The following is a 764,687-nucleotide window of genomic DNA, read 5'->3' as shown; positions in this document are numbered from 1 at the left end:
TGATTGATCGCACTACCCAGGATCACACCATGGATCCGGTCACCATCGGCCAGCGCCCGCCGGTAGGGCTTCAGCAGAACCGCGCCCACCCCCTCGCCCGGCACGTAGCCGTCGCCGCCCTCCCCGAACGCCCGGCAACGGCCGTCCGAGGACAGGAAGCGGCCCTGACTCAGGAAGGCGTACTTGTACGGATGAACCGACACATTGACACCACCGGCGATCGCCAGCTCACTCTCACCCCGGCGCAGACTCTCACAGGCCAGATGGATCGCGGTCAACGAGGACGAACACATGGTGTCCAACGCCAGACTCGGACCGGACAGACCCAGCGTGTACGACACCCGGTTCGCGATCGTCGCGAACGAGGAACCGGTCAACGGCCCACCGGCACCCAGCACATCCAACGCACCATGGAACTGGTACTCGCCATACATCACACCCACATACACACCCACCGCACGGCCCGACAACTCAGCACGCCGGTAACCGGCGTCCTCCAGCACATGCCACGCGTTCTGCAGGAACAACCGCTCCTGCGGATCCATCAACTCCGCCTGACGCGGCGAGATACCGAAGAACAGCGGATCGAAACGGTCCACATCACGCAGGAAACCACCCCAACGGGTGTGCGCGCGGCCCGGCGCGGCCGGATCGGGGTCGTACCAGCGGTCCCGGTCCCAGCGGTCCGCCGGGATCTCACTGACACAGTCACGCCCCTGCAACAGATTGACCCAGAACTCCTCCAGGTCATCCGCCATCGGATAGCGCCCCGCCAGACCGATCACCGCGATCGCGTCATCCTCCGGCCCGCTATCGGGCTCGGGAGCGGCGCCCCGGCGGGCACGGCGCGGCGCGCCGGTGACGGTCGGCAGTGCCCTGCCGGACACACCCGGCGTGTCGGACGGGGCACCGCGCAGCTCGCCCCGGTGGTGCTCGGCGAAGTAATCGGCCAGCTCACCCAGGGTCGCGTACTCGAAGAAGAGCGTCTTCGACAGGCCCACGAAGCGCCGGTCCAGCTGACGGTTCAGCTTGGTGATCATCAGCGAGTCGATGCCGTAGCGGTCGAACGGCGCATCAGCGGCGAGCTCCGCCGGGTCCAGGCCGGTCTCGGCGGCGATCAACTCACGCAGCACGCGCAGGGCCTCGGCCCGCAGGTCCACACCATCGCCACCATCGTCCGCGACAGTCTGCGGGGCACGCTCGACAGAGGTGAGCGGGGCTGCCGGGTTGAGCGCCGCGCTGATCCGCCCGGTGTCACCGTAGGCCGCCACCAGCGCGCCCCGGGCACCGAGAGCCTGCTCCAGCAGGGCCAGGCCGGTGGCGGTGGGCAGCACGCCGAAGCCGGTGCGCCCGGCGATCTCCGCCGCCGCCTCGGCGCTCTGGCGCATCCCGCCCTCGGCCCACATCGGCCAGGCGACCGCGGTCACCCGCCGCCCACCCTCGGCATACGCCTCCAGGAAAGCGTTGGCATAGGCATAGTCGCTCTGACCCGCGCTGCCGATATGCGCGGCGATCGAAGAGAAAGCGAGGAAGAAGTCCAGCGGATCGTCCGCCGTGGCCTCGTCCAACGCACGCAGACCGGCCACCTTCGGGGCCAGCACCGCGGCGAAGTCGGCGTCGGTCTTCGTGAGCGCGAAACCGTCGCGCAGCACACCCGCGGCGTGCACGACCCCGTTGATCGGCCCGAACTCCCGCCGCACCTCAGCCAGTTGCTCGGCGAGCGCGACAGGGTCGGAGACATCGACGCGGCGATAGACAACCCGCGGATCCAGCTCCACACCGGACTGCTCGGCGCGGCCCAACAGCACCACCCGCACCCGCGCCCGCCCCAGCAGGAAGCCGGCCACAGCCCGGCCCAGCCCACCCGCACCACCGGTGACCAGGTAGACACCACCCTCCCGCACCGCAACCGGCTCGGTCTGCGTTACCGGGAGATAGTGCGGCACCTCACGCCCGGCAGCGGTGTACCGCACCTCGACCTCACGCCCGGGACGGGCCAACTCCGTGCGCAGCGCCGCCGCCTCGTCCACACCCTCGGCCAGGCCCACCACCTGGAGCACCAGCAACGGGTTCTCCGCCCGCACCGCCCGGGCGAACCCGGCCAACGCGGCACGCTCCGGCCTCGCACCATCAGCCTCATGACGATGCGTCAGCAACACTCGGACCGGAGCCGTCGGGCGGCCGTGGAGCAACTGCCGCACCAGGCCCAGTGCCTGCCCGGGCTCGGGCTCGTCGACCAGGACGGTGGCGAGGGCCGCGGGAAGCTCCTCCCCCGGCGCGAGGACGGCGACCCGCTCGGCCCCCAACGAGCTGAGCAGCCCGCCCAGTTCGGCACGGCGCTCCGCATCGGCGGCAACCACCGCCGCGGCACCGATCAGGCGACCAGGGTCCGCCACCGGGGCTTTTGCCGGGGTGTCGGCCGATGCCGCGACCCAGCGACGTTCCAGCAGCGCCGAGTTGTGCGGGCTGCTCAGGACGCGCACGGTGAGGTCACGCAACCGGGCCAGCACCTGCCCGTGCGAGTCCAACACCGTCAGCTCGGCCCGCGTCGTGCGCTCACCCAGCTGACCGAGCGTCACATGCACCCAGCACGGCCCATCGACAGGCGCGTGCACAGTCAACTCGCCGAGCGCCAACGGCAGGAAGCCTTCGGCCGTCTCCCCGTAGGAGCGGGCGAGCAGCACCACCAGCGCGTGCAGGGCGCCGTCCAGCAGCGCCGGGTTGAGCACGGCGCCGTCCAACTCGGCACCGGCGGGCGGTTCGAGCAGGGCCAGCGCCTCGCCCTCGCCGAGCGCCACCTCCGCCAGCGCCCGCATCCGGGGACCGTAATCCAGTCCGCGCGAGCGCAGTTCGGCGTAGCAGTCCCGGTGCGGGATCACCTCGGTGCAGCGTGCGCTCACCGCGTCGAGGTCGACCGCGGCAGGCACCTCGATCGCGCCGGTACGGATCTCCCCGGCCGCGTACACCTCGTCCCGCTCACTGATCTCGAAACCCACCGCGTCCCGCACCCGCCACAGCGACACCAACGCGGTCCGCGGCCCCTGGGCGTAGGACAGGAGTTGGTCGAAGGAAACGCCGCTCAGCTGGACCGGACCACCGCTCTGGAGTTCGCCGGCCGCCCGGGCCAGCTCCAGGTAGCCGACCGCCGGCATCACCGGCTCACCGCCCACGACATGATCGGCCAGGTAGAACTCGCTGCCCGCGCGGGTACTGCGGTAGGCCAGCGCATCCAGCGTGGAGACGTTCTCATCCAGCATCGGGTGCGGACCCCGACCACTGACAGCCTCGGTGACGGCAGGCGTGTCCGGGCCGGTCATCCAGCAGCGCCTACCCTCGAACGGATAGGTCGGCAGCGGCACCCGGCCACGCTCCTGACCAGCGAACCAAGCCTGCCAGTCGACGCTCGCACCAGCCGCCCAGGCCCGGGCCACCGCCTCCCGCGGCCCACCCGCACGCACCGCCTCGACACTCAGAACCAGTCCGCGCGCCTCCTCCTGCGCGCCGCGCAGCGCGATCCGCGATCCCCTGGGAGCAGTCGGCGGCGCGGCGGAGCCGGCCAGGGCGTCGGCCAGGTCGAGCGCCCCGATCACGCAAGCCGCCGCACGGGCCGCAAGGCCATCGCCGTGCACCGCCACCGGACGCAGCCCCCAACCCAGCCAGAGCCGGCCCAGCGCATACTGCAACGCGAACGCCGCACCACGCTCACCCTGCTCCCCCGCACCCGCCTCAACAGCCGCCCGGTAGTGCCCGGCGAAGGCCGGCTCCACAGCACACCACTGCTCCGCCAGCGCGGCGGCACCAGCCACCCGCTCGGTGAGAACGAAGGACACCTTCCCACTCCCCGGCCCGGCCGCAATCGCCGACTCCCGCAACGCACCCGCGAGTTCACCACGATCGCTACCGCAAACCGCGAGCCGGAACTCGTGAGCACGCCGACCCACCGCCAGCGTGTAGCCGATGTCGGCGAGGGTGGCCGCCGGGGCGGCGTCCAGGTAATCGGCCAACTCCCCAGCAGCCGTGCGCAGCGCGCTCGCCGTCCGCGCGGAGAGCACCAGCACCTGCTGCCCCGCCCCCTCCCCCAGGACCGGCGCCGCCGGCGCCTCCTCCAGCACCGCGTGAGCATTGGTCCCACCGATACCGAAAGAGCTCACCCCCGCGCGCAACGGACCCTCCGCCCGCCAGGGCGCGGTGGCGGTGCTGACCGTGAAAGGACCGGCCGCGAAGTCGATCGCCGGGTTGGCCTCGCGGAAGTTCAGCGTCGGCACCAGCGTGCGATGCTTCATCATCAGCGCGGTCTTGATCACCCCCGCGACACCCGCCGCCGCGTCCAGATGCCCGAGGTTGGACTTCACCGAACCGATCGCACAGAAACCCGTGTCCCCGGTCTGCGCCCGGAACGCCTTCGTCAGCGCCGAGACCTCCACCGGATCACCCAGCCGCGTCGCGGTGCCGTGCGCCTCCACATAACCGATCGAGCGCGCCTCCACCCCGGACACCGCATGCGCCTCACGGATCACCGCCGCCTGCCCCGCCGCACCCGGCGCAGCGAAACTCACCTTCCCCGAACCGTCGTTGTTGGTCGCCGTCCCCTTGATGACCGCGTGAACGGTGTCCCGGTCCGCGATGGCATCACCCAACAGCTTGAGCACCAGCACACCCACACCGTTACCGAGCACCGTCCCACTGGCCTCGGCATCGAAGGTACGCACATGCCCGTCCTCGGACAGGATCGCGCCCTCCTCGTAGAGGTACCCCTTGGTCTGCGGCAGCTTGACCGTGACACCACCCGCCAGCGCCATGTCACACTCACCGTTGATCAGCCCCTGACAGGCCAGATGGATCGCGACCAACGACGTCGAACAAGCCGTCTGCACCGTGTAACTGGGACCCTTGAGATCGAGCTTGTAGGAGAGCCGGGTCGCCAGGAAGTCCTTGTCGTTGCCGACCATCACCGCGAAATGATTCGACGTCGTGGTCTGGTCGACGTTGGGCAGCACCTGCTGCTGCAGATACGTATTGATGGCCGCACCCGCATAGACACTGATCAACCCGTCATAGCGGGCCGGGTCGTAACCCGCGTGCTCCAGCGCCGCATGCCCGGCCGTCAACAGGATCCGGTGCTGCGGATCAGTGAACTCAGCCTCCGCCGGAGTGAATTCGAAATACCCCGTATCGAAGAGATCCACATCCGGCAGCACCCCGTGCACCGGCACGTACCCAGGATCGTCCAACAGCCGCGCCGGCACCCCGGCCGCGGCCAGCTCCTCCCGGCTGAACCGCGTGATCCCCTCCCTGCCCTCGCTCAACAGACGCCAGAAGGAATCCAGGTCATCCGCACCGGGAAAACGCCCGGACATGCCGATGATCGCCACATCCGTCTCGGCCACGACAGGAACCTCGGGGCTGCTCACTGGCCCAACTCTCCCTCGTCTGTGCGCCTGACCGAACGAGGGCAGGCGGAACCACTCCAGTCGACGCCTCCGCGCCGCCGAACCGTCAGTTCGGCGGCGGGGACATCCAGTTCTTCGGCAGGGCGAACATCAGGGCGAACATCGCCACGAGCCCCACGACCCCACACCACAGTGCCGTCTGACCGTGGCCCGGGTAGTCGTACGCCGTCGCGAGCGACGGCGCGAAGAGCAGCCCGACCAGGGAGACACCGATGCTGCCGCCGAGCGTTCCGGCGGTGTTGATCAGGCCGGACGCGGAGCCCGCGTCCTGCAGCGGCACACCCGTCAGAACGGCGTTGGTCAGCGGCGCGACGATGCACCCGATACCGATGCCGATGATCAACGGCGGCCACAGCAGCTCAAAGGTGGAGATCCCGGTCCCGTTCCAGGACAGCTCCATGGCGAACAGGCCGAAGCCGATCGCCATCAGCCATACGCCGATCATCAGGGCGCGCCGCCCGAGCCTGGGAACCACCACCTGCATGGAGACGCCGCCCGCGAGCGCCACGGCGATCGAGTAGGGCAGCGCGGACAGACCGGCGTGGATCGGCGACCAGTGGAGGGCGTCCTGCATGAACAGCGTCCAGACGACGAAGAAGGTCGACATCACCACGCCGAACAGGAACTGCACCATCAGCCCCGAACCGAAGCTGCGCATGTGGAACAGGTTCAGCGCCAGCAGCGAGGTCCGGTTCCGCGCCGTCCGTGCCCGCTGATGCACCACCAGCAGCACCAGCAGCACCACGGCGGCGGCCATCATCCCGAAGGACCAGGTGGGCCAGTTGTCGGCGTGCCCCTGGATCAGCGGATACACCAACAGTCCGACCCCCGCGCAGGCGAGCAGCATGCCCACCAGGTCCGCTGTCGGCGGGGTCGGCGACTTGGACTCCCGCACCAGGCGGACGGCGCCCAGAGCCGCGAACAGGCCCACCGGGAGGTTGACCAGGAACACCGAGCGCCAACCCAGACCGAACAGGTCGGCCTGGACCAGGACTCCGCCCAGCACCGGTCCGAGGACCACGGCCAGACCGGCGATCATCCCGTAGAGACCGATGACCTTGCCGATCTCCGAGGCCGGGAAGCTCACGTGGATGATGGCGAGCACCTGCGGCATCATCATCGCCGCCGAGCCACCGGCCAGGAGCCGCGCCACGATCAGCGTCCCCGAACTGTCGGCCAGTCCGCAAAAAAGCGAGGACAGGCTGAACGCGGCGACACCGACAAGGAACATCCGCTTGCGCCCGAACATGTCACCGAGCCGGCCCCCGGTGATCAGCAGGACGGCGAAGGTCAGGCCGTAGGCCGCGATGATCCATTGCAGGTCGGCGTAACTCGAGTGCAGATCCCGCTGAACGCTGGGCACCGCCACGTTCACAATGGTCTGGTCGAGAAGATCCATGAACGCCGCGACGAGGACCACCGCCAACGCGGTGAAGCGGTGAGGATCGTACTGGGTCTCCCCGTCACCATGTGTCTCGCCAAGGGGCTCGACCGGGTCCTGTTGACTGGTGGTCACGTGCCTGCCTCTCTCGTATGGCGGGATGGAGTCGCTTCAGAAGCGGATCTCCGCGATTCCGCCCAGCGCGCATCGGTAGAGCCCGGATCGACACCCGGGAATCATGCCGGCGAATCCTCCCGATTCCAGGACAGGTCGGACTGACATTCCGATGGAGAGCGAGGGGAAACAATCCTCGTCAGGGCATGCCTAAATTCCACCGGATCGACGAGTGTCGATGGCGTCGACAGCAGAAGAGGCACACCACTGAGCCCTGGAAGTGCCGGGAGAACCCAGCAACGGCACCACCGTCTCAGGAGCCGAAGAAAATCTCACTAAGGCCCGAAAAAAACCATTACCCTACCCCCGTAAGCCCGCCCGACACAACTGGATACTGCCACCCCGCAGTTCCGAGCCTCTGAGCGAGAGCTCGGCCCGAACTACTGAGCATTCGGTCCCCTGGAGCCTACCCGGGGACATCGACGGGATGCAATGAAAATCGTGGCAAGCATTCGGCCGGCCGCTACCGCTCGGCCCCCGCAAGGGGAGGATCCTCCGGGGACGACCCTCCCTCGGGCTTGTTCCCCGCCTACCGGACAGTTGCTTCCGCACGGATCGTGTCGCCGTGGCATCAGGGGCTGCCGGCGGCCCCGAGTTCAGGTCGCCCGACTCGGCCTCGCCCACCTGCCCGGGCTCCGGGGTCAGGTGCTGGACGGACCGGAGCGGTGCAGTACTTCCGCATGAATGTGGGACCGGGTCAACGGGACCTCCGCGCCCTCGATGTCCCGGTTCTGCGGAAGATCGCTGGTCAGCATGCCGACCGGGTTCTCCCGGCCCGGGCTTCACCCAACTCCCGGTGGATGATGGACACACCTGCTTCCCGCCCCGGTTCGCCGAGGCCCTCCACCCGAGGTGGGCAGAGCCTCCGGTGGTGGGCACGGGCGAGCGGGTGGAACGCGTGGGCCGGCCCGATCGAGTGGCCGCCGCACGAGCCGAGGACGACGAGCGTGCGGTCGTCCTCGATCACCGCGGCCGACAGCAGGCGGCAGGCAGTCGCAGTCGTCGAAGACATGGAACTCCACCTCGGGTTCCGACCGGGATGAAGAACCCCGGACGGCGTCGGACACGATCGCCGAGCACCCCGTGCCGGTGAGGACCACGCGCTTGGAGCGGCCCTCGGCATTCCACCGCCGAAGACTGCCGAAGACTGCCGAAGAGCGTCGGAGAGCATCGGCGACCTCGTCCGGTGAGTAATCGTCTGAGTAATCGTCGGATTTCAGGAAACCGCTCCGATGCGTCGCCGTCAGGAATTCCTCAGGAATTCCTCGCACCTGTCCACAGGTGAGCGCACTTGCACTTTTCCCGCTGCTGCGTGACATTCAGGATGCGACCGCCCGGGCACGTCGAATGTGCGGCCTCGCCGAGCGGGGTTTCACCCCATGAACTGCCCGCCGTCGGCATTTGTGTTCTGCCCGGTCAGGTACGCCGCCTTCTCGCTGACCAGGAACTCCAGTGCATCGGCCGTCATCTCGACGATTCCGATGCGCCGCCGCACGATCCCGTCGGACGGTTTTCGAGGGACTCCGGTCCATCGGTCCGGAATCGTGTCCGCGGCTTCTCGGTGTTGATCGTCCCCGGGATGAGCGAGTTCACCCGGATCGTGGGGGCGAGTTCCAGGGCGGGGCACCTGGCGGGATGCAGCGGGGGCACCTGGTGGGATGCCGGAGACCGGCCCTGCCCAAGGGATCTGACGGCACGTCAGGCGGTACGTCAGGCCTCGACCCGGCGCAGCAGCTCCCGGACGGCTGCGGTGAAGGTCTCCGGGGCCTCCAGCGGACTGAGGTGGCCGACGGCGGGCACGACGGTCAGCTCGGCATCGGGGATCAGGTCGGTCATCAGCTGGGCGTCGGCGACCGGGGTGAGGGCGTCGGCCTCGCCGACGATCACCGCCGTCGGCACGGCGAGCCCGGCGAGCACCTGCGACGAGTCCCCACGCGCGGCCATCGCACGCTGGGCCCAGGCGACGGCCTTCGGCGGCGCGGCAGCGATCATCGCGCGGACCTGGTCCGCCAGCTCGGGCGTGGTGACGGGGCCGAGCAGGCCGTCCTCGATCCTCTCCTCGGCCAGGAGCCGGACACTGTCGCGAGCCAGGACGGCGGCGGCGATCCGTTCCCGGTTGGCGCTGGCCTGTTCGGTGTCGGCGGTGGCCTTGGTGTCGGCCAGCAGCAGCCCGCAGAGCCGCTCGGGGTGGCGTCGGGCGAATGCCATCGCCACGTAGCCGCCCATCGAGAGCCCACCGATCACCGCACGCTCGATTCCGAGCGAGTCCAGCAGCCGTGCCACGTCATCGGCTGCCAGGTCCAGCGAGGGTCCGTCCACGCCGAGTTCGGCGTCGCCGAAGCCCCGTTGGTCCGGTGTGATCACTCGGGCCAGGTCGCCGGCCGGTCCGGGCAGTCGCTCCAGCTGCGCGGCCCACATCAGGGCCGAGAGCGGGTACGCATGCAACAGGACGAGCGGAGTGCCGGTGCCGTTCTCGCGGACGCTCGGCGCGCTGGGAAAGGTCATGCAGCAACGGTAGGGCGCCGGACCGTCCGACACACGTGATCCCACAGGCCCTTGTGTCCTGCTTGTCATAGTCTGACCAGAAATGAGGGAGAGCACATGATCGAGCTGCATGAGCTGACGAAACGCTACGGCGACAAGCTGGCGGTCGACGGGCTGAGCTTCCAGGTGCCGCGCGGCGTGGTGACCGGCTTCCTCGGCCCCAACGGTGCCGGCAAGTCCACCACGATGCGGCTGATCCTCGATCTGGACCGCCCCACCAGTGGCCGGGTCACCATCGACGCCAAGGGCTACGGCCACCTCAGCGAGCCGTTGAAGTACATCGGCGCGCTGCTGGAGGCCCAGGCGGTGCACCCGGGCCGGACCGCCTACAACCACCTGCTCTGGCTGGCCCAGAGCAACCGGATCCCGATCAACCGGGTGAACGAGGTGCTCGGTCTGGTGGGCCTGACCGAGGTGGCCGGCAAGCGGGCCCGCGGCTTCTCGCTCGGCATGCGCCAGCGGCTCGGCATCGCCTCGGCGCTGCTCGGTGACCCGGAGATCCTGATGTTCGACGAGCCGGTCAACGGGCTCGACCCCGAGGGCATCCTGTGGATCCGCAACCTGATGAAGCGCCTGGCCGCCGAGGGCCGCACCGTCTTCGTCTCCTCGCACCTGATGAGCGAGATGGCGCTGACCGCCGAGCACCTGGTGGTGATCGGCCGGGGCCGGCTGCTGGCCGATCTGCCGATGGCGGAGTTCATCCGGCGCAACTCGCGCTCCGCGGTCCGGCTGCGCACCCCGCACCCCGAGCAGCTGCTGGACGCGCTGGCCGCGCAGTCGATCGCGGTCGAGCCGGGCCCTGACGGCTGCTTCGAGGTGGTCAACGGCGATCCGGCCGTGCTCGGCGACCTGGCCTCCAGTCACGGCGTCACGCTGCACGAGCTGAGCCTGCAGCGCGCCTCGCTGGAGGAGGCCTTCATGCAGATGACGGCCGACTCGGTGGAGTACCACGCGGGCACCGCTGTCGGCGCCGGGCCCGAGACGGACGCGGCGGGCGCCGCCGGCGTCTGGGGGGAACAGTGGCAACCGGCCGGCGGCCGCGCCGGCCGCAAGCAGCGGCAGGACCAGCAGCAAGAGCAGCAGCAGAAGGGTGCGAACTGAGATGGCCTCCTTCCCCGCGATCCTGCGGTCCGAGTGGACCAAGATCCGCACGGTACGCTCCACGGTCTGGACCCTGCTGCTCGTCTTCGTGGTGACGGCCGCGCTGGGCGCGCTGCTCTCGCTGCTGACCAAGAACAACTACGCCGACTTCCGCAAGGGCGTCAGCACCCCCTTCGATGCGACCGCGACCAGCTTCTCCGGCATCGTGCTGGGCGAGATCGCGATGATCGTCTTCGGCGTGCTGGCGGTCGGCAACGAGTACAGCAGCGGGATGATCCGGGTCTCGCTGGCCGCCGTGCCGCAGCGCGGCACCTTGCTGACCGGCAAGATGGTGGTGGTCGGGGTGCTGGCCCTGCTGACCTCGCTGCTGACCGCGTTCCTCACGTTCTTCCTCGGCCAGGCGCTGCTCGGCGACCACCACACCACGATCGGCGCGCCCAACGTGCTGCGCGCGGTGTTCGGCGCGGCGGTCTACCTGACCCTGCTCTGCCTCTTCTCGGCCGGGGTGACGGCGATGCTGCACAACCAGACGCTCGCGCTGGGCGTGCTGGTCCCGTTCTTCTTCCTGCTCTCGCCGATCCTCTCGGCGGTGCCCAAGGTGAAGAACGTGGCGCACTACTTCCCGGACTTCGCCGGACGGCAGATGCTGACGGTCTTTCCGGCCTCGGACACGCCCTACGGCTGGGTGGCCGGATTCGCGATCTGCGGCGCCTGGACGCTGGCGGCCCTGCTGGGCGGCGCGGCGGTGCTGAAGACCCGGGACGCCTGAGGACCCAGGACGCCTGAGGACCCGGGACGCCTGAGGGCTCAGCGCCACCGACGGCGCGGCGTCAGTACTTCGGGGCGCCGCGCCCGCGCTGGATCGCCGAGCCGCGCCGCTCGCGCGCGCCCCAGCAGGCCCGGTGCCAGTGCCGCCGGTCCTCCACCCCGGCGCCGTGGTCCGGCCAGGCCACCACATGGCCCGTCCCCGGCGGGATCTCCTGGTCGCAGCCGGGGCAGCGGTAGGCCCGGCCGGCCGTGCCGGCCACCGTCTGCACCACCCACTCCTCGCCCCGGTAGCTCTCGGTGCGCCGCAGTGCGCCGCCCAGCGGCATCGGCGCTTCGGTGCTCCGGTCGGTGGAAGCGGCGAAGCCACTACTGGTCCGGTTGCGACGCGGCGACACGATCGTTCACCTCTCCGTGGGGGCGCGGTTCGCTCTCCAGGTTACGGTCACTGGGCGGGCGGTCGGCGACCCACTGGGGGCCGGACCGGCAGTGAAGGTATTGACCATTATCACGATCTGGGTGGATCCTGACGGGTTTTCGGGGATATCCACCCGATCTTCCGCGAAATTGGCTGCCCCGCGTGCCAATGGCACATGACATGGGTTACTCACGTGGTGACAGAGCGGGGCTCGCACAGCCTGCGCGCACCCGAGGAGGGTATATCCGTGACCCAGAGCCGCGCCGCCATCGGCAGCCGTCCCGTCGTCGGCAGCCGTCCCGGCGTCGACACCGGCGTCGACAACGACCATCTGCCCAACGGTCCCCGAGGCCCCCGGGGCCCCTCGGTGCCCCTGGTCCCCCGGACCCCCCGGGCCGCCCATCCCCTCGGGCTGGCACCGGCCCCCGAGGCCGAGCGCGGCGGCAGCCATCCCGCGGCCCAGGACACCATCCGGGTCGGCGCCTTCCTGCTCTCCGCCCAGTTCCCCGGACAGAGCCACGCCCAGGCGCTGGACCGGACGGTGGCGGCCACGCTGAGCGCCGAGCGGGCCGGGCTGGACTCGGTCTGGCTGGCCGAGCACCACTTCGTGCCGTACGGGGTCTGCCCGAACGCCGCCACCCTGGCCGCGCTGCTGCTCGGGCGCACCCGGCGGATCCACCTCGGCACGGCGGTCAGCGTGCTCTCCACCACCCACCCGGTCGCGCTCGGCGAGCAGGCCGCGCTGCTGCACCTGACCACTGGTGGGCGGTTCACCCTGGGGGTGGGTCGTGGCGGCCCGTGGATCGACCTGGCGGTCTTCGGCAGCGGGGTGGCCGCGTACGAGCAGGGCTTCGCCGAGCGGCTCGACCTGCTGATGGACTTCCTGCGCGGCTCGCGGGTGCGGGGCACCGGGCCGCAGTTCACCTTCCCCGAGGTTCCGGTGGTCCCGCGGGCGACCCAGCCGGCCCGGTCCGGGCACGGTGAACTGGCCGGCTGGCTGGGCCTGCGCGCCGAGCCCGCGATGCGCTTCCCGCGCCAGCGCACCGAGGCGTCCCCGGCCGGCCCGGTCGAGGCCGGCGGCGGCGAGGTCGGCCTCGGCGGACCGCCCGTGGTGGTCGCCTGCACCACCCCCGACAGCGTCCGGCTGGCCGCCGAGCGGGGCCTGCCGATGCTGCTGGGCATGCACTCCGGCGACGAGGACAAGCTGCGGATGCTCAGCTGCTACCGGGCCGCCTGGCGGGCCTGTGGGCGCGGCGAGGAGCAGCTGGCCCGGGTGGAGCGCGAGCACGTGGCCGCCGGGGTGGCCCAGGTGGCCGACCGGACGCCCGCGGCCCGGGCCACCCTGCTGCGCTCCATGCCCGGCTGGTTCGAGTACGGCCTCGGCGCGCACCGCACGGTCGACGGGCGCGAGCGGAAGATGCGCGACCCGTACGCCTACACCGAGTTGCTCTGCGACCTGCATGCGGTCGGCACCCCGCGGCAGTGCGCGGACCGGCTGCTGGCCACCGCCGAGCGGACCGGCCTACGGCGGTTCGCCCTGCTCGCCGAGGGCTCGGGTGATCAGGAGGCCACTCTGGAGAACATCGCCCGCCTGGGCGCCGAGGTGCTGCCGCAGTTGAGCTGAGCGGCCGGTCGGTCCGGGCGCTCGATGCACCCGCCCCGCGCGCGGCACGGCGCACGCGCCGCCAGTGCGGTCGGCCCCCACCGCTGGGGGTGGCAGCCGACCGCGCTGACGGATCAACAGTCGCGCAGCTCCGCCGACTGGTTGAGCAGCTGGGCCCGGACCGAGGTGAAGCGCCGGTGGCGCTCCTCGGCCTCGGCGGACGGACCGAAGACGGCGACCCGGTGGCAGTTCTGGAAGGCCAGCTGCACCCCGAAGTGCCGCTGCAGGGCACCGCGGATCGCATCGCTGGCCATCGCGCGCAGCAGCTGGCCGCGCGCCTGCTCGCTCGGCGGCGGGACCTGGTTGTCCGCGAAGCCGGTGCCGTCGACCTCCATCTGGGCGACGAGCGAGCTGATCAGGTCCCAGGCATAGGGCAGGGACGTACGGACGCAGTCGACGAACTCCCGCTCGTCGACCTCGCCTCGCTCGGCCTTCTCCAGAAGGGCCGGTGAGACGTCGAGCGACATGGGTTCTCCTCTCGCGGTCCACCGCGCGCACCTCGCGCGGGGTGGTGGTTCCTGGTGGTTCCTGGTGCGAATGGTGCGGATCGTGCCGTGCCGTGCTCAGTCGGTGGTGGGGCGGCGGCGCCCCCGCTCGCGGGGGCATGCCGGTCCGACCCGGTGGAGGGCGGTTCCTGCCGCGGTCGGCACCCCAGCTGGGGCGGACGCGGCCTCGACCAGGGTGGCAGCCTAGGCCAGACAAAGCTGGCGAATGCCGCTATTCCCGTCGAACTCATGGCCAACGCGGCCGAAAGGGCCACCATGGCCGGATTCTGTCCAGTGGTACGCGTGGCGGTCCATCTCCACTCCATCCCCGTTGGCTACGCGGGCGTTCGAAGACGTCACCCAACGTAGCGGTCAGCGCCTGCAGGCGCCAGCCTCCGGAAGCGAAACGCTCCCGGCTTCCCATGGTTCGCCCCCCGCTACTCCTCGGCGCACCTCCAGCATGGAGTTGCTTCAACTGGCCCCAGCAGCACGGGCCGGCCGACCGGGCGTCTCGCGGCGGCCGGCCAGGAGGCCGGGAATCCCGTCCGCGCTCGAACGGCGACCGCCACTCTTGACGCACTCAGTGTTGTGCGTCCGTCACCTCAGGTGATCGTGCTCGGCGCCGCCCGGGGAGCGCCTAGGCTTGCCCTCATGCGTCTTGTCATCGCCCGCTGTTCCGTCGACTACGCCGGCCGGCTCTCCGCCCATCTGCCCTCCGCCACCCGGTTGATCCTGGTCAAGGCCGACGGAAGCGTGAGCATCCACGCCGACGACCGCGCCTACAAGCCGCTCAACTGGATGTCGCCGCCGTGCAGTCTCAAGGAGGGCGACGGCGCCTGGACCGTGCAGAACAAGGCGGGCGAGAAGCTGATCATCACCCTGGAGGAGGTCCTGCACGACTCCTCGCACGAGCTGGGCGTGGACCCCGGGCTGATCAAGGACGGCGTCGAGGCGCACCTGCAGGAGCTGCTGGCGGACCGGATGGAGGTGCTCGGCGCCGGCTGGTCGCTGGTCCGCCGGGAGTACCCGACCGCGATCGGCCCGGTCGACATCCTGTGCCGGGACGCCGACGGCCGCACCGTCGCGGTGGAGATCAAGCGGCGCGGCGAGATCGACGGCGTCGAGCAGCTGACCCGGTACCTGGAGCTGCTCAACCGCGACCCGCTGCTCGCCCCGGTCAAGGGCATCTTCGCCGCCCAGGAGATCAAGCCGCAGGCCCGGGTGCTGGCGACGGACCGCGGGATCGACTGCGTGGTGCTGGACTACGACGCGCTGCGCGGCATCGAGGACGACAAGCTGAAGCTGTTCTGACCACGGCCAGGGCACTCTGACGCGCCGTCAGCAGAGCTGGGGGCGCTGGGGGCAGTACACCGGCGCGTGACCGGTGGGCTGCCCCCTTCGCGTACTTCGCCGGGCGCCCCTCAGGGCGATGTGGTGGCGCCGCTGGGCGTCCCGGGGACCGTGGCGGTGCTGGACGGGCTGGGGGCCGCGGTCGTCGTGGACGGCGACGGCGTGGGGTCCGGACTCGGCGAGGGCGAGGTGGGCGGGGCAGACGTGGGCGACGCCGGCGGCGTGGGCGGCCTGCTGCTCGACTGGACCGGCGTGCCCGGGGTGCTCGGCACGGTGACCGGCGCACCGGGCGTGCCGGGTCCGGGCGGTGCCGCCGTCGGCTGGCTCGGAGCGTCCGGCGCCGAACTGGTGCCGCTCGGCTGGGCACTCGTGGTCGGCACCGCGGTGCCGCGCCCGCGCCCGGTGGTGGCGCTCGCGGTCGCGCCCGGCGCGGCCGGGCCGCTCGCCGGGGCCGAGGCGGAGGCGGACGCCGAGGCGGTGGCCGAGGCGGTGGGCGTGCCGGCGGCCGGGGCCGAGCCGGAGGCAGTGCCGGTGGCCGAGGCGCTCGGCGAGCCGCCCACGTTCAGCACGGCCCCGGGGACCCCGGTGCCGCCGCCGGCGGGGGCGCTGCCGCCGCCGGAGACGCCGAGCGCCACCGCCGTCCCCACCGCGCTCAGCGCCGCCAGCCCGCCGACCGCGAGCAGCGCGTTCCGCCGTGACCAGCCGCGCAGCACCCCGCCCGGCCGCCAGGAGCGCTCGGCCAGCACCCGGATGACGGGCCGCCGGATCACCTGGGTCTGCGCCTCGGGCGCCTCGGGCACCCGCTCGCTCTGCTGAAGCAGCATCAGCAGCCTGCGCGAGGCCGCCAGCTGCCGGCTGTCCCCGGCCGCCTGGCGCAGCGCGCAGGCCGCCTCCACGGCGGCCGTGGCCCGCTCCCGCGCCTGCGTCGTGCCCTCGGGCGCCGTTCCGGAGTCCAGGCAGATCCAGTGGACGCCCAACTCGTGCTGGAACCAGGCCTCCTCGCGCCGCCGCCTGGCCTCCCGGGCGCAGGCCAGTCCGAGTTCGAGAACCTGGCGCCAGGCGCCCCAGCGCAGCGTCAGAGCCAGCGCGGGCGCGGCCGACTGGGCCAGGCGCAGCACGGAGTCGGTCCGCCCGGCCGCCAGGTCGGCCTGCAGGGCGCCGAGCACCACCTCCGCCTCGGCGGCTATCTGCTCGGTGCTCACCGCGCTGTGGCCGACCCACCAGGAGAAGTGCCGGGCGGCGCCCTCGGTGCTCTGCTCGTCGGGCCCCCAGTGCGCCGCGAGCGCCTCCAACACGCCCTCGGTGAGGCGGTGGTGACCGCCGATCGACTCGGCCAGGCCGCACTCCACGAGTTCGCGCAACGCGCTCTCACCGTGGTCCACGTCGATCAGCGCGGGCAGGTGCGAGGCGGTCGGACACTCGCCGCCGAGCGTCACCGCGAGCCGCAGCACCGCCTGCGCCGACTCGCCGAGGCCCTCCACCAGCAGCAGCGCGGGGGCGGCTGCCTCCGCGACCGAGGGCAGCGGCACAGCGGCCCGCAGCTCGGCCTCGCGGATCGCCGGGTCCGCGTCCAGGGGCTCCGGGTCCGCGCCGCCGAAGACGGCGCGCCGGTCCTCCTCGGCCGCCTGCAGGGTGTCCACCGCCAGGTCGCGCCGGCGCAGCAGCGCGGCGGCCCGCACGAAGCGCAGCGGCAGGCCCTCGGACTCGAACCAGAGGTCGACCGCCCAGGAGCGCTCGGCCTCGTCCAGCGCCCGTCCGGCCAGCCGGGCGGTGAGCGCCAGACAGGCGGCCCTGGGCAGCCCGCCGATCGTGTGGTCCTCCAGCCGCGAGCCGGGCGGCAGCGCGCGCTCCGCGTCGGGCGCCGGGGTCAGCAGAAAGGCGCACTCGGGGGCGCGGGCCAGCAGCTCCTCCAGCTCGGTGCCCTCCTGGGCCACCTCGTCGATCACCACGATCGCGCCCACCGTGGCCAGCAGCTCGGGCAGTTGGGACTCGTCGGGACGGTAGCCGGGAGATTGGTAGGCGGCGGTGAAGAGGTCCTGGAGCAGGTCGGCCCCGTCGCGCCGGTGGCCGCAGAGCCGGATCACCCCGTGTGGGGCCAGCCCGCCGGCGCCCTCGGCGACAGCCGCCAGCAGTGCGCTGCGGCCCGAGCCGGGCTCGCCGCGCAGGCGGATCGAGCGGCCCTCGGCGAGCATGCCGAGCAGGTGGGCCACGTCGGCCTCGCGGTCCAGCAGCGGCAGGTCGCCCGGGCCCGTGCCCATCGCCAGCGGCCCCACCGCCGGGCTCGGCCCGGGACCACTGCCGGCCCGGCCGCCGCCGCGCTGGTCCCCGGTGGCCCGGCGGCGTGGGATGGGCCAGTACTCGGGTGGGCACGGCCGCAGGTCCGAGCCGTCCGGTCCGCCGACGGACACCAGGTAATTCCCGGCGACGAGGTCGCCGGACCGCACGCGCAGGTTCTCCTGACCGAAATCACCGGATGGCTGTGCCACGATGCGCTCCGCCTGTGCTCTGCCGGTCGGCGATTGGCCGCCGGCCGCTGTGAGGGACCGGGCCGGGGGAGCGCGTCACCGCGTCCGCCGGCCGACGGACCGTCGCGCCGCTGCACGGGTCGCCCGGGGCGGGCCCAACGGCGTTCGAACGGTCCTGTCGAGCGCTGACTCTCGCACATCCGGGCCCCGCCGTGCAGCCCGGACCCCTGCGCGGGACGGGAGTGACACGCAGCGCGATGACGTGCACACGCCGGGTGCGGGCTTTTCAGTGCAGCGGGGCGACCGCGGAGGGCAGCGACTGGTTGGTACCGGCCGGCAGGGTGGCACCACAGGGGTCGCCGGTGGCGCCCTCCACCGCGAGGATCCGGTGCAGCTTGGTGGCCACCAACAGCCGCTGCAGCTGCGGCGGCACCCCGCGCAGCACCAGGCGGCGGCCGAGCCGACCGGCCCGGCGATGGGTCCCCATGATCACGCCGAGCCCGGTGGCGTCCCAGGCGGCCAGCGCGCTCAGGTCGAGCACCAGGTCACCGGTGCCGCCGTCGACGGCCTGGTGCAGCCGGGCCCGCACGTCGGCGGCGCTGCGCACGTCCAGCCGCCCTTCCAGGGCCAGGACAGTGTGGCTGCCGGGCACTGGGTACTCCACGATGCGCACGCTGCCCTCCTTCAGCAATGAGGTCCCCACCATCTGACGCCGGACCAGTCGTCCAGGTTGCTGCTCCCCCGGCGAATCTGAAGCGACTTCACTCGTCCGAGGGAATATACGCAGTAGTGCCTGGGGCGCACTCTCGATTACCGCGCAAATCACCCATCTGCGGCAGTGCCGTGAGCAAACTCACCCACGGCATCCGCCCCGCGACAGGCCGGCCGGGACCGCCCGGCCGGGCCTGAACCGGTCAGCCCTGGTAGCCGTAGAAACCGCGGCCGCTCTTGCGGCCCAGGTCGCCGGCGGTGACCATCCGGGCCATGATCTCCGGGGCCGCGAACTTCTCGTCCTGGGTCTCCTCGTAGATGTTGCGCGCGGCGTGCAGCAGGATGTCCACGCCGGTCAGGTCGGCGGTCTGCAGCGGGCCCATCGGGTGGCCGAAACCCAGCCGGCAGGCGGTGTCGATGTCCTCGGCGGTGGCCACGCCGGACTCGTACAGCTTGGCGGCCTCCACCACCAGGGCCATGATCAGCCGGGTGGTGACGAAGCCGGCCACGTCGCGGTTGACCACGATCACCTCCTTGCCCACCCCCTCGGCGAAGGCACGGGCGGTGGCCAGCGCGGCGTCACTGGTCTTGTAGCCGCGGACCAGCTCGACCAGGCGCATCAGCGGGACCGGCGAGAAGAAGTGCACGCCGACCACGGACTCGGGGCGCTCGGTGACGGCGGCGATCCGGGTGATCGGGATGGCGGAGGTGTTGCTGCCCAGCACCGCGCCGTCCTTGGCGATCTTGTCCAGCTCGCGGAAGACGCCCTCCTTGATCTCCAGCTGCTCGAACACCGCCTCGATCACGATGTCCGCCTCGCCGACCGCGCCGAGGTCGGTGGTGGTGGTGATCCGGCCGAGCGCCGCGGTGGCCTCCTCGGCGGTCAGCTTGCCCTTGCCGACGAACTTCTCGTACGAGGCCTCGATCGCGTCCATGCCGCGGCGCAGAGCCTGCTCGGTGACGTCCCGCAGCACCACCGGGTGACCGGCCTGCGCGGACACCTGGGCGATGCCCGCGCCCATGAGGCCGGCGCCGATCACGGCGATCTGCTGGCGCTGCGTGGATACGTTGCTCATGGCTGCTTCTCCCGAAGTCCCGTCCAGGCGCGCTCCGGGGCAGGGATTGCCTTCCCGCAGGGAGCAGCGCCGCTCACCGCTCGGACTGTAGTGCCCCGGGCCGGGCCGTGGGGCGATTGGCGGGTGTGATCTGTGTCCGGACTCCTACGGTCGAAGACCGCCGGGCCGAGGCCAGGAGAGGCCAACTCACGCACCGGAACGGTCAGCTGGGCGGCCGGGACGGACCGCCTCAGCGGCGCGGCGGCGCCGGGGGCAGCGCCAGGCCCAGGTCCTGGGCCAGGATCGCGGCCTGGACCCGGCTGCGCAGCTCCAACTTGGCCAGGATCCGGCTCACATGGGTCTTGGTGGTGGCCTCCGCCATCACCAGCCGGCGAGCGATCTGGCCGTTGCTCAGGCCCGCGCCGATCGCGGCCAGCACCTCGCGCTCGCGCTGGGTGAGGCTGGCGACCCCTGCCGGGTCGCCGCCCTCGGGCCGGGCGAAGGTGCTGATCAGACGTCGGGTGACGGTGGGCGCCAGCGCGCCCTCGCCGCGGGCCACCGTGCGGATGCCCGCCACCAGCGTGTCCGCCTCCAGGTCCTTGAGCAGGAAGCCGGCCGCACCGGCCCGCAGCGCGCCGTGCACGTACTCGTCCAGGTCGAAGGTGGTCAGCACCAGCACCTGGGCGGCGCCGGCCTCGGTGATCCGCCGGGTCGCCGCGACACCGTCGAGCCTGGGCATCTGGACGTCCATCAGCACCACGTCGGGACGCAGTTCCAGGGCCAGCGCCACCGCCTGTTCGCCGTCGGCCGCCTCCCCCACCACATCGAGGTCCGGCTCGCTGCGCAGGATCATCACCAGCGCCGCACGCACCGCCGCCTGATCCTCCGCCACCAGCACCCGGATCGTCACAGCCGCCCACCACCGCTCTCCGCCGCCGGCGCCACCGGCAGCACCGCCCGTACCTGCCACACCCCGCCCCGCGGGCCCGCCTCGAAGCTGCCGCCGAGCAGCTGCGCCCGCTCCCCCATGCCGACCAGCCCGGCCCGCGCACCGGGCAGTGGCCCGGCCGGCGACCGCCCGTCGGTCGGACGATACGGACTGTCCACCGCGATCTCCACCCGCTCCGGGCAGAGCCGCAGGCACAGCCGCACGGTGCCGCGCCCGGCGTGCTTGAGCGCGTTGGTCAGCGACTCCTGGACGATCCGGTAGGCGGCCAGCTCGACCGGCGCGGGCAGTTGGCCCGGCTCGCCGTGCTGCTCCGTCTCGAAGGCCAGCCCGGCCTCCCGGCCCGCCGCCCGCACCTGGGCGAGCAGGCTGTCCAAGGCGCCCAGCCGGGGCGCCTGGTAGTTCTCCGGCTCCTGGTCACCGGCCCGCAGCAGGCCGATCATGCGGCGCATCTCGGCCAGGCCCTGCACGCTGTTCTCCCGGATCACCGCGAGCACCGCCACCAGCGGGTCCTCGTCGGTGCGCTGCTGACGGCGGGCCAGCGACTGGGCGCCGGTGGCGTGTATGGCGATCGCCGAGAGGTGGTTGGCCACCACGTCGTGCAGCTCGCGGGCCATCCGGGCGCGCTCGGCGACCACCGCGCCGCGCCGGTCCAGCTCGGCCAGCAGCGCGGTCTGCTCGGCCCGCAGCCGCTCGGTCTCGGCGCGGTCGCGGTGCTTGCGCACCAGGTCGGCCGTCCAGACCGGGGCCAGGAAGACCAGCGCGCCGAAGATCGCCACCAGCAGCGCGGCGGCGACCGTGTTGGAGAGCGCGGTCAGGCAGGTGAGCACCAGGGTGGCGGCGGCACCGGACAGCTGCATCACCTGCGGCATCCGGCGCGGGCCGTAGAGGGTGCCGGCGTAGAGCAGGTCGGTGTACATGAGGACGGTGGCCGACAGGGCACCGCTGAAGAGGGCACCGATGAGCAGCGTCCCGCCCAGGGTGACCGCCAGGACCGGCCGGGTGCGCCGGAACGGCTCCAGGGCCGCGATCGGCACCAGCGTCAACGCCGGCAGCCAGCGCGGGAAACCGGGGTTGTACACCCGGAAGGCGATCAGCAGCAGGCCGCCGAGCAGCCCGGCGACGGCGATCGCCAGGTCCTGCCGGCGCGGGGTGAGGCGATGCGGGAACACCCTGCCATCTCACCATTCGCCGCGCGTCCTGGCTGTACATCGAAGGTCGCAGGGCCACCCCGGGCCGGCCGCTAGCGGTTCTCCCCCGGCACCCAGAGCACGTCCCCGCGCTCCTTGTTGGCGGTCCTGGCCAGGATGAAGAGCAGGTCGGAGAGCCGGTTGAGGTACTTCGCGGTGAGCGGGTTGATGCTCTCCCCGTGGACCTCGATCGCCGCCCAGGTGGCCCGCTCGGCCCGGCGCACCACGGTGCAGGCCAGGTGCAGGTAGGCGGCGCCGGGGGTACCGCCGGGCAGGATGAAGCTGCGCAGCTTCTCCAGGTCGGCCAGGTACCGGTCGCAGTCGGACTCCAGGCGGTCGATGTAGCCCTGCTCGACCCGCAGCGGCGAGTATTTCGGATTCTCGACCACCGGGGTGGCGAGGTCGGCGCCGACGTCGAAGAGGTCGTTCTGAACGCGCGTCAGGACCTCGGTCAGCTCCGCCGGGAGTGCCCCGGCCGCGATCGCCACGCCGAGTGCGGCGTTGGCCTCGTTGGTGTCCGCGTAGGCGATCAGACGAGGATCGGTCTTGGTCGTGCGGCTCATGTCACCGAGCGCGGTGCTGCCGTCGTCGCCGGTGCGGGTGTAGATGCGGGTGAGATTGACCATGCGGGCAGCCTAGTCAGGACTCGCGGGGTTCACCGGTGATCGTGGTGTCGATCACGAAGCCCTTGGCGGGGCCGTCGGGGATGGTGACGCCGGTGCCGTAGGGCATCCGGATCGATGCCTCGTAGACGCCCTTCGCCGGATCGGGCTGGGTGTGCACGGTGACGTGGCCCGGTCCGTCCCGCTCGTCGATGACCACGTACACCGGGAGGCCGGCCTGGGCGTAGGCGCGGTGCTTGCGCACCAGGTCGCGCTGGCGTGCCTCGCGCCCGGGGGAGACCACCTCGGCGACGAGGGGAACCCGGGTCGCGTCGGCTCCCCAGCCGTGCGGGTCCGGAATGCTGTCCAAGTCCCGTGGAGCAACGCACAGGTCGGGGATGTAGACCTTGGACCCGTGCAGCAGGTTGATGTCCTGATAGGCCGCGTGGTCGCTGCCCGCCAGGAAGGGGACGAATGCATCGCGCAGCCGATTGGCGACAATGCCGTGGCTACGGCGCCCGGTGGGTGACACCTCGATGGACCCTTCGATGATCTCGGCGTGATAGCCCTCGGGGAGATCGAGTGCGAGCCATGCCTGCCAGAGAACCTCGTCCAGGCTGGGGGGTTCCTCATCCATATCGAGGTCGAGATCGGGCTCAGCGGCCATAGCGGTCATCGAGAACACACCTCCTCCGTACAGTGTGGGCGGACGCGACCAGCATCCACAACTGACCCGCACCGTCGCGGCCGAATCCGTTCCCACCACTCGAAAGAGCGATCGCCGTCAGGCGACGTTGACCCTCCCCCACCCTCCGGGCGGGGGGACCCCCAGCCCGAGAGTCCGTCGCTACGCGACGTTGACTCTCTGCCCGGGCGGGGCCGCCTCCAGCCAGGCGAGGAAGCCGGTGAGGGCGTCGTCGCTCATCGCCAGCTCCAGCGGGGCGCCGTTGTGCAGGCAGCGCAGGACGACGGAGCCGGAGAGCAGGGCGAGCTCCTCCTGGCCCTCGGGGTAGCGGCGGCCGAGGACCTCGATCTCGCGGCGGGGCAGCACCCTGCGCGGGCGGGGGGCGTAGGAGAAGACCCGGAACCACTCGATGTGGTCACCGCTGTAGCGCCCGATACCGAAAACCCACCCCTTGCCGTCGGTCGCGGGGACCGGGGCTGAGGTGGGCTGTCCGTTCTCGTCGAGATCGGGAAGGACCGAGGCGTCGGCCGGCATTTTGAGTCGGTAACTGCAGTCGAACGTTCCGCCGAGCCGCTGGATGAGGCGGCGGCGTACCGCGAACGCCACCAGGCCGACCACCCCCAGGGCCACGACCGTCGCGCACACCACAAGGGCGAGGACCATGCTCACCGACCTCCTCGCTGACTCGCCGACGCGCGGCCGTGTCCTACCGGCTCTGCGACTCCCCGTGACCGGCAGTCCTATCGAACGACCGGGTTGTCCCTACCAACCGATACGACAGTCCCGGGGTCACGCTCGCGCGTCCCCGGGACCGTCGGTCACTGACGTTCAGGCTGCCTCACGGCGACCTGCCGCGACGAGGCGGACCTCGGCGCGACGCTCCGCGTGGGCGTCGCTGTCGCTCTGGGCGAGCTCCAGCGCGCGCTCCGCGCGGTCCACATCGATCTCGTCCGCCAGCTCGGCGATCTCCGCCAGCAGCGAGAGCTTGTTGTTGTTGAACGAGATGAAACCGCCGTGCACAGCGGCGATGACGGTGCCGCCATCCGCGGTGCGGATGGTGACCGGGCCGGACTCCAGCACGCTCAGCACCGGGGTGTGACCCGCCATGATGCCGGTGTCGCCGGAGGCCGTGCGCGCGACAACCAGGGTGGCCGCACCGGACCAGACCTTGCGGTCGGCTGCGACCAGCTCGACGTGCAGCTCAGCCAACGTGGGCTCCTAGGCTCTTGCAACGCCCGATTACTCGGGAGTTTCGGTAAGAATAACGGGCTCGCGCCCCTGGCATGAAACGTGGAGCGCGGAGATGACCGGAATCACAGCCGACGTGCCGTGAGGGGCGGTCCCCAGGATGCGGGAACCACCCCTCACGGTCACGTTGCCCTGCGGCCGGTTACTTCTTGGCCAGCTCGGCGGCGTTCTTCTCGAGGTCCTCGATGCCACCGCACATGAAGAAGGCCTGCTCGGGGATCGAGTCGTACTTGCCGTCCGCGATCGCGTTGAAGGCCTCGATGGTCTCCGACAGCGGCACGGTCGAGCCCTCGACACCGGTGAACTGCTTCGCCACGTAGGTGTTCTGCGACAGGAAGCGCTCGATGCGGCGGGCCCGGTGGACGGTGACCTTGTCGTCCTCGGACAGCTCGTCGATACCGAGGATCGCGATGATGTCCTGCAGGTCCTTGTACTTCTGCAGGATGCCCTTGACCCGCAGCGCCGCGTCGTAGTGGTCCTGCGCGATGTAGCGCGGGTCCAGGATGCGGGACGTGGAGTCCAGCGGGTCGACGGCGGGGTAGATGCCCTTCTCCGAGATCGGACGCGACAGAACGGTGGTCGCGTCCAGGTGGGCGAAGGTGGTGGCCGGGGCCGGGTCGGTCAGGTCGTCCGCGGGGACGTAGATCGCCTGCATCGAGGTGATCGAGTGACCGCGGGTCGAGGTGATGCGCTCCTGCAGGAGGCCCATCTCGTCGGCCAGGTTCGGCTGGTAACCCACCGCGGAGGGCATCCGGCCGAGCAGGGTCGACACCTCGGAACCGGCCTGGGTGAACCGGAAGATGTTGTCGATGAAGAGCAGCACGTCCTGGCTCTGCACATCGCGGAAGTACTCCGCCATGGTCAGCGCGGACAGGGCGACGCGCAGGCGGGTGCCCGGCGGCTCGTCCATCTGGCCGAAGACCAGGGCGGTCTTGTCCAGAACGTTGGTCTCGATCATCTCCTCGATCAGGTCGCCACCCTCACGGGTGCGCTCCCCGACGCCGGCGAAGACCGAGACACCACCGAAGTTGGCGGCGACGCGGTAGATCATCTCCTGGATGAGGACGGTCTTGCCGACACCGGCGCCACCGAACAGGCCGATCTTGCCACCGCGGACGTACGGGGTGAGCAGGTCGATGACCTTGATGCCGGTCTCGAACATCTCGGTCTTCGACTCGAGGTCCGCGAAGTTCGGCGCCTTGCGGTGGATCGGCCAGCGCTCGGTCACCTGGGCGTTGAACTCGGCCTGGTCGACGTTGAGCACATCGCCGAGGGCGTTGAAGACCTTGCCCTTGGTGATGTCGCCGACCGGGACGGAGATCGCGGCACCGGTGTCGCTGACAGCGGAACCGCGGACCAGGCCGTCGGTCGGCTGCATCGAGATGGCCTTGATCTGGCCGTCGCCCAGGTGCTGGGCGACCTCAAGGGTCAGCGTCTTCTTGCCCGTGCCGTCGGGGCTGTCGACCTCGACGTGCAGGGCGTTGAACATCTCCGGAATGGCGTCGACGGGGAACTCCACGTCGACGACCGGGCCGATGACCCGGGCGACGCGGCCCGTGGCCAGTCCGGCGCCCGTCGGCTCAACAGTGGTGGTCATACTCATTCGCTCCCCGCGCTAGCGTCGGCCAGCGCGTTGGCGCCACCGACGATCTCGCTGATTTCCTGGGTGATCTCGGCCTGACGGGCCGAGTTGGCAAGCCGCGTCAGCGACTTGATGAGGTCGCCGGCGTTGTCGGTCGCGCTCTTCATCGCACGCCGACGGGCGGCGTGCTCGGAAGCGGCCGACTGCAGCAGCGCGTTGTAGATCCGGCTCTCGACGTACCGCGGCAGCAGTGCGTCCAGCACGCCTTCGGCCGAGGGCTCGAAGTCGTACAGCGGGAAGATCTCCGCGGCGGCCGGCTTGTCGTCGCTGAGCTGGACCTCGTCCAGCTTCAGCGGCAGCAGCCGGGCATCGATGGCGGTCTGGGTCAGCATCGAGACGAACTTGGTGGAGACCAAGTGCAGCTCGTCGACCCCGCCCGTCTCGGCGGTGAACGCCGCGATCAGGTCGGCGGCCACCGTCTTCGCGTCACCGTAGGTCGGCTTGTCCGAGAAGCCCGTCCACGACGCCGCGACCGGCTGGTTGCGGAAGCCGTAGTACTGGACACCCTTGCGGCCGCAGATGTAGGTGACCACCTCCTTGCCCTCCGCCCGGAGCCGGGCGGTGAGCAGGGTCGCCTGCTTGATGGCGTTGGTGGAGTACCCGCCGGCCAGACCACGGTCGGCCGTCATCAGCAGCACCGCGGCGCGGCTGGCGTTCGGGTTCTCGTGGGTGAGCGGGTGCTTGGCGTTGGACCGGGTGGCCACCGCCGTCACCGCCCGGGTCAGCTCATCGGCGTACGGGGTGGAGGCGGCCACCGCGCGCTGCGCCTTGACGATGCGCGACGCGGAGATCATCTCCATCGCCTTGGTGATCTTCTTCGTCGCGGTGACAGAGCGGATCCGGCGCTTGTAGACCCGAAGCTGTGCTCCCATGGGTCGTTACGTCCTTTCCCTCGCTACCGGACTCAGGCCTGCTCGCCGAGCAGCTTGCCGTCGGCGGTGGTGAAGCCCAGCTTGAAGGTCTTGATCGCCTCGGTCAGCGCGTCGACGGTGCCGTCCTCGAGCTGGCCGGTCTCGGCGATGCCGCCGAGCAGCGTCTTGTGCTCGATCCGCAGGAAGTCGAGGAACTCGCGCTCGAAGCGGCGGATGTCGGCAACCGGGACGTCGTCCAGCTTGCCGGTGGTGCCGGCCCAGATGGAGGCGACCTGCTCCTCGACCGGGAACGGCTGGTACTGACCCTGCTTGAGCAGCTCGACCATGCGAGCACCGCGCTCCAGCTGGGCCTTGGAGGCCGCGTCCAGGTCGGAACCGAAGGCGGCGAACGCCTCCAGCTCGCGGTACTGGGCCAGGTCCAGACGCAGACGCCCGGCGACCTTGCGCATGGCCTTGATCTGGGCGGAGCCACCGACGCGGGAGACCGAGATACCGACGTTCACGGCCGGGCGGATGCCGGCGTTGAACAGGTCGGACTCCAGGAAGCACTGGCCGTCGGTGATCGAGATGACGTTGGTCGGGATGTACGCCGAGACGTCGTTGGCCTTGGTCTCGATGATCGGCAGACCGGTCATCGAGCCGCCGCCGATGTCGTCGTTCAGCTTGGCGCAGCGCTCCAGCAGGCGGGAGTGCAGGTAGAAGACGTCACCCGGGTAGGCCTCGCGGCCCGGCGGGCGGCGCAGCAGCAGGGAGACGGAGCGGTAGGCCTCGGCCTGCTTCGACAGGTCGTCGAAGATGATCAGGACGTGCTTGCCGTCGTACATCCACTCCTGGCCGATGGCCGAGCCGGTGTACGGGGCGAGGTACTTGAAGCCGGCCGGGTCGGAGGCGGGAGCGGCCACGATGGTGGTGTACTCCAGCGCGCCGGCCTCCTCCAGGGAGCCGCGGACGGCGGCGATGGTGGAGCCCTTCTGGCCGATGGCGACGTAGATGCAGCGGACCTGCTTCTTCGGGTCGCCCGAGCGCCAGTTGTCCTTCTGGTTGATGATCGTGTCGATCGCCACCGCGGTCTTGCCGGTCTGGCGGTCGCCGATGATCAGCTGACGCTGGCCACGGCCGATCGGGGTCATCGCGTCGATGGCCTTGATGCCGGTCTGCAGCGGCTCCTTGACCGACTTGCGCATCATGACGCCGGGGGCCTGCAGCTCCAGGGCGCGGCGGCCGGTGGCGGTGATCTCGCCCAGACCGTCGATGGGGTTGCCCAGCGGGTCCACGACGCGGCCGAGGTAGCCGTCGCCGACCGACACCGACAGGACCTCGCCGGTGCGGTGCACCGTCTGCCCCTCCTCGATGCCGCCGAACTCACCGAGGATGACGACACCGATCTCGCGGGTGTCGAGGTTCAGCGCGAGTCCGAGGGTGCCGTCCTCGAACCTCAGCAGCTCGTTGGCCATGACCGAGGGCAGACCCTCGACATGGGCAATACCGTCCGCCGCGTCAGTGACCGTGCCGACCTCTTCACGCGAGGCGGCGTCCGGCTGGTACGACTGGACGAAATCGGCCAGCGCGTCCCGGATCTCCTCCGGCCGGATCGTAAGCTCCGCCATCAGGCTTCCCTGCTCTCCTAGGTTGCGATCCTCGGCCCGCCCAAGGAGGGCCGCAAGTATTCGATCCTCGGCCGGTGCTGTTGAACCGGCCGTTCGTATGTGCCGGCTGCCCCGTGGGTGGGACCGGCGCCCGACCGAGGGTCGGATGTTGCTGTGCGGGTGGCTCAGCCTTCGAGGGCCTGGCGAGCGCCTGCGAGGCGGCTCGACACGGTGCCGTCGATGATCTCGTCACCGATCTGCACCCGGACACCGCCGACGACCTCGGGGTCGACGTCGATGTTCAGGAGCACCGCACGCCCGTACAGCTTGGCCAGCGCGCCCGACAGGCGCTCCTTCTGGCCGTCGCTGAGCGGAGAAGCGGTGGTGACCAGGGCCACCACGCGGTCGCGGCGGTCGGCGGCGAGCTTGGCGAAGGACGTGAGGCCCTGTTCCAGGCTACGGCCACGCGGGTTGGTGACCAGCGAGGTGACCAGGCGGACGGTGCCCGGCTGGGCGCGGCCCCCGAGCAGCTTGTGAACCAGCTCCGCCTTGGCGGCGGGGCCGGCCTTCGGCTCGGTCAGCGCGGCACGCAGCTCGTGCGAGCCGGCCACGACGCGGCCGAACCGGAAGAGCTCGTCCTCCAGGTCGTCCAGCTTGCCCGCCCGCTGCGCGGCGATGATCTCGCCGTAGGCGGCGAGCTCCTCGACCGAGTCGACCAGGTCACGCCCACCGGACCAGCGGGAACGGACCAGACCGGAGACCAGGTCCACGGTCGGGCCGGAGACCTGGCGGCCCAGCAGCGAGCCGACCAGGTCGGCCTTGTCCTGACCGGACCGCGCGGGGTCGGTCAGCACGCGGCGCAGCGAGACCTCACGGTCCAGCAGCGCGGTGACGGCGCTGAGTTCCTCCGCCAGCTTGGCCGCGTCCACCGAGGTGTTGTCGGTCAGGCTGTTGAGGTTCTCCCGGCCGGCGGCCAGGGCCTCACGGCTGGCGCCGATCACTTGGCGACCGCCGTGGTCGCGGTGGCCTTGGCCTCCAGCTCGTCCAGGAAGCGGTCGATCACGCCGGTCTGCCGGGCCTGGTCCTCAAGGGACTCGCCGACAATCCGGGACGCCAGCTGGGAGGCGAGCGAACCGACGTCCTGACGCAGGGCGGCGGTGGCCGACTTCTTGTCGGACTCGATCTGGGCGTGACCGGCGGCGATGATGGCCTCACGCTGACGCTGGCCCTCTTCGCGCATCTCGCTGATCAGGGCAGCGCCCTGCTCACGGGCGTGCTCGGTGATCCGAGCGGCCTCGTGACGCGCCTCGGCGAGCTCGGCGCGGTACTGCTCGAGCACGGCCTGAGCCTCGGCCTGTGCGGCCTCAGCCCGCTCCAGGCCGCCCTCGATCTGGTCCCGACGCTCCGCGAGCACCTTCTCGATGCTGGGGAGGAGCTTCTTGCCGAGCAGACCGAAGACCACGAAGAAGCAGATCAGGCCGATGATGAGCTCAGGCGCCTTGGGCACCAGAGGATTGAAGTCCTCCGAAGCCAGCTGCATCGCGATGAGCGACATATCTGGACCTTCCGTCCGGTGGGGCTACAGGAGGGTTTACTTGAAGCCGAAGACGAACGGCATGACGATGCCGATGAGCGCGAGCGCCTCGGTCACGGCCAGGCCGATGAACATGTTGGTGCGGATCAGGCCGGCCGCCTCGGGCTGACGGGCCATGGCCTGCACGGCGTTGCCGAAGATGAGGCCGAGGCCGATGCCGGGGCCGATCGCCGCGAGGCCGTAACCGACGGAGGCGATGGAGCCGTTGACCGCAGCGATGTTCTCGATCGACATCTCAGAGTGTCCTTTGCAGGGTGGTGAACCGGTGGTGATTGGCCACCGGGCGAGCGAGGGGGGAGAAAGGCAGAGGGCTACAGCGGATCAGTGCGACTCTTCGAGCGCGCCACCGATGTAGGTGCAGGCGAGCAGCGTGATGATGTACGCCTGCAGGAACTGGATCAGCAGCTCGAAGGCCGTCAGGCCGAGCGTCACCACGAAGGACGCGCCTGCGTAGGCCGCACCGATGCTGGGGCTGAGCGTGTACCAGGTGGCCGCCGCGAACATCACGATCAGCAGGTGACCGGCGAACATGTTGGCGAACAGTCGCACCGCGAGGGTGAACGGCCGCAGGAAGATGTTCGACACGAACTCCAGCGGCACCAGGATGATCATGACCGGCCACGGGACGTCGGACGGCCAGCAGAGGTGCTTCAGGCCGCCGATGAACCCGTGCTTCCTGAAGGTCAGCGACATGTAGGTGACCCAGATCATCAGCGCCAGGCCGGCCGGGAAGCCGATCACCGCAGCCGCCGGGAACTGCGCGAACGGGATGACCGACATCACGTTCAGCAGCCAGACGAAGAAGAAGAGCGAGACCATCATCGGGGTGTACTTCTCACCCCGCTTGCCGATGTTCTCCAGCACGATGCTGCGCTTCACGAAGTCGTAGCCGATCTCGGCCACCAGCTGCAGCTTGCCGGGGACCACCTTGGGCTTGGCGAAGGCCGCCCAGAAGAAGCCGACCACCAGCACCATGACGATCAGCGACAGCAGCATCGGCTTGTTGAAGCCGACACCGCCAACCTTGAAGATCGAGTCGAACTGGAACTCGTTCAGGCCGGGGGCCGGGAAGCCGCAGCCGGAGAACAGGTGGCAGCCTCCAGAGGCAAGCTGCGTGAGCCTGTCAGCACTCACCACGGACTCCTTCGTCGTGACACATAGTTACGGCAACCTCGGTGTGTCGGCGCGGCGTTCAGCCACGATGCGGCACTGGAATGTTTCTTGTTACGCGGGCTGGAGACGCCAGTGAGCTGCTGCGTGGGGACGCAGCCCTGCACGATCCCAGAGATCCTGGAGGCTGTGCGGCGTCAACGGTGATCAGTCCGGCTGATGGAGCGATCCGGACGCTTCCCGCACTCCGTGGCTGCCCCGGACGATAGCAGCCTGTTGGTTTCGCATAAGCGTCAGCCCCCTCCCTCCGGAGAGGGAGTCGGTGACGGTCACGGTTGACGCTCCGCGGAGGCCACAGCGTCGGCGGCGGACTCCGGAACCACGTAGAAGATCTTGGCCTTCATGCCGGTCCGCACGATGAACACGGTCCAGACCGCCGTGCAGCCCAGCACGGTGAAGCCGAAAACCTTGGTGTCGAACAGAGTTGTGCCCTTGAAGAGGGCGAGCACGATGCCCACGGCGAGGACCTGCGTCATGTAGACGACCATCGCGACGGGGAGCATCATCTGCGGGTTGTTCCGGCTCAGGCGATCGATGGCGATCTGCCCGAAACTGAAGAAGGCCATCACCAGGAGCGCTGCGAACAGCGCGCCGTACAGGCCTTTCGCGCCCGCGATCGCGGTCGCAGCCGCGATAGCGGCAACTCCGGCGACCGCAGTGGGAATTGCGGCGCCTCGAACGAGCGGGGCGTCAGCGGACGGCATGTCGGCAACTCCGGCGGCATGTCGGGGAACGTGGACAGGTGGCGGGGATGAGCACGGGAGGTGCGTGTGCTCAGCGACCGAAGGGCTGACCTGGTCAGCCGGGAAGTCCTCCATACGAGGTGCTTCGGCTCATCCCTTGGTCCTCGTGAACGATATCACAAACTATTTGATGAGAGCTTTACTGAGGGAGTGTGGCGCTAGACACACCAACGGGCGAACGCTTCACCCTTGCGGAGTAACGGACAGAGGGCCGGACGGGCGCACCGGTCCGCGGCCCCTTACAGTCCGCCTTCGGCCGTCCGATGGCCGTCCGGCAGCCGTCCGCTGCGGCCGATCGATCACAGAGCGTGGCGAAGCCCCCCGCCCCGGCCCCCGTCCCGCACACCGCCCCACCCGGCACCAGGAGCGTCGCCACCTGCGGGGCGTCGAGCGGTGCGGCGTCGGCGAGTTGGGCGGCGCACCGCGAGGAAACCCGGCCGACACGGGGTACGGATACGATCTGACGTTCCATGAGCTGGCGTGCTGGACGGCAGCCGGCTTGCCGCCCCCGGGCGGCGGCCGCGCATCCCGCTGGGCGAGGGGATCGCGGTGACCCACCAGGCCTGGCGGCAGGCGCAGGCCTGACCGCCCCCGCACCTCCCGGAAGGTACGTACGCAGTGACGAGAACCACTGATGGGCGAGGCGGCTCCCTGCTCGCCATCAGCGACCTGCACATCAGCTACGCGGAGAACCGCTCGCTGGTCGAGTCGCTGAAACCGGACAGCCCGGACGACTGGCTGCTCGTGGCGGGCGACGTCAGCGAGATCGTGGACGACATCGCCTGGGCCCTGGGGCTGCTCGCCGAGCGGTTCGCGAAGGTCATCTGGGCACCGGGCAACCACGAGCTCTGGTCGCACGGCGACGACTCCTCGGGGCTGCGCGGGGTGGCCCGCTACGAGCACCTGGTGGAGGTCTGCCGGGGCCTTGGCGTGGTGACCCCGGAGGACCCCTACCCGGTCTGGCACGGCCAGGGCGGCCCGGTGCGGATCGCGCCGCTGTTCCTGCTGTACGACTACACCTTCCGCCCCGCCGGCACGCTCACCCAGGAGCAGGCCCTGGAGCGCGCGCACGAGGCCGGCGTGGTCTGCTCCGACGAGTTCCTGCTGCACCCCGACCCCTACCCCAGCCGCGAGGCCTGGTGCCGGGACCGGGTGGCCGCCACCGAGCGCCGGCTGGCGGCCTGCGACCCGGCGGTGCCGCTGGTCCTGGTCAACCACTACCCGCTGGTGCGCACGCCGACCGACGTCCTGTACTACCCGGAGTTCGCGCTCTGGTGCGGCACCACGGCCACCGCCGACTGGCACACCCGGTTCAACACCGCGGCCATGGTCTACGGCCATCTGCACATACCCAGGACCACCTGGTACGACGGGGTCCGGTTCGAGGAGGTCTCGGTGGGCTACCCACGCGAGTGGCGGCGGCGGGCGGCCGGCGCCCCCGGGCTGCGGCAGATCCTGCCGGCTCGGCAGGCGGCACCGACCCCGACCACAGGGGCGGCGGGGACGGCCGGGACGGCAGCCGCGCAGGCCCGGGCGACGGGCGGTGCGGCGTGATCGAGCGGATCCTGCCCGACTCGGTGATCGCGATCGCCGACGCCAGTGGCGCACCGGTCACCGAACGGCTCTTCCCGGCCGAGGAGGCGCTGATCGGCACCTCGGTGGCCTCCCGCCAGCACGAGTTCCGCGCCGTGCGGCTGTGCGCCCGCCAGGCGCTGACCAAGCTCGGGGTACCGGTGGCCCCGATCCTGCCGGGCCTGCGGGGCGCGCCGACCTGGCCCGCCGGCGTGGTCGGCAGCATGACGCACTGCAAGGGCTACCGGGCGGCCGCACTGACCCAGGCGACCGAGCTGCTGAGCATCGGCATCGACGCGGAGCCCGCCGAGGCGCTGCCGGAGGGCGTGCTGGAGGCGATCGCCCGCCCCGAGGAGCTGACCCGGTTGCACGCCCTGACCGCGCAGCGCCCCGAGGTGCCCTGGGACCGGCTGCTGTTCAGCGCCAAGGAGAGCGTCTACAAGGCCTGGTTCCCGTTGACGCAGGTGTTCCTCGACTTCTCCGAGGCCTCGCTCTCGTTCGACGTCGAGGGCGGCTTCACGGCCCAACTGATGGTCCCGCCGCCGCTGGTGGAGGACCGCCCGCTGACCGGCTTCACCGGCCGCTGGCTGGTGGCGCAGGGCCTGGCGCTGACCGCGATCGCGGTGCCGCACCGGGCCTGACGGCAGCCGGCCGGAACACGGTGGGCCGCACCCGGGTCCGGGTGCCGCCCACATGTTCCGGCCGGTCCTGGTCGGTCGGTGGTCCGGGCGAGTCCTAGTGCCGCTCGCCGCTGCGGCCGCCGCCGAGCGCGGTGGCACCGCCGCCGCGCAGGATCTCCCGGTCGGCGGCGGACAGCTCGCCCATCGCCGGCTCGGCCGCGGCCTGCTCGCCCCGGGCGGCCGACCGCAGCTCCACGGTGCGCAGCTCGGTGGTCTGCGGGTCGGCGGCCATGGCCTCGGCCGCAGTGGCCTGGGCGGTGCGCACCTCGGCCTGGGCCGGCCGGCGCCGGCCGGCGCTGCCGCGCCGGTAGCGCGGCGGGACGATGGCCTGGACCGCCGCCGGTGCCTTGGGCCGGAACCAGGGCAGCAGCAGCACCACGATCCCGATCAGGCAGAACCCGGCACAGGCCAGCACAACCGTGCGGCCGGTGTTGGTGACCGAGAAGGCCACCGTGCCGAAGGCGATCAGCGCGGCCCAGAAGTACATGATCAGCACGGCACGGCTGTGCGAGTGGCCGATCTCCAGCAGCCGGTGGTGCAGGTGCTGCTTGTCGGCGGCGAACGGCGAGCGTCCGGCCCAGGTGCGCCGGACCACGGCGAGCAGCAGGTCGGCCAGCGGCAGCGCGATCACCGCGAGCGGCAGCAGCAGCGGGATGTAGATCGGCACCAGGATGTGGGTGGTGGCGGTCCGCGATCCACCGGTCTGCGCGGTGATCAGGTCGGGGTCGACCCGGCCGGTCACCGAGATCGCGGCCACCGCGAGCATCAGCCCGAGCATCATCGAGCCGGAGTCGCCCATGAAGATCCGGGCCGGGTGCAGGTTGTGCGGCAGGAAGCCCAGGCACATGCCGATCAGCAGCGCGCTGAACAGCACGGCGGGCGCCGCCTCGCTGATCGAGTAGCCGTACCAGAGGCGGTAGGAGTACAGGAAGAAGGCCATGCCGGCGATGCAGACCATGCCGCCGGCCAGACCGTCCAGGCCGTCGATGAAGTTCACCGCGTTGACCATGACGACCACCAGGGCCACCGAGATGACCATGCCCAGGGTGGGGCTGAGCGCGACCGGGCCGACCCCGGGCACCGGGATCGAGATCACCGTGATGCCCTGGTAGACCATCACGCCCGCGGCGATCATCTGGCCGCCGAGCTTGACCAGCGCGTCCACGCCCCACTTGTCGTCCAGCACGCCGAGCACCCACATGATGCCGACGCCGGACAGCAGTGCCCGGATGTCGGAGGGGTCGTCGGAGAAGACCTTGCCCAGGTTGGTCAGGTGGTAGGCCACCAGGAGCCCGGCGCAGAGCCCGCCGAACATCGCGATGCCGCCCAGGCGCGGGGTGGGCTCGCGGTGCACGTCCCGGGCGCGCACGGCCGGCATCGCGCCGGCGATGATCGCGAACTTCCGGACCGGGCCGACCAGGAGATAGGTCACCGCAGCCGTGCAGAAGAGCACGAGGAGGTACTCACGCACCGACGGGCTCCTTCCACGCACGCGGCCGGGTGCGTACGGAAGGTACTCCCGCACGGCTGAGGGGTTCGAGGTGCGTCGCCACGGTACACACCTTATTGAGTCGGACGACCGGCGCGTGCATCGCGGTTCGTTCTAGCGGTCGGCTTTCACCCCGGCCGCGCCGACGAGTTCGCGGACCCGGGCCGCCGCCGCGGCGGGCGCACCCCCGGTGAGCAGGTCACCGATCAGCGTACCGACCTCGGCGAGCTCGACCGGACCCAGCCCGAGCGCGGCCGCGCCTCCGGTGCCGAGCCGGATCCCGGAGGTCTCGGCGGCGGGTGCCGGGTCGAAGGGCACCGCGCACTTGCCCAGCATCAGCCCCGCCGCCGCGCAGCGGCGCTCGGCCTGCGCGCCGGTGACGCCCAGCGGGCTGACGTCGGCGGTGACCAGGTGGGTGTCCGTGCCGCCGGTCAGCGGCCGGGCGCCGGTGCGCGCCAGCGCGGCCGACAGGGCGCGCGCGCCGTCCACCGCGCGCCGGATGTACGCGCCGAACTCCGGGGTGACCGCCTGGGCGAAGGCCACGGCCTTGGCCGCCACCTCGTTCATCGCCGCCCCGCCCTGGGTGAACGGGAAGACCGCGCGGTCCACCCGGTCGGCCAGCTCCGCGGTGCACAGCAGCAGGCCGCCGCGCGGGCCGCGCAGCAGCTTGTGGGTGGCCGCCACCACCACGTCGGCCAAGGGCACCGGGGAGGGCGCCACGCCCGCCGCCACCAGGCCGGTGATCTGCGCGACCGAGGCGACGAGATAGGCGTCCACCTCGTCGGCGATCTCCCGGAAGGCCGCCCAGTCCAGCTGGCGCGGGTAGGAGATCGAGCCCGCGATGATCGCCTTGGGCCGGTGCAGCTTGGCCAGGTCGCGGACCTGGTCCAGGTCGATCCGGCCGTCCTGCTCGCGCACCCCGTAGCCGATCACGTCGAACCAGCGGCCGGAGAAGTTGGCGCGCGAGCCGCAGGAGAGGTGCCCGCCGTGCTCCAGCGACATCGCGAGCACCGAGTCGCCCGGCCGCAGCAGCGCCGCGAAGGCCGCCAGCATCGCCGAAGTGCCGGATCTGGGCTGGACGTTGGCGTGGTCGGCGGCGAACAGGGCGCGGGCCCGGGAGATCGCGAGGAGTTCGGTGGCATCCGCCACGGCGCAGCCGGTGTGGTGGCGGCGGCCCGGGTAGCCCTCGGCGTACTTGTCCACCAGCGGGCCCGCCAGCGCCGCCAGCACGGCCTCGGTGGCGCGGTTCTCCCCCGCCAGCAGCTGCAGCCCGCCGGCCCGGCGCTCGGCCTCCGCCGACAGCAGGTCGGCCACTTCGGGATCGGCCGCGCGCAGCGCCGCGGACGGTTCCCAGGCGCTGTCCTGCCGAACCGCGGGTGGTCCTTGACCAGCGTGGGGTTGTGGAACAGCGTGCGCGGCATCGGCGAGGGTCATGGCGGCGCTCCGGGGCCGTTCGGGCGGTGGAGTCCAGCCTAGGACGGAGCGTGGCCGCCGTCCTGATGGCGCGGGGCGGGCACGCCCGTCAGAGCGGTCAGCACCGGGTCCAGCGCGTGGAATATCTCCTCGCCGCAGTTGCGGAACATGCCGATCGGGGCACCGTAAGGGTCGTCCACCTCGTCGGCCTCGGGGCTGGCCGCCAGCAGCCAGCCACGCAGCGCGGCGGCCGCCCGCACCAGGGCCCGGGCGCGCTCGGTGACCTCGGCGCCGGTGCCCACCTCGGGCAGCGTGGCCGGGTCTATCGAGCCCACCAGCCGGGTGAACTCCTTGAGCGTGAAGGTGCGCAGTCCCGCCGCGTGGCCCATCGAGATCACCTGGGCGCGGTGGTCCAGGGTCGCGGTGAGCACCAGGTCGGCCTCCACCACGTGCTCGTCCAGCAGCTCGCGCCCGGCGAAGTTGCCGCTGTCCACGCCGTACTCGCCGAGCACGGTGGCCGCGTGCGCCTCCATCGGGGCGCCCTCGTGGCCCCAGGTGCCGGCGCTCTCCACCAGGATCCGGCCGGCCGCCCGCTCGTGCAGCCGGGTGTCCAGCTCATGGCGGGTCAGCCGCTCGGCGATCGGCGAGCGGCAGACGTTGCCGGTGCAGACGAAGAGGATCTTGAAACTGTCGGCCGGGCGCGGCGTGACGGCGAGGTAGGAGGCCAGGCCGCCGGGCGCCCAGCCGGTCTCGATCGGGTCGAACCCGGAGTAGAGCTGGGCCGTCAACTGCCGGCCTCCAGGTCGGGGACGACCTCCCTCAGCTGCTCGATGCTCACGGCACCCGCGCGCAGCAGGACCGGCACCTTGCCGGTGACGTCGACGATGGTGGAGGCCAGGCCGTGCTCGGCCTGGCCGCCGTTCAGATAGACCGCCACCGAGTCGCCCAGCTGGTACTCGGCGTCCTCGCAGTCGCCGGGGGCCGGCTGGCCCGACTTGTTGGCGCTGGAGACGGCGAGCGGCCCGGTGCTGTTCAGCAGCTCGATGGCGACCGGGTGCAGCGGCATCCGGACCGCGACGGTGCCGCGGGTCTCGCCCAGGTCCCAGCGCAGCGAGGGCTGGTGCTTGGCGACCAGGGTCAGGCCGCCGGGCCAGAAGGCGTCGACCAGCTCCCAGGCCTGCTCCGAGAAGTCGGTGACCAGGCCGTGCAGCGTGGTCGGCGAGCCGACCAGCACCGGGGAGGGCATGTTGCGCCCGCGGCCCTTGGCGGCCAGCAGGGCGGCCACGGCCTCCGCGTTGAACGCGTCCGCGCCGATCCCGTAGACGGTGTCGGTCGGCACCACGACCAGCTCGCCACGGCGGATCGCCGAAGCGGCCTCGCGCAGCCCGGTGGCACGGTCGCCTGCGTCGGCACAGTCGTAACGGCGGCTCATCGGAGCAGTCCCCTCTTCGAAGTCACAGCGAAGTCCGACGTCACAGCGACGTCTTCCGGGCCGTCGTGAAACGCGGCCGCCCGTTGAGGTCCCGGTGGTCGGCCGTGTCCGTCCAGCCGCCCTCCTCGTTGAAGATCCAGGGCACCTGGCCGCCCTGGGTGTCCGCGTGCTCGATCACCACCGCGCCACCGGGCCGCAGCAGCCGCGCGGCCACCCGCTCGATGCCGCGGATGGTGTCCAGACCGTCCTCGCCGGAGAAGAGTGAGAGCTGCGGGTCGTGGTCGCGGGCCTCGGGCGCCACGTACTCCCACTCGGTCAGCGGGATGTACGGCGGGTTGCTGATCACCAGGTCGAACCGGCCGTCCCAGGAGGTGTCCCCGGCGAAGGCCAAGGTGGCGTCGCCCGCGTGCAGGGTGACCCGGTCGTGGTCGGGACTGGCGGCGATGTTGCGCCGGGTGTAGTTCAGCGCGCCCTCGTCCAGCTCGAAGGCGTGCACGATGGAGCGCGGCAGCTCCTGGGCCAGCGCGAGCGCGATGGCACCCGAGCCGGAGCACAGGTCGACCACCAGCGGCTCGGCCACGTCCATCTCGCGCACCGCCTCTATGGCCCACTCGACGACCGTCTCGGTCTCCGGGCGCGGCACGAAGACACCGGGGCCGACCTCCAGCTCCAGATAGCGGAAGAAGGCCCGCCCGGTGATGTGCTGCAGCGGCTCACGGGCCTCGCGGCGCGAGACGGCCTCCCAGTACCGGGCGTCGAAGTCCGCGTCCTTCACGGTGTGCAGCTGGCTGCGCTTGACGTGGTGGATGTGTGCGGCGAGCTCCTCCGCGTCGAAGCGCGGCGACGGCACGCCGGCCGCGGCCAACCGCTGGGTGGCCTGGGCCACCTCGGCGAGCAGCAGGTTCATCCGTACGTACCCCTCTGCGGTGGTTACTGCTCTTGCGCCGCGGCGAGCTTCGCGGCGGCGTCGGCGTCCACGGCGGACTGGATCAGCGCGTTCAGGTCGCCGTCGAGGACCTGGTCCAGGTTGTACGACTTGAAGCCGGTGCGGTGGTCCGAGATGCGGTTCTCCGGGTAGTTGTACGTCCGGATCCGCTCCGAGCGGTCGACCGTGCGGACCTGGCTGCGCCGCGCGTCGGACGCCTCCTGCTCGGCCGCCTCGACGGCTGCGGCCAGCAGTCGCGACCGCAGGATGCGCATCGCCGACTCCTTGTTCTGCAGCTGGCTCTTCTCGTTCTGGCAGGAGGCCACGATACCGGTCGGCAGGTGGGTGATCCGGACCGCGGAGTCGGTGGTGTTGACCGACTGGCCGCCCGGGCCGGAGGAGCGGTAGACGTCGATCCGCAGGTCGTTCTGGTTGATCTCCACCTCGACCTCCTCCGCCTCGGGGGTGACCAGCACGCCCGCCGCCGAGGTGTGGATGCGGCCCTGCGACTCGGTCGCGGGGACCCGCTGCACCCGGTGCACGCCGCCCTCGTACTTCAGCTTGGCCCAGACGCCCTGGCCGGGCTCAAGGGCGCTCCCCTTGGTCTTCACGGCCACCGAGACGTCCTTGTAGCCGCCGAGGTCCGACTCGTTGGAGTCGATGATCTCGGTCTTCCAGCCCACCCGCTCGGCGAAGCGCAGGTACATCCGCAGCAGGTCGCCGGCGAACAGCGCGGACTCCTCGCCGCCCTCACCGGCCTTGACCTCCAGGATGACGTCCTTCTCGTCGTTGGGGTCGCGCGGCACCAGCAGCAGCCGCAGCTCCTCGGTCAGCTCGTTCTGGCGCTGCTCGGCGGCCTTGGCCTCGGCGATGAAGTCGGGGTCCTCGGCGGCGAACTCGCGGGCGGCCGCGATGTCCTCGCCGGCCTGGCGCCAGGCCCGGTAGGTGCGGGTGATCGGCGTGAGCTCGGCGTAGCGCTTGGCCAGCTTGCGAGCGTTGGCCTGATCCGCGTGCACCGACGGATCGGCCAGCCGCTCCTCGAGGCCGGCGTGCTCGATGAGGAGCTCTTCGACTGCCTCGAACATGTGGGGTGGCCTTCTTTCCCGGGGCTGAGATGACGGAGTGGGTGGCGCGCTGGGGCGCGGGGAGACGCGAACGGCGCCGGCCCTGACGCCCCCGTTCGAGTACGGGGACGCCAGAGACCGGCGCCGCTGGAGCGCTAGGCCCGGTTGCCGCTGAGGCCCTTGCCGAAGCGAGCCTCGAAGCGGGCCACGCGGCCACCGGTGTCGAGGATCTTCTGCTTGCCGGTGTAGAACGGGTGGCAGGCCGAGCAGACCTCGGCGCGGATCACGCCGGAGGGCTCGGTCGAGCGGGTGGTGAACTCGTTGCCACAGGTGCAGGTCACCGAGGTGACCACGTACGTGGGGTGAACGTCGGGCTTCAAGGGATTCTCCTAGTTTTCGGGAGGGCACCGGGTCGGCGGCGAATGCCACACGTGAACCGGGACCGACGGACCAGTGTGCCAGCACTGACCGCTTCTTCCCAAACCGGTGGCGGCCCGCCGATATTCCGCAGTCGGCCGGAGCGCCGCTCCCCAGCCCCCCGCGACCGACGCGGACCGCTCAGGAGTGCGTCGCGGCGGCCGCGGCGGGGGCGCTCGCACTCGCCGCCGGGTCGGCCGGATTGACCGGCTGGCTGCTCACGATGGACGCCGGAACCGGCTGGTCGGCCCGCAGCGCGCCCCACACCTGGCCGGCCTGCGGCTGCTGGGCGACCACCCGGTTCGGATCGCTGGGCGCGATGACGACCGGCATGGTGACCATGGTCAGGTGGTCGGTGCCGATCCCCTTGAGCTCCTCGCCGAGGCCGGTCAGCGCGCTCACCGAGGCGAGCTGGGAGTCGGTGGTGATCGCCTTGGTCAGGGTGTCGCCCACGGAGTAGAGCTTGACCGGGTTGGTGAGCAGACCGATCGAGTCGACCTGGGAGATGATCGACTTCACCATCTGCTTCTGCAGCTCGATCCGGCCCAGGTCGCTGCCGTCCCCCACGCCGTGGCGGGTGCGTACGAAGGCCAGCGCCTGGTCCCCGTCGAGGTGGGTGGTGCCGGCCTTGAGGTTCAGGCCGCTGTCCTGGTCGTGGATGTCCACCGAGGTGGTCACCGTGGCGCCGCCGATCGCGTTGACGAAGGCCGCGAAGCCGGCGAAGTCCATCTCGACGTAGTGGTTCATCCGCAGGCCGGTGAGCTGCTCGGTGGTCTTCACCGCGCAGGCCGCGCCGCCGACCTCGAAGGCGCTGTTGTACATCGCCCCCGTCGCGGCCGGCACCGCGGCGCCGTTCGGCGCGGTGCAGGCCGGCCGGTTCACCAGGGTGTCGCGCGGGACGGAGACCACGGTGGCGGCCGAGTGGTTCTGGTTGACGTGCACCACCATCGCGGTGTCCGAGCGGGCGGTGCCGTCGGTGGCGCCGCCCGCCAGCGCGCCGTTGGCGCCGCTGCGCGAGTCGGAACCGAGCACCAGCACGTTGAAGGAGCCGTTGCTGGGCGCCGAGGGGCGGGCGCTGCCCAGCTGGGAGTCGATGTCGACGCTCCTGATGTTCGAGTTCCACTTCCAGTACGCGTAGCCGGCCGCGCCGGCCCCGGCCAGCACCAGCCCCGCCACGGTCAGCGCCACCACCCGCAGCACCTTCGCCCTGCGGCTGCGCACCTTGCGGGTGCGGACCCGGCGGCCCCCGTCCGGGGTGCCACCCTGCTGCTCGTCGGCCATCGGTCCTGGTCCTCACGTCGGTCGGCCGATCTGGCCATTCCTCTGAGGATAAGCGACCTTTTGGTGCTATATGTCCGTTCCGTGCCGCAGCATCGCCCCAGCCGCCCCCGGGTGCGCGAAACGCCGCCGGCGGCCACGGGGAATCCGTGGCCGCCGACGGCGGTAGTGCTGCTGATGCGAGGTCAGTCGCCCGACCCCGGAGTGGTCTTGGCGATCTGCATCAGGAACTCGGCGTTGGACTTGGTCTGCTTCATCTTGTCCAGCAGGAGCTCGATCGCCTGCTGCGAGTCGAGCGCGTGCAGCACCCGACGCAGCTTCCAGGTGATCGCCAGCTCCTCGCTGCCGAGCAGGATCTCCTCCTTGCGGGTGCTGGACGCGTCCACGTCCACCGCGGGGAAGATCCGCTTGTCGGCGAGCTTGCGGTCCAGCCGCAGCTCCATGTTGCCGGTGCCCTTGAACTCCTCGAAGACCACCTCGTCGGCCCGCGAGCCGGTCTCCACCAGCGCGGTGGCCAGGATGGTCAGCGAGCCGCCGTTCTCGATGTTGCGCGCGGCACCGAAGAACTTCTTCGGCGGGTAGAGCGCGGTCGAGTCGACACCACCGGACAGGATGCGGCCGGAGGCCGGCGCCGCCAGGTTGTAGGCACGGCCCAGGCGGGTGATCGAGTCGAGCAGGATCACCACGTCGTGGCCCAGCTCCACCAGGCGCTTGGCGCGCTCGATGGCCAGCTCGGCGACCACGGTGTGGTCCTCGGCCGGACGGTCGAAGGTCGAGGAGATGACCTCGCCCTTGACCGAGCGCTGCATGTCGGTGACCTCTTCCGGACGCTCGTCGACCAGGACGACCATCAGGTGGCACTCGGGGTTGTTGCGGGTGATCGCGTTGGCGATCGCCTGCATGATCATCGTCTTACCGGTCTTCGGCGGGGCGACGATCAGACCGCGCTGGCCCTTGCCGATCGGCGACACCAGGTCGATGATCCGGGTGGTCAGCACGCCCGGGTCGGTCTCCAGGCGCAGCCGCTCCTGCGGGTAGAGCGGGGTGAGCTTGCCGAACTCGGGGCGGTTGCGGCCGCTCTCCGGGTCCATGCCGTTGACCGAGTCCAGCCGCACCATGGCGTTGAACTTCTCGCGGCGCTCGCCGTCGCGCGGCTGGCGCACCGCACCGGTGATCGCGTCACCCTTGCGCAGGCCGTTCTTGCGCACCTGGGCGAGCGAGACGTAGACGTCGTTCTGGCCCGGCAGGTAGCCGGAGGTCCGCACGAAGGCGTAGTTGTCGAGGATGTCCAGGATGCCCGCGACCGGGATCAGCACATCGTCGTCGCCCACCTGCGGCTCGGCGACGCTGCCCTCGAAACCGTCGCGGCGGCTGCCCCGGCGGTTGCGGTCACGGTAACGCCCGCGACGGCCGCGACGACCGTCACCGAACTCGTCGTCGTCGTAGCCGCCCTGCTGCGCGGCGGCGGGCTGGGCGGCCGGCTGCTGGGCGGCCGGCTGGGTGCCCTGCTGACGGTCGGTGCGCTCGGTGCGCTCAGTGCGCTCGGTGCGCTCGGGCCGGTCGGCGCGGTCGCGGCGGTTGCGGCGGTCGCGACGCGACTCGCGGCTCTCGCCGCCCTCGCCCTCGGCCGACTCGGCGCGCTGGTCGCCCCGCTCACCGCGCTCGCGGCGGTCGCGGCGGTCCCGGCGGCCCTCGCGCGCCTCGCCCTGGCCCTCGGCGGTGCGGGTCTGCTCGGTGCGGACCTCCGCCTTGGACTCGGCAGCGGCCGACTCCGCGGGGGCCTCGGTGCCCACCACGGTGGAGACCGGTGCGGCAGCGGGGGCCTCCACGGCGCCGGGGGCACCGGCGGCGGAGGTGGCCCGGCGGCGGCCGCGCTCGGCCCGCGCCGGAGCGGCGGCCTCGGGGGCGGCCTGGCCCGGGATCTCGATCTGGGTCGGCGCCTCGGCGGCGGCCGGGGCCTCGGCCGGCGCGGCGGCGGCGCGGGTGCGGCGGGCCGGCTTCTCGGCGGGCGCGGCCTCCTTGGCGGCGGCCTTGGCCGGCGCGCTCGCGCCGGCGGAGGCGAGCAGCGGGTCGCCGCCGCTCTTCTCCTTGATGGCCTCGATGAGCTGGCTCTTGCGCATCCGGCCGGTGCCGCTGATGCCGAGCGTCGAGGCGAGCTTCTGCAGCTCGGCCAGGACGAGACCGTCAAGGCCTGCGGCAGCGGTGCGGCGGCGCTTGGCCGGCGCCGCGGGGGCGGCGGGCGCGTCCGTCGCGTCGGCGTCCGGGCGCGCGCCCATCAGATCGGTGGTGTCGCTCACTAAGGGTCCTTCCCTGGAGCGGACGTCGGCCTGTCTGGCTCGGCGACCGGTTGTGCTGTCTGACCTGCCACGATGCTGTGCGCAAGTCCGATGCGGTATTCCCTCCATCGCGGCGCGGTGCCGGCTGGGGGGAGAGGTGCGAAGTGCGGTGCACGAGGCACGGTGGTGCGAAAAAGGCGTGGCGGACGGTCCTCATGCCGACCGCTCTGCCTGCGAAACCCGGGCCCCCGTCGCGTGACGGTCTCCCGCGCTCCCGCCCGTCCGGGCCTCAGCTGGAGGCCGGCCCAGGCGGATGGGGGTCAGGAACCGACACGGCTTCGGGATGCGGCCGCAATCGCGCAGGCAGGCTGCGTACGCGCTGTGGCGGGCTCCCGGAGAATCGTGGTCCCCGACAACGCCGTGACCCCGCACGAGCGGGCTCAGAGGTGGGGGACGCGGTGCACCGTGCCCCGCGGGGCGCCTGATGCAGCATTGAGGTTAACACTACCGACCCCCTCACACATTCCCCAGCCTTGCGCTTGCCAATCGTGTCCGTCCCGCCGGCCGGCCACGCTGCCCGAGTGGGCGCACGGCCGTGCGGACGCCCACCGCGCCGGGGGGCGCGGTCCGGTCGGCGGGGACGTCATCCGTCCAACGGCAGGACGCCCGCTCCGTCACGGTCGAGCCGCAGCCGATGGGCGGCGAACGACTCACCGGCGAACGAGAGCAGCTTCTCGGCGCCGGCCTCGTCGGACAGCGCGAGCACGGTGGGGCCCGCGCCGGAGATCGTCGCCGGCACCCCCTCCGAGCGCAGGGCGGCCACCAGGGCGGCGCTGTCCGGCATCGCGGAGGCGCGGTAGTCCTGGTGCAGCCGGTCCTCGGTGGCGGGCAGCAGCAGCTCGGGGCGCCTGGTCAGCGCCTCCACGAGCAGTGCGGAGCGGCCCGCGTTGGTGGCCGCGTCAGCCAGCGGGACGGTCTTGGGCAGCAGACCGCGGGCGGTCTCGGTGAGCACCTCGGTGCTCGGGATGAAGACGACGGGGACCACCTCGGCGGCGGGGTCCAGGCGGACCGCCCTGGCCCCGTCCTCGTCGGTCCAGGCGATGGTGAACCCGCCGGCCAGGCAGGCGGCGACGTTGTCCGGGTGGCCCTCCAGCTCGGAGGCGAGAGCCAGCATCGCGGCGTCGTCCAGGGCGGCGGGGCCGCCGATGGTGACCGCGCGGGCGGCGACGATGCCCGCGCAGATCGCGGCCGAGGAGGAGCCCAGGCCGCGGCCGTGCGGTATGCGGTTGGCACAGACCACCTCCAGGCCGCGCGGCTGCCCGCCGAGCCGGTCGAAGGCGGCGCGCATCGCGCGGACCACCAGATGGCGCTCGTCGCGGGCCAGTTCGTCCGCACCCTCGCCCGCGATGTCGACGCTCAGACCGGAGTCGGCGACCCGCACCACGATGTCGTCGTAAAGGCCCAGCGCGAGCCCGAAGGCGTCGAACCCCGGGCCCAGGTTGGCGCTGGTCGCGGGGACTCGCACCCGGACGGCGGCGGCACGGAACGCGGGACCGGCCATGCGGTGGACTCTCCTGGGGAGTGAGGCAGGCCCGTCGTGGGGGGCCGGCGGTGGTACGGCGGCGGGGGTGTCAGTGCGCAGCGAGGGTCAGGTCCTGCCCGTTCGGGGCAACGGCTGAGCCCTTGGCATGTGCCACACCGCCAGGTTCAGAGTATCGAAGAGAGGTTCCACAGCGGTACACCCCGCTCCCTCCCGATCTGCCGTGTTGCAGGTTATGGCCGGAATCCGGCTGGAATTGACATCGCAAAGAACAACGAAAGCGACACCCCAGCCGTTACGAATCGGCAACCTGCTACCGATTTCCGCCCGCTTCCCGTCAGGTTCCGGCTGGGCCGGCCGGGTGCGGCCGGCCCAGCGGGTGAACCCCGTCGACGGTGCGTCAGTCCAGCAGCCCCAGGCGCTGGGCGGCCGCCTCGGCGCTCACCGGGACCACGTGCGGCTGCGGGGCGCCGGCCACCGCCCAGTCCGGGTCCTTGAGGCCGTTGCCGGTCACGGTGCAGACGATCCGCTGACCCGGGTCGACCAGGCCGGCCTCCGCCTTGGCCAGCAGGCCGGCCACGCTGGCGGCCGAGGAGGGCTCCACGAAGACGCCCTCGGTGGCGGCCAACAGACGATAGGCGGCGAGGATCTGACGGTCGGTCACCTTGTCGATGAGACCGCCCGACTCGTCCCGGGCGGCCTCGGCCATGGCCCAGGAGGCCGGGTTGCCGATCCGGATCGCGGTGGCGATGGTCTGCGGCTTGAGCACCGGGGCGCCGTCCACGATCGGCGCCGAACCGGCCGCCTGGAAGCCCCACATCCGGGGCGTGCGGGTGGCCATGCCGTCCTTCGCGTACTCGCGGTAACCACGCCAGTAGGCGGTGATGTTGCCCGCGTTGCCGACCGGCAGGACATGCAGGTCGGGAGCGTCGCCGAGCATGTCGACGACCTCGAAGGCGGCGGTCTTCTGGCCCTCGATGCGCACCGGGTTCACCGAGTTCACCAGCGCGACCGGGTAGTTCTCGGACAGTTCACGCGCGAGGGTGAGGCAGTCGTCGAAGTTCCCGTCCACCTGGAGGATCTTCGAGCCGTGCACCAGGGCCTGGCCCATCTTGCCCAGCGCGATCTTGCCCTGCGGGACCAGCACCGCGCAGACCATGCCGGCGCGCACCGCGTAGGCGGCCGCCGAGGCCGAGGTGTTGCCGGTGGAGGCGCAGATGACCGCCTGGGCGCCGTCCTCCTTGGCCTTGGAGATGGCCATGGTCATGCCGCGGTCCTTGAAGGAGCCGGTCGGGTTGGCGCCCTCGACCTTCAGGTAGACGTCGCAGCCGGTGCGCTCGGAGAGCAGCTGGGCGGGGACCAGCGGCGTGCCGCCCTCCAGCAGGGTGACCACCGGCGTGCTGGCGCTGACCGGCAGGCGGTCGCGGTACTCCTCGATGACCCCCCGCCACTGGTGGGTCCGGCCACCGACCTTGTCGATCACGGCGTTCATTGGCTATTCCCCTTCAACCCGCATGATGCTGGCCACGTCCCGCACGCTGTCCAGCGCGCGGAGCTTGTCCACGGTCGCCGACAGGGCGGCGTCGGTGGCGCGGTGGGTGACCACGACGAGCGAGGCATCGCCGTCGCGGCCCTGCTGGCGCACGGTGTCGATGGACACGTTGTGCTCGGCGAAGACCGAGGCCACCTGGGCCAGCACGCCCGCGCGGTCGTCCACGTCCAGGCTGACGTGGTAGCGGGTGACGACCTGGTCCATCGGCTTGGCCGGCAGCTGGGTGTAGACCGAGTCACCGGGCCCGGTGGCACCGCTGAGCTTGTTGCGGCAGACCGCGACGAGGTCACCGAGGACCGCGGAGGCGGTCGGCGCGCCGCCGGCACCCGGACCGTAGAACATCAGCCGCCCGGCCGCCTCGGCCTCCACGAAGACCGCGTTGTAGGCCTCGCGGACCGAGGCCAGCGGGTGGCTGAGCGGGATCATCGCCGGATGCACCCGGGCGGTGACCGAGGCGCCGTCGGCGGCTCGCTCGCAGATCGCCAGCAGCTTGACCACGCAGCCCATCGCCTTGGCGCTGGCGATGTCGGCGGCGGTCACCTCGGTCAGGCCCTCGCGGTAGACGTCGGCCGCGGTGACCTTGGTGTGGAAGGCGATACCGGCCAGGATCGCGGCCTTGGCGGCGGCGTCGAAGCCCTCGACGTCGGCCGTCGGGTCGGCCTCGGCGTAGCCGAGCGCGGTGGCCTCCTCCAGCGCCTCCGAGTAGCCGGCGCCGGTGGTGTCCATCTTGTCGAGGATGAAGTTGGTGGTGCCGTTGACGATGCCCAGCACCCGGTTGACCCGGTCGCCGGCCAGCGACTCGCGCAGCGGGCGGATCAGCGGGATCGCGCCGGCCACCGCGGCCTCGTAGTAGAGGTCCACCCCGGCTGCCGCGGCGGCCGCGTGCAGCTCGGCGCCGTCCTTGGCGAGCAGCGCCTTGTTGGCGCTGACCACCGAGGCGCCCTGCTTGAAGGCGGTGAGGATCAGGTTCTTGGACGGCTCGATGCCGCCCACCACCTCGATCACCACGTCGATGTCGCCCCGCCCCACCAGCGCCTCGGCGTCGGTGGTGATCAGGTGCTCCGGGACGCCCGGGCGCGGCCGGCCGGCCCGGCGGACCGCGATGCCGACGAGCTCGACCGGCGCGCCGATGCGCGCGGCGAGGTCGGCGGCGTCTGTCGTCATGATGCGCGCCACCTCGGAGCCCACCACACCACAGCCCAGCAACGCCACCTTCAGCGGCCGCGTACGCATCATCCGACTCCGCTCATCCTTCTCGTTTCCGGCGGCATTTCGGCAAGCCGCCGGACATTGGCTGGTTCCAGTCTCGGGGACGATTCGGAAAGATCTACGGACGTCTCAGGATTCGAGACGCGTTTTCCGTCATCCGACATCGAGACGCAGGAGATCCTCCTCCGTCTCGCGCCGCACGATCACCCGGGCCGCGCCGTCGGCCACCGCCAGCACCGGCGGTCGCAGCGCGTGGTTGTAGTTGCTCGCCATCGAGCGGCAGTAGGCGCCGGTGGCGGGCACCGCGATCAGGTCACCCGGTGTCAGATCGCTTGGCAGGAAAGCGTCCTTGACCACGATGTCCCCGGACTCGCAGTGCTTGCCGACCACCCGGACCAGCATCGGCTCGGCCTGGCTGCGACGCGAGACGAGGGCCACCGAGTAGGCCGCGTCGTAGAGCGCGGTGCGGATGTTGTCGGACATCCCGCCGTCCACGCTGACGTAGGTGCGCAGGCCCGCCAGCGGCTTGACCGTGCCCACCCGGTAGAGCGTGAAGGCGGTCGGGCCGACGATCGCGCGGCCCGGCTCGACGCTCAGCCGCGGCGCCCGCAGCCGCTGGGCGTCGCACTCGCGGCGCACGATCTCGGCCAGCGCCGCGGCGATCTCGGCCGGCTCGCGGGGGTCGTCCTCGCTGGTGTAGGCGATGCCCAGGCCACCGCCGAGGTCGATCTCGGGCAGCTCCACGCCGTGCTCGTCGCGGATCCGCGCCAGCAGGCCCACCACCCGGCGGGCGGCCACCTCGAAGCCGGCGGTGTCGAAGATCTGCGAGCCGATGTGCGAGTGCAGGCCGCGCAGCTCCAGCGCCTCCTGGTGCGCCAGGACCTGGGCGACCGCGGCCGCGGCCGCGCCCTGGGCCAGCGAGAAGCCGAACTTCTGGTCCTCGTGCGCGGTGGCGATGAACTCGTGGGTGTGCGCCTCGACACCCACCGTCACCCGGATCAGCACCGGCTGGCGCACGCCCTGGCCCGCGGCGATGGCGGCCAGCCGGTCGATCTCCTGGGTGGAGTCGACCACGATGTGGCCCACTCCGGCCTTCACGGCCTGCTCCAGCTCGTCCACCGACTTGTTGTTGCCGTGCAGCGCGATCCGGGCCGCCGGCATGCCGGCGGCCAGCGCCACGGCCAGCTCGCCCGGGCTGCACACGTCGAGGCTGAGCCCCTCCTCGTGCAGCCAGCGCACCACTGCCTTGGAGAGGAAGGCCTTGCCCGCGTAGTAGACGTCGGCGTCGGCCCCGAAGGCCTCCCGCCAGGCCCGCGCCCGGGCCCGGAAGTCGGCCTCGTCCAGGACGTAGGCCGGCGTGCCGAACTCGGCCGCGAGGTCCGTCACCGCGACCCCGCCCACGGTCACCGCCCCGTCGGCGCCGCGGGCCACCGTGCGCGACCAGACCTTGGGGTCCAGCGCGTTCAGGTCGCTCGGCGGCGCCGGATGGTGCCCCTCCGGCAGCACATCGCCGTGACGGGGGCCTGCGGGGTGCGCGGAGCGGCTCATCGGGGGTCTCTCTCTGGGCGTGCGCGCGGGTGCGGGGGGCTAGAGGGTCCGCCAGTAGGGGGCTGGAGGAAGGAGCGGCGTCCGGGCCGAGTCTGGGCGGCGCCGACGAAGGAGTCCATGCGGAGCATCGGCGACTGAGGAGAAGCCGTCCAGGCGACAGTCCGGGCGTCGCGACGCCGGCCCCCTACTGGCGGACCCTCTCACATCCGCTCGGGGGCGGAGACGCCGAGCAGGGCCAGGCCGTTGGCGGTGACCGTCTGGGCCGCCTGGACCAGCCAGAGCCGGGCGCGGTGGGTGTCGGTCAGCTCCTCGTCGCCCTTGGGCAGGAACTGGCAGTTCTCGTACAGGCGGTGGTACTTGCCCGCGAGGTCCTCCAGGTAGCGGGCGACCCGGTGCGGCTCGCGCAGCTCGCCGGCCTTGGCCAGGATCCGCGGGAACTCGCCGAGCGCGCCGAGCATGTCGGACTCCCACTCGGTGGCCAGCAGCTCGGGCTTGAACTGCTCGGCGGTGCCCTTGTCGACGCCCAGCTGCGCGGCCTTGCGCGCCACGCCGCACATCCGGGTGTGCGCGTACTGGACGTAGTAGACCGGGTTCTCGTTCGACTGGCTGGTCAGGATGTTGATGTCCAGCGTGATGGTCGAGTCGGTGGGCGAGCGCGTCAGGGTGTACCGCGCGGCGTCCACGCCGATCCAGTCGACCACGTCGTCGATGGTGATGATGTTGCCGGCCCGCTTGGACATGCGGACCTCCTCACCATCGCGCAGCATCTTGACGAACTGGCCGATCTTGACCTCGATGTTGCGGTTCATGTCGTCGCCCGCGCAGGCCGCGATGGCCTTCAGCCGGTTGACGTAGCCGTGGTGGTCGGCGCCCAGCATGTAGACGCTGACCTCGCTGCCGCGGTCGCGCTTGCTGAGGTAGTAGGCGGCGTCGGCGGCGAAGTAGGTGGTCTCGCCGTCGGCCTTGATCAGCACGCGGTCCTTGTCGTCACCGAAGTCGGTGGTGCGCAGCCAGATCGCGCCGTCCTGGTCGAAGACGTGGCCCTGCTCGCGCAGCCGCTCGATCGACTTCTCGACGGCGCCCGAGTCGTGCAGCGTCTTCTCGGAGAACCAGGTGTCGAAGTGGGTGCCGAACTCGTCCATCGAACGCTTGATCTCGGCGACCATGAGCTTCAGGCCCTCGGTCCGGAAGGCCTGCAGCTGCTCGTCCTCGGGCAGCGCGAGGACACCCGGGACGCCGTCGGTGATCGCCTTGGCGATGTCGGCGATGTACTCGCCCACGTAGCCGTCGGCCGGCACCTCGCGCCCGTTCGCGGCGGCCTGCAGCGAGGCGGCGAACTTGGAGATCTGCACGCCGGCGTCGTTGAGGTAGTACTCGGTGCTGACGTCGGCGCCGGTAGCGCGCAGCACCCGGGCCAGCGAGTCGCCGACGGCCGCCCAGCGCACGCCGCCGATGTGGATCGGCCCGGTCGGGTTGGCGGAGACGAACTCCAGGTTGATCTTCAGGCCCTTGAGCGCCTCGTTGCGGCCGTACTCGGCGCCCGCCTCGACGATGGTGCGGGCCAGCTCGCCCTGGGTGGCGGCGTCCAGCGTGATGTTCAGGAAGCCGGGACCGGCGATGTCGACCTTGGCGACCCCGGGCAGCTCCCGCAGGCGGGCGGCCACCAGCTCGGCGACCGCGCGCGGCGGCTTGCCGGCCGCCTTGGCGAGCTGGAGCGCCACGTTGGTGGCGTAGTCGCCGTGGTCGCGGTTCTTGGGTCGCTCGACCGTGACCGTCTCGGGGACGTCGACGGACAGCTCGCCCGCCTCGACGGCGGTGCGCACGGCGACCTGGACTGCGTGGGAGAGCTCTGCGGGTGTCACGCGCCCAAGCCTAGGCGAGAGCCGGTGCCGCACCGCCACGCGGCCACCCGTTGAGACGGCCGGACCGGTGCTTTTCTGTTCGCCGTGAGCGAACTTCGGGCGGCCTCAACCGCCGCCGAAGGTCATCCCGCCGCCGGGGCCCGCCGCCTTAATCCCCATCAGCCGCCGCACCAGCGCGACCAGATCCGCCGGATCGAACGGCTTGCCGAGATACCCGTCCACCCCGACCGACTCCCCCCGGTCGAGATCGGCCGGCGTACAGGCACTGACGATCGCGATCGGCAACCGCGCCGTCTGCTCCTCGGCCCGCAGCCGCGCCGCCGTGCGCAGCCCGTCCAGCCGGGGCATCATCACGTCCAGCGTCACCACGTCGGGGCGCACCCGGCGGACCACCTCCAGGCACTCGGCACCGTCGGCCGCGGTCACCACCTCGAAGCCCTCCAGCTCCAAGTTGACCCTGATCAGCTGACGGATCACCTCGCTGTCGTCCACCACGAGGACCCGCCCGGACACGCCTGACGACACCCCACGAGCCTACGACCGCCCACCCTCGCGCGTCCGGGCTTTGTGCACTTCGCCGGGGACCGGTCCGCGGCTGATCGAAAACCCCTGCACAGAGCACCCGGTCGAGCTGGTAATGTTCTCTCCGTCGCAGCGATGCGGCGCGAAACACCGAGCAGGCCCCCGTAGCTCAGGGGATAGAGCACCGCCCTCCGGAGGCGGGTGCGTAGGTTCGAATCCTACCGGGGGCACTTCGCAAGAAGTGCTGAACGAGGCCCAGGTCAAGCGACCTGGGCCTTCGTCATGTCCGGCGCCAGGACGGCACAGTCGCGGAGCACCCGCGCCAACTGCCCGGCCACCACCCACCGGGCGCGCGGCTCATCCACGGCGACGGTCACCTCGCCGGCCCGGCCAGGGCGGTACAGCCTGCCGTGGACGCCCAGCTCCTGACACTCCCTCACCCGGACGGCGACGCACCCCGCGCGCAGGTGCGGGCACATCCGGACAGCCGGGCCGGCGCAGGGGAGGCAGACGGGCGGATGGGTCGCCGCCATCCCCTCGGGCCAGCCGGGCCAGTCGCCGCGGTCGTCCCTGAGCAGCCAGAGCACCCCCTCCTCGGTCCGATCGGCGGGACCGCCGCAGACCTGGCAGAGGAGGAGCCGCATCGCCCGCCGCTGCCGCCCGACGTGCACCCGCCCGAAATCGGGCCGGCCCCGGCCGCGGGCGAGCGTCATCCGCGCCCAGAGGATTCCGTCGGCATCGCGGTCGTGCGGAAGCTCGTCGCGATAGGCGATGCCACCGGCCGGATGCGCGACGACCTCGGAGCGGACGTACCGCTCCTCGCTCCACGCGGTGATGTAGGGGACGAGACCGGGCTGCCCGGGCCTGGCTGCCATCGAGTTCCTCAACACGACCTCCGACGCCTCGAACTGACCTCCGGACGTCGGCGGCCTTCCGGAGCCGATACGCCCAGCAGCTTTGCTTTCAAGGTACTCACAGATTTTCTGTGAGTCAACAGAAAAATTGCGAGTAGCAGAAGCTCTACGATTCTGCGAAGCTGGCGCGACCACGAGGGAGGTCCCGATGAGCAACGGTTTTGGCCTGGTCGTCCGCTTCGAGCTGCGCGACCCGGAGGCGGCGGCCGGGTTCGACGAGCTGGTGGCCCGTACGCTCCCCGGCATCAAGGAGCACGAGGCCGACACGCTCGCGTACGTCGTCCACTCGGTCCCCGGCGAGCCCAACGTCCGTGTCTTCTACGAGCTGTACGCCGACCGTGCCGCCTTCGAGGCGCACGAGCGGCAGCCGCACACCGTGCGTTTCCTCGCCGAGCGGGAGCAGTACCTGAGCGCGGTACAGGTCACCTTTCTCGAAGCCGACGCCGGCAAGGGCCCGGTGGGTCCGTGAGCACTCCCGAGGAACGTCGCACCTTCGGTAAGCGGGTCGCCGGGCTGCGCAAGCAACGTGGCATGACGCAGGACGAGTTGGCCGCAGCGATCGGGCGGACGGCGAGCTGGCTGTCCCAGGTGGAACGCGGGGTCCAGCCCGTGAACCGCCTCGACGTGCTGCGGCTGCTGGCCGAAGGACTTGGCGTCTCCGTCCAGGCCCTCCGCTCTGACGCGCCGTTGGACACAGCGGGCGCGGACACCGGCGAGCCGAACGACCTGGATCAGGCTCGGCTGCTGCTCTCCGGGCATCCCGTGCCCTCGCTGCTCCTCGGGGGACATCCCAGGTTGGTGGCAGCCGACCTGCCCGAGCTTCGTCTCGGCGTCGAGCAGGTCTGGGAACTGACCCACGAGAGCCGATTCGCAGAGCTCGGCACGGCTCTCGGGACGCTGGTACCCCGCATCGAACGGGCGGTCCGCACAGCTCCGAGCGAGGAACGACCCGAACTCTGGCTGCTGCTGAGCCGGAGCTACCAGGCTCTGTCCGCCGCCTTCGTCCGCCAGGACGAGGCCGACGCCGCATGGGTCGCAGCCGATCGGGCGATCCGGGCAGCCGAGCAGTCCGGCGATCCCTTGCAGGTATTTGCGAGTGTCTTCCGGCTGGCCCAAGCCTTCGTCCGGCTCAGGCGGCTCGATCAGGCCGAGCACACGGCCACCACAGCGGTGGCCGCCCTGACCGAATCCGTCCAGCAGAGCGGACCCGAGGTCCTGTCGCTGCTCGGCTCACTGCACCTTGCTCTCGCCACGGTGCACGGCCGCTGCGGTGACCGCGCCGCAGCACTCGATGCGTTGAACCGGGCTCGGCGAGCAGCCCAGCGCCTCGGCGCGGACAGGAACGACTTCGGCACGGAGTTCGGCCCGACCAACGTGGAGATCCAGGCCGTCTCCCTCGCGGTCGAGCTCGGCGACGCGGGCGAAGCCATCGAGACCGGGCGGCGAATCGACCCCACCCACCTCTCCGTCGAACGTCGGGCCCGACTGCTGATGGACATCGGCCGCGCCTACGCGCAGCGTCGCCAGGGCGGCGAGGCGCTCGCCCACCTGCTCCAGGCCGAGGAGCTCGCCCCCGAGCTCATCCGCACCCATACCGCCGCCCGAGCCGCGATTCGGGAGCTCGTGCTCGTCGCCGGTCAAACCGCTCCCCCTGAGCTGATCACGCTGGCGGAGCGCACGGACGCCCGACCGTGAGGTAACGGCACCAGCCGAGCCTGGAGTTCGGGGTTCACCCGAACTCCAGGCTCGCAGCGGCCTGCTCGGCCCGGTCTGCGGGCCTACGATGCCCGCAGACCGCTGAGGAGGGCCATGGCCGCTAGCGGTGAGAACCAGCAGTCCCGACCGCTGCGGCGCCGGAGCATCCAGCGGCTGGCCGAGGGGCAGTGGGGATCGGGCCGGTCGATCTGGGCGGCCGACATCGAGAACCGCGCACTGGAAGTCGACCAGGTCGACGTCTCGGAGCAGAGCGCGCCGGAGCTGATCGCCGGGGTGCTGGGACTGGAGCCGGGCGAGGCCGTGTGCGTGCGGGAGCGGCGGTTCGTGCTGGATGGGAAGCCGGTGCTGCTGTCCAACTCCTACCTGTCGGCGGCGCTCGTCGCGGGCACTGCGATCACGCAGCCGGACACCGGGCCGGGCGGCAGTTACGCAAGGCTCCCCGAGATCGGCGCGGGGCCGGTGCACTTCCGTGAGGAGATCCGCTCGCGGATGCCCACCCAAGCGGAGAGCACCCGGCTGGCACTGAGCGCGGGCACGCCCGTGATCCTGGTCTGCCGCACCGCGTACGCGGCGGACGGGCGCGCGGTGGAGGTCAACGAGATGGTGCTCGACGCCGCGTCCTACGTACTGGAGTACGACTTCGACGCCTGAACCTCAAGGCGCGGCTCGTTCACCGCTGCGAAGGCCGTGCGGTACATCTCGGCGACCTCGACGGCGTGTGACCGGCACTCCAGGGTGCTCTCGGCGTGGTTGGCCAGGTAGTTCGCGCGGTGGTAGGCCTGGGCGGTCTGCGGGTGCCGCTCGATCTCCACGGTCGCGGCCCAGTGGGCCAGGAAAGCGCGGATCGGGTTGACGCTGCCCTGGGTGACGGCCTCCGCCATGGCCCGGGTCTGCCCGTCCACCATCTCCGGGAGGCGGTCCGCCGCCACGACGGCGAGCGCGGCCTTGAGTGCGGCCGGGGTCTTCTCCGGTCGGGGGATGATCGCGACTCCGTCGTGCACGGGCTGGCTCATGACGGCACTCCTCTCGTCGGGTGCGAGGCTACCCGTGATCGGCGGCCGCCGGGCGGCGGGGCACGCGAGAAGGCCCGGGTCCTGGTGTGGGCCCGGGCCTTCGGGGCGGGGGGCTCAGGTGGAGCTGGAGACGGCGAGGTTGTAGAGGTTGCCGATGGTCTGGTCGAAGTAGGCGCTGTACGAGGTGTCCGGGGTGTTGCCGCCCTGCTGGTAGCCGCCGATGATGCCGATGATGTTGCCGTCGGCGGTGTTGATCCACGGGCCGCCGCTGGTGCCGCCGGTGTAGGAGGGGCAGTAGATGCTGCGCTGGTAGGTGCTCTGCTGGCCGGTGGCGTTGGAGCAGAGCAGGGGCGTCTCGCCGGTGTTGGGGTAGCCGTAGAGGCGGACGGTGGCGCTGAAGGACTCGTTGAGGCCGAGCTGGTTGCCGCCGACCACGTCCTCGATCCGCTGGCCGCTGCTGTTGGGGGCGATCTGGAGGAAGGCGAAGTCCTGGTCGGGGTCGCCGTTCTGGGTCCAGCCGGTGGTCTCGTAGACCTGGGTGACCTGCCAGACGCCGTAGGGGGTCTGGCCGTTGCGGTAACCGGGGGCGAAGACCACACCGGAGGGGCTGCTCACGCAGTGGGCGGCGGTGACCAGCAGGTTGCGGGTGGCGCTGTGCACCACGCTGGCGGAGCAGAAGTGGTTGCCGGCGGTGGCCGAGCCGCCGCTGAACAGGGCGCCGACCCGGTTGGTCTCGGTGCTCACCGCGGCGGTACTGGTGGTCGCCAGCGAGCGGGTGGAGTCGGTGGAGTCGGTCGCGTCCGTGGAGTCGCTCGGCGAGGGAGCGGCGGACGGCGTGGCCGAGTCGCTGGGGCTCGGCGTCGGCGTCGGCGTGGGTGTCGGCGTGGGCGTGGGCGTCGGCGTGGGCGTCGGCGAGTTGACCGGCGGCAGCTGCGCCAGCGGCGTGGAGCTGCTCGCGGGCGGCCCGACCGGGGCGTCACTGGCGGACGGCGCGGGGTCGGCCGACGGGGACGGGGTGCCCTTGGTGTTCTTGATCACCGAGGCAGTCAGGGCGCTGGCCAGCCGGCTGGAGGCGGAGGCCCGGGAGGTCAGCAGGCTGACCCCCGCGACGGCGATGAGGAGGATGGTGGCGAGCGAGGCCACCAGCACTGTCGGACGCAGGAAGAGGGGGGGGTGACTGCGGTGCCGGCGCTGCTGACTTGTCATCAGGTCGGTTACTCCTGCCCGCGATCGGTGGCCTGGCGGCCGGTTGGTCGGCACCCGAAACGTGCCCGGCTACCTACGACTATCGCCTCCCTCACTGCGAACGCGATGATCCTCCACTGAGAGCCGGGTGAGAATCCACCGGGCGGCTCAGGAGGCTCGCAACAGCTGACCGGGACCCATCATGTCGGACGGGTCCCGGCGGGAGAAGAGTGTCTGCGGTTAAAGGCCAGGTCAAAAGGGACTGGCGGGCCCTCGGCGACTCCCTTGGTCGGTCCTCTGATCAGTCCTCTGATCAGTCCTCCTGCCAGGCCGCCGTACGGACCTCCGCCGCGGCGCCCTCGCCGGTCGCCTCGCCGGCCGCGGGCCGGTGATCGACCATCACGAAGGCGAGCACCGCCGCGACGAGCAGCACACCCAGCGCCACCGTGGTGGCCACCGTGTAGCCGTGCACCGAGGCGGTCGCCTGGACCAGCTTGCTGCCCGCGTCACGGCCCACCAGGTAGGTGGCGGTGACGCTGGAGGCGATGGTGTTGAGCAGCGCGGTGCCGATCGAGCCGCCGACCTGCTGGGCGGAGTTGATGGTGGCCGCGGCCGCACCGGTCTCCTGTGGCGTGACGCCCAGGGTGGCCAGGTTCATCGAGGGCATGAAGACCAGGCCCATGCCGATGCCGAGCAGGATCTCGGCGGGCAGCACCGAGTCGGCGTACGCGCTGTCCACCTTGAGCTGGGTCAGCCAGGCCATGCCGGCGGCCGCGAGCAGCAGGCCGGGCACGATCAGGTTGCGCGAGGGCACTCTGGTCATCAGCCGGGCGGCGAGGCCGGTGGAACTGAGGATGATCGCACCGGTCATCGGCAGGAAGGCGACGCCGGTCATCAGTGGCGAGAAGTTCTTGATCCCCTGGAGGTAGTAGGTCAGGAAGAGGAAGAGCCCGAAGAGTCCGACCACGGCCAGGCCGACCGAGAGCGCCGCACCGCCGCGGTTGCGGTCGCCGACGATGTGCAGCGGCAGCAGCGGGTGGTCACTGCGCTTCTCGGCGGCCACGAAGAGCGCCAGCAGAGCTGCGCCCAGGGCCAGGCAGAGCAGCACCAGCCAGTCGCCCCACCCGCGCGACTCGGCCTCCGAGGTGCCGTAGACGATCGCCAGCAGCCCGCCGCAGCCGAGCACGGCACCGGGCAGGTCGAGCGGGATCCGCGAGCCCTTGGCGATGTGGTCGCGGTGCAGCAGCCGGGAGGCGCCGAACGCCGCGACGAGTGCGATCGGCACGTTGACGAACAGGCACCAGCGCCAGTTCAGGTACTGGGTCAGCACCCCGCCCACGATGAAGCCGATCGCGCTGCCGCCGGCCGCGATCGCGCCGAAGATGCCGAAGGCGGTGGACCGCTCCTTCGGTTGGCTGAAGGTGGTGGAGAGCAGCCCGAGCGCCGAGGGGGCCAGCAGTGCGCCGAAGCCGCCCTGCAGGGCGCGGGAGGCGAAGAGCATCACCGGTGTCACGGAGGCGCCGCCGAGCGCGGAGGCCGCGGCGAAGCCCAGCAGCCCGACCGTGAAGGTGCGCTTTCGGCCGTAGAGGTCCCCGATCCGGCCGCCGAGCAGCAGCAGTCCGCCGAAGGCCAGCGTGTAGGCGGTCACCACCCACTGCCGGTCGCCGTTGGAAATGCCCAGGTCGTGCTGGGCGGAGGGAAGGGCGATGTTCACGATCGTGATGTCGAGCACGATCATCAGCTGGGCGATGGCGATCACCGCGAGCGCCCGCCAGCGGCGGGGGTCCGGCACTGATTCGACCATGGCGGTTTGCGCGGACACGGCAGGAGCCTTCCGGACGGGGGTACCGTCGGCGTGCGCGAACGGCACTGCTCTCCAGCCAAGCTCGCGATCGGGGGAATGGGCAAGCGAAAATACTGATAAATACGGACAAAAGGCCATCTTTTGTCCAAGCTTTAACAGGCCTGCGGGCCCCGCTCCCCCTGAGCGGGGCCCACCACAACGCGCTCAGAGCTGCGCGAGCACCGCCTCCAGGTCGTCGAGCCCGAGCGAACCCTGCGAGAGCGCGGCCATGTGCCAAGCCTTGAGGTCGAACTCCTCACCGCGCGCCTCGTGCGCCGCCCGCGCCGCGGCCCGTCCACGCAGCCAGGCCCGCTCGCCGAGCTTGTAACCGATCGCCTGCCCCGGCATGCCGAGGTAGCGGACCAGTTCGCTGTCCAGGAAGGCGGGGGCCAGGCCGCAGTACTGGCCGAAGAACTCGCGGGCCGGCTCCGGCGTCATCAGCTCGCCGGGCCGGTACGGCGAGTCGGCCGGGAACTCCAGGCCCACGTGCATGCCGATGTCCACGATCACCCGCAGCGCCCGCAGCATCTGCGCGTTGAGGTAGCCGAGCCGGTGGCCGGGGTCGGTCAGGTAGCCCAGCTCGTCCATCAGGCGCTCGGCGTACAGCGCCCAGCCCTCCAGGTTGGCGCTCACCCCGCCGAGGCTGACCTGGTAGGTGGAGAGGCTGCCGGCCACGTAGTTCCACTGGGCCAGCTGCAGGTGGTGGCCGGGCACGCCCTCGTGGTACCAGGTGCTGACCAGGTCCCAGACCGGGAAGCTGTCGCGGCCCATCAGCGGCAGCCAGGTGCGCCCGGGGCGGCTGAAGTCCAGCGAGGGCGCGGTGTAGTACGGCGCGCTGGCGGTGCCGGGCGGGGCGATCTTCGACTCGACCCGGGTGACCGGCTCGGAGAGGTCGAAGTGGACGCCCTGCAGGTCGTTGATCGCCTGGTCCATCAGGCCCTGCAGGTACTCCCGGGCGGCCTCGCTGCCGGCGATCGCCGGGCCCTCGGTCTCCAGCCAGTGCATCGCCTCCATCGGCGTACTGCCGGGGCGCACCTTCTCGGCCTCGACGCGCATCTGCGCGACCAGGTCGTGGAACTCGGTCCAGGCCCAGCGGTAGGCCTCGTCCAGGTCCAGGTCGGCACCGTTCCACAGCCGTGTCCAGCGCTGGTAGCGCTCGCGGCCGACCGGGTCGGGCGTGCCGGCGGCGGCGGGGGCGTAGACCTCGGCCAGCCAGTCGCGCAGCTCGGCCAGCGCGGCGGTGCCGGCCAGCGCGTGCCCGGTCAGCTCGGCGCGCAGCGACTCGGGCGCCGGTGCCACCAGCGCGCCGAACCAGCCGGCCGCACCGGCCTCGGGACGGGCCGAGGAGTCCGGGGCCAGCCACTCGCCGATCTGCTCGATCACCGTGCTGACCTGGCGCGGGCCGGAGAGCAGGCCCTGGCTGATGCCCTCGGTCAGGGTGGCGCGGTACTGCTGGACGGCCAGCGGGAACCGGGCCAGGCGCCGGCCGAGCAGGGCCCAGTCGTCCTCGGTCTCGGTGGGCAGCAGGGTGAAGACCTCGCGGGTGTTGTGCAACGGCGAGCCGAGGTTGCGCACCGCGCGCAGCTCCTCGCCGGCGTCGTGCACGGCCAGTTCGGCGGTCAACCGCTCGCGCAGCAGCCGGGCGCAGCGCTGCTCGGCCGCCCGGTCCTCGGTGGCAGCGGCGGAGTCGACCGCACCGGCGGCCTCGGCCGCGTCGAGCTCGGCCAGGGTGCGGCGGCCGAGATCGGCGATGGCCTCGTGGCCCTGCGGTGACAGGTCGGGCAGCCGGTCGTCCTGCGGGTTGAGCCCGAGGTAGACCGCGGTCAGCGGGTCGAGGTCGGCAAGGGCCTGGACGTACGCGTCCGCGATCTGGCGCGGGGTACGGCCGTCGGCGGCGGTATTCGGTTCGGAAGCCATCCGGACATCTTTTCGCAGCCCGGACGCTTTGCAAGCCCCTTTTCCGGAACCAGGCTTGCGGGATCCGAAGCACAGTGATCGGCCACCCGGACACCCGCGGTCACGCACGCGGGGTTCCGCCCGGCCGCCCGGCCACTACGCTGACCGCCATGAACGCCAGCGAACCGGTCGCGGACAACCCTGTGCCCAGCGCCCCGAAGGAGCGGCCCCGGCGCTCCGGGTACCGTCGCCTGCCGGTCCAGCAGCGCCGCGAACAACTGATCGCCGTGGCGCTGGAACTGTTCAGCACCCGGCCGCCGGACGAGGTGAGCCTGGACGACGTGGCCGAGGCCTCCGGTGCCTCCCGCCCGCTGGTCTACCGCTACTTCGCCGGCGGCAAGCAACAGCTCTACGAGGCCGCGCTGAACAGCGCCGCCGAGGAGCTGATCAGCCGTTTCACAGTGCCCCCGCGCGGCACCCCCACCGAGCAGCTGGGCGCGGTGCTGGACGGCTACTTCTCCTTCGTCGCCGAACACGCGGCCGGCTACGGCGCGCTGTTGCGCGGCGGCTCGGTGGTGGAGACCGCGCGCACCGGCGCGATCGTGGACCGGGTGCGCCGGTCCGCGCTGCGGCGCACCCTGCGCTACATGGGTGTGCCCGAGGCCGGGCCCCGGCTGACCCTGCTGGTCCGCTCCTGGATCTCGGTGGTCGAGGCCTCCTCGCTCAGCTGGCTGGACGAGGGCCGGCAGATCCCGCAGCGCCAGTTGCGGGAGTGGCTGGTGGACGAGTTCGTGGCGATGACGGCGGCCACCGCCGCGCACGACCCGCAGAGCGCCGAGGTGCTGACCGGTCTGCTGGCGCTGGAGGCTCCGGACGGCCGGGCGGCCGCGCTGCTGGCCCGGCTCGGCACGCTGCGGGTCGGCGCCTGACGCGGCGGGTCCGCCTCTGACGCGGCGCCGGTACCCGGGTCAGGCCTTGCCGAGCACCTGCCGCTGCCGGCCGAGGCCGCTGACCTCCAGTTCCAGCACGTCGCCGGGCTGCAGGAACGCGGTGCCGGGCCGGCCCATGGTGACGCCGGCCGGCGTGCCGGTGGTGACCACGTCGCCGGGCTCCAGCACCATGAACTGGCTGATGTAGCGGATCACCTCCAGCACCGGGAAGATCATCTCGGCGGTCCGCCCGTCCTGCCGCAGCTCACCGTTGACCCAGAGCCGCAGTTCCAGCGCCTGCGGGTCGCCCAGCTCCTCGGGGGTGACCAGGTAGGGGCCCAGCGGGTTGAAGGTCTCGCAGCACTTGCCCTTGTCCCACTGGCCGCCGCGCTCCAGCTGGAAGGCCCGCTCGGTGACGTCGTTGGAGATCGTGTAGCCGGCGATCACCGCCGCCGCCTGCTCCTCGCTCTCCAGGTAACGGGCGGTGCGCCCGATCACCACGGCCAGCTCGACCTCGTAGTCGGTCTTGGTGCTGCCGCGCGGGACCAGCACCTCGTCGTCCGGGCCCACCACGGTGTTGCCGGCCTTGAGGAAGAGCACCGGCTCGGCGGGGATCGCCGCTCCCGCCTCGGCGGCGTGGTCGCGGTAGTTGAGGCCGACGCAGACCACCTTGCCCGGCCGCACCACCGGCGCGCCGATCCGCTGACCCGCGAGGTCGACGACCGGCAGTTCGCCGCGCCCCAGCGCACCGGTCAGCTCGGCCGTGTCGAGCCGGGACAGGAACGCCCCGTCCAGGTCGGGGGTGCGCCCCGAGAGGTCGTACGCGGTGTCGTCCGGGCCGAGCACGATCGGGCGCTCGGCGCCCGGGGGGCCAACACGGAGGAGCTTCATCTGCCCATCACCACCTGTGGTCTCGTCGGTCCCCGAGGTATATCAACCGGGCGCGGCGGCCAACCAGAGGGTGCTCCTCGGCCAGTTCCTATCAATTCCTCCAAGCGGCCGGGGGTCCGGATCAGCCGCCCGTACGGTTGACAGGGCCTGGGGACGGTCTGACAGGCCCCAGCAGCGCCGCGAGCATGCCCGCCGGGCAGGGGCGCTCGGGGGCGGGGGTGCGGGCGAGCCGGCGCTGGATGTCCTCGACGTCCGGATGCCCCTCGCCGAGGGCGGCGGTGGCGTGCGGGAGCAGCTCGTCCAGCAGGCAGTACGCCTGGTCGAGGGCGCCGACCCGGGTCAGCAGCACCGCGAAGTCGTGGCAGGTGCGCACCGTGCGGCCGTCGCTGGGCCCGAAGGCCAGCGCGAACTGCTCGACCAGCGGCCGCAGCTGGTCCAGCGCCTCGGCGGCCTTGCCCTCGCCGGCCGCCAGGAACGCCGCGTCGGCGCGTCGGCGCAGGTCGCGGATGGTGTCGGCGGCCCGCTCCAGGCGGCGGCCCACCTCGGCGGCGTCGGCGGGCCGGTCGGCGGGCTCCTTGGCGAGCAGGTCGAGCAGCAGGTCGGCGAGGTCGCCGGGCAGCGCCGGCGGGCGGGCCGGCGGATCGTCCAGGTGCTGGGCCATCAGGGCGTAGGTGCTGGTGGCGGTGAACGGGCGGGCCCCGGTGAAGAGTTCGAAGAGCACGCAGCCGACCGAGTAGAGGTCGCTGCGCACCGTGCCCGGCTCGCCGCGCCAGCGCTCGGGGGCGAGGTAGGGCGCGCTGCCGATCACCGCACCCTCGGTGGTGATCGCTTCCTGGTTGTCACCGATCTGGGCGATGCCGAAGTCCAGCACCTTGAGCAGCTGCTGGTCGGGCCCGGTGAACATGATGTTCTCCGGCTTGACGTCGCGGTGGATCACATCGGCGGCGTGCGCGGCGGCGAGCGCGGCGCACAACTGGCGGGCCCAGTGCAGCGCGCGCGGGAGCGCCGGGCGCTGGTCGGCGAGCACCTGCTTGAGGGTCAGGCCGTTGAGCAGCTCCATCACCAGGTAGCTGTAGCTGCGGCCGGGCTCGGCCGCCTCGCCCTGGTCGAAGATCAGCACCACGCTCGGGTGGACCACCCGGGCCAGCACCTTCATCTCCCGGGCGAACCTGGCCAGGTCGGTCCCGGTGCTCGGCGAACCGTGCTGGTGGAGCAGCGTCTTGACCGCCACCTGGCGGCCGAGCCGCTGGTCGTAGGCCTCCCAGACCACCCCGAACCCGCCACGGCCCAGTTCGCCGACCAGGCGGTAGCGCTCTCCCAGCAGCTCGCCGGCTCTCATCTCTCCCCCAGCACCAGGTTCAGTAGACGGGGAGGCCGAGCAGCATCGCCAGTTCCCCCGGGCGGGAGTGGCCACGATTGCGCTTGCGCTCCAGATCACGTCGGAAGGACCACAGGTCCCGGGTCGCCTTCGCCACGTCCTCGTCCCCCGGTCCCAAGGTGGCGGTCATCAGCGGCAGCAGCTCGCCCAACAGTCCTGCCGCTCCAGCGATATCGTCAGCCATCCCCCGCCAGATGGCAAGGTCGTAGCAGATCTGCAGGGTCTGCGGGTCGGTGGTACCGAGCAGCCGGGCCGCGTGCGACACCAGTGCGGTCAACTGGCGGACCGCCTCACCCGGTTGGCCGGCCTCGCCGAAGGCCCAGGCCTGGTCGACCTGGGCCTGCAGCTGCTCGTGCGGGGAGGGCTGGACCGGGCCCTGGTAGCCGGCCGCCACCGCGGCCAGCCGGGCCCCGGCCTGCTCGGCGTCGGCCGGGCGGCCGGCCGGCTCCTTGGCGAGCAGCGACTGCACCACCTGGTCCAGCCCCTGCGGCAGCTCGGCGCGGAACTGGCCGGGCCACGGGACCGGGTCGTTCAGGTGCCGGTGCATCAACTCCTGTGCGGAACCGCCGAGGTAGGGCGGCCGTCCGGTGCACAGCTCGAAGAGCACGCAGCCCAGCGCGTAGAGGTCGCACCGGCCGTCGGCGGGCGCCTGGCGCCACTGCTCGGGCGCCAGATAGGGGGCGTTGCCGGTCTCGGTGGCGGGCGCCAGGTGCGCGGTGCCGAAACCGAGCAGCTTGATCGAGCCCACGGGGGCAGCGCCACCGGCAGCGGGCTGGGGCGTGAGGAGGAAGAGCCGGCCCGGCTTGATCCCCCAGTGCACCACGCCTTCGGCGTGCGCGGCCTTGAGGCCCTGGCAGATCTGCTGGGCCCAGACCAGCACGTGCCCGAGGTCGGCGGGGCCGGCCGCGATCACGGCGTCCAGCGGGTGGCCGCTGAGCAGTTCCGTGGCCAGCGCACGCGGGGCACGGTTCTCCACCGCCACCAGCTGCGGGTGGCCGAGCCGGCCGACCCGCTCGGCCTCGTCCAGGAAGCGTTCGACGGCGGCCGGCGGGGCCGGGGACTGCGGGGGCACCAGGTGGAGGGCGACCCGGTGGCCGTCCGACCGGTCGACCGCCTCCCAGCGGTCCCCGGTGACCGACTGACCCAGCCGGCGCACCAGCTGGTAGCGGTCGTCCACCGGCGGGGCCTGGAGATCTGACATGCGGATCAGCCTATCGGGCAGGGAGGTCGGCGGAGCCGACTTTCCCCGCCCGCTTTCCCCGCCCGATCCACGACCGAACCCGCCCGATCCGCGCCGACTACCCGTCCGACTTCGGCAGGCCCGGCGGGTTGAGCTCGGAGCTCGCCACCGCCTCGTTCGACAGCCCCCAGCGCTGGAGCACCTGCCCGTACGTCCCGTTCCTGATCACCTCGTTGAGCGCCGCCTGCACCGCGGTGATCAACGGGTCGCCCTTCTTGACGGTGGCCGCGATCTTGCCCTGCAGATCCGCCCCGGCGCCCGAGTAGGTACCGATCACCTGCGTCTGCCCGGTCTGCGCGGCGTGGAAGGCGCTGGTCGGGTTCGGGCCGACCCAGGCGTCGATCCGGCCCGAGCCGAGCGCCAGGTAGTAGTCCGAGGAGTTCTGGTAGTACGCGATCTTCACCGGCTTGAGGCCGTCCTTGACGTCCTGGGCGCTCCAGTCCAGCAGCAGCTTCTCCTGGTTGGTGCCGGAGGAGACGCCGATGGTGCGGCCGGCCACGTCCCTCGGCCCGGTGACCTTCCAGTCGGCGCCCTTCTTGGCCTCGAAGGCCAGGTTGTCCAGCCGGTAGGTGGCGAAGTCGTACTTCTCCTTGCGGGTCTCGGTCACCGTGATGTTGGTGAAGCCGACGTCGTACTTGCCGCTGTCCAGGCCGACGAAGACGTTCTCCCAGCTCTCGGGGTGGAACTGGACCTTGAGGCCGAGCACCTCGGCCACCAGGGTGGCGAGGTCGGGCTCGGCGCCGATCACGGTCCTGTCGTCGGTGGCGTAGAAGTCCAGCGGCGGCACGGTGCCGAGGGAGTCGACCACCTCCAGGGTGCCGCGGGAGCGGAGGTCCGCGGGGACCAGCGCGGCGATCGAATCCACCTTCGGGGTGCTGATCCGGTTCTGCTGGGGCGTCAGGTTGATGCCCGTGCTCGAACCGGCGGCGGACGGGCCGGGGTCGGCGGTGGCGCTCGCGCAGCCGGCCAGGGCCAGGGCGGCGGTCAGCGCGAGCAGCAGGCGGGGCAGGCGGGTGCGGGTCATCGGCAAGCCCCTCTCAGAGGACCCGGGCCAGGAAGGCGCGGGTGCGGTCGTGTTGCGGGTGGTCCAACACCTCGGCGGCGGTGCCCTGTTCGACCACCACTCCGCCGTCCATGAAGACCACCGTGTCGGCCACCTCGCGGGCGAAGCCGATCTCGTGGGTGACCACGATCATCGTGGTCCCGGAGCCGGCCAGGCCCTTGATCACCTCCAGCACCTCGCCCACCAGTTCGGGGTCGAGCGCCGAGGTGGGCTCGTCGAAGAGCAGCACCTTGGGTTCGAGGGCCAGCGCCCGCGCGATCGCCACCCGCTGCTGCTGCCCGCCGGAGAGCTGGCGCGGGTAGGCCTGCGCCTTGTCCGCCAGACCCACCCGGCCCAGCAGCGCCAGGGCCGCCTCCCGGGCCCGGGCCCTGGGGTGGCCGAGCGCGCTGATCGGCGCCTCGGTGATGTTCTCCAGCACCGTCAGGTGCGGGAACAGGTTGAAGTTCTGGAACACGTAACCGATCCGGGTGCGCTGGCGCAGTACCTCGCGCTCGCGCAGCTCGTGCAGCCGGTCCCCCACCCGCCGGTAGCCGATCAGCTCGCCGTCGATCGAGACCACCCCGCGGTCCAGCTTCTCCAGGTGGTTGATGCTGCGCAGCAGCGTGGACTTGCCGGAGCCGGAGGGCCCCAGGATCACCGTGACCGAGCCGGCCGGCACGCTCAGGTCCACCCCGCGCAGCACCTCCAGGGTGCCGAAGCTCTTGTGGACGCCCCGGACTTCGACCATCGTGGCGGTGCTCATGACTGGACCCTCCGGATCAGACGTTGCAGGGGTGTCGGCGCCGCGGTGCGCCGGGTGCCGCGGGCGAAGTGCCGCTCCACGTAGTACTGCAGGACGGAGAGCACGGTGGTCAGCACGACGTACCAGACGGTGGCCACCATCAGCAGCGGCACCACCCGCCCGTTGCGCCCGTACACCACCTGGACCTGGTAGAAGAGTTCGCCGATCGCCATCACGTAGACCACCGAGGTGCTCTTGAGCAGCGCGATCACCTGGTTGGCAGCGTTCGGCAGGATGGAGCGCATCGCCTGCGGCAGCACGATCCGGCGGATCTGGCGCAGCCGCGGGATGCCCAGCGCGGCGGCCGCCTCGAACTGCCCGGTGTCGATCGCGATCACCCCGGCGCGCACCACCTCGGCCGCGTACGCGCTCTGGTAGAGCGCCAGGCCCAGCACCGCCGCGCCCTGCGCGCTGAGCACGTCGACGGTCCGGAAGGACCACAGCTCGGGGCCGAACGGCACGCCCAGCGCCAGGTGTTGGTAGAGGTAGGAGATGTTGAACCAGAAGACCAGCTGGACGATGAGCGGGATCGACCGGAAGACCCAGGTGTAGGTCCAGGCGATGGTCTGCAGCACCAGGCTGCCCGACAGCCGCCCGAAGGCCACCACGATGCCCAGGGCGAAGCCCAGCACGGTGCCGTAGGCGGTCAGTTCGAGGGTGGTGCCGACCGCCCGCAGGATGGCCGGGGTGGTCAGGTAGCGGGCGAAGGTCGGCCAGTCCCAGCCGGGGTTGTCGGCCAGCCCGTGGACGAACTGGCCGACCAGCAGCAGGGCCGGCACGGCGGCCAGCAGGCGGCCCGGGTGCCGGGCGGGCCGCACGGGCAGGGTGGCGGGGTCGGCGTCGGAGCCGGGCGGGGCCGCGGCCCGGCGCAGGGTGAGGCTCACGCGGAGGACTCCTGTCGGTGGGGTCGGGGCCAGGGCTTGTCGGACAAGCCCTGGGGATCACGTGTGCTCGGGCGGGCTGATCTGCGACTGGCTGATGGCCGAGCCGCCGGTGCCCCACTTGTCCAGGATCCGCTGGTAGGTGCCGTCCTTGATCAGCTGGTTCACCGCCGCCTGGAAGGCCGGGGTCAGCGGGCTGCCCTTCTTGAAGGCGAAGCCGACGTCCAGGCGGTGGAACTCGCCGACGAACCTCGTCCCGGCGGCCGGCTGGGCGGCCTGGTAGCGCAGGCCGTTGATGGTGGACATCACCGCATCGATCCGGCCCTGCTGGAGGCTGGTGAGGATCGCGCCGTTCTCGGAGAAGGACTGCACGGTGTACGGCTTCTTGCCGGCGTCCGTGCACAGGTGCTTCTGCGTGTTCAGCGTGGTCTCGAAGGTGGTGCCGGCGCCGGTGCCGATGGCCAGACCGCACAGCTGGGTCAGCTGGGTGACGTCGTTCAGGGTGGTGTTGTCCTTGCGGACGGCGAAGCCCTGGCCGTCGTCGATGTAGGTGACGAAGTCGATGGTCTTCAGCCGCGCCGCGGTGACCCCGAAGTTGCCGGTGCCCACGTCGTACTTCCCGCTGCCGAGCGCGGGCAGGATGGTCTCGAAGGCGGCGTCCTCGCGGTCCACCTTCAGGCCCAGCACCTTGGCGACGGCGTCGGTGAAGTCCACGTCCAGGCCGGCCGGCTTCTTGCTCCCCGGGTCCGGGTAGTAGGCGCTGGGCGGGGCGCCGAAGGAGCTGCCGACCTTGAGCGTGCCGCCCTGGCGGACGTCGGCGGGCAGCAGGGCGGCGATCGCGTCGGCCTTCTGCTCCTGGGAGACCACGTCGCGGTTCGGGTCCACCCCCAGGGCGGCCGGCAGGGCCTTGGCGGCGCCGCCACTGCCGGAGCCGCAGGCGGTGAGCGCGAGCAGCGGCAGCAGGGCGGCGGCGAGGGCCTGGACGGGCCCTGGGGCGGTGCGTCTCACGGGGTCGGTGCCTCTCGGTTCAGGAACTTCTCGAAGGGGAGCGGGCCGAGCGCGCCGGGCCCGCCGTCCTCGAAGAGCGGGGTGTAGCCGGCCGCCAGGTAGAGGCCCTTGGCCTCCGGCTGGCGCGGTCCGGTGGTCAGGTGGATCCGCCGGTAGCCGGCGAGTTCGGCGCGCCGCTCCAGCTCGGTCAGCACCCGGCGGGCCAGGCCCAGGCGGCGGTGCGCCGAGTGCGTCCACATCCGCTTGAGCTCGGCGCTCGACCCGTCGTAGCGGCGGAAGGCGCCGCCCGCCACCGGCTCGCCGTCCGCCAGCAGGAGCAGCAGCAGGCCGTGCGGCGGGGCGAACTCGGCGGCCGGGTAGCGGGCCATCTCGGCGTGCGCGCCCTCGCCGTACCGGGCGAGGTACTCCGCGGTGAGCTCGCGGATCAGCGGCTCGGCCAGCCGGTCCGCGAGGTCGGCCTGACGGAAGGTCAGGACCGGGCTCATGCCTGGACCGCGATGAGCTGGTGGCGGTCCCGCTCGGCCTCGGCCGCCTTGCGGGCCCGCTCGGCCTCGGCGGCGGCATCCCGCTTGGCGACCTCCTCGCGGACCAGCGGGATCACGTACCGGCCGAAGTCGATCGCGTCGTTCAGCAGGTGGTAGCCGCGCGCCGAGAGGATGTCCACGCCCAGGTCGTAGTAGTCGAGCAGCGCCTGGGCCACCGTCTCGGGGGTGCCGACCAGGGCGTTGGAGTTGCCGGCCCCGCCGGTGGCGGCGGCGGTCGGGGTCCACAGCGCCCGGTCGTAGCGCTCGCCCGCCTCGGCGATCGCCACCAGCCGCTGCGAGCCGGTGTTCTCGGGCACCGCGTCACCGGAGCCGCGGCGGCGGACCAGCTCGCCGCCGGCCTTGCGGGCGTTGATCCGCTCCACCGTCCGGTGCGCCTTCTCCCAGGCCAGCTCCTCGGTGGGCGCGATGATCGGCCGGAACGCCACCTGGATCCGCGGCGGCTGCTGGCGCCCGGCGGCCGCGGCGGCCTGCTTGACCCGCTCGATCTGCGCCGCGGTCTCGGCCAGCGGCTCACCCCACAGGCAGTAGATGTCCGCCTCGGCCCCGCCGGCCGCGTACGCCGCCTCCGAGGAGCCGCCGAACGAGACGCCGGGGCGCGGCTGCTGGACCGGGAAGACGTCCGCGACGAAGTCGTTGAAGCGGTAGTGCTCGCCCTCGTGGTCGAAGGGCTCGTGGCTGGTCCAGGCCCGCTTGACGATCTGGATGTACTCCCGGGTGCGGTCGTAGCGCTGGTCCTTGGTCAGGAAGTCGCCTTCGCGCTGCTGTTCGTGGTCGTTGCCGCCGGTGATGAAGTGGACGGTGAGCCGGCCCTGGCTGATCCGGTCCAGGGTGGCGAAGGTCTTGGCGGCGAAGGTCGGGATGGAGAGGTTGGGCCGGTGGGCGAGCAGGATCTGCAGCCGGTCCAGCTTCGAGGCGAGGAAGGCGGCGCCCTGCGCCGGGTCGGGCGAGCCGGAGCCGTAGGCGAAGAGCACCCGGTCCCAGCCGTGCTCCTCGTGGGCCCGGCCCAGCCGCAGGGTGTAGTCGCGGTCGAAGGCTTCGGTGCTGCGGGCGGTGGTCTCCGAGCCGTCACTGGTGGCGGCGATACCGAGGAACTCGACGGGCATGGCGGACTGCCTCTCAGGTGTTGGGGCGCGCCGCGGGGACCCCGGGCGGCGGGCGGGCAGCGCGAAGGCGGCCGCGGGGCACGGGGCGGACGGCGGGATGACGGGACGGCGGGATGGCGGGATGGCACGGACGGCACGGCGGCGCGGGTCCGGGGTGGCGAACGGGAGTGGGCCGGCCCGGCGGGGGCGGCGTGGGCAGGACGGCGGTGCGGAGCGAGCGCGTGCGGGCGATCAGCCTCAGCGGCTGGCGGGGGCGGCGGCAGCGTGCGCCTGGCGGCCGACGGCGGCTCCACCGTGCGCGGTGCGCGGGTGTGGGCGGCCGACGGCAGGTCCCGGCCCGACAAGGGGAACCGAGGGAGGTCGCCGCGTCGAGGAACGCGGCGCCGGGCCGATCAGAGGGCCCGCTGCCGGGTCAGCCGCGACACGCCGCGGACCACACCCGACCGAAGTCGATGTGGTCGCGAGTGACCAGGGGCTGGGCGGCGTTCATGTGCCCAGTTGAACAGCGAGTCATGGACTTCGTCAACCACTGTCCAGAACCGCCCGCCCGCCGCGCGGCCGCCCTTGACAGGCGTTCACCCGTGCCACGTACGATCGTTGACGGAGCAAGAGCAGTGCCGCCGCGTTGAGGGACGCGGCCCGCGTGATCGGCGACCCATCGCCCGCCCGCCTGCTCTGGAGCCTGCCCATGGCCGCCTCGCACGAGGTCCTGCCCGCCACCGGTCCACCGCCCCCCGCTCCCCCACCCCCCGGCACACCAGCGCCCGCCGGCCCGCTCCCGCTCGCCGAGCTCCCGCTCGCCCGCCGCCGACGCCCGGCGCAGTGGCTGACCACCGCGCTCGTCCTGCTGGTGCTGGCGATGGTGGCCAACTCCGTCGTCCGCAACCCGCGGTTCCAGTGGGACGTGGTCGGCTCCTACCTGACCACCACCGCCGTCCTGCACGGGCTGACCCTCACGCTCTGGCTGACCGCCGCCACCATGGTGCTCGGCTTCGCCCTCGGCACCCTGCTGGCGGCCGCCCGGATCTGGGGCAACCTGCTGCTGCGCAGTCTGAGCTGGGGCTACGTCTGGCTGTTCAGGTCGATCCCGCCGCTGGTCCAGCTGCTGCTCTGGTTCAACCTCGGCGCCCTCTACCCGACGCTCGGCCTCGGCATCCCGTTCGGGCCCGAGTTCGTCACCGTCAGGACGGTCCACCTGTTCGGGCCGGTGCTCACCTCGGTGATCGGGCTGACCCTGCTGGAGGCCGGCTTCGCGGCCGAGGTGGTGCGCGGCGGCATCCTCTCCGTCGACCAGGGGCAGTTGGAGGCCGCGCAGTCGCTGGGCCTGGGCCGGCTGCGGGTGATGCGCCGGATCGTGCTGCCGCAGGCGATGCGCTCGATCGTGCCGACCGCGGGCAACATGCTGGTCGGGCTGCTCAAGAGCACCAGCATCGTCAGCGTGCTCGCCGTCCAGGACCTGCTCTACTCGGTGCAGTTGATCTACAACCAGACCTACCAGGTGATCCCGCTGCTGCTGGTGGCCACCCTCTGGTACCTGCTGCTGACCACCCTGCTGTCGGTCCTGCAGTACTACCTGGAGCGGCACTTCGCCCGCGGCTCGACCCGCGGCGCGCTGCCGCCCACCCCGCTCGGGCGACTGCGCGCCCACCTGTCGCGGCTGCGCGCCTCGGTGGACGCGGCGCCGGAGGCACGGGCATGAGGGCACTCGCGATCATCGGCGCCGGGCCGCGCGGCACCGGCCTGCTGGAGCGGATCGCCGCCAGTGCGGCCGAACTGCTGCCCGTGGGGCAGCGGTTGCAGATCCACCTCGTCGACCCGCACCCGCCGGGGGGCGGCCGGATCTGGCGCCACCGGCAGTCGCCGCTGCTGCGGATGAACTCGATGGCCGCGGACGTCACGATGTTCACCGACGAGACCTCGGCCGTCGAGGGCCCGGTCCGCCCCGGCCCCTCGCTCGCCGAATGGGCCGCCGACCAGCCGGCGTTCCCGCCCTACCAGCCGGTCGACGACCCGGTGGTGCGGGCCGAGCTGGCCGCCCTGGCGCCCACCGACTTCGCCACCCGACGGGCCCAGAGCGCCTACCTGGACTGGGTGTTCCGCCGGGCGGTGGCTGGGCTGCCCGCCCGCGTCACGCTCACCGTGCACCGCGAGGCGGCCGTCGCACTGCACGGACCCGCCGACGGCCCGCAGCGCGTCACGCTGGCCTCGGGGCGCGAGCTGACGGCCGACCAGGTGGTGCTGACCCTGGGCCACCTCGGCTCCGCGCCCGACGAACGGCATGCCGCCACCGCCGCCTTCGCCCGCCGGCACGGCCGCTTCCACCTGCCGCCCGCCTTCTCCTCGCAGGCCGACCTGGAGGCGGTGGCCCCGGGCGAACAGCTGATCCTGCGCGGCTTCGGCCTGGCCTTCGTCGACCTGATGGCGCTGTTCACCGAGGGCCGCGGCGGCCGCTTCGAGCAGCGCCCGGACGGCGGCGTGCGCTACCACCCCTCGGGCCGCGAGCCGCTGCTGCTGGTCGGCTCGCGGCGCGGGGTGCCGTACCACTCGAAGACCGGCTACCCGCTGCAGGGCCCGCCCGCCCCGCTGCCGCGCTACTTCGGCCCGGCCGCCGTCGAGGAGCTGCTCGGCCGGCCCGGTCCGCTCGAACTACGCCGGGACGCCTGGCCGTTGATGGCCAAGGAGATCGGCTTCGGCTACTACCACGAGCTGTTCCACGCGCACCCCGAGCGGACCGCGCTGCCCTGGGCCGAGTTCCTGGCCGGCTACGACCGGTACGGCTGGTACCAGCCGGAGTTGACGGCGCTGGTCGAGCGCGCGGTGCCCGGGCCGGACGACCGGCTCGACTTCGAGCGGCTGGACCGCCCGCTGGCCGGCCTGCGCTTCGCCGACCCCGAACAGCTCCAGGAGCACCTGCGCGGATACATCCGGGCGGACGCCGACCGCCGCGCCGACCCGGCCTACAGCGCGGACCTGGGCGCCTTCCTGGCCCTGCTCTCGCTCTACGGCCAGCTGCCCCGGCTGCTGGCCGCCGGGCGGCTGACCGCCCGCTCGACCGCGCGGGAGCTGGACGGCTGGTGGCAGGGCTTCTTCAGCTTCCTGGCCTCCGGCCCGCCGGGCTTCCGGCTGCGCGAGCTGCTCGCGCTCTCCGAGGCCGGCGTGGTCCGCTTCCTCGGCGCCGACCTGACCGTCCACGAGGACGAGGCGAGCGGCACCTTCACGGCCACCAGCCCGAGCCTGCCGGGGCACCGGGTCACCGCCACCGCGCTGATCGAGGCCTACCTGCCCCGGCACGACCTGGCGCGCACCGAGGACCGGGTGCTGGCCCAGCTGCTGCGCGAGGGCCGGCTCACCGAGGAGGTGCTCACCGATCCGGACTTCACCCACCGCTCCGGCCTGCTGACCTGCGACCCGCTCGACGGCCGGCTGCTCGACCCCACTCTGGGCGGTGCCCCGCACCCGCGCCGCCTGGCGCTCGGCCCGCACACCGACGGCCGCGCCGTGGCCGCCTTCGCCCGCCCGCGCACCAACGCCCCGGCCTTCCGGCAGAACGACGTGGCGGCCCGCGCCCTGCTGCGCGCGCTGGCGGCTGCCGGGCCCGGGGCACCGGTTGCCGCAGGTGACAGGATGGTGGCGGGGCTGACGACGGCGCGGCCCTGATCCCAGCTGGAGGTGGGCGACAATGGCCAAGCAGGCTCCGCAGAGCGACCCGGCGCAGGACGCCCCCGAGGTCGGTGCCCCGCAGCGCGCGGCCGCCGGCCTGAAGGCCGTGCGGCAGAGCCTGTCGATGGCCAACGAGCAGATGAGCGCCCGCCGCACGCTGGCCACCCTGACCAAGGTCAACCAGCACGGCGGCTTCGACTGCCCCGGCTGCGCCTGGCCGGAGCCGGACAAGCCGCACACCGCCGAGTTCTGTGAGAACGGCGCCAAGGCGGTCGCCGAGGAGGCCACCGAGCGCCGGATCACCCGGGCGTTCTTCGCCGAGCACCCGGTGGCCGAGCTGGCCGAGCGCTCCGGCTACTGGCTCGGCCAGCAGGGCCGGCTCACCGAGCCGATGCTGCTGGCCGAGGGCGCCACCCACTACACGCCGATCGGCTGGGACGAGGCCTTCGCGATCATCGCCGAGGAGCTGACCGCGCTCGACACCCCCGACGGCGCCGCCTTCTACACCTCGGGCCGCACCAGCAACGAGGCCGCCTTCAGCTACCAGCTGTTCGCCCGCAAGCTGGGCACCAACAACCTGCCGGACTGCTCCAACATGTGCCACGAGTCCTCCGGCTCGGCGCTGGTGGAGACCCTCGGGGTGGGCAAGGGCAGCGTCAGCCTCAAGGACCTCTACCAGGCCGACCTGATCATCGTGGCGGGCCAGAACCCGGGCACCAACCACCCCCGGATGCTCTCCGCGCTGGAGCGGGCCAAGCGGGCCGGCGCCACCGTCGTCAGCGTCAACCCGCTGCCGGAGGCGGGCCTGGAACGGTTCAAGAACCCGCAGCACGCCCGCGGCCTGGTCGGCGGCGGCACCAAGCTCACCGACCTGTTCCTGCAGATCCGCCTCGGCGGCGACCTCGCGCTGTTCCGCGCGCTCAACCAGCTGATCCTGGCCGCCGACGGCGGCGTCGACGAGGCCTTCGTCGCCGAGCACTGCCACGGCTTCGAGGAGTTCGCCGCCGAGGCCGAGTCGACCGACCGCGAGCAGGTGCTCGCCGCGACCGGGTTGCCCTGGGAGCAGATCGAGCGGCTGGCCGAACTCGTCCTCGGATCGAAGAAGGTCATCGTCTGCTGGGCGATGGGCCTGACCCAGCACAAGCACTCGGTGCCGACCATCCGCGAGGTGGTCAACTTCCTGCTGCTGCGCGGCAATGTGGGCCGTCCCGGGGCCGGTGTCTGCCCGGTGCGCGGGCACAGCAACGTGCAGGGCGACCGGACCATGGGCATCTTCGAGCGCCCGGCGGCCGCCTTCCTGGACGCACTGGAACGGGAGTTCGGGTTCCAGCCGCCGCGCGAGCACGGACTCGACGCGGTGGAGTCGATCCGGGCGATGCGCGACGGGCGGGTCAAGGTCTTCTTCGCGATGGGCGGCAACTTCGTCGCGGCCACCCCGGACACCGAGGTCACCGAGGCCGCGATGCGCAACTGCCGGCTGACCGTGCAGGTCTCCACCAAGCTCAACCGCTCGCACCTGGTCACCGGCGCCCGGGCGCTGATCCTGCCCACCCTCGGCCGCACCGACCGGGACCACACCGAACGGGGCGACCAGTTCGTCACCGTCGAGGACTCGATGGGCATGGTGCACTCCTCGCAGGGCCGGCTGCGTCCGCCGGCCCCCGGCATCCTCTCCGAGACGGCGATCGTCTGCCGGCTGGCCCGCGCCACGCTCGGCCCGGCGGACCCGATCCCGTGGGAGGAGTTCGCCGCCGACTACGGCACGATCCGCGACCGGATCGCGGGCGTGGTGCCGGGCTTCACCGACTTCAACACCCGGGTCAAGGCGCCGGGCGGCTTCGCGCTGCCGCACGGCCCGCGCGACTCGCGCACCTTCCCCACCGCCACCGGCAAGGCCAACTTCACCGTCAACGAGCTGACCGCCCCCGAGGTCCCCGCCGGGCGGCTGCTGCTGCAGACGCTGCGCTCGCACGACCAGTACAACACCACCGTCTACGGCCTGGACGACCGCTACCGGGGCATCACCGGCGGGCGCCGGGTGGTGCTGGTCAACCCGGCGGACGCGGCCGAACTGGGCCTGACCGAGGGCGGCTACGTGGACCTGGTCAGCGAGTGGCGCGACGGGGTGGACCGGCGCGCGCCGCACTTCAAGGTGGTGCACTACCCGGTCGCCCGCGGCGGCGCGGCCGCGTACTACCCGGAGACCAACGTGCTGGTGCCGCTCGACTCGACGGCCGAGATCAGCAACACGCCCACCTCCAAGGCCGTGGTGATCCGCTTCGAGCCGGACTCGGGTGCCTGACCCCGGCCCGGGCCCGTCGGCCCCGGTGGGCTGACGGGCCGGGGCCGGTTCAGCGCGAGGGGCTGTTCGAGGGAGGCCCCGAGGGGGACTTCGCGGGGGACGAGGTGCCCGAGGGCGAACCGCTCACCGGCGCGGTGCCCGAGGGCGAGGCCGAGGGGCTGGCCGAACCGCTGCCCGAGGGCGAGGGGCTGCCCGGGACCGAACCCGAGGGCGACGGCGAGCCGGTGGCCGGGGCACTGCCCGAGGGCGAGGGCGAACCGGAGGGTGAGGCGCCGCCCGAGGGCGAACCGGACGGCGCGGGCGAGGTGCTGCCCGACGGCGAGGCCGAACCCGACCCGGACGGCGCCGGGGAGCCGCCCGAGGGCGAAGGGGCCAGCGGCGAGGAGGGCGTCGGCGAGGCACCCGGCGGGGGCGCCGACGGGCTGATCGGCACCACCGGCAGCAGCGCGGACAGCGGCGGCTCACTCGGCAGGCCCGGCGCGGTGCCCTGACCCGGTGCGATCGGCGTGATCGTCTCGGCGTCCTGCAGCGTGGCGGGCACCTTCCAGGCGCCGCCCGCCTCGTCCGAGGCGCTCTGCGGGTCGGGCCGCACCGCGCCCAGGATCGGCGCCATGCCGATCGGCGAGACCCGCACGAACGCGCCGGTGTGCGGGGCCTGGACGACCAGTCCGCCGCCGATGTACATCGCGATGTGCTCGGCGCTCTCGTAGTAGACCACCAGGTCACCGGGGCGCAGCTGGTTCAGCGCAACGTGCGGCAGCTGGGCCCACTGGTCCTGGCTGGTGCGCGGGATCTGCACGCCCGCACTCAGCCAGGCCTGCGAGGTGAGGCCGGAGCAGTCGTAGGAGGCGGGCCCGGTGCCGCCCCACAGGTAGGGCTTGCCGAGCTGGGCGAGCGCGTAGGCCACCGCCGTGCGCCCGGCGGCCGAGGGGGTGCGCTCCCCCTGGCCGAGTGCGCCGGAGGCCAGGAAGGCCAGTTGGGCCTGGTCGATCTGCTTCTGCTCCAGCTGCTGGAGCTCGCTCTGCTGGGCCCCGGTGAGCGAGGAGACCAACTGTTCGACGGTGGCCAGCTGCTGGGAGATGTCGGTCTTGTTCTGGTTCTGCTGGGCGAGCAGCGCCTTGCTGGTGTTGACCGCGTCGCCGGACTGCTTCTTCAGCTGCTCCAGCGCCGCCTGGTCGCTCTTGAGCTGGCCGATGAACTGGGCCTGGGAGCGGCTGGCGGCGGAGAGCAGCGCCGCGAGGTGGGCGGCCTGGTACGGGTCGTTGGTCAGCAGCAGCTCGCCGAGGCCGGAGATGTCGCCGTTGCGGTACTGCTCGGAGGCGATCTCCGAGGCGACGTCGATGCCCTGGTCGACCAGCTTCTGCTGGGCGTCGACCTTGCTGGTGATGGCGGCCGCGGTGGCCTGCTGGGTGGCCAGTTGCTGGGCGGTGGCGGTGTACTGCTCGGTGGCGGTCTCGGCGTTCTGGTAGAGCAGGTGGACCTTGTCGAGCAGCGGGCCGAGCGTCGCCTCGGCCTGGGCCAGCGGATCGGCGCCGGGAGCGCCCGACGGCACGGACGAGGCGCCGGGCGCCGGAGCGTTGACGGCGAAGGCGGTCTGGCCGGCCAGCGGCAGCGCGAGGGCCGCCATCGCCAGCACCGCGCCACAGCGCAGCGCGGCCCGCAGCCACGGCTGACTTCCGAGCAGATCTTCGCGCCGCACGGCTCGCATCGGCCCGCCTCCCCAACGTCCGGTGACACCCCACGGCCCGCCGACGGCGAACCCCGACCGATCCTGCCATGCCGGGCACCGGCTGGGGCAGAGAGCGTCCGTACCGGCGGATGAATTCTCACCCCCGCCCGGTCGTGACACATGTCTCAGCAATCCGGGAGTAAACCGGGCGTTGTTCGCATAAGACCAGGCCAAGACACCTGCCAGACTTCTCTTTGTAAGGCGCAGGACCGAAACGGAGCCCAGAGTCCCAACCCAGTTAACCTTCCGTTCACCCGTCCTCCCTACGGTCGCGCTGAACACGGCAGCAGAAACCACAGTCCGACTACTACGACGATTGTTTGGTAATGGAACACATCACGTTCCTGGTGGCGGTAGTGATCGTCACGGCCCTTGCCTTCGACTTCACGAACGGCTTCCACGACACCGCCAACGCGATGGCCACCTCCATCGCCACCGGCGCGCTGCGTCCCAAGATCGCCGTCGCCATCTCGGCGGTCCTCAACTTCGCCGGTGCCTTCCTGTCCGTGAAGGTGGCCGGCACCATCTCGGGCGGCATCGTCAACGAGAAGGCCGGGATCCACCCGGCGGTGATCTTCGCCGCGCTGGTCGGCGCAATCCTCTGGAACCTGCTGACCTGGCTGCGCGGCCTGCCCTCCAGCTCCTCGCACGCGCTGTACGGCGGTCTGATCGGCGCCACCGTCGTCGGAGTCGGCCTCGACGGCGTGAACTTCAGCACCGTGGTCACCAAGATCCTGATCCCGGCCATCGCCTCCCCGATCGTGGCCGGCGTGGCCGCCTGGGGCGCCACCAAGATGGCCTACCTCATCACCAAGCACGGCAACGAGAAGAGCACCACCAAGGGCTTCAAGACCGGCCAGATCTTCTCCGCCTCGCTGGTCTCGCTCGCCCACGGCACCAACGACGCGCAGAAGACCATGGGCATCATCACTCTGACCCTGGTCTCGGTCGGCGCGCTGCCCAAGCACGCGCTGCCGCCCACCTGGGTGATCGCCAGCGCCGGTCTGGCCATCGCGCTGGGCACCTACAGCGGTGGCTGGCGGATCATCCGCAGCATGGGCAAGGGCCTGACCGACGTCCAGGCGCCGCAGGGCTTCGCCGCCGAGAGCGCGACCACCGCGGTGATCCTGACCTCCTCGCACATGGGCTACGGCCTGTCCACCACCCAGGTGGTCTCCGGCGGCATCATGGGCGCGGGCCTGGGCGGCCCCAAGGCCCAGGTGCACTGGAGCATGGCCCGCCGCATGGTCTACACCTGGGGGCTGACCCTGCCCGCCGCCGCCGTGGTGGCCGGTGCGGCCGCCTACGTCGCCGACCGGGGCACCTGGGGCGTCGTGCTGGTCGGCGCCGCGCTGGTGGCCGGCTCGGGCGCGATGTGGATGCTCTCGCGCCGCCAGCCGGTGACCGCGAACAACGTCAACGACCTCCCGCAGGAGACCGCGGGCGCCGAGAGTGCCGAACTCCCGGTCGCCGCCGCGCTCCCGGTCGTCCCCGAGCTCTCGCCGGAGCTGTCCGACGTCGCCCTGGTGACGCCGCCCGACGTCACCGTCACCCCGGTGGCACCGCCGACCACGCCCACCACCACCGTCGCCGCCTGAGGGGCTCGCCATGCACATCAACTGGAGCGCCCTGGCCGACACCGCGGGTGTCAGCTTCCTGGTCACCGTCGCCGTGGTGAGCGCCTTCGCCCTCGGCATCCTGGCCCTGTCCCGCCGTGAGGCGGCCGTCGAGGCCGCCGGAGCCGGTGCCCCGAGTGGCGGGTCCCCGGCCGCCGGCAACGGCGCCGTGGCGCTGGCCGCCGCCGGCGTCTGCTTCGCCGCCTGCGCCGCCGCCGTGGGCTACGGCCTGATGCTGATCGCGAGCTGAGGCTCCGAGAACACCGCGGGTACGAGGAAGGCCGCGAGCTGCTCACAGCAGCTCGCGGCCTTCCTCGTCTGTGCGGTGCACGCCCACTGCACCCGCTGTGAACTGCGCGAACCGGCCGCGCGGCAGTGCCTAGGATGGCCCCCGACCAAGGGGGATCATGAACGACTACGCCACTCCGGTACCGTCGGCCGCACCGCCGCCGGCCGACCTACTGTGCCGGACTGGCCGCCCCGGCCAGCCGGGACGGCGCGGCCACCCGGGACGACGCGGTCAGCCGGCCCGTCCCGGCCCTGCCCGCTACGCCGGCTCGCTGACCGGCCGGGTCTCGGCGGGCGTCGGCGCGGCGGCGACCGGGGCCGTGCGCAGCGGCACCTCGCGGATCAGCAGCACCACCAGGAAGGCCACCGCGGCGAACGGCGCGGCCACCAGGAAGACGGTGCCCACCCCGTGCCCGAAGGCGTCGGTGACCAGCGGGACCAGTGGCGCGGGCAGCGTGTGCAGGTCCGGCAGGTCGCCGCCGCCCAGTGCGGCGGCACCGGCCGGCGGGATGTGCGCGGCGGTCAGGTTCTGGGTGAGGTAGTGGGTCACCCGGGTGCCGAGCAGGGCGCCCAGCGCGGAGACGCCCATCGCGCCGCCCATCGTGCGGAAGAACGTGACGGTCGAGCTGGCCGTGCCCAACTCCTTGGCCGTGACCGTGTTCTGCACCGCCAGCACCAGGTTCTGCGAGGTCAGGCCGAGGCCCACGCCGGTGGCCGCCATGTAGAGCGAGAGCAGGCCGTAGCTCGTGTCGGCCCGGGCGGTGCCGAGCAGCAGGAAGCCGAGCGCGAGCAGGAAGGTGCCGGCCACCAGGTAGCGCTTCCACTTGCCGTGCTTGGTGATCAGCCGCCCGGCGACGGCGGAGGCGACCGCCAGGCCCAGGATCATCGGCAGCGTCATGATGCCGGCCATGGTCGGGGTCTTCTCCTTGGCCAGCTGGAAGTACTGGCTCAGGAAGGTGGTGGCGCCGTACATCCCGATGCCGACGAAGGCGCTGGCCACTGCCGCCAGGCTCACCGTGCGGTGGCGGAACAGGGTGAGCGGCATGACCGGCTCGGCCGCCCGGCGCTCGGTCAGGATGAACAGCACGACCAGCAGCAGCCCGCCGCCGACCATCGCCACGGTCTGCCAGGAGCCCCAGGCGTAGTTCTTGCCGGCCAGCGTGACCCAGACCATCAGCAGGCTGACCGCGCCGGCGATCAGCAGCGCGCCCAGGTAGTCGATCCTCGCCTTCCGCTTCACCACCGGCAGGTGCAGGGTGCGCTGGAGCACGATGATGGCGATCACCGAGAACGGGATCCCGACGTAGAAGCACCAGCGCCAGCCCAGCCAGCCGGTGTCCACGATGACCCCGCCGATCAGCGGGCCGCCGATGGTGGCCAGCGCGAAGACGGCGCCGAAGTAGCCGCTGTAGCGGCCGCGTTCGCGCGGCGGCACCATCGCCGCCAGGCAGATCTGGCCGAGCGCCACCACGCCGCCGGCACCCAGGCCCTGCAGCACTCGGCAGGCGATCAGCTCGGTGGTGTTCTGCGAGAGGCCGGCCAGGGTGGAGGAGACGATGTAGATCACCAGCGCCAGCTGGACCAGCAGCTTCTTGCTCACCAGGTCGGAGAGCTTGCCCCAGATCGGGGTGGAGGCGGTGAGCGAGAGCAGCGCCGCGGTGATCACCCAGGTGTAGGCGGACTCGCCGCCGTGCAGGTCGTTGAGGATGGTCGGCAGCGCGTTGGAGACGATGGTCGAGGAGAGGACCGCCACGAAGAGGCCGAGCAGCAGCCCGGAGAGCGCTTCGAGAATCTCGCGGTGCGTCATCGGGCGGTCGGGGTCGGCGGCACCGTGGTGACGGCGGTGGGCCGGCTGGCTGCTGGTCATGGCGATCCTTAGAAATCGTTGCCTAGGGCAACCATAGGCCAGGATAGTTGACCAGAGCAACCTTTTCGCAGCTGTACTCAGCCACCGCTCCGGCCTGGGCGACCCCCGGCTCCAGCGGACCCGTGCGCTACTCCGGCGGGCTCCCGGGCCGGCCGAGCCCGGCCACCGTGTCGTTGAACCGGGCCAGCAGCCGGGCGAACTGGGTCAGTTCTGCGGGCTCCCAGTCGGCGAGCATCGCGTGGAACGAGGCAATCCGGTACTCGTGGGCACGCAGGTAGCGGCGGGCGCCGTCCTCGGTGAGCGAGACCAGCGAGACCCGCCCGTCCAGCGGGTCCGACTCGCGGGCCACCAGGCCCAGCTCCTCCAGTGCCTTGATCTGCCGGCTGATCGTCGCCTTGCCGACCCCGAAGTGCGCGCCGACGTCGGTCACCCGCACCTGTCCGGCCTCGGCGAGGTGGGCCAGCAGGCTGTAGGCCAGCCCCTCCAGCTTGGGGTGCACCAGCCGGGACATCTCGGCCGAACGGGCCCGCCCCCGACGGAACATCACCGCGACCTCGCGCTCCACCGCGCGGTAGACCGCGCCGACCTCACCGTTCGTCAGTTGCTCGTCCACGCCAACCCGTCGCTCGTCCGCGCGGCACCGGTCGCCGGCGCGTGATCAGTATCCACCAGCCCGGCGCGGTAGGGACCGCCCGGAAAGTACTTGATGATAGGAAAGTTCTTGATGATACGAATGATCCGCAAGGTCCGTTTCTCCGCTGAGGAGAGTTGATGTCCAGCCAGAGCCAGGGCTTCGTCAGGGAACTCAAGGACGCCGTCAGCGGCCGCACCGCCGTGCTGGTGATCGGCGTGCTGCTGCTCCAACTCGGCTTCATCACCTCGTACGTGGGCGCGCTGCACGCGCCGAAACCGCACCGGCTGTCGATCGGGGTGGTGGCCCCGGCGCAGCAGCAGCCGCAGCTGGTCGGCGCGCTCGACCAGGTACCGGGCCAGGCGGTGCGCGCCACGCCGGTGGCCGACCAGGACACCGCGATCGCCAGGATCAAGGACCAGAAGCTCTACGCGGCCCTGGTCGTCGACCCCTCCGGCACCCAGGACACCCTGCTGGTGGCCAGTGCCCGCGGCAAGTCGGCCGCCACCGCCGCCCAGAGCATCGTCACGCCGCTGGAGCAGCAGCAGGGCCGCACGGTGCGCACCCAGGACGTGGCCCCGCTGCCGCCGGGCGACGCCAACGGCCTGACCTCGTTCTACCTGGTGATCGGCTGGTGCGTGGGCGGCTACCTGGTCGCCTCGATCCTCGGCATCAGCGCCGGCTCCCGGCCCGCCAACCGCGACCGCGCGCTGATCCGCACCGGGGTGCTGGCGCTGTACTCGATCGCGGCCGGGCTCGGCGGCACGCTGATCGCGGGGCCGATCCTGAACGCACTGCCCGGCAGCATCGCCGGGCTCTGGGGCGTGGGCAGCCTGGTGGTCTTCGCGGTGGGGACCGTCACGATGGCCCTGGAGTGCCTCTTCGACCTGGTGGGCATCGGCCTGGCCGTGCTGCTCTTCGTGGTGCTCGGCAACCCGAGCGCCGGCGGGGTCTTCCCGCCGCCGCTGATGCCGCCGTTCTGGCGGGCGATCGGTGCCTGGCTGCCGAACGGCGCGGGCACCGACGCGACCCGGTCGATCGCCTACTTCGGTGCCACCAACCTCACCGTCCCGCTGCTGGTCCTCGCCGCCTGGGCGGCGGCGGGGCTGGCGGTGACGCTGGTCGCGGTGAGCACCAGGCCCCGGGGCGGCCGGGAGGTGGCCGCCCCACCGGAGCCGGGAGCGGTGACCGCCGGGTGAGCCGGGACCACTCACCACCGGCCGGTCGGTCGAGCTCTCAGTGCACCGGCGTGGACGTCTCGGCGGACTCCGAGACCTCGGAGCCGCGGGTGGTGGTGAAGACGAACCTCTTCATCGCCCAGTAGCGGAAGGCCATCGCCACCAGGGTGCCGATGATCATGCCGCTCAGGAAGTCGGAGACCTCGCCGGTGAAGTGGCTCACATGCGGCGTGCGCAGGTTGAACAGGTAGCGGCTGACGGCCATCGGAAGGTCGTTGACCCCGACCGCGAGCGCGCTCACCACGAAGAAGGGGATCGCCTCCTTGTGGCTCCCCTCCGAGCGGAACGACCACTGGCGGTTCAGCAGGTACGAGGCCACCGTTGCGATCGCGTTCGCGACGGTCAGCGCGACCAGCGGCTTGGACTCGCAGACGGTGAAGCGAAGTGCGTAGTTGATCGCCATGGTGAGCAGGAAACACGTCCCGCCCACCAGCAGGAACTTCACCAGACTTCGGTGCTGCACCAGGAAGGGACGCAGCGGCCCAGGCACCTTGGCCAGGGCTTTCTGTGTAGGCGACGGCATTGGCGCAGTGTCGCACGACTACCGGGCCGCCCGTCACCCGACTCCCCATTCCGGCGGCCCGCCGGCGCCACCGGCGAGGACGGCGCCGTGCGGCCGGTCACTCGCGGCGCATCAGCAGCGGCCGGTTGCCGTTCCAGTGGAAGCCCTGCGGGAACAGCTCGTAGCGGCCGTCCTCCGCGAGCTCGGCGGCGAAGTCATCCAGGAACTCGCGCCAGCTGGGCGCCAGGTAGTCGGCGGTCGAGCCTTCGTGCGTCCAGTCGATGATCTGGCCGCGGCGCTCGGGGACGGGCGGGTCCAGGTCGACGCAGACCACGTCGCCGTTGCCCTGCTGGATGATCGGGATCCAGCCCGTCGACCAGCTGATGTCCCGGCGGATCTCGCCGTCCTCCTCCTCGTCCATCGGATCGTCCGCGTAGTCGGCCCGGTCGAGTGCATCGCGCACCAGCTCGGCGAGCGAGCGGACCGGGCCGCTGTAGCCGACCTGGACGCCCGGCAGCCCGTCGTGCCGACGGTAGAACTCCAGGACCTCCGCGGGCAGCTCCACCCCGAGCTGCTGCTGCGCCGCCGCGAGCTGCGCCTCGCTCGCCCCGGCCGGCAGCGCGGCCGCCACGGCCGGCGCGAGCCGTTCCAGCGTGCTCTCGATCCGCTCCCAGATCCGCTGCACGGTGTCCATCGAAGCCCTCCCCCAACAATGATCGGCCCGAACGATGATCGGCCCGAAATCGATTGGCCCGGAATCTAACACCGGCCGCGGACGGCGCCGGTGCCGACCACCCCGGGGGGTCGGCACCGGCGCCCGGACCGGGTCGGCAGGCCCGCCGTCAGGACCTGTCCGGACAGTGGGGCCGCCGTCCGGGCCTGTCCGGCCCTAGGCCGCGGCGGCCACCAGGACGTCGGCCGGCTCCAGGGCCAGCGCGAGCACCTCGCGGACGTCCGCCACCGGGTGGACCGACAGGCGCTCCAGCACCTCGGCCGGGACGTCGTCCAGGTCGGGCTCGTTGCGCTTGGGGATGATCACCGTGGTGATGCCCGCCCGGTCGGCGGCCAGCAGCTTCTGCTTCACCCCGCCGATCGGCAGCACCCGGCCGGTCAGCGAGACCTCACCGGTCATCGCGACGTCGGTGCGCACCTTGCGCCCGGAGAGCAGCGAGGCCAGCGCGGTGGTCATGGTGACACCCGCGCTCGGGCCGTCCTTGGGGACGGCGCCGGCCGGCACGTGCAGGTGGATGCCGCGCTCCCGCAGGCCGGTGACCGGCAGCTCCAGCTCCGCACCGCGCGAGCGCAGGTAGGAGAGGGCGATGTGGGCGGACTCCTTCATGACGTCGCCCAGCTGGCCGGTGAGGGTCAGGCCGGTCGAGCCGGTCTCGGCGTCGGCCAGCGAGGCCTCGATGTAGAGGACGTCGCCGCCGGCACCGGTCACCGCCAGACCGGTCGCCACGCCCGGCACCGCGGTACGGCGCTCGGCGGGCTCCTGGGCCGCCTCCGGCGTGTGGTGCGGGCGCCCGATCAGGGCCCGCAGGTCGTCGGCGCCGATCGCGGTGGGCAGCTCGCGCTCACCCAGCTCGGTCTGCGCGGCGACCTTGCGCAGGATCCGGGCCACCGCCCGCTCCAGGGTCCGCACGCCGGCCTCGCGGGTGTACTCGCCGGCCAGCTTGCGCAGCGCGGACTCCTGGACCGTGACGTCCTCGGAGCGCAGACCCGCACGCTGCAGCTGGCGCGGCAGCAGGTGGTCGCGGGCGATGACGACCTTCTCGTCCTCGGTGTAGCCGTCCAGGCGGACCAGCTCCATCCGGTCCAGCAGCGCCTCCGGGATCGCCTCCAGCACGTTGGCGGTGGCCAGGAAGACCACGTCGGACAGGTCCAGCTCGACCTCCAGGTAGTGGTCCCGGAAGGTGTGGTTCTGCGCCGGGTCCAGCACCTCCAGCAGGGCGGCGGCCGGGTCGCCGCGGTAGTCCGAGCCGACCTTGTCGATCTCGTCCAGCAGGACCACCGGGTTCATCGAGCCGGCCTCCTTGACGGCCCGCACGATCCGGCCCGGCAGCGCGCCGACGTAGGTGCGCCGGTGGCCGCGGATCTCCGCCTCGTCGCGGACGCCGCCGAGCGCGACCCGGACGAAGTCACGGCCCATCGCGCGGGCCACCGACTCGCCCAGCGAGGTCTTGCCGACGCCGGGCGGGCCGACCAGAGCCAGCACCGCACCGCCGCGCCGCCCGCCGATCAGGCTCAGCCCCTGGTCGGCCCGGCGCTTGCGGACCGCCAGGTACTCCACGATCCGGTCCTTCACGTCGCCCAGGCCCGCGTGGTCGGCGTCCAGCACGGCGCGGGCACCGGCGATGTCGTAGGCGTCCTCGCTGCGCTTGTTCCAGGGCAGCTCCAGGACCGTGTCCAGCCAGGTGCGGATCCAGCTGCCCTCGGGCGACTGGTCGCTGGCCCGCTCCAGCTTGTCCACCTCCTTGAGGGCCGCCTCGCGGACCTTCTCGGGCAGGTCGGCCGCCTCCACCCGGGCGCGGTAGTCGCCCTCCTCGTCGGCGGCCTCGCCGTTCAGCTCGGCGAGCTCCTTGCGCACGGCCTCCAGCTGGCGGCGGAGCAGGAACTCCTTCTGCTGCTTGGCCACGCCCTCCTCGACGTCCTTGCGGATGGTGTCGTTGACCTCCTCCTCGGCGAGGTGGTCGCGCAGCAGCTGCAGGGCGAACTCCAGGCGGGCCACCTGGTCGGCCTCCAGCAGCACCTTGAGCTTCTGCTCGGCGGTGGCGAAGGGGGCGTAGCCGATGTTGTCGGCCAGCTCGCCGACGCCCTCGATGCCGGCCACCCGGTCCACGATCTGCCAGGCGCCGCGCTTGCGCAGCCACTGGGTGGAGACGGCCTTGTACTCCTTCACCAGCTCGGCGGCCCGGCCGCCGACCGGGATCCCGACCGAGGACTCCTTGAAGGGCGTGGTCTCGACCCAGAGCGCGGCGCCGGGGCCGGTGGTACCGACCCCGATCCGCACCCGGCGGACCGCGCGGACCAGCGCCGCCGGCTCGCCGTCGGCCAGCCGGCCGACCTGCTCGACCGTGGCCAGCGCGCCGACCGCGGCGTAGGAGCCGTCCAGCCGCGGCACCAGCAGCACCTGCGGCTTGCCACCGTCCACCGACGCCCCCGTGGCGGCCCGGGCGGCCTCCACGGCGGCGCGCACCTCGGTGTCCTTGAGGTCCAGCGGCACCACCATGCCGGGCAGCACGACCTCGTCGTCGAGCGGCAGCACGGGCAGGGTGAGCGAAGCGGACGTCGATGCCATGATCTCTCCCCAGTCAGTGAACTTGAGTCGACATGACTAAGGCTTCGCGAGGGCTGGATGTTCCCGGGACTTTGTTCGCCCTGAGCGATCAGGAAGAGAGGTCAGGAGGAGAGGTCAGGAAGAGCGGCCAGGGGGAGAGGTCCGCAGAGAAGGAGGAGAGGCCGGAGAAGAAGGGGGAGCGGCCCGGGATCAGGCCGACTGGTCGGGCAGGGCGAACCGGCGCGGCGCCCAGCGCGGCAGCCACCGCGCCACCCGGCCGCGCCCGCCCCCGGGCCGCTGCGGCGGGGTGCGGCGCAGCACGCCCCAGAGCGCCATCCCGACCAGCAGCGCCGTCGGGTGCCCGATCCCGGTGACCAGGTCGGTGCTGGAGACGACCTGGTGGCCGACCATGAGCAGCGCGCCGCCCACCGCGAGACAGCGCCCGCGCGGCGGCAGCAGCCCGGCCATCGCGCCCAGGCTGGCCAGCACGCCGTAGCTGACCCCGATGTCCAACTCGTCCAGCATGCTCGGCCCGACCTTCCCGGTGGCCACCGCGATCGCCACCACCGACTGGGAGAGCAGGGTGCCGACCACGTGCCCGGCGGCGAAGACGCCGGCCGCGCGCAACGAGCCGACCCGCCGCTCCAGCGGGGCGACGGTGAAGGCGAAGGCCCACAGGTAGGGCATCCAGGCCGGCCCGGCCACCCAGAGCCCGCTCATCAGCAGCGAGCGCAGGGGGGTGTGCAGCAGGTGGTGGCCGTCGGTGCTGGACATGGTCTGCAACTGGTGCACCAGGTCCGGGCTGGCCGCCTGGGCGAAGACCGTGGTGCCGGCCAGCACCGCCAGGTAGCCGAGGGCGAAGGGGTTGCGCCGCGGGGTGGGCAGCCGTTCCAGCACCCACTGCAGCGGCACGTCGCGCAGCCCGAACCGCAGGCAGGCCAGCGGCGCGACCGGCAGGTGGCGGCCGCGCGCCGCCCCGGCGACGGCCGATGCCCGCACCGGACCCACCCGGGTCGGGTCCGCCGGCACACCCGCCGACGCACCGAACGACGCGTCCGCCATGGCGCCTCCGTCCATCACTGCTGATCCACCAGGCGGCACCGCGGAGCCGCCGCCACGGCCGCACCCGGTGCGCCCGAACGCTCGCTGCGCGTGCACACCGTGCCATCGTTGGCTGAATTCGTCCACGGTACGACGTATGCCTGAGAGTCCGCTGAGGATCTGCTTGCCGTCCCCGTTACGGCAGTTCAGGAGTTGGTACGGACCAGAGCCGACGGCAGACCGCGGGGGGACCGGCTGCCGGGTTCCCGCATACACACCGTTACGGTGAGGCGACATGGACGGGTAAGGTAGCGGCCCGTACCGGGTCCCCGGGGCGCGTGTGACGGCCTGCGGTCCGGAAATCCACGGACACCTGCCGGTGCTCGCCGGGTGTCCGTACGCTGCGAGGTGTGCGCGCCCGGACCGGTGGTCAGGCCGCGGTCCACCCGTGCTTGGCGGAGCCGGGGTGACAGAACCGGTATCCGGAAAAAATCGACGGAACAAGACTACGAGCGGTGCCCGCCACTCCCACAGGTGGCGGCCCGCAGGCCCTGGGGGCGGTGGCGTGACCGTGACAGAAATTCAACAGGACACCAGCACGAGCGGTGTGATTGCCCAACGACGCGTCTTGGTGGTGGAGGACGAACCCACCATCGCCGAGTCCATCGCGGCCCGGCTGGGCGCGGAGGGCTTCAAGGTCGCCGTGGCCCACGACGGCCCCGGCGCGGTGGACGGCTTCCACACCTGGCAGCCCGACCTCGTGGTGCTCGACATCATGCTGCCCGGCTTCGACGGGCTGGAGGTCTGCCGCCGGATCCAGGCCCAGCGCCCGGTCCCGGTGCTGATGCTGACCGCCCGCGACGACGAGACCGACCTGCTGGTGGGCCTCGGCGTGGGCGCCGACGACTACATGACCAAGCCGTTCTCGATGCGCGAACTCGCCGCCCGGGTCAACGTGCTGCTGCGCCGCGTCGAGCGCGCCCAGCAGGCGGCCAGAACGCCGGCGCTCGGCAGCCTGCGCTTCGGCGAGCTGGAGATCGACCACGTGCAGCGCCGGGTCCGGCTCGCCTCCGGCGACGTGCACCTGACGCCCACCGAGTTCGACCTGCTGGCCTGCCTGGCCGCCCAGCCGCGCGCGGTGCTGACCCGCGAGCAGCTGCTGGCCGAGGTCTGGGACTGGACCGACGCCTCGGGCACCCGGACCGTGGACAGTCACGTCAAGGCGCTGCGCCGGAAGATCGGCGCCACCTGGATCCGCACCGTGCACGGCGTGGGCTACGCCCTTGAGGCACCGGTGGGCTGAGCCGGGCGCGGTACCAGCTGCGGGGGCCGCGGGGGCACGGGAGTACGGGGACCAAGCACCGATGAACACCTCACCACGGGCTCACGACGAGCCCGACCGGACGCCGCCCTCGGCGCGGCTGCCGGGACGCGTGGCCGCGCGGATCTGGCGGGAGATCCGGCCGTTCGACCCGCTGCGCTCGATCAAGGGCAAACTCGCCCTGCTGGTCATCGTCTCGGTGGTGGTCGCCACCGGCCTGGTGGTGATCGCGATCCGCTCGGAGACCCAGATCCGGGTGATCATGGCCTTCTCCATGATCGCCTCACTGCTCTTCATGCAACTGCTGGCGCACACCCTGACCGCCCCGTTGCGCGAGATGACCGCGGCGGCGCGGGCGATGGCCGGCGGCGACTACAGCCGCCGGGTGACGGCCGGCTCCCGCGACGAGATCGGCGAACTGGCGGTGACCTTCAACAAGATGGCCGCCGACCTGGAGGCCGCCGACCGCCACCGGCGTGAGCTGGTGGCCAACGTCTCGCACGAGCTGCGCACACCGATCGCGGCGCTGCGCGCGGTGCTGGAGAACATGGTGGACGGCGTGGTGCCGCCCGAACCGGGCACCCTGGGCGCCGCACTGGAACAGACCGAGCGGCTCGGCCGCCTGGTCTCCCACCTGCTGGACCTGTCCAAGCTGGACGACGGCGTGGTGCCGCTGGACGCCCGGGAGTTCGAGGTCGCGCCGTTCCTGGCCGGCGTCCTGCGCGGGCTCACGGTGGACGGTGCGACGGCGGGCGGTGCGTGGAGCAGGCGGGACGACGTGCGGCTACGCCTGGACGTCCAGCCGCAGGGCCTCACCGGGCTGGCCGACCCCGAGCGGCTGCACCAGGTGGTGGCGAACCTGGTGGACAACGCCTGCAAGCACTCCCCCGCCGGCGGCACCGTGACGGTACGGGCCAGAGCCGGCGAGGCGCCGCTGGCCCTGCTGCTGGAGGTGGAGGACCAGGGCCCCGGCATACCCGCCGCGGACCGCACCCGGGTCTTCGACCGGTTCAGCCGCGCGGGCACCGCGACCGCGCAGGGCCCCGGCAGCGACGGCGGCACCGGTCTGGGCCTGGCCATCGCCCGCTGGGCGGTGGATCTGCACGGCGGACGGATCGAGGTGGCGGACGGCTCACGCGGCTGCCTGATCCAGGTCGCCCTGCCGGGCTGCTGAGCCGGCCCGTGGGCCGCCCGGGCGACCCGGGGGCGCCCGGAAGCCCAGCTGAACGAGGGGTGAACCGGCACACCGGATCACCACGTCCTGTCCACGTCGGCCAGCTTTGTCACAAAATTGGGACAATCTGGTAGTCGACAGTCCCAGATCGGTCATATCTGGCCGATCCGGGGCAGCTTTATCCGGTTTGATACCGTTTAATCCGGTGATCAAGAGCGCCCGTTTCCCCGTCCGACCACCTGGCTAACGTCTTTTTTCAGCCAATGTGGCCGACGGTACTGTGATCTGGACGACGCCGACCCCCCGGGGACTGCGCGAGGACTGGTCAGGGGCGTAGCCTTAATCCCCGCTGTCCAAACATCCCAAAAGGAAGCGGAAGAGGGCGGTTGCCGCCGTGTCGCCACAGTCCCCTGAAACCCCCAACAGCTCGGCAAGCTCCACAGGCTTCGGCCCCAATGAGTGGCTCGTCGACGAGATCTACCAGCAGTACCTCCAGGATCCCAACTCGGTCGACCGAGCCTGGTGGGACTTTTTCGCCGACTACAAGCCCGGTACCGAGGTGACCCCAGTGACCCAGGCCGCGACCCAGGCCGGCCCCACGCCGACCGCCGTTGCCGCCCCTGCTGCGCCCGTTGCGGCAGTTGCAGCCGCCCCCGCCGCCGCCCCGGTGGCCGCCGCTCCTGCGGCGCCCGCCGCCGCGCCGCTGGCAGCCGCACCCGCAGCGCCGCCGGCCCCGAAGGCGGCCGCCGCGCCCGCCGCCCCCGCGGCGGCCGAGAGCGCCGGCCCCGAGCTGGTCCCGCTGCGCGGCCCGGCCAAGGCCGTGGCCACCAACATGGACGCCTCGCTCGAGGTCCCGACGGCCACCAGCGTGCGCGCCGTGCCGGCCAAGCTGTTGATCGACAACCGCATCGTGATCAACAACCACCTGCAGCGCGCCCGCGGCGGCAAGGTCTCCTTCACCCACCTGATCGGCTACGCGCTGGTGCAGGCCCTGAAGGCGACCCCGGGCATGAACCACAGCTACGCGGTCAAGGACGGCAAGTCCTACCTGGTCAAGCCGGAGCACGTGAACCTCGGCCTGGCCATCGACCTGGTCAAGCCCAACGGTGACCGCCAGCTGGTCGTCGCGGCCATCAAGAAGGCCGACACACTGGACTTCTTCGGCTTCTGGCAGGCCTACGAGGACATCGTCCGCCGGGCCCGCGCCAACAAGCTGACGATGGACGACTTCACCGGGGTCACGGTCTCGCTGACCAACCCGGGCGGCATCGGCACCGTGCACTCGGTCCCGCGCCTGATGCAGGGCCAGGGCACCATCCTCGGTGTCGGCGCCATGGAGTACCCGGCCGAGTTCCAGGGCTCCAACCCGGACACGCTGGCCCGCCTGGGCGTCTCCAAGATCATGACGCTCACCTCGACCTACGACCACCGGGTCATCCAGGGCGCGGCGTCCGGCGAGTTCCTGCGCTCGATCCACCAGCTGCTGCTGGGCGAGCACGGGTTCTACGACGAGGTCTTCGAGTCGCTGCGGATCCCGTACGAGCCGGTCCGCTGGGCCACCGACGTCGCCACCACGCACGAGGACGACGTCAACAAGACCGCCCGCGTGATGGAGCTCATCCACTCCTACCGGGTTCGCGGCCACCTGATGGCCGACACCGACCCGCTGGAGTACAAGCAGCGCAAGCACCCCGACCTGGACGTCGTGGAGCACGGGCTGACCCTGTGGGACCTGGAGCGCGAGTTCGCGGTCGGCGGCTTCGGCGGCCAGAAGATCATGAAGCTGCGCGACATCCTCGGGCTGCTGCGCAACTCGTACTGCCGCACCGTCGGCATCGAGTACATGCACATCCAGGACCCCAAGCAGCGCAAGTGGATCCAGGAGCGGGTCGAGAAGCCGTACACCAAGCCGGAGCGCGAGGAGCAGCTGCGCATCCTGCGCCGGCTGAACTCGGCGGAGGCCTTCGAGACCTTCCTGCAGACCAAGTACGTCGGCCAGAAGCGCTTCTCGCTGGAGGGCGGCGAGTCGCTGATCCCGCTGCTCGACGCGACCATCGACGCGGCCGCCGAGCACCGCCTGGACGAGGCCGTCATCGGCATGGCCCACCGCGGCCGCCTCAACGTGCTGGCCAACATCGTCGGCAAGCCGTACGGCAAGATCTTCGGCGAGTTCGAGGGCAACCTGGACCCGAAGTCGATGCACGGCTCCGGCGACGTGAAGTACCACCTGGGCTCCGAGGGCACCTTCACCGGCCTGGACGGCGAGACCATCAAGGTCTCGCTGGCCGCCAACCCCTCGCACCTGGAGACGGTCGACCCGATCGTCGAGGGCATCGTCCGCGCCAAGCAGGACGTCCTGGACCAGGGCGGCACCACCTACCCGGTGCTGCCGATCCAGATCCACGGCGACGCGGCCTTCGCGGGCCAGGGCGTGGTCGCGGAGACCCTGAACATGTCGCAGCTGCGCGGCTACCGCACCGGCGGCACGATCCACCTGGTGGTCAACAACCAGGTCGGCTTCACCGCCGCCCCGGCCTCCAGCCGCTCCTCGATGTACTGCACCGACGTGGCCCGGATGATCGAGGCCCCGATCTTCCACGTCAACGGCGACGACCCGGAGGCCGTGGTCCGCGTGGCGCGGCTCGCCTTCGAGTTCCGCCAGGCGTTCCACAAGGACGTCGTGATCGACCTCATCTGCTACCGCCGCCGCGGTCACAACGAGGCCGACAACCCGTCGTTCACCCAGCCGCTGATGTACGACCTGATCGACAAGAAGCGCTCGGTGCGCAAGCTCTACACCGAGGGCCTGATCGGTCGCGGCGACATCACCATGGAAGAGGCGGAGCAGGCGCTCCAGGACTTCCAGGGCCAGCTGGAGAAGGTCTTCGCCGAGGTCCGCGACGCGGCCGGGGCGCAGCCCGAGGCGGCCGGTGCCCGTCCGATGGCCGACTTCCCGGTCAACATCCAGACCGGCATCTCCCAGGAGATGGTCAAGCGGATCGCCGCCTCGCAGGTCAACCTGCCCGAGTGGCTGACCGTGCACCCGCGTCTGCTGCCGCAGCTGCAGCGCCGCGCCGCCTCGATCGAGGACGGCACGATCGACTGGGCCACCGGTGAGTGCCTGGCCATCGGCTCGCTGCTGATGGAGGGCCACCCGGTCCGCCTGGCCGGCCAGGACAGCCGCCGCGGCACCTTCGGCCAGCGCCACGCGGTGCTGATCGACCGGGTCACCGGCGAGGACTACACCCCGCTGCTGTACCTGACCGAGGACCAGGCCCGCTTCACCGTCTACGACAGCCTGCTGTCGGAGTACGCGGCGATGGGCTTCGAGTACGGCTACTCGCTGACCCGGCCCAACTCGCTGGTGATGTGGGAGGCGCAGTTCGGCGACTTCGTCAACGGCGCGCAGACCGTGGTCGACGAGTACATCGCCTCGGCCGAGCAGAAGTGGGGCCAGCACTCCGGCGTCACCCTGCTGCTGCCGCACGGCTACGAGGGCCAGGGGCCGGACCACTCGTCCGCGCGTCCCGAGCGCTTCCTGCAGCTGTGCGCGCAGAACAACATGACGGTCGCGATGCCCACCTCGCCGTCGAACTACTTCCACCTGCTGCGCTGGCAGGTGCACAACCCGCACCACAAGCCGCTGGTCGTCTTCACCCCGAAGTCGATGCTGCGTCTGAAGGCCGCGGCCTCGGCGGCGGAGGAGTTCACCTCCGGTTCGTTCCGCCCGGTGATCGGCGACTCCACCGTCGACCCGGCGAACGTGCGCAAGGTGGTCATCACCGCGGGCAAGTTCTACTACGACCTGGAGGCGGCCCGCACCGATCGCGGCGTCACCGACACCGCGATCGTCCGGGTCGAGCGCCTCTACCCGCTGCCGATCGCCGAGCTCCAGGAGGAGCTGGCCCGCTACGGCGAGGACGTCCAGTTCATCTGGGCCCAGGAGGAGCCGGCGAACCAGGGTGCCTGGCCGTTCATCGCGATGAACCTGGTCGACCACCTGGACGTCGTGGTCGGCCGCAAGGCCGGCGCCGCCCGCCTGCGCCGGGTGGCCCGCAGTGCCTCCTCGGCCCCGGCCGTGGGCTCGGCCAAGCGGCACATCGCCGAGCAGCAGGCGCTGATCGAAGAGGTCTTCAGCCTCTGACACCTGCTCCCTGAGCGGGTGAGCAGTGGGTCGGGCCCGGTCTCCGCGGAGACCGGGCCCGACCTGTCGGTACCGTCAACCGTTTGAAACCGTCGATCGTTTGAACCGTCCCAGTCTGAATCCGGAGAGCACACCGTGTACTTCACCGACCGCGGCATCGAGGAGCTGGCGAGCCGGCGCGGCGAGGAGGAGGTCAGCTTCGAGTGGCTGGCCGAGCGCCTGCGCGAGTTCGTGGACCTCAACCCCGACTTCGAGGTCCCCGTCGAGCGGCTGGCCACCTGGCTGGCCCGGCTGGACGACGACGAGGACGAGGACTGACCGCCCGGCGCGAACGGCGGTGGCACGAGCAGCAGGGCCCGGCAGGCGATCGCCTGCCGGGCCCTGCTGCGTTCTCGGCACGAGGAAGTGCTTGACTTCCCCGCTACGCGATATATCGTGTTTCTTGGAAGACGCGATACATCGCGACTCGCCGGATCGTCGCCCCTCCAGGGTACGACGGCGGCCGCCTGACGGGAGGACGAAGAGATGAGCCAGTGGACCGTGAGCGAACCTGACCGCATCACCATCGAGGAGGCGGTCAGCGCGCTGCACGTGCGGATCATCGGCGGGGCGGTCAACGTGGTCGCCGCCGAGGGCCCGGCCCGACTGGAGGTCACCGAGCTGGAGGGCGAGCCGCTCCAGGTCACGCTGGTGGACGGCGTGCTGACGGTGACCTACCCCAACCTCAGCTGGGCCGACTTCAGCGACAAGCTCAAGTCGGTCGAGGCGGTCAAGGGCCTGCTCGGCTCGCTGCGCCGCAAGCGCCGCGCCGTGGTCTCGCTGACCATCCCGGCCGAGGCCGAGGTCAAGGTCGGCACGGTCACCGCCGAGGCCACCGTCTCCGGGGTGCTGGGCGGCACCAGCGTCTACGGCGTGGCCGGCGGCATCACGCTGGTCGGCCTGGACGGCCAGGTCAGCGCCAAGAGCGTGTCCGGCGACGTGGACGCCCAGTCGGTCACCGGCGAGCTGACGGTCAACAGCGTCTCCGGCGAACTGACCGTCATCTCCAGCACTCCCGACTCGCTGCACGCCAACACGGTCGGCGGCGCGGTGACGCTGGACCTGGCGGGCACCGGGCCGACCACCGTGAAGATCAACACCGTCAGCGGGGACGTCGCGGTCCGGCTGCCGCAGCCGGCCGACACCACGGTCGAGGCGGGCAGCACCAACGGCCAGTTCTCCAGCGCCTTCGAGGAGCTGACGGTGGGCGGCAGCTGGGGCGCCAAGAAGCTCAGCGGCAAGCTGGGCGCCGGCACCGGGCGGCTCCAGGTGTCCACCGTCTCCGGCGCGATCTCGGTGCTGCGCCGCCCGGAGACCGAGGACGAGGCGCCCAGCCTGGTCAAGGAACTCACCCCGGGTGAGGCCGCCATCGAGGACGCCACCCCCGAGGCCGGTGAGCAGGCATGAGCAGCGTCTTCGGACACGGCCGGCTGCGGCTCTACCTGCTGAAGCTGCTGGAGGAGTCGCCCCGGCACGGCTACGAGGTGATCCGCCTGCTGGAGGAGCGCTTCCACGGCCTCTACGCGCCCTCGGCCGGCACCGTCTACCCGCGGCTGGCCAAGCTGGAGCAGGAGGGCCTGGTGGAGCACAGCACCGAGGGCGGCCGCAAGGTCTACCGGATCACCGACCTGGGCCGGGCCGAGCTGACCGAGCGCCAGGAGGACCTCGCGGAGCTGGAGGTGGAGATCAGCGACTCGGTCTCGCAGCTGGCCGGGGCGATCCGCGAGGACGTCCGGGACTCCGCCAAGGACCTGCGCGAGGAGCTGCGCAACGCCGCCCGCTCGGCCCGGCAGACCGGCGCCGGTGCCGGTGCTGCGGCGGGCGCCGAGGACGGCGAGGGTGCCTCGGGCGCCTGGGCCGAGCGGCTGCTGGGCGACCCGGCCGGCTGGCAGCGCACCAAGGAGGAGTTCGCCGAGTTCAAGGCCCAGGCGAAGAGGGCCAAGGAGCAGGAGCGGGCCGCCAAGGAGCAGGCCAAGCGGGCCAAGGAGGAGGCCCGCAAGGCCCGCGAGCAGTCGCAGGCGGTGCGCCAGGCCGCCCAGCAGGAGGCGCTGCGGATCAAGCGCCGGGTCGAGCAGCAGGTCCGCGAGCACGTGAGCAAGGGCGACTGGCCCACCGGCCTGTCCGAGGGGCTCTCCGAGCTGACCCGGGGCCTGGCGGGCCTGGCGGACTCCAGTCGCTGGGACACCTCCGGGGCGGCCGGCAAGGTCGACCTGGACAAGGAGGCCCCGGCCGATCTGCCCGGCTGGGCCCGCACCGAACCGGGGGCCGACCCCACCCGCGAGCTGGAGCGGCTGCTCGACCGGTTCCGGGACCAGGTCCGCGACGCCTCCCGGGACGGCGGGCCGGTGACCGCCGCCCAACTGGGCGAGGCCCAGGCGGTGCTGGCCTCGGCGGGCGAGCGGCTGCGCCGCCTGCTCGGCTGACGGGGGTCAGTGCCGGCTCGACGGCCCGTCCGTGCGCCCTGAACCGCATCCAGGGCAGCCGGGCGGGCCCTCGGCGTACCGCCGGGCGCCCGTCACGGCTCCAGGGCGATCTTCCCGAACACGTCGCCCTTCGCGAGCCGTCCGAACGCCTCGCGCGCCTCGGTCAGCGGCAGCACCGAGTCGAGCAGCGGCCGCACCCCCGCGTGGCCGCACAGGGCCAGCAGCGCGGCCAGCTCCTCCTTGGTCCCCATGGTCGAGCCGACCACCTTCAGCTCGTGGTAGAAGATCCGGGTCAACTCGGCGTTCGTCGGGCTCGATCCACTGGTCGCGCCGGAGATCACGATGGTCCCGCCGGGGCGCAATGACTTCACCGAGTGCGACCAGGTGGCCGCGCCCACCGTCTCCATCACCGCGTCCACCCGCTCCGGGAGCCGGGCCCCGCTCTCGAACGCGGCGGCGGCGCCGAGTCCGATCGCCCTGGCCCGCTTCTCCTCGTCCCGCCCGGTGACCCAGATCCGCAGGCCGGCCGCCCTGCCCAGCACGATCAGCGCGGTGGCCACGCCACCGCCGGCGCCCTGGACCAGCACGGTGTCCCCGGGCCGGACCCCGGCGTTGGTGAAGAGCATCCGGTAGGCCGTCAACCAGGCCGTCGGCAGGCAGGCGGCCTCGGCGAAGGAGAGTTCGGCCGGCTTGGGCAGCAGGTTCCAGGTCGGCACCGCGAGCTTCTGGGCGAAGGTGCCGTGGTAGCGCTCGGTGAGGATCGAGCGCGGCTCGCCCACCGGCACCCCCAGGCCGTGCCAGCCGACCACCGGGAAGACCACCACCTCGTTGCCGTGCTCGTCGATCCCGGCCGCGTCGCAGCCCAGGATCATCGGCAGCCGCTCGGCGGGCAGGCCCACTCCGCGCAGCGACCACAGGTCGTGGTGGTTGAGGGTGGCCGCCTTGACGGTCACCACGCTCCAGCCCGGCCGCGGCTGCGGCTCGGGCAGTTCCCCGAGCTCCAGGGCGCTGAGCGGGTCGTCGGCATCGATGCGTGCGGCGTAGGCGGCGAACATGGCACCGGACACTAGCCGCAGAGCACCAGGGCCCGGAACCAGCAGCGGGTGTGACCTGCGCCGCGTGTCCCGGGCCCTGACTACTCGTCAGTAGCTCATCGGTGTCAACAACTCATCGCAACGGTGGCTCGGCGCCTCAGCGCCGGGCGACGCCCTCGCGCCGTGCCGCCTCGGCGACCGCCTTGCCGACCGCCGCGGCCACCCGCGGGTCGAACGGCGAGGGGATCACCTGCTGCGGCGTCAGCTCGTCCGCCACCACCGCGGCCAGCGCCTGCGCGGCGGCCAGCTTCATGCCCTCGGTGATCCGCGTGGCCCGCACCTGGAGCGCGCCGGCGAAGATGCCGGGGAAGGCCAGCACGTTGTTGATCTGGTTGGGGAAGTCGGAGCGCCCGGTGGCCACCACGGCCGCGTACTTGCCCGCGACATCGGGGTGGATCTCCGGGTTCGGGTTGGCCATCGCGAAGATGAAGCAGTCCTTGGCCATGGTGGCCACCGCCTCCTCCGGCACCGTGCCGCCGGAGACGCCGATGAAGACGTCCGCCCCGGCCAGCGCCTCGGCCAGCGAGCCGGTGAGGCCGGCCTTGTTGGTCAGCGCGGCGATCTCGGCCTTGACGTCGGTCAGGTCCTCGCGTCCCTGGTGCACCACGCCACGCCGGTCGCAGAGCGACACGTCGCCGATGCCCGCGGCCACCAGCATCTTGGCGATCGCGATGCCGGCCGCGCCGGCGCCGGAGATGACCGCGCGCAGCGAGCCGATCTCCCGGCCGGTCACCTTGGCGGCGTTCCACAGGGCGGCGGTGGTGACGATCGCGGTGCCGTGCTGGTCGTCGTGGAAGACCGGGATGTCCAGCGCCTCCTGGAGCCGGCGCTCGATCTCGAAGCAGCGCGGGGCGGAGATGTCCTCCAGGTTGACGCCGCCGAAGGACGGGGCGAGCCGGACCACCGTCTCCACGATCGCGTCCACGTCGGTGCAGTCCAGCGCGATCGGGACGGCGTCCACCCCGCCGAACTGCTTGAACAGGATCGCCTTGCCCTCCATCACCGGCAGCGAGGCCTGCGGGCCGATGTCGCCCAGGCCCAGCACGGCGGTGCCGTCGGTGACCACCGCGACCGTGTTGGCCTTCCAGGTGTAGTCGTCGACCAGCTCGGGCTGCTCGGCGATGGCGGTGCAGACGCGTGCAACCCCAGGGGTGTAGGCGAGGGACAGATCGTCCGCGTTCCGCACCGGAACCGTGGCGCGCACCTCCATCTTGCCGCCGCGGTGGAGCGCGAAAACGGCGTCGACGGGGTCGTCGGTGTCCTGGGTACGAGGGTGAGTGAGCTCCGCTGCCACGATGACCTCTTCGTCATGTTCGGCGAGGGCACCGGCCCGACCGCGCTCGGGGCGCGTCGAACTGCGCCCTCGGATGAGGGTTTGGAATGCCACCTGCGTTGCACGTCAGCGCTGAGCCTAGGCCCGGGAATCGGCACCGCACCTGTGCCTTGGATTCCTCGTCACGCACTGTTCACCCCATGAGCCTCCATGACGGCGCTCGAGTTTCGGAAGAACCCGAGTGCCGGTGGCATCAACGAGGATTCGGTACGCGCACCCGCAGGAGTGAACAGAGACCTGGAGGGGAACCGGTGCTTCGGATACGGAGTCGGCGTCGTCGACTTCCGGTCCTGGGCACCCCGGTTCTGTGGCGAACCGGTGGCCTCTGTTCGGTGTCGGGGGTCACCCGATACCAGATTCTGACACACCCGCCAGCCGGCGCGGCAGATGGGCGCCGGTGGCCGTGGCGGACCTCACGCTGTCACCACCTGGCAGGTAGCGCGCCCAGACCTCATCACCGGGCGGAAGCTGAGCGCCGGTGAGAACCTGACTGCACGTGCGGCGGAGCGATCGCGTTACGGATTTTTGATCTGAATAGTGCTCCGCTCAACAGTTCGGTGATGGCAGGATTCCCCCACCACCTCGGCGGAGGGTGGGTCACCCAACCGGACCGACCCCGCGGCCAATCCGCCCACCTCTCAGCAGGAGGCTCCCCCTATGCGCACTCGCACCCGCCGCTCCGATCTCGCCGCCTTCGGTGCCCTGCTCGTCGCGGGCACCCTGGTCGTCACCGGCTGCAGCAGCAGTAGCAGCAGCAAGAGCACCTCTCCCGGGTCCTCGGCGATCCCCACCCCCAGTGCGGTGGCCTCGCTGGCCGCGCAGCTGCCGGCCGACGTCAAGTCGAGCGGCAAGCTCGTGGTGGCCTCGGACGCCTCGTACGCGCCCAACGAGTTCAAGGACGCCGGCGGGAACATCGTCGGCATGGACGTCGACATGGCCAAGGCCGTCGCGCAGACGCTGGGCCTGACCGCCGAAGTCCAGAATGCCGACTTCACCTCGATCATTCCCGGTATCACGGCCAACAAGTACCAGCTCGGGATGAGTTCCTTCACCGACACCAAGGACCGCGAGGCCACCGTCGACATGGTGACCTACTTCTCCGCCGGCACCAGCACCGCGGTCAAGGCGGGCAACCCCTCCAAGGTCGACCCGACCGACCTGTGCGGCAAGAAGGTGGCGGTGCAGACCGGCACCACCCAGGCCGACGAGATCAAGAACGTGCTCAACCCCGCCTGCCAGAAGGCCGGCAAGCCGACCATCCCGAACGACGGCGACAAGTTCGACCTGCAGACGGACGTCACGCAGGCCCTGGTGGCCGGCCGGGACGACGTCATGCTCGCCGACTCCCCGGTGGTCGACTACGCGGTCCAGCAGACCGGCGGCCAGCTGGAGAAGATCGGCAGCACCACGGACACCGCTCCCTACGGCATCGTGGTCGCCAAGAACTCGCCACTGACCAAGGCCGTGCAGGGTGCGGTGACCTCGCTGATGGCCAACGGTGTCTACAAGGCGATCCTGACCAAGTGGGGCGTCCAGGCCGGCGCCATCGACCAGTCCGTGATCAACGGCGCCACCAGCTGACCGACACCCGACCTACTCCCCTGGGGCCACAGTGAACCAGTCCGAACAGGGGTCGGTGACCAGGAAACGGCCTGAAGACATCAAGGCCGTCCCGGTCCGCCACCCCGGCCGCTGGGCCGGAGCCGTCGTCGTCGCGGTCCTCGCGGCGATGCTGATCCACGCCCTGCTCTTCAACAAGGCCTTCCAATGGCACGTGGTCGGCCAGTACCTGTTCGACACCACCATCATGAACGGCCTGGTCACCACGCTTGAGCTGACCGCGCTCGCGATGCTGATGGGTGTGGTCGGCGGGGTCGTCCTGGCGATCATGCGGCTGTCGCCCAATCCGCTGCTGTCGGGGACCGCCTGGTTCTACATCTGGGTGTTCCGCGGTACCCCGGTGCTGGTCCAGCTGCTGTTCTGGGAGTTCATGGGCTCGCTGTGGCCCCGGCTCTCGATCGGCATCCCGTTCGGCACCGACTTCTGGTCGGAGTCCACCAACCAGCTGATCCCGGTCTTCACCGCCGCCCTGCTCGGCCTCGGCCTCAACGAGGCCGCCTACATGGCGGAGATCGTCCGCGGCGGCATCCAGTCCGTCCCGCTGGGCCAGACCGAGGCCGCGCACGCGCTCGGCATGAGCCAGGCCAGGACGATGCGGCGGATCATCCTGCCGCAGGCGATGCGGGTGATCATCCCGCCGACCGGCAACGAGACCATCTCGATGCTGAAGACCACCTCGCTGGCGTACTCGATCTCGCTGGTGGAACTGCTCGGCGCGGCCCACGACATCTACTCGCGCACCTTCCAGACCATCCCGCTGCTGATCGTGGCGAGCCTCTGGTACCTGCTGATGACCTCGATCCTCACGGTCTTCCAGTACTACATCGAACGCCACTACGCCCGGGGCGCCAACCGGGTGCTGCCCCCGACGCCGCTGCAACGGCTGCGCGGGCTGTTCCGCGGCCGTCCGGCGCGGCCCACCACCCCGGACGTGGTCCCCGGTCTCGAAGGAGGCGGTCACCTGTGAGCACCCCGACGGCCGGCGACCCGTTGAAGTCCGCCGGCTCCCTGGCCGCCCCGATGGTCAAGGCCGAACAGGTGCACAAGTCGTACGGCCTGGTCGAGGTGCTCAAGGGCATCGACCTGGAGGTGCGGCAGGGCGAGGTGTTCGTCCTGGTCGGCCCGTCCGGCTCCGGCAAGTCCACCTTCCTGCGCTGCATCAACCACCTGGAGAAGATCAACGCCGGGCGGCTCTACGTGGACGGCAGCCTGGTCGGCTACCGGCAGAAGGGCGACAAGCTCTACGAGCTGCGCGACAGCGAGGTCGCGCTGCAGCGCCGGGACATCGGCATGGTCTTCCAGCACTTCAACCTCTTCCCGCACATGACCGCGCTGGAGAACATCGTCGAGGCGCCGATGCAGGTCAAGGGCGAGTCGAAGGCGAACGCGCGGGAGCGGGCCCGGGCCCTGCTGGAGCGGGTGGGTCTGGCCGACAAGGCGGACAGCTACCCCTCCCAGCTCTCCGGCGGCCAGCAGCAGCGGGTGGCGATCGCCCGGGCGCTGGCCATGGAGCCCAAGCTGATGCTCTTCGACGAGCCCACCTCGGCGCTCGACCCCGAGCTGGTCGGCGAGGTGCTGGACGTCATGCGCGGCCTGGCCCAGGAGGGCATGACGATGATCGTGGTCACCCATGAGATGGGCTTCGCCCGCGAGGTGGGCGACGCGCTGGTCTTCATGGACGCCGGCATCGTGGTGGAGTCCGGGACCCCGCGCGAGGTGATCGGCAACCCGCGGCACGACCGCACCAAGGCATTCCTCTCCAAGGTGCTGTAGTCCAGAGTGCTCCGAGCGAAGGCGCCGTCCCGGTCGTGGTCGGCGCCTTCGTCATTTTCCGGCCAAGGTAATAGGCTTAAGGCTGGTTACCCGTTACGTTTTCTGCGGAGGATTCCCGGTGGAGCTCGCCCTGTACGCCGACTTCGCCGTTCGGTTGGTGAACAGCGAGGAACCGGACCGCGGCACCGACACGCTGGTCAGCGTGGACGCGGTGCGCGCGCTGTTCAGCAGCCCGAACTCACGCGGCGCCCAGTTGGCCGAACCCGCCGACGTACCCCGGCTGCGGTCGGTGCGGGCCCGGCTGCGCGCGGTCTTCGAGGCCGCGGCGGGCGGCGACGAGGTCGGCGGCGTCAACCTGCTGAACGCGCTGATGGTGGAGTACCCGGTCAGCCCGCTGGTCTCCGGCCACGACCACCTGGACGAGAGCGGCCGGCCGCGCTGGCACCTGCACCTGGCGGACAACGCGCCCACCGCCACCGCGACCTTCACGGCGGTGGCCTGCATGGGCCTGGCGATCCACCTGACCGAGCTGGGCGCCGACCGGCTGGGCATCTGCCAGGCCGCACCGTGCCGCAACGCCTACCTGGACACCTCGACCAACCGCTCGCGGCGCTACTGCTCGGACCGCTGTGCGACCCGGGCCAACGTGGCCGCCTACCGGGCCCGCAAGCGCCAGGAGGCCGCGGCCGCCCTGGCCGGCGGCGCGCCGGACGGACCGGCCACCGCGCCGGGCGGTGCGGCTACAGCTCCGGACGCAGGCGCCTGAAGACACCGAACCGGGCGGCCAGGCCCGGCCAGCGGCCCAGCGGCCGGGTGCAGAGCAGCCGTTCCAGCCAGCCGGCCGGGGCCAGCCAGACCGGGTTCGGCGCGATCCGCAGCAGCACCCGGCCGAGCACCAGATCGTCGGGTACCGCGCCGTACTCCCGGCTGTCGTTCTCGACGAACTGATTGTCCGACAGCAGCCACCAGCCCTTGGCCCGCAACTCGGTGGCCCGCTTGACCACCAGCAGGTCCTGCCGCAGCGGGTGGCGCACCAGCACCACCGCGCCGGGCCGCACCCGGGCTCCGTACCTGACCACCACCCGGTCGCCGTGGTACAGCGTGGGGACCATCGACGGCCCGGCCACGTCCATCAGGCCGAACGGCAGCAGCCCACCTCCCGTACGTTCCACCGGCTCTGGGTCTGCGTCAGTGTCACGTCGCCGCATCGCCGCCATCGTGCCCGCCTCCTCGTCGCACCGGCTGAGCCCGCCGCTCGTCGGCCGGGCAGCAACCAGCATCCCGCATGGACAACGCCTGCCCGATATCGACCGGTTCCGACTCCGCCTTTTGCCCTAGGCCCCCGTCCCGGCCGCGAGATCCGGTGCGCCGCGGGGTAATCTCAGCCCCGGGAAGACGATCTAAGGAAGGACTTTCCATGCTCTCTCGTCTGTTCGCCCCGCGGGTCACGGCCCACGCTCACTGCGACCTTCCGTGCGGCGTCTACGACCCCGCACAGGCCCGTATCGAGGCCGAGTCGGTGAAGGCCACTCAGGAGAAGTACCAGGCCAACGAGGACGCGCACTTCCGCGCTCGCGCCATCATCATCAAGGAGCAGCGCGCCGAGGCCGTCAAGCACCACCTCTCGGTGCTGTGGAGCGACTACTTCAAGGCCCCGCACTTCGAGAAGTACCCGCAGCTGCACCAGCTCTTCAACGACGCCCTGAAGGCCGCCTCGGCCACCAAGGCCTCGACCGACCCGGCCACCGGCCAGGCGCTGCTCGACCTGATCGCCCAGATCGACAAGATCTTCTGGGAGACCAAGCAGGCCTGATCGCCGCCCGCACCCGGCGGTCGGCACCCGGTTGCCGACCGGCCCGAAGCGGTCGCGTCAAACGATGCCCCTCACTCTCCGGAGTGAGGGGCATCGCGCGTTCGGGCGACCCCAGTACGCTCGGGGGCATGATCAGAAGCGCCGTCGTCGAGGACGTCCCCACCATCATCGAGCTGATCCGCGAACTGGCGGACTACGAGAAGGCCCTGGACCAGGCCAAGGCCACCGAGGAGCAGCTGCGCGAGGCGCTGTTCGGTGAGCAGCCGGCGGTCTTCGCACTGATCGCCGAGGACGACACGACGGGCGCGACCGTCGGCTTCGCGCTCTGGTTCCGCAACTTCTCCACCTGGACCGGGACGCACGGGATCTACCTGGAGGACCTCTACGTGCGCCCGAGCGCACGCGGGGGCGGGCACGGCAAGGCCCTGCTCACCGAGCTCGCCAGGACCGCCGTGGAGCGCGGCTGCAGCCGCCTGGAGTGGTCGGTGCTGGACTGGAACGAGCCCTCGATCGGTTTCTACAAGGCGCTCGGCGCCCAGCCGATGGACGAGTGGACGGTTTTCCGGCTCACCGGACCGGCGTTGCGCGAGCTGGGTGCCCCCGGCCCGTCCTGACCTTTCGGCGGCCCGAATTCCGTCAGCGCAGATGAAAACCCGCAGCCCGCGGGGTGAATCCGGTCCAGGGTCGCGACATCCATCGGCCGATCGCGGTAACGTCTCGGCGGACGGCCCGCGTCCGGCGCCGCCCTGTTGGGTAGGACTGGGACGTACCGCACCACCCCTCAAGACAGTTGGGGCGAAGCAGTTGAGCCAAGCAACAGAACGTGCCGCGGCCCTCGGGTCACCAGCACAGCGCGTCACCCAGGAGGTGAGGGTGTCCCAGACCGACGGCGATCCCGGGAGCCCGGACGACCGGGCAGGCCAGTCCGCCGAGGCGGCAAAGGACTTCGTGGAGGTACGGCTGCCCGCCCAGGGTGCCTACCTCTCGGTCCTGCGCACGGCCACGGCCGGTCTCGCGGCCCGCCTGGACTTCACCCTCGACGAGATCGAGGACCTACGGATCGCGGTGGACGAGGCCTGCGCCATCCTGCTCCAGCAGGCGGTGCCGGGTTCGGTGCTCACCTGCGAGTTCCGACTGGTCGGCGACGCACTGAGAGTGACCGTCTCGGCACCGACCACCGACGGCCGGGCACCCGAGCGGGACACCTTCGCCTGGACGGTGCTCTCCGCACTGGCCGGCGAGGTGGAGTCCTCGGTGGCCGAGGACCGCACGGTCAGCATCAGCCTGCACAAGAAGCGCGGCGGGACCATCATCCAGCCGTGAGCCGGCCTCCCGGCCGCGCCACGGCCCCTTCCGGAGCGGACTCGTTCCCGCTCCGGAGCCCGGTCGCGGTACAACCAATGTGATGGCCCGGCCGCGCCGGCGGCCCGGGCGCTCCCGGAACGGAACGGGGGATCGCCGTGAGTGATCTGGATCGCAACTCTGCCGCCGGAGCGCGGCCCGTGGACGGCCTGCCCACCGAAGCGGTACCGGGCCACGGGCCGGCCGATGGCGCAACCGTGCCCGCGAGCGGCCTCGCCGGCCCACGCCGCCGTACCGTGCCCGCACCCGCCGCCGCCACCCACGACGCGTACTCGAAGGACTCCCAGCGGATGAGCCAACCGACCGACCCGATGCCGGAGCCGACGGCGCCCAGCCGCCCGACGGCCGAGGGCGAGGACCTCAGCGGGGACGCCCCCAGTGGGGACACACCCGGCCGGGCGGCGGTCGAGGGGGAGCCCGCGAGCGAGGTCGAGCAGGAGCTGACCGAGGTGGTCCAGGCCTCGCTGCCCGCCCAGGTGGTCGGGCACCGCACGGCCGCCCCGGACCGGGAGGCCGCCCGGGCGCTGTTCGTGCGGCTGGCCGCGCTGCCCGAGGGCTCGACCGAGCGGGTCGAGCTGCGCAACCAGCTGGTCCGGATGCACATCCCGCTGGTCGAACACCTGGCCCGGCGGTTCCGCAACCGCGGCGAGCCGCTGGACGACCTGACCCAGGTGGCCACCATCGGGCTGATCAAGTCGGTGGACCGGTTCGACCACGAGCGCGGGGTGGAGTTCTCCACCTACGCCACCCCGACCATCGTGGGCGAGATCAAGCGGCACTTCCGGGACAAGGGCTGGGCGGTGCGGGTGCCGCGCCGGCTGCAGGAGCTGCGGCTCTCGCTGACCACCGCGACCAGCGAGCTCTCCCAGCGGCACGGCCGCTCCCCCACCGTGCACGAGCTGGCCGAACACCTCGGCATCTCCGAGGAGGACGTGCTGGAGGGCCTGGAGTCGGCCAACGCCTACTCCACGCTCTCGCTCGACGTGCCGGACAGCGACGACGAGTCGCCGGCCGTGGCCGACACCCTGGGCGCCACCGACGAGGCCCTGGAAGGGGTGGAGTACCGCGAGTCGCTCAAGCCGCTGCTGGCCCAACTGCCGCAGCGCGAGCAGAAGATCCTGGTGCTCCGGTTCTTCCGGAACATGACGCAGTCGCAGATCGCCGCCGAGGTGGGGATCTCGCAGATGCACGTGTCGCGGCTGCTCGCCCGCACCCTGGCCCAGCTGCGGGACAAGCTGCTGGTCGAGGAGTGAGCGGCGCAGCGCGCTGAACGGACGGAGCCGGGCCCGTGGGCCCGGCTCCGTCCGTTCAGGGTCGCGTTCAGGGCCGGTGGGCTCCTCGGCCCTGGGCCGGCTCAGTCCTCGGCTCAGTCCTCGGCGCGGTACAGCACGGCGGTGACCGTCGGGTTGAGCAGCATGACCAGGCCGGCCACGCCCGCCAGGCCCACCAGCGCGCCCAGGCCCGCCATCATGCCGCCGCTCTGGCACATGTAGTACGCCACCGGCAGGCAGGTGGTGTGGGTCAGCACCGCCGGGCTGCGGCCCCAGCGGCGCAGCCGCAGCAGCGCCTGGGCGGCCAGCAGCGGCAGCAGCCCGAGCAGCAGGATCACCACCCCGCCGTACTCGACCAGGCCCTGGTTCCTGGTGTTCTCGACCAGGCCGGCCACGATCATGTAGCCGCCCCAGCCGGTCAGTGCGGCGCCCTCGACGGCGGTCAGCGCCACGGCGGCGATGAGCTTGGCGGGACGGGCGGCGGTGGAGGTCTCTGCGGTCACTCCAGCAGGGTAGCCGCCACCGCGGCGCCGCCGAGCCGTAGGCTGATCCTCATGCGCGCGCTCCTGGTCGTGAATCCGAAAGCCACCACCACCAGTGGTCGAACCAGGGATGTCCTGACCCACGCGCTGCGCAGTGATCTCAAGCTGGAGGTCGCGGTCACCGACCGCCGGGGCCACGCCCGTGAGCTGGCCCGGGACGCGGCGGCGGACGGCACCGTGGACCTGGTGGTCGCGCTCGGCGGGGACGGCACGGTCAACGAGGTCGTCAACGGACTGCTCGCGCACGGCCCCTCCGATCGGGTGCCACGGCTGGCCGTGGTGCCCGGTGGCAGCACCAATGTCTTCGCCCGCGCGCTCGGACTGCCCAACCATCCGGTGGAGGCCACCGGGGTGCTGCTGGACGCGCTGGAGAACCGCCGGGAACGGGCGATCTCGCTGGGCAAGGCGATGACGGAGGGGCTGCCGGACCGCTGGTTCACCTTCACCGCGGGGCTCGGCTTCGACGCCGGCGTGGTCGGCCGGGTCGAGGAGCAGCGCCGTTCGGGGCGAAAGTCCACGCACGCGCTCTACATCAGGGAAGCGCTCCGGCACTATGTCACCGAGCGTGAACACCGCAGGTCAGGCCCGGTGACTCTGGAACTCCCGGGCCGTGCACCGCAGCCGGGACTGGTGATGACCATAGTTTCGAACACCTCACCGTGGACTTTTCTCGGTAATCGCCCGGTGCTGCCCTCTCCCGCGGCTTCGTTCGAGACCGACCTTGATGTCTTCGGCATCACTCGAATGACGGCGTTCGGAACCGCTCGTACGGTCCGTCAGATTCTGCGGCCGCACACTCCTTCGGAGCAATCCCAGAAGGGTGTTGGACCTTCCGGGAAGCACGTTGTCTCTTATCACGACGTCAGACACTTCACCTTGGTTTCCCAGGAACCGGCCCCATTTCAGGTCGATGGGGACCACCTTGGTGAGAGGAGTCGCGTCAGTTTCACAGGCGTACGACGGGCACTGCGTGTGATTGTGTGACCAGAAGGGGGTCCCGCCCTTCTTCTCGAACGCGCTAGCCCCCTTCACCCCATAGAAGTACGGCCTGTGAGGTAGGCGACACCGAAGAATCAAAAATTCCTCCTCGAAGGGGGTTGTATCCAGGCCCGAGGTTTGCGAACCTCTACATGGCGAACGGGACGCCTCGCAGCGGGACAAGCGAGACGGCCCCACCGAGCACCCCCTGGCACCTGTGGCTGCCTGGAGCCCTCGGGTTTCGCCCGAACCCCCCTCTGCACAGACACCCCGGGCCGTGAAGGCCTTTGGTCCCTTTTGCCGTTGCGGGATTCGTGAAAGCGTTCACATTCACAAGCCATCGATTGTGTCGGCCGGGCCACCGCCTGGCGACCGGAGGAGTTGGACGACCATGGACTGGCGCCACCGCGCTGTCTGCCGCGAAGAGGACCCGGAGCTGTTCTTCCCGATCGGGAACACCGGTCCTGCTCTGCTGCAGATCGAGGAAGCCAAGGCCGTGTGCCGCCGCTGTCCCGTCATGGAGCAGTGTCTGCAGTGGGCTCTGGAGACCGGCCAGGATGCCGGCGTCTGGGGCGGTATGAGCGAGGACGAGCGTCGTGCGATGAAGCGCCGCGCAGCCCGCAACCGCGCCCGCACCGCCTGAGCGAGTGCCTCGCGCACCGCATCTGAAGTACCGATCCACTGAAGTACCGATCAACACATGATCACAGGCTTCGACCGCCACTCCGTCGAAGCCTTCCGCAGGAGCCGTCACCCACGGGGCAGCCGACCAGGCCGTGACCGGCGTGGCGACCCCGACACTTCGGCACAGCTCGGTCCGGACACTTGATACTGTTCACTCAGAGCAATATCGTGGACCTGGGACGCTCACCGTACGCAATATGACGCGATGGGCAGCCCGGCAGTGACCGCCGCCCATGCCGACGGTGTCACGCACCAACAGAGCCCCCGTTCCGACCGACTCCCCCCGACGGCCGGAACGGGTTGAGAGGCCCTGTCGACCCTCCCCCCCCGGTCGGCAGGGCCTCGTTTCTTCTGCTTCCCGCTGCCCCGGGCTCTCCCGTCGGCCGTCGATGCGCCGTCGATCTGCCGTACCGCGCACCGGAGTTGACGCAGTACGGCTTACCGCTGAACCGCTTATCGCACCGGGATCTCCAGCACCACCTTGGTGCCGCCGTCCGGCGCCGCGACCATGTCGAAGGTGCCGCCCAGCTCGCCGGTCGCCAGCGTCCGCACGATCTGCAGCCCGAGGTTGCCGCCCTGCTGCGGGTCGAAGCCCTCCGGCATGCCGCTGCCGTCGTCCTGCACGGTGATCAGCAGGTACTCCTCCGGCTTCGAGCCGCCGGTCCAACTGTCCGACCAGCCCTTGCCGTTGACCGGCGCCCGGCCGCGCAGCGCGGTGACGAAGACGCTGCCGGTCGCCTTGTCCCCGAAAGCGTGTTCCAGCGCGTTCTGCAGCAGCTCGGTGAGGACCATCGCCAGCGGGGTGGCCACCTCCGCCGACAGGATGCCGAAGCTGCCGCTGCGCCTGGTGGTCACCTGGCCGTCCTGGGACAGCTCCATCACCATCGCCAGCACCCGGTCCGCGATCTCGTCGAAGGCCACCTGCTCGTCCAGCGTCTGGGAGAGCGTCTCGTGCACGATGGCGATCGAGCCGACCCGGCGCACGGCCTCGTCCAGCGCGGCCCGCCCTGCCTCCGAGTCCATCCGGCGGGACTGCAGGCGCAGCAGTGCGGCCACGGTCTGCAGGTTGTTCTTCACCCGGTGGTGGATCTCCCGGATGGTGGCGTCCTTGGTCATCAGCTCCCGCTCGCGGCGGCGCAGCTCGGTGACGTCGCGGGCCAGCACCAGCGAGCCGGTGTGCACGCCCTTGGGCTTGAGCGGGATCGCACGCAGCGTCACCACGCCCCCCTGCGCCTCCACCTCGGACTGGCGCGGTGCCCACCCGCTGGCGAGCTTCACCAGCGCCTCGTGCACCGCGCCGCGCGACGGGGGCGCCAACTCGGCGGTCGTGCGCCCCAGGTGACCGCCCACCAGATCGGTGGTCAGGCCCAGGCGGTGGTAGGCGGAGAGCGCGTTGGGGCTGGCGTAGGTGACGATGCCGTCGGCGTCCAGCCGGATCAGACCGTCGCCGACCCGGGGGGCCGCGTCCATGTCGACCTGCTCGCCGGCGTAGGGAAACGTTCCGGCAGCGATCATCTGGGCCAGGTCGGAGGCGCTCTGCAGGTAGGTGAGCTCCAGCCGGCTGGGGGTGCGCACGGTCAGCAGGTTGGTGTTGCGGGCGATCACCCCGAGCACCCGGCCCTCGCGCCGCACCGGGATCGACTCGACCCGCACCGGCACCTCCTCGCGCCACTCCGGGTCGCCCTCGCGCACGATCCGGCCCTCGTCGAAGGCGGCGTCCAGCAGGGGACGGCGCCCGCGCGGGACCAGGTGGCCGACCATGTCGTCCTGGTAGGAGGTCGGGCCGGTGTTGGGCCGCATCTGGGCCACCGAGACGTACCGGATGCCGTCCCAGGTGGGGATCCACAGCACCAGATCGGCGAAGGAGAGGTCGGAGAGCAGCTGCCACTCCGAGACCAGCAGGTGGAGCCACTCCACATCGGCACCGGTGAGGGTGGTGTGGCGGCGGACGAGTTCGTTCAACGAGGGCACACCGCGAGGGTAGCCCGCGGGCCGCGGGGGCGGCCGGTCGAGGCGGGCGGGCAGCGGCGGCGGCAGCGGCGGTCGGTGATGATCAACGATGGCCCGGGAGTTGTCCAGACCAATTATGGGAGTCTCCTGGACAACCCAGATTGGTCTAGTCCACAATGGAGGAGCACCAAGGAGTGGCCCCCGCGCAATCTGCCCTGACCGCGCGCGGCCGCTCCTCGGTCGGCCGCCGCGATGCCAGGACCCCGCACAGTCCGGGCGCCGCACCAGGCGGCCGACGACAGCTCCGGGCTACGGTGCCGCACAGGCTGAGGGTCCTGTGTCGGCGCCGTGGCCCGTAGTGCTTTCCAGGCCGGCCCGGCCAGTGGGTCTCGGTGACCTTGGCGAGCGCCCTCGGGGCGTCCGGGTCCTGGCCGCGGGCGATGGTGACCTCGTAGGCCAGCTGCTGGAGCGGCAGGATCTCCAGGATCGGCTGCAGCTCCTCGGGCACCCCGGCCGGCACGATCGCGATCACCCGCGAGACGCTGTCCACCATCGCCGGCGGCCCGTGCAGCGGGTCGGCGCCGGAGAACGGGGTGGCGGTGACGGACAGTGCTGATGCTAGGACGGGTTGTTGATCAACTGGTTGATCTGCGCGTCGGCCGCCTTGGTCGCCTGGTCCACCGACTGGCCGCCGAGGATCGCGGTGAGCATGTCGCCCAGCACGTTCTTCTTCTCCACCGCGCCCCAGCCCGGGGCCACCGGGGTGAACCAGGCGTCGGGCACCGAGTTGGCCGCCGCCGCGGTCTGCGGCTTGTAGCGCAGCGGGTCGAGCTGGGTCAGGTTGTTCGGCAGGATGTTCTTGCTCGCCAGCAGCGCCTCGGACCTGGCACTGGTGAAGAGCTTCACCCAGGCCGTGGCCAGGCCGCTCACCTGGGTCCTGGCGGTGATCGCCAGGTCGGAGCCGCCGATGAAGCTGGGCAGCGGCTTGCCGTTCGGGCCGGGGAAGGCGGCCACCTTGAGCGAGTCCTTGAGCGTGGGGTCGCCGCCGGGCGGCGTGGCCGCACCGGCCGCCTCCCAGGAGTTGCCGTAGATCGCCGCGGTCTGCTGCTTGCCGAGCACATCGGACTGGTGCAGCTCATTGACCGTCAGATCGCCGTGGTTGTACCGCTTCACCAGGTCGATGAAGTGCGAGATGCCCTGCTGGGACTTCGGGTCCTCCAGGGTGCCGTGCCAGGTGCCGGTGGAGTCGAAGCGGGCGATCGTGCCGCCGTACGCGGCGACGTAGGACATCGCGGCGTACCAGTAGGGGCCGGGCAGGTAGAGCGGCGAGAAGGACCTGTCGCCCTTGTGGGCCGCCTGGAGCTTGTCGAGGGCCGCCGTCAGGTCGTCCTCGGTCTTGGGGAAGTCCGCGCTGCCGGTGGCCTGCTGGAACATCGCGGAGTTGTAGACGCCGACCCGGGCGCCCGCGTAGTAGGGCACGCAGAAGAGCTTGTCGTTGTATGTACAGGTGTTTTCGAGGCCGCGGATCCAGCTGTCCGAGTTCTCGAAGTCGCCCTTGTTCACCTGGGCCAGCGAGCCGTTCAGGATGTACTTCATGGTCTCGGTGTTGCCCAGTTCGACCACGTCCGGCGCCTTGCCCGAACCGAGCACGGCGTCCAGGTTGTTCACCTTGTCCGCCCAGGTCTGGTAGCTCAGCTTGAGGGTGACGTTCGGGTACTGGGCGCCGAACTCGTCGTTGACCTGCTGCACCAGGTCCGGCCAGCTGGTCTGCGCGTCGTTCATCAGCCAGACGGTCAGGGTGCCGGTGGCCGCCTTGGGGTCCGCGGACTGCCTGGCCCTGGGACCCCCGCTGGTACCGCAGCCGGCCGCGCTCGCGAGGAGCACGGTCACAACGGACGCGGTGATGAACTGACGCTTCACGCGATCCTCCTGGAAATGGTCCGCCGCCATTGGTCCGGACCAGATTTCTGGAGCCTGGCCCAGACCAATCCGGCTGTCAATGCTCTCCAGCGATCTCCCGGCGCTCCGTTGTGAATCCGTGTCTTAATCCTTGCTTAATGCATGACAATTGATGGTCGTTCAGTTGGCCACCCCTCCGGCCGGGTGGCGGCAAAAACGACAATGGGGCCCCGCGAAGGAATAATTCCTCCACGGGGCCCCATTGTTGAGCGGCGGTCAGAGAGTCTCAGGAGCGCGCCGTCGGCTGGCCGGTGAGCACCTCCACGGCGGCCAGACCGCAGACCCGGGCGGCGCCGTGGGTGGCGATGTGCAGCGCGCCGACCGGCGCGGCCTGCGGCACCCCCATCTCCACCACCAGGGCGTCCGGACGGGCGGCCAGCAGCTGGTGCACCACGGCGGCCATCCACTCGTGCCGGTGCAGGTCGCGGACGACCAGCACCAGGCGGCGCCCGTCGGCCTCACCCAGCACCCGGGCGACCAGCGTGTCCAGCTGCCCGTCCGCCGCGTCGGCGGGGCCGACGCTCAGCGCGCGGGTGCCCGGGAAGCGCTCGGCCAGCATGCCGGCCACGCCCCACGGAGTCTCGTCGCCCACCGCGATGTTGGCCTCGGGCGAGAAGGAGGCCACGTACGGACGGTCCGTCACCGGCATGAACGGCTGCGCCGGGTCGGCGGTCACCAGCAGCGCCCGGCGGGCGGCCCGCAGGCCGATCGACAGGTCCGGCTCGGTGGGCGCGGCCTGCGCTGCCTTTCCGTACCGGGCAAGTCGCGTCCAGCTGCCCAGCGAGCGCACCCGCGCGGCGGCGTCGGCCAGCCGCTCCTCGGGGAGCCGGCCCGAACGGACCGCCTCCACGATCGCGTCCCGCAGCCGCAGCACGGTCTCCTCGTCGCAGAGCCCGCCGCCCACGCAGATCGCGTCGGCGCCGGCGGCCAGCGCCAGCACCGTGCCGTCCGCGATGCCGTAGGTGTTGGCGATCGCGCCCATCTCGATGGCGTCGGTGACGATCAGGCCCTCGTAGCCGAGCCCGCCGTCCTCCGGACGGCCGCGCAGCAGCCCGCCCAGCACGGCACGGCTGAGCGTGGCCGGCCAGATGGGGTCGACCGCCGGGAGCATGATGTGCGCGCTCATCAGGGCCTTGGCACCGGCCTCGACGGCGGCCCGGAACGGCACCAGGTCGCGCGAGCGCAGCAGGTCCTCGTCCACGCCGATCATCGGCAGGCCGTGGTGCGAGTCGATGGCCGTGTCGCCGTGGCCGGGGAAGTGCTTGGCGCAGGCGGCAACGCCCGCCGACTGCAGGCCCTCGACCCAGGCGGCGGTGTGCCGGGCGCACAGCTCGGGGTCGGCGCCGAAGGAGCGCACCCCGATGATCGGGTTGCCCGGGTTGGAGTTGACGTCCGCCGAGGGCGCCCAGTTGTAGTTGATGCCGCAGGCGGCCAGCGCCCGGCCCAGCTCGCGGGCCACGTCGCGGGTCAGCGCCGGGTCGTCGATCTCGCCGAGGGCCAGGTTGCCCGGCCAGGAGGAGCCGTTGCCCACCTCCAGGCGGGTGACGTCGCCGCCCTCCTCGTCGATCGCGATCAGCAGGTCGGGGTTCTCCTGGCGCAACTGGGCGGTGAGCGCCGCCAGCTGGGCCTGGTCGGTCACATTGCGCCCGAAGAGGGCCACCGAGCCGAGGCCGGCCGCCAGGTGGCGGCGGACCCACTCGGGCGGGGCGGTGGTGCCCTCGAAGCCGGGCTGCAGGACGGTCATCGCGTCGCGGTGCAGCTGGTCGCTGTCCGGGATGCTCGGGATGAGGATGCTCATGGCGGCCGATCAGCCCTTCACTGCGCCGGCGGTCATCCCGCCGACAGCCTTGCGTTGGAGGAACAGGAAAATGACCAGGACCGGGATGGCGAACAGGGTGGAGGCGGCCATCGTGGCGCCCCAGTCGTCGCCGAAGACGCTCTGGAAGGAGGTCAGCCAGAGCGGCAGGGTCTGCGCGGTGCCGGGGCCGGTGGACTTTTCGAGGATCAGCGCGAGCGGCAGCTCGTTCCAGGCGGTGATGAAGCCGAACAGCGAGGTCGACATCAGGCCCGGGGCGAGCAGCGGGAAGACCACCTTCACGAAGGCCTGGAAGCGGGTGCAGCCGTCCACCATCGCCGACTCCTCCAGCTCCTTGGGCACCGCGGCGATGAAACCGCGCAGCGTCCAGATCGTGAAGGGCAGCACCATCATCATGTAGAAGAGGGTCAGCGGGAGCAGGTTGTCGAGCATGCCCTGGTCACGGACGATCAGGTACGCCGAGATCGTCATGACCTCCCAGGGCGCCATCTGCGCCAGCATGATCACCAGGACGAAGGCCTTGCGGCCGCGGAACTTCATCCGGGCGACGGCGAAGGCGGCGAGGGTGGCGATCACCAGCGAGGCCAGCACCGCGACGATCGTCACGGTGAAGCTGTTGCCGACCATCTCCCAGAACTGCGCGGCGCCGGTGGCGGCCTTGAAGTGGTCCAGCGTGCCGCTCAGCGGTATGAAGACCGGGGTCTTGCTGATGATGTCGTTGTTCTGCTTGAAGGCCGTACTGAGCATCCAGTAGACCGGGAAGGCGAAGAAGACGAAGAGGACGGCCGCGATGATGTTCGGCCAGCTCCGTCCGAGCAGAGAGCGCCTCACAGTTCGTCCTCCTGCTTCAGAATGATCCGGAAGTAGTACGCCATCATCACGCCGAGCATCAGGATGGTCAGCACCGCGATGGTCGCGGCGATGCCGTAGTGCTGGTTGCCGGTGCCCTGGATGTAGGCGTAGAGCGGCAGCGTCGCGGTGAGGCCGCCGGGTCCGCCCGCGTTGATGGCGAGCACCTGGGTGAAGGCCTTGAAGACCCAGATGACCTCAAGGAACGTGGTGCTCAGGAAGAACGGCTTGAGGCTGGGGTAGACCACGCACTGGAAGATCTTCCACGGGCCGGCGCCGTCCATCCGGGCCGCCTCGTAGAGCTCGGACGGGATGGTGGTCAGTCCGGCGTACATGTTGAAGGCGACGAACGGGATCGAGCCCCAGACGATCAGCAGGATGATCACGAAGAACGTGCCGGTCTGCGTGCTGTACCAGTTGTAGTCGGCCATGCTGTGCCAGCCCAGCTTGTCCAGCAGCCAGTTGACCACGCCGAAGCGGGAGTCGAAGAGCCAGCTGAAGACGGTGGCGCTGGCCACGATCGGCATCGCCCAGGCGAGGATGAGGCCGGCCTGGAGCAGGATCCGCATCTTCTTGCCGAGCCGGTTGAGCAGCATGCCGACCAGCGTGCCGCCGACCATGATCGCCACGACGTTGATCAGGGTGAAGACGACCGAACGGCCGGTGGTGTGCCAGAAGTCGGGATCGGTCAGCTGGTCCTTGTAGTTGTCGAACCCGTTCCACTCGGTCAGGTGGAGGATCAGCTGACGCTTGTTCAGGTTCTGGAAGGACAGCTCGAAGGTCTTGACCAGCGGCCAGCCGAGCAGGGCCAGGGTGGCCACGATGGCGGGCAGGAGCAGCAGGTAGGGGGTACTGCGCGCCAGCAGGGTCGGACCGACCGGCGGTCTGACCCTGCCCGCGACGACATCGGCCGAGATGCTCCCGGCACCGTTGCCCGGCTCCGGGGATCGAGTGGGCACCCGCTCCGATTGCACAGCCATCGTTCTCTCTTCCTCACACCTGGCCGGACAAGTGGCCATACAGACAGGGCGGCGGCGCCGCCCACCCGCCTCCGTGGGGAAGGCGGGTGGGCGACGCCGCTCGGGACTACTGCTTCTGGCCGAGAAGCTTCGTCATCGTGTCGTCGTACTTCTTGGCGGTGGAGTCGTAGTCCGAACCCTGCAGGACCGCGGCGAGGAAGTCCTTGATCGGGTTCGGGGTGTTCTCCACGTTGGCCCAGTTCGGCGTGTTCGGGGTGGTGGAGCCGTTGGCCGAGGCGGGGATGGCCGCCTGCGCGAACGGGGTGGTGGCCAGCGAGTCCAGCGAGGCCTTGTTCGGGATCAGGCCAGCGGTGGCCATCTGGCCCTCGTACTTGTCCGACAGCATGATCTTCAGCAGACCCTTGGCCAGGTCCGGGTTCTTGGTGTCCTGGGCGATCGCCAGGTTCGAGCCACCGAGGAAGACGCCGGAGGGCTTGTCCGCGGTCTTGCCGGGGAGCGGGAAGTAGCCCACCTGGTCGGCCGGGATGTCCTTGGGGGCCGGGGCCTCCCAGCCCAGGCCGATCATGGCGCCCACGTCACCCTTGGAGAAGACCGTGGTCTGCTCCGGGGTGGCCTCGTCCTTGTCCTTCGGAGCGGTCGAGTAGCTCTGCAGCTTCTGGTAGGTCGCGAAGGCGTCCTTGGCCTCCGGCGACTCCAGGTTGCCGACCCAGGTCGAGCCGTTCTGCTTGGCGATCTGGCCGCCCTGGCCGGCGATCAGGCCGAAGTAGGTGTACCACTCCTGGCCCGGCAGGTAGATCGGCTGGCTGACGCCCTGGGTGGCCTTCAGCTTGTCCAGGTCGGCGTAGAACTCGTCCAGCGTCTTCGGGGTCCCGGTGATGCCGGCCTTGGTCCACAGCGCCTTGTTGTAGATGACCACACGGTTGGTGAAGTACCACGGGGCGGCGTACTGCTTGCCGTCCAGCACCGAGGAGGCGTTCAGGTTGGCGGCCCAGTCGTTGCCGCCGAGGTCGGCCTTGGACGAGGTGAGGTCCATCAGGCCGCCGCTCGCGGCGTAGCCGGCGGTCTGGGTGTTGCCGACCTCCAGCACGTCCACCGAGTTGTCGGACAGACCGGTGGTGACCTTGGCCCCGATGCCGTCCCACTTCTGGGTCTGGATGTCGAGCTTGGCGCCCGGGTACTGCGCCTCGAAGTCGGCCTTGACGCCGTCCTGCCAGGCCTGCGGGGCCGAACCGGACATGAGCCACGCGGTGACGGTCTTGCCGTTGTAGTTGGCCGGCTTGCCGCCCGCGCTGTCGTCCTTCTTGCTGGACGAGCCACACGCCGCGAGGCCGACGACCATGGCCGCGACGCCGACCGCCGCGATGAGCTGACGCTTCACGCCATCCTCCTGAGGGATGCCCGGGTGCCCCCCATCGGTGGCCGGCGGCATACCCCCGCATAAGGGTAGGAATGGTGCCGCGAACCTTGAGATGGTCTGGGGATTCATGAGTTGGTCTGCAGTGGTGTAGACCAGATGCCTGGAGCTTGGCCTAGACCAATGGGTGTGTCAACGGGCCGAAGAGCAATCCGGACGAGCCGTTACCAAGCCGACACCGCTCATCGTTCATCGTGTGATGCGCTCCCCGTCGCCTGCGCATACGTGCAACGATGTGTGCCGTTAACGAGGCGGTGAGGGCCAGGAGGGCCTCACGAGGAGCGGAGAAGCGCCCATGAGCAGCGACGGGGGCACCACGGCCCAGCTTCGGGCGGACCGGCCCCAGGCGGAGCCGTCCGCCCAGGCGCCGGCGGGCGACCCCGCCGCGGCGCGGGTGCCCAAGTACTACGGACTGAAGCGCCACCTGCTCCAGCTCACCGAGACCCAGCCGGCCGGCACCCCGGTCCCCCCGGAGCGGGCGCTGGCCGCACAGTTCGACACCTCGCGCACCACCGTGCGCCAGGCCCTGCAGGAACTGGTGGTGGAGGGCCGGCTGGAGCGGATCCAGGGCAAGGGCACGTTCGTGGCCAAGCCCAAGGTCGCCCAGGCGCTCCAGCTCACCTCCTACACGGAGGACATGCGCGCCCAGGGCCTGGAGCCCACCTCGCGGCTGATCGAGGTCGGCTACATCACCGCCGACGAGCACCTGGCCCCGCTGCTCGACATCAAGCCCGGCAGCCGGGTGCTGCGGATCGAGCGCCTGCGGCTGGCCAACGGCGACCCGATGGCCATCGAGGTGGCGCACCTGTCCGCCAAGCGCTTCCCCGCGCTGCGGCGCAACCTGGTCAAGCACAACTCGCTCTACGCCGCGCTGCGCGAGGTGTACGACGTGGTGGTGGCCGAGGCCGAGGAGACCATCGAGACCACGCTCGCCAACCCGCGCGAGGCCGGGCTGCTCGGCTCGGACCTCGGGCTGCCGATGCTCCAGCTGTCGCGGCACTCCTTCGACGCGCAGGGCGCGCCGGTGGAGTGGGTGCGGTCGATCTACCGCGGGGACCGGTACAAGTTCATCACCCGGCTGCAGCGGCCGGGGCAGTAAGGGCCCTGGGGCCTGTGCGGCCGAGCGGCGGTCCAGCAGGCCGGGCGGACCGCCGCTCGGGGCGTCAGGCGCCGGCGGCGGCCGCAGGGGCGTTGGTCACCAGGCAGAGCACGTAGTTGTTGTCGGGCTCGTGGTGGGTGAACGACTTCTCGTAGGTCGGGTACTTGGCGCACGCCGTCTCGCCGTCGGTGGCACCGTTGACCCGGGCCAGCACCTTGAACTCGGCCTTCGGGTCGGAGCAGGGCAGCTCCTTGAGGGCCGGGATGCCAGCCGTGCCGGCGTTGTGCAGGCAGTCGCCGGTCACGATGTCGAGCGGCAGCGGGGTGTGCAGGCCCGCGGTGGAGTTGTACGGCGCGTTGCTGCCACTGCTGGTGAGGGGGCCGGCCGCGGCGCCGAACACCACCAGGACGAGGAACAGCGCGAGCGGCACCACCGGCACGAGCAGCATCAGGATCGCCGGGCGACGGGTCAGCGGTGCGCCCGGGTCGAGCTGCGGCCCGAGGGGGCCGGGTGCGGCGGGCGGCAGGCGCTTGATCTTGTTGTGGGCGGCCAGGTTGCGCAGCAGGGTGATCGGGGTCATCACCGAGGACAGGTAGCCCCACCAGCCCTGGACGAGCGTGCGGGCCGACATGTGGCGGACCATCGCCGTGCCGCAGGTCCGGCAGAACGGGCCGGGCTGGCGGAGGAACCGCATGATGACGATCATGCCCTGGTGGCCGCGGACGGTCGTCTGCACGGCCGGGAAGCCGCCGCAGAAGCGGCAGGTGAGGACGCCGAACGGGGTCTGGGCGGGGGCGGGGGCGCCGTAGGGCTGCTGACCGTAGGCGGGGGCGGGGGCGCCGTAGGCGGGCGGCCCGTAAGCCGGAGCCGGGGCGCCGTACGCGGGAGCCGGGGCACCGTAGGCGGGAGCCGGGGCACCGTACGCGGGAGCCGGGGGCGGCGGAGCGCCGTACGGGCCCGGCGGCGGGGGCGGCGTGGTGGCGTAGGGATTGGACGGCGGGTAGGGCGAAGTCAAGGTCTGGTTCCCCGTTGATGGTGATGACACCGGGCCCTGATCCGCGGTCAGTGGACGGCGGGGCCAGGTGGCTGAGACCAGGAGAACCTATCGCGCCGTCCCATCGGCGTTCGAACGCCCGGGCGGGCCATCAGCGGACGGCGGGTACCAAGTCCGGCGTGCTCAGCGCCTCCTGAGGCGACGCTGCGACCCTCGTGCGCCCCTTGACCGGGCTCGCGCTTCGGGAGACGGTGGCGCGCAACCGGGCGGGCGTACCCCGGACTCCGAGGGGGCTTGCGATGCCAGCGAAAGCGCCGGACTTCACCACACTGCTGAGGGGCGCACGGCGCACGGCGGCGCACCTGGAGCTGCGCGACAGCTGCCGCGCCACCGGCGATGCGCCCGGCGTGCAGTTGATCCGCGAGACTGCGGCGTGGGGCGTGGTGCTGCGTCACGCCCGGATCACGGACGAGCCGGGGGTCAACGCCGCCCTCCTGTCCGCGTACTGCGCCGCCGGCGAGCTGATCCGCTGGCTGCCGAGGACCGGGACCTCGGGCATCACGCTGCCGGGCAGGGACTTCTGGCTGATCGACACCCGCCTGGTGCTCTTCCACTGGTACACCGACGACGGCGCCTGGGCCGGCCACCACTTCACCGGGGACCCCGGCGCCGTCCGCCTCTGCAGCACGGTGTTCGAAGCCGTCTGGGAGCGCGGCGTCCCGCATCAGAGCCTGCTGGCCCGGCCTTTCCGAGGGATCTGAGGGATCCGAGGCAGGCGCCGTCGGGCGCCCCCTTCGCGAAACCACCCGCATCGGCAGGTGGGCCCATAACGTACGCGACCCATCGGCCGGTTCAGACGAACCCGTCGTATCAGTCACACACATGACGGATCGGTAGATATCTCGCAGAGCAACCCATCGATCACCCAATTGGTCTGGACCACGCCACCGGCCCCGGTTAGGGTCGCTGTCGGAGGCCGCGCTGAAGCGCAGCTCCGTCCCCTCGCAACCCATCCGGCGGGCCCGGCGCCATGCGCGCTGCCCTGTGCCCGAAGCCGAGCCGTTGCGGAGCGGTCGAGCTTCTCGGCCCCGGTCAATTCGAGCCTGGAGTGATGGCATGCCGACGTCTGACGACCGATATCTGCATCGAGCCGCTTCCTCCCTCCCGTACTTCAGCGCGGACGGCGAGGCCTACCTCACGCCCACCCCGCTGCGGGATCTGAAGAAGTCACGCCCGCTCCGGGTGCTCTCCGAGGCGGACTTCGCGTTCTGGCAGACGTACGGCTACGTGGTGGTCAAGGAAGCGATCCCGGCCGAGGCGGCCAAGCAACTGCTGGACTTCGCCTGGGACTTCCAGGGGCTCGACCCGGACCGGCCGCAGACCTGGTACGAGGAGCAGAGCTTCCGCTCCGAGCTGGAGCAGGAGCTGCACGTCTACGGCTTCGTCGAGGCGTACCAGCACCAGCTGATCTGGGACAGCCGCCAGGCCCAGCGGGTCTACGACGCGTTCGTGGACGTCTGGGACTGCGAGGAGCTGTGGGTGACGCTGGACCGGCTCAACCTGAACCCGCCCAACGTCCGGACCCGGGACCGCGCGCTGATCGCGTCCACCGACAAGGGCTTCGACATCGAGCTGCACTGGGACGTGGACTCGACGCTGAGCGTGCTGCCGCAGCGGGTGCAGGGGATCATCGCGCTGAACGACACCCGCCCCGACCACGGCGGGTTCCAGTGCAACCCCGAGCTGTTCCGCCGCTTCGAGCAGTGGCGGCTGGACCAGCCCGCCGACCGGGACCCGATCCGTCCCGCCGTCGACCGCGCCGAGCTCCCGGTCGTCCGGCCCGAGTTGAAGGCCGGCGACCTGCTGATCTGGAACGGCATGCTGGCGCACGGGGTGGCCCGCAACACCTCCGAGAGCGGTGTCCGGTCGGTGCAGTACCTGTCCATGATGCCCGCGCTGGAGGAGGCCGAGGAGCTGCGACGCTCCCGGGTCGAGTCCTGGCGGGACCTGTCCACGCCGACCTGGAACCGGACGCTGGTCGGCGACGCGAAGCGGCACGAGTCGCTGCGCTACGGCGCCGCCGAGCTGACCGAACTCGGCGAGAAGCTGCTGGGGCTGCGCTCCTGGCGCGGGACGGACACCAAGGCGTGGGACTCCGAGGCGACCAGCGAGGGACGGTCATGCGACGCATCTGCCTGACCCTGCCCACCAACCGGGCCTGCGGGGCGACGATTTCGGCGATCCGCGAGGAGGCCCGTTACGCAGCAAGGCACTTCGAGGTCGAGGTGCACCTGCTGATCCTGGACTCCTCGGACGAGCCGACCTTCGCCGTGCACGCCAAAGCGGTCGACGAGGCGGATCCGATACCGGGCGTGGTCGTGCACCACCTGGACGAGCCGGCCCAGCGGGACTTCCTGCGGCGGGCGATCGAGCACTCCGGCCTGGCGGAGCCCGCGCGGCTGCTCGACCTGATGCTGCCCGAGGGCGTCTCCTACGGCGCCTGCACCAACCGCGCCTTCCTGTTCGGCGCCGCGCTCGGCTGCTCCTCGGTGCACCGCAGGGACTCCGACAGCGACTACCAACTCCTCGACGGGGAACCGGTTTTCCCCATCCACCATGAGCTGAGCTCGCTCGGCAGGCGCGCGAGCGAGGCGGTCGACGGGGTCACCGAGAGTACGCTGGACCCGGCGCACGAGCACAAGCCCGTGGTACTGGTGGGCAGTTCCTTCATCGGCGAACTCTCGGTGGACATCGGCGAGATCCAGCAGCTGAACCCCGAGGTCTACCAGGACGTGGTCAGCCTGTGGGCGCCTGGCGACTGGTCCGCCGAGCAGAAGCGGGAGTTGGTGGCGGAGTCGTTCCGCGGCGCCGGCACCGACCCGTTCGTTGGGGACGTCGCCACGCTGGCCGTGGTCGACCCGATGCGGCTGGACATGTGCAACATCAGCTTCGCGCAGGTGCAGGAGCTGGTGCCGCTGCCGCCCGCGCGGGACACCATCGGCAGCGACTACTTCCTCATGCACCTGGTGCAGGACGCCAAGCTGCCGGGCGTGCTGCACAACCGCCACATCGTGAACTTCTACACCGGCGAGCGGCGCACCGACCCGGGCTTCCTCGCCTACCAGCTGCGGTTCACCAAGTTCTTCCTGTCGATGCTCTACTTCAACGCCATCTACGCGGCGATGGCCGCCGCCGGCGAGAGTCTGCTCGACGACCGGCAGCGGGTGCGCCCGCGGGAGGTCGCCGCGATCGTGCGGGAGAGCACCGGCCTGGACACCGCGGAGAACCTGCGGCGGCTGGCCGTCATCGACCGCTGCTACCGCCAACTCGGGGGACGGTACGCGGAGTTCGCCGACCTACTGGCACCCCGTCACGAACAGCTGCTCGACGAGGCGCGGCTGGACATCGAAGACTTCGCGCTGCTGATCGAGGCCTGGGAGCCGCTGATCCGGGCGTGCAGGGCCACGAGCGTCCATCCGCTGCCCCGGTAGCCCGAGTCGGACCCGGACACCCCCATGACGCACACCAATACCCGGCTGCGCGCTGCCCTGGCAGCCGCCACCGAGGACCAACTCGTCTACGACCTCGCCGGAATAGAGGACCAGTACGCAACGCTGCTCAGGGAGTTGCCCGGCGTGGCGGTCCGCTTCGCCATGAAGGCCTGTCCGGTGGACGAGGTGCTGACCGCGCTGGCCCGGCAGGGCGCCGGCTTCGACGCGGCGAGCCCGAGCGAGATCGAGCAGGCGCTCGGCACCGGCGTACCGGTCGAGCGGATCCACTACGGCAACACCATCAAGTCCGACCGCACCATCGCCGAGGCCCACCGGCTCGGCGTCCGGGACTTCGCCACCGACAGCCTGCCGGACGTGGCGGCGATCGCCGCCCACGCGCCGGGCGCCCGGGTGTTCTGCCGGCTGGCCACCAGCGGCGACGGGGCGCTCTGGGGCCTGAGTCGGAAGTTCGGCTGCTCGGCCGAGGACACGGTGCTGGTGCTGGCGGCGGCGCGGGCGGCGGGGCTGACGCCGGCGGGCCTGTCCGTGCACGTCGGCTCGCAGCAGATGACGGCCGAGGCATGGCGCGACACCTTCGAGCAACTCGCGGACGTGATCGCGGAACTGGACCGACGCGGGATCCAGCTGGAGCACATCAACCTCGGCGGCGGCCTGCCCGCGCTCGGCTATCGCGACCGGCGCGGCATGCCGCTGGATCCGCCGCTGGAGAAGATCTTCACCGCGATCCGCGAGGGCATGCAGCGGCTGCGGTCGGTGGCCGGCTCCCCCAGCGGCTCCCCGCTGAAGTTCCTGATGGAGCCCGGGCGCCACCTGGTGGCCGACCACGGCGCGATCCGGGCGCACGTCTACCGGCTCTCCGCCCGCCGGCAGCTGAACGGGGAGCGGCAGTACTGGCTCTACCTGAGCTGCGGGAAGTTCAACGGGCTCTACGAGATGGACCAGTTGCAGTACCGGCTGGAGTTCCCCGCGCACCCGGACACGTCGGCGCAGTACGTGCCCGCCGTGATCGCCGGACCCACCTGCGACAGCGACGACGCCTACGCGCACGAGGACAGCCTGGTGCGGGTGCCGAAGGCCGCCAGGTCCGGGGACCCGGTCTGGATCTTCTCCTGCGGCGCCTACGCCACCAGCTACATGACCCAGGGCTTCAACGGATTCAGCCCGGTGCCCTACACCCTGCTCCCCGGCGAAGGTCTCGACAGATGAACCAGGACATCCACATCCGGCCGGTCCACGACGGCGACTGGGACGCGATCGTCGCACTGGAGGCCGCCGCCTACGGCGACAGCGAACTGTCCGAGGAGCGGGCCGCGTTGGAGTCCCGGGGCCGGGTCTCGCCCGGCACCAGCTTCGTACTGGAACACGAACAGCGCTTGCTGGGCTACGTGTTGGCGCTGCCGTACCCGATGGACCGCTACCCGGACCTGAGCCGGGCCGAGCGGTGGGCCCACCGGTCGGGCAACCTGCACCTGCACGACCTCGTCATCGCCGCGCAGGAGCGCGGCCGGGGGCTGGGCGCCCGGCTGCTGGCCCACCTCACCGCGACGGCGGCGGCGGGCGGGTTCGAGCGGATCTCGCTGGTCGCCGTCGGTGGCGCGCACACCTTCTGGGCCGCGCACGGGTTCCGCACCCACCGCGAGGTCGCCCTCCCGCCGGGCTACGGCCCAGACGCGCGCTACATGTCCAGCGCGGTGCCCGACTCCGGGGAGCCGAAGCCCATCAGCGACCTGTTCCACGGGTCACCCTCAGACGACGAAGTAGGCTGATACAGAATGTTCCGCGCCCGCGATCCGTTCCGCCGGTCCCAGCTGGCGATCGCCGCACTGTTCTGCTTCCTCGGGTTCCAGTACGGCACCTGGGCCTCGCGGATCCCCACCATCAAGGCGCATCTGGGCCTGAGCGCGGCCGAGGTCGGCCTGCTGCTGATGGCCACCGGCGTGGGCGCGGCCGCCTCGTTCCCCCTGGTGGCGCTGCTGATGAGGCGCCTGGGCTCCCGGCGGCTGTCCGTCCTCTCGGCGCTCTGCCTGGGGATGATCCTGCTGGTGATGGCCTGGCTGCCGAACTATCCCGTCGCCCTGCTGGTCATGCTCTGCGACGGCGTCGCCGTCGGGGCACTGAACGTCGCGATGAACGCGCAGGGCGCCGCGCTCGAAGTCCGGTACGAGCGGACCACGATGACCAAGCTGCACGCCACGTTCAGCGCCGGCTCGCTGTGCGCGGCGCTGCTCGCCTCCACGGTGAACGCCTTCACCACCGCCCTGGCCGCACACTTCGGGGTGGCCGCCGTCCTGCTGCTCCTGCTGATCGGCTACGCCCGGGCCGACCTGCTGGCCGAGGACCAGCAGCCCGCCGAGGAGCCGGCGAAGAAGGACCGCCGCAGGTTCGCCCTGCCCTCGCGGCTGACGCTGTGGATGGGCCTGGCGATGGCGTTCGGCACCGTGACCGAGGGCGCCATGAACGACTGGTCGGCGCTCTACCTGAAGGATTCGGCCAAGGCGGCGGCCGAGTTGGCGCCGCTGGGCATCGCGGTCGTCTCGGTGATGATGGTGCTGGCCCGGATCTTCGCCGACGGCTGGCGCGAGCGGGTGGGCGACGCGCGGATCGTACGGGTCGGCAGCGCGCTGGCCGGCGCCGGGCTGGCCCTGGCCCTGCTGGTGGGCGGCGTGGTGCCGGCGCTGCTCGGCTTCGCCTGCGTGGGCCTGGGCATCGCCGCCGTCACGCCGTGCGTCTACGTGGCCGCGGCCCGACAGGGCTCCGACTCGCTCACCCTGGTCGCCACCATGGGCACCGTGGGCCTGCTGGCCGGGCCGGCCACGATCGGCTTCATCGCCAGCGCGAGCGGCCTGGTCTGGGGCATGGGCGCGGTCGCCTGCGCCGCGCTGCTGGTCTCCCTGTGCAGCACGCAGATCCGCTGGCCGTCCCGGACCGAGACGCCCGCCGAGGACCCGGTCGAGGCACCCGCCGCGGCCTGACCGACAGCCCCCGAGGACCGGCGAGGACCGGCCGCCAGGGCCGCACAGCTCCTACGCGGCCTGCGGCTCCCCCGCGGCCACCGCCGCCAGGGCCTGCTCGATCCGGCGGTTGCTGGTGAGCGTCAGGCTGAACAGCGCGGTGGCCGCCAGCATCACCGCGCCGACCAGGAACGGCGCGCGCAGCCCGCCGGAACGGGCCAGCCAGCCGCCGAGCAGCGCGCCCAGCGGAGCCGCGCCGACACTGATCAGCCGCCGGGCCGCACCGACCCGCCCGGCCAGCTCGGCCGGGATCAGGGCCTGCCCGACGGAGGGGCCGAGCACCATAGTGGCCGCCATCGCGGCACCCAGCAGGGCCAGCGCCGCGCCGGCCAGGAACGGGTTGCCGGACAGCCCGAAGCCGAGCAGCGCCGCTCCTTCGAGCAGAGCGGTGGCGGTCAGCGCGCCGCCGGTGCCCAGCAGGGAGCCCAGCCGCCCGGCCAGCGCGGCGCCGAGCAGCCCGCCGACCGCCTGGCCGGCGAGCAGCAGGCCGAAGCCGAAGTCGCCCAGGTGCAGCAGCTGGTGAGCGAAGAGCACCAGCACCGCATCCGCCCCGACGAAGGCGAGGTTGCCGATCGCCGGCCGCAGCGCCAGGCCGAGCAGCACCTTGTGCCGCACCAGGTAGCCGACGCCGGCCCTGGCCTCGCGCCAGAGCGAGGGGCCGTCCGCGGTCTTCTCGCGCACCGGCACCGGCTGGGCCGTGCTGTCGCCGCTTGGAGGGCTGCCGCTCGGCAGGCTGCGGATCAGCAGCGAGCTGGCCAGGAAGGAGAGCGCGTCCAGGCCGAACGGGAAGGCCCGGCCGAGCGTGAAGAGCAGACTGCCGGCCGGCGGGCCGGCGAAGTCGGCGAAGACCGTGGTGGTGCCCTGCTGGCGGGCGTTGGCCTGCTGGAGCAGCGTCATGTCCCGGCCCAGCAGCTGCGGCAGGTAGGCCATCGTGGCGGTGTCGAAGAGGATCTGGCCGGTGCCGAGCAGGAAGGCCACCGCGACGAGCAGCGGGATGCTCAGCAGGTGCAGGAGGGCGGCAGCGACCGGGACGGCGAGCAGCACGGCCCGGCCCAGGTCGGTCAGCCACATGGTGCGCCGGCGGTCCCAGCGGTCCACCAGGGCGCCGCCGAGCAGGCCGAAGAAGAACCAGGGCAGCAGCGCGGCCGAGGTCACCAGGCCCAGCAGCACCGGGTCGTGGGTCATCGTGGCGGCGAGCAGCGGCAGCGCGGCGAAGTAGACGCCGTCACCGAGCGAGGAGGCCGCGGAGGCGGCCCACAGGCGGTGGAAGGCGGCCGGCAGCTTCGGCGCGGCGCCCGGGTTCCCGGGCGACGCGACGGGCCCGGCGGGCGGCCCGGCGGCCGGCCCGGCACTCGACCCGACTATCGGCTCGGCGATCGACCCGACTATCGGCTCGGCGATCGGCTCGGTGATGCTCACTTGGGGTCCCCCGGTCTGAAGAAGGCGATGGCAAGAGTGGCGTCCGGCTCGGCGGGGTCGCCGGCGGCGCGCAGCTCCTGGACGAGCGCGGTGAGGCGGGCGGTGAACTCGTCGTAGGCCGCCTCGCTGATCCGCAGGTGGTTGAGCATGACCATGCGTGGCCCGGGCGGGGCGGCCTCCAGGTCGGCGACCATGTGGCGCATCAGGATGTCCGGCTCGCCGGGCGCGGGGTCGGGCAGCTCGATGCCGCGCGAAGTACGTCCGTAGTACCGCTCGGTGACGCCGCGCACCTTGTTGGTGCTGACCACCTCGACCAGGCCGGCGCGCTCCAGCAGCCGCAGGTGGTAGCTGGAGCTGCCCTTGGCCAGCTCCAGCCGCTGGGCCACCTGGGTGATCGTGGCCGGCCCGTCCCGCAGCAGACCGAGGATCCGGTGGCGCGTCACATTGTTGATGGCGCGCAACTGTTCGTCGGTGCTCAGCTGAACCGTGCCCTCGGGCATGGCCGGGAAGGCGTCCTGGGCCGGGGCGGGCCCCGCAGCGGGCTCGACGGCGGGCCGGTCGGCGGTGGGGTCGTTGCTCATGGGCTCTATGGTCAAGACTCCTTGACCATATGTCAACGGTTCTTGACCATTCATCGCCGTCCGGACCTGACGCATCGCCGGATCGCTGGTCCATTCACCGAGATTGCCGGATTCAACTGGTGACAGCGGGGTGGTTGGTGCCCTACATTCCGGTCCAAGCCGATCACCATGGGCGCTGCTCGGCGGGCGGGGCGGCCAAGGGCCGGCGCGCTGCGGCGCCGCTGGGGATCCCTGCCACCGCCGGAGTCGCCCCATGTCCACCGAATCCGACGCCCCGCCAGCGCCCCCGGGGCAGCTGCCGGTCGTCACCCCTGCCCGCGCACTGGCCGGCGTCAGCCTGGCCGTACCGATCGTCGCGCTGCTGTGGGTCTCCTCCTACGCGTCGCTGACGCCCAGGCTCGGCGGAGTGCCGTTCTTCTACTGGTACCAGATCCTCTGGATCCCGGTCTCGGCCCTCTTCACCACCGCCGCCTATCTGCTGTTGAACCACGACGCGCGCCGGCGCAAGGCCCTGCGAGGAGGTGCGTCGCGATGAACCACGGCGTCAACACCGTTGCCCTGCTGGTCTTCGTGCTCTTCTTCCTGCTCGTCACGGTGATGGGCTTCCTGGCCTCCCGCTGGCGGCGGGCGGGCACCGCGCAGCACCTGGACGAGTGGGGCCTGGGCGGCCGCAGCTTCGGGACCTGGATCACCTGGTTCCTGCTCGGCGGCGACCTCTACACCGCGTACACCTTCATCGCGGTCCCCGCGGCGGTCTACGGCGCGGGCGCGGCGGGCTTCTTCGCGGTGCCGTACACGATCATCGCCTACCCGCTGGTCTTCCTCTTCCTGCCGCGGCTGTGGTCGGTGGCCCGGGTGCACGGCTACGTCACCCCCGCCGACTTCGTGCGCGGCCGCTACGGCTCGCGGGCGCTGTCGCTGGCCGTGGCGCTGACCGGGATCCTGGCCACCATGCCGTACATCGCGCTGCAGCTGGTCGGCATCCAGGCGGTGCTCGACACCCTCGGGGTGGGCGGCGGGGCGAACGCCAACTGGTTCGTCAAGGACCTGCCGCTCTTCATCGCCTTCGCGGTGCTGGCCGCCTACACCTACTCCTCCGGGCTGCGCGCACCCGCGCTGATCGCCTTCGTCAAGGACGCCCTGGTCTACATCGTGATCATCGTCGCGGTGATCTACCTGCCGATGCGGCTGGGCGGCTACGGCCACATCTTCGACGAGGCCGCCAAGAAGATGAGCACGATCAACCCGGCCACCCACCAGCCGGTGGGCGCGATGGTCAGCGGCCCGAAGGCGCAGTGGGCGTACGCGACGCTGGCGCTCGGCTCGGCGATGGCGCTCTTCATGTACCCGCACACCGTCACCGGCGTGCTGGCCGCCAAGTCGCGCACCACCGTGCGCCGCAACATGGCCATCCTGCCCGCCTACTCGCTGATGCTCGGGCTGCTGGCACTGCTCGGCTTCCTGGCGATCGCGGCCGGGGTGGGCAAGGGCGTCAAGGGCTACAACCCGCAGCTGGCGGTGCCGCAGCTGTTCGCCGGCCTGTTCCCGGACTGGTTCACCGGCGTGGCCTTCGCGGCGATCGGGATCGGCGCGCTGGTACCGGCGGCGATCATGTCGATCGCGGCGGCCAACCTGTTCACCCGCAACATCTACAAGGAGTTCCTGCGCCCCGAGGCCACCCCCGAGCAGGAGACCAAGGTGGCCAAACTGGTCTCGCTGCTGGTCAAGGTCGGTGCACTGGTCTTCGTGCTCGGCATGGACAAACAGCTGGCGATCAACCTGCAACTCCTGGGCGGCATCTGGATCCTGCAGACCTTCGTCTCGGTGGTCAGCGGGCTGTTCACCCGGTGGTTCCACCGCTGGGCGCTGCTGGCCGGCTGGCTGGTCGGCATGGTCTACGGGACCTGGAAGGCGTACGGGATCGCCTCCCCCGCCACCAAGCACTTCGGCGGCAGCAACTCCGCGATCCCCGGGATCGGCGAGATCGGCTACATCGGGCTGACCGCGTTCGTGCTCAACCTGCTGGTCGCGGTGGTGCTCACGCTGGTGCTCCGGGCCGCCAAGGCCCCCGACGGCGTGGACGAAACCTCCCCGGCGGATTACAGCGCGGAGGAGGGCGACCCCGAGCTTGCCGGTGCGCCCCTGTCGGTGGCAGCGCATTAAGCGCCTCACTGTGCGCCCTGTGATCGCGCCGTCACCCCGCTCAACACTGAGGGGGTGGCGGCGCGATCATATGAGGGGGAAACTGCGTGCAGTCGCCCCACCACGGGCGCCCCACCACGGCGCCCCCATGCCGTCGGTCCAGTACGGTCGCCCCGCCCCCACGCCCATGACACCCACGGGGAGCAGTCGCCATGCCAGAGCTGAGCACCATCCTCAACGGACATCCGCGCCAGGAGCCCGCCGCCGCGCTGCCGTCCGTCCTGATCGCCACCAGGCACGGCGAGAGCACCGCCAACGTCGAGTTCCAGCTGGCCGAGGCGAACGGCGCGCTGGCCGTGCCGATCACCTGCCGCGACGCCGACATACCGCTCTCCAGCCACGGGCAGTCGCAGGCCCAGGCGCTGGGCCGGTGGTGGGCCGAGCTGCCCAGCAGCGACCGGCCGCGCTCCGTCTGGTGCTCCCCCTACGTGCGCACCACCGAGACGGCGCGGATCGCGATCGCCCAGGCCGCCGGCCTCGGCGCGGTCCCGGTGGGCCTGCCGGTCCGCTACGACGAGCGGCTGCGCGACCGGGAGCTGGGCATCCTGGAGATGCTCACGGCGGCCGCGATCGACAAGCGGCACCCGGAGGAGGCCGCCCGCCGGCGCAAGATGGGCGAGCTGTACTACCGGCCGCCCGGCGGCGAGAGCTGGGCGGACGTCGCGCTGCGGGTCCGCGACTGCCTGCGCGACCTGTGCGCCGCGCACGCGGGTCGGCCGGTGCTGGTGGTGGCGCACGACAACGTGGTGCTGATGCTGCGCTATGTGCTGGAGCGGCTCACCGAGCAGGAGCTGCTGGCCCTCGATCCGGTGCGCAACTGCTCGGTGAGCGCCTGGCGTTCGGCCTCGGGCGGGCTGCGCCCCGAGCAGTGGAACGCGGTCGGCCACCTGGCGGCCGAAGGGGTCGCGCACAGTTGACGGGCAGTCATCCGCCGTTCGCTGAAGGCTAGTCAGCGGCTGCCGCGCGAGCGTGGTCCACGATCGCCCGGAGCGCGCCCAGGTGCGCCTCCAGCGCCCGGCGGCCCACCGGGGTGAGCGAGAGCCAGGTGCGCGGGCGCTTGCCGACGTAGCCCTTGCGGACCTTGACGTACTCGGCCTGCTCCAGCGCCGAGACGATCCGGCTCACACTGGCGTCCGAGATCCGGCAGTAGTCCCGCACGGCCGCGAACTCCGCCTCGTGGCAGCCGGAGAGGAAGCCCATCAGCGCGAGCCTGGTCGGGTGGTGGATCACCTCGTCCACGGCGGGCGGCGGCGGACCCTCCGCGGGCGGCAGCGGGCCCTCGGCGGGCGGCGGGGTGCTCACGGCCGGCCCGCTTCGAGCACCAGGCGCCGCTCGCGCGCGGTGCTCCACCACAGGTGGACGCCGATCGCCAGCGAGGAGGTGACCGCGCCCACCCGCAGGCCGAGAACGGCGTCCGCCGTCCACAGGCCGACCGGGAGCCCGGGGAGCCAGCCCAGCGGCCAGACCAGCATGCTCCACCAGTGCGCGCGCAGCTTGGCCTGCCGGCGCGGGTCGTCCTTGGGCAGCACGAACACGCCGCCGGGCCGGACCGCCGCGGCGTGCACACCCAGGAACGCGAGGATGGCCACCAGCGACAGGACCAGCTGCCAGACCGACGGATGCCGGGTGAGCATCGTGGTGAAGGTGACCCCGTAGCTGACGGCCGCGAGGATGCCGCGGGCCGCCGGATACCAGGCCGGGGTGGGCCGCGGCCCGACCGCGGCGCCGTGTGCCCGCTGGTAGTCCTGGAGCGCGGCCGCGGCGGACGCGGCCGACGGCTGGTCGGTGACAGACATGGTGATCCCCCTGTGCTCTTGATCCGCTGACGCACTTTCATCATGCCATCTACTTTCGTGATGCAAAAGTACTTCTGCCATGCCGGAGTCATGTGCGCGTTTCTGTTCGTTCTGACGGGTCTCTTGACATGAATGAGCGTCGACGCTGCACTAGTTGCGCGCACCAGACCCAGCTCGAACTTCCCCCGCCCCCACGCTCGGAAGGAGCTTCCGTGCCATCGGTCCGCCGTACCCTCGGACACCTGTTGACCGCCACCACGCTCTTCGCCCTCCCCCTGGCCGGCGCCGCCCCCGCCCTGGCCGCCTCCACCACCCCGGCAGGCACCACCCCGGCCAGCAGCACCCCGGCAAGCGCCACCCCTGCCGCCCCCGCCGCCCCCGCCACCACCCCGCCGGCCGCCACCCCGCCGATGGGCTGGAACGACTGGGCGCACTACCAGTGCGGCATCACCGAGCAGACCATCACCGGCAACGCCGACGCGCTGGTCAGCAGCGGCCTGGCCGCCAAGGGCTACAACACCGTGACGGTGGACGACTGCTGGATGGCCGGCCAGCGCGACAGCGCCGGCAACCTGGTCGCCGACCCGGTCAAGTTCCCGCACGGGATGGCCTGGCTGGGCAGCTACCTGCACAGCCGCGGCCTGAAGTTCGGCATCTACGAGGACGCCGGCTCCAGCACCTGCGGCGGCTACCCCGGCAGCGGGGTACCGCAGGGCGGCGGCGCGGACCACTTCGCCCAGGACGCCGCCTCGTTCGCCTCCTGGGGCGTGGACTACCTCAAGCTCGACGGCTGCAACGTGTGGACCGCGCCCGGCCAGAGCCAGGAGCAGGCCTACCGCCAGGCCTACGACGCCCAGGCGGCCGCACTGCGCGGCAGCGGCCGGGCGATCACCTTCTCCGAGTCCGCGCCCGCCTACTTCCAGAGCGGCGAGTGGGGCAACCCGAGCTGGTTCTCGGTGCTCGGCTGGGTCGGCCAGGACGGCCAACTCTGGCGCGAGGGCTATGACATCGCCACCTACGACGCCTCGAACCCGACCGCCTCACGGTGGTCCTCGGTGCTGTCGAACTACGGCTACAACCGCTGGATCGGACGCTACGCCAAGCCCGGCAACTGGAACGACCCGGACTTCCTGATCGCCGGGGACGGCGGCCTGAGCGACGACGAGTCCCGCAGCCAGGTGGCGCTCTGGTCGATGATGGCCGCCCCGATGATCCTCTCCTCCGATGTCGCCCAGCTCTCCCCCACCGCACTGGCCACGCTCGGCAACACCGACCTGATCGCGCTCGACCAGGACAGTGCGGGGCACCAGGCCGCGGTGGTCTCCGGCAACGGCAGCACCGACGTGCTGGCCCGGCCGCTGGCGGGCGGCGACCGCGCGGTGGCCGTGCTCAACCGCGGCAGCAGCGCCCGCTCGATCACCACCACGCTGGCCTCGATCGGCCTGCCCGGCTGCTCGGTGAGCGCAAAGGACCTGTGGACCGGCGCGCGTTCGACCACCAGCTCGGCGCTGACCGCCACCGTGCCGGCGCACGGCACCGCGATCTGGCGGCTCACCCCGCAGGGCTGCGCCGCCCCGACGCCCACCGGCCAGCTGACCGGAAACGGCGCCAAGTGCGCGGACGACTCGAACAGTTCGACCACTGACGGCAACCCGGTGATCCTCTACAGCTGCACCGGGAACGCCAACCAGCGCTGGACCCTGAACACCGACGGGACCATCCGCACCCTCGGCAAGTGCCTGACCGCATCCGGCAGTTCGGCCGGCTCCTCGGTGACCCTGAACACCTGCGGCGCGAGCGGCGCGGGCAACCAGCAGTGGACGCCGAACGGTGACGGCACCCTGGTGGCCGCCGACTCGGGCATGTGCCTGGACGTGTACGGCGGCGGCACGGCGGACGGGACGAAGCTGGACGTCTGGAGCTGCGGCAGCAACCAGGCGAACCAGGCCTGGTCACTGCCGGTCTGACGCAGCCTCACTTCGAACACCGAACACCGAACACCGAACACCGAACACCGTGCCCGCTCCCGGCGAGCGGGCACGGTGCACGCGCTTGCGAGCGCCCTAGGCGGCCGACTCGCGGGCCTGCGGCAGGCCGAGGAAGTCCGCCATCTGCTCGACCGAGTGGACGAAGAACTCCTCGTCCGACTGGGCCGCCACGGCCAGTTGACCGAAGAGCTCGAAGCCGACCATGCCGAACAGCTGCGTCCAGGCCACCAGCACCCGCGCCACCGCGGCGGGCGGCAGCTCCGGCGCGTACTGGGCGGCGAGCCTGCCGAGTTGGGCGGCGTACTGCGGCCCAGGACGCCGCCCCGGCCCCGCCTGCGACTGCCCCGGCCCCGGCCCCGGCCCCGGCCCCGCCTCCAGCCGGCCACCGGCAGTGCGCAGCACGCCGAGCAGCGCGGCCGGGATCCGGGCGGCCACCGGGGCGATCCGCGCCGGAGCCGTGAAGCCGGGGACGGGGGCACCGTAGATCAGCGCGTACTCGTGCGGGTTCGCCCGGCCCCAGCGGCGCACCGCCAGACAGGCCGCCCGCCAGCGCGGCCGGGCGCCGAGCGCCTGGTCAGCACGGGTGCCCAGCGCCTGGTCAGCGCGGGTGCCCAGCGCCTGCTCGGAGCGGGCTCCGGCGTCCGCCGCCGGGACCGCCGCGGCCACCGCCCGCTCCACCGCCTCGGCCAGGTCGGTGTAGGCATCGACGACGAGCGCCGTCAACAGGTCGTCACGGCTGGGGAAGTAGCGGTACAGCGCCGAGGAGGCCATCCCGAGCTCCCGCGCGACGGCGCGCAGCGAGAGCTGCTGGGCGCCGGTCAGCGCGAGTTGGCGCCGGGCCTCGCGCTTGATCTCCCGGGTGAGTTCCTCGCGCGCCCGCGCCCGGACGCCTCGAATCGCTGCCATGGCGGTCAGCCTGCCACAGGCCGGCGCGCCGGAGCCGAAGCCCGCGCGGGCCCGCCCCCTGGGCCGTCACCCCCCGAACGCCCGCCGGTAGGCCTGCGGCGTGGTCCCCAGTGACCGTCCGAAGTGGTGCCGCAGGGCCGCCGCGCCGCCGAAGCCGACCCGCACCGCCACCGCCTCCACCGATTCGCCGCTCTCCTCCAGCAGTTGACGCGCGAGCAGCACCCGTTGCCCGGTCAGCCAGCGCAGCGGCGTGGTCCCGGTCTCCTGCTGGAACCGCCGGGCGAAGGTGCGCGGCGTCATGTGCGCGCGGGCGGCGAGCTGGTCGACCGTCCAGTCCCGTTCCAGCTCCTCGCGCATCCAGCCGAGCACCGAGCCGAACGAGGTGCACTGCACGTTGGCCAACGGCCGGTCGACGTACTGGGCCTGGCCGCCCTCGCGGTGCGGGGCCACCACCATCCGCCGGGCGATCCCGCGGGCCACCTCCACGCCCTGCACCTTGCGCACCAGGTGCAGGCAGGCGTCGATCCCGGCCGCCGTGCCCGCCGAGGTGATCACCGGGTCGTCGTCCACGTAGAGCACGTCCGACTCCACCCGGGTCAGCGGGAACCGCCGGGCCAGCTCGGCGGCGTTGCGCCAGTGCGCGGCGCTGCGCCGCCCGTCCAGCAGCCCGGCCGCCCCGAGCAGGAAGCTGCCGGTGCAGATCGACAGCACCCGCGCGCCACGGTCCACCGCCGCCCGCAGCCCCGCCACCAGCTCGGCCGGATAGCTCTCCCGGATGCCGGTGGCGGCGGCGATCACCAGGTCGGCCTCGGCCAGCCGCTCGAAGCCGTGCGGCACGTTCACCGTGAACCCGGCGTGGGTGCGCAGGTTGCCGGGCCGGTGCGAGGCGAGCGCGAAGTCGTACCCGGGCAGGCCCTCCTCGGTCCGGTCGAGCCCGAACACCTCGCAGGCCACCCCGAGTTCGAACGGGTGGACCTCTTCGAGTACCAGCGCGACGACGTTCCTCAGCATGGCGTCAGGATAGTGGGCCAGGTGGCAGTAATTCGATGAAGATAGTCATTCCTGCCACTCGTCCCGGGTCGAACCAATCGCCAGAGTGGGACCCATGACCTCCGCGACCACCCCTACCGGCAAGCCCACCGAGGCCCCCGCCGAGACCCCTGCCGACAAGCCCGCACCGACCGGCACCGGCGACCTCGCCGACCGCCTGCGCGGCACCCTCCCCGCCGCCTCTGACCTGCGCCTTGGCACACTGTTCGGATGGACCTCATCATCCGCCGCGCCCACCGAGCAGACCTCGCCCCCGCCGGCGAGGTGACGGTCGAGGCCTTCGTCGGCGACGGCCACACCGAGCCGGACGCCGACTACGTCCACCTGCTGCGCGACGCCGAGCGCCGCGCCGCCGAGGCCGAACTGCTGGTCGCCGTGGACCCCGCCGACCTCTCCCAGGGCCCCGACGGCCGGGTGCTCGGCTGCGTGACCTTCGCGGTCGGCGGCGGAGCCTGGGCCGACATCGCCACTCCCGAGGAGGGCGAGATCCGGATGCTGGCGGCCGCGGCCAGTGCCCGCGGCCGCGGCGTCGGCGAGGCCCTGGTGCGTGCCTGCGTGGCCCGCTCCCGCGAACTCGGCCTGACCGGCATGGCCTTCTCCACCCGCCCGGCGATGACCGCCGCGCACCGGATATACGAGCGGGTGGGCTTCACCCGCTCCCCCGAACGCGACTGGTGCCCGCGCCCCGGAATCGACCTGTGGGTCTACGCGATGTCCCTGTGAGCCGACCCCGGCCGGGCCGACCGGAGGAGCCGGCCAGGCCCGGCGACGGTCAAGGATGCGAACAAACAATTGGGGTGGCGCGGATCATGTTCTAGCATCCCGTCTATGACTGACGGCACGGAACACCGGGGAGAGTCCGCCGCCCCCGCACAGCACCCCGGCACACCCGCCTCCCCTGGCACACCCGCCACCCCCGGCGCGTACGGCTATCCGCAACCGCCGGAGGTGCCGAACCCCGAGAGCGGCTACGGCTACCCGCGTGCGGGCAACCCGTACGCGCAGCCGCAGCCACCGAACTACGCCGCGCCCGCGCAGCCGCAGTCGCCCTCGCCGTTCCCGCCCTCGGCCTTCCAGCAGGCCCAGCAGGCCCAGCCGCAGCCGCCGTTCGCCAACCAGGCGCCGCCGCAGCCGTTCGCGTCGGCCTCGGAGGGCCCCAACTGGGAGGCGCTGGCCGACCGGAACGAGAGCCAGAGCCGCCGCAAGAAGCGGATGCTGACCATCGGCATCGTGGTGGTCGCCTGCCTGCTCGGCGTCGGCGCCGGGGTGCTGGTGCTCGGCGGCTTCGGCAAGGACAAGGGCAAGCCGGTGGCCGGCCCCAGCACGAGCGCGAGCGCCACGGGCAGCGCGAAGGCCTCGCCCTCCTCCTCCGGCGCCGCCCAGACGCCGTCCAACTCGCCGACGGTGCCCGGCCAGCCGAACCTGCTCGCCGACCACTCCGGCCAGTCGAACGTGGTGATCGGCCCGGACGCCCAGATCAACCCGGTGACCGACGGCTTCGCCCTGCGGTTCAAGAGCGACAGCAACTCGTTCGCGCAGTCGGCGAGCCCGGTGATCGACGTCACCAAGAGCTTCTCGGTCTCCGCCTGGGTGGAGAACGAGGCCACCGACGGTCCCCGGATGGCGATCAGCCAGGGTGACGGCGTGTCGTACTCCTTCGAGCTGGGCCGCGACGACGCGGGTGGCCAGAAGAACTGGGTCTTCCGGGTCCAGACCGCCGACGGCGGCAACGACAGCAGCGCCGTCCAGGCGGTGACCGGCAACGTCAACACGGTCGGCCAGTGGGCCCTGCTCACCGGGGTGTACGACGCGAACGCGCACAGCATCGCGCTGTACGTCAACGGGCAGGTCGCGCAGACCACTCCGATCCCCAACAACGGCTCGGTCTGGGCCGGTCCGGGTGCCACCCAGTTCGGGCGCAGCCGTGAGCACAACCAGTGGGGCGGCATGTGGGCCGGGGTGATCGGTCACATCCTGGTGTGGAACCAGGCGCTGAACCCGGCTCAGGCAGCCGATCTGAAGAACGGCGGAACCGGGCAGGCGGCCAAGCCGATCGCCTCCTGGCTGATCGGCTGAGCCATACCGGAAGGGTGAAGAGCCGCACAAGGGTTGACGGTGTGCAGAAATAAGCATGGGCTAAAGTGACCCCCCGAGGGGGGATGCGCTCACCGTCAGTGACCTTTGCCATGCCTGGAATCCCCCGGACCAACGGGGTGCAGAGTCGCTGTGCCCTCAGAGCCGCAACCGCATCGGGGGCCCAGGGTGAACACACTGTCCATCGTCATACCGGCTCTCAACGAAGCCTCGAACCTCTCTACGGTGATGGCCTCCGTGCCGGTTCAGGCCCTCGCGGAGGCCGGCTGGCAGACCGAGGTCGTGGTGGTGGACAACGCCTCCACGGACGACACCGCCGAGGTGGCCCGCTCACTCGGCGCCCGGGTCGTCTCGCAGCCCCGACGCGGCTACGGCAACGCCTACCTGGCCGGCTTCGAGGCCGCCACGGGTGACGTGATCGCCACCGGGGACGCGGACTGCACCTACCCCTTCGACGCGCTGCCGCAGTTGCTGCGGACCCTGGTCGAACGGGACATCGAGTTCATGACCACCGACCGGCTGCACCGTCAGAACCGGGCGGCCATGAAGCGGTCGCACACGCTGGCCAACCACGCGCTCAGCGCGCTGAGCCGGATGCTCTTCCAGAACGGGCTGCGTGACTCGCAGTCGGGCATGTGGGTCTTCCGCCGGCACGTCTGGCACGGACTGGACGTGCGCTCCACCGGGATGGCCTTCTCCCAGGAGATCAAGAACTCCGCGACCAGGGCCGGCTACCGGTTCCTGGAGGTGCCGATCGAGTACCGCCAGCGCGGCGGCGAGGTGAAGCTGAACGCCCTGCCGGACGGCATGGCCAACCTGCGCCAGCTCTTCACCCACCGCTTCCGGCGGCCGACCGAGCAGGGTGCGGGCGAGGCGGCGATCCCGGCGCAGCGTAAATTCGGGTCGGTATGAGCAAGAAGGCGAAGCGGAAGAAGCACGGCAGCCGGCGGTCCACGGCCACCCCGGTGGCCGCGCGGAGCGCGCCGGCGGCCGGCGAGGCCTCGCCCGGGCAGAGCGCGCCGGAGGCCGATGGGGCTGCGGCGGAGCTGCCGGCAGCGCGGGCCGAGGCCCCGGACGAGGACGCCGCCGAGGACCTGGGCGAGGGTCTGGGCGAGGGTCTGGGCGAGGGCCTCGGCGGGGAGCTCGACGACGGTCCCGCCAACGGCCCGGACGAGGCGGCTGACGAGGCCGGCGACGAGGCGCCCGACGAAGAAGCCGACCCGGCCGAGGAGGCCGAGGGGCTCAAGTCGGAGGAGCCCGAGGAGGCCCGCGCCGAAGCCCCGGCCGAAGCCCCGTCAGCACCGCCGCGCGCCTCCCGCCCCCGCCGCTCGGCCCGCACGCCGGGCGCCCGCCGCCGGCGCCGCCCGCCGACCCTGCGGTTCAAGATCACCTCCGCCCTGCTCGCCGGTGGCGCGGTGGTCGGCCTGGCCGGCGGGCTCTGGTCGGTACCGACCGTCCGCACCCAGCTGCTCGACTCCTTCACCCAGCGCGGCGCCTCGTTCACCGAGCTGTACTTCACCGCCGACCCCAGCTACGAGGGCGCCTCGGTGGTGGTCCCCCTGGCGGTCACCGACCACGGCACCGGGGCCTCGTCCTACCAGATCAAGGTGACGCTAGAATCCCCGGATGGCTCGGACGCCGGCACCGACACGGTGAAGCTGGTACCGAAGGACGGCGCCCCGGTGCCGGTCGTCGTACGGATGCCGTCCAACGGCAGCGCGGCCATGGTGCGGGTCAGCCTGGTCGGCCATCCACAGACCCTGCACTTCCACTTCGGGAAGCAGCCGACCGCCAACCCCTGAGCCCTGGACCCTTGATGCGCACGATCCTGCAGGTCACCCCCTACTACCCGCCCCACCTGGGCGGGTTGGAGCGCGTGGTCGAGCACCTGGCTCAGGAGCTGGCGCGGCGCCACCGGGTGCGGGTGGTCACCACGGTCCTCGGCGCCACGGTCCTCGGCGCCACGGGCGCCCGGCGGCCAGGGACTGTCCGTCAGGACGGCGCCGGCCTGACGGTGCGCCGGCACCGGGCCGTCGAGGTGGCGCACACTGCCCTGCCGCCGGGCCTGCCCGCCTCCCTGCTGAGCGCACCGCGCACCGCGGTGCTGCACCTGCACTGCGCGCACGCCCTGCTGCCCGAGCTGGTCGCGCTGACCGCCCGGCTGCGCGGGCAGCGCTACCTGCTCCACTTCCACCTGGACGTGGACGCCTCGGGCCCGCTCGGCCGGTTGCTGCCGCTGTACAAGAAGCACCTGTTCGGCCGGGTGATGCGGGGCGCGGCCGGGGTGATCGTGCTGACCGAGGCGCAGGGCGCCTTCGTCCGCGAGCGCTACCAGGTGCCCGCCGAGCGCGTCTTCGTGGTGCCCAACGGGGTGGGCGAGGAGTACTTCATGCCCCCGCGCACCGCCCCCGCCGCCCCCACCGAGCCGGCCGAGCCGACCGAGCCGCGCGGGGTGCGCAGCGAGCCGCTGCGGCTGCTCTTCGTCGGGCGGCTCGGCGTGCAGAAGAACGTGGCCCGGCTGCTGGAGGCGATGAGCCTGCTGCGTGAGCCGGTGCGGCTGCGGATCGTCGGGGACGGTGAGCTGCGCGAGCCGCTGACGGCGCAGGCGCGCAGCCTCGGGCTGGGCGACCGGGTGGAGTTCAGCGGCGGCCTGCTGGGTGCGGACCTGCTGGACGCCTACGCCCGGGCGGAGGCCTTCGTGCTGCCCTCCGACAAGGAGGGCATGCCGCTGGCCGCGCTGGAGGCGATGGCCGCGGGCCTGCCGGTGGTGGCCACCGACGTGCCGGGCAGCGCGGAACTGCTGCGCGGGGTCGGCCTGCTCGCCGCGCCGCAGCCGGCCGCGCTGGCCGCCGCGATCGACCGGCTGGCCGGCGACCGCGCGCTGCGTGCCGAGCTCGCCGAGCGCAGCGCCGGGCATGCCCGGCGCTACTCCTGGGCGGCGGTGGCCACGCGGGTCGAAGAGGTCTACGACACCGTCTACGGGAGCGCGGCGATACCGGCCGGGGCGGTGGGATGACCGCCGTCGACACCGAGCAGCAGACCACCCCCGAGCCGACCGAGGCGCCGCCGCCGGGCGGCCGCCGCGCGGCCCGGCGCGGCAGCCGACGCGCGTCGGCACCCAGGAACGTCAGGAACGCCAAGAGCGGGCAGACCGCCAGGAGCACCACCGGCGCCGAGCCCGAGGAGCGCGCAGGGCGGGTCCCCGGCTACCTGCGCGGTCGCTGCGGGCTGCTCCTGTCCATCGCGCTCGCCTGCGTCATCGAGCTGATCCCCGCGACCCCCGGCCTGCCGCGCACCGCGGCCGGCCTGTGGCTGCTGCTCGGCGCCCCCACCCTGCTGTGGCGCGGCACGGCGGCCAAGGTGGTCTCCGGCCGTGACGCGAACCTGCTGCTCGCGGTCGGACTGACCGTCATCACCGATCTGCTGATCGCCCTGGGCGTCAACACCGCGCTGCCCGTGCTGGGCAACGCCCACCCGCTGACCCGCACCCCGCTGACCGGTGCCACCGCGATGATCCTCATCGTGCTCGGCGCCCTGCTGCCGGAGGAGGAGCGGGCCCAGGCACCGCCCGGCGGCCTCGCCGCCCGCTGGGCCCGCCGGCCGGCGGGGCTGTTCCCGGTCGCCGGCCTCGGCACGCTCACCCTGCTGCTGGCCGTGGCCGGCCCGATCCGGCTGAACAACGGCCTCAGCGGCACCGTCAGCCTGCTCGCGCTGGTCTCGGTGGCGGCCCTGCTGCTCCTGCTCCTGCTGCGCCGGCGGCGCTACCCCGCCCAGGTCCTGCAGGCCGGGCTGTTCGTCGCGGCCACCGCGCTGCTGCTGCTCAACTCGCTGCGCGGCTGGTACATCGCCGGGCACGACATCCAGCGCGAGTACGAGTACTTCCGGCTCACCCTGGGCGGCTCGGTGTGGAGCGTGAGCACCTACCAGGACGCCTACAACGCCTGTCTGAGCATCACCCTGCTGCCGGTGAGCCTGGTGCGCCTGACGGCCGTGCCGGACATCTACGTCTTCAAGCTCGTGCTGCCGGTGCTCTTCGCCCTCACCCCGGTGCTGGTCTTCCGCGCGGTGCGCAACGTCGCGCCGCAGCTGGTCGCGCTGCTGTCGGCGATGTACTTCATGGTGTTCCCGACCTTCTTCACCGACATGACCTTCCTCGGCCGCCAGGAGGTGGCCTTCGTCCTGCTCGGCTGCGCGATGCTGGTGCTGACCGACTCCGGCCGCCCGCTGCGCGCCCGCCGGGTGGCCTTCCTGGCGCTGCTCGGCGGCGTGGTGCTCTCGCACTACTCGACCACCTACGTGGTGGTCGCGGTGCTCGGCATCGCCGTCAGCACCGACCTGCTCTGGCGGCTGGCCAGCCGGCTGGCCGAGCGGCGCGGCCGCCGCCGGCGCGGGCGGACGGTCGGCGGACGGCGCGCCGGCTCCTTCGTCACCTGGTGGATGGTGGTGATCCCGGCCGCGCTCGCGCTGACCTGGGCCGGGCCGGTCACCCACACCAGCGGCCAGCTGCACTCCACCCTGAGCGCCGCCTACCAGCAGGTCACCCACCTGGGCGGCGGCAGCGGCAAGAGCGGCTCCTCGGACACCAAGTACAGCCTGTTCGGCGGCAACCAGGTCAGCCCGCAGCAGCGCCTGAAGGACTACGAGGCGCAGACCATCGTGCAGACCGCGCAGAAGCGGGCGGCCGGCGACTACCTGCCGCTGAAGACCGTCGAGGCCTACCCGGTCACCGTGGTCCCCACGCCGAACCTGCCGCTGACCTCGGTCGGGCACGCGCTGCAGGCCACCGGCGTCAATGTGGCGGGCCTGAACGGGCTGCTGCGCCAGGGCGCCGCGACCCTGCTCCAACTGCTCCTGCTGATCGGCCTGGTGGTCACGGTGCGGGCCCGGCGCCGGGTCTTCCAGCCGCTGCGCGACCAGGTCACCCTGACCGTCGGCGCGCTCGGCGTGATCGCGCTGCTGACCGTGGTGCCCCAGCTCTCGGTCGACTACAGCGTGCTGCGCGCCTTCCAGCAGGGCCTGTTCTTCTTCGCCCCGTTCGTCGCGGCCGGCACGCTCTGGGTGGTGCGCTGGGCCGGGCGGCGGGCGGTGCCGATCGCCTGCGCGCTGATCCTCGGCCTCTTCCTCGACCTGACGGGTGTGGTCCCGCAGCTGCTCGGCGGCTACCCGGCGCAGCTCCAGCTCAACAACGCCGGCCAGTACTACGACATCTACTACCCGAGCACCGAGGAGCGGCTGGCCGCCTACTGGCTGGAGCAGAGCCTCGCGGGCCGCAAGCCGATGCCGGTGGTCCAGACCGAGTCCTACACCTTCAGCCGGCTGCAGACCCTGATCACCGGACCGGCGATCGGCGACATCTTCCCGACCGACCTGGGCACCAACCCGTACGTGGTCCTGGGCACCACCACCGTGCGCACCGACCAGGTGACCTTCTACTACCAGGGCGACCTGGTCACCTACCGGTACCCGATGGGTCTGCTGGACAGCACCAAGGACCAGATCTACAGCAGCGAAGGGGCGGAGATCTACAAGTGAGGCCATACCGGGTCCTGCTGGTCAGCCACTACTACCCGCCGCACCTGGGCGGGATCGAGAACGTGGTGCGGCAGGAGGCGCTGCAGCTGGCCGCGCTGGGCGCCGAGGTCACCGTGCTGACCAGCGGCGCGCGGTCCCGGACCAGCACCGCCGACGGCGTGCGGGTGGTCGAGGTGGCCGCCTGGAACGGCATCGAACGCCGGGCCGGCGTGCCCTTCCCCGTCCTGTCGCCGGCGCTGCTGCCCGCGGCCCTGCGCTGGGCCCGCTGGGCGGACGCCGTCCACCTGCACGACTGCCTCTACCTGACCAGCTGGACCGCGGGACTGGCCGCCGCGCTGACCGGCACCCCGCACCTGCTGACCCAGCACGTCGGTCTGGTCGAACACCCCTCGGCGCTGGTGAAGGGCGTGCAGCGGGCGGTGTACGCGGTGGCCGGGCGCGCCCTGCTGCGCCGGGCCCGGCAGGTGCTGACGCTGAACGCCTCGGTGGCGGACTTCGTCCGCTCCTACGGCGCGCGGCCCGAGCGGATGCGGCACCTGGCGAACGGGGTGGACACCGAGCTGTTCCGGCCCGCCGCCTCCCCGGCCGAGACGGCCGCCGCCCGCGAGCGGTTCGCCCTGCCCGCCGACCGGCCGCTGGTGCTCTTCGCGGGGCGGCTGGTGCCGAAGAAGGGCTACCAGCTGCTGCTGGCGGCGCACGACCCGGCGGCCGGCTACGACCTGGTCTTCGCGGGCGACGGCGACAGCCGGGCGCTGCGGGGCCGCCCCGGCGTGCACCACCTGGGCACCCTGGCACCGGCGGAGCTCGCCGAGGCGTACCGGGCCTGCGACGTCTTCGCCCTGCCGTCCACCGCCGAGGGCTTCCCGCTCACCGTGCAGGAGGCGATGGCCAGCGGACTGCCGGTGCTGACCACCGACGATCCGGGTTACGCGCCCTACGAACTGGACCGCGAGCTGGTCCGGCTGACGCCCCGCGAGGTCGAGCCGCTGCGCGCGGCCCTGGCCGAGCTGACCACGGACGCCGGGCTGCGGGCCAGGATGGGCCGCTACTCGCGCGAGCACGCCCGGGCGGCCTTCGGCTGGGGCCGGCACGCCGAACGGCTGCTGGCGGCCTACCGGGGCAGCCATGGCTAGACACCGGGGCAAGCACGCCCGGCCGCCGGACCAGGTGTACCGCAGCTCGTTCTTCCTGCTCTCCGCGACCGTGCTCACCGCTGCCCTGGGCTTCGTGTTCTGGGTGCTGGTGGCCCGCGTCTACTCGCCCGAACAGGTCGGCCTGGCCACCTCGTTGATCTCGGCGACCTCGCTGATCTCGTACCTGAGCCTGTTCGGCCTGAACAGCACACTGATCCGGTTCCCGGCGCCGCCCCAGGCCCGCAACGGGCAGATCAGCCAGTCGATCGCGGTGGTCGCGGTGGTCTCCTGCGTGGTCGGCACCGGGTACCTGCTGGGCCTGCCGCTGTACGGCCCCAAGCTGCTCTTCGTGCGTGAACACGCCGTGCAGGCCGTGGTCTTCGTGCTCTTCTGCATCTGCTCCGCGGTCAACCTGCTGACCGACTCGGTCTTCATCGGCGCCCGGCTGCCGCAGTACAACGTGCTGGTGGACGGCCTGCTCCAGGGCCTGGCCAAGCTGGCGCTGCCGGTCGCGCTGACCGGGTTCGGGGTGTTCGGGATCTTCGGGTCCACCGGCGGCGGCTACCTGATCGCGGTGGCGGCCTCGGTGGTGCTGATGCGCCGAAAGCTGGGCTTCCGCTTCGACCTCCTGGCCCGGGGCACCCGGCTGCGCGAGCAGCTCGGCTTCTCGGTCGCCAACTACCTCTCCAGCCTGCTCAACCTGGCCCCGCAGCTGGCCATACCGCTGATCGTGCTGCAACGCCTGGGCGAGGCGTCGGCCGGCTACTACTACGTGGCCTTCCAGATCGCCAGCCTGCTCAACGCGGTCTCGTTCTCGGTCGGCGAGGCGGTCTTCGCCGAGGCCTCCTACGACCCGTCACGCTTCAAGGTGCTGCTGCGCCGCTCGGCCATGATCATGGCGGGCACCCAGCTGCCGGCCGCCGCGGCGGTGGCCGGCGCCAGCAGCCTGCTGCTGACCCTGTTCGGCGGCGAATACGTGGCACAGGCCCGGCCGCTGCTGCTGGTCTTCGCGCTGGCCGCGCTCGCGGTGGCGCTGAACACCTGGACCAGCTTCGCGCTCAAACTGACCCGGCAGATGGGGGCCCTGGTGCTGAGCAACACGGTCTACGCCGTGGTGGCGATCGGCCTCGCGGCGCTGTGGGCGCCGCGCGGGCTGGCCTGGCTGGGCTGGGCCTGGCTGGCGGGAAACCTCGTCTCCGGGCTGGTGGCGCTGACCGCGCTGCTGACCCGGCGACGGGCACGCGAGAGCGCCGTCACGGTGGCGGCCCCGACGGAGACCGCGGAGGCATTGTGAGGATCCTGCAGATCATCAACCTCGGGTTCGAGGCGGGCGGCGCGGAGAAGAGCGTGCGGCTGATCACCGAGGGGCTGACCGACCGCGGCCACCAGGTGCGGGTGATCGCCACCGACCTGCTGGCCGAGGGGCAGCAGGTCTTCGCCGACGAGCTGGTGCCCGCCATCGCGGGCGGTCCGCTGCACCGGCTGCTCGCCAAGGCCTGGCACCGCCCCGCCCACCGCGCGGTGCGCCGGGTGGTCGAGGAGTTCCGCCCCGACTGCGTGCACCTGCACACCATCGGCGAGTTCAGTCCCTCGGTGCTGGCCGCGACGAGCGGGGTGCCCCGGGTGCTGACCGTGCACGGCCCCGAGGACTGGACCCTGCGGCTGCTGCGCTGGAACCTGCCGAGCGCCGCCGCCGGCGGGCGGCTCAGCACGGCCGACACCGCGCGCTACCTCTATCTGCGGTTCTGTCAGCGCCCCGGCTATCTGCCCCGGCTGCGCCGGGTGGACCGGGTGCTCGCGCCCAGCCGGTACTTCGCCCAGGCGGTGCGCCGCGACCTCGGGCGGGTGCCGGTGCACGTGCTGCCCAACGGGATCGAGGCCGGCCCCGGGCCCGCCCCCATCGGCGACCCGGCCGAGCTGGTCTTCGTCGGCCGGCTGGAGCCGGTCAAGGGCGTGCGGGTGCTGCTGGAGGCGTTCCGGCAGGTGATCAGGAACCACCCAGGAACGCGCCTTACCATCGTGGGCGACGGAACGGCACGGGCGGCGCTGGAGGCGCTGGCCGCCGATCTGGTCGCCGAGGGCAGCGTGGCCTTCACCGGCTGGCTCTCCCCGCAGGGGGTGGGCGAACGCCTGCGGTCGGCCGCGGTGGTGGTGCTGCCGTCGCTGTGGCCGGAGAACTTCCCCACCGTGGCCCTGGAGGCGCTGCAGTTGGGCCGCCCGCTGGTCGCCTCGGCGGTCGGCGGACTGCCCGAGCTGGTCGGCCCGGACAACGGCGCGCTGGTCCCGCCCGGCGACGCCCAGGCGCTGGCCGCCGCCCTGTCGGGCCTGGTGGGCCGGCCCGAGCTGCTCGCCCGGCTGGGCGCGGGCTCGGCGGCGCGAGCCGGGCGGTACGGCGTACGGGAGTTCCTGGACGCCCTGGAACAGCACTACCGCGAGGTCGGCGGCACGCGGCCGCAACCCGCGGCGGGCCCGGACGCGGGGGTCCCGAACTCAGGGGTCCCGAACGCGATGAGTACAGAGGGGAGCAGCAGAGGGTGAGAATCCTCGTCGTCAACGCCTTCGGGCGGGACAACCGGGGTGACGCGGCGCTGCTGAGCGTGCTGCTCGACCAGCTGGCCGAGGCCTATCCGGGAGCGCGGACCGAGATCGCCGGCTTCGAGTCACCGCGGCACTGGCCCACCTTCGAGGCCGTCCCCAACCTCGGCTCGATCCGCCACTACGTGGGTGACGAGGAGATTTCCCGATTGCTGCGGGTCGGCCGCAAACTGCTCGCCGTCGCGCTGGCCGCGCTCGCCGCCACGCCCGGCAGCGGGTGGGCGCTGCGCACGCTGGCCCGGCTGCTGCCCGCTGAGGTACAGGCCGAGGTACGGGCGCTGGGCGCCGCCGACCTGGTGGTGTCGGCCAGCGGCGGCTACCTCAACGGGCGCGCGGACCTGCCCAGCGACCTCAGCGTCTTCTTCCTGCTGCTGCCGCTCTGGCTGGCCCGGCGCTTCCGGGTGCCGGTGGTGCTGGCCCCGCAGTCCTTCGGCCCCTTCCCCACCCGGGCGCAGCGGCTGATGATGCGCCGGGTTCTCGGCTCCTGCCGCCGGGTGGTGGCCCGCGAGTCGATCAGCGTGCACCGGCTGGCCGCCGCGGGCGTGCCGACCGCCGCCGTGGTGCGCGGGGTGGACAGCGCCTTCGCCTTCCACAGCCGCTCCCGGCGGCCCTGGCGCGAGGAGCTGGGGATCGCCCCGCAGGACCGGATGGTGCTGGTCACCGCCCGCGAGTTCCTGTCCGGCCAGGCCCAGGGCGGCTACGAGCGGGCGATGGCGGCGGCGATCGGCCACCTGCTCGGCCTCGGCTGCACCGTGGTGCTCGCCCCCCAGGTCACCTGTGCCTTCCAGGCGGACGACGACCGGATCGTCAACGCCCGGATCGCCGCGCTGGTGGCCGACCCGCGGCTGCTGGTGCTGACCGACGGCGGCGTGGACCACCACGACATCTTCGCCCTCTACCAGGCCGCCGACCTCATCCTGGGCACCCGGTTCCACTCGGTGATCTTCGGGCTGGTCGCCCGGGTGCCGTGCGCGGCCGTCGAGTACGACCACAAGACCCGCGGCATCATGGCGGATCTGAGCCTGGAGCACTGGGTGGTCCCGATGGCCGAGGCCGACGGACCGGGCCTGATCGCGCTGCTCGACCGGCTGATCGCCGAGGCCCCGGCCTACCGGAGCTACCTGGAGCAGGCGATCCCCGGCTACGCCGCGCACGCCGCGGCCTTCGTCGAGCTGCTGCGCACCGAGGTGCCGGCGCCCGCCCCGGGTCTCCCCGAGGAGCCGGCTGCGGCACCGTCGGCGCCGCAGCCGGTGGCGCTGTGATGAGCCGGCGGACCGTTGCGGTGGTGACGCCCTACTACCCGCCGAAGATCGGCGGGGTGGAGAACTACGCCGCGCGGATCGCCCGGGCGCTGGCCGACTCACCCGACCTGACCCCGGTGGTGCTCACCACCCGTCAGGGCGGGGTGCGCAGCACCGTGCGGATCGAGGACGGGGTGCGGGTGGTGCGGCTGGCCGCCTGGCTGCGGCTGTCCAACACCCCGCTCGGGCCGCTCTGGCCGCTCCAGCTGCGCTGGTGGCTGCGGCGCACCGGCGCCGAGGTGATCAACGCCCACGCCCCGGTGCCGGGCCTGGCCGACCTGGCGATCGCCGTCGGCGGCCGGCGGCCCACCGTACTCACCTACCACGCCGGCTCGATGCACAAGGGCGAGCCCGGCAGCGGCGCCGCCGACCGGCTGATCGGCTGGTACGAACGGCAGGTGCTGCCCCGGGTGTTCCGGCGCGCCGACCGGCTGGTCGCGGTCTCCCCGGTCTCGCTGGCGGCCGGTCACCGGCACGCGGTGGAGATCACCCCGGGCGTGGACACCACCCGCTTCACCCCCGGCGAACCCGCCTCCCGCCGGGCACCGGTCGTCCTCTACGCCGGCCGGCTGGACCGCTCCTCGGCCTGGAAGGGCGTGGACGTGCTGCTGCACGCCTTCGCCCGGCTCACCGACCTGCCACAGGCCCGGCTGCACCTGGTCGGCGGCGGCGACGCGCTGCCCGACCTGCTCGAACTGGCCGAGCGGCTGGGCATCGCCGAGCAGGTGACGGCCCACGGCGAGCTGATCGGCGGGGAGCTGGTGGCGGCGATCCGCTCGGCGGCCGTACTGGCACTGCCCTCGCGGACCGAGGCGGAGTCCTTCGGGATGGCCCTGGTGGAGGCGATGGCCTGCGCCACGCCCGTGGTCGGCTCGGCGGTCGGCGGCATCCCGCACGTGGTGACGGACCGCCACACCGGCCTGCTGGTGCCCCCCGGCGACCCCGCGGCGCTGGCCGGGGCGCTGCGCGAGCTGCTCACCGACGGCGAGCTCGCCGACCGGCTGGGCGCCGCCGGCCACCGGCAGGCCCGGCAGCGCTACGACTGGGACGGCCTGATGGACCGCTACCTGGAGCTGTTCCGCAGCCTCTGAGCGGCCGCTACGACTTGCTCTGCTCGTAGGCGGTGATCGCCTTCCCCAGCGCGGCCAGGGCCGGCTTGGGCGTGCCGTCGAAGCTGCGCAGCCCGTAGAACTCGGAGCGGTACTGCTTGTCCGAGGCCGGCCCGCTGTCCTGGTCGGCGAACCAGAAGACCGCGCCCACGTGCGGGTTGGCCGCCGCCGCGGGGATGGTGTCGGCGGCGATCGCGGCCTGGAAGCCCGGGGTCACATGGGTGGTCTGCGGGGTGATGTCGGTGCCGTCGGTGGCCGTGCCGGGGCCGTTGGTCGGCGCGCCCGTCTCGGTGATCCAGATCGGCAGGTCCGGGGTGCCGTAGCTGGCCAGGATCGCCACCAGGTTGCCCGGGGCGCTGCTGATCTCCTCCATCGCGGTGCCGAACGTGGTCTTGGCGCTGGGCAGGTAGGGATAGGTGTACGGGTGGTAGCTGATCGCGTCGACCAGCTTGTTGGCCCCCAGCTTGCAGACCGCGGTGAGGAAGTCGCCCTGTGACACGTAGTTGATCGACGGGTCGGTGCCCACCGCCGCCAGCCCGCCCATCAGGATGAACGCCTGCGGGTCCGCCGCGCGCAACGCCTTGCTGGTGTCGCCGAGCAGCTGGGTGTAGGCGGCCGGGTCGGGCGCCGGCGCCCAGAACGGGATGTTCGGCTCGTTCCAGACCTCCCAGGTGTGCATGCCCTGCGGCGCGTAGCGCTTGGCGGCGTCCGCGGCGAAGGCCGCGAACAGGGCCGGGTCGGCCGGCGGGCAGGCGTCGTCCGAGGCGCAACTGGTCTTGCGGGCCCACTTCGGGGCATAGCCGATGGTGGGCAGCACCTCCAGGCCCCGGGCCTGGGCGGCCTTGAACACCCGGTCGAAGCGCTGCCACTCGTAGGTCTTCGAACTGTCCGGCTGGATATCGTTCCAGGACAGGTCGACCCGGACCCACTTGGCCCCCGAGTTCACCGCGTCCCCCAGGCCGGTCGCCAGGTCCTGGTCGTTCTTCCAGGTCAGTGTGTCCCCGTAGGCGATGCCGATGCGCAGCGGCTTGCGCGGATCGGCGGCCTTGCTGGGCGCGGCCGGGCTACTGGGCGCGGCGGGCGCGGCCGGGCTCCGGCCGGCGGCGGAAGTGGTGGTGGGCGAAGCAGTGGTGGTGGTACCGGCCAGGACGGTCGCGACCGCCGAGACGATGAACGCCACCAGCGCCACCAGCAGGCGCTGTCTTCTCCCCGTGAGCTCCAGCATGCCCCTTAGGGTAGGCCAGCGATCTGAGCGCCGGTCAGCGCGGGGCGGGTCAGTGGGGGTACCGGACGACACGCCCGAGGCCACGAACGGCCCTTTTCCGCCTCGGCCGGTACAAGGCCCGGCACTGCGCGCGACACTACATATGGGGCTGCTCACCACGCCCGCCACAAGATGTATGCTCACTCTCGCTGTCGACGCAGGGGAACCCGGTGCGAGTCCGGGACTGCCCCGCAACGGTGAGCGGCCGTACCCACGGGTGCCCGCGAGTCCGGTTACCTGCCGACGGTGTGCCACCAGGCTTCCCCGCAGACGCCTTCATGCACAGCTGTACCGTCCGGCCTCGCGGGCAGGCCAGGGTGGATGACGCGCGCCGGAAAGTTTCGGCGTGCTGTTCTGCCCTGCCGCGCGCGGGCCACGGACTCCGCCAGTCCGCCGCCGCCACAGGAGAGAGCGCCTTGACCGTCGTTGACTCAGTTACCCTGCCCTCACAGGGTGCTTCCCCCAGCCTCCGGCCGGGCGGTGCCCCCAACGACACCCAGAGCGACCCCGGGACGGCGCTGCTTCGGCTGCTCACCGACCGGAGCACCGACCTCCCCCAGGTGGACCCCGGCCACGTCGCCGCCGCCGCGCTGCGCGGCCGCCACGCCGGTTCGGACTTCGCCGAACTGCGCGGGCTGGCCGTGGACGCCGCCGCCTCGATGATCGCCGAGGACCCCCAGTACTCGAAGCTGGCCGCCCGCCTGCTCGCCCAGGAGATCGCCGACGAGGCGACCGGCCAGGGCGCCCTGTCCTTCGCCGCCTCGATCGCGGTGGGCCACACCGAGGGCCTGATCGGCGACACCACCGCCGCCTTCGTGGCCAAGCACTCCGAGGCCCTGGACGCGCTGATCGACACCCGCGGCGACGACCGGTTCGAGTACTTCGGCCTGCGCACCGTGCAGTCCCGCTACCTGCTGCGCCACCCGATCACCCGCAAGGTCATCGAGACCCCGCAGCACTTCCTGCTCCGCGTCGCCTGCGGCCTGGCGGTCGGCGACGACGAGCAGTCGGTGCGCGAGGTGGCCGAGCTCTACGCCCTGATGAGCGCGCTCTCCTACCTGCCCTCCTCGCCGACCCTGTTCAACTCCGGCACCCGGCACCCGCAGATGTCCAGCTGCTACCTGCTGGACTCGCCGCTGGACAACCTGGACTCGATCTACTCCCGGTACGCGCAGATCGCCCGGCTCTCCAAGCACGCCGGCGGCATCGGCCTGTCCTACTCCCGGATCCGCTCGCGCGGCAGCCTGATCCGCGGCACCAACGGCAAGTCCAACGGCATCGTGCCGTTCCTGCGCACGCTGGACTCCTCGGTCGCCGCCGTCAACCAGGGCGGCCGCCGCAAGGGCGCGGCCTGCGTCTACCTGGAGACCTGGCACGCGGACATCGAGGAGTTCCTCGAACTGCGGGACAACACCGGCGAGGAGGCCCGCCGCACCCACAACCTCAACCTGGCGCACTGGATCCCGGACGAGTTCATGCGCCGGGTCAACGCCAACGCCGACTGGTCGCTCTTCTCCCCCGCCGACGTCCCCGAGCTGGTCGACCTGTGGGGCGCCGAGTTCGACGAGGCGTACCTGAAGGCCGAGGCCCAGGGCAAGGCCGTGCGGACCATCCCGGCCCAGACCCTGTACGCCCGGATGATGCGCACCCTGGCGCAGACCGGCAACGGCTGGATGACCTTCAAGGACGCCTCCAACCGGGCCGCCAACCAGACCGCGCTGCCCGGCCGCACGGTGCACTCCTCCAACCTGTGCACCGAGATCCTGGAGGTCACCGACGACTCCGAGACCGCGGTCTGCAACCTGGGCTCGGTCAACCTCGGTGCCCACGTGGCCGACGGCGCCACCGCCGCCGACCTGCTGGACGCGATGGACTGGGCGCGCCTGGACGCCACCGTGCGCACCGCGGTGACCTTCCTGGACCGCGTGGTGGACATCAACTTCTACCCGACCACCGAGGCCGGCGCCTCCAACTCCCGCTGGCGCCCGGTGGGCCTGGGCGTGATGGGCCTGCAGGACGTCTTCTTCAAGCTGCAGCTGGACTTCGACTCCGCCGAGGCCAAGCAGCTGTCCACGCTGATCGCCGAGCGCATCATGCTCACCGCCTACGAGCGCTCCAGCGAGCTGGCCGAGCAGTTCGGGCAGCACCCGGCCTACGCCGAGACCCGCGCCGCCCGCGGCGAGCTGCACATCGACCACTTCGCCACCGAGCCGCACTGGCAGGACCGCTGGGCCGCGCTGCGCGCCAGGATCGCCGCCACCGGCCTGCGCAACTCGCTGCTGCTGGCGATCGCCCCGACCGCGACCATCGCCTCGATCGCCGGCGTGTACGAGTGCATCGAGCCGCAGGTCTCCAACCTCTTCAAGCGCGAGACCCTCTCCGGCGAGTTCCTCCAGGTCAACCCGTACCTGGTCCGCGAGCTCAAGGAGCTGGGCGTCTGGGACCAGCAGACCCGCGACGCGCTGCGCGACGCCAACGGCTCGGTGCAGGACCTGGGCTGGCTGCCCACCGAGCTGCGCTCGCGCTACCGCACCGCCTGGGAGCTGCCGCAGCGCGCGCTGATCGACCTGGCCGCCGCCCGGCAGCCCTACATCGACCAGAGCCAGTCGCTGAACCTCTTCATGGCCGCGCCGACCATCGGCAAGCTCAGCTCGATGTATGCCTACGCGTGGAAGGTGGGCCTGAAGACCACCTACTACCTGCGCTCGCGCCCGGCCACCCGGATCGCCCAGGCCGCCAGCGGCGCCGCCAAGACCGCGGTCACCGTGTCCAGCGGCTCCGCCGCGGGTGCCTCCCCCACCATGACCGCTGAGGAGCAGGCCGCCGCCATCGCCTGCTCCCTGGAGAACCCCGAGTCCTGCGAGGCCTGCCAGTGACCACCCCCGCTCGCGACAAGATGCTGCTCGACCCCGGCTTCGAGCTGACGCTGCGTCCGATGCGCTACCCGTCGTTCTACGACCGGTACCGCGACGCGATCAAGAACACCTGGACCGTCGAGGAGGTGGACCTGCACTCCGACGTCGCCGACCTCGCCAAGCTGAGCGAGGGCGAGCGGCACATGATCGGCCGCCTGGTCGCCTTCTTCGCCACCGGTGACTCGATCGTCGCCAACAACGTGGTGCTGAGCCTCTACAAGCACATCAACTCGCCCGAGGCGCGGCTCTACCTGTCCCGGCAGCTGTTCGAGGAGGCCGTGCACGTCCAGTTCTACCTGACGCTGCTCGACACCTACCTGCCCGACCCCGAGGACCGCAACGCGGCCTTCGCCGCGGTGGAGAACATCCCCTCCATCCACCAGAAGGCCCAGTTCTGCTTCAAGTACATGAACGCGGTCGACCACATCGACTCGCTGCAGACCAAGGAGGACCGCCGGGCGTTCCTGCTCAACCTGATCTGCTTCGCGGCCTGCGTCGAGGGGCTGTTCTTCTACGGCGCCTTCGCCTACGTGTACTGGTTCCGCAGCCGCGGCCTGCTGCACGGCCTGGCCACCGGCACCAACTGGGTCTTCCGCGACGAGTCCATGCACATGGACTTCGCCTTCTCGGTGGTGGACACGGTCCGTGCGGAGGAGCCCGACCTATTCGACGACGAGATGGCCAGGCAGGTCACCGAGATGCTGGAGGAGGCCGTCGAGGCCGAGCTCCAGTTCGCCCAGGACCTGTGCGGCGACGGCCTGCCGGGGATGAACACCGCCTCCATGCGCGAGTACCTGCAGGCCGTCGCGGACCAGCGCCTGGCCCGCCTCGGGATGCCGATCCGCTACGGCTCGACCAACCCGTTCGGCTTCATGGAGCTGCAGAACGTGCAGGAGCTGACCAACTTCTTCGAGCGCCGGGTCTCCGCGTACCAGGTGGCGGTCGAGGGCTCGGTCGCCTTCGACGACGACTTCTAGGTCGTCCCGGCAACGAGAACTGCCCCCCGGTCGGCGTGTGCCGACCGGGGGGCAGTTCGCTGTGCCCTGACGCTGCCTCAGGAGGCGTTCAGGTAGGTGTTGCTGGACCACAGCGAGCCGCCGGCGGTGGGGCTGCCACCCGGCCGGTAGACCACGAAGTTGCCGTCGCTCTGGAGCGTCGCGTACGTCCCGCCGCTGTACCAGGTGTTGCTGGACCACAGCGCACCGCCGGTGGACGCGCCGCCGCCCGCGCGGTAGACGACCAGGTTGCCGTCATTCTGCATGATCATGTAGGCGCCGGGGTTGCCCGAGCTGTTGCTGGACCAGAGCGCGCTCCCGTCACGGTTGCGGTAGATCACCAGGTTGCCGTCGGCCTGCATCAGGAGGCTGGTCAGCGTGCCCTTGGTCCAGTGGCCGGAGGTGAGCCAGTTGCCGCCGTTGAAGGTGGAGCCGATCGAGTTGGTCCCGCTGGACCACAGCGCGCCGCCGGTGCTGGGGCCGCCGTTCGGCTGGTAGACGACGAAGTTGCCGTCGTCCTGCACCGTCGCGTACGTCCCGCCGCCGTACCAGGTGCTGCTGGACCAGGCCGCCGTGCCGTTGGGCCGGTAGACGACCAGATTGCCGTCGTTCTGCATCAGCGCGTACGCGCCCGGGTTGCCGCTGGTGCCGGTGCTCCACATCGCCGGGCCCTGGTTGCCGCCGACCACGGCGTAGGCGACCAGGTTGCCGTCACCCTGCATGACCAGCTTCATGCTGGCGCTGCTGATGCTGTAGCCGGGGTCGAGCTGCTGCCCCGGCTGCATGGTGGCGCCCGAGGCCTCCGAGTTGACGTTGACGTTGTCCAGGTCGACGCTGCCCGAGATGCCGCCGTAGCTCACGCTGGTGTCGCCGACGTACTGGTGGACCCGGCGGCCACCGGGCCAGTAGCCCGTGGCGGGACCGGTCAGCCCCACCGCGGCGCTGGTGGTGTCCGGGGCCGTGCCCCAGGACGCCGACCAGATCACGTCGGGCATCGAGTACCCGGGGGTGTTGTAGACGCTCGCCAGGTCGGTGATCCCGCTGCCGGCGCTGGTGTACACGCCGGAGCGGTAGTTGGCCGCGTGGATGGCGTCGGTCCACCCGCTGAAGTAGTTGAGCACCTGGCTCTTGTAGCTGGTGGAGCTGTAGCTCTCCATGTCGTTGTAGAGCACCGAGCCCGACGTGAAGCCCAGCGACTGTGCCTGGGTGACCGCGTCGTTGGCGGCGGCGGCCCCCTGCGACCGGGCGGTGCCGGCGTCACCGGAGATGGTGGAGGCGTCGAGACCGACGTATATCGGCAGGAAGCTCCAGCCCTCGTTGGTCCGGTCGCTGACCCAGCCGGCCGTCAGGTTCGGCTGGGCGCAACCCCGTCGGCCGCCGATGTAGATGCCGACCGAGCTGAACGGGGAGTTGCTCTTCCAGTTGGTCATCTGGGCGGCCGACGGCGCGGTGCAGGCGTCGAAGCCCGCACCCAGGCCGTTGGTGCGCGGCGCCACCGTGGCCGCCGCGTTCGCGCCGGCCCGCGGGGTGGCCATCAGCGAGCGCGGGGCGCGCGCTGCCGGCTTGTTGGCGCTCGCCGTCACCTTCGCGGCGGCCAGGATCGCGTTCACCTGCTGCGGGCTGCTGCCGTAGTTGGCCGTCACCTGCAGCCCGGTGCCCTGGAGTTGGGCCCGCAGCTGGTGGCTGAGCGCACCGGCGTCGAGTACCTGGGCGGGCAGCGCGGCGCCGGGGGCGACCACCGGCGCGGCCGGCTGGCCCGCCACCGGGGTCGGCGTCGACTGGACCACCAGGGCGTCGGTCAGGGTGCCACCGAGGTGCGCCGGGCAGTCCTGGTTGGCACCGGGAGTGCCCAGGTAGACGGCGTTCTGGTCGAACCGGACACAGGCGTTGGGATTCTGGGCCAGGTCGACGACCTGCCAGTTGCTCGGCACCTGGAGCTGGTAGCCCTGGTAGTCGACGGTGCGGGAGCCCGCGGCGTCCGCGGCCTGGGCCTCGGGAACTGCGGCGGCGAGTCCTGCGGTGGCAAGAAGAATGGCGGCGGTACTGCCGGCCAGACGATGTGGCATGACGGTGGGTCCCACCCCTTCAGTTCGTCCACACTCTTGATCATTCAAGTGCGGTCCGAAAGATAATATGCACGGCCTTCACTGGTTCCCCTCGTGCCCCGGCTGTGACAGACCCACGACATTCGCACGATCGGCGGCATCCCGCGGACGCACGACGGACAGCACGACGGACAGCACGACGGACAGCACGACGGCGGCCCCGCCGATGAGCGGGGCCGCCGTCGTTGTCCTGCCGGGTGACGTCAGGTCAGTTGTTGGGCACCGTCGCGTAGCTCGGGGTGCCCTCGGCCATCTGCCGCAGCGCGTCCTTGCGGTCGCGCTTGGAGAGGCGGTCGATGTAGAGGTAACCGTTCAGGTGGTCGGTCTCGTGCTGCAGGCAGCGGGCGAAGAAACCGGTGCCCTCGACCCGGATCGGGTTGCCGTCCTTGTCCTGCCCGGTCACCGCCGCGTAGTCGGGGCGGGCCAGCTCGGCGTAGGCGGTGGGCACCGACAGGCAGCCCTCGTTGCCGTCGTCCAGGGTCCGCCGGTCGACCGGGAGGTCCTCCAGCACCGGGTTGATGATGTGACCGATGTGCCGCACGTTGTTGTCGTCCGGGCAGTCGTAGACGAAGACCTTGGCGTCCACGCCGATCTGATTGGCCGCCAGGCCCACGCCCGCGGCCGCGTACATCGACACGAACATGTCGTCGATCAGCGCGGACAGGTCCGCGTCGAAGGCCGTCACGACCTTGCACTCGCGGTGCAGCACCGGGTTGCCGACCACCGTGATGGGGCGCGCGGTGCCCTTGGAAAGGTCGGGCTCCTCGCCGATCACCTTGACCGGGGCCTGCTCGGCCGACTCGGCCTCGTGGTCATGGTCGTGATCGTGGTCGTGGGTGTGCTCGTGCTGCTCCGCCATCGCTGTTTCTTCCGCTCCTCTGGGCCTGCTGAGATCACACCCAGCCTAGGCCCTGCACAGCCCTGGGCGGTCAGCAGACCTCTTCGACGTCGCGGTAGGCCCGGGTGGTCGGCGAGGCCGCCACCCAGCGGTCCAGCAGCAGCCGCACCAGACCCGCCGGTGCCGCGATGCCGCACTCGCGCTCGGTCAGCCAGGCCATGCCGCCGCTGCCCTGGCTCAGGTGACTCAAGTGGCCCGGGTGCGCCGCGTCCCCGTCGTCGTGCGGGTCGTGGTGCACGGTGCGGCCGTCGTCGGTGACCATCCGGCTCTCCGAACAGGCCCGGCAGAGCAGCCGCACCGAGGAGGTCCAGTCCTCGGCCGCGTAACCCGCCTCGGCCACCAGGCGCTCCAGCGCATCCCGGTCCGCCTCGGTAGCGGCCTGCAGCAGCACCACATAGGTCGGCACCGGCGAGGGGGCCCACAGCTCGATCTCGTCGAAGACGGGGTAGGCGGCGGCACCCGCGACCCGCTCGCCGTGCGGCGCGCCGTCGTGCAGCACCACCTCGCCCCAGCGGCGGCCGGAGGAGGGCAGCGGGATGGAGAGCACCTCCACCCGGGCCGGGTCCAGCCGGCGGCCCCAGACCACCTCGCTCTCGCCCTCCGGCGACAGCCGCACCGGGGTGGTGCCCAGGTCGAGGCGGACCGGGGCGTCCGGCGCCGCGCCGCCACCGCCGGGCAGCCGCAGGCCGTACGCCTGCCAGGCGCGGCGGGCCAGCGGCCAGTCCTGCAGGGCGGTGGCGGTGATGCCCAGGTTCCACCAGTCGGGCGCCCCGTGGTCACGGTCGAGCAGGGCGACGGCCCGCAGGCCCGCCACCCTGGCCTGCTCCCAGTCCCGGCGGAACTTGTGCAGCAGGGCGAGGTTGAACCAGGAGTCGGAGAGCCAGGGCTCCAGGTCGGCCGCCATCACCAGCAGCGCGCCGGCGTCCTCGTAGCGTCCGTCGCCGATCAGCGTGAAGGCCCGGTCGGTCGTCTGCCGCCAGGTGGCGGACGGCCGATGCCGTGCCCGGTGGAAGATCTTCACGTTGCCCTGCCGCCTGTCCGCTCGGTGCTGCTGAGTCCTGCCGGGAGCCGGTCCGGTCGGGCCGGTCCGGTCGGCCCGCCTTCATCGGCGGGGCCGCCCCGGGCCAAGAGCCCCGGCGGGGTTGTCGCACCCGCTCCCGCCGCTCCCGCCCGGTCCGGCCGTCCCACCCGGTCCCGCTGCCGCCGGCGCCTTTGCCACGGTGGCCGGGGCCGAGGAGCCGACGGCCCCTGCTCGGGTGTTCCACGCTACGACCGCATCCAACCACGGCGGCGGCAGGGTGCGCTCCCCACGCGTCAGGTCACGCTGAGTCACCCGCTTTCGGCCCGGGCCACCGTGCACGGACCGGAGCCGACGGCGCGCACCCGCTCCAGCGCCGCGACCACCACCGGGTCGTAGAGCCGCCCCTGCCCCGCGCGCAGCACGGACAGCGCCGCCTCGCCGCCGCCGGCCGGTCCGGTCAGGTCCTCGTGCGCGTTGGCGACCCGGATGATCCGGGCGGCCAGCGGCACGCTCCGGTCGGTACGCCCGTCCGGGCCAAGCAGCGGATCGGCCAGCCGGGCCACCTGCTCGGCGACCGGTCCGGGCACGCCGGTGCAGCGGATCACCTCGCTGCCCAGCCGGGCGATCCGCTGCTGCTCGGGCTCGGGCAGGGTGGCCGTGGCCCCGCCGCGCACCGGCTCGACCAGCGAGAGCTGGCCGATGTCGTGCATCAGCGCGGCGTACTCCAGCAGAGCGAGATCGTGGGTGCTCAGGCCAAGCTCCCGGCCGAGCGCGCACGCGGTGTCCGCGACCCGGCGCGCGTGCCCCGGCGCCGTGTACCCGGCCACCTCGGTAGCCCTGGCCAGGGTGGCGATGGTCTGCCCGTAGGTGGCCCGGACGGCGGCCGCGCGCCGCAGCGAGGCCTGGGCCAGCAGCAGCGGCAGGCAGAAGACCGGCAGCGCCCACAGACCGACCTCGCCGGCCGCCAGACTGATCAGCATCCCGGTGGCCGCGATCGCCGAGCCGATGCCGGGCAGGGTACGCAGCTCCTCCTCCAGCGCGGCGCCGAACCGCCCGCCGCCACGGTGCTGGCAGGCGGCGAGCACCGCGTCCGCCAGCCCGGCCAGCGCCGCCACCAGCACCATGAACACCCCGTAGGCCGGACCGGCCAGCGGCACCCGGTCCAGCGCGCCACTGTTGTAGAGCGGCTGGAACAAGGTGGCCGCGAAGGCCACCGCGAGCAGCCGGCGGGCCGCGCCGTCGCAGCGGGCCACCACCCGGGGACCGTAGGGCCAGCCGCGCGCCCGGTAGCGCCGCACCGCGGGCAGCACCGAGCGGCCCGGCAACTGCTCGCGCACCCGCCCGGCCGACCGGCCGAGCGGGCGGGCACGCCAGGGCAGCGCGGGCGGCCGGGCCGGCCCCGGGGGCGGCCCGGACCGGCGAAGCCCGGGCGCACGGCGCCCCGCCTCGCCTCCCGCGCCGCCCGCTGTGCCACATCCCGGGCGCTGCCCAGGGCCCTGTCCCGGGCGCTGTCCAGGGCCCTGGCCCGGCCCGCCCGCCTCGGCCGAACGCGACCGGGGCCGCGGCACCGAGGCCATCGCCCGCGACCGCTCGGTGCCACGCAGCCGGCCGAACCCGAGCACCAGGGTGCGGGCCAGCGCCCCGGTGGCCAGGCCCAGCCCCGCCACCGCCACCACCTGGAGCACCCCGTGCCCGGTGGGCAGCCCGCGCAGCGGCCCGAGCAGCGCGTAGGCCAGCCCGATCGCGGCGCCCAGCGGGGCCTGCGCCCGCCCCCCGGGCGAGCACACCCGGACCGCCTCACCGATCGCGATCAGCACCCCGAAGGCCAGTGCCACCCGGGGCTGCGTCAGCCCGTGGGCGAGCAGCGCGGCCAGCGAACCGGCGAAGAGCAGCAGCGCCGCCGCGCGCACCAGCGAGGCGCCGTTCACCCCGCCGTGCGCCGGCCCGCCCAGCACCCGCGCCGGACGGGCGGGCGCCGCCCTCACCGCGAGCCCCGGGCCGGGGACCGCACGCCCCGGGCCGTCGGCCGGGCGATGGGCTCCGGCACTCCCAGCGGGATGTCCGGCACCGCCGCGTCGGCCTGCTCGGCCGGCGGCAGCACCGGCTGCCAGCCGCACCGGTCCACCGCTGTGACCAGCGCCTCCACCATCACCGGATCGAACTGGCTGCCCGCGCAGCGGCGCAGCTCGGCCACCGCCTCGGGCACCGGGCGCCCGCGCCGGTAGGAGCGGGTGGAGGTCATCGAGTCGAAGGCGTCGGCCACCGCGATGATCCGGGCGAACTCGGGGATCCGCTCCCCGGCCAGCCCGTGCGGGTAGCCGCGCCCGTCCATCCGCTCGTGGTGGTGCAGGATCCCGGCGTGCGCCTCGCCGAGGAAGTCGATCCCGCGCACCAGGTCGTGCCCGTACTCGGGGTGCACCTCCACCGCCCGGCGCTCGACCTCGGTCAGGGGACCGTTTCTGCGCAGCAGTTCGGTGGCCACCCCGAGTTTGCCCACGTCATGCAGAGTGCCGGCGAAGTGCAGGGTGCGCAGCCGCTCCCCCGCCATGCCGAGCTGACCGGCGATCAGCACCGAGGCCCGGCCGACCCGTTCGCTGTGGCCGCGGGTGTAGGCGTCCTTGATCTCCACGGCCTGCACCAGCGCCTCCACGGTGGCCCGGTGGGCGGCCCGCTCCCGGTGGCCCTGGGCGAAGACCCAGGCCGAGATGGAGAGTGGCAGCAGCGCGAGCAGCGCGGCGAACGCGCCGTACGGGCCCTGCCAGAGCACCGCCACCATCAGGCCGCCGAGCGCGTGCAGGAAGGCGGGCGGCCCCAGCACACTGAGCGCGCCACGGCGCAGCTCGGCCATCGAGCAGCGCTCGGCCAGCAGCCGGATGCCGGCCACCAGCACCCCGTTGACCAGGCAGAAGACCAGGACGGCGGCGAGCGCGGGCAGCAGCGCGTCCGGGTAGCGCGCGCCGAGCAGCAGCCGCGGGCCGTTCAGCAGCCGGAACAGCGCGGCCGCCGGCCAGGCCGCGAGCGCGAACTGCGCCGCGTTCCAGGCCCGGCGCAGCAGCCGGGGGGCGGCGGCCGCGCCGGTCAGCGTGGCGGGCAGGGCGACCAGCGCCGCGGCGGCCGGCGGCAGCATCAGCACCCCGGCGAAGAGCACCGGCAGGAAGGTGTTGGCACTGGGCCGCACCGGCTCGTTCACGCTCGCCCGGGGCTTGGTGCCGCGGCCCAGCCCGCGCGCGACCCGCGCGCGCACCTGGCGGGCCAGCCGCAGGCAGGGCGTGGGCAGGCCCTGGGCCAGCGACTCCCAACAGGCGTGCAGGAAGGCGAGCAGCGCGACCTTGGGCCAGTCGACCGGCCCGTCCAGCCGGGCGGGCAGCCCGATACCGGCGGCGACACCCGGCAGCAGCGGCAGCAACGCGGCGGCCGCGGCGAGGAGAACCAGCAGGACGTATCCACGGGCCGCCGCGGAAAGCCGCGTCGGCGCCTGTCCAGGGAGCGTGCGGCCCCCGCGATCGACAGCGATCTCAGCCTCCCCAGCTCACCGACGGGCTCGTCTGAGGAGGATAGGTCTCCACTGCGGCGGCTGAGCCCGTCAGCGCGCGATACCCGCGCCAGCACGGCCCATACTCACCCGATCGAGTGAGGACGGAAACTGACGTCGTGTCACACCGCTGAAACGCGGACCCCGCCCCCCGGCCGGGGACGGCGAAGGCCCGGGAGTGCTTGCACTCCCGGGCCCCACTGGACCGAACGGCCTACCCCGCTGTCGGCCTGCACCACCGCCGGCCTATTCGGCGGGCGTCGCCGCCTGACCGGCCGCCAGCAGCCCGGCCTCCCCATGGACGGGGGCATCCGGAGCCACCTCGACCACGGGCTCGCCGCTGCGCTGGCCGGCCCGGATGCTGTCGATCCGGGCCAGGACCTTGCTCCGCAGATCCGACGGAGTGTCATCACACCCGCAGGAGCGCTTGATCAAGGCCTTGATGGCCTGCTCCAGGCCGTACTTCTCCAGGCAGGGCGAGCACTCCTCGAAGTGCTCGCGCAGCTTGGCGCAGTCGCCTTCGGCCATCTCGTTGTCAAGGAACTCGTAGAGGTGGTCAAGCACCTCGCCGCAGTCCGTGTTGTGCGGACCTCCGCAGCTCATGAGCCCGTGCCTTTCGCCTCGCGCCCAGCCCCGCTGCCCGCCGGGACCAGTCCGCGCTCGCGGGCGTAGTCCTCCAACATGCCCCGCAGTTGGCGGCGGCCTCGGTGCAGCCGGGACATCACCGTACCGATGGGGGTGCCCATGATGTCGGCGATCTCCTTGTATGCAAAGCCCTCGACGTCCGCGAGGTAGACCGCGATGCGGAACTCCTCGGGGATCGCCTGCAGGGCGTCCTTCACGTCACTGTCCGGCAGGTGGTCGAGCGCCTGGGTCTCGGCCGAGCGCAGACCGGTCGACATGTGCGACTCGGCCCGGGCCAGCTGCCAGTCCTCGATCTCCTCGGCGGCGGTGCGCTGCGGCTCCCGCTGCTTCTTGCGGTACGAGTTGATGAAGGTGTTGGTCAGGATGCGGTAGAGCCAGGCCTTGAGATTGGTGCCCTCGCGGAACTGGTGGAAGGAGGCATAGGCCTTGGCGAAGGCCTCCTGCAGCAGATCCTCGGCATCGGCCGGGTTGCGGGTCATCCGCAGCGCGGCCGAGTACATCGGGTCCAGGTAACCCAACGCGTCACGCTCGAAGCGCTCGCGGCGGGCCTGCTCACTCTCCTCGGCGGACACCCGGAAGGTGTCCTCGCCGATCGCCTCGGCCAGCTCCTCGCCGGTCAACGGCTCGACCACGGAGTCGGCAGCGTGCGACTCGGCCGCGAAGTCGGACCCGGCGGCGGGGTCGTGCCCGCCCGGGCCCACGTTCGGCTCGTCCTCGGTCGCGACGACCGGACCCACCTCCTCGCTGAATCGGGACCGGCCCACCGCGAGCCGACCCGGAAGGGAGGATATCGGGCTCACGGGCTTCTCGCCCGCGACGAGCCAATCGGACCACGGGAGGAAGGCGCTCTGCGCGCTTGCCTCGTCGGGTCGCTCGGGGCACGCGATCGGACCCATGTGCGCTGCCTTTCGCCTGGAGCACTGCTGACAGAGGGGTTAACCCGCCTCCTCGTCCAGGCATTCCCGGCCCTGCACAGAACGGGCGCCACCGCCAGCGGGCGGCCGTCGGTCCGCCGCGGCGGACCGACGGCCGCGACCGCTCAGCCGAGCGGCAGCTCCGCCAGCCAGTCCCCGACCGCCCCGGTGAGCTGCTCCAGCGCCGCCGCCTGCCCCAGCGGAGCCGACTTGGGCAGCACGAAGCCGTGGTTGGCGTAGGGCACCGACACCAGGCGCCGGCCTGCCGGAAACGCCGGGACCGCCGGAAAAACCGGGAACTCCCCGGGCGCCCCGAAGCTGTCCCGCTCCCCCTGCACCACCAGCGTCGGCAGCCCGCTGCCGAGCAGCTCCGCCACCCGCGAGCGCTCCGGCTTGCCGGGCGGGTGCAGCGGGAACGCCAGCGCCAGCACCGCCACCGCCCCACTGGCCGCGCCGGTCCGGCAGGCCACCCGGGCCCCCGCGCTGCGCCCGCCCACCACCAGCGGCACGCCCTCGGCGGCCAGCCGCTCGGCCACCGGCAGCCAGCCGGCGTCCAGCGTCTTCGGCGCCGGCGCCACCTTCTTGCCGGCCACCCGCCAGGGCTGCTCGACCAGCGCCACGGTGATCGCGCGGCCCGGCAGCGCGGCGGCCAGCGCCACCAGGTCGGCCGCCTCGATCCCGCCGCCCGCGCCGTGCCCGAGGCCGAGCACGGCCCTGGGGTGTCCGGCGGCCCGGTGCCAGCTGATCCTGGCCTCGCCCACCGGGGTGGCCACCAGGGTTGTCGACGGCCCGGTCATCAGAACAGCGCTCCCTCGGTCTCCGGGGTGGTCCGCTCGGTCAGCCCCGGGTGGTTGTTGCGGATGCTGCCGACGGCCGCGGAGACCGGCGTCAGAGCGAGCAGCCCGGGCCGCGGCGCGACCAGCAGCGCACGTGCCTGCTCGGGGTCGTCCAGGCCCGGGTCCAGCCAGTCGGCGAAGCTCTCGGGCTGCAGGAAGAGCGGCATCCGCTCGTGCACCGGCGCCAGCAGCGGTTCGGCCTCGGTGGTCACGATGGTGCAGGTCACCAGCCAGGCGGCCGGGTGGTCGGCGGCCACCGAGCGGTCGCGCCAGAACTCGTAGAGCCCGGCCAGCGCCAGCGGCGCGCCGTCCACCCGGCTGACGAAGAAGGGCTGCTTGCGGGGCCGGCCCTTGCCGGTGGCGCTCTCGATGGTCTGCCACTCGTAGTAGCCGTCCACCGGGAGCAGGCAGCGGCGGGAGGCGAAGGCCTGCCGGTAGGAGGGCTTCTCGTGGACGGTGTCGGCCCGCGCGTTGATCATCTTCACCGCGCTCTCCGGCGACTTCGACCAGGCCGGCACCAGGCCCCAGCGCAGCTGCCGCAGCTGGCGCACCGGCGTCGAGCCGCCCTTGGGCACCCGCTCCAGCACCACGAGGACCGGGTCGGTGGGGGCCACGTTCCAGCTCGGGGTCCACCCGGGCACGAGGGACTCCACAGAATCCCGCCGGGCAGAATCCCGCCGGGCCGAACCCCGTTGGGCCGAACCCCGTTGGGCAGGCTCCCACTGGCTGACGCCGAAGAGCTCGACGATGTCCTCCGGCTCGGTGCTCGCCGCGAATCGACCACACATACCGCTCAGCCTGCCATGCCCGCCGGGCCTTCTCACCCCTGACCGGGAACCGGTGGCTACCGCCCGGCGGTCCTCACATGGGAGGCTGCTGGCCTCCCTCGAACGGCAGACACTCCCGGCACGGCAGGAACGATCATGAACCAGAGCATCAGCGGAGTCTGGCAGCGGGTTCTGGGCACCCAGCCCGACCCGCCGCGCTGGCTGGTCCTCGGCTGCGCCGCGGTCGCCCTGCTGGCGATCCTGCCGCACCCGGTCTGGCGGGTGAGCCGCAACGTGGTGACCATCGCGCACGAGGGCGGGCACGGCCTGATCGCGCTGCTGACCGGGCGCCGGCTGGACAGCATCCGGCTGCACTCGGACACCTCGGGCCTGACCGTCTCCTCCGGACGGCCGACCGGCCCCGGCATGATCCTGACCGCCGCGGCCGGCTACACGGCTCCCTCGCTGCTGGGCCTGGGCGGCGCCATGCTGCTGGCCGCCGGGCGGATCACGGCGCTGCTGTGGATCTCGATCGCCCTGCTCGTGGCGATGCTGGTGATGATCAGGAACGCCTTCGGCCTGCTCTCGGTGGTGCTCACCGGCGGTGCCTTCTTCGCCATCTCCTGGTACGGCAGCGCCCAGTTCCAGGCCGCCTTCGCCTACCTGGGCATCTGGTTCCTGCTGCTGGCCGGGGTCCGCCCGGTGGTCGAGCTGCAGCGCAAGCGCCGCCTCGGCGGGGCCCGCGACTCGGACGCCGACCAGCTGGCCCGGCTGACCGGGGTGAGCGCGCTGCTCTGGGTGACGCTCTTCCTGGTGGTCGCGCTGGCCTGCCTGCTGGTGGGCGGCAGCCAGCTGCTGGCCTGACCGGCGTCCCGGTCCACGGTCGGGGAAGTTGTCCACAAGCTCCGGCTTGTCCACAGGTCGGTATATCTGCGAGGCCCGGATAGGGGGTCCCCCTAAACTGGCCGCATGACCGAGACCCTGTGGCCCGCCCCCGTCGCGACCACCGCTGTCGACGCGACCGTCACCATCCCCGGCTCCAAGTCCGTCACCAACCGGGCGCTGATCCTGGCGGCGCTGGCCGGTGAGCCCAGCTGGGTGCGGCGTCCGCTGCGCAGCCGGGACTCCCAGCTGATGGCGGACGGCCTGCGGGCCCTGGGGGTCGGCATCGAGGAGCTGGTCAACAACTCCTCCGGCGGTACCGGCGGCGGCGAGGCCTGGCGGATCATCCCGGCCGGCCGGCTCAGCGGCCCGGCCCGGGTGGACGTCGGCAACGCCGGCACCGTGATGCGCTTCCTGCCCCCGCTGGCCGTGCTCGCCGACGGCCCGGTCCACTTCGACGGTGACCCGCGCTCCTACGAGCGCCCGCAGCACGGCGTGATCGACTCGCTGCGCGCCCTCGGCGCCCGGATCGAGGACGACGGGCGCGGCGGCTTCCCGCTCACCGTGCACGGCACCGGCGCGCTGGACGGCGGCACGGTCGAGCTGGACGCCTCGTCCTCCTCCCAGTTCGTCAGCGCCCTGCTGCTCTCCGGCGCCCGCTACAACCAGGGCGTGGAGATCCGCAACGTCGGCGGTCCGGTCCCCTCGCTGCCGCACATCCGGATGACGGTCGACATGCTGCGGCTGGCCGGCGTCCAGGTCGACGCGCCGGAGGACGGCGGTGAGAAGGACGTCTGGCGGGTCACCCCCGGCGCGCTGCTCGGCCGGGACCTGGTGGTCGAGCCCGACCTGTCCAACGCCGCGCCGTTCTTCGCCGCCGCGCTGGTGACCGGCGGCCGGGTGACCGTGCGGGACTGGCCCAAGCACACCACCCAGCCCGGCGACCAGCTGCGCGAGATCTACACCCGGATGGGCGGCAGCTGCCGCTTCACCGACGAGGGCCTGGAGTTCAGCGGCACCGGCGTGATCCACGGCATCGACGCCGACCTGCACGACGTGGGCGAGCTGACCCCGGTGATCGCCGCCGTCGCCGCGCTGGCCGACTCCGAGTCGCACCTGTCCGGCATCGCCCACCTGCGCCTGCACGAGACGGACCGGCTGGCCGCGCTGGCCAAGGAGATCAACGACCTGGGCGGCGACGTGTCGGAGACCGAGGACGGCCTGCGGATCCGGCCGCGCCCGCTGCACGGTGGCACCTTCCACACCTACGAGGACCACCGCCTGGCCACCGCCGCGGCGGTGCTCGGCCTGGCCGTCCCGGGCGTCCAGGTGGAGAACGTGGCGACCACCGCCAAGACACTGCCGGACTTCCCGGCGATGTGGGCCGCACTGCTCGATCCAGTGACGGCCAGGGACTGAGCGGGAGTACCAGCACCATGCGCCGCTACGGCAAGGACGCCGACGAAGACGACATCCGCAACCGCCCGGGCCGCAAGGGCTCCCGGCCACGGACGCGGATCCGCCCCAAACACGAGGACGCCGACGAGGCGATGATCCTCACCGTCGACCGGGGCCGGCTGACCTGCCTGGTCGAGGCGGGCACCAAACGCGAGCGCGAGGTCGTCGCGATGAAGTCCCGGGAGCTGGGCCGCAAGGGCGTGGTGGTCGGTGACATCGTCAGCGTGATCGGCGACCTGTCCGGCGAGCCGGACACGCTGGCCCGGATCGTGCGGGTCGAGGAGCGCACCTCGGTGCTGCGGCGCACCGCCGACGACGACGACCCGTACGAGCGGATCGTGGTCGCCAACGCCCAGCAGCTGGCCATCGTCAGCGCGCTGGCGGACCCCGAGCCGCGGCCCCGGCTGATCGACCGCTGCCTGGTGGCGGCCTACGACGCGGGCATGGAACCGCTGCTGGTGCTCACCAAGTCCGACCTGGCCCCGGCCGAGCCGCTGCTGGAGACCTACGCGCCGCTGGGCATCTCCTATGTGGTCACCCGGCGCGACGAGCTGGCGACGGCCGGCGCCGAGGCCGTGCGCGAGCACCTGCGCGGGCTCTCCACCGTCTTCATCGGCCACTCCGGCGTCGGCAAGACCACCCTGGTCAACGCGCTGGTGCCGGAGCACCAGCGGAGCACCGGACGGGTCAACGCGGTCACCGGCCGCGGCCGGCACACCACCGTCTCGGCGCTGGCCCTGCGGCTGCCGCCGCCCCCCGGGGCCAAGCCGGGCTCCAAGAAGGCGCTGGATCCCGGCTGGGTGATCGACACCCCGGGCTTCCGCTCCTTCGGCCTGTCGCACATCGACCCGTCCCGGGTGATCCTCGCCTTCCCCGACCTGGAGCCCGGCACCGCGGACTGCCCGCGCGCCTGCAGCCACGACGAGCCGGACTGCGCGCTGGACGCCTGGGTGGCCGAGGGCCACGCCGAGCCGGCCCGGCTGTACTCACTGCGCCGTCTGCTGGCCTCCCGCGATCCCCGCGAGGAGGAGGCCGCCCGGGACGCCCGCGAGGAGGAGTGACGTGTCGGATCACCCATCAGCGGTGATCATATGAACGTAGATTGATCACACTCGATGGCCAGGACCACCAGGGAGGCGAACCGATGGCATGGCTCATGGTGGTCCTGGCCGGCCTGCTGGAGACCGGCTTCGCGATCAACCTGAAGCTGAGCCACGGTTTCACCAAGCTCGTCCCCACCGTCGCCTTCGCCCTCTTCGCGCTGAGCAGCTTCGGCCTGCTGACCCTCTCCCTGAAGCACCTGCCGGTCGGCAGCGCCTACGCGGTCTGGACCGGCATCGGCGCGGCCGGCACCGCGGTCTACGGGATGATCTGGATGAACGAGTCCTCCTCCGTCCTCAAGCTGGTCTCGATCTCCCTGGTCATCTGCGGCGTGGTCGGCCTCCAACTGAGCGGCTCCGGCCACTGATCCCCGGGCTGTCGCCCGGTTGTGCCGGCATCGGTGCCGACACCCCAGGAGCAAGATCCCGCTGCCCGAGCCCTTCCGCTTCAGCATCGACACCAGCGCCTTCCTCGCCTACCGGTCTCCCGAGGCCTCCTGAGGGTCCGCCACGCGAGCCGAACTGTCGATCCGCCGGGCAGCTCGCTACTGTTCGACCCATGGCCGACTACCACGATGATCTCCGCCTTGCCCATGTCCTCGCCGACTCGGCCGACTCGGTCACCCTGGAGCGATTCCGGGCGCTGGACCTGAAGATCGAGACCAAGCCCGACCTGACCCCCGTCAGCGACGCCGACAAGGCCGCCGAGGAGGCGGTCCGCAGCGTGCTGCAGCGCGCCAGGCCGCGGGACGCGGTGCTGGGTGAGGAGTTCGGGCTGGTCGGCTCGGGTCCCCGGCGCTGGGTGATCGACCCGATCGACGGGACGAAGAACTACATCCGCGGCGTGCCGGTCTGGGCCACCCTGATCGCGCTGCTGGAGGAGGACGCGGACGGCGAGCAGCACCCGGTGGTGGGCATCGTCTCGGCGCCCGCGCTGCACCGGCGCTGGTGGGCGGCGAAGGGGCTGGGCGCCTACGCGGGGCGCAGCCTGGCCAACGCGGGGCGGATCCGGGTCTCGGGCGTCTCCCGGCTGGCGGACGCCTCGCTCTCCTACTCCTCGCTGAGCGGCTGGGAGGAGCGCGGCCGGCTCGACCCGTTCCTCGACCTCACCCGGGCCTGCTGGCGGACCCGGGCGTACGGCGACTTCTGGTCGTACATGATGCTCGCCGAGGGCGCGGTGGACATCGCCGCGGAACCGGAGCTGAGCCTGTGGGACATGGCGGCGCCGTGCATCGTGGTGCAGGAGGCCGGCGGCCGCTTCACCGGTCTCGACGGCATCGACGGGCCGGGCGGCGCCGATGCGGTGGCCTCCAACGGCATCCTGCACGAGGAGATGCTGCAGCGGCTCAGCGTGTGAGCCCGGGCGGATGAGCCCGGGCGCGTGGGCCGACGCCGGAACTGGGTGCGGGCCCCGACGGTCAGTCAACTGACCGTCGGGGCCCGCCGCTCACGGGGTGCCGCCGGTTACTGCTTGCGCAGCTCGCGGACGGCGGCCTCCAGGCGCTGACCGTAGTCGGCGTCGGCCTGGCGGAAGTTGCCGATCGCCCGCTCCACGATGTCCTCGCGGTCGGCGGAGACCTTGGCTATGAAGCCGGCCAGGTTGGCGACCAGGCGCTGCTTCTCGTCCTCGGAGAAGAGCCGGTAGAGGTTGCCGGCCTGGACGAAGTCGTTGTCCTCGCTGTGCGAGGGCGCCTCGAAGGTGCCGGTGAGGCCGTTGACCTCGGTGGCGGCCCAGAGCGGGCGGCCGGTCTCGACCGGGCCGCCGAAGCTGTTCGGCTCGTAGTTCTTCTGGCGGCCGTGGCGGCCGTCGTAGAGGTAGCCGTCGCGGCTGTTGTTGCGCGCCTCGGTGGCGTGCGGGCGGTTCACCGGCAGGTGGTCGGCGTTGATGCCGACCCGGTAGCGGTGGGCGTCCGCGTAGGCGAACAGCCGGCCCTGCAGCATCTTGTCCGGGGAGGGGCCGATCCCGGGCACGAAGTGCGCCGGGGAGAAGATCGACTGCTCGACCTCGGCGAAGATGTTGTCGGGGTTGCGGTTCAGCTCCAGCTTGCCGATCTCGATCGGCGGGTAGTCCTCGTGCGGCCAGACCTTGGTCAGGTCGAACGGGTTGAAGCGGTAGTTCGCGGCGTCGGCGGCCGGCATGATCTGCACCTGCACGGTCCAGCTCGGGAACTCGCCGCGCTCGATGGACTCGCGCAGGTCGCGCTGGTGGCTGTCGGCGTCCTCGCCCGCGAGCTTCGCCGCCTCGTCGGCCGTCAGGTTCTTGATCCCCTGGTCGGTCTTGAAGTGGTACTTCACCCAGAAGTACTCGCCGGCCTCGTTCTGCCACTGGTAGGTGTGCGAGCCGTAGCCGTTGAGGTGGCGGTAGGTCGCCGGGATGCCGCGGTCACCGAAGAGCCAGGTCACCTGGTGGGTCGACTCGGGCGACAGGCCCCAGAAGTCCCAGACGTTGTCGGCCTCCTGCGAGCCGGTGTACGGGTCGCGCTTCTGGGTGTGGATGAAGTCGGGGAACTTGATGGCGTCCTTGATGAAGAACACCGGGGTGTTGTTGCCGACGAGGTCGTAGTTGCCGTCCTCGGTGTAGAACTTCAGCGCGAAACCGCGCGGGTCCCGCACGGCGTCGGCCGAGCCGAGGTTGCCGGCCACGGTGGAGAACCGCAGGAAGGTCTCGGTCTGCTTGCCCACCTCGGAGAGGAACGCCGCCCGGGTGTACTGCGTGACGTCGGCGGTCACCGTGAAGGTGCCGTAGGCCGCCGCACCACGGGCGTGCACCACACGCTCCGGGATCCGCTCGCGGTTGAAGTGGGCGAGCTTCTCGAACAGCAGCTGGTCCTGGATCAGGGCCGGTCCGCCGATGCCGGCGCTCGCCGTGTTCTGGTTGTCGGCCACCGGCGCACCGGCCTCAGTGGTCAGGGTTGGCCGCAGCTCGTCCTGGGCAGTCATGGGAGCACCTCCGTGTGATCCGGTCGTGTGACTCGATCCTAACTTGGACTTTGTCTAAGTCAACACTGGACCTAACCTCGGACCTTGCTATCGTTTGTGTATGAGCGATCTCCTGGCACGGCTACGCGAGCAGGGCTGGCGACTCACCGCACAGCGGCGTGTCGTGGCCGAGGTCCTCGACGGCGAACACGTCCACCTCACCGCCGACGAGGTGCACGCCCGCGCGGTCGGCCTGTTGCCGGAGATCAGCCGCGCCACGGTCTACAACACGCTGGGCGAGCTGGTGTCACTCGGCGAGGTGCTGGAGGTCAGCACGGACGGGCGGGCCAAGCGCTACGACCCCAACGCGCACCACTCGCACCAGCACCTGATCTGCTCGTCCTGCGGCACCATCAGGGACGTCCACCCCAGCGGCGACCCGCTCGCCGCGCTGCCGGCCGCCGAGCGGTTCGGCTTCGCCGTCTCCGGCGCCGAGATCACCTACCGCGGCCTGTGCCCGGACTGCCGGGCGCACTGACCGCACACCGCACGGGTCAGGCGCTGAGCTCCGGGCGCAGCGCGTCCAGCAGTCGCGCCGCGCGCTCGGCGACCTCCGGCGGACCGTAGTCGGTGGCCCGCTTGCACCAGTTCTCCGCCTGCACCGGCTCACCGCGGCGCAGCGCCAGCAGGGCGAGCCGCAGCGCGGCCCGGCCGTGCCCGGCATCGGCGGCCCTGGTGTACCAGAGCATCGCCTCCGCCTCGCGCTCCTGGCGGGCCAGCAGCAGGCCCAGGTTGAAGGCACCGCTGCGGCTGCCGCTCGCGGCCGCCCGGCGGTACCAGCTCTCGGCGATCTCCAGCGCGCCACGCTCGGCGGCCCGCACGCCCATCCGGACCTGGGCCCGGCTGTGGTCGGCGTCGGCCGCGACGGCGTACCAGTGCTCGGCCTCCTCCGGCACGTCCCCGCGCCGGTCCAGCAGCGAGGCGAGACGGAACGCGCCCTCGGCGGAGCCGCCGGTGGCCGCCTGGCGGTAGCGCTCCAGCGCGGCGGAGAGGTCACCGCGCTGCTCCTTGACCACCGCGAGCTGCAGCGCGGCCTCGCCATGCCCCTCGGCGGCGGCCCGGGCGTACCACTCCTGGGCCTGCTGGTGCTCGCCCCGGTTCGCGTGCAGGATGCCGAGGTTGAAGGCACCGTCCACGCTGCCCGCCTCGGCGGCCTTGGAGAACCAGGGCTCGGCGCCCGACTCGTCGCCGCGCTGCAACAGGATCACGGCCAGCGCGTTGCACGCCTCCCGGTGACCGGCGTAGGCGGCCCGCCGGTACCACTGCTCGGCCTGCGCCTGGCGGCCGGCGCTCGCGCACAGCAGGCCCAGGTTGAAGGCGCCGTTGTGGTCGCCGGCCTCCAGCGCGGCCCGGTACCAGCGTTCGGCGGCGTCGTCCTCGCCACGGCCCGCGTGCAGCGCGCCGAGCGCGTTGGCCGCGTTGCCGTCGCCGGCCTCGGCCGCCTCCTGCCACCACTCGGCCGCCGACGGCAGGTCGCCGCAGTCGCGCAGCAGGAAGCCCAGCGCGCAGGCCGCCCGCGGCTCGCCGTTCTGCGCGGACTGCCGGTACCAGCGGGCCGCCTCCTCGCGCAGCGCCCGGTCGCCCTTGGCCCGCTCCTCGACCAGCACGCCCAGGCGCAGCGCCGCCCTGGCGTGGCTGCGCGCGGCGGCCGTGCGGTACCAGGTCTCGGCGCTCTCCTTGTCCCCGGCCGCCTCGCGCATCCGGGCCAGCCGGTAGGCGGCCTCGCGGTGGCCCGCGTCGGCGGCCACCTTGAACCAGCGCTCGGCCCGGACGTCGCGCCGATGCTCCATCAGGTCGCCCAGTGCGTAGGCGCCGAGCGCGTGCCCCTGTTCGGCGGCGAAGTGCAGCCAGTACTCGGCGGCCTCCTCGTCGCCGTGGTCGCGCAGGTGCAGACCGAGCGCGTGCGCGGCCGGGGCACTGCCCGCCACGGCGGCCTGGCGCCACCAGCCGCCGGCCTCGGCCCGGTGGCCGCGCTGGTGCAGCAGCACACCGAGGTTGTTGGCGGCGGCGCGCAGCCCGGCCGCGGCACCCTTGCGCAGATACGGTTCGGCGTCGTCCAGATCACCGCGGCGCAGCAGCAGCGCGCCGAGCTGGCTGGCCGCGTTGGGGTCGCCGGCGTCGGCGGAGGCCCGGTGCCTGGCCTCCAGCGCGGCCGACTCGCGGGCGGCCAGTTCGCTCTCGAACGAGGCGGTGGCGGATTCGGGGTCGTCCACGCCGCCGTCCACCGGGCCATGGCCGGCCGCGGCGGCCGGGTAGCGGCCACCGACCTGCGGCACGGGGACGTGGACCAGGCTCTCGGGGCCGTACGGACGCCTGGCCCCGGTACGCCAACTGCCGCGCTGGGCGGGAACCGGCGCGGACTCGGTGTCGATGTCCTGCTGGGGCGCAGCGGTCTGCGGCTGGCTCTTGCCGATCAGCTTCATGCCGACTCCCGCTCCCCCCGAGTGCCGCGGCGTCCATCGGGGGCCCCGGTCGGCTCACGGCGCATCAACTGCCGTGCCCCGTCCCCCATGTGTTCCATCGTCGCATCACCCGAACACCCGCGTACACCGACCCGCGCGATTTTGCCGGGCTGGGCCGAAGCCAGCGAGATTGCTTCAGCGTTTTGTCGATTTCCCGACACTTGCGCCTCACAAACCCCGCGGCACCGGGTGATGTGCCGAGTGTCCTTCCATAGTACCGGAGGCGGTGCCACCGCTTATGGGTGACACCGCCTCCGTCAGCTCACGAACCCTCAGCTCACGCTGATGTCATCCGCGTAGTACGTACCCTGCCCGTACCAGCCGTGCACCCAGATGGTCACCGAAGTGACCGAGGAGCCGGTGGTGAACTTGGTGGAGAGCTGGGACCAGCCGGGGCTGCTGGTCCAGGCGGAGGTGTCCGCGCCGGAGCCGGTCACCCCGAGGTAGGTGTAGCTGCCCTGCACCCAACCGGACAGCGTGTAGCTGGTGTTGGGTTTGACCGTGACGGTCTGCGAGCACTGGGCGTCGTCACTGCTGCTGGCGGCGCCCGCCAGGGCGTGCGAGCCGGAGTGCACCGGGGTCGACACCACCGACCCCAGGTTTCCGGTGCAGGTCCACGGGGAGAGCGAACCGGACTCGAAGCCGCCGTTCGCCACGATGCCGCCCGCCGGAGGCGTGGGGGTGGGAGTCGGCGTGGGCGTGGGCGTCGGGGTGGGCGTCGGGGTGGGCGTGGGGGTGGGGGTGGGCGTCGGCGTCGGGGTGGGCGTCGGCGTCGGTGTCGGCGCCGCGCAGGAGGCCGCGGACCCGTTGGTGTCGGTCACCGCGGCGTTGAAGAGGGTGGCGGCCGGGTCCAGGTCGTAGAGCGAGAACATCATCGTCCCGCCCAGCCCGTTGCAGTGCAGGTAGTCCGCCTTGGCCTGGATCGACTGGGCGTCCTCACCCGACCAGAGGTTGGTGCCGTCGTAGAAGTACGCGGCCTGTGCCGCCGGATCCCAGAAGGTGTCGGCGGGGTTGTCGACCACGCCGGAGAGCTCCTTGTACATCCGGGTCCCGGCCACGTTGCCCGAGTCCGCCGCGCCCGGGGCCGGCCCGGTGGCCGTCTGGAAGAGCCCGTGGTTGCTGCCCGCCGGCACGCCGGTCCAGCCGCGGTAGTAGAACGGCACCCCGATGTTGAGCTTGTTCGCCGGGAAGCCGCCGGGTATCCCGTACTGCGGATCGCCCACCGTGTAGGCCTTGATCGCCTCGTCGGTGGAGTACTTGCTGGTCCCGGGGGCGATCGGAGTGGACGGGTCCGCCGGGTTGTCGTACAGCGGCGACTGGTGGTTGGTCTGGGTGGGTTCCCAACCGCCGTGCATGTCATAGGTCATGGGGTCGCCGAAGGTCAGGTACTGGCCGATCTTGTCGGTCTCGACGTTCTGGATCTTGTCCTGACCGGCCGGCAGCGCCGCCGAGAGCGAGTAGGTCTTGCCGTCGGCCGCGCCCTGGGCGTCCAGCTCGCTGCGGAACTCGGCCAGCAGTGCGGTGAAGTTCTGCTTGTCCGCCGCACTGGCGTGGTTGCCGACGTGGCCGCCGCCGCCCGGGTACTCCCAGTCGATGTCGAAGCCGTCGAAGATGCCCTTGCCGGTCCCCGGGCCGCCGTAGCCGTTCTGCGAGGGCAGGTTGCCCTTGATGAACATGTCGATGCAGGAGGAGACCAGCTTCTTGCGCGAGGCGTCGGTGGCCGCCGCGTCCGAGAAGTACTTGGAGTACGTCCAACCACCCAGGCTCAGCACGACCTTGAGGTTGGGGTACTTCGCCTTCAGCTCCTGGAGCTGGTGGAAGTTGCCCACGATCGGCTGGTTCCAGGTGTCGGTGCTGCCGTCCACGCTGTTGCCGTTGGCGAAGGTCTTGCCGTAGTCGGCGTACGAGTCCCCGGCCCCGTCACCCGCGTTGGGGTTGTTCTCGTCCTGCGAGGCGGCCGAATTGGCCTCGAAGCAGGTGAGATTGGTGGGGTCGATGTTCTCGAAGTCGTAGATCAGGTAGTTGAGGTTGGTCGCCTCGCCGCTGTCGGACACGTTCTTCAGGTAGAAAGCGTTCTGGTAGACCGACCACTGGTCGTAGTAAGCCACCTTCATTCCGCCCGAAGTGGCGGGCGCACCCGTGGTGTTGGCGGGCACAACCGGTGCGGCGGCCGGTGGGGCGACCACCGCCGGCTGACTCTGGGAGGCCTGGGCATGAGCCATGCCCAGCACCGACAGGGCGCCACCCAGCAGGATGGAGGCTGCCGAGGTCACCGCCCATGCCGACTTGTTCGCTCTGCGCATGCGGTTCTCTCCTGTGATGTGGGGGTTGAGGAGACCGCCGATCCGCTCGCCGCGCGGAGGCGAGCGGTGGCGGGGTCAGGTGGGGGACGGCCGGCTCAGCCCATCTGGTGCAGATGGCCGCCGACCGTGGTGGCGATGGAGTTGCCGTTACTGGCATCCCAGTTGGTGGACCAGGTCATCGCGCCGCCGATGCCGGGCCAGGTCGTGGGCGGTGTGAAGGAACCGCAGTTCGTCCCCCTGGCCAGGCAGTCCAGCGCGTTGTCCACGGTCGCCGGGGAGAGGTAGCCGCTGCCGGCCGCACTGGTCGAGGCCGGTACACCGAGGCCCACCTGGCTCGGCGCGAGGCCGCCCTGGAGCTGGATGCAGGCGAGCGCGGTCAGGAAGTTCTCGGTGCCCTCGGAGTAGACGTTGCCGTCGCAGCCGTTCATCGAACCCGAGTTGTAGTACTGGGTGTTGACGACGGTCAGGATGTCCTTGGTGTCCAGCGCCAGCTGGAAGTACGGGGTGCCGGTGGACTGCATGTCGATGGTCTGCGGCGCCATGGTGAGCACGAATCCGCTGCCCACCTTCGCCGCGAGCGAGTGCAGCGCCTGGCTCATGTAGGTCGCCGTGACACCGTTCTCCAGATCGATGTCCACCCCGTCGAAGCCGTACTGCTGGATCAACGCGTAGGCGCTGTTGGCGAAGTTGGCGGCGGAGGTCGAATCGCTCACCGAGATGGTGCCGTTCTGGCCGCCGACCGAGAGGATCACCTTCTTGCCGGCCGCGTGCTCGGCGGCGATGTCGGCCCTGAACTGGGCGTCGGTGTAGCCACCGAGCTTGCCGGCCAGGGTGGGGTCCAGGCCGAAGGTGATGCCACCGGGGTTCGCCGGGTCGGCGTTGGCGAAGGCCACGGCGATGATGTCGTAGGCCGGGTCGACATCGCTGATCCGCTGGTCGGTGGCGCCGTTGTCGAAGTCCTGCCAGTAGCCGGTCAGCAGATGCTGGTTCCCGCCGCCAGGTCCCGTGGGGGTGGAGGTGGTGGTGGGAGAGGTGCTGACCGTCGGCGTGGAGGTGACCGGCGGCGTGCTGGTCGGGGTGCCGGTGGGGGACCCGGTGGGCTGCCCGGTGGTGGAGACGGTCGAGGTCGGGAACACCCCGGGGCCGCTGAGCAGCAGGTCGTCCGCCTGGTAGGCGCCGGTGCCGTACCAGCCGTGCAGATAGACGGTCACGCTGGTGGTTCTCGACCCGGTGGTGAAGCTGGTGGACAGCTGGTTCCAGGCGGAGTTGGTGCTCCAGGTCGATGGGTCCGTCGCCCCGGTGCCACTGGCGCCCAGGTAGACGTAGCTGCCCTGGACCCAACCACTCAGGCTGTAGGTGGAGTTGGGCTGGACCATGACCTGCTGGCTGCACTGCGCGTCGTCACTGCCCGCAGGCGTTGCCTGCAGGGCGTACTTTCCGCTGTGGACCGGGCTGGTGACGACCGTTCCGGAGTTCGCCGAACAGCTCCAGTTCCCGAGGGTCCCGGTCTCGAAGCCCGGATTCTGCAGCAGGTTGATGGTGTCGGCGTTGGCGCTGCCGCCGGAGGTGATCAGCACCGCCCCGCTCACCGTAAGGGCGAGCGCCGCCACCGAGGCCAGCGCGGTACGGGCCGGCGACAGGCCTCCTGGTCTCGGTGCGCCGGGTCTTCTCTCGGTCTGTCTGGTCGCACGGTGCACGGGGCAGCTCCTCGGATCGGCGGGACGGCGCGGCGCACTCGGCCGCGCCCGGACGCGGACGGGGCGACAGGGAGCGTTAAGTCCCCCGGCGCGGCGAAACCCGCCGGGGGACGAGACGGACTCAGAGTGGACTAGACCAAATACCCGGTCAAGGGGAGCCGCCACGACCGCCCGCGCCGAGCGCACGTCAAGAGACCGGCGAGCTCACGCAATCCCGCCCGAGGCACCATCAGGGCAGGTGGGGCGGGGTGCGCCGAGGGGCGTCAGCGGGGTGTCAGCATCCGGATTCCATCCCCGGTCCATTCCCCGCAGGACCGCTCAGGCGCCCGCCTCGGCCGCCCCGCCCCGCCCGGCGACCGGTCCGTCGACCGGCGCCGCCGGCCGGGCACCGGCCCGCGCGAAGAGCGCCGTGAGCGGATGCAGCCGGTAGCGCCCGTCCGGGTCGGCCAGCAGCAGGCCGTACTCGGCGAGCAGCTCCAGCAGGCGCTCGGCCTCCCGCTCGGGCCGAGCGAGCAACGGGCCGACCACCGCCGCGTCGAACCCGGCCGGCCCCAACGGGCCCAGCCGCCGCAGCACCGCGACGGCCGCCGCGCCACCCGGCGTCCGGCGCAGCCGCGCCTGAGCCGTGCCGAGCGCCTGCGCCACACCCCGCCCGCCCGGGCCGAGTTCGGCCAGCCGACCGTCCTCCTCGGCCAGCCGGGCCGCCAGCCAGGACAGCCCGCGGCCCGGCCGGGCCAACAGCCGGGCCGCGGCCCCCCGCAGCGCCAGCGGCAGCCCCGCGCAAGCGGCCAGCACCGCCGCCTCGGCCGCCAGGTCGGCGCCGGCCTCGTCCGCCTCGCCCGGATCGGCTCCCCCGGCCTGGACAGACCCCGGGACGGCCGAGGAGTCCGGCCCGGCGACCAGCCGCCGCCAGAGCCGTTGCGCGTCCTGGCCGCCCAGGCAGCCCAACGCCAGCAGCCGGGCCCCGGGCAGCCCGGCCGGCCGCCCCCGGCAGGTGACCAGCACCGCGCAGCTCGGCGAGCCGGGCAGCAGCGCGGTCAACTGCGCCTCGTCCCCGGCGTCGTCGAGCACCAGCAGCAGCCGGCGGCCCGAGCTCACCGAGCGGAACAGCGTGCCGCGCCGCTCCGCCTCGGGCGGCAGCGACTCACGCGCCACCCCCAGATCGGTCAGCAGCCGGCCCAGCAGCGCGCCCACCTCGCACGGGCGCCCGTCCGCCTCGTGCAGGTCCAGATAGAGCTGACCGTCGGGGAACCGCTCGCGCAGCCGGTGTGCGGCGTGCACGGCGAGCGCGGTCTTGCCCACCCCGGGCGGCCCGCTCAGCACCACCACCGGCACGGCACCCGCCCGGCGCCCGGCACCACCGGCCCCCAGGGTGCGCGCGATCACCCTGGCCTCGGCCGAGCGTCCGGTGAAGTCCGCCAGATCGGAGGGCAGTTGCGCGGGCCGACAGACCGCCCGCAGCCGCACCGTCGGCTCCGGTTCGTCCGGCCGGTCCAGGTCCAGGCTCGGGTCGGTCCGCAGGATCCGCTGGTGCAGATCGTCCAACTCCCGCCCGGGCTCAAGCCCTTGACCGGTGATCAACGACTGCCGGGTCTCGGCGAAGACGGCCAGTGCCTCGCCCTGCCGACCGGCGCGGTAGAGCGCCAGCATCAGCAGCCCGCGCAGCCGTTCCCGCAACGGCTGCGCGGCCGCCAGCAGCCCCAGCTCAGCGACCACCTCGTGATGCCGGCCGAGCAGCAGGGCGAGTTCGAACCGCTCCTCCTGTGCGGCCAGCCGCAGTTCGGCCAGCCGGCCCCGGTGCAGCGCGGCGAACGGGCCGGGCAGCCCGTCCAGCCCGCTGCCGCGCCACAGCGCGAGCGCCTCGTCCAGGGTGCCGGCGGCCAGCGCCGTCTCGCCGGCCGCCCGCTGGCCCCGGGCCCGCTGCCGGGCGGCCTCGAACTCCTGCAGATCCAGCTCACCGGGGCCGACCGCGAGCCGATAGCCCGCGCCATGCGAGGAGAGCACCCCCGCCGGCGCCCGCCGTGGCCGCTCGGGCTCCAGGATCTGCCGCAGCCGTGAGACGTAGGTGGCCACCAGGCCAGGCGAGTTGACGGTGGCCCGGGCGCCCCAGACCGCCTGCACGATCTGCTCGCGCGGCACCGGCTCGTTGGCGCTGAGCAGCAGCACGGCCAGCACCGCGCACTGCATCGCCGGCCCCGGATCGCGGACCGCCCCGGCCCGGTGGACCAGCAGCGGCCCGAGCAGCTCGTAGCGGAGCGCCGCGTCCGCCCCGGCCCGCGCGACCATCCTCCGCTCCCCTCACCCGTGGGAGCGGCCCGCGGGGTGGACCCACGGTGGACTAGACCAGAGGCGGCGTCAACACGTCCGGCGGAAAAACTTGTCGTGACGGCGACAACGCACGCGCCGACCAGCTCCGCGGAACACCCGGAGGCAACCCGGAAACGTAAAAAGACCGAAGGCCCGGAGATGAAATCTCCGGGCCTTCGGTTTCAGTAGCGGGGACAGGATTTGAACCTGCGACCTCTGGGTTATGAGCCCAGCGAGCTACCGAGCTGCTCCACCCCGCGTCGTTGTGTCTCAACCATAGCACGGTCTTCGGGCCGGCTGCGCCCACCGCCCGGCCGGCGGTGGGCGCAGCTGCCCAGCTCAGCGGCTACGGCGAGGCGCTCGGTGCCGCGGACGGCGGTGCCGCGGACGCCCCGGACGGCGGGGCCGACGGCGCCGTGGCGGCCGACGGCGCCGACCCGCCGGTGCTCTTCTGCTCCGCCGCCACCGCCGCGTTCAACGCGTCCTGCAATGCCTTCTGGGCCGCCCCGTACGCCACCCAGTCCCCGGCCTTGAAGGCGTTCTGCGCATCGGTATTGGCCTTCTGCATCGCGTCCAGCGCCTGCCTCAGGGCCGGATCGAGGCTGCCGCCACCGCCGCCCGACGCGGGCGGCGGGGTGCTCACCCCGCCGCCGGGCGCCGTGCCGGTGGCCCCGGGCGCAGTACCCAGAACCTTGGTGAGGGCGTCCGGCAGATTGCCCTGGAAGGCCACGTTGTCGTTCCCGTACACCGCGAGGACCTTCTGCAGGACGGGATAGTTGGAGCCGCTGCCCTTGACGTACACCGGCTCGACGTTGAGGAAGCCACCGCCCACCGGCAGCGTCAGCAGGTTGCCGTAGTCCAGGTTCGAGTCACTGCCGTTCTTCAGCAGCGTGATCTGACTGGCCACCGTGGAGTCGGAGTTGAACTTCGCCTGCACCTGGGTCGGCCCCGGTGTGTTGCTGTCGCTGGGCACGGTGAGGATGCGGATCCTGCCGTAGTCGGGCCCGGGGTCCGAGTCCACCGACATGAAGGCGGCCAGATTGCCGCGGCCGCTGGGCACGAAGGTGCTGTTCAGCGAGAAGGTGGCGGACGGCATGTCCGGCATCCGCAGCGTCAGGTAGTACGGCGGCTGCAGCTGCTTGCTGTCGTTGGTCGGGTCGGCCGGCACCTGCCAGATGTCCGTCCCGTTGAAGAAGGCGTTCGGGTCGGTCATGTGGTACATGCCCAGCAGGTCGCGCTGCACCTTGAACAGGTCCTGCGGGTACCGCAGGTGCGGCAGCAGGTCCGCCGGGATCGCGCTCTGCGGCTGGACCGTGCCGGGGAAGGCCTTCATCCAGGTCTTCAGCACCGGGTCGGTGGCGTCCCACTGGTACAGCGTCACCTGGCCGGTGAAGGCGTCCACCGTGGCCTTGACCGAGTTGCGGATGTAGTTGACCTGGTCGGCGTCGCCGACCACCTGGCCGCGCTCGCTGCTGAGCGAGTCCTTGGTGGCGTCGCCCAGGGTGGTCTTGGAGGAGAACGGGTAGCCGTCCGAGGTGGTGTAGCCGTCCAGCACCCAGGTCAGCCGGCCCCCCTCGACCACCGGGTAGGGGTCGCCGTCGACCGCCAGCCAGGGCGCGACCTTCGCCACCCGCTCCTGGGGCGTGCGGTCGTAGAGCACCTTGGCGCCGTTGGTGATCGCGCCCGAGTAGAGGATCTGCGGCTCGCTGAACTTGACCGCGTAGGCGGCCCGGGTGAGCGGGTTGTTCAGCGAGACCCCGCTGTCACCGGTGTACTGGTAGGTCTGCGCACCGCCGTCCGCGGTGTTGTCGATCTCGTGGTTGGAGCCGCCCACGATCGAGTACGTGGTGGTGTTCTCGCCGTAGTAGATCCGCTGCTCGTAGTCGCCCAGGCTGCCGGTGGCGGGCAGGCCCGACTCGGTGAAGACCGGCTGGCCGTTGCCGTTGACCTGGTTGCCCTTGGCCGCCACCACGCCGTAGCCGTGGGTGTACTTGAAGTGGTCGTTGATCCAGTTGTGCTGCTGGACACCGTTGGGGTTCAGCTCGCGCACGCCGATCACGGTGTCCTGGACGCCGTTCGCCGTGCTGTACCGGTCCACGTCCAAGGTGCTCGGGAAGCCGTAGTAGGAGCGCTGCTGCTCCATCTGCTGGAAGGTCGGCGAGACGATGTTGGGATCGAGCAGCCGGATGTCCGAGATGGTCTGGCTGTCCTTCTGCACCGAGCCGGCGTCGGCCGTGGCGGTCGGCGTGTACTGCTGGGACTGGCTGCCGGCGATCCCGTAGGCCTGCCTGGTCGCGTCGATGTTCTGCTTCAGATAGGGCGTCTCCTTGGCCTGCTCGTTCGGCTTGACCTGGAACTGCTGCACGAGCGCCGGGTAGAGCCCGCCGATCAGCACCGCCGAGAGCGCCATCAGGCCGAAGCCGATCAGCGCCGGTGCCCAGGTCCGCCGGATCGGCGTCAGGAAGAAGAGCAGCGCGCAGATGATCGCCACGCAGAACAGGATCGTCTTGGCCGGCAGGAACGCGTTGGCGTCCACGTACCGCAGACCGGTGTACCCCGGAACGCCCTTGTAGGAGCCGGTCTTCACCGCCAGCGCGTACCGGTCCAGCCAGTACGCGACGGCCTTGAAGAGCACGAAGAGTCCGAGCAGCACCGCGAGATGGCCCTGCGCACCGGCGGTGGCCCGCCGCCCCGGGCCCTGCATCCGCAGGCCGCCGTAGAGGTAGTGCACCAGCAGCGCGCCGAGCAGCGAGACCACCACCGCGCTGAACGCGAAGCCGAGCAGGAACTGGTACCAGGGCAGGTCGAAGGCGTAGAAGGAGACGTCCAGGTGGAACTGGCTGTCCTTCACCCCGAAGTCGGTCGCGTTGGTCCACAGCAGCCACAGCCGCCACTGCCCGGCCGCCGCCGCACCCGCGATCAGGCCGACCGCCAGCGAGATGCCGATCAGCAGCCACCTGCGGTAGGGCGCGATCCCCATCCGGTAGCGGTCCAGGCTCTGCTGCTCGACCGACATCGCCGAGAGCGGCGGCCGCAGCCGGTGGGCCACCCAGATGTTCAGCCCGGCGACCGCCGCCATCAGCAGCCCGAAGACCGCGAAGAGCCCGGCCTTGGTCCGCACTTCGGTGCTGAAGACCGAGGAGTAGTGGACCGACTTGAACCAGAGCCAGTCCGTCCAGAAGCCCGCGAACAGGACAAACCCCAGGAGCAGCAGGACCAGCACGCCTACCGTGAGCAGCAGGACCTTGGCTCGGCGGGAGGGCGGGCCGACCCTTGGCCTGAAGCCCTGCCCGCCCCGGTCGGGCATCTGGAACACCAAGACGGCACCTCTGCTGTTGTTGTGGTCGGATCGGACACGGACGAATCGGACACGGACGAGCAGCCCTTCGGGCCGCTTCCCCCGAGTGCAACTTAACCAGCCGTTCGCCGAGTTCCCGGGCCCAGGTCGCCCTCCACGCGGGTCCGGGCCCGGGGCAGGCCGCTGACGTGTGAGGATGGGTCCATGTCCGATGCCACCAACATCCCCTCTCCGCCTGCGGACGGCCTGCCGCCGGCCGCGACCCCGCTCACCCGCGCCGCCCTGGAAATCGACGAGTACGTCGCGGGGCTCGGCTGGGACAAGCCCGCCCGCCTGTTCGCCCTGGTCGACAGCGCCAAGCTGCGCCGGTCCAACCCGGCGGTGGCCAGGCAGCTCGGGCTGGAAGACGAGACGGCGGGCGCCCTGACGCCGGTCGAGCAGGAGGAGCTGGCACCGAACACCGTGCTGGACGAGTTCCTGGCCACCATCGCCTGGCCGCCGGAGGTGGCGGGCTGCGCCCTGGTGGTCGAGCGCCTGATGCTGCCGCCGGGTGCCGAGAAGAGCCGCCCGGCCGGCGCCACCGAGGCGCAGCTGTCCGAGTGGGTGGCCAACCACCCCGACCGCCAGGAGGTGCGGATCACCGCCGCCGTGCTGCGCGACGGCAAGCGCGAGATCGCGCTGCGGCTGCGCGAGAAGGACCTGGCGCGCGAGGTGCTGACCGGTCCCGACCTGGTGCCGGGGCTGACCAAGGCGCTGCTGGCGACCTTCGCCTGAGTCGCTGGGCCCGGCGCTGCGGCCGCTGAGCCCGAACCGAACCGCCCGAACACAAACCGCCGCCCGGCCCGAGGCTGACCTCGGGTCGGGCGGCGGTTTCGTTGTCGCGCAGGCCCCGGCCGCTCAGGACACCGAGCAGGAGGCCAGCGCCGAGTCCTGCCCCGCCCGGATCTGCCCCAGCGCCTTGAGCGCGTCGTCCAGGGTGTTCACCTTGATCAGCCGCAGCCCGCTCGGGGTGTTCTTGCCGGCCTCGGCGCAGTTGTCGCTCGGGGTGAAGAAGAACTTCGCCCCGGCGTTCCGGGCCGCGATCACCTTCATCGAGATGCCGCCGATCGGCCCGACGTTGCCCTTGTCGTCGATCGTCCCGGTCCCCGCCACGAAGGCGCCGCCGGTCAGGTTGGTGGGCGTCAGCTTGTCGATGATCCCGAGGGTGAACATCAGCCCGGCGCTCGGCCCGCCCACGTCCTGCAGCCCGATGTCGATCTTGAACGGGTAGCTGTGACCCATCTGCGTCTGGATGCCGACCATCGCCTTGCCGGTCTGCGGGGACTTGCCCGTGGTGATGGTCACCTGGTTCTCGTCGCCCGGCGCCGGGTTCATGCTGTCCTTGTCGTGCGGCACCACCGTGAAGACCACGTTCTCGCCCGGCGCGTGCTTGGTGACCAGATCGGCCACCTGCTTGTCGTCGGTGACCGCCGTGCCGTCGACCGCGACGATCCGGTCCCCCGCGTGCAGCTTGCCGTCGGCGGGGGTGTCGGCGACCACGGCGGCGATGTTCACCTCACTGCCGATCGGGATGCCGAGCTCGGTCAGCGCGGCCGTCTTGGCGCTGTCCTGCGAGGAGGCGAACTGCTCGGCGTTCTGCTGCTCCGACTGCTGCTCGGTCTGACCCTGCGGGTAGAGCGTGTTGTGCGGCACCACCAGCACGTCGTTGCGCAGCCAGCCGACCACCACCGAGACCAGGCTGGGCTGGTAGTCCGCACCGGTGACCTGGACCGTCGTCATGTTCAGGTGGCCGGTGGTCGGATAGGTCTGGTGCCCGGCGATGCTGATCACCGGGGTTCCGGACTTGTCCTGCGCGCCGAGCGTGTTGTACGTCGGGCCGGGGCTCAGCTGCGAGTAGGGCACGTGCATCAGCACGGAGACGCAGAGCAGCGCTATGAGCAGCAAGGTGGCGGCGAGCATCGTCGCAGAGCGGCGTGGCATGCAACGACAGTACGGGACCACCACTGAACGGCGCCCGCCGGGCCGGGCACCCGGACCGGTGGCCCCGCTACGCCGCCGGACGGTCCGAGCCGGCCTCCGGGACCCGGTGCGCACCGGTGCTGCGCTCCATCGCGGCCAGGAACCGCTGGTGCTCGGCGAGGGATGCGCCGTCGCCGGTGGCGCGCGGCGGCCGGGCCGCCCAGGTCGCCCAGAGCGCGGCGATCACACCCGCTACGACGGGGATACCCAACCAGGCCAGTGCTCCCATGTCCGGTCCTCCCACTCGTCGCCCCGGCTCGTCGTGGCCGGCCGGACTCGCCTCGGCCACTCCCAGCCCGTCGTCGTACCTATCAGCACATTAACCGCCCGGTCTGAGAACGGCCTTGGCACCATCCGCGTCACGGGGTGGCCAAGGACGCCACTCCCCGGATGTATTTGTAGGACTGCTCCACGGCCGAATGGGTTCCCGCCCCGGAAGGTCGTGCGGCACGCATCAGATCACTGGGCGGACCGGTCCGCAGATCGGCAGGGCAGGGCAGGTCAGCAGGAGCCGGCGCCGACCCACTCCTCCTCGCCGTCGGTGAAGACCTGGTGCTTCCAGATCGGCACCTCGTGCTTGAGGTCGTCGATCAGCTTGCGGGCGGCGGCGAAGGCCTCGCCCCGGTGCGGGCAGGCGACCGCCACGATCACGGCGGCGTCGGTGATCGCCAGCCGGCCGACCCGGTGCACGGCGGCCAGCGCCCGGACCGGGTAGTCGGCGACCACCTTCTCCGCGATCCGCCGCATCTCCTGCTCGGCGCTCGGGTGGCAGCTGTACTCCAGCGCGGCCACCGACTTGCCCCCGTCGTGGTCGCGGACCGTCCCGACGAAGATCGCGGTGCCGCCGGCGGCGTCGTCGCCGACGGCCGCGTACACCTCGTCCAGCGAGAGCGGGGTCTCCCGGACGGCCAGCAGACGGATGGGGTCGTGAATCTCGGACATGCCCCCATGATCGGTCATGCCCGGCGGGCGGCGGCAATTGTCGGGTCGTCCAAGACGGCCCGCACCCCGGCCGCCCGCCGCGGTACCCCGGCCCCCGTGCCCCGGTGTGGGGCCCGGCCTCAGATCCGCCGCCGCTTGCGAGCCCGGCGGACCAGCGCCGCCGTCCCCACCAGGGCGACCGTCGCGCCCGCCGCGCCCAGGCTGGTGGCGGCCTCCTTGCCGCCCAGCCGGCGCCCGGCCACCGCGTGCTTGCCGGCCACCTGGCCGAGCAGCTCGGCCAGCACCTCCTCGTTGCTGTACCGCGGCCGCCAGCCCGCCTCGTGCAGCCGGCTGCCGGACACCACCCAGGGGTACATCGTGTACGCGAGGTCCCCGGCCGGGGCCGGGGTCAGGCCGAGCCGGTGCAGCCGGGCCGCGGTGCCGAGCGCCAGCGCGGCGGGCAGCTCCATCCGGCGGATCCCGGAGAGCTCCTCGACCTCCTCCTGCTCCAGCCAGCCGTCACAGCCGACCGTCACCTCCCCCTCGACCAGGCCGAGCACCGCGTACTCCAGCGCGCAGGCCAGGTCGTCCACATGGCAGAACTGCCAGCACGGCCGCGAGCCGGCCACCACCAGCAGCCGGGGCGCCTCGAAGTGCCTGGTCAGCACGGTGTCCACGCCGGGGCCCACCACCACGGCCGGCCGCAGCACGGTGACCTGCAGCCCGGGGTGGGCACGCGGGGCTCGCCGGGCCAGCCGCTCGATCTCCAGCAGGTCGCCGACCAGGCTGGCCTCCTCGGTGGCCCGCAGCTCGCCGTCCTCGGCCAGCGGCACCTCGTTGTCCGCCAGCGCGCCGTAGACCATCGCCGAGGTGCAGAGCACCACCCGGTGCACGCCGGCGGCCGCGGCGGCGGTGAGCACCGTCTGCGCGCCCCGGACGTTGTAGGCGCTGCGCGCCCGCGGGTCCGACTCCATGTTCAGGTCCATCGCGAGGTGCACCACCACGTCCACCCCGCGCAGCCGCTCGGCCACCGCCGGGTCCCTGATGTCCAGCACCCGCCACTGCACGCCGGCGGCCTCGCCGCGCCGGTCGTCGATCGCGAGCACCTTGCGCACCCCCGGCGATCGCACCAGCCGGGCGGTGACCAGCTCGCCCAGGACACCGGCGGCGCCGGTGACGGCCACGGTCAGCGGTCGTCCGCCGTAGGCTGGGGAGGCGGACCAAGGGTCCGCCTGGTCCTGATCGCCTCCGGTCAGCCCAGAGCGAACGTCCGAAGGCGGGGAACTCACCGGCCATCCTCCACGGTTAGCTTATGTGCGTACGTACGAGTGTCACGTACGGTCCATCCTGCCCGAGGAGAGGGCCTGGCGGTGCACCCGGCACCGGCGAGCCCACCCTGGCCCTTGACTCGCCACCCCCCACTTGCTTTCCCGCCACACCGACCAGCGCGTGACGGCCGACCAGATCGAGGACCCAGTGAGCGACCTCCCCTTCGGATTCGGTGTCCCGCCCGAGGAGCCCGACGAGGGCAAGGACCAGGGCGGCAAGCAGGATGACCAGGCGGATTCCGGAAAGCCCGGGAACTCCGGCGAGCAGCCTTCGCCGTTCGGCTTCGGTGCCAACCCGCTCGGCGCGATGTTCGGCATGGGCGGGGCCGGCGGGCAGGGCGGCGCGGGCGACAACCCGTTCGCCGCGATGATGGGCGGCCTCAACCCGAACGATCTGGGTGCCGCCTTCCAGCAGCTCGGCCAGATGCTCTCGTTCGAGGGCGGACCGGTGAACTGGCAGCTCGCCAAGGACATCGCGCGCCAGACCGTGGTCGCCGAGCCGGCCGAGGGCAAGCAGAAGGACCGCTCGGTGAGCACCGCCGAGCACTCGGCGGTGGCCGAGGCGGTGCGGCTGGCCGAACTTTGGCTGGATTCGGTCACCGAGTTCCCGTCCTCCTCCGCGAGCGCGGCGGCCTGGAGCCGGGCCGAGTGGATCGAGGCCACCCTGCCGGTCTGGCAGGAGCTGGTCGATCCGGTGGCCGAGCGGGTCGGCAACGCCATGGGCGGCGTGCTGCCCGAGGAGATGCAGGCCATGGCCGGGCCGCTGATGGGCGTGATGCGCTCGATGGGCGGCGCCATGTTCGGCACCCAGATCGGACAGGCGCTGGGCGCGCTGGCCGCCGAGGTGCTCGGCTCGACCGACATCGGCCTGCCGCTGGCACCGGCCGGCAAGGCCGCGCTGCTGCCGCAGAACATCGCCGAGTTCGGTGAGGGCCTGAGCGTGCCGGCCGAGGAGGTGCGGCTCTACCTGGCCCTGCGCGAGGCCGCCCACCAGCGGCTCTTCGCCCACGTGCCGTGGCTGCGGGCGCACCTGTTCGGCGCCGTGGAGGCCTACGCCCGGGGCATCAAGGTCGACACCTCCCGGATGGAGGAGCTGATGGGCCAGCTCGACCTGGAGAACCCCGAGGCGATGCAGGAGGCGCTCTCCGGCGGTCTGCTGCAGCCCGAGGACACTCCCGAGCAGAAGGCCGCGCTGGCCCGGCTGGAGACGGCGCTGGCACTGGTCGAGGGCTGGGTCGACGCGGTGGTCCACGCGGCCGCCGAGCCGCACCTGCCGCAGGCCGGCGCGCTGCGCGAGACGCTGCGCCGCCGCCGGGCCACCGGTGGCCCCGCCGAACAGACCTTCGCCACCCTGGTCGGCCTCGAACTGCGCCCGCGCCGGCTGCGGGACGCCTCGCGCCTGTGGGCCTCGCTGGCCGATGCGCGCGGCATCGAGGGTCGCGACGGGCTCTGGGAGCACCCCGACATGCTGCCGACCGCGGCCGACCTGGACGACCCGGACGGCTTCGTGCACCGCGGCAACGGGGAGCAGATCGAGGGCGGTCTGGACTTCGACGCGATCACCAAGCTGCTCGGCGAGGCGGCGGGCGAGAGCCAGGCCCCCTCCGGCCCCGCCCCCTCCGGCCCCGCCCCCTCCGGCCCGGACGCCGACAAGCCGAAGGACGACGGGCAGCAGGACGACGGGCAGCAGGACGACAAGCCGAAGGACGACCCGACCGCATGATGCACGCCGATGCCGTCCGCGCGCTGACCTCCTGGACGGCCGCCGAGGCCGACCAGGAGCAGCTGCGCGGCGACTACCTGGCCCACCTTGCGGAGCACCAGGACGGCCTGTGGCGGTCCTGCCGGCCCGCGCACCTCACGGCCAGCGCCGCCGTGGTCGATCCGGCGGCCGGGCGGGTGCTGCTGACCCTGCACCCGAAGGTCGGGCTCTGGCTCCAGATGGGCGGCCACTGCGAGCCGGGCGACGAGACGCTCGCGGCGGCGGCACTGCGCGAGGCCACCGAGGAGTCCGGGATCACCGGCCTGCGGCTGCTCAGCGGCGCGGACGGGCACCCCTCGCCGGTCAAGCTGGACCGCCACCGGGTGCGCTGCGCCGGCAAGGACCAGCCGGAGAACACCCACCTGGACGTGCAGTACGTGGCGGTGGCCCCGGCGGGCGCGCGGGAGCTGATCAGCGAGGAGTCGCTCGACCTGCGCTGGTTCGCCTATGACGAGCTGCCGGAGCTGACCGACGTCTCGGTGCGGCGGCTGGTGGACCGGGCGCGCGAGCTGACGGCCTGAGGGGTCCGGACGGGCCCCGACGGCCCGGACCGGCCCGACCTCAGCCGCTCAGCCGCAGACCTCGCCCGGATCGGGCGCCTCCTCGGGCACCCCGGGCACCCCGGGTGCCCGGGCGCCCGGGATGTGCGGCAGGCGGGCGGCCGAGGCCACGCCCTCCAGGTAGCCGCGGGCCCGCTCGGTGCGCGGGTAGGCCTCCAGCAGCGCCCAGAAGCGCGGGCCGTGGTCCGGCACCAGCAGGTGCGCGAGTTCGTGCAGCAGCACGTAGTCCAGCACGTACTCCGGCATGCCCTGCAGGCGGTGCGAGAGGCGGATGGTGCGCTCGCTCGGGGTGCAGGAGCCCCAGCGGGAGTTCTGGTTGGTGACCCAGCGGACCTGGTCGGGCCGGGCCCGGCCGTCGAGGTAGGCGGCGGAGAGCCGGCCCGCCCGCTCGGCCAGCGCGTCGTCCCCCAGGGCCCGGCGGCTCTCCTGGGCGGCCAGCCGGTCCAGCATCTGGGCCACCCAGCGGTGTTCCTCGGCCGTGGACATCCGCGCCGGGATCAGCACGATCGTGCGATCACCCTCGCGGTAGGCGGAGACGGTGCGGCTGCGGCGGGTGCTGCGGCGGACCTCGACCGGTCCGTGCGGGCTGTTCGGGGCGGCCTCCGGCCCAGGGCCCGGATGGGCCGCGCCTGGCCGCCCGCGTGTACCGGGCGTCGCGACTCCCGACCCGGCCGCTGGACGGGCACGCCGAGGCGACGCCGAGGGCTGGGAGTCCCGTTCGGCTGCCATGGCACACGACGTTACCCGCTGCTACCGACAGAAGTCCGCTGCCCCGGCCGATTTGTTTTCAGCAGTGATCGTGCGCGGATCGTGATTGAAATGAGCGAATTGACTGCCGATCGGATCTTCTCCCCAGGCTGTGGATAACCGACTTGGCCAATTCCCGCAGGTGCGGCAGGCTGTCATCACCCAGCGCAATCGGCTGATTCCCATCAGCCATCACGCGTCCGTCGGGAGGGAGACCGCCATGCGTCCCATGCTCAAGCCCGCGCTGTCGAAGGCCTGGCGCGACCGGGAGACCCTGCAGTTCGGCACCGCCCCCGAGCGGGCCCATGTGGTGGACCAGGCCGACGAACGGTTCTGCGCCTTTCTCGGCCTGCTCGACGGCGTGCGGGACGAGCCGGCCGTGGCGGCGGCCGCCGAGGGCCTGGGCCTGGCCCCGTCCTACGTCGCCCAGGCGCTGCGCTCACTGACCGAGACCGGCCTGCTGGACGACGCGCTCGCCGTCGAGCAGGCGCTGGCCGAGCTGCCGCCGGCCCGGCGGGAGCTGCTCGGTCCCGACCTCGCCTCGCTCTCGCTGCTGCATCCCGAGCCGGGCGCGGGGGCCGCGGCGCTGGCCCGCCGGTCGGGGCTGCGCGTCCAGGTGCGGGGCGCGGGCCGGGTCGGTGCGGCGGTGGCGGCGGTGCTCGCGGCCGGCGGGGTCGGGGTGGTGGAGGTGGCGGACCAGGGCCGGGTGCTGCCCGGGGACTGCGCCCCCGGCGGCATCCCGGCCCAGGAGGTCGGCCGGCCGCGGGCCGCGGCCGCCCGGGAGGCGGTGCGGCGGGCGGCCGGTCTGCCGGGCGGGGCGGCCCCTGCCGCAGCTGTCGCCACGCCCGGCGCATCAGGCACGTCAGGCACGCTCTCCCCCGCCACCGACCGGCCGCCCGATCTGGTGGTGCTCGCGCCGCGGGACGGCAGCGGCGCCCTCGCCGGTGACCCCGCCGAGGCCCACGCCCTGATGCGGACCGGCATCCCGCACCTGTATGTCGGCGTGCTCGAACACCTGGGTGTGGTCGGGCCGCTGGTCGTCCCCGGTGCCTCGGCCTGCGGCCGCTGCCTGGCGATGACCCGCACCGACCAGGACGCGGCCTGGCCCCGGCTGCTCGCCCAACTCACCGCCGAGGGCCCGGCCAAGGCGCGCGCGCCCGCCTGTGACGGCGCGGTGGCCACGGCGGTGGCCGGTCTGGCCGGGCTGCACGCGCTGCTGCTGCTCGACGGCGGGCGGCCGCCGAGCGTGGACGGCTGGTGCGAGGTCTCCGCCCTCGACGGCATGGTCCGCCGACTGCGGCTGCCACCGCACACCGAGTGCGGCTGCTTCTGGCGCTGACCTGTCGCTGACACCGCTGCCGGCCCTGGGCCGACGCGGCGCCGAACCGGTCCGAAGCCACTGCCCAGGCCCTGGCCGGGTCCACCACCCGAGCGGGCACAATGGCCTAGTGACCGCCGTCCCCCAGCCGCCGCAGCCGCGGTGACTGCCGGCACACGTTCGATTCGGAGGCCCCGGTGAGCGATCTTCCGCGCAAGGCTGTGACCCGCACCGCAAGGCTCGCCGCCCTGCCGTTGGGGATAGCTGGGCGCGCCACGCTCGGTCTGGGCAAGCGAATCGGCGGGCGATCGGCCGAGGTTGTCACCGCCGAGCTCCAGCAGGCCACCGCGGATCAGCTCTTCAAGGTCCTCGGCGAGCTGAAGGGCGGCGCGATGAAGTTCGGGCAGGTGCTCTCGGTCTTCGAGGCCGCGCTGCCCGAGGAGGTGGCCGGCCCCTACCGGGCGGCGCTGACGAAGCTTCAGGACGCCGCGCCGCCGATGCCGGCCGCCAGCGTGCACACGGCGCTGGCCCAGCGGCTCGGCCGGGACTGGCGGGCCAACTTCCGCAGCTTCGACGACCGTCCGGCCGCTGCGGCCTCGATCGGCCAGGTGCATCGCGCCGTCTGGCAGGACGGGCGGCAGGTCGCCGTCAAGGTCCAGTACCCGGGCGCCGGTGAGGCGTTGCTCTCCGACCTTGGCCAACTCAGCCGGGTGGCCTGGCTGCTCGGGCCGCTGATCCCGGGCCTGGACATCAAGCCGCTGATCAACGAGCTGCGCGACCGGGTCACCGAGGAGCTGGACTACGCCCTGGAGGCACAGGCCCAGCGGGTGCACGCCGAGGAGTTCGCCGGGGATCCGGACATCGTGGTGCCGGCCGTGGTCGCCCAGGCGGACCAGGTGCTGGTCAGCGAGTGGCTCGACGGCACACCGCTGGCCGAGGTGATCAACGGCGGCACCAAGGCCGAGCGCGACCGTGCCGGCCACCTGCTGGCGCGCTTCCTGTTCGCCGGCCCCGCCCGCACCGGCCTGCTGCACGCCGACCCGCACCCCGGCAACTTCCGCCTGCTGAAGGACGACGGCCCGGTGGCCGGCTGGCGGCTCGGGGTGCTCGACTTCGGCACGGTCGACCGGCTGCCCGGCGGGCTGCCCGCGCCGATCGGGAACGCGCTGCGGATGGCGCTGGCGGGCGACGCCGAGGGCGTGCTGGAGATGCTGCGGGCCGAGGGCTTCGTGAAGCCCACCATCCAGCTCGACCCGGACGCGGTGCTCGACTACCTGCGGCCGATCATCGAGCCGGCCGCGGTGGACGACTTCCACTTCACCCGGGCCTGGATGCGTGCCCAGGCCGCCCGGATCGCCGACCCGCGCTCCCCCGCCTACAACCTCGGAAAGCAGCTCAACCTGCCCCCTGACTACCTGCTGATCCACCGGGTCACGCTGAGCACCATCGGCGTGCTCTGTCAGCTCGGCGCCCAGGCGCCGTTCCGCGCCGAGATGCTCGCCTCGCTGCCCGGCTTCGCCGAGGAGTCGTCCGGCCGGTAGCCGCAGGCTCGACGCACATGACGGTGCCCGGCTCCCGCGATTCGCGGGAGCCGGGCACCGTCACATCAGGGGATTCGCTCCAGGTGCGGCCGAGAGGGCCAGAGCACGAGGGTCAGAGCACCGCCGTGGCGAGCACCTTGCGGGCGCGCAGCGAGGCACGCTCCGCCTTGCGCCGCAGCCGGGAGGCCCGGACGGCGCGCAGGACCATGCGTTGGTCCTCCGCCTCCTGGAGGCGTTCTTGCATATGGGTTCGGGCCAGGTTTTCGTGCATGAGATGCATCTCAAGGGTCCTGTTCTGGATCAGAAGTTCAGTGGTCTGCTCGGCGCGGGCGCTGGGCCCTGCGGTGATCGCCATGTCGGTGTCCTGCTCGTGGTGCGTCGTCGGGTAGGGGGTCTGGACCGCGGCATCAGCCTGGGCAAGGGCGATGCGTACGGAATGGCGCAGTGCGCCGTCCGCCGGGGGGCATTCCCGGGGGACTCTGGCTGCTCGGTGCGCCGGGTTCACGCCATGACCTCGGTCTTGCGCGGGCGACCACGCGGCCGCTTGCGGGCAACCACGACACCCTGGACGAACAGCTCGCCGCCCCAGACGCCCCACGGCTCGCGGCGGTCGAGGGCGCCGGCCAGGCAGGCCTCCTTGACCGGGCAGGTGCCGCAGAGGCTCTTCGCGTACTCGACGTCAGCGGGGGTCTCGGCGAAGAAGACCTCCGGGTCGAAGGCACGACACGGGATGGGGGCGCCAAGAGCCTCGGCGTCGTCGAGCGCGGTGATCTGCATGAGAGAGCCTTCCGGAGGAGGGAATGGAGCGGGCGCGGCCTGGGTCGGCGTTGTCGGCGGTACGGACGGGAGGGGCGGTGTGATGACCGTGGACACTGTTGGCGTCTTCCTCGTCTGAGTTCTGGTTCCGGGCCAGCTGACTGGTGGGGGCTGGACCGGAGGCCCCTGGGGGCCTGGTGGTCTGTCGTACCGGACAAAACAAGAGGGCCGCGGATCCCGGTGAACGGGTTCCGCGGCCCTGGAAAGGTGCCGACCTGAGGGTTCCTCAGGTTCGCTCTCTCCAGGGTTCAGGCCCGCGGAAGGCCCGGCTCCGGACGGCCTCTGCGCCGATAAAGGCGGCCTTGGCCTGGTTGATCAGCTGCTCGTCCTGCTTCGGGGCGGCACCGACGACCTGCAGATAGGCGCCCTGCTTGGCTGCCGCTTCTGCTGCCTTCGGTGCCTTGGTCGGTCGCTCATCGCGCATTGCGAGCGAGGAGCCGACGGCGACCTTGGCCCAACCGTGGGACAGACCGGTCTCGACAGCCGTTCCCGCGATTCCGCCGGTGGGCACACTGGTGCGCACGGCACCGGCGGCATCGGCAGCCTCGACAGAGGTGGCAGCGAGACCCAGACCGCCGCGGACACCGGACAGCGAGACTCCGCCGGTGCAAGCACCGAGGACGGAGGGACGCAGGGAAGCGGCAACAGCGGTCTGGCCAGTCACTTTGTTCATCAGCTGGGTCTTCACGTCGTTCTCGCCTCCTCTCGGCGTCTCGCGGTGCCCAGTTCCCCGGGCTCCGGTGTTCGGATGTTTGGTTGGGTCCAGCAACCCTGCGGTGAAGCAGGGGGTGAAGCAGGTCATACGTTCATGCGCAGGGGAAAGCCGGTTCAGGAGTGATCCCGATCGGCTTCGCGGTCGCGTCCCCTTGACCGCTCCGGCAGGCTATTGCGCTTCATGCACGGCGCGCAAACTATTTTTCCGGCGAGTTTCAGGACTGGTCCACGGAGGGCTCGGACGGCTCCCCCGACAGCTCCTGCGGAGCCTGCTCCGCGTCGTCCGCGGCGAGGTCGCCAGCGGTTTCACCCGGGAGATCCTCCGCCTCGGCGGACGCCTGCCCGGGGTCTTCCCCCGCGCACAACGACAGCACGGCGGCACCGTATTTGTCCAGCTTCATGGCGCCGACGCCCGAGATCAGGCTCAGTTCGCCGGTGGTCGAGGGCGCGTCCTCGGCGATCGCCATCAGGGTCGCGTCGGTGAAGATGACGTAGGCCGGCACGGCCTGCTCCTTGGCCCGCTGGGAGCGCCACTCCCGCAGCCGCTCGTACAGGCCCTCGTCCATCTGGGAGGGGCAGTCCTCGCAGCGGCGCAGCTTGCGCTCCACCGCCTCGGTCAGGGTGCGCCCGCAGACCCGGCACTTGACCGGCCCTCGTGGCGCCCGCCGCCCGGCCGAGCGCTCCGCACCGCCGTCCGCGCCCCCGCGACCGGCCCCGCGGGCCGCGCCCGCCGTGGAGCCGGGCCGCAGGCCGTCCAGGAAGCGGCTCGGCTTGCGGCTGGCCCGCCCGCCCGGCGAGCGCGACAGCGCCCAGGAGAGCGAGAGGTGCTCGCGCGCCCGGGTCACCCCGACGTAGAGCAGCCGGCGCTCCTCCTCGACCTGCTCGTCGGTCTTGGCGTAGATGATCGGCAGCGTGCCCTCGGTCAGGCCGACCAGGAAGACGGCGTCCCACTCCAGGCCCTTGGCGGCGTGCAGCGAGGCGAGCGTGACCCCCTCCACCGCCGGGGCGTGCTGGGCCGCGGCCCGCGCGTCCAGCTCGGCGACGTAGGCGGCGAGGTCGCCCGGCTCGCCGGCCGCCTGCCGGGCCGCCTCGAACTCCTCGGCGAGGCGGACCAGCGCGGCCAGCGACTCCCACCGCTCACGCACCGCGCCGGAGCCGGCCGGCGGCGTCGCGGTGAAGCCACGGGTGGCCAGCACGGCGCGGACCTGAGCGGCGAGGTCGGGCGCGTCGGCGGTCAGCGGATCGCTGCCGGCCCGGGCGGCCCCGCGCAGCAGCAGCCCCGCCTCGCGCACCTCGGGCCGCTCGAAGAACCGCTCGGCGCCCTTGAGCTGGTAGGACAGGCCGAGATCGGCCAGCGCCTGCTCGTAGACCTCGGACTGGCCGTTGGTCCGGAACAGCACCGCGATCTCGCTGGCCCGCACGCCCTGGGCGAGGAGCTCCTTGATCCGGTGCGCGGTGCTCTCGGCCTCGGTGGGCTCGTCCGCGTACTCGACGTAGACCGGCTCGGGGCCGGCCGGGCGCTGCGAGACCAGCTCCAGACGGTGCCGGGCGGCCTCGCCGCGGGCCTGGGCGAGCAGGCCGTTGGCCAGGTGCACCACCTGCGGGGTGGAGCGGTAGTCACGGATCAGCTTCACCACGGTGGCGTCGGGGTGCTTGATCCGGAAGTTCAACAGGTAGTCGGGGGTGGCGCCGGTGAACGAGTAGATGGTCTGGCTGGCGTCGCCGACCACGCACAGGCTGGCGCCCGCCCCGCCGCCGGTCCACTGGTCGAGCAGGCGCTGCTGGAGCGGCGAGACGTCCTGGTACTCGTCGACCGTGAAGTGGCGGTACTGGGCGCGCACCCGCTCGGCGATCTCCGGGCGGTCCTCCAGGATCGCGGCGGTGAGCAGCAGCACGTCCTCGAAGTCGATGACGTTGCGGTCCCGCTTGGTCTGCTCGTAGGTCGCGTAGACCCGGGCGATCTCGGCGGGGTCGCGCGGCGCCTCGCGGCCGGACTTGACCACCGCGACCGGGTAGTCGTCGGGCACGATCTGGGTGACCTTGGCCCACTCGATCTCGCCGGTCAGGTCGCGCAGCTCGGTGCGCTGCACCCGCAGGCCGCTGCGCCCGGCGGCCTCGGCGACCAGCTGGACCTTGCGCTCCAGCAGCCGCGGCACCTCACCGCCGACCGCGCGCGGCCAGAAGTACTGGAGCTGGCGCAGCGCGGCCGCGTGGAAGGTCCGGGCCTGCACCCCGTCGGCGCCGAGCTGGCGCAGCCGGCCGCGCATCTCGCCGGCCGCCCGGGCGGTGAAGGTGACGGCCAGCACCTGCTGGGGCTGGAAGACACCGCTGCGCACCCCGTAGGCGATCCGGTGGGTGATCGCTCTGGTCTTGCCCGTACCGGCACCCGCGAGCACGCAGACGGGCCCGTGCAGGGCGGTGGCGACCGAGCGCTGCTCCGGGTCGAGCCCGGCCAGCACGGCGTCCGGGTCGGCGGGGCGTGCGCCGTACCCACCGCCGTATCCACCGTCGTGGTCGCCGTGGTTACCGATCAACAGCTCTTCCTGCATGGGCTCCATCCTCTCAGCCCGCCGGACGGAGTAGCCCGGGTTCGGGCACATCGGCCCGGTTCGGACATCCTGGCAGGATTCACCGACAACCCGCCGCGCGCTGTCCACAGGCCCGGTACGACCATCAGTCCGCCGACAGGCCAGGAATGGGAGTGCCGTCACGTACGTTGTGCACCGCGAGATCACACCGACAGCGAACCCCGCCGACAGTGAGCCCCGCCGACAGTGAACCCCGCCGACGGCGACCCCCACCCGATGACGAAGGAGCCCTCTCGATGTCCGGCAGCGTGACGATGTACAGCACGACCTGGTGCGGCTACTGCCAGCGGCTGAAGAGCCAGCTGGACCGCGAGGGCATCGGCTACACCGAGATCAACATCGAGAACGACCCGACCTCCGCGTCCTTCGTCGAGTCGGTCAACGACGGCAACCAGACGGTGCCGACCGTCCTGGTGGTCGGTCCCAGCGGCGAGCAGAAGGTGATGACCAACCCGAGCCTGCGCGACGTCCAGAAGGCGCTCGCCGCCTGACGTCGGTTCGGTGTCAGGACACCGGCGGCCCAGGCCGGGTCAGCCTCCCGGCCGGGCCGCCAGCTCGCCGAGCCCGTAGACCAGTCGGCAGCGGTCCGCCGAGTAGCGGGTCTCGATCACCCGGACCGGGCCGCGCCGGTCGTAGGTGACCCGGGTCTGCACCAGCAGCGGCACCCCGGGGCCGCCCTGGAACCACTGCGCCTCCTCGGGTCCGGGCATCCGCGAGACCAGTTGGTCCACCGCCCCGATCTCGCTGCGCCCGAGCGCCGCCAGCACCGCCTCGTCCCCACCCGGCACCGGATCCGGCTCCATCAGCGCGGTCCCGGCCGCCACCCCGGCCCGGTAGTGGCTCTCCTCGATCGAGTAGGGCTCCCGGTCCATCAGCCGCAGCTGGCGGCGGACCACCACAGCCTCACCGGGCCGCAGCCCCAGCCGCTCGGCGATGTCCACCCGCGCGCGCACGATCAGCATCTCGAACTCGGCCGTCAGCGACCGGCCGGCCGCGTCCGCCTCGACCGTGTAGACGGCGCTCGGCGTCGCCAGCCCGTTGCGCTGCGCGGGCAGCAGCGGATCCCCGGTGCCCCCCGGCCGCACCGGGCCCGCACCCGCCGTGCCCGTACCGAGGCCGCCCGGCGGCGGGCCCGCCGCCGCCAGACCCGATGGGGCCAAGCCCGAGGACGCCGGACCGGGCGTCGCCGGACCCGACAGCCCTGAACCCGACAGCCCTGAACCCGACGGCGCCGAACCCGACGCCGACTGCGCCACCGCGTCCGCCGACGAGGCGGTCAACGGTGGCCCGAAGGCCCAGTGGTCCAGCACCGGATGCTCGCGCAGGAAGGTGCCCTTGCCTTGCAGCCGCACCAGCCGCCCCTCGTTGACCAGCACGTCGACCGCCAGGCGGACGGTGTTGCGGGCCACGCCGTACTGCTGCTCCAGTTCGGACTCCACCGGCAGAGCGGTGTCGCCGCGCCACTCTCCGGCCGCGATCCGGCGGCGCAGGTCGGCGGCCAGTCGCTGGTATTTGGGGGACGGAACGCTTCCACTGGAGATGGTCACCCTGGGAATGTAGCGATTCCGGACGCGGCATTTCAGCTAAACCGGCCATAATTGGCCATGATTGTCCCTGGGGAAATTGATCAAAGGCCCACCACAGGGCACCTGACCTGCCCAGATACCAAATCTTCCGGGACATTTGAGCGGCCGAGCGCGTAGCACGACAACGGGGGGCGTGGGTTATTTCCCGCACGCCCCCCGCGCTATTTCCGCTCCCGTGCGGGGACGCCGCCGAAGCCGCGCCCCCACCCGCTACCAGCGCGCGGCGCTCGGCATCGGCCCGCCGTACCAGCGCTCGATCAGGTGCCGGGCGATCGAGATCCCCGACGGCGGCAGGATCTCGCCCGACTCCATGCCGGCCCGCAGCTCCTCCCGGGAGAACCAGCGCGCCTCGGCCAGTTCCTCGCCGTCCACCGTGATCGCGGTGCCGCCCGGCTCGGCCCGGCCCACGAAGCCCAGCATCAGGCTGGCCGGGAAGGGCCACGGCTGGCTGGCCACGTAGCTGACCTCGCCGACCCGCACCCCGGCCTCCTCCAGCACCTCGCGGGCCACCGCCTGCTCGATCGACTCACCCGGCTCGACGAAGCCGGCCAGCGTCGACCAGCGGCCCTCCGGCCAGAGCGCCTGGCGGCCCAGCAGACAGCGGTCCTGCTCGTCGGTGATCACCATGATCACCGCCGGGTCGGTCCGCGGGTAGTGCTCGGCCGCGCACGAGGTGCAGCGGCGCAGGTGGCCCGCGCCGGCCTTCTCGGTCGGGTGCCCGCAGCGCGAGCAGAAGCTGTGCAGCCGGTGCCAGTGCTCCAGGGCCACCGCGTGCACCAGCAGCCCGGCGTCGCGGTCCGAGAGCGTGGCACCGACCTCGCGCAGCCCGGCCGGGCGCGCGTCGCCGTCCAGCCGCCCGGGCAGCGTCTCGCCGGCCAGCGCGAAGTAGGACACGCCGTCCGCGTCGGTGCCCAGGAAGTAGCGGTCACCGGTCTGCGGCGCCTCGAAGGAGGGCAGCAGGACCAGCTCGGTGCCGGTCTCGGTGTCCACCACGAAGGCCTCGCCGCCGGCGATCGGCAGCACCTTGGTGCTGGGGTGGCTCCAGGCGGCCGCCAGCCACGGCTCGTCCAGGCGGTGCTGGGCGGCCCGGTCCACCCCCGCTCTGGCCAGCACGGGCCGCGGCGGCTGTTCGGTGTCAGGCATGGTGCTCACGATGGTCCGTCCCCGATCCGAGATACGTCAGTTGAGCCGGCACGTCAGCGGCCGGCGGCGGGCAGCCGGTAGTTCTCGGCCAGATCGCCCCAGAGGTAGGCGGCGGCCTCCACCCCCTTGCGCAGCAGGTCCAGCTCCACCTTCTCGTTGATGGAGTGCCAGCCGTCCGAGGGCACCGAGATGCCGAGGAAGAGCACCGGTGCCCCGAGCACGTCCTGCAGGTCGGCGGCCGGCCCCGAACCACCCTCGCGGGTGAAGAGGATCTCCTGCTCGAAGGCCCGGCCCATCGCCCGCACGGTGGACTGCAGCGCCGGGTGGTCCAGCGGAGTCAGGCAGGGGCGGGTCGCGGCCCGGAAGGTGATCTCGTGCCGGATGCCGGCCGGCAGCTGCCCGGCCACCCACTCGGTGATCGCCTGCTCGACCCGCTCGGTGTCCTGCCCGGCGACCAGCCGGAAGGAGATCTTGAGGTGGGCCTCGGCCGGCACGATGGTCTTGCTGCCCGGGCCGGTGTAGCCGCCCCAGACGCCGTTGACCTCGGCGGTGGGCCGGGCCCAGATCCGTTCCAGGGTCGAGTAGCCGGCCTCGCCCTGGGTGCCGTGCGACTTCGCGGTACCCAGCCAGCCCTCCTCGTCGAAGGGCAGCTTGGCGAAGAGTTCGCGCTCGTGCTCGGTCAGCTCGACCACGCCGTCGTAGAAGCCGGGCACCGCGACCCGGCGCTCGGCGTCGTGCAGCGCGGCGGCCAACTCGGCGGCGGTGGCGGCCGGGTTGGGCACCGCACCGCCGAACGAGCCGGAGTGGATGTCGCTGTCCGGGCCGTACAGGTCGATCTGGCAGTCGGCCTTGCCGCGCATGCCGGTGCAGACGGTGGGCGTGGTCTCGCTCCACATCCCGGTGTCCGAGACGAAGACCAGGTCGGCGGCGAGCCGCGCGGCCTGACGGCGGATCAGCGCGGCGAAGTTCGGCGAACCCGACTCCTCCTCGCCCTCGATCAGCAGCTTGAGGTTGACAGCCGGGGCGGTCCGCCCGGTGGCGGCCAGGTGCGCGCGCAGGCCCAGGGTGTGGAAGAAGACCTGGCCCTTGTCGTCGGCCGCGCCACGGGCGTAGAGCCGGTTGCCGATCGTCACCGGCTCGAACGGCTCGGTGTCCCAGCCGTCCGCCTTGGCGGCGGGCTGCACGTCGTGGTGCCCGTAGACCAGCACGGTGGGCGCGTCGGCCTCGCCCGAGGGCCACTCGGCGAAGACCGCGGGCAACCCGTCGGACTCCCAGACCTCCGCGACCGGGAACCCGGTCTCGCGCAGCTTGGCCACCAGCCACTCGGCCGACCGGCGCACGTCGCCGGCCCGCTCCGGGTCGGCCGAGACCGACGGGATGCGCAGCCAGTCGGCCAGGTCGGCCAGGAAGCCGCCCTGGTGCTGATCGATGAAGGAACGGACGACGCTGTCCGGGGTTTTCGTCATACGGACGACTTTAGTTCGCCGGGCCTGCCACGTGTCGCTGTGGTCCGCGCCCCGGGACCACAGCGACGTGTAACCTCCGTCACCCGCTACCCGGCACGCCGCAGCAGGGTGATCCGCGAGCGGGTCACCAGGGCGGCCAGCAGCACGGCCAGCAGCGGCAGCCCGACCAGGGTCAGCGCGATGTTCGTCCAGGGGAAGGCGATCACCGTGTGCGAGTGGTCCAGCGGCGAGGCGGCCATCCCCTCGACCCGGCGCAGCGCCACCGCCGGCACCATCCCGCAGACCGTGCCGAGCACCGCGCCCATCGCCGCGATCACCCCGCACTGGAACCCGGAGAGCGTGCGCCGGATCCGTGGCGCCGCGCCGACCGCGGCCAGCGTGGTCAGGTCCTGCTGCGAGTCGGCGGAGGCCAGCCCGGTGGCGATGCCTGCCGCGCCCAGCGCCACCAGGATGGCGAAGCCGGTCAGGCCGAGCTCGATCAGGCTGTGCTGCGACTGGTAGCCGCGCTCGACCTGCAGGTCCCAGCCCCGCGCGCTGACGGCCCCGGCCTGGGCGCGGGCGTGCTGCTCGGCGGCCGACGCCGGCATCGCGCTCGGCCGCCAGATCGAGCCCGCGTCCGCGGTGGCCAGCCCGAGCCGGGCGGCCGTCTGCGGGGTCATGAACATCCCCCCGGGCGCGTTCGGCAGCGGCGCCAGCTGGGCGTCCGCCGTGATCTCGTGACTCGGCGGCATCCCCGAGGGATCCTGCTGGGACGGTGAGTAGGCCTCCGTGAGACGGAGGAAGGCCTTGCCGTCCTGCAGCATCCGCTGCTGGAAGACCAGCACCCGCCCCTCGGCCACCGCCTGCTCCGCGGCACTGTCGTGCAGGTCGAAGAGGTTGTGCAGCACGGTGGCGTCGCCGATCACGACCGAGCCGAAGGCTCCGCCGCCGCCGCCCTGCCGGGCACAGCGCGGGTCGCTCTCGGCCTGGCGGTAGGCGGCCTGATCGTGGTTCTGACCGTCGTCCACCGGGCAGCGCTGGGCCGGTGACGCCTCGGCCGTCACCAGACCGCACTGGTTGTGGATCGGGTCGCAGCCGGTGGGGTAGCGCGCGCTCTGCACGTCGGCCCTGGGCCCGAGGTCCGGGATGGAGCGCTCGACGGCGGCGCGCTGGCCGGCGAAGACCGCCGGGCCGCCCTGGGCCGAGTCGAAGAAGGACAGGGTGACCGCCTTGCCCGGTGCCGAGGGCTGGTAGGACTGCCGGCTCGCCTCGTCGGCGCTCGCGGTGTAGATGCCCACGGCGACCGCCCCGGCCACCGCCGCCATCACCGCGGCCACCGCCGGCGCGGTCCGGCCGCGGTGGCGCACCGAGTCGCGCAGCGCCAGCCGGGGGCCCAGCGGCAGCCAGCGACCCAGCTTGCCGAAGAGGCCGACCACCATCGGGGTGCAGGCGACCATGCCCAGCTCGGCGATCATCGAGCCGCCGAGCACCGCCGTGCTGCGCGTGCCCATCCCGCGGGTCGCGCCGAGCAGCGCGAGCAGCGCCCCGCCGCCCAGCATCAGCAAGCCGAGCAGGGCGAGCTTCTTGGACGGCGGCTTGACCCCGCCGCGGCCGGTGAGCGCGGCCACCACCTCCTGCCTGGAGGCCTGGACGGCCGGCACGATGGCCGCGAGCAGCCCGGTGACCAGGCCGATCGCGACGATGCCGAGCAGGTCGAGCGGGAGCACCCGCAGCGCCCCGAACCGTCGGCCGGCCAGCGGCTCGGTCCACGACCGGGTGACCGCCACCAGCAGCACGGCCAGCACCACGCCGACCGCCGCCCCGGCCAGGCCCAGCACCACCCCGCCGCCCAGCACCACCGCGCGCACCTGCGCCCGGTCACCGCCGGCGGCGGCCAGCAGGCCCAACTGCCGCCGGGAGCGCCGGGCCCCGACGGCGAAGGCGGGGCCCGCGAGGAGCACGATCTCCAGCAGGGCCATGCCGGCGACGGTGACCAGCACCACGATCGTGGTCTGGTCGAAGTAGCCGCTGTGCGGCTCGCTGTCCTGCTGGACGTAGTACGGCACCTGGGAGCGGGCCGGCGGGTCCAGCACCACGCTGCGCGAAGTGGCCGCGAAGCCGTACTGGTTCAGCTCCTGGACCTTGGCCCAGTCGACGGTGGCGCCGGCCGGCAGTCGCACCAGCCAGCTGGCGACCGGGCCGTCCGAGGACTGCCCGCCACCCAGGGTGCCGGGGCGGACGACCACGGTGTTGAGACCGAGCGTGTCCGGGTACTCGACCACGCCGGTGATGGTGAAGGGCGCCTCCCCCAGGCCCTGCAGCCTGGTGGTGCTGCCGAGCTTCAGCCCGGAGTCGTCCAGGAAGCGCTGGGTGACGGCGATCTGCTGACCGCTCACCGGCGCCTGGCCATGGATCAGATTGACCTTGCCGTGCCAGATCGGGTCGGTCAGGTCGGCCTCGGTCGCCGAGGTCTGCAGCTGCCCCGCCGCGCTGCCGGCCTGGAGTTCCTGGCTGCTCCCCTGCGGGATCAGCACCGATCCGGGCGGCAGCAGCTGGGCGGCCAGCACGGCCGGGTCGGTCTGCTGACTGCGCTGCTGCTGTGCGGTGGGCGGCGAGGCGGGCGGCTTGTCGAACTCGTTGCCGACGGCGGCGAACGGCGCCTGGAGGACGGTGCCGCCGCGCGCGTGCGAGGCGAGCAGCAGGTCGGCGCGGCCCAGCGTGCGGTCGAGCTGCTCGGCGACCGTCAGGGTGCTGCTGCGGTAGACCACGTCGATGCCGGTGACGCCGAGCACGGGTAGCGCGATCATGGCCAGGACCAGCAGGCTGCGGCCCTTGGCGCGCAGCGCGTCGCGGCGGGCGATGCGCAGCGCGACCTTCCAGGACCCGAGCCTCTTCACTCGATCACCGGCCGGTTCAGGCTGTTGGTCGCGGCAGTGACCAGCAGGGTGTCGGCGTCCTGCCGGCCGGTCTCGTCGACCAGCCGGCCGTCGCGCAGGAAGACCACCCGGTCCGCCCAGGCGGCGTGCCGGGCCTCGTGGGTGACCATCATGGCGGCCGCGCCCGCGTCGCAGCGGTTGCGCAGCACCGCCAGCACGGCCTCGCCGGTGGTGGAGTCGAGCGCTCCGGTGGGCTCGTCGGCCAGCACCAGGCGGCGGTCGCCGATCAGTGCGCGGGCGATCGCCACCCGCTGCTGCTGGCCGCCCGACATGTCGTCGGGGAAGCGGTCGGCCAGGTCACCGATCCCGATCTCCTCCAGCGCGGCCAGCGCCTCGCGGCGGGCGGCGCGGGTGGATATCCCGTCCAGCTCGCGCGGCAGCATGATGTTCTCGGTCGCCGTCAGCGCCGGGATCAGGTTGTAGTCCTGGAAGACGTAGCCGACCGCCCGGCGACGGACCTCGGCCAGCTTGCGGCGGGACAGCTCGCCCAGCGACTGCCCCTCCACCAGGACCCGCCCCTCGCTGGGGCTGTCCAGGCCGCCCGCCAAGGTCAGCAGGGTCGACTTGCCCGACCCCGACGGACCCATCACCGCCACGAACTCCCCTGGATAGACCCGCAGATCCACCCCGGACAACGCCCGCACCTGGGCCTCGCCCTGGCCGTGCACCCGGGTCACCCGGTCCAGCGCCAGCACGGGCTCGGTACGGTCGGCAGACCGAGTGTCGTTCAACGTTCCCCCAGGTTCTGCTTGGTCCGGCGCCGCTTGGGCGCCTCGGAAGGCATGGCGGCTGCGACGGCGGCAGCGGCCTGCCGCTCGCGCTGGCTGGCCAGCCGGGTCTCGCAGTGGTCCAGCCAGCGGACCTCGGCCTCGGCCTGGAAGATCAGCTGCTCCAGCACCAGCAGCCAGGCCAGCTCGGCCCCTTGGGCGCCTCCGGTGGCGGCCTCGCCCGCCAGTGCCCGGGCCTTGAGGCGGGTGTAGTCCTGCAGCGCCTGGATGCTGTGCCGGCGCTGGGCCTGGACGACGGCGTGCACGTCCACGCCGGGCACGGTGACCGCCATCGCCAGCTTGATCGCCAGCTCGTCGCGCGGCGGGTTGGTCCGTGGCACCGGGGTGTCGAACCAAGCACGCAGTTCCTCGCGTCCCTTGTCAGTGACGGCGTAGAAGAGGTGCCCCTCTTCGTCCTCGCCGTCCGGGACGACCATCCCGTCCCGCTCGAGCCGGCCGAGTGTGGTGTAGACCTGGCCGACGTTCAAGGGCCAGGTGGCACCGGTCCTGGCTTCGAACTCCGTGCGCAGCTGGTAGCCGTACCGGGGGCCCTGGTCGAGTAGGGCGAGCAGACCGTGTCTGATGGACATACCTGGTATGTATACCCCGTATGCAGGTCAGTCTCAAGCTTCCCGCCCCTCTGGCGTACCGTCGCCAAGGTGAGCCCGCTTCGCATCGCGACCTTCAACCTGCTGCACGGCCAGCCGCTGGCCGCCGACGGCAGCCCGCTGCCCTACCCGGACCAGGCCGCCGATCCGCTCCGTGAGGCGATCACCGCCCTGGACGCCGACGTGCTGGCGCTCCAGGAGGTGGACCGCTACCAACAGCGCTCCGGCCTGAGCGACCAGAGCGCGGTGGCCGCCGCCGCGATGGGCGCCGGCGACTGGCGGTTCGCCGCCGCGCTGCACGGCCGCCCGGCACCGGTGGCCGGCTGGCTGCGCGACCCGGCGGTGCCGGGCCTGCGGGTCTACGGGCCCGAGGAGCTGGACAGCGCCACCGACCTGCCCTCCTACGGCACCACCCTGCTCACCCGGCTGCCGGTCCGGCACTGGCGGGCCCGGCGGTTCGCCCCCGCCCCGTTCGGGCTGCCGCTGCGGGTGGCGGGCCGGCGCGGGCTGACCCCGGTGCCGGACGAGCCGCGCGCGGCACTGGCGGCCGTACTGGAGGGTGACCGCGGCCCGTTCACCGTGGTCGCCACCCATCTGTCGTTCGTGCCGGGCTGGAACATGGCGCAGCTGGCCGGCATCCGCCGCTGGATCGCCGACCTGCCCAGGCCCTACCTGGTGCTCGGCGACTTCAACCTGGTCGGCCCGGTGCCGCGCACCGTGCTCGGCGGAGCCACCGCGCTGGACCGCTCGGCGAACGGGGGCCACCGGCCGCGCGAACCGCGGGCCGCCCGCTACCCGCGCCCACTGCCGAGCGCGCGCCGCCGGACCCCGCGGGAGGCCGCACCGCGCCTGCGCGGCTGGCACGACCTGGCCCGCACCCCCACCTACCCCTCGCACCGCCCGGCCGTGCAGTTCGACCACGTGCTCGCGATCGGCGTGCCGCGCACGGCGGTGGGTACCGTCTCGGCGCCGCGGGTCGGGGTCTCGGACCACCGGCCGCTGCTGGTGGAGGTCGACCTCTAGCCTCCCCGCTACTGGCGGGCCAGCCGGCCGTTCTGGTGCGGCAGCTGCTGCGGGGCGCCGCTGGTCACCGGCTCGTACTGCAGCAGCAACATCGCCGCGTCGTCACCGAGCTGCCTGCCGACATGGCGCACCACGTCGGCGTGCAGCCGGTGCAGCACCTCCACCGGGCCGCCGGTGGCACAGGCGGGGAACCGCTCGGCCAGCGGGTAGAACTGGCCGGCCCGGTCGCGCGCCTCGATCACCCCGTCGGTGAAGAGCAGCACCCGGTCGCCGGGGGCGAAGGGCACCCGCTGCACCGGCGGCGCGACCTTGTCCGGGTCGAGCACGCCCAGCGGCGGCACCGTCTCCGCGAGCTCCAGCGTCCGCACCACACCGTCGCCGCCCAGCAGCAGCGGGGCGGGGTGGCCGCAGTTGACGATCTCGGCGCTGCCGTCCGGCGCCACCCCGATCAGCACCAGGGTGACGAACTCCTCCTCGACCCCGGGGTGCTCGTGCTCGTGCAGGGACCGGTCCAGGCTGACCGCCAGCCAGCCGGCCACCTTGTCCAGGGCCGGCTCCTGGTGCGCCGCCTCGCGGAAGGCGCCGAGCACGGCCGCGGCGGTCTCCACCGCGCCCAGCCCCTTGCCCCGCACATCGCCCACCACCGCGCGCACCCCGTGCCGGGTGTTGACCACCTCGTAGAGGTCGCCGCCGATCCGGGCGTGCGCGGCGGCGGCGGCGTAGTGCACGGCGGCCCGCACGCTGCCCACCCGGTCGGGCACCGAGCGCAGCAGTACCCGGCGGGCGATCTCGGCCACCAGCTGTGCGTCGGCCAGCGCCTGCTCCTGGCGGACCCGCAGGGTGGCGCTGACCCAGCTGATCGCGGTGACCAGCGCGACCGCGAAGACCGTGGCGCTGTGCACGGACTCGCCGAGCACATGGTTGTAGCCGGCCAGGCCGAAGGCGGCGATCTCGGCCAGGAAGCCGGTCAGGATCGGGTACCAGACGCGGCGGCTGACGATGGCGGCCAGCGCCGGTACGGCGGTCAGGGCCGGCTCGACCGTGACCTCGATGGTGCTGAAGTAGTCCAGGCAGACCACCAGGGCCATGCCGATGAACGGCAGGGCGAGTGCTGTCTTGGGCCAGGTCCCCGTCACGCGAACGGTGGCCGGGCCCCGGGTCGGACCGGCCAGCCGGTCTCTGAACCATCCGGTCGCGCTCAACTTCCCGGTGGCGCTCAACTTAGGTGTCTCCAGCAGAAGGCGCCTGGTGCCCGCTTGAGCACCTGCGGCGATGACTGAGGGTGAGGGAATGGGGCCTGTCCGGCGGCCGAGCAGACACGGGTGACCGGTTACCGACCCCACAATAGGCGCGAAACGTGCACGACGCATCGGTTTCGCGCGACTCCGTGACGAGTTGGATGCTCTCTGTGACCTATTAGTCACTCTTCCCGATCAGAAGCATTTCCAACACGTTCCGGTCAGGAAGTCCTGGCGGCCGCTCGACCCGGCCGCTGCGGACGTAGCAGAAGGCCGCGGTGACCTGCTCCAGCGGCAGGCCGAGCTGCTCGGCCCAGGCCACCCGGTAGATGGCGAGCTGGAGTGGATCGGCCCGCTCCAGATGGCCGGTCTTCCAGTCCACCACCTCGTAGCGGTACCCGCCCTGTGACCCAGAGTCGTCGTCACGCTCCCGATACACCGCGTCGATCCGGCCGCGCACCACCCGTCCAGCGAGCACCAGTTGCACCGGCGCCTCCACCCGGTAGGGCCGCCGGTTCGCGTAGGGGCCGCGCAGGAACGCCTCCTTGAGGTGCTCAAGATCACGCTCGTCCTCGATCTCGTCGTCCTCCAGCCCCGGCAGCGCGTCGGGCTCCAGCAACGGGAGCGGGGCGTACTGGGCCTGGATCCAGGCGTGGAACCGGGTGCCGCGGCGAGCCGCGGAGGCCGGCGGCCGGGGCATCGGACGGGCCAGCTCCTGCGCCAGGCCGTCCGGGTCGGCGGCCAGCCGCATCAGCTGGGTGGCCGACAGGGCGGGGGGCAGCGGCACGTCGCGGCCGGTGCGCCGGGAGCGCTCCAGCTCGCCGAGCAGCGCGCTCAGGTCGCGGTCCCAGGAGTCCACCTGGCGCTGCTCCTCGGGGACCAGCCGCTCGGGCGCGGGCGCCGGGGCGCCGGCCAGGCGCCGGGTGACCACCTCGGCCACCCGGCGGCGGGCGAGCTGGGCGGCCGGGTCCAGCGGCAGCGGCCAGGGAGTGTCGCCGGCCCGCCGCAGCGCCGGGTTCTCGGCCCCCTCGACGGGCGGCTCGGCCCAGTGCTCGATCTCGCCGGCGCCCGGCTGCTCGGCGTGCTCGCGCAGCCGCTCCAGGTACTCGGAGGGGCCGCGCACGGTGCTCTGGGTCGGCCCCCACCAGTGGCCGCCGGCCAGCAGCAGCGAGCGCGGGCGGGTCACCGCGACGTAGCCCAGGCGCAGCTCCTCGGTGGCGGTCTGGTCCTTCAGCGCCGCCTTGAAGGCGGTCATGCCCTTGGCCGTCCAGCCCTCGACGGCGGGCAGGGTGGCCGCGTCGCCGCGCAGCGGGTAGGGCAGTACCGGACGCCGGCTGGTCCAGCGCTCCCGGCCGCGGCTGCTCGGGAAGGCGCCCCTGACCAGCCCCGGCAGCGCCACCACCGCCCACTCCAGGCCCTTGGCCTTGTGCGCGGTGAGCACCTTCACGGTGTCCTCGCCGCCCGGCAGGCTGCTGTCCAGGCCGCGGTCGTACTCCTCGGCGGCCCGCAGGAATCCCAGGAAGGCGGACAGGCCCGGGTCGCCGTCCAGGTCGGCGAAGCCGGCCGCTACATCCAGGAACGCCTGCAGGGTCTCGCGCCGGCGGGCGGCCAGGGCCAGCGGCGAGGCCGACAGCTCGACGTCGAGCCCGGTGACCGCGAGCACCCGGTGCAGCACGTCCATCAGCGGCTCGGCCAGCGCCCGGCGCAGGTCGCGGATCTCCCTGGCCAGGTGGGCGAAGCGGGTCCGGGCCTCCGCCGAGAAGGGCAGCTCATCCGGCTGCTCGCCGGGGTTGACGAAGGTCTCCAGCGCGTCGGAGAGCGAGACCACCTCGGTCGGGTCGGTCTCGGCGACGGCGGCGGCCAGCGCGTCCTGCGCCTGCGGACGCACGGCCCGCACCAGCTCGGCGGCGCGCCGCCCGAGCAGCGCCAGGTCGCGCGGGCCGATCCGCCAGCGCGGGCCGATCAGCAGCCGGACCAGCGCGGCGTTGGCGGTCGGATCCTGCAGCACCTCGCAGACCGCGACCAGGTCGGCCACCTCGGGCAGTTGGAGCAGCCCGCCCAGGCCCACCACCTCGACCGGGACCTCGCGGGCCACCAGCGCCGCGTGGATGTCGGGGAAGGCCGCGCCGCCCCGGCACAGCACCGCGATCGAGCCGGGCGCGGTGCCGGTGCGCACCAGGTGCGCGATCGAGTCGGCCAGCCAGTCGATCTCCTCGGCGTGGGTGGGCAGCAGCGCGAGCCGCACGAAGCCGTCCTGCTCGGCGCCCGGCGCCGGGCGCAGTGCCTCGACGCCTTCGTGGCGGGCCCGCAGTGGCGCGGCCAGCTCGTTGGCGAAGGCCAGCAGACGCCCGCCGCTGCGGCGGTTCTCGCTCAGCGCGTAGCGGGCGCCCGGGCTCCCGTCGGCCTTGGGGAAGTGGGCGGGGAAGTCGTCCAGATTGGCCACCGAGGCGCCGCGCCAGCCGTAGATGGCCTGGCAGGGGTCGCCGACGGCGGTGACCGAGTGGCCGCCGGGGTAGGCCGGCGTGGCACCGAAGAGCCCGGCCAGCAGCAGGCGCTGGGCCACCGAGGTGTCCTGGTACTCGTCCAGCAGCACCACCTGGTACTGCTCGCGCAGCAGCCGGCCGACCTCGGGGCGCTGCTGGGCCAGCCGGGCCGAGGCGGCGATCTGGTCGCCGAAGTCCAGCAGCCCGGCCGCGCGCTTGCGGCGGCGGTACTCCTCCACCAGGGTGAGCAGCTCCAGGCGGCCCCGGGCGGTCTCGGGGATGTCCCGCAGCTCCTGGTTGGTCAGCTTGGCCACGGCCAGCTCGTCCAGCAGCTCGGTGTCGAAGGCCCGCAGCGCTTCGGGCTCGACCAGGTGCTCGGCCAGCTCGGCGTCGAGCGCGGTCAGCTCGCCGACCAGGGCCGCGAAGCGGTCCTTGAGGTGCGGGAACGGCCCGCGCGCCGAGCGCAGCACCCGGGCGGCCAGCTGGAACCGGGTGGCGTCGGCGAGCAGCCGCACGTCCGGCTCGATGCCGATCCGCAGGCCGTGCTCCTTGAGCAGGCGGCCGGCGAAGGCGTGATAGGTGGAGATCTCCGGCTCGCCGCCGGCCACCTCGCCACCGCCCGCGGGGCCGCTCCCCGCCGGACCCGTGTCCACCGGGCCGCCCTCGCGCAGCCCGGCCCTGGCCAGCGCGGTGCGCACCCGCTCGGCCAGCTCGGCGGCGGCCTTGTTGGTGAAGGTCAGGCCGAGCACCTGCTCGGGCCGCACCGCGCCCGAACCGACCAGCCAGACCACCCGGGCCGCCATCACCGTGGTCTTGCCCGAACCCGCCCCGGCCACGATCACGGCAGGCTCCAGCGGGGCGCCGATGGCCAGCATCTGCTCCCGGTTGAAGGGGATGCCGAGCAGCTCCTTGAGCTGGTCGGGGTGGTTGAGCATGGCAGCCACGGTAACCGGGAGAGCGGACAGGTGAGCCGGTCGGGCCGCCCGGGAGGCCTCAGTCCAGCAGCTGGCGGCCGTCGCGCTGCGCGGAGCAGCTGCGCTTGAACGTGCAGCTTCCGCAGCCGTCCCCGGTGGTCGGCACGAAGCGCTCGGCCAGCACCCGCCCTGCCGCGTCCGCGAGCAGGTTCTCGACCCACGGCTCGCCCTCGGGTGGCGGCTGGTGCTGGACCTTGGGCGCCTCGGGGAGCTTCTTGTCCTCGAAGCGCAGCTGGACCAGCTCGGCGCCGCCCAGCGGCGGCCGGTCGTTCACCAGCCCGTCCAGCGCGCCCTCGCGGACGGCGAGTTGGTAGACCGCGAGCTGCTTGTGCTCGGGCAGCGACTTGTCGGTGGGCGCCCGCTTGCCGGTCTTGAAGTCGACCACGTACGCCCGGCCGACCGCGTCCTGCTCGACCCGGTCCATCACCCCCCGGATCCGCACCGCGAGCTCGCCCACCGGCAACGTCAGGTCGAAGCCGTGCTCGGTGGCCAGCGTGGTGCGGCCGCGCTCCAGCACGTGCCAGTGCAGGAACCGCTCCAGCGCGGCGCGGGCCTGCGCCTTCTCCTGGGACGACTTCCACGGGGCGTCGAAGGCCAGCGCGTCCCAGACCGTGTCCAGCCGCTCCAGCAGCACCGCCAGGTCGGCCGGGGTCCGCCCGGAGCCCACCTCGTCGGCCAGCGCGTGCAGCACGTTGCCGAAGCCCTGCGCCCCGGAGGTCGCGGTCTGTGCCTTGACCTCCTTGCTCAGGAACCACTGCAGGGAACAGGAGTCGAGCTGCTCCAGGCCGCTGCCGGAGAGCTGGACCGGGCGGTCCGGCTCGCGCAGCGGGGTGGGGCTGCTGGTCGCCTCGGCCATCCCCCACCAGCGGTCCGGGTGGGCGGCGGGGACCAGCGGGGCACCGTCCTCGCCGCGCGCCGCCGCCAGCGCGGCCAGCCGCTCCGCGGCGGTGCGGCGCAGCTCCGGCGAGCGGGTGGGATCGACGGTGACCGCGCGCAGCTCGGCGACCAGGGCGGCGACGGACAACGGCCGGCGCGGGCGGTGGGTGATATCCGCCACGGTGACCGGCGGGACGCGGCGCACCGCCGCGGCGGCCTTGGGGTCGAGCTCGGGGTCGACCTGCTCGCGGTAGAGCTCGCGCAGGAAGCGCGAAGGCTCGTCACCGTCCTCGGCCGGTGCCTTGACGGCGGTGACGATCAGCCGCTCCTTGGCCCGGGTGACGGCCACGTAGAACAGGCGGCGCTCCTCGGCGAGCAGCGCACCGGGGGTGAGCGGCTCGGCCAGGCCGTCGCGGCCGATCCGGTCGGCCTCCAGCAGCGAGCCGCGGCGGCGCAGGTCGGGCCAGAGGCCCTCCTGGACGCCGGCCACCACGACCAGGCGCCATTCCAGGCCCTTGGAGCGGTGCGCGGTCATCAGCCGGACCGCCTCCGGGCGCACCGTGCGCACGGTCAGGGTGTCGGCGGCGATGTCCTGCGCCTCGACCTCGGCGAGCAGGTCGAGGGCGCCGCGGTGGCCGGTCACCTGGTCCTCGGCGCGAGCGGCGGTCTCGAACAGGGCGCAGAGCGCGTCCAGGTCGCGGTCGGCGTTGCGGCCGATCGTGCCGGGGCGCAGGGCGGCGCGCTCCAGGCGCTCGCGCCAGCGCTGGCTGCCGTCCCACAGCTCCCAGAGCGCCTCCTCGGCGGTGCCACCGCCGGCCAGTAGGTCGCGCACCTTGCGCAGCAGGGTGCCCAGCTCGCGGGCCCGGCGCGCGGGCGGCAGGTCAAGGGTCACCAGCTGTTCGGGGTGGGCGAGTGCCTCCCGGATCAGCTCGTCCGAGGGGCGCACGTGCGTGGGCACGCGCCCCTCGGGTGCCTCGACTGCCTCAGGTGCCTCGCTTGCCTCGACTACCTCGCCCACCTCGCTTGCCTCGGCGCTCTCGGCGGCGGTCAGCCGTTCCCGCAGCGCCGCCCGCTCCTCCTCGCGCAGCGCACGGCCCAGGCGGCGCAGATCGGAGCCGTCCAGGCCGCCGAGCGGGCCGGTGAGCAGGGTGTGGGCCAGCTCGACGGTCAGCGGATCCGCGGTCGGGCCGCCAGAGCTCGTCTCGCCGGAGCTCACCTCATCGGAAGTCGATGAAGCCGACTTCTGGCGTACAGCCCCCTCGGCGCAGACCCGCAGCGCGAGCAGCAGCGGCACCACGGCCGGCTCCTCGCGCAGCGGCAGGTCGTCACCGTCGATCTCCAGCGGGACGCCCGCCGCGCTCAGCGCCCGGCGCACACCAGGTATCGCCCGCGCGCCGGCCCGCACCAGCACCGCCATCTCGCCCCACGGCACGCCGTCCTCCAGGTGCGCGCGGCGCAGCAGGTCGGCGATGCTCTCCAGCTCGGTGCCCGGGGTCGGGTAGCTGTAGATCTCCACGCTGCCGGCCCGCGCCTGATCCTCCGCCGCAGCCGCAGCCCCGGCCGAACCGGGACCGGACCCGGCAGCCGACTGCCGCGGCAGCAGCGCGCGGTGCTGGGCCAGCTTCTGGGCCGGCAGCCGCCCCATCGGCAGCCGGGTGGCCAGTTCCCGCGAGGCCGCCAGCAGCATCGGCGCCGAGCGGCGCGAGACCCGCAGCACCTTCACCTCGGCCGGGTGCCCGTCGCGCCGCCGGAACTGCTGGGGAAAGTCCAGGATGCCGTTCACGTCCGCGCCGCGGAACGCGTAGATCGACTGGTCCGGGTCCCCCACCGCGATCAGGTCCCGCCCGGCGCCGGCCAGCTGCCGCAGCAGCCTGACCTGTGCCGGGTCGGTGTCCTGGTACTCGTCCACGAAGACCGCGTCATAGCGCGCGCCCAGGTCGACCCCGGGACGCTCGGCCAGCAGCACCGCCCGGTGCACCAGCTCCGCGTAGTCCAGCACCCCGCGCAGGTCCAGCACGTCCAGGTACTCGGCCAGGAAGTGCGCGGCCGCCTTCCAGTCGGGCCGCTGCACGCCGTCCGCGAACCGGGCCAGCTCCGCCTCGCCCAGCCCGAGCTCCCGGCTGCGGGCCAGCACCGCGCGCACCTCGTCGGCGAAACCGCGGGTGGTCAGGCAGGCCCGCAGGTCCAGCGGCCAGCTGATCTTCGAGCGCCCGGCCGCCGCGTCCTCGGCCCCGCCGGCCAGCAGCTCGCGGACCATCACGTCCTGCTCGGGCCCGGACAGCAGGCGCAGCGGCTCGGCGTAGCGCTCTGGCTCCTGCTCGGAGCGCAGCAGCGCGTAACAGAAGGAGTGGAAGGTGGTCGCCTGCGGCGCCGACGCCAGCCGCACCGCCATCCGGTCGCGCAGCTCCATCGCCGCCTTGCGGCTGAAGGTGAGCACCAGGATCCGCTCCGGGTCGGTGCCCCGCTCGACCCGTCGGGCCACCGTCTCCACCAGCGTGGTGGTCTTGCCGGTCCCGGGCCCCGCGAGCACCAGCAGCGGGCCGCCCGGGTGCTCGGCCACCGTGCGCTGGTACGGGTCCAGCACGGGCGGGGCGGGCGTCACGAGCGGACTGCGCACCAGACGGTAGGGGGAAACCACGGATGTCCTGCGGATCGGCGACAGGTCTGACGGTCAAGGAGCCGGGAAAACAGAAGGCGAGTCTTAGAGCCTACGAGATCCATCGGCGCGCGCGGGAACGGGTGCGCCGGGCCACGGTCCGCCGGGGCCCTCGAAAGGGCACGATCGTGGTGTGTCCGCGCTACTGTCCGTCCCACCGGGCCTGCCGCAGGTCCACTCGCGCCAGGTCCTCGGCCGTCCGCGAGCCGCGCCCGGCGCTGCCGCGCAGGGGTGTCGCCTCCTGCCGGTAGGCCGCCAGCGCGCGCTGCTCGTGGCCGGGCAGCAGCGCGCCGTCCGCGCGCACCACCCGCCACCAGGACACCGAACCGCCGTAGAGCGCCATCACCCGGCCGACCTGGCGCGGGCCGCCCTCCCCGAGGTACTCGGCCACGTCCCCGTACGTCATCACCCGCCCCGGCGGGATACGGTCGACCAGTTCGAGCACCAGCTCGGCGTACGGGGGCAGGTGAGGGCCCGCGCTGTTGTCCGTCACTCGGGCATTCTTGCCCATCCGGACCAGCCAGGGGTCTCCTGCGGGGTATTCGCCGCGCCCGGTCCGGCCCCTGTCCGGCGGCGGGCTGCCCGGCATGCCACCATCTTCGGGGCGGTGAGTGGTGATACGAGGACAAGACCAGATGACCGGGACGGTTGACGTGGATGTGGACGAGGGCGCTGGCGAGTCCGCCTCCGCGCTCCCCCCAGACGTGGAGCCCAAGGTCTCACTGGTGAAGCAGACGCCGCCGCTGCGGCGTCCGGTTGCGCTGCCCACGCCCACGCCGACCCCCTCCCCCGCCCCGGAGCACGAGGACGACGAGCACGAGGGCGACGACGAGGGCGAGGACGACGAGCTCGCGGTCGACGAACCCCTGCTCGCCGCCCGCGCCCACCGCCCCACCGACCTGATCCGCTTCGTGGCCGGCCTGCTCGGCATCATCGCGGTCTTCGCGCTCGCCAACTACGCCAAGTCCACCACCAGCGGCATCGGCACGGACATCCACGACAACGTGAAGAACGTGGCGCCCTGGCTGAGCACCGTGACCAGCCTGATCTCCACCGTCGCGGTGCTGGCCGTGCCGCTGGCCTTCGCGGTCGAGCGGCTGATCAAACGGGACGGCCTGCGGGTGGCCGACGGCGTGCTCGCCTCGGTCCTGGCCTACGGCGTCTCGCTGGCGGTGGACTGGTGGGTGGCCGACGGCGCCTCGGAGACGATCCGCCAGGCGCTGACCCAGCAACCCGAGGGCGCCGGGCCGCTCACCGAACCGGTCCACGGCTACCTGGCACCGGTGATCGCCTACATGACCGCGGTGGGCATGGTCAGCCGGCCGCGCTGGCGTCTGGCGCTGTGGGCCGCGGTGGTGCTCAGCGGCGCCACCGAGCTGGTCAGCAGCTACACCACCCCGCTCTCGCTGCTGCTGACCGTGCTGATCGGCTGGTCGGTGGCGTGCGGGACGCTCTACGCGATCGGCTCGCCGAACATCCGGCCCACCGGGCAGCACCTGATGCTCGGCCTGCGCCGGGTCGGCTTCGCGCCGAAGAACGCGCACCGCGCCCCGGACGCCCCGGGCGGCACCCGCCGCTACTTCGTCGCCCAGCAGGACGGCCCGGCCCTCGACGTCCACATCATCGACCGCGAACAGCAGGCCTCCGGCTTCTTCTACCGGATCTGGCGCCGGGCCCGGCTGCGCTCGGTCGCGGTGCGGCGCAGCCCGCAGTCGCTGCGCCAGGCGCTGGAGCAGGAGGCGCTGATCGCCTACGCGGCCGCCGCGGCCGGGGCGCACGCCCCGCAGCTGGTGGCCACCTCCGAGCTGGGCCCGGACGCCGCGATCCTGGTCTACGAGAAGGTCGAGGGCCGCATCCTCGACGAGCTGGCGGACCAGGAGATCACCGACGAGGTGATGGCCTCGTTCTGGCTCTCGGTCAACGCCCTGCACGAGCGCCGGATCGCACACCGCCGGCTGACCGGCGAGTCGCTGCTGGTGGTGGACGAGAAGATGGGCGCACTGGTCAACCTGTCCGGCGGCGACATCGCGGCCGGCGACCTGACGCTGCGCATCGACGTGGCCCAGCTGCTGACCACCTTCGCGCTGCGGATCGGGCCCGAGCGCGCGGTCTCCCTCGCCAACCGGGTGCTCGGCGCGGAGCGGGTGGCCGCCGCGCTGCCGTTGCTGCAGCCGGTCGGGATGAGCCGGCAGACCCGCGCCGACCTGGCCCGGCAGACCAAGGAGCGCAAGGCCGCCGCGCAGGCGAAGGCGCTGGAGCAGGTGGCGAGCGGCGAACGCACCCGGGAGGAGGCGGAGGAGGACATCGCCACGGCCGGCGAGGACCTGCTCAGCCGGATCCGCGGGCAGATCCTGCAGATCGCCCCCGAGGCTCCGATGGCCCCGGCCAAGCTGGAGCGGCTCAAGCCCAAGACGTTGATAACGGTCGTCGCGCTGGCCTTCGCGGGCTACCTGGCGGTGACCAGCATCCAGCCGGGCCAGCTGAAGTTCTCACACATGCACCTGGGCTGGACGGCCGCGGCACTGGCCGCCGCGGCGGCCAGCTACGTGGCGGCGGCGATGAGCCTGACCGGCTTCGTGCCCGAGCGGCTGCCGTTCCGGCGCACGGTCGCGGCCCAGCTGGCCGGGTCCTTCGTGAAACTGGTGGCCCCGGCGGCGATCGGCGGCATCGCGCTGAACACCCGCTACCTGCAGAAGGCGGGCATCCGCCCGGGCCAGGCGGTGGCGAGCGTGGGCGCCTCGCAGCTGGCCGGCCTGGCCGGGCACCTGCTGCTGCTGTTCTGCTTCGGCCTGATCACCGGCAGCCAGAACAACGGCGATCTCGGCAACGAGCGCGCCGCGATCATCGGGGTGCTCACCGCGGCCGTGCTGGCGCTGGTGATCGCGGCGGTCGCGCCGCTGCGGCGGTTCGTGGTGACCCGGGTCCGCTCGCTCTTCTTCGGCGTGGTGCCGCGGATGCTCGACCTGATGCAGCGGCCCCGGAAGCTGATCACCGGCTTCGGCGGCATCGTGCTGCTGACCCTGACCTTCACCGCCTGCCTGGACGCCTCGGTGCGGGCCTTCGGCGGCTCGATGAACTTCGCCACCGTCGCGTTCATCTTCCTGACCGCCAACGCGGCCGGTTCCGCCGTCCCGACCCCGGGCGGCATCGGCGCGATCGAAGGTGCGCTGATCTTCGCGCTGGGCATCGCCGGGCTGCCGGCGGCGACCGCCACCTCGGCGGTCTTCCTCTTCCGGCTGCTCACCTTCTGGCTGCCGGTCCTGCCGGGCTGGTTCGCCTACAGCTATCTGCACCGCCAGGGCGCGCTGTAGGCGCGCTGTAACGGACGAGGCCGGCCCCGCGGTGGGGCCGGCCTCGTCCGTGTGCCGGGATCGGATACCCGGACCGGTCAGTACACCGGCTTCTCGGGCTCGATCTGGTTGACCCAGCCGACCACGCCGCCGCCGAGGTGGACGGAGTTGGCGAAGCCCGCCGACTTCAGCACCGCCAGCACCTCGGCCGAGCGGACGCCGGTCTTGCAGTGCAGCACGATCTTCTTGTCCTGCGGCATCTTCTCCAGCGCGTTCCCCATCAGGAACTCGTTCTTGGGGATCAGCACCGCACCCGGGATGTTGACGATCTCGTACTCGCCGGGCTCCCGGACGTCGATCAGCAGGATGTCCTCGCCGCTGTCCTGCATCTCCTTGAGCTGCTTGGAGGTGATCGTGGAGCCGAGGGCGGCCTCCTGGGCCTCCTCGGAGATCACACCGCAGAACGCCTCGTAGTCGATCAGCTCGGTGACGGTCGGGTTCGCGCCGCAGAGCGCGCAGTCGGGGTCCTTGCGGACCTTGACCTGGCGGTAGTTCATCTCCAGGGCGTCGTAGATCATCAGCCGGCCGACCAGCGGCTCGCCGATCCCGGCGAGCAGCTTGATCGCCTCGGTGACCTGGATCGAGCCGATCGAGGCGCAGAGCACCCCGAGCACGCCGCCCTCGGCGCAGGAGGGGACCATGCCCGGCGGCGGGGCCTCCGGGTAGAGGCAGCGGTAGCACGGGCCGTGCTCGGCCCAGAAGACGCTGGCCTGGCCGTCGAAGCGGTAGATCGAACCCCAGACGTACGGCTTGCCGAGCAGCACCGCGGCGTCGTTCACCAGGTACCGGGTGGCGAAGTTGTCGGTGCCGTCGACGATCAGGTCGTAGCCGGAGAAGATCTCCATCACGTTGTCGTTGTCGAGGCGCTCATCGTGGAGGATCACGTTGACGTACGGGTTGATCTCCTTGACCGAGTCACGCGCGGACTCGCCCTTGGAGCGGCCGATGTCGGACTGGCCATGGATGATCTGGCGCTGCAGGTTGGACTCGTCGACGGTGTCGAACTCGACGATGCCCAGGGTGCCCACGCCGGCCGCCGCCAGGTACATCAGAGCCGGGGAACCGAGACCGCCGGCGCCCACACAGAGCACCTTGGCGTTCTTCAGCCGCTTCTGCCCGGCCATCCCGACATCCGGAATGATCAGGTGGCGGGAGTACCGGCGGACCTCGTCTACGGTGAGCTCGGCAGCCGGCTCGACCAGGGGTGGCAGCGACACGGGGACTCCGATGGTCGTCAAAACGTTGGTTCCTTGAGCCAACAGTGTCATGCCGCTGCCCTATTCCGAGACAGCTGGTCCACTGGTCGAGACAAGCCCCACCGGATGCTGGGAACCGGCCCCTGACCGGGTGGTCAGACCCGGCAGGCGGTCTCCAGCCAGACGTCCCCCAGTGACTCCTCCAGCGGGGTCTGCGCCCGCCAGCCGAGCCGTTCGCGGGCGGTACGGACGTCGGCCTGCCGCCAGGGCACCGGCTCAATCACCGGGCGCGACTCGACCGCGGCCGGTGGCGGCGGCGCCGTGACCGGGCCCGGCTCGGCGGCCACCTGGGCGGGCAGCAGGACGGTACGGATCTCCTCGCTCAGCGCGCCCTCGAAGCCCGAGGCACGGATCAGCAGCTCCGCCGCCTCCCGGGCCTGGACGGCGTGCCCGGTGCCGATGTTGATCACACCGGTCGCCGCCGAGACCGCCGCCGCCCGGACCGCCTGCGCGACGTCGCGGACATCCACGAAATCCCGGAATCCGGACAGGTCCGGCATCCGGACCTGTCCCTCCTGCTGCTCGAGCGCCCGCCGCAGCCCCTCGGCCAGCCGGCCGAAGAGCGAGGCGGCCGGGGTGCCGGGTCCGACCACGTCGAAGACCCGGAGCACGGCCGCGTCCAGCCCGGAGGAGAGCACCAGCTCGGTCCCGGCCAGCTTGGACACCCCGTACGGACCGACCGGGCGCGGCTCGGCGCTCTCGCTGATCGGCGCACCGCAGGGCACGACGCCGTACTCGGCCGCCGAACCGATGTGCACCAGGCGGGCCGGTTCGTGGCTGCGCCGGATCGCCTCGCAGACGGTCGCCACCGCGAGCACGTTGGCCCGCACCAGGGTGCGCGAGGTCCCGTAGGTGGCGCCCGCGCAGTTGATCACCACCTGCGGCATCACCGCGTCCAGGAAGCGGGCCAGCGCCCCCGGACTCCCGGCCGCCAGGTCGAACCGGATGTCGGCCGAATCCCGCCGCCCCAGCACCGTGACCTGGAGGTCACGGTCCATCAGCAGCCGATCGGCGACCCGACGGCCGATGTAGCCGCCGGCACCCAGCAGCAGCACCCTCATCCCTGACTCCTGACCTGGCCGTTGAATAAGCCCTCGATGGGCTCTGTGAGCCCGCTACCAGCGCCTGACCGGCGCTGTCCCCTGTTCCCGCACCGCGGCCTCACCGGTGGGCCTGCGGACAGCCCAACGCGCATGACGACCTCCAGTCGCACCAGTTGGAACCAGTCGAAGAAAGAGAAGAAACATGCAGTCGAAGGACCTGTCAGAAGAAGCCACGGACGCGGTCACACCCGGCAGTCGCCCGGCGTCCACCGGCCCTGACAGTCACTCAGCACGGCGGCAGACTCCGCCTCTTGGTCAGCGGGCGCCCCCACGCCCCGCCCTGCGGCCGACTCCCGGAGCCGCGCCACCGATGACCGCCCCACCGGGCAACCGCCCGGCCCTCGGGACCCCTCCCCGCCGAAGACCGGGGGAGGGACTCACCCCGCCCACTGCGCACATCAACACACCCTCAGGCGCCCGCCGCGGCTCACCGGCGGCCACGCCCCCCACATCTGTTCGGTCCGACACCACGAAGGTAGAGCGGAATCCGCCGTGGCAGCGCCCCACGGCCCGGCTGCCACCTGAACGAGTGAACAGCCGTAACCTCCACCCCCGCCAGGCGTTCGAGACGTCCCGCAGCCAGGCCTCCCAGGACAGGGTCGCCAGGGCAGGCTCTAGTCCGCGACCTCGCGCAGGAACTCCCGCACCGCCCGCCCCACCTGCACCGGGTGCTCCATCATCGCCACGTGCCCCGACTCCGGCAGCACCAGCAGCCGGGCGTCCGCGAAGGCCGCGCAGGCCCGGGCCGCCGAGCGGTAGGAGACGAGCTTGTCGCGCAGTCCGTAGACCAGCAGCACCGGCGCCGCCACCCGCTGCGCCTGGCGCCACAGCGCCTGGTCGCCGCGCTCGGTGTACGCCGAGACGATCCCGCGAGCCGAACCGACCAGCACCTGCATCGCGTACGGCAGCCCCATCCGCCGCCGGTACTCGGCGACCGCCAGCTCCCGGCGCTCGACCGGAATCGCCCGGGCGTTGCCGTAGACCAGGTCGAGCAGTCCGTCGGTGGCCTGCTCCACGCTGCGCCCGTCGGCCGAAAGGCGCTGCAGCAGCCGCGGCACCCCGGGCACCGCGAGCAGCCCGGTGGGCAGCGCGGTGCGCTGCGGGGGCAGTTCGGGCAGCGCCGGCGAGATCAGCGTCAGGCTGCGGACCAGGTCGGGCCGCAGCGCCGCCAGCCGCACCGACACCGCACCGCCGAGCGAGTTGCCGAACAGGTGCACCGGGCCGCGTCCGGTCGCCTCCAGGTAGCCGATCACCGCCCGGACATGGCCGGAGACCGAGAGGTTGCCGTCCAGCGGCGGCTCGGACCAGCCGAAGCCGGGCAGGTCCAGCGCCTCGCCCCGGACCACCCCGTCGAGCTCGCCCATCAGCTCGGTCCAGTTCTCCGCCGAGCCGCCGAGGCCGTGCACGAAGAGCGCCTCCGGCAGGCCCGCCGCCCGGTCCGCGGTCGGGCCGGTCACCGAGAGCGCGGCCCCCGGGACCTCGACCACCCGGGTCGTCCACCTCCCGCCCGGGCGCGCACCGCCGCCCTGCGCCACCGCGGCCTGCTCCGCGTCGAAGTCCGCCGCCCCGGCCCGCTCCTGCTGCTCAGTGCTCATGGGAGAAGATGGTAGTGAGACCCTGGCGCCCGGCGGCGTCGCGCGCCGTATTGTGGGCACCCGACAACCCGAGAGCTGCAGCTTTCCCGGTCCGAGCAGGCGCGCACCGGGTTACCCGAAAGTAGAATCACCACCCGTTGCCCGGATGACCCGAGCACCGAACCGAGCCAGAAGTGAGGAGCGCCGTGACGGCCATCCAGGAGGCCCAGGACCGCCCGCGCGGCGCCCGGCTGCCGCGTAGCGCCCGCCGGGAACAGCTGCTCGGAGCCGCGCAGGAGGTGTTCGTCGCGCAGGGTTACCACGCTGCCGCGATGGACGACATCGCCGAGCGCGCCGGGGTCAGCAAGCCGGTGCTGTACCAGCACTTCCCCGGCAAGCTGGAGCTGTACCTCGCGCTGCTCGACAAGCACTGCGACGCCCTGGTCGAGTCCACCCGCAACGCGCTGGACGCCACCACGGACAACAAGCAGCGCGTGGCGGCCACCATGCAGGCCTACTTCGACTACGTGGCCAGCGAGTCCGGCTCGTTCCGGCTGGTCTTCGAGTCCGACCTGACCAACGAGCCCGCCGTGCGCGAGCGGGTGGAGCGCGCCGCCGACGTGAGCGCGACCCTGGTCAGCCGGGTGATCGCGGAGGACACCGACCTGCCCGAGGCGGAGGCCAAGCTGCTCGCCGCCGGCGTCTGCGGGCTGGCCCAGATCACCGCGCGCTACTGGCTCTCGCAGGGTCGTGAGATCCCGCGCGAGGAGGCCGTGCGCCTGGTCGCGAGCCTGGCCTGGCGCGGCCTGAAGGGCTTCCCGATGCACCCCGGGGAGCTGGGCCAGCCGTCGGCCGCCGACTGATCCTCCTGGTTACGCACCCGGTTGCTCTAAGGTGAAGCCGTACGGCACGGCGACCGGGAACTCCCGTTCGGACGACACGGCACCGTGCGTGACTGGCTGCAACCCCGGAGGGACGGAAGCCGTGGAGGTCAAGATCGGCGTGCAGAACGCACCCCGAGAGATCGTCATCGAAAGCGTTCAGAGCGCTGACGAGGTCGAGAACGCGGTCGCCAAGGCGCTGGAGGGCACGTCCAAGCTCTTCACGCTGACCGACGAGCACGGCCGTCGCATCATCGTCCCGGCGGAGCGCCTTGCGTACGTCGAGATCGGCGAGCAGGCCGCGCGCAAGGTGGGCTTCGGCACCATCTGAGCATGACCGGCCTGATGCCCGCCGCCCCTCGGGGCGGCGGGCATCACGCTTTTCCATCGGATTCCCATCGGATTGGGATCACCGGGACAGCAGGCGCCTTTTCGAGCGGATACTGGCAGGCGTAGAACAACGCGGCCAGGGGTATGGGTGGGCCACCGCGGGCACTCCCCCGGCCGCGGACCGCCCCACCAGTTCGGGAGGCCGACCGTGCCCCTGCCTGTCGAAGCCGTCGTCTTCGCGTTGATCGGCCTGCTGGCCGCAGCCGCGGCGCTGTTCCTGGTCCCCGAGTACTACCCGATGGCCCGGGGTCTGACGATCGGCACCGGGCTGGTGTCGGCGCTGCTCAGCGGCGTGATCACGCGGATCACGCTGGCCAACGGGCATCCGGCCACCACCGTGCTGATCACGCTGGTCTGCACCGGGCTGCTCACCTCGGTGCTGGCCCGGCCCGATCTGGCCACCAAGCACGGCAGCCACCGCCGCCGCCGGCACGCCGCGTAGTCGCCGGTCAGGACTCGTCGGTCAGGAGGCCAGACCGAGCGCGCTCATCCGCTTGGTGTGCGCCTCGGTGATCCGGTTGAACATCTTGCCGACCTCCACCAGGTCGAAGCCGCGCACCTCGGCGCCGCCGACCAGCAGGTTGGAGAGCGCGTCCCGCTCGGCCACCACCCGCTGCGCCTGGCTGAGCGCCTCGCCCATCAGCCGCCGGCCCCAGAGCGCGAGCCGTCCGCCGACCCGCGGGTTCTCCTCGATCGCCTGGCGCACCTTGTCCACCGCGAACTGCGCGTGCCCGGTGTCGCTCATCACCCGAAGCACCAGGTCCCGGGTGTCGTCGTCCAGCCGGACGGCCACCTCACGGTAGAAGTCGGTCGCGATCGAGTCACCGACATAGGCCTTGACCAGGCCCTCCAGCCAGTCCGAGGGGGCGGTGACCCGGTGGAAGGACTCCAGTGGCTCGACGAAGGGGGTCATCGACTCGGTCGGGTCGGCACCGATCTCGGCCAGCCGGTCGTGCAGCAGCTGGTAGTGCGCGAACTCGGCCGAGGCCATCCGGGCCAGCGCGGCCTTGTCGGCCAGGCCGGGCGCGAACTTGGCGTCGTCGGCCAGGCGCTCGAAGGCGCTCAGCTCGCCGTAGGCGAGGGCGCCCAGCAGGTCGAGGACGGCCGCCCGGTAGTTCGGGTCCGCCGCGCAGGTGGTCCAGTCACCGATCGAGCCGACCTGGCCGGCCTCGCCTTGAGTCTCCATGGATCGTCACTCTAGACCGCCCTGCCGCCGCCTCGAGCCCGCCCCAGCTGGCATGTCAGACGCGTCACGTGTTCGAGTCGTCGGCTGACTGTACAGTGGTGCAGAGACCCGTATGCCCGCACGGTCCGCAAACCGCGCGGGTTCGCTTCGCCCGGAGGACTTCGGTGCGAGGCGCTGGGAACTCACGTACGCGGATGCCCGGTCGGAGAGCCGATCGGCTCCGACCTTGGCTTGGACCTCAAGCCAGGCACCGCATCAGTGGCCGAGCGAGGGCCGCCGCGGACCGCGCCGCAGGGCGCCGGTCCCGCGCCGGACCCCTCACGGGACCTCTCCCCCACGCCACGGGACGCCGCGGCCCAGCCAGGGCCAGGGCCGCGCCCGGACGCCGCAGGGACCGGCGCGGTCGTGCACGACCTCGCAGCTCGCGAACCGCCCCCTGGGCAGGACGCGGTCGCGAGGCTGCCCGCCGCCTCTCGCTCTCGGCCCGCCACACGGAAGAGGCAGCACCCTGTCCACCACGACTGAACCGACGAAGACCACGTTCCGCGAACTCGGCATCCTCCCGGAGACCGCCGAGGCGCTGGAGGCGGTCGGCATCATCCACCCGTTCCCGATCCAGGAGATGACCCTGCCGGTCGCCCTGACCGGGCACGACGTCATCGGCCAGGCCAAGACCGGCACCGGCAAGACCCTGGGCTTCGGCCTCCCGCTGATCGAGCGCGCCATCGTCCGCGCCGACGTCGACGCGGGCCGCGCCACCGAGGCCCAGCTCTCCGACAGCCCGCAGGCGCTGATCGTGGTCCCCACCCGCGAGCTGTGCACCCAGGTCACCAACGACCTGCAGACGGCCGGCAAGGTCCGCAACGTCCGCGTGCTGGCCATCTACGGCGGCCGGGCCTACGAGCCGCAGGTGGAGGCGCTCAACAAGGGCGTCGACATCGTGGTCGGCACCCCTGGCCGGCTGCTCGACCTGGCCGGGCAGAAGAAGCTCGACCTCTCCAAGGTCCGCGCGCTGGTGCTGGACGAGGCCGACGAGATGCTCGACCTGGGCTTCCTGCCCGACGTCGAGAAGATCATCACCATGCTGCCCGCCAAGCGGCAGACCCTGCTCTTCTCGGCCACCATGCCGGGACAGGTGATCAGCCTGGCCCGCCGCTACATGAGCCAGCCGACCCACATCCGCGCCGCCGCGCCGGACGACAGTGGCCACACCGTGGCCAACACCACCCAGCACATCTTCCGGGCGCACTCGCTCGACAAGGTCGAGCTGGTCTCGCGCATCCTGCAGGCCGACGGCCGCGGCCTGGCGATGATCTTCTGCCGCACCAAGCGGACGGCGGCGGACGTCTCCGACCAGCTGACCCAGCGCGGCTTCGCGGCCGGCGCCGTGCACGGCGACCTCGGCCAGGGCGCCCGTGAGCAGGCGCTGCGGGCGTTCCGCAGCGGCAAGGTCGACGTACTGGTCTGCACCGACGTCGCGGCCCGCGGCATCGACGTCGAGGGCGTCACCCACGTCGTCAACTACCAGTGCCCCGAGGACGAGAAGACCTACCTGCACCGGATCGGCCGCACCGGCCGGGCCGGCGCCTCCGGTACCGCGGTCACGCTGGTCGACTGGGACGACATCCCGCGCTGGCAGCTCATCAACAAGGCGCTGGAGCTGGGCTTCGGCGAGCCGGAGGAGACCTACTCCACCTCTCCGCACCTGTACGAGCTGCTGCACATCGCGCCTGGCACCAAGGGCGTCCTGCCCCGCTCGGAGCGCACCCGGGCCGGGCTGGCCGCCGAAGAGGTCGAGGACCTCGGCGAGACCGGCGGGCGCGGCGCGCGCCCGGGCCGCGGTGACCGTGGTGACCGCGGTGAGCGTGGTCGCGGGCGCAGCGGGGCCGACAGCTCCGGTGGGCGCCGCGGCCCGGCCGTCGAGCAGCCGGCGGCCGAGGAGCAGCGGCCGGCCCGGGCCCCGCGCAACCGGCGGCGGACCCGTGGCGGCGCGTCGGTCGCGGCCGGCGCGGGCGAGCAGACGCAGCAGGTGACGGCGGGCGGCCAGAGCGCCGCGTCGCCGGCCACCGGGCCCGCGAGCGTGGACGGCGAGAGCACGGCCCCGCGCCGTCGCCGACGCCGCTCGCGCGGTAGCGCGTCGGGCGAGGCTCAGGTGGCGGCCGTCGCCGCGGCCCAGAGCGCGCCGGGCGAGGTCGCGGTCACCGAGGTGGCCGTCGCCGCGGCGCCCGCGGTCGAGACCCTGGTGGTCGAGGCCCCGGTCGCTGCCGCGGTGGTGCCGAGCCAGGCCGAGGCACCGGTCGAGGAGAGCGCCCCGGCGGTCAAGAAGGCCACCCGGACTCGGAAGAGTGCTGCCAAGAAGACCACCGCCGTCGAGGCACCGGTCGTCGAGGCCCCGGCCGCAGCGGACACCATCGAGGCCGAGGCCACCGAGGCCCCCGCCAAGAAGGCCACCCGCACCCGCAAGACCGCCGCCAAGAAGACCACCGCCACCGAGGCACCGGTCACCGAGGCAGCAGCAGCCGAGGCACCGGCGGTCGAGGTCACCACCGAGCCCGAGGCCGCACCGGCCAAGGCCCGCAAGACCGCCACCAAGCGCACCACCAAGAAGGCACCGGCCATCGAGGCCCCGGCCGCAGCGGACACCATCGAGACGGAGGCCACCGAGGCCCCCGCCAAGAAGGCCACCCGCACCCGCAAGACCGCCGCCAAGAAGACCACCGCCACCGAGGCAGCAGCAGCCGAGGCGGTCCCCGCCCCGCGCCGCCGTACCCGCAAGGCGGTCGAGGAGGCCCCGGTCGCCGACTGACCGGGCTCCGGTCGAGGCACCACAGCGCTGAGAGGGGCGGGCGGACCAGCTGGTCCGCCCGCCCCTTTCGGCTACCCCCGGTGGACCAGGCCCTATGCTCGTGGCGGCTCTGCCAGTCGGCCGACGAGGAGTTTTCCCTTGAGCACGCTTCCTTTCCTCGCCCTCCCCTCCTGCGCCACCGCCGCGCGGTTGGCCACCGAGCGCGGGGAGTTCGCCGCGCTGCGGGCCGAGCCCGCCGGTGTGCCACGCGGCACCGCGCTGCTGGTCCCGGGGTACACCGGCAGCAAGGAGGACTTCATCGCGCTGCTGGAGCCGCTCTCGCTCGCGGGCTTCCGGGTCGTCGCCTACGACCAGCGCGGCCAGTACGAGACCGGCGGCGGTGCCGATCCGGCCGCCTACGCGCTGCCCGAGCTGGGCCTGGACCTGCGGGCGGTCACCGAGCTGCTGGCTGCCGAGGCGGGGGCCGGACCGGTGCACCTGCTCGGCCACTCCTTCGGCGGCTTCGTGGCCCGGGAGGCCGTGCTCTCGCTCAGCCTCCGGCCGGGGTCCCGGGTGCCGCTCCCCTGGGCCTCGCTGGTGCTGCTCTCCACCGGGCCCGGGCCGCTCGATCCGCCGGAGGCGGCCCGCACCAAGATGCTGATGGACGCGCTGGGCGGCATGGACCTGGAGACCATCTGGCAGGTGATGCAGCAGATGGACGGCGAGAAGTCGGACTCGGCCGTGGCGCCGTCGCCCGAGGTCGCCGACTTCCTGCACCGGCGCTGGCTGGCCAATGTGCCGCAGGCGCTGGTGGCGATGGGCGAGCGGCTGGTCGGCCAGGAGGACCGGACCGAGGAGCTGGCGGCCGTCGCGCTGCCCAAGCTGTACGTCTCCGGCACCGAGGACTACGCCTGGCCGGTCGAGGAGCAGGCCCGCACCGCCGCCCGGCTGGGGGTGCCGCACGTGGTGGTGGAGGGCGCCGGGCACTCCCCCAACGCCGAACGTCCGGAGCGGACCGCCGCCGTGCTGCTCGACTTCTGGTCCTCCGTCAGCACCGACTGACCACCGCCCACCGCTCCCCGGTGCGCCGCCACCCCGGCGCGCACCGGGGATTTCTGCTGGCCCAAAAATCCTTAGTTACGGTAATATTTGATTCTGGCTGGGAATGAACAGCCCCACCTGTGCGGTTGAGCCCCGATGGACGTCACCGAAACCACGACGTCATCAGCGGGCAATCGCCAGGCAAACGTCCGGCGCCACGCTGGCGGAGCAGGCCCGATCGGGCCGCCGTCCCGCCGGCAGCGAGGGGGGACACATGGCACTGACCGCCGTACCGCGACCGACGAGCAGCACCCCACCGCCTCGGGTGCCACCGAGGCCAGCAGAGGAGAGGCCCATGCGTTTCGAGATTCTCCGACTGGACGCCCAGCAGGGTTCCACCACCGATCCGCTCATCGCCGACGCCGAGACCGTCCGTCAGCTGGTGGCGGATGCCGCCCTGACCGGCGAGCGTCTCTACATCCGTCCGTGTCGGCACGTCTGACGCCGCACCAGGCCGCACCGGCAGCCCGCCCGGCCGCGTCCCACTCCCTGGCGCCCCGCCATCGACTCCTCGATGACGGGGCGCCAGCCGTTCCGCCCGGCGCCTGCGTGCGCCCCCGGCGCGCCCCGTCGACGTTTGCCGCCCGGCGGCGCGGGACATCCCCTAGCCGGGGCCGCCGCCCCGGCCGAGCGACCGGCCGAGCGACCCGGTCATCGGATCCGCTCGCCGAGGCCCTCCGTACGGGTGATCGTCCTTGACGCGGCGGCCCGGAGGGAGGAGCGTTGGCTGTTATGAGGGGCGAGCCAAGTTGCCCGAGGTGCGGCGGTCGGGTGCGTGCCCCCGGGCTCTTCCGCGACACCTGGCAGTGTGACGAGCACGGTGCCGTCCATCCGATGCAGCCCGTGCTGCCGCCGAGTATCGAGGCGCTGAGCGTGGCCGTGGCCCGTTCCCAGGTGCCCGTCTGGCTGCCCTGGCCGCTGCCGGTCAGCTGGCTCTACACCGGCATCGCGCACGTGGGTGACGACCTCTCAGGGGCCCGCGCCACCGCCGTGGCCTGCTCCGGCCCCGCGCCGCTCGGCGGCTTCGGCGAGCTGGTCCTGGTGGCCGAGGAGCTCGGCGTCGGCCTCGGCGCCCGGTACGCGGGTCTGCCCGGCCCCGACCCCGGCGACGCCCTCTCGCTGCACAAGCCCGCCGACACCAAGCTGCTGGCCGCTGGCCGGCCCACCCCGATGTGGCACATCCAGGGCGCCCCCGAGGACCGCGCGGTCTACGTCGGCGAGGCGCTGGGCCTGTGGCTCTGGGCGATCGCCTGGCCCGAGCAGTCCGCCCTGCTGATGTACGACGAGCTGGTCCTCACCGACCTGCGGGACGCCGGTGCCGAACTGGAGCTGCTGCCCTGCGGAGCCCTCTCCCAGCGGCTCCTGGGCTGAGCCTGAGGCCCGCTGACTATCCTGGGCTGCCTTGACCCGCAGCGAGCCAGGAGCCAGCCCGTGCGCATCGACCTGCACGCCCACAGCAACGTCTCGGACGGCACCGACACCCCGAGCGAGCTGATCGCCGCCGCCGTCGCCGCCGGACTCGACGTGGTCGCACTGACCGACCACGACACGGTCGCCGGCCACGCCGAAGCGGCCGCGGCGCTGCGCGCGCTGCCGCCCGGCCGGCGGCCGACCCTGGTGCCGGGCGCCGAACTCTCCTGCCGGGTCGAGGGGATCAGCATGCACCTGCTGGCCTACCTCTTCGATCCGGCCGAGCCGGAGTTCGCCCGCGAGCGCGAGCTGGTGCGCACCGACCGGTTCCGGCGCGGGCAGGCGGTGGTCGAGCGGTGCCGGGAGCTGGGCGCGCCGATCACCTGGGAGCAGGTGCAGCGGATCGCCGCCGGGGGCAGCTCGGTGGGCCGTCCGCACATCGCCAGCGCGCTGGTGGAGGCCGGCGTGGTGAAGGACGTCTCGGCCGCCTTCACCACCGAGTGGCTGGCCAACGGCGGGCGGGCGGACGTGCCCAAGCACGAGACCGACCCGGCGGTGGCCGTGCGACTGGTCCGGGCCGCGGGCGGGGTGCCGGTCTTCGCCCACCCGGGCGCCGACAAGCGCGGGCGCACCGTCTCCGACCAGGTGATCGCCGACCTCGCGGCGGCCGGGCTGGCCGGGCTGGAGGTCGACCACATCGACCACGACGAGCCGGCCCGGGCCCGGCTGCGCACTCTGGCCGCCGAGCTGGGGTTGTTCACCACCGGGTCCAGTGATTACCACGGCTCGCGCAAGACCGTGCGGCTGGGCGAGTTCACCACCTCGCCCGAGGCCTACCAGGCGCTGCTCCACCAGGCCACGGGGGCCAAGCCGATCGACTGACCCGGCGCGGCCCATCCGGCCAGCCGGCCACCCGTCAGCCGGCCGGCCGGCCGAGGAGCCGAGGAGCCGTCAGTCCAGCGCCACGGCGCGCCGCCGCGGGTCCCGCAGGTCGGCGCCGCGCTCCAGCCAGCGCTCCTGCAGCGCGGCCGCGCCGTGCACCCGCTTGTGGGCCGCCTCGTTGGGTGTCATCGGCAGCAGCGGCAGGAAGCGCACCGGGTCGGCGGGCTCGTCGAGTTCGAGGTCCGCGACCAGGCCGCCGCTCTCGGCGGCCAGCACCGAGGTGAACGGCGCGCCGTCCCAGAGCGGGGCACCCAGGTCGAGCGAGCTGCCGGGGGCCACCACCAGGCCCTCGACCTGCGGCGTCGCGGCGAAGGTGGCCAGCGCCCGGAGCACCTCGTCGCGCCCGCCGCGCAGGGTCAGCAGCAGCTCGGCGCGCGGGCCGCGCACCGGGTCGGCCATCGCCGCGGTGGGGTCGGCCATCGGCGCGGCGGCCATGCCCAGGGTGGCGTACCGCACCAGGCCCTCGGCGTCCGGGCCGAACCGCAGCACCTCGATCCGCTCGGCCCCGAGGAAGGTGATCGCGGCCCGTCCGCTCGGCTCGCCGAAGGTGCTGAGCAGCCGTGCCTCGACGGCGGCCAGCACCTCGTCACGGGTGGGACCCTGCGGGCCGTGGGGTCGACCGGGGTCGCCGAAGAGCGGGAAGTCATGCGCCATACCGCGAGCGTACCGGTCGGTAGCCGGCGCTCAGCGGGCCCGCCGGCCGCCACCGGCGAACCGGCTCAACGACGCCCGCCGCGCACCACCAGGCCAAGCCCCAGCAGGATCAGCGCCACCGCCGGATAGGCGGCCGCGGCGGGCCACTGGCCCAGCCAGACGGCGGCGATCAGCGCCGCCCCCGGCGTCTCCAGCAGGATCGCCGTGGAGGTGACCGAGGGCCCCAGGGTGCGCACCACGCGGTTGCTCAGCGAGTGGCCGAGCAGCTGGGCGGCGAGCATCAGCAGCGCGATCTGCCCCCAGACCCCGGCCGACCAGCCGGTCAGCCCGGTGCCGGTGGCCAGGCAGAGCACCAGCAGCACGAGCGCGGTGGTGCTGTAGCAGACCAGGGTGTAGCCGGTGGTGCTGACGGTGCGCCGGACCTCGGCGCCCAGCAGCAGGTAGCCCGCCGCGGCGAGGCCCGCGCCCAGCGCCAGCGCGTCGCCGAGCAGCGCGCGCGGGGAGACCGTCAGGTCCACCCCGGTGAGCACCAGCACGCCCGCGAAGGCCACGCACATGCCCAGCCAGACCAGCCGGGGCGGCCGCACGCCGGTGAGCCGCAGCAGCAGGATGGTCCACAGCGGGGTGGTGGTGACCAGCGCGGTGGAGGAGGCCACCGAGGTCATCCGCAGGCTGGGCATCCAGAGCGCGAAGTGCACGGCCAGCAGCGCTCCGGCGGCCATCGCGAGCAGCAGCGCGCGCCGGCCGATGGCCCGCAGTTCGGCGCGGTGGCGCAGCAGGGCGTACGGGCCGAGCACGCCCACCGACATGACGTTGCGCCAGCAGGCGATGGCCAGCGCGGGCGCGGCGGTGGCGCTGATCAGCGGGGCGGAGAGCGAGATGCCCGCGATCGAGAGGGCGAGCAGCAGCAGGTCGGTCTTCGGCAGCCCGCCCGGGGCGGGTATGAGGGAGGCCGATGACGGCGCGGCCGTCGCGCCGGTGCGGTCGCGTGCGGGGGCGGTCGACTCAGCCACGGCGCTTCAGTCGGCCCAGCACCAGCTTGGGCAGCCCCGCCGGGATCGGCCGCCGGGTGGTGGCCGGGCTCGGCATCGGCGCGGCAGCGTGCGAGTCCTGCGGCATCGCGCCGGGGTGCTCGGTCAGCGGGCCGACCGGCTCCAGCCGCAGCACCCGGCACTCGCGCGCCCAGCGCTCGCCGATGGTGTCGGTGTCGGGCGCGTTCAGCCGCTTGCCCTTGAGCTCCTCGACCGCGCCGCTCCACGCCTCGCTGTGCGGCTCGGCGGCCACCACCTGGACCGGGAAGGCGACCAGCCGACCGCCCTTGTCCTTGCTGCGCAGTGCCACCTCGGCACCGGCCCCGGCCGTCAGCCCGTGCAGCGGCTGCTCACCGGCGTCGCCGACCACCACCACGGCGCCGTCGTGCCAGGCGTGCCAGAGCGGACGGCGCTCGACGGCGCCGTCGGCCCGCACCCAGAGCAGGCCGGACTTCTTCACGGCCTCCTCCAACAGGGCCCGGTCGAAGAAGTCGTCAGCAGTGGCTCGCGTACCGTCCATAGCGCACAGCGTACGGGGCTGCCCGGGCGGCCCCGTACGCCTGACGAGCCCGGCCAGGTGGCGTTCGGTAGCCTGGCCCCCCAGCCTTGACCCACCGCAAGTGAGAGGACGTGCATTGGCAGCGCACGCCAGCCGGGTCTTCATCTCCCACCTGACCGGGGTCGCCGTCTTCGATCCCAACGGCGACCAGGTCGGCCGGGTGCGCGACGTGGTCGTCTCGCTGCGGATCGGCGGCCGACCGCCGCGGGTGCTCGGCCTGGTGGTCGAGGTGATCGGACGGCGCCGGATCTTCCTGCCGATGACCCGGGTGACCAGCCTGGAGTCCGGCCAGGTCCTGACCACCGGCGTGGTCAACATGCGCCGCTTCGAGCAGCGGCAGACCGAGACCCTGGTCCTGGCCGAGCTGCTGGACCGCCGCGTCACCGAGACCGCCTCCGGCGACGAGGTGACCGTGCTGGACGTGGCCATGGTGCAGACCCGGCTGCGCGAGTGGGAGATCACCAAGGTCTTCGTGCAGCGCGGCAGGAGCAGCCGGCTGCGCAAGAACCGCGGCGAGGCGCTCACCCTGGACTGGTCCGCCGTCACCGGCTTCACGCTCACCGAGGAGGGCCAGGGCGCCGCCAACCTGCTGGCCACCTTCGAGCAGCTGCGCCCGGCCGACCTGGCCAACGTGCTGCACCACCTGTCGGCCAAGCGACGCGGCGAGGTGGCGGCCGCGCTGGACGACGAGCGGCTCGCGGACGTGCTGGAGGAGCTGCCCGAGGACGACCAGGTGGAGATCCTCGGCAAGCTGCAGGACGAGCGGGCCGCCGACGTGCTGGAGGCGATGGACCCGGACGACGCCGCCGACCTGCTCTCCGAGCTGCCCGGCGAGGAGGCCGAGCGGCTGCTCCAGCTGATGGAGCCGGAGGAGGCGGCCCCGGTACGCAGGCTGCTCTCCTACGAGGAGGACACCGCGGGCGGTCTGATGACCACCGAGCCGATCGTGCTGGAGCCGGACGCCACCGTGGCCGAGGCACTGGCCCGGGTGCGCGTCGCCGACCACAAGCCGGCGCTGGCCGCGCAGATCTACGTCTGCCGGCCGCCGAACGAGACGCCGACCGGCAAGTACCTGGGTATCGTCCACTTCCAGCGGCTGCTGCGCGAGCCGCCGTACACGCTGGTCGGCTCCATCGTGGACGGCGACCTGGACCCCCTGCCGCCGGACACCCCGCTCCCCCTGGTCACCAGCTACCTGGCCACCTACAACATGGTCGCGGCGCCGGTGGTCGACGAGGCGGACCACCTGCTCGGCGCGGTCACGGTGGACGACGTGCTGGACCACCTGCTGCCCGAGGACTGGCGCGAGGCCGCGCTGCACGGCGGCGAGGTACACCACAGCACCGAGCAGGAGAGCGAGGAACCTGGTGGACACTGACCGCAAGCACCGCCGGGAGGGCCGCGAGGAGCCGGCCCGCCAGCGCCTGCAGGGCGAGCTGCGCGACCTGCGGCAGCTGCGCGAGCTGCGCGCCCGGGAGGGCAGCCGCAGCCAGACCGTGCACGGCACCTCGGTGCGCTCCCGGCTCGACCAGCCGCGCACCGCGAGTCCGGGCTTCTTCTCGCTGCCCGCCTACGATCCGGAGGCCTTCGGCAAGCTCTCCGAGCGGATCGCCCGGTTCCTGGGGACCGGGCGGTTCATCGTCTGGATGACGGTGGTGATCATCATCTGGGTGCTCTGGAACACGATGCTGCCCGCCACCGTCCGCTTCGACAACTACCCCTTCATCTTCCTCACCCTGGTGCTCTCCCTGCAGGCCTCCTACGCCGCTCCGCTGATCCTGTTGGCGCAGAACCGCCAGGACGACCGGGACCGCGTCAACATGGAGCAGGACCGGGCCCGCAGCGACCGCAACATCGCCGACACCGAGTACCTGGCCCGCGAGGTGGCCTCGCTGCGCCAGGGGCTGGGCGAGGTGGCCACCCGGGACTTCATCCGGTCCGAGCTGCAGAGCCTGCTCAAGGAGCTGGACGAGCGCCGCGACGGGGCGGAAGTGGCCTGACCGGCTGTGACCTGCGGCACGCTACCGGCCAGTCAGGTGGCCGCGGGGCGCGCCGTACCATCAAGGCATGGCCAATGAGACTGAGGTGGCGACCGGCGTGACGGAGCAGTCCGTCCGCGAGGCGCTGTCGACCGTGCAGGATCCGGAGATCAACCGACCGATCACCGATCTCGGCATGGTGAAATCGGTGGAGATCTCCGGCGACGGCGTGGTGCGGGTGGCCGTCTACCTGACCGTCTCCGGCTGCCCGATGCGCGAGACGATCATCGACCGGGTGAAGACCGCGGTCGGCCGGGTCCCCGGCGTCAGCGGCGTCGAGGTCGAACTCGACGTGATGAGCGACGAGCAGCGCAAGGAGCTCTCCCAGCTGCTGCGCGGCGGTGCGCCCGAGCGTGAGATCCCGTTCGCCAAGCCCGGCACGCTGACCAGGGTCTACGCCGTGGCCTCCGGCAAGGGCGGGGTCGGCAAGTCCTCGGTCACCGTGAACCTGGCCGCCGCGCTGGCCGCCAAGGGCCAGAAGGTCGCCGTGGTGGACGCCGACATCTACGGCCACAGCGTGCCGCGGATGCTGGGCGTCGAGGGCCGCCCGACCCAGGTCCAGGACATGATCATGCCGCCGTCGGCGAACGGGGTGAAGGTCATCTCGATCGGCATGTTCACCCCCGGCAACGCCCCCGTGGTCTGGCGCGGCCCGATGCTGCACCGCGCGCTGCAGCAGTTCCTGGCCGACGTCTACTGGGGCGACCTGGACGTGCTGCTGCTCGACCTGCCGCCCGGCACCGGCGACATCGCGATCTCGGTGGCCCAGCTGGTGCCGAACGCCGAGATCCTGATCGTCACCACCCCGCAGATGGCCGCCGCCGAGGTGGCCGAGCGGGCCGGCACGATCGCGCTGCAGACCCACCAGAAGATCGTCGGCGTGATCGAGAACATGGCCGGCATGCCCTGCCCGCACTGCGACGAGATCGTCGACGTGTTCGGCACCGGTGGCGGCAAGACCGTGGCCGAGGCGCTCACCCGGGCCACCGGCGCCACCGTCCCGGTGCTCGGCAGCATCCCGATCGACGTACGGCTGCGCGAGGGCGGCGACGACGGCCGGCCGGTCGTGCTGGCCGCTCCCGACTCCCCCGCCGGCGCCGCGCTGCACGCGATCGCCGACAAGCTGGGCGGCCGCGAGCGCGGCCTGTCCGGCCTCTCGCTGGGGCTCACCCCGAAGAACAAGTTCTGACCGGCGGACCCTGACGAGCGTGGGCTGACGCGCCCTCAGGGCCTGGTGTACGCCACCAGGTCCGCGATGGCGCTGAAGCCCACGCCGTACGCACTCACGCCGCGGCCGTAGGCACCGAGCAGCACGCCCGGGGCCTCGCCCGCCAGCACCCAGCCGTACTCGGACTCCCGGTAGCGGAAGGGCTGCGGCAGGCCGTTGACCGGCAGGGTGAGCGGGGACCAGCCCGGGCCGCCGAGGTCGTCGGCCAGGTCCCAGGCCAGCGCGGTCTGCTGGTCGAGCCACTCCTGCCGACGGCCGCGGTCCAGCTGGCCCGGCCAGGTGACGGCCAGCAGTCCGGAGCCGGCCAGCCAGGCGGCCGAGGCGGCGGAGGTCGCCTCCAGCACACCGGTGCCGTCCGCGCTGCGCCGCCCGGGACGGCGGGCGACCGTGACCACCACGGCGAACCGGCGCGGCCCCGGGGCCTCGGGCTGCTTGGGCGGCTGCTCACCGTGGCCGACCGAGCCGTAGTCGATGCTGCGCGCCGGGCCGGGGCGGTTGCCGCCCGCGCCGGCCTGCAGCAGCCAGCGCCGGCCGGTCCAGCCCTCGTCCAGGCCGTACCAGGGGAAGTCGGCCGCCTGGTAGGGCGCCAGCGGGTCGGCCGGCTCGGCCACCCGCCGGCCGGGCACCTCCGCCGCCTTGGCGGCGGCCGTTCCCACCGTACGACTGCTCGTCGCGTCCAATCCGGGACCTCCTTGGCAACCTGTCGGGCACTCAGCACAATAGCGGCGCAACGGCCGACACCCCGCCCGGCTGCAAGCCGGGCGGGGTGTCGTCGTCGTACCGGGTGGTGTTCAGGTGGCGTCCAGGTCGTAGGGCGGGCGCTCACCGGCCGCCAGCGGCGGGCCGGCGGCGGCCGGGCTGGGGACCGCACCGCCGGCCGCGGCGGGGGTCTTGGTGGTGCTGACCCGGCCGGGGGCCGGCTTGTCGTCGAGCACCGACTTGAGGTCCAGCCCCTCGCGCAGCTCCTTCAGCCCCAGCGGGTCCTCCTCGCCGCCGACCAGCGTCTTGCGCACGAAGGTCTTGGGGTTGAGGTCCTCGAACTCGAAGTCCTTGAACTCCGGGCCGAGCTCGCTGCGGATGTCCTCCTTGGCGTTGTCCGCGAAGGTGCGCACCTTGCGGATGAACCCGGTGGCATCCTGGATCAGCTTCGGCAGCTTGTCCGGCCCGAAGATCACGATCGCCATGATGATGAGAGTGATCCACTCCAGGCCGCCGATGTCGAAGAACACGTGAACTCCCAGCTGCTGGCGGACGATCCCGGTTCGGCCCGCGACACCGGCTCCCTACAGGGTAATAGCCACCGACCGGTCCTGGCCCACGTGCGGAAGAAGCTGTGGCAAAGACCAGCCGGTGGCCGGGGTACCGCACAGCGGCGGCGGGCCAGGGCTCGTCGGGCGAGCCCTAGGGTGCCGGTACGCGTCCGTGCGCCACCGGGTTGACCGCCCGGGCCGAGGGTCCGGGGGTGAGCAGGTCGTACGCGTGGTCGCCGGGGCCGCCGAACGGCAGGTCCACCGTCAGCGGGCCGTGCAGCGGAGCAGCCGGGACGCCGCCGGGCACCTGCGGGGTGACCGCCGTGCCGTGCTGCTCGTCCGCGGGACTGTCGCCGGCGACCGCGGCCAGACCCAGGCTGCCGAAGCCGCCCAGTGCCACCGCCGCCACCGAGAACGCGCCGGCCGCCGCCACCACCAGCCGCCGCCCGCGCGGCGCCACGCCGGGGCCCGAGCGCGGGAGCAGCGCCGCGGGGCGCTGGCGTTCGACGGTACCGCCCGAGCGGGAGGCACCGCGCAGGCCGCTCCACAGCCGCACGTCCGGGCCGCGTCCGGCCCGCGGGTCGATCCCGGGCAGCGGCGCGTCGGAGCCCAGCGCGCCGGCCCCGAACGAGGCGCCCGCGCCGCGGCCGAACGAGCCGCCGGTCAGCCGGCTGCCGCCCAGGGTGGGCGCGCTCGGCAGCACCGAGCCGCCGCCGGGGCGGTGGTCCTCGTCGTCGGGCAGCGCGGCGACGGCGAGCAGCCGGGCCATCAGCTGCCCGGACGGGCCGGGGGCGTCGGTCCTGGTGAGCAGCTGCTTGACCGACCGGCCCTCCTCGGCCTCGGCCAGGCAGCCCGCACAGGTCGCCAGGTGCGCCTGGACCCGCTCGCGGTCGTCGTGGCCCAGTTCGCCGTCCAGGTAGGCGGTCAGCCGGTCACCGAGGTGGTGCTCCTCCGCCTGGGACGGCTCGCTCTGGCGTACCGCGATCGGCCGCAGCACGGACGCCTCCTGCCGGCTGCTCCCCTGCCCGGCGGGCGCCGGGCGACGGGCGCCGGGCCGGCCTGCGGCGCTCACGATCGCCTCCGCCCGCTCCCGCCCACACCGGCCTCTCCAACGGCCGCCGCCACCGGCTCCAGCTGCTCCGAGCCACCGCGCCGGACCCGGCCGGGCGCGGCACCGGGCGCGCGGTGCTTGAGCGCGGCGCGCAGGTGCGAGCGGCCGCGGTGGATCCGGCTGCGCACGGTGCCCAGCTTCACACCCAGGGTGGCCGCGATCTCCTCGTAGGACAGGCCCTCGATGTCGCAGAGCACCACGGCGGCGCGGAACTCCGGCGCCAGGGTGTCCAGCGCCTGCTGCACGTCGGCGTCGAAGTGGGTGTCGCTGAAGGCCTGCGCGGGGCTCGGCTCACGGCTGGGCAGCCGCTCGGCGGCGTCCTCGGCCAGCGCGTCGAAGCGGATCCGCTGACGGCGGCGGACCATGTCGAGGAAGAGGTTGGTGGTGATCCGGTGCAGCCAGCCCTCGAAGGTGCCGGGGGTGTAGGTGGACAGCGAGCGGAAGACCCGGACGAAGACCTCCTGCGTGAGATCCTCGGCATCGTGCTGATTGCCCGTCAGGCGGTAGGCCAGGCGGTAGACGCGGGCGCTGTGCGCCTCGACGATCTCCTCCCAGCTGGGCGGGGTCCAGTTCTGCGCGTCGGGCCCCTCGGCGAAGGTCGCAAGCGCAACGGGGGCCGAGGACTCGGCGGCGGTGCCGTCGGACGACTGGTTCAGGGGGGAGTGCGCAGACTGGTTCATCACGGGCTTCGGCGTACGGGCCGACGAGGTGCCGCGGAGTTGCCGCCGCACAGGGACGTCGCCCTCGGCCACACCTCCTCGGTTGGCTCTTCTGCCCAGCAGGGCCACCACCATATCCACCTCACCCGTCAGTTCCGGATAAAAGTGTGCTCATCCACCCGACAGCACCCCGTACGGTCTCCCCTGCCCCTTGGCAGGGCAGCCCACCGGGTCGGCACCGGCGCTCTCTGACCGTTCCAACGGCCCGCCGCCGGACGCGGTTCCCACCCGGCCAGTAATCTGTGGCAGGAAATATCGACATCCGGCAGCGCCCCTACTCCCCAGGACCAGATCATCGACTTCGGGCCCGCGGCTGCGACCCTCGCCGACACCTACGTCGGCGAGGACGCCGTGCTGACCTATGCCCGGGCGCAGGCGGCCCGCACCGGCGTCCAGGCGGTGGGGCCCAGCGGCGGGGCCTGCCTGCGGCTGCTGGCCGCGGCGCTGGGCGCCAAGGCGGTGGCCGAGATCGGCACCGGCACCGGGGTGTCGGGCCTCTACCTGCTGCGCGGCATGCGCCCGGACGGGATCCTGACCACCGTCGACCCGGAGCCGATCCGCCAGGAGCTGGCCCGCGAGGCCTACCTGGCGGCGGGCTTCGCGGCCGGCCGGGCCCGGTTCATACCCGGGCGGGCGCTGGACGTGCTGCCGCGGCTCGCCGATGGCCAGTACGACCTCGTCTTCTGCGACGGCGACCCCGCCGAATCGCGGTCGTATCTCGCAGAATCGTTGCGGCTGCTGCGCCCGGGCGGCGCGGTCTGCTTCGAGGGGGTGTTCCAGCAGGGCCGGCTCACCGACCCCGCACTGGAGGATCCGGGCACCACCGCGATGCGCGAGCTGGTGCAGGCGGTGCGGGAGAGCAAGGCGCTGGTGCCCGCGCTGCTGCCGGTCAGCGACGGGCTGCTGTGCGCCGTCAAGCGCTGACCGGAGCCCGCCCCGGGGTGCCGGGCCCCACAGGCCCGGGCACAGGCCCGGGAGACCGGCTGTGCGGGCACGAGAGCGGGGCCCGGTGCCGCTGGTGAAACCAGTCGGTGCCGGACCCCGAGAGTGCGCCGTGGCGATGCTGAGTACGTCGCGGGACGCGTCCTTCGTGCGGGAGTCAGCCGCAGGCCTGCTTCAGGGCCTCACCCAGGGCGCTTGCCTCGTCCGGAGTGAGCTCCACCACCAGGCGACCGCCGCCCTCGAGCGGAACTCGCATGATGATGCCCCGCCCCTCTTTGGTGACCTCGAGCGGGCCGTCACCCGTCCGCGGCTTCATGGCCGCCATGCTCGTTCCCCTTCCTGCAACCGCTCAGGTACGTACCAGCAGTCCGTCCACCGCCGGTATCGAACGCATTGATCGGAAGCCATTATCCCGCATACGGCGCCCCGATGACCAACATCACTCTTTCCGCACCAGTGGCCACACCGGTACGGACCGCCTGAATACACCTCAGTCCTACCCTCACTCGACCGGGCGAAGACCCATCAGTTACCGCGCCATACCTGCCCGAGCCCGCTACTATCCGGCCGTCCGGGGCCCGCGCGGTGACCGCCGCGCTCCCCGCGCGCAAGGGGCGACAAAGGTGCGCTACCTCACACTCCCGCCCGTCCGCGCGCTCCGGCATGCTGACTCAGGTCCGCGGTGTTACCGAACGGTTGGGAGCCCTCACCGATGTCCGACTCCGTCCTGTACGAGCTCGACGGCGCGCTCGCCGTCATCACCATCAACCGACCGGACGCGATGAACGCGCTCGACACCCCGACCAAGGTGGCGCTGCGGGACATCGTCACCGAGGCGGCCGGCGACCCCGCGGTGCGCGCGGTGCTGCTGACCGGCGCGGGCGACAAGGCGTTCTGCGTCGGCCAGGACCTCAAGGAACACCTCGACCTGCTCGGGCGTGCCGAGCAGACCGGCGAGCCGCCGCTGAAGACCGTCGCCGAGCACTACAACCCGCTGGTGCGGGCGCTGGCCGGGATGCGCAAGCCGACCGTGGCCGCGGTCGGCGGCGTGGCGGCCGGTGCCGGGGCCTCGCTGGCCTTCGCCTGCGACTTCCGGATCGTCGCCGAGAGCGCCGGGTTCAACACCTCGTTCGCGGGCGTGGCGCTGACCGCCGACTCGGGCGCGTCGTGGACGCTGCCCCGGCTGGTCGGCCCGGCCCGGGCCACCGAGCTGCTGATGTTCCCGCGGACCGTCAAGGCCGCCGAGGCGCTCTCCCTCGGGCTCGCCACCCAGGTCGTCCCGGCCGCCGAGCTGACCGCCACCGCGCACGCCTTCGCCCAGAAGCTGGCGAACGGCCCGACGGTCGCCTACGGCGCGATCAAGGCCGCGGTGGACTTCGGCGCCTCGCACTCGCTGAGCGAGACGCTGGACAAGGAGGACGAGCTGCAGACCCTGGCCGGGGCGAGCGAGGACCACCGGATCGCGGTGCGCGCCTTCCTGGCCAAGGAGCAGCCGAAGTTCCTGGGCCGCTGACCGGGGCACCGACACGAACGCCCCGCCGACGGCAGGTCAGCGGGGCGTTCGCTCAACGGGCTTCAGCTCAACGGGCGCAGCAGTCGGCCAGGTGGTCGTTGACCAGCCCGCAGGCCTGCATCAGCGCGTACGCGGTGGTCGGGCCGACGAACTTGAAGCCGCGCCGCTTCAACTCCTTGGCCAGCGCGGTCGATTCCGGGGTGACCGCGGGGACCTCGGCCGACGTGCGCGGCGCCGGGCGGCCCGGCTCGGGGGCGAAGCCCCAGATCAGCGCGTCAAGGCCGCCGTCCAGCGCCTGGGCCGCGCGGGCGTTGGCGACCGCCGCCGCGATCTTCAGCCGGTTGCGGATGATCCCGGGGTCCTGCAGCAGCCTGGCCTCGTCCTGCTCGGTGAAGGCCGCGACCCTGGCGATCTCGAAGCCGGCGAAGGCCGCTCGGAAGCCCTCGCGGCGGCGCAGGATGGTGATCCAGGAGAGCCCGGACTGGAAGGCCTCCAGGCAGACCCGCTCGAAGAGCGGGTCCTCGCCGTGCACCGGCTTGCCCCACTCGGTGTCGTGGTAGATCCGGTAGTCGTCGGCTGACTCGCCCCAGGGGCAGCGCAGCAGACCGTCCGGACCGGGCTCGAGCTCGGTCACGCCCGCTCCGCGCGCTCGGGCGTGTCCAGCCTGGTCTCCACGGCGGTGGGAAGCGCGCCGGCCGCGGTGGCGTCCACCGCGCGGTCCGGGGCGGCCGCGGCATCGGCGGCGGCATCGGCGGCGGCGAAGTCCTCCAGGCCGGGCAGCGGCTGCGAGCCGGGCTGCTCGGCGCCCGCGTGGCCGGCGTCCAGCCCCGCCATCGCCGCCTCCAGCTCGGCGATCCGCGTGTCGCGGTAGGAGAGTTCGGCGCCGAGCCGGTCGAGCACGTCGTCCACCTCGTCCATCCGGTAGCCGCGCACCGCCATCGGCAGCCGGATCGCGTCCACGTCCTGCCGGTTCAGCGGACGCTCCTGCGGCAGCCGGGCCGCGATCCGGTCGTGCACGGCCTCCGGCAGCGAGCCACCGCCGCCCAGCGCCACCAGTGCGGCACCACCGACCACCACGGCCATCGCCACCACGATCACCCAGAACACGAGCTGTCCTCCCGACACGTGAGTATGCGGCCGAGTGAGGGATCATGGTCCCTGGGAAGGCCGGGGCCCCATCATCGCACCAGGGTCCCCCTGGATCGATACCCGGCGATACCAGCGACACCTGCCGACAGACGGCGGAAGGAGCAAGGGTGGCACTGCGCCTTGGACCGCGCGAGTTCGGCACGGATGAACTGGTCATCATGGCCATCGTCAACCGCACCCCGGACTCCTTCTTCGACCGCGGCGCCACCTTCGCCGACGAGGCCGCGTTCGCCGCCGCCGAGCGGGCGATGGCCGAGGGCGCGGCGATCCTGGACATCGGCGGGGTCAAGGCCGGTCCGGGCGAGGAGGTGACGGTCGAGGAGGAGCTGCGCCGGACCGTGCCCTTCGTGGCCGAGCTGCGCAAGCGCCACCCCGAGGCCGTGATCAGCGTGGACACCTGGCGGCACGAGGTGGGCGAGGCGGTCTGCGAGGCCGGCGCGGACCTGCTGAACGACGCCTGGGGCGGGGTCGACCCGCAGCTCGCCGAGGTCGCCGCCCGGCACGACGTGGGCCTGGTCTGCACGCACGCCGGCGGGGCCGAGCCCCGCACCCGCCCGCACCGGATCGGCTACCAGGACGTGATGGCGGACATCCTGCGGGTCACGGTCGGGCTGGCCGAGCGGGCCGCCGCGCTCGGGGTGCGGCGGGACGCGCTGATCATCGACCCCGGGCACGACTTCGGCAAGAACACCCGGCACTCGCTGGAGGCCACCCGCCGGCTGCCGGAGATGACCGCCACCGGGTTCCCGGTGCTGGTCTCGCTCTCCAACAAGGACTTCGTCGGCGAGACCCTGGACAAGCCGGTCGACCAGCGGCTGCTGGGCACCCTGGCCACCACCGCCGTCTCGGCCTGGCTGGGCGCCCGGATCTACCGGGTGCACCAGGTGGCCGAGACCCGGCAGGTGCTGGACATGGTCGCCTCGATCCAGGGGATCCGGCCACCGGCGGTGGCCCGGCGCGGCCTGGCCTGAGCCGGCCCGGCCCCGGGCCCCGCCGACGGCTCAGATCTCGCCGTTGGGGCGGCGGCTCTCGGCCAGGATCTTCAGCACCTCGTCCACCTCGTCGGTGACGTGGAACAGTTCGAGGTCCGCCGCCGCGGCCTTGCCCTGGGCGACCAGGGTGTCCCGCAGCCAGGCCACCAGCCCGCTCCAGTAGGCACTGCCGAAGAGGATCACCGGGAACCTGGTGACCTTCTTCGTCTGCACCAGGGTGAGCGCCTCGAAGAGCTCGTCCAGGGTGCCCAGACCACCGGGCAGCACCACGAAGCCCTGCGCGTACTTCACGAACATCGTCTTGCGGACGAAGAAGTACCGGAAGTTCAGCCCGAGGTCGACGAACTCGTTCAGGCCCTGCTCGTAGGGCAGCTCGATGCCCAGACCCACGCTCAGCCCGCCGGCGTCGGAGGCGCCGCGGTTGGCCGCCTCCATCGCCCCCGGGCCGCCGCCGGTGATCACCGCGTAGCCGGCCTCGGCCAGCGCCCGGCCGATCGCCACCCCGGCCGCGTACTCGGGTGAGTCGACCGGCGTCCGGGCCGAGCCGAAGACGCTGACCGCGGTCGGGAGTTCGGCGAGCGCGCCGAAGCCCTCGACGAACTCCGAGGTGATCCGCCAGACCCGCCAGGGGTCGGTGTGCAACCAGTCGGTGGGGCCGGTGGTGTCCAGCAGCCGCTGGTCCGTGGTGCCGGTGCCGACCTGCTCGCGGCGCAGCAGCACCGGGCCCTTCTGCTTCTCCGGCCAGGCCTTCTTCGTCGGCTCCGACTCCGCCGGGTCCGGCTCCACCAGCTCCGGCCCGTGGCCGAAGCGCCGTCCGTCTGCGCCGTTCTGCGCTGATGTCCCTGTCATGACGAAACTCTACGCCCGGCAGGGGTGATTAACGGGGAAGCTTTGTCGGGCCGGGAGCTGACGGTACGGCGACGGCCCGGAACCGCTCGCGGTCCCGGGCCCCACGCCTAGCGGCCCGCGGTCAGCCAGTCGCGCAGCCTGCGCTCGCACTCGGCGATCGCGCTCAGCGAGCAGTGCTCGTCCCGCTTGTGGGCCAGGTTCGGGTCGCCCGGGCCGTAGTTGACGGCCGGCACGCCCAGTGCGCTGAACCGCGCCACGTCCGTCCAGCCGTACTTGGCCCGGGCGCTGCCGCCGGTGGCGGCCAGGAAGGCCTGGGCGGCCGGCTGGGCGAGCCCGGGCAGCGCACCGGGCGCGCTGTCGGTCACCTCGACCTGGAACCCCTGGAACACCTCGCGCACGTGCGCCGCGGCCTCGGCCTCGCTGCGGTCCGGCGCGTAGCGGAAGTTGACGGTCACCACGCACTCGTCCGGGATCACGTTGCCCGCCACCCCGCCCTCGATCCGCACCGCGTTGAGGCCCTCGCGGTACTCCAGGCCGTCGATCTCCACCCGCCGCGGCTGGTAGTCGGCGAGCCGGCCGAGCACCACGGCGGCCTGGTGGATCGCGTTGTCGCCGAGCCAGCTGCGGGCCGCGTGGGCCCGGGTGCCGGTCAGCGTCACCTTGGCCCGCACGGTGCCCTGGCAGCCGCCCTCGACCATCGCGCCGCTGGGCTCCAGCAGCACCGCGAAGTCCGCCGCCAGCCAGTCGGGGTGCTGGGCGGCCAGGTGGCCCAGGCCGTTGCGGGCGGCGTCGATCTCCTCGCAGTCGTAGAAGACGAAGGTCAGGTCGCGGTTGGCGTCCGTCAGGGTGGCGGCCAGCCGCAGCTGGACGGCGACGCCGGACTTCATGTCGGTGGTGCCGCAGCCCCAGAGCAGGTCGCCCTCGACCCGGGAGGGCAGGTTGTCGGCGATCGGCACGGTGTCCAGGTGGCCGGCCAGCAGCACCCGCTCGGCGCGCCCGAAGTCGGTGCGGGCCACCACGTTGTTCCCGTAGCGGTCCACGGTCAGGTGCGGCAGGGTGCGCAGCGCGGCCTCCACCGCGTCGGCCAGTGCCTGCTCGTCCCCGCTGACCGAGGGGAAGTCGACCAGTTGCGCGGTGAGCGCACCGCCGTCCAGGGTCAGATCGAGGGCGGTCGGGGCGCTGGTGGCGGGCTGGCTGCTCATGGCGGAAGCCTAGCCGGGGCGCCGGAAACGGCTTCGCGCGGCACGGCCGGGGGTGATCGCTTGCGTCCCGACGCAACCAGCGGGGACCGCACAGTCGTCCGGTCAGGTGGTGACTGAGTACGGTGTGCGGGACACAAACGCAAGGCGAGAGGGGCCACGGTGGTCATTGAAGGGGAAGCGGCCCGTGGCCGCCGTAAGCGCCGCAGGCCGCTGCGCTGGATGCTGACCGCGCTGCTGCTGATCGGCGTGGTGATCGCCGGGCTCGTGCTGTGGAACCGCAACCACCTGGGTGAGAGCGCCGAGCAGTGCGAGGTCACCCAGCCCGGTGGCAAGCCGGTCACGATGGACCTGGACCAGGGCTCCAACGCGGCCACCATCGCGGCGGTGAGCATCGCCCGCGGGCTGCCGGAGCGCGCCCTGACCATCGCGCTGGCCACCGGGATGCAGGAGTCCAAGCTGCACAACCTGGCCGGTGGCGACCGCGACTCGGTGGGCCTGTTCCAGCAGCGCCCCTCCCAGGGCTGGGGCACCGAGCAGCAGATCATGGACCCGGTCTACGCCACCAACAAGTTCCTGGACGCGCTGGTGAAGGTGCAGGGCTACGCCCGGCTGCCGCTCACCGAGGCCGCGCAGGACGTGCAGAAGAGCGGCTACCCCGGCGCGTACGCCAAGCACGAGGCGAACGCCACGCTGCTGGCCGAGGCGCTGACCGGCCACACCCAGGCCACCTTCAGCTGCACGGTGCACGCCTTCCCCCAGTCCGACCCGGTCGACGCGGGCACGGCCTCCCCGAGCGGCACGGCGAGCCCGGCCGCCCAAGGCGCGGCGCAGCTGGTGACCCTCCAGGTGCAGCGCGAGTTCGGGCGGGCGGTGGCGGCGAGCCCGGCGACCGGCAGCCCGGCCGTCAGCGGGACCGGGGCGGGCCAGGCGCTCGCACTCGCCCCCGATCCCGCCCTCGACACCGGCCCGGACGCGCAGTTGCAGAGCGGCTGGGCGGTGGCGCAGTGGTCGGTGGCGCACGCCCAGGAGCTGAGCATCGGCACGGTCGCCTACAACGGGAAGGTGTGGCGGATCGACCGCTCGTCCGACGGCTGGCAGGCGCTGCCGGGCGCGACCTCGACGAGCCAGGTCCTGGTGACTCTCGGAATGCCCCCCGCGAAGCACTGACGCGCTGCCCACCGGAGCCGTCAACACGGATTGACGAACGCCGGGCCGCACGACCCTCCGGCGAGTGAACATCAGGACGCCGAGTGGACGCGGCCGTCCGGTGCGAGGTGAACCGCGGCCGGTCCGCTCCCACCCGGGAGCGGACCGGCCGCGCTTTCTTCGGCCCTGACGCACAACGGAAGTGACGTTCCTTCGGCGGGATGGCCGACGTCCCACATGTCCGGGATGCCAGAAAAAAGATCATGCGATCTTTAGAGACTCTTTACCCTCGGCCACCGAAACCTTCTCGCTCCTCAGGCGGTAATCACGGCGTCCGCCCGGCGGACCCGTCATGTCGTCACTTCTTAGGAGCACCATGTCCCTCCCCCTCTCGCGCCGGATCGCCCAGGCCGCACTCCTGGTCGCGGCCGGTGCGACCCCGCTGATCGCCGCCGGGTCGGCGTCGGCCGCCGAGCTGGTCCCGCACGGCACCGACCTCGGCTCCGGATTCAGCAAGCTGGACGGCGTCACCAAGACCTCGACCCTGCAGGGGGAGACCCACCAGGTCGGGCAGGCCCTGGGCACCACCGCCGCGGTGCTCGGCCGCACGGCCGTGCCGGCCGCCGCCGACGCCACCGGCATGATGGCGGCCACCGCGCTGCCCCAGACCGACAAGATGGTGGACGAGCTCAACCACCAGGACGGCTCGACCACGGCCGCCAGCGGCCTGCTGACCGAGACCGCCCACAGGCTGACACCACTGGTCAGCGGCTCGCTGCCCGGCGGCGCGACCCGCTCGATGCCCGCGATGCCCGCCTCGCCGCTCTCCGGCACCGGCGCGCTGGCCGCCCCCGGCTCGCTGCCGGGCACGCCGACCGTCAGCGGGGTGGACAAGGTGGTGAACGCCGACACCGTGAGCAACCCGCTCGGCGCCACCAGCCACCTGCTGGGCCAGGTCCCGGCCACCAGCAGCCTGTCCGCCGCGATGCCGGCTCAGGACCGGCTGGCCGACGCGCTGCCCAGCTCCGACGGCCTGGGCAGCGCACTGCCCGACACCGGCCACCTGCTCGGCGCGGTACCCGCCACCCAGCACCTCGGGGAGCACGGCCTGCCGAGCACCGAGCACCTGACCAGCGGCACGCCGCAGGCCGGCGACCTGGTGCACCCCACCGAGGCCACCGACGCGCTGCACCTGGCCCAGCTGCACGACCAGGCCGGCGAGAGCACCCACCGGCTGGGCGGCCTGCCCGACCTGGGCAGCGTGCCGAACCTGCTCAGCGGCCTGACCGGGACGCTGCAGCACACGCCGTCGGTGAGCTGACCCGACCGGTCGCATCCAGCGAGAACGGGCGGTGGGGACGGTTCACAACCGTCCCCACCGCCCGTTCTGTCGTGCCGTCGTGGCCGTCTCAGCCGTTCAGGCGCCGCACCGCGGCCGCGACCCGCTCGTCGGTCGCGGTGAACGCGACCCGCACGAACGTGTCGCCCGCGGGCCCGTAGAAGTCACCGGGCGCCACCAGGATGCCCAGCTCGGCCAGCGCCGCCACGGTGTCCCAGCACGGCTCGTCCCGGGTGGCCCACAGGTACAGGCTCGCCTCGGAGTGCTCGATCCGGAACCCGTGGCCGGTCAGTGCCTCGCGCAGCGCCGAGCGGCGGGCGGCGTACCGGGCCCGCTGCTCGGCCACGTGCGCGTCGTCACCGAGGGCCGCGATGGTGGCCGCCTGGACCGGTGCCGGCACGATCATGCCGCCGTGCCTGCGGACCTCCAGCAGCTCGCGCACCACCACCGGGTCGCCCGCCACGAAGGAGGCGCGGTAGCCGGCCAGGTTGGAACGCTTGGAGAGCGAGTGCACGGCCAGCAGGCCCTCGTGCGAGCCGCCGCAGACGTCGGCCCGCAGCACCGAGACCGGCTCGGCCTCCCAGCCCAGCTCCAGGTAGCACTCGTCGCTGACCAGCAGCGCCCCGTGCGTCCTGGCCCAGGCCACCGCACGGCGCAGCTGGTCGGCCGTCAGCACCCGCCCGGTGGGGTTGGACGGCGAGTTGAGCCAGATCAGCCGCACGCGGGTGGGGTCCAGCTCTTCGACGTCCTCGTACTCGACCGGCGTCGCCCCGCAGAGCCGGGCGCCGACCTCGTAGGTGGGGTAGGCCAGCCGCGGGTAGGCCACCTGATCGCCCGGGCCGAGCCCGAGCTGCCCGGGCAGCCAGGCCACCAGCTCCTTGGAGCCGACGGTCGGCAGCACGGCGTTCGGCGAGATCTCGGCACCGACCCGGCGGCACAGCCACCCGGCGATCGTCTGCCGCAGCTCCCGCGTGCCCCAGACGGTCGGGTAGCCGGGGGTGTCGGTGCTGGCCGCCAGCGCCTTCTGGATCAGCTCGGGGACCGGGTCCACCGGCGTGCCGACCGAGAAGTCGCACAGCCCGTCGGGGTGGGCGAGCGCGGTGGCCTTGTACGGCTCCAGCTTGTCCCAGGGGAAGACCGGCAGAAGGTCGGAGACGCGGCGCGCCGCCCCCGGGTGACCCGGGAACGGCGCGCGCGGTTCGTTCGTGCTCACAGGCTCAGTGCTCGTCCTGGTTCTGCGGCGGCAGCGCCGCGATGAACGGGTGGTCCCGCTCGATCAGGCCGAGCTTCGAGGCACCACCGGGCGAACCGAGGTCGTCGAAGAACTCGACGTTCGCCTTGTAGTAGTCCTTCCACTCCTCCGGAGTGTCGTCCTCGTAGAAGATCGCCTCGACCGGGCAGACCGGCTCGCATGCACCACAGTCGACGCACTCATCCGGGTGGATGTAAAGGGAGCGCTCGCCCTCATAGATGCAGTCAACCGGGCATTCTTCGATGCACGCCTTGTCCTTGACGTCGACACAAGGCTGCGCGATGACGTAGGTCACGCTGTCGTTCCTCCTCGGTTGGGCCGGTGCCCAAACTATCTGCTTGCGTGCGCGGGTGAGCGCGGCGTCGTCGATGCCCGCACCTAGTATCGCGGGTCAGAGACTACAAATGCACCGGAGGTTAGCTTGAGTAGCACCCCTATTCCGATCGGTGCCCGCCCCGAGGTCCGGATACACCGCTCTGACATGGGACGACGAGTGTCCGTGCGGCAGGTCGAGCCGGGGCTCGACCCGGCCACCGGCCGCCCGTCGTTCCGCGATGCGATCGGGGTGCTCACATCCTGGGACGATCATGAGCTGACCGTGGTCACCCGCGACCGTACCGAGGCGCGGATCCCGCTCGACCGGCTGGTCGCGGGGAAGGTGGTCCCGCTCTTCCCGGCCAGGAACGCGCCGCTGCCCACCGCCGGCCCCGTCGAGCTGCAGCGGATCGCCGCCCGCGGCTGGCCCGCCGTGGAACAGCGGCCGCTCGGCGACTGGCTGCTGCGCGCCTCGGCCGGCTTCACCCGCCGGGCCAACTCGGTGCAGACCCTCGGCGACCCCGGGCTGCCGCTGCCGCAGGCGCTGGAGCGGGCCCGGCAGTGGTACGCCGAGCGCGGGCTGCCCACCTGGGTCGAACTGGTCACCCCGGGCTCGCCGGCCGAACTGACCGCGGAGCTGGACCGGCTGGGTGCCCGGTTCGCGCCGACCCTGGTGCGCACCGCACCGCTGGCTCCGCTGGCCAAGGCCGGCCGCGGCGCGGACGCGGTCCGGCTGTCGCGCACCGCCGGCCCCGAGTGGCTGTCGGCCTACCAGCGGGTCGAGGCCGACCCGGCGCTGACCGAGGCCGCCCGCCGGGTGCTGCACGGCGGCCCCTCGGTCTGGTTCGCCACCGTTCCCGACCCGCACGGCGGCATCCCGCTGGCGATCGGACGGTGCGTCGTCGACGGTGCCTGGGCCGGCTTCGGAGCCGTCGAGGTGCGCCCCAACGCCCGCCGGCGGGGTCTGGCGACAGCGCTGATGGCGGCGCTGGCGGCGCGCGCCGCCGAGGAGGGCGCACAGGGCGCCCACCTGCAGGTGGAGGCCGAGAACAGTGGTGCGATCACGCTCTATGACGGACTCGGCTTCACGACCAGTCACACTTACCACTACGCCCGTCTTCCTTAAGGCTCAGCCGTCCACGTAGGTTCCCGCCATGGGAATCCCTGACCGGGATCCCCGCCCGTCAGTCGAAGCCGTCACGCACGAAAGCCAGCGCAGCCACCGTGACCGAGCAGAGCAGAGCCCGCTTCCGCGCCGAGGCCAGGTCCGAGCAGCCCGATCCGGTGCTGCTCTGCCTGCTGGCGGCCGCCGAGCACACCCTGGCCGACCCCGGCTACACCGAGGACGGCCGCCTGGAGCCGCCGCCCACCCTGGAGGCGCTGCTGGCGGCCTGTCAGGCCGCCCTGGACCGGCACGCGGCCGCGGTGCGGCGCGCGGTCGCCGAGCGCTCGCCCGCCACCCCGGAGGAGACCGCGGCGCTGCTGGCGGCGGTGCTGGCCGGCCGGGAACGCTTCCACGGCCGGCAGTCGGACTACCGGCGGCTGGAGTCCTCGCTGCTGCCCGAGGTGCTGCGGCGCCGGCGCGGGCTGCCGATCCTGCTCAGCCTGGTCTGGTCGGCGGTTGCCGCGCGGGCCGGGCTGACGGTGCACGGGATCGCGCTGCCCGGGCACTTCATCGTCGCGGTGGGCGGTCCCGAACCGGGCGAGGAGTACGTGCTGGCGGACCCCTTCCACGGCGGGCGGCTGCTCAGCTCGCAGGACGCCGCCACCATCGTGCTCGCCGCCGGCCACCGCTTCACCCCCGACCTGCTGACGCCCGCCCAGCCGCTGGACCTCACGCTGCGGGTGCTGGGCAACATCCGCAGCTGGGCCACCGACCGGCCGGAGCAGGCCAGGGTGCAGCTGTGGGCCACCGAGCTGTCCCTGCTGCTCCCCCGGCACCCGGCCCAGCTGCGCCTGGAGCGGGCCGAACTGCTGGTGCGCACCGGCGACTTCCTGGGCGGGGCAGCCGAGATGGAGGACTACGCGCGGATCCTGGACACCTTCGATCCGGAGTCCGCCGCCAAGGTCCGCCAGGAGGCCCGGTCGGCCCGGCACCGCCTCAACTAGGCGGTGCCGGGCGGCCGGCCGGGCTGACCTGGAGTCACATCCAGCCCTTCTCCCTGGCGACCCGGATCGCCTCGGCGCGGTTGCGGGCACCGGTCTTCTGGATCGCCATCGACAGGTAGTTGCGCACCGTGCCCTCCGACAGGTGCAGGCGGCGGGCGATCTCGGCGTTCACCGCGCCGTCCGAGGCCGCCCCGAGCACGTCCAGCTCGCGCCCGGTCAGCGGGTTGGCGCCCTCGGCCAGCGCGGCCGCGGCCAGGGTCGGGTCGATCACCCGCTCACCGCGCAGCACCCGCCGTACCGCCTCGGCGAGTTCGCTCGCCGGGGCGTCCTTGACCAGGAAGGCGTCCGCCCCGCTCTCCATCGCGCGGCGCAGATAGCCGGGGCGCCCGAAGGTGGTGGCGATCACCACCTTGGTGCCCGGGCAGCGCCGCTTCACCTCGGCCGCTGCCTCGATCCCCGTCATCCCGGGCATCTCGATGTCCAGCACGGCCACCTGGACGTCGTGCGCGAGCACCGCGTCGACCACCTCGTCCCCCCGCGACACCTGGGCGACGACCTGGATGTCGCCCTCCAGTCCGAGCAGCGCCGCCAGCGCCTCGCGCACCATGCCCTGGTCCTCGGCGAGCAGGACCCTTATCCCTCGCGCAGGCGTCCCTGCCCCCGTCTCGTCTGTCATGCGGCCAGCCTAGGCAGTACCCGTCCGCCGCTTTCCACCAGGAGTGCGGCGTACTACGACCATCAGGGTGAAAGCATGCGTAAGCGACTAACTGACCTGATGTCAGATAGTGCATTCTCTTGGACATAACGGGCCATAATCATCGGTCCGCCGGAGAAGGGAATACTTATGCGAATTCGCACCGCCCTGATCGGCTTTGCCCTCGCGACCCTCGCGGTCGCCGGTACCGCGACCGGTGCCAGCGCGCACAGCATCAGCGCCTCCGAGGCGAAGTACCACAACAACAGCGGCACCGCCATGGCGGGCCGCGGCCAGGCCGGCGCGACCTGGAGCAACGAGGGCGGCTCCGAGGGCAGCTTCGACGCCTCGTCCGACTGATTTCCCCCCGCGAGTCCCCGCGCGGATCCGAATCGTGCGGCCGGGCCGGCCAGGCGCACCTGTGCGCCGCCGTCCCGGCCGTTGCCGTTTGCACAGCTGTTGCCATTTCCGCGGCCGTCGGGATTCCGCGGCCGTCGGGATTTCCGCGGCCGGGCGCCCTCCTTGGCGGCGCGCTATGCCACCCGGGCACCCAGCGGCACCAGGGCCCGGATCCTGAAGCCCTTGCCGTGCCGGCCCGGTGAGGTCTCCAGATGGCCACCGACCAGTGCGAGCCGCTCGTCGAGCCCGGACAGCCCGTTGCCGGGGCCCGACTTGCCCGGCCCGGCCCCGTCGTCGGTGATCTCCAGAACGGCGAAGCGCCCGCCCTCGCCGTCCCAGGTCTCGTCCATGCCGACCGTGCAAAGGGTGGCGCCGTGGGCGTGCCGGACGATGTTGGTGACCGCCTCGCGCAGCGCCCAGGCGAGCGTCTCGGCCTCCGCCGCGCCGAGCCCGGGACGGTCCTCGGCCAGTGCGGCGGGCGCCTGCAGGGTCACCCCGGCGGTGGCCAGCGCCCGGCGGGCGGCGGAGAGTTCGACCGGCAGGCTGGGCCTGCGGTAGCCCGTGATGGCCGCCCGGACATCGGTCAGCGACTCGCGCGCCACCTGCTCGATGTCGGTCACCTGGGTCCGTGCCGCCTCCTGCTGACCGGCCGCCATGAACCGGCCGGCCAGCTCGCTCTTGAGGGTGATCAGCGAGAGCGAGTGACCGAGCAGGTCGTGCATGTCGCGGGCCAGCCGCAGCCGCTCCTCGGCGGCCGCCAGGTGCGCCACCGTCTCGCGGGCGTCGCGCAGTTCGCGCATCACGCCGACCAGCCGCTGCATGCCGATCATCGCGGCACCGCTGAGGAAGGCCGGCAGCGCCACCGTCCCGATCGTGCCCAGGTCCTGGGAGAGCGACAGGGCAGTCACCGCCATCGCCCCGGTGACCGAAGCGACCCCGGCGAGCGCCAACCGCGGCGCCAGCACCGCACCGACCGCGACCGACAGGTAGTTGAACATGATCAGCCAGTCGGATCCCAGGCCGAGGCTGGTGGCCGGCGCGATCACCGCCATCACGGCGACCAGCGGGTAGCTGCCGCGCCACCGGACGCCCCGCATCGAGCGGAAGAGCACCAGGGTGACGTAGCAGGCCAGGAAACCGACCAGGGCGGCCCAGCCGAACGCCTTGGCAACCGTTCCATGGTGACTGCCGGTCAGGTCCTTGACCGGGTAGACCAGGTAGAACGCCCACAGCAGCATCCAGCAGAGCTTCACCAGCAGCTGGCGCCGGTTGTCCACCGGACCCCCCGGGACCGCGCCCCTGAACCGCAGCTCACCCTCCGCGGCGGCCAGCGCCCGCTCGGCGGAGCCGGACGGTGAAGCAGCGCCGGGCGGTGAAGCAGCGCCGGGCGGTGAGGCAGCGCCGGACGGTGAGGCGGCCGCACGCCCCTGGTCCGCCGCCTCGAACTCGTCCGGGCGGTGGTCCAGCGGCATTGTCGACATGGCGGTCATCATGCCTGCTTGGTGTCCCTGCGGTACAGCACGGCCACCCCGGCCACGAAGACCGCCAGGAACGCGGCCATCCCGACCGCGGCCGACAGGTCGAAGGAGGTGCCCGGGTGCACGAAGCCCGCCAGTTGGTTGTACAGGTAGACCGGATTGAACCGGGCCACCGACTTCAGCCCACCGGTCACCGGGTACCAGGTCCCGCCGAAGGCCGCCATCAGCATGTAGACGATCATCACGATCGGCTGCACCGCGCTCGGCTCCGCCGCGTACCCGAGCGCCACGCCCAGCGCCGCGAAGACGAAGCTGCCCACCCAGAGCACGACCACCAGGCCCAGCCACTGCCCGGCGTCCAACCGCACGCCCTCGAAGGCGCCGAGCACGAAGACCACCAGGATGGCGGGCAGCGTGGTCACCGCGCAGGCGCTGATCTTCGCCACCGCGTACGCCCGACCGGGCAGCGCGGTCAGCCGCAGCTGCCGGGTCCAGCCGCTCTTGCGCTCCAGCGAGATCCGCTGCGCGCTGCCGGTGAGCACCGCGCCGACCGCGCCGAAGGTGGCCATCGAGACCATGAAGTAGCTCTTGGCGCTGACCCCGGTGGAGACGTTGCCGTTGCTGTAGGCGCTGATGAAGAAGAAGTACATCAGCGCCGGGTACAGGATCGTGAAGAAGACGTAGCGCCGGTTGCGCAGCGTGCGCAGGATCTCCAGCTTGATCAGGGTTCTCATCGCGCGCGCTCCGTCCCGCTCAGGGTGCCGTCCTGCTGGCCCTGCTGGCCGTCCTGCTGGCCGTCCTGCTCATCCTGTTCACTGGTGATGGTCAGGAAGGCCTGCTCCAGTCCGAGGCTGGTGACCTCCAGACCGCGCGGATAGCAGCCGGCCCGGTAGAGCCCGGCCACCACCGCGTCGGCGTCGGTGGAGCGGATCCGCACGGTGCGCACCCCGTTCGGCGGGCCGCTGATCTCCAGCGCCACCAGGCTCGGCAGCGCGCGCAGCACGGACTCCTCGACCTGGCCGTCCGCGGCGTGCAGCTCGAAGCTGACCCGCCGGGCGCCGGCCTTGGCCTTGATCTCGGCGGACGAGCCGTCGGCGATCAGCCGGCCGCGGTGCAGCACCAGCACCCGGTCCGCGATCGAGTCGGCCTCTTCCAGGTAGTGGGTGGCGAAGAGGACCGTGCGGCCCTCCTCGGCCTGCCGGCGCATCGCGCCCCAGAACTGCTGGCGGACCGAGACGTCCATGCCGGTGGTCGGCTCGTCGAGCACGATCAGGTCGTTCTGTCCGGCGATCGCCAGCGCGAAGCGCACCCGCTGCTCCTGGCCGCCGGAGAGCTTGTCCACCCGGCGGTCGGCGATCTCGGTGACGCCCGCGTCCTGCAGCACCTGCTCGACCCGGTGACCGCGCGGGTGCACGTCGCAGGCCAGCTGGACCAGCTCGCGCACCTTGACGTCGGTCATCAGACCGCCGCTCTGCAGCATCGCGCCCACCCGCCCGGCCTCCACGGCCGCGCGCGGGGTGCCGCCGAACAGGGTGACCTGCCCCTGATCGGGGTCGCGCAGGCCGAGTAGCAGGTCCAGGCTGCTGGACTTGCCCGCGCCGTTGGGGCCGAGCAGCGCCACGGTCTGGCCCGGATGGAGCGTCAGGTCCAGGCCGTTCACCGCCTTGACATGCCCGTAGCTCTTGCTGACCCGTCTGAACGCGGCCACTTCCTCGGGCATGGCGGCTCTCCCCGTCCTCTGCTGCCGTTGTGCTGACCTGACCAGGATGGCGGACCCGTGGCAGGCGCGGCAGTGTGCGTCGTCGCGTCCTCGGCATGACGGATGTCATGCCGAGGACGCCCGGGTCACTGCCCCGGTGCCGGCTTCAGGCCCAGCTTCTCCTGCAGGAAGGCGACCTGGAGCAGCAGCAGGTTCTCCGCCACCTGCTCCTGCGGCGTCATGTGGGTGACGCCGGACAGCGGCAGCACGGTGTGCGGGCGGCCCGCGGCCAGCAGCGCCGAGGAGAGCCGCAGCGTGTGCGCGGCCACCACGTTGTCGTCCGCGAGGCCGTGCACGATCATCAGCGGCCGCTCCAGCCTGGCCGCGTCGCCGGTCAGCGAGTTGGCCTCGTAGACCTCCGGGCGCTCGTCGGGGTGGCCCAGGTAGCGCTCGGTGTAGTGGGTGTCGTAGAGCCGCCACTCGGTCACCGGGGCGCCGGCCACCGCCGCGTGGAAGACGTCGGGGCGGCGCAGCACCGCCAGCGCCGACAGGTACCCGCCGTAGGACCAGCCGCGGATGGCCACCCGGCCCAGGTCCAGCGGGAACTCCTCGGCCAGCGCCTGCAGCGCCTCCACCTGGTCGTCCAGCGTGACGCCGGCGAAGTCGAAGGCGATCGCCTTCTCCCAGGCCGGGCTGCGGCCCGGGGTGCCGCGACCGTCCGCGACCACCACGGCGAAGCCCTGGTCAGCGAACCACTGCGAGCCGAGGAAGGCGTTGTGCGCCTGCACCACCAGCGCGGCGTGCGGGCCGCCGTACGGGTCCATCAGCACCGGCAGCAGCCCGTCGCGCTCCCGGTCGTAGCCGGTCGGCAGCACCACGGCGGCCGGGATCCGGTGCTCCCCGACCAGCCGGAACTGCGGCCGGGTGGTGAGCACCGGGGTCTCGGCGTACGAGGTGACCGTCAGGACGCTCTCCCCGCCGCGCAGCACCTCGGCCCGCCGGCCCGGGCGGTCCAGGGCCGAGCTGGAGAGCACGGTGACCTCGCCGCCGCGCACCGCGTCGAGCGCCGCGCCCCGGCGCAGCAGGCGCGGACCCGAGCCGTCCAGCGGGACGGCGTACAGACCCTGCAGACCCGGGGTCTGGTCCTCGGCCCCCTCGCCCGCGCTCGCGGTGCACAGGATCTCCTCGGCGCCCACCGCCAGCACGGCCCGCAGGTGCAGGGTGTCGTCGGTCAGCTTCACCTGGTCGACGAAGAGCGCGCGGTGCCCGGGCTCGTCGCTGATCCGCACCAGGCGCCCGTCCGGGGTCCAGGCGGGCGCCCCGGAGAACAGCTCCAGCCAGGCCGCGTCCTGCTCGGCGAGCAGCTCGCTGGTGGCGCCGGTGGCCTGGTCGACGGTCAGCAGCAGCTGGCTGCGCTGGTCGCGGGCCTGCACCAGGAGCAGCGGCGCACCGCCCGCCGACCAGTGCACCCGGCCCAGGTACGGGTAGGCGGCGCGGTCCCAGACGACCTCGGTGCGGGTGCCGTCCAGGGCGAACAGCCAGAGCGTCACCTCGGCGTTGGGGGTGCCGGCGGCCGGGTAGGCGACCTCGGTGGGCACCGTCTCGGGCCTGGCCGGGTCGGCGATCCACCAGCGCTGGACCGGCGCGTCGTCGGCCCGGGCGACCAGCAGCGCATCGCTGCGCGGGGACCACCAGTAGCCGCGGTCCCGGTCCATCTCCTCCTGGGCGATGAACTCCGCCTGACCCCAGGTCACCCCGGCCGCCTCCGGCTCCGCCAGCGCGCGGTCCCCGCTGCCGTCGGCCGCGATCAGGCGCAGCGCGCCCGCGGTGGTCGGGTAGGCGATCCAGCGGCCGTCGGGCGAGGGACGCGGGTCGAGCAGCGGCCCGGCGGCGGGCAGCTCACGGGCTGCACCTGCGGCCAGGTCGGCGGTGAAGAGGCGCCCGGAGAGGGCGAAGGCGGCCAGCTCGGCCGCGCCGTCCAGCGCGTAGCCGACGATGCCGGCCGAGCCCTCCCGGCTGCGCTCGCGGCGGGCGCGCTCGGCCGGCGAGAGGTCCTCCTCGCCGCCGCCGAGCAGCTGGACGGAGTCGGCGACGACGGTCTCCGCACCGGTGGCCGGGTCCAGGGTCCAGAGCAGGTTGGCCCGGTCCCGGCCGGTGGAGCGCAGGAAGACGACCCGGGCGCCGTCGGGTGCCACGGCGAACGAACGGGGCTGGCCGACGGTGTAGCGCAGGGTCCGCGCGTACTGCCGGGGGAAGGTGTCCTGAGCGGTGGCTGAGGGAGCTTCAGTGGTCATGGCACCGCACCTTACGGCGTCGACCCGCCGCTGCTCACTCGTTCGGCGCAGCGTCAGGAAGTCGCCCGCACGGCCCCACAGACCCCTTCCCACCGGCTGTTGCGCCGCTTCCGGGGCCCGCGCCACGACCGCCGCGGACTCACGGACAGTAATGCGACCCTCACTGATCGGGTATTCCTTGTTGGGGATACGGATGATCGATGTCCGGTTTCGTCCCTGTCCGACACGGTCCAACCGCCGCCCACGCGGGCGGCGCACCCGAGAAGGGGTGTGAGCCGTCATGGCTTTGTCCATCTCCGCAGCCATGCTGATGCTGGTCATCGTGGTGGTCCTGGTCCGCCGCTCCGGCCTCAAGCTGGCCCACGCGGTCATCTGCTCGCTGCTGGGCTTCTACCTCGCCTCCACCTCGATCGCGCCGTCGATCCAGCAGGTGACCAGCAATCTCGCCGGGATGCTCAATGACCTGAAGCTCTGAGACCCGGGGCGCGGCGGCCCGGGGCACCGAGGCCTGGGGCCGCGGTCGTGGCGGCGGTCGTTAGGCTGCTCTGCATGACCGCTGCCGCCGATCGGACCACCGCCGCAGACCGGCCCGCCGCCGCAGGCCGCCGCCTGCTGCTGGTGCACGCCCACCCCGACGACGAGTCGATCGGCAACGGCGCCACCATGGCCCGCTACACCGCCGAGGGCGCCCAGGTCACCCTGGTGACCTGCACCCTCGGCGAGGGCGGCGAGGTGATCCCGGCCGAGCTGGCCCACCTGACGGCGGACCGGCAGGACGAGCTCGGCGCCCACCGGGTCGGCGAGCTGGCCGCCGCGATGCGGGAGGTCGGCGTGACCGACGTCCGCTTCCTGGGCGGCCGGGGCCGGTACCGGGACTCCGGCATGCTCGGCGTGCCGGACAACGACCGCCCCGACTGCTTCTGGCAGGCCGACCCGGACGAGGCGGCCGCCCAGTTGGTCGCCGTCGTCCGCGAGGTGCGCCCGCAGGTCCTGGTCACCTATGACGAGCGCGGCGGCTACGGGCACCCGGACCACATCCAGGCGCACCGGGTCGCGATGCGCGCCGCCGAGCTGGCCGCCGACTCCGCCTTCCGGCCCGAGCTCGGCCCGGCCTGGCGGATCGCCAGGATCTTCTGGAACCGGATGCCGCGCTCGGTGCTGCTGCCCGGGCTGCGGGCCGCCGCCGAACGCTTCGAGCTGGCCGCCGAGCCCGAGGAGGTGCCGGGCGTGGTCGGGGACGAGCTGATCGACGCGGTGCTCGACGGCACCCGGTACGCCGACCGCAAGGCCGCCGCGCTGCGCGCGCACGTCACCCAGATCGCCGTGGACGGCACCTTCTTCGCACTGAGCAACGACCGCTGGCAGCCGCTGGTGGCCGACGAGTACTACCAGCTGGCCCGCGGCGAGGCCGGCGCCACCCGGCCGCTGACCGACCTGTTCGCCGGCCTGACCGGCGAGGGCGCCACCGGAATCGAGGCCTGATGAGCAACCCGCTGCACACCCTGCTCGGCACCCGGTCCCAGCGGCTGGCCGAGCCGCTGCCGGCGCGCCCGGTGCGCATCGCCTGGTACGCGGTGCTCTTCGTGCTCGGCGCGCTGGTCTCACTCTGCGGTTGTTTTGTGCAGGCTCTGTGGAGTCCGGCCGGCCTGCTGTTCGCACTGCTCGCCAACGGCGCCGTCTGTTACCTGGGCCTGCGGGCGACCGGCACCAAGCTGGGCGCGGGCATGCCGCTGATCGGCTGGTTCCTGGTCCTGCTGGTCCTGCTGTCGCCGCGCCCCGAGGGCGACTTCGTCCTGGCCACCGGCGTGGACTCGTACGTCTACGTCCTGGGCGGCTGGGTGCCCGGTCTGGTCTGCGCGACGCTGCCCACCCGCTCGCCGTTCACCTTCGGCATTCCGCGCCAGCGGGACTGACCGGACCCGACGGGCAGTCAACGCGCCCGCCCCGTAGGCTCGACGGTGCGGAACCGGACGTATCGGGTCCTGGAACCGGACGTATCGGGTTCTAAGGGAAGCAGTTCGCCACCCTGGGGTTCCCAGTATGGTGGTGCCGCAGCAACGTCGGACGAGCCGTCCGGCCGCGAACCCGGAGCAGAGCAGCATTGAGCAGCCGCGAATCTGACAGCGCCTACCCGTCCTCCCGGCGGGCGACGCCCCCCGGCCACCGGGCGGGTGAGGGGCTCGACGCCTACCCGTCGGGCACTCCCCCCTATGGCATCCCAGGGCTGGCGAACGGCTTCGGTGGCGACCCCTTCGGCTCCCCGAGCCCGGCGGCCCACGAGGAGGCCGAGCCCGAGGTCCCCAAGACCGAGACGACGCTGACCACCCGAATCTCGATCAACATCCCGGGCTCCCGGCCGATCCCGCCGGTGGTGATGCGAAGCACCGTCAAGCCGGAGGAGCAGACCGCGGAGCCGGAGGCCGGTCCGCGGCGCCGCCCGGCGGCGCCCCCCGGCGGATCCGAGCCGGCACCGGCACCGGACTGGCGCACGCCCCCCGGCGGGACCCAGCTGCCCGGCGGAGCCCAGGCAGCCGCTGCGGCCCCGCAGGGGGAGTCCGAGGCGGAGTCGACCGGCGAGTGGTTCCGGCCTCGGCAGAAGAGCCGGCCCGAGCCGGTGGGCTCACCCGCGCCGCGCACCGCCGCACCGGCCCCCGCGCCCGCCGCACCGCAGGCCCAGACGCCGTATCCGCAGGGCGGCGCCCCCGGCGCCCCGCTCTTCTCCGCGGAGAGCACCGTGCAGAGCCCGCTGCCCCGGCCCGGCAGCACGCCGCCCTCGCCGTTCGGCGGCGGCGAGTTCGGCACCAGTGAGTTCGGCGCCAATGAGTTCGGCGGCGGGTTCGGCACCGGTGTGCCGCAGCAGCCGGCCACCGGCAGCCCGTTCGCCGACCAGCGCGCGGGCGGCTACCCGGCCGATCCGTCGCCTGCCCCGGGCCAGGGCGTCCCTCCCGGCCACCAGGCCCAGGCAGGCTACCCCCAGCAGGCGTACGGCACCCCCTACCCGGGCGCCGAGCAGTCGTACGCCTCCGGCTCCCCGTACGCGAACGCCGGCCCGTACGCCGGCGACCCGTACCAGAGCACGCCCGAGAGCCCCGCGCCGTTCCCGGGCGCCGCCGGCCCGCAGCCCGGCCCGGGGGCGCCGCCCGCCGCGGATCCCTTCGGCACCGCGGCCAACCCGCGGCCCACCGGCACGCCCGGCGCGCCCGGACGGTTCGCCAAGCCCCAGCCGCCGGTCAACCCGCCCGGTGCCTTCGGCCGGCGCGCGCCCGAGGCCGGGGAGCCCGAGGACACCCAGATCGGCGGCTTCGACCCGATCAGCGGCGAGTTGCCCGAGGAGGCCATACCTGGCCTGCCGGTCGCCGGTGTGTACGGCGCGGCGCCCACCGCGCCGCGGCCCGGCGCAACCGCCACCGGCTCGGACGCCCCCTGGTCGGCCACCGAGCCGCCGGCGCCCGGCGCTCCCGCTCCCGCTCCGCTGGGCGCCGAGGCGCCCGGCGGCCCCGAGGCCGCACCGGCGGCTCCCGCGGCCGCACCCCCCAAGAAGCAGGCCGCCGCCAAGCCCAAGGCCCGCTCGAAGGCCCAGAAGCTGCTGGTCACCGGCGTGGGCGGGGTGCTCTTCCTGGGCGCCGCCGCGTACGGCACCGGCCTGATGCTCAACCAGGCGGACGTGCCCCGCGGCACCACCGTCCTGGGCACCGACATCGGCGGTGACAGCCGCGACCAGGCGGTCCACCAGCTCGACGGCACCGTGGGCAAGATCGGCGCGCAGCCGATCCAGCTGAAGCTCGGCGACCAGACGCTGCCGCTGGACCCCGCCACCGCCGGCCTGAGCTTCGACACCACCGACACCGTCGACGGACTGACCAAGCGCAACTACGACCCCTCGACCGTGATCGGCTCGCTGGCCGGTGGCACCAAGAAGGTGCCGCCACTGGTGCGGATCGACCGGGCCAAGCTCAAGGCCGCACTGGACAGCCTGGCGGCGAGCACGGCGCACGGGCTGAAGGAGGGTTACGTCCAGTTCAACGAGACCGGCGACCCGACCGTGGTCCCCGGTCAGGCCGGGCAGGCGGTGGACGGCAGCGCGGCGGTCGACCAGGTGGCGCAGAGCTACCAGGACCGGGCGAACGGCAAGCCGGACGCGCCGATCACGCTGGCGGTGACCGCCGCCCAGCCCAAGGTCTCCACCCAGGCGCTGCAGGGGGCCGCCGACGGCCTCGGCAAGGCGATCGTCAGCGGCCGGGTCACCGTGCTGGCCGGCACCGGCAGCGCGCCCAGGAAGTTCGTCTTCACCAAGGCAATTGCCGCGAAGACGCTCACCCTGGTGCCGGACGGCTCCGGGAACTTCGTTCCCAAGTGGGACCTCAACCAGTTGGCCACGGCTGTCGGGCCGGTCTTCGACAAGCTCAAGTTCCGTAAGAGCGACGGTACTTTGGCCCCGATCACAACCCAGGACGTGGCGGACGCGATCGCTTCCGTCTATGACAAGAACACCGATGCGGAGCGCACTTCCAAGTTTCATCTGTGAGCATGTCAAAAATGCTCGACCGAAGCCCCGGAACGTCGATCGCTCCGGGGCTTCGACGTGATTCACGGCGACATCTCGCCAGTGGCGTGTAACCGACAGCGGGGTTGGGCAGCACCTCTCCCGACGGATTCCGGGAAGTCACTTAATGGCTGACGAAAAGTCGCCAGCGGCGGCTTCCCGCCAAATCCGTCCGGATACCGGACGCTGAAAACCGACGAGTAATGCCCCCATAGAGGGCCAAAACGGACACCCCTATCTATGCGCGTCAACCCTACAAAGAGCGGCTTCCCGCGTTCAGATACCGGTACGACTAAGCCCTCGTTACGAACTTATGAACGAGCTTTGCCATCTTATGTCCGTTTTAGTACGTCTCGTCATGAGGCTGTCAAGTATCTGAAAGCTACAACCTGATGGACATTCCAGAACGAAGCCAAAACTGCGCGTCCAGCTACAGAGAAACTCTTGACGTTCGATAAACGAGTTGCGAGAGTCCGTTCGACCAACTTCTTCCTCGTTGCTGCTGCACAGACCACACCGGCGGGAGCTTTCGCACCATGACGACGCCAACTGAGGACACGACAGAGACCGAGCCGGTCCTCGTCGCGTCCGCGACAGGAGACGGCGGCAAGAAGCCCGCTGCGCTCCTCGGGCGCACCCCGGGCCAGATTGCCTGGAGCCGCTTCAAGCGCAACCGCATCGGTGTGTTCTGCGCCGCGATCGTGATCCTCTACATTCTGATCGCGATCCTCGCACCGGTGATCACGAAGTTGTACGGCCAGTCGCCCTACATCCCTTACGGCGTGCGCGACATGAGCCTGCTCGACGACTCGGGCGTGCCGATCGGCGCGAACGGCGGCATGAGCGGCACCCACTGGTTCGGTGTCACGCCCAACGCCGGCTACGACATCTTCGCCAAGCTGGTCTACGGCATCCGTACCTCGCTCGGCATCGGCCTGCTCATCACCATCTTCTCCGGTGTGGTCGGTATCGTGATCGGCGTCGCCCAGGGCTACCTCGGCGGCCGCATCGACTACTTCGTCGGGCGCTTCACCGACCTGCTGCTGGCCCTGCCGCAGCAGCTCTTCTTCATCGCCTTCACCCCGATCGTGCTGGCCGCCTTCGTCCCGATGGACCGGCCGACCCCGGTCTACATGCGCGTCATCGCGATCGTGCTGGTGCAGACGTTCCTCGGTTGGATGGCCACCGCCCGCCTGCTGCGCGGCCTCTCGCTCAGCCTGCGCGAGCGCGAGTACGTCGAGGCCGCCAAGATCACCGGAGCCTCCTCCTGGCGCATCATCTTCAAGGAGCTGATGCCCAACCTGGCGACCACCATCCTGGTGCAGATGACCCTGCTGCTGCCGGCCATGGTGACCGCGGAGGCCGGTCTCTCCTTCCTCGGCGTCGGTATGACCGAGCCGACCCCCGACTGGGGCCTGATGTTCCAGGACGCGGTGAACAACTACCGCAACGACCTGACCTACCTGATCTTCCCCGGTCTCTCGCTGATGATCTTCACCATCGCGTTCAACCAGTTCGGGGATGCGGTCCGGGACGCGCTCGACCCGAAGACCATCCGCTAAGCCGCTCCACCCCCTTGTAGCACCCTGTTTCGCCCGCTCCCCCCAGCACCGGCCACCCCGGGGCAATGCCGCCCCGCCGGTCCGCGCTGGTTAGACAGTTCATGACCAGTGACAGGTAGGAACCAATGAGACTTCGCAAGGCAGCACTCATGCCGGCGCTCGTGGCGGTCAGCGCCCTCACGCTGACGGCATGTGGTGGGGGCGGCGGCACCAAGTCCGACAGCGCCAACAAGGGCCCGGCCGCTTCGGTGTCCACGATCTCCGTCGGCTCCAAGGCCGACTCCACCGGCCCGGCTGCCGACGTCCCCGGGGCGAAGCAGGGTGGCACGGCGCACGGCATCGAGGCCGCCGGCTTCGACTACCTGGACCCGAGCCAGCAGTACGTCAACGAGTACCAGGCCGTCGGCATGCTCTACAGCCGCCAGCTGACGAACTACAAGACCGACCCGGCCACCGGCAAGACCTCTCTGGTCGGCGACCTTGCGACCGACACGGGCACCTCCTCCGACGGTGGCAAGACCTGGACCTGGACGCTGAAGGACGGCCTGAAGTTCGAGGACGGCACGCCGATCACCTCGAAGGACGTCAAGTACGCGATCGAGCGCCTCTACGCGGACTACCAGACCAGCGGCCCGACCTACTTCCCGCGCTGGCTCTCCGGTGACGACTACCGCAAGGCCTACCAGGGCCCGGACCACGGTGACCTGCCCGAGAGCGTGATCGGTACGCCGGACGCGCAGACCATCGTCTTCCACTTCCAGGGTGTTCACTCGGACGCGAACTTCGCGGCCGCGATGCCCGACGTCACCGCGATCGAGAAGTCCGCGGACACCAAGCAGGACTACAACAACCACCCGGTCTCGATCGGTCCTTACAAGATCAAGGACTACCAGCCGGAGAAGTCGCTGACCCTGGTCAAGAACCCCAACTGGGACCCGAAGACCGACCCGCTGCGCCACCAGTACGTGGACAGCTGGGTGTTCGAGCTCAACGTCAGCAACCCGCAGCTGACCCAGCGTCTGATGGGTGGCGCCGGGACGGACAACGACGCGCTGACCCTGGTCCAGAACGCCGACCCGAGTATGACCCAGACGATCCAGAACGACCCGCAGTACAAGAGCCGGACGATCAGCCAGTACCAGCCGTACGTCGACGTCTTCTCGATCAACACCAGCCGGGTGACCGACGTCAAGGTCCGCCAGGCGATGGCCAAGGCCTTCCCGACCGCCGCGGTGCTGCGCCAGTTCGGTGGCGCAGCGGCCGGTGACCTCGCCGGCAACCTGGTCAGCCCGACGGTCTCCGGCTGGAAGGACACCGACCCGCTGGGCATCAAGGCCAACCCGTCCGGTGACCCGGCCGCGGCCAAGAAGATCCTGCAGGACGACAACAAGCTCGGCTACCACATCGTGCTCGCCTACTCCAACAGCACGAGGTGGCAGACCATCTCCGCGACCATCCAGGACGCGCTGAACCGGGCCGGCTTCAACGTCGAGACCAAGGCGCTCGACCCGACCACGTACTACACCGAGATCGGCAAGACCGACAACGGCTTCGACATGTACCGCACCGGCTGGGGCGCGGACTGGCCGAACGGCTCGACGGTCATCCCGCCGACCCTGGACGGTCGCCAGATCGCCAACAGTGCGCCGAACTACTCGCACTACAACAACCCGGCGATGAACGCCGAGATGGACAAGATCGGCGCGGTCGCCGACCCCAACGACGCTTCGGCTCAGTGGATGCAGCTCGCGGACAAGATCCTGAGCACCGATGTCCCGCAGATCCCGTACGCGTACGACAAGTTCTTCCAGGTCTACGGCTCCGGCCTGGGCGGCGTGGCCTACAACCCGGGCCTCGGCTGCATCGACCCCTCCAGCGTCTTCATCAAGTAAGCACCGGACCCGGAGTCGGCCTCCGGGCCGACTCCCCCGGGCGGGGCCACCCACGTCGGGTGGCCCCGCCCGGGGGACGTGCTGACCGCCTGTCCCCCAGGCGGTCGCACTCTCCACGACGTGGCCGCCGTTGGCGCCCTCTCTCGGAAGAGCTCATTCAATGCTCCGATTTCTCATCCGCCGGGCGCTCGGCGCGATCGTCATCATGTTCCTACTCATCTGCCTGACCTTCTTCGCCTTCCACACCATGCCGGTGGACGCGGCCCAGCTGAACTGCCCCAAGGGCTGCAGCCCCCAGCTGCTCGCCCAGATCCGGCAGAACATGCACCTGGACCGGCCGATCACCACCCAGTTCTGGGACTACATCAGCGGCCTGTTCGTCGGCCAGGACATGGGCAGCATCGGCAAGTGCGCGGCCCCGTGCTTCGGTTACTCGTACAACACCCAGCAGTTCGTCTGGAGCCGGATCGTCTCCAACTACCCGGCCACCTTCGTGCTGGCGATCGGCGCCGCGGCCTGCTTCCTGGTCATCGGCGTCGGCCTGGGCATGCTCTCCGCGTGGAAGCAGGGCACGATCATCGACCGGATCGCGAGCTCGATCTCGCTGATCGGCCAGTCGACCCAGATCTACTTCATCGGCCCGCTGGCGATGACCCTCTTCGTCTACAACCTGGGCTGGCTGAACCGCCCGCAGTACATCCCGATCACCCAGGACCCCTGGGGCTGCTTCATGGGCATGCTCCTCCCCTGCCTGGTGATGTCGGTGATCTTCTGGTCCAACTACACCCGCCAGGTCCGCTCGCTGATGCTCGAGCAACTGTCGGAGGACCACATCCGGGCCGCCCGGGCCAAGGGCATGTCGAGCTCCTACGTCTGGTGGCGCTACGCGCTGCGCGGCGCGATGGCCCCGATCATCACGATCTTCGGCATCGACCTCGGCGTTGTCTTCTCCGGCGCGATCATCACCGAGTTCACCTTCAACATCCAGGGCCTCGGCTTCCTCGCGGTCAAGTCCGTCACCTCGGCGGACATCAACCTGGAGCTCGGCGTGCTGATCTTCAGCTCGATCTCCATCCTGGTCTTCAACATCATCGTCGACGCCGTCTACGGTCTCCTCGACCCCCGGGTCCGGCTGGGATGACCCCCTCCGTATCCGTGTCAGTCCCGCACCACCCCGCCCCAGAGGAGATCCGACCGTGAGCACCCTCACCAAGTCCGAGGCCGTCCCGGCGCCCCAGGCCGGCAGCAGCTTCCTCTCGGTGCGTGACCTCCAGGTCCGCTTCCGCACCGAGGACGGCATCGTCAAGGCCGTCAACAACCTCACGTTCGACCTGGAGAAGGGCAAGACCCTCGGGATCGTGGGTGAGTCGGGCTCCGGCAAGTCGGTGTCCAACCTGGCCGTGATGGGCCTGCACAACCCGAAGAACACCACCATCGAGGGCTCGATCGTCCTTGAGGGCCAGGACCTGCTCAAGGCCTCGCAGAAGGACCTCGAGAAGCTCCGCGGCAACAAGATGGCGATGATCTTCCAGGACGCGCTGGCCGCGCTCTCGCCGTACTACACGATCGGCCGGCAGATCGCCGAGCCGTTCATGAAGCACACCGGCGCGAACAAGAAGGAAGGCCGCGAGCGCGCGATCGAGATGCTGCGCCGCGTCGGCATCCCGCAGCCGCAGACCCGGGTGGACGACTACCCGCACCAGTTCTCCGGCGGTATGCGCCAGCGCGCCATGATCGCCATGGCCCTGGTCTGCGACCCCGAGCTGCTGATCGCCGACGAGCCGACCACCGCGCTCGACGTGACCGTGCAGGCCCAGATCGTCGACCTGCTCAAGGACCTCCAGCAGGAGTCCGGCACCTCGATCATCTTCATCACCCACGACCTCGGCGTGATCCGCGAGATCGCGGACGACGTGCTGGTGATGTACGCGGGGCGCGCGGTCGAGCGCGGCACCATGCGCGAGGTGCTGAAGACCTCCCAGCACCCCTACGGCTGGGGCCTGCTGAGCTCGATCCCGCGGATCAACGCCTCGGTGGACGTGCCGCTGGAGCCGATCCCGGGCTCCCCGCCGTCGCTGCTGAACCCCCCGACCGGCTGCGCCTTCCACCCGCGCTGCGCGTACCGTGAGCTGGTGGTCGGCGACAAGTGCGAGACCGAGCGCCCGGCGCTGGAGCTGGCCAACGGGCACCTGTCCGCCTGCCACCTCACCGCCGCGCAGAAGCAGTCCATCCTCACCGAGCAGATCCTGCCCCGGCTGAGCAGCTGAGCCTCGGTAAAGGAGCCAAGGAAACCCCATGAGCGCAGAGCAGACTCTGACCAAGTCGGCCGGCAAGCCCGCCGCCCCCGGCGCCCCGCTGCTGGAGGTCGACGGCCTCACCAAGCACTTCCCGGTGATGGGCGGCTTCCCGTTCAAGCGCCAGGTCGGCGCGGTGCAGGCGGTCGACAACGTCAGCTTCTCCGTGGGCGCGGGCGAGAGCCTGGGCCTGGTCGGCGAGTCCGGTTGCGGCAAGTCGACCACCGGGCGCCTGATCACCCGGCTGTACGAGCCCACCAGCGGCTCGATCAAGTACAACGGCCAGGAGATCGCGCACGCCTCCCGCAAGGAGCTGGCACCGATCCGGTCCGAGATCCAGATGATCTTCCAGGACCCGTACTCCTCGCTGAACCCGCGGCACACCGTCGGCACGATCATCACCGGCCCGATGGAGATCAACGGGATCAACCCGCCCGGCGGCCGTGCCGCCCGGGCCAAGGAGCTCCTGGAGATCGTCGGCCTCAACCCGGAGCACTACAACCGCTTCCCGCACGAGTTCTCCGGCGGCCAGCGCCAGCGCATCGGTGTGGCCCGCGCGCTCTCGCTCAACCCGAAGCTGATCATCGCCGACGAGCCGGTCTCCGCGCTGGACGTGTCGATCCAGGCCCAGGTGGTCAACCTGCTCCAGGGTCTGCAGCGCGACCTGGGCATCGCCTTCGTCTTCATCGCGCACGACCTGTCGATCGTGCGGCACTTCTCGCAGCGCGTCACGGTGATGTACCTGGGCAAGGTGGTCGAGATCGCCGACCGCGAGTCGATCTACACCAAGCCGCGTCACCCGTACACCCACGCGCTGCTGTCGGCCGCGCCGGACGCCGACCCGGACAACGAGTCCAGCGACCGGATCCGCCTCACCGGTGACGTCCCCTCGCCGCTCAACCCGCCGTCGGGCTGCCGCTTCCGCACCCGCTGCTGGAAGGCGCAGGAGAAGTGCGCGACCGAGGAGCCGCCGCTGGTGCAGCTCAGCGGCAGCGCCGAGGGCCACCTGACGGCCTGCCACTTCCCCGAGGACGGCAGCACCACCGATGCCGTTCGCATCTCCAAGGACGGTGCCAAGCCGGCGGAGACCAAGGCCAAGCCGGCCAAGGACTGATCGGGCAGCAGGCAGACGAGAGGGCCCCCTCCGGGTGGAGGGGGCCCTCTCGCGTGTTCACCGTCGCGTGTTCACGGGGCGGGGTTCTCGCTCCCGGGCCCGCTGTCCGGCTGCTGCCCGGGCTCGGGTTCGGCCGCGCTCTGCCCGGGCTCGGGTTCGGCCGCGCTCTGCCCGGGCTCGGGTTCGGCCGCGCTCTGCTCGATGTCGCGCTCCGCCGCGCTCTGCTCGACCTCGCGCTCCGCCGCGCTCTGCCCGATGTCGCGCTCCGCCGCGAAGTGACACGCCGACTCATGCGCCGCCAACCCCGTCAGCCAGGACGGCCGGGCCAGCAGCGGCTCCTCGGTCGCACAGCGCTCCTGGGCCTTCCAGCAGCGGGTGCGGAAGCGGCAGCCCGAGGGCGGGTCGGCGGGCGAGGGCACATCGCCGGTCAGCACGATGCGGTCCCGGGCCTGTCGCGAGGCGGGGTCGGGCACCGGCACCGCGGAGAGCAGCGCCTGGGTGTACGGGTGCGTGGCGTGGTCGTAGATCTCCAGGTCCGAGCCGATCTCCACCATCTTGCCCAGGTACATCACACCCACCCGGTCCGAGATGTGCCGCACGATCGACAGGTCGTGCGCGATGAAGATGTACGACAGCTCGAACTCGTTCTGCAGCTTCTCCAGCAGGTTGATCACCTGCGCCTGGACCGAGACGTCCAGCGCCGAGACCGGCTCGTCGCAGATGATCACCTCGGGCTTGAGCGCCAGCCCGCGGGCGATGCCGATCCGCTGCCGCTGGCCGCCGGAGAACTGGTGCGGATACCGGTTGATGTACTCCGGGTTGAGCCCGACCACGTCCAGCAGGTCCTGGACGGCCTTGCGCCGCTCGCCCTTGGGCGCCACCTCGGGGTGGATCTCGTACGGCTCGCCGATGATGTCGCCCACCGTCATCCGGGGGTTGAGCGAGGTGTACGGGTCCTGGAAGACCATCTGGATGTTGCGCCGCACCGCCTTGAGCGCGTTGCCGGAGAGCCGGGAGATCTCCTCGCCCTTGTAGCGCACCGAGCCCGAGGTGGCCGGCTCCAGGTTCATCAGCACCTTGGCCAGCGTCGACTTGCCGCAGCCGGACTCGCCGACGATGCCCAGCGTCTCCCCCTTGCGCAGGTCGAAGGAGACCCCGTCCACCGCCTTGACCGCCCCGATCTGCTTCTTCACCACCACGCCCTGGGTCAGCGGGAAGTGCTTGACCAGATCGCGGATCGCCAGGATCGGTTCGCCGTCGGAGACCGGCCGGCCGACGGTCGCGTCCTGCGGCACGGGCGCGCCGAGCGCGGTGGCGCCGTCAGTCATCGAGGGTCTCCTTCCAGAAGTGGCAGGCGCTGGCCCGCCCCGGCAGCGGCGCGCCGTTCGCGTCCGTCACGTCGAAGAGCGGCGGCACGGTGGTCCGGCAGATCTCCTGGGCCCGGGGGCAGCGCGGGTTGAAGGCGCAGCCGGGCGGGATGCGCAGCAGGTTGGGCGGTAGTCCCTTGATCGCGTAGAGCTCCCGGCCCTTCTGGTCGAGCCGCGGGATGGAGTCCAGCAGGCCCCGGGTGTAGGGGTGGGCCGGCTTCGCGTAGAGCTCGTGCACGGGCGCGGTCTCGACGATCCGCCCGGCGTACATCACCGCGATCTTGTCGGCGACGTCGGCGACCACCCCGAGGTCGTGGGTGATCAGGATCAGGCCCATGTGGTACTCGGCCTGCAGCTCCGACAGCAGGTCCATCACCTGGGCCTGGACGGTGACGTCCAGCGCGGTGGTCGGCTCGTCGGCGATGATCAGGTCGGGCTCCAGGGCCAGCGCCATCGCGATCATGATGCGCTGGCGCATGCCGCCGGAGAACTGGTGCGGGTAGTTGCCGACCCGCGCCGCGGCGGCGGGGATCCGCACCCGGTCCATCAGCTCGATGGCCTTGGCCTTGGACTCCTTGCGCGAGGCCCCTCGGTGCACCCGGTACATCTCGCCCAGCTGCGCGCCCACGGTGTGCACGGGGTTGAGCGAGGAGAGCGCGTCCTGGAAGATCATCGCCATCTGCGAGCCGCGGATCTTGCGCCGCTCCTCCTTGTTCAGGGTGAGCAGGTCGCGGCCCTTGAAGACGATCTGACCGCCGGTCACGAAGCCGGGCGGGCTGTCCAGGATGCCCATCACGGCCTGGGCGGTGACCGACTTGCCGGAGCCCGACTCACCCAGCACGGCCAGCGTCTCACCGGCCCGCACCGAGTAGTTCACCCCGTTGACGGCTGTGGCCACCCCGTCCCGGGTGCGGAACTCCACGTGCAGGTCGCGGACCTCCAGCAGCGGGGACTCCTCGGTGTCCGCGGTGGTCTCGCGCGGCTGGGCGCTGATGCTGCTGCTACTCATCGGTGATGACCCTTCCTCAGCGCAGCTTGGGGTCGAGGGCGTCGCGGACCGCGTCGCCGAGCATGATGAACGCGAGCACCGTGATGCTCAGCGCCCCGGCGGGGAAGAGCAGCATGTGCGGCGCGATGCTGAAGGTGTCCGACGCGGCCGAGATGTCGATGCCCCAGGAGACCGTGGGCGGCTTGAGGCCGACGCCGAGGAAGCTCAGCGTGGCCTCCAGCGCGATGTAGGTGCCCAGCGCGATGGTGGCGACCACGATGATCGGGGCCACCGCGTTCGGCAGGATGTGCCGGATCATCAGCCGCCCGCTGCCGGCGCCGAGCGCGCGGGCCGCCGTGACGTAGTCCTGCTGCTTGGCCGTGATCACCGCGCCGCGGGCGATGCGGGCCAGCTGCGGCCAGCCGAGCACCACGATGAACGCCACCACGATCCAGATGGACCTGGTGGAGATCACCGAGAGGAAGACCAGGCCGCCCAGCAGGATCGGGATGCCGAAGAAGATGTCGGCGACCCGGGAGATCACCGAGTCCGCCCAGCCGCCGAAGAAGCCGGCCATGCCGCCCAGCAGGGTCCCGACGATCGCCGAGCCGGCGGTGGCGCAGACGCCGACGGTGATCGAGGCGCGCGCGCCGTAGACGGTGCGGGCGTAGACGTCGCAGCCCTGGGTGTCGAAGCCGAAGGGGTGGCCGGAGGTGGGGCCCTGCTGCGACTTGCTCAGGTCGCAGGTGAGCGGGTTGGTCGAGGTGAGCAGGCTGGGCCAGAGCGCCACGATGACCAGGAAGAGGATCAGCAGCCCGGAGATGATGAAGATCGGGTTGCGCCGCAGATCCCGCCAGGCGTCCTGCCAGAGGCTGCGCGGCTCCACCCGCTCCTCCGCCGCCGCGGTCTCCGGGTGGTCGGCCAGCCGCTCGGCCTTGATCAGGGTCTCGGCCTCCATGGTGCCGAGGTCGAGAGTCCGGCTCTCGACCGCGCTCTGCATCTCCTCGTCTTCGTCCCCGGCCCCCGCCATCGGGTCCGATTGGTTGTACTTCTCCTGGTCAGGCATACCGGATCCTCGGGTCCAGGACCGCGTAGAGCAGGTCGACGAGCAGGTTGGCCAGCAGGAAGACGATGACCAGGATGGTCACGAAGCCGACCACGGTGTTGGTGCTCTGCCGCACGATCCCCTGGTAGAGGGTGTAGCCGACGCCGTGGATGTTGAAGATGCGCTCCGTCACGAGCGCGCCACCCATCAGCGCGCCCAGGTCGGTGCCCAGGAAGGTGACGACGGGGATCAGCGAGTTGCGCAGCAGGTGGTTGAGCACCACCCGGCGCCTGGGCAGCCCCTTGGCCACCGCGGTGCGCACGTAGTCCGCCTTGGTGTTCTCCGCGACCGTGGTGCGAGTCAGCCGGGCGACGTAGGCGAGCGAGACCGAGGCCAGCACGATGCCCGGCAGGATCAGCGACTTGAAGGTCACGTCGAAGCCGACCGTGGCCGGCAGGACCCCCCACTTCACGCCGACCAGGTACTGCAGCACGTAGCCGGTGACGAAGGTCGGGACGGAGATGACCACCAGGGTGAGGATCAGCACCGAGTTGTCCGTGACCCCGCCCCGCCGCAGTCCGCTCAGCAGGCCCAGGCCGATGCCGAAGACCACCTCGATGACGAAGGCCACCGCGGTGAGCTTGAGGGTGACCGGGTAGGCCGCTGCCAGCTGCGAGGTCACCGTCTGACCGCTGAAGGTGGTGCCGAAGTCCCACTGGAAGAGCTTGCCCATGTACTTGACGTACTGGAGCCAGAGGGGATCGTTCAGGTTGTACTGGGCCCGGATCTGCGCCGCCACGGCCGGGTCCGGGGCCCGGTCGCCGAAGAGCGCGTTCACCGGGTCACCGAGCGCGTGCACCATGACGAAGATCAGGAAGGTGGTCCCGATGAACACCGGGATCATCTGGAGCAGGCGCCTCAGGACGTAGCGTCCCATGCGAACCTCCACTGGGCGGGCGAAGACCGGCGGCCGGCTCCGCACGGGAACCGGCCGCCGCTACCGGCTAGCTGACGGTGACCTCGGTGTAGACCGGGACGCTGAACGGGTCGAGCATCACGTTGCTGACCCGGCTGGACCAGGCCACGGTGCCGTTCTGGTACCAGAGCGGGATGGCCGGCACGTCGGTGATGAGCATCCGCTCGGCATCCTGGAAGTCGGAGACCGAGGTGGCCTGGTCGGGCTCCGCGTTGGCCTTGTTCACCTGGGCGTCGAACTGCGGGTTGCTGTAGTGCGAGTCGTTGGACGAGCCGGCGGTGGTGTAGACCGGCTGCAGGAAGTCCTGGATCAGCGGGTAGTCCATCTGCCAGCCGGTCCGGAAGGCACCGGTCATCTTCTTGCCGGTGACCTGGTTGCGGAAGTCGGCGAAGGTGCCGATCGGGTTGCCGACGCAGGCGTTGTTGTTGCCCAGCACCTGGTTGATGCTGTTGCAGGTGGCGTCGACCCAGTCCTTGTGGCCGCCGTCGGCGTTGTAACTGATGGTCAGCTGGCCGCCGGGGATGCCGCCGCCCTGATCGATCAGCTGCTTGGCCTTGGTCGGGTTGTAGGTGCACAGGTCACCGCAGAGGCCGTCCTTGAACCCGCCGGTGGCGCCCAGCACCGGGGCGGTCCAGTCGGTGGCCGGCGTCCTGGTGTTGGTGAAGATGTTCTTGACGATCGTGGGCCGGTCGATCGCCATGGAGATGCCCTGCCGGACCAGCTTCGCGTTGTCGGTGTTCCAGTTGGACTGGTACAGCGGGAAGGAGATGGTCTGGATGATGCCGGCCGGCGTGTTGATGAAACGACCACCGCTCGGCCCGCTCGCCAGCGTCTTGATCGCCGTGGTGGAGAGCGTGTTGTCGATGTCCAGGGCGCCGGACTGCAGGTCGGAGTAGGCGGCGTTGGGGTCGGTGTAGACGATGAGGTTGATGCCGCCGTTCTTCGGCTTGTTGGTGCCGCTGTAGTCCGGGTTCGGCACCAGCTGCATCTGCTGGCTGCGGGTGTACGACTGGATCATGTACGGCCCGTTGCCGATGGGCTTGTTCAGGTACCCCGCGTGGTCGCTGAAGAAGCTGGCCGGCAGCGGGTAGTAGGCGTTGTAGCCGAGGGTCTGCGGCCAGGTGGAGAACTTCTGGCTGAGCGCCACCGTGAACGTGTTGTCGTTGACCACCTTGAGGCCGGACATGGTCTGCGCCGTCGGCGAGCCGCTGGCCGGGGCGACGTCGTTGTAGCCCTGGATGTACTGGAAGAAGCTGGCGTTGACCTGCTTGTTGGTGGACAGTGCGCCGTAGTTCCAGGCGTCCACATAGGACTTGGCGGTCACTGCGGTGCCGTCGCTGAACTTCCAGCCCGGCTTCAGCGTGACCGTCCAGTTCTGCTGGTCGGAGGAGGTGATCGAGTCGGCGTTGGCATTGCTCGCCGCACTCGTCTTGGGGTCGTACTGGACCAGTCCGGCGAAGATCATGTTCTCCACCGCACCGCCGTTCACCTCGTTGGTGTTGGCCGGCTCCAGCGGGTTCTGCGGATCTCCCCACCATGCCTTGACGACGCCACCGCCCGAGCCGCCGCCACTGCTGCTGCTCTTGCTACTGCTGCAACCGGTGGCCGCCAGCGCCACCGACGTCACAGCGATCATGGCCCAGCGCACTCGGGTGGCTGCAGGCATGAAGGACCTCCTCGTGGTGTGTGTGAGGCATCACATCCCATTCGAGGGGTCCAGCCGTGGCGACGCACCCGCAGCAGGGCCACACGGGCGCCCGGTGCCGCCGAACGGGTGGCCGAAACGCCGTCAGCCGGCTCCCCCGAAGGGGAACCGGCTGACGGGCGCCGCTGGGCGAAGAGCTGGCGTCGTGTCAGTTCTTCTTGGCGCGCGAGGCGCTGCGGCCACGCTCCTTCTGGTCCAGCACGACCTTGCGGATGCGCACGGTCTCCGGGGTCACCTCGATGCACTCGTCCTCGCGGCAGAACTCGAGCGACTGCTCGAGCGACAGCTTGCGCGGCGGCACCAGGTTCTCGGTGGTGTCGGAGGAAGCGGCACGCATGTTGGTGAGCTTCTTCTCCTTGGTGATGTTGATGTCCATGTCGTCCTGGCGCGAGTTCTCGCCGACGATCATGCCCTCGTACACCTCGGTGGTGGGCTCGACGAAGAGCGTGCCACGCTCCTGGATGCCCATCATCGCGAACGGCGTCACGACGCCCGCGCGGTCGGCCACCAGCGAACCGTTGTTACGCATCCGCAGCTCGCCGAACCACGGCTCGTGGCCCTCGAAGATGCTGTGCGCGATGCCGGTGCCGCGGGTGTCCGTGAGGAACTGGGTGCGGAACCCGATCAGGCCACGCGACGGGACGATGAACTCCATGCGCACCCAGCCGGAGCCGTGGTTCGTCATGGTCTCCATGCGGCCCTTGCGGACGGCCATCAGCTGGGTGATCGCGCCGAGGTACTCCTCGGGGCTGTCGATGGTCATCCGCTCGACCGGCTCGTGCACCTTGCCGTTGACGAGCTTGGTGACGACCTGCGGCTTGCCGACGGTCAGCTCGAAGAGCTCCCGGCGCATGGTCTCGACCAGGATGGCCAGCGCCAGCTCGCCACGGCCCTGGACCTCCCAGGCGTCCGGACGCTCGGTCGGCAGCACGCGGAGCGAGACGTTACCGATCAGCTCGCGGTCCAGGCGGTCCTTCACCATGCGGGCGGTGACCTTGTGGCCCTTGCCGCCCTTGCCGACCAGCGGCGAGGTGTTGGTACCGATGACCATGGAGATGGCCGGCTCGTCCACCGTGATCAGCGGCAGCGCGATCGGGTTCTCCAGGTCGGCCAGGGTCTCGCCGATCATGATGTCCGGGATGCCCGCGACGGCGCAGATGTCGCCGGGGCCGGCCACCTCGGCCGGCTTGCGGGTGAGCGCCTCGGTCATCAGCAGCTCGGTGATCTTCACCTGCTGGATCGAGCCGTCCCGCTTCATCCACGCGACCTGCTGGCCCTTGCGCAGCTCACCCTGCTCCACGCGGCAGAGCGCGATGCGGCCGAGGAAGTTGTCGGCGTCCAGGTTGGTGACGTGCGCCTGCAGCGGGGCGTCCGCGTCGAACTCCGGGGCCGGGACGTGCGCCAGGATGGTGGAGAAGAAGGGCTCCAGCGAGTCGCTGTCGGCCGGCACGGTGCCGTTCTCCGGCTTGGTCAGCGAGGCGATGCCGTCCCGCGCACAGGCGTAGACGATCGGGAACTCGATCTGCTCCTCGGTGGCGTCCAGGTCCAGGAAGAGGTCGTAGGTCTCGTTGATGACCTCGTCGATCCGGGAGTCCGGGCGGTCGGTCTTGTTGATGCAGAGGATCACCGGCAGCTTGGCGGTGAGCGCCTTGCGGAGCACGAAGCGGGTCTGCGGCAGCGGGCCCTCGGAGGCGTCGACCAGCAGCACGACCGCGTCCACCATCGACAGACCGCGCTCGACCTCGCCACCGAAGTCGGCGTGGCCAGGGGTGTCGATGATGTTGATGGTGATCGGCGCGCCACCCTCCTTGGGGTGGTACTTGACCGCGGTGTTCTTCGCGAGAATGGTGATGCCCTTCTCGCGCTCCAGGTCGTTCGAGTCCATCATGCGGTCGTCGAGGTGCTGGTGAGCCGCGAAAGCGCCGGCCTGCTTGAGCATCGCGTCGACCAGGGTCGTCTTCCCGTGGTCGACGTGGGCGACGATGGCGACGTTGCGGATGTCATTGCGCGTGGGCATGCGGAGCGAACTCTCCCGGAGTCGTGGATTGTGGCGCCCCGGCCTGTCCCGGTCCACCCGCCGGGCTTACCATGCCACGGCTTGTCCTATGGTACGTGGCCGCCCACCGGTGACGCGAAGCGGAGGACCAGCTCAGCGCCGGAAGCCCAGGTCCTGGTAGCGCGGCCAGCCGAAGCCGTAGGCACCCGCACCCGCCACACCGGTGCGCACAGCCACCAGATCCGGGCGCTGGTAGAGCGGCACCGAGTGGCCCAGCTCCCAGATCGCGGCGTCGGCCTGCTGGAGCAGCGCGGTCCGCTTGGCCTGGTCCGGCTCGGCCGCGGCCTGGTCGAAGAGCCGGTCGATCTCGTCCGTCCCGGAGCCGCCGTAGTTCAGGCCCGCCACCGGCTTGCCGTCCGGGCCCGGCTGCGGCTTGGCGTAGAGCGGACGCTCGTCGGTGGCCGGGAAGGCGGTCGCGGGCCAGGAGAAGAGCGCGAGGTCCCAGTCACCGGTGGCCAGGTGGTCGTGGACGAAGCTGTCGGGTGCGGCGGGCCGCGGGTGCACGGTGACGCCCTGCGGGGCCAGCTGCGCCACCAGGGCGTCGGCGGTGCGGCGGGCGGTGGCCGAGCCGTCCGGGTAGAGCAGGTTCAGCTCCAGGTGCAGCTGCTTGGCGGTGGCGCCCAGGTAGGCGCTGTCGTCCCGGTAGCCGCCCTGGTCGGTCATCAGCAGGTGGTTGCCGAGCGGGGCCGCGGGCAGGCCGAGCGGGCCGAGCGCGGACTGGACGAGCTTCTTGCGGTCCACGCAGGCGGCCACCGCGCGGCGCACGGCGGCGTCGGCCATCGGGCCACGGGAGCCGTTGAAGGTGAGCTGGGTGAAGGCGGGGGCCGCCGCGCGGTGCAGGGTGATGTTGGGCAGCGTCTGGGCCCGCCGCAGCGCCTGCATCGAGGAGTCGAGCGCGTCGGTGGACCTGGCGCCCGGCGGGTGGTCGACGCTGCCCTCCAGCGCGGCCACGTCGACCTTGCCCTGGGTCAGCGCGTCCAGCCGGTCCGCGGTGGCCAGGAAGTCGAGCTCGTCGACCTTGGGCGGATCGCCCCACCAGCGGGCGTTGCGCACCAGGACCGCCCGCCCGGCCTTGGCGTCCAGCGTCTGCAGGGTCAGCGGGCCGGCGCTGCGGGGCATCCCGGCGGCCGGGTAGAGCGGGCTGAACAGGCTCTGCCACTCCGCGTACGGGTGCTTGAAGACCACCGTGACCTGGTGCGGGTCGGCGCCGGGCGCGACCGACTCGATCGCCGCGTAGCCGGGGTGGACGCCGCGCAGCGCCGCCCACTGGGCGCTGAAGTCGGCCGCCGTCAGTGGCGTGCCGTCGCTCCACACGGCCTTCGGGTTGAGCCGGTAGGTGACGGTGCGGCCCGCCGCGTCGGCGCCGGCCAGGTAGTCCGGGTCGGCCACCGGGCGGGCGCGGTCGTCCAGCCGGAAGAAGCTGGGCAGCAGGGCGTGCGCGATCAGCGCGGTGTCCGCGGTGGCGTCGGCCTGAAAGACGTCCAGCGAGGCGGGAACCGCGTCCACCGCCCAGCGCAGTGTGCCGCCCTCGCGGACCGAGCCGCGGTCGGCGGGGGTGAGGTCGGAGGCGGACTGGGAGGGCGTGGCCGGACCCTGCGCGCCGGAGCAGCCCGCCAGTGCGCCGATCAGTGCGGCGGCCGCGAGCACCCTGATGCTCTTCATGGCGCCCACTCAACTCCCGCATCAGGGCGAAGAGCTGACGACACGACAAGTTGTCCTCCGATCGGCGCAGAGTCAATCCCGTCCGAGGTCTTCCGACCTGTTGTGATCAAGGTCACACTCACAGGATGGCCATCACGACCAAGCGCGCTGCGATACCGGAACGCACTCTCCGTACCGACCGCTGGTGGCTGCCCCAGCTGAGCACGGCGGCCGGCCTGCTGGTCTTCATCGGCTACTCGACCTGGCGGGCCTTCAGTGGCAGCCACTACTACGCCGCCCCGTACGTCTCGCCCTTCTACTCCCCCTGCCTCGCCACCACCTGCGTGCCGATGCGCGGCGGGGCCGACTGGGCGCTGATCGGCAACTGGTGGCGGCTCTCCCCCGCCCTGCTGGTGCTGATCTTCCCGCTCGGCTTCCGGCTGACCTGCTACTACTACCGCAAGGCCTACTACCGCGCCTTCTGGGCCTCGCCGCCGGCCTGCGCGGTGGGCGAACAGCACGCCAGGTACACCGGCGAGACCCGGTTCCCGCTGATCCTGCAGAACCTGCACCGGTACTTCTTCTACCTGGCCATCCCGGTGGCCGCGATCCTGAGCTACGACGCGGTGCTCGGATTCCGCGACGCCAAGGGCGCCTGGGGGCACGCCGGGCTCGGCACCCTGGTGCTGCTCGTGAACGTGGCGCTGATCTGGGCCTACACGCTCTCCTGCCACTCCTGCCGGCACATCGTCGGCGGCCGGCTGCGGCACTTCTCCAAACACCCGGTGCGCTACCGGGCCTGGCAGCTGGTGGGACGGCTGAACGCCCGTCACATGCAGCTGGCCTGGGCCTCGCTGGCCTCGGTCGGGCTGGCCGACCTGTACGTCTACCTGGTCTCGTCCGGTGCGTTCAGCGACCCGAGGTTCTTCTGAGGAGGGGACGGTGACGGAGATCCACAGCTACGACGCTCACGACAGTTACGACGTGGTGGTGATCGGCGCCGGCGGGGCCGGGCTGCGGGCCGCGATCGAGGCCCGCGAACAGGGGATGCGGGTCGCGGTGATCTGCAAGTCGCTCTTCGGCAAGGCGCACACCGTGATGGCCGAGGGCGGCATCGCGGCCTCGATGGGCAACGTGAACAGCGGCGACAGCTGGCAGGTGCACTTCCGCGACACCATGCGCGGCGGCAAGTTCCTCAACCACTGGCGGATGGCCGAGCTGCACGCCAAGGAGGCGCCCGACCGGGTCTGGGAGCTGGAGAGCTGGGGCGCGCTCTTCGACCGGACCGAGGACGGGCGGATCTCGCAGCGCAACTTCGGCGGCCACGAGTACCCGCGGCTGGCGCACGTGGGCGACCGGACCGGGCTGGAGCTGATCCGCACCCTGCAGCAGAAGGTGGTGGCGCTGCAGCAGGAGGACCACCGGCAGAGTGGCGACTACGAGTCGGGGCTGAAGGTCTTCCAGGAGTACACGGTCACCCAGATCTTGAAGGAACACAGCCCGAAGGACGGCGACCGGGTGGCGGGGGTCTTCGGCTACCAGCGGGAGAGCGGGCGGTTCTTCGCCATCGCCGCCCCCGCCGTGGTGCTGGCCACCGGCGGGATCGGGAAGTCGTTCAAGGTGACGTCCAACTCCTGGGAGTACACCGGCGACGGCCACGCGCTGGCGCTGCTGGCCGGCGCCCGGCTGCTGAACATGGAGTTCGTGCAGTTCCACCCCACCGGCATGGTCTGGCCGCCCTCGGTGAAGGGCATCCTGGTCACCGAGTCGGTGCGCGGCGACGGCGGGGTGCTGCGCAACAGCGAGGGCAAGCGGTTCATGTTCGACTACGTGCCCGAGGTGTTCCGCGGCCAGTACGCCGAGACCGAGGCGGAGGCGGACGGCTGGTACGCCGACCCCGCCGGGCACCGCCGCCCGCCCGAGCTGCTGCCCCGCGACGAGGTGGCCAGGGCGATCAACTCCGAGGTCAAGGCCGGGCGCGGCACCCCGCACGGCGGGGTCTTCCTGGACGTCTCCAGCCGGCTGCCGGCCGAGGAGATCATCCGGCGGCTGCCCTCGATGCACCACCAGTTCAAGGAGCTGGCCGACGTCGACATCACCCGCGAGCCGATGGAGGTCGGTCCGACCTGCCACTACGTGATGGGCGGGGTGGAGGTGGACCCGGACACCGCGGCCAGCCCCGCCGTCCCCGGGCTCTACGCCGCCGGCGAGGTGGCCGGCGGGATGCACGGCTCCAACCGGCTGGGCGGCAACTCGCTCTCCGACCTGCTGGTCTTCGGCCGCCGCGCGGGACTGCACGCGGCGCGGTACGCGGCCGGGGCGGCCGAGCGGCCGGCGCTCGACGAGGCCCAGCTGGAGGCGGCCGCCGCCCAGGCCCTGGCCCCGTTCGGCGAGGGCAGCGAGCACCCGTACACGCTGCACCAGGAGCTCCAGCAGACCATGAACGACCTGGTCGGGATCATCCGCCGGGCCGGCGAGATGAAGCAGGCGCTGGACCGGCTGGCGGCGCTGGCCCGCCGGGCCGAGGCGGTGGCGGTGGAGGGCCACCGGCAGTTCAACCCGGGCTGGCACCTGGCGCTGGACCTGCGCAACATGCTGCTGGTCTCGGAGTGCGTGGCCCGCGCCGCGCTGCTGCGCCGGGAGAGCCGCGGCGGGCACACCCGGGAGGACTGGCCGGGGATGGACCGGGACTGGCGGCGGGTCAACCTGGTCTGCTCGCTGACGGAGGGCCGGCTGTCGGTGGAGCGGCAGCCCAATCCGCCGGTCCGGTCCGACCTGCTGGCGCTGTTCGACCGCACCGAACTGGCGAAGTACTTCACCCCGGAGGAGCTGGCCGATGAGCACGACTGACAGGGAGTTCCGGATCTGGCGGGGCGAGGGCGGGGTGGGCGGGTTCGTCTCGTACCGGGTGCCGGTCAACGAGGGCGAGGTGGTGCTCGACCTGGTGCACCGGCTGCAGGCCACCCAGGCCCCCGACCTCGCGGTGCGGTGGAACTGCAAGGCGGGCAAGTGCGGCTCGTGCAGCGCCGAGGTGAACGGGCGCCCGCGGCTGCTCTGCATGACCCGGATGTCCGTGCTGCCGCCCGACGAGCCGGTGGTGCTGACCCCGCTGCGCGCCTTCCCCTCGGTGCGCGACCTGGTCACCGATGTGACGTTCAACTACGCCAAGGCCAGGGAGGTGGCCGCCTTCGTGCCGCCGGCGGGGCTGGCACCCGGCGAGTACCGGATGCGGCAGGAGGACGTGGCGCGCTCGCAGGAGTTCCGCAAGTGCATCGAGTGCTTCCTGTGCCAGGACACCTGCCACGCGGTGCGCGACCACGAGGAGAACAAGGCGGCCTTCGCCGGGCCGCGCTTCCTGATGCGGGTGGCCGAGCTGGACATGCACCCGCTGGACGCGGCCGACGCCACCGGCCTGGACCGCCGGGCGAGCGCCCAGGACACCCACGGCCTGGGCTACTGCAACATCACCAAGTGCTGCACCGAGGTCTGCCCGGAGCACATCAGGATCACCGACAACGCGCTGATCCCGCTCAAGGAGCGGGTGGCCGACCGCAAGTACGACCCGCTGGTCTGGCTGGGGTCGAAGATCGGCCTGCGCCCGCGGGACTGACCACGCCGCCGGGCCCCTCCCGAGCGGGAGGGGCCCGGCGCACGAGGCTCAGAGGCCCAGCTCGAACCAGACGATCTTCCCGTGCGGGGTCCGCCGGCTGCCCCAGCGCTCGGCCAGCAGGCTGACCAGCTGCAGGCCGCGCCCGCCCTCGTCGGTCTCCTGCGCCCGGCGCCGGCGCGGCTGGGCGTACCCGTCGTCCCAGACCTCGCAGACCACCGTGGCGTCGCGCAGCAGGCGTACCCGGATGTCGCCGCGCCCGTGCCGCAGCGCGTTCGTCACCAGCTCGCTGACCAGCAGCTCGGTGGTGTCCACCAGGTCGTCCAGGCCCCGGGTCAGCAGCCAGGCGCAGGCCCTCTCGCGGGCCTTGGCCACCGAGGTCGGCTCGGGGGGCAGCTGCCAGTCGCCCACCGCGTCCTCGGGCAGCGCCCGGACCCGGGCCAGCAGCAGGGCGATGTCGTCCTCGCCGTGGTGCGGGTCGAGTTCGTTCAGCACCTCGTCGCAGAGCGTCTCCAGGACCGGCGCGCCGTTCTCCAGGGCGATCCGGAAGGCCTGCAGGCCCTCGTCCAGCTGGTGCTTGCGGGACTCCACCAGGCCGTCGGTGTAGAGGCCGAGCAGGGCGCCGTCGGGGATGGTCAGGGTGACCTCCTCGAACGGCTCGCCGCCCACGCCCAGCGGCAGGCCGGGCGGCACGTCGAGCATCCGGGCCGGCTCGCCCGGGCTGAGCAGCGCGGGGGGCAGGTGGCCGGCGTTGGCGAAGACGCAGCGCCGGGTGACCGCGTCGTAGACCGCGTAGACGCAGGTGGCCAGGTAGACCTCGGGGGCGTCGTTGTCGCCGGTGCGCTGGCTGCCGTAGCCGGGCATCGAGCCGGGGCCCGGATCGCCCAGGCCCCGGGCGATCTCGTCCAGCGAACCGAGCACCTCGGCCGGCTCCAGGTCGAGCATGGCCAGGGTCCGCACCGCGGTGCGCAGCTGGCCCATCGCCACGGCCGCGCGCAGGCCGCGGCCCATCACGTCGCCGATCACCAGCGCGGTGCGGTTGCCCGGCAGCGGGATCACGTCGAACCAGTCGCCGCCGACCTCGGTGTTGTTGTTGCTGGGGCGGTAGCGGCAGGCGATCTCCAGGCCGCTGGCCTCCGGGTTGCCCGGGGGCAGCAGGCTGCGCTGCAGGATCAGTGCCCGCTCGTGCTCACGCCGGTAGAGCCGCGCGTTGTCCACGCAGACGGCGGCGCGTGCGGCGATCTCCTCGGCGATCGCCACGTCCCGCGCGTCGAAGGGCTCGCTGCCGATCGCCCGGGAGAGCTGGATCAGGCCGAGCACCACGTCCCTGGCCACCAGCGGGACCACCAGGGTGCTGCGCAGCAGCGGGTCGGGGCCCGGGTCGGGGATCGCGCTGCGCCCGGTGCGCAGTGCCCGGGCGTGCGGGGAGCGCGGCGGGTAGCAGAGGGTGCCGCCGGCCTCGGCGGCGGCCAGGCGTGCGCCGTAGGCCTGGTCCGGGTAGCCGCCCTGGTCGCCGCCGAGCAGCGAGCCGAAGCCCACCGCGCCGGCGCCGACCACGCTGGAGACCGCCACCCGGCGCAGCTCGCCGCTGCCGTCGTACGGGTGGCCGCCGGCGCCGGTCAGCGAGGGGCCGCTCTCGCCGGAGAGCAACGACGAGTAGAGGTCGACGGTGGCCAGGTCGCAGAACTGCGGGACGACCACGTCGAGCAGTTCCTTGGCGGTGGTCTCCAGGTCGAGGGTGGAGCCGATGTGCGCGCTGGCCTCGTTGACCAGCGCCAGGTTGCGGCGCACCCCGGCCGCCTCGCGCTCGGCCACATGCCGGCTGGTGATGTCGTTGACCTGCCCGGCCACGCCCATCGGGCGCTCGCCGGGTCCGGTGAGGCGGTAGAGCGAGATCGCCCAGCGGCGCTCGCCGGCCCGGGTCGGCACGGCGCCGCTGAACCGCAGGTCGACCACCGGATCGCCGGTCTGCAGGACCTGGCGCAGCGCGGACTCCAGGCGCTCGGCCTCGCTGGTGGTGAACAGGTCGTGCGCGCCGCGCCCGGCCAGCGCCTCGGGTTCGAGCCCGACCGCCTCGGCGAAGGCCCGGTTGACCCGCTGCAGCCGCAGCTGCCGGTCGAACAGGAAGAAACCGCTCGGGGTCTGCCCGAAGACGGCCTCGGAGGCGGCCAGCTCGGTCTCGATCCGGCGCAGCCTGCCGAGGTCGACGGCCAGGCAGAGCGCGCCCGGCGAGCTCTCCTGCGCGGCCTGCTCGCCATTGGGGCCGACAGCCGGCATCAGGTAGACCTCGGCCAGGCCCTCGCGGCCGTCCGCTCCCCGGTAGGGCGCGGTGCCGACCCACTCCTCGCCGGCCAGGGTGCGCTCCAGCCTGGCGCGGCCGCGCCGCCACAGCTCGCGCGGCACCAGGGTGGTCACCGGGTCGGCACCCAGCGCCTCGGCAGCGGGCACCGCGAAGAAGTCGGCGGCCCGCTCGCTCCACTGGCTGATCAGCCCGTCGGGGCCGATCGCGAAGGTCGCGACGCGGATGAACTCGTAGATCGAGCCCGGGTCGCCCTCGCCCCAGCGCGGCGAGCCGAGCGGCTGGCCCGCGGCGACCTCGGCCAGCTCGACGTCGGTCAGCTCGACGTCGGTGCGCTCAGCATCAGTGCGCTCGACGTCCGCCGGCCCGGTGTCGGCGGCCTCGGTGCCGACGGCCTCGCCATCGGTCCCGGGGTGGGTTTCGGGGACGGGCGGGACGGCGGCCGCGGCGAGGCCAGTCACCGGTGCACCCGACTGTCCGGGCACAGCGATATGGCCGCTACCACTCAGCGCCTCCCGCGCCGGCAAGCTGTTCAAGGACCGACCCCTCCAACCCGCGCCCATCCGGATGTCGAGAAGACCTGAGATGACCGAGTATTCATCATCCGAGGGCAAGCGCACACGCCCCCAACATCACAACATCAAATCGGGCGAAGGATTTTGCCCCTGGTTCCGCGCCACCAACCTGCCACCCTCGCGCCCCTGGTCCGCTCCCGTGCGCCTGCCTGGCGGACGAGACGTGAACAAGCCTTGAAAATTCGAATATCTGACCGAACCGTGCCCTGATCAATCTCGTCCCGGCTCCTTCCCCGACAATTCCTGCTCGAACCAGACCACCTTGCCCATTCCCTCGGCCCGCGCGCCCCAACGCAGCGCCAGCCGGCGCACCAGCTCCAGCCCCCGGCCGCCCTCGTCGGCGGCGGCCGCGTGGCGCTCCCTGGGCGGGTCGGGCAGCGGGTCGGAGATCTCCACCAGCAGCGTGTCGCCGAGGGTGAGCCGGACCCCGATCGGTGCGCTGGCGTACCGCACCGAGTTGGTCACCAGCTCGCTGACCAGCAGCTCCGCGGTGTCGCTCAGCTCCTCCATGCCCCACTCCTGGAGCGCGCCGCGGACCAGCCTGCGGGCCCGGGAGACCGCGGTGGGCTCGGCCGGCAGCGTCCAGCCCACGGTGCGCGAGCCCTCCTCGCCCCGGCCCAGGCGGGCCAGCAGCAGCGCCACGTCGTCGGGCTCGCGGCCCTGCTCCATGGTGTCGAGCACCGCCTCGCAGGCGTGCTGGATCGACACGTACGGCTTCTCCAGCACCGACTGCAACCGGCCCAGGCCCACGTCGAGGTCCTTGTCCCGGGACTCGACCAGGCCGTCGGTGCACAGCGCCAACACACTGCCCTCGGGGATCAGCAGCTCCACCGCCTCGAACGGCACCCCGCCGACGCCCAGCGGCGCGCCCGAGGGCAGGTCCAGCACCTCGCCCTCACCACCGGGCAACGGGCCGCCGGAGCGGGCCGGGCCCGGCGTGGGCGGGCGCACCAGCACCGGTGGGATGTGGCCGGCCTTGGCCACCGTCAGCCGCGCGGTGGCCGGGTCGTAGACGGCGTAGACGCAGGTGGCCAGCAGCGCCTCGTCCGGCCCCTGGGCGAGGTCGTCGGCCAGCTCGTGGACGTGGCGCAGCAGCACGTCGGGTGGCAGGTCGAGGGCGGCCAGCACCCGCACGGCGGTGCGCAGCCGGCCCATCGTGGCGGCCGCCCGCAGGCCGTGGCCCATCACGTCGCCGACCACCAGCGCGGTGCGGTCGCCGGGCAGCGGGATCACGTCGAACCAGTCGCCGCCGACCTCGGTGCCGCTGCTGCCCGGCACGTAGCGGTAGGCCACCTCGACGCCGGTGGGCTGCGGCACCTGCTGCGGCAGCAGGGTGCGCTGCAGGGTGAGCGCGGCGGTGCGTTCGCGCACGTAGAGCCGGGCGTTGTCCAGCGAGCTGCCGGCCCGGTCGGCGAGCTCCACCGAGAAGGCCAGGTCGTCGCGGTCGAAGCCCTCGCGCCGGCCGGCCCGGCTGAGCACCAGCAGGCCGATCACGATGCCCCGGGCGCGCAGCGGGACCACCAGCATCGCGTGCGCACCGAGCGCCAGCGCGGCCCGCACCTTGGGGTCCCCGGGGTAGGTGGCCTCCGCCAACTCCGCCGCTCCGGACAGCAGTTCGGGAACTCCACTGCGCAACACCCGGCCGTAGCAGGACTCCTCGGCGAAGCTGATCCGGGCACCCCGGCGGAGCATCACCTCGACGTCCTCGCCGTCCTGCACGGCCGCCACGCCGAGTTGGAGCAGCGAGGTGCGCCGGTCGTGGGCGTGCCGGGGCAGGTCGTCGCCGTGTGCCACGGCCTGGAGCAGGATCACCGCCGCGAAGTCGGCGAGCCGGGGCACCACCGCGCCGGCCAGCTCCTGGGCGATCCGGGCGGCGTCCAGCAGGTCGCCGATCCGCGAGCCGAACTCGTTGAGCAGGGCGAGCCGGCGGCGGGAGTGCTCGACCTTGGCCACCGCGCGGTAGCGCTCGGTCACGTCCATCACGGTGCCGGAGATGCCGAGCACCTTGCCGCCGCGGTCGGTGAGCCGGCTGTAGGAGATCGACCGGTAGCCCGAGCGGACCGCGCTCTGGGTGGCCAGCGTCACGTCGATCACCGGCTCGCCGGTGGCCAGCACCTGACGCTGGATCACGCTGACCTCGTCGGCGGCTCGTTCGGGCAGCGTCTCGCCGGTGGTGCGGCCGAGGTGGTCCTCGGCCGCCACCCCGTTCATCTCGGCCAGCGTCTGGTTGACAGCGGTGTAGCGCAGTTCGGTGTCCAGCACCGCGATGCCCAGCGGCGACTGCTCGAAGAGCGCGTCGCGCACCGCCAGGTCGCGCTCCACGGCCTGCAGGGTGCGCGCCTCGGCGAGCGCGACCAGCAGGAACGGGGTGCCGTCGCCGTCCACCAGCAGTGAGATCCGGGCCTCCACCGGGACCTTGGGGCCGTCGCGGTGGTGCAGCTGGGTCAGGCCCTTCCAGCCGCCGGTGCGCAGCGCGATCCGGAACGCCCCGCGGGTCTCGGCGACCCGCTGCTCGTCGGCCATCAGCTCCTCGATCCGCCGGCCCACCAGCACCTCGCTGGGCCAGCCGAGCAGTTCCTCGGCGGCCGGGCTCCAGAGCACCACCCGGCCGGAGGTGTCGAGCATCGCGATGGCGACCTTGACGACGTCGAAGAGGCTGCCCTGGGTGCGCTCGCCGATCTCCTCGCCCGACCCGGGGGCGCCGACGGGGAACGACTCGCCGGGGGCGCCCCGGTGGGCCGGGGCCGCCCGGGCGGTGGTGCGGGGGGCGGCGGCTCGGGCAGCGGCAGTGCGAGGGTCGACGGTCGAGGCGGGCGCGAACCCGGCGGTGGCGGACGCGGATGACGCGGGGCGGGGGCGCGCGATGGGGCCGGCCGGGCCCGCGGACGGATTCGGCGCGCCGGGCGCTGCCACCGGGGCGCTGACGCGCAGGCGCGCGCGGGCGGCCGCACCGCCCGTCCGCCCGGGGCGGGGGGCGCGGGCGCGTCGCGCTCCGCCGGCGCTACCCGTGCTGGTCACCGACGGGGCCTCCCAAGTACCGACGCGAACTGGCGCCACCCGACACGCCAAGCGTTATGGATCATGCCGAACTGTGACATACCCAGACGTAACGTGCACTACCCATGCGTTCGGGTCATCTTTTCCGATCGGCCTACAGGACCTGACGCCGGGCTCTGCGCTGACGACGCATCAGTGGCCGTTAGCAGCCGGGCCACCTCGGGGAGCACCGCACGATCGTGCTCCAACCAGTCCACCGCCGTCAGCTCGTCAGGCCCGAGCCAGCGCACCTCGGAGTGGTCCTGCAAGGGCCGCGGCTCGCCCGCCACCAGCTCGGCCGTCCAGATCCGCAGCACCAGCCCCGGCCGGATCGGCCACTCCCCCGCCAGCCTGGCCATCGCCCTGACCTGCACGCCCAGCTCCTCGACGAGCTCGCGCTCCAGCGCCTGCTGCTCGCTCTCCCCCGGCTCGGCCTTGCCGCCGGGGAACTCCCAGCGTCCCGCCAGCTCGGCGGGCGCACTGCGCCGGGCGGCCAGCACCCGGCCCTGACGGATCAGCGCGCCGCCGACCACGATCCGGTTCTCCATGCTGGGGAGCTTAGTCCGGCGGCCCGTGAAGAGCCGGTGGCCGGCGGCGCCGGTGGGCCCGCGGGCCGGCGGCGGGCTGGGCCGGCGGGCTGGGCCGGTGGGCCGGTGGTGGGCTGCGCCGCGCCGGGCCCGGCTCGGTGGGGGTCGAGTCGGGCCCGGGGCGGTGCCGGTCGCCCCCTGGCCGAGGCTAGGGACGACCCGCTAACGGGACGTACGGACGAGGTTTCGGCGTCGTCACAGTCCCGGGGATCCGGGTTAACGGCGCGTAAGACGTTGGGGTTCGCAGGGAGGCCGGACCGCCGGCCCGCGCCTCCGAGACATGGTTCGCCTACGACTGGCTTCACCGGTGCGGCGCCCGCACCGACTTCGCCCTACCGAATTGTGCACCTGCCCCCGTTCGCCCCCGTCCGGCCGCCGCATGAGAGGAGCCAGCACATGGCCGCGTCAAACCGCCCCCGCCCGATGGGCGAGTGCAGCACCGACGGCGGCCGTGGCACCGCGGTCCGCCCGGATCTCTCCGGCGCGGCCGCCTCACGGACGACTATCGCAAGGGTGGACCGGCTCCCGCGTCGGCGCAAGGTCCTGGCTGTCTCGTTCCGGGTCGGGGGCCGGCCCGCCGTGCGGCCGTGGCCGCCACCCCGCCCCGGCGCCCGCCGACCTCGCCGGGTTCCGCTGCCCGTACCGAGTGAGGTCCGGGCCGTTGAGCAGGCGTCAGACGCTCTGCGGGACGTCGTCGCCGCGCGGCGAACCACCGCCCTGGGTCGGCGGGTTGAGCCAGGACTCGTCGGTGGAGAGCTGGAGCAGCTGCCGGACCGCCTTCTGCTGGTCGTAGCCGCGGTGCTGGTCGGCCTGCGCGATCGCGCGCACCAGGTCGCCCGCCCCGGTGGAGTCGGCGGCCTGCCGCAGGGCCGGGATCCGCTGCCGCAGCTCGGCCAGCTGCGCGTTGAGCGCGGTGCGGACGGCGGGGTCCCAGCTGCCCGCGTCCAGTGCGGCGCTCTGCGTGCGCAGCACGGTGGCCAGCTCGCCGGCCCAGTCGCGGTAGCCGTCCGGGTCGTCCGCGGCCGAGCCGCTCGGGCGGTGGCTCGCGGCCTCGTCGATGGCGTCCATCGCCTTCAGATAGCCGAGCTGGGCCGCGGTGGCGTTGCTCGCGTCCTTGCGGACCGAGCCGGTGTGCTGGTCGTCCGGGTCGGTGAGGAAGCAGGTGGCCTTCCGGTCCCCGGTGGCCCAGGAGTCCTGCTCCGGATAGAAGTAGTGCACCACCATGCCGTCCGGGACGGCCCAGTCGTCCATCGCGTAGTTCTGCGCCTGCTGGTCGCAGACCGTGCCGATCTGGCGCTTGCGCTCGTCCGCGTCCGGGTAGGCCTGGCCGGTGAGCAGCGTGTGGCCGACCACCTCGCCGTCGTGCGCGGTGTCGCAGGACACCCGGTCCACCAGGCCGCCGGAGGTCCGGTTGAAGCAGGTGCCGATCGCCAGGCCGTCGGCCGAGCTGCCGCCGGCGGCGGTGATCGAGCCGCCGACGTTGTGCACGAGGGTGGCGGTCGTCGCCACGCCCAGGGTGCCCAGCAGGCCGAGGCCGGAGAGCACCAGGCCGCTCACGGCCAGGCCGGTGCCGCGCTGGTGGCGCTTGCGGATCTGGACCAGGCCGGTGATCCCGAAGGCGATCCCGAGCGGCCACAGGAAGCAGGTCAGCGCGGTGACCAGGGCGGCGATGGCGAAGCCGTTCAGGCCGGCGCGCGGTTGCGGGTAGGGGGCCGGGCCCCAGTAGCCGCCGTACGGGAGGTGCGCACCGTACGGGGGCTGAGCGTAGGGCCCCGGGGCGGACGGGTGGGGCGGGTGCGGCGGGTGGCTCGCGGCGGACGGCGGAGCGTAGGGGTTGAACGCGGGCGGGGCCTCGGAAGGAGCGGCGTCGGCGGGCGGGGCATCGGCGGGCGGGGCATCAGTGGGCTGGGCGTCGGCGGGCGGGGCGTCGGCCGGTCGCTTGGTGAGCGACACGGCCTCCTCCCGCTCCGCGTCCTGCTTGTGCTCTGCCGTCATCAGGCCCTTGCCCCCCTGCCCGCCCCTGCGTGCACCAGTTCGATGGAATGCGCGGACTCTAACCGACCGGGGCGCCGACCGGCCGATCAGCCTCGGGCCAGCACCTCGCCGTGCAGCACGGCGAACCAGCCGTCCGGCTCCACCGTCCAGCGCTGCCAGCCCTCGGCGATCGCGGCCAACTCGGCGGCGTCCGCCAGGCCGTGCTCCAGCGCGGTGGCCGCCAGACCGGAGCCGCGCACCCGCTCCGCCCAGGACCCGCCCCACCACAGCCGCTCACCGGGTGTGGTGAAGGTCCAGCTGGAGCTGCTCGCCGTCACCTCGGTGAACCCGGCCGCGCGCGCCCAGGCCAGCAGCCGGCGCCCGGCGTCCGGCTCGCCGCCGTTGGCCCGGGCCGTGCTCCGGTACAGCTCCAGCCAGGCGGTCAGCTCGGGCAGCTCGGGGTACCAGGTCATGGCCGCGTAGTCGGCGTCCCGGGCGGCCAGCACCCCGCCCGGTGCCAGCACCCGGCGCAGCTCGCGCAGCACCGCCACCGGGTCGGCCACGTGCTGCAGCGTCTGATGGGCGTGGATGACGTCGAACTCGCCGTCGGTGTAGTTCAGTTGATGCGCGTCGCCGACCTCGAAGACGACGTTGTCCAGGCCCCGGCCGGCGACATGGGCGGCGGCTTGCGCCAGTACCTCGGGCGAGGTGTCCACGGCCACCACCCGCCCGGTGGGGCCGACCAGCTCGGCCAGGTCGGCGGTGATCGTGCCGGGGCCGCAGCCGACGTCCAGCAGCGCCTGCCCGGCCCGCAGCTCGGGCAGCAGATAGGCGGCCGAGTTGGCCGCGGTGCGGCTGCGGTGCGAGCGCAGCACCGCCTCCTGATGGCCGTGCGTGTAGACGCTCTGATGCTCTGTCATGACTGGTCCCCTCCATGGCTGACTTGGCCTTCACCGACGGTTCGAGCTTAGCCAGCGTCTCATCTGGCAAGAAGATCCGTCTCGTCATACGAGACTCCGGAAAAAACCCCTTCCCGGCCCCGAGCGGCCGGGCGAATAATCGAGCCATGGGAAAGAGCTACGACCGAATCGACGGCAGGCTCCGTACGTTCATCGAGGCCCAGCCGATCTTCTTCACCGCCACCGCCCCGCTCGCCGGGGACGGCCATGTGAACCTCTCGCCCAAGGGCCGGATCGGCACCCTGGCGGTCCTGGACGAGCTGACCCTGGCCTACCTGGATTTCGGCGGCAGCCACGCGGAGACCATCGCGCACCTGCGCGAGAACGGGCGGATCACGCTGATGTGGTGCGCCTTCACCGGCCCGCCCACCGTGGTGCGGGTGCACGGCCGGGGCGAGCCGGTCTTCCGCGACGACCCGCGCTTCGCCGGGCTGCTGACCCACTTCGCACCCGAGGCGGACGGGGCGGGCCTGCGGGCGATCGTGCTGGTGCGGGCGGAACGGATCAGCGACTCCTGCGGGTTCGCGGTGCCGTTCCTGGAGTACCGCGAGGAACGCTCGCTGCACGCCGACCACTTCGGGCGCAAGAGCGAGCAGGAGTTCGCCGACTACTGCGCCGGCAAGGAGTACGTCGGGGTGAGCGTGGACGGTCTGCCCGGCCTGCCGCTCCCGCTGCCACCCCGCCCGTAACCCCTTCCCCGCCTCTGCCCGCCCCCGTCCGTCACCGCGGGGATCCGCGGCACCGTACGGTTGAGGGCATGCCCAACCGCCCGTACGTGCTGCTCAGCGCCGCGATGTCGATCGACGGCTACCTGGACGACGCCTCCCCCGAGCGGCTGCTGCTCTCCAACGCGGCCGACTTCGACCGGGTGGACGAGCTGCGCGCCGACTGCGACGCCATCCTGGTCGGCTCCACCACGCTGCGCCGCGACAACCCGCGCCTGCTGGTCAACGACCCCGACCGGCAGGCGGCCCGGGTGGCCACCGGGCGAGGAGCCCACCCGCTCAAGGTGACCCTGAGCGCGCGCGGCGACCTCTCGCCCGGGCTGCGGTTCTGGCACACCGGCGAGGACCGGCTGGTGTACACCACCGACCAGGCCGCCGAGCGGCTGCGCGGCACGCTGGACGGACTGGCGGAGGTGGTCGCGCTCGGACCGCGGGTCGACCTCGGCACACTGCTCGACGACCTCGGCCGGCGCGGGGTGGCCCGGCTGCTGGTGGAGGGCGGCGGCTCGGTGCACACCCAGTTCCTGGCCGAGGGCCTGGCCGACGAGCTGCAGCTGGCCGTCGCGCCGCTGCTGGTCGGGCAGGCGGCCGCGCCCCGCTTCGTCAACCCGGCCGCGTTCCCCGGCGGGAGCACTCGGCGGCTGCGGCTGCTGGCGGCCCACGCCGTCGGCGACGTCGTGCTGCTCCGATACGCCCCCAAGGAGTCCACCCCGTGACCGACCGGACCGATCTCGACTTCCTCACCCGCGCCATCGAGCTGTCCCGGCGGTGCCCGCCCTCGGCCGGCGCCTTCTCGGTCGGCGCGGTGATCGTCGGTGCCGACGGCGAGGTGCTCGCCGAGGGCCACAGCCGCGAGGGGGACCCGGTGGTGCACGCCGAGGAGTCCGCGCTCGGCAAGCTGGCCCCCGGCGACCCGCGGCTGCGCGAGGCCACCCTCTACAGCTCGCTGGAGCCGTGCAGCCGCCGCGCCTCGCGCCCGCACCCCTGCGCCGACCTGGTGATCGCCGCCGGGATCCCCCGGGTGGTGCTGGCCTGGCGCGAACCCGACCTGTTCGTCACCGGTTGCGAGGGCGTGGACCGGCTCACCGCCGCCGGGGTGCGGGTGACCGAGCTGACCGAGCTGGCGGCCGAGGCCCGGGCGGTCAACGCGCACCTGCTCGGCTGAAGCCCCCGAAGCCGCTGAGTCGCCGATTCTTTTGTATCATCGGGGAACATAATCTCCCGCACCCCGAGGAGCCGGCATGTCCGCCGCCACCGAGCTGTCCGTCCGCGCCCTGCTGCTCGACATGGACGGGACGCTGGTCAACTCCGACGCCGTCGTGGAGCGCTGCTGGCGGGCCTGGGCGGAGCGCCACGGGCTGGACGCGGACGCCGCGATGCGCGTGGTGCACGGCCGCCAGGGCCACCTGAGCATGGCGATCCTGCTGCCGGACCGCCCGATGGAGGAGAACCTGGCCGAGAACCGGATCATGCTCGCCGAGGAGACCGCGGACACCGACGGCGTGGTCGAGATCCCCGGCGCCGCCGCCTTCCTGGCTGCCCTGGCCCGCCACCCGCACGCCCTGGTCACCTCCGCCGACCTGGCGCTCGCCGGCGCCCGGATGACGGCCGCCGGCCTGCCGATGCCCGAGCTCGCCATCACCGCGGAGTCGGTCGGCGCCAGCAAGCCCGACCCCGAGGGCTTCCTCAAGGCCGCCGCCGCACTGGGCATCGACCCCGCGGACTGCCTGGTCTTCGAGGACTCGCAGGCCGGCATCGAGGCCGCCCGGGCCGCAGGCATGCGGGTCGTCGGCGTCGGTCCGCGCGCCGCCGTGCACGCCCCGACCGCGCACGTGGACACCCTGGAGCAGATCCGACTCGTCCCCGGCCCCGACGCCACCCTCCTGGTCCAGGTCACCGCCTGACCGCAGACCGGGCCCACGCCCACCTCGCCACCCTGCGCGCCCACACCCCGCCCACCCTGCTGACGGCCAGCCGGAACCCAGCCAACCGGCCACACGGGCGTCCTGCTGGAGCTGCTCGGCCCGAGCTGCTCAAGCACGGTTTCCAGGGCTACTGGTCGCGGCGCATCAATGACGAGCACCGCCTCAGCTACAAGGTCACCGACGACTCGGTCCTGATCGCCCAGTGCCGCTACCACTACGAGGGCTGACCCGGCGGAGTCATCACAAGCGCGCTGCCCGGCCCACCGAAGCGGGCCGGGCAGCATGACCGACGGCTGACAGGTCGGCTAACGCAGAGCGTGCAGACCGTCACACATTGAAACGGAACTCGACCACGTCGCCGTCCTGCATGACGTAGTCCTTGCCCTCGATGCGGGACTTGCCCTTGGCGCGGGCCTCGGGGATGGAGCCGCACTCGACCAGGTCGTCGAAGGAGACGATCTCGGCCTTGATGAAGCCCTTCTGGAAGTCGGTGTGGATGACGCCGGCCGCCTCGGGGGCGGTGGCGCCCTTCTTGATGGTCCAGGCACGCACCTCCTTGGGGCCGGCGGTGAGGTAGGTCTGCAGGCCCAGGGTGTCGAAGCCGACGCGGCCGAGGGTGGCCATGCCGGGCTCCTCCTGACCCATGGACTGGAGGAGTTCGAGGGCGTCGGCGTCGTCCATGCCGATCAGCTCGGACTCGATCTTGGCGTTCAGGAAGATCGCCTCGGCGGGGGCGACCAGGGCACGCAGGCCGTCCTTGAAGTCCTCGTCGGTCAGCTCGTCCTCGTCGACGTTGAAGACGTAGAGGAAGGGCTTGGTGGTGAGCAGGTGCAGCTCACGGACCGAGGAGGCGTCGAAGCCGGCCTCGAAGAGGGTCTTGCCGGACTCCAGGACCTGCTGGGCGGCCTCGGCGGCGGCCAGCATGGCGGCCGACTCCTTCTTGAGGCGGGCCTCCTTCTGCAGGCGCGGCAGCACCTTCTCGACCGACTGCAGGTCGGCCAGGATCAGCTCGGTGTTGATGGTCTCGATGTCGTCCTTGGGCGAGACCTTGCCGTCCACGTGGACCACGTCGGGGTCGTTGAAAGCGCGGATGACCTGGCAGATCGCGTCCGACTCACGGATGTTGGCGAGGAACTTGTTGCCCAGGCCCTCGCCCACCGAGGCGCCGCGGACGATGCCGGCGATGTCCACGAAGTCGACGGTGGCGGGCAGGATCCGCTCCGACTTGAAGATCTCGGCGAGCTTGGCCAGCCGGGCGTCGGGGACGCCGACCACGCCGACGTTCGGCTCGATGGTGGCGAACGGGTAATTGGCCGCCAGGACGTCGTTCTTGGTCAGGGCGTTGAACAGAGTCGACTTGCCGACGTTCGGCAGGCCGACGATTCCGATCGTGAGCGACATGAAGCGAGATCCCGTGGGCTTGGAGGACGTGGTGCGGCACCGTACGGGCCGACCGCCCAGTCTAACGGGGCAGGACACGCAGCAGGTCTTGAGGCTTCATTACCCAAGGTGATGTAAATCGGACCGTACGTTGGGCATGTGGAGCAGAGCATCCGAACCCAGCCGCCCGGGCCCCGACCCCGACCGCCAGCCGGCGGCAGGTCGCGCGAGGCCGCCGTTCCGGGGCCCGCCGCGCCCCGCGATGCCGTCACCGCACGGCCGACCAGACTCCGCCCCGCCTCCGGTGGGCCCGCTCCGCTGATCCGCCTGCGGCAACGGCTGGGCCGGAGCGGCTCCGGTGGCGAGTCGGTCAAACGGCCCGGGCCACCCACCCGGCTGACCGCGATCGGCACCGGCCTGCTCTCCGTGCTCGGCACCCTCGCCTTCGGGCTGCTCGACCACCTGCTCTTCGGCGGCCTCGGGGTGTTGTTCGGGCTCGGGTTCCTGCTGGTCTGCTTCCAGAGCGCGGTGCGGGTGCGGCTCGCCGACCTGCCGGCCGCGCCGATCAGCGGGCCGATCGCCTTCGCGCTGGCGATCGGGCTGCTCGGGCCCGCGCCGCTGCCCGGGGTGATCGGTCAACTGCTGGCGCTCTGCGCCGGGCTTGCGCAGCGGGCGGGGTGGCTGTTCGCCGGGACGGGGCTGGCCGCCATGATCGTCGGCGCGCGGTTCGTCGCCCAGCGCCGGATCCGCCGCAGCCGCTGAGGGACCAGCGAGGTCAGCGGGATCACCCGAGGGCCTGACGGTGCGTCAGCGTCCGGGCCCGGCCGCGGCCATCGCGGCGCCGACGATGCCCGCGTCGTTGCGCAGTCCGGCCGGCACCACCGTGGCCGCCCGCTTGCTGAGCAGCGGCAGGAATTTCTCGTGCTTGCGGCTGACGCCGCCGCCGATGATCACCAGCTGTGGTGAGAAGAGCCGCTCCACCAGATCCAGGTACTCGTCCACCCGGACCGCCCACTCCGCCCAGCTCAGCTCGTGCCGCTCGCGCGCGGCGGCCGAGGCCCGGTGCTCGGCGTCCTTGCCGCGCAGCTCCAGGTGGCCCAGTTCGGTGTTCGGCACCAGCCTGCCGTCCATGAAGAGCGCGCTGCCGATCCCGGTGCCGAAGGTCAGCACCAGCACCACGCCCTCCCGGTCGCGGCCCGCGCCGTGCGCCATCTCGGCCAGCCCGGCGGCGTCCGCGTCGTTGAGCAGGGTGGCGGGCAGGTCGAGCGACTCGCGGAACAGGCCCTCGGCGTCCAGGTCGACCCAGCCCTGGTCCACGTTGGCGGCGGTGCGGGTGTGCCCGCCGACCACCACGCCGGGGAAGGTCAGGCCGATCGGGCCGCGGTAGCCGAAGTGGTCGACCACCTCGCGCACCGCGGCGACCACCGCCTCGGGCGCGGCGGGGTGCGGGGTGAGCACCTTGAACCGCGGTTCGGTCAGCTCGCCGCGTTTCACGTCCACCGGGGCGCCCTTGATCCCGGTGCCGCCGATGTCCACGCCGAACAGTACGGATGTCTCGGGTGCCGTCACGTCGCGCCTCCTGGGGACACAAGCCGGGCGGGATCGGGGCCGGGCTGTCCCCGTCGGGACGAGGTGCCCGGCCTCACCGTACGACCGTACGAGAGATGGCGCCCGAAAGCAGCCGGGGCGCTGCCACGGCGTCAGGTCGCCGGGGCAGCGGTCAGAGCTTGCCCGCCGCCTCGGCGCGCAGGTCGCGGCGCAGCTCCTTGGGCAGCGAGAAGGTGAGCGTCTCCTCGGCCGTGCGGACCGTCTGGACGTCCGCGAAGCCGCGCTCGGCCAGCCAGCCGAGCACGCCCTGGACCAGGATCTCCGGCACCGAGGCGCCGCTGGTCAGGCTCACCGTGGTGACGCCGGTCAGCCAGGCCTCGTCCAGTTCCTCGGCGAAGTCCACCAGGTGCGCGGCCTTGGCGCCGTACTCCAGGCCGACCTCGACCAGGCGCACCGAGTTGGAGGAGTTCTTGGAGCCGACCACGATCAGCAGGTCGGTCTCGGGGGCGATCTGCTTGACCACCACCTGGCGGTTCTGGGTGGCGTAGCAGATGTCGTCGCTGGGCGGGGAGACCAGCAGCGGGAAGCGCTTCTTCAGCTCGCCGACGGTGGCCATGGTCTCGTCCACCGAGAGGGTGGTCTGGGAGAGCCAGACGACCTTGGACTCGTCGCGCACCTGGACGTTTGCGACGTCCTCGGGGCCGTCCACCAGGTGGATCCGCTCCGGGGCCTCGCCCATGGTGCCGACCACCTCCTCGTGGCCCTCGTGGCCGACGAGCAGGATGTCGTAATCCTCGTCGGCGAACCGGACGGCCTCCTTGTGGACCTTGGTCACCAGGGGGCAGGTGGCGTCGATGGTGGCGAGCTTGCCGGTCTTCGCCTCATCGTGCACCGAGGGGGCCACGCCGTGCGCGGAGAAGACCACGATCGAGCCCTCGGGCACCTCCTCCGTCTCGTCGACGAAGATCGCGCCCTGCTTCTCCAGGGTCTGCACGACGTACTTGTTGTGGACGATCTGCTTGCGGACGTAGATCGGCGCCCCGTACTGCTCCAGGGCCTTCTCCACGGCGATGACGGCGCGGTCGACGCCCGCGCAGTAGCCCCGGGGGGCGGCGAGCAGGACGCGGCGCGAAGCGGTGGTCGACATGGCACCTATCGTACGGGCGGCTCACCGGGCCGGTGTGCCGCGCCGACAAGCCGGGCCCTGCGGGTCGGGGCCGGCGTTCAGTGATCAAATCTGAGGAATGAGCGAGCGAGACGAACCGGGTGGCCTGCGGCGCAGCCTGGGCCTGCGCGATCTGGTGGTCTACGGGCTGCTCTTCATCGCGCCGATGGCACCGGTCGGGGTCTTCGGGGTGCTGGACGCCAAGAGCCACGGCGCGGTGGCGGTGGTCTACCTGGCGGCCACGATCGCGATGGGCTTCACCGCCTTCTCGTACGCGCAGATGGTGCGCGCGGTGCCGCGCGCCGGCTCGGTCTTCGCCTACGCCCGGGCCGGGCTGGGCGAGGGGCCCGGCTTCGTCGCGGGCTGGATGGCGATGCTCGACTACCTGCTGATCCCGGCGGTGGCCTACCTCTTCTCGGGCATCGCACTGCACTCCCTGGCCCCGGGCGTGTCGCGGTGGGTGTGGACCGTGCTGGCCGTGCTGGTCACCACCGCGCTCAACCTGGCCGGGGTGCGCACGGCCGCCGTGGTGGGCTTCGTGGTGCTGGCGATGGAGATCGCGGTGCTGGCGGTCTTCGTGGTGGCGGCGCTGGTGGTGCTGGTCAGGGACGGGGCCGCGCGGCCGGTGCTCTCGCCGCTGACCGGGATCGGCGGCTTCCAGCCGGGCGCCGTGCTGAGCGCGGTGAGCGTGGCGGTGCTCTCCTACCTGGGCTTCGACGCGATCGCCTCGTTCGTGGAGGAGGCGGTGGGCGCGTCGGCGGCGGTGGCCCGGGCGGTGCTGCTCTGCCTGGTGCTGGCCGGGGTGCTCTTCGTCGTGCAGACCTATCTGGCCGCGCTGCTGGAGCCGCTCACCCCCGAGCAGCTGGCCGCGCTCCCGGCCGCGCAGGGCTCGGCCTTCTACGACACGGTGCAGAGTGCGGTCGGCGGCTGGCTGCACACGCTGGTCGCGGTGAGCAAGGCGATCGGCGCCGCCTTCGCCGCGCTGGCCGGGCAGGCCGCGGCCGGCCGGCTGCTCTTCGCGATGGCCCGCGAGGGGCGCCTGCCGCGCCGGCTCTCGGTGGTGGACCCGGGCTCGGGCGTGCCGCGCCGGGCGCTGCTGGTCGCGGCGGTGGTGACGCTGGCGGCGGCGGGCTGGGCGGCGGGGCGCGACGACGGGCTCGACCAGCTGACCTCGGTGGTGGACATCGGCGCGCTGACCGCGTTCGCGCTGCTGCACGCCTCGGTGATCGGCTGGTACACCGTCCGCAACGGCTCCCGGGACCGGCTGCGGCATCTGCTGGCGCCGGTGCTGGGCATCGCGGTGATCGTCGCGGTGGTCTGGCAGGCCACGCACACCGCGCAGCTGGTCGGGGCGGTGTGGCTGGCGGCGGGGCTGCTGGTGCTGCTGGCCCAGCGGGGGCGCGGGGCGCGTGCCTGAGACCGGCCGGCACCGGACGGGCGGCGCAGGACGAGCGGCACCGGACGAGCGGCACCGGACGGGCGGCGCAGGACGAGCGGCGCAGGACGAGCGGCGCTGTCGGCCGCCCGCGCTAGCCTCGGTCCATGGCCAACAGCAGCTCCCCCGAAGCCCCGCTCCCGGTCGGCAAGGTCTCGCAGCTGATCGGCGGCTGGGTCGACCGGCTGGGTGCGGTCTGGGTGGAGGGCCAGATCACCCAGCTCAGCCGGCGCACCGGCATGCAGTTCCTGACGCTGCGTGATGTCGAGCACGACGTCTCACTCGTCGTCACCTGCTTCCGCTCGGTGCTCGAACCGCTCGCCGATACCCTGCACGAGGGCTCCCGGGTGCTGGTGTACGCCAAGCCCGAGTGGTACACGGCGCGCGGCACCCTCTCGCTGCGGGCCACCGAGATCCGTCCGGTCGGGCTCGGCGAGCTGCTGGCCCGGCTGGAGCAGCTCAAGCGCAGGCTGGCCGACGAGGGCCTGTTCGCCAGCGAGCGCAAGCGGCCGCTGCCGTTCCTGCCCGGCTGCGTCGGGCTGGTGACCGGCCGTGCCTCGGCTGCCGAGCGGGACGTGCTGGAGGTGGCCCGGCGGCGCTGGCCCGCGGTCCGCTTCGAGGTGCGCAACGTGCTGGTGCAGGGCCCGCAGGCGGCCGGCCAGGTGAGCGCGGCGGTGCGGGAGCTGGACGGCCACCCCGAGGTGGACGTGATCATCGTGGCCCGCGGCGGTGGCAGCGTGGAGGATCTGCTGCCCTTCTCCGACGAGGAACTGTGCCGCACCGTGGCGCAGGTCCGCACCCCGGTGGTGAGCGCGATCGGGCACGAGCCGGACCAGCCGCTGCTCGACTTCGTCGCCGACCTGCGGGCGGCCACCCCCACCGACGCGGCCAAACGGGTGGTCCCCGACGTGGGCGAGGAGCAGGCCCGGGTACGCCAGCTGCGCGACCGGGCCCGGCGGATGGTCACCGAGCTGGTGCGGCGCGAGGAGCACGGGCTGGCCACCGTGCGCACCCGGCCGGCGCTGGCCGCGCCGCACCGGCTGGTGGCCGAGCGGGGGCAGGAGCTGACGGCGCTGGTGGAGCGCGCCCGGCGGACGCTGGGCCACCGGCTGGACCGGGCCGAGTCGGACCTGGGCCACACGCTGGCCCGGGTGGTGGCGCTCTCCCCCGCCGCCACGCTGGAGCGCGGCTATGCGGTGCTGCAGCGGCCGGACGGGCAGGTGATCACCGATCCGGCGCTGCTCGCGGCCGGCGAGGAGCTGCACGCCCGGGTGGCGGGCGGCGGCTTCGGGGTGACGGTCGGCCGGCTCGACGAGGGCTAGGGCCGCGCCCGGCCCTAGGTGTACTGCGGGCGGGTGCGGGAGAGCGGCACCGAGTGCTCGGCGAAGCCGAGGCTGCGGTAGAGCTGCTCGCCGCCCTCGGTCGCGTGCAGGTCGATCCGGGTCACCCGCTGTTCGTCGAACCAGGCCAGCAGCGCCTCGGTGCAGGCCCGGGCGTAACCGCGGCGGCGGTGCGCCGGGTCGGTGCAGATGTTGAAGACGAAGCCGAAGCGGCCCTCGGGGTGGCCGGGCGCCGGCAGCCGTTGCTCCAGGGTGCCGACCGCGCAGGCGGCGAGCCGGCCGGGGGCTGTGGCGTCGTCGACCACGAAGGCGGGCATGGTGGTGCTCCCCGGGTCGGCCAGCCGCTCGCGCAGCAGTGCCTCGGCCTGCCGCTCCCAGGGGCCGGGACGGGCCTGGCCCTGCATCGCCTCGAACATCAGCAGGCGCAGCCTGACCAGCTCCGGGGCGTCCTCGGGCCGGGCCTGTCGCACGGCGGTCGTCGAACCTGTGTCGCTCATGGCGACCGACCGTAGCGAGCGGGCCGGCGCGGGCGCAGCTGGTTTTGGCGGGCCGGATTCGTCGGGCTGGTTCTGTCGGGACCTGCCCCTACGCTGAGCCCATGGCCGACGAGGACACCGCAAGCAGCACGACACCCGATCAGCTGGGCTACGAGCAGGCCCGGGACGCCCTGATGGAGGTGGTGCGCCGGCTGGAGACCGGGGGCACCACCCTGGAGGAGTCGCTGGCCCTGTGGGAGCGCGGCGAGGAGCTGGCCAAGGTCTGCCAGCGCTGGCTGGACGGCGCCCGGGCCCGGCTGGAGGCCGTGCTGGCGGCCGAGCAGCAGGCGGACGGCGGCACGGACGGCGGCAAGGAGGGCGGAAAGTGAGGCAGATCACTCCCACTTGAGGAATGGTTGAAACTTCACCTAGGTTGGTTCGGGTGAGCGGCACTCGGCCGCCCGTACCGATCCAGCATGAGGTGCAGCATCATGACCACCGCCAACGAGTCGCTCGTTCTCGACGCCGCCGCCCAGGACCTGCTCTTCCGTGAGGCCCGCACCGCCAACACCTTCACCGACGAGCCGGTCGGCGACGAGCAGATCCAGGCCGTCTACGACCTGGTGAAGTACGCGCCCACCGCCTTCAACCAGCAGGCCCTGCGGGTTGTCCTGGTGCGCAGTGCCGAGGCCCGCGAGCGCCTGGTGGCGCAGATGTCCGACGGCAACAAGGCCAAGACCGCCGGTGCCCCGCTGGTCGCGATCCTGGCCGCCGACAACGAGTTCCACGAGGAGCTGCCGGCCCAGTTCCCGGCGTTCCCGCAGGCCAAGGACGTCTTCTTCAGCGAGCGCCCGGTGCGTGAGCACTCCGCGCGCTTCAACGCCGCGCTGCAGGTCGGCTACTTCATCATCGGTGTGCGCGCCGCCGGCCTGGCCGCGGGCCCGATGACCGGCTTCAACGCCGAGGGCATCAACAAGGAGTTCTTCGCCGACGGCGACCACTCGGTGCTGGCCGTGGTCAACATCGGCAAGCCGGGCGCCGACGCCTGGTACCCGCGCTCGCCGCGCCTGGCCTACGACGAGGTCGTCACCACCGTCTGAGCCACCGCGCCGCACCGCGTGATGCGAACGGTTGTGGGCCCGATCCCCTGAAGGGGACGCTGTTGGTTAATTCGGGCCCTGTTGCTTCGCCCCGTTGGCCGGTTGGTCGGCGGGGCGAAGTGCTGCGAAGTGGCTGGTTCGGGTCCGGGCTCGGGGTGTGTCGGTGAGGTGGGCGTCGATGCGGGCGAGGTTGATGGCAGCGCCGGTGAGCTGGTGCTGGAGGCTGGTCTTGGCCAGGCCCTTGTAGCGTGATCTGCGCAGGTCGCAGCGGTGGACGCCCTGGGAGATGGTGCCCTCGACTCCGGCGCGGATCTTGTAGCGGTTCTTCCACTCGTCGGTCTGCTGCTCGGTCCTGGCCTCTCGGAGGGCGTGATGTTCGTCGTGCCGCCGTAAGCGCAGTTCGCGTCGAGGGGCGGCTGGTGAGTTGATGCGTTCATCCCGGGCCGGGCAGGGACGGCAGTCGGTCGCGGAGAACCGCACCCGGATCACCGGCAGGCCTTGCTGGGAGAGCCGGTCGTTCCAAGTCATGCTGGCGTGCCCGCCGGGGCAGGTGACCTGCTTGCGGTCCCAGTCGATGGTGAAGGCGTCCTGGCCGTAGCCGTTGGTGCTGCCGGCCTGGGCGCTGGTGTTGCCCAGGACCGGGCCGTGCAGCGCGAGGCCGTGATCGGCGCGGGCCGCGACGATCTGGGCCGCGGTGGCATATCCGCTGTCCACCCAGTGCTCGCCGGGCAGGCAGTCGCGTGTGGCCGGTGCGGCGTGGACGACGGCGGCCATCCGGTCGTCGGGGACGGTGGCGAGGGTCGTGGCCACGTTCGTGATCAGGTTCGGGACGCCTTCCTCGCAGGTCTCGGTGAGGTGGACCTTGTAGCCGTCCCAGAAGGTGTCGCGCTTGACACTGCCACGTGCCTCGACGTCATGGGGCGTGACCAGGCGCATCGCGCCCGGCGGCCGGTCTTTTGGGTCCCGCCTGGCCACCTCGCCTTCGATCAGGTGGAACTGCTGGACCCACACCTGCCGCAAGACCTCCACCTGCGGTAGCGCCGGCACCTCACGCGGTGCATCGGGTGCGAAGACCGCCTGGAGCAGTCGCATGCCGTCCCTGCCGATCCGCAACCCCACCTCGTCGCGCTTGGCCCGGGCCTTGGGAAACCGGGAGTCCTCGGCCCGGGTGGCGTAATGGCGGAACCAGTCCGGCTCGGCGACACCAACCAGCCAGTCGGGGGCCGCCTGGGCCAGCGCGTTCAGCGCCGCACGCAGCGTCTCCGCCACCAGCTCAAGGCGACACAACTCCCGAGCCGCCGACAGCACATGAGTGGAGTCGGTTCGGGCCCGGCCAGCCGTCTTGAGCAGCCCCTTCTCCCGGGCGGCGACCAGGATGCCATCCAGCATCCGCCGGCCCGCATCCGCCGCGACCAGCCGGTCCCGGAACTCCGAGAGCACCCGGATCGCCAGGCTGCCTCTCGGGAACGCCGCCCGCGCCACCCGCACCGTCTCCGCCGGGATCTCTCGGGACCCCTTCGCCATCATGGACACCGACACCCTCCCCATACGACAACGTCGGCCTTCAAGACCACAACCGGGTCTTGAAGGCCGACGTCACGCACAGGCCCGAATTAACCAACAGCGTCCCCTTCAGGGGGTCGGGCCCACAGCCGTTCACGTCGGTGCCCAGGAGCCGGCCCCTAGGACTTGAGCGCCTGCGCCAGCTCGTCCAGCTCCTGGTAGGAGGCGCTGCCGGTGATCAGGGTGGTGGCCGAGCCGCTGGTCACGGTCAGGCCGCGGTAGCGGTCGCCCTGGTAGCGGGACCAGTCCTGCCCGGCGATGGCCGCGCTGCCGTCCGGCTCGTAGCCCGCGACCACGCTCTTGAGCAGGTCGAACTTCGGCTCGTTGCTCTGCTCCACCGCCGCGTACTTGCCGTCCGGCGTCACGAAGCCCAGGTGCCAGCCGGCGTGCCCGTCGGCGTCCGAGGGCTGGTAGGTCACCGAGGTCGCCCGCCACTTGTCCGACAGGCCCTCCGGGGCCGCGATCGGGTACGGCGCCGCACGCTTGGCCGAGGCCAGCGCGGCGCTGTAGTCCACCACGTGCACGGGGTCGCCGTCGGTGCTGTGCGGAATGGTGAGGTACGCCACCAGGGCGACGCCCATGACGGCCACCATCGACAGGATCATGTCCCGGACGGTCTGCCGCCCTCTGCTGCTTGCTGCCACCCCCACATGGTGACCCATCACCGCTCACGGGCCGACCACCGGGGTCCCTCCGGTGGCCGCAATCCGCCCATATCTCCGCAGAACCGCAGGTAGAGGGGACCCGCGCCACAGACAGTCATTCCATCCACAGATACGATCGGATGACCCTCATCGCAGCGCTCGACCAGACAGTAGTCGACCGCTGACTGGCCGTCGCGTACAGAGAGGTAACGACGATGACCACGCAGCACCCCTCCCACCTTCCGCGTTCGCTGGAGGTGGCCCCGGAGGCCCCGGACCGCAACCTGGCCCTGGAGCTCGTCCGGGTCACCGAAGCCGCGGCCATGGCCGCCGGCCGCTGGGTCGGCCGTGGCGACAAGAACGGCGCCGACGGCGCGGCCGTCAAGGCCATGCGCACACTCGTCTCGACCGTCTCGATGAACGGCGTAGTCGTCATCGGCGAGGGCGAGAAGGACGAAGCCCCGATGCTCTACAACGGCGAGCGGGTCGGCGACGGCACCGGCGCCGAGTGCGACGTGGCCGTGGACCCGGTGGACGGCACCACGCTGACCGCCAAGGGCATGGCCAACGCGGTCGCCGTCCTGGCGGTCGCCGACCGCGGCACCATGTTCGACCCGAGCGCCGTCTTCTACATGGACAAGCTCATCACCGGCCCCGAGGCCGCCGACTTCGTCGACATCACCGCCCCGCCGGCGGTGAACATCCGCCGGGTCGCCAAGGCCAAGGGCAGCTCGGTCGAGGATGTCACCGTGATGATCCTGGACCGCCCGCGCCACGAGAAACTGGCCCGCGAGATCCGCGAGACCGGCGCCCGGATCAAGTTCATCTCCGACGGCGACGTGGCCGGCGCGATCATGACCGCCCGCGAGGGCACCGGCGTCGACCTGCTGCTCGGCGTCGGCGGCACCCCCGAGGGCATCATCGCGGCCTGCGCGATGAAGTGCATGGGCGGTGTGATCCAGGGCCGGCTGTGGCCCAAGGACGAGGCCGAGAAGCGGCGGGCGCTGGACGCCGGCCACGACCTCGACCGGGTGCTGACCACCAACGACCTGGTCAGCGGCGAGAACGTGTTCTTCGTGGCCACCGGCATCACCGACGGCGAACTGCTGCGCGGGGTGCACTACCGCCACGAGACCGCCACCACCAGCTCGCTGGTGATGCGGTCGAAGAGCGGCACGATCCGCCAGATCGACTCCGTCCACAAGCTGTCCAAGCTGCGGGCGTACAGCGCGATCGACTTCGACCGGGCCAACTGAGGCTCCGGCGAGGCCGGTAGGAACGGCGCTGGGCGCGGCCCCCTTGGGGGTCGCGCCCAGCGCCGTTGTGCCACCGCGCGCCGCCGCCCGGCGACGGCGCGGTCAGCCGGCTATCCGGCCGGGCTCGGCCACCCGGCGCCGGGCGGCCCCGCGCTGCCCGGAGACCAGCTGGGCCTCGGCGCGCAGCTCGACGTCACGGCGCCGGCGCCGGGCCAGCACCACCCGCCGCTCGGCCGCCGTCAGCCCGCCCCACACGCCGTACGGCTCCGGCTGGGCCAGCGCGTGCTCACGGCAGGAGAGCAGCACCGGACAGCGGGCACAGACCTGCTTGGCGTGCTCCTCGCGGGCCAGCCGGGCGGCCGTGGGCTCCTTGGAGGGCGCGAAGAACAGGCCGGCCTCGTCCCGGCGGCAGGCCGCGCCGGTGTGCCAGGGGTTCTCCTCCGAGTGGTCGAGCCCCACCCCGGCGGGCGCACTCAGTGGGGCACCCCCGGACCCGCGCCGCTCGGTTGCGGCCCGGACGACATCGGTGGCGCTGGGCTCGATCTGGTGCAGCACGGCGAACTCCTGACACAGCTCGGGAAAGGCTCGCGACACTGCCCGGCTGCCGCCCTGAGTGCCGTACGACGCCGTCTGACCGCAGCCGTTCAAGAAAACGATGTGCCGGAGGAATTACCCCGCGCGCTCCCGGTTCATGCACACCGTGTTCGTCCGGCCACAGCCTGCACTCAGGTCAACAGGTCGTGCCGGGAAAGGAGTTGACGGAACGCCAGATTCCATCTGAGGTTCCGTCAGGCGATCGGGCGATGAGCTGCGCAAACCCGTGCCGGTCAGCTGTCCAGCTGCTTGCGCACCCATTCCTTGAGCTTCTTGCCCCGGCGCGGCTTGGCGTCGCAGCCACCGAAGAGTGCCATCCCCTTGACCCGGACCACCGGCGCGTACGGGTCGGGCGCGGTCTGCTCGCGCACGTCGAAGCCGCCGAAGATGCCGACCCCGCTGCCGATCAGCGTGACGTTCTCCGGCACCCGGATCGAGACGCCGCCGAACACGGCCGACACCTCGACCACCACCTCGGGGGCCTCGAAGACCGCATCCGTCATGTCCAGTTCCACGCCGCCGAAGACCGCCGTCGCGCGGATGTGCGAGCCGACCCGCCAGCGCCCCTTGCGGGTCGCGCCGCCGAAGACCGCCACCAGGCTGGCCGACTCCTCACGGGCCGGCGGCAGGGGCGCGGCGGCCGGTGCCGGGGCCGAGCGCGGGGTGTCGTCGGACAGCGGCCGGTGGGCCGGCAGGTCCCGGGTCAGCGGAGCCAGCTCGCCCAGCGTCTTGGCCTTCCAGGCCGCCTCGATCCGCTCGGCGTGCTCCTCGACGGTCAGCCGGCCCTCGGCGTAGGCATCGCGCAGCAGCTCGGCGATCCGCTCCCGGTCGGCGTCGGAGGCGCGCAGCTCGGCCTCGGTCACCGGGGTCTGGGACGCCGGCGCGGACTCGGACTTGCGCAGCGGGACGGGCTGGTCGGACGGCGCGGGTGACGGCGTATTCTCCACACCGCTCAGCCTAGGGGCTCCACCCGCCCCGAACGAGGGGTATCAGGGTCGTCTCCGGGTGCTCTTAGGGTCGGCGCCGGGGCCGACTCGGGGTCACGGACGTGACGCCGGTCACGCCGGCTCACCCGGGCGCGGCACCGCGCCCCGTGGGTTCTAACCTGGAAGGCGCTTCGCCGACGCAGCACCACCGATCCGTGAAGGACCTCGCATGGCATCCACGCCAGACTTCGCCTACTCCGACCTCCTCCCGCTCGGGGCCGATCCGACCCCGTACCGCAAGCTGACCTCCGAGGGCGTCAGCACCTTCGAGGCGGACGGGCGGCGCTTCCTGAAGGTCGAGCCGGAGGCCCTGCGGCTGCTCACCGCCGAGGCGATGCACGACATCTCGCACTACCTGCGCCCGGCGCACCTGGCCCAGCTGCGCCGGATCCTGGACGACCCGGAGGCGAGCCCGAACGACCGCTTCGTGGCGCTGGACCTGCTGAAGAACGTCAACATCTCGGCCGGCGGCATCCTGCCGATGTGCCAGGACACCGGCACCGCGATCGTGATGGGCAAGCGCGGCCAGAACGTGCTGACCGCCGGCCAGGACGAGGCAGCGATCGCCCGCGGCGTCTTCGACGCCTACACCGAGCTCAACCTGCGCTACTCGCAGATGGCCCCGCTGACCATGTGGGACGAGAAGAACACCGGCTCCAACCTGCCGGCCCAGATCGAGCTCTACGCGACCGACGGCGACGCGTACAAGTTCCTCTTCATGGCCAAGGGCGGCGGCAGCGCCAACAAGTCGTACCTGTACCAGGAGACCAAGGCGATTCTCAACGAGAAGAGCATGCTCTCCTTCCTGGAGCAGAAGATCCGCGGGCTCGGCACCGCCGCCTGCCCGCCCTACCACCTGGCCATCGTGGTCGGCGGCACCAGCGCCGAGTTCGCGCTGAAGACCGCCAAGTACGCCTCGGCGCACTACCTGGACGAGCTGCCGACCAGCGGCGACGCGGCCACCGGCCACGGCTTCCGGGACCTGGAGCTGGAGGCCAAGGTCTTCGAGCTGACCCAGAAGATCGGCATCGGCGCCCAGTTCGGCGGCAAGTACTTCTGCCACGACGTGCGCGTCATCCGGCTGCCGCGGCACGGCGCCTCGCTGCCGGTCGCGATGGCCGTCTCCTGCTCGGCCGACCGCCAGGCGCTCGGCAAGATCACGGCGGAGGGCGTCTTCCTGGAGCAGCTGGAGACCGACCCGGCCAAGTACCTGCCGGAGACCACCGACGAGCACCTGGACGACTCCGTGGTGCGGGTCGACCTCAACCAGCCGATGTCGGAGATCCGGGCCGAGCTGGCCAAGCACCCGGTCAAGACCCGGCTGTCGCTGACCGGCACCCTGGTCGTGGCGCGCGACATCGCGCACGCCAAGATCAAGGAGCGCCTGGACGCCGGCGAGGGCATGCCGCAGTACCTCAAGGACCACCCGGTCTACTACGCCGGCCCGGCCAAGACCCCCGAGGGCTACGCCTCCGGCTCCTTCGGCCCCACCACGGCGGGCCGGATGGACTCCTACGTGGACCAGTTCCAGGCGGCCGGCGGCTCGATGGTGATGCTGGCCAAGGGCAACCGCTCCAAGCAGGTCACCCAGGCCTGCGCCGCGCACGGCGGCTTCTACCTCGGTTCGATCGGCGGCCCCGCGGCCCGCCTCGCCCAGGACTGCATCAAGAAGGTCGAGGTCCTGGAGTACGCGGAGCTCGGCATGGAGGCGGTCTGGCGGATCGAGGTCGAGGACTTCCCCGCGTTCATCGTGGTGGACGACAAGGGCAACGACTTCTTCTCCGAGGTCACCGACGGCCCGCTGATCACCAGCATCCGGGTCCGCTCGTAGCTCTCGTGCGCACCGCCCCGCAGCGCTCGTCGCTGCGGGGCGGTGTCATGCCTGGCCGGTCTCGAAGTGGCTGACCTTGCCGTCCTCGACGGTGAAGCGCCAGGCGGTGCGCATCTCGCCCCAGGTCTCGTTGCGGAAGTTGGCGATCAGCGCCCGGCCGCCGTCCGACTCGGTCTGCACCTCCATGTGGCCGCGGCTGGAGAAGATCTCCTTGTCGATCCACTCGGCGAGGTCGCGGTCCGAGCCGTCGTCGGACATCGTGGCGCCCTCGGTGAGCAGCGCGAGGAAGGCGGCGCGGTCGCCCGCGTTGATCGCCGTCACGAGCGCGCGCACGGTCGGGTCGGAGAGCTTGGCGGGGGCGATGGTCATCGGAGGTGTCCTCACTGGTCGGGAGCCGGGGGCGGTACTCCCGCACTGTCGCACGCAGGATCGAGGGCGTTGGGCGCGAAAGGCCCGTCCCCACCTGGCTGTTCACCCGTACGGGGCACATGCGCCGCGTGCTGACAGCGGCAACGTGCTTCGCCTGCCGATGATGTGAGGACTCGTCACATACCTGGGACCTCAAGGATGGTGTCGCATGCTCCTGCGTTCCCCTGCCCGACCACGTCGGCGCCTGATGACCGCTGCCGCCGTACTCGTCCTCGGCCTGGCGCCGCTCACGGCCGCCACGGCCGCCGGCGCCGCGGCGCCGTCGAACTCCCGCCTTGAGGTCGTCCGGATGAACCCCGACCCGGTTCCGGCCGGCGGGCGGACCGTCGTGCACGGGTTCGTCGCCAACAACGGCCCCGACACCACCGCCAGCCCGATCACCATGACGATCCAGTTCCCCCTCGGGAGCTACGCCGCCGAGCCGTTCTTCCCCACGGACTGCCGGCCCGGCATGGGTGGGCACAGCGTCACGTGCGTCTTCCCGGCCGGTCTGCAGCCGGGGCAGTCGGCCACGGCGCTGATCCCGGCCGAGACCTATGCGAACACCCCCGCCGGGACCCTGCTGACGGGCGGGAAGGTGACGGTGACCAGCCCGGACGACCCGAACCCGACGGGCCACAGCCAGCCCTTCGAGATCCTGGTGCTCTGACCGTCCCGAATGACCGGCCCTGAACGTGACAGAGCCCCCGGAGGTTCCGGGGGCTCTGCGCGCGTAGCGTCGCAGGACAGCTATGCGATGTAATCAGGCCAAAGTCAGGGCTCGGATACAGCCCGTCAGTGCGTGGAGACGACCGAGCCGAGCGGCTGAACCGTACCGCCGTCGGCATCCTGGACGGACTTGGTCGCGGGAGTCGCCACCGGCGCCGCCGCACCGTTGCCGGACTCAACGTGCTGGTCGGCAGCCTGCTCCGTCGCCTGGATAGCGCTCGTCAGGGCGCTGTCCGCCTCATCGGCCTGCTCGGGGAGCGCGATCGGAGTGTTGTTATCGGCCATCGCCGAACCACCTCTCGGGGTGTCAGTACTGAACCGCCCCGGGCGGTCTGTCCGTGGCGTGGGGACAGTATCCTAGGGTCCGTTAAATGTCTTATAAACAGCCCTCCCGCTGAACAATCCGCCCGTTTTGCCCTTCCTGACCAGGCATTGCGGCCGGAGCATGGAGGCAACGACTTCGAGGTTCGAAGTAACAGGCCATCGGGGGACCCTCATGGAGCTTCAGGCAACGCCGCACAGTGCCGTGCTGCGCTTCCAGGTGCTCGGACCCGTCCAGGCCTGGCGCGACGAGCAGCCCCTCGCGCTGGGATCGCCACAGCAGCAAGCCGTCCTGACCGCCCTGCTGTTGCACCACGGGCGGCCGGTGACCACCCAGGAGTTGGTGGACGGCCTCTGGGGTGACCGTCCACCGCCACAGGCGGTGGCAGCCCTGCGTACCTACATCTCCCGGCTGCGTTCCGTGATCGAACCAGGGCGCGAGGTACGGAAGCCCGCCGAACTGCTGATTTCGGTACGTGACGGATATGCGCTCAGAATTCCGGACGAATCGCTCGACCTCGCGGTCTTCGACGCCCGCTGCGCCGAGGCGGCGTCCGCCCGGCAGGCAGGCCAGCCGGAGACAGCGCACCAGGTGATGACTTCGGCGCTGGAGCTCTGGAGCGGGCAGCCGCTGAGCGGGATTCCCGGTCCGTATGCGGACTCTCAGCGGCAGCGCCTGGTGGAGCATCAGGTGGCGGCCCGCGAGGAGCGCTGCACCATCGCGCTCGAAATCGATCTGCACGCCGAAATCGTTGCCGAATTGAGCTCCTTGTCGTCCGAACACCCGCTGCGCGAGCGGCTGCGCGAGCTGCTGATGCTCGCGCTTTATCGGTGCGGTCGGCAGGCCGAAGCACTCGGCGTGTACGCGACCACGCGAAAGCTCCTGATCGACGAACTCGGCGTCGAACCTGGTGCGGCACTCGCTGCCATGCACTCCCGAATCCTGGCTGCCGACCCGACTTTGATGAATTCCGCACCGGAATTGCGGGTTCCAGCTGCCGAGAACACCCCCCTCGCACCACCTGCCCAGCTTCCCGCCGACGTCTCCGACTTCAGCGGGCGCGGCGAGTTGGTCAGCGAGCTCCGCGAGCTGCTGCGGCGAGCCTCCGGCCAGGCGGTCGTGGTGACCTCGCTGGCCGGCATCGGCGGCGTGGGCAAGACCACGCTGGCCGTGCACGTCGCACACAGTGTGCGGTCCGAGTTTCCGGACGGACAGCTCTATGTCGACCTGCGCGGGGTCAGCGCAACACCAGCGGACCCGGCTGTCGTGCTGGGCGACTTCCTCTTCGCCCTCGGCATCACCGAGGCACCCGAGTCGTTCGAGCAGCGGGTGGCGATGTACCGCTCGATGCTCGCCGACCGGCGGATGCTGATCATGCTCGACAACGCGCGCGACGTGGATCAGATGACCCCGCTGATCCCCGGGGTGGCAGGCTGCGCCGTGCTCGCCACCAGCCGCTCGCGACTGGCCGGGATCCCCGGCGCCCACCTGTTCGACGTGGAGGAGCTGACCCCGGCGGAGGCGCTGGAGCTGTTCGGTGCGATCGCCGGGCGGCACCGGGTCGAGTCCGAGCCGGAGGCCGCGCTCGCCGTGGTGACCTCGTGCGGATTCCTGCCGCTGGCGGTGCGGATCGCGGCGGCCCGGCTGGCGAGCCGGCCGCGCTGGACCGTCACGGACCTGGCCCGGCGGTTAGCTGATCAGCGGCGGCGGCTGGACGAGCTGCAGCTGGGGAACCTGGCGGTGGAGACCACCCTCGGGCTCGGCTACGGCCAGCTCAAGCCTGCCGAGGCGCGGGCGTTCCGCCTGCTGGCCCTGATCGACTGCCCGGACCTGCCACTGTCGGCTGTGGCCGCGCTGCTCGGGACCTCCGAGGACGAGGCGGAACACATCGCGGAGGCGCTGGTCGAGGCCAACATGCTGGAGTGCTTCACACCGGGGCGCTACCGCTATCACGACCTGCTCCGGCTCTTCGCGCAGAAGCAGCGAGAGAAGACTGCGGACCTGGCCGACACCCAGGCCGCGCTGCTGCGCCTGCTCGCGCTGCTGGTCTCCACTGTCCGCAATGCGGCGCAGATCCTGGAGCCCGACGACCAGGTAATCGAGCCGCTCCAGGTACTCACTCACCCTGGTGAGGACCTGGCCGGTGGAGATCAGGCACGCGGCTGGCTCCGATCCGAGCTGGGCCTCATCCTGGGGGCCGTTGATGAGTCGATCGATGGCCCTGCGGAGTTGCTCCGGATGGCGATCGACCTGCTGGTCACCGTCAACACGGTTGCCGAGGAACCGAATCACGCGGACCGGATCCAACGCACCCTCGGTCTGGCCGCTGTTGCTGCATGCTCCTGCGCAGACGACCAGGCCCTGGCCCGGGTCCGCTACGCGCTTGCTTTCTTCGCCTACCTCACAGGTGACTACGCCGCCGCTGAGGCGTCGTCTCGCGAATGCCTGGATCTGCTGAGCACCCAGACCCCCGGGCTCCGGCTCACGGCCAACAGCCTGCTCGGTACCGTGCTCACCACCACGAGCCGGCCAGCCGAGGCACTGCCCTTCCTCCAGCAGGCGCGCGACCTCGGTACTGCCCTCGCGGCGATGGGCAGCGCGGCCCGGATCGAGGGCAACATCGCCCGGGTTCACCTGATGCTCGGCCAGGAGGAGGCGGCGGTTCGGTCCGCACAGTCCGCCGTCGCCATCGCACGTGACTCGGGCAACGCGGCCTCGCTCGCGGACACGCTCTACCAACGCGCTGTCGTCCTGCGCGCCACCGGCGAGCCCACCGAAGCGGCACGCCAGCTCAGTGAGGCGTACCTGCTCTACCAGGGCCAGCAGCAGCGCCTGCGCGAGGGTCTGTCACTCGCGCGCCTGGCGGACTGCCTGCTGGCCGACGACCGGGTGGCCGAGGCCGCTGCCGCAGCCGAAGAGGGCTTGAAGATCGCTCAGGAGCTGGACTCCGCCGCCTACTGCGAGGGACTGGCCTCCGCCGCTCTCGGTGAGGCACTGGTCCGGCTGGGCTCCCCCGAGCGCGGCCTTGCCTGCCTCACCGAGGCGCACGAGATCTTCTCCCGGCTCGGTGTGCCCGAGGCCCAGGTCGTCCGGAGCCTCATCGACGAACAGCAGCACACCGAGCCCTCCTCCCCCGACAGCGCCGTGAAGACCGGAGTTCCCCCCCAGCAGGGCCCCCGCGCCCCGCTCCCCCGTTGAGACCCCGATCGTTCCCCCGATGCGGGAAGCGCGACCCCCCGGACAAGGTGTCCCCGCAGCCCCCCGGCTGCGGGACCACCCTGTTGCGCTTCCCCGGCGCTGAGAAGACTCTGACAGTCGGCGATTGACGTTCAATAAACGACGGCAAGTCGCTCAGCCAGAGGCATACTGTCAGCTCATCAGCCCAGTTCGGGCGGCCCGCGTCGGGGTTTCACGCCAGTGCGGGCGTGCGCCACCGGGTCGCACCACCCCTGTCCACCCCGTCATGCTTCCATCTACCAGGCGGATCGCCGCCGCTTAGCATGAGTTGGCCGGAAACGTACTCCAAAGCACGGTGATCACGCATATTCTCAAAGGCCAGGTGGCACGTGCGGTGGGCAGTGCCCGCGGCGGACCACGGCGACAGTGCTGACGGATGACGGACCGAGTGGCGGGACGGAGCGGACGAGGGCTCGACAGGCGGCGCAGAGCGGGACCACGGCCGGTGCGGAGCACGACGGCCGGTGGCCAGGTGGGAAAGGTGCCTCTCAATCGTGACGACGGGACAGATATCGGACCCCGCCCGGGGTGGGACCGCCGGGCCTGCCCCGACCTGCCGCAGTACCGAGCGCGCGCTGCAGGCGGTGGCCTTCGACGCGATCGGCCCCCGCTACAGCGAGGCTTTCCCCGCCAAGGCCGGCCAGCTCGCCGCCGGCCACCGGCTGCTGGCCGAACTGGAGCCGGGCGCCCCGGTGCTGGACATCGGCTGCGGCACCGGTGATCCGACCATCCGCCAGCTCTCCGAGGGTGGTCTCGCGATCACCGCGATCGACCTCTCGGACGGCATGCTGAGCCTGGCCCGGCAGGAGCTGCCCGGTGCCGCGGCCTATCACCGGATGGACCTCTTCGACCTGGCCACCACCCGCGCCGAGACCGCCTGGGGGCTGCCCGGGCTCGGTCCCGCCGGAGCCGGCACCTTCGCCGCCGCCACCGCCTTCTTCTCGCTGATCCTGCTGCCCCAGCGGGAGATCCGGCCGACGCTGAAGCGAATCCGGACACTGCTGCGGCCCGGCGGCCTGCTGGTGCTGGGCATGGTCGAGGCCGACCTGGACGACTACCCGATGCGGTTCCTCGGCCAGGAGATCCGGATGAGCGGGTTCCTGCGCGAGGAGCTGACCGAGACGCTGCACCGGACCGGCTTCACCGTGGAGGCGATGAACGGCAGGCCGTACGCGCCGGCCTGCTCCGCGCTGCCCCCGGAGGAGCAGCTCTTCCTGCACTGTCGCCGCACCACCTGAGCTCCCCGTCCCACCCGCACCTCGTCGAATCCCCTCAAGTCAGCTCCGACCAGTTAGAACGGGCAGCCGTGCGCGACCTTCCCCCTCCCCAGGCCGGCCAGCCGCCCGCCGTTCCGGCCCAGCGCCGGCCGCCGCCCGCCCCGGCCGTTGCGACGGGGAACGGGACGCCGGGCAGTGGGACACCGCTGAACCTGCGGGTACGACAGGCCGTCACCGAGCGCCTGGGCTACCTCAACGACGCCACTCGGCTGATCAACACCAGCCTGGATCCGGCCGCGACCGTGCGCAGCCTGGCCAAGGTGCTGGTCCCGGCGCTGGCGGACGCCGCGCTGGTCCACCTGCGCGAGCCGGACCGGCCCGGCGCCCGGGGCCGGGACCGCATCGCGCCGCCGCCCGAGCTGCGGCTGCACCGGGCCGAGGGCACCCGGCTCGGCCTGGGCCGGCGGGTGGTCGCCGCGCGCCCGGGCGGGGCGCTGGAGCAGGCACTGCTCGATGCGGCGCCGGCCGGCCCGATGGTGCTGGGCACCGCCGAGGGCGAACGGCTGCGGCCGCTCTTCGCCGAGCTCTACGGCGCCCGGGCACTGGCCGGCCTGGCCCGCGGCACGGCGCTGCTGGCGCTGCCGCTGCGCGGGCGGGAGATGGGCGGGCGCGGCCGGCGGCGGGAGGACTCGGTGCTCGGCCTGCTGGTGCTGATCCGCCGGCCGGGCGCGGCCGGTGACCTGCACGAGGCGTCCGGCGACCCGGCGCGGGCGGGCCGCCAGGAGCCGGACGCCGTGCAGCGTGCCAAGGAGCCCGCGCGGTTCGACCCGGCCGACACCCAGACCGCCGCCCATCTCGCCACCCTGGCCGGCCTCGCGGTGGACACCGCGCAGCGCTACACCCGGGAGTCGGAGATCGCCGACGAGCTGCAGCGCAGCATGCTCCCGGACCATCTGCCGCAACCGCACGGGGTCCGGCTCGCCCACCGCTACCTGCCGGGCGAGGCCGAGTCGCAGGTCGGCGGGGACTGGTACGACGCGATCCCGCTGCCGGGCAACCGGGTGGCCCTGATCGTGGGCGACGTGATGGGCCACTCGCTGACCTCGGCGGCCGTGATGGGCCAGCTGCGGACCAGCGCGCAGACGCTGGCCGCGCTCGACCTGCCACCGCACGAGGTGCTCTACCACCTGGACGAACAGGCCCAACGGCTGGGCCGCGAGCAGCACCTGGCCACCTGCGTCTTCGCGGTGTACGACCCGATCGCCAACCGGATCGTGGTGGCGAACGCCGGGCACATGCCGCCGGTGCTGATCCATCCGGACGGGCGGGCCGAGCTGCTGGAGGACCTTCCGGCGGGCGCGCCGATCGGCGTCGGCGGGGTGGACTTCGCCTCCCAGGAGCTGGCGGCGCCACCGGGTTCCGCCCTGCTGCTGTTCACCGACGGGCTGGTGGAGACCCGCCGCCGCTCGCTCAGCAGCGGCCTGGAGCGGCTGCGCGAGCGGCTCTCCGGCGCGCACCAGCACTCCCCGGAGCAGCTCTGCCACGAGGCGCTGCGGATCCTGCCGCCCGGCGACCGGGGCGACGACATCGCGCTGCTGGCCGCCGCCTTCGACGGGATCCCGGCCAACGACGTCGCCTACTGGTACCTCCAGCCGCGGCACGAGACCCCGGGACGGGCCCGGCGGCTGGCCGGGCACGCGCTGCGCCGCTGGGGGCTGGACGAGCTGGCGGAGAACACCGAGCTGATGGTCAGTGAGCTGGTCACCAACGCCGTCCAGCACGCCAAGAAGCCGGTGACGCTGCGGCTGGTGCGCACCTCGGTGCTGCGCTGCGAGGTCGGCGACGACAGTCCGCAGCTGCCGCGCCGGCGCAAGGCCGGCCCGGAGGAGGAGCGTGGCCGCGGCCTGGAGCTGGTCGCCAAGTGCGCCGACTCCTGGGGGTCGACGCGGCTGGGCGGCGGCAAGGTGGTCTGGTTCGAGCAGCGGCTGCCGCTGCGGGTGCACCGCGGCTGAGGCCTGCTGCGCCCGGCAGCTCGTTCACGGGCACAGCCCCAGTCTCCGTCCCAGGTCGGACCGCATGGTGTCGGCGGGGTCCAGGCGGGCGCGGGCCGTGCGCCAGTCGTCCAGCGGCCGGTACATCGCCTCGAAGGCGGCGCGCCCGAGCCGGGCGTCCTTGGCCAGGTAGACCCGCCCGCCCGCCTCGGCCACCCGCCGGTCCAGCTGGTCGAGCGCCGCGCGCAGCCGGGCCTGTCCGGCGTCGCCCGCCAGCGGCAGGTCGACGGCGAGCGACCAGCCGGGCAGCGAGAAGGAGAGCGGGCCGAGGCCGGTGTGCCCGAAGCGCTTGACGGTGCCGAGGAACGGCGCCGCGTGCGCCCGGCGCAGCACGGTCAGCGCCTCGCCGAGCAGCCCGGCGGCCGGGTCCGGGACGGCGAACTGGTACTGCAGGAAGCCGCGTGGGCCCAGCGAGCGGTTCCACTCGCGCACCGCGTCGAGCCGGTGGAAGAACTCGGACAGGCCCTGGACGCCGGTGTGTTCGCGCGGCGCCTTGCGGTACCGGAGCCCGTTGAAGGCCCGCGCGGTCAACGGCGTGACCGGGCCGACCGGCAGCCGGGGCGCGAGCGGCGCCCGCGCGGGGGCGTAGCCCAGTGGTCCGTCCGGGTCATCCGGGTGGTCCGGGTCGTCCAGGTGGTCGCCGCGGTCCACGATGCCGCGCCCGAGGCGGGGGCCGTCGGCGGTGGTGTCGATCCAGGCCGCCGCGTACCGGCTCGCCTGCGCCGCGGCGTCCAGTTCGTCCAGCAGGGCGTCCAGGTTCGCGGCCCGCCGGGAGGTGACCCTGAGGCGGGTACTGGTGATCGGGATCAGCCGGATGGTGGCGGCCAGGATCACACCGGTCAGGCCCATGCCGCCGACCGTCGCCGCGAAGGCCGCGCCGTCCTGATCCGGGGTCAGCAGCCGCACCTGACCGGTGCCGTCCAGCAGTTCGACGCTCTCCAGCCAGTGGCCCAGGTTCCCGTCCGCCCGCTGGTTCTTGCCGTGCACGTCCGCGGCGACCGCGCCGCCCACGGTCAGCCGGCTGGTGCCCGGCAGCACCGGCAGCAGCAGCCCCTCGGGCACCACCTTGGCCAGGACCTGGGCGAACGGGGCCGACCCGGCGGCCCGCACGGTGCCGCCCAGCACGTCGACAGTGATCGAGCTGGGGGTGGCGGGGGCCAGCACCACTCCGCCGGCGTTCTGCGCGGCGTCGCCGTAGCTGCAGCCGGCGCCGCGGGCCAGCACCCCGCCGGCGGGGCGCCCCGAGACCAGCTCGCTCAGCGCCTCGGGCGCCAGCGGCCCGCGCAGCCGCGCGCGACTGCCGGTGCTGCGGCCCCAGCCCTGCAGCAGTACATCCTGACGGTCCGTCAACTCTGGTTCCAGCACGCCGCTGTCGCCGCGGCGAGGAGCACCGGCCACGCCAACTCACATCCCAGCGTCGGATTGTCACGGGTGATCACGTCCTCGACGCGCGCCATGCTAGGGCCTGTCCGGCGATTCGCGTCGGATCAGCGCGCGGTGCTGGGCGCCCGGCTGGGCGTGCCGGCGGGGGCCCTCGTACTGGGTCGTACTTGGGTTCCTCGCCGGTGCGTCCAGCCGGGATGCCCGGCGCCGCGCGCCCGGCGGGAATTGTCGGACAGGCCCTGTGGCCTGTCCGGCGATTCGCGTCGGATCAGCGCGCGGTGCCGGGAGTTCGAAGACGGGCCCTACGGTCCGACGATCCGCACCGGCAGCTCGGCGAGGACCGTGCGCAGCGAGTCGGCGAAGCGGTCGTGCTCGGTGGCCCGGGCCGAGCCGGGGCGGGTGGCCAGGCCGATCCGGCGCCCGGGTGCGGGGTCGGCGAAGTGGACGGCGGCCAGCCGGCCGGTGCGCCCGACCTCGACGGCCAGGGCGGTGGCGGGCAGCAGGGTCACGCCGAGGCCGCCGGCCACCAACTGGACCAGAGTGGACAGGCCCGCCGCCCGGGTGGAGCCGCCCCCGGCCTCGGCGCCGACCTCGCGGCAGAGGTCGAGCGCCTGGTCGCGCAGGCAGTGGCCCTCCTCCAGGAGCAGCACGTCCAGGTCGAGCAGCACGTCGCGGGGCACGTCGGTGCGACCGGCCAGCTCGTGCTCGGGCGAGGTGACCAGCACGAAGTCCTCGTCGAAGAGCGGGATGTCGCGGGTCGGCGTGCCGCCGCCGGCGGGCAGCGCGAGCAGCAGCAGGTCGAGCCGGCCGGCGGCCAGGCCGTCGAGCAGCGAGGCGGTGCGCTCCTCGTGGACGTGCAGTTCGAGGTCGGGGTACCGGTCCCGGACCAGGCGCAGCACGGTGGGCAGCAGGTAGGGCGCGACGGTGGGGATCACGCCCAGGTGCAGCGGTCCGGTGAACGGGCGGCGGGCCGCCTCGACCTCCTGGGTGAGGTCGTGCAGCGCGGTCAGCGCACGGCGTGCGTGCTCGGCCACGCGCTTACCCAGTGGAGTGATGATGACCTTGCGTGTCGTACGCTCCACCAACTGAGCGCCGAGCGACTCCTCCAGCGCGGCGATGGCGCCGGAGAGCGCGGGCTGGCTGGTGCCGATGGCCGCGGCGGCGTCGCGGAAGTGCAGGTGCTCCACGACGGCGAGGAAGGCGCGCAGCTGCGCGACACTGGGCGTGCGGGCCGCGCCGGACGGGCGGGCTCTGGCCGTGGACTGGCTGGGGTGGCCGGCCCGCCTGGGCTGGCCGGGCTGGGAGCTTGGCTGGGTGGACGGGCCGGGCTTGCCGCCGTGCTGGGTACTGATAACTCTCTCCGATCAGATGGATCGAGTCTAGCTATTTCACTGATCACTGCCGCCTGTGTCACGCTTGGGTCACGTCGGGATCCGTCGAATCATAGGCAATCCGGACATACTCCCCGCACCTCTACACCCAGGAGAAGCGAACGTGCTCACGATCGGTGACCAGTTCCCCGCCTACGACCTGACCGGCGTGGTCGGCCCGTCCGCTGACAAGCTGGAGTTCAAGCCCTTCAGCAGCAAGGATGTGGAGCCGAACGGCTGGCGAGTGGTCTTCTTCTGGCCGAAGGACTTCACCTTCGTCTGCCCGACCGAGATCGCCGCGTTCGGCAAGCTGAACGAGGAGTTCGCCGACCGTGACGCGCAGATCCTGGGCGTCTCCGGCGACTCGGAGTTCGTGCACCACGCCTGGCGCAAGGACCACGCCGACCTGGCCGACCTGCCCTTCCCGATGCTGGCCGACATCAAGCACGAGCTGATGCAGGCCTGCGGCGTGCAGGACGCGGACGGCACCGCCCAGCGCGCCGTCTTCATCGTGGACCCGAACAACGAGATCCAGTTCGTCATGGTGACCGCCGGCTCCGTCGGCCGTAACCCCAAGGAGGTCCTGCGGGTGCTGGACGCCCTGCAGACCGACGAGCTGTGCCCGTGCAACTGGACCAAGGGCGAGGACACCCTCGACGCCGCCGCCCTGCTGGCCGGCTGACCGTGGCGCTCGACGAGCTGAAGTCGGCGCTGCCCGACTACGCCAAGGACCTCAAGCTCAACCTGAGCGCGGTGATCGCCAACTCCGAGCTGCCGGCCCAGCAGCTCTGGGGCACGGTGCTCTCCTGCGCGATGGCCACCGGCAGCAAGCCGGTGCTGGCCGAGCTGGAGCCGCAGGCCAAGGAGATCCTCTCCGAGCAGGCGTACACCGCCGCCAAGGCCGCTGCCGCGATCATGGCGATGAACAACGTCTACTACCGGACGCTGCACCTGCTCTCCGACAAGGAGTACGGCACCCTGCGCACCGGGCTGCGGATGAACATCATCGGCAACCCGGGCGTGGAGAAGGTCGACTTCGAGCTGTGGAGCTTCGCGGTCTCCGCGATCAACGGCTGCGGCCAGTGCCTGGACTCGCACGAGCAGGTGCTGCGCAAGGCCGGTGTGGAGCGCGAGGTGATCCAGGCCGCGGCCAAGATCGCCGCCGTGGTCCAGGCCGTCGCCTCGGTGCTGGACGCCGAAGCCGCGCTCGCCTGAGCTACCGCTTGTCGATGGGGGCCCGCTCACTTGAGCGGGCCCCCATCAGCACGTCCAGGCCCGCCACCGTCTCCGGGCCGAACACCAGCGCGGCACGCGGCGCGGTGCGCAGCCGCAGCATCTCGTAGAGCACGTCCGCGAAGGGCTGCACGGTGAGCGCGTGGCCCACCGCCGCCGCCTCGGCCCGCTCGCCCGCCGCGGCCAGGTGCGCCAGGTCGCGCAGCATCGAACGGCAGCGCACATAGGCCTGGGCCCGGCCGCGCTCCAGCACCGGGCGGTCCAGGCCGAAGATCCGGATCGTCTCGCGGCCCTTGCTGCTGCGCGGACGGTAGGCGCCGGTGGCGAGCACCAGGTCGAGGTGGTCGGCGGGCTCCTCGGCGGTGGGGTCGATCAGCAGCGCGCGGCCCTGGCGGTCCATCGGGTAGAGGTCGCGCTTCTGGTTGCTGTTGCAGAACGCGCAGGCCCACAGGTGGTTGAGCCAGTCGAAGGCGCGCTGCGGGGCCAGGGCGATCGGCTGGAAGTGGTCGATGCTGGTGCCTTCGCTGTCCCCGCAGTACATGCAGCGGGACAGGCCCGCGGCCATCGCGACCAGGTGGGTGCTCAGGTCACGGCGGATCGTTCGGCTGTCGCGCCACAACTCGCGGGCGGCGCCGCCGCGGTCCAGGAGCCGCTCGGCGCGGGCGGTCAACCGCGCGGACAGCTCCTCGGGTAACGGCTCGCGCCGCAGCGGGATCACCGCGGGCGCCCGAGCCGGGCCGACACCTCGTCCACCCGGGCGGAGAGCGAACTCATCAGACGATCCGTCAACTCCTGGTACTCGGCCAGCTCCTCGTCCGTGGAGTCGCCGGCCAGCACCCTGCCCTCCAGGTCGCCGATCCGGCGGCGGGCGTCCTCGGCCCGCGCGGAGTACGGGGATTCCAGGCCGAACAGCTCGGAGAGCACCGCGTCGTCGCCGCTGCCGTAGACGATCCGGCGGTACAGCTCCTCGCTGACCGGCTGCGGCGGGGCCTGCTCGTCCAGCCCCGCGATCCGGATCAGCCCGCCGGGGTCGGCGGCCTGGCAGATGTACGGGCTGTGGGTGGAGACGATGAACTGCACCCGGGGGAAGTGCGCCTTGAGCCAGGGGCCGATCCGCTGCTGCCAGCTCACGTGCAGGTGGGCGTCGATCTCGTCGATCAGCACCACACCGGGCAGGGTGATCGCGCCGTTCTCGTCCTGCGGCAGACTGCCGTAGCAGTTCTGGAACTGGCGGACCAGGTCGAGCACCAGGGCGGCGACGGTGCGGTAGCCGTCGCTGAGTTCACGCAGCGGGAAGTCGGGCCCGGGGGCGCCGGGATCGGTGGTGCGGCGCACCCAGAGACCGTCCGAGTCGACCCGGGAGACCGCGAAGCCGTCCGGCAGCAGGCCGTCCGAGAGCAGCGCGCTGACCACGTCCAGCGCCTGCTGCGCGCCCGGGCGGCCCTCCAGGCGGCGGACGTGCTGGTCGATCAGCCAGGAGACGCCCTCGGCGAGCGAGGCCTCCTCGTGGAAGAGGGTGGCCAGCCGGCCGACCGGGCCGGCCGAGAGCATCAGCCGCTGGCTCTCCCCCGCCCCGCCGAGCAGCCGGCGGAACGGGCCGTAGCCGGCGAAGAACCAGCCGCGCGGGTTCTCCGCCCAGGGGCCGCGCTCGGGGCTGGGCGAGCCGAACACCTCCAGCTCGGGGCGCGGGCCGACGGTCGTGAGGGCGCCCCCGGCCGGCGGCCGCGGGAGGGTCCAGCGCAGCCCGAGCTTGAGGTCGTACTTGGGCGCCTTGCCGCTGCCCGCGAGCCGGTCCACCGACCAGTCGGGGCGCACGAAGGCCTGCACCCAGCCGGTGCGCTCGCCGGCCGTGATCCAGCCGGAGAAGTCGCTGACCAGGCTGCGCGCCACCGAGGGCCCACCGAGCGCGAGCGCGAGGGCGCGCAGCAGGGTGGTCTTGCCGGAGCCGTTGCGGCCGGCCAGCACCGTCCAGCCGGCCTGCGGGAGTTCGAGCTGCCGCACCTCGCGGGCCGGCGTGAAGCCCCGGATGCCCGAGATGCCCAGCCTGGTCACATACATGACGCTATTTTAGGTCGCGGCGGGCTGCTCCGGGGAGGGGTCGGGCGCGATCCGCGCGACGTGCGCCGCCTCCTGGGCGGCCTCTTCCGCGGCCTCCTGGGCGGCGAAGGCGGCCTCCTCGGCGGCGTCCTGCGCCGCTCCCAGGGCCACGAAGACCTCGTCGGCCGCGGCGTTGCGCCGACGTTGGTGGCCGATCACCGTGTTGGTGACGGCGATCAGCGGCACCGCCACGATCGCACCGGCGATGCCGCCGATGATCGAGCCGGAGGCCACGCCGAGCACCACGCCCAGCGGGTGCACCCGCACCGCGCGCCCCAGGATCAGCGGCTGCAACAGGTGGCCTTCGAGGTTCTGCACGGCGACCAGCACCACCAGCACCATGCCGGCGGTGTAGATGTCCTTGGTGACCAGCGCGACCAGCACGGCGAGGGTGCCGGTGACCATCGCGCCGATCAGCGGCACGAAGGCGCCCAGGAAGATGATCACGGCCAGCGGCATCGCCATGGGCACCCCGAGCAGCCCGATGCCGATGCCGATGCAGAGCGCGTCGATGAAGGCGACCGCGACGGTGCCGCGGACGTAGGCGGTCAGGGTGGCCCAGGCCTTGGGGCCGGCGCCGGCCATCGCGTGACGGGACTGGCGGGGCAGGCCGCGCAGCAGCCAGCTCCAGATCCGGGCGCCGTCGTAGAGCAGGAAGTAGGTGGTGAAGGCGGCCAGCAGCACCCCGGTGATCACCTCGACCACGATGCTCACGGTGGTGAAGCCGAGCGAGGTGATCTGATCGGTGTTGCTGGTGATCGCGAGCTTGACCTGGTTGGTGAAGTCGGTCAGCTGGGTGTTGGTCAGGTGCATCGGCCCCTTGAGCAGCCAGGCGTGCAGCTTGTTCACACCGTCGGTGGCCTGCGTGGAGACCTTGCCGAGGTTGGCGCTGACCTGCCAGAAGACGAACCAGCCGACCAGGCCGATCCCGGCCAGGCCCATCAGGAAGGTGCTGGCCGCGGCCAGCACCCGCGGCACGCCGTGCCGCTTGAGCCAGGAGACGGTGGGCTCCAGCAGCGCCGAGATGAGCAGGCCGGCCAGGATCGCGAAGGCGACCAGGCGCAGCATGTCGACCACCCGGAAGAGCACGTAGAGCGCGGCACCGAGCAGCAGCAGCCGCCAGGTCGACTCGGCCGCCACCCGCAGGCTCCAGGGCACGGCGTCGGCGGGGCTGGCCGGGCGGCCCGGGTGCGGGTCGCGGCGGGACTGGTCGCGGTAGGGGGTCTCACGCGCTTCGCGGTAGGGCGCCTCGCGGGCCTCGCGATAGGGCGCCTCGCGGAAGGGCGCCTCACGGGCTTCGCGGTAAGGAGTCTCGCGGGGAGCGGCCTCGCGGTGGGGCGCCTCGCGGTACGGGGTGTCATCGCGCGGGGCCGGGGCCGGGTCGGCCTTCCGGGCGGTCTGCGGCGCGGGGGCCACCACCGGTTCGGGCTCGGCGGCCGACGCCCTGCGGTGCTCCTCAAGGGCGGCGCGGCGGCGCTCCGCCAGCTTGGCCGCCACCGTGGCGCCCCAGGCCACGGCTTTGCCGGCCCTGCCTTCGCGCTTCTCACCCCTTGCCATCGAGGTCCGTCCTCCCGCTTGCGCCGTGGCCGCGTGCCACGGGTCTGCGCTATGACGCTACCCGCCTGGATCACCCGTTCGGCGCACCGGGCTCGAAAATCGCCGTAAGTCGCGGCGAACGGCGCACCACGGCCGGGCGCGGCCGGTGCGAGGACGGCCCGGAAAAGCCCGATGCCCCCGGCCGAAGGGCCGAGGGCATCCGGGAAAGCCTGACGATCTAGTACGAGTGGTGGACCTGCCACCACGACCAGGCGTCACACGGGCTGCCGTAGCGCTCGTTCATGTAGCCCAGGCCCCACTTGATCTGGGTCGCGGGGTTGGTGCGCCAGTCCGAACCGACCGAGGCCATCTTGGAACCGGGCAGCGCCTGCACCAGACCGTAGGCGCCGGAGCTGGCGTTCTGCGCGGTGTAGTCCCAGCCGCTCTCGCGCGTGACGATGTTGCTGAAGCACTGGAACTGCGTGCTGTCCATCATCGAGGCCGCGATCGACTGCGGCGAGCCCCCGGTGTACGAACCGGCGGACGACGAGGAGTCCGTGGAGTCCGTGGTCGTGGCGAGCTGCGACTTGGCCGCGGCGCGGGCAGCAGCCTGCTGCGCGGCCAGCTGCGCGGCGGCGTCGGCCTTGGCCTTGGCGTCGGCAGCGGCCTTCTGGGCCGCGGCGGCGTCAGCGGCCGCCTTGTCGGCGTCGGCCTTGGCCTGCGCGTCGGCAGCCGCCTTCAGGCGGGCGGCCTCCTGAGCAGCCTTCTGGGCCGCGAGGTCGGCCGACTGCTGCTGAGCCGTGGACTGGACGGCGAAGTTGTCGCTGATGGTCTGCGCCTGGGCAGCTGACGGCACGTCCGCGAGGAGTGTGGCTCCTGCGACGTCGACCGACTGGGGGGTAGCACCCTCGCTGCCCGAGGCCACACCCACGACGGCACCGACAGCGGTGACGGCGGTGGCGGAGGCCACAGCAACTCCCCGGACCGAGATCCGAGTCACATGGTTTCCTTCCAGCGTCGCCCCCGCGTGACCGTGAGGACGCAACATGCCCCTGGTCACTGGCCTCCACCTGCGCTGGTCACGGGAGGCACTGGCCCGGTGCCCGGATGCCGGACGAGCCGGTGCGGGCAAGGAGTTCGGGCGGCGTACGGCCATCCATATTCAGTTGACGCCCAACAAACGGGCCGTACGCGGGGCCTGACAGAACCCTCACCATGCCGCAACCGGACGCGGGTGCGCAATTCCCGGTTGCGTGGCGAAGCTCACATCCACCCCTGAAGCGGGAATTGGCCGTTCGTCGGACAACGCGCGGTCCGATGTGCTGACGATCCGCCCGGTTCCGGGCGAAAGCCGGGAACCGGGCGGATCGTTCGCATGCGTGCTGCCGTGGCCTACGGCTGGATGTCCTCCAGCATTTCGGTCACCAGGGCGGCGATCGGGGAGCGCTCGGAGCGCGTGAGGGTGATGTGCGCGAAGAGCGGATGCCCCTTCAGCTTCTCCACCACCGCCACTACGCCGTCATAGCGCCCCACCCGCAGGTTGTCCCGCTGCGCCACGTCGTGGGTGAGCACCACCCGCGAGCCCTGGCCGATCCGGGAGAGCACCGTGAGGAGCACGTTGCGCTCCAACGACTGGGCCTCGTCCACGATCACGAAGGCGTCGTGCAGCGAGCGGCCCCGGATGTGGGTCAGCGGCAGCACCTCCAGCATCCCGCGGGAGATCACCTCCTCGATCACCGCGGGCGTGGTGACCGCGCCCAGGGTGTCGAAGACCGCCTGCGCCCAGGGGCTCATCTTCTCCGACTCGCTGCCGGGCAGGTAGCCCAACTCCTGGCCGCCGACCGCGTACAGCGGCCGGAAGACCATCACCTTGCGGTGCTGCTGGCGCTCCAGCACCGCCTCCAGGCCCGCGCAGAGGGCGAGCGCGGACTTGCCGGTGCCGGCCCGGCCACCGAGCGAGACGATGCCGACCTCGGGATCGAGCAGCACGTCCAGCGCCACCCGCTGCTCGGCGCTGCGCCCGCGCAGGCCGAACGCCTCCCGGTCGCCGCGCACCAGCTTGACCCGGCCGTCGTGGGTGACCCGGCCCAGCGCCCGGCCGCGCTCCGAGCTGAGCACCAGGCCGGTGTGCACCGGCAGCTCCTCGGCGCCGTCGATGTCCACGGCGGTGTCGTGCGGGGCGCTGAAGAGCTCGTCCACCTGGCCGCCGGAGACCGGCAGTTCGGACATTCCGGTCCAACCGGACGTGATCGCCAGCTCCGCACGGTACTCCTCGGCGAGCAGGCCGACCGCGCTGGCCTTGATCCGCATCGGCAGATCCTTGGAGACGACCGTGACGTCGTACCCCTCGGCCTGGAGGTTGCGGGCGACCGCGAGGATCCGGGTGTCCGCCTCGCCGCCGCCGAGCCGGTAGCCGGCCGGCAGCAGGGAGGGGTCGGAGTGGTTCAGTTCGACCCGGATCGAACCGCCGATCTCCCCCACCGGGATGGGCTCGTCGAGTCGGCCGTAGCGGACCCGGTAGTCGTCCAGCAGGCGCAGGGCCTGGCGGGCGAAGTAGCCCAGTTCGGGGTGGTGCCGCTTGGCCTCCAGTTCGGTGACCACGACCACCGGGAGCACCACCTCGTGCTCCTCGAAGCGCGTCATGGCGAGCGGGTCGGCCAAAAGCACGCTGGTGTCAAGGACGTACGTGCGCCGGTCTGGTGTCCGGCGGCTCTTGGTACTGACCACTAGGCCTCCAGGGCGGGCGACCCTGCGTCACCCGCGGCTCACCGGCCCCCGCGACCCCGATGGGCAGGGTGCCGGTCTGCCATGTCTATTCCCTGACGAAGCGTCCGGCATACCCGAACAGACGAAGTGCTGGATCACTTCTCATGAACGTCAGACAGTGGTCACGCGCTATTGACGAGCTGTTGGGCGTGGCTGAAGGGACGGGTGGTGTTCCGGGACCACCCGTGGTGCGCGGTCAGCCGCCGTAGCGGCGGTGGCGCTGTTCGTAGGCGCGCAGCGCCCGCAGGAAGTCGACCTTGCGGAAGGCCGGCCAGTACGCCTCGCAGAAGTAGAACTCGCTGTGCGCGCTCTGCCAGAGCAGGAAGCCCGACAGGCGCTGCTCGCCCGAGGTCCGGATCACCAGGTCCGGGTCCGGCTGGCCCTTGGTGTAGAGACGCTCGGCGATGTGCTCGACGTCCAGGATCTCGACCAGTTCCTCGATCGTGGTGCCCCGGTCGGCGTGCTCCTGGAGCAGCGAGCGGACCGCGTCGGCGATCTCGTGCCGGCCGCCGTAGCCGACCGCGACGTTGACCGTGATGCCTTCGAGGTGCTCGGTGGCGGCGGCCGCGTTCTTCAGGATCTCGGCGGTCCTGCCGGGCAGCAGGTCCAGGGTGCCGATCGGGTTGACCTTGTACCGCTTGGCCTCGGCGAGCCCGGTCACCGCGTCCTCGATGATGCCCAGCAGCGGCACCAGCTCCTCGGGCGGGCGGTTGAGGTTGTCGGTGGAGAGCATCCAGAGGGTGACGACCTCGATGTTGGTCTCGTCGCACCAGCCGAGGAACTCGGCGATCTTGTCGGCGCCGCGCTGGTGGCCGAAGACCGTGCTGCCGCCGGCGGCCTTGGCCCAGCGGCGGTTGCCGTCCATGATCACGCCGACGTGGTGCGGGGTGCGGCCGAGGTGGGCCTCCACCCGCTGGCCGTACAGGCGGTACATGCCGCCGAGGACGGTACGCAGACCTGGTGTGCGGTCGACGAGATCGCGCAGACCCATACGTTCGCCCCTCCGAGCTTGACCCCTTTTGTCCCCGACCGGCCCTGGCTGCCACGGGTCCTGCAGCAGCGTACTCCCGCTCGATGAGGAGGAGGAAAGCCGCAGGTCGGCCGGGAGGAGGGGCAGCCGGGCGCTGTGGTGACGGTCACGTTCCGAGGCGGACACGGCGAGGTCTCCGATTCCTTAAAGAATGCGTAAGGAGGCGGTCGACTGCTTGACGCATGCCATTGGTCTAGTCCAGCTTGTTCGACAAGCGGTTGCGGGTTCAACTGCCCGGTCTCCCCCCTCTCGTAGATCCTTCCCTCCGGTTCCTCTGTACCCGTTCTGTCTCGTTCTGTCTCCGTGCTCCGAGGCCTGTGCTCCGGGCCTCGTCCTTCGAGCGGTTCCCTCACTCCCCCACGCGGGGCCGCCGCGACCCCCACCGCGGCGGTCCCTCTCCGCCCCACAGGAGAGTTCGTCATGGCCCGTACGGTCCTTCCCACCCACCGCCGTCGCCGCCGGGCCCTGCCCGCGCTCGCCGCCGGCACCACCGCGCTCGCCCTGGCCGGCACCGGCCTGGCGGTCTTCGCCGGTGGCGCCAGCGCCGCGGTGGGCAACCTGGTCGCCAACGGCGGTTTCGAGTCCGGCCTGGCCGGCTGGACCTGCACCAGCGCGGCGAGCGTCGTCTCCTCCCCGGTCCACAGCGGCACCGGCGCGCTGCAGGCGACGCCCAGCAGCGCGGACACCGCGCAGTGCAGCCAGACCGTCTCGGTGCAGCCGAACTCCAGCTACACGCTGGCCGGGTGGGTGCAGGGCTCGTACGTCTACCTGGGCGCGACCGGTACGGGCGCCGCGAGCGACCCGAGCAGCTGGTCGAGCCAGAGCGGCTGGAACCAGCTCAGCAGCACCTTCACCACCGGGGCGAACACCACGAGCCTGACGGTGTACGTGCACGGGTGGTACGGGCAGCCGGCGTACGGCGCGGACGACATCACGCTGACGGGGCCGGGCGGGTCGGGGACGCCGACGCCTACTCCGACTCCTACGCCCACCCCGACGCCCACGCCTACTCCTACTCCCACCCCGACGCCGACGCCGACGCCCACCCCGACGCCCACGCCGACGCCCACGCCGACGCCCACGCCGACGCCCACGCCGACGCCCACCCCCACGCCGACGCCGACGCCCACCCCCACGCCCCCGGCGGGCGGCAGCCTGCCCAAGCACGTCATCACCGGCTACTGGCAGGACTTCGACAACGGCGCGACCGACCAGAAGCTCGCCGACGTCCAGAGCAACTACGACATCACCGCGGTCTCGTTCGCCAACGCCGACCCGACCACCCCCGGCGGCATCACCTTCTCGATCGACCCGACCCTGGCGACCAACCTCGGCGGCTACACCGCGGCCCAGTTCAAGGCCGACATCGCCGCCAAGCACGCGGCCGGTAAGAAGGTCGTCCTGTCGGTCGGCGGTCAGAACGGCGCGATCACCGTCGGCGACGCGGCCTCCGCCGCCAACTTCGCCAACAGCGCCTACGCCCTGATCCAGCAGTACGGGTTCGACGGGATCGACATCGACCTGGAGAACGGGATCAACCCGACCTACATGGCGCAGGGCCTGCACAGCCTGGCGAGCAAGGTCGGCAGCGGCTTCATCCTCACCATGGCCCCGCAGACGATGGACATGTACACCACCACCAGCGGCTACTTCCAGCTGGCACTGAACGTCAAGGACATCCTGACCGTCGTCAACACCCAGTTCTACAACTCCGGCGGCATGCCGGGCTGCAACGGCAACGTCTACAATCAGGGCACCGAGGACTTCATCACCAGCCAGGTCTGCAGCTACATCCAGGGCGGCCTCAGCCCGGCGCAGGTCGGCGTGGGCGTCCCGGCCTCCAGCCAGGCGGCGGGCGGCGGCTACGTCAACTCGACCGTGGTGAACAACGCGCTGGACTGCCTGGCCACCGGCACCAACTGCGGCAGCTTCGTCCCGCCGGCCAAGTGGCCCACCATCCGCGGCGCGATGGCCTGGTCGACCAACTGGGACGCCAAGAACGGCAACGACTTCTCCACCAACGTCGGCAACCACGTGCACGGCATGGCGTGACGCTCGACGATCACCGGCCAACTCTCCGGCGCTGACGGCCTTTTCGGGGAGAGGCCGCAGCGCGGGGCGGGGCCCGTCACACCGAGCAGGTGTGGCGGGCCCCGCTTCGTTCGCGCCGTCCGTCCCGCCGGGGCAGGCGGGTGGGCGCCCGGCTCGCTAGTCGGCGGTGGGGGTGGCGGTGGGGGTGGGGCCGGCGGTGGGGCCGGCGTCCGGGGCTTCGTCGATGGGCCAGCCGACCTCCAGCCGGTTGTCCGGGTGGCCGAACGTGCCGCACCAGCGCCGGTAGATCTCGTAGGCGGGCCCGGCGAAGGCGAAGCCGTGCGCGACGATCCAGTCGGCCACGGTGTCGTAGCCGGAGAGGATCTGCGGGTAGCCGGTCTCCGCTCCCTCCAGGATGATCCCGGCGAACATCGTCTCCGGCACCTCCAGGACCTCGACCCCCTCGGGCAGGTCGACCGGCTGCGCGGCCTTGGCCCAGAACGGCAGGCAGGCCTCCACCGTGGTCAGGGTGTCCGCGGTCACCCGGCCGTGGTAGCGGACGAAGGCGGGCGCGGCGAGGGTGAGCGGGGCGGTCAGCTTGGCGAAGCGGGGCTGACCGCCGCGTCGAGCACCCGTCGGATGACCTGGCGGGCGATGTCCGCCATCGCCGGGCGGGTCTCACGGTAGTAGCCGAGCTCGCCGAGCGCGGTGGACAGGGCCCAGGCCCGGCCGCGGGCCCAGCAGGCGTCGGAGGCGTGGTCCGCGGGCAGCGCCGCGCGGAAGGCGGGGTGGGCGGCGGCGGGCAGCAGGTACCAGGCCGCGAGCAGGTCGACGGCGGGGTCGCCCAGGCCCAGGCAGCCGAAGTCGATGACGGCGCTGAGCCGGCCGCCGGCGGTGAGCACGTTGCCGGGTTGCAGGTCGGCGTGGATCCAGACGGCCGGGCCGGGGTTGGGCGGGGGCGCGCAGGCCCGCCTCCCAGACCGCGGCTGCGGCCACCGGGTCGACGGTGCCGGGCTCGGTGACGGCGAGTTCGGCGATCGCGGCGCGGGCCGATGCGTCGCGCGCCGCCAGCGGCTCGCCGCGGTAGGACGGCGGGCGGTCACCCCGGAGGGCGCGGTGTTCGGGCTGCTGCTGGTGCCGAGCCTGCTGGCCGCGCTGCTGGCCGGGCGCGCCCCGGACTGTCTGAGCGGCGGGCCGTCCGGGCAGCGCCGTCCGAGCGGGGCCGTCCGAGCAGGGCTTGAGCAGGGCCGTCCGGGCACGGCGGAAATTCGGGAGACGTCTTTCAACGCGCGGATTATTCTGGCGAGTTCGCTCTTCGCGCCTTCCGAAGGAGATCGCCATGACTGAACTGTTCGACGTGTCCGAACCCTACGATCACGGCCTGCTCGATGTCGGCGACGACAACCGGATCTACTGGGAGGCCTTCGGAAACCCCGAGGGGAAACCCGTCCTGATCGTGCACGGCGGCCCCGGCGGGGGGCGGGGCAAGGGCCGGCGGTCGAGCTTCGATCCCGAGATCTTCCGGATCATCCGGTACGACCAGCGCGGCTGCGGCGACAGCCGGCCGCACGTCGCCGACCCGACCACGAGCCTGGAACACAACACCACCCACCACCTCATCGCCGACATGGAGCGCCTGCGCGAGCACCTGGGCATCGAGCGCTGGATGCTGTTCGGCGGCTCCTGGGGCCCGACGCTGATCGTGGCCTATGCCGAGAAGTACCCCGAGCGGGTGACCGAGATCATCCTCATCAGTGCCTCCCTGGCCAGCCGGGACGAGATCGACTGGCTCTACAACGGCCTGAGCCGGCTGCTCCCCGGCCCCTGGGAGGCGTTCCGCGACGCTCTGCCTGCCGCCAAGCGGGACGGCAACCTGCTGGAGGCCTACAGCCGGCTGCTGAACAGCCCGGACGAGGCGGTCCGCCTGAAGGCGGCGCGCGACTGGTGCACCTGGGAGGACGCGGTGATCGCCCACGAGACGCAGGGCCACCCGGGCGCCTACAGCAACCGCTCGGACGAGGCACTGGTGGCCCTCGCCCGGCTGTGCGCCCACTACTGGTCCCACGACTCCTGGCTGGAGGAGGGACAACTGGTCCGCGACGCCCACCGGTTGGCCGGCATCCCGGGGGTGCTGGTCCAGGGCCGGCTCGACCTGGGCTGCCCGCTGAAGGCCCCGTGGGCGCTGGCCAAGGCCTGGCCCGGTGCGGAGTTGAAGGTGATCGACGACTCGGGGCACACGGGCAGCGACGAGATGACGCGGGTGGTCATGGCGGCGATCGCCGGGTTCGCCAAGAGCTAGCTAGCGTCGGATCAGGCGGGTGAGGGTGACGCCGTTGGGGAAGGCGGTGCGTTCGGCGACTGTGAAGACGGTGGGGTCGAACGCACCGTCGACGAGCGGGATGCCGGCGCCCGCCACCACCGGATAGCTCTTGATCAGCAGTTCGTCGATCTCGGGCAGCAGGACGCCGGCGAGCCTGCCACCGCCGCAGAGCCAGATGTCCAGGTCGGAGTCCTCCCGCTTGAGCGCGCGGACGAGCGCGAGCGGGTCGCTCGGGACGACGGTGACGGCCGGATCGACTGCCGGGCCGAGGGAGCTGGACACCACGTACTGCCGCAGGTGCGCGTACGGGCTGCTGATCCCGGCGTCGAGCGCGGGGCGGTAACTGCCCAGGCCCATCAGGACGGTGTCGAAGCGCCGGTTGGGCGCATGGGCGAGCCCGAAGGCGGCGCGTACGGCGGTCGGGACGGTCTCGGGGTAGAGCGAGGTGGTCCAGGACTGGTAGGCGGCGGTCTGCTGCTCGTCGCCGGCCGGGAAGAAGTCGTACTCACCACCGGGCCCGGCGATGCGGCCATCGAGCGTGACGGCGACGTAGTACGCGAGCTTTCGCAATCCGATGACTCCATAGGTAGTGCTCTGGCTGAAGTGGTGACCCGCCCTCGACGCCAGCCTCGCCTACCACGAGACCTCCGGTCTGCCGGGCTACCCCGCGAGCGCTTGTTCCCGGGCGTCGAGCAGGGCCCGGCGGACCAGGTCGGCGCCCCGGGCGGTGACCGCCGCGCCGCCACCGACCGTGACCGGCGGGGCGGCCAGGCCCGCGCAGGGGCGGCAGATGCCGGGGCGCGGGACGGGGTCGTGGCACAGGGCGCACTCGGCGTAGCGCGGGGCGGGCGGCGCTTCGGGGGGCGGGCTCGCCGGGGGAAGCTTGCGTTCGAGACGACTGCGGAGGAACGCCACCGGGGAGTGGACCGGGGCGGGCAGCCGGGAACAGAGGGCGCGCGCCAGGTCGGGGACGGTGCAGTCGCGCTCCAGCCAGCGGGTCACCAGCGGGGCGAGGGTGCGGGCCTCGGCCTCGCCGATCCGCAGCTGCGGCTCCGGGCGGATCGCCCGGTAGAGCGCGTCGACGGCCGCCCGGGTCTGCTCGTCGGGGACGTCCGGGGGCGCTGGCGGCTCCGGTGGCTCTGGCGGCTCCGGTGGCGCTGGTGGCGCTGGCGGCTCGGTCGCCGGGAGGGTGGGTTCTTTCTCCCGGTTCTTTGCTTCAGGACTGTCAGGGGGGCCGGGCTCCACATCACCGGATCCCGGACGGGTGACATCCGGCGGCGTCTGCTGCCGCGTGTTCCGGGGCGCGACCTGCGGGGTGTCGAAGACGTGCGCCTCGGAGCGGAGCGTGCCGTCGGGCAGCCGGATCAGGTCGACGCGGTAGTACCCCGCCCTGGTCAGCTCGTTGAGGGCCCGGCGGATCGTGCCGCGCCCCTGGGGGCTGGAGTCGGCGATCTGCCGCCCGTCCTCGCGCCAGCCGTCCTGACGGGAGAGCAGGTCGACGAGGAGCCCCCGGGCGGTGAAGCTGAGTTGGCGATCCTGGAGGACTCTGTTGGAGAGCACGGTGAAAGAGTGCGCCTGCGCGCTACGATGGATGAACATTGGGAGACGATGGCTCCTGGTGTCGGACCCCGGGGTGTTCCCGCACCGCCGGGGTCGTTCCTTGTTCTGATGAAGTTTTGGGTTTTCGGGAAACGTAGCACGGTGAGAATCGGTGTGATCACCGAATCAAGCGCCTGATTCAAAGTGACTGATAATTCGTCAGTTTGACTGCGACGTTTCGGTTTTGCCCACCATGTTCGAATAGGGACAGCAGCGCGCGCCGCGCTCGGTGAGGATCCCACCGAGGCGGCGCGTTGTGGTGTCGTGGTGTTCCGTGCGGGTCAGGCCTGGCGGTTGAAGAGCCTCACAGCCCAGAAGTAAGCCGCCACGCTGATCCCGACGCACCAGGCGACGGCGGTGATCCCGTCGTGGCCGATCGGGGTGCCGAGCAGCAGGCCCCGGATGGTCTCGATGATCGGGGTGAAGGGCTGGTTCTGGGCGAACCACCGCAGCCACGGCGACATCGAACCGGTGGGCACGAACGCGCTGCCGATGAAGGGCAGGAGCGCGAGCGGCAGCACGATGTTGCTGGCACCCTCCGGGTTCTTGCTCAGCGTGCCCAGCGCCACCGCCAGCCAGGTCACCGCCATGGTCAGCAGGGCAATCAACCCGACCGCCGCCAGCCAGTGCACCGCGTCCGCCGTGGGCCGGAACCCCATCGCCAGTGCGAGGCCGATGACGATCGCGACGCTCACCATCGTCTGGATCACGCTGCCCACCACGTGCCCCACCAGGATCGAGGCCCGGGAGATCGCCATCGTCCGGAAGCGGGCCACGATGCCCTCGGTCAGGTCGGTGCAGACCGACACCGCGGTGCTCGTGGCGGCGGAGGTCACCGCCATCAGGATGATGCCGGGGGCCAGGTAGTTGATGTAGCTGGTGCCGTGCCCGATGCCGGAGGCGAGCGAGCCGCCCAGCACGTAGACGAAGAGCAGCAGGAAGATGACCGGCACCATCAGCGAGCCCAGGGTCAGCCCGGGGTAGCGCAGCGCGTGCTTCAGCTTGCGCCGCAGCATGGTCGAGGAGTCGCGCAGGGCCTGGGGGCGCGCGGCGGGGGACGCGGGGTTGCTGATGCCGGTGTTGATGCTGATGCTCATGAGGTTGCTGCCCATCTGGTCGGCGGTGGCGGGAGTGGGGGTGGTGGCGGCGCTCATCAGGCGGCTTCCACTGCCGCGGCAGGTGCGGCGGCGGCCGTGGCCGGGCGACCGGTGAGGGCGAGGAAGACGTCGTCCAGGTCCGGGGTGTGCACCGTCAGGCCGCCGACCTCGATCGCCTCGGCGTCGAGCCGGTCCAGCAGCGAGCGCAGCGAGTTCACGCCACCGTCGCTGGGGACCTGGAGCGTGAGCGCGTCCTGGTCGCCGGTCACCTCGCCGAGGCTGCGGGCGGCCCGCGCATAGGCGGTGGGGTCGGTGAAGGTCAGGCTGATGTGCCCGCCCGGGACCAGCCGCTTCAGCTCGTGCGCCGTACCCTCGGCCACCAGCCGTCCGCCGTCCAGCACCGCGATCCGGTCGGCGAGTTGGTCGGCCTCCTCCAGGTACTGGGTGGTGAGGAAGATCGTGGTGCCGCCCGCCACCAGCTCGCGGATGATCTGCCACATCGAGCGGCGGCTGCGCGGGTCGAGTCCGGTGGTCGGCTCGTCCAGGAAGATGATCCGTGGGTTGCCCACCAGCGTCATCGCCAGGTCCAGGCGCCGCAGCATGCCGCCCGAGAAGGTGCTCGCCGGCTTCCTGGCCACGTTCACCAGGTCGAACCCCTCCAGCAGCTCGGCCGCCCGGCGCCGGCCCTCCCGCCTGCCGAGGTGCCGCAGGTCCGCCATCAGGAGCAGGTTCTCCTCGGCGGTGAGCAGCTTGTCCACCGCCGAGAACTGCCCGGTGACCCCGATCGCCGCCCGCACCGCGTCCGGCTCCTGGGCCAGGTCGTACCCGGCGATCCGCACCTGACCGGCGTCCGCGCCGATCAGCGTGGTCAGGATCTGCACCGTGGTGGTCTTGCCCGCCCCGTTCGGACCGAGCAGCGAGAAGATCGTTCCCGCCGGGACATGCAGGTCGATCCCGTCCAGCACGCGCTTGTCGCCGTACGCCTTGCGCAGCCCCGTGGCCTCGATCGCCGGCTGGTCGGTGAGGTGTGACTGAGTCATCGTGTCCGCCCGTTTTCTGGTCGCTCCCTGCTGACGAGACGACTCTCGCCGGGGGCGCTGACAGGCGCTGGAGCGACCGCTGACAGACCGCTGACACGGGGGGAAGGGGTCTGTCAGCGGGATGGGGCGAATGTGCCGCGCGGCCATCGGCCGAGCCAGAAGGCTGCCGTTGAGGGTTCCGAGCAGCCCTGCGTGGAGCCGTCGTGCGGGAGGTACTCGGTGGGCGCAAGGTAGCCCTCGCCGGGGGCGAGCCGAATCCGTATGCACTTCAGCGGCAGCCCGGCGGCGACATAGGCCCTCAGGTCGTCGGTATGCGGGTAGCAGGTTGCGTAGTCGGCTCGGACAGCACGGCAGATCGCCTGAATGTCGACGTCGCAGACGAGCAGGTAGCGGTTGCCGGGGCCGAGGTTGACGCACAGGCGACGGCGGCCTCGGTCCTTCTCGGCGTACGCGAGCTTGTCCCAGTTGTCGAGGTGTACGCCGATGCGGAGGCCGTCGAGGTTGTTCGTCGTGGTGGTGAGCGCGTCTGCAGGGCAGTTGGCTCGGCCGAGCTGGGTGACGTGCGGCTCCTCGAAAGAGCTGCGACCTAGGTCCGCAACACTGACCGGCTCGACGAGGATGGAGTCCGGGGTCTGGGCGTCAGGCTGCAGCCGTCGGCACAGGCCGGTGGCGATCGGCTGCCACGTCCCTGCCGGTACCACCGCGCCGTCTTCGTACCGGGGGTCTCCGGTGATGGCCCGCACCTCGGTGTACGCGCACCTTCGACGAAGCTCAGTCGCGGGCAATACGATCTTCAAGCTCACCCACGGCTCCCGGGGCTCGGATCATCCAGCTCATCGCCGAAGACCACTCCCAGCTCGGCGACCAGCGCCAGGGTGAGTTCGACTTCCTGTCCCCGGTCGATGATGACCTTCGACAGGTGCCCGACGCCGCGCAGCGTGGTGAGGTCGTTGCCACGCAGGTCCAGTTCCTTGTAGGAGCCGCGGTCGAACTCGGCCCGGCGCAGGGTGCACTGGTCGATGGCGGCCCGGCTCAGGTCACACCCGGTGAAGGTGGACTCCACCAGCGCGCACTTGGTGAAGACGACGGGCCCGGAAGCCCGGATCTGGTCGAAGGTGGCGTAGTCGAGCTTGCAGCCGTCGAAGAGGACGTTGTCGAGGGTCAGCCTGCTCAGGGTGGCGCCCATGAGCTTGCAGTCGCGGAACACGACGCGGGAGAGCTTGCTGTCCGTCCACTGCGCTGCGCCGAGGTCGCAGCCGTTGAACTCGACGGAGTCCGCCCGGACTTCCTCCAGGTGCACCCGCTCGGCGCGCAGGCGGGTGATGCGGCCGGCGGAGAGGCCGGCCTTGGCCAGGTCGAGGGTTCGCAGATCGGCATCGGCGTACCGGAACTCCTGGACGGCACCTCGCGGATGGTCCAGAGAGGTGACGTTGGAGAGGTAGCCGTCGTCCAGCTCGGGGAGGGTGACGCTGACGCGGCCGAAGGCGCGGTTCTTCACGGTCGTGCTCTCTCTCGGATCGGGGGCCGGGCCCGGAGCTCGCTTGCAGGCCCGGCCCGGGGGGCTGCTACTTCTTGTTCCAGTTGTCCCAGGTCGGCCGGTTGTCGAACGCGGGTGCGGCGTTCGCGTTGTCCCAGGTGGGACGGTTGTCGAACTTTGCGACGGCCGGCAGCCCGCCGGCGGAGTCGACGAGGTCGGTGATCACGACGGAGTCGGTGACCTCCAGGAGTTCGAGCAGGGTCATGCGGCTTTCTCCTCTCGGACGGTATCGGACAGGGCGACCACGAGGGCTTGCCTCGACACGCGGCAGTAGCTCGTCTCGGTGGTGTCAAAGCGCCCGTTCTCGAAGTAGCGGTTCCCGGCCTGCGCTCCGCGGCAGAAGCCGTAGAACTCACAGGTGGCCTCGCAGTTGTCCAGACCGGTCAGGAACTCGTCCACATAGGGGAGCCGGTGGGCCTGCTCCAGCATCGAACTGATGGAGTGCTCCAGGACGTTGCCGGCTCGGAAGTTGTCGTAGTCGGGGGCGATGGTGCCGGCGAGCTCCGGTGACAACAGCACCACGTCGCCGGCGGAGGAGACGGTAGGGATCGGATCGAGCAGGACGCTGCGCCAACCGTCGCCAGAGCGGAGTGCGCGCAGGTATCCGCCGAGCCGGTCGACTTCCCGGACGCTCAGCTGGCGGTTGCGTCGGGTCCACGCGATGGCGCGTCGCCAGAACTCGGTGGCCTGCTCGAACGTGGGGGTGGGACGGCTGGCGCTGGCGCCTTCCTGCTCCTCGATGTTGAAGCCGACGCTGATGCAGCCGAGGGAGGCGAAGAAGTCCAACAGTTCTTCCGGCTGCTGCACGCTCTCGGTAGTGACGACCGCGATCGCCGAGAAGTCGATGCCGTGCTCACGAAGACGGCTGATGCCGTTCATGATGCGGCGGAAGGCGGTGCTGCCGCCGAGGCCGACGCGGTGCCGATTCAGATGCTCGGGGCCGTCGATGCTGACTCCGATCCGGAACTCCTTCTCGGCCAGGAAGTCACACCACGCGCTGGTGATCAGGGTGGCGTTCGTCTGCATGTAGTGGTGCAGCCGGCCGGCACGACGCAGATCGTCGAAAGGGGCGGCGAGTTCGCTGAAGCGCCGAACTCCGAGCGCAGTCGGCTCGCCGGCGTGCCAGACGAGGTCGAGGGGTGTGCCCGGGGCGGCGAAGTCGGCCGCCGACCGGGCGACGGCGTTGGCGACCTGGAGCGACATAGGGCTTCGCCTGGCACGGTCCAGCAAGTAGCAGTAGTGACAGTCGAGGTTGCAGAAGCCGTCGGGCTGCACCACCAGGGTGCGTGGCCGAGCCGCGATCCGCCGGGCATACTTGTCCTGCATCCTGTGCCTCCTTCGCGCCTGCATGCGTGCGGGGACAACCACGCGCGTCGCACCGGGCCCGGCTGTTGACACGCTGTGGCTGGATGCTCGACGCTACGGATCAACTTCACCGGGGATCAATGAAGTTGCACGGATTTGCGCGGATTCACTCCAAGGCGTCGATCGCGGTGGTGATGAGTGAGCGGGCGTTGGCGCCGTGGACGGCGAGACCGGCGAAGCGGCTGAACGCCTGGACATAGAGAGAGATGTCGCTGGGAACGGTCACGGTGACCTGCGCGGAGAGGAGTTCCACGGCAGCCTGCTGGTCGTCGAAGATGTTGAAGGTCTCGGTCGGCCACATGGTGCGGTTTGCGGCGAAGGGAATGATCCCCAGTGACACCGAAGGCAGCGACATGGCGGTGAGCAGGTGGCCGAGCTGCCCGGCCATGGTGGCACTGTCGCCGATTCGGTACCGCAGGACGGCCTCCTCAATGACGAGGGCGAATCGGTGGTTGCCGTCACGGATGACGTGGGAGCGGGCGAGACGCGCCGCGACGGCTTCGGTCACGTCGTCGGGGGTCTGCCGGAAGTCGGCCACCGTGCCGAGCAGAGCCGTGGCATACGCCTCGGTCTGCAGGACCCCGGGCACGACCCGGGAGGAGTAGGAGCGGAACAGGCGGGTGCGCTCGTACAGCGGCACGCGCGCCTCCTGAGCCTGGCGCAAGCCGGTGCGGGTGAGGCGGCGCCACTCGATGTACATGGAGTCGACGGAGCGGTTGGCCGCGATGAGGTCAGCGGCCTGCTCCTCCGCTCCGCATGCTCGGCACCACGCGCGGATGTCATCATCCGACGCCGGGGTCTTGCCATGGAGGATGCGGGAGGTCTTGGCGGCGTGCCAGCCACAGATGGCGGCCAACTCCCCGCCCTTAACACCGGCGTCGCGCATGAGGTCCCGGAGGCGACCGGCGAGGGCTTCGCGGGCGGCCTGGGCGCTGGAGGACGGGGAGGTCGGCATCGGTGCTGGTGATCGGCGATGGGGCCGGTCAGATCGAGTACATCTCGTGGGGGACCGCGCGCTCCCACGCCGACTCGAACGCGGTGGCGCACAGCTGCGCCACCGCCGGATCCTCGCTGAAGGACGGGCCTGCGGACTCCCCGTCACCGGTGAAGTGGTTGAACCGAACCAACCGGCTGTCGAACAGCCAGAAGTCGTTGCCGGGCAGGGCGATGTCCGACGCCTGGCTGCGGGGGAGCCAGCGGATCCTCTCCCCGGCCGCGACGTTGGTGAACGTCCCCGAATGCTCGAACCGGATGTATTCCGACACCGGCTCGGACACGATCCGTACGCGGCGCACCCTTACATCACGGGCAACGGTCTCGGCGATGAGGTCGAGGAAGGGACGCCACCAGGAGGCCCGGTCAGCGGGGTCGTGCCGGAAGCCGTCGCGCCATGCGGTGAACGCCTCGACCTCCTTGGTGACACTGTAGGAGTCGCGCATCTCCAGGTGAACAGCGGTGTGCTGAGCTGCCTTCAACTGCTCAGCGAACGTCGGCACGTTCAGCGGCATCGCACGCACTCCTCAGGATCGGCACCATGCGTGCCGGCAGTCGCACCACGTCCTCGGTATCGGGGATGCTCCCGGTCTCCAGGCACTTGGCGCGCAGCTCCTGGCCGGCCTTCCAGCCCTGGACGACGATCTCGTTGGCATCGTCGTCGAACCACACCGTCGGGCACTCGTCATCTCCCGTCTCAGGGTCGATCCCGATGAACCGTAGTGCCATGAGTGCCTCCCGCAGCAAGTCGGGTGTACGGATTTTCACGACGATTCCGGACTGCCGAGCCACCGTCAAGAGCGTGGAACCTCGGGCGGGCGAAACGACCTGTGCAATTGGCGGCCGGGCGGCTGTCCCGGTGGCTCCAGGAGGAGCCGCCCTGCCGCGTCCTCATCGCCGGGCGAAGAGGGTCGGACGCGGCACTGGCTGCCCTACCCCGGCCCCTCCGGCCCGACCGTCGCCCACACGCGCTTGCCGATGCCCTCGCGCGGGCCGCAGCCCCAGGAGAGGGCGAGGCGGTCGACCAGTTGCAGGCCGCGCCCCGACTCGCCGTCGGTGGCGTGGGAGAGGAGGGGCCGGGTGCTGCTCGGGTCCTCGACCGCGATCCAGAGCCGCTCGTGGTCCACCTGGAGGCCGACCCAGATCAGCTGGTCGGAGCGGGTACCGTGGAGGACCGCGTTGGTGGCCAGCTCGGAGAGAACCAACTCCCCGTTGTCCCGGAAGCGTTCACCACCCTTGACGCGGCTGAGGAGCTCCCGGAGGAGCCGCCGCGCCATGGCGGGGGAACGGTCACGGCGCGGGAGCCAGCAGGAGTCGGTGGCGACCAACTCGGGCGTGTCGCTGGGGGTATCAGGCATAGCGGAACCTCTTGGCTCCGAACCGGTGCGCGATATCGTGGAGCACGTCGACCTGCTTTCTCGATTCCCAGGTTGGCCAATCCCCGGGGCGCTGGCAGGCGTCGCCGGGGTCAGTTTTCGGCGGTTTCCAGATTGGCCGAAAGGGAAGGCTCCAACCACCCCCGAACTGTTACCAAATCGCTGTGGTGGACGCTGATTTGAAAGGGTGTTCGATGGAGCTGCACGAGGACGAGGGAAAGGCGACCCCGCGCACGATGCTCGGTCGCCGGCTGCGCCGGATGCGCAACGACGCGGGTCTCTCCCTCCGCGCCCTCGCTGAGCAGGTGGGATACCCGCACACGTACCTGAGCCGAGTCGAGCACGGTGAGCAACTGCCCTCGGAAGCGCTGGTCGCTGCGCTGGACGCGCACTTCAGGACGAACGCGCTCTTCGCCGACCTGCTGGAGATGGCGCAGGAGACCGCAACACCCGACTACCACCGCAGCTTCGTCGAAGGCGAGGGCCTGGCCAGCCGGATCCAGGTGTTCACCAGCAGCCTGGTCCCCGGACTGTTGCAGACCGAGGACTACGCACGCGCCCTGTTCCGTGTCTCTATTCCGGGCGAGCCCGACGAGCAGATCACCGCACGCGTCGAGACCCGGATGCGGCGCAAGCGGATCTTCACCAAGGACGACCCACCGTTCTTCTGGGCCATGATGGACGAGGCCGCGCTGAAGCGGCCGCTCGGCGGCTCAAAGTGCATGCGGGAACAGCTGCGCCAGCTGCTCGAACCCCGCATCCCTCACATCACGATCCAGGTGCTCCCGTTCTCGCAGGGAGCCCACCCGATGCTGGGCGGCAGCCTTACCCTGCTGACCATGGAAGGCGGCACTACGATCGGCTACGTCGAGAGCTTCGCCTCCGGGGAGACGGTCGAGTTGCCAAGGAAGGTCGTTGAACTCACCCAGATGTTCGACCTGGCCCGCTCGAAGGCGCTGCCCGAGAAGGAGTCTCTCGATCTGATCCGTACCTACCTGAAGGAGTACGAGAATGACGACGAGTCCTGACAGCCACTCCTGGCGCAAGAGCAGTTACAGCAACGGCCAGGGAGGCGACTGCGTCGAGGTCGCCGACGGCCTTCGCGCTTCCGTCCCGGTGCGTGACAGCAAGGATCCCGAGGGTCCGGCGTTGACCTTCCCCGCCGGGGCCTGGTCCGCCTTCGTCGCCGACGTGAAGTCAGGCCTTCTCCCCACCATCTGACACCTCGCCGTGCCGTCCGGTCTCCTTCATCAGGCCAGCCACACCGCCAAGGGGACCGGATGAGCGCCGGATAACCGCTGGCCAGGATCGACACCCGCCGGTACGGTCCCCTGCGTGACCAACGAAACCAAGATCAGCGTCCGGCGCGCGGACGCGGCCGACGCGGCGGAGATCGCCACCATCCACATGACCTCCCGCGCGGCCACCATGCCCTACCTCGGCCCGCAGAAGCGCACCCACGACCAGGTGACCCGCTGGGCCGAGGACGTCCTGCTCAAGGAGTGCCAGACCTGGGTCGCGGTGCGCGGCACGGAGGTCCTCGGCTACGCCGCCCTGGAGGGCGACCTGCTCGAACACCTCTACCTGCGGCCCACCGTCCGCCGCCAGGGCATCGGCACCCTGCTCCTCGCCGAGGTCCAGCGGCACAGCCCCGTCGGCGTCTCGCTGCACGTCTTCGAGCAGAACACCGACGCCCGCGCGTTCTACGAGCGCCACGGCTTCACCGTCATCGCCACCACCGACGGCAGCGGCAACATGGAGAAGCTCCCCGACCTGACCCTGCGCTGGACCCCGGACGGCGCGCGCTGAGGTCGGCCCGTCCGATCCGTCAGTCCGGATAGCGGATCAGGGCGCTGGTGGTCAGGCCGAACGCGAACGGCTCCGGGATCGGCACGGTGTCGCCGAACCTGCCGTTCCACTGCTGGTGGTAGACCCCGTCCGCCGGCTCGGAGTAGAGGGTGAGCCCACCCTCCCTGGGGTCGATCAGCAGGTAGAGCGGAATGCGCATCAGCGGGTAGTCGCGGACCTTGCCCACCAGGTCGTTCTCCGGATTCGACGGCGAGACGACCTCGACCGCGATCGCGGCCAGTTCGGCCGGCACGTCGTTTCCGCCGCTCTCGACCACCGCGATCGGGATGTACGTCAGGTCCGGGTTCCGCAGCTTGCCGACGTTCGGCGAGGCCAGGTCGGTGTTCTCGCTCGGCATCAGCTCGGCCGGCCGGTGAGCGTCGAGCTGCTCCCGGACGACCAGCAGGTTGCGCTGGTGGATCACCGACGGCCCGGCCATCATGATGATCTCGTCGCCGGATACCTCGATCTTCCAGCCCGAAGGCGGAGTCAGGCTCTGCGCGTACTCCAAGAGCTTGGCATGACGTTCGGGCACCCGGGACTCGGTCATACCCTCATTCTGCCTGGACAGCGAGAGCACCGCGTTCAACCGATCCATCCCTCCCGCCCCACCCCACCCCACCCCACTGTCAGCCTCCCTGGCTACTATCTGGTGATCAGACAGAACCCTGCGTCGTTCTCAAGGTCCGGGCACAGCCATGCCCAGCAGCCTGAGCCGGCGCCGCTGCCCGAGCTGGTCTACGCGCCCGCCCGGCCGATCACGCACGAGGGACGCCCCGAACTCCTCTACGAGGTCCGCCGCTACCCCGACGGACGGCAGGTCCTGGCACGGTATCTTCTGACGCCGGCCAGCAAGGGACCACAGCATGTTCGAGCGCGACAACACCATCCCGTCGGACTGGAAGCGCGTCCACCTGAAGGGTCACCCACCCAAGATGATGGTGCTCTCGATCCCCATTCTCGGGACCCGCTGGTACAACCGACGTTGGGACTACTGGGCGGTCCGCGCGATCTCCCTAGCCCTGATCGGCGGTACGGCTGCAGTCCAAGTGCTCATGTACCAGTCGATTCTCGCGTATGACTCCCATGTGACAGAGTTCGGCGCGGAGTGGTGGGGGATCATAACGTTCGGCGCCGTTGTCACCGCCGAGGGCATCTGGGTGAGTTGCGTCAGCCGCAGATTGCCGCTCGTCGGCCTGCGGCGCCGCCTACCCAAGATCATTTCCTATCCGCTCGACATCCTGCTGTCGCTCAACTTTCTCTCCTTCGTATTCCTCGGCCCCGGGCTCTTCCTCTGCGCAACCATCGATGCCCTGCGCCCCACCCCCTACGCCGAACGCGTCGCCCGCAGGGACCTCGCCGAGCAGCTCCGCGCCCACGAACGCCTGTCCCGCAAGCGCTGAGCCGGCCCTCACTTCCCGCTAGCCCCCGGCGCCAGGACCGCGCCGAGCAGGCGGTCGGACACCGCTGACGGGCCGCCGTTGTTGACCGCCATGCTGGAGACCGAGAACACCGCGCGCAGCGAGAGGTCGCGGGTCGCGAACATGCCGTTGACGTAGCCGTAGTCGTGGCCCGTCTTGCCCCACAGGGTCTGGCCGTTGGGCAGCGGGATGGACATCAGGCCGGCCCCGAAGCAGGCCGGGCCGGGCTTGCCGCCGACCGCGCAGTTGAAGGTGTCCGCGTACGGGACGGGCTTGCCGTCGGCGCCCTTGGGGATCGTGAACATCTCGTTCAGCTGGGCGGGTGCCAGCAGTTGGCCCTTGAAGAGCGCGCTGATGAAGTGGTCCAGGTCGGCCGGGGTGGAGATCATGTTGGACGGGTCGCCGCCCTGCTCGCTGACGTCGACGGGCTGGCCGGCGCTGTTGGTGAGGTAGCCGTGCAGGTAGGGCTTGGGCATGGTCGGGTCGTCCTCGGGCACCGAGGTCTGGTCCAGGTGCAGCGGGTCGAGGATGCGGCTGGTCACCTCGTCCTTGTAGGAGTTGCCGGTGATGTGCTCGATCAGCGCGCCGCCGATCCGGAAGCCGAGGGAGTTGTACTCCTGCTCGGTGCCGGGCACGAAGTGCGCGGTGGGCCGGGGACGGCCGTCGGTGGGCTGCAGGGTGCCCTCGATCTCGTCGTCGAAGCTGCGGTACTGGAGGTGACCGGCGATCTCCTGGTCTACGGTCAGCGGCGGCGCGCCCTCGAAGACGTCCGGCAGGCCGCTGGTCATGTTGAGCAACTCCCGGACGGTGATCGGGTCGTACCCGTCCGGGAGCAGGCCGGGCAGGTACGACTGCACGGTCTGGTCCAGGTCGATCCGGCCCTCGGCCGCCAGCTGCAGGATCACCACGGTCTCGAAGGTCTTCGAGATGCTGCCGATGTGGAAGTGCGCGTTGTCCGCGACGTTGCGCCCGGTCACGGTGTCGCCGGAGGCGCCGCGCCACAGCTGCCCCGGCTCGGCGACCCGGGCGACGGCGCCCGCGGCCTGGTCGCCGGGGCGGATGTTGATGGCCGCCTGGAGCGCGGCCGGGTCCAGCGCGGGGAAGCCCGGCGTGGACACCGGCACCCCGGTGCCCGAGCCGGGTGCGTCCGCGAAGGCCGTCGCCCCGCTTGCGGCGGTGGTGGCGACCAGGGCGGAACAGGCCAGGCTCAGGGTGGCGATGCGGCGGACGAGGGTGTTCATCGATGACTCCGACTGAAGATGCGTCAACTGGTGGGGCGTACAGGAACATCCTGTCGAGCTACCGCCCCTGCCGGGTATCGGGAAGAACCCTGGAACACCCCTGAGGCACTGCCCTGAGAGGCTTCCCGGCGCCCCCGCCAGGTCAGCCGCCCAGCGCGCTCAGGTCCAGCAGCGCCAGCCGCCCGGGGTCGGCTCGGCGGGTCGGCTCGGGTCGGGCCGGCTCGGGCCGGCTCGGGGGGCCGGTCAGCTCGCCGCCAGCACCGTCAGCAGTGCCCCCAGCAGCATGCACGGCCCGAACGGCAGCGGGTCCTTGGGCCTGGCCCGCCGGGTCAGCAGCAGGGCCACCCCCCAGCAGGCGGCGAGCAGGAAGCCCGCGAAGGCGCCGTCCAGCACCCAGCGCCAGCCGTACCAGGCGAGCAACGCGCCCAGCGTCGGGGCGAGTTTGGCGTCCCCGTGGCCCATCGGGCCGAGCGCGGCCAGCGCCCAGTACACCAGGCCGAGCGCGAGGGCGGCCAGCAGGCAGCGGAGCAGCACGCCACCGTGCTGGAATCCGGTAGCGAGGAGCAGCACGGCGGTGCCGGCGGCCAGCGGCAGGGTCAGCGCGTCCGGCAGCCGGTGCACCGCCGTGTCGACGAAGGCGAGCACCACGCCGAACAGGCCGACCCAGGCCAGCAGCAGCCCGACCGGCCAGCTCGCCGCCGTGCCGACGGCCAGGCCCACGCCCACCGCGACGACCTCCACGGCCAGCGGTGGCGGGCCCGACCGCTCGGCGCAGCCCGGGCAGCGGCCGGTCGGCGGCAGCCACCACCGCGCCCGCGCGCAGCGGCAGGTGCGCGGTGGCTCGCCGGCGGGCACCGCGTGGCGGGTGGCGGCCGCGCGCAGGGCGGGGGCCGCGGCCGCGCCGGCCAGCGTGCCGAGGATCAGACCGATCATGCTGCTGCTCCTCCCCTGCCCGCGCCACCGCCAATCACGGCGCGGGCCGGCAGTGCGCCGCACGGGACCGACTGCCTCGCACGCACCCGGACTGCGCCCGCGCACAACGCTGTTGGTCTTCCCAGCGGGGCGCGCGCCCACCACAGTAGTGATCTGACCGATCGTCACCGACGACGCACGGGGGATCACACGCATGGCGCCGCAGCCGCTCGGGCCGCAGGATCCGCGGACCATCGGGCCGTACCGACTGCTGGCCCGGCTCGGTTCCGGCGGCATGGGCCGGGTCTACCTGGGACGGCCGAGCGAGGGCACGGGGCCGGGGCCCGTCCGAGCCGTCGCGGTCAAGGTGGTGGACGCCGACTACGCGCGGGGCCGTGACTACCGGCCCCGGTTCCGGGCCGAGGTGACGGCCGCCGGCGCGGTCAGCAGCCCGTTCGTGGCGGCGCTGGTCGCGGCCGACGCCGAAGCCGAACCGCCCTGGCTGGCCACCGAGTTCGTGCGCGGCGTGGCGCTGCGCGAGCTGGTGGAGAAGGGCGGGGCACTGCCCGAGCGCACGGTGCGCCGGCTGGGCGCCGGGCTGGCGGAGGCGCTCACCGCGATCCACGCGGCCGGGCTGGCGCACCGCGATCTGACGCCCGCCAACGTGCTGTTGACCGCCGCCGGGCCGCAGGTGATCGACTTCGGCATCGCCCGCGCCGCCGGGGCGCCCGCGCTGACCCGCACCGGCGCGGTGATCGGCACACCCGGCTACCTGGCGCCCGAGGCGGCGGCGGGGTTCCGGGCCGGGCCGGCCGGGGACCTGTACGCGCTGGGCGCGGTGCTCCACTACGCCGCCACGGGCCACCGGCCGCACCTCGGCCCGCCCTACCGGAGCAGACCGGGCACACTCGCCGGTCGGCTCGGCCGGCTCGCCGGCCACGGCCCCGACCTGCGCACGGTGCCGGCCGGCCTGCGGCCGCTGCTGCGCGACCTGCTCTCCCGCGACCCGATCGACCGGCCGCTCGCCCGGGCGGTGCGCGGGCGGCTGCTGCCGGACGAGGCCGGGGAGGCGCTGGAGTATCTGCCGACCTGGCTGCCGGCGGCGATGCGCTCCATCGTGGAGGAGCAACTCCGGGCGGCGGACGGCTATTTGCAGCCCGCCGGACGGGCCGGATCCGGGTTCGGCCGGGCGCTGGCCCAGCTCGGCGGGGCGCTCACCGGCGGGGGGCGGGACGCAGGCCCGGGCACCGCCGGTCCCGTCCACGGCCCCGGCCCCGGCCCCGGCCCCGCAACGCCTGCCGCCGCCGTCGCCCCGGCACCCGCCCCCGTGCCGGCGCCGGCGCCGGCGCCGGCCAGCGCCCCGCCCCGCGCACCCGCCACGCTCTCCCGCCGCAGCGCGCTGCTCACCGGCGCGGCCGCCACCATCGGCGCGGGAGCGATGAGTTGGGCCGCGCTGGGCCGCCCCGGCCCTCCCCCGCCCGCCGCACCGCCCGTCGAGCAGCTGCAGCGGCTCTGGGTGCACAGCAGCGACGTCGAGGACAGCCTGCAGCCGGAGTTCGCTCCCTCCCCCGCGAACGACATGCTGCTCTACACCTCTGACGGGCAGCTGATCGCCGTGGACGGCATCAGCGGGGTGGTCGCCTGGTCGTTCACCGCGCCCGACGGCCCGCTCAGCCACCCGGTGGTGACCGGTCCGCTGACCCTGGCGCTGGCCGGCAACATCATCTACTGCTTCAACACCGCCACCGGCACCCAGAACTGGAGCACCGCCGGCACCCCGCCGACCCGGCCCCCGGGGCAGCTGTCGACCTCGCTCGGCCCGGTGCTGCCGCAGACGCTGCTGCTGGCCAACGACTACGCGCTGTACGGCGGCGGCCCGGTGCTGCCGGAGAGCGGCCCGCCCACCCAGTACGCCTGGTTCGCGCTCTCGCTCGGCAACCACGCGGTCAAGTGGGCCGTCCCCGACACCATCATCCGGACCGGCACGATCTTCGCCAGCGACTCCGCCTACCGCGGCCGCACCCAGACCGGCGCGCTGGTCTTCGCCTCCGACACCTCCGGCTACGTGACGGTGCTGGACCCCCTGCACGGCGACGCGCTGTGGCAGTTCCCGGCGACCAGCGCGGCCGACCCGGAGACCAGCACGGCCAAGCGCACCAGCTGGATCGTCCCCGACATCGACCAGTTCTACCTGCCGGTCGGCCAGGACGAGTTGACCCTGCAGGCGCTGGCCAACGCGGACGGCAGCGAGCTCTGGCAGGCCGCGCTGCCGCGCGGGGCCGCCGGCCCCTGGGCGCCGCCCGCTCCCTACCGCGGGCTGGTGCTGGCCACCTGCGGGCCGCCGCTGGTGTACGCGTTCGACGCCTCGGACGGCGCCCAGCGCTGGTCCTGCGCGCTGCCCGGGCCACCGGCCACGGCGCCCGCCCTGGTGGTGCACGACAGTCTCTTCGTGCCGGGCGCGTCGAACCAGCTGTACCGGGTCGACCTGCGCCGTCGGCGCGTGGACGGGGTGTTCGCGCCGGACTCGCGGTTCGCCGCCGGCTGGCGGCTCGACACCGACAACGCGCTGCTCTACGCGGCCCTGGGGCGCTCGTTCTATGCCCTGCCGGTGCCGTGACCAGCCCCGCCCGTACCGTGACCAGCCCCGCCGGTGCCGTGAACAGCCCTTCCCGTGCCGTGACGCGTGGGCCGGGCACCGGGTCCCCGCGGGCCGCGTGGTCAAGAACACGCGCGGGCGCGCACCCGGGCGCCGTACAGTGACGGGATGCAGGTCATCCAGTCCAGCAAGCTCGCCCATGTCTGCTACGACATCCGGGGTCCGGTGCTCGACGAGGCGATGCGACTGGAGGACCAGGGGCATCGCATCCTCAAGCTGAACACCGGCAACCCCGCCGCGTTCGGCTTCGAGGCGCCGCCGGAGATCCTCCAGGACATCCTGCGCAACCTCTCCTCCGCGCACGGCTACGGCGACTCCAAGGGCCTGCTGTCCGCGCGCCGCGCGGTGGTCATGCAGTACGAGGAGCGCGGGCTGCACGGGCTGAGCGTGGAGGACGTCTTCCTCGGCAACGGCGTCTCCGAGCTCATCCAGATCGCCATGAACGCGCTGCTGAACGACGGCGACGAGGTGCTCGTCCCCGCGCCCGACTACCCGCTGTGGACGGCCTCGGTCAGCCTGGCCGGCGGCACCGCCGTGCACTACCGCTGCGACGAGCAGGCCGAGTGGTACCCGGACCTGGCGGACATCGAGTCCAAGGTCACCGACCGGACCCGGGCGATCGTGGTGATCAACCCGAACAACCCGACCGGTGCGGTCTACCCGCGCGAGGTGCTGGAGGGGATCGTGGAGATCGCCCGCCGGCACCAGCTGGTGATCTACGCGGACGAGATCTACGACAAGATCCTCTACGACGGCGTGGAGCACGTGCCGCTGGCCACGCTGGCGCCCGACCTGTTCTGCGTCACCTTCAACGGCATGTCCAAGGCCTACCGGGTGGCCGGCTTCCGCTCCGGCTGGATGGTGCTCTCCGGCGACCGGGCCCGCGCACACAGCTACATCGAGGGCCTGCACGTGCTGGCCAGCATGCGGCTGTGCGCCAACATGCCCGCGCAGCACGCGGTGGCGGCCGCGCTCGGCGGCCGGCAGTCGATCAAGGACCTGCTGTTGCCCGGCGGTCGGCTGCTGGAGTCCCGGGACGCCGCCTACCGGCTGCTCAACGAGATCCCGGGCGTCAGCTGCGTGAAGCCGAAGGGCGCGCTGTACGCGTTCCCGCGGCTCGACCCCTCGATCTACAAGATCAAGGACGACGCGCAGATGGTGCTCGACCTGCTGCGCGCCCAGCGGATCCTGATCGTCCAGGGCAGCGGCTTCAACTGGCCGGAGCCGGACCACTTCCGGCTGGTCACGCTGCCGCGGCCGGAGGAGATCGAGGACGCGGTGACCCGGATCGGCGACTTCCTGGCGGGGTACGTCCAGCCGTAGTCCTGCCTGACAGGCCCCGCACTGCCCAACGGCCGCGGTCCCCGGCCCGGCGACCCCCGGACGGGGAGATCGCCGGCCCGGGGACCGCGGCCGTACTGCGTCATAGGCCCGGCCGCCGCGCCACTCCGCAGCGGCGGCCGGACCTGGTCTCTTGGCCTCAGCCCAGGCGCTTGACCAGGGCCTGGTACTCGTCCCACAGCTCGGTGGGCGTGTGGTCGCCGAACAGCTCCAGGTGGGCCGGGATGAGCGCGGCCTCCTGGCGCCAGATCTCGGTGTCGACCGAGAGCAGCAGCTCCAGGTCCTGCTCCGAGAGGTCGAGGCCGTCCAGGTCGAGCGCGTCCTTGGCCGGCAGCACGCCGATCGGGGTCTCGACGCCCTCGCCGGTGCCCTGCAGGCGCTCGACGATCCACTTCAGCACGCGGCTGTTCTCGCCGTAGCCCGGCCAGACGAACTTGCCCTCGGCGTTCTTGCGGAACCAGTTGACGTAGTAGATCTTCGGCAGCTTGGCCGCGTCGGCGGCGGCGCCGAGCTTGAGCCAGTGGGCGAAGTAGTCACCCATGTTGTAGCCGCAGAAGGGCAGCATCGCGAACGGGTCGCGGCGCAGCTCGCCCACGGTGCCCTCGGCGGCGGCGGTCTTCTCCGAGGCGATGTTGGAGCCCAGGAAGACGCCGTGCTGCCAGTCGAAGGACTCGGTGACCAGCGGGACGGCGGTGGCCCGACGGCCGCCGAACAGGATGGCCGAGATCGGCACACCCGCCGGGTCCTCCCACTCGGGGGCGATGGTCGGGCACTGCGCGGCCGGGACGGCGAAGCGCGCGTTCGGGTGCGCGGCCGGGGTCCCGCTGGCCGGCGTCCAGTCGTTGCCGCGCCAGTCGATCAGGTGGGCGGGCGGCTCCTCCGTCAGGCCCTCCCACCAGACGTCGCCGTCGTCGGTCAGCGCGACGTTGGTGAAGACGGTGTTGCCGTACAGGGTGTCGATCGCGTTGGCGTTGGTGTCCACGCCGGTGCCCGGGGCGACGCCGAAGAAGCCGGCCTCCGGGTTGATCGCGTAGAGCCGGCCGTCGGCGCCGAAGCGCATCCAGGCGATGTCGTCGCCGATCGTCTCGACCTTCCAGCCCGGGACGGTGGGCTGGAGCATGGCGAGGTTGGTCTTGCCGCAGGCGCTCGGGAAGGCCGCCGTGACGTACTTGACCTCACCACCCGGGGCCGTGAGCTTGAGGACGAGCATGTGCTCGGCCAGCCAGCCCTCGTCGCGCGCCATGGTGGAGGCGATGCGCAGCGCGTAGCACTTCTTGCCGAGCAGGGCGTTGCCGCCGTAGCCGGAACCGAAGGACCAGATCTCGCGGGTCTCCGGGAAGTGCGAGATGTACTTGGTGCTGTTGCACGGCCACGGCACGTCGGCCTGGCCCTCGGCGAGCGGGGCGCCCACGGTGTGCACGGCCTTGACGAACTCGCCGTCCTCGCCGAGCTGGTCGAGCACGGCCTGGCCCATGCGGGTCATCACGCGCATCGACACGGCGACGTAGGCGGAGTCGGTGATCTCGACGCCGTACGCGGCCAGCGGCGAGCCGACCGGGCCCATCGAGAACGGCACGACGTACATCGTGCGGCCCTTCATCGCGCCACGGAACAGGCCCTGCTCACCGCTGAAGACGGCCCGCATCTCGGCGGGGGCCTTCCAGTGGTTGGTGGGGCCGGCGTCCTTCTCCTGCTCGGAGCAGATGAAGGTGCGGTCCTCGACCCGCGCGACATCGCTCGGGTCGGAGGCGGCGTAGTAGGAGTTGGGGCGCTTCTGCTCGTTGAGCTTCTTGAAGGTGCCCTGGGCGACCAGCAGATCGGCGAGGCGCTGGTACTCCTCCTCCGAGCCGTCGCACCACTCGACGCGGTCCGGCTGGGTGAGCTCCGCGATCTCGCTGACCCAGGTCAGCAGCCGCTGGTGGCGAGTGGGTGCCGCCGCGCTGACGGCAGAGTTCTCGTACGACACGATCGCTCCGTTTCACGCCTGCTCGGCCTTGAGCAGGCGTCCGGGGGGTTGAGGGTGCTTGCAGCGTAGCTCCGGCCCGGAGAGCCCAACACGGCGCGATGGCGTTTTTGCCGCAAGTTTTGCTCCTCTATGGCCAAAAACTGGCACTTCCGCGGACGGATGTGGCACGTCCGAGACCCCTCTGGATCACATCCAACTCTGCCAGATTGTCCAAAAGTGATGAGTGCCACTTCCTACTTATAAGTAACCTACGCAGGCGTAGGTAGCATGAGCGCTATGACAGCGGATCAGAACCCGGTGCCGGTCCCCGGCGCGGACGCGGTGGGCGCCGAAGCGGTTACCGACATGACGGCGACGGGCGCGTCACTGCCCGCCAAACCCGTCTGGCGCGGCTGGCTGCACGCGGGCATGTTCCCGGCGTCGCTGGCGGGGGGCATCGTGCTGATCTGCCTGGCGGACTCCCCGCGGGCCCGGCTCGCCTGCGCGATCTACTCGGTGAGCGCCTGGCTGCTCTTCGGGATCAGCGCGGTCTACCACCGGTTCACCTGGGGCCCGCGCGGCGACGCGATCCTGCGCCGGCTGGACCACGCGAACATCTTCCTGATCATCGCCGGGTCCTACACCCCGTTCACCATCCTGCTGCTGCACGGCGGGCGGCGGGAGGTGCTGCTCTGGCTGGTCTGGGGCGGAGCGCTGGCCGGGATAGCGTTCCGGGTCTTCTGGGTCGGCGCGCCACGCTGGCTCTACACGCCGTGCTACCTCGCACTGGGCTGGGCCGCGGTCTTCTTCCTGCCCGACTTCCTGCACACCGGCGGGGTCGCGGTGATCACGCTGATGATCGTCGGCGGCCTGCTCTACAGCGCGGGCGGCGTGATCTACGGGCTCAAGCGGCCCAACCCGTCACCGCGCTGGTTCGGGTTCCACGAGGTCTTCCACGCGTTCACCCTCGGGGCGTTCATCGTGCAGTACATCGGGGTCTCGCTGGTGGCGTACACCGTGGCGAGCTGAGGCCCGCGAGCCCGCGCGGATCAACGGGAGGCACGCTCGCGGACCCGGCGGCAGCGCTCGCAGTGGGCGGCGTCCGGGCGGGCGTCGGAGTCGGCCGTGGGCTCGGTGCGGGACTCGACCGGATGCCCCAGATGCCGGAACCGGCGGGAGACATGGACCATCACCAACAGCGCCTCCACCGACGCCACCGCCCACACCAGCGCGGCACCGTCGGCCAGGTAGGCGGCCACCACGGCCAGGGCGGCACCGACGACGGCGACCGTCCCCCAAAGCTGCAGGTCCCGCGTGTCCTTCATGGCGCTCGCCACCTCTCCCCGGTCTAACCCAGTGACACATGGTATCTACCGATAGTGACAGGGCGTAGTCAAAGGCGAGCGAACAACACATCAATGTTTCATCAACTCCGGGTGCCGGGCCCGCTGCCGACAGCTTCGGGGGCACCCAACGCCGAGTGGCCCCACGGGAGATGATCCCGTGGGGCCACGCCGGGCTCCGGTCGCTGTCGGTCTCCGGATCGCCGTCGGTCTCCGGATCGCCGTCGGCCTCCGGATCGCCGTCGGTCTCCGGATCGCTCAGCCGCGGACCCGGCGGCGGACGGCCAGGCCCGCCCCCGCCAGCGCGGTCACCCCGAGCGCCCCGGCGGCCGTGACCGCCGGAACGGACAGCCCGCCGAGCACACCGCCCCCGGTGCCACCGGTGCCGCCGCCCTGCTCCGCGACGCTCGCCGTGGTGGGCGAGAAGCCGCCGCCCAGGCCGGACTTGTCGTAGGCCGAGCCCGGCAGCTTGTCGCCGTACCGCTGGTGCACCAGCTGCTGGTACGCCGCCAGGCTCGTCCCGTTCGCGCCCACCGACTCCCGCGCCTCGGTGTCCAGCGGCAGCACCCGGCCACTGCGCAGCACGTACCAGGCGTTGACCTGCGGCTCGCGGAAGACCGTGCCACCGCCGCCGGCCGCGCCGCGCGCCGCGTAGTCGGTCTCGTCGCTGCCGGAGGCGATGTTCACCACCCGCCAGCTCCCGTTCTGCCGCACGGCCCAGACCGAGGCCTTCTGCCCGTCGGCGGCGACCGCTTCGGTCGCCGTGAAGTCCACCCGGGCCACCGGCGCGCCCTTGGTGCCCGAGACGAAGCCCGGGTCCAGGGTGTAGACCGGGACCGTCGCCCCGACCAGCGAGGGGGCCGCCTGCGCGGCCGCCTTGGCCTCGTCGGCCGCGCCGAGCTGGAGCGGCTGGGTGGGCGGCACGCCCTTGCGGGCGAAGAAATCGCCCAACTGACCGAGGACGGCCGGGTTCTGGACGGCTGACCGGGCGGCGGCCAGGTCGCCGGCGGCCACCGCGGCGGGCGGCACCTCGCCCGCCGGCTGGGGCGCCGCCTGGGCCAGCGGCGCCAGCGAGAGCCCGGCCGTCGTCGCGAGGAGGGCCACCACGGCGGCCCGGCGAGAGAACTGAGTGATCGTCATAGCTCCTCCTCACGAGCCGATCTGGTACAGGGAGTGGGTCCAGGAGAAGGAGCTGTTGCTGACGTAGTAGTTGTAGTCGGCCCAGTTGTAGCGGTTGTCCGAGGGCCACGGGTCGCCCCAGTAGACCCAGTTGTTGCCGGTGTCGTACCCGTACAGCACCTCCATGTGGCCGCCGCCCGAGGACCACTGGATCCGGGTCTCGACCGGCCGGTTGCTGTTGATCTCGTTCTGCACCGTGCTGTAGTACAGGTACCCGGTGACGTAGTTGCCCGGGTTGATCCCGATCCAGCTGAGCGCGTTCTGCACGTTGTCCAGCGCCGCCTGGCTGTTGGGGCAGGAGGAGTCGGTGCTGCGGCCGAACGCGGCGTCGCAGAACTGGTTCTGGCTGTAGGTGTAGCCGAACCAGCTGGCGATGGTGTCGCCGCTGGCCGCCCAGCACCAGTTGGAGTTCTGCTGTTGCTGCATCCCGATGTTGAGGGTCTTCCAGGTGCCGGCGTTGGGGGTGGCGGCGCTGGAGACGTTGCTCCCGGAGCTGGTGCCGGCGGCGAACGCCGGGTGCGCCTGGGCGAGCCGTCCGGACTGGGCGGTCGGCCCGGATCGGTCGGTCGGCCCGGATTGGACGAACGCGGCGGCCGAGGCCGGGGAGCTTGCCGCCACGGTCAGCGCCGGGGCGAGCGCGGCCAGCGCGGCAACGGCAAGCACCTTGCGCACCAGGGCCGTTCTGGGTTGCCGGGCCGTTTCGGGGCACCGGGCCGTTCTGGGCAGGGGCATGGGCGTTTCCTCCTTGCGGACAGGCAGGGAAAGGAAGTGGGGGACACGCGAACCCCGGCGCCGTCGCGAACGGCGGTGGGGTGTGACCGAGCATCAGCCGTTGACCGTCCCTGGTCAACCGTGGTTCGGTGGCCCCCGGACCTGATGTGAACGGCGCCCTCCGAGTGTGAACAGCACCGGGCTCCGGGCGACGAACGGCCCACACAACGGGTGACGAGGGCCCACGGAGGTGTGAATATTCACCGCACCGCCCGGCCCGGTAGGGAGGCCGCCATGGGGCGATTGCCACAGCGCACCGCACGGCAGGCCGGCCCGCCCGACCTGGCCATGGTGCTGCGCACCGGCCCGTTCCACCTCGCCCTGCGCACCGCGCTCAGCGCGCGCGGCCTCGCCCTGCACCGGGTCCAGCAGCACCTCGCGCAGCGCGGCGTGCACGTCGGGGTGACCAGCCTCAGCTACTGGCAGCAGGGCCGGCGACGCCCCGAACGCGCCGAGTCCCTGCGCGCGGTGCGGGCCCTGGAGGAGGTGCTGGAGCTGCCCGCGCACTCGCTCACCCGGCTGCTCGGCCCCCGCCGCACCGGCCCGGACGCCGCCGCCGGGCCGCCGGTGGCCACCCGCCCCTACCGCGACCTGATCGCCCCCGCCACCGCGGTCGACGAGTTGCTCGCCGGGCTGCCCGGACCGCGCGACACCGACCTGCACACGGTCACCCACATCGAGCGGATCCGGGTCGGCCCCAACCGCCAGCTGCTGCGCCGCGACTCGCAGCACGCGGTGCGGGCCCACCGCGACGGCATCGACCGGTATCTGGCGATCCACCAGGGCGACCCCGGCTCCGACGTGTCACAGGTGGTGGTGCGGGCCGAGGAGAACTGCCGCCCCGGCCGGATCAGACGCGACGGCGCCGCCCAACTCGTCATCGCCGAACTGCTGCTGGACCGGCGGCTGCGCACCGGCGAGACCCATCTGCTCGGCTACGGCTTCGACGACGCCCCCGCGCCGCTGCCCAGCACCGAGTACGTGCGCGGCTTCAACTCCGGCACCGGGCAGTACGTCCTGCAGGTCACCTTCCACCCGCAGGCGCTGCCGGTGCGCTGCCACCGCTTCGTCAGCAGCGCACCGGGGGCGATGCCGAACGAGACGGAGGAACTCACCCTGGACGGACACCACTGCGTCCACCTGATCGCCACCGGGCTGGCCCCCTGCCTGCTGGGGATCCGCTGGGACTGGGACTGAGCCCCTCAGCAGCCCTGAGCACTCCTCAGCCCGCGAAACCCAGGTCCAGGTTCTCCGCCACCGGCCGGTAGCCGATCTTCGGGTAGATCGAGTTGCTCACCGGGTTGGTCACGTCGGTGTAGAGCAGCACCTCCCGGGCCCCGCGCTCGATCGCGAGCGCCGAGACCCCGGCGGTCACCGCACTCGCGTAGCCGTGGCCGCGCTCCTCGGGCGGGGTGTAGACCGGGCCGATCCGGGACATGCCCGCCAGCACCGGGGAGACCGCCGCCATCGACACCGGCCGGCCCTGCCCGTCCGCGCCGCCGTCCTCCCAGATCAGGATGTCCCCCTCGGCCGTGCGACGGGCCACGCTCTCCTCGACCGGGGCGAAGGCGGGCATCCCGACCTCCGTCAGGAAGGCCTGCCACCAGCCGACCACCAGCCCGTGGTCGTCCGGCCCCGCGGCCCGCAGCTGCCCCGGCACCCGCGGCAGGACCAACTCGCCCAGCCGGTAGAGCCGCAGGCGCTCCCGCACGTCGGTCGCCAGGTCGAACCGCTGCGCCCAGGCGGCGGCGAAGGCCTCGACCGCCGCCGTCGCCCCCGCCACCCCGGCCAGGCCCGACCACGCCTCGGCGGGCAGGGCCAGCGCCAGCTCGGCCGCCCGCTCGGCGGCCATCTCGCTCAGCCGCACCGCATGCGGCGGGGTCTGCGCGAAGGCCGCGGTCACCGGAGTCTGCGGGTCCGCGCGCCACCAGCCGAAGCGCGGCGGCAGCGTGGGGTCCCCGCCGACCGACTGGCCGGCCGCCAGCCGGTGCACGATGGTCAGCAACACGGTGTTGGCGGCCGGGTGCTCGCCCAGGAAGCCCTCCGCGTGCGCCCGGAACTCCGCCACGTCCTCAGTGAGTGTCCACGTCATCCACCGATCCTGGCCGCCGGGCCCGCCGCCCGCACCCGAATATCCGCGCCCCCGGTGCGCCTGCCTCAGCGCGGGGTGGACCCCACCTGCTCGGCCAGCACGGCCGGATCCGAGGTCGGCAGCCCGCAGACGAAGTGCCGGCAGACGTAGGCCGTCGGCGCCCCGTCCAGCAGCGGCCGGTCGGCGAGCAGCGGCACCTCCGGGCCCGCGGCCTCCCCGGTCGCCGTGCCGAGCGCCACCACCGCGCCGGGCGCGGTGGCCAGCAGCGCCGTGCGGTGCAGCGCGGCCGTGCGCGGATCGTCCGCCGCACCGACCACCGCCACCTCACGCGGACCGTCCAGCAGCGCCTCGGCCGCCGCCAGCCCCCAGCCGATGAACCGCGGCGCCTGCCCCGCGAGCGCGCCCACCACGCCCAACGCCCGTTCGGCGGCGGTGCGGTGGCGCTCCGAGCCGGTGTACGCCGCGTAGCTCAGCAGCGCCTGCGCGGCGGCCGTCCAGCCGGACGGGGTGGCGTTGTCGGTCGGGTCCTGCGGCCGGCGGATCAGCTCCTCGGCGTCATCCGCCGTGTCGTACAGGCCTCCTGACGCCTCGTCGGTGAAGTGCTGGAGCACCGTGTCCAGCAGCCCGCCCGCGAGCCCCAGCCACTCGGCCTCGCCGGTCACCGCGTACAGCGCCAGGAACCCCTCGGCCACGTCCGCGTAGTCCTCCAGCACGCCCGCGTTGGCCCCCGGTCGGCCGTCCCGCGAGGTGCGCAACAGCCGTCCGTGCGCGCTGAGATGGACGCTCAGCAGCAGATCGGCGGCGCGGCCCGCGGCCTCCACCAGGTCCGGACGGTCCAGCAGCGCGCCGGTCTCGGCCAGCGCCGCGATCGCCAGCCCGTTCCAGGCGGCCACCACCTTGTCGTCCCGCGCCGGGGCCGGCCGCTTCGCCCGCGCCGCCAACAGCCGCTCGCGCACCCGCTGGTAGCCCGGGCCGTCCTCGGGGTCGGTCAGCAGCTGGAGCACCGAGGCGCCCTCCTCGAAGGTCCCGGCCTCGGTCACCGTGAACAACCGGGCCGCCAGCGCGCCGTCCTCCTCCCCCAGCTCCCGCACCAGCTCCTCGGGCGTCCAGACGTAGTACGCGCCCTCGCGGTGCGCCCCGTGCGCGTCCTCGCTGTCCGCGTCCAGCGCCGAGGCGAACCCGCCCTCGGGCGTGCCCAGTTCGCGCACCAGGAAGTCCGAGGTCTCCAGCGCGATCCGCCGGGCCCGCGCGTCCCCGGTGGCCCGCCACAGGTGCAGATGGACCCGGATCAGCAGTGCGTTGTCATAGAGCATCTTCTCGAAGTGCGGCACCACCCAGTCCGCGTCCACCGAGTACCGCGCGAACCCGCCGCCGAGCTGGTCGTAGATCCCGCCGCGCGCCATCGCCTCGGCCGTCCCGGCCACCATCTCCAGTGCCACCTCGGACCCGGTGCGCGCATGGTGGCGCAGCAGGAACTCCAGCACCATCGCCGGCGGGAACTTCGGCGCCCCGCCGAACCCGCCGCGCGCCGGGTCGAAACTGCGGCTCAGCCCCGCCAGCGCCTGGTGCAGCTCCGCCTCCCCGGGCGCCGCCAGCCCCGCCCCGGCCCCGTACACCCCGGCCCGCTCGGCCAGCTCCGCCCGGATCCGCCCGGCGACCTCCGCGACCTCCTCCCGCCGCTCCCGCCACGCGGCGTCCACCCCCTCCAGCACCTGCCGGAAGGACGGCATCCCGTGCCGCGGCTCGGGCGGGAAGTACGTCCCGAAGTAGAACGGCTCGCGCTCCGGCGTCAGGAACACGGTCATCGGCCACCCGCCCTGCCCGGTCGCCGCCTGCACCGCCTCCATGTACACCGCGTCCACATCCGGCCGCTCCTCGCGGTCCACCTTCACCGCGACGAACCGCTCGTTCAGATACGCGGCAGTCGCTTCGTCCTCGAACGACTCCCCGGCCATCACATGACACCAGTGACAGGCCGCATACCCCACGCTCAGCAGCACCGGCACCCCCCGCCGCTCCGCCTCCGCAAACGCCTCCGGCCCCCAGGGCCACCAGTCGACCGGGTTGTCGGCGTGCTGAAGCAGATAGGGCGAGGTCACACCGGCCAACCGATTCATGCGTTCCAGCCTCTCACAGGGCCCCGCCCTCGACGGCGGAACCCGCGCGCCGCCGCCCGCTTGGCCGATCCACATTCATCCGGAGGTCAGGTGAGGAGTGGGAAGGGCCGACCCCGGGGCTGCCGGCCGGTCCAGGACCGGTACGTCACATCTGGTGTCCGCTGTCGTCCTGCCGTCCAGCGTCGACGTCGTCACCGACAATGCCCGTTCAAGTCATCTTTGGTTGCCCGCTCGATCCACCAAAGGAAGCAGGCGAGTCGGAGATAATCGGGATCCACCAGGCGTCATGAACAAGGCTGTGCGCCCTCGTGTCGACGGCCCTACCGAAAGCCGCCGCCGGAGACTGCGATACCGATCCACGGCATCAACTGTCAGTGCACAGGTCTTTACGCCGACAGTTCATGAGAAGTCGTTTCATGGCCAAGAAACTCACGCCGTTGGGCGAATCTCCCCCGAGCGGCTGCCACTCACCTTCGCGACCACGGCGACGCCGCGGCATCCTCACCTGCGCCCGCCACCGGCATGCGGGCACACCCGGCTCCGCCCTCGAAATACGGTGCCACCGCCCAGCGCGCCACGCAGGAGACGGGAGACAGTGCCAATTGGACTGGAGGGTCGGACCGGCGGCCATTGGCGAGCACCGATCGACAGACGCCGTGTGATCACTGCCACAGGAACTATGTATACGAATATGGCAGTACTGGGTATGGATCCAGGATTTCGCGCCCGTGTCCGGGCCGGCGACGAGAGCGCCTTCGATGCGCTCTTCAGCGACTTCGGGACAAGGGTGTACAACCACTGCTTCCGCCTGACCGCCGACTGGTCCGCCGCAGAGGACTGCACGTCGCTGGTGTTCATGGAGGCCTGGCGGCTGCGCTCCAGGGTCGAGCCCGACGGCGGGTGTCTGCTGCCCTGGCTGCTCGGGATCGCCACCAACGTGGTGCACCGCCACAGGCGGGTGGCCCGCCGGCACCGGGCGCTGATGGACAGGATGCCTGAACCCCGGGCCCTTCCGGACTTCGCCGACGAGCTCGTGGCACGAATGGCGGATCAGCAGAGGGTCGCAGCCGTCGGCCGGTCGCTGAGGCTTCTTCCTCGCGTCGACCGCGACGTGCTGGCCCTGTGCGTGTGGGCGGGCCTCGACTACGCCTCTGCCGCCGAGGCACTGGGCGTGGCCGTGGGGACCGTTCGCTCGCGCCTGTCCCGGGCACGCCGGCGCCTGGACAAGCTCGCCGAGGCGAATCCCGGTCCGGGCATGGAACACGCCCACCCGGCACGGCAGGTGACAGACAACCGCGAGTACGCGACCGAACGAGAGAGGAGTGTGCGATGACGGGCGAGGACACCCCGACGGCGCAGCACCACGACGACGACCTCTGGGAACTTTCGCGGATGCTTCCCGTGCCCGGCCCACGGGACTTTCCCGTCGGCCGTCACCACCAGATGAAGGAGCAGTTGATGAACAGTTGGAAGCAGATGGCCCGGAAGGACGGCAGCACGGCGATTGCGGCCACGGGCGGATGGCTGGCCTGGCCGCGGCGCCGGCGCGTCCTCACGTTGACCGGAACACTCGCCGGCGCGGGGGCACTCAGCCTGGGGGTGAGCGTTCTCCTGCCCGGGACGACTGCTCCCGCGATGGCGGCAACGCCCAAGCCCCTCAGCTACATCCAGGACAGCCCCGCCCAGGACGCCCCTCAGATCCTCGATCGGCTCGCGGATATCGCCGCCCGTCAGCCGGATGCCACAGTGACCGGTACGGAGCACATCAAGAGCCGTGGCTGGTACATGAACACCCGCGTCGGCGAGAAGACCGCCACTGCCGTTGTCCCCGTCGAGGACGAGCTGTGGCAGCGCCCGGACGGCACCGCCGTCACGATCCGCCGCGACGACGCGCCCGAGTTCCCCGACCAGGCCTACCGCGTGTACTGGAAGGAACAAGGCTGGGCGACCGGCCCGGGCAAGGCTGAGATCAAGAACCGGCCCGCCGACGAGCTCCCCCGGCACTGGGCGGACCGGCCCCCCACGGACCCTCAGGCGCTCAAGTCCTGGCTTCAGAAGGCGCACCCTGCGCAGAACGGCCCCGCCGAGACCCTGGTCGCCGTCACTGACCTGATCAGGGAACGCGTCCTCAGCGCCCCCGAACGCGCCGCCCTCCTACGCGTGCTGGCCACCGTCCCGGGCCTCACCTACGAGGGCACCACTGTCGACCGTGCCGGACGGACCGGCAAGGCCTTCTCCCTGGACAACGACCTCGGCGGACTGCCCAACCGGCACACCGTGATCGTCGACCCGGGCAACGGCCGGATCATCGATGACGAGAAAGTCCTCACCGAGACCGCAGGCAGGCTCGCGGTCCCCATCCCGTCCCTCACCTCCTACACCGCCTACCTTGAGGCCGACACCCAGGCCGCCCCCACTACGTAACTGCCAATCCCGGCGATGCCCAGGCCCACGCACAACGACGGGGCGGTCCCCCGGCCTTGGCCTGGGGACCGCCCGCTACGACGGCTGGCCGTCACCCCGCACACGCCGAACCCCGCAGGGGTGAGGCAGCCGACCGAGGATCAGAGCCTGTACCAGCCCGACATTTGGTCGTTGAAATTGGGGTCCACCTGGGATGACTTGGAATTGCCCGCCATGTCCCACAGCGGGTCCCACATGCGATTATTCTGCTTGTCGATGTGATTGTAGGTGCGGTACTTGTGATTCTGCGTGTTGACCCAGGACGACGTCATGTCATTGAACCCCCAGTCCGTCGCCCACCCGACTCTGGTGTCGTGAAACTGCCACCGAGCGCCCCCGTAGTCCTTGTGCTCGTAGAAGCAGTACCACCTGTTGTCCGGCCTGCCCGCTGGGCATCCCTCGACAGCGCGAGCCTCCCGATCGTTTGCGCCCGCCAGCAGGCCCATCCCCGCAGCCTCGGCCGTGCGGACGTTGGGGCCCAGGCCCGTCGGCGCGTGCTCCTCGCCCGGGCTGGGGAACACCGCCACCGCCTCACCGTTGCCGTAGGCGATGGCGTTGTCCGACACCTGAATGCCGCCGGGGAACTTGCGAAGGTGCTCATCGATATCCCGCTGCACACTCGGCACCGGGCGCGCACCGGACGGGGCCGGTGTCACGGCATTCGCTATGGGCATGATGGCCGAGGCCATAAGAGCAGCCGGGAGGACAACTGCGTATCGAAGACGCAAAGCAGATCCGATCGGGAAAGGGGTGACAGCCGCTCTGTGAATTCGAGCTGGAGGCTCCGGCCAGTTCCGAAGCAGCCTCACGATAGCTGCTGACCTGTAAGCGAAAGTCAAATCGTGGGCAGCCAAAAGATGACTGTCACGTTGGCCTGCTGTATCGGGCGCCCACTCGGGCGAGGTGGCGGTGGCGAGTCGGTTCACGACGACTCCGTTCTCGATGGAGATCGACCTCAGCACGGGCTGACCTGTCTCCCGCGTGCACGTTCTCAACTCAAGCAACGAAGGCTGGCGGCGCTCGACCTCGACCACGACAGCCCAGCGCAGCAGGAACCCACGCAGAGGGTCGAACGTGTCGGACTCGATGGCCGTGGTGGTCGCCTCAGCCTGCTCCGTCTGCAACTCCGGCAGTCGGTCCGGAGCCACGACGATCAGGGCGGCCCTCAGGGCGGAAGAACACGGCCGCCCCGGTCCACCGGCGCCCCAGCGGGCTGACGGTGGACCGGGACGGCCGTGGCGGGGTCGATCAGGGAGCCGAGTCCGGGACGCTCGGGCTCTTGTCGTAGGCCTTGATCGGGCTCATGCCCACGCCGTTGATCGCCACCGTGTCCTGGGTGCTGACCTGGGCGCACTTGGTGGAGTCGTCGGCGGTCTGGGCGTCGCTGTTGCTCAGCGCCTGCTGGGTGTTGACGGGGGCGGGAGCGGAGGCGGGGGCGCCGTTGCCGGAGCCGCCGGCGGGGGCGGAGCCGAAGGTGGTGCCGCTGGTCCAGTCCTTGCCGATCACCAGGGTGATCCCGGGGCCCTCGCCGGGCTTGACGGCGGAGGCGGGCAGGCCGACCGAGGCGGCGACCTCCTGGGCGTCGGCCTCGCGGCCGGCGGTGTAGGTGACCTCGCTGGTCTCCGAGGTGGCCACGGCGTTGGCGGCGGAGGTACCGGAGTTGTACCCGGCCTCCTTCAGCGCGGTGGCGATCTCACCGGCGCGCCCGGCCGAGCCGCTGCCGTTCTTCACGTGGACCGCGATCTCGCTCTTCGGTGCGCCGGCGGGCGCCGCGGGCGGCGCGGAGCTGGCCGCGGGGGTCGGCGCGGCCGACGACGCGTTGGGATCCGCGGTCGAGGTGGCGGAGGCTGCGGCGGAGGACTTGTCGCCGCTGCCGGTGGTCAGCGAGACGTCGTTGGTGATCGCGGAGAACAGGTTCTTCGCGGCCGGCGCGACCAGCACCCGGCCGTCCTCGCCCTTCAGGTTGTCGGGCTCGTTCTGCATCGTGGTCATGGTGATGCGGTTGGCCGGCACCTTGTTGAGGTCGTTCGCCAGGCCCACCAGGTTGGTGATCCCGCTGAGCCCGTTGTCGACGGTCAGCGCCTTGGTGGCGGCGTTCGCCAGCGAGAGCACCGCGGTGGGGTTGGTCAGCGTGCCCGCGCTCTTGAGCTGGCGGACCATCGAGCTGAGGAACATGTGCTGGGCGACCGTGCGGCCCAGGTCGCTGCCGTCGCCGAAGCCGTGCCGGGTCCGGACGAACTGCAGGGCGGCCATGCCCTGGAGGGTGTGGTTGCCCTTCTTCAGCTTGAGGTGCGAGTACGGGTCGTAGACGTTGTTGTCCACGCAGACCGGCACGCCGCCGACCGCGTCCGACATCTGCACCACGCCGGTGAAGTCGACCATCATGAAGTGGTCGATGGGTATACCGGTCAGCTGGTGGACGGCGGCCACCGTACAGCCGGGGCCGTAGTCCAGGGTGCTGTTGATCATGTCCCGGTGCGGCTTCATGCTGGTGTGGTTCTGGGTGTCCGTGCAGCCGGGCAGGTCCGTCATGAGGTCGCGCGGGACGCTCATCACGGTCGCGTTGCTGCGGTCCGCCGAGACATGCAGCACCATCTCCACGTCGGCGTTGGCGCCGGGCCCGCAGTCGCCGCCGATCGCGCAGTCGGCCGCGTTGTCACGCTGGTCGGAGCCGATCACCATGATGTTGATCGGGGTACGGCCGAAGGCGTCCGGCGTCTCGTGGCCCGCGTCGCCCGAGGTCCCGGCGAAGAGCGCCGAGTGCTTGATGTTGCCGTTCAGCTTCTCGTAGATGTAGCCGAAGGTGCCGCCGGTGACCAGCACCAGACCGGCCGTGGTGTAGGCGAGGATGCGCAGGCCGCGCCGCTTGGGCTTGCGGCTCTTGCGAGCGGCCGCCCGGCCACCGGTCGAGGGGGGCGGCGTCTGGGCGCCGCGCGCACGCCGACGTGGCCCGGGACCGGGGGTGTCCACCTGCATTCCGCTCACGTCCGCTGTCCTTCCGCCGTCGATCGCCGACCGTGTCACCTGTGACCAACGGCACGGTCCACCCGTGCGGTTCGGTCGCGAAGTAGCCGGTGATCCTCCGGATCCATCAGTCGCTCGCGGCCGGTGCCGAGAAGCGTTGCTTGGTTCGTGCCTGTCTGGACGTCGGCGTGTCGGGCCTCGGTTCCCAGGCGCGCAGCATAGCCGCCCACCCTTATAAGACTTAAGAGCGGAGCGAGCACCACCGGCACGGCAGTTGAGTGACCGGCGACACATAACGGCTGCCCGGCCAGGACTGGTTCAGCAGGCCGCTGACCGGCGCTGTCGGCACGGTCGCGCGGCGTGGGGCGGGGGCGGACCTGAAGGAAACGGACGCGGTGGTGCGGGAGTTGGCCGACGCGGGCAGTGATCGACGTCACCGACCGGACGGGCACCACGGCAGGCGGCGCGGCGGACGGCGCGGCAGGCACCGCGGCGCACGGCGTCCGGCGCACGGCGCCGAGCCCGCGCGCCGGCTACTCCTTGGGGCTCTCCGGCTCCTCGGCGAAGTCGACCCGCTTGAAGCGCGAGTTCATCGACTTCAGCAGGAACCAGGTGGCGACGCCCAGCCCGCAGAAGACGACGAAGCCCAGCAGGCCCGGGGTGACCGAGTTGGGGTCGTAGGCAAGCTGGGTGGTGGCGTGGGCAAGGTTCAGGGGAGCGCTCATTGCTCCATGGTGACCCGGCTCCCCATGGACCGGGTCACCGGGGTGGGGCGTGTCGCGCGCGACACGCCCCACCAGGGCGACTACTGCGCCGTGTCCCCCGCCAGGCTGGTGGCGCGCAGGCCGGCGAAGAGATCGTCCTCCGGCAGGTCGGTGTCGACCAGCGAGCGGGCCAGCTCGTAGTCCTCGGTCGGCCAGACCTCGCGCTGCACCTCCAGTGGCACCCGGAACCACGGGCCGTCCGGGTCGATCTGGGTGGCGTGCGCGATCAGCGCCCGGTCACGGGTCTCGAACCAGTCCGCACAGTGCACCCGGGTGGTGATCTCCCGCTCGGCGCGGCCGCTCTTCTCCCAGCCCGCGATCCACTCGCCGTACGGGGAGTCGAGGCCGTGCTCGGTGAGGTACTGGTGCAGGGCGCGGATCCGGCCCATCGGGAAGCCGTGGTTGTAGTAGAGCTTCAGCGGCTGCCAGGGCTCGCCGGCCGCCGGGTAGGCGTCCGGGTCCCCGGCGGCGTCGAAGGCCCGCATGGTGATCTTGTGGGTCATGATGTGGTCGGGGTGCGGGTACCCGCCGTTCTCGTCGTAGGTGGTGATCACCTGCGGCTTGAACTCGCGGATCAGGCGCACCAGCGGCTCGGCCGCCGCCTCGACGTCCTGCAGCGCGAAGCAGCCCTCGGGCAGCGGCGGCAGCGGGTCGCCCTCGGGCAGGCCCGAGTCGACGAAACCCAGCCAGGCCTGGTCGACGCCCAGGATCTCCCGGGCGGCGTCCATCTCCTTGCGGCGGACCTCGTGGATGTTCTCCTCGACAAAAGGGTCGCCCTGGAGCTTGGGGTTCAGCACCGAACCGCGCTCGCCCCCGGTGCAGGTGGCGACCAGCACCTCAACGCCCTTGGCGACATACATGGCCATGGTGGCCGCGCCCTTGCTGGACTCGTCGTCCGGGTGCGCGTGCACCGCCATCAGCCGCAACTGCTCAGTCAACGCCTGGTTCCTTCCGGGAATGTCCGGGCTCAGCATCGTCCCCCTATAGTGACGGACTGGAAGGCCCGCACATTCCCGCCGCCCAGCGCGTGGACGGGTGCCCGCAGCCCGCGGTCTTCCCGGAAGGGACTGATCCTGCCATGACCGCCACCAGCAGCACCGCCTCCGACTCCCTGCCCCAGGGCCGTTACGGCCGGCAGAGCGACGAGCAGGCGGACCGCACCCTCAAGCTGGTCGGCGCCGTGCTGGCGGTCCTGCTGCTGGGCCTGGTGGCCTGGCTCGGCGGCTCGTACCTGATGACCGCCACCAAGCTCAACGGCGCGGTCCCGGTCTTCAACCCGCTCTCCGACAGCGCGGTGCAGGCCGAACTGTCGGTCACCAAGGACTCCGGCACCGGCGGCACCTGCACGATCCGCTCGCAGGCCGCCGACGGCTCGGTGGTCGGCATGCTCGACGTCCCGGTGCCCAAGGCGGGCACCACGTTCGTCCAGACGGTCACGATCCACACCACCGCCCGCGGCACCACGGCCGAGCTGATGGGCTGCACCCCCGCGAAGTAGCGCCGTCAACGCGGGCCCCCGCCCGCCCTGGTGGGGTTGACCTGGCCCCCGACCGGGCAGATGCCTCTGAACGGCCCGGACAAACTGACCGTTAACGCACCGCTACCGGACTCCCACTGCGGGCCGGACATTGTTAGGCTCGTGGTTTCGCCCCTTCCGTGCCGGATGGCTCGGAGGCGGGCGTTGCTTTGTAGAGAGCACCTGTAGCACCTGTAGTACCTGTACCTGCTGACGACAACCCTCAGCACCTCCCAGCACCGACGAGGAGCACCCGTGACCCAGACCAGCGAGACCGTGACCTGGCTCACTCCGGCCGCCTACGACAAGCTCAGGAACGAGCTCGCGCATCTGACCGGCCCGATGCGCGCCGAGATCACGCAGAAGATCGAGGCCGCGCGCGAGGAGGGTGACCTCAAGGAGAACGCCGGCTACCACGCCGCCCGCGAGGAGCAGGGCAAGATGGAGCTGCGGGTCCGCCAGCTCACCCAGCTCCTGGAACGCGCCAAGGTCGGCGAGGCCCCCGCGGACTCCGGCGTGGTCGCCCCCGGCATGATCGTCACCGTCGCCTTCGGCGGCGACCCCGACGACACCATGGTCTTCCTGCTCGGCTCCCGCGAGGTGGCCGGCGACGACGACCTGGACGTCTACTCGCCGCAGTCGCCGCTCGGCCGCTCGATCGACGGCAAGAAGATCGGCGAGGACGCCCAGTACGAGCTGCCGAACGGCAAGAAGGCCAGCGTGCGGATCATCGAGGTCAAGCCCTTCACCGGCTGACCCGGCCACGCCCGCGCGACGGCGGTGGGCCCGGACGACATCGTCCGGGCCCACCGCCGTCTGTGCTGAGCCGTCATCCGACCACGGAGCGGCCCCCGGTCATCCGACCGCGGAGCGGCCCCCCGTCATCCGACCACGGAGCGGCCCCCGGTCATCCGACCGCGGAGCGGTACTTGCGCACCGAGAGCCAGGAGAAGACCGCCAGCACCAGCAGCGAGGAGACGATCGACACCCCGATCGCGTGCTGCATCGGCCAGGCGGAGTCCACCGGCCCGATCTGGTTGCCGAACAGGTCACGGCAGGCCTGCACGGTCGAGCTGAACGGGTTCCAGTAGGCGACCGGCTGCAGCCAGCCCGGCATGCTGCTGATCGGCACGAAGGCGTTGGAGATGAAGGTCAGCGGGAAGAGCCAGATCAGCCCGGCGGAGGTGGCCGCCTCCGGGCTGCGCACCGAGAGCCCGATCAGCGCGCCGATCCAGGAGAACGCGTAGCCGAGCAGCAGGAGCAGCGCGAACGCCGCCAGCGCCCGGAAGAACCCGTGATGGATCCGCCAGCCGACGGCGAGTGCCACCAGCGCGAGGACTATCAGCGTGAACGCGGTCTGCACCAGGTCGGCCAGGGTCCGCCCGGAGAGCACCGCCGAGCGGGTCATCGGCAGCGAGCGGAACCGGTCCACCAGGCCCTTGGTCATGTCCTCGGCGATGCCGGCCGAGGCGCCCGCCACCGCGAAGGTGACGGTCTGCGCGAAGATGCCGGCCATCAGGAACTGGATGTAGATCGAGGAACTGGAGCCGGCCATCGGGATCTTGATGGCGCCGCCCATCACATACGAGAAGAGCAGCACGAACATCACCGGCTGAAGCAGCCCGAAGACCACGATTTCCGGAATTCTGGACATCCTGCGCAAATTGCGCCGGGCGATCACCCAGGAGTCGTGCAGCACGGCCGCGATCCCGTGCCGCTGACGCGGGACGGCACCGCCGATGGCGTGCTCGGTCGCGGTGGACGCGCTCATCTCAGGCCTCCTTCCGGGCGCGCCGACCCCGGCGCCCGCCGGACGGCGCACCGTGCTCGCCGTGCTCGCCGCGCTCGCTGTTCTCGGCGTGCTCGCCGTTCTCGCCGTTCGAGGCCTCGCCGTCCTCCGCCAGCGTGGCGTGCCCGGTCAGCGCCAGGAAGACGTCGTCCAGGGTGGGCCGGCGCAGCCCGATGTCGTCGATCTCGATCTCCCGCGAGTCCAGTTCACGGATCACGTCGGCCAGCACCCGGGCACCGCCGGTGACCGGCATGGTGATCCGCCGGGTGTTCTTCTCCACGCTGGGCTCGCCCACCGCGTAGCCCTTCAGCGCCGCCACGGCGGCGCCGATCAGCTCGGCCTCGTGCACCACCACCTCCACCCGCTCGCCGCCGATCTGCGCCTTGAGCTGGTCGGCGGTGCCGCGCGCGATCACCTTGCCGTGGTCGACCACCGCGATGTCGTGGGCCAGCCGGTCGGCCTCCTCCAGGTACTGGGTGGTGAGCAGCAGCGTGGTGCCCTGTTCGACCAGGCTCTCGATGACCTCCCAGAGCGCCAGCCGGTTGCGCGGGTCCAGCCCGGTGGTCGGCTCGTCCAGGAACATCACCGGCGGCCGCACCACCAGCGCGGCCGCCAGGTCGAGGCGGCGCCGCATGCCGCCGGAGTAGGTCTTGGCCGTGCGGTCGGCCGCCGCCGAGAGGTTGAACCACTCCAGCAGCTCCAGCGCTCTCGCCCGCGCCGCCCTGGCCGGCATCTGGTACAACTCGCCGACCATCTGCAGGTTCTCACGCCCGGTCAGATACTCGTCGACGGCCGCGTACTGGCCGGACAGGCCGATCAGGCTGCGCACCTGGTTGGGGTGGCGCAGCACGTCGAGCCCGGCCACCGTGGCGCTGCCGGAGTCGGGCCGCAGCAGCGTGGTGAGGACCCGCACGGTGGTGGTCTTGCCCGCGCCGTTGGGGCCGAGCAGGCCGAGCACCGTCCCCTCCGGGACATCCAGGCTCACCCCGTCCAGCGCTCGCACGTCGCCGAAGGTCTTCACCAGGTTCTCGGCCTGGATCGCTGGTGGCATCGGGCTGTCCCATCTGCTCGGAGCGGGCACAGGAGGGGCGGGCGCAGTACAGAACCACTGTCACCCGACCGGCCCCATCCGGCCACCCGGCCCCGACCGGCCGCCCTGCTCCGCAGACGCCGAGGGCGCCCCGGTCCCGCCCTGCGGACCGGAGCGCCCTCGCGCTCCCTCAGCTCGGCCCGACAGCGGGCCGGAGGGGATCAGCCCAGCGCGTGGGCCAGGTCGGCGACCAGGTCGTCGGCCGACTCGATGCCCACCGACAGCCGCACCAGGTCCGCCGGGACCTCCAGCAGCGAGCCGGCCACCGAGGCGTGCGTCATCCGCCCGGGGTGCTCGATCAGCGACTCGACGCCGCCCAGCGACTCGCCGAGGGTGAACAGCCGGGCCCGGTTGCAGACGTCGACCGCCGCCTGCTCGCCGCCCTCGACCCGGAACGAGACCATGCCGCCGAAGGCCTTCATCTGCTTGGCCGCCACCTCGTGGTTGGCGTGCGAGGCCAGACCCGGGTAGAAGATCTGGGTGACCTTCGGGTGCCGGGCCAGCAGCGCCACGATCTGCTCGGCGTTGGCGGTGTGCCGGTCCATCCGGACGCCCAGGGTCTTGATCCCGCGCAGCACCAGCCAGGAGTCGAACGGCCCGGCCACCGCGCCCATCGCGTTCTGGTGGTAGGCCAGCTTCTCGCCGAGCTCGGCGTCCGCCGCCACCAGCGCGCCGCCGACCACGTCGGAGTGCCCGCCCATGTACTTGGTGGTGGAGTGCACCACGACGTCCGCGCCCAGCGCCAGCGGCTGCTGGAGGTAGGGGCTGGCGAAGGTGTTGTCCACCACGAGCAGCGCGCCCGCCTCGTGCGCGATCTGCGCGACGGCGGCGATGTCGGTCACGCCGAGCAGCGGGTTGCTGGGCGTCTCCACCCAGACCGCCTTGGTGTTCGGCTTCAGTGCCTCGCGGACCTTCTCGGGGTGCTGGGTGTCGGCCACCGAGAAGTCCACGCCCCAGCGGGTCAGCACCGCGTTGAAGAGCCGGAAGGTGCCGCCGTAGGCGTCGTTGGGGATCACGATGTGGTCGCCGGGGGCGAGCACGGTGCGCAGCAAGGTGTCCTCGGCGGCCAGGCCGGAGGCGAAGGCCAGCCCGCGCTGCCCGCCCTCCAGTGCCGCCAGGCACTCCTCCAGCGCGGTACGGGTCGGGTTCGCCGACCGGCTGTACTCGTAACCGCCGCGCAGGCCGCCGACGCCGTCCTGCTTGTAGGTCGACACCTGGTAGATGGGAGGGACGACCGCCCCGGTCAGGGGGTCGGCTTCCTGACCCGCGTGGATGGCGAGGGTCTCGAAGCCCTGAGGGTGCTGGTGCTCAGTCATACGACCGAGCGTAGTGGCACCCGGACGGCCCGGGCGCGCTGTCGGCCCGACCCGGCCACCGGGGCGGGCCCGCGGCGGCGGAATCCCCGGCCCGGCCCGGGCGTTCACCGGACATGCTGTTCAACCGCCACAAGACCGCGCTCGTCACCGCCGACCAGGCCCTGCCCGGGCGTGCGGCCCCCGCCTTCACCCTGGCCGAGTCGCACACCGTGCTCGGCCACCCGCTGACCGGCCCGTACCCGCCCGGTCTCGAGGTCGCCGACTTCGGTCTGGGCTGCTTCTGGGGTGCGGAACGGACGTTCTGGCGCCTGCCCGGCGTCTGGACCACCCTGGTCGGCTACCAGGGCGGCCACACCCCCAACCCGACCTACGAGGAGGTGTGCAGCGGCCTGACCGGGCACACCGAAGCCGTGCGGGTCGTCTTCGACCCCGCGCTGATCTCCTACGAGACGCTGCTCAAGACCTTCTGGGAGGCCCACAACCCGACCCAGGGCAACCGCCAGGGCAACGACGTCGGCACCCAGTACCGCTCCGCCGTCTACACCCACTCCCCCGCCCAACTGGCCGCCGCCCACACCACCCGGGACGCCTTCCAGCCGGCCCTCACCCGCCTGGGCCTGGGCCCCATCACCACCGAGATCGCCCCCGCCGGCCCCTTCTATCCCGCCGAGCCCTACCACCAGCAGTACCTCTCCGACGCCAAGAACCCGGGCGGCTACTGCGGCCTGGGCGGCACCGGCGCCAGCTGCCCCATCGGCGTCGCGAAGACGGACGGCTGACCACGGTGACCGACCGGCGCGCCGCCCGCCCTCAGGGCAACTGCGCCAGGCGGATGCCGAACTCGCGGCGCAGGGCCGAGCGGGCGGCGAGGTAGCCGGACATGCCGTGGACGGCCGGGCCGGGCGGGGTGGCGGCGGAGCAGAGGTAGAGGCCGGGCAGCGCGGTGCGGTACGGGTTCCAGCGCACAGTGGGCCGCAAGAGCGTCTGCCGCAGGCTGATCGCGCCCGCGCCGATGTCGCCGCCCACGTAGTTGGGGTTGTACGCCTCCCACTGCGCGCCGGTGACCGTGCGGTGGGCCAGCACCGTGTCCCGGAACCCCGGGGCGTAGCGCTCGATGGCCGAGGTCACCAGCTCGTAGCGGTCCACCGGGTCGCCGTGCGGGACGTGCGCGTAGGCCCAGACCGGGCGGCGGCCACCGTGGGCCCGGCCCGGGTCGGTCACGGCGGGGTCGACGACCAGCACGAACGGGCTGGGCGAGAGCCGGCCGCGCGCGGTCAGGCTCTCGCCCGCGTAGAGCTGGGCCCGGGTGCCGCCCAGGTGGACGGTGCCGGCCTGGCGCAGGCCCGCGTCGGCCCACGGGATCGCCTCGCCGACCAGGTAGTCGACCTTGGCGGCGGCCGGCCCGTAGCGGTAGCGGGCCAGCTGTCGGGCGTACCCGCTCGGCAGCCGTGACCCGGCCAGCGCGAGCAGGCCCTTGGGGGCGACGTCGGCGAGCACCGCCTTGGCCCGCGGCAGCTCCCGCAGGTCGGTGACGGGGGTACCGGTGTGGATCACCCCGCCGAGCGCGGTGATGTCCTCGGCCAGGGCCTGGGCGATCGCCTGCGAGCCGCCACGGGCCAGCGGCCAGCCGCTGCCGTGGGCGAGGTGGCCGAGCAGCACCGCGATCGCGCCGGCGGCCGGCGAGGGCAGCCGCCCCACGCCGTGCGCGGCGACGCCCGCCAGCAGCGCTGCGGCCTGCTCGGTGCGGAACTGGTGGCGGGCCAGCCCGGTGCCGTGCCGCAGGATCCGCTCGGCCAGCAGCAGCGGGGTGGCCAGGTCGGTGGGCGGGGTGCGCAGGTCGGAGAGGAAGAACCGGACGACCTGGTCGCTGTGCTCGACCAGCGGCGCCATCAGCCGGCGCCAGGCCGGGCCGTCCGCCCCCAGCCCGGCCACCGTGGTGTCCAGGTCGTGCCAGGCCAGTGCGGCGGGCCCGGTGGGCAGCGGATGCCCGTAGGCCACCGGTGCCCGCAGCAGTTGGACGCCGTGCGCGGCCAGGTCGAAGGCGCGGAAGAAGGGCGAGGCGGCGCCCATCGGGTGCACCGCGGCGCAGATGTCGTGCAGCACCTGCGAATCGAACAGCGGCAGGCTGCGCAGGCCGCCGCCGATGGTCTCGGCGGCCTCGTACAGCTCCACCCGCAGCCCGGCCCGGGCCAGCGTGACACCGGCGGCCAGCCCGTTCGGGCCGGTGCCGATGACCACGGCGTCGGGCGCGCCACCGCTGCCGGTCCTGCCACCTGTGCGCATGAGTCGATCATAGGACCCGACCCGCTTGCCGCAGCCGGGAGTTCGCGGGGTGGGCCGGCCCTCGGGTCGGCCCACGGGCCGGCCCACCCCGCGGCTCAGCCGGCCCGCGGCTCAGCCGGCCCGCAGCGCGTCGGTCAGCCAGCCGAAGGCCGGGCCGAGCGCGGGCTGCGCGGGCCAGCCGTTGATCTGCCCGATCAGCTGCCAGTACCGCTCGTAGCGCGGGTCGTTGCCGTTCTCCATCCGCTCCAGCAGCCAGGCCCGGAACTCCGGCCCGTCCGGGCGCTCGAAGAACGCGGCGAAGGCGCCGGCCAGTTCGTCGAGCACCGGCCCTGCGACGGCCGCCGACGGGCTGATCCCGGCCGCCAGCGCCGCGCCGGCCCGGCTGACCACGAGGTCCACCAGCGCCTGGTTGGCCGCCACGTCCTCCTTGGCGCCCAGCGCGCGGTCGCCGGCCTGGTAGGCGGCCGCCTTGCGGACCCCGGCCCGGAACGCCGGGTCCTGCACCAGTTCGGCCAGTTCGACCCAGGCGTCGGTCTGCTCGGGGGTCGGGTCGTCCGGGAGCTCGGGCATCGCGGCGCGCATCTTGGCCACGAACTCGGGCCCCACGTCCAGCCCTTCGAAGGCCTCGTCGATGAAGTCGTTGATCAGGCGGCGGCGTTCCTGGTCGGTGAGCTTGGCGAGCTTGTGCATCAGTTCCATCTCCTCAGGTGTGGCCCCCCGCCGGGCCACCGCGCGCAGCACGGAGCGGCGCAGCCGCAGCGTGCGGATCTGCACGTCCAGGGCCTCGGCGTGCGCGGCCGCGACCTCGGCGACGGTGACCTCGCGGGCCAGCACCCGCTGGATGGTGGCGAGGTCGACGCCGAGGTCGCGCAGCGTGCGCACCAGGTCCAGGCGGGCCAGCGCGTCGGGTCCGTAGCGCCGGTAGCCGGCGGGGGTGCGGTCGGTCGGCGGCACCACGCCCGCGTCGGACCAGAACCGGATGGTCTTGACCGAAAGGCCGGTCAGACGGGCCAGTTCCCCGATCGTGCGCAGGGTGTCGTCGTCCATGGCCACCACCTTGGGGTCTCCCGTCACTGGAGACTCAAGCCTAGGAACACCCGGAGTGCGGCGGACACCCGGCCCGCGGCGGACACCCGCACTACAGCGCGCTGCCGGCCCTCCAGTCGGCCCAGGAGAGGTTCCAGTCGCTCAGGCCGTTGCCCGGATCGACCGTGCGGTCACCGGAGTTGACCACCTCCACCACGTCGCCGGCCATCGAGCCGCGGTAGAACTTCGCGCCGTCGGTGCCCGGGTCGCCCGCGCCCTTGACGTCGCGCAGCGCGATGCAGCCGTGGCTGGTGTTGGCGCTGCCGAAGGCCGAGGGCGCCGACCAGTAGTTGCCGTGGATGAAGGTGCCCGAGGTGGTCAGCCGCTGGGCGTGCGGCACGTCGGGGATGTTGTACTCGTCGCCGAGGCCGACCGTGGCGGAGTCCATCTTGGTCTGCTCGAAGCGCTCCGAGATGACCATCCTGCCCGCCCAGGTGCGGTGCTGGGGCGAGCCGCCGATCACCTTGTAGACGGCGCTGACCTGGCCGTCGGTGGTCACCGTGAGGGTGCCGGCCGCGAGGTCGGCCACCGAGGTCTGAGCCCGGCCGACGGTGAAGCCCACGTCCTTGGACTGGGTGCCGTAGACGCCGGCGGCCCCCTGGACGTCCTTGAGCCGCAGCTTCAGGGTGACCTTGGTGCCCTTGGCCCAGTACTGCTGCGGGCGGAAGTCCAGCCGGGTGCTGGAGTACCAGTGGCCGACGATCTCCACGCCGGGCTCGGCGGTCACGGTGATCGCCTGCTGGACGGCCTTGCGGTCGGTGACCGGCTTGTTGAAGGTGATCGAGACCGGCATCCCGACGCCGACCGTGGAACCGTCCTCCGGCGTGAAGTAGCCGACGAAGGTGTTGGCGGGGGTGGCGGTGCTGAACGAGGTGTTGGCGTCCGTCTGCAGCTCGGCCCGGTCGGTGGCGACGGCCGCCACCGCGTACCGGGTGCCGCTGCTCAGCGGGTCGGTGCTGGCCCAGCTCTGCCCGTTGGCCGCGAGCTGCCCGGCCAGCTGCCTGCCGGTGGCGTCGGTGACCTTGACCGAGTCGAGCGTGCCCTCGGCCACGGTCACGGTGACCGGCTTGCCGAAGGCGGCGTTGGGGGTGCCGTCGGCGGGCGAGACGGTGATCACGGCCGCCGAGGTCTTCGGGGTGGGACTGGCCGCGCTCGACGAGCCGACCGTCGAGGAGCCGCCGCCCTTGCCGCCGCCGCACGCCGTGACCAGCAGGACCGGCGCGCCGAGCAGCCCGGCGAGCACCCCTCGCCGGCTCCAGGTTCCGCCGTCCGTGCCACGCTCCCGCTGCTCCTGTGTCACGTCTCCGTCTCCCTGCTGCCGATCCACATATCGGATATAACGACTCGATCCAGGGCGTACCGGTTCCCCCCGAAGAGGTTCAGATCGTATGAGATGGCGCGAGATTGTGCCAAAAATGGACATACCGCCCAGCTGACCGGCCGCTTGGCCGGTGCTGGACGGTATGCGCAGCGACGCGAGGGGAGTTACTCCACCTCGAACTCGTAGCTGTCCTCCTCCGGGTCGTACGCGACCTGCGCGGACTCCCAGGTGGCCTGCGTGAGTTCCACCCCGGGGACGTCGCCGAGCAGCGCGACCGGGTCGATGAAGTGGGCGAGCGAACCCGAGGGGTCCAGCTCGATCGCCTCGACGGACTGGGCGCGCTCCTCGTCGTCGAGGTACTCGTCGGACTCGACCTGGCCGAGCGCGGCGGCCTTCAGGGCGCCCTCGTCGGTGATCTCGGCGATCAGCTCGATGCTGAGGCGGACATAGCGGGGGGCGTCGGACTCTTCGACGCTGGTCTCTTCGGTGCTGGTCATGGGCCGAGCGTAGGCGAGAACCCGGCCGTTGACCCAAAACGGCGCCCGCCGGCCGCCCGGACGTGATGCCCGGACGCGATACCCGGACGCGACGCCCGGACAGGGCGAGCGGATCACCACCCGCCCGAACGCGGCGAGGGCCGGCCCCGGGTGAACCCGGGACCGGCCCTGCCGGTCGCTCCGCCCTGCTCCCCCACCCGGGAGCCGCGGAGCCGCGCCACGGACGGCGCGAGGTGCCGTGGGAACCGCCGCACCCTGCGGGCCGGCGCGAACCGGCGGGCAGGGGCGGGACGACGACGGCCCCCACGTGGGGCCCCTCCACCCGCGAACGGGCCCGGAGGGAGACACAGTGCACCGGATCAGGCCGGTGTCGTGTGTCCGATGGCCGCCGCGACCGGGGAGCCGCTCCCGGTCGCCGCTGCCATCACGCTCGGCGTTCTGCCGTGCGCACTACGATGCCGGACCGTTGTTAACCGGGTGCTGCGCGCAGATGACGCCGGTGTACCAGATGCTCCGAAAACGAACCATCAGGTAAACCGGCGTCACATCCGTCGGCAGCGCGGCCGTCCGCAGCGCAAGCACGGCGCGGCGCGGCTGCCGCGCCGGTGGATCAGCGCCCGGCGCGCCCGGCCATGAAGGCCAGCAGGTCCTGGCGGGTCACGATGCCCTGCGGCTTGCCGTCCACCAGCACCACGGCGGCGTCGTTCGCCTCCAGCACGCCCATCAGGCCGGTCACCGACTCGCCCGAGCCGACCACCGGCAGCGGCTTCGACATGTGCTGCTCCAGCCGCTCGGTGAGCTGCGCGCCGCCGCTGAGCGCCTCCAGCAGGTCGCGCTCGGCCACCGAACCGATCACCTCGCCGGCCATGATGTCCGGGTGCCCGGCGCCCGGCGAGACCACCGGCATCTGCGAGACGCCGAAGTCGCGCAGCACCTGCACGGCCTCGCCGATCGTCTCGCCCGGGTGCATGTGGACGAACTGCGGGATGCCCTCGTGCTCGATGGCGTCCTTGCGGGCCAGCACCTCGCCGATGTGGGCCTCGTCGGCGGCGGTGGGCAGGAAGCCGTAGTCGGCCATCCAGTCGTCGTTGAAGATCTTGGACAGGTAGCCGCGGCCGCCGTCCGGCAGCAGCACCACGACCACGTCGTCCGGGCCGAGCCGCTTGGCGACCTCCAGCGCGGCCACCACGGCCATCCCGCAGGAGCCGCCGACCAGCAGGCCCTCCTCCTTGGCCAGGCGGCGGGTCATCTGGAAGGAGTCCTTGTCCGAGACGGCGACGATCTCGTCGGCCACCGTGCGGTCGTAGGCGGTGGGCCAGAAGTCCTCACCGACGCCCTCGACCAGGTACGGACGGCCGGTGCCGCCGGAGTAGACCGAGCCCTCCGGGTCGGCGCCGACCACCTGCACCTTGCCGTCCGAGGCGTCCTTCAGGTAGCGGCCCGTGCCGGAGATGGTGCCGCCGGTGCCCACGCCCGCGACGAAGTGGGTGATCTTCCCCGCGGTCTGCTCCCACAGCTCCGGGCCGGTGGAGTGGTAGTGCGAGGCCGGGTTGTCCGGGTTCGAGTACTGGTCCGGCTTCCAGGCGTTCGGGGTCTCCCGGACCAGGCGGTCGGAGACGTTGTAGTACGAGTCGGGGTGCTCGGGGGCCACCGCGGTCGGGCAGACCACGACCTCGGCGCCGTAGGCCCGAAGCGTGTTGATCTTGTCAGTGGACACCTTGTCCGGACAGACGAAGATGCACTTGTAGCCCTTCTGCTGGGCCACGATCGCCAGCCCCACGCCGGTGTTGCCACTGGTCGGCTCGACGATGGTGCCGCCGGGCTTGAGTGCGCCCGAGGCCTCCGCGGCCTCGATCATCCGCATCGCGATCCGGTCCTTGACCGAACCGCCGGGGTTGAAGTACTCGACCTTGGCCAGCACGGTGGCCGAGATGCCCTCGGTGACCTTGGTCAGCTTCACCAGAGGGGTGTTTCCGACCAGATCGATGATCGAATTGTGGTACCGCACGGGGATCCTCCCGGTCTGTGGCCATGGCAGTTCTTCGGTGATCCAAGCCTATGGCTCCAGATGGTCGACGCCGCCCGATAGCGCGAACCCATCCAGGGGTATGGACGCAGTGGCCCCGCGCGCTGTACCTGGTGCGGGGTCGCAGGCTGGACCGGTCCCGGACACCGCGGGTGACCGGATGGACGCGAAGGGGGTTGCCGGATGCCAGGGTCGCAGCAGTCGAGGGCGCGGGTCGCCCGCCGGATCGCCACGGCCGCGGCGTACGGCGGCGGCGGGCTGGGCCTGCTGGGCGCGGGGCTGGCCGGGTTGCTGATCACCGAGAGCCGGCTGGCGGTGCGCGCGGTCGGCCTGCTGGAGGGCGACCCGCCGCGGGCCGACGGCGTCTACGGGGACGGCCTGGCCGACCAGAGCACCGCCGGGCAGGAGCCGCTGGTCCTCGCCTTCCTCGGCGACTCCACCGCGGTGGGCCTCGGGGTGCGGCGCAGCCGGGAGACCCCGGGGGCGCTGCTGGCCACCGGGCTCGCCGCGGTCGCCGAGCGGCGGGTCAGGCTGGTCAACGTCGCGGTCTCCGGCGCCCGTTCCGACGACCTGGCCCGCCAGGTGCGCCTCGCGCTGGCGGCCCGCCCCGAGGTCGCGGTGATCATCATCGGCGCCAACGACGTGACCCGGCACACCCCGGCCGCCCAGGCGGTGCGGCAACTCGGCGAGGCGGTGCGGGACCTGCGGATGCTCGGCTGCGAGGTGGTCGTCGGCACCTGCCCGGATCTGGGCACCATCAAGCCGGTCCGGCCGCCGCTGCGCTGGCTGGCCCGGCGGGTGAGCCGGCAGCTGGCCGCCGCGCAGACCATCGCGGTGGTGGAGGCCGGCGGGCGCACCGTCTCGCTCGGCTCGCTGCTCGGGCCCGAGTTCGCCGCCCGGCCCGAGATGTTCGCCTCCGACCGCTTCCACCCCTCCGCACAGGGCTACGCCACGGCCGCGATGGCGGTGCTGCCCTCGCTCTGCGCCACGCTCGACCTGTGGCCCGAGGCCGCCGACGAGGAGCCGGCCGCCCGCCGCGAGGCGGTACTGCCGATGGCGGTGGCCGCGGCGACGGCGGCCGGGCGCTCGGGCACCGAGGTGGCCGGCGCCTCGGCCGGGGCCGGCGGCAGCCGCTGGGCGCTGGTCAAGCAGCGGCTGCGGCTGGCCCTGCCGCAGCCGACGGCGGCCGCAGCGACGGACGACGCCGTGCCGGCCCTCGACGGGGAGTCGGACAGTTCACACCCGGACACAGATGACGTAAGCGCTACTTGGGAGTAACTTTCCTCTCCGTAGTCGCCGGACACGCACCCAGGAGCCGTCATGCCCGAAGCCGTCATCGTCAGCGCCGCCCGTTCGCCGATCGGCCGGGCCTTCAAGGGCTCACTGAAGGACGTCCGCCCGGACGACCTGACGGCGCAGATCATCGCCGCGGCGCTGGCCAAGGTCCCGGAGCTGGACCCGCGCCAGATCGACGACCTGATGCTCGGCTGCGGCCTGCCCGGCGGTGAGCAGGGCCACAACCTGGCCCGGATCATCGCGGTCCAGATGGGCATGGACTACCTGCCCGGCACCACCATCACCCGGTACTGCTCCTCCTCGCTGCAGACCACGCGGATGGCGCTGCACGCGATCAAGGCGGGCGAGGGCGACATCTTCATCTCGGCCGGCGTGGAGACCGTCTCGCGCTCGATCAACGGCACCTCGGACGGGATGCCCAACACCCAGAACCCGGTCTTCGCCGACGCGGTGGCCCGCACCGCCAAGCGCGCCGAGGAGGGCGGCGGCGAGTGGCACGACCCGCGCGAGGACGGCCTGCTGCCGGACGCCTACATCGCGATGGGCCAGACCGCCGAGAACCTGGCCGCGCTCAAGGGCATCACCCGGGCCGACCAGGACGCCTTCGGGGTGCGCTCGCAGAACCTGGCCGAGGCCGCGATCAAGGCCGGCTTCTGGCAGCGCGAGATCACCCCGGTCAGCACGCCGGACGGCACCGTGGTCTCGGCCGACGACGGCCCGCGCGCCGGGGTCACGCTGGAGGGCGTCCAGGGCCTCAAGCCGGTCTTCCGCCCCGACGGCACGGTCACCGCGGGCAACTGCTGCCCGCTGAACGACGGCGCCGCGGCGCTGGTCATCATGTCCGACACCAAGGCGCGCGAGCTGGGCATCACGCCGCTGGCCCGGGTGGTGTCGACCGGTGTCTCGGCGCTCTCCCCCGAGATCATGGGCTACGGCCCGGTGGAGGCCTCCCGGCAGGCGCTCAAGCGGGCCGGGCTGACCATCGACGACATCGACCTGGTGGAGATCAACGAGGCCTTCGCGGCCCAGGTCATCCCGTCCTACCGGGACTTGGGCATCGACCTGGACAAGCTGAACGTCAACGGCGGCGCGATCGCGATCGGCCACCCCTTCGGCATGACCGGCGCCCGGATCACCACCACGCTGATCAACTCCCTGCAGTGGCACGACAAGCAGTTCGGCCTGGAGACGATGTGCGTGGGCGGCGGGCAGGGCATGGCCATGGTGATCGAGCGGCTGAGCTGAGCCGACTCCCGCCCGACGCTTGCCGGCTGATTCACGGCTGACACCCGTTTGGCATAACACAGCGTAATTGAGGGCCAGATCACCCCGCGGGGTCCGATCTGGCCCTCAAGTCGTCGTTCCGGTCATCGATTTCGACTCCCCGCAGTCACGCAACCGCGCAGCGTACACCAGCAGACCTCGGGATTTTTGGACAATGACCAACGTCACGGACATTTCGGACATCTTCCACTGCAGCACCACCCACCCATACGGCAGTGTGGAGACGTTCCCCCGTTCCACTCCGCGCGAGGAGTACGTTCCGTGAGCGCCGTCTACGTCACCCTGCTGCTGATCCTGATCGCCGTCTCGTCGGCCGTCCTGCTCCAGGTGCGCGCCCTGCGCCGGCTGACCGCCGCCCGGCTCGCCGCGCCCGCCTCCGCGCCCGCCTCCGTTGACGAGGACGCGATACGCCGCGCCGTCACCGCCGCGCTGGCCGCCGACCGGGAGCGCGAGATCACCGAGGCCCGGGCGTTCTGGGCCGAGCAGGAGGCCCGCGCGGCCGAGGACGACCCGCTGCTGGACACCCCCTTCGCGGGCACGCCGGGCGAGTTGGGGCACGGCCTGAGCGGTCTCAGCGGCCTGGGCCCGGTGGAGACCTGGCCGATCTTCTTCCCGCGGCCCACCGGCCCCGAGGACGCGGCGGACAACGCGGGCACCATGGACCCGGCGTTCGGCGAGGCGCTGCGCTCGGCGCTGGAGGACATGATCAGCGACAGCGGCTCGCTGGCCACGCCCGGCGCCCCGGGCGGCCACCCGGCCGGCCACCCCAACCACCCCGGCCACACCAACCACCCGGGCCACCCCGGCCACCCCGGCCACCCCGGCCACCCCGGCCACCCCGGCCACCCCGGCCAGCCCATGCCGAACAGTGACGGCAACGAGGCCCGCGCCGCGCGCGAGGCCGACCTGCTGGCCACCGGACTGGAGGCGGGCCTGCTCGACCCGGACCCGGCCGCCGAGGCCGAGCCCGCCACCGCCCCCGACCCGCGCCGCCACCCCTCGCACCCCGACTTCGTGCCGAGCCAGGCCCCGTCCCGCGAGTGGACCGACACCCGGCTGACCGCGCTCGCCGAGGAGCGGATCGCGCTGACCGACGTGCGCCCCGGCCCGCTCGGCACGCTGGACGTCTACGCGTTCGCCGACGGCACCACGCTCTGCGTGGCCCCGGGCGACCGGGAGGCCGCCTACCGCCTGATCGACGCGGTCCGGGCCGGCGAGGACGTCCGACTGCTCGGCGGCTCGCGGTTCTCCGGCTCGTACTCGCTGACCTTCTCCACCGACGAGGAGGCCGTCTACGTGCTGGCCGACCGTGTGGTGGCCAGCATCTGACGACCCGTCGGACCGGGCCCTCGGACAGACCCTAGGACGCCGCCCACCGGCGGCCCGCCGGCCTCAGCCGCACAGCGCGCCGACCTCGGCGACCGCCGCGGCGGCCCGGGCCAGCAGCTCGGCGCCGTCGTCGGGCCCGGCCGGGAACGGCGAGGGCGTGACCAGCGCGGTGACCAGGTCGTGGCCGGCCACCGTGAGTTGGTCGCCGACCGCGAAGACGCCGGCGTCCGGCACGGTCCGGACCGGTGCCGCCGTTCCCTCCTCCACCCGCTGCGCCGCGTCGGCCAGCCGCTGCGCCAGCGCCAGCGCGGCGGCCGCGCGGGAGGCGTACCCGGGCACCGCACCGAGCAGCCGGCTCTGCGGCATCGCACGGAACCGATCCGCCAGCCGCTCGACGGACTCCACGAACGCGGCCAGTGCCTCTTCACCCATGCCGGGAGCCTAACCTCCCGCCCACGCTCCCCCGGACGCGCCCGGGGCCCCACCCCGCAGTGCGGAGTGGGGCCCGGTGCCACGCCGTTCGGCCCGGTGTCGGGCCGCCGACGACAAGCCCTAGTCGTCGCCGCGCAGGATGGCGATCAGCCGCAGCAGCTCCAGGTAGATCCAGACCAGCGACAGGGTCAGCCCGAAGGCCGCCCGCCAGGACTCCCGCCGCGGCGCACCGTCGCGGATCGCCTGCTCCACCGCCGCGAAGTCCAGGGACAGGAAGAACGCGCCGAGGCAGATCCCGACCAGGCCGACCACGATCCCGAGCGGCCCCGAGTTCAGGCCCAGTGAGGCGCCGAACAGCGAGGCCACCAGGTTCACCAGCATCAGCAGCACGAAGCCGAGCGCGATCGCCAGGCCGACCCGGGCGTACCGCTCGGTGACCTTGATCCGGCCCGTCCGGTAGGCGATCAGCATGCCCGCGAAGACCGCGGCCGTGCCCAGCACCGCCTGGATCGCGATACCCGGCAGAAGTGTGTTGAAGCCCTTCGTCAGGGCGCCCAGGAAGAAGCCCTCCAGTGCCGCGTAGAGCAGCACCAGCGCCGGATTGACGCTGCGTCGGAAGCTGACCACCAGCCCCACCGCGAGCGCCGCCAGCGCGGCCACCCCGGCGATCCGGAAGCCCGCCGTGGGCAGCGCGAACCAGGCCACCGCGCCTGCCGCCACCACCGTGAGCAGCGTCAGCGCGGTGCTGACGACCACGTCGTCGATGGTCATCCGGCCGGTGGCCCGCGGCCCGGCGGCCGGGGCGGCGTACAGCTCCTCCAAGTGCTCGGCCGTGAGCGGCCGGTCGTCCTGCCCCACGCCGCCGCGCCGCGTGCCGAACCCGGCGTATCCGGTGTCTCGGCTGAACGATCCCTCCCGCGAAAAGACCGGGTTGCTGCTCCTCATGCTCTTCCTCCCAGGGCGGCACGTCACCACCCGCCGGGCCAATGGTAATGCGTTGGTAAAGGAAACGGCATGATCCGCGAAAGCGTTCCCGGGCAGCACGAAGAACCCCCAGGTCGGTGGGCCGGCCTGGGGGTGCGTCATGCTGGCTGATCTAAGTCGTCCTGCGGGTGGTGCCCGGAGCCGGACTCGAACCGGCACGGCCTCGCGGCCAAGCAGTTTTAAGCTGCCCGTGTCTGCGTTCCACCATCCGGGCGGGGACCACTGGGCCCGTGTGTGGGCTACCCCTGAGCCTAGTCGTCCCGATCCCTCTCGCGCATGTTCCCAGCCGGGGAAGTTGTCATGTTTCCTTGCCATCTGACGAACAGTCTGCGATCCGGCCAACGGATGCACTGAATCCGGCCATCAGGGGTCATGTCATACCGCAGGAGGAGATCGGCGCCCCCGAGTCAGCCTCGCGGTCGGGCATCAACCGTCCATCGGGGCGACCAAACGGCCCAGAGCCCGCTGGAGCATGGAGGTATCCCCGAGTGAACCGCCGTCGCCCGACGGCCGACCCCCAGGAGTGCCCCGTGACCACGACCGCAGCCGCCGTCCGCACCGACCGGGCCGCCGCCCGGGCGACCGGCCTGAACAAGGTCTACGGCTCCGGCGAGACCCGGGTGGTCGCGCTGGAGAACGTGGACATCGAGTTCCGGCAGGGGGAGTTCACCGCGATCATGGGGCCCTCCGGCTCCGGCAAGTCGACCCTGATGCACTGCATGGCCGGGCTGGACGCGGTCTCCTCCGGGTCCGCCACGATCGGGGACATCGAGCTGGTCGGGCTGAAGGACAAGCAGCTGACGCAGCTGCGCCGGGACAAGATCGGCTTCATCTTCCAGGCGTTCAACCTGCTGCCGACCCTGACCGCACTGGAGAACATCACGCTGCCGATGGACATCGCGGGCCGCAAGGTGGACAAGGCCTGGCTGGACGCGGTGGTGGAGACGGTTGGCCTGTCCGGGCGCCTGTCGCACCGGCCGAGCCAGCTCTCCGGCGGGCAGCAGCAGCGCGTGGCCTGCGCCCGCGCGCTGGCCGGCAAGCCCGACATCATCTTCGCCGACGAGCCCACCGGCAACCTGGACTCGCGCTCCGGCGCCGAGATCCTGGCCTTCCTGCGCAACTCGGTGCGCGAGCTGGGCCAGACCGTGGTGATGGTGACCCACGACCCGGTGGCGGCCAGCTACGCGGACCGGGTGGTCTTCCTGGCCGACGGCCGGATCGTGGACGAGCTGACCGGGCCCACCGCGGACACCGTGCTGGACCGGATGCGCCGCTTCGAGGCCAAGGGCCGGACCAGCTGACGCCAAGGGCCGGACCAGCTGAGGCCAAGGGCCGGACCAGCTGACCGTGCCGGTCCCTGCGTCCCGCGCCCGCACCGCCCGTCCCCTCGCGTGACCCGCACCTGACCCCTGGACTTCCCCATGTATCGCACCGCACTGCGCAACGTGCTGGCCCACAAGGGCCGGCTGCTGATGACGGCGCTCGCCGTGCTGCTCGGCACGGCCTTCGTGGCCGGCACCATGGTCTTCTCCGACACCTTCGGTTCGGCCCTGAGCAACAGCTACTCCAAGAGCTACTCCGACAGCGCCGTCCAGGTCACCGACCGCGGCTCGCAGTCGACCAACAGCAGCACCAACAGCGGCACCAACGGCAGCGCCGACGGCACCGACAAGGGCGGTCCCAACGGCCCGCAGCTGACCGCCGCCACCGTCAACCAGCTCGCCGCGCTGCCGGGCGCCGCACAGGCGCGCGGCACGGCCGAGAACTTCGCCGCCGTCGCCGACAAGCACGGCAAGGCGCTGGGCCGGGGCATGGGTTCCCACGGCGCCAACTACGTGCCGAACAGCGGCGGCCAGGACAGCCGCTACCCGATGGCGCAGGGCCGCGGGCCGCAGAAGTCCGGTGAGATCGCGCTGGACCGGCAGAGCGCCGACAAGGCCGGCTACCGGATCGGCGACACCGTGCGAGTGGCCACCAACGGCCCGGCCATGGACACCACCCTGACCGGCATCTTCACCACCGACGACCCCAAGGTCGGCTCCGGCGAGCCGCTGGTGCTCTTCGACACCGCCACCGCCCAGCGCCTGCTGCTGACGCCGGGTCAGTTCTCCGAGATATCGGTCACCGCCAAGCCCGGCACCAGCCAGCAGGCCCTGCTGGACGAGGTCCTGCCGCTGCTGCCGCACAGCAACTCGATCACCGCCGAGACCGCCGACCAGCTGAAGGCCGACCAGCGGGCGATGGTCACCAAGGACATGTCCAGCGTGCGCACCATGCTGCTGGCCTTCGCCGGCATCTCGCTCTTCGTCGGCATCTTCATCATCGCCAACACCTTCACCATGCTGGTCGCCCAGCGCACCCGGGAGCTGGCGCTGCTGCGCGCGATCGGCGCCAGCCGCAAGCAGGTCACCCGCTCCGTGCTGCTGGAAGCCTTGCTGATCGGTGTCTTCTCCTCGGTGGCGGGCCTGCTCGCGGGCATCGGCATCGGCGCGGGGATGCAGTCGCTGATCGGTCACCTGGGCACCGGCACCACCCCCTCGGGCCCGCTGGTGATCGCGCCCACCACCGTGGTCACCGCCCTGGTGGTCGGTGTGCTGGTCACCGTGGTCTCGGCGCTGCTGCCGGCCCGGCGGGCGGCCCGGATCGCACCGGTGGCCGCGATGGCCAGCGGCGACCAGCCGGCCACCCAGAAGGGGCTGGTGGTGCGCAACAGCATCGGCGGCGTGATCGCCGGCGGCGGTCTGGCGCTGATCCTGTGGGGCGCGTCGGCCGGCTCGAACGGCAAGTGGATCGTGGCCGGCGGCGCGGTGGCCACGCTGATCGGGACCTTCATCCTGACCCCGTTGCTCTCCCGCCCGCTGATCGCGCTGATCGGCCCGGCGCTCGGCAAGCTGTTCGGCGTCTCCGGCAAGCTGGCCCGGCAGAACGCGGTGCGCAACCCGCGCCGCACCGCCGCCACCGCCTCGGCGCTCACCATCGGCCTGACCCTGGTCAGCGCGCTGACCGTGCTGGCCGCCTCGATGAACGGGTGGCTGGACAAGGAGATCAGCAGCTCGCTGAAGGCCGACTACGCGGTGCAGATGTCCAACGGCATGCCCGTCTCGCCGACCATCGCCGCGCAGGTCGCCAAGACCCCCGGCGTGGCGGCCTCCTCGCCGGTGAACGACACCTACCTGCACATCGACGGCCAGGACCAGTCGGTCAGCGGCATCGACCCGGCCCAGGCGCCGCAGCTGCTCACCCCGACCATGCAGAGCGGCTCCTTCGCCGCCCTGGCCCAGGGTCAGCTGCTGGTCGACGCGAACATGGCCAAGAGCCGGCACCTGGCCGTGGGGAGCACACTGCCCACCACCTTCCCGGACGGCAGCACCGGCACCCTCAAGGTCGGCGGCGTCTACGCCGTCAATCCGATGATCAACTCGATGACCATGATCAGTGACTCGGTGCTGACCGGCCACGGCGTCCAGCCCAACTACACCCAGGTGCTGGTCAAGGGGGCGCACGGCGAGAGCGGCACGCTGGAGCAGGCGCTGGTGACCGCCGGCGGGAACAACCCGCTGATCCAGGTGCAGAGCCAGCAGGAGATGCGCGACGAGCTGAACTCGATCATCTCCTTCGCCCTGAACATGCTCTACGGCCTGCTGGCGATGTCGGTCCTGGTGGCCGTGCTGGGCGTGGTGAACACCATGGCGATGTCGGTCTTCGAACGCAAGCGCGAGATCGGAATGCTGCGGGCGATCGGGCTGAACCGCCCGGCGGTCAAGCGGATGGTCCGGCTGGAGTCGGTGGTGATCTCGCTCTTCGGCGCGGTGCTGGGCCTGGGCCTGGGCTGCTTCCTGGCCTGGGCGGTGAACGGCACGCTGAAGAGCTCGCTGGACGGCCTGAGCACCGTGCTGCCCTACGGCAAGCTGCTGGTCTTCCTGGCGCTGGCCGGGCTGGTGGGCCTGGTGGCCGCGATCTGGCCCTCCCGGCGGGCGGCCAAGCTGGACATCCTGGACAGCATCAAGGCGGCCTGACCCCCTCCCTGCCGCAGACGACAAGAAGGCCTCGGCCGGTGGTCCTCTCCACCGGCCGAGGCCTTCTCGTGTCCTGCTGGTCCTGCTGATCCTGCTGGTACTGCGTTTCGTACTCCGCCCGGTCGCACGGCCGGCTGAGCACCACGGAGGTCGTGGTCCGGCGACACTGCCGGGCGGAGGGCCTCCGACTCACACCCCGGTTCCCTACCGCCGGGGTCAGTCGCTGGTTACTTGCTCGCGAGCGCCTTGTCGGCCTGGTCCGCCTTGCCGCCGTCGACCGGCGCGGCCGGCTTCGGGACGACGACGGGGGTGACCTCCTGGAAGGCGCCGAACGGCTTCTCCATCTGCGAGAGGCCGACCGTCTCGCGCTTGAGGAACATCGCGAGCGTCCAGTCGGTGAAGACCCGGATCTTGCGGTTCATGGTCGGCACCCGGCTGCCGTGGTACAGGCGGTGGAACCACCAGGCCGGACGGCCCTTCAGCTTGTACTTGCCGAAGAGGATCGCCACACCCTTGTGCAGGCCCAGACCGGCGACCGCACCGAGGTTCTTGTGCTTGTACTCGGCCTGCGGGAAGCCGCGCATACCGGAGATCACGTTGTCGCCGAGCACGATCGCCTGACGCACCGCGTGCTGGGCGTTCGGCGGGCACCAGGCGCCCTCGCCGACGGCGAGGTCCGGCACCTGGGCGTTGTCGCCGGCGGCCCAGACGTAGTCGAAGCCCTGGACCTGCAGGGTCGGGGCGGTGTCGACGTGACCGCGCGGGCCCAGCGGCAGACCGAAGCTGGAGACCACCGGGTTGGGCTTGACGCCCGCGGTCCACACGATGGTGGAGGCGTCGGCCTCGATGCCGTTCTTCAGCACGACGTGGCCGTCGACGCAGGAGTCCATCGAGGTCTCGATGTAGATCTCGATGTTGCGCTCTTCGAGCTTCTGCTTGGTCCACAGGCCGAGGTCCGGGCCCATCTCGGGCAGGATCCGGTTGGCCGCCTCGACCAGGATGAAGCGCATGTCGTCGCGGCTGACGGTCTTGTAGATCTTCGCCGCGTCCCGCGCCATGTCCTCGACCTCGGCGATGGTCTCGACGCCGGCGAAGCCGCCGCCGATGATCACGAAGGTGAGGGCCTTGCGCCGGATCTCGGGGTCCGCGGTGGACTCCGCCTTGTCCAGCTGCGCCATGACGTGGTTGCGGAGGCTGATCGCCTCCTCGACCGTCTTCATGCCGATGCCGTGCTCGGCGAGGCCGGGGATCGGGAAGGTGCGGGAGACCGAGCCGGTGGCCACGACGAGGTAGTCGAAGGGCAGCTCGTAGGTGTCGCCGGCCAGCGGCGCGATGGTGGCGACCTTGCGCGCGTGGTCCACCTCGGTCACGTGACCGGTGAGCACCTCCGCGTTCTTCAGGGCGCTGCGCAGCGGCGCGACGAGGTTGCGAGGCGCGACGTTGCCGCCGGCCGCCTCGGGAAGGAAGGGCAGGTACGTCATGTACGACCGCGGGTCGACGACCGTGACGGTCGCCTCCCCGTAGCGCATCTTCTTGAGGATGCGCATCGCGGCATACAGGCCGACGTAACCACCGCCGACAATGAGGATGCGAGGACGCTCCGTGGTGCTCATATCGGAAAGTATCCAGCACCGTTCGGAGCACCTATCGTGAGGCCCGTCACAACCGTCTGGACAGCCTCTGCTACACTGCCCGCCCCCGTCCCAGCCCCTGACGGTGGGTCAGCGGGACCCCGCCCGGGCCGTCCGGAGGTTCGGCCCCCGGCGCCCCGGTTGAGCAGCGACGATCCGGCTTCCCCTGGCGCGACCGAGCGCTGTTTCGATTCCACCGGCCGATCCGAAGCCTCGCCTGGGATCCAGCGGGCGCGCCACGCCGGCGACCTTCGGTCCCACCAATCCGGACGAACCGCCCATCGGAGTGCGCCGAAAGGCCGGATCGCCATGTGAAGAAATTCACGAAGTTTTTTCGCGGCACCGTTCCCGAGGCGCGATCAAGGGCCCCACGCCGGGCCTTTCGGTGTCTCTCCGCGTCCTGCCGGTGTCTCTCCGCGATCTCTGGCCGACCCGCTCCGGGGTCCGCCGGGTGGCCCACCGGGTGACCTGCCGGGAGCCCTCGGGGCTCCCGGCGGGCTTCGGAGCGGCCGTCAGCCGGCCACGCTCCAGGCGATCCCGTCCAGGATGTCGTGCTCGCTGACCACCAGCTCCGCGGCCCCGGTCCGCTCCATGATCGACAGGAGCACCAGCGCGCCGGCCCCGATCACGTCCACCCGGCCCGGGTGCATCACCGGGATCGCGGCCCGCTCGGCGTGGGTGCTGCGCAGCAGCCGCCCGGTCACCTCGCGCACCTGCGCCAGCGAGAGCCGCGAGTGGTGCACGGCCTGCGAGTCGTAGGCGGGCAGCTCCAGTGCGATGGCCGCGACCGTGGTGACGGTGCCGGCCAGGCCCACCAGCGAGGCGGCCTCGGTCAGCGGCACCACCTCGGCGGCCAGGTCCAGCGCCGCCTCGATGTCCGCCCTGGCCGCCGCGATCCGCTCCTCGGTCGGCAGTTCGACGCCGGCGAAGTGGCGCTCCGTCAGCCGGACGCAGCCGATGTCCACCGAGCGCGCGGCCTGCACCCGCTCGCCGCCCAGCACGAACTCGGTCGAGCCGCCGCCCAGGTCGAAGACCAGGTAGGGGGCGGGCACCTCGGGGGCGCCGGTGAGCTCCTTGGTGGCACCGGTGAAGGAGAGCTGGGCCTCCTCGTCGCCGCTGACCACCTCGGGCTCGACGCCCAGGATCTCGCGCACGCCCTTGGTGAACTCGGCGGCGTTCTCGGCGTCCCGGGAGGCGCTGGTGGCCACGAAGCGGGTGCGCTCCGGACTCACGCCGTACTCGGCGATGACGGCCGCGTACTCGCGGCAGGCGGCGAAGGTGCGCTCCAGCGCCTCGGGGGCCAGCCGCCCGGTGCGGTCCACGTCCTGGCCGAGCCGCACGATCAGCATCCGGCGGTCCAGGTCGGTGATCTCACCGGTGCGCGGATCGAGGTCGGCGATCAGCAGGCGGATCGAGTTGGTACCGCAGTCGATCGCGGCGACCCGGGTGGCCGTCATTCCTGCTCCTCCTGCTGCTCACGCTTGGCCGCGCGCTCCGCGGCCTTCTGCTCCTTGGCGGCGATCACGGCCGCGTGGTCCTCCTGCGTGGCCCGCTGGGCCCGGAGCGCGGCGATGCCGCTCTCGATGTCCTGCTCGCTCACGCAGGAGCCCTTGCGCCACCACTCGGGCAGCATCGCGAGCGCCTCGTCCCCCAGCGGGTTGACGCCGGGGCCGGCCGCCAGCGAGTGGCCGACCAGCACGTGCAGGCACTTCACCCGGTCCGGCATCCCGCCGGCCGAGGGGAAGCCCTCCAGCACCTCGATGGCGTCGCGGCGGGCGATGTAGTCCTCGTGCGCCTTCTGGTAGGCCGCCGCCAGCTGCGGGTCCTCGGCCAGCCGGGCGCTCTGGTCCTTCATCACCCCGTCCGCCTCCAGGGTGCCGATCAGCGAGGCGGCCTTGGGGCAGGTCAGGTAGTAGAGGGTCGGGAACGGGGTGCCGTCGGGCAGCCGGGGGGCGGTCTCCACCACGTCCGGGTTGCCGCACGGGCAGCGGTGCGCCACCGCCCGGGTGCCGCGCGGGACGCGCCCGAGCTGGGCCGCCACCGCGGCGAGATCGCGATCGGCGACCGGCTCGTCCTGCGGGTGCTGGGCGGCGGCGCTCTGGTTCTCAGTGCTCATCAGTTCTGCAGTCTTCTCACGGGGCGGGGGCTTGCGACGGGGCGGGGACGGCGGCCGCGTCCACCGAGTCCCAGACGGCGGCGTACCAGGGCTTGGCCGCCTTCGCGGCGGCCTGCGGGGAGCCGCCGGCGGCGGGCTGGGTGGGCGTGGCCGACGGGGTGGGGTCGACCGAGACGAACGGGGTCTCACCGGGCAGCGCGTAGTGCAGGCGCTCGCGGGCCTGGGCCTTCACGAACATGGGGTCCTGCCAGCGGGCCCACTCGGTCCTCAGCTGCTCCACCTGCTGACGGGCCTGCTCGGCCTTGACCCGCTGGTCGTTGATCTGGGCGCGCTGGTTCATGAACTGCCGGGTCGGGTAGGCGAGGATCGCCACCAGCGAGCAGAGCACCAGGACCAGCACGGTGGCCCGGGAGGTGAACCGCGGCCGGCCGGCCAGGCCCGGGATCTTCCAGCGTGCCATCTCCAGACCCCTCCCAGTCGCCCAGTCGTACCGGTCCCAGTCGTACCGGTGCCCCGGCGTCCACCCTACGGGGCGACGGCCGGGGCATCGGTCAGGCGTGCTGCGAAGCGGTGCTCAGCCTTCGAACTCGGGGCTCGAACTCGGGGCCCGGACTCAGCCCTCGAAGCGGAACCGCGGGAACGCGGCGCGGCCGGCGTACTCGGCGGCGTCGTCGAGGATCTCCTCGATGCGCAGCAGCTGGTTGTACTTGGCGACGCGCTCGGAGCGGGCCGGGGCACCGGTCTTGATCTGGCCGCAGTTGGTGGCGACGGCCAGGTCGGCGATGGTGACGTCCTCGGTCTCACCGGAGCGGTGCGACATCATGCAGCGGTAGCCGTTGCGCTGGGCCAGCTCGACGGCGTCCAGGGTCTCGGTCAGCGAGCCGATCTGGTTGACCTTCACCAGCAGCGCGTTGGCGGTGCCGGTCTCGATGCCCTGGGCCAGGCGGGCCGGGTTGGTCACGAACAGGTCGTCACCGACCAGCTGGACCTTGGCGCCCAGCTTGTCCGTCATGGCCTTCCAGCCGTCCCAGTCGGACTCGTCCAGCGGGTCCTCGATGGAGACCAGCGGGTAGTTGTCGACCAGGTCGGCGTAGTAGTCGATCAGCTCGGCCGCGGACAGCGGCTTGCCCTCGAACTGGTAGGCGCCGTCCTTGTAGAACTCGGAGGCGGCCACGTCCAGCGCCAGCGCGACGTCCTTGCCGGGCACGTAGCCGGCCTTCTTGATCGCCTCGGTGATCAGGTCCAGCGCCTCGCGGTTGCTGTCCAGGTTCGGCGCGAAGCCGCCCTCGTCGCCCAGGCCGGTGGACAGGCCGCGCTCCTTCAGCACGCCCTTGAGCGTGTGGTAGACCTCCACGCCCCAGCGCACAGCCTCGGAGAAGGACTCCGCGCCGATCGGGGCGATCATGAACTCCTGGATGTCGACGTTGGAGTCGGCGTGCGACCCACCGTTGAGGATGTTCATCATCGGGACCGGCAGCACGTGCGCGTTCGGGCCGCCGAGGTAGCGGAACAGCGGCAGGTCGCTGGCCTCGGACGCGGCGTGCGCGACGGCGAGCGAGACGCCCAGGATCGCGTTGGCGCCCAGCGAGGACTTGTCCGGGGTGGCGTCCAGGTCGAGCATCGCCTGGTCGATCAGCCGCTGCTCGGTGGCGTCGTAGCCGACCAGCTCCGGGCCGATCTGCTCGATGACGGCGAGGACGGCCTTCTCCACGCCCTTGCCGAAGTAGCGGTTCTTGTCACCGTCGCGCAGCTCCAGCGCCTCGAACGCGCCGGTGGAGGCGCCGGACGGGACAGCGGCACGGCCGGTGCTGCCGTCGTCGAGGCCGACCTCGACCTCGACCGTGGGGTTGCCGCGCGAGTCGAGAATCTCACGGGCGACGACGACATCAATGGACGGCACGAGGCATCTCCTAGGCGGAAGCGGTCCTGCGGACGTGGAACGGAGTCGTTACGACCAGAGCCTAACCGCACCGGCCCCCGGGGCCATCCAGGCCTGGGTCCCGTCTCACGGTGTGGCTCCGGTACCCACGAGTAGTTCACCCGAAAGCGCGCGGGGCGTCGCCCGGGCCGTCGCCCGGGGCGCCCCGCGCACGGTTCGTCAGCCGAAGCGCAGCTGCTGGCCCGGCATGATCAGGTTCGGATCGCCGCCCACCGTCGAGTGGTTGGCCTGGTAGAGCTGCTGCCAGCCGCCGCTCAGGTGCTGGGCCTGGGCGATGGTGGAGAGGGTGTCACCGGCCTGCACGGTGTAGCCGTGACCCGCCGGGGCACCGGTCTGCGCGGTGGGCGCGGCGGCGGCCGGGGCCTGGGCCGGCACCTGGACGGGGGTCTGGACCTGGACGGGCGCCTGGGCCGGGGCGGCGAACTGGTTGTAGACGCTCTGGTGGCTGGTCCAGTACCAGCCGCCGTCCTTCTCGTACCAGAACACCTTGCCGCCCGCGTCCCAGCCGGCCTGGCCCGGGAAGCTCGGGGTGGCCGACTGCTGAGGCTGCGTCTGCTGCTGGGCCTGCGGCTTCGACTGCTGGGCCGTCGGCTGCGCCTGCGACGCGCTCTGCTGCTGGGCGGCGCCCGAGTCGGCGCTCGCGTCGACGCCGGCCGGCGCCCCGCCCTTGCTCAGCCCGGCCTTGACCGAGCAGACCGGCCAGGCACCCGGGCCCTGGTCCGCCAGCACCCGCTCGGCGACCGAGATCTGCTGGGCCTTGCTGGCCTGGTTGGCCTGCGCGGCGTACTGGGTGCCGCCGTAGGCGGCCCAGGTCGAGGAGGTGAACTGCAGGCCGCCGTAGAAACCGTTGTGGGTGTCGATCGACCAGTTGTTGGTGCTCTCGCAGTTGGCGACCTGGTCCCAGACCGAGACCGGAGCAGCGTGTGCGCTGGTCGCGGTGAGCAGCGGGACCGCCAGACCGACACCGGCGACGCCGGCCGCGGCGATCGCCTTCTCGGTCTGGGTACGACGGCGGTGCCGGCCGTTGCCAGTGAGCAGCATGAAGCTATCCCTCTCCGCACGCCTGCGAGGTGAGCTGTCGGGTTCGGGCCCGTGAGGTTGGCCCGGCCGCTGACGCGGCTTCACCCCTAGCCGTGGGAGACGGCAGAAAATCCTGGGTCCCCCGCCCCTGCCCGGGTGTCGGTCGGTGTCCCGGCAGCGCGGCGGGCAGGACTCGGCGTTCCGCGCTTCGGGGTTCGCAGCAGCGAACTCCAGGGAGGGTAAGCAGATTGACGGACCGATCACAAGCTCATATCGCGTACATCACATCAAAATTACGGAGTGCGGTCGATCGCCTACCAACAGGTCTTGTTTGTCCGGATTGATGGGCATTCAAACCGCACAGGAGAACGGTCTTCGACACGCCGTCAGAACTGCCGTTCCGTCACTTGCCCGACAACTCGGGCGTAAACGAAACAGGGAGTTCGCGCAGGCCACGCATGATCAGACCGCCACGCCAGCGCAGTTCGGCCGGGTCCGCGGCCAGCTGGAGGTCGGGCAGCCGGGTCAGCAGGGTGGCCAGCGCACGCTGGCCCTCAAGTCGGGCCAGCGGCGCGCCGATGCAGTAGTGGATGCCGTGTCCGAAGCCGAGGTGCGGGTTGTCCCGGCGGGCCAGGTCCAGGGTGTCCGGGCGGTCGAACCTGGCCGGGTCCCGGTCGGCCGCCGCGAGCACCACCAACACCGGGTCCCCCACCGGGATCTCCACCCCGCCGATGGTCAGCGGTGCGGTGGCGAACCGCCAGGTGGCCAGCTCCACCGGGCCGTCGAAGCGCAGCAACTCCTCGATGCCGGTGGCCAGCAGCTCGCTCTCGCCGCGCACGATGGACTCCTGCAGCCGGGCCCGCTGCAGCGACTGGTTCATCAGCGAGTACAGGCCGTTGCCGATCAGGTTGACGGTGGTCTCGAACCCCGCGAAGAGCAGGATGAACGCCATCGCCGCGGCCTCGTTCTCGGTGAGGTGCTCGCCGTGGTCGCCGGCCCGGATCAGCCCCGAGATCAGGTCGTCCCCGAGGTCGGCCCGCTTACGGTGGATCAGCTCCGCCAGGTAGGTCCGCATCCGCTTGACCGCGCGCGCCACGCCGCCGCGCGGGCCGCCGCCATGTCGGATCATCATCCCGGCCCAGTCCCGGAAGTCGTCCTGGTCCTCGGCCGGCACGCCGAGCAGATCGCAGATCGCGTAGATCGGCAGCGGGAAGGCGAACTCGTGGATCAGGTCGGCCGAGCCACGCGCCGCGAAGCCGTCGATCAGCCGGTCCGTCAGCTGCTGCACCCGGGGCTCGAACTCGGCCACCGTACGCGGGGTGAAGGCCTTGGAGACCAGCCGGCGCAGCCGGGTGTGGTCGGGCGGGTCGATGTTCAGCAGGTGCGTCATCAGGTCCGCCTGACGCTCCCCCGGGATCCCCACCCGTCCCGTGCGGTGCGCCTGCTCACTGTGGTGCGCCGGGTTCTTGGAGAGCCGGGCGTCGGCCAGCGCCTGCCGGGCGTCCACATATCGGGTGACCAGCCAGGCGTCAACCCCGCTCGGCAGGGTGGTGCGGTGCACCGGCGCGTGTTCCCGCAGCCAGGCGTACGCCGGGTAGGGGTCGGCCGCGAACTCCCAGGTGAAGAGGGTGGGCGGGGGCGAATCAGGCTGGTCGGACATGTTCTGACCGTATCCGGTCCCCGGGAGGAGTGAGTCTGGTCACCTGGCGGGTAATCCCTGTTGCGGAGGGTCAGCTGGAGCCTACGATCCTCCGATACGTGGTGGTGGGCCCCGCAGTGCGGCGGTGCCCCCAGGGAGGAGCAGGCCATGCGGGTAGCCGGGGCAGTGGTGGTTATCGCGGTACTCAACGGCGGCGACGGCGACGGGCCGGCCCGTCGGTTCGCCGCGGCGGGCGCCGCCGGCCTGCTGATCGCCGACCCCCGGGTCGGGGTCGCCGAGGACCTGGCCACCGCCCTGGACCGGATCGGCTGCCCGGTGATCGGCGTCAGCTCCGACATCCACCAGCCCAGCGACATCGCCGCGCTGGTCGACACCGCCGAGAAGCACCTGGGCCCGATCGACCTGTTCTGCGTGGCCGGCCCGGACGGCGAGAAGATCGTCACGATGGCCGAGCTGCCCGGCCGGCTGCACCGCCTGGCCGAGCTGCTCGACCCGCTGAGCGAGGCGATCGGCGAGGCCCTGGGCCAGGCCGTCCCGGCGCAGCGCCGGGCTCAGCTCGCCGACAGCCCCTCGGCGGTCCGCACGGCCTCCCGGTAGCCGCGCGCGGCCGCCCGCAGCGCCGCGTCCGGGTCCACCTTCGCGTCGTGGGCCCGCTGCACCACGGCCAGCAGCAGCGCGCCCGCCGACTCCTCGGACAGCTCGGCCGGCAGCGCGTACGGGGCGTCGGGCACGCCGGTGAAGCCCGCCCGGCGGACCCGGGAGACCAGCTTGGCCGCGTACGCCAGGGCCGGCAGGCCCGCCGGGACGCCGTCCAGCACCGACTCCCGGTCCTGCTTCTCGGCGGCCTTGAGCGCCTCCCAGTTGGCCTCCACCTGGTCGGTGGTGGCCGCGTCCGAGTCACCGAAGACGTGCGGGTGGCGGTAGACCAGCTTGTCGACGATCGCCCCGGCCACCTCGTCGATGGAGAACGGGTCCTCGGCGTGCTCCTCGGCGATCCGGGCGTGGAAGAAGACCTGGAGCAGCACGTCGCCGAGCTCCTCGCGCAGGGTGTCGCGGTCCTCCTGCTCGATCGCCTCGACCAGCTCGTACGCCTCCTCCACCAGGTACTTCACCAGTGAGGCGTGGGTCTGCTCGGCGTCCCACGGGCAGCCGCCGGGCGAGCGCAGCCTGTCCATCACGGCGACCAGGTCGAGCAGCCGGGCGCCGGGCAGGTCGTAGGAGCCCGGCAGCAGCTCGATCTCGGGCGCCTGCCCGGCCTGCTCGACGGCGATCCGGGCCAGCGCGTCGGTCAGCCCCGGGTCGCCGTCCTGGCTGCCCAGGAAGAGCACCGGAGCCCGCTCGGTGAGCAGCCTGGCCAGCGCCGGCGCGCTGTCGCGCGCCACCAGCTCCACGGTCACGCCGGCCTGGGCCAGCGCGGGCAGCTGGGGGTGCGCCGGGTCGGCGGCCAGCACCAGCGGCGCGGCCTGCAGCGCCGACCAGGCGGGCCAGCTGAGCAGACCGGGGGCGACCCGGTGGGTCGTGGTGAGCAGGGTCAGCTTCGGGGCGTCGATCACGGTGTCCACACCCCCGAACCTACCGCCCGGGGCTTGCGCGCGGGGTGGGTCAGGCGGCGGCACCGGACTGGGGCAGCCAGTCCTCGGTGGGGCTGTCCAGCACCGACTGCTGGACGTCCCAGCTGCCGTAGCGCGGGTTGACCGTCACCTTCAGATCGGCGGCCGCCTCGGCCAGCACCTGATGGATCGTCTTGTTGCCGTCGGTGGTGCCCAGTTGCTGCCCGCTCTGGGCCAGCAGCTTCTGCAGCCCGATCTGCTCACGGTAGAAGCCGTCGATCTCCGCGGCCGGCACCGCGTGCTTGAGCAGCAACATCTGCTCCAGCCCCGCCTCGCCACTCCAGGCCTGCGCCTGGTCGGCACGGAGCTGGGCCACCTCGGTGTCGCTGACCGACAGCTGGTGCTGGGCCAGCGCGTAGTTCACCACGTCGCTGAAGACCATGCCGGAGACCGTCGCCCCCACCAGACCGGCCTGCTCCTGGTACTGGCCACTGGGCAGCTCGGCGGCCTGCGCGCGGAACTCGGCCACCCGGGCCTGGACCGCGGCCTCGGTGATCCGGTCCTTGCCCACCACCGCGGCGGCCCCCGGGTGCGGCGGCTGCGAGCCGCAGGCGCTGAGCAGCACCGCCGCCAGCAGCACTCCGGCGGCGGGCGCCAGGCGGCGTCCGCGCCGGACGGAGGCGCAGTGGACGGCAAAGCGGTGGACGGAGCTGCTGCGGATCACGCGGGGCCTCCCGGGCGGGGCTGCGGCGACGTCTGACTCCTGACGGGACACGACAATAGAGAGCCCGCCCACCCGTTGCCCAGATGTTGCACCGAACGAGTGAGCATGGACGGGTGATCTGACCGATCATCACATCCGGTGCGACGGCAGCCGATCAGGTCCGGTTCGGGTACCAGGTCGAGGCCTGCGGCGGGTAGGACGGCCAGCTCCCGGTGCGCGGGTCCAGTGGCAGCGGAGCAGACGGCAGCGGAGCGGGCGGCGCCGGTTGCCAGGCCGGCGGCGGCCCCGCCTGGGCCGACCGGCCCGCGAGCGGTGCCTGCGGCCCGGTTCGGCGGTGCCGGCCCAGTTGCTCCAGGTGCTGGCGCAGCCGGAGCACCTCCGGGTGGTGCGGGCCCAGCAGCGGCTCGCGGTCGAAGAGCAGCGCGAGCAGCCACTCCCAGGCCCCTTCGGTCTCCCCCGAGCCCGCCAGCAGCAGCCCGATCCGCTCCCGCAGGTCGAAGCAGCGCGACGGGTCGGTGTCCTGGCCCAGCTCCAAGCGCACACCGTGGTCAGCCAGCAGCGCCCGGTACTCCGCCAACGCCTCGGGCCCCCGCCCCAGTTGCTCCAGGCAGGCGGCGGCCTTGCGGCGGTGGTCCAGCGCCTGCGGGGCACGCGGCCCGCCCTCGGCCGCCGCGCCGGCCGCCAGCAGCTGGTACTCGGGCAACGCGGCCCGGTACTGGCCCTCCTGGAGCAGGGTGCGTGCGTAGATCGTGCGCAGCGTGCGGACCAGCGGCGCACCGTCACCGTGCGCGGCGCGGGCGAGCGGGAGCAGCCGTCCGGCGAGGTCGATCACCTCGGCGTAGCGGTGGGCGGCGAGCAGGTCGGAGACCTGGCCGCAGGCGGCGGCGAGCTCGGTCTGACCGGTGAGGCCGGCGGCCGAGGAGGAGGAGGAGGCGCCGGGCGCCACCGCCGGGTGGACGGGGACGGGCGGCGCCTGCGGCACCGGCGGCGCGGGCGGGACCGCCTCGCAGACGCCGAGCCCGCCGGGCAGCGGCTGGTTCGGGTAGCGGAACGGCCCGGTCGGATCCGGCAGCGGCCCGTACGCCGGACGCGGCCCGCCCCCGTCGACCGGCAGCAGCGGACGCAGGCGTTGGAAGACGGCCTGCGCGTCGCGCGGGCGGGCGGCCGGCGGCTTGGCCAGCAGCTCCAGCACCAGCGCCTCCAGCTCCGCCGGCACCTCGGGCCGCAGCCGCCGCAGCGGCACCGGCGCCTCGTCCACCTGGCGGCGCAGCACGCCGAGCGCGGTCGGTGCCCGGAACGGCTCCTCGCCCGCCAGCATCTCGTGCAGCAGGCAGCCCAGCGCGTACAGGTCGCTGCGCGCGTCCACCGCCCCGGAGAGCGCCTGCTCGGGCGCCATGTAGGAGGGGCTGCCGATCGGCACACCGGTCATGGTGAGCCGGGTGTGCTCGCCGTCCAGCGCGGTGGCGATGCCCAGGTCGAGGACGACCACCCGGCCGTCCGGACGGACCATCACATTGCTCGGCTTCAGATCCCGGTGCACCACCGGGACGGCGTGCACCACCGAGAGCGCCGCGCAGATCTGCGCGGCCACGGCGACCGCCCACGGGATCGGGAACGGGGCCTGTTCGGCGATCAGGTCGCCCAGCCCGACGCCGGGCAGCCGCTGCATCACCAGATAGAGCTCGCCATCGTCCTCACCCGCGTCGAAGACCGTGACCAGGCCGGGGTGGTCGAGACCGGCGGTGATCCGGCACTCGCGCAGGAACCGCCGCCGCAGCTCGGCGCGGCGCTGCTCGATCTCCTGCCCGTCCGCGCCGGCCAGCAGCGCCTCGGTGCGCAGCAGCTTCACCGCGACCCGCCGGTCGAGCCGCTCGTCGTAGCCGGCCCAGACCTGGCCCATGCCGCCGTGCCCGATCTTCTCGGCCAGCCGGTACCGGCCACCGATCACCCGGGCCGCCTCAGCGCTCACCGCCCGCCGCCCTCGGCCTGCCGGCGCAGCAGCTCGCCGAGCTGCTGCAGCTCGTCGAGGGCCGGTCCGGGAGGCGCGGCGGCCGGCTGGGACTGCGGCTGCGGCTGCGGCTGCGGCTGCTGGTACACCGGCGCAGGGACCGGCCGGGACTGCGGCTGCTGGTACACCGGCTGCTGGTACATCGGCGCGGGCACCGGCTGCCAGTACCCGGGCAGCGGCACCGAGGACGGCCCGCCCCACACCCGCCGACGGTCCATCAGCAGGAAGTGCACGGGCGCTGCGAACATCAGCACCCCCATCAGCGTCTCGCCCATCCCGTTGGCCACCGTCGCGTGCTTGTCACCCCCCGCGATCACCGCGCAGACGAACAGCAGCACCGACAGCGCACCGACCGCCACCGCCCCCAGTACGTCCGCCCGCCGCCTGCGCCGCGCGGCCAGCACCACCGCCGGCACGAACCCGAGCACCCCGCCCGTCAGGACCGCCACCAGGCAGAGCAGCACCCGCGTGCCCACCCCGAACGGCCCCTTCGCCGGTGCCGGCGTCACCGGCCCGAACTGCCCGGGAAACTGGCCAGCCATGCGTATCCGCCCCCACGCGAAGAAGTCCCCACCGACAAATCGCGCCCACGCTACGCCCCTTGCCCCGCCTGCGACCAGCACGGACCCGTCCGCAACCGCTCCGTGACCAGCGGAGCCGCAGACCTGCGGGCGGGCGCCGCCGACCGGCGCGGGCCCCCGGCGTGTTGGCGGCGCAACGGCCCGCCCCCTCCGGATCATCGGAGGCAGGCCCGCGCCCCCGCGTGGCCGACGACCGAGGGCGAGGTACCGAGCCGTGTTCGACAACAGCAAGGCCTTCAGCAGCTTCTCCGTGAACGATCTCGACCAGGCCAAGCGCTTCTACGCCGAGACCCTGGGACTGAACGTCTCCGACCAGGCGATGGAGCAGGGGTACCGGCTGCTGCGCCTGCATCTGCCCGGCGGCGGCGAGGTGCTGGTCTACCCGAAGGAGGACCACACCCCGGCATCGTTCACCGTCCTCAACTTCCCGGTGGCGGACGTCGAGCGGGCCGTCGACGAACTGGCCGGGCGCGGCGTGCGGTTCGAGCGCTACCCCGGGCTGGCCACGGACGAGAAGGGCATCTTCCGCGGCGGCGGCCCGCACATCGCGTGGTTCACCGACCCGGCGGGGAACATCCTCTCCGTGCTTCAGCAGGAAGGCTAGGGCCGCTCACCCCACCGACAGCCCGCCGTCCGCCAGGCCGTCCGTGAGCCCCTGGGCCAACTGCCGTCCCAGCTCCTCGGCCTGGCGCAGGCCGGCCGCGAAGGCGGCGATCCGGCCGAAGGCCTCGCCCAGCTCCCGCTGGCTCTCGATCGGCAGCCGCGGCACCTGGACCCGGCGGACGTCGAGGCGGGAGGTGGTGGAGGCGTGGCTGCTGGCGGAGCGCGCGCCGGCGGTGGAACGCAGGCGTCCGGCCAGGAACTCCGGGTCGAGCAGCGCCGGATCGGGACGCAGCAGGTGCAGGCGCGCGCCGAGGGCCGCGCCGTCGGCCGGGTCGCCGGGGCGGACGACCAGCACGCTGCCGCCGCCCAGGGCCGCGACCAGGACGTCGCCGGGGCGGGCGAGCAGGGCGGCCCCCTCGCCCGGTGCGCCCGCCCCGGCCAGCGCGGCGCTCGGGCGGCGCCCTGCGGCGAGGTCCTGCTCGGTGAGCACGGGGGTGGCCGACGGGTCCTCGGCCGCCGGGCGGACGGCCGGGCCGGCGCCGGAGGAGAAGAGCTCCAGGGCGCCGGCGCGGGCCAGTTCGCCGAGGGTGGTCATCGGGGCGCCCTGGCCGGCGCCGGTTTCGGCGACGGCCGGCAGCCGCCGGTCCAACTCGGCCAGCGTGGCGAGCAGTTCGCCCAGCCGCCCGCGCTGGTCGGCCAGCGCCGAAGCGCCGCCCGCCGGGGCCGGTGACGGCAGGTGGCGGGCCGGGGCGAGGTCGGTGTCGTCGTCGAGCAGCTCGATCGAGTCCAGCACCCGGTGGACGCCCGGCCGCTCGACCACCTCGGCACCGGCGTCGAAGGCCTGCCAGCCGTCCAGCACCGTGCGGTGCAGGGTCGGCCAGTCGAACTGCTCGGGCTGGGTGGCGGTCGCGTCCAGCAGCAGCAGTCGGCGGGTCGGCGACGGCCCTTGCGGATCGGGCCGGCGCAGCAGCCACAGGTGGAGCGGCACGCCGTAGGGCGGCGCCGCCCCCGCCGGCAGCGCCAGGACGGCGCGCAGCGCCCCGGTGCGCAGGAGTTCGGCGCGCAGCCGGCGGCCCGAGCGGCGCGAGGCGACGGTGGGCGGCAGCAGCAGCGCGGTCAGGCCGCCGGGGCGGGTGTGCGCCAGGCAGTGCAGCAGCCAGGCCAGTTCGGGCTCGGCGCGTGGTGGCGCCTGGTCGAAGAGCCAGCGCGGGTCGTAGCGCAACTCCTCGTAGCCCCAGTCCCGTTCGTTGTACGGCGGGCGGCAGAGCACCGCGTCGACGAGCAGCGCGGGGTCGGCGTCGGCCCGCAGCGCGTCCCCGGCGGCCAGGTGCAGCGGCAGCGGCACCGGCGCGTCCGTGCCGGCCTGGAGCGCGAGCCGCAGCAGCGCGGCGCCGGCCGTCACCGGGTCGCGTTCCTGCCCGTGGCGCACGGCGTCGGCGGGGGCGGCGCGCAGCACGGCGCCGAGCCCGCAGGCCGGGTCGAGGAGGCTCGCGGGTTCGCCGGCGAGCGCGAGCAGCAGGGCCGCCGCCTCCGGGGGCAGTTGGACGGGCTGCCGGGAGGTGGCCAGCAGCGCCTCGTAGGCCGCGGCGGCCCCCTGCTCCGCCGCCAGCCGGGCCAGCATCCGGCAGAGTTCGAGCTGCGTACTGCCGAAGAGCGCCGGCAGCTCCAGCAGCGTGAGCGCCCCGCCGCCGAGCGCCTGGCCCGCGACCTCGGCCACCGCCCGGGGCAGGGCCAGGGCGAGCCGGGTGTCCGGTTCGCCGGCCAGCGCGGCCCAGCGCCGGGGCGCGCGGTGCAGCAGGAGCAGGAAGGCGCCGGCCGGCAGCAGTGGGGCCCCAGGGTTCCCGGCCGGGTCGCGCAGCGCGTCGAGCTGCTGGCGGCAGCGCTCCACCAGCGGCAGTTCGGCGATCTTGCCCTGGCGGCGGAGCCAGTCCTCGACCTGGGGCAGCGCGAAGGTGGGGCTGGCCTCACTGCCGCCCACCGGCTGCGGGAAGTCGGCGTGCCGCTTGCGCCAGTTGCTGACGGCTGCCCGGCCGACCCCGGCGAGCCGGGCGATCTCGACGGCGGTGACCTCGGGGCTCGGCGGCATGGCGGCTCCTCGACGAAGGCGGCAACAGCGACTGTGATCATCCAGCATAGCCACCCGCTCCCAACCTCCTCGTTCACACGTGAACAGAGAGGTTTTCCATTTTCCTGTTGACGACGTTCACAGCGTTCTGCTGTGATGGACCTGTCGCCAACCGGGGCGATCACCTGGAAACAGAGGAACCCGCCATGCGCAGCACCACCGCCGCCCGCCGCCGCTCCGCCTCGCTCGCCCTGCTGGCGGGCACCGCCCTGCTGGCCCTGGCCACCACCGCCTGCGGACCGACCGGCACCAGCACGGTCAGCACCAAGCCCGTGCAGAACACCGCCACGGCCGGCTCCCCCAGCGGCGCGGCCGGCGCCGGCAAGGCACCCTCCAACGCCAAGGTCGGCGACACCATCGCGCTCAAGGGCATGGACAAGGGCGCCACCGCCGACGTCACCGTGGTCAAGGTGGTCGACAACGCCGCGAGCGCCAACGACTTCCACCCCGCCGACGGCAAGCGCTGGATCGCCGTGCAGTTCCGGATCAAGAACACCGGCACCGCCGCCTACAGCGACGCCCCGGACAACGGCGCCAGTGTGCTCGACGACAAGGGCCAGTCCTACAGCGCGGTGGTCGCCGACACCACCGCGGGCCCGAGCTTCCCCACCCCCGCGAACATCGCCCCCGGCGACAGCGCACTCGGCTTCATCACCTTCGAGGTGCCCAGCGACGCCAAGATCGCCAAGACCCAGTTCGGCCTCGACAGCGGCTTCGCCGACCAGGCCGGCCAGTGGAACCTCGGCTGAACCTCGGCGGAGCGGGGCGTCCGGCGCCCCGGCCGGGAACGACGAAGCGGCGGATGGCTCGAAGCCACCCGCCGCCCTGTGAGCGCGAAGTCCGCTACTTCTTCGCCGCCGCCAGCTCCTCGAACATGGTGGACAGGAAGGTCCCGCACCAGGCCAGCAACTCCCGCCCGACCACCGGCTTGCCGCCGATCCGCGCGGTCGTCGGCCGCGGCACCAGCACCTGCGAGCTGGCCGCCTTGACCTGGCTGCGCGGGTAGAGCCGGTTCAGCCGCAGCTGCTGGGACTCGCGCAGCTCCACCGGACCGAAGCGCACGTTCGCGCCCTGCAGCGTGATGTCCGCGACCCCGCACCGCCGCGCGAACAGCCGCAGCGCCGCCACCAGCAGCAGGTTCTCCACCGGGTCGGGCAGCTTGCCGTAGCGGTCGGTGAGTTCGGCCCGCACCTGCTCGATGTCGGCCTCCGAGTTGACCGCCGCGATCGAGCGGTAGGCCTGCAGGCGCAGCCGCTCGCCCGGCGCGTAGTCGTGCGGCACATGGGCGTCCACCGGCAGCTCGATCTTCACCTCCAGCGGCTCCTCCTCCGCCTCCCCGCCACCGCTCGCCAGCGACTCGCGGAACTCCGCCACCGCCTCGCCGACCATCCGCATGTAGAGGTCGAAGCCGACGCCCGCGATGTGCCCGGACTGCTCGCCGCCGAGCAGGTTGCCCGCACCGCGGATCTCCAGGTCCTTCATCGCCACGTACATGCCCGCGCCCATCTCGGTGTGCTGGGCGATGGTGGCCAGACGCTCGTGCGCGGTCTCGGTGAGCGGCTTCTCCGGCGGGTAGAGCATGTAGGCGTAGCCGCGCTCGCGGCCACGGCCCACCCGGCCCCGCAGCTGGTGCAGTTGGGAGAGGCCGAAGGTGTCGCCGCGCTCGACGATCAGCGTGTTGGCGTTGGAGATGTCGATGCCCGACTCGACGATCGTGGTGGAGACCAGCACGTCGAACTCCTTCTCCCAGAAGTCGACCACCACCTTCTCCAGCAGGTTCTCCCCCATCTGCCCGTGCGCGGTGGCGATCCGCGCCTCCGGCACCAGGTCCTTGAGCCGGGCGGCCGCCTTGTCGATCGACTCGACCCGGTTGTGGATGTAGAAGACCTGTCCCTCGCGCAGCAGTTCACGCCGGATCGCGGCCGAGATCTGCTTCTCGTCGTACGGGCCGACGAAGGTCAGCACCGGGTGCCGCTCCTCCGGCGGGGTGGTGATGGTGGACATCTCGCGGATGCCGGTGACCGCCATCTCCAGGGTGCGCGGGATCGGGGTCGCGGACATCGTCAGTACGTCCACGTTGGCCCGCAGCTTCTTCAGCTGCTCCTTGTGCTCGACGCCGAAGCGCTGCTCCTCGTCCACGATGACCAGGCCGAGGTCCTTGAACTTCGTCTCGCTGGAGAAGAGCCGGTGGGTGCCGATCACCACGTCCACCGACCCGTCGCGCAGGCCCTCCAGGACCGCCTTCGCCTCGGTGTCGCTCTGGAACCGCGACAGCGCCTTGACCACCACGGGGAAGTTGGCGTACCGCTCGGCGAAGGTCGAGAAGTGCTGCTGCACCAGCAGCGTGGTGGGCACCAGCACGGCCACCTGCTTGCCGTCCTGCACTGCCTTGAAGGCAGCTCGCACGGCGATTTCGGTCTTGCCGTATCCGACGTCGCCGCAGATCAGCCGGTCCATCGGGACCGACTTCTCCATGTCGGACTTGACCTCGGCGATGGTGGTCAGCTGGTCGGGCGTCTCCGCGTAGGGGAAGGCGTCCTCCAGCTCGCGCTGCCAGGGGGTGTCCGGCCCGAAGGTGTGCCCGGGGGCGGCCATCCGGGCCGAGTAGAGCTTGATCAGGTCGCCGGCGATCTCGCGGACCGCCTTCTTGGCCCGCTGCTTGGTCTTGGCCCAGTCCGCGCCGCCGAGCCGGTGCAGGGTCGGGGCCTCGCCGCCGACGTACTTGGTCACCTGGTCCAGCTGGTCGGTCGGCACGAAGAGCCGGTCGCCGGGGTGCCCCCGCTTGGCCGGCGCGTACTCCAGCACCAGGTACTCGCGGGTGGCGCCCTGCACGGTGCGCTGCACCATCTCGACGTAGCGGCCCACCCCGTGCGCCTCGTGCACCACGTAGTCGCCGGCCGCCAGGGCCAGCGGGTCGATCGCGTTGCGGCGCCGCGACGGCATCCGGCGCATGTCCTTGGTGGAGGACCGCTGACCGGACAGGTCCGTCTCGGTGATCACCGTGAGCTTGAGCGCCTCGTCCACGAAGCCGTGCTCGATCGAGCCGCAGGCGACGTGGACCACGTCGCGGGTGGGCGCCTGGGTCAGATCGGGGACCAGCCGGGCCGGGATGCCCTCGTTGCCGAGCACCTCCGCCAGCCGGGAGGCCGGACCCTGACCCTCCGTCACCATGACGACCCGCCAGTCGGCGGTCAGCCGCTCCTTGGCGTCCGCGACGGCCCGCGCGGTGTCGCCGCGGTAGGCCTCCACGGCGTGCATGCCCAGGGCCAGCGTGTTGCTGTCGCTGTGCCAATCAGCGGCTCCGCCGCGGGCCGATACGGAGCTGAGCTCCGCGTCGCTGGTCGCGAACGGGCTGACCGACCACCAGGGCAGGCCGATCGCGCCGGCGTGCTCGCGCACCTCGGCGAGCGAGCGCAGCGAGGCGGCGGAGACGTCGATCTGCTCGACGTCGATCGGACGGTCGCCGCCGGAGGCCGCCGCCACCCAGGAGGCGTGCAGGAACTCCTGACTGGTCGCCACCAGGTCGGCCGCCCGGGTGCGGACCCGCTCGGGGTCGCAGACCACCGCGACCGAGCCGGCCGGCAGCACGTCGAGCAGCAGCTCCATGTCGTCCACCAGCACCGGGGCCAGCGACTCCATGCCCTCGACCGCGATCCCCTCGGCGATCTTGTCCAGGATCTCGGCCAGCTCGGGGTGGCGCACGGCGAGCTCCGCGGCCCGCGCCCGCACCTCGTCGGTCAGCAGCAGCTCCCGGCAGGGCGGCGCCCACAGGCCGTGCTCGGCGATCTCCAGCGAGCGCTGGTCGGCGACCTTGAAGTAGCGGACCTCCTCGATCTCGTCGCCCCAGAACTCCACCCGCAGCGGGTGCTCCTCGGTCGGGGGGAAGACGTCCAGGATGCCGCCGCGTACCGCGAACTCGCCGCGCTTCTCGACCAGTTCGACCCGCGCATAGGCGGCCGCGGCGAGCTGCCGGGCCACCTCGTCCAGGTCCGCCGACTCGCCGCCGCGCAGCGCCACCGGCTCCAGCTCGGCCAGCCCCTTGACCTGCGGCTGCAGCACCGAGCGAACCGGCGCGACGACCACCTGCACCGGCCCGGCGGACGGGTCGTCGGCCCGCGGATGAACGATCCGGCGCAGCACCGCGAGCCGGCGGCCCACGGTGTCCGAGCGCGGCGACAGCCGCTCGTGCGGCAGCGTCTCCCAGGCGGGGTACTCCGCGACGGCGTCCGGCGGCAGCAGCGAACGCAGGCTGGCGGCCAGGTCCTCGGCCTCCCGGCCGGTGGCGGTCACCGCGAGCACGGGGCGGCCGCGCTCGCCGGCCCCCGCGGCCAGCGAGCGGGCCAGCGCGGCGACCACGAACGGCCGCGCGGCAGGCGGGCCGACCAGGTCGAGATGCGGCCGATGGCCGGCGGCCGCCGCCTCGATCGCCTCGGCGAGGGCGGCGTCGCGAACCACGACATCGAGCAAACCGGTCAGGCTCATGGAGTCTTCTCGTCCCGTTGCGTCCAGGCGGAGCGCCCGGCCTGACGGTTCTCCTGCGGCCGGGCAGCTTGATGGGCCCGGCACTCGGTGCGCAGGGGCCGGGTCAGGCTCCCAGAGTACGCCGAGCGGCCGACGCCGACTCCGTCAGTCACCCACGGCCGGACCGGCCATGCACATGACCTGGCGTTCGGACCGAAGGGTCGATTGTCAAGAAGTGGACACACTCCTGTCACTGGGAGTCCATGGACGACGCGCAGGATGGATCACGTGCCCGCCGCTCCAACCGTGGGGGATGGCGCAGCGGGACCAGCGCACTCCGATGGGGGTCGGGGTGCGAGGCCGGGCGACCCTGGGTGGGGGCGCCCGCCCGAGCGTCGGGAGTCGTGGCGCCCTTTCCTGGAGGGCGCCACGGGTCCTGGCCCAACTCCTCTTTCCGGTGATCTTTGGGCCGGACGGGTGCCGTCCACCGACGTCCGGGCCGCCCGCTCCCTACGCTGAGCGCCATGCGTGTCGTCATCGCCGGTCAGGGCTACGTCGGACTCCCGCTCGCGGTTCGCGCCGCCGAGGCCGGCCACCAGGTCGTCGGGTACGACATCGACCGGCGCCGCATCGCCCGGCTGGCCGAGGGCGACTCGTATGTGGAGGACATCCCGGACGAGCGGCTGCGGCCACTGCTCGCCGACGGCTCCTACCGGCCCTCCACGGACCCGGCCGACCTCGCGGAGTTCGACGTCGCCGTGATCACCGTGCCGACTCCGCTGCGTGACGGGGTGCCCGACCTCTCCTGCATCGAGGCCTCCGGCCGGCTGCTGGCCGAGCGGCTGCGGCCCGGCGCCCTGGTGGTGCTGGAGTCCACCACCTACCCCGGCACCACCGATGAGCTGCTCACCCCGCTGCTGGAGAAGGGCTCGGGGCTGCGCGCCGGCATCGACTTCCAGGTCGGCTACAGCCCCGAGCGGATCGACCCGGGCAACCAGCACTGGCGGCTGGAGAACACCCCGAAGGTGGTCTCCGGCATCGACACGGACTCGCTGCACGCGGTGGACGACTTCTACCGGCAGCTGGTGCAGCGCACCGTGCCGGTCTCCTCCTGCAAGGAGGCCGAGCTGGCCAAGCTGCTGGAGAACACCTTCCGGCACGTCAACATCGCCCTGGTCAACGAACTGGCGGTGTTCGCCCACGAGCTGGGCATCGACATCTGGGAGGCGATCGACGCCGCCGCCACCAAGCCGTTCGGCTACCTGCGCTTCGACCCGGGCCCCGGGGTGGGCGGGCACTGCCTGCCGATCGACGCCTCGTTCCTGTCCTGGCGGGTGGAGCGGGCGCTCGGCCGCTCGTTCCGCTTCGTCGAGCTGGCCAACGACGTGAACAGCCACATGCCCGACTACGTGGTGCGGCGCCTGGCCACGGCCCTGAACGAGCGCCGCAAGGCGGTCAAGGGCTCCCGGATCCTGCTGCTCGGCCTCGCCTACAAGAAGAACACCGGGGACGCCCACGAGACCCCCGCCGCCCAGGTCGCCGAACTCCTCACCCGGATGGGCGCCGAAGTCCGCGCCGCCGACCCCCATGTGGACGGCGTCCACCTCCCCGGCCGGCGCGGCCCCTTCTCCCGCATCACCCGCGTCACGGCCAGCCCCGAGGAGCTGACGGCGGCGGATGCGGTGGTCCTGCTGGCCGACCACGACGACTTCGACTACACCGCCATCACCGACCACGCCCGGTACGTCCTGGACTGCCGCCGACGATTGACGGGAGCAGCCGTCGAGGTGCTCTAGGACCTGTCCAGCCGTCGTCCCTCCAGCCCTTTTCCGCTGCGCACGCAGGCTCTCCCGATCGCCATCACCCGATCGGGAGAGCCCCTGCACCAGACGTCAGGTCCGCCGACGTCCCACCGTGTTGGGCAGCGAGTCGATCCCGGCACCGTCGTCGATGATCACGATCTTCGGGATGATCCGGGTCTCGTCCTCGGGAGCCGGGGCAGCACCCGCGCCCTGCGTGGCAGTCGGCGGCGGGGTGGCCGGGCGGGGCGGGAGCGGCGGCTGGGCGGCGCCGGCGGCGCGCAGCGCGGCGCGCGGGTCCACCGGCGGGGTGGCCGACGGCTGGGTGGCGGGCGCCTCGCGCAGTTCGGCGGGCAGGCGCAGCACCGTGGTCGGGGCGTCGGAGGACGCGGTCGGCAGCGTGGGCGGAGCGGGCGGGGCAGCCGGAGCGGGCGGGGTGGGCGGCAGCGGGACCTCGCCGGTGTCGGCCTCCGGGTCGGTCGCCTGGACCGTCGGGATCACCTCGGTCACCTGGGTGACCTGGGCTGCCTGCGTCGGCTGGGTCACCGCGTTCCCCGGGTCGGCCGACTCGATCATGCCGACCGCCTTGCCGGTCAGCGAGGCCAGCGTGCCCTTGATGTGGTCCAGGTGCGTCTGCACCGTCTCCAGCCGCTTGTCGAACTCCGCCCGCTGCGCGGCGCTGGCCGCATCGACCTTGTCGGCCTCGCGGCGGGCCTGCTCGACCAGGCGGTCGGCCTTGGCCTGGGCGTCGGTGTCGATCTGCTTGATCAGGCTGAGCACGGACTCGCGGTGCTGCTCGGCCTCCTTGAGGCGGCGCTCGGCGGCCAGCGAGATCTTGGCGTCCTCGGCGGCGGCGGCCGCCTCCTCGGCGGCGAACCGCTCGTCGGCCTCGCGCCGCAGCTCGGCCAGCTTGGTCTCGGCCCGCTCGCCCGCCTCGGCGGCGGCGACCCGGATCTTGGCGGCCTCGGCGGTCGCGCCGTCCCGGATCGCGCGGGACTCGGCATCGGCCTCGCCGCGCAGCTTCTCGGCCTCGGCACGGGTGCGCTCGTCGGTGCGGCGGGCGGCCAGGTCGGCCTCGGCGCGGGTGGCGGTCGCGTACGCGGCGGCCTCGGCCTGCAGCTCCTGACCGGCCTGGTAGGTCTCGTCGCGGGTGTCCTCGGCGAACCGCTCGGCCTTGTCGCGCACCTGGCGGGCCTCGTTGTCGGCGATCGCCATCAGGTCGGCGGCCTGCTCGCTGAGGGTGGTGTAGTCGGGCTCCGGCGCCTCGGCGGCGGCCTTGCGGGTGGCCGCGAGCACCGCCTCCAGCTCGCGGATCTGGGCGCCGAGCCAGCTCAACCGCTGCCAGGCCTCGTCCCGCTGGGCGGTCAGCGCGGTCAGCGCGCGGTCGACCTGCTCGGGCGCGTAGCCGCGCCGGGCAGCGGTGAAGCCGTACGACGGGATGGCGTCGCTCATCTGCTGTCTTCCCCTCAGTGCCGGCTGGGCACGATATTGCCTGGTGGTGATCGGGTCACCTGGGTCACCTGGTAGCCGGGCTCTGTCGATATCTGGTGCTACCCAGTGCTACCTGGTCATAGCCGCTCGTTTCCTGCGATCCTCTTGACCTATTTTGCGCAGATCATCTGGAAAGCCCAAGGAAGCGACACCACCGGCTGGGGCCGCACCCTTGGGTGCGGCCCCAGCCCCAGCCGTCCGACGGCTAGAGCAGGCCGTCCCAGAACTGCTCCAGGAGGACCGCCCACCAGGTGTCCGGTGCCTGGAGGGCGGCCGGGTCGATCGCGGCCAGCTCGGCCTGGAAGTCGGTGGTCCAGCGCCCGGCCTGATCCGGGGTCAGGCCGTAGCGCAACGGCCACATCCGACCGAGCAGGGCGAGCGACCGGACGAACTCCGGTACGCCAGTGTTGACGAAGCGCGGGGCCTGTGCGGTTCCCTCCAGATCCACCGCGACCACGGCCGCTGTGCCGTACTGCACACAGAGTTGCCGTCCGTAGTCGTTGCCGAGCACCAGGTAGCCGCCCGCGTCCGGCCCGGCCTGGCGGCCGCGCTCGGCGGCCAGCTCGGCCAGCGTCGGGATCGGCCGGTTCTCCGGCACGTGCGCCCAGAAGAACGGGCCGAAGCTGGTCGGCAGACCGGCCCAGACCAGGGTCTGCGCCACCCCCTCGGGCACCCCCTGCCGGGAGACCGCCCGCTGCTCGTAGCGGAAGATGGCGGCGCCGAAGTACTGCGTGAGCTCGGCGCCGATCTGCTGCGGCGGGACGGGCGGAGCCGGCGGGATGCTGCCGGGAGCCGGCAGCGGCACCCGGACCGGGCGCGGGCGGCGCGGGCCGGCGGCCAGCTGGTGCAGCTCGTCCAGGTGGTTGAGCAGGTGCGCCATGCCGGCCTGGCGGGCCTGGTGCTCGCGGCCGTACCCGGCGGTGTGGGTGATCCGCACGTTGGGCCAGGAGGAGGCGATCAGCCGGGAGCAGTAGCCACCGGGCAGGTCGCAGGCCTCCAGCTCGGTGTGCAGCTCCAGCACCTGCTCGGCGGGCACGCCGAGGCGGCGCAGCTCCTGCAGGATCCGCCACTCCGGGTGCGGGGTGCCGGGCTCGCTGCGGTGCATCACCTTCTGCTCGGAGCCGTCGGGGGCGCGGTAGCTGAGCACGGCCAGGTAGCCGGGACCGACGGTCGGCACGCCCGGCGGCACCGGGGCGCCCTGCGGCGGCAGCCCGGGCACCGGCGCGGCGGCACCGGGCACGCCGGCAGCGCCAGGGACACCGGGGGCACCGGGCACCGGCGCGCCGGGGAAGCCGGGGCCACCCGGGACGGCGGAGGCCAGCTGGGTCGCGGCGTGCGCGACGCCACCGCCCTGCGCGCCCTGGCGGGGCGGCACCACCGCCTTGCTGGTGTCGGCGTCGGCCAGGTCCTCGGCACCGGCACCGGCACCGCCACCGACGGCGGGAGCGGGCGCGGGCGCACCACGCAGCGCGCCCGGCGGCGGAGGCGGCGGAGCGCCGACGCCGCCACGACCGGTCGCCGGCGGTGCCGCCGGCGACCCCGGGTGGGCGGGCGCGCCACGCAGCGCACCGGGCGGCGGGGGCGGCGGAGCGCCCACACCGCCACGACCGGTCGCCGGGGGCGCCACGGGCGCGCCGGGCAGGCCCATCAGCCCGGGCGGGCCGTCGGAGGCCAGCATGGTCGGCGCGTACTCGATGCCGGGGCCGGGCGCCGCCGGAGCGGTGGGCCCGGCGGGGGCGGGCACGATCGGCGCCGGCGCGGCCAGAGCGCCGGGCAGGCCCATCGGCCCGGGCACGCCGTCCGAGGCCAGCATGGTCGGCGCGTATCCGCCCACCGGCCCCTCCGGTGCGGCAGGCACGGGTACGGGTGCGGGCACAGGTGCCGACACGGGTACGGGCACGGGTGCCGGCACCACAACGGGCGCCTCGGCAGCCGGCGGCGGCATCCGGACCGTCATCGCCTCCGGCGGGGTGGCCGGGGCCGTCGGCCGCTCCTCGCCGTGCTCCTCCAGCTCCCAGCTGGGCGGCGGCGCGAGCATGGTCGGCGCGTCACCGGCCGGCCGGTCCGAGACCGGCGGCTCGGTCAGCACGGGGGCCGCGAGCGGCCCCGGCGCGGCCATCACGGGCTCAGCGGTCCGGACCGGCTCGGCCGGGGCCGGCGCCTGGTCGGCCGTGGCCGGGGCCGTTCCCAGCCGCTCCGCCTCGGCGGCGATCGCGGCCGCACCGGCGTCCAGCATCCACTGCGGGGGGCTGAGCAGGAAGGAGGTCGCCTCGGCCGGAGCGGGCACCGGCTTGACCGCCCCGGCAGCACCGCCCTGGGCCGGGCGGCCGTACTGCGCCTCGTAGCGGTGGACCACCTCGTTGACCGGCAGCGCGGGCCAGAGCGTGCTCGCCCCGGTGTCCCGGGCGATCACCAGCTTGACCGCCCCACCGTCCGAGGAGGGTCCGCCCTCGCGGTCCTCGGCCCAGCAGACGAAGCCGAGGTCGAACTCCCGCACCCGCACCTCGCGCTGCTGGAAGGGCGCCACCCCGCCGTTGATCCACTCCGCCGCCAGGTCCTGTGCCTGCGCGTACGTCATCATGCTGCCTCGCCCCTGTCCTCTCGCGCGGGCCGTTCGCTCCCGCCGATCGCGCCACCGCTCACCGACTGCCTCACGACACCGACACCGACACCGCGCGGGCGAACCCGCCGTCCACCATCAGCTCCGCGACCGTCTCCAGCTCCGGCGGGCTGCCGGCCAGCCGGAGCAGGAAGTCGTCGAAGCTGTCGCCGCAGGGCAGCAGCAGCCGCCGCACCCGGTCGGCCGGCTCCTCGGGGGCGCCGTTGTCCCGGGCGTCGTCATAGAGGCAGAACCAGACCGAACCCAGCTGCTCGCCGCGCACCTTGAGGGCCAGGATGCCGCCCTGGGCGAAGGCGATGCCGAGGTAGTCCTTGGTCAGGTGGTCCCGCAGACACTTGTTCACGTAGACGAGGTCGTCGACCCCGTACTCCTCGCTGAGCGTCAGGAACGGCTGGTCGAGCAGGAGTCCGAGGTCGGTGTCGAGCGCCACGCCCGCCGGTGCCCGGCCGCCGGCCAGCTTGAGGAAGCCGCGGTAGGGCCCGGGCAGCCGGTAGCCGAGCCGCTCCTCGGCCGCCTGGATCAGGTCCTCGGTGACGCTCACCGGGTCGGCGCCCTCCTGGGAGAGCGGAAAGTGCACGGCCTTGCGCTCCTGGAGCGGGCGGGTGCCGCGCCTGGCGTGGTCGGCGGCCGAGCGGGCCAGGCCGCCGTGGTGCCGCAGCAGCGCCTTGATCTCGACCGGGATCAGCTCCATCCGGCGCCAGCCGTGGGCCGCGCCGCCGACCGCGTGGTGCCAGGTCCAGCCCGCCGGGGTGGCCACGGCGCACTCCTGATCGGCCCACAGCTCGTGGCCCTGGCTGAACAGCGCGGCGTTGGCGGACACGTAGTCGGTCAGCCGCAGCTCGTCCACGCCGAAGCCCTCGGGCGGATCGGCGACCTCGGCGGCCGCCGCGGCGTACGGACCGAAGTCCGGATACCCCTGCGCGTCGACCCGTACCCCGTCGGGGTACCTGGCCGCCCGCACCGGGTCGGGAAAGTGAACCGCCTGACCCGCGTAGGCCGCGTTGGGCGCGGCGGCGATGCCGGGCCGACCTGTCGTCATTCTGGGTGCCCCCACTGCGCTGAAGCCGATTTAGCTAGCCACCAGGGTATGGGGTCCCGGCTTCGGGCGGTCGTCCTGGTCCGACGGCCGGGGCGAACCGGAGCCCTGTGATCAGGTTGTGAACAATTGGTGCGTCTGACGGAGTCTCAGTACACGCTCCCGCCCCCCGAGTGATCCACTGTCCGAAACGTTTGGCAGGCTGACGTCCGGGAGGGTCCACCCGACCCGCCCGACAGAGGACCAGCCGACAGAGCGAGAGGAGCAGCCGTGGACGAGGGTCCGCCGGTCGCACCCCTGCTGCGCCACCACCGGGACAGCCTGCTGCCCGCCGTGGCCGCGGCGCTCTCCCTGCGCGGCGGCGAGGTGCACACGCTGGCCGGCCGCAAGGCCGACCAGGAGCCCGCGCTGCACCCGCTGGTCGGTGACTTCCTGGCCAGGCTGCCGCTGGAGCACCGCGAACGGTTCGCCGGGCGCTGCCCGGAGGCGGTGCTGCTCTCCCAGTACCTGACCACGGTGGACAACGGGCGCTCCAAGCGCGCCGCGAAGAAGCCGCTGAGCCTGCACGACGCCCGCAAGGCGCTCAAGGGCGCCAAGCTGACCACCGTGCGGATCCGCGAGCAGGACGATCCGGCGCACGGCACCCACGCGCCGCCCTGCCGCTCCTGCGCACCGCTGCTCGATCACTTCACCGTGCAGAGCGTGGCGGTCGGGCCCAGGTCCGATCCGGCCTGAGCCGGCCCGTGACCCGGCTGCCCTGCCGATAACCCCGCAGCGCCGCCCAGGTCGCGTGCCGCCCCTGTCCCCCGACCCCGGAGTCCCCCCTGAACCCGCTCACGTCACCGGCCGCAGGCCCGGCGTCCGCCGCCGTCCGCTCGCAGCCCAGGTTTCCCGCCGACGTCGCCGCCGCGCTCAAGCAGGCCGGCTGGCACCCGGGCCGCTGGGAGATCCGGCGTGCCGAGGCCTGGGCCGACGAGCTGCTCTCCCGGCACTCCCCCGACGACGTCCAGCACGCGGTCTTCCCCGCCGCCATCGAGGCCTGGGCCGAATTCGGCGGGCTCTCCTTCGACCTCGGCGGCGCCGGACGCCAGCTGGCCCGCACCCCGTTCCTGCTCGACCCGATCTGCGGCCTGCACCTGCCACGCACCCTGGCCGACCTGTCGCGCGCGCTGGACAGCCGGGTGGCGCCGCTGGGCGAGGAGCACTACGGCCAGGCCCTGCTCGCGATCGACGAGGCGGGACGGGTCTACAGCCTCGACCACACCGGTGAGTGGTTCCTGGGCGCCGACCTCGACCAGGCGGTCACCACGCTGGTGCTGGGCACCCGTCCGGAGCGGCTGCGGACCGTCACCGACACGCTCTGAGCGCGACCGGGCGGCGAGCCGGGTTCAGCAAAGTTGTGAAGCTTCCGCACGAATCTTCGCCTGCCGGCCCTAAGAGGGGCTCAACAGCCCTAAGCAGCGCCTAAGCCGGGCTCAGCTCAACTCAGCCGGTCGCTGCGCTGCGCCAGCCGCGAGGGCAGCAGTGCCTCCACCCGGAACCCGCCCTCCTGCTGCGGCCCGGCCGCGAAGCTGCCGCCCAGCGCCAGCACCCGCTCCTCCATGCCGACCAGCCCGTTGCCGCCGCTCGGCAGCCTGACCTCGTCGCCGCCCACCGCCCGCTCGTTCACCACGGCCACCCGCACCCCGTTGGGCACATAGGCCAGCAGGACGGAGACCCGCGCGCCGCCGGCGTGCTTGTGTGCGTTGGTCAGCCCCTCCTGCACCACCCGGTAGGCGGTCTGCTCGGCATCGCCGCGGTAGGGCTGGCGCTCGCCACTGACCGTCAGGGTCACCCGCATCCCCGCCGCCTTGGACTGGTCGATCAGCCGCGGCAGCTCGGCCAGCCCCAGCGGGCTCTCCACCGGCGCCTCCTCGCTCATCCGCAGCACGCCGAGGATCTCGCGCAGCTCGTCCAGCGCCTGGCGCCCGGTCTCGGCCATCAGCTTGGCGCTCTGCGCCGCCTTCTGCGGGTCCCGCACCGCGATCCGCTCCACCGCGCCCGCGTGCACCACCATCAGGCTGACCCGGTGGGCCACCACGTCGTGCATCTCGCGGGCGATCCGGGTGCGCTCCTCCAGTCGGGCGCGCCGGGCCCGCTCGGTGGCCCGCTCGGCGAGCAGGTCCAGCTCCGCCTCCAGGCCCTGGGCCCGGTCCTTGAGTGATTCGATCAGCCGGCGCCGGGCGCCGATGTAGAGGCCGCCGATCACCGGCGAGACGGTCAGCCCGACCGCCACCAGCACCGAGAAGAGCACGAAGACCCAGGTGGCCGGCAGCTGCTGGCCCGGCTGCGGCTCGACGGTGAGCATCGAGAAGAGCACCATCCCCAGCGTCTCCACGAAGATCACCGTGGTCAGCGCCACCACCTGCCGGCGCCCCGCGGGCCAGATCCAGGTGGAACAGAGGGTGTAGAGCGCGACCACCAGCAGCACGATCCCGAACAGCCCGGGAACCAGGACCATCGAGACCAGCACCGGCACGACCGGGCAGCGGCGCCGCACCAGCAGGCTGGCACCGCCCAGCGCGCCGATCACCGCGCCGGCGACCGCCCACCCGGCGCCCAGGTGGAACCGGTCGTGGACCAGGCTGTAGCCGCCCAGCGCGCACTCCACGGCGGCCAGCAGGGCCAACACCGCGTCCAGCAGCGCACTACGCCGCCGGTCCCACCACCACAGGCCGCGGTCCGGTGCGCCCTCCCCAGGCGACATGCTCATACGGGACAGCCTAAGTGAGGCACACCCCGCGGCCCCACCCAGTTCTCGGCACCGGACGCGGCGACGGGCGCGTCCGGCCGGCCCGCCGCCGGGCCCGGCGCGCCGCGCTGTCCGGCATGCGACCGGCGCAACCTCGGGACAAGGACCTCCCCATATGCTGGTCCGGTCGGACAGCGCGGTCCGCCGAAGCCGAACCCCACCACCCCAGGGAGCCAGCCGTGACCGCTCAGGTCCCCCAGTCGGCCGACCACCCGAGTGCCGACCGGTCGCCCACCGGGCGTTCAGGCGCGAGCCTGGCCGCCGTGGAGCTGCCGAACGCCGATCCGGTCGCCGACAACGCGGCCCTGCGGGCCGACATCCGCCGCCTGGGCGATCTGCTCGGCGAGACCCTGGTCCGCCAGGAGGGCGCCGAGGTGCTCGGGCTGGTCGAGCAGGTCCGGCTGCTCAGCCGCACCGACGGCGAGGCCACCGCCGAGCTGCTCGCCAACATCGATCTGGAGACCGCGGCCAAGCTGGTACGGGCCTTCTCCACCTACTTCCACCTGGCCAACGTCACCGAGCAGGTGCACCGCGGCCGCGAGTTCGCCGCCCGCCGGGCCCGCGAGGGCTCGCTGCTGGCACAGACCGCCGACCAGCTGCGCGAGGCCGACCCCAAGCACCTGGCCGACACGCTGGCCAACCTGGCGGTCCGCCCGGTCTTCACCGCGCACCCCACCGAGGCCGCCCGCCGCAGCGTGCTGAACAAGCTGCGCCGGATCGGTGAACTGCTGGAGCGGATCCACCGCGAGCACGCCGCCGCCGGGATCTCCCCCACCGACTCCGCCCGCCTGACCTCGGCCAAGCGCTCCGCCGACCGCCGCCTCGCCGAGGTGATCGACCTGCTCTGGCAGACCGACGAGCTGCGGATCGCCCGTCCCGAGCCCACCGACGAGGCCCGCAACGCCGTCTACTACCTGGACGAGCTGTACCGCGAGGCCGTCCCCGAGGTGCTGGAGGAACTGCACGAGGAGCTGGCCCGGGTCGGCGTCGCGCTGCCGGAGGGCGTGCGCCCGCTGACCTTCGGCACCTGGATCGGCGGCGACCGGGACGGCAACCCCAACGTCACCCCGCAGGTCACCTGGGACGTGCTCAACCTGCAGCACGAGTACGGCATCAAGGACGCCCTGGACGCCGTGGACGACCTGCGCAACTCGCTCTCCACCTCGGTGCGCCTGGCCGGGGCCTCCGAGCAGCTGCTCGCCTCGCTGGAGGCCGACCTCAAGCTGCTGCCCGAGCTGAGCCCGCGCTACAAGCGGATGAACGCCGAGGAGCCCTACCGCCTCAAGGCCACCTGCGTGCGGCTCAAGCTGGAGAACACCCGCGAGCGCCTGGCCGCCGGCACCCCGCACCTGGCCGGCCGCGACTACCTGGGCACCCGCGAGCTGATCGCCGACCTCAAGCTGATCCAGGACTCGCTGCGCTCGCACCGCGGCGAGCTGATCGCGGACGGCCGCCTGGCCCGGGCGATCCGCACCGTCGAGGCGTTCGGCCTCCAGCTGGCGACGATGGACGTGCGCGAGCACGCCGAGGCCCACCACCACGCGCTCGGCCAGCTCTTCGACCGGCTCGGCGAGGAGGCCTGGCGCTACAACGACATGCCGCGCGAGTACCGCCAGCGGCTGCTCGCCAAGGAGCTGCGCTCGCGCCGCCCGCTGGCCCCCACCCCGGCGCCGCTGGACGCCGCGGGCACCAAGACGCTGGGCGTCTTCACCACCATCCGCGAGGGCTTCGAGCGGTTCGGCGACGAGATCGTCGAGAGCTACATCATCTCGATGTGCCAGGGCGCCGACGACGTCTTCGCCGCCGCGGTACTCGCCCGCGAGGCCGGCCTGATCGACCTGCACGCCGGGGTCGCCCGGATCGGCATCGTCCCGCTGCTGGAGACCACCGACGAGCTGCAGCAGGCGGACCGGATCCTGGAGGAGATGCTCTCCGACCCCTCCTACCGCCTGCTGGTCTCGCTGCGCGGGGACATCCAGGAGGTGATGCTCGGCTACTCCGACTCCTCCAAGTTCGGCGGCATCACCACCTCCCAGTGGGAGATCCACCGCGCCCAGCGCCGACTGCGCGACGTGGCCCACCGCTACGGCATCCGGCTGCGCCTGTTCCACGGCCGCGGCGGCACGGTCGGCCGCGGCGGCGGCCCCTCGCACGAGGCGATCCTCGCCCAGCCCTGGGGCACCCTGGAGGGCGAGATCAAGGTGACCGAGCAGGGCGAGGTGATCTCCGACAAGTATCTGCTGCCCTCGCTGGCCCGGGAGAACCTGGAGCTGACCCTCTCCGCCACGCTGGCCGCCTCCGCCATGCACACCGCCCCGCGCCAGGCCCCCGAGGAGCTGGCCCGCTGGGACGCCGCGATGGACGTGGTCTCGAAGGCCGCGCACACCGCCTACCGGGGCCTGGTGGAGCAGGAGGACCTGCCGAAGTACTTCTTCGCCGCCACCCCGGTCGACCAGCTCGCCTCGCTGCACCTGGGCTCGCGCCCCTCGCGCCGCCCCGACTCGGGCGCGGGGCTGGACGGCCTGCGGGCCATTCCGTGGGTCTTCGGCTGGACCCAGTCCCGCCAGATCGTCCCCGGCTGGTACGGCGTCGGCTCCGGCCTGGCCGCCGCCCGCGAGGCGGGCCTGGGCGACGTGCTGCCGGAGATGTACGGCAAGTGGCACTTCTTCCGCAACTTCCTGTCCAACGTCGCGATGACGCTGGCCAAGACCGACCTGCGGATCGCCCGCCACTACGTCGAGCAGCTGGTCCCCACCGAGCTGCGGCACATCTTCGACCAGATCACCGCCGAGCACGACCTGACGCTGCGCGAGGTGCTGCGGCTGACCGGCGAGAGCGAGCTGCTGGAGCACAACCCGGTGCTCAAGCAGACCTTCACCGTCCGGGACGCCTACCTGGACCCGATCTCCTACCTCCAGGTGGCGCTGCTGCGCCGCCAGCGCGAGGAGGTCTCCTCCGGCCGGCCCGAGGACCCGCTGCGGGCCCGTGCGCTGCTGCTGACCGTCAACGGCATCGCCGCCGGCCTGCGCAACACCGGCTGACCGTCCGGCAGACAGCACCGGGCCCGCTCGCCTGCACGGCGAGCGGGCCCGGTGCTGTCTGCGGCCGACTCCTGGTCAGCCGGACTCCTTGTCGGGGGCGCGGCGGCGCTTGAGCCAGAGCGCGCCACCACCGGCCGCGACCACCAGCCCGCCGGCCACCGCCGGGATGCCGGCGTTGCCGCCCAGCGTGGAGATGAAGGCACCGGAGAGCGCGGCGGTCTCGGGGGCCGGGGTCGGCGAGGGCGACGGCGAGAAGGACGGCGACGGGGCATCGACCAACTGGGCGTCCAGCGCGCTGGACACGGGCTGCGGAGCGGCCTGGCGCAACCGGCCGCTGCCGCCGCCCCGGGCACCGCCGACCGGGGTCGTCGAGGTGCGGGTGGCCGAGGGCTTGGGGGTCGGCGTCGGGCTGGGGCAGCCGCTGGGCAGCTCCGTCGGCGACGCCCCCGGCGAGGCGGTGGTGCTCGCCCCGGCCGAAGCGGGGGGCTGGGACGAGGGCGCGGCCGGAGGCTGGGCCGGCTGCCCCGGTACGGCGGTGGCCGAGGCGTCGGCGCCCGGCAGCGGCGGGCAGCTGGGACCGGCCGTGCTGCTCGGCGAAGCCGTGGGCGAGGGCGGCGGGGTGGGCGTGGCCGTGCCGGTCGGCGGCACGCCGGCCGCCACCGAGGTGGGCCCGCCCGGCGGCGGCGTACTGCTCGCGGCCGGTGTCGGCGAGAGCGTCGCGCTCGCCGACGGCGCGGGTGAGCCACTCGGCTCGGCCGCGCGAGCGAATGCGGCGCCGGAAAGCAGCGCCGTGACCGCCAGAACCCATGTGCCGGCCACCCGTGCCGAGCCCAACCCCGCGCCCACCAGCGCCCCTATCTACCCGAGTCCGGGTTGACCGTACCCGATGCGACAAGGCGTTCCGGCACCGGAACGGGGACTGCGGCGAAGAGTTGTACGACTGTTGCCCTATCCGTCATACGAGGGCGCCGAGCTGACGGCCGGTCAGCTGTGAGCCAGCTGGGAGTCAGCTGTTGTAGGTGCCCTGGGCCCGCTCCAGACCCTCCGTCAGCAGCGCCTCGACGGCGTCGGCCGACCGGTCCACGAACCAGTCCAGCTCCTTGCGCTCGGCGCCGGAGAAGTCCTTCAGGACGAAGTCGGCGACCTCCATCCGGCCCGGCGGGCGGCCGATGCCGCAGCGCACCCGGTAGTACTCCGGGCCGAGCGACTTGGTGATCGACTTGAGCCCGTTGTGCCCGTTGTCGCCGCCGCCGAGCTTGAGCCGCAGGGCCGCGTAGTCGATGTCCAGCTCGTCGTGGACCGCCACGACCGCGGAGGTCGGCGCCTTGTAGAAGTCGCGCAGCGCGGTGACCGGACCGCCGGAGAGGTTCATGAAGGTCATCGGCTTGGCCAGCACCACCCGCTGCCCGGCCAGCCGCCCCTCGGCGACCTGGGCGCGGCTCTTGTGCGCCTTGAACCTGGCGCCGATCCGCTCGGCCAGCAGGTCGGCCACCATGAAGCCGATGTTGTGCCGGTTGCGGGCGTAGCCCTCACCGGGATTGCCCAGGCCCACGATCAGCCAGGGGCCGGTGTACGCCTCATCGCTCATCTGCGCTCCTCCTCCGATACCTCATCATCATGGACGCACAGCTGCCCCGGCTCCCTCACGGGGAGCCGGGGCAGCGGCGGCAGAACTACCGGGAGGCTCAGGCCTCGGCAGCGGCCTCGGCGGCAGCCTCGGCGTCGGCGTCGGCCTGCGAGGCCTGGGCGCCGATGACCTGCAGCACGACGGCGTCGGCCTCGACGGCCAGCGAGGTGCCCTTGGGCAGCGCGATGTCGCCGGCCAGGATGGCGGCGCCGGCCTCCAGGCCCTGGACCGAGACGGTGACGGACTCGGGCAGGTGGGTGGCCTCGGCCTCGACCGGCAGCGTGTTCAGCACGTGCTCGACCAGGTTGCCGCCGGGGGCCAGCTCGCCCTCGACGAGGACCGGGATCTCGACGGTGACCTTCTCGCCGCGCTTGACCAGCAGCAGGTCGACGTGCTCGATGGTGCGCTTGATGGCCTCGCGCTGGACGGCCTTCGGCAGGACGAACTCGTCCTTGCCCTCGATCGGGACGACCAGCAGTGCGTTCGGGGTCTTGAGGGCCATCATCAGGGCGTGGCTCGGCAGGTTCAGGTGAACCGGGGCGAGGCCGTGACCGTAGACGACACCGGGGACGAAGCCGGCGCGGCGGGCGCGGCGGGCGGCACCCTTGCCGAACTCGTTGCGGGGCTCGGCGGCAAGGCGGATCTCGGACACGACTGCACTCCTCGGAAGACTGGCGGGGGGGTGCAGGCAACACTCGTACGGTGGTCATACGAGGCCCGAACAGCATGAAGCCGCCGGGACCACACCCTTAAACACTGGGGGGTTCGCTCGGCGGCGGGACGACTCTGCCAACGGTCGGTACTCCGACCCCGGCAGCGCGTCGATCACGGAGCAGGCGCCTGATGGGCGCGCGGCATCCCTCGCCGAGCAGTCTCACGAGTCTAACCTCAGCACTCGTCAACCGTGAAATCGGCCCCGTCGCCAGCAGCGACGGGGCCGATCGGACCTGACGGGCCTTCAGCGGCAGGCCCGCGAAGAACTCAGTGCACGCCTGCTCAGGACACGCCTGCTCAGTGCACGCCCTCGAAGAGCGAGGTCACCGAGCCCTCCTCGAAGACCTCACGGATCGCGGCGGCGATCGAGGGGGCGATGGAGAGCGTGGTGACCTTGTCCAGCTGGAGGTCCGCCGGGCAGGGCAGCGTGTTGGTGAAGACGAACTCGCTGACCCGCGAGTTCTTCAGCCGGTCACCGGCCGGGCCGGAGAGCACGCCGTGGGTGGCGGCCACGATGACGTCGGCGGCGCCGGCCTCGAAGAGCGCGTCGGCCGCGGCGCAGATGGTGCCGGCGGTGTCGATCATGTCGTCGACCAGGACGCAGACCCGGTCCCTGACGTCACCGACCACCTCGGCGGAGAGGATGGTGTTGGCCTGGCTCATGTCGCGGCGCTTGTGGATGATCGCCAGCGGGGCGTCCAGGCGGTCGCACCACTGGTCGGCCACCTTCACCCGGCCGGCGTCCGGGGAGACGATGGTGAGCTTGCTGCGGTCGACCTTCTCACCGACGTAGTCGGCGAGCAGCGGGAGCGCGAAGAGGTGGTCGACCGGGCCGGCGAAGAAGCCCTGGATCTGCGCGGTGTGCAGGTCCACGGCCATGATCCGGTCGGCACCGGCCTGGGCCAGCAGGTCGGCGACCAGGCGGGCGGAGATGGGCTCGCGGCCCAGGTGCTTCTTGTCCTGGCGGGCGTAGCCGTAGAACGGCAGGATCGCGGTGATGCTCTTGGCCGAGGCCCGCTTCAGCGCGTCGATCATGATCAGCTGTTCCATGATCCACTGGTTGATGGGAGCCGTGTGGCTCTGCATCACAAAACAGTCCGCCCCCCGGGCGGACTCCAGGAAGCGGACGTAGATCTCGCCGTTGGCGAAGTCCAGGGCCTTGGTCGGGACGAGCTCGGTGCCCAGCGCCGCGGCCACCTCCTTCGCCAGCTCGGGGTGGGCACGGCCGGAGAAGAGCTTCAGTTTCTTCTCACCCGACGTCGTGATCCCGCTCACTGCACCGTCTCCTCGTGTTGCTGCCGCATGGTCCCGCCGCGCCGCACCCGGGCGGCGGGAGCCGTCCGGGCCGGTGGTCGACGAGGGATTGGGTACGCCTCGGCACGGGCTACAGCCCCACGGCGCACGTATGTACACCAGGTTACGCGCCCGCCCGTGAAGCGTCCGGCCCGGGAGGGCCGCAGCACCGCTGAGCGGGGTGGCTCAGGCCTCGGCAGGCCGACCCAGCGCGGCGGCCGCGGCCTCGGCGGAAGCAGTACCGGGGCGCTTGCGCGCCACCCAGCCCTCGATGTTGCGCTGCTGTGCGCGGTTCACGCCGAGCGCGCCGGGGGGCACGTCCTTGCTGATCACCGAGCCGGCCCCGGTGTAGGCGCCGTCACCGATCGTGACCGGGGCGATGAGCATGTTGTCGGTGCCGACCCGGGCGTGCGCGCCGATCACGGTGGGGTTCTTGTTCACCCCGTCCCAGTTGGCGGTGATCGTGGCCGCGCCCACGTTGGCCCCCTCGCCGATGGTGGCGTCGCCCATGTAGGACAGGTGCGGCACCTTGGCACCGGCGCCGATGCTCGACTTCTTGACCTCGACGAAGGTGCCGATCTTGCCCTTGGCACCGAGCGCGACCCCGCCGCGCAGGTAGGCGAACGGGCCGACGCTGGCGCCCGCGCCGATCTCGGCCTGCTCGACCACCGCGTTGCTCACCGTGGCACCGGCCCGGACCACGGTGTCGGTCAGGGTGCTGTTCGGGCCCACCCGGCAGCCCTCGCCCAGGTGGGTGGCCCCGTGCAGCTGGGTGCCGGGGAGCAGGACGGCGTCCGGCTCGTAGCCCACCTGCGCGTCGATCCAGGTGGTGGCCGGGTCGACCACGGTCACGCCGGCCCGCATGGCGGCCGTCAGCAGGCGGTCGTTGAGCAGTCGGCGGGCCTCGGCGAGCTGGACCCGGTCGTTGATCCCCAGGATGTCGCGGTGGTCGGCGGCGATCAGCGCGCCCACCCGGTGACCGGCCTCGCGCAGGATCTCCAGGGTGTCGGTCAGGTACTCCTCGCCCTGCACGTTGTCGGTGCCGATCCGGGCCAGCGCGTCGGCCAGCAGCTTGCCGTCGAAGGCGTAGACGCCGGAGTTGATCTCGGTGATCGCCAGCTGGGCGGCGTCGGCGTCCTTGTGCTCGACGATCGCGGTGACGGTGCCCTCCCGCGGGTCGCGCAGGATCCGGCCGTAGCCGCTCGGGTCGGGGACCTCGGCGGTCAGCACGGTGACGCCGTTGCCTTCCACCGTGTGCTGCTGGACCAGCGCGCGCATGGTGTCGGCGGTCAGCAGCGGGACGTCCCCGTAGGTGACCAGCACGGTGCCGTCCAGCGTGATCCCGTCGGCGGCCAGGGCCTCCAGCGCGATCCGGGCCGCGTGGCCGGTCCCGTTCTGCTCGTCCTGCACCACCGTGCGGGCCTGCGGGTGCTCGGCGCCCAGGTGCTCGGCGACCTGTTCCTTCAAATGGCCGATCACCACCACCAACTGCTGGGGCGTCAGCTCCTGGGCGGCGGTGACCGCGTGTCCCAGCAGGCTGCGGCCGCAGATCGGGTGCAGCACCTTGGGCAGGGTCTTCGACTTCATCCGGGTGCCTTCACCGGCGGCGAGCACGATGACGGCGGCAAGGGGGTTGGCGCTCACGCGGGAGGCTCCTTGGGGGTGACCGGAAGCGGGTCGGGTCCGGGTGGGCGGCTCCGCACGCCGCACCGTCGAGTAGGGCCCGAGAAATGACCAGACCCGAGAATAACCGCGCAATCCGCCCATGACCGCACAGCGTCACGCCCAGGCCCACAGACGACAAGCGCGCGGCCGGGGCGATGGACCCCGGCCGCGCGAAGTGCTCCGCCGGTTGGATTCGAACCAACACTGCAAGGCTTCAAAGGCCTGCGGGCTGCCGATTACCCCACGGCGGATGGCTGCTCAGACCATACCGGAGTCCTCCCCTGACTGGGTATCGCCTTCGATCCCCAGGGCGTGCCACACCGTTCGGCCCAATGGCCGCCGACCCTCGGCGCGAGCTGCTTCCCTTGGCAGGCGCAGCAACCTACGATGCCGTAAGTTACGCATTCGTAGGCTCCGGCCGCCCGGGCCCGGTGCCGATCACGCTCCATTCCCCCGCTTTCTCCCACGTTTTCTCATAAACGTATTCCCTCAAGGGAGCGCCCATGACGACCCAGGCCGACCAGGCGCCGCCCGGCGCCGCGTCCAATGCCCGGCCCGCCTCCCAGGTCTCCGCCACGCTCGGCGGTGAGAAGCAGGGCCTGCCCGAACGCCTGGCGCTCGGCCTCTTCATCGCGGTGCCGTTCCTGGCCCTGCTGGCCGCCGTGCCGGTGGCCTGGGGCTGGGGGCTGGGCTGGCGGGACCTGACGATCGCGACGGTCATGTACTTCACCACCTGCCACGGCATCACCGTCGGGTTCCACCGCTTCTTCACCCACCGCTCGTTCAAGACCGGCCGGGTACTGAAGATCGCCATGGCGGTGGCCGGCAGCCTGGCCGTCGAGGGCCCGGTGGTGCGCTGGGTGGCCGACCACCGCAAGCACCACAAGTTCTCCGACCAGACGGGCGATCCGCACTCGCCCTGGCGCTACGGCGAGAGCGTGCCGGCCCTACTCAAGGGCCTGTGGTGGGCACACATGGGCTGGCTCTTCGACTCCGAGCAGACCCCGCAGCACATCTACGCGCCCGACCTGGTGAAGGACCGCGACATCCGGACCGTCTCGCGGCTCTTCTGGCTGTGGACCGCCATCTCGATGCTGCTGCCGCCGCTGGTGGGCGGGCTGCTCAGCTGGTCCTGGCAGGGTGCGGTCACCGCGTTCTTCTGGGGTTCGCTGGTCCGGGTGGCGCTGCTGCACCACGTGACCTGGTCGATCAACTCCATCTGCCACGCGATCGGCCAGCGCCCCTTCAGATCCCGGGACCGCTCGGGCAACGTGTGGTGGCTGGCCGTGCTCTCCTGCGGTGAGTCCTGGCACAACCTGCACCACGCCGACCCCACCTCGGCCCGGCACGGGGTGCTGCGCGGACAGCTGGACTCCTCCGCCCGGCTGATCCGCTGGTTCGAGCAGGCCGGCTGGGCACGCGACGTCCGCTGGCCGGGCCCCGGGCGCATTGACGCCCGGCGCGTCGCATGACCCGTCGTCTACAGCATGATGGGGGGGTGAACGGGAGCAACGGAGACAGCGCAGTCGGCCATCGACCGCCCGCCCGCGGCGGCACCGGGCGGGCGGGCCGGGTCCGGATGACGGGCAAGCAACGGCGCGAACAACTGCTGGACATCGGGCGCTCCGTCTTCGCCGAGCGCGGCTACGACGGCACCTCGGTGGAGGAGATCGCCGAGCGGGCGGGCGTCTCCAAGCCGGTGGTGTACGAGCACTTCGGGGGCAAGGAGGGCCTCTACGCGGTGGTGGTGGACCGCGAGATGCAGCTGCTGCTCGACATGGTCACCGGCGCACTCACCGGTGGCCACTCCCGCGAGCTGCTCGAACAGGCCGCCTTCGCGCTGATGGACTACATCGACACCTCGACCGACGGCTTCAAGATCCTGGTCCGCGACTCACCGGTGGCCCAGTCCACCGGCACCTTCGCCTCGCTGATCAGCGACATCGCCACCCAGGTCGAGGACATCCTGGGCCTGGAGTTCAAGGCCCGCGGCTTCGACGCCCGGCTCGCGCCGATGTACTCGCAGATGCTGGTGGGCATGGTCGCGCTGACCGGGCAGTGGTGGCTGGAGGTGCGCAAGCCGGGCAAGGCCGAGGTCGCCGCGCACCTGGTCAACCTGGCCTGGCACGGCCTGGAGGGCATGGAGCGGCATCCCAAGCTGGTCGGCGAGCGGCAGAACTGAGGCCGCTCGCCGGGCGGGCGGCGGCCTCGCGCGCCCGGCGCCGCCGCACCACCGGAAGGTGCCGCCGCACCACCGGAATGTTTCGGTCAGGGGTTTTCTCGATGTCAAGAGGCTTCATATCGACAGAACCCCCGATACACTGATCCACATGGAGGACGAGGTCGACCGCCTGGTCGCAGCATGGCGCCGAGAGCGCCCCGACCTCGACGTGCAACCACTGCAGGTGCTCAGCCGGGTCAGCCGGCTCGCCCGCCACCTGGACCGGGCCCGCCGCACGGCCTTCGCCGAGCACGGTCTGGAGCCCTGGGAGTTCGACGTCCTGACGGCGCTTCGCCGGGCCGGGCGCCCCTACCAGCTCTCCCCCGGCCAGTTGCTCACCCAGACCCTGGTCACCTCGGGCACCATGACCAACCGGATCGACCGCCTGGCCGGCAAGGACCTGGTGCAGCGGCTGCCCGATCCGGACGACCGGCGCGGCGTGCTGGTGCGGCTCACCGAGACCGGGCAGGAGAAGGCGGACCAGGCGCTGGCCGGACTGCTCGCCCACGAGCGCGAGCTGCTGGCCGAGCTGTCGGGGCAGCAGCAGGGCGAGCTGGCAGCGCTGCTGCGGCAGCTGGTCGCACCGTTCGACAACATCCCGGGCTGAGACCGGCTCAGGTCGGCTCAGGTCGGCTCAGGAAGTCGGCGCACCGGCCGACTCGGCCGGGCCGACGCCCGCCCGGCGGGCCAGCGCGACAGCGGCCAGCGTGGAGTGCACCCCCAGCTTGCCCAGCACGTTCTGCATGTGGGTGCGCACGGTGTGCGGGGAGAGGTAGAGCCGCTCGGCCACCGCCTGCCGGCCCAGCCCCGCCACCATGCAGCGCAGCACCTGCTTCTCCCGGGGCGTCAGCGACTCGACCAGCCGCTCGCTCTCGGTCCGGTCGCGCCGGGCCGTGGTCAACTCCCGTACCACGCCGGTGAGCAGGGTGGGCGGCAGATGGGTCTCGCCGCGCAGCACCCCGCGCAGCACGGTCAGCAGCCGGGTCAGCGAACTCTCCTTGGCGACCCAGCCCGCCGCCCCCGCGTACAGCGCGCGCACGGCCCGGCGCGGGTCCTCCTCGGCCGCCAGCACCACGGCGCGCAGCCCGGGGTAGGTGTGGCAGGAGCGCCCGAGCAGCGCGATCCCGTCCACCGGGCGCCGCACCGGCGCCACCGGTCCCGGCTGCTCCGCCGTCACCACCGGCGGTGCGGCCGGGCGGTGCGGGGCCAGGACGCTGCCCGGGCGGCGCGGCGCGGGGACCACCCCGGCAGCGGCCCGGCGGGCCGGCGCCGGGCCGGCCTCGGGCTCCACCGCCGGACGCGGGCGGCGCGGCGGGCCCAGCGAGCCGCCGGCGGTGCCGAGATCGGCGTCGACCAGCAGGATGTCGAAGGGCCGCCCCTCGGCGGCTGCCCGTTCCAGGGCATGCTCGGCGGCGGCCGCACTACCGGCGGCGCCGACCTCGATCTCCGGCTCGGCGGAGAGCGCCGTGGCGAGCGCTTCGGCGAAGATCCGGTGGTCGTCGACCACCAGGACGCGGATCCGCCCCATCTGGTGTCCCCCTGCTCCGGTACGGCCCCCGTCCGATACCGGACTCAGGGTACGGGGTGCCAGGCCGAGAGGTGGCAGTTCAGTGAAATTCCGTCAGTTCCGGGCAGGTTGTGCCATGTCACGGTACGGATGTCAGCAGCTGCGCCGGGGGGCGGGAGAGGTTTTAGGGGGCGGATCGGCGGCCGCGCCCGCCGTGCGGCCTCAGGCGAGTCGGCGGGCCCCCGCCGCCGCGGTCGCCGTGAAGATGTTCGGCACGGCGTGACCCGCCGCCAGGAAGGCCCCGATGACGGCCTGCTCGACCTGCCCGGCCGCATCCTTGGGCGCCAGGGCGATCACCGAGCCGCCGAAGCCGCCGCCGGTCATCCGGGCGCCCAGCGCACCCGCCGCCACCGCCACCTCGACCGCCAGGTCGGTCTCCGGGCAGGAAACCTTGAAGTCGTCACGCAGCGAGGCATGTCCCGACGTCAGGATCGGCCCGAGCGCGGCGTAGTCGCCCTGCTCCAGCAGCCCGACCGCCTGGCCGACCCGCACGTTCTCGGTCACCACGTGGCGCACCAGCGGGCCCAGCTCGGCCGGCAGCTCGGCCACCGCCCCGGACAGCGCGGCAGCCGGCAGGTCGCGCAGCGCGGCCAGCCCGAGCAGCCCGGCCGCCCGTTCGCAGCCGGCCCGCAGCGCGGCATAGGCGCCGTCCCCGAGGTCGTGCTTGACCCGGGTGTCGATGACCAGCAGCACCAGCCCCTGCTCGTCGAGCGAGAACGGGACCTGGCGCTGCGTCAGATCCCTGGTGTCCAGGTAGAGCGCGGACCCCTCGGTGCAGCAGGCGGAGGCCATCTGGTCCATCACCCCGCACGGGACCCCGGCGAAGAGGTTCTCGGCACGCTGCGCGAGCAGCGCCGACTCGGCTGCGGTGAGCCGCAGTTCGTACAGGTCGCGGTAGACCGCCGCGGCCGCGCACTCCAGCGCGGCGGAGGAGGAGAGTCCGGCCCCGCTCGGCACGTCGCTGTCGAAGTAGAGGTCGGCGCCGCCGACCCGGTACCCCGCCTCGCGCAGCGCCCAGACCACGCCGGCCGGGTAGCCGGCCCAGGTCGTCACCGCGCCCGGGGCGAGTTCGGCCACCGACAGGTCGGTGACCACGTCGTCGCCCTGGGCGCTGTAGAGGCGCAGCCGACCGTCCGGGCGGGCCCGGGCCGCCACCTTCACCGCCTGCGGGAGAGCGATCGGCAGGACGAACCCGTCGTTGTAGTCGGTGTGTTCGCCGATCAGGTTCACTCGGCCCGGTGCCGCCCACACGCCCGTGGGGGCGGCACCGAAGATCCGCTCGAACTGCTCTCTCACGTTTCGCTCTCCCGCGGTCTGGCTACTGCTCGGGTCCCGCCGCTACTGGTTCGCGGCGCTCTTGTTCAGGGTGAAGGTCCAGGCGTCGGCCACGATGTCGTCCAGCTCGGGACGCTTGGGGGTCCAGCCCAGCCGGGTGTGGGCCTGCTCGGCGGAGGCGACCAGCACGGCCGGGTCACCCGGGCGGCGCTCGGCCATGACCACCGGGATCTCGCGCCCGGTGACCCGCTTGACCGACTCGATCACCTCACGGACCGAGAAGCCGCTGCCGTTGCCCAGGTTGCAGATCAGGTGCTCGCCCGGCTTGGCCGCGGTGAGCGCCAGCAGGTGGGCGTCGGCCAGGTCGGCGACGTGGATGTAGTCGCGGATGCAGGTGCCGTCGGGGGTCGGGTAGTCCTCCCCGTAGACCGCGATGTGCGGGCGCCGGCCGAGCGCGGCCTGGAAGACCAGCGGGATCAGGTGCGACTCGGGGTCGTGCCGCTCGCCGTAGGCGCCGTAGGCACCGGCCACGTTGAAGTAGCGCAGGCTGACCGCCGCCAGGCCGTGGGCGATCGCCTCGCTGGTGATCAGGTGGTCCACCGCCAGCTTGGTGGCGCCGTAGGCGTTGGTCGGCGAGGTACGGGCGGTCTCGGCGATCGGGACCAGCTCCGGCTCGCCGTAGACCGCGGCGGTGGAGGAGAAGACCAGCTTGCGCACGCCGGCCTTGCGCATCGCGCTGACCAGCTCCAGCGAGCCGGCCACGTTGTTGCGCCAGTACTTCTCCGGGTCCGCGACCGACTCGCCGACCTGCGAGGAGGCGGCGAAGTGCAGCACGGCCTCGAAGGAGGAGTCCAGCACCTCGGCGGCCTGCTGGATCCGGCCGTTGACGAACTCGGCACCGGCCGGGACACCCTCGCGGAACCCGGTGGAGAGGTCGTCCAGCACGGTGACCTGGTGACCCGCCTCCAGGAGGTGGGCGGCAACCACGCTGCCGACATAGCCGGCACCGCCGGTGACCAGGTACTTGCTCATATCGCGACCTCCCGCAGGCGTTGTGCCGCCGCCTCTGGCGACACATCGTTGACGAACGCGTCCATGCCGGACTCGACGCCGGCGAGGAACTTCAGCCTGCCTACCGTACGTCGGATCGTGAACAGCTCCAGATGCAGTGCCAGCTCGGCGCCACCGCGGCGGGGCGCCTGGTGCCAGGCGGCGATGTAGGGGGTGGGGGGCGGCGCCTCGGCCTCCGGGGCCGGCCGGGTCGAGGGCGCATCGGTGAAGAGCCGGTCGAAGCGGCGCAGCAACTCCAGGTAGAGGCCGGGGAACTCGGCCCGCTCGGCCTCGGTCAGTCCGGTCAGGCCCGGCACCCGGCGGTTCGGGTAGAGGTGCACCTCGTAGGGCCAGCGGGCGGCGAACGGGACGAAGGCCGTCCAGTGCTCGCCGGTGAGCACCACTCTGACGGGGTCGGCGCGCTCGGCGCGCAGCAGGTCCTCGAAGAGGTTGCGGCCGGTGCGGGCGCGGTGTTCGTCGGCCTGGACGACCATCTTGGCGGTGCGCGGGGTGACGAACGGGAAGGCGTAGATCTGACCGTGCGGATGAGCCAGCGTCACGCCGATCTCCGCGCCGCGGTTCTCGAAGCAGAAGACCTGGTCGACGTCGGGCAGCGCGCTCAGTTCGGCGCTGCGGTCGGTCCAGGCATCCAGCACCAGGCGCGCCTTGGACTCGTCGAGGTCGGCGAAGGAGGCGTGGTGGTCGGCGGTGAAGCAGACCACCTCGCAGCGGCCGACGCCGGGACGGGCCAGGTGCAGGGGCCGGTCGGCCGGGGCGCCGAGCGGCGCACCGGGCGGGCCCGTCGTGCCTGCGATACCCAGCGCCGCGGCGTTCACCGCGTGAACGTGGGCCGCCGCGTCGGCGGCGAGCGAGGGGAACCGGTTCTCGAAGACCACCACGTCGTAGTCGGCGGCCGGGATCTCGCTCAGCCGGCCGTCCCGGCTCGGGCAGAGCGGGCACTCGTCGGCGGGTGGGTGGTAGGTGCGGCTCTGGCGGTGCGCGGCCACGGTGACCCAGTCACCGAGCACCGGGTCGCGGCGGACCTCGGCCAGATTGACGGGCGCCTCCAGTGGGCGCCGGTCGCGCACGTCACGGGAGGCCGACTCGTCCCGGTCGTAGTAGATCAGCTCGCGGCCGTCCGCCAGCTTGGTCGTGGTCTTCCGCACAGTGTCCGCCCTCGCTGTGGCCCGCTGCCGTTGACTGCATCACACATAATCAAACATTACTCATCAGCAGTCAACAGATTCGGGCGTGGACGGCGCGTTCCGGGCAGCACGGCAGGGCGGGCGGGCGGATCGGACGGCAGCGTGAACGGGCGGGCGGCTCGGGGCCGGGGCAGCAGCGGGCCCCGCCCGGTGCTCCTCGCGGACCCACGGGCCCGGGCCACCGAACCACCGGGCCACCGGGCCACCGGGCCCCAGACTCCGGGCCCCAGACTCCGGCGCTACTCGCGGACCAGGCGGGCGAGCAGGCCGGTACGGTCGGCCACGGCCGCCGCCTCCAGCCGGGTACGGGCCCCCAGCTTCATCAGCACCCGCTGGACATGGGTGCGCGCCGTACTCGGGGCGATCCCCATCCCGACCGCGATCTCCTGGGTGTCCTGCCCCTCGGCGATCCGGGCCAGCACCTGGACCTCGCGGCGGGTCAGCGCGCCGAGCAGCCGCAGCGCCTCGTCGTCCGGCTCCCGCACCGGGTGCAGCAGCCGCTCGAAGGCCGCCTGGAGGACCTCCACCGCCACGGCGGCCTCACCTGCCCTGGCCCGGGTGATCGAGCGGTCCACCACCTCGATCCGCTCGTCACTGCGCACGAAGCCGGCCGCCCCCGCCGAGAAGGCGTTCGCCACCCCGCGCAGGTCGTCCACCGGACCGAGCACCACGACGGCGACCTCCGGCCGCTCCTGCCGCAGCCTGCGCACCGGCGCGAAGGCGCCCGGGCTGCCCGGGCGGGCCACGCCGAGCAGGCAGACCTCCGGTCGGCGCTGGGCGACCAGTTCGGGCCCGGCTGCCGTGGGACACCCCACCGCCAGCACCCGGTGACCGCGCACCTGTAGCGCCGCCGCCAGTGCCTCGGCCAGCAACCGGTGATCATCGACGACGACGAGCCGCACGCCCAAGGGGCCCCTCCCCCACAACCTGCGCGGAGCCGCATCCGCGCGACGCGTACCGGCCTTACGCCACACCACTGTTGACGCCCCATCACAGCGCATCGCGGACCCGATCGCTAGATACCGGCGGGTTGGATGAGTACTGGATGGAACGGTGGCAGCGAGGATAACGAAAAAGGCCCTCGCCGTGCTGGCGAGGACCTTCTCCGATGGAGCCCCCATGCGGAATCGAACCGCAGACCTTCTCCTTACCATGGAGACGCTCTACCGACTGAGCTATAGGGGCGAACCGGTCGAACGAGGAAGACATTACATGGTCATCGCGGGTCTTGGGAAATCGATGTCTGCCAGGTGCCACGCGCCCCGCCGGCGCCGGCACACCGCCGGACAGGCCGGGATCCTGGGCCGTGTCCCGGGCCGGTCCTAGATCGCCTGACCCCCGCTGACGGCCGCGGAGGGCCGACGGCCGGCGTGGTCGGCTGCCCGCTGATCGGCGGTCAGGTCCCGGCCGTTCGTCTCGGGGAGGGCGAGCAGGCAGAGCACCGAGGCGAGGCCCAGCACGGCCAGGCACCAGCCCACCGGCGTCGCCGTGCCGTAGGCGGCGGTCAGCCGGGTGGCGAGCAGCGGCGCCATGGCCCCGCCCACCACGCCGCCGAGGTTGTAGGTGAGCGCGGCGCCGGTGTACCGCACCGAGGTCGGGAAGAGCTCCGGCAGGTAGGCCCCGACCGGACCGAGCAGCAGCCCCGACAGCACCCCCGTGACGACCATCGCGAACAGCAGCAGGACCGGCCGCAGCGTCTCCAGCAGCGGGAAGAAGAGGGGTGCCCAGACGATCGCCACCCCGAAGGCGGCCAGCAGTGATCGTCGCCGCCCCCAGCGGTCCGAGCGCGCCGCGCTGAACCAGATGGCCAGCGCTCCGCCCGGCGCGGCGACCAGCTGCAGGCTGAGCATCAGCGTCCGGTCCAGGCCCAACTGGCCGGTGGCGTAGCCGAGGGCATAGGTGCCGGTCAGATAGAAGAGCGCGTAGCCGAAGCAGAGCAGGCCGCCGCCGAGCAGCACCGTGCGCCAGTGCCCGCGCAGCACCGTCAGCAGCGGCACCGGGGACCGCGCGCCCGCCTCGGTCGCGGCGAAGACCGGCGTCTCGGCGATCCGCAGCCGGACGAAGAGCCCGACCCCGACCAGCACCAGCGAGCCGAGGAACGGCAGCCGCCAGCCCCAGTCGGTGAACTCGCCCTCGCTCAGGCCCAGCGAGAGGGCCAGGAAGACCGCGGTGGCGAGCGCCGAGCCCAGGGCCGCCCCGAGCTGCAGATACCCGCCACTGCGGCCGCGCCGACGCACCGGCGCGTACTCCGCGAGCAACAGCGCCGCGCCGCCCCACTCGCCGCCCAGCCCGATCCCCTGGCAGCACCGCAGCAGCACCAGGAGCACCGGCGACCAGACCCCGAGCCGGCCGTACCCGGGCATCAGACCCACCGCCGCCGTCGACAGCCCCATCATCAGCAGCGACACCACCAGGACGGTCTTGCGGCCCACCCGGTCGCCGAAGTGCCCGAACAGCACCGCACCCACCGGCCGGGCCGCGAACGCCACCGCGTAGACCGACAGAGCCGCGAGCAGCGCGTTGACCGGACTGAGCACCGGGAAGAACTCGCGCCCGAAGACGAGCGCCGCCGCCATCCCGTACAGGAAGAAGTCGTAGTACTCGATCGCCGTCCCGACGAAAGCGGCAACAGCCACCCGCCCGAGACCCTCACCCGCACCGGGCCCCGGGACGCCCTGATCTGACGCCATGTCAATCGCCATACCCCGACCCTCCCCCGGCAGCCCCGCCCCCGTCATCCGCCGCCCGAGTGACGGGGGCGCGCACCCCCACCCTCACGCCGCCCCACCGCGCCACAGCGCCCACCCCGCCGATTTGCGCACACCGGCCCCAGCCGAGCCCCTGGGCGCGGCCACACGATCCTCAGTGCGACCAGTAAGGGTCATCAACCTTCTGCGCATGCGCGTCGAATCGCGGGCCGGTCTCCTGATCCATGAAGGGGTAATACGTGTGGGGCGCCACCTTGACGTCCTCGACCGTCACGTCGCAGAAAACGACACCCGCCTTGCTCGCGTCGAGCGAGAGCCGGTACCCCTGGGGTGTCGTGGCGTAAAGGACATGCGGTGGCGCCCCCCGGGCCGGCGGAAGCACCGTGTAGCCGCGTGCGGTCCAGTGATCCTTGACCATCGTGATCAGCAGGTCGGCCTTGGCCGGGGAGACCAGGGTCATGACGTTGCGACTCCGCTTCGCCGAGCCGGTGTCCTTGTCCCCTCCCGTTCCGGCAGTGTCGGGAACGAGGTAGAAGTGGTCGTCCTCCCAGGCCAGCTTCGGGGTGACGGAGTCGAAGGTGTCGTTCAGGACCTGGTCGATCAAATCCCGAGCCGCGGTGTACTCCATGACCGACGCCCTTCCCGAACCCGTCGAGGAACAACCGCCGATCAGGACCACGGACAGGACCGTGCCCAGCATCACCTCAAGCGCCCGTAGCCCGAGCAGACCCGCGATACGCCCGGTCATCGGCCCTCCTCCCGGTCGATCTGGTCACCGTGTCCGGCCACGATCCTGCCGATGTTGTAGAGCGACTCGGACGGGCCGTTCGGGTCCTTGTCGAAGTACTCCGAGTGCGCGGCGAACGGATCGGAGATGTCGCCGTCCGCCACCTTGAAGCGCTGCGCACCGAATGCCGCGCTCGCCGGGTCCTTACCGAACCAGCCGTCGTCACTGCCAGTGATGGTGTGTCCCGTCACGGCACCGGTCACCGCACCGATCGGGATGGTGATCGGAGCAAGCGGGCCACCGACGACGCCACCGACAAGACCGCCGACCACGCCATCACCGATCACCTCGCCGGGCGAGGGGGTCCGGGTTACCGGGTCCACCATCGCCCCACCCACATAGACATGCCCGGCCCCCACGCTCAGCTGCGACGCACTATCGGCTCCCGTTCCCGGGCTCCCAACGAGAACCACGTCGTCTGCGGGAATCCCGCCTGGTCGTTGGGCCGCCTGACCAACCAGCAGAGAACCGTAACTGTGCCCGATCGCCGTGACGTGTGCGGGCTGCCCCTGGTGGGTCGTTCGGAGCCCGTCCAGGAACTGGTCGTACGAAACAGCACCGACCTTGGCGCGCTCAGCGCTGGCGATGTCGCCGGCGGAGTCGGCCGAAGCCGCCGGCGGGGCATCGTAGCCGAGCCAGACAATGGAGGCCGTGCTCTGCCCGGGGGCCGCCGAACTGGCCGAATCGTAGACGTTCCGTGCCCGGTCCGCGTCCTTGCCACCAGCGTTGCTCAACGTGGTGCCGACTCCGGGAACGTACGCGGAGACGTTGTCGGCGGTGTCCGGGTCGCCGTAGGAGAGGATGCCACGCCCCTGACCGTCCGCACTGACCCCGAGCAGATACGGCTTCGGGCCCTTTCCGAGTGCCGCGTCGTCATCGCCCTGTTGCACTTTCTGCTGAATGGCTTTGAATCCGTCCAACTTCTGCTGGTCCGCGGGCGAGAGCGGCTGCGGCATGCTCTGGTATTGCTGGATCAGCTTGGGCAGGTTGGCCCGGTTGGCCTGGTCACGGACGTCGGACGGTATCCCGTCGCGGTTACCGAGTTGGTCGGGGTAATCGGCGAGCAGGCGCTTCTGTTCGTCCGGGGTGAGGCCGTTCCACCAAGCGCTGACCTGCCGGGGCGAGGCGTTCGCCGCCGGGAACCTGCTTGCCATCAGACTCGGATTGGAGAACGGGTCTATGGAGGCGTTGAAGTCGGAGTAGGCAGTTCCGAGGTCAAGGCCGGCCTTGCTGATGGCGTTGTCCGTGTAGTGCTGAAGACGCTGAGCGGTGGTCAGGTCGGCATCCGTGGCGTCAGCCAGGGCCTTGTTGATGCGGTCACTGATGTCCTGGGCGTGCTGCTGTTTGAGTTGGCCCTCATCCGGCTGGCTGTTTTCGGCTCCGGACGGCTCCGAAGTCCAGCTGACCCGGCCGGCCTCGTCCACCGTCAGGTTCTGGGCCTTGGCGTCAGCCAGGGCCTGGGCCAACTGGGACTGGGCCAGCATGAAGGCCTCGGCGCCATCGCGCAGTACGCGGCTGATGAAGCTCAACTCCATGCTCGCGGACTGCAGCTTGCTGGTCGTGGCATCGATGGAGGGCAGCGCGGCATCGGCGGTTGGGCCGCTCCAGTCCGAGCTGTGGACACGATCAGCGGTGCCGGTCTTCCAACTCTGCGCGTGAGTGCCGAAGGAGGTATCGAGCGTCTGGTACGCGTCGGCAGCGGCGAGGAGGTCAGTGGGCTTGGCGTCGCGCAGAGAGCTGAGATCCACCTCAGGCCTCCCTGAGAGCGGCCGAGCCCGGGCCGCCATTGACTGCCACCAGATCTGACGCCTCGCCAACCGGCGCGCTCATGACTGCGGCGGCTCCCCCATCCGCAGCACGGTATGCCTGCGCGTTGGCGACCAGGTTCATGCCCGCCTGGTCCATCTCTCCAGCGAGGGCGGCGAGCAGCGACTTCCAGGCCGCCGTACAGTCATGCAGCGCGCCCCCGGTCTGCCAGCCACGCAGGCTGTTGGTGGCCTGTTCGCTCGGCCCCACAACCGCCGTGGTCTCCCCGGGTATCTGCCCCGCCACCTGCTCGGCGTTGTTACCTGCCCCCTCCAACTCGTCCGGATTCACGCGGAATCCCGAGCCGAGCCCCCCACCACTGTTCATGCCCTCTCCACCGTCCCTCCCTGTGCTCCCAACAGGCCCCACCGGAACGCTCCGTCAACAGATCGATCACGCTACGGAAGGTACCGGTGGCGCGCCTGAGTATAGGTACTCAGTTCGATACCAAACGATCCCGGCCTCACGAAGAAGATCACCTGGTGCGCTCCGGCTCGACGCGATGGGAGGTCGCGAGCGTCCGGGGCGGACCAGGTGAGATGTTCAGTCGCCCCTACGCCGCCTTCAGGGCCTCACGCCAGCTGACGCGGGCGCCGCTGCGGAGGACCGAGTTGCGGTAGATGCGTGCGGCGAGGCGGATCAGGAGCACGGCCAGGACGAGAGTGAGCAGCAGCGCCGTGACGCTCTGCCAGATGGGCGCCACGCCCACAGCGATCCGCATCGGCATCAGCACCGGGGCGAAGAGCGGGACCATCGAGAGGACGGCGAGCAGGCCGTTGTCCGGGGTGCCGGGGAGCACCGAGATGCCGATGACCCAGGAGGCCATGATCGGCATGACCAGCGGGAACTGAACGCCGGCCAGGTCCTCCTGACGGGAGACCAGGGCGCCCGCCGCGGCGAACAGGTTGGCGTAGAGGGCGAAGCCGGCCAGGTACCAGGCCACCGCCCAGAGCACGGCCGAGGCCGAGCCGCCGACCGAGAGCGACAGGGTGCCGGTCAGCTTGCCCGAGGCCACGCCCGCGCCGCCGACCACGGCGACCTGGACCAGGCCGAGCAGCCCTATGCCGAGCACCTTGCCCGCCATCAGCTGCCAGGGGCGCAGGGTGGCCAGCAGGAGTTCGACCACCCGGCTGCTCTTCTCCTCGACCACGCCCTGCGCGATCATCGGACCGCAGGTCATCAGGGAGAGGTAGATCAGGAAGCCGGCGACGATCCCCACGATCAGGTGCTGCGTGTGGGCCGGCTTGGGCGGCTGCAGGGTCGACACCTGGACGGTCGCCGCACCCGCCGCCTTGGCCACCTGGCCCGGATCACCGCCGAGTTGGGTGATCTGGGCGTCCAGCGCCTGCTCGCGCGCGACCGCACCGAGCACGCCGCGCAGCGTGCCGTCCAGGGACTTGTTCACGGTGACCTGCAGGCCCTGCGGCACGCTCACCACCAGGGCGCCGAGCTGCCCGTCGCGCACCTGGGCCTGGCCGGCCAACTGGTCGGGGACGGTCCGGGTCACCACGTGCTGCCCGGCGGCGGCACCCGCGGCCTCCAACGGCGCGGACAGCGAGGCGTCCTGGCGCAGCAGGCCGACCGTCTGGGTGCTCGGGCCGCCGGTGTGCACGAAGTGGAAGATCACGCTGGTCGCGATGACCGCCAGCACCATCACGGCGAGGCTGATCCGGTACGCCTTGGAGCGCACCCGGGCGCTCCACTCGCGCCGGGCCACCAGGGTGATGGCGTCGCGCGACTCCAGCCTGATGTCCCGGCCGTCGGTCCCGCCGGCCCCTGTGGTCCCGTTCATCCCACTCGTTCCGTTCGTGCCGCTCATGACGCGTCCTCCTGCTCGCTCACCACGTGCCGGAACAGCTCGGTCAGCGACGGCCGCCGACGGGCGAACTCGCGCACCGGCCCGGTGGCCAGCGCCGCCGCCAGCACCGCCTGGTCGTCGGCGCCCGGCGCGAGTTCGAGGACGGTGCGGCCGCCCTCCATCCGGTGCGAGGCGACGCCGGCCACCCCGCCCGCCCAGCCGCTCGGGGCCGCCGGCGCGTCCACCACCACCAGCTCGCCGCCGGACCGCAGCTCGTCGACCGGGCCGCAGGCGACCATCGCGCCGGAGCGGACGATGCCGACCCGGTCGCAGAGCCGCTCCACCAGCTCCAGCTGATGGCTGGAGAAGATCACCGGCACCCCGGCGGCCGCCTTGTCCCGGAGCACCTCGCTCATCACGTCCACCGCCACCGGGTCCAGCCCGGAGAACGGCTCGTCCAGCACCAGGATCACCGGGTCGTGCACCAGGGCGGCGGCGAGCTGGACCCGCTGCTGGTTGCCCAGGCTGAGCTTCTGCACCTCGTCGCCGATCCGGGACGCCACGCCCAGCCGCTCGGTCCACTCGCGGGTGGCCCGGGCGGCCTCGGCCGCGCTCAGGCCGTGCAGCCTGGCCAGGTACTCCAGTTGCTCACCGACCCGCATCCGCGGGTAGAGGCCGCGCTCCTCGGGCATGTAGCCGATCCGGCTGCGGGTGCGCAGGGTGACCCGGTCGCCGGCCCAGCGCACCTCCCCGGCATCCGCCGCCAGCACGCCGAGCACGATCCGCATGGTCGTGGTCTTGCCGGCGCCGTTGCTGCCGACGAAGCCGAAGATCTCCCCGGAACGGACGTCGAACGTCATCTCGCGCAGCGCCACGGTGTCGCCGTAGCGCTTGGAGACGCGGTCCACCTCCAGCCTTCGCTCGCTCAGGTTCACTGCCCTGCTCCTCCCGTTGCTGACCGGTCCCGGTTTCGACCGCCCAATAAAGTGATATCACTATGCTAGATTGATGCCAACAGCTGGACGGAAGGAAACCTCGCGATGAGCCAGAACCAGCAACCACCCGTCACCGACCTTCCCGCCATGCCCGCGCCCAAGGTCGAGGAACGCGCCGCCACCGGCGCCCCCGGCCTGCCGATGCTCACCCTGTGCCTGCTCCTGCTGCTCGGCGGCATCGCACTGGTCGTCACCGGCATCGCGCTGGCCGCGAACCACCACGGCGCCCCCGGCGTCACCCTGCTCGCCATCGGCGTCCTGGCGGTGCTGGCCGGCCTGGTCTGCACCCGCGGCCTGGCCGTGGTCGCCCCCGGCCAGGCCCGCGTGGTCACGCTGCTCGGCCGCTACCGCGGCACCCTGCGCCGCCCCGGGCTGACCTGGGTCAACCCGTTCAGCAACCTGCGCACGGTGTCCACCCGGATCCGCAACCAGGAGACCGCGACGGTCAAGGTCAACGACGCCGAGGGCAACCCGATCGAGATGGCCGCGGTGGTCGTCTGGCAGGTGGAGGACACCGCGAAGGCCGTCTTCGAGGTGGACGACTTCCGCCAGTTCGTCTCCATCCAGTCCGAGACCGCCGTGCGCCACATCGCCAACAGCTACCCCTACGACTCCCGCGAGGAGGGCCTGATCTCGCTGCGCGACAGCGCCGAGGAGATCACCCGCACCCTGTCCGCCGAGATCGCCGCCCGGGTCGCCTCGGCCGGGGTGACCGTGATCGAGTCCCGGATCACCCGGCTGGCCTACGCCCCGGAGATCGCCCAGGTGATGCTGCAGCGCCAGCAGGCCGGCGCCGTGGTCGCGGCCCGGACCCGGATCGTCGAAGGCGCCGTCGGCATGGTCGAACTGGCCCTGGCCCGGCTCGCCGAGCACGACGTGGTCGAACTCGACGAGGAGCGCAAGGCCGCCATGGTGAGCAACCTGTTGGTGGTGCTCTGCGGCGACCGCGGCACGCAACCGGTGGTCAACACCGGCTCGCTCTACCAGTGAGCGCCAGCTGGTGACTGTCGAACGCAAGAAGATCCTGCTGCGCCTCGATCCCGCGGTGCACGACGCACTGGCCCGCTGGGCGGGTGACGAACTGCGCAGCACCAACGCGCAGATCGAGTTCCTGCTGCGCCGCGCGCTCAGCGACGCCGGGCGGATGCCGCGCGACGCGGCGGGCCTGGCCCGCCGCGGACGCCCGCCGAAGTCCGGCCGGACGGCCGACGCCACGGCAGCCGACGCCACGACGGCGGACGGCGACGTGACGGAAGGCGGCGATGTGACGGAAGGCGTCGCGGCAGGAGACACCGCGGCAGGGGCCGGCGGGGACGCGGCGGAGTGACCGTCGCCGCGCCGGCCCACCGACTTCTCGGACTTTCCCGGCCCGAGCGCCCCCGGCGGCCGCAGAACACCGCCGCCACCTGGGCATAACTCACTGAGGCACCCGGCATCCGGACCGGATTGGAGCATCCGATGGACCTCCCCGACACCCTCCCCGGCAAGCTCTACCTGCTGACCTACCCGCCCGACTCCGAGCGCCAGCGCCACCGCGGCGAGCTCGGCCTGGCGCTGCGCGCGGCAGCCCTGACCGACCTGCTCCAGCGCGGCCTGCTCGCCGACCGGTCCGGCTGCCCGCAGCCCGACCGCCCGGCCCCCGCCCGGCTCGACCCGGTGCTGCGGAGCGTGCTGGACCAGATCACCGAGTCCAAGCCGCACGGCTGGGAGCGCTGGGTCAGGGCGAAGGACCGCGCCTTCACCTCGGTGGTGCGCGACCGGCTCAGCGAAGAGGGCTACCTGGACCTGGCCGAGTACCGGGTGCTCGGCCTGTTCCCCACCCTGCGCCCGGTCCCCCGCGACCCGTCCGTGCGCGGGCGCCTGGCCACCGAGGTCGACGCGGCCTTCACCGGCCCGGCACAACAGGTGGAGCCCTGGCGGGCCGCCGTGGTCGCGCTGGCCGCCGCCGCCGATCTGCACACGGTGGTGAGCCGCCAGCGCCGACGCGCCGAACGGGCCCGGATCGCCGAACTGACCACGCTCACCGGCCCGGTCCCGCCGGCCCTGCGCCGCGCCGTCCGGTCCCGGCGCGCGGCGTACTCGAGCTGACGGTGAGCCCGGCAGTCCCGGCGAGCCGCGGCGTCAGCCCTGCGGCGGCTGCTGGTACGGGCCGGGCTGGGGCGACTGGTACGGGTTGCCCTGGGCGGGCGGCTGCTGCGGAGGCTGCGGGTACTGCCCGTACGGCTGCCCGGGACCGTACCCGGGCGGCGGGCCGAAGCCCTGCGCCGGCGGGGCGTTCGGGTCCGGCGGCAGCTGCGAGGGCACCGGGTAGCCGTAGGGCGCGCCGGGTGACGGCGACGCACCGGCCGCCGCCCGCCTGCGGCGCAGGACGAAGAAGACCACGCCGCCGATGACCAGCACCGCGAGGACGGCGCCACCGATGATCAGCGGCATGCTGCTGGAGGACTTGCCGGAGGCGTGCGTGGCGGGCACCGGGGCCGCGGAGGCGCTGTTGGCCGCGGTGCCGGTCGGCGCGGCACCGGTCGCCGGGGCGGAGGCAGGGGCCGAGGGCGAGCCGGAGGCGGAAGGGGCCCCTGAGGGGGTGATGCCGACACCTGCGGCGACCAGCGGATTCACGTCGGCCGGGCCGGGGTCCCCGGTGTAGTGGATCGCGTTGCGGGGGCTGGCGTTGCCGAAGCCGATGTAGTCGGACCGGTTGGCGCCGTTGTTGGGCTTGTTGGCGGTGTTCATCAGGACACGGAGGATCTGGTTGCCGGTCCAGGTCGGGTGCACCTGCCAGAGGACGGCAGCGGTGGCCGCGGTCAGGGCAGTGGCGTCAGATGTGCCGTGGCTCTGGCAGTAACCGCTGGGGTCCGTGCACGCGCTGTAGATGTCCTGGCCCGGGCCGGCCAAAGCGATGTAAGGCCCGTACTCCGATTCAGCGGTGTGGTTCCCTTGCTCGTCATAGGCCGCGATCGCCGCGACACCCGGCATCGCCGCCGGGTACATGACCGGATTGCCCTGCTGCCCGCTGTTGCCGGCGCCGGCAACGATCAGGTGGCCCTTTCCGATCGCGTAATCAACCGCGGTCTTCAGGTTCGTGAGGTCTGCACTGTTCAGGTCGACGTCACGCATGGCCAACGAGATGCTGATGACCTGGGCACCGTTGTCGGCGGCGTAGTCAATGGCCTCATCCACCTGCTTCAGCGTCTCGGAACTGCTGACCGATGAGGTTGAGTTGACCCGAAGCGGAAGGATCTTGGACCCGGGTGCCAGACCTGTAGCCCCCTTGCCGTTGAAGCTCTTTCCAGAGCCGGCGATCATGCTGGCCATGCCGGTTCCGTGACCGTCGGCGTCGGTTGTCGGCCCTCCGGGGAGACCGCTGAAGTCCTTACCGGGCAAGACCTGCCCGACAAGGTCGGGCGCATCGGCCTTGACGCCGCTGTCGATGACCGCGACGGTGATGCCCGACCCCGTACTGGTCTGCCAGACCTCCGGCATGTGCAGGGCGTCCAAGTGCCACTCCGCACTACGCGGATTGTCAAAGGCAGCAGCCGTCGTCGCGAAGGTCCCCATCGTCGCGAGGCCCAGTGCAAGCAGTACGGCTACGCTCCGCCCGCGGATTCCCGTACGGGTGCGCCGCATCACACTCTCCTCATCGTCGTGGCTGCCATACGACCGAACAGATCTGCCCGGCCACCGAGACTCACCCAGTGGCCGGGCAGGAGATCCGAGCCTTACTCAATCACGTCCGGATTGCTGTCCGGGGTTCCACCCAGCCACGTCTCCTCGTCCTCGACGAGGTAGTCGGCGCGGCCGCGACGGTCCTTGCTCCGCTTCTTGGCACTGCCGTGAGCGCCGGGCATCATGCCACCCTGGCCCTCACCGGCCGGGCGTCCCTCGCCGTTGGCGCCGGCACGGGCCCGCAGGCCGCTGCCACCCGGCGTGAACTCGCCGCCCGCACCGCTACCGCGACTGCTGCCGACCTCGCCGCCCTCGGTGGTGACCAGTCCACGAGTACGGCTGCCACCGCCGAGTCCGCCACCACCACCGCCACCGAAGCCGCCACGGGCGCCGCCACCGGCCCCCATGCCGCCACCAGTCATGGCACGGCCACCGGCGCCACCGGCGGTCTCCTCCGAGCCGATCGCGTTCGCGCCGAGCTGGGAGCGCCCTGACACGGCGCCAGGACGACTGACACCGCCGGAGATCCCCTCCTCCGGGCCGGGTGTGCCCGCGCCGCCGAGCCGGTTGACGGTACGGGACGCGGGGAAACCGCCCTCCGGGTAGCCAGAGGTCTTGCCGGCGGGGTAACCGCCGAGGCTGCCACCACCCGGCAGACCGGTCACGGTTCCCGGGTAACCGCCAAAGCCGGTCGGACCGGTCGGACCGGTCGGGACACCGCCCCCACCGGGACCGATCTGCGGGGGCAGCCCGCCGGTGGTTCCGGTCGGCGGCAAGGTCGGCGCCGGCGGGGCACTGTCGATGCCGGTGCTCGGCGGGGTGACCGGGGTGGTGACCGGCGGGGTGACCGGCGGGGTGACCGGGGTGGTGACCGGCGGGGCCACCGGATTGTGCTCCACCGGGTTCGGAGGCAGGTAGAAGTACGGCGGCCCCGGCGGCACCGGCCCCGGAACGTGCGGCGGGATCGGGACAGGTGGCGGCCCCGAGCGCATGACCGGCGTCGGCACGGTGGGCGGTGCGGGCTGGACCGTGTGCACCGGACCAGGCCGGTAGGTGGACCCACCGCCACCACCGCCGAAGGTGACACCACTGGCAGTCCACACACTCTTCGGCGGCTCCGGCCCCATCACCGACGTCGGTGTCGGCGGGAACAGCGGCGGCGTCTGCGACTGGATCTCCGACGTCGACTGCGTGTACGCGCCGGCCAGCGTCGTCATCGCGGTGACGGCGTCGTCGTGGTCCTTCGTGATGTTGGCCTGCGCGGCCTGCATCTCCGCGGTGGTCACGAAGTTGGGGTTCTGCGCCTTCATCTGCGCCTCGCTGGCGAGGGGCACGCACGGCTGCCAGTTGTACCGGTTGACCGTGTCCATGTCCTTGCTCGGCAGCGGCGGGATCGCCTTGCTCGCCGTACCCAACGCGGTGCTCGCCGTCTCCAGCGAGGTGGAGGAGGTCTGCGCGTAGTCGCTCAGGTTCTGGGTCGCGGTGGAGATCTTGTTCGCCCAGTCCCGGAAGCTGTCGGCGGCCGGGCCGGTCCACTCCAGCTGCCGGACGTTGCTCTGCAGCTGCTGGCTGATGTCGCTCAGCGTGCCGGAGGCGCTGCTCAGCGCGCCACTGCGGTTGGACAGAGTGGTCGGATCCGCGGTCTTGACCATGTCCAGCAGCTGCTGGTGCGACAAGGCCGCGAAGTAGCTGTGGGTGTCGTCGACGGAAGGATTGGGCATCACAGGCTCCCCGTGCCGGTGTTGATTCGGTTGCTGGGCAGGCTCATCCGACGTTGCTGCCTGTTCCGCCGCCCGTGGTGGTGTTACCGCCGGTGGTGACCGAGGCCTGGGTCGTCGTGGTAGCGCCGGTCGTGGTGGTGCTCGTCGTGGTGCCGTCGGGCGGCAGGGCGGTGACGATGCCCGACGGGTTGACCCCGGAGTTGTACTGCGCGTCGGTCTGGTTGTGGATCTTCCAGAGCGTCTCGCGCTGCGAGTCGTCCACGTTCTGGTAGCCGTTGATCGAGATGTTGATCGCGATGCTCATCGCCTCGATCTGGTTCGACAGCGCGGTCGAGAGCGTCTCCAGGTTGGTGTGCACGATGTTGTACGCGCCGTACAGGTCCCCGGACTGCGGAAAGCCGGTGCCGAAGTGCGTCTGCTCCAGGCTCTGCTGAGCGATCTTCGGCTGCGACGCGTCCGAGCCGTCGAGGGAGGTCAGCATCGCGTCGACGCGCTTCTTGAACTCGGTCAGCGTCTCCATCTCCAGTGAGAGGTTCTGCGTCCCGCCCGCGTCCACGAGCAGCTGACGTGCCGTGTCGTAGTTGGCGTTCTTCACTCCCTGCTGAAAGTAACTGGGCGCGGCAACTGGGCCGCCGCCGTCCGCTGACACCATCTCAACCATTGCGGTGCACCTCCCCCGTACACGGACCAGCCTCCTGGCCGCCGTGCCGCAATACGTCATCGCCTTCGAAATCTCACACCCGTACGCGGCCGGCTGCCCATGGCCAGGCAGCAACAGCCAAGGGACATCTTAGCGAGCGGCTCTGTCAGCGCGGCAGAGACCACGGGATCACGGCCCGTTATCGGTACGGAGTTGTCATGCGGCCCTCGTCGGCGCGTAACGCCGCCACGGCAGTCTTCGGCCCGGTAACAGCGACACCGCACGGATATGGCAGGTTTGACCCATATGAGCAGCAGCAGTTCAGCCCCACACCCGCCCTGGTGGGCCCACGCGGCCCGGCCGGCCCGCCCCGCCGTGCCGTGGGCGCTGATGGTGCGGGCGGCGGCCGGGACCGCGCTGCCGCTCTTCGCGGGGCTGGCCTGCGGGCGGCTGGGGTTCGGGGTGTTCGCGGCGCTGGGCGCGATGCACGCCACCATCAACGACCGGGTGGAACCGGCCTGGTCGCGCGTCCAGCGGATCGGCTCGGCGGTCGGGGCCTCGGCGCTGGGCATGGTGATCGGCGGGGCGCTGCGGCACTTCGACGTTCCGCTGCTCGCCGCGGTCGCGGTGCTGACGCTGTTGGGATTCGCCTCCGGCGCGCTCAGCGCCACCGGCCCGCGCGGTTCGGGGGCGGGGATGCTGCTGCTGGTGTCGGCGGCGCTGGGCGACGGGATGGCCCCGGCCCACCCGTGGTGGGCGGCCGGGCCGCTGATGCTGCTCGGCGCGGGCCTGGTGCTGCTGCTCGGACTGCCGTACCGCCCGGCCCGGCCCGCGGACGACCCGCGGGTCCAGGCCCTGGCAGCGGTGTACCAGGCGCTCGGCGGGCTGCTGGCAGCGCTCGGCACTCCGCAGGGGGCGTCGGCCCGCCGGGTGTTGACGGCACGTCTGAACCAGCTGCAGGACCTGCTCCAGAACCCGCTGGGCGACCTGCTGCCCCGGCCCCGCCGCCCCCGCGACCGTACCGGCCCCCGCCCGCAGGACTCCGCCCAGCTGCGCCGACTGCACCGCGCGTACGAGGCGGCGCTGGCGGCGAGCGAGGCGGCGACCGGGCTGCTCTGGGCCCAGCGCCCGGTACCGCCGGAGGTCGCCGCCCTGCCGACCGCCCTGGCCCGCCAACTCACCGCCCCCACCGCCGACACACCCACGGCCGCCCCCACCGCCGCCCCCGCCGACACACCCCCGCTCCCCAACTGGTCCCCCGACACCCCCGCCCGCCAGGCCCTGGACGCCGCCCTGCGCACCGCCGCCGACGCGGTGGCCGGCCGGGCGGGCGACCCGGCCACCGCCGTACGGGCCGCCGCCGCGCCGCCCCCGGACCCGTGGCGGCTGCGGGCCCGGCTGCTGTCCCGCGGCTCGGTGCGGTACGGGAGCCGGGTGGCGCTGTGCGTCGCGGTGGCCGAGGTGGTGACGGCGGGGCTGCCGTTGGACCGTGCGTACTGGGTGCCGATGACGGTGGCGTTCGTGCTCAAGCCGGACCTCGGCTCGGTCTTCCTGCGCGCGGTCAGCCGCGCGGTCGGCACGGTGCTGGGGGTGGCGCTGACGGCGGCGCTGCTGTCGCTGACCACCGAGCCCTGGCTGCTGGCCGCGGTCGCCGCGCTCTGCGTGGCGCTGCTGCCGTACTCGGCGGCCGCGCACTACGGGCTGAACACCGCGGTGATGACGCCGATGGCGCTGGTGCTGGTGCAGTTGGGCGGCCAGAGCGGGGTGGCCGAGGTCGGGCCGCGGGTGCTGGACACGGTGCTGGCCAGCCTGATCGTGCTGGTCTTCGGCTATCTGCTGTGGCCCGAACGGGCGCCGCACCGGATCGAGCCGCGGATCGTGGCGGCCACCGGCACCCTGCGCGCCTACCTGCTCTCGGTGACCGACCCCATCAACCCTGCTGACCCCGCCGCCCCCACCAGCCCCGCTGCCCCCGCCGCACAGGAGCGGGCCCCGTCCCAGGTCTGGCTGCGCCGCACCGCCTACCGCGCGCTGGCGGACGCCCGGCAGGAGGTGCGGCACGGGCTGACCGAGCCGCCGCCGGCCGGGCGGCGGGCGGAGGCCTGGCTGCCGGCCACGGCCGCGCTGGAGCGGCTCGGCGGCGCCGTGGCCGCCTATGCGGCACAGCTGCGCTACGGCGGCCGGGCGAACGAACCGCAGGAGGTGGCCCGGGTGCTGGCCGCGCTGGACCAACTGGCAACGGCCGCCCGGGCGCACCGCCCGCCGGACGGCCGCACCGAGCGGCCGACCGGCCCGCACAACCCGGAGCGCAGCGCACTCGCCCAGGCGGCCGGGGAGTTGGAGCAGCTCCTGAGCTGACCAGCCCGACCAACCGACCATCCCGACCATCCCGACCAGCCCGACCAGCTGACCAGCCCGACCAGCCCGACCAACCGACCAACCGACCAACCGACCAACCGACCAACCGACCAACCGACCAACCGGCTACCGGCTACCGGCCGGGGAGCCCGGTCAGGAGGCGTCCTCGGCCAGCTCCAGCCAGCTCAGCTCCAGCTCCTCCTTCTCCTCGCGCACCTTGCGCAGCTTCGCGTCCAGATCGGCGATCTTGCTGAAGTCGGCGGCGTGCTCGGCCATCTGACCGTGCAGCTTGCTCTCCTCCTTGTCCAGCTTCGCGATCTGACGCTCGATCCGCTGCAGCTCCTTCTTCGCGGCCCGGGTGTCGCCCACGGGCTTCGCGGGTGCCACGGCGATGGCCGGCGCGGCGGCGGCCACCACGGCGGCGCGGCGCTCCAGGTACTCGTCCACGCCGTTCGGCAGCATCCGCATCCGGCGGTCGCCGAGCAGCGCCTGCACCGTGTCGGTGGTGCGCTCGATGAAGAAGCGGTCGTGGCTGATCACGATCATCGAGCCGGGCCAGCCGTCGAGCACGTCCTCCAGCTGGTTGAGCGTCTCGATGTCCAGGTCGTTGGTGGGCTCGTCCAGGAAGAGCACGTTGGGCTCGTCCATCAGCAGCCGCAGCAGCTGCAGTCGGCGCCGCTCGCCACCGGACAGGTCGCCGACCGGCGTCCACTGCTTGTCCTTGCTGAAGCCGAACTGCTCACAGAGCTGACCGGCGCTCATCTCGCGGCCCTTGCCGAGGTCGACGCGCGAGCGGATCTGCTCGACGGCCTGCAGCACCCGGGTGGCGGGGTCGAGCTCCGCGACCTCCTGGGAGAGGTAGGCCAGCCGCACCGTCTTGCCGACCTTGATCACGCCGGACGCGGGCTGCACGTCGCCCTGCGTGGCGTAGGCCGCCTGCATGGCGCGCAGCAGCGAGGTCTTGCCGGCGCCGTTGACGCCGAGCAGGCCGATCCGCTCGCCGGGGCCGAGGTTCCAGGTCAGGTGCTCCAGCAGCAGCTTGTCACCGGCCTTGACGGTGATGTCCTCCAGCTCGAAGACGGTGCGGCCCAGTCGCGCGTTGGCGAACTTCATCAGCTCGCTCTTGTCGCGCGGCTCCGGCACGTCGGCGATCAGCGCGTTGGCCGCCTCGATCCGGTAGCGCGGCTTGGAGGTCCGGGCGGGGGCGCCGCGGCGCAGCCAGGCCAGCTCCTTGCGGGCCAGGTTCTGCCGCTTCTGCTCCTCGGTGGCCTCGATCCGCGAGCGCTCGGCCCGCGCGAAGACGTAGTCGGAGTAGCCGCCCTCGTACTCGCGCACCTCGCCGCGCTGCACGTCCCACATCCGGGTGCAGACCTGGTCCAGGAACCACCGGTCGTGGGTCACGCAGACCAGCGCCGAGCGGCGGTTCTGCAGGTGCTGGGCGAGCCAGGCGATGCCCTCGACGTCCAGGTGGTTGGTGGGCTCGTCGAGCACGATCAGGTCGGGCTCGCCGAGCAGCAGCTTGGCCAGCGCGATCCGGCGGCGCTCGCCACCGGAGAGCGGGCCGATCACGGTGTCCAGGCCGTTCGCGAAGCCGGGCAGGTCCAGGCCGCCGAACAGGCCCTGGACGATGTCGCGGATCCGCGCGTCGCCGAGCCACTCGTGGTCGGCCCGGTCGGCGATCACCTCGTGCCGGATGGTGGCCTTCGGGTCGAGCGAGTCGTGCTGCGTGAGCACCGCCATCTGCAGCCCGCCGGAGTGGGTGATCCGGCCGGTGTCCGGCTCCTCCAGCTTGGCGAGCATCCGGACCAGCGTGGTCTTGCCGTCGCCGTTGCGCCCGACGACGCCGATCCGGTCCCCCTCGCTGACGCCGAGGCTGACCCCGTCGAGAAGGGCCCGGGTGCCGTAGACCTTCGTGACGGACTCGATGGTGGCGAGGTTGACGGCCACTAGTGCTGCGCTCCTGGGCTGGACGGACTGGAGCCTCCAGCCTAGGCCCTCGCGCTCTCGCCTCAGGCGCTGGTGATCACCCGGGCGCCGGGGACCGGGCCGTGGGTGGGGTGGGCGGTGCGGCAGGTGCCGGAGGCGATCAGTGCCTCGGCGACGGTGTCGGCCGCGGCGGCGTCCTTGACCAGGAAGGCGCAGGTCGGGCCGGAGCCGGAGACCAGGGCGCCCAGGGCCCCGGCCGCGAGGCCGGCGGCCAGGCAGTCGGCCAGTGCGGGGCGCAGCGAGAGGGCGGCGGCCTGCAGGTCGTTGTCCAGGGCGGCGGCCAGCGCCACCGGGTCGCCCTCGGCCAGTGCGGCCAGCAGCGCGGGGTCGGCGTCGGGGGTGGGCAGGTCGGCCTCGGTGTGGCCGGTGCCGGCGGCCTCGCGCAGCCGGTCGCACTCGCGGAAGACGGCTGGCGTGGACAGGCCGCCCTCGGCCACCGCGAAGACCCAGTGGAAGCCGCCGCGCACCGGCAGCGGCTCCAGCAGTTCGCCCCGGCCACGGCCCAGCGCCACGCCGCCGAGCAGCGCGAACGGCACGTCCGAGCCCAGCTCGGCGGCCAGCGCGAGCAGCTCGGGCAGCGGGGTGGCCAGGCCCCAGAGCGCGTCACAGGCGATCAGCGCGGCCGCCCCGTCGGCGCTGCCGCCGGCCATGCCGCCGGCCACCGGGATCGCCTTGGCGATGTGCAGCTCGACGTCGGGCTCGATCCCGTGGTGCGCGGCCAGCAGGCGGGCGGCGCGGGCGGCCAGGTTGCTCTCGTCCAGCGGGACCAGCGCGGCGTCGGGGCCGGTGCAGGTCAGCGTGACGCCGGTGCCGGGCCGGGCCGTCACCTCGTCACCGAGCGCCACCGCGAAGAAGACGTTCGCCAGGTCGTGGAAGCCGTCGCCGCGCAGACCGCCGACGCCCAGCTGGACGTTGACCTTGGCGGGCACCCGGACGGTGATCACTGGTCGGACCCCTTCGGCTTGTGCTCGGCGATGGCGGCGAACTGCTCGACGGTGAGCATCTCGCCGCGCAGGGTGTGGTCGATGCCGGCGGCGGCGATCGCCTGCTCGGCGGCGGCCGGCGAGCCGGCCCAGCCGGCCAGCGCGGCCCGCAGCGTCTTGCGGCGCTGGGCGAAGGCGGCGTCCACCACCGCGAAGACCTCGGTGCGCGAGGCGGTGGTGACCGGCGGCTGACGGCGGATCAGCGAGACCAGGCCGGAGTCGACGTTGGGCGCCGGCCAGAAGACGTTGCGGCCGATCGCACCGGCCCGCTTGACCTCGGCGTACCAGTTGGCCTTGACCGACGGCACGCCGTAGACCTTGTTGCCGGGCTTGGCGGCCAGCCGGTCGGCCACCTCGGACTGCACCATCACCAGGGTCCGCTCGATGCTGGGGAAGGTGGCCAGCATGTGCAGCAGCACCGGGACGGCGACGTTGTACGGCAGGTTGGCCACCAGCGCGGTGGGCGCCGGCCCGGGCAGCTCGGTGACCTCCATCGCGTCGCTGAGCACCAGGTCGAAGGCGCCCGCCTGGTCCGGCATCCGGGCGGCGATGGTGGCCGGCAGGTGCTGGGCGAGCAGCGGGTCGATCTCGACGGCGGTGACGTGCGCGGCCACCTCGAGGAGCGCCAGGGTGAGCGAGCCGAGCCCGGGCCCGACCTCCACCACGGCGTCCTGTGGCGTCACCCCGCCGGCCCGGACGATCCGGCGCACGGTGTTGGCGTCGATCACGAAGTTCTGCCCGCGCTGCTTGGTCGGGCGGACCCCGAGCGTGGCGGCCAGCTCCCGGATGTCGGAGGCGCCGAGCAGATGGCTGTCAGGGGTGGGGTCGGTGGTGCTCACCGGGTAAGGCTACAAGCCGTCCTCCGTGGCCGAAGGCACGCGCGGTGTTTTCCGTGGCCGAAGGCACGCGCGGTGTTTTCAGTAGCCGAAGGCCCGCGCGGTGTTCGCCGCGATCGCGCCGCTCAGCTCCTCCTCCGTCAGCCCCAGGGTCTGGGCCATCGAGCGCACCGTGACCGGGATCAGGTACGGCGCGTTGGGCCGGCCGCGGTAGGGGTGCGGGGTGAGGAACGGCGCGTCGGTCTCCACCAGCACCCGGTCCAGCGGGGTGACGGCCAGCGCGTCGCGCAGCGGCTGGTTGGCCTTGAAGGTGACCGGGCCGGCGAAGGAGAGGTACCAGCCGTGCTCGGCACAGGTCTTGGCCATCTCGGCGTCGCCGGAGTAGCAGTGGAAGACGGTCCGCTCCGGGGCGCCCTCGGCCAGCAGCACCTCGATGACGTCCTGATGGGCGTCCCGGTCGTGGATCACCAGGGCCTTGCCGTGCCGCTTGGCGATCTCGATGTGGCGGCGGAAGGACTCCTTCTGGATGTCCACGCCCTCGGGCCCGGTGCGGAAGTAGTCGAGGCCGGTCTCACCGACCGCGCGCACCTGCGGCAGCGCGGCCAGCCGGTCGATCTCGGCCAGCGCCTCGTCCAGCGCCGCCGAGCCTCCCGGGGTGCGCCGCTGGCCCGACCAGCCGTCCGGATCGCCGAGGACCAGCCGGGGCGCCTCGTTGGGGTGCAGCGCGACCGCCGCGTGCACCTGCGCGAACTCGGCGGCCAGGTCCGCGGCCCAGCGCGAGCCGGGCAGGTCGCAGCCGACCTGCACCACCGTGGTCACGCCCACCGCGGCGGCCTTGGCCAGCGCCTCGGCCGGGGTGCCGGACTGCATGTCCAGGTGGGTGTGCGAGTCGGCCACCGCGACCGCCAGCGGGGCGGGCGGCGGGGGCGGGGTGGTGCGGTCGTCCTTGGCAGCCATGGTCCAGAAGCTTAGAGGCCCTGACGAAGCGGACCGCGCGGGCCCGTCCGGCGGGGCGGGCCCGCATACGGCGGGCGCTGGACGCGAGTGCTGGGGCAGGCCCTAGGCGGCCGGCAGCCAGAACTGGTACCAGTGCTGCCGGTACCTGGGCTCCTTGGGTTCGGCCGGTTCGGCCGACTCGGCCGGCTCCGCGTGCGCGGCGTAACCGGGCGTGTAGTGCCGCGACTTCTCGACCGTGGCCACCCGCCCCGGACGCATGATCCGCACCGTGTGGCCGCCGCAACCCGGGCAGCTCGGCTGCAGCAGCGGCGACGGCACCCGCACCCCGTTGGCGTAGTACTGGACCACGGTGTGTCCGTCCTCGGCCTTGTGGTGCTTGATGTCGTACGCCTGCTCCCAGCCGTAGCCGCAGCTCAGGCAGGCGAAGGAGTAGGCCTCTTGCACCGTGGCACCGGAGGGGTGGAGCCCTCCGAGGTGCTGCGCGGCGGCCATGCCGCCGGTGCCGGGGTGGGGGGCACGGTCGGGGGTGTCCGGGGCCGGCTTCAGCTCGGTCACCGGGGTGCCACCCAGAGGGCTACCGATTGTGTCGCTCATCGCGGTCTCCCAGCGCCCGCCGGACGTTCGTCCGGTTCGGGTCTTTCCATCCGATGAAATGCCCCAGCACCCCGAACCGATGCCCGGCTTGCCGAGACTTGGCCCCGAGTTGGGGATCCCTGTACGGAGGACCGACAGAACCCCAGCTCAGCGCGGGTTTAGCAGGTCTCCGCTTTACCTTGTCACCGGACCCCGGGCGCGCGCCCGACGTCAGCGGGCCGTCCATGGACGGCGATGGCACCGGCGTACGCGGTCGTGTCCATCACTCCACCGTACGCGCGTGCGACCCGCCGGGCGAGGGCATATCCACCGCCTCTGACCACCAACGATCACAACACGTGCGCGACGATCACGCCCCGTGCTTGGCCGCCACCACCGCGTCGAAGACCTCGCGCTTGGGCCGGCCGACCGCCAGCGCCACCGCGGCGATCGCCTCCTTGCGGCGCTCGCCGGCCGCCTCCCGGGCGGCCACCCGCTCGGCCAGTTCGGCGTCCGTCAGCTGCTCCGGGGCGGCCGGCGGCGCGCCGGCCACCACCACGGTGATCTCGCCGCGCACCCCGTCGGCGGCCCACGCGGCCAGCTCGCCGAGCGGGCCGCGCTTGACCTCCTCGTAGGTCTTGGTCAGCTCCCGGCAGACCGCCGCCGGCCGCTCGGCGCCGAACGCCTCGGCCATCGCGGCCAGCGTCTCGGCGATCCGGTGCGGGGCCTCGAAGAAGACCATGGTGCGCGGTTCGGCGGCGACCTCGGCCAGCGCCCGGGAGCGGTCGCCGGCCTTGCGCGGCGGAAAGCCCTCGAAGGTGAAGCGGTCCACCGGCAGGCCGGACAGCGCCAGCGCGGTGAGCACGGCGGAGGGGCCCGGCACCGCGGTGACCTTGATGCCCGCCTCGACCGCGGCGGCCACCAGACGGTAGCCGGGGTCGGAGACCGAGGGCATCCCGGCGTCGGTCACCAGCAGCACCCGGGCCCCGCCGGTCAGCGCCTCGACCAGTTCCGGGGTGCGGCCGACCTCGTTGCCCTCGAAGTAGGAGAGCACCCGCCCGGCGGGGGTGACCCCGAGCGCCTGGGTGAGCCGGCGCAGCCGCCGGGTGTCCTCGGCCGCGATCACATCCGCCGAGGCCAGCTCGGTGAGCAGTCGGGGCGGGGCGTCCGAGACGTCGCCGATGGGGGTTCCTGCCAGCACGAGTACACCTGTCACGCTCCCCATCCTGTCAGGCCCGGCGCCCCCGGCACCCGCCCGGCCACCCCGCGCCGGTGAACTGCGGCACCGGCGGCGAATGGTGACGAACCGGGCAGCTGCGCGGGGCGGGGTCCTGCCGTCCGGCCTCGCCCCTACGATGTGCGGGTGAATGGCGAGACGGCGGCAGAGACAGCGGTGGTAGAGACCACCGCGCAGACCCCTGGCGACTCCGACCTGGACGGCGCGCTTCCCGGGGCCGGTGGCGCGGGCGTCCCGGCCGCCGAGCCGCCCGCGGAGCCGCGCGGCCGCTGGCTGCGCCGGCTGGGCGCGCACGACTACCGGCCGCCGGGCCAGGCCTCGCTCGCCGACCGCCTGGTGCCGCCGATGCCGGACGGCCCCGGGGTGACCCCGAAGGAGGTCGCGCCCTCGCCGCTGCTGCTGCGGGCCGGCATCCGGCTGAACCCCCGGCTGTGGAGCTGGCTCTGCCGCTGGGCGGGCTGGCTGGGGCCACTGGCGGTGGCGCTCTTCGGCGGCCTGCTGCGGTTCTGGCACCTGGGCAGCCCGAACGCGGTGGTCTTCGACGAGACGTACTACGCCAAGGACGCCTACGCGCTCTGGCAGGGCGGCTACGAGACCTCCTGGCCGGACAACGCCAACGCCCAGTTGGTGGCACATCCCCAGGTGATCCCGTACCACACCGACCCGGCGTTCATCGTCCACCCGCCGGTCGGCAAGTGGCTGATAGGCATGGGCGAGCAGCTCTTCGGGATGCATCCGTTCGGCTGGCGGTTCATGGTCGCCCTGCTCGGCACGCTCTCGATCCTGATGCTCGCCCGGATCGCCCGCCGGCTCTTCCGCTCCACCCTGCTGGGCTGCGTGGCCGGCCTGCTGCTCTCGGTGGACGGGCTGCACTTCGTGATGAGCCGCACCTCGCTGCTCGACCTGATCGTCATGTTCTGGATCCTGGCGGCCTTCGGGTTCCTGCTGCTGGACCGGGACCACACCAGGGCCAGGATCGCCCGCCGGCTCGGTGAGGCCTTCGACCCCGATCTCGCCCACCGGCTGCGGCTGGGCCTGCGGCCCTACCGGCTGGCCGCCGGTGTCTGCGTGGGCCTGGCCTGCTCCACCAAGTGGAGCGGCATGTACGTGGCCGCCTTCTTCGGCCTGCTGACCGTCTTCTGGGACCTGGGCGCGCGCAAGCTGGCCGGGGCCCGCCGCCCCTACTGGTCCACCCTGATCCGCGACGGGCTGCCCGCCTTCGCCTCGATCGTGCTGGTCTCGGTGGTGGTCTACATCAGCTCCTGGTCCGGCTGGCTGGCCAGCAGCACGGTGCCGGGCAAGGGCGGCTACGGACGGGACTGGGCGGTGGGCCGGCACGGCCTGTCCACCGAGTTCGTCTCACTGCCGCTGCTCGGCAAGGTCAAGATGCCCTTCCAGGTGGACCTGACCTGGGTACCGGGCGGCCTGCGGGCGCTGTGGCACTACCACGCGCAGATGTACAACTTCAACATCGGCCTCAGCACCCCCCACATGTACCAGTCCAATCCGTGGAGCTGGCTGGTGCTGGGCCGCCCCGTCTCCTTCTACTACGAGTCGCCCAAGCTCGGGGAGAGCGGCTGCAAGGCCACCCAGTGCGCCTCCGAGGTACTGGCGATCGGCACCCCGCTGCTGTGGTGGGCGGGCGTGATCGCGCTGGGCTACTGCCTGTACCGGTGGGCACTGCGGCGCGACTGGCGGGCCGGCGCGGTGCTGTGCGGGCTGGGCGCGGGGCTGCTGCCCTGGTTCGAGTACCAGCACCGGACCATCTTCCTGTTCTACGCGGTGGCCTTCGTTCCGTTCCTGGTGCTGGCGGTGACCATGCTGATCGGCGCGCTGATCGGGCCCGCGGGCGCGAGCTACGAGCGGCGGCTGGTGGGCGGCGCGGCGGCCGGAGTCCTGGTCCTGGCCGTGATGTGGAACTTCCTCTACTTCCTTCCGCTGTACACCGGCCAGGTGATTCCGATCGAGGACTGGCGCTCGCGGATGTGGCTCACCAGCTGGATCTGACGGCGCCGCGGGGCCACTGGTACGCCCGTTCCCACCTGGGAGGTGTGTACCAGCTCTGTCACGAGGTACCCCGCTGCGGCGGGGCACCCCCGGCGCAGGCTTAGGCTGGGCTGCCGGTTTCGGCCGGTCACCCAGTCCTCGTCGTCATCCCAGGGGGAGCACCACCATGCGTCAGGGCGCGAAGACCGCCATCGTCAGCGCCATCGCAGCCGCCATGCTCGGCGCCGGTGGCTACGGGGCGTACTCACTGGTCGGCTCGGACAGCAAGAAGTCCGCCTCGCCGGCCGCGCCCAAGACCCGCACCGTGGTCGCCGAGTCGCCCTCGCCCGACCTCGCGGCGACCGGCGCCAAGGCCTTCCTGGCCGCCTGGACCAGCGGCGACCTGCAGGGCGCCAGCAAGCTGACCGACGACCCGGCGAACGCGCTCACCGCGCTGACCGCCTTCCAGCAGCAGGTGAAGCCGAGCGCGGTCACCCTGACCCCGGGCGGCCCGGCCACCCCCGCCGCCTTCGCCTCGGCCACCGCGCAGCCGTCCGGCACCGCCGCCAAGCCCTCGCCGTCGCCGTCCGGCTCGGCCGGCGCCTCCGGCTCGCCCTCGCCGTCGGCCTCGGCCGCTCCGGCCAGCCAGGTGCTGCTCAACTTCAAGTCCCACGTCGAGTTCGCGGGCACCAGCAACACCTGGGACTACACCGGGTACCTCGGCATGGTGAAGATGAGCGACGGCACGGCCGCGGTGCACTGGACGCCGACCGTGATCAACCCGCACCTCGGCCCCGGTCAGCAGATCGTCACCCAGCCGGTCTACAACCCGCCGACCCGGGTCACCGACCGCAACGGCCAGACGCTGGCCAACTCCCCCTCGCTCACCCAGATCCTGCTGAACTTCCAGCAGAACCCGCCCGCCCAGAACCCGGCCGACGCCGGCACCGGCGTGGCGATCGTGGACCCGGCGGGCAAGGCCAAGCCCCAGCCGCTGTTCACCGTCACCGACCCCAAGCCCGGCCAGCCGATCAAGCTGACCCTCGACGCGAACCTGCAGGCGGCCGCCCAGAAGGCGGTCGACGAGCAGTACGCCAAGGATCCCAGCCACAAGGCGTCGGCGGTCGCCATCGAGCCGAGCACCGGCAACGTCCTGGCGGTCGCGAACGCCCCGGCGACCGGCTTCAACATGGCGCTCCAGGGCCAGACCGCGCCCGGCTCCACGATGAAGGTGATCACCGCCAGCGCCCTGCTGGAGGCCGGGATCGACCCGAACGCCACCATGCCCTGCCCGTCCAGCATCAACACCGGCACGGTGTACCACAACGACTTCACCGACGATCAGCCCAACAACACGTTCATGCAGGACTTCACGGTCTCCTGCAACACCGCCTTCATCAAGCAGAGCATGGCCACCCTGCAGTCCGGCTCGCTGAACAAGCAGGCCGCGGACGTGTTCGGCATCGGGCTGAACTGGAAGATCGGCTTCCCCAGCTTCGACGGCTCGGTCCCCGCCGCGGGGCAGACCAAGGACGAGACGGCGGGTGAGTACTTCGGCCAGGGCAAGGACCTGATGGACCCGCTGACCATGGCCTCGGTCGCGGCCACCGTGGCGAACGGCACCTTCAAGCAGCCGGTCCTGATGGCGGGCATGCCGCAGCTGCCGGCCGCCCGGCAGCTGTCGCCGGACACCCTGACGAAGCTGCGCTCGATGATGAACAGCGTCCTGACCAACCCGTCGGGCACCGCCTACAACGCGCTGCAGGGCGTCGGCGGCAACATCGGTGGCAAGACCGGCACCGCCGAGACCTCCAGCGACCCCAAGGCCCCCACCAACAGCTGGTTCACCGGCTACCGGGACAACCTGGCGGTCTCCGTCGAGGTGATCAACGGCGGCTTCGGCGCCGCCGCCGCGGTGCCCGCTGCGGCCGAGGTGCTCAAGGTGGGCAACGGGAGCTGACCCGGCTCCCGCCCCCGGGACCGCCGGCACGACCGCCCCCGAGGCCGCCCGCACGGCGGCCCCGGGGGCGTCGTCATGTTCCGTACACCGCGGCCACGTTGTCCTGCGGCGGGTGCGCCGCCCCGGCCGGGCCGGCCGCGAAGGCACGCAGCAGGTTCTCCGTCACCCGCTGGGTCATCGCCCCGGTCCGGGCGTCCATCGCGTGGTCCGCGCCCGAGCTGCCGTCGCCGCCGGCGTCCAGCGACTCCACCCAGCGCATGGTGCCGCTGGCGAAGACACCGGCCCCGCTGGGCGCCCGGTAGAAGGCGGTGTCACTGAAGCTCTTGCGGCCCTCGCAGACCACCGGCGAGTGGGCCAGGATCTCGATCGGTCGCGGGGTGTCGAAGCCGGTGTTCACCCGGTCGTACTCGACCCCGACCAGGTGCGCGAAGCTGTCGCCGGCCTGCACGCCGGTGCCCGCGAAGAGCCAGTGGCCCGGCTCGCCCACCACGTACGGCGCGTCCACCGGGTAGCCGTCGTAGATCACGCCGAGCATCGAGCTCTCCGGATCGGCGTGCGGGGCCGCCCGGTAGTCGTTGGTGGGCAGCCCACCGGCTTTGCCCCCCTTGTCCGCTTGATAGCCGGGGTCCTGCTGGAAGGAGTCCTTGTAGCAGACCACCTGGCGGTCCGGACCGGTCGGCGAGGGCTCGTAGCGCACCCGCCGGAAGCAGCAGTTGGCGCCCAGGATCGCCAGGTTGGTCCCGGCGTCGCGGGCCGCGGTGACGTTGGCGCGCTGCTCGGGCGACCAGTACTCGTCGTGCCCGAGCGAGAGCACCGCGAGGGCGCCCTTCAGCAGGTCCGGCTGCCCGGCCAGGTCGGTGCTGGTGGCGTACGCCAGCGGCAGCCCGAGCCGCTCGGCCAGGGCTATCAGCGGCGTCTCGTAGACCATGAAGAGCCCCGCACCGTCGTACTCGTGGTACGGACGGTCGCAGGAGACCACCAGCGAGCGGGTCGCGTAGGCGCCGTTCTCGCCGTTGTAGAGGTTGTAGCCGCCCCAGGTGTTGTAGGCCTGCCAGGTGGCGACGGCGTTGACCACCACCAGCTTCCCGGCGGTCACCGCCGAGCGGACGGTCACCGGCACGTACCGCTGCCCGGCGCCGTTCGCCGCGTCCAGCCGCAGCAGGTAGCTGCCCTCGGGCCAGCCGGTGGTGTCCACGGTGGTGCTCTTCGACCAGTCGGTGCTGATCATCCGGGTGTGCGGGTCCAGCGCGGCGGCCGACTGCTTCGCCCCGGGCAGCTGGTCGGACTGCCAGACCAGCCGGCCCCGCGCGCCGCCGTACCAGCCCATCCGGTAGGCCGAGACCTTGAAGCCGGGCGCGGTGGTGGAGACATGCAGACCGAAGCTCTCGCCGGGCAGCACGCTCGACCGATCGGCCCAGCCCTCGATGGCCTGGTCAGGGCCGGCGTTGCCGATCCGCCAGTCGGGGTTGCCCGGCTTGTCGTTCTCCCGCTGTGGGCTCGGCGCGGCGCTGCTCCCGGCGCCCGAGGCCGACCCGGACGGGCTGCCCGCACCGCTGCTCGCCGCCGCGGCGAGCGCCCGGTTCGCCGACCCGGTGCCGGTCCCACAGGCCGTCAGGCCCACCCCGGCCGCGGCCCCGCCGGCCAGGCCGAGGAACCGCCGCCGGCCGGTCCCCCGCCGCCCTGCGGGACGCTCCTGCGCCGACGGCTCTTCGGGGGACTGCTCTTCGGGGGACTCCTGCCCGGTCATCCGGCTGCCTCCTGAAACTCCGGCGCGGCTGGGGCGCCCTCACACGTGGTCAGCGCCCGCTAGTGGACCGCCGCGACGCCTTCGGTCTCCACCGTACGTGCGGTCTCTGAGAGCCGCCCGGTCCAGGAACGGGCGGCCAGCCGCGGCCAGATCGCCAGTACGGCGGGCAGTGCCAGATAGCCGAACCGCCCGGCCGGCGCCAGCATGAAGGCGATCGTGAGCCCGCCGGCCAGCAGATCGGCGGCGGCCACCGCCGAGGTGGGCGGCCGCAGCAGCAGCCAGCCCGCCACCCCCACCCCGCCCAGCACCATCAGCACGATCGAGACGGTGTGCCCCACCGGGCCGAGGTCGGCCAGCACCTTGCCGGGCAGCGGGCTGCCTGCCGGGGTACGCACCGCGGCCAGGCCGAGCGGGAAGCGGATCACCTGGTTCAGGAAGTTCTGCGTCCGGGTCAGCGCGAACGGCAGGATCACCACCGCGCCCACCAGCACGGCCGTCAGCGCGGCCCGGCCGGCCGGGCGTCTGCCGTAGAGCCGCCAGAGCAGCAGGACGGCCACCGGCAGCGCCGGCCAGGCGGTCCACTTGAGGGTGCAGGCCAGCGCCAGCACCAGCCCCGCGGCGATCGCCCGGCCGCGGGCGGCCAGCGCCATCGCCAGGCAGCAGACACCGATCAGCGGCAGGTCCACCCCGCCCACGGCCAGCGTCAGCGCGATCAGCGGCGAGCCGGTGAGCACCCCGAGCGGCAGCAGCGCGGAGTACTGGCGAGTGGGCCGCAGCAGCCGCCAGCTGATGGTCAGACAGCCCAGGAAGCTGAGGGCGAACCAGATCCTGGCGTCGCCGAACACCCGGCAGAGCAGGCCGTCCGTGCCGAGCACCGCGCGCGGCAGCCCGAACAGGGCCATGGCCGGCAGGTAGGGGTTGAAGTCGGTGACCTTCGCCGGATGCGGCAGGTAGGGCGTGCCGGTGTGCAGCAGCAGTTGGGCGGAGCGCTCGACCACCATCACCTCGGACTGGTGGTGTCCCTGCGCGGCCAGCACGCCGAGCGGCAGCAGCACCGCGCCGAGCAGCGCGATCACGGCGGCGACCCGGCCGGCCCAGGGGCGCGGCAGGGTGACCACGGCCAGCCCCGCCAGCAGGTAGGCGGGCGAGGCGACGGTGCCCCAGAGCCGTTGGTTGGCCAGGTCGGAGACGATCGGGAAGGCCGCCGCCCAGCCGGCAGCGACCAGGCAGCCGAACAGGTGCACCGATCGCATCCCGCCGAGCCGCATCCCCAGCGCCGCCAGCTGCTGACCGCGCCCGGACCCGAGGGGCACGGAGGCGGTCCTCGTCGGGCGCTGCCGGGGCAGTGCCGAGCGCGGCGCCGCACCGGCCTCCAGGCGGGTGCGGTGGCCGGCCGGGTGGCCCCCGGGACGGCCCGTGGGTCGGCCGGCGGGCGCCTTCGCGCCGCGTCGAACGCCGAACCGGCCGCGGGCCCGAGGCGCGCCGGACGAACGCGTGGTCACCATGGGGGAAGGTTATTTCGGCGAACCGCCCGCTGTCCTCAGACTGCGGGGGCTAGCCAGATCGCAATCCATCCGTTAGAGCGTCAGTCGAACGCACGCTCCGGTACGGCGGGGGCACTGCTGGTGAGTTCCAGCCGGGAGTGTCGGATGCCGTAGCCGAAGTACGCGGCGGCCGCGATCAGCAGGGCGATGCCGAAGAAGACGAAGGTCAGCGGGTGCAGCCCGCGGATCAGGTAGACGCAGAACCCCACGCTGAGCAGCGGGGTGACGGGGTACCCGGGCACCTTGAAGCCGCGCCGCAGCTCGGGGCTGCGCCGGCGCAGCACGATCACGCCCACCGAAACCACCGCGAAGGCGCACAGGGTACCCAAGCTGGTCAGATCGGTGAGGATGTCGAGCGGGACGAATGCGGCCAGCAGGGCGACGGCCAGGCTGACCACCAGGGTGTTCCAGACCGGCGTGCCGGTGCGCGCGGAGACCTGGGCGAAGCGCGGGGGCAGCATCCCGTCCCGGCCCATCGAGTACAGGATCCGGGTCTGACCGTAGATCACCACCAGGGTGACGCTGAAGATCGAGACGATCGCGCCGAGCGCGAAGATCAGGGCCGGCCAGGTCTGCCCGGTGAGGTCCTGCAGGATCTGCGCCAGCCCGGCCTCCTGGCCGTCGAACTTCTGCCAGGGCTGGGCGCCGACCGCCACCAGCGCGACCGCCACGTAGAGCAGGGTCACCACCACCAGCGAGATGATGATCGCCCGCGGCAGGGTCCGGCGCGGGTCGCGGACCTCCTCACCGGCGGTGGAGACGGCGTCCAGGCCGATGAAGGAGAAGAAGATGCCGGAGGCGGCGGTGCCGACGCCGCCGATGCCCAGCGGCATGAAGTCGTGCAGGTTGCCCGAGTGGAAGCCGGTCAGGCCGACCGCGACGAAGAGCCCCAGCACCACGATCTTGATCGCCACCATGGCCGCGTTGACCTTGGCGCTCTCGCTGACCCCGCGCACCAGCAGCAGGCAGACCAGGGCCACCAGGACCACCGCGGGCAGGTTGAAGACCCCGCCGTCGCCCGGCGGCTGCGCCAGCCAGGCCGGGATGGTGAAGCCGAAGGCCAGCTCGCAGAACTTGTTCAGGTACTGCCCCCAGCTGACCGCGATCGCCGAGGCCGAGACCCCGTACTCCAGCAGCAGGCAGACCCCGACCACGTAGGCGGTGGCCTCGCCGAGGGTGGCGTAGGCGTAGCTGTAGGAGGAGCCGGAGACCGGGATCGCCGAGGCCAGCTCGGCGTAGCAGAGCGCGGTCAGGCCGGCGGTGACCGCCGCCAGCACGAAGGAGAGCACCACGGCCGGCCCGGCCTCGGGCACCGCCGAGCTGAGCACGAAGAAGATGCCGGTGCCGACGGTGGCCCCGATGCCGATCGCCGACAGCTGCCACAGGCCGATCGTGCGGCGCAGACCGCCCGGCCCACCGTTGCCGGTGCTCTCGGCGATCAGGGTCTCGACCGGCTTGCGCCGCAGCAGGCGCTGGGCGAGGGGGGTGGTGCTGGGCACGACGGGCTCTTTTCCGGGGCTATGCATAAATATCAGTAACGAAGCATACATAACCTGATCAGATCGCACGCCGCCCGGGCCGCTCGGCCCCGGTCCTCCGCCTTCGAACGAGCCCTGGCCCGGGCCGCCCCCAGCCCTGGCTCGGCCCTGCTCAGCCCTTGGAGCCAAGCACCGCCTGCATGACCGACTTGGCGATCGGCGCCGCCAGCTGCCCGCCTGTGACATCGGTCGCATTGCTGTCCGCGATCACCACGGCGACCGCCACCGGCGGCGCGTCCGAGGAGCCGGACGGCTTGGCCCAGGAGATGAACCAGGCGTACGGCGTGCCGGAGTTGTCCACCCCGTGCTGGGCGGTGCCGGTCTTGCCGCCAACCGTGGCGCCGGGGATCCGGGCGTTGCGGCCGGTGCCGTTCTGCACCACGTCGGTCATCAGCTGCTGCACCTGGCCGGCCACCGCGGGGGTCATCGCCTGCTTGTAGGTGCGCGGCCGCATCAGCTGGACCGTGCTGCCGTCGGACTTCGCCAGCTTGTCCACAAGCTGGGGATACATCACCGTGCCGTTGTTGGCCACGCCCGCCGCGACCATCGCCATCACCAGCGGGGTGGCGGCGGTGTCGAACTGCCCGATCGAGGAGAGCGCGACCTGGGACTGGTTCATCTGGGTGTCGAAGTTGCTCCGCGCCGCGCGCACCGGGATGTCGAGCTTGGGGTCGTTGAAGCCGAAGTTCTCGGCCATCGACGTCATCTTGTCCAGCCCGGTCTGCACCCCCAGGTTGCCCATGACGCTGTTACAGGAGAGCGTCATCGCGGTGTCCAGGTCGATGTTCGGCTGGTCGCAGGCGCTGGTGTCGTTGACCAGCGTGGTGGTGGTGCCCGGCAGGACATAGGGATAGGGCGTGCTGGTCGGCGCGTTGATGTCGGTGACCACCCCGTTGGCCAGCGCGGCCGCGGCGGTGACCACCTTGAAGGTGGAGCCGGGCGGGTAGGTCTGCCGCAGCGCCCGGTTGAGCATCGGCTGGTCACTGTCGGCCTGCAGCTCGGTCCAGGCGCTCTGGTCGGCGTTGCTCGTCCCGGCGAAGCTGCCCGGGTCGTAGGACGGGGTGCTGGCCAGCGCCAGGATCCGCCCGGTGCTCGGCTCGATCGCGGCCACCGCGCCCTTCTGGTTGCCCAGCCCCTGCATCGCCGCCTGCTGGGCAGCGGCGTTGATGGTCGTGTAGACGTCACCGCCGGGGTTCTGCTTGCGGGCGATCTCGTCCCAGACCACCCACCCGTCCAGCCGGGAGTCGGTGCCGGAGAGGATGCCGTCCTCGGTGCCCTCCAGCTGGGTGTTGCCATAGATCTGCGAGGAGTAGCCGGTGACGGCGGCGTACTGCTGGCCGGCGGTGTAGGTGCGCTTGTCGTTGAAGCGGCCACCGGTGGGAGCGGAGCCGGTGATCGGGGTGTCGCCGACCAGGATGTTGCCGCGCGGCTGGGAGTAGCGCTCGATGGCCAGCCGCTGGTTGGCCGGGTTGTGGTCGTACCCCTTGGCCTGGAAGACCTGGATCCGGGTGGCCTGGGCGGCCAGCAGGACGATCAGCACCAGGCAGAACAGGCCGGCCCGGCGTCCGGTGGTGGAGATGCCGGGCAGCCCCTGGGGGCCGTTGCCGCGGCCGCTGGATCGACGGGCCATCAGCGGGCCACCTCCGGTGGTTCGGACTGCGGGCGGACGGACTGCGGCGGGGCGGGCCGGCGCGCGAGATCGCTCATCCGGACCAGCAGCGCCACGATGATCCAGTTGGTCACCACCGAGGAGCCGCCCTGGGCGATGAACGGCAGCGTGGCGCCGGTCAGCGGAATCAGCGCGAGCACCCCGCCGGCCACCACGAAGACCTGCAGGCCGACCGCGGCGGCCAGGCCGATCGCCAGCAGCCGGCCGAACGGGTCGCGCAGCGCGATCCCGATCCGGAAGCCGCGCGAGATCAGCAGCAGGTAGAGCAGCAGCAGCGCCACCAGGCCGACCAGGCCGAGCTCCTCGCCGATGGTGGCGAGGATGAAGTCGGACTTGGCGGCGAAGCCGATCAGCGCCGAGTGCCCGAGCCCGAGCCCGGCCCCCAACAGCCCGCCCCAGGCGAAGGCGAAGAGCGACTGCGCGATCTGGTTGGCGCCCTGCCCGGCCGCCACCGAGGCGAGCGGGTGCAGCCACTGGTCGACCCGGGAGTGCACGTGCGGCGACAGCCAGCCGACCACCACCACACCGGCCGCGGCCAGCACCAGGCCGATCGCGATCCAGCTGATCCGGGCGGTGGCCACGTAGAGCATCACCACGAAGATCCCGAAGTACAGCAGCGACATGCCGAGGTCGGTCTCCAGCACCAGCACCCCGATGAAGGCCGCCCAGACCAGCAGCACCGGGCCGAGCACCCGCCCGGGCGGCAAGGTCCAGCGCCAGATCCGCCGGCCGGTCAGCGCGAGCGCGTCGCGGTGCGCGGCCAGGTAGGCGGCGAAGAAGATCACCAGCAGGATCTTGGCGAACTCGCCCGGCTGGATCGAGAAGGGTCCGACGGTGATCCAGATCCGCGAGCCGTACACGGCCGGGAAGAAGATCGGCACCACCAGCAGGACCAGGGCCACCAGCGCCCCGCTGTAGGCGTAGCGCTGCAACAGGCGGTGGTCGCGCAGCAGCAGGATCACCGCGATGCACAGCCCCACCCCGAGGGTGGACCAGAGCAGTTGGGTGGGCGCCGCCGAACTGTGCGCAGTGGTGCGGTCCAGCCGGTAGATGACGACCAGTCCGATGCCGTTGAGCAGCACCGCGATCGGCAGCGGCAACGGGTCGGCGTACCGGGCCTTCCAGCGGATCACCCCGTGCGCGACCAGCGCGAGCACGCCGAGCGCCGCGCCGTACTCGGCCGCGTCCTTCGGGACCCTGCCGTCGATGTTGAGCCCGACCTCGATGTAGCCGAACACCGCGATCGCCACCGCGGCCAGCACCAGGACGAGTTCGACGTTGCGGCCGGTTCTGGGGCGCGGCCCGGAGGGCTCGCCGCGCGCGGCGGTGACGGCGGGTGTGGCCATGAGCGACCGCGGCTCCTGTCTGGCGCGACGTCAGAGAGTTCTGCGGGCGATTGTAACCTAATGTCCTATTTTATGTTGACTTTACGTCAGTCGTCTGATCCACCCTGGCCGGTCCGATTCCCCGCGGAACTGGGCCGCACGCACGAGAGCGGCGGCGAGCGGAGTGTTCCGCTCGCCGCCGCTGAGGTCGGCCTCTGGTGCCCGGTCAGACGCAGACGGAGTTGGGCCACCGGTCGACCAGCAGCACCGAGAGCACCTCGTGCAGCTGTTCGCGCCCACCCTCGGGCAGACGGGCGAAGAAGGCCCGCTCGGCCTCCTCGGCCACCTGCTGGGTCTCGGCCAGCGCCGCGCGGCCGGCCTCGGTGATGCCGAGGATGTAGCGGCGCCGGTCGGCCGGATTGCGCCGGCGCTCGACGTGGCCGACCCGCTCCAGGTCGTCGATCAGGGCGACCACCGTGGTCGGATCCAGGTTGATCACCTGGCTGAGGTCCTGCTGGGAGAGCTCGGCCTCGCCGGAGAGCGCGGCCAGCACCAGGAAGTTGCGGAGCCTGTACCCCGCCGCGCCGAGCGCCGCGTCCACCTCCTGCTCGATCAGCAGCCCTGCCTTGTGCAGCAGGACGCCGGTGTGATCGGCGAGCGGGAAGTCGTGGCGCAGCGTGGCGGGGGCGCTCACCGTGGTGGCGGCGGGCTGCTGGGGCGCCGGCTGGGTGCGGGCCATCGGGGATCTCCCATCCATCGGGAGTCCGGGGCTCCAGGCCAGGTACTGCCGCAGTCCCATGAACTCTTGGACTCTTGGACTCTTGGACTCGTGAATTCGTGGACTTCCCGAATTCTGTCAAGAATCTATCATCGGCCGTTTCGACCATCAATGAATCGCGGCATGTCAGGGCCCGGCCGGCGGGTGTTCAGTGCCCCGGGTGACCGCCCAGCTCGGCACCGGCCAGCGCGCTCTCGTGCAGGTCACGACCGCGGATGAAGAGGAAGCCGGCCACCGCGCCGAGCGCCGCCACGGCGCCGCAGCCGATCAGCACGTCGGTCAGTCCGTGCACAAAGGCCTCGCGCGCCGCCGCCTGGAGCGCCGCCCGCAGCGACTCCGGCGCCGAGGCGGCCAGGGTGCGCCCGGCCCCGGCGGCCACCGCCTGCCCGGCCGCATCGGCCTGCGGCCCGAGCGCGGCCCCGGCGGCGGAGTGGGCGAAGGAGCCGGCGACCCGGTGCTGGAAGAGCGCGCCGAAGCCGGCGATCCCGATCGCGATGCCCACCTGCTGGAAGGTCTCGCCGATCCCGGCCGCCATGCCCGCCTTGGCCGGCTCGGCCACCCCGATCGCCAGCGCGGAGCGCGGCGGGTTGAACATGCCCATCCCGAGGCCGGTGAGCAGCATGGCCGGCAGCAGCGCGAGCCAGTTGCTGCCGGGCTTGACCAGGGTGACCAGGAAGAGGCCGGCCGACATCAGGGTGATCGCCGAGCCGACCAGCAGCCGCGGCGGGACCGAGGCGGTCAGGCTGCCGGTGACCGCGGCGGCGACGAAGAGCGTCAGGGTCAGCGGCAGGAAGCGCAACCCGGTAGCCAGCGGCGAGTAGCCGAGCACGTTCTGCATGTACGACACCTCAAGGAAGATCGCCGACATGCCGGCCGCGTTCGCCAGCAGGGTGGCCACCGAGATGCCGTTGAAGGTGAGGTTGCGGAACAGCCCGAGGTCGAGCATGGCCGCCGCGCCGAGCCGGCGCTCGATCAGCACGAACAGCGCCAGCAGCAGCACTCCGCCGCCGAACATGCCGAGGATCGGCGCGCTGGTCCAGCCCTCCGCCTCGCCGCGCAGGAAGCCCAGCACCAGCAGGGTGAGCGCGGCCGAGAAGACCACCAGGCCGCCCCAGTCCACCCGGTGCGCGGCCGGGTCGCGCGACTCGCCGATCCGCAGGGCGCCGAGCACCATCGCGACCAGGCCGATCGGCACGTTCACCAGGAAGATCCAGCGCCAGCCGATCCCGTCGGTGAGCGCACCGCCGATCAGCGGGCCGAAGGCGATCGCGAGGCCGGAGACCCCGCCGAAGACGCCGAACGCCAGCGCCCGGTCCTTGCCGCGGAACTCCTGGCCGATCAGCGCCGGGCCGACCGCGAAGAGCACCGCCGCGCCCGCCCCCTGCACGCCGCGGGCCAGGTTGAGCGCCAGGATGTCCGGCGCCGCGCCGCAGGCGAGCGAGGCCGCGGTGAAGACGACGAAGCCGACCCCGTACACCCGCTTGCGCCCCAGCCGGTCGGCCAGCGAGCCGCCGGTGAGCAGGAAGGCGGCCAGGGTCAGCGCGTAGGCGTCGAGCACCCACTGCAGCGCGGAGAAGTCGGCGTGCAGCGCGGTGCGCAGGTCGGGCAGCGCCACGTTCACCACGGTCAGGTCGAGCATCAGCATGAACGTGGCGATCGAGACGATGCCGAGCGTCCACCAGCGGCCGGGGGATCTGAGCGGCGGCGCGGTGGAGGCGGCGCCCGCCTCGGTGACGGTCGGTGCGATGGACATCGTAACCCCCAGCGATAGGAAAACAAATCATCTAGAATTCGATGATTGATGAAGCTAGTGATCGGATCATCGACTGTCAATGGTTCTGAGGGTTCTGAGGGCTCCGAGGGTTCTGAGGGCTCCGACGGTCCCGGACGATCCCCCTGGGGGACGACCGCAGATGCCCCTGGGCACGGCGAAGGGCCGCCGATCGGTGATCGGCGGCCCTTGCGCCAAGGCTCCTACGGCTGCGGCGGCTACTCGGTGCGCCGCCGGGCCAGCACGGCCGTGCCCGTGGCCACGGCCAGCAGCAGCAACGCGGCGAGGGCCGGGGCGAGCAGCGGGTAGTAGACGTGCACCCGCTGCGAGCCGGTCACCAGTGACCGCACGGCCCGGTTGGCCGGCGACACCGGCAGCACCCAGGCCGGCACCGAGAGCCCGAGCACCGCCAGGATCCCGTAGGAGCCGCGCAGCAGCACCGGGCGATGGCTCAGCGCACCGACCACCACGCCGATCAGCACCCCGCAGACGGCCGCGAGCAGGCCGGCCAGCGCCGCGAGCGGCCAGGACACCTCGACGCCCGTCCGGATCGTGGTGCGCCCGCAGACCAGCCAGATGACACCCACCTCCAGCAGCGCCAGCAGCAGGCCCGCGCCCAGCGCCGCGGCCAGCGAGGCCAGGTACACCCGCGCCGGGCCGGTGGCCGCCACCAGGCAGGCCCGCGCGGCCGGCGGGTCGGCGGTCAGGGTGCAGCGCACGTACCAGGCGGTGACCGGGATCAGCAGCGCCGCCGCGTAGGCGTGACAGTCCATCATCGGCTGATCGCCCGCCACCCCCGTGCCGAGGGCGAGCGCGAAACCGAGGAAGGGCGGCAGCCAGCGCTGGGAGCGCACCAGCAGCTCGAACTGATAGCGGATCAGCGCGATCACCGGGCCGCCTCCCGGGCCTCGGCCTCGGGGGCCTCGGCCGTCGTGCGCACGTCCAGCACCCGCACCGGGGCCGTCCCGGTCAGCAGCCGGCGCAGCAGCGCGTCCGAGTCGCCGGCGCCGACCCGCAGCAGCACCGTCCCGTCCGGCTCGCGCTCCCAGCCGGGCGCGCCGGGCAACTGGTCGGGCAGCTCGGCCACCGCCACCCGGATGGACACCAGCTGCCGCGGCGCCTCGACGTCGGGCAGCCGAACCCGTGTCAGCACGCCCTGCTCGACCCGGTGGGCCTCGGTGATCCGCCCGGTCAGCCGGGTCGGGTCGTGGTCCACGAAGAGCACCGCGCCCCCGGCGGCGGCCCGCTCCACCGCCGCCTCGTCCAGGGTGGCCCTGGCCGCCCGGTCGAGCCCGGTCCAGGCCTCGTCGAGCAGCAGCACATCGGCCTCGGCGAGCAGCGCCTGGGCGATCGCGACCTTCTGGCAGGTGCCCTTGGAGAGCCGGCGCAGCGGGGTGCCGGCCCGCTCGGCGATGCCGAAGCGGTCCAGCCAGAACTCGGCGCGCTCGGCGGCCCGCGCCGCGCTCAGGCCATGGATCCGGCCGAGCCGGCGCAGATAGGTGGCCGGATCGAAGGGCAGCGCGGGTGGGAAGCGCTCCGGGACGTAGGCCCGGCGTCCGCCGACCCGAACCCGGCCCCGGCTCGGCGGCTCGACCCCGGCGACCAGCTTGAGCAGGGTGGACTTGCCGCTGCCGTTCGTCCCCTCGATCCGCACCAGGGCGCCGGGCCCGAGCGCGAGGTCGACCCCGTGCAGCACCCAGGGCCCCGCCCTCCCGTACCGCTTGGCCGCCCCCGACAGCCTCAACCGATCCATCCGGCCCCTCCCACAAAATGAGTCGCGCGACCGCGCGGCGCCCCGCAGACTCCCCCGGGTGAACAGTGCTTCCGATCGTACGGTGAGTGTCCTGCTGTCCTGTGGCGAACTGGAGTTGGGGGCGGTGGGGCCGTTCCGGCTGGACCGGCCGCGCTGGCACGACGTGGAGCCGGTGGCCGCCCGGCTGACGGCGGTGCTCGGCGTGCCCGTGGTGGTGCTGCGGCTGCTGGACGTCGAGGGCGGCGCGGGCGGCCGGGGCGGGCTGGTGCGCTACCACGCCGAGGCGCTGCGCGAGCCGGTGCGCGGGGTCGAGCGGCCCGTCACCCCGCGGGAGTCGGCGCTGCTCGCGTTGCCGCACCCACGCCGCGCCCACTACGCGACCGCCGCCGGTGTCCGGGCCGCCCTGGCCTGGGCCGAGCAGGCGCTGGCCGTGGCCGGGCGGCCGCTGCTCGGGCCGGTCGAGCAGGTGAAGACCTGGAACCTGGCCGGCCTGTTCCGGCTGCCCACCGCCACCGGGCCCCTCTGGCTGAAGACGGGCCGCACCTTCTCGGCCGACGAGGCCGCGGTGATCGACCTGTTCGACGCCGCGGAGCCGGGCTTCGCCCCGACCGTGCTGGCCGCCGACCCGCACCGGCGCCTGCTGCTGCTCGACCACGTGCCGGGCGAGGACTGCTGGGACCCATCCGCCGAGGTCGTCGCGGCCACCGTGCCGAGGCTGGCCCGGGCCCAGGCGGCGCTCGCCGCCCGCCACCTCGACGGTGCGCCCGCCGGGCTGCCGGACCGCTCGCCGCAGCGGCTGGCCGCGGCCCTCGTGCCGCTGCTGGACGGCCCGGCGGGCGCCGAGCTGACGGCAGAGGAGCTGCTGCGGGCCCGCCTGATGGCCGACCGATTGCCGGAGCTGGTCGAGCGGCTGGCCGCCTGCGGGCTGCCGAACACGGTGCTGCACGGGGACTTCCACCCCGGCAACTGGCGCTCGGCCGGGCAGGGCACGGTGCTGGTGGACTTCGCCGACAGCCACTACGGCCACCCGGCGATCGACGGCCTGCGCCCCAAGGGCTTCACCTCGCCGGAGCGCTGGGCGCAGGCGGCCGGGGCCTGGGCCGCGAGCTGGCGGGCCCTGGTGCCCGGCAGCGACCCGGTGACGGCACTGCGGCTGGCCGAGCCGCTGGCCCGGCTCGCCTGCGCGGTGCGGTTCCAGGAGTTCCTGGACGGGATCGAGCCGAGCGAGGAGCGGTACCACGCGGGCGACCCGGCCGCCGAGCTGCGCGCGGCGCTCGACTCCTTCGAAGCGCTCACGCGGTAGCGGCCGCCACACCGCCACCGCATCGCCGCAGACCCGTCGACACGCCGTCGACACGCCCTCCGGCGCCGCCGCTGCGCGCCGGAGGGGGCCAGTCCGGTTATCCATGGAAACGAGGACGAACCAGAACAATCCGGACAGAGGAGCCCGTCATGCGCTCAGCCCCGACCCGGCCCGCACCGTTCCAGGCCGCTCCGGCCCGCCCCCTGCTCCTGGTGGCCGACGGCTGCGGCCTGGTCGCCGAGATCGAGGCCTACCTCGCCTCGCTGCCCCTGCCGGCCCGCACGCCCGCGCCGTACGTCTGCCCGTACGGCCGGGTGCTGCAGCCCTGGAACGCCGAGCACCCGCTCCCCCGCCGCACCCTGCTGGACCGGCTCGCGCACCGGTCGGCGCGGCCCGTCCCGCTCAGCGCCGCCGAGCACCTGCGGCTGACCTCCCGCTACCTCACCCAGCACGGCTGGCTGCAGGGCGCGATGTGGGACGCGACCGGGCGGGTCTGTCTGCTCGGCGCCCAGGCCGCCGTGCTGGGCCACGGCTACGGCACGGTCAGCACGGTGCGGACGGCACGCTGGCAGGTGATGGAGGTGCTGCACACCACCGGACGGCCCGTCAGTTCGCCGGACACGTACAACGATTGTCCCGACACCCGGCAGGCGGACATCCACCGGCTGCTGGAGCAGGCCGCGTTCCGCGCCCGCCGGCTCGGGCTCTGAGACGCGCGCGACCCCGGCGCACACGGGCTGTTGCACCGCTGTGACGGACGCTCGACAGTAACCGGACCTCGCGCTGACAGTCTTTATGTCGTCCGAACAAATGCTCAACACACCGCTTTCGGGGGGAAGTTCCCATGGCTGCTCGCCACCGCCGCCGTCCTGCCACCACCGTCGCCCTCGCCGCCGCCCTGAGCGTGGGAGCAGTCATGCTGCTCTCCGCCTGCGGACCGGACGAGACGGCTTCGACCTCCTCGGCAGCCACCCCGGCACAGACCGCTGCGGCCCCCTCGCACCCGGGGACCTCGGCTCCCAGCGCCGCACCCACCGCGAAGCGCAGCACCCCCGGGGCCCCGTCGAGCAGCACCCCCGACCCGAGCGGCACTGTCCACTCCCCCCTGACCATCAGCGACGGCACCCCGAAGGTGCTGATGAACGGCACCGCCGTCGACTTCCACACCCCCGTCCGCGACCTGACCTGGTCCCCCGACGGCAGCAAGGCCGCCTTCGTGAACGGCGCCGGCAGCCTGGTGGTCGCCAACCCCGACGGCAGCGGCCAGGTGACGGTGGCCCGCAACCCCGGTGGCCAGACCTGGTCCCACCCCAGCTGGCAGGTGAACCCGGCGGACACCGCGGACGGGGTGCCCGCCCGGAACAACCTCATCTTCACCATCGACCAGGGCGGCAGCACCCACCTGGCCACCGTTTCGGCCACCGCCACCGGTGCCACCCCGACCACGCTGGACCTGTCGGCCGGCATCGACGACCCGGCCGTGCCGCAGAGCGCCAACAGCTGGGCGAACACGGCCGGACCGCACGGCAGCACCACGGTCTACGAGAACACCACCGACGGCAAGATCTACATCCGCGACGACTACACCCGTGAGCAGACCCGCGCGCTCACCGCGGGCTCCCAGCCGGCGCTCGCCCCCGACGCCTCGGCCGTGGTCTTCGTACGCTCCTCCGGGGGCCACGACCACCTCTTCGAGATGAGCCTGAACCAGCAGAACGCCGCTGCCAAGGACCTCACCCCGAACGCGACCACCGACTACACCGAGCCCGCCCTGTCCCCGGACGGCAAGGTGATCGCCGCGCGCACCCCCGCCGGCATCGTCGCCCTGCCCGCCGACGGCTCCGCCGCCCCCACCCCGGCCGTCGCCGCCATCGGCCTGCCCGCCTACCGGGCCTGACCCTCGGCGTCCAGCTCGCGTCGCAGCTCCGGCAGCTGACTGTCCGACAGCTCGTGCGGCAGGAACTCCACCACGTCCAGGAAGCGGAACAGCACCTGGGTGGCAGTGACCGCGAACTCGTAGTCCGCGAACCCCACCACCGCCCCGGTGGCACCGCGCCGGGCCCCGCGGACCACCTGGACCGTCAGCTCGTCCGGCTGCTCCGCGGACAGCCCGCGCCGCGCGGTGGGCCGCGCCAGGTACGGGCAGACCATCGAGGCGTAGAGCATGCACGCGCGGTGCCCGGGGCCCTCCAGGGTCGGCGCCATGTTCCGGTAGGGCAGCCCGGCCGCCAGCGCCGCGCCGATCGCCGCGCTCTCCGTCTCGCCCACCACCCGCCACACCGGCCCGCGCGGCATCAGCTCGCCGCAGACCGAGCACCGGCGCCCGCGCGCGCACTGCGCGCTGCGCTCGTAGTCGGTGAGTGCGAAGCTCGGCGCCCCCTCCTCCCACGGCGTGATCGCCGGCACCGGATAACCACGGACGTCACGGGGCCTGGCCGCCACCGCGGCCGGCATGGGAACACTGTCGAAGCGCACACCCAAGGAATACCAGCCGCCGAAAGCCCCGCCCACCCCGCGGCCCCCCGGGCAGCCGCTGCGCCACCGGCCTTCCCCCGCGGCCCGACTGACGGACCGCCCGACCGGAAGCCGACGCGGCCTGCCCCACAACGCCGCCGGGGCCGCCCCGAACAGGCCTGTGGAAAGCAGAAATCCCGCCCGGCCGAATCGGCCGAGCGGGATTTCATGACCACCTGCGTGGCCGTTGGGTGGAGCTGAGGGGATTCGAACCCCTGACCCCCTCGATGCGAACGAGGTGCGCTACCGGACTGCGCCACAGCCCCAACGAGAAGAAACAATAGCACCTTCTGGAGGGGTCTCGTGACCACCCCCCGCTGGTGGGGCGGGGTGGGGCTACTCGTTGGCGGCGCGGGGGCGGGTCGCGTAGTGCTCGTCCGGCTGGGGGGCCGCCGGGAGCGAGGTCTCGTACTGGTCGAACAGGGGGGTGTGGGCCTGCTCGACCGGGCGGCCCGAGCTCCAGGTGCCCGGGGCGCCGAGATCCAGGCCCCGGGAGACGCGCGGCGCCACCGGGGCGGTGACGTAGGTGGGCAGCGGGACCGGGACCGGCTCCCAGGAGTCCGGTCCGGCGGCGGCGCGCTCGCGCAGGCCGTCCACCCACTCCTGGTGGTCGGTCGCCTCGACCAGCGCCTGCCGGGCCCCGCGCGGCTCGGGCGGGGCGGCGGCGACCCGCAGGTCCGGGCGGCCCCGCTCCGGCTCGGGTGCGAGGGCCTCGGCCGGTGGGGCCAGCGCGACGGTGGCCGCCAGGCGGGCCTGCTCGCGCTCGCGCACCCGCTGGGCGGCCTGGGCGGCCCTGGAGCGGTCCAGCTTCACCTCGTAGCGCTGGCGCTCCAGGCGGCGCAGGTGGCCGATGTAGAGGGTGAGCAGCAGGGCCGGCAGGGCGGGGGCCCAGAGGAAGTCCACCCCGGCCACGGCCGCCGTGATCGCCCCCAGCGCGAAGGCCAGGAAGAGCACGGTGACCATCCGCCGGCGCCGGGCCAGCAGCCGGGCGCGGCGGTCGCCGGCGGCCGAGGCCCCGGCGATCGCGGAGGCCATGGCGGCGGCGGACAGGGCGGAGCCGGCCGAGGGCGCTGACATGCCGTCAGTCGCCCCGGCCGGGTCCGCTCCGCCGCTGCGGGCGTCGCTCGCACCGGCGCCGGCGCGGTGGTTCGCGTCGCCGCCGTCGTCGGAGTCGGAGGTCGTGCTGGGGTCGTTGTCGCCAAGGGCCCGGGACGCCCGGCGCTCCAGCCCCGACCGCCCGGCGAGCAGGCGGATGGCGGTGCTGAAACGTTCTGTCGGGCGCGCTTCGTTGAGCTCGTCCTGCCTGCGGAGCCACATGGGCACCAGATAGGCAGCCCAGGCCCCTACGATGACCGCGTAGATGAGGCCGCTACTGCTCACGTTTCACACCGTACGGGCGATGGGTAAGGGCGGACAGCAATTTGACGCGGCGTGTCGCCGCGCCAAGCTGATTCTCTGACTATTTTGCCGGAATTTGTCACCGCTTGCCGAGGCGGTGATGCCATATCGATATCAATTTCGAACACTTATTCAATTACCTCAAACGCCAACGGTCCAACAGTCCTTCGGGGACCTCCTCGGCGGTCAGCGCGTAGACCAGGTGGTCGCGCCAGTCGCCGTCGATGTGCAGATAGCGCGGCCGCAATCCCTCCGAGCGGAAGTCGAGCTTCTCCACCACCCGGCGGCTGGGCCGGTTCTCCGGACGGATGCAGACCTCCACCCGGTGCAGGCCCAGCGCCTGGAAGCAGTGGTCCACGCTGAGCGCCACGGCGGTGGGCATGATGCCGCGGCCGGCCACCGCCTCGTCGATCCAGTAGCCGACGTTGGCCGAGCACATCGAGCCCCAGGTGATGCCACCCACCGTCAGCTGCCCGACCAGCCGCCCCTGGTAGAGGATGACGAACGGCAGCATCCGGCCCGCCACGGCCTCGCGGCGCAGGTAGCGGACCATCTGACGGTAGGTCGGCCGCGGCCCGGAGGGGAGGCTCCCGGGTGGGGCCGGGGGGACGGTGGCCTCCCAGCGGCGCAGCCAGTCGCGGTTGCGCCGGCTCGCCTCCTGCCAGGCCTTCTGATCGCGCATCCGGATCGGGCGCAGCACCACCTCGCCATCGCGCAGCTCCACCGGCCAGCCGGCGCTCAGCTCGTTCCCCCATCGGCGGCGGGAGCCTGCGCGGCCGGGGTCTGCGCGGCGGGGGTCTGCGCGGCGGGGGTCTGCGCGGCGGGGGCCTGGGCCGTGTCGGGCCTCGGGTGGTCCCCGCCCGCGAGCTGGTCCACCGCGTGCGCCAGCAGCGGCTCCAGCACCGCGAGCCCGTCCTTGACGCCCCCCGTGGAGCCGGGCAGGTTGATGATCAGGGTGCGTCCGGCCAGCCCGGCCAGGCCCCGGGAGAGCGCCGAGGTGGGCACCTTCTCCCGCCCGTGGGCGCGGATCGCCTCCGCGATGCCGGGGATCTGACGGTCGATCACTGCGGCGGTCATCTCGGGGGTCAGGTCCATCGGCGAGATCCCGGTGCCGCCAGTGGTCAGCACCACGTCGTAGCCGGCCGCCACCGCCTCGCGCAGCGCGGCCGCCACCGGCTCGCCGTCCGGCACCAGCTGCGGGCCGTCCACCGTGAAGCCCATTCGGCGCAGGCCCTCGACCAGCAGCGGGCCGCCCTTGTCCGGATAGACGCCCGCCGAGGCGCGGTTGGAGACGGTGACCGCGAGCGCCCTCACGAGGCGTCCTCGCCGGTTGCCGCCCCGCGGGCCCAGTCGCCGCTCTTGCCGCCGGTCTTGCTGAGCACCCGGACGTCCTCGATGGCGGCGGCCTTGTCGACCGCCTTGACCATGTCGATCACGGTCAGGCCTGCCACCGCCACCGCGGTGAGCGCCTCCATCTCCACCCCGGTGCGGTCGGCGGTGCGCACGGTGGCGGTGATCTCCACCGCCTCGTCGGTGACCGCGAGGTCGACGGTGACGCCGGAGATCGCGATCGGGTGGCAGAGCGGGATCAGGTCGGGGGTCTTCTTGGCGCCCATGATCCCGGCGATCCGCGCGACGGCCAGTGCGTCACCCTTGGGGACGCCCGCGCCGCGCAGCAGCTCGACCACCCGCGGGGCGACCTTGACCCGACCGGCGGCGACCGCGGTGCGGACCGTGCTGGCCTTCTCGGAGACGTCGACCATCCGGGCGGCGCCCGTCTCGTCCACGTGCGTCAGGCGGTCGCCAGGGGGTGTGGTCACGTCAGTACTCCAGCAGGACGGGTTGAATACCGCGCTACGGTACCGCTCCGCCCGCGCCGGATCGGCGTCGGTCCGTCAGCAGGACAGTGGCGCTAGGCCGAAGGGCGCAGCGCCGGGCGCCGGAGGTCCGGGGGCGCACCCTCCTAGTCGGTGAGCAGGACCACCTCGACGCGCTCCCCCGCCGGCACCGCCTGCGTCTCCTCGGGGACCACGATCAGGCAGTTCGCCCGGGCCAGCGCCCCGACCAGGTGCGAGCTCTCGCCGCCCACCGGCTCGACCCGCCCGTCGGCGGCGGTGTACCAGCCGCGCAGGAACTGGCGGCGGCCGGCCGGTGAGCGCAGCGCACCGGTGCAGATCGCGTGGACCCTCGGGCGGTGCACGTCCGGGGCGCCCAGCATGGTGCGGATCACCGGACGGACGAAGAGTTCGAAGGAGATGTACGCGCTCACCGGGTTGCCCGGCAGCGCCAGCAGCGGGATGGCCGCGGGGCCGTCGCCGATCCGGCCGAAGCCCTGCGGCTTGCCCGGCTGCATCCGCAGCTTGCGGAAGTCCATGCCCGCGTAGTCGGCGAAGACCTCCTTGACCACGTCGTAGGCCCCGACGCTGACCCCGCCGCTGGTGACGATCAGGTCGGCGCGGCCGAGCTGGTCCTCCAGCACGCCGCGCAGCACGGCCGCCTCGTCGGGCACCCCGCCGACCCGGTAGGCGATCGCGCCGGCCTGCTGGGCGGCCGCGGTGAGGGTGAAGCTGTTGGAGTCGGAGATCTGCCCGGGGCCCACCGGCTCGCCGGGCTGCACCAGTTCGCTGCCGGTGGAGAGCACGACCACCCGTGGCCGCGGGCGCACCCGCACGGTGCCGCGGCCGATCGCGGCCAGCAGGCCGAGCTGGGTGGGGCCGAGCCGGGTGTCGGCGGTGAGCACCGTCTCGCCGGCCCGGATGTCGCTGCCCCGGCGGCGGATGTGGGCGCCCTCGGCGACCTCCTGGCGCACCCGCACCTCCTCGCCCGCGACCGGCGGCGCCATGGTGTCGGCGGCCTGCCCGCTGCCGCTGCCGCCGTCGGTCCACTCGACCGGGGCGACGGCCTCGGCGCCGGGCGGCACCGGCGCGCCGGTCATGATCCGGGCCGCCTGGCCGGGACCGACCTTGGGCAGCTCACCGGCGCCGGCGGCGATGTCGCCGACGACGGTGAGCACGGACGGGTAGCGGGCGGTGGCGCCGACGGTGTCGGCGGTGCGCACCGCGTAGCCGTCCATCGAGCTGTTGTCGAAGGCCGGCAGGTCACCGCCGGCGACCACGTCCTCGGCCAGCCGGCAGCCCTGCGCGTCCAGCAGCTGGAGCTCGATGGCGGGCAGCGGGGCGACGCCGGCCAGCACGTCGGCGAGATGCTCGTCGACCGTCCAGTGGCGCTCGCCCGGGGTCCGCACCCCGCAGGCGTCCGCCGCAACTCCGTGCTGCTCGGTCATCGCCACCGCCGCCTTCCGCTCAGTTCTGCTGCATCTCCGTGCCGACGAAGTCCTTGAGCCAGCCACGGAACTCCGGACCCAGGTCCTCGCGCTCGCACGCCAGCCGGACAATAGCGCGCAAGTAGTCCGCGCGGTCGCCCGTGTCGTAACGGCGGCCGTCGAAGAGCACGCCGTGCACCTGGCCGCCCTCCTCCGGGCTCAGCGTGGCGAGCGTGCGCAGCGCGTCGGTCAGCTGGATCTCGCCGCCGCGGCCCGGCTCGGTCTTCTTCAGCACCTCGAAGACGGCCGGGTCGAGCACGTAGCGGCCGATCACGGCGTAGTTGGAGGGCGCCTCGGCCGGCTCCGGCTTCTCGATCAGGTCGTTGACGTGGAAGACGTCCGGGCCGAAGCCGTTGGCCTTGACCGCCGCGCAGCCGTAGAGGTGGATCTGCGCCGGGTCGACCTCCATCAGCGCCACCACCGAGCCGCCCAGCTCCTGCTGGACCTCGATCATGCGGGCCAGCAGCGGGTCTCGCGGGTCGATCAGGTCGTCACCGAGCAGGACGGCGAACGGCTGGCCCGCCACGTGCTGCTCGGCGACCAGCACCGCGTGGCCCAGGCCCTTGGGGTCGCCCTGGCGGACGTAGTGCATGTTGGCCAGCGAGACCGACTCCTGCACCCGGCGCAGCTTGTCGGCGTCGCCCTTGCGGGAGAGCAGCTCCTCGAGCTCGTAGGCGCGGTCGAAGTGGTCCTCCAGCGCGCGCTTGTTGCGCCCGGTGACCATCAGTATGTCGGAGAGGCCGGCGGCGGCCGCCTCCTCCACCACGTACTGGATCGCGGGCTTGTCGACGACCGGCAGCATCTCCTTGGGCGTGGCCTTGGTGGCCGGCAGGAAGCGGGTTCCGAGACCGGCGGCAGGCACAACGGCCTTGGTGACGGGCATGCGGGGATTTGTCGTCGTCATGCGTTGACCTTACTAAGGCGAATGACCGCCCCGACCAGCGCGAGGTCATTCGGTGACGAATGCCTCGTCGGTGCCGGTCATGGCAGCGACGGTACGGGTGGCGCCGATCTGGACGGTGGGCCCGGGAGCGGCGCAGGGCGACAGATTACCGTGCCTTTCCGAACGCCTTGTCCAGCTCTGTGCCTCCGGCAGTCCCCGGCGCTTGGCAGCGGCCAGTGAACGATCCGCGGCACGCAGTAGCGGGACCGGGTGGCCGCCGTCGGCCGGCAGCACCGCGATGCCGGCCGAGGCCCGCAGGCCGTTGCCGCCGCCCGGGGCCGGGGTGGCGGACCAGGGCGTGCCGGACCAGTCGAGCAGCCGGTGGCGGCGCACCGTCCAGCAGAGCCGCTCGGCGACCTTGGCCGCGCCCGCCGCCCCGGTGTCGGGCAGCACCACCAGGAACTCGGTGCCGCCGTAGCGGCCCAAGGTGTCCGAGCGGCGGACCTCCACGCCGAGCCGCTGCGCCAGGTCGCGCAGGATCACCTGGCCGCGGTCGCGCCCGTGCTCGGCGTTGAGGGCCGCGAAACCGTCGATCTCCAGCAGCACCACGGCCAGCGGCCGCCGCTCCGCCTCGGGCTGGCGCCGGCAGCGCTCCACCTCGCGCTCCAGGGTGAGTTGGAGGTGCCCGAGGTTCCACACGCCGGTCAGCGGATCGCGCGCCGCACTGCGCGCCAGCTCCTCGCACTGCCGCTCCAGCTCGGCGAGCCGCCCGCGCAGCCGGCTCTCCCGGACGGCACCCGCACCGGCCGCGCGGCGCAGCCGCACCGCCAGCAGGACTCCGAGGCCGGCCAGTGGTGCGCTGAGCAGAGCGGACGCCTGCACCAGGAGCGCGGCGGGCATCGTGGTACCCCTCTCAGGTGGTGGAGCCCTCGCCGGGGTGGATACGGCTCCCAGGTCGGGATACCGCTCCCGGGGAGCGGGTGCGGGAGGATCGGCTGGTCCACCCCCGTACCGAGGAGCGGCCATGCCCGACGTCCCGCCGTCCCGTACTTCCCCGTCCGGCGATCACTTGTCCGGCGATCACTTGTCCGGCGATCCCTTGTACAACGACAAGGCCGCTCTGAGGTCACACCTGCTGGCCGAACGGCGTGCGCTGTCCCCCGAACGGCGGGCAGCGGCCGCGCTGGCGCTGGCCGAGCGGGCACTGCCGCTGGCCGCTCCGGGCACGACGGTGGCCGCGTACGTCTCGGTCGGGGCGGAGCCGGGCACCGGGCCGCTGCTCGAACTGCTGCGCGAGCGCGGTGTCCCGGTGCTACTGCCGGTGCTGCTGGCGGACAACGACCTCGACTGGGCCCGCTACGAGGGCGTCGAGCGGCTGGCCCCGGCCGGGCGCGGCCTGCGGGAGCCGACCGGGCCGCGGCTGGGCCCGGCGGCCATCACCGCCGCCGACCTGGTGCTGCTGCCCGGGCTCGCGGTGGACCGCCGCGGGCTGCGGCTGGGCCGCGGCGGGGGCTCCTACGACCGGGTGGTGGCCCGGCTGGCCCGGGCCGGCGCAGAACCGCTGCTGGCCACCCTGCTCTACGAGGCCGAGCTGCTGGACCGGGTGCCGGCCGAGCCGCACGACCAGCCGGTGCACGCCGCCGTGACCCCGGCGGGCGTGCACCGCTTCTGATTCCGAGCGCGCGTCACGCGCCCGCCTCGCCTCAGGGCGTGAGGGTCAGCGTGTTCTTGGTCGCGCTGTTCACCGCGGCGCTGGAGTACGCCCAGGTCAGCATCTTGCCCTGGGACCAGAGCGCGGTCTGGTCGTTGTAGTTGGGGCTGAACGCGTGCCCCGACTCACCTCCCACGTTGATCCACCGGGAGGCGTCGAAGGCACTCAGGTCGACCACCATCCGCATCGACGGGATCCAGTCCACGTCGTAGCCGGCCGCCGCGTTCCAGCCCGCGGCGTTCACGGCCGCCGAGCCTCCGGAGAGGTTGAACGGACCGCGGTTGAGCAGCCGGTGGGTGATGCCGGAGATCAGCGAGGTGGTGTCGAGGCCGAGCGTCTGCTCCTTGAGGTTCAGCTGGTGCAGCCGGCCCCAGCTCCAGGTGGAGATGTCCTTGCCGAGGTGGGCGGTGAGGTCCTGGCGGGCGTCCTTCATCGCCTCCTTCAGGATGTTGTCCAGGCCGTGCTGCTGCTGGTGGTTGGAGTCGATGTAGGTCCACCAGGAGCTGTTGGGGTTCGCCAGCTGCTGGCGCACCACCTCGGTCCAGCGGTCGCCGCCGTCCGGCTGGGCCAGGGCGGGCTTGCGGGTGCCGCACTGGGTGACCGGCTTGGCCTCGCCGCCGACCGTCCCGGCCGGCTGGTTCGGGTCCGCCTTCTGCTGGACCAGCAGGCAGTCGCCCTGGGCCCGGAGCGAGGCGGGGAACTTCTGCCCGAAGGCCAGGACCAGCAGCTGGCGCCAGACGCCGTTGTAGTAGGCGGCCGCGGCCGAGTCGGCGTCCTGGTTGTAGTTCCAGTCCTTGAGCAGGTCCTGGGCCTGGCGCACGTACGGGTCGCTGATCTGCTCCTTGAGCAGCAGCGGGACCAGCGTCTTGGCCATCACGCTGGTGTTGTCCAGCTGCATCGACTGCATGTCGTCCGGCGAGATCTTGCCGCCGCCCGCGAGCTTGGCGTTGATCTGGTCGGTGATCTCCTTGGCCCGGGTGCCGTACTCCCAGTCGGTGGTGATCAGGTACTTGTACGTCGGGTCCGTCACGGCCTGGTTGGCCGTGACGATGTAGCCGGCCGGCGGGTTCCAGGCGTAGGGCAGGGACTTGAACGGGACGTAGCCCTGCCAGGCGTAGCTCGGGTCCCAGCCGGGGGCCGGGTAGCTGCCGTCGCCCTTGCCGCGGACCGGGATCGCGCCGGGCGCCTGGTAGCCGATGTTGCCGGCGGTGTCGGCGTAGATCAGGTTCTGCGCGGGGACGGCGAAGTTGGCGGCCGCGGCACGGAAGTCGGTCCAGTTGGCCGCCTTGTCGAGTCCGAAGATGGCGTCCATGGTCCTGCCGGTGGTGGCGCCGTTGACGTTGTCGAGCGCGCTCCACTTCAGCGCGACGCCGTAGCCGGTGGTGCCGCGGTCGGGCGCGGCGTTGCCGACCGGGGCGTACATGCCGACCTGCTGGTCCTCGGTGCTCTGGTCGGAGATCAGCGGAGCGCCGTCGGCGGTGGTCCGCACGGTGATCACCCGGCTCGGGCCGCCGGCCACCTTGATGGTCTCCTGGCGGGTGACGAACTGCGTGTCCTGCTGGTTGTACAGGTAGGTGTTCGGGCCGGTGATCTTCTCCAGGTACAGGTCCTGGACGTCGGCGCCCATGTTGGTCATGCCCCAGGAGATGTTCTGGTTGTGGCCGATCATCACGCCGGGCATGCCCGCGTAGGTGAAGCCGGTCACGTCGAACGGGCAGGCGGCGCTCACCGACCGGCAGTGCAGACCCATCTGGTACCAGGAGTTGGGCATGCTCGGGCCGAGGTGCGGGTCATTGGCCATCAGCGGTTTGCCGGTGGTGGTGTTGCTGCCCGCGACCACCCAGGAGTTGGAGCCGATGCCCTGGCCCTGCGGGCCGAGCAGCTGCGGCAGGCCGCCCATCTGGTCGGAGACGTTCTGCAGCAGGCCCTGGGTGATGGCCGCGTTCTGCTGGCTGCCCGGGGCCTGGTTGGCCGTGCCGGCCGCCGGCTTGTAGGTGCCGTCGGCGGCCAGCGTGCCGGTCGGGACGATGGTGCCGTTCCTGCTGTACGGGTAGTCCGGGTAGAGCTGGGCGATCTGGTCCGGGCTGAAGGTCTGGCTCAGCAGCGAGCGGTCGATCTCCTCCTGCAGGTTCCCCGACAGGTTCCAGGCCACCGCCTTGAGCCAGGCCACCGAGTCCACCGGGGTCCACGGCTCCGGCTTGTAGCCGCTGTGCGCGGTGCCGAGCAGGGTGTACTCCAGCGAGGCGCTCGCGCCGCCCGGGTGCTGGCCGAGCCAGGCGTTGACGCCGTCCGAGTAGGCCTGCAGGTACCGCTTGGTCTCAGGGCTGAGCTGGGTGTCGTACTCCTGCTGGGCGACGTTGCGCCAGCCCATGGTGCGGATGAAGGCGTCGTTGTTCACCTGCGAGGCGCCGAACATCTCGGAGAGCCGGCCCGAGGTGATGTGCCGTCGCACATCCATCTCCCAGAACCGGTCCTGCGCCTGGACGTAGCCCTGCGCCTTGAACAGGTCCTCAGGAGTGTCGGCGTAGATCTGCGGGATCCCGTTGGCGTCCCGCTTGACGTCCACCGAGGCGCCCAGACCCGCGACCTTGACCGTGCCGCTGACCTGCGGAAACGAGGCTTGCACGGTGTGCACCGCGTACCAGCCGCCGGCCGCGGTGCCGCCGACCAGCAGCACGACGAGGAGGAGCACGAGCAGACGGGCGCGCCGGAACTTCTTCGAGCTGCGCGAGCGGGGCATCAGGGTCCTAGCGGCAGGGAGCGGGGCAACGTCACAAGAGCTGGGCGGCCGTGACCGCTCACCACATTAGGACGACTCAGGTGGCATGAGCGCACGGGGGACACCCACGGTGGAACCAGAGGGACCATACCGGGCCCGGGTGAGGGGCAGGGTGCAGCCGGTTAGGTCAAAGAGATGGCAAAATGTTAGACTCGTTAACGATCCATCCGCTGATCGTTCTATCGGTCAAGTTATGAGGCCGCCCACCGGTGGCCCGTGACCGTACCCGTGCCGGCTCGTGACCGTGCCTCAGCAGGTCAGGACCGGTCCGATCGGCCGGTGACCGGCGCTCGGCCAGCCTGCGCGCCATCGGCTTTCCCGCTCGTCCCCAGCTTTCCTGCCCGTCCCTGCCTTCCCGCACACCCCAGCTCTCTCGCACGTCCCCAGCTTGACCCAGTGACCCTCCCGTGCCGCCAGCCGACCTTTCCACGGCCGCCTAACGACCCTGAGGTGCCCCTGCGTGACTGTCGACCACCTGAACAGGCTCCTGCTCGAATCGTCCATCGTCCTGCTGGTCGCGGTGGCCGCGGTACGAATATCCACCCGCTCCGGCCTGCCCAGCCTGCTGCTCTACCTCGGCATCGGGGTGGCGATCGGCCAGAACGGACTGGGCGTCACCTTCAACAACGCGGAACTGACCCAGGTCCTCGGTTACGCGGCGCTGGTGGTCATCCTGGCCGAGGGCGGGCTCAAGACCAGCTGGCGGGAGATCAAGCCGGTGATGCCGGCCGCCACCGTGCTGGCCACCGTCGGCGTGGGGATCAGCGTCTTCGTCACCGCCGCCGGGGCGCACTGGCTGGTCGGTCTGGACTGGCGGCTGTCGCTGCTGCTCGGCGCGATCGTCTCCTCCACCGACGCGGCCGCGGTCTTCTCGGTGCTGCGCACCGTGCCGCTGCCCGCCCGGCTCAGCGGTCTGCTGGAGGCCGAGTCCGGCTTCAACGACGCGCCGGTGGTGATCCTGGTGGTCGCCTTCGCCACCACCGGACCGTTCGACTCCTGGTACGTGCTGGTCGGCACGATCATCGCCGAACTGGCGATCGGCGCGGCGGTGGGCCTGGCCGTCGGCAAGCTCGGCGCCTACGGGCTGCGCCAGGTCGCGCTGCCCTCCAGCGGCCTGTACCCCATCGCGGTGCTCGCGCTGGCCGCGGCCGCCTACGCCGGCGGCGCGCTGCTGCACGGGTCCGGCTTCCTGGCCGTCTACGTCTGCTCCGTGCTGCTCGGCAACGCCAAGCTGCCGCACGGTCCGGCCGTCCGGGGTTTCGCCGACGGGCTGGCCTGGATCGGGCAGATCGGCATGTTCGTGCTGCTCGGCCTGCTCTGCACGCCCGCCACGATGGGCTCGGCGGTGCTCCCCGCGCTGGTCATCGGGCTGGTGCTGGTGCTGGTCGCCCGGCCGCTGTCGGTGCTGCTGACGCTCACGCCGTTCCGGCTGCCCTGGCAGGAGCAGGCGCTGCTCAGCTGGGCCGGGCTGCGCGGGGCGGTGCCGATCGTGCTGGCCACCATTCCGCTGGTGGCCAAGGTGCCGCACGCCCAGGACGTGTTCAACATCGTCTTCATCCTGGTGGTCGTCTTCACCCTGGTCCAGGGGCCCACACTGCCCTGGCTGGCCAAGCGGCTGCGGATCTCCGAGGGCGCCATCGGCCAGGACCTCGGCATCGAGTCGGCGCCGCTGGAGCACCTGCACGGCCACCTGCTCTCGGTCTCGCTGGCGCCCGGCTCGCTGATCTCCGGCGTGGAGGTCAGCGAGCTGCGGCTGCCCGCCGGGGCCGCGGTGACCCTGGTGGTGCGCGAGGGCAGCAGCTTCGTGCCGGACCGCACCACGGTGCTGCGGGAGAAAGACGAGCTGCTGGTGGTCACCACGGCGGCGGCCGAGGAGGCGACCGAGCAGCGGCTGCGGGCAGTGGACAAGGGCGGCAAGCTGGCGGGGTGGCTGGTGGGGCGGTGAGGTCCGGGCGTGTCGGCGCGTGCCCGGGGGCCCGGGCATCCCGTGTTCACGAGTGTTTCGTGCCACGTCCGCCTTGGATTTCCAGCCGGAGCCGTGTGAACCTCGTAGGATGTAATCCCATACGTATCAACCGTGTAAGGACGTGCACTCCGGTGCCCGGCCCTACCAATCCACAGACACCCGCAACATCTGCCTGACGCAGAGTTGGCGCGACCGCTCGGCGGCCGCGGTCCACGGCACCTCATGGCCCCCGCTTCCACGATCTGGCCAGCCGGACCCGGTATCAACCCCGGTCGACGCGCGAGAGGACGACTCTCGGCGCCGTCGGAGTTTCCCCAACCCCGGCCGCGCTACCAGGCAGCAGGAAGGACCGACCGTGGCGGCCCGCCCAACGGTCGAAAGCCCCGTCGTCGTCGACACTCCCAGCGCGCCCGCGCGCGTCGGGTACGGCACCCTGCTGCGCACCCCCAGTGCGTGGACGTTCCTCCTGCCCGCCTTCGCGGCGCGCCTGCCCTACGCGATGCTCAGCATGGGCATCTCCCTGCTGATCCTGGGCACCCACGGCTCCTACGGCACCGCCGGCACCGTCGTGGCGGTGGCCGCCGTGGCCCAGGCCCTGGTCGGACCGCAGACCGGCCGGCTGGCCGACCGCTACGGCCAGGCCGCGGTACTGGTCCCCAGCGTGCTGGTGCACGCGGTCTCGGTCGGCGCGCTGATCGCGCTGGCCCTGGGCCACGCACCCGTGTGGACCCTCTTCCTGGTCGCCACACCGGCCGGTGCCACCGTGCCGCAGGTCGGCGCCATGGTCCGGGCCCGCTGGGTGGCCAAGCTGGCCGACCGGCCGGCCCACCTGAACACCGCCTTCGCGTTCGAGTCGGTCACCGACGAGCTCACCTTCGCGGTCGGCCCGGTGCTCACCGCCGTCATCGCCAGCACCGTGACGCCCGCCGCCGCGCTGATCGTCGAGGCCACGCTGACCCTGGTCGGCGGGCTGGCCTTCGCCGCGCAGCGGCGGACCGCCCCCGCCCAGCTGGTGCGGGAACCCGGCACCCGGCAGGCCTCCGCACTCGCCTCGCCCGGGGTCCGGCTGCTGGCCGGCGTCTTCCTGGGCGTCGGCAGCGTCTTCGGCGGCATGCAGATCTCCGTCACCGCCACCGCCGAGGCGGCCGGGCAGGGCGGGCTCAGCGGCGTCGTCTACGGGATCTTCGCCGGCGGCTCCATGCTGGCCGGCGTGCTGTACGGCCTGATCGCCTGGCGGCGCTCGGCCCAGCAGCGGATGCTCGGCAGCTACACCCTGCTGGTGCTGGGCTGCTCGACGCTCTGGGCGATGCCCAACCTGGTCACCCTGGCGGTGGCCGGGCTGGTCTGCGGGCTGGCCATCGCGCCGACCCTGATCACCGGGTACACCCTGGTCGAGACGCTGGTGGCGGACGGCGCCAAGACCGAGGCCTTCACCTGGCTGACCGGCGCGATCGGGCTGGGGCTGGCGGTCGGCTCGACCGTCGCCGGGCGACTCATCGACATGGGCGGGCCGTGGACCGGGTTCCTGGTGCCGCTGGCCGGCTCCGGGATCGGGCTGGTGGCCCTGGTCACGTTGCGGCGACTCCTGGTGGCTCCGGGCACCGAGAGCCGTACCGTTGCCAGGAGTGGCAGCGCGATGACCTCGCTCGTCGGGGCATCGGAGCACTGAGGTGGGGCCGACCCGACAGGCCCTGGGTGTCGGCGCCATCGGGTCGGCGCTGGACTGATCCAGCGGAATGCCGCATCATGGACCGTCGTTAGCACTCATCAGGCGAGAGTGCCAGGAGGAAGACAAGTGCCCACGTACCAGTACCAGTGCACCGAGTGCGGCAGCGGCCTTGAGGTGGTGCAGAAGTTCACCGACGAGGCTCTGACCGATTGCCCGAACTGCCAGGGTCGCCTGCGCAAGGTTTTCTCGGCGGTGGGCGTGGTGTTCAAGGGCTCCGGGTTCTACCGGACGGACAGCCGCTCCTCCTCCAGCAGCTCGGTGGGTGCCTCTTCGGGGGCCGCCTCGGGCGGCTCGACCGGCTCTGGGGCGGCCAGCACGTCCTCGGCCTCGTCGAGCGGGTCCTCGTCGGCGTCGTCCTCGACGTCCGCGTCGTCTTCTTCTTCGTCCTCTTCGTCCTCGGCCGGCTGACCCGACGCGGTCGCAGCAGGCTGGAGCCGTTGCTCAACGCCCCTGGTGGCGCCCCGATGGGGTGCCGGCAGGGGCGTTTTGCGTGTTTTGCGTCTCTGGGGGGCGAGGGGCTGGGCTGGGGAAAGTTATCCACAGGCGCCGGGTTATCCACAGAAATCCGGTGGGGACTGGGCGCGGTCGTGTCGCCGACGGATCCTGAACCAGCGAGCGGATCTCCCGCTCGCTGCTCCTACCAGCTACCAGGCCCACGGCAGAGGCGGTGTCGGATCCCATGACCACAGTTCTCCCCACCCCAGCACCCTCCCCGCGCCCCGCGACTCCCCACTGCGCCCGGCGGCCGCCACCGGCCCGCGCCTCCCCGCAGCCGCCCCGGCGCGCCGTCCCGGAGTTCCGCCCGATCCGGCGTGGTGGCAGCGGGCGGTACCGCATCCGGCAGGCGGTGCGGCACCGACCGGCCACGCTGGCCACCGGCCTGCTGGCGGCCGCCGCGATCGCCGCCGGGCCGCTGCACCCGGGGCCGCGCGAGCCCGCCGGGCCACCCGTCCACGCCCCTTCGCAGGCGCCGTCAGCCCGGGCCGCACTGCCGCACTGCGGTCCGGGGCGTTGACGGACCGTCAGCCATCCGATTCGGGAATATCACCCGAATGGCGAGCAATCCACCCGTAACCGATCAAAGGTCCCGTCGTTCACGGGGCGTGAAAGGCTTCAAGGAATTCCTGCTCCGTGGCAATGTCATCGACCTCGCGATCGCCGTCGTCATCGGCGCGGCGTTCACCAACATCGTCAACGCCTTCGTGCAAGGCATCATCAACCCGCTCGTCGGCGCCTTCGGCGCCAAGAACCTGAACGCCTACACCTCCTGCATCAAGGGCCCGTGTGTGGTGAACGCGAACGGCCAGGTCACCTCGGGTATCCAGTTGATGTGGGGGTCCGTGCTCAGCGCGGTCCTGCAGTTCGTCATCACCGCCGCGGTGGTCTACTTCTTCATCGTCGTCCCCGCCGCGAGGTTCATGGCCCGCCGCAAGTCCGCCGAGGAGGTCTCGGCCGAGGCCGAAGCGAAGGAGGTCGCCCTGCTCACCGAGATCCGCGACGCCCTGGTCCGCCAGGCCTGACCCCACCGACGGTCCTGGGCCGCCCGGCCCAGGATCTCCACCCATCACCGCCTGCCCTCCGGCGCGGGCAAGGCTCCTGCTCCCGGTCAGGTGCTCCCAGTCAGGTGCTCCCGGTCAGTCCCCGTGGTGCGGGGGCCGCTGGCTCTGGTACCAGTCCAGGCCGCGCGAGCCCTCGGACTCGCCCCAGCCCCGGTCGGTGTCGTCACTGGTCTGCCGGCTCAACGGGTCCGTGAAGACCAGCTTGGCCGCCTTCGCGGTGGTCTTCTCCCGCGCGGCCGGCGGGGCCTGCCCAGCGCGCTCGTCCCGCTTGTCCTGTCCTGCCATCGTGCCTGCCTCCGGTGTGGTCCGCTCCGTCCAGCCTAGGCCGTGTCTCCTGTCCTGGGACGGCGCCAGGGGCCGGGCGACGGCCCGACCCCTGGTACTACCCACCCACCGGCAGGTGTCCGTGCTCGACCCGGCCTCGGCCGGGGTTCGACTCAGCGGGTTGCGGCTCCGCTCAGCCCAGCTGGGAGCTGAGGAAGTTGGCCCCGTTGTAGGAGCCCCAGCCGGTCACCTTGTCGTAACCGGTACCCGCGCTGTACGCACCGTTGCTGCCGCTCGTCACGTCGTGGAAGGCCGACTTGTAGGAGCTGGAGGCCGCCAGCGTGTAGATCCGGCTGTTCGCGAACCCGAAGGAGGGCTTGCCCTTGGCCTTGGCCTCGCTGTTGTAGACCGCCGTGAAGGCCGCCCAGTTCGGCGCCGAGGCGCTGGTGCCGCCGTACTCGGCCCAGGAGCCCCCGGTGTAGACGGCCCAGCCCGAGGACGGGTCGGCGTCCGAGGCGACATCCGGCACCGACCGGTAGGTGCCGGTGTTGACCTTGGACTGGTAACTCGGCGTGTTGAAGTAGGAGGAGACCCCGCCGCCGCTGCCGGACCAGGCCTTCTCGCTCTTCCAGGCGCCGCCCGTGCCCTGCGCCAGCGTGGTGCCACCGGCGCCGGTGACCCACGGGTCGGCGGCCGGGAAGTCGACCGAGGTGCCGCCGTTGCCGGCGTCGTCCGAACCGCTGTCGCCGGAGGCGGCGTAGACCGACTGGCCCTGGGCCGCGGCCTCCTTGAGGTCGGCGTCGACAGCCACCCGGTTGCTCGCGGTCTCACCGGCCTCGTAAGTGCCCCAGCTGATCGAGATCACCGGGACGTTGTCGCTGACCAGCTTGCTGTAGATCGCGGTCTCACCGGCGTCGCTGTTCGGCGCTTCGTAGACCTTGATCGTCGCACCGGGCGCCAGCGCCTGGACGACCTCGATGTCCAGGTCGACCTCGTCCTGGCCCGAGGTGTCGGTGGTACCGCCACCGGCGTTGACCACGGTCGGGGCGCTGGGCTTGATGCTGAAGGCCTTGTCGTAGGCCGACACGTCGGACTGCGAGAAGGCGGAGAACTCCAGCAGGCCGACCGTGACGCCCTTGCCGTTGTAGCCGGCCTTGACCGTGGAGGTCAGGTTGTAGGCGGCCTGGGCGCTGGTCGGGCTCAGACCGGCGGGCGCCTTGGCCGTGGCGTCCGGCGTGGCCTGGGCGCTCGACTTGGTGCTGAAGTGGGTGTACTTGGCGTAGTTGTTCAGGCCGGAGACGTCGCTCACCACGCTCGCGATGTCATTGGGCACGGACGGCGCGGTGGTGTTGGCGAAGTAGCTGTGGCCGTCCTTGTTGTCCTGGTAGGTGGCCAGGCTGGTGTTGAAGGCCTTCTGCACCTGGGCCGCGGTGCCGGTGGCCTCGATGGTGAGCCGGTTGGCGGTCACGTCGCCGACCTTCAGCCCCTGCGACGCCAGGTAGGCCGAGACCTTGGCCACCGTCTGCGGGGTGGCGCCGAACCGCTGGGCGAACTGGTCGACCGTCAGGTAGTGCTGGTAGTTGGGCGAGTTGGGGTCGGTCACCTGGCTGAGGAAGGTGTCCAGCCCCGCCGTGTCCCGCTGTGTGAGGCTGACGGCCACGGATATCTGCTGGTCGGCCGCGACGTCCCCGGTCCGGGCGGAGTGGCTCACGGCGGAGACGACGTCACCGCGCAGCGCGCTCGATGACTGCGCGTCGGGCGTGGCGGCGAAGGCGGGCACGGCAGCGAGCGCGATGATCGGCAGCGGGGCGGCGAGCAGCCCGATGACAGGCCTGATGCGGGGCTTCACGGAATGTCCTCCTGGGACGGAGCGATCGACCGAGGGCGTCGGCTGCCGGAGGTTCGGTCGGAACCCGGCGCCCTGGACTGCGGAGTGGATGGCTCCACGCTAGATTTGTCGATCCACCGTCAAAAGAGGGGTATCCCTCGCTTGTTGTATGTCGCGATCGTGTCCTGGGGTGTCGCACGACATCGCGCGATGTCGCGAGACGTCGCAGGAGCGGGGTGTGTACGGGCGATGAACGGGGGATGCACGGGCAGCCCGGGGCTGGGCGGGTGAGCGGGGGCTGGGCGGGTGAGCGGGGGCAGCGCGGGCGGGCGGGGCAGCGCGGGCGGGCGGGCTCAGTCGGTTCCGGCCAGGGCGCGGGCCAGCGCGGCCCGGGAGCGGACACCGAGCTTGCGGTAGACCCGGGAGAGCGTGCCCTCGACCGTCTTCACGCTGACGAAGAGCGCGGCGGCCACCTCGCGGTTGGTTGCGCCCTCGGCCGCGAGGCCCGCCATCCGCTGCTCACTGGCCGTCAGCAGCCCGCCGTCCGGGCCGGACAGGGCGATGGGCTGGTCCAGCCGGTCCGACTCCCGGGCCACCCGGGCCAGCAGCGGCAGCGCCCGGAGGTCCGCGCAGATCTCCCTGGCCTCCAGCAGCGCCGCCCGGGCGCCGGGCCGGTGCCGCAGCCGGCGCTCCACCGAGCCGAGGGCCACCAGAGTCCTGGCCACCTCCAGCGGGAGCCCGGCCGCGCGCTGCCGCTCGGCCGCGCCGCGCAGCAGCGCCACCGCCTCGCGCCCGTTGCCGACCCCGGCCCGCGCCAGCGCGGCGGCCCGGTCCAGCGCGGCGCGGGCCGGAGCCTCGGCGCTCTCCCACCGCCTGATCAGCTCCTCCCCCCGGCCGAGGACCTGGGCGGCGGCCGCGTGCTCGCCGAGGGCCACCAGGCCCTCCGCGAGCAGCGCCAGCCTGCGCACCGCGGACGGGTCGGCGAACCCCGCCGCAACGCTCAGCCGGTACGCCTCCTGGAGCACCTCGACCCCCGCCGCCGTAGCGGCCAGCTCCCCGCGCAGCAGGCCCGACTCCCCCAGCACCCCGAGCGCGCGCACCTGGTGCCACCGGTCGCCGAGCGCCGCCCAACCCGCCGCCGCCCGTCGGGCCAGCTCCCCCGCGCGCTCCGTGCTGCCGCCCACCAGCTCGGCGAGCGCCACCGCGTGCAGCGCGAGGCCATGGGTGGGGGCGGGTGCGCCCACCCCCACCCCGGACGGTCCGGCGAGCGGCTCGCCCCGCGCCGCGAGGACCTCCTGCAGCTGGACGGCGGCCGCCATCGCCGACGACCCGTCACCGAGGCGCGCGTACGCCGCGCAGCGCGGGATGAGCGCCTCCGGCAGCGCGGGGACGGGCGTGGTCTCGGCGGGCAGCGCGGTCAGCGCCGAGCGCAGCTGCGCCGGGCGCTCGACGGAGAGTTCCGCGTCGAGCAACCGGTGGCGCAACTCGCGCCGGGCGGCTCGCGGTTCGACGTTCCGCAGCAGCACGGCCGCCTCGTCCAGCGCGTGGCGGGCGCCGGTGAGTTCGCCGCACCCTGCCAGGGTGAGCGCGAACACCCGGAGCGCGGCCACCTGCTGCTCGGCCGCGCTCCCCGCGACGGATGGCGGCACGGCCCGCGCCGTCGCCAGCGCCGCCCGCGCCGCGGCACGGGCCTGAGCCGCCGGTCCGGCGAGCAACTGCCGCTCCGCGGACCAGCGCAGCAGCTCCGACCGTGCCCAGGAGAGGGCGGCGGCTTCGGTCCCGCCATAGCTGTGCGGGGAGGTGGGGGTGGGGCCGGGCGTGGGGACGGGACGGGGGCCGACCGTGGCGGGGTGGGACAGCGGGCGGCTGCTGGAGGGGAGTTCGGCCAGGCCGGAGTCGATCACCTCACCCAGGCCGGCGAGACCTTGGCCGGCCGCGCGGAGCAGCACGACGCGGGCACGGGTGCGCAGCGCGAGGCCGGCGGCGAAGAGGCCGTCAACCGGCGGCGGTCGGCGGTGGACCGCATGGGAGGACGGCTGGGGAACCCTCGGGCGGGACGATTCACCGGCAGCCAGGGCCTGGAGGGCCAGGGCGCGCGCCTGGAGCCAGTGTCCGCTCTGCGCCCCGTATTCCGCCGCGGCCACCAGGTGACCCAGCCGGCGATGCTCGAACCGGTCGGCGGCGAGCCCGGCTGCGCGGGGGCCGGCGAGGGTGCCCGCGAGGGGGTCGGCGGCCTGCGGATTGGTCCACAACTCCGGCAGCGTGACCGGGAGATGGGCGCCTCGCTCGCGCGACGGCTCGATGGTCCGACCGGCCGCCGGCAGGCATGCCTCGGCGTCCCTGCCGACGGCCACCAGGCCGCGCCGCAGGACCGGTCGCACCGGCTGCACCGCCTGCACCGCCTGCACCGCCTGCATGGGAGACGCGGGAGATGCGGGAGATGCGGGAGTCCGAGGGGGCGCGGCGGGCGCTGGGCCCTGGCGGACGGCCAGCAGGGCGAGTTCGTAGGCGAGGGTGGGGGCATCGCGGTCGCGGGCGGCCTCGCGGGCGGCCGCGCCGAGCGAGGTGACGTCGGCGGTGGGGTGGGCGAGCGCGGTCAGGCGCGCGCGCTCGACCGGGTCGGCGACCACGGCGGCGAGCGCCGCGCGGGCGGCGGCCAGTTCGGCCGGCGCGGCCTGCTCCAGCAGGACCATCCGCACCACGGGCTCGCGGAAGTCCAGCTCGCCGGAACGGGGTTCGGCCGGTCTCAGCAGCTCGGCGAGAGGCCCCGCCGGTCCCGCCCCGCCGACCGCGGGTCTCGCGCCGAGGGCGTCGGCGTCGTCGCGGGGGTCGTCGAGCAGCTCCAGCAAACCGAGGCGCAGGGGTGCCTCCAGCAGGCGGAGCAGGCCGGTGGCACCAGAGTTGCCGAGGCCCGCGGGGTCTCCGAGGCCCGCGGGGTCTCCGAGGCCTGCGGAGTTGCCGAGGCCCGCGGAGTCGCCGAGGCCTGCGGAGTCGCCGAACCTCCCCAGCGCAGCGCCCAGTTCGGCCAGCGTCGGCCGGGTGGCGACCGCCGCCAGCAGCAGGAGCCGCCGCTCCACCTCGCCCAGCGGGCGCACCCGGTCGAGGACCTCGGCGCGCAGAGCGCGCGGCACTCCGTGCGGGCCCGCCGGCCCCAGCCGGAAGCCGGCCCGCGCCAGGTCGAGCGCGTGCCGCGGATTGCCCGCCGCCACCCGCTGGACGTCGCGCAGCAGGGCCACCGGCAGCGGGCCGCCGAGGTCGTGGGCGAGCAGTTCGGCGACGGCGGTCGGCGGCAGCGGCGGCAGCCGCAGTTCGACGGTCCCGGGCGGGCAGACCTCCCACCAGCGGCCCCGCCCCGCGCCGTCCGTGTCCGGCGCACCATCGGCGCACGGCGCGCCATCGGCGGACGGCGCACCATCGGTGGCCGCCGCGCCGTCGTCGCGTGCCGTCGCCAGCAGTCGCACGCCCTCGCTCTCGCCCGTGCGGCGCAGCGCGAAGCCCAGGGCCGCCGCGCTCGGGCCGTCCAGCCACGGCAGCCCGTCGACCAGCAGCAGCACGCCGCCGGCCGCCGCCAACGCCCGCAGCAGCTCCAGCAGTCCGAGGCCCAGCGCCAGCCGGTCCACCCCGGCCTTCGGCGGCAGGCCGTGCAGCAGTCCGGCCCGCAGCGCGGCCGCGGTGGGCTCGGCCAGGTCGGCGAGCAGCGCGTCGAGCCGGCCGGGCGGCAGGCCGGCGAGCAGGGTGCCGAGACCCGCGCAGGGCAGCCCGCGCTCCGCCCTGGCCGGTGCACAGCGCAGCACGGTCGCGCCGGACTCGGCCGCTTCGGCGGCGAGCACGGTGGCGACGGCCGTCAGCCCGACCCCGGCCGGGCCGCTGAGCAGCACCGCCCCGCCGGTGTGCAGTGCCTCGCGCGCGGCGCGCAGTTCGCGGCGGCGACCGGTCAGCGGCGGGCCGGGGAGGTCCGGGCGGGAGCGGCCCAGGTGAGACGGGTCCGGGCGCGAGAGGTCCGGGCGCGAGAGGCCTGAGCGGGAGAGGTCCGGGCGGGGAGGACCCGCGCGGGAAGGGCCCGGGCCGCTCGCCCTGGGGTCCGTGCTGCCGCCGTCCACACCCATCCGCCGAGACACCCCCCTGTCGCCGCCCACCCACCATGGACCTGACAGGCATATCGCCAAGCCACGACCGGAGGTCCATCTCAACCCGCCGCTGATACCCCGTCAATATCCTTGTCCGGGCAAGTACGCACGCGAAACAGGGAGTTCATACCCGCTTGACGTCGGTTGATCCGCCCCACACCGGAGTTCACCGGCGGCAACAGCAGGCTCGGGCACCCCCCAAGGACGCCGGGGACACCAAAACCCGGGCCCCGCGAGGGGGCCCGGGTCTGCGACTCAGGGCCTGCCGACGGCCGGCGGCAGCACCGCCGCCCGAGCAACCGCCCGAGCAGCCGTTCAGGCGGCTTCGAAGCCCGCGTGGCCGGCGATCTTCTTCAGTTCGGCCAGCGCGTGCTTCTCGATCTGGCGGATCCGCTCACGCGTCAGCCCGTGCTGCTTGCCGACCTCCGTCAGGGTGCGCTCCCGGCCGTCCTCCATGCCGTAGCGGGAGCGGATGATCGAGGCGGTGCGGTCGTCGAGCCGGCCGATCAGGTCGTCCAACTCCTCGCGGCGGAGCATGACCAGCACGGCGTCCTCCGGGGAGACCGCGCCGGTGTCCTCGACCAGGTCGCCGAACTGGGTCTCGCCCTCGTCGTCCACCGCCATGTTGAGGCTGACCGGGTCGCGCGCCCAGTCGAGCACGTCCTTGATCCGGGCCTCGGTGGTGTCCAGCTCGGCCGCGATCTCGCCCGGCTCGGGCTCGCGGCCCAGCTCCTTGGACTTCTCCCGCTGGACCCGACGGATACGGCCCAGCTCCTCGACCAGGTGGACGGGGAGCCGGATGGTCCGGGACTGGTCGGCGATCGAGCGGGTGATCGCCTGGCGGATCCACCAGGTCGCGTAGGTGGAGAACTTGAAGCCCTTGGCGTAGTCGAACTTCTCCACCGCACGCACCAGGCCGGCGTTGCCCTCCTGGATCAGGTCGAGCAGCGGCAGCCCACTGCGCGGGTAGCGCCGGGCGACGGCGACCACCAGCCGCAGGTTGGAGCGGATGAAGACGTCCTTCGCGCGCTCGGCGTCGGCGGCTATCGCCTCCAGCTCCTCGCGGGTGACCTCGGCGGGCAGCGCGGCCCCGCTGCCGTCGGCCGCGTCCAGCATGTGCTGGGCGTAGACGCCGGCTTCGATGCGCAGCGACAGCTCGACCTCCTCGGCGGCATCAAGGAGGGGAGTCCTGGCGATCTCGTCGAGGTACATGCCGACCAGGTCGCGGTCGGCCTCAAGGTTGGTCGGGCGGGCCGTACGAGTCCGGTCGGCCCTGTCGCGAACGACGGCACGGGTGGCCATGCTTGCTCCCTTGCTGGTGGATGCCCGGGTCTGGCTCGAGGGTCTTCGTGGGGTTCGTTGGTCTACGACACGCCTCTCGCTGATGCGGGACCCCGGGGGCCTCGCACGTAACAATCCAACGAACAGATTCCGGACAACATTCCCAAGTCGCTCAGATTAATCGGGCGATGCAGTATCCTGCGCGATTCCGCCCCGGATCCGAACAACCCGCGACCGCTCGGATACGCTCCGACAGCTCGCGCCCACGCGCCCCGCGTCGGCGGTACTCCCACCAACGCCCCGGAGTTCGCGATCGATCCCGCACCAGGTCCGCACAAAAGATGCCAAATCGCGATGCGACTCCCATCAGATCGACTCACCGCACTGGGAAGGTGTCAGCCATGCACCTGACCAGCGCCCCCGATCGTCGCGCCCTGCGCGGGCGGACCACGCTGCACGCCCGGCTCCCCCGGTACGCGGCGATCGCCCTGGGCGCGCTCTCGCTCTTCGGGGTGCTGCTCGCCCTGATGGAGGGCGGTTGGGGCCCCCTGGCCCACCTCGACCACGGCTGGGCGACGTCCCTGCACAACGCCGCCCGCGGGCAGACCGCCTGGACCGCCTCGCTGCAGACCATCACCGCGCTCGGCGGCCCCCTGGTGATGCGCACCCTGCTCGCGCTCGCCGCCGCCTGGCTCTGGGCGATCGGCGCCCGCACCCTGGCGGGCTGGACGGCCGCCCAGGCCCTGGTGGGCTGGGGCGTCGAGTGGCTCATGAAGGCCGCGGTGGACCGCCCCCGCCCCAGCTGGCCCGACCCGGTCGCGCACGCCGCCGGCCCGGCCTTCCCCTCCGGTCACGCGATGGCGGCGGCGATCACCGCGACCACCCTGGTCGCCCTGGTCTGGCCGCGGGCCGACCGCACCGTGCGGATCGTCTGCTGCACGCTGGCCGCGCTGAGCACCCTGCTGGTCGGCTTCACCCGGATCGCGCTCGGCGTGCACTGGCCCAGTGACGTGCTGGGCGGCTGGTTCCTCGCGGTGGCGGTGGTCGGCGGGATCACGGTGGTGGTCGAGCTGTGGCAGCCGGGAGCACTCTCGCGCGACGTGCGGCGGGTGGACTGGCGCACCCGGCCCCGGGTGCAGAGCGTGCTCGCCCCGGCGGTGCCGTTCCCGGACCGGCACTCGGGCGCGCCGCTGGAACCACTCGAACCACTCGCCGAGCCGCTCGGCCCGCCCGACGGGCCCTTCGGCGGGGCGTTCGGCGAGCCGGAGTTCGATCCCCGGACACCTGACTGATCGTGAGATACCTCACAGGGGTGATCCGGCGCACGAAGGGGTGGGAACCGGGCACGGCATCCTGAGCCCACCCAGGTCGGGGCCAGTTGGGACAAATGGGGATCAATTGGGGCAAACAGTCCGGTAAATCGGCCCCCCGGGGCCCTGCCGGCCGCCACGGAAACGGCTGGTTCACGACCCGGAGATCTCCACCACACGGCACCGGACTCCCCACCGAGTGCCTCGGTAGGGCAGACTGCTTCGGCTGGGTATACCCATGCCCAGTTCGGGGAACCGAGCACGACAGCGCGGCGGCGGCCGGTCGTCCGGAACTCGCGCCCATGCGTCAGCTCCGTACACCGACCCGCACCACCGCGCTCGCTCTGCGGCAAGCCCCGCAGTAGCACCTGCCCAGGAACCGAGCGACGGGGGTCCGATGACCACGCACACGGAGGGTGAGCCGTACGGTTCGTACGGCCCTCCCGAGCCGTACGGGTCGGCGCAGCCGTACCCGGCGGCACCGACGCAGGGTCAGGCGGATCCGGCCGGGCAGCAGCAGGCGTACGGCCTGCCGGAGAACCCGTACCAGCAGGGGCAGCCGTACGGACAGCAGCAGCCGGAGTACCCGGGGCAGCCGGATCCGTACCAGCAGACCCCCTACCAGCAGCCCTACGAGCAGCAGTCGCCGTACCAGCAGCAACCGCAGGCGTACGGACAGCAGCAGGACGTCTACCAGCAGCCGGTGTACGAGCAGCAGCAGAACCCCTACCAGCAGCAGGCCTACCCGCAGCAGAACGGCTACGGACAGCCCGAGGGCTACGGACAGCCGGACGGCTACGGGTCGGCCGACGGCTTCGGCCAGGCCCAGGCCTACGGCCAGGTGCCGGGGCAGGCCGGGCAGCCGAGCGCCGAGCAGTACTACGCCGGGCACTACCGCACCGAGCCGGAGCCCGAGCCGTACAACGTCTCCGAGCCGTACACGCTGCCCCCCGACTACGGGATGCCGCAGATCTTCGGCGACCCGCCGACCATGTCGCTGTCGCTGCGGGCCATCGCCGACTACCAGGAGGCGCACGCCCCGGCCGGCCCCGGCCAGCTGCCCAAGCAGCGCGAGGCGGGCGATCAGGAGCAGAAGTCCGCGCCGTCCGAGGAGGCGGCCGCCGGACGCAACGGGCTGATCATGGCGATCGGCACGATGGCCTCGCGCGGTCTGGGCTTCGTGCGCAGCGCGATGCTCGCCTACGCGCTCGGCGTCAAGGACGTGGCGGCGACCTTCAACATCGCCAACACGCTGCCGAACATCGTCTTCACCATGCTCATCGGCGGTGCGCTCAGCTCGGTCTTCGTGCCCGAGCTGGTGAAGGCCGCGCGCACCCACAAGGACGGCGGCGTCGCCTACACCGACCGGCTGCTCACGCTGTGCACGGTGGCGCTGGTGGCGCTGACCACGGTGGCGGTCCTCGCCGCGCCGCTGCTGGTGAGCGTCTACGCGCCGAACTGGCACGGCGTGCAGCGCGACCTGACCATCTCGCTCGCCCGGTACTGCCTGCCCGAGATCCTCTTCTACGGCCTGTTCACCCTGCTCGGCCAGGTGCTCAACGCCCGCGGCAAGTTCGCCGCGATGATGTGGGCGCCCGCGCTGAACAACATCGTCGCGATCGCGGTCTTCGGGCTCTACGCCGTGATCGGCGGCCAGGCCGCGGAGGTCGGCAAGGTCACCTCCGGGCAGACCGCGATCCTGGGCATCGGCACCACCCTCGGCGTGGTGGTCCAGGCCCTGGGCATGCTGCCCTCGCTGCGGGCGGCCAAGTTCAAGTGGACGCCGCGCTTCGACTGGCGGGGCGCGGGCCTGAGCCAGCCGCTGCGGGCGGCCAGCTGGGCCCTGCTGCTGGTGGTGGTCACCCAGGTGGCCTTCACCGCGCTGACCGCGATGACCACCAGCATCGACGGCGGCGCCAGCAACGCCGCGTACAGCAACGCCTACGCGCTCTTCGTGGTGCCGCAGGGCGTCATCACCATCTCGCTGGTGACCGCGATCCTGCCGGGGATGGCCCGGGCGGCGGACGAGGGCGACCTGCCGAAGATCGGCGCGGACCTGTCCCGGGTACTGCGGAACTCGGCCGCGATGATCATTCCGATCACGATGCTCTTCGTCGCGTTCTCCGGCCAGCTCTCCGGTCTCGCCTACGGCTACGGCTCCGGCGCCTCGAGCACCTCGCTGATCAGCTACTCGCTGCTGGCGTTCGCGATCGGCATCCCGTTCTTCTGCGCGCAGTACGCGCTCGCGCGCGGCTTCTACGCGATGAGCGACGCGCGCACCCCGTTCTGGCTGACCGTGGTCTCCTCCGGCACCAACGTGCTGCTCTCCTACCTCGCGTTCCTGGTGCTCAGCCCGCACTGGAAGGTCGTCGGCATGGCGACCGCCCAGACCGTGGCCTGCGTGATCAGCATGGTGATCACCGGACGGGCGCTGGCGAAGCGCCTGAGCAAGCTGCCGCCCGCGCCCGAGGACCCCGAGGTCCGCGCCCGGGTACTGCACGCCGCGCTGGCCGGGCCGCTGCGCAGCGGGCTGGAGGGGCGTCGCGTCTTCGGCCTGCACCTGGGGCTGGTGCTGGCCTGCCTGCCCGGCGCGCTGGTGGGGCACTTCCTGGCGGGCGGGATCGGGAGCATGCTCGGCGGCCAGTTCTTCGGCAACCTCTTCGGGCTGGGGGTCGGGTCGCTCTGCGTGCTCGGCTCGCTCTTCGTGCTCGCCAAGCCGTTCGGCGCCGGCGCGACGGTGGCGCCGCTGGCCCGCAGGCTGCGGTTGCCCTACCCGCAGGAGCCCGAGCCCAGCGGCCGGCGCCGGCGCCGCTGAGCCCGGTCCGGCCGGTCGGCCCGGTGAGGCCGGTCGGCCCGGTCCGGTCGGTCAGCCACGCGGGGTCTCAACCCAGCGGGGCGGGCCCGCAGAGCAGGGCCGCGCGCAGGTCTAGCCGGTCGTCCAGGCGGCTCAGGTCGCGGCCGGTGAGTTCCTCGATCCGGCGGACCCGGTAGTGCACGGTGTTCACGTGGACGTGCAGCACCTCCGCCGTCCGGGCCCAGGAGCAGTCGTGGTCCAGGAAGGTCACCAGGGTGGCGAGCAGCACGCCGCCGGTGCTGCGGTCGTGCTCGGTGAGCGGGTCGAGCAGTCGGCGCCGGTAGGCGGCGGCCACCTCCGCCGGGATCCCGCGGACCAGGGCCGCCAGCGAGTCCAGTTCGGCGCTGGCACCCACCGAGCAGCCGCGCGGGTGGCTCGCGGCGGCCGCGCCCAGCGCGTAGCCCGCCTGGCACAGTCCCGCGGCCAGCTCGGCCGCCGGGCGCACGGCGCGCGGGCCGACGCCGACCCGCAGCAGATGGCGGTCGGGCAGCCGGGCCTGCAGGCGGGGCCAGACCTCGCGCAGGCCACTGGTCAGCAGCGCCGGATCCGCGCCGGCCACCACGGCGACCGCCCGCCCGCTCTCGTCGGCGCCGACCACGAAGCCGGCCGCAGGGCGCGGTTCGGTCGGGGCCGGTGCTCCGGCAGCCGACTGCGGGGACGAGGACGGGGACGGGACTCGGGACGGGGACGCCGCGGGGGACGGGGCCGGAGACGGCAGGACGCAGCGCAGGGCCTCGGCCAGCGCGTCCGCCGCCCAGGGCAGGTCCAGGCCGTCGATCCGGGCCGTGACCGGCACCAGCGGCCCGCCGGCCGGCAGCTCGCAGGCGGCCAGCGCCTCACCGAGCTCGGCGGCGTGCACCGGCGCCACACCGGTCAGCAGGCCGGCCAGCCGCCCGGCCGCCCGGCGACCCGCGGCCGCCTCGCCGCGGCCGCGGGTCCAGAGCGTGGCCAGCACCTCGGCCAGCCCGTGCAGCACGGCGGCCTGGCCGAGGGCGGCGGCGTGCGGGTAGAGGTACCAGCCGTCGAACGGGGTGTCGCCGCCCGCGCCCACCGGCAGCGCCGGGGCGCCGGCCGACTCGCCGTCGCGGGCGGGCAGCGCCCGGCGGATCGCCTCCGGCTCCGGGTCGGGGGTTCCGGTGGAGGTGGCGACGGTGCGGCCCGCGGCGGTGACCAGCGAGCAGGGTCCGCAGCCGAGCCGGGTGACGGCCCGGTCCAGCACCTCGGCGGCGGGCGCGCCGGTGTACATCAGCTCGACCAGCTCGCGCCGCACGGCGTCCGGCACCGCCGTGGCCTCGGTGGCCTGCGTGCGCAGGTCGCCCCAGAGCCGCAGGTAGACCCGGTCGGTGACCGCGCGGAAGCTGGTGCCGGCCGGCACCGAGAAGAGCGGGATCCCGTGCACCCGGCAGGCCTCGACCAGGCCGGCCGGCACCTCGCCGTGGGTGCCCTCGCCGGCCAGCAGCGCGGCCACCCCGGCGCTGCGCAGCGAGGTGGCGAAGCGCAGCGCGAGGGTCTGCGCGGCGGGGTGGTCGGGCTGCCACCAGACCAGGCCGGAGAGCACCAGCTCGCCGGGCTGCAGGTAGCGGGCCGGGTCCTGGAGGTCGGTGGAGGTGACGCCGGTGACCCGGCGTTCCAGCAGGTCCGGCGGGCCCCAGGCCAGCCGCAGCCGCAGGTCCGCCACGTCCAGCAGATCAGAGACGATCACCGCGACACTCCTTGGTACCGAGCGCCCGCCAGAGCGCCGCACCCGGCCGGCCCTCTTAGCAGCCAGGGATTCAGGTGCAGATGCATGGTAAATGCCAGGCGTGCAGGCCAGTAGCCCTATGGGGTGATCATCCATGGGGCGGACCGCGGGCGCTGCGGCGCTTTGGCGGTCCAGCCAGTTCAGCCGCCCGGCGCGCGGTCGGCCGGCACCCATGGCCCGGTCGGCCGGCGCGCTCGGTCGGCCGGCACCCCGTCGGCTGATCCAACTCGGCCCGCGATAACGGAGTTGACGGTTCATCCGCGGCTGCCGATGTGAGCTTCGTTACATCCGACCGAACTTGTGTGCCCTTTCCCGGCCCCTGACACGTCCAAAGGAAGTCAGTACGTCCACGTCCGCGGGAAACGGTGGGGAACCCATGTCCGATGCTGGGAAGGGCGAGGCCGCCAGAGGGCGGAAAGCGCTGCGGATCGCGGGGCGCGCGGTGGCCTGCGCGGCCTCCGGTGCGACGATGGCAGCCTGCGGTTTCTCCTGGTACACCTACCACGACCTCACCGCGGGCCTGACCACCTCCGACGCGATCCAGGTGGTGCAGCAGGCCGCCAAGGCACAGGGCGCCGCCGCACCGCCGCCGCACCTGGACAAGTCGGTCAACATCCTGCTGATCGGCCTGGACAGCCGCAAGGACCAGGACGGCAACGACCTGCCCAAGCAGTTCGTCCAGGACGACCTGATGGCCGGCAACAGCGACATCGGCGGCTACAACACCAACACGCTGATCCTGATGCACATCCCCGCCAACGGCGGGAAGGTGGAGGCCTTCTCCATCCCGCGCGACGACTACGTGGACCTGGTCAACGTGCCCGGCGCCCACCCCCTCGGCAAGGGCAAGATCAAGGAGGCCTACGACCAGGCCAAGTACTACGCCGAGGAGCAGCTCTCCAAGCAGTACTCCGGCGCCGACCTGGAGCACCGGGGACGCGACGCGGGCCGGGCGGCCACCCTGCTGACGGTGCAGAAGTTCCTCAACGTGCCGATCGACCACTTCGCCGAGCTCAACCTGAAGGGCTTCTACGACGTCGCCCAGGCGCTGGGCCCGATCACCGTCTGCCTGAAGAAGGACATCAGCGACCCGATCATCGCCCGCACCGCCACCACCGTGGGCGGCGGCTCCGGCTTCGTGGGCCACGCCGGCCTCAACCAGCTCAACCCCACGATGGCACTGGCCTTCGTGCGCCAGCGGCACAACCTGCCGGACGGCGACTTCGACCGGACCCACCGCCAACAGGCCTTCATCGCCTCGGTCACCACCAAGCTCAAGCAGGAGGGGATCTTCGGCGACCTGGGCAGGATGCAGGGCCTGCTGAACGCGGTGAAGCAGGACGTGGTGCTCGACAACACCTGGGACCTGCTCGACTTCGCCCAGCAGGCCACCAACCTCACTGGTGGGAACACCGAGTTCAACACCCTGCCGATGGAGCGCTACGCGACGCTGCCCGACGGCGCGGACGTGAACATCGTGGACGTGGCGAAGGTCCAGGCCATGGTGCGCCAGGCCATCACCGGCGTCGACACGGCTCCCCCGTCGGCGGCCCCCTCCGACGCCCCCTCGCCCAGCGCCTCGCCCAGCGCCTCGACCAGCCCGACCCCGGCCGTTCCCCCGACCTCCGCCCCGGCCACGCCCGGCTCGGGGACGGACGGCTCCGGCAGCTCGGACAGCGGCAGCGGCAGCGGCAGCTCGGACGGCGACGGCTCGGGAGACGGCGGCGCCTCGTCCCAGCCGAGCCCGACGGACAGCTACGCGGGCCCGGCGGTCGACGGCGGCGTCCCCTGCGTCAGCTGAACCCCGCCCCGGCCGACACGGCCGTGAACGCGAACGGGCACGTGCGGCGCGCTGTGCGCGCCCCACGTGCCCGTCATGCGTGCCCCAGGCAGGATTCGAACCTGCGACACCAGCTTTAGGAGAGCTGTGCTCTATCCCCTGAGCTACTGGGGCGGGGATGGATGTCCGACCGACAGACTAGCGGATCGGATCGGGTGGGGTGGGTCGCAGGAGGCCGCGGCCGGCTCGGAGGCGGTGGGAGAGGTGGTCCGGGTCGATGAGCGGGGTGGGGTAGCCGGCGGGGTGGGTGGGGAGCAGCCAGGGGCGGTGGACGGCGCGGCCCTGGATGCCGGCGAGTTCGGGGACCCAGCGCCGTACGTAGCTGCCCTGGGGGTCGAAGCGGTCGGCCTGGACGAGTGGGTTGAGCACCCGGTTGGGGCGGGTGTCGGTGCCGGTGCCGGCCACCCACTGCCAGTTGAGCTGGTTGTTCGCCACATCGCCGTCGACCAGCAGGCGCAGGAAGTGCCGGGCGCCGATCCGCCAGTCCTGGTAGAGCGTCTTGGTCAGGAAGGAGGCGGTCAGCAGCCGGGCCCGGTTGTGCATCCAGCCCTCGGCGGCGAGTTGGCGCAGGCCGGCGTCCACGATCGGGTAGCCGGTGCGGCCCTCGCGCCAGGCCTGGGCCTCGGGTTCGCTGTGCCACCAGTGGTCGCCCCGGTCGCGATAGTTCCGCCGGGCCGCCGACGGGCGGGCGGCCAGCACCTGGTGGTGGAAGTCGCGCCAGGCCAGCTGCCGGACGAAGGCCTCGGCGCCGGGGCCGCCACGGCGCAGGGCGAGTTGGAGCAGTTCGGTGGGTGACAGGCAGCCGAAGTGCAGGTAGGGCGAGAGGCGGGAGGTGCCGTCGGCGGCGAGGTCGTCGTGCAACTCCTCGTACCGGTCCGGGGACCAGGCCCGCCAGCGCCGGCGCGCCTGGCTCTCCCCGCCCGGCGGCAGCGCGGGCGAGTCGGGGCGCCCGGTGGGGATCGGCTCGCCGGTCAGACCCGTGGGCGTCCGCAGCGCCTTGGGGGCCGGTCGTACGGTTCGTGCGGTCAACCGCTGCCAGGCGCGGAAGTACGGGGTGAAGACGGCGTAGTGGTCCTTGCCGGCGGGCGTCACCGCCCCGGGTGCGGCGACGGTGAGCGACTGCTGATGGATCGTCAGCCGTTCGCCGAGCCGCTCGCGCAGCTGCGCCTCGCGCCGCCCGGCGAAGGCGGTGACGCCCGCGGCCACGTGCACCGACTCCGCGCCGAGCTGCTCGGCCAGCCGCGCTGTCTGCTCGGCGCAGCGGCCGTGACGCAGTACCAGGTGCCCGCCGATCGCGCGCAGCGAGGCGTCCAGGTCCCGTAGGCAGTCGACCAGGAAGGCCTGCCGGTTGGGGGTGGCGAAGCCGGTGGCCGCGAGGTCGGTGTCGAGCACGAAGAGCGGCACCACCTCCCGGCCGCCGGCCGCGGCGGCGTGCAGCACGGGGTTGTCGCGCAGCCGCAGGTCCTGGGTGAACAGGGCGATGGCGACGGTCACGAGGCGCTCCGCTCGCGCCTGGTGCTCCGGTGGCCGGCCCGGGAGCGGCGCAGCAGCCGCCAGCGGTCGCGCAGCCAGCCGACCGGGTCCCAGTCGCCCGGCTGGTTCCAGGCCAGCGGGTAGCAGGCCAGGCCGAGCAGGACGGCGCTGAAGTGGCCGATCGCGGTGAAGTTGCGGCTCTGCACCAGCGGGAGGCCGTAGAAGAGCACCACGGCGGCCAGGTAGACGTAGCGCCAGGGGCGCACCAGCAGGTAGGTGAGTACCGCCTGGACGCCGGCCAGCGCGTAGCTGACGCCGTAGTCCAGCGTGTACTTGGCCCGCTCGGGCGCGTGGCCGTGGCGGATCGCCCAGTACAGCACCCCCTCGCTGAGGTAGGTGGCGCCGACATGGGCGAAGGCCACCACGCCGAGCCAGCGGGCGGTGCCCAGCCGGCGCTCCACCGGGGCGTGGAAGATGTTGTAGAGCACGAAGTAGAGGAACCAGCCGCCGCCCGCGATGTAGAGCGCGCTGGAGATGAGCACCTGGATCGGGTCGATCGCCAGGTAGTGCAGGTTGGTGGAGCGCCGCTCCAGGATGTGGTGGGCCAGTCTCGGCGAGACGTGCCGGATGAAGACGGTCGTCGCGAAGAGGATCACCAGCCAGATGCAGGTGCCGGGAGCCCCTCGCAGAAAGGCCCAGTAGGCGCGGAGCAACGTGCCGAGGCGGTGGAGCATCTGCCCAGTCTCTCGGTGTGGGGGCAGGGCGCGCGCCGAGCCACGCCCAGCCGGATCGGCCATTCGGGTGTGGTCAACGATCGACGGCCCGCCCGGGACACGGCAAGTCGGCAGGTCCCGGCACCCGTGCGGGTCCCACCGTCAGGGCACCAGGGGCAGCCGGACCGAGAGTTTGGCCCCGGGCAGGTTGGTCGGCGGCTCGGCGAGGACGGTGCCGCCGAGGCCGTGCGCGATGCTGCGGGCCAGCGCCAGGCCCAGGCCCGCGCCGCCGGTGCTCCGGGAGCGGGCGCTGTCCAGCCGCACGAAGCGCTCGAAGACCCGCTGCCGGTCGGCGACGGGGATCCCCGGACCGTCGTCCGCCACCGTCAGCACCGCCCAGCCGTCCACGGCCTGCAGGGTGACCTCGACCTGCGAACTCGCGTACCGGGCCGCGTTGTCCAGCAGGTTGCGGACCACCCGGCCGACCGGGGAGTCGCGCCCCGGCACCCGGGCCGGCTCCACGCTGCCGTGCCAGCGGAGCCGGGGGTCGGTGTGGCCGCGCTCGGCCAACTGCTCGGCGACCAGGTCGTGCAGCTCGACGGTGTACTGCGCGGCGGCGTGGTCCTCCTCGGTCCTGGCCAGCAGCAGCAGGTCGTCGGCGAGGTCCTGCAGCCGCTCGGTGCCGGCCAGCGCATCGACCACCACCCCCCGCCACTCGACGTCCCCGGGGTGCAGCAGCGGCACCTCCAGCGTTGCGCGCAGCACGGCCAGCGGGCTGCGCAGCTCGTGCGAGGCGTCGGCGACCAGGCGGCGCTGTTCGGCCAGCGCCCGTTCCAGTTTGGCCAGCGTCTCGTTGGTGGTCTCGGCCAGCCGCGCGATGCCGTCCCTGGACGGCGGCACCGGGACCCGCTCGTGGAAGGCGCCCTCGCCGATCCGGGCCATCCGGCGGCGGATCGACTCCACCGGACGCAGCGCCAGGCCGGTGACCAGCCAGGCCATCAGGGCCACGAAGAGCGAACCGCCGGGCAGCAGGTACCAGCCGAGGATCGTGGTGATCTGCGCGGTGGTCTGGTCGGTCTCGGCCTCGTCGATCAGCGTGTAGCCGGTGAGCGGCCCGGGGGGCAGGCCGCTCTGTCCGGAGTAGGCGGCCAACTCGGCGCTGGTGAAGGTGTGGTCGGTGACGAAGGTGAAGAAGTGGTAGGCGTGGGTGGTGCTCTCGCCGGGCTGGACTGTCCTCGGGGGGCCGGCGTTCGGGTCCGGCCAGCCCTTCGCCAGCCACTCGGGGAGCTGGACCGTCACCATGGGGTAGCCGTGGACGGCGCTCTCGACGACGGGGTCGATCGGCGGGAAGTGGGCCCGCCAGAACGCGGTGTCGTCCGGCGGGACCACGGCGAGCACGTTGCTGCGCCGCAGCACCCGGCCGTCCTGCGTCAGCACCACGTAGGTGGACGCCTGGTAGGCCTCGTCCGGGCTGCCCGGGATCTTCGACCAGACGTTCTGGTTCGCGGTGAAGGCCCGGTCCTGGGCCCGCACCAGCAGCGCGTCGTGCACCTCCGAGCTGACCCAGGCGGTGGCCAGGCCGAAGACGAGTGCCGACGCGGCGGCGGCGGCCAGCGCCGCCCTGGTGCGCACCGCGAGCCGGCGCCAGATCGGCAGGACCGGCGCGAGCAGCAGGCGCACCGGCCCGCCCACGGCCCCCCGGGCCTGCTCTGTCCCTCCCCGCCCACGACGCATCGGGCCAGCGTAGGGGGAGTGGCCAGGAGGGGCCGCTCCGGTCGGCGCTTATTCGTTGTTGATCCCCGCCCCGTAACCTCAGCGTTATGAACGAGACGACAACGCCGCCGCCCGAATGGTGCGAAGGCACCGACCTGGACAACTTCGTGCTGCTGCTGAACGGACTCAAGGAGTCGCTGGACCAGGACCTGCGCGACGGTCCCCGGCCGGTGGCGGCCGGGGACCGGTGACGCGCCCGCCGGTGGTCGGCCCCGCGGGGCTCAGCCCAGCGCGGCCAGCACCTCCTTGGCCGCCCGCTCGCCCTGCTCGGCGCCGCCGTCCATGAAGCCGGGGAAGTTCACCGAGGTGTGCTCGCCGCTCAGGTGGATGTTGCCCTGCGCGGTGGCCTCGTAGCCCAGGTACCGGTGCCAGTAGTTGACGGGGTAGTACGAGTAGGCGCCGTACGAGTACGGGTTGCGGTGCCAGGCCGACAGCTGCGCCTTGCCGTTCCACTGCGCCCGGGTGCCGGGGTAGGCCTGGTCGATCTGGTCCAGCATCCGGCCCGCCAGCCCGCGCACGTACGGGTCCTGCTGCGCGGTGTTGAACGGCCCGGCGGGGCTGAGCGAGTGCGCCACCGAACCGCCGCCGTACTGCAGCAGGATGCCCGAGGTGCCGGGCTGCGGCTTGGTGGCGTCCCAGGTCTGCTGGAGGTCGAGGTCGCTGAACAGGTCGCCGGCCGAGATGCCGGGCCAGGGGCCGCGGCCCAGCCAGGTGCGCTGGTTGAACTGCATGTTGAGCTTGGTGCAGGTGCCCATCCGGTAGTCCCGCAGCAGGTTGGTCATCCGGGCGTCGAAGCGGGCCCGGCTGAGGTCGAGGCGCTGCAGGACGCCCAGCGGCACCGCGATGACGGTGTGGTCGGCGGTGACCGTGCGGCGGGTGCCGCCCACCGAGAAGGTGAGCGTCTGGGTGCCGTCGTCGTTGGCCCGCACCGCGAGCAGCTCGTGGCCGAGCCGGACGGTGTCGGCCGGCAGCGCGTCGGCTATCGCGTGCGGGACCTGGTCGTTGCCGCCGACCACGTGGTAGCGCTCGTCGCTGTCGCCCCACAGGTTGAAGTGGGCCGGATCGCTCTGCCCGCCGAGCTGCTGGATGATCGAGAGCGCGGACTGCCCGGTGGTGTCGGCGCCGTACTCGACGTTGTAGCCGACGTCCAGCCAGCGGCCCAGCTGGGAGTGGGTCCCGCCGGGCACCCGGGACTCGATCCACTGCCGGACCGTCATCGCGTCGAAGGCCCGCCCGGCCGCCGTGCCGGAGTTCCAGCTGACGTCGCCCGCGGCGGCGTTGTCGGCCTGCAGGCGCCGCCAGACGGGGGCGAAGTCGGCGTCGGCCTGCTCGCGCGGGTAGTAGCGGCCGTCGAACCAGAGCACCTCGCGGGCGCCGGCCGGGCCCGAGTTCAGGAAGTCGACCAGTGGGAGCCCGAAGCGCTTGCAGAGCGCCAGCAGCGTGACGTGGTCGGTGTCGATCAGCTCGCCGCCGACCTCGCTGGTCTGGCCGTTCTCCCAGTACTTGGTCTGCGAGTACATCCGGCCGCCGATCCGGTCCGGGTTGGCCTCGTAGACCGTGCAGCGGATCCCGGCGTCGGCGAGCGTGAGGGCGGCGTTCAGGCCCGCGATGCCGGCGCCGATCACGGCGATCCTGGCGTCCTTGCGCGGACCCGTGCCCGCCTTGGCCGCGCCGGCCTTGGCCGTGCCGGCCGCGTGCGCCTGGCCGGCGCCGAGGCCCAGCCCCGTGCCGACGGCCGCCAGCGCCACGCCGGAGAGGGTGGCCGCGCGCAGCAGCTCGCGCCGGCCCACCGCGCCGGGCGCCGCGGCGGCGTCGGCACGCAGCTCGCGCAGCTCGCCGACGGGCAGCCGCAGCCGGTCGGCCGCGGCGTGCTCGCCGGCCAGTCGGCGCAGGGCGTGCAGGGGGTTGGTGCGGGGCATGATCGGTGTCCTTTCGACGGGGGCGGGGAGTCAGCGGGGGGCTCAAGGAATCACGGGCGGGGCGGCGGAAAGCGGTCAGTTCCGGGCCGCGGGCACGGGCTGGGCGGCGGGCCGTTCGGCGGCTTCTTCCAGGATGATCCGGCCCATCCGGGCGTACCGCTCGGGGCTGCGCCGCTTCATCACCAGCGCGAGCGTCAGGCCGCCCAGGAAGGTGCCGATCACCAGGTACGGGATCAGCTCGAAGAGCAGGGTGGAGGAGGCGGGCCCGGCCGCGGTGCCCATGTTCTTGACCAGCAGCACCACCACGCAGGCCATCGCCACCCCGCCGATCAGCGGCGCGGTCAGGGTGCGCAGCCAGTGCCTGGTCTCCGGGTGCCTGCCCTGGACGTGGAAGTAGCCGATCACCGCGAACGAGCAGAGCGTCTGGACGATCAGGATCGCCATCGTGCCGAGCAGCGCGAGCAGCGTGTAGAGGTGGGTGTAGGGGTCCATTCCGGCCACCAGGAAGCCGGCCACCAGCAGGGTCGCGATCACCGACTGCACCGCCGAGGCGACGTACGGCGAACCGTGCCGGGGGTGGGTGCGGCCCAGGGCGGGGTGGATGAAGCCCTCCCGGCCGATCGCGTAGAGGTAGCGGGCGGCGCACTGGTGGAAGGCCATCGCGCAGGCGAACGAGCCGGTCACCACCAGCCACTGGAAGACCTTGACCGCCCAGGCGCCGAAGTGCGCGCCCAGCGGGTCGAAGAAGAGGTTGTTGCCGTCCTTGCCCGGCACCAGTCCGTTCGCGATGTGGATGGCGTTCTGGACGCCGTTGCCGGAGATGATCATCCAGGAGACGAAGACGTAGAAGAGGCCGACGCCGATCACCGAGATCAGGGTGGCCCTGGGCACCACCCGCTTGGGGTCGCGGGACTCCTCCCCGTACATCGCGGTGGACTCGAAGCCGACCCAGGACCAGAAGGCGAAGAAGAGGCCGAGCCCGGCCGCCGCCCCCGAACCGCCGACCCCCTTGAAGGCGTTCACCGGGTTGACCGCCGCCAGCGGGATGCCGTCGGGGCCGCCGCCGGTGACCGCCACCGCGATCGAGGCCGCGAGCAGCACGGTGATCTCCAGCACCAGCGCGACGCCCAGCACCTTGGCGGTCAGGTGAATGTCGAAGAACGCCATCACCGCGATCACCAGCAGGCCGAACAGCGCGTACCAGCCCCAGGGCAGGTCCAGACCCAGCTGGGCGGCGACCAGGCCGCGCAGCGAGTAGGCGAAGAAGCCGATGATCGAGGCCTCGAAGACGATGTAGGCGAGCACCGCGAGCAGGCCGCAGGCCATCCCCACCACCCGGCCCAGGCCGTGCGAGATGAAGCCGTAGAAGGCGCCGGCGGCCGTGATGTGCCTGGCCATCGCGACATAGCCGACCGAGAAGACGGTGAGCACCAGGGTGGCGAAGACGTAAGCGGCCGGGGCGCCGATCCCGTTGCCCTGGCCGACGATGATCGGCAGGTTTCCGGTCATCGCGGTGATCGGTGCGGCGGTGGCGATGGCCATGAAGACCACGCCGACCAGGCCCACCGAGTTCGCCTTCAACCGGTTGACCTCGCCCCCGCCTTCACTGCCGGGATCTGCGGGCATGCGCACTCCTTCGGGGAGGTTACGGGGGGATGTATTCCGATGGACCGTCATGATCATTGCCCGCGCTCGACCCCCGCAAGCAACAGGTAGTCAGGTGTTTGCCCCGGTCGTTTGACGCTCTGTTCGGGTCGGGAACAGGGCCCCGACACGTTTCCCCGGGGGCTGCGGCGCCTGGCCCGGCGGCCACGGAGCCCGCTCAGGGCGCCCGAAGCGGCCGAGGGGCGTGGCCGGGTCTGAGAAAATGGCCAGAAATCGGGCTGGCTAACGACCTCCACCTCAGGGTCGCTACCATCGGCACTGGTGATGAACCCCGTACCAGACTCTCCCGGCGGACCAGCCCCGGGCCCATGGGGCGGTTCCCACACCTATGCGATCGCTGTGTCCAGGGTGGATGCGGCGCAACCCGAAAGGCTCGTACGTGACTGCGCCCCAGGAGCACTCCTTCGCCGACCTCGGCAAGGTGCTGGTCATCATTCCGACCTACAACGAGGCCGAGAACGTCGAACGGATCGTCTCCCGGGTGCGGACCGCCGTCCCCGAGGTGCACGTCCTGGTCGCCGATGACAACAGCCCGGACGGCACCGGCGAGATGGCCGACAAGATCGCGGCGCAGGACGGCAACGTCCACGTCATGCACCGCAAGGGCAAGGAGGGCCTCGGCGCCGCCTACCTGGCCGGTTTCCGCTGGGGCATCGACAACGGCTACGACGTCCTGGTCGAGATGGACGCCGACGGCTCGCACCAGCCCGAGGAGCTCTACCGCCTGCTGACCGGCCTGCGCGGCGCCGACCTGGTGCTCGGTTCGCGCTGGGTGCCCGGCGGCAAGGTGGTCAACTGGCCGAAGTCCCGCCTGATCCTCTCCCGCGGCGGCTCGACCTACTCGCGCCTGATGCTGGGCGTGCCGATCAGGGACGTCACCGGCGGCTACCGCGCCTTCCGCAAGGAGACGCTGCTGGGCCTGGGCATGGACGAGGTCGCCTCGGCCGGCTACTGCTTCCAGGTCGACCTGGCCTGGCGCACGGTGAAGGCCGGCTTCAAGGTCGCCGAGGTGCCGATCACCTTCGTCGAGCGCGAGCACGGCGCGTCCAAGATGAGCCGCAACATCGTCTTCGAGGCGCTGTGGCGGGTCACCGTCTGGGGCGCGCAGTCCCGGGTGGCCAAGCTGACCGGCAAGGACAAGAAGAAGTAAGGCCCCGCGCTCCGCTTCGCGGCAGGCCGCACCGACGCCGAGCGGCCCGTACGTTCTCGTACGGGCCGCTCGGCGTCTGGGTGTCCCGGCCCCTGCGCGGGGGGGGTGGGCTCGGCTGGTCCGGCTCGGCCGGTGCGGGCCAGCCGGTGCGGGCCAGCCGGTGCGGATCAGTTGGTCCGGGCCAGCCGGGACATGATCGACGGCGGCGCCAGGTCGTGCTGGAGCGCGACCGGGACCTGCACCTGGTTCGTGCCGGAGCCGGCCGTCAGGGTGCCGACGGGCGTTCCGGCAGCGGCGTTGTGGCCCAGACCGCCCGGCAGGCCGGTCAGCTGGAGGGTGGTGGAGACCCCGCTGAAGCCGGGCACCGCCACGTCCTTGGTCGCCACCACCGGGACCTTGCCGCCCATGCCGTCGTCCACGTAGCCGACCACATCGCCCTGCTTGGCCAGGGTCTGCCCGGTCAGCGCGGCCTGCCCGGCCGTGATGATCTTCGAACTGACCGTCTGCGCGGCCCTGATGATGTTGTCGGTCGCGGTCGGCGGCTGACCCAGGGTCACCCCGAGCAGCATCTGCCGGCCCCCGGCGACGTCCTTGACGGCGGCCCACATCAGGCAGCTGCCGGCCGGGCTGCTGGAGCCGGTCTTGACGCCGATCACGCCGTTCTTGTTGAGCAGCGCATTGGTGTTGAGGATCTTGGTGCCGGCGATGGTGGTGTCCGGCTCGGCGACGATCTGCTGGAAGATGTCGTTCTGCATCACCACCTCGGCCAGCTTCAGCTGGTCCTTCGCGGTGCTCTTGGTGTCGTTGCTGTAGCCGGCCGCGTCCACGTAGCGGGTGTTGGCCATCTGGAACTTGGCGGCCTGGTCGTTCATCTTCTTGACGAACGCGTCCTCGGAGCCGGAGTCCCAGCGGGCCAGCAGCCGGGCGATGTTGTTGGCGCTGGGCAGCATCAGCATCTCCAGCGCCTCGTACTCGCTGATCTGCTGGCCCTCGGTCACCTTGGCGGTGGACTGGTCGGGGTCGTTGGACTCGGTGGCGGCGGCCTTGTCCACCGTGAGGGTCGGGCCGGACTCGCCCTTCTTGAGCGGGTGGGCCTGCAGGATCAGGTAGGCGTTCATCACCTTGGTCACGCTGGCGATCGGGACCGGGGTCTGCGGGCCCGAGCTGCCGAGGCTGCCGAGGCCGGCCACCTCGGCGGCGGCCTGGCCCTTGGCCGGCCAGGGCAGCGCCACCGGGTCCCCGGCGAAGGTGAAGGAACCCTCGGCGGTCATCCGCAGCTGCGGCTTGGGCAGCGGGCGCAGCAGTTGGACCACCGCGGCGGCGCCGGCCAGCAGGGCGAGCAGCACCGTCCAGACGGTGGCCCGCTTCAGCACCCGGCGGGCCGGCGGCGGCTTGCGGCCGCCCTGGGCGGCGCCGGCCGCCGCCTGCGCACCGGTCCCGGGGCCGGCCTCGACGGTGGCCTCGGGACCGGCGGGCAGCGGCGGAAAGACGCCGGGCGGCGGGGGCGGCGTCAGGGCGGCAGCAGGGGCCGGCATGGCAGCCGGCGCGAGGGTAGGGGGCGGGGTAGGGGTGGGCGGGGCGACGAAAACAGGGGCCGGGGCGGGCTCCGCGACCGGGGCCGGGGCCGCCGCGGCCGGTTCCGGCTCGCGTTCGGGTGCCGCGACCGCTGCGAGGACGGGCTCCGGCTCGGGCTCCGGCGCCGGCTCCGGCGCCGAGGGGGCGCCTTCCGACGTGTCGTCGGTGTCCGCCACCGGCTCGTCGTCGGTCCGGATCGCGAGACGCGGGTCCTCGGCCTGCGGCTTCTCCGCTGCCGGCGCCGCCGACTCCGCCTCGGGCTCCGGCTCGGGCAGGCGCAGGAACGTGGTTCTGGTGTCCACATCCCGGACGCGCAGGTGGACGGTGGGGCCGCCCTTGGGGGGCACCTGCTGCCCCGTCGTCGGTGCCGCCTCGGCACCGACGGGCCGCTCGCGCTCGCCGTCCTGCACCTTCTCCGGGGCGTCGCCCACGTGTCCCTACCTCCTCGTGTTCGTGTGCTGCGAGGCCGTCGCCACGCTGGGGTCCGACCTGAACAGTCTCCGTCACCAGCGGCCGATCACGGCCCGCCACACCCCGTCCGACCGGCGGTTATTCCGATTACCCGGCCTGTCGCAGGCGATGACGTCACCCCGTCGGCCGCCGGTTCCCCCCGCCGCGGAGGCCTCCCGGGCGGTTCCCGGCCCAAGGTCACGATTCGGAGGCGTACTCGACAAGTCCGTGTGAGAGGCGTCACGCTGTCATTCATCCACGCGGGGAGGCTTGGATGGGCAAGAGCCGTAGAACAATTCCCGAGGAACTTTTGCTGCTCGCCTTGGACCCGACCACGGGTACCACCGCGCAGCCGCAAACCCTCGACCTCGGACTCGCCGGGGCGCAGCTCGTCGAGCTGTCCCTGGCCGGACGCATCGTCCCGGACGGGGACCGGATCGCCGTGGTGCTGCCACGGCCCACCGGCGACCCCACCCTGGACCACGCTCTGGAGCTGCTGCGCCGTCGCGGCAGCCCGGTGCGTGCCGCGCACTGGATCGGCGGGCCCCGGCTGGGGCTGCGGCAGACCTACCTGGCGCATCTGGAGCGGTGCGGCATGGTCGCCGCCGTCCCGGGCCAGGTGTGCGGGGTGCTGCCGACAACGCGCTACCAGGCATCCGACGACTGTACGAACGCCGCGATCAAGCAGCGTCTCGACACGGCCATCAGGACCGGGGTACCACCGGACCCCAGGACGGCCGCACTGGCCGCACTGGCGCACGCCGTCGGCCTGGGCAAGCACCTCTACCCCGGCAACGAGGGCCGGTCCTCACGGTCGCGGCTGCGCGATCTGATCCGCTACGACCCGTTAGGCGGCATGGTCGCGCACGCCGTGATGGACGTGCAGAACGGCCTGCCGGCGCCGGCGAACCGCACCGGCCCGACCGGTCGGGCCCCGGCCGCGCGCAGCGGAGCCGACCCGGTCCCCCGGGCCCGGTCCGGCTCCGTCGCACCCAGCCAGGTCGGCGTTCGCTAGGCCAGGTCGGCATAGGTCAGGCCCGCACCTGGGCCCCTGTCCCATGGGGGCGGTCGCTTCCGGCAGTTGCCGGGCGCGACCGCCCCTGTGTCGTCCCTGTGGCCGGTCGGGCGGACAGTCCGAGCGGACAGTCCGAGCGGACAGTCCGAGCGGCCGGTCCGAGCGGAGGGTCCGGGCCGACAGTCGGACCGGAGCGCACTCCGCATACAGATCGCAGATCGCATTACCACTGAAATCGCCCCAGCGGGCGGGTTTCGCAGAGTCGGCAGGCGGTCGGGCAAATCCACGACGGCGAACTGATCGGAGGTGACATGCTGCTGAGAAACAGGGGGCTGGAACCACTGCCAAGGCCAACGGACGGCGCCGGACCAGCGCCCGCCCCAGCCCGCACACGAACTGCCCCAAGCACCGTAGAGGTCCCGCCGGAGGTCGATGTGTCCGCCAGCATCAATCCCACCGTCCGCCGCAGACGGCTGGGCGCGGAGTTGCGCAGGCTGCGCGAGCAGCGCGGCATGACGGCCGAGCAGGTGGCCGACCGACTGATGGTCTCCCAGTCGAAGATCAGCCGGCTGGAGAACGGCCGGCGCAGCATCAGTCCGCGCGACGTGCGCGATCTGTGCGACGTCTACGAGGTCATCGACCCCAAGATGCGCAACAGCCTGATGGAGATGGCCCGGGAGTCCAAGCAGCGCGGCTGGTGGAACGAGTTCGGCGACATCCCCTACAGCGTCTACATCGGCCTGGAGGCGGAGGCGTTCTCGATCCGCGCCTACGAGTCCTCCTTCGTGCCGGGCCTGTTGCAGACCCGGGAGTACGCCGAGGCGGTGGTGCACGGCACCCAGCCGGACACCGACACGGAGGCGATCCGCCGCCGGGTGGAGGTCCGGCTCAAGCGCCAGGAGCGGCTCACCGGGCAGGACCAACTGGCCAGCTACTGGACGGTGATAGACGAGGCGGTGCTGGCCAGGGAGGTCGGCGGCCCGGCGGTGATGGGCCAGCAGCTGCGCCGGCTGCTGGAGGCGGGCGAGCAGGCGAACGTCAACATCCAGGTGATCCCGTTCCAGCGCGGTGCCCACCCGGGGATGACCGGCACATTCTCCCTGCTGGAGTTCCCGGAGTCAGCCGATTCCACCGTTGTGTACTTCGAAGGGGTGACGAGCGACCTCTACTTGGAGAAGGACGCCGATGTCCGCCGCTATACCGGTCTCTACGACCACCTGCGCGCGGCTGCTCTGGGCGTCGCCGAGTCGCGGTCACTGATAACCACCTATGCGGAGGTATACGACAATGAGCTCCAAGACCCTGACCGTGAGCCCGGCTTGGCGTAAGAGCAGCCACAGCGGTGGCAACGGTGCCTGCGTGGAGGTCGCGGTACCGGCTCCGCTCGCTGTTGCCGTTCGGGACTCCAAGGACCCGGCCGGGCCGTGGCTGCACTTCGCCCCGGCCGCCTGGCACGCGTTCGCCGCGGCCGCCGGGCAGGGGGAGTTCGGTACCGTCTGAGCCGGCCGCCGGGGCCCGGCTCAGCCACCCGCACCCGTGCCGGCGGGAGCGCTCACCCCACCGGGTAGCGCTCGCGCCAGGCCGGTCCGGCCCCCGGGCCGTGCAGTTCGGCCCCGTGGCTGAGCTCCAGCACCAGGTCGTCCGCGAGCTGCAGGATGGTGCCGCGCCCCTCCAGTTCGGCCAGCCACTCGGCCGGCAGCGCGGTCTCCCCGTGCAGCGCGCCGAGCAGATTGCCGCAGACCGTCCCGGTGGAGTCGCTGTCCCCCGAGTGGTTGACCGCGAGCAGCAGCCCCGCGCGGACGTCCTCGGCCACCAGCGCGCAGTAGACGCCGATCGCCAGCGCCTCCTCGGCCACCCACCCCTCCCCCAGCGAGGCGACCCGCTCCGCCGAGGGCTCACCGGCCCGCACCGCCGTCAGCGCGCCGTGCAGCGCCATCGCCGTCTCCTCGTGCCCCGGCCGCTCGGCCAGCAGCGCGAGCGCCAGCTCGACGCCCTCCTCCACGCTGCCGCCGCGCAGCACGCTGTGCACGATCACGGACAGCGCCGCCGCCGAGAGGTAGCCGGTGGGGTGGCCGTGCGTCAGCACCGAGCACTCGACGGACAGTTGGAAGACCAGCGCGGGCTCCCAGCCGAGCAGCAGTCCGAACGGCGCGGCCCGCATCACCGTCCCGCAGCCCTTGGAGTGCGGGTTCTTGGGCGCCGCCAGGGTGCCGAGCCGCGCGGCGTCCGGCCCGGACAGCCCCGACAGGCAGGCCTGGCCCGGGGCCCGTCGGCTGTAGAGCCACTCCTCGCGCCCCAGCCAGCCGAGATCCTCGCGCCGCTCGTCCGGCCCCCAGCCGTGCTGGGTCCCGGCCCAGCGCAGATAGGCCTGGTGCACGTCGGTGGGCGGGTGCCAGCCGCCGGTGCCCTGGCGGACATGGGCCCGGATGAGACCGTCGACGGTGAACAGGGTCATCTGGGTGTCGTCGGTGACCGCGCCGCGCGCGCCGTACGCCGGGACGTAGCCGGTCACCCCCTGCGGGCCGTGCGCGGCGCGGATCCGGTCGAGCGACTCGAACTCGATGCCCGCGCCCAGCGCGTCGCCGATCGCGCCGCCGAGCAGGCAGCCGCGCACCCGGCTGCGATAGTCCTGCTGCTGGGCGCGCGACCACAGGGGTATCACGGGGGAACGGCCTTTCGCTGGACGGCAGGACCGCACCAGGGCCTCCCCCGGGGCGCCCCCGCACTGTAATTCGTCCGGGTGGCGCGTGGCGACCGCTTGCGACCGGGGAGTTACCGGTCGGCGGGCACCTGCGGGGCGGTCAGGGCGTCAGGCGGTTCGGGCCGCGGAAGAGGAAGACCGCCTCGCGCAGCGACCCCAGCCCGAGCAGCGCCATCAGCATCCGGCCCAGCCCCATGCCGAAGCCGCCGTGCGGCGGGCAGCCGAAGCGGAAGCAGTTGAGGTAGTCCGCCAGCGGCCCGGTGTCCATGCCCTTCTCCGCCGCCTGCTCGACCAGCACCTCGTAGCGGTGCTCGCGCTGGGCGCCCGTGGTGATCTCCAGGCCGTTCCAGAGCAGGTCGAAGCTGAGCGTCAGGTCCGGCCGGTCGGCCGGCCTGGCGTGGTAGAAGGGACGGATGCTCGCCGGGTAGTGGGTGACGAAGACGAACTCGTGCCCCGTCTCGCGCCGCAGGTACGCGGACAGGGCCCGTTCGCCCTCCGGGTCCAGGTCGGTCTTGGTGCCCTCCGGGTCCCAGCCGAGTTCGGTGCGCAGCAGGTGCTGGGCCCGCTCCATGGTGATCCGCGGGAACGGCGTGCTCGGGACGTGGACCTCGACGCCGTACCGTTCCCGGATCTGCTCGCCGTGCCGCTCGGCGACCAGGGCCAGGGCGTGCGCGATCATCTCCTCCTCGAACCGCTGCACCTGCTCCACGTCGTCGGTCCAGCCGAGTTCGACGTCCACGCCGGTGAACTCGGTGGCGTGGCGGGAGGTGTAGGAGGGCTCGGCGCGGAAGACCGGGCCGATCTCGAAGACCCGGTCGATACCGCCCGCGATCGCCATCTGCTTGTAGAACTGCGGCGACTGGGCCAGGTAGGCGCTGCCGCCGAAGTAGTCGAGCCGGAACACCTCGGCGCCGGACTCGGAGGCGGTGCCCATCAGCTTCGGGGTGTGCAGCTCGGTGCAGCCGGCGGCCCGCGCGTATCCGCGCATCCCCTGCTCGAAGGTGCTCTGGACGGCGAGCACCAGCTGGGCGGCGGGCCTGCGGCGCAGGTCCAGGAAGCGCCAGTCGAGCCGGGGTTCGGGCCCGGAGTGCTCGTCGATCGGCAGCGGCGCGGCCGCCCGGTTGAGCAGCTCGACCGACTCGGGGACCAGTTCGAGACCGCCGAGCTTCACCACCGGGTTGGCCACCACCCGTCCGGTGATCCGCACGGCGGACTCGGTGGTCAGGCTCTCCAGCAGGTCGGTCAGCTCGTCGGCGGCCTTGCGGTGGGTGACCTGGACGACGCCGGTGTGGTCGCGGACCAGCACGAACTGCATGGTGCTCTGCAGGCGCAGGGTCTGCACCCAGCCCGCGACGGTGACGGTCTCGCCGGTGTGCCCGGCGAGGTCGGCGACGTGGGTGCGCTCGACGAAGGCTTCGGGCTGGGGCTGGGGCTGGGTTTCTGGGTGGATCATCGCAGTCCTCCGGGGACCTCGGCTGATCCCTTGGACGTGCGGGCGAGAAGGGTGACTCGCGGTGCCACCGCACGTTCGCCGCCACCCGGTCGGACTCGGGTCGGGTGGCGACCTCATTGCACTGCTCGACGCTCCGGAGTGTCTTCACCGTGGGGCACGAGACCGCCTTCACAGCTGCCGGCGGCTCTCTCGGCTCGCGGAATCCCGCGGCTACTCGTCTCCTTCATCGCGCTGAGCAGGAGGATAGAGCGGGTACCGAGGAGCACGCAACGACATTCCGCTCGTGCCCCGTCAGACCACCTCGGCCAGTTCGCGCAGCAGCTTGGCCTTCGCCCGGGCACCGACCATCGACTTCACCGGCTCGCCACCCTTGAAGACGATCAGCGTGGGCATCGAGAGCACCCCGTAGGCGGACTGGGTCTCGGGGTTGAGGTCCACGTTCACCGAGACCACCTTGATCCGGTGGGCCTCCTCCACCGCGACGGCGTCCAGCACCGGTGCGATCATCCGGCAGGGCGGGCACCAGTCGGCGGTGAAGTCCACCAGGACCGGCAGCTCGGACTCCAGCACCTGCGCGGCGAAGCTCGCATCGGTCACTTCCAGCACGTGGCCGGCCATCGGCTCACCCTCCAAGGTTGTTGTGGGACTGCCAGGGCCTGTCGTCAGGCCCTAGGTCAGCTCGCAGCGGGGTTCGGCGTCCACGCTCGCCACCATCAGCTCCGCGCGGGCCAGTTGCCCCGCCACCTGCTCGCGCACCGCGCCGAGCCGGGCCAGGCAGTCGTCCAGCTCGGCCAGCTTGCGCCGGTACACCTCCAGCGAGGCCGGGCAGGTGTCCCCGTCGGGGTGCCCGGCCTGCAGGCACTCCACGAACGGGCGGGTGTCCTCCAGCTCGAACCCGAACTCCTGCAGCAGCCGGATCTGCCGGACCAGCCGCAGCTCCTCCTCGCCGTAGGCCCGGTACCCGTTGCCGGTGCGCCGGGCCGTCAGCAGGCCCCGCGCCTCGTAGTAGCGCAGGGTGCGGGTGGTTGTCCCCGCCCGCTCCGCCAGCTCTCCGATCCGCATGGTTCGCACCTCCAGCCCGCTCGACGGCTCCACCGTAGACCTTGACCCTGACGTCAAGGCCAGCAGCACATGCGGGGACGTGCGGGCGGGCTCCGGGGCAGGCTCCGGGGGGCTCAGCAGGCGGCGAGGCGGGCCAGCTCCGGCCCGGTGAGCCGCAGCGCGCCGGCCGCCACGTTCTCGACCAGGTGCTCCGGGTTGCCGGTGCCCGGGATGGCCAGCACGTGCTCGCCCTGCTGGAGCGTCCAGGCCAGCCGGACCTGGGCACCCGTGGCGCCGTGCGCCCGCGCGATGTCGAGCACCGCCGACTCCTCGCCCGCGCGCTCGGCCGGGCCGCCCTCGCGCCCGTCGCCGGCGATCGCGAAGAACGGCACGAACGCGATGCCCTGCTCACCGCAGGCCGCCAGCACCGCCTGCTGCTCGGCCGTGGCGCCGACCCCGTAGCGGTTCTGCACGCAGACCACCGGCGCGATCCGCTGGGCGGCGGCGAGGTGGTCGAGCCCGACGTTGGAGATGCCGAGGTGGCGGATCAGACCGGCCTCGCGCAGCTCGGCCAGCGCACCGAACCGCTCGACGAAGGCCGGCAGCTGCCCACCCATGATCCGCAGGTTCACCACGTCCAGGTGGTCCCGGCCGAGCTGGCGCAGGTTCTCCTCCACCTGCCCGCGCAGTTGCTCCGGGGTGGCCGAGAGCCACTCGCCCGAAGGGTCCCGGCCCGGCCCGACCTTGGTGGTGATCACCAGGTCGGCCGGATACGGGGCCAACGCCGAGTTGATCAGCTCATTGGCGGACCGCAGCCGGGAGAAGTAGAAGGCCGCCGTGTCGATGTGGTTCACGCCGAGCTCGACCGCGCGCCGCAGCACCCCGATCGCCCGGGGCCGGTCGCTGGGCGTGCCCTGGTCGAAGGCGCCGCTGCCGGTCAGCCGCATGGAGCCGAAACCGATCCGATGGACCGTCAGGTCGCCCAGCGTCCAGCTGCCGGCGGCGGACGCGGAAGGGGCCGAGGGTGCGTGGGGGGAGGTCATGCGGGGGAGTAAACCACATCGGAGCGAAATGTCCGAGGGCGCCAACTATCGGGCGAATCACCCACATTGACAACGCTCGGGGGCGCGGAAGAGTTCCCGCCGGAGCGGCCCCCCGCACCGCTCCGGCGGGGGTCCGTGGCGTCAGTCGATGACGCAGTCGGCGGCCTTCACATCCGAGGGGCAGGGCAGCCGGCCGACGGTCTTCGCGAAGGCGGCGCCCGCGTCCACCACGGACTGCGGCACCTTCATCTGCCACTGCGGGCTGAGCGCGATCGCCTCCCAGCCGGGCAGGCCGACCGGCGGCTTGTCGCGGGTGACCGTGATGCCCGGACCGGCGGCGACCTGGTCCAGTGTGGCGTTGGCGGCGGTGATCGAGACCTGGGTGCCGTCGGGCCGGTCCACGTCGACGGCCTCGTCGTACAGGCCGAAGCCGTCGGTGCCGGTGATGTACTCGAACACCCTGGTGCCGTCCGGGCGCACGGTCGCCAGGCAGGACGGCTTCTCGTAGCCGGGCTTGCGGTCGCGCCCCTCGTCGGTACCGCCCTTCCAGTCGACGCAGTCGGTCTTGGGGGCCCGGATCCCCGTCGGGACGGGGGCGTTGGTCACCGACAGCATCACGGTGGAGGCACCGGCACCGTCGTTGTACTGGAGCTGGACGTAGCGCGTGTTGGCGTTGCCGCGGAACTTGACCGCGTACGTGTCCAGTTCGGCCAGTTGGCCGCCGGGCGGCAGCTGGTCGTGCAGGATCTTCAGCATCGCCTGCCAGGTGAGGTCGGCCGTGGCGGGCGCGGCGGAGGGGGGCGCCGAGACGCCGGACGAGTCAGTCGCCGAGACGCTGGGCGAGGCGCTGGGCGAGGCGCTGGGCGAGGCGCCGGAGGAGGCACTCGACGACGCGCTCGCCCCAGCCGCCGGGACGCTCTGCGCCGGGCCGCCGCGCTGCGTCACCACCGCGCCCACCGTCACCAGCGCGGCCACCATCGCCGCCGCACCGGTGATCTGCAGCCCGCGGCGGATCCGGCGCCGCTGCCGCCCCGCCCGGCTGCCCGCCGCGACCATCGCCGCGACCGGCGGGTCCAGTTCGCCCACACTCTCCACGAGCATGCCGGCCAGGTCGTCTTCAAAGTCCATCAGGATTCCTCCTGCTCGTTCTGCACGTTCTTCGGTCTGCTCGGTTCCGGTCACCTCCGGAACAGCAACTCGCGATCTTCGGACAGCAGTTCACGCAACCGGGCCAGCGAGCGGGTGTTCAGGCTCTTGACGGCGCCGGTGCTGGTCCCCAGCGCCTCGGCCACCGCCTCGATGCTGTAGTCCTCCAGGTAGCGCAGCACCACCACGGCACGGTTGCGGGGCGGCAACTGACGCAGCGCCGCCACCAGCGTCAGCCGCAGCTCGGTCCCGTCCCCGTGCTCGCCGGTCGGCTGGTCGGGGACCGAGGCGACCGCCAGCTCGCCGGAGCGGCGCAGCCGGCGGTGCGAGAGGTAGGTGCGCAGCAGTGCCTTGCGCGCGTACGCGTCGATCGCGACGGCCTCGCCGTTGCGCTGCAGCCTCCCCCACACCGCGAACAGCTTGGCGAGCGTCGTCTGCACGAGGTCCTGCGCCTGGTGCCAGTCCCCGCACATCAGGTACGCGACCTGGAAGAGCTTGCGGGCCCTGGAGGAGGCGAATTCCTCGAAGCTCAGCCCTTCGTCCATGTGGTCCCCCGGTGGTCCTGCGGTGTTCGGATCGATCGACACCACCTAGGACGCCGCACCGCAGCGAGAGGTATCACGGCGGTCCGGAGCCGGCCCCGGCGAACCACGAGACACGGCCGGGCTCAGTCCACAGGGGCCGGGGTCAGTCCACGGGGGCCGGGGCGGTCATCGGCAGCCGCAGGGTGAAGACCGCGCCCTCGCCGGGCCGGCTGGTCGCGGTCACCGTTCCGCCGTGGGCGTGCGCGAGCTGGCGCACGATGGCCAGCCCCAGGCCGCTGCCGCCGGTCTGCCGGCTGCGGGACTTCTCGGCACGCCAGAACCGGTCGAAGACGTGCGGCAGCTCGTCCGGCCCGATGCCGGTGCCGGTGTCCGCCACCTCGATGACCAGTTCGCCGCCCACCGGCCGGGCCCCGACCGTGACGCTCCCGCCGCGCGGGGTGTGCCGCACGGCGTTGTCCACCAGGTTCCCGACGGCCTGGCGCAGCCGCACCGGGTCGGCCACCAACTCGGCCTCCCCGTCGGCGGCCGGCACGCTCAGGAGCACGCCGGCGGCCTCGGCCCGGGCCCGGTGGGCCTCGGTGACCTGGTCGAGGAGCTCGGCGATCCGGACCGGCTCGCGGTGCAGGCGGAAGGTGTCCGCGTCGGCCGCCGCCAGGTCCCGCAGGTCGTCGATGATGTGCTGCAGCAGCAGCGCCTCCTCCAGCAGCGAGGCGATCAACGACTCGTCGGGGACGGCCACGCCGTCCTGGGTGGCCTCCAGCCAGCCCCGGATGTTGCTGAGCGGCGTGCGCAGCTCGTGCGCGACATCGCTGACCATCGCCTTGCGCTGCTCCTCGATCCGCTCACGGCGTTCGGAGAGGTCGTTGAACGCGGCGGCCAGGTAGCCGATCTCGTCGTTGCCGGTCACCGGGACGCGGGCGTGCGGCTCGGTGGGGTGCTGGGCGGCGTCGGTCAGCGCGCGCAGCGGCCGGACCAGGCGGGTGGCGAGGAGGACCGAGAGCGCCACGGTCAGGGCCAGGACCAGGCCGCTGACGCCGGCGATGCGCAGCGTGCCGCCTCGGGTCAGGTGGAAGGCGGGGGTGGTGATGCCGTTGCTGTCGGTGATGAACAACAGTGCGGCGGGGGCGACGTAGGGAGCGAGCTGCTGGCGGCGGCTGGAGTCGACGCAGCCGGCCACGGCCTGATCGGCGCTGTCGGCCTTCGGGTTCGGCAGCGGGGTGGGTGTGGCCGTCGGGGAGGGTGTGGCCGTCGGGGAGGCGGCCGGGGCGGCGGCGGGGCCGGGGGTGACCGCCGCACCGGGCGGGATGACCACCGAACCCGGGGGGCGCCCCGTGCTCTGCACCTGGGGGTCCTGGGGGTTCGGCACCACCCCGGCGGGTCCGATGCCGAGCTTGACCGGCCCCAGCCCCTCGGGCGACAGACAGGCGTCGACCAGCTCGCCGAGCCCGCTCAGCGCCTTCTGCTCGGTCGGGGTGGGAGCGGACAGCTGGGGCAGGGCGCAGGCGGTGGCGGTGGCGCTGTCAGGGGCGAGCCCGGCGACGGTCACGTTCGGCCGGCCGCTGGGGTCGGTGCCGGTCTCGGCGGCGAATCCGCGCGTGCGCAGGCAGTCGGCGGTCGCGGCGGCCTGCGCACGCAGCCGGTCGCGTTCCTCGGGGGTGAGGGCGAACGGCCCGACGGCGCGCGGGTCGATGCGGGTGGTGCCGCCGCCCGGTGCCAGTGTCCGGTCGACGGCGAGCGGGTCGATCACCGCCGACGCCTTGGACGACACCGCCGATGCCCTGGACGGCACCGGCGACGCGTGCGGGGCGATGGAACCGCCGATGGGCTTGCGGCTCTGGTCGGTCAGGGCGATGTGACGGCCCGTCCGCTTCGCCAGATCCGCCAGTACGGGCCCGGCGTCGTCCCAGTTCTGGTGGGTCGCCGCGTAGCCGAGCAGGGTTTCGTAGATGCCGGCGTCCTCGGAGAGGGTCTGGACCTGCTCCTGCTGGATCTCCTGGGAGGTGGTGTTCACCGCCAGCCAGGCGGTGGCTGCCACCGAGCAGACGGCGACCAGGATCGAGGCGGCCAGCAGCCGGACCAGCAGGCTCTTGCGCAGCGGGACCCTACGGCGCATGGTGGCGCCCGCCCGTGCCGTCGGTGAGCTTGTAGCCGACGCCGAAGACGGTCAGCAGGCGTACCGGGCGCCGGGGGTCGGGTTCGATCTTCCTGCGCAGGTTCATGATGTGCACGTCGATCGTGCGCTCGGATATGTACTGGCCGAACCCGCCGGTGCCGCCCAGCAGTTGAGCCCGGCTGAAGACCTGTTCGGGGTGCGCGGCCAGGGTGCTGAGCAGGTCGAACTCCCCTGGTGTGCAGGGCACCTGGGTGCCGGCGACGCGGACCTCGTGGCGGTCGGGATCCACCGTGAGGTCGCCGACCCGCAGCACCCGGTCCGCCACCTCCCGGACCTGCGTCCGCTGCGAGCGCCGCAGCAGGACGCGCACCCGGGCCATCAGCTCACGGGGGCTGAACGGCTTGGTCATGTAGTCGTCGGCGCCCAGGTCGAGCCCGAGCAGCAGGTCGTCCTCGGCGGACCGGGCGGTCAGCACCAGGATCGGGAGTTCGGACTCGCGGCGCAGGATGCGGCAGACATCGAGGCCGTCCACCCGGGGCATCATCACATCGACGATCAGCAGGTCCGGCGCCCGCCGCCGGACCTCGTCGATCGCCGCCCGTCCGTCGTGCACGACGGCGGCGGTGTGGCCCTCCAGCTCCAGGTAGCGACGGATCAGTTCGGCCTGCTTCGGATCGTCCTCGGCCACCAGGACATATGCGCTCACGCGTTCGATCATAGGGTGGGTCCGGCGTTCCACCCGGCGCGTGTGAGCTGTCATCAGGCCGCGCCATCGGAATCGAAAAACATCCTGACAGCTTCCAAACATCCGTTGGCGATCATCGCAGCCATGCCGAAGTCAACTGATGATCGTTCCCAGCGTCCGGACCGCCGGCTGCTACGGACCGCGGTGTTCTCCGCTGCGCTGCTGGTCCCGCTGGCCGCACTGACGGCCTGCGGTTCCGGCTCGGGCGCGCAGAGCGGTGCGCAGGGCATCGCGGTGGCCTCGCTGACGAGCAGCGCGGGTCCGAGCAGCCCCGCCGCCGGGGCGCAACCCCCCGCCGCGGGCGCCCCTCCCGCCGCGGGCGCGGCCTCCGGCACCCCGTCCCCCGGGGCGAGCGCGGGCTCCGGTGCCCCGTCCCCCGGGTCCACCGCCAACCGCCCCCAGGAGCGGCTGGACGACACCACCGCGCACGTCGCGCAGCTCTGGACCGGCTACTACAACTGCCTGGGCGACAACGGAGTCCCCCTGACGGGCGGGATCGGCTACCCCGGACAGCCCGTCCAGAAGCAGCCGCCGCCGGGAACGTCCATCCCCCCGGCCGCTGAAGCGGCCTGCCTGCCCATGATGCCGCTGGTGCCGCCGGAGACGGATCCGAAGCTCAACCCGAACTACAGCACCGACTTCAGCGCCTGGGTCAACTGCATCAACAGCAAGGGGCTGAAGGTCAAGGCCTATGGCACTTCGGGCAGCGGGGACAGCGGGTGGACCTACGACGGGCAGCCCACGATGCCCCAGGCCCAGCAGGACCAGGTGATCTCGGCCTGCAAGATGGAGGCGTTCAGTGGCAGCGGGCACTGACGCCGGGCGCGTCGACCTCGCCGATGTCCCCGCCGCCGATCCACCCCCACGGCGCAGCCGCAAGCGGCGGGTGGTCGTGATCGTCGCTCTGGTCGTGGCAGTCGGCGGCGTCGGAGCGGGCGCGGTGGGGCTCCGCGGCCACGGGAAGCCGGCCAAGGCCGCGAGCAGCAGCGCACAGGTGCAGACGATCGCCGTGGTCAAGACGGACCTGTCGAACTCCCAGACCCTGAGCGGCACCCTGGGTTTCGGCACGGCCCAGACCCTGATGGGTGCCAAGCAGGGCATCGTCACCGCACTCCCCGCCGCGGGAACCACCGTGACCAGGGGTCAGCAGCTGTACCGGGTCAACGACCAGCCGGTGCCGCTCTTCTACGGCGGGACCCCGCTGTTCCGGTCCCTCGACAAGCCCAACCTGGTGGGCCGGGACGTCCAGGTGGTGGTGAGCAACCTGCAGGCGCTCGGCTACGACGTGGGAGCACAGCCGAAGATCGGCACCGTGATCACCCAGCCCGCGCCCGACCCGGCACCCGGCACCAGCACGCCGCCGCCGAAGGACGGGGCAGGACCGGCGGTGCCGGCCGCCGCGACCAGCACGCAACCGTCCGGCTCCGGCGGGGCGGCAACGGGGCCGACCTCGGGCAGCACGGGTGCGCCCGGGGCGCCCGGCAGCGGGGCGACCGCTCCGGCAGCACCGACCGCCCCGGTTGCCCCCGTTGCCCCGGTGGCGCCGGCCGCCCCGACCACCGGCAGCAGCACGCCGGCGGCGCCGACCAAGGTCACGGTGGGAGAGGGCGACGGGGTCGTCACCACGTCCCTGATCGCCGCGGTCAAGCACTGGCAGAAGGACGCCGGCCTGCCGCAGACCGGCAGCCTCGGTATCGGCGACGTGGTGGTCCTGCCGGGCGCGATCCGGGTCGGCACGCTGCAGACGCAGCTCGGCGAGCAGGGGGCCGAGGCGCTGATGTCGGTCACCCCGACCGACAAGGTGGTGACCGTGCCGGTGGATCCGGCCAATGTCGGTTCGATCAAGCAGGGCGACAAGGTCACCGTCAGCCTGCCCGACAGCTCGACGACACCGGGCACGGTCGCCGGCATCGGCACGGCCGTCCAGGGAAGCCCCAAGGGCACCTCCGGCGGGGGTGCCGGGCTGAACACCCCGCCCACGGTCGACGTGACCGTGGCCGTCGACGACCCCTCGAAGGTGAAGAACTTCGACTCGGCCACCGTCCAGGTCGCCTTCGTGTCGGCGACCGCGAGCGGAGTGCTGGCCGTTCCGGTCGGCGCGCTCCTCGCGCTCAGCGGCGGCGGCTACGCCGTGCAGCTCCAGGGCGGCGGGCTGGTGGCGGTGCAGACCGGCATGTTCGCGAAGGGCATGGTGGCGATCACCGGCAACGGCATCGAGGCGGGCACCCGGGTGGTGACCACCACATGACTCCGGTGCTGGTGGTGCGCGGGGCCGGGATGGCCTATCCGGGCGGGGTCAAGGCCCTGGACGACGTCTCGCTGACCATCGACGAGGGCGAACTGCTGGCCATCCTCGGACCGTCCGGCTCGGGCAAGTCCACCCTGCTCAACATCATGGGCACCCTGGACCGGCCGACCAGCGGCACGGTGGAGATCGGCGGCCACGACATCGCGCAGCTCTCCGACCGCCGGCTGTCCGCGCTGCGCGGCCGCTGGCTGGGCTTCGTGTTCCAGCAGTTCCACCTCACCGACGGGCTCAGCGCCGTGGAGAACGTCGCCACCGGGCTGCTCTACGCCGGAGTGCCCCGCCGCCGACGGGCCCCACTGGCGCTGGAGGCGCTGGGCCGGGTCGGTCTGGCCCACCGCGTCGGGCACCAGCCGCACCAGCTCTCCGGCGGCGAGCGGCAGCGGGTGGCGATCGCCCGCGCGCTGGTCAACGAGCCCGCGCTGGTGCTCGCGGACGAGCCCACCGGCGCCCTGGACACGGCCAACGGCAGAGCGGTCCTGGCCCTGCTGACCAAGCTGAACGACGAGGGAACCACCATCGCGATCATCACCCACGACCGGGGCATCGCCGAACTGATGCCGCGTCGGATCGAAATCCTGGACGGGCACCTGGTGTCCGACAGCCGTACCGGGATCAGCGCATGAGCAACGGCGGCACTCACAGGTCCGGCGCGGACCACCGGCCCGCAGCCGACCACAGGCCCGGAGCCGACCAGCGGCCCGCAGCCGACCGCAGGTCCGTCGCGGACCGGACGAAGCCGGTGCGGCTGGCCCCGGGCGACGTGCTCGGCCTCGGGCTGCTCGGCATCCGCACCCGGAAGGCGCGTGCGGCGCTGTCGGCCCTGGGCATCTCCATCGGGATCGCCACGATGATCATCGTCATGGGCATCCCGGCCTCCAGCCAGAAGGCCCTGCTGGAACGGCTGTCGGCACTGGGCACCAACATGCTGCAGGCCACGGCCAACCCCGGCCAGAACCCTCCGGTGGTCTTCCCGCCCGAGTCGCCGGACATGGTCGCCCGGATCGGCCCGGTGACCATCGCCAGTGCGGTCGCCAACACCCAGACCACCGTCGCGCGCTCCGACAAGATCGACCCCGACCACGACACCGGCCTCGCCGTGCTGGCCGGCCGACTGAACCTGCTGCAGGCGATCAACGGCAAGGTCCAGACGGGCCGCTTCCTCGACGCGGCCACCGAGAAGTTCCCCACCACGGTGCTGGGCGCCGCGGCCGCGACCCGGCTCGGCATCACCACGCTGCCGCCCGGTGCGCCCGGCCCGCAGGTCTACATCGCCAGCCACTGGTTCACCGTCATCGGGATCCTCGCCCCGGTGCCGCTGGCGCCGGACATCGACCACGCGGTCCTGGTCGGCTGGGACGCCGCCAAGTCCCAGCTGGGCTTCGACGGCAACCCGACGGTGATCTACGTCCAGGCCCAGGAGTCACAGATCGAGGCGGTCCGTGCGGTGATGCCCGCCACCATCGATCCGCAGCAGCCGGGCCTGGTGCAGGTCAGTCGGCCCTCCGACGCGCTGGCCGCGAAACGGGAGACCCAGACCGCCTTCTCCGCGCTGTTCATCGGCCTCGCGGGCGTGGCCCTGCTGGTCGGGGGGATCGGCGTCGCCAACACCATGGTCATCTCGGTGCTGGAGCGGCGCAAGGAGATCGGACTGCGCCGGGCGCTGGGCGCCAACCGGGGGCAGATCCGGGGCCAGTTCCTCGCCGAGTCGGTGGCACTGTCCGGGCTCGGCGGCCTCGCCGGGACCGTCATCGGCGCCCTGGTGACCTTCGGCTACACCACCTCCCAGGGCTGGCCGCTGGTCATCCCGCTCCAGGTGCTGCTCGGCGGCATCGGCGGGGCGGTGCTGGTCGGCGTGGTGGCGGGCGTCTACCCGTCGATCCGGGCCTCCCGGCTCACTCCGACCGAGGCGCTGGCCTCGACCTGAGCCGGGATGAAGGGCCGGCCTGGGATGAGGGGCCGGCCGGGGGCGCGGGGTCGGCCGGGGGCGCGGGGTCGGCGCCGTGGGCCTCGGCGTTCGCGAAGATCACCTCGGTCAGCCAGCGGGTCAGGCCCGGCTCGAACGCGTCGAAGTGGTCGGCGTACCGGGGATCGTCGACGAAGGTCCGCCCGATGCACACGTGCATCGTGTGCGGGCAGTCGAAGTGCCGTGCGAGCAGGGCGCGGTGGCGCTCCGCGAGGGCATTGGCCCGGGCCGAGCCGGGCACGGTGCCGGCGCGCTTGGCGGCGGCGAGGTCGGTGTTCAGGGCCTCGGCCGTCGCGGTGTAGTCCTGCCAGTCCGCCGGGGTCTTCTCGGCGGCCCGCTCGGCGTACTGCGCCCACTGCTCGGTCTCGCCCCAGCGCTCCTCGGCCTCGTCGACCCAGGCGGGCTGCCAGTCGTCCCCGAAGATCTCGGCCTGCTCCTGCGGGGTCAGCCGGAGCCCGGTCCGCGAGGCCGCCATCATGCGGTCGACCGCGCCGACCATCGTCTGCAGCCGGGAGATGCGCTCCAGCAACTCGGCGCGCTGGCGGCGCAGGTGGGCACGCGCGTTCACCGCCGGGTCGTCGAGGAGCCGGCCGATCTCGGCGAGCGGGAAGCCGAGCTCCCGGTAGACGAGGACCCGGTGCACCCGGGCGATGTCCTCGCCCGAGTACACCCGGTAGCCCGCCCCGGTGCGCTCGCTCGGGCGCACCAGGCCGATCGCGTCCCAGTGGTGCAGCGTCTTCACGCTGACCCCGACGAGCGCCGCCGCGCGGCCGACGGTGAGCTGGTCCAGCTCGTGGGGGTTGGTCGTCACCTCCGCATTGTCACGCACCGGGCTGTCACGCACCGGGCTGTCACGCACCGGACGGGGACGCACCGGACGGGGACGCCGCCGGAACGTCGAAGCCCACCTCCCGAAGGGCCTGCGCCTGCGGGCTGTTCGGGTCGAGCGGGCGGGCGGCGGTCATGACGATGCGGGCGTTCTCGGGTGTGGTCACGGTCAGCTCGACCGAGTTCCACGGCATCTCCCGGGGGCCACTGGTGCACCCCGGCACAAGCTCCTCGCAGCGGGCGGCGGTCTCCGCGATCTGGCTGAGCACGCAGGAGACGCCGAGGCTGATCGCCGGGGGCTGTTCGGCCCGCTCCCCGGGGACCAGGAGGACGTCCTGGAAGGCCCACCGGCGCAGGTGGGTCAGCCGGCCGGGGATGGAGAAGAGGTCGACGAAGCCGAGCCCCCGGATCCAGAAGTCCCGCGAGGCCGCGAGGTCGGGGGTGGGGATGCTGAGGTACATCGGCATCCCGTAGATGCCCCGGTGGACCTCGGGCGCGACCGCGTCGAGGGCGGGCACGGGGACAGGGCTGGTGTAGCTGGAGCTGGTGAAGGTGGAGCTGGTGGATTCGGTCATGCGGTGATCGTGAAGCCTCCTGCAACGTCAGGGTCAAGCCGGGATATTCACACAGCACCCGGCTGACCGAGATAGCGGCCCGCGTGCCAACCGCCGCTGTTCGGCAGCAGGTGTTCGTAGTCACACGCGGCAACCGCCCAGTGGCCCGCCGCCCACAGCGCCTCCAGCAGGGCGCCCATGTCCCGCACGGCTGCCCCGGCTGCCGTCGGCACGCTCTCCGGTTCGTATTCGATCTGCCACGGCCAGTTGACGAAGTCATCGTCGGGCTCACCGGTGACCGGGTTTGCCGACAGCGTGACCTCCCAGCTTTCGCCGCTGACCCCGATGACACCCCAGGCCGCCCGCTGTACGGTTCCACCCAGTGCCATGGCCACCAGAAAGGCCAGCTCATCCTTGGTGAACCCGGTGCGGACGTACACGATGGCGTCACCGTCGAAGTCGGCGGACGGAGCTGTGTCACTCATCTGATCGGCATCCTCGGTCCACGGTCGAAGGGGCTGTCACGCTGCACGATAGATAGATCAATGCGCCGATTGACGGTGGGGACGAGCAACTGGTCGCGCCACTTGCTCAGGCTCAGCTGTCCGGCCCAGTCGGACAACTTGATCTCACCCGCCTTGATGATGCGGGTGTTCTGCGAATACTGGTAGGTGCGCTCTCGGGCACTGCCCGGGCTGGGAGTCTTGCTGTAACTCTCGGCAAGGATACGGTCGAACTCCTCCGGGTCGACCCTCACCATGACATCGATGTCCGACGCCGGCTCACTGCCTCGGGGCGCGTGTGCGAAATAGCCTGCGCGACTGCCCTGGACGAGGATGTCACCGTCGACTCCGCTGAACCGCTGCTTCAACGCATCCGAGAGCGCTTGGAACTGCTCCTCGCTCACGTTCTGTGGGCGGCCCATGATCTCGGGCACCAGTTCGTCGCGCCGAGCCCGGGACAGCCCCCTCCCGACAGCACCGCCGACCGCGCCGACCGTGACGTCGAGCGGATTGATGTTCCCTCCGTTGAACAGCGCGTCCTGCCCCGCACCCAGGCCGGCTCCGACGACCATCCGCCCAGGCAGCGAATCCAGCATGGTGGGCAGCCTCGTAGCAATGTTCGCCAGGGCGGGCGAGAGGTCCTCGGCGCCGGCGGCGACCCGGGCGAGGTTCTGGGCTCCACTGCCGAGCCCTCCGGCGACGCCCCCGGTGAACCCGCCGGTCTCGGCGGCTGAGAGCAGTTCGGTCCCCGAGAAACCGCCGTCCCCGAAGGCCATCCGGACGGGTTGCGCCACGAGTGCGTCCACCGCCGTGGACTCCACGGCCCCGAAAACGACCCCGGTGAGAGTCGTGGCGGCGATATCGGCGACTGTGGCCGACACGGTCACTCCGACGGTCTCGGCAGCCGCGACGAGACTCGCCGATACCCCGGCCGCCGCTGCCTCGGACAGTCCAGCGGTGAAGAAGGCCAGTGCCGTTCCGGCGATCAAGGTCGCGCCGATGACGGTGGCTTCTTCTTCAAGCTTGTGCTTGGCCTTGTCGATCTCGTCGGCGAACTTGTCGCAGCCTTCGGCGAGTTGTCGGCAGGCCTGGGCGGTATCCGGCAGTGCGCCCCTGCCACCGTCGTAGTACTGGTTCCAGAAGGTGTGGAAGGCCTCGATGGCCGGGCCCTGGTTACCCCCGATGACCGCCTGCGCCGCTCTGTTGGCTGCCGCTGTCGCACTGTCCAGTGCTGAGGCGAGCGCCCGCCAGGCGTCGGCGACCTGGCGCAGCCTCCCCGCGTCGGCATCGGGCCACCACATGCCCGTCATGTCGACGATCTTCTTTACCTCTGACTCGCCCATCCTGCCCCCTGCAAGATCAGCGCGATGACTACCTCAACTTGCCGGCGCTGTAAGCGTCCGCGTCGGCATGGTTCGCCGCGTGCGCGGTAAGCCCCTCATGGATGCTTGCCAGGCCCTGAACGAGCGTGCCGACCGCCTTGATCACTGCGTCATGCGGCGGGTGGTAGGCCGCACTGAACTCGGCCCCCTGCTTGTCAGCACCCCACGGGCTGCCAAGCCCCGCGAGCGTACTTTGAAGCGTACTCAGCGCCGTTTCGAGATCAGTGCTTTCGGTCGCGAAGGTCGGTGCCTGCGCGGTGATCTCGGCCGGATAGATCGATATCGTGCCGTCTGCCATGACCACGCCCCCGTTTGGTGTGCTCCTCGGCAATTTCAAGCGTAGCTGATCGTTTCCCGATGGGCGCGGTGCGCGACATTTCTCTGACGCTCCGTCAATCTGGCGAGCAGGAGGCCGCACCACGCGTGGCTGGCGCATCAAGATCAAGCCAGGGGGAGTCCGGTTGCCTTGAGGGCGGTGACGAAGGCCGACCAGGAGGGGGCGGGGAAGGCGAGGGCGGGGCCGTGGGGGTCCTTGGAGTCGCGGACGGGGACGAGGTCGGTGATGCCGGCCGCTACCTCGACGCACTCGCCATCTTCGTTGCTGAACGAGCTCTTGAACCATCGAGCTCGCAGCGGGTTGGGGCCGGACATCACATACCTCGATCTCATCGCGCCGAGTAGTCGGTGAGGGTGCGTTGCAGGAATTCCTGGGTCTGCCTGGGTGCGAGCGCAGCCGCTCGGAGGTGGTTGAAGGCGAACTTATATTGGTCCAGCTGCTCTTCGGTCTCAAGGTAGATCGAACTGGTCATCGCCTCCACCAGGATCACATCCCCTTCGGTCCGCTCCTGGAAGGACAGGATGACAAACGCACTTCCGATCGCTGGATGGGCGCCGACATCGAACGGGAGGACTTGCAGGGTCACTTCGGGCCCATCCGCAGCTGCCAGCAACCGCTTCACCTGCTCGCGCATCACGGGCGGACCGCCCACCTGATTGCGAAGCGCGGCCTCGCCGATCACGGCCCACATGTGCGCGCCTGTTGCGTCGAACCACTCCTGCCTCTCCAACCTCAAGCGGACCCGGCGCTCGATCTCATCAGACGGCAGTTTCCTACCGCCCTGCATGATGGCGCGTACGTAGTCCTCAGTCTGGAGAAGGCCAGGGATGAGCATCGGCTGGAAGGTGCTGATCTGGCTGGCTGCGGACTCAAGGCTGATGTACTCCGCCAAGCCCGGCTTCATCACGTCGTCATAAACCCGCCACCAGCCGCGCTTCTTGCTCTCCTTGGCGAGTTCGACCAGCCGATCCCGAGCCTCCTGATCCTTGAGGCCGTAAAGATCGAGCATCACGTTCAAATCGAGCATGCGCACGCCGCTGCGCCCGTTCTCAATGCGGCCGACCTTCGAAGCGTGGCAGGTGAGGTGGATGCCGACCTGCTCAGCGGTGAGGCCCGCGTCCTCGCGGAGTTGACGCAGCACACCACCAAGTCGACGACGCCGGACGGTTGGACTCTGATCTGCGGGCATAGCCGCACCTCCCCACACACGATCACTGACAGTCTGCCTTCGCGGGCGCATCAGATCCACAGCCGTCAACTTTTCGGGGCGACTTCTGAAGTGCAGGTTGCACTTTGGGCCCGCTCGCGGGCACGCTACTCAACGTAGCTCGTTGACTCACCATCAGTGATCATGACGGCTCGCCACCGGGCAGCCCCATGCCCTCGCCCGGCCGTCGCATCCTTCAAGCGCCGCCACCAGAGGGAGCACTGCCATGCCCGAAACCCTTGACCTGCTGCCCACTCCCGCCGGCGAGGACCACCGCTGACTGCCCAACAGCAAGCGCTCCCCCGGGCTCGCGCGGGAGATGCTGCGCTCGCTCCTGGCCCGCGTCGAGGGTGGGCAACGCTTCATCGAGGACGGGGAGTTGGTCCTGTCCGAACTCGTCACCAACGCGCTCCAGCATGGAACCAGAACCGGTCAGCTCATCTGGGTCGGCCTGCGCGCAAACCAGTCCGAGCTCTGGATCGCCGTGGAGGACGCGAGCGACCACCCCCCGCTCCCCCGCGAGACCCTCTGCGGCGAGTCCGGGCGAGGCCTACTGATCGTCAAACAACTCTCCGTGGCCTGGGGTTACGGCCCACGCGAAGGAGCCGGCAAGCGGGTCTGGAGTGTGGTCTCTCCCGGCTGGCAGAACTGAGGCAGGGCGAGAAACGCGCGCCCCCTGGCGGGTTCTGCGCGCCCTGCGGGCGGGCCGAACGGGTGAACCTCGGGGATCTGGCAGCACTGGCAATGTGGTCGCCGAGCTGCGGAAATGCCTTCCAGAACAAAGATTCTGACGTCGGCTCAGTCGACGTTCACCGTGCTACGTTCCGCCGCAACAAGAGCAAAAGATCGACCCCGGCGGTGGTGGAACACCCCGGGGCCCGGCACAGGAGCAAGACCTCCGATGCACGTACAGCGTACCGCGCACGCGCGCTTCTTCACGGTCCTTCCCAACGGCATGTTGCAGGATCGTCAGCTCAGTTACACCGCCCGAGGCCTCCTCGCCGATCTCCTCTCCCGAGCCGACGGCTGGCGCGAGGACGGGCGGCAGATGGCCGACACCAGCCCGCAGGGCCGCGCCGCGATCCGCCGGGCGCTCAAGGAGTTGACCGCCGCCGGCTTCTACCGGGTCGAAAAAGTCCGCCTGCCCGACGGCACGATCCGCAGCGAGGCGTACGTCTTCGACACGCCCCAACTGCCGGGCCGGCCCGCTGCCCAGCCCGCCCAACCGGCGGCGCCACCGAGTGTCACGCGTCCGGACCCCGGTGCAGCAGCCCCCGCTCCGCCTGTCGTCCCTCCCGTAAAGGAACCGGCGAAAGCAAACCCCCTCCCTCCCACTCCCACGGATCAGCACACCCGTTCGGCCGTCGCGCTGCTGTTCCGCGTGCTCGCCCCCGAACCACGGCTGCGCCTCGGCGAGGCGGAGGCAGCGGAGTTGGCGCCGCTGGTGAGCACCTGGCTGGAGCGCCGCGCGACCGCCGCCGACCTGGCCCAGGCGCTGCTGCCCTGCCTGCCCGTCCCGCTCCACTCCGCCAAAGGCCTGCTCCGCGACCGCCTGCAGCGCAAGATGCCGCCCGAGCCGGGCGCAGCACCACCAGCGCCCGTCCCCCGACTCGCCGAGTGCCCCTGCTGCCATGACCCCGTCCGAAGTCCCGGCATCTGCCGCGCCTGCGCGGGCCTGGACACCGCACCGGGGTCAAGCCCGCCCACCGCCACCGCCACCACCGCCACCGTCGGTGCCGCCGTTGCCCGCGAGGCGGTGCAGGCTGCCAAGAGCATGCTCGCCGGGCTGGGCAGAGCCGCACCAGCAGGTTCCCCCGGATGAGCGCCCCGGACGGCGAGGGGCGGGGGCCCGGGGCAGGCTGACCGGCATGAGGGTCGCTCCCGGGCGGGGTCAGGTGCTCATCGCCGTCGTGATGTTCGCCCTGACCATGGTGGCCGGGTCGATCGACGCGATCACGTTCCTCGGGCTCGGGCACGTCTTCGCCGCACTCGCCACCGGGAACGTGCTGCTGCTCGGCTTCGGGGTGGGCGGCACGACGGGTACGCCGATCGCCCGGCCGGCCGAGGCGCTGGGCGCGTTCGTGGCCGGGGTGGTGCTCGCCCACGTCCTGATCACCTACCGCCTCGGCCGTAGCCGGCGCTGGTTCCTGGCGACGCTGGGCGGCGAGGTCGCGCTGCTGGCCGGTACCGGGGCCTACGTGCTGGCCGGCAACGGCGATGCGCGACTGCCCCTGCACGGGGCGAGCCTGACCGTCCTGCTGCTCGCGGTCACCATGGGCTGGCACAGCCGGGTGGTCGACGAGGCGCGGATCCCGGACATGCCGACGACGGTGCTGCAGACCTCGCTGGTGAAGGCGATCGCGGACCTCCTGCCGTTCCGCCCGTCCGCACAAGCCACAGCGACCACACCAGACGCACCAGACGCACCGAGGCTGACCCGGATGCGCCGGATGGCGACGGTGGCCGGCATCTTCCTCGGCGGCCTCGGCGGGGCGCTGCTGCACCGGCTCGGGGTCGGCCCCGCGCTGCTCGGGGTCGCCGGTTTCGAGGCGGCCGTCGCGGTGCTCTACTCCCGCACGCCCCGGCTGGGGCCCGCCGGCAGCGGCGACCCGGAGACCGCCGGCTGAGCCGGACGGCTCCGAGCAGCGCGGACCCGGACGGCTGTCAGGGCGCCGGGGAGGGGTAGACCAGGACGTCCGTGACGGCGTCCACCTGGTACGAGGTCCCCTGCGCGCTGGGGTCGGAGCCGTTCGCCAGCGTCACCGACCAGCAGGGACGCCACTGGGTGCCGACCAGCGCGGCCACCATCTGGACCTTCAGCACCGCCCCCGGATGCGCGGCGCCCACCGTCGCGACCGCGACCTGGCGGGAGACGGTGGCCGGGACCAGCTGCGGGTCGGGCACGTTGCGCGAGGTGAACTGCGCGATCCGGCCGCCCGGGTCCACCTGGACGTCCAGGCGGAACGGCTCCAGCAGCCCGTCCGCGCGGTAGCGGCGGTACTCGACGGTGCGGCGCGCCTTGGCCGGGTCCGCCTGGTAGACCCGCACCGTGGTGCCGGTCAGCTCCGGGGCGTACCACTGCTTGGCGAAGGCGTCCGCGACCGCCCGCGCCTGCCCCTGCGGGTCCGAACCGGGGCCGGGGCCGGGGCCGGAGCCGGGCGAGGGGGTCGGGGCGGAGGTGGCGAAGTCGGTGCCCTTGTTCAGCTGCCCGGACGGCCACTCGATGCTGAGCTGCGCCGTCCTGGTGTTGACGACCAGCAGGTCCGGCGCGCTGTCCGTGGCGTCCTCCTCCTGGACGGAGACGACCTCCGCGTCCGGGCCGTAGACCAGCGCGGCGTCCTTGGCGGCCAGCGCCCGCTTCTCGCTCGACACCACGGAGGTGACCTTGCCCGTCACCCAGCGCGGACTGACGGCGGAGCTCTGCACGGCGAACACGACGACGGCGCCGATCGCCAGCGGCAGCCCGCTCCAGAGCAGTTCGCGCCGGCTCGGCAGCACGAGGGCGCGGCGGCGTCTCCAGCGCCAGCCGGCCGCGAGCAGGACGCCGACGAGCGCGCCGGTGGCGTTGCCGACGAAGTCCTGGGAGTCGCAGGTCCGGCCGATCGGGAGCAGCGCCTGGGCCGTCTCGGTACCCGCCGAGAGCAGCCAGCAGCCGGCCAGCGCGATCAGCGGCCGGTCCAGCAGCAGGGCCGCGAAGAGCGCGAGCGGCGCGTACAGCGCGAGGTTCAGCAGCCCCTGCCGGTTGCCGAAGGCCCGCCACAGCTCGGTGCTGTAGGTGCAGATGTGCGAGCTGGTCAGGTTGTGCCCGGTCGGGCTGAGCGTGAGGGTCAGCTCGCCCGCCAGGCAGAGCGCGAGGAGCACGGCGAGTCTGCGGTCGAGCCCGCGGCGCGGGGCAAACCGCCAGGCCACCGCGCCGGCGAGTAAGGCCAGGACGGCGAAGACCGGTATGAGGCCCGCGTGCGTGCGCAGGATGGCGGGGAGCATGGAGTGTCCTTCTAGGAGTTCAAGCCCAGTCCCGGGACACTACAGCGGAGATCACCGGCGGCGGGCACAGCCCCCGGACTCGACCGCCCGTACACGCTCAGAGCCGGTCGTAGATGTCCACCAGCCGGCGCAGCACGTCGGTGGCGGACCGCAGCGCCTGCGTGTCGTGGCCGCCCAGTTCGCCCGCCAGCTCCGCGGCCAGCGCGCGGCTGCGCTCCTCGTGGCGGCGGCGCCCGTCCGCGGTGAGGGTGACCAGGACCGAGCGCTTGTCCCCCGCCGGGCGCTCGCGGGTGACGTAGCCGGCCGCGGCGAGCCCGTTGACGAGCTGGGTGGTGGCCGCGCCGGTGGTCTCGGTGCGGGCGGCGAGCCGGCCGATCGGCAGCGGGCCGTCGTCCGCCAGTACCCGCAGGGCGCGGGCGTGGGTGAGGGAGAGCGCGCCCGCGGTGCGGGTGGCGCGGCCGCGCAGGCGGGAGTCGGCGGCGCTGAGGCTGTAGGCGGCGCGGGCCAGGCCGTCCAGCGCCTGCTCGCGTTCGGGGTCGAGGTCGGCGGCGGCGTGGCCGGCGTCAGGGTCGGGCAGCGTCGGCACGGTGGACCTCCAGGGCTGGACGAAACGGGCGAGTTGACAGCCAGCTTAGCTTAAGTACTTAATGATTAAGTACTTAGCAATCACCGCTGAGCACCCCACCGCACCTACCCCACCCACCGAACCCCCGAGGAGTCCCGTCATGACCATCCGTTCGACCGGCCAGAGCTGGGCCCTGGACATCGCCCTCGCCCAGGGCGGCTTCGACGCCCTGCACCCGCAGGCCAAGGGCACCCTGGAGCAGCTCGGCCACGACCACACCGACTTCGACAAGGTCTTCGACCTGGTGCAGAGCGGCGTGATGCTGCCCAAGGCGTGGGCCACCGTCGCCGGGCAGGCCGAGGAGCGCGCCGCCCACCACGAGCGCGGCGGCTTCGCCCGGACCGCCGCCGACCTGTACGTGCGCGCCGCCGTGATGTGGGGCCGCGCCCAGTACTCGGTCTTCGACGCCGCCGACCCGCGCAAGCTCGCCTTCCGCGAGCACGCCAACCACTGCGTGGAGCGCCTGGGCGCGCTGCGCGGCGACCGGGTGCGCCGCGTCGAGCTCGACTTCGAGGGCGGCCGGATCTTCGGCCTGCTGCACCTGCCCGCCGGCGACGTGACGGGCGCCCCCGCGGTCATCCTCGGCCCGGGGATGGACATGATCAAGGAGGACTACATCTACGCGGCCGAGCGCTACTACACCTCGCGCGGCATGGTCGCCCTGTCCATCGAGGGCCCGGGCCAGGGCGAGACCCGGGCGAACGGCCTGACCGTCGACCTCACCAACTACGAGCGCGCGATCAGCCGTTACATCGACCACCTGGCCTCGCTGCCGCAGGTCGACCCGAACCGGATCGGCATGTTCGGCATCAGCATGAGCGGCTACTGGGGCTCGCGCGCCGCCGCCACCGACCCCCGGCTCTCGGCCCTGGCCGCCTTCGAGGCCGTCACCGGCGACTTCACCACCATCTTCGAGCGGGCCCAGCCCACCTTCAAGAACAACTACATGTTCATGGCCGGCTACACCGACGAGGAGGCCTTCGACCGCGAGCTGGTCGCCCGGATGCCGCTGGGCGACCTCGTCCAGGACATCACCTGCCCGGTCCTGTACGGCATCGGCGAGTTCGACGAGCTCACCGTGCTCGAGCAGGCGATGGCCACCTACGAGCGGGTCCGCGCCCCCAAGGAGCTGCGCGTCTACGAGAACGAGTTCCACCCGCTGGGCGGGGTCGCGGCCGAGATCTTCCGGTTCGGCGCCGAGTGGGTCGAGCGCGCCCTGAACGGCGAACTCGCCGAGCCGGGGCGCGACGTGCGGCACTACGTGCACGCCGACGGCCGCACCACCGACGGCACCGCCGACCCCGCCTGGTGGCTGGGCACCGTCCCCGCCCAGATCACCGCGGCACGCCGGGCCTGAACGGGGGCGCCTCGGGGCCGCCTCCGAACCCGGCGGCCCCCGCCCGACGGTGCGTCAGTCCAGCACCGGCAGGAGCTGCGGCAGGTGCCCGTCGGAGCCCAGCGCCACCGCGCGCCGCTCCTCGTCCACCTCGCCGTAGGTCGTGGTGCGCTGGCGCGCGGGGCGCCCGGCGGCCTCGGCGATCGCCTCCAGGTCCCGGATGGACTTGTAGCTCCCGTACGCGGAGCCGGCCATCCGGGAGATGGTCTCCTCCATCAGGGTGCCGCCGAGGTCGTTGGCGCCGCTGCGGAGCATCTCGGCCGCGCCGTCCGCGCCCAGCTTCACCCAGCTGGTCTGGATGTTGGGGATGTGCGGGTGCAGCAGCAGCCGGGCCATCGCGACCACCGCGCGGTTGTCGCGGTGGGTCGGGCCCGGGCGGGCGATGCCGGCCAGGTAGACCGGGGCGTTGGTGTGGATGAACGGCAGCGTGACGAACTCCGTGAAGCCGCCGGTGCGCTGCTGGATCGAGGCGAGCAGCCGCAGGTGGCCGAGCCAGTGCGCCGGGGTGTCGACGTGCCCGTACATCATCGTGGAGGAGGAGCGGATGCCCAGGTCGTGGGCGGTGCTGACGACCTCCACCCAGGTGTCGGCGGGCAGTTTGCCCTTGGTGAGGATCCACCGCACGTCGTCGTCCAGGATCTCGGCCGCCGTGCCCGGGATGCTGTCCAGCCCGGCCTCCTTGGCGGCGCTCAGCCACTCGCGGATCGAGAGCCCGGTGCGGGTCGCCCCGTTGACCACCTCCATCGGCGAGAAGGCGTGCACGTGGATGCCCGGCACCCGCTGCTTGACCGCCCGCGCGATGTCGAAGTAGGCGGTGCCCGGCAGGTCCGGGTGGATGCCGCCCTGCATGCAGACCTCGGTGGCGCCCACCTCCCAGGCCTGGGCGGCGCGTTCGGCCACCTGGTCGAGCGAGAGGGTGTAGGCGTCGGCGTCGGTGCGGCGCTGCGCGAAGGCGCAGAAGCGGCAGCCGGTGTAACAGACGTTGGTGAAGTTGATGTTGCGGGTGACGCAGTAGGTGACGGTGTCGCCGACCACCGAGCGGCGCAGGTCGTCGGCGACCTGGCAGAGCGCGTCCAGGGCCGGGCCGTCCGCCTGGAAGAGGGTGAGCGCCTGGTCGTCCGTCAGCTTGGTGGGATCGTCGGCGGCCACCTTGAGCGCGGCGCGCACATCACCGCCCAGGCGGGCGGCCGGCACCGCGGCGGCCTGCTCGCGCAGCGCCTCCCAGTCGCCGTAGACCTCGTCGAAGTCGCCGCGGCGGTCGCCGGTACGGCCCTCGGTGTCGATCTCGTGGTGCAGTTCGGTGCGCCCGGAGGAGCCCAGGTCCTCCGGCTCCTGCCAGGGGCGGCCCAGCACCGGCGCGTCCTCGCGGGCGAGCGCCGTCCCGGGCTCCACCAGGCCCTCCACGTGCGGCCGCAGGCGCGGGTCCAGCCAGGGCTCGCCGCGCTTGAGGTACTCCGGGTAGACGGTGAGCCGCTCGCGCAGCCGGTAGCCCTGTTCGGCGGTGCGGGCGGCCAGTTCGGCGATCTGCGGCCAGGGCGCCTCGGGGTTCACGTGGTCCGGGGTGAGCGGGGAGACGCCGCCCCAGTCGTCGATGCCCGCGCCGATGATCAGCTCGTACTCTCCGGCGACCAGGTTCGGCGGCGCCTGCAGCCGCGTCCCCGGGCCCAGCACCACCCGGGCGACCGCGATGCAGGCGGCGATCTCCTGGAGTTCCGCATCCGGCATGCCGCGCATCGCGGTGTCCGGCTTGGCCCGGAAGTTCTGGATGATCACCTCCTGGATGCCGTGGTACTCGCGGGAGACGGAGCGGATCGCGAAGAGCGACTCGGCCCGCTCCTCGTAGGTCTCGCCGATGCCGATCAACAGACCGGTGGTGAACGGGATCGCCGTGCGCCCGGCGTCCTGGAGCGCGCGCAGCCGCACGGCGGGCTCCTTGTCCGGCGAGCCGTAGTGCGGGCCGTCGGGCTCGGACCACAGGCGGGTCGCGGTGGTCTCCAGCATCATGCCCATGCTCGGCGAAACGGGCTTCAGCCGCTGGAAGTCGGTCCAGCTGCAGACCCCCGGGTTGAGGTGCGGCAGCAGGCCGGTCTCCTCCAGCACCCGCACCGAGATCGCGCGCAGATAGGAGATGGTGTCGTCGTAGCCGTGCGCGTCCAGCCACTCGCGGGCCTCGGGCCAGCGGTCCTCGGGGCGGTCGCCGAGGGTGAACAGGGCCTCCTTGCAGCCCAGTGCGGCGCCCTTGCGGCAGATGTCCAGGACCTCGTCCGGGGAGAGGAACATCCCCTGGCCCTCCCGGCGCAGCTTGCCGGGGACGGTGACGAAGGTGCAGTAGCGGCAGCGGTCCCGGCAGAGCCGGGTGAGCGGGACGAAGACCTTCTTGGAGTAGGTGATGACGCCCTCGCGGCCGACCGCCGCCAGGCCCTGGTCACGCAGCCGGGCCGCGGTGGCGCACAGGTCCGCCAAGTCCTCGTCCCTGGCCTGGAGGAGGACGGCGGCCTCCGCGGTGTCCAGCGCCACCCCGTCCCTGGCCCGGCGCAGCGCGCGACGCATCGCGTTCGCGGTCGGCCGCGCGGTGGGTGTCGGCAGCGCGGTCGGCCGCGCGCTCGCGGTCGGCGTCGTCGGCGGCGTGGCAGAGGGCGTGGCGTCCATGCGCCGACCCTACGCCAGCAGGAGTACCCCACGTCCCCCAGAACCCTGATATCGCCTCAGGGTTGCCTGAGCCACAAGGCGTACGGCGCGGCCCCCGGGCGGGCGATGTGAGAAATCCCTGTGCGGGCTCTAATGGAACGTACAACGCAACGGCAGAACGCAGGGCGCTACGGAGGGGCTGACGCGATGACGACCGGGTACGCGGGATTCGACAGCAACGAGGAACAGCCGGGCGGTGACGACCCGTTCGCCCGCCCCTACCGCGCGCGCCGGCGCACCGCCGTGCGGGTACTGGTGCCGCTGGCCGTGGCGGCCGTCGCAGCCGCCGGCGTGGCCGTGGTGCCGGCGTTGGCCAGCACGAGCGCGCCGACGCTGCCTCAGGTGACGGCCCAGCAGCTGCTCGCCAAGGTGTTCGCCGACCAGACACAGGCGCTCAGCGGCACGGTGCAGGTCTCCACCGACCTGGGCATCCCGAGCCAGGTGCTCCAGCTGGCCGGCCAGGGCGGGCTCGCCGGGACGGCCAACGCCGCGGGGGCGGCGGGCGGCAGCGGCCAGTCCAAGGAGCGCAACGGGGCTGCCGCCGCCGATCCGCAGGCCAAGCTGACCGCCCTGCTCGCCGGGGACCACACGCTGCGGGTCGCGGCCGACGGCCCGGACAAGCAGCGCGTCGCGCTGGTGGAGCCGCTGGCGGAGTACGACCTGATCCACAACGGCGACCAGGCCTGGGCCTGGGACAGCGCCAGCAACCAGGCGCTGCACCTGGCCGACGGGCCGAGCACGGCCAAGGACGCGGCCGGGCACGCCAAGGACCCCAGGAGTCCACTCGACGGGGTGCCGACCACCCCGCAGCAGGCCGCCCAGCAGCTGCTGGCCGGCAGCGCGGGCAGCTCGGACGTCTCGGTGGCCGGCACCACCACGGTGGCCGGGCGCAGCGCCTACCAGTTGAGCGTCAAGCCCAAGCAGTCCGGCTCGACGATCGCCGAGGTGAAGGTCGCGGTCGACTCCGCCACCGGCACCCCGCTCGCGGTGGTCGCCACCTCGACCTCGGGCAGCACCATGCTGGACGCGCACTTCAGCGACGTCTCGTTCACCAGGCCGAGCGCGAGCACCTTCGACTTCACCCCGCCCAAGGGCGCCAAGGTGGTCGAGCAGGCCCCCGCGCAGCACGGGAAGGACGAGGCGGACCGCGCGCAGCAGCCGGGCAGCACGAACGGCGCGAAGGTGATCGGCAGCGACTGGACCAGCGTGGTCTCGTTCGCGCTCCCCGCCACGACCGCCACAGCCCCGCAGAGCGGCAGCGGGCACCACCGGCAGCTGCCCAGCGCCACCGAGCTGGTCAAGTCGCTCGGCAAGCCGGTGGCCGATGGCACGCTGATCAGCACCAAGGTGGTCAACGTGCTGATCACTGACGACAACCATGTCTACGCCGGTGCGGTCACCCTGCCGGTGCTCCAGGCCGCGGCGGGAGTGAAGTAGATGACGCAGTCTCCGACCGTGGACACGGCGGAGACCACCGAGGGGGGCCAGGTCGCCGAGGCGGCCGCGGCCCCCCTCGGCGGCCCGCCGGTGATCCGTACCCAAGGCCTGACCAAGCGCTTCGCCGGCGGGCAGCTGGCCGTGGACGGCCTGGACCTGACGGTGCCGCGCGGCAGCGTCTTCGGGTTCCTCGGCCCGAACGGCTCGGGCAAGACCACCACCATCCGGATGCTGATGGGCCTGATCGCCCCGACCTCCGGGGTGGCCGCCGTGCTCGGCGCGCCGATGCCGCAGGCGGCGGCCGCCGTGCTGCCCCGGGTCGGCGCGCTGATCGAGGGGCCCGCGCTCTACGGCTTCCTCTCCGGGCGCGACAACCTGATCCGCTACGACTCGGCCGACCCGACCTCCGACCCGCGCACCCGCAAGGAGCGGGTGGCACACGCGCTGGAGAGGGTCGGGCTGGCGGCCGCGGCGGGAAAGAAGGCGCGGGCCTACTCGCTGGGCATGAAGCAGCGCCTGGGCCTGGCCGCCGCCCTGCTCCAGCCGCGCGAGCTGCTGGTGCTGGACGAGCCGACCAACGGCCTGGACCCGCAGGGCATGCGGGAGATCCGGGCGCTGGTGCGCGAGGTCGCGGCGGAGGGGACCACCGTCTTCCTCTCCTCCCACCTGCTGGACGAGATCGAGCAGGTCTGCACGCACGCCGCCGTGATGTCCAAGGGCCGGCTGGTGGTGCAGGGCACGGTGGCCGAGCTGGCCGCCCGGGCACAGGGCCGGCTGGTGGTCCGCACGGCGGACGCCGAGGCGGCGCTGGCCGTGCTGACCGAGCACCGGGTGACCGGTCTGCGGGTCGGCGAGGGCCGGGTGGACGGCGAGTCGGGCGCCCTGGACGACGAGGAGGCGCTGCCCAGGCTGTGCGCGGCGCTGGTGGCGGCCGGGGTGCGGGTGCGCGGCTTCGCAGTGGAGCGGGGCACGTTGGAGGACGCCTTCGTGGCGCTGACCGGGGAGGGCTTCGATGTCGCAGGTTGAGACGGCCGCGCCGGCCGGGCCGGTGGCCCTGGCGGCCGGGCCGAGGCCGCAGACGCTGCCCGGGTTCCTGGCGCTGTTCCGCAGCGAGCTGTGGCTGACCTTCCGCCGGGCGCGCACGATGGCGCTGCTCGGGGTGCTGGCCCTGGTGCCGATCCTGATCGGCGTGGTGGTGCGGCTGGAGACCGGCGACATGCGCGGCGGCGACGGTGGCCCGGCGTTCCTCGCCCAGGTCACCCAGAACGGCGTCTTCCTGACCTTCACCGCGCTGGCCACCTCGCTGCCGATCTTCCTGCCGATGACGGTGGGCGTGGTGGCGGGCGACTCGGTGGCCGGCGAGGCCGCCACCGGCACGCTGCGCTATCTGCTGGTCGCCCCGGCCGGGCGCAGCCGGCTGCTGGCGGCGAAGTTCACCGCGGCGATGGCCTTCTGCGTGGCGGCGACGCTGGCGGTCGCGCTCTCCGGGCTGATCATCGGCTCGATCCTGTTCCCGGTCGGCGATGTCACGCTGCTCTCCGGCGACACCATCGGCCTGGGCGCGGCGCTGCTGCGGGTGGTGCTGATCTCGGGCGTGGTGGCGCTGTCGCTGGCCGGGCTGGTGGCGGTGGGGCTCTTCATCTCCACCCTGACCAACAGCGGGATCGCCGCGATGGCGAGCACGGTCGGGCTGGTGATCATCGTCCAGGTGCTGGACAGCTTCCCGCAGCTGCACGCCATCCAGCCCTGGCTGCTGACCCACTACTGGCTCTCCTTCGGCGACCTGCTGCGGCAGCCGATGTACTGGCACGGGGTCTGGCAGGACCTGGGCCTGCAGGCGCTCTACGTCGCGTTCTTCGGCTCGGCCGCCTGGGCCCGGTTCACCAGCCGGGACATCACCGCGTGACGGCCGGCCGGGGCATCACCGCGTGACGCCGGCCGCTGGGGCCACGGCTGCCGCCTCGGCGGCGGCCGGCACCGCCCGCTCGGCGCGCACCCGGCGCAGCGCGTCCCAGGTGAGCACCGCCAGTGCCGCCCAGACCAGCGCGAAGCCGGCCCAGCGGGCGGGCGGCATCGCCTCGTGGAAGTACAGGACGCCGCAGAGGAACTGGAAGACCGGCGCCAGGTACTGCAGCAGGCCCATGGTGGAGAGCGGGATCCGGATCGCGGCGGCACCGAACATGAGCAGCGGGACCGCGGTGATCGGGCCGGTCAGCAGGAGCAGCGTGAAGTGGCCCGCGCCGTGGCCGAAGACGTCGTGGCCGGTGGCCGCGCGGTAGAGCAGGAAGGCGAGCGCGAAGGGGAAGATGAAGGCGGTCTCCAGCGCGAAGCTCTCCAGCCCGCCGAGCGCGATCTTCTTCTTGAGCAGCCCGTAGACGGCGAAGGTCAGCGCCAGGGTGAGCGCGATCCACGGCAGCCGTCCGTAGCCGACGGTCAGCACCACCACGGAGAGCGCGCCGACCCCCACCGCCGCCCACTGCGCGGTGCGCAGCCGCTCCTTCAGCAGCAGGACGCCGAAGCCGATGGTGACCAGCGGGTTGATGAAGTAGCCGAGGCTGGTCTCCACCACGTGGCCGGAGTTCACGCCCCAGATGTAGACGCCCCAGTTGAGCGAGATCGCGGCCGCCGCCAGTGCGGAGAGCGCGAGCCGGCGCGGCTGGCGCAGCAGCGGGCGCAGCCAGGACCAGTGGCCCCGGACGGTGAGGATCAGGGCGGCCACGACGAGCGACCAGCACATCCGGTTGGCCAGGATGTCGCCGGAGGAGGTCGGCTCCAGCAGCGGCCAGTAGAGCGGGAACAGGCCCCAGATGCCGTACGCGGCAACGCCCAGCCAGACGCCGCGGCCGAGCTCGCTCTGGCTGCTGCCCTGGCTCCCTTGGATCTCCGGTGCCATGGCAGGCCTCTTCTCCGCTCGGCGCACGTGTGTCGTGGCGACGGTAGCGGTCGGGGGCCGGGGTTGTCATCTCCGTTCTCGCATTTTGGTCATGACAGGGTGATCATGACCGGGGTCGCGCGGACCAGGGCACCGCGTCGACCGGCGCGGACGCGGGCACCGCGTCGACCGGCGCCGGCCGGGAGGACAGCTCCGCCGCCGCCCGGCGGCCCAGCACCTGCACCAGCTCCGTGTGCAGGACGGCGTTCAGCTCGGCCCGGCCCGGCGCCCGCGGCTTGGTCAGCGCCACCCGCGCCACCCGCGCCACCGGCGCAGCCGTCGCCGACCGCAGCTCGGCCACCAGCCGCCGAGCCTGCGCCTCCGACGCGGCCGCCCGCTTCGCAGCCCTGGTCGCACGCGACGCCCGCAGACTCAGCGCCAGTGAGAGCGCGATCAGGAAGAAGACAAGGACACCCAGCACGAATTCCCCCAAGTGACGCGATTCAGTCGGCCCGCCGAGGCTACGCCCCGCCCTCGCCCACGCCCTCCCACGGGGCCGGACCGCTCAGGCCGCGCAGCTTCTCGGGGTTGAGCTGGGCACGCAGCTCGTGGAGCAGGCCGTCGCGCACCTCCACGAGCAGGGTGCCGATCGGGACACCGTCCTTGCTGAAGAGCAGCCCCGGTGCGCCGTTGATCCAGACCGGCTCGCTCACCACGCCCGCCATCTCCGGCTTGGCCAGCACCCCGAGCAGCCAGCGCGCCACGTGGTCGGGCCCGTACAGCGGCCGACGGGCGGCGCGCACCACGCCGCCGCCGTCCGACCAGGCGGTCACCTCGGGTGCGAGCAGCTCCATCACCCGGGCCGCGTCGCCGGTGGCGCAGGCGGCCATGAAGCGCTCGGTCGCCTCGCGGCGCCGGCCCGGGTCGGTGTCGAAGCGCGGCTGCCGGGCGGCCACGTGCGCCTTGGCCCGGTGCGCGGTCTGCCGCACCGCCGCCTGCGACTTGTCCAGCGCCTGGGCGATCTCGCCGGTGGAGTAGTCGAAGACCTCGCGCAGCACGAAGACGGCACGCTCCAGCGGGCTGAGCGTCTCCAGCACCACCAGCATGGCGAGCGAGACGGAGTCGGCGAGTTCGGCGAACTCGGCGGCGTCCGGCTCGGTCAGCAGCGGCTCCGGCAGCCAGGGGCCGACGTAGGACTCGCGCCGGGCCTGGGCCGAGGTGAGCCTGTTGAGCGCCAGGTTGGTCACCGTCCGCACCAGGTACGCCTTCGGGTGGCTGACCGCCGCCCGGTCCACCGCGGCCCACTTGAGCCAGGCGTCCTGCAGGATGTCCTCGGCGTCGGCCACACTGCCCAACAGCCGGTAGGCGGTGGCGAAGAGCAGCCGCCGGTTTTCGAGGAAGGGGTCGTCGTCAGCGCCGGAATCGATCACTGCTCCAGGCTGCCAGCGGGCCCCGCCCCCGGGCAAGCACCCGGGGGCGGAGCAGCGACTAGGCGACGGTCCAGGTGTCCTTGCCGGCGAGCAGGCCGGCCAGGTCGCCGGATCCGTGCTGCTCGACGGCGGTGTCCAGCTGGGCGGTCATCAGGGTGTCGTAGACCGGGCGCTGGACGTCACGCAGCACGCCGATCGGCGTGTGGTGCAGCGTGTCGTTGTCGGCGAGGCGGGAGAGCGCGAAGGCCGTCACCGGGCCGGCCGCGTGCGCGTCGTGCACCAGCACCTCGGCCTGGTTGGCCTCGGTGAGCTCGGCAACGGTCAGCTCGCCGCTGGCCCGGTCGCGGAAGACGCCCTGACCGGCGAAGGTGATCGGCTGCCCGTGCTCCAGGCGCACCAGCGCCCGCTCGGCGGTGGCCTGGTCCTTGAGCACCTCGAAGGCACCGTCGTTGAAGATGTTGCAGTTCTGGTAGATCTCCACCAGCGCGGTGCCCTGGTGCTCGGCGGCCGCGCGCAGCACCGAGGTCAGGTGCTTGCGGTCGGAGTCGATGGTGCGTGCCACGAAGGTGGCCTCGGCGCCGAGCGCGAGCGAGATCGGGTTGAACGGCGCGTCCAGCGAGCCCATCGGGGTGGACTTGGTGATCTTGCCGACCTCGCTGGTGGGCGAGTACTGACCCTTCGTCAGGCCGTAGATCCGGTTGTTGAAGAGCAGGATCTTCAGGTTGACGTTGCGGCGCAGCGCGTGGATCAGGTGGTTGCCGCCGATGGAGAGTGCGTCGCCGTCGCCGGTGACCACCCAGACGCTCAGGTCCTGGCGTGAGGTGGCCAGGCCGGTGGCGATCGCCGGGGCGCGGCCGTGGATCGAGTGCACGCCATAGGTGTTCATGTAGTACGGGAAGCGTGAGGAGCAGCCGATCCCGGAGATGAAGACGGTGTTCTCGCGGCGGATGCCGAGCTCGGGCATGAAGGACTGCACCGCTGCCAGGATCGCGTAGTCCCCGCAGCCGGGGCACCAGCGCACCTCCTGGTCGGTCTTGAAGTCCTTGGCGCTCTGCGGTGCGTCCGTCTTGGGCACCAGGTTGAGCGAGGGGAACTTACTCATCGTCGTCGCTCCCGTCCAGCGTTCCGATCGCCGCCCACAGCACATCCGCCAACTGCGCGGCCTTGAAGGGCAGTCCGCGGACCTGGTTGTAGGACTGGGCGTCCACCAGGTACTTGGCCCGCAGCAGCAGGGCGAGTTGGCCGAGGTTCATCTCGGGCACGATGACCTTGTCGTAACTGCCCAGTACCGCGCCCAGGTTGGCCGGGAAGGGGTTGAGGTTGCGCAGGTGCGCCTGGGCGATGTGGCCACCGTCGGCCCGCAGGCGGCGCACCGCGGCGGTGATCGGCCCGTAGGTCGAGCCCCAGCCGATCACCAGCACCCTGGCCCGTCCGTCCGGGTCGTCGACCTCGATCGGGGGCACCGTGATGCCGTCGATCTTGGCCTGCCGGGTGCGGACCATCAGGTCGTGGTTGGCGGGGTCGTAGGAGATGTTGCCGGTGCCGTCCTGCTTCTCGATGCCGCCGATCCGGTGCTCCAGGCCGGCCGTGCCGGGCACCGCCCACGGCCGGGCGAGCGTCTGCGGATCGCGCTTGTAGGGCCAGAACTCGCCCTCGGGGGTGTTCGGCCCGGTGGCGAAGGCCGGTTCGATCTCCGGCAGTTCGTCGACCGCCGGGATCCGCCAGGGCTCCGAGCCGTTGGCCAGGTAGCCGTCCGAGAGCAGGAAGACCGGGGTGCGGTAGGTGACCGCGATCCGGGCGGCCTCCAGCGCGGCGTTGAAGCACTCGGCCGGGGTGGCCGGCGCCACGATCGGCACCGGCGCCTCGCCGTTGCGCCCGAACATCGCCTGCAGCAGGTCGGCCTGCTCGGTCTTGGTCGGCAGCCCGGTGGAGGGGCCGCCGCGCTGGATGTCCACCACCAGCAGCGGCAGTTCGAGCGAGACGGCCAGGCCGATCGTCTCCGACTTCAGCGCCACGCCGGGGCCCGAGGTGGTGGTCACGCCCAGCGCGCCGCCGAAGGCCGCGCCCAGCGCCGCGCCGATGCCCGCGATCTCGTCCTCGGCCTGGAAGGTCCGCACGCCGAAGTTCTTGTGCCTGGACAGCTCGTGCAGGATGTCGGAGGCCGGCGTGATCGGGTACGAGCCGAGGAAGACCGGCAGGCCCGAGCGCTGCCCGGCGGCGATCAGGCCGTAGGAGAGCGCCAGGTTGCCGGAGATGTTGCGGTAGGTGCCGGCGGGCAGCCTGGCCGGGGCCACCTCGTAGGAGACCGCGAAGTCCTCGGTGGTCTCACCGAAGTTCCACCCCGCCTTGAAAGCCGTGATGTTGGCCTCGGCGATGGCCGGCTTCTTGGCGAACTTGGTCCGCAGGAACGACTCGGTGCCCTGGGTGGGCCGGTGGTACATCCAGGAGAGCAGCCCGAGCGCGAACATGTTCTTGGCCCGCTCGGCGTCCTTGCGGGCCAGCCCGCTCTCCTTGAGCGCCTCCAGCGTCAGCGTGGTCAACGGCACCTTGTGCAGGTGGAAACCGTCCAGCGAGCCGTCACCGAGCGGATCGGCCGCATAGCCGACCTTGGCCAGCGCCCGCTTGGTGAACTCGTCGGTGTCCACGATGATCTCCGCGCCACGCGGCAGATCGGGCAGGTTGGCCTTGAGCGCCGCCGGGTTCATCGCCACCAGGACGTCCGGCGCGTCCCCCGGCGTGAGGATGTCGTGGTCGGCGAAGTGCAGTTGGAAGCTGGAGACCCCGGGCAGAGTGCCCTGGGGCGCGCGGATCTCGGCGGGGAAGTTGGGCAGGGTGGACAAGTCGTTACCGAAGGAGGCGGTCTCCGAGGTGAAGCGGTCACCGGTCAGCTGCATACCGTCGCCCGAGTCACCCGCGAAGCGGATGACCACCCGGTCGACCCGACGAACCGGCTTCGGTCGCCGTGGCGCCGCCGCGTCCGGTCGACCTGGTGGGTCGCTCGGACTACCCCCTACTGCTGCTACCTGATCGACCTCGCTGGTCACTGCCGCGAACCTCCCTCAGGGGTACCAGCCGCGGGCGTGAGCCGTGTGCCCCGTCCGCCTGGTGCACCGATCGAATCCTATGCGGGTGGCGATTCGCTGGTATGTAACTAGAGCAAAGGCAGCCCCTTGAGTATTTCCGTGCCGTCACCTTGGGGCGGCGGCCCGGCACGCCGGGCGGCGGGGGCGCGGGTACTGCGGGGGGTGCCGCAGGGGAAGCGGTCAGGAGTTCAGGTAGGTGAGCACCGCGAGCACCCGGCGGTGGTCCTCGGGGCTCTGCGCCAGACCGAGTTTGAGGAAGATGTTGCTGACGTGCTTCTCCACCGCGCCGTCGGAGATCACCAGCGTCTTGGCCACCGCCGCGTTGGTCCGCCCCTCGGCCATCAGCGCGAGCACCTCGCGCTCGCGCGGGGTCAGCCGGCTCAGCACGTCGCCCTTGCGGCTGCGGCTGAGCAGTTGCTGGACCACCTCGGGGTCCAGCGCGGTGCCGCCGCCGGCCACCCGGACCACCGCGTCCACGAACTCGCGCACCTCGGCGACCCGGTCCTTGAGCAGGTAGCCGACCCCGCGGGTGGAGCCGGCCAGCAGCTCGGAGGCGTACTGCTCCTCCACGTACTGGGAGAGCACCAGTACCCCGAGCCCCGGGTAGAGGCCGCGCAGCGTCACGCAGGCCCGCACGCCCTCGTCGGTGTGGGTGGGCGGCATCCGCACGTCGGCCACCACCACGTCGGGCAGCGAACCGGCCTCGGCCAGGTCGTGGACCGCCTTGAGCAGCGCCGCGCCGTCCCCGACCCCGGCCACCACCTCAAGGCCGCGGTCGGTGAGCAGCCGGGTCAGGCCCTCCCTGAGCAGGACCGAGTCCTCGGCGATGACGACGCGCAGCATGTGATGCTTCTCCCCCGCGGTGTGGTGCTCGACGGCGCGTCCGGTGGTACTCGGTGGCGCCCAGTGGTGCGACGCCTCACATGGTACGGATCGCGACGGCGTCGCAGAGCCCCTGGAGGGCCGCCTTGGCCGGGCCCTCGGGCAGCGGGTCGAGCAGCGCGCGGGCCTCCTCGGCGTAGCGCAGGGTCTCGCGGCGGGCGCGCTCCAGCGCGGGGTGACGGCGCAGCAGGCGCAGCGCCTCGGCGTGCCGCTGATTGTCCGTCAGGTCCTGCTGGAGCAGCTCGCGCAGCCGGGCGTCCTCCGGGTCGCTCTCGTCCAGCGGCATCGACTGCAGCAGCAGCACCGGCAGCGTGGGCACGCCCTCGCGCAGGTCGGTGCCGGGGGTCTTGCCGGACTCGTGGCCGTCGCTGGCGATGTCGAGCACGTCGTCGGCGAGCTGGAAGGCGATGCCCATCTTCTCGCCGTACTGGGTGAGGATCTCCACCACCCAGGGCTCGGCGCCGGCCATCAGCGAGCCGAAGCGCCCGGAGACGGCGATCAGCGCGCCGGTCTTGCCGGCCAGGACCTCCAGGTAGTGGTCCAGCGGGTCCTCGCCGGGGCCGGGGCCCGCGGTCTCCAGGATCTGACCGGTCACCAGGCGCTCGAAGGCGTCGGCCTGGATCCGCACCGCCTCGGTACCCAGCTCGGAGAGCACCTGGGAGGCCCGGGAGAAGAGGAAGTCGCCGGTGAGGATGGCCACCGAGTTGTCCCAGCGGGCGTTGACGGTGGGCACGCCGCGGCGCACCGGGGCCTCGTCCATCACGTCGTCGTGGTACAGGGTGGCCAGGTGGGTCAGCTCCACCACCACGGCGGCCGGCACCACGCCGGGCGCGTACGGGTCGCCGAACTGGGCGGCCAGCATCACCAGCAGCGGGCGGAAGCGCTTGCCGCCGGCCTTGATCAGATGGCTCGCGGTGACCGTGACCAGCGGGAGCTCGCTCTTGACGGCCTCGGCCATCGCGGCCTCCACCGCCGTAAGCCCCGCCTGGACGTCACGGTTCAGATCGCGGTCCTGCACGCTGAGCCCGAAGGGTTCCACGACGGTCACGAAGACCACTCCTGTCGCCGGTCGATCATGCGGTCCGGTCCCTGTTGCGGCCGCTGCCATCCCCAGCAGCGTATCCGGTCACGAGTGGATCACTGTACGGGCGTGCGGGTAGCGCGGCGAGATCGCGCCGGGTCCGGGGTGTGCGCCCCGGACCCGGCCTGTCATCGGTACCACCTCGCGGGGCGGCTCAGCGGGCGAACATCGCCGCCTTGGACGCGAGGTCCAGGAAGTACTGCGGCAGCAACCCGAGGCCGAGCGTGACGATCACGCCGAGCGAGATCGCCATCGTGGTGAAGACGCTGGGGATCGCCACCGCCGGTCCGTTCGGCTGCGGGTCGGAGAAGAACATCAGCACGATCACCCGGATGTAGAAGAACGCGGCGACCGCCGAGCTGAGCACACCGACAATCACCAGCGGGGTCGCCCCGCCCGCCGCCGCGGCCTGGAAGACCGCGAACTTTCCGGTGAATCCGCTGGTCAGCGGAATGCCCGCGAAGGAGAGCAGGAAGAGCGCGAAGACCGCGGCGAGCAGCGGCGAGCGGCGGCCGAGCCCGGCCCAGCTGGACAGGTGGGTGGCCTCGCCCTTGGAGTCGCGCACCAGGGTGACCACCGCGAAGGCGCCCAGCGTGACGAAGGAGTACGCCAGCAGGTAGAAGAGCACCGCGCCCAGGCCCTGCCGGTTGGTGGCGATCACGCCGGTCAGGATGAAGCCGGCGTGCGCGATCGAGGAGTACGCCAGCAGCCGCTTCACGTCCTGCTGGGTCACCGCCAGGATCGCGCCGACGACCATGGTGAGGATCGCCACACCCCACATCACCGGGCGCCAGTCCCAGCGCAGTCCGGGGAAGGCCACGTAGAACAGCCGCAGCAGCGCGCCGAAGGCGGCCACCTTGGTCGCCGCGGCCATGAAGCCGGTGACCGGGGTCGGGGCGCCCTGGTAGACGTCCGGGGTCCAGGCGTGGAACGGCACCGCGCCGACCTTGAAGAGCAGACCGACCCCGAGCATCGCCAGGCCGATCAGCAGCAGCGCGTCGTTGTGCGTGGTGACCGCCAGCGCCGGGGTGACCGGGGCGTTGCCGGAGATGACGTCCGCGATCTCCGGCAGCCGGAAGCTGCCCGCGTACCCGTAGAGCAGCGCGCTGCCGAACAGGAAGAAGGCCGAGGCGAAGGAGCCCAGCAGGAAGTACTTGACGGCCGCCTCCTGGGAGAGCAGCCGGCGCCGGCGGGCCAGCGCGCAGAGCAGGTAGAGCGGGAAGGAGAAGACCTCCAGCGCCACGAACATCGTCAGCAGGTCGTTGGCGGCCGGGAAGAGCAGCATGCCGCCGACCGCGAAGAGGGTCAGCGGGTAGACCTCGGTGGCGGCGAATCCGGCCTTGCCGGCCTGCCGCTCCTGCTCGCTGCCCGGGGTCGCCGAGGCCTGCGCGACGAAGGCGTCCACCGGCACGCCCTCGGGGCGCGGGTCGAGGCGGCGCTCGGCGTAGAGCAGCACGGCGAGCACGGCGGCCAGCAGGATCACGCCCTGCAGGAAGAGCGCGGGCCCGTCCAGCGCCACCGAACCCATCGCCAGCAGGCCGCTCCTGGTGGTGCCGTAGCCCTGACTGGCGAGCACCACCACCGCGATGAAGGCCCCGGCGAGTCCGGCCAGCGCCAGCGTCACCTGAGTCACGTAGCGGAACCGGCGCGGCACGAAGGCCTCCACCAGGATGCCCGCCACGGCGCCGCCGAAGACCACCAGCATCGGGGAGAGCTGGCCGTACTCGATGTGCGGGGCGGGGATGCTCGGCGTGTTGCCGCCGGCCGCCGCCATCCACAAGCTGTGGACAGTCACTGCTGCTCACCTCCGGCAGGGATGGCCACCGGGTGGGCCGGGGCCGGGTCGGTCCGGTGGACCTGGGAGAGGGTGTCGGCCACCGCCGGGTTCACCAGGTCGGTGAGCGGCTTGGGGTAGACCCCGAGGACCAGGGTCAGCGCGATCAGCGGGGCGGCCACCAGCACCTCGCGCGCCTTCAGGTCGGCCATGCCGCTGACGCTCGCCTTGACCGGTCCGGTCATGGTGCGCTGGTAGAGCACCAGCACGTAGAGCGCGGCCAGCACGATGCCCATGGTCGCGATGATCGCCAGCACCGGGTAGCGGGTGAAGGTGCCGACCAGGACCAGGAACTCGCTGACGAACGGCGCGAGTCCGGGCAGCGAGAGGGTGGCCAGGCCGCCGATCAGGAAGGTGCCGGCCAGCACCGGGGCGACCTTCTGCACGCCGCCGAAGTCGGCGATCAGGCGCGAGCCGCGGCGCGAGATCAGGAAGCCGGCCACCAGCATCAGCAGCGCGGTGGAGATGCCGTGGTTGACCATGTAGAGGGTGGCGCCGCTCTGGCCCTGGCTGGTCATCGCGAAGATGCCCAGGATGATGAAGCCGAAGTGCGAGATCGAGGCGTAGGCGACCAGCCGCTTGATGTCCTTCTGACCCACCGCCAGCAGCGCGCCGTAGATGATGCCGATGACGGCGAGCACCAGGATCGCGGGCGCGAAGAACTTGGAGGCGTCCGGGAACAGGCCCAGGCAGAACCGGAGCATCGCGAAGGTGCCGACCTTGTCGACCACCGCGGTGATCAGCACGGCGGTGCCGGGGGTGGACTCGCCCATCGCGTTCGGCAGCCAGGTGTGCAACGGCCAGAGCGGGGCCTTGACGGCGAAGGCGAAGAAGAAGCCGAGGAAGAGCGCGCGTTCGGCGGTCGGGTCGATGACCAGCTTGCCGTCCGCGACCGCCGAGGTCAGCGTCTGGAGGTCGAAGGTGCCCTGCCCCTGGTTCTGCGCGACCACGTACAGGCCGATCACGGCGGCCAGCATGACCAGGCCGCCGAGCAGGTTGTAGAGCAGGAACTTGACCGCCGCGTACGAACGCTGACGGGCCGCCTCGGGGCCGCCGGCCCGGTCGCCGAAGCCGCCGATCAGGAAGTACATCGGGATCAGCATGGCTTCGAAGAAGACGTAGAACAGGAAGACGTCGGTGGCCAGGAAGGAGACGATCACCATCGCCTCGACGGCCAGGATCAGGGCGAAGAAGCCCTGCGTGCGCCTGCGGTTCTCAAAGGTGCCCTCGGGGGTGGGCGCCGGGTCCGCGTCGTGCCAGGAGGCCAGCATGACGAAGGGCACCAGCACCGCGGTGAGCAGCACCAGCACGGCGCCGATGCCGTCCACGCCGAGCGAGAAGCTGATCCCGAAGGCGCGGATCCAGCTGTGCGACTCGGTGAGCTGGTAGCGCGGGCCGCCGCTCTTGAAGTCGCTCGCCACCAGGGCGGCCAGCGCCAGGGTGACGGCGGAGAAGGCGAGCGCGACGAACTTGGTGGTGCGCCGCCGGGTGTCGCTGGTGCCGGCCGGCAGCGCGGCGGTCAGGACCGCCCCGACGGCCGGGACAGCGCAGGTGGTGGTCAACAGGAGACTCATGCCAGTGCCTCCTGACGATGTGTCGGATTCATACGGACCTCATCAGGAGGGTGGTGGCGACCAGCACCAGCGTGCCGCCGAACATGGACAGGGCGTAGGAGCGGACGTAGCCGTTCTGCACCCGGCGCAGCCGGCTGGAGACGCCCCCGATGGTGGCGGCCAGGCCGTTGACGACGCCGTCGAGCCCCTTGCTGTCGAAGAAGACCAGCGCCGCGGTCAGCGCGGAGCCCGGGCGCACCAGGACGGCGTGGTTGAAGTCGTCCTGCAGCAGGTCGCGGCGGGCCGCCCGGGTGAGGGCGGAGCCGACCGGCGCGACGACCGGCACCGGCGAGCGCCCGTAGACCAGGTAGGCCAGGCCCACGCCGGCCAGCATGCAGGCGCTGGTGAGCAGGGTGACGGCGATCGAGGGCAGTGGCGAGTGGCCCTCGCTGTGCCCGGTGACCGGCTCCAGCCAGTGCAGGAACGAGCTGTTGACGCTGAACAGGCCGCCCGCGAAGACCGAGCCGACGGCCAGCACGATCATCGGGATGGTCATCGTCTTCGGCGACTCGTGCGGGTGCGGCTCATGGCCCTCGGCGTTCGGCTGCCAGCGCTTCTCGCCGAAGAAGGTCAGGATCATCACCCGGGTCATGTAGAACGCGGTGACCGCGGCGCCGATCAGGGTGACCGCGCCCAGGATCCAGCCCTCGGTACCGCCCTTGGCGAAGGCGGCCTCGATGATCTTGTCCTTGGAGAAGAAGCCGGACAGCCCCGGGAAGCCGATGATCGCCAGGTAGCCGAGCCCGAAGGTGACGAAGGTGACCGGCAGGTACTTGCGCAGGCCGCCGTAGTGACGCATGTTCACCTCGTCGTCCATGCCGTGCATGACCGACCCGGCGCCGAGGAAGAGCCCGGCCTTGAAGAAGCCGTGGGTGACCAGGTGCATGATCGCGAAGACGTAGCCGATCGGCCCCAGGCCCGCGGCCAGGATCATGTAGCCGATCTGCGACATGGTCGAGCCGGCCAGCGCCTTCTTGATGTCGTCCTTGGCACACCCGACGATCGCACCGAAGAGCAGCGTCACCGCGCCGACACAGACCACCGCGGTCTGCGCGTCCGGCGCGAGGTCGAAGATCGCGTGCGAGCGGGTGATCAGGTAGACGCCGGCGGTCACCATGGTGGCCGCGTGGATCAGCGCGGAGACCGGGGTCGGGCCCTCCATCGCGTCACCGAGCCAGCTCTGCAGCGGCACCTGGGCCGACTTGCCGCAGGCCGCGAGCAGCAGCATCAGGCCGATCGCGGTCAGCCTGCCCTGGCTCGCCTGGTGCGCGGTGTCGAAGACCGGGCCGAAGGCGAAGCTGCCGAACTGGGTGAACATCAGCATGATCGCGATCGACAGGCCGACGTCGCCCACCCGGTTGACGATGAACGCCTTCTTGGCGGCGGTGGCCGCGCTCGGCTTGTGCTGCCAGAAACCGATCAGCAGGTAGGAGGCGAGCCCGACGCCCTCCCAACCGACGTACAGCAGGAGGTAGTTGTCCGCCAGCACGAGCAGCAGCATGGCGGCCAGGAAGAGGTTGAGGTAGCCGAAGAAGCGGCGCCGGCGCTCGTCGTGCGCCATGTAGCCCACCGAGTAGAGGTGGATCAGGGTGCCGACGCCGGTGATCAGCAGCACGAAGGTGATCGAGAGCTGGTCGAGCTGGAAGGAGACGTCGGCCTGGAATCCGGCCACCGGGATCCAGCTGAACAGGTGTTCGCTGACGGCTCGTCGGTCGGTCGAGCGACCGAGCATCTGGGAGAAGAGGACCAGCCCGAAGACGAAGGAGAGCAGCGCGGCGAAGGTGCCCAGCCAGTGGCCGAACCGGTCCAGGGCCCGGCCGCCGAGCAGCAGCAGGGCAGCACCGAGCAGCGGAGCCGCCACGAGCAGCGGAATCAGAGAGTTCACTTAAGGCCCCTACAGCTTCATCAGGTTGCTGTCGTCGACCGAAGCCGAGTGCCTGGTCCTAAAGATGCTCACGATGATCGCCAGGCCCACCACGACCTCGGCGGCGGCGACCACCATGGTGAAGAAGGCCAGGATCTGGCCGTCCAGGTTGCCGTGCAGCCGGGAGAAGGTGACCAGGGCGAGGTTCGCGGCGTTGAGCATCAGCTCCACGCACATGAACAGGACGATGGCATTGCGCCTGATCAGCACCCCGCTGGCCCCGATGGTGAACAACAGGGCCGCGAGATACAGGTAGTTGACCGGGTTCACTCCGCCTCCTCCGTATTCTCCCGCTTCGGGGTCTGCCTCTTCGGGTTCTCCGTCCTCGGCACCGTGGTCAGCGCCGCGCGGCCCTGCCCCTGGGCCGGCACCGGCCGCTCGGACGGCGGACGGCCCAGCCACTCGGAGGTGGCGTTCTCCAACTCGGCCATCCGGTGCAGCATGTCCTGGCTGACGTCGCGGATCTGGCCGCGCTCGCGCAGGGTGGCCATCACCGAGTCCTCGGCGATGGTGCCGTCCGGCAGCAGGCCCGCGATGTCCACCGCGTTGTGCCGGGCGTAGACGCCGGGCGCCGGCAGCGGCGGGATCTGCTTGTTGTCCCTGATCCGCTGGGCGGCCAACTCCCGCTGGGTGGGCCGGGGTTCGATGCTCTCGCGGTGGGTGAGCAGCATCGCGCCGACCGCCGCGGTGATCAGCAGCGCACCGGTGACCTCGAAGGCCCAGACGTACTTGGTGAAGATCAGCCGGGCCAGGCCCTGCACGTTGCCCTCGGCGTTCGCCTCGGCCAGGCCGGTGAAATGGCCGAGCCTGGCGTTGGCGATGCCCGCGATCAGCAGCACCCCGAAGCCCAGGCCGCAGAGCACGGCGGCGATCCGCTGGCCCTTGAGCTGCTCCTTGAGGGAGTCGGCGGCCGTGACGCCGACCAGCATCACCACGAAGAGGAAGAGCATCATGATCGCGCCGGTGTAGACCACGATCTGCACCACCCCCAGGAAGACCGCGCCCTGGGCCAGGTAACAGACCGCCAGCGCCAGCATGGTGGCGGCCAGGCAGAGCGCGCTGTGCACGGCCTTGCGCATCAGCAGCATGCCGAGCGCGCCACCGACCGCGATCACCGCGAGCACCCAGAACTGGACCGCCTCGCCGGTGGAGGTCATGAGCTCACCTCCCGCTCGTGGCGCTCCTGGGTCTCGGTGCCGGGCGCGGCATGGGTGACCTCGCCGCGGTAGTAGGCGCCCTCGTCGGTGCCCGGGTACATCGCGTGCGGCGCCTCGACCATGCCCTCGGTCAGACCGGACAGCAGCTGTTCCTTGGTGAAGATCAGGTCGGCCCGCGAGGAGTCGGCCAGCTCGTACTCGTTGGTCATGGTCAGCGCACGGGTCGGGCAGGCCTCGATGCAGAGCCCGCACAGGATGCAGCGGGCGTAGTTGATCTGGTAGACCGCGCCGTAGCGCTCACCCGGGGAGTAACGCTCCTCCTCGGTGTTGTCGGCGCCCTCCACGTAGATCGCGTCCGCCGGGCAGGCCCAGGCGCACAGCTCGCAGCCGACGCACTTCTCCAGGCCGTCCGGGTGGCGGTTGAGCTGGTGGCGGCCGTGGAAGCGGGGGGCGGTGGGCTTCTTCTGCTCCGGGTACTGCTCGGTCAGCCGCTTCTTGAACATGGCCTTGAAGGTCACGCCGAAGCCGGCTGCCGGTCCCAGCAGCGACGGCTTGTCGTCGGACTCTGGCATCTCGGTTCAGCTCCCTTCCACATGGTTGGCGCCGTGGTTGGCACCGTTCAGCGCGTCCGCCAGCTCCTGCGGCGGGGTGGCCCGCGGCACCCGGCTGCGCCGGCGCGGCACCGGCGGCAGCTCCTGGCCAGGCAGCGGCGGGACCGGGTAGCCGCCCGCCATCGGGTCGAACTCTCCGGCGGGCACGGCGGGTTCGGCCCTCTTCTCCTTGTCCCGGAAGGTGTCCCAGAGCACCGAGAGCAACAGCAGCACAGCCACCGGGGCACCCACGTAGAGCACCACGTTGCCGAAGCCGTTGCCCTCGTTGCGCAGCGCCCGGACGCTGGCCACCATCACCAGCCAGACCAGCGAGACCGGGATGAGCACCTTCCAGCCCAGCTTCATGAACTGGTCGTAGCGCAGCCGGGGCAGGGTGCCGCGCAGCCAGATGAAGAAGAAGAGCAGCAGCTGGATCTTGATGATGATCCAGAGCAGCGGCCACCAGCCGTGGTTGGCGCCGGCCCAGAAGGTGGAGATCGGCCACGGGGCCCGCCAGCCGCCCAGGAACAGGGTGCTGGCGACCGCCGAGACGGTGACCATGTTGACGTACTCGGCCAGCATGAACATCGCGAACTTCAGCGAGCTGTACTCGGTGTTGAAGCCGCCGACCAGCTCGCCCTCGGCCTCGGGCAGGTCGAAGGGCGCCCGGTTGGTCTCCCCCACCATCGCGATGATGTAGACGATGAAGGAGACCGGCAGCAGCACCGCGAACCAGGTGGACCGTTGGGAGTCGACGATCTGCGAGGTCGACATCGAGCCGGAGTAGATGAAGACGGCCGCGAAGGAGAGGCCCATCGCGATCTCGTAGGAGATCATCTGCGCCGAGGAGCGCAGGCCGCCGAGCAGCGGGTAGGTCGAGCCGGAGGACCAGCCGGCCAGCACGATGCCGTAGATCCCGATCGAAGCGGTGGCCAGGATGTAGAGCAGCGCCACCGGCAGGTCGGTGAGCTGCATCGGGGTGCGGGTGCCGAAGATGGAGATCTCGTTGTCGGCGGGGCCGAACGGGATCACCGCGATCGCCATGAAGGCCGGGATCGCACAGACCACCGGCGCCAGGATGTAGACCACCTTGTCCGCCCCGGAGACCACCAGGTCCTCCTTGAGGGCGAGTTTGACGCCGTCGGCCAGCGACTGGAGCAGCCCCCAGGGGCCGTGCCGGTTCGGGCCGATGCGCAGCTGCATCCAGGCGACGACCTTGCGCTCCCAGACGATCGAGACCAGCACGGTGATCAGCAGGAAGGCGAAGCAGAAGACCGCCTTGAGCAGCACCAGCCACCACGGGTCACGCCCGAAGAAGCCCAGCGTCTCGTAGCCGGCGGCGAGTTGAGCGTGGAGCATTACCGTTCCCCTTCCGCCGGGGCGATGGTCACCAGGTGACCGACCGTGGTGCCGAGCGTGCGGTGGACGCCCTGACCAAGGGAGTTGATGGGCAGCCAGACAGTGCGGTCCGGCATCTCCGGGGACAGCTCCAGCGGCAGCTCCAGCGAGCCGGCCGGGCCGCTGACCCGCAGGCGCTCGCTCGCCCCGATCTCAGCGGCGGTGCCGGGCGAGAGCCGGGCCACGGCGCGGTGCCGGGTGCCGGCCAGGTGTTCATCGCCCTGCTGAAGCGTGCCGCGGTCCAGCAGCTGCCGCCAACCTGCCAGCACCGCCTGCCCGTTCGCGGGCCTGGGCAGCGCGGACGGGTGGCCGGCCGGAGCGGCCGGGTGGTCGCCGGTCCACGGTGCGAAGGTGTCCAGCTCCAGCCGGGCGGCCCGGATGTCGGGCAGCCCCAGGGGGTGACCGAGGGCGTCCGCCAGCATGTGCAGCACCCGGACGTCCGAGTGGAGGTGACGGCCCATCTGCTGGTCGGGCTTGAGCGCGGCCTCGAACATCCGCACCCGGCCCTCCCAGTTGAGGAAGGTGCCGGCCTTCTCCGCCACCGCGGCCACCGGCAGCACCACGTCGGCGTGCGCGGTGACGGCCGAGGGGCGCAGCTCCAGCGAGATCACGAAGCCGGCCCTGGCCAGCGCCTCCTCGGCCAGCTGCGGGTCGGGCAGGTCGTCCGGGTCCAGGCCGCCGACCAGCAGCGCGTCGAGGTCCCCGTGCGCGGCGGCGGCCAGGATCTGGCCGGTGTCGCGCCCGAGCCGGGCGGGCAGTTCGGCCACCCCCCAGGCGGTGGCGGCATCGAGGCGGGCGGCCGCGACGGTCACCGGGCGGCCGCCGGGCAGCAGGCCGGGCAGCGCGCCGGCCTCCAGCGCGCCGCGCTCGCCGGCCCGGCGCGGCACCCAGGCCAGCCGGGCGCCGGTGGCGTGCGAGAGCCGCAGCGCCGAGGTGAGCGCGCCGGCCGTCTGCGCCAGGCGCTCGCCGACCATGATCACCGCGCCGGGGCGGCGCAGCAGCTCGGCGGCCCGGCCGGCCTCGTCGCTCAGCGGCTCCTCGGCCGCCAGCGCGCCGAGCCACTCGGCCTCGGTGCCCGGGGCGGCCGGCAGCAGCGAGCCGCCGAGCTTGGCCAGGCCGCGCGAGCGGTGGTCGGCGATGGCGACGACCTTGAGGCCGGAGCGGCTCGCCTTGCGCAGCCGCAGGAAGACGATCGGCGACTCCTCCTCGGGCTCGAAGCCGGCCAGCAGCACCACCGGTGCCTGCTCCAGCGCCCGGTAGGTCACCGGGGCAGGCCCGTTGGGGTCTGGGCTGCTGGGGTCCGGGCCGGCGAGTTCGGGGCCGCTGAGGTCGACCCCGCGCCCGGCCACGGCGGCGGCCAGGAAGTCCGCCTCCTCGGCGCTGTGCGGGCGGGCCCGGAAGTCCACGTCGTTGGTGCCGAGCACCACCCGGGCGAACTTGGCGTAGCCGTAGGCGTCCTCCACGGTGACCCGGCCGCCGGTGAGCACCGCGGTGCGCGAGCCGCGCAGGCCGTCGGCGGCGGCGGCCAGCGCCTGCGGCCAGGAGGTCTCGACGAGCTCACCGGTCTCCCGGTCGCGCACCAGCGGGGTGGTCAGCCGGTCGCGCTGCTGGGCGTAGCGGAAGGCGAACCGGCCCTTGTCGCAGTTCCACTCCTCGTTGACCTCCGGGTCCTCGCCGGCCAGGCGGCGCAGCACCTTGCCGCGCCGGTGGTCGGTGCGCTGGGCGCAGCCCGAGGCGCAGTGCTCGCAGGTGCTGGGCGAGGAGACCAGGTCGAAGGGGCGCGAGCGGAACCGGTAGGCGGCCGAGGTGAGCGCGCCGACCGGGCAGATCTGGATGGTGTTGCCGGAGAAGTACGAGGCGAAGTCGTCGCCGGCGCCGGTGCCGACCTGCTCCAGCGCGCCGCGCTCCAGCAGCTCGATGAACGGGTCGCCGGCGATCTGCTGGGAGAAGCGGGTGCAGCGGGCGCAGAGCACGCAGCGTTCGCGGTCCAGCAGCACCTGGCTGCTGATCGGGATCGGCTTCTGGTAGGTCCGCTTCATGCCCTCGAAGCGGGAGTCGGCGGCGCCGGTGGACATCGCCTGGTTCTGCAGCGGGCACTCGCCGCCCTTGTCGCAGACCGGGCAGTCCAGCGGGTGGTTGATCAGCAGCAGCTCCATGACGCCGCGCTGGGCCTTCTCGGCCACCGGCGAGCTGAGCTGGGTGCGCACCACCATGCCCTCGGCGACCGGGATGGTGCAGGAGGCGACCGGCTTGCGCTGGCCCTCGATCTCCACGATGCACTGGCGGCAGGCGCCGACCGGGTCGAGCAGCGGGTGGTCGCAGAACCGGGGCACCTGGGTGCCGATGGTCTCGGCGGCGCGGATCACCAAGGTGCCCTTGGGGACCTGGACTTCGACGCCGTCGATGGTGAGCGTGACGAGGTCGGTGGCGGCCTTCGCGGACGAGGACTCCGTGACGGTCATGCGTGCACCTCCCTCTCGGTGACGGGCTCGGGGGCCGAGGAGCGGGGGCTCTCGGCCCAGACGGTGGCGGCGGCCGGGTCGAACGGGCAGCGGCGCTCGGTGAGATGGCGCTCGTACTCGGCCCGGAAGTACTTCAGCGAGGAGGCGATCGGGCTGGCCGCGCCGTCGCCCAGCGCACAGAAGGACTTGCCGTTGATGTTGTCGGCGATGTCGAGCAGCTTCTCCAGGTCGCCCTCGACGCCCTCGCCCGCCTCGATCCGGCGCAGCAACTGGACCAGCCAGTACGTCCCTTCGCGGCACGGGGTGCACTTGCCGCAGGACTCGTGGGCGTAGAACTCGGTCCACCGGGTGACCGCGCGCACCACGCAGGTGGTCTCGTCGAAGATCTGCAGCGCCTTGGTGCCGAGCATCGAGCCGGCCGCGCCCACCGCCTCGTAGTCCAGCGGCACATCGAGGTGCTCGTCGGTGAACATCGGGGTTGAACTGCCCCCCGGCGTCCAGAACTTGAGCTGGTGCCCGGCCCGCACCCCGCCGCTGATCTCCAGCAGCTGACGCAGCGTCACGCCCAGCGGTGCCTCGTACTGGCCGGGGTTGGTGACGTGCCCGGAGAGCGAGTAGAGGGTGAAGCCGGGCGACTTCTCGGTGCCCAGCGAGGTGAACCACTCCTTGCCGCGGACCAGGATCGGCGGCACCGAGGCGATCGACTCGACGTTGTTGACCACCGTCGGGCAGGCGTACAGGCCCGCGATCGCCGGGAACGGCGGCCGCAGCCGGGGCTGGCCGCGCCGGCCCTCCAGCGAGTCGAGCAGCGCGGTCTCCTCGCCGCAGATGTAGGCGCCGGCGCCCGCGTGCACGGTGATGTCGAGGTTCACCCCCGAGCCGAGGATGGACCGGCCGAGGAAGCCCGCCTCGTACGCCTCGGCGACGGCCGCGTGCAGCCGGCGCAGCACCGGGACCACCTCGCCGCGCAGGTAGATGAAGGCGTGGTCGCAGCGGATCGCGTAGGAGGCGATCACCATGCCCTCGATCAGCGCGTGCGGGTTGGCGAAGAGCAGCGGGATGTCCTTGCAGGTCCCGGGCTCCGACTCGTCCGCGTTGACCACCAGGTAGTGCGGCTTGCCGTCGTTCTGCGGGATGAACTGCCACTTCAGACCGGTGGGGAACCCGGCGCCGCCGCGCCCGCGCAGGCCGGACTCCTTGACCAGCGCGATCAGCGCGTCCGGGTCCATCGCCAGGGCGTTGCGCAGGCCCTGGTAGCCGTCGTGGCGTTGGTAGGTCTCCAGCGACCACGGCCGGTGGTCGTCCCAGGAGGCGGAGAGCACGGGGCTGAGCAGCTTCTCGGCCGGCTCGGTGGCGGTCATCACGCTTCCGTCCCTTCGTTGCGCGGGGAGACCACGCGGGCACCGGGCGCACCGGGCAGCGACTCGCCCTTGGCCAGCCGCAGCCCGGCCAGGCTGGGCACACCGCCCGCCCCGGACTCGTCGTTGGCGCCCTCGCGCCCGTCCGGGAAACCGGCCAGGATCCGGGCGGTCTCCTTGAAGGAGCAGAGCCGGGCGCCGCGGGTGGGCCGCACCTCGGTGCCCGCGCGCAGCTCGTCGACCAGCTGCTTGGCGCTGTCCGGCGTCTGGTTGTCGAAGAACTCCCAGTTGACCATCACCACGGGGGCGTAGTCGCAGGCCGCGTTGCACTCGATGTGCTCCAGCGAGACCGAACCGTCCTCGGTGGTCTCGTTGTTGCCGATGCCCAGGTGCTGCTGGAGCTCGGCGAAGATCTCGTCACCGCCGAGCACCGCGCAGAGCGTGTTGGTGCACACCCCCACGTGGTACGTCCCGGCGGGCTTGCGCCGGTACATCGTGTAGAAGGTGGCCACCGCGGTGACCTCGGCCGTGGTCAGCTCCACCTGCTCGGCGCAGAACCGGATTCCGGTCGGGCTGACGAAGCCCTCCTCGGCCTGCACCAGGTGCAGCAGCGGCAACAGGGCGGAACGGGCCTGCGGATAGCGGGCGATCAGCTCCTTCGCATCGGCGGCGAGGCGCTGGTGCGTCTCGGGCGGATAGGGCTTGGCCGGCAGCGCCGGCAGCCCGAGGTCGACGCCCGCACGAGGGTCGGATGTCACCGGTCAACGCCTCCCATCACCGGGTCGATCCCGGCCACCGCAACGATCACGTCGGCCACTTGGCCGCCTTCGCACATCGCCGCCATCGACTGCAGATTGGTGAACGAGGGGTCGCGGAAGTGCACCCGGTAGGGCCGGGTCCCGCCGTCGCTCACCACGTGCACACCCAGCTCGCCCTTGGGCGACTCCACCGCCGCGTACGCCTGGCCGACCGGGACCCTGAAGCCCTCGGTGACCAGCTTGAAGTGGTGGATCAGGGACTCCATCGAGGTGCCCATGATCTTCCGGATGTGGTCCAGTGAATTGCCCATGCCGTCCGGCCCGATGGCCAGTTGGGCCGGCCAGGCGATCTTCTTGTCGGCCACCATGACCGGTCCGGGGCGCAGCCGGTCCAGGCACTGCTCGACGATCCGCAGCGACTGCCGCATCTCCTCCAGGCGGATCAGGAACCGGCCGAAGGAGTCCGCGGTGTCCGCGACCGCGACCTCGAACTCGTAGTTCTCGTAACCGCAGTAGGGATCGGTCTTGCGCAGGTCGTGCGGCAGGCCGGTGGCCCGCAGGATCGGGCCGGTGGCGCCCAGGGCCAGGCAGCCGGCCAGGTCCAGGTGGCCGACGTCGACCAGGCGGGCCTTGAAGATCGGGTTGCCGGTGGCCAGCTTGTCGTACTCGTGCATCCGGGAGCGGAAGAGCTTGACCGCCTCGTGGATCTGGTCGACCGCGCCCGGCGGCAGGTCCTGGGCCAGACCGCCGGGGCGCACATAGGCGTGGTTCATCCGCAGGCCGGTGACCAACTCGAAAATGTCCAGGATCAGTTCGCGGTCCCGGAAGCCGTAGATCATCAGCGTGGTGGAGCCGATCTCCATGCCGCCGGTGGCCAGGCACACCAGGTGCGAGGAGATCCGGTTGAGCTCCATCATCAGCACCCGGATCACGGTGGCCCGGTCCGGGATCTGGTCGGTGATGCCGAGCAGCTTCTCCACCGCCAGGCAGTAGGCGGTCTCGTTGAAGAGCGGGGTGAGGTAATCCATCCGGGTGACGAAGGTGGTGCCCTGCACCCAGTTGCGGTACTCCAGGTTCTTCTCGATCCCGGTGTGCAGATAGCCGATGCCGCACCTGGCCTCGGTCACCGTCTCGCCGTCGATCTCCAGAATCAGTCGCAACACCCCGTGGGTGGACGGGTGTTGCGGACCCATATTGACGATGATGCGTTCGTCGTCGGCGCGCGCGACGGCCTCCGCCACCTCGCCCCAGTCGCCACCGGTGACGGTGAAGACCCGGCCCTCGGTGGTCTCGCGTGCTCCCGCCTCGTATTCGGTGCTGCTCATCAGGAGTACGACCTCCGCTGGTCGGGAGCCGGGATCTGGGCGCCCTTGTACTCGACGGGGATGCCGCCGAGCGGGTAGTCCTTGCGCTGCGGGTGGCCCAGCCAGTCGTCCGGCATCATGATCCGGGTCAGCGCCGGGTGACCCTCGAAGACGATGCCGAAGAAGTCGTAGGCCTCGCGCTCGTGCCAGTCGTTGGTGGGATAGACGCTGACCACCGAGGGGATCCGCGGGTCGGCGTCCGGCGCGGTGACCTCGATCCGGATCAGCCGGGTGTGGGTGATCGAGCGCAGGTGGTAGACGGCGTGCAGCTCGCGCCCGGCCTCGCCCGGGTAGTGCACGCCGCTGACGCCCAGGCAGAGTTCGAAGCGCAGCGCCGGGTCGTCGCGCAGCGTGCGGACGGTGGCCAGCAGGTGCTCGCGGGCGATCTGGAAGGTCAGCTCGGACCGGTCGACCACGGTCTTCTCGATCACCACGGCCGGGTCGAGCCCCTGCTCCTCCAGGGCGCCCTCCAGCTCGTCGGCCACCTCGTCGAACCAGCCGCCGTACGGGCGTTCGGCCGGTGCGGGCAGCACGATGGCGGCGGCCAGGCCGCCGAAGCCGGAGGTGTCGCCGCTGCCCTGGGCGCCGAACATGCCCTGGCGGCGGCCGATCACCTCGACCGGGATCTCCTTGCGGGTCTCCGGGAGGGCGGGGGCCTCCGGGGTCGCCGGGGTGTCCGGGGTCTGCGGGCTCTCCGGTCCCTTGGGCTGCTTGGGGGTGTCCGTCATCGCAGCAGCCCCCGCATCTCGCTGGTCGGGGTGGCGTGCAGCGCCTGCTCCTCGGCCGCTTCCTCGGCCCGCCGCTTGTTCACCCCGAGCGGCTCGTGCTGGATCTTGTGGTGCAGCTTGATGATCGCGTCCATCAGCATCTCCGGGCGGGGCGGACACCCCGGCAGGTAGATGTCCACGGGGACGATGTGGTCGACGCCCTGGACGATCGCGTAGTTGTTGAACATGCCGCCCGAGGACGCGCAGACGCCCATCGAGATGACCCACTTCGGGTTCGCCATCTGGTCGTAGACCTGGCGCAGCACCGGGGCCATCTTCTGACTCACCCGCCCCGCCACGATCATCAGATCGGCCTGCCGGGGCGAACCGCGGAAGACCTCCATGCCGAACCGGGCCAGGTCGTAGCGCCCGGCGCCGGTGGTCATCATCTCGATGGCACAGCAGGCCAGTCCGAAAGTGGCCGGGAAGACCGAGGCCTTTCTCACCCACCCCGCGGCGCTCTCCACCGTGGTGAGCAGAAAGCCGCTCGGCAGCTTCTCCTCGATTCCCATCTACTCATCCCTCTCAGTGGCCTCAAGTCCAGCTGATCGCACTGCTGTTGATCGCCCCCGTGGTGATCGCCCGCCGCCCCCTCGGCCGGCTAGTCCCACTCCAGGCCGCCGCGCCGCCAGACGTAGGCGTAGGCGACGAAGACCGTGGCGATGAACAGGAGCATCTCGACCAGCCCGAAGATCCCCAGGGCGTCGAAGCTGACCGCCCACGGGTAGAGGAAGACGATCTCGATGTCGAAGACGATGAAGAGCATCGCCGTCAGGTAGTACTTGATCGGGAACCGACCGCCGCCCACCGGCTGCGGGGTCGGTTCGATGCCGCACTCGTAGGCTTCCAACTTGGCCCGGTTGTAGCGCTTGGGGCCGGTCAGCGAGGCCATCACGACGGAGCCGACCGCGAACGCCGCCGCGATGGCACCGAGTACGAGGATCGGCGCGTAGGCATTCATCTGCCTCGCTCCCTCCGTCCAGTCGTCCTTGACTGCAGATCGGAACTGCCGGGTCACACTGCGGTGATCCGGTGATCCAGTTCCCGAGATCCACCCCATGTGAGGCAGTTCACAAAGCCCGGATCGAGCGCATCCTATGCCCGTCCGCTTGTGATCTGCGACACGCAGTCAGCGGGGATCTTTGTGATCTACACCACCTCGCAGACCGGTAGCCATGACGTCAGGTCGCACGATATGAACGCAAAGAACTCAGATGGTCGCAAACAGTCACATTTATCGGCAGAGTGGCTGGTCAAAGCCGCTTTCCTATATCAACTATGCGCCGATCAACGCAAATTTCTGAGACTCAGATTGACGTGATAAGGCGGCCACTCGACCGGGTGACAGGGCGATGGCGGAGGCTTGACCCTCGGTTCACAAGCGGGCCGGCTCGGGTTCCGGGAGGTCCGCCTCGGCCGCGGGGGCGGCGGCCTGGCTCGGGAGGACGGCGCGGCGGCCGGCCTCGGTGCCGAGCAGGACGAGCACGCCGCCGACGAGGGCGAGCGCGCTGAGGCGGTCGCCGCCGAGGGCGATGCCGAAGACGGCGGCCCAGAGCGGCTCGGTGCCCAGCAGCAGGCTCACCCGGGACGGCGAGGTGGCGCGCACCGCCCACATCTGGACGAAGAACGCGAACAGCGTGCAGAACAGCGCGAGATAGAGCAGCAGCGCCCACTGGCCCGGCCCCCAGCCCGCCGCCACCCGCCACGGCGCCGGCCCGCCGAACGGGCTCGCGAGCACGAACACCAGCGTCGCCGCCGCCAGTTGCACCCAGGTGAGGGCCAGCGAGTCGACCCCGCGCAGCGCCCGGCTGCGCGACATCGCCAGCACGTGCACCGTCCGCAGCACGGCCGCGCCCAGCACCAGCAGGTCGCCGAGCGAGGGCGCGCGCAAGCCCGAGCCCTCGGTCAGCAGCCCGACCCCGAGCAGCGAGAGCGCCGCCGCCCCGACGAAGGCGCGCGGGATCGCGGTGCGGGTCACCACGCTCTCGGCGAGCGGCGTGAGGATCATCGTCAGGCTGATGATCAGCCCGGCATTGGTCGCCGAGGTGTGCACCACCCCGTAGCTCTCCAGCAGGAAGATGCCGCCCAGGATCCCCCCGAGCACCGCCCCACCCCGCCACTGCGCGGCCCCCAGGCCGCGCAGCCCCCGCCAGGCGAACCCCACCAGCAGCGGCAGCACCACGCCGAACCGCAGCACCAGCATCGGCACCACCGTGGTGGCCGAGGCCAGGTGCTTCACCGCGAGGAAGCTCGACCCCCACACCACCGCCACCGCGAGCAGCGGCAGATCGGCGAACGGCGAGCGCGTGGCGGCTTGTGAAGGGCTTCGCATGCGGGATCCGTCCGTGGGGGTGGGCGGTGGCTGGTGCGTGGATCGATCATCGTCGCGCATGGCCGATCAGATGATCAACGGGATTGATCCGAATCCGGGCAGGGTGACAGCAGCCACCTCGCCCGACATCCGAGCTACTGTGGATGACATGACTGTGGCCTACGAGGACGTGCCGTTCAGCGAGCTGCTGCACCACCCTGCCGCGACCACGCGTCGTCTGGACGCCGTCCGCGCCCTTCGGCTGCGCCGACGCGACGCCGGGGATCTCGCGTTGATGCGCATCGACCAGTTGGAACAGGACGCCTCCGTCGTCGACTTCACGTCCCGGCTTCTGGCCGGCCTGGTGCGGACCGGGAACATCGACGCCCTCCGCCAGGCCGTGCCCGAGGCCCTTCCGTGGTGCACGTTCCTGCCCGCCGAGGACGTCGACACGCTGCTCCTGGAGCTGGTGGACACGGCCCGCGGCGCGGTGGCCCTCGACAACCTCGCCCCGATAGCGCTGCTGCTCACTCAGTGGCAGCACAGCGCAGAGGTCTACGCCGACCCCGCCCTGCTCGCGCTGGTCACCCGCGAGCCGGATGGTGACCTCGGTTCGGTGCCACGTCCCGAGGCGGCGGAGTGAGCCCGAAACGCGGCGACCGGGCCCCGCCGCCGCACTACCGCTTCACCGGGAAGCCGCCCCGCACCAGGTGCTCGGGGTCGGGCACCGGCCCGTGGTCGTCCAGCCGCGCCCACCCGTGCAGCCCCGCCGGCGCCGTGGGCGCCCACGGTGCGTAGTACTGGCAGGGCCAGCTACGCCCTTGGTGATCGACTGGGTGACGAGCAGACTCAGGGCATGGGCAACAACGACTTGGGCGACTTCCTGCGGGCCCGCCGTGCCGGACTCACGCCGGATGAGATCGGTCTGCCGGCCGAGTTCGGCGCAGCCGGTCGCCGGGTCGCCGGTCTGCGACGCGGTGAGGTCGCGCAGCTGGCCGGGGTGAGCGCCGAGTACTACACCCGGCTGGAGCAGGGCCGCGCCCGGCAGCCGTCCGAACAGGTCCTGCATGCCCTCTGCGAGGCGCTGCGGTTCGATGACATCGAGCGGCGGCACCTGTTCACCCTCGCGGGCACCGCAGCCGGGCACCAGGACCGGGCCGAGCAGGCGTCACCGCTACGACCGGCGCTGCGACAGGTGTTGGAGTCGATGGATCTTGCTCCTGCCTTCGTCAGCGACCGCAACCTCACCGTCGTCGGCGGGAACACGATGTGGGCGCTGCTGTTTCCCGATGTGGCCGAGCTGCCGCGCCGGGAACGCAGCATGGCGCGCTGGACGCTGCTGGATCCGCGGGCTCGCCTGGTGTGGTGCGACTGGGAACGCGTCGCCCGCGACTACGTGCACGGTTTGCGGCTGGCCTCCGCCGCCCAGCCGCGGAACCAGCGCATCGCCACCCTGATCGGTGAGCTGATGATGCGCTCACCCGAGTTCCCGGCGTGGTGGTCGGAACACCGCGTCCAGGAACGCAGCACCGGCCTCAAGCGCCTCCACCACCCCGTCGCCGGTGACCTGGAACTGCAGTACGAGATCTTCACCTCGGTCGCCGACCCGGGCCAATCGCTCGTCGTCTACAGCGCGCCGTCCGGCTCGCCGTCCCAGGAGCGCCTGCGACTGCTGGCCAGCTGGGGCACCGCACCCGCCACCGCACCCGCCACCCCGACGCCCCGGGCCGCCGCCGCCGAGTCCTGACCGGTTCGCCCGAACCGGGCGAACCGGCACCGACACCACCCAGCCACGACCCCGCCGTACCCGCGGGGTCGATGCCGCCGTGCCCACGCACGCCCCGCGGCCTGACACCCATCCCCGAAAGGATTCCCCCAGTGAGCAAGACATTCCTGATCACCGGCGTCAGCACCGGCCTCGGCCTGGCCATCGCCCGACGAGCCCTGGCCGCCGGACACCGGGTCGCGGGCACCGTGCGCACCGAACAGCACGCGGCCGCCTTCCGCGCCCTGGACCCCGACCGCGCCCGGGCCTTCATCCTCGACCTGTCCGATGCGGACCGGATCGACCCCACGGTGCGGGCCGCCGAAGCGGAACTGGGCCCGATCGAGGTGCTCGTGGCCAACGCCGGCTACGGGCTCGAAGGCACCTTCGAGGAGTCGTCGATGGCCGATCTGCGCCGCCAGTTCGAGGTCAACGTCTTCGGCACGGTGGCGACCGTGAAAGCGGTCCTGCCCGGCATGCGGGAACGGCGCACCGGCCACATCTTCGTCATCACATCGATGGGCGGACACACCACCTTCCCCGGACTGGCCTTCTACGAAGGCACCAAGCACGCCCTGGAAGGCATCACCGGCACCCTCGCCCAGGAGGTCACCCAGTTCGGCGTGCGGGTCACCGCCGTAGCCCCCGGCGCGTTCAAGACCGACTGGGCCGGCAGGTCACTGGTCCGCGCACCACGCAGCATCCCCGACTACGACGCACTGTTCGACCCGATCCGCACCCGCCGCCAGGCCCTCGCGGGTCAGGGCATCGGTGACCCCGACCGCGCGGGCGAGGCCATCCTCACCCTCCTGGACGTGGAGAAGCCTCCCGTGCACCTCCTGCTCGGCTCGGACGCGCTCCGCCTGGTCAGCGCCGGGCGCCGACGCGTCCAGGACGACTTCGACGCCTGGGAAGACCTCAGCCGCTCCACCGACTCCGCCGAAGGCGGGGTAACGGTCGCCTGACGCCGGACACTTCACCGAAGATGGTCGGCGCCTCGTCCGTCATCGGTCCCCGTCGTGCAAGTCCGCTGTGTTTGACGCGGGCCCGGGTCGGTCGACCACGGGGCGGATGCGGTCGGCCTGAGGGCCCTTCGGTCCCTTGGAGGTCTCGAACTCGACGCGCTGACCGTCGATCAGCTCGCGGAAGCCGGTGGCCTCGATCTCGGAGTAGTGGGCGAAGAGATCGGGGCCCGGCTCATCCGGCGTGATGAAGCCGAAGCCCTTCTCGGGGTTGAACCACTTCACGATGCCGGTGCTCCGGTGCAGACCTGGGGGGACCCGATCCTGCGGCGCGGCGGCGACGGGCATACGCGGCAGCAGAAGGCTCTGCAGCACGGCGGCGCGGCGCGTGAACTCCGCGGCGAGCTCGCCCAGTGCGGCGATCTCCTGCCGAAGGCGCTCGACGTCCGCCGCCGAGAGGGGGGCGGGCTCGACGGCATCGTGCTTGTCGGCTTTGGACGGCCAGAACCCCATCGTTCCCCTCCTATGCCAGTTCGCCGCGCTTGACACCTGCGAGGAACGCGGCGAACGAGGCGGCGGGGAAGACGAGGGCCGGACCGGAGGGGTCCTTCGAGTCACGGACGGGGAGGACACCGGGGAACCCGTCCGCGACCTCGATGCAGTCGTTCTGCGTGCTGCCGCTGTGGCTGGACTTGCGCCAGGCAGCGGCGCTCAGGTCAAGGGCGGGAGTTCCCATAGATACCGCTCCTCCATCACGTTCCGGATGAAGGCCGCCGACATCTCGGGATCGAGCGCTGCGGCCTGAATCCGATCGTAGAGGACGGTAAAGCGGGCAACCTTCTCCGGTTCCTCGAAGAATCGGCCGGTCTGAAGCCCCTCGGTGTAGGCCGCCCGGGAGCCGTCCGGCATGGTGAGCAAGCACAACGATCCGACTACGACGTTGGGGTCAAGCGCTCCGAACGGGATCACCTGCACATCGATCCGGGGACGCGCGTTCAGGTCCAGCAGGTGGGCCAGTTGCCCGCCCATCACATGACGGCCTCCGATATTGCGATAGAGGGCCGACTCGTCAAGCGTGAACCGGCACCAGGGCGGATCATCCCCATCGAGGATCACCTGTCGGGCAAGGCGGATCGGGACCTTCTCCTCGACGCTGCCATCAGACAGGACCGTCCCAGCGCTGAAGATCGCCCGCGCGTAGCCTTCGGTCTGCGCCAGGCCCGGGATCGCAGGACCGTAGCTCTGGATGACCCTGGCCTGCCCCTGCCGCAGCAGGAAGATCCTCGCGTAGTCGTCCACCCGCGCGACGCCGATGTGGCGCCACAGGTCGATCAGCTCGCCGTTCGCGTCCAGCGCCGCATCCAGCAGCTTGATCATCTCCCAGCCCGGCGGGTCGGTCGCCAGCTCGATCTGGGCGATCCGGTTGTGCGAGACGAAGACGAGCTGCCCCAGCTGCTTCTGGGTCAGCCCCCTCGCCTCGCGTCTCTTGCGGATCTGGGCCCCGAGATAGGCGGCCACGGATGCCGTGGGATCGAGTTCTTTCGGCGCAGGCATAGCCACTCCCGTTCACACCAAGCCGATTTGAAGGCTTCCCCCCTGGCGATGCTAACTCCGGAGCGCGACGCTTATTCCACGGATCGTGAGATTCTCCCCACTGAGCGCACTGAAAGTCAGTTATGACAAATCATCAGATCTACTCTCCCCCACCCCCGCTCGTCGACCGCGGCCTCCCCGAGTGCCAGTGCCCGGCCGACTGCGGCGGGCGCCCGGAGGCGATGCTCCGGCTCGCCCCCAGCTACCCCGTCGTCCGCGACGACGGCCGCGTCAAGCCCCCCGAGCACCCCCACTCCCCCACCCGGCGCGGCGAGTTGGTGTTCGACACGCTCAACCAGCGCCCGGGCGCGTTCATGGACCGCCAGCGGGACCTCGTCTACCTGCGCCCCGAACGCGGCGGCCCCGAGTGGGAGGTGGACGTCAAATGGCTCGTCCGTCCCTCGTGAGCCTGCCCTCCCGTCGCCAGGCCAAGGCGGCCATGGACGAGTTGGCCGACGCCCTGGACGACGCGGACGTCGACCTGGACGATCTTTCGGCCGGCTGGTACGTCACTCCCGACGGCACCGTCCTCATCCAGCTCCGCCCGCTCCACCCCACCGAGGTGCGCCAACTCGCCGAGGCCATCCGCCCCGCGGACGACGAGGAGTGACCACCGGCCGGATAGCAGCGGAAGTCGGCCGGCCCGGCTTCCGCTCCCCCTTCCACTCCCCCGCACGGCTTTCGTCACGGGTTACCCACGATCGTCACAGGCGTGCAACACGCGTGACCTGGGCAAAGGTCCGGCACGTGTACCTGAGTGAGAGCGGCCGCAGGGGCCGTCACATCGACCCAGGGGGACACTCACCATGCGCAACCGCCGGATCTTCGCCACCACCACGCTGCTCGCCGCCGCGCTGACCCTGTCGCTCAGCGCCTGCGGCCCCGACGAGACGACCGCCGCCGGCCCGGCCAAGAGCACCGGCCCGAGCGCGACGGCGAACCCGAGCGCGAGCGCCACCGCCCCTGCGACCACCGCCCCGAGCACCGCCCCGAGCAGCGCCCCGGTCACCGGTGCCCCGGCCTCGAACCCGGCCGCGACCCCGACCCCGAAGACCACCCCCATCGGGCTGCCCACCTCGCAGCCCAGCGCGAAGCCCAGTGCGAAGCCGACGACGGCCAAGCCCACCGCCGCCGCCCCCACCCCCGGCTCCGACTGCACGGCCGCCGCGAACCACCCCGGCCACAAGGTCATCAACGCCACCGTGGCCTGGGGCGACCCGAACCGGATCGGCGCGAACGCGACGAAGTTCGTCTGCGGCCCGGACGTCCCCAACGACGGCTACTACCAGGCCGTCGCGCCGAACACCGGCTACACCTTCGCCCCGGACGCCAAGGCCACGCTGCTGGGGCGCTACATCTCGACGGACCCCAGCACGGCCGTCTCGATCACCGACCTGCTGACGCACATCAACCAGTGCGTCCAGAACCCCGGCGCGGACGGCCCGCACCTCTGCTACGGCAACAACTACGACGTTACCGTCAACGGCGCGGGCCAGATCACCACCATCACCGAGCTCTACCACCCCTGAGGGGCCCTCACCCGCTGATCACCCCGCCAACGCGGCGAAGCTCGCCTCCATCGCGTCCTTCGCCGCGCCGAGCCGCCCGGCCACCGCGTCGAGCCACCCGGTGTCGACCCGCAACGCCTCCTGGGCCGCCGCGAGCATCCGCTGGAACTCGGCCGGCTGCGGCCCGCCGAGCCCCCGGTAGGAGGCGACCATGCTGACCGGGTCCAGCGCGGCGCGGAACTCCTCCTCCGTCATCGGGAGTTCCGCACTCACTCCGCTGAACTCCCCCGCGATCTCGCGGTAGAGCCGCAGCGCCTCGGCGAAGTCGAGCCGCTCCACGGTCAGTTGGGCGCCGCGCCCGTAGGTGACCAGCGCGGAGGCGAACCGGTGGCCGACGTGGAACGGGACGTCGGCGTCGCGCTGCAGCACGTTCGCCAGCTCCGAGGTGGTCGAGTAGTCGGAGCGCACCTCCGCCAGCCCGGCCTGCTCGTCCAGCCGCAGCCCGGCGACGATCGCGTTGACCTCCGCGAGCAGCGCGAGGGTGCGGTCCAGGGTGCGCTGCGCCTCGGCCCGCTTGTAGTCGGTCAGCCCGGAGCAGACGTTGTGGGCGGCGAGCGCGGTGGACACCCCGTCGCCGATCACCTCGCTGGCCAGCAGCCGGGCGCGGTTGAGCGCGACGGGGTTGCGCTTCTGCGGCATCAGGGTGCTCGGGCTGAGCAGGTCGGTGTTGTCCAGGGTGATCCACGGCCGCGCGTGGTGGTACTGGGCGTGCACGTCCTGGATGAAGGTGCCGATCGACAGCGCCATCGCCATCGCGGCCGACGCCACCTCGAAGCCGACGTCGATCGGCGAGAGCTGGGCCGCGTCGAAGGAGTTCGACACCGGCTCGTCGAAGCCGAGCAGTTCGGCCAGCCGCTCCCGGTCGACCGGGAAGCTGGAGGTGGCCAGCGCGGCGGCGCCCAGCGGGCAGGCGTTGAGGCGCGGGTACGCGGCGGCCAGCCGGTCGGCCGAGCGCCGCAGAGTCGCCTCGTAGCCGAGCAACAGGTGCCCGAAGGTGGTCGGCTGGGCCTGGACGCCGTTGGTGTAGGCGGGCACGATCGCCGTGCCGTACTGCTCGGCACGGGCGAGCAGGCCCGCGCGCAGCTCGCCGAGCGCGCGGTGCACCAGCACCAGGCGGTCGCGCAGCAGCAGCCGGTAGACGGTGGGCAGCATGTCCTGCCGGCTGCGGCCCGAGTGGATCCGGGAGCTGTCCGGCCCCACCAGCCGGCGGACCAGCGGCTCCACCTGCAGGTAGTCGGTGGGCCGTTCGGCGCCGGGCGCCTCGGCGTCTGCGAGCACCTTGACGATCGCGGCGGCCGTGCGGGCGCCCACCTCGCGCGGTGCGATGCCCTCCTCCACGGTCATGACGGTGGAGGCCTTGTCCAGCTCGCAGAGCCAGTAGAAGGTGTCCCGGGTCTTCAGATCATCGGTCATACAGAGGCTCCTCAAGAAGATGACGACGGGGCTGCCCGACCGGGGCCGGCCGCCAGGCGGCGAGCGCCACCAGGACGCTGACGCCGACCACCACCGCCAGCAGGGCGGCGCACGCGCTCCACCCGGCGGCGGTGTACAGGGGTGACGGTGCGACGGCGCCGATGCTGCCGCCGGCGTAGTAGCAGGTGAGATAGAGCCCGACCGCACTCGACCGGGCGGCTCCGCCGGCCTCGGCGGCGTAGCCGATGGCGCAGGCCTGGCCGGAGAAGACGCCGGTCGACGAGGCCGCCAGGCCCACGATCACGGCCGGGGTGGACGGGATCAGGGTCAGCCCGAGGCCGGCCAGCGACACCAGGCTGACCAGGAGGTAGGTCCGCAGCCGCCCGATCCGGCCGATCAGCCGGCCGGTGAGCGGGGTGACCACCACCGCGACCAGGAAGACCGCGAAGACCGCGCCGATCTCGAAGGTGCTCAGCCCGAACGGCGGGGCCTTGAGCCGCATTCCGGCGTAGGTGAACGCGCCGACCTGGAGGAAGAGGATCGAGGCCCCGATCAGGCAGGTGCCCAGCAGCCGGGCGTTGCCGAAGTGCCCGCCGATGCCGCGCAGGCTGGCCAGCAGCGAGTCCGAGCGGCAGAAGGCCCGCTCCCGGGGCAGCCAGGCCGCGGTGGCCGCCAGCGTCACCAGCAGCACGAGCGCCAGCACGACGAACGAGGCCCGCCAGCCGAACCGCTCGGTGGCCGCGCCGGACAGGAACCGCCCGCAGAACCCGCCGAACGCCGTGCCGGAGACGTAGAGGGCGTTGGCCCGCTGCGCCGCCGGCCCGGTGTACTCCTCGGCGAGGTAGGAGACGGCCACCGCGAAGACGAACGGGATGAGCAGGCCCTGGACGAGGCGGAACGCCAGCATCGCGGCGAAGTTCCAGGCCACCGCACAGGCGAGGGTGGCGGCGAACGCTCCCGCGATCGCCGCCACCATCACCCGCTTGCGGCCCAGGTAGTCCGAGACCGACCCGGCGAACGGGGCGACCAGCGCGACCCCGAGGGTCGTCGCGGTGATCGTCCAGGTGCTGCGGCCGAGCGGGACGTGCAGGTCCCGGGCGAGGTCGGGCAGCAGCGGCTGGGTGGAGTAGATGTTGAGCAGGGCGCACAGGCCGAGCAGGAAGACGGCCGTCCTGGCCCGCAGCGACACTACGCCGACTCGCCGGCCGGCCCGGCCCCGGCCACCGCCGGCGCCCCGGCGCGGTCGAGCTTCCAGGTCAGGTGCCGCTTCACGGCGGGCCATTCGCTGTTGAGGACGCTGTAGTAGCAGGTGTCCCGCAGCGTCCCGTCGGGCAGGATCACGTGATTGCGCCAGACACCCTCCAGCTTCGCCCCGAGCCGTTCGATCGCCCGTCGGCTCGGCATGTTGAAGTAGGCGGTGCGGAAGCCGACCGCGATGCAGTCCGCCTCCTCGAAGGCGTGCCGGAGCAGCAGCAGCTTCGCCTCGGTGTTCAGCGCGGTGCGCTGCACGCTGCCGCGGTACCAGGTGTGCCCGATCTCCAGCCGCCGGTTGTCCGGGTCGGCGTTCATGTAGGCGGTCATGCCCGCGATGCGCCCGGTGGCGTCGAGCACCGTGAAGGGCACCATCCGGCCCTGCTCGGCGAGGCCGAGCCGCCACTCGATCTCGCGCGCCATGCCCTCCGGGGAGGGCACCGCGGCGAACCAGGTGTCCCACACCCGGCCGTCCTGCACGGCCTCCACCAGCTGGGCCTCGTGCCCTTCTTCGAGCGGGACCAGCGTGACGTGGTCGCCGTGCACGGTGAACGGGTCGATCCACCGGGCGCGCTGCTGGGTGGTGCTGGTCATGCTGACTGCTCCTTCAGGGACGACTTCAGGGACGGCTGCAGAGACGGCTTCAGGGACGGCTTCAGGGACGAGGGGGCCATCGCGGTGGCGGTGGGGTGCTGCTGCGGCGCCAGCAGGTGGTCGGTCATGGCCTGGACGGCCGCGGCGGCGTCGGCGGTGATCCGGGAGTCGACCCCGGGGGCCGGCAGCATGTTGGTGAAGTAGTGCGCGCCCTCGGTGAGATGGCCCAGCGCGCAGAGGTTCGGCACGACCTCGCCGCCCGCGGAGATCAGCCGTCCGGCGGTGTCGATGTCGAGCCCGCCGGGCCGGAACCCGTCGTTGACGAAGGGGCGGGCGTGCCCGCCGGCGAGCAGCGAGCGGACCAGCGGCGAGCTGTCCTGCTCGGGCAGGAAAGGGTCGACACCGGCGCCGACCAGCACATCGCAGCGGGTCGCCGGGGTGGACTGCAGGCCGCTCTCGATGACGAACTCGGCGGTGTCCGGATCGGTCCGCACCGCCGCGCCCGGCCCGGCCCCGAGGTGCAGCAGGCCGCGATCGAAGAGCGCGCGCCACTCCCGTGACCGGGAGGGGGGCGGTCCCGCGGCCACCGCGTTCAGCATCGGGGCGTACACCTGGCAGAACCGCTGGTGCGATTCGGCCGTCAGCCCCCGGTGTTCGACGGCCCAGCGCAGGACGTCGCGCAGGTCGCGCAGCGCGTCGGTGGCGGCCTTGACCGGGTTGCGCAGGTTGCCCTCGGCGGCGCGGCGCTCGTCGGTCCGCAGGAACTCGACGAGCTCGGCCTGGTATTCGCCGAGGGTTCGGCGGCCGGGTTCAGGCCTGCGGAGAATCGACTCGATTTCGTCGGAGCCCGGTATTCCGCCGGCCATTTCCGCGGCCCGGCGCAGCTCGGCCTGCAGCAGCGGCAGCAGGTGCTCCTCGAAGTCGAGCTGCCCGTGCCGCAGTTGCAGGGTGCGCAGCTCCTCCGGGGTCAGGAATGCGGGGCGGTACACGTCCGCCGGCGTTTTCTGGTTCACCGCCCGGGGCGAGAATATCCGGCCACTGCGCGAGTAGACGTGCAGCTGCGGCTCCTCGCCGCTGGGGCGGTAGACCAGGTCGCCGTCGGCCCCCGGCAGGAACCGCCCGCCGCGGCCGACGGTGAGGCTGGCGACCGTGTCGATCGCCGACAGCCCCATGCCGCGGACCGCGACCCGGGCGCCCGGCTCGATGGTCTCCAGCTTCTGCAGCGGGTAGCAGTTGCGCAGGTAGCGCAGCCGCGGGTTGACGTGGCGGTGGTCGGCGACGAACTGCTGGACCTGGTGATCCGCGCCGGTCGGGTGGTTCGTGCCGTGCCCGGTGGTGAGGAAGACGAAGTCGGCGGCGACGATCGCGCCGTCCGACAGGTGGAGCGCCCAGGACCCGTCCCGCAGCGCGCGCAGCGTCTCGGCGCTCGCCCGGTGCTCGTGGATCCGGACCTTGTCGGGTGCGTGCCGGCGCAGCCGCCGGTAGCAGTGGCCGAGGTAGCGGCCGAGGACGGCGCGCGGCAGATAGGTGTCCTCGGGGACACCGGCCCAGTCGGCCAGGCTCGGGCCGGAAATCGACTGCCCGGCAGCGGCGGCGTCGCCGGTGCGGAACATCGTGACCTGGCCGGCGACGGTGTTCATGAGCAGATAGTTCGGCTGATCCGGGTAATGGGTACCGGCGCCGGGCTGGTGCGGGTCGATGAGGTGGACCGACAGGCCGTCCCAGGGAATCCGGGCCAGGCCGCAGATCCGTTCCAGAACGCTGAGCCCGCGCGGGCCCCCACCCACGATTGCTACGGACACGTGTGTCGAAGTCAAACCCACCCCTAGGTAAAGGAATCGCAATGATTCCGGAAATCCCCCTTAATGCTGATATTCAACTTAGTCATAACGATCTGATATTGAGAAGTTGACTTCCGGCCAAGAATGTACTGGGGTTCAGCCATTGGCCAGCGGAGATGAGGGCAGGTCAGGAGGGCCGTCCATCCTGGCGTTGACCTGCCGGGACGACACCGCCCCGCCGATCCGGAATGACTTGTGTGACCGGTGGGCATGACGTTGTGCGCATGACACCTCGCACGACGCCTCGCACGACAGCGCACATGACACCCGGTCAGTCATCCCTCACCCGAGAGGTCCTCCATGGCCCGCACCCGCCTCGCCACCGCAGCAGCAGCCGCCACCCTGGTGCTCTGCGCGACCAGCGCCGCCTCGGCCGCCACCGTCTCGCCGGACGCCAAGCCCGCCCAGGCCGCGCCCGCGCCCACCGGGGCACCCGCCACCTGCGGCTACACGAAGGCCGTGCCCGCCGACAAGTTCCAGGGCATCCCGGTCTTCGACGCCGCGAAGGCCGCGAAGCCGTTCCACGCCACGGTGCGCACCAGCCAGGGCTCGGTGACCTTCCAGGCGCTCACGGCGGCGGCCCCGTGCACCACCTTCTCGTTCCGCTTCCTGGCCGAGCACCACTACTTCAACGACACCCACTGCCACCGGCTCACCACCCAGGGCATCTTCGTGCTGCAGTGCGGCGACCCGACCGGGACGGGCAGCGGCGGCCCCGGCTACTCCTTCAACGACGAGAACCTGACCGGCGCCACCTACCCGGCGGGCACCGTGGCGATGGCCAACGCGGGCCCGAACACCAACGGCAGCCAGTTCTTCTTCGTCTGGAAGGACACCAAGCTGCCCCCGGCCTACACGCCGTTCGGGCAGGTGACCGGTGGGCTGGACGTGCTGCAGAAGATCGCCGCCGGCGGCGAGGACGACCAGAACGGGGCCGGCGACGGGTTCCCGACCCTGCCGGTGAACATCCACGGCGTGAAGATCAGCAACCACTGACCGGACGCCACCGACCGGACGCCACCGACCGAGCGGCCGGAGCAGGCGCTACGGACAAGCACCGGTGCCCCGCCCGAAAAGGCGGGGCACCGGTGTCGCGCGGGCTCGGTCCGTGGGGCCGCTCAGGCGTTCGGCGCCACCTTGGCCAGGCCGTTGATGATCCGGTCCATCGCGTCCCCGCCCTGCGGCTCCGTCAGGTTCGCCAGCAGCTTCAGCGTGAAGCGCATCAGCATCGGGTGGGTCAGCCCGCGCTGGGTGGCCAGCTGCATCACCTTCGGGTTGCCGATCAGCTTCACGAAGGCCCGGCCGAGCGTGTAGTAGCCGCCGTAGACCTCCTTGAGGGTGGCCGGGTAGGCGTGCAGCGCGCGCTCGCGCCCGCCGTCCGTCACCCGGGCGAAGGCCTGCACGATGGTGCGCGCGGCGATCTGGCCCGACTCCATCGCATAGGCGATGCCCTCGCCGTTGAACGGGTTGACCATGCCGCCGGCGTCACCGACCAGCAGCAGGCCGCGGGTGTAGTGCGGCTGGCGGTTGAAGGCCATCGGCAGCGCGGCGCCGCGGATCGGGTCGGTCATGTTCTCGGGGGTGTAGCCCCACTCGGCCGGCATGCTGGCGCACCAGGACTTGAGCACCTCGCGCCAGTCCAGCTCGCCGAAGGCGGGCGAGGAGTCCAGGATGCCCAGGCCCACGTTGGAGGTGCCGTCGCCCATGCCGAAGATCCAGCCGTAGCCCGGCAGCAGCTTCTTCTCGCCACCGCGGGTGTCCCACAGCTCCAGCCAGGACTCCAGGTAGTCGTCCGAGCCGCGCGGGGAGGTGAAGTACGTCCGGTAGGCGACGCCCATCGGGCGGTCCTCGCGGCGGTGCAGGCCCATCGCCAGCGAGAGGCGGGTGGAGTTGCCGTCGGCGGCCACCACCAGCGGTGCCCGGAAGACGACCTCGCGCTTGTCCTGGCCCAACTTGGCGGTCACGCCCACGATCTTGCCGGTGCGCTCGTCCAGCACCGGACCGGAGACGTTGCAGCGCTCGTAGAGCCGGGCGCCGGCCTTCTCGGCCTGACGGGCCAGCAGCTCGTCGAAGTCGGCCCGCTTGCGGACCAGTCCGTAGTCCGGGAACGAGGACAGCTCGGGCCAGTCCAGTTCGAGCCGGACCCCGCCGCCGATGATCCGCAAGCCCTTGTTGTGCAGCCAGCCGTTGGCGGTGGAGACGTCGATGCCCATGTCCACCAACTGCTTGGTGGCACGCGGGGTCAGGCCGTCGCCGCAGACCTTCTCGCGCGGGAACTCGGTCTTCTCCAGCAGCAGGACGTCCAGGCCGGCCTGGGCCAGGTAGTAGGCGGTGGTCGCGCCCGCCGGGCCGGCTCCGACCACGATGACGTCAGCGGAGCTCTCGACGGCGGTCTCGGTCACGGTGGGCACTCTCCTGGCACTACGGGACTGGCTGACGGTCCCGAGCAGTCTACGGCGCTTTGACCCGGCGCCCCGGACCGGTCCGGACAGGTCCGGACAGGTCCGGCAGGCTCAGGGCCTGAGGCCGACCGGGTACCGGTCGGTCTCAGGCCTTGGTGCCCCGGTGCAGCGCGACGATGCCGCCGGTGAGGTTGCGCCAGGCCACCTTGGTCCAGCCCGCCTGCTGGAGCAGCGCGGCGAGCGCGGGCTGGTCGGGCCAGGCGCGGATGGACTCGGCGAGGTAGACGTACGCGTCGGGGTTGCTGCTCACCTTGGTGGCCACCGGCGGCAGCGCGCGCATCAGGTACTCGGTGTAGACGGTGCGCAGCGGGGTCCAGGTGGGCGTGGAGAACTCGCAGATCACCACCCGGCCGCCGGGCTTGGTGACCCGGTACAGCTCGGCGAGCGCCGCCTCGGTCCGGTGCACGTTGCGCAGCGCGAAGGAGATGGTCACCGCGTCGAACGAGGCGTCGGCGAACGGCAGCCGGGTCGCGTCGCCGGCGGTCAGCGCCAGCTCGGGGTGGCGCTTCTTGCCCTCGGTGAGCATGCCGATCGAGAAGTCGCACGGAACGACCTGGGCACCGGCCGCCACGAACGGCAGCGAGGAGGTGCCGGTACCGGCTCCGAGGTCGAGCACCAGGTCGCCGGGGCCGGCGCCGACCGCCTCGGCCACCGCGCGGCGCCAGGCGCGGGCCTGGCCCAACGAGAGGACGTCGTTGGTCAGGTCGTACTTGGCGGCGACGTCGTCGAACATGGCGGCGACTTCGTGGGGCTGCTTGTCCAGCGAGGCTCGGGTCACGGGACCCATTGTTCACCCTGACGCGGCACGGCAGGCCGCGGGGCTCAGCGCAGCGCGCGGCGCCCGCCCTTGCGGCGGCGGCGCGAGCGCTTGCCCTGGGTTATCGCGGGCATCCCCTCGGCCAGCGCCTCGGTGGCCAGCGCCACGGTGGCCACCACCCGCGCGCCCCGGCTCTCGGCGCTGGTGGAGCGGCGGTGCCGGGTGATCCGCAGCACACAGAGCAGGCAGAAGAGCACCGCCACCGGCACGCTGATCTGCGCCAGCCGGACACCGGCCGGCTGCGGGTAGTGCTCGTTGCAGGCCCGCACCGCGCCCGCGTCCTTGGCCGCGTGCTCCAGGCAGATCGGGTCGCCGACCTTGACGTTGTCGGGCAGCGCGAGATCGGTGGCGGTGCGCAGCTGGCCGTCGGCCAGGTACTTGACGCCGCTGTAGGTGGCGCTGCCGCCGGGGAGCTGGGTGATCGTGCCCTGGACCTGCACCGGGTCGGCGCCGATCTTGTCGGCCAGTTCGGTCTGGTGCCACCCCAGCAGGCACATGCCGAGCGCCAGCACGGCGCTGAGCACCGCCGCGAGGTACCAGCCCCGGCCGATCCTCTTGATCGCGGGCACGGACGGGGATCGCATGGCTGGGCTGACCTGGCTTCCCGTGAGGCATGTGGTGAGGCAGGTCCTGCGCCGACCGGGGGACGGCCGGACGGGCGGAGGACCGACCGGGATCGTAACCGCTGACCGGCCCTCAGGTCACGGCGAACCGGAATCAGATCGACTGCCCAGGCGGTGAGTTCGACGGCGGACGGCCCTTCTCCCCGCTGGCCACCGGCGGTTCAGCGCCCCCGGTAGAGCAACTTACCGGCGAGTACCGTACCCAGGCACTCCCCGGTCCCGCGACCGAAGATGGCGAAATCCGCTCGTCCGCCGACGGTCAGCGCCCCGTTCGGGACCGCTTCGAAGGCGAGGGTGTCCAGCGGCCTCGACGGTTCGAACGGGGCGAGCACCAGCAGCCCCGAGCGGCTCACCGCCGTGCGCACCTCGGGCCGCTCGAACGGGCCGGCCAGCGCGGTGGTCCCGTGCCGCAGCATCAACTGCAGCCCGCGCCGGGCGCTGCCGCCCAGCCCGCCGTAGTGCGCCGCCTCGATGCCGCCGGGCGGCAGCGGGAGCGGCGCGCTGCCCAGGCCCTCGCGCGGGTCGGGGTGGTAGCGCCGCTCCAGCAGCAGCGCGCCGTCCGGCTGGGCCCGCCCCGGCGCGAGGAGCGCGTCATCGCCCCAGTCGCGCAGCCGGGCCGAGGGGTGAGCGGCCGCCAGTTCGGCGTGGCGGCCCAGGGCGGCGATCCGGTCGCCCCGCACCAGCACCGCCCCGTCGTCGATCGACGGGGCGGTCTCGCAGGGCGCCAGGACCGCGGCCCGGTGCAGGGTGAGCACGTCGGCAGTCTCGGTCGGCAGTCTCGGTCGGCCGGCTCAGTTGGTGGAGAGGATCTTCAGCTCCGGGTGCGCCGTGCCGCCCTCGATCGCGGTGGAAGCGATGTGCGAGGCGACCCGCGGGTCGACCGGGTCGTTGGCCGGGTCGTCCAGCACCCGCAGGTGCTCGTAGGTGGTGGCGCGCTGCGCCGGGACCCGGCCCGCGGTGCGGATCAGGTGGATCAGCTCGGTCAGGTTGGAGCGGTGCTTGGCACCGGCCGCCGAGACCACGTTCTCCTCCAGCATCACCGAGCCCAGGTCGTCCGCGCCGTAGTGCAGCGACAGCTGGCCGGCCTCCTTGCCGGTGGTCAGCCAGGAGCCCTGGATGTGCGCGATGTTGTCCAGGAAGAGCCGGGCGATCGCGATCATCCGCAGGTACTCGAAGACGGTCGCCTGGGTCGAGCCCTTGAGGTGGTTGTTCTGCGGCTGGTAGGTGTACGGGATGAACGCCCGGAAGCCGCCGGTGCGGTCCTGCACCTCACGGATCATCCGCAGGTGCTCGATCCGCTCGGCGTTGGTCTCGCCGGTGCCCATCAGCATGGTGGAGGTGGACTCGACACCCAGCCGGTGCGCGGTCTCCATGATCTCCAGCCAGCGCTCGCCCGACTCCTTGAGCGGGGCGATCGCCTTGCGCGGGCGCTCCGGCAGCAGCTCGGCACCGGCGCCGGCGAAGGAGTCCAGGCCCGCCGCGTGGATCCGGGTGATCGCCTCCTCGATGGAGACGCCCGAGATCCGCGCCATGTGCTCGACCTCGGAGGCGCCCAGCGAGTGGATCACCAGCTGCGGGAAGTCCGCCTTGATCGCGGAGAACGCGCGCTCGTAGTACTCCACGCCGTAGTCCGGGTGGTGGCCGCCCTGGAACATGATCTGGGTGCCGCCCAGCTCGACGGTCTCCGCGCAGCGGCGCAGGATCTCGTCCAGCTCGCGCGACCAGCCCTTGTCGCTCTTCGGCGGCACGTAGAACGCGCAGAACTTGCACGCCGTCACGCAGACGTTGGTGTAGTTGATGTTGCGTTCGATGATGTAGGTCGCGATGTGCTCGGTGCCCGCGTACCGGCGCCGGCGCACCGCGTCGGCCGCCGCGCCGAGCGCGTGCAGCGGCGCGGAGCGGTAGAGCTCCAGCGCCTCCTCGGGCGAGATCCGACCGCCGGCCGCCGCGCGGTCGAGGACGGCCTGCAGGTCGGTGCTGGACGCGTCGAGAGTCGCTACGGGCTCGGACACCTGGCGGCCTACTTTCTTGCTCACGGATGCCGGGCCGGCCCGGCGACATGACCGAACCAGCCTACGCCAGGCGTTTTGGCCATCCGTGGGTGTGCCGTCGGTGTGCCACCGGCGGTCGGGCGCCGGGTCAGGAGACGCGGGTGAGGCCCGCCGGGGGATACCCGGGCGCCGGGCGCGGCTGGGTACCCGGCCCCGCGTCCACCGTCGTGGCGGGCCGGGTCTGCCCCGGACCCGGCAGCGGATCCGTGCCGGGCTCCGGGCGTGGAGGTCAGGAGGCCACCGGCTCCAGCAGCCGGAACCTCACCTCGGGTTCGAAGCCGCTGTCGTGCGCCACCCGGCGGGCGAACTCCGCGATGCCGGCCAACTGCCGCTCCCCGAGCGAGAAGTCCAGTGCCTGGCTGAAGTACCGCTCCAGCACCGTGGCGTCGAAGGACTCCCAGCGCGCCGCCTGGGCGGCCACCTGGTCGGCCTCGGCCAGCGACAGGTCACGCGAGTCCAGGAAGGCCCGGTGCACCGCCGCCACCAGCTCGGGCCGGCGCTCGACGAACTCGCGCCGGGCCGCCCAGACCGCGAAGACGAACGGCAGCCCGGTCCACTCCTTCCACATCTCCCCGAGGTCGTGGACGGTGTAGCCGCTGTCCGGCCGCGCCTCCAGGGTGGCCCGCAGCGCCGGGTCGCCGATCAGCACCGCGGCGTCCGCCCGCGCCAGCATCGCGTCGAGATCCGGCGGGCAGCTGAAGTACTCCGGCTGGACGCCCTGCTGTTCGGCCAGCAGCAGCTGGGCGAGCCGCACCGAGGTCCGGCTGGTGGAGCCGAGCGCGACCGGCCGGCCGTCCAACTCGTCGAGCGGGCGCTTGCTGACGATCACGCAGGACATCACCGGACCGTCGCTGCCGACGGCGATCTCCGGCAGCAGCACCAGCTCGTCCGCGTGCCGCAGGTACTCGACGCAGGTGATCGGGCCGATGTCCAGCGCGCCGTTGACCAGCAGGTCGCTGAGCTTCTCCGGGGTGTCCTTGGTGAGGTCCAGGTCGAGCAGGCTGCCGGTGCGGGCCAGACCCCAGTAGAGGGGTACGCAGTTGAGGAACTGGATATGGCCGACCCGGGGCCGGGTGAGCGGCGCGCCGCCCGGACCGCCGTCGCCCGTCACGCTCGCACCCGCTACCGCTTCTACCGCCGATTGCACCAGCTCAGCCACGGTGTACTCCCTTGCCCGTCGGTCCTGTGCTGGCAGCGTATGCCTGTGCCTTCCGTGGTTCGGCGCGACCCCCGCGCAACACGCTTTCAGCCATCTACGACACGCCCCTCAGGTCCCTGCAGACACCTCTGGTCGAGCCCGCGCCTGCGTGCTACGGTTTCATCCAGTTGCAGTTTGATTCCCCTTGCAGTACTTGAAGCCTGCGGAGCATGTAACCGCGGGCTTTTTGTAGTTTTTCAGCATTGCAGCATTATGCGAAAAACTCCGGGCCCACTCCGGAGGCGGGGCGATCAGCGCAGCGGACCGGCTACCACACGGTGTGGTAACCAATACGTCCCTCGCAAGGAGAACGGCATGGCCACGGGAACCGTCAAGTGGTTCAACGCTGAGAAGGGCTTCGGCTTCATCGCCCAGGAGGGCGGCGGCCCCGACGTCTTCGTCCACTACTCCGCCATCAACGCGAACGGTTTCCGCTCGCTGGAGGAGAACCAGCAGGTCACCTTCGACGTCACCCAGGGCCCCAAGGGCCCGCAGGCGGAGAACGTCACCACCGTCTGACGTCACTTCTCTGCTGACTGATCGCTCAGGACCCGGCCACCACCGGGTCCACCCGTGGCCCTCCCCGGGCCGCCGAGCATGACGCGCACCACCAAGGGGGCCAGCCGCGCTTCGCCCGGCAGGCCCCCTGCCGTTTTCCCTTTGGGGCAGTTTCCCGAGCCCTTTTCAGGTTGGCTCGATTTTGATGGCACGTTAACTTCTGCGCGCCCCCGGGCGGGCGCCCCGTGCGCCTCCCGGCTTTTCGGTCGCCCGCTCTTCCAGTCGTCCCGCAGCACCCGGACCGCACGCAGTGCGCGGGAGACTTCGCCGCAGAGATCGACCAGTTGGCCGCAGATGTAACGCAGGATCCAGAATCCGCCTGCCAGATAGGCCGCAATCGAGGCGGTCCAACCAACTGTTGCCACTGGAGAGTCGCTCTCTCCCCCTGGTGGCGCCGACACGTCGGGCCGGCCCTGGCCACCGCTGAAGCACGGGGACGGTACCCGGCGCACGGCACCCGGAAACACGCGCGAACGCGCCGCGGGCCGGAGCTGTCCTGCTCGCTCCGGCCCGCGGCGCGCCCCTCCGCGCTGTCGCTCCGCGCTGTCCGTCCGTCAGACGGCGGCCGGTACCCGCTCGCCCTCGGCCCGGGCCGGCACCGCCGAGCCGTCACCGTCGGCACCCTCGGCACCCTCGGCACTGTCGGCCTCGTACAGCTCCCGGCTGGTCGGGGCGTTGTAGGCCGCGAGGTCCAGGGTCTTCTCGCGGGCCGAGACCAGGATCGGGACGACGACCTGACCGGCCACGTTGGTCGCGGTGCGCATCATGTCGAGGATCGGGTCGATGGCCAGCAGCAGGCCCACGCCCTCCAGCGGCAGACCCAGGGTGGACAGGGTCAGGGTCAGCATCACGATCGCGCCGGTGAGGCCGGCGGTGGCCGCCGAGCCGATCACCGAGACGAAGGCGATCAACAGGTAGTCACCGATGCCGAGGTGGATGCCGTAGACCTGGGCGACGAAGATCGCGGCGATCGAGGGGTAGATCGCGGCGCAGCCGTCCATCTTGGTGGTCGCGCCGAACGGAACCGCGAAGCTCGCGTACTCACGCGGCACACCCAGCCGCTCGGTGACCCGGCGGGTGACCGGCAGGGTGCCGACCGAGGAGCGGGAGACGAAGGCGAGCTGGATCGCGGGCCAGGCGCCCTGGAAGAAGCGCACCGGGTTCAGTCCGCCGGCGAAGCGCAGCAGCAGGGAGTAGACGACGAACAGCACCAGCGCGCAACCGACGTAGATGTCGGCGGTGAAGGTGGCCAGCGGGCGCAGCAGGTCCCAGCCGTACTTGGCGACGGACTTGCCGATCAGGCCCAGGGTGCCCAGCGGCGCCAGGCGGATGACCCACCACAGCGCGGTCTGCACCAGTTCGAGCACCGACTCGTTCAGCCGGAGCACCGGCGTGGCCTTCTCGCCCACCTTGAGGATCGCGGCACCGGCCACCACCGCGAGGAAGACGATCTGCAGCACGTTCACCTTGAGGAAGGCGTCCGCGATGTTGGTCGGGATGATGCCGGTCAGGAAGTCCACCCAGGAGCCGGAGTCGGCGGGGGCCTTGAGCCCGGTGGTGGAGAGGTTGGTGCCGTGGCCCGGGTCGGTGAGCAGACCGATCGTCAGACCGATGGAGACCGCGATCAGGCTGGTGATCCCGAACCAGAGCAGGGTGCGCGCGGCGAGCCGGGCGGCGTTGGTGACGTTCCGCAGGTTGGCGATCGAGACCACGATGGCGGTGAACACCAGCGGCGGCACGGCCAGCTTGAGCAGCTGCACGAAGGTCTTGCCGATGGTGTCGAGCGTGGTGCTCAGCCAGGAGACGTCGTTCTGCCGGGCGATGAAGCCGAGCACGACGCCGAGCACCAGGCCGGCGATGATCTGCACCCAGAACGGGGTGCGGCGCAGCCGGGCCAGGCCGGTGGGCGCGGTTGGACCGGCGGGGGCGGAGGAAGCGGCGGGGGCGGACATGGCAGTGCGGCTCCGGGGGGCAGGGGGGAGGCAGGACAGGGGGGGGAGGAAGGCAGGCGGCGCACCGGAAACGTCCGTGTTCGATCGATCTTGATCAGCGATCGGCCGGAGAGTCCGCGGGATTCGCGGGGAGGTACGCCGCCTAGCTACAGCTCGGAACGCGACACGCGCCGCGGCAGGCATCCGCCACACCACCGGCCCCCGGGCAGGGCGGCATCGACGGCAGCGCGCACGGCATGAGCGGGCCGCTCATGTCCTGCTGCCGGAGTGCGCCTGGGGTGGTCATGGTCGACACATTAACAGTAAAGATTTGAGATCTTCAAAGTAGTTGTTTGACATGTGGACAGTCATGAGCGCGCCACGGTCGGCCGCCTGTCGGATTGACCGCGCCCGGTTATACGTATAACTTGACTGTTCTCCGCCCCCGCATGCCCTGGCATGCCCGGCGCCCCTGCTTCACCACCCTTGCTTCACCACCCCTGCTGTCCGCCACTGCCCGGGAGACCCCCGTGGGCTACCTCGCCCTGCTCCGCGCCCCTCATGTGACCCGGCTGCTGCTCGGCACCCTGCTCGGCCGACTGCCGGCCGGCATGACCGCGCTCGTCATCGCCCTCGCCCTGCGCGAGGCCGGAGCGCCGTACAGCAGGATCGGGCTGGCCACCGCCGCCTACGCGATCTGCGCCGCGATCGGCGGCCCGGTGCTCGGCCGGATCGTGGACCGCACCGGCCAGCCCAAGGTGCTGCTCTGCGCCGCCGTCGCGGCCGGGTTCGGCTACGCGCTGCTCGCCCTCGCGCCCGGCAGCGCCGCGGCCGCGATCGGCGGCGCCGCGATCGCGGGCCTGGCGATGCCGCCGCTGGAACCCTGCCTGCGCGCCCTGTGGCCCGACGTGGTCGCCGAGGAACAGCTGGACACCGCCTACGCCTTCGACTCCGCCTCGCAGCAGATCCTCTACGTGGCCGGGCCGCTGGCCGTGGCCGGCCTGGCCGCGGTCGCCAGCCCCGTCGCCGCGCTGTGGGCCGCCGCCGGCCTCGGCCTGGCCGGCGCGCTGGTGGTCGCCACCGCCGCACCGGCCCGCCACTGGCAGGCCCCGCCGCGCGACCACGGAGCCGGGCTGCTCGGCCCGCTGCGCTCCCCCGGCCTGGTGCTGCTGCTGATCGGCCTGGCCGGCGCGGGCTGGACGGTCGGCGCGCAGAACGTGCTCTTCATCGCCTACGCCGAGCGCCACCCGCACCAGCTGCCCGGCGGCGCCGGCCTGCTGCTCGCGCTCGCCGCGCTGGCCGGCCTGCTCGGCGCGCTGGCCTACGGCGCGGTCCGCTGGCGCAGCAGCACGGCCACCCGCACCTGGGCGATCTCCCTGGCGATGGCCCTGTGCTACCTGCCGCTGCTGCTGCTCCCCGACCCCGGCCTGATGTCGGTGCTCGCCTTCGTCTCCGGCATCGGCCTGGCGCCGCTGCTCGCCGCCGCCTTCGTGCTGGTCGCCGAACTCGCCCCGACCGGCACGGTCACCGAGGCCTTCGCCTGGCTGGTCACGCTCTTCGCCACCGGCAACGCGCTCGGCTACGCCGTCTCCGGCGCGCTGGCGGGCAACTCCCTGACCGGGGTGGCGTACTGCTCGGTCGGCGGGATCGCGCTCGGGGGGCTGCTGCTCTTCGCCGCCCGCCACCGCCTGCGGCCGGTGGCGGCCCCGCAGGCGGCACCGGTGCTCGCGAGCCTGGCGGGCTGAGGCCGGGGCCGGACCGGGATCAGAGCCGGACCAGGGCCAGGGCCGGACCGGGATCAGAGCCGGACCAGGGCCAGGGCCGGACCGGGATCAGAGCCGGACCAGGGCCAGGGCCGGACCGGGATCAGAGCCGGGCCGGTCCCGTGGAGGAGCGGACGATCAGCGAGGTCTCCAGCGGTGCCACCGGCGCCACCTCCCGGCCGTCCAGGCGGGCGGCCAGCGCCGCCACGCCCGCGCGGCCCAGCTCCTCGCCCGGGAGGTCGACGGTGGTCAGCGGCGGGGTGAGCAGCGCGGCGACGGAGACGTTGTCGATGCCGACCACCGAGACGTCGGCGGGGATGCCCAGGCCGAGGTCGGCGGCGGCCTGGTAGAGGCCGGAGGCGACCACGTCGTCGTCGCAGACCACGGCGTGCGGGCGGTCGGGGCGGCTCAGCAGCTCGGTGGCGGCGACCCGGGCGGCGGCCTCCCCGCGGTTGAGGGTGACGCCGACCTCGATCACCTCCAGGCCGTGGACGGCGGCCTCGAAGGCGGCCTGACGGACCCGGAAGGTGTAGGCGCTGTGGGTGGAGCGCAGATGCCCCAAGCGCCGGTGGCCGAGCGCGGCCAGGTGCGCGACGGCGGCGGCCATGCCGCCCGCGACGTCGAGTTCGACGGTGGGGGCGCCGCCGGACGAGGCCGGGTCGGCGTCCAGGAAGACCGCCGGGGTGCCGGCCGGCAGCGCGCCGAGCTGGCTGTCGTCCGGCGAGCAGATCAGCAGGCCGTCGAACCGGCTGGTGGTGGCGGCCTCGGCGAGGGTGGCGGCGCTCCAGCCGGAGCTGACCACGACCTCCAGACCGTGGCGCGCGGCCTCCTCGTGCACACCGGCCAAGACCCGGCCGAAGAACGGCCCCTGCAGGTTGGGCACGGCGAGCAGGGCCAGGCCGCTGCGCCCCAGCCGCAGCTGCCGGCCGGCCGCCTGCGGGCGGTAGCCGAGGCCGCGGGCCGCCTCCAGCACGCGCTGGCGGGTCGCGTCGGAGACCCGGTGGCCCGCCTCGGAGCCCGAGAAGACCAGCGAGACGGTGGCCTGCGAGACGCCGGCCAGCTGGGCCACGTCGCGCCCGGTGGGGCGGCGGGCGGGTCCGGGCGCGGTGGGCGGCTCGGCGCTGCTCGCCACGCGGGTCAGGACTGCTGGGCCGGGGCGGGTGCGGTGGCCGCAGGGCTCGCGGCGCGGGCCGCGTCGTCGGCCGCGTCCTCCTCGGCGTTCTGCTCCGCGATCCGGTTGGCGGTGCGCGAGCGGATGGTGCTGACCTTGCTGACGACCTGCGCGGACATCTCGTCGCGCTGCTTGCTCAGCACCACGTAGCTGATCGGCGCCGAGACCAGGGCGGCCAGCAGCACCAGGAAGACGAAACCGGTGGCGCCCACCACGGGGATGACCCCGAAGTGGCCGAGCAGCGTGGTGACCAGCAGGCAGGCGAGGAAGATGCTGGCCCGCATGGAGGTGTAGCGGAGCGTGGCGTGGGACTTGCTGCTGCTCACGGGTGGCTTCCTTCTCGACGGGCGGTGGGGCTACGGCCGGCCTTCGCAGGGGTGACGGGGCCTTCCAGTGAAGCATGCCCATCGTTGCGGCCCTCGCCCGCCTCGGCACGAGGGCGGGAGCCCGGCCCGGCGCGACGTCAGGGCCCGGCTCCGCGCGACCGCGGGGCCCGGTCCCGGCACCGGTCGGGCGGCCCCGGCGCAGGTCGGGCGGCCTCAGCGCAGGTCGAGCCAGAAGGTGATGTCGTCGCGGTCGTCGCCCGGCGCCACCCGGATCGCGCCCGGCACCCGGCCCACCTCGGTGTAGCCGCAGCGGCCGTAGAACTTCTCCAGCCCCATCCCGCCGCGCGCGGTCAGCTGCAGCCCGGCCAGGCCCCAGCCGCGCGCGACCCGCTCGGCCTCGGCCATCAACTCGGCGCCGTAGCCGAGCCCCTGGCAGGACGGGGCGATCATCACCCGCTTCAGCATCCGCCAGTGGTCCATCAGGTCGAAGCGCATGGACTCGAAGAAGAGCACCCCGGCCAGCGGGCCGGCGGGCTCGGCCCGGGCGACCAGCAGCCGGTCGGGGCCGCTCTCCGCGCGGCTGGCGACGCCGGCGAGCTGCTGTTCCGCCGTCGGCCGCACCTGCTCCTCGGTGACCGGCGGCACGAAGCCGACCGCGCCGCCCGCGTTCGAGACGTCCGTCCACAGGGTGAGGATCTCGGCGCGCAACTCCGCGGTCGGTTCGGGATCGAGGGTGAAGTGCAGCGTCATGGTCCCGGATGCTACTGCGCGGCTGTGACCCGTGGTGAGGCCCCATCGGCGGGCGGTTGCCCGGCCGCCTGCGCAGGCGGCTGGGCGACCGGCTGGGCGACCGGCTGGGCGACCGGCGGCGAGGTCACCCGGCGCAGGCCCCGGATCGCCGGGGTGAGCAGCAGCGCCGCCACCACCGCGACCGTGACCCCGGCGCCGAAGAGCAGCACCGCCCGCGCCCCGTACGCCCCGGCGGCCGGACCGGCCAGCGCGCTGCCGAGCGGGACCATGCAGACCGAACCGGCCACCTCGTAGGCGTGGATCCGGTTGAGCACCTCGCCCGGCACCTGGGTCTGCACGCTGGTGGCCCACATGACGCCCCAGAAGGTGTAGCCGGTCCCGGCGATCAGCAGGCAGCCGATCAGCGCGGGCACCGGCAGGTCCAGCGCGATGCCCAGCGGGTAGAGCGGCGCGGCCAGCATGGCCAGGCTGCCGACGGCCAGCGGGCGGTTCGGCTTGAACCGGATCGCCAGCACGCCGCCGACGACGGTGCCCACGCCGTAGGCAGAGCTGAGCAGCCCGTACACCGCCGAACCGTGTGCGGGCACCAGCACACTGGCGGCCAGCGGCACCACCGGCCCGTAGCCGAAGACGCTGTAGCCCATCCAGATCAGGATGACGCCCCACATCCAGCCGCGGGAGCGGAACTCGCGCCAGCCGACCACCAGGTTGCGCCAGAGGCTGTCGCCGGGCGGCGGCGCGGGCACCGGGCCCAGGCGCAGGGCGAGCAGGCACAGTGCGCTGAGCCCGAAGGTGACGGCCGCGATCACCATCACCCACCCGGTGGCCGCCGCGCCGACCAGCGCGCCGGCCAGCGCCGGGCCACCCAGCGCGCTGACGGCCTCGGCGGTGCGCAGCACGCCGTTGGCGCCCTGGACGTCCCGGGCCACCAGCGGCACCGTGCTGGCCGCACCCGGCTGGAACATCGCGCCGGCGGCCCCGGCCAGCGCGAGCAGCCCGTAGAGCTGCCAGGTGTGCTGGATGCCGTGGAAGAAGAGCAGCGCCAGCAGGATCCTGGTGGTCAGGTTGGTCAGGTCGGCGCCGATCATCATCCGGCGGGCGGTGAACCGGTCGGCCAGCACCCCGCCGATCAGGATCAGCCCGGCGAACGGGGCCAGCCACCAGGCCAGCGCGTAGCCGACGGTGCTGACGGAGTGTCCGGACCCGATCAGGCCGGCCGAGACGGCGACCGGCAGCATCGCGTCCCCGAGCAGGCCCGAGCTGCGGGCGGTGAAGTAGAGGCGGAACGAGCGGGACCAGATGGCGGGGGCGTCAGCAGGCGTGGGGCTGGTGGGAGATGAGGGGCCGGTGGGGGCACTGGGACCGTTCACAGGGAGCAGGGTGGTATAGACCACAGCGGATTTCCAGTGGTTTCCGGTCACGATCCGGGTGCACAGCCAGGGCGACGGCGGCCGCCGGGTACCCAGCCCGGGCGGCCGCCGGTACGGGCCCTGACCCGCACTGGGCGCTCCGCACTCGCCAAGGGCACCGGCAGCCGATCCGGCCCGCACGGGCCCGATCCCCCTGGCTGACCAGCCCTTGGCGTCCCCTCGCGACGGAGAGCTCACCCAAGGGTGATCAGCTGGATACGTCACGTCAATGGTTTGTCGGAAATTCCGAAGGGTTGCGCTGGCTTTCGGCCTGCTGACCAGCCGGATCCGGCCGCCGACCGGCCTCGCGTCCCGTCAAGACGACCGGCCTCGCCGCCCGTCGGGACGGCCGGCTTCGGAACCCGTCAGGACGACCGGCCCTGGAGCCCGTCAGGCCGTCAGCATCCCGTGCTCGCGCGCCGACCCGCCGTCGGCCAGCGGGCCCCGGTCCAGCTCGCACCAGACCAGCTTGCCGGAGCCCTGCGGATACCAGCCCCAGCGCGCGCAGAGCAGTTCGACCAGCTCCAGCCCGCGGCCGTTGGTGGCCGAGGCGGCCGCGTGCCGGGGTGCCGGCGCGGTGCCGCTGGCATCGGTCACCTCCACCCGCAGCGGCGCCGCCGGGTCGGGCGGCCAGCTGAGCCGCAGCGCGGCGGGCCGTCCGGTGTGCACCACCGCGTTGGTCACCAGCTCGGAGACCACCAGCACCAGGGTCTCGGCGAACGGCGCCCCTGGGTCCGCCCCGAAGGCGAGCACCTGGGCGCGGACCCATCGGCGGGCCCGGCCGACCTCCACGGGGTCGGCGGCCACCGCGAGCTGTACCTGAAGCACCTGCACCGCTCCACCACCTGCATGACGAGCTACCGGTAGGACTGTCCGGGCGTCGGCGGCCCAGGGCCTGTCCGGCGTGACGAAACCTACCGCCCCACCCCCGGTGACCCGCTGTGGCCACGCGGCGAAACCACCCGTGCGACATATGTCCAGCCGCTCTCGAACAGCTCCGCCCAGCTCGTCGGATAGCCGGTTACGTCCGATAGCCGCTCTCTTCGGATGCAGTGCTTTTCCGATAAAGGGCCTCCATCCGGCGGCACCCGCTACTACCGTGGTGCCATGACCGTCCCCGACTGGGACCAGCAGATGCGGTCGCGGTTGGCCCGCGGCGAGGAGAGCGCGCTCGGCGAGCTCTATGACCAGCTGTCACCCCTGGTGCACGGCCTGGCCGGACGGATCCTGGGCGACGAGCAGGCCGCGGCGAACCTGACCCGCGAGGTCTTCGGCCACCTCTGGGAGCACCCGGAGGAGTTCGACCCCGCGCTGCGCTCGCTGCGCTCCTGGGTCGGCGAACTCACCCAGCAGCGCGCCGTGGAGCGGCTGCGCCGGGCCGAGCTGTGCGCCGAGGAGATCCACGACCGGGCCGCCGCCGCGCAGGTGCAGTACGTGGTGGCCGCGCTGCCGCCGCCACTGCGCGAGACCTTGGAGACCACCTGGCTGGACGGCCGCACCTACCAGGAGACCGCCCGACGCCTGGGCATCAGCGAGCAGGCCGCCAAGCAGCGTCTCCGTCTTGGCCTGCAACTGCTCGCTTCTGAACTGGAGTTCGGGTCATGATGAGAGCACCTTGCTGACCGGGGAGCGGCTGTGACGGGGGATCGGCTGTGACAGGAGACCGGGCCGTGCTGACGGAGCAGGACCACGAGGTGCTGCGCGCCCTCCTCGGTGCCTGGGCGCTGCGCGCCTGCCTGCCCGAGGAAGGCGCCGCGCTGGAGCGGCACTTCACCCGCTGCCCGGACTGCGCCGAGGAGGGCGAACGGCTGCGCCGGGCCGCCGCCCGGCTGCACACCGACGACCCGCTGGACCAACCGGACGGGCTGCGCCAACAGGTGCTCGACTTCTGCCTGACCCGCCGCGCCGCCGACCTCCCGGTGGCCTCCTGGGCCGCGCCGTACGCCGCGGAGACCGCCAAGCTGGACGCGCTGCTGCGTGACCTGGGCCCCGGCGAGTGGCAGGAGATGGCCGAACTGCCCTGGCACGGCGGGGTGCTCAGACGCCGTCCGGCCGAGGTGCTCTGCCACCTGGCCGCCGTGGACGGCCTGCTCGCCCAGGTGCTGGGCCTGCCGGACCCGGTGACGACCGCCGAGGGCCGGGTGCCGGCGCAGGGCGGTCCGCCGGCCGGGACCGCCGATCCGTTCCACGCCCTGCTGGACCGCTCCGACCGGTTGGCCCGCGCCCACGCCGGCGCCGCCCCGCAGGAGGTGCGCTCGCTCTGGCGGGCGCAGACCCGGGCGATGCTGCGCGGCGCCGAGCCGGCCGCCGCCGACAAGTGCGTGGACTACGGCTTCGCCACCGTGCCGGTCCGCGACGCCTTCGTCGACCGGGCCTTCGAGACCTGGATCCACGGCGAGGACGTGGCCCGCGCGGTCGACTACCCCTATGCGGCGCCGACCCCGCCGCACCTGCGGCAGATGGTCGACCTGGCCGCCCGGATGCTGCCGGTGGCGCTGGCCGGGCGGCGGCAGGCCGCCTACGCGGGCACCGCGCCCGGCGCCGGTGGCTCGGCCCGCACCCTGCGGCTGGTGATCGAGGGGCCGGCCAACGGGGAGTGGCTGATCCCGCTGGACGGGACGGCGCACCGGGAGGAGTCGAGCGAAGCGGCGGCGATGGGCGATCCGGTCGCCGAACTGGTGATCGACGGCGTGGAGTTCTGCCAGCTCGCGGCCGCGCACCGGGACCCGGACCGCCTCCCGGTCGGCGAGTACGGCGACCGGGCGGCGATCCGCGAGGTGCTGGCGGCGGTGCCGCTGCTCTCCCGGCCCTGAACCCGTGAGGCCCTGAACCCGTGAGCCCTGAACCCGACGGATCAGGCGAAGACGACGGTCCGGGTGCCGTTCAGCAGCACCCGGTGCTCGCTGTGCCACTTCACCGCGCGGGCCAGCGCCTGGCACTCCACGTCCCGGCCGAGCGCGACCAGTTGCTCCGGCGTCACGTCGTGCTGCACCCGGGCCACCTCCTGCTCGATGATCGGGCCCTCGTCCAGGTCGGCCGTCACATAGTGGGCCGTCGCGCCGATCAGCTTCACGCCCCGGGCGTGCGCCTGGTGGTAGGGCTTGGCGCCCTTGAAGCTCGGCAGGAAGGAGTGGTGGATGTTGATCACCCGGCCGTTGAGCGCCTTGCACAGGTCGTCCGAGAGCACCTGCATGTAGCGGGCCAGCACCACCAGGTCGACCCGCTCGGCCTCGACCAGGTCGAGCAGCTGCTGTTCCGCCTGCGCCTTGGCCTCCCGGGTCACCGGGATGTGCACGAAGGGGACGCCGTGCGAGGCGGTCAGCTCCGCGAAGTCGGTGTGGTTGGAGACCACCGCGACGATCTCGATCGGCAGCGCGCCGATCGAGGTGCGGAAGAGCAGGTCGTTCAGGCAGTGGCCGAACCTGCTGACCATCAGCACCACGCGCATCTTCTCGATGGCCGGGTGGATCTCCCACTCCATGCCGAAGGAGGCGCCGATCGCGGCGAAGCTGGCCCGCAGGCCGTCCACCGTCACCGGCGCCTCGGCGGAGAAGTGCACCCGCATGAAGAAGAGCCCGCTGTCGGTGTCCCGGTCGCCGAACTGCTGGCTGTCCATGATGTTGCAGCCGGTCATGAACAGGTAGCTGGAGACCGCGTGCACGATCCCCTGCTTGTCCGGGCAGGACAGGGTCAGCACGTACTGGGTCGGTTCGGTCGCGGTCCGCTGCTCCACCACTGGCTCTTTCACTGGTCCTTACTCATCGCCCGCTGGATCCGTCAAGGGTGGCACAGCCGGGCACCGCTCAGCCGATGCGGGTGAGGATCCTCAGTACTTCGAGCGAACGCGGCGCCGCCGCCGGGTCCTCACCGTCGTTGACCGCCAGCAGTTCGTGCGCGGCGCGGGCGGCGGCCACCGCCTCCGGCCAGTCGGGGTGGCCGAGGTAGGCGGCGGCCGGGGCGTCCGCGCCCACCTCGTGCAGGATGCGCAGCACCCGCAGCACCGCCGCGTCCACCAGGGCCGCCTCGGTGGCGTCCCGGATCACGGTGCCTATGTACTTCTCGGCGGACCAGCGGTCCAGCCAGCTGTCCTCGACCAGGCGGTAGACGGCGTCGGTCACGTCGCCGTAGCCCGGGCGACCACCGGCCCAGTACTCCTGCTGGAAGGCGGGGTCGGCGAGCATGTGCAGGGCGGAGCGCAACCGGGCGCGCCAGCGCCACCAGGGCAGATCGTTGAGCGGCATGCCGCCCATGGTGCTGGAGCGGCGCCCCGTACGAGAAGGGTTTCGCGGAGAGCCGTCCGAAGATTCTGTGCCGATCGCCATGGCAAACGATCGTACGTTCCCCATCCACCCAACATCTACACGCGTCCACACTCCGAGTTCATCGCCACGTCCCGCGATGTTCGCCCGGCCGACCTCTGCTGGAGTGAACCCGCGTCAAGGCTGTCGGCCAACGGATTCGGACGTGGGGGTAGCGAGCAGATGAGCACCGACACACCCGGACGGCCGGTGGCCGGGCGCCGGCGCACCGGCGGTGCGGCCGTCGCGGCCGCCTTACTCCCCCTGCTCCTGAGCACCACCGCCTGCGGGGGTTCGGCCGGCGCCGCCGCCGACAAGACCGAGCTGACGGTGATGACCTGGGCGCCCGCCAACACCGGCTCGGCCGACCGGCCCGGCATGACGGCGCTGGCCACCGCGATCGGCGACTCGATCAACTCCCAGGGCGGCGTGGGCGGCCACCGGCTGCGGGTGCTCACCTGCAACGAGCACAACACCGCCGACGGCGCCGCCGCCTGCGCCCGCCAAGCCGTGACGGCCCACGCGGTCGCGGTGATCGGCTCCTACAGCCAGTTCGGCGACGCCTTCATGCCGCAGCTGGAGACCAGCGGGATCCCGTACATCGGCGGCTACGGGCTCTCCGGCCCCGAGTTCACCAGCCCGGTCTCCTACCCGGTGGCCGGCGGCACGCCCGCGCTGATCGCCGGCAGCGGCCGGCAGCTGGTCGCGGCCGGCTGCCGCACGGTGGCGCTGATCCGCCCCGACACCCCGGCCGGCGACACCCTGGTCGGCGCGCTCGGCGCGGCCCTGCAGCCGAACAACGTGAAGCTGACCGACATCCGGGCCAACGAGACCTCCAGCGACTTCGCCGCCCAGGCCCGCCAGGCGATCGGCACCGACCGGCCCGGCAACTGCGTCACCGCCGCGCTCAGCGCCGTGCCCACCCTCAACCTGCTGGACTCGCTGCGCCGCCAGCCGCACCAGAACACCCTGCTCGCCTCGGTGATCGGCAGCTTCCAGCAGTCCGTGGTGGACTCCACCGGCGGCGACGCGGGCCCGCTCAGCGGCGCCTACGCGACCGGCTGGTACCCGCCCGAGGACTCCAAGGTCTGGGACCAGCTGCGCACGGTGGTGCGCACCAGGGACGCCGCCGACCTCACCACCATCGACGTCTCCGACCCCGGGGTGGAGACCACCTGGGTCGCCTACCAGGTCTTCCTGCAGGCCGTGCAGCGCCTGGGCAGCCAGCCGGTCACCAGCAAGGCGCTCCGCGACCAGCTGGAGAACGGCCAGCCGATCGGCACCGGCGGCGCCACCCCGCCGCTCAGCTGGGCGCTGACCGACATGCTGGCCAGCGCCGACACCCCGCGCCTGGTGAACACCTCGGTGACCTTCCAGCAGGTGCAGGGCGGGCGGTTGGTGGAGCAGCAGCCGGGCTTCGTGGACGTCCGCTGGGTCCTCACCGGGGGCGCGCCGCCCAGCGGCCCCGGCACCCCCTCCCCCGTCCCCTCCTGAGCCCGCCCTGTGCCCCCTCCTGAACCGCTCCCGGCCCGGCTGAGGCCCGTTCAGGGGCCCGGCTGAGGCCCGTTCAGGGGCCCGGCCGAGGCCCGCTCAGGCCGGCGGCACCGCCGGGGCCGGGCCGAGGGTGGTGGTGCCCGGGGCGGCCTGGTGGCCCAGACCGCTGCGGTAGACGTCCAGCGCCTCCGCCGGCCGGCCCACCCGGCGCAGCAGGTCGCCCAGCAGGCGGCAGAGGTCCGCCAGATCGGCCACCGCGCCCGCGTCCTGCAGCAGTTCGAGGGCCGCGCGGTAGTGCGCCTCGGCCGCCGCCGGGTCCCCGTCCTCCTCGGCGATCCGGCCCAGCAGGCGGTGCGCGGCGCCCGCGTGCACCGCGCCGCGTCCCGGGTGCAGCGAGTCCAGCAGGTCGGCCAGCAGCGCCGAGGCCTGCCCGGTGCGGCCCGAGCGGTGCAGCACGTCGGCGAGTTCGACGTCGATCTGCTGGGTGTAGAGGCTGGCCCGGCCGCCCTGGCGGCCGCTCAACAGTTCGCGTGCGGTGCGCAGTTCGCGCTCGGCGGCGGGCAGGTCGCCGTCCTGGGCGCGCAGGTAACCGCGCATCCAGTGGCAGTGCGCGAGTTCGGTGCGGATGTGCAGCTGCTGGTAGAGCTCCTGGGCCTGGGCGAGCGAGGCGTCGGCCTCGGCCGCCCGGCCCTCGGCGAGCAGGGTGCGGGCCACCGAGCGGTGCAGCCGGGCCACCAGGGCGGGGTCGGCCACCTGCGGGGCCAGCGCCAGGGCGAGTTCGGCGGCCCGGGCGGCGCGCCGGTGGGCGCCCAGGTCCAGGTAGGGCGCGATCACCGCCGAGTAGAGCAGCAGCAGCGCCTGCGGGTCGGGCAGGCCGCTCGCGTTGAGCTGGTCGATCGCGCTCTCCAGCAGATAGCAGGAGTAGCGCAGGTCGCCGGCGAGCAGGTGGGCGACCGCGCGGCCGCGCAGGGCCGGCACCCGCTGCGGCAGCGGGGCCGCGCGCAGCAGCTCCTCGGCGGCCTGGAAGTGCTCGATCGCCCGGTCGAGTTCGCCGCTGTCCAGCGCGCAGTCGCCGAGCCCCACCAGCGCGGCCGCGTGCTGCTCCGGCAGGTCGTAGCGGGCGGCCTCGTCGGCCAGTTCGGCGTACCGGGCACCGGCCCGCGCCGGGTCGCCGCCCGCCAGCTCCTGGTGCGCCTGGGCCAGCCGCAGGCCGAGTTCGGTGGCCAGGTGCGGCGGGCGGCCGGTGACCAGCTGCTCGACGCTGACCCCGAGCCGGCCGGCGAGGTGGCGCAGCGCGGCCTCCGAGGGGCGGACCTTGCCGGACTCCACGGTGGAGACGTAGGCGGCGGTGTAGTCGGGCTCGGCCAGCGCCCGCTGGGTGAGCCCGCGTTCGGTGCGCAGCGCCAGCAGGCGGCGGCCGAGGCCGGCCCGGTCGATCGTCTCGTTCATCACGCTCGTCTTTCCTGGCCGTTTTCCCGGGTCAGGGTATTGCGGCTGCGGCCCACCGCCAACTAGCTTAACCGCCGATGTAAGTGAACTTACATCAGAACTTAACCCCCTCGCCCCCAGCGGAATGGACCCCCACCCATGCGCATCCGGCAGACCATCATCGGCGCCACCACCACTCTCGCGGCCGCCCTCGGCCTGCTGGCCGCCGCGCCCGCGGCCGGCGCGGCCCCCCTCGCCCCCGCGGTGCCGCTGCTGCCGCAGTCGGCCGCCGCGGCGGCCACCACCGGCCCGATCTGCTGGTTCGGGGCCTGCTACGACTACGTGAACGGCCGTCAGGTCACCGACGCCAGCGGGGCCACGATGCGGATGCTGGTGGCCGCCCCCGCGATCAAGCCCGGCGACACCGACTCGCACTCGCTGCAGGAGCTGGCCCTGCAGTCCGGCGACCAGAAGTCCACCGTGGAGATCGGCTGGACGGTCGACCTCGGGCTCAACGGCGACCTGCGGCCGCACCTGTTCGTCTACCACTGGGTGGACGGCGCGGAGAGCTGCTACAACGGCTGCGGCTTCGTCCAGGTCTCGCACAGCGTGAAGGCCGGCATGGCGCTGCCGGCCGGCTCGGCCGCCCGGTTCAGCATCCAGAACGTGGCCGGCGACTGGTGGCTCTTCTACAACGACCAGGCGGTGGGCTACTTCCCCGGCTCGCTCTGGCAGGGGAAGTACACCCGGGCCCAGATGATCAGCGCCTTCGGCGAGGTCGCCCACGCCGCGGGGAGCACCTGCGAGCAGATGGGCGACGGGCGGCCCGGCACCGCGCACGACTCGGGCTGGATCGACGACTTCCACCTGCTCGGCGCCACCGACCGCTCGCACCTGACGGTCACCGCCACCAGCCCGGCGCTCTACAGTGCCGGACGCGTCACGGCGACCTCGTTCCACCTCGGCGGGCCCGGCACCGGCCCCTGCTGACCCGCACCGGGCAGGCCGGCCCGGCCACAGCCGGGCAGGTCACAGCCGGGCAGGTCACAGCCGGGCAGGTCACAGCCGGCCCGGTCAGAGCTGGGCCGGGCTGAGCGAGGGCAGGCCGGCCTGCTGGGCGATGGCGTTCCAGGTGCCCGAAGCCTGCCCCTTGGCGGTGGTGGCGGTGCCGCTGGCCTGGTCGCCGGAGGCCAGGTTGGCGTCCGAGCCGACCTTGGTCGGGTCACAGCTCTGGGCGAAGTCGCCGGCCCAGGCCGCATAGGCGTCGTCCGCGTTGGCGGAGGCCTGCCAGGCCGCGTTGAGCTGGTCCACCAACTGCTTGCCGGTGGGCAGCTTGTCCACCTTGAGGGCGGCCAGCTTGGTCATCAGCTCCTTGCGCTGGGCCGAGGCCTGGGTCAGCGCGGTCTGGGCGGCGGCCGGGTTGTCGCACTTCTTGACCGCGCCGACCGCGCCGATCACCGCCTGACGGCTGGAGTTGGCGGTGCCCAGCAGGTCGGACAGCGCCTTGGCCTGGCCCTGGGCGTCCGCGCTGAGCGCACTGGAGCTGCCGGAGCTGCTCGGGTCGGCACTGGCCGAGGCATCGGTGCCCTGCGCCGCCGTGTGCTTGGCCTTGGCCTTGTCCTTCGTCTTGGTGTCGTCACCGCTGCCGCCGGCGAGGACGCCCACCAGGATGCCGCCCACCACGCAGAGGGCCACCACGCCACCGATCACGGCCTTGCGGGACATCCGCGAGCCGCCGTCCGACCCGGCCGGCGGCAGCGAGGCACGGCCCAGGCGGGTGGTCTGCTCGTTGGGGGTCTGGTACTCGGTGGCGGCATAACCGGCGGCGGGGTTGAAGGACTGCTGCCCGCCGTAGGCCGGCTGCCCGGCCGGCGGCCGGCCGCCGAAGGTCTGCTGACCGCCGAAGCCCTGCTGGCCCCCGTAGCTCGGCTGCCCCGGGAAGGGCGGCGGGTTCTGCGGGAAGGGCTGCTGCCCGCCCATGCTCTGCTGCGCAGGCTGCCCGTGCGGGCCGGCCTGCCCCGGCACGCCGCCCGCCATCGGGTCGCTGGTCGGGTACGGCGGCAGGTACTGGGTCTCCCCCGCGGGCTCCTGCCCCACCTCGGGCACATAGGCGGTCGGCGCATCGCCCCAGGACGCCCCCGGGCCGAGGTACTCCGGCCCGCCCTGCCCGGCCTGGGTGACCGCCGGTGGCGGCGACTGGGGAGCCCCCTGCGGCGGCACGGGCGGCTGCTGCCCTGGAGCCGGCTCCGGGCGGAACAGGTCGTCCAGGTTGAAGTCACCGGAGTTGGGGTACGAGCGGCGCTGGCTCAACGCGAATCCTCACCTGTGCACGGCTGCGGGCGCACCGGGACAGCAAGCGGCGGCCGGGCGGTCCCATGACTGGTGGACCGCCCGTACTCCCTGTCCGGTGTGAGCACCCGGGCCTTCCTCGGTTCTTCCGCGCGCTAGCTGACGGCGGACCACTTCTGGAGTTCCTCACTACCTCCGGCCCACGCTACCGGTTCACCGCTACGGGTGACCACGCGGGCAGGTGTTCCCGTCCGTTCACCACAGGATCGCGCGCGGCACCGTCAAGCTTCGGTCACGCGGCCTCCACGTCCACACGCTGCTGGAACTCGCGCACCACCCGGTGGTCGCGGTACGGCTCCAGCCGCCGCCGGAAGTCGTCCAAGTACTCCACGCCCCGGTTGGAGCGCAGCCCGTTGAGCAGCCGCACCGCCTGGGCCCCGGTCTCGCAGGCCCGTTCGATGTCGCGCTGCTGCAACTGCGCGGTGGCCAGCAGGACCAGGTCCACCGCACGGCGCCGGACCCGGGTGGGCGGGTGCAGCTCCAGGGCGATCCTGGCCTGCCGCTCGGCCTGCTTGGACAGCTCCAGGTCGCGGTAGCAGTGCGCCAACTCGTCGGCCAGGTAGGCCGCGTCGAAGTGCACGATCCAGTCCGGGTCGTCCTCGGGCTTGCGCTGCTCCATCGCCTCCACCGCCTTGGCCGCCACCAGCTCGCAGGAGCGGGCGTCGCCCAGCAGCGCGTGGCCGCGCGCCTCGGCGGCGTAGAACATCGCCATCGCGGTCGGGGTGGCCACCGAACGGGCGCCCTCCTGCGCGGCACGGGCCAGCTGGGCGATCTCCCGGGGGTTGCCCAGGGTGGCCGCCAGGTGACTCATCGAGGCGGCCAGCACATAGCCGCCGTAGCCGCGGTCGTCGGCGGCCTGGGCCAGGCGCAGCGCCTGGATGTAGTAGCGCTGGGCGAGCCCGGGCTGCCCGGTGTCCACCGCCATGTAGCCGGCCAGTTCGGTCAGCCGGGCCACCGCCGCGAACAGCTGGCGCCCGGTCTCCTCCCGGTAGCCGCCGCTGAGCAGCCCGGAGACCACGCTGTTGAGGTAGTGCACCACCACCGGGCGGACGTGTCCGCTGCCGAACCGGTGGTCCAGGTCGACCAGCATCTCGGTGGTGGCCCGGATCGCCGCGACATCGGCCGGCCCGACCCGCGGGCCGCCGCTGCGCGCGACCACCGGGTCCGGCGGGGTGATCAGCCAGTCCCGGCTGGGCTCGACCAGCGCGGAGGCGGCCACCGAGGCGCCGTTGAGGAAGTCGCGGCGGCTGACGTCGCTGCGCCACAGCTCGCAGACCTGCTCCAGCGCACCGCTGAGCGTGGCGGCGAACTGCAGGCCGACCCCCGAGGTGAGGTTCTTGCCGTCGGCCATGCCGATCTCGTCCACCGTGACGCCGCGGCCGAGCTTGCGGCCCAGCGCCTCGGCGATCACCGCCGGCGCCTGGCCGCGCGGCTGCTGGCCGCGCAGCCAGCGCGCGACCGAGGTCTTGTCGTAGCGCAGGTCGAGCCCGTGCTCGGCACCGCAGAGGTTGACCCGGCGGGCGAGACCCGCATTGGAGCAGCTCGCCTCCTGGATCAGCGACTGCAGGCGCTCGTTGGGCTGTCGTGCGACGAGTGGTCTCGCGGCCATGGGCTTCGCCTCCCCAGCGCCCCCCGGTTTCGGCCGGCGGGCGTCGACTCTGCTGCTCTGGTTGCCGAGGCGCCGGACGTGACTCCGCAGGAGGCCCGGTGGCGCGCCGACTACCCGGCCAGTGAAGGAACTTGAGGCCAGGTTAGCGATCAACGACACCATCGGGATACCCATGTGAACGACTGGATCAGCGTGCGCGCCCTGGAAAATGCTCCTGTGCGCCCCCGCTGCGCCCACCTGGACGACGGGGGGCGAACGCCAGGGCAACGCCGTGCCAACGCCTGCGGAGCGCCACCTTCCGCGCCAGGGTCCGCCACCGCGCGGGGCGGCCGGCCGCACTCCCGCCACCACCCGCCCGGCAGTGCGGCCCGCGGCGCGGCTCACCGGTTCGGGTGACATTGCCCGCCCGGGACCGCTCGCCCCCGGGCATCCCGTAACCCGCCCAACGGCCGGTAGTTGTGCAGCACGTGGAAGAGACCCCAGGAGCCCCGCAGCAGGGCAGTGACGGCAAACCGATCTCCCCGCTGCTGATCGAGGCGGTCAGGTACGCGGAGGACCGGCACTGGGAGGTCGTGCCCGGCACCCACCTGATCGAGGACGACGGCCCGGCCCGCTGCTCGTGCGGCGCGCCGAACTGCCCGCTGCCGGGCGCGCATCCCATCACCCAGGACTGGCACCGGCGGGCCACCTCGGGCCCCGGCGTGGTGCGCCGCTGGTGGACCGAGAACCCGAACGCCTCGATCCTGCTGCCCACCGGCCGCTCCTTCGACGTGCTGGACGTCCCCGAGGTGGCCGGCTGCCTGGCGCTGGCCCGGATGGAGCGCCTGCAGCTGCAGCTCGGCCCGGTCGCCTCGGTGCCGGCCTCGCCGGGGCAACGCGGGCGGCGGCTGCTCTTCCTGGTGCTGCCCGGTGCCCAGGCCAAGGTGCCCGAGGCGCTGCGCAAGCTCGGCTGGGCGTCGGGGCGTCTCGACCTGACCTGTCACGGAGACGGCGGCTGGATCGTCGCGCCGCCCTCCCGGATCGGCGCCTACACCTTCGCCCAGTGGGCCCGCCAGCCGTCCGCGATGAACCGGTGGCTGCCGGACGCGGACGAGCTGATCAACCCGCTCGCCTACGCCTGCGGCCGGGACGCGCCGGCCGCGCGGCTGGCCCCACCGCAGCCCAAGGCACCACCGGCCGCGGTCGCCGCGCCCCCGCGGCGCTAGAAGGGCAGCGCCCCCGCGGCGCTAGTAAGGCCGCGCCCCCGCGGCGCTAGAAAGGCAGCGCCCCCGCGGCGCCGATACGCAAGGCTGACGCAACGTCAGCAGACCGAGCGGGCCCGGGACTCCGGGCCCGCTGTTGGCGCTGCCCGAGGGCCGGAGTGATCGTCCTAAGAAGCTGGCGTACCCGGTGGCCGCCAGGGCAAGCCGCTCGGACGAGTGACAGGGGCCGGGGATTGGCGCCTGCCGTCCAGGGGATGAATCGCTGCAGACAGGGACCGCACAAACCACGACGAAAGGGACCGCCGGGAGCAACCACCAAGGGAACAGGCCCACGGGGAACGGGCCATCGGGGAACTGCCGGTGACGGCCGTCGGGGACGGTCATGGGGGAGCAGGGCCGGGGGAGCCGGGGGGACGCCTGGACGGGGAAGCCGGGCGTGGCGCAGGAGGGGAAGCGGGAGGGAGCGGGGGGACCGGGTGGGGATCAGGGTGGGGACCAACTGAGGGCTCCGGCGCGCGGGGACGCGCCGGAGCCCTCAGTTCAGTCCACGCCGAGCGGGCGGCCCTGCTCCGGCCACCGCAACCGCTACGGCTGCGCCACGAAGACGTGCTGCGCGATGTCCTTGCCCAGCTCCGCCGCCTCCGCGCCGCTGCCGACCAGCACACCGCCGACCGCCGCGGCGACCTGCACGGTGGCCCCCGGACGGATCCCGGCCCGGCGCAGGGTGCGCATCAGCTCCTCGTCGGTCTGGATCGGCTCGCCGATCCGGCGCACCACCACGCTGGCGCCGTCGTCACCGGGGCGCAGCGCGTCCAGGGTGACCAGCGCGGCGTCGAAGCCCTCGCCCTCGGCCTTGCTGTCGCCCAGCTCGTCCAGGCCCGGGATCGGGTTGCCGTACGGCGACTGGGTGGGGTGACCGAGCATGGCGAGCACCTTGCGCTCGACCGTCTCGCTCATCACGTGCTCCCAGCGGCAGGCCTCCTCGTGGACCTCCTCCCACTCCAGGCCGATCACGTCGATCAGCAGGCACTCCGCGATCCGGTGCTTGCGCATCACCCGCACGGCGAGCCGGCGGCCCTCCTCGGTCAGCTCCAGGTGGCGGTCCCCGGCGACCTGGAGCAGGCCGTCGCGCTCCATCCGGCCGACCGTCTGGCTGACCGTGGGGCCGCTCTGCTCCAGGCGCTCCGCGATCCGGGCGCGCATCGGGGTGATGCCCTCTTCCTCCAGCTCCAGGATGGTGCGAAGGTACATCTCAGTCGTGTCGATCAGCCCAGACATCGCCGCAGGCTCCGTTCCTCGGTATCCTCACCGCCAATTCTGACGTACGGCAGGGACAACCGAGCCCGGCGCAATCCGCTTCCCGGTGGTTTCGTCCCTGTTGACAGCCTGCCCGCCCAGGCAGCACCGTGCTCGCCGTAGCTTTCTCCACTGGCGGTTAGGGAAGATCTTCATGGATGACCTGGTCGGGCAGTACTTCGCGGCGGCGGCGGCACACCTGGAGCGGGTGCGCACGGAGGAGGCCGGGTCGATCGACCGGGCCGGCGCGCTGCTGGCCGACGCGGTCGCCGAGGGCCGGCGGATCTTCGCCTTCGGCGCCGGCCACTCCTCGCTGCCCGCCCAGGACGTGGTCTACCGGGCCGGCGGCCTGGTCGTCCTCAACCTGCTGAACGTGCCGGGCACCACCGGGGTCAACGTGATCCCGGCGCACCTGGGCAGCGCGCTGGAGCGGGTCTCCGGGCTGGCCACCGCGACCCTGGACCTGACCCCCGCCACCACCGGTGACCTGCTCTTCGTCATCTCGCTCTCCGGCCGCCAGGTGATGCCGATCGAGCTGGCCGCGCACGCCCGGGCCCGCGGCCTGCACGTGGTCGGCGTCACCTCGCTCGCCTACCCCGGCCAGGTCAGCTCCCAGCACCCCTCGGGCAGCTACCTGAAGGACCACTGCGACGTGGTGCTGGACAACAAGGTCGCGGTGGGTGACGGCGAGCTGACCCACCCGGGCGTCGAGACCTCCTTCGGCCCGGTCTCCACCATCACCACCAGTGCGCTGATGCAGGCCGTGGTGGTGAGCGCGGTCGGCAAGCTGGCCGAGCGCGGAATCAGTGCCCCGCTGTTCCGCTCCGGCAACGTGGACGGCGGCACCGACTGGAACGCCAAGGTGATGGCCGAGAACGCGGACCGGATCTTCTACGCGTTCTGACCGATCGCGCCGTCCACCCGCACGAGCCCCGCAACAAGCCCCGCGCACTTCAACCGCCCCAAAGCGGTGGATACCAGCCCCTGTGCGCGCACCGGCCCGGCGCCCATACTGAGCCGGGCGAAAGGCGTACCCGCCCTCCGCCGCGGGCAGTACGTCAGTGTCCATCGGGAACGGACAGCGGACGCGCCAACGGACGCGCCAACGGACGCGCCAACGGACGCGCCAACGGACGGACCAGCGGACACCAGGCGCACGGGGGGACGGGGGGACGGGATGGCAGCCGGCGCACAATCGACGGACCCGGTCCACGAGGCCGAGCTGCTGCCCGAGCTGTTCCGGGTCGCCGACTCCGCCTCGCAGCGCGGCCAGCGCCACTCGATCACGCTGGCCCGCTGGCAGCTGCTGCTGCTCACCGCCGGGGCGGCGGTCGGCTCGCTGGCCGGGCGCCCGTACGCCTGGGTCGCCGCCGCGGCCTACCTCGGGGCCGGCTGGCTGGCCGTGGTGGTCAGCCGGCGCAACCCGCAGGGCCTGTGGTACGAGGGCCGGGCGGCCGCCGAGTCGGTCAAGACGCTGGCCTGGAAGTTCGCGGTGCGGGCCGACGCCTATCAGCCGCTGCCCACCACCCTGCCGGACGCGGAGGGGCTCTACGACCTCCAGCTGCGCGGCATCCTGCGCGGTTTCAGACACAGCCCGGCGCTGCCGGGCGATGCCGAGCGGCGCGCGGGGGTGACCGCCGCGATGCGGGAACTGCGCGAGCAGCCGCTCACCGTGCGGCGGGAGGTCTACCTGCGCGAGCGGGTTCTGGTGCAGCACGACTGGTACCGGGCCAAGGCCGGCTACTGCGACCGGGCCGGGCGGACCACCGAACTGCTCGGGGTCGCGCTGCCGGCCCTGGGGCTGGTGCTGGCGGTGCTGCGGGCACTGGACACCGTCTCCTTCGACCAGTTGGGCACCGTCTCGGCGGTGGCCGCCTCGGTGACCGCCTGGGCCCAGCTGCGCCAGTACCGCCCGCTGGCCGCCGCCTACCGGCTGGCGGCCGACGAACTGGAGCTGGTCCGCGCCCAGTTGACCCAGCTCGACCTGTCCGCCGCCGACTCCGAGGAGATCTGGGCCCGACTGGCCCGGGACGCCGAGGACGCCGTGTCGCGCGAGCACACCACCTGGCAGGCCCGCCGTGAGGTCCGCGGGCCCGGCCACTGAGGGCCTCACCCCGGCATCCGCAACAGGTCGCCCGCGACCTGTGCCGGTCCCGGCCTCGATCCCCTACCCGTGTCCCCGAGTTTTGGAGGTCCCCGGCGTGCAGCCCCGACTGGTGAAGACCGCCGACTGCCGCAGGCTCGCCGTGCAGACCTTCGGCGACCCGGAAGGCCGCCCGGTCTTCCTGATGCACGGCACACCCGGCAGCCGGCTCGGCCCGACCCCGCGCAGCAGCGTGCTCTACAACCTCGGCGTCCGGCTGATCTCCTTCGACCGCCCCGGCTACGGCGGCTCGGACCGCCTGCGCGGCCGGCAGGTGGCCGCGGCCGCCGCCGACGTGCAGGCGATCGCCGACGAGTTCGGGCTGGAACGTTTCGCCGTGGTGGGCCGCTCCGGCGGCGGACCGCACGCGCTGGCCTGTGGCGCGCTGCTGCCCGGCCGGGTCCACCGGGTGGCCGTGCTGGTGGGCCTGGCCCCCTGGAACGCCGAGGACCTCGACTGGTACGCCGGGATGACCGCCGCCAACATCCGTGACTACCGCGCCGCCGAGCGCGACCACCAGCGGATCGCCGCCACCATGGAGCAGCGGGCCCGGCGGATGCGCGACGATCCGGCCACCCTGCTCGCCGGGCTGCGCCGGGAACTGACCGCCGTGGACCGGGCGGTGGTCTCCGACGCGGGCATCCGCCGGATGCTGCTGAGCAACTACCGCGAGGCGTTCCGGCAGAACGCCGACGGCTGGATCGACGACGTGCTCGCCTTCACCACCGACTGGGGCTTCAAGGCGCAGGACGTCACGGCCGCCACCTGGCTGTGGCACGGCGCCGACGACATGTGGTCGCCGGTGGACCACTCCCGCTGGCTGGCCGCGCACATCCCCGACGCCACGCTCTTCCTGGAGCCGGGCGCCGCCCACTTCGGCTCACTGCGGGTGCTCACCGCCGCCCTGAAGTGGGCGGCGGGCGGCACCGACTGACGACCCGGACAGGCCCCGGTCACACGATCAGATCGGCTGCGGTTCCAGGTCCCGGTTGATCCGCTTCCAGCCCCGGGCCGAGACGGTGTTGGGGTGCTCCTCGCCGAGCTGGCGGATCAGCTCGGCCACCGCCCGGGTGCGCAGTTCGGTGGCCTGGTTGACCTTGCCCTGCGAGCGCAGCGTCACCGCCAGGTTGGCCTGGCAGGCCACCGCGTCGGGGTGGCGCTGACCGTAGCGCTCGCACAGGCTCCGGTAGGCGGACTGCTCCAGCTCCTCGGCCTCCACCAGCCGGCCCTGGTCGCCGTAGGCGTTGGCCAGGTTGATCATCGCGTTGAGGGTGTACGGGTGCTCGGCGCCCACCACCCGGGTCAGCGTGCCCACCGTGGTCTCGCCCAGCTCCAGCGCCTCCGCCAGGCCGCCACTGCCGCGCAGGTAGATCACCAGGTTGTTGGCGCAGACCAGGGTGAACGGGTGCTCGGGGCCGTAGAGCTGCTGGTGGCCGACGTAGACCTGCCGGGCCAGATCGCGGGCCGCGTCCTTGTCGCCGCCCGCGCTGTAGTCGGCGGCCAGGTTGAGCGCGCAGGCCAGCGTGTCCGGCGCGTTCTCGCCATAGCGCTCCAGGTAACGCTCGTAGGTCTCCTTGGTGAGCCGGCGCGCCTCGGCCTGCCGGCCCACCTTGCGCAGCGAGACGGCCAGCGACTTGGCGTTGCGCAGGATCTCCGGCACGTCGATGTCGAGCACCTCGGCGAACGCCGTGGCGACCTCCTGGTGGATCGTCACCGAGCCTTCGTAGTCGCCGGTTTCGCGCAGGTCACGGGCCAGGTTGGACTTGGTGGACAGGGTGTAGGGGTGCTTGGGGCCGAGCACCAGGCTGCGCCGGTCCAGGGTGTCCTGGTCCAGCTCCTGGGCGGGCCCGCTGTCGCCGGCCAGCCGGTAGTCGATGGCCAGGTTGTTGGCGCAGGACAGGGTGCGCGGGTTGTCCTCGCCGAACTGCTCGCGGAACCGGTCCAGCGCCTCCCGGTCCAGCTCCAGCGCCTTGTCGAAGTCGCCGACCGCGCGCAGGTCGGCGGCGAGCGAACCGGCGGTCATCAGGGTGTAGGGGTGGTGCTCGCCGAGCACCCGCCGCTGACGCTGCAGGGTGTCCTGGTCCAGCTCCACGGCCAGCGCGTACTGGCCCTGGGAGCGCATCACGTTGGCGAGCTGGAAGCGCAGCAGCAGGGTCTGCCGGTCGTCCTCGCCGAGCTTGGCGGTCCACGCCTCGTCCAGCAGGTGGCCCATCCGGCGGGCCTGGCCGAACTCGCCGCGCTTCCACAGGTAGCGGACCCGGTCGATCATCAGCTGCCGGGTGTCCGACTCGTCGCAGTCGTGCGCCCGGGAGGGCGACAGGTGCGGCCAGATCTCCTCGAAGACGGGCCAGTTGGCCGGGTCGTCGGTGTCCCCGGTCACCGGGCGGGCGCCGATCAGGATCCGGTGCACCTCGTGCACGGTGTCCACCTGCTCCTCGGCGCTCATCTCCGAGCGGATCACCTCCTGGACCAGCCGGTGGACCTGGATGCTGTTCGCCCCCGCGTCCACCTTGGCCAGCGCGTACCGGCCGATCGCCTGGATCACCCGGCCGAGCAGGAACTTGTCGCTCAGCCCCGGGTCGTAGGGAACCAGCGCACGGATCATCTGGTCGCTGTAGAAGAGGTTCATCGAGATCGGCTCGGGCGCGAAGTAGGCGCACAGCTGGAGCATCCGGGCGGCGGCCGGGGACTGCTCGCGCAGCCGGGCGATGGAGACCCGCCAGGTGGCGCCGACCGTCATCGGGTAGTCCACCGGACGGCCGAGCTCCAGCACCCGGGAGGCCTCGGTCTGCAGGGCCGCGATGTACTCGGCGACCGGGGTGCCGGTGGCCTTCAGCCAGGCGCCGGCCACCTCGACGGCCAGCGGCAGGTCCCCCACCGCCTCGGCCACCGCGTCCGCGTCCACCCGGCTGAGCGCGCCGCCGGTGCGCCGGGTCAGGTGGTCGATGCTCTCGCCGCGGGTGAAGACGTCCATGGTCAGCGCCTCGGCGTGGGTGGCCCAGGCCTGGTTGCGCGAGGTGACCAGGATGTGGCCGTTGCCGCCGGGGAAGTAACGGCGGATCTCGGCCGGCTCGTCCGCGTTGTCGAAGATCAGCAGCCAGCGCTTGGCCCGCTCACCGCGGCGCAGCGACTCCAGCGCGATCTCGGTGGCCAGCGCCACCGGCTCGTTGCTGGCCCGGCCCATCTTGCGGGCCAGCTCGGCCATCTGCCCCTGGATCTCGTCCTCCTGCTCGGCCGAGACCCACCAGACCAGGTCGTAGTCGGCCATGAACCGGTGGGCGTACTCCAGTGCCACCTGGGTCTTGCCGACGCCACCGAGCCCGTAGAGGGTCTGCGGCACCGGCAGCACCGCGGTCGCACCGCCGCCGAGCTGGTTGCGCAGCCGCTCCAGCAGCTCGGCCCGGCCGGTGAAGTAGGTGTTGCGCGGCGGGACGTTCCAGATCTCCGGCTGGGTGCCGGGGAACCGGGGCCCGCTCGCGGTGTCCACGGCCGGCACCTCCTCCCGGCCCAGCGCCTTGACCAGGGCCAGCAGCGCCTGCGGCTCCTTGAGGTTGACCAGGTCCACCGGGTTGCGGCTGCTGAACGGAGCGGCCAGCGGGGTGGAGCCGACCCGCACCGGGATCAGCTGGCGGCGGGTGCCGGACGGGTCGGAGCCGACCACCGACTCCCACAGCGCGCGGGCCTGCGGGGCGCGCAGGTAGGCGGGCGAGAGCACCGCGACGGTCCGGTAGGCCGCGTCCACCGAGCGCTCGGTCTCGGCCCGCGCGTCGGTGCCCGCCCCCACGTCCCTGGGCAGCACCCGGAAACCGGCCGCGCTGAGCACGAACTCGATCCAGTCGGCCCACATCCGGTCCTCGGGCACGTAGCTGAGGTAGATGTCGGCCGGCACGGTGGGGCGGCGGCGGGTGAACGCCTCGATGTAGCGCAGCCGCACCTCCTCGTCCATCGGCGGCAGCGAGGCGACCCGGCCCGCGGTGATCACGTCGGTCAGCCGCTCGCAGGCCGAGAGCATGCTGGTCGGCGTGCCCACCTGGTCGCCGAAGGTGGCCAGGATCTCCTCGTAGGCGTAGAACGGCCGGTACGGGATCTCCACCGAGCCCCAGTAGTGGACCAGTTGCTCGTTGGTCAGTCCCGAGGGCAGCCCGTCGAAGCGGATCCGGGCCAGCGCCCGCCCGGCGTCCGCCTTGTCCTTCTCGAAGTCGTCGATCCGCATCGGCACCGGCAGGATCCGGATCCCGCGGTCGCGGTAGCGGTCCGCGATGTGCTGGGCGATCCGGGAGGCGCCGTCGATGCTCTGGTCGCTCAGGGTGAAGCAGACCACCAGATCGTCGGGCATCTGCACGGTGCAGATCTCGGCGGTGTCGGACAGACCGGTGCGGCTGTCGATCAGCACGTAGTCGTAGCGCTTGCGCATGTCGGCACGGAGGGCGTCGAAGAACTGGCCGCCGTCGAAGCGCTCGTAGAAGAGGTCCCAGTCCAGGCTGCCCAGGGTGCCGGAGTAGTCCCGGTCCTGGCGGCCCGCGGCCAGGAAGTCGATGCTGCCGCCGGCCGGGAAGCCGCCCCAGGACAGCGGCACCGCGTGCCCGGCCACCTTGGCGAAGTCCAGGTGCCAGCCCGGGTGGTGGCCGATCTCCAGCAGCTCCTGCTGGTAGCGCTCGGGTTCGAGCAGCGCGTCGGCGTGCAGCTCGGTCTCCCGCAGCGCCTCCTCGCGGTAGTCGTTGATCAGCGTCATCACGCCCGGAGAGTCGGCGAGTTCGGCCGCGTCCAGGAAGGGGTGGAAGAACTTGGCCAGCCCGGGGGCCTCCAGGTCCCAGTCCACGGTGAGCACCCGGAAGCCGTTGGCGGCCAGGATCCAGGCGGTGTTGGCGAGCGCCATGGTGCGCCCGGTGCCGCCCTTGTAGGAGTAGAAGGTGATGATCCGGCCCTGGCGGTCCTCCTCGCCGGTCCTGGCCGGCGCAGGCCCGGACGTGGTCAGCTTGGCCGCTGAACTACGCCCGCCCGCCCGGAGGTTGCGAGTCTGGTCAGACGTCATGATCTCCTCCTTCGTCATCCTCGTCGAACTCACCGTCGAGATCGGGATCGAACTCGCCGTCGTGCTCGTCCTGTTCGTCCTGGTCGTCGTTCTCGTCGTGCTCGTCGTGCTCAGCGGGAGGATCGGGGTCGGCGTAGCGGTTCTGCGGCGGCCGGCCCGCGTCGCCGAAGGCGTCCCGCAGCCGCGGCCGGGACTCACCGGTCACCGGGGGCCTGGGGAGCGCGCGCTCCTTGTAGGCCTTCTGCGCGCGGATCGCGGCGTGCTGGAAGGCCAGGCCGAAGTCGCTCGCGGTGGGCACCCCGTCGGGGTCGGTGCCGTCCCCCGCGATCGGCCGGAAGGACGGGCGCACGCTGCCGCCGCGGTGGCGCAGCACCTGCTCGCTCAGCGCGGCCAGCGGCCCGGTCTCGGCCGCGCACTGCGGATCGTCGCGGTTCCACGGCTCCACCACCGCCACCCAGGCGGGGTTGCGGCGGGCGAACTCGCGCACCAGCGCGCAGCGCTGGGGGTCCTGCAGCACCCAGCGGTCGACCAGCAGCACGCCGGGGCCCTGCGGCCGTTCCAGCTCCATCAGCCGGGCGGCCGCCAGCTCGAACTCGTGGATGGTCGGGTTGAGATCGCACTGCCGGGCCAGCTGCGCGGCCTTCTCGGCCAGCGCGGCGTCCCCGCCGCGCACGTACGGCTGCCAATCGATGCGACGCGCCCCGTAGTAGCCCCGGTCGCGGTGCGCGGGTACCTCGCTGTCCTTGAACGCCAGGACCGCGATGGTGAGTTCATCGGCGGGCGAACGACCGGGAAAGGCCGAGGGATTGGTGGTGAAGTCGACCGGCTCGACCACCGGGACCACCGTCTCCAGCGCCACCTCGACAATGCGCCGGGCCAGTTTGTAGACCACCTTCTCGTACAGCCCCTGGTGATGGCGCTGGGCCATCAGCGCGTACAGGCCGTCCTCGGCATAGGCGCGCGGAAAGCTGGAGTGGTTGAACTGCACGGCGCTGGCCACCGAGGGCAGCGCGCCCTCGCGCATGCCCACCCAGAGCACCGGCACGACGGCGCTGTTCTGCGCGGTGCCGCCCGGGGCGTTGGCCGCGCGCTGGGCGAAGGTGTACCACTCCTGGCCGCACGGGGTGCTGCGGAAGAGCCGCGGGTGGTAGAGCGGCACGAAGACCCGGCAGGTGGCCAGCGCCTCGGAGATCTTCACCGCCCAGTTGTCGCCCTGGTGCATGGTCTCGTCCATGAAGCCCACCGGATCCGCGGTGGGCAGCGGGGTCAACTGCAGCACGGCCTCGCACAGGTCCTCGTAGAACTGGCTGACCCGCGAATTGGGATTTCGGGTACCGACCGGCGGCATATGGGCGTAACTGAGGAAGAAGTGCGGCTTCGCCTGGGCCTTCTGCTTGCCCGCAGCGTCGTTCACACGCGCCTCCCCAGGGGCCTCGCCCGCCCCGCTCAGGGCATCCTCAGTGTAGGAAGCCCCGCTTCCCGAGTGGAATACCCCGGCGGAAAACCTCTGCCATCAGCTCCTCTGATCATGCGTCAGTCGGCCTGCTGATGTCAGCGGTTTGCCCGAATCGGATCGGCCGCAACCGTCGCCCGCTGCCGCAGGTGCCACCAGAGCGCCGCGTCCACCGCCTGCACCACGGGCAACAGCAGACACTCGGCACCGGCGATCCGGCCGGTCCGCGCCCCGGTCAGCCGCGGCCCGATCGCGGCCAGCATCCGCGGAAAGTACTGGTCGTCCAGGTCGAGCCCGTCGAACCGCACCCAGGCCGGGCTCCCGGCGGCGTCGCGGACCATGCAGCCGTAGCGCTTGACCGGGCCGTGCGGCACCCGGTACTCGGCCAGCTGCAGGGCGGTGCAGCGCTCCGCCGAGGCGCCCAGCATCAGCACCGAGCCGCCCGCCCGGTACAGCGCCCCGAGCGGCGACTGCTCGCCGAGGTGGCAGTCGAGCCGGTGATCGGCGGTGAGTTCGGCGGCCAGCGGTCCGAGGGCGGCGAACGAGGTCTGCGGATGCGTGCTGCGCAGCGCGCCGGGCGTGGTGCGCAGCTCCTCGGAGAGCCGCCCCATGGTCGGCGAACTCGGGGTGGTCGCCGGGTCGAAGGGCGCCATGGTGCGCCGGTAGGCCAGCAGTTCCGCCCGGCTCAGCCCAGCGGTGACGGCCGCGTCCAGCCGGGAGGTCTCGGAGTTCTCCGGAGTCGCGGTGAAGGCCAGCAGCGTGCCCTGCGGGCCGATCGCGCCGCGCAGCGCGGCGATCACCCCGGCCGAGCCCTCCTGCACCGGGCCGAGCGAGCGCAGCGCGGCGTGCACCAGCACCGGCCCGCAGCGCGGCGACAGGCCGAGCCGGCGCAGCTGGTCGGTGAGCTCGGCAACGGTGAGCACGGCGGGCCTCCTCAGCGTCCGGCGGGGGCGGAGTGATCGGCGGGCGCGGGGCGCTCGGCAGCGTCGGAGCGCTCAGCAGCGTCGGGGCGCTCGACGGGCGCGGGCTGCTCGGCGGGGGCGGCGACCCCGGCGCGGGCGGACCGGTCGGCAACGGCGGGCGGCGTTCCGAGCGGCATCACCAGACAGGGCGACAGCGACTCCCGCAGGCCCGTGGCGAACCGCTCGCCGAGCGCGGTGAGCGAGCCGGAGCCGAGCAGGGTGTCGAGCGCCCGCTCGGTGTCCCCGCGCCGCCGCCCGAGCTGCTCACGCGCATGCTCGGCGGCCTCGCCGCCCACGCCCTGGTAGGCCAGCGCCCGGCCGGCCCAGAACTCGGTCACGGCCAGCTCGGCATAGGTCTGCTGGAACAGCTCGGCCAACGGGCGCGGGTCGGCCTGCCAGGGTGCCCGGTAGCCGCGCCGGTCCGTGCGGTCGTACAGGTCGTGGAAGTCCAGCACCGCGCCCAGCTTGACCGCCTGGAACTCGCGCACGAGCAGCCGCGCCAGGGCCGGCGCGGTGCGCGGGCGGGCGATCGCGACGGCGCCGAAGGCCTGCCGGGCGGCGGTGCCGACGCCCTGGGCGGCCGGGCCGGGACGCAGCGGGGTGAGGGTCGTCAGCCCCACGGCGATCCCGGCGGCGTACTGCGGCAGGTCGCGCAGCAGCAGCTCCCAGGCCTCGCGCAGGGCGCCGGTCCAGTCGCCCAGCGCGGCCTCGGTGAGGCGCGCTTCGGCCGGCCATCGGTGGCAGTCGCGCTGCGGGTCGGTGTCCTCCAGCGCCACCGACCAACCGCCGACGAAGCCCAACCGCCGCACCGGCAGCCAGTGCTGGTCGGCCGGCTGGTCGAAGCCGACCACCCGCGTCACCCCGGCCGCGGTGCGCACCGTGAAGCGGTCCGCGCCGCCGCGCACCACGGCCTGCCCCGAGCCGCCGACCAGCACTCGGCCCAGGGTGGGCAGCTGGATCACGCCGCCGCGCACCGGGACCGGCAGTTCGGCCTCCAGCCCGGCCCGGATCAGCGCGGCCGCCGCGATCTCGGCCAGTGTGTCCGGCTCGGCCGACGGGTCGCCCGCCGCCGCGCGCAGCCGGCCGACGGCCCAGCTGCGGACGTACGGGTGGGCGAGCACCGCGTCCACCGCGCCGGGCGCCGAGGCGTCCAGCTCGGCGAGCGCCTGCCAGGGCTCCCCCACCGCCGGACCGACCGCCGCCAGCAGTCGCCGGGTCAGGTCCAGCTGTCCGGCGGCCAGCGCGGCGACGGTGTCCGCGTCCCCGTGACCACGGGCCAGTTGGCCGAGCTGGTCGGGGCGCAGGCCGGGGCCCGGGGCAGCCGGGCCCGGGCCGGCGGCCGCAGCGGGGAGGGCCGGGGCGATCCGGTCCCGAATGGTGGTGATCAGGCGCATGAGGTCTCCGCAGAAGACGGAAGGGTTGTCGAAGCCGGCGCCGGTGCGCCAGCGGTGCGCGTAGAGACCGCCGCCGCAACTGCGGACCACCGGACAGGACCGGCAGGTCGCGCTCAGTCCGGCCAGCCCCGACTGCCGGGCCATCATCCCCGGGTGCCGGGCGACCTCGTCCAGGCTGTTCGCGAAGACGTCGAAACCGGTCACCGGTGCACCGTCGTAGGCCGTTTTCAGACTGTCGGCCTGCTCGAATGTGCCATCCGTCTCGATCACGACCAGATCGGCGGGATCGAGCCCGAGTGCCTCGGTCAGGCTGGAGCGCCCGCGCAGCGTGCGGTGCACCGAGTCGAAGGTGCGCACCGGGATCGGCCGGCCCTGCCGTTCCCAGTGCTGATGGATCGCCAGCAGCCACTGGGCGTAGGGGTTTTCGCCGAGGCCAGCCGGGCGCTTCGGCGGCTCGTCCCAGGTCGCATGCGGGAGCAGGAAGTCGATGCGCGGCGGCTCCAGCACGCGCAACGCCTCGTAGACCGCGATCGGGTCGTTCTCCACGTCGATCGTGCAGAGCAGGCCCGCGTACAGGTGGCGGAACTCCGGCCGGCGCAACAGCTCGACGGCGGCGAGCACCTTGGCATGGCTGCTGCGGCCGTCGGCGAACCGGCGGTGCCGGTCGTTGGCCGCCGCGTCGCCGTCCAGTGAGATGCCGACCTTGATGTCCAACTCGTCGAAGAGCTCGCAGAACGCGCGGTCCAGCCGCACCCCGTTGGTGTGGATCCGCAGGTCCAGCGCACAGCCGGCGGGCAGCGCGGCACGCAGCCGCTCGGCGGCCCGGCGCAGCAGTTGTGGGCCGGCCAGCAGTGGTTCGCCCCCGTGCAACACCACGTGAACGGCCGGCAGTCGGTGCCCGATCGCGTGCTCCGCGATCCGTTCGGCCACCCGGTCGAGGGCCACCCCCGTGATCGCCCGTGGTCTGCCGCGCCAGCTGGTGTCGGCGTGCTCATAGACGTAGCAGTGGTCACAGGCCAGGTCGCAGCGACTGTGAACCTTCAGTACGAACTGTGAGAATGGCACCAGCTGGTGCGTCATGTGACTTCCTGCTATTGAGAGATGACACTTCGCCGGACCAACTGCAGTACCGGCAGGGCCGAGCTGTCAACCGGGCGTCGTCTCCCCGCCCTCTTCAGATCGAGGAGTTGAAGCCGCTTTCGATCTCCGGCCCGCCCTGCGGCTCGCTCTCCGGCTCACCCTCAGACTCGCCGTCGAGGCCCGGCAGCGACCGGTACAGCGAGGCGAGCAGCACATCGGCGTCCTGGTTCGACAGCTCCGCCAGCGACGGGCGTCGGCCCTGCGAGGTGAGTGGCTTGCCGGACGTGGTTTCCGCGACTTCCAGCGTGGTGTGCATACTTGACGATCCTTCCGGACCTGGCACGGTTGAACCGTGCCGAACGGGGGTAATAGGGCGCTGGGGAGTGTCCCACAGTGGCCCTGGCACCAACCTAGTGTCTGGCTAGCCTATTTCCAGTCAGCGCCGGAGACGATTCCGGGCCCCCGGTCGTTCGGACCGGCACGATCTGCCCGGATGCCCTTCCCACCACCCGAACTCGGGAGGCCCCCGCGATGGAGTTCACCCGTTGCGGTGATCTGGCGTTCCGCCATTCGACGTAGCGATCTTCACCGCGTGTCGACGCCGTGTCCGCCATTCGGACGGCCACCGGTCCACCCGGCCTGGGGGTCCATCCGAAGGGCGGACGCCGGCTCAGAGCAGGTACAACTCGACCTGGACATCAAGCCGCTTGCGGACGGCCACCGCGCGGGTGAGCGCATGGCCGTCCCCCAGCGCCGTGCGCGCCAGCTCCGCGCAGCGGCCCGCCAGCTCCCCGGCCTGCCCCCGCTCACCGACCGCGGCCAGGTCGAGCGCCAGGTTGGAGCCGGCCGCCAGCGCGTGGTGGTGGGCCGCCCCCACCGTCGCGGTCAGCAGGTCCAGCGCCCGGGTGCCGGTGCGGACCGCCGACGCCGGGTCACCGGCGGCCTGGTCGGTGGCCCGGTTCACCAGCAGCGCGCCCAGGTCGCAGTGGTCCGGGCCCAGCGCCGCCTCGAACCGCTCGACCGCCTCACGGCCCAGCACCGCCGCCTCCTCGGTGCGCCCCGCGGCCCGCAGTTGGGGCGCCAGGTTGGCGGCCAGCAGGACGGTCAGCGGATGCCGGCCGCCGAACCGGGCCCGGCCCTCGCGGTAGGCCCGCTCGCCGACCGCCACCGCCCGGACGTGCTCGCCCAGCGCGTGCCGGACGGCGGCCAGGGTGGCGGCCGCCGTCAGCGTCTCGAAGCTGCCCGCCCCGAACACCTCCTCGGTGGTCCGGTGGGTCGGCTCGGCCAACTCCTCCGACCGGAGCGTTCGACCGAGCCGGTACTCGGTCATGGCGAGACCGCGCCGGGCGCGCAGCATCCACGGGTTCCGCTCCCCGACCACGCCCGCGAAGCGGCGCACCGTGTCCTCCAGCACCCGCAGTGCCACCGCGGGGCGGCCCGCCTCGCGCAGCGACTGGGCGTAGGCGATCGCGGAGATGAAGGTGCTCAGCGTGGCCGGCGCCGTCCGCTCCCACTGCCGCCAGGTGCGCTCGTGCAGGTCGAGGGCGGCCGCCCGCTCGCCCACCGTGTACAGCGCCACCGCGAGGTTGTGGGCGCAGACCAACTGCTGGGGGTGGCCCGGCACCAAGTCCTCCTCGGCTGTCCGCAGCGTGCTGCGGTCCAGCTCGCAGGACTCGGCGAAGCGGCCCAGACCGCGCAGGTCCCCGGCCAGGCTGCTGGCGGCGAACAACGTCTGCGGATGGCTCTCGCCCAGTTCCCGGGTCAGCTGCGCGAGCACCTCGCGGTCGATCACGTGGCACTCGCGGTAGCGCCCCAGCAGGCGCAGCGCGTTGGCGTGCTGCCGGCGCAGCTGCGGGACCTGCGCGCCGCTGTCCGCGCCGCCGCCCGGCTCCGCCCAACAGGCCAGGACGCGCTCGGCGAGGTCGCACGCCACCTGGTGGAGCCCGCACTGCACCAGGTAGCCGACCGAGTCGACCAGCCACCGACGTACCAGAGGGTCCGTGCTGTGCGCCGCTCCGCTCGGCCACAGGTGCGGCAGCAGTTCCTGGTAGACCGGCCAGGCGTCGGGCGGTCCGGGCGCCTGGCGGGCCGCCCCGGCGAGCAGCGCCTGCACCGTGCCGCGCAACCACGTCCGCCGCTCCGGCCCGACCTGCTCCCAGATCACCCCGCGGACCAGCCGGTGCACCGTGAGCGTCTCGGTCCCGGCGGCCGCCCGGGCCAGCCCGCTGCGGTGGATCGCCTTGATCAGCTCGCCGACCGCCAACCGGGCTTCCACCGGAACGGTGCCCCGCTCACCCGTGACACCGGCCCGCGGGGCGAAGAGCAGCCGGGTGGGGATCGGCTCGGGACCGAAGTGGACGCAGAGCTCCAGCAGTTCGGCGGCCGCCGGGTTGCCGCGTCGCAGCTCGGCCAGCGACAGCAGCCAGCTCGCGGCGGCCGAGCGCGGGTAGTCCCCGTCCGGCAGCCAGCTGCGCTCCAGCAGCTCGGTGGCGGTGGCCGCGAGCAGCTCCAGGTAGCCGGCGACCGGCATGCCCGTCTCCCGCAGCCAGGCCGCCGCCGGGACGATGGCCAGCGGCAGGTCGCCCAGCGCGGCGGCCAGCTCCCTGGCGGCCGCCACCGGCAGTTCCGGGTTCAGCCGATCCAGCAGCCGCAGGCTCTCCGCCCGGCGCAGCACGCCGAGTTCGACCACCCGGTCGCGGCGGGCCCAGGCCGCGTCGCGTGAGGTGATCAGCAGGTGGCCGCCGGGCGACGGATCGGGCAGCCGGCCGCGCAGCTCGGCCGGGTCGCCGGCGTTGTCCAGGATCAGCAGCCAGCGCGGATACGGCCGCCCGGCCCGCAGCGCCTCCAGCACCTGGGCCGCGGTGTCGGCGCTGTCGTCGGTGGCGGCCAGGCCGAGCCGCGGGGCCAGCTGGGCCAGCCGCGGGGCGATGAACTCCGGCTGCTCGGCCGCGATCCACCAGACCACGTCGTACCCCGCCGCGTACCGCCGGGCGTACTCGGCCGCCGTCTGGGTCTTGCCCACCCCGCCCATGCCCTGGAGCACCTGGACGGCCGGCCCGCCCGCTGCCAGGAAGCCGGCGCGCAGCGACTCCAGCACCTCGTCCCGCCCGGTGAAGTTCGAGGTGGACGCCGGTGCGTCGAAGACCGTGGGTCGCTCCGCCGGGAAGCGCGGGCGCGGTCCGCGGGCGGGCCGGGCCGCCCGCGCCGCGCCGTCCGCGGGCTCCCCCGCCAGGGCGGCCAGTTGGCCGGCCGCCGCGGCCGGGTCGGCCGCGAGCGGTTCACCCGGCAGCTGGTCGGCGAAGGGCGCCGGCAGGGGTTCGGTGAGTTCACGGACCGGGACGGACAGCAGCGCGCGGTGTCCGGGGGCCCACTCGTGCCCGGCCAGCGCGGTCCACAGGCCGGCCGCGTCCGGATGGCGCGGATAGTCGGGCGACAGCAGCGCCAGCACCCGCCCCCGGCCGTCCAGCGCCCGGTGCAGCGCCTGTTCGGCACCGGCCGTGCCGAGACCGTGCAGGGCGGCGGGGCGGCCCGCCGCGGCGAGTTCGGCGGCCGCCCACTCGGCCCACAGCCGGTCGGCCGGGGCGTAGCTGAGGGACAGCGGTGGCGGCTCGGGCGCCGCGAGGGGAAACGCCCCGACGAACTCGCCCAGGTTCAGCCCCGGCAGCCCGGGCAGCCGGGCCCGCCCGGCCGCGAGCGCGATCCGGTCGGCCAGCACGTCGAGCACCCGGTGGTACTCCGCCCCCGGCGGCTCCTGCGCCAGCAGCTCGGCGAGCCCGACCCGCAGGTAGCGTTCGCCCATGGCCGGTTCGCTGTACTGGAGTTCGGCCACCGGCCCGGGCAGCGCGCCCGGCACCGGGCGCCACAGCACCGGGACGAGTGCCCGGGGGTCCCAGCCGGTCTGCGCGCGGAACGCGGCCACCCTGGAGTGGAAGGCGGTCCACTCCTTGCCGCAGTAGCTGCTGGCGAAGTAGCCGGGCGAGTAGAGGGCCACCAGCGCGCGGCACCCGGCGACCGCGTCGGCCAGTACCTGCTCCCAGTCCGCGCCGATCCGGATCTGCTCGACGTCCCGGAAGGGGGGCAGCTCGGCGGCGGCCGGGTCCCGCGCGAGGAGCCGGGCGCCGAGGTCGCGGTAGAACGCCGCGATCCCGGGGCTGTCGTCCGCCCGCGCGTAGCTCAGAAAGAAGTACGCCTCCACCCGCGCCCCCACTGTCCGTCGTCCGTTCAGTGTGGACCGGCGCGCGCCGTTTCCGAAGGGGGCGGACGGAGCAATTCCCGCGCCCGGCAAGGCTCTACGCGCCGTCACGCTCGGGCGCGGCTACGGCGTGGCCACGGGCGGACGGGCGGCCCCTACGGGCAGAGCCGCTCCACCGTCCAGCCGTCCGGCCCCGCCGTGTACCGCAACCGGTCGTGCAGCCGGTTGGGGCGCCCCTGCCAGAACTCGACGGCCCGCGGGATCACCCGGTACCCGCCCCAGAACGGCGGCACCGGCACCCCCTCGCCCTCGGGGTAGCGCGAGGCGAGCTCGGCGAAGCGCTGCTCCAGCACCTCGCGCGAGGCGACCGGGCTGGACTGCTCGCTCGCCCAGGCGCCCAGCTGCGAGCCGTGCGGGCGGGTGCGGAAGTAGGCGGCGGTCTCGTCCCGGCCGGTGCGCTCGACGCCACCGGTGACGATCACCTGACGGTCGATCTGGTGCCAGGGGAAGAGCAGCGCGGCGTTGGGATTGGCGGTCAGCTCGGTGCCCTTGCGCGAGCCGTAGTTGGTGAAGAAGACGAAGCCGCGCTCGTCCACCCCCTTGAGCAGCACCGTGCGCGCGCTGGGGCGCCCCTCGGCGTCGGCGGTGGAGAGCACCATCGCGTTGGGTTCCACCAGCCCGGCCTGCTCGGCCTGGTCGAACCAGCGAGCGAACTGGGTGACCGGATCGGGGGCCAACTCGTGCTCGGCCAGGCCCTCCTCGGCGTACTGACGGCGCATCCGAGCGAGGTCGGGGACGGAGGTCTGGTGCGCGGGCTGGGCGCGTTCCGGGGTCTGCACGTCAACATCATCCCGTACGACAAGCGGCGGACCATGCGCCGCCTATGGAATCTCGACATCGAGAGATATGGTGGCTCGCCATCGCTCGACCCCCTGTGGTCCCCCGCGATCCCCCGGATTGCCCGGTTCGAACCGGTTTGCCATGGAAGATCCCGGAGACATACCGGTTCCGACAGGAAATCGAGCGGCCACTGGGGAAACATCACCGCAGTGGTGTATGGCGCAATGCACCCAGTGCCTGCCACCCTGGCACCGAGTGCCAAACACCAAACGGTCGCCGGCCCACCGCCCCACCACGGCGCAGGGCCAGTCACGTCACTGAGGAGCCGCGTGATGTCCGATTTCGTACCCGGGCTTGAGGGAGTCGTCGCTTTCGAGAGCGAGATCGCCGAGCCGGACCGCGAGGGCGGTGCGCTGCGCTACCGCGGCGTCGACATCGACGAGCTGGTCGGCCACGTCTCCTTCGGGAACGTCTGGGGCCTGCTGGTGGACGGGAAGTTCAACCCGGGCCTGCCCTCCGCCGAGCCGTTCCCGATCCCGGTCCACTCCGGTGACATCCGGGTCGACGTGCAGTCCGCGCTGGCCATGCTCGCGCCGGTCTGGGGCCTGAAGCCGCTGCTCGACATCTCCGCCGAGCAAGCCCGCGACGACCTCGCCCGGGCAGCGGTCATGGCCCTGTCCTACGTCGCGCAGTCGGCGCGTGGCCAGGGCCTGCCGATGGTCCCGCAGAGCGAGATCGACAAGGCCGAGACGGTCGTCGAGCGGTTCATGATCCGCTGGCGCGGCGAGCCGGACCCCAAGCACGTCAAGGCGATCGACGCCTACTGGACCTCGGCCGCCGAGCACGGCATGAACGCCTCCACCTTCACCGCCCGGGTGATCGCCTCCACCGGCGCGGACGTGGCCGCGGCGCTGTCCGGCGCGGTCGGCGCGATGTCGGGCCCGCTGCACGGCGGCGCCCCCTCGCGCGTGCTGGGCATGATCGAGGAGATCGAGCGCACCGGCGACGCCACTGCCTGGGTCAAGAACGCGCTGGACAAGGGCGAGCGCCTGATGGGCTTCGGCCACCGCGTCTACCGCGCCGAGGACCCGCGCGCCCGCGTGCTGCGCCGCACCGCCAAGGAGCTGGGCGCCCCGCGCTTCGAGGTCGCCGAGGCGCTGGAGAAGGCCGCCCTGGAGGAGCTGCACAACCGCCGCCCGGACCGGGTGCTGGCCACCAACGTGGAGTTCTGGGCCGCCATCATGCTGGACTTCGCCGAGGTCCCGGCGCACATGTTCACCTCGATGTTCACCTGTGCCCGCACCGCCGGCTGGTCGGCGCACATCCTGGAGCAGAAGCGCACCGGCCGCCTGGTGCGCCCGGCCGCCCGCTACATCGGCCCCGGCCCGCGCGGCCCGCAGGAGATCGAGGGCTACAGCTCGATCGCGCACTGACGTCCGAAGGCTGACGCCCGGTCAGCCCGACTGCGCCCACCGGCCGCTGAGTTCTTCATCTCAGCGGCCGGACAACGGGCGAAATCCCGGGAGCGGGCACAGTAGGCTGCGCGCGTGGCCCACATTCAGATCCCCGCTGACCTCAAGCCCGCCGACGGCCGTTTCGGCTGCGGCCCGTCCAAGGTGCGCCCCGAGGCCCTCAGTGCCCTCGCCGCCACCGGTACCTCGCTGCTCGGCACCTCGCACCGCCAGGCTCCGGTCAAGGACCTGGTCAAGCGCGTACGGGCCGGCGTGAGCAGCCTCTTCTCGCTTCCCGACGGCTACCAGGTGGTGCTCGGCAACGGCGGGTCCACCGCGTTCTGGGACATCGCCGCCTTCGGCCTGGTGCGCCAGAAGTCGCAGCACCTGAACTTCGGCGAGTTCTCCGCCAAGTTCGCCGGCTCGGTCAAGGCCGCCCCGTGGCTCGCCGAGCCGAGCGTGATCAAGGCCGAGCCCGGCACCCACCCGCTGCCCACCGCCGAGGCGGGGGTGGACGTCTACGCGCTCACCCACAACGAGACCTCCACCGGTGTCGCGATGCCGATCCGCCGCCCGGCGGGCGCCGACGCCGGCTCGCTGGTCCTGGTGGACGCCACCTCGGGCGCCGGCGGTCTGCCGGTGGACATCACCGAGACCGACGTCTACTACTTCGCGCCGCAGAAGTCCTTCGCCTCCGAGGGCGGGCTCTGGCTGGCCGCCTTCTCGCCGGCCGCGCTGGAGCGGGCCGCCGAGATCGCCGGCTCCGGCCGCTACATCCCGCCGTTCTTCGACCTGCCGACCGCGATCGACAACTCCTCGAAGGACCAGACGTACAACACCCCCTCGATCGCCACGCTCTTCCTGCTGGCCGACCAGCTGGAGTGGCTGAACGGCAACGGCGGGCTCGACTGGGCCGTCACCCGTACGGCTGAATCCGCGGCCCACCTGTACGGCTGGGCCGAGAAGTCCGCCTTCGCGCAGCCGTTCGTCGCCGTGCCCGAGCAGCGCTCCCAGGTGGTCGGCACCATCGACTTCGACGACTCGGTGGACGCCGCCGCGGTCGCCAAGGCGCTGCGGGCCAACGGCATCGTGGACACCGAGCCCTACCGCAAGCTGGGCCGCAACCAGCTGCGGGTCGCGATGTTCCCGGCGATCGACCCGGCCGACGTGCAGGCGCTCACCGCGTGCATCGACCACGTGGTCGAGCAGCTCTGATCTCCTGCCGCCGCCGAGGCACTACCGAGGCGCGGCCGAGACACGGCTGAGGCGCTGCTGAGAGGGCCGCCACCGATTCGTCGGTGGCGGCCCTTCGCCCGTCACGGGGTCGGCGACGGGGTCACTTCTGCACCAGCGCGCCGATCAGCACGGCGACCAGGAGCAGCCCCAGGGCGCCGGAGACGATACGCATACGAGTCTTGGGATCCACGCATCGAGCGTACCCGGCCGCCCGGGTCACATCCCGAGGTGGGAGCCTCCCGTGCCATCCAGCACCTGGCCGGTCACCCAGCGGGCGTCGTCGGAGGCCAGGAAGGCCACCGCGTCGCCGATGTCGGCCGGCTCGCCGACCCGGTTGAAGATCGAGAGCGCGGCGGCCTCCGCCTGCGCCGCTGGCTCCCGGAGCTCCGCGGTCATGTCGGTGTTGACCAGGCCGGGGGCCACCGCGTTGACGGTGATCCCCCGCGGGCCCAGCTGCTGGGCCAGGGTCAGCGTGAGCGTGTTGATGGCGCCCTTGGTCATCGAGTAGGCGCTGGTGATCGGGTAGGCGATCCGGGTCACGCCGGAGGAGATGTTGATCACCCGGCCGCCGTCCCTCAGTCGCCCCAGGCCCTGCTGGATGATGAAGTACGGCGCCTTGGTGTTGACCGCGAAGACCCGGTCGAAGTCGGCCTCGGCCACCTCGCCGACCACGCCGTAGAGCCCCACGCCCGCATTGTTGACCAGGATGTCCAGGCCCGAACCGCCGTCGTGCGCGGCCAGCGCCTCGTCGAAGGCGGCCCAGAGCGCCGCCGCGTCGCCCGGCACACCCAGCTCGGCGCCGATCGCGAACGCCCGGCCGCCCGCCGCCTCGATCTCGGACACCGTCTCCTTGGCGGCGCTCTCGTTGGTGCCGTAGTGCACCGCGACCAGCGCGCCCTCGGCGGCCAGCCGCAGCGCGATCCCCTTGCCGATCCCCCGGCTGCCGCCGGTCACCAGTGCGGTCTTCCCGGAAAGCCTGCTCATCGCCCCCAACTTTCTGTAGCGGTCGTTATAGAAAGGAACCTAGCACGACTTCTGTAGCGGGCGATATAGAATCTGGGGATGACCAGCACCCAGCCCGGCGCGACCCGCGGCCGCCCCCGGTCCTTCGACCGCGAGGCGGCGCTGGCCGCCGCCACGCTGCTGTTCTGGGAGCAGGGCTACGAGGCCACCTCGATCGCCGACCTGACCGAGGCGATGGGCATCCGGGCTCCCAGCCTGTACGCGGCCTTCGGCGACAAGCGGGCCCTGTTCGAGGAGGTGGTGGCCGAATACGGCAGGGCGTACGGCGCCTTCGGCCTGCGCGCGCTGGAGGAGGAGCCGACGGTGCGCGCCGGGATCGCCCGGCTGCTGCGCGAGACGGCCGCCGAGTACACCGCCCCCGGCCACCCGCACGGCTGCATGATCATCAGCGCCGCGGCCAACTGCGGCAACGAAGAGGTGATGGCGAGCCTGCGAACGATCCGCAGCGCCAACATCGCCGACCTGGAACGGCGGATCGCGGCGGCCGTGGCCACCGGCGAGGAGCCGCCGGCCACCGATCCGGCGACCATGGCCCGACTCGTCGGCGCGGTGATCCAGGGCATGTCGCAGCAGGCCAGGGACGGCGCCGGACGGGCGGAGCTGGAGCTGGTCGCCGAGGCGGCCATGCGCGCCTGGCCGGCACAGCCCGTCAGGACGAGCTGAGCGCCCAGCGGTCCACGACGGTGTAACGGGACCGGCCGCTGCCGAAGTCGCTGCGCATCAGCTGGAACTCCGTCACCGGCCACTCGACGCCCTGGAATTCCCGCAGTTGCTCCGCCGCCGTGCGCAGGGCGGCACGCTCCTCGCGCCCGGGGTGGCCGCCGCGCCCGGTGCGGGCCAAGGTGAGGTGCGGGTGGTAGGAGAACTCCTCTTCGGCGCCGAGCACTTCCCCCGTCACCTGCGTCACCGCCCGGGCCAGCGACCGCAACGCCCAGGTCTGCCCGGCCAGCCCCACCCAGAGGACGCGGTCACCGAAGTGCCCGCCCCCGGCCAGCCGAAGCCGGTGCGCCCGGTACCCGACAGCCGCCTGCGCCAGCCCCTCCCGCAGCCCGGGCAGCCGCTCCTCGGCCACCGAGCCGAGGAACACGAGCGTGAGGTGCCAGCCCTCCTCGGCCGTCCAGCGCAACCGGTCCGCCCCGGGCAGCGCGTGCAGCGGGGCGACGGCGGCGGTCAGCTCGGCGACGGCGTCGGTGGAGGGGTGGGCCGCGACGAAGAGCCTCATGCCCCCATTGTCGTTGTCGCGGCGAACAGGCCGCCGCAGCGGGTGGAGCGCCCGTGGCGGGCGGCGAGGCGCCCGGCGTCGGGGCCGGTGAGCAGGTCGGCGGCGTCGGCGACGTCTTCCGCTCGCCGGTACCAGGTACTACAAAGAGGGAATGAAGATCCGTAACGGTGGCCCCGAAGACGTCCCCGCGATGATTGCCCTCGCCGACTCGGCGGTCGCCTGGCTGACCGCCCAAGGGCGCACCGGCCAGTGGGGCGACCGGCCCTGGTCGACCCGCCCGGCCGACATCGAGCGGATGCACCACTACGCCCGCGACTACCTGCTGCGGATCGCCGAGGACCAGGACGGCCAGGTGATCGGCGCCTGTGTGCTGGCCGAGGAGCTGTCCGACTGCATCGCCCAGGTCGCCCCGGCCGACGTCCCCGAGCTGTACGTCCGCTTCCTGCTCACCGACCGCGCGCGCAGCGGCAGTGGCATCGGCGCGGCGCTGATCGACGACGCGCGCGAGGAGTCGGTGCGGCGCGGGCTGGAGCTGCTGCGGGTGGACTGCTTCCGCAGCGAGGACCGGGCGCTGGTGCGCCAGTACCGGGCGCTCGGCTTCACCGAGAGCCAAGCGTTCGAGATCCCCCGGCCCGACGGCAGCACCTGGCCCGGTCAGATCCTGGAGATCAGGTTCTGACCGGGCCACAGGTCACGCATCGTCAGCAGGCGGGCGCCAGCTCGCTGTTGCGCGTCGGCTGCCGCGGCACGAAGGCCACCACCCGGCTGCCGCGGTGCAGGTCGACCCGCAGCCGCAGGTCCGCGCAGCGGGCCAGCACCAGGCCGACCCCGGCCGCGGCCAGCGCCGAGACCACGCCGCAGGCGAGCAGACCCACCCGGGCCCCGTAGGCACCCGTCACCCAGCCGACCAGCGGGGCGCCGATCGGGGTACCGCCGGTGAAGACCAGCACCAGCAGGCCCATCACCCGGCCGCGCATCTCGGGATCGGTGGACAGCTGCACATAGGAGTTGACCGAGGTGTTGAAGGTCAGCCCGAAGATCCCGATCAGGGTCAGCAGCACCGCGAAGCTCCAGTAGCCGGGCGCGGCCGAGGCCAGCACCTCCAGCAACCCGAAGACCAGCGCCGCACCGGCCAGCCAGCGCAGCCGCGGCGCGCCGCGGCGGGCGGCGTAGAGCGCGCCGGCCAGCGAGCCGAGCGCCATCGCGGTGTTCAGCAGGCCGTACTGGCCGGGGCCGACGTGGAAGGTGCCGCGGGCGAAACCGGACAGCAGGGTCGGGAAGTTGAAGCCGAAGGTCCCGACGAAGCCCGCCAGCACCAGCGGCCACATCAGGTCGGGCCGCTCCTTGACGTAGCGCAGCCCCTCGCGCAACTGGCCCTTCTCGCGCGGGATCCGGGCAACCGGCCGCAGCTCACTGGTCCGCATCGCCAGCAGCCCGCCGATCACGGCCGCGAAGGAGACCGCGTTGAGCGCGAACGCCCAGCCGCTGCCCACCGCCGCGATCAGCAGACCGGCCACCGCCGGGCCGACCAGCCGGGCGGTCTGGAAGTTGGCGGCGTTCAGGCTCACCGCGTTGCTCAGGTGGTCGGGGCCGACCATCTCGGAGACGAAGGCCTGCCGGGTCGGGGTGTCCACCACGGTCACCAGGCCGAGCAGCAGGGCGAAGGCGTAGACGTGGTACTCGGTCACCGCACCGGTGACCGTCAACACGGCCAGGGCGGCGGCCAGCAGGCCCATCGCGCCCTGGGTGGCGATCAGCAGCCGGCGCTTGGGCATCCGGTCGGCGAGCACGCCGCCGAAGAGGCCGAGCAGCAGCGTGGGCAGGAACTGCATGGCGGTGGTGATACCGACCGCGAGCGGGCTGCCGGTCAGGCTCAGCACCAGCCAGTCCTGGGCGATGCGCTGCATCCAGCTGCCGGTGTTGCTGACGATCTGCCCGGCGAAGAAGTACCGGTAGTTGCGCACCCGCAGCGAGGAGAACATCCCCCCGGGCCGGGTGAACCGCGCTGACGCGGCGGGGTCAGCCGCCGCGGTGCGTTCGCAGGGGTCGTCGTCGCCGGGCGGACTCACCGGCGTGGCCACGGGAGTGGCAAGGGTCGAGGTCGGGATGGTGGTGTCGTCGGGACGGTTGACGGCGCCGGCTGCGCCCTGCGGTGTCACGTACTGCTCCCCTCGTGGCGCGGCTCCGGTGGTCGCCGGGGCCGCGCTGCTGGTCTTCCTGGTCGGTCCTGCAGTGATGCTGTGGTCCTCTCTCTCGTCCGATGTCCTGCTGCGCCTGCGCTACAGGTGCGCGAGCTTGTACAACGCGGGCGCGGCCGCGCGCACGGTCGCCCACTCCTCCTCGGTCAGCCCGGAGGCCAGCTCCGCGAGCCAGGCGTTGCGCCGCCTGCGGCTCTCGTCGAGGATCGCCTGGGCCTGCTCGGTCATGCTGACCACCACCTGCCGCCGGTCCTCGGGGTGCGGCTCCCGCCGCACCAGCCCCTTCTCCTCCAACATCGCGATGATTCGCGTCATCGAGGGCGGCTGCACATGCTCCCGCCGCGCCAACTCCCCCGGCGTGGCACTGCCACACCGCGCGAGCGTCCCCAGCACACCCATCTCGGTGGGACTCAGGGACTGCTCCACATGCTGGTGCCGCAACCGCCGCGCCAGCCGCATCACGGACGACCGCAGCTGACTGACAGCGGCGAGGTCGCCCTCGGACATCTCGGACATGATACTTAGCTTACGTCATTACTCTCTCTAATTAAAAATCCACCACCATGACCACTGTGGCATTGTGTACACAATGTCCTTTGTGTAATCTGGCTCCATGGATGCCGTACTCACGATGCGAGAGGCCCGCGAACGCCTGGCCGAGGTCGCGGAGCGGGCGACGCATGACGACGTCACCGTGCTGACCCGCCACGGCAAGGAGGTGGCCGCCGTGATCCCCATCTCGATGCTGCGCCAGTACCGGATCTGGGAGGAGCAAGAGGATCTTCGACTGGTCCGCGAGGCCATGGCCGAGACCGGGCCCACCGCGACGCTGGCGGAGATGATGGCCGAGACCATGGCCCGCTCTGAATGAAGTACCGGACCGTCTTCAAGCCCAGCGCACAGGCCGATCTGCGGAAGATCCCCCGAGACCAGGCCATGGCCGTGCTGCGCAAGCTGGCAGAGCTGGAGAACGACCCCTACGGTTACGGCACCGCGTCCCTGGTCGGCGACCCGCAGGTGAGACGCCTGCGGGTCGGTGATCGCCGCGTGCTGTACACGGTGGAAGACGGCCGGCTGATCGTCTGGATCCTCAGGCTCGGACGTCGGGACTCGATCTACGGCGGGTAGCAGGCTCCACGCCCGCCACCCTGACAACCGGTCAGCCGAAAGCGGCGAGGGCGCCCCGGACAGCAAGCCCGGAACCGCCCTCGCAAGAGCCGGGCCCCCTCAGCGCGGGAAGGCCCGCCGGGAGCGCCAGCTGCTGTGCTCGCGCGCCACCGCGTCCTCGACGTCGCCGGCGAGCAGCGTCCAGGTCGTCTCCGCGTCCGGATCGTTCGGCTCCAGGACCGACAACTTGCCCCAGACCAGGTCGAGTTCCTTGGCCGCCAGCTGGTAGGCCGAGACCAACGGGCGCAGTTGCTTGAGCTGGGTCCAGGCGATGATCGCGGCAGCGGCGGCCGAGCAGGCGCCGAACAGGCTCACCGAGATCGCCCCGGTGGACTGCGCCACGGCGGCGGCACCACCGATGATCATCAGCGCGACCGTCCCCAGGCCCCAGGAGACGGACTGCGACTCGCAGGCGTCCGCCTTGGCCAGGTACCAGGTGCGCTGGCCCTCCACCCGCAGCCGCAGGTACATGGTGCGCCGCGCGGTCAGTCCGGCGGCGCGCAACTCCCGCATGCCGTCGGTGATCTCCGGCACCGCGTCGGGCGCCAGCACCCCGGTGTCCTCGAAGGTCCGCAGCACCTCGGCGATGTGCGCGCGGTACTCCTCGTCCACCTCGGGCGAGTCGGCCGGACCGCCGAACGGGCGGGCCCGCACGGTGTACTTCCAGGCCAGCGTCTTCACCGACTCGGCGGCGGCGCGCGCGGCGTACCAGCGGGCCTGCGGGTTCGCCTGCCGCAGCCTGGACCAGAAGTAGCCGGCCGCCAGGAAGGCCGCCACCGAGATCAGCGGGGCGACACTGCCGTGGCCGCCGCTGCCCGGACCGATCACCGCGCTGACCGCCGCCGCGACCACCAGCATCAGGATCAGGCCGCGGTACCAGCGCAGCGTCTGCCGCTGCGCCTCGATCGACGCCTGGTCGGCGGTGCGGAACTGCTCCGGCAGGAAGTCCGCCTCGTCGATCCCCGTTGGGTCCCATCGCGCCATCGGCAAGTGCCCCCTCACACCTCACGGGCAGTATGCCCAGAGCCAACTGGGCTACACAGCGCGGTTTCCGGTCAGCCCCGGTGGTCGGCCGGCCAGAGTCGGCCAGAACTGGCCCGGAGCCGGCTGGGAACCAGCTCGAAACCGCGCAGAAGCCGGCCAACTCCGGTCCGGCGGCGCGCCCCTGTGGCTCACCCTGGCCGCGACTCACCCTGCCTGCGCCTCACCCCGGCCGCGACTCACCCTGCCCGGCCGGCCGCTTGCGCCGACGCACCGGCGAGGCCGGCGCCACCGCCACCACCAGCGCCACCACCGCGCAGAGCAGCCCGAGTTCGGCCACCAGCCATGGACCGCGCCGCAGTTCGGCACCCAGCGGGACCGGCCCGGCCAGCCGGCAGAGCGCCACCGCGGTCGACCGGGCCATCCGCAGATCTGTGAGCATGTGAGCATCGTTCAGCTTCGGTGCGCCCAGCCGATATCCGGAGCATCCCCCACCCGCCCCTGAGATCCCCCTACCAGGGTGCTCGGCCCCTCAGGCCCTACGCTGCCTCCATGACCGCCGACCGCCCCGGCCCGTCGGCGGACCAGAGGCTGCTCTGGTACGCCGCCTACGGCTCCAACCTGCACCTGGCCAGGCTCACCGCCTACCTGGCCGGTGGCCGCCCGCTCGGCGGCGCCCGCGAGTACCCCGGCTGCCGCGACCCCCGCCCGCCGCGGGACAGCCGCGCGATCCGGCTGCCGGGCCAGTTGTACTTCGCCCTGGAGTCGGCCGTCTGGACCGGCGGCATGGCCTTCTACGACCCCGAAGCCGCCCCTGACGCCAGCGCCGGCCCCGGCACCGACCCCGGCATCGACCCCGCCGCCGCGCCGGCGCCCTGCGGCGGGACGGCGGCCCGCGCCTACCTGATCACCGCCGCCCAACTGAGCGACCTGGCCGCCCAGGAGATGCACCGCCCACCCGGTGGCGACCTCGATCTGCGCCAGGTCCTGCGCGAAGGCCGCGCCGTCCTGGGCCCGGGCCGCTACGACACCCTGATCCACCCGGGCGACCTGGACGGCCGCCCCCTGCTCACCTTCACCGCCCCCTGGCCGCTGGCCGAGGCCCCGCTCGCCCCGCCCTCCGCCCGCTACCTGCACCACCTCGCCGCCGGCCTGCGCGAGGCGCACGGCTGGCGGACCACCGAGATCGCCGCCTACCTGAGCAGCCGCCCCGGCGCCGCCGGCCACTGGAGCGCACGGCGGCTGACCGACCTGCTGGCCCAGCCGATGCCCGGGCCGACGACCGAGCCGAACGCCGGGCCGACCACCGAGCCGACGACCTGACGCGCCGTCCGCACCGGAGCGGCGCAGTCCGTTTTGCTCACACAGCAGGCCACTTCGCCCTCTTCGTCCGGATAGAACCGCCGTTGCTGTGCGAACCGACCTACCACTAATCTCCACTCGGAGCCCCAGGCCTTCACCGCCCTCCCAGGAGTCCCAGGCCTCCGGTCGAGCACGGCGAACCGGAGCCCCCGAGACCTTTTACCTCCCGGGAGGGAACCCCATGACGGAGCGCAGCAGCGCCCCGCGCCACCAACTCGGCGTCACCAGACGCCGGCTGGCGGCCATAGCCGTACTCGGCACAGCTCTCGCGGGGACCACGAGCCCCGCCCTCGCAAGCCCCCGCGCGGCCGCCCCGGCGGCCAAGCCGGCAGCCAAGCCGGCAGCCACGACGCCCGGGGTGCCGGGCAGCCTGACCGGCCACGGCACCCCGGACCTCGCCGCCGCCACCGGGGGCGACCTGATCGTCTTCCCGATGACGGCACAGCCGTTCACCGCCTCCACGGCCGCGCAGAGCCCGGAAGGCGTGCCGTGGACGCAGTACCAGGTCAGCCACCGCGGCAGCCTCACCGGCGGCAGCACCGACGACCTCTACGTCCTCAGCCCCGGCTCGCACACCCTCTACGCCTACCCGAACGACGCCGAGTTCGGCGGCACCCCCGGGCAGTTCAGCCACAAGGACAAGGTGACCACGGTCGCCAAGCCCGCCTGCGCGGCCCCGACCGACTGCACCGGCTACGACCCTTCCTGGCACTCCACCACCCAGATCCTGGCGACCAACGGCATCGACAACGGCGACGGTCTGCCCGACCTGATCACCGTCGAGAACGGCCAGCTCTGGTACTACCCGGGGGCCGCCGGCACCCTGCTCGGCAGCCCGGTCCGGCTCGGCACCGGCGACTGGAGCAGGACCAGGCTGGTCGCCCCCGGCAAGGTCGCCGGCACCCCCACCCTGTGGGCCGAGTCGAACACCTCCACCGGCACCATCGCCAGTTACCCGCTCGCCTTCAACGCCGACCGGACCCCGGCCGCCGCCCTCGCCGCTCCGACCGCGACCCAGCTCCAGCCGGCCGCCACCCTGCCGGACGGCAGCCACCCGTGCCTGGGCGCGCAGACGGTCACCAGTCAGAGCCGGACCGGTGTCGCCGTCAGCACCTGTGCCAACAACGCGCCGGAGCAGCAGTGGGTCTTCGGCACCGACGGCTCGGTCCACGACGACGGCAAGTGCCTGGACTCGGCCGCCGCCACGGCCGTCCCGGGCGGTCAGGCCACCCTGGAGACCTGTGACGGGCGTGCCACCGAACAGCACTGGCAGCAGGGCGCGAACGGCTCGCTGACCGACACCGCCTCCGGCCGCTGCCTGGCGGTGCCGGCCACCGGCCTCGCCTCGCCGACCGCGGCCGTGCTGGCGGCCTGCGACGGCACGCCCGGCCAGAGCTGGGGCGCCCCCGGCGCGGCCGCGGGCCGGCCGACGACCCGTCAGACCCTCCTGCCGCTGGTCTTCGGCGGCCCCACCGGCGACAGCCAGCTCGCGCTCACCTCGCTCGGCGACGCGAGCGGCGCCCCGGACCTCGTGGTCATCGCCGCCATCGGCCTCAAGGAGTACCAGGGCCGTCCGGCCGCGGGCGGGACCGCCCAGTTCACCAGCACCGCCGTGCCGTTGGGCGCGGCCCTCAGCAGCACCGGCACGGGCCTGCCGGTCAGCCTGGCCCCCGGCCAGCGGATCAGCGGAATCGACCTCTCGGCCGATCAGGCCTTCTACGGCCCCTGCGGCGAGCTGGCCATGCAGGAGGACGGCAACCTCGTCCTGCGCCGGCTCGGTGACGGGCAGACCCTGTGGTCCACCGGGACCAACGGACACCTGGGCGCCTACGCCGTGCTGAACGTCGACGGCGGCTTCTACGTCGTCGAGCCCGACAACAACTACCGGATCGGCTGGACCGGCAACCCGCAGGCGCCGTGGACGGTCGACTACAACACGTTCTACCAGCACCCGTACTTCGCCACCTTCGGGTCCGACTGCAACTTCGTCATCCACGACCCGAGCGGCAACCCCGTCTGGTCCACCCGGACCTACCAGCCGGCCGGCGACACCACCGGGCACCCGCTGATGCCCGGCACCGTCCTGCACCCGGGTGACAGCGTCGCCGTCGACAGCGCCACGCTGACCATGCAGCCCGACGGCAACCTCGTCCTCGTCCCCGCCAGCGGCCGTGTCCTGTGGACCTCCGCCACCGCCGGGCACCCGGGCGCCACCGCCACCATGCAGCCCGACGGCAACCTCGTCGTCTACGACCCGAGCGGCAACGCGCTCTGGGCCAGCGGCAGCAACGGCCACCCCGGCAGCCACGCGATCCTGCAGAACGACGGCAACCTCGTGGTGTACGACGCCGACAGCAAGGTGCTCTGGGCCAGCGGCTCCTCCTCCTACGGTGTCGACACCCTCGGCCCCTGGATCGCGGTGGGCACCACCCTGCACGCCGGTGGCTTCCTCTCCGCCGCCAACGGAGAGCTGGACATGCAGGGCGACGGCAACCTCGTGCTGTACTCCGTCACCCACCGGGCGCTCTGGTCCACCGTCACCTGGGGCCACCCCGGCGCCACCGCCACCATGCAGCCCGACGGCAACCTCGTGGTCTACGACGCCAGCCACAACGCCCTGTGGGCCAGCGGCACCAACGGCCACAACAGCGCGCACGCCGTCCTGCAGGCCGACAACAACTTCGTGGTCTACGACAACCAGAACAACGCCCTGTGGTCGAGCGGCACCAACCGCGACGCGCCCACCTGGCGCGGCATCGTGCTGCGGGCCCCCGCGTCCATGAACATCTGGGGCCAGCACGACCTGGCCGGCGGCAGCCGCCTGGCGATGCAGCCGGACGGCAACCTGGTGCTGTACTCCTCGACCAACCATCCGCTGTGGGCCGCCGGCACCAACGGCCACCCCGGCGCCCACCTGCAGGTGCAGTACGACGGCAACGTCGTCGTCTACGACACCGACAACAAGGCGCTCTGGTCGACCCACACCGACGGCAACCTGCAGGCCTACCTGGTCCTCCAGGACGACGGCAACCTCGTGGTCTACGACTGGGACGGCCTCCCGCTCTGGTCCTCCGGCACCAACGGCGAGCACTGACCGCTGACTGCCGGTCACACCCTGGTGAGGGATGGTCCCCGAACACCCCGGGCACCATCCCTCACCTGCCGTTTTAGCCCCTTACTCCGTTGCTCCACGGGTGGTTTGACCACTAGCCTTCCTCCGGAGCCCCAGGACTTCATCCCCCTCCCAGAAGTCCCAGGCCTCTGGTGCAGCGCGATGGTCCGGAGCATCCGACTGACCCACTTCCCTGGGAGGGAACCCATGACGGAGCGCAGCAGCGCCCCGCATCGCCACTGGCGCGGCCTGGCCCGCCAGTTGGCCGCCATAGCCGCGCTCGGCACCCTCGCGGCCGCCGGCGCGAGCGGCACCGCCACCGCGGCCGCCGGGCCCGCGGCATCCAACACCTCCGCGACCGCAGGCAGCACGGCGGTCGCCGGCGACCTCAGCGGCGTCGGTGTACCGCAGGTCACCGTCGTCTCCGGCGGCGGCTACGCCAAGGCCGCGGGCAGCCTCGCCGTCTTCGCCGCGGGCAGCGCCCCGTTCAAGGCCTCGGACGACGCGCACAGCCCCGAGGGCGACAACTGGTCCGACTACGTGGTCACCCACCACGGCAGCCTGACCGGCGGCAAGCTCGACGACCTGCTCGCGCTGAACACCAGCTCGCACAAGCTCTACCTCTACCCGAACGACGCCGAATCGGGCGGCGCCGCCGGGCACTTCACCAGCGGGCACACCACGCAGATCGCCAAGCCGGCCACCTGCGCGCCCGGCAGCGACTGCACCGGCTACGACCCGACCTGGAACAGCACCACCCAGCTGGTCGCCACCGACGGCATCGACAACGCGGCCGGCCTGCCGGACGTGCTCACGGTCGAGGGCGGCAAGCTCTGGTACTACCCGGGCAAGGCCGGCTCGATCCTCGGCAGCCCCCTTCCGCTCGGCACCGGCGACTGGAGCAACACCACCATCGTCGCCCCCGGCAAGGTCGGCACCGCGCCCACCCTCTGGGTCCGGGAGAACTTCACCGGTGCCCTCGCCACCCTCCCGCTGGCGTTCAAGGGCGACGGCACCCCGGCCGCCCAGCTCGCCGCGCCGAGCACCACGCAGCTGGCGAACGGCACCACGGCGGCCGACGGCAGCCACCTCTGCTACATCGCCGGTGTGGAGGGCGGCAGTTGCGCCACCGTGCCGGTCGACCACTGGCTGTTCGGCGCCGACGGCACCGTGCGCGAGAACGGCGGCTGCCTGGACAGCGCCAGCGCCACCCAGAACAACCCGTACCTCGTGACCGCCACGTGCAACGGCGGTGCCAACCAGAAGTGGGTGTTCGGGCAGTCCGGCACCATCGTCGACAGCCAGTCGGGCCGCTGCCTGACCAGCACCGACATCAACTACTTCGGGAACATCACCCAGCTCGCCGCCTGCACCGGAGCCCCGTCCCAGCTCTGGGGCACGCCCAGCGCCCAGGGTCTGGGGCCGCTGCCGAGCCCGCAGGCCGTGCTGCCGCTGAGCCTGCCGCAGAACACCACCGAACTGGCGGAGTTCGGCACCGCGCACACCCTCACCTCCAGCGGTGACGGCGCCGGCGGCGACCCGGACCTGTTCACCCTCGGCGGCTGGGTCGAGCAGTACCCCGGTCAGCCGGCCGTCAACGGCATCGCCCGGTTCGGCAGCCGGGTCGAGTACGGCGCCGACAGCCCGCGCTCGCCGGCGATCGGTGCCGCGCAGAACGGCCTGTCGACCTTCGACGTCGTCTACTCGAACTGCGCGAAGCTGACCCTGCAGCTGGACGGCGACCTGGTGCTGACCAAGCTGAAGACCGGTCAGGTGATCTGGTCCAGCGGCACCGCGGGCGTGGGATCGGCCTACGCCATGGTGGAGGCCGACGGCAGCTTCGGGATCAACCGGCGCGCCGACAACCAGCTGATGTGGTCGACCAGGACGCCGAACTCCGGCGGCGCGCTGCTGACCGTCCAGGACGACTGCGACCTGGTCCTGCGCGCGGGCGCCACCCAGCTCTGGTCCAGCGACACCGCGTACTGGTCGACCGGGCAGGTCGTCACCGCGGGCACCGTCCTGCACGGCGGTGACTCGGTCACCTCGGCCGGCGCCGAGCTGACCCTGCAGACCGACGGCAACCTGGTGCTCTACTCGACGGCCACCGGGCAACCGCTCTGGTCCTCCGTCACCTGGGGCCACCCGGGCGCCTGGGCCACCGTGCAGCCCGACGGCAACATCGTGGTCTACGACGCCGGTCACAACGCCCTGTGGGCCACCGGCACCAACGGCAACCCGGGCTCCCGGCTGAGCATCCAGGACGACCGCAACCTCGTGGTCTACGACGCCAACGGCAAGCCGCTGTGGTCCACCGGCACCTGGGCCGCGGGCCCCGACAGCCGCGGCACCTCGATCGGCGTCGGCAGCAGCCTGCTCGCCGGTGCGAGCGTCGTCGCCGCGGGCGGCCACCTGGACATGCAGGCCGACGGCAACCTCGTCCTCTACTCCAGCACCACCGGCCGCGCCCTGTGGTCCAGCGTCACCTGGGGCCACCCGGGCGCCTGGGCCACCATGCAGCCGGACGGCAACCTGGTCGTCTACGCCCCCGGCGGCGCCGCCCTGTGGTCCAGCAAGAGCAACGGCCACCCGAACGCCCACACCGTCGTCCAGAACGACAACAACGTCGTCGTCTACGACACCCAGGGCAACCCGCTGTGGGCCAGCGGCACCAACGGCCAGTCCTGACCCGCCGCCACACGACGTGAGCCGGGCCCCGCAACCGCGGCGCCCGGGCTCCGTCCCCGCCACCGCACCACCCCGAGAAGGACCTCCATGAGCAAGCGCATCCGCGCCGCACGCCGCCTCGGCGGCTCGGCCGGCAGACTGGCCGTCATCTCCGCGATCGGCGTCGTCACCGCCGCCGGAGCGGTCACCACCCCGGCGTTCGCCGCCGGCACCACCGCCACCACGAAGGCCGCCACCAGCGCGAATGCTCCCACCGCCGAGGTCCCGGGCGACCTGACCGGGACCGGCGTGCCCGCATTCCTGGCGCCGTACGGCACACAGAACCTCGACAACCCGCGCTTCGGCGGCGAGTTGCGGGTCTACCCGACCAACGCGGTCCCGTTCTCCGCCTCGTCCTCGTTCCAGGCGCCCGGCACCCCGGGCTGGGCCGACTACGTGGTCACCCACCGCGGCTCGCTGACCGGCTCGCGCACGGACGACCTGCTCGCCCTGGACACCGTCGGGCACCAGCTGTACCTCTACCCGAACGACGCCAACTACGGCGGTACGCCGGGCCACTTCACCAACCCGAAGCACGCCTCGGCGATCGCCAAGCCGGCCACCTGCGCGCCCGGCAGCGACTGCACCGGCTACGACCCGACCTGGAAGAGCACCACCCAGCTCGTCGCCACCGACGCCGTGCTCGGCACCGACGGCCTGCCGGACGTGGTCACGGTCGAGGGCGGCAAACTCTGGTACTACCCGGGCAAGGCCGGCTCGATCCTCGGCGACCCCGTCCTGCTCGGCACCGGCGACTGGAGCAACACCACGATCGTCGCCCCCGGCAAGATCGGCGGCACGCCCACCCTCTGGGTGGTGGACAACACCACCGGCCAGATCTCCACGCGCAGTTACGGCTTCAACGCCGACGGGACGCCCACCGCGCTGCTCAGCCCGGTGGTGCCCGGCCAGACCGAGCTCTCCGTGCGCGTCTCCCCGCGGATCAACCCGAACGTCGCGGCGCCGGTCGCCTCGCTCGGCGATGTCAACCATGACGGCAACCCCGGCCTCTTCGTGGACGAGCCGGAGACGAGCGGCTTCGCCACCTACCACGACGACTTCGTCTTCGACTACCCGGGCCGACCGGCCACGGGCGGCGTGCCGCAGTTCGGCGAGCGCGTCTCACTCGGCCAGGCATCACTTGCCTGGGGCGGGGTCCTGTACGCCGGCGGCTCGATGCTGCCGGACGACGTCCGCTACGGCTCCTGCGCCAAGCTGACCATGCAGGCCGACGGCAACCTGGTGCTGACCAGGCTGGCCACCGGTGCGACCCTCTGGTCCAGCAACACCGGCGGCAACCCGGGCGCCATCGCCACGCTGGATTCCGGCGGCAACCTGGTCATCACCGCCCCGAACAAGACCCTGTGGTCCAGCAACACCCAGGGAACGCGCGCCGTCCTCACCGTGCAGGACGACTGCAACCTGGTCCTGCGCGACAGCTTCGGCAACGGCCTGTGGGCCTCCGACACCAGCGACCCCGCGCTCGGCCCCGCCGGGCAGCTGATCACCCCCGGCACCACCCTCCACGCGGGCGACGCCGTCACCTCCGCCGGCGCGAAGCTGACCATGCAGGCCGACGGCAACCTGGTGCTCTACTCGACGGCCACCGGCAAGGCCCTGTGGTCCACCGTCACCTGGGGCCATCCCGGCGCCTACGCCGCCATGCAGCCCGACGGCAACCTCGTCGTCTACGACGTGAACAACCAGGCGCTGTGGAGCAGCGGCACCAACGGGCACGCCACCACCCGGCTGATCGTCCAGGACGACCGCAACCTGGTGCTCTACGACCGCTTCGGCGCCCCGATCTGGGCCACCGGCACCTCGGCCTCCGGCGCGGACAGCCGCGGCACCTCGGTCATCGTCGGCACCCACCTCTACGGGGGCGACAGCGTGGACGCCGCCGGCGCCCGTCTGACCATGCAGACCGACGGCAACCTCGTCCTCTACTCCAAGACCACCGGCAAGGCCCTGTGGTCGACCGTCACCTGGGGCCACCCCGGCGCCTACGCCGCCATGCAGCCCGACGGCAACTTCGTCGTCTACGGCCCCGACGGCAAGCCGCTGTGGGCCGTCGAGCAGTTCGTCTTCACGCACGGCGCGCACCTGATCGTCCAGGACGACGACAACCTCGTGCTCTACGGCCCGGACGGGCACGCGCTCTGGGACAGCCTCACCTCGACCAACGGCCCGAACCGCCTCGGCACCCCGATCGCGATCGGCGACCAGTTGTTCGCCGGCACCAGCGTGAACGGCGCCGGCGCCCGTCTGGACATGCAGGCCGACGGCAACCTCGTCCTCTACTCCAAGACCACCGGCCGCGCCCTGTGGTCCTCCGGCACCTGGGGCCACCCCGGCGCCCACGCCGTGATGCAACGCGACAGCAACTTCGTCGTCTACGGCCCCGACGGAACCGCCCTGTGGTCCACGGGCACCAACACCTCCGTCCCCGGCGGCCACCTCGTGCTGCAGAACGACAACAACCTCGTGTTCTACGCCGCCGACTCCGGTGTCTGGTCCAGCGGCACCAACGGCCAGTCCTGACCCACCGCCACACGACCGAGCCCGGCCACCGCACACCGCGGGGGCCGGGCTCAGGTCGTTCAGCAGGCGGCTACTTGGCCAGTCCGAGCGCCGGCATCATGTAGTAGAAGGCGAAGACCGCCGCCACCACGTACAGCGCCACCGGCACGCTGCGGCCGCGCCCGGTCGCCAGCCGCAGCACGCAGAAGGTGACGAAGCCCATCCCGATGCCGTTGGTGATGCTGTAGGTGAACGGCATCAGCACCATGGTCAGGAAGGCCGGGATCGCGATCGTGTAGTCGCTCCAGTCGATCTCGCGGATCGAGTTGGCCAGGATCAGGAACCCGACGGTTACCAGCGCCGGGGTCGCCGCCTGGGCCGGGACCATGGTGGCCAGCGGGGTCAGGAAGAGCGCGAGCATGAAGAGCGCGCCGGTGACCAGGCTGGCGAAGCCGGTGCGGGCGCCCTCGCCGACGCCCGCCGTCGACTCGACGAAGCAGGTGTTGGCCGAGGAGGAGGTGGCGCCGCCGAGGGCGGTGGCCACGCCGTCGACCATCAGGACCCGGTTGATGCCCGGCAGGTCGCCGTTCTGGTCGAGCAGGTGGGCCTCGTCGGCGACGCCGAGGATGGTGCCCATCGCGTCGAAGAAGGCGCTCATCAGCACGGTGAAGACGAAGAGGATCCCGGTCAGCACGCTGACGTGGTGGAAGCCGCCGAACAGGCTGACCTTGCCGACCAGCGAGAAGTCCGGGGTGGACACCGGGTTGCCCGGCCACTTGGGCACGGTCAGGCCCCAGGCCTCGGCGGGCAGGTTGGCCACCTTCTGGATCACCACGGCGACCACGGTCATCACCACGATGGAGATGAGGATCGCGCCCGGCACCTTGCGCACCACCAGCACCAGGGTGAGCAGCACGCCGAGCACGAAGACCAGCACCGGCCAGCCGTGCAGGTGGCCGCCGATGCCGAGTTCCAGCGGGACGGTGGTGTGGGCGAGGTCGGGCACCCGGCTGACGAAACCGGAGTCGACCAGGCCGACCAGGGCGATGAAGAGGCCGATGCCGATCGCGATCGCCTTGCGCAGCCCGAGCGGCACGGCGGTCATCACCCGCTCGCGCAGGCCGGTGGCGACCAGCAGCATGATGCAGAAGCCGGCCAGCACGACCATGCCCATGGCGTCCGGCCAGGTCATCTTGGGCGCGAGCTGGAGCGCGACGATGGTGTTCACGCCCAGTCCCGCGGCCAGGCCGATCGGGACGTTGCCGATCACCGCCATCAGCAGGGTGGTCAGCCCCGCGGTGAGCGCGGTGGCCGTGACCAGCTGAGGGAAGCTCAGCGCGTGCTTGTTCACGTCCACGGCGTTGGACAGGATGATCGGGTTCAGCACCAGGATGTAGGCCATGGTGAAGAAGGTGGCGACGCCGCCACGGATCTCCCTGGGCAGGCTGGAGCCGCGCTCGGAGATCCGGAAGTAGCGGTCGAGGGCCGCGGAAGGCATGCGATATGTCCTCTGGTGGGGGCAAAGGAGGGCCTTCAGTATGTGTTCATGGTCGTGCACGCGCCATCTTCGCGCGTAGATCCGGCGCGTTTCCCAGCGGCGGAGCAGTCCGGGTCGCGCGGACCCGAAGCCGTAGGCTGAGCCCCATGCCGAAGACCCCGCTGCACCCCTCGCCGCCTCCTGTGGAAGCCAACGACGTCGCGATCGTCGGCGGCGGGACGGCGCTCTGGTTCCTGGGCTTCGTGGTGCTGCTCCCGCTGCGCGGTTCGCTCGGCCACGGGCACGGTAACTGGCCCTGGATCTGCCTGGCCGGCGGGCTGCTCGGGCTGCTCGGCGTGTGGTACTGCCGGGCCAGGCGGGCCGCGATCCAGCGCTCCCGGGCCGAGGCGGCCGCGGCGGCCGGAACCGGGTCCCCGGCAGGACCCCCGGCAGGACCCCCCACGGACTAGGGGTCCGCCGCGCGGAGGATCGAGACCCCCGCCGACCGGTCCACCCGGTCGGCCCGACCAGCCCCATAGAGGGACGCACCGGACATTTCACGCCCGTAGAGTCGGTGCCATGACGCACCCCGCCGACCGGAGCACCCCCGCCGACGACCCCGCCGACGACCCCGCCGCGGCCGGCACGGGCACCCTCGTCCGTCCGGGTGGCCTGAGCGCCGCCGAGGTGGCGCAGCGGGTGGCCCGGGGCCAGGTCAACGACGTTCCGGTGCGGTCCAGCCGGTCGGTGCCGGAGATCATCCGGGCCAACGTCCTCACCCGGTTCAACGCGATCATCGGCGTGCTCTTCGCGGTGATCCTGGTGGTCGGCCCGATCCAGGACGGCCTGTTCGGCCTGGTGATCGTGGCCAACACCGCGATCGGCGTGATCCAGGAGGTGCGCGCCAAGCGGACCCTGGACAGCCTGGCGCTGATCGGCGAGGCCCGGCCCGAGGTGCGCCGCGACGGGCAGGTCGCGCAGATCGCGGTCGGCGAGATCGTGCTGGACGACACCGTGCTGCTCGGCATCGGCGACAAGGTGATCGTGGACGGCGAGGTCACCGAGGCGGACGGCCTGGAGATCGACGAATCGCTGCTCACCGGCGAGCCCGACCCGGTGCACAAGCGCCCGGGCGACGCGGTGATGTCGGGCAGCTTCGTGGTCGCGGGCTCCGGCGCCTTCACCGCGACCAAGGTCGGCCGCCAGGCCTACGCGGCCCAGCTGGCCGAGGAGGCCAGCCGGTTCACCCTGGTCAAGTCCGAGCTGCGCACCGGCATCGACACCATCCTGCGGTTCATCACCTACCTGCTGATCCCCACCGCGATCGGCCTGGTGATCAGTCAGTGGTCGGTCGAGCACAACGACTGGCGCGAGGCGGTGCGCCGCACGGTGGCCGGCATCGTGCCGATGGTGCCCGAGGGCCTGGTGCTGCTGACCTCGGTGGCCTTCGCGATCGGGGTGGTCCGGCTGGGCCGCAAGCAGTGCCTGGTGCAGGAGCTGCCGGCGATCGAGGGGCTGGCCCGGGTGGACACCGTCTGCCTGGACAAGACCGGCACCCTCACCGAGGGCGGCATGGACGTGCAGGAGCTGCGCGCGCTGGACGGCGACGGGGAGCTGGGCCGGCTCCAGCAGGTGCTGGGCACCCTGGCGGGCGCCGACGCCCGGCCCAACCCGAGCATGCGGGCGATCCTGGACGCCTACGGCACCGCCGCCCGCAACGGCGACGGCAACGACACCGGCACCAGCACCAGCACCAGCACCAGCACCAGCACCGACACCAGCAACGACACCAGCGAGCGGGACGGCTGGCGGGTACTGGAGGCGGTGCCGTTCTCCTCCGCCCGCAAGTGGAGCGGCGCCCAGTTGCGCGAGCCGGACGGCGCCGAGGCCGGCTGGCTGCTCGGCGCCCCCGACGTGCTGCTGCCCACCGGCCACCCGGCGCTGACCGCGGTGGACGAACTCGGCGCGCAGGGCCTGCGGGTGCTGCTGCTGGGCCGCACCACCGTCCCGCTGGACGCTCCCGACCCGGCCAAGGGCCTGGCGCCGCTGGCCCTGCTGGTGCTCAAACAGCGGCTGCGCCCGGACGCCGCCGCGACGCTGCGCTACTTCGAGGAGCAGCGGGTCCAGGCGAAGGTGATCTCCGGCGACAGCGCGGTCTCGGTCGGCGCGGTGGCGGCGAGCCTGGAGCTGCCGGGGGCCGAACACCCGCTGGACGCCCGCACCCTGCCCACCGAGGCCGAGGCGCTGGCCGAGACCGCCGAGCGCACCACGGTCTTCGGCCGGGTGACCCCGCAGCAGAAGCGCGAGCTGGTCGGCGCGCTGCAGTCGCGCGGGCACCACGTGGCGATGACCGGCGACGGCGTCAACGACGTGCTGGCGCTCAAGGACGCCGACATCGGGGTGGCGATGGGCTCGGGCAGCGAGGCGACCCGGGCGGTGGCCCAGATCGTGCTGCTGAACGACAGCTTCGCCACGCTGCCCTCGGTGGTGGCCGAGGGCCGCCGGGTGATCGGCAACATCGAGCGGGTGGCCAGCCTGTTCCTGGTAAAAACGGTTTATTCAGTGCTGCTGGCGCTGCTGGTGGTCTTCACCCAGGTGCCGTACCCGTTCCTGCCCCGGCACTCCACCGTGCTGAGCGGGCTGACCATCGGCATCCCGGCCTTCTTCCTGGCGCTGGCACCGAACAACGAGCGGGCCAGGACCGGGTTCGTGCGCCGGGTGCTGCGGCTGGCGATCCCCGGCGGGGTGATCACCGGCACCGCCACCTTCGTCTCCTACGCACTGGCCCGCGGCGACCACGCCACCGACCTGAAGGCCGACACCAGCGTGGCCACCCTGACGCTCTTCATCGTGGCGATCTGGGTGCTGGCGATCGTGGCGCGCCCGTACACCTGGTGGCGGCTGCTGCTGATCGCCACCATGTGCGGGGCCTTCGCCCTGGTGCTGGTGGTCCCCTGGCTCTCGACCTTCTTCCAGCTCAAGCTGGTCGGCATCCGCGACCCCTGGACGGGGGTGGCCGTCGCGGTGGCCGCCGGGCTGCTGCTGGAGGTGGTCTGGCGGTACGTCAGGCGCTCGCTGGACGAGGAGTAGCGCCAGGGCCTGTCGGAGGAGCGCTACCCGGCGAAGAAGGTCTTCGCCCGCTCCAGCGCCCCGAGGTCCTCGCCGATCTGGCCCGGCTTGTTGGCGGTGCCGAGCAGCGCGCCGCCCCAGCGCATCTTCAGGTACTCGGCGGACAGCCGCAGGGTGGCGACCAGCGGATCGGCCGGCGCGTGGTCCTCGGTGGTCAGCACGGACACGCCCCAGAGCGTCTTGGCGGCCATGCTCGGCTTGAACTCCACGCCCGGCACCCGCATCCAGCTGACCCAGTGGTCCAGGTAGAGCTTGGCGTCGGCGCTGACGCTGTACCAGTACAGCGGCGAGGCGATCACCAGGTCGGTGGCCCACAGGGTGGCCTCCAGCAGCGTCCTGGCGTGGCCCTCGGGCTGCGGGTAGCCGCCCTGGCCCTCGTGCCGCAGGTCGGTGAACGGCGGCAGCGGCAGCTCGCCCAGCCGCAGCCAGCGCTGCTCCACCGCGGCGGGCAGCTGTTCGGCCGCCCGCCGGGTGAGCAGTTCGGTGTTGCCCTCGGAGCGGGTGCTCGCGAGCAGGAAGAGGAACCGGCGCCCGGTGGCGCCCTCGGCCATGTCGATCATGGCCACAGGGTAGCCACCGGCGCTCGCCGGGCTCCAGGGCCTTTCTCAGGACTCGAAGTCGCGGGCGGCCGAGAGCTCGTAGGCCCGGTCCGGCTCGGTGAGCGCGGCCAGCACCTCGAAGCGCCGGTGCCACTGGCCCACCGACCAGGCCAGCCCGGCGGCCAGCCCCTCGGGCGTGGCCGCGTGCAGCAGCCCGGAGACCGGCGCCACCTCGAACTCGCCGCCCACCGTCGGCCAGTAGGCGCCGTCCTCCTCGTCCCCGGCCTCGGTCAGCTCCGGGTCGTAGGGCAGCTCGGGCGACGGCGCGGCGGTGTCCCAGCGCCAGTCGACCGCGGCCTCCTCGCCGTCCGGGCCGACCACCAGCAGCTCCTCGTGCTCCTCGTAGGCGGCCGGGCAGCCGGGCAGCAGCTCCCGGACGAACGAGGGCACCCGGTGCAGCGTGCCCTCGGAGAGCACCCGGCCACCGGCCACCTCACTGGCCAGCGAGACGTGCAGCCGCTCGGCGAGGGCCGGGGCCAGCGCCGGGGCCACCGGGATCAGCGGGTAGGGGTGGAGCAGCTGCACCAGGTCGGGGGCGTCGGCGACCACGGCCTCGGTGGCGTCCACCACCACGGTGTGCGCCGGGCGGCGCCCGGTGGCCTCGTCCAGCGGCGGCAGGGCGCGCACCTCGTCGTGCGGCTCCCCCCAGCCGAAGGCCGGCGAGGACTCGGCCGAGACGGCGGCCAGCGCGGTGTAGATGCCGTGCAGCTGGCGGTGGCCCACCTCGCTGACCGGGTCGGTGAGGTGGTCCAGCAGCTCCTCCGAGCCGTGCGGCTCGGCGAGCAGCGCGGCCAGCGTGGTGCGCACCCCGAGGGCGTGCAGGAACTGCTCGTCCAGCGTGGTGCGGGCCTCGTCGTAGAGGCCGCGCAGCAGCCAGTCGCCGCCGGCCGCGCGCAGACCGGCCGGCTCGCGGCCGTCCAGCACCGGGTGGTCGCGCAGCCACCAGGCGGTGTACGGCGGCAGGTCGGTGTAGCTGCCGTCGGGCAGCAGCGCGCGGACGGGGGTGATCACCGCGTCCCGGTAGGGCGGCCGGGCGAGGCGGGCGAGCGCCTCGGGCCAGGCGTCCTCGTCCACCAGGTCCAGGTCCCGCACCACCAGCAGCTCGGCGGCCACCGGCGGCACCCCGACCTCGGCGTCGTCGACGTGCAGCTGCTCCAGGACGTCCTCGCACCAGTCGGCCAGCCCGTCCGGCGCCTCGTCCAGCAGGCCGGTCGGGTTGCCGCCGACGGCGCGGTCGGCGGGCGCGGTGGGGTCCAGGCGCTCCAGGTCGTCCGGGTCGAGCACCGCGTCCTCGGCGCGCACCAGGACGAAGTCGCCCAGCACCCCGGCCGCGGCCAGGACCTCGGGGCCCCAGCGCTCCAGCAGGTCCTCGTCCACGAAGGGCGCGTCCTCGGGGCGGGCCAGCCGGGCGAGCGGGCTGTCGGGCAGGATCAGCTCGCCGGCCCGGGCCAGCTCGCCCTCGTCGTCGGGCAGCGCGAGGCGGGCCAGCCACGGGTGCTCGCCGGCCGTCGCCCCGGCGGCCCGCACCAGCCCGAGCACCGCGTCGGCCAGTTCGGCGGCGGCGTCGAAGTCGTCCTCGCCCAGGTCGAGCGAGCGGGCCACGGCGGCCCGCAGCTCGGGGGTCGCCAGGACGCCGGCCGGGGTGGCGACGGCGGCGCCGAGCTTGGCCAGCAGCGGGTGCGCGGCGTCGGGGTGGGCCAGGCGCAGGTCCAGCAGGTCGAGCGCCTGGGCCAGCGCCTGCGGGTAGCCGGGGAAGCCCGCCCAGTCGGCGTCGTCGGAGGGCAGCAGCACCCGGCGCGGCCCGGTGACGGTGCGTCCGGTGGCCAGCGGCACCGGCAGCGCGCCGAGCGACTCCGGGTCGGCGCCGGCCAGCGCCCCGTAGAGGCTGCGCCACCAGGCCGGCTCCCGGTCCAGGCCGCCGAGCTGGTCGACCACCTCGGCCAGCGGGATCCGGCGCACCTGCAGGGCGCGCAGCTCCGCACGCCGCTCCAGGCCGGCCGGCAGCAGCCCCGGGAAGATCGGGGCCAGCGCCTCGACCACCGAGGAGTCGGCGCCCTCCAGCAGCGTGGCGTCGCGCGGGCGCAGCGCCGGGGTGCCCTCCTCCACGGCGGTGGGGTGCGGCAGGAAGGCGGTGCCGGGCAACCGGGAGAGCACCGCGGCGCGCAGCGCGTTGTCCAGCGCGCCCTGGCCCAGCGGTCCGGGCACCAGGACCAGCGAGCCGAGGTCGGCGCCGCGGGCCCGCAGCAGGTCGGTGTAGGCCTCGGCGGCGCGTTCGGTCAGGAAGTCGGCGAGCGGCCCGGGCGCGACGTGGCGGCGGGTGGAGTCCAGCGGGTAGGAGGCGATCAGCAGCGCGGGCAGGCCCAGCGGCTCCTCGCTCGGGGTGGGCGCGTGCAGCACCGGGGCGACCGGCAGCGGCTGCGGGGTGCCGGCGGCGGAGACCGGGACGGCCCAGGTCACCGTCCAGTACGGCCGGGCGCGCTCCTCCACCGGGCGGTCCGCCAGCAGCTCGGCGGCCAGCGCCCCGGTGCTGGTGACGGTCTGCCAGATCGAGACGGCGGTGCCCCGCTCGCTCTGCTCGGTGAGGGTGACCTGTCCCAGGCCCGCCCCGGCGTGCTCGGCGTGCTCGGACCGCTCGGCGCGCTCGACCGCCGAGCGGGTCAGCGTGCGCACCCGCCCGTCCGGCGTCTCGATCACGATCTCGCCCAGGCCCGGCAGGGTGAGCAGCAGCGCGTCGTCCACCCCGTCGAGCAGACGGCGGGTCAGGTCCTCGGCGGCGCCGTCGCGCAGCGGCAGCAGCACCACCGTGTCGTAGCCGGCCGGCGGCTCGCCCTCGGCGGCCAGCGGCAGCCGCAGCAGCGGCACGTGGCCGTCGCGGCGGCGCAACTCCTCCGCCAGCTCGGGCGCTGCCAGTGCCGCGCGGTCGCTCAGCGCGCGGGCCTCGGCCAGCGACCAGCGCACCGCCCCGCTGTGACCGAGGATGGCCGGCTCGTCGCTGACCGCCAGCACGGCCGCGAAGCCGACCCCGAACCGGCCCACCGTGGGGGTCAGGTCGGCGCGCTTGGAGGAGGCCCGCAGGGTGGAGAGCGACTCGACGGCCGCGGCGTCCAGCGGCGCGCCGGTGTTGGCCACCGCCAGCACCCCGTCCCGCAGGGTCAGCCGCAGCCGTCCCGGGCCCTGTCCGGCGCGCGCGGCGGCATCGGCCGCGTTCTGCGCCAACTCGACCACCAGGCGGTCCCGGTAGCCGCCGAGCGCCAACTCCTCCTCGGCGTTGGCGTCCTCCCGGAACCGGGCCGCGGCGGCCGTCCAGCCGTCCAGCACCCGGCGGCGCACCTCGGCCGTGCCGAAGTGGTCGGCCGCCTGTCCGTCGCCGCCACTGCCGATGATGCGAGGCTCCACAGGACCCGCCCGCCTTCCCCAACCGTCACACGAGATCCGTTGGGGGCATTCTCCCTCGTGTCCGGGCGCCCGCCGACCAGGGCCGCCGGGCCGGGCCCGTGGGGCCGCCCCGTGGGCCCGGACGCGGCGGAGCCCCGGGCGGCGAAACCGCTCCGGGGCTCCGGCGGACTCTCTGGTGGGTCAGGAGTGGCCCAGCTCCTCCGCCGGGGCATCCGGCTCCACCGAGCCGCCGGCCCGGTCGGGGTGCAGGTGCAGCGGCTCGACCACGGTCTCGTCCAGGATCAGCTCGGCGGGCACCGGCGGGGCCGGCAGCACGGCCGCCTCGGAGTGGCCGCCGCAGCCGTAGGCCAGCGAGACGATCTGGCCGTCGGCCGGTCCGTACTCGTTGCCGCAGACGCCGAAGGCCTGGCCGAGCGAGCCGCCGATCGGGATCAGGAAGCCGCAGCTGGTGCAGGAGGCCGGGGCGGACTGCGCCATCGGGCTCTGCGGGCCGTGCGCCTTCTCCCAGCGGTCGGCGGCCAGGTGCAGGCCGAGCCGGGAGAGCACCCGCGGGCGGGCCATCCCCAGCTCGTCGGCGACGGCGCCGATCTGCGCGCGGGCGGGTGCCGGCTGCACGTGCGGGTCGGACAGCTCCAGGTCCTCCTCGCCGTCGAAGACGGCCGAGTTGGGCGCCGGCTCGTCCTCGCCGGACCAGCCGGGGGTCAGCCGGGCATCGTCCTCGCCGGTGGGCAGCAGGTCTCCGGGGCCCAGGTCGCCGGGGCGCAGCCGCTCGCTCCACGGCACCCACTGCGGTGCGAGCACCGCATCGGCGCCGGGCAGCAGCACGACCTCGTCCAGGGTGACCAGCTTGGCGCGCGGCGCGCGGGCCACGGTGACGGCCCACTGCCAGCCTCGGTAGGCGGTGTCCAAGCACTCGAAGGTGTGGGTGACCACTCGTTCGCCTTCGGCCCGGGCCGCCAGATGCGTGCCGACGGCGTCAGTACCGACCGCCTCGACCGCTGCCTGCCTGGCGAGTTCGACGGCCTCGGCACAGAGCCGGTCGGGGGTACGGCTTCGCATCGCAGCACTCACGGCGTCGGTTCTCTCCAGTCTTCTTACCTGCAGCCTAATCGCCCGGTGACTCGCCCGGGCCGTTCGGGACCGTCGCGGCCGCCGGGGGCGCGCGCCCGTGGCCATCGCGTCGTCGACCGAACCGCGGTACCACTCACTCGAGGTACCGGCCCCTATTCTGCGTGACCGCGAGCCCCACGGGGACCGGCCGCGCCGCCGTCGGACCAGGCCGACCGGTGCACCGCGCGCTCCGCCCTAGGGCTTGTCCGACAATTCCAGCCGGTCGCGTAGTGCAGGCTACCCGTCGGGCAGGTCCACGCGACAGCCCGATGAGCGGCCGTCGAGAGTAGCAGGTGTGCCCGACCGCGCCGAGCGGGCCGCAATCCCTCGTCCCGGGCGGGTTTGTCAGGCAGGATTGCCTGTGTGGCGGACGAAACTCCGTCGCAGCACGCCAGGCCGGTCGCCGTGCCGCGACAGCAGCTCTCGGTCCCCGATGTGGACGATGCGGGCCCACAGCCGGAGGACGGGTCCCCGCTGCCCGAGGCGCCCGCGACCGGGGCGAGTCCGCCGGTCGACCTGACCAAGTCCGCGCGGCCCGAGCCGGCCCCGGCGGCCGCGCCTGAGCCCGCCGCGCAGCCCGACCCGGACGCGGAGCCCGACCCGGACGCGGAGCCGGATCCGAAGCCGGATTCAGAGCCTGAGCCGGACCCGGAGCCGCCGCCGCGCCGCAACCTGCTGATCCGCGGCGCCTCGGCGGCCGGCCTGCGCACCGGGCGGGTGGTGCACGGCACCGGACGGCGGATCCGCAAGGCCACCTCGGCCGACGGCGCCGGCGAGTCCGGGCTGGCCAAGCTGATCGAGCTGCACGCGCTCAACTCCTTCGGCGACATGCTGATCACCATCGCGCTCGCCTCCACCATCTTCTTCTCGGTGCCCACCAGCGAGGCCCGCGGCCGGGTGGCGCTCTACCTGCTGGTCACCATGGCCCCGTTCGCGCTGCTCGCCCCGGTGATCGGCCCGCTGCTGGACCGGCTGCCGCACGGCCGGCGGGCCGCCATGGCGATGGCGATGCTGACCCGGGCGGTGCTCGCCTGGACCATGGCGGGCTCGATCGCCGACGGCAATCTGACGCTCTATCCGGAGGCGCTGGGCTGCCTGGTGGCCTCCAAGGCGTACGGCGTGGTGCGCAGCGTGGTGGTGCCGCGGCTCAAGCCCGCCCGGGTGACGCTGGTGAAGGCCAACTCCCGGGTGACCCTGGCCGGCCTGCTGGCCACCGGCCTCGCCGCCGCGGTGGGCGGGCTGCTGCACCTGGTCGGGCCCTCCTGGCCGCTGCGCGGCGCCTTCCTGGTCTTCGTGATCGGCACCCTGATGGCCTTTCACCTGCCGCACCAGGTGGACTCCGCCAAGGGCGAGCAGCGCGCGGTGCTGCACGCCAGCCCGCACGCCGATCCGCACGCCGCGGGCGGGCCGGCCGGCGAGACCGACGCGGCGCCCCGGCCCAAGGGCACCCTGCGCACGGTGGGTCCCTCGGTGATCCTGGGCCTGCGGGCGGTGGCGGCGCTGCGCGGGCTGAGCGGCTTCCTCACCCTCTTCCTGGCCTTCCTGCTGCGGGTGGCCCCGGTCGGCGGCGTGTCGCCGACGGTGGGCCTGGGCCTGCTCGCGGTGGCGGCGGGCGGCGGCAACGCGCTCGGCTCGGTCTTCGGCTCCTGGCTGCGCAGCCGCGGCTCGGAGGCCTTGATCACCGCGATGCTGCTGCTGGCCACCGGCGCCGCCGCGGCCGCCGCGATCTGGTACAACCTGGTCACCGTGCTGGCGGTGGCCGCGGCCGCCGGGATCGCCGCCTCGCTGGCCAAGCTGGCGCTGGACTCGCTGATCCAGCGCGACGTCCCCGAGGCGGTGCGCACCTCCACCTTCGCGCGCTCGGAGACCCTGATGCAGCTGTGCTGGGTGGCCGGCGGCGCGCTCGGCATCCTGTTGCCGCTGAACGGCACGCTGGGTCTGTCGGTCGCCGCCGCGATCCTGGCCGTGGCCCTGTTGTGGACAGTGCTGGCACTCGTCCGGCTGGGGGTACGCGGCGGCGCACCGCACCCCCGCGTCGCATGATCGGCAGAGTTGGATAGCCTTCGTCCATGAGCCTCAGCACCCGTGTCATCGCCGCCCTCGGCGCCGTGGTCGTGATCGGCGCCGGCACGCTCGGTGGGTCCATCGCCTACGCCTCGGGCCAGCCCAAGCCGATCGCGACCAAGGCCACCGTCACCATCGGCCGTTCCTCGCAGGCGTTCGCGCCGGACCCGGTCTGCTACAACGGCGGCAAGCCGCTGGACGCGGCCGCCAACCAGGCCTGCGCCCAGTTCTCCAACCAGCCCTCGCAGTTCCGCACGCTGTCGGTCAAGACCAGCGACCGGATCGGCGTCGGCCTGGACCCGGACAGCGCGAAGAACGGCTGGCGCGCCTACACCAACGGCGGCGGCGGCCAGGGCACGGCCACCATCTCGAACTACCAGAAGACCAGCACCTTCTCCGGCCTGGTCCCGGCCGTGAACGTGCTGACCCAGGTCCGCGACACCACGCTGACCATCATCGAGTTCGACCCGAAGACCGCCGACTCGGCGAAGCCGGGCATCATCGCGGTCTGGTTCCTCAACCTGAAGAACGACGCCGCCCCGGTGGGCCAGCAGTCGCAGGACGCCAGCCAGGGCCAGCAGCAGGGTCAGGACCCCTCGCAGGGCCAGTGAGCCTGCCGCAGCGCGCCGACGAGCAGCCGAGCCCTCCCAGGGGTGCTCGGCTGCTCGTCGTGGTCGCGGTGGCCGCCGAGGCCGAGGCAGTGCTGCGCGGGGCTCCCGACGGCCGCGTCACCGTGGTGACCGCGGGCGTCGGCCCGGCCGCCGCCGCCTGCGCCACCGCCCTGGCGCTGGCCGCCGAGCGCCACCCGCTGGTGATCTCGGCCGGCATCGCCGGCGGCTTCGCCCCGCTCGCGCCGATCGGCTCGGTGGTGGCGGCCGACGCGATCATCGCCGCCGACCTGGGCGCGCAGACCCCCGACGGCTTCCAGGACGTGGCCGAACTGGGCTTCGGCACGGTGCGGCACACCCCGCCACCGGCCGCGCTCACGCTGCTGGCCGAGGCCACCGGGGCGGTGGTCGGGCCGGTCCTGACCGTCTCCACCGTCACCGGCAGCGCCGACCGCGCCGCGGAGCTGACCGGCCGCCACCCGGGGGCGGTGGCCGAGGCGATGGAGGGCTTCGGAGTGGCCGAGGCGGCCGCCCGGTGCGGCGTGCCGGCACTGGAGCTGCGCACCGTCTCCAACGCCGTGGGCCCGCGCGACCGGGCCGCCTGGCGGATCGGCGAGGCACTGGCCGCGCTGGAGCGCGCCTTCGCCGCGCTGCCCTACGACCGACTGACCGCACTGCACCCGCTCGACTGAGGAGACCACCGGTGGCTGAGCCGCTGCGGATCGCGTACTCGCCCTGCCCGAACGACACCTTCGTCTTCCACGCCTGGACGCACGCGCTGCTGCCCGGCCAGGCGGCGCCCGAGGTGCTCTTCGCGGACATCGACGTCACCAACGGGCTGGCCGAGCGCGGCGAACTGGACATGCTCAAGGTCAGCTACGCCGCACTGCCCTGGCTGCTGGAGACGTACGCGCTGCTGCCCTGCGGCGGCGCGCTGGGCCGCGGCTGCGGGCCGCTGGTGCTCACCAGGCCCGGCGAGGAGGGCGACCTGAGCGGGCGCCGGATCGCGGTGCCCAGCGAGCGCTCCACCGCCTACCTGCTGTTCCGGCTGTGGGCCGCCACGGCGGTGCCCGGCGGGCTCGGCGAGATCGTGGTGCTGCCGTTCCACGAGATCATGCCGGCGGTGCGGGACGGCCGGGTGGACGCCGGACTGGTGATCCACGAGGCGCGCTTCACCTACCAGGAGTACGGGCTGGCCAAGCTGGCCGACATGGGCGAGGCCTGGGAGGCGGCGACCGGGCTGCCGATCCCGCTGGGCGCGATCATCGCCAAGCGCTCGCTCGGCGCGGCCAGGCTGCGCGAGCTGGCGGCGGCGGTGCGCGGCTCGGTCGAGGCGGCCTGGGCCGATCCGGCGGCCTCCCGGGAGTACGTGCTGGCGCACGCGCAGGAGATGGACCCGGCCGTGGCCGACCAGCACATCGGCCTGTACGTCAACGAGTTCACCGCGGAGCTCGGCGACGAGGGCTACGCGGCCGTGCGGGCGCTGCTGACCCGGGCGGCCGAGGAGGGCCTGGTCCCGGCCCTGGCACCCGAGGCACTGGCCTTCCCGTAACGCGTCACGGGAAGGCCTGCCCAGGGCTCAGATGTCGAACTGGTCGGCCACCGCGCGCAGCACCACGGCAAGCTTCTGCCCGGCCGGCTTGGCCGGGTAGCGGCCGTGCTGCAGCCCCGGCAGCGCGCCGTCCAGCATGGTGATCAGGTCCTGCACGATCGGCGCCATGTCGTCGGCGCTGCGGCGCTGCGCGGCGGCGACCGACGGCAGCGCGTCCAGCAGGGTGACCCCCATCGCCTGGTCGCCGCGGTGCCCGGCGACCACCCCGAACTCCACCCGCTGACCTGGCTTGAGTGCGCTCACGCCGGCGGGCAGCGCCTTGCTGTGGACGAAGACGTCATCACCGTCGTCGCGCGACAGGAAGCCGAAACCCTTCGTCTCGTTGAACCATTTGACCTGGCCGGTGGGCATCTCGAATGTCCTCAGTGTGGATGGGTTGGGTGTGGCGGCGCCCCGGCGTCGTCGTCGGGGTGCCCGGTGCGGAGAGGGGGTGGCCGGTCGCGCGGTGCGTCCGGCGTGGGTCGCGGGTGGAGGCCGGCGCGGACGGGCCGGTGAACGGCGATCCGTCGGCGGCAGGCTAACGACCGGTCAAGGGTTTCACTCGCACACGTCCGGTGGTTGGAATCCGGCTCTGGCGAGTGCGGCCGGCCAGGGCGTGGCACGGCCTGCTGACGACGGCTGGGCAGACCTCAAGGCTCACACCCCCTGACTGGACGATGGGATCGGGCGACCCCGTGCGAAACCTGCATACCCCCGCCAGCGGGAGTCCGAAACTCGCTGTCCCCGGCGAACCGCAGGCAGTGACGAGGCCCGGATCGACGCAGGTGACGAGGGGTCGGCGGGCACCGGCCGGGCGGCGGCCCGGTTGCGGTCCGGTTGCGGTCCGGGTTCTGCGAGACTGGGGCGATGGCTCCGCGGGAGTGCCGCGGACGGGCGACAGGTGCAGCAGGAGGCGGCCGTGAGCAGCAAGGCGTCGGGCGAGGGCCTGGTCCGGATCGGGGCGGTGGTCTTCATCATGGGCGCGCTGGCCACCATCGCGACCTTCGTCCCGCTCTTCTTCCACCTCACCCCGCTGCCCACCCCCGCCTACTTCGCGAGCATGCTGATGCCGCTGGGCTTCCTGGTCGCACTGATCGGCCTGTTCCGCTCGGCCCGCGCCCAGGCCCGCCGGGCCGACGCCCAGGCCTGAGCACCGGCGCCGACCACCGCCGCGGCTAGCTGTCGCGGCGGTGGTCGGCCAGCCAGGCGGGGAACTCCCGCAGGTCCGCCAGCACCACGTCCGCGCCGGCCTCGGCGAGTTGCCCGGCGTCGTACGGCCCGGTGGCCACCGCGACCGCCAGCGCCCCGGCCGCCCGGGCGCCGATGATGTCGCCGAGGTGGTCGCCGACGTAGATCTCGGCGCCGTGCTCGCGCAGCGCCGTGCCCTTGGTCTCCGCCCACAGGTCGCCGACCAGCGCGTCGTGCTCCAGGCCCGCGTGCTCCAGGTGCAGGCGCGCGTTGGGCTCGTACTTGCCCGTGATCACCACCACCCGGCCGCCGGCCGCGCGGACCGCCGCCACCGACTCCCGCGCGCCGGGCAGCGGCACGGTCGGCGCCAGGGCGTAGTCGGGGTAGAGGGCGCGGTAGCGGTCCAGCGCGGCCGACAGCTGCTCCTCGGCGAACCAGTTGGTCAGCTCGACGATGAGCGGCGGGCCGAGCCGGGTGACGGCGAGGTCGGCGTCGATGTAGGTGCCGGTCTCGGCGGACAGCGCCAGGTAGGTGGCCCTGATCCCCGGCCGGGTGTCGAGCAGGGTCATGTCGAGGTCGAAACCGACGGTGAGCGGGGCTGGCACGGAGATCGCAGACATACCTTCACCTTAAGGCGCCCCGCATCCCGTTATATTTCCGGCAAATAGGACATCCTTCCCAGGGGTCCGCTTCCCCCGCCCCGCTCTCGCCCTGACAGCCCGCCGGACGCCGAGGAGCCCGATGCACCGTCACCCACCGCGCCGAGCCGTGCTGGGCGCGGCGCTGGCGACCGCACTCGGCAGCTGCCGCCGGGCCCCGGGGGTGCGGCCGCCGCGGCCGGTGAGCACCGCCACCGCCGCGGCCAGCGCCACCGTCACGGCGGCGACCGGCGCGGTGGCCGTGCCGGGCCGACCACTGCGGGTGGTGACACTGGACACCGCCGAGCTGGACTCGGCGATGACCTTGGGGATCACTCCCGTCGGCGCCTGCCGGGCGCCCTACGACGCCGACCTGCCGGGCTACTGGCCCACCTCCCGGCTCGCCGAGGTGGCCGACGCGGGCAGCATCGGCACCCCGGACCTGGCCCGGATCAGCGCGCTGCAGCCCGAACTGATCCTGGGCAACCTGCTGCGCGACGGCGCGCACTACGAGGCGCTGCGCGCGATCGCGCCCACCGTGCTCAGCCGGACCACCGGGTACCCGTGGAAGGACAACGTCCAGCTGCACGCCAGGGCGCTGGGCCGGCCGGTGGAGGCCGACGCGGTGGCCGCCGTCTACCGCGGCCAGCTCGCCTCGACGAGCCATGCGCTCGGCGGCCCGGGCGCCACGGGCGCGCGCAGGGTCAGCCTGGTCCGGTTCGCCCCGGGCGGGCGGATCCGGCTCTACGGCCGGCAGAACTTCCTCGGCACGATCCTGGCCGACCTCCAGCTCGGCCGGCCCGAGGCGCAGAACGTCGACCAGTTCGACGTCGAGGTCGCCCCCGACCAGCTCGCCGGGGCCGACGGTGACGTGCTGCTGTACGCCGTCCACGGCGGCGCGGCCGCCGGCGCCGCGCCGGTGCTGGCCGGCCCGGCCTGGCACGCGCTGGGCGCGGTCCGCGGCCACCGCGCCTTCCCGGTGGACGACCAGCTCTGGTTCGAGGGGATCGGCTACACCGGCGCCAGCCTGATCCTCGCCGAACTGCAGTCCCTGCTCAGCTACTAGGGCCTGTACCAGGGCCTGCTCCGGAGCCCGTCCTAGAGCCCGCAGGGCGCTCACGCACGCCCACGTCAGCCCTGACCGACCCCTTGTGACCCGCACCACACCGGGACCACCATGGCGGTATGACGAACACTCAGCTCCGAGGTGAGTCACCCGCCGGGCAGGACGAGGCGGCCCATCGCCGCAAGTCCGCCCTGGCCCACGCGTTCTCGCTCGCGGCCGACGAGTACGACGAGGCCAACGGCGGCTTCTTCAATCCGATCGGCGCCCGCCTCGCCCGGCTGGCCGGCCTGCGCCCCGGGGACCGGGTGCTGGACATCGGCTGCGGCCGGGGCGCGGTGCTCTTCGCCGCGCTCGCCGAAGTGGGCCAGGAGGGCTACGTGGTCGGCATCGACCTGGCCCCCGGCATGGTCCGCGCCACGGCCGCGCAGGCCGCCGGGCGGGGCCTGCGCAACATCTGCGTCCGGGTGGACGACGCGGAGGCGCTCGGCTTCCCGGACGGCTCCTTCGAGGCCGCGCTCTCCTCGTTCGCGGTGATCTTCACCCCCGATCCGGCGGCCGCGCTGGCCTCGGTGCACCGGGTGCTGGCGCCCGGCGGGCGGTTCGCCTTCACCGCCTTCGGCGCGGACGAGCCCGGCTGGGAGCGGCCCGGCGCGGCACTCAACGCCTTCCTGCCGCCCGAGGCGGCCCGGGTGCGGCAGAGCAGGGCGGCCAGGTTCAACCCGCTGGGCCGCAGCCCCGAGGAGGCGGCCGAGCTGCTGCACCGGGCCGGCTTCGGCGACGTCCACACCGTCGAACACCCCGCGGCCACCCACTACCCGGACGCCGAGGCCTGGTGGCGCTCACAGCGGGCGGGCGGGTGGCGCGGGGTGCTGGAGGCGATCCCGGCCGAGCGCCTCGACGAGGCGCGACTGGCGGCGCTCGCCGAGCTCGCCCCGCTCATGGCGGCCGACGGCAGCCTGGTGCGGCGCACCGCGATCCGCTACACGACGGCCCTGCGGGCGTAGAGGGTCCGCCGGCGCCCGCCGGCGGACCCTCTCACCGCTTGCCGATCGTCGCGGCGTGCAGCCGGTGCAGCACCGGTATCAGCCCGTACACCACCACCGGCACCACGATTCCGGACAGGATCAGGGTGCGGACGACGAGCGGCAGGTGGGCGGTGTGCGGGCCGAGCAGGCCCAGCACCAGGGTGATGGTCGGGTAGACGGCGACCCAGGTGATCACGGCGCGATGGTGCACGGAGAGAGCGGACATGGCGATACCCCCCAGGGGAATGCAAAACTCCAACTAACTGGTTGGAGTGAGTCTGACACTCCTCCGGGGCAATGTCCAACCATTCAGTTGGATATCTCGTCCTAGACTGCCGCCATGGCATGGGACACCGAGAGAACCAAACAGCTGCTGCTGGACGCCGCCGTGCGGGAATTCGCCGAGCACGGCCCCGAAGGTGCTCGGGTGGACCGGATCGCCAAGCTGGCCGGCGTCAACAAGGAGCGGATCTACCAGTACTTCGGCAACAAGGAACAGCTCTTCGGGCACGTCATCGACCAGGAACTGGCCAAGGTGATGGCCGTCGCCTCACCGCTGCCCGAGAACTGCGTGGACCTCGGCGAGTTCGCCGGACTGCTCTTCGACTGGCACGCGGCCAACCCCACCTTCCTGCGCCTGCTGCGCTGGGAGGGCCTGCTGATCGAGCCGCAGCCCACCGCCCGCGACAACGAGCGGGCCGCCTACTACGCCCAGCGGGTCGCGGCGATCATGGAGGCCCAGCGGGCCGGGACGATCAGCCGCGAGCTGCCCGCCCAGCACCTGCTGTACGCCGTCTTCGCGCTCTCCGCCTGGTGGTTCACCGCGCCGAAGGTGATCGCCATGGTGATGACCGGACTGGCGGACGACACCCTGGCCGGCCGGCGCGCGGCCCTGGTCAAGCTGGCCCGCAAACTCGGGCAGTGACCCGGGCCCGGGGGCGCCAGGGCGCCGGGCCCGGGTCAGCGGGCGCCGGTATCAACCCCGCGGGCGTCGGCCTCAGCCCAGCGGGCGCCGGTATCAGCCCAGCGGGCGCCGGCGCATCGCCACCGCCAGCAGGAAGACGGCCGACAGCACCCCCGCCAGCCGCAGCACGCCGGGCGCGGCGGTGAGGGTGGCATGGGTCACCGGGGCGCCCTTGGCCAGCGCGTCGCCCCAGCGGCCCTCGGAGCGCCCCCAGAACCAGATGCTGGACGCGGTCATGGTGATCATCGGAATGCCGAAGACCGCGAACTTCTTGGTCAGGTTGCCGAGCCGGGCCGAGAGGTAGGCCAGGCCCCAGCCGGCCAGCAGCACCAGGATCACCCCGCTCACCGCACCGCCCACCAGCACCGCGACGGCGAGCAGCAGCAGCGGCGAGGGGCGCCGCCCTGCCAGCACCGAGCCTGCGGGCAGCTCGCCCGCCGCCTCGATCTCCTGCTCCTGCTCCGCCTCGGCGCCCTTGCCGACCTCACCGCCCCTCCCGCGCCGGCCGGCCTTGCGCCCCTTGCCGCGCTGCTCGGGGACCGGCACCTCCTCGGCCGGCGGCTCGACGGTCACGGTGTCGTCCGGCGGGAACTCGATCATGACGGAGTCCCAGCCGGGGAAGTCGGCGGCGCCAGGCGGCGGCCCCGCGGTGGGGGTGGCCGGCGCGATCAGCCAGGCGGCGGGGGTGCCGTCCTCGGGCGCGGCGGACGCCTGCCGTGGGATCTCGGCGGCCGGCTCCTGACGCCGCCCTCCGGCGGCCGGGGTGCGCTTGCGGAAGATCGAGTGCGACGCCCGGCGTGCCGGGGCCTCGGGGGCGGCGGACGGATGACCCGCAGCCGACCGACCCGCAGCCGACTGCCCGGCGGGCGGCGCGGACGGCCGCGGGGGTACGGCGGGCCCGCTCAGGTACACCCCGTCCTGCGCGCCGGCCTCCGCCGCGGCCTGAGCTGGCGTCGATCCGGGCGCCGAGCCGGGCGCCGAGCCGGACGCCGGACCGGCTGCCGAGGGCGCGCCGGCGCCGGGCACGGCGCCCAGCACCCGCCAGGGCCCGTCCACCCGCCACCACTCGCCGCCCGACAGGCCGCCGGTCAGCCGCTCGCCGGCCTCGCCACCCGCCGGCCGAGCACCGCCCGCAGGCTGAGCACCGCCCCGCTCGCCAGGCCGTCCGCCCGACTGCCCACCCGCCATCGTCCGCCACCCTGTTCCGTACGCCAGGCCCCGCCGCCGCTGACGCTACCGACTGCCGTCCAGCCACGCGAGAGCTACCCGCCCTATGCCCCGCGCGTCGCCGTGCCACCCCCGAGCGCCGGGGGTCGCCGGCGGGTGGCACAGCCCACCGGGGTTCCGCACCGGCGCGGCACCCCGCACGCCAACTGCTACGACTACGCTGGGTCGGATGACCACCGAGCCGAACGGAGCCTCCGGCGGGGCCCGCACCCTCGCCGACGAACTCCGCGCCAGCAGCGACCAGGCACTCGCCACCCTGCTGCGCCTGCGCCCCGATCTGCTCAACCCCGTGCCGACCGACCTCACCCAGCTGACCGCCAGGCTCTCCAGCCGGGCTTCCGCGCTGCGCGCGCTGGAGCGGCTGGACCGCTTCACGCTGCAGGTGGCCGAGGCGCTGGCGGCGATGCCCGACGGCGGTGCGGCCACCGTGCTGCGCGATCTGCTGGCCGGACCGGCCCGGGTCAAGGCGCACCCCGGCGCCGAGCCGGTGGACCGGGCCGCGGTGATCGCCGCGCTGCCCCGGGCGCTGGCCGCGCTGCGCGAACGCGGGCTGCTCTGGGGCGCCGACACGGCGCCGCACCTGGTGATCGCGGTCCGCGAGGCGCTGGCGCCCAGCGCCGCCGGGCCCGGTGGCACCGGCCTCGGGCCGACCCTGTCCGAGGCCACCCTGGGGATGTCCCCGGCCCGGCTGCAACAGCTGCTCACCGGCGCCGGCCTGCCCGGCACGCCCGACCCGGTGACCGCGGTGGCCGCGCTCGGCGGGCTGTTCGCCGACCGCAAGCAGTGCGCCGCGCTGCTCACCGAGGCCCCGCCGGCCGCGCTCGGGGTGCTGGACCGGCTGGTCTGGGGCCCGCCCACCGGCACCGTCCCCGACGCGGCGCGCCCGGTCACCGCCGATCAGGCGCGCAGCCCCGTCGAGTGGCTGCTGGCCCGCGGCCTGCTGCTGCCCTCCGGCCCCGGCACCGTGGTGCTCCCCCGCGAGCTCGCGCTGCACCTGCGCGGCGGACGCAGCCACCGCTCCGTCGCGCCCGTCCCACCGGTGGTGGTCCCCACGGCCGAGCGCGATCCACAGGCTGTGGACAGCGCGGCCGCCGGCCAGGCCCACACCGCGGTCCGCACCGTCGAGGAGCTGCTCGACCTGTGGGGCCTGCAGCCGCCCGCCGCCCTGCGGGCCGGCGGCCTGGGCGTGCGCGATCTCAAGCGGGCCGCCCTCGCCCTGGAGACCGACGAGACGAGCGCTGCCTTCTGGCTCGAACTTGCCTACGGTGCAGGCCTGTTGGCCCCTGACGGCGAGGTGGGCGAGCTGGCCGGGCGGACCGGCGAGGTCTGGGCCCCCACCCCCGCCTACGACCTGTGGCTGCAACAGCCGACCGCCGAGCGCTGGGTGGTGCTGGCCCGCGGCTGGCTGGCCGGCACCCGGGTGGCCGGGCTGGTCGGCGCGCCCGACGGCAAGGGCAAGGCCCGCGCAGCCCTCGGACCCGAGCTGGACCGGGTGCTGGCACCGGTGACCCGGCGCGCCGTGCTCGGCCTGCTCGCCGAGCTGCCGCCCGGCACGGTGGCCGACGCCGACGCACTGCTGCCCGTCCAGCGCTGGCACCGCCCGCTGCGCGGCGGCCCCACCGGCCCCGACGGGCGCGAACTGCGCGACCAGCTGACCCAGTGGAGCCTGGCCGAGGCCGAGCTGCTCGGCGTCACCGGGCGCGGCGCGCTCGGTGCGGCGGGCCGGGCCCTGCTGGCCGGGCAGGACCCGGCGCCGGTGCTGGCCCCGCTGCTGCCGCAGCCGCTGGACCACGTGATCCTGCAGCCCGACCTGACCGCGATCGCCCCCGGCCCGCTGCTCACCCCGCTCGCCCAGGCGCTGGCGCTGTGCGCCGAGATCGAGTCCAAGGGTGGCGCCACGGTCTACCGGTTCACCGCCGAATCGGTTCGCCGAGCGCTGGACGCCGGGCGGACCGCCACCGACCTGCACGCCTTCCTGGAACAGCACTCCCGCACGCCCGTCCCGCAACCGCTCAGCTATCTGATCGACGACGTCGCGCGCCGGCACGGCGTGCTGCGGGTCGGCGCGGCCGGCTCCTACCTGCGCTGCGACGACCCCGCGCTGCTCGCCGAGGTGCTCGCCGACCGCCGCGCCGCCGAGCTGCGGCTGCGGCTGCTCGCCCCCACCGTGCTGGCCGCCCAGGCCGGCCCGGAGACGGTGCTGACGGTGCTGCGCACGATGGGCTACGCGCCGGCCGCCGAGTCCGCCGAGGGCGACCTGCTGATCACCCGCCCCGACAGCCACCGCACCCCGCCGCGCAGCGCACCCACCCCGGTCGCCGACGGCCCCACCGCCCCGGACGAGGTGCTGCTCGGCGCGGCCGTCAAGGCGATCCGAGCCGGCGACCGGGCCGCCACGGCGCACCGCCGCGAGACCGTCACCGGCCCCGCCGCCGCCCGCCCCGAAGCAGGCCCGGCCCGCACCGACACCCGCCACCTGCCGCGCACCGCGGCCGCCGACACGCTGGCCGCGCTGCAGACCGCGGTGATGCTCGGCGAGCGGATGTGGATCGGCTACATCAACGCCGAGGGGCTGGCCTCGCAGCGGGTGATCGACCCGGTCAAGGTGGAGGGCGGCTACGTCACCGCCTTCGACCACCACGCGGAGAAGCTGAACACCTTCGCCCTGCACCGGATCACGGGCGTGGCCGAACTGGACGAGGACTAGCTGGGTAGGGTCGCGGATATGGAACTCGCCCCCGGCATCCGCTGCGCCGTCTCCGACCGTCACGGCGGCGTCAGCCCGGCCCCCTACGGCCGCAACCTGGGCGGAGCCACCGCCGACGACTACCAGAACGTGCTGCGCAACCGGGCGCTGACGGCCCGCCAGTTCGGCCTGGCGCCGGACAAGGTGGTCTGGATGCGCCAGGTGCACAGCGCCACCGTGCAGCAGGTGAGCGCCCCTTGGGGCAGCGAGGCGCCGGCACTGGACGGCGTCTGGACCACCGAGCCCGGCCTCGCGCTGGCCGCTCTGGGCGCGGACTGCGCCGCCGTGCTGCTCGCCGACCCGGTCGCCCGGATCGTCGGCGCCGCCCACTCGGGCCGGGTCGGCACGCTCACCGGCGTCGCCCCGAACCTGGTGGCCGCGATGGCCGAGGCCGGCGCCGAGCCGGCCCGGATGACCGCGCTGATCGGCCCCGCCGCCTGCGGCAGGTGCTACGAGGTCCCGGCCGCGATGCGCGAGGAGTCCGCCGCCGTCCTGCCCGAGGTCTGGTCCACCACCCGCCAGCACACCCCCGCCCTCGACCTGCGCGCCGGCATCACCGCCCAACTGACCCGCGCCGGCCTCACGGACATCCGCCACGACGCCCGCTGCACCATCGAGGACCCGGCCCTCTTCTCCCACCGCCGCGAACAGACCACCGGCCGCTTCGCCGCCTACATCTGGCTCGACCCACGGGACTGATCCCCACCGCGCGGCTACCTGGTAGCACCGCGCGGCCAGAGAACCTTCACAGGGACCCCGAAGCGAGACCTTCGCAGCTGCCGGGCCACCCCCGTAGAGCCGTGACAGGGCAGGGCGGTCCGGGCGCGCCCGCAGCCCGACCGCGCCCCGGGCGCCACAACTCACGGCCCGCGCGCCCCGCCTTTCCCCACTCCCGGCCCCGAAGGCTTCGCCGATGCGGGACACTGGAGGGTCCGCGCCCGACCGATGGAGGACCTCTCACCGTGAACAACGGGCCACTGATCGTCCAGAGCGACAAAACTCTCCTGCTGGAGATCGACCACCCCCAGGCGGCCGACTGCCGTCGCGTGATCGCGCCGTTCGCCGAACTGGAGCGGGCGCCCGAGCACGTGCACACCTATCGGGTGACGCCGCTGGGGTTGTGGAACGCGCGGGCCGCCGGGCATGACGCCGAGCAGGTGGTGGACGCGCTGGTGAAGTACTCGCGCTACCCCGTGCCACACGCGCTGCTGGTCGACGTCGCCGACACGATGGCCCGCTACGGGCGGCTGCAGCTGCTCAAGCACCCGGTGCACGGGCTGGTGCTGACCACCACCGACCGCCCGGTGCTGGAGGAGGTGCTGAAGTCCAAGAAGATCGCCCCGCTGGTCGGCGCCCGGGTCGAGCCCGACACCGTGGTGGTGCACCCCTCCGAGCGCGGGCAGATCAAGCAGGTGCTGCTCAAGCTGGGCTGGCCCGCCGAGGACCACGCCGGGTACGTGGACGGCGAGGCGCACCCGATCGAGCTCGACCAGAACGGCTGGCAGCTGCGCCCCTACCAGCAGCAGGCGGTGGAGGGCTTCTGGCACGGCGGCAGCGGCGTGGTCGTGCTGCCCTGTGGCGCGGGCAAGACACTGGTCGGCGCGGCCGCGATGGCCGAGGCCAAGTCGACCACGCTGATCCTGGTCACCAACACCGTCTCGGCCCGGCAGTGGAAGCACGAGCTGGTCAAGCGCACCTCGCTGACCGAGGAGGAGATCGGTGAGTACAGCGGCACCAGGAAGGAGATCCGCCCGGTGACCATCGCCACCTACCAGGTGATGACGACCAAGCGGAAGGGCACCTACGCCCACCTGGAGCTGTTCGACGCCCGCAACTGGGGCCTGGTGGTCTACGACGAGGTGCACCTGCTGCCCGCGCCGGTCTTCAAGTTCACCGCCGACCTGCAGGCCCGCCGCCGGCTCGGTCTGACCGCGACCCTGGTGCGCGAGGACGGCCGCGAGGGCGACGTGTTCAGCCTGATCGGCCCCAAGCGCTTCGACGCGCCGTGGAAGGAGATCGAGGCGCAGGGCTACATCGCGCCGGCCGACTGCTGCGAGGTGCGGGTGACCCTGACCGACTCCGAGCGGCTGGCCTACGCCACCGCCGAGCCGGAGGAGCGCTACCGCTACTGCTCCACCACGGCGACCAAGCGCCGGGTGGTGGAGGCGCTGGTCAAGAAGCACGAGAAGGACCAGACACTGATCATCGGGCAGTACATCGACCAGCTCGACGAGCTGGGCGAGGTGCTGGACGCACCGGTGATCAAGGGCGAGACCAGCAACGCGCAGCGCGAGAAGCTCTTCGAGGCGTTCCGGAGCAAGGAGATCAGCGTGCTGGTGGTCTCCAAGGTGGCCAACTTCTCGATCGACCTGCCCGAGGCGACGGTGGCCATCCAGGTCTCCGGGACCTTCGGCTCCCGCCAGGAGGAGGCCCAGCGGCTGGGCCGGGTGCTGCGGCCCAAGGCGGACGGGCACTCCGCGCACTTCTACTCGGTGGTGGCCCGTGACACCGTCGACCAGGACTTCGCGGCGCACCGCCAGCGGTTCCTGGCCGAGCAGGGGTACGCCTACCGGATCATCGACGCGGACGACGTGTAACGGACGGTAGACGTGTAGCGGACGATAGCTGCGTAACGGACAGTAGACGTGTAACGGACGGTAGTCGGCAGCGGACTACAGCTTGACGCCGTCGCGCCCGAGGAAGACCACGCGCGCGGCGGTGTCGAGCACGATGCCGACGTTGCGCACGGCCTGGTTCAGCGGCCGTCGCCGGCGCGTGCCGTCGATCGCGGAGGCCGCGGTGGCGCCGACGGGCGGGCTGGTCAGGGACTCGGTGGTGGTGCGCGCCCGGGGGGTCTTGGCCGCTGCCCGGGGCGCCGTGACGTTGACGGTGCTCATGTGTTCCACGGTAGTTTTCGAGCGCCGCGGATACATCGGCCCAAAGTCCGTAGTCGCAGGAGCCGAACTCGTCCCCCCGGCGTAGCCGACCCCGAGACACTTATCCGGCGAATATCCGTTAGCGCGGGGACGAACGGCGCTCTATGCTGTCCGGTCTGCCCCCTCCCGAACCGTGGTGCCGTACGTGGCAGCCGTGGGAGGCCCTGGCCGCTCGGCAACCGGTCAGGTTCCTTCACTGTGAGCTACGACGAGACCGCCGCGACCCCCAACGGCGCGGCCGGGAAGGTTCGCTGTGCCATCCCCCGCCACCACCGACACCGCCGTGCCCGACCCGCTGCAGCGCGAGCGCGACCACCTCGCCTTCTCCCGGGCCGCCCTGCGCGCGATGCGCGAGGACGCCCAGGCCCTGGACATCTCGGACGTGGCCGGCACCTGGGTGACCGCCGAGGTGCTGCGCAAGCAGGTCGAGCGCCGGATCGCCGCGCTGGCCGACCTCGCCCACACCCCGCTCTTCTTCGGCCGCCTGGACTTCCTGCACGCGATCTCCGGTGATGCGAGCGAAGGTGCCGGCGGAGAGCGGTTCTACATCGGGCGGCGCCACGTGCACGACGCCGAGGGCGACCCGATGGTGATCGACTGGCGCGCGCCGGTCTCCCAGACCTTCTACCGGGCCAGCCGCAAGGACCCGATGGACATCGGCAAGCGGCGCCGGTTCGGCTACACCGGCGGCGAGTTGACCGCCTACGAGGACGAGAACCTGAGCGACCCGGCCGAGTTGGAGAGCGCCTCCGCGCTGCTCGCGGCCGAGATCGAGAAGCCGCGCGTCGGCCCGATGCGCGACATCGTGGCCACCATCCAGCCCGAGCAGGACGAGATCGTGCGTGCCGAGGTGACCGGCACGGTCTGCGTGCAGGGCGCGCCCGGCACCGGGAAGACCGCGGTGGGCCTGCACCGGGTGGCGTACCTGCTGTACGCGCACCGCGAGCGGCTCGCCAAGTCCGGCACCCTGGTGATCGGGCCGAACGCCTCCTTCCTCTCCTACATCGAGCAGGTGCTGCCCGCGCTGGGCGAGTTGGACGTGGCGCAGGCCACCGTCCAGGAGCTGGTGCGGCATGTCGAGGTGCGCGGCACCGACTCGGCCGAGGCGGCCCGGATCAAGGGCGACGCGCGGATGGCGCAGGTGCTGCGCCGGGCCGTGCGCTCGGGCATCACGCTGCCCACCGAGCCCTGCGTGGTGGTGCGCGGCTCCCGGCGGTGGCGGGTCCCGGTGTTCGAGCAGGTCGAGATCATCGAGGAGCTGGCGAGCCGGGACATCCGCTACGGGGCCGCCATGGAGGCGCTGCCCCAGCGGATCTCGCACGCCGTGCTGCTGAAGATGGAGCAGGGCGGCGAGGCCCCCGACGACCGGGTACAGGACGCGGTGGCCCGCTCGCGCGAGGTCAAGGCCATGGTCAAGGCCTGCTGGCCGCCGGTGGACCCGGCCAAGCTGGTGCACCGGCTGCTCACCGACGCCGAGTTCCTGGCGAGTTGCGCGGACGGGATCCTGGACGCGCCGGAGCAGGAGGCGATCCGGTGGGCCAAGCCGGGCCGCTCGCCGAAGACCGCGCCGTGGACGGCTGCGGACGCGGTGCTGGTGGACGAGGCCGTCGACCTGGTGCACCGCACGCCCTCGCTCGGCCATGTGGTGCTGGACGAGGCGCAGGACCTCTCGCCGATGCAGTACCGCGCGGTGGGCCGGCGCTGCAGCACCGGCTCGGCCACCGTGCTGGGCGACCTGGCGCAGGGCACCACCCCGTGGGCGACCGGCAGTTGGCCGGAGGCGCTGCAGCACCTGGGCAAGCCGGGCGCGCACATCGAGGAGCTCACCACCGGTTTCCGGGTGCCCGAGGAGGTGATCGCCTACGCCTCGCGCCTGCTGCCGGCGATCGCCCCGGGCCTGGCGCCCGCCACCTCGATCCGTGCCGCCGTCGACTCGCTGACGATCCGCCGGGCCGGCGAGGAGGAGCTGGTCGCGGCGGTGGTGCGGGCCTGCCGGGAGGCGCTGGCGCACGAGGGCTCGACCGGCCTGATCGCCGCCGACGCGCGCCTGCCGCTCTTCGAGGCCGCGCTGGCCGAGGCCGGGCTCGCCTATCTGACGCCGGGCACCGAGACCACCGCGGAGAGCCGGCTCACCCTGGTGCCGGCCTCGTTGGCCAAGGGTCTGGAGTACGACTACGTGGTGCTGGACGAGCCGGCGGCCGTGGTGGCGGGCGAGCCGGACCGGCGCACCGGCCTGCGGCGGCTGTACGTCTCGCTGACCCGTGCGGTCTCCGGCCTCACGGTGCTGCACGCCGAGCCGCTGCCGGCCGAGTTGAGCTGAGCTGAGCCGAGCTGAGCCGCTGAACGGCGGCTCAGCCGTTCAACCGCCCAGCCGCCCAGCCGTTCAACCGCTCAGCTGTCGATCAGCGCCCGCCACTGGGCGACCTTGGCCGCGTCCACCGGCGAGTTCCAGCCCGCGGCCCGCACCGCGCCGCCCACGTGGAAGGCGTCGAAGCCCTCGGCCCGCAGCCGCGGCAGGTGCTCGGCGTGCAGTCCGCCACCGATCAGGATCTGCTGCCGGTAGCCCGGCTCCCCCGACTTGGCCAGCTCACCGGCCAGCACCTCGCCGCCCGCCGCGACCCCCGCGGCGGCCCCCGAGGTGAGGAAGGTGTCCAGGCCCGGCAGCTCGCCGACGGCGGCGCGCAGCGCGGCCCGGTCGGCGCTGTGGTCGATCGCCCGGTGGAAGGTCCAGCGGCAGCCCGCCACCGCCTCGGCCACGGCGCGCACGGCGGGCAGGTCGACGTCGCCCCGCTGGTCCAGGAAGCCGAGGACGAACTCCTCGGCGCCCTCGGCCCGCAGTGCCGCCGCCCGGGTCACCAGCTCCGCCAGGTCGCCGGCGCCGAAGCCGTCCCGGATCCGCAGCATCACCCGCAGCGGCAGGTCCACGGCCGCCCGGATCGCGGCGAAGTCGGCGAGTGCGGGGGTCAGTCCGTCGGCGGCCATGTCGGTGACCAGTTCGAGCCGGTCGGCGCCGCCCGACTGCGCGGCCTGGGCATCGAGCGCCGTCAGCGCGATGACTTCGAAGATTGGTCTAGACATATCGGTAGCCTGCCACACCGCCCCGCCCGGCCGCGAGCCCCTACCGGAAACCGCGCCGCAGCTACGCCGGCGGCGTCCCGCCGGAGGTCCGGACCAGCCGCCGCCAGTGCCGCACCGTCAGGCCGCCGATCAGCGTCAGCGCGCCCATGACGGCCGCAGCCGACAGGACGAACTGACGGGGGCCCTCCAGCGCTGACACCGCAGCCGTCAGGATCAGCGGCTGCCAGGCCAGCGCCACCCCGGCCACCGGCACCCGGCCGCGCCCGACCAACGCGGCGGCCAGCAGCGACACCGCCAGACCGGTCAGCACGGTGAGCCCGGACAGGCTGCGCTCGAACTCGAACATCGTGCGGGTGCCCTGCAGATAGACGGTCGCCGCGACCACCAGCGTCATCGCCGGCGCCGGCCGCCGACGCTCCCCGCGATCCAGCAGGTCGGCCGGGGTCAGCAACAGCATCAGCGCCCAGAACAGCGGCGGCACGTACGCCAGCAGCGTCAGCACCGCCAAGACGACCAGCGGAAGGAGCCAGTGGCCGGCATGGTGGTGAGGCGGGAGCGACTCCTGGACCTGCCCGCACATGCCCACCACCCAGCCCGCCACCGACACCAGCGCGAGCACCCGGGCGGCACTCCACCGTCCCCGGAGCACGGCCGCGAGCATCGGAACGGCGAGCAGGCCGACCGCGAGGAGCAGGTACTGGTGGGGCCGGAAGTACCCCCCGCCCGACCACCGGAGCAGCTGCGCGAGCTGTCCCAGCCCCGCGCCCGCAGCCGCCCCCGCGATCAGCGGCGCCGCCTCGCCGAGCAGCCGGCCCGCCGGCCTGGTCGACGTCACCCCCAGCCGCATCCGCATCCCGTAGCCGGCCACCCCGTACCACTCCCGTGCCCGCACGCGCAGGCCGGCGCCCGCCGTCGTGTCCGCGTACACCTCCGCGATCTCGGTGCCGCGCTCGGCCCGGTAGCGCTTCGGGTACACGGCCAGGGCGAGCCGCAGCGACCTCTGGTTCCCGGTCATGCGAACGCCCCCCTGGTGATCGGACGGACCACCGAGAGCCGTCGCTCGGCCTCGGCGACGAGGACGCGCAGCCGCTCGGTCTCCTCGGCGAGCAGCGTGCGCCCCGGCTCGCTCAGCGCGTAGGTGCGCCGGGCCCGCCCGTCCACCACCTCGTCGCGGTCGACGTGGATCAAACCCTGGTCGAGCAGCCGGTCGAGCGCCGCGTACAGCGTGCCGGCGCGCATCGTGACCCGACCGCCGGAGATCACGGAGATCTCCTGAATGAGCGCGTAGCCGTGCCTGGGAGCATCGGCGAGCGCGGTGAGCAGGAGCCGCGTCGGCTCCTGCATGGCCCGTTCTGTCATGCGTCTATATATACCGATCATCGGTATATGGGTCCAGAGGTGAATCTGAGAGATGTTCAGGAGCAGAATGACCGTCATGGCATCCGACCCGCACCCCGCCGCCGACGCCCTGCTCGATCGCTGGACCGCCCTGTTGGAGCGCTGCTCGGCCACCGTCGATCCCGAGCCGTACGGGCGCGCGCTGCTGGCACGCTGGGCCGAGCCGCACCGCCGCTACCACACCACGGACCACCTGCTGGCCGTGCTGGACGAGGTGGACGTGCTCGCCGAGTTCGCCGACGCGCCGGACACCGTACGGCTGGCGGCCTGGTTCCACGACGCCGTCTACCGGCCGGACCGCTCCGAGAACGAGGAGCGCAGCGCCCAGTTGGCCATCCGGGCGCTGGGCGAGGCGGGGCTGGCGGCCGGGCTGATCGCCGAGGTGGTCCGGCTGGTGCGGCTCACCGTCGGCCACTTCCCGCGCCCCGGCGACCGGGACGGCGAGGTGCTCTGCGACGCCGACCTCGCGGTGCTCGGGCGCTCGCCCGAGGCGTACGCCGCCTACGCCGCCGCGGTCCGCGAGGAGTACGCCTTCATCCCCGAGGAGGTGTTCCGCCGCGAGCGCGCGATCATCCTGCACCAGCTGATAGCGCTGCCGGTGCTCTACCGCACCCCCGCCGGGCACGGCCGGTTCGAGCGGCAGGCCCGGGCCAACCTGCTGGCGGAGATCAACACCCTGCTCGCCTAGGGCCGGACACGCTCAGAGCCGGACGAGCTCAGGACCGGACGAGCTCAGAGCCGGACGAGCTCAGGACCGGACGAGCTCAGGACCGGACGAGCTCAGAGCCGGACACGCTCAGGGCTGGGCCGGGAGCGAGCCGACCGCCGCCACCGCGACGCCCTCCTTGCCGCACACCCAGTGCGGATCGGCCCCCAACTCGGGCTCCACACCGAGCGCGTGCGGGTCGCCCTCGCGCGCGCAGGCCTCGCACAGCGGCCAGCGGCCGTAGCCCTCCAGCAGCGCGTCCTGGACGTCCTGGGCGAGCAGCCCGGCCACGAAACCGGCGCCGTCCGGCCACTGCTCCAGCCACCACCGCCGGTGCGTCACGGCGTCCTCCACCAGCGACACCACGGCGGCGTCCGCGGCGGGGTCGCGGTCCAGGACGGAGCGGGCGGACAGGTCGGTGAGGATCAGCGCGCGGGCCTGGTGCAGGGCGGCTTCGATGTCGGACATACGGCCATTGTCCCGCACCCCGGGCAGCCGGACCGGCACGCGAAAGGGCGGCCTCCCGAAGGAGGCCGCCCTGTTCAGAACCCGTGATCCTCGGTGGAGGATCAGAAGTCCATGTCACCGCCCGGCATGCCGCCCGGAGCGCCGGCAGCGGCCTTCTCCGGCTTGTCGGCGATGACGGCCTCGGTGGTGAGGAAGAGCGCCGCGATGGAGGCGGCGTTCTGCAGCGCGGAGCGGGTGACCTTGGCCGGGTCGATGATGCCCTCGGCGATCAGGTCGACGTACTCGTTGGTCGCGGCGTTCAGGCCGTGGCCGGCGGGGAGGTTGCGCACCTTCTCCACCACGACACCGCCCTCAAGGCCGGCGTTGACCGCGATCTGCTTGATCGGGGCCTCCAGCGCGACCTTGACGATGTTGGCACCGGTGGCCTCGTCGCCCTCCAGCTCCAGCTTGTCGAAGGCGATCGACGCCTGCAGCAGCGCGACGCCACCACCCGCGACGATGCCCTCCTCGACGGCCGCCTTCGCGTTGCGAACGGCGTCCTCGATGCGGTGCTTGCGCTCCTTGAGCTCGACCTCGGTGGCCGCGCCGGCCTTGATGACGGCCACGCCGCCGGCCAGCTTGGCGAGGCGCTCCTGGAGCTTCTCGCGGTCGTAGTCCGAGTCGCTGTTCTCGATCTCGGCGCGGATCTGGTTGACCCGCCCGGCGACCTGGTCGCTGTCGCCGCCACCGTCGACGATGGTGGTCTCGTCCTTGGTGATGACCACCTTGCGGGCGGTGCCCAGCAGGTCGAGACCGGCGTTCTCGAGCTTGAGGCCGACCTCCTCGGAGATCACGGTGCCACCGGTGAGGATGGCGATGTCGCCGAGCATGGCCTTGCGGCGGTCGCCGAAGCCCGGGGCCTTGACGGCGACGGACTTGAAGGTGCCGCGGATCTTGTTGACCACCAGGGTCGACAGGGCCTCGCCCTCGACGTCCTCGGCGATGATCAGCAGCGGCTTGCCGCTCTGCATGACCTTCTCCAGCAGCGGGAGCAGGTCCTTGACCGAGCCGATCTTGGAGTTGGCGATCAGGATGTAGGGCTCGTCGAACGAGGCCTCCATCCGCTCCAGGTCGGTGGCGAAGTAGGCCGAGATGTAGCCCTTGTCGAAGCGCATGCCCTCGGTGAGCTCAAGCTCCAGACCGAAGGTGTTGCTCTCCTCGACGGTGATGACGCCTTCCTTGCCGACCTTGTCCATGGCCTCGGCGATGAGCTCGCCGATCTGGGTGTCGGCGGCCGAGATGGAGGCGGTCGAAGCGATCTGCTCCTTGGTCTCCACATCCTTGGCCTGGGCCAGCAGCTGGTCCGAGACGGCCGCGACGGCCTTCTCGATACCGCGCTTGAGGGCCATCGGGTTGGCGCCGGCGGCGACGTTGCGCAGACCCTCGCGAACGAGCGCCTGGGCCAGCACGGTGGCGGTGGTGGTGCCGTCACCCGCGACGTCGTCGGTCTTCTTGGCGACCTCCTTGACGAGCTCCGCGCCGATCTTCTCGTAGGGGTCCTCGAGCTCGATCTCCTTGGCGATGGAGACACCGTCGTTGGTGATCGTGGGGGCGCCCCACTTCTTCTCAAGGACGACGTTGCGGCCCTTGGGGCCCAGCGTCACCTTGACTGCGTCGGCAAGCTGGTTCATGCCGCGCTCAAGGCCGCGGCGAGCTTCCTCGTCAAACGCGATGATCTTGGCCATCGGAAGTGGTCCTCCAGGACACGGTCGACTGCTCGGACCAGAGGTGCCCGCGACGGACGGCCCTGGTATGCGGGGGTCCTGTCCCCTACCGCTCCCGGGGGCCTCACCGACCCGGTCCGTTGTCACTCTCATGCTGTGAGTGCTAACGCCAATAGTTAGCACTCCGGCATGGCGAGTGCAAGCTCCTCGGGTGACCTGGCGGCAACTCGCGGCGACTCGCGGCAGACGAACAGCAGGCCCGCGAGACGTCCCGGTGTCCGGGAAGCCTCACGGGCCTGCTGCTGAACCACCAGCTCGGTGAGAGCCGAGGCTCCGAGGTTCGGAAAGGTCAGACCGCCGCGCGGACCATGTCCGCCTGCGGGCCCTTCTGCCCCTGGGAGATCTCGAACTCGACCCGCTGGCCCTCTTCAAGGGTGCGGTAGCCGTCCATCTGGATCGCGCTGTAGTGGACGAACACGTCCGCACCACCGTCGACCGCGATGAAGCCGTAGCCCTTCTCCGCGTTGAACCACTTGACGGTGCCCTGAGCCATTCCGAACTCCCCTAGTGCTGTGCTGGCCCTTCGCGCACCCGCAGGTCACGGGCGCGGGTCGTGACGGACCGGCCCGAGGTAACCCCCCTGGGCGCGCTCCCGCATGCCGCAGCGTCCCACCCCCGAGCGCCAGTTGGCGCTGACGGAGCAGGCGAATGCATCGACCGCGGCTGAATGTATCCGCATCAGCGCCCTGCGCAACAGGGTCACTGGACGCCAATTCGCTTGGGGCGCCAAGGGATAGTCGGGGATGAATGCGACAGACCTCGGCAATTCGGCTGGGACATAGCGGACGAAACCCGCAAATAGTCCAAAGAATTCTGACGAGGCGCCGACAGGGTCTGGGTGATACCTCGGCAGATACGTCTCACCGGCCGGACGACCCCAGCCGCGCTCAACCGGTCTTCGAGCGGCGCGGCGAGCCCGACGCGGGGCTCGGGGACAGCCTATGCCCTGCCGGGGACAGCCACGGACACCGGCCGCGCCGCAGCGCCGCGGCCGCGCGCCGACAGCAGGGCGCCGCCCGGCCAACGGCCGGACGGCGCCCTGAACGCGTGCCCGAAGGGGTGCTGATGCCCCGTCAGCAGCCGCCCGCGACGGCCGGGATGATCGAGACGCCGGCGCCGTCCTTGATCTCGGTGGCCAGGCCCTCGGCGAACCGCACGTCGTCGTCGTTGACGTACACGTTCACGAAGCGGCGCAGCTTGCCCGCCTCGTCCAGGATCCGGGCGGCGATGCCCGGGTGGTTGCGCTCCAGGTCGGCGATGACCTCCTGCAGGGTGGCGCCCTCGGCGCTCACCTCGGCCGCGCCCTCGGTGTAGGTGCGCAGGATGGTCGGGATACGGACGTTCGCGCTCATCGGGTGTCTCCTCGCTTGCTGAACTGCCGGCTGAGCCACTGGCCCAGCTGCTGGGGGTGGGGTCAGGACGCCAGGCCGGCGGCGCGGAAGGAGTCCAGGGTCGGCCGGATGGTCGCGGTCAGGCCCGAGTCGGCCACCGCGTCCAGCGTCTTCAGGCCGTCCCCGGTGTTGATCGCCACCGTCTCCTTGGCCGGGTCCAGCACACCGTTCTCGACCAGCTTCTTGAGCACGCCGATGGTCACGCCGCCCGCGGTCTCGGCGAAGATCCCCTCGGTGCGGGCCAGCAGCCGGATCGCCGCCACCACCTCGGCGTCGGTGACGTCCTCGACCGCGCCGCCGGTGCGCCGGGCGATGTCCAGCACGTACGGGCCGTCGGCCGGGTTGCCGATCGCCAGCGACTTGGCGATGGTGTCCGGCTTGACCGGCCGGATCACGTCGCGGCCGTCCTTGAAGGCCGCGGAGACCGGCGAGCAGCCGGCCGCCTGGGCGCCGAAGATCCGGTACGGCCGGTCCTCGACCAGGCCGAGCTTGATCAGCTCCTGCAGCCCCTTGTCGATCTTGGTGAGCTGCGAGCCCGAGGCGATCGGGATCACGATCTGCTCCGGCAACCGCCAGCCGAGCTGCTCGCAGATCTCGAAGGCCAGCGTCTTGGAGCCCTCGCCGTAGTACGGGCGCAGGTTGACGTTGACGAAGCCCCAGCCCTCGCCGGCCGGGTCGCCGATCAGCTCGGAGCAGAACCGGTTCACATCGTCGTAGTTGCCCTCGATGCCGACCAGTTCGCCGCCGTAGACCCCGGCCATCACGACCTTGCCCTGCTCCAGGTCGTGCGGAATGAAGACGCAGGACTTGAAGCCGGCCCGGGCGGCCGCGGCACCCACCGCACCGGCCAGGTTGCCGGTGGAGGAGCAGGACAGGGTGGTGAAGTCGAAGGCGCGGGCGGCCTCGATCGCGCAGGCCACCACCCGGTCCTTGAAGGAGTGGGTCGGGTTGCCGGAGTCGTCCTTGACGTGCAACTGGGCGGTGAAACCGAGCTCGCGGCCCAGGTTGTCGGCCTTCACCAGCGGGGTCCAGCCGGGGTTCAGATTGGGCTTGCCGGCCACGTCCGCGGGTACCGGCAGCAGCGGGGCGTAGCGCCAGATCGAGGCGGGGCCGGCCTCGATCCGCTTGCGCAGCTCGTCGGCGTCGTAGCCCTCGTAGTCGTAGGCGATCTCCAGCGGGCCGAAACACTCCAGGCAGGCGAAGCTGGGGCCGAGCGGGAACCGGGTGCCGCACTCGCGACAGGACAGCGCGGCGGCGGGGCCGAGATCGACAGAGCCGACAGCTGTAGGGGTAGCGGTAGCCATGATGGCGAGGCCTCTCTCCTCATCTTCCCCATGGCGCGGGCGCGCCACAGGCCGGAATTGGCACCTGTCCCGCCGGGGCCCGCGAAGGCCGGACGAGAAGGTTGCCGGGACGTCGACGGGCCGTTCCCTCAGTCCCTCTGGATGAGCTCTATGAAGTTGTGGACACCAGGAATGCTGGTGGGTCCAGGCGATCGACCCCGGCGTGCGAAGGTCTGACCGCAGTACGAAGACTGTATCCGAAGGGCGGTCCGCGGAGGTCGACCGTCCGACCCGCGAGACGAGATTCACAAGGAGCGAGATTTGCCTGCCGAGCAGAGCCCCGCGCTACTCCCGGAGGCGGCCGACTGGCTGCGCCGACGCTCCTGGCGGGCGGGCGATCGGCCGCCCGCCGCGCTGCTCGCCGCCAAGCGGGCCGCCGGGGCGGCCGGCACCGTCAGCGTGGTGCTCCCGGCGCTGGACGAGGAGTCCACGGTGGGCGACATCGTCACGGTGATCCGCCGCGAGCTGATGGAACGGCTGCCGCTGGTGGACGAGCTGGTGGTGGTCGACTCCGGTTCGGCGGACCGCACCGCCGAGGTGGCCGCGAGCGCCGGTGCCCGGGTGGTGCACCGGGACGCGATCCTGCCCGGGCTGCCGGCCGTGCCGGGCAAGGGCGAGGTGCTCTGGCGCTCGCTGCTGGTGACCGACGGCGCGATCGTCTGCTTCATCGACGCCGACCTGCGCGAGTTCGACCCGGCGTTCGTCAGCGGCATCATCGGCCCGCTGCTCACCGACCCCGACCTGCAGCTGGTCAAGGCGATGTACGACCGCCCGCTGGAGACCGAGGGAGCGGTGGTGCCGGCCGGCGGCGGCCGGGTCACCGAGCTGGTCGCCCGCCCGCTGCTGGACTTGCACTGGCCGGCCCTGGCCGGCTTCGTACAGCCGCTGGGCGGCGAGTACGCGGCCCGCCGCTCGCTGCTGGAGCGGCTGCACTTCCCGACCGGCTACGGGGTGGAGCTGGGCCTGCTGGTGGACGCGCTGGAGCTGGTGGGACTGGACGCGCTGGCCCAGGTGGACGTGGGGGTGCGCCACCACCGCCACCAGGACAGCCAGGCCCTGGGCCGGATGGCCGCCACCATCTACCGCACCGCCCTCGAACGGCTGGACCGCACCCACCGCCTGAAGGCCGCCGAGGACCTGGCCCGCCCGGTGCTCACCCAGTTCACCCGGGACGCGGGCTCCCCCCAGCCCTCGGCCGGGGGCAGCCCCATCTTCACCCCCCACAGCTACCACGTCACCGCGCTGGAGCGGCCGCCGATGATCGGGCTGCCGCAGTACCGGAGGCGGCGCGTGTGACCAAGGTCCGGGTTTGCGTCCCCACGCCCCCGGCAAGGTTGAAGATATGTCCGATCACACGCCCGCACGCGTCCTGGTGGCATCCAACCGGGGGCCGGTCTCCTTCAGCAGCGGCCCGGACGGGACGCTGACGCTGCGGCGCGGCGGCGGCGGGCTGGTCTCGGGGCTCTCCGCGATCGAGGACCCGAACACGGTCTGGGTCTGCGCCGCGCTCGGCGAGGCGGACCGGACGGCGGCCCGGCGCTCGCCGCAGGGGCGCCTGGACCAGGGCGGCTTCGATGTCGGCGGACAGGCCGTCCGGATGCTGGACATCGCCCCCGAGGTCTTCGACCAGGCGTACAACGGGGTGGCCAACTCCACCCTCTGGTTCCTGCACCACCTGCTCTACAACACCCCCACCGCGCCGGTCTTCGACGCGGACGCCGCCGCCCGGTGGACGGCCTTCGAGGCCTACAACGCGGCCTTCGCCCAGGCGCTGGCCGCCGAGGCCGCGCCCGGCGCCGCCGTGCTGGTGCAGGACTACCACCTGACCCTGGTGCCGGCGCTGCTGCGCGAACTCCGTCCCGACCTGCGGATCAGCTACTTCCTGCACATCCCGTGGGCCCCGGCGGACTACTTCCGGCTGCTCCCGGACGACCTGGCGAGCGCCGTGCTCACCGGCGTGCTGGGCGCCGACCGGGCCGGCTTCCACACCCGCCGCTGGGCCGAGGCCTTCGCGGACTGCTGCGAGCAGGTCCTGGACGCCAAGATCATTTCCGGCGCGGGCGCCCCGGGCGACCTCTCGGTCAGCTACCAGGGCCGCACCACCAGGCTCGGGGTGCACGCGCTGGGCGCCGACGCCGACTTCCTGCGCGAGCGCGCGCACCGGGCGGACGTGGACCAGCGGCTGGCCGCACTGCGCGAGGCGGTGGGCGGGCGCCGGACCATCGTGCGGGTGGACCGGACCGAGCTGAGCAAGAACATCGTGCGCGGCCTGCAGGCCTACCGGCACCTGCTGCGCAGCCGCCCCGAGTGGCGCGAGCGGGTGGTGCACATCGCCTTCGCCTACCCCTCCCGGCAGGACCTGGCCGAGTACCGCGACTACACCGCGGCCGTGCGGCGGCTCAGCGAGGAGATCACCGAGGAGTTCGCCACCGACTCCTGGCAGCCGCTGATACTCCAGGTCGAGGACGACTTCGCGCGCTCGCTGGCGGCCTACCGGCTGGCCGACGTGGCCCTGGTCAACCCGATCAGGGACGGCATGAACCTGGTCGCCAAGGAGGTCCCGGTGGTCTCCGACGCCGGCTGCGCGCTGGTGCTCTCCCGCGAGGCCGGCGCCCACGCCGAGCTGGGCGAGGACGCGCTGAGCATCAACCCCTACGACGTGGTCGGCACCGCCGAGGCGCTGCACCGGGCGCTGAGCATGCCGGCGGCCGAGCGGGCCGAGCGCACCCGGCGGCTGGCCGCGGCGGCCACCGCGCTGCCGCCGCAGCAGTGGTTCCTGGCTCAGCTGGCCGAACTGAGCGCCTGACCCAGCCGCTCCAGCAGCTCCACCACGCCGGCCGGCCCCGGCACCAACACGTCCGCCTGCTCGGCGATCTCGCGCACCGGCGGCTCGCCGGTCACCGGCCCGCTGGCCACCAGCAGGCCGCCCAGGCCCGCCGCGCGCAGTCGGCGCACCGCCGCGAAGGCGGCCAGGTCGCCCAGGTCGTCGCCCCCGTAGAGCACCGAACGGGCACCCCGCTCGCTCACCAGGCCGCTCAGTGCGACCCCCTTGTCCACCCCCGGCGGGCGCAACTCCAGGACCAGGCGGCCCGGTTCGACGGCCAGGCCGTGCGCGGCGGCGAGCGCGGCCAGCGGCTCGCGCAGCAGCGCGAAGGCGGCGGCGGGGTCAGCGGTGCGGCGGGTGTGCACCGCCACCGAGCGCTCCTTGTCCTCCGTGCCGGTGCCCGCCGGCGCGCCCACCGCGGCCAGCAGCGCGGGCAGTTCGGCCCGCACGGCGGCCACGCCCGGGTGCGGCGGCGGGGCGGTCAGGGTGCCGCCCGCCCAGCGCTCGGCGCCGTAGTGGCCGAGCACCACCAGGGATTCGAGCCCGGGCTGCCGCTCGAAGCCGCCCAGGCGCACCGCGCTGAGCGCCGGGCGCCCGGTCACCACGGCCACGGTGCCGACCAGCGGCACCAGCGCGGCCAGCGCGGCCGCGGCCCCGGGGTGCGCGAAGGCCTGCTCGGGGTCGGCGACGATCGGGGACAGGGTGCCGTCGAAGTCCAGTGCGACCAGTGCCCGCGCCGGGTCGGCCAGCAGCGCGGCCAGCCCCTCGCGTCCCTCGGCGGTGATTGGTTCCAGCGCGATACCCATGACCGCCAACCTACCCAGGGCCGCGACGGGCTAACGCTCGGCGCGGCGGGCGGCGCGGATCCGGCGCAGCCGGTTGACCAGCACCGGACTGTGCTCCAGCGCCTCCGGGCGGTCCAGCAGACCATTCAGCAGCTGGTAGTACCGGGTGGCGGAGATGCCCAGGCGCTCCCGCACGGCCTGCTCCTTGGCGCCCTGGGTCCGCCAGCCGCCCGCCTCCAGGGCGAGCACGGCCAGCTCCCGTTCGGTCAACTCGGTCATGGGGCCATTGTGCGCGCGAGCCGCTACTGCGGGCGCTTGCTCTTGGCCTCGTCCACCGCGAAGTTCTGCAGGTCGCTGAGCACCGGCTTCGGGTCGCCCTGCACCGCCTTGCCGATCTCGGTCTTGATCCGGCCGCTGACGGTGTCCCAGGCCGGGTCGCCGAACGGGTAGAAGGAGGCGTTCGGCAGCGCGTCCAGGAACGGCTTGAGCTCGGGGTTCTGCCCGCCGGCGGTCATCGCCGCCAGGCCGTCCTGGGTGACCGGCAGCAGGTTGTACTGCTGGTCGAACTTGGTGGTGTTGTCCTTGTTGAACGCGAAGCTCAGGAAAGTGCGGATCTCGTTGCGGTGGCCGTTGGCGCTGTAGGCCATCATCCAGTCGGCGACGCCGAGCGAGACCGGCTTGATCTGCGCGTTCTTGACCGGGATCGGCGCGGTGCCGAAGTCGACGTTGCCCTGGTGGGCCTGCTGGAGCAGCGTCGGGTGGCCGTTGAGCATCGCCACCTTGCCGTTCGCGAAGTCGGTGAAGGCGTTCTGCCGGTTCACCTTGCCCGGGTCCGGATAGGTCAGGTGGGCGTCGACCAGGTTCTGCTTGAGCCAGTTGAAGGTGTCGACGTTCTGCTGGCTGTCCAGCGAGTAGACGCCGGCGGCGTCGGTGATGCCGCTGCCACCGCTCATCGTCCAGATCGAGGTCTCGGCCTGCGCCTCCTCGGGACCGAGCGGCAGCGCGTACGGGGTGACCCCGGGGACCTTGGCCTTGATCAGCGCGGCGTCGTTCTTCAGGTCGTCCCAGGTGGCGGGCGGCTGGGTGATCCCGGCCTGCCGGAAGATCGCCTTGTTGTAGAAGAAGGTCCGCGAGGAGGCGGCGAAGGGTATGCCGTACTGGGTCCCGAGCACGTTCCCGGCGCGGTTGAAGCTGTCCAGGAAGTTGGTCTGGGTGTCGATCGAGAGCACGTCGCTGGCCGGGTAGAGCTGGCCGGCGGCGACCTTGTCGGCGAAGCCGCCGGTCTGCACCAGGTCCGGCGCGTGGCCGGCCTTGACCATGTCGGCCACCTTGCCGTCGATGTCGCTCCAGCTGAAGACCTGGACGTCCACCTTGATCTTGGGGTTGGCCGCCTCGAACTGCTTGGCCAGGTGGCTCCAGTACTTCTGCGAGCTGGTGTCCGCGGTGGTCCCGTAGTCGGCGGCGACCAGCTTGAGGGTGACCGGGCCACCGCCGCCCATGCCGAGGAAGCTGCAGCCGGTCAGCCCGCAGGTCAGCAGGGTGCCGGCGGAAAGCGCAGCGAAAAGTCGGGACTTCAACGGGGACCGCCTTCGAGCACAGGGGTGGGACCTCCCGGGGGCAGAGGTGGGCGAAAGGTTGTCAAATCACGACCCTTGTGGTCCACACCAGAGGCCCCTGGGCGAGGAACGTTACCTAAGTGATCGCCCGCATTGCACATCCTGCAACCAGCGCCGATCAGACCGTCAGTACGCGAACGCCCGCCTCGCGGAAAGCGGCGACGAGCTCCGCACCGGCCGCCTCGTCGGTCACCAACGTGTCGATCGTCTCAAGCCCGCAGATCCGGGCGAAGGCCCGCCGGCCCAGCTTGGAGGAGTCGGCCGCCACCACCACCCGCCGGGCCCGCTCGGTCAGCAGCCGGTTGACGCTGGCCTCGCCCTCGTGGTGCGCGCTCGCGCCGACCTCGACGTCGAGTGCGTCCACGCCCAACACCGTGACGTCCAGGGTCAGTTCGGCGAGCACTGTGCTGGCCAACGGTCCGATCAGCTCATAGGACTGCGGTCGGGCCACGCCGCCGGTCACCACGATCTTGACGGCCGGCCGCACGGTCAGCTCGTTGGCGATGTTGAGCGCGTTGGTCACCACGGTCAGCGCGTGCCCCGCCTCGGCGCCCTCGGTCAGCTCCGGGCGGACCGCGAGCGCGCGGGCCACCTCGGTGGTGGTGGTGCCGCCGTTGAGCCCGACCACCTCGCCCGGCGCGATCAGCGCGGCGACCGCCTGGCCGATCCGCTGCTTGGCCCCGGCGTTGCGGGCGGTCTTGTAGCGCAGCGGCAGGTCGTAGGAGACGTTGTGCGCCACCGCGCCACCGCGGGTGCGGGTGACCATCTGCTGACGGGCCAGCTGGTCGAGGTCGCGGCGGATCGTGGCAGCGGACACGCCGAGCGCGACCGCCGCCTCCTCGACCTCCAACTTGCCGTGCTCGGCAAGGAGTTCAAGAAGACCGTTCCACCGCTCGTATCTGGACACGCCACACCTTCCCTGCCGACCGCATGAGTACCTGCTCCGACCCCGCCCACAGTTGCGTGGACAGCGTCGCACAGCACCGGGCGCGCCCTGGGCCGCATTTCGTACCCGCTCCAAGGTCTTGCGTGATCCTGCGCGAAACGGCTATAAATCAATCAGTTTCACGCAGACGCGTGAGCAGAAGGGAGTCGTAGGCATGACAGCCATCGACAGCTCACTCACCGCCGAGGAGCTGGCCACCCAGCCCGACTGCTGGCGCCGGGCGGCGGCGCTGGCCGGGCCGTCGGCGGCGGCACTGCCCCGGCGCGGCGAGCGGATCGCCGTGGTCGGCTGCGGGACCTCCTGGTTCATGGCGCAGTCCTACGCGGCGCTGCGCGAAGCGGCCGGGCAGGGCGAGACCGACGCCTTCGCCGCCTCCGAGTTCCCCGGCGCCCGCGACTACGACCGGGTGGTGGCGATCAGCCGCTCGGGCACCACCACCGAGGTGCTCACCCTGCTGGGGGCACTGCGCGGGCGCACCGCGACCACCGCACTCACCGCCGATCCGAACACCCCGGTGATGACCACCGCCGACCAGGTGGTGGTGCTGGACTTCGCCGACGAGCGCTCGGTCGTGCAGACCCGGTTCGCCACCAGCGCCCTGGCACTGCTGCGGGCCCACCTGGAGACCGACACCGCCGCCGGCACCGCGGGGCCCGGCAGCATCGCTGGGCCCGGCAGCATCGCGAAGGCGGCCGAGGACGCCGAGCGCGCGCTCGAAGCCCCGCTGCCCGACGGCCTGCTGACAGCTGATCAGATCACCTTCCTGGGCGCCGGCTGGACCAACGGCCTGGCCCTGGAGGCGGGGCTCAAGATGCGCGAGGCGGCCCGCTTCTGGACCGAGGCCTACCCCGCGATGGAGTACCGGCACGGCCCGATCGCCATCACCAGCCCCGGGCGCGCCGCCTGGATGTTCGGCGAACTGCCCGAGGGGCTGGCCGGCGACGTCGCCGCCACCGGCGGCCTGCTGGTGGCCGACTCCGGCACCGGCGGCCTGGACCCGATGGCCGACCTGGTCCGGGCCCAGCGGCTGGCCGTGGCGCTCGCCGCCGCCCGCGGGCTCGACCCGGACAACCCGCGCGCGCTGACCAGGTCGGTGCAGCTCTGATCCATCCTCCTCCCCCGCCAGGGGCTGCTGAGCGACCAAGGTCACCTCGTCCGGTTCGGACAAACCCGACCACTGGACTAGACCTCTCCTCCTCGGTCAAGGGAAACTGTCCCCCGTGAAGCACGTCATCGCACTCGATGTAGGCGGCACCGGCATGAAGGCCGCGCTGCTCGCCCAGGACGGCTCCGTGCTGTTCGAAGCACGCCGACCGACCGGGCGGGAGCACGGCACGGACGCCGTGGTCACCGCCATCCTCGACTTCGCCGCCGACCTCGGTGAGGAGGGCCACCGCCGCTTCGGCGAGGCCCCCCTGGCCGCCGGCGTCGCGGTGCCGGGGACGATCGACGAGAAGAACGGGATCGCGGTCTTCTCCGCCAACCTCGGCTGGCGCGACCTGCCGATGCGCAAGCTGCTCGGCGAGCGGCTCGGCGGTCTGCCGGTCGCCCTCGGCCACGACGTCCGCTCCGGCGGACTGGCCGAGGGGCGGCTCGGCGCCGGGCGCGGGGTGGAGCGGTTCCTGTTCATCGCGCTGGGCACCGGCATCGCCGGCGCGATCGGGATCGACGGGCGCATCGAGTCCGGCGCGCACGGCTACGGCGGCGAGATCGGTCACGTGGTGGTCCGCCCCGGCGGCCCCGCGTGCGGCTGCGGCGGTCGCGGCTGCCTGGAGACCCTGGCCTCGGCCTCGGCGGTCTCCCGGGCCTGGGCCGAGGCCTCGGGCGACCCGTCGGCCGACGCGGCCGCCTGCGCGCTGGCCGTCGAGGCCGGCGACCCGCGGGCGGTGGCGGTCTGGCAGAGCGCGGTGGACAGCCTGGCGGACGGCATCGTGCTGGCCCAGAGCCTGCTCGACCCCGCCACGGTGATCGTCGGCGGCGGCCTCGCCGAGGCCGGTGACACGCTCTTCACTCCCCTGCACGCGGCGGTTTCCGAGCGGCTGACCTTCCAGATGCCCCCGAAGGTCGTACCGGCCATGCTCAAGGACACCGCCGCATCCCTGGGTGCCGGGCTGCTCGCCTGGGACCTGCTCTCGTTGGAGGTGACCGCGTGACCGCGGACCAAACCGCACTGGCCGGGGCCCGGCTGGTACTGCCCACCGGCATCGTCGAGGACGGCCGGCTGGCCTTCTCGGGCAGCACCATCGCGCAGATCGGCGGCGAGCGCGCCCCGGGCGATCTGGACCTGAGCGGCTACACCGTGGTCCCCGGCTTCGTGGACCTGCACGTGCACGGCGGCGGCGGCGCCTCGTACGCCTCCGGCCTCGCCGAGGAGGCGCTGACCGCCGCCCGCACCCACCTCGAACACGGCACCACCACCACGGTCGCCTCCACCGTCACCGGGGAGATCGACGAGGTCTGCCGGCAGGCCGCCGTGCTGTCCGAACTGGTCGAGGACGGCGTGCTGGCCGGCGTCCACTTCGAGGGCCCGTTCATCTCGCCGGGGCGCTGCGGCGCGCACCGCCCCGACCTGCTGCGCGACCCGGACCCGGCGCTGGTGCGCAAGCTGGTGGACGCCGCCCGCGGCACCGCGAAGATGGTCACGCTCGCACCCGAACTGCCCGGCGGCCTGGAGTCGGTGCGCCTGCTGGCCGACCTCGGGGTGATCGCGGCGGTCGGCCACACCGACTCCGACTACGCCGGGACCCTGGAGGCGATCGAGGCCGGCGCCACCGTCGCCACCCACCTGTTCAACGCGATGCCGGGCATCCAGCACCGCGCGCCCGGCCCGATCGTCGCCCTGCTGGAGGACGAGCGGGTCACCGTCGAGCTGATCAACGACGGCACCCACCTGCACCCCTCGGTGCTGGACCTGGCGTACGGCACCGCCGGCGCCGCCCGGGTCGCGCTGATCACCGACGCGATGGGCGCGGCCGGCATGGGCGACGGCCTCTACCCGCTGGGCCCGCTGCAGGTGCGGGTCGAGGACGGCGTCGCCCGCCTGGTGGAGGGCGGCTCGATCGCCGGCTCCACGCTGACCCTGGACGTCGCCTTCAAGCGCTCGGTGACCGTCAACAAGCTGAGCCTGACTCAGACCGTGCAGTCGATCTCGACCACGCCCGCGGCCCTGCTCGGGCTCGCGGACAGGGTCGGCTCGCTGACCGTCGGCCACCAGGCCGACCTGGCCGTTCTCGACTCCGACACGTACGACCTGGTCGCCGTGGTCCGCCGCGGCGAATGGATCAAGGGCGCCGAGCGCTTCTCGACCGGGAGCTGAGCTCACCTCAGCTTCTCCCCCTCGGGAGGTGAGCGGTGCTGAACACCCGCACCCACCTCCCGAGGGGACACCCATGCCACTGGCCCGTACCGCCGACCTGCTCGCCGAGGCCGCCGAGGCCCGCCGCGGCCTGCCCGCCTTCAACGTGATCACCCTGGAGCACGCCGAGGCGATCACCGCCGGCGCCGAACTCGCCGGCACCCCGGTGATCCTGCAGATCAGCCAGAACGCGGTCGCCTACCACGGCGGCCGGCTGCTGCCGCTGGCCCGCGCCTGCGCCGAGGTGGCCGAAGCCGCCCGGGTGCCCACCGCCCTGCACCTGGACCACGTCGAGGACATCGAGCTGCTGCGGGCCGCGCCCGGGGCCGGCTTCTCCTCGGTGATGTTCGACGCCTCGCACCTGGAGCACGCCGACAACCTCCAGGCCACCGCCGAGGCCGCCGACTTCGCGCACTGGCACGGCCTGCACCTGGAGGCCGAGCTGGGCCGGGTCGGCGGCAAGGACGGCGCCCCGCCGCTGCCCGCGCACGCCCCCGGCGCGCGCACCGATCCGGCGGAGGCCGCCGCCTTCGTCGAGGCCACCGGGGTGGACGCGCTGGCCGTCGCGGTCGGCAGCTCGCACGCGATGACCAGCCGGACCGCCTCGCTGGACCACGAGCTGATCGCCCGGCTCGCCGCCGCGGTGCCCGTCCCGCTGGTGCTGCACGGCAGTTCCGGGGTGCCGGACGCGGAGCTGGCGGCGGCGGTGGCGGCCGGCCTGGTGAAGATCAACATCGGCACGGCGCTGAACTCCGCCTTCACCCCGGCGGTGCGCGCCGCGCTGGCCGCCGAGCCGGACGCGGTGGACCCGCGCGGCTACCTGGCGCGCGGCCGCGAGGCGATGGCCGGCGTGGTCGCCCACCTGGCCCTGGTGGTCGCCTCGCGGCCGGCCGAGCTGCCGGCCGGCGGTCGCCGCACAGCTGAGCCCTGCTCAGGTATCCCCGAGCAGGGCTCAGCGCTGCGCCAGGCGCGTCAGGAGGCGGAGGGCGAGGCCGCCCCGGGCGCGGCCGGGTAGCCGCCGCTCCCGTTCCCCGCGGTGACCGCGGCCTGGTCCAGCAGGACCGGGCCGCCGGCCGGGGCAAGCGTGAAGGTGTTCGCCCCGGCCTGCAGGTCCGCGTATATGTACGTGTAGGACCAGGAGCGCGAGGCGTCGCCGTTGCTGCCGGGCCAACTCTTGAAGTTCGTACCGCCCGCGTGGTCCTGGCCGTTGACGCCGATCGCCACGTGCACCGTGGAACCGCCGCTGTTGTTGTAGTGCAGCCAGAAGGTGTACTGGCCGGCGGTCGCCACGTTGACCGTCCAGCTCGCCGTGGTGCCCTGCTGGAGCGTCAGGTAGCCGCCGTCCGAGGAGACCGCGCCCTTGACGGTGTTCGACGTGGTCCCGCCCTGCGCCTGCGAGGCGTCCAGGAAGGTGGTCGACCCGCTGTTGACACTCGCCGGGGCCGAGGGCGAGCCGGAGGGCGAGGCCGAGACCGAGGCCGAACCCGAGGTGCCGGCGCCGCCCGGGGAGGCGGGCGCGCCCCCGGTGTGGTTGGCCGAGGTGACCGGGCCCGGCGCCGCGTTGTCCTTGGTGGTCTTGCCGTCGTTGCCGGAGAGCGCGATGCCCGAGCCGATCGCTATCGCCGCCACCACCGCGACCACGGCGATCACCGGACCCCGGCTGCGCCGGCGCGGTGCCTCGTCGCCGGGCTGCGGGCGCGAGCGCTCGGCGTAGCGGGGCTGCTGGTTCGGCAGCTGCGTGGTCGCCTCCGGCCCCTGACCCTGCTGGCCCGGCCCCGGCCCGTACGGGCGCTGCTGCTGGTACGGCGGCGGGTAGCCGCCCTGCGGCTGGTAGGAGGCGGGCGGGCCGTACTGGGCCCGGCCGACCTCCATCGGGCGGGTGTACGGGGTGCGGGGCACGCCCGGCGCACGCTCCGGCACGCTCTCCCCCTCGCCGCCCTCAGGGCGGTAGAGGTACGCGAACGGGTCGTCCTCGCCGGCTGGCCGCTCCGTGCCCTCGGGTCCCTGGCTGCCGTCGGCTGTCATCGCGGTGGTCAACTCCCCTGTGCCGTGTCCGGACCCGTACCCAGGGCACCCTACCCGCCTGCCGTGACCGGAGAGAAAGCCGGTCAACAGGCGAACCGTCCCGGACCCCGGCCGACCGGGCCGCCGGCCGCGGAGGCGGCGTCAGACCGCACGGCGGTGGGAGCGTTCACCCCGCGCGCCGCGCACCGCCCCGCCACGGGCCCGCTTCTCGTCGTACATCCGCTTGTCGGCCGCGTGCAGCACCTCTTCGATGCTCATCCCGCAGCCCGCCCAGCCGATCCCCATGCTGACCCCGACCCGGACCACCCGGCCGGCTATCCGCATCGGCGGGATGACCGCGTTGCGCAGCCGCACCGCCAGGTCGCTCGCCTCCTCGCCGCCGAGGCCGTCGGCCAGCACCACGAACTCGTCGCCGCCGAGGCGGGCCACCGTGTCCTCCTCACGGACCGCCTGCTGCAACCGCCGGGCCACCTCGACCAGCACCGCGTCCCCGGCGTTGTGGCCGAAGCGGTCGTTGACCGACTTGAACCCGTCCAGGTCACAGAAGAGCACCGCGAGCCCCTTCTGCGCGGGCGTCGCGGTGCCGCGTGAGCGGCCGTGCCAGGGCTCTGGTGGACTCTCGGAGCCGGCGCCGGTGGGGACCACCGCATGCACGTGCTCGGGGGCCGGGGCGCCGTAACCGGAGCGCTCGGGCGCGCCGGGCCGTTCCGAGTAGCCGTGCACCAGCGTCCCGCCGCGCGGCGGAACGCTCCAGCCGCCCTCCAGCGGCCCCGCGGCGGGCTCCAGGCTCTCCTGCCCGCAGCGGGGGCTGTGCGGCCCGTAGGCGCCCGAGGAGACCTGCGTGGTGGCCGCTCCCTCCAGCGCGCAGGGGACCTGGTCCACCGCACCGTGCTCGGCGGCGCCGCCCGGGCCCTGCGGCAGCGAGCAGAGCCGGCGGGCCAGCCGGGCGCGCAGCTCGGACCCGTTCGGCAGGCCGGTGAGCGCGTCGTGGCTGGCCCGGTGGGCGAGCTGGAGCTCGTGGCGCTTGCGGTCCTCGATGTCCTCCACGTGGGTGAGCAGGAAGCTGGGGCCCTCGGCGGGGTCCGCGACGATCGAGTTGCGCAGGCAGACCCACTGGTAGCCGCCGTCGCGCCGGGCCAGCCGCAGCTCGGCCCGGCCGCTCTCGGCGCTGGTGCGCTCCAGCAGGCCGCGGTCCTCGGGGTGCACCAGGTCCAGGAAGCTCTGCTGGCGCAGCGCCGCGCGCGGGCGCCCGAGCAGCCGGCAGAGCGCGTCGTTGACCCGGGTCAGCTGGCCGCGCCCGGCGCCGTGCAGCTCGGTGATGGCCATCCCGCTGGGGGCGTACTCGAAGGCCTGCCGGAAGCTCTCCTCGCTGGCCCGCAGCGCCTGCTGCTCCTTCTCCAGCCGGGCCAGCGCGCGCTGCATCTCCGCGCGTAGCCGGGCGTTGCCGATGGCGATGGAGGCCTGCAGGGAGAACATCTCCAGCGCCTCGCGGGTCCAGGCGCCCGGGCGCTTGCCGCTGCGCGGGCGGTCCACGCTCAGCACCCCGAGCAGCTCGCCGCCGGCGCTGTACATCGGAGCCAGCAGCCCGTCCTCCGGGTGCCAGTCGTTGGCGTAGACCGGCAGCGGGCCGTCGCCGGTCCAGCGCGGGACGTCGGTGCCCACCGCCCAGCCCCGGTCGTGCGGCAGGAAGCGCAGGGTGCCCCAGTGGTCGCTGACCGCCAGCAGCCGGTCCCAGGACTCGCGCGAGCCGACCTGGCCGAGCAGCACCGCGGGGCCGCCGTAGTCGCGGTCCTCGTACTCCCAGACCGCCGCCACCACCAGGTCGCCGTCCGGGCGCACCAGGCTGAGCGCGGCCGCGTCGAAGCCCAGGCCGTGCACCGAGCCCTCCACCACGGCCTGCAGGGTGCCCGCCAGGCTGCGGGCAGCATTGAGGTCCGCCACGACCCGGTGCAAGGTGCGGAGGGTCGCGAGGCGGACGTACGGCTCCGACTCGGCTTCCATGCGGGGGCTCCCCGGCTTCTTCGGATAGGTCTTGATGGTTATCGTCCGATTGCCAGAAGAACTGAATCACAGCGAGCACAGCGATCGGCACGCTCGGTCAGCAATAGGTCGTCACTTGTGACTCAAATCACACAACGCATAGACAGGCAAACCCGGTTCATCCCGGTCATGCCCGGACACGATGTTGCGATGGCCATCCTCCGGTTCGGTCGGGTGCGGCCGAATCTGTAGCGACCGCCCGCCGCTTCGCCGCAGGACTTCACCGCTGCGGGTGAGAACGGCCCCGACCAGGGTGAATGCCACGCGGCCAGACGGCCGACCGGCGGGCGCGAGCGCACCAGGGCTCCCTCTGGCCGGCCCGGTCGCACCCCGTCCCAGGGCCTAGGACCACCGCCTGATGTCACAGCCCCCGTGCGACGGCTACCGTGCGGTACGTGTCCATGTCGCCGCAGCCCGCCGCTGCCTCCCTCGCCACGCCGGACGAGTTCCGGGCCGCCCTGTCCCAGCTCGCCGCCGGCGTCGCGCTGGTGACCGTTCACGACTCCGGCGAAGGCAGCCAGGCCGACCCGGGGCCGGGCGAGGACGCCGGGATGACCGCGACCTCGTTCCTGTCGGTGTCGCTGGAGCCGCCGCTGGTGCTGATCTCGGTGCGCGAGGACTCCCGGATGGACGAGCTGCTGTCCCGGCTGGACCTGTGGGCGGTCTCGCTGCTCGGCGAGCAGCACCGGACGCTGGCCTCGCGGTTCGCCATGAAGGGCCGGCTGAGCGACCGGCTGCTCTTCGCGGACACCCCGCACCAGCGCGGCCCGGCCAGCGGCGCGCCGCTGGTGACGGGGGCACTGGCCACCGTGGAGTGCCGCACCGAGCAGCGGATAGCCGCGGGCGACCACACGCTGCTGGTGGGACGGGTGCTGGAGGCCAAGGTGCCCGCACCGGACGGGCGGCCGCTGCTCTACTTCCGGTCCGGCTACCGGCACCTGGCCTGAGCACCACCCAACATGAGCCCGCCTCGGCACCGGGCCCGGCGGCCGGACGCGCTCGGGCACACGGCCGCGCTCGGGCGCCCGGACACGCCTCGCCGCCCGGGCGTCACTCGCCCCGCAGCGAGCCGCGGCCGCGCTTGACCTCGGAGCGGCGCCGCTTGTTCTCCAGCCGCCGCTCCACCATGCCCCGGCTCGGCTTGGTGGCCCGGCGCGCCTTGGGCGGCGGCGCGGTCGCCTCGCCGAGCAGCGAGGCCAGCCGGGCGGCCGCGATCTCGCGGTTGCGCCACTGCGAGCGGTGCTCGCTGGCGCGCACCACCAGCACCCGGCCGTCCACCAGGCGGGCGGCCAGGCGCTCCAGGGCGCGTTGCTTCCACACCTCGGGCAGGGCGGCCGAGGCGGCCAGGTCGTAGCGCAGCTCGACCTGGGTGTCGGAGGTGTTGACGTGCTGGCCACCGGGGCCGCTGGAGCGGGAGAACCGCCACTGGAGCTCGGCCTCCGGAACCACCACCGAGCCCCGCACGCGAATGGGCTCGGGCATGCGTCCATCATCCCTGCCGCGCACCGCCGCCGTCACCCGGTTATCGCGCACGGCCGCGGGCCGCGACAATGAGCGCGTGATCGAGCTCGGCTACTCCCTCTCCGTCCGGTTCCCCGACCCCCCGCAGACCGACTACCGCACCGCGGACGTGCGGTCGCTGCGCCACGACCTGTTCTGCGGCGACGTCTACCTCGCCGACGACGAGCAGGAGTTGTCCACAGCCTGGGGATGGGTGCCGGTGCTGGACTTCGCCTGGGCGCTGTGCGACATCGTCGAGCAGCTGGACGAGGACCCGCGCGGCAGCCGGGCGGCCGCCATCCAGCGGGCCGACCTGGACTTCACCCAGTCCACCGAACTGCTGCGGTTCGCCCGCCGGTTCGGCCTGGTCGAGGTCTCGGCCACCTGGCTGGACGAGGAGCCGGTGGTGGTGCGGCACGCCACGCTGCGCCGCGAGGCCCGGGACTTCCTGCAGGACGTGCTGGCCGACCTCGTCGACCTGCACCCCGCGCTGGCCGACAACCCGAACATCTGGACCGTCCAGGCGCGCTTCCCCCGGGTCTGACCGGCCGTGACCAGGCCATGACCGGGCCGAAGGGAACCACCCGGCCCACCGGCGGCGTTGTCCCGAGGACGGCACGTCGACGAAGGGACCGGAAACGATCATGGCTGTGAGCCTGACCAAGGGCGGCAACGTCTCGCTGACCAAGGAGGCCCCCGGGCTGGCCGCGGTGACCGTGGGCCTGGGCTGGGACGCCCGGACCACCACCGGCGCCGAGTTCGACCTGGACGCCAGCGCGATCGTGCTGGACGCGACCGGCAAGGCGCTCTCCAACGGCCACTTCGTCTTCTTCAACAACCTGCGCACCCCCGACGACACCGTGGTGCACACCGGCGACAACCGCACCGGCGACGGCGAGGGGGACGACGAGCAGATCAACGTCCACCTGGCGGGCCTGCCCGCGCAGGCCGAGCGGATCGTCTTCCCGGTGACCGTCTACGACGGGGTGGCCCGGGCGCAGAGCTTCGGCCAGGTGCGCAACGCCTACATCCGGGTGCTCAACGCGCACGGCGGCACCGAGATCGCCCGCTACGACCTCTCCGAGGACGCCGCCACCGAGACCGCGATGATCTTCGGCGAGCTCTACCGCAACGGCGGCGAGTGGAAGTTCCGCGCGGTCGGCCAGGGCTACGCCTCCGGCCTGGTCGGCATCGCCCAGGACTTCGGCGTGAACGTCTGACCGGTCCGGCAACCGCCTGAGCCCGGCTCGTTTCGAGCCGGGCTCATGTTTTTCGGCGGCCGGATCTTCGACGACCCGGTCGGTGCTCCCGACGGCTGTCCGGTCGCCGGCTAGCCCTGGTTGGCACGCAGCTCCGGCAGGTCGAGCAGCTCGGTCTCGTCGTCCGGCGACAGGTCGACCACCTCGGGCCGGCGCTCGTGCTCGGCCGCCACCTCGTCGCCGAGCACGTCCGCCAGATCCTGCTCCGGCACCGGGCGGCCCACCGTCACCGGCGCGGCGGCGGGCGCGGGGCGCTCGACCAGCTCGGAGCGCTCCGCCAGCTCGGCGACCGAGCCGACCGTGGGCGCCGGCGCCGCCGCCCGCACCGCGGCGCCGCGGTCGAAGAAGCTGAAGCCCGCACCCCGGGTCCCGCCCTGCTGCGGGCGCGGGCGCTGGCGCTCCACCGGGACCACGGCCGCGGCCGTGCCCGCCTCGGCCGCCATGGCCGGCAGCACCGGGCGCACCGGCGAGGCGGCCACGGCGGGCCGCTCCTGGCGCTCCTGGCGCTCCTCGGGCGGCGTCAGCCGACCGATCCGCCCGGCCGGTACCGCCGGAGCCGGCCCGGCGGGCAGGTAGGCGGTGCGCACCTCGGGCAGCACGGCGGACCGGGGAGCGGCGACGGGGCCCTCGGCAGGCCCCTCGGCAGCGCTCCCACCGGACGGCCGAGCATCGGACCGAGCGACGGACGGCTGAGCGACGGACGGCTGCGTGACGGATGGCTGGCCGGCGGGCTGGGCGGACAACAACTGGGCGACGGGCCGGGTGGCGATCACCGCGGCGGCCGAGGCCGACGCCTTCCGACGGGCCGTCAGCTCCGTCTCGGCGGTGGCCCGCGCCGCACGCTCCGCGCGCCGCTCCAGGAACCGCAGCGCGTTGGCCGCCCGCAGGTAGGCCACCGGCGTCACCGGGTGCTCGGGGCGGGCCGCCTCGATCGCCTGCTGGGCGGCCTCGGCCTCCTTGAGCGCCTGCGCGGCCGCCTGCACCGCCCGCTCGCGCAGCAACCGGGCGATCTCGGTCTCCGCCTTCGCCAGCCGCGACTTCTCCGCCGTCAGCCGGCGCCCGAGCCTGCTGGCCCGCTCCTCGGCGACCTCGGCGGCGTACTCGGCCTCGGCCAGCTGCTCCTCGTACCGCTCCTCGTCGCGCACCCGGCGCACCGCGGCGGTGTCCGCCGCGGCCCGGGCCGCACGGTCGCGCTGACGCAGCACCATGGCCAGGCCCAGCACCGCGAGCACCGACGCGACGCCGACCGAGCGGACCACCACGCCGTCCGCGCTGGCGAGCAGAGCGGCGAGCGCGGCCAGGGTCAGGGCGGCGGCCGCGGCGTACGGTAGCGCGCGGTTGAGCAGAGAGGAGTGTCGGTGGCGTCCGCGAGACATGAGCAAGAAACTAGCGTGCGAATAGCGGCACTGTCAGCCTGAGCCCACATCCCGCCTCGGCAGTGGGAGGTCGGCTCCGGGCCGGTCGGCGACTGACGGCACGTCACCGCGCCGAGGGTGCCGCGCCCTTGCCGTTGTGGCCGCCGCCGTCCTCCGGCAGCTTGCAGATGTGCTGGAGCCAGAGCGCGGCCGCCACCACACCGGCCCCGGCGACCACCGCCAGGCCCGCGGTGAGCGCCGCGCCCCGGTGGGCGTTGAAGTCGGGCAGCGTGAGGAGCTCGATGCCCAGGCCCGCGTAGACACCGCTGACCAGCGCCGAGACCAGCGCACTGGCCTGCCCGAGCACCACCGCCCGGGCCGCGCTCAGCGGGTCCACCCGCTTGGCACCCGGCGTGCGCTCCCGCATCGCCTTCAGCCGGGAACGCAGCGAGATCGCCGTCGCGAGCAGGATCACCGCGATGACCGCCAGCACCACCGGGGCCGCGGCCGGCACCCCCGGCAGTGTGTCCAGTGAGTTCCAGAGCTTGGCACCGGCCCAGGCCAGCGCCGTCGCGACCACGAAGATGCCCAGCAGGAGACGGAGGCGGAGCGGCTTCACTGGACAGAGGGTCCTTCCGGGCGGCGGGGGTGCGGGCAGCGCCAACCCACCGTACCCGCACCCGCGGCGCCGATTACCGGCCACCGGCCGCCCCACGTGCCGGTCGGACGCTTACTCGGGCAGGCGCAGCTGGATGTCGGTGCGGCGCCGCACGCCCTGGGCGCCCTCGCCACCGAGGCGGCCCAGCAGGTCGGTGACCTTGCCGTGGTCCGGCAGCTCGCCGTCCGGGTCCGCGTCGCTCCACGGCGCGAGCACGAAGACGCGCTCGTGGGCGCGCGGGTGCGGCAGCAGCAGCACCGGGTCGCTGCTCAGCATGCCCTCGTAGGTGATGATGTCGACGTCCAGCGTGCGGGCACCCCAGCGCACGGCGCGCTCGCGCCCGAAGGCGTCCTCGATCGCGTTGGCCCGCTCCAGCAGGGAGTACGGCGGCAGCGTGGTGCGCAGCACCACCACCGCGTTGTAGTAGTTGGGCTGCTCGCCCGGTCCGCCCAGGGCGGCGGTCTCGAAGACCGCGGAGACGGCGGTGATCCGCAGGCCCGGCGTGTCCGCCAGCGCGTCCACGGCCCCCTGCAGGGTCTCCAGCCGGTTGCCGAGGTTGCTGCCGAGGGCCAGCACCGCGGTGCGCGGGTTCTGCAGGGTGGTGTCGACGCTGTCCACTCGGTACTCGAGGTTGAAGGTGGTCGGCGAAGCCGTCGGGTCGCTGGTACTCATCAGAAGTCCTCTTCGGCTGGCGGCTCAAATGCAGGAATCACCGTAACCCTCATGCGCGGCGCCGGAGGATGGTGATGGTCACATCGTCGAACGGCACCGTGATCGGCGCGTCCGGCTTGTGCACCGTGACCTCGACCTCCTCCACCGCCTCGTGCTCGAGGCACTGGTCGGCGATCCGCTGAGCCAGGGTCTCGATCAGGTCCACGGGTTCACCGGCGATGATCGCCGTGACCTGCTCGGCGACGATCCCGTAGTGGGCCGTGCGAGTGAGGTCGTCACCGGAGGCGGCCGGGCGGGTGTCGAGGAAGAGGACCAGGTCGACCACGAAGGTCTGCCCCTCGATCCGCTCACGCTCGAAGACGCCGTGGTGGCCGCGGGCACGCAGGCCCCGCAGGGTGACGCGGTCCAGCAACTGAATCACTGCTCCTGATCTTGGAACGGCAGGCGTGGTCGCCCGCCGTCCGTCGAATCTACCCTTGCAGCCGAAACGGACCGCGACTCAGTCCTCGTCCTCGTCATCCCCGCTGGTCAGTACGGGTGAGCCGTGGTGCGACCAGAGGCGCCAGCCGGAGGCGGTGCGACGGAACAGGTTGCTGGAGACGACCTTGCCGCCGACCAGCGGGCCCAGCTCGCCCTCCTCCTCGGCCTCGCCGCCGGACAGGATGTTCTCGGTGCAGGTGACCAGGGCCACATCGCCCTGGACCTCGCACTCGACGTCGGTCAGGAAGAACTGGATGTACTCGGTGTTCATCATGATCAGCAGATACGACCGGGTGACCTGGGCCCGCCCGCGCAGCACCGGCCACCCCGGGTGCACACAGACCACGCCGGACTTGTCGTCGGCGTCCGCGGCGGAGAGCCAGACGTCCTCGATGGCCTCCAGATCGCCGTTCTCCAGCGCCTCGTAGAGCCGCTGGTTGGCGGCCAGCACTGCCTCCCGGTCGGCGGCGGCCCGAGCGGCCGCCGCGCCGTTGTCCAGCATGCCGTTGCCCACCGTGCCGTCACCAGTCACGCGACCACCCGCTTCCGTTCGCGTCCTCGTCTGTTCGTCCGTCTGTTCCTTCGGTCCCGCTCCCCCCGACCCGGCTCCGGGCCCCGGTGCCGGGTCCCCGACCCGGCTCCGGGCCCCGGTGCCCCGGCCCCGGGCGATCCGGCTTGGCCGCGGCCGGCTCAGCTGGCACCGGCCGCCTGCCAGGCGGCCACCACCCGGACGGCGTCCGCGGTGCCCGCCACGTCGTGCACCCGCACGGCCCAGGCCCCGGCCCGGGCCGAGAGCACCGAGATCGCCGCCGTGGCGTCGTCGCGCTGCCGGGCCGGGCGCAGCTGCCCGGTTTCCGGGTCGGCGAGCAGCGTACCCAGGAAGCGCTTGCGGGATGCCGCCACCAGTACCGGGCGACCCAAGGCGGTGAGCGCGTCCAAACCCGCCAGCAGCGACCAGTTGTGCTCGCTGGTCTTGGCGAAGCCGAGCCCCGGGTCCAGGATCAGCTGCTCCTCCTTGACGCCCGCCGCCAGCAGCGCCTCGATCCGCACGGTGAGCTCGGCCACCACATCGGCCACCACGTCCTCGTAGACCGCGAGCCGGTCCATGTCCGCGGACTGGCCGCGCCAGTGCATCACCACGAAGGGCGCCCCGTGCTCGGCCACCACCGCGGCCATCGCCGGGTCGGCCAGCCCGCCGGAGACGTCGTTGACCAGCACCGCCCCGGCCGCCAGCGCCTGCTCCGCCACCACGGCCCGCATGGTGTCCACCGAGACCAGCACCCCGGCCGCCGCCAGCTGCCGGACCACCGGCAGCACCCGGCGCAGCTCCTCCGCCTCGGTGACCCGCTGCGAACCGGGGCGGGTCGACTCCCCGCCGACATCCACCAGGTCCGCGCCGCGGGCCACCAGGTCAAGACCGTGCGCCACCGCGGCAGCCGGATCCAGCCACTGCCCGCCGTCCGAGAAGGAATCGGGCGTCACGTTGACGACGCCCATCACGGCACAGCGTTCGAGGTGCGGAAAACCGGGCAGCGGGTTGTTCATGAGCCCATTATCGGCCCGGCTCCCGAGAACACCCCAGCCCCTGCCGGGCAGGGCCGGCAGGGGCTGGGCAGCGGGCGAAGGATGCGGCTAGGCCGCCGGGGCGATCGACGTGCTGTCGCCCGCGGGCACCGGCATGAGCCCCTGACGCTGGCGCTTGCGGCCGAACTTCGGCATGCCCAGCGTGATGAACGCCTCGGCCTGCATCACCGCGAAGCCGATCCGCGGCAGGTCCCGGGTGTTCGGGTAGACCATGAACCGCGGCTCCCACTCCGGCTGGAACTTGGCGTTGAACTTGTACAGCGACTCGATCTGGAACCAGCGCGAGAGGAAGACCAGCAGCCCGCGCCAGGCCCGCAGCACCGGACCGGCGCCGATCCGCTCACCACGGGCCAGCGCGGAGCGGAACATCGCGAAGTTCAGCGAGACCCGGCGGATGCCCATGGCCGGCACCGCCTGCAGCGCCGCCACGATCAGCAGCTCGTTCAGGCCGGGGTCGGCCGCGCGGTCGCGGCGCATCAGCTCCAGCGAGATGCCGTCCGGTCCCCACGGCACGAAGTGCAGCACGGCCTTGAGGTCGTCTCCGCTGGCGTCGCCCTCCTCCGGCTCCTTGTGCGCGGTGACCACCACGCAGTTGTCGTCCGCCGGGTCACCGAAACGGCCCAGCGCCATCGAGAAACCGCGCTCGGTGTCGGTGCCGCGCCAGCGGGCGGCGGCGTCGGCGATCCGCAGCTTCTCCTCGCGGGTCAGGTCGCTGACCCGGCGCACCTGGCAGGAGTAGCCGTTGCGCTCGATCCGCTTGACCATCTGACGCACGTTGCGCATCGCGCGCCCGGCCATCGAGAAGGTGGTCGCGTCCACGATCGCCTCGTCGCCCAGCTCCAGCGCGTCCAGCCCGGCCTCGCGGGTCCAGACCTCGCCGCCGACCTCGCTGCAGCCGACCACGGCCGGCACCCAGGCGTGCTCGCGGGCCTGCGCCATGAAGACCTTGATGGCACCCGGCCAGGCCTCCACGTCGCCCACCGGGTCACCGGAGGCGAGCATCACGCCGGAGATCACCCGGTAGGAGATCGCCGCCTTGCCGGTCGGCGAGAAGAGCACGCTCTTGTCCCGGCGCAGCGCGAAGTAGCCCAGCGAGTCGCGCTCGCCGTGCCGCTCCAGCAGGGCGCGGACCTTGACCTCCTCGTCGGCGGTCAGCTCCGGCTCCGGCTTCTCCGGGCGCAGCAGCAGGTAGGCGGTGGAGACGGCGGTCAGCAGACCGAGCCCGGCCAGCGAGTAGCCGACCACGTCGCCGATCCGGTCCGGGTGGTAGCTGATCGGGCCGTCCAGGCCGAACAGGCCCCAGACGGTCTCGTGCAGCCGGTCGAGCAGACTCGGGTGGCCCATCTCCTTGGCCGGGTGGGCGCTGACGATCAGCAGGCCCAGGCCCAGGCTGATCGCGCCCATCACGACCAGGTTCAGCAGCGCCCGCCAGCGGGTGCGCGGGTCGGCCTTGGCGTAGAACTCGCGGCGGTGCACCAGCATCACCACGAAGAGCACCACCGAGACGATGGCGGGGCCGACCTGGTGCCAGCGCAGCACGTGCAGCGCGGCGCCGACCGGCAGCAGCACGCAGACCATCCGCCAGGCCCGCTGCTTGCGCCGGCGCAGCGCGTGCGCCAGCAGCACCAGCAGGATGCCGACCAGCAGGGTGCCCGCGGTGGCCAGCGTGGTGGTGGTGCCGGGCAGCTGACCGGCCCAGGTGTGCATCCTGGTGCGGCGCAGCTTCGGGAAGACGGCGCTGGCGATGTCCACCAGCCCGATCAGCAGGCAGGCATAGCCCACCGCACCCGGCAGCCAGGCGCGCGGGACGGCGGCAGCCTGGGTGCGCAGCGTCTGCAGGCCCCTTCGGCGGGGCTGCTCCGGGGCCTGAGAATCCTGCTCAGTGGACACGGGAACGCTCATGGGAACTCAGCCTAGAGGGTGTGCACAGGTGCCCGGTCACCCAGAAGGATGAGCCGTGATGGGCCTTCATACGTATGTCCTTACCTTGACCATGAGACCGTCAAGAGCGAGTAATGGCTGGTCCACCGCGTGGAACCGGCCGCCGGGCGGACCGGTCCCGGCCCCCCGCACGAGTGGCGACGCCGAAGTCTAGAGCTTTGGTTCCTGTGGGTGAAGCCGACCGGCTGACGACGGCGCACCCGTGCCGCCCGCCATTCACCTGGCGTTGCCCAAGTGGGCTGGAGCGGCTCCGGTGGCTGCCCGCCGATCCGTCTCGGATGATGAGTCAGCGGTACCCGCCGACTACGTGTTGAACCCCGTGACGCCTGGCCGGGCCTGTCTTTGACGCCACGCCAGCCCGTCCGGCGCACCAGGGAAGGCTCTGGGATGGAACTGACCAGCAGCGCGCTGGTGTACGTCATGGTGGCGTTCGCCCTGCTGATCACCGCGGCCGTGATCTGGCTCTGGCCCCGGCTCGCCGGGCCCGGACCGGTGCACCTGTTCGGCCGACTGGGCATGCTGACGGCCACTCAGGTACTGGTCCTGGCCATCTGCGGGCTGGCCGTCAACGACAGCTACGGCTTCTACACCTCCTGGCACGACCTGCTCTCCCCCGACACCAGCAAGCTGGCGCTCAGCCCGGTGCCGGGCGGCAAGGGCGGCCCGCCGAGCGGCGGCGCGCTGGTGCAGCCGGCCGAGGAGAGCGGCCTGTCCGGCATCACCGACCTGCCACAGGGCAGACCGCAGGACGTCGGCCGGGTGGATTCCATCCGGGTGACCGGCAAGCTGACCGGGATGTCGGACCAGATGTTCATCTATCTGCCACCCGAGTACTTCAATCCGAAGTACTCCCGGGAGCGCTTTCCGGTGCTGCTCACCCTGGCCGGCTTTCCGGCCCCCGCGCTCGCGCTGCTGAGTGATCTGCACGCTCCGCAGACCGCCTGGGACCTGCAGCGCACCGGCCGGATGGCACCCACCATCGTGGTGATGGCCCGGCCCGCGGTGGCCGCTCCGCGCGACACCGAGTGCGTGGACGTCCCGGGCGGTCCGCAGAGCGAGACCTGGTTCGCCAAGGACGTGCCCACCGCGCTGCGCTCGGCCTACCGGGTGAGCCGCTCGCCCGCCTCCTGGGGCGTGCTCGGCTACTCCACCGGCGGCGCCTGCGCCCTGCGCCTGACGCTGCGCGATCCCGACGCCTACGGCTCGGCGGCCGCGCTGCACGGGGACTACCAGGTGGTCCCGGACCCGTGGGCCAGCGGTGACCTGTTCGGCGGCAACCAGCAGCTGGCGCAGAGCTACGACCTGAGCTGGCGGCTGCACAACCTGCCCGTGCCGAAGAGCTCCCTGATGATCGTCACCACCCGGACGGAGGAGAACTACCCGGCCACCGAGCAGTTCCTGAACTCGGCGGCACCGGTCACCGCCGCGCACCCCGAACTCACCGTCGACTCGCTCTTCCTGCCCGACGGCGGCCACAACTTCGAGACCTGGTGCCGCGAGCTGCCCGCCTCCCTGGAATGGATGAGCGACCACCTGGCGCCGCCACAGGACCGCGAACCGCGAGCCTGAGCGGGCGTCGAAGCGGCCGCCGAGGGGGCGACGGGTGGGCCCGACCCGGGTCAGCGCCCGATGATCAGGCTCATCGCCTCGGCGCGGGTGGCGGGGTCGCGCAGCTGGCCGCGGACGGCCGAGGTGATGGTCTTGGCGCCCGGCTTGCGGATGCCGCGCATCGACATGCACATGTGCTCGCACTCGATCACCACGATCGCGCCGCGCGGCTCCAGGATCCGCATCAGCGAGTCGGCGACCTGGCTGGTCAGCCGCTCCTGCACCTGGGGGCGGCGCGCGAAGACGTCGACCAGCCGGGCCAGCTTCGACAGGCCGGTGATCTTGCCGCTGATGGCCGGGATGTAGCCGACGTGCGCCACGCCCTGGAAGGGGACCAGGTGGTGCTCGCAGGTCGAGAACACCTCGATGTCCTTCACCAGCACCATCTCGTCGTGGCCGAGGTCGAAGGTGGTGGTCAGCACATCCTCCGGCTGCTGCCAGAGGCCGGAGAAGATCTCCTTGTAGGCCCGCGCGACCCGGGCGGGGGTCTCCAGCAGCCCCTCGCGGTCCGGGTCCTCGCCGACGGCGATCAGCAGCTCGCGCACAGCGTTCTCGGCTCGCTTCTGGTCGAAGGTGCCGACGGCGCTCTGTCCGTCGAGCGTCACCGGATCGATCATGCGAACCTCACACAAGTAGCTGGGAAGAGTGAGCGGCACCAGTCACACGAATGCCGCGCCTCCAGGGTACAAACCCTGGAAACGCGGCATCCATTCCGTCCAGCCGTTCCGTCCGGCCGAAGGCTCAGCCCTGGGACGAGTCCCCACCGACCGGCGGGAGCTTGACGATGTCCACCGGGGCGGAGTCGACGGAGGCGGCGGAGCCGTTGGTCAGCGCCAGCTCCTTCGGGGACTGCACCGGCGGGCGGGTCGACGGGGTGCGTCGGGCCGAACCGGTCCAGGCGGGGCGAGCCGGGCGCTTCACGATGGGCGCGAAGATCTCGGCGATCTGCTCCTTGTTCAGGGTCTCCTTCTCCAGGAGCTCCAGAACCAGGTTGTCGAGCACGTCGCGGTTCTCGACCAGGATCTCCCAGGCCTCGTTGTGCGCGTTCTCGATCAGCTTCTTGACCTCCTCGTCCACCAGCCCGGCGACCTCTTCCGAGTAGTCGCGCTGGTGGCCCATCTCACGGCCCAGGAACGGCTCGGCGTTGTCGGAGCCGAACTTGATCGCACCCAGGCGCTCGGTCATGCCGTACTGGGTGACCATCGCGCGGGCGGTGGCGGTGGCCTTCTCGATGTCGTTCGAGGCGCCGGTGGTCGGGTCGTGGAAGACCAGCTCCTCCGCCGCGCGCCCGCCCAGCATGTAGGCCAGCTGGTCGAGCATCTCGTTACGGGTGGTCGAGTACTTGTCCTCCTCCGGCAACACCATGGTGTAGCCGAGCGCCCGACCACGGGACAGGATGGTGATCTTGTGCACCGGGTCGCTGTTCGGGCAGGCCGCCGCGACCAGGGCGTGGCCGCCCTCGTGGTACGCGGTGATCTTCTTTTCCTTCTCGGACATGATCCGGGTGCGCTTCTGCGGGCCGGCCACCACGCGGTCGATCGCCTCGTCCAGCGTGACGTTGTCGACCAGCTTCTTGTCGGAGCGGGCGGTCAGCAGCGCGGCCTCGTTGAGGACGTTCGCCAGGTCCGCACCGGTGAAGCCCGGGGTGCGCTTGGCGACGGCCTTGAGGTCGACGTCCGGCGCGACCGGCTTGCCCTTCTGGTGCACCTTGAGGATGTCCAGGCGGCCCTGCAGGTCGGGGCGCTCGACGGCGATCTGCCGGTCGAAGCGGCCCGGGCGCAGGAGCGCCGGGTCCAGGATGTCCGGGCGGTTGGTGGCGGCGATCAGGATCACGCCGCCCTTGACGTCGAAGCCGTCCATCTCGACCAGCAGCTGGTTGAGGGTCTGCTCGCGCTCGTCGTGACCGCCGCCGAGGCCGGCGCCGCGGTGGCGGCCGACCGCGTCGATCTCGTCGACGAAGACGATCGCCGGGGCGTTCGCCTTGGCCTGCTCGAAGAGGTCGCGCACCCGGGAGGCACCGACACCGACGAACATCTCGACGAAGTCGGACCCGGAGATCGAGTAGAACGGCACGCCCGCCTCACCCGCGACCGCGCGGGCGAGCAGGGTCTTGCCGGTACCGGGCGGGCCGTAGAGCAGCACGCCCTTGGGGATCTTGGCACCGACCGCCTGGAACTTGGCCGGCTCCTGCAGGAACTCCTTGATCTCGTGGAGCTCCTCGACCGCCTCGTCGGCGCCGGCGACGTCGGCGAAGGTGGTCTTCGGGGTGTCCTTGGTCAGCAGCTTGGCCTTGGACTTGCCGAACTGCATGACCCGCGAGCCGCCACCCTGCATCTGGTTCATCAGGAAGAGGAAGACCAGCACGATGATGACGATCGGCAGCATCGAGAGCAGCAGGCTGACGAAGGTCGACTGCTTCTCGGGGCTGATCGTGTAGCCCTGCGGCAGCTGGCCCTTGTCGACCTGGCTCTGCAGCGTGGCCGCGAGATCCTTGCCCTGGTCCCCGATGTAGGAGGCCTGGAACTTGCTGCCGGACGGGCTCTTGCCGCCGGAGCCGGCGCTGGAAAGCGTGGCACCGGGGTTGAGTTCGATCTTGATGGTGTTGGAGTCACCGGTGGTGAGCTGGGCCTGCTTGACCTGGCCAGCGTCGATCGCCGCCACCACCTGGCCGGTGTCCACCGTCTTGTAGCCGTTCGAGTCCGAAACGACCTGCATCAGCACAATGACGGCGACGACTGCCAGGAGGATCCATGCGATCGGCGCGCGGAAGTATCGCTTGACGTCCATCCATGCGGGGCGTTGCCGCCCCGTCCCTCCTGCCACTCAACGGCACCCTCCGGGCCGGCTGGCCCGTCGGTGCAATCCGATATGTGCGAGTGCACTCCGCCCTCGTCAGCACGCTCGTACGACGAGAGGGTAATTTGACCGTACAGCAGTAGTGCCCTGCTCTGTGGAAGCAAGGCGCCACCACTCTGTGCAGTTGTACGCCTGCCGACTCCAACGGGTGAAATCGGCGAACTGTTCCCCGACGTCCCGCCTTCGGCTCAGTTGGACCGCTCAGCCGCCGTAGACGTGTGGGGCGAGCGTACCGATGAACGGCAGGTTGCGGAGCTTCTCGGCGTAGTCCAGGCCGTACCCGACCACGAACTCGTTGGGGATGTCGAAGCCCACGTACTTGACGTCGATCTCCACCTTGGCGGCGTCCGGCTTGCGCAGCAGGGTGCAGACCTCCAGCGAGGCCGGGCCGCGCGAGCCGAGGTTGCCGAGCAGCCAGGACAGCGTCAGACCGGAGTCGATGATGTCCTCGACGATCAGCACGTCGCGGCCGGCGATGTCGGTGTCCAGGTCCTTGAGGATCCGCACCACCCCGGAGGACTTGGTGCCCATCCCGTAGGACGAGACCGCCATCCAGTCCATCGTGACCTGCGAGTGCAGCGCCCGGGCGAGGTCGGCCATGACCATGACCGCGCCCTTGAGGACGCCGACGATCAGCAGGTCCTTCCCGGCGTAGTCCCGGTCGATCCGCTCCGCCAGCTCCAGCAGCTTCGCGTCGATCTCGGCCTTGCTGATGAGCACCTTCGCCAGGTCGGCGCCCATGTCCTTGTCGTCCACCGGGAGTACGTCCTCAAGGGTTTGTGGTCCTGTGCCGGCGGTCAGTCGTCCTGCCGCCGAAACACCAGGTTGCCACACCTACGGGTGACCTCGACGCCCCCGGGTAGCTGCAGCGGCCCCTGGCCGCGCCAGCCGGTGACCAGCAGGTCGACCGTCTCCAGATGGCGGGCGAACAGGTCGCCGGCCGGGGAACCGGTGCGCAGCGCGGCCCGGCGCAGCACCCGGCGGCGCACCGCGGCGGGCAGTTCGGCCAGTGCGGCTACCGGCAGCACCCCCTGGCCGATGCCCCGCTCGGGGCCCTGGTCGGGCCGGTAGAGCTCCTGCTCGGCCCGGCTGGCCCACTGGTCGAGCGCGTCCGCGTCGTCCCGGAAGAGCCGGGCGGTGCGGGCCAGGGCCTCCACCACACCGTGGCCCAGGTGCTTCTCCAGCACCGGCAGCACCTCGTGGCGCACCCGGGCCCGGGTGTAGGCGGGGTCCAGGTTGTGCGGGTCGTCCCAGACCGGGATGGACTGCGCGGCGCAGGCCTGCCGGGTGGCGGCACGGTCCAGGTCGAGCAGCGGGCGGCGGTAGCGGCCCTTCTGCGCGGGCATGCCGGCCAGCGAACGGGCGCCGGAGCCGCGGGCCAGGCCCAGCAGCACCGTCTCGGCCTGGTCGTCGCGGGTGTGGCCGAGGAAGACCGCCAGCGCCTGGTGGCGGTCGGCGGCCTCGTCCAGCGCGGCGTAGCGGGCGTCCCGGGCGGCGGACTCCGGGCCGCCCTGCCGCCCGACCCGGACCGGGACGGCCTCCACCGGGTCCAGGCCCAGCGCCCGCAGGCGTTCGGCGACCTGGCGGGCCCGCTCGGCGGAGCCGCTCTGCAGGCCGTGGTCGACGGTGACCGCACCGACCCGCAGGCCGAGCTTGGGGGCTTCGAAGGCGGTGGCGATGGCGAGTGCCATGGAGTCCGCGCCGCCGCTGACGGCGACCAGGACCAGCGGGGAGCCGGGGGCGGCGGGGACCCGGGGCAGTCCGGAGGGATGACGGCGGGCGTTGCCGATCAGCACGGTGCTCGGCGCGCACACGCTCTGCGCGGTGACCGGCGCGGGGCCGGCCGGGGCGGAGCCGACCGGGGTGGGGACGGCGGAGCTGGGGACGGGGATCGGAGCGGCGCGCCGCGAGGCGGCGACCGGGATCGGGACAGCGGCCTCGGCCGCGAGGTCCATCAAGGCGCGGCGGACGGCCAGGCGTATCGCCGCGACGGCGGGGTGTGGGCCCACGGGGAGCAACTCCTCTGGCTGGTGGTGACCGAACGCTCACAGATCGTCGCAGAAAGGTGGGCGGCCCTCGGCCCCCCGCGCCACCGGTACGACCACCGTCCCCCGGACGGGTGAATGAAGAAACGTTCCGCCGACACGCCCCCTCACTCGTCCGGGGGCTTGGGCTGGGACTGGCGTCCGACCCGCGCCACCCAGGCGGCCGGGTTGTGGATCTCGTCCTTGGTCGGCAGGGTGTTCGGCGAGGTCCAGATCCGGTTGAAGCCCTCCATGCCGATCCGGTCCAGCACGCCGCGCACGAAGACCGCGCCGTCCTGGTACTGGCGCAGCTTGGCGTCCATCCCCAGCAGCTTGCGCAGCATCAGGTCCAGCCGGCTGGCGCCCTTGTCCCGACGGCGCTGGAACTTCTCCCTGATCTCCAGCACGCTGGGCACCACGGCCGGCCCGACGCCGTCCATCACCACGTCGGCATGCCCTTCGAGCAGCGACATCACCGCGGTCAGCCGGGCCAGGATCTCGCGCTGGTTCGGGGTCTGGACCACGTCCAGCAGGGTGCCGGCCCCGCTGCTCGGGCGCTCGCCCGGGGCGAGCACCTCGCGCAGCCGCTCCAGCAGGGCCATCGGCTCCACATCGGTCTCGGCCAGGAACGCCTGCACCTCGGACTGCACGTGGTCGCGCAGCCAGGGCACGGCGCTGAACTGGGTGCGGTGGGTCTCCTCGTGCAGGCAGACCCAGAGCCGGAAGTCGTGCGGATCGACGTCCAGCTCCCGCTCCACCTGGACGATGTTGGGGGCCACCAGCAGCAGCCGGCCGGGACCGGTGGGGTCGGCGCCGAGCCTGGGCTGGTCGAAGAGGTCGGCCGGGCCGGCCGGGGCGCCCGCGGGGCCGGGCCCCGGGTCGGCGGCCGCGAAGGTCTCGTACTGCCCCAGCACCTTGCCGGAGAGCAGCGCCAGCACCGCGCCCACCTCGACGCCGGTCACCTTCTCGCCGACCACGCCGAGCACCGCGCCACCGGGCGTCTCGGCCCGCCGGGCGGCCAGCTTCTCCACCAGCGGGCGGATCACGGTGCGAAAGCCCGCGACGTTGGCGCGCACCCAGCCGGGGCGGTCCACCACCAGCACCGGCGCGGACCCGTCGGCCGCCAGCCGGGCCGGGCGCATGCCGGTGTACTCGCGCACCGCCTCCTCGGCCGCCAGCGCGTGCCCGCGCAGCTCGCTCACCACGGTGCGGGCCTGCTCCCGGGTGACCTGCGGACCCGGCCGGGCCAGCCGGGTCGCCGTCGCGACCGCGAGATTCCAGTCGACCATGTCAGCACCGCCACTCGCGCTCGTCATGCCCTCACGGTACGTGCTGGCGGCCGCCGGCCCCACCCCTGTGACCGCGCCGTCGGACCCGGCTACTTGCAGCCGCAGGAGACCAGCTTGGCCACGATCCGGTCCATCGCGGCCCGGGCGACGGTGGCGTCGGCCGGGGTCCTGGTCATCAGCGCGAAGGAGAGCAGCCGCCCGTCGGCGTCCACCAGGGTGCCGGCCAGCGTGTTGACGCCGCTCAGGCTGCCGGTCTTGGCCCGCACCACCCCGGCCCCGTCGGCCGAGCCCTGGGCGGCGACGAAGCGCTTGTCCAGCGTCCCGGTCAGCCCGGCGATCGGCAGGCCGGTCAGCACCGGGCGCAGCTGCGGGTGGTCGGGGGAGGCGGCCAGCGCCAGCAGGTCGGCCAGCACCACCGGCGGGATGGTGTTGTGGACGTTCAGCCCGCTGCCGTCGTTGAGCGAGACCCCGGCCATCGGGATGCCGAGGCCGGTGAGCGTCTGGGTGACCGCCTGCGCCGCGCCGTCGTAGCTGACCGGCTGGTGCTGGGCCACCGCCACCTGCCGGGCCACCGCCTCGGCGAGGGTGTTGTCGGAGTTGGTGAGCAGCCGCTCCACCAGCCGGGGCAGCACCGGCGACCGCACCTCGGCGACCGGCGCAGCGTTCGCCGGGGCCTGGGTCTGGGCGGGCTTGCCGTCCACCTTGACGCCCTGGGCACCGAGCAGGTCGGTGAACTTGGCCACCGCCTGGGCGGCCGGGTCGGCGACCCGCACCGGGGCGTCCATGTCCTGGGTGGCGTCCACCCGGCCCTCGTCGATCATCAGCGACGACATCGGGCCGATGTTGGTGCCGTCGTTGAACTTGTGCGCCGCCGGGCCGGTGTACAGCGAGGTGTCGTACGACAGGTGCACGGTGGTGACGCCGGCCGCCTTGAGGGCGGTGGCGGTCCGGTTCGCCAGGTCGATCAGCGAGGCGGGCGCCGAGTCGGCGTCCACCGGGGAGCCGCCGATCCGGATCTGGTCCACCGGCAGCCCGGTCAGCGTCGGGTCGCCGCCGCCCACCAGCACGATGTCCGCGGGGGTGGCACCGTGCACCACCTTGGTGGTCAGCCGGGTGTCGGCGGGCAGCAGGCTGAGCGCGGCCACCGTGGTGGCCAGCTTGGTGGTGGAGGCGGGGGTGGACGGGGTGGTCTCGCCCGAGCCGAGCAGCAGTTTGCCGCTGCCGCCGTCGGCGATCGCGAAGGTCAGCGTGCCGAGCGCCTTGTCCGAGGTGAGCTGGCCGAGGGCGGCGGTCAGGCCGGCCGCGGTCGGCAGCCCGTCGGCTCCGCCGGTGACGGCCGGGGTGAGCACCGGCGCCGCGGCCGGGGGTGCGGCGGGTGGTGCGGCCGGCCCCGAGGCGGGCGCCTGGGCGTACGCCCGCGGCCCCACCGAACCGCCGCCGACCAGCAGGGCGACCCCCGCCACCCCCGCCACCACGCTCACGCCGACGCCGCCGCGGGCCCCCGCGCGTGTCCCTGCCCCTGTCACAGCCCATCCCCTTTCCACAGCACTCCCTCCCGTAGGAGACACTTGGATTCTGTCAGTCCCTACCTTGGAGGAACCGTTGGAGTTCGACGTCACCATCGAGATCCCGAAGGGCTCCCGCAACAAGTACGAGGTCGACCATGAGTCCGGTCGCCTTCGGCTGGACCGGATGCTCTTCACCTCGACCCGCTACCCGGCCGACTACGGCTTCGTCGAGGGCACTCTCGGCGAGGACGGCGACCCGCTGGACGCCCTGGTCATCCTCGACGAGCCGACCTTCCCCGGCTGCCTGATCAAGTGCCGCGCGATCGGCATGTTCCAGATGACCGACGAGGCGGGCGGCGACGACAAGCTGCTCTGCGTCCCGGCCACCGACCCGCGCTGGGAGCACCTGCGGGACATCCACCACGTGTCGGAGTTCGACCGTCTGGAGATCCAGCACTTCTTCGAGGTCTACAAGGACCTGGAGCCCGGCAAGTCCGTCGAGGGCGCTGCCTGGGTCGGCCGGATCGAGGCCGAGGCCGAGATCACCGCCTCGATCAAGCGTCTGGCGGAGTCCGGCGACGCGCACTGACGCCTGCCGGTCGTTCTCGTTCTTTCGAGGCCCGCTGACGGCTGGTGATCCCGAAGGCCGGGGTTGATGGATGACAGTCCATCGGCCCCGGCCTTCGCCGTCCGCCCGGCTCCCGCGCCGGGTCAGATGACCGCGCGGATCTCGCCGACCACCGCGCCGCCGCCGTGCAGCGGCACCGTGCCGATCCGGGCCAGCGCCTCCTCGGCGCCCGGCAGGCCGATCCGGCGCAGCACGGCGGCGAGCACCGGGCCGAGCGCCCGGCTCCCACCGTCGTCGATCTTGAACGCCAGCGCCCGGCCGTCCGGCAGCGCCACCGCCTGCACGGCCTCGGCACCCATCTTGGACAGCGCGCCGGGGACCGCCCGCATCAGCCAGGTGTCCGGGCGCCGGTTGCCGGCCACGTACTCGGGGTGGGCGCGCATCGCGTCCGCCACCCGGCGCGGCGCGCTGCCCTCCTCGGCGCGCAGCAGCGCCCGGTAGCCGCGGGCCAGGCCCACCAGCGAGACGGCGTGCAGCGGGGCGCCGCAGCCGTCGGTGCCGATCGCGGCTATCGCCTCGTCGGCGAGCTCGGCCAGTGCCTCGGCGGCCAGCAGCTGGATCGGGTGCTCCCGGTCCAGGTAGTTCTCGGTCGGCCAGTGGTTGGCCACGCTGGCGGCCAGCCAGGCGGCGTGCTTGCCGGAGCAGTTCATCACCAGCGGCTCGCGGTGCCCGCCGCCGGCCAGGTACTGCTCGGCCTCCACCGGGTCCAGCGGCAGGTCCGGCGGGGTCCGCAGCGCGTCGGCAGTCAGGCCGGCGGACGCCAGGATCCGCCGCACGCCGTCCAGGTGAAACGATTCTCCGGAGTGGCTGGCGGCCGCCAGGGCCAGCAGCTCGCCCTCGATCGGCAGGCCGGCCCGCAGCGTGGCCACGGCCTGGAACGGCTTGTTGCACGAGCGCGGGAAGATCGGCCGCTCGGGCTCGCCGAGGGCGAAGTCCACCGACCCGTCGGGGGCGAGGACGACCAGCGAGCCACGGTGGTGGCCCTCGGTGAAACCGGAGCGCACGACCTCGGCGAGGACGGGCAGCTGGGCAGCGGAGTCAGGCATCGGCGGTAGCGGCCTTCCGGGACGGTGAGGGTGGGACACCGGCCCCGCCGGGCCGGCTGGGTCTCAGTCGGACAGGTGAGGACCGGTCAGCAGGTCGTCGACCCGCGCTTCCCCCTCACGGTACCGCCGGGTGATCTCGGCGCTGCAGCCGTCCGCCGTGCGCTGCAGCAGCTGGCGGCGCCCGGAGACCTCGCGCTCGTGCGCGGTGAGCCGGTCCAGGGCGGCGAGCAGCTCGGCGGAGGCGTGCACGGCCAGATCGGCCAGCTGGACATCCCCCATCAGGGCGTCGGCCTGCGCCTGGTACTGCTCGCCGCGCGGGGTGCCCAGGGTGACGTGCCGGGCCGACTGGCGCACGTTGGAGGGAGCGTCGGCGAGGATCTGCGGCAGCCGGTGCAGCAGTGTGTCGGGGCGCGGCGGGCGCGGGTGGCGGTCCAGGGTGCGACGGTCCAGCTCGGCCCGCAGGATGTCCACCCGGCCCTGCAGCAGCCGGCGCAGGTACGACAGGTCGGCCTCCTGCTCCAGGGCGTCGCGGCGCAGCGTGCGCAGCTCGTCGAGGCCCAGGGCCGCGGTGTCCGGTACAGCCACCGCCGGCACCACCGCCACCGGCTCCGCGCCTGGGGCCGTCGGCCCACCGGGCACCCTGTTCGTCTCCATCACCCAACCACCTGCCATCGCATTGATCCCACCCTTGCCGCCCCTCACCCCGTTGCACGCCCGGCGGCCCCGGCGGGTTCCCCACGCCCCCGGCCGTCACCCACTCGGGCGAGCACCGTCAGTACAGGCATACGAACGGCACGAACGGCCGTCCGGGCCTTCGGCGCGGCCGCCTTGGGCATCGTGCCACCCCGGGCCGGCCAGCGGGGCCTGGATGCACCCGAACGGGCGCCTGGCGAACGGGTAGCGCTCAGCCCGCCGGCGGGTGCGGCGCACCGCTCGGGCGCGGGCACAATGGCCCGCATGCGAGCAGTGGTGCAGCGGGTGAGCGAGGCAGCCGTGACGGTGGCCGGGGAACAGGTCGGCGCGATCAGCGGGCCGGGGCTCTGTGTCCTGGTGGGGGTCACCCACCAGGACACCGAGGAGCAGGCGGCGGCGCTGGCCCGCAAGCTGTGGACGCTGCGGCTGTTTCCCGGTGACGGGACGGAGCTGTCCTGCTCCGACCTCGCCGCGCCGCTGCTGGTGATCAGCCAGTTCACCCTCTACGGCGACGCGCGCAAGGGCCGCCGCCCCACCTGGAACGCGGCCGCCCCCGGACCGGTCGCCGAGCCGCTGGTGGCCGAGGTGGTCGAGCGGCTGCGCGCGCTGGGCGCCGTGGTGGCCACCGGCCGGTTCGGGGCGGACATGAAGGTCTCGCTGGTGAACGACGGGCCGTTCACCGTGCTGGTGGAGGTCTGACCCCCTTGCGGCGCGACCTTACGGCGCGACCACGACCTCCTGGCCGGCCGGCACCGTGCCGGCCAGCAGTACCGCGTCGACCGGCACGTTCCGCTTGACCAGCGCGAGCGCGATCGGGCCCAGCTCGTGGTGGCGGGCCGAGGAGGTCACGAAGCCCAGCGCCCGCCCTCCCCCGGGCTCGGCGGCCAGGCGCACCTCGGCGCCGTGCGGGGGCAGCACCTCCTCGGTGCCGTCCAGGTGCAGGAAGACCAGCCGGCGCGGCGGCTTGCCCAGGTTGTGCACCCGGGCCACCGTCTCCTGGCCGCGGTAGCAGCCCTTGTTCAGGTGCACGGCGGTGCCCAGCCAGTCCACCTCGTGCGGGATGGTGCGGTGGTCGGTCTCGAAGCCCAGCCGCGGGCGGTGCGCCTCGATCCGCAGCGCCTCGTACGCCCAGCTCCCGGCCGGACTGCCGAACGCCTCGGCCTGCTCGGCCAGTTCGGCGCGCGGCAGGAACAGGTCGCGCCCGTAGGGCAGTTCGCGCACCGCGGCGGCTCCCACGGCCTCGGCGGCGGAGCCCGCCGGCAGGTACACCACGGCGAACTCGGCGGTGGCGTCGGCGATCTCGACCCGGTACATGAACTTCATGCGCTCCAGGTACTCGATCAGCGCGCCCTGGGTGCCGGGCTCGACGTGCGCCCAGCTGGTGGTGCCGTCGTCGACCAGGTAGAGGGCGTGCTCGACGTGTCCGTTCGGGGAGAGGATCAGCGCCTCGGTGGCCTGCCCCGGCGGCAGCGCGCTGACGTGCTGGGTGAGCAGCAGGTGCAGCCAGGCGAGCCGGTCGGGGCCGGTCACGGTGACCACCCCGCGGTGCGACAGGTCGGTGAAGGCACGGCCCGCCACCAGCTCGCGCTGCTCGCGGAAGATGTCGCCGTAGTGGGCCGCGACGCCCTCGTCGGCTCCCTCGGCGGGGACGGCTCCGGGCAGGGACAGCAGCGGGCTCTTCATGCCGGCCAGCTTACGACTGTGCCGCCTACGACTGTGACGCTGCGGGCCGGTCGGTGCAGTCGGCGCAGCGGCCGAAGATGGCGAAGTGCTTGAGATCGGTGTCGAAGCCGTGCTGGGTGCGCAGGCTGTCGATCAGCGGGGTGGCGATCGCGGTGTCGGTCTCGGTCACCGAGCCGCAGTCCCGGCAGACCAGGTGCAGGTGGTGGTGGCGGTCGGCCAGGTGGTAGGTCGGGGCGCCGTGGCCCAGGTGGGCGTGCGAGACCAGGCCCAGCTCCTCCAGCAGCTCCAGGGTCCGGTAGACGGTGGAGATGTTGACGCCACTGGCGGTGCGCCGGACCTGCGCCAGGAGCTCGTCCGGGGTGGCGTGGTCGAGCGTGTCCACCGCCTCCAGCACCAGCTGGCGCTGGGGGGTGAGGCGGTAGCCACGCTGACGCAGGTCGCTCTTCCAGTCGCTGGAGGCGGCCGCTCCGTTGTTCGCCACGCTGCTCTGCACCTGCCCTGCTCGCCGGCCGTGCCCGCACCCGGGCCGTGCCGACCAGTGTAGGGACCGGGGCGCGGGCAGGCGGCTCAGCGGAAGAAGGCGATTCCGTCGTCCGGCAGGTCGTTGATGTCCTTGATCAGCTGAGCGGGGCTGAGCACCTTCTTCAGCTGCGCGGACATGTACGGGCGCAGCGGCACCTCGGGGGCGGCCTTCTCGCCGACCCAGAGCAGCTCGTCGTTGACGAAGCCGTAGAGCCGCTTGCCGCCGCTGTAGGGGGCCGAGCCCTCGATCCGGGCGACCGCGTCGGTGGACACGTTGATCTGCGGCTTGCCGTCGGCCAGCTCGCCGTACCAGACCTCCACGGTGCCGTCGTCGCGGACCATGGAGATCTCCACGCCGCGCGCGCCGGTGGTGCCGTGCTGGTTGCTGGTGATCCGCCAGAAGCCGTGCTCGTTCTCCAGCGGGCGGACCTTCTCACCCTCGCTGTCCAGCACCCAGGTGCGGGAGCGGAACTCCAGGAAGGGCCGGCCGTCGTGCCGGAAGACGACCTCCTGGCCGAAGTTGCACTTCTCGCTGCCCTGGCCCCCTTCACCTGGCAGCGGGGCATAGACGCCAGCGCCCTCCCAGGTACCGAGGAGGAAGGCCAGCGGAACGACGTCCTTGTGGAGGTCAGAGGGGATCTCGATCATGGTCCTGTATCGCAGTCGTCGGCGGTGGGCTCTCCCTACGGTACGGGAGAGGTCAGCGCTGGCCCTGGTACAGCTTCGAGACGGAGAAGATGGCGAACCAGACGATCACGACGGCCATGATGCCGAGCAGGCAGTCGAAGAAAAGCTCGAGACCACTCACGGTGGGGCTCCCGGTGCGGTGATGGCGGACAGGAAGATGACGGCGCGAGTCTATCCGGCGGGGCCGCGCGGCTCGCGGTGAGGGCCGCCACACGCGCCGTGCCGCTCCGCCTAAGCTGACGAGATGTCGAAGAAGCTGGTCATCAAGGTCACCGCCGGAGCCGACGCGCCCGAGCGGTGCTCGCAGGCGTTCACGGTGGCGGCCGTCGCGGTCGCCAGCGGGGTCGAGGTCTCGCTCTGGCTGACCGGGGAGGCGTCCTGGTACGCGCTGCCGGGCCGGGCGGCCGAGTTCGAGCTGCCGCACGCCGCGCCGCTGCCGGACCTGGTGGACGGGATCCTGGCCGGCGGCGGCACGCTCACGGTGTGCACGCAGTGCGCCGCCCGGCGCGACATCGTGGAGGCGGACCTCATCGAGGGCGCCCGGATCGCGGGTGCCCAGGTCTTCGTCAGCGAGATCATGGCCGACGGCGTCCAGGCCCTCGTCTACTGAGGCTCAGGGCTCCTGCCGGCTGAGGCTCCGGGCCCCCTGCCGGCGGGCCCGCTAAGGCCCCTCCCGCTTCTCGGGCCGCTCGTGGTCGGGCTTGTCGCGGTCGTGGCCGGGCTGGTCCCAGCGGGGGTCGTCCCAGCGCGGGTCCCGCCACCAGTCGTCCTCGGGGTCGCGCTTGTTGGCGAAGACCGCGGCCAGCGGCGGTATCACCATGGCGACCACGCACATCCCGATCGCCGCACCCACCGAGAAGAACCGCACGACTCCCCAGGCGAGGACGAAGAGCCCCAGGCAGACGCCCATCGCGCCGAAGTAGTAGTAGTGCCTGCGCCGCTGCTGCACACCCCCAACGGTAGCCCCGCGACGCGCCTGGAGCCCCCGTCGGGACGGGGGCTCCAGGACTTTTCACCGACTCTCGCCGCCGGTGGCTCAGACCGCGATCGGGACCTCGGTCAGGGCGCCCTGGGAGGCGACCACCTTGCGGTCCACGGTCGCGCCGGGGACCAGCGCGCGCACGGTCCAGCTGCCGGGGGCCGCGAAGAAGCGGAACTGCCCGGTGGCCGAGGTGGGCACCTCGGCGGTGAACTCGCCGCCGTCGTTCAGCAGCCGCACGTAGCCGCTGACCGGCTCTCCGTCGCGGGTCACCGAACCCTGGATGATCGTCTCGTTCGCCACGTCAACTCCTGCCAGGTCCGGGCCGCCGGCCTTCGCACCACACATGTCGTCAGTCTCCTTGTTGCTCTCGGGTACGGCGCGGTGCTGCTCAGGCGCCGAGCTCGATCGGCACGCCCACCAGGCTGCCGTACTCGGTCCACGAGCCGTCGTAGTTGCGGACGTTCTCCTGGCCGAGCAGCTGGTGCAGCACGAACCAGGTGAGCGCGGAGCGCTCGCCGATCCGGCAGTAGGCGATGGTGTCCTTGGACAGGTCGACGCCCTCCTGCGCGTAGAGCGCGCGCAGCTCGTCGTCGGACTTGAAGGTGCCGTCGTCGTTGGCGTTCTTCGACCACGGGATGTTGCGGGCGCTGGGCACGTGGCCGGGGCGCTGCGACTGCTCCTGCGGCAGGTGGGCCGGGGCGAGCAGGCGGCCGGAGAACTCGTCGGGCGAGCGCACGTCGACCAGGTTGGTGCTGCCGATGGCGGCCACCACGTCGTCGCGGAAGGCGCGGATCGCGGTGTCCTGGGCCTGCGCCTTGTACTCGGTGGCCGGGCGGCTGGGAACCGCGGAGCCGTCGACCAGGTCGCGCGAGTCCAGCTCCCACTTCTTGCGGCCGCCGTCCAGCAGGCGGACGTCGCCGTGGCCGTACAGCTTGAAGTACCAGAAGGCGTACGAGGCGAACCAGTTGTTGTTGCCGCCGTAGAGCACCACGGTGTCGTCGTTGGCGATGCCCTTGGCGCTCAGCAGCGCCTCGAAGCCGGCCTGATCGACGAAGTCGCGGCGGACCGGGTCCTGGAGGTCCTTCTTCCAGTCGATCCGGATGGCGTTCTTGATGTGGTTCTTGTCGTACGCGGAGGTGTCCTCGTCGACCTCGACCAGGACGACCTTGGCGTCGTCCAGGTGGGCCTGGACCCAGTCGGCGTCGACCAGGACGTCGCTGCGGCTCATGATGTGTGTCTCCATCCGGGGGCGGTTGGCGGAAGGTGAGGTGCCTGGCGGCCCACTGCGGGGCTCTGGGTCGCCGGTCCGGGCCGATTTCCGAGAATGTCCGAAAATCTGTCCGGATAGTGGGACGAAGCAGAGATGCAGGTCCCCGGCCGGAAAAGCTGGGGGCGGGGCGCCGAGAGGCGGTTTTCAAGGGACGGCCGCAGACGGGAAGTGCCTGGTCGGGCCGGAAGAGCGGGCGTGGCAGCAGGTCGATTCTGCCGGAGCGGGCTGCCTGCTAGCGCATACGACACAGGCAGGCGGCCACGCGGCAGAGGTCCACCGCCCGCCGCTTCGTGAGATCCGCCTGTCGCTTCATGGGGACGATGCTAGGGAGCCGGGCCCGCCCCTGTCATTAGCGTATCGAATGGCGAGACTGAAATGTTCGAATAGTGGGATTTGACCGGGAGCCGCCCGTGCCCGCCCGGGTTCGGCGCCACCGGAGGATCAGCTGTTGGACAGGCGGACGTGGGAGCCGCGGAACTTCAGCGCCAGGCCGTCCGGCTCCGGGGTGACCTGGTCCAGGTCGAGACCCACCGGCATGCCCTGCAGGGTGAAGCTCCTGGTGCCGATCGCCGAGTTGATCGCCGCACCGACCCCGGGCAGCGCGCCCAGCCCGGACAGGTCGCCCACGCTGTCCACCAGCACCTTGTTGCCCTCGGTGCGCAGCTTCACCGTGGTGGCGAGCTTCTGCCCCAGCATCGAGGCGCTCACCTTGACCTGATCGGGACCGCCGTAGCCGAGCGACATCCGGGAGTCCAGGTCGAGCAGGGTCTGCACCTGCTGGTAGCTGATCTTCCCGGTGCCGGTACCGGAGTCCACCGTTGCCGAGTTCTCGTCACCGCTGATCTGAACACCCTTCAGATCGGCGACGAAGTCGTTCAGTTGGAAGCTCTGACCGGCGCCGCTCAGCTGCATCGCGGAGGCCGAGATGTGCAGGCTGCCGACCTTCCGGTCGATCAGGTCGGTCAGGAACGGGAAGTCGCCGATGGAGACCGAGGGCTTGCCGGTGATGCCCTGGTGGCCCGCCAGCTTGTCCGCCGCCTCGTTCTGCGCCACCACCACCGCGATCCGGTCGGCGCCCACCAGCAGGCCGGCCAGCACCGCGACGGCGCTGACCGCCTTGATCCAGCTGCGCATCGCACACTCTCCCCGTTGATCCGACCATGGTCGTCTACCGCCGGTACGACGATCCGGCGCCCCCCTTGGTTCCGAACACCCGGGCGAGTGCCCGGCCGCCGGGGCCCCGGAAAGCCCCTCCCCGGCGGCCCGGTCCCGCTCAGCCCCCGGCGAAGGGCGGCAGCACCTCGACGGTGCCGCCCTCGGTCAGCTCGACGGTGGCGTGGTCGCGCCCGCCCACCGGCTCGCTGTCCACCAGATAGGAACAGATGCCCAACAGGCGGACGAAGGCCGGCCGCTCGGCGTGCCGCGCCCTGACCTGGGCCAGGGCCTCGGCCAGGCTCGCCGCCCGGTACAGCTCCTCGGCGATGCCCGCCTCGGCCTTGGCGGCGGCCCAGTAGCGGATCGTCCCGGTCACCACGGCGCCGGGGGTGTCACCCGGCCGGACGCTGGCGGAGGGCTCGGTGGTCGCGGTCATGGCGGCCCCTTCTCGAAGGTGTACACATACGTGTGCCGGTCGGTGCCGTGCTCCATGATGGCGCGCGCCCCCGGGCGACCGGCAATCGCGCAGGCCAGCATGGTCGTACCCCGGGCGCACGGCCGTGAACGCGACCTTGATCACGCCTGGTGGCCCCTTCGCCGACCGGGTCCGTTGGGCTATTCTCAAGGCGTAAGGGATCCGGGCAGAGTCGCCCCCGGGTCCTTTTGTGCTTTCAGGACTCCGAACCGGACGTCCTTGCGAGTGGCAGCCCACGCGGAGAAACACCACGCGGCGAAGAAAAGAGGACGACCCGGGTATGAGTTCTCTCCTCCTGCTCACCAACGCACTGCAGCCATCGGCGGAGGTGTTGCCGGCGCTGGGGCTGCTGCTGCACCAGGTGCGGGTGGCCCCGGCCGAGGGGTCGGCGCTGGTCGATACGCCGAGCGCCGACGTGATACTGGTCGACGGCCGGCGCGACCTGCCGCAGATCCGCAGCCTGTGCCAGCTGCTGCGCTCCACCGGCGTCAGCGCGCCACTGATCCTGGTGGTCACCGAGGGCGGCCTGGCGGCGGTCACCGCCGAGTGGGGCATCGACGACGTGCTGCTGGACACCGCGGGCCCCGCCGAGGTGGAAGCCCGGCTGCGCCTGGCGGTGGGCCGCCAGCAGCAGGTGGTCACCGACGAGAGCCCCACCGAGATCCGCAACGGTGACCTGACCGTGGACGAGGCCACCTACTCGGCCAAGCTCAAGGGCCGGGTGCTCGACCTGACCTTCAAGGAGTTCGAGCTGCTCAAGTACCTCGCCCAGCACCCGGGCCGGGTCTTCACCCGGGCCCAGCTGCTGCAGGAGGTCTGGGGCTACGACTACTTCGGCGGCACCCGCACCGTCGACGTGCACGTGCGGCGGCTGCGCGCCAAGCTCGGGGTCGAGCACGAGCAGCTGATCGGCACCGTGCGCAACGTCGGCTACCGCTTCGTGATGCCCGCCCAGGGCGAGAAGGGCGAGCGCGGCGGCAGCCCCAGCGACTTCGAGCAGCCCGCGGCCGACCCGGCCACCGCCCGCTAGCCGGCCGGGGCGGCGCCCGCGCGGCGGGCCCCGGCACCCGGCGGGACCGGCCCGCTGGGGGGCTGGACAACACGCGTAGACTCCCTGCGTGGCCAAGGTGACGCGTGACGACGTAGCTCGACTGGCTGGGACCTCGACCGCGGTCGTCAGCTATGTCATCAACGATGGCCCGCGCCCGGTGGCGCCCGCGACCAAGGAGCGGGTGCTCGCCGCGATCGAGCAGCTCGGCTACCGGCCGAACAGCGTCGCGCAGGCGATGGCCTCGCGGCGCACCAACCTGATCGGCATGATCGTGCCGGACGCCCGGCAGCCGTTCTTCGCCGAGATGGCACACGCGGTCGAACGCGCCGCCTCCGACCGCGGCAAGCTCGTGCTGATCGGCAACTCCGACTACGCCGACGACCGCGAGATGCACTACATCCAGGCCTTCCTCGGCATGCGGGTCTCCGGCCTGATCCTGGTCAGCCAGGGCGCCCCGCAGCGCGCCGCCAAGGAGTTCGCCGCGATGGAGGGCGCCAAGGTGGTGCTGCTGCACCGCCGCCCCGACGCCATCGACGACGTCTCGGTGGTCACCGACGACGTCGGCGGCGCCGAGCTGGCCGTGCGCCACCTGCTGGAGGAGCACGGCCACCCGTACGTGGCCTGCTTCGGCGGCCCGGTGGAGTCCCCCGCGCCCGGCGACCCGGTGATCGACCACGTCGAGGGCTGGCAGCGGGCGATGGACGCCCACGAGCTGCCGGCCGACCAGCACCTGATCGACGCGCCCTTCCACCGCTACGGCGCCTACGAGGTCGCGCTGGACCTGCTGCGCTCACCCGACCGGCCGCCGGCCGTCTTCTGCTCCACCGACGACCAGGCGATCGGCGTGCTGCGGGCCGCCCGCGAGCTGGGCCTGCGGGTCCCCGAGGACCTCGCGGTGGCGGGCTTCGACGACATCCCCGAGGCGGCGCTGGCCGACCCGCCGCTGACCACGGTGGCCAGCGAGCGGGAGGCGATGGCCCGCGCGGCGGTGGAGCTGGTCCTGGACGATTCGCTGATGGTGCCGGGCTCGGGCACCGAGCGGGTGCGCAAGTTCCCCTCGCGGCTGGTGGTGCGGCGCTCCTGCGGCTGCCCGGGCGAGGACACGGGGTCCGCAGGGTAGCTCGTCTTTATGAGAAGTCAACGGGCTTCTCTGGGCGTTCTGACCCGACTCTCATCCGTTCTTCATGCCCCGGGCGGACGGTTTGGTCCATGAGCGACCCGTACCGCACCACCGCAGATGAGTCGGGGTATCCCCTCCCGCCGAAGCCGGCCGGAGCACCCACCGCTCACGAGGACACCACGGTCATCCCGGTCACCCCGGGCCACCCCGGCGGCTACCCGGCCGAGGCCGCCTACGCCGGCGGCCCCGAGTACTTCGCCGCGGACGCCGGCGGCGGTCAGCCCCCGTACTACGGGCCGCCGCCCACCCTGCCCGGCCCGGACCCCGAGCCTGCCGGCCCCGCGCACAAGGCCCGCAACGGCTTCCTGCGCGGCCGGCTCGCCCTGGTCACCGCCGTCGCGGCGGTCGCCGCGGTGCTCGGCGGCCTGGCCGGCGGCGCGGTCGCCGACGCCCGGCACAGCAGCACCACCGCGAGCACGGCCACCCTGGTCAGCCCGGTGTCCGCGAAGTCCGACGGCACCGCGAACGTCGCGGCGATCGCCGCCAACCTCTCCCCCAGCGTCGTCCAGATCACCGTGCAGACCAACACCGGCACCGCGACCGGCACCGGTGTCATCCTGACCGCGAACGGGCAGATCCTCACCAACTACCACGTGATCGCCGGCGCCGTCAGCCAGGACGGCACGATCACCGTGATGTACCAGAACGGCAGCAAGACCAGCGCCACGGTCACCGGCAGCGACAAGTCGATGGACGTCGCGGTGATCACCGCGAGCAACGCCGGCGGCCTGACCCCGGTGGCCTTCGGCGACTCCGACGCCCTCTCGGTCGGCGACCCGGTGGTGGCCATCGGCAACCCCGACGGCCTGACCGGCACCGTCACCTCCGGCATCATCAGCGCCAAGAACCGCCAGGTCACCGTGCAGGTGGACGAGAGCACCACGCGCGGCAACGGCGGCTTCGGCTACCCGTACTTCCCCGGCTTCGGCGGCAACGGCCCGTCCCTCGGGTCCGGCTCCGGATCCGGCTCGGGCTCGGGCTCGGGGTCCTCCTCCGACACCGCGACCTACTCCGCGCTGCAGACCGACGCCGCGCTCAACCCCGGCAACTCCGGCGGCCCGCTGATCAACTCGGCCGGCCAGGTGATCGGGATCAACTCGGCGATGTACTCGGGCAGCGGAAGCAGCTCCAGCAGCAACAGCCAGGCCGGCAGTGTGGGCCTGGGCTTCGCGATCCCGATCAACGCCGTCAAGCAGGTCCTGCCGAAGATGCAGGCCGGCCAGACGCTCTAGACCCGGCCCCAGGGCACCCGGCTCACCCCGGGTGCGCCCGGTTCCACCGGCCGAACCCGCACAATGGCTAAACCCCTTCCGGACCCAGAGAGGGCCACACCGCCGATGACTCCCCCCGCCGACGACCGCACCCCTGCCGAGCAGCCGACCACCGCGCGCCTGCTCGTGGTCGACGACGAACCCGCGCTGCGCGACGCGCTGGAGAGCAGCCTCGCCTTCGAGGGTTACGAGGTCACCACCGCCACCGACGGCTACGAGGCGCTGGAGGCCGTCGAACGCGACCAGCCCGACCTGGTGCTGCTCGACATCATGATGCCCCGGATGGACGGCCTGACCGCCGTGCGCCGGATGCGCTCGCGCGGGGACACCGCGCCCGTCCTGATGCTCACCGCCCGCGACGCCGTCGGCGACCGGGTCACCGGCCTGGACGTGGGCGCGGACGACTACCTCGCCAAGCCCTTCGAGCTGGACGAGCTGCTCGCCCGGGTCCGCGCGCTGCTGCGCCGCAACGCCCTCGCCACCGAGGCGGCCGCCCGGGCCACCGCCGTCGAGGACGACTCCGAGGTGCTCGCCTTCGCCGACCTGCGGATGAACACCGCCACCCGCGAGGTCACCCGTGACGGCCGCCCGGTCGAGCTGACCCGCACCGAGTTCATGCTGCTGGAGATGTTCCTGGCGCACCCGCGCCAGGTGCTGACCCGCGAACAGATCCTCAAGGCGGTCTGGGGCTTCGACTTCGAGCCCTCCTCCAACTCGCTCGACGTGTACGTGATGTACCTGCGCCGCAAGACCGAGCAGGGCGGCATGCCGCGCCTGATCCAGACCGTGCGCGGAGTGGGCTACGCTCTGCGCGCGCCCAGCGGGGCGTCGTCCTGAGAATCATGACGCGCACGGCAGGAGCACGGGGGCCGGTTCGGGTGAAGGGGTGGTACCAGAGCAGGTCGCTGCGCAGCCGGTTGGCGATCATGGCCTCGGTGGCCGTGGCGCTGGCGATCGCGATGTGCTCGGTGGCCGCCTGGTTCATCGTCCAGGAGAAGCTCTACGAGCTCCAGCGCACGCAGCTCTCCAACGTGCCGCTGCCCTCGGTCCCGTTCAGCCGCACCCTGCCGACCTGCGCGGGCTCCGCCCAGGGGGCCCTGACCCAGGTCAAGGCCGCCAACCAGGAGTTCGAGACCGACAACCCCAACCTGCCGCTGCCCGGGCCGAGCCGCGGCGGGGACGCCGAGTACCTGCCCTCCGGCACCACCAGCGTCTGCCTGAGCCTGGGCGCCACCCGGGCCATCGTGCCCGTCCCCTCCGACTACGACGTGCTCAACCTGCCCCCGAACCAGGGCGACTTCCGGCAGGGCCACTTCACCGACGGCACACCGGCGATGATCCGGGTCACCCACTACGTGGACCGGACCACCCACCAGGACATGGTGATGCTGCTCGCCTCGCCGCTCACCGACGTCGACCACTCGCTGCAGCAACTGGCCTTCCTGCTGGCGGGCGTGGCCGCGATAGGCGTGGCCGTGGCCGGCATCACCGGCCGCATCGTGGCCCGCGCCGCGCTCAAGCCCGTGCACGACCTCACCGACCTGGTCGAGCACATCGCCCGCACCGAGGAGGTCGGCACCACCATCCCGGTGCACGGCAGCGACGAGATCGCCCGGCTCTCCGACTCCTTCAACTCGATGAGCACCGCGCTGGCCAACTCCCGCGAGCGGCAGACCCGGTTGATCGCGGACGCCGGACACGAGCTGCGCACCCCGCTCACCTCGCTGCGCACCAACGTCGACCTGATGATCCGCAGCGACTCCACCGGACGCCCGCTGCCGCCCGCCACCCGCACCAAGCTGCTGGGCAACATGAAGGCGCAGATGCAGGAACTCACCCTGCTCATCGGCGATCTGCTGCAGCTCTCGCGGCCCGACTCGCCGCGCCCCGGGCAGAACGTGTCGACCGTCGCGTTCCACGACATCACCCAGCGCGCGGTGGACCGGGGCAAGCTGCGCGGCCCCGGGCTGACCTTCAACGTCGTGCTGGAGCCCTGGTACGTGCGGGCGGACGCCGCGGCGCTGGAGCGGGCCGTGATGAACCTGCTGGACAACGCCGTGAAGTACAGCCCGCCGGCCAGCTCGATCGACGTCGAGCTGCGCCAGGGCCGGCTGACCGTGCGCGACCACGGGCCCGGCATCCCGGCCGACGAACTGCAGTACGTCTTCGACCGGTTCTGGCGCTCCCCGTCCTCCCGGCAGCTGCCCGGCTCGGGGCTGGGGCTGTCGATCGTGGCGCAGACCGTCCAGGACTCCGGCGGCCAGGTGGCGCTGGGCCCGGCCCAGGACGGCGGGCCGGGGGCACTGGCGATCATCCGGATGCCGGGCGCGACCGAGCCGCCGAGCGGCCCGGCCGGCGCGGAACCGGGCGGGGGCGGTTGAGCGGGGGCGGTCGAGCAGGTGTGATCGAGTGGGTGTGGTCGAGTGGGTGTGGTCGAGTGGGGGCGGCCGAGCGGCGGCGGGGCTGCGGCTCAGACCTCCGGCTCGGCCGCCAACTGCCGGTCGGCACGGATCCGTTCGGCCACCATGTCCTCGGTCATCGCGCGGTCGGTGTAGACCAGTGGACGCTCGCTGTCGGTGATGATGTGCTTCACCACCTGGACGTTGCCGTTGACGTCCCAGACCGCGATGCCGGGTGACAGGGTCGGGATGATCTCCACCGCCCACCGGGGCAGACCCAGCACCCGCCCGGTGGCCCGGGCCTCGTCGGCCTTCTGCATGTAGATGGTGCGGGTGGAGGCCATCTTGAGGATCGCCGAGGCCTCCTTGGCCGCCGCCCCGTCCACCACGTCGGACAGGTGGTGGACCACCGCCACGAAGGACAGGCCCAGCCTTCGGCCGAACTTCAGCAGCCGCTGGAAGAGCTGGGCGACGAAGGGGCTGTTGATGATGTGCCAGGCCTCCTCGACCAGGAAGATGCGCTTCCTGCGGTCGGGGCGGATCCAGGTGTGCTCCAGCCAGACGCCGACGATCGCCATCAGGATCGGCATCGCGATCGAGTTGCGGTCGATGTGCGAGAGGTCGAAGACGATCAGTGGGGCGTCCAGGTCGATGCCGGTCGTGGTGGGACCGTCGAACATGCCGCGCAGGTCACCGTCGACCAGCCGGTCCAGCACCAACGCCACGTCCAGGCCCCAGGACTGCACCTCCTGCGGCTCCACCCCCAGCGACTCCACCGAGGACAGGTCGGGGCGGCGCAGCGTGTCGATGATGTCGCCCAGGATCGGCTGACGCTCCGTCACGGTCGCCCGCACGTGCGCGTGCGCGGCCTTCAGCGCGAAGCCGGCCCGCTCCTCCAGGCCGCGGCCCATGGCCACCTCGATGATGGTGCGCAGCAGCGAGAGCTGGCCGGTGGTGGTGATCGCCGGGTCCAGCGGATTGAGCTTCACCCCGCCGTCCCGGGCCGCCATCGGATCCAGGCGCACCGACTTTATGCCCAGCGCGTCGGCGATCAGGTTCCACTCGCCGACCCCGTCCTCGCCCTGCGCGTCGAGCACCACCACCTGGCGGTCGCGGAACCTCAGCTGCCGCAGCACATAGGTCTTCTCCAGCGCCGACTTGCCGTTGCCGGACTCGCCGAGGACCAGCCAGTGCGGGGCCGGCAGCTGCTGGCCGTAGAGCTGGAACGGGTCGTAGACGTACCCCTTGCCACTGTAGACCTCGCGGCCGATGATCACCCCGGAGTCGCCCAGCCCCGGTGCGGCCGTGGGCAGGTAGACCGCCTGGGCCTGTCCGGTGGAGGTACGCACCGGCAGTCGGGTGGTCTCCACCTTGCCGAACATCAGGCTGGTGAAGGCGTCGGTGAGATTGCCAATCGCCAAGAGGGGCCTCCAGGGCAGGTCAGCGGCGGATGCCGGTGGCGAACGGCAGGGTGTTGACAAAGGCCCGGTGGTGCTCGCGGTCGCACCACTCCAGCTTGAGGTAGCTCTTGCCGGCCGAGGCCCGGATGGTCCGCTTGTCCCGAGCCAGCGCCTCGGGGTTGCGGGAGGAGACCGTGATGTAGCCGACCAGGTTGACCCCGGCGGCGCCGGAGGCCAGATCGTCGCCGCGCTGGTCGACCCGGCCGGTGTGGGCCAGGTCGCGCGGGTCGACCGTGCGATTCATCTTGGCGGCCCGGCTGGCCTCGGCCTCGTCGTTGGTCTTCTCGGTGAGCATCCGCTCGATGGCCACGTCGGTCGGTTCCAGGTCCATGGTGACGGCCACCGTGCGGATCACGTCCGGGGTGTGCACCAGCAGCGGGGCCAGGAAGTTGACGCCCACCGGGGTGAGCGGCCACTCCTTGACCCAGGCGGTGGCGTGGCACCAGGGCTCCCGGGTGACCGACTCGCGGGTCTTGGCCTGCAGGTACTGCGGGTGGGTGGCGTCCAGCTCGGCCGGCCAGGCGTTGCGCCGGCTCATCGCCTGGATGTGGTCGATCGGGTGGTCCGGGTCGTACATCGAGTGCAGCAGCGAGGAGAGCCTGGCCTGGCCCAGCGGCTGCCGCACCCGGATGTCGGCCTCGGCCAGCCGGGCGCAGATGTCGGTCAGTTCACGGGCCATCACGGCGGCCAGCCCGTCGTCGTCCCGGGAGCCGTCGCCGCCGGCCCGCTTGTCGTAGGAGGTGCGGCCCATCGCGTGCGCCTCGGCGGCCAGGTCGCGGGTGTAGTGCATGCAGGCCACCAGGTAGGCCCGGTGCTGCTCGGAGGAGGTGGAGACCATCGACTGCAACTGGTCGTAGGAGTCCTTGAGCCAGCGCGGCGCCTCGTGGTCACCGCGCCGCTCGACGTCCTTGGCGTGCGCGTCCGGATCGGCGGGCAGGGTGCGGGCCAGGATCTGCAGCCGGGTCACGAAGCCGTCCCCGTTGGCGACGTGCTTGAGCAGCGTGCCGAACCGGTCGACCAGGGCCTCCTGGTCCTCGGAGTCGCGCAGGCCCACGCCCGGGCCCTCGATCTCGATCGCCGCGGTCACCGTGCGCCGCTCCAGGTGCATCAGCACCCCGACCTCGTCCGGCCCGAACGGCGCGCTCAGCCAGCGCTGCCGGCCCACCCCGGGCGGCGGCCCGACCTCGACCTCCCGGCCGTTCAGCGCGGTGCCCGCGTCCATCGCGGTGGACTGCCACACCGCCCGGCCGCTGCGCAGGGTGCGCCGGTAGGTGCGGTTGATCTCGGCCCACTTGTAGAAGGTGCGGCGCCGGTAGGGGATGTAGACCGCGGCCAGCGCCAGCGCCGGCAGGCCGACCAGGCCCGCGATCCGCAGCGACAGCACCGGCATCAGCAGGCCCCAGAGCATGCCCAGGAAGGCACCGAAGATGATCAGCAGGATCTCGCCGGACTCCCGATTGCGCCCGATCGGCGCGTTCGGCCGGGCCTTGCCGATCAGGTAGGTGCGGCGCTGGTGGACATAACTCTGGGCGTACTGCCCCCCGTACTGGCCGAGCGGTTCGCTGCTCAAGGTGCGTCACCCTCCCTTCGCTGGGTTCTGTGCCGGAGCCGAGGCCGGAGCCGGCGGCTTGGCGGGGGCCGGCGGCGCGGTGCTGCGCGAGGCGTGCGCGGCGATGCCCGGCGCGACCGAACCGCCGCCGACCCCGCCACCGCCGCCACCCGCCCCGCCCTCGGCACCGCCGCGCGAGCCGTGCGTCGAGATGCCCTGCTTCACCAGGTTGGCCGGCCCGTTGATCATCGCCGACCCGGCCGAGACGGCGCTCGCCCTGGCCTGGCGCAGGTGCAGCATCTCGTCGCCGAAGCCGGGCACGAAGCGGTAGATGGCACTGCTGGCGAAGATCGACAGGAAGAGGATGGCGAGCCCGGAGAGAATCCGGGCGAAGTCGTCCGAGGCCCCCGAGCCGGTGGAGATCGCACTGGCCAGACCCAGGATGATCACGATCACCGGCTTGGCCAGGTCGATCGCGGCCATCAGGCCGGCCCAGCGGCGCACGTGCTTCCACAGCTGCTTGTCCACCAGGCCCGCGTAGACGGCGGTGCCGAGCAGCGCTCCCACATAGAGCATCGCGGCCCGGATCAGCAGCTCGATCCAGAGCACGGCGGCAGCCAGCACGCCGATCAGCGAGACCAGGATCAGGATCAGCGGGCCGCCGCCGATCGTGCCGTGCTCCAGGGTGTCGGCCAGACCGCCCAGGTAGGTGCCGGTGTCCGACTTGGTGCCGGAGGCGATCGCGGTGGTCAGCCCGTCGGTCGCGCCGACCAGGGTGTACAGGATCAGCGGGGTGAAGGCGGAGGCCACCACGGTCAGCCAGAGGAAGCCGATCGCCTCCGAGAAGGCCTGGTGCAGCGGCACCCCGCGCACCGCCCGCTTGGTCACCGCGAGCAGCCAGAGCACCAGGGTCACCACGGTGGCGCCGGCGAAGACCACGGCGTACTGCTGCAGGAAGCTGGCGTTGGTGAAGTCCACCTGCGTGGTGCCGTCGATCGCGCCGGACAGGCTGCGCACCACCCAGGCGGCGGCCTGGGCGCAGGCCTTGGCGAGGGAGCCGAGCGGGTCGGTGACGGAACCGACGGTGGAGGAGCCGGGGAGACCGCCACCACCGCCCTGCGCGCAGTACACGTCACTACCGGGCAGCGGGAGCACGCTGCAGTTGCCCGTCGACGAAGGGGACGGGCCCGCCGAGGGGCTGGGGCTCCCCGAAGGGGGTGCGCTGGGCGCCGCGAAGACGCGTTGGGCCAGCAGCAGCGCCCCCAGTTGCAGCGTCGCCAGCGTCCCCGCCAGCGCGCCGGCGCGGCGGGCGAGGGAGGGCTGTGGGCCGTCAGCGGGCATAGCGGAAGCCTCCGAACTGCTGGACGGCGCCGGTGATCTCGTCGGCACTGGCGGCCTGTTGGTCGGCGGGGACGGGCGCGGGCCCGTCCTGGCGGGTGTAGTCGGTGAGCTTCCAGTCCCCGCCGGTCCAGTGCAGGGTCAGCGTGAGGGTGTACCAGGAGGCGGTCACCGGCTTGGTCGAGGAGGTCCCGGCCAGGCCGCCGAGTCCCGCGCACCAGACCAGCGCCTTGGTGCTGTCGGCCGTGTAACCGTCGGTGTGGGTGCCGATCGGCACCGCGCGGCTGACGAAGGTGAGCCCCTTGGGCGGCTGGCCCTGGGCGTCCAGGCCGTAGCCGCTGAGCACGGCGGGGGTGATCGCCTGGTCCAGCCGGGCGCGCAGCGTGTCGGCGACGGCCGGATCGGCGATCGCGGCGAGCACGGTGCGCCGCCCGTCGGGCCGGAACATGTCGCTGCCGCCCAGCGCGACGGCGTAGTTGGCCGCCGCCGACTGGGCGCCCTGGTCGGTGTCGGGGTAGCCGGTGCCGATGCCGCTGCTGGTGGTGCCGACCGGCTGGGTGCCGCTGGCCGCGGTGGGGGCGCCGGTGGGCGGGGCGGGCGCGGGGCCGTGCTGTCCGCCGGCCGAGGGCGCGGGCTTGTCGCGGTTGGCGATCGCGATGGCGACCACCAGCAGGGTGACCACCAGCAGCACCGTCAGCAGGGTGCGCAGCGGGCGGGGCTGACGGCCGGTCGGGTACGGGGAGGACTGTTCGCCGACCGGCAGCCGCGTACGGGTGTGCGGCTGGTCGTCGGGCAACGGCACGGCGGCCCTCCTGGGACAGGGAGCCGGTGGTGGGCTCCAGCGTGACAATCCGGTCGGTTGCGGCAGCCCGACCGACCGGGGGCGGTCGGTTGCGGGGTTCCGGTGACGAGCCCGTCGGGTCCGTCAGGTCCGGCGCGCCCGGCGGCTGAGCCGGGCCCGGCCGGCCTGGCCCACCGGATCCGCTTCATCCGATTCTGACCGATGCCGACCGCAGTCGACCAGCGCCGACCGGCAGGCCCGCCGGGGCGGCCGACCAGCCGGGTCAACCGGTAGGGACCAGTGTGACTGGTCCCTCTGTCTGATCGTCAGATGGCCATGCCGTAGACAATGGTGAACAGGGTGCCCAGTGATCCAATGATGAACACGCCGGTCAGCCCGGCGATGATCAGCCCCTTGCCCTGCTCGGCACTGAAGGTGTCGCGCATCGCGGTCGCCCCGATCCGCTGCTTCGCCGCGCCCCAGACCGCGATCGCCAGGCAGGCCAGGATGGCCACCGCCATCACGACCTCCACCATGATCCTGGCTTCCGAGCCGAGCGTGGAGAACGGACCCCAATCCGGGGCAATACCACCGATAATGGTGTCGATGTTGCCCTTCTTGGTGTTCGGATCGTCGGCCAGCAGAGTGCTGGCGTAGCCACTCACGGTGTTGCCCACACTCATCACTGTGTCACTCACGTGCATTCCTGTCTCACCGCCCGGTCAGCCAATTGAAGGCCCCTCACCTGGGGACTGCGAAGAGCCGGGACCTATTCTTGGCCAGATCTGATGTCGACTTGGCTACTTCTTGAGGATTGGTCGCGCGATACGGGACATGTGCGCCAGGATGTCCACTGTACGAAGGATAGCGCTCACTCTTTGTATCTCCGATGATTGCGCTGAGCAACGCCCTGCAGCAGACTGGTGGGGGTGTCGGCCGATCGACCTGGCGCGTGCGGGGGGCATATGCGTACCGGTGTCGCGCCGGAGGCTCTACCCCTGGCTCCCCTGGGGCGCAAGCACTCTGACACTGCATCGGGATGGTGCTGATGGTACTCCGGAAAGGCGCCCGTGCGGCGATCGCGGGGGGAGCTGTTGCGACCTGCTTCCTGCTGCTGATCGGGGTCGGCACCTACGCCGCCAGCGGCTACGCGCAGGCCGGCTCGGCGCCCGGTCTGGCGCCGGGAACCGTCCCGGCCGCCTACCAGGGCCTGATCCAGCAGGCCGGCAGCAGCAGTTGCCCGCTGATGTCGCCGCCGCTGCTGGCCGCCCAGCTCTACCAGGAGAGCGGCTTCGACCCGACCGCGCGCAGCGGCGTGGGCGCCCAGGGCATCGGCCAGATCATGCCGGGCACCTGGACGGCGTATCCGCTGCCCGGCAAGACGAACCCCTGGGACCCGAACGACGCCATCCCGATGGCCGCGCACATCGACTGCGAGTTCGCCAACCAGGTCACCGGCGTCCCCGGTGACCCGGTGGCCAACATGCTCGCCGCCTACAACGCGGGCCAGGACGCGGTCCTCAAGTACCAGGGCGTGCCGCCCTATCCGGAGACCCAGGCCTACGTCCGCTCGATCCTCGCCCTGCTCCCGAGCTTCACGGCCGCCACCTCCCCCGTGGCGGTCTCCCCGCAGGCCTCCGGGGCCATCTACTTCGCCCAGACCAAGCTCGGCACCCCCTATCTGTGGGGCGGTGAGGGACTGCCCTCGCAGAACGGCCAGTTCGACTGCTCGGGCCTCACCCAGGCCGCCTACGCCTCGGTCGGGATCAACCTGCCCCGGGTGGCCAACGACCAGTGGTACGCGGGCCCGCACCCCTCGCGCGACCAACTGCGCCCCGGCGACCTGGTCTTCTTCGCCAACGACCTGACCGACCCGCGCAGCATCCACCACGTGGGCATCTACGTCGGCGGCGGGTACATGATCAACGCCCCGCACACCGGCGCGGTGATCCGCTACGACTCCATCGATCAGACGGGATACATCGGCGCCACCCGGGTCACCCAGGACGGCGCCGCCGCGCTGCCCGTGCGCGGCAGCGACGGGACCATCACCGGTGGCCCCACGATCGGCCAGCCGCAGCCCGCGACCGCCCCGGCGAGCCCGGGCGGGCCGAGCCCCACCACACCGAGCCCCACCACGCCGAGCCCCTCCACACCGAACCCCACCGCGCAGAGCCCCGGCGCGCCGCTCCCGGGGGCACCCGCGCCGAACCGGGCGGCCGCCGACCTCCCGCTGCCCGGCGCCACCGGCAAGCCTGGCAAGCAGGCCTGACGCCGCACCAGATCTGACCATCCCACGTCAAGTTTCCATAACACCCCGTCGGCATGGAACGCTGTGACCTGCCCGGCTCGTTAACTCCCAGAGCAAGCAGCACACGATCAGCCGGCCCTCGAACCAAGCCGGCGGAGCACAGGAGGTACGGCGTGTCGACGCTGTTGGCCGACACCAGCAACCCGGACCTCGAACTGCTCTACACCGTCAACGGGTGGGCCAAGGACGCCCCCCACTGGCTGGACTCCCTGGTCTCCTGGATCGGGGAGTACGGGATCCTGCTGGGCCTGTTCGCGCTCTGCGCGGTCGGCTGGCTGCAGGCCCGCCGCCGCCCGGACGCGCCGGTGGCGGTGGCCGGGGTGCTCTGGGCGCCGCTCGCGGTGGTGGCCGCCGAGCTGGCCAACCTGCCGATCGCCGCCATCGTCAACCGGCCGCGCCCGTTCGTCGACCACCCGGGCCTGGACGTCCTGGTGGCCGGCAAGGCCGGGACGCACTCCTTCGTCAGCGACCACGCGACCATGTCGATGACCGTCGCCGTGGCGCTCTTCCTGGTCAACCGCCGGCTGGGCGCGATCGCCGGCGGGCTGGCGCTGCTGCAGGGGTTCTGCCGTCTGTTCATGGGCGTGCACTACCCCACCGACGTCCTGGGCGGCTACGCGCTGGCCACCGCCGTGGCGCTGCTGCTCGCCCCGCTCGCGATGGCCCTGCTGGTGCCGCTGTGCCATGCGGTCTCCCGCACCGCGGCCGCACCGCTGATCACGGCCGGCCCGGCCGGTGCCGCCAAGCGGCGCCGCCGCGCCGCCGTCGACCGGCCGCGGCCGGAGCAGGAGCACCCGGCGGCCACCGACTCCGATCTGGCGGCCTAGGGCCGTCCGAGCCGCCTAGCGCCTGTCCGGTCAGCCGTCCGGCTGGGCGAGGTGCTCGGCGGCGTCCCGCCGGGCCCGGTCGCGCGAGCGCCGGGCCGGGGCGAACCAGCCGCAGTCGCACGCCGCGTGGGCGAAGGAACCGCGCTCGGAGACCTCTGCCCGGTGGCCGGCCCCCGGGGCGTCCTCGGCGGTGTCCTCGGAGGGGTCACCGCGGGAGTCGGACCGGGCCGACGGCTCCGTATGCACGGCTTCAACGGTAACCCGGTTTCCTTACCCCGAACGCCCCGCCCACCCGGCGCGCGCCGGGCGCCGCACGCCGTCCGCCGCGTAACCGGGGGTGCCGCGCGGTCGTTCTCGCCAGTACCGGCCCCGCCCATCCAGGGGCGGCGGCCCGCCGGTCATCCGGCCCGAGGGGGCCCGGATCACCATGGGGGTTGAGATCACCATGACCACGTCGCCCGCCACTCGCGCCCTGCTCCCGGCCGCGGCCACCGTGCTGCTCGCCGCCGCACTGTCCGCCTGCGGCGGCACCTCGGGCGGCTCCACCGACGCGAACGCGAACGCGAGCGCCTCCGCGAGCCAGAGCCCGGTGGCCGACAAGCTCGCCGACGACCCGGTCACGGCGGTGCGCAACGCCGCCGACATCACCGGCCGCACCGGCTCCGCCCAGGCCGCCACCCAGCTGACCACCGAGTCGGCGGACAAGAAGGCCGCCTTCACCGGCGCCGGCCCCTATGACTACGTCAAGCGGATCGGCAAGATCGAGGTGCAGGTCCCGCCGGGCGCCGCGACCACGGGCAAGGTGGTCGAGGTGGTCGAGCCGGGCATCGTCTTCCTGCAGAACAGCGGCGCCAAGGTGCCCGCGGGCAAGTGGGTCGAGCTGGACGTGCGCCAGCTGGCCGACGGCAATCTGATCAGCAACGGCGCCACCGACCCGGCCACCGCCGCCGGCGCGCTGCGCGGCGTGCAGCAGGCGAGCGTGGTCGGTGACGAGACGCTGGACGGGGTGCCGCTCAAGCACTACAAGGGCACCCTGGACCTGACCAAGGCGGCCGACGCCACCGGCGGCCAGGCGGCGAACGGGCTGCGGATGGCGGCGGGCACCTTCACCGTCAAGGACGTCCCGTTCGACGCCTGGCTGGACTCCCAGGGCCGGCTGCACAAGGTGACCGAGGTCTTCACCTTCGCCGGGGTGGCCGGCTCCAAGGACGCCAAGGACCAGGTGAAGGTGACCTCCACGGTCTCGCTCAGCGCCTTCGGCCAGCCGGTCGAGGTCTCCGAGCCGCCGGCCGCCGACGTGGTCGAGATGAAGGACTCCAGCGCCTCCCCGAAGTGACGCGCCGTCACCGACCGGGTGCGGCGGCACGGGCAGCCCACCCGTTTCGGTGGCAGAGATGACCCGTCCGTGCCATGGGGGGCGGGCCCCGCACTCTCTAGGCTGGAGGACGGGTGCCTGCCGCCCCGGCGAGCGGGTGGTGAAGGGGTGGTGCAGGGTGTCGTCCTCGGCGGATCGGACAGGTCGAGCGGATCGGACCGCCGGCCACGAGAGCGCGGCGCTCGACGAGATCGAGCTGGCCGGCGAGCTGATGATCGCCGCCACCGCCAGCAGCGCCGAGCGGCTGCCCACCGCCCGGATCGACGAGGTGCTGCTGCACCAGCCGCCGGAGGCCGAGGAGCCGAACGCCCCGGAGGGTTAGCCGTCAGCTCCGCAGCAGGCGGCTGATCGCGGTCATCGCCTCGCTGACCTTCTCGTCCATCGCCGAGCCGCCCTCCTCGACGGCGGCCGCCACGCAGTGCTTGATGTGCTCGTCCAGCAGCGCCAGCGCGAAGGACTGCAGCGCCTTGGTGGTGGCCGAGACCTGGGTGAGGATGTCGATGCAGTAGACGTCCTCCTCCACCATCCGCTGCAGGCCGCGGGCCTGACCCTCGATCCGGCGCAGCCGCTTGAGGTGGTCCGCCTTGTGCGAGCTGTAACCGTGCGGGCCCGCCCCGTGCCCCGAGTGCGCCGGTGCCTCGGTCGGCTGGGTGCCGGTGCTGCTGTCCGTGCTGCTGGTGGTCATCGGCCTGCCCCGTTCTCGTCCCTCGCCCGGCCGATCGCCGCCGGTGCTCCCTAGTGTCCCGCACCCCGGGCCCCGGTGGTGTTACCCCGTCCGGGCGGCTGATCGGGATCATCGGGCGCCGGGCAGGCGCATTCCACCCGAGGTTCCGTCAGACTGAGGGTTCACAGATCCACGACCCGCACGCCGACGTACGAGGTCCCCGCCGGGGTCTGACGGACGAGTCGACCCGCGACCCGGAAGAGGAGCATCCGGTTCCCAGTCGCGCACCCCGTTTGCACAATCCTGACGCAGAGCACCTAGCATCGTTCAGTCCACTCCCCGCTCATCGGAGATTTCCGTGCGTTTTAGCCTGACCCCGAAGGAGACGAGCTTCTACGACATGTTCGCCGCCGCCGCGGAGAACCTCGTCGTCGGATCGAAGCTCCTGCTGGAACTGCTGGGCTCGGACGTGGCAGCCCGCGCGGAGATCGTCGAGCGCATGCGCGCCGCCGAGCACGCGGGCGACGACACCACCCACGCGATCTTCCACCAGCTGAACTCCTCCTTCATCACGCCGTTCGACCGCGAGGACATCTACAGCCTCGCCTCCTCGCTCGACGACATCATGGACTTCATGGAGGAGGCCGTCGACCTGGTCGTGCTCTATGACATCCAGACCCTGCCCAAGGGTGTGGAGGAGCAGATCGAGGTGCTGGCCCGGGCCGCCGAGCTGACCGCCGAGGCGATGCCGCGGCTGCGCAGCATGGCGCACCTGAACGAGTACTGGATCGAGATCAACCGGCTGGAGAACCAGGCGGACCAGATCCACCGCAAGCTGCTGGCCCACCTGTTCAGCGGCCAGTACGAGGCGATCGAGGTGCTCAAGCTCAAGCAGGTCGTGGACGTGCTGGAGGAGGCCGCCGACGCCTTCGAGCACGTCGCCAACACGGTGGAGACCATCGCCGTCAAGGAGTCCTGACCAGCGTGGACATGGCAGCACTCATCTGCGTCATCGGTGTGGCGTTCTTCTTCACCTACACCAACGGCTTCCATGACTCGGCGAACGCCATCGCCACCTCGGTCTCCACCCGGGCGCTGACCCCGAGGGCCGCCCTCGCGATGGCCGCGGTGATGAACCTGGCCGGCGCCTTCCTGGGCAGCGGGGTGGCCCAGACCGTCTCCAAGGGCCTGATCGAGACCCCGCACGGCAGCAAGGGGATGACCATCCTCTTCGGCGCGCTGGTCGGTGCGATCGCCTGGAACCTGGTCACCTGGTACTACGGCCTGCCGTCCTCCTCCTCGCACGCGCTCTTCGGCGGCCTGGTCGGCGCGGCGCTGGCCGGCGGCACCGGGGTGATCTGGCACGGCGTGATCGACAAGGTCATCATCCCGATGGTGGTCTCGCCGATCGTCGGTCTGGTGGCCGGCTACCTGGTGATGCTGGCGATCCTGTGGATCTTCCGCAAGGCCAACCCGCACCGGGCCAAGCGCGGCTTCCGGGTCGCGCAGACCGCCTCGGCCGCCGCGATGGCGCTGGCCCACGGTCTGCAGGACGCCCAGAAGACGATGGGCATCGTGGTGATGGCGCTGACCATCTCCGGGCACCAGAGCGGCAACGGCATCCCGATCTGGGTGAAGATCTCCTGCGCCACCATGCTCTCGCTGGGCACCTACGCGGGCGGCTGGCGGATCATGCGGACCCTGGGCCGCAAGATCATCGAACTGGACCCGCCGCAGGGCTTCGCCGCCGAGTCCACCTCCGCCGCGATCATGTACGTCACCTCGTACGTCTTCAAGGCGCCGATCTCCACCACGCACGTGATCACCTCGGCGATCATGGGCGTGGGCGCCACCAAGCGGGTCCGCGCGGTGCGCTGGGGAGTGGCCAAGAACATCGTGCTCGGCTGGTTCATCACCATGCCGGCCGCGGCCCTGGTCGCCGCGCTCGCCTACTGGCTGACCGACCTGGCCGTGGGCTGACGCTCCGGCCGCACCGCCCGGACCGCACGAGTCCACGAGCAGGAGGGCCCACCCCCGCGTCCCGGGGGTGGGCCCTCCTCTCGTACTCCGCGGCGGCACCGCCATGCAGCGCCGCGGAGCAGTCATGTCACCGCCGGCCGGTGGGTCTAGCCGAAGCGGCCGGAGATGTAGTCCTCGGTCGCCTGCACCGACGGGTTGGAGAAGATCCGCTGGGTGTCGTCCAGCTCGATCAGCTTGCCCGGCTGGCCGACCCCGGCCAGGTTGAAGAAGGCGGTGCGGTCCGAGACGCGCGCGGCCTGCTGCATGTTGTGGGTCACGATGACGATCGTGAACCGCTCCTTGAGCTGGCCGATCAGGTCCTCGATCGCCAGCGTGGAGATCGGGTCCAGCGCCGAGCAGGGCTCGTCCATCAGCAGGACCTCGGGCTCGACCGCGATCGCGCGGGCGATGCACAGACGCTGCTGCTGACCACCGGACAGGCCCGCGCCCGGCTTGCTCAGCCGGTCCTTGACCTCGTTCCAGAGGTTGGCGCCCTTCAGCGAGCTCTCCACCACGCCGTCCAGCACCGACTTCTTCCGCACCCCGGCCAGCTTCAGGCCGGCCACCACGTTCTCGTAGATCGACATGGTGGGGAACGGGTTGGGCCGCTGGAAGACCATGCCGACGGTGCGCCGCACCGCCACCGGGTCCACGCCGGAGCCGTAGAGGTTCTCGTCGTCCAGCATGACCTTGCCCTCGACCCGGGCGCCGGGGATCACCTCGTGCATCCGGTTGAGGGTGCGCAGGAAGGTGGACTTGCCGCAGCCGGAGGGGCCGATGAAGGCCGTCACCGAGCGGGGCTCGACGGTCATCGAGATGTCCTCGATGGCCCGGGTGGCGCCGTAGTAGGCCGACAGTCCGCTGACGTCGATGCGCTTTGCCATGATCTTTCGTCTCTCTCGTCTGTTCGTACGTCAGTCGGTCGGTCAGTGGCCGGTCTTGGGCGAGCGCCAGCGTGCGATGCCCCGGGCGATCAGGTTGAGCCCCATCACCAGGGCGATCAGCACCAGCGCGGCCCCCCAGGCACGGGCGTAGCCGTACTGGTTGTTGACCTGGGAGTACTGCTGCCAGATGAAGACCGGCAGCGACTCCTGGGGCCCGACGAACGGATTGGCGTTGATCGAGTCCCAGACGCCGACCAGCATCATGACCGGCGCCGTCTCACCGGCGATGCGGGCGATCGCCAGCATCACACCGGTGGCGATGCCGCCGATCGCGGTCGGGAGGACGATCCGCAGGATCGTCTTCCACTTGGGCACGCCGAGCGCGTACGAGGCTTCGCGCAGCTCGTTCGGGACGAGCTTGAGCATCTCCTCGGTGGACCGGACGACCACCGGCATCATCAGGATCGCCAGCGCGAGGCTGCCCGAGAAGCCGGAGTAGGCGAAGCCGAGCGCGATGTTCCAGACGGACAGGACGAACAGACCGGCGACGATCGACGGGATGCCCGTCATGACGTCGACGAAGAAGGTGACGACCTTCGCCAGCGGGCCCCGGCCGTACTCGACCAGGTAGACCGCGGTGAGCAGGCCGATCGGGGCGGCCATCGCGGTGGCGAGGCCGATCTGCTGCAGGGTGCCGAGCAGCGCGTGGTAGACGCCGCCGCCGGGGCCGGAGGAGGCCACCACCCCGCGCATCGAGTGGCTGAGGAAGTCGCCGTTCACCACGCCGGCGCCCTGCTGGATGGTGTAGGCCATCAGCGAGACCAGCGGGATGATCGCGAGGATGAAGGCGACCCAGATCAGCGAGGTGGCGATCCGGTCCTTGGCCTGCCGGACCCCCTCGACGCGGGTCGAGAGGCCGAAGGTGATCGCGACGAAGAGCAGCGCCGCGATCAGGCCCCACTGGAGGTGGCTGGCCAGCCCGAAGCCCGCACCGATCGCGCAGCCGAGCGCGATGGCGAGCACGGCTATGCCGGGCGGGGCCCAGCGGGGCAGCCGGGCGGCGGTCAGCGAGTGGCGCAGCAGCGGGACCGGCGTGCGGTCGGCGACAGAAGGTGCGGTGGTCATGCGTTGGCCCCCGAGTACTCCTTGCGGCGGGAGATGATCAACCGCGCCGCACCGTTCACCAGCAGCGTGATCGCGAACAGCACCAGGCCGGCCGCCATCAGCGCGTCCTTGCCGACCGTGCCCGCCTCACCGAACTTCAGCGCGATGTTCTGCGCGAAGGTGCCGCCGCCCGCGTCCAGGATGTGCAGCGACAGCTCGCTGCTGGAGGACAGCACGGTGGCCACCGCGATGGTCTCGCCGAGCGCCCGGCCCAGACCGAGCATCGAGGCGGAGATGATGCCCGGACGGCCGAAGGGGATCACCGCGGTGCGGACCATCTCCCAGCGGGTCGCGCCCAGTGCGAGCGCCGCCTCCTCGTGCATCCGCGGCACCTGGCGGAACACCTCGCGGCTGACCGCGGTGATGATCGGCAGGATCATGATCGCCAGGATGATGCCCACGGTGAACAGGCTGCGCGCCGGCGCCCCGGGGTGGGTGGTCTTGAAGATGTAGGTCCAGCCGAGGTAGTCGTTCAGCCAGCTCATCAGGCCGTTCAGGTGCGGCACCAGGAAGAGCGCACCCCACAGGCCGTAGACGATGCTGGGCACCGCGGCCAGCAGGTCCACCAGGTAGGCGAACGGCTGGGCGATCCGGCGGGGCGCGTAGTGCGAGATGAACAGCGCGATGCCGATCGCGACCGGGACCGCGATGGCCATCGCGATGGCCGCGCTCACCACCGTGCCGAAGGCCAGCACCGCGATGCCGAAGCTCGGCTTGAGGAGGTTGTCCGGGTCCCACCCGAAGGTGGTCAGGAAGTTCGTCTGGTCCTTGCTGATCGCCATCCCGCTGCGGTACAGCAGGAAGCCCGCGATCGCGGCCATGATGACCAGCAGCAGGATGCCGGAACCGGCCGACAGGCCGAAGAACAGGCTGTCACCGAACCGGCTGTTGCCCTTCAACGAGCTGCGCGCGGGCTGCTCGGCGGACGCGGGTGGCCGGCCCTGGACGGACGTGGGAGGCCCTGGCTGCTCAGCGGAGCCGGGCGGTGGGGAGGAGGTCATGAGGTTCTAACTCCGGTCTGGTGGTGCTGCCCGGCGGGCGGGCGGCACCATGGCGGCGGTGCCCCGGACGAAAACGTTCACGGAAAGCGGTACTGACGGTCGGCGATCCCGTCCCCCCGACGCGGGACCGCCGACCATTGAGCGGACCCGAAGGTCAGCTCGGGTTTCAGCTCAGGTTGCCGATCGCGGCCTGGACCTTGCTGGCGATCGGGGTCGGCAGCGGGACGTAGCCCTTGGTGGCGATGGCCTGCTGGCCGCCGTTGCTGGCGATGTAGGTGAAGAAGGACTTCAGGCTCGGCAGGGTGGCCGCGCTGTTGCCCTTGTCGCAGGCGATCTCGTAGGTCACCAGGACGATCGGGTAGGCGCCCTCGGCCTTGGTGCCGTAGTCCAGCTGCAGCGCCAGGTCGTTGCCGGTGCCGATCACGGTGGAGTTGGCCAGCGTGGTGGCGGCGTTCGCGGAGGTGGCCTCGACCGCCTTGGTGGCGCCGGTCGCGATCGCGGCGGTCTTCAGGCTGTTGTTCTGCGCGTAGGACAGCTCGACGTAGCCGATCGAGTCCGAGGTCTGCTTGATCTGGGCCGCGACACCGGCGCTGCCGGTGGCCGACTGGCCGCCCTTGCCCTGCCAGGTCTTGTTCGGCGCGTAGCTCCAGGCGCCGTTCGAGGTCTTGGCGAAGTACGAGGTCAGGTTGTAGCTGGTGCCCGAGTCGTCCGACCGGTGGAAGGTCTGGATGTTGTCACCCGGCAGGGTCACGCCCGGGTTGAGGGCGGCGATGGCCGGGTCGTTCCACTTGGTGATCTGACCGTCGAAGATCTTCGCGGAGGTCTGGCCGTCGAGGATCAGGTTGTCCACGCCGGGGACGTTGTAGACCAGGGTGACCAGGCCGGCGACCATCGGCAGGTCGATCGCCTGGCCGCCGTTCTGGCAGACCGCCTTGGAGGCGTCGACGTCGCTCTGCTTGAGGGCGAAGTCGGTGCCGGCGAAGGCCACCTTGCCCTGGTTGAACTGGGCCACACCGGCACCGGAGCCGACACCGTTGTAGCTGACCTGCGAGCCCGAGCAGGCGTCGCCGTAAGCGGCCTTCCAGACGTCGACCGCGTTGCCCTGGGCGGTGGAGCCGGCACCCTGGAGGGGGGACTGCTTCGCGGCACAGGTGATCGCCGCGGCGCTGCTGGCGCCACTGGCGGTGCTGCTGGTCTTGGTGGTGTTGTTGTCCGAGCCGCAGGCCGCGAGCGACAGCGAGCTGACGAGCGCCACGGCACCGATTGCGAGGGCCTTGGTGCGGCCGTTCCGCTGGAGCTTCACAGGGTGTCCCTTTCTTTGGCACAGTCCACGCGCGCCCAGCCGAAGGTCGGGGGCGGGTGGTACCAGCTGTTGGTCCGGGGCCTCTTCGGCCCGCCGGTAGGACCGAAGCTAGGCCGGACAGGTGACACGTCAGCCGGTCGCAAGTGAACGGAGAGTGAACCTCGGAGGGATGCCAGGAAACACCGGCTCGTAGTCACGGTTGCATCACGGTAAGGAATCGGCCAAGACACGCTGTCAGGTGACGGGACGCCAACCACCAGGCAACGCGGACCGGACGCGCCCGCGCTCAGCCCACCAGCGGCGCCAACTGCTCCAGCCGCGCCAGCAGCGCGTCGATCAGCTCCCGGTCCCGGGCGTGCGTCAGCTTGGCCCGAGCCTTCTCCGGCTTGAGCCACTTCATCCGGTCCACCTCCCGATTGGGCCGGAACTCCCCGCGCACCGGCACCGCCGCCCAGTACCGCACCTCCTTGGGCCGCCCCTGCGCCCGGTAGTGCTGGGCCGGCAGCGGCGCCAGCAGCCGGCAGACCAGCCCCGTCTCCTCCTCCACCTCGCGCAGCGCCGCCTGCCACGGCGTCTCGCCGGCCATCAGCTTGCCCTTGGGCAGGCTCCAGTCGTCGTACTTGGGCCGGTGGATCAGCGCGATCCGCGGCTTGCGCAGCCCCTGGCCGTTCTTCCGCGGGCCGCCGGGCAGCCAGAGCACCGCGCCCGCCGCCAGCACCGTGCCGGGGCGAGCGCCGTGCTCGGCGGACGGCTCTGTGGACAGCGCTGTGGACGGCGCTGCGGCCGGCTCCCTGGAGATCGCGGCCGACGGCTCGGCGCCCGGGTGGACCGGGACACCGCGGCCGGGCCCGGTCAGCAGCCCCTGCCGCTTGGCCTCCCGCCGCCGACGGCGCGCCAACTGCTCGCCCGCCGCGGATGCCGCGGCAGGAACCGCCGCCGCCGGGGCCGCCATCCGCGGGTCCGGGTACCGCTCAACGCTCAGGCGCTCGCCCATTCATGCCATCCGTGCTGCGGGAGGGTCGGCCACTGCCGGCCGAAGGCGTATCTGGCCGCCTCGACCTCCAGTCGCTGATCAGCATGCACCACCCCCAGCACATAGGCCGTCGCGGGGGTGATCCGTGGCGTCCGCGCCGCGGTGGCCACCGTCACCGCCGCATCCGCCGCCTCCTGATGCCGGTCCAGCACCTGGTCGAGCGCGTCCAGTTCGCCGCCCGGGCGCCCGCACACCTCCAGGGCGTAGCGGGCCCGCTTGACCAGGATCCGCGTCCGGTGCCACGGCGCGTCATCCGCCGCCAGCGCGCCGTCCGCGTCCCCCGCCGCCCCCGTTGCCCCGGTTGCCCCCGAGCGCCCCTGCGCCGGCAGCGGTGCGGCAACGGGCGCAGGGGCCGGCGCGACCGCACCGAGCCGGTGCAGCGCGTCCCCCTGGTACGCCGTCGCCGCCCGCTGCCACGGCAGCGCCTGCACCGCCTGGCCCAGCGCCGCGAAGGCCACCGCCGCCTGCGGCAGCAGCACCTCCCCCGCCGCGCTCCCGGCCGCCGCCACCACCGGCGCCTCGCCCACCAGCAGCGTCATCCGGTCCGCCAGCGCGTGCAGCCGCGAGGAGCGCAGCTCCTGCAGCACCGAGCTGTGCACCCGGGTGCGCGCCAGCGTCAGCTGCCGGTCCAGCAGCGCCCGGGCCTTGGGCGCGCCGGGATGCCCGGCCAGCATCCCCGGTCCCCGCGACTCGCCCGCCGCACCGAGCGGCCCGCCGCCGGTGGAGCTGAGCGTGTCCAGCGCCGCCAACAACCGCGCCGAACGCCGCAGATAGGCCGGCTCCTGCGCCAACAGGTTGAGCAGCCAGCGTAGTTCGGTGCGCGACTCATGGGCCCAGCCCGGCTCGAACACCGCGCCGAAGGTGTGCAGCGCACCGCCGATCCGGCGCACCGAGCGCAGCAGATCCCCCGTCCCGGCGCTCCCCGTGGGCGAGTTGAGCGAGGGCAGCGCACCGGGCCGGGCCCCGGCCTCCCCCACTGCCTGTGGCAGCGCGCGAAGGAAGAGGCCGGCCTGTTCGTTGAGATACCGGGAGAGGACCTCCCCGGCGGTCACCGTGGCCGCCGAGGTCGTCATGGGCGCGTCAGTCATGTCGTGGGTACTCCCCGTTCCCCCAGGGCAGGCGACGGATGGTCGACGGATGGTCAGGGACCGCAGACTCGGGTCACAACGCCGCGACAGTGCTCCTGCGGCGCTGGCGCGAGTCGATGAGCAGTTCCTGGATGTCCCGCAGGCGGTGCCCGTCGGTGTCCTGGCTGTGCCGGCTCCAGGCCCCGTCCGGGCCCAGGTGCCAGGAGGCGGTGTCCTGCGCCATGCCGAGGTCGATCAGCGCGGACAGCTCGGCCCGGTGGGCCGGATCCGCGACCCGGACCAGGGCCTCGATCCTCCGGTCCAGGTTACGGTGCATCATATCCGCACTGCCGAACCAGACTTCGGGATCACCGCCGTTGCCGAAGACGAAGATCCGGGAGTGCTCCAGGAAGCGTCCCAGGATGCTGCGCACCCGGATGTTCTCGCTCAGCCCCACCACCCCGGGCCGGATCGCGCAGATCCCGCGCACCCAGACGTCCACCGGGACGCCCGCCTGCGAGGCCCGGTAGAGCGTGTCGATCAGCTGCTCGTCGACGATCGAGTTGACCTTGAGCTTCACGTACGCCGGCAGGCCGGCCCGGTGGTTGGCGATCTCGTTCTGGATCCGCGCGACCAGCCCGTCGCGCAGTCCGCGCGGGGCCGTCATCAGCCGGCGGTAGGACTCCCGGCGCGAGTAGCCGGAGAGCCGGTTGAACAGGTCGGACAGGTCGGCGCCGACCTGCGGGTCGGCGGTGAGCAGCCCCAGGTCCTCGTAGAGCCTGGCGGTCTTCGGGTGGTAGTTGCCGGTGCCCACGTGCGCGTAGCGGCGCAGCGTCTCGCCCTCCTGGCGCACCACCAGCGACAGCTTGCAGTGCGTCTTCAGCCCGATCAGGCCGTAGACCACGTGGCAGCCCGCCTCCTCCAGCTTGCGGGCCCACTTGATGTTGGCCTGCTCGTCGAAGCGCGCCTTGATCTCCACCAGCACCAGCACCTGCTTGCCGGACTCGGCCGCGTCGATCAACGCGTCCACGATCGGTGAGTCACCCGAGGTCCGGTACAGCGTCTGCTTGATCGCCAGCACGTGCGGGTCGGCCGCGGCCTGCTCCAGGAAGGCCTGCACCGAGGTGGAGAAGCTGTCGTACGGGTGGTGCAGCAGCACGTCGCGCTCGCGCATCGCGGCGAAGATGTCGGGCTGCGAAGCCGTCTCGACGTCGGTGAGACCGCGCGCGGTGCCGGCCACGAACTTGCCGTACTTCAGCTCCGGACGGTCCAGGCCGGCGATCCCGAACAGCCCGGTCAGGTCGAGCGGACCGGGCAGCGGGAACACCTCCGCCTCGGTGATGTTCAGCTCGCGCACCAGCAGGTCGAGGATGTAGGGGTCGATCGACTCCTCCACCTCCAGCCGCACCGGCGGCCCGAACCGACGGCGCATCAGCTCCTTCTCCAGCGCCTTGAGGATGTTCTCGGTGTCGTCCTCCTCGACTTCGAGGTCCTCGTTGCGGGTCACCCGGAAGGCGTGGTGGGCGAGCACCTCCATACCGGGGAAGAGCTCCTCCAGGTGCGCCCCCATCACGTCTTCCAGCGGCACGTACCGCTGCGGCGAGGCCTCCAGGAAACGGAAGAGCGACTGCGGCACCTTCACCCGGGCGAAGTGCTTGTGCCCGGAGACCGGGTTGCGCACCACCACCGCCAGGTTCAGGCTCAGGCCCGATATGTACGGGAACGGGTGCGCCGGGTCGACCGCCAGCGGGGTCAGCACCGGGAAGATCTGCTGCCGGAACAGGTTGTGCAGGCGGCCCTGCTCCTTCTCGGTCAGCTCCGCCCAGCGGACCAGCTCGATGCCCTCGGCCGCGAGGTCGGGCAGCACGTCGTGCTGGAAGGCGGCCGCGTGGCGGGCCATCAGCTCCCGGGACCTGGTCCAGATCAGATCGAGCACCTCGCGTGGCTGCAGGCCCGAGGCACTGCGCTGGGCGACTCCGGTGGCGATCCGGCGCTTGAGGCCGGCCACCCGCACCATGAAGAACTCGTCCAGGTTGCTGGCGAAGATCGCCAGGAACTTGGTCCGCTCCAGCAGCGGGATCTGCGGGTCCTCGGCCAGCTCCAGCACCCGCTCGTTGAACGCGAGCCAGCTGCGCTCCCGGTCCAGGAAGCGGCCCTGCGGCAGCTCGTCCAGGTCCGGCCCCTCGACGCCGTCGGGGAACTGGTCGAGCGACACGCCCAGGGACTTGGTCAGCCGGGACGGGGCGGGCACGCCTGGGGACTCGGGCATGGGATCGGCTCCTGAGGGGTCTGACGCTACGGGCGTCGTACCGGCCGCGACCGGGCGGGGGACGGTCATGGGTTCCAGCTCCTCCAGCGGCGTGAGATCCGAGTGCCCGGGCGGGGCCGGCCTGCGGCCGTCCTCACCCGGTTCCGCCACACGCAGCGGAGCGGACCGATCGCCCGGGGCGGTCGATAGCCGACCGACCCCGGCGATGTGGCCCAAGCTGCGGGAGCGAGACACTACGGACGTCATCCTGTGATCTTCGCGTCGGCAATTGAATCCACGGTAAACACCGCATGGCCGGGAGGAAAGCTGAGGCGGTCGGCCCTGCTGCCCGCTAGCGCACCCGGCGACCCTCGGTGACCCGATACATCAGGTCTACCTCGTGCACCGTGAATCCCACCCGCTCGTAGACCCGCACCGCGGCCGCGTTGTCCGCGTCCACGTAGAGCAGCACGGTGGCCAGGGCGCGGTCTACCGCCAGATGGCGCAGCCCGGCGGCGGTCAGCGCCTTGCCCAGCCCGTTGCCCTGCTCGGCCGGGTCCACCCCGACCACGTAGACCTCGCCCAGCTCGGGCTCGGCGGCGGTGGCCGGGTGCACCTTGGTCCAGTGGAAGCCGACCGGGCGCTCCTGTGCGGTGCCCGCGCCGCGGACCGCGAGGAAGAAGCCGGCCGGGTCGAACCACGGCTCGGCGATCCGGTCGGCCAGGTCGCGGGCGGTCCAGGAGCCCTGCTCGGGGTGGTGGGCGAAGGCCAGCGCGTTGAGCCGCAGCCAGGCCTCGTCGTCCGCGCCGGGCCGGAAGGTGCGCAGGGTGACGCCCTCCGGCAGCGGCACCTCGGCGGGGGCCGCCGCGGTACGGCGCATCTGCCGCAGCTCGCGGACCAGCTCCGCGCCGAACACCTCGGCCAGCCGCCGGGCCGCCGGGTGGCCGCCGTGCGCCCAGAAGTCGACGGCGCGCTGCTCGCCGGCCTCGGCCAGCACCGCGCCGACCAGCGACCGGCCCAGTCCCAGCCCGCGACGGTCGGGGTGCACGGCCAGCTCGGCGGTGCCGGCGGCCTCCTGCAGCTCCAGCTGCGCGTAGCCGGCCGGGGTCTCGGCCACGCCGGCCACCAGATGCCGCACGCCCTCGCGCGGCTCGTCCACCCGAAGCCGCAGCCGGCCCGCTTCGGAGACGGCCTCCCGGCCGTCGGCGACCGCCGCGGCCCGCAGAACGGAGTGCGCGATGTCGAGCTGCTCGGCGGTCAGACCGCCGCTCACCAGGATCTCGGGGCTCACGTGGGACTCGGACTCGGGAGTCTTGGCGGTATCCATGGACGGGACCTTACGCTGCCTCACATGTCATCAGATGCCATACGAAGAGTTCGTCCGGCCGCCTACGCGGTCTGCGTCCAGGACGACCGGATCCTGCTCGCGCGCTGGGTCGGCGCGGACGGGGAGCGGCTGTGGACCATGCCGGGAGGCGGGCTCGACCACGGGGAGGATCCCTACGACGCGGCGATCCGGGAGGTGCGGGAGGAGACCGGCTACGAGGTGGAGCTGGTCCGGCTGCTCGGGGTCGACTCGGAGAACTTCCTCATTCCAGCCGACGCGGTGAGCCCTCAGCCACGTGACTTCCACGGCCTGCGGATCGTCTACGAGGGCCGGATCACCGGAGGCGAACTGCGCGACGAGACGGACGGCTCGACGGACCTGGCGGCCTGGATCCCGCTGGCGGAGGTCGAGGAACTGGAACGGGTCTCGTTGGTGGACATCGCGATCGCGCTCCACCGGGAGCGGCCGCCGCTCGGGCGCATCGCGCGGTAAGGAGCGGATTGTGGGGTGAACGCAGAGAAGCCCCCTTCCCGAAGGAAGGGGGCTTCTCTAGAATAATTGTTCGGCGGCGTCCTACTCTCCCACAGGGTCCCCCCTGCAGTACCATCGGCGCTATGAGGCTTAGCTTCCGGGTTCGGAATGTAACCGGGCG

Annotated in this window: 661 protein-coding genes, 7 tRNA genes, 1 rRNA gene, 6 pseudogenes and 3 riboswitches; of the genes and pseudogenes, 254 read left to right on the top strand and 421 right to left on the bottom strand. The window is 72.4% G+C overall.

Features of this window, described 5'->3' with window-relative positions:
* From ACFZB9_RS06830 to ACFZB9_RS06820, 3 genes are all read right to left on the bottom strand, one after another.
* Positions 1-5,411 (bottom strand): SDR family NAD(P)-dependent oxidoreductase (locus tag ACFZB9_RS06830; RefSeq protein WP_391444241.1); only part of this gene is annotated, 5,411 nt, incomplete at its 3' end.
* An 85-nt stretch (positions 5,412-5,496) separates the two neighbouring features.
* The gene (locus tag ACFZB9_RS06825) at positions 5,497-6,966 is read right to left on the bottom strand and encodes an MFS transporter (RefSeq protein WP_391444239.1); all 1,470 of its coding nucleotides are present in this window, start codon (positions 6,964-6,966) and stop codon (positions 5,497-5,499) included.
* Positions 6,967-8,715: 1,749 nt separating this feature from the next.
* Positions 8,716-9,510 carry an alpha/beta fold hydrolase gene (locus tag ACFZB9_RS06820; protein WP_391444238.1) on the bottom strand — a complete coding sequence of 265 codons (795 nt, stop codon included), beginning with the start codon at positions 9,508-9,510 and terminating at the stop codon, positions 8,716-8,718.
* A gap of 96 nt (positions 9,511-9,606) precedes the next feature.
* On the opposite strand from ACFZB9_RS06820, the gene ACFZB9_RS06815 reads away from it, so the two are divergent.
* Positions 9,607-10,650, top strand: coding sequence for an ABC transporter ATP-binding protein (locus ACFZB9_RS06815; RefSeq protein ID WP_391444236.1), 1,044 nt, complete (start codon positions 9,607-9,609; stop codon positions 10,648-10,650).
* Position 10,651: 1 nt separating this feature from the next.
* The gene (locus ACFZB9_RS06810) at positions 10,652-11,419 is read left to right on the top strand and encodes an ABC transporter permease subunit (protein WP_391444235.1); all 768 of its coding nucleotides are present in this window, start codon (positions 10,652-10,654) and stop codon (positions 11,417-11,419) included.
* A 61-nt stretch (positions 11,420-11,480) separates the two neighbouring features.
* Here ACFZB9_RS06810 and ACFZB9_RS06805 read toward each other — a convergent pair whose 3' ends face one another.
* The gene (locus ACFZB9_RS06805) at positions 11,481-11,813 is read right to left on the bottom strand and encodes an ATP/GTP-binding protein (protein WP_391444233.1); all 333 of its coding nucleotides are present in this window, start codon (positions 11,811-11,813) and stop codon (positions 11,481-11,483) included.
* Between the two features lie 489 nt (positions 11,814-12,302).
* Between ACFZB9_RS06805 and ACFZB9_RS06800 the strand changes: the two genes are divergently transcribed.
* Complete coding sequence (locus ACFZB9_RS06800) at positions 12,303-13,457, top strand: LLM class flavin-dependent oxidoreductase (protein WP_391444329.1); 1,155 nt, start codon at positions 12,303-12,305, stop codon at positions 13,455-13,457.
* Between the two features lie 113 nt (positions 13,458-13,570).
* Here the strand turns inward: ACFZB9_RS06800 and ACFZB9_RS06795 are convergent, their stop codons facing one another.
* On the bottom strand, positions 13,571-13,963 hold the full coding sequence (locus tag ACFZB9_RS06795; protein WP_391444231.1) for an SCO5389 family protein: 393 nt from the start codon (positions 13,961-13,963) through the stop codon (positions 13,571-13,573).
* Between the two features lie 669 nt (positions 13,964-14,632).
* Here ACFZB9_RS06795 and nucS point away from each other — a divergent pair.
* Positions 14,633-15,292 (top strand): endonuclease NucS, encoded by a 660-nt coding sequence (gene nucS, locus ACFZB9_RS06790; protein ID WP_391444229.1) that lies wholly within the window; start codon positions 14,633-14,635, stop codon positions 15,290-15,292.
* Positions 15,293-15,402: 110 nt separating this feature from the next.
* Here nucS and ACFZB9_RS06785 read toward each other — a convergent pair whose 3' ends face one another.
* The 17 genes from ACFZB9_RS06785 to ACFZB9_RS06705 form a co-directional block, all read right to left on the bottom strand.
* Entirely contained in the window at positions 15,403-17,817 is a 2,415-nt protein-coding gene (locus ACFZB9_RS06785; RefSeq protein WP_391444227.1) for a hypothetical protein, read from the bottom strand.
* A 265-nt stretch (positions 17,818-18,082) separates the two neighbouring features.
* Complete coding sequence (locus tag ACFZB9_RS06780; RefSeq protein ID WP_391444328.1) at positions 18,083-18,448, bottom strand: STAS domain-containing protein; 366 nt, start codon at positions 18,446-18,448, stop codon at positions 18,083-18,085.
* A 262-nt stretch (positions 18,449-18,710) separates the two neighbouring features.
* A complete protein-coding gene (locus ACFZB9_RS06775) occupies positions 18,711-19,583 on the bottom strand; it encodes a 3-hydroxyacyl-CoA dehydrogenase family protein (protein WP_391444225.1) in 873 nt (290 codons plus the stop codon).
* 229 nt (positions 19,584-19,812) lie between these two features.
* Positions 19,813-20,472 carry a response regulator gene (locus ACFZB9_RS06770; RefSeq protein ID WP_391444223.1) on the bottom strand — a complete coding sequence of 220 codons (660 nt, stop codon included), beginning with the start codon at positions 20,470-20,472 and terminating at the stop codon, positions 19,813-19,815.
* Positions 20,469-21,680: a sensor histidine kinase gene (locus ACFZB9_RS06765; protein ID WP_391444221.1), complete on the bottom strand. Its 1,212-nt coding sequence runs from the start codon at positions 21,678-21,680 to the stop codon at positions 20,469-20,471. Before ACFZB9_RS06765 ends, ACFZB9_RS06770 begins: the two co-directional genes overlap by 4 nt.
* 71 nt (positions 21,681-21,751) lie before the next feature.
* Positions 21,752-22,324: a cob(I)yrinic acid a,c-diamide adenosyltransferase gene (locus tag ACFZB9_RS06760; protein WP_391444219.1), complete on the bottom strand. Its 573-nt coding sequence runs from the start codon at positions 22,322-22,324 to the stop codon at positions 21,752-21,754.
* A gap of 13 nt (positions 22,325-22,337) precedes the next feature.
* Positions 22,338-22,976 carry a Uma2 family endonuclease gene (locus ACFZB9_RS06755; RefSeq protein WP_391444326.1) on the bottom strand — a complete coding sequence of 213 codons (639 nt, stop codon included), beginning with the start codon at positions 22,974-22,976 and terminating at the stop codon, positions 22,338-22,340.
* 171 nt (positions 22,977-23,147) lie between these two features.
* Positions 23,148-23,648, bottom strand: coding sequence for a DUF2550 domain-containing protein (locus ACFZB9_RS06750; RefSeq protein WP_391444217.1), 501 nt, complete (start codon positions 23,646-23,648; stop codon positions 23,148-23,150).
* A gap of 165 nt (positions 23,649-23,813) precedes the next feature.
* The gene (locus ACFZB9_RS06745; protein ID WP_391444215.1) at positions 23,814-24,194 is read right to left on the bottom strand and encodes a F0F1 ATP synthase subunit epsilon; all 381 of its coding nucleotides are present in this window, start codon (positions 24,192-24,194) and stop codon (positions 23,814-23,816) included.
* A gap of 181 nt (positions 24,195-24,375) precedes the next feature.
* Positions 24,376-25,830: a F0F1 ATP synthase subunit beta gene (gene atpD, locus ACFZB9_RS06740; RefSeq protein WP_391444213.1), complete on the bottom strand. Its 1,455-nt coding sequence runs from the start codon at positions 25,828-25,830 to the stop codon at positions 24,376-24,378.
* 2 nt (positions 25,831-25,832) lie between these two features.
* The gene (locus ACFZB9_RS06735) at positions 25,833-26,747 is read right to left on the bottom strand and encodes a F0F1 ATP synthase subunit gamma (RefSeq protein ID WP_391444211.1); all 915 of its coding nucleotides are present in this window, start codon (positions 26,745-26,747) and stop codon (positions 25,833-25,835) included.
* A gap of 32 nt (positions 26,748-26,779) precedes the next feature.
* Positions 26,780-28,354, bottom strand: a complete 1,575-nt coding sequence (gene atpA / locus ACFZB9_RS06730) for a F0F1 ATP synthase subunit alpha (RefSeq protein WP_391444209.1) — start codon at positions 28,352-28,354, stop codon at positions 26,780-26,782.
* Between the two features lie 164 nt (positions 28,355-28,518).
* On the bottom strand, positions 28,519-29,334 hold the full coding sequence (locus ACFZB9_RS06725; protein WP_391444207.1) for a F0F1 ATP synthase subunit delta: 816 nt from the start codon (positions 29,332-29,334) through the stop codon (positions 28,519-28,521).
* Positions 29,331-29,888 carry a F0F1 ATP synthase subunit B gene (locus ACFZB9_RS06720; protein WP_391444205.1) on the bottom strand — a complete coding sequence of 186 codons (558 nt, stop codon included), beginning with the start codon at positions 29,886-29,888 and terminating at the stop codon, positions 29,331-29,333. Before ACFZB9_RS06720 ends, ACFZB9_RS06725 begins: the two co-directional genes overlap by 4 nt.
* A 36-nt stretch (positions 29,889-29,924) precedes the next feature.
* Positions 29,925-30,161, bottom strand: coding sequence for an ATP synthase F0 subunit C (gene atpE, locus ACFZB9_RS06715; RefSeq protein WP_391444203.1), 237 nt, complete (start codon positions 30,159-30,161; stop codon positions 29,925-29,927).
* Between the two features lie 87 nt (positions 30,162-30,248).
* A complete protein-coding gene (gene atpB / locus ACFZB9_RS06710) occupies positions 30,249-31,061 on the bottom strand; it encodes a F0F1 ATP synthase subunit A (RefSeq protein WP_391444201.1) in 813 nt (270 codons plus the stop codon).
* 305 nt (positions 31,062-31,366) lie between these two features.
* Positions 31,367-31,801 (bottom strand): hypothetical protein, encoded by a 435-nt coding sequence (locus ACFZB9_RS06705; RefSeq protein WP_391444199.1) that lies wholly within the window; start codon positions 31,799-31,801, stop codon positions 31,367-31,369.
* Positions 31,802-32,458: 657 nt separating this feature from the next.
* On the opposite strand from ACFZB9_RS06705, the gene ACFZB9_RS06700 reads away from it, so the two are divergent.
* Complete coding sequence (locus tag ACFZB9_RS06700; RefSeq protein ID WP_391444197.1) at positions 32,459-33,394, top strand: metallophosphoesterase family protein; 936 nt, start codon at positions 32,459-32,461, stop codon at positions 33,392-33,394.
* Positions 33,391-34,053, top strand: coding sequence for a 4'-phosphopantetheinyl transferase (locus ACFZB9_RS06695; protein WP_391444196.1), 663 nt, complete (start codon positions 33,391-33,393; stop codon positions 34,051-34,053). The genes ACFZB9_RS06700 and ACFZB9_RS06695 overlap by 4 nt, the downstream gene beginning before the upstream one ends.
* Before the next feature lie 94 nt (positions 34,054-34,147).
* Here the strand turns inward: ACFZB9_RS06695 and ACFZB9_RS06690 are convergent, their stop codons facing one another.
* The 15 genes from ACFZB9_RS06690 to ACFZB9_RS06620 all read right to left on the bottom strand — a co-directional run bounded on the left by ACFZB9_RS06690 (position 34,148) and on the right by ACFZB9_RS06620 (position 52,610).
* A complete protein-coding gene (locus tag ACFZB9_RS06690) occupies positions 34,148-35,563 on the bottom strand; it encodes an MraY family glycosyltransferase (protein ID WP_391444194.1) in 1,416 nt (471 codons plus the stop codon).
* A 132-nt stretch (positions 35,564-35,695) separates the two neighbouring features.
* Positions 35,696-37,015, bottom strand: coding sequence for a serine hydroxymethyltransferase (glyA, locus tag ACFZB9_RS06685; protein ID WP_391444193.1), 1,320 nt, complete (start codon positions 37,013-37,015; stop codon positions 35,696-35,698).
* A 38-nt stretch (positions 37,016-37,053) separates the two neighbouring features.
* Positions 37,054-37,722 (bottom strand): protein-tyrosine-phosphatase, encoded by a 669-nt coding sequence (locus ACFZB9_RS06680; protein WP_391444324.1) that lies wholly within the window; start codon positions 37,720-37,722, stop codon positions 37,054-37,056.
* 56 nt (positions 37,723-37,778) lie between these two features.
* Positions 37,779-38,426: an L-threonylcarbamoyladenylate synthase gene (locus ACFZB9_RS06675; RefSeq protein WP_391444192.1), complete on the bottom strand. Its 648-nt coding sequence runs from the start codon at positions 38,424-38,426 to the stop codon at positions 37,779-37,781.
* A 40-nt stretch (positions 38,427-38,466) separates the two neighbouring features.
* Positions 38,467-39,333, bottom strand: coding sequence for a peptide chain release factor N(5)-glutamine methyltransferase (gene prmC / locus ACFZB9_RS06670; RefSeq protein WP_391444190.1), 867 nt, complete (start codon positions 39,331-39,333; stop codon positions 38,467-38,469).
* A 23-nt stretch (positions 39,334-39,356) separates the two neighbouring features.
* Positions 39,357-40,436 (bottom strand): peptide chain release factor 1, encoded by a 1,080-nt coding sequence (gene prfA, locus ACFZB9_RS06665; protein WP_391444188.1) that lies wholly within the window; start codon positions 40,434-40,436, stop codon positions 39,357-39,359.
* A gap of 134 nt (positions 40,437-40,570) precedes the next feature.
* A complete protein-coding gene (gene rpmE, locus ACFZB9_RS06660; protein ID WP_184935612.1) occupies positions 40,571-40,795 on the bottom strand; it encodes a 50S ribosomal protein L31 in 225 nt (74 codons plus the stop codon).
* Between the two features lie 178 nt (positions 40,796-40,973).
* Positions 40,974-42,113, bottom strand: a complete 1,140-nt coding sequence (locus tag ACFZB9_RS06655) for an LCP family protein (RefSeq protein WP_391444186.1) — start codon at positions 42,111-42,113, stop codon at positions 40,974-40,976.
* 182 nt (positions 42,114-42,295) lie between these two features.
* Positions 42,296-44,407: a transcription termination factor Rho gene (rho, locus tag ACFZB9_RS06650; protein ID WP_391444185.1), complete on the bottom strand. Its 2,112-nt coding sequence runs from the start codon at positions 44,405-44,407 to the stop codon at positions 42,296-42,298.
* Between the two features lie 622 nt (positions 44,408-45,029).
* Positions 45,030-45,947, bottom strand: coding sequence for a homoserine kinase (gene thrB / locus ACFZB9_RS06645; RefSeq protein WP_391444183.1), 918 nt, complete (start codon positions 45,945-45,947; stop codon positions 45,030-45,032).
* Between the two features lie 379 nt (positions 45,948-46,326).
* Complete coding sequence (gene thrC / locus ACFZB9_RS06640) at positions 46,327-47,418, bottom strand: threonine synthase (protein WP_391444181.1); 1,092 nt, start codon at positions 47,416-47,418, stop codon at positions 46,327-46,329.
* Positions 47,419-47,421: 3 nt separating this feature from the next.
* A complete protein-coding gene (locus ACFZB9_RS06635) occupies positions 47,422-48,714 on the bottom strand; it encodes a homoserine dehydrogenase (protein WP_391444179.1) in 1,293 nt (430 codons plus the stop codon).
* 126 nt (positions 48,715-48,840) lie between these two features.
* Positions 48,841-50,235: a diaminopimelate decarboxylase gene (lysA, locus tag ACFZB9_RS06630; protein ID WP_391444177.1), complete on the bottom strand. Its 1,395-nt coding sequence runs from the start codon at positions 50,233-50,235 to the stop codon at positions 48,841-48,843.
* Positions 50,236-50,435: 200 nt separating this feature from the next.
* Positions 50,436-52,097: an arginine--tRNA ligase gene (gene argS / locus ACFZB9_RS06625; RefSeq protein WP_391444175.1), complete on the bottom strand. Its 1,662-nt coding sequence runs from the start codon at positions 52,095-52,097 to the stop codon at positions 50,436-50,438.
* Between the two features lie 105 nt (positions 52,098-52,202).
* Complete coding sequence (locus tag ACFZB9_RS06620) at positions 52,203-52,610, bottom strand: response regulator (RefSeq protein ID WP_391444322.1); 408 nt, start codon at positions 52,608-52,610, stop codon at positions 52,203-52,205.
* A 167-nt stretch (positions 52,611-52,777) separates the two neighbouring features.
* Here ACFZB9_RS06620 and ACFZB9_RS06615 point away from each other — a divergent pair.
* A tRNA-Arg gene (locus tag ACFZB9_RS06615) sits at positions 52,778-52,849 on the top strand.
* Positions 52,850-52,879: 30 nt separating this feature from the next.
* On the opposite strand, the gene ACFZB9_RS06610 is transcribed toward ACFZB9_RS06615, so the two are convergent.
* Positions 52,880-53,494 (bottom strand): hypothetical protein, encoded by a 615-nt coding sequence (locus ACFZB9_RS06610; protein WP_391444174.1) that lies wholly within the window; start codon positions 53,492-53,494, stop codon positions 52,880-52,882.
* 187 nt (positions 53,495-53,681) lie between these two features.
* Between ACFZB9_RS06610 and ACFZB9_RS06605 the strand changes: the two genes are divergently transcribed.
* The 3 genes and pseudogenes from ACFZB9_RS06605 to ACFZB9_RS06595 all read left to right on the top strand — a co-directional run.
* A complete protein-coding gene (locus tag ACFZB9_RS06605) occupies positions 53,682-54,002 on the top strand; it encodes a putative quinol monooxygenase (RefSeq protein ID WP_391444172.1) in 321 nt (106 codons plus the stop codon).
* On the top strand, positions 53,999-55,228 hold the full coding sequence (locus ACFZB9_RS06600) for a helix-turn-helix domain-containing protein (protein WP_391444170.1): 1,230 nt from the start codon (positions 53,999-54,001) through the stop codon (positions 55,226-55,228). The genes ACFZB9_RS06605 and ACFZB9_RS06600 overlap by 4 nt, the downstream gene beginning before the upstream one ends.
* Before the next feature lie 144 nt (positions 55,229-55,372).
* Positions 55,373-55,900: pseudogene (locus tag ACFZB9_RS06595) on the top strand (GntR family transcriptional regulator); the annotation flags it as partial.
* On the opposite strand, the gene ACFZB9_RS06590 reads toward ACFZB9_RS06595, so the two are convergent.
* From ACFZB9_RS06590 to ACFZB9_RS06575, 4 genes are all read right to left on the bottom strand, one after another.
* Positions 55,870-56,262: a hypothetical protein gene (locus ACFZB9_RS06590; protein WP_391444169.1), complete on the bottom strand. Its 393-nt coding sequence runs from the start codon at positions 56,260-56,262 to the stop codon at positions 55,870-55,872. The pseudogene ACFZB9_RS06595 and the gene ACFZB9_RS06590 sit on opposite strands and share 31 nt — an antisense overlap.
* A 114-nt stretch (positions 56,263-56,376) precedes the next feature.
* Positions 56,377-57,468: a trypsin-like serine peptidase gene (locus tag ACFZB9_RS06585; protein ID WP_391444168.1), complete on the bottom strand. Its 1,092-nt coding sequence runs from the start codon at positions 57,466-57,468 to the stop codon at positions 56,377-56,379.
* A 292-nt stretch (positions 57,469-57,760) separates the two neighbouring features.
* On the bottom strand, positions 57,761-59,251 hold the full coding sequence (locus ACFZB9_RS06580; protein WP_391444320.1) for an MFS transporter: 1,491 nt from the start codon (positions 59,249-59,251) through the stop codon (positions 57,761-57,763).
* A 204-nt stretch (positions 59,252-59,455) separates the two neighbouring features.
* Positions 59,456-61,207, bottom strand: a complete 1,752-nt coding sequence (locus tag ACFZB9_RS06575; RefSeq protein ID WP_391444166.1) for a DUF885 domain-containing protein — start codon at positions 61,205-61,207, stop codon at positions 59,456-59,458.
* Between the two features lie 149 nt (positions 61,208-61,356).
* Here ACFZB9_RS06575 and ACFZB9_RS06570 point away from each other — a divergent pair, with 149 nt between their 5' ends.
* Positions 61,357-62,115 (top strand): TetR/AcrR family transcriptional regulator, encoded by a 759-nt coding sequence (locus tag ACFZB9_RS06570; RefSeq protein WP_391444164.1) that lies wholly within the window; start codon positions 61,357-61,359, stop codon positions 62,113-62,115.
* A gap of 39 nt (positions 62,116-62,154) precedes the next feature.
* Here the strand turns inward: ACFZB9_RS06570 and ACFZB9_RS06565 are convergent, their stop codons facing one another.
* The 9 genes from ACFZB9_RS06565 to ACFZB9_RS06525 form a co-directional block, all read right to left on the bottom strand.
* Entirely contained in the window at positions 62,155-63,006 is an 852-nt protein-coding gene (locus ACFZB9_RS06565) for a fumarylacetoacetate hydrolase family protein (RefSeq protein ID WP_391444162.1), read from the bottom strand.
* A 121-nt stretch (positions 63,007-63,127) separates the two neighbouring features.
* The gene (locus ACFZB9_RS06560) at positions 63,128-64,345 is read right to left on the bottom strand and encodes a serine/threonine-protein kinase (protein ID WP_391444160.1); all 1,218 of its coding nucleotides are present in this window, start codon (positions 64,343-64,345) and stop codon (positions 63,128-63,130) included.
* Positions 64,346-64,364: 19 nt separating this feature from the next.
* Entirely contained in the window at positions 64,365-65,585 is a 1,221-nt protein-coding gene (locus ACFZB9_RS06555) for a serine/threonine-protein kinase (RefSeq protein ID WP_391444158.1), read from the bottom strand.
* A gap of 97 nt (positions 65,586-65,682) precedes the next feature.
* Positions 65,683-66,648 carry an ABC transporter substrate-binding protein gene (locus ACFZB9_RS06550; protein ID WP_391444156.1) on the bottom strand — a complete coding sequence of 322 codons (966 nt, stop codon included), beginning with the start codon at positions 66,646-66,648 and terminating at the stop codon, positions 65,683-65,685.
* Between the two features lie 13 nt (positions 66,649-66,661).
* Positions 66,662-67,429 carry an amino acid ABC transporter ATP-binding protein gene (locus tag ACFZB9_RS06545; RefSeq protein ID WP_391444155.1) on the bottom strand — a complete coding sequence of 256 codons (768 nt, stop codon included), beginning with the start codon at positions 67,427-67,429 and terminating at the stop codon, positions 66,662-66,664.
* The gene (locus tag ACFZB9_RS06540; RefSeq protein ID WP_391444153.1) at positions 67,426-68,352 is read right to left on the bottom strand and encodes an amino acid ABC transporter permease; all 927 of its coding nucleotides are present in this window, start codon (positions 68,350-68,352) and stop codon (positions 67,426-67,428) included. The genes ACFZB9_RS06545 and ACFZB9_RS06540 overlap by 4 nt, the downstream gene beginning before the upstream one ends.
* A 57-nt stretch (positions 68,353-68,409) precedes the next feature.
* Positions 68,410-69,357 carry an ABC transporter substrate-binding protein gene (locus ACFZB9_RS06535; RefSeq protein ID WP_391444151.1) on the bottom strand — a complete coding sequence of 316 codons (948 nt, stop codon included), beginning with the start codon at positions 69,355-69,357 and terminating at the stop codon, positions 68,410-68,412.
* Positions 69,354-69,842, bottom strand: a complete 489-nt coding sequence (locus ACFZB9_RS06530) for a GNAT family N-acetyltransferase (RefSeq protein WP_391444149.1) — start codon at positions 69,840-69,842, stop codon at positions 69,354-69,356. The genes ACFZB9_RS06535 and ACFZB9_RS06530 overlap by 4 nt, the downstream gene beginning before the upstream one ends.
* The gene (locus ACFZB9_RS06525; protein ID WP_391444147.1) at positions 69,839-71,005 is read right to left on the bottom strand and encodes an LLM class flavin-dependent oxidoreductase; all 1,167 of its coding nucleotides are present in this window, start codon (positions 71,003-71,005) and stop codon (positions 69,839-69,841) included. The genes ACFZB9_RS06530 and ACFZB9_RS06525 overlap by 4 nt, the downstream gene beginning before the upstream one ends.
* 709 nt (positions 71,006-71,714) lie before the next feature.
* Here ACFZB9_RS06525 and ACFZB9_RS06520 point away from each other — a divergent pair.
* From ACFZB9_RS06520 to ACFZB9_RS06510, 3 genes are read left to right on the top strand one after another with little or no spacing between them, the layout of a single operon-like run.
* On the top strand, positions 71,715-72,704 hold the full coding sequence (locus ACFZB9_RS06520) for an amino acid ABC transporter permease (protein ID WP_391444318.1): 990 nt from the start codon (positions 71,715-71,717) through the stop codon (positions 72,702-72,704).
* Positions 72,701-74,662 (top strand): FAD/NAD(P)-binding protein, encoded by a 1,962-nt coding sequence (locus ACFZB9_RS06515; RefSeq protein ID WP_391444146.1) that lies wholly within the window; start codon positions 72,701-72,703, stop codon positions 74,660-74,662. The genes ACFZB9_RS06520 and ACFZB9_RS06515 overlap by 4 nt, the downstream gene beginning before the upstream one ends.
* Positions 74,663-74,684: 22 nt before the next feature.
* On the top strand, positions 74,685-76,967 hold the full coding sequence (locus ACFZB9_RS06510; RefSeq protein WP_391444145.1) for an FdhF/YdeP family oxidoreductase: 2,283 nt from the start codon (positions 74,685-74,687) through the stop codon (positions 76,965-76,967).
* A gap of 49 nt (positions 76,968-77,016) precedes the next feature.
* Here ACFZB9_RS06510 and ACFZB9_RS06505 read toward each other — a convergent pair whose 3' ends face one another.
* Entirely contained in the window at positions 77,017-78,675 is a 1,659-nt protein-coding gene (locus ACFZB9_RS06505; RefSeq protein WP_391444143.1) for a C40 family peptidase, read from the bottom strand.
* A gap of 347 nt (positions 78,676-79,022) precedes the next feature.
* Here ACFZB9_RS06505 and ACFZB9_RS06500 point away from each other — a divergent pair, with 347 nt between their 5' ends.
* Together ACFZB9_RS06500 and ACFZB9_RS06495 are read left to right on the top strand one after the other, a co-directional pair.
* Positions 79,023-80,294: an anion permease gene (locus tag ACFZB9_RS06500; protein ID WP_391444141.1), complete on the top strand. Its 1,272-nt coding sequence runs from the start codon at positions 79,023-79,025 to the stop codon at positions 80,292-80,294.
* A 10-nt stretch (positions 80,295-80,304) separates the two neighbouring features.
* Positions 80,305-80,562 carry a hypothetical protein gene (locus tag ACFZB9_RS06495; RefSeq protein ID WP_391444139.1) on the top strand — a complete coding sequence of 86 codons (258 nt, stop codon included), beginning with the start codon at positions 80,305-80,307 and terminating at the stop codon, positions 80,560-80,562.
* Positions 80,563-80,859: 297 nt separating this feature from the next.
* Here the strand turns inward: ACFZB9_RS06495 and ACFZB9_RS06490 are convergent, their stop codons facing one another.
* Positions 80,860-82,467, bottom strand: coding sequence for an MDR family MFS transporter (locus tag ACFZB9_RS06490; protein WP_391444137.1), 1,608 nt, complete (start codon positions 82,465-82,467; stop codon positions 80,860-80,862).
* Positions 82,468-82,594: 127 nt separating this feature from the next.
* The gene (locus ACFZB9_RS06485) at positions 82,595-83,080 is read right to left on the bottom strand and encodes a MarR family winged helix-turn-helix transcriptional regulator (RefSeq protein ID WP_391444136.1); all 486 of its coding nucleotides are present in this window, start codon (positions 83,078-83,080) and stop codon (positions 82,595-82,597) included.
* A 158-nt stretch (positions 83,081-83,238) separates the two neighbouring features.
* Here ACFZB9_RS06485 and ACFZB9_RS06480 point away from each other — a divergent pair, with 158 nt between their 5' ends.
* Positions 83,239-84,297, top strand: a complete 1,059-nt coding sequence (locus ACFZB9_RS06480) for a DUF3533 domain-containing protein (protein WP_391444134.1) — start codon at positions 83,239-83,241, stop codon at positions 84,295-84,297.
* Positions 84,298-84,334: 37 nt separating this feature from the next.
* Here ACFZB9_RS06480 and ACFZB9_RS06475 read toward each other — a convergent pair whose 3' ends face one another.
* From ACFZB9_RS06475 to ACFZB9_RS06460, 4 genes are all read right to left on the bottom strand, one after another.
* Entirely contained in the window at positions 84,335-84,859 is a 525-nt protein-coding gene (locus ACFZB9_RS06475) for a GtrA family protein (protein ID WP_391444132.1), read from the bottom strand.
* Between the two features lie 97 nt (positions 84,860-84,956).
* Positions 84,957-85,532 carry an SMI1/KNR4 family protein gene (locus ACFZB9_RS06470; RefSeq protein WP_391444130.1) on the bottom strand — a complete coding sequence of 192 codons (576 nt, stop codon included), beginning with the start codon at positions 85,530-85,532 and terminating at the stop codon, positions 84,957-84,959.
* A gap of 195 nt (positions 85,533-85,727) precedes the next feature.
* Positions 85,728-88,136, bottom strand: a complete 2,409-nt coding sequence (gene lon, locus ACFZB9_RS06465; protein WP_391444128.1) for an endopeptidase La — start codon at positions 88,134-88,136, stop codon at positions 85,728-85,730.
* A gap of 189 nt (positions 88,137-88,325) precedes the next feature.
* Positions 88,326-89,177 (bottom strand): rhomboid-like protein, encoded by an 852-nt coding sequence (locus tag ACFZB9_RS06460; protein WP_391444127.1) that lies wholly within the window; start codon positions 89,175-89,177, stop codon positions 88,326-88,328.
* 550 nt (positions 89,178-89,727) lie between these two features.
* On the opposite strand from ACFZB9_RS06460, the gene ACFZB9_RS06455 reads away from it, so the two are divergent.
* From ACFZB9_RS06455 to ACFZB9_RS06430, 6 genes are all read left to right on the top strand, one after another.
* Entirely contained in the window at positions 89,728-90,459 is a 732-nt protein-coding gene (locus ACFZB9_RS06455; protein ID WP_327068914.1) for a response regulator transcription factor, read from the top strand.
* 61 nt (positions 90,460-90,520) lie between these two features.
* A complete protein-coding gene (locus ACFZB9_RS06450) occupies positions 90,521-91,651 on the top strand; it encodes a sensor histidine kinase (RefSeq protein ID WP_391444126.1) in 1,131 nt (376 codons plus the stop codon).
* 394 nt (positions 91,652-92,045) lie between these two features.
* On the top strand, positions 92,046-95,795 hold the full coding sequence (locus tag ACFZB9_RS06445; RefSeq protein WP_391444124.1) for a multifunctional oxoglutarate decarboxylase/oxoglutarate dehydrogenase thiamine pyrophosphate-binding subunit/dihydrolipoyllysine-residue succinyltransferase subunit: 3,750 nt from the start codon (positions 92,046-92,048) through the stop codon (positions 95,793-95,795).
* Positions 95,796-95,930: 135 nt separating this feature from the next.
* On the top strand, positions 95,931-96,113 hold the full coding sequence (locus ACFZB9_RS06440; protein WP_391444122.1) for a DUF6104 family protein: 183 nt from the start codon (positions 95,931-95,933) through the stop codon (positions 96,111-96,113).
* Between the two features lie 222 nt (positions 96,114-96,335).
* Positions 96,336-97,241 carry a DUF4097 domain-containing protein gene (locus ACFZB9_RS06435; protein WP_391444120.1) on the top strand — a complete coding sequence of 302 codons (906 nt, stop codon included), beginning with the start codon at positions 96,336-96,338 and terminating at the stop codon, positions 97,239-97,241.
* Positions 97,238-98,257, top strand: coding sequence for a helix-turn-helix transcriptional regulator (locus ACFZB9_RS06430; protein ID WP_391444119.1), 1,020 nt, complete (start codon positions 97,238-97,240; stop codon positions 98,255-98,257). Before ACFZB9_RS06435 ends, ACFZB9_RS06430 begins: the two co-directional genes overlap by 4 nt.
* Positions 98,258-98,349: 92 nt before the next feature.
* On the opposite strand, the gene ACFZB9_RS06425 is transcribed toward ACFZB9_RS06430, so the two are convergent.
* Both ACFZB9_RS06425 and ACFZB9_RS06420 read right to left on the bottom strand, forming a co-directional pair.
* A complete protein-coding gene (locus ACFZB9_RS06425; protein ID WP_391444117.1) occupies positions 98,350-99,312 on the bottom strand; it encodes a zinc-binding dehydrogenase in 963 nt (320 codons plus the stop codon).
* 136 nt (positions 99,313-99,448) lie between these two features.
* Positions 99,449-100,645, bottom strand: coding sequence for an NADP-dependent malic enzyme (locus ACFZB9_RS06420; protein ID WP_391444115.1), 1,197 nt, complete (start codon positions 100,643-100,645; stop codon positions 99,449-99,451).
* Positions 100,646-101,341: 696 nt separating this feature from the next.
* Between ACFZB9_RS06420 and ACFZB9_RS06415 the strand changes: the two genes are divergently transcribed.
* From ACFZB9_RS06415 to ACFZB9_RS06400, 4 genes are all read left to right on the top strand, one after another.
* On the top strand, positions 101,342-102,265 hold the full coding sequence (locus ACFZB9_RS06415; protein ID WP_391444113.1) for an ABC transporter substrate-binding protein: 924 nt from the start codon (positions 101,342-101,344) through the stop codon (positions 102,263-102,265).
* 55 nt (positions 102,266-102,320) lie between these two features.
* Positions 102,321-103,271 (top strand): amino acid ABC transporter permease, encoded by a 951-nt coding sequence (locus ACFZB9_RS06410; protein ID WP_391444111.1) that lies wholly within the window; start codon positions 102,321-102,323, stop codon positions 103,269-103,271.
* A gap of 53 nt (positions 103,272-103,324) precedes the next feature.
* Positions 103,325-104,077, top strand: coding sequence for an amino acid ABC transporter ATP-binding protein (locus ACFZB9_RS06405; protein ID WP_391444316.1), 753 nt, complete (start codon positions 103,325-103,327; stop codon positions 104,075-104,077).
* Between the two features lie 118 nt (positions 104,078-104,195).
* Positions 104,196-104,843, top strand: a complete 648-nt coding sequence (locus ACFZB9_RS06400; RefSeq protein WP_391444109.1) for a CGNR zinc finger domain-containing protein — start codon at positions 104,196-104,198, stop codon at positions 104,841-104,843.
* Here ACFZB9_RS06400 and sodX read toward each other — a convergent pair.
* The gene (gene sodX / locus ACFZB9_RS06395) at positions 104,818-105,210 is read right to left on the bottom strand and encodes a nickel-type superoxide dismutase maturation protease (protein ID WP_391444314.1); all 393 of its coding nucleotides are present in this window, start codon (positions 105,208-105,210) and stop codon (positions 104,818-104,820) included. The two genes, ACFZB9_RS06400 and sodX, sit on opposite strands and share 26 nt — an antisense overlap.
* A 284-nt stretch (positions 105,211-105,494) precedes the next feature.
* On the opposite strand from sodX, the gene sodN reads away from it, so the two are divergent.
* The 4 genes from sodN to ACFZB9_RS06375 all read left to right on the top strand — a co-directional run bounded on the left by sodN (position 105,495) and on the right by ACFZB9_RS06375 (position 108,505).
* Entirely contained in the window at positions 105,495-105,890 is a 396-nt protein-coding gene (gene sodN, locus ACFZB9_RS06390) for a superoxide dismutase, Ni (protein WP_327068904.1), read from the top strand.
* Positions 105,891-106,018: 128 nt separating this feature from the next.
* The gene (locus ACFZB9_RS06385; protein ID WP_391444107.1) at positions 106,019-106,504 is read left to right on the top strand and encodes a GNAT family N-acetyltransferase; all 486 of its coding nucleotides are present in this window, start codon (positions 106,019-106,021) and stop codon (positions 106,502-106,504) included.
* Positions 106,505-106,763: 259 nt separating this feature from the next.
* Positions 106,764-107,213 carry an anti-sigma regulatory factor gene (locus ACFZB9_RS06380; protein ID WP_391444105.1) on the top strand — a complete coding sequence of 150 codons (450 nt, stop codon included), beginning with the start codon at positions 106,764-106,766 and terminating at the stop codon, positions 107,211-107,213.
* Between the two features lie 137 nt (positions 107,214-107,350).
* Positions 107,351-108,505 carry a SigB/SigF/SigG family RNA polymerase sigma factor gene (locus tag ACFZB9_RS06375; RefSeq protein ID WP_391444104.1) on the top strand — a complete coding sequence of 385 codons (1,155 nt, stop codon included), beginning with the start codon at positions 107,351-107,353 and terminating at the stop codon, positions 108,503-108,505.
* 113 nt (positions 108,506-108,618) lie between these two features.
* Here the strand turns inward: ACFZB9_RS06375 and ACFZB9_RS06370 are convergent, their stop codons facing one another.
* Positions 108,619-109,026, bottom strand: a complete 408-nt coding sequence (locus ACFZB9_RS06370; protein WP_391444102.1) for a hypothetical protein — start codon at positions 109,024-109,026, stop codon at positions 108,619-108,621.
* A 51-nt stretch (positions 109,027-109,077) separates the two neighbouring features.
* Here ACFZB9_RS06370 and ACFZB9_RS06365 point away from each other — a divergent pair, with 51 nt between their 5' ends.
* On the top strand, positions 109,078-110,049 hold the full coding sequence (locus tag ACFZB9_RS06365; protein ID WP_391444100.1) for a diacylglycerol/lipid kinase family protein: 972 nt from the start codon (positions 109,078-109,080) through the stop codon (positions 110,047-110,049).
* 385 nt (positions 110,050-110,434) lie between these two features.
* Positions 110,435-110,686 (top strand): WhiB family transcriptional regulator, encoded by a 252-nt coding sequence (locus tag ACFZB9_RS06360; RefSeq protein ID WP_014138019.1) that lies wholly within the window; start codon positions 110,435-110,437, stop codon positions 110,684-110,686.
* A gap of 494 nt (positions 110,687-111,180) precedes the next feature.
* On the opposite strand, the gene ACFZB9_RS06355 is transcribed toward ACFZB9_RS06360, so the two are convergent.
* From ACFZB9_RS06355 to ACFZB9_RS06325, 7 genes and pseudogenes are all read right to left on the bottom strand, one after another.
* Entirely contained in the window at positions 111,181-112,698 is a 1,518-nt protein-coding gene (locus tag ACFZB9_RS06355) for a sensor histidine kinase (protein ID WP_391444099.1), read from the bottom strand.
* 364 nt (positions 112,699-113,062) lie between these two features.
* Positions 113,063-113,281, bottom strand: a pseudogene (locus ACFZB9_RS06350) (glucosamine-6-phosphate deaminase); the annotation flags it as partial.
* 14 nt (positions 113,282-113,295) lie between these two features.
* On the bottom strand, positions 113,296-114,597 hold the full coding sequence (locus tag ACFZB9_RS06345; protein ID WP_391444098.1) for an extracellular solute-binding protein: 1,302 nt from the start codon (positions 114,595-114,597) through the stop codon (positions 113,296-113,298).
* A gap of 265 nt (positions 114,598-114,862) precedes the next feature.
* Positions 114,863-116,434, bottom strand: a complete 1,572-nt coding sequence (locus ACFZB9_RS06340; RefSeq protein ID WP_391444097.1) for a glycoside hydrolase family 3 protein — start codon at positions 116,432-116,434, stop codon at positions 114,863-114,865.
* A gap of 9 nt (positions 116,435-116,443) precedes the next feature.
* Positions 116,444-117,283, bottom strand: coding sequence for a carbohydrate ABC transporter permease (locus tag ACFZB9_RS06335; RefSeq protein WP_391444095.1), 840 nt, complete (start codon positions 117,281-117,283; stop codon positions 116,444-116,446).
* Positions 117,280-118,281, bottom strand: a complete 1,002-nt coding sequence (locus tag ACFZB9_RS06330; RefSeq protein WP_391444093.1) for a carbohydrate ABC transporter permease — start codon at positions 118,279-118,281, stop codon at positions 117,280-117,282. The genes ACFZB9_RS06335 and ACFZB9_RS06330 overlap by 4 nt, the downstream gene beginning before the upstream one ends.
* A 106-nt stretch (positions 118,282-118,387) precedes the next feature.
* Positions 118,388-119,659 carry an extracellular solute-binding protein gene (locus ACFZB9_RS06325; protein WP_391444091.1) on the bottom strand — a complete coding sequence of 424 codons (1,272 nt, stop codon included), beginning with the start codon at positions 119,657-119,659 and terminating at the stop codon, positions 118,388-118,390.
* A gap of 331 nt (positions 119,660-119,990) precedes the next feature.
* Here ACFZB9_RS06325 and ACFZB9_RS06320 point away from each other — a divergent pair, with 331 nt between their 5' ends.
* Complete coding sequence (locus ACFZB9_RS06320) at positions 119,991-120,794, top strand: GntR family transcriptional regulator (protein WP_391444090.1); 804 nt, start codon at positions 119,991-119,993, stop codon at positions 120,792-120,794.
* 64 nt (positions 120,795-120,858) lie between these two features.
* On the opposite strand, the gene ACFZB9_RS06315 is transcribed toward ACFZB9_RS06320, so the two are convergent.
* The gene (locus ACFZB9_RS06315) at positions 120,859-121,809 is read right to left on the bottom strand and encodes a hypothetical protein (protein WP_391444088.1); all 951 of its coding nucleotides are present in this window, start codon (positions 121,807-121,809) and stop codon (positions 120,859-120,861) included.
* A 278-nt stretch (positions 121,810-122,087) separates the two neighbouring features.
* Between ACFZB9_RS06315 and ACFZB9_RS06310 the strand changes: the two genes are divergently transcribed.
* From ACFZB9_RS06310 to ACFZB9_RS06285, 6 genes are all read left to right on the top strand, one after another.
* Positions 122,088-122,549, top strand: coding sequence for a DUF6879 family protein (locus tag ACFZB9_RS06310; RefSeq protein WP_391444087.1), 462 nt, complete (start codon positions 122,088-122,090; stop codon positions 122,547-122,549).
* A gap of 355 nt (positions 122,550-122,904) precedes the next feature.
* Positions 122,905-123,987 (top strand): phytanoyl-CoA dioxygenase family protein, encoded by a 1,083-nt coding sequence (locus ACFZB9_RS06305; protein ID WP_391444085.1) that lies wholly within the window; start codon positions 122,905-122,907, stop codon positions 123,985-123,987.
* On the top strand, positions 123,969-125,279 hold the full coding sequence (locus tag ACFZB9_RS06300) for a DUF6271 family protein (protein ID WP_391444083.1): 1,311 nt from the start codon (positions 123,969-123,971) through the stop codon (positions 125,277-125,279). The genes ACFZB9_RS06305 and ACFZB9_RS06300 overlap by 19 nt, the downstream gene beginning before the upstream one ends.
* 24 nt (positions 125,280-125,303) lie before the next feature.
* Positions 125,304-126,506: a type III PLP-dependent enzyme gene (locus tag ACFZB9_RS06295; RefSeq protein WP_391444081.1), complete on the top strand. Its 1,203-nt coding sequence runs from the start codon at positions 125,304-125,306 to the stop codon at positions 126,504-126,506.
* The gene (locus tag ACFZB9_RS06290) at positions 126,503-127,066 is read left to right on the top strand and encodes a GNAT family N-acetyltransferase (RefSeq protein ID WP_391444079.1); all 564 of its coding nucleotides are present in this window, start codon (positions 126,503-126,505) and stop codon (positions 127,064-127,066) included. Before ACFZB9_RS06295 ends, ACFZB9_RS06290 begins: the two co-directional genes overlap by 4 nt.
* Positions 127,067-127,072: 6 nt before the next feature.
* On the top strand, positions 127,073-128,272 hold the full coding sequence (locus ACFZB9_RS06285) for an MFS transporter (protein ID WP_391444077.1): 1,200 nt from the start codon (positions 127,073-127,075) through the stop codon (positions 128,270-128,272).
* A gap of 51 nt (positions 128,273-128,323) precedes the next feature.
* On the opposite strand, the gene ACFZB9_RS06280 is transcribed toward ACFZB9_RS06285, so the two are convergent.
* Both ACFZB9_RS06280 and ACFZB9_RS06275 read right to left on the bottom strand, forming a co-directional pair.
* Positions 128,324-129,592, bottom strand: coding sequence for an MFS transporter (locus tag ACFZB9_RS06280; protein WP_391444312.1), 1,269 nt, complete (start codon positions 129,590-129,592; stop codon positions 128,324-128,326).
* Positions 129,593-129,726: 134 nt separating this feature from the next.
* Positions 129,727-130,230 carry an ArsR/SmtB family transcription factor gene (locus ACFZB9_RS06275; protein ID WP_391444310.1) on the bottom strand — a complete coding sequence of 168 codons (504 nt, stop codon included), beginning with the start codon at positions 130,228-130,230 and terminating at the stop codon, positions 129,727-129,729.
* 334 nt (positions 130,231-130,564) lie between these two features.
* On the opposite strand from ACFZB9_RS06275, the gene ACFZB9_RS06270 reads away from it, so the two are divergent.
* The 3 genes from ACFZB9_RS06270 to ACFZB9_RS06260 all read left to right on the top strand — a co-directional run bounded on the left by ACFZB9_RS06270 (position 130,565) and on the right by ACFZB9_RS06260 (position 133,430).
* Entirely contained in the window at positions 130,565-130,846 is a 282-nt protein-coding gene (locus tag ACFZB9_RS06270; protein ID WP_391444075.1) for a DUF3311 domain-containing protein, read from the top strand.
* Positions 130,843-132,474 carry a monocarboxylate uptake permease MctP gene (mctP, locus tag ACFZB9_RS06265; protein WP_391444073.1) on the top strand — a complete coding sequence of 544 codons (1,632 nt, stop codon included), beginning with the start codon at positions 130,843-130,845 and terminating at the stop codon, positions 132,472-132,474. The genes ACFZB9_RS06270 and mctP overlap by 4 nt, the downstream gene beginning before the upstream one ends.
* A gap of 191 nt (positions 132,475-132,665) precedes the next feature.
* Positions 132,666-133,430, top strand: a complete 765-nt coding sequence (locus ACFZB9_RS06260) for a histidine phosphatase family protein (RefSeq protein WP_391444072.1) — start codon at positions 132,666-132,668, stop codon at positions 133,428-133,430.
* 28 nt (positions 133,431-133,458) lie between these two features.
* On the opposite strand, the gene ACFZB9_RS06255 is transcribed toward ACFZB9_RS06260, so the two are convergent.
* Both ACFZB9_RS06255 and ACFZB9_RS06250 read right to left on the bottom strand, forming a co-directional pair.
* The gene (locus ACFZB9_RS06255) at positions 133,459-133,713 is read right to left on the bottom strand and encodes a transcriptional regulator (protein WP_391444309.1); all 255 of its coding nucleotides are present in this window, start codon (positions 133,711-133,713) and stop codon (positions 133,459-133,461) included.
* A gap of 98 nt (positions 133,714-133,811) precedes the next feature.
* The gene (locus tag ACFZB9_RS06250; RefSeq protein WP_391444070.1) at positions 133,812-134,309 is read right to left on the bottom strand and encodes a hypothetical protein; all 498 of its coding nucleotides are present in this window, start codon (positions 134,307-134,309) and stop codon (positions 133,812-133,814) included.
* Positions 134,310-134,521: 212 nt separating this feature from the next.
* Between ACFZB9_RS06250 and ACFZB9_RS06245 the strand changes: the two genes are divergently transcribed.
* Entirely contained in the window at positions 134,522-136,276 is a 1,755-nt protein-coding gene (locus ACFZB9_RS06245; RefSeq protein ID WP_391444069.1) for a ricin-type beta-trefoil lectin domain protein, read from the top strand.
* Positions 136,277-136,372: 96 nt separating this feature from the next.
* Here the strand turns inward: ACFZB9_RS06245 and ACFZB9_RS06240 are convergent, their stop codons facing one another.
* Positions 136,373-137,203 carry a TetR/AcrR family transcriptional regulator gene (locus tag ACFZB9_RS06240; protein ID WP_391444067.1) on the bottom strand — a complete coding sequence of 277 codons (831 nt, stop codon included), beginning with the start codon at positions 137,201-137,203 and terminating at the stop codon, positions 136,373-136,375.
* A gap of 66 nt (positions 137,204-137,269) precedes the next feature.
* Positions 137,270-138,214, bottom strand: a complete 945-nt coding sequence (locus ACFZB9_RS06235) for a helix-turn-helix domain-containing protein (RefSeq protein WP_391444065.1) — start codon at positions 138,212-138,214, stop codon at positions 137,270-137,272.
* A 94-nt stretch (positions 138,215-138,308) separates the two neighbouring features.
* On the opposite strand from ACFZB9_RS06235, the gene ACFZB9_RS06230 reads away from it, so the two are divergent.
* The 12 genes from ACFZB9_RS06230 (at position 138,309) to ACFZB9_RS06175 (ending at position 151,999) form a co-directional block, all read left to right on the top strand.
* Complete coding sequence (locus ACFZB9_RS06230) at positions 138,309-138,521, top strand: hypothetical protein (protein ID WP_391444064.1); 213 nt, start codon at positions 138,309-138,311, stop codon at positions 138,519-138,521.
* Positions 138,464-138,976 carry a GNAT family N-acetyltransferase gene (locus ACFZB9_RS06225; protein WP_391444062.1) on the top strand — a complete coding sequence of 171 codons (513 nt, stop codon included), beginning with the start codon at positions 138,464-138,466 and terminating at the stop codon, positions 138,974-138,976. Before ACFZB9_RS06230 ends, ACFZB9_RS06225 begins: the two co-directional genes overlap by 58 nt.
* Positions 138,977-139,081: 105 nt before the next feature.
* Complete coding sequence (locus ACFZB9_RS06220) at positions 139,082-140,329, top strand: LamG-like jellyroll fold domain-containing protein (RefSeq protein ID WP_391444061.1); 1,248 nt, start codon at positions 139,082-139,084, stop codon at positions 140,327-140,329.
* Between the two features lie 150 nt (positions 140,330-140,479).
* On the top strand, positions 140,480-141,259 hold the full coding sequence (locus ACFZB9_RS06215; protein ID WP_391444059.1) for a glycosyltransferase family 2 protein: 780 nt from the start codon (positions 140,480-140,482) through the stop codon (positions 141,257-141,259).
* Positions 141,256-142,149: a hypothetical protein gene (locus ACFZB9_RS06210; protein ID WP_391444058.1), complete on the top strand. Its 894-nt coding sequence runs from the start codon at positions 141,256-141,258 to the stop codon at positions 142,147-142,149. Before ACFZB9_RS06215 ends, ACFZB9_RS06210 begins: the two co-directional genes overlap by 4 nt.
* Positions 142,150-142,163: 14 nt before the next feature.
* Positions 142,164-143,363 (top strand): glycosyltransferase family 4 protein, encoded by a 1,200-nt coding sequence (locus ACFZB9_RS06205; RefSeq protein ID WP_391444056.1) that lies wholly within the window; start codon positions 142,164-142,166, stop codon positions 143,361-143,363.
* Positions 143,360-145,879 (top strand): hypothetical protein, encoded by a 2,520-nt coding sequence (locus tag ACFZB9_RS06200; RefSeq protein ID WP_391444055.1) that lies wholly within the window; start codon positions 143,360-143,362, stop codon positions 145,877-145,879. Before ACFZB9_RS06205 ends, ACFZB9_RS06200 begins: the two co-directional genes overlap by 4 nt.
* Positions 145,876-147,012 carry a glycosyltransferase family 4 protein gene (locus ACFZB9_RS06195; protein WP_391444053.1) on the top strand — a complete coding sequence of 379 codons (1,137 nt, stop codon included), beginning with the start codon at positions 145,876-145,878 and terminating at the stop codon, positions 147,010-147,012. The genes ACFZB9_RS06200 and ACFZB9_RS06195 overlap by 4 nt, the downstream gene beginning before the upstream one ends.
* Positions 147,005-148,306 carry a lipopolysaccharide biosynthesis protein gene (locus ACFZB9_RS06190; RefSeq protein WP_391444051.1) on the top strand — a complete coding sequence of 434 codons (1,302 nt, stop codon included), beginning with the start codon at positions 147,005-147,007 and terminating at the stop codon, positions 148,304-148,306. The genes ACFZB9_RS06195 and ACFZB9_RS06190 overlap by 8 nt, the downstream gene beginning before the upstream one ends.
* Positions 148,303-149,550 carry a glycosyltransferase family 4 protein gene (locus ACFZB9_RS06185; protein ID WP_391444049.1) on the top strand — a complete coding sequence of 416 codons (1,248 nt, stop codon included), beginning with the start codon at positions 148,303-148,305 and terminating at the stop codon, positions 149,548-149,550. The genes ACFZB9_RS06190 and ACFZB9_RS06185 overlap by 4 nt, the downstream gene beginning before the upstream one ends.
* Complete coding sequence (locus ACFZB9_RS06180) at positions 149,547-150,869, top strand: polysaccharide pyruvyl transferase family protein (protein ID WP_391444047.1); 1,323 nt, start codon at positions 149,547-149,549, stop codon at positions 150,867-150,869. The genes ACFZB9_RS06185 and ACFZB9_RS06180 overlap by 4 nt, the downstream gene beginning before the upstream one ends.
* A gap of 23 nt (positions 150,870-150,892) precedes the next feature.
* Positions 150,893-151,999, top strand: a complete 1,107-nt coding sequence (locus tag ACFZB9_RS06175) for a glycosyltransferase family 4 protein (RefSeq protein ID WP_391444045.1) — start codon at positions 150,893-150,895, stop codon at positions 151,997-151,999.
* A gap of 7 nt (positions 152,000-152,006) precedes the next feature.
* Here the strand turns inward: ACFZB9_RS06175 and ACFZB9_RS06170 are convergent, their stop codons facing one another.
* Positions 152,007-153,242 carry a cellulase family glycosylhydrolase gene (locus ACFZB9_RS06170; RefSeq protein WP_391444041.1) on the bottom strand — a complete coding sequence of 412 codons (1,236 nt, stop codon included), beginning with the start codon at positions 153,240-153,242 and terminating at the stop codon, positions 152,007-152,009.
* A gap of 169 nt (positions 153,243-153,411) precedes the next feature.
* Positions 153,412-153,541: riboswitch (cobalamin riboswitch) on the top strand.
* Positions 153,542-153,799: 258 nt separating this feature from the next.
* Between ACFZB9_RS06170 and ACFZB9_RS06165 the strand changes: the two genes are divergently transcribed.
* Both ACFZB9_RS06165 and ACFZB9_RS06160 read left to right on the top strand, forming a co-directional pair.
* Positions 153,800-156,157 (top strand): ribonucleoside-diphosphate reductase subunit alpha, encoded by a 2,358-nt coding sequence (locus ACFZB9_RS06165; protein WP_391444307.1) that lies wholly within the window; start codon positions 153,800-153,802, stop codon positions 156,155-156,157.
* A gap of 20 nt (positions 156,158-156,177) precedes the next feature.
* The gene (locus tag ACFZB9_RS06160) at positions 156,178-157,173 is read left to right on the top strand and encodes a ribonucleotide-diphosphate reductase subunit beta (RefSeq protein ID WP_391444306.1); all 996 of its coding nucleotides are present in this window, start codon (positions 156,178-156,180) and stop codon (positions 157,171-157,173) included.
* Between the two features lie 77 nt (positions 157,174-157,250).
* On the opposite strand, the gene ACFZB9_RS06155 is transcribed toward ACFZB9_RS06160, so the two are convergent.
* The 9 genes from ACFZB9_RS06155 to ACFZB9_RS06115 form a co-directional block, all read right to left on the bottom strand.
* On the bottom strand, positions 157,251-159,257 hold the full coding sequence (locus ACFZB9_RS06155) for a glycoside hydrolase domain-containing protein (RefSeq protein WP_391444040.1): 2,007 nt from the start codon (positions 159,255-159,257) through the stop codon (positions 157,251-157,253).
* A gap of 247 nt (positions 159,258-159,504) precedes the next feature.
* Positions 159,505-160,155 (bottom strand): peptide deformylase, encoded by a 651-nt coding sequence (gene def / locus ACFZB9_RS06150; RefSeq protein ID WP_391444039.1) that lies wholly within the window; start codon positions 160,153-160,155, stop codon positions 159,505-159,507.
* A 70-nt stretch (positions 160,156-160,225) separates the two neighbouring features.
* The gene (locus tag ACFZB9_RS06145) at positions 160,226-161,215 is read right to left on the bottom strand and encodes a tetratricopeptide repeat protein (RefSeq protein WP_391444038.1); all 990 of its coding nucleotides are present in this window, start codon (positions 161,213-161,215) and stop codon (positions 160,226-160,228) included.
* A gap of 308 nt (positions 161,216-161,523) precedes the next feature.
* Positions 161,524-163,200, bottom strand: coding sequence for an HD-GYP domain-containing protein (locus tag ACFZB9_RS06140; protein ID WP_391444037.1), 1,677 nt, complete (start codon positions 163,198-163,200; stop codon positions 161,524-161,526).
* Entirely contained in the window at positions 163,197-164,621 is a 1,425-nt protein-coding gene (locus tag ACFZB9_RS06135; protein WP_391444035.1) for an HD-GYP domain-containing protein, read from the bottom strand. Before ACFZB9_RS06135 ends, ACFZB9_RS06140 begins: the two co-directional genes overlap by 4 nt.
* A 372-nt stretch (positions 164,622-164,993) precedes the next feature.
* The gene (gene rsrA / locus ACFZB9_RS06130; RefSeq protein ID WP_391444033.1) at positions 164,994-165,350 is read right to left on the bottom strand and encodes a mycothiol system anti-sigma-R factor; all 357 of its coding nucleotides are present in this window, start codon (positions 165,348-165,350) and stop codon (positions 164,994-164,996) included.
* The gene (locus ACFZB9_RS06125) at positions 165,347-165,997 is read right to left on the bottom strand and encodes a sigma-70 family RNA polymerase sigma factor (protein ID WP_184942562.1); all 651 of its coding nucleotides are present in this window, start codon (positions 165,995-165,997) and stop codon (positions 165,347-165,349) included. Before ACFZB9_RS06125 ends, rsrA begins: the two co-directional genes overlap by 4 nt.
* Positions 165,998-166,431: 434 nt before the next feature.
* Entirely contained in the window at positions 166,432-167,103 is a 672-nt protein-coding gene (locus ACFZB9_RS06120; RefSeq protein WP_391444032.1) for an alpha/beta family hydrolase, read from the bottom strand.
* Positions 167,103-167,930 carry an SOS response-associated peptidase gene (locus ACFZB9_RS06115; protein ID WP_391444030.1) on the bottom strand — a complete coding sequence of 276 codons (828 nt, stop codon included), beginning with the start codon at positions 167,928-167,930 and terminating at the stop codon, positions 167,103-167,105. Before ACFZB9_RS06115 ends, ACFZB9_RS06120 begins: the two co-directional genes overlap by 1 nt.
* Positions 167,931-168,065: 135 nt before the next feature.
* Here ACFZB9_RS06115 and ACFZB9_RS06110 point away from each other — a divergent pair, with 135 nt between their 5' ends.
* The 5 genes from ACFZB9_RS06110 to hisN all read left to right on the top strand — a co-directional run bounded on the left by ACFZB9_RS06110 (position 168,066) and on the right by hisN (position 172,706).
* On the top strand, positions 168,066-168,773 hold the full coding sequence (locus tag ACFZB9_RS06110) for a M50 family metallopeptidase (RefSeq protein ID WP_391444028.1): 708 nt from the start codon (positions 168,066-168,068) through the stop codon (positions 168,771-168,773).
* 105 nt (positions 168,774-168,878) lie between these two features.
* A complete protein-coding gene (gene aroA, locus ACFZB9_RS06105; protein WP_391444027.1) occupies positions 168,879-170,210 on the top strand; it encodes a 3-phosphoshikimate 1-carboxyvinyltransferase in 1,332 nt (443 codons plus the stop codon).
* 17 nt (positions 170,211-170,227) lie between these two features.
* Complete coding sequence (gene rsgA / locus ACFZB9_RS06100) at positions 170,228-171,310, top strand: ribosome small subunit-dependent GTPase A (protein WP_391444025.1); 1,083 nt, start codon at positions 170,228-170,230, stop codon at positions 171,308-171,310.
* A gap of 83 nt (positions 171,311-171,393) precedes the next feature.
* Positions 171,394-171,717 (top strand): DMT family transporter, encoded by a 324-nt coding sequence (locus tag ACFZB9_RS06095; protein WP_391444023.1) that lies wholly within the window; start codon positions 171,394-171,396, stop codon positions 171,715-171,717.
* 191 nt (positions 171,718-171,908) lie between these two features.
* Positions 171,909-172,706 (top strand): histidinol-phosphatase, encoded by a 798-nt coding sequence (gene hisN / locus ACFZB9_RS06090; protein WP_391444021.1) that lies wholly within the window; start codon positions 171,909-171,911, stop codon positions 172,704-172,706.
* Positions 172,707-172,813: 107 nt separating this feature from the next.
* Here the strand turns inward: hisN and ACFZB9_RS06085 are convergent, their stop codons facing one another.
* A complete protein-coding gene (locus tag ACFZB9_RS06085; protein ID WP_391444019.1) occupies positions 172,814-174,289 on the bottom strand; it encodes a catalase in 1,476 nt (491 codons plus the stop codon).
* 100 nt (positions 174,290-174,389) lie between these two features.
* On the opposite strand from ACFZB9_RS06085, the gene ACFZB9_RS06080 reads away from it, so the two are divergent.
* On the top strand, positions 174,390-174,806 hold the full coding sequence (locus tag ACFZB9_RS06080; protein WP_391444017.1) for a Fur family transcriptional regulator: 417 nt from the start codon (positions 174,390-174,392) through the stop codon (positions 174,804-174,806).
* A gap of 16 nt (positions 174,807-174,822) precedes the next feature.
* Here ACFZB9_RS06080 and ACFZB9_RS06075 read toward each other — a convergent pair whose 3' ends face one another.
* The 6 genes from ACFZB9_RS06075 to ACFZB9_RS06050 all read right to left on the bottom strand — a co-directional run bounded on the left by ACFZB9_RS06075 (position 174,823) and on the right by ACFZB9_RS06050 (position 186,404).
* A complete protein-coding gene (locus tag ACFZB9_RS06075; protein ID WP_391444015.1) occupies positions 174,823-176,751 on the bottom strand; it encodes a tetratricopeptide repeat protein in 1,929 nt (642 codons plus the stop codon).
* 311 nt (positions 176,752-177,062) lie between these two features.
* The gene (locus tag ACFZB9_RS06070; RefSeq protein ID WP_391444013.1) at positions 177,063-179,093 is read right to left on the bottom strand and encodes a glycosyl hydrolase family 18 protein; all 2,031 of its coding nucleotides are present in this window, start codon (positions 179,091-179,093) and stop codon (positions 177,063-177,065) included.
* Positions 179,094-179,188: 95 nt separating this feature from the next.
* On the bottom strand, positions 179,189-180,790 hold the full coding sequence (locus ACFZB9_RS06065; protein WP_391444011.1) for a chitinase: 1,602 nt from the start codon (positions 180,788-180,790) through the stop codon (positions 179,189-179,191).
* 318 nt (positions 180,791-181,108) lie between these two features.
* Positions 181,109-183,076, bottom strand: a complete 1,968-nt coding sequence (locus ACFZB9_RS06060) for a BTAD domain-containing putative transcriptional regulator (RefSeq protein ID WP_391444009.1) — start codon at positions 183,074-183,076, stop codon at positions 181,109-181,111.
* Positions 183,077-183,283: 207 nt separating this feature from the next.
* Positions 183,284-183,357 (bottom strand) — tRNA-Met (locus ACFZB9_RS06055).
* 86 nt (positions 183,358-183,443) lie between these two features.
* Complete coding sequence (locus ACFZB9_RS06050) at positions 183,444-186,404, bottom strand: UPF0182 family protein (RefSeq protein WP_391444304.1); 2,961 nt, start codon at positions 186,402-186,404, stop codon at positions 183,444-183,446.
* 195 nt (positions 186,405-186,599) lie between these two features.
* Here ACFZB9_RS06050 and ACFZB9_RS06045 point away from each other — a divergent pair, with 195 nt between their 5' ends.
* Entirely contained in the window at positions 186,600-187,169 is a 570-nt protein-coding gene (locus ACFZB9_RS06045) for a PPA1309 family protein (RefSeq protein ID WP_391444008.1), read from the top strand.
* 123 nt (positions 187,170-187,292) lie between these two features.
* On the opposite strand, the gene ACFZB9_RS06040 is transcribed toward ACFZB9_RS06045, so the two are convergent.
* The 4 genes from ACFZB9_RS06040 to ACFZB9_RS06025 form a co-directional block, all read right to left on the bottom strand.
* Positions 187,293-188,375 (bottom strand): PDZ domain-containing protein, encoded by a 1,083-nt coding sequence (locus tag ACFZB9_RS06040; protein WP_391444006.1) that lies wholly within the window; start codon positions 188,373-188,375, stop codon positions 187,293-187,295.
* A gap of 67 nt (positions 188,376-188,442) precedes the next feature.
* Positions 188,443-188,643 (bottom strand): hypothetical protein, encoded by a 201-nt coding sequence (locus ACFZB9_RS06035; protein ID WP_391444005.1) that lies wholly within the window; start codon positions 188,641-188,643, stop codon positions 188,443-188,445.
* A gap of 272 nt (positions 188,644-188,915) precedes the next feature.
* Positions 188,916-189,374, bottom strand: a complete 459-nt coding sequence (locus tag ACFZB9_RS06030; RefSeq protein ID WP_391444003.1) for a molybdenum cofactor biosynthesis protein MoaE — start codon at positions 189,372-189,374, stop codon at positions 188,916-188,918.
* A gap of 101 nt (positions 189,375-189,475) precedes the next feature.
* Entirely contained in the window at positions 189,476-190,624 is a 1,149-nt protein-coding gene (locus ACFZB9_RS06025; protein ID WP_391444002.1) for an NAD-dependent epimerase/dehydratase family protein, read from the bottom strand.
* A 187-nt stretch (positions 190,625-190,811) separates the two neighbouring features.
* Between ACFZB9_RS06025 and ACFZB9_RS06020 the strand changes: the two genes are divergently transcribed.
* Both ACFZB9_RS06020 and ACFZB9_RS06015 read left to right on the top strand, forming a co-directional pair.
* The gene (locus ACFZB9_RS06020) at positions 190,812-192,386 is read left to right on the top strand and encodes a zinc-dependent metalloprotease (RefSeq protein WP_391444303.1); all 1,575 of its coding nucleotides are present in this window, start codon (positions 190,812-190,814) and stop codon (positions 192,384-192,386) included.
* The gene (locus ACFZB9_RS06015; protein WP_391444000.1) at positions 192,383-192,946 is read left to right on the top strand and encodes an NUDIX hydrolase; all 564 of its coding nucleotides are present in this window, start codon (positions 192,383-192,385) and stop codon (positions 192,944-192,946) included. The genes ACFZB9_RS06020 and ACFZB9_RS06015 overlap by 4 nt, the downstream gene beginning before the upstream one ends.
* A gap of 48 nt (positions 192,947-192,994) precedes the next feature.
* On the opposite strand, the gene ACFZB9_RS06010 is transcribed toward ACFZB9_RS06015, so the two are convergent.
* Positions 192,995-193,714 (bottom strand): M48 family metallopeptidase, encoded by a 720-nt coding sequence (locus tag ACFZB9_RS06010; RefSeq protein ID WP_391443998.1) that lies wholly within the window; start codon positions 193,712-193,714, stop codon positions 192,995-192,997.
* Positions 193,715-193,952: 238 nt separating this feature from the next.
* Here ACFZB9_RS06010 and ACFZB9_RS06005 point away from each other — a divergent pair, with 238 nt between their 5' ends.
* Together ACFZB9_RS06005 and ACFZB9_RS06000 are read left to right on the top strand one after the other, a co-directional pair.
* Positions 193,953-195,071 carry a ThiF family adenylyltransferase gene (locus ACFZB9_RS06005; RefSeq protein ID WP_391443996.1) on the top strand — a complete coding sequence of 373 codons (1,119 nt, stop codon included), beginning with the start codon at positions 193,953-193,955 and terminating at the stop codon, positions 195,069-195,071.
* A gap of 176 nt (positions 195,072-195,247) precedes the next feature.
* Complete coding sequence (locus ACFZB9_RS06000; RefSeq protein WP_391443994.1) at positions 195,248-196,591, top strand: ABC1 kinase family protein; 1,344 nt, start codon at positions 195,248-195,250, stop codon at positions 196,589-196,591.
* 112 nt (positions 196,592-196,703) lie between these two features.
* On the opposite strand, the gene ACFZB9_RS05995 is transcribed toward ACFZB9_RS06000, so the two are convergent.
* The 4 genes from ACFZB9_RS05995 to ACFZB9_RS05980 all read right to left on the bottom strand — a co-directional run bounded on the left by ACFZB9_RS05995 (position 196,704) and on the right by ACFZB9_RS05980 (position 200,580).
* Positions 196,704-196,946, bottom strand: a complete 243-nt coding sequence (locus ACFZB9_RS05995) for a hypothetical protein (protein ID WP_391443993.1) — start codon at positions 196,944-196,946, stop codon at positions 196,704-196,706.
* Positions 196,947-197,092: 146 nt separating this feature from the next.
* Positions 197,093-197,452, bottom strand: coding sequence for a WhiB family transcriptional regulator (locus ACFZB9_RS05990; protein WP_391444302.1), 360 nt, complete (start codon positions 197,450-197,452; stop codon positions 197,093-197,095).
* Positions 197,453-197,633: 181 nt separating this feature from the next.
* Positions 197,634-198,095, bottom strand: a complete 462-nt coding sequence (locus tag ACFZB9_RS05985; RefSeq protein WP_391443991.1) for a hypothetical protein — start codon at positions 198,093-198,095, stop codon at positions 197,634-197,636.
* Positions 198,096-198,336: 241 nt separating this feature from the next.
* A complete protein-coding gene (locus tag ACFZB9_RS05980; protein ID WP_391444300.1) occupies positions 198,337-200,580 on the bottom strand; it encodes an ATP-dependent DNA helicase UvrD2 in 2,244 nt (747 codons plus the stop codon).
* Between the two features lie 365 nt (positions 200,581-200,945).
* Here ACFZB9_RS05980 and ACFZB9_RS05975 point away from each other — a divergent pair, with 365 nt between their 5' ends.
* Positions 200,946-201,200, top strand: a complete 255-nt coding sequence (locus tag ACFZB9_RS05975) for a mycoredoxin (RefSeq protein ID WP_391443990.1) — start codon at positions 200,946-200,948, stop codon at positions 201,198-201,200.
* Between the two features lie 39 nt (positions 201,201-201,239).
* Here ACFZB9_RS05975 and ACFZB9_RS05970 read toward each other — a convergent pair whose 3' ends face one another.
* The 6 genes from ACFZB9_RS05970 to ACFZB9_RS05945 all read right to left on the bottom strand — a co-directional run bounded on the left by ACFZB9_RS05970 (position 201,240) and on the right by ACFZB9_RS05945 (position 209,176).
* Positions 201,240-202,256, bottom strand: coding sequence for a GntR family transcriptional regulator (locus tag ACFZB9_RS05970; RefSeq protein WP_391443988.1), 1,017 nt, complete (start codon positions 202,254-202,256; stop codon positions 201,240-201,242).
* Between the two features lie 249 nt (positions 202,257-202,505).
* Entirely contained in the window at positions 202,506-203,438 is a 933-nt protein-coding gene (gene nudC, locus ACFZB9_RS05965) for an NAD(+) diphosphatase (RefSeq protein WP_391443986.1), read from the bottom strand.
* A gap of 53 nt (positions 203,439-203,491) precedes the next feature.
* A complete protein-coding gene (locus tag ACFZB9_RS05960) occupies positions 203,492-204,904 on the bottom strand; it encodes a dipeptidase (protein WP_391443984.1) in 1,413 nt (470 codons plus the stop codon).
* Positions 204,905-204,990: 86 nt separating this feature from the next.
* Entirely contained in the window at positions 204,991-207,780 is a 2,790-nt protein-coding gene (locus ACFZB9_RS05955) for an FtsX-like permease family protein (protein ID WP_391443982.1), read from the bottom strand.
* The gene (locus tag ACFZB9_RS05950) at positions 207,777-208,550 is read right to left on the bottom strand and encodes an ABC transporter ATP-binding protein (RefSeq protein ID WP_391443981.1); all 774 of its coding nucleotides are present in this window, start codon (positions 208,548-208,550) and stop codon (positions 207,777-207,779) included. Before ACFZB9_RS05950 ends, ACFZB9_RS05955 begins: the two co-directional genes overlap by 4 nt.
* Positions 208,547-209,176: a PadR family transcriptional regulator gene (locus ACFZB9_RS05945; RefSeq protein WP_391443979.1), complete on the bottom strand. Its 630-nt coding sequence runs from the start codon at positions 209,174-209,176 to the stop codon at positions 208,547-208,549. The genes ACFZB9_RS05950 and ACFZB9_RS05945 overlap by 4 nt, the downstream gene beginning before the upstream one ends.
* 69 nt (positions 209,177-209,245) lie before the next feature.
* On the opposite strand from ACFZB9_RS05945, the gene ACFZB9_RS05940 reads away from it, so the two are divergent.
* Positions 209,246-210,217 carry an endonuclease/exonuclease/phosphatase family protein gene (locus ACFZB9_RS05940; protein ID WP_391443977.1) on the top strand — a complete coding sequence of 324 codons (972 nt, stop codon included), beginning with the start codon at positions 209,246-209,248 and terminating at the stop codon, positions 210,215-210,217.
* Positions 210,218-210,225: 8 nt separating this feature from the next.
* Here ACFZB9_RS05940 and ACFZB9_RS05935 read toward each other — a convergent pair whose 3' ends face one another.
* The 4 genes from ACFZB9_RS05935 to ACFZB9_RS05920 all read right to left on the bottom strand — a co-directional run bounded on the left by ACFZB9_RS05935 (position 210,226) and on the right by ACFZB9_RS05920 (position 218,955).
* Entirely contained in the window at positions 210,226-211,353 is a 1,128-nt protein-coding gene (locus tag ACFZB9_RS05935; RefSeq protein ID WP_391443975.1) for a PP2C family protein-serine/threonine phosphatase, read from the bottom strand.
* A 280-nt stretch (positions 211,354-211,633) separates the two neighbouring features.
* On the bottom strand, positions 211,634-214,882 hold the full coding sequence (locus ACFZB9_RS05930) for a UvrD-helicase domain-containing protein (protein ID WP_391443974.1): 3,249 nt from the start codon (positions 214,880-214,882) through the stop codon (positions 211,634-211,636).
* 49 nt (positions 214,883-214,931) lie between these two features.
* On the bottom strand, positions 214,932-218,405 hold the full coding sequence (locus ACFZB9_RS05925) for an ATP-dependent helicase (RefSeq protein ID WP_391443972.1): 3,474 nt from the start codon (positions 218,403-218,405) through the stop codon (positions 214,932-214,934).
* 181 nt (positions 218,406-218,586) lie between these two features.
* Complete coding sequence (locus tag ACFZB9_RS05920) at positions 218,587-218,955, bottom strand: MGMT family protein (RefSeq protein WP_391443970.1); 369 nt, start codon at positions 218,953-218,955, stop codon at positions 218,587-218,589.
* 124 nt (positions 218,956-219,079) lie between these two features.
* On the opposite strand from ACFZB9_RS05920, the gene ACFZB9_RS05915 reads away from it, so the two are divergent.
* Positions 219,080-221,755, top strand: a complete 2,676-nt coding sequence (locus tag ACFZB9_RS05915; protein ID WP_391443968.1) for a lysylphosphatidylglycerol synthase domain-containing protein — start codon at positions 219,080-219,082, stop codon at positions 221,753-221,755.
* Positions 221,756-221,832: 77 nt separating this feature from the next.
* Here the strand turns inward: ACFZB9_RS05915 and moeZ are convergent, their stop codons facing one another.
* The 3 genes from moeZ to ACFZB9_RS05900 all read right to left on the bottom strand — a co-directional run bounded on the left by moeZ (position 221,833) and on the right by ACFZB9_RS05900 (position 225,748).
* Positions 221,833-223,011 (bottom strand): adenylyltransferase/sulfurtransferase MoeZ, encoded by a 1,179-nt coding sequence (gene moeZ, locus ACFZB9_RS05910; protein WP_391444298.1) that lies wholly within the window; start codon positions 223,009-223,011, stop codon positions 221,833-221,835.
* A gap of 134 nt (positions 223,012-223,145) precedes the next feature.
* On the bottom strand, positions 223,146-224,111 hold the full coding sequence (locus ACFZB9_RS05905; RefSeq protein WP_391443966.1) for an NAD-dependent epimerase/dehydratase family protein: 966 nt from the start codon (positions 224,109-224,111) through the stop codon (positions 223,146-223,148).
* Positions 224,112-224,767: 656 nt separating this feature from the next.
* Positions 224,768-225,748, bottom strand: coding sequence for an alpha/beta fold hydrolase (locus ACFZB9_RS05900; RefSeq protein ID WP_391443964.1), 981 nt, complete (start codon positions 225,746-225,748; stop codon positions 224,768-224,770).
* 185 nt (positions 225,749-225,933) lie between these two features.
* Between ACFZB9_RS05900 and ACFZB9_RS05895 the strand changes: the two genes are divergently transcribed.
* The 3 genes from ACFZB9_RS05895 to ACFZB9_RS05885 all read left to right on the top strand — a co-directional run bounded on the left by ACFZB9_RS05895 (position 225,934) and on the right by ACFZB9_RS05885 (position 227,440).
* Positions 225,934-226,590 (top strand): TetR/AcrR family transcriptional regulator, encoded by a 657-nt coding sequence (locus ACFZB9_RS05895; RefSeq protein ID WP_391443962.1) that lies wholly within the window; start codon positions 225,934-225,936, stop codon positions 226,588-226,590.
* Between the two features lie 121 nt (positions 226,591-226,711).
* On the top strand, positions 226,712-226,939 hold the full coding sequence (locus tag ACFZB9_RS05890; protein ID WP_391443960.1) for a DUF3107 domain-containing protein: 228 nt from the start codon (positions 226,712-226,714) through the stop codon (positions 226,937-226,939).
* A gap of 207 nt (positions 226,940-227,146) precedes the next feature.
* On the top strand, positions 227,147-227,440 hold the full coding sequence (locus ACFZB9_RS05885) for a hypothetical protein (protein ID WP_391443958.1): 294 nt from the start codon (positions 227,147-227,149) through the stop codon (positions 227,438-227,440).
* A 21-nt stretch (positions 227,441-227,461) separates the two neighbouring features.
* Here ACFZB9_RS05885 and ACFZB9_RS05880 read toward each other — a convergent pair whose 3' ends face one another.
* The gene (locus tag ACFZB9_RS05880) at positions 227,462-228,184 is read right to left on the bottom strand and encodes a ferritin-like fold-containing protein (protein WP_391443956.1); all 723 of its coding nucleotides are present in this window, start codon (positions 228,182-228,184) and stop codon (positions 227,462-227,464) included.
* A gap of 622 nt (positions 228,185-228,806) precedes the next feature.
* Between ACFZB9_RS05880 and ACFZB9_RS05875 the strand changes: the two genes are divergently transcribed.
* The 5 genes from ACFZB9_RS05875 to ACFZB9_RS05855 all read left to right on the top strand — a co-directional run bounded on the left by ACFZB9_RS05875 (position 228,807) and on the right by ACFZB9_RS05855 (position 234,362).
* Positions 228,807-230,990 (top strand): DEAD/DEAH box helicase, encoded by a 2,184-nt coding sequence (locus tag ACFZB9_RS05875; RefSeq protein WP_391443954.1) that lies wholly within the window; start codon positions 228,807-228,809, stop codon positions 230,988-230,990.
* A 138-nt stretch (positions 230,991-231,128) separates the two neighbouring features.
* Entirely contained in the window at positions 231,129-232,031 is a 903-nt protein-coding gene (locus tag ACFZB9_RS05870) for an alpha/beta fold hydrolase (RefSeq protein WP_391443952.1), read from the top strand.
* 334 nt (positions 232,032-232,365) lie between these two features.
* Positions 232,366-232,512 carry a hypothetical protein gene (locus ACFZB9_RS05865; protein WP_391443950.1) on the top strand — a complete coding sequence of 49 codons (147 nt, stop codon included), beginning with the start codon at positions 232,366-232,368 and terminating at the stop codon, positions 232,510-232,512.
* Positions 232,513-232,802: 290 nt separating this feature from the next.
* On the top strand, positions 232,803-233,441 hold the full coding sequence (locus tag ACFZB9_RS05860) for a DUF6758 family protein (protein WP_391443948.1): 639 nt from the start codon (positions 232,803-232,805) through the stop codon (positions 233,439-233,441).
* 60 nt (positions 233,442-233,501) lie between these two features.
* The gene (locus ACFZB9_RS05855) at positions 233,502-234,362 is read left to right on the top strand and encodes a PHP domain-containing protein (RefSeq protein ID WP_391443946.1); all 861 of its coding nucleotides are present in this window, start codon (positions 233,502-233,504) and stop codon (positions 234,360-234,362) included.
* 69 nt (positions 234,363-234,431) lie between these two features.
* Here the strand turns inward: ACFZB9_RS05855 and ACFZB9_RS05850 are convergent, their stop codons facing one another.
* From ACFZB9_RS05850 to ACFZB9_RS05840, 3 genes are all read right to left on the bottom strand, one after another.
* Positions 234,432-235,076 carry a suppressor of fused domain protein gene (locus ACFZB9_RS05850; protein ID WP_391443945.1) on the bottom strand — a complete coding sequence of 215 codons (645 nt, stop codon included), beginning with the start codon at positions 235,074-235,076 and terminating at the stop codon, positions 234,432-234,434.
* 65 nt (positions 235,077-235,141) lie between these two features.
* Positions 235,142-236,089 carry a DMT family transporter gene (locus ACFZB9_RS05845; RefSeq protein ID WP_391443943.1) on the bottom strand — a complete coding sequence of 316 codons (948 nt, stop codon included), beginning with the start codon at positions 236,087-236,089 and terminating at the stop codon, positions 235,142-235,144.
* Complete coding sequence (locus ACFZB9_RS05840) at positions 236,082-236,627, bottom strand: hypothetical protein (RefSeq protein ID WP_391443940.1); 546 nt, start codon at positions 236,625-236,627, stop codon at positions 236,082-236,084. Before ACFZB9_RS05840 ends, ACFZB9_RS05845 begins: the two co-directional genes overlap by 8 nt.
* A 115-nt stretch (positions 236,628-236,742) precedes the next feature.
* On the opposite strand from ACFZB9_RS05840, the gene ACFZB9_RS05835 reads away from it, so the two are divergent.
* The 3 genes from ACFZB9_RS05835 (at position 236,743) to ACFZB9_RS05825 (ending at position 239,894) form a co-directional block, all read left to right on the top strand.
* On the top strand, positions 236,743-238,044 hold the full coding sequence (locus ACFZB9_RS05835; RefSeq protein WP_391443938.1) for a magnesium transporter MgtE N-terminal domain-containing protein: 1,302 nt from the start codon (positions 236,743-236,745) through the stop codon (positions 238,042-238,044).
* Positions 238,045-238,090: 46 nt separating this feature from the next.
* On the top strand, positions 238,091-238,666 hold the full coding sequence (locus tag ACFZB9_RS05830) for a DUF1003 domain-containing protein (RefSeq protein WP_391444296.1): 576 nt from the start codon (positions 238,091-238,093) through the stop codon (positions 238,664-238,666).
* 67 nt (positions 238,667-238,733) lie between these two features.
* Positions 238,734-239,894, top strand: coding sequence for an Mrp/NBP35 family ATP-binding protein (locus ACFZB9_RS05825; protein WP_391443937.1), 1,161 nt, complete (start codon positions 238,734-238,736; stop codon positions 239,892-239,894).
* Positions 239,895-239,929: 35 nt separating this feature from the next.
* Here ACFZB9_RS05825 and ACFZB9_RS05820 read toward each other — a convergent pair whose 3' ends face one another.
* The 4 genes from ACFZB9_RS05820 to sigE all read right to left on the bottom strand — a co-directional run bounded on the left by ACFZB9_RS05820 (position 239,930) and on the right by sigE (position 242,974).
* On the bottom strand, positions 239,930-240,613 hold the full coding sequence (locus ACFZB9_RS05820; RefSeq protein WP_391443936.1) for a hypothetical protein: 684 nt from the start codon (positions 240,611-240,613) through the stop codon (positions 239,930-239,932).
* A 111-nt stretch (positions 240,614-240,724) separates the two neighbouring features.
* A complete protein-coding gene (locus tag ACFZB9_RS05815) occupies positions 240,725-241,162 on the bottom strand; it encodes a sec-independent translocase (RefSeq protein WP_391443935.1) in 438 nt (145 codons plus the stop codon).
* Positions 241,163-241,334: 172 nt separating this feature from the next.
* On the bottom strand, positions 241,335-242,255 hold the full coding sequence (locus ACFZB9_RS05810) for a zf-HC2 domain-containing protein (protein WP_391443933.1): 921 nt from the start codon (positions 242,253-242,255) through the stop codon (positions 241,335-241,337).
* Positions 242,252-242,974 (bottom strand): RNA polymerase sigma factor SigE, encoded by a 723-nt coding sequence (gene sigE, locus ACFZB9_RS05805; RefSeq protein WP_391444295.1) that lies wholly within the window; start codon positions 242,972-242,974, stop codon positions 242,252-242,254. The genes ACFZB9_RS05810 and sigE overlap by 4 nt, the downstream gene beginning before the upstream one ends.
* Before the next feature lie 330 nt (positions 242,975-243,304).
* Here sigE and ACFZB9_RS05800 point away from each other — a divergent pair, with 330 nt between their 5' ends.
* Positions 243,305-243,937, top strand: a complete 633-nt coding sequence (locus tag ACFZB9_RS05800; protein ID WP_391444293.1) for an O-methyltransferase — start codon at positions 243,305-243,307, stop codon at positions 243,935-243,937.
* Between the two features lie 175 nt (positions 243,938-244,112).
* On the opposite strand, the gene ACFZB9_RS05795 is transcribed toward ACFZB9_RS05800, so the two are convergent.
* The gene (locus ACFZB9_RS05795) at positions 244,113-244,280 is read right to left on the bottom strand and encodes a DUF3117 domain-containing protein (RefSeq protein ID WP_083976644.1); all 168 of its coding nucleotides are present in this window, start codon (positions 244,278-244,280) and stop codon (positions 244,113-244,115) included.
* 387 nt (positions 244,281-244,667) lie between these two features.
* Here ACFZB9_RS05795 and ACFZB9_RS05790 point away from each other — a divergent pair, with 387 nt between their 5' ends.
* Positions 244,668-245,468, top strand: a complete 801-nt coding sequence (locus tag ACFZB9_RS05790) for an enoyl-CoA hydratase/isomerase family protein (RefSeq protein ID WP_391443931.1) — start codon at positions 244,668-244,670, stop codon at positions 245,466-245,468.
* Between the two features lie 67 nt (positions 245,469-245,535).
* On the opposite strand, the gene ACFZB9_RS05785 is transcribed toward ACFZB9_RS05790, so the two are convergent.
* Both ACFZB9_RS05785 and ACFZB9_RS05780 read right to left on the bottom strand, forming a co-directional pair.
* A complete protein-coding gene (locus ACFZB9_RS05785; protein ID WP_391443929.1) occupies positions 245,536-246,102 on the bottom strand; it encodes a DNA-3-methyladenine glycosylase I in 567 nt (188 codons plus the stop codon).
* Positions 246,099-246,575 carry a DivIVA domain-containing protein gene (locus ACFZB9_RS05780; RefSeq protein WP_391443927.1) on the bottom strand — a complete coding sequence of 159 codons (477 nt, stop codon included), beginning with the start codon at positions 246,573-246,575 and terminating at the stop codon, positions 246,099-246,101. The genes ACFZB9_RS05785 and ACFZB9_RS05780 overlap by 4 nt, the downstream gene beginning before the upstream one ends.
* 200 nt (positions 246,576-246,775) lie before the next feature.
* Between ACFZB9_RS05780 and folP (ACFZB9_RS05775) the strand changes: the two genes are divergently transcribed.
* Positions 246,776-247,588, top strand: coding sequence for a dihydropteroate synthase (gene folP / locus ACFZB9_RS05775; RefSeq protein ID WP_391444291.1), 813 nt, complete (start codon positions 246,776-246,778; stop codon positions 247,586-247,588).
* A 30-nt stretch (positions 247,589-247,618) separates the two neighbouring features.
* Here the strand turns inward: folP (ACFZB9_RS05775) and ACFZB9_RS05770 are convergent, their stop codons facing one another.
* Together ACFZB9_RS05770 and dapE are read right to left on the bottom strand one after the other, a co-directional pair.
* Entirely contained in the window at positions 247,619-248,458 is an 840-nt protein-coding gene (locus ACFZB9_RS05770; RefSeq protein ID WP_391443926.1) for a TIGR00730 family Rossman fold protein, read from the bottom strand.
* A gap of 107 nt (positions 248,459-248,565) precedes the next feature.
* Entirely contained in the window at positions 248,566-249,660 is a 1,095-nt protein-coding gene (gene dapE, locus ACFZB9_RS05765; RefSeq protein WP_391443924.1) for a succinyl-diaminopimelate desuccinylase, read from the bottom strand.
* A gap of 159 nt (positions 249,661-249,819) precedes the next feature.
* Here dapE and ACFZB9_RS05760 point away from each other — a divergent pair, with 159 nt between their 5' ends.
* Complete coding sequence (locus tag ACFZB9_RS05760; protein WP_391443922.1) at positions 249,820-250,827, top strand: hypothetical protein; 1,008 nt, start codon at positions 249,820-249,822, stop codon at positions 250,825-250,827.
* Between the two features lie 355 nt (positions 250,828-251,182).
* Complete coding sequence (locus ACFZB9_RS05755; protein WP_391443920.1) at positions 251,183-252,127, top strand: hypothetical protein; 945 nt, start codon at positions 251,183-251,185, stop codon at positions 252,125-252,127.
* Between the two features lie 88 nt (positions 252,128-252,215).
* On the opposite strand, the gene dapC is transcribed toward ACFZB9_RS05755, so the two are convergent.
* Both dapC and fdxA read right to left on the bottom strand, forming a co-directional pair.
* A complete protein-coding gene (gene dapC / locus ACFZB9_RS05750) occupies positions 252,216-253,358 on the bottom strand; it encodes a succinyldiaminopimelate transaminase (RefSeq protein WP_391443918.1) in 1,143 nt (380 codons plus the stop codon).
* Between the two features lie 4 nt (positions 253,359-253,362).
* Complete coding sequence (gene fdxA, locus ACFZB9_RS05745; protein ID WP_266294097.1) at positions 253,363-253,692, bottom strand: ferredoxin; 330 nt, start codon at positions 253,690-253,692, stop codon at positions 253,363-253,365.
* Between the two features lie 186 nt (positions 253,693-253,878).
* Between fdxA and ACFZB9_RS05740 the strand changes: the two genes are divergently transcribed.
* The gene (locus ACFZB9_RS05740; RefSeq protein WP_391443916.1) at positions 253,879-254,838 is read left to right on the top strand and encodes a GNAT family N-acetyltransferase; all 960 of its coding nucleotides are present in this window, start codon (positions 253,879-253,881) and stop codon (positions 254,836-254,838) included.
* 98 nt (positions 254,839-254,936) lie between these two features.
* On the top strand, positions 254,937-255,821 hold the full coding sequence (locus tag ACFZB9_RS05735) for a transglutaminase family protein (RefSeq protein ID WP_391443914.1): 885 nt from the start codon (positions 254,937-254,939) through the stop codon (positions 255,819-255,821).
* A 34-nt stretch (positions 255,822-255,855) separates the two neighbouring features.
* Here the strand turns inward: ACFZB9_RS05735 and ACFZB9_RS05730 are convergent, their stop codons facing one another.
* Positions 255,856-256,497, bottom strand: a complete 642-nt coding sequence (locus ACFZB9_RS05730) for a response regulator (protein ID WP_391443913.1) — start codon at positions 256,495-256,497, stop codon at positions 255,856-255,858.
* A gap of 168 nt (positions 256,498-256,665) precedes the next feature.
* On the opposite strand from ACFZB9_RS05730, the gene ACFZB9_RS05725 reads away from it, so the two are divergent.
* Positions 256,666-256,875 (top strand): hypothetical protein, encoded by a 210-nt coding sequence (locus ACFZB9_RS05725; RefSeq protein ID WP_391443911.1) that lies wholly within the window; start codon positions 256,666-256,668, stop codon positions 256,873-256,875.
* Positions 256,876-257,048: 173 nt separating this feature from the next.
* Here ACFZB9_RS05725 and ACFZB9_RS05720 read toward each other — a convergent pair whose 3' ends face one another.
* From ACFZB9_RS05720 to ACFZB9_RS05705, 4 genes are all read right to left on the bottom strand, one after another.
* Positions 257,049-258,395 (bottom strand): sensor histidine kinase, encoded by a 1,347-nt coding sequence (locus ACFZB9_RS05720; RefSeq protein ID WP_391443909.1) that lies wholly within the window; start codon positions 258,393-258,395, stop codon positions 257,049-257,051.
* A gap of 8 nt (positions 258,396-258,403) precedes the next feature.
* Positions 258,404-259,126, bottom strand: a complete 723-nt coding sequence (locus ACFZB9_RS05715; RefSeq protein ID WP_391443907.1) for an ABC transporter permease — start codon at positions 259,124-259,126, stop codon at positions 258,404-258,406.
* Positions 259,123-260,112, bottom strand: a complete 990-nt coding sequence (locus ACFZB9_RS05710) for an ABC transporter ATP-binding protein (RefSeq protein WP_391443905.1) — start codon at positions 260,110-260,112, stop codon at positions 259,123-259,125. The genes ACFZB9_RS05715 and ACFZB9_RS05710 overlap by 4 nt, the downstream gene beginning before the upstream one ends.
* A 125-nt stretch (positions 260,113-260,237) precedes the next feature.
* Complete coding sequence (locus ACFZB9_RS05705) at positions 260,238-262,385, bottom strand: prolyl oligopeptidase family serine peptidase (protein ID WP_391443903.1); 2,148 nt, start codon at positions 262,383-262,385, stop codon at positions 260,238-260,240.
* A gap of 280 nt (positions 262,386-262,665) precedes the next feature.
* On the opposite strand from ACFZB9_RS05705, the gene ACFZB9_RS05700 reads away from it, so the two are divergent.
* The 9 genes from ACFZB9_RS05700 (at position 262,666) to ACFZB9_RS05660 (ending at position 273,790) form a co-directional block, all read left to right on the top strand.
* On the top strand, positions 262,666-262,860 hold the full coding sequence (locus tag ACFZB9_RS05700; protein WP_327068799.1) for a DUF2304 domain-containing protein: 195 nt from the start codon (positions 262,666-262,668) through the stop codon (positions 262,858-262,860).
* A gap of 74 nt (positions 262,861-262,934) precedes the next feature.
* Positions 262,935-263,867 (top strand): N-acetyl-1-D-myo-inositol-2-amino-2-deoxy-alpha-D-glucopyranoside deacetylase, encoded by a 933-nt coding sequence (gene mshB / locus ACFZB9_RS05695; RefSeq protein WP_391443900.1) that lies wholly within the window; start codon positions 262,935-262,937, stop codon positions 263,865-263,867.
* Positions 263,867-264,298: a DUF6113 family protein gene (locus ACFZB9_RS05690; protein WP_391443899.1), complete on the top strand. Its 432-nt coding sequence runs from the start codon at positions 263,867-263,869 to the stop codon at positions 264,296-264,298. The genes mshB and ACFZB9_RS05690 overlap by 1 nt, the downstream gene beginning before the upstream one ends.
* A 188-nt stretch (positions 264,299-264,486) precedes the next feature.
* Positions 264,487-266,910, top strand: a complete 2,424-nt coding sequence (locus tag ACFZB9_RS05685; protein WP_391443897.1) for a peptidoglycan binding domain-containing protein — start codon at positions 264,487-264,489, stop codon at positions 266,908-266,910.
* A gap of 554 nt (positions 266,911-267,464) precedes the next feature.
* Positions 267,465-268,490 (top strand): ABC transporter permease, encoded by a 1,026-nt coding sequence (locus ACFZB9_RS05680; RefSeq protein WP_391443895.1) that lies wholly within the window; start codon positions 267,465-267,467, stop codon positions 268,488-268,490.
* Between the two features lie 149 nt (positions 268,491-268,639).
* Positions 268,640-270,382: an ABC transporter substrate-binding protein gene (locus ACFZB9_RS05675; RefSeq protein WP_391443893.1), complete on the top strand. Its 1,743-nt coding sequence runs from the start codon at positions 268,640-268,642 to the stop codon at positions 270,380-270,382.
* 160 nt (positions 270,383-270,542) lie between these two features.
* Positions 270,543-271,523, top strand: coding sequence for an ABC transporter permease (locus tag ACFZB9_RS05670; protein WP_391443891.1), 981 nt, complete (start codon positions 270,543-270,545; stop codon positions 271,521-271,523).
* Between the two features lie 55 nt (positions 271,524-271,578).
* Positions 271,579-272,649 carry an ABC transporter ATP-binding protein gene (locus ACFZB9_RS05665; protein ID WP_391443889.1) on the top strand — a complete coding sequence of 357 codons (1,071 nt, stop codon included), beginning with the start codon at positions 271,579-271,581 and terminating at the stop codon, positions 272,647-272,649.
* Positions 272,650-272,677: 28 nt separating this feature from the next.
* Positions 272,678-273,790 carry an ABC transporter ATP-binding protein gene (locus ACFZB9_RS05660; protein ID WP_391443887.1) on the top strand — a complete coding sequence of 371 codons (1,113 nt, stop codon included), beginning with the start codon at positions 272,678-272,680 and terminating at the stop codon, positions 273,788-273,790.
* 71 nt (positions 273,791-273,861) lie between these two features.
* Here the strand turns inward: ACFZB9_RS05660 and ACFZB9_RS05655 are convergent, their stop codons facing one another.
* From ACFZB9_RS05655 to ACFZB9_RS05625, 7 genes are all read right to left on the bottom strand, one after another.
* The gene (locus tag ACFZB9_RS05655) at positions 273,862-275,118 is read right to left on the bottom strand and encodes a dipeptide ABC transporter ATP-binding protein (RefSeq protein ID WP_391443886.1); all 1,257 of its coding nucleotides are present in this window, start codon (positions 275,116-275,118) and stop codon (positions 273,862-273,864) included.
* Positions 275,111-276,166: an ABC transporter ATP-binding protein gene (locus ACFZB9_RS05650; protein WP_391443884.1), complete on the bottom strand. Its 1,056-nt coding sequence runs from the start codon at positions 276,164-276,166 to the stop codon at positions 275,111-275,113. The genes ACFZB9_RS05655 and ACFZB9_RS05650 overlap by 8 nt, the downstream gene beginning before the upstream one ends.
* Positions 276,167-276,182: 16 nt before the next feature.
* Entirely contained in the window at positions 276,183-277,211 is a 1,029-nt protein-coding gene (locus ACFZB9_RS05645) for an ABC transporter permease (protein ID WP_391443882.1), read from the bottom strand.
* Positions 277,204-278,127 carry an ABC transporter permease gene (locus ACFZB9_RS05640; RefSeq protein WP_391443880.1) on the bottom strand — a complete coding sequence of 308 codons (924 nt, stop codon included), beginning with the start codon at positions 278,125-278,127 and terminating at the stop codon, positions 277,204-277,206. The genes ACFZB9_RS05645 and ACFZB9_RS05640 overlap by 8 nt, the downstream gene beginning before the upstream one ends.
* A gap of 67 nt (positions 278,128-278,194) precedes the next feature.
* The gene (locus tag ACFZB9_RS05635; protein ID WP_391443878.1) at positions 278,195-279,832 is read right to left on the bottom strand and encodes an ABC transporter substrate-binding protein; all 1,638 of its coding nucleotides are present in this window, start codon (positions 279,830-279,832) and stop codon (positions 278,195-278,197) included.
* Positions 279,833-280,019: 187 nt separating this feature from the next.
* Positions 280,020-281,888: a translational GTPase TypA gene (typA, locus tag ACFZB9_RS05630; RefSeq protein ID WP_391443876.1), complete on the bottom strand. Its 1,869-nt coding sequence runs from the start codon at positions 281,886-281,888 to the stop codon at positions 280,020-280,022.
* A gap of 132 nt (positions 281,889-282,020) precedes the next feature.
* Entirely contained in the window at positions 282,021-283,589 is a 1,569-nt protein-coding gene (locus tag ACFZB9_RS05625; protein ID WP_391443874.1) for an ABC transporter family substrate-binding protein, read from the bottom strand.
* Between the two features lie 125 nt (positions 283,590-283,714).
* Between ACFZB9_RS05625 and ACFZB9_RS05620 the strand changes: the two genes are divergently transcribed.
* The 3 genes from ACFZB9_RS05620 to ACFZB9_RS05610 are packed head-to-tail and all read left to right on the top strand — an operon-like array spanning position 283,715 to position 287,178.
* A complete protein-coding gene (locus ACFZB9_RS05620) occupies positions 283,715-284,500 on the top strand; it encodes a hypothetical protein (RefSeq protein ID WP_391443873.1) in 786 nt (261 codons plus the stop codon).
* Positions 284,501-284,510: 10 nt separating this feature from the next.
* Positions 284,511-286,418, top strand: coding sequence for a fumarate reductase/succinate dehydrogenase flavoprotein subunit (locus tag ACFZB9_RS05615; RefSeq protein ID WP_391443871.1), 1,908 nt, complete (start codon positions 284,511-284,513; stop codon positions 286,416-286,418).
* Positions 286,405-287,178: a succinate dehydrogenase/fumarate reductase iron-sulfur subunit gene (locus tag ACFZB9_RS05610; protein WP_391443869.1), complete on the top strand. Its 774-nt coding sequence runs from the start codon at positions 286,405-286,407 to the stop codon at positions 287,176-287,178. Before ACFZB9_RS05615 ends, ACFZB9_RS05610 begins: the two co-directional genes overlap by 14 nt.
* Before the next feature lie 48 nt (positions 287,179-287,226).
* On the opposite strand, the gene ACFZB9_RS05605 is transcribed toward ACFZB9_RS05610, so the two are convergent.
* The 5 genes from ACFZB9_RS05605 to ACFZB9_RS05585 all read right to left on the bottom strand — a co-directional run bounded on the left by ACFZB9_RS05605 (position 287,227) and on the right by ACFZB9_RS05585 (position 296,566).
* Entirely contained in the window at positions 287,227-289,935 is a 2,709-nt protein-coding gene (locus ACFZB9_RS05605) for a SpoIIE family protein phosphatase (protein ID WP_391443867.1), read from the bottom strand.
* Positions 289,936-290,259: 324 nt separating this feature from the next.
* Positions 290,260-293,067, bottom strand: coding sequence for a SpoIIE family protein phosphatase (locus tag ACFZB9_RS05600; protein WP_391443865.1), 2,808 nt, complete (start codon positions 293,065-293,067; stop codon positions 290,260-290,262).
* 98 nt (positions 293,068-293,165) lie between these two features.
* Entirely contained in the window at positions 293,166-293,633 is a 468-nt protein-coding gene (locus ACFZB9_RS05595; protein ID WP_391443863.1) for a (deoxy)nucleoside triphosphate pyrophosphohydrolase, read from the bottom strand.
* 711 nt (positions 293,634-294,344) lie between these two features.
* The gene (locus tag ACFZB9_RS05590; protein WP_391443861.1) at positions 294,345-295,667 is read right to left on the bottom strand and encodes a DUF4190 domain-containing protein; all 1,323 of its coding nucleotides are present in this window, start codon (positions 295,665-295,667) and stop codon (positions 294,345-294,347) included.
* Positions 295,668-295,753: 86 nt separating this feature from the next.
* The gene (locus ACFZB9_RS05585) at positions 295,754-296,566 is read right to left on the bottom strand and encodes a methyltransferase domain-containing protein (RefSeq protein WP_391443860.1); all 813 of its coding nucleotides are present in this window, start codon (positions 296,564-296,566) and stop codon (positions 295,754-295,756) included.
* A 146-nt stretch (positions 296,567-296,712) separates the two neighbouring features.
* Here ACFZB9_RS05585 and ACFZB9_RS05580 point away from each other — a divergent pair, with 146 nt between their 5' ends.
* The 4 genes and pseudogenes from ACFZB9_RS05580 to ACFZB9_RS05565 all read left to right on the top strand — a co-directional run.
* A complete protein-coding gene (locus ACFZB9_RS05580) occupies positions 296,713-297,294 on the top strand; it encodes a pyridoxamine 5'-phosphate oxidase family protein (protein ID WP_391443858.1) in 582 nt (193 codons plus the stop codon).
* Between the two features lie 68 nt (positions 297,295-297,362).
* Positions 297,363-298,495, top strand: a pseudogene (locus ACFZB9_RS05575) (dihydrofolate reductase family protein).
* A 76-nt stretch (positions 298,496-298,571) separates the two neighbouring features.
* On the top strand, positions 298,572-299,234 hold the full coding sequence (locus ACFZB9_RS05570; RefSeq protein ID WP_391443856.1) for an HAD-IA family hydrolase: 663 nt from the start codon (positions 298,572-298,574) through the stop codon (positions 299,232-299,234).
* A gap of 104 nt (positions 299,235-299,338) precedes the next feature.
* A pseudogene (locus ACFZB9_RS05565) lies at positions 299,339-299,482 on the top strand (Txe/YoeB family addiction module toxin); the annotation flags it as partial.
* 100 nt (positions 299,483-299,582) lie between these two features.
* On the opposite strand, the gene ychF reads toward ACFZB9_RS05565, so the two are convergent.
* Entirely contained in the window at positions 299,583-300,656 is a 1,074-nt protein-coding gene (ychF, locus tag ACFZB9_RS05560) for a redox-regulated ATPase YchF (protein ID WP_391443854.1), read from the bottom strand.
* 138 nt (positions 300,657-300,794) lie between these two features.
* Between ychF and ACFZB9_RS05555 the strand changes: the two genes are divergently transcribed.
* Positions 300,795-301,397 carry a DUF6542 domain-containing protein gene (locus ACFZB9_RS05555; protein WP_391443852.1) on the top strand — a complete coding sequence of 201 codons (603 nt, stop codon included), beginning with the start codon at positions 300,795-300,797 and terminating at the stop codon, positions 301,395-301,397.
* Positions 301,398-301,442: 45 nt separating this feature from the next.
* On the opposite strand, the gene ppgK is transcribed toward ACFZB9_RS05555, so the two are convergent.
* On the bottom strand, positions 301,443-302,204 hold the full coding sequence (gene ppgK / locus ACFZB9_RS05550) for a polyphosphate--glucose phosphotransferase (protein ID WP_391443850.1): 762 nt from the start codon (positions 302,202-302,204) through the stop codon (positions 301,443-301,445).
* Positions 302,205-302,355: 151 nt separating this feature from the next.
* Positions 302,356-303,330 carry a 4-hydroxy-3-methylbut-2-enyl diphosphate reductase gene (locus ACFZB9_RS05545; RefSeq protein ID WP_391443848.1) on the bottom strand — a complete coding sequence of 325 codons (975 nt, stop codon included), beginning with the start codon at positions 303,328-303,330 and terminating at the stop codon, positions 302,356-302,358.
* Between the two features lie 97 nt (positions 303,331-303,427).
* Between ACFZB9_RS05545 and ACFZB9_RS05540 the strand changes: the two genes are divergently transcribed.
* Together ACFZB9_RS05540 and xseA are read left to right on the top strand one after the other, a co-directional pair.
* Positions 303,428-304,765 (top strand): APC family permease, encoded by a 1,338-nt coding sequence (locus tag ACFZB9_RS05540; RefSeq protein WP_391443847.1) that lies wholly within the window; start codon positions 303,428-303,430, stop codon positions 304,763-304,765.
* A 125-nt stretch (positions 304,766-304,890) separates the two neighbouring features.
* A complete protein-coding gene (gene xseA / locus ACFZB9_RS05535; protein ID WP_391443844.1) occupies positions 304,891-306,105 on the top strand; it encodes an exodeoxyribonuclease VII large subunit in 1,215 nt (404 codons plus the stop codon).
* Between the two features lie 14 nt (positions 306,106-306,119).
* Here the strand turns inward: xseA and ACFZB9_RS05530 are convergent, their stop codons facing one another.
* Complete coding sequence (locus tag ACFZB9_RS05530) at positions 306,120-306,620, bottom strand: GNAT family N-acetyltransferase (protein ID WP_391443842.1); 501 nt, start codon at positions 306,618-306,620, stop codon at positions 306,120-306,122.
* Positions 306,621-306,721: 101 nt separating this feature from the next.
* On the opposite strand from ACFZB9_RS05530, the gene ACFZB9_RS05525 reads away from it, so the two are divergent.
* Together ACFZB9_RS05525 and ACFZB9_RS05520 are read left to right on the top strand one after the other, a co-directional pair.
* Complete coding sequence (locus ACFZB9_RS05525) at positions 306,722-306,988, top strand: exodeoxyribonuclease VII small subunit (RefSeq protein WP_391443840.1); 267 nt, start codon at positions 306,722-306,724, stop codon at positions 306,986-306,988.
* 102 nt (positions 306,989-307,090) lie between these two features.
* Positions 307,091-307,699, top strand: a complete 609-nt coding sequence (locus ACFZB9_RS05520; protein WP_391443838.1) for a malonic semialdehyde reductase — start codon at positions 307,091-307,093, stop codon at positions 307,697-307,699.
* A 66-nt stretch (positions 307,700-307,765) separates the two neighbouring features.
* Here the strand turns inward: ACFZB9_RS05520 and ACFZB9_RS05515 are convergent, their stop codons facing one another.
* Positions 307,766-309,232, bottom strand: a complete 1,467-nt coding sequence (locus ACFZB9_RS05515) for a transposase (RefSeq protein WP_391443836.1) — start codon at positions 309,230-309,232, stop codon at positions 307,766-307,768.
* 149 nt (positions 309,233-309,381) lie between these two features.
* On the bottom strand, positions 309,382-309,924 hold the full coding sequence (locus ACFZB9_RS05510) for a DUF4245 domain-containing protein (RefSeq protein ID WP_391443835.1): 543 nt from the start codon (positions 309,922-309,924) through the stop codon (positions 309,382-309,384).
* Between the two features lie 197 nt (positions 309,925-310,121).
* Between ACFZB9_RS05510 and glpX the strand changes: the two genes are divergently transcribed.
* The gene (gene glpX / locus ACFZB9_RS05505; protein ID WP_391443834.1) at positions 310,122-311,162 is read left to right on the top strand and encodes a class II fructose-bisphosphatase; all 1,041 of its coding nucleotides are present in this window, start codon (positions 310,122-310,124) and stop codon (positions 311,160-311,162) included.
* Between the two features lie 102 nt (positions 311,163-311,264).
* Here glpX and ACFZB9_RS05500 read toward each other — a convergent pair whose 3' ends face one another.
* A complete protein-coding gene (locus ACFZB9_RS05500) occupies positions 311,265-311,639 on the bottom strand; it encodes a WhiB family transcriptional regulator (protein WP_391444289.1) in 375 nt (124 codons plus the stop codon).
* Between the two features lie 350 nt (positions 311,640-311,989).
* Positions 311,990-312,703, bottom strand: a complete 714-nt coding sequence (locus ACFZB9_RS05495; RefSeq protein WP_391443832.1) for a DUF1707 domain-containing protein — start codon at positions 312,701-312,703, stop codon at positions 311,990-311,992.
* Positions 312,704-312,911: 208 nt separating this feature from the next.
* Between ACFZB9_RS05495 and ACFZB9_RS05490 the strand changes: the two genes are divergently transcribed.
* Positions 312,912-314,573: a fumarate hydratase gene (locus tag ACFZB9_RS05490; protein ID WP_391443830.1), complete on the top strand. Its 1,662-nt coding sequence runs from the start codon at positions 312,912-312,914 to the stop codon at positions 314,571-314,573.
* Positions 314,574-314,618: 45 nt separating this feature from the next.
* On the opposite strand, the gene ACFZB9_RS05485 is transcribed toward ACFZB9_RS05490, so the two are convergent.
* A complete protein-coding gene (locus tag ACFZB9_RS05485) occupies positions 314,619-314,942 on the bottom strand; it encodes a nuclear transport factor 2 family protein (protein ID WP_391443829.1) in 324 nt (107 codons plus the stop codon).
* A 208-nt stretch (positions 314,943-315,150) separates the two neighbouring features.
* On the opposite strand from ACFZB9_RS05485, the gene ACFZB9_RS05480 reads away from it, so the two are divergent.
* Positions 315,151-315,651, top strand: a complete 501-nt coding sequence (locus tag ACFZB9_RS05480) for a hypothetical protein (protein ID WP_391443827.1) — start codon at positions 315,151-315,153, stop codon at positions 315,649-315,651.
* A 125-nt stretch (positions 315,652-315,776) separates the two neighbouring features.
* On the opposite strand, the gene ACFZB9_RS05475 is transcribed toward ACFZB9_RS05480, so the two are convergent.
* Entirely contained in the window at positions 315,777-315,995 is a 219-nt protein-coding gene (locus tag ACFZB9_RS05475; protein WP_391443825.1) for a hypothetical protein, read from the bottom strand.
* 211 nt (positions 315,996-316,206) lie between these two features.
* Here ACFZB9_RS05475 and ACFZB9_RS05470 point away from each other — a divergent pair, with 211 nt between their 5' ends.
* From ACFZB9_RS05470 to ACFZB9_RS05460, 3 genes are all read left to right on the top strand, one after another.
* Positions 316,207-319,230 (top strand): BTAD domain-containing putative transcriptional regulator, encoded by a 3,024-nt coding sequence (locus tag ACFZB9_RS05470; protein ID WP_391443823.1) that lies wholly within the window; start codon positions 316,207-316,209, stop codon positions 319,228-319,230.
* A 548-nt stretch (positions 319,231-319,778) separates the two neighbouring features.
* Positions 319,779-320,507, top strand: coding sequence for a class I SAM-dependent DNA methyltransferase (locus ACFZB9_RS05465; protein WP_391444287.1), 729 nt, complete (start codon positions 319,779-319,781; stop codon positions 320,505-320,507).
* Positions 320,508-320,575: 68 nt separating this feature from the next.
* Positions 320,576-322,498: a SpoIIE family protein phosphatase gene (locus tag ACFZB9_RS05460; protein WP_391443821.1), complete on the top strand. Its 1,923-nt coding sequence runs from the start codon at positions 320,576-320,578 to the stop codon at positions 322,496-322,498.
* A gap of 24 nt (positions 322,499-322,522) precedes the next feature.
* Here ACFZB9_RS05460 and ACFZB9_RS05455 read toward each other — a convergent pair whose 3' ends face one another.
* Positions 322,523-323,887, bottom strand: a complete 1,365-nt coding sequence (locus ACFZB9_RS05455) for an FAD-binding protein (RefSeq protein ID WP_391443819.1) — start codon at positions 323,885-323,887, stop codon at positions 322,523-322,525.
* Positions 323,888-324,222: 335 nt separating this feature from the next.
* Positions 324,223-325,107: a LysR substrate-binding domain-containing protein gene (locus ACFZB9_RS05450; RefSeq protein ID WP_391443817.1), complete on the bottom strand. Its 885-nt coding sequence runs from the start codon at positions 325,105-325,107 to the stop codon at positions 324,223-324,225.
* A gap of 307 nt (positions 325,108-325,414) precedes the next feature.
* Here ACFZB9_RS05450 and ACFZB9_RS05445 point away from each other — a divergent pair, with 307 nt between their 5' ends.
* Positions 325,415-325,972 carry a peroxiredoxin gene (locus ACFZB9_RS05445; RefSeq protein WP_391443815.1) on the top strand — a complete coding sequence of 186 codons (558 nt, stop codon included), beginning with the start codon at positions 325,415-325,417 and terminating at the stop codon, positions 325,970-325,972.
* 2 nt (positions 325,973-325,974) lie between these two features.
* On the top strand, positions 325,975-326,505 hold the full coding sequence (locus ACFZB9_RS05440; protein WP_391443813.1) for a carboxymuconolactone decarboxylase family protein: 531 nt from the start codon (positions 325,975-325,977) through the stop codon (positions 326,503-326,505).
* A 1-nt stretch (position 326,506) separates the two neighbouring features.
* On the opposite strand, the gene ACFZB9_RS05435 is transcribed toward ACFZB9_RS05440, so the two are convergent.
* From ACFZB9_RS05435 to ACFZB9_RS05410, 6 genes are all read right to left on the bottom strand, one after another.
* Positions 326,507-327,241 carry an HNH endonuclease gene (locus tag ACFZB9_RS05435; protein WP_391443811.1) on the bottom strand — a complete coding sequence of 245 codons (735 nt, stop codon included), beginning with the start codon at positions 327,239-327,241 and terminating at the stop codon, positions 326,507-326,509.
* On the bottom strand, positions 327,238-328,581 hold the full coding sequence (locus ACFZB9_RS05430; RefSeq protein WP_391443809.1) for an AAA family ATPase: 1,344 nt from the start codon (positions 328,579-328,581) through the stop codon (positions 327,238-327,240). Before ACFZB9_RS05430 ends, ACFZB9_RS05435 begins: the two co-directional genes overlap by 4 nt.
* Positions 328,582-328,590: 9 nt before the next feature.
* Positions 328,591-330,177: an AI-2E family transporter gene (locus ACFZB9_RS05425; RefSeq protein ID WP_391443807.1), complete on the bottom strand. Its 1,587-nt coding sequence runs from the start codon at positions 330,175-330,177 to the stop codon at positions 328,591-328,593.
* A gap of 217 nt (positions 330,178-330,394) precedes the next feature.
* Positions 330,395-331,156 (bottom strand): lytic transglycosylase domain-containing protein, encoded by a 762-nt coding sequence (locus tag ACFZB9_RS05420; protein ID WP_391443805.1) that lies wholly within the window; start codon positions 331,154-331,156, stop codon positions 330,395-330,397.
* 392 nt (positions 331,157-331,548) lie between these two features.
* Entirely contained in the window at positions 331,549-332,883 is a 1,335-nt protein-coding gene (locus tag ACFZB9_RS05415; RefSeq protein ID WP_391443803.1) for a PhoH family protein, read from the bottom strand.
* 235 nt (positions 332,884-333,118) lie between these two features.
* On the bottom strand, positions 333,119-333,913 hold the full coding sequence (locus ACFZB9_RS05410) for an isoprenyl transferase (protein ID WP_391443802.1): 795 nt from the start codon (positions 333,911-333,913) through the stop codon (positions 333,119-333,121).
* A gap of 459 nt (positions 333,914-334,372) precedes the next feature.
* Here ACFZB9_RS05410 and ACFZB9_RS05405 point away from each other — a divergent pair, with 459 nt between their 5' ends.
* Positions 334,373-336,004 (top strand): chitinase, encoded by a 1,632-nt coding sequence (locus ACFZB9_RS05405; RefSeq protein WP_391443801.1) that lies wholly within the window; start codon positions 334,373-334,375, stop codon positions 336,002-336,004.
* A gap of 156 nt (positions 336,005-336,160) precedes the next feature.
* Here the strand turns inward: ACFZB9_RS05405 and ACFZB9_RS05400 are convergent, their stop codons facing one another.
* Positions 336,161-336,526: a hypothetical protein gene (locus tag ACFZB9_RS05400; RefSeq protein WP_391443799.1), complete on the bottom strand. Its 366-nt coding sequence runs from the start codon at positions 336,524-336,526 to the stop codon at positions 336,161-336,163.
* 50 nt (positions 336,527-336,576) lie between these two features.
* Complete coding sequence (locus tag ACFZB9_RS05395; protein WP_391443797.1) at positions 336,577-337,086, bottom strand: phosphotransferase; 510 nt, start codon at positions 337,084-337,086, stop codon at positions 336,577-336,579.
* Between the two features lie 13 nt (positions 337,087-337,099).
* On the opposite strand from ACFZB9_RS05395, the gene ACFZB9_RS05390 reads away from it, so the two are divergent.
* Together ACFZB9_RS05390 and pip are read left to right on the top strand one after the other, a co-directional pair.
* The gene (locus ACFZB9_RS05390) at positions 337,100-337,330 is read left to right on the top strand and encodes a hypothetical protein (RefSeq protein WP_391443795.1); all 231 of its coding nucleotides are present in this window, start codon (positions 337,100-337,102) and stop codon (positions 337,328-337,330) included.
* Positions 337,323-338,282 (top strand): prolyl aminopeptidase, encoded by a 960-nt coding sequence (pip, locus tag ACFZB9_RS05385; protein WP_391443793.1) that lies wholly within the window; start codon positions 337,323-337,325, stop codon positions 338,280-338,282. Before ACFZB9_RS05390 ends, pip begins: the two co-directional genes overlap by 8 nt.
* Here pip and ACFZB9_RS05380 read toward each other — a convergent pair whose 3' ends face one another.
* From ACFZB9_RS05380 to ACFZB9_RS05325, 12 genes are all read right to left on the bottom strand, one after another.
* Entirely contained in the window at positions 338,283-338,873 is a 591-nt protein-coding gene (locus ACFZB9_RS05380) for a dihydrofolate reductase family protein (protein WP_391443791.1), read from the bottom strand. It abuts the gene before it with no gap.
* 90 nt (positions 338,874-338,963) lie between these two features.
* A complete protein-coding gene (locus ACFZB9_RS05375; protein ID WP_391443789.1) occupies positions 338,964-339,902 on the bottom strand; it encodes a hypothetical protein in 939 nt (312 codons plus the stop codon).
* Positions 339,903-340,183: 281 nt separating this feature from the next.
* Positions 340,184-341,056, bottom strand: a complete 873-nt coding sequence (locus ACFZB9_RS05370) for an ABC transporter permease (protein ID WP_391443787.1) — start codon at positions 341,054-341,056, stop codon at positions 340,184-340,186.
* Entirely contained in the window at positions 341,056-342,039 is a 984-nt protein-coding gene (locus ACFZB9_RS05365; protein WP_391443785.1) for an ATP-binding cassette domain-containing protein, read from the bottom strand. The genes ACFZB9_RS05370 and ACFZB9_RS05365 overlap by 1 nt, the downstream gene beginning before the upstream one ends.
* 113 nt (positions 342,040-342,152) lie before the next feature.
* A complete protein-coding gene (locus ACFZB9_RS05360) occupies positions 342,153-342,842 on the bottom strand; it encodes a hypothetical protein (RefSeq protein WP_391443783.1) in 690 nt (229 codons plus the stop codon).
* On the bottom strand, positions 342,839-343,537 hold the full coding sequence (locus tag ACFZB9_RS05355) for a pentapeptide repeat-containing protein (RefSeq protein ID WP_391443781.1): 699 nt from the start codon (positions 343,535-343,537) through the stop codon (positions 342,839-342,841). The genes ACFZB9_RS05360 and ACFZB9_RS05355 overlap by 4 nt, the downstream gene beginning before the upstream one ends.
* Before the next feature lie 67 nt (positions 343,538-343,604).
* Positions 343,605-343,781 (bottom strand): multiple cyclophane-containing RiPP AmcA, encoded by a 177-nt coding sequence (gene amcA, locus ACFZB9_RS05350; RefSeq protein WP_391443780.1) that lies wholly within the window; start codon positions 343,779-343,781, stop codon positions 343,605-343,607.
* Complete coding sequence (amcB, locus tag ACFZB9_RS05345) at positions 343,778-344,902, bottom strand: cyclophane-forming radical SAM peptide maturase AmcB (RefSeq protein WP_391443779.1); 1,125 nt, start codon at positions 344,900-344,902, stop codon at positions 343,778-343,780. Before amcB ends, amcA begins: the two co-directional genes overlap by 4 nt.
* A 145-nt stretch (positions 344,903-345,047) precedes the next feature.
* Positions 345,048-345,896, bottom strand: a complete 849-nt coding sequence (locus tag ACFZB9_RS05340) for a helix-turn-helix domain-containing protein (protein WP_391443777.1) — start codon at positions 345,894-345,896, stop codon at positions 345,048-345,050.
* 28 nt (positions 345,897-345,924) lie between these two features.
* Positions 345,925-346,449, bottom strand: coding sequence for a DUF6879 family protein (locus ACFZB9_RS05335; protein WP_391443775.1), 525 nt, complete (start codon positions 346,447-346,449; stop codon positions 345,925-345,927).
* Positions 346,421-346,726: a hypothetical protein gene (locus tag ACFZB9_RS05330; protein WP_391443773.1), complete on the bottom strand. Its 306-nt coding sequence runs from the start codon at positions 346,724-346,726 to the stop codon at positions 346,421-346,423. The genes ACFZB9_RS05335 and ACFZB9_RS05330 overlap by 29 nt, the downstream gene beginning before the upstream one ends.
* A gap of 140 nt (positions 346,727-346,866) precedes the next feature.
* Positions 346,867-347,292 carry an ATP-binding protein gene (locus ACFZB9_RS05325; RefSeq protein WP_391443772.1) on the bottom strand — a complete coding sequence of 142 codons (426 nt, stop codon included), beginning with the start codon at positions 347,290-347,292 and terminating at the stop codon, positions 346,867-346,869.
* Positions 347,293-347,504: 212 nt separating this feature from the next.
* Here ACFZB9_RS05325 and ACFZB9_RS05320 point away from each other — a divergent pair, with 212 nt between their 5' ends.
* The 3 genes from ACFZB9_RS05320 (at position 347,505) to ACFZB9_RS05310 (ending at position 349,119) form a co-directional block, all read left to right on the top strand.
* A complete protein-coding gene (locus ACFZB9_RS05320; RefSeq protein WP_391443770.1) occupies positions 347,505-348,338 on the top strand; it encodes a helix-turn-helix domain-containing protein in 834 nt (277 codons plus the stop codon).
* Positions 348,322-348,531 carry a DUF397 domain-containing protein gene (locus ACFZB9_RS05315; protein ID WP_391443768.1) on the top strand — a complete coding sequence of 70 codons (210 nt, stop codon included), beginning with the start codon at positions 348,322-348,324 and terminating at the stop codon, positions 348,529-348,531. The genes ACFZB9_RS05320 and ACFZB9_RS05315 overlap by 17 nt, the downstream gene beginning before the upstream one ends.
* A gap of 186 nt (positions 348,532-348,717) precedes the next feature.
* On the top strand, positions 348,718-349,119 hold the full coding sequence (locus ACFZB9_RS05310; protein ID WP_391444285.1) for a GNAT family N-acetyltransferase: 402 nt from the start codon (positions 348,718-348,720) through the stop codon (positions 349,117-349,119).
* A 19-nt stretch (positions 349,120-349,138) separates the two neighbouring features.
* Here the strand turns inward: ACFZB9_RS05310 and ACFZB9_RS05305 are convergent, their stop codons facing one another.
* Positions 349,139-349,708 carry a Uma2 family endonuclease gene (locus ACFZB9_RS05305; protein ID WP_391443766.1) on the bottom strand — a complete coding sequence of 190 codons (570 nt, stop codon included), beginning with the start codon at positions 349,706-349,708 and terminating at the stop codon, positions 349,139-349,141.
* A gap of 316 nt (positions 349,709-350,024) precedes the next feature.
* Here ACFZB9_RS05305 and ACFZB9_RS05300 point away from each other — a divergent pair, with 316 nt between their 5' ends.
* Positions 350,025-350,561 (top strand): hypothetical protein, encoded by a 537-nt coding sequence (locus ACFZB9_RS05300; protein ID WP_391443765.1) that lies wholly within the window; start codon positions 350,025-350,027, stop codon positions 350,559-350,561.
* Between the two features lie 8 nt (positions 350,562-350,569).
* Here the strand turns inward: ACFZB9_RS05300 and ACFZB9_RS05295 are convergent, their stop codons facing one another.
* Entirely contained in the window at positions 350,570-351,820 is a 1,251-nt protein-coding gene (locus ACFZB9_RS05295; protein ID WP_391443764.1) for a serine hydrolase domain-containing protein, read from the bottom strand.
* Positions 351,821-352,063: 243 nt separating this feature from the next.
* Positions 352,064-352,753, bottom strand: coding sequence for a prepilin peptidase (locus tag ACFZB9_RS05290; protein WP_391443762.1), 690 nt, complete (start codon positions 352,751-352,753; stop codon positions 352,064-352,066).
* Between the two features lie 193 nt (positions 352,754-352,946).
* Between ACFZB9_RS05290 and ACFZB9_RS05285 the strand changes: the two genes are divergently transcribed.
* A complete protein-coding gene (locus tag ACFZB9_RS05285) occupies positions 352,947-355,349 on the top strand; it encodes a PQQ-binding-like beta-propeller repeat protein (RefSeq protein ID WP_391443761.1) in 2,403 nt (800 codons plus the stop codon).
* Between the two features lie 147 nt (positions 355,350-355,496).
* A complete protein-coding gene (locus ACFZB9_RS05280; protein ID WP_391443759.1) occupies positions 355,497-356,711 on the top strand; it encodes a pyridoxal phosphate-dependent aminotransferase in 1,215 nt (404 codons plus the stop codon).
* Between the two features lie 157 nt (positions 356,712-356,868).
* Here ACFZB9_RS05280 and ACFZB9_RS05275 read toward each other — a convergent pair whose 3' ends face one another.
* The gene (locus ACFZB9_RS05275) at positions 356,869-358,695 is read right to left on the bottom strand and encodes a phosphoenolpyruvate carboxykinase (GTP) (RefSeq protein ID WP_391443757.1); all 1,827 of its coding nucleotides are present in this window, start codon (positions 358,693-358,695) and stop codon (positions 356,869-356,871) included.
* Positions 358,696-358,962: 267 nt separating this feature from the next.
* Here ACFZB9_RS05275 and ACFZB9_RS05270 point away from each other — a divergent pair, with 267 nt between their 5' ends.
* A complete protein-coding gene (locus ACFZB9_RS05270; protein WP_391443755.1) occupies positions 358,963-359,703 on the top strand; it encodes a hemolysin III family protein in 741 nt (246 codons plus the stop codon).
* Between the two features lie 20 nt (positions 359,704-359,723).
* Here the strand turns inward: ACFZB9_RS05270 and ACFZB9_RS05265 are convergent, their stop codons facing one another.
* The 3 genes from ACFZB9_RS05265 to ACFZB9_RS05255 all read right to left on the bottom strand — a co-directional run bounded on the left by ACFZB9_RS05265 (position 359,724) and on the right by ACFZB9_RS05255 (position 361,928).
* Positions 359,724-359,999, bottom strand: coding sequence for a hypothetical protein (locus tag ACFZB9_RS05265; RefSeq protein WP_391443753.1), 276 nt, complete (start codon positions 359,997-359,999; stop codon positions 359,724-359,726).
* Positions 360,000-360,275: 276 nt separating this feature from the next.
* Positions 360,276-361,157: a hypothetical protein gene (locus tag ACFZB9_RS05260; RefSeq protein ID WP_391443751.1), complete on the bottom strand. Its 882-nt coding sequence runs from the start codon at positions 361,155-361,157 to the stop codon at positions 360,276-360,278.
* Positions 361,158-361,166: 9 nt separating this feature from the next.
* Positions 361,167-361,928, bottom strand: a complete 762-nt coding sequence (locus ACFZB9_RS05255; RefSeq protein ID WP_391443749.1) for a papain-like cysteine protease family protein — start codon at positions 361,926-361,928, stop codon at positions 361,167-361,169.
* A 273-nt stretch (positions 361,929-362,201) separates the two neighbouring features.
* Between ACFZB9_RS05255 and ACFZB9_RS05250 the strand changes: the two genes are divergently transcribed.
* Complete coding sequence (locus ACFZB9_RS05250) at positions 362,202-363,164, top strand: hypothetical protein (protein WP_391443747.1); 963 nt, start codon at positions 362,202-362,204, stop codon at positions 363,162-363,164.
* Positions 363,165-363,189: 25 nt separating this feature from the next.
* Here the strand turns inward: ACFZB9_RS05250 and ACFZB9_RS05245 are convergent, their stop codons facing one another.
* Positions 363,190-364,059 (bottom strand): GNAT family N-acetyltransferase, encoded by an 870-nt coding sequence (locus ACFZB9_RS05245; protein ID WP_391443746.1) that lies wholly within the window; start codon positions 364,057-364,059, stop codon positions 363,190-363,192.
* 65 nt (positions 364,060-364,124) lie between these two features.
* Positions 364,125-366,176, bottom strand: a complete 2,052-nt coding sequence (locus ACFZB9_RS05240; protein ID WP_391443744.1) for a thioredoxin domain-containing protein — start codon at positions 366,174-366,176, stop codon at positions 364,125-364,127.
* A gap of 691 nt (positions 366,177-366,867) precedes the next feature.
* On the opposite strand from ACFZB9_RS05240, the gene ACFZB9_RS05235 reads away from it, so the two are divergent.
* Entirely contained in the window at positions 366,868-367,509 is a 642-nt protein-coding gene (locus ACFZB9_RS05235; protein ID WP_391443742.1) for an RNA polymerase sigma factor, read from the top strand.
* Positions 367,506-368,600, top strand: a complete 1,095-nt coding sequence (locus ACFZB9_RS05230; RefSeq protein ID WP_391443741.1) for a CU044_5270 family protein — start codon at positions 367,506-367,508, stop codon at positions 368,598-368,600. Before ACFZB9_RS05235 ends, ACFZB9_RS05230 begins: the two co-directional genes overlap by 4 nt.
* Positions 368,601-368,740: 140 nt before the next feature.
* On the opposite strand, the gene ACFZB9_RS05225 is transcribed toward ACFZB9_RS05230, so the two are convergent.
* The 4 genes from ACFZB9_RS05225 to mca form a co-directional block, all read right to left on the bottom strand.
* A complete protein-coding gene (locus ACFZB9_RS05225; RefSeq protein WP_391443739.1) occupies positions 368,741-369,763 on the bottom strand; it encodes a peptidase inhibitor family I36 protein in 1,023 nt (340 codons plus the stop codon).
* Between the two features lie 124 nt (positions 369,764-369,887).
* The gene (locus ACFZB9_RS05220) at positions 369,888-371,615 is read right to left on the bottom strand and encodes an LCP family protein (RefSeq protein WP_391444283.1); all 1,728 of its coding nucleotides are present in this window, start codon (positions 371,613-371,615) and stop codon (positions 369,888-369,890) included.
* 521 nt (positions 371,616-372,136) lie between these two features.
* A complete protein-coding gene (locus ACFZB9_RS05215; RefSeq protein WP_327068579.1) occupies positions 372,137-372,328 on the bottom strand; it encodes a hypothetical protein in 192 nt (63 codons plus the stop codon).
* An 80-nt stretch (positions 372,329-372,408) separates the two neighbouring features.
* Entirely contained in the window at positions 372,409-373,305 is an 897-nt protein-coding gene (mca, locus tag ACFZB9_RS05210; RefSeq protein ID WP_391443738.1) for a mycothiol conjugate amidase Mca, read from the bottom strand.
* A gap of 140 nt (positions 373,306-373,445) precedes the next feature.
* On the opposite strand from mca, the gene ACFZB9_RS05205 reads away from it, so the two are divergent.
* Both ACFZB9_RS05205 and greA read left to right on the top strand, forming a co-directional pair.
* Positions 373,446-373,865, top strand: coding sequence for a DUF4307 domain-containing protein (locus ACFZB9_RS05205; protein ID WP_391443736.1), 420 nt, complete (start codon positions 373,446-373,448; stop codon positions 373,863-373,865).
* Positions 373,866-374,138: 273 nt separating this feature from the next.
* The gene (gene greA, locus ACFZB9_RS05200) at positions 374,139-374,639 is read left to right on the top strand and encodes a transcription elongation factor GreA (RefSeq protein ID WP_391443734.1); all 501 of its coding nucleotides are present in this window, start codon (positions 374,139-374,141) and stop codon (positions 374,637-374,639) included.
* 151 nt (positions 374,640-374,790) lie between these two features.
* On the opposite strand, the gene ACFZB9_RS05195 is transcribed toward greA, so the two are convergent.
* The 3 genes from ACFZB9_RS05195 to ACFZB9_RS05185 form a co-directional block, all read right to left on the bottom strand.
* Positions 374,791-375,654, bottom strand: coding sequence for an ABC transporter permease (locus tag ACFZB9_RS05195; RefSeq protein ID WP_391443733.1), 864 nt, complete (start codon positions 375,652-375,654; stop codon positions 374,791-374,793).
* Position 375,655: 1 nt separating this feature from the next.
* A complete protein-coding gene (locus tag ACFZB9_RS05190; RefSeq protein ID WP_391443731.1) occupies positions 375,656-376,723 on the bottom strand; it encodes an ATP-binding cassette domain-containing protein in 1,068 nt (355 codons plus the stop codon).
* A gap of 200 nt (positions 376,724-376,923) precedes the next feature.
* Complete coding sequence (locus ACFZB9_RS05185) at positions 376,924-378,078, bottom strand: cystathionine gamma-synthase (protein WP_391443730.1); 1,155 nt, start codon at positions 378,076-378,078, stop codon at positions 376,924-376,926.
* Between the two features lie 113 nt (positions 378,079-378,191).
* Between ACFZB9_RS05185 and msrA the strand changes: the two genes are divergently transcribed.
* A complete protein-coding gene (gene msrA / locus ACFZB9_RS05180; protein ID WP_391443728.1) occupies positions 378,192-378,857 on the top strand; it encodes a peptide-methionine (S)-S-oxide reductase MsrA in 666 nt (221 codons plus the stop codon).
* A 31-nt stretch (positions 378,858-378,888) separates the two neighbouring features.
* Here the strand turns inward: msrA and ACFZB9_RS05175 are convergent, their stop codons facing one another.
* The 5 genes from ACFZB9_RS05175 to ACFZB9_RS05155 all read right to left on the bottom strand — a co-directional run bounded on the left by ACFZB9_RS05175 (position 378,889) and on the right by ACFZB9_RS05155 (position 385,273).
* Positions 378,889-380,361 (bottom strand): phytoene desaturase family protein, encoded by a 1,473-nt coding sequence (locus tag ACFZB9_RS05175; RefSeq protein WP_391443726.1) that lies wholly within the window; start codon positions 380,359-380,361, stop codon positions 378,889-378,891.
* Between the two features lie 111 nt (positions 380,362-380,472).
* Positions 380,473-381,408, bottom strand: coding sequence for a MerR family transcriptional regulator (locus ACFZB9_RS05170; RefSeq protein ID WP_391443724.1), 936 nt, complete (start codon positions 381,406-381,408; stop codon positions 380,473-380,475).
* A gap of 91 nt (positions 381,409-381,499) precedes the next feature.
* Positions 381,500-382,747 (bottom strand): Ig-like domain-containing protein, encoded by a 1,248-nt coding sequence (locus ACFZB9_RS05165; protein ID WP_391443722.1) that lies wholly within the window; start codon positions 382,745-382,747, stop codon positions 381,500-381,502.
* A gap of 185 nt (positions 382,748-382,932) precedes the next feature.
* Positions 382,933-383,265, bottom strand: coding sequence for a hypothetical protein (locus ACFZB9_RS05160; RefSeq protein ID WP_391443720.1), 333 nt, complete (start codon positions 383,263-383,265; stop codon positions 382,933-382,935).
* Between the two features lie 610 nt (positions 383,266-383,875).
* Positions 383,876-385,273 (bottom strand): cystathionine beta-synthase, encoded by a 1,398-nt coding sequence (locus ACFZB9_RS05155; protein WP_391443718.1) that lies wholly within the window; start codon positions 385,271-385,273, stop codon positions 383,876-383,878.
* Positions 385,274-385,474: 201 nt separating this feature from the next.
* Between ACFZB9_RS05155 and ACFZB9_RS05150 the strand changes: the two genes are divergently transcribed.
* The 3 genes from ACFZB9_RS05150 to ACFZB9_RS05140 all read left to right on the top strand — a co-directional run bounded on the left by ACFZB9_RS05150 (position 385,475) and on the right by ACFZB9_RS05140 (position 389,200).
* Positions 385,475-386,569, top strand: a complete 1,095-nt coding sequence (locus ACFZB9_RS05150; RefSeq protein ID WP_391443717.1) for an SGNH/GDSL hydrolase family protein — start codon at positions 385,475-385,477, stop codon at positions 386,567-386,569.
* A gap of 42 nt (positions 386,570-386,611) precedes the next feature.
* Positions 386,612-387,832, top strand: a complete 1,221-nt coding sequence (locus ACFZB9_RS05145) for an acetyl-CoA C-acetyltransferase (protein ID WP_391443715.1) — start codon at positions 386,612-386,614, stop codon at positions 387,830-387,832.
* 300 nt (positions 387,833-388,132) lie between these two features.
* Positions 388,133-389,200 carry a hypothetical protein gene (locus ACFZB9_RS05140; protein WP_391443713.1) on the top strand — a complete coding sequence of 356 codons (1,068 nt, stop codon included), beginning with the start codon at positions 388,133-388,135 and terminating at the stop codon, positions 389,198-389,200.
* A 63-nt stretch (positions 389,201-389,263) separates the two neighbouring features.
* Here ACFZB9_RS05140 and ACFZB9_RS05135 read toward each other — a convergent pair whose 3' ends face one another.
* From ACFZB9_RS05135 to ACFZB9_RS05125, 3 genes are all read right to left on the bottom strand, one after another.
* A complete protein-coding gene (locus ACFZB9_RS05135; protein WP_391443711.1) occupies positions 389,264-389,632 on the bottom strand; it encodes a hypothetical protein in 369 nt (122 codons plus the stop codon).
* Between the two features lie 120 nt (positions 389,633-389,752).
* Positions 389,753-390,577, bottom strand: coding sequence for a Bax inhibitor-1/YccA family protein (locus tag ACFZB9_RS05130; protein ID WP_391443709.1), 825 nt, complete (start codon positions 390,575-390,577; stop codon positions 389,753-389,755).
* Between the two features lie 168 nt (positions 390,578-390,745).
* A tRNA-Leu gene (locus ACFZB9_RS05125) sits at positions 390,746-390,830 on the bottom strand.
* Between the two features lie 316 nt (positions 390,831-391,146).
* On the opposite strand from ACFZB9_RS05125, the gene ACFZB9_RS05120 reads away from it, so the two are divergent.
* Together ACFZB9_RS05120 and ACFZB9_RS05115 are read left to right on the top strand one after the other, a co-directional pair.
* Entirely contained in the window at positions 391,147-391,917 is a 771-nt protein-coding gene (locus ACFZB9_RS05120) for an ABC transporter ATP-binding protein (RefSeq protein ID WP_391443707.1), read from the top strand.
* Positions 391,918-392,037: 120 nt separating this feature from the next.
* Entirely contained in the window at positions 392,038-394,632 is a 2,595-nt protein-coding gene (locus tag ACFZB9_RS05115; RefSeq protein WP_391443705.1) for an ABC transporter permease, read from the top strand.
* Between the two features lie 227 nt (positions 394,633-394,859).
* On the opposite strand, the gene ACFZB9_RS05110 is transcribed toward ACFZB9_RS05115, so the two are convergent.
* The 7 genes from ACFZB9_RS05110 to ACFZB9_RS05080 all read right to left on the bottom strand — a co-directional run bounded on the left by ACFZB9_RS05110 (position 394,860) and on the right by ACFZB9_RS05080 (position 402,998).
* Entirely contained in the window at positions 394,860-396,245 is a 1,386-nt protein-coding gene (locus tag ACFZB9_RS05110; RefSeq protein ID WP_391443703.1) for an NAD(P)/FAD-dependent oxidoreductase, read from the bottom strand.
* A 530-nt stretch (positions 396,246-396,775) separates the two neighbouring features.
* Positions 396,776-397,720 carry an exopolyphosphatase gene (locus ACFZB9_RS05105; RefSeq protein ID WP_391443701.1) on the bottom strand — a complete coding sequence of 315 codons (945 nt, stop codon included), beginning with the start codon at positions 397,718-397,720 and terminating at the stop codon, positions 396,776-396,778.
* Complete coding sequence (locus ACFZB9_RS05100) at positions 397,717-398,379, bottom strand: DUF501 domain-containing protein (protein ID WP_391443699.1); 663 nt, start codon at positions 398,377-398,379, stop codon at positions 397,717-397,719. Before ACFZB9_RS05100 ends, ACFZB9_RS05105 begins: the two co-directional genes overlap by 4 nt.
* Positions 398,380-398,395: 16 nt before the next feature.
* Positions 398,396-398,839, bottom strand: coding sequence for a septum formation initiator family protein (locus ACFZB9_RS05095; RefSeq protein WP_391443697.1), 444 nt, complete (start codon positions 398,837-398,839; stop codon positions 398,396-398,398).
* Positions 398,840-398,992: 153 nt separating this feature from the next.
* Positions 398,993-400,279 (bottom strand): phosphopyruvate hydratase, encoded by a 1,287-nt coding sequence (eno, locus tag ACFZB9_RS05090; protein WP_391443695.1) that lies wholly within the window; start codon positions 400,277-400,279, stop codon positions 398,993-398,995.
* 198 nt (positions 400,280-400,477) lie between these two features.
* Positions 400,478-401,359, bottom strand: a complete 882-nt coding sequence (locus ACFZB9_RS05085; protein WP_391443693.1) for a transglycosylase family protein — start codon at positions 401,357-401,359, stop codon at positions 400,478-400,480.
* 5 nt (positions 401,360-401,364) lie between these two features.
* Positions 401,365-401,513, bottom strand: a riboswitch (cyclic di-AMP (ydaO/yuaA leader).
* A 228-nt stretch (positions 401,514-401,741) separates the two neighbouring features.
* Positions 401,742-402,998 (bottom strand): cytochrome P450, encoded by a 1,257-nt coding sequence (locus tag ACFZB9_RS05080; RefSeq protein WP_391443691.1) that lies wholly within the window; start codon positions 402,996-402,998, stop codon positions 401,742-401,744.
* Positions 402,999-403,145: 147 nt separating this feature from the next.
* On the opposite strand from ACFZB9_RS05080, the gene ACFZB9_RS05075 reads away from it, so the two are divergent.
* The gene (locus ACFZB9_RS05075) at positions 403,146-403,595 is read left to right on the top strand and encodes a hypothetical protein (protein ID WP_391443689.1); all 450 of its coding nucleotides are present in this window, start codon (positions 403,146-403,148) and stop codon (positions 403,593-403,595) included.
* On the opposite strand, the gene ACFZB9_RS05070 is transcribed toward ACFZB9_RS05075, so the two are convergent.
* The 4 genes from ACFZB9_RS05070 to ACFZB9_RS05055 all read right to left on the bottom strand — a co-directional run bounded on the left by ACFZB9_RS05070 (position 403,550) and on the right by ACFZB9_RS05055 (position 407,822).
* Positions 403,550-404,560 (bottom strand): MazG family protein, encoded by a 1,011-nt coding sequence (locus tag ACFZB9_RS05070; RefSeq protein WP_391443687.1) that lies wholly within the window; start codon positions 404,558-404,560, stop codon positions 403,550-403,552. The two genes, ACFZB9_RS05075 and ACFZB9_RS05070, sit on opposite strands and share 46 nt — an antisense overlap.
* 40 nt (positions 404,561-404,600) lie before the next feature.
* Positions 404,601-405,272, bottom strand: a complete 672-nt coding sequence (locus ACFZB9_RS05065) for a hypothetical protein (RefSeq protein ID WP_391443685.1) — start codon at positions 405,270-405,272, stop codon at positions 404,601-404,603.
* A gap of 154 nt (positions 405,273-405,426) precedes the next feature.
* Positions 405,427-407,241, bottom strand: a complete 1,815-nt coding sequence (locus ACFZB9_RS05060; protein WP_391443683.1) for a protein kinase — start codon at positions 407,239-407,241, stop codon at positions 405,427-405,429.
* Entirely contained in the window at positions 407,238-407,822 is a 585-nt protein-coding gene (locus tag ACFZB9_RS05055; protein ID WP_391443681.1) for a hypothetical protein, read from the bottom strand. Before ACFZB9_RS05055 ends, ACFZB9_RS05060 begins: the two co-directional genes overlap by 4 nt.
* Positions 407,823-408,075: 253 nt before the next feature.
* Between ACFZB9_RS05055 and ACFZB9_RS05050 the strand changes: the two genes are divergently transcribed.
* The gene (locus ACFZB9_RS05050; RefSeq protein WP_391443679.1) at positions 408,076-408,465 is read left to right on the top strand and encodes a VOC family protein; all 390 of its coding nucleotides are present in this window, start codon (positions 408,076-408,078) and stop codon (positions 408,463-408,465) included.
* Between the two features lie 6 nt (positions 408,466-408,471).
* Here the strand turns inward: ACFZB9_RS05050 and ACFZB9_RS05045 are convergent, their stop codons facing one another.
* Positions 408,472-410,550, bottom strand: a complete 2,079-nt coding sequence (locus ACFZB9_RS05045) for an N-6 DNA methylase (protein ID WP_391443677.1) — start codon at positions 410,548-410,550, stop codon at positions 408,472-408,474.
* Positions 410,551-410,735: 185 nt separating this feature from the next.
* On the opposite strand from ACFZB9_RS05045, the gene ACFZB9_RS05040 reads away from it, so the two are divergent.
* On the top strand, positions 410,736-411,338 hold the full coding sequence (locus ACFZB9_RS05040) for a DUF4352 domain-containing protein (protein WP_391443675.1): 603 nt from the start codon (positions 410,736-410,738) through the stop codon (positions 411,336-411,338).
* 94 nt (positions 411,339-411,432) lie between these two features.
* On the opposite strand, the gene mfd is transcribed toward ACFZB9_RS05040, so the two are convergent.
* Entirely contained in the window at positions 411,433-415,071 is a 3,639-nt protein-coding gene (gene mfd, locus ACFZB9_RS05035; RefSeq protein WP_391443674.1) for a transcription-repair coupling factor, read from the bottom strand.
* 503 nt (positions 415,072-415,574) lie between these two features.
* Here mfd and ACFZB9_RS05030 point away from each other — a divergent pair.
* Positions 415,575-416,846, top strand: coding sequence for a nucleotide sugar dehydrogenase (locus tag ACFZB9_RS05030; protein WP_391443672.1), 1,272 nt, complete (start codon positions 415,575-415,577; stop codon positions 416,844-416,846).
* Between the two features lie 96 nt (positions 416,847-416,942).
* Here the strand turns inward: ACFZB9_RS05030 and ACFZB9_RS05025 are convergent, their stop codons facing one another.
* The 3 genes from ACFZB9_RS05025 to ACFZB9_RS05015 all read right to left on the bottom strand — a co-directional run bounded on the left by ACFZB9_RS05025 (position 416,943) and on the right by ACFZB9_RS05015 (position 421,999).
* A complete protein-coding gene (locus ACFZB9_RS05025; protein ID WP_391443670.1) occupies positions 416,943-418,301 on the bottom strand; it encodes a hypothetical protein in 1,359 nt (452 codons plus the stop codon).
* A 244-nt stretch (positions 418,302-418,545) separates the two neighbouring features.
* Positions 418,546-420,921 (bottom strand): SUKH-4 family immunity protein, encoded by a 2,376-nt coding sequence (locus tag ACFZB9_RS05020; protein ID WP_391443669.1) that lies wholly within the window; start codon positions 420,919-420,921, stop codon positions 418,546-418,548.
* Positions 420,922-420,991: 70 nt separating this feature from the next.
* Complete coding sequence (locus ACFZB9_RS05015) at positions 420,992-421,999, bottom strand: SMI1/KNR4 family protein (RefSeq protein WP_391443667.1); 1,008 nt, start codon at positions 421,997-421,999, stop codon at positions 420,992-420,994.
* A gap of 267 nt (positions 422,000-422,266) precedes the next feature.
* On the opposite strand from ACFZB9_RS05015, the gene ACFZB9_RS05010 reads away from it, so the two are divergent.
* Together ACFZB9_RS05010 and ACFZB9_RS05005 are read left to right on the top strand one after the other, a co-directional pair.
* Positions 422,267-422,731: a YwqJ-related putative deaminase gene (locus ACFZB9_RS05010; protein ID WP_391443665.1), complete on the top strand. Its 465-nt coding sequence runs from the start codon at positions 422,267-422,269 to the stop codon at positions 422,729-422,731.
* Positions 422,732-422,820: 89 nt separating this feature from the next.
* Positions 422,821-423,360, top strand: a complete 540-nt coding sequence (locus ACFZB9_RS05005) for an SUKH-3 domain-containing protein (RefSeq protein ID WP_391444281.1) — start codon at positions 422,821-422,823, stop codon at positions 423,358-423,360.
* 116 nt (positions 423,361-423,476) lie between these two features.
* On the opposite strand, the gene ACFZB9_RS05000 is transcribed toward ACFZB9_RS05005, so the two are convergent.
* Positions 423,477-424,748 carry a sensor histidine kinase gene (locus ACFZB9_RS05000; protein ID WP_391443664.1) on the bottom strand — a complete coding sequence of 424 codons (1,272 nt, stop codon included), beginning with the start codon at positions 424,746-424,748 and terminating at the stop codon, positions 423,477-423,479.
* Positions 424,749-425,041: 293 nt separating this feature from the next.
* On the opposite strand from ACFZB9_RS05000, the gene ppc reads away from it, so the two are divergent.
* Complete coding sequence (ppc, locus tag ACFZB9_RS04995; RefSeq protein WP_391444279.1) at positions 425,042-427,828, top strand: phosphoenolpyruvate carboxylase; 2,787 nt, start codon at positions 425,042-425,044, stop codon at positions 427,826-427,828.
* A gap of 75 nt (positions 427,829-427,903) precedes the next feature.
* Here ppc and ACFZB9_RS04990 read toward each other — a convergent pair whose 3' ends face one another.
* Positions 427,904-428,131 (bottom strand): hypothetical protein, encoded by a 228-nt coding sequence (locus ACFZB9_RS04990; RefSeq protein WP_391443662.1) that lies wholly within the window; start codon positions 428,129-428,131, stop codon positions 427,904-427,906.
* Positions 428,132-428,207: 76 nt separating this feature from the next.
* Between ACFZB9_RS04990 and ACFZB9_RS04985 the strand changes: the two genes are divergently transcribed.
* Positions 428,208-428,705 (top strand): hypothetical protein, encoded by a 498-nt coding sequence (locus ACFZB9_RS04985; protein WP_391443661.1) that lies wholly within the window; start codon positions 428,208-428,210, stop codon positions 428,703-428,705.
* 129 nt (positions 428,706-428,834) lie between these two features.
* Here ACFZB9_RS04985 and pth read toward each other — a convergent pair whose 3' ends face one another.
* The 5 genes from pth to ACFZB9_RS04960 form a co-directional block, all read right to left on the bottom strand.
* The gene (gene pth, locus ACFZB9_RS04980) at positions 428,835-429,416 is read right to left on the bottom strand and encodes an aminoacyl-tRNA hydrolase (protein WP_391443659.1); all 582 of its coding nucleotides are present in this window, start codon (positions 429,414-429,416) and stop codon (positions 428,835-428,837) included.
* 97 nt (positions 429,417-429,513) lie between these two features.
* On the bottom strand, positions 429,514-430,107 hold the full coding sequence (locus tag ACFZB9_RS04975) for a 50S ribosomal protein L25/general stress protein Ctc (protein WP_391443657.1): 594 nt from the start codon (positions 430,105-430,107) through the stop codon (positions 429,514-429,516).
* Between the two features lie 359 nt (positions 430,108-430,466).
* Positions 430,467-431,444, bottom strand: a complete 978-nt coding sequence (locus ACFZB9_RS04970; protein WP_327068530.1) for a ribose-phosphate diphosphokinase — start codon at positions 431,442-431,444, stop codon at positions 430,467-430,469.
* Between the two features lie 204 nt (positions 431,445-431,648).
* Positions 431,649-433,106, bottom strand: a complete 1,458-nt coding sequence (gene glmU, locus ACFZB9_RS04965; RefSeq protein WP_391443655.1) for a bifunctional UDP-N-acetylglucosamine diphosphorylase/glucosamine-1-phosphate N-acetyltransferase GlmU — start codon at positions 433,104-433,106, stop codon at positions 431,649-431,651.
* A 199-nt stretch (positions 433,107-433,305) separates the two neighbouring features.
* A tRNA-Gln gene (locus ACFZB9_RS04960) sits at positions 433,306-433,378 on the bottom strand.
* 252 nt (positions 433,379-433,630) lie between these two features.
* On the opposite strand from ACFZB9_RS04960, the gene ACFZB9_RS04955 reads away from it, so the two are divergent.
* The 3 genes from ACFZB9_RS04955 (at position 433,631) to ACFZB9_RS04945 (ending at position 435,955) form a co-directional block, all read left to right on the top strand.
* Positions 433,631-434,599 carry an acyl-CoA desaturase gene (locus tag ACFZB9_RS04955; protein WP_391443653.1) on the top strand — a complete coding sequence of 323 codons (969 nt, stop codon included), beginning with the start codon at positions 433,631-433,633 and terminating at the stop codon, positions 434,597-434,599.
* Positions 434,600-434,625: 26 nt separating this feature from the next.
* The gene (locus ACFZB9_RS04950) at positions 434,626-435,309 is read left to right on the top strand and encodes a TetR family transcriptional regulator (protein ID WP_391443652.1); all 684 of its coding nucleotides are present in this window, start codon (positions 434,626-434,628) and stop codon (positions 435,307-435,309) included.
* A 148-nt stretch (positions 435,310-435,457) separates the two neighbouring features.
* The gene (locus tag ACFZB9_RS04945; protein WP_327068526.1) at positions 435,458-435,955 is read left to right on the top strand and encodes a MarR family transcriptional regulator; all 498 of its coding nucleotides are present in this window, start codon (positions 435,458-435,460) and stop codon (positions 435,953-435,955) included.
* Between the two features lie 27 nt (positions 435,956-435,982).
* Here the strand turns inward: ACFZB9_RS04945 and ACFZB9_RS04940 are convergent, their stop codons facing one another.
* From ACFZB9_RS04940 to ACFZB9_RS04885, 12 genes are all read right to left on the bottom strand, one after another.
* Positions 435,983-436,876, bottom strand: coding sequence for a LuxR C-terminal-related transcriptional regulator (locus ACFZB9_RS04940; RefSeq protein ID WP_391443650.1), 894 nt, complete (start codon positions 436,874-436,876; stop codon positions 435,983-435,985).
* Between the two features lie 201 nt (positions 436,877-437,077).
* On the bottom strand, positions 437,078-438,211 hold the full coding sequence (galK, locus tag ACFZB9_RS04935) for a galactokinase (RefSeq protein WP_391443649.1): 1,134 nt from the start codon (positions 438,209-438,211) through the stop codon (positions 437,078-437,080).
* A 42-nt stretch (positions 438,212-438,253) separates the two neighbouring features.
* Entirely contained in the window at positions 438,254-439,222 is a 969-nt protein-coding gene (gene galE, locus ACFZB9_RS04930; protein ID WP_391443648.1) for a UDP-glucose 4-epimerase GalE, read from the bottom strand.
* On the bottom strand, positions 439,219-440,406 hold the full coding sequence (gene galT / locus ACFZB9_RS04925) for a galactose-1-phosphate uridylyltransferase (protein ID WP_391443646.1): 1,188 nt from the start codon (positions 440,404-440,406) through the stop codon (positions 439,219-439,221). The genes galE and galT overlap by 4 nt, the downstream gene beginning before the upstream one ends.
* Before the next feature lie 278 nt (positions 440,407-440,684).
* Positions 440,685-441,353 (bottom strand): LuxR C-terminal-related transcriptional regulator, encoded by a 669-nt coding sequence (locus ACFZB9_RS04920; RefSeq protein WP_391443645.1) that lies wholly within the window; start codon positions 441,351-441,353, stop codon positions 440,685-440,687.
* Positions 441,354-441,554: 201 nt separating this feature from the next.
* Positions 441,555-441,630: transfer RNA gene (locus ACFZB9_RS04915), tRNA-Thr, on the bottom strand.
* Positions 441,631-441,767: 137 nt separating this feature from the next.
* The gene (locus ACFZB9_RS04910) at positions 441,768-443,135 is read right to left on the bottom strand and encodes an MFS transporter (RefSeq protein ID WP_391443643.1); all 1,368 of its coding nucleotides are present in this window, start codon (positions 443,133-443,135) and stop codon (positions 441,768-441,770) included.
* 172 nt (positions 443,136-443,307) lie between these two features.
* Positions 443,308-443,901, bottom strand: a complete 594-nt coding sequence (locus ACFZB9_RS04905; RefSeq protein ID WP_391443642.1) for a hypothetical protein — start codon at positions 443,899-443,901, stop codon at positions 443,308-443,310.
* Positions 443,898-445,688: an alpha/beta hydrolase gene (locus ACFZB9_RS04900; RefSeq protein WP_391443640.1), complete on the bottom strand. Its 1,791-nt coding sequence runs from the start codon at positions 445,686-445,688 to the stop codon at positions 443,898-443,900. Before ACFZB9_RS04900 ends, ACFZB9_RS04905 begins: the two co-directional genes overlap by 4 nt.
* A gap of 1 nt (position 445,689) precedes the next feature.
* Entirely contained in the window at positions 445,690-446,073 is a 384-nt protein-coding gene (locus tag ACFZB9_RS04895; protein ID WP_391443638.1) for a hypothetical protein, read from the bottom strand.
* 226 nt (positions 446,074-446,299) lie between these two features.
* Positions 446,300-447,565, bottom strand: a complete 1,266-nt coding sequence (locus ACFZB9_RS04890; protein WP_391443636.1) for an ABC transporter permease — start codon at positions 447,563-447,565, stop codon at positions 446,300-446,302.
* Positions 447,562-448,479: an ABC transporter ATP-binding protein gene (locus tag ACFZB9_RS04885; RefSeq protein WP_391443634.1), complete on the bottom strand. Its 918-nt coding sequence runs from the start codon at positions 448,477-448,479 to the stop codon at positions 447,562-447,564. The genes ACFZB9_RS04890 and ACFZB9_RS04885 overlap by 4 nt, the downstream gene beginning before the upstream one ends.
* Before the next feature lie 105 nt (positions 448,480-448,584).
* Here ACFZB9_RS04885 and ACFZB9_RS04880 point away from each other — a divergent pair, with 105 nt between their 5' ends.
* From ACFZB9_RS04880 to ACFZB9_RS04870, 3 genes are all read left to right on the top strand, one after another.
* A complete protein-coding gene (locus ACFZB9_RS04880) occupies positions 448,585-449,529 on the top strand; it encodes an SPFH domain-containing protein (protein WP_391443633.1) in 945 nt (314 codons plus the stop codon).
* 7 nt (positions 449,530-449,536) lie between these two features.
* Positions 449,537-449,866: a hypothetical protein gene (locus tag ACFZB9_RS04875; protein ID WP_391444277.1), complete on the top strand. Its 330-nt coding sequence runs from the start codon at positions 449,537-449,539 to the stop codon at positions 449,864-449,866.
* A 131-nt stretch (positions 449,867-449,997) separates the two neighbouring features.
* Positions 449,998-450,627: a GPP34 family phosphoprotein gene (locus tag ACFZB9_RS04870; protein ID WP_391443631.1), complete on the top strand. Its 630-nt coding sequence runs from the start codon at positions 449,998-450,000 to the stop codon at positions 450,625-450,627.
* Positions 450,628-450,660: 33 nt separating this feature from the next.
* Here ACFZB9_RS04870 and ACFZB9_RS04865 read toward each other — a convergent pair whose 3' ends face one another.
* From ACFZB9_RS04865 to ACFZB9_RS04855, 3 genes are all read right to left on the bottom strand, one after another.
* On the bottom strand, positions 450,661-452,163 hold the full coding sequence (locus ACFZB9_RS04865) for a S8 family serine peptidase (RefSeq protein ID WP_391443629.1): 1,503 nt from the start codon (positions 452,161-452,163) through the stop codon (positions 450,661-450,663).
* A gap of 92 nt (positions 452,164-452,255) precedes the next feature.
* Positions 452,256-453,923, bottom strand: coding sequence for a WXG100 family type VII secretion target (locus ACFZB9_RS04860; RefSeq protein WP_391443627.1), 1,668 nt, complete (start codon positions 453,921-453,923; stop codon positions 452,256-452,258).
* Positions 453,924-453,966: 43 nt separating this feature from the next.
* Entirely contained in the window at positions 453,967-454,584 is a 618-nt protein-coding gene (locus tag ACFZB9_RS04855; RefSeq protein ID WP_391443625.1) for a hypothetical protein, read from the bottom strand.
* A 285-nt stretch (positions 454,585-454,869) separates the two neighbouring features.
* Here ACFZB9_RS04855 and ACFZB9_RS04850 point away from each other — a divergent pair, with 285 nt between their 5' ends.
* Both ACFZB9_RS04850 and ACFZB9_RS04845 read left to right on the top strand, forming a co-directional pair.
* Complete coding sequence (locus ACFZB9_RS04850; protein ID WP_391443623.1) at positions 454,870-456,921, top strand: FUSC family protein; 2,052 nt, start codon at positions 454,870-454,872, stop codon at positions 456,919-456,921.
* A gap of 64 nt (positions 456,922-456,985) precedes the next feature.
* Positions 456,986-457,039 (top strand): annotated as a pseudogene (locus tag ACFZB9_RS04845) (PT domain-containing protein); the annotation flags it as partial.
* 35 nt (positions 457,040-457,074) lie between these two features.
* On the opposite strand, the gene ACFZB9_RS04840 reads toward ACFZB9_RS04845, so the two are convergent.
* The 6 genes from ACFZB9_RS04840 to rsmI all read right to left on the bottom strand — a co-directional run bounded on the left by ACFZB9_RS04840 (position 457,075) and on the right by rsmI (position 463,472).
* Entirely contained in the window at positions 457,075-458,868 is a 1,794-nt protein-coding gene (locus ACFZB9_RS04840) for an ABC-F family ATP-binding cassette domain-containing protein (protein WP_391443621.1), read from the bottom strand.
* 62 nt (positions 458,869-458,930) lie between these two features.
* Positions 458,931-459,851 carry a 4-(cytidine 5'-diphospho)-2-C-methyl-D-erythritol kinase gene (locus tag ACFZB9_RS04835; RefSeq protein ID WP_391443619.1) on the bottom strand — a complete coding sequence of 307 codons (921 nt, stop codon included), beginning with the start codon at positions 459,849-459,851 and terminating at the stop codon, positions 458,931-458,933.
* Positions 459,848-460,729, bottom strand: coding sequence for a 16S rRNA (adenine(1518)-N(6)/adenine(1519)-N(6))-dimethyltransferase RsmA (gene rsmA / locus ACFZB9_RS04830; RefSeq protein ID WP_391443617.1), 882 nt, complete (start codon positions 460,727-460,729; stop codon positions 459,848-459,850). Before rsmA ends, ACFZB9_RS04835 begins: the two co-directional genes overlap by 4 nt.
* A gap of 78 nt (positions 460,730-460,807) precedes the next feature.
* Positions 460,808-461,683 (bottom strand): TatD family hydrolase, encoded by an 876-nt coding sequence (locus ACFZB9_RS04825; RefSeq protein WP_391443615.1) that lies wholly within the window; start codon positions 461,681-461,683, stop codon positions 460,808-460,810.
* A gap of 102 nt (positions 461,684-461,785) precedes the next feature.
* Positions 461,786-462,277 carry a hypothetical protein gene (locus tag ACFZB9_RS04820; RefSeq protein WP_391443613.1) on the bottom strand — a complete coding sequence of 164 codons (492 nt, stop codon included), beginning with the start codon at positions 462,275-462,277 and terminating at the stop codon, positions 461,786-461,788.
* Between the two features lie 349 nt (positions 462,278-462,626).
* A complete protein-coding gene (gene rsmI / locus ACFZB9_RS04815; RefSeq protein WP_391443612.1) occupies positions 462,627-463,472 on the bottom strand; it encodes a 16S rRNA (cytidine(1402)-2'-O)-methyltransferase in 846 nt (281 codons plus the stop codon).
* A gap of 216 nt (positions 463,473-463,688) precedes the next feature.
* Between rsmI and ACFZB9_RS04810 the strand changes: the two genes are divergently transcribed.
* Positions 463,689-465,500: a dolichyl-phosphate-mannose--protein mannosyltransferase gene (locus ACFZB9_RS04810; RefSeq protein WP_391444276.1), complete on the top strand. Its 1,812-nt coding sequence runs from the start codon at positions 463,689-463,691 to the stop codon at positions 465,498-465,500.
* Positions 465,501-465,666: 166 nt separating this feature from the next.
* Positions 465,667-467,439 carry a penicillin-binding transpeptidase domain-containing protein gene (locus ACFZB9_RS04805; protein ID WP_391443611.1) on the top strand — a complete coding sequence of 591 codons (1,773 nt, stop codon included), beginning with the start codon at positions 465,667-465,669 and terminating at the stop codon, positions 467,437-467,439.
* Between the two features lie 73 nt (positions 467,440-467,512).
* Here the strand turns inward: ACFZB9_RS04805 and ACFZB9_RS04800 are convergent, their stop codons facing one another.
* From ACFZB9_RS04800 to ACFZB9_RS04760, 9 genes are all read right to left on the bottom strand, one after another.
* Positions 467,513-469,186: a N,N-dimethylformamidase beta subunit family domain-containing protein gene (locus ACFZB9_RS04800; RefSeq protein ID WP_391443609.1), complete on the bottom strand. Its 1,674-nt coding sequence runs from the start codon at positions 469,184-469,186 to the stop codon at positions 467,513-467,515.
* A gap of 59 nt (positions 469,187-469,245) precedes the next feature.
* Positions 469,246-470,499, bottom strand: coding sequence for a glycosyltransferase 87 family protein (locus tag ACFZB9_RS04795; protein WP_391443607.1), 1,254 nt, complete (start codon positions 470,497-470,499; stop codon positions 469,246-469,248).
* Between the two features lie 272 nt (positions 470,500-470,771).
* Positions 470,772-472,256, bottom strand: coding sequence for an APC family permease (locus ACFZB9_RS04790; protein WP_391443605.1), 1,485 nt, complete (start codon positions 472,254-472,256; stop codon positions 470,772-470,774).
* A gap of 124 nt (positions 472,257-472,380) precedes the next feature.
* Positions 472,381-473,898, bottom strand: coding sequence for a penicillin-binding transpeptidase domain-containing protein (locus ACFZB9_RS04785; RefSeq protein ID WP_391443603.1), 1,518 nt, complete (start codon positions 473,896-473,898; stop codon positions 472,381-472,383).
* Entirely contained in the window at positions 473,898-475,283 is a 1,386-nt protein-coding gene (locus ACFZB9_RS04780; RefSeq protein WP_391443601.1) for an FtsW/RodA/SpoVE family cell cycle protein, read from the bottom strand. The genes ACFZB9_RS04785 and ACFZB9_RS04780 overlap by 1 nt, the downstream gene beginning before the upstream one ends.
* A gap of 205 nt (positions 475,284-475,488) precedes the next feature.
* Complete coding sequence (locus tag ACFZB9_RS04775; protein ID WP_391443599.1) at positions 475,489-476,001, bottom strand: MarR family winged helix-turn-helix transcriptional regulator; 513 nt, start codon at positions 475,999-476,001, stop codon at positions 475,489-475,491.
* A 187-nt stretch (positions 476,002-476,188) separates the two neighbouring features.
* Positions 476,189-477,793, bottom strand: coding sequence for an MFS transporter (locus ACFZB9_RS04770; protein ID WP_391443597.1), 1,605 nt, complete (start codon positions 477,791-477,793; stop codon positions 476,189-476,191).
* A 236-nt stretch (positions 477,794-478,029) separates the two neighbouring features.
* Positions 478,030-478,701 carry an ABC transporter gene (locus ACFZB9_RS04765; RefSeq protein ID WP_391443595.1) on the bottom strand — a complete coding sequence of 224 codons (672 nt, stop codon included), beginning with the start codon at positions 478,699-478,701 and terminating at the stop codon, positions 478,030-478,032.
* Positions 478,698-479,564, bottom strand: coding sequence for an ATP-binding cassette domain-containing protein (locus tag ACFZB9_RS04760; protein WP_391443593.1), 867 nt, complete (start codon positions 479,562-479,564; stop codon positions 478,698-478,700). The genes ACFZB9_RS04765 and ACFZB9_RS04760 overlap by 4 nt, the downstream gene beginning before the upstream one ends.
* Positions 479,565-479,646: 82 nt before the next feature.
* Here ACFZB9_RS04760 and ACFZB9_RS04755 point away from each other — a divergent pair, with 82 nt between their 5' ends.
* The 3 genes from ACFZB9_RS04755 (at position 479,647) to ACFZB9_RS04745 (ending at position 482,764) form a co-directional block, all read left to right on the top strand.
* Positions 479,647-480,867, top strand: a complete 1,221-nt coding sequence (locus tag ACFZB9_RS04755; RefSeq protein WP_391443591.1) for an aminoglycoside phosphotransferase family protein — start codon at positions 479,647-479,649, stop codon at positions 480,865-480,867.
* Positions 480,868-481,016: 149 nt separating this feature from the next.
* On the top strand, positions 481,017-481,577 hold the full coding sequence (locus tag ACFZB9_RS04750; protein ID WP_391443589.1) for a hypothetical protein: 561 nt from the start codon (positions 481,017-481,019) through the stop codon (positions 481,575-481,577).
* Between the two features lie 134 nt (positions 481,578-481,711).
* Complete coding sequence (locus ACFZB9_RS04745) at positions 481,712-482,764, top strand: hypothetical protein (RefSeq protein ID WP_391443587.1); 1,053 nt, start codon at positions 481,712-481,714, stop codon at positions 482,762-482,764.
* Here ACFZB9_RS04745 and ACFZB9_RS04740 read toward each other — a convergent pair.
* The 9 genes from ACFZB9_RS04740 to ACFZB9_RS04700 form a co-directional block, all read right to left on the bottom strand.
* Complete coding sequence (locus ACFZB9_RS04740) at positions 482,752-483,321, bottom strand: hypothetical protein (protein ID WP_391443586.1); 570 nt, start codon at positions 483,319-483,321, stop codon at positions 482,752-482,754. The two genes, ACFZB9_RS04745 and ACFZB9_RS04740, sit on opposite strands and share 13 nt — an antisense overlap.
* 252 nt (positions 483,322-483,573) lie before the next feature.
* Positions 483,574-483,647 (bottom strand) — tRNA-Ala (locus ACFZB9_RS04735).
* 70 nt (positions 483,648-483,717) lie between these two features.
* On the bottom strand, positions 483,718-484,761 hold the full coding sequence (gene glpR, locus ACFZB9_RS04730) for a gephyrin-like molybdotransferase receptor GlpR (RefSeq protein WP_391443584.1): 1,044 nt from the start codon (positions 484,759-484,761) through the stop codon (positions 483,718-483,720).
* A gap of 154 nt (positions 484,762-484,915) precedes the next feature.
* Positions 484,916-485,503 carry a GNAT family N-acetyltransferase gene (locus tag ACFZB9_RS04725; RefSeq protein ID WP_391443582.1) on the bottom strand — a complete coding sequence of 196 codons (588 nt, stop codon included), beginning with the start codon at positions 485,501-485,503 and terminating at the stop codon, positions 484,916-484,918.
* A gap of 14 nt (positions 485,504-485,517) precedes the next feature.
* Positions 485,518-486,093: a molybdenum cofactor biosynthesis protein B gene (locus tag ACFZB9_RS04720; protein ID WP_391443580.1), complete on the bottom strand. Its 576-nt coding sequence runs from the start codon at positions 486,091-486,093 to the stop codon at positions 485,518-485,520.
* Positions 486,090-486,542 (bottom strand): cyclic pyranopterin monophosphate synthase MoaC, encoded by a 453-nt coding sequence (gene moaC / locus ACFZB9_RS04715; RefSeq protein WP_391444274.1) that lies wholly within the window; start codon positions 486,540-486,542, stop codon positions 486,090-486,092. The genes ACFZB9_RS04720 and moaC overlap by 4 nt, the downstream gene beginning before the upstream one ends.
* Before the next feature lie 200 nt (positions 486,543-486,742).
* A complete protein-coding gene (gene glp, locus ACFZB9_RS04710) occupies positions 486,743-488,062 on the bottom strand; it encodes a gephyrin-like molybdotransferase Glp (protein ID WP_391443578.1) in 1,320 nt (439 codons plus the stop codon).
* Positions 488,063-488,081: 19 nt separating this feature from the next.
* Positions 488,082-489,005, bottom strand: a complete 924-nt coding sequence (galU, locus tag ACFZB9_RS04705) for a UTP--glucose-1-phosphate uridylyltransferase GalU (protein WP_391443577.1) — start codon at positions 489,003-489,005, stop codon at positions 488,082-488,084.
* A gap of 45 nt (positions 489,006-489,050) precedes the next feature.
* Positions 489,051-489,884: a GGDEF domain-containing protein gene (locus ACFZB9_RS04700; protein ID WP_391443575.1), complete on the bottom strand. Its 834-nt coding sequence runs from the start codon at positions 489,882-489,884 to the stop codon at positions 489,051-489,053.
* Between the two features lie 199 nt (positions 489,885-490,083).
* Between ACFZB9_RS04700 and ACFZB9_RS04695 the strand changes: the two genes are divergently transcribed.
* Positions 490,084-490,656: a 5-formyltetrahydrofolate cyclo-ligase gene (locus ACFZB9_RS04695; RefSeq protein WP_391443573.1), complete on the top strand. Its 573-nt coding sequence runs from the start codon at positions 490,084-490,086 to the stop codon at positions 490,654-490,656.
* 31 nt (positions 490,657-490,687) lie between these two features.
* On the opposite strand, the gene ACFZB9_RS04690 is transcribed toward ACFZB9_RS04695, so the two are convergent.
* Entirely contained in the window at positions 490,688-493,435 is a 2,748-nt protein-coding gene (locus ACFZB9_RS04690) for a penicillin acylase family protein (RefSeq protein WP_391443571.1), read from the bottom strand.
* Positions 493,436-493,934: 499 nt separating this feature from the next.
* On the opposite strand from ACFZB9_RS04690, the gene ACFZB9_RS04685 reads away from it, so the two are divergent.
* The 5 genes from ACFZB9_RS04685 (at position 493,935) to mscL (ending at position 498,689) form a co-directional block, all read left to right on the top strand.
* Positions 493,935-495,419 (top strand): potassium/proton antiporter, encoded by a 1,485-nt coding sequence (locus ACFZB9_RS04685; protein WP_391443569.1) that lies wholly within the window; start codon positions 493,935-493,937, stop codon positions 495,417-495,419.
* Between the two features lie 376 nt (positions 495,420-495,795).
* Complete coding sequence (locus ACFZB9_RS04680; protein WP_391443567.1) at positions 495,796-497,109, top strand: MFS transporter; 1,314 nt, start codon at positions 495,796-495,798, stop codon at positions 497,107-497,109.
* 126 nt (positions 497,110-497,235) lie between these two features.
* On the top strand, positions 497,236-497,577 hold the full coding sequence (locus ACFZB9_RS04675) for an FmdB family zinc ribbon protein (protein ID WP_391443566.1): 342 nt from the start codon (positions 497,236-497,238) through the stop codon (positions 497,575-497,577).
* 271 nt (positions 497,578-497,848) lie between these two features.
* The gene (locus ACFZB9_RS04670; RefSeq protein ID WP_391443565.1) at positions 497,849-498,184 is read left to right on the top strand and encodes a hypothetical protein; all 336 of its coding nucleotides are present in this window, start codon (positions 497,849-497,851) and stop codon (positions 498,182-498,184) included.
* An 88-nt stretch (positions 498,185-498,272) separates the two neighbouring features.
* Entirely contained in the window at positions 498,273-498,689 is a 417-nt protein-coding gene (gene mscL, locus ACFZB9_RS04665; protein ID WP_391443563.1) for a large conductance mechanosensitive channel protein MscL, read from the top strand.
* Between the two features lie 114 nt (positions 498,690-498,803).
* Here mscL and ACFZB9_RS04660 read toward each other — a convergent pair whose 3' ends face one another.
* The 4 genes from ACFZB9_RS04660 to ACFZB9_RS04645 form a co-directional block, all read right to left on the bottom strand.
* Positions 498,804-499,013: a hypothetical protein gene (locus ACFZB9_RS04660; RefSeq protein WP_391443561.1), complete on the bottom strand. Its 210-nt coding sequence runs from the start codon at positions 499,011-499,013 to the stop codon at positions 498,804-498,806.
* A gap of 172 nt (positions 499,014-499,185) precedes the next feature.
* Positions 499,186-500,841: a protease pro-enzyme activation domain-containing protein gene (locus ACFZB9_RS04655; RefSeq protein ID WP_391443560.1), complete on the bottom strand. Its 1,656-nt coding sequence runs from the start codon at positions 500,839-500,841 to the stop codon at positions 499,186-499,188.
* A 332-nt stretch (positions 500,842-501,173) separates the two neighbouring features.
* Complete coding sequence (locus ACFZB9_RS04650; protein ID WP_391443558.1) at positions 501,174-504,926, bottom strand: AAA family ATPase; 3,753 nt, start codon at positions 504,924-504,926, stop codon at positions 501,174-501,176.
* Between the two features lie 336 nt (positions 504,927-505,262).
* A complete protein-coding gene (locus ACFZB9_RS04645) occupies positions 505,263-506,249 on the bottom strand; it encodes a sigma-70 family RNA polymerase sigma factor (RefSeq protein ID WP_391443556.1) in 987 nt (328 codons plus the stop codon).
* Between the two features lie 380 nt (positions 506,250-506,629).
* On the opposite strand from ACFZB9_RS04645, the gene ACFZB9_RS04640 reads away from it, so the two are divergent.
* Together ACFZB9_RS04640 and murJ are read left to right on the top strand one after the other, a co-directional pair.
* Entirely contained in the window at positions 506,630-507,520 is an 891-nt protein-coding gene (locus ACFZB9_RS04640; RefSeq protein WP_391443554.1) for a phosphatase PAP2 family protein, read from the top strand.
* A gap of 415 nt (positions 507,521-507,935) precedes the next feature.
* A complete protein-coding gene (murJ, locus tag ACFZB9_RS04635; RefSeq protein ID WP_391443552.1) occupies positions 507,936-510,353 on the top strand; it encodes a murein biosynthesis integral membrane protein MurJ in 2,418 nt (805 codons plus the stop codon).
* A 67-nt stretch (positions 510,354-510,420) separates the two neighbouring features.
* Here the strand turns inward: murJ and ACFZB9_RS04630 are convergent, their stop codons facing one another.
* A complete protein-coding gene (locus ACFZB9_RS04630; RefSeq protein WP_391443550.1) occupies positions 510,421-512,094 on the bottom strand; it encodes a PucR family transcriptional regulator in 1,674 nt (557 codons plus the stop codon).
* A 415-nt stretch (positions 512,095-512,509) separates the two neighbouring features.
* Between ACFZB9_RS04630 and ACFZB9_RS04625 the strand changes: the two genes are divergently transcribed.
* Positions 512,510-513,934, top strand: a complete 1,425-nt coding sequence (locus tag ACFZB9_RS04625; protein ID WP_391443548.1) for an LCP family protein — start codon at positions 512,510-512,512, stop codon at positions 513,932-513,934.
* 80 nt (positions 513,935-514,014) lie between these two features.
* On the opposite strand, the gene ACFZB9_RS04620 is transcribed toward ACFZB9_RS04625, so the two are convergent.
* The 4 genes from ACFZB9_RS04620 to ACFZB9_RS04605 form a co-directional block, all read right to left on the bottom strand.
* Positions 514,015-514,087, bottom strand: a tRNA-Arg gene (locus ACFZB9_RS04620).
* Positions 514,088-514,111: 24 nt separating this feature from the next.
* Complete coding sequence (locus ACFZB9_RS04615) at positions 514,112-515,467, bottom strand: cryptochrome/photolyase family protein (RefSeq protein ID WP_391443546.1); 1,356 nt, start codon at positions 515,465-515,467, stop codon at positions 514,112-514,114.
* A complete protein-coding gene (locus tag ACFZB9_RS04610; protein ID WP_391443545.1) occupies positions 515,464-516,180 on the bottom strand; it encodes a rhomboid-like protein in 717 nt (238 codons plus the stop codon). Before ACFZB9_RS04610 ends, ACFZB9_RS04615 begins: the two co-directional genes overlap by 4 nt.
* A gap of 141 nt (positions 516,181-516,321) precedes the next feature.
* A complete protein-coding gene (locus ACFZB9_RS04605) occupies positions 516,322-517,893 on the bottom strand; it encodes a sensor histidine kinase (RefSeq protein ID WP_391443544.1) in 1,572 nt (523 codons plus the stop codon).
* Between the two features lie 86 nt (positions 517,894-517,979).
* Here ACFZB9_RS04605 and ACFZB9_RS04600 point away from each other — a divergent pair, with 86 nt between their 5' ends.
* The gene (locus ACFZB9_RS04600; protein ID WP_391443542.1) at positions 517,980-518,123 is read left to right on the top strand and encodes a hypothetical protein; all 144 of its coding nucleotides are present in this window, start codon (positions 517,980-517,982) and stop codon (positions 518,121-518,123) included.
* A 30-nt stretch (positions 518,124-518,153) separates the two neighbouring features.
* Here the strand turns inward: ACFZB9_RS04600 and ACFZB9_RS04595 are convergent, their stop codons facing one another.
* Together ACFZB9_RS04595 and ACFZB9_RS04590 are read right to left on the bottom strand one after the other, a co-directional pair.
* Positions 518,154-519,851, bottom strand: a complete 1,698-nt coding sequence (locus tag ACFZB9_RS04595) for a flavin monoamine oxidase family protein (protein WP_391443540.1) — start codon at positions 519,849-519,851, stop codon at positions 518,154-518,156.
* Between the two features lie 75 nt (positions 519,852-519,926).
* Complete coding sequence (locus ACFZB9_RS04590; RefSeq protein WP_391443538.1) at positions 519,927-521,477, bottom strand: APC family permease; 1,551 nt, start codon at positions 521,475-521,477, stop codon at positions 519,927-519,929.
* Between the two features lie 391 nt (positions 521,478-521,868).
* On the opposite strand from ACFZB9_RS04590, the gene ACFZB9_RS04585 reads away from it, so the two are divergent.
* On the top strand, positions 521,869-522,666 hold the full coding sequence (locus ACFZB9_RS04585; RefSeq protein ID WP_391443537.1) for a polyprenol monophosphomannose synthase: 798 nt from the start codon (positions 521,869-521,871) through the stop codon (positions 522,664-522,666).
* Between the two features lie 167 nt (positions 522,667-522,833).
* Here the strand turns inward: ACFZB9_RS04585 and ACFZB9_RS04580 are convergent, their stop codons facing one another.
* Entirely contained in the window at positions 522,834-524,672 is a 1,839-nt protein-coding gene (locus ACFZB9_RS04580) for a D-alanyl-D-alanine carboxypeptidase family protein (RefSeq protein ID WP_391443535.1), read from the bottom strand.
* Positions 524,673-524,965: 293 nt separating this feature from the next.
* Here ACFZB9_RS04580 and ACFZB9_RS04575 point away from each other — a divergent pair, with 293 nt between their 5' ends.
* The 3 genes from ACFZB9_RS04575 (at position 524,966) to ACFZB9_RS04565 (ending at position 527,206) form a co-directional block, all read left to right on the top strand.
* The gene (locus ACFZB9_RS04575) at positions 524,966-525,706 is read left to right on the top strand and encodes a GPP34 family phosphoprotein (RefSeq protein WP_391443534.1); all 741 of its coding nucleotides are present in this window, start codon (positions 524,966-524,968) and stop codon (positions 525,704-525,706) included.
* Between the two features lie 434 nt (positions 525,707-526,140).
* Positions 526,141-527,034 (top strand): helix-turn-helix domain-containing protein, encoded by an 894-nt coding sequence (locus ACFZB9_RS04570; protein ID WP_391443532.1) that lies wholly within the window; start codon positions 526,141-526,143, stop codon positions 527,032-527,034.
* Positions 526,994-527,206, top strand: coding sequence for a DUF397 domain-containing protein (locus ACFZB9_RS04565; protein WP_391443531.1), 213 nt, complete (start codon positions 526,994-526,996; stop codon positions 527,204-527,206). The genes ACFZB9_RS04570 and ACFZB9_RS04565 overlap by 41 nt, the downstream gene beginning before the upstream one ends.
* A gap of 52 nt (positions 527,207-527,258) precedes the next feature.
* Here the strand turns inward: ACFZB9_RS04565 and ACFZB9_RS04560 are convergent, their stop codons facing one another.
* The 9 genes from ACFZB9_RS04560 to ACFZB9_RS04520 form a co-directional block, all read right to left on the bottom strand.
* Positions 527,259-528,368 (bottom strand): ADP-ribosylglycohydrolase family protein, encoded by a 1,110-nt coding sequence (locus ACFZB9_RS04560; RefSeq protein ID WP_391443529.1) that lies wholly within the window; start codon positions 528,366-528,368, stop codon positions 527,259-527,261.
* A 139-nt stretch (positions 528,369-528,507) separates the two neighbouring features.
* The gene (gene aspS, locus ACFZB9_RS04555) at positions 528,508-529,860 is read right to left on the bottom strand and encodes an aspartate--tRNA(Asn) ligase (RefSeq protein ID WP_391443527.1); all 1,353 of its coding nucleotides are present in this window, start codon (positions 529,858-529,860) and stop codon (positions 528,508-528,510) included.
* 291 nt (positions 529,861-530,151) lie between these two features.
* Entirely contained in the window at positions 530,152-530,478 is a 327-nt protein-coding gene (gene trxA, locus ACFZB9_RS04550; protein WP_391443525.1) for a thioredoxin, read from the bottom strand.
* Between the two features lie 51 nt (positions 530,479-530,529).
* Positions 530,530-530,922, bottom strand: a complete 393-nt coding sequence (locus tag ACFZB9_RS04545; RefSeq protein ID WP_391443523.1) for a MerR family transcriptional regulator — start codon at positions 530,920-530,922, stop codon at positions 530,530-530,532.
* Positions 530,923-531,035: 113 nt separating this feature from the next.
* Positions 531,036-531,944: an aldo/keto reductase gene (locus tag ACFZB9_RS04540; protein ID WP_391443522.1), complete on the bottom strand. Its 909-nt coding sequence runs from the start codon at positions 531,942-531,944 to the stop codon at positions 531,036-531,038.
* A 141-nt stretch (positions 531,945-532,085) separates the two neighbouring features.
* Complete coding sequence (locus ACFZB9_RS04535) at positions 532,086-533,072, bottom strand: hypothetical protein (RefSeq protein ID WP_391443521.1); 987 nt, start codon at positions 533,070-533,072, stop codon at positions 532,086-532,088.
* 50 nt (positions 533,073-533,122) lie between these two features.
* Complete coding sequence (locus ACFZB9_RS04530) at positions 533,123-533,635, bottom strand: SigE family RNA polymerase sigma factor (protein ID WP_391443520.1); 513 nt, start codon at positions 533,633-533,635, stop codon at positions 533,123-533,125.
* A gap of 142 nt (positions 533,636-533,777) precedes the next feature.
* Complete coding sequence (locus ACFZB9_RS04525; protein ID WP_391443519.1) at positions 533,778-535,748, bottom strand: ATP-binding protein; 1,971 nt, start codon at positions 535,746-535,748, stop codon at positions 533,778-533,780.
* Complete coding sequence (locus ACFZB9_RS04520; protein WP_391443518.1) at positions 535,738-536,466, bottom strand: response regulator transcription factor; 729 nt, start codon at positions 536,464-536,466, stop codon at positions 535,738-535,740. Before ACFZB9_RS04520 ends, ACFZB9_RS04525 begins: the two co-directional genes overlap by 11 nt.
* 111 nt (positions 536,467-536,577) lie before the next feature.
* On the opposite strand from ACFZB9_RS04520, the gene ACFZB9_RS04515 reads away from it, so the two are divergent.
* From ACFZB9_RS04515 to ACFZB9_RS04500, 4 genes are read left to right on the top strand one after another with little or no spacing between them, the layout of a single operon-like run.
* Positions 536,578-537,309, top strand: coding sequence for a hypothetical protein (locus ACFZB9_RS04515; RefSeq protein ID WP_391443517.1), 732 nt, complete (start codon positions 536,578-536,580; stop codon positions 537,307-537,309).
* Entirely contained in the window at positions 537,293-538,741 is a 1,449-nt protein-coding gene (locus ACFZB9_RS04510; RefSeq protein WP_391443516.1) for a peptidoglycan-binding protein, read from the top strand. Before ACFZB9_RS04515 ends, ACFZB9_RS04510 begins: the two co-directional genes overlap by 17 nt.
* Complete coding sequence (locus ACFZB9_RS04505) at positions 538,738-539,424, top strand: ABC transporter ATP-binding protein (protein WP_391443515.1); 687 nt, start codon at positions 538,738-538,740, stop codon at positions 539,422-539,424. The genes ACFZB9_RS04510 and ACFZB9_RS04505 overlap by 4 nt, the downstream gene beginning before the upstream one ends.
* Positions 539,421-540,725, top strand: coding sequence for an ABC transporter permease (locus ACFZB9_RS04500; RefSeq protein WP_391443514.1), 1,305 nt, complete (start codon positions 539,421-539,423; stop codon positions 540,723-540,725). The genes ACFZB9_RS04505 and ACFZB9_RS04500 overlap by 4 nt, the downstream gene beginning before the upstream one ends.
* Here the strand turns inward: ACFZB9_RS04500 and ACFZB9_RS04495 are convergent.
* The 7 genes from ACFZB9_RS04495 to ACFZB9_RS04465 form a co-directional block, all read right to left on the bottom strand.
* Complete coding sequence (locus tag ACFZB9_RS04495; RefSeq protein ID WP_391443513.1) at positions 540,694-541,575, bottom strand: MerR family transcriptional regulator; 882 nt, start codon at positions 541,573-541,575, stop codon at positions 540,694-540,696. The two genes, ACFZB9_RS04500 and ACFZB9_RS04495, sit on opposite strands and share 32 nt — an antisense overlap.
* Positions 541,576-541,615: 40 nt before the next feature.
* The gene (locus ACFZB9_RS04490; protein WP_391443512.1) at positions 541,616-542,167 is read right to left on the bottom strand and encodes a VOC family protein; all 552 of its coding nucleotides are present in this window, start codon (positions 542,165-542,167) and stop codon (positions 541,616-541,618) included.
* Positions 542,168-542,214: 47 nt separating this feature from the next.
* A complete protein-coding gene (locus tag ACFZB9_RS04485; RefSeq protein WP_391443511.1) occupies positions 542,215-542,586 on the bottom strand; it encodes a hypothetical protein in 372 nt (123 codons plus the stop codon).
* A 41-nt stretch (positions 542,587-542,627) separates the two neighbouring features.
* A complete protein-coding gene (locus tag ACFZB9_RS04480; protein ID WP_391443510.1) occupies positions 542,628-543,992 on the bottom strand; it encodes a hypothetical protein in 1,365 nt (454 codons plus the stop codon).
* 28 nt (positions 543,993-544,020) lie between these two features.
* Positions 544,021-544,329, bottom strand: coding sequence for a WXG100 family type VII secretion target (locus ACFZB9_RS04475; RefSeq protein ID WP_391443509.1), 309 nt, complete (start codon positions 544,327-544,329; stop codon positions 544,021-544,023).
* A gap of 143 nt (positions 544,330-544,472) precedes the next feature.
* The gene (locus ACFZB9_RS04470; protein ID WP_391443508.1) at positions 544,473-544,682 is read right to left on the bottom strand and encodes a DUF397 domain-containing protein; all 210 of its coding nucleotides are present in this window, start codon (positions 544,680-544,682) and stop codon (positions 544,473-544,475) included.
* A 14-nt stretch (positions 544,683-544,696) separates the two neighbouring features.
* On the bottom strand, positions 544,697-545,509 hold the full coding sequence (locus ACFZB9_RS04465; RefSeq protein ID WP_391443507.1) for a helix-turn-helix domain-containing protein: 813 nt from the start codon (positions 545,507-545,509) through the stop codon (positions 544,697-544,699).
* Positions 545,510-545,855: 346 nt separating this feature from the next.
* On the opposite strand from ACFZB9_RS04465, the gene ACFZB9_RS04460 reads away from it, so the two are divergent.
* From ACFZB9_RS04460 to ACFZB9_RS04450, 3 genes are all read left to right on the top strand, one after another.
* Positions 545,856-546,227, top strand: a complete 372-nt coding sequence (locus tag ACFZB9_RS04460; RefSeq protein ID WP_391444272.1) for an ATP-binding protein — start codon at positions 545,856-545,858, stop codon at positions 546,225-546,227.
* A gap of 249 nt (positions 546,228-546,476) precedes the next feature.
* Positions 546,477-547,397 (top strand): hypothetical protein, encoded by a 921-nt coding sequence (locus ACFZB9_RS04455; RefSeq protein ID WP_391443506.1) that lies wholly within the window; start codon positions 546,477-546,479, stop codon positions 547,395-547,397.
* A gap of 46 nt (positions 547,398-547,443) precedes the next feature.
* A complete protein-coding gene (locus tag ACFZB9_RS04450) occupies positions 547,444-548,202 on the top strand; it encodes a YoaK family protein (protein WP_391443505.1) in 759 nt (252 codons plus the stop codon).
* 37 nt (positions 548,203-548,239) lie between these two features.
* Here the strand turns inward: ACFZB9_RS04450 and ACFZB9_RS04445 are convergent, their stop codons facing one another.
* The gene (locus ACFZB9_RS04445; RefSeq protein WP_391443504.1) at positions 548,240-549,559 is read right to left on the bottom strand and encodes a VanZ family protein; all 1,320 of its coding nucleotides are present in this window, start codon (positions 549,557-549,559) and stop codon (positions 548,240-548,242) included.
* A gap of 97 nt (positions 549,560-549,656) precedes the next feature.
* A complete protein-coding gene (locus ACFZB9_RS04440) occupies positions 549,657-550,145 on the bottom strand; it encodes a MarR family winged helix-turn-helix transcriptional regulator (RefSeq protein ID WP_391443503.1) in 489 nt (162 codons plus the stop codon).
* A 139-nt stretch (positions 550,146-550,284) separates the two neighbouring features.
* Here ACFZB9_RS04440 and ACFZB9_RS04435 point away from each other — a divergent pair, with 139 nt between their 5' ends.
* Positions 550,285-551,541, top strand: a complete 1,257-nt coding sequence (locus tag ACFZB9_RS04435; protein ID WP_391443502.1) for an alpha/beta hydrolase — start codon at positions 550,285-550,287, stop codon at positions 551,539-551,541.
* Between the two features lie 54 nt (positions 551,542-551,595).
* On the opposite strand, the gene ACFZB9_RS04430 is transcribed toward ACFZB9_RS04435, so the two are convergent.
* Positions 551,596-554,229, bottom strand: a complete 2,634-nt coding sequence (locus tag ACFZB9_RS04430) for a bifunctional FO biosynthesis protein CofGH (RefSeq protein ID WP_391443501.1) — start codon at positions 554,227-554,229, stop codon at positions 551,596-551,598.
* Positions 554,230-554,415: 186 nt separating this feature from the next.
* Here ACFZB9_RS04430 and ACFZB9_RS04425 point away from each other — a divergent pair, with 186 nt between their 5' ends.
* The 3 genes from ACFZB9_RS04425 to ACFZB9_RS04415 are packed head-to-tail and all read left to right on the top strand — an operon-like array spanning position 554,416 to position 557,611.
* A complete protein-coding gene (locus ACFZB9_RS04425; protein WP_391443500.1) occupies positions 554,416-555,705 on the top strand; it encodes an outer membrane lipoprotein carrier protein LolA in 1,290 nt (429 codons plus the stop codon).
* Positions 555,706-556,731: an ABC transporter ATP-binding protein gene (locus ACFZB9_RS04420; RefSeq protein ID WP_391443499.1), complete on the top strand. Its 1,026-nt coding sequence runs from the start codon at positions 555,706-555,708 to the stop codon at positions 556,729-556,731. It begins immediately after the preceding gene.
* Positions 556,718-557,611: an ABC transporter permease gene (locus tag ACFZB9_RS04415; protein WP_391443498.1), complete on the top strand. Its 894-nt coding sequence runs from the start codon at positions 556,718-556,720 to the stop codon at positions 557,609-557,611. Before ACFZB9_RS04420 ends, ACFZB9_RS04415 begins: the two co-directional genes overlap by 14 nt.
* 15 nt (positions 557,612-557,626) lie before the next feature.
* Here ACFZB9_RS04415 and rarD read toward each other — a convergent pair whose 3' ends face one another.
* The 22 genes from rarD to ACFZB9_RS04305 form a co-directional block, all read right to left on the bottom strand.
* Complete coding sequence (gene rarD / locus ACFZB9_RS04410; RefSeq protein ID WP_391443497.1) at positions 557,627-558,598, bottom strand: EamA family transporter RarD; 972 nt, start codon at positions 558,596-558,598, stop codon at positions 557,627-557,629.
* 103 nt (positions 558,599-558,701) lie between these two features.
* The gene (locus ACFZB9_RS04405; RefSeq protein WP_391443496.1) at positions 558,702-559,058 is read right to left on the bottom strand and encodes a hypothetical protein; all 357 of its coding nucleotides are present in this window, start codon (positions 559,056-559,058) and stop codon (positions 558,702-558,704) included.
* Between the two features lie 40 nt (positions 559,059-559,098).
* Positions 559,099-560,007: an RNA polymerase sigma-70 factor gene (locus ACFZB9_RS04400; RefSeq protein ID WP_391443495.1), complete on the bottom strand. Its 909-nt coding sequence runs from the start codon at positions 560,005-560,007 to the stop codon at positions 559,099-559,101.
* A gap of 58 nt (positions 560,008-560,065) precedes the next feature.
* The gene (locus ACFZB9_RS04395; protein ID WP_391443494.1) at positions 560,066-561,109 is read right to left on the bottom strand and encodes a 2-oxoacid:ferredoxin oxidoreductase subunit beta; all 1,044 of its coding nucleotides are present in this window, start codon (positions 561,107-561,109) and stop codon (positions 560,066-560,068) included.
* Complete coding sequence (locus tag ACFZB9_RS04390) at positions 561,102-562,937, bottom strand: 2-oxoacid:acceptor oxidoreductase subunit alpha (protein WP_391443493.1); 1,836 nt, start codon at positions 562,935-562,937, stop codon at positions 561,102-561,104. The genes ACFZB9_RS04395 and ACFZB9_RS04390 overlap by 8 nt, the downstream gene beginning before the upstream one ends.
* Positions 562,938-563,270: 333 nt before the next feature.
* A complete protein-coding gene (locus ACFZB9_RS04385) occupies positions 563,271-563,930 on the bottom strand; it encodes a LuxR C-terminal-related transcriptional regulator (RefSeq protein WP_391444271.1) in 660 nt (219 codons plus the stop codon).
* Positions 563,931-564,009: 79 nt separating this feature from the next.
* Entirely contained in the window at positions 564,010-565,020 is a 1,011-nt protein-coding gene (locus ACFZB9_RS04380) for a polyprenyl synthetase family protein (RefSeq protein WP_391443492.1), read from the bottom strand.
* Between the two features lie 187 nt (positions 565,021-565,207).
* Positions 565,208-566,827, bottom strand: a complete 1,620-nt coding sequence (gene nuoN / locus ACFZB9_RS04375) for an NADH-quinone oxidoreductase subunit NuoN (protein ID WP_391444269.1) — start codon at positions 566,825-566,827, stop codon at positions 565,208-565,210.
* 17 nt (positions 566,828-566,844) lie between these two features.
* The gene (locus ACFZB9_RS04370; protein WP_391443491.1) at positions 566,845-568,461 is read right to left on the bottom strand and encodes an NADH-quinone oxidoreductase subunit M; all 1,617 of its coding nucleotides are present in this window, start codon (positions 568,459-568,461) and stop codon (positions 566,845-566,847) included.
* 28 nt (positions 568,462-568,489) lie between these two features.
* On the bottom strand, positions 568,490-570,385 hold the full coding sequence (nuoL, locus tag ACFZB9_RS04365; protein WP_391443490.1) for an NADH-quinone oxidoreductase subunit L: 1,896 nt from the start codon (positions 570,383-570,385) through the stop codon (positions 568,490-568,492).
* A 9-nt stretch (positions 570,386-570,394) separates the two neighbouring features.
* On the bottom strand, positions 570,395-570,694 hold the full coding sequence (gene nuoK / locus ACFZB9_RS04360) for an NADH-quinone oxidoreductase subunit NuoK (protein ID WP_327068437.1): 300 nt from the start codon (positions 570,692-570,694) through the stop codon (positions 570,395-570,397).
* A complete protein-coding gene (locus ACFZB9_RS04355) occupies positions 570,691-571,581 on the bottom strand; it encodes an NADH-quinone oxidoreductase subunit J (protein ID WP_391443489.1) in 891 nt (296 codons plus the stop codon). Before ACFZB9_RS04355 ends, nuoK begins: the two co-directional genes overlap by 4 nt.
* A complete protein-coding gene (nuoI, locus tag ACFZB9_RS04350) occupies positions 571,578-572,153 on the bottom strand; it encodes an NADH-quinone oxidoreductase subunit NuoI (protein WP_391443488.1) in 576 nt (191 codons plus the stop codon). Before nuoI ends, ACFZB9_RS04355 begins: the two co-directional genes overlap by 4 nt.
* A 6-nt stretch (positions 572,154-572,159) precedes the next feature.
* Positions 572,160-573,530, bottom strand: a complete 1,371-nt coding sequence (nuoH, locus tag ACFZB9_RS04345) for an NADH-quinone oxidoreductase subunit NuoH (protein ID WP_391443487.1) — start codon at positions 573,528-573,530, stop codon at positions 572,160-572,162.
* On the bottom strand, positions 573,530-576,031 hold the full coding sequence (locus ACFZB9_RS04340; protein WP_391443486.1) for an NADH-quinone oxidoreductase subunit G: 2,502 nt from the start codon (positions 576,029-576,031) through the stop codon (positions 573,530-573,532). The genes nuoH and ACFZB9_RS04340 overlap by 1 nt, the downstream gene beginning before the upstream one ends.
* Complete coding sequence (nuoF, locus tag ACFZB9_RS04335) at positions 576,028-577,392, bottom strand: NADH-quinone oxidoreductase subunit NuoF (protein WP_391443485.1); 1,365 nt, start codon at positions 577,390-577,392, stop codon at positions 576,028-576,030. Before nuoF ends, ACFZB9_RS04340 begins: the two co-directional genes overlap by 4 nt.
* Positions 577,392-578,147 (bottom strand): NADH-quinone oxidoreductase subunit NuoE, encoded by a 756-nt coding sequence (gene nuoE / locus ACFZB9_RS04330; RefSeq protein ID WP_391443484.1) that lies wholly within the window; start codon positions 578,145-578,147, stop codon positions 577,392-577,394. Before nuoE ends, nuoF begins: the two co-directional genes overlap by 1 nt.
* Positions 578,144-579,472 (bottom strand): NADH-quinone oxidoreductase subunit D, encoded by a 1,329-nt coding sequence (locus tag ACFZB9_RS04325; RefSeq protein WP_391443483.1) that lies wholly within the window; start codon positions 579,470-579,472, stop codon positions 578,144-578,146. Before ACFZB9_RS04325 ends, nuoE begins: the two co-directional genes overlap by 4 nt.
* Entirely contained in the window at positions 579,472-580,239 is a 768-nt protein-coding gene (locus tag ACFZB9_RS04320) for an NADH-quinone oxidoreductase subunit C (protein ID WP_391443482.1), read from the bottom strand. Before ACFZB9_RS04320 ends, ACFZB9_RS04325 begins: the two co-directional genes overlap by 1 nt.
* Entirely contained in the window at positions 580,236-580,790 is a 555-nt protein-coding gene (locus ACFZB9_RS04315) for a NuoB/complex I 20 kDa subunit family protein (RefSeq protein ID WP_391443481.1), read from the bottom strand. The genes ACFZB9_RS04320 and ACFZB9_RS04315 overlap by 4 nt, the downstream gene beginning before the upstream one ends.
* 89 nt (positions 580,791-580,879) lie before the next feature.
* Positions 580,880-581,239, bottom strand: a complete 360-nt coding sequence (locus ACFZB9_RS04310) for an NADH-quinone oxidoreductase subunit A (protein ID WP_014137597.1) — start codon at positions 581,237-581,239, stop codon at positions 580,880-580,882.
* 414 nt (positions 581,240-581,653) lie between these two features.
* Complete coding sequence (locus ACFZB9_RS04305; RefSeq protein ID WP_391443480.1) at positions 581,654-582,610, bottom strand: DMT family transporter; 957 nt, start codon at positions 582,608-582,610, stop codon at positions 581,654-581,656.
* A gap of 148 nt (positions 582,611-582,758) precedes the next feature.
* On the opposite strand from ACFZB9_RS04305, the gene ACFZB9_RS04300 reads away from it, so the two are divergent.
* The 3 genes from ACFZB9_RS04300 (at position 582,759) to ACFZB9_RS04290 (ending at position 585,319) form a co-directional block, all read left to right on the top strand.
* Positions 582,759-583,232 carry a hypothetical protein gene (locus tag ACFZB9_RS04300; protein WP_391443479.1) on the top strand — a complete coding sequence of 158 codons (474 nt, stop codon included), beginning with the start codon at positions 582,759-582,761 and terminating at the stop codon, positions 583,230-583,232.
* 213 nt (positions 583,233-583,445) lie between these two features.
* Positions 583,446-584,336 carry a helix-turn-helix transcriptional regulator gene (locus ACFZB9_RS04295; protein ID WP_391443478.1) on the top strand — a complete coding sequence of 297 codons (891 nt, stop codon included), beginning with the start codon at positions 583,446-583,448 and terminating at the stop codon, positions 584,334-584,336.
* Positions 584,337-584,467: 131 nt separating this feature from the next.
* Positions 584,468-585,319: an oxidoreductase gene (locus ACFZB9_RS04290; protein ID WP_391443477.1), complete on the top strand. Its 852-nt coding sequence runs from the start codon at positions 584,468-584,470 to the stop codon at positions 585,317-585,319.
* A 39-nt stretch (positions 585,320-585,358) separates the two neighbouring features.
* Here the strand turns inward: ACFZB9_RS04290 and ACFZB9_RS04285 are convergent, their stop codons facing one another.
* The 3 genes from ACFZB9_RS04285 to ACFZB9_RS04275 form a co-directional block, all read right to left on the bottom strand.
* Positions 585,359-585,664, bottom strand: a complete 306-nt coding sequence (locus ACFZB9_RS04285; RefSeq protein ID WP_391444267.1) for a cold-shock protein — start codon at positions 585,662-585,664, stop codon at positions 585,359-585,361.
* A 175-nt stretch (positions 585,665-585,839) separates the two neighbouring features.
* A complete protein-coding gene (locus ACFZB9_RS04280; RefSeq protein WP_391443476.1) occupies positions 585,840-586,052 on the bottom strand; it encodes a DUF397 domain-containing protein in 213 nt (70 codons plus the stop codon).
* Complete coding sequence (locus tag ACFZB9_RS04275; protein WP_391443475.1) at positions 586,028-586,870, bottom strand: Scr1 family TA system antitoxin-like transcriptional regulator; 843 nt, start codon at positions 586,868-586,870, stop codon at positions 586,028-586,030. The genes ACFZB9_RS04280 and ACFZB9_RS04275 overlap by 25 nt, the downstream gene beginning before the upstream one ends.
* 122 nt (positions 586,871-586,992) lie before the next feature.
* Here ACFZB9_RS04275 and ACFZB9_RS04270 point away from each other — a divergent pair, with 122 nt between their 5' ends.
* The 3 genes from ACFZB9_RS04270 (at position 586,993) to ACFZB9_RS04260 (ending at position 588,438) form a co-directional block, all read left to right on the top strand.
* Positions 586,993-587,316 (top strand): hypothetical protein, encoded by a 324-nt coding sequence (locus ACFZB9_RS04270; protein WP_391443474.1) that lies wholly within the window; start codon positions 586,993-586,995, stop codon positions 587,314-587,316.
* On the top strand, positions 587,295-587,519 hold the full coding sequence (locus ACFZB9_RS04265; protein ID WP_391443473.1) for a hypothetical protein: 225 nt from the start codon (positions 587,295-587,297) through the stop codon (positions 587,517-587,519). Before ACFZB9_RS04270 ends, ACFZB9_RS04265 begins: the two co-directional genes overlap by 22 nt.
* Positions 587,520-587,715: 196 nt before the next feature.
* Entirely contained in the window at positions 587,716-588,438 is a 723-nt protein-coding gene (locus ACFZB9_RS04260) for a hypothetical protein (protein ID WP_391443472.1), read from the top strand.
* Positions 588,439-588,456: 18 nt separating this feature from the next.
* On the opposite strand, the gene ACFZB9_RS04255 is transcribed toward ACFZB9_RS04260, so the two are convergent.
* Genes ACFZB9_RS04255 through ACFZB9_RS04240 form a run of 4 tightly spaced genes read right to left on the bottom strand, consistent with a single transcriptional unit; the run spans position 588,457 to position 593,537 of the window.
* Positions 588,457-589,890 carry a lyase family protein gene (locus tag ACFZB9_RS04255; RefSeq protein ID WP_391443471.1) on the bottom strand — a complete coding sequence of 478 codons (1,434 nt, stop codon included), beginning with the start codon at positions 589,888-589,890 and terminating at the stop codon, positions 588,457-588,459.
* Complete coding sequence (locus tag ACFZB9_RS04250; RefSeq protein ID WP_391443470.1) at positions 589,880-591,079, bottom strand: MFS transporter; 1,200 nt, start codon at positions 591,077-591,079, stop codon at positions 589,880-589,882. Before ACFZB9_RS04250 ends, ACFZB9_RS04255 begins: the two co-directional genes overlap by 11 nt.
* Positions 591,079-591,735 (bottom strand): GNAT family N-acetyltransferase, encoded by a 657-nt coding sequence (locus ACFZB9_RS04245; protein ID WP_391443469.1) that lies wholly within the window; start codon positions 591,733-591,735, stop codon positions 591,079-591,081. Before ACFZB9_RS04245 ends, ACFZB9_RS04250 begins: the two co-directional genes overlap by 1 nt.
* Positions 591,732-593,537, bottom strand: coding sequence for an FAD/NAD(P)-binding protein (locus tag ACFZB9_RS04240; protein WP_391443468.1), 1,806 nt, complete (start codon positions 593,535-593,537; stop codon positions 591,732-591,734). The genes ACFZB9_RS04245 and ACFZB9_RS04240 overlap by 4 nt, the downstream gene beginning before the upstream one ends.
* Positions 593,538-593,876: 339 nt before the next feature.
* On the opposite strand from ACFZB9_RS04240, the gene ACFZB9_RS04235 reads away from it, so the two are divergent.
* Complete coding sequence (locus ACFZB9_RS04235) at positions 593,877-594,572, top strand: peptidylprolyl isomerase (protein WP_391443467.1); 696 nt, start codon at positions 593,877-593,879, stop codon at positions 594,570-594,572.
* 122 nt (positions 594,573-594,694) lie between these two features.
* Here ACFZB9_RS04235 and ACFZB9_RS04230 read toward each other — a convergent pair whose 3' ends face one another.
* From ACFZB9_RS04230 to ACFZB9_RS04205, 6 genes are all read right to left on the bottom strand, one after another.
* Positions 594,695-595,978, bottom strand: coding sequence for a geranylgeranyl reductase family protein (locus ACFZB9_RS04230; RefSeq protein ID WP_391443466.1), 1,284 nt, complete (start codon positions 595,976-595,978; stop codon positions 594,695-594,697).
* A gap of 145 nt (positions 595,979-596,123) precedes the next feature.
* Entirely contained in the window at positions 596,124-596,816 is a 693-nt protein-coding gene (locus ACFZB9_RS04225; RefSeq protein WP_391443465.1) for a demethylmenaquinone methyltransferase, read from the bottom strand.
* 44 nt (positions 596,817-596,860) lie between these two features.
* The gene (locus ACFZB9_RS04220) at positions 596,861-597,439 is read right to left on the bottom strand and encodes a hypothetical protein (RefSeq protein ID WP_391443464.1); all 579 of its coding nucleotides are present in this window, start codon (positions 597,437-597,439) and stop codon (positions 596,861-596,863) included.
* A gap of 200 nt (positions 597,440-597,639) precedes the next feature.
* On the bottom strand, positions 597,640-598,233 hold the full coding sequence (locus ACFZB9_RS04215) for a hypothetical protein (RefSeq protein ID WP_391443463.1): 594 nt from the start codon (positions 598,231-598,233) through the stop codon (positions 597,640-597,642).
* Between the two features lie 36 nt (positions 598,234-598,269).
* Complete coding sequence (gene mqnC / locus ACFZB9_RS04210; RefSeq protein WP_391443462.1) at positions 598,270-599,490, bottom strand: cyclic dehypoxanthinyl futalosine synthase; 1,221 nt, start codon at positions 599,488-599,490, stop codon at positions 598,270-598,272.
* Between the two features lie 268 nt (positions 599,491-599,758).
* Positions 599,759-600,640, bottom strand: a complete 882-nt coding sequence (locus ACFZB9_RS04205) for a menaquinone biosynthetic enzyme MqnA/MqnD family protein (RefSeq protein ID WP_391444265.1) — start codon at positions 600,638-600,640, stop codon at positions 599,759-599,761.
* 402 nt (positions 600,641-601,042) lie between these two features.
* Here ACFZB9_RS04205 and ACFZB9_RS04200 point away from each other — a divergent pair, with 402 nt between their 5' ends.
* Positions 601,043-601,246: a cold-shock protein gene (locus ACFZB9_RS04200; protein ID WP_184936065.1), complete on the top strand. Its 204-nt coding sequence runs from the start codon at positions 601,043-601,045 to the stop codon at positions 601,244-601,246.
* A gap of 593 nt (positions 601,247-601,839) precedes the next feature.
* On the opposite strand, the gene ACFZB9_RS04195 is transcribed toward ACFZB9_RS04200, so the two are convergent.
* Entirely contained in the window at positions 601,840-603,237 is a 1,398-nt protein-coding gene (locus tag ACFZB9_RS04195) for a dicarboxylate/amino acid:cation symporter (protein WP_391443461.1), read from the bottom strand.
* A gap of 509 nt (positions 603,238-603,746) precedes the next feature.
* On the opposite strand from ACFZB9_RS04195, the gene ACFZB9_RS04190 reads away from it, so the two are divergent.
* Positions 603,747-604,961: an MFS transporter gene (locus ACFZB9_RS04190; RefSeq protein WP_391443460.1), complete on the top strand. Its 1,215-nt coding sequence runs from the start codon at positions 603,747-603,749 to the stop codon at positions 604,959-604,961.
* Between the two features lie 121 nt (positions 604,962-605,082).
* Here ACFZB9_RS04190 and ACFZB9_RS04185 read toward each other — a convergent pair whose 3' ends face one another.
* From ACFZB9_RS04185 to ACFZB9_RS04165, 5 genes are all read right to left on the bottom strand, one after another.
* Positions 605,083-606,111, bottom strand: a complete 1,029-nt coding sequence (locus ACFZB9_RS04185; protein WP_391443459.1) for a LacI family DNA-binding transcriptional regulator — start codon at positions 606,109-606,111, stop codon at positions 605,083-605,085.
* 5 nt (positions 606,112-606,116) lie between these two features.
* Entirely contained in the window at positions 606,117-606,476 is a 360-nt protein-coding gene (locus ACFZB9_RS04180; protein WP_391443458.1) for a DUF4229 domain-containing protein, read from the bottom strand.
* A 213-nt stretch (positions 606,477-606,689) separates the two neighbouring features.
* Positions 606,690-607,226: a GNAT family N-acetyltransferase gene (locus ACFZB9_RS04175; RefSeq protein ID WP_391443457.1), complete on the bottom strand. Its 537-nt coding sequence runs from the start codon at positions 607,224-607,226 to the stop codon at positions 606,690-606,692.
* Between the two features lie 11 nt (positions 607,227-607,237).
* Positions 607,238-608,596: an MFS transporter gene (locus ACFZB9_RS04170; protein WP_391443456.1), complete on the bottom strand. Its 1,359-nt coding sequence runs from the start codon at positions 608,594-608,596 to the stop codon at positions 607,238-607,240.
* A 429-nt stretch (positions 608,597-609,025) separates the two neighbouring features.
* Positions 609,026-609,469 carry an ATP-binding protein gene (locus ACFZB9_RS04165; RefSeq protein WP_391443455.1) on the bottom strand — a complete coding sequence of 148 codons (444 nt, stop codon included), beginning with the start codon at positions 609,467-609,469 and terminating at the stop codon, positions 609,026-609,028.
* Positions 609,470-609,742: 273 nt separating this feature from the next.
* Here ACFZB9_RS04165 and ACFZB9_RS04160 point away from each other — a divergent pair, with 273 nt between their 5' ends.
* Both ACFZB9_RS04160 and ACFZB9_RS04155 read left to right on the top strand, forming a co-directional pair.
* Entirely contained in the window at positions 609,743-610,240 is a 498-nt protein-coding gene (locus ACFZB9_RS04160) for a sigma-70 family RNA polymerase sigma factor (protein ID WP_391443454.1), read from the top strand.
* Positions 610,241-610,305: 65 nt separating this feature from the next.
* Positions 610,306-611,448: a maleylpyruvate isomerase N-terminal domain-containing protein gene (locus ACFZB9_RS04155; protein ID WP_391443453.1), complete on the top strand. Its 1,143-nt coding sequence runs from the start codon at positions 610,306-610,308 to the stop codon at positions 611,446-611,448.
* Between the two features lie 41 nt (positions 611,449-611,489).
* Here ACFZB9_RS04155 and purU read toward each other — a convergent pair whose 3' ends face one another.
* Both purU and ACFZB9_RS04145 read right to left on the bottom strand, forming a co-directional pair.
* The gene (purU, locus tag ACFZB9_RS04150; protein ID WP_391444263.1) at positions 611,490-612,371 is read right to left on the bottom strand and encodes a formyltetrahydrofolate deformylase; all 882 of its coding nucleotides are present in this window, start codon (positions 612,369-612,371) and stop codon (positions 611,490-611,492) included.
* 67 nt (positions 612,372-612,438) lie between these two features.
* Complete coding sequence (locus tag ACFZB9_RS04145) at positions 612,439-612,957, bottom strand: hypothetical protein (RefSeq protein WP_391443452.1); 519 nt, start codon at positions 612,955-612,957, stop codon at positions 612,439-612,441.
* Between the two features lie 159 nt (positions 612,958-613,116).
* Here ACFZB9_RS04145 and ACFZB9_RS04140 point away from each other — a divergent pair, with 159 nt between their 5' ends.
* A complete protein-coding gene (locus ACFZB9_RS04140; protein WP_391443451.1) occupies positions 613,117-614,427 on the top strand; it encodes an ABC transporter substrate-binding protein in 1,311 nt (436 codons plus the stop codon).
* A gap of 96 nt (positions 614,428-614,523) precedes the next feature.
* Here ACFZB9_RS04140 and ACFZB9_RS04135 read toward each other — a convergent pair whose 3' ends face one another.
* Entirely contained in the window at positions 614,524-615,876 is a 1,353-nt protein-coding gene (locus ACFZB9_RS04135) for a tetratricopeptide repeat protein (protein WP_391443450.1), read from the bottom strand.
* A gap of 138 nt (positions 615,877-616,014) precedes the next feature.
* On the opposite strand from ACFZB9_RS04135, the gene ACFZB9_RS04130 reads away from it, so the two are divergent.
* Entirely contained in the window at positions 616,015-616,845 is an 831-nt protein-coding gene (locus tag ACFZB9_RS04130) for a neprosin family prolyl endopeptidase (protein WP_391443449.1), read from the top strand.
* An 84-nt stretch (positions 616,846-616,929) separates the two neighbouring features.
* On the opposite strand, the gene ACFZB9_RS04125 is transcribed toward ACFZB9_RS04130, so the two are convergent.
* Together ACFZB9_RS04125 and ACFZB9_RS04120 are read right to left on the bottom strand one after the other, a co-directional pair.
* Positions 616,930-618,165, bottom strand: a complete 1,236-nt coding sequence (locus ACFZB9_RS04125) for a hypothetical protein (protein ID WP_391443448.1) — start codon at positions 618,163-618,165, stop codon at positions 616,930-616,932.
* Positions 618,166-618,436: 271 nt separating this feature from the next.
* On the bottom strand, positions 618,437-619,813 hold the full coding sequence (locus tag ACFZB9_RS04120) for a transcriptional regulator (RefSeq protein WP_391443447.1): 1,377 nt from the start codon (positions 619,811-619,813) through the stop codon (positions 618,437-618,439).
* Positions 619,814-620,280: 467 nt separating this feature from the next.
* On the opposite strand from ACFZB9_RS04120, the gene ACFZB9_RS04115 reads away from it, so the two are divergent.
* Positions 620,281-621,018, top strand: a complete 738-nt coding sequence (locus ACFZB9_RS04115; RefSeq protein WP_391443446.1) for a bifunctional DNA primase/polymerase — start codon at positions 620,281-620,283, stop codon at positions 621,016-621,018.
* Positions 621,019-621,600: 582 nt separating this feature from the next.
* On the opposite strand, the gene ACFZB9_RS04110 is transcribed toward ACFZB9_RS04115, so the two are convergent.
* A complete protein-coding gene (locus tag ACFZB9_RS04110; RefSeq protein ID WP_391443445.1) occupies positions 621,601-622,293 on the bottom strand; it encodes a metal-dependent transcriptional regulator in 693 nt (230 codons plus the stop codon).
* Positions 622,294-622,465: 172 nt separating this feature from the next.
* Here ACFZB9_RS04110 and ACFZB9_RS04105 point away from each other — a divergent pair, with 172 nt between their 5' ends.
* The 3 genes from ACFZB9_RS04105 (at position 622,466) to ACFZB9_RS04095 (ending at position 625,388) form a co-directional block, all read left to right on the top strand.
* The gene (locus ACFZB9_RS04105; protein ID WP_391443444.1) at positions 622,466-623,215 is read left to right on the top strand and encodes an SIS domain-containing protein; all 750 of its coding nucleotides are present in this window, start codon (positions 622,466-622,468) and stop codon (positions 623,213-623,215) included.
* 273 nt (positions 623,216-623,488) lie between these two features.
* Positions 623,489-624,415: a DUF4231 domain-containing protein gene (locus ACFZB9_RS04100; protein WP_391443443.1), complete on the top strand. Its 927-nt coding sequence runs from the start codon at positions 623,489-623,491 to the stop codon at positions 624,413-624,415.
* Between the two features lie 97 nt (positions 624,416-624,512).
* Entirely contained in the window at positions 624,513-625,388 is an 876-nt protein-coding gene (locus ACFZB9_RS04095; protein ID WP_391443442.1) for an alpha/beta fold hydrolase, read from the top strand.
* A gap of 27 nt (positions 625,389-625,415) precedes the next feature.
* Here ACFZB9_RS04095 and fxsT (ACFZB9_RS04090) read toward each other — a convergent pair whose 3' ends face one another.
* The 7 genes from fxsT (ACFZB9_RS04090) to pdxH all read right to left on the bottom strand — a co-directional run bounded on the left by fxsT (ACFZB9_RS04090) (position 625,416) and on the right by pdxH (position 639,346).
* Positions 625,416-629,486 carry an FxSxx-COOH system tetratricopeptide repeat protein gene (gene fxsT / locus ACFZB9_RS04090; protein ID WP_391443441.1) on the bottom strand — a complete coding sequence of 1,357 codons (4,071 nt, stop codon included), beginning with the start codon at positions 629,484-629,486 and terminating at the stop codon, positions 625,416-625,418.
* On the bottom strand, positions 629,476-630,900 hold the full coding sequence (locus tag ACFZB9_RS04085; protein WP_391443440.1) for a TIR-like protein FxsC: 1,425 nt from the start codon (positions 630,898-630,900) through the stop codon (positions 629,476-629,478). The genes fxsT (ACFZB9_RS04090) and ACFZB9_RS04085 overlap by 11 nt, the downstream gene beginning before the upstream one ends.
* A 137-nt stretch (positions 630,901-631,037) precedes the next feature.
* On the bottom strand, positions 631,038-631,862 hold the full coding sequence (locus ACFZB9_RS04080; protein ID WP_391443439.1) for an aminoglycoside N(3)-acetyltransferase: 825 nt from the start codon (positions 631,860-631,862) through the stop codon (positions 631,038-631,040).
* Positions 631,863-631,873: 11 nt separating this feature from the next.
* Complete coding sequence (locus ACFZB9_RS04075; protein WP_391443438.1) at positions 631,874-634,360, bottom strand: FxsB family cyclophane-forming radical SAM/SPASM peptide maturase; 2,487 nt, start codon at positions 634,358-634,360, stop codon at positions 631,874-631,876.
* 109 nt (positions 634,361-634,469) lie between these two features.
* Entirely contained in the window at positions 634,470-634,691 is a 222-nt protein-coding gene (locus ACFZB9_RS04070) for a hypothetical protein (protein WP_391443437.1), read from the bottom strand.
* A gap of 354 nt (positions 634,692-635,045) precedes the next feature.
* Entirely contained in the window at positions 635,046-638,582 is a 3,537-nt protein-coding gene (fxsT, locus tag ACFZB9_RS04065) for an FxSxx-COOH system tetratricopeptide repeat protein (protein ID WP_391443436.1), read from the bottom strand.
* A gap of 140 nt (positions 638,583-638,722) precedes the next feature.
* Positions 638,723-639,346, bottom strand: coding sequence for a pyridoxamine 5'-phosphate oxidase (gene pdxH / locus ACFZB9_RS04060; protein ID WP_391444261.1), 624 nt, complete (start codon positions 639,344-639,346; stop codon positions 638,723-638,725).
* A gap of 393 nt (positions 639,347-639,739) precedes the next feature.
* On the opposite strand from pdxH, the gene ACFZB9_RS04055 reads away from it, so the two are divergent.
* Together ACFZB9_RS04055 and serC are read left to right on the top strand one after the other, a co-directional pair.
* A complete protein-coding gene (locus tag ACFZB9_RS04055; protein WP_391443435.1) occupies positions 639,740-640,840 on the top strand; it encodes a citrate synthase 2 in 1,101 nt (366 codons plus the stop codon).
* Between the two features lie 114 nt (positions 640,841-640,954).
* Positions 640,955-642,073 carry a phosphoserine transaminase gene (gene serC, locus ACFZB9_RS04050; protein WP_391443434.1) on the top strand — a complete coding sequence of 373 codons (1,119 nt, stop codon included), beginning with the start codon at positions 640,955-640,957 and terminating at the stop codon, positions 642,071-642,073.
* 237 nt (positions 642,074-642,310) lie between these two features.
* On the opposite strand, the gene ACFZB9_RS04045 is transcribed toward serC, so the two are convergent.
* Complete coding sequence (locus ACFZB9_RS04045) at positions 642,311-643,078, bottom strand: SDR family oxidoreductase (RefSeq protein WP_391443433.1); 768 nt, start codon at positions 643,076-643,078, stop codon at positions 642,311-642,313.
* A gap of 78 nt (positions 643,079-643,156) precedes the next feature.
* Here ACFZB9_RS04045 and ACFZB9_RS04040 point away from each other — a divergent pair, with 78 nt between their 5' ends.
* Positions 643,157-643,780, top strand: a complete 624-nt coding sequence (locus ACFZB9_RS04040; protein ID WP_391443432.1) for a TetR/AcrR family transcriptional regulator — start codon at positions 643,157-643,159, stop codon at positions 643,778-643,780.
* Here ACFZB9_RS04040 and thpR read toward each other — a convergent pair.
* Positions 643,767-644,339 (bottom strand): RNA 2',3'-cyclic phosphodiesterase, encoded by a 573-nt coding sequence (thpR, locus tag ACFZB9_RS04035; RefSeq protein WP_391443431.1) that lies wholly within the window; start codon positions 644,337-644,339, stop codon positions 643,767-643,769. The genes ACFZB9_RS04040 and thpR overlap by 14 nt on opposite strands.
* Before the next feature lie 151 nt (positions 644,340-644,490).
* Here thpR and ACFZB9_RS04030 point away from each other — a divergent pair, with 151 nt between their 5' ends.
* Complete coding sequence (locus ACFZB9_RS04030; protein WP_391443430.1) at positions 644,491-645,018, top strand: GNAT family N-acetyltransferase; 528 nt, start codon at positions 644,491-644,493, stop codon at positions 645,016-645,018.
* A gap of 22 nt (positions 645,019-645,040) precedes the next feature.
* Here the strand turns inward: ACFZB9_RS04030 and ACFZB9_RS04025 are convergent, their stop codons facing one another.
* Positions 645,041-646,498: an MFS transporter gene (locus ACFZB9_RS04025; RefSeq protein WP_391443429.1), complete on the bottom strand. Its 1,458-nt coding sequence runs from the start codon at positions 646,496-646,498 to the stop codon at positions 645,041-645,043.
* A 120-nt stretch (positions 646,499-646,618) separates the two neighbouring features.
* Positions 646,619-647,053, bottom strand: coding sequence for a MarR family winged helix-turn-helix transcriptional regulator (locus tag ACFZB9_RS04020; protein ID WP_391443428.1), 435 nt, complete (start codon positions 647,051-647,053; stop codon positions 646,619-646,621).
* A gap of 97 nt (positions 647,054-647,150) precedes the next feature.
* Here ACFZB9_RS04020 and ACFZB9_RS04015 point away from each other — a divergent pair, with 97 nt between their 5' ends.
* Both ACFZB9_RS04015 and ACFZB9_RS04010 read left to right on the top strand, forming a co-directional pair.
* Positions 647,151-647,408, top strand: a complete 258-nt coding sequence (locus tag ACFZB9_RS04015) for a type II toxin-antitoxin system prevent-host-death family antitoxin (protein ID WP_391443427.1) — start codon at positions 647,151-647,153, stop codon at positions 647,406-647,408.
* Complete coding sequence (locus ACFZB9_RS04010; RefSeq protein WP_391443426.1) at positions 647,405-647,665, top strand: type II toxin-antitoxin system RelE/ParE family toxin; 261 nt, start codon at positions 647,405-647,407, stop codon at positions 647,663-647,665. The genes ACFZB9_RS04015 and ACFZB9_RS04010 overlap by 4 nt, the downstream gene beginning before the upstream one ends.
* 99 nt (positions 647,666-647,764) lie before the next feature.
* Here ACFZB9_RS04010 and ACFZB9_RS04005 read toward each other — a convergent pair whose 3' ends face one another.
* Positions 647,765-648,688, bottom strand: coding sequence for a DUF4231 domain-containing protein (locus ACFZB9_RS04005; protein ID WP_391443425.1), 924 nt, complete (start codon positions 648,686-648,688; stop codon positions 647,765-647,767).
* A gap of 220 nt (positions 648,689-648,908) precedes the next feature.
* A complete protein-coding gene (locus tag ACFZB9_RS04000; protein WP_391443424.1) occupies positions 648,909-649,127 on the bottom strand; it encodes a hypothetical protein in 219 nt (72 codons plus the stop codon).
* A 110-nt stretch (positions 649,128-649,237) separates the two neighbouring features.
* Here ACFZB9_RS04000 and ACFZB9_RS03995 point away from each other — a divergent pair, with 110 nt between their 5' ends.
* The 4 genes from ACFZB9_RS03995 (at position 649,238) to ACFZB9_RS03980 (ending at position 658,427) form a co-directional block, all read left to right on the top strand.
* Positions 649,238-650,008, top strand: a complete 771-nt coding sequence (locus ACFZB9_RS03995) for a histone deacetylase (protein WP_391443423.1) — start codon at positions 649,238-649,240, stop codon at positions 650,006-650,008.
* Between the two features lie 220 nt (positions 650,009-650,228).
* The gene (locus ACFZB9_RS03990) at positions 650,229-653,141 is read left to right on the top strand and encodes a ricin-type beta-trefoil lectin domain protein (protein ID WP_391443422.1); all 2,913 of its coding nucleotides are present in this window, start codon (positions 650,229-650,231) and stop codon (positions 653,139-653,141) included.
* Between the two features lie 225 nt (positions 653,142-653,366).
* Complete coding sequence (locus ACFZB9_RS03985; protein ID WP_391443421.1) at positions 653,367-655,847, top strand: ricin-type beta-trefoil lectin domain protein; 2,481 nt, start codon at positions 653,367-653,369, stop codon at positions 655,845-655,847.
* Between the two features lie 87 nt (positions 655,848-655,934).
* Positions 655,935-658,427: a hypothetical protein gene (locus ACFZB9_RS03980; protein ID WP_391443420.1), complete on the top strand. Its 2,493-nt coding sequence runs from the start codon at positions 655,935-655,937 to the stop codon at positions 658,425-658,427.
* A gap of 70 nt (positions 658,428-658,497) precedes the next feature.
* Here the strand turns inward: ACFZB9_RS03980 and ACFZB9_RS03975 are convergent, their stop codons facing one another.
* The gene (locus ACFZB9_RS03975; RefSeq protein WP_391443419.1) at positions 658,498-659,904 is read right to left on the bottom strand and encodes an NCS2 family permease; all 1,407 of its coding nucleotides are present in this window, start codon (positions 659,902-659,904) and stop codon (positions 658,498-658,500) included.
* Between the two features lie 146 nt (positions 659,905-660,050).
* Between ACFZB9_RS03975 and ACFZB9_RS03970 the strand changes: the two genes are divergently transcribed.
* Positions 660,051-660,353: a DUF2530 domain-containing protein gene (locus tag ACFZB9_RS03970; protein WP_391443418.1), complete on the top strand. Its 303-nt coding sequence runs from the start codon at positions 660,051-660,053 to the stop codon at positions 660,351-660,353.
* Positions 660,354-660,462: 109 nt separating this feature from the next.
* On the top strand, positions 660,463-662,973 hold the full coding sequence (locus tag ACFZB9_RS03965; RefSeq protein ID WP_391443417.1) for an HAD-IC family P-type ATPase: 2,511 nt from the start codon (positions 660,463-660,465) through the stop codon (positions 662,971-662,973).
* 23 nt (positions 662,974-662,996) lie between these two features.
* Here the strand turns inward: ACFZB9_RS03965 and ACFZB9_RS03960 are convergent, their stop codons facing one another.
* The 3 genes from ACFZB9_RS03960 to ACFZB9_RS03950 all read right to left on the bottom strand — a co-directional run bounded on the left by ACFZB9_RS03960 (position 662,997) and on the right by ACFZB9_RS03950 (position 668,066).
* Positions 662,997-663,572 carry a flavodoxin family protein gene (locus tag ACFZB9_RS03960; protein WP_391443416.1) on the bottom strand — a complete coding sequence of 192 codons (576 nt, stop codon included), beginning with the start codon at positions 663,570-663,572 and terminating at the stop codon, positions 662,997-662,999.
* Positions 663,573-663,617: 45 nt separating this feature from the next.
* Complete coding sequence (locus tag ACFZB9_RS03955; RefSeq protein ID WP_391443415.1) at positions 663,618-667,007, bottom strand: sacsin N-terminal ATP-binding-like domain-containing protein; 3,390 nt, start codon at positions 667,005-667,007, stop codon at positions 663,618-663,620.
* A 180-nt stretch (positions 667,008-667,187) separates the two neighbouring features.
* The gene (locus tag ACFZB9_RS03950) at positions 667,188-668,066 is read right to left on the bottom strand and encodes a DUF3027 domain-containing protein (RefSeq protein ID WP_391443414.1); all 879 of its coding nucleotides are present in this window, start codon (positions 668,064-668,066) and stop codon (positions 667,188-667,190) included.
* Positions 668,067-668,789: 723 nt separating this feature from the next.
* On the opposite strand from ACFZB9_RS03950, the gene ACFZB9_RS03945 reads away from it, so the two are divergent.
* From ACFZB9_RS03945 to ACFZB9_RS03930, 4 genes are read left to right on the top strand one after another with little or no spacing between them, the layout of a single operon-like run.
* The gene (locus ACFZB9_RS03945) at positions 668,790-670,160 is read left to right on the top strand and encodes an MFS transporter (RefSeq protein ID WP_391444259.1); all 1,371 of its coding nucleotides are present in this window, start codon (positions 668,790-668,792) and stop codon (positions 670,158-670,160) included.
* A 26-nt stretch (positions 670,161-670,186) separates the two neighbouring features.
* Complete coding sequence (locus ACFZB9_RS03940; RefSeq protein ID WP_391443413.1) at positions 670,187-670,792, top strand: hypothetical protein; 606 nt, start codon at positions 670,187-670,189, stop codon at positions 670,790-670,792.
* On the top strand, positions 670,789-671,481 hold the full coding sequence (locus ACFZB9_RS03935; RefSeq protein WP_391443412.1) for a futalosine hydrolase: 693 nt from the start codon (positions 670,789-670,791) through the stop codon (positions 671,479-671,481). Before ACFZB9_RS03940 ends, ACFZB9_RS03935 begins: the two co-directional genes overlap by 4 nt.
* Positions 671,482-671,492: 11 nt before the next feature.
* Complete coding sequence (locus ACFZB9_RS03930) at positions 671,493-672,341, top strand: 1,4-dihydroxy-6-naphthoate synthase (RefSeq protein ID WP_391443411.1); 849 nt, start codon at positions 671,493-671,495, stop codon at positions 672,339-672,341.
* Between the two features lie 27 nt (positions 672,342-672,368).
* On the opposite strand, the gene ACFZB9_RS03925 is transcribed toward ACFZB9_RS03930, so the two are convergent.
* Positions 672,369-672,752: a cold-shock protein gene (locus ACFZB9_RS03925; protein ID WP_391443410.1), complete on the bottom strand. Its 384-nt coding sequence runs from the start codon at positions 672,750-672,752 to the stop codon at positions 672,369-672,371.
* Between the two features lie 547 nt (positions 672,753-673,299).
* On the opposite strand from ACFZB9_RS03925, the gene ACFZB9_RS03920 reads away from it, so the two are divergent.
* Positions 673,300-673,530, top strand: a complete 231-nt coding sequence (locus ACFZB9_RS03920) for a hypothetical protein (RefSeq protein WP_391443409.1) — start codon at positions 673,300-673,302, stop codon at positions 673,528-673,530.
* 25 nt (positions 673,531-673,555) lie between these two features.
* Here the strand turns inward: ACFZB9_RS03920 and ACFZB9_RS03915 are convergent, their stop codons facing one another.
* Complete coding sequence (locus tag ACFZB9_RS03915) at positions 673,556-674,188, bottom strand: HAD family hydrolase (RefSeq protein ID WP_391443408.1); 633 nt, start codon at positions 674,186-674,188, stop codon at positions 673,556-673,558.
* Positions 674,189-674,309: 121 nt separating this feature from the next.
* Between ACFZB9_RS03915 and ACFZB9_RS03910 the strand changes: the two genes are divergently transcribed.
* Together ACFZB9_RS03910 and ACFZB9_RS03905 are read left to right on the top strand one after the other, a co-directional pair.
* Positions 674,310-675,272 carry an ABC transporter substrate-binding protein gene (locus tag ACFZB9_RS03910; protein ID WP_391443407.1) on the top strand — a complete coding sequence of 321 codons (963 nt, stop codon included), beginning with the start codon at positions 674,310-674,312 and terminating at the stop codon, positions 675,270-675,272.
* A gap of 119 nt (positions 675,273-675,391) precedes the next feature.
* On the top strand, positions 675,392-676,276 hold the full coding sequence (locus ACFZB9_RS03905; RefSeq protein ID WP_391443406.1) for a class I SAM-dependent methyltransferase: 885 nt from the start codon (positions 675,392-675,394) through the stop codon (positions 676,274-676,276).
* Positions 676,277-676,307: 31 nt separating this feature from the next.
* Here the strand turns inward: ACFZB9_RS03905 and ACFZB9_RS03900 are convergent, their stop codons facing one another.
* On the bottom strand, positions 676,308-676,523 hold the full coding sequence (locus ACFZB9_RS03900; protein ID WP_391443405.1) for a hypothetical protein: 216 nt from the start codon (positions 676,521-676,523) through the stop codon (positions 676,308-676,310).
* A gap of 114 nt (positions 676,524-676,637) precedes the next feature.
* Here ACFZB9_RS03900 and ACFZB9_RS03895 point away from each other — a divergent pair, with 114 nt between their 5' ends.
* Complete coding sequence (locus ACFZB9_RS03895; protein ID WP_391443404.1) at positions 676,638-677,222, top strand: TetR family transcriptional regulator; 585 nt, start codon at positions 676,638-676,640, stop codon at positions 677,220-677,222.
* Between the two features lie 93 nt (positions 677,223-677,315).
* Here ACFZB9_RS03895 and ACFZB9_RS03890 read toward each other — a convergent pair whose 3' ends face one another.
* A complete protein-coding gene (locus tag ACFZB9_RS03890) occupies positions 677,316-678,449 on the bottom strand; it encodes a hypothetical protein (RefSeq protein WP_391443403.1) in 1,134 nt (377 codons plus the stop codon).
* A gap of 208 nt (positions 678,450-678,657) precedes the next feature.
* Between ACFZB9_RS03890 and ACFZB9_RS03885 the strand changes: the two genes are divergently transcribed.
* The 3 genes from ACFZB9_RS03885 to ACFZB9_RS03875 all read left to right on the top strand — a co-directional run bounded on the left by ACFZB9_RS03885 (position 678,658) and on the right by ACFZB9_RS03875 (position 683,831).
* Complete coding sequence (locus tag ACFZB9_RS03885; RefSeq protein ID WP_391443402.1) at positions 678,658-681,195, top strand: helicase-associated domain-containing protein; 2,538 nt, start codon at positions 678,658-678,660, stop codon at positions 681,193-681,195.
* Positions 681,196-681,213: 18 nt separating this feature from the next.
* Positions 681,214-681,933 carry a peptidoglycan editing factor PgeF gene (pgeF, locus tag ACFZB9_RS03880; protein WP_391443401.1) on the top strand — a complete coding sequence of 240 codons (720 nt, stop codon included), beginning with the start codon at positions 681,214-681,216 and terminating at the stop codon, positions 681,931-681,933.
* Between the two features lie 263 nt (positions 681,934-682,196).
* Positions 682,197-683,831, top strand: a complete 1,635-nt coding sequence (locus ACFZB9_RS03875; protein WP_391443400.1) for a DNA repair helicase XPB — start codon at positions 682,197-682,199, stop codon at positions 683,829-683,831.
* 75 nt (positions 683,832-683,906) lie between these two features.
* On the opposite strand, the gene ACFZB9_RS03870 is transcribed toward ACFZB9_RS03875, so the two are convergent.
* Positions 683,907-684,131, bottom strand: a complete 225-nt coding sequence (locus ACFZB9_RS03870; protein WP_391443399.1) for a hypothetical protein — start codon at positions 684,129-684,131, stop codon at positions 683,907-683,909.
* A 292-nt stretch (positions 684,132-684,423) separates the two neighbouring features.
* Between ACFZB9_RS03870 and ACFZB9_RS03865 the strand changes: the two genes are divergently transcribed.
* Entirely contained in the window at positions 684,424-686,490 is a 2,067-nt protein-coding gene (locus tag ACFZB9_RS03865) for a HelD family protein (protein ID WP_391443398.1), read from the top strand.
* A gap of 71 nt (positions 686,491-686,561) precedes the next feature.
* On the opposite strand, the gene ACFZB9_RS03860 is transcribed toward ACFZB9_RS03865, so the two are convergent.
* The 3 genes from ACFZB9_RS03860 to ACFZB9_RS03850 form a co-directional block, all read right to left on the bottom strand.
* Entirely contained in the window at positions 686,562-687,248 is a 687-nt protein-coding gene (locus tag ACFZB9_RS03860) for a copper homeostasis protein CutC (RefSeq protein WP_391443397.1), read from the bottom strand.
* Positions 687,249-687,309: 61 nt separating this feature from the next.
* Positions 687,310-688,263 carry a hypothetical protein gene (locus tag ACFZB9_RS03855; protein WP_391443396.1) on the bottom strand — a complete coding sequence of 318 codons (954 nt, stop codon included), beginning with the start codon at positions 688,261-688,263 and terminating at the stop codon, positions 687,310-687,312.
* Entirely contained in the window at positions 688,260-688,607 is a 348-nt protein-coding gene (locus tag ACFZB9_RS03850; protein WP_391443395.1) for a PadR family transcriptional regulator, read from the bottom strand. Before ACFZB9_RS03850 ends, ACFZB9_RS03855 begins: the two co-directional genes overlap by 4 nt.
* Before the next feature lie 67 nt (positions 688,608-688,674).
* Between ACFZB9_RS03850 and ACFZB9_RS03845 the strand changes: the two genes are divergently transcribed.
* On the top strand, positions 688,675-689,334 hold the full coding sequence (locus ACFZB9_RS03845; RefSeq protein ID WP_391443394.1) for a hypothetical protein: 660 nt from the start codon (positions 688,675-688,677) through the stop codon (positions 689,332-689,334).
* 108 nt (positions 689,335-689,442) lie between these two features.
* Here ACFZB9_RS03845 and ACFZB9_RS03840 read toward each other — a convergent pair whose 3' ends face one another.
* The 5 genes from ACFZB9_RS03840 to thrC (ACFZB9_RS03820) form a co-directional block, all read right to left on the bottom strand.
* Positions 689,443-689,820 carry a hypothetical protein gene (locus ACFZB9_RS03840; RefSeq protein ID WP_391443393.1) on the bottom strand — a complete coding sequence of 126 codons (378 nt, stop codon included), beginning with the start codon at positions 689,818-689,820 and terminating at the stop codon, positions 689,443-689,445.
* A 101-nt stretch (positions 689,821-689,921) separates the two neighbouring features.
* Entirely contained in the window at positions 689,922-691,544 is a 1,623-nt protein-coding gene (gene groL, locus ACFZB9_RS03835) for a chaperonin GroEL (protein WP_391443392.1), read from the bottom strand.
* 328 nt (positions 691,545-691,872) lie between these two features.
* Positions 691,873-692,076: a cold-shock protein gene (locus tag ACFZB9_RS03830; protein WP_030289665.1), complete on the bottom strand. Its 204-nt coding sequence runs from the start codon at positions 692,074-692,076 to the stop codon at positions 691,873-691,875.
* Positions 692,077-692,656: 580 nt separating this feature from the next.
* Positions 692,657-692,935: a ubiquitin-like small modifier protein 1 gene (locus ACFZB9_RS03825; protein WP_391443391.1), complete on the bottom strand. Its 279-nt coding sequence runs from the start codon at positions 692,933-692,935 to the stop codon at positions 692,657-692,659.
* A gap of 62 nt (positions 692,936-692,997) precedes the next feature.
* The gene (gene thrC / locus ACFZB9_RS03820; protein ID WP_391443390.1) at positions 692,998-694,278 is read right to left on the bottom strand and encodes a threonine synthase; all 1,281 of its coding nucleotides are present in this window, start codon (positions 694,276-694,278) and stop codon (positions 692,998-693,000) included.
* Between the two features lie 16 nt (positions 694,279-694,294).
* Positions 694,295-694,426: riboswitch (SAM riboswitch) on the bottom strand.
* A 152-nt stretch (positions 694,427-694,578) separates the two neighbouring features.
* Between thrC (ACFZB9_RS03820) and ACFZB9_RS03815 the strand changes: the two genes are divergently transcribed.
* Positions 694,579-695,613, top strand: coding sequence for a glucosyl-3-phosphoglycerate synthase (locus ACFZB9_RS03815; protein WP_391443389.1), 1,035 nt, complete (start codon positions 694,579-694,581; stop codon positions 695,611-695,613).
* Between the two features lie 46 nt (positions 695,614-695,659).
* Positions 695,660-697,123: a trehalose-6-phosphate synthase gene (locus ACFZB9_RS03810; protein WP_391443388.1), complete on the top strand. Its 1,464-nt coding sequence runs from the start codon at positions 695,660-695,662 to the stop codon at positions 697,121-697,123.
* On the opposite strand, the gene otsB is transcribed toward ACFZB9_RS03810, so the two are convergent.
* From otsB to ACFZB9_RS03790, 4 genes are all read right to left on the bottom strand, one after another.
* A complete protein-coding gene (gene otsB / locus ACFZB9_RS03805; protein WP_391443387.1) occupies positions 697,099-697,947 on the bottom strand; it encodes a trehalose-phosphatase in 849 nt (282 codons plus the stop codon). The two genes, ACFZB9_RS03810 and otsB, sit on opposite strands and share 25 nt — an antisense overlap.
* A 30-nt stretch (positions 697,948-697,977) precedes the next feature.
* The gene (locus ACFZB9_RS03800; protein ID WP_391443386.1) at positions 697,978-698,205 is read right to left on the bottom strand and encodes a DUF3263 domain-containing protein; all 228 of its coding nucleotides are present in this window, start codon (positions 698,203-698,205) and stop codon (positions 697,978-697,980) included.
* 23 nt (positions 698,206-698,228) lie between these two features.
* The gene (locus ACFZB9_RS03795) at positions 698,229-699,503 is read right to left on the bottom strand and encodes an extracellular solute-binding protein (RefSeq protein WP_391443385.1); all 1,275 of its coding nucleotides are present in this window, start codon (positions 699,501-699,503) and stop codon (positions 698,229-698,231) included.
* 157 nt (positions 699,504-699,660) lie between these two features.
* The gene (locus ACFZB9_RS03790; protein WP_391443384.1) at positions 699,661-700,449 is read right to left on the bottom strand and encodes a DeoR/GlpR family DNA-binding transcription regulator; all 789 of its coding nucleotides are present in this window, start codon (positions 700,447-700,449) and stop codon (positions 699,661-699,663) included.
* 193 nt (positions 700,450-700,642) lie between these two features.
* Here ACFZB9_RS03790 and ACFZB9_RS03785 point away from each other — a divergent pair, with 193 nt between their 5' ends.
* The 4 genes from ACFZB9_RS03785 (at position 700,643) to ACFZB9_RS03770 (ending at position 704,858) form a co-directional block, all read left to right on the top strand.
* Positions 700,643-701,593, top strand: coding sequence for an SIS domain-containing protein (locus ACFZB9_RS03785; protein WP_391443383.1), 951 nt, complete (start codon positions 700,643-700,645; stop codon positions 701,591-701,593).
* Positions 701,594-701,708: 115 nt separating this feature from the next.
* Complete coding sequence (locus ACFZB9_RS03780) at positions 701,709-702,641, top strand: ROK family protein (RefSeq protein WP_391443382.1); 933 nt, start codon at positions 701,709-701,711, stop codon at positions 702,639-702,641.
* The gene (gene nagA, locus ACFZB9_RS03775; protein ID WP_391443381.1) at positions 702,638-703,804 is read left to right on the top strand and encodes an N-acetylglucosamine-6-phosphate deacetylase; all 1,167 of its coding nucleotides are present in this window, start codon (positions 702,638-702,640) and stop codon (positions 703,802-703,804) included. The genes ACFZB9_RS03780 and nagA overlap by 4 nt, the downstream gene beginning before the upstream one ends.
* 73 nt (positions 703,805-703,877) lie before the next feature.
* Entirely contained in the window at positions 703,878-704,858 is a 981-nt protein-coding gene (locus ACFZB9_RS03770) for a ketose-bisphosphate aldolase (protein WP_391443380.1), read from the top strand.
* On the opposite strand, the gene ACFZB9_RS03765 is transcribed toward ACFZB9_RS03770, so the two are convergent.
* Positions 704,816-705,868: a hypothetical protein gene (locus ACFZB9_RS03765; protein ID WP_391443379.1), complete on the bottom strand. Its 1,053-nt coding sequence runs from the start codon at positions 705,866-705,868 to the stop codon at positions 704,816-704,818. The genes ACFZB9_RS03770 and ACFZB9_RS03765 overlap by 43 nt on opposite strands.
* 141 nt (positions 705,869-706,009) lie before the next feature.
* Positions 706,010-707,869: a diguanylate cyclase domain-containing protein gene (locus ACFZB9_RS03760; protein ID WP_391443378.1), complete on the bottom strand. Its 1,860-nt coding sequence runs from the start codon at positions 707,867-707,869 to the stop codon at positions 706,010-706,012.
* A 440-nt stretch (positions 707,870-708,309) separates the two neighbouring features.
* Here ACFZB9_RS03760 and ACFZB9_RS03755 point away from each other — a divergent pair, with 440 nt between their 5' ends.
* A complete protein-coding gene (locus tag ACFZB9_RS03755; protein ID WP_391444257.1) occupies positions 708,310-708,855 on the top strand; it encodes a flavin reductase family protein in 546 nt (181 codons plus the stop codon).
* Between the two features lie 103 nt (positions 708,856-708,958).
* Here the strand turns inward: ACFZB9_RS03755 and arfB are convergent, their stop codons facing one another.
* Complete coding sequence (gene arfB, locus ACFZB9_RS03750; protein ID WP_391443377.1) at positions 708,959-709,390, bottom strand: alternative ribosome rescue aminoacyl-tRNA hydrolase ArfB; 432 nt, start codon at positions 709,388-709,390, stop codon at positions 708,959-708,961.
* Between the two features lie 76 nt (positions 709,391-709,466).
* Between arfB and ACFZB9_RS03745 the strand changes: the two genes are divergently transcribed.
* Together ACFZB9_RS03745 and ACFZB9_RS03740 are read left to right on the top strand one after the other, a co-directional pair.
* Entirely contained in the window at positions 709,467-709,952 is a 486-nt protein-coding gene (locus tag ACFZB9_RS03745) for a hypothetical protein (protein ID WP_391444255.1), read from the top strand.
* 100 nt (positions 709,953-710,052) lie between these two features.
* On the top strand, positions 710,053-710,628 hold the full coding sequence (locus ACFZB9_RS03740; protein WP_391443376.1) for a TerD family protein: 576 nt from the start codon (positions 710,053-710,055) through the stop codon (positions 710,626-710,628).
* A 110-nt stretch (positions 710,629-710,738) separates the two neighbouring features.
* On the opposite strand, the gene ACFZB9_RS03735 is transcribed toward ACFZB9_RS03740, so the two are convergent.
* The 7 genes from ACFZB9_RS03735 to ACFZB9_RS03705 form a co-directional block, all read right to left on the bottom strand.
* Positions 710,739-712,043, bottom strand: coding sequence for a hypothetical protein (locus ACFZB9_RS03735; RefSeq protein WP_391443375.1), 1,305 nt, complete (start codon positions 712,041-712,043; stop codon positions 710,739-710,741).
* Positions 712,044-712,146: 103 nt separating this feature from the next.
* Positions 712,147-712,641: a DUF3180 domain-containing protein gene (locus ACFZB9_RS03730; protein WP_391443374.1), complete on the bottom strand. Its 495-nt coding sequence runs from the start codon at positions 712,639-712,641 to the stop codon at positions 712,147-712,149.
* 111 nt (positions 712,642-712,752) lie between these two features.
* Entirely contained in the window at positions 712,753-713,352 is a 600-nt protein-coding gene (gene folK, locus ACFZB9_RS03725; RefSeq protein ID WP_391443373.1) for a 2-amino-4-hydroxy-6-hydroxymethyldihydropteridine diphosphokinase, read from the bottom strand.
* Positions 713,353-713,401: 49 nt separating this feature from the next.
* Complete coding sequence (folB, locus tag ACFZB9_RS03720; protein WP_391444253.1) at positions 713,402-713,761, bottom strand: dihydroneopterin aldolase; 360 nt, start codon at positions 713,759-713,761, stop codon at positions 713,402-713,404.
* A gap of 90 nt (positions 713,762-713,851) precedes the next feature.
* Positions 713,852-714,334 (bottom strand): nuclear transport factor 2 family protein, encoded by a 483-nt coding sequence (locus ACFZB9_RS03715; RefSeq protein ID WP_391444251.1) that lies wholly within the window; start codon positions 714,332-714,334, stop codon positions 713,852-713,854.
* 188 nt (positions 714,335-714,522) lie between these two features.
* A complete protein-coding gene (gene folP / locus ACFZB9_RS03710) occupies positions 714,523-715,377 on the bottom strand; it encodes a dihydropteroate synthase (RefSeq protein WP_391443372.1) in 855 nt (284 codons plus the stop codon).
* Positions 715,378-715,464: 87 nt separating this feature from the next.
* Positions 715,465-717,318 (bottom strand): phosphatidylglycerol lysyltransferase domain-containing protein, encoded by a 1,854-nt coding sequence (locus tag ACFZB9_RS03705; RefSeq protein WP_391443371.1) that lies wholly within the window; start codon positions 717,316-717,318, stop codon positions 715,465-715,467.
* A gap of 426 nt (positions 717,319-717,744) precedes the next feature.
* Here ACFZB9_RS03705 and ACFZB9_RS03700 point away from each other — a divergent pair, with 426 nt between their 5' ends.
* A complete protein-coding gene (locus ACFZB9_RS03700) occupies positions 717,745-718,926 on the top strand; it encodes an alpha/beta hydrolase (protein WP_391443370.1) in 1,182 nt (393 codons plus the stop codon).
* A 50-nt stretch (positions 718,927-718,976) separates the two neighbouring features.
* On the opposite strand, the gene folE is transcribed toward ACFZB9_RS03700, so the two are convergent.
* From folE to dacB, 6 genes are all read right to left on the bottom strand, one after another.
* Positions 718,977-719,582, bottom strand: a complete 606-nt coding sequence (gene folE, locus ACFZB9_RS03695) for a GTP cyclohydrolase I FolE (protein ID WP_391443369.1) — start codon at positions 719,580-719,582, stop codon at positions 718,977-718,979.
* 124 nt (positions 719,583-719,706) lie between these two features.
* Positions 719,707-721,752 carry an ATP-dependent zinc metalloprotease FtsH gene (gene ftsH / locus ACFZB9_RS03690; protein ID WP_391443368.1) on the bottom strand — a complete coding sequence of 682 codons (2,046 nt, stop codon included), beginning with the start codon at positions 721,750-721,752 and terminating at the stop codon, positions 719,707-719,709.
* 270 nt (positions 721,753-722,022) lie between these two features.
* The gene (gene hpt, locus ACFZB9_RS03685) at positions 722,023-722,577 is read right to left on the bottom strand and encodes a hypoxanthine phosphoribosyltransferase (protein WP_391443367.1); all 555 of its coding nucleotides are present in this window, start codon (positions 722,575-722,577) and stop codon (positions 722,023-722,025) included.
* A gap of 41 nt (positions 722,578-722,618) precedes the next feature.
* Positions 722,619-723,830: a tRNA lysidine(34) synthetase TilS gene (tilS, locus tag ACFZB9_RS03680; RefSeq protein ID WP_391443366.1), complete on the bottom strand. Its 1,212-nt coding sequence runs from the start codon at positions 723,828-723,830 to the stop codon at positions 722,619-722,621.
* A 143-nt stretch (positions 723,831-723,973) separates the two neighbouring features.
* Positions 723,974-725,161 carry a zinc-dependent metalloprotease gene (locus tag ACFZB9_RS03675; protein WP_391443365.1) on the bottom strand — a complete coding sequence of 396 codons (1,188 nt, stop codon included), beginning with the start codon at positions 725,159-725,161 and terminating at the stop codon, positions 723,974-723,976.
* 62 nt (positions 725,162-725,223) lie between these two features.
* The gene (gene dacB / locus ACFZB9_RS03670) at positions 725,224-726,660 is read right to left on the bottom strand and encodes a D-alanyl-D-alanine carboxypeptidase/D-alanyl-D-alanine-endopeptidase (protein WP_391443364.1); all 1,437 of its coding nucleotides are present in this window, start codon (positions 726,658-726,660) and stop codon (positions 725,224-725,226) included.
* Between the two features lie 76 nt (positions 726,661-726,736).
* On the opposite strand from dacB, the gene ACFZB9_RS03665 reads away from it, so the two are divergent.
* Positions 726,737-727,231, top strand: a complete 495-nt coding sequence (locus ACFZB9_RS03665; RefSeq protein WP_391444249.1) for an inorganic diphosphatase — start codon at positions 726,737-726,739, stop codon at positions 727,229-727,231.
* Positions 727,232-727,353: 122 nt separating this feature from the next.
* Here ACFZB9_RS03665 and ACFZB9_RS03660 read toward each other — a convergent pair whose 3' ends face one another.
* Both ACFZB9_RS03660 and ACFZB9_RS03655 read right to left on the bottom strand, forming a co-directional pair.
* On the bottom strand, positions 727,354-728,316 hold the full coding sequence (locus ACFZB9_RS03660) for an asparaginase (RefSeq protein WP_391443363.1): 963 nt from the start codon (positions 728,314-728,316) through the stop codon (positions 727,354-727,356).
* A 63-nt stretch (positions 728,317-728,379) separates the two neighbouring features.
* Positions 728,380-728,970: an ABC transporter substrate-binding protein gene (locus ACFZB9_RS03655; RefSeq protein ID WP_391443362.1), complete on the bottom strand. Its 591-nt coding sequence runs from the start codon at positions 728,968-728,970 to the stop codon at positions 728,380-728,382.
* Positions 728,971-729,273: 303 nt separating this feature from the next.
* On the opposite strand from ACFZB9_RS03655, the gene dtd reads away from it, so the two are divergent.
* Positions 729,274-729,708: a D-aminoacyl-tRNA deacylase gene (dtd, locus tag ACFZB9_RS03650; protein WP_391443361.1), complete on the top strand. Its 435-nt coding sequence runs from the start codon at positions 729,274-729,276 to the stop codon at positions 729,706-729,708.
* Between the two features lie 18 nt (positions 729,709-729,726).
* Here dtd and ACFZB9_RS03645 read toward each other — a convergent pair whose 3' ends face one another.
* The 3 genes from ACFZB9_RS03645 to ACFZB9_RS03635 all read right to left on the bottom strand — a co-directional run bounded on the left by ACFZB9_RS03645 (position 729,727) and on the right by ACFZB9_RS03635 (position 731,862).
* Positions 729,727-730,692 (bottom strand): YgfZ/GcvT domain-containing protein, encoded by a 966-nt coding sequence (locus ACFZB9_RS03645; protein ID WP_391443360.1) that lies wholly within the window; start codon positions 730,690-730,692, stop codon positions 729,727-729,729.
* A 25-nt stretch (positions 730,693-730,717) separates the two neighbouring features.
* A complete protein-coding gene (locus tag ACFZB9_RS03640) occupies positions 730,718-731,173 on the bottom strand; it encodes a Fur family transcriptional regulator (RefSeq protein ID WP_391443359.1) in 456 nt (151 codons plus the stop codon).
* An 86-nt stretch (positions 731,174-731,259) separates the two neighbouring features.
* Entirely contained in the window at positions 731,260-731,862 is a 603-nt protein-coding gene (locus ACFZB9_RS03635; protein WP_391443358.1) for an FABP family protein, read from the bottom strand.
* Between the two features lie 283 nt (positions 731,863-732,145).
* On the opposite strand from ACFZB9_RS03635, the gene ACFZB9_RS03630 reads away from it, so the two are divergent.
* Positions 732,146-732,511 (top strand): DsrE family protein, encoded by a 366-nt coding sequence (locus tag ACFZB9_RS03630; protein WP_391443357.1) that lies wholly within the window; start codon positions 732,146-732,148, stop codon positions 732,509-732,511.
* Between the two features lie 51 nt (positions 732,512-732,562).
* On the opposite strand, the gene ACFZB9_RS03625 is transcribed toward ACFZB9_RS03630, so the two are convergent.
* From ACFZB9_RS03625 to ACFZB9_RS03600, 6 genes are all read right to left on the bottom strand, one after another.
* Positions 732,563-732,811: a hypothetical protein gene (locus tag ACFZB9_RS03625; protein WP_391444247.1), complete on the bottom strand. Its 249-nt coding sequence runs from the start codon at positions 732,809-732,811 to the stop codon at positions 732,563-732,565.
* A gap of 126 nt (positions 732,812-732,937) precedes the next feature.
* Entirely contained in the window at positions 732,938-733,228 is a 291-nt protein-coding gene (locus ACFZB9_RS03620; protein ID WP_327068303.1) for a DUF1416 domain-containing protein, read from the bottom strand.
* A 43-nt stretch (positions 733,229-733,271) separates the two neighbouring features.
* The gene (locus ACFZB9_RS03615) at positions 733,272-734,111 is read right to left on the bottom strand and encodes a sulfurtransferase (protein ID WP_391443356.1); all 840 of its coding nucleotides are present in this window, start codon (positions 734,109-734,111) and stop codon (positions 733,272-733,274) included.
* A 274-nt stretch (positions 734,112-734,385) separates the two neighbouring features.
* The gene (locus ACFZB9_RS03610; protein ID WP_369405619.1) at positions 734,386-734,466 is read right to left on the bottom strand and encodes an Ms5788A family Cys-rich leader peptide; all 81 of its coding nucleotides are present in this window, start codon (positions 734,464-734,466) and stop codon (positions 734,386-734,388) included.
* 128 nt (positions 734,467-734,594) lie between these two features.
* Positions 734,595-735,287, bottom strand: coding sequence for a DUF2993 domain-containing protein (locus tag ACFZB9_RS03605; RefSeq protein ID WP_391443355.1), 693 nt, complete (start codon positions 735,285-735,287; stop codon positions 734,595-734,597).
* A gap of 139 nt (positions 735,288-735,426) precedes the next feature.
* Positions 735,427-735,744 carry a MoaD/ThiS family protein gene (locus ACFZB9_RS03600; protein ID WP_391443354.1) on the bottom strand — a complete coding sequence of 106 codons (318 nt, stop codon included), beginning with the start codon at positions 735,742-735,744 and terminating at the stop codon, positions 735,427-735,429.
* 319 nt (positions 735,745-736,063) lie between these two features.
* Between ACFZB9_RS03600 and ACFZB9_RS03595 the strand changes: the two genes are divergently transcribed.
* The 5 genes from ACFZB9_RS03595 (at position 736,064) to ACFZB9_RS03575 (ending at position 741,666) form a co-directional block, all read left to right on the top strand.
* Positions 736,064-736,813: a response regulator transcription factor gene (locus ACFZB9_RS03595; protein ID WP_391443353.1), complete on the top strand. Its 750-nt coding sequence runs from the start codon at positions 736,064-736,066 to the stop codon at positions 736,811-736,813.
* A gap of 88 nt (positions 736,814-736,901) precedes the next feature.
* Positions 736,902-737,954 (top strand): LacI family DNA-binding transcriptional regulator, encoded by a 1,053-nt coding sequence (locus tag ACFZB9_RS03590; protein WP_391443352.1) that lies wholly within the window; start codon positions 736,902-736,904, stop codon positions 737,952-737,954.
* 89 nt (positions 737,955-738,043) lie between these two features.
* Positions 738,044-739,246: a S1C family serine protease gene (locus ACFZB9_RS03585; RefSeq protein WP_391443351.1), complete on the top strand. Its 1,203-nt coding sequence runs from the start codon at positions 738,044-738,046 to the stop codon at positions 739,244-739,246.
* A 105-nt stretch (positions 739,247-739,351) separates the two neighbouring features.
* Entirely contained in the window at positions 739,352-740,122 is a 771-nt protein-coding gene (locus tag ACFZB9_RS03580) for a response regulator transcription factor (RefSeq protein ID WP_391443350.1), read from the top strand.
* A gap of 41 nt (positions 740,123-740,163) precedes the next feature.
* On the top strand, positions 740,164-741,666 hold the full coding sequence (locus ACFZB9_RS03575) for an ATP-binding protein (protein WP_391443349.1): 1,503 nt from the start codon (positions 740,164-740,166) through the stop codon (positions 741,664-741,666).
* An 89-nt stretch (positions 741,667-741,755) separates the two neighbouring features.
* On the opposite strand, the gene ACFZB9_RS03570 is transcribed toward ACFZB9_RS03575, so the two are convergent.
* From ACFZB9_RS03570 to ACFZB9_RS03550, 5 genes are all read right to left on the bottom strand, one after another.
* A complete protein-coding gene (locus ACFZB9_RS03570) occupies positions 741,756-743,066 on the bottom strand; it encodes an ATP-binding protein (RefSeq protein WP_391444245.1) in 1,311 nt (436 codons plus the stop codon).
* Positions 743,067-743,124: 58 nt separating this feature from the next.
* Positions 743,125-744,714 (bottom strand): SCO6880 family protein, encoded by a 1,590-nt coding sequence (locus tag ACFZB9_RS03565; protein WP_391443348.1) that lies wholly within the window; start codon positions 744,712-744,714, stop codon positions 743,125-743,127.
* Positions 744,715-744,720: 6 nt separating this feature from the next.
* Entirely contained in the window at positions 744,721-746,034 is a 1,314-nt protein-coding gene (locus tag ACFZB9_RS03560) for a hypothetical protein (protein ID WP_391443347.1), read from the bottom strand.
* Positions 746,024-746,833 carry a hypothetical protein gene (locus ACFZB9_RS03555; RefSeq protein ID WP_391443346.1) on the bottom strand — a complete coding sequence of 270 codons (810 nt, stop codon included), beginning with the start codon at positions 746,831-746,833 and terminating at the stop codon, positions 746,024-746,026. Before ACFZB9_RS03555 ends, ACFZB9_RS03560 begins: the two co-directional genes overlap by 11 nt.
* 305 nt (positions 746,834-747,138) lie before the next feature.
* On the bottom strand, positions 747,139-747,495 hold the full coding sequence (locus ACFZB9_RS03550) for a hypothetical protein (RefSeq protein WP_391444243.1): 357 nt from the start codon (positions 747,493-747,495) through the stop codon (positions 747,139-747,141).
* A 365-nt stretch (positions 747,496-747,860) separates the two neighbouring features.
* On the opposite strand from ACFZB9_RS03550, the pseudogene ACFZB9_RS03545 reads away from it, so the two are divergent.
* Positions 747,861-748,838 (top strand): annotated as a pseudogene (locus tag ACFZB9_RS03545) (NlpC/P60 family protein); the annotation flags it as partial.
* Between the two features lie 398 nt (positions 748,839-749,236).
* The gene (locus ACFZB9_RS03540; protein ID WP_391443345.1) at positions 749,237-749,950 is read left to right on the top strand and encodes a phosphatase PAP2 family protein; all 714 of its coding nucleotides are present in this window, start codon (positions 749,237-749,239) and stop codon (positions 749,948-749,950) included.
* Between the two features lie 30 nt (positions 749,951-749,980).
* On the opposite strand, the gene ACFZB9_RS03535 is transcribed toward ACFZB9_RS03540, so the two are convergent.
* Positions 749,981-750,196 (bottom strand): hypothetical protein, encoded by a 216-nt coding sequence (locus ACFZB9_RS03535; RefSeq protein WP_391443344.1) that lies wholly within the window; start codon positions 750,194-750,196, stop codon positions 749,981-749,983.
* A gap of 199 nt (positions 750,197-750,395) precedes the next feature.
* On the opposite strand from ACFZB9_RS03535, the gene ACFZB9_RS03530 reads away from it, so the two are divergent.
* Both ACFZB9_RS03530 and ACFZB9_RS03525 read left to right on the top strand, forming a co-directional pair.
* On the top strand, positions 750,396-751,286 hold the full coding sequence (locus tag ACFZB9_RS03530) for a hypothetical protein (RefSeq protein WP_391443343.1): 891 nt from the start codon (positions 750,396-750,398) through the stop codon (positions 751,284-751,286).
* A 157-nt stretch (positions 751,287-751,443) separates the two neighbouring features.
* Positions 751,444-751,647 (top strand): hypothetical protein, encoded by a 204-nt coding sequence (locus ACFZB9_RS03525; protein WP_391443342.1) that lies wholly within the window; start codon positions 751,444-751,446, stop codon positions 751,645-751,647.
* A gap of 3 nt (positions 751,648-751,650) precedes the next feature.
* On the opposite strand, the gene ACFZB9_RS03520 is transcribed toward ACFZB9_RS03525, so the two are convergent.
* On the bottom strand, positions 751,651-752,010 hold the full coding sequence (locus ACFZB9_RS03520; RefSeq protein ID WP_391443341.1) for a metal-sensitive transcriptional regulator: 360 nt from the start codon (positions 752,008-752,010) through the stop codon (positions 751,651-751,653).
* A 337-nt stretch (positions 752,011-752,347) separates the two neighbouring features.
* On the opposite strand from ACFZB9_RS03520, the gene ACFZB9_RS03515 reads away from it, so the two are divergent.
* Both ACFZB9_RS03515 and ACFZB9_RS03510 read left to right on the top strand, forming a co-directional pair.
* Positions 752,348-752,968, top strand: a complete 621-nt coding sequence (locus ACFZB9_RS03515; protein WP_327068284.1) for a DUF47 family protein — start codon at positions 752,348-752,350, stop codon at positions 752,966-752,968.
* Between the two features lie 5 nt (positions 752,969-752,973).
* Complete coding sequence (locus ACFZB9_RS03510; RefSeq protein WP_391443340.1) at positions 752,974-753,969, top strand: anion permease; 996 nt, start codon at positions 752,974-752,976, stop codon at positions 753,967-753,969.
* Between the two features lie 146 nt (positions 753,970-754,115).
* On the opposite strand, the gene pstB is transcribed toward ACFZB9_RS03510, so the two are convergent.
* The 8 genes from pstB to mshD all read right to left on the bottom strand — a co-directional run bounded on the left by pstB (position 754,116) and on the right by mshD (position 764,035).
* Positions 754,116-754,892: a phosphate ABC transporter ATP-binding protein PstB gene (pstB, locus tag ACFZB9_RS03505; protein WP_391443339.1), complete on the bottom strand. Its 777-nt coding sequence runs from the start codon at positions 754,890-754,892 to the stop codon at positions 754,116-754,118.
* A gap of 42 nt (positions 754,893-754,934) precedes the next feature.
* Entirely contained in the window at positions 754,935-756,017 is a 1,083-nt protein-coding gene (gene pstA / locus ACFZB9_RS03500; RefSeq protein WP_391443338.1) for a phosphate ABC transporter permease PstA, read from the bottom strand.
* Positions 756,014-757,057 (bottom strand): phosphate ABC transporter permease subunit PstC, encoded by a 1,044-nt coding sequence (pstC, locus tag ACFZB9_RS03495; RefSeq protein ID WP_391443337.1) that lies wholly within the window; start codon positions 757,055-757,057, stop codon positions 756,014-756,016. The genes pstA and pstC overlap by 4 nt, the downstream gene beginning before the upstream one ends.
* Positions 757,058-757,223: 166 nt before the next feature.
* Entirely contained in the window at positions 757,224-758,360 is a 1,137-nt protein-coding gene (pstS, locus tag ACFZB9_RS03490) for a phosphate ABC transporter substrate-binding protein PstS (RefSeq protein ID WP_391443336.1), read from the bottom strand.
* A gap of 286 nt (positions 758,361-758,646) precedes the next feature.
* Positions 758,647-759,354, bottom strand: a complete 708-nt coding sequence (locus ACFZB9_RS03485) for an NUDIX hydrolase (RefSeq protein WP_391443335.1) — start codon at positions 759,352-759,354, stop codon at positions 758,647-758,649.
* Positions 759,339-760,481, bottom strand: a complete 1,143-nt coding sequence (locus ACFZB9_RS03480; RefSeq protein WP_391443334.1) for a CHAD domain-containing protein — start codon at positions 760,479-760,481, stop codon at positions 759,339-759,341. Before ACFZB9_RS03480 ends, ACFZB9_RS03485 begins: the two co-directional genes overlap by 16 nt.
* 73 nt (positions 760,482-760,554) lie before the next feature.
* The gene (locus ACFZB9_RS03475; RefSeq protein WP_391443333.1) at positions 760,555-762,729 is read right to left on the bottom strand and encodes an RNA degradosome polyphosphate kinase; all 2,175 of its coding nucleotides are present in this window, start codon (positions 762,727-762,729) and stop codon (positions 760,555-760,557) included.
* Positions 762,730-763,060: 331 nt separating this feature from the next.
* Positions 763,061-764,035, bottom strand: coding sequence for a mycothiol synthase (mshD, locus tag ACFZB9_RS03470; protein WP_391443332.1), 975 nt, complete (start codon positions 764,033-764,035; stop codon positions 763,061-763,063).
* 24 nt (positions 764,036-764,059) lie between these two features.
* On the opposite strand from mshD, the gene ACFZB9_RS03465 reads away from it, so the two are divergent.
* On the top strand, positions 764,060-764,527 hold the full coding sequence (locus tag ACFZB9_RS03465) for an NUDIX hydrolase (RefSeq protein WP_391443331.1): 468 nt from the start codon (positions 764,060-764,062) through the stop codon (positions 764,525-764,527).
* A gap of 68 nt (positions 764,528-764,595) precedes the next feature.
* On the opposite strand, the gene rrf is transcribed toward ACFZB9_RS03465, so the two are convergent.
* Positions 764,596-764,687 (bottom strand): 5S ribosomal RNA (rrf, locus tag ACFZB9_RS03460); the annotation flags it as partial.

Origin of the sequence: Kitasatospora sp. NPDC008050 (assembly GCF_042957465.1) — a bacterium.
In the GTDB taxonomy this organism is placed as follows: Bacteria; Actinomycetota; Actinomycetes; order Streptomycetales; family Streptomycetaceae; genus Kitasatospora.
Note: the sequence above shows the minus strand (reverse complement) of the source record. Positions and strands in the feature narration are given on the sequence as shown.

What these genes read in the sequence shown, in the direction of transcription:
- ACFZB9_RS06820 (WP_391444238.1), bottom strand. Translation starts at nt 9,510, where the DNA reads ATGACCTTTCCCAGCGCGCCGAGCGTCCGCGAGAACGGCACCGGCACT.
- ACFZB9_RS06815 (WP_391444236.1), top strand. Translation starts at nt 9,607, where the DNA reads ATGATCGAGCTGCATGAGCTGACGAAACGCTACGGCGACAAGCTGGCG.
- ACFZB9_RS06810 (WP_391444235.1), top strand. Translation starts at nt 10,652, where the DNA reads ATGGCCTCCTTCCCCGCGATCCTGCGGTCCGAGTGGACCAAGATCCGC.
- ACFZB9_RS06795 (WP_391444231.1), bottom strand. Translation starts at nt 13,963, where the DNA reads ATGTCGCTCGACGTCTCACCGGCCCTTCTGGAGAAGGCCGAGCGAGGC.
- nucS (WP_391444229.1), top strand. Translation starts at nt 14,633, where the DNA reads ATGCGTCTTGTCATCGCCCGCTGTTCCGTCGACTACGCCGGCCGGCTC.
- ACFZB9_RS06775 (WP_391444225.1), bottom strand. Translation starts at nt 19,583, where the DNA reads ATGAGCAACGTATCCACGCAGCGCCAGCAGATCGCCGTGATCGGCGCC.
- ACFZB9_RS06760 (WP_391444219.1), bottom strand. Translation starts at nt 22,324, where the DNA reads ATGGTCAATCTCACCCGCATCTACACCCGCACCGGCGACGACGGCAGC.
- ACFZB9_RS06755 (WP_391444326.1), bottom strand. Translation starts at nt 22,976, where the DNA reads ATGACCGCTATGGCCGCTGAGCCCGATCTCGACCTCGATATGGATGAG.
- ACFZB9_RS06750 (WP_391444217.1), bottom strand. Translation starts at nt 23,648, where the DNA reads ATGGTCCTCGCCCTTGTGGTGTGCGCGACGGTCGTGGCCCTGGGGGTG.
- atpD (WP_391444213.1), bottom strand. Translation starts at nt 25,830, where the DNA reads ATGACCACCACTGTTGAGCCGACGGGCGCCGGACTGGCCACGGGCCGC.
- ACFZB9_RS06735 (WP_391444211.1), bottom strand. Translation starts at nt 26,747, where the DNA reads ATGGGAGCACAGCTTCGGGTCTACAAGCGCCGGATCCGCTCTGTCACC.
- atpA (WP_391444209.1), bottom strand. Translation starts at nt 28,354, where the DNA reads ATGGCGGAGCTTACGATCCGGCCGGAGGAGATCCGGGACGCGCTGGCC.
- ACFZB9_RS06720 (WP_391444205.1), bottom strand. Translation starts at nt 29,888, where the DNA reads ATGTCGCTCATCGCGATGCAGCTGGCTTCGGAGGACTTCAATCCTCTG.
- atpE (WP_391444203.1), bottom strand. Translation starts at nt 30,161, where the DNA reads ATGTCGATCGAGAACATCGCTGCGGTCAACGGCTCCATCGCCTCCGTC.
- ACFZB9_RS06705 (WP_391444199.1), bottom strand. Translation starts at nt 31,801, where the DNA reads ATGCCGTCCGCTGACGCCCCGCTCGTTCGAGGCGCCGCAATTCCCACT.
- glyA (WP_391444193.1), bottom strand. Translation starts at nt 37,015, where the DNA reads ATGACCCTCGCCGATGCCGCGCACGCTGTTCCACAACCCCACGCTGGT.
- ACFZB9_RS06675 (WP_391444192.1), bottom strand. Translation starts at nt 38,426, where the DNA reads ATGAGCCGCCGTTACGACTGTGCCGACGCAGGCGACCGTGCCACCGGG.
- prmC (WP_391444190.1), bottom strand. Translation starts at nt 39,333, where the DNA reads ATGAACCTGCTGCTCGCCGAGGTGGCCCAGGCCACCCAGCGGTTGGCC.
- prfA (WP_391444188.1), bottom strand. Translation starts at nt 40,436, where the DNA reads ATGTTCGAGGCAGTCGAAGAGCTCCTCATCGAGCACGCCGGCCTCGAG.
- ACFZB9_RS06655 (WP_391444186.1), bottom strand. Translation starts at nt 42,113, where the DNA reads ATGGCCGACGAGCAGCAGGGTGGCACCCCGGACGGGGGCCGCCGGGTC.
- thrB (WP_391444183.1), bottom strand. Translation starts at nt 45,947, where the DNA reads ATGGCCGGTCCCGCGTTCCGTGCCGCCGCCGTCCGGGTGCGAGTCCCC.
- thrC (WP_391444181.1), bottom strand. Translation starts at nt 47,418, where the DNA reads ATGAACGCCGTGATCGACAAGGTCGGTGGCCGGACCCACCAGTGGCGG.
- ACFZB9_RS06635 (WP_391444179.1), bottom strand. Translation starts at nt 48,714, where the DNA reads ATGATGCGTACGCGGCCGCTGAAGGTGGCGTTGCTGGGCTGTGGTGTG.
- lysA (WP_391444177.1), bottom strand. Translation starts at nt 50,235, where the DNA reads ATGAGCCGCTCCGCGCACCCCGCAGGCCCCCGTCACGGCGATGTGCTG.
- ACFZB9_RS06610 (WP_391444174.1), bottom strand. Translation starts at nt 53,494, where the DNA reads ATGGCAGCCAGGCCCGGGCAGCCCGGTCTCGTCCCCTACATCACCGCG.
- ACFZB9_RS06605 (WP_391444172.1), top strand. Translation starts at nt 53,682, where the DNA reads ATGAGCAACGGTTTTGGCCTGGTCGTCCGCTTCGAGCTGCGCGACCCG.
- ACFZB9_RS06590 (WP_391444169.1), bottom strand. Translation starts at nt 56,262, where the DNA reads ATGAGCCAGCCCGTGCACGACGGAGTCGCGATCATCCCCCGACCGGAG.
- ACFZB9_RS06585 (WP_391444168.1), bottom strand. Translation starts at nt 57,468, where the DNA reads ATGACAAGTCAGCAGCGCCGGCACCGCAGTCACCCCCCCCTCTTCCTG.
- ACFZB9_RS06580 (WP_391444320.1), bottom strand. Translation starts at nt 59,251, where the DNA reads ATGGTCGAATCAGTGCCGGACCCCCGCCGCTGGCGGGCGCTCGCGGTG.
- ACFZB9_RS06575 (WP_391444166.1), bottom strand. Translation starts at nt 61,207, where the DNA reads ATGGCTTCCGAACCGAATACCGCCGCCGACGGCCGTACCCCGCGCCAG.
- ACFZB9_RS06570 (WP_391444164.1), top strand. Translation starts at nt 61,357, where the DNA reads ATGAACGCCAGCGAACCGGTCGCGGACAACCCTGTGCCCAGCGCCCCG.
- ACFZB9_RS06565 (WP_391444162.1), bottom strand. Translation starts at nt 63,006, where the DNA reads ATGAAGCTCCTCCGTGTTGGCCCCCCGGGCGCCGAGCGCCCGATCGTG.
- ACFZB9_RS06560 (WP_391444160.1), bottom strand. Translation starts at nt 64,345, where the DNA reads ATGAGAGCCGGCGAGCTGCTGGGAGAGCGCTACCGCCTGGTCGGCGAA.
- ACFZB9_RS06555 (WP_391444158.1), bottom strand. Translation starts at nt 65,585, where the DNA reads ATGTCAGATCTCCAGGCCCCGCCGGTGGACGACCGCTACCAGCTGGTG.
- ACFZB9_RS06550 (WP_391444156.1), bottom strand. Translation starts at nt 66,648, where the DNA reads ATGACCCGCACCCGCCTGCCCCGCCTGCTGCTCGCGCTGACCGCCGCC.
- ACFZB9_RS06545 (WP_391444155.1), bottom strand. Translation starts at nt 67,429, where the DNA reads ATGAGCACCGCCACGATGGTCGAAGTCCGGGGCGTCCACAAGAGCTTC.
- ACFZB9_RS06530 (WP_391444149.1), bottom strand. Translation starts at nt 69,842, where the DNA reads ATGAGCCCGGTCCTGACCTTCCGTCAGGCCGACCTCGCGGACCGGCTG.
- ACFZB9_RS06525 (WP_391444147.1), bottom strand. Translation starts at nt 71,005, where the DNA reads ATGCCCGTCGAGTTCCTCGGTATCGCCGCCACCAGTGACGGCTCGGAG.
- ACFZB9_RS06515 (WP_391444146.1), top strand. Translation starts at nt 72,701, where the DNA reads ATGAGGGCACTCGCGATCATCGGCGCCGGGCCGCGCGGCACCGGCCTG.
- ACFZB9_RS06510 (WP_391444145.1), top strand. Translation starts at nt 74,685, where the DNA reads ATGGCCAAGCAGGCTCCGCAGAGCGACCCGGCGCAGGACGCCCCCGAG.
- ACFZB9_RS06505 (WP_391444143.1), bottom strand. Translation starts at nt 78,675, where the DNA reads ATGCGAGCCGTGCGGCGCGAAGATCTGCTCGGAAGTCAGCCGTGGCTG.
- ACFZB9_RS06500 (WP_391444141.1), top strand. Translation starts at nt 79,023, where the DNA reads ATGGAACACATCACGTTCCTGGTGGCGGTAGTGATCGTCACGGCCCTT.
- ACFZB9_RS06495 (WP_391444139.1), top strand. Translation starts at nt 80,305, where the DNA reads ATGCACATCAACTGGAGCGCCCTGGCCGACACCGCGGGTGTCAGCTTC.
- ACFZB9_RS06490 (WP_391444137.1), bottom strand. Translation starts at nt 82,467, where the DNA reads ATGACCAGCAGCCAGCCGGCCCACCGCCGTCACCACGGTGCCGCCGAC.
- ACFZB9_RS06480 (WP_391444134.1), top strand. Translation starts at nt 83,239, where the DNA reads ATGTCCAGCCAGAGCCAGGGCTTCGTCAGGGAACTCAAGGACGCCGTC.
- ACFZB9_RS06475 (WP_391444132.1), bottom strand. Translation starts at nt 84,859, where the DNA reads ATGCCGTCGCCTACACAGAAAGCCCTGGCCAAGGTGCCTGGGCCGCTG.
- ACFZB9_RS06470 (WP_391444130.1), bottom strand. Translation starts at nt 85,532, where the DNA reads ATGGACACCGTGCAGCGGATCTGGGAGCGGATCGAGAGCACGCTGGAA.
- lon (WP_391444128.1), bottom strand. Translation starts at nt 88,136, where the DNA reads ATGGCATCGACGTCCGCTTCGCTCACCCTGCCCGTGCTGCCGCTCGAC.
- ACFZB9_RS06460 (WP_391444127.1), bottom strand. Translation starts at nt 89,177, where the DNA reads ATGGCGGACGCGTCGTTCGGTGCGTCGGCGGGTGTGCCGGCGGACCCG.
- ACFZB9_RS06450 (WP_391444126.1), top strand. Translation starts at nt 90,521, where the DNA reads ATGAACACCTCACCACGGGCTCACGACGAGCCCGACCGGACGCCGCCC.
- ACFZB9_RS06430 (WP_391444119.1), top strand. Translation starts at nt 97,238, where the DNA reads ATGAGCAGCGTCTTCGGACACGGCCGGCTGCGGCTCTACCTGCTGAAG.
- ACFZB9_RS06425 (WP_391444117.1), bottom strand. Translation starts at nt 99,312, where the DNA reads ATGTTCGCCGCCTACGCCGCACGCATCGATGCCGACGACCCGCTCAGC.
- ACFZB9_RS06415 (WP_391444113.1), top strand. Translation starts at nt 101,342, where the DNA reads ATGCGCACTCGCACCCGCCGCTCCGATCTCGCCGCCTTCGGTGCCCTG.
- ACFZB9_RS06405 (WP_391444316.1), top strand. Translation starts at nt 103,325, where the DNA reads ATGGTCAAGGCCGAACAGGTGCACAAGTCGTACGGCCTGGTCGAGGTG.
- sodX (WP_391444314.1), bottom strand. Translation starts at nt 105,210, where the DNA reads ATGGACGTGGCCGGGCCGTCGATGGTCCCCACGCTGTACCACGGCGAC.
- sodN (WP_327068904.1), top strand. Translation starts at nt 105,495, where the DNA reads ATGCTCTCTCGTCTGTTCGCCCCGCGGGTCACGGCCCACGCTCACTGC.
- ACFZB9_RS06385 (WP_391444107.1), top strand. Translation starts at nt 106,019, where the DNA reads ATGATCAGAAGCGCCGTCGTCGAGGACGTCCCCACCATCATCGAGCTG.
- ACFZB9_RS06365 (WP_391444100.1), top strand. Translation starts at nt 109,078, where the DNA reads ATGCGCGCGCTCCTGGTCGTGAATCCGAAAGCCACCACCACCAGTGGT.
- ACFZB9_RS06360 (WP_014138019.1), top strand. Translation starts at nt 110,435, where the DNA reads ATGGACTGGCGCCACCGCGCTGTCTGCCGCGAAGAGGACCCGGAGCTG.
- ACFZB9_RS06340 (WP_391444097.1), bottom strand. Translation starts at nt 116,434, where the DNA reads ATGAGCATCCTCATCCCGAGCATCCCGGACAGCGACCAGCTGCACCGC.
- ACFZB9_RS06330 (WP_391444093.1), bottom strand. Translation starts at nt 118,281, where the DNA reads ATGGCTGTGCAATCGGAGCGGGTGCCCACTCGATCCCCGGAGCCGGGC.
- ACFZB9_RS06320 (WP_391444090.1), top strand. Translation starts at nt 119,991, where the DNA reads ATGAGCAGCGACGGGGGCACCACGGCCCAGCTTCGGGCGGACCGGCCC.
- ACFZB9_RS06310 (WP_391444087.1), top strand. Translation starts at nt 122,088, where the DNA reads ATGCCAGCGAAAGCGCCGGACTTCACCACACTGCTGAGGGGCGCACGG.
- ACFZB9_RS06305 (WP_391444085.1), top strand. Translation starts at nt 122,905, where the DNA reads ATGCCGACGTCTGACGACCGATATCTGCATCGAGCCGCTTCCTCCCTC.
- ACFZB9_RS06300 (WP_391444083.1), top strand. Translation starts at nt 123,969, where the DNA reads ATGCGACGCATCTGCCTGACCCTGCCCACCAACCGGGCCTGCGGGGCG.
- ACFZB9_RS06295 (WP_391444081.1), top strand. Translation starts at nt 125,304, where the DNA reads ATGACGCACACCAATACCCGGCTGCGCGCTGCCCTGGCAGCCGCCACC.
- ACFZB9_RS06290 (WP_391444079.1), top strand. Translation starts at nt 126,503, where the DNA reads ATGAACCAGGACATCCACATCCGGCCGGTCCACGACGGCGACTGGGAC.
- ACFZB9_RS06285 (WP_391444077.1), top strand. Translation starts at nt 127,073, where the DNA reads ATGTTCCGCGCCCGCGATCCGTTCCGCCGGTCCCAGCTGGCGATCGCC.
- ACFZB9_RS06275 (WP_391444310.1), bottom strand. Translation starts at nt 130,230, where the DNA reads ATGCCCGAGGGCACGGTTCAGCTGAGCACCGACGAACAGTTGCGCGCC.
- ACFZB9_RS06270 (WP_391444075.1), top strand. Translation starts at nt 130,565, where the DNA reads ATGTCCACCGAATCCGACGCCCCGCCAGCGCCCCCGGGGCAGCTGCCG.
- mctP (WP_391444073.1), top strand. Translation starts at nt 130,843, where the DNA reads ATGAACCACGGCGTCAACACCGTTGCCCTGCTGGTCTTCGTGCTCTTC.
- ACFZB9_RS06260 (WP_391444072.1), top strand. Translation starts at nt 132,666, where the DNA reads ATGCCAGAGCTGAGCACCATCCTCAACGGACATCCGCGCCAGGAGCCC.
- ACFZB9_RS06255 (WP_391444309.1), bottom strand. Translation starts at nt 133,713, where the DNA reads ATGGGCTTCCTCTCCGGCTGCCACGAGGCGGAGTTCGCGGCCGTGCGG.
- ACFZB9_RS06250 (WP_391444070.1), bottom strand. Translation starts at nt 134,309, where the DNA reads ATGTCTGTCACCGACCAGCCGTCGGCCGCGTCCGCCGCGGCCGCGCTC.
- ACFZB9_RS06240 (WP_391444067.1), bottom strand. Translation starts at nt 137,203, where the DNA reads ATGGCAGCGATTCGAGGCGTCCGGGCGCGGGCGCGCGAGGAACTCACC.
- ACFZB9_RS06235 (WP_391444065.1), bottom strand. Translation starts at nt 138,214, where the DNA reads ATGCTGAGGAACGTCGTCGCGCTGGTACTCGAAGAGGTCCACCCGTTC.
- ACFZB9_RS06230 (WP_391444064.1), top strand. Translation starts at nt 138,309, where the DNA reads ATGACCTCCGCGACCACCCCTACCGGCAAGCCCACCGAGGCCCCCGCC.
- ACFZB9_RS06225 (WP_391444062.1), top strand. Translation starts at nt 138,464, where the DNA reads ATGGACCTCATCATCCGCCGCGCCCACCGAGCAGACCTCGCCCCCGCC.
- ACFZB9_RS06220 (WP_391444061.1), top strand. Translation starts at nt 139,082, where the DNA reads ATGACTGACGGCACGGAACACCGGGGAGAGTCCGCCGCCCCCGCACAG.
- ACFZB9_RS06210 (WP_391444058.1), top strand. Translation starts at nt 141,256, where the DNA reads ATGAGCAAGAAGGCGAAGCGGAAGAAGCACGGCAGCCGGCGGTCCACG.
- ACFZB9_RS06205 (WP_391444056.1), top strand. Translation starts at nt 142,164, where the DNA reads ATGCGCACGATCCTGCAGGTCACCCCCTACTACCCGCCCCACCTGGGC.
- ACFZB9_RS06200 (WP_391444055.1), top strand. Translation starts at nt 143,360, where the DNA reads ATGACCGCCGTCGACACCGAGCAGCAGACCACCCCCGAGCCGACCGAG.
- ACFZB9_RS06190 (WP_391444051.1), top strand. Translation starts at nt 147,005, where the DNA reads ATGGCTAGACACCGGGGCAAGCACGCCCGGCCGCCGGACCAGGTGTAC.
- ACFZB9_RS06170 (WP_391444041.1), bottom strand. Translation starts at nt 153,242, where the DNA reads ATGCTGGAGCTCACGGGGAGAAGACAGCGCCTGCTGGTGGCGCTGGTG.
- ACFZB9_RS06160 (WP_391444306.1), top strand. Translation starts at nt 156,178, where the DNA reads ATGCTGCTCGACCCCGGCTTCGAGCTGACGCTGCGTCCGATGCGCTAC.
- ACFZB9_RS06155 (WP_391444040.1), bottom strand. Translation starts at nt 159,257, where the DNA reads ATGCCACATCGTCTGGCCGGCAGTACCGCCGCCATTCTTCTTGCCACC.
- def (WP_391444039.1), bottom strand. Translation starts at nt 160,155, where the DNA reads ATGGCGGAGCAGCACGAGCACACCCACGACCACGATCACGACCATGAC.
- rsrA (WP_391444033.1), bottom strand. Translation starts at nt 165,350, where the DNA reads ATGAGCTGCGGAGGTCCGCACAACACGGACTGCGGCGAGGTGCTTGAC.
- ACFZB9_RS06120 (WP_391444032.1), bottom strand. Translation starts at nt 167,103, where the DNA reads ATGACCGGGCCGTCGACAACCCTGGTGGCCACCCCGGTGGGCGAGGCC.
- ACFZB9_RS06115 (WP_391444030.1), bottom strand. Translation starts at nt 167,930, where the DNA reads ATGTGTGGTCGATTCGCGGCGAGCACCGAGCCGGAGGACATCGTCGAG.
- ACFZB9_RS06110 (WP_391444028.1), top strand. Translation starts at nt 168,066, where the DNA reads ATGAACCAGAGCATCAGCGGAGTCTGGCAGCGGGTTCTGGGCACCCAG.
- aroA (WP_391444027.1), top strand. Translation starts at nt 168,879, where the DNA reads ATGACCGAGACCCTGTGGCCCGCCCCCGTCGCGACCACCGCTGTCGAC.
- rsgA (WP_391444025.1), top strand. Translation starts at nt 170,228, where the DNA reads ATGCGCCGCTACGGCAAGGACGCCGACGAAGACGACATCCGCAACCGC.
- ACFZB9_RS06095 (WP_391444023.1), top strand. Translation starts at nt 171,394, where the DNA reads ATGGCATGGCTCATGGTGGTCCTGGCCGGCCTGCTGGAGACCGGCTTC.
- hisN (WP_391444021.1), top strand. Translation starts at nt 171,909, where the DNA reads ATGGCCGACTACCACGATGATCTCCGCCTTGCCCATGTCCTCGCCGAC.
- ACFZB9_RS06085 (WP_391444019.1), bottom strand. Translation starts at nt 174,289, where the DNA reads ATGACTGCCCAGGACGAGCTGCGGCCAACCCTGACCACTGAGGCCGGT.
- ACFZB9_RS06080 (WP_391444017.1), top strand. Translation starts at nt 174,390, where the DNA reads ATGAGCGATCTCCTGGCACGGCTACGCGAGCAGGGCTGGCGACTCACC.
- ACFZB9_RS06075 (WP_391444015.1), bottom strand. Translation starts at nt 176,751, where the DNA reads ATGAAGCTGATCGGCAAGAGCCAGCCGCAGACCGCTGCGCCCCAGCAG.
- ACFZB9_RS06070 (WP_391444013.1), bottom strand. Translation starts at nt 179,093, where the DNA reads ATGCGCAGAGCGAACAAGTCGGCATGGGCGGTGACCTCGGCAGCCTCC.
- ACFZB9_RS06060 (WP_391444009.1), bottom strand. Translation starts at nt 183,076, where the DNA reads ATGGTCGCGCGGGCCGGGGCGGACGCGGCGCTCCGCTACGAGCTGCTC.
- ACFZB9_RS06050 (WP_391444304.1), bottom strand. Translation starts at nt 186,404, where the DNA reads ATGCCCGACCGGGGCGGGCAGGGCTTCAGGCCAAGGGTCGGCCCGCCC.
- ACFZB9_RS06045 (WP_391444008.1), top strand. Translation starts at nt 186,600, where the DNA reads ATGTCCGATGCCACCAACATCCCCTCTCCGCCTGCGGACGGCCTGCCG.
- ACFZB9_RS06040 (WP_391444006.1), bottom strand. Translation starts at nt 188,375, where the DNA reads ATGCCACGCCGCTCTGCGACGATGCTCGCCGCCACCTTGCTGCTCATA.
- ACFZB9_RS06035 (WP_391444005.1), bottom strand. Translation starts at nt 188,643, where the DNA reads ATGGGAGCACTGGCCTGGTTGGGTATCCCCGTCGTAGCGGGTGTGATC.
- ACFZB9_RS06030 (WP_391444003.1), bottom strand. Translation starts at nt 189,374, where the DNA reads ATGACCGATCATGGGGGCATGTCCGAGATTCACGACCCCATCCGTCTG.
- ACFZB9_RS06015 (WP_391444000.1), top strand. Translation starts at nt 192,383, where the DNA reads ATGATGCACGCCGATGCCGTCCGCGCGCTGACCTCCTGGACGGCCGCC.
- ACFZB9_RS06010 (WP_391443998.1), bottom strand. Translation starts at nt 193,714, where the DNA reads ATGGCAGCCGAACGGGACTCCCAGCCCTCGGCGTCGCCTCGGCGTGCC.
- ACFZB9_RS06005 (WP_391443996.1), top strand. Translation starts at nt 193,953, where the DNA reads ATGCGTCCCATGCTCAAGCCCGCGCTGTCGAAGGCCTGGCGCGACCGG.
- ACFZB9_RS05995 (WP_391443993.1), bottom strand. Translation starts at nt 196,946, where the DNA reads ATGGCGATCACCGCAGGGCCCAGCGCCCGCGCCGAGCAGACCACTGAA.
- ACFZB9_RS05975 (WP_391443990.1), top strand. Translation starts at nt 200,946, where the DNA reads ATGTCCGGCAGCGTGACGATGTACAGCACGACCTGGTGCGGCTACTGC.
- nudC (WP_391443986.1), bottom strand. Translation starts at nt 203,438, where the DNA reads ATGCCTGACACCGAACAGCCGCCGCGGCCCGTGCTGGCCAGAGCGGGG.
- ACFZB9_RS05960 (WP_391443984.1), bottom strand. Translation starts at nt 204,904, where the DNA reads ATGACGAAAACCCCGGACAGCGTCGTCCGTTCCTTCATCGATCAGCAC.
- ACFZB9_RS05945 (WP_391443979.1), bottom strand. Translation starts at nt 209,176, where the DNA reads ATGTCCATCAGACACGGTCTGCTCGCCCTACTCGACCAGGGCCCCCGG.
- ACFZB9_RS05920 (WP_391443970.1), bottom strand. Translation starts at nt 218,955, where the DNA reads ATGGGCAAGAATGCCCGAGTGACGGACAACAGCGCGGGCCCTCACCTG.
- ACFZB9_RS05915 (WP_391443968.1), top strand. Translation starts at nt 219,080, where the DNA reads ATGACCGGGACGGTTGACGTGGATGTGGACGAGGGCGCTGGCGAGTCC.
- ACFZB9_RS05905 (WP_391443966.1), bottom strand. Translation starts at nt 224,111, where the DNA reads ATGAGGGTGCTGCTGCTGGGTGCCGGCGGCTACATCGGCCGTCGGGTC.
- ACFZB9_RS05900 (WP_391443964.1), bottom strand. Translation starts at nt 225,748, where the DNA reads ATGAGCACTGAGCAGCAGGAGCGGGCCGGGGCGGCGGACTTCGACGCG.
- ACFZB9_RS05880 (WP_391443956.1), bottom strand. Translation starts at nt 228,184, where the DNA reads ATGGAGACTCAAGGCGAGGCCGGCCAGGTCGGCTCGATCGGTGACTGG.
- ACFZB9_RS05875 (WP_391443954.1), top strand. Translation starts at nt 228,807, where the DNA reads ATGACCCTGCCGGTCGCCCTGACCGGGCACGACGTCATCGGCCAGGCC.
- ACFZB9_RS05865 (WP_391443950.1), top strand. Translation starts at nt 232,366, where the DNA reads ATGCGTTTCGAGATTCTCCGACTGGACGCCCAGCAGGGTTCCACCACC.
- ACFZB9_RS05860 (WP_391443948.1), top strand. Translation starts at nt 232,803, where the DNA reads ATGAGGGGCGAGCCAAGTTGCCCGAGGTGCGGCGGTCGGGTGCGTGCC.
- ACFZB9_RS05850 (WP_391443945.1), bottom strand. Translation starts at nt 235,076, where the DNA reads ATGGCGCATGACTTCCCGCTCTTCGGCGACCCCGGTCGACCCCACGGC.
- ACFZB9_RS05840 (WP_391443940.1), bottom strand. Translation starts at nt 236,627, where the DNA reads ATGGACGGTACGCGAGCCACTGCTGACGACTTCTTCGACCGGGCCCTG.
- ACFZB9_RS05825 (WP_391443937.1), top strand. Translation starts at nt 238,734, where the DNA reads ATGGCCAATGAGACTGAGGTGGCGACCGGCGTGACGGAGCAGTCCGTC.
- sigE (WP_391444295.1), bottom strand. Translation starts at nt 242,974, where the DNA reads ATGAACCAGTCTGCGCACTCCCCCCTGAACCAGTCGTCCGACGGCACC.
- ACFZB9_RS05795 (WP_083976644.1), bottom strand. Translation starts at nt 244,280, where the DNA reads ATGGCGGCCATGAAGCCGCGGACGGGTGACGGCCCGCTCGAGGTCACC.
- ACFZB9_RS05790 (WP_391443931.1), top strand. Translation starts at nt 244,668, where the DNA reads ATGTCCGACTCCGTCCTGTACGAGCTCGACGGCGCGCTCGCCGTCATC.
- folP (WP_391444291.1), top strand. Translation starts at nt 246,776, where the DNA reads ATGGCCATCGTCAACCGCACCCCGGACTCCTTCTTCGACCGCGGCGCC.
- ACFZB9_RS05770 (WP_391443926.1), bottom strand. Translation starts at nt 248,458, where the DNA reads ATGACAGGGACATCAGCGCAGAACGGCGCAGACGGACGGCGCTTCGGC.
- dapE (WP_391443924.1), bottom strand. Translation starts at nt 249,660, where the DNA reads ATGAGCAGCCAGCCCGCCACCAGCGCCCCGACCGCCCTCGATCTGACC.
- ACFZB9_RS05755 (WP_391443920.1), top strand. Translation starts at nt 251,183, where the DNA reads ATGTCCCTCCCCCTCTCGCGCCGGATCGCCCAGGCCGCACTCCTGGTC.
- ACFZB9_RS05740 (WP_391443916.1), top strand. Translation starts at nt 253,879, where the DNA reads ATGGGACGACGAGTGTCCGTGCGGCAGGTCGAGCCGGGGCTCGACCCG.
- ACFZB9_RS05730 (WP_391443913.1), bottom strand. Translation starts at nt 256,497, where the DNA reads ATGACAGACGAGACGGGGGCAGGGACGCCTGCGCGAGGGATAAGGGTC.
- ACFZB9_RS05725 (WP_391443911.1), top strand. Translation starts at nt 256,666, where the DNA reads ATGCGAATTCGCACCGCCCTGATCGGCTTTGCCCTCGCGACCCTCGCG.
- ACFZB9_RS05720 (WP_391443909.1), bottom strand. Translation starts at nt 258,395, where the DNA reads ATGTCGACAATGCCGCTGGACCACCGCCCGGACGAGTTCGAGGCGGCG.
- ACFZB9_RS05715 (WP_391443907.1), bottom strand. Translation starts at nt 259,126, where the DNA reads ATGAGAACCCTGATCAAGCTGGAGATCCTGCGCACGCTGCGCAACCGG.
- ACFZB9_RS05710 (WP_391443905.1), bottom strand. Translation starts at nt 260,112, where the DNA reads ATGCCCGAGGAAGTGGCCGCGTTCAGACGGGTCAGCAAGAGCTACGGG.
- ACFZB9_RS05705 (WP_391443903.1), bottom strand. Translation starts at nt 262,385, where the DNA reads ATGACCACTGAAGCTCCCTCAGCCACCGCTCAGGACACCTTCCCCCGG.
- ACFZB9_RS05700 (WP_327068799.1), top strand. Translation starts at nt 262,666, where the DNA reads ATGGCTTTGTCCATCTCCGCAGCCATGCTGATGCTGGTCATCGTGGTG.
- mshB (WP_391443900.1), top strand. Translation starts at nt 262,935, where the DNA reads ATGACCGCTGCCGCCGATCGGACCACCGCCGCAGACCGGCCCGCCGCC.
- ACFZB9_RS05690 (WP_391443899.1), top strand. Translation starts at nt 263,867, where the DNA reads ATGAGCAACCCGCTGCACACCCTGCTCGGCACCCGGTCCCAGCGGCTG.
- ACFZB9_RS05680 (WP_391443895.1), top strand. Translation starts at nt 267,465, where the DNA reads ATGACGACGCCAACTGAGGACACGACAGAGACCGAGCCGGTCCTCGTC.
- ACFZB9_RS05675 (WP_391443893.1), top strand. Translation starts at nt 268,640, where the DNA reads ATGCCGGCGCTCGTGGCGGTCAGCGCCCTCACGCTGACGGCATGTGGT.
- ACFZB9_RS05670 (WP_391443891.1), top strand. Translation starts at nt 270,543, where the DNA reads ATGCTCCGATTTCTCATCCGCCGGGCGCTCGGCGCGATCGTCATCATG.
- ACFZB9_RS05660 (WP_391443887.1), top strand. Translation starts at nt 272,678, where the DNA reads ATGAGCGCAGAGCAGACTCTGACCAAGTCGGCCGGCAAGCCCGCCGCC.
- ACFZB9_RS05655 (WP_391443886.1), bottom strand. Translation starts at nt 275,118, where the DNA reads ATGACTGACGGCGCCACCGCGCTCGGCGCGCCCGTGCCGCAGGACGCG.
- ACFZB9_RS05650 (WP_391443884.1), bottom strand. Translation starts at nt 276,166, where the DNA reads ATGAGTAGCAGCAGCATCAGCGCCCAGCCGCGCGAGACCACCGCGGAC.
- ACFZB9_RS05645 (WP_391443882.1), bottom strand. Translation starts at nt 277,211, where the DNA reads ATGCCTGACCAGGAGAAGTACAACCAATCGGACCCGATGGCGGGGGCC.
- ACFZB9_RS05640 (WP_391443880.1), bottom strand. Translation starts at nt 278,127, where the DNA reads ATGGGACGCTACGTCCTGAGGCGCCTGCTCCAGATGATCCCGGTGTTC.
- ACFZB9_RS05635 (WP_391443878.1), bottom strand. Translation starts at nt 279,832, where the DNA reads ATGCCTGCAGCCACCCGAGTGCGCTGGGCCATGATCGCTGTGACGTCG.
- typA (WP_391443876.1), bottom strand. Translation starts at nt 281,888, where the DNA reads ATGCCCACGCGCAATGACATCCGCAACGTCGCCATCGTCGCCCACGTC.
- ACFZB9_RS05625 (WP_391443874.1), bottom strand. Translation starts at nt 283,589, where the DNA reads ATGAAGAGCATCAGGGTGCTCGCGGCCGCCGCACTGATCGGCGCACTG.
- ACFZB9_RS05620 (WP_391443873.1), top strand. Translation starts at nt 283,715, where the DNA reads ATGGCCATCACGACCAAGCGCGCTGCGATACCGGAACGCACTCTCCGT.
- ACFZB9_RS05610 (WP_391443869.1), top strand. Translation starts at nt 286,405, where the DNA reads ATGAGCACGACTGACAGGGAGTTCCGGATCTGGCGGGGCGAGGGCGGG.
- ACFZB9_RS05595 (WP_391443863.1), bottom strand. Translation starts at nt 293,633, where the DNA reads ATGGAGAACCGGATCGTGGTCGGCGGCGCGCTGATCCGTCAGGGCCGG.
- ACFZB9_RS05590 (WP_391443861.1), bottom strand. Translation starts at nt 295,667, where the DNA reads ATGACGGCAGAGCACAAGCAGGACGCGGAGCGGGAGGAGGCCGTGTCG.
- ACFZB9_RS05585 (WP_391443860.1), bottom strand. Translation starts at nt 296,566, where the DNA reads ATGACAGAGCATCAGAGCGTCTACACGCACGGCCATCAGGAGGCGGTG.
- ACFZB9_RS05580 (WP_391443858.1), top strand. Translation starts at nt 296,713, where the DNA reads ATGGGAAAGAGCTACGACCGAATCGACGGCAGGCTCCGTACGTTCATC.
- ACFZB9_RS05570 (WP_391443856.1), top strand. Translation starts at nt 298,572, where the DNA reads ATGTCCGCCGCCACCGAGCTGTCCGTCCGCGCCCTGCTGCTCGACATG.
- ychF (WP_391443854.1), bottom strand. Translation starts at nt 300,656, where the DNA reads ATGTCGCTCACGATCGGAATCGTCGGCCTGCCGAACGTCGGCAAGTCG.
- ACFZB9_RS05545 (WP_391443848.1), bottom strand. Translation starts at nt 303,330, where the DNA reads ATGTCGACCACCGCTTCGCGCCGCGTCCTGCTCGCCGCCCCCCGGGGC.
- ACFZB9_RS05540 (WP_391443847.1), top strand. Translation starts at nt 303,428, where the DNA reads ATGAGCGAGCGAGACGAACCGGGTGGCCTGCGGCGCAGCCTGGGCCTG.
- xseA (WP_391443844.1), top strand. Translation starts at nt 304,891, where the DNA reads ATGGCCAACAGCAGCTCCCCCGAAGCCCCGCTCCCGGTCGGCAAGGTC.
- ACFZB9_RS05530 (WP_391443842.1), bottom strand. Translation starts at nt 306,620, where the DNA reads ATGAGCGACACAGGTTCGACGACCGCCGTGCGACAGGCCCGGCCCGAG.
- ACFZB9_RS05525 (WP_391443840.1), top strand. Translation starts at nt 306,722, where the DNA reads ATGGCCGACGAGGACACCGCAAGCAGCACGACACCCGATCAGCTGGGC.
- ACFZB9_RS05520 (WP_391443838.1), top strand. Translation starts at nt 307,091, where the DNA reads ATGACCACCGCCAACGAGTCGCTCGTTCTCGACGCCGCCGCCCAGGAC.
- ACFZB9_RS05510 (WP_391443835.1), bottom strand. Translation starts at nt 309,924, where the DNA reads ATGGGTCACCATGTGGGGGTGGCAGCAAGCAGCAGAGGGCGGCAGACC.
- glpX (WP_391443834.1), top strand. Translation starts at nt 310,122, where the DNA reads ATGACCACGCAGCACCCCTCCCACCTTCCGCGTTCGCTGGAGGTGGCC.
- ACFZB9_RS05490 (WP_391443830.1), top strand. Translation starts at nt 312,912, where the DNA reads ATGGCATCCACGCCAGACTTCGCCTACTCCGACCTCCTCCCGCTCGGG.
- ACFZB9_RS05485 (WP_391443829.1), bottom strand. Translation starts at nt 314,942, where the DNA reads ATGACCATCGCCCCCGCCAAGCTCTCCGACCCGACCGTGCGCGCGCTC.
- ACFZB9_RS05480 (WP_391443827.1), top strand. Translation starts at nt 315,151, where the DNA reads ATGCTCCTGCGTTCCCCTGCCCGACCACGTCGGCGCCTGATGACCGCT.
- ACFZB9_RS05475 (WP_391443825.1), bottom strand. Translation starts at nt 315,995, where the DNA reads ATGGCCGATAACAACACTCCGATCGCGCTCCCCGAGCAGGCCGATGAG.
- ACFZB9_RS05470 (WP_391443823.1), top strand. Translation starts at nt 316,207, where the DNA reads ATGGAGCTTCAGGCAACGCCGCACAGTGCCGTGCTGCGCTTCCAGGTG.
- ACFZB9_RS05430 (WP_391443809.1), bottom strand. Translation starts at nt 328,581, where the DNA reads ATGTATGTGACCAGGCTGGGCATCTCGGGCATCCGGGGCTTCACGCCG.
- ACFZB9_RS05425 (WP_391443807.1), bottom strand. Translation starts at nt 330,177, where the DNA reads ATGGCAAGGGGTGAGAAGCGCGAAGGCAGGGCCGGCAAAGCCGTGGCC.
- ACFZB9_RS05410 (WP_391443802.1), bottom strand. Translation starts at nt 333,913, where the DNA reads ATGGGTCTGCGCGATCTCGTCGACCGCACACCAGGTCTGCGTACCGTC.
- ACFZB9_RS05405 (WP_391443801.1), top strand. Translation starts at nt 334,373, where the DNA reads ATGGCCCGTACGGTCCTTCCCACCCACCGCCGTCGCCGCCGGGCCCTG.
- pip (WP_391443793.1), top strand. Translation starts at nt 337,323, where the DNA reads ATGACTGAACTGTTCGACGTGTCCGAACCCTACGATCACGGCCTGCTC.
- ACFZB9_RS05375 (WP_391443789.1), bottom strand. Translation starts at nt 339,902, where the DNA reads ATGTTCATCCATCGTAGCGCGCAGGCGCACTCTTTCACCGTGCTCTCC.
- ACFZB9_RS05370 (WP_391443787.1), bottom strand. Translation starts at nt 341,056, where the DNA reads ATGAGCGCCGCCACCACCCCCACTCCCGCCACCGCCGACCAGATGGGC.
- ACFZB9_RS05365 (WP_391443785.1), bottom strand. Translation starts at nt 342,039, where the DNA reads ATGACTCAGTCACACCTCACCGACCAGCCGGCGATCGAGGCCACGGGG.
- amcA (WP_391443780.1), bottom strand. Translation starts at nt 343,781, where the DNA reads ATGACCCTGCTCGAACTCCTGGAGGTCACCGACTCCGTCGTGATCACC.
- amcB (WP_391443779.1), bottom strand. Translation starts at nt 344,902, where the DNA reads ATGCAGGACAAGTATGCCCGGCGGATCGCGGCTCGGCCACGCACCCTG.
- ACFZB9_RS05340 (WP_391443777.1), bottom strand. Translation starts at nt 345,896, where the DNA reads ATGCCGACCTCCCCGTCCTCCAGCGCCCAGGCCGCCCGCGAAGCCCTC.
- ACFZB9_RS05335 (WP_391443775.1), bottom strand. Translation starts at nt 346,449, where the DNA reads ATGCCGCTGAACGTGCCGACGTTCGCTGAGCAGTTGAAGGCAGCTCAG.
- ACFZB9_RS05325 (WP_391443772.1), bottom strand. Translation starts at nt 347,292, where the DNA reads ATGCCTGATACCCCCAGCGACACGCCCGAGTTGGTCGCCACCGACTCC.
- ACFZB9_RS05320 (WP_391443770.1), top strand. Translation starts at nt 347,505, where the DNA reads ATGGAGCTGCACGAGGACGAGGGAAAGGCGACCCCGCGCACGATGCTC.
- ACFZB9_RS05315 (WP_391443768.1), top strand. Translation starts at nt 348,322, where the DNA reads ATGACGACGAGTCCTGACAGCCACTCCTGGCGCAAGAGCAGTTACAGC.
- ACFZB9_RS05310 (WP_391444285.1), top strand. Translation starts at nt 348,718, where the DNA reads ATGACCTCCCGCGCGGCCACCATGCCCTACCTCGGCCCGCAGAAGCGC.
- ACFZB9_RS05305 (WP_391443766.1), bottom strand. Translation starts at nt 349,708, where the DNA reads ATGACCGAGTCCCGGGTGCCCGAACGTCATGCCAAGCTCTTGGAGTAC.
- ACFZB9_RS05300 (WP_391443765.1), top strand. Translation starts at nt 350,025, where the DNA reads ATGTTCGAGCGCGACAACACCATCCCGTCGGACTGGAAGCGCGTCCAC.
- ACFZB9_RS05295 (WP_391443764.1), bottom strand. Translation starts at nt 351,820, where the DNA reads ATGAACACCCTCGTCCGCCGCATCGCCACCCTGAGCCTGGCCTGTTCC.
- ACFZB9_RS05290 (WP_391443762.1), bottom strand. Translation starts at nt 352,753, where the DNA reads ATGATCGGTCTGATCCTCGGCACGCTGGCCGGCGCGGCCGCGGCCCCC.
- ACFZB9_RS05285 (WP_391443761.1), top strand. Translation starts at nt 352,947, where the DNA reads ATGGCGCCGCAGCCGCTCGGGCCGCAGGATCCGCGGACCATCGGGCCG.
- ACFZB9_RS05280 (WP_391443759.1), top strand. Translation starts at nt 355,497, where the DNA reads ATGCAGGTCATCCAGTCCAGCAAGCTCGCCCATGTCTGCTACGACATC.
- ACFZB9_RS05270 (WP_391443755.1), top strand. Translation starts at nt 358,963, where the DNA reads ATGAGCGCTATGACAGCGGATCAGAACCCGGTGCCGGTCCCCGGCGCG.
- ACFZB9_RS05265 (WP_391443753.1), bottom strand. Translation starts at nt 359,999, where the DNA reads ATGAAGGACACGCGGGACCTGCAGCTTTGGGGGACGGTCGCCGTCGTC.
- ACFZB9_RS05260 (WP_391443751.1), bottom strand. Translation starts at nt 361,157, where the DNA reads ATGACGATCACTCAGTTCTCTCGCCGGGCCGCCGTGGTGGCCCTCCTC.
- ACFZB9_RS05255 (WP_391443749.1), bottom strand. Translation starts at nt 361,928, where the DNA reads ATGCCCCTGCCCAGAACGGCCCGGTGCCCCGAAACGGCCCGGCAACCC.
- ACFZB9_RS05250 (WP_391443747.1), top strand. Translation starts at nt 362,202, where the DNA reads ATGGGGCGATTGCCACAGCGCACCGCACGGCAGGCCGGCCCGCCCGAC.
- ACFZB9_RS05245 (WP_391443746.1), bottom strand. Translation starts at nt 364,059, where the DNA reads ATGACGTGGACACTCACTGAGGACGTGGCGGAGTTCCGGGCGCACGCG.
- ACFZB9_RS05240 (WP_391443744.1), bottom strand. Translation starts at nt 366,176, where the DNA reads ATGAATCGGTTGGCCGGTGTGACCTCGCCCTATCTGCTTCAGCACGCC.
- ACFZB9_RS05235 (WP_391443742.1), top strand. Translation starts at nt 366,868, where the DNA reads ATGGCAGTACTGGGTATGGATCCAGGATTTCGCGCCCGTGTCCGGGCC.
- ACFZB9_RS05230 (WP_391443741.1), top strand. Translation starts at nt 367,506, where the DNA reads ATGACGGGCGAGGACACCCCGACGGCGCAGCACCACGACGACGACCTC.
- ACFZB9_RS05220 (WP_391444283.1), bottom strand. Translation starts at nt 371,615, where the DNA reads ATGCAGGTGGACACCCCCGGTCCCGGGCCACGTCGGCGTGCGCGCGGC.
- ACFZB9_RS05215 (WP_327068579.1), bottom strand. Translation starts at nt 372,328, where the DNA reads ATGAGCGCTCCCCTGAACCTTGCCCACGCCACCACCCAGCTTGCCTAC.
- ACFZB9_RS05205 (WP_391443736.1), top strand. Translation starts at nt 373,446, where the DNA reads ATGACCGCCACCAGCAGCACCGCCTCCGACTCCCTGCCCCAGGGCCGT.
- ACFZB9_RS05195 (WP_391443733.1), bottom strand. Translation starts at nt 375,654, where the DNA reads ATGAGCGCGTCCACCGCGACCGAGCACGCCATCGGCGGTGCCGTCCCG.
- ACFZB9_RS05190 (WP_391443731.1), bottom strand. Translation starts at nt 376,723, where the DNA reads ATGCCACCAGCGATCCAGGCCGAGAACCTGGTGAAGACCTTCGGCGAC.
- ACFZB9_RS05185 (WP_391443730.1), bottom strand. Translation starts at nt 378,078, where the DNA reads ATGACTGAGCACCAGCACCCTCAGGGCTTCGAGACCCTCGCCATCCAC.
- msrA (WP_391443728.1), top strand. Translation starts at nt 378,192, where the DNA reads ATGCTGTTCAACCGCCACAAGACCGCGCTCGTCACCGCCGACCAGGCC.
- ACFZB9_RS05175 (WP_391443726.1), bottom strand. Translation starts at nt 380,361, where the DNA reads ATGCGCACAGGTGGCAGGACCGGCAGCGGTGGCGCGCCCGACGCCGTG.
- ACFZB9_RS05170 (WP_391443724.1), bottom strand. Translation starts at nt 381,408, where the DNA reads ATGGACGACGACACCCTGCGCACGATCGGGGAACTGGCCCGTCTGACC.
- ACFZB9_RS05160 (WP_391443720.1), bottom strand. Translation starts at nt 383,265, where the DNA reads ATGACCAGCACCGAAGAGACCAGCGTCGAAGAGTCCGACGCCCCCCGC.
- ACFZB9_RS05150 (WP_391443717.1), top strand. Translation starts at nt 385,475, where the DNA reads ATGCCAGGGTCGCAGCAGTCGAGGGCGCGGGTCGCCCGCCGGATCGCC.
- ACFZB9_RS05145 (WP_391443715.1), top strand. Translation starts at nt 386,612, where the DNA reads ATGCCCGAAGCCGTCATCGTCAGCGCCGCCCGTTCGCCGATCGGCCGG.
- ACFZB9_RS05135 (WP_391443711.1), bottom strand. Translation starts at nt 389,632, where the DNA reads ATGGGTGAAGAGGCACTGGCCGCGTTCGTGGAGTCCGTCGAGCGGCTG.
- ACFZB9_RS05130 (WP_391443709.1), bottom strand. Translation starts at nt 390,577, where the DNA reads ATGAGGAGCAGCAACCCGGTCTTTTCGCGGGAGGGATCGTTCAGCCGA.
- ACFZB9_RS05115 (WP_391443705.1), top strand. Translation starts at nt 392,038, where the DNA reads ATGTATCGCACCGCACTGCGCAACGTGCTGGCCCACAAGGGCCGGCTG.
- ACFZB9_RS05110 (WP_391443703.1), bottom strand. Translation starts at nt 396,245, where the DNA reads ATGAGCACCACGGAGCGTCCTCGCATCCTCATTGTCGGCGGTGGTTAC.
- ACFZB9_RS05105 (WP_391443701.1), bottom strand. Translation starts at nt 397,720, where the DNA reads ATGACGGCCACCCGGGTCGCCGCGATCGACTGCGGTACCAACTCGATC.
- ACFZB9_RS05100 (WP_391443699.1), bottom strand. Translation starts at nt 398,379, where the DNA reads ATGAGCACTGAGAACCAGAGCGCCGCCGCCCAGCACCCGCAGGACGAG.
- ACFZB9_RS05095 (WP_391443697.1), bottom strand. Translation starts at nt 398,839, where the DNA reads ATGGCACGCTGGAAGATCCCGGGCCTGGCCGGCCGGCCGCGGTTCACC.
- ACFZB9_RS05085 (WP_391443693.1), bottom strand. Translation starts at nt 401,359, where the DNA reads ATGCTGCTCACTGGCAACGGCCGGCACCGCCGTCGTACCCAGACCGAG.
- ACFZB9_RS05080 (WP_391443691.1), bottom strand. Translation starts at nt 402,998, where the DNA reads ATGTCCGACCAGCCTGATTCGCCCCCGCCCACCCTCTTCACCTGGGAG.
- ACFZB9_RS05075 (WP_391443689.1), top strand. Translation starts at nt 403,146, where the DNA reads ATGCGGGTAGCCGGGGCAGTGGTGGTTATCGCGGTACTCAACGGCGGC.
- ACFZB9_RS05055 (WP_391443681.1), bottom strand. Translation starts at nt 407,822, where the DNA reads ATGGCTGGCCAGTTTCCCGGGCAGTTCGGGCCGGTGACGCCGGCACCG.
- ACFZB9_RS05045 (WP_391443677.1), bottom strand. Translation starts at nt 410,550, where the DNA reads ATGCCGCCGAGCCCCGAGGTCACCGCCGTCGAGATCGCCCGGCTCGCC.
- ACFZB9_RS05040 (WP_391443675.1), top strand. Translation starts at nt 410,736, where the DNA reads ATGCGCAGCACCACCGCCGCCCGCCGCCGCTCCGCCTCGCTCGCCCTG.
- mfd (WP_391443674.1), bottom strand. Translation starts at nt 415,071, where the DNA reads ATGAGCCTGACCGGTTTGCTCGATGTCGTGGTTCGCGACGCCGCCCTC.
- ACFZB9_RS05030 (WP_391443672.1), top strand. Translation starts at nt 415,575, where the DNA reads ATGCGTGTCGTCATCGCCGGTCAGGGCTACGTCGGACTCCCGCTCGCG.
- ACFZB9_RS05025 (WP_391443670.1), bottom strand. Translation starts at nt 418,301, where the DNA reads ATGAGCGACGCCATCCCGTCGTACGGCTTCACCGCTGCCCGGCGCGGC.
- ACFZB9_RS05020 (WP_391443669.1), bottom strand. Translation starts at nt 420,921, where the DNA reads ATGATGACGTACGCGCAGGCACAGGACCTGGCGGCGGAGTGGATCAAC.
- ACFZB9_RS05015 (WP_391443667.1), bottom strand. Translation starts at nt 421,999, where the DNA reads ATGACGACAGGTCGGCCCGGCATCGCCGCCGCGCCCAACGCGGCCTAC.
- ACFZB9_RS05000 (WP_391443664.1), bottom strand. Translation starts at nt 424,748, where the DNA reads ATGAGCATGTCGCCTGGGGAGGGCGCACCGGACCGCGGCCTGTGGTGG.
- pth (WP_391443659.1), bottom strand. Translation starts at nt 429,416, where the DNA reads ATGAGCGATGAGGCGTACACCGGCCCCTGGCTGATCGTGGGCCTGGGC.
- ACFZB9_RS04955 (WP_391443653.1), top strand. Translation starts at nt 433,631, where the DNA reads ATGACGACCCAGGCCGACCAGGCGCCGCCCGGCGCCGCGTCCAATGCC.
- ACFZB9_RS04945 (WP_327068526.1), top strand. Translation starts at nt 435,458, where the DNA reads ATGGAGGACGAGGTCGACCGCCTGGTCGCAGCATGGCGCCGAGAGCGC.
- ACFZB9_RS04940 (WP_391443650.1), bottom strand. Translation starts at nt 436,876, where the DNA reads ATGGGGCGGATCCGCGTCCTGGTGGTCGACGACCACCGGATCTTCGCC.
- galE (WP_391443648.1), bottom strand. Translation starts at nt 439,222, where the DNA reads ATGAGCAAGTACCTGGTCACCGGCGGTGCCGGCTATGTCGGCAGCGTG.
- ACFZB9_RS04910 (WP_391443643.1), bottom strand. Translation starts at nt 443,135, where the DNA reads ATGGCGTCAGATCAGGGCGTCCCGGGGCCCGGTGCGGGTGAGGGTCTC.
- ACFZB9_RS04905 (WP_391443642.1), bottom strand. Translation starts at nt 443,901, where the DNA reads ATGACCGGGCGTATCGCGGGTCTGCTCGGGCTACGGGCGCTTGAGGTG.
- ACFZB9_RS04895 (WP_391443638.1), bottom strand. Translation starts at nt 446,073, where the DNA reads ATGAACAGTGGTGGGGGGCTCGGCTCGGGATTCCGCGTGAATCCGGAC.
- ACFZB9_RS04890 (WP_391443636.1), bottom strand. Translation starts at nt 447,565, where the DNA reads ATGAGCGGCACGAACGGAACGAGTGGGATGAACGGGACCACAGGGGCC.
- ACFZB9_RS04880 (WP_391443633.1), top strand. Translation starts at nt 448,585, where the DNA reads ATGAGCCAGAACCAGCAACCACCCGTCACCGACCTTCCCGCCATGCCC.
- ACFZB9_RS04870 (WP_391443631.1), top strand. Translation starts at nt 449,998, where the DNA reads ATGGACCTCCCCGACACCCTCCCCGGCAAGCTCTACCTGCTGACCTAC.
- ACFZB9_RS04865 (WP_391443629.1), bottom strand. Translation starts at nt 452,163, where the DNA reads ATGCGGCGCACCCGTACGGGAATCCGCGGGCGGAGCGTAGCCGTACTG.
- ACFZB9_RS04860 (WP_391443627.1), bottom strand. Translation starts at nt 453,923, where the DNA reads ATGCCCAATCCTTCCGTCGACGACACCCACAGCTACTTCGCGGCCTTG.
- ACFZB9_RS04855 (WP_391443625.1), bottom strand. Translation starts at nt 454,584, where the DNA reads ATGGTTGAGATGGTGTCAGCGGACGGCGGCGGCCCAGTTGCCGCGCCC.
- ACFZB9_RS04850 (WP_391443623.1), top strand. Translation starts at nt 454,870, where the DNA reads ATGAGCAGCAGCAGTTCAGCCCCACACCCGCCCTGGTGGGCCCACGCG.
- ACFZB9_RS04825 (WP_391443615.1), bottom strand. Translation starts at nt 461,683, where the DNA reads ATGGCTGCCAAGGACGACCGCACCACCCCGCCCCCGCCGCCCGCCCCG.
- ACFZB9_RS04820 (WP_391443613.1), bottom strand. Translation starts at nt 462,277, where the DNA reads ATGAGCGACACAATCGGTAGCCCTCTGGGTGGCACCCCGGTGACCGAG.
- ACFZB9_RS04805 (WP_391443611.1), top strand. Translation starts at nt 465,667, where the DNA reads ATGCGTCAGGGCGCGAAGACCGCCATCGTCAGCGCCATCGCAGCCGCC.
- ACFZB9_RS04800 (WP_391443609.1), bottom strand. Translation starts at nt 469,186, where the DNA reads ATGACCGGGCAGGAGTCCCCCGAAGAGCAGTCCCCCGAAGAGCCGTCG.
- ACFZB9_RS04790 (WP_391443605.1), bottom strand. Translation starts at nt 472,256, where the DNA reads ATGCATAGCCCCGGAAAAGAGCCCGTCGTGCCCAGCACCACCCCCCTC.
- ACFZB9_RS04785 (WP_391443603.1), bottom strand. Translation starts at nt 473,898, where the DNA reads ATGGCCCGTCGATCCAGCGGCCGCGGCAACGGCCCCCAGGGGCTGCCC.
- ACFZB9_RS04780 (WP_391443601.1), bottom strand. Translation starts at nt 475,283, where the DNA reads ATGGCCACACCCGCCGTCACCGCCGCGCGCGGCGAGCCCTCCGGGCCG.
- ACFZB9_RS04775 (WP_391443599.1), bottom strand. Translation starts at nt 476,001, where the DNA reads ATGGCCCGCACCCAGCCGGCGCCCCAGCAGCCCGCCGCCACCACGGTG.
- ACFZB9_RS04770 (WP_391443597.1), bottom strand. Translation starts at nt 477,793, where the DNA reads ATGTCCATCGCACCGACCGTCACCGAGGCGGGCGCCGCCTCCACCGCG.
- ACFZB9_RS04760 (WP_391443593.1), bottom strand. Translation starts at nt 479,564, where the DNA reads ATGGATCGGTTGAGGCTGTCGGGGGCGGCCAAGCGGTACGGGAGGGCG.
- ACFZB9_RS04750 (WP_391443589.1), top strand. Translation starts at nt 481,017, where the DNA reads ATGCGCTCAGCCCCGACCCGGCCCGCACCGTTCCAGGCCGCTCCGGCC.
- ACFZB9_RS04745 (WP_391443587.1), top strand. Translation starts at nt 481,712, where the DNA reads ATGGCTGCTCGCCACCGCCGCCGTCCTGCCACCACCGTCGCCCTCGCC.
- ACFZB9_RS04740 (WP_391443586.1), bottom strand. Translation starts at nt 483,321, where the DNA reads ATGCCGGCCGCGGTGGCGGCCAGGCCCCGTGACGTCCGTGGTTATCCG.
- moaC (WP_391444274.1), bottom strand. Translation starts at nt 486,542, where the DNA reads ATGGTCGACGTCTCCGAGAAGGCCAGCACGGTCCGCACCGCGGTCGCC.
- glp (WP_391443578.1), bottom strand. Translation starts at nt 488,062, where the DNA reads ATGACCGAGCAGCACGGAGTTGCGGCGGACGCCTGCGGGGTGCGGACC.
- galU (WP_391443577.1), bottom strand. Translation starts at nt 489,005, where the DNA reads ATGACGACGACAAATCCCCGCATGCCCGTCACCAAGGCCGTTGTGCCT.
- ACFZB9_RS04700 (WP_391443575.1), bottom strand. Translation starts at nt 489,884, where the DNA reads ATGCCCGCCGCGCTCCTGGTGCAGGCGTCCGCTCTGCTCAGCGCACCA.
- ACFZB9_RS04690 (WP_391443571.1), bottom strand. Translation starts at nt 493,435, where the DNA reads ATGCCCCGCTCGCGCAGCTCGAAGAAGTTCCGGCGCGCCCGTCTGCTC.
- ACFZB9_RS04670 (WP_391443565.1), top strand. Translation starts at nt 497,849, where the DNA reads ATGACCACAGTTCTCCCCACCCCAGCACCCTCCCCGCGCCCCGCGACT.
- ACFZB9_RS04660 (WP_391443561.1), bottom strand. Translation starts at nt 499,013, where the DNA reads ATGGCAGGACAGGACAAGCGGGACGAGCGCGCTGGGCAGGCCCCGCCG.
- ACFZB9_RS04650 (WP_391443558.1), bottom strand. Translation starts at nt 504,926, where the DNA reads ATGGGTGTGGACGGCGGCAGCACGGACCCCAGGGCGAGCGGCCCGGGC.
- ACFZB9_RS04645 (WP_391443556.1), bottom strand. Translation starts at nt 506,249, where the DNA reads ATGGCCACCCGTGCCGTCGTTCGCGACAGGGCCGACCGGACTCGTACG.
- ACFZB9_RS04640 (WP_391443554.1), top strand. Translation starts at nt 506,630, where the DNA reads ATGCACCTGACCAGCGCCCCCGATCGTCGCGCCCTGCGCGGGCGGACC.
- murJ (WP_391443552.1), top strand. Translation starts at nt 507,936, where the DNA reads ATGACCACGCACACGGAGGGTGAGCCGTACGGTTCGTACGGCCCTCCC.
- ACFZB9_RS04625 (WP_391443548.1), top strand. Translation starts at nt 512,510, where the DNA reads ATGTCCGATGCTGGGAAGGGCGAGGCCGCCAGAGGGCGGAAAGCGCTG.
- ACFZB9_RS04610 (WP_391443545.1), bottom strand. Translation starts at nt 516,180, where the DNA reads ATGCTCCACCGCCTCGGCACGTTGCTCCGCGCCTACTGGGCCTTTCTG.
- ACFZB9_RS04605 (WP_391443544.1), bottom strand. Translation starts at nt 517,893, where the DNA reads ATGCGTCGTGGGCGGGGAGGGACAGAGCAGGCCCGGGGGGCCGTGGGC.
- ACFZB9_RS04600 (WP_391443542.1), top strand. Translation starts at nt 517,980, where the DNA reads ATGAACGAGACGACAACGCCGCCGCCCGAATGGTGCGAAGGCACCGAC.
- ACFZB9_RS04595 (WP_391443540.1), bottom strand. Translation starts at nt 519,851, where the DNA reads ATGCCCCGCACCAACCCCCTGCACGCCCTGCGCCGACTGGCCGGCGAG.
- ACFZB9_RS04590 (WP_391443538.1), bottom strand. Translation starts at nt 521,477, where the DNA reads ATGCCCGCAGATCCCGGCAGTGAAGGCGGGGGCGAGGTCAACCGGTTG.
- ACFZB9_RS04585 (WP_391443537.1), top strand. Translation starts at nt 521,869, where the DNA reads ATGCGGCGCAACCCGAAAGGCTCGTACGTGACTGCGCCCCAGGAGCAC.
- ACFZB9_RS04575 (WP_391443534.1), top strand. Translation starts at nt 524,966, where the DNA reads ATGGGCAAGAGCCGTAGAACAATTCCCGAGGAACTTTTGCTGCTCGCC.
- ACFZB9_RS04565 (WP_391443531.1), top strand. Translation starts at nt 526,994, where the DNA reads ATGAGCTCCAAGACCCTGACCGTGAGCCCGGCTTGGCGTAAGAGCAGC.
- aspS (WP_391443527.1), bottom strand. Translation starts at nt 529,860, where the DNA reads ATGATCCACCCAGAAACCCAGCCCCAGCCCCAGCCCGAAGCCTTCGTC.
- trxA (WP_391443525.1), bottom strand. Translation starts at nt 530,478, where the DNA reads ATGGCCGGCCACGTGCTGGAAGTGACCGATGCGAGCTTCGCCGCGCAG.
- ACFZB9_RS04545 (WP_391443523.1), bottom strand. Translation starts at nt 530,922, where the DNA reads ATGCGGATCGGAGAGCTGGCGGAGCGGGCGGGGACAACCACCCGCACC.
- ACFZB9_RS04540 (WP_391443522.1), bottom strand. Translation starts at nt 531,944, where the DNA reads ATGACCTCCCCCCACGCACCCTCGGCCCCTTCCGCGTCCGCCGCCGGC.
- ACFZB9_RS04535 (WP_391443521.1), bottom strand. Translation starts at nt 533,072, where the DNA reads ATGGACTTTGAAGACGACCTGGCCGGCATGCTCGTGGAGAGTGTGGGC.
- ACFZB9_RS04530 (WP_391443520.1), bottom strand. Translation starts at nt 533,635, where the DNA reads ATGGACGAAGGGCTGAGCTTCGAGGAATTCGCCTCCTCCAGGGCCCGC.
- ACFZB9_RS04525 (WP_391443519.1), bottom strand. Translation starts at nt 535,748, where the DNA reads ATGCGCCGTAGGGTCCCGCTGCGCAAGAGCCTGCTGGTCCGGCTGCTG.
- ACFZB9_RS04520 (WP_391443518.1), bottom strand. Translation starts at nt 536,466, where the DNA reads ATGATCGAACGCGTGAGCGCATATGTCCTGGTGGCCGAGGACGATCCG.
- ACFZB9_RS04515 (WP_391443517.1), top strand. Translation starts at nt 536,578, where the DNA reads ATGCCGAAGTCAACTGATGATCGTTCCCAGCGTCCGGACCGCCGGCTG.
- ACFZB9_RS04505 (WP_391443515.1), top strand. Translation starts at nt 538,738, where the DNA reads ATGACTCCGGTGCTGGTGGTGCGCGGGGCCGGGATGGCCTATCCGGGC.
- ACFZB9_RS04500 (WP_391443514.1), top strand. Translation starts at nt 539,421, where the DNA reads ATGAGCAACGGCGGCACTCACAGGTCCGGCGCGGACCACCGGCCCGCA.
- ACFZB9_RS04490 (WP_391443512.1), bottom strand. Translation starts at nt 542,167, where the DNA reads ATGACCGAATCCACCAGCTCCACCTTCACCAGCTCCAGCTACACCAGC.
- ACFZB9_RS04480 (WP_391443510.1), bottom strand. Translation starts at nt 543,992, where the DNA reads ATGGGCGAGTCAGAGGTAAAGAAGATCGTCGACATGACGGGCATGTGG.
- ACFZB9_RS04475 (WP_391443509.1), bottom strand. Translation starts at nt 544,329, where the DNA reads ATGGCAGACGGCACGATATCGATCTATCCGGCCGAGATCACCGCGCAG.
- ACFZB9_RS04470 (WP_391443508.1), bottom strand. Translation starts at nt 544,682, where the DNA reads ATGTCCGGCCCCAACCCGCTGCGAGCTCGATGGTTCAAGAGCTCGTTC.
- ACFZB9_RS04455 (WP_391443506.1), top strand. Translation starts at nt 546,477, where the DNA reads ATGCACGTACAGCGTACCGCGCACGCGCGCTTCTTCACGGTCCTTCCC.
- ACFZB9_RS04450 (WP_391443505.1), top strand. Translation starts at nt 547,444, where the DNA reads ATGAGGGTCGCTCCCGGGCGGGGTCAGGTGCTCATCGCCGTCGTGATG.
- ACFZB9_RS04445 (WP_391443504.1), bottom strand. Translation starts at nt 549,559, where the DNA reads ATGCTCCCCGCCATCCTGCGCACGCACGCGGGCCTCATACCGGTCTTC.
- ACFZB9_RS04435 (WP_391443502.1), top strand. Translation starts at nt 550,285, where the DNA reads ATGACCATCCGTTCGACCGGCCAGAGCTGGGCCCTGGACATCGCCCTC.
- ACFZB9_RS04430 (WP_391443501.1), bottom strand. Translation starts at nt 554,229, where the DNA reads ATGGACGCCACGCCCTCTGCCACGCCGCCGACGACGCCGACCGCGAGC.
- ACFZB9_RS04425 (WP_391443500.1), top strand. Translation starts at nt 554,416, where the DNA reads ATGACGACCGGGTACGCGGGATTCGACAGCAACGAGGAACAGCCGGGC.
- ACFZB9_RS04420 (WP_391443499.1), top strand. Translation starts at nt 555,706, where the DNA reads ATGACGCAGTCTCCGACCGTGGACACGGCGGAGACCACCGAGGGGGGC.
- ACFZB9_RS04415 (WP_391443498.1), top strand. Translation starts at nt 556,718, where the DNA reads ATGTCGCAGGTTGAGACGGCCGCGCCGGCCGGGCCGGTGGCCCTGGCG.
- rarD (WP_391443497.1), bottom strand. Translation starts at nt 558,598, where the DNA reads ATGGCACCGGAGATCCAAGGGAGCCAGGGCAGCAGCCAGAGCGAGCTC.
- ACFZB9_RS04395 (WP_391443494.1), bottom strand. Translation starts at nt 561,109, where the DNA reads ATGAGTAAGTTCCCCTCGCTCAACCTGGTGCCCAAGACGGACGCACCG.
- nuoN (WP_391444269.1), bottom strand. Translation starts at nt 566,827, where the DNA reads ATGGCGGCGGCCGGCGGCAACACGCCGAGCATCCCCGCCCCGCACATC.
- ACFZB9_RS04370 (WP_391443491.1), bottom strand. Translation starts at nt 568,461, where the DNA reads ATGAGTCTCCTGTTGACCACCACCTGCGCTGTCCCGGCCGTCGGGGCG.
- ACFZB9_RS04355 (WP_391443489.1), bottom strand. Translation starts at nt 571,581, where the DNA reads ATGACCTCCACCGGCGAGGCGGTCCAGTTCTGGGTGCTCGCGGTGATC.
- nuoI (WP_391443488.1), bottom strand. Translation starts at nt 572,153, where the DNA reads ATGCCAGAGTCCGACGACAAGCCGTCGCTGCTGGGACCGGCAGCCGGC.
- nuoH (WP_391443487.1), bottom strand. Translation starts at nt 573,530, where the DNA reads ATGCTCCACGCTCAACTCGCCGCCGGCTACGAGACGCTGGGCTTCTTC.
- ACFZB9_RS04340 (WP_391443486.1), bottom strand. Translation starts at nt 576,031, where the DNA reads ATGACCGTCACGGAGTCCTCGTCCGCGAAGGCCGCCACCGACCTCGTC.
- nuoF (WP_391443485.1), bottom strand. Translation starts at nt 577,392, where the DNA reads ATGACCGCCACCGAGCCGGCCGAGAAGCTGCTCAGCCCCGTGCTCTCC.
- ACFZB9_RS04325 (WP_391443483.1), bottom strand. Translation starts at nt 579,472, where the DNA reads ATGAGCAGCACCGAATACGAGGCGGGAGCACGCGAGACCACCGAGGGC.
- ACFZB9_RS04320 (WP_391443482.1), bottom strand. Translation starts at nt 580,239, where the DNA reads ATGACGGACACCCCCAAGCAGCCCAAGGGACCGGAGAGCCCGCAGACC.
- ACFZB9_RS04315 (WP_391443481.1), bottom strand. Translation starts at nt 580,790, where the DNA reads ATGGGAATCGAGGAGAAGCTGCCGAGCGGCTTTCTGCTCACCACGGTG.
- ACFZB9_RS04310 (WP_014137597.1), bottom strand. Translation starts at nt 581,239, where the DNA reads ATGAATGCCTACGCGCCGATCCTCGTACTCGGTGCCATCGCGGCGGCG.
- ACFZB9_RS04305 (WP_391443480.1), bottom strand. Translation starts at nt 582,610, where the DNA reads ATGCGAAGCCCTTCACAAGCCGCCACGCGCTCGCCGTTCGCCGATCTG.
- ACFZB9_RS04300 (WP_391443479.1), top strand. Translation starts at nt 582,759, where the DNA reads ATGACTGTGGCCTACGAGGACGTGCCGTTCAGCGAGCTGCTGCACCAC.
- ACFZB9_RS04295 (WP_391443478.1), top strand. Translation starts at nt 583,446, where the DNA reads ATGGGCAACAACGACTTGGGCGACTTCCTGCGGGCCCGCCGTGCCGGA.
- ACFZB9_RS04285 (WP_391444267.1), bottom strand. Translation starts at nt 585,664, where the DNA reads ATGCCCGTCGCCGCCGCGCCGCAGGATCGGGTCCCCCCAGGTCTGCAC.
- ACFZB9_RS04280 (WP_391443476.1), bottom strand. Translation starts at nt 586,052, where the DNA reads ATGGGAACTCCCGCCCTTGACCTGAGCGCCGCTGCCTGGCGCAAGTCC.
- ACFZB9_RS04275 (WP_391443475.1), bottom strand. Translation starts at nt 586,870, where the DNA reads ATGCCTGCGCCGAAAGAACTCGATCCCACGGCATCCGTGGCCGCCTAT.
- ACFZB9_RS04270 (WP_391443474.1), top strand. Translation starts at nt 586,993, where the DNA reads ATGACAAATCATCAGATCTACTCTCCCCCACCCCCGCTCGTCGACCGC.
- ACFZB9_RS04265 (WP_391443473.1), top strand. Translation starts at nt 587,295, where the DNA reads ATGGCTCGTCCGTCCCTCGTGAGCCTGCCCTCCCGTCGCCAGGCCAAG.
- ACFZB9_RS04260 (WP_391443472.1), top strand. Translation starts at nt 587,716, where the DNA reads ATGCGCAACCGCCGGATCTTCGCCACCACCACGCTGCTCGCCGCCGCG.
- ACFZB9_RS04255 (WP_391443471.1), bottom strand. Translation starts at nt 589,890, where the DNA reads ATGACCGATGATCTGAAGACCCGGGACACCTTCTACTGGCTCTGCGAG.
- ACFZB9_RS04245 (WP_391443469.1), bottom strand. Translation starts at nt 591,735, where the DNA reads ATGACCAGCACCACCCAGCAGCGCGCCCGGTGGATCGACCCGTTCACC.
- ACFZB9_RS04235 (WP_391443467.1), top strand. Translation starts at nt 593,877, where the DNA reads ATGGCCCGCACCCGCCTCGCCACCGCAGCAGCAGCCGCCACCCTGGTG.
- ACFZB9_RS04220 (WP_391443464.1), bottom strand. Translation starts at nt 597,439, where the DNA reads ATGCGATCCCCGTCCGTGCCCGCGATCAAGAGGATCGGCCGGGGCTGG.
- ACFZB9_RS04200 (WP_184936065.1), top strand. Translation starts at nt 601,043, where the DNA reads ATGGCCACGGGAACCGTCAAGTGGTTCAACGCTGAGAAGGGCTTCGGC.
- ACFZB9_RS04195 (WP_391443461.1), bottom strand. Translation starts at nt 603,237, where the DNA reads ATGTCCGCCCCCGCCGCTTCCTCCGCCCCCGCCGGTCCAACCGCGCCC.
- ACFZB9_RS04175 (WP_391443457.1), bottom strand. Translation starts at nt 607,226, where the DNA reads ATGACGCTGCACTTCACCCTCGATCCCGAACCGACCGCGGAGTTGCGC.
- ACFZB9_RS04160 (WP_391443454.1), top strand. Translation starts at nt 609,743, where the DNA reads ATGACCGTCCCCGACTGGGACCAGCAGATGCGGTCGCGGTTGGCCCGC.
- ACFZB9_RS04145 (WP_391443452.1), bottom strand. Translation starts at nt 612,957, where the DNA reads ATGGCGATCGGCACAGAATCTTCGGACGGCTCTCCGCGAAACCCTTCT.
- ACFZB9_RS04140 (WP_391443451.1), top strand. Translation starts at nt 613,117, where the DNA reads ATGAGCACCGACACACCCGGACGGCCGGTGGCCGGGCGCCGGCGCACC.
- ACFZB9_RS04135 (WP_391443450.1), bottom strand. Translation starts at nt 615,876, where the DNA reads ATGAACGAGACGATCGACCGGGCCGGCCTCGGCCGCCGCCTGCTGGCG.
- ACFZB9_RS04130 (WP_391443449.1), top strand. Translation starts at nt 616,015, where the DNA reads ATGCGCATCCGGCAGACCATCATCGGCGCCACCACCACTCTCGCGGCC.
- ACFZB9_RS04120 (WP_391443447.1), bottom strand. Translation starts at nt 619,813, where the DNA reads ATGGCCGCGAGACCACTCGTCGCACGACAGCCCAACGAGCGCCTGCAG.
- ACFZB9_RS04110 (WP_391443445.1), bottom strand. Translation starts at nt 622,293, where the DNA reads ATGTCTGGGCTGATCGACACGACTGAGATGTACCTTCGCACCATCCTG.
- ACFZB9_RS04105 (WP_391443444.1), top strand. Translation starts at nt 622,466, where the DNA reads ATGGATGACCTGGTCGGGCAGTACTTCGCGGCGGCGGCGGCACACCTG.
- ACFZB9_RS04100 (WP_391443443.1), top strand. Translation starts at nt 623,489, where the DNA reads ATGGCAGCCGGCGCACAATCGACGGACCCGGTCCACGAGGCCGAGCTG.
- fxsT (WP_391443441.1), bottom strand. Translation starts at nt 629,486, where the DNA reads ATGACGTCTGACCAGACTCGCAACCTCCGGGCGGGCGGGCGTAGTTCA.
- ACFZB9_RS04070 (WP_391443437.1), bottom strand. Translation starts at nt 634,691, where the DNA reads ATGCACACCACGCTGGAAGTCGCGGAAACCACGTCCGGCAAGCCACTC.
- pdxH (WP_391444261.1), bottom strand. Translation starts at nt 639,346, where the DNA reads ATGCGCCGTCAGTACGCCGAGGAGGGCCTGGCCGAGCACGAGTTGGCC.
- ACFZB9_RS04055 (WP_391443435.1), top strand. Translation starts at nt 639,740, where the DNA reads ATGTCCGATTTCGTACCCGGGCTTGAGGGAGTCGTCGCTTTCGAGAGC.
- ACFZB9_RS04045 (WP_391443433.1), bottom strand. Translation starts at nt 643,078, where the DNA reads ATGAGCAGGCTTTCCGGGAAGACCGCACTGGTGACCGGCGGCAGCCGG.
- ACFZB9_RS04040 (WP_391443432.1), top strand. Translation starts at nt 643,157, where the DNA reads ATGACCAGCACCCAGCCCGGCGCGACCCGCGGCCGCCCCCGGTCCTTC.
- thpR (WP_391443431.1), bottom strand. Translation starts at nt 644,339, where the DNA reads ATGAGGCTCTTCGTCGCGGCCCACCCCTCCACCGACGCCGTCGCCGAG.
- ACFZB9_RS04030 (WP_391443430.1), top strand. Translation starts at nt 644,491, where the DNA reads ATGAAGATCCGTAACGGTGGCCCCGAAGACGTCCCCGCGATGATTGCC.
- ACFZB9_RS04020 (WP_391443428.1), bottom strand. Translation starts at nt 647,053, where the DNA reads ATGTCCGAGATGTCCGAGGGCGACCTCGCCGCTGTCAGTCAGCTGCGG.
- ACFZB9_RS04015 (WP_391443427.1), top strand. Translation starts at nt 647,151, where the DNA reads ATGGATGCCGTACTCACGATGCGAGAGGCCCGCGAACGCCTGGCCGAG.
- ACFZB9_RS04010 (WP_391443426.1), top strand. Translation starts at nt 647,405, where the DNA reads ATGAAGTACCGGACCGTCTTCAAGCCCAGCGCACAGGCCGATCTGCGG.
- ACFZB9_RS04005 (WP_391443425.1), bottom strand. Translation starts at nt 648,688, where the DNA reads ATGGCGCGATGGGACCCAACGGGGATCGACGAGGCGGACTTCCTGCCG.
- ACFZB9_RS04000 (WP_391443424.1), bottom strand. Translation starts at nt 649,127, where the DNA reads ATGCTCACAGATCTGCGGATGGCCCGGTCGACCGCGGTGGCGCTCTGC.
- ACFZB9_RS03995 (WP_391443423.1), top strand. Translation starts at nt 649,238, where the DNA reads ATGACCGCCGACCGCCCCGGCCCGTCGGCGGACCAGAGGCTGCTCTGG.
- ACFZB9_RS03990 (WP_391443422.1), top strand. Translation starts at nt 650,229, where the DNA reads ATGACGGAGCGCAGCAGCGCCCCGCGCCACCAACTCGGCGTCACCAGA.
- ACFZB9_RS03985 (WP_391443421.1), top strand. Translation starts at nt 653,367, where the DNA reads ATGACGGAGCGCAGCAGCGCCCCGCATCGCCACTGGCGCGGCCTGGCC.
- ACFZB9_RS03980 (WP_391443420.1), top strand. Translation starts at nt 655,935, where the DNA reads ATGAGCAAGCGCATCCGCGCCGCACGCCGCCTCGGCGGCTCGGCCGGC.
- ACFZB9_RS03975 (WP_391443419.1), bottom strand. Translation starts at nt 659,904, where the DNA reads ATGCCTTCCGCGGCCCTCGACCGCTACTTCCGGATCTCCGAGCGCGGC.
- ACFZB9_RS03970 (WP_391443418.1), top strand. Translation starts at nt 660,051, where the DNA reads ATGCCGAAGACCCCGCTGCACCCCTCGCCGCCTCCTGTGGAAGCCAAC.
- ACFZB9_RS03965 (WP_391443417.1), top strand. Translation starts at nt 660,463, where the DNA reads ATGACGCACCCCGCCGACCGGAGCACCCCCGCCGACGACCCCGCCGAC.
- ACFZB9_RS03960 (WP_391443416.1), bottom strand. Translation starts at nt 663,572, where the DNA reads ATGATCGACATGGCCGAGGGCGCCACCGGGCGCCGGTTCCTCTTCCTG.
- ACFZB9_RS03950 (WP_391443414.1), bottom strand. Translation starts at nt 668,066, where the DNA reads ATGCGAAGCCGTACCCCCGACCGGCTCTGTGCCGAGGCCGTCGAACTC.
- ACFZB9_RS03940 (WP_391443413.1), top strand. Translation starts at nt 670,187, where the DNA reads ATGAGCCTCAGCACCCGTGTCATCGCCGCCCTCGGCGCCGTGGTCGTG.
- ACFZB9_RS03925 (WP_391443410.1), bottom strand. Translation starts at nt 672,752, where the DNA reads ATGCCCACCGGCCAGGTCAAATGGTTCAACGAGACGAAGGGTTTCGGC.
- ACFZB9_RS03915 (WP_391443408.1), bottom strand. Translation starts at nt 674,188, where the DNA reads ATGTCTGCGATCTCCGTGCCAGCCCCGCTCACCGTCGGTTTCGACCTC.
- ACFZB9_RS03910 (WP_391443407.1), top strand. Translation starts at nt 674,310, where the DNA reads ATGCACCGTCACCCACCGCGCCGAGCCGTGCTGGGCGCGGCGCTGGCG.
- ACFZB9_RS03905 (WP_391443406.1), top strand. Translation starts at nt 675,392, where the DNA reads ATGACGAACACTCAGCTCCGAGGTGAGTCACCCGCCGGGCAGGACGAG.
- ACFZB9_RS03900 (WP_391443405.1), bottom strand. Translation starts at nt 676,523, where the DNA reads ATGTCCGCTCTCTCCGTGCACCATCGCGCCGTGATCACCTGGGTCGCC.
- ACFZB9_RS03895 (WP_391443404.1), top strand. Translation starts at nt 676,638, where the DNA reads ATGGCATGGGACACCGAGAGAACCAAACAGCTGCTGCTGGACGCCGCC.
- ACFZB9_RS03890 (WP_391443403.1), bottom strand. Translation starts at nt 678,449, where the DNA reads ATGGCGGGTGGGCAGTCGGGCGGACGGCCTGGCGAGCGGGGCGGTGCT.
- ACFZB9_RS03885 (WP_391443402.1), top strand. Translation starts at nt 678,658, where the DNA reads ATGACCACCGAGCCGAACGGAGCCTCCGGCGGGGCCCGCACCCTCGCC.
- pgeF (WP_391443401.1), top strand. Translation starts at nt 681,214, where the DNA reads ATGGAACTCGCCCCCGGCATCCGCTGCGCCGTCTCCGACCGTCACGGC.
- ACFZB9_RS03870 (WP_391443399.1), bottom strand. Translation starts at nt 684,131, where the DNA reads ATGAGCACCGTCAACGTCACGGCGCCCCGGGCAGCGGCCAAGACCCCC.
- ACFZB9_RS03860 (WP_391443397.1), bottom strand. Translation starts at nt 687,248, where the DNA reads ATGTCTAGACCAATCTTCGAAGTCATCGCGCTGACGGCGCTCGATGCC.
- ACFZB9_RS03855 (WP_391443396.1), bottom strand. Translation starts at nt 688,263, where the DNA reads ATGACCGGGAACCAGAGGTCGCTGCGGCTCGCCCTGGCCGTGTACCCG.
- ACFZB9_RS03850 (WP_391443395.1), bottom strand. Translation starts at nt 688,607, where the DNA reads ATGACAGAACGGGCCATGCAGGAGCCGACGCGGCTCCTGCTCACCGCG.
- ACFZB9_RS03845 (WP_391443394.1), top strand. Translation starts at nt 688,675, where the DNA reads ATGACCGTCATGGCATCCGACCCGCACCCCGCCGCCGACGCCCTGCTC.
- ACFZB9_RS03840 (WP_391443393.1), bottom strand. Translation starts at nt 689,820, where the DNA reads ATGTCCGACATCGAAGCCGCCCTGCACCAGGCCCGCGCGCTGATCCTC.
- groL (WP_391443392.1), bottom strand. Translation starts at nt 691,544, where the DNA reads ATGGCCAAGATCATCGCGTTTGACGAGGAAGCTCGCCGCGGCCTTGAG.
- ACFZB9_RS03830 (WP_030289665.1), bottom strand. Translation starts at nt 692,076, where the DNA reads ATGGCTCAGGGCACCGTCAAGTGGTTCAACGCGGAGAAGGGCTACGGC.
- ACFZB9_RS03825 (WP_391443391.1), bottom strand. Translation starts at nt 692,935, where the DNA reads ATGAGCGCGAACGTCCGTATCCCGACCATCCTGCGCACCTACACCGAG.
- thrC (WP_391443390.1), bottom strand. Translation starts at nt 694,278, where the DNA reads ATGGCTACCGCTACCCCTACAGCTGTCGGCTCTGTCGATCTCGGCCCC.
- ACFZB9_RS03810 (WP_391443388.1), top strand. Translation starts at nt 695,660, where the DNA reads ATGTCCGATCACACGCCCGCACGCGTCCTGGTGGCATCCAACCGGGGG.
- otsB (WP_391443387.1), bottom strand. Translation starts at nt 697,947, where the DNA reads ATGGGTATCGCGCTGGAACCAATCACCGCCGAGGGACGCGAGGGGCTG.
- ACFZB9_RS03800 (WP_391443386.1), bottom strand. Translation starts at nt 698,205, where the DNA reads ATGACCGAGTTGACCGAACGGGAGCTGGCCGTGCTCGCCCTGGAGGCG.
- ACFZB9_RS03785 (WP_391443383.1), top strand. Translation starts at nt 700,643, where the DNA reads ATGACAGCCATCGACAGCTCACTCACCGCCGAGGAGCTGGCCACCCAG.
- ACFZB9_RS03770 (WP_391443380.1), top strand. Translation starts at nt 703,878, where the DNA reads ATGCCACTGGCCCGTACCGCCGACCTGCTCGCCGAGGCCGCCGAGGCC.
- ACFZB9_RS03765 (WP_391443379.1), bottom strand. Translation starts at nt 705,868, where the DNA reads ATGACAGCCGACGGCAGCCAGGGACCCGAGGGCACGGAGCGGCCAGCC.
- ACFZB9_RS03760 (WP_391443378.1), bottom strand. Translation starts at nt 707,869, where the DNA reads ATGGAAGCCGAGTCGGAGCCGTACGTCCGCCTCGCGACCCTCCGCACC.
- ACFZB9_RS03755 (WP_391444257.1), top strand. Translation starts at nt 708,310, where the DNA reads ATGTCGCCGCAGCCCGCCGCTGCCTCCCTCGCCACGCCGGACGAGTTC.
- arfB (WP_391443377.1), bottom strand. Translation starts at nt 709,390, where the DNA reads ATGCCCGAGCCCATTCGCGTGCGGGGCTCGGTGGTGGTTCCGGAGGCC.
- ACFZB9_RS03740 (WP_391443376.1), top strand. Translation starts at nt 710,053, where the DNA reads ATGGCTGTGAGCCTGACCAAGGGCGGCAACGTCTCGCTGACCAAGGAG.
- ACFZB9_RS03735 (WP_391443375.1), bottom strand. Translation starts at nt 712,043, where the DNA reads ATGTCTCGCGGACGCCACCGACACTCCTCTCTGCTCAACCGCGCGCTA.
- folK (WP_391443373.1), bottom strand. Translation starts at nt 713,352, where the DNA reads ATGAGTACCAGCGACCCGACGGCTTCGCCGACCACCTTCAACCTCGAG.
- ACFZB9_RS03715 (WP_391444251.1), bottom strand. Translation starts at nt 714,334, where the DNA reads ATGCTGGACAACGGCGCGGCGGCCGCTCGGGCCGCCGCCGACCGGGAG.
- folP (WP_391443372.1), bottom strand. Translation starts at nt 715,377, where the DNA reads ATGAACAACCCGCTGCCCGGTTTTCCGCACCTCGAACGCTGTGCCGTG.
- ACFZB9_RS03705 (WP_391443371.1), bottom strand. Translation starts at nt 717,318, where the DNA reads ATGAGCGTTCCCGTGTCCACTGAGCAGGATTCTCAGGCCCCGGAGCAG.
- ACFZB9_RS03700 (WP_391443370.1), top strand. Translation starts at nt 717,745, where the DNA reads ATGGAACTGACCAGCAGCGCGCTGGTGTACGTCATGGTGGCGTTCGCC.
- folE (WP_391443369.1), bottom strand. Translation starts at nt 719,582, where the DNA reads ATGATCGATCCGGTGACGCTCGACGGACAGAGCGCCGTCGGCACCTTC.
- ftsH (WP_391443368.1), bottom strand. Translation starts at nt 721,752, where the DNA reads ATGGACGTCAAGCGATACTTCCGCGCGCCGATCGCATGGATCCTCCTG.
- ACFZB9_RS03675 (WP_391443365.1), bottom strand. Translation starts at nt 725,161, where the DNA reads ATGACGAGCGCGAGTGGCGGTGCTGACATGGTCGACTGGAATCTCGCG.
- ACFZB9_RS03660 (WP_391443363.1), bottom strand. Translation starts at nt 728,316, where the DNA reads ATGCCTGACTCCGCTGCCCAGCTGCCCGTCCTCGCCGAGGTCGTGCGC.
- ACFZB9_RS03655 (WP_391443362.1), bottom strand. Translation starts at nt 728,970, where the DNA reads ATGGAGACGAACAGGGTGCCCGGTGGGCCGACGGCCCCAGGCGCGGAG.
- dtd (WP_391443361.1), top strand. Translation starts at nt 729,274, where the DNA reads ATGCGAGCAGTGGTGCAGCGGGTGAGCGAGGCAGCCGTGACGGTGGCC.
- ACFZB9_RS03645 (WP_391443360.1), bottom strand. Translation starts at nt 730,692, where the DNA reads ATGAAGAGCCCGCTGCTGTCCCTGCCCGGAGCCGTCCCCGCCGAGGGA.
- ACFZB9_RS03635 (WP_391443358.1), bottom strand. Translation starts at nt 731,862, where the DNA reads ATGATCGAGATCCCCTCTGACCTCCACAAGGACGTCGTTCCGCTGGCC.
- ACFZB9_RS03630 (WP_391443357.1), top strand. Translation starts at nt 732,146, where the DNA reads ATGTCGAAGAAGCTGGTCATCAAGGTCACCGCCGGAGCCGACGCGCCC.
- ACFZB9_RS03625 (WP_391444247.1), bottom strand. Translation starts at nt 732,811, where the DNA reads ATGGGCGTCTGCCTGGGGCTCTTCGTCCTCGCCTGGGGAGTCGTGCGG.
- ACFZB9_RS03620 (WP_327068303.1), bottom strand. Translation starts at nt 733,228, where the DNA reads ATGTGTGGTGCGAAGGCCGGCGGCCCGGACCTGGCAGGAGTTGACGTG.
- ACFZB9_RS03615 (WP_391443356.1), bottom strand. Translation starts at nt 734,111, where the DNA reads ATGAGCCGCAGCGACGTCCTGGTCGACGCCGACTGGGTCCAGGCCCAC.
- ACFZB9_RS03610 (WP_369405619.1), bottom strand. Translation starts at nt 734,466, where the DNA reads ATGAAGCGACAGGCGGATCTCACGAAGCGGCGGGCGGTGGACCTCTGC.
- ACFZB9_RS03605 (WP_391443355.1), bottom strand. Translation starts at nt 735,287, where the DNA reads ATGCGCAGCTGGATCAAGGCGGTCAGCGCCGTCGCGGTGCTGGCCGGC.
- ACFZB9_RS03600 (WP_391443354.1), bottom strand. Translation starts at nt 735,744, where the DNA reads ATGACCGCGACCACCGAGCCCTCCGCCAGCGTCCGGCCGGGTGACACC.
- ACFZB9_RS03595 (WP_391443353.1), top strand. Translation starts at nt 736,064, where the DNA reads ATGAGTTCTCTCCTCCTGCTCACCAACGCACTGCAGCCATCGGCGGAG.
- ACFZB9_RS03585 (WP_391443351.1), top strand. Translation starts at nt 738,044, where the DNA reads ATGAGCGACCCGTACCGCACCACCGCAGATGAGTCGGGGTATCCCCTC.
- ACFZB9_RS03580 (WP_391443350.1), top strand. Translation starts at nt 739,352, where the DNA reads ATGACTCCCCCCGCCGACGACCGCACCCCTGCCGAGCAGCCGACCACC.
- ACFZB9_RS03570 (WP_391444245.1), bottom strand. Translation starts at nt 743,066, where the DNA reads ATGTTCGGCAAGGTGGAGACCACCCGACTGCCGGTGCGTACCTCCACC.
- ACFZB9_RS03560 (WP_391443347.1), bottom strand. Translation starts at nt 746,034, where the DNA reads ATGCCCGCTGACGGCCCACAGCCCTCCCTCGCCCGCCGCGCCGGCGCG.
- ACFZB9_RS03550 (WP_391444243.1), bottom strand. Translation starts at nt 747,495, where the DNA reads ATGAGTGTGGGCAACACCGTGAGTGGCTACGCCAGCACTCTGCTGGCC.
- ACFZB9_RS03530 (WP_391443343.1), top strand. Translation starts at nt 750,396, where the DNA reads ATGACCACGTCGCCCGCCACTCGCGCCCTGCTCCCGGCCGCGGCCACC.
- ACFZB9_RS03520 (WP_391443341.1), bottom strand. Translation starts at nt 752,010, where the DNA reads ATGACCACCAGCAGCACGGACAGCAGCACCGGCACCCAGCCGACCGAG.
- pstB (WP_391443339.1), bottom strand. Translation starts at nt 754,892, where the DNA reads ATGGCAAAGCGCATCGACGTCAGCGGACTGTCGGCCTACTACGGCGCC.
- pstA (WP_391443338.1), bottom strand. Translation starts at nt 756,017, where the DNA reads ATGACCACCGCACCTTCTGTCGCCGACCGCACGCCGGTCCCGCTGCTG.
- pstC (WP_391443337.1), bottom strand. Translation starts at nt 757,057, where the DNA reads ATGACCTCCTCCCCACCGCCCGGCTCCGCTGAGCAGCCAGGGCCTCCC.
- ACFZB9_RS03485 (WP_391443335.1), bottom strand. Translation starts at nt 759,354, where the DNA reads ATGGGCGAGCGCCTGAGCGTTGAGCGGTACCCGGACCCGCGGATGGCG.
- ACFZB9_RS03480 (WP_391443334.1), bottom strand. Translation starts at nt 760,481, where the DNA reads ATGACTGACGCGCCCATGACGACCTCGGCGGCCACGGTGACCGCCGGG.
- ACFZB9_RS03475 (WP_391443333.1), bottom strand. Translation starts at nt 762,729, where the DNA reads ATGCCCGAGTCCCCAGGCGTGCCCGCCCCGTCCCGGCTGACCAAGTCC.
- mshD (WP_391443332.1), bottom strand. Translation starts at nt 764,035, where the DNA reads ATGGATACCGCCAAGACTCCCGAGTCCGAGTCCCACGTGAGCCCCGAG.
- ACFZB9_RS03465 (WP_391443331.1), top strand. Translation starts at nt 764,060, where the DNA reads ATGTCATCAGATGCCATACGAAGAGTTCGTCCGGCCGCCTACGCGGTC.